879 protein-coding genes, 5 tRNA genes and 9 pseudogenes (1 of these 893 cut by a window edge) are annotated in these 922,746 nt (G+C 66.5%); 509 read left to right on the forward strand and 384 right to left on the reverse strand.

Features of this window, described 5'->3' with window-relative positions; all coding sequences use genetic code 11:
• The first annotated feature begins 146 nt into the window (after positions 1–146).
• The 8 genes from rpsB (at position 147) to AB431_RS10905 (ending at position 9,523) form a co-directional block, all read left to right on the forward strand.
• Positions 147–983, forward strand: a complete 837-nt coding sequence (gene rpsB / locus AB431_RS10870; RefSeq protein WP_047329921.1) for a 30S ribosomal protein S2 — start codon at positions 147–149, stop codon at positions 981–983.
• A gap of 18 nt (positions 984–1,001) precedes the next feature.
• Entirely contained in the window at positions 1,002–1,817 is an 816-nt protein-coding gene (gene tsf, locus AB431_RS10875) for a translation elongation factor Ts (protein ID WP_047329922.1), read from the forward strand.
• A 129-nt stretch (positions 1,818–1,946) separates the two neighbouring features.
• The gene (locus AB431_RS10880) at positions 1,947–3,374 is read left to right on the forward strand and encodes an amidase (protein ID WP_047329923.1); all 1,428 of its coding nucleotides are present in this window, start codon (positions 1,947–1,949) and stop codon (positions 3,372–3,374) included.
• A gap of 82 nt (positions 3,375–3,456) precedes the next feature.
• Positions 3,457–4,626, forward strand: coding sequence for an ABC transporter permease (locus tag AB431_RS10885; RefSeq protein ID WP_047329924.1), 1,170 nt, complete (start codon positions 3,457–3,459; stop codon positions 4,624–4,626).
• Entirely contained in the window at positions 4,626–5,192 is a 567-nt protein-coding gene (locus tag AB431_RS10890; RefSeq protein ID WP_047329925.1) for an ABC transporter permease, read from the forward strand. Before AB431_RS10885 ends, AB431_RS10890 begins: the two co-directional genes overlap by 1 nt.
• A gap of 2 nt (positions 5,193–5,194) precedes the next feature.
• On the forward strand, positions 5,195–5,917 hold the full coding sequence (locus tag AB431_RS10895) for an ABC transporter ATP-binding protein (RefSeq protein WP_047329926.1): 723 nt from the start codon (positions 5,195–5,197) through the stop codon (positions 5,915–5,917).
• Between the two features lie 46 nt (positions 5,918–5,963).
• The gene (locus AB431_RS10900) at positions 5,964–7,484 is read left to right on the forward strand and encodes an APC family permease (RefSeq protein ID WP_047329927.1); all 1,521 of its coding nucleotides are present in this window, start codon (positions 5,964–5,966) and stop codon (positions 7,482–7,484) included.
• 5 nt (positions 7,485–7,489) lie between these two features.
• Positions 7,490–9,523, forward strand: coding sequence for a primary-amine oxidase (locus AB431_RS10905; protein WP_047329928.1), 2,034 nt, complete (start codon positions 7,490–7,492; stop codon positions 9,521–9,523).
• An 18-nt stretch (positions 9,524–9,541) separates the two neighbouring features.
• Here AB431_RS10905 and AB431_RS10910 read toward each other — a convergent pair whose 3' ends face one another.
• Positions 9,542–9,958 carry a MarR family winged helix-turn-helix transcriptional regulator gene (locus tag AB431_RS10910; protein ID WP_047329929.1) on the reverse strand — a complete coding sequence of 139 codons (417 nt, stop codon included), beginning with the start codon at positions 9,956–9,958 and terminating at the stop codon, positions 9,542–9,544.
• A gap of 46 nt (positions 9,959–10,004) precedes the next feature.
• Between AB431_RS10910 and AB431_RS10915 the strand changes: the two genes are divergently transcribed.
• The 6 genes from AB431_RS10915 to rlmN all read left to right on the forward strand — a co-directional run bounded on the left by AB431_RS10915 (position 10,005) and on the right by rlmN (position 14,543).
• Positions 10,005–10,682, forward strand: a complete 678-nt coding sequence (locus AB431_RS10915) for a class I SAM-dependent methyltransferase (RefSeq protein WP_047329930.1) — start codon at positions 10,005–10,007, stop codon at positions 10,680–10,682.
• A 42-nt stretch (positions 10,683–10,724) separates the two neighbouring features.
• The gene (locus AB431_RS10920) at positions 10,725–11,078 is read left to right on the forward strand and encodes a hypothetical protein (protein ID WP_047329931.1); all 354 of its coding nucleotides are present in this window, start codon (positions 10,725–10,727) and stop codon (positions 11,076–11,078) included.
• Between the two features lie 124 nt (positions 11,079–11,202).
• Positions 11,203–11,964: a UMP kinase gene (gene pyrH / locus AB431_RS10925; RefSeq protein ID WP_047329932.1), complete on the forward strand. Its 762-nt coding sequence runs from the start codon at positions 11,203–11,205 to the stop codon at positions 11,962–11,964.
• Between the two features lie 13 nt (positions 11,965–11,977).
• Positions 11,978–12,535, forward strand: coding sequence for a ribosome recycling factor (gene frr / locus AB431_RS10930; RefSeq protein ID WP_047329933.1), 558 nt, complete (start codon positions 11,978–11,980; stop codon positions 12,533–12,535).
• Positions 12,536–12,558: 23 nt separating this feature from the next.
• The gene (locus AB431_RS10935; protein ID WP_082135633.1) at positions 12,559–13,425 is read left to right on the forward strand and encodes a phosphatidate cytidylyltransferase; all 867 of its coding nucleotides are present in this window, start codon (positions 12,559–12,561) and stop codon (positions 13,423–13,425) included.
• 26 nt (positions 13,426–13,451) lie between these two features.
• Positions 13,452–14,543 (forward strand): 23S rRNA (adenine(2503)-C(2))-methyltransferase RlmN, encoded by a 1,092-nt coding sequence (gene rlmN / locus AB431_RS10940; protein WP_047329935.1) that lies wholly within the window; start codon positions 13,452–13,454, stop codon positions 14,541–14,543.
• A gap of 75 nt (positions 14,544–14,618) precedes the next feature.
• Here rlmN and AB431_RS10945 read toward each other — a convergent pair whose 3' ends face one another.
• Positions 14,619–14,873, reverse strand: coding sequence for a DUF2631 domain-containing protein (locus AB431_RS10945; RefSeq protein WP_047329936.1), 255 nt, complete (start codon positions 14,871–14,873; stop codon positions 14,619–14,621).
• 60 nt (positions 14,874–14,933) lie between these two features.
• Positions 14,934–16,277: a deoxyribodipyrimidine photo-lyase gene (locus tag AB431_RS10950; RefSeq protein WP_047329937.1), complete on the reverse strand. Its 1,344-nt coding sequence runs from the start codon at positions 16,275–16,277 to the stop codon at positions 14,934–14,936.
• Positions 16,278–16,312: 35 nt separating this feature from the next.
• Between AB431_RS10950 and AB431_RS10955 the strand changes: the two genes are divergently transcribed.
• Positions 16,313–17,659 carry an APC family permease gene (locus tag AB431_RS10955; RefSeq protein ID WP_235435880.1) on the forward strand — a complete coding sequence of 449 codons (1,347 nt, stop codon included), beginning with the start codon at positions 16,313–16,315 and terminating at the stop codon, positions 17,657–17,659.
• A 20-nt stretch (positions 17,660–17,679) separates the two neighbouring features.
• Here the strand turns inward: AB431_RS10955 and AB431_RS10960 are convergent, their stop codons facing one another.
• Positions 17,680–18,276 carry a fasciclin domain-containing protein gene (locus tag AB431_RS10960; RefSeq protein ID WP_047329938.1) on the reverse strand — a complete coding sequence of 199 codons (597 nt, stop codon included), beginning with the start codon at positions 18,274–18,276 and terminating at the stop codon, positions 17,680–17,682.
• Between the two features lie 93 nt (positions 18,277–18,369).
• A complete protein-coding gene (locus AB431_RS10965; RefSeq protein WP_047329939.1) occupies positions 18,370–19,035 on the reverse strand; it encodes a fasciclin domain-containing protein in 666 nt (221 codons plus the stop codon).
• Positions 19,036–19,251: 216 nt separating this feature from the next.
• Here AB431_RS10965 and dxr point away from each other — a divergent pair, with 216 nt between their 5' ends.
• The 7 genes from dxr (at position 19,252) to AB431_RS11000 (ending at position 28,551) form a co-directional block, all read left to right on the forward strand.
• Positions 19,252–20,418 (forward strand): 1-deoxy-D-xylulose-5-phosphate reductoisomerase, encoded by a 1,167-nt coding sequence (gene dxr, locus AB431_RS10970; protein ID WP_047329940.1) that lies wholly within the window; start codon positions 19,252–19,254, stop codon positions 20,416–20,418.
• A complete protein-coding gene (locus AB431_RS10975) occupies positions 20,415–21,653 on the forward strand; it encodes an RIP metalloprotease (protein WP_047329941.1) in 1,239 nt (412 codons plus the stop codon). Before dxr ends, AB431_RS10975 begins: the two co-directional genes overlap by 4 nt.
• A gap of 47 nt (positions 21,654–21,700) precedes the next feature.
• A complete protein-coding gene (ispG, locus tag AB431_RS10980; protein ID WP_047329942.1) occupies positions 21,701–22,852 on the forward strand; it encodes a flavodoxin-dependent (E)-4-hydroxy-3-methylbut-2-enyl-diphosphate synthase in 1,152 nt (383 codons plus the stop codon).
• Between the two features lie 44 nt (positions 22,853–22,896).
• Positions 22,897–23,751: a GNAT family N-acetyltransferase gene (locus AB431_RS10985; protein WP_047329943.1), complete on the forward strand. Its 855-nt coding sequence runs from the start codon at positions 22,897–22,899 to the stop codon at positions 23,749–23,751.
• A 154-nt stretch (positions 23,752–23,905) separates the two neighbouring features.
• Positions 23,906–25,315 (forward strand): family 16 glycosylhydrolase, encoded by a 1,410-nt coding sequence (locus AB431_RS29520; RefSeq protein WP_082135634.1) that lies wholly within the window; start codon positions 23,906–23,908, stop codon positions 25,313–25,315.
• Between the two features lie 165 nt (positions 25,316–25,480).
• Positions 25,481–26,605, forward strand: a complete 1,125-nt coding sequence (locus AB431_RS29525; RefSeq protein WP_052960259.1) for a family 16 glycosylhydrolase — start codon at positions 25,481–25,483, stop codon at positions 26,603–26,605.
• 122 nt (positions 26,606–26,727) lie between these two features.
• Positions 26,728–28,551 carry a penicillin-binding transpeptidase domain-containing protein gene (locus AB431_RS11000; RefSeq protein ID WP_047329944.1) on the forward strand — a complete coding sequence of 608 codons (1,824 nt, stop codon included), beginning with the start codon at positions 26,728–26,730 and terminating at the stop codon, positions 28,549–28,551.
• Between the two features lie 18 nt (positions 28,552–28,569).
• On the opposite strand, the gene AB431_RS11005 is transcribed toward AB431_RS11000, so the two are convergent.
• Positions 28,570–28,863, reverse strand: coding sequence for a DUF3892 domain-containing protein (locus AB431_RS11005; RefSeq protein ID WP_082135636.1), 294 nt, complete (start codon positions 28,861–28,863; stop codon positions 28,570–28,572).
• A 137-nt stretch (positions 28,864–29,000) separates the two neighbouring features.
• Between AB431_RS11005 and AB431_RS11010 the strand changes: the two genes are divergently transcribed.
• Complete coding sequence (locus AB431_RS11010; RefSeq protein WP_047329946.1) at positions 29,001–29,915, forward strand: nitronate monooxygenase family protein; 915 nt, start codon at positions 29,001–29,003, stop codon at positions 29,913–29,915.
• A 52-nt stretch (positions 29,916–29,967) separates the two neighbouring features.
• Here the strand turns inward: AB431_RS11010 and AB431_RS11015 are convergent, their stop codons facing one another.
• Both AB431_RS11015 and AB431_RS11020 read right to left on the reverse strand, forming a co-directional pair.
• Positions 29,968–30,921: a hypothetical protein gene (locus AB431_RS11015; RefSeq protein ID WP_047329947.1), complete on the reverse strand. Its 954-nt coding sequence runs from the start codon at positions 30,919–30,921 to the stop codon at positions 29,968–29,970.
• Between the two features lie 104 nt (positions 30,922–31,025).
• Entirely contained in the window at positions 31,026–31,415 is a 390-nt protein-coding gene (locus tag AB431_RS11020) for a ubiquinol-cytochrome c reductase iron-sulfur subunit (RefSeq protein WP_047329948.1), read from the reverse strand.
• 43 nt (positions 31,416–31,458) lie between these two features.
• Here AB431_RS11020 and AB431_RS11025 point away from each other — a divergent pair, with 43 nt between their 5' ends.
• The 5 genes from AB431_RS11025 (at position 31,459) to AB431_RS11045 (ending at position 35,786) form a co-directional block, all read left to right on the forward strand.
• A complete protein-coding gene (locus tag AB431_RS11025; protein ID WP_144418236.1) occupies positions 31,459–32,034 on the forward strand; it encodes a DUF1707 domain-containing protein in 576 nt (191 codons plus the stop codon).
• Positions 32,035–32,043: 9 nt separating this feature from the next.
• Positions 32,044–32,904 (forward strand): type I methionyl aminopeptidase, encoded by an 861-nt coding sequence (gene map / locus AB431_RS11030; RefSeq protein ID WP_047329950.1) that lies wholly within the window; start codon positions 32,044–32,046, stop codon positions 32,902–32,904.
• 73 nt (positions 32,905–32,977) lie between these two features.
• The gene (locus tag AB431_RS11035; RefSeq protein ID WP_047333309.1) at positions 32,978–34,483 is read left to right on the forward strand and encodes a cobyric acid synthase; all 1,506 of its coding nucleotides are present in this window, start codon (positions 32,978–32,980) and stop codon (positions 34,481–34,483) included.
• Positions 34,484–34,492: 9 nt separating this feature from the next.
• Positions 34,493–35,161: a hypothetical protein gene (locus AB431_RS11040; protein WP_047329951.1), complete on the forward strand. Its 669-nt coding sequence runs from the start codon at positions 34,493–34,495 to the stop codon at positions 35,159–35,161.
• Positions 35,162–35,222: 61 nt separating this feature from the next.
• Positions 35,223–35,786: an alpha/beta fold hydrolase gene (locus AB431_RS11045; RefSeq protein WP_047329952.1), complete on the forward strand. Its 564-nt coding sequence runs from the start codon at positions 35,223–35,225 to the stop codon at positions 35,784–35,786.
• 2 nt (positions 35,787–35,788) lie between these two features.
• Here AB431_RS11045 and ngg read toward each other — a convergent pair whose 3' ends face one another.
• The 3 genes from ngg to AB431_RS11060 all read right to left on the reverse strand — a co-directional run bounded on the left by ngg (position 35,789) and on the right by AB431_RS11060 (position 41,092).
• Positions 35,789–37,540 (reverse strand): N-acetylglutaminylglutamine synthetase, encoded by a 1,752-nt coding sequence (gene ngg, locus AB431_RS11050; protein ID WP_047329953.1) that lies wholly within the window; start codon positions 37,538–37,540, stop codon positions 35,789–35,791.
• The gene (locus AB431_RS11055; protein ID WP_047329954.1) at positions 37,537–39,345 is read right to left on the reverse strand and encodes an N-acetylglutaminylglutamine amidotransferase; all 1,809 of its coding nucleotides are present in this window, start codon (positions 39,343–39,345) and stop codon (positions 37,537–37,539) included. Before AB431_RS11055 ends, ngg begins: the two co-directional genes overlap by 4 nt.
• Before the next feature lie 175 nt (positions 39,346–39,520).
• Positions 39,521–41,092 (reverse strand): amino acid permease, encoded by a 1,572-nt coding sequence (locus tag AB431_RS11060; RefSeq protein WP_047329955.1) that lies wholly within the window; start codon positions 41,090–41,092, stop codon positions 39,521–39,523.
• Positions 41,093–41,329: 237 nt separating this feature from the next.
• Between AB431_RS11060 and AB431_RS11065 the strand changes: the two genes are divergently transcribed.
• From AB431_RS11065 to AB431_RS11090, 6 genes are all read left to right on the forward strand, one after another.
• The gene (locus AB431_RS11065) at positions 41,330–42,679 is read left to right on the forward strand and encodes a glutamine synthetase family protein (protein WP_235435918.1); all 1,350 of its coding nucleotides are present in this window, start codon (positions 41,330–41,332) and stop codon (positions 42,677–42,679) included.
• Positions 42,666–43,421 carry a gamma-glutamyl-gamma-aminobutyrate hydrolase family protein gene (locus AB431_RS11070; RefSeq protein WP_047329957.1) on the forward strand — a complete coding sequence of 252 codons (756 nt, stop codon included), beginning with the start codon at positions 42,666–42,668 and terminating at the stop codon, positions 43,419–43,421. Before AB431_RS11065 ends, AB431_RS11070 begins: the two co-directional genes overlap by 14 nt.
• Positions 43,418–44,782 (forward strand): aldehyde dehydrogenase, encoded by a 1,365-nt coding sequence (locus AB431_RS11075; protein ID WP_047329958.1) that lies wholly within the window; start codon positions 43,418–43,420, stop codon positions 44,780–44,782. The genes AB431_RS11070 and AB431_RS11075 overlap by 4 nt, the downstream gene beginning before the upstream one ends.
• Positions 44,783–45,556: a 3-oxoacyl-ACP reductase gene (locus AB431_RS11080; protein ID WP_047329959.1), complete on the forward strand. Its 774-nt coding sequence runs from the start codon at positions 44,783–44,785 to the stop codon at positions 45,554–45,556.
• A 5-nt stretch (positions 45,557–45,561) separates the two neighbouring features.
• A complete protein-coding gene (locus AB431_RS11085) occupies positions 45,562–46,284 on the forward strand; it encodes a FadR/GntR family transcriptional regulator (RefSeq protein WP_047329960.1) in 723 nt (240 codons plus the stop codon).
• A gap of 79 nt (positions 46,285–46,363) precedes the next feature.
• Positions 46,364–47,209: a class I SAM-dependent methyltransferase gene (locus AB431_RS11090; RefSeq protein ID WP_047329961.1), complete on the forward strand. Its 846-nt coding sequence runs from the start codon at positions 46,364–46,366 to the stop codon at positions 47,207–47,209.
• Here AB431_RS11090 and AB431_RS11095 read toward each other — a convergent pair.
• The 3 genes from AB431_RS11095 to sigC all read right to left on the reverse strand — a co-directional run bounded on the left by AB431_RS11095 (position 47,206) and on the right by sigC (position 50,073).
• A complete protein-coding gene (locus tag AB431_RS11095; protein ID WP_047329962.1) occupies positions 47,206–48,264 on the reverse strand; it encodes a glucose 1-dehydrogenase in 1,059 nt (352 codons plus the stop codon). The genes AB431_RS11090 and AB431_RS11095 overlap by 4 nt on opposite strands.
• Positions 48,265–48,335: 71 nt before the next feature.
• Entirely contained in the window at positions 48,336–49,400 is a 1,065-nt protein-coding gene (locus AB431_RS11100) for a sodium:calcium antiporter (protein ID WP_047329963.1), read from the reverse strand.
• Positions 49,401–49,521: 121 nt separating this feature from the next.
• Positions 49,522–50,073 carry an RNA polymerase sigma factor SigC gene (sigC, locus tag AB431_RS11105; protein ID WP_047329964.1) on the reverse strand — a complete coding sequence of 184 codons (552 nt, stop codon included), beginning with the start codon at positions 50,071–50,073 and terminating at the stop codon, positions 49,522–49,524.
• Positions 50,074–50,207: 134 nt separating this feature from the next.
• On the opposite strand from sigC, the gene AB431_RS11110 reads away from it, so the two are divergent.
• From AB431_RS11110 to AB431_RS11120, 3 genes are read left to right on the forward strand one after another with little or no spacing between them, the layout of a single operon-like run.
• A complete protein-coding gene (locus AB431_RS11110; protein WP_047329965.1) occupies positions 50,208–52,457 on the forward strand; it encodes a cation-translocating P-type ATPase in 2,250 nt (749 codons plus the stop codon).
• A gap of 20 nt (positions 52,458–52,477) precedes the next feature.
• Positions 52,478–52,684: a heavy-metal-associated domain-containing protein gene (locus AB431_RS11115; protein WP_047329966.1), complete on the forward strand. Its 207-nt coding sequence runs from the start codon at positions 52,478–52,480 to the stop codon at positions 52,682–52,684.
• A 23-nt stretch (positions 52,685–52,707) separates the two neighbouring features.
• Positions 52,708–53,349 carry a trimeric intracellular cation channel family protein gene (locus AB431_RS11120; RefSeq protein ID WP_047329967.1) on the forward strand — a complete coding sequence of 214 codons (642 nt, stop codon included), beginning with the start codon at positions 52,708–52,710 and terminating at the stop codon, positions 53,347–53,349.
• Between the two features lie 3 nt (positions 53,350–53,352).
• On the opposite strand, the gene AB431_RS11125 is transcribed toward AB431_RS11120, so the two are convergent.
• Complete coding sequence (locus tag AB431_RS11125; RefSeq protein ID WP_369803015.1) at positions 53,353–54,633, reverse strand: amidohydrolase; 1,281 nt, start codon at positions 54,631–54,633, stop codon at positions 53,353–53,355.
• A gap of 170 nt (positions 54,634–54,803) precedes the next feature.
• On the opposite strand from AB431_RS11125, the gene AB431_RS11130 reads away from it, so the two are divergent.
• The 10 genes from AB431_RS11130 (at position 54,804) to AB431_RS11175 (ending at position 63,737) form a co-directional block, all read left to right on the forward strand.
• Positions 54,804–55,949: an SGNH/GDSL hydrolase family protein gene (locus AB431_RS11130; protein ID WP_047329969.1), complete on the forward strand. Its 1,146-nt coding sequence runs from the start codon at positions 54,804–54,806 to the stop codon at positions 55,947–55,949.
• Between the two features lie 99 nt (positions 55,950–56,048).
• The gene (locus AB431_RS11135) at positions 56,049–57,314 is read left to right on the forward strand and encodes an aromatic ring-hydroxylating dioxygenase subunit alpha (RefSeq protein WP_047329970.1); all 1,266 of its coding nucleotides are present in this window, start codon (positions 56,049–56,051) and stop codon (positions 57,312–57,314) included.
• 2 nt (positions 57,315–57,316) lie between these two features.
• Positions 57,317–57,643, forward strand: coding sequence for a hypothetical protein (locus AB431_RS11140; protein WP_047329971.1), 327 nt, complete (start codon positions 57,317–57,319; stop codon positions 57,641–57,643).
• A complete protein-coding gene (locus AB431_RS11145; RefSeq protein ID WP_047329972.1) occupies positions 57,640–58,893 on the forward strand; it encodes an amidohydrolase family protein in 1,254 nt (417 codons plus the stop codon). The genes AB431_RS11140 and AB431_RS11145 overlap by 4 nt, the downstream gene beginning before the upstream one ends.
• Positions 58,890–59,348, forward strand: a complete 459-nt coding sequence (locus tag AB431_RS11150; protein WP_047329973.1) for a MarR family winged helix-turn-helix transcriptional regulator — start codon at positions 58,890–58,892, stop codon at positions 59,346–59,348. The genes AB431_RS11145 and AB431_RS11150 overlap by 4 nt, the downstream gene beginning before the upstream one ends.
• Before the next feature lie 54 nt (positions 59,349–59,402).
• Entirely contained in the window at positions 59,403–60,443 is a 1,041-nt protein-coding gene (locus AB431_RS11155) for a ferredoxin--NADP reductase (RefSeq protein WP_047329974.1), read from the forward strand.
• Between the two features lie 34 nt (positions 60,444–60,477).
• Positions 60,478–61,221 (forward strand): SDR family NAD(P)-dependent oxidoreductase, encoded by a 744-nt coding sequence (locus AB431_RS11160; RefSeq protein WP_082135637.1) that lies wholly within the window; start codon positions 60,478–60,480, stop codon positions 61,219–61,221.
• Between the two features lie 54 nt (positions 61,222–61,275).
• Positions 61,276–62,544: an SRPBCC family protein gene (locus AB431_RS11165; protein WP_047329975.1), complete on the forward strand. Its 1,269-nt coding sequence runs from the start codon at positions 61,276–61,278 to the stop codon at positions 62,542–62,544.
• A gap of 2 nt (positions 62,545–62,546) precedes the next feature.
• Positions 62,547–62,882: a hypothetical protein gene (locus AB431_RS11170; protein WP_200902714.1), complete on the forward strand. Its 336-nt coding sequence runs from the start codon at positions 62,547–62,549 to the stop codon at positions 62,880–62,882.
• 9 nt (positions 62,883–62,891) lie between these two features.
• Positions 62,892–63,737 (forward strand): TauD/TfdA family dioxygenase, encoded by an 846-nt coding sequence (locus AB431_RS11175; RefSeq protein WP_047333312.1) that lies wholly within the window; start codon positions 62,892–62,894, stop codon positions 63,735–63,737.
• Position 63,738: 1 nt separating this feature from the next.
• On the opposite strand, the gene AB431_RS11180 is transcribed toward AB431_RS11175, so the two are convergent.
• Positions 63,739–65,643 (reverse strand): cytochrome c oxidase assembly protein, encoded by a 1,905-nt coding sequence (locus AB431_RS11180; protein ID WP_047329976.1) that lies wholly within the window; start codon positions 65,641–65,643, stop codon positions 63,739–63,741.
• Between the two features lie 124 nt (positions 65,644–65,767).
• Between AB431_RS11180 and AB431_RS11185 the strand changes: the two genes are divergently transcribed.
• From AB431_RS11185 to AB431_RS11195, 3 genes are all read left to right on the forward strand, one after another.
• Positions 65,768–68,947: an adenylate/guanylate cyclase domain-containing protein gene (locus tag AB431_RS11185; RefSeq protein WP_047329977.1), complete on the forward strand. Its 3,180-nt coding sequence runs from the start codon at positions 65,768–65,770 to the stop codon at positions 68,945–68,947.
• Between the two features lie 12 nt (positions 68,948–68,959).
• Positions 68,960–70,198 carry a glycosyltransferase gene (locus AB431_RS11190; protein ID WP_047329978.1) on the forward strand — a complete coding sequence of 413 codons (1,239 nt, stop codon included), beginning with the start codon at positions 68,960–68,962 and terminating at the stop codon, positions 70,196–70,198.
• A 110-nt stretch (positions 70,199–70,308) separates the two neighbouring features.
• Positions 70,309–70,980, forward strand: a complete 672-nt coding sequence (locus AB431_RS11195; protein WP_047329979.1) for a DUF5134 domain-containing protein — start codon at positions 70,309–70,311, stop codon at positions 70,978–70,980.
• A gap of 75 nt (positions 70,981–71,055) precedes the next feature.
• On the opposite strand, the gene AB431_RS11200 is transcribed toward AB431_RS11195, so the two are convergent.
• Complete coding sequence (locus AB431_RS11200) at positions 71,056–71,766, reverse strand: zf-HC2 domain-containing protein (protein WP_047329980.1); 711 nt, start codon at positions 71,764–71,766, stop codon at positions 71,056–71,058.
• 78 nt (positions 71,767–71,844) lie between these two features.
• Between AB431_RS11200 and AB431_RS11205 the strand changes: the two genes are divergently transcribed.
• The 5 genes from AB431_RS11205 (at position 71,845) to AB431_RS11225 (ending at position 74,848) form a co-directional block, all read left to right on the forward strand.
• Positions 71,845–72,177 (forward strand): helix-turn-helix transcriptional regulator, encoded by a 333-nt coding sequence (locus tag AB431_RS11205; RefSeq protein WP_047329981.1) that lies wholly within the window; start codon positions 71,845–71,847, stop codon positions 72,175–72,177.
• A 98-nt stretch (positions 72,178–72,275) separates the two neighbouring features.
• Complete coding sequence (locus tag AB431_RS11210; protein ID WP_235435881.1) at positions 72,276–72,980, forward strand: energy-coupling factor ABC transporter permease; 705 nt, start codon at positions 72,276–72,278, stop codon at positions 72,978–72,980.
• Positions 72,977–73,333: a PDGLE domain-containing protein gene (locus AB431_RS11215; RefSeq protein WP_047329982.1), complete on the forward strand. Its 357-nt coding sequence runs from the start codon at positions 72,977–72,979 to the stop codon at positions 73,331–73,333. The genes AB431_RS11210 and AB431_RS11215 overlap by 4 nt, the downstream gene beginning before the upstream one ends.
• Position 73,334: 1 nt before the next feature.
• Entirely contained in the window at positions 73,335–74,111 is a 777-nt protein-coding gene (gene cbiQ / locus AB431_RS11220) for a cobalt ECF transporter T component CbiQ (RefSeq protein ID WP_047329983.1), read from the forward strand.
• A complete protein-coding gene (locus AB431_RS11225; protein ID WP_047329984.1) occupies positions 74,108–74,848 on the forward strand; it encodes an energy-coupling factor ABC transporter ATP-binding protein in 741 nt (246 codons plus the stop codon). The genes cbiQ and AB431_RS11225 overlap by 4 nt, the downstream gene beginning before the upstream one ends.
• Before the next feature lie 81 nt (positions 74,849–74,929).
• On the opposite strand, the gene AB431_RS11230 is transcribed toward AB431_RS11225, so the two are convergent.
• Genes AB431_RS11230 through AB431_RS11250 form a run of 5 tightly spaced genes read right to left on the reverse strand, consistent with a single transcriptional unit; the run spans position 74,930 to position 81,399 of the window.
• Complete coding sequence (locus AB431_RS11230) at positions 74,930–76,180, reverse strand: NAD(P)/FAD-dependent oxidoreductase (protein ID WP_047329985.1); 1,251 nt, start codon at positions 76,178–76,180, stop codon at positions 74,930–74,932.
• Positions 76,177–77,574, reverse strand: a complete 1,398-nt coding sequence (locus AB431_RS11235; RefSeq protein WP_047329986.1) for an NAD(P)/FAD-dependent oxidoreductase — start codon at positions 77,572–77,574, stop codon at positions 76,177–76,179. Before AB431_RS11235 ends, AB431_RS11230 begins: the two co-directional genes overlap by 4 nt.
• The gene (locus tag AB431_RS11240) at positions 77,571–79,001 is read right to left on the reverse strand and encodes an FGGY family carbohydrate kinase (RefSeq protein ID WP_047329987.1); all 1,431 of its coding nucleotides are present in this window, start codon (positions 78,999–79,001) and stop codon (positions 77,571–77,573) included. Before AB431_RS11240 ends, AB431_RS11235 begins: the two co-directional genes overlap by 4 nt.
• A 12-nt stretch (positions 79,002–79,013) precedes the next feature.
• Positions 79,014–80,426: a mycothione reductase gene (mtr, locus tag AB431_RS11245; protein WP_047329988.1), complete on the reverse strand. Its 1,413-nt coding sequence runs from the start codon at positions 80,424–80,426 to the stop codon at positions 79,014–79,016.
• A 10-nt stretch (positions 80,427–80,436) separates the two neighbouring features.
• Positions 80,437–81,399: an alpha/beta hydrolase gene (locus AB431_RS11250; protein ID WP_052960461.1), complete on the reverse strand. Its 963-nt coding sequence runs from the start codon at positions 81,397–81,399 to the stop codon at positions 80,437–80,439.
• Between the two features lie 179 nt (positions 81,400–81,578).
• Between AB431_RS11250 and mqo the strand changes: the two genes are divergently transcribed.
• The 9 genes and pseudogenes from mqo to AB431_RS11295 all read left to right on the forward strand — a co-directional run bounded on the left by mqo (position 81,579) and on the right by AB431_RS11295 (position 92,232).
• Entirely contained in the window at positions 81,579–83,150 is a 1,572-nt protein-coding gene (gene mqo, locus AB431_RS11255) for a malate dehydrogenase (quinone) (RefSeq protein ID WP_047329990.1), read from the forward strand.
• A complete protein-coding gene (locus AB431_RS11260; RefSeq protein ID WP_047329991.1) occupies positions 83,147–83,620 on the forward strand; it encodes a GNAT family N-acetyltransferase in 474 nt (157 codons plus the stop codon). The genes mqo and AB431_RS11260 overlap by 4 nt, the downstream gene beginning before the upstream one ends.
• Positions 83,617–85,454 (forward strand): annotated as a pseudogene (locus AB431_RS11265) (magnesium chelatase subunit D family protein). The gene AB431_RS11260 and the pseudogene AB431_RS11265 overlap by 4 nt, the downstream one beginning before the upstream one ends.
• 21 nt (positions 85,455–85,475) lie before the next feature.
• The gene (cobO, locus tag AB431_RS11270; protein ID WP_047329992.1) at positions 85,476–86,090 is read left to right on the forward strand and encodes a cob(I)yrinic acid a,c-diamide adenosyltransferase; all 615 of its coding nucleotides are present in this window, start codon (positions 85,476–85,478) and stop codon (positions 86,088–86,090) included.
• A 2-nt stretch (positions 86,091–86,092) separates the two neighbouring features.
• Positions 86,093–87,463 (forward strand): cobyrinate a,c-diamide synthase, encoded by a 1,371-nt coding sequence (locus AB431_RS11275; protein WP_047329993.1) that lies wholly within the window; start codon positions 86,093–86,095, stop codon positions 87,461–87,463.
• Positions 87,460–88,683, forward strand: coding sequence for a uroporphyrinogen-III C-methyltransferase (cobA, locus tag AB431_RS11280; protein ID WP_047329994.1), 1,224 nt, complete (start codon positions 87,460–87,462; stop codon positions 88,681–88,683). The genes AB431_RS11275 and cobA overlap by 4 nt, the downstream gene beginning before the upstream one ends.
• A 93-nt stretch (positions 88,684–88,776) precedes the next feature.
• The gene (locus AB431_RS11285) at positions 88,777–90,288 is read left to right on the forward strand and encodes an MFS transporter (RefSeq protein WP_144418458.1); all 1,512 of its coding nucleotides are present in this window, start codon (positions 88,777–88,779) and stop codon (positions 90,286–90,288) included.
• A gap of 82 nt (positions 90,289–90,370) precedes the next feature.
• Positions 90,371–91,864: an MFS transporter gene (locus AB431_RS11290; RefSeq protein WP_047329996.1), complete on the forward strand. Its 1,494-nt coding sequence runs from the start codon at positions 90,371–90,373 to the stop codon at positions 91,862–91,864.
• A gap of 104 nt (positions 91,865–91,968) precedes the next feature.
• Positions 91,969–92,232, forward strand: a complete 264-nt coding sequence (locus AB431_RS11295) for a hypothetical protein (RefSeq protein WP_047329997.1) — start codon at positions 91,969–91,971, stop codon at positions 92,230–92,232.
• Between the two features lie 3 nt (positions 92,233–92,235).
• Here the strand turns inward: AB431_RS11295 and AB431_RS11300 are convergent, their stop codons facing one another.
• A complete protein-coding gene (locus AB431_RS11300) occupies positions 92,236–93,570 on the reverse strand; it encodes a cytosine permease (protein WP_047329998.1) in 1,335 nt (444 codons plus the stop codon).
• Between the two features lie 130 nt (positions 93,571–93,700).
• On the opposite strand from AB431_RS11300, the gene AB431_RS11305 reads away from it, so the two are divergent.
• Together AB431_RS11305 and AB431_RS11310 are read left to right on the forward strand one after the other, a co-directional pair.
• Complete coding sequence (locus AB431_RS11305) at positions 93,701–94,756, forward strand: membrane protein (RefSeq protein ID WP_047333314.1); 1,056 nt, start codon at positions 93,701–93,703, stop codon at positions 94,754–94,756.
• A gap of 11 nt (positions 94,757–94,767) precedes the next feature.
• Positions 94,768–96,513, forward strand: a complete 1,746-nt coding sequence (locus AB431_RS11310; RefSeq protein ID WP_047329999.1) for a proline--tRNA ligase — start codon at positions 94,768–94,770, stop codon at positions 96,511–96,513.
• Positions 96,514–96,517: 4 nt separating this feature from the next.
• Here the strand turns inward: AB431_RS11310 and AB431_RS11315 are convergent, their stop codons facing one another.
• Positions 96,518–97,006, reverse strand: coding sequence for a ferritin-like domain-containing protein (locus AB431_RS11315; RefSeq protein WP_047330000.1), 489 nt, complete (start codon positions 97,004–97,006; stop codon positions 96,518–96,520).
• Positions 97,003–97,533 carry a hypothetical protein gene (locus AB431_RS11320; protein WP_082135639.1) on the reverse strand — a complete coding sequence of 177 codons (531 nt, stop codon included), beginning with the start codon at positions 97,531–97,533 and terminating at the stop codon, positions 97,003–97,005. The genes AB431_RS11315 and AB431_RS11320 overlap by 4 nt, the downstream gene beginning before the upstream one ends.
• 113 nt (positions 97,534–97,646) lie before the next feature.
• Between AB431_RS11320 and rimP the strand changes: the two genes are divergently transcribed.
• The 8 genes from rimP to AB431_RS11360 all read left to right on the forward strand — a co-directional run bounded on the left by rimP (position 97,647) and on the right by AB431_RS11360 (position 106,821).
• Positions 97,647–98,180 (forward strand): ribosome maturation factor RimP, encoded by a 534-nt coding sequence (gene rimP, locus AB431_RS11325; protein WP_082135640.1) that lies wholly within the window; start codon positions 97,647–97,649, stop codon positions 98,178–98,180.
• Complete coding sequence (gene nusA / locus AB431_RS11330) at positions 98,177–99,211, forward strand: transcription termination factor NusA (protein WP_047330001.1); 1,035 nt, start codon at positions 98,177–98,179, stop codon at positions 99,209–99,211. The genes rimP and nusA overlap by 4 nt, the downstream gene beginning before the upstream one ends.
• 82 nt (positions 99,212–99,293) lie before the next feature.
• Positions 99,294–100,700 carry an FAD-dependent oxidoreductase gene (locus tag AB431_RS11335; protein ID WP_047330002.1) on the forward strand — a complete coding sequence of 469 codons (1,407 nt, stop codon included), beginning with the start codon at positions 99,294–99,296 and terminating at the stop codon, positions 100,698–100,700.
• Between the two features lie 37 nt (positions 100,701–100,737).
• The gene (locus AB431_RS29920; protein WP_144418237.1) at positions 100,738–101,079 is read left to right on the forward strand and encodes a YlxR family protein; all 342 of its coding nucleotides are present in this window, start codon (positions 100,738–100,740) and stop codon (positions 101,077–101,079) included.
• A gap of 132 nt (positions 101,080–101,211) precedes the next feature.
• On the forward strand, positions 101,212–103,989 hold the full coding sequence (gene infB, locus AB431_RS11345) for a translation initiation factor IF-2 (RefSeq protein WP_082135642.1): 2,778 nt from the start codon (positions 101,212–101,214) through the stop codon (positions 103,987–103,989).
• A gap of 1 nt (position 103,990) precedes the next feature.
• Complete coding sequence (gene rbfA, locus AB431_RS11350) at positions 103,991–104,521, forward strand: 30S ribosome-binding factor RbfA (RefSeq protein WP_047330005.1); 531 nt, start codon at positions 103,991–103,993, stop codon at positions 104,519–104,521.
• On the forward strand, positions 104,496–105,494 hold the full coding sequence (locus AB431_RS11355; RefSeq protein ID WP_047330006.1) for a bifunctional oligoribonuclease/PAP phosphatase NrnA: 999 nt from the start codon (positions 104,496–104,498) through the stop codon (positions 105,492–105,494). Before rbfA ends, AB431_RS11355 begins: the two co-directional genes overlap by 26 nt.
• Positions 105,487–106,821, forward strand: coding sequence for an MATE family efflux transporter (locus AB431_RS11360; protein ID WP_047330007.1), 1,335 nt, complete (start codon positions 105,487–105,489; stop codon positions 106,819–106,821). The genes AB431_RS11355 and AB431_RS11360 overlap by 8 nt, the downstream gene beginning before the upstream one ends.
• On the opposite strand, the gene AB431_RS29530 is transcribed toward AB431_RS11360, so the two are convergent.
• Complete coding sequence (locus tag AB431_RS29530; protein WP_052960260.1) at positions 106,818–107,486, reverse strand: TetR/AcrR family transcriptional regulator; 669 nt, start codon at positions 107,484–107,486, stop codon at positions 106,818–106,820. The genes AB431_RS11360 and AB431_RS29530 overlap by 4 nt on opposite strands.
• A 43-nt stretch (positions 107,487–107,529) precedes the next feature.
• Here AB431_RS29530 and AB431_RS11370 point away from each other — a divergent pair, with 43 nt between their 5' ends.
• The gene (locus AB431_RS11370; RefSeq protein ID WP_047330008.1) at positions 107,530–108,816 is read left to right on the forward strand and encodes a glycosyltransferase; all 1,287 of its coding nucleotides are present in this window, start codon (positions 107,530–107,532) and stop codon (positions 108,814–108,816) included.
• On the opposite strand, the gene AB431_RS11375 is transcribed toward AB431_RS11370, so the two are convergent.
• On the reverse strand, positions 108,813–109,373 hold the full coding sequence (locus AB431_RS11375; protein WP_047330009.1) for a class I SAM-dependent methyltransferase: 561 nt from the start codon (positions 109,371–109,373) through the stop codon (positions 108,813–108,815). The genes AB431_RS11370 and AB431_RS11375 overlap by 4 nt on opposite strands.
• A 567-nt stretch (positions 109,374–109,940) precedes the next feature.
• Between AB431_RS11375 and AB431_RS11380 the strand changes: the two genes are divergently transcribed.
• On the forward strand, positions 109,941–112,526 hold the full coding sequence (locus tag AB431_RS11380) for a Calx-beta domain-containing protein (protein WP_235435882.1): 2,586 nt from the start codon (positions 109,941–109,943) through the stop codon (positions 112,524–112,526).
• On the opposite strand, the gene AB431_RS11385 is transcribed toward AB431_RS11380, so the two are convergent.
• Positions 112,523–113,287 carry an enoyl-CoA hydratase gene (locus AB431_RS11385; protein ID WP_047330010.1) on the reverse strand — a complete coding sequence of 255 codons (765 nt, stop codon included), beginning with the start codon at positions 113,285–113,287 and terminating at the stop codon, positions 112,523–112,525. The two genes, AB431_RS11380 and AB431_RS11385, sit on opposite strands and share 4 nt — an antisense overlap.
• 43 nt (positions 113,288–113,330) lie before the next feature.
• Between AB431_RS11385 and AB431_RS11390 the strand changes: the two genes are divergently transcribed.
• On the forward strand, positions 113,331–113,627 hold the full coding sequence (locus AB431_RS11390) for a DUF2277 domain-containing protein (protein ID WP_047330011.1): 297 nt from the start codon (positions 113,331–113,333) through the stop codon (positions 113,625–113,627).
• A complete protein-coding gene (locus AB431_RS11395) occupies positions 113,624–114,169 on the forward strand; it encodes a DUF1802 family protein (RefSeq protein WP_047330012.1) in 546 nt (181 codons plus the stop codon). The genes AB431_RS11390 and AB431_RS11395 overlap by 4 nt, the downstream gene beginning before the upstream one ends.
• Here AB431_RS11395 and AB431_RS11400 read toward each other — a convergent pair.
• Positions 114,128–115,807 carry a CocE/NonD family hydrolase gene (locus tag AB431_RS11400; RefSeq protein WP_082135644.1) on the reverse strand — a complete coding sequence of 560 codons (1,680 nt, stop codon included), beginning with the start codon at positions 115,805–115,807 and terminating at the stop codon, positions 114,128–114,130. The genes AB431_RS11395 and AB431_RS11400 overlap by 42 nt on opposite strands.
• A 5-nt stretch (positions 115,808–115,812) precedes the next feature.
• The gene (locus AB431_RS11405; RefSeq protein WP_047330013.1) at positions 115,813–116,373 is read right to left on the reverse strand and encodes a DUF3558 domain-containing protein; all 561 of its coding nucleotides are present in this window, start codon (positions 116,371–116,373) and stop codon (positions 115,813–115,815) included.
• Between the two features lie 71 nt (positions 116,374–116,444).
• Between AB431_RS11405 and AB431_RS11410 the strand changes: the two genes are divergently transcribed.
• Genes AB431_RS11410 through truB form a run of 3 tightly spaced genes read left to right on the forward strand, consistent with a single transcriptional unit; the run spans position 116,445 to position 118,929 of the window.
• On the forward strand, positions 116,445–117,380 hold the full coding sequence (locus tag AB431_RS11410) for a metallophosphoesterase (protein WP_047330014.1): 936 nt from the start codon (positions 116,445–116,447) through the stop codon (positions 117,378–117,380).
• Positions 117,377–118,045: a 4'-phosphopantetheinyl transferase gene (locus AB431_RS11415; RefSeq protein ID WP_047330015.1), complete on the forward strand. Its 669-nt coding sequence runs from the start codon at positions 117,377–117,379 to the stop codon at positions 118,043–118,045. The genes AB431_RS11410 and AB431_RS11415 overlap by 4 nt, the downstream gene beginning before the upstream one ends.
• A complete protein-coding gene (gene truB, locus AB431_RS11420; RefSeq protein WP_082135645.1) occupies positions 118,042–118,929 on the forward strand; it encodes a tRNA pseudouridine(55) synthase TruB in 888 nt (295 codons plus the stop codon). The genes AB431_RS11415 and truB overlap by 4 nt, the downstream gene beginning before the upstream one ends.
• Before the next feature lie 42 nt (positions 118,930–118,971).
• Here the strand turns inward: truB and mntR are convergent, their stop codons facing one another.
• Positions 118,972–119,676: a manganese-binding transcriptional regulator MntR gene (gene mntR, locus AB431_RS11425; protein WP_047330016.1), complete on the reverse strand. Its 705-nt coding sequence runs from the start codon at positions 119,674–119,676 to the stop codon at positions 118,972–118,974.
• An 80-nt stretch (positions 119,677–119,756) separates the two neighbouring features.
• Here mntR and AB431_RS11430 point away from each other — a divergent pair, with 80 nt between their 5' ends.
• Positions 119,757–120,734, forward strand: a complete 978-nt coding sequence (locus AB431_RS11430; protein ID WP_047330017.1) for a bifunctional riboflavin kinase/FAD synthetase — start codon at positions 119,757–119,759, stop codon at positions 120,732–120,734.
• 3 nt (positions 120,735–120,737) lie between these two features.
• Here the strand turns inward: AB431_RS11430 and AB431_RS11435 are convergent, their stop codons facing one another.
• Complete coding sequence (locus AB431_RS11435; RefSeq protein WP_047330018.1) at positions 120,738–121,223, reverse strand: SRPBCC domain-containing protein; 486 nt, start codon at positions 121,221–121,223, stop codon at positions 120,738–120,740.
• On the reverse strand, positions 121,223–121,561 hold the full coding sequence (locus AB431_RS11440) for a helix-turn-helix transcriptional regulator (protein ID WP_047330019.1): 339 nt from the start codon (positions 121,559–121,561) through the stop codon (positions 121,223–121,225). The genes AB431_RS11435 and AB431_RS11440 overlap by 1 nt, the downstream gene beginning before the upstream one ends.
• A gap of 177 nt (positions 121,562–121,738) precedes the next feature.
• Here AB431_RS11440 and rpsO point away from each other — a divergent pair, with 177 nt between their 5' ends.
• The 6 genes from rpsO (at position 121,739) to AB431_RS11470 (ending at position 128,679) form a co-directional block, all read left to right on the forward strand.
• Positions 121,739–122,008, forward strand: coding sequence for a 30S ribosomal protein S15 (rpsO, locus tag AB431_RS11445; RefSeq protein WP_047330020.1), 270 nt, complete (start codon positions 121,739–121,741; stop codon positions 122,006–122,008).
• A gap of 265 nt (positions 122,009–122,273) precedes the next feature.
• A complete protein-coding gene (locus tag AB431_RS11450; RefSeq protein WP_047330021.1) occupies positions 122,274–124,520 on the forward strand; it encodes a polyribonucleotide nucleotidyltransferase in 2,247 nt (748 codons plus the stop codon).
• The gene (locus AB431_RS11455; RefSeq protein WP_200902716.1) at positions 124,498–125,880 is read left to right on the forward strand and encodes a pitrilysin family protein; all 1,383 of its coding nucleotides are present in this window, start codon (positions 124,498–124,500) and stop codon (positions 125,878–125,880) included. The genes AB431_RS11450 and AB431_RS11455 overlap by 23 nt, the downstream gene beginning before the upstream one ends.
• A gap of 2 nt (positions 125,881–125,882) precedes the next feature.
• Positions 125,883–126,908 (forward strand): nitronate monooxygenase, encoded by a 1,026-nt coding sequence (locus AB431_RS11460; RefSeq protein WP_082135647.1) that lies wholly within the window; start codon positions 125,883–125,885, stop codon positions 126,906–126,908.
• The gene (gene bla / locus AB431_RS11465) at positions 126,905–127,819 is read left to right on the forward strand and encodes a class A beta-lactamase (RefSeq protein WP_047330023.1); all 915 of its coding nucleotides are present in this window, start codon (positions 126,905–126,907) and stop codon (positions 127,817–127,819) included. The genes AB431_RS11460 and bla overlap by 4 nt, the downstream gene beginning before the upstream one ends.
• A 56-nt stretch (positions 127,820–127,875) precedes the next feature.
• A complete protein-coding gene (locus AB431_RS11470) occupies positions 127,876–128,679 on the forward strand; it encodes a VOC family protein (protein WP_047330024.1) in 804 nt (267 codons plus the stop codon).
• 75 nt (positions 128,680–128,754) lie between these two features.
• Here AB431_RS11470 and ald read toward each other — a convergent pair whose 3' ends face one another.
• Positions 128,755–129,882 (reverse strand): alanine dehydrogenase, encoded by a 1,128-nt coding sequence (ald, locus tag AB431_RS11475; protein WP_047330025.1) that lies wholly within the window; start codon positions 129,880–129,882, stop codon positions 128,755–128,757.
• Between the two features lie 93 nt (positions 129,883–129,975).
• Here ald and AB431_RS11480 point away from each other — a divergent pair, with 93 nt between their 5' ends.
• Entirely contained in the window at positions 129,976–130,488 is a 513-nt protein-coding gene (locus AB431_RS11480; protein WP_047330026.1) for an Lrp/AsnC family transcriptional regulator, read from the forward strand.
• A gap of 7 nt (positions 130,489–130,495) precedes the next feature.
• Here the strand turns inward: AB431_RS11480 and AB431_RS11485 are convergent, their stop codons facing one another.
• Together AB431_RS11485 and AB431_RS11490 are read right to left on the reverse strand one after the other, a co-directional pair.
• Positions 130,496–131,833: an HNH endonuclease signature motif containing protein gene (locus AB431_RS11485; protein WP_047330027.1), complete on the reverse strand. Its 1,338-nt coding sequence runs from the start codon at positions 131,831–131,833 to the stop codon at positions 130,496–130,498.
• Between the two features lie 45 nt (positions 131,834–131,878).
• The gene (locus AB431_RS11490; protein ID WP_082135648.1) at positions 131,879–132,835 is read right to left on the reverse strand and encodes a PE-PPE domain-containing protein; all 957 of its coding nucleotides are present in this window, start codon (positions 132,833–132,835) and stop codon (positions 131,879–131,881) included.
• Between the two features lie 98 nt (positions 132,836–132,933).
• Between AB431_RS11490 and dapB the strand changes: the two genes are divergently transcribed.
• From dapB to AB431_RS11505, 3 genes are read left to right on the forward strand one after another with little or no spacing between them, the layout of a single operon-like run.
• On the forward strand, positions 132,934–133,668 hold the full coding sequence (gene dapB, locus AB431_RS11495) for a 4-hydroxy-tetrahydrodipicolinate reductase (RefSeq protein WP_047330028.1): 735 nt from the start codon (positions 132,934–132,936) through the stop codon (positions 133,666–133,668).
• A complete protein-coding gene (locus tag AB431_RS11500; RefSeq protein WP_047330029.1) occupies positions 133,665–134,126 on the forward strand; it encodes a hypothetical protein in 462 nt (153 codons plus the stop codon). The genes dapB and AB431_RS11500 overlap by 4 nt, the downstream gene beginning before the upstream one ends.
• On the forward strand, positions 134,123–134,575 hold the full coding sequence (locus AB431_RS11505; protein ID WP_047330030.1) for a flavodoxin family protein: 453 nt from the start codon (positions 134,123–134,125) through the stop codon (positions 134,573–134,575). Before AB431_RS11500 ends, AB431_RS11505 begins: the two co-directional genes overlap by 4 nt.
• 758 nt (positions 134,576–135,333) lie before the next feature.
• On the opposite strand, the gene AB431_RS11510 is transcribed toward AB431_RS11505, so the two are convergent.
• The 7 genes from AB431_RS11510 to AB431_RS11545 form a co-directional block, all read right to left on the reverse strand.
• The gene (locus tag AB431_RS11510) at positions 135,334–137,604 is read right to left on the reverse strand and encodes an FAD-dependent oxidoreductase (protein ID WP_235435883.1); all 2,271 of its coding nucleotides are present in this window, start codon (positions 137,602–137,604) and stop codon (positions 135,334–135,336) included.
• Entirely contained in the window at positions 137,601–138,005 is a 405-nt protein-coding gene (locus AB431_RS11515; RefSeq protein WP_047330031.1) for a hypothetical protein, read from the reverse strand. Before AB431_RS11515 ends, AB431_RS11510 begins: the two co-directional genes overlap by 4 nt.
• Entirely contained in the window at positions 137,998–139,020 is a 1,023-nt protein-coding gene (locus tag AB431_RS11520) for a hypothetical protein (RefSeq protein ID WP_047330032.1), read from the reverse strand. The genes AB431_RS11515 and AB431_RS11520 overlap by 8 nt, the downstream gene beginning before the upstream one ends.
• Positions 139,021–139,282: 262 nt before the next feature.
• Positions 139,283–139,741, reverse strand: a complete 459-nt coding sequence (locus AB431_RS11530) for a hypothetical protein (RefSeq protein ID WP_047330034.1) — start codon at positions 139,739–139,741, stop codon at positions 139,283–139,285.
• Complete coding sequence (locus AB431_RS11535) at positions 139,738–140,886, reverse strand: polyprenyl synthetase family protein (RefSeq protein ID WP_047330035.1); 1,149 nt, start codon at positions 140,884–140,886, stop codon at positions 139,738–139,740. The genes AB431_RS11530 and AB431_RS11535 overlap by 4 nt, the downstream gene beginning before the upstream one ends.
• Positions 140,887–140,911: 25 nt before the next feature.
• A complete protein-coding gene (locus tag AB431_RS11540) occupies positions 140,912–141,679 on the reverse strand; it encodes a hypothetical protein (RefSeq protein ID WP_047330036.1) in 768 nt (255 codons plus the stop codon).
• Positions 141,680–141,783: 104 nt separating this feature from the next.
• A complete protein-coding gene (locus AB431_RS11545) occupies positions 141,784–146,091 on the reverse strand; it encodes an AAA family ATPase (protein ID WP_047330037.1) in 4,308 nt (1,435 codons plus the stop codon).
• Between the two features lie 356 nt (positions 146,092–146,447).
• Here AB431_RS11545 and AB431_RS11550 point away from each other — a divergent pair, with 356 nt between their 5' ends.
• Entirely contained in the window at positions 146,448–147,536 is a 1,089-nt protein-coding gene (locus AB431_RS11550) for a cytochrome P450 (RefSeq protein WP_235435919.1), read from the forward strand.
• Complete coding sequence (locus tag AB431_RS11555; protein ID WP_047330038.1) at positions 147,530–148,150, forward strand: TetR/AcrR family transcriptional regulator; 621 nt, start codon at positions 147,530–147,532, stop codon at positions 148,148–148,150. Before AB431_RS11550 ends, AB431_RS11555 begins: the two co-directional genes overlap by 7 nt.
• A 37-nt stretch (positions 148,151–148,187) precedes the next feature.
• Here the strand turns inward: AB431_RS11555 and AB431_RS11560 are convergent, their stop codons facing one another.
• Positions 148,188–148,829, reverse strand: a complete 642-nt coding sequence (locus AB431_RS11560; RefSeq protein WP_047330039.1) for a carboxymuconolactone decarboxylase family protein — start codon at positions 148,827–148,829, stop codon at positions 148,188–148,190.
• A gap of 63 nt (positions 148,830–148,892) precedes the next feature.
• Positions 148,893–149,438, reverse strand: a complete 546-nt coding sequence (locus AB431_RS11565) for a TetR/AcrR family transcriptional regulator (protein WP_235435884.1) — start codon at positions 149,436–149,438, stop codon at positions 148,893–148,895.
• A gap of 260 nt (positions 149,439–149,698) precedes the next feature.
• Between AB431_RS11565 and AB431_RS11570 the strand changes: the two genes are divergently transcribed.
• Positions 149,699–150,163 carry a hypothetical protein gene (locus AB431_RS11570; protein WP_047330041.1) on the forward strand — a complete coding sequence of 155 codons (465 nt, stop codon included), beginning with the start codon at positions 149,699–149,701 and terminating at the stop codon, positions 150,161–150,163.
• Here the strand turns inward: AB431_RS11570 and AB431_RS11575 are convergent.
• On the reverse strand, positions 150,152–150,892 hold the full coding sequence (locus AB431_RS11575) for a dienelactone hydrolase family protein (protein WP_047333324.1): 741 nt from the start codon (positions 150,890–150,892) through the stop codon (positions 150,152–150,154). The genes AB431_RS11570 and AB431_RS11575 overlap by 12 nt on opposite strands.
• A 43-nt stretch (positions 150,893–150,935) precedes the next feature.
• Between AB431_RS11575 and AB431_RS11580 the strand changes: the two genes are divergently transcribed.
• The 3 genes from AB431_RS11580 to AB431_RS11590 are packed head-to-tail and all read left to right on the forward strand — an operon-like array spanning position 150,936 to position 153,476.
• Complete coding sequence (locus tag AB431_RS11580) at positions 150,936–151,736, forward strand: thymidylate synthase (protein WP_047330042.1); 801 nt, start codon at positions 150,936–150,938, stop codon at positions 151,734–151,736.
• A gap of 55 nt (positions 151,737–151,791) precedes the next feature.
• Positions 151,792–152,271: a dihydrofolate reductase gene (locus AB431_RS11585; protein WP_047330043.1), complete on the forward strand. Its 480-nt coding sequence runs from the start codon at positions 151,792–151,794 to the stop codon at positions 152,269–152,271.
• Positions 152,268–153,476, forward strand: a complete 1,209-nt coding sequence (locus AB431_RS11590) for a winged helix-turn-helix domain-containing protein (protein WP_047330044.1) — start codon at positions 152,268–152,270, stop codon at positions 153,474–153,476. The genes AB431_RS11585 and AB431_RS11590 overlap by 4 nt, the downstream gene beginning before the upstream one ends.
• Here the strand turns inward: AB431_RS11590 and AB431_RS11595 are convergent.
• On the reverse strand, positions 153,473–155,035 hold the full coding sequence (locus AB431_RS11595; RefSeq protein WP_047330045.1) for a class I adenylate-forming enzyme family protein: 1,563 nt from the start codon (positions 155,033–155,035) through the stop codon (positions 153,473–153,475). The two genes, AB431_RS11590 and AB431_RS11595, sit on opposite strands and share 4 nt — an antisense overlap.
• Before the next feature lie 108 nt (positions 155,036–155,143).
• Here AB431_RS11595 and AB431_RS11600 point away from each other — a divergent pair, with 108 nt between their 5' ends.
• The 4 genes from AB431_RS11600 to AB431_RS11615 are packed head-to-tail and all read left to right on the forward strand — an operon-like array spanning position 155,144 to position 159,599.
• Positions 155,144–156,223 carry a GGDEF domain-containing protein gene (locus tag AB431_RS11600; RefSeq protein WP_047330046.1) on the forward strand — a complete coding sequence of 360 codons (1,080 nt, stop codon included), beginning with the start codon at positions 155,144–155,146 and terminating at the stop codon, positions 156,221–156,223.
• Positions 156,224–156,243: 20 nt separating this feature from the next.
• Complete coding sequence (thyX, locus tag AB431_RS11605) at positions 156,244–156,996, forward strand: FAD-dependent thymidylate synthase (protein ID WP_047330047.1); 753 nt, start codon at positions 156,244–156,246, stop codon at positions 156,994–156,996.
• 24 nt (positions 156,997–157,020) lie between these two features.
• Complete coding sequence (gene dapA, locus AB431_RS11610; RefSeq protein ID WP_047330048.1) at positions 157,021–157,923, forward strand: 4-hydroxy-tetrahydrodipicolinate synthase; 903 nt, start codon at positions 157,021–157,023, stop codon at positions 157,921–157,923.
• On the forward strand, positions 157,920–159,599 hold the full coding sequence (locus tag AB431_RS11615; RefSeq protein ID WP_047330049.1) for a ribonuclease J: 1,680 nt from the start codon (positions 157,920–157,922) through the stop codon (positions 159,597–159,599). Before dapA ends, AB431_RS11615 begins: the two co-directional genes overlap by 4 nt.
• Here the strand turns inward: AB431_RS11615 and AB431_RS29535 are convergent.
• The 6 genes from AB431_RS29535 to AB431_RS11645 form a co-directional block, all read right to left on the reverse strand.
• Positions 159,596–160,498, reverse strand: a complete 903-nt coding sequence (locus AB431_RS29535) for a DUF3060 domain-containing protein (RefSeq protein WP_052960263.1) — start codon at positions 160,496–160,498, stop codon at positions 159,596–159,598. The two genes, AB431_RS11615 and AB431_RS29535, sit on opposite strands and share 4 nt — an antisense overlap.
• A 192-nt stretch (positions 160,499–160,690) precedes the next feature.
• Positions 160,691–161,665: a DUF3445 domain-containing protein gene (locus AB431_RS11625; RefSeq protein ID WP_047333326.1), complete on the reverse strand. Its 975-nt coding sequence runs from the start codon at positions 161,663–161,665 to the stop codon at positions 160,691–160,693.
• 5 nt (positions 161,666–161,670) lie between these two features.
• Positions 161,671–162,594 carry a PDR/VanB family oxidoreductase gene (locus AB431_RS11630; protein WP_047330050.1) on the reverse strand — a complete coding sequence of 308 codons (924 nt, stop codon included), beginning with the start codon at positions 162,592–162,594 and terminating at the stop codon, positions 161,671–161,673.
• A complete protein-coding gene (locus tag AB431_RS11635; RefSeq protein WP_047330051.1) occupies positions 162,591–163,115 on the reverse strand; it encodes a dimethylamine monooxygenase subunit DmmA family protein in 525 nt (174 codons plus the stop codon). The genes AB431_RS11630 and AB431_RS11635 overlap by 4 nt, the downstream gene beginning before the upstream one ends.
• 17 nt (positions 163,116–163,132) lie before the next feature.
• Positions 163,133–163,948 carry a mycofactocin-coupled SDR family oxidoreductase gene (locus AB431_RS11640; protein WP_047330052.1) on the reverse strand — a complete coding sequence of 272 codons (816 nt, stop codon included), beginning with the start codon at positions 163,946–163,948 and terminating at the stop codon, positions 163,133–163,135.
• A gap of 3 nt (positions 163,949–163,951) precedes the next feature.
• Positions 163,952–164,266, reverse strand: coding sequence for a putative quinol monooxygenase (locus tag AB431_RS11645; protein ID WP_047330053.1), 315 nt, complete (start codon positions 164,264–164,266; stop codon positions 163,952–163,954).
• Positions 164,267–164,459: 193 nt separating this feature from the next.
• Between AB431_RS11645 and AB431_RS11650 the strand changes: the two genes are divergently transcribed.
• Positions 164,460–166,976, forward strand: coding sequence for a DNA translocase FtsK (locus tag AB431_RS11650; RefSeq protein WP_052960264.1), 2,517 nt, complete (start codon positions 164,460–164,462; stop codon positions 166,974–166,976).
• A 60-nt stretch (positions 166,977–167,036) separates the two neighbouring features.
• On the opposite strand, the gene AB431_RS11655 is transcribed toward AB431_RS11650, so the two are convergent.
• Positions 167,037–168,233: an IS30 family transposase gene (locus tag AB431_RS11655; RefSeq protein ID WP_047328843.1), complete on the reverse strand. Its 1,197-nt coding sequence runs from the start codon at positions 168,231–168,233 to the stop codon at positions 167,037–167,039.
• A gap of 89 nt (positions 168,234–168,322) precedes the next feature.
• A complete protein-coding gene (locus AB431_RS11660) occupies positions 168,323–168,823 on the reverse strand; it encodes an amino-acid N-acetyltransferase (RefSeq protein ID WP_047330054.1) in 501 nt (166 codons plus the stop codon).
• Positions 168,824–168,878: 55 nt separating this feature from the next.
• Between AB431_RS11660 and pgsA (AB431_RS11665) the strand changes: the two genes are divergently transcribed.
• From pgsA (AB431_RS11665) to AB431_RS11685, 5 genes are all read left to right on the forward strand, one after another.
• Positions 168,879–169,484 carry a CDP-diacylglycerol--glycerol-3-phosphate 3-phosphatidyltransferase gene (gene pgsA, locus AB431_RS11665; protein ID WP_047330055.1) on the forward strand — a complete coding sequence of 202 codons (606 nt, stop codon included), beginning with the start codon at positions 168,879–168,881 and terminating at the stop codon, positions 169,482–169,484.
• Complete coding sequence (locus AB431_RS11670; RefSeq protein ID WP_047330056.1) at positions 169,462–169,950, forward strand: CinA family protein; 489 nt, start codon at positions 169,462–169,464, stop codon at positions 169,948–169,950. Before pgsA (AB431_RS11665) ends, AB431_RS11670 begins: the two co-directional genes overlap by 23 nt.
• 71 nt (positions 169,951–170,021) lie before the next feature.
• The gene (gene clgR, locus AB431_RS11675) at positions 170,022–170,357 is read left to right on the forward strand and encodes a transcriptional regulator ClgR (protein ID WP_047330057.1); all 336 of its coding nucleotides are present in this window, start codon (positions 170,022–170,024) and stop codon (positions 170,355–170,357) included.
• Between the two features lie 117 nt (positions 170,358–170,474).
• A complete protein-coding gene (pspA, locus tag AB431_RS11680; RefSeq protein WP_047330058.1) occupies positions 170,475–171,284 on the forward strand; it encodes a phage shock protein PspA in 810 nt (269 codons plus the stop codon).
• A gap of 14 nt (positions 171,285–171,298) precedes the next feature.
• A complete protein-coding gene (locus tag AB431_RS11685) occupies positions 171,299–172,129 on the forward strand; it encodes a membrane protein (RefSeq protein WP_047330059.1) in 831 nt (276 codons plus the stop codon).
• On the opposite strand, the gene AB431_RS11690 is transcribed toward AB431_RS11685, so the two are convergent.
• Positions 172,126–172,569, reverse strand: a complete 444-nt coding sequence (locus tag AB431_RS11690; RefSeq protein WP_047330060.1) for a limonene-1,2-epoxide hydrolase family protein — start codon at positions 172,567–172,569, stop codon at positions 172,126–172,128. The two genes, AB431_RS11685 and AB431_RS11690, sit on opposite strands and share 4 nt — an antisense overlap.
• A 42-nt stretch (positions 172,570–172,611) precedes the next feature.
• Between AB431_RS11690 and AB431_RS11695 the strand changes: the two genes are divergently transcribed.
• The 5 genes from AB431_RS11695 (at position 172,612) to AB431_RS11715 (ending at position 176,513) form a co-directional block, all read left to right on the forward strand.
• Complete coding sequence (locus AB431_RS11695; protein ID WP_047330061.1) at positions 172,612–173,778, forward strand: glycosyltransferase; 1,167 nt, start codon at positions 172,612–172,614, stop codon at positions 173,776–173,778.
• 9 nt (positions 173,779–173,787) lie between these two features.
• Positions 173,788–173,982: a DUF3046 domain-containing protein gene (locus AB431_RS11700; protein ID WP_047330062.1), complete on the forward strand. Its 195-nt coding sequence runs from the start codon at positions 173,788–173,790 to the stop codon at positions 173,980–173,982.
• A 136-nt stretch (positions 173,983–174,118) separates the two neighbouring features.
• Entirely contained in the window at positions 174,119–175,171 is a 1,053-nt protein-coding gene (gene recA, locus AB431_RS11705; RefSeq protein ID WP_047330063.1) for a recombinase RecA, read from the forward strand.
• The gene (gene recX, locus AB431_RS11710) at positions 175,140–175,658 is read left to right on the forward strand and encodes a recombination regulator RecX (protein ID WP_047330064.1); all 519 of its coding nucleotides are present in this window, start codon (positions 175,140–175,142) and stop codon (positions 175,656–175,658) included. Before recA ends, recX begins: the two co-directional genes overlap by 32 nt.
• Before the next feature lie 27 nt (positions 175,659–175,685).
• Positions 175,686–176,513 (forward strand): TIGR03560 family F420-dependent LLM class oxidoreductase, encoded by an 828-nt coding sequence (locus AB431_RS11715; protein WP_047330065.1) that lies wholly within the window; start codon positions 175,686–175,688, stop codon positions 176,511–176,513.
• A gap of 122 nt (positions 176,514–176,635) precedes the next feature.
• Here AB431_RS11715 and AB431_RS11720 read toward each other — a convergent pair whose 3' ends face one another.
• Positions 176,636–177,835, reverse strand: coding sequence for a cytochrome P450 (locus AB431_RS11720; protein WP_047330066.1), 1,200 nt, complete (start codon positions 177,833–177,835; stop codon positions 176,636–176,638).
• 297 nt (positions 177,836–178,132) lie between these two features.
• Between AB431_RS11720 and AB431_RS11725 the strand changes: the two genes are divergently transcribed.
• Positions 178,133–178,816: a TetR/AcrR family transcriptional regulator gene (locus tag AB431_RS11725; RefSeq protein ID WP_047330067.1), complete on the forward strand. Its 684-nt coding sequence runs from the start codon at positions 178,133–178,135 to the stop codon at positions 178,814–178,816.
• Between the two features lie 347 nt (positions 178,817–179,163).
• Here AB431_RS11725 and AB431_RS11730 read toward each other — a convergent pair whose 3' ends face one another.
• From AB431_RS11730 to AB431_RS11750, 5 genes are read right to left on the reverse strand one after another with little or no spacing between them, the layout of a single operon-like run.
• On the reverse strand, positions 179,164–180,465 hold the full coding sequence (locus AB431_RS11730) for a DUF1254 domain-containing protein (RefSeq protein WP_047330068.1): 1,302 nt from the start codon (positions 180,463–180,465) through the stop codon (positions 179,164–179,166).
• Between the two features lie 4 nt (positions 180,466–180,469).
• Positions 180,470–181,333: an amino acid ABC transporter permease gene (locus AB431_RS11735; protein WP_047330069.1), complete on the reverse strand. Its 864-nt coding sequence runs from the start codon at positions 181,331–181,333 to the stop codon at positions 180,470–180,472.
• A gap of 28 nt (positions 181,334–181,361) precedes the next feature.
• A complete protein-coding gene (locus AB431_RS11740) occupies positions 181,362–182,042 on the reverse strand; it encodes an amino acid ABC transporter permease (protein WP_047330070.1) in 681 nt (226 codons plus the stop codon).
• 12 nt (positions 182,043–182,054) lie between these two features.
• A complete protein-coding gene (locus AB431_RS11745; RefSeq protein WP_047330071.1) occupies positions 182,055–182,876 on the reverse strand; it encodes a glutamate ABC transporter substrate-binding protein in 822 nt (273 codons plus the stop codon).
• A 20-nt stretch (positions 182,877–182,896) separates the two neighbouring features.
• A complete protein-coding gene (locus tag AB431_RS11750) occupies positions 182,897–183,625 on the reverse strand; it encodes an amino acid ABC transporter ATP-binding protein (RefSeq protein WP_047333328.1) in 729 nt (242 codons plus the stop codon).
• Positions 183,626–183,743: 118 nt separating this feature from the next.
• Here AB431_RS11750 and miaB point away from each other — a divergent pair, with 118 nt between their 5' ends.
• Positions 183,744–185,270: a tRNA (N6-isopentenyl adenosine(37)-C2)-methylthiotransferase MiaB gene (gene miaB / locus AB431_RS11755; RefSeq protein WP_047330072.1), complete on the forward strand. Its 1,527-nt coding sequence runs from the start codon at positions 183,744–183,746 to the stop codon at positions 185,268–185,270.
• Positions 185,258–185,863, forward strand: coding sequence for a hypothetical protein (locus AB431_RS11760; protein WP_144418238.1), 606 nt, complete (start codon positions 185,258–185,260; stop codon positions 185,861–185,863). The genes miaB and AB431_RS11760 overlap by 13 nt, the downstream gene beginning before the upstream one ends.
• On the opposite strand, the gene AB431_RS11765 is transcribed toward AB431_RS11760, so the two are convergent.
• Positions 185,860–187,185, reverse strand: coding sequence for a DUF349 domain-containing protein (locus AB431_RS11765; protein ID WP_047330073.1), 1,326 nt, complete (start codon positions 187,183–187,185; stop codon positions 185,860–185,862). The genes AB431_RS11760 and AB431_RS11765 overlap by 4 nt on opposite strands.
• A gap of 218 nt (positions 187,186–187,403) precedes the next feature.
• Between AB431_RS11765 and AB431_RS11770 the strand changes: the two genes are divergently transcribed.
• Genes AB431_RS11770 through hflX form a run of 5 tightly spaced genes read left to right on the forward strand, consistent with a single transcriptional unit; the run spans position 187,404 to position 192,268 of the window.
• Complete coding sequence (locus tag AB431_RS11770; protein ID WP_047330074.1) at positions 187,404–188,291, forward strand: DMT family transporter; 888 nt, start codon at positions 187,404–187,406, stop codon at positions 188,289–188,291.
• Between the two features lie 20 nt (positions 188,292–188,311).
• Positions 188,312–189,004: a hypothetical protein gene (locus AB431_RS11775; protein WP_047333330.1), complete on the forward strand. Its 693-nt coding sequence runs from the start codon at positions 188,312–188,314 to the stop codon at positions 189,002–189,004.
• Positions 189,001–189,921, forward strand: coding sequence for a tRNA (adenosine(37)-N6)-dimethylallyltransferase MiaA (gene miaA / locus AB431_RS11780; RefSeq protein WP_047330075.1), 921 nt, complete (start codon positions 189,001–189,003; stop codon positions 189,919–189,921). The genes AB431_RS11775 and miaA overlap by 4 nt, the downstream gene beginning before the upstream one ends.
• Positions 189,922–189,925: 4 nt before the next feature.
• Positions 189,926–190,795: a diaminopimelate epimerase gene (dapF, locus tag AB431_RS11785; protein WP_047330076.1), complete on the forward strand. Its 870-nt coding sequence runs from the start codon at positions 189,926–189,928 to the stop codon at positions 190,793–190,795.
• A 57-nt stretch (positions 190,796–190,852) separates the two neighbouring features.
• On the forward strand, positions 190,853–192,268 hold the full coding sequence (gene hflX / locus AB431_RS11790) for a GTPase HflX (RefSeq protein ID WP_369803016.1): 1,416 nt from the start codon (positions 190,853–190,855) through the stop codon (positions 192,266–192,268).
• Here hflX and AB431_RS11795 read toward each other — a convergent pair.
• Together AB431_RS11795 and AB431_RS11800 are read right to left on the reverse strand one after the other, a co-directional pair.
• Complete coding sequence (locus AB431_RS11795) at positions 192,265–193,686, reverse strand: PE-PPE domain-containing protein (RefSeq protein ID WP_047330078.1); 1,422 nt, start codon at positions 193,684–193,686, stop codon at positions 192,265–192,267. The two genes, hflX and AB431_RS11795, sit on opposite strands and share 4 nt — an antisense overlap.
• Before the next feature lie 96 nt (positions 193,687–193,782).
• The gene (locus AB431_RS11800; RefSeq protein WP_047330079.1) at positions 193,783–196,065 is read right to left on the reverse strand and encodes a molybdopterin-dependent oxidoreductase; all 2,283 of its coding nucleotides are present in this window, start codon (positions 196,063–196,065) and stop codon (positions 193,783–193,785) included.
• Positions 196,066–196,168: 103 nt separating this feature from the next.
• Between AB431_RS11800 and AB431_RS11805 the strand changes: the two genes are divergently transcribed.
• Both AB431_RS11805 and AB431_RS11810 read left to right on the forward strand, forming a co-directional pair.
• Positions 196,169–197,353, forward strand: a complete 1,185-nt coding sequence (locus AB431_RS11805; protein WP_047330080.1) for an acyl-CoA dehydrogenase family protein — start codon at positions 196,169–196,171, stop codon at positions 197,351–197,353.
• Positions 197,354–197,574: 221 nt separating this feature from the next.
• Positions 197,575–199,725, forward strand: a complete 2,151-nt coding sequence (locus AB431_RS11810; protein WP_047330081.1) for an LGFP repeat-containing protein — start codon at positions 197,575–197,577, stop codon at positions 199,723–199,725.
• A gap of 16 nt (positions 199,726–199,741) precedes the next feature.
• Here AB431_RS11810 and lexA read toward each other — a convergent pair whose 3' ends face one another.
• Complete coding sequence (lexA, locus tag AB431_RS11815) at positions 199,742–200,437, reverse strand: transcriptional repressor LexA (protein WP_047330082.1); 696 nt, start codon at positions 200,435–200,437, stop codon at positions 199,742–199,744.
• Between the two features lie 214 nt (positions 200,438–200,651).
• On the opposite strand from lexA, the gene AB431_RS11820 reads away from it, so the two are divergent.
• Both AB431_RS11820 and nrdR read left to right on the forward strand, forming a co-directional pair.
• Positions 200,652–201,134, forward strand: a complete 483-nt coding sequence (locus AB431_RS11820) for a LysM peptidoglycan-binding domain-containing protein (protein ID WP_047330083.1) — start codon at positions 200,652–200,654, stop codon at positions 201,132–201,134.
• Positions 201,135–201,225: 91 nt separating this feature from the next.
• Positions 201,226–201,690, forward strand: coding sequence for a transcriptional regulator NrdR (gene nrdR / locus AB431_RS11825; RefSeq protein WP_047330084.1), 465 nt, complete (start codon positions 201,226–201,228; stop codon positions 201,688–201,690).
• A 6-nt stretch (positions 201,691–201,696) separates the two neighbouring features.
• On the opposite strand, the gene AB431_RS11830 is transcribed toward nrdR, so the two are convergent.
• Genes AB431_RS11830 through AB431_RS11840 form a run of 3 tightly spaced genes read right to left on the reverse strand, consistent with a single transcriptional unit; the run spans position 201,697 to position 204,449 of the window.
• Positions 201,697–202,383 carry a PhzF family phenazine biosynthesis protein gene (locus AB431_RS11830; protein ID WP_047330085.1) on the reverse strand — a complete coding sequence of 229 codons (687 nt, stop codon included), beginning with the start codon at positions 202,381–202,383 and terminating at the stop codon, positions 201,697–201,699.
• A gap of 23 nt (positions 202,384–202,406) precedes the next feature.
• A complete protein-coding gene (locus AB431_RS11835; protein ID WP_047330086.1) occupies positions 202,407–203,441 on the reverse strand; it encodes an alpha/beta fold hydrolase in 1,035 nt (344 codons plus the stop codon).
• A gap of 33 nt (positions 203,442–203,474) precedes the next feature.
• Complete coding sequence (locus tag AB431_RS11840) at positions 203,475–204,449, reverse strand: proteasome assembly chaperone family protein (RefSeq protein ID WP_047333331.1); 975 nt, start codon at positions 204,447–204,449, stop codon at positions 203,475–203,477.
• A 187-nt stretch (positions 204,450–204,636) separates the two neighbouring features.
• Here AB431_RS11840 and AB431_RS11845 point away from each other — a divergent pair, with 187 nt between their 5' ends.
• Complete coding sequence (locus AB431_RS11845; RefSeq protein ID WP_047330087.1) at positions 204,637–205,416, forward strand: serine protease; 780 nt, start codon at positions 204,637–204,639, stop codon at positions 205,414–205,416.
• Positions 205,417–205,420: 4 nt separating this feature from the next.
• Here the strand turns inward: AB431_RS11845 and sthA are convergent, their stop codons facing one another.
• Positions 205,421–206,833, reverse strand: a complete 1,413-nt coding sequence (gene sthA, locus AB431_RS11850) for a Si-specific NAD(P)(+) transhydrogenase (protein ID WP_047330088.1) — start codon at positions 206,831–206,833, stop codon at positions 205,421–205,423.
• Between the two features lie 176 nt (positions 206,834–207,009).
• Between sthA and AB431_RS11855 the strand changes: the two genes are divergently transcribed.
• Entirely contained in the window at positions 207,010–208,068 is a 1,059-nt protein-coding gene (locus AB431_RS11855) for a DUF4192 domain-containing protein (RefSeq protein WP_047333332.1), read from the forward strand.
• 3 nt (positions 208,069–208,071) lie between these two features.
• Here the strand turns inward: AB431_RS11855 and AB431_RS11860 are convergent, their stop codons facing one another.
• From AB431_RS11860 to AB431_RS11870, 3 genes are all read right to left on the reverse strand, one after another.
• On the reverse strand, positions 208,072–208,761 hold the full coding sequence (locus tag AB431_RS11860) for a metal-dependent transcriptional regulator (RefSeq protein ID WP_047330089.1): 690 nt from the start codon (positions 208,759–208,761) through the stop codon (positions 208,072–208,074).
• Positions 208,762–208,882: 121 nt separating this feature from the next.
• Positions 208,883–209,872, reverse strand: coding sequence for a sigma-70 family RNA polymerase sigma factor (locus tag AB431_RS11865; protein ID WP_255353550.1), 990 nt, complete (start codon positions 209,870–209,872; stop codon positions 208,883–208,885).
• A gap of 117 nt (positions 209,873–209,989) precedes the next feature.
• Positions 209,990–210,403 (reverse strand): DUF3099 domain-containing protein, encoded by a 414-nt coding sequence (locus tag AB431_RS11870; RefSeq protein ID WP_082135651.1) that lies wholly within the window; start codon positions 210,401–210,403, stop codon positions 209,990–209,992.
• A 68-nt stretch (positions 210,404–210,471) separates the two neighbouring features.
• Here AB431_RS11870 and AB431_RS11875 point away from each other — a divergent pair, with 68 nt between their 5' ends.
• On the forward strand, positions 210,472–210,711 hold the full coding sequence (locus AB431_RS11875; RefSeq protein WP_047330092.1) for a DUF3039 domain-containing protein: 240 nt from the start codon (positions 210,472–210,474) through the stop codon (positions 210,709–210,711).
• On the opposite strand, the gene AB431_RS11880 is transcribed toward AB431_RS11875, so the two are convergent.
• Positions 210,698–211,705 carry a YihY/virulence factor BrkB family protein gene (locus tag AB431_RS11880; protein ID WP_047330093.1) on the reverse strand — a complete coding sequence of 336 codons (1,008 nt, stop codon included), beginning with the start codon at positions 211,703–211,705 and terminating at the stop codon, positions 210,698–210,700. The two genes, AB431_RS11875 and AB431_RS11880, sit on opposite strands and share 14 nt — an antisense overlap.
• 60 nt (positions 211,706–211,765) lie before the next feature.
• Complete coding sequence (locus AB431_RS11885) at positions 211,766–211,957, reverse strand: hypothetical protein (protein ID WP_047330094.1); 192 nt, start codon at positions 211,955–211,957, stop codon at positions 211,766–211,768.
• 158 nt (positions 211,958–212,115) lie between these two features.
• On the opposite strand from AB431_RS11885, the gene AB431_RS11890 reads away from it, so the two are divergent.
• Positions 212,116–212,481: a DUF952 domain-containing protein gene (locus AB431_RS11890; protein WP_047330095.1), complete on the forward strand. Its 366-nt coding sequence runs from the start codon at positions 212,116–212,118 to the stop codon at positions 212,479–212,481.
• Here the strand turns inward: AB431_RS11890 and AB431_RS11895 are convergent.
• From AB431_RS11895 to ppgK, 4 genes are all read right to left on the reverse strand, one after another.
• Positions 212,457–212,837 (reverse strand): RidA family protein, encoded by a 381-nt coding sequence (locus AB431_RS11895; RefSeq protein ID WP_047330096.1) that lies wholly within the window; start codon positions 212,835–212,837, stop codon positions 212,457–212,459. The two genes, AB431_RS11890 and AB431_RS11895, sit on opposite strands and share 25 nt — an antisense overlap.
• Before the next feature lie 22 nt (positions 212,838–212,859).
• Positions 212,860–214,194, reverse strand: a complete 1,335-nt coding sequence (locus AB431_RS11900) for a serine hydrolase domain-containing protein (RefSeq protein WP_144418460.1) — start codon at positions 214,192–214,194, stop codon at positions 212,860–212,862.
• Between the two features lie 208 nt (positions 214,195–214,402).
• Positions 214,403–215,923 carry an RNA polymerase sigma factor gene (locus AB431_RS11905; protein ID WP_369803017.1) on the reverse strand — a complete coding sequence of 507 codons (1,521 nt, stop codon included), beginning with the start codon at positions 215,921–215,923 and terminating at the stop codon, positions 214,403–214,405.
• A gap of 171 nt (positions 215,924–216,094) precedes the next feature.
• Complete coding sequence (ppgK, locus tag AB431_RS11910; protein ID WP_047333334.1) at positions 216,095–216,877, reverse strand: polyphosphate--glucose phosphotransferase; 783 nt, start codon at positions 216,875–216,877, stop codon at positions 216,095–216,097.
• Positions 216,878–216,978: 101 nt separating this feature from the next.
• On the opposite strand from ppgK, the gene AB431_RS11915 reads away from it, so the two are divergent.
• Positions 216,979–217,836, forward strand: coding sequence for an inositol monophosphatase family protein (locus AB431_RS11915; RefSeq protein WP_047330098.1), 858 nt, complete (start codon positions 216,979–216,981; stop codon positions 217,834–217,836).
• Here AB431_RS11915 and cei read toward each other — a convergent pair whose 3' ends face one another.
• Positions 217,837–218,487, reverse strand: coding sequence for an envelope integrity protein Cei (gene cei, locus AB431_RS11920; RefSeq protein ID WP_047330099.1), 651 nt, complete (start codon positions 218,485–218,487; stop codon positions 217,837–217,839).
• Positions 218,488–218,657: 170 nt separating this feature from the next.
• On the opposite strand from cei, the gene AB431_RS11925 reads away from it, so the two are divergent.
• Entirely contained in the window at positions 218,658–218,960 is a 303-nt protein-coding gene (locus AB431_RS11925) for a DUF4193 domain-containing protein (RefSeq protein ID WP_047330100.1), read from the forward strand.
• Positions 218,961–218,970: 10 nt separating this feature from the next.
• Here the strand turns inward: AB431_RS11925 and AB431_RS11930 are convergent, their stop codons facing one another.
• Positions 218,971–219,447, reverse strand: coding sequence for a DUF3093 domain-containing protein (locus AB431_RS11930; protein WP_047330101.1), 477 nt, complete (start codon positions 219,445–219,447; stop codon positions 218,971–218,973).
• Positions 219,448–219,472: 25 nt separating this feature from the next.
• Here AB431_RS11930 and dut point away from each other — a divergent pair, with 25 nt between their 5' ends.
• Positions 219,473–219,937: a dUTP diphosphatase gene (gene dut, locus AB431_RS11935; protein ID WP_047330102.1), complete on the forward strand. Its 465-nt coding sequence runs from the start codon at positions 219,473–219,475 to the stop codon at positions 219,935–219,937.
• A complete protein-coding gene (locus AB431_RS11940; RefSeq protein WP_047330103.1) occupies positions 219,937–220,722 on the forward strand; it encodes a DUF3710 domain-containing protein in 786 nt (261 codons plus the stop codon). Before dut ends, AB431_RS11940 begins: the two co-directional genes overlap by 1 nt.
• Here AB431_RS11940 and AB431_RS11945 read toward each other — a convergent pair.
• Positions 220,719–221,423 carry an alpha/beta fold hydrolase gene (locus tag AB431_RS11945; protein WP_047330104.1) on the reverse strand — a complete coding sequence of 235 codons (705 nt, stop codon included), beginning with the start codon at positions 221,421–221,423 and terminating at the stop codon, positions 220,719–220,721. The genes AB431_RS11940 and AB431_RS11945 overlap by 4 nt on opposite strands.
• Before the next feature lie 142 nt (positions 221,424–221,565).
• On the opposite strand from AB431_RS11945, the gene AB431_RS11950 reads away from it, so the two are divergent.
• The 3 genes from AB431_RS11950 to AB431_RS11960 all read left to right on the forward strand — a co-directional run bounded on the left by AB431_RS11950 (position 221,566) and on the right by AB431_RS11960 (position 224,077).
• Positions 221,566–221,937 carry an OB-fold nucleic acid binding domain-containing protein gene (locus AB431_RS11950; RefSeq protein WP_047330105.1) on the forward strand — a complete coding sequence of 124 codons (372 nt, stop codon included), beginning with the start codon at positions 221,566–221,568 and terminating at the stop codon, positions 221,935–221,937.
• A gap of 101 nt (positions 221,938–222,038) precedes the next feature.
• Complete coding sequence (locus AB431_RS11955; RefSeq protein ID WP_082135883.1) at positions 222,039–222,653, forward strand: DUF3159 domain-containing protein; 615 nt, start codon at positions 222,039–222,041, stop codon at positions 222,651–222,653.
• A 5-nt stretch (positions 222,654–222,658) separates the two neighbouring features.
• On the forward strand, positions 222,659–224,077 hold the full coding sequence (locus AB431_RS11960) for an MFS transporter (RefSeq protein ID WP_047330107.1): 1,419 nt from the start codon (positions 222,659–222,661) through the stop codon (positions 224,075–224,077).
• On the opposite strand, the gene AB431_RS11965 is transcribed toward AB431_RS11960, so the two are convergent.
• Both AB431_RS11965 and AB431_RS11970 read right to left on the reverse strand, forming a co-directional pair.
• A complete protein-coding gene (locus AB431_RS11965) occupies positions 224,074–224,757 on the reverse strand; it encodes a TrkA family potassium uptake protein (RefSeq protein ID WP_047330108.1) in 684 nt (227 codons plus the stop codon). The two genes, AB431_RS11960 and AB431_RS11965, sit on opposite strands and share 4 nt — an antisense overlap.
• Position 224,758: 1 nt before the next feature.
• Complete coding sequence (locus tag AB431_RS11970) at positions 224,759–225,436, reverse strand: TrkA family potassium uptake protein (RefSeq protein WP_047330109.1); 678 nt, start codon at positions 225,434–225,436, stop codon at positions 224,759–224,761.
• Positions 225,437–225,524: 88 nt separating this feature from the next.
• On the opposite strand from AB431_RS11970, the gene AB431_RS11975 reads away from it, so the two are divergent.
• Both AB431_RS11975 and AB431_RS11980 read left to right on the forward strand, forming a co-directional pair.
• Positions 225,525–227,519, forward strand: a complete 1,995-nt coding sequence (locus AB431_RS11975; protein WP_047330110.1) for an APC family permease — start codon at positions 225,525–225,527, stop codon at positions 227,517–227,519.
• Between the two features lie 7 nt (positions 227,520–227,526).
• A complete protein-coding gene (locus tag AB431_RS11980) occupies positions 227,527–228,723 on the forward strand; it encodes a class I SAM-dependent RNA methyltransferase (RefSeq protein WP_047330111.1) in 1,197 nt (398 codons plus the stop codon).
• 173 nt (positions 228,724–228,896) lie between these two features.
• Here AB431_RS11980 and AB431_RS11985 read toward each other — a convergent pair whose 3' ends face one another.
• Positions 228,897–229,361 (reverse strand): hypothetical protein, encoded by a 465-nt coding sequence (locus AB431_RS11985; RefSeq protein WP_047333335.1) that lies wholly within the window; start codon positions 229,359–229,361, stop codon positions 228,897–228,899.
• Positions 229,362–229,416: 55 nt separating this feature from the next.
• Here AB431_RS11985 and nhaA point away from each other — a divergent pair, with 55 nt between their 5' ends.
• Together nhaA and dxs are read left to right on the forward strand one after the other, a co-directional pair.
• Positions 229,417–230,739, forward strand: a complete 1,323-nt coding sequence (nhaA, locus tag AB431_RS11990; RefSeq protein WP_047330112.1) for a Na+/H+ antiporter NhaA — start codon at positions 229,417–229,419, stop codon at positions 230,737–230,739.
• Between the two features lie 28 nt (positions 230,740–230,767).
• On the forward strand, positions 230,768–232,684 hold the full coding sequence (gene dxs / locus AB431_RS11995; protein ID WP_047330113.1) for a 1-deoxy-D-xylulose-5-phosphate synthase: 1,917 nt from the start codon (positions 230,768–230,770) through the stop codon (positions 232,682–232,684).
• A gap of 1 nt (position 232,685) precedes the next feature.
• On the opposite strand, the gene AB431_RS12000 is transcribed toward dxs, so the two are convergent.
• Positions 232,686–233,969: a ribonuclease D gene (locus tag AB431_RS12000; protein WP_047330114.1), complete on the reverse strand. Its 1,284-nt coding sequence runs from the start codon at positions 233,967–233,969 to the stop codon at positions 232,686–232,688.
• A gap of 1 nt (position 233,970) precedes the next feature.
• Positions 233,971–234,552, reverse strand: coding sequence for a DUF3000 domain-containing protein (locus AB431_RS12005; protein WP_047330115.1), 582 nt, complete (start codon positions 234,550–234,552; stop codon positions 233,971–233,973).
• A 260-nt stretch (positions 234,553–234,812) separates the two neighbouring features.
• Between AB431_RS12005 and hemE the strand changes: the two genes are divergently transcribed.
• The 6 genes from hemE to AB431_RS12035 all read left to right on the forward strand — a co-directional run bounded on the left by hemE (position 234,813) and on the right by AB431_RS12035 (position 245,298).
• Positions 234,813–235,862 (forward strand): uroporphyrinogen decarboxylase, encoded by a 1,050-nt coding sequence (gene hemE, locus AB431_RS12010; protein ID WP_047333336.1) that lies wholly within the window; start codon positions 234,813–234,815, stop codon positions 235,860–235,862.
• Between the two features lie 35 nt (positions 235,863–235,897).
• Positions 235,898–237,253: a protoporphyrinogen oxidase gene (locus tag AB431_RS12015; protein WP_047333337.1), complete on the forward strand. Its 1,356-nt coding sequence runs from the start codon at positions 235,898–235,900 to the stop codon at positions 237,251–237,253.
• Between the two features lie 29 nt (positions 237,254–237,282).
• Entirely contained in the window at positions 237,283–237,987 is a 705-nt protein-coding gene (gene hemQ / locus AB431_RS12020; protein WP_047330116.1) for a hydrogen peroxide-dependent heme synthase, read from the forward strand.
• 57 nt (positions 237,988–238,044) lie between these two features.
• Positions 238,045–240,501: a bifunctional diguanylate cyclase/phosphodiesterase gene (locus AB431_RS12025; RefSeq protein ID WP_144418239.1), complete on the forward strand. Its 2,457-nt coding sequence runs from the start codon at positions 238,045–238,047 to the stop codon at positions 240,499–240,501.
• Between the two features lie 56 nt (positions 240,502–240,557).
• Positions 240,558–242,891, forward strand: coding sequence for a bifunctional diguanylate cyclase/phosphodiesterase (locus AB431_RS12030; protein WP_047330117.1), 2,334 nt, complete (start codon positions 240,558–240,560; stop codon positions 242,889–242,891).
• Between the two features lie 70 nt (positions 242,892–242,961).
• Positions 242,962–245,298 carry a bifunctional diguanylate cyclase/phosphodiesterase gene (locus tag AB431_RS12035; RefSeq protein ID WP_047330118.1) on the forward strand — a complete coding sequence of 779 codons (2,337 nt, stop codon included), beginning with the start codon at positions 242,962–242,964 and terminating at the stop codon, positions 245,296–245,298.
• Here the strand turns inward: AB431_RS12035 and msrB are convergent.
• The 4 genes from msrB to AB431_RS12055 are packed head-to-tail and all read right to left on the reverse strand — an operon-like array spanning position 245,258 to position 249,396.
• Positions 245,258–245,668, reverse strand: coding sequence for a peptide-methionine (R)-S-oxide reductase MsrB (gene msrB / locus AB431_RS12040; RefSeq protein ID WP_047333339.1), 411 nt, complete (start codon positions 245,666–245,668; stop codon positions 245,258–245,260). The two genes, AB431_RS12035 and msrB, sit on opposite strands and share 41 nt — an antisense overlap.
• Before the next feature lie 18 nt (positions 245,669–245,686).
• A complete protein-coding gene (aftC, locus tag AB431_RS12045; protein ID WP_047330119.1) occupies positions 245,687–246,982 on the reverse strand; it encodes an arabinofuranan 3-O-arabinosyltransferase in 1,296 nt (431 codons plus the stop codon).
• 20 nt (positions 246,983–247,002) lie between these two features.
• Positions 247,003–248,568 carry an alpha/beta fold hydrolase gene (locus AB431_RS12050; RefSeq protein WP_047333340.1) on the reverse strand — a complete coding sequence of 522 codons (1,566 nt, stop codon included), beginning with the start codon at positions 248,566–248,568 and terminating at the stop codon, positions 247,003–247,005.
• A 36-nt stretch (positions 248,569–248,604) separates the two neighbouring features.
• Complete coding sequence (locus tag AB431_RS12055) at positions 248,605–249,396, reverse strand: pyrimidine reductase family protein (RefSeq protein ID WP_047330120.1); 792 nt, start codon at positions 249,394–249,396, stop codon at positions 248,605–248,607.
• 141 nt (positions 249,397–249,537) lie between these two features.
• On the opposite strand from AB431_RS12055, the gene zapE reads away from it, so the two are divergent.
• Positions 249,538–250,554 carry a cell division protein ZapE gene (gene zapE / locus AB431_RS12060; protein ID WP_047330121.1) on the forward strand — a complete coding sequence of 339 codons (1,017 nt, stop codon included), beginning with the start codon at positions 249,538–249,540 and terminating at the stop codon, positions 250,552–250,554.
• 1 nt (position 250,555) lies between these two features.
• Here zapE and AB431_RS12065 read toward each other — a convergent pair whose 3' ends face one another.
• From AB431_RS12065 to AB431_RS12085, 5 genes are all read right to left on the reverse strand, one after another.
• On the reverse strand, positions 250,556–250,870 hold the full coding sequence (locus AB431_RS12065; protein ID WP_047330122.1) for an STAS domain-containing protein: 315 nt from the start codon (positions 250,868–250,870) through the stop codon (positions 250,556–250,558).
• Entirely contained in the window at positions 250,867–254,994 is a 4,128-nt protein-coding gene (locus AB431_RS12070) for a SpoIIE family protein phosphatase (protein WP_047330123.1), read from the reverse strand. Before AB431_RS12070 ends, AB431_RS12065 begins: the two co-directional genes overlap by 4 nt.
• A 114-nt stretch (positions 254,995–255,108) precedes the next feature.
• The gene (locus AB431_RS12075; protein WP_369803019.1) at positions 255,109–255,669 is read right to left on the reverse strand and encodes a GNAT family N-acetyltransferase; all 561 of its coding nucleotides are present in this window, start codon (positions 255,667–255,669) and stop codon (positions 255,109–255,111) included.
• Complete coding sequence (locus AB431_RS12080; RefSeq protein WP_047330125.1) at positions 255,657–256,148, reverse strand: hypothetical protein; 492 nt, start codon at positions 256,146–256,148, stop codon at positions 255,657–255,659. The genes AB431_RS12075 and AB431_RS12080 overlap by 13 nt, the downstream gene beginning before the upstream one ends.
• 176 nt (positions 256,149–256,324) lie before the next feature.
• Positions 256,325–257,608, reverse strand: coding sequence for a DUF4010 domain-containing protein (locus AB431_RS12085; RefSeq protein ID WP_047330126.1), 1,284 nt, complete (start codon positions 257,606–257,608; stop codon positions 256,325–256,327).
• Between the two features lie 135 nt (positions 257,609–257,743).
• Here AB431_RS12085 and AB431_RS12090 point away from each other — a divergent pair, with 135 nt between their 5' ends.
• From AB431_RS12090 to AB431_RS12115, 6 genes are all read left to right on the forward strand, one after another.
• Positions 257,744–258,421, forward strand: a complete 678-nt coding sequence (locus AB431_RS12090; protein WP_235435886.1) for a response regulator transcription factor — start codon at positions 257,744–257,746, stop codon at positions 258,419–258,421.
• Positions 258,418–259,626, forward strand: a complete 1,209-nt coding sequence (locus tag AB431_RS12095) for a sensor histidine kinase KdpD (protein WP_047330128.1) — start codon at positions 258,418–258,420, stop codon at positions 259,624–259,626. The genes AB431_RS12090 and AB431_RS12095 overlap by 4 nt, the downstream gene beginning before the upstream one ends.
• 102 nt (positions 259,627–259,728) lie before the next feature.
• On the forward strand, positions 259,729–260,733 hold the full coding sequence (locus AB431_RS12100) for an FAD:protein FMN transferase (RefSeq protein WP_235435887.1): 1,005 nt from the start codon (positions 259,729–259,731) through the stop codon (positions 260,731–260,733).
• A complete protein-coding gene (locus AB431_RS12105) occupies positions 260,700–261,290 on the forward strand; it encodes a ferric reductase-like transmembrane domain-containing protein (protein ID WP_369803021.1) in 591 nt (196 codons plus the stop codon). The genes AB431_RS12100 and AB431_RS12105 overlap by 34 nt, the downstream gene beginning before the upstream one ends.
• Positions 261,287–262,498, forward strand: a complete 1,212-nt coding sequence (locus tag AB431_RS12110; RefSeq protein ID WP_047330129.1) for an NADH-ubiquinone oxidoreductase-F iron-sulfur binding region domain-containing protein — start codon at positions 261,287–261,289, stop codon at positions 262,496–262,498. Before AB431_RS12105 ends, AB431_RS12110 begins: the two co-directional genes overlap by 4 nt.
• Positions 262,495–262,728, forward strand: coding sequence for a ferredoxin (locus tag AB431_RS12115; RefSeq protein ID WP_047330130.1), 234 nt, complete (start codon positions 262,495–262,497; stop codon positions 262,726–262,728). The genes AB431_RS12110 and AB431_RS12115 overlap by 4 nt, the downstream gene beginning before the upstream one ends.
• A gap of 17 nt (positions 262,729–262,745) precedes the next feature.
• Here AB431_RS12115 and AB431_RS12120 read toward each other — a convergent pair whose 3' ends face one another.
• Positions 262,746–263,855 (reverse strand): cell wall metabolism sensor histidine kinase WalK, encoded by a 1,110-nt coding sequence (locus AB431_RS12120; RefSeq protein WP_047333343.1) that lies wholly within the window; start codon positions 263,853–263,855, stop codon positions 262,746–262,748.
• Positions 263,856–263,875: 20 nt separating this feature from the next.
• Positions 263,876–264,631 carry a response regulator transcription factor gene (locus tag AB431_RS12125; RefSeq protein WP_047330131.1) on the reverse strand — a complete coding sequence of 252 codons (756 nt, stop codon included), beginning with the start codon at positions 264,629–264,631 and terminating at the stop codon, positions 263,876–263,878.
• Between the two features lie 476 nt (positions 264,632–265,107).
• Between AB431_RS12125 and AB431_RS12130 the strand changes: the two genes are divergently transcribed.
• Positions 265,108–266,091: a nitroreductase family protein gene (locus AB431_RS12130; protein ID WP_047330132.1), complete on the forward strand. Its 984-nt coding sequence runs from the start codon at positions 265,108–265,110 to the stop codon at positions 266,089–266,091.
• A 37-nt stretch (positions 266,092–266,128) separates the two neighbouring features.
• Positions 266,129–268,171 (forward strand): erythromycin esterase family protein, encoded by a 2,043-nt coding sequence (locus AB431_RS12135; protein ID WP_047330133.1) that lies wholly within the window; start codon positions 266,129–266,131, stop codon positions 268,169–268,171.
• Positions 268,172–268,259: 88 nt separating this feature from the next.
• Here the strand turns inward: AB431_RS12135 and AB431_RS12140 are convergent, their stop codons facing one another.
• Both AB431_RS12140 and AB431_RS12145 read right to left on the reverse strand, forming a co-directional pair.
• Positions 268,260–268,910: a response regulator transcription factor gene (locus AB431_RS12140; RefSeq protein ID WP_047330134.1), complete on the reverse strand. Its 651-nt coding sequence runs from the start codon at positions 268,908–268,910 to the stop codon at positions 268,260–268,262.
• 39 nt (positions 268,911–268,949) lie between these two features.
• Positions 268,950–269,816, reverse strand: coding sequence for a universal stress protein (locus tag AB431_RS12145; protein ID WP_047330135.1), 867 nt, complete (start codon positions 269,814–269,816; stop codon positions 268,950–268,952).
• 290 nt (positions 269,817–270,106) lie between these two features.
• Here AB431_RS12145 and AB431_RS12150 point away from each other — a divergent pair, with 290 nt between their 5' ends.
• From AB431_RS12150 to AB431_RS12160, 3 genes are all read left to right on the forward strand, one after another.
• Positions 270,107–271,099 carry an NAD(P)H nitroreductase gene (locus tag AB431_RS12150; protein WP_047333344.1) on the forward strand — a complete coding sequence of 331 codons (993 nt, stop codon included), beginning with the start codon at positions 270,107–270,109 and terminating at the stop codon, positions 271,097–271,099.
• A 162-nt stretch (positions 271,100–271,261) separates the two neighbouring features.
• Positions 271,262–272,380 (forward strand): hypothetical protein, encoded by a 1,119-nt coding sequence (locus AB431_RS12155; protein WP_082135655.1) that lies wholly within the window; start codon positions 271,262–271,264, stop codon positions 272,378–272,380.
• A gap of 170 nt (positions 272,381–272,550) precedes the next feature.
• Complete coding sequence (locus AB431_RS12160) at positions 272,551–272,838, forward strand: hypothetical protein (RefSeq protein ID WP_047330136.1); 288 nt, start codon at positions 272,551–272,553, stop codon at positions 272,836–272,838.
• Between the two features lie 105 nt (positions 272,839–272,943).
• On the opposite strand, the gene AB431_RS12165 is transcribed toward AB431_RS12160, so the two are convergent.
• The 13 genes from AB431_RS12165 to AB431_RS12225 form a co-directional block, all read right to left on the reverse strand.
• Positions 272,944–273,399: a hydrogenase maturation protease gene (locus AB431_RS12165; protein WP_047330137.1), complete on the reverse strand. Its 456-nt coding sequence runs from the start codon at positions 273,397–273,399 to the stop codon at positions 272,944–272,946.
• Positions 273,396–274,688: a Ni/Fe hydrogenase subunit alpha gene (locus AB431_RS12170; protein ID WP_047330138.1), complete on the reverse strand. Its 1,293-nt coding sequence runs from the start codon at positions 274,686–274,688 to the stop codon at positions 273,396–273,398. Before AB431_RS12170 ends, AB431_RS12165 begins: the two co-directional genes overlap by 4 nt.
• The gene (locus tag AB431_RS12175; protein ID WP_047330139.1) at positions 274,685–275,446 is read right to left on the reverse strand and encodes an oxidoreductase; all 762 of its coding nucleotides are present in this window, start codon (positions 275,444–275,446) and stop codon (positions 274,685–274,687) included. The genes AB431_RS12170 and AB431_RS12175 overlap by 4 nt, the downstream gene beginning before the upstream one ends.
• The gene (locus tag AB431_RS12180) at positions 275,447–276,301 is read right to left on the reverse strand and encodes an FAD/NAD(P)-binding protein (RefSeq protein ID WP_047330140.1); all 855 of its coding nucleotides are present in this window, start codon (positions 276,299–276,301) and stop codon (positions 275,447–275,449) included.
• Positions 276,294–277,385 (reverse strand): 4Fe-4S dicluster domain-containing protein, encoded by a 1,092-nt coding sequence (locus tag AB431_RS12185; RefSeq protein WP_047330141.1) that lies wholly within the window; start codon positions 277,383–277,385, stop codon positions 276,294–276,296. The genes AB431_RS12180 and AB431_RS12185 overlap by 8 nt, the downstream gene beginning before the upstream one ends.
• A gap of 90 nt (positions 277,386–277,475) precedes the next feature.
• Positions 277,476–278,351, reverse strand: a complete 876-nt coding sequence (locus AB431_RS12190; RefSeq protein WP_047330142.1) for a 3-oxoacyl-ACP synthase — start codon at positions 278,349–278,351, stop codon at positions 277,476–277,478.
• Positions 278,339–279,439 (reverse strand): 3-oxoacyl-ACP synthase III family protein, encoded by a 1,101-nt coding sequence (locus tag AB431_RS12195; protein ID WP_047330143.1) that lies wholly within the window; start codon positions 279,437–279,439, stop codon positions 278,339–278,341. The genes AB431_RS12190 and AB431_RS12195 overlap by 13 nt, the downstream gene beginning before the upstream one ends.
• Before the next feature lie 82 nt (positions 279,440–279,521).
• On the reverse strand, positions 279,522–279,776 hold the full coding sequence (locus AB431_RS12200; RefSeq protein ID WP_047330144.1) for an acyl carrier protein: 255 nt from the start codon (positions 279,774–279,776) through the stop codon (positions 279,522–279,524).
• 7 nt (positions 279,777–279,783) lie between these two features.
• Positions 279,784–280,992 carry a dihydrolipoamide acetyltransferase family protein gene (locus AB431_RS12205; RefSeq protein WP_047330145.1) on the reverse strand — a complete coding sequence of 403 codons (1,209 nt, stop codon included), beginning with the start codon at positions 280,990–280,992 and terminating at the stop codon, positions 279,784–279,786.
• Positions 280,989–281,966, reverse strand: coding sequence for an alpha-ketoacid dehydrogenase subunit beta (locus tag AB431_RS12210; RefSeq protein WP_047330146.1), 978 nt, complete (start codon positions 281,964–281,966; stop codon positions 280,989–280,991). The genes AB431_RS12205 and AB431_RS12210 overlap by 4 nt, the downstream gene beginning before the upstream one ends.
• Positions 281,963–282,940 carry a pyruvate dehydrogenase (acetyl-transferring) E1 component subunit alpha gene (gene pdhA, locus AB431_RS12215; protein ID WP_047330147.1) on the reverse strand — a complete coding sequence of 326 codons (978 nt, stop codon included), beginning with the start codon at positions 282,938–282,940 and terminating at the stop codon, positions 281,963–281,965. Before pdhA ends, AB431_RS12210 begins: the two co-directional genes overlap by 4 nt.
• Positions 282,937–284,769, reverse strand: a complete 1,833-nt coding sequence (acsA, locus tag AB431_RS12220; RefSeq protein ID WP_082135656.1) for an acetate--CoA ligase — start codon at positions 284,767–284,769, stop codon at positions 282,937–282,939. The genes pdhA and acsA overlap by 4 nt, the downstream gene beginning before the upstream one ends.
• Positions 284,741–284,995, reverse strand: coding sequence for a hypothetical protein (locus AB431_RS12225; RefSeq protein ID WP_047330149.1), 255 nt, complete (start codon positions 284,993–284,995; stop codon positions 284,741–284,743). The genes acsA and AB431_RS12225 overlap by 29 nt, the downstream gene beginning before the upstream one ends.
• A gap of 315 nt (positions 284,996–285,310) precedes the next feature.
• Here AB431_RS12225 and AB431_RS12230 point away from each other — a divergent pair, with 315 nt between their 5' ends.
• Positions 285,311–285,643, forward strand: coding sequence for a nitroreductase (locus AB431_RS12230; protein ID WP_235435925.1), 333 nt, complete (start codon positions 285,311–285,313; stop codon positions 285,641–285,643).
• On the opposite strand, the gene AB431_RS12235 is transcribed toward AB431_RS12230, so the two are convergent.
• Together AB431_RS12235 and AB431_RS12240 are read right to left on the reverse strand one after the other, a co-directional pair.
• Positions 285,627–286,289 carry an SRPBCC family protein gene (locus AB431_RS12235; protein WP_047330151.1) on the reverse strand — a complete coding sequence of 221 codons (663 nt, stop codon included), beginning with the start codon at positions 286,287–286,289 and terminating at the stop codon, positions 285,627–285,629. The genes AB431_RS12230 and AB431_RS12235 overlap by 17 nt on opposite strands.
• Entirely contained in the window at positions 286,286–287,170 is an 885-nt protein-coding gene (locus AB431_RS12240) for a universal stress protein (protein WP_047330152.1), read from the reverse strand. Before AB431_RS12240 ends, AB431_RS12235 begins: the two co-directional genes overlap by 4 nt.
• A gap of 800 nt (positions 287,171–287,970) precedes the next feature.
• Here AB431_RS12240 and AB431_RS12245 point away from each other — a divergent pair.
• Complete coding sequence (locus AB431_RS12245) at positions 287,971–289,578, forward strand: GAF domain-containing protein (RefSeq protein WP_235435926.1); 1,608 nt, start codon at positions 287,971–287,973, stop codon at positions 289,576–289,578.
• 43 nt (positions 289,579–289,621) lie between these two features.
• On the opposite strand, the gene AB431_RS12250 is transcribed toward AB431_RS12245, so the two are convergent.
• A complete protein-coding gene (locus tag AB431_RS12250; RefSeq protein WP_047330153.1) occupies positions 289,622–290,356 on the reverse strand; it encodes a Clp protease N-terminal domain-containing protein in 735 nt (244 codons plus the stop codon).
• Between the two features lie 81 nt (positions 290,357–290,437).
• On the opposite strand from AB431_RS12250, the gene AB431_RS12255 reads away from it, so the two are divergent.
• The gene (locus AB431_RS12255) at positions 290,438–290,896 is read left to right on the forward strand and encodes an SRPBCC family protein (protein ID WP_047330154.1); all 459 of its coding nucleotides are present in this window, start codon (positions 290,438–290,440) and stop codon (positions 290,894–290,896) included.
• Here AB431_RS12255 and AB431_RS30390 read toward each other — a convergent pair.
• Positions 290,893–291,018: pseudogene (locus AB431_RS30390) on the reverse strand (ornithine decarboxylase); the annotation flags it as partial. The gene AB431_RS12255 and the pseudogene AB431_RS30390 overlap by 4 nt on opposite strands.
• A gap of 149 nt (positions 291,019–291,167) precedes the next feature.
• On the opposite strand from AB431_RS30390, the gene AB431_RS12265 reads away from it, so the two are divergent.
• From AB431_RS12265 to AB431_RS12275, 3 genes are read left to right on the forward strand one after another with little or no spacing between them, the layout of a single operon-like run.
• The gene (locus AB431_RS12265; RefSeq protein ID WP_047330156.1) at positions 291,168–293,006 is read left to right on the forward strand and encodes a long-chain fatty acid--CoA ligase; all 1,839 of its coding nucleotides are present in this window, start codon (positions 291,168–291,170) and stop codon (positions 293,004–293,006) included.
• 2 nt (positions 293,007–293,008) lie between these two features.
• Complete coding sequence (locus AB431_RS12270) at positions 293,009–293,509, forward strand: hypothetical protein (RefSeq protein ID WP_047330157.1); 501 nt, start codon at positions 293,009–293,011, stop codon at positions 293,507–293,509.
• A gap of 4 nt (positions 293,510–293,513) precedes the next feature.
• The gene (locus tag AB431_RS12275; protein WP_047330158.1) at positions 293,514–293,807 is read left to right on the forward strand and encodes an EF-Tu/IF-2/RF-3 family GTPase; all 294 of its coding nucleotides are present in this window, start codon (positions 293,514–293,516) and stop codon (positions 293,805–293,807) included.
• Between the two features lie 233 nt (positions 293,808–294,040).
• Here the strand turns inward: AB431_RS12275 and AB431_RS12280 are convergent, their stop codons facing one another.
• On the reverse strand, positions 294,041–295,219 hold the full coding sequence (locus AB431_RS12280) for a cytochrome P450 (RefSeq protein ID WP_082135658.1): 1,179 nt from the start codon (positions 295,217–295,219) through the stop codon (positions 294,041–294,043).
• Positions 295,220–295,378: 159 nt separating this feature from the next.
• Here AB431_RS12280 and AB431_RS12285 point away from each other — a divergent pair, with 159 nt between their 5' ends.
• On the forward strand, positions 295,379–295,879 hold the full coding sequence (locus tag AB431_RS12285) for a hypothetical protein (protein WP_047330159.1): 501 nt from the start codon (positions 295,379–295,381) through the stop codon (positions 295,877–295,879).
• A 121-nt stretch (positions 295,880–296,000) separates the two neighbouring features.
• On the opposite strand, the gene AB431_RS12290 is transcribed toward AB431_RS12285, so the two are convergent.
• The 3 genes from AB431_RS12290 to AB431_RS12300 form a co-directional block, all read right to left on the reverse strand.
• Positions 296,001–296,075, reverse strand: a tRNA-Val gene (locus AB431_RS12290).
• A gap of 13 nt (positions 296,076–296,088) precedes the next feature.
• Positions 296,089–296,162 (reverse strand) — tRNA-Cys (locus AB431_RS12295).
• Positions 296,163–296,192: 30 nt separating this feature from the next.
• A tRNA-Gly gene (locus AB431_RS12300) sits at positions 296,193–296,265 on the reverse strand.
• Positions 296,266–296,439: 174 nt separating this feature from the next.
• Here AB431_RS12300 and AB431_RS12305 point away from each other — a divergent pair.
• A tRNA-Val gene (locus AB431_RS12305) sits at positions 296,440–296,514 on the forward strand.
• Between the two features lie 95 nt (positions 296,515–296,609).
• Here AB431_RS12305 and AB431_RS12310 read toward each other — a convergent pair.
• Positions 296,610–297,698 (reverse strand): site-specific integrase, encoded by a 1,089-nt coding sequence (locus AB431_RS12310; protein ID WP_047333348.1) that lies wholly within the window; start codon positions 297,696–297,698, stop codon positions 296,610–296,612.
• A gap of 122 nt (positions 297,699–297,820) precedes the next feature.
• Positions 297,821–298,030, reverse strand: coding sequence for an AlpA family transcriptional regulator (locus AB431_RS29930; protein WP_235435888.1), 210 nt, complete (start codon positions 298,028–298,030; stop codon positions 297,821–297,823).
• Between the two features lie 179 nt (positions 298,031–298,209).
• Here AB431_RS29930 and AB431_RS12315 point away from each other — a divergent pair, with 179 nt between their 5' ends.
• Together AB431_RS12315 and AB431_RS12320 are read left to right on the forward strand one after the other, a co-directional pair.
• Positions 298,210–298,542 carry a hypothetical protein gene (locus AB431_RS12315; protein WP_047330160.1) on the forward strand — a complete coding sequence of 111 codons (333 nt, stop codon included), beginning with the start codon at positions 298,210–298,212 and terminating at the stop codon, positions 298,540–298,542.
• Positions 298,539–298,841, forward strand: coding sequence for a ribbon-helix-helix domain-containing protein (locus tag AB431_RS12320; protein ID WP_200902717.1), 303 nt, complete (start codon positions 298,539–298,541; stop codon positions 298,839–298,841). The genes AB431_RS12315 and AB431_RS12320 overlap by 4 nt, the downstream gene beginning before the upstream one ends.
• Before the next feature lie 258 nt (positions 298,842–299,099).
• Here the strand turns inward: AB431_RS12320 and AB431_RS12325 are convergent, their stop codons facing one another.
• Positions 299,100–300,410 carry an NAD(P)/FAD-dependent oxidoreductase gene (locus AB431_RS12325; protein WP_052960268.1) on the reverse strand — a complete coding sequence of 437 codons (1,311 nt, stop codon included), beginning with the start codon at positions 300,408–300,410 and terminating at the stop codon, positions 299,100–299,102.
• Positions 300,411–300,508: 98 nt separating this feature from the next.
• Here AB431_RS12325 and AB431_RS12330 point away from each other — a divergent pair, with 98 nt between their 5' ends.
• Complete coding sequence (locus tag AB431_RS12330; protein ID WP_047330161.1) at positions 300,509–301,117, forward strand: TetR/AcrR family transcriptional regulator; 609 nt, start codon at positions 300,509–300,511, stop codon at positions 301,115–301,117.
• Between the two features lie 119 nt (positions 301,118–301,236).
• Here AB431_RS12330 and AB431_RS12335 read toward each other — a convergent pair whose 3' ends face one another.
• Positions 301,237–301,443, reverse strand: coding sequence for an AlpA family transcriptional regulator (locus tag AB431_RS12335; RefSeq protein WP_047333351.1), 207 nt, complete (start codon positions 301,441–301,443; stop codon positions 301,237–301,239).
• Between the two features lie 368 nt (positions 301,444–301,811).
• Between AB431_RS12335 and mobF the strand changes: the two genes are divergently transcribed.
• Positions 301,812–304,601: a MobF family relaxase gene (gene mobF, locus AB431_RS12340; RefSeq protein WP_047333352.1), complete on the forward strand. Its 2,790-nt coding sequence runs from the start codon at positions 301,812–301,814 to the stop codon at positions 304,599–304,601.
• Between the two features lie 181 nt (positions 304,602–304,782).
• On the opposite strand, the gene AB431_RS12345 is transcribed toward mobF, so the two are convergent.
• The 8 genes from AB431_RS12345 to hxsA2 form a co-directional block, all read right to left on the reverse strand.
• The gene (locus AB431_RS12345; RefSeq protein WP_047330162.1) at positions 304,783–306,309 is read right to left on the reverse strand and encodes a helix-turn-helix domain-containing protein; all 1,527 of its coding nucleotides are present in this window, start codon (positions 306,307–306,309) and stop codon (positions 304,783–304,785) included.
• Positions 306,310–306,756: 447 nt separating this feature from the next.
• Complete coding sequence (locus AB431_RS12350) at positions 306,757–307,926, reverse strand: hypothetical protein (protein ID WP_052960269.1); 1,170 nt, start codon at positions 307,924–307,926, stop codon at positions 306,757–306,759.
• Between the two features lie 274 nt (positions 307,927–308,200).
• Positions 308,201–309,868, reverse strand: a complete 1,668-nt coding sequence (locus AB431_RS12355) for a DUF4209 domain-containing protein (protein WP_047330163.1) — start codon at positions 309,866–309,868, stop codon at positions 308,201–308,203.
• Positions 309,869–310,656: 788 nt separating this feature from the next.
• A complete protein-coding gene (locus AB431_RS12360; protein WP_082135661.1) occupies positions 310,657–312,309 on the reverse strand; it encodes a DUF262 domain-containing protein in 1,653 nt (550 codons plus the stop codon).
• A gap of 976 nt (positions 312,310–313,285) precedes the next feature.
• Complete coding sequence (gene hxsC, locus AB431_RS12365; RefSeq protein ID WP_047330165.1) at positions 313,286–314,455, reverse strand: His-Xaa-Ser system radical SAM maturase HxsC; 1,170 nt, start codon at positions 314,453–314,455, stop codon at positions 313,286–313,288.
• Complete coding sequence (hxsB, locus tag AB431_RS12370) at positions 314,443–315,897, reverse strand: His-Xaa-Ser system radical SAM maturase HxsB (protein WP_047330166.1); 1,455 nt, start codon at positions 315,895–315,897, stop codon at positions 314,443–314,445. The genes hxsC and hxsB overlap by 13 nt, the downstream gene beginning before the upstream one ends.
• A 4-nt stretch (positions 315,898–315,901) precedes the next feature.
• Positions 315,902–316,204 (reverse strand): hypothetical protein, encoded by a 303-nt coding sequence (locus AB431_RS12375; RefSeq protein WP_047330167.1) that lies wholly within the window; start codon positions 316,202–316,204, stop codon positions 315,902–315,904.
• Positions 316,205–316,284: 80 nt separating this feature from the next.
• The gene (gene hxsA2 / locus AB431_RS31555; RefSeq protein ID WP_369803025.1) at positions 316,285–316,911 is read right to left on the reverse strand and encodes a His-Xaa-Ser repeat protein HxsA2; all 627 of its coding nucleotides are present in this window, start codon (positions 316,909–316,911) and stop codon (positions 316,285–316,287) included.
• Positions 316,912–317,461: 550 nt separating this feature from the next.
• Here hxsA2 and AB431_RS30685 point away from each other — a divergent pair.
• Both AB431_RS30685 and AB431_RS31200 read left to right on the forward strand, forming a co-directional pair.
• Positions 317,462–317,523: transfer RNA gene (locus tag AB431_RS30685), tRNA-OTHER, on the forward strand.
• A 104-nt stretch (positions 317,524–317,627) separates the two neighbouring features.
• Positions 317,628–317,932, forward strand: a pseudogene (locus tag AB431_RS31200) (aldo/keto reductase); the annotation flags it as partial.
• A gap of 53 nt (positions 317,933–317,985) precedes the next feature.
• Here the strand turns inward: AB431_RS31200 and AB431_RS30990 are convergent.
• A complete protein-coding gene (locus tag AB431_RS30990; RefSeq protein WP_144418241.1) occupies positions 317,986–318,141 on the reverse strand; it encodes a hypothetical protein in 156 nt (51 codons plus the stop codon).
• A 441-nt stretch (positions 318,142–318,582) separates the two neighbouring features.
• Between AB431_RS30990 and AB431_RS12385 the strand changes: the two genes are divergently transcribed.
• Complete coding sequence (locus AB431_RS12385; RefSeq protein WP_082135663.1) at positions 318,583–319,431, forward strand: SigB/SigF/SigG family RNA polymerase sigma factor; 849 nt, start codon at positions 318,583–318,585, stop codon at positions 319,429–319,431.
• A gap of 242 nt (positions 319,432–319,673) precedes the next feature.
• Positions 319,674–320,117, forward strand: coding sequence for an STAS domain-containing protein (locus AB431_RS12390; RefSeq protein WP_158423536.1), 444 nt, complete (start codon positions 319,674–319,676; stop codon positions 320,115–320,117).
• Between the two features lie 106 nt (positions 320,118–320,223).
• On the opposite strand, the gene AB431_RS12395 is transcribed toward AB431_RS12390, so the two are convergent.
• From AB431_RS12395 to AB431_RS12415, 5 genes and pseudogenes are all read right to left on the reverse strand, one after another.
• Positions 320,224–321,024, reverse strand: coding sequence for an RsiV family protein (locus AB431_RS12395; RefSeq protein WP_047330169.1), 801 nt, complete (start codon positions 321,022–321,024; stop codon positions 320,224–320,226).
• A 250-nt stretch (positions 321,025–321,274) separates the two neighbouring features.
• Positions 321,275–321,763: pseudogene (locus tag AB431_RS12400) on the reverse strand (cytochrome P450); the annotation flags it as partial.
• 52 nt (positions 321,764–321,815) lie between these two features.
• On the reverse strand, positions 321,816–322,241 hold the full coding sequence (locus AB431_RS12405) for a DUF6319 family protein (RefSeq protein ID WP_369803026.1): 426 nt from the start codon (positions 322,239–322,241) through the stop codon (positions 321,816–321,818).
• Between the two features lie 172 nt (positions 322,242–322,413).
• Entirely contained in the window at positions 322,414–322,698 is a 285-nt protein-coding gene (locus AB431_RS12410; RefSeq protein WP_369803027.1) for a hypothetical protein, read from the reverse strand.
• 106 nt (positions 322,699–322,804) lie between these two features.
• Entirely contained in the window at positions 322,805–324,160 is a 1,356-nt protein-coding gene (locus AB431_RS12415; protein ID WP_047330170.1) for a cytochrome P450, read from the reverse strand.
• A 139-nt stretch (positions 324,161–324,299) separates the two neighbouring features.
• Between AB431_RS12415 and AB431_RS12420 the strand changes: the two genes are divergently transcribed.
• From AB431_RS12420 to AB431_RS12430, 3 genes are all read left to right on the forward strand, one after another.
• On the forward strand, positions 324,300–325,592 hold the full coding sequence (locus AB431_RS12420) for a PP2C family protein-serine/threonine phosphatase (protein ID WP_047330171.1): 1,293 nt from the start codon (positions 324,300–324,302) through the stop codon (positions 325,590–325,592).
• 157 nt (positions 325,593–325,749) lie between these two features.
• Entirely contained in the window at positions 325,750–326,139 is a 390-nt protein-coding gene (locus AB431_RS12425) for an STAS domain-containing protein (RefSeq protein ID WP_082135664.1), read from the forward strand.
• Between the two features lie 30 nt (positions 326,140–326,169).
• A complete protein-coding gene (locus tag AB431_RS12430) occupies positions 326,170–326,637 on the forward strand; it encodes an ATP-binding protein (protein WP_047330172.1) in 468 nt (155 codons plus the stop codon).
• Positions 326,638–326,640: 3 nt separating this feature from the next.
• On the opposite strand, the gene AB431_RS12435 is transcribed toward AB431_RS12430, so the two are convergent.
• Positions 326,641–327,051, reverse strand: a complete 411-nt coding sequence (locus tag AB431_RS12435; RefSeq protein WP_144418243.1) for a Zn-ribbon domain-containing OB-fold protein — start codon at positions 327,049–327,051, stop codon at positions 326,641–326,643.
• Between the two features lie 2 nt (positions 327,052–327,053).
• On the reverse strand, positions 327,054–328,259 hold the full coding sequence (locus tag AB431_RS12440; RefSeq protein WP_047333361.1) for a thiolase family protein: 1,206 nt from the start codon (positions 328,257–328,259) through the stop codon (positions 327,054–327,056).
• Between the two features lie 93 nt (positions 328,260–328,352).
• Between AB431_RS12440 and AB431_RS12445 the strand changes: the two genes are divergently transcribed.
• From AB431_RS12445 to AB431_RS12465, 5 genes are all read left to right on the forward strand, one after another.
• Positions 328,353–329,225 (forward strand): SDR family NAD(P)-dependent oxidoreductase, encoded by an 873-nt coding sequence (locus tag AB431_RS12445; protein WP_200902718.1) that lies wholly within the window; start codon positions 328,353–328,355, stop codon positions 329,223–329,225.
• Positions 329,222–330,289: a dihydrodipicolinate reductase gene (locus tag AB431_RS12450; RefSeq protein WP_047330173.1), complete on the forward strand. Its 1,068-nt coding sequence runs from the start codon at positions 329,222–329,224 to the stop codon at positions 330,287–330,289. The genes AB431_RS12445 and AB431_RS12450 overlap by 4 nt, the downstream gene beginning before the upstream one ends.
• On the forward strand, positions 330,286–330,915 hold the full coding sequence (locus AB431_RS12455; RefSeq protein ID WP_047333363.1) for a TetR/AcrR family transcriptional regulator: 630 nt from the start codon (positions 330,286–330,288) through the stop codon (positions 330,913–330,915). The genes AB431_RS12450 and AB431_RS12455 overlap by 4 nt, the downstream gene beginning before the upstream one ends.
• Before the next feature lie 91 nt (positions 330,916–331,006).
• Positions 331,007–332,527 (forward strand): hypothetical protein, encoded by a 1,521-nt coding sequence (locus AB431_RS30995; protein WP_047330174.1) that lies wholly within the window; start codon positions 331,007–331,009, stop codon positions 332,525–332,527.
• Between the two features lie 36 nt (positions 332,528–332,563).
• Positions 332,564–333,187 carry a flavodoxin family protein gene (locus tag AB431_RS12465; protein WP_047330175.1) on the forward strand — a complete coding sequence of 208 codons (624 nt, stop codon included), beginning with the start codon at positions 332,564–332,566 and terminating at the stop codon, positions 333,185–333,187.
• Between the two features lies 1 nt (position 333,188).
• On the opposite strand, the gene AB431_RS12470 is transcribed toward AB431_RS12465, so the two are convergent.
• The 7 genes and pseudogenes from AB431_RS12470 to AB431_RS12495 all read right to left on the reverse strand — a co-directional run bounded on the left by AB431_RS12470 (position 333,189) and on the right by AB431_RS12495 (position 337,744).
• Positions 333,189–333,821: an SAM-dependent methyltransferase gene (locus AB431_RS12470; RefSeq protein WP_047330176.1), complete on the reverse strand. Its 633-nt coding sequence runs from the start codon at positions 333,819–333,821 to the stop codon at positions 333,189–333,191.
• Positions 333,818–334,585 (reverse strand): PIG-L deacetylase family protein, encoded by a 768-nt coding sequence (locus tag AB431_RS12475; RefSeq protein WP_047330177.1) that lies wholly within the window; start codon positions 334,583–334,585, stop codon positions 333,818–333,820. The genes AB431_RS12470 and AB431_RS12475 overlap by 4 nt, the downstream gene beginning before the upstream one ends.
• Positions 334,582–335,511, reverse strand: coding sequence for an acyl-CoA dehydrogenase (locus AB431_RS12480; protein ID WP_047330178.1), 930 nt, complete (start codon positions 335,509–335,511; stop codon positions 334,582–334,584). Before AB431_RS12480 ends, AB431_RS12475 begins: the two co-directional genes overlap by 4 nt.
• Positions 335,508–336,221: a glycosyltransferase family 2 protein gene (locus tag AB431_RS12485; RefSeq protein ID WP_047333364.1), complete on the reverse strand. Its 714-nt coding sequence runs from the start codon at positions 336,219–336,221 to the stop codon at positions 335,508–335,510. Before AB431_RS12485 ends, AB431_RS12480 begins: the two co-directional genes overlap by 4 nt.
• Positions 336,222–336,283: 62 nt before the next feature.
• Positions 336,284–336,472: pseudogene (locus AB431_RS31205) on the reverse strand (NAD(P)-dependent oxidoreductase); the annotation flags it as partial.
• A complete protein-coding gene (locus AB431_RS12490; protein WP_047330179.1) occupies positions 336,445–337,173 on the reverse strand; it encodes a GAF and ANTAR domain-containing protein in 729 nt (242 codons plus the stop codon). The pseudogene AB431_RS31205 and the gene AB431_RS12490, both read right to left, overlap by 28 nt.
• A 73-nt stretch (positions 337,174–337,246) precedes the next feature.
• Entirely contained in the window at positions 337,247–337,744 is a 498-nt protein-coding gene (locus AB431_RS12495) for a DUF1990 domain-containing protein (protein ID WP_047330180.1), read from the reverse strand.
• Between the two features lie 87 nt (positions 337,745–337,831).
• Between AB431_RS12495 and AB431_RS12500 the strand changes: the two genes are divergently transcribed.
• From AB431_RS12500 to AB431_RS30805, 16 genes are all read left to right on the forward strand, one after another.
• Positions 337,832–338,449 carry a PaaI family thioesterase gene (locus tag AB431_RS12500; protein WP_047330181.1) on the forward strand — a complete coding sequence of 206 codons (618 nt, stop codon included), beginning with the start codon at positions 337,832–337,834 and terminating at the stop codon, positions 338,447–338,449.
• Complete coding sequence (locus tag AB431_RS12505) at positions 338,446–338,859, forward strand: TIGR02611 family protein (RefSeq protein ID WP_047330182.1); 414 nt, start codon at positions 338,446–338,448, stop codon at positions 338,857–338,859. Before AB431_RS12500 ends, AB431_RS12505 begins: the two co-directional genes overlap by 4 nt.
• 85 nt (positions 338,860–338,944) lie before the next feature.
• Positions 338,945–340,996 carry a threonine--tRNA ligase gene (gene thrS / locus AB431_RS12510; RefSeq protein ID WP_047330183.1) on the forward strand — a complete coding sequence of 684 codons (2,052 nt, stop codon included), beginning with the start codon at positions 338,945–338,947 and terminating at the stop codon, positions 340,994–340,996.
• Positions 340,989–341,552, forward strand: a complete 564-nt coding sequence (locus AB431_RS12515) for an HIT domain-containing protein (protein WP_047330184.1) — start codon at positions 340,989–340,991, stop codon at positions 341,550–341,552. Before thrS ends, AB431_RS12515 begins: the two co-directional genes overlap by 8 nt.
• A complete protein-coding gene (gene pgsA, locus AB431_RS12520; protein ID WP_047333365.1) occupies positions 341,549–342,229 on the forward strand; it encodes a phosphatidylinositol phosphate synthase in 681 nt (226 codons plus the stop codon). Before AB431_RS12515 ends, pgsA (AB431_RS12520) begins: the two co-directional genes overlap by 4 nt.
• 41 nt (positions 342,230–342,270) lie before the next feature.
• Positions 342,271–343,218: a phosphatidylinositol mannoside acyltransferase gene (locus tag AB431_RS12525; RefSeq protein ID WP_144418465.1), complete on the forward strand. Its 948-nt coding sequence runs from the start codon at positions 342,271–342,273 to the stop codon at positions 343,216–343,218.
• The gene (locus AB431_RS12530) at positions 343,218–344,381 is read left to right on the forward strand and encodes a glycosyltransferase family 4 protein (RefSeq protein ID WP_047330186.1); all 1,164 of its coding nucleotides are present in this window, start codon (positions 343,218–343,220) and stop codon (positions 344,379–344,381) included. The genes AB431_RS12525 and AB431_RS12530 overlap by 1 nt, the downstream gene beginning before the upstream one ends.
• A complete protein-coding gene (locus tag AB431_RS12535) occupies positions 344,381–345,421 on the forward strand; it encodes an NUDIX domain-containing protein (protein WP_047330187.1) in 1,041 nt (346 codons plus the stop codon). The genes AB431_RS12530 and AB431_RS12535 overlap by 1 nt, the downstream gene beginning before the upstream one ends.
• Before the next feature lie 65 nt (positions 345,422–345,486).
• The gene (pdxS, locus tag AB431_RS12540; RefSeq protein ID WP_047330188.1) at positions 345,487–346,413 is read left to right on the forward strand and encodes a pyridoxal 5'-phosphate synthase lyase subunit PdxS; all 927 of its coding nucleotides are present in this window, start codon (positions 345,487–345,489) and stop codon (positions 346,411–346,413) included.
• A 6-nt stretch (positions 346,414–346,419) separates the two neighbouring features.
• Complete coding sequence (gene tesB, locus AB431_RS12545) at positions 346,420–347,262, forward strand: acyl-CoA thioesterase II (protein WP_047330189.1); 843 nt, start codon at positions 346,420–346,422, stop codon at positions 347,260–347,262.
• Positions 347,259–347,852 (forward strand): pyridoxal 5'-phosphate synthase glutaminase subunit PdxT, encoded by a 594-nt coding sequence (pdxT, locus tag AB431_RS12550; protein ID WP_047330190.1) that lies wholly within the window; start codon positions 347,259–347,261, stop codon positions 347,850–347,852. The genes tesB and pdxT overlap by 4 nt, the downstream gene beginning before the upstream one ends.
• 101 nt (positions 347,853–347,953) lie before the next feature.
• Complete coding sequence (locus AB431_RS12555) at positions 347,954–349,798, forward strand: hypothetical protein (RefSeq protein WP_047330191.1); 1,845 nt, start codon at positions 347,954–347,956, stop codon at positions 349,796–349,798.
• Positions 349,795–349,947, forward strand: coding sequence for a hypothetical protein (locus tag AB431_RS31000; protein ID WP_200902720.1), 153 nt, complete (start codon positions 349,795–349,797; stop codon positions 349,945–349,947). The genes AB431_RS12555 and AB431_RS31000 overlap by 4 nt, the downstream gene beginning before the upstream one ends.
• Positions 349,944–350,300, forward strand: coding sequence for a hypothetical protein (locus tag AB431_RS12560; RefSeq protein WP_047330192.1), 357 nt, complete (start codon positions 349,944–349,946; stop codon positions 350,298–350,300). The genes AB431_RS31000 and AB431_RS12560 overlap by 4 nt, the downstream gene beginning before the upstream one ends.
• Complete coding sequence (locus tag AB431_RS12565; RefSeq protein ID WP_047330193.1) at positions 350,297–351,583, forward strand: hypothetical protein; 1,287 nt, start codon at positions 350,297–350,299, stop codon at positions 351,581–351,583. The genes AB431_RS12560 and AB431_RS12565 overlap by 4 nt, the downstream gene beginning before the upstream one ends.
• Before the next feature lie 113 nt (positions 351,584–351,696).
• The gene (locus AB431_RS30805) at positions 351,697–351,840 is read left to right on the forward strand and encodes a hypothetical protein (protein WP_158423537.1); all 144 of its coding nucleotides are present in this window, start codon (positions 351,697–351,699) and stop codon (positions 351,838–351,840) included.
• 60 nt (positions 351,841–351,900) lie between these two features.
• On the opposite strand, the pseudogene AB431_RS12570 reads toward AB431_RS30805, so the two are convergent.
• Both AB431_RS12570 and AB431_RS12575 read right to left on the reverse strand, forming a co-directional pair.
• A pseudogene (locus tag AB431_RS12570) lies at positions 351,901–352,793 on the reverse strand (NAD(P)-dependent oxidoreductase).
• An 8-nt stretch (positions 352,794–352,801) separates the two neighbouring features.
• Entirely contained in the window at positions 352,802–353,182 is a 381-nt protein-coding gene (locus AB431_RS12575) for a carboxymuconolactone decarboxylase family protein (RefSeq protein ID WP_047333366.1), read from the reverse strand.
• 87 nt (positions 353,183–353,269) lie between these two features.
• Here AB431_RS12575 and AB431_RS12580 point away from each other — a divergent pair, with 87 nt between their 5' ends.
• Positions 353,270–354,454, forward strand: coding sequence for a cytochrome P450 (locus AB431_RS12580; RefSeq protein WP_047330194.1), 1,185 nt, complete (start codon positions 353,270–353,272; stop codon positions 354,452–354,454).
• Here AB431_RS12580 and AB431_RS12585 read toward each other — a convergent pair.
• Positions 354,437–356,176, reverse strand: a complete 1,740-nt coding sequence (locus tag AB431_RS12585) for a CocE/NonD family hydrolase (protein ID WP_082135667.1) — start codon at positions 356,174–356,176, stop codon at positions 354,437–354,439. The genes AB431_RS12580 and AB431_RS12585 overlap by 18 nt on opposite strands.
• 110 nt (positions 356,177–356,286) lie before the next feature.
• On the opposite strand from AB431_RS12585, the gene AB431_RS12590 reads away from it, so the two are divergent.
• The gene (locus AB431_RS12590; RefSeq protein WP_047330196.1) at positions 356,287–356,886 is read left to right on the forward strand and encodes a TetR family transcriptional regulator; all 600 of its coding nucleotides are present in this window, start codon (positions 356,287–356,289) and stop codon (positions 356,884–356,886) included.
• Here the strand turns inward: AB431_RS12590 and AB431_RS12595 are convergent.
• A complete protein-coding gene (locus tag AB431_RS12595) occupies positions 356,883–358,232 on the reverse strand; it encodes an MFS transporter (RefSeq protein ID WP_047333367.1) in 1,350 nt (449 codons plus the stop codon). The two genes, AB431_RS12590 and AB431_RS12595, sit on opposite strands and share 4 nt — an antisense overlap.
• A gap of 128 nt (positions 358,233–358,360) precedes the next feature.
• Here AB431_RS12595 and AB431_RS12600 point away from each other — a divergent pair, with 128 nt between their 5' ends.
• Complete coding sequence (locus AB431_RS12600) at positions 358,361–359,116, forward strand: YebC/PmpR family DNA-binding transcriptional regulator (RefSeq protein WP_047330197.1); 756 nt, start codon at positions 358,361–358,363, stop codon at positions 359,114–359,116.
• Between the two features lie 2 nt (positions 359,117–359,118).
• Here the strand turns inward: AB431_RS12600 and AB431_RS12605 are convergent, their stop codons facing one another.
• Positions 359,119–361,107 (reverse strand): molybdopterin-dependent oxidoreductase, encoded by a 1,989-nt coding sequence (locus AB431_RS12605; protein ID WP_047330198.1) that lies wholly within the window; start codon positions 361,105–361,107, stop codon positions 359,119–359,121.
• Positions 361,108–361,148: 41 nt separating this feature from the next.
• Between AB431_RS12605 and AB431_RS12610 the strand changes: the two genes are divergently transcribed.
• The 5 genes from AB431_RS12610 to AB431_RS12630 all read left to right on the forward strand — a co-directional run bounded on the left by AB431_RS12610 (position 361,149) and on the right by AB431_RS12630 (position 364,149).
• Complete coding sequence (locus AB431_RS12610; protein WP_047333368.1) at positions 361,149–361,460, forward strand: hypothetical protein; 312 nt, start codon at positions 361,149–361,151, stop codon at positions 361,458–361,460.
• Between the two features lie 64 nt (positions 361,461–361,524).
• On the forward strand, positions 361,525–362,103 hold the full coding sequence (gene ruvC, locus AB431_RS12615) for a crossover junction endodeoxyribonuclease RuvC (protein WP_047330199.1): 579 nt from the start codon (positions 361,525–361,527) through the stop codon (positions 362,101–362,103).
• Positions 362,100–362,693, forward strand: coding sequence for a Holliday junction branch migration protein RuvA (gene ruvA / locus AB431_RS12620; RefSeq protein ID WP_047330200.1), 594 nt, complete (start codon positions 362,100–362,102; stop codon positions 362,691–362,693). The genes ruvC and ruvA overlap by 4 nt, the downstream gene beginning before the upstream one ends.
• Positions 362,690–363,754, forward strand: coding sequence for a Holliday junction branch migration DNA helicase RuvB (ruvB, locus tag AB431_RS12625; protein WP_047330201.1), 1,065 nt, complete (start codon positions 362,690–362,692; stop codon positions 363,752–363,754). The genes ruvA and ruvB overlap by 4 nt, the downstream gene beginning before the upstream one ends.
• 11 nt (positions 363,755–363,765) lie before the next feature.
• On the forward strand, positions 363,766–364,149 hold the full coding sequence (locus AB431_RS12630; protein WP_047330202.1) for a DUF1304 domain-containing protein: 384 nt from the start codon (positions 363,766–363,768) through the stop codon (positions 364,147–364,149).
• A 27-nt stretch (positions 364,150–364,176) separates the two neighbouring features.
• Here AB431_RS12630 and AB431_RS12635 read toward each other — a convergent pair whose 3' ends face one another.
• Genes AB431_RS12635 through AB431_RS12650 form a run of 4 tightly spaced genes read right to left on the reverse strand, consistent with a single transcriptional unit; the run spans position 364,177 to position 369,231 of the window.
• A complete protein-coding gene (locus tag AB431_RS12635) occupies positions 364,177–364,788 on the reverse strand; it encodes a carbonic anhydrase (protein ID WP_047330203.1) in 612 nt (203 codons plus the stop codon).
• A 32-nt stretch (positions 364,789–364,820) separates the two neighbouring features.
• Positions 364,821–365,144 carry a nitrogen regulatory protein P-II gene (locus AB431_RS12640; protein ID WP_047330204.1) on the reverse strand — a complete coding sequence of 108 codons (324 nt, stop codon included), beginning with the start codon at positions 365,142–365,144 and terminating at the stop codon, positions 364,821–364,823.
• Complete coding sequence (locus AB431_RS12645) at positions 365,141–367,705, reverse strand: DUF2309 domain-containing protein (protein ID WP_047330205.1); 2,565 nt, start codon at positions 367,703–367,705, stop codon at positions 365,141–365,143. Before AB431_RS12645 ends, AB431_RS12640 begins: the two co-directional genes overlap by 4 nt.
• Positions 367,702–369,231 carry a proton-conducting transporter membrane subunit gene (locus AB431_RS12650; RefSeq protein WP_052960271.1) on the reverse strand — a complete coding sequence of 510 codons (1,530 nt, stop codon included), beginning with the start codon at positions 369,229–369,231 and terminating at the stop codon, positions 367,702–367,704. The genes AB431_RS12645 and AB431_RS12650 overlap by 4 nt, the downstream gene beginning before the upstream one ends.
• Before the next feature lie 125 nt (positions 369,232–369,356).
• Between AB431_RS12650 and AB431_RS12655 the strand changes: the two genes are divergently transcribed.
• The gene (locus tag AB431_RS12655) at positions 369,357–369,653 is read left to right on the forward strand and encodes a winged helix-turn-helix domain-containing protein (RefSeq protein WP_047333370.1); all 297 of its coding nucleotides are present in this window, start codon (positions 369,357–369,359) and stop codon (positions 369,651–369,653) included.
• 5 nt (positions 369,654–369,658) lie between these two features.
• Here the strand turns inward: AB431_RS12655 and AB431_RS31475 are convergent, their stop codons facing one another.
• A complete protein-coding gene (locus tag AB431_RS31475) occupies positions 369,659–370,768 on the reverse strand; it encodes a diguanylate cyclase (RefSeq protein WP_047330206.1) in 1,110 nt (369 codons plus the stop codon).
• A gap of 159 nt (positions 370,769–370,927) precedes the next feature.
• A complete protein-coding gene (gene car, locus AB431_RS12665; protein WP_047330207.1) occupies positions 370,928–374,410 on the reverse strand; it encodes a carboxylic acid reductase in 3,483 nt (1,160 codons plus the stop codon).
• Between the two features lie 226 nt (positions 374,411–374,636).
• Between car and AB431_RS12670 the strand changes: the two genes are divergently transcribed.
• Positions 374,637–375,335: a hypothetical protein gene (locus tag AB431_RS12670; protein WP_047330208.1), complete on the forward strand. Its 699-nt coding sequence runs from the start codon at positions 374,637–374,639 to the stop codon at positions 375,333–375,335.
• Positions 375,336–375,461: 126 nt separating this feature from the next.
• The gene (locus tag AB431_RS12675; protein ID WP_047330209.1) at positions 375,462–375,773 is read left to right on the forward strand and encodes a hypothetical protein; all 312 of its coding nucleotides are present in this window, start codon (positions 375,462–375,464) and stop codon (positions 375,771–375,773) included.
• Here the strand turns inward: AB431_RS12675 and AB431_RS12680 are convergent.
• From AB431_RS12680 to AB431_RS12690, 3 genes are all read right to left on the reverse strand, one after another.
• Complete coding sequence (locus AB431_RS12680) at positions 375,745–377,172, reverse strand: gamma-aminobutyraldehyde dehydrogenase (RefSeq protein ID WP_047330210.1); 1,428 nt, start codon at positions 377,170–377,172, stop codon at positions 375,745–375,747. The two genes, AB431_RS12675 and AB431_RS12680, sit on opposite strands and share 29 nt — an antisense overlap.
• Positions 377,172–378,512, reverse strand: coding sequence for a 4-aminobutyrate--2-oxoglutarate transaminase (gene gabT / locus AB431_RS12685; RefSeq protein WP_047330211.1), 1,341 nt, complete (start codon positions 378,510–378,512; stop codon positions 377,172–377,174). Before gabT ends, AB431_RS12680 begins: the two co-directional genes overlap by 1 nt.
• Before the next feature lie 140 nt (positions 378,513–378,652).
• The gene (locus AB431_RS12690; RefSeq protein ID WP_047330212.1) at positions 378,653–379,348 is read right to left on the reverse strand and encodes a nitroreductase family protein; all 696 of its coding nucleotides are present in this window, start codon (positions 379,346–379,348) and stop codon (positions 378,653–378,655) included.
• 132 nt (positions 379,349–379,480) lie between these two features.
• Between AB431_RS12690 and yajC the strand changes: the two genes are divergently transcribed.
• The 7 genes from yajC (at position 379,481) to AB431_RS31560 (ending at position 387,986) form a co-directional block, all read left to right on the forward strand.
• Complete coding sequence (gene yajC / locus AB431_RS12695; protein ID WP_047330213.1) at positions 379,481–379,819, forward strand: preprotein translocase subunit YajC; 339 nt, start codon at positions 379,481–379,483, stop codon at positions 379,817–379,819.
• A 109-nt stretch (positions 379,820–379,928) separates the two neighbouring features.
• Entirely contained in the window at positions 379,929–381,716 is a 1,788-nt protein-coding gene (gene secD, locus AB431_RS12700; RefSeq protein ID WP_047330214.1) for a protein translocase subunit SecD, read from the forward strand.
• Between the two features lie 5 nt (positions 381,717–381,721).
• On the forward strand, positions 381,722–382,993 hold the full coding sequence (gene secF, locus AB431_RS12705) for a protein translocase subunit SecF (protein WP_047330215.1): 1,272 nt from the start codon (positions 381,722–381,724) through the stop codon (positions 382,991–382,993).
• Between the two features lie 6 nt (positions 382,994–382,999).
• A complete protein-coding gene (locus AB431_RS12710; RefSeq protein WP_047330216.1) occupies positions 383,000–384,664 on the forward strand; it encodes an ABC transporter substrate-binding protein in 1,665 nt (554 codons plus the stop codon).
• Entirely contained in the window at positions 384,661–385,224 is a 564-nt protein-coding gene (locus AB431_RS12715; protein WP_047330217.1) for an adenine phosphoribosyltransferase, read from the forward strand. The genes AB431_RS12710 and AB431_RS12715 overlap by 4 nt, the downstream gene beginning before the upstream one ends.
• An 84-nt stretch (positions 385,225–385,308) precedes the next feature.
• Positions 385,309–387,660, forward strand: coding sequence for a bifunctional (p)ppGpp synthetase/guanosine-3',5'-bis(diphosphate) 3'-pyrophosphohydrolase (locus AB431_RS12720; protein ID WP_047330218.1), 2,352 nt, complete (start codon positions 385,309–385,311; stop codon positions 387,658–387,660).
• A gap of 86 nt (positions 387,661–387,746) precedes the next feature.
• On the forward strand, positions 387,747–387,986 hold the full coding sequence (locus AB431_RS31560) for a hypothetical protein (protein WP_200902721.1): 240 nt from the start codon (positions 387,747–387,749) through the stop codon (positions 387,984–387,986).
• On the opposite strand, the gene AB431_RS12730 is transcribed toward AB431_RS31560, so the two are convergent.
• Complete coding sequence (locus AB431_RS12730) at positions 387,970–388,245, reverse strand: hypothetical protein (RefSeq protein WP_047330220.1); 276 nt, start codon at positions 388,243–388,245, stop codon at positions 387,970–387,972. The genes AB431_RS31560 and AB431_RS12730 overlap by 17 nt on opposite strands.
• A 128-nt stretch (positions 388,246–388,373) precedes the next feature.
• Between AB431_RS12730 and AB431_RS12735 the strand changes: the two genes are divergently transcribed.
• Positions 388,374–388,613, forward strand: coding sequence for a hypothetical protein (locus tag AB431_RS12735; protein WP_047330221.1), 240 nt, complete (start codon positions 388,374–388,376; stop codon positions 388,611–388,613).
• 8 nt (positions 388,614–388,621) lie between these two features.
• Here the strand turns inward: AB431_RS12735 and AB431_RS12740 are convergent, their stop codons facing one another.
• Together AB431_RS12740 and AB431_RS12745 are read right to left on the reverse strand one after the other, a co-directional pair.
• Positions 388,622–389,611, reverse strand: coding sequence for a peptidylprolyl isomerase (locus tag AB431_RS12740; RefSeq protein ID WP_047330222.1), 990 nt, complete (start codon positions 389,609–389,611; stop codon positions 388,622–388,624).
• A gap of 6 nt (positions 389,612–389,617) precedes the next feature.
• Entirely contained in the window at positions 389,618–390,508 is an 891-nt protein-coding gene (locus tag AB431_RS12745) for a peptidylprolyl isomerase (protein WP_047330223.1), read from the reverse strand.
• 109 nt (positions 390,509–390,617) lie between these two features.
• On the opposite strand from AB431_RS12745, the gene AB431_RS12750 reads away from it, so the two are divergent.
• Together AB431_RS12750 and hisS are read left to right on the forward strand one after the other, a co-directional pair.
• Positions 390,618–391,286: an MBL fold metallo-hydrolase gene (locus AB431_RS12750; protein WP_047330224.1), complete on the forward strand. Its 669-nt coding sequence runs from the start codon at positions 390,618–390,620 to the stop codon at positions 391,284–391,286.
• The gene (hisS, locus tag AB431_RS12755; RefSeq protein ID WP_047330225.1) at positions 391,283–392,542 is read left to right on the forward strand and encodes a histidine--tRNA ligase; all 1,260 of its coding nucleotides are present in this window, start codon (positions 391,283–391,285) and stop codon (positions 392,540–392,542) included. The genes AB431_RS12750 and hisS overlap by 4 nt, the downstream gene beginning before the upstream one ends.
• Positions 392,543–392,573: 31 nt before the next feature.
• On the opposite strand, the gene AB431_RS12760 is transcribed toward hisS, so the two are convergent.
• Positions 392,574–392,876 carry a DUF732 domain-containing protein gene (locus AB431_RS12760; protein ID WP_052960272.1) on the reverse strand — a complete coding sequence of 101 codons (303 nt, stop codon included), beginning with the start codon at positions 392,874–392,876 and terminating at the stop codon, positions 392,574–392,576.
• 243 nt (positions 392,877–393,119) lie between these two features.
• Between AB431_RS12760 and AB431_RS12765 the strand changes: the two genes are divergently transcribed.
• Positions 393,120–393,569, forward strand: a complete 450-nt coding sequence (locus AB431_RS12765) for a YbjN domain-containing protein (protein WP_047330226.1) — start codon at positions 393,120–393,122, stop codon at positions 393,567–393,569.
• On the opposite strand, the gene AB431_RS12770 is transcribed toward AB431_RS12765, so the two are convergent.
• The 8 genes from AB431_RS12770 to urtA form a co-directional block, all read right to left on the reverse strand.
• Complete coding sequence (locus tag AB431_RS12770) at positions 393,552–394,586, reverse strand: DUF2330 domain-containing protein (RefSeq protein ID WP_235435890.1); 1,035 nt, start codon at positions 394,584–394,586, stop codon at positions 393,552–393,554. The genes AB431_RS12765 and AB431_RS12770 overlap by 18 nt on opposite strands.
• A complete protein-coding gene (locus AB431_RS12775) occupies positions 394,583–395,131 on the reverse strand; it encodes a cytochrome b (protein WP_047330227.1) in 549 nt (182 codons plus the stop codon). The genes AB431_RS12770 and AB431_RS12775 overlap by 4 nt, the downstream gene beginning before the upstream one ends.
• Positions 395,128–396,207, reverse strand: a complete 1,080-nt coding sequence (locus tag AB431_RS12780; RefSeq protein ID WP_047330228.1) for a catalase family peroxidase — start codon at positions 396,205–396,207, stop codon at positions 395,128–395,130. The genes AB431_RS12775 and AB431_RS12780 overlap by 4 nt, the downstream gene beginning before the upstream one ends.
• A 64-nt stretch (positions 396,208–396,271) precedes the next feature.
• The gene (gene urtE, locus AB431_RS12785; RefSeq protein ID WP_047330229.1) at positions 396,272–396,964 is read right to left on the reverse strand and encodes an urea ABC transporter ATP-binding subunit UrtE; all 693 of its coding nucleotides are present in this window, start codon (positions 396,962–396,964) and stop codon (positions 396,272–396,274) included.
• Positions 396,964–397,764: an urea ABC transporter ATP-binding protein UrtD gene (gene urtD, locus AB431_RS12790; protein WP_047330230.1), complete on the reverse strand. Its 801-nt coding sequence runs from the start codon at positions 397,762–397,764 to the stop codon at positions 396,964–396,966. The genes urtE and urtD overlap by 1 nt, the downstream gene beginning before the upstream one ends.
• Positions 397,761–398,867, reverse strand: coding sequence for an urea ABC transporter permease subunit UrtC (urtC, locus tag AB431_RS12795; RefSeq protein WP_047330231.1), 1,107 nt, complete (start codon positions 398,865–398,867; stop codon positions 397,761–397,763). Before urtC ends, urtD begins: the two co-directional genes overlap by 4 nt.
• Entirely contained in the window at positions 398,864–399,748 is an 885-nt protein-coding gene (gene urtB / locus AB431_RS12800) for an urea ABC transporter permease subunit UrtB (RefSeq protein ID WP_047330232.1), read from the reverse strand. The genes urtC and urtB overlap by 4 nt, the downstream gene beginning before the upstream one ends.
• Before the next feature lie 34 nt (positions 399,749–399,782).
• Positions 399,783–401,045 carry an urea ABC transporter substrate-binding protein gene (gene urtA / locus AB431_RS12805; protein WP_047330233.1) on the reverse strand — a complete coding sequence of 421 codons (1,263 nt, stop codon included), beginning with the start codon at positions 401,043–401,045 and terminating at the stop codon, positions 399,783–399,785.
• Between the two features lie 204 nt (positions 401,046–401,249).
• Between urtA and AB431_RS12810 the strand changes: the two genes are divergently transcribed.
• Complete coding sequence (locus AB431_RS12810) at positions 401,250–401,687, forward strand: hypothetical protein (protein WP_047333373.1); 438 nt, start codon at positions 401,250–401,252, stop codon at positions 401,685–401,687.
• Here the strand turns inward: AB431_RS12810 and AB431_RS12815 are convergent.
• Positions 401,682–402,239 (reverse strand): GNAT family N-acetyltransferase, encoded by a 558-nt coding sequence (locus AB431_RS12815; protein ID WP_144418245.1) that lies wholly within the window; start codon positions 402,237–402,239, stop codon positions 401,682–401,684. The two genes, AB431_RS12810 and AB431_RS12815, sit on opposite strands and share 6 nt — an antisense overlap.
• Here AB431_RS12815 and AB431_RS12820 point away from each other — a divergent pair.
• The 4 genes from AB431_RS12820 to AB431_RS12835 are packed head-to-tail and all read left to right on the forward strand — an operon-like array spanning position 402,162 to position 406,087.
• Positions 402,162–403,049 carry an oxidoreductase gene (locus AB431_RS12820; protein ID WP_047330235.1) on the forward strand — a complete coding sequence of 296 codons (888 nt, stop codon included), beginning with the start codon at positions 402,162–402,164 and terminating at the stop codon, positions 403,047–403,049. The two genes, AB431_RS12815 and AB431_RS12820, sit on opposite strands and share 78 nt — an antisense overlap.
• Before the next feature lie 20 nt (positions 403,050–403,069).
• Positions 403,070–403,723 carry a hypothetical protein gene (locus AB431_RS12825; protein WP_047330236.1) on the forward strand — a complete coding sequence of 218 codons (654 nt, stop codon included), beginning with the start codon at positions 403,070–403,072 and terminating at the stop codon, positions 403,721–403,723.
• 42 nt (positions 403,724–403,765) lie between these two features.
• Positions 403,766–404,782, forward strand: a complete 1,017-nt coding sequence (locus AB431_RS12830; protein ID WP_047330237.1) for an Rv2578c family radical SAM protein — start codon at positions 403,766–403,768, stop codon at positions 404,780–404,782.
• A 24-nt stretch (positions 404,783–404,806) separates the two neighbouring features.
• Positions 404,807–406,087, forward strand: a complete 1,281-nt coding sequence (locus AB431_RS12835) for a carboxylesterase family protein (protein ID WP_047333374.1) — start codon at positions 404,807–404,809, stop codon at positions 406,085–406,087.
• A gap of 12 nt (positions 406,088–406,099) precedes the next feature.
• Here the strand turns inward: AB431_RS12835 and AB431_RS12840 are convergent, their stop codons facing one another.
• The 4 genes from AB431_RS12840 to AB431_RS12855 all read right to left on the reverse strand — a co-directional run bounded on the left by AB431_RS12840 (position 406,100) and on the right by AB431_RS12855 (position 410,452).
• Positions 406,100–407,362 carry an acyl-CoA dehydrogenase family protein gene (locus tag AB431_RS12840; RefSeq protein WP_047330238.1) on the reverse strand — a complete coding sequence of 421 codons (1,263 nt, stop codon included), beginning with the start codon at positions 407,360–407,362 and terminating at the stop codon, positions 406,100–406,102.
• On the reverse strand, positions 407,359–408,498 hold the full coding sequence (locus tag AB431_RS12845) for an acyl-CoA dehydrogenase family protein (RefSeq protein WP_047330239.1): 1,140 nt from the start codon (positions 408,496–408,498) through the stop codon (positions 407,359–407,361). Before AB431_RS12845 ends, AB431_RS12840 begins: the two co-directional genes overlap by 4 nt.
• A complete protein-coding gene (locus tag AB431_RS12850; RefSeq protein ID WP_047330240.1) occupies positions 408,495–409,724 on the reverse strand; it encodes an amidohydrolase family protein in 1,230 nt (409 codons plus the stop codon). Before AB431_RS12850 ends, AB431_RS12845 begins: the two co-directional genes overlap by 4 nt.
• Before the next feature lie 107 nt (positions 409,725–409,831).
• Positions 409,832–410,452, reverse strand: coding sequence for a TetR/AcrR family transcriptional regulator (locus tag AB431_RS12855; RefSeq protein WP_047330241.1), 621 nt, complete (start codon positions 410,450–410,452; stop codon positions 409,832–409,834).
• Positions 410,453–410,527: 75 nt separating this feature from the next.
• On the opposite strand from AB431_RS12855, the gene AB431_RS12860 reads away from it, so the two are divergent.
• Complete coding sequence (locus tag AB431_RS12860; RefSeq protein ID WP_047333375.1) at positions 410,528–411,406, forward strand: acyl-CoA thioesterase II; 879 nt, start codon at positions 410,528–410,530, stop codon at positions 411,404–411,406.
• 7 nt (positions 411,407–411,413) lie between these two features.
• Entirely contained in the window at positions 411,414–412,082 is a 669-nt protein-coding gene (locus AB431_RS12865; protein ID WP_047330242.1) for a DUF427 domain-containing protein, read from the forward strand.
• On the opposite strand, the gene AB431_RS12870 is transcribed toward AB431_RS12865, so the two are convergent.
• Positions 412,079–412,753 (reverse strand): MBL fold metallo-hydrolase, encoded by a 675-nt coding sequence (locus AB431_RS12870; protein ID WP_047330243.1) that lies wholly within the window; start codon positions 412,751–412,753, stop codon positions 412,079–412,081. The genes AB431_RS12865 and AB431_RS12870 overlap by 4 nt on opposite strands.
• 63 nt (positions 412,754–412,816) lie before the next feature.
• Positions 412,817–413,692, reverse strand: coding sequence for a neutral zinc metallopeptidase (locus AB431_RS12875; RefSeq protein ID WP_047333376.1), 876 nt, complete (start codon positions 413,690–413,692; stop codon positions 412,817–412,819).
• 72 nt (positions 413,693–413,764) lie between these two features.
• Between AB431_RS12875 and AB431_RS12880 the strand changes: the two genes are divergently transcribed.
• Complete coding sequence (locus AB431_RS12880) at positions 413,765–415,243, forward strand: carboxylesterase/lipase family protein (RefSeq protein WP_047330244.1); 1,479 nt, start codon at positions 413,765–413,767, stop codon at positions 415,241–415,243.
• Here the strand turns inward: AB431_RS12880 and AB431_RS12885 are convergent.
• Positions 415,240–415,728, reverse strand: a complete 489-nt coding sequence (locus tag AB431_RS12885) for an SRPBCC family protein (protein ID WP_047333377.1) — start codon at positions 415,726–415,728, stop codon at positions 415,240–415,242. The genes AB431_RS12880 and AB431_RS12885 overlap by 4 nt on opposite strands.
• 113 nt (positions 415,729–415,841) lie before the next feature.
• On the opposite strand from AB431_RS12885, the gene aspS reads away from it, so the two are divergent.
• The 3 genes from aspS to AB431_RS12900 are packed head-to-tail and all read left to right on the forward strand — an operon-like array spanning position 415,842 to position 418,511.
• Entirely contained in the window at positions 415,842–417,650 is a 1,809-nt protein-coding gene (gene aspS, locus AB431_RS12890; RefSeq protein WP_200902723.1) for an aspartate--tRNA ligase, read from the forward strand.
• Entirely contained in the window at positions 417,647–418,078 is a 432-nt protein-coding gene (locus AB431_RS12895; RefSeq protein ID WP_047330246.1) for a nitroreductase family deazaflavin-dependent oxidoreductase, read from the forward strand. Before aspS ends, AB431_RS12895 begins: the two co-directional genes overlap by 4 nt.
• 10 nt (positions 418,079–418,088) lie before the next feature.
• Complete coding sequence (locus tag AB431_RS12900; RefSeq protein WP_047330247.1) at positions 418,089–418,511, forward strand: pyridoxamine 5'-phosphate oxidase family protein; 423 nt, start codon at positions 418,089–418,091, stop codon at positions 418,509–418,511.
• A 33-nt stretch (positions 418,512–418,544) separates the two neighbouring features.
• On the opposite strand, the gene AB431_RS12905 is transcribed toward AB431_RS12900, so the two are convergent.
• The gene (locus AB431_RS12905; RefSeq protein WP_047330248.1) at positions 418,545–419,033 is read right to left on the reverse strand and encodes a DUF302 domain-containing protein; all 489 of its coding nucleotides are present in this window, start codon (positions 419,031–419,033) and stop codon (positions 418,545–418,547) included.
• A 2-nt stretch (positions 419,034–419,035) separates the two neighbouring features.
• A complete protein-coding gene (locus AB431_RS12910) occupies positions 419,036–420,220 on the reverse strand; it encodes an acetyl-CoA C-acyltransferase (RefSeq protein ID WP_047330249.1) in 1,185 nt (394 codons plus the stop codon).
• 94 nt (positions 420,221–420,314) lie between these two features.
• Here AB431_RS12910 and AB431_RS12915 point away from each other — a divergent pair, with 94 nt between their 5' ends.
• From AB431_RS12915 to AB431_RS12930, 4 genes are all read left to right on the forward strand, one after another.
• The gene (locus AB431_RS12915) at positions 420,315–420,806 is read left to right on the forward strand and encodes a helix-turn-helix domain-containing protein (protein ID WP_047333378.1); all 492 of its coding nucleotides are present in this window, start codon (positions 420,315–420,317) and stop codon (positions 420,804–420,806) included.
• A gap of 25 nt (positions 420,807–420,831) precedes the next feature.
• The gene (locus tag AB431_RS12920) at positions 420,832–422,163 is read left to right on the forward strand and encodes a hypothetical protein (protein WP_047330250.1); all 1,332 of its coding nucleotides are present in this window, start codon (positions 420,832–420,834) and stop codon (positions 422,161–422,163) included.
• 291 nt (positions 422,164–422,454) lie between these two features.
• Positions 422,455–422,883, forward strand: coding sequence for an MmpS family transport accessory protein (locus AB431_RS12925; RefSeq protein WP_047333379.1), 429 nt, complete (start codon positions 422,455–422,457; stop codon positions 422,881–422,883).
• Entirely contained in the window at positions 422,880–425,774 is a 2,895-nt protein-coding gene (locus AB431_RS12930; RefSeq protein ID WP_047330251.1) for an RND family transporter, read from the forward strand. Before AB431_RS12925 ends, AB431_RS12930 begins: the two co-directional genes overlap by 4 nt.
• Here the strand turns inward: AB431_RS12930 and AB431_RS12935 are convergent.
• Complete coding sequence (locus tag AB431_RS12935) at positions 425,771–426,091, reverse strand: hypothetical protein (protein WP_047330252.1); 321 nt, start codon at positions 426,089–426,091, stop codon at positions 425,771–425,773. The genes AB431_RS12930 and AB431_RS12935 overlap by 4 nt on opposite strands.
• Before the next feature lie 41 nt (positions 426,092–426,132).
• Here AB431_RS12935 and AB431_RS12940 point away from each other — a divergent pair, with 41 nt between their 5' ends.
• Positions 426,133–427,053: a DUF389 domain-containing protein gene (locus AB431_RS12940; protein WP_047330253.1), complete on the forward strand. Its 921-nt coding sequence runs from the start codon at positions 426,133–426,135 to the stop codon at positions 427,051–427,053.
• A 153-nt stretch (positions 427,054–427,206) separates the two neighbouring features.
• Here the strand turns inward: AB431_RS12940 and AB431_RS30810 are convergent, their stop codons facing one another.
• Positions 427,207–427,527 carry a hypothetical protein gene (locus tag AB431_RS30810; RefSeq protein ID WP_158423538.1) on the reverse strand — a complete coding sequence of 107 codons (321 nt, stop codon included), beginning with the start codon at positions 427,525–427,527 and terminating at the stop codon, positions 427,207–427,209.
• Between the two features lie 102 nt (positions 427,528–427,629).
• Here AB431_RS30810 and AB431_RS12950 point away from each other — a divergent pair, with 102 nt between their 5' ends.
• From AB431_RS12950 to AB431_RS12965, 4 genes are all read left to right on the forward strand, one after another.
• Entirely contained in the window at positions 427,630–430,968 is a 3,339-nt protein-coding gene (locus tag AB431_RS12950) for a DUF2126 domain-containing protein (RefSeq protein ID WP_047330254.1), read from the forward strand.
• Between the two features lie 76 nt (positions 430,969–431,044).
• Positions 431,045–433,726 (forward strand): circularly permuted type 2 ATP-grasp protein, encoded by a 2,682-nt coding sequence (locus AB431_RS12955; protein WP_047330255.1) that lies wholly within the window; start codon positions 431,045–431,047, stop codon positions 433,724–433,726.
• Positions 433,723–434,655, forward strand: coding sequence for a transglutaminase family protein (locus tag AB431_RS12960; protein WP_047330256.1), 933 nt, complete (start codon positions 433,723–433,725; stop codon positions 434,653–434,655). Before AB431_RS12955 ends, AB431_RS12960 begins: the two co-directional genes overlap by 4 nt.
• Positions 434,648–435,721 carry a putative zinc-binding metallopeptidase gene (locus tag AB431_RS12965; protein ID WP_047330257.1) on the forward strand — a complete coding sequence of 358 codons (1,074 nt, stop codon included), beginning with the start codon at positions 434,648–434,650 and terminating at the stop codon, positions 435,719–435,721. The genes AB431_RS12960 and AB431_RS12965 overlap by 8 nt, the downstream gene beginning before the upstream one ends.
• A 1-nt stretch (position 435,722) precedes the next feature.
• Here the strand turns inward: AB431_RS12965 and AB431_RS12970 are convergent, their stop codons facing one another.
• The gene (locus AB431_RS12970) at positions 435,723–436,955 is read right to left on the reverse strand and encodes a serine hydrolase domain-containing protein (RefSeq protein ID WP_047330258.1); all 1,233 of its coding nucleotides are present in this window, start codon (positions 436,953–436,955) and stop codon (positions 435,723–435,725) included.
• A gap of 90 nt (positions 436,956–437,045) precedes the next feature.
• On the opposite strand from AB431_RS12970, the gene AB431_RS12975 reads away from it, so the two are divergent.
• The gene (locus AB431_RS12975) at positions 437,046–437,882 is read left to right on the forward strand and encodes a DUF3097 domain-containing protein (protein ID WP_047330259.1); all 837 of its coding nucleotides are present in this window, start codon (positions 437,046–437,048) and stop codon (positions 437,880–437,882) included.
• A gap of 144 nt (positions 437,883–438,026) precedes the next feature.
• On the forward strand, positions 438,027–439,238 hold the full coding sequence (locus AB431_RS12980; protein WP_047330260.1) for an acyl-CoA dehydrogenase family protein: 1,212 nt from the start codon (positions 438,027–438,029) through the stop codon (positions 439,236–439,238).
• Here AB431_RS12980 and AB431_RS12985 read toward each other — a convergent pair whose 3' ends face one another.
• Genes AB431_RS12985 through AB431_RS12995 form a run of 3 tightly spaced genes read right to left on the reverse strand, consistent with a single transcriptional unit; the run spans position 439,239 to position 441,353 of the window.
• Entirely contained in the window at positions 439,239–440,015 is a 777-nt protein-coding gene (locus AB431_RS12985; RefSeq protein ID WP_047330261.1) for an SDR family NAD(P)-dependent oxidoreductase, read from the reverse strand. It lies immediately after the preceding gene.
• On the reverse strand, positions 440,012–440,488 hold the full coding sequence (locus AB431_RS12990; protein WP_047330262.1) for a nuclear transport factor 2 family protein: 477 nt from the start codon (positions 440,486–440,488) through the stop codon (positions 440,012–440,014). Before AB431_RS12990 ends, AB431_RS12985 begins: the two co-directional genes overlap by 4 nt.
• Before the next feature lie 10 nt (positions 440,489–440,498).
• Positions 440,499–441,353 carry an LLM class F420-dependent oxidoreductase gene (locus AB431_RS12995; RefSeq protein WP_047330263.1) on the reverse strand — a complete coding sequence of 285 codons (855 nt, stop codon included), beginning with the start codon at positions 441,351–441,353 and terminating at the stop codon, positions 440,499–440,501.
• Between the two features lie 105 nt (positions 441,354–441,458).
• Between AB431_RS12995 and AB431_RS13000 the strand changes: the two genes are divergently transcribed.
• On the forward strand, positions 441,459–442,184 hold the full coding sequence (locus AB431_RS13000) for an IclR family transcriptional regulator (RefSeq protein WP_047333381.1): 726 nt from the start codon (positions 441,459–441,461) through the stop codon (positions 442,182–442,184).
• Between the two features lie 80 nt (positions 442,185–442,264).
• On the forward strand, positions 442,265–443,149 hold the full coding sequence (locus tag AB431_RS13005) for a hypothetical protein (protein ID WP_047330264.1): 885 nt from the start codon (positions 442,265–442,267) through the stop codon (positions 443,147–443,149).
• On the opposite strand, the gene AB431_RS31565 is transcribed toward AB431_RS13005, so the two are convergent.
• The 3 genes from AB431_RS31565 to AB431_RS13015 form a co-directional block, all read right to left on the reverse strand.
• Entirely contained in the window at positions 443,146–443,739 is a 594-nt protein-coding gene (locus AB431_RS31565) for a DUF222 domain-containing protein (protein ID WP_369803066.1), read from the reverse strand. The two genes, AB431_RS13005 and AB431_RS31565, sit on opposite strands and share 4 nt — an antisense overlap.
• Positions 443,675–444,406: a DUF222 domain-containing protein gene (locus tag AB431_RS31570; RefSeq protein ID WP_369803033.1), complete on the reverse strand. Its 732-nt coding sequence runs from the start codon at positions 444,404–444,406 to the stop codon at positions 443,675–443,677. Before AB431_RS31570 ends, AB431_RS31565 begins: the two co-directional genes overlap by 65 nt.
• A gap of 148 nt (positions 444,407–444,554) precedes the next feature.
• Entirely contained in the window at positions 444,555–445,343 is a 789-nt protein-coding gene (locus AB431_RS13015) for an SDR family oxidoreductase (RefSeq protein ID WP_047330265.1), read from the reverse strand.
• A 96-nt stretch (positions 445,344–445,439) separates the two neighbouring features.
• Here AB431_RS13015 and AB431_RS13020 point away from each other — a divergent pair, with 96 nt between their 5' ends.
• Complete coding sequence (locus tag AB431_RS13020) at positions 445,440–446,021, forward strand: TetR family transcriptional regulator (protein ID WP_047333382.1); 582 nt, start codon at positions 445,440–445,442, stop codon at positions 446,019–446,021.
• Here the strand turns inward: AB431_RS13020 and AB431_RS13025 are convergent.
• Complete coding sequence (locus AB431_RS13025) at positions 445,998–446,867, reverse strand: DMT family transporter (protein ID WP_047333383.1); 870 nt, start codon at positions 446,865–446,867, stop codon at positions 445,998–446,000. The two genes, AB431_RS13020 and AB431_RS13025, sit on opposite strands and share 24 nt — an antisense overlap.
• Positions 446,868–446,902: 35 nt before the next feature.
• Between AB431_RS13025 and AB431_RS13030 the strand changes: the two genes are divergently transcribed.
• On the forward strand, positions 446,903–448,240 hold the full coding sequence (locus AB431_RS13030; protein WP_047330266.1) for a replication-associated recombination protein A: 1,338 nt from the start codon (positions 446,903–446,905) through the stop codon (positions 448,238–448,240).
• Positions 448,241–448,261: 21 nt separating this feature from the next.
• Positions 448,262–449,347: a methyltransferase gene (locus tag AB431_RS13035; protein WP_047330267.1), complete on the forward strand. Its 1,086-nt coding sequence runs from the start codon at positions 448,262–448,264 to the stop codon at positions 449,345–449,347.
• Here AB431_RS13035 and AB431_RS13040 read toward each other — a convergent pair.
• Positions 449,319–449,981 (reverse strand): hypothetical protein, encoded by a 663-nt coding sequence (locus tag AB431_RS13040; protein ID WP_047330268.1) that lies wholly within the window; start codon positions 449,979–449,981, stop codon positions 449,319–449,321. The two genes, AB431_RS13035 and AB431_RS13040, sit on opposite strands and share 29 nt — an antisense overlap.
• A 56-nt stretch (positions 449,982–450,037) precedes the next feature.
• Positions 450,038–450,658, reverse strand: coding sequence for an antibiotic biosynthesis monooxygenase (locus AB431_RS13045; protein WP_047330269.1), 621 nt, complete (start codon positions 450,656–450,658; stop codon positions 450,038–450,040).
• Positions 450,659–450,786: 128 nt separating this feature from the next.
• Between AB431_RS13045 and AB431_RS13050 the strand changes: the two genes are divergently transcribed.
• From AB431_RS13050 to AB431_RS13075, 6 genes are all read left to right on the forward strand, one after another.
• On the forward strand, positions 450,787–451,176 hold the full coding sequence (locus AB431_RS13050) for a secondary thiamine-phosphate synthase enzyme YjbQ (protein WP_200902766.1): 390 nt from the start codon (positions 450,787–450,789) through the stop codon (positions 451,174–451,176).
• A gap of 73 nt (positions 451,177–451,249) precedes the next feature.
• A complete protein-coding gene (gene alaS, locus AB431_RS13055; RefSeq protein ID WP_047330271.1) occupies positions 451,250–453,958 on the forward strand; it encodes an alanine--tRNA ligase in 2,709 nt (902 codons plus the stop codon).
• 5 nt (positions 453,959–453,963) lie between these two features.
• Positions 453,964–454,461 (forward strand): Holliday junction resolvase RuvX, encoded by a 498-nt coding sequence (ruvX, locus tag AB431_RS13060; protein WP_047330272.1) that lies wholly within the window; start codon positions 453,964–453,966, stop codon positions 454,459–454,461.
• Positions 454,454–455,683: an endolytic transglycosylase MltG gene (gene mltG, locus AB431_RS13065; protein ID WP_047330273.1), complete on the forward strand. Its 1,230-nt coding sequence runs from the start codon at positions 454,454–454,456 to the stop codon at positions 455,681–455,683. The genes ruvX and mltG overlap by 8 nt, the downstream gene beginning before the upstream one ends.
• Positions 455,683–456,483, forward strand: a complete 801-nt coding sequence (locus tag AB431_RS13070) for a shikimate dehydrogenase (protein ID WP_047330274.1) — start codon at positions 455,683–455,685, stop codon at positions 456,481–456,483. The genes mltG and AB431_RS13070 overlap by 1 nt, the downstream gene beginning before the upstream one ends.
• Before the next feature lie 9 nt (positions 456,484–456,492).
• Entirely contained in the window at positions 456,493–456,921 is a 429-nt protein-coding gene (locus AB431_RS13075) for an A24 family peptidase (protein WP_047330275.1), read from the forward strand.
• Here AB431_RS13075 and AB431_RS13080 read toward each other — a convergent pair whose 3' ends face one another.
• From AB431_RS13080 to AB431_RS29540, 7 genes are read right to left on the reverse strand one after another with little or no spacing between them, the layout of a single operon-like run.
• Complete coding sequence (locus tag AB431_RS13080; RefSeq protein WP_162489411.1) at positions 456,922–457,722, reverse strand: hypothetical protein; 801 nt, start codon at positions 457,720–457,722, stop codon at positions 456,922–456,924. It abuts the gene before it with no gap.
• Entirely contained in the window at positions 457,719–458,768 is a 1,050-nt protein-coding gene (locus AB431_RS13085) for a hypothetical protein (protein ID WP_047330277.1), read from the reverse strand. Before AB431_RS13085 ends, AB431_RS13080 begins: the two co-directional genes overlap by 4 nt.
• On the reverse strand, positions 458,765–459,763 hold the full coding sequence (locus AB431_RS13090; RefSeq protein ID WP_047330278.1) for a hypothetical protein: 999 nt from the start codon (positions 459,761–459,763) through the stop codon (positions 458,765–458,767). The genes AB431_RS13085 and AB431_RS13090 overlap by 4 nt, the downstream gene beginning before the upstream one ends.
• Positions 459,754–460,227, reverse strand: coding sequence for a hypothetical protein (locus tag AB431_RS13095; RefSeq protein WP_047330279.1), 474 nt, complete (start codon positions 460,225–460,227; stop codon positions 459,754–459,756). The genes AB431_RS13090 and AB431_RS13095 overlap by 10 nt, the downstream gene beginning before the upstream one ends.
• Complete coding sequence (locus tag AB431_RS13100) at positions 460,217–461,080, reverse strand: DUF58 domain-containing protein (RefSeq protein ID WP_047330280.1); 864 nt, start codon at positions 461,078–461,080, stop codon at positions 460,217–460,219. The genes AB431_RS13095 and AB431_RS13100 overlap by 11 nt, the downstream gene beginning before the upstream one ends.
• 3 nt (positions 461,081–461,083) lie before the next feature.
• On the reverse strand, positions 461,084–462,085 hold the full coding sequence (locus AB431_RS13105) for a MoxR family ATPase (RefSeq protein ID WP_047330281.1): 1,002 nt from the start codon (positions 462,083–462,085) through the stop codon (positions 461,084–461,086).
• Positions 462,082–462,480, reverse strand: a complete 399-nt coding sequence (locus AB431_RS29540) for a hypothetical protein (protein WP_052960278.1) — start codon at positions 462,478–462,480, stop codon at positions 462,082–462,084. The genes AB431_RS13105 and AB431_RS29540 overlap by 4 nt, the downstream gene beginning before the upstream one ends.
• Positions 462,481–462,583: 103 nt before the next feature.
• On the opposite strand from AB431_RS29540, the gene aroC reads away from it, so the two are divergent.
• The 5 genes from aroC to AB431_RS13130 are packed head-to-tail and all read left to right on the forward strand — an operon-like array spanning position 462,584 to position 466,874.
• Positions 462,584–463,801, forward strand: coding sequence for a chorismate synthase (aroC, locus tag AB431_RS13110; RefSeq protein WP_047330282.1), 1,218 nt, complete (start codon positions 462,584–462,586; stop codon positions 463,799–463,801).
• Between the two features lie 4 nt (positions 463,802–463,805).
• Positions 463,806–464,471, forward strand: a complete 666-nt coding sequence (locus AB431_RS13115; RefSeq protein WP_047330283.1) for a shikimate kinase — start codon at positions 463,806–463,808, stop codon at positions 464,469–464,471.
• Complete coding sequence (gene aroB, locus AB431_RS13120; protein WP_047330284.1) at positions 464,468–465,553, forward strand: 3-dehydroquinate synthase; 1,086 nt, start codon at positions 464,468–464,470, stop codon at positions 465,551–465,553. Before AB431_RS13115 ends, aroB begins: the two co-directional genes overlap by 4 nt.
• Positions 465,550–465,999 (forward strand): type II 3-dehydroquinate dehydratase, encoded by a 450-nt coding sequence (gene aroQ, locus AB431_RS13125; RefSeq protein ID WP_047330285.1) that lies wholly within the window; start codon positions 465,550–465,552, stop codon positions 465,997–465,999. The genes aroB and aroQ overlap by 4 nt, the downstream gene beginning before the upstream one ends.
• Positions 466,000–466,007: 8 nt before the next feature.
• Positions 466,008–466,874, forward strand: a complete 867-nt coding sequence (locus tag AB431_RS13130) for an MBL fold metallo-hydrolase (protein ID WP_082135892.1) — start codon at positions 466,008–466,010, stop codon at positions 466,872–466,874.
• On the opposite strand, the gene AB431_RS13135 is transcribed toward AB431_RS13130, so the two are convergent.
• Both AB431_RS13135 and AB431_RS13140 read right to left on the reverse strand, forming a co-directional pair.
• On the reverse strand, positions 466,871–467,692 hold the full coding sequence (locus tag AB431_RS13135; RefSeq protein WP_235435891.1) for a hypothetical protein: 822 nt from the start codon (positions 467,690–467,692) through the stop codon (positions 466,871–466,873). The genes AB431_RS13130 and AB431_RS13135 overlap by 4 nt on opposite strands.
• A 78-nt stretch (positions 467,693–467,770) precedes the next feature.
• Positions 467,771–468,391: a B-4DMT family transporter gene (locus AB431_RS13140; protein ID WP_047330288.1), complete on the reverse strand. Its 621-nt coding sequence runs from the start codon at positions 468,389–468,391 to the stop codon at positions 467,771–467,773.
• 33 nt (positions 468,392–468,424) lie between these two features.
• Between AB431_RS13140 and AB431_RS13145 the strand changes: the two genes are divergently transcribed.
• From AB431_RS13145 to AB431_RS13170, 6 genes are read left to right on the forward strand one after another with little or no spacing between them, the layout of a single operon-like run.
• The gene (locus tag AB431_RS13145) at positions 468,425–469,516 is read left to right on the forward strand and encodes an aminopeptidase P family protein (RefSeq protein WP_047330289.1); all 1,092 of its coding nucleotides are present in this window, start codon (positions 468,425–468,427) and stop codon (positions 469,514–469,516) included.
• A 29-nt stretch (positions 469,517–469,545) separates the two neighbouring features.
• Positions 469,546–470,109 carry an elongation factor P gene (efp, locus tag AB431_RS13150; protein WP_047330290.1) on the forward strand — a complete coding sequence of 188 codons (564 nt, stop codon included), beginning with the start codon at positions 469,546–469,548 and terminating at the stop codon, positions 470,107–470,109.
• 1 nt (position 470,110) lies between these two features.
• Positions 470,111–470,590 (forward strand): transcription antitermination factor NusB, encoded by a 480-nt coding sequence (nusB, locus tag AB431_RS13155; protein ID WP_047330291.1) that lies wholly within the window; start codon positions 470,111–470,113, stop codon positions 470,588–470,590.
• A 10-nt stretch (positions 470,591–470,600) separates the two neighbouring features.
• Complete coding sequence (locus AB431_RS13160) at positions 470,601–471,446, forward strand: class I SAM-dependent methyltransferase (protein ID WP_052960279.1); 846 nt, start codon at positions 470,601–470,603, stop codon at positions 471,444–471,446.
• Entirely contained in the window at positions 471,446–472,003 is a 558-nt protein-coding gene (locus tag AB431_RS13165; protein WP_047330292.1) for a TetR/AcrR family transcriptional regulator, read from the forward strand. The genes AB431_RS13160 and AB431_RS13165 overlap by 1 nt, the downstream gene beginning before the upstream one ends.
• A 32-nt stretch (positions 472,004–472,035) precedes the next feature.
• On the forward strand, positions 472,036–473,175 hold the full coding sequence (locus AB431_RS13170) for an acyl-CoA dehydrogenase family protein (protein WP_047330293.1): 1,140 nt from the start codon (positions 472,036–472,038) through the stop codon (positions 473,173–473,175).
• Positions 473,176–473,285: 110 nt separating this feature from the next.
• Here the strand turns inward: AB431_RS13170 and AB431_RS13175 are convergent, their stop codons facing one another.
• The gene (locus AB431_RS13175; RefSeq protein WP_047330294.1) at positions 473,286–474,488 is read right to left on the reverse strand and encodes a serine hydrolase; all 1,203 of its coding nucleotides are present in this window, start codon (positions 474,486–474,488) and stop codon (positions 473,286–473,288) included.
• Positions 474,489–474,610: 122 nt separating this feature from the next.
• On the opposite strand from AB431_RS13175, the gene pyrR reads away from it, so the two are divergent.
• From pyrR to pyrF, 7 genes are read left to right on the forward strand one after another with little or no spacing between them, the layout of a single operon-like run.
• Complete coding sequence (pyrR, locus tag AB431_RS13180; RefSeq protein ID WP_047330295.1) at positions 474,611–475,177, forward strand: bifunctional pyr operon transcriptional regulator/uracil phosphoribosyltransferase PyrR; 567 nt, start codon at positions 474,611–474,613, stop codon at positions 475,175–475,177.
• Positions 475,178–475,205: 28 nt separating this feature from the next.
• Positions 475,206–476,159, forward strand: a complete 954-nt coding sequence (locus AB431_RS13185) for an aspartate carbamoyltransferase catalytic subunit (protein WP_144418248.1) — start codon at positions 475,206–475,208, stop codon at positions 476,157–476,159.
• Positions 476,156–477,448, forward strand: coding sequence for a dihydroorotase (locus tag AB431_RS13190; protein ID WP_047330296.1), 1,293 nt, complete (start codon positions 476,156–476,158; stop codon positions 477,446–477,448). Before AB431_RS13185 ends, AB431_RS13190 begins: the two co-directional genes overlap by 4 nt.
• Positions 477,449–477,479: 31 nt before the next feature.
• Complete coding sequence (locus AB431_RS13195; protein ID WP_047330297.1) at positions 477,480–478,010, forward strand: hypothetical protein; 531 nt, start codon at positions 477,480–477,482, stop codon at positions 478,008–478,010.
• Positions 478,007–479,128: a glutamine-hydrolyzing carbamoyl-phosphate synthase small subunit gene (gene carA / locus AB431_RS13200; protein WP_047330298.1), complete on the forward strand. Its 1,122-nt coding sequence runs from the start codon at positions 478,007–478,009 to the stop codon at positions 479,126–479,128. Before AB431_RS13195 ends, carA begins: the two co-directional genes overlap by 4 nt.
• Entirely contained in the window at positions 479,129–482,470 is a 3,342-nt protein-coding gene (gene carB / locus AB431_RS13205; protein WP_047330299.1) for a carbamoyl-phosphate synthase large subunit, read from the forward strand.
• 9 nt (positions 482,471–482,479) lie between these two features.
• The gene (gene pyrF / locus AB431_RS13210; RefSeq protein ID WP_047330300.1) at positions 482,480–483,304 is read left to right on the forward strand and encodes an orotidine-5'-phosphate decarboxylase; all 825 of its coding nucleotides are present in this window, start codon (positions 482,480–482,482) and stop codon (positions 483,302–483,304) included.
• A 16-nt stretch (positions 483,305–483,320) separates the two neighbouring features.
• Here the strand turns inward: pyrF and AB431_RS13215 are convergent, their stop codons facing one another.
• Positions 483,321–483,740 (reverse strand): hypothetical protein, encoded by a 420-nt coding sequence (locus AB431_RS13215; protein WP_047330301.1) that lies wholly within the window; start codon positions 483,738–483,740, stop codon positions 483,321–483,323.
• Between the two features lie 468 nt (positions 483,741–484,208).
• Here AB431_RS13215 and mihF point away from each other — a divergent pair, with 468 nt between their 5' ends.
• The 5 genes from mihF to metK all read left to right on the forward strand — a co-directional run bounded on the left by mihF (position 484,209) and on the right by metK (position 488,130).
• Positions 484,209–484,529 carry an integration host factor, actinobacterial type gene (mihF, locus tag AB431_RS13220; RefSeq protein WP_005146193.1) on the forward strand — a complete coding sequence of 107 codons (321 nt, stop codon included), beginning with the start codon at positions 484,209–484,211 and terminating at the stop codon, positions 484,527–484,529.
• Positions 484,530–485,144, forward strand: coding sequence for a guanylate kinase (gmk, locus tag AB431_RS13225; RefSeq protein WP_047330302.1), 615 nt, complete (start codon positions 484,530–484,532; stop codon positions 485,142–485,144).
• A gap of 92 nt (positions 485,145–485,236) precedes the next feature.
• Positions 485,237–485,539, forward strand: coding sequence for a DNA-directed RNA polymerase subunit omega (rpoZ, locus tag AB431_RS13230; RefSeq protein ID WP_036338010.1), 303 nt, complete (start codon positions 485,237–485,239; stop codon positions 485,537–485,539).
• Between the two features lie 21 nt (positions 485,540–485,560).
• Positions 485,561–486,805 (forward strand): bifunctional phosphopantothenoylcysteine decarboxylase/phosphopantothenate--cysteine ligase CoaBC, encoded by a 1,245-nt coding sequence (gene coaBC / locus AB431_RS13235; RefSeq protein WP_047330303.1) that lies wholly within the window; start codon positions 485,561–485,563, stop codon positions 486,803–486,805.
• 116 nt (positions 486,806–486,921) lie between these two features.
• Positions 486,922–488,130: a methionine adenosyltransferase gene (gene metK, locus AB431_RS13240; RefSeq protein WP_047330304.1), complete on the forward strand. Its 1,209-nt coding sequence runs from the start codon at positions 486,922–486,924 to the stop codon at positions 488,128–488,130.
• A gap of 76 nt (positions 488,131–488,206) precedes the next feature.
• Here metK and AB431_RS13245 read toward each other — a convergent pair whose 3' ends face one another.
• The 4 genes from AB431_RS13245 to AB431_RS13260 all read right to left on the reverse strand — a co-directional run bounded on the left by AB431_RS13245 (position 488,207) and on the right by AB431_RS13260 (position 492,104).
• On the reverse strand, positions 488,207–488,950 hold the full coding sequence (locus AB431_RS13245; RefSeq protein WP_047330305.1) for a 3-oxoacyl-ACP reductase family protein: 744 nt from the start codon (positions 488,948–488,950) through the stop codon (positions 488,207–488,209).
• A gap of 61 nt (positions 488,951–489,011) precedes the next feature.
• Entirely contained in the window at positions 489,012–490,616 is a 1,605-nt protein-coding gene (locus AB431_RS13250) for an adenylate/guanylate cyclase domain-containing protein (RefSeq protein ID WP_047330306.1), read from the reverse strand.
• A gap of 61 nt (positions 490,617–490,677) precedes the next feature.
• Positions 490,678–491,073, reverse strand: a complete 396-nt coding sequence (locus tag AB431_RS13255; protein WP_047330307.1) for a hemophore-related protein — start codon at positions 491,071–491,073, stop codon at positions 490,678–490,680.
• Positions 491,074–491,165: 92 nt separating this feature from the next.
• Positions 491,166–492,104, reverse strand: a complete 939-nt coding sequence (locus tag AB431_RS13260; RefSeq protein ID WP_047330308.1) for an alpha/beta hydrolase — start codon at positions 492,102–492,104, stop codon at positions 491,166–491,168.
• Between AB431_RS13260 and AB431_RS13265 the strand changes: the two genes are divergently transcribed.
• Genes AB431_RS13265 through ribD form a run of 8 tightly spaced genes read left to right on the forward strand, consistent with a single transcriptional unit; the run spans position 492,070 to position 501,306 of the window.
• Positions 492,070–492,804: a lysoplasmalogenase gene (locus AB431_RS13265; RefSeq protein ID WP_047330309.1), complete on the forward strand. Its 735-nt coding sequence runs from the start codon at positions 492,070–492,072 to the stop codon at positions 492,802–492,804. The genes AB431_RS13260 and AB431_RS13265 overlap by 35 nt on opposite strands.
• A gap of 32 nt (positions 492,805–492,836) precedes the next feature.
• Entirely contained in the window at positions 492,837–494,834 is a 1,998-nt protein-coding gene (locus tag AB431_RS13270) for a primosomal protein N' (protein ID WP_144418250.1), read from the forward strand.
• A gap of 25 nt (positions 494,835–494,859) precedes the next feature.
• Positions 494,860–496,665, forward strand: a complete 1,806-nt coding sequence (locus AB431_RS13275; protein ID WP_047330310.1) for a DUF2207 domain-containing protein — start codon at positions 494,860–494,862, stop codon at positions 496,663–496,665.
• Positions 496,659–497,195, forward strand: coding sequence for a LemA family protein (locus AB431_RS13280; RefSeq protein WP_047330311.1), 537 nt, complete (start codon positions 496,659–496,661; stop codon positions 497,193–497,195). The genes AB431_RS13275 and AB431_RS13280 overlap by 7 nt, the downstream gene beginning before the upstream one ends.
• Positions 497,196–497,199: 4 nt before the next feature.
• Positions 497,200–498,129, forward strand: coding sequence for a methionyl-tRNA formyltransferase (gene fmt / locus AB431_RS13285; protein WP_047330312.1), 930 nt, complete (start codon positions 497,200–497,202; stop codon positions 498,127–498,129).
• Positions 498,126–499,607: an RsmB/NOP family class I SAM-dependent RNA methyltransferase gene (locus AB431_RS13290; protein ID WP_082135670.1), complete on the forward strand. Its 1,482-nt coding sequence runs from the start codon at positions 498,126–498,128 to the stop codon at positions 499,605–499,607. Before fmt ends, AB431_RS13290 begins: the two co-directional genes overlap by 4 nt.
• The gene (gene rpe / locus AB431_RS13295; RefSeq protein ID WP_162489412.1) at positions 499,607–500,290 is read left to right on the forward strand and encodes a ribulose-phosphate 3-epimerase; all 684 of its coding nucleotides are present in this window, start codon (positions 499,607–499,609) and stop codon (positions 500,288–500,290) included. The genes AB431_RS13290 and rpe overlap by 1 nt, the downstream gene beginning before the upstream one ends.
• The gene (gene ribD, locus AB431_RS13300) at positions 500,287–501,306 is read left to right on the forward strand and encodes a bifunctional diaminohydroxyphosphoribosylaminopyrimidine deaminase/5-amino-6-(5-phosphoribosylamino)uracil reductase RibD (RefSeq protein ID WP_047330313.1); all 1,020 of its coding nucleotides are present in this window, start codon (positions 500,287–500,289) and stop codon (positions 501,304–501,306) included. The genes rpe and ribD overlap by 4 nt, the downstream gene beginning before the upstream one ends.
• Here the strand turns inward: ribD and AB431_RS13305 are convergent.
• The 5 genes from AB431_RS13305 to AB431_RS13325 form a co-directional block, all read right to left on the reverse strand.
• The gene (locus tag AB431_RS13305; RefSeq protein WP_047330314.1) at positions 501,303–502,292 is read right to left on the reverse strand and encodes an ATP-binding cassette domain-containing protein; all 990 of its coding nucleotides are present in this window, start codon (positions 502,290–502,292) and stop codon (positions 501,303–501,305) included. The two genes, ribD and AB431_RS13305, sit on opposite strands and share 4 nt — an antisense overlap.
• A 1-nt stretch (position 502,293) precedes the next feature.
• Positions 502,294–503,343: an ABC transporter permease gene (locus AB431_RS13310; RefSeq protein WP_047330315.1), complete on the reverse strand. Its 1,050-nt coding sequence runs from the start codon at positions 503,341–503,343 to the stop codon at positions 502,294–502,296.
• Between the two features lie 38 nt (positions 503,344–503,381).
• The gene (locus tag AB431_RS13315; protein ID WP_047330316.1) at positions 503,382–503,936 is read right to left on the reverse strand and encodes a type 1 glutamine amidotransferase domain-containing protein; all 555 of its coding nucleotides are present in this window, start codon (positions 503,934–503,936) and stop codon (positions 503,382–503,384) included.
• 64 nt (positions 503,937–504,000) lie between these two features.
• Positions 504,001–505,566, reverse strand: coding sequence for an MFS transporter (locus AB431_RS13320; protein WP_047330317.1), 1,566 nt, complete (start codon positions 505,564–505,566; stop codon positions 504,001–504,003).
• A gap of 14 nt (positions 505,567–505,580) precedes the next feature.
• Positions 505,581–506,279, reverse strand: a complete 699-nt coding sequence (locus AB431_RS13325) for an LppX_LprAFG lipoprotein (protein ID WP_047330318.1) — start codon at positions 506,277–506,279, stop codon at positions 505,581–505,583.
• Positions 506,280–506,409: 130 nt separating this feature from the next.
• Here AB431_RS13325 and AB431_RS13330 point away from each other — a divergent pair, with 130 nt between their 5' ends.
• A complete protein-coding gene (locus AB431_RS13330; protein ID WP_047330319.1) occupies positions 506,410–507,009 on the forward strand; it encodes a riboflavin synthase in 600 nt (199 codons plus the stop codon).
• Between the two features lie 400 nt (positions 507,010–507,409).
• On the opposite strand, the gene AB431_RS13335 is transcribed toward AB431_RS13330, so the two are convergent.
• On the reverse strand, positions 507,410–507,895 hold the full coding sequence (locus tag AB431_RS13335; protein WP_144418251.1) for a hypothetical protein: 486 nt from the start codon (positions 507,893–507,895) through the stop codon (positions 507,410–507,412).
• On the opposite strand from AB431_RS13335, the gene AB431_RS29545 reads away from it, so the two are divergent.
• Positions 507,870–511,100, forward strand: coding sequence for an Ig-like domain-containing protein (locus AB431_RS29545; RefSeq protein ID WP_052960281.1), 3,231 nt, complete (start codon positions 507,870–507,872; stop codon positions 511,098–511,100). The genes AB431_RS13335 and AB431_RS29545 overlap by 26 nt on opposite strands.
• 338 nt (positions 511,101–511,438) lie before the next feature.
• Here the strand turns inward: AB431_RS29545 and AB431_RS30815 are convergent, their stop codons facing one another.
• The gene (locus AB431_RS30815) at positions 511,439–511,756 is read right to left on the reverse strand and encodes a hypothetical protein (RefSeq protein ID WP_158423539.1); all 318 of its coding nucleotides are present in this window, start codon (positions 511,754–511,756) and stop codon (positions 511,439–511,441) included.
• Positions 511,757–511,811: 55 nt separating this feature from the next.
• Between AB431_RS30815 and AB431_RS13345 the strand changes: the two genes are divergently transcribed.
• The 4 genes from AB431_RS13345 to AB431_RS13360 all read left to right on the forward strand — a co-directional run bounded on the left by AB431_RS13345 (position 511,812) and on the right by AB431_RS13360 (position 518,551).
• Positions 511,812–516,026: an Ig-like domain-containing protein gene (locus AB431_RS13345; RefSeq protein WP_158423540.1), complete on the forward strand. Its 4,215-nt coding sequence runs from the start codon at positions 511,812–511,814 to the stop codon at positions 516,024–516,026.
• Positions 516,027–516,348: 322 nt separating this feature from the next.
• The gene (locus AB431_RS13350; protein WP_047330322.1) at positions 516,349–517,620 is read left to right on the forward strand and encodes a bifunctional 3,4-dihydroxy-2-butanone-4-phosphate synthase/GTP cyclohydrolase II; all 1,272 of its coding nucleotides are present in this window, start codon (positions 516,349–516,351) and stop codon (positions 517,618–517,620) included.
• Positions 517,617–518,096, forward strand: coding sequence for a 6,7-dimethyl-8-ribityllumazine synthase (ribH, locus tag AB431_RS13355; protein ID WP_047330323.1), 480 nt, complete (start codon positions 517,617–517,619; stop codon positions 518,094–518,096). The genes AB431_RS13350 and ribH overlap by 4 nt, the downstream gene beginning before the upstream one ends.
• Positions 518,093–518,551 (forward strand): PH domain-containing protein, encoded by a 459-nt coding sequence (locus AB431_RS13360; RefSeq protein ID WP_047330324.1) that lies wholly within the window; start codon positions 518,093–518,095, stop codon positions 518,549–518,551. The genes ribH and AB431_RS13360 overlap by 4 nt, the downstream gene beginning before the upstream one ends.
• Here the strand turns inward: AB431_RS13360 and AB431_RS13365 are convergent.
• Positions 518,538–518,999, reverse strand: coding sequence for a GNAT family N-acetyltransferase (locus AB431_RS13365; protein ID WP_047330325.1), 462 nt, complete (start codon positions 518,997–518,999; stop codon positions 518,538–518,540). The two genes, AB431_RS13360 and AB431_RS13365, sit on opposite strands and share 14 nt — an antisense overlap.
• A gap of 45 nt (positions 519,000–519,044) precedes the next feature.
• Here AB431_RS13365 and uvrC point away from each other — a divergent pair, with 45 nt between their 5' ends.
• The 4 genes from uvrC to whiA are packed head-to-tail and all read left to right on the forward strand — an operon-like array spanning position 519,045 to position 523,991.
• Positions 519,045–521,045, forward strand: a complete 2,001-nt coding sequence (uvrC, locus tag AB431_RS13370; protein WP_047330326.1) for an excinuclease ABC subunit UvrC — start codon at positions 519,045–519,047, stop codon at positions 521,043–521,045.
• 23 nt (positions 521,046–521,068) lie between these two features.
• Positions 521,069–521,959, forward strand: coding sequence for an RNase adapter RapZ (gene rapZ / locus AB431_RS13375; RefSeq protein WP_369803067.1), 891 nt, complete (start codon positions 521,069–521,071; stop codon positions 521,957–521,959).
• Positions 521,956–523,017 carry a uridine diphosphate-N-acetylglucosamine-binding protein YvcK gene (yvcK, locus tag AB431_RS13380; RefSeq protein ID WP_047330328.1) on the forward strand — a complete coding sequence of 354 codons (1,062 nt, stop codon included), beginning with the start codon at positions 521,956–521,958 and terminating at the stop codon, positions 523,015–523,017. Before rapZ ends, yvcK begins: the two co-directional genes overlap by 4 nt.
• The gene (whiA, locus tag AB431_RS13385; RefSeq protein WP_144418469.1) at positions 523,014–523,991 is read left to right on the forward strand and encodes a DNA-binding protein WhiA; all 978 of its coding nucleotides are present in this window, start codon (positions 523,014–523,016) and stop codon (positions 523,989–523,991) included. The genes yvcK and whiA overlap by 4 nt, the downstream gene beginning before the upstream one ends.
• Here whiA and AB431_RS13390 read toward each other — a convergent pair.
• Positions 523,988–524,653 (reverse strand): MOSC domain-containing protein, encoded by a 666-nt coding sequence (locus tag AB431_RS13390; protein WP_047333390.1) that lies wholly within the window; start codon positions 524,651–524,653, stop codon positions 523,988–523,990. The two genes, whiA and AB431_RS13390, sit on opposite strands and share 4 nt — an antisense overlap.
• A 260-nt stretch (positions 524,654–524,913) precedes the next feature.
• Here AB431_RS13390 and AB431_RS13395 point away from each other — a divergent pair, with 260 nt between their 5' ends.
• From AB431_RS13395 to secG, 5 genes are all read left to right on the forward strand, one after another.
• Positions 524,914–525,630, forward strand: a complete 717-nt coding sequence (locus AB431_RS13395) for an ABC transporter substrate-binding protein (RefSeq protein WP_047330330.1) — start codon at positions 524,914–524,916, stop codon at positions 525,628–525,630.
• A gap of 79 nt (positions 525,631–525,709) precedes the next feature.
• Positions 525,710–526,732, forward strand: a complete 1,023-nt coding sequence (gene gap, locus AB431_RS13400) for a type I glyceraldehyde-3-phosphate dehydrogenase (RefSeq protein ID WP_047330331.1) — start codon at positions 525,710–525,712, stop codon at positions 526,730–526,732.
• A gap of 5 nt (positions 526,733–526,737) precedes the next feature.
• Complete coding sequence (pgk, locus tag AB431_RS13405; protein ID WP_047330332.1) at positions 526,738–527,949, forward strand: phosphoglycerate kinase; 1,212 nt, start codon at positions 526,738–526,740, stop codon at positions 527,947–527,949.
• Between the two features lie 4 nt (positions 527,950–527,953).
• Positions 527,954–528,739: a triose-phosphate isomerase gene (tpiA, locus tag AB431_RS13410; protein WP_047330333.1), complete on the forward strand. Its 786-nt coding sequence runs from the start codon at positions 527,954–527,956 to the stop codon at positions 528,737–528,739.
• Between the two features lie 42 nt (positions 528,740–528,781).
• A complete protein-coding gene (gene secG / locus AB431_RS13415) occupies positions 528,782–529,015 on the forward strand; it encodes a preprotein translocase subunit SecG (RefSeq protein WP_047330334.1) in 234 nt (77 codons plus the stop codon).
• Between the two features lie 5 nt (positions 529,016–529,020).
• Here the strand turns inward: secG and AB431_RS13420 are convergent, their stop codons facing one another.
• Positions 529,021–530,367 (reverse strand): HNH endonuclease signature motif containing protein, encoded by a 1,347-nt coding sequence (locus AB431_RS13420; RefSeq protein ID WP_144418252.1) that lies wholly within the window; start codon positions 530,365–530,367, stop codon positions 529,021–529,023.
• 121 nt (positions 530,368–530,488) lie between these two features.
• Between AB431_RS13420 and ppc the strand changes: the two genes are divergently transcribed.
• Positions 530,489–533,278, forward strand: coding sequence for a phosphoenolpyruvate carboxylase (gene ppc / locus AB431_RS13425; RefSeq protein ID WP_047330336.1), 2,790 nt, complete (start codon positions 530,489–530,491; stop codon positions 533,276–533,278).
• A gap of 12 nt (positions 533,279–533,290) precedes the next feature.
• On the forward strand, positions 533,291–533,758 hold the full coding sequence (locus AB431_RS13430; protein WP_047330337.1) for a DUF309 domain-containing protein: 468 nt from the start codon (positions 533,291–533,293) through the stop codon (positions 533,756–533,758).
• Positions 533,759–533,916: 158 nt separating this feature from the next.
• On the opposite strand, the gene AB431_RS13435 is transcribed toward AB431_RS13430, so the two are convergent.
• From AB431_RS13435 to tkt, 6 genes are read right to left on the reverse strand one after another with little or no spacing between them, the layout of a single operon-like run.
• Positions 533,917–534,303: a hypothetical protein gene (locus AB431_RS13435; protein WP_047330338.1), complete on the reverse strand. Its 387-nt coding sequence runs from the start codon at positions 534,301–534,303 to the stop codon at positions 533,917–533,919.
• Between the two features lie 5 nt (positions 534,304–534,308).
• Positions 534,309–535,052 carry a 6-phosphogluconolactonase gene (pgl, locus tag AB431_RS13440; RefSeq protein ID WP_047330339.1) on the reverse strand — a complete coding sequence of 248 codons (744 nt, stop codon included), beginning with the start codon at positions 535,050–535,052 and terminating at the stop codon, positions 534,309–534,311.
• A 24-nt stretch (positions 535,053–535,076) separates the two neighbouring features.
• Positions 535,077–535,988 (reverse strand): glucose-6-phosphate dehydrogenase assembly protein OpcA, encoded by a 912-nt coding sequence (gene opcA, locus AB431_RS13445; RefSeq protein ID WP_047333391.1) that lies wholly within the window; start codon positions 535,986–535,988, stop codon positions 535,077–535,079.
• Positions 535,988–537,553: a glucose-6-phosphate dehydrogenase gene (zwf, locus tag AB431_RS13450; protein ID WP_047330340.1), complete on the reverse strand. Its 1,566-nt coding sequence runs from the start codon at positions 537,551–537,553 to the stop codon at positions 535,988–535,990. Before zwf ends, opcA begins: the two co-directional genes overlap by 1 nt.
• A complete protein-coding gene (gene tal, locus AB431_RS13455; RefSeq protein WP_047330341.1) occupies positions 537,550–538,668 on the reverse strand; it encodes a transaldolase in 1,119 nt (372 codons plus the stop codon). The genes zwf and tal overlap by 4 nt, the downstream gene beginning before the upstream one ends.
• A 27-nt stretch (positions 538,669–538,695) precedes the next feature.
• Positions 538,696–540,789 carry a transketolase gene (gene tkt, locus AB431_RS13460; protein WP_047330342.1) on the reverse strand — a complete coding sequence of 698 codons (2,094 nt, stop codon included), beginning with the start codon at positions 540,787–540,789 and terminating at the stop codon, positions 538,696–538,698.
• 233 nt (positions 540,790–541,022) lie between these two features.
• On the opposite strand from tkt, the gene AB431_RS13465 reads away from it, so the two are divergent.
• On the forward strand, positions 541,023–541,952 hold the full coding sequence (locus tag AB431_RS13465; RefSeq protein ID WP_047330343.1) for a heme o synthase: 930 nt from the start codon (positions 541,023–541,025) through the stop codon (positions 541,950–541,952).
• On the opposite strand, the gene AB431_RS13470 is transcribed toward AB431_RS13465, so the two are convergent.
• Positions 541,945–542,922: a quinone oxidoreductase gene (locus AB431_RS13470; protein ID WP_047330344.1), complete on the reverse strand. Its 978-nt coding sequence runs from the start codon at positions 542,920–542,922 to the stop codon at positions 541,945–541,947. The genes AB431_RS13465 and AB431_RS13470 overlap by 8 nt on opposite strands.
• 18 nt (positions 542,923–542,940) lie before the next feature.
• Between AB431_RS13470 and AB431_RS13475 the strand changes: the two genes are divergently transcribed.
• A complete protein-coding gene (locus AB431_RS13475) occupies positions 542,941–543,891 on the forward strand; it encodes a RimK family alpha-L-glutamate ligase (RefSeq protein WP_082135893.1) in 951 nt (316 codons plus the stop codon).
• On the opposite strand, the gene AB431_RS13480 is transcribed toward AB431_RS13475, so the two are convergent.
• Positions 543,841–544,728, reverse strand: coding sequence for a heme A synthase (locus tag AB431_RS13480; RefSeq protein ID WP_200902768.1), 888 nt, complete (start codon positions 544,726–544,728; stop codon positions 543,841–543,843). The genes AB431_RS13475 and AB431_RS13480 overlap by 51 nt on opposite strands.
• A 186-nt stretch (positions 544,729–544,914) precedes the next feature.
• Here AB431_RS13480 and AB431_RS13485 point away from each other — a divergent pair, with 186 nt between their 5' ends.
• The gene (locus AB431_RS13485) at positions 544,915–546,513 is read left to right on the forward strand and encodes an FMN-binding glutamate synthase family protein (RefSeq protein ID WP_047330346.1); all 1,599 of its coding nucleotides are present in this window, start codon (positions 544,915–544,917) and stop codon (positions 546,511–546,513) included.
• Between the two features lie 2 nt (positions 546,514–546,515).
• Here the strand turns inward: AB431_RS13485 and AB431_RS13490 are convergent, their stop codons facing one another.
• The 3 genes from AB431_RS13490 to mptB are packed head-to-tail and all read right to left on the reverse strand — an operon-like array spanning position 546,516 to position 549,951.
• The gene (locus AB431_RS13490; protein WP_047330347.1) at positions 546,516–547,292 is read right to left on the reverse strand and encodes an ABC transporter permease; all 777 of its coding nucleotides are present in this window, start codon (positions 547,290–547,292) and stop codon (positions 546,516–546,518) included.
• Entirely contained in the window at positions 547,289–548,221 is a 933-nt protein-coding gene (locus AB431_RS13495; protein WP_369803037.1) for an ABC transporter ATP-binding protein, read from the reverse strand. Before AB431_RS13495 ends, AB431_RS13490 begins: the two co-directional genes overlap by 4 nt.
• Positions 548,218–549,951, reverse strand: a complete 1,734-nt coding sequence (gene mptB, locus AB431_RS13500; RefSeq protein WP_047333394.1) for a polyprenol phosphomannose-dependent alpha 1,6 mannosyltransferase MptB — start codon at positions 549,949–549,951, stop codon at positions 548,218–548,220. The genes AB431_RS13495 and mptB overlap by 4 nt, the downstream gene beginning before the upstream one ends.
• Before the next feature lie 36 nt (positions 549,952–549,987).
• Here mptB and AB431_RS13505 point away from each other — a divergent pair, with 36 nt between their 5' ends.
• The 14 genes from AB431_RS13505 to AB431_RS13570 all read left to right on the forward strand — a co-directional run bounded on the left by AB431_RS13505 (position 549,988) and on the right by AB431_RS13570 (position 561,770).
• Entirely contained in the window at positions 549,988–550,734 is a 747-nt protein-coding gene (locus tag AB431_RS13505; protein WP_369803038.1) for a helix-turn-helix transcriptional regulator, read from the forward strand.
• A 63-nt stretch (positions 550,735–550,797) separates the two neighbouring features.
• Positions 550,798–552,237, forward strand: a complete 1,440-nt coding sequence (sufB, locus tag AB431_RS13510; protein WP_047330349.1) for a Fe-S cluster assembly protein SufB — start codon at positions 550,798–550,800, stop codon at positions 552,235–552,237.
• The gene (gene sufD, locus AB431_RS13515; protein WP_047330350.1) at positions 552,237–553,421 is read left to right on the forward strand and encodes a Fe-S cluster assembly protein SufD; all 1,185 of its coding nucleotides are present in this window, start codon (positions 552,237–552,239) and stop codon (positions 553,419–553,421) included. Before sufB ends, sufD begins: the two co-directional genes overlap by 1 nt.
• Positions 553,418–554,185 carry a Fe-S cluster assembly ATPase SufC gene (gene sufC, locus AB431_RS13520; RefSeq protein WP_047330351.1) on the forward strand — a complete coding sequence of 256 codons (768 nt, stop codon included), beginning with the start codon at positions 553,418–553,420 and terminating at the stop codon, positions 554,183–554,185. Before sufD ends, sufC begins: the two co-directional genes overlap by 4 nt.
• Before the next feature lies 1 nt (position 554,186).
• Complete coding sequence (locus AB431_RS13525) at positions 554,187–555,431, forward strand: cysteine desulfurase (RefSeq protein ID WP_047330352.1); 1,245 nt, start codon at positions 554,187–554,189, stop codon at positions 555,429–555,431.
• 11 nt (positions 555,432–555,442) lie between these two features.
• Positions 555,443–555,892, forward strand: a complete 450-nt coding sequence (gene sufU, locus AB431_RS13530; protein WP_198044375.1) for a Fe-S cluster assembly sulfur transfer protein SufU — start codon at positions 555,443–555,445, stop codon at positions 555,890–555,892.
• A complete protein-coding gene (locus tag AB431_RS13535) occupies positions 555,889–556,224 on the forward strand; it encodes a metal-sulfur cluster assembly factor (protein ID WP_047330354.1) in 336 nt (111 codons plus the stop codon). The genes sufU and AB431_RS13535 overlap by 4 nt, the downstream gene beginning before the upstream one ends.
• A gap of 9 nt (positions 556,225–556,233) precedes the next feature.
• Positions 556,234–556,803: a hypothetical protein gene (locus tag AB431_RS13540; protein WP_047330355.1), complete on the forward strand. Its 570-nt coding sequence runs from the start codon at positions 556,234–556,236 to the stop codon at positions 556,801–556,803.
• Entirely contained in the window at positions 556,800–557,435 is a 636-nt protein-coding gene (locus AB431_RS13545; protein ID WP_052960282.1) for a hypothetical protein, read from the forward strand. The genes AB431_RS13540 and AB431_RS13545 overlap by 4 nt, the downstream gene beginning before the upstream one ends.
• A gap of 44 nt (positions 557,436–557,479) precedes the next feature.
• Positions 557,480–558,595, forward strand: coding sequence for an NADH:flavin oxidoreductase (locus tag AB431_RS13550; protein WP_047330356.1), 1,116 nt, complete (start codon positions 557,480–557,482; stop codon positions 558,593–558,595).
• Between the two features lie 44 nt (positions 558,596–558,639).
• Positions 558,640–558,999, forward strand: a complete 360-nt coding sequence (gene trxA, locus AB431_RS13555; protein ID WP_047330357.1) for a thioredoxin — start codon at positions 558,640–558,642, stop codon at positions 558,997–558,999.
• Between the two features lie 25 nt (positions 559,000–559,024).
• Complete coding sequence (locus tag AB431_RS13560) at positions 559,025–559,846, forward strand: enoyl-CoA hydratase (RefSeq protein WP_047330358.1); 822 nt, start codon at positions 559,025–559,027, stop codon at positions 559,844–559,846.
• A 20-nt stretch (positions 559,847–559,866) separates the two neighbouring features.
• Positions 559,867–561,495, forward strand: a complete 1,629-nt coding sequence (locus AB431_RS13565; RefSeq protein ID WP_047330359.1) for an ABC-F family ATP-binding cassette domain-containing protein — start codon at positions 559,867–559,869, stop codon at positions 561,493–561,495.
• A gap of 86 nt (positions 561,496–561,581) precedes the next feature.
• Entirely contained in the window at positions 561,582–561,770 is a 189-nt protein-coding gene (locus tag AB431_RS13570) for a helix-turn-helix domain-containing protein (RefSeq protein WP_047333396.1), read from the forward strand.
• Here AB431_RS13570 and AB431_RS13575 read toward each other — a convergent pair.
• Positions 561,757–562,326: a TetR/AcrR family transcriptional regulator gene (locus tag AB431_RS13575; protein ID WP_047330360.1), complete on the reverse strand. Its 570-nt coding sequence runs from the start codon at positions 562,324–562,326 to the stop codon at positions 561,757–561,759. The two genes, AB431_RS13570 and AB431_RS13575, sit on opposite strands and share 14 nt — an antisense overlap.
• A gap of 6 nt (positions 562,327–562,332) precedes the next feature.
• Positions 562,333–565,173 carry an aconitate hydratase AcnA gene (acnA, locus tag AB431_RS13580; protein ID WP_047330361.1) on the reverse strand — a complete coding sequence of 947 codons (2,841 nt, stop codon included), beginning with the start codon at positions 565,171–565,173 and terminating at the stop codon, positions 562,333–562,335.
• Between the two features lie 198 nt (positions 565,174–565,371).
• Between acnA and AB431_RS13585 the strand changes: the two genes are divergently transcribed.
• The 9 genes from AB431_RS13585 (at position 565,372) to AB431_RS13625 (ending at position 574,175) form a co-directional block, all read left to right on the forward strand.
• Entirely contained in the window at positions 565,372–565,935 is a 564-nt protein-coding gene (locus AB431_RS13585) for a DUF6676 family protein (RefSeq protein WP_047330362.1), read from the forward strand.
• Positions 565,936–566,127: 192 nt separating this feature from the next.
• Positions 566,128–567,585 (forward strand): NlpC/P60 family peptidoglycan endopeptidase RipA, encoded by a 1,458-nt coding sequence (ripA, locus tag AB431_RS13590; protein WP_047330363.1) that lies wholly within the window; start codon positions 566,128–566,130, stop codon positions 567,583–567,585.
• A gap of 13 nt (positions 567,586–567,598) precedes the next feature.
• Positions 567,599–568,288 (forward strand): NlpC/P60 family peptidoglycan endopeptidase RipB, encoded by a 690-nt coding sequence (gene ripB / locus AB431_RS13595; protein WP_047330364.1) that lies wholly within the window; start codon positions 567,599–567,601, stop codon positions 568,286–568,288.
• Between the two features lie 119 nt (positions 568,289–568,407).
• Positions 568,408–569,526: a MoxR family ATPase gene (locus tag AB431_RS13600; RefSeq protein ID WP_047333397.1), complete on the forward strand. Its 1,119-nt coding sequence runs from the start codon at positions 568,408–568,410 to the stop codon at positions 569,524–569,526.
• Positions 569,523–570,467 carry a DUF58 domain-containing protein gene (locus AB431_RS13605; RefSeq protein ID WP_047330365.1) on the forward strand — a complete coding sequence of 315 codons (945 nt, stop codon included), beginning with the start codon at positions 569,523–569,525 and terminating at the stop codon, positions 570,465–570,467. The genes AB431_RS13600 and AB431_RS13605 overlap by 4 nt, the downstream gene beginning before the upstream one ends.
• Positions 570,464–571,471: a VWA domain-containing protein gene (locus AB431_RS13610; protein ID WP_047330366.1), complete on the forward strand. Its 1,008-nt coding sequence runs from the start codon at positions 570,464–570,466 to the stop codon at positions 571,469–571,471. Before AB431_RS13605 ends, AB431_RS13610 begins: the two co-directional genes overlap by 4 nt.
• Before the next feature lie 52 nt (positions 571,472–571,523).
• The gene (gene fabG1 / locus AB431_RS13615) at positions 571,524–572,288 is read left to right on the forward strand and encodes a 3-oxoacyl-ACP reductase FabG1 (protein ID WP_047330367.1); all 765 of its coding nucleotides are present in this window, start codon (positions 571,524–571,526) and stop codon (positions 572,286–572,288) included.
• Positions 572,289–572,316: 28 nt separating this feature from the next.
• Positions 572,317–573,123 carry an NADH-dependent enoyl-ACP reductase InhA gene (gene inhA, locus AB431_RS13620; protein ID WP_047330368.1) on the forward strand — a complete coding sequence of 269 codons (807 nt, stop codon included), beginning with the start codon at positions 572,317–572,319 and terminating at the stop codon, positions 573,121–573,123.
• Positions 573,123–574,175: a ferrochelatase gene (locus AB431_RS13625; protein ID WP_082135672.1), complete on the forward strand. Its 1,053-nt coding sequence runs from the start codon at positions 573,123–573,125 to the stop codon at positions 574,173–574,175. Before inhA ends, AB431_RS13625 begins: the two co-directional genes overlap by 1 nt.
• Here the strand turns inward: AB431_RS13625 and AB431_RS13630 are convergent.
• Positions 574,144–575,004: a hypothetical protein gene (locus AB431_RS13630; protein WP_047333399.1), complete on the reverse strand. Its 861-nt coding sequence runs from the start codon at positions 575,002–575,004 to the stop codon at positions 574,144–574,146. The two genes, AB431_RS13625 and AB431_RS13630, sit on opposite strands and share 32 nt — an antisense overlap.
• A 78-nt stretch (positions 575,005–575,082) precedes the next feature.
• On the opposite strand from AB431_RS13630, the gene AB431_RS13635 reads away from it, so the two are divergent.
• Together AB431_RS13635 and AB431_RS13640 are read left to right on the forward strand one after the other, a co-directional pair.
• Positions 575,083–575,517 (forward strand): NfeD family protein, encoded by a 435-nt coding sequence (locus AB431_RS13635; RefSeq protein ID WP_047333400.1) that lies wholly within the window; start codon positions 575,083–575,085, stop codon positions 575,515–575,517.
• 12 nt (positions 575,518–575,529) lie between these two features.
• Positions 575,530–576,774 (forward strand): SPFH domain-containing protein, encoded by a 1,245-nt coding sequence (locus AB431_RS13640; RefSeq protein WP_047330369.1) that lies wholly within the window; start codon positions 575,530–575,532, stop codon positions 576,772–576,774.
• Positions 576,775–576,779: 5 nt separating this feature from the next.
• On the opposite strand, the gene AB431_RS13645 is transcribed toward AB431_RS13640, so the two are convergent.
• On the reverse strand, positions 576,780–577,502 hold the full coding sequence (locus AB431_RS13645) for a TVP38/TMEM64 family protein (RefSeq protein ID WP_047333401.1): 723 nt from the start codon (positions 577,500–577,502) through the stop codon (positions 576,780–576,782).
• Between the two features lie 142 nt (positions 577,503–577,644).
• On the opposite strand from AB431_RS13645, the gene mutA reads away from it, so the two are divergent.
• From mutA to AB431_RS13685, 8 genes are all read left to right on the forward strand, one after another.
• Complete coding sequence (gene mutA, locus AB431_RS13650; RefSeq protein WP_082135673.1) at positions 577,645–579,498, forward strand: methylmalonyl-CoA mutase small subunit; 1,854 nt, start codon at positions 577,645–577,647, stop codon at positions 579,496–579,498.
• A gap of 3 nt (positions 579,499–579,501) precedes the next feature.
• Positions 579,502–581,754: a methylmalonyl-CoA mutase gene (gene scpA, locus AB431_RS13655; protein WP_047330370.1), complete on the forward strand. Its 2,253-nt coding sequence runs from the start codon at positions 579,502–579,504 to the stop codon at positions 581,752–581,754.
• On the forward strand, positions 581,754–582,737 hold the full coding sequence (meaB, locus tag AB431_RS13660) for a methylmalonyl Co-A mutase-associated GTPase MeaB (RefSeq protein ID WP_047330371.1): 984 nt from the start codon (positions 581,754–581,756) through the stop codon (positions 582,735–582,737). The genes scpA and meaB overlap by 1 nt, the downstream gene beginning before the upstream one ends.
• Positions 582,738–582,810: 73 nt before the next feature.
• The gene (locus AB431_RS13665; RefSeq protein ID WP_200902724.1) at positions 582,811–584,079 is read left to right on the forward strand and encodes a serine hydrolase domain-containing protein; all 1,269 of its coding nucleotides are present in this window, start codon (positions 582,811–582,813) and stop codon (positions 584,077–584,079) included.
• 1,011 nt (positions 584,080–585,090) lie between these two features.
• Positions 585,091–591,378 (forward strand): type I polyketide synthase, encoded by a 6,288-nt coding sequence (gene pks2 / locus AB431_RS13670; protein ID WP_082135674.1) that lies wholly within the window; start codon positions 585,091–585,093, stop codon positions 591,376–591,378.
• A gap of 22 nt (positions 591,379–591,400) precedes the next feature.
• Positions 591,401–592,858: a condensation domain-containing protein gene (locus AB431_RS13675; protein WP_047330374.1), complete on the forward strand. Its 1,458-nt coding sequence runs from the start codon at positions 591,401–591,403 to the stop codon at positions 592,856–592,858.
• Positions 592,859–592,863: 5 nt separating this feature from the next.
• Positions 592,864–594,294 carry a hypothetical protein gene (locus AB431_RS13680; RefSeq protein WP_235435892.1) on the forward strand — a complete coding sequence of 477 codons (1,431 nt, stop codon included), beginning with the start codon at positions 592,864–592,866 and terminating at the stop codon, positions 594,292–594,294.
• A 10-nt stretch (positions 594,295–594,304) separates the two neighbouring features.
• A complete protein-coding gene (locus AB431_RS13685) occupies positions 594,305–595,657 on the forward strand; it encodes a hypothetical protein (protein ID WP_047330375.1) in 1,353 nt (450 codons plus the stop codon).
• 6 nt (positions 595,658–595,663) lie between these two features.
• Here AB431_RS13685 and AB431_RS13690 read toward each other — a convergent pair whose 3' ends face one another.
• Genes AB431_RS13690 through AB431_RS13705 form a run of 4 tightly spaced genes read right to left on the reverse strand, consistent with a single transcriptional unit; the run spans position 595,664 to position 598,882 of the window.
• On the reverse strand, positions 595,664–596,389 hold the full coding sequence (locus AB431_RS13690) for a GAP family protein (RefSeq protein WP_047330376.1): 726 nt from the start codon (positions 596,387–596,389) through the stop codon (positions 595,664–595,666).
• 45 nt (positions 596,390–596,434) lie between these two features.
• The gene (locus tag AB431_RS13695) at positions 596,435–597,712 is read right to left on the reverse strand and encodes a glycosyltransferase (protein WP_047330377.1); all 1,278 of its coding nucleotides are present in this window, start codon (positions 597,710–597,712) and stop codon (positions 596,435–596,437) included.
• A 38-nt stretch (positions 597,713–597,750) separates the two neighbouring features.
• Complete coding sequence (locus AB431_RS13700) at positions 597,751–598,485, reverse strand: hypothetical protein (RefSeq protein WP_047330378.1); 735 nt, start codon at positions 598,483–598,485, stop codon at positions 597,751–597,753.
• Between the two features lie 40 nt (positions 598,486–598,525).
• Positions 598,526–598,882, reverse strand: coding sequence for a hypothetical protein (locus AB431_RS13705; protein WP_047330379.1), 357 nt, complete (start codon positions 598,880–598,882; stop codon positions 598,526–598,528).
• A 134-nt stretch (positions 598,883–599,016) separates the two neighbouring features.
• Between AB431_RS13705 and AB431_RS13710 the strand changes: the two genes are divergently transcribed.
• From AB431_RS13710 to AB431_RS13720, 3 genes are all read left to right on the forward strand, one after another.
• Entirely contained in the window at positions 599,017–599,592 is a 576-nt protein-coding gene (locus AB431_RS13710; protein WP_144418255.1) for a hypothetical protein, read from the forward strand.
• Positions 599,593–599,842: 250 nt separating this feature from the next.
• Complete coding sequence (ileS, locus tag AB431_RS13715; protein ID WP_047330381.1) at positions 599,843–602,962, forward strand: isoleucine--tRNA ligase; 3,120 nt, start codon at positions 599,843–599,845, stop codon at positions 602,960–602,962.
• Between the two features lie 2 nt (positions 602,963–602,964).
• Positions 602,965–603,684, forward strand: coding sequence for a hypothetical protein (locus AB431_RS13720; RefSeq protein WP_047330382.1), 720 nt, complete (start codon positions 602,965–602,967; stop codon positions 603,682–603,684).
• Here the strand turns inward: AB431_RS13720 and AB431_RS13725 are convergent.
• Positions 603,646–604,938, reverse strand: coding sequence for a YncE family protein (locus AB431_RS13725; RefSeq protein ID WP_144418256.1), 1,293 nt, complete (start codon positions 604,936–604,938; stop codon positions 603,646–603,648). The two genes, AB431_RS13720 and AB431_RS13725, sit on opposite strands and share 39 nt — an antisense overlap.
• 109 nt (positions 604,939–605,047) lie before the next feature.
• On the opposite strand from AB431_RS13725, the gene AB431_RS13730 reads away from it, so the two are divergent.
• Entirely contained in the window at positions 605,048–606,424 is a 1,377-nt protein-coding gene (locus AB431_RS13730) for a DNA polymerase IV (protein ID WP_047333404.1), read from the forward strand.
• Here AB431_RS13730 and AB431_RS13735 read toward each other — a convergent pair.
• Positions 606,377–607,294, reverse strand: a complete 918-nt coding sequence (locus tag AB431_RS13735) for an asparaginase (protein WP_047330384.1) — start codon at positions 607,292–607,294, stop codon at positions 606,377–606,379. The two genes, AB431_RS13730 and AB431_RS13735, sit on opposite strands and share 48 nt — an antisense overlap.
• On the opposite strand from AB431_RS13735, the gene lspA reads away from it, so the two are divergent.
• From lspA to AB431_RS13760, 6 genes are all read left to right on the forward strand, one after another.
• Positions 607,293–607,877, forward strand: coding sequence for a signal peptidase II (gene lspA / locus AB431_RS13740; protein WP_369803041.1), 585 nt, complete (start codon positions 607,293–607,295; stop codon positions 607,875–607,877). The genes AB431_RS13735 and lspA overlap by 2 nt on opposite strands.
• Positions 607,877–608,803 carry an RluA family pseudouridine synthase gene (locus tag AB431_RS13745; protein WP_047330386.1) on the forward strand — a complete coding sequence of 309 codons (927 nt, stop codon included), beginning with the start codon at positions 607,877–607,879 and terminating at the stop codon, positions 608,801–608,803. Before lspA ends, AB431_RS13745 begins: the two co-directional genes overlap by 1 nt.
• Positions 608,800–609,774: an EamA family transporter RarD gene (rarD, locus tag AB431_RS13750; protein ID WP_047330387.1), complete on the forward strand. Its 975-nt coding sequence runs from the start codon at positions 608,800–608,802 to the stop codon at positions 609,772–609,774. Before AB431_RS13745 ends, rarD begins: the two co-directional genes overlap by 4 nt.
• A 14-nt stretch (positions 609,775–609,788) precedes the next feature.
• Positions 609,789–611,024, forward strand: coding sequence for a hypothetical protein (locus tag AB431_RS13755; protein WP_052960284.1), 1,236 nt, complete (start codon positions 609,789–609,791; stop codon positions 611,022–611,024).
• 96 nt (positions 611,025–611,120) lie between these two features.
• Positions 611,121–611,255 carry a hypothetical protein gene (locus AB431_RS31430; protein ID WP_255353543.1) on the forward strand — a complete coding sequence of 45 codons (135 nt, stop codon included), beginning with the start codon at positions 611,121–611,123 and terminating at the stop codon, positions 611,253–611,255.
• A 37-nt stretch (positions 611,256–611,292) separates the two neighbouring features.
• On the forward strand, positions 611,293–611,886 hold the full coding sequence (locus AB431_RS13760; protein ID WP_047330388.1) for a hypothetical protein: 594 nt from the start codon (positions 611,293–611,295) through the stop codon (positions 611,884–611,886).
• Here the strand turns inward: AB431_RS13760 and AB431_RS13765 are convergent.
• The gene (locus AB431_RS13765; protein ID WP_047330389.1) at positions 611,883–612,212 is read right to left on the reverse strand and encodes a DUF202 domain-containing protein; all 330 of its coding nucleotides are present in this window, start codon (positions 612,210–612,212) and stop codon (positions 611,883–611,885) included. The two genes, AB431_RS13760 and AB431_RS13765, sit on opposite strands and share 4 nt — an antisense overlap.
• Complete coding sequence (locus AB431_RS13770; protein WP_047330390.1) at positions 612,209–612,580, reverse strand: YidH family protein; 372 nt, start codon at positions 612,578–612,580, stop codon at positions 612,209–612,211. The genes AB431_RS13765 and AB431_RS13770 overlap by 4 nt, the downstream gene beginning before the upstream one ends.
• A 124-nt stretch (positions 612,581–612,704) precedes the next feature.
• Between AB431_RS13770 and dnaE the strand changes: the two genes are divergently transcribed.
• The gene (dnaE, locus tag AB431_RS13775; RefSeq protein WP_047330391.1) at positions 612,705–616,256 is read left to right on the forward strand and encodes a DNA polymerase III subunit alpha; all 3,552 of its coding nucleotides are present in this window, start codon (positions 612,705–612,707) and stop codon (positions 616,254–616,256) included.
• On the opposite strand, the gene AB431_RS13780 is transcribed toward dnaE, so the two are convergent.
• Positions 616,253–617,173, reverse strand: coding sequence for a PHB depolymerase family esterase (locus tag AB431_RS13780; RefSeq protein WP_047330392.1), 921 nt, complete (start codon positions 617,171–617,173; stop codon positions 616,253–616,255). The two genes, dnaE and AB431_RS13780, sit on opposite strands and share 4 nt — an antisense overlap.
• A gap of 138 nt (positions 617,174–617,311) precedes the next feature.
• Here AB431_RS13780 and AB431_RS13785 point away from each other — a divergent pair, with 138 nt between their 5' ends.
• Complete coding sequence (locus AB431_RS13785; RefSeq protein ID WP_047330393.1) at positions 617,312–617,695, forward strand: MarR family winged helix-turn-helix transcriptional regulator; 384 nt, start codon at positions 617,312–617,314, stop codon at positions 617,693–617,695.
• Here AB431_RS13785 and AB431_RS13790 read toward each other — a convergent pair.
• On the reverse strand, positions 617,692–618,126 hold the full coding sequence (locus tag AB431_RS13790; RefSeq protein ID WP_047330394.1) for a PPOX class F420-dependent oxidoreductase: 435 nt from the start codon (positions 618,124–618,126) through the stop codon (positions 617,692–617,694). The two genes, AB431_RS13785 and AB431_RS13790, sit on opposite strands and share 4 nt — an antisense overlap.
• Before the next feature lie 59 nt (positions 618,127–618,185).
• Here AB431_RS13790 and AB431_RS13795 point away from each other — a divergent pair, with 59 nt between their 5' ends.
• Positions 618,186–618,569, forward strand: coding sequence for a MerR family transcriptional regulator (locus tag AB431_RS13795; protein WP_047330395.1), 384 nt, complete (start codon positions 618,186–618,188; stop codon positions 618,567–618,569).
• Between the two features lie 10 nt (positions 618,570–618,579).
• Positions 618,580–618,975, forward strand: coding sequence for an SRPBCC family protein (locus tag AB431_RS13800; protein ID WP_047333406.1), 396 nt, complete (start codon positions 618,580–618,582; stop codon positions 618,973–618,975).
• Here the strand turns inward: AB431_RS13800 and AB431_RS13805 are convergent.
• The 3 genes from AB431_RS13805 to AB431_RS13815 all read right to left on the reverse strand — a co-directional run bounded on the left by AB431_RS13805 (position 618,972) and on the right by AB431_RS13815 (position 621,442).
• Positions 618,972–619,163 (reverse strand): hypothetical protein, encoded by a 192-nt coding sequence (locus AB431_RS13805; protein ID WP_047330396.1) that lies wholly within the window; start codon positions 619,161–619,163, stop codon positions 618,972–618,974. The two genes, AB431_RS13800 and AB431_RS13805, sit on opposite strands and share 4 nt — an antisense overlap.
• A 35-nt stretch (positions 619,164–619,198) precedes the next feature.
• Positions 619,199–620,755, reverse strand: coding sequence for an MFS transporter (locus tag AB431_RS13810; protein WP_047330397.1), 1,557 nt, complete (start codon positions 620,753–620,755; stop codon positions 619,199–619,201).
• 75 nt (positions 620,756–620,830) lie between these two features.
• Positions 620,831–621,442, reverse strand: a complete 612-nt coding sequence (locus AB431_RS13815; protein WP_047330398.1) for a TetR/AcrR family transcriptional regulator — start codon at positions 621,440–621,442, stop codon at positions 620,831–620,833.
• A 124-nt stretch (positions 621,443–621,566) separates the two neighbouring features.
• Between AB431_RS13815 and AB431_RS13820 the strand changes: the two genes are divergently transcribed.
• The 8 genes from AB431_RS13820 to AB431_RS13855 all read left to right on the forward strand — a co-directional run bounded on the left by AB431_RS13820 (position 621,567) and on the right by AB431_RS13855 (position 633,413).
• The gene (locus AB431_RS13820; protein WP_235435893.1) at positions 621,567–625,520 is read left to right on the forward strand and encodes a bifunctional nitrate reductase/sulfite reductase flavoprotein subunit alpha; all 3,954 of its coding nucleotides are present in this window, start codon (positions 621,567–621,569) and stop codon (positions 625,518–625,520) included.
• A gap of 94 nt (positions 625,521–625,614) precedes the next feature.
• Positions 625,615–627,066, forward strand: a complete 1,452-nt coding sequence (locus AB431_RS13825) for a NarK/NasA family nitrate transporter (protein WP_047330400.1) — start codon at positions 625,615–625,617, stop codon at positions 627,064–627,066.
• Positions 627,063–629,573 (forward strand): nitrite reductase large subunit NirB, encoded by a 2,511-nt coding sequence (gene nirB / locus AB431_RS13830; protein ID WP_047330401.1) that lies wholly within the window; start codon positions 627,063–627,065, stop codon positions 629,571–629,573. Before AB431_RS13825 ends, nirB begins: the two co-directional genes overlap by 4 nt.
• 48 nt (positions 629,574–629,621) lie before the next feature.
• The gene (gene nirD / locus AB431_RS13835; protein WP_047330402.1) at positions 629,622–629,987 is read left to right on the forward strand and encodes a nitrite reductase small subunit NirD; all 366 of its coding nucleotides are present in this window, start codon (positions 629,622–629,624) and stop codon (positions 629,985–629,987) included.
• Positions 629,959–631,104 (forward strand): uroporphyrinogen-III synthase, encoded by a 1,146-nt coding sequence (locus AB431_RS13840; protein ID WP_047330403.1) that lies wholly within the window; start codon positions 629,959–629,961, stop codon positions 631,102–631,104. Before nirD ends, AB431_RS13840 begins: the two co-directional genes overlap by 29 nt.
• Complete coding sequence (locus AB431_RS13845) at positions 631,101–631,778, forward strand: sirohydrochlorin chelatase (protein WP_047330404.1); 678 nt, start codon at positions 631,101–631,103, stop codon at positions 631,776–631,778. Before AB431_RS13840 ends, AB431_RS13845 begins: the two co-directional genes overlap by 4 nt.
• 29 nt (positions 631,779–631,807) lie before the next feature.
• On the forward strand, positions 631,808–633,100 hold the full coding sequence (gene ilvA / locus AB431_RS13850; RefSeq protein ID WP_047330405.1) for a threonine ammonia-lyase IlvA: 1,293 nt from the start codon (positions 631,808–631,810) through the stop codon (positions 633,098–633,100).
• 43 nt (positions 633,101–633,143) lie between these two features.
• The gene (locus tag AB431_RS13855; RefSeq protein WP_047330406.1) at positions 633,144–633,413 is read left to right on the forward strand and encodes a DUF4242 domain-containing protein; all 270 of its coding nucleotides are present in this window, start codon (positions 633,144–633,146) and stop codon (positions 633,411–633,413) included.
• 4 nt (positions 633,414–633,417) lie between these two features.
• On the opposite strand, the gene AB431_RS31480 is transcribed toward AB431_RS13855, so the two are convergent.
• A complete protein-coding gene (locus AB431_RS31480) occupies positions 633,418–636,318 on the reverse strand; it encodes a helix-turn-helix transcriptional regulator (protein ID WP_047330407.1) in 2,901 nt (966 codons plus the stop codon).
• A gap of 151 nt (positions 636,319–636,469) precedes the next feature.
• Between AB431_RS31480 and AB431_RS13865 the strand changes: the two genes are divergently transcribed.
• Entirely contained in the window at positions 636,470–637,852 is a 1,383-nt protein-coding gene (locus tag AB431_RS13865) for an FAD-binding oxidoreductase (protein WP_047330408.1), read from the forward strand.
• On the opposite strand, the gene treZ is transcribed toward AB431_RS13865, so the two are convergent.
• Genes treZ through AB431_RS13885 form a run of 4 tightly spaced genes read right to left on the reverse strand, consistent with a single transcriptional unit; the run spans position 637,845 to position 646,204 of the window.
• Positions 637,845–639,563 (reverse strand): malto-oligosyltrehalose trehalohydrolase, encoded by a 1,719-nt coding sequence (treZ, locus tag AB431_RS13870; protein ID WP_047330409.1) that lies wholly within the window; start codon positions 639,561–639,563, stop codon positions 637,845–637,847. The genes AB431_RS13865 and treZ overlap by 8 nt on opposite strands.
• Complete coding sequence (gene treY, locus AB431_RS13875) at positions 639,556–641,859, reverse strand: malto-oligosyltrehalose synthase (RefSeq protein ID WP_047330410.1); 2,304 nt, start codon at positions 641,857–641,859, stop codon at positions 639,556–639,558. The genes treZ and treY overlap by 8 nt, the downstream gene beginning before the upstream one ends.
• A 17-nt stretch (positions 641,860–641,876) precedes the next feature.
• Entirely contained in the window at positions 641,877–644,021 is a 2,145-nt protein-coding gene (gene glgX, locus AB431_RS13880; RefSeq protein ID WP_047330411.1) for a glycogen debranching protein GlgX, read from the reverse strand.
• Between the two features lie 41 nt (positions 644,022–644,062).
• Entirely contained in the window at positions 644,063–646,204 is a 2,142-nt protein-coding gene (locus tag AB431_RS13885) for an acyltransferase family protein (RefSeq protein ID WP_047330412.1), read from the reverse strand.
• Between the two features lie 127 nt (positions 646,205–646,331).
• Here AB431_RS13885 and AB431_RS13890 point away from each other — a divergent pair, with 127 nt between their 5' ends.
• From AB431_RS13890 to AB431_RS13905, 4 genes are all read left to right on the forward strand, one after another.
• Positions 646,332–647,624 (forward strand): adenosylmethionine--8-amino-7-oxononanoate transaminase, encoded by a 1,293-nt coding sequence (locus AB431_RS13890; RefSeq protein WP_047330413.1) that lies wholly within the window; start codon positions 646,332–646,334, stop codon positions 647,622–647,624.
• Between the two features lie 85 nt (positions 647,625–647,709).
• Positions 647,710–648,858, forward strand: a complete 1,149-nt coding sequence (locus tag AB431_RS13895) for an 8-amino-7-oxononanoate synthase (protein ID WP_047333407.1) — start codon at positions 647,710–647,712, stop codon at positions 648,856–648,858.
• Entirely contained in the window at positions 648,855–649,532 is a 678-nt protein-coding gene (bioD, locus tag AB431_RS13900; RefSeq protein WP_047330414.1) for a dethiobiotin synthase, read from the forward strand. The genes AB431_RS13895 and bioD overlap by 4 nt, the downstream gene beginning before the upstream one ends.
• 1 nt (position 649,533) lies before the next feature.
• Positions 649,534–650,058: a 2'-5' RNA ligase family protein gene (locus AB431_RS13905; RefSeq protein ID WP_047330415.1), complete on the forward strand. Its 525-nt coding sequence runs from the start codon at positions 649,534–649,536 to the stop codon at positions 650,056–650,058.
• Here the strand turns inward: AB431_RS13905 and AB431_RS13910 are convergent.
• Both AB431_RS13910 and AB431_RS13915 read right to left on the reverse strand, forming a co-directional pair.
• The gene (locus AB431_RS13910) at positions 650,051–650,386 is read right to left on the reverse strand and encodes an MmcQ/YjbR family DNA-binding protein (protein ID WP_047330416.1); all 336 of its coding nucleotides are present in this window, start codon (positions 650,384–650,386) and stop codon (positions 650,051–650,053) included. The genes AB431_RS13905 and AB431_RS13910 overlap by 8 nt on opposite strands.
• Positions 650,383–650,961 (reverse strand): TetR family transcriptional regulator, encoded by a 579-nt coding sequence (locus tag AB431_RS13915; protein ID WP_047330417.1) that lies wholly within the window; start codon positions 650,959–650,961, stop codon positions 650,383–650,385. Before AB431_RS13915 ends, AB431_RS13910 begins: the two co-directional genes overlap by 4 nt.
• A 56-nt stretch (positions 650,962–651,017) precedes the next feature.
• Between AB431_RS13915 and bioB the strand changes: the two genes are divergently transcribed.
• Genes bioB through AB431_RS13930 form a run of 3 tightly spaced genes read left to right on the forward strand, consistent with a single transcriptional unit; the run spans position 651,018 to position 652,815 of the window.
• Positions 651,018–652,025 carry a biotin synthase BioB gene (bioB, locus tag AB431_RS13920; protein WP_047330418.1) on the forward strand — a complete coding sequence of 336 codons (1,008 nt, stop codon included), beginning with the start codon at positions 651,018–651,020 and terminating at the stop codon, positions 652,023–652,025.
• A complete protein-coding gene (locus AB431_RS13925) occupies positions 652,025–652,252 on the forward strand; it encodes a hypothetical protein (RefSeq protein ID WP_047330419.1) in 228 nt (75 codons plus the stop codon). Before bioB ends, AB431_RS13925 begins: the two co-directional genes overlap by 1 nt.
• A complete protein-coding gene (locus tag AB431_RS13930) occupies positions 652,249–652,815 on the forward strand; it encodes a DUF2567 domain-containing protein (protein ID WP_052960285.1) in 567 nt (188 codons plus the stop codon). Before AB431_RS13925 ends, AB431_RS13930 begins: the two co-directional genes overlap by 4 nt.
• Here AB431_RS13930 and AB431_RS13935 read toward each other — a convergent pair.
• Both AB431_RS13935 and AB431_RS13940 read right to left on the reverse strand, forming a co-directional pair.
• Positions 652,812–654,146: a lipase family protein gene (locus tag AB431_RS13935; RefSeq protein WP_047330421.1), complete on the reverse strand. Its 1,335-nt coding sequence runs from the start codon at positions 654,144–654,146 to the stop codon at positions 652,812–652,814. The two genes, AB431_RS13930 and AB431_RS13935, sit on opposite strands and share 4 nt — an antisense overlap.
• Before the next feature lie 43 nt (positions 654,147–654,189).
• Positions 654,190–654,882 (reverse strand): NUDIX domain-containing protein, encoded by a 693-nt coding sequence (locus AB431_RS13940; protein ID WP_047330422.1) that lies wholly within the window; start codon positions 654,880–654,882, stop codon positions 654,190–654,192.
• A 49-nt stretch (positions 654,883–654,931) separates the two neighbouring features.
• On the opposite strand from AB431_RS13940, the gene nadA reads away from it, so the two are divergent.
• The 4 genes from nadA to AB431_RS13960 are packed head-to-tail and all read left to right on the forward strand — an operon-like array spanning position 654,932 to position 659,227.
• Positions 654,932–655,981 carry a quinolinate synthase NadA gene (nadA, locus tag AB431_RS13945; RefSeq protein WP_047330423.1) on the forward strand — a complete coding sequence of 350 codons (1,050 nt, stop codon included), beginning with the start codon at positions 654,932–654,934 and terminating at the stop codon, positions 655,979–655,981.
• Positions 655,978–657,540, forward strand: a complete 1,563-nt coding sequence (locus AB431_RS13950) for an L-aspartate oxidase (protein WP_047330424.1) — start codon at positions 655,978–655,980, stop codon at positions 657,538–657,540. Before nadA ends, AB431_RS13950 begins: the two co-directional genes overlap by 4 nt.
• Entirely contained in the window at positions 657,528–658,394 is an 867-nt protein-coding gene (nadC, locus tag AB431_RS13955; RefSeq protein ID WP_144418257.1) for a carboxylating nicotinate-nucleotide diphosphorylase, read from the forward strand. Before AB431_RS13950 ends, nadC begins: the two co-directional genes overlap by 13 nt.
• Positions 658,395–658,414: 20 nt before the next feature.
• Positions 658,415–659,227 (forward strand): hypothetical protein, encoded by an 813-nt coding sequence (locus tag AB431_RS13960; RefSeq protein ID WP_144418258.1) that lies wholly within the window; start codon positions 658,415–658,417, stop codon positions 659,225–659,227.
• Here the strand turns inward: AB431_RS13960 and AB431_RS13965 are convergent.
• Positions 659,224–659,643 carry a nitroreductase family deazaflavin-dependent oxidoreductase gene (locus AB431_RS13965; protein WP_047333408.1) on the reverse strand — a complete coding sequence of 140 codons (420 nt, stop codon included), beginning with the start codon at positions 659,641–659,643 and terminating at the stop codon, positions 659,224–659,226. The two genes, AB431_RS13960 and AB431_RS13965, sit on opposite strands and share 4 nt — an antisense overlap.
• A 10-nt stretch (positions 659,644–659,653) precedes the next feature.
• Entirely contained in the window at positions 659,654–660,289 is a 636-nt protein-coding gene (gene rhtB / locus AB431_RS13970) for a homoserine/homoserine lactone efflux protein (protein WP_047330427.1), read from the reverse strand.
• A 78-nt stretch (positions 660,290–660,367) separates the two neighbouring features.
• Between rhtB and hisD the strand changes: the two genes are divergently transcribed.
• From hisD to hisI, 8 genes are read left to right on the forward strand one after another with little or no spacing between them, the layout of a single operon-like run.
• On the forward strand, positions 660,368–661,696 hold the full coding sequence (gene hisD, locus AB431_RS13975) for a histidinol dehydrogenase (protein ID WP_047333409.1): 1,329 nt from the start codon (positions 660,368–660,370) through the stop codon (positions 661,694–661,696).
• A gap of 5 nt (positions 661,697–661,701) precedes the next feature.
• A complete protein-coding gene (locus AB431_RS13980) occupies positions 661,702–662,829 on the forward strand; it encodes a histidinol-phosphate transaminase (protein WP_047333410.1) in 1,128 nt (375 codons plus the stop codon).
• Positions 662,826–663,434, forward strand: a complete 609-nt coding sequence (gene hisB, locus AB431_RS13985; protein ID WP_047330428.1) for an imidazoleglycerol-phosphate dehydratase HisB — start codon at positions 662,826–662,828, stop codon at positions 663,432–663,434. Before AB431_RS13980 ends, hisB begins: the two co-directional genes overlap by 4 nt.
• The gene (hisH, locus tag AB431_RS13990) at positions 663,431–664,051 is read left to right on the forward strand and encodes an imidazole glycerol phosphate synthase subunit HisH (RefSeq protein ID WP_047330429.1); all 621 of its coding nucleotides are present in this window, start codon (positions 663,431–663,433) and stop codon (positions 664,049–664,051) included. The genes hisB and hisH overlap by 4 nt, the downstream gene beginning before the upstream one ends.
• Before the next feature lie 2 nt (positions 664,052–664,053).
• Positions 664,054–664,788, forward strand: a complete 735-nt coding sequence (priA, locus tag AB431_RS13995; RefSeq protein ID WP_047330430.1) for a bifunctional 1-(5-phosphoribosyl)-5-((5-phosphoribosylamino)methylideneamino)imidazole-4-carboxamide isomerase/phosphoribosylanthranilate isomerase PriA — start codon at positions 664,054–664,056, stop codon at positions 664,786–664,788.
• Positions 664,788–665,591 carry an inositol monophosphatase gene (locus AB431_RS14000; RefSeq protein ID WP_047330431.1) on the forward strand — a complete coding sequence of 268 codons (804 nt, stop codon included), beginning with the start codon at positions 664,788–664,790 and terminating at the stop codon, positions 665,589–665,591. The genes priA and AB431_RS14000 overlap by 1 nt, the downstream gene beginning before the upstream one ends.
• Positions 665,591–666,364: an imidazole glycerol phosphate synthase subunit HisF gene (hisF, locus tag AB431_RS14005; protein ID WP_047330432.1), complete on the forward strand. Its 774-nt coding sequence runs from the start codon at positions 665,591–665,593 to the stop codon at positions 666,362–666,364. The genes AB431_RS14000 and hisF overlap by 1 nt, the downstream gene beginning before the upstream one ends.
• Positions 666,361–666,708 carry a phosphoribosyl-AMP cyclohydrolase gene (gene hisI, locus AB431_RS14010; protein WP_047330433.1) on the forward strand — a complete coding sequence of 116 codons (348 nt, stop codon included), beginning with the start codon at positions 666,361–666,363 and terminating at the stop codon, positions 666,706–666,708. Before hisF ends, hisI begins: the two co-directional genes overlap by 4 nt.
• Here hisI and AB431_RS14015 read toward each other — a convergent pair.
• Positions 666,705–667,502, reverse strand: coding sequence for an ABC transporter ATP-binding protein (locus tag AB431_RS14015; RefSeq protein WP_047330434.1), 798 nt, complete (start codon positions 667,500–667,502; stop codon positions 666,705–666,707). The two genes, hisI and AB431_RS14015, sit on opposite strands and share 4 nt — an antisense overlap.
• An 11-nt stretch (positions 667,503–667,513) precedes the next feature.
• Entirely contained in the window at positions 667,514–667,978 is a 465-nt protein-coding gene (locus AB431_RS14020; protein WP_047330435.1) for a peroxiredoxin, read from the reverse strand.
• Between the two features lie 53 nt (positions 667,979–668,031).
• Between AB431_RS14020 and AB431_RS14025 the strand changes: the two genes are divergently transcribed.
• The 7 genes from AB431_RS14025 to AB431_RS14055 all read left to right on the forward strand — a co-directional run bounded on the left by AB431_RS14025 (position 668,032) and on the right by AB431_RS14055 (position 676,221).
• Positions 668,032–669,552, forward strand: a complete 1,521-nt coding sequence (locus AB431_RS14025) for an anthranilate synthase component I (protein ID WP_047330436.1) — start codon at positions 668,032–668,034, stop codon at positions 669,550–669,552.
• Positions 669,549–670,148 carry a TIGR02234 family membrane protein gene (locus AB431_RS14030; RefSeq protein WP_047330437.1) on the forward strand — a complete coding sequence of 200 codons (600 nt, stop codon included), beginning with the start codon at positions 669,549–669,551 and terminating at the stop codon, positions 670,146–670,148. Before AB431_RS14025 ends, AB431_RS14030 begins: the two co-directional genes overlap by 4 nt.
• Positions 670,149–670,229: 81 nt before the next feature.
• Positions 670,230–671,048, forward strand: coding sequence for an indole-3-glycerol phosphate synthase TrpC (gene trpC, locus AB431_RS14035; protein WP_047330438.1), 819 nt, complete (start codon positions 670,230–670,232; stop codon positions 671,046–671,048).
• A gap of 36 nt (positions 671,049–671,084) precedes the next feature.
• Positions 671,085–672,323, forward strand: a complete 1,239-nt coding sequence (gene trpB / locus AB431_RS14040) for a tryptophan synthase subunit beta (protein ID WP_162489413.1) — start codon at positions 671,085–671,087, stop codon at positions 672,321–672,323.
• A complete protein-coding gene (gene trpA, locus AB431_RS14045; RefSeq protein WP_047330440.1) occupies positions 672,320–673,132 on the forward strand; it encodes a tryptophan synthase subunit alpha in 813 nt (270 codons plus the stop codon). The genes trpB and trpA overlap by 4 nt, the downstream gene beginning before the upstream one ends.
• Positions 673,129–674,703 (forward strand): prolipoprotein diacylglyceryl transferase, encoded by a 1,575-nt coding sequence (gene lgt, locus AB431_RS14050; protein WP_047330441.1) that lies wholly within the window; start codon positions 673,129–673,131, stop codon positions 674,701–674,703. Before trpA ends, lgt begins: the two co-directional genes overlap by 4 nt.
• 72 nt (positions 674,704–674,775) lie before the next feature.
• A complete protein-coding gene (locus tag AB431_RS14055; protein ID WP_047330442.1) occupies positions 674,776–676,221 on the forward strand; it encodes an HNH endonuclease signature motif containing protein in 1,446 nt (481 codons plus the stop codon).
• Here the strand turns inward: AB431_RS14055 and AB431_RS14060 are convergent.
• The 10 genes from AB431_RS14060 to AB431_RS14110 form a co-directional block, all read right to left on the reverse strand.
• A complete protein-coding gene (locus AB431_RS14060; RefSeq protein ID WP_047330443.1) occupies positions 676,218–676,820 on the reverse strand; it encodes a flavodoxin family protein in 603 nt (200 codons plus the stop codon). The two genes, AB431_RS14055 and AB431_RS14060, sit on opposite strands and share 4 nt — an antisense overlap.
• A complete protein-coding gene (locus AB431_RS14065) occupies positions 676,814–677,320 on the reverse strand; it encodes an SRPBCC family protein (RefSeq protein ID WP_047330444.1) in 507 nt (168 codons plus the stop codon). The genes AB431_RS14060 and AB431_RS14065 overlap by 7 nt, the downstream gene beginning before the upstream one ends.
• Positions 677,317–677,631, reverse strand: a complete 315-nt coding sequence (locus AB431_RS29965; RefSeq protein ID WP_082135676.1) for a helix-turn-helix transcriptional regulator — start codon at positions 677,629–677,631, stop codon at positions 677,317–677,319. The genes AB431_RS14065 and AB431_RS29965 overlap by 4 nt, the downstream gene beginning before the upstream one ends.
• A gap of 44 nt (positions 677,632–677,675) precedes the next feature.
• Positions 677,676–678,053: a hypothetical protein gene (locus AB431_RS14075; RefSeq protein ID WP_052960286.1), complete on the reverse strand. Its 378-nt coding sequence runs from the start codon at positions 678,051–678,053 to the stop codon at positions 677,676–677,678.
• Between the two features lie 96 nt (positions 678,054–678,149).
• Positions 678,150–678,839, reverse strand: a complete 690-nt coding sequence (locus AB431_RS14080) for a hypothetical protein (RefSeq protein ID WP_047333411.1) — start codon at positions 678,837–678,839, stop codon at positions 678,150–678,152.
• 493 nt (positions 678,840–679,332) lie between these two features.
• Entirely contained in the window at positions 679,333–680,493 is a 1,161-nt protein-coding gene (locus AB431_RS14090; protein WP_047330448.1) for an NDMA-dependent alcohol dehydrogenase, read from the reverse strand.
• Between the two features lie 9 nt (positions 680,494–680,502).
• Entirely contained in the window at positions 680,503–681,954 is a 1,452-nt protein-coding gene (locus AB431_RS14095) for an aldehyde dehydrogenase family protein (RefSeq protein WP_047330449.1), read from the reverse strand.
• 31 nt (positions 681,955–681,985) lie between these two features.
• Entirely contained in the window at positions 681,986–682,771 is a 786-nt protein-coding gene (locus AB431_RS14100; RefSeq protein WP_047330450.1) for an SDR family oxidoreductase, read from the reverse strand.
• A gap of 119 nt (positions 682,772–682,890) precedes the next feature.
• Positions 682,891–683,523 carry a TetR/AcrR family transcriptional regulator gene (locus AB431_RS14105; protein WP_047330451.1) on the reverse strand — a complete coding sequence of 211 codons (633 nt, stop codon included), beginning with the start codon at positions 683,521–683,523 and terminating at the stop codon, positions 682,891–682,893.
• Between the two features lie 41 nt (positions 683,524–683,564).
• Complete coding sequence (locus AB431_RS14110) at positions 683,565–684,665, reverse strand: dihydrodipicolinate reductase (protein ID WP_047330452.1); 1,101 nt, start codon at positions 684,663–684,665, stop codon at positions 683,565–683,567.
• Between the two features lie 134 nt (positions 684,666–684,799).
• On the opposite strand from AB431_RS14110, the gene AB431_RS14115 reads away from it, so the two are divergent.
• Positions 684,800–685,945, forward strand: a complete 1,146-nt coding sequence (locus AB431_RS14115; RefSeq protein WP_047330453.1) for an ABC transporter substrate-binding protein — start codon at positions 684,800–684,802, stop codon at positions 685,943–685,945.
• Here AB431_RS14115 and AB431_RS14120 read toward each other — a convergent pair.
• Positions 685,937–687,010: a dihydrodipicolinate synthase gene (locus AB431_RS14120; protein WP_047330454.1), complete on the reverse strand. Its 1,074-nt coding sequence runs from the start codon at positions 687,008–687,010 to the stop codon at positions 685,937–685,939. The two genes, AB431_RS14115 and AB431_RS14120, sit on opposite strands and share 9 nt — an antisense overlap.
• Before the next feature lie 122 nt (positions 687,011–687,132).
• Between AB431_RS14120 and AB431_RS14125 the strand changes: the two genes are divergently transcribed.
• The gene (locus AB431_RS14125; RefSeq protein WP_047333412.1) at positions 687,133–688,371 is read left to right on the forward strand and encodes a cytochrome P450; all 1,239 of its coding nucleotides are present in this window, start codon (positions 687,133–687,135) and stop codon (positions 688,369–688,371) included.
• Positions 688,372–688,380: 9 nt separating this feature from the next.
• Positions 688,381–689,430 (forward strand): dihydrodipicolinate reductase, encoded by a 1,050-nt coding sequence (locus AB431_RS14130; RefSeq protein WP_047330455.1) that lies wholly within the window; start codon positions 688,381–688,383, stop codon positions 689,428–689,430.
• On the opposite strand, the gene AB431_RS14135 is transcribed toward AB431_RS14130, so the two are convergent.
• Positions 689,403–690,482: a dihydrodipicolinate reductase gene (locus tag AB431_RS14135; protein ID WP_047330456.1), complete on the reverse strand. Its 1,080-nt coding sequence runs from the start codon at positions 690,480–690,482 to the stop codon at positions 689,403–689,405. The genes AB431_RS14130 and AB431_RS14135 overlap by 28 nt on opposite strands.
• 82 nt (positions 690,483–690,564) lie before the next feature.
• On the opposite strand from AB431_RS14135, the gene AB431_RS14140 reads away from it, so the two are divergent.
• Positions 690,565–691,407: an SDR family oxidoreductase gene (locus AB431_RS14140; protein WP_047330457.1), complete on the forward strand. Its 843-nt coding sequence runs from the start codon at positions 690,565–690,567 to the stop codon at positions 691,405–691,407.
• A gap of 7 nt (positions 691,408–691,414) precedes the next feature.
• On the opposite strand, the gene AB431_RS14145 is transcribed toward AB431_RS14140, so the two are convergent.
• Genes AB431_RS14145 through AB431_RS14160 form a run of 4 tightly spaced genes read right to left on the reverse strand, consistent with a single transcriptional unit; the run spans position 691,415 to position 693,826 of the window.
• Positions 691,415–692,218 carry an SDR family NAD(P)-dependent oxidoreductase gene (locus AB431_RS14145; protein WP_047330458.1) on the reverse strand — a complete coding sequence of 268 codons (804 nt, stop codon included), beginning with the start codon at positions 692,216–692,218 and terminating at the stop codon, positions 691,415–691,417.
• Positions 692,218–693,000: an SDR family oxidoreductase gene (locus AB431_RS14150; RefSeq protein WP_047330459.1), complete on the reverse strand. Its 783-nt coding sequence runs from the start codon at positions 692,998–693,000 to the stop codon at positions 692,218–692,220. Before AB431_RS14150 ends, AB431_RS14145 begins: the two co-directional genes overlap by 1 nt.
• Positions 692,997–693,185 carry a bacterioferritin-associated ferredoxin gene (locus AB431_RS14155; protein ID WP_047333413.1) on the reverse strand — a complete coding sequence of 63 codons (189 nt, stop codon included), beginning with the start codon at positions 693,183–693,185 and terminating at the stop codon, positions 692,997–692,999. The genes AB431_RS14150 and AB431_RS14155 overlap by 4 nt, the downstream gene beginning before the upstream one ends.
• Positions 693,185–693,826: a hypothetical protein gene (locus AB431_RS14160; RefSeq protein WP_047330460.1), complete on the reverse strand. Its 642-nt coding sequence runs from the start codon at positions 693,824–693,826 to the stop codon at positions 693,185–693,187. The genes AB431_RS14155 and AB431_RS14160 overlap by 1 nt, the downstream gene beginning before the upstream one ends.
• Positions 693,827–693,925: 99 nt before the next feature.
• Here AB431_RS14160 and AB431_RS14165 point away from each other — a divergent pair, with 99 nt between their 5' ends.
• The 6 genes from AB431_RS14165 (at position 693,926) to AB431_RS14190 (ending at position 699,725) form a co-directional block, all read left to right on the forward strand.
• Positions 693,926–694,753 carry an SDR family NAD(P)-dependent oxidoreductase gene (locus AB431_RS14165; RefSeq protein ID WP_047330461.1) on the forward strand — a complete coding sequence of 276 codons (828 nt, stop codon included), beginning with the start codon at positions 693,926–693,928 and terminating at the stop codon, positions 694,751–694,753.
• A 62-nt stretch (positions 694,754–694,815) separates the two neighbouring features.
• Complete coding sequence (locus AB431_RS14170) at positions 694,816–696,015, forward strand: cytochrome P450 (RefSeq protein WP_047330462.1); 1,200 nt, start codon at positions 694,816–694,818, stop codon at positions 696,013–696,015.
• The gene (locus tag AB431_RS14175; RefSeq protein WP_047330463.1) at positions 696,012–697,070 is read left to right on the forward strand and encodes a spirocyclase AveC family protein; all 1,059 of its coding nucleotides are present in this window, start codon (positions 696,012–696,014) and stop codon (positions 697,068–697,070) included. Before AB431_RS14170 ends, AB431_RS14175 begins: the two co-directional genes overlap by 4 nt.
• Positions 697,067–698,164, forward strand: coding sequence for a dihydrodipicolinate reductase (locus tag AB431_RS14180; protein WP_200902725.1), 1,098 nt, complete (start codon positions 697,067–697,069; stop codon positions 698,162–698,164). The genes AB431_RS14175 and AB431_RS14180 overlap by 4 nt, the downstream gene beginning before the upstream one ends.
• Positions 698,165–698,271: 107 nt before the next feature.
• On the forward strand, positions 698,272–699,033 hold the full coding sequence (locus tag AB431_RS14185; protein WP_369803044.1) for an SDR family NAD(P)-dependent oxidoreductase: 762 nt from the start codon (positions 698,272–698,274) through the stop codon (positions 699,031–699,033).
• Positions 699,030–699,725, forward strand: coding sequence for an alpha/beta hydrolase (locus tag AB431_RS14190; protein ID WP_047330464.1), 696 nt, complete (start codon positions 699,030–699,032; stop codon positions 699,723–699,725). The genes AB431_RS14185 and AB431_RS14190 overlap by 4 nt, the downstream gene beginning before the upstream one ends.
• Positions 699,726–699,729: 4 nt before the next feature.
• On the opposite strand, the gene AB431_RS14195 is transcribed toward AB431_RS14190, so the two are convergent.
• Positions 699,730–700,551 (reverse strand): mycofactocin-coupled SDR family oxidoreductase, encoded by an 822-nt coding sequence (locus tag AB431_RS14195; protein ID WP_369803046.1) that lies wholly within the window; start codon positions 700,549–700,551, stop codon positions 699,730–699,732.
• An 80-nt stretch (positions 700,552–700,631) separates the two neighbouring features.
• Here AB431_RS14195 and AB431_RS14200 point away from each other — a divergent pair, with 80 nt between their 5' ends.
• Positions 700,632–701,414: an SDR family NAD(P)-dependent oxidoreductase gene (locus AB431_RS14200; RefSeq protein WP_047330465.1), complete on the forward strand. Its 783-nt coding sequence runs from the start codon at positions 700,632–700,634 to the stop codon at positions 701,412–701,414.
• Here AB431_RS14200 and AB431_RS14205 read toward each other — a convergent pair whose 3' ends face one another.
• Together AB431_RS14205 and AB431_RS14210 are read right to left on the reverse strand one after the other, a co-directional pair.
• The gene (locus AB431_RS14205) at positions 701,415–702,449 is read right to left on the reverse strand and encodes a dihydrodipicolinate reductase (protein ID WP_082135896.1); all 1,035 of its coding nucleotides are present in this window, start codon (positions 702,447–702,449) and stop codon (positions 701,415–701,417) included.
• A gap of 65 nt (positions 702,450–702,514) precedes the next feature.
• The gene (locus AB431_RS14210; protein ID WP_047330467.1) at positions 702,515–703,303 is read right to left on the reverse strand and encodes an SDR family NAD(P)-dependent oxidoreductase; all 789 of its coding nucleotides are present in this window, start codon (positions 703,301–703,303) and stop codon (positions 702,515–702,517) included.
• Positions 703,304–703,382: 79 nt separating this feature from the next.
• Here AB431_RS14210 and AB431_RS14215 point away from each other — a divergent pair, with 79 nt between their 5' ends.
• Positions 703,383–703,808 (forward strand): VOC family protein, encoded by a 426-nt coding sequence (locus AB431_RS14215; protein WP_047330468.1) that lies wholly within the window; start codon positions 703,383–703,385, stop codon positions 703,806–703,808.
• Positions 703,809–703,823: 15 nt separating this feature from the next.
• Here the strand turns inward: AB431_RS14215 and AB431_RS14220 are convergent, their stop codons facing one another.
• Positions 703,824–705,434, reverse strand: a complete 1,611-nt coding sequence (locus AB431_RS14220; protein ID WP_047330469.1) for a class I adenylate-forming enzyme family protein — start codon at positions 705,432–705,434, stop codon at positions 703,824–703,826.
• Positions 705,435–705,512: 78 nt separating this feature from the next.
• Here AB431_RS14220 and AB431_RS14225 point away from each other — a divergent pair, with 78 nt between their 5' ends.
• The 5 genes from AB431_RS14225 to AB431_RS14245 are packed head-to-tail and all read left to right on the forward strand — an operon-like array spanning position 705,513 to position 710,365.
• Positions 705,513–706,070, forward strand: a complete 558-nt coding sequence (locus AB431_RS14225; RefSeq protein WP_047333416.1) for a nuclear transport factor 2 family protein — start codon at positions 705,513–705,515, stop codon at positions 706,068–706,070.
• A gap of 25 nt (positions 706,071–706,095) precedes the next feature.
• On the forward strand, positions 706,096–707,328 hold the full coding sequence (locus tag AB431_RS14230; RefSeq protein ID WP_047333417.1) for a CaiB/BaiF CoA-transferase family protein: 1,233 nt from the start codon (positions 706,096–706,098) through the stop codon (positions 707,326–707,328).
• Positions 707,325–708,560, forward strand: a complete 1,236-nt coding sequence (locus AB431_RS14235) for a cytochrome P450 (RefSeq protein WP_144418259.1) — start codon at positions 707,325–707,327, stop codon at positions 708,558–708,560. The genes AB431_RS14230 and AB431_RS14235 overlap by 4 nt, the downstream gene beginning before the upstream one ends.
• Positions 708,557–710,053, forward strand: coding sequence for a class I adenylate-forming enzyme family protein (locus tag AB431_RS14240; protein WP_047330470.1), 1,497 nt, complete (start codon positions 708,557–708,559; stop codon positions 710,051–710,053). The genes AB431_RS14235 and AB431_RS14240 overlap by 4 nt, the downstream gene beginning before the upstream one ends.
• Before the next feature lie 12 nt (positions 710,054–710,065).
• A complete protein-coding gene (locus AB431_RS14245; protein WP_047330471.1) occupies positions 710,066–710,365 on the forward strand; it encodes a hypothetical protein in 300 nt (99 codons plus the stop codon).
• On the opposite strand, the gene AB431_RS14250 is transcribed toward AB431_RS14245, so the two are convergent.
• The 8 genes from AB431_RS14250 to AB431_RS14285 are packed head-to-tail and all read right to left on the reverse strand — an operon-like array spanning position 710,362 to position 717,093.
• On the reverse strand, positions 710,362–710,964 hold the full coding sequence (locus AB431_RS14250; protein WP_082135897.1) for a TetR/AcrR family transcriptional regulator: 603 nt from the start codon (positions 710,962–710,964) through the stop codon (positions 710,362–710,364). The two genes, AB431_RS14245 and AB431_RS14250, sit on opposite strands and share 4 nt — an antisense overlap.
• A 29-nt stretch (positions 710,965–710,993) precedes the next feature.
• Positions 710,994–712,172 carry a lipid-transfer protein gene (locus tag AB431_RS14255; RefSeq protein ID WP_047330473.1) on the reverse strand — a complete coding sequence of 393 codons (1,179 nt, stop codon included), beginning with the start codon at positions 712,170–712,172 and terminating at the stop codon, positions 710,994–710,996.
• Complete coding sequence (locus AB431_RS14260; RefSeq protein ID WP_047330474.1) at positions 712,169–712,621, reverse strand: MaoC family dehydratase; 453 nt, start codon at positions 712,619–712,621, stop codon at positions 712,169–712,171. The genes AB431_RS14255 and AB431_RS14260 overlap by 4 nt, the downstream gene beginning before the upstream one ends.
• Complete coding sequence (locus AB431_RS14265) at positions 712,618–713,730, reverse strand: acyl-CoA dehydrogenase family protein (RefSeq protein WP_047330475.1); 1,113 nt, start codon at positions 713,728–713,730, stop codon at positions 712,618–712,620. Before AB431_RS14265 ends, AB431_RS14260 begins: the two co-directional genes overlap by 4 nt.
• 18 nt (positions 713,731–713,748) lie before the next feature.
• Positions 713,749–714,162: a Zn-ribbon domain-containing OB-fold protein gene (locus AB431_RS14270; protein ID WP_047330476.1), complete on the reverse strand. Its 414-nt coding sequence runs from the start codon at positions 714,160–714,162 to the stop codon at positions 713,749–713,751.
• Between the two features lie 3 nt (positions 714,163–714,165).
• Positions 714,166–714,714: a MaoC family dehydratase N-terminal domain-containing protein gene (locus tag AB431_RS14275; protein ID WP_047330477.1), complete on the reverse strand. Its 549-nt coding sequence runs from the start codon at positions 714,712–714,714 to the stop codon at positions 714,166–714,168.
• A 25-nt stretch (positions 714,715–714,739) separates the two neighbouring features.
• Positions 714,740–715,921, reverse strand: a complete 1,182-nt coding sequence (locus AB431_RS14280) for an acyl-CoA dehydrogenase family protein (RefSeq protein WP_047330478.1) — start codon at positions 715,919–715,921, stop codon at positions 714,740–714,742.
• Positions 715,921–717,093: a cytochrome P450 gene (locus AB431_RS14285; RefSeq protein ID WP_047333419.1), complete on the reverse strand. Its 1,173-nt coding sequence runs from the start codon at positions 717,091–717,093 to the stop codon at positions 715,921–715,923. The genes AB431_RS14280 and AB431_RS14285 overlap by 1 nt, the downstream gene beginning before the upstream one ends.
• A 217-nt stretch (positions 717,094–717,310) precedes the next feature.
• Between AB431_RS14285 and AB431_RS14290 the strand changes: the two genes are divergently transcribed.
• The 9 genes from AB431_RS14290 to AB431_RS14330 all read left to right on the forward strand — a co-directional run bounded on the left by AB431_RS14290 (position 717,311) and on the right by AB431_RS14330 (position 729,249).
• Positions 717,311–718,771, forward strand: coding sequence for an aldehyde dehydrogenase family protein (locus AB431_RS14290; protein ID WP_047330479.1), 1,461 nt, complete (start codon positions 717,311–717,313; stop codon positions 718,769–718,771).
• Positions 718,768–721,128 carry a CaiB/BaiF CoA-transferase family protein gene (locus AB431_RS14295; RefSeq protein ID WP_047330480.1) on the forward strand — a complete coding sequence of 787 codons (2,361 nt, stop codon included), beginning with the start codon at positions 718,768–718,770 and terminating at the stop codon, positions 721,126–721,128. Before AB431_RS14290 ends, AB431_RS14295 begins: the two co-directional genes overlap by 4 nt.
• 213 nt (positions 721,129–721,341) lie before the next feature.
• Positions 721,342–722,568 carry an MCE family protein gene (locus tag AB431_RS14300; RefSeq protein WP_047330481.1) on the forward strand — a complete coding sequence of 409 codons (1,227 nt, stop codon included), beginning with the start codon at positions 721,342–721,344 and terminating at the stop codon, positions 722,566–722,568.
• A complete protein-coding gene (locus tag AB431_RS14305) occupies positions 722,565–723,593 on the forward strand; it encodes an MCE family protein (RefSeq protein WP_047330482.1) in 1,029 nt (342 codons plus the stop codon). Before AB431_RS14300 ends, AB431_RS14305 begins: the two co-directional genes overlap by 4 nt.
• On the forward strand, positions 723,590–724,672 hold the full coding sequence (locus tag AB431_RS14310; RefSeq protein WP_047330483.1) for an MCE family protein: 1,083 nt from the start codon (positions 723,590–723,592) through the stop codon (positions 724,670–724,672). The genes AB431_RS14305 and AB431_RS14310 overlap by 4 nt, the downstream gene beginning before the upstream one ends.
• Complete coding sequence (locus AB431_RS14315; RefSeq protein ID WP_144418260.1) at positions 724,672–726,045, forward strand: MCE family protein; 1,374 nt, start codon at positions 724,672–724,674, stop codon at positions 726,043–726,045. Before AB431_RS14310 ends, AB431_RS14315 begins: the two co-directional genes overlap by 1 nt.
• A complete protein-coding gene (locus AB431_RS14320; protein ID WP_047330485.1) occupies positions 726,042–727,220 on the forward strand; it encodes an MCE family protein in 1,179 nt (392 codons plus the stop codon). Before AB431_RS14315 ends, AB431_RS14320 begins: the two co-directional genes overlap by 4 nt.
• The gene (locus AB431_RS14325; protein WP_047330486.1) at positions 727,220–728,737 is read left to right on the forward strand and encodes an MCE family protein; all 1,518 of its coding nucleotides are present in this window, start codon (positions 727,220–727,222) and stop codon (positions 728,735–728,737) included. Before AB431_RS14320 ends, AB431_RS14325 begins: the two co-directional genes overlap by 1 nt.
• A gap of 17 nt (positions 728,738–728,754) precedes the next feature.
• Positions 728,755–729,249, forward strand: coding sequence for a hypothetical protein (locus tag AB431_RS14330; RefSeq protein WP_235435895.1), 495 nt, complete (start codon positions 728,755–728,757; stop codon positions 729,247–729,249).
• A 20-nt stretch (positions 729,250–729,269) separates the two neighbouring features.
• On the opposite strand, the gene AB431_RS14335 is transcribed toward AB431_RS14330, so the two are convergent.
• The 3 genes from AB431_RS14335 to AB431_RS14345 all read right to left on the reverse strand — a co-directional run bounded on the left by AB431_RS14335 (position 729,270) and on the right by AB431_RS14345 (position 731,663).
• Complete coding sequence (locus AB431_RS14335) at positions 729,270–729,746, reverse strand: MaoC family dehydratase (protein ID WP_047330487.1); 477 nt, start codon at positions 729,744–729,746, stop codon at positions 729,270–729,272.
• The gene (locus AB431_RS14340) at positions 729,743–730,936 is read right to left on the reverse strand and encodes an amidohydrolase family protein (RefSeq protein ID WP_047330488.1); all 1,194 of its coding nucleotides are present in this window, start codon (positions 730,934–730,936) and stop codon (positions 729,743–729,745) included. The genes AB431_RS14335 and AB431_RS14340 overlap by 4 nt, the downstream gene beginning before the upstream one ends.
• A 91-nt stretch (positions 730,937–731,027) precedes the next feature.
• Positions 731,028–731,663, reverse strand: a complete 636-nt coding sequence (locus tag AB431_RS14345; protein ID WP_047330489.1) for a cysteine hydrolase — start codon at positions 731,661–731,663, stop codon at positions 731,028–731,030.
• A 50-nt stretch (positions 731,664–731,713) separates the two neighbouring features.
• Here AB431_RS14345 and AB431_RS14350 point away from each other — a divergent pair, with 50 nt between their 5' ends.
• Positions 731,714–732,154 (forward strand): nuclear transport factor 2 family protein, encoded by a 441-nt coding sequence (locus AB431_RS14350; RefSeq protein WP_047330490.1) that lies wholly within the window; start codon positions 731,714–731,716, stop codon positions 732,152–732,154.
• 19 nt (positions 732,155–732,173) lie between these two features.
• Here the strand turns inward: AB431_RS14350 and AB431_RS14355 are convergent, their stop codons facing one another.
• Together AB431_RS14355 and AB431_RS14360 are read right to left on the reverse strand one after the other, a co-directional pair.
• Positions 732,174–733,082 (reverse strand): TIGR03619 family F420-dependent LLM class oxidoreductase, encoded by a 909-nt coding sequence (locus tag AB431_RS14355; protein WP_047330491.1) that lies wholly within the window; start codon positions 733,080–733,082, stop codon positions 732,174–732,176.
• A gap of 14 nt (positions 733,083–733,096) precedes the next feature.
• Positions 733,097–734,200 (reverse strand): acyl-CoA dehydrogenase family protein, encoded by a 1,104-nt coding sequence (locus tag AB431_RS14360; protein ID WP_047330492.1) that lies wholly within the window; start codon positions 734,198–734,200, stop codon positions 733,097–733,099.
• Between the two features lie 97 nt (positions 734,201–734,297).
• Here AB431_RS14360 and AB431_RS14365 point away from each other — a divergent pair, with 97 nt between their 5' ends.
• From AB431_RS14365 to AB431_RS14390, 6 genes are read left to right on the forward strand one after another with little or no spacing between them, the layout of a single operon-like run.
• Positions 734,298–735,494, forward strand: coding sequence for an amidohydrolase family protein (locus tag AB431_RS14365; protein ID WP_047330493.1), 1,197 nt, complete (start codon positions 734,298–734,300; stop codon positions 735,492–735,494).
• A 5-nt stretch (positions 735,495–735,499) separates the two neighbouring features.
• Complete coding sequence (locus AB431_RS14370) at positions 735,500–736,471, forward strand: acyl-CoA dehydrogenase (protein ID WP_235435896.1); 972 nt, start codon at positions 735,500–735,502, stop codon at positions 736,469–736,471.
• Positions 736,468–737,667, forward strand: a complete 1,200-nt coding sequence (locus AB431_RS14375; RefSeq protein ID WP_047330494.1) for an acyl-CoA dehydrogenase family protein — start codon at positions 736,468–736,470, stop codon at positions 737,665–737,667. The genes AB431_RS14370 and AB431_RS14375 overlap by 4 nt, the downstream gene beginning before the upstream one ends.
• Positions 737,664–739,223: a class I adenylate-forming enzyme family protein gene (locus AB431_RS14380; protein ID WP_047330495.1), complete on the forward strand. Its 1,560-nt coding sequence runs from the start codon at positions 737,664–737,666 to the stop codon at positions 739,221–739,223. The genes AB431_RS14375 and AB431_RS14380 overlap by 4 nt, the downstream gene beginning before the upstream one ends.
• On the forward strand, positions 739,220–740,098 hold the full coding sequence (locus AB431_RS14385) for a mycofactocin-coupled SDR family oxidoreductase (protein WP_047330496.1): 879 nt from the start codon (positions 739,220–739,222) through the stop codon (positions 740,096–740,098). Before AB431_RS14380 ends, AB431_RS14385 begins: the two co-directional genes overlap by 4 nt.
• Before the next feature lie 6 nt (positions 740,099–740,104).
• Positions 740,105–741,061 carry an LLM class flavin-dependent oxidoreductase gene (locus AB431_RS14390; RefSeq protein ID WP_047330497.1) on the forward strand — a complete coding sequence of 319 codons (957 nt, stop codon included), beginning with the start codon at positions 740,105–740,107 and terminating at the stop codon, positions 741,059–741,061.
• Positions 741,062–741,064: 3 nt separating this feature from the next.
• On the opposite strand, the gene AB431_RS14395 is transcribed toward AB431_RS14390, so the two are convergent.
• The 11 genes from AB431_RS14395 to AB431_RS14445 all read right to left on the reverse strand — a co-directional run bounded on the left by AB431_RS14395 (position 741,065) and on the right by AB431_RS14445 (position 751,511).
• Complete coding sequence (locus tag AB431_RS14395) at positions 741,065–742,198, reverse strand: amidohydrolase family protein (protein WP_047333422.1); 1,134 nt, start codon at positions 742,196–742,198, stop codon at positions 741,065–741,067.
• 82 nt (positions 742,199–742,280) lie between these two features.
• On the reverse strand, positions 742,281–743,198 hold the full coding sequence (locus AB431_RS14400; protein ID WP_047330498.1) for an LLM class F420-dependent oxidoreductase: 918 nt from the start codon (positions 743,196–743,198) through the stop codon (positions 742,281–742,283).
• A 7-nt stretch (positions 743,199–743,205) separates the two neighbouring features.
• Entirely contained in the window at positions 743,206–743,961 is a 756-nt protein-coding gene (locus tag AB431_RS14405) for an SDR family NAD(P)-dependent oxidoreductase (RefSeq protein WP_047333423.1), read from the reverse strand.
• A complete protein-coding gene (locus AB431_RS14410) occupies positions 743,961–744,557 on the reverse strand; it encodes an SDR family oxidoreductase (RefSeq protein ID WP_047330499.1) in 597 nt (198 codons plus the stop codon). Before AB431_RS14410 ends, AB431_RS14405 begins: the two co-directional genes overlap by 1 nt.
• Positions 744,554–745,120 carry an isomerase gene (locus AB431_RS14415; protein ID WP_047330500.1) on the reverse strand — a complete coding sequence of 189 codons (567 nt, stop codon included), beginning with the start codon at positions 745,118–745,120 and terminating at the stop codon, positions 744,554–744,556. The genes AB431_RS14410 and AB431_RS14415 overlap by 4 nt, the downstream gene beginning before the upstream one ends.
• Positions 745,117–746,577, reverse strand: a complete 1,461-nt coding sequence (locus AB431_RS14420) for a class I adenylate-forming enzyme family protein (RefSeq protein WP_047330501.1) — start codon at positions 746,575–746,577, stop codon at positions 745,117–745,119. The genes AB431_RS14415 and AB431_RS14420 overlap by 4 nt, the downstream gene beginning before the upstream one ends.
• A complete protein-coding gene (locus AB431_RS14425) occupies positions 746,574–747,374 on the reverse strand; it encodes an enoyl-CoA hydratase/isomerase family protein (RefSeq protein WP_047330502.1) in 801 nt (266 codons plus the stop codon). Before AB431_RS14425 ends, AB431_RS14420 begins: the two co-directional genes overlap by 4 nt.
• Positions 747,371–748,183, reverse strand: coding sequence for an enoyl-CoA hydratase/isomerase family protein (locus tag AB431_RS14430; protein ID WP_047330503.1), 813 nt, complete (start codon positions 748,181–748,183; stop codon positions 747,371–747,373). Before AB431_RS14430 ends, AB431_RS14425 begins: the two co-directional genes overlap by 4 nt.
• Complete coding sequence (locus tag AB431_RS14435) at positions 748,180–749,442, reverse strand: acyl-CoA dehydrogenase family protein (protein WP_047330504.1); 1,263 nt, start codon at positions 749,440–749,442, stop codon at positions 748,180–748,182. The genes AB431_RS14430 and AB431_RS14435 overlap by 4 nt, the downstream gene beginning before the upstream one ends.
• Positions 749,439–750,245, reverse strand: a complete 807-nt coding sequence (locus AB431_RS14440) for an enoyl-CoA hydratase/isomerase family protein (RefSeq protein WP_047330505.1) — start codon at positions 750,243–750,245, stop codon at positions 749,439–749,441. Before AB431_RS14440 ends, AB431_RS14435 begins: the two co-directional genes overlap by 4 nt.
• A 3-nt stretch (positions 750,246–750,248) precedes the next feature.
• Entirely contained in the window at positions 750,249–751,511 is a 1,263-nt protein-coding gene (locus AB431_RS14445) for a hypothetical protein (RefSeq protein ID WP_047330506.1), read from the reverse strand.
• 107 nt (positions 751,512–751,618) lie between these two features.
• Between AB431_RS14445 and AB431_RS14450 the strand changes: the two genes are divergently transcribed.
• The gene (locus AB431_RS14450) at positions 751,619–752,434 is read left to right on the forward strand and encodes an enoyl-CoA hydratase/isomerase family protein (protein ID WP_047330507.1); all 816 of its coding nucleotides are present in this window, start codon (positions 751,619–751,621) and stop codon (positions 752,432–752,434) included.
• 4 nt (positions 752,435–752,438) lie between these two features.
• Here the strand turns inward: AB431_RS14450 and AB431_RS14455 are convergent, their stop codons facing one another.
• Complete coding sequence (locus AB431_RS14455; protein WP_047330508.1) at positions 752,439–753,305, reverse strand: SDR family NAD(P)-dependent oxidoreductase; 867 nt, start codon at positions 753,303–753,305, stop codon at positions 752,439–752,441.
• A 55-nt stretch (positions 753,306–753,360) separates the two neighbouring features.
• Here AB431_RS14455 and AB431_RS14460 point away from each other — a divergent pair, with 55 nt between their 5' ends.
• A complete protein-coding gene (locus AB431_RS14460) occupies positions 753,361–754,914 on the forward strand; it encodes a class I adenylate-forming enzyme family protein (RefSeq protein ID WP_047330509.1) in 1,554 nt (517 codons plus the stop codon).
• Positions 754,915–754,926: 12 nt separating this feature from the next.
• Here the strand turns inward: AB431_RS14460 and AB431_RS14465 are convergent, their stop codons facing one another.
• The 3 genes from AB431_RS14465 to AB431_RS14475 are packed head-to-tail and all read right to left on the reverse strand — an operon-like array spanning position 754,927 to position 757,821.
• Positions 754,927–756,231, reverse strand: coding sequence for an amidohydrolase family protein (locus AB431_RS14465; RefSeq protein ID WP_047333424.1), 1,305 nt, complete (start codon positions 756,229–756,231; stop codon positions 754,927–754,929).
• A gap of 34 nt (positions 756,232–756,265) precedes the next feature.
• The gene (locus tag AB431_RS14470; protein ID WP_047330510.1) at positions 756,266–756,676 is read right to left on the reverse strand and encodes a Zn-ribbon domain-containing OB-fold protein; all 411 of its coding nucleotides are present in this window, start codon (positions 756,674–756,676) and stop codon (positions 756,266–756,268) included.
• Positions 756,676–757,821, reverse strand: a complete 1,146-nt coding sequence (locus AB431_RS14475; protein WP_047330511.1) for an acetyl-CoA acetyltransferase — start codon at positions 757,819–757,821, stop codon at positions 756,676–756,678. Before AB431_RS14475 ends, AB431_RS14470 begins: the two co-directional genes overlap by 1 nt.
• 88 nt (positions 757,822–757,909) lie before the next feature.
• Here AB431_RS14475 and AB431_RS14480 point away from each other — a divergent pair, with 88 nt between their 5' ends.
• The 5 genes from AB431_RS14480 to AB431_RS14500 all read left to right on the forward strand — a co-directional run bounded on the left by AB431_RS14480 (position 757,910) and on the right by AB431_RS14500 (position 762,584).
• Entirely contained in the window at positions 757,910–758,686 is a 777-nt protein-coding gene (locus AB431_RS14480; RefSeq protein ID WP_047333425.1) for an HpcH/HpaI aldolase/citrate lyase family protein, read from the forward strand.
• A 34-nt stretch (positions 758,687–758,720) separates the two neighbouring features.
• Positions 758,721–759,836: a TauD/TfdA family dioxygenase gene (locus AB431_RS14485; protein ID WP_047330512.1), complete on the forward strand. Its 1,116-nt coding sequence runs from the start codon at positions 758,721–758,723 to the stop codon at positions 759,834–759,836.
• Positions 759,833–760,915, forward strand: coding sequence for a hydroxyacid dehydrogenase (locus AB431_RS14490; RefSeq protein WP_047330513.1), 1,083 nt, complete (start codon positions 759,833–759,835; stop codon positions 760,913–760,915). The genes AB431_RS14485 and AB431_RS14490 overlap by 4 nt, the downstream gene beginning before the upstream one ends.
• A gap of 4 nt (positions 760,916–760,919) precedes the next feature.
• Positions 760,920–761,744 carry an enoyl-CoA hydratase/isomerase family protein gene (locus AB431_RS14495; RefSeq protein WP_047330514.1) on the forward strand — a complete coding sequence of 275 codons (825 nt, stop codon included), beginning with the start codon at positions 760,920–760,922 and terminating at the stop codon, positions 761,742–761,744.
• 69 nt (positions 761,745–761,813) lie between these two features.
• The gene (locus AB431_RS14500) at positions 761,814–762,584 is read left to right on the forward strand and encodes a TetR/AcrR family transcriptional regulator (protein WP_047330515.1); all 771 of its coding nucleotides are present in this window, start codon (positions 761,814–761,816) and stop codon (positions 762,582–762,584) included.
• Here the strand turns inward: AB431_RS14500 and AB431_RS14505 are convergent, their stop codons facing one another.
• A complete protein-coding gene (locus AB431_RS14505; RefSeq protein WP_047333426.1) occupies positions 762,585–763,745 on the reverse strand; it encodes an acyl-CoA dehydrogenase family protein in 1,161 nt (386 codons plus the stop codon).
• Between the two features lie 76 nt (positions 763,746–763,821).
• On the opposite strand from AB431_RS14505, the gene AB431_RS14510 reads away from it, so the two are divergent.
• A complete protein-coding gene (locus tag AB431_RS14510; protein ID WP_047330516.1) occupies positions 763,822–764,841 on the forward strand; it encodes an acyl-CoA dehydrogenase family protein in 1,020 nt (339 codons plus the stop codon).
• Here the strand turns inward: AB431_RS14510 and AB431_RS14515 are convergent.
• On the reverse strand, positions 764,820–765,230 hold the full coding sequence (locus AB431_RS14515) for a PaaI family thioesterase (RefSeq protein ID WP_047333427.1): 411 nt from the start codon (positions 765,228–765,230) through the stop codon (positions 764,820–764,822). The two genes, AB431_RS14510 and AB431_RS14515, sit on opposite strands and share 22 nt — an antisense overlap.
• A gap of 38 nt (positions 765,231–765,268) precedes the next feature.
• Positions 765,269–766,177: an enoyl-CoA hydratase gene (locus AB431_RS14520; RefSeq protein ID WP_047330517.1), complete on the reverse strand. Its 909-nt coding sequence runs from the start codon at positions 766,175–766,177 to the stop codon at positions 765,269–765,271.
• 82 nt (positions 766,178–766,259) lie between these two features.
• On the opposite strand from AB431_RS14520, the gene AB431_RS14525 reads away from it, so the two are divergent.
• Positions 766,260–767,375 carry a dihydrodipicolinate reductase gene (locus AB431_RS14525; RefSeq protein ID WP_047330518.1) on the forward strand — a complete coding sequence of 372 codons (1,116 nt, stop codon included), beginning with the start codon at positions 766,260–766,262 and terminating at the stop codon, positions 767,373–767,375.
• A gap of 44 nt (positions 767,376–767,419) precedes the next feature.
• A complete protein-coding gene (locus AB431_RS14530) occupies positions 767,420–768,025 on the forward strand; it encodes a nitroreductase family protein (protein ID WP_047333428.1) in 606 nt (201 codons plus the stop codon).
• 3 nt (positions 768,026–768,028) lie between these two features.
• Here the strand turns inward: AB431_RS14530 and AB431_RS14535 are convergent, their stop codons facing one another.
• Positions 768,029–769,216 (reverse strand): amidohydrolase family protein, encoded by a 1,188-nt coding sequence (locus AB431_RS14535; RefSeq protein ID WP_047333429.1) that lies wholly within the window; start codon positions 769,214–769,216, stop codon positions 768,029–768,031.
• Positions 769,217–769,416: 200 nt separating this feature from the next.
• On the opposite strand from AB431_RS14535, the gene fadD4 reads away from it, so the two are divergent.
• Both fadD4 and AB431_RS14545 read left to right on the forward strand, forming a co-directional pair.
• Positions 769,417–770,931 (forward strand): fatty-acid--CoA ligase FadD4, encoded by a 1,515-nt coding sequence (gene fadD4 / locus AB431_RS14540; protein ID WP_047330519.1) that lies wholly within the window; start codon positions 769,417–769,419, stop codon positions 770,929–770,931.
• A 3-nt stretch (positions 770,932–770,934) separates the two neighbouring features.
• Entirely contained in the window at positions 770,935–771,735 is an 801-nt protein-coding gene (locus AB431_RS14545; RefSeq protein ID WP_047330520.1) for a lysophospholipid acyltransferase family protein, read from the forward strand.
• Between the two features lie 52 nt (positions 771,736–771,787).
• Here AB431_RS14545 and AB431_RS14550 read toward each other — a convergent pair whose 3' ends face one another.
• On the reverse strand, positions 771,788–772,390 hold the full coding sequence (locus AB431_RS14550; RefSeq protein WP_047330521.1) for a TetR/AcrR family transcriptional regulator: 603 nt from the start codon (positions 772,388–772,390) through the stop codon (positions 771,788–771,790).
• 95 nt (positions 772,391–772,485) lie between these two features.
• Here AB431_RS14550 and AB431_RS14555 point away from each other — a divergent pair, with 95 nt between their 5' ends.
• The 3 genes from AB431_RS14555 to AB431_RS14565 are packed head-to-tail and all read left to right on the forward strand — an operon-like array spanning position 772,486 to position 776,103.
• Complete coding sequence (locus AB431_RS14555) at positions 772,486–773,658, forward strand: spirocyclase AveC family protein (protein WP_082135677.1); 1,173 nt, start codon at positions 772,486–772,488, stop codon at positions 773,656–773,658.
• Entirely contained in the window at positions 773,655–774,440 is a 786-nt protein-coding gene (locus AB431_RS14560; protein ID WP_047330523.1) for a CbbQ/NirQ/NorQ/GpvN family protein, read from the forward strand. The genes AB431_RS14555 and AB431_RS14560 overlap by 4 nt, the downstream gene beginning before the upstream one ends.
• The gene (locus AB431_RS14565; RefSeq protein ID WP_082135678.1) at positions 774,376–776,103 is read left to right on the forward strand and encodes a nitric oxide reductase activation protein NorD; all 1,728 of its coding nucleotides are present in this window, start codon (positions 774,376–774,378) and stop codon (positions 776,101–776,103) included. The genes AB431_RS14560 and AB431_RS14565 overlap by 65 nt, the downstream gene beginning before the upstream one ends.
• On the opposite strand, the gene AB431_RS14570 is transcribed toward AB431_RS14565, so the two are convergent.
• Together AB431_RS14570 and AB431_RS14575 are read right to left on the reverse strand one after the other, a co-directional pair.
• On the reverse strand, positions 776,060–776,851 hold the full coding sequence (locus AB431_RS14570; protein ID WP_047330525.1) for a thioesterase family protein: 792 nt from the start codon (positions 776,849–776,851) through the stop codon (positions 776,060–776,062). The two genes, AB431_RS14565 and AB431_RS14570, sit on opposite strands and share 44 nt — an antisense overlap.
• Positions 776,848–777,693: a RecB family exonuclease gene (locus AB431_RS14575; RefSeq protein ID WP_047330526.1), complete on the reverse strand. Its 846-nt coding sequence runs from the start codon at positions 777,691–777,693 to the stop codon at positions 776,848–776,850. The genes AB431_RS14570 and AB431_RS14575 overlap by 4 nt, the downstream gene beginning before the upstream one ends.
• 77 nt (positions 777,694–777,770) lie before the next feature.
• On the opposite strand from AB431_RS14575, the gene AB431_RS14580 reads away from it, so the two are divergent.
• Positions 777,771–778,625, forward strand: coding sequence for a tRNA (adenine-N1)-methyltransferase (locus AB431_RS14580; protein WP_047330527.1), 855 nt, complete (start codon positions 777,771–777,773; stop codon positions 778,623–778,625).
• Here the strand turns inward: AB431_RS14580 and AB431_RS14585 are convergent.
• The 3 genes from AB431_RS14585 to AB431_RS14595 are packed head-to-tail and all read right to left on the reverse strand — an operon-like array spanning position 778,622 to position 779,974.
• A complete protein-coding gene (locus AB431_RS14585) occupies positions 778,622–778,918 on the reverse strand; it encodes a DUF503 domain-containing protein (protein ID WP_047330528.1) in 297 nt (98 codons plus the stop codon). The genes AB431_RS14580 and AB431_RS14585 overlap by 4 nt on opposite strands.
• A 1-nt stretch (position 778,919) precedes the next feature.
• Positions 778,920–779,468, reverse strand: a complete 549-nt coding sequence (locus tag AB431_RS14590) for a hypothetical protein (RefSeq protein WP_047330529.1) — start codon at positions 779,466–779,468, stop codon at positions 778,920–778,922.
• Positions 779,469–779,479: 11 nt separating this feature from the next.
• Complete coding sequence (locus AB431_RS14595) at positions 779,480–779,974, reverse strand: hypothetical protein (RefSeq protein ID WP_047330530.1); 495 nt, start codon at positions 779,972–779,974, stop codon at positions 779,480–779,482.
• A gap of 148 nt (positions 779,975–780,122) precedes the next feature.
• Here AB431_RS14595 and arc point away from each other — a divergent pair, with 148 nt between their 5' ends.
• Positions 780,123–781,928, forward strand: coding sequence for a proteasome ATPase (gene arc / locus AB431_RS14600; RefSeq protein ID WP_047333430.1), 1,806 nt, complete (start codon positions 780,123–780,125; stop codon positions 781,926–781,928).
• A 24-nt stretch (positions 781,929–781,952) separates the two neighbouring features.
• Here the strand turns inward: arc and AB431_RS14605 are convergent, their stop codons facing one another.
• The 4 genes from AB431_RS14605 to AB431_RS14620 all read right to left on the reverse strand — a co-directional run bounded on the left by AB431_RS14605 (position 781,953) and on the right by AB431_RS14620 (position 785,301).
• The gene (locus tag AB431_RS14605; RefSeq protein ID WP_047330531.1) at positions 781,953–782,243 is read right to left on the reverse strand and encodes a DUF732 domain-containing protein; all 291 of its coding nucleotides are present in this window, start codon (positions 782,241–782,243) and stop codon (positions 781,953–781,955) included.
• 155 nt (positions 782,244–782,398) lie between these two features.
• On the reverse strand, positions 782,399–783,010 hold the full coding sequence (locus tag AB431_RS14610) for a hypothetical protein (RefSeq protein WP_047330532.1): 612 nt from the start codon (positions 783,008–783,010) through the stop codon (positions 782,399–782,401).
• Complete coding sequence (locus tag AB431_RS14615; protein ID WP_047330533.1) at positions 782,997–784,157, reverse strand: hypothetical protein; 1,161 nt, start codon at positions 784,155–784,157, stop codon at positions 782,997–782,999. Before AB431_RS14615 ends, AB431_RS14610 begins: the two co-directional genes overlap by 14 nt.
• A 1-nt stretch (position 784,158) precedes the next feature.
• Positions 784,159–785,301: a hypothetical protein gene (locus tag AB431_RS14620; RefSeq protein ID WP_144418261.1), complete on the reverse strand. Its 1,143-nt coding sequence runs from the start codon at positions 785,299–785,301 to the stop codon at positions 784,159–784,161.
• Positions 785,302–785,414: 113 nt separating this feature from the next.
• Between AB431_RS14620 and dop the strand changes: the two genes are divergently transcribed.
• The 5 genes from dop (at position 785,415) to AB431_RS14645 (ending at position 789,840) form a co-directional block, all read left to right on the forward strand.
• Positions 785,415–786,923, forward strand: a complete 1,509-nt coding sequence (gene dop, locus AB431_RS14625) for a depupylase/deamidase Dop (RefSeq protein WP_047330534.1) — start codon at positions 785,415–785,417, stop codon at positions 786,921–786,923.
• 105 nt (positions 786,924–787,028) lie between these two features.
• Positions 787,029–787,223: a ubiquitin-like protein Pup gene (locus AB431_RS14630; RefSeq protein WP_047333431.1), complete on the forward strand. Its 195-nt coding sequence runs from the start codon at positions 787,029–787,031 to the stop codon at positions 787,221–787,223.
• Entirely contained in the window at positions 787,220–788,098 is an 879-nt protein-coding gene (gene prcB / locus AB431_RS14635) for a proteasome subunit beta (protein ID WP_047330535.1), read from the forward strand. Before AB431_RS14630 ends, prcB begins: the two co-directional genes overlap by 4 nt.
• Complete coding sequence (prcA, locus tag AB431_RS14640; protein ID WP_047330536.1) at positions 788,099–788,863, forward strand: proteasome subunit alpha; 765 nt, start codon at positions 788,099–788,101, stop codon at positions 788,861–788,863.
• Entirely contained in the window at positions 788,860–789,840 is a 981-nt protein-coding gene (locus tag AB431_RS14645) for an NAD-dependent epimerase/dehydratase family protein (RefSeq protein WP_047330537.1), read from the forward strand. The genes prcA and AB431_RS14645 overlap by 4 nt, the downstream gene beginning before the upstream one ends.
• On the opposite strand, the gene AB431_RS14650 is transcribed toward AB431_RS14645, so the two are convergent.
• Both AB431_RS14650 and AB431_RS14655 read right to left on the reverse strand, forming a co-directional pair.
• The gene (locus AB431_RS14650; protein ID WP_047330538.1) at positions 789,837–791,549 is read right to left on the reverse strand and encodes an alpha/beta hydrolase; all 1,713 of its coding nucleotides are present in this window, start codon (positions 791,547–791,549) and stop codon (positions 789,837–789,839) included. The genes AB431_RS14645 and AB431_RS14650 overlap by 4 nt on opposite strands.
• Positions 791,546–791,818 carry a hypothetical protein gene (locus tag AB431_RS14655; protein ID WP_047330539.1) on the reverse strand — a complete coding sequence of 91 codons (273 nt, stop codon included), beginning with the start codon at positions 791,816–791,818 and terminating at the stop codon, positions 791,546–791,548. Before AB431_RS14655 ends, AB431_RS14650 begins: the two co-directional genes overlap by 4 nt.
• 116 nt (positions 791,819–791,934) lie before the next feature.
• Between AB431_RS14655 and pafA the strand changes: the two genes are divergently transcribed.
• The 7 genes from pafA (at position 791,935) to AB431_RS14690 (ending at position 800,227) form a co-directional block, all read left to right on the forward strand.
• Positions 791,935–793,293: a Pup--protein ligase gene (pafA, locus tag AB431_RS14660; protein WP_144418262.1), complete on the forward strand. Its 1,359-nt coding sequence runs from the start codon at positions 791,935–791,937 to the stop codon at positions 793,291–793,293.
• A 48-nt stretch (positions 793,294–793,341) separates the two neighbouring features.
• A complete protein-coding gene (locus tag AB431_RS14665; RefSeq protein ID WP_047330541.1) occupies positions 793,342–794,331 on the forward strand; it encodes a YafY family protein in 990 nt (329 codons plus the stop codon).
• Positions 794,328–795,299 carry a YafY family protein gene (locus AB431_RS14670; RefSeq protein WP_047330542.1) on the forward strand — a complete coding sequence of 324 codons (972 nt, stop codon included), beginning with the start codon at positions 794,328–794,330 and terminating at the stop codon, positions 795,297–795,299. Before AB431_RS14665 ends, AB431_RS14670 begins: the two co-directional genes overlap by 4 nt.
• A 65-nt stretch (positions 795,300–795,364) precedes the next feature.
• A complete protein-coding gene (gene tatA / locus AB431_RS14675) occupies positions 795,365–795,628 on the forward strand; it encodes a Sec-independent protein translocase subunit TatA (protein ID WP_047333432.1) in 264 nt (87 codons plus the stop codon).
• 45 nt (positions 795,629–795,673) lie between these two features.
• The gene (gene tatC / locus AB431_RS14680) at positions 795,674–796,609 is read left to right on the forward strand and encodes a twin-arginine translocase subunit TatC (protein ID WP_082135679.1); all 936 of its coding nucleotides are present in this window, start codon (positions 795,674–795,676) and stop codon (positions 796,607–796,609) included.
• The gene (locus AB431_RS14685; RefSeq protein WP_082135680.1) at positions 796,593–799,400 is read left to right on the forward strand and encodes an RNA helicase; all 2,808 of its coding nucleotides are present in this window, start codon (positions 796,593–796,595) and stop codon (positions 799,398–799,400) included. Before tatC ends, AB431_RS14685 begins: the two co-directional genes overlap by 17 nt.
• A gap of 56 nt (positions 799,401–799,456) precedes the next feature.
• On the forward strand, positions 799,457–800,227 hold the full coding sequence (locus AB431_RS14690) for a DUF4333 domain-containing protein (RefSeq protein WP_047330544.1): 771 nt from the start codon (positions 799,457–799,459) through the stop codon (positions 800,225–800,227).
• On the opposite strand, the gene AB431_RS14695 is transcribed toward AB431_RS14690, so the two are convergent.
• Positions 800,228–801,184 (reverse strand): 5'-3' exonuclease, encoded by a 957-nt coding sequence (locus AB431_RS14695; RefSeq protein ID WP_047330545.1) that lies wholly within the window; start codon positions 801,182–801,184, stop codon positions 800,228–800,230.
• Positions 801,185–802,033, reverse strand: a complete 849-nt coding sequence (locus AB431_RS14700) for a hypothetical protein (RefSeq protein ID WP_047330546.1) — start codon at positions 802,031–802,033, stop codon at positions 801,185–801,187. It abuts the gene before it with no gap.
• 35 nt (positions 802,034–802,068) lie between these two features.
• On the opposite strand from AB431_RS14700, the gene AB431_RS14705 reads away from it, so the two are divergent.
• The gene (locus tag AB431_RS14705) at positions 802,069–803,187 is read left to right on the forward strand and encodes a Xaa-Pro peptidase family protein (protein WP_047330547.1); all 1,119 of its coding nucleotides are present in this window, start codon (positions 802,069–802,071) and stop codon (positions 803,185–803,187) included.
• Here AB431_RS14705 and AB431_RS14710 read toward each other — a convergent pair.
• Positions 803,184–803,597, reverse strand: coding sequence for a F420-dependent biliverdin reductase (locus AB431_RS14710; protein WP_047330548.1), 414 nt, complete (start codon positions 803,595–803,597; stop codon positions 803,184–803,186). The genes AB431_RS14705 and AB431_RS14710 overlap by 4 nt on opposite strands.
• A 36-nt stretch (positions 803,598–803,633) precedes the next feature.
• Between AB431_RS14710 and AB431_RS14715 the strand changes: the two genes are divergently transcribed.
• The 4 genes from AB431_RS14715 to AB431_RS14730 are packed head-to-tail and all read left to right on the forward strand — an operon-like array spanning position 803,634 to position 807,059.
• Positions 803,634–804,383 (forward strand): SDR family NAD(P)-dependent oxidoreductase, encoded by a 750-nt coding sequence (locus tag AB431_RS14715; protein ID WP_047330549.1) that lies wholly within the window; start codon positions 803,634–803,636, stop codon positions 804,381–804,383.
• On the forward strand, positions 804,380–805,585 hold the full coding sequence (locus AB431_RS14720; RefSeq protein WP_047333434.1) for a bifunctional cobalt-precorrin-7 (C(5))-methyltransferase/cobalt-precorrin-6B (C(15))-methyltransferase: 1,206 nt from the start codon (positions 804,380–804,382) through the stop codon (positions 805,583–805,585). The genes AB431_RS14715 and AB431_RS14720 overlap by 4 nt, the downstream gene beginning before the upstream one ends.
• Positions 805,582–806,337, forward strand: a complete 756-nt coding sequence (gene cobM, locus AB431_RS14725) for a precorrin-4 C(11)-methyltransferase (RefSeq protein WP_047333435.1) — start codon at positions 805,582–805,584, stop codon at positions 806,335–806,337. Before AB431_RS14720 ends, cobM begins: the two co-directional genes overlap by 4 nt.
• Entirely contained in the window at positions 806,337–807,059 is a 723-nt protein-coding gene (locus tag AB431_RS14730) for a cobalt-precorrin-6A reductase (protein ID WP_047330550.1), read from the forward strand. The genes cobM and AB431_RS14730 overlap by 1 nt, the downstream gene beginning before the upstream one ends.
• Here the strand turns inward: AB431_RS14730 and AB431_RS14735 are convergent.
• The 4 genes from AB431_RS14735 to cobG form a co-directional block, all read right to left on the reverse strand.
• Positions 807,056–808,396: an HNH endonuclease signature motif containing protein gene (locus AB431_RS14735; protein ID WP_047330551.1), complete on the reverse strand. Its 1,341-nt coding sequence runs from the start codon at positions 808,394–808,396 to the stop codon at positions 807,056–807,058. The genes AB431_RS14730 and AB431_RS14735 overlap by 4 nt on opposite strands.
• A gap of 147 nt (positions 808,397–808,543) precedes the next feature.
• Positions 808,544–809,998: a precorrin-2 C(20)-methyltransferase gene (locus AB431_RS14740; RefSeq protein ID WP_047330552.1), complete on the reverse strand. Its 1,455-nt coding sequence runs from the start codon at positions 809,996–809,998 to the stop codon at positions 808,544–808,546.
• Positions 809,995–810,621, reverse strand: a complete 627-nt coding sequence (locus AB431_RS14745) for a precorrin-8X methylmutase (protein WP_047330553.1) — start codon at positions 810,619–810,621, stop codon at positions 809,995–809,997. Before AB431_RS14745 ends, AB431_RS14740 begins: the two co-directional genes overlap by 4 nt.
• Positions 810,622–810,637: 16 nt before the next feature.
• The gene (gene cobG, locus AB431_RS14750) at positions 810,638–811,759 is read right to left on the reverse strand and encodes a precorrin-3B synthase (RefSeq protein WP_047330554.1); all 1,122 of its coding nucleotides are present in this window, start codon (positions 811,757–811,759) and stop codon (positions 810,638–810,640) included.
• Positions 811,760–811,789: 30 nt separating this feature from the next.
• On the opposite strand from cobG, the gene AB431_RS14755 reads away from it, so the two are divergent.
• From AB431_RS14755 to AB431_RS14780, 6 genes are read left to right on the forward strand one after another with little or no spacing between them, the layout of a single operon-like run.
• Positions 811,790–812,332 (forward strand): hypothetical protein, encoded by a 543-nt coding sequence (locus AB431_RS14755; protein WP_047330555.1) that lies wholly within the window; start codon positions 811,790–811,792, stop codon positions 812,330–812,332.
• A gap of 2 nt (positions 812,333–812,334) precedes the next feature.
• The gene (locus tag AB431_RS14760; protein WP_047330556.1) at positions 812,335–813,291 is read left to right on the forward strand and encodes a DUF4129 domain-containing protein; all 957 of its coding nucleotides are present in this window, start codon (positions 812,335–812,337) and stop codon (positions 813,289–813,291) included.
• A complete protein-coding gene (locus tag AB431_RS14765) occupies positions 813,288–813,764 on the forward strand; it encodes a hypothetical protein (protein ID WP_047330557.1) in 477 nt (158 codons plus the stop codon). The genes AB431_RS14760 and AB431_RS14765 overlap by 4 nt, the downstream gene beginning before the upstream one ends.
• The gene (locus AB431_RS14770; RefSeq protein WP_047330558.1) at positions 813,761–814,723 is read left to right on the forward strand and encodes a MoxR family ATPase; all 963 of its coding nucleotides are present in this window, start codon (positions 813,761–813,763) and stop codon (positions 814,721–814,723) included. Before AB431_RS14765 ends, AB431_RS14770 begins: the two co-directional genes overlap by 4 nt.
• Positions 814,723–815,961, forward strand: coding sequence for a DUF58 domain-containing protein (locus tag AB431_RS14775; protein ID WP_047330559.1), 1,239 nt, complete (start codon positions 814,723–814,725; stop codon positions 815,959–815,961). Before AB431_RS14770 ends, AB431_RS14775 begins: the two co-directional genes overlap by 1 nt.
• A gap of 2 nt (positions 815,962–815,963) precedes the next feature.
• A complete protein-coding gene (locus AB431_RS14780; protein ID WP_052960288.1) occupies positions 815,964–816,428 on the forward strand; it encodes a hypothetical protein in 465 nt (154 codons plus the stop codon).
• Here AB431_RS14780 and AB431_RS14785 read toward each other — a convergent pair.
• On the reverse strand, positions 816,371–817,306 hold the full coding sequence (locus AB431_RS14785; RefSeq protein ID WP_047330560.1) for a TauD/TfdA family dioxygenase: 936 nt from the start codon (positions 817,304–817,306) through the stop codon (positions 816,371–816,373). The two genes, AB431_RS14780 and AB431_RS14785, sit on opposite strands and share 58 nt — an antisense overlap.
• 96 nt (positions 817,307–817,402) lie before the next feature.
• Between AB431_RS14785 and cobN the strand changes: the two genes are divergently transcribed.
• The 6 genes and pseudogenes from cobN to AB431_RS14815 all read left to right on the forward strand — a co-directional run.
• Positions 817,403–820,975, forward strand: a complete 3,573-nt coding sequence (cobN, locus tag AB431_RS14790; RefSeq protein ID WP_047330561.1) for a cobaltochelatase subunit CobN — start codon at positions 817,403–817,405, stop codon at positions 820,973–820,975.
• 16 nt (positions 820,976–820,991) lie between these two features.
• Complete coding sequence (locus AB431_RS14795; protein WP_047330562.1) at positions 820,992–821,372, forward strand: PPOX class F420-dependent oxidoreductase; 381 nt, start codon at positions 820,992–820,994, stop codon at positions 821,370–821,372.
• Positions 821,373–821,414: 42 nt separating this feature from the next.
• Positions 821,415–821,813, forward strand: a complete 399-nt coding sequence (locus AB431_RS14800; protein ID WP_047330563.1) for a PPOX class F420-dependent oxidoreductase — start codon at positions 821,415–821,417, stop codon at positions 821,811–821,813.
• Positions 821,814–821,880: 67 nt separating this feature from the next.
• Positions 821,881–822,351 (forward strand): FxsA family protein, encoded by a 471-nt coding sequence (locus tag AB431_RS14805; RefSeq protein WP_144418263.1) that lies wholly within the window; start codon positions 821,881–821,883, stop codon positions 822,349–822,351.
• Positions 822,352–822,394: 43 nt separating this feature from the next.
• The gene (locus AB431_RS14810) at positions 822,395–823,990 is read left to right on the forward strand and encodes an amidohydrolase (protein ID WP_047330565.1); all 1,596 of its coding nucleotides are present in this window, start codon (positions 822,395–822,397) and stop codon (positions 823,988–823,990) included.
• Positions 823,983–826,471, forward strand: a pseudogene (locus AB431_RS14815) (glycosyltransferase); the annotation flags it as partial. The gene AB431_RS14810 and the pseudogene AB431_RS14815, both read left to right, overlap by 8 nt.
• A gap of 26 nt (positions 826,472–826,497) precedes the next feature.
• Here the strand turns inward: AB431_RS14815 and AB431_RS14825 are convergent.
• Positions 826,498–826,836: an RNA polymerase-binding protein RbpA gene (locus AB431_RS14825; protein ID WP_047330568.1), complete on the reverse strand. Its 339-nt coding sequence runs from the start codon at positions 826,834–826,836 to the stop codon at positions 826,498–826,500.
• A 142-nt stretch (positions 826,837–826,978) separates the two neighbouring features.
• On the opposite strand from AB431_RS14825, the gene AB431_RS14830 reads away from it, so the two are divergent.
• The 4 genes from AB431_RS14830 to AB431_RS14845 all read left to right on the forward strand — a co-directional run bounded on the left by AB431_RS14830 (position 826,979) and on the right by AB431_RS14845 (position 830,664).
• Positions 826,979–827,308 (forward strand): hypothetical protein, encoded by a 330-nt coding sequence (locus tag AB431_RS14830; protein WP_047330569.1) that lies wholly within the window; start codon positions 826,979–826,981, stop codon positions 827,306–827,308.
• Positions 827,309–827,315: 7 nt separating this feature from the next.
• Positions 827,316–828,941, forward strand: coding sequence for a RecQ family ATP-dependent DNA helicase (locus AB431_RS14835; protein ID WP_235435674.1), 1,626 nt, complete (start codon positions 827,316–827,318; stop codon positions 828,939–828,941).
• Positions 828,942–829,048: 107 nt separating this feature from the next.
• Positions 829,049–830,146, forward strand: coding sequence for an LLM class flavin-dependent oxidoreductase (locus AB431_RS14840; RefSeq protein WP_047330571.1), 1,098 nt, complete (start codon positions 829,049–829,051; stop codon positions 830,144–830,146).
• A gap of 47 nt (positions 830,147–830,193) precedes the next feature.
• Positions 830,194–830,664, forward strand: coding sequence for a hypothetical protein (locus AB431_RS14845; RefSeq protein ID WP_144418264.1), 471 nt, complete (start codon positions 830,194–830,196; stop codon positions 830,662–830,664).
• On the opposite strand, the gene AB431_RS14850 is transcribed toward AB431_RS14845, so the two are convergent.
• On the reverse strand, positions 830,661–831,356 hold the full coding sequence (locus tag AB431_RS14850) for a hypothetical protein (protein ID WP_047330573.1): 696 nt from the start codon (positions 831,354–831,356) through the stop codon (positions 830,661–830,663). The two genes, AB431_RS14845 and AB431_RS14850, sit on opposite strands and share 4 nt — an antisense overlap.
• Positions 831,357–831,432: 76 nt before the next feature.
• Between AB431_RS14850 and AB431_RS14855 the strand changes: the two genes are divergently transcribed.
• The 4 genes from AB431_RS14855 to AB431_RS14875 all read left to right on the forward strand — a co-directional run bounded on the left by AB431_RS14855 (position 831,433) and on the right by AB431_RS14875 (position 835,911).
• A complete protein-coding gene (locus tag AB431_RS14855; protein ID WP_047330574.1) occupies positions 831,433–832,953 on the forward strand; it encodes a carboxylesterase/lipase family protein in 1,521 nt (506 codons plus the stop codon).
• 83 nt (positions 832,954–833,036) lie between these two features.
• Positions 833,037–835,022 (forward strand): phosphotransferase, encoded by a 1,986-nt coding sequence (locus tag AB431_RS14860; protein WP_047330575.1) that lies wholly within the window; start codon positions 833,037–833,039, stop codon positions 835,020–835,022.
• A 427-nt stretch (positions 835,023–835,449) separates the two neighbouring features.
• Positions 835,450–835,668: a DUF2945 domain-containing protein gene (locus tag AB431_RS14870; protein WP_047330577.1), complete on the forward strand. Its 219-nt coding sequence runs from the start codon at positions 835,450–835,452 to the stop codon at positions 835,666–835,668.
• Positions 835,669–835,671: 3 nt separating this feature from the next.
• Complete coding sequence (locus AB431_RS14875; protein ID WP_047330578.1) at positions 835,672–835,911, forward strand: DUF3140 domain-containing protein; 240 nt, start codon at positions 835,672–835,674, stop codon at positions 835,909–835,911.
• A 1-nt stretch (position 835,912) separates the two neighbouring features.
• On the opposite strand, the gene AB431_RS14880 is transcribed toward AB431_RS14875, so the two are convergent.
• Positions 835,913–836,800, reverse strand: a complete 888-nt coding sequence (locus AB431_RS14880; RefSeq protein WP_047333437.1) for a hypothetical protein — start codon at positions 836,798–836,800, stop codon at positions 835,913–835,915.
• Positions 836,801–836,873: 73 nt separating this feature from the next.
• On the opposite strand from AB431_RS14880, the gene AB431_RS14885 reads away from it, so the two are divergent.
• The gene (locus AB431_RS14885) at positions 836,874–837,410 is read left to right on the forward strand and encodes a DUF4333 domain-containing protein (protein WP_082135682.1); all 537 of its coding nucleotides are present in this window, start codon (positions 836,874–836,876) and stop codon (positions 837,408–837,410) included.
• A 9-nt stretch (positions 837,411–837,419) separates the two neighbouring features.
• Here the strand turns inward: AB431_RS14885 and AB431_RS14890 are convergent, their stop codons facing one another.
• Complete coding sequence (locus AB431_RS14890) at positions 837,420–838,127, reverse strand: FadR/GntR family transcriptional regulator (protein WP_047330579.1); 708 nt, start codon at positions 838,125–838,127, stop codon at positions 837,420–837,422.
• A gap of 139 nt (positions 838,128–838,266) precedes the next feature.
• Here AB431_RS14890 and AB431_RS14895 point away from each other — a divergent pair, with 139 nt between their 5' ends.
• The gene (locus AB431_RS14895; protein WP_047333439.1) at positions 838,267–838,761 is read left to right on the forward strand and encodes a gluconokinase; all 495 of its coding nucleotides are present in this window, start codon (positions 838,267–838,269) and stop codon (positions 838,759–838,761) included.
• A 5-nt stretch (positions 838,762–838,766) separates the two neighbouring features.
• Positions 838,767–840,203, forward strand: coding sequence for a GntP family permease (locus tag AB431_RS14900; RefSeq protein ID WP_047333440.1), 1,437 nt, complete (start codon positions 838,767–838,769; stop codon positions 840,201–840,203).
• Between the two features lie 9 nt (positions 840,204–840,212).
• Here AB431_RS14900 and AB431_RS14905 read toward each other — a convergent pair whose 3' ends face one another.
• The 4 genes from AB431_RS14905 to AB431_RS14920 all read right to left on the reverse strand — a co-directional run bounded on the left by AB431_RS14905 (position 840,213) and on the right by AB431_RS14920 (position 843,010).
• Complete coding sequence (locus tag AB431_RS14905; protein ID WP_082135684.1) at positions 840,213–840,848, reverse strand: RDD family protein; 636 nt, start codon at positions 840,846–840,848, stop codon at positions 840,213–840,215.
• Between the two features lie 90 nt (positions 840,849–840,938).
• On the reverse strand, positions 840,939–841,856 hold the full coding sequence (locus AB431_RS14910) for a DoxX family protein (protein WP_047330580.1): 918 nt from the start codon (positions 841,854–841,856) through the stop codon (positions 840,939–840,941).
• A gap of 44 nt (positions 841,857–841,900) precedes the next feature.
• Complete coding sequence (locus AB431_RS14915; RefSeq protein ID WP_047330581.1) at positions 841,901–842,401, reverse strand: DUF6328 family protein; 501 nt, start codon at positions 842,399–842,401, stop codon at positions 841,901–841,903.
• Positions 842,402–842,437: 36 nt separating this feature from the next.
• Positions 842,438–843,010 carry a TetR family transcriptional regulator gene (locus tag AB431_RS14920; protein ID WP_047330582.1) on the reverse strand — a complete coding sequence of 191 codons (573 nt, stop codon included), beginning with the start codon at positions 843,008–843,010 and terminating at the stop codon, positions 842,438–842,440.
• Positions 843,011–843,092: 82 nt separating this feature from the next.
• On the opposite strand from AB431_RS14920, the gene AB431_RS14925 reads away from it, so the two are divergent.
• Positions 843,093–843,773 (forward strand): class I SAM-dependent methyltransferase, encoded by a 681-nt coding sequence (locus AB431_RS14925; protein WP_047330583.1) that lies wholly within the window; start codon positions 843,093–843,095, stop codon positions 843,771–843,773.
• Here AB431_RS14925 and AB431_RS14930 read toward each other — a convergent pair.
• The 3 genes from AB431_RS14930 to AB431_RS14940 are packed head-to-tail and all read right to left on the reverse strand — an operon-like array spanning position 843,763 to position 846,819.
• A complete protein-coding gene (locus AB431_RS14930; RefSeq protein WP_047330584.1) occupies positions 843,763–844,839 on the reverse strand; it encodes a prenyltransferase in 1,077 nt (358 codons plus the stop codon). The two genes, AB431_RS14925 and AB431_RS14930, sit on opposite strands and share 11 nt — an antisense overlap.
• Positions 844,823–845,554 carry a class I SAM-dependent methyltransferase gene (locus tag AB431_RS14935; protein ID WP_047330585.1) on the reverse strand — a complete coding sequence of 244 codons (732 nt, stop codon included), beginning with the start codon at positions 845,552–845,554 and terminating at the stop codon, positions 844,823–844,825. The genes AB431_RS14930 and AB431_RS14935 overlap by 17 nt, the downstream gene beginning before the upstream one ends.
• Positions 845,548–846,819 carry a glycosyltransferase family 4 protein gene (locus tag AB431_RS14940; protein WP_047330586.1) on the reverse strand — a complete coding sequence of 424 codons (1,272 nt, stop codon included), beginning with the start codon at positions 846,817–846,819 and terminating at the stop codon, positions 845,548–845,550. Before AB431_RS14940 ends, AB431_RS14935 begins: the two co-directional genes overlap by 7 nt.
• Before the next feature lie 189 nt (positions 846,820–847,008).
• Between AB431_RS14940 and AB431_RS14945 the strand changes: the two are divergent.
• Positions 847,009–847,721, forward strand: a pseudogene (locus AB431_RS14945) (MBL fold metallo-hydrolase).
• Between the two features lies 1 nt (position 847,722).
• Here the strand turns inward: AB431_RS14945 and AB431_RS14950 are convergent.
• Positions 847,723–850,653, reverse strand: a complete 2,931-nt coding sequence (locus AB431_RS14950) for an aminotransferase (RefSeq protein ID WP_047330587.1) — start codon at positions 850,651–850,653, stop codon at positions 847,723–847,725.
• Positions 850,654–850,710: 57 nt separating this feature from the next.
• On the opposite strand from AB431_RS14950, the gene AB431_RS14955 reads away from it, so the two are divergent.
• Together AB431_RS14955 and AB431_RS14960 are read left to right on the forward strand one after the other, a co-directional pair.
• On the forward strand, positions 850,711–851,268 hold the full coding sequence (locus AB431_RS14955; RefSeq protein WP_047330588.1) for a nicotinamidase: 558 nt from the start codon (positions 850,711–850,713) through the stop codon (positions 851,266–851,268).
• A complete protein-coding gene (locus tag AB431_RS14960; RefSeq protein WP_047330589.1) occupies positions 851,268–852,059 on the forward strand; it encodes a ketosteroid isomerase family protein in 792 nt (263 codons plus the stop codon). Before AB431_RS14955 ends, AB431_RS14960 begins: the two co-directional genes overlap by 1 nt.
• A gap of 9 nt (positions 852,060–852,068) precedes the next feature.
• Here the strand turns inward: AB431_RS14960 and AB431_RS14965 are convergent, their stop codons facing one another.
• The 10 genes from AB431_RS14965 to AB431_RS15010 all read right to left on the reverse strand — a co-directional run bounded on the left by AB431_RS14965 (position 852,069) and on the right by AB431_RS15010 (position 862,509).
• Positions 852,069–852,890, reverse strand: a complete 822-nt coding sequence (locus AB431_RS14965) for a DUF1206 domain-containing protein (protein WP_144418265.1) — start codon at positions 852,888–852,890, stop codon at positions 852,069–852,071.
• Positions 852,891–852,900: 10 nt separating this feature from the next.
• Positions 852,901–853,725 (reverse strand): methanethiol S-methyltransferase, encoded by an 825-nt coding sequence (gene mddA, locus AB431_RS14970; RefSeq protein WP_047333442.1) that lies wholly within the window; start codon positions 853,723–853,725, stop codon positions 852,901–852,903.
• A gap of 52 nt (positions 853,726–853,777) precedes the next feature.
• Positions 853,778–855,295 (reverse strand): HD domain-containing phosphohydrolase, encoded by a 1,518-nt coding sequence (locus tag AB431_RS14975; protein WP_047330591.1) that lies wholly within the window; start codon positions 855,293–855,295, stop codon positions 853,778–853,780.
• A gap of 74 nt (positions 855,296–855,369) precedes the next feature.
• Positions 855,370–856,122, reverse strand: a complete 753-nt coding sequence (locus tag AB431_RS14980; RefSeq protein ID WP_047330592.1) for a hypothetical protein — start codon at positions 856,120–856,122, stop codon at positions 855,370–855,372.
• 53 nt (positions 856,123–856,175) lie between these two features.
• Positions 856,176–856,832 (reverse strand): DedA family protein, encoded by a 657-nt coding sequence (locus tag AB431_RS14985; RefSeq protein ID WP_047330593.1) that lies wholly within the window; start codon positions 856,830–856,832, stop codon positions 856,176–856,178.
• Positions 856,833–856,894: 62 nt separating this feature from the next.
• Positions 856,895–857,758, reverse strand: a complete 864-nt coding sequence (locus tag AB431_RS14990; protein ID WP_047330594.1) for an ABC transporter permease — start codon at positions 857,756–857,758, stop codon at positions 856,895–856,897.
• Positions 857,759–857,777: 19 nt separating this feature from the next.
• The gene (locus tag AB431_RS14995; protein ID WP_047330595.1) at positions 857,778–858,653 is read right to left on the reverse strand and encodes an ABC transporter permease; all 876 of its coding nucleotides are present in this window, start codon (positions 858,651–858,653) and stop codon (positions 857,778–857,780) included.
• Between the two features lie 4 nt (positions 858,654–858,657).
• Entirely contained in the window at positions 858,658–859,842 is a 1,185-nt protein-coding gene (locus AB431_RS15000; protein WP_047330596.1) for a spermidine/putrescine ABC transporter substrate-binding protein, read from the reverse strand.
• A gap of 65 nt (positions 859,843–859,907) precedes the next feature.
• Positions 859,908–861,026, reverse strand: coding sequence for an ABC transporter ATP-binding protein (locus tag AB431_RS15005; RefSeq protein WP_047330597.1), 1,119 nt, complete (start codon positions 861,024–861,026; stop codon positions 859,908–859,910).
• 301 nt (positions 861,027–861,327) lie between these two features.
• Positions 861,328–862,509: an acyl-CoA dehydrogenase family protein gene (locus tag AB431_RS15010; RefSeq protein ID WP_047330598.1), complete on the reverse strand. Its 1,182-nt coding sequence runs from the start codon at positions 862,507–862,509 to the stop codon at positions 861,328–861,330.
• 63 nt (positions 862,510–862,572) lie between these two features.
• Here AB431_RS15010 and AB431_RS15015 point away from each other — a divergent pair, with 63 nt between their 5' ends.
• The gene (locus AB431_RS15015; RefSeq protein WP_047330599.1) at positions 862,573–863,157 is read left to right on the forward strand and encodes a TetR/AcrR family transcriptional regulator; all 585 of its coding nucleotides are present in this window, start codon (positions 862,573–862,575) and stop codon (positions 863,155–863,157) included.
• 1 nt (position 863,158) lies between these two features.
• On the opposite strand, the gene AB431_RS15020 is transcribed toward AB431_RS15015, so the two are convergent.
• On the reverse strand, positions 863,159–863,965 hold the full coding sequence (locus AB431_RS15020; RefSeq protein ID WP_200902642.1) for an SDR family NAD(P)-dependent oxidoreductase: 807 nt from the start codon (positions 863,963–863,965) through the stop codon (positions 863,159–863,161).
• 373 nt (positions 863,966–864,338) lie between these two features.
• Here AB431_RS15020 and AB431_RS15025 point away from each other — a divergent pair, with 373 nt between their 5' ends.
• From AB431_RS15025 to AB431_RS15065, 9 genes are read left to right on the forward strand one after another with little or no spacing between them, the layout of a single operon-like run.
• Positions 864,339–865,145 carry an ABC transporter permease gene (locus AB431_RS15025; protein WP_047333444.1) on the forward strand — a complete coding sequence of 269 codons (807 nt, stop codon included), beginning with the start codon at positions 864,339–864,341 and terminating at the stop codon, positions 865,143–865,145.
• Complete coding sequence (locus AB431_RS15030; RefSeq protein WP_047330600.1) at positions 865,145–865,993, forward strand: ABC transporter permease; 849 nt, start codon at positions 865,145–865,147, stop codon at positions 865,991–865,993. The genes AB431_RS15025 and AB431_RS15030 overlap by 1 nt, the downstream gene beginning before the upstream one ends.
• Positions 865,994–866,006: 13 nt before the next feature.
• Positions 866,007–867,194, forward strand: coding sequence for an MCE family protein (locus AB431_RS15035; RefSeq protein WP_047330601.1), 1,188 nt, complete (start codon positions 866,007–866,009; stop codon positions 867,192–867,194).
• On the forward strand, positions 867,191–868,216 hold the full coding sequence (locus tag AB431_RS15040) for an MCE family protein (protein ID WP_047330602.1): 1,026 nt from the start codon (positions 867,191–867,193) through the stop codon (positions 868,214–868,216). The genes AB431_RS15035 and AB431_RS15040 overlap by 4 nt, the downstream gene beginning before the upstream one ends.
• Complete coding sequence (locus AB431_RS15045; protein ID WP_047330603.1) at positions 868,216–869,313, forward strand: MCE family protein; 1,098 nt, start codon at positions 868,216–868,218, stop codon at positions 869,311–869,313. Before AB431_RS15040 ends, AB431_RS15045 begins: the two co-directional genes overlap by 1 nt.
• Positions 869,310–870,785, forward strand: a complete 1,476-nt coding sequence (locus AB431_RS15050) for an MCE family protein (protein ID WP_082135685.1) — start codon at positions 869,310–869,312, stop codon at positions 870,783–870,785. Before AB431_RS15045 ends, AB431_RS15050 begins: the two co-directional genes overlap by 4 nt.
• Positions 870,782–872,083, forward strand: a complete 1,302-nt coding sequence (locus AB431_RS15055) for an MCE family protein (protein WP_047330605.1) — start codon at positions 870,782–870,784, stop codon at positions 872,081–872,083. The genes AB431_RS15050 and AB431_RS15055 overlap by 4 nt, the downstream gene beginning before the upstream one ends.
• On the forward strand, positions 872,083–873,678 hold the full coding sequence (locus AB431_RS15060) for an MCE family protein (protein WP_047330606.1): 1,596 nt from the start codon (positions 872,083–872,085) through the stop codon (positions 873,676–873,678). Before AB431_RS15055 ends, AB431_RS15060 begins: the two co-directional genes overlap by 1 nt.
• 23 nt (positions 873,679–873,701) lie before the next feature.
• Positions 873,702–874,217: a hypothetical protein gene (locus tag AB431_RS15065; RefSeq protein ID WP_047330607.1), complete on the forward strand. Its 516-nt coding sequence runs from the start codon at positions 873,702–873,704 to the stop codon at positions 874,215–874,217.
• Here the strand turns inward: AB431_RS15065 and AB431_RS15070 are convergent.
• Positions 874,204–875,769, reverse strand: coding sequence for an FAD-binding protein (locus AB431_RS15070; RefSeq protein WP_047330608.1), 1,566 nt, complete (start codon positions 875,767–875,769; stop codon positions 874,204–874,206). The genes AB431_RS15065 and AB431_RS15070 overlap by 14 nt on opposite strands.
• An 87-nt stretch (positions 875,770–875,856) precedes the next feature.
• Positions 875,857–876,465: a PaaI family thioesterase gene (locus AB431_RS15075; protein WP_047330609.1), complete on the reverse strand. Its 609-nt coding sequence runs from the start codon at positions 876,463–876,465 to the stop codon at positions 875,857–875,859.
• A 94-nt stretch (positions 876,466–876,559) separates the two neighbouring features.
• Here AB431_RS15075 and AB431_RS15080 point away from each other — a divergent pair, with 94 nt between their 5' ends.
• Complete coding sequence (locus AB431_RS15080; protein ID WP_047330610.1) at positions 876,560–877,225, forward strand: helix-turn-helix transcriptional regulator; 666 nt, start codon at positions 876,560–876,562, stop codon at positions 877,223–877,225.
• Between the two features lie 12 nt (positions 877,226–877,237).
• On the opposite strand, the gene AB431_RS15085 is transcribed toward AB431_RS15080, so the two are convergent.
• Complete coding sequence (locus AB431_RS15085; protein WP_047330611.1) at positions 877,238–878,944, reverse strand: 3-ketosteroid-delta-1-dehydrogenase; 1,707 nt, start codon at positions 878,942–878,944, stop codon at positions 877,238–877,240.
• A 136-nt stretch (positions 878,945–879,080) separates the two neighbouring features.
• On the opposite strand from AB431_RS15085, the gene AB431_RS15090 reads away from it, so the two are divergent.
• Both AB431_RS15090 and AB431_RS31230 read left to right on the forward strand, forming a co-directional pair.
• Complete coding sequence (locus AB431_RS15090; protein WP_047330612.1) at positions 879,081–880,214, forward strand: Rieske 2Fe-2S domain-containing protein; 1,134 nt, start codon at positions 879,081–879,083, stop codon at positions 880,212–880,214.
• A gap of 2 nt (positions 880,215–880,216) precedes the next feature.
• A complete protein-coding gene (locus tag AB431_RS31230; protein WP_047330613.1) occupies positions 880,217–880,495 on the forward strand; it encodes a hypothetical protein in 279 nt (92 codons plus the stop codon).
• A 9-nt stretch (positions 880,496–880,504) separates the two neighbouring features.
• On the opposite strand, the gene AB431_RS15100 is transcribed toward AB431_RS31230, so the two are convergent.
• Positions 880,505–881,110 (reverse strand): TetR/AcrR family transcriptional regulator, encoded by a 606-nt coding sequence (locus AB431_RS15100; protein ID WP_047330614.1) that lies wholly within the window; start codon positions 881,108–881,110, stop codon positions 880,505–880,507.
• A 235-nt stretch (positions 881,111–881,345) separates the two neighbouring features.
• Here AB431_RS15100 and AB431_RS15105 point away from each other — a divergent pair, with 235 nt between their 5' ends.
• Positions 881,346–882,305: a hypothetical protein gene (locus AB431_RS15105; protein ID WP_047330615.1), complete on the forward strand. Its 960-nt coding sequence runs from the start codon at positions 881,346–881,348 to the stop codon at positions 882,303–882,305.
• Positions 882,306–882,313: 8 nt separating this feature from the next.
• Here AB431_RS15105 and AB431_RS15110 read toward each other — a convergent pair whose 3' ends face one another.
• The 7 genes from AB431_RS15110 to AB431_RS15140 form a co-directional block, all read right to left on the reverse strand.
• The gene (locus tag AB431_RS15110) at positions 882,314–882,757 is read right to left on the reverse strand and encodes a nuclear transport factor 2 family protein (RefSeq protein WP_255353493.1); all 444 of its coding nucleotides are present in this window, start codon (positions 882,755–882,757) and stop codon (positions 882,314–882,316) included.
• An 8-nt stretch (positions 882,758–882,765) separates the two neighbouring features.
• Entirely contained in the window at positions 882,766–883,842 is a 1,077-nt protein-coding gene (locus AB431_RS30420) for a hypothetical protein (protein ID WP_047330616.1), read from the reverse strand.
• Complete coding sequence (locus tag AB431_RS30425) at positions 883,832–884,863, reverse strand: alpha/beta hydrolase (RefSeq protein WP_047330617.1); 1,032 nt, start codon at positions 884,861–884,863, stop codon at positions 883,832–883,834. The genes AB431_RS30420 and AB431_RS30425 overlap by 11 nt, the downstream gene beginning before the upstream one ends.
• A 2-nt stretch (positions 884,864–884,865) precedes the next feature.
• Positions 884,866–885,729, reverse strand: coding sequence for an SDR family NAD(P)-dependent oxidoreductase (locus tag AB431_RS15125; protein ID WP_047330618.1), 864 nt, complete (start codon positions 885,727–885,729; stop codon positions 884,866–884,868).
• Complete coding sequence (locus AB431_RS15130) at positions 885,726–886,217, reverse strand: hypothetical protein (protein ID WP_047330619.1); 492 nt, start codon at positions 886,215–886,217, stop codon at positions 885,726–885,728. Before AB431_RS15130 ends, AB431_RS15125 begins: the two co-directional genes overlap by 4 nt.
• Positions 886,218–886,291: 74 nt before the next feature.
• Positions 886,292–887,860 carry an acyl-CoA synthetase gene (locus tag AB431_RS15135; protein WP_047330620.1) on the reverse strand — a complete coding sequence of 523 codons (1,569 nt, stop codon included), beginning with the start codon at positions 887,858–887,860 and terminating at the stop codon, positions 886,292–886,294.
• On the reverse strand, positions 887,857–889,029 hold the full coding sequence (locus AB431_RS15140; protein ID WP_047330621.1) for an acyl-CoA dehydrogenase family protein: 1,173 nt from the start codon (positions 889,027–889,029) through the stop codon (positions 887,857–887,859). The genes AB431_RS15135 and AB431_RS15140 overlap by 4 nt, the downstream gene beginning before the upstream one ends.
• A 100-nt stretch (positions 889,030–889,129) precedes the next feature.
• Here AB431_RS15140 and AB431_RS15145 point away from each other — a divergent pair, with 100 nt between their 5' ends.
• Complete coding sequence (locus tag AB431_RS15145) at positions 889,130–891,052, forward strand: NAD(P)/FAD-dependent oxidoreductase (RefSeq protein ID WP_047330622.1); 1,923 nt, start codon at positions 889,130–889,132, stop codon at positions 891,050–891,052.
• Positions 891,049–891,936, forward strand: coding sequence for an SDR family NAD(P)-dependent oxidoreductase (locus AB431_RS15150; RefSeq protein ID WP_047330623.1), 888 nt, complete (start codon positions 891,049–891,051; stop codon positions 891,934–891,936). The genes AB431_RS15145 and AB431_RS15150 overlap by 4 nt, the downstream gene beginning before the upstream one ends.
• Here AB431_RS15150 and AB431_RS31575 read toward each other — a convergent pair.
• The 8 genes and pseudogenes from AB431_RS31575 to AB431_RS15185 all read right to left on the reverse strand — a co-directional run bounded on the left by AB431_RS31575 (position 891,933) and on the right by AB431_RS15185 (position 898,734).
• Entirely contained in the window at positions 891,933–892,535 is a 603-nt protein-coding gene (locus AB431_RS31575) for a Dabb family protein (protein WP_047333446.1), read from the reverse strand. The two genes, AB431_RS15150 and AB431_RS31575, sit on opposite strands and share 4 nt — an antisense overlap.
• A gap of 48 nt (positions 892,536–892,583) precedes the next feature.
• Positions 892,584–892,907: pseudogene (locus tag AB431_RS31580) on the reverse strand (Dabb family protein); the annotation flags it as partial.
• Positions 892,900–893,823, reverse strand: a complete 924-nt coding sequence (locus AB431_RS15160; protein ID WP_047330624.1) for an alpha/beta hydrolase — start codon at positions 893,821–893,823, stop codon at positions 892,900–892,902. The pseudogene AB431_RS31580 and the gene AB431_RS15160, both read right to left, overlap by 8 nt.
• Positions 893,820–894,644 carry an IclR family transcriptional regulator gene (locus AB431_RS15165; protein WP_047330625.1) on the reverse strand — a complete coding sequence of 275 codons (825 nt, stop codon included), beginning with the start codon at positions 894,642–894,644 and terminating at the stop codon, positions 893,820–893,822. Before AB431_RS15165 ends, AB431_RS15160 begins: the two co-directional genes overlap by 4 nt.
• A gap of 105 nt (positions 894,645–894,749) precedes the next feature.
• Positions 894,750–896,222: an FAD-dependent oxidoreductase gene (locus AB431_RS15170; protein ID WP_047333447.1), complete on the reverse strand. Its 1,473-nt coding sequence runs from the start codon at positions 896,220–896,222 to the stop codon at positions 894,750–894,752.
• The gene (gene bphC, locus AB431_RS15175; RefSeq protein WP_047330626.1) at positions 896,219–897,127 is read right to left on the reverse strand and encodes a biphenyl-2,3-diol 1,2-dioxygenase; all 909 of its coding nucleotides are present in this window, start codon (positions 897,125–897,127) and stop codon (positions 896,219–896,221) included. The genes AB431_RS15170 and bphC (AB431_RS15175) overlap by 4 nt, the downstream gene beginning before the upstream one ends.
• Positions 897,128–897,137: 10 nt before the next feature.
• Positions 897,138–898,319, reverse strand: coding sequence for an acyl-CoA dehydrogenase family protein (locus AB431_RS15180; protein ID WP_047330627.1), 1,182 nt, complete (start codon positions 898,317–898,319; stop codon positions 897,138–897,140).
• Positions 898,320–898,419: 100 nt separating this feature from the next.
• Positions 898,420–898,734 (reverse strand): 2Fe-2S iron-sulfur cluster binding domain-containing protein, encoded by a 315-nt coding sequence (locus tag AB431_RS15185; protein WP_047330628.1) that lies wholly within the window; start codon positions 898,732–898,734, stop codon positions 898,420–898,422.
• Positions 898,735–898,874: 140 nt separating this feature from the next.
• On the opposite strand from AB431_RS15185, the gene AB431_RS15190 reads away from it, so the two are divergent.
• From AB431_RS15190 to AB431_RS15225, 8 genes are all read left to right on the forward strand, one after another.
• On the forward strand, positions 898,875–900,449 hold the full coding sequence (locus AB431_RS15190; RefSeq protein ID WP_082135900.1) for an NAD(P)/FAD-dependent oxidoreductase: 1,575 nt from the start codon (positions 898,875–898,877) through the stop codon (positions 900,447–900,449).
• Positions 900,450–901,256 carry a mycofactocin-coupled SDR family oxidoreductase gene (locus AB431_RS15195; RefSeq protein WP_047330630.1) on the forward strand — a complete coding sequence of 269 codons (807 nt, stop codon included), beginning with the start codon at positions 900,450–900,452 and terminating at the stop codon, positions 901,254–901,256. It abuts the gene before it with no gap.
• Positions 901,253–902,086, forward strand: a complete 834-nt coding sequence (locus tag AB431_RS15200) for a mycofactocin-coupled SDR family oxidoreductase (protein WP_047330631.1) — start codon at positions 901,253–901,255, stop codon at positions 902,084–902,086. Before AB431_RS15195 ends, AB431_RS15200 begins: the two co-directional genes overlap by 4 nt.
• Before the next feature lie 17 nt (positions 902,087–902,103).
• The gene (locus tag AB431_RS15205; RefSeq protein WP_047333448.1) at positions 902,104–902,898 is read left to right on the forward strand and encodes an SDR family oxidoreductase; all 795 of its coding nucleotides are present in this window, start codon (positions 902,104–902,106) and stop codon (positions 902,896–902,898) included.
• Between the two features lie 2 nt (positions 902,899–902,900).
• Complete coding sequence (locus AB431_RS15210) at positions 902,901–903,746, forward strand: LLM class F420-dependent oxidoreductase (RefSeq protein ID WP_047330632.1); 846 nt, start codon at positions 902,901–902,903, stop codon at positions 903,744–903,746.
• Complete coding sequence (locus tag AB431_RS15215; RefSeq protein WP_047333449.1) at positions 903,746–904,285, forward strand: nuclear transport factor 2 family protein; 540 nt, start codon at positions 903,746–903,748, stop codon at positions 904,283–904,285. Before AB431_RS15210 ends, AB431_RS15215 begins: the two co-directional genes overlap by 1 nt.
• Positions 904,286–904,339: 54 nt before the next feature.
• The gene (locus AB431_RS15220) at positions 904,340–905,194 is read left to right on the forward strand and encodes an enoyl-CoA hydratase (protein ID WP_047330633.1); all 855 of its coding nucleotides are present in this window, start codon (positions 904,340–904,342) and stop codon (positions 905,192–905,194) included.
• 86 nt (positions 905,195–905,280) lie between these two features.
• On the forward strand, positions 905,281–906,564 hold the full coding sequence (locus AB431_RS15225) for an HNH endonuclease signature motif containing protein (protein WP_047330634.1): 1,284 nt from the start codon (positions 905,281–905,283) through the stop codon (positions 906,562–906,564).
• Here the strand turns inward: AB431_RS15225 and AB431_RS15230 are convergent.
• From AB431_RS15230 to AB431_RS15240, 3 genes are read right to left on the reverse strand one after another with little or no spacing between them, the layout of a single operon-like run.
• On the reverse strand, positions 906,561–908,018 hold the full coding sequence (locus tag AB431_RS15230) for an FAD-dependent oxidoreductase (RefSeq protein ID WP_047330635.1): 1,458 nt from the start codon (positions 908,016–908,018) through the stop codon (positions 906,561–906,563). The genes AB431_RS15225 and AB431_RS15230 overlap by 4 nt on opposite strands.
• 1 nt (position 908,019) lies before the next feature.
• Positions 908,020–908,928 (reverse strand): biphenyl-2,3-diol 1,2-dioxygenase, encoded by a 909-nt coding sequence (bphC, locus tag AB431_RS15235; RefSeq protein WP_047330636.1) that lies wholly within the window; start codon positions 908,926–908,928, stop codon positions 908,020–908,022.
• 13 nt (positions 908,929–908,941) lie between these two features.
• Complete coding sequence (locus tag AB431_RS15240; RefSeq protein WP_047333450.1) at positions 908,942–910,123, reverse strand: acyl-CoA dehydrogenase family protein; 1,182 nt, start codon at positions 910,121–910,123, stop codon at positions 908,942–908,944.
• 118 nt (positions 910,124–910,241) lie between these two features.
• Here AB431_RS15240 and AB431_RS15245 point away from each other — a divergent pair, with 118 nt between their 5' ends.
• On the forward strand, positions 910,242–911,852 hold the full coding sequence (locus tag AB431_RS15245) for an NAD(P)/FAD-dependent oxidoreductase (RefSeq protein WP_047330637.1): 1,611 nt from the start codon (positions 910,242–910,244) through the stop codon (positions 911,850–911,852).
• 5 nt (positions 911,853–911,857) lie between these two features.
• Here the strand turns inward: AB431_RS15245 and AB431_RS15250 are convergent, their stop codons facing one another.
• A complete protein-coding gene (locus AB431_RS15250; protein WP_047330638.1) occupies positions 911,858–912,712 on the reverse strand; it encodes an alpha/beta fold hydrolase in 855 nt (284 codons plus the stop codon).
• Positions 912,713–912,882: 170 nt separating this feature from the next.
• Here AB431_RS15250 and AB431_RS15255 point away from each other — a divergent pair, with 170 nt between their 5' ends.
• Genes AB431_RS15255 through lhgO form a run of 3 tightly spaced genes read left to right on the forward strand, consistent with a single transcriptional unit; the run spans position 912,883 to position 917,713 of the window.
• Positions 912,883–915,090, forward strand: coding sequence for an adenylate/guanylate cyclase domain-containing protein (locus AB431_RS15255; RefSeq protein WP_082135901.1), 2,208 nt, complete (start codon positions 912,883–912,885; stop codon positions 915,088–915,090).
• Positions 915,090–916,505, forward strand: coding sequence for a mechanosensitive ion channel domain-containing protein (locus AB431_RS15260; protein WP_047330639.1), 1,416 nt, complete (start codon positions 915,090–915,092; stop codon positions 916,503–916,505). Before AB431_RS15255 ends, AB431_RS15260 begins: the two co-directional genes overlap by 1 nt.
• A gap of 5 nt (positions 916,506–916,510) precedes the next feature.
• Positions 916,511–917,713, forward strand: coding sequence for an L-2-hydroxyglutarate oxidase (gene lhgO, locus AB431_RS15265; RefSeq protein ID WP_047330640.1), 1,203 nt, complete (start codon positions 916,511–916,513; stop codon positions 917,711–917,713).
• 4 nt (positions 917,714–917,717) lie between these two features.
• Here the strand turns inward: lhgO and AB431_RS15270 are convergent, their stop codons facing one another.
• Genes AB431_RS15270 through AB431_RS15280 form a run of 3 tightly spaced genes read right to left on the reverse strand, consistent with a single transcriptional unit; the run spans position 917,718 to position 920,704 of the window.
• On the reverse strand, positions 917,718–919,028 hold the full coding sequence (locus tag AB431_RS15270; protein ID WP_047330641.1) for a DUF1214 domain-containing protein: 1,311 nt from the start codon (positions 919,026–919,028) through the stop codon (positions 917,718–917,720).
• Positions 919,018–920,181: a sulfotransferase gene (locus tag AB431_RS15275; RefSeq protein ID WP_047330642.1), complete on the reverse strand. Its 1,164-nt coding sequence runs from the start codon at positions 920,179–920,181 to the stop codon at positions 919,018–919,020. The genes AB431_RS15270 and AB431_RS15275 overlap by 11 nt, the downstream gene beginning before the upstream one ends.
• A gap of 55 nt (positions 920,182–920,236) precedes the next feature.
• The gene (locus AB431_RS15280; RefSeq protein WP_235435675.1) at positions 920,237–920,704 is read right to left on the reverse strand and encodes a MarR family winged helix-turn-helix transcriptional regulator; all 468 of its coding nucleotides are present in this window, start codon (positions 920,702–920,704) and stop codon (positions 920,237–920,239) included.
• A gap of 85 nt (positions 920,705–920,789) precedes the next feature.
• Here AB431_RS15280 and AB431_RS15285 point away from each other — a divergent pair, with 85 nt between their 5' ends.
• On the forward strand, positions 920,790–921,653 hold the full coding sequence (locus tag AB431_RS15285; protein WP_047330643.1) for a DMT family transporter: 864 nt from the start codon (positions 920,790–920,792) through the stop codon (positions 921,651–921,653).
• Between the two features lies 1 nt (position 921,654).
• Here the strand turns inward: AB431_RS15285 and AB431_RS15290 are convergent, their stop codons facing one another.
• Positions 921,655–922,746 carry the 3' portion of an MFS transporter gene (locus tag AB431_RS15290; protein ID WP_047330644.1) on the reverse strand. Its footprint extends 345 nt past the window's final position, so the window shows 1,092 of its 1,437 coding nt (coding positions 346–1,437); its start codon lies off the right edge, out of view; it ends in the stop codon at positions 921,655–921,657.

The following is a 922,746-nucleotide window of genomic DNA, read 5'->3' on the forward strand; positions in this document are numbered from 1 at the left end:
TGTTCGCAAGTTCGCCACGTCGACACTTGCACCACGCATGCCGGTTGGTCCCGTCGGAGACGACGGGTCGGCACGCCCCAGGCGCCAGGGCTTGGCTTCACCCCGAAGCCGGGCGGCAACCGACAACCTAAGAGGTATGGCCAAACATGGCTGTTGTAACCATGAAGCAGCTGCTTGACAGCGGCACCCACTTCGGGCATCAGACCCGGCGCTGGAACCCCAAGATGAAGCGGTTCATCTTCACCGACCGCAACGGCATCTACATCATCGATCTGCAGCAGACGCTGACCTACATCGATCAGGCCTACGAGTTCGTCAAGGAGACCGTCGCCCACGGCGGCAGCATCCTGTTCGTCGGCACCAAGAAGCAGGCTCAAGAGTCCATCGCCGACGAGGCCACCCGCGTCGGCATGCCGTATGTCAACCAGCGCTGGCTGGGCGGCATGCTCACCAACTTCTCCACCGTGCACAAGCGTCTGCAGCGCCTCAAGGAGCTCGAGGCCATGGAGCAGACCGGTGGCTTCGAGGGTCGCACCAAGAAGGAAATCCTGATGCTGACCCGCGAGAAGAACAAGCTCGAGCGCAGCCTCGGCGGTATCCGCGACATGCAGAAGGTGCCCTCGGCGATCTGGGTCGTCGATACCAACAAGGAGCACCTGGCGGTCAGCGAGGCCATCAAGCTGGGCATCCCGGTCATCGCGATCCTGGACACGAACTGCGACCCCGATCAGGTCAACTACCCGATCCCGGGCAACGACGATGCGATCCGCTCGGCGGCGCTGCTGACCAAGGTGATCGCTTCCGCGGTGGCCGAGGGCCTGCAGGCTCGCTCCGGGGCTGGAAGCGACAAGGCTGGTTCCGATTCCGGGGCCGCAGCCGAACCGCTGGCCGAGTGGGAGCAAGAGCTGCTCGCCAGCGCAACGGCGTCGGCCCCCAGTGACGCCGGGCCGGTCGCCACCGAAACCACCACTGAAGGTTCTTAGTTCTTAGGGAAGGGCCACATGGCTAACTACACCGCTGCCGACGTCAAGCGGCTTCGGGAGCTCACCGGTGCGGGCATGCTCGACTGCAAGAACGCCCTGGCCGAGAGCGACGGGGACTTCGATAAGGCTGTCGAGGCGCTGCGCATCAAGGGCGCCAAGGACGTCGGCAAGCGCGCCGAGCGTGCCACCGCCGAGGGCCTGGTTGCGGCCAAGGGCGGCGCGCTGATCGAACTCAACTCCGAGACCGACTTCGTCGCCAAGAACGCGGAGTTCCAGAAGTTGGCCGACGACGTCCTCGCCGCCGCACTGGACTCCAAGGCCGCCGACGTGGAGGCCCTCAAGGCCGCCACTATCGGCGACAAGACGGTCGAGCAGGCCGTCGCGGAGCTTTCGGCCAAGATCGGCGAGAAGCTCGAACTGCGCCGTGCCGCCTACTTCGACGGCAACGTCGAGGCATACCTGCACAAGCGGGCCGCTGACCTCCCGCCCGCCGTGGGCGTGCTGGTCGAGTATTCCGGCGACAGCAAGGACGCGGCGCATGCGGTGGCCCTGCAGATCGCCGCGCTGAAGGCCAAGTACCTCACCCGTGAGGACGTGCCGGAGGACATCGTCGCCAACGAGCGTCGGATCGCCGAAGAGACCGCCAAGGCCGAGGGCAAGCCCGAGCAGGCGCTGCCCAAGATCGTGGAAGGGCGCCTCACCGGCTTCTTCAAGGACGTCGTGCTGCTGGACCAGCCGTCGGTGTCCGACAGCAAGAAGACCGTCAAGGCGCTGCTCGACGACGCCGGCGTGACTGTCAGCCGTTTCGTGCGGTTCGAGGTCGGTCAGGCCTGACAAACTTGAGCGGCGCACCAACCGCTCACTGGAAAACCCCGCGTCACATCCGGCGATCCCGGAGACGCGGGGTTTTGCCATCCCGGGGGAACCGCCGTTATTGAACACGTGTCTGCTAGCGTCGGCCAGATGCAGCATGTGAACGCCTATCGCGACGACGCGCTCGGCACCCTGGATGCAGTTGCCCTGGTCGATGCCCTCCGCACCGGCAAGGTGTCCCGCCCCGAACTGGTCGAGGCCGCGATCGCCCGCACCGAGCGGGTCAACCCGATCCTCAACGGACTGGCTCACGAGACCTTTGAACGGGCGCTGGCCCGCGCCTATGCGGGCGGCAGCGGATATTTCGACGGGGTGCCCACCTTCATCAAGGACAACATCGACGTCGAAGGCATGCCGACGATGCAGGGCACTGACGCCTGGCAGCCCCGCCCTCAGCCCGCGCACGGCGAGTTCGCCAGCCTCTATCTGGCGCTCGGCCTGGTGCCGCTCGGCAAGACCCAGCTTTCGGAATTCGGGTTCAGTGCCTCGGCCGAACATCCCCGCATCGGCGCGGTGCGAAATCCGTGGGACACCGACTTCACCGCCGGAGCTTCGTCGTCGGGTTCGGGTGCCTTCGTGGCTGCCGGGGTGGTGCCCATCGCCCACGCCAACGACGGGGGTGGGTCGATCCGAATTCCCGCCGCCTGCAACGGGTTGGTGGGCCTGAAGCCTTCCCGCGGCCGGCTGCCGCTGGACAAGATGACCCGACAGATGCCGGTGCGCATCGTCAACGACGGGGTGCTGACCCGCAGCGTGCGCGACACCGCTGCGTTCTACCGCGAAGCCGAGCGCGTGTGGCGCAACCGCCGGCTGCCGGAGATCGGTGCCGTCACCGGACCCGGTGCCGGCCGGCTGCGCATTGCCGTCGTGACCCAATCGGTCAATCGACAGGCGGCGCCGAGCGTCCGTGACCTGACCCTCAAGACCGCGGAATTGCTTGCGGGCCTTGGCCATAGCGTCGAGTATCTCGACCGGCCCCCGGTGCCGAGCTACTTCCTGGACGACTTCCTCTTGTACTGGGCGCTTTTGGCAATGACGCTGGTTCGCACCGGTCAACGGACGTTCGGCCCGAGTTTCGACAAGACGAAGCTGGACAATCTGACCCTGGGCCTTGATCGCCACGCCAGTCGCAACCTGCACAAGTTGCCGATCGCGATCACGCGGCTGCGCAGGCTGCGGCGAGTCACCGCCCGGCTCTATCAGACCTACGACGCGACATTGATGCCCACACTGGCCGAGGAGACGCCCCGAATCGGTCATCTGGATCCCACCGCCGATTACCGGCAGATCATCGATCGGCTGATCGACTGGGTGGCATTCACCCCGCTGCAGAACGTGACCGGTGAGCCGGCAATCTCGTTGCCGCTGGCCCAATCGGCGTCGGGTATGCCGGTCGGCATGATGCTGTCGGCACCGATCGGCCACGAACGCAGACTCCTGGAGCTGGCCTACGAACTCGAGGCGGCACAGCCTTGGCCGCGCATCGACACCGCGCAGCACCGGTCGCAGACATCTTGATTTAACCGGCTGGCGGTTCACGTAACGCCGGTGACATCAGCGGATTCGGTGGCCGAAACAGTGCGCGCCGAATATTTTCGTTGTGGAAACCTCTTTATCCACAACGATTTCGCGGCCATCGGTGATCGCCTCCACTTCCGGAAACAAGACGTTCGTGCGTCTGCTCCGGTTTGCGTGGGCGAACATTCGTCGACGGCCCGAACGGTTTGTGCTGTCGGTTCTCGGTATCGCGCTGGCGATCACCTGCGTGACGGTGGTGCGCACGATCTCGTCGAGCTTCGCCATCACCGGCGCGGACTCGGTGTCCGAGGTGCTCGGTGGTGCACAGCTGTGGGCGGTGCCCGCCGCCGGCGTCCATTACGACAGCACCGTGCAGGCGCTTGTCGCCGATGGTCCGGCCCCGGTGATCGACGCCCCCGGGGGGTGGCGTGCGATCAAGACCCTCTCGGGAACAACCGACATCAACGGAACGCCGGTATCGCTGCGCGGTGACGACGAAATCCCGGACGGACAAGCACTTTTGGGCTCCGGTGTAGCGCAACGGCTGGGTCTGCACGACGGCGACCGGATCACCGTCGGCACCGAGAGCCTCGCCGTGCTGACGCGCGGCGGGGGGGAATCGGTCACGGTACCGGCCCCGCTGGCGCACACCTTGGTGGGCGACAACGGATGGTGGACCGTCTACGCGCCGACCGGTCAGGAGAAGAGCCGCAGTCTCGGCAGCACCCTCGGTGATCTCGTCGGTCTTCGGTCGACCTCCGATCCGTCCGTGAAACCCGATCCCGGCGGCCCCGGACTGATCTACGACACGGTGGGTGGTACCGGTCCGCTGACGTTCGATCAGAAATTCTCAGCGCTGTTCTCCGGCAAGGTGACCAGTTCGACACTGGGCATCATCTCGATCATCGGGCTGGTGCTCGGCTTCATCATCGCGGTGTCGTCATTCCTGGCGGCCGTGCAGGAACGCCGTCGCGAATTCGGCATCATGTCCAGCATCGGCCTGGCTGACGAGGTGCTCTATTTCTTTCTCGTCGAATCCGCGGTTGTGTTCATGGCGGCCTACCTGGTGGGCGTGCTGACTGCGGGAGTCGCTGTGTGGCTGGTGATTCCGGGCATCGCCACCCCGGTCGCCTGGCTGCAGGCGGCCGGCATGGTGGCAGGCTTCCTGCCCGCGATGGCGATCGTCGGTGCGCTGATACCGGTGCATCGCCTACTGCAGAACCGTCCGGTCGAACTGCTCGGAGCGCGCTGATGATGATCTTCGGACTGTCCTACGGCTGGCTGGCGGCGCGGCGGCGGGTTCGCGAGATGGTGCTGCCGATCGTCACGACCGCCACGGGTGCCTTCCTCGTCGTCATCGTCTTCGGAATGTCCGCCGGCATCCAGGAACAGTCGGCGTCGCTGGGTCATGCAGGAGAAATCGGCCGGGCCGTCATCCTCATCGCGATCACCGTGCTGCTCGTGGGTGTCGTGGAAGTGGCCGTGGCGACCACCCGCACGATCGCGCACCGCACCCGCGAACTCGGGGTACTCGGCGCCACCGGAGTGCCGCGTCGACCCGTCATCGCCGCACTGCTCGTGGAGCCGGCAGTCGCGGCCACGCTCGGAGCGATCTTCGGTGTGGTGCTTGCGATCATCGCCGCCGTCGCACTCGGCATGCTCGGTCTGGTGCCCACCGGGGTGTCAGCGGCCGGTCTTGGATTCGGTGCGGCGATCGCGGTCGCCGTCAGCATTGTCGCCGCCCTGGCGACCAGCGTCATACCCACCTGGAACGCGGCGTCGCGTCCCCCCGTCCACTCCCTGTCGACCGGAGGTTAGACATGACCGCAGTCGAAGACGCCATCCCCGCCGTCACTTCGGTTCCCGAACCGTCGCCGGTCATCGAGATCAGCGACGTATGGAAGTTGCACAAGCTCGGCGACGAAGTCGTCAAAGCCCTGATCGCCGCTGAATTGACAGTCATGCCAGGAGAATTCGTCTGTCTGATGGGACCCAGCGGAAGCGGCAAGTCGACGCTGTTGAACATCATCGGTGGCTTGGACCGGCCCACCAAGGGTGCGGTGCGGATCGCCGGCCGGGACACCGCCAGGCTGACCGAGAGCCAATTCGCGGCGTTACGGCATGACACCATTGGGTTCATCTTCCAGAGCTACAACCTCATACCGTTCCTGTCCGCGGTGGAAAACGTCGAGCTACCGTTGATGTTCGAGCCGTACGACCGCAAGGCGTTGCGCCAGCGGGCACTGGACCTTCTCGACCTGGTGGGGCTGAGCCACCGAGTGCACCACCAGCCGACCAAAATGTCGGGCGGCGAACAGCAGCGCACCGCGATCGCGCGGTCGCTGATCAGCAACCCGACGCTGGTGCTGGCCGACGAACCGACCGCAAATCTGGACCACCGCACGGGGGAGACGGTGGTGCGCATGCTGCGCGACCTGTGCTCGACGTTGGGCGTCACGGTCGTCGCCAGCACCCACGATCCCACGGTGGCCGATGAAGCGAGCCGTGTCGTCCGGATGAGAGACGGACAGATCATCAACTGACCCAAGCGGAATTCAACTGCCCCTACCGGGATTGGGAGTCACACGTATGACGCAACAAATGGACGCGCCGGCGTCGGCCGGGCGTGACAAGCTGCTGACCACAGAGCTGGTCCCCGAGCAGGTGCTGCCGAAGGTGATGACGACCTTCGGTCTCACCGCCACCTACGTCTTCATCATCTGCTGGATCACCGGCTCGTCGATCATGGCCGCCGGGGGCTGGACCGCCATCCCGATGTGGATCCTCGGCATCCTCACCTTTCTGATTCCCGCGGGCATGGCGGTCGCCGAGCTCGGCAACCTGTGGCCGGGTGAAGGTGGGGTGTACATCTGGGCAACCCGAACCATGGGCGAGACATGGGGATTCATCGGCGGTTACCTGTCATGGATCCCGGTGGTGCTCAACTCCGCATCATCGCCGGCGATCATCCTGCAGTTCCTGCTGCTGGCCTTCCACGCCGAACTCGGCCTGACGCTGACGATCATCTTGCAGGTGGCGCTGCTGTGGGCCGTGATCGGTTTGGCGCTGGCCAAACTCGCTGCCAACCAACGCATCATGAACATCGTCTTCGTCGTGTACTGGGCACTGACCGCCGTCATCTTCGTCTCGGGTGTCATCTATGCGTTCCGCAACGGGTCGGCCCAGCCGTTCACCGCGCACGCCGCCCTGGTGCCCGACTTCGCCGGCGCGGGCTTCCTGTACGGCACCGTGCTGCTGTACCTCGTCGGTGTGGAGACGCCGTACAACATGGGTGCGGAGTTCCTGTCCGTGCGCAAGAGCGGCCCGAAGATGGTGGTCTACGGTTCGATCGCGCTGGTCCTGATCTACCTGCTGACCACGCTCGGCACCGTGATGGTGCTCCCGGCCGACCAGGTCGACCCGGTCACCGGCGTGATCGGCATGCTCGGCACGGCCGCGCCCAAGGGCGTGATGGAAGTCGCCGCGGTCGTGTTGGCCTGCATCGTGTTCGTGGCGCTGATGAGCTACCAGGTCACCTATTCGCGACTGATCTTCGTCTCCGGCCTGGAGCGTCATCTGCCGCGAATCTTCACCCACCTCAACCCGCGAACCCGTAACCCGGTCACCGCTGTGCTGATCCAGGGCGTGCTGTCCTCGCTGCTGATCGTCGGGTTGTACTCGCAGAGCAGCATGGCCAACGTCACGGTGTTCCTGCAGGGTGGTCTGTCCATCGCCTGGCTGATCTCCGGGTTCTTCTTCTTGTTCCCGGTCATCATCGCTCGCAAGAAATACGCCGATCGCTATGCCGCCGAGAAGTTCTGGCGTATTCCCGGCGGGATGGTCGGCGTCTGGGTCACCGTGGCCATCGGCACCCTGGGCACCATCGGCGGCGTCTACTACTCGTTCGCCAAGTCGTGGATCAAGGATGTGCCGGACGGCACCTGGATGATGTGGACCGGCAGCATCGCTACCGGAATGTTCCTGCTCGGCGTGGTCGTCTATATCTTCGGCCGGCGCTCGGCGCACAAGATGACCCAGGAAGACGCGTTGGCCCATCTGGCCGTGCTGGATCTCAAGAAGTCCGAAACACCCAGCCCTGAGGCGGTTTAACCCGAATGACGATGGACAGCACCGTGCTGAGCACGGCGACTACCGACGACCGTGCCGGTTACCCTCTCGACCCGCTGTCGGGTGCTGAGATCGAAGCCGCGGCCAACGTCGTCAAAGAATCCGAATATGCCACCCCTACGTTGAAATTCGTCATGATTCAGCTCGCCGAGCCGGACAAGAACGCGCAGTTGACGTTTGAGTCCATGAGCGATGTGCCCCGGCGGGCGTTCATCACGATGTACGACGCGGCCGCCAAGTTGGTCTACGAGTCGGTGGTGGACATCGGCGCCCGAGTGGTGGAGTCGTGGACCGCGATCCCCGGTCGCTTCCCGTCCTATCTGGTCGAACACATGACGGGGGTGGAGGAGGTGGTGCGCGCCGACCCGCGGTGGCAGGAGGCGATGCGCAAGCGCGGCATCACCGATTTCAACCTCGCGATGATCGACCCTTGGCCGGCGGGCTATTACGGCGCAGCGGACCATTACGACAACTCACCGCTGATCTGCCGTCCGCTGACGTTCATGCGGGCCGCGCCATCCGAGCACGGTTACGCGCGCCCGGTCGAAGGCGTGATCGTCACGTTCGATCTCGACGCCATGAAGGTGATCGATGTCGAGGATCACGGCGTGGTGCCGCTGCCACCCAAGGCGGGCAACTACTCGGCGCAGTTCATGTTCGACAAGGACAACCGCCCCGCGTTCACCGCGTTCCGCGACGACGTCAAACCCATTGAGATCACGCAGCCTGACGGCCCGAGCTTCACCGTCGACGGCTGGAAGGTGCAGTGGCAGAAGTGGTCTCTTCGGGTCGGCTTCAACCCGCGCGAGGGGCTGACGCTGCACGAGATCACCTACAACGATCGGGGGACCGTCCGGCCGATCATGTACCGGGCCGCGCTGTCGGAGATGGTGGTGCCCTACGGGGACACCTCGCCGACGCACTGGAACAAGAACGTCTTCGACATGGGCGAGGTCGGCATGGGCTTCTCGGCCAACCCGCTGACGCTGGGGTGTGACTGCCTGGGCGAGATCTTCTACTTCGATGGCACCGTGCACGACTCGGACGGCAACGCGGTCACGATTCCGAATGCGATCTGCATGCACGAGGAGGACTACGGAATCTCCTGGAAGCATACCGATTTCCGCACCGGCGAAGTGGAGGTGCGCCGGTCGCGGCGACTGGTGATCTCGATGATCTGCACGGTGGGCAACTACGAGTACGGGTTCTTCTGGTACCTGTACAACGACGCGTCGATCGAGATGGAGGTCAAGCTCTCCGGAGTGCTCACGACGGGTGCGGTCGAGGACGGCGAATCGCCCCGCTGGGGCAAGCTCGTCGCACCCGGCATCTACGGCCCGAACCACCAGCACTTCTTCAACTTCCGGCTCGACATGAGTGTCGACGGTCCGAAAAACAGCGTGTACGAGGTGGATTCGATTCCGGAGCCCGATCCCGAGCTGAACCCACACAAGAACGCGTGGATCACCAAGGACACGCTGGTGGCATCGGAAGCCGAGGGTGCCAGGGATTGGAACTGGGGCACCGGCCGGTACTGGAAGGTGACCAACCCGTCGAAGAAGAATGAGCTCGGCGACCAGGTCGGCTACAAGCTGGTGCCGCGCGAGATCGTTCCGGTGATGGTGCAGGAGGGTTCCTACATCTACGACCGGGCGAAGTTCGTCCAGCACAACCTGTGGGTGACCAAGTACGACCCGGCGGAGAAGTTCGCCGCCGGGGATTACATGTATCAGTGCGCCGAGGCGCAGGGGCTGCCGCAGTACGTGGCCGACGATGCGCCGCTGCAGGACACCGATGTGGTCCTCTGGTACACCCTGGGCGCCCATCACATCGTGCGGCCGGAGGACTGGCCGGTGATGCCGTGCGCGTATGCGGGATTCCACCTCAAGCCCATCGGGTTCTTCGATGGGAATCCGGCGCTGGACCTGCCGCCGTCACCGCCGAAGGCCTGCCATGCCCATCACGGTGACATCGCCGGTGGCTGGCAGACCACCGAGCATCACGAGATCCGCGCCGACTGACCGACCGCAGCTGGAGAGCTAGCCGAGGGCGGCGAGAATCTTTCGGAATTCTCGCCGCTGCTCGGTGCTGAGCCCCGACATCAGCCGGCCCTCGGCGGCACGGACACCCGCGTCGGTGCGCTCCAGGGTTTCCACACCGGAGCGAGTCAACTTGGCGGGCAACGACCGTCCCGATGCCACGCTGTCCGGACGGACGACCAGCCCGCGGTCTTCGAGGCTGCGCAGCACCATGTTCATCGCCTGCGGCGAGACCCCGGTGTCGCGGGCCAGCTCGGCATTGGAGCGGTCGGGGAAGCGGGACAGGATCCGCATGCAGATGTACTGGGGGAACGACAGGCCCAGCGGTTCGAGTGCGGTGGCGCTCACTTCGGCGCGCAGTGCCGAGGCCACCCGGTGCAGCAGATAACCCAGCGGCTCGTCGTGGCCTCCACCCATGTCAATCATATTGACATATATCAAGCCGGTTGATAATTCTGGAGGTATGAGCACAGAGGATCTCTTTGATTCGGCATACCGTCAGTCGGCTCCGGAATTCGAGGGCTTTCGCCCGCCCTGGAGTATCGACGAGCCGCAACCCGAAATCGCGGCCCTCATCGAGCAGGGCAAGTTCCACGGCGACGTCCTCGACGCCGGGTGCGGGGAGGCCGCGGTCTCGATCTATCTCGCCGAGCGTGGTTTCACCACCGTCGGACTGGACCTCTCGCCGACGGCGATCGACCTCGCCCGGGCCGAGGCGGCCAGGCGTGGGCTGACCAATGCCAGTTTCGAGGTCGCCGATATCAGCGACTTCGGCGGCTACGACGGCAGATTCGGCACCATCGTCGACTCGACGCTGTTCCACTCGATGCCCGTCGAGCTCCGTGATGGCTATCAGCGCTCGATCGTGCGGGCCGCCGCGCCCGGCGCGTCCTACTACGTGCTGGTCTTCAATGCCGACAGCATGCCCGCCAACGGGCCTGCGCATCCGGTGACCGCCGAGGAGCTGCGCGCCGCGGTCGAGCCGTACTGGGTGATCGACGACATCCGCCCTGCGCGCATCCACGCCAACGTGCCCGAAGAGATGGCGCACATGGTTGAGTTCGCCGGCGGCGATCTGCGCGACGAGCCGAAGGGCCGCAAGTCGATGCCGGCGTGGCTGCTCTCGGCTCACCTGGCCTGATATTGCTGCTGACGGTCGAGGCGGTGTCGTAGGCTCACCGCCATGGAGCTACTACGCCACGTAGTTGTACTGGTGCACATCGTCGGGTTCGCGGCCACGTTCGGCGCGTGGGCGGCCGAGGCGGCGGCCCGGCGGTTTCGCACCACCCGGCTGATGGACTACGGGCTGCTGGTGTCGTTGCTCTCCGGGGTGGCGCTGGCCGCGCCGTGGCCCGCCGGAATTGTCTTGAACTATCCCAAAATTGGGGTCAAGCTGGTCATTCTCGTCGTGATCGGCGGCATGCTCGGCATGGGCAACGCCCGGCAGCGGCGCACCGGCGAGCCGGTACCGCGTGCGGTCTTCGTATCGGTGGGTGTCTTATCGCTTGCGGCGGCGGGTATCGCAGTGCTGTGGTGACGTGCGAACCAGGCACAGCCCGGGAAATCGGCACCTTCGGCGATGAGGCAGGATGGAAGTGCCGTCCCGAATGTCGCCGGGATGGCACTCTCATGCCAGGAGCCCGACTAGTCCGAGGAGTCTGATGGGGGAGACGGCCAGCAACAACGGTGGCGAGGCGACGCATTCGCGGGAGATCCGCCCGAATTTCCGGCGGGTGGTGCTCAAACTCGGCGGGGAGATGTTCGGCGGCGGATCGGTCGGGCTGGATCCCGACGTGGTCGCCCAGGTGGCCCGCCAGATCGCCGAGGTGGTGCGCAGCGGCGTGCAGGTCGCCGTCGTGATCGGTGGCGGCAACTTCTTCCGCGGCGCGCAACTGCAGCAGCGCGGGATGGAACGCACCAGGTCGGACTACATGGGCATGCTCGGCACCGTGATGAACAGCCTTGCGCTGCAAGACTTCCTGGAGAAGGAAGGCATCGTGACCCGGGTTCAGACCGCCATCACCATGGGGCAGGTCGCCGAGCCCTACATCCCGCTGCGCGCGGTCCGTCACCTGGAAAAGGGACGGGTGGTGATTTTCGGCGCCGGTATGGGCCTTCCGTACTTCTCCACCGACACCACTGCCGCCCAGCGCGCGCTGGAGATCCGCGCCGACATCGTGCTGATGGCCAAGGCCGTCGACGGTGTCTTCACCGACGACCCGCGGCAGAACCCGAACGCCGAGATGCTCACCGAGATCAGCCACCGTGAGGTAATCGACCGCGGGCTTCAGGTGGCCGATGCCACTGCGTTCAGTTTGTGCATGGACAACGGAATGCCGATCCTGGTCTTCAACCTGCTCACCGACGGGAATATCGCCCGGGCGGTCGCAGGTGAGAAGATCGGAACTCTGGTCAGCGGTTGAGGAGGACCACTAGATGATTGAAGAGGCTCTCTTCGATGCCGAGGAGAAGATGGAAAAGGCCGTCGCGGTTGCCCGCGACGACCTGGCGTCCATCCGAACCGGTCGAGCCAACCCCGGGATGTTCTCGCGCGTCGTCGTCGACTACTACGGGTCGCCGACGCCGATCACGCAGCTGTCGAGCGTCAACGTGCCCGAGGCGCGGATGGTCGTCATCAAGCCCTACGAGGCCACGCAGCTGCGCGCTATCGAGGACGCGATCCGCAACTCGGATCTGGGTGTGAACCCCACCAACGACGGCAACATCATTCGGGTGTCGATCCCTCAGCTGACCGAGGAACGTCGCCGCGATCTGGTCAAGCAGGCCAAGTCCAAGGGTGAGGACGCCAAGGTGTCGGTGCGCAACGTGCGGCGTCGCGCCATGGAGGAACTGCACCGCATCCGCAAGGACGGCGAGGCCGGCGAGGATGAGGTCGGGCGCGCGGAGAAGGATCTGGACAAGGCCACGGCCACCTACGTCGGCCAGATCGACGAGTTGGTCAAGCACAAGGAAGGCGAATTGCTGGAGGTGTAGCCACCTTTCAGCAACGCATCGAAGTGGCGGAGACCGATACCGGCGGCGCGGCCGCGCAGCCAGCGCCCAAGAGCTCGCGCGCCGGGCGTGACCTGCCCGCCGCGATCGCCGTTGGCGTCGTGCTCGGCGCGATGGCGATCGGCAGCCTGCTGTTCGCACCGAAATGGTGGCTGCCCTTGCTGGCCATCGCGATCGCGATCGCCACCCATGAGGTTGTTCGCCGGCTCCGAGAGCACGACTATGCGATGCCGGTCGTGCCGCTGCTGCTCGGTGGTCAGGCAATGATCTGGTTGGCCTGGCCGTGGGGTGTCGCCGGAACCCTGGGCGCCTACGGCGGCACGATCGTGGTCTCGATGGTCTGGCGGCTCGTCGGCCAAGGCTTGCGAGAGCAGCCGGTGAACTATCTGCGGGACATCGCCGCCACGGTCCTGCTGGCCACCTGGGTGCCACTGTTCGCGAGCTTCACCGCGCTGCTGATCTTCCAGGACAACGGCGGCGCCCGGGTCTTCATCGTGATCGCCACCGTCGTCTTCGCCGATATCGGCGGATACATCGCGGGCGTGCTGTTCGGCAAGCATCTGCTGGCCCCGGCCATCAGCCCCAAGAAATCCTGGGAGGGGCTCGGCGGCTCGCTGCTGTTCGGCATCACCGCAGCCGTGCTTTCCGTCACGTTCCTGCTGCACAAGCCCGCCTGGGTCGGCCTGCCGCTCGGACTGATGCTGGTGATCACCGGCGTCCTCGGCGACCTGGTCGAGTCGCAGGTCAAGCGTGACATGGGCATCAAGGACATGGGGACGCTGCTGCCGGGCCATGGCGGGATCATGGACCGCATCGACGCCATGCTGCCGTCGGCGGTCGCCGGCTGGATCGTGCTGACGCTGCTGGCATAGCACCAGCGTCCGCGATACTGGAATCAATGAAGCAAGAGCTGGTCTTCGAGCCACCGCGGCGTGGGTTACCCCCGCGGCACCTCGCCGACCTCGACGCCGGCGGCCGCGCGGCCGCGGTGGCCGACCTCGGCCTGCCGGTATTTCGGGCCAAGCAGCTCGCGCAGCAGTATTACGGTCGCCTCCTCGCCGACCCGCAGCAGATGACGGACCTGCCTGCCGCGGTGCGCGATGCCGTCGCCGATGCCTTGTTCCCGCAGCTGCTCTCGGTGGCCCGCGAGATCGAATGCGACTCGGGGGAGACCCGAAAGACGTTGTGGCGCGCCCACGATGGCACCACCTTCGAGTCGGTGCTGATGCGCTACCCGAATCGCACCACGGTGTGCATCTCGTCGCAGGCCGGCTGCGGCATGGCCTGCCCGTTCTGCGCGACCGGCCAGGGCGGGCTGACCCGCAACCTGAGCACCGCCGAGATCCTCGAGCAGGTGCGGGCGGCGGCGGTGACGTCACGCGACGAGTTCGGTGAGCGCCTCTCGAACGTGGTGTTCATGGGCATGGGCGAGCCGCTGGCCAACTACGCGCGGGTGCTGGCCGCGGTGCAGCGCATCACGGCCGCGGCACCGGAAGGCTTCGGGATCTCGGCCCGGTCGGTGACCGTGTCGACGGTCGGGCTGGCGCCGGCGATCCGCAAGCTCGCTGACGAGCATCTCGGTGTGACGCTGGCGGTGTCGCTGCACACGCCGGACGACGAACTGCGCGACACCCTGGTGCCGGTGAACAACCGCTGGAAGGTCAGCGAAGTGCTCGACGCGGCCCGCTACTACGCCGACGAAACCGGCCGGCGGGTGTCGATCGAGTACGCCCTGATCCGCGACGTCAACGACCAGGGTTGGCGGGCCGACCTGCTGGGCAAGCAGCTGCACCGGGCGCTCGGCCCGCTGGCGCACGTCAATCTGATACCGCTCAACCCGACACCGGGCAGCGAGTGGGATGCCAGCCCCAAGCCGGTGGAACGCGAGTTCGTCCGCCGGGTTCGGGCTCAGGGGGTGTCGTGCACCGTACGTGACACCCGGGGCCGCGAGATCGCCGCGGCTTGCGGTCAGCTCGCCGCCAGCGGGTAACCACCCGCCCAAACCGGCATTTCGCCGGAGAAATACGAGTAGATCGCTACAAATCGTCGATGTCGGCGCGGCAGGCTAGCGGATCCAGCCGCGGCGGCGACCCCACCAGTCGCGCACGGTGGCGCCGAACACCAGGACCGCGAACACGATCAGCACGTAGTCCTCGACGTGGCCGACGTGGTTACCCTTCAGCATCGCCAGCAGGAAGATCGTGACGAAGATGCCGAGAGCGTGCCAGGTGCGCGGGTTGATCTTGCTCCAGCCCCAGGCTGCCGAGGGTACGTCGGCCGGATCGACCTCTGTGTAGCGCTCCACCTCGGTGCTGACCATTGCGGCTCCTGTCTCAGATCGGCAATTGCGGTAATTCTGGCACACCCGGTCAGCGCCGGCTCAGCCGATCTGGCCATAGCGCCGCAAGGCCTCGGCGCGCTCGACGGAGTGGTCGACGATCGGCTCCGGATAACCGGGCGGCGGACCACCCTTGAGCTTGTGGACGTCGCCGACGTCGGCCAGCTCCGGCACCCAGCGCCGCACGTAATCGCCGTTCGGGTCGAACTTCTGACCCTGCGTCGTGGGGTTGAACACTCGGAAGTACGGTGCGGCGTCGGTGCCCGACCCCGCGCACCACTGCCAGCCGTGCTGATTGTTGGCCATGTCGCCGTCGACGAGCTGTTCCAGGAACCACTGCGCGCCCCACTGCCACGGCACGTGCAGGTCCTTCACCAAGAACGACGCCACGATCATTCGCACCCGGTTGTGCACGAACCCCGACTCCCGCAGCTGGCGCATCCCCGCGTCGACGATCGGAAACCCGGTGCGGCCCTCCTTCCAGGCCTCGAATGCCTTCTTGGCCTGCGGGCCGGTGTCCACCTCGATGGCGTCGAAGTTGCGGTTCCAGTTCCACCAGGCGCTGTCCGGCCACTGGCGCAGCACCGCTGCATAGAAGTCGCGGAACGCCAGCTCGCGCAGATACGTGGCCGGACCCTGGGCGCGAAAGCTCAGATCGGCGGCCATCGTCCGGGGATGGATCGTGCCGAACTTCAGGTGCGCTGACATGCGGCTGGTGCCCGGCTTGTCCGGACGGTTGCGGTCCGCGGCGTAGTCGGCCAGACCGGAGTCGACGAAATCGGCCCACCCCGCGAGCGCGGCGGCTTCGCCGGCTTCGAGATCCAGGTCGGCGCCTGGGTTGGGGGCATCGACCCGCAACTTCGACGGCAGCCCCGCCGGGTCGATCCAGTTCACGTTCGCGGTCGCCGACGGCGCGGGTTTCCGCCAGCCGACCTCACGCCACTTGGCGAGGAATGGCGTGAACACCTTGTACGGCGTTCCGTCGTCCTTCGTGACGCGGCCGGGTGCGACCAGATACGGGGAACCGGTGGCCTGCAGCGTGGCACCTGCGCCGGCCAATGCCGCGCTCACCGCCTCGTCGCGCCGCACTCCGAACGGGCTGAAATCGGCCGAGACATGGACCTCGCTGGCATCAATCTGATTGCATAACAACGGGATTCGCTCCTCGGGCCGTCCTCGGGTGATCAGCAGCCGGCCGTCGAGGGCATCGGACAATGCGCGCAACGAATCTCCGAGGAACTGCAACCGCCGGGGACCCGACGATTTCTCCAACCGGGGATCCAGCACGAAGCAGGCCAGAACGTCGGACCCGTCGTTGGCTGCCTCCAGCACGGGGGGCAGGTCGTGCAGGCGGAGATCGCGGCGGAACCACAGCAGGGTCGGCATGTTTCCATGCTGCCCTGTCGGGGCAGAAGCTATGCGTGGCCATCAACAGCGAGGCGCACCCGGCACATCCCCATGGACTGCAGAAGACTCTGAAGCTGCACTCGGTCGTGCTCTTCGGCCTGGCCTACATGGCGCCGATCATCGTTCTGGGCATCTTCGGTGTGATCGCCGAGAAGTCCAATGGCGCGAGCGCCGGCTCCTACCTGCTGGCCACGGTGGCGATGCTGTTCACCGCCCTGAGCTACGGCCTGATGGCCAAGCACTACCCGGTCTCCGGCTCGGCGTACACCTACGTACGCAAGTCCCTCGACGCCCGGCTCGGATTCGTTGTCGGCTGGGCGATCCTGCTGGATTACCTGTTCCTACCGCTGGTCATTTGGCTGATCGGCGGGGCGTATCTGACGGGTCAGTTCCCGGGTGTGCCGTTCTGGGTGTGGATCGTCACGTTCATCATCATCACCTCGGCGCTCAATATCATCGGCCTCAAGGTCGCCGACCGCACCAACTTCGTGCTGATGACCTTCCAGCTGCTCATACTGGTGATATTCGTCGCGCTGTCGATCGCGCACCTGGTTTCGAGCTCTGAAACACTGATCTCCGCAACGCCTTTCACGGGTGCCGGCGGTTTCACGGCGATCGCGGCCGGTGCCGCGGTCTCGGCGTATTCGTTCCTGGGTTTTGATGCCGTGAGCACCCTGACCGAGGAAACCTACGACGCGGAGAAGACCATCCCGCGGGCGATCGTGTTGGTTGCGCTGATCGGCGGTGCGATCTTCGTGGTCGTCTCGTACTTCGTCACGCTGGTGTCGCCGGGGGGCACCTTCGACAACGTCGACTCCCTCGCCGAAGACATCGCCAAGACCATCGGCGGCAGCGTGTTCGGTGCGGTGTTCCTGGCGGCGCTGATCCTCGGCCAGTTCACCTCCGGGTTGGCGGCACAGGCGGCGGTGTCCCGGCTGCTCTACGCGATGGGCCGCGACGGAGTGCTGCCCCGGCGGGTGTTCGCGATGATCCTCGAGCGCTTCCACACGCCGGCGGCCAACATCGTGCTGGTCGGCTTCATCGGCCTGGCGGCGATCTTCCTCGACGTGGCCACCTCGACGTCGTTCATCAACTTCGGTGCATTCACCGCGTTCGCTCTGGTGAACGTGGCGGTCATCGGTTATTTCGCCCGCCACCGCGCCGACCGGCTCAACCCGTGGCGCTACGTGCTGCTGCCGGCGCTCGGCGTCATCATCGACGTCTACCTGCTGACCCAACTCGACGAGAAGGCATTGATACTCGGCCTGAGCTGGTTGGGCATCGGCATCATCTATCTGCTGGTGCTCACCCGGGGGTTGACCCGCACGCCGCCGGAGCTTTCGATCGACGAAGCCGGCTGACGTGCGGGTCCCGCGGGGGCTTATTGCGCCGGCGGCATGAGCACCGTGTCGATCAAGTACACCGTGGCGTTGGCGGTCCGCACGCCACCGCACACCACGTTGGCGCCGTTGACCTGGAGGTGATCGCCCGAACCGGTGACCGTCAGCTCCGCGCCCTGGACCGTCTTGTGGGTGCCGACCACCTGATTCGGTGCCGCCTGGCCGGGCACCACGTGGTAGGTCAGGATCGAGGTCAGCAAGTCCTTGTTGGTCTTGAGCTGATCGATGGTGGCCGGATCGATCTTCGCGAAGGCGGCATCAGTCGGTGCGAAGACGGTGAACTGGCCGCCGTTGAGGGTGTCCACGAGGTTGACCTCGGGATTCAGCTTGCCGGACAGGGCGGCCGTCAAGGTGGTCAGCATCGGATTGTTGGACGCCGCAACGGCTACCGGTGCCATGGACATGCCGCTGACCGAACCGGGGCCGGTCGGCACCTGCTGGGCATACGCTGCACAACCCGGGCCAACCGGACCGGTGTGGTTGTCGGCCGCCGCGCTGGGTGCCAATCCCACCGAGAGGCCCAACACCGCGGCCAGGGAGATGCCGGCCAGGGAGCCCGCCTTCTTGGTTACCTTCATGGACATTCGATCGTTCCTTTCGTAATGCGTTGCGCTGGAAGAGGTTCAGCGCGACGTTGCTGATCTGTGGAGGGTCGTCAACGTGGTGCAGGGTTACTGGGCCGGCGGCATCAGCACCGTGTCGATGAGGTAGACGGTGGCGTTGGCCGTTTGGACACCGCCGCACACCACGTTGGCGTCATTCACCTTCAGGTCGTTGCCCGCTCCGGTCACCGTGACCGTCGCGCCCTGGACGGTCTTGTGCTGCCCGACAACTTGAGCCGGACTGGCCTGCGCCGGAACCACGTGGTACGTCAGGATCGAGGTCAACAGGTTCGAGTCGGTCTTGAGCTTCTCGATGGTGGCGGGATCGATCTTGGCGAACGCGTCGTCGGTCGGAGCGAACACCGTGAACTGCCCGCTGTCGAGCGTCCGCACCAGGTTGACGTTCGGGTTGAGCTTGCCCGAGAGCGCCGATGTCAGCGTCTTCAGCAGCGGATTGTTACTGGCGGCCACCGTCACCGGGTCCTTCGACATGCCGGCCACGGACCCGGGTCCGGTGGGCACCTGCTCGGCGTAGCTCGCGCAGCCGGGGCCGACGAGTGAGCCGGCAGGTGCGGCGGCCGCCGAGGTGGTGGTCGTTGAGGTGGCAGCCGACGAGCTGCTCGACGCCGAGCTGCTCGACGATTGCGCCGTTGTACCGGTCGACGAGCAGCCCGCGAGGACTACGGCGGCCGCCGTCAGGCCGGCGGCGCTCAGAACGGTGCGGTGAAATGCCATAGGTGACTCCCTTGTCGTGTGAATCTGTGCCAGTCGGTCGACCGGTCGTATCGGCAATGCACAGGCAATTCGGCACGCTCCACGGCGCGGACGGGTGTACCCGGGCCGGGGTCACAAACGCGTCATAGTCGGGCGGACGCGCAATCGGGAGCAGATGTGACGCCCCGACTCATCGCCGATGCCGGCATTGCGGACCGCACGCGGCACAATTGAGAGGTGAGCGCCGCCAACCGTCTCCGGGTCCTGATCCTGGGCAGCACCGGTTCCATCGGAACCCAGGCCCTGGAGGTCATCGCCGAGAACCCGGACCGCTTCGAAGTCGTCGGTCTGGCCGCCGGCGGCGGAAATCCGGACCTGCTGGCCCGGCAGCGCGCTGAAACCGGTGTGACCAACATCGCCGTCGCCGATCCCGAAGCGGCCGAGAAGGTCGGCGATGTGACCTACAGCGGGCCCGATGCGGTCACCCGGCTGATCGAGACCACGCAAGCCGACGTCGTGCTCAATGCCCTGGTCGGCGCGCTGGGACTGAAGCCCACCCTGGCAGCGCTGGCCACCGGCGCCCGGTTGGCCCTGGCCAACAAGGAATCGCTGGTCGCCGGCGGACCGCTGGTCGTCAAGGCCGCGCGTCCCGGTCAGATCGTGCCGGTCGACTCCGAGCACTCGGCGCTGGCCCAGTGTCTGCGCTCCGGCACCGCCGGCGAGGTGGCCAAATTGGTGCTCACCGCCTCGGGCGGCCCGTTCCGCGGCTGGTCGGCTGCCCAGCTCGAGCCCGTCACACCCGAGCAGGCCGGCGCCCATCCCACCTGGAACATGGGGCCGATGAACACGCTGAACTCGGCGTCGCTGGTCAACAAGGGCCTGGAGCTGATCGAGACGCACCTACTGTTCGCCGTGCCCTACGAGCGCATCGAAGTCGTGGTGCACCCGCAGTCGATCGTGCACTCCATGGTGACGTTCACCGACGGCTCCACGATCGCGCAGGCCAGCCCACCGGACATGAAGCTGCCGATCTCGCTGGCGCTCGGCTGGCCGGATCGGGTGCCGGCCGCAGCCGCGGCCTGCGACTTCACCAAGGCCTCGACCTGGGAGTTCGAGCCGCTCGACGCGTCGGTGTTCCCCGCCGTCGACCTGGCCCGGCACGCGGGACAGAGCGGCGGCTGCCTGACCGCGGTCTACAACGCCGCCAATGAAGAGGCCGCCGAGGCCTTCCTCGACGGAAAGATCCGGTTCCCGGCCATCGTGCGGACAATCGCTGACGTGCTGCACGCCGCAGACCAGTGGGCCGCCGAACCAGCTACCGTGGAAGAAGTACTTGACGCGCAGCGCTGGGCACGGCAGCGGGCTCGCGAGGCCGTCACACAGGAGGTCGCTTCAATCCGATGATGTTCGTTATCGGCATCGCGCTGTTCGCATTGTGCATCCTCATCTCGGTGGCCCTGCACGAGTGCGGTCACATGTGGGTGGCACGCGCGACCGGAATGAAGGTTCGCCGCTACTTCGTGGGCTTCGGACCGACGCTGTGGTCGACGCACCGGCCCAACAAGCTCGGATCCACCGAGTACGGCGTCAAGGCCGTCCCGCTGGGCGGCTTCTGCGATATCGCCGGCATGACGTCGGTGGAGGAACTCACCCCAGTAGAGCGCCCGTACGCGATGTTCAAGCAGGACACCTGGAAGCGGGTGGCGGTGCTGTTCGCCGGGCCGGCGATGAACTTCATCATCGGACTGGTGCTGATCTATGGGATCGCCGTCGTGTGGGGTCTGCCCAACCTGCACGCGCCGACCACCGCCGTCGTGGGCGAAACATCGTGTGTCGCACCACAAGTCAGCAAGGACAAGCTCGCCGACTGCGCCGGTCCCGGCCCGGCGGCCCTGGCCGGCATCAAGCCCGGCGACGTCGTTCTCAAGGTCGGCGGCACCGAGGTGAAGAACTTCGACGAGATGGTCGCCGCCGTGCGCAAGGCCGCCGGACCGACGCCGTTCGTCGTGCAGCGCACCGAAAACGGTGCCACTCGTGAGTTCACCACCACCGTTGATGTCACCGCCACCCAGCGCCTCGTCGCCAAGGAGAAGGGTGCCGAGCCGGTGCCCACCAACGTCGGCGCCGTCGGTATCGCCGCGGCGACGTTCCCGCCCGCGCAGTACAACGTCTTGACCGCCATCCCGGCGACGTTCACTTTCACCGGTGATCTGACCGTCGAACTGGGCAAGTCGCTGGCGAAGATTCCGACCAAGGTCGGTGCGCTGGTGCACTCCATCGGCGGCGGCGAGCGTGATCCCGAGACCCCCATCAGCGTCGTGGGCGCCAGCATCATCGGCGGCGACACGGTCGATCACGGGCTGTGGGTGGCGTTCTGGTTCTTCCTGGCCCAGCTGAACTTCGTGCTCGGTGCGATCAACCTGGTGCCGTTGCTGCCGTTCGACGGCGGCCACATCGCGATCGCGGTGTTCGAGAAGATCCGCAACCTCGTCCGATCGGCGCGCGGCAAGGTCGCCGCGGCGCCGGTCAATTACCTGAAGCTGATGCCCGCCACCTACGTGATCCTGGTTGTGGTGGTCGGCTACATGCTGTTGACCGTCACCGCCGACCTGGTCAATCCGATCCGGCTGTTCCAGTAGCCGCCCGCAATGTTGGAGATGAAGTAGTGACTTCCATAGGCCTGGGCATGCCCGCCCCGCCGGCGCCCGTGCTGGCGCCGCGTCGAAAGACCCGCCAGCTGATGGTGCGCGATGTCGGCGTCGGCAGCGACTACCCGATCTCGGTGCAATCGATGTGCACCACCAAGACCCACGACGTCAACTCGACGCTGCAGCAGATCGCCGAGTTGACCGCTGCCGGTTGCGACATCGTCCGAGTGGCCTGCCCGCGCCAGGAGGACGCCGACGCGTTGTCCGAGATCGCCAAGCACAGCAACATCCCGGTGATCGCGGACATCCACTTTCAGCCGAAGTACATCTTCGCCGCGATCGACGCGGGCTGCGCGGCCGTGCGCGTGAACCCCGGCAACATCAAGGAGTTCGACGGCCGGGTGGGCGAGGTCGCCAAGGCGGCAGGAGCGGCGGGCATCCCGATCCGCATCGGCGTCAACGCCGGATCGCTGGACAAGCGCTTCATGGATAAGTACGGCAAGGCCACCCCGGAAGCGCTCGTCGAGTCCGCGCTGTGGGAAGCCTCGCTGTTCGAGGAACACGGCTTCGGCAACATCAAGATCAGCGTCAAGCACAACGACCCCGTGGTCATGGTGGCCGCCTACGAGCAGCTCGCCGAAAAGTGCGACTACCCACTGCACCTCGGCGTGACCGAGGCCGGGCCGGCGTTTCAGGGCACCATCAAGTCGGCCGTCGCTTTCGGCTCACTGCTGTCGCGGGGGATCGGTGACACGATCCGCGTCTCGCTGTCGGCCCCGCCGGTCGAAGAGGTCAAGGTCGGCATCCAGATCCTGGAGTCGCTGAACCTGCGACCGCGCGGTCTCGAGATCGTGTCCTGCCCCTCGTGCGGGCGGGCCCAGGTCGACGTCTACACGTTGGCCAACGCCGTGTCGGCCGGTCTGGACGGTCTCGATGTGCCGCTGCGGGTGGCCGTCATGGGCTGCGTCGTCAACGGGCCGGGCGAGGCGCGCGAGGCCGATCTCGGCGTGGCGTCGGGCAACGGCAAGGGACAGATTTTCGTCAAGGGCGAAGTCATCAAGACGGTGCCCGAGGCGCTGATCGTCGAGACGCTGATCGAAGAGGCCATGAGACTGGCCTCCGAGATAGGTGAAGCCCAGCGTGACACCGGCACATCTGCCAGCGGTTCGCCCGTCGTGACCGTAAGCTGATGGCGTAACCCGCTGGGGTTTTCACTCCGCAGAAAGTAACGCCCATGTCGGCTCCGCCACTGTTTCGTCTGGTCGACGAACGACGGGTGTCTCCTGCTCGTGACGCTGCGGCGGTGAGCCGCGTGCTCGCCGACGATCCTGTCGGCTCCTGCATGGTGGCAGCACGGGTCGCCGACCACGGAGTCGAACCCCAGGCGATCGGCGGAGAGCTGTGGACGCGGCGGCGCGCTGAGGAATCGCTGTGTTACGCGGGGGCCAATCTGATCCCGCTGCGCGGCGCGCAACCCGACCTGCATGCGTTCGCCGATAAGGCGATGAGTACCGCGCGGCGCTGCTCGTCTCTGGTCGGCCGGGCCGAATTGGTGTTGCCGATGTGGGACCGCCTGCAACACGCGTGGGGACCGGCCCGCGACGTCCGCGATCGCCAACCACTCATGGCCCTCGGTGTGGCGCCGTCGTCCCGGATCGACCCGGCGGTGCGGCGGGTGCGGGTCGACGAGCTCGACGCCTACCTGGTGGCCGCGATCGACATGTTCATCGGTGAGGTCGGCATTGATCCGCGGATCGGCGACGGCGGTCGGGGGTACCGCCGCCGGGTCGCCAGTCTGATCGCAGCGGGCCGCGCCTATGCCCGCTTCGAGCACGGCCAGGTCGTGTTCAAGGCCGAGGTGGGATCGCAATCTCCGGTGGTCGGTCAGATCCAGGGCGTGTGGGTGCACCCGGAGTGGCGCGGCCGTGGGCTCGGCACCGCAGGCACGGCGGCCGTGGCCGCCGCCGTCGTCAACAGTGGACGGATCGCAAGCTTGTACGTCAACAGCTTCAACGAGGTTGCCCGCGCGGCCTACGCCCGGGTGGGCTTCGCCGAGGTCGGCACGTTCGCGACCGTCCTGCTCGACTGAGCGTGCGCCACGCCGATTTGCTCGATCTGAAACGCGATCGTCCCACTCCCGCTTAACATGGGTGTTACGCGCCGAAAGTCGCGTCTGTGTCGGGGAGTTCGCGGGTGTCCGCGCGGTTTGCGGCCTGCTCGCGTTGTCGAGTCGGGGGGTCGACATGCGGGGTCCTGTTTCCGGTTTGCCATGCTCGGGCTGGGTGGCCGGTGCGCTGATGGCCGTGGGGCTCGGTGCCTCGATCACCGTGGGATGCGGCATCGCGGCCGCCGACGACGGCTCGGCGGCATCGTCGCCGTCGAAATCCGGCTCTGCCCATACCAATCCGGCGTCATCGGGCACCGCCGCGAGCGCGTCCGTGCGCGGGCCGCAGAAGAAAGCGGTGGCAACTAGCCGACGCTCTGCCGCGCCGCCGGCGGCCGTCGGGTCGACAGGACGTCGCCTCAAAGCTCCGACGGTGCCTGAAATCAGCGCTACCGCGACGGCGGCAGCAGCGCAGCCGACGGCGAGGGCGACGTCGACCAACAGCGCTTCGGCGGTTCCGAATCCGCTGGGGTTCCTCGATGCGATCATCCGGCAGATCCAGGTCACATTCTTCAACCGCACACCGACGATCTATTACGACGCGTCTAAGAACGTGATCAATGGCGACGGCACGATCACCGGACAGGTCGTCGGCAGCGACGCCGACGGAGACGCGCTGAAGTACACCGTGAGCACTGCGGCCGACGGGACGGTGGCGATCGACAGCAGCGGCGAGTTCACCTACACACCCGGCGCGGGCTTCGTCCCCTCGAGCGGCGATATCTTCACCGCGTCGGTCAGCGACGCCACGCCCGGGCAGTACCACGGACTGATTGGACTGCTGGTTCCCGGATGGGGGTCGACGGCAAGTCTCACTGCGAAGGTGACCGGTCTCATCACACCCCCCGGTGATCCGGGAGGTGTCGGGACATGGGGCACGCCAACACGATCCGCGTTTTTCACCGACTGGTCGGTGCTGTCGGACTGGTGGGTCTACAACGGCACAACCCAGCACGGCAACCGGACACCCAACCAGATCTCGTTCGCCGACGGCGTCATGACGCTGTCCGGTGACGCGGCAGGCAACGACGCGGGCATCGCGTGGGGACCCGGCCAGCAGTACGGCGGGTGGGAGGTGCGGGTCAAGATTCCTGCGGGTGCGCCCAACTACGACCCCGTGCTGCTGCTCTGGCCGGACGCCGAAAACTGGCCTACCGGAGGCGAAATCGACTTCATGGAGATCTGGGGCGACGGGTCCCGGCAGGCCGTGAACTCGGTTCTGCACTACTCGTCGACCAATCAACAGGCCGGCGCGACCATGACGGTGGACGCCACCCAATGGCACACCTACGCGGTGAAGTGGACGCCCACGGAGATCACCACCTACGTCGACGGCACGCCGATCTTCACCACGAAGGACACCTCGACGTTCCCGCCCGGCCCAATGCATCTGGCCATCCAGCTGGACATGCTTGGTCCCGACATCTCGGCCGGAGCCCAGATGCAGGTGGCCTGGGTCAAGGAGTATTCGTTGGCGTCGGTCCTCTGACCGGCCGCGAACAGTGTCTCCGCTCAAAAGACTTGCGCGAGTTGGCTTTTCTCGGCGTCACTTCACGTTATGTTGTTGGCGCGACGACGTCGTGCCCACAGAGGCCGGTGTCGGGGTGACCGCCGTTGTGGCGCCCCATGCCGCGTTAGTGGGGTAGGGGGAAACATGGGGCGAGACTCTTTCACGCCGGCGATATCTGCGGGATGGACCGGCGGCGCGGTCGCGGCGCTCGGGATCGGTGCGGCAATTCTGTCCGGGGCCGGCGCCGCCGCTGCTGACACCTCATCGGGTTCGGGATCGTCGCCGTCCGCGCATTCGGCTCCGCGGGATTCGGCCGGCCCGGTGAAGGCCCGTTCGGCGCGGCCGGCGAAGGCTGCGGCGCCCGGTAATCCGTCGACGCGATCGGCCGCCACGCCGGCCGGTGCCGCGGCGTCGTCGCCGACCCTTCGCGCCGGGGTTCTGACAACCACGACGCCGGCGACGCCGTCGTCGGCCGGTGCCACCACCGCCAAGCCCGACGTACCGGTGACGTCGCCGCTTCCCAACCCGATGGCCATGGTGAGCGCTGCTGTCAACGCGTTCTTCAAACAGGTCCAAACCTCGTTGTCCGCGGCCGCTACGACCGCGGCCGGGTCGACCGGAACGGCGGCGCCGCGCACGGGTCCCGGCACCTGGGGAGCCCCGACGCGCACCACGTACTTCACCGACGCCTCGGTGCTGTCCGGATGGTCGGTCTATACCGGGACTCATCCGGAAGGCACACGCACGCCGACCGCGTTGTCGTTCGCCAACGGCATCATGACCATCACCGGGGACGCGCAGGGCAATGACGAGGGCATCGCGTGGATGCCGGGCCAGAAGTACGGCGGCTGGGAGGTGCGTCTGCGCGTACCCGCGGGCGCCACCAACTACGATCCCGTACTGCTGCTGTGGCCCGACGCCGAGAACTGGCCCAAGGGCGGCGAGGTCGACTTCATGGAGATGTGGAACGACCCGGCTCGCCAGACGGTCAACTCCGTTCTGCACTACGGCCCCTCCAACAAGCAGGTCGGGACCAGCTTGGCGGTCGACGCGACGCAGTGGCACACCTACGCGGTGAAGTGGACATCGACACAGATCACCACCTATGTCGACGGGGTGCCGCTGTTCACTTCGACCAACAAGTCGCAGTTCCCGCCCGGCGCCATGCACCTGTGCATCCAGTTGGACACGATGGGTCCTGACATCGCTGCCGGTGCAACGATGGAAGTCGCCTGGGCCAAGCAGTACTCGTTGGCCGCGGTCACGTGAGGCGTCGAACGTCGGGTTGATGTCGCTCTTACCGACGTTTGACTGCATCAACTCGACGTTCGCCGTTGAGCCCCGGTGTGTTTGCGGCACTTTCGGGTCACGGGCTCATAACATTTGCCCCAATGGCTACTTGCACCTCATTAGCAACACGAGTCACAGGCGTCATCGCGGTGTTGGCGGTGGTGGCGGCATCGGCGACGTTGTCGGCGTGCACCCCGCGCCCTGACGGGCCGGGGCCGGCTGCGGAGAAGTACTTCGCCGACCTCACCAAGGGGGACACCGCGTCCGCGGCCCAGCTCTCCGACAAACCGGCTGATGCGCAAGCTGCGCTCAACGAAGCGTGGGCTGGGCTGCAGGCGACTCACCTCGACGCCCAGATCCTGGGTTCGCGCTATACCGAGGACACCGGCAGCGTGAACTACCGCTTCACCTGGCAGCTGCCCAAGAAGCGGACCTGGACCTACGACGGCGTGCTGCAGATGATCCGCGACGAGGGCAACTGGCGCGTGCGCTGGACCCCCACCGGACTTCATCCCAAACTCGGTGAGCACCAACACTTCTCGCTGCGCGCCGATGCGCCGCGGCGGGCGTCGGTCAACGAGCTCGGCGGCACGGACGTACTCGCCCCGGCCAACCTCTACCGCTATCAGCTCGACGCCGCCAAGGCCGGAGCCGCGTTGATGTCCACCTCACGGGTGATCGCCGACCAACTGCGACAGTTCGACAACACCCTGGACCCACAGCGCCTCGCCGAGCAGGCCAGCTCGTCGAGCGCCCCGCTCGACCTGGTCACGCTGAAGCCCGTCGACCACGACAAGGTCGCTCAGGCGCTGGACCTGCTTCCGGGCGTCGTCGTGACCCCACAGGCTGACCTGTTGCCCACCGACGAGCACTTCGCCCCGGCCGTCATCGGTCAGGTGAAGAAGGCGGTGATCGACCAGCTCGACGGAGAAGCGGGCTGGCGAGTGGTCAGCGTCAACCAGAACGGCGCCGACATCGATGTGCTGCACGAGGTGGCGCCAACCCCCGCGCCGTCGATCTCGATCACGCTGGACCGTTCGGTGCAGAACGCCGCCCAGCACGCCGTCGACACCCAGGGCCGCAAGGCGATGCTGGTGGTTATCAAGCCCTCGACCGGTGAGATCCTCGGTGTCGCGCAGAACGCGGCGGCCGACGCCGACGGGCCGGCCGCCACGACGGGTCTGTACCCGCCAGGTTCGACCTTCAAGATCGTCACCGCCGGAGCAGCCATCGATCGCAATATGGCCACCCCCAACACCCTGCTGGGCTGCCCGGGTGAGATCGACATCGGCCATCGAACCGTCCCGAACTACAACAAGTTCGACCTCGGCACGGTCCCGATGTCCAAGGCGTTTGCGAACTCGTGCAACACCACATTCGCCGAACTCGCCAGCCGCATGCCCCCGACCGCGCTGACCGTGGCCGCCTCGCAGTACGGCATCGGCCCGGACTACACGATCGACGGGTTGACGACCGTCACCGGAACGGTGCCGCCGACGGTCAACCTCGCCGAACGCACCGAGGACGGCTTCGGCCAGGGCAAGGTCCTGGTCACTCCGTTCGGGATGGCGCTGGTGGCCGCAACCGTGGCCGCGGGCAAGACGCCCAGCCCGCACCTGATCGTCGGGAGCCAGACCGCTGAGAGCGGTGACCATCCGCCGATTTCGCCGGCCATGCTCGACGGCCTGCGCCCCATGATGCGTCTGGTGGTGACCAACGGCACCGCGAAGGACATCAACGATGCCGGCGACGTGCGCGGTAAGACGGGGGAGGCGGAGTTCCAAGGCGGCTCGCACGCGTGGTTCGCCGGCTATCGCGGCGACATGGCGTTTGCGGCGCTGATCGTGGGCGGCGGTAGTTCGGAGTACGCGGTCCGGATGGTGAAGATGATGCTGCAGGAGCTGCCCGCCGACTATCTGGCCTGAGCCCTTTGGGGCAGGGCGTCAGAACGTCGGCAGCTGCAACAGGCTGTCGTTCCAGTGGTCGTCGTGGCCGTAGCTTCGCAAATACTTGGCCCGGCGCAGGGCCTTGGACTGAAACAGGTCGAAGACGCCGACTTCGGAGTGGTGGTTCTCGCCTGCGATATAGGCCGTGTGCCCGCGGCCGAGGCGGTTGACCATCTGCTCGCGCTTGCAGGTCTTGATGTCGCCGTCGACTCGATACTGCACTTCGACGACGTGGCGATAGTCGTCGCTATGCGATGGTGATGTGCGTCGGGCAATTATTTGATAGCGCATCGTGATACCTCGAACTATGCAGCTAGGTGACGTAGACGTCAGTATATAGCAGTTGCCAAGTTTGCATGCCGATGTGCAAAACGTTCGCGAGTCGTCGCCTGATCGTGACCCGTCGAGTCCGGGTGTTTGAATGAGGCGTGACCAACCGGATTCAGAATTTGCTCGGGGTCACCTACCCCGTGGTTCAGGCGCCGATGACCTACATCGCGCGGGCTTCACTCGCCGCCGCGGTGTCCGAGGCCGGGGGACTCGGTGTCATCGAGACCCTCACCCCGCAGGGGCGCGCCGATCTGTTCCGGGTGCGTGATCTCACCGACCGTCCGGTGGGCGCCAACCTGATGATCCAGGGCTGGAAGCGAGACCCGTCGATCGTCGAGGTGTTGGCTGAAGCCGATATCCGGCACGTCTTCACGTCCGCAGGCGACCCAGCCTTGTTCACCGAGCGGCTGCACGACGCGGGGATGACGGTGGTGCACGTGGTGGGTTCGCTGAAGGGGGCCCGCAAAGCCGTCGACGCGGGAGTCGATGCGCTGGTGGTCGAAGGCGTCGAGGGCGGCGGTTTCAAGTCGGCGCTCGGCGCGTCCACCTTGGTACTGCTGCCGCTGATCGCCGAACAAATCGACCTTCCCCTGATCGCTGCCGGTGGAATCTGCGACGCCAGGTCGGCTGCGGCGGCCGTGGTGCTGGGAGCCGAGGGTGTCCAGATGGGCACCCGCATGCTGGCCAGCCGCGAAGCGGCTGTGCACGCCAACTTCAAGGACGCCATCGTCGCCGCCGACGATGCCGGGACGATTCTGCTCGACCTGCCCGGCAATCCCACGATGCGGGTGTTGCATGTCGGCCTGGCCCGCCGGGTGTCGACCGAGGGGGCCACCGCGCCGCTTATCAGCGGCGTCACCGAGCTCTACTTCGAGGGCGACATGGAAGCCAGTGTCGCCAACACCGGCCAGGTCTCGTCACGAATCGGGCAGGTCCTGCCGGTCGCCGACATCGTCCGCGACACCTGGCTGGGTGCACAGGACGTGCTCACCGGCGCCGCGGCCCGGCTCTGAGTCATCCGGCGGAGACGTCGCGCCGGGAGGTGATGGCCGATGGCGACCGTCGTTATCCTCTCTTGCTGCTGCCGGTCTTGCTGCTGCCGGTGCTGCGGGCTGATGCCGGAGTTTTGTTGCCCGTCGCGCTGGCTGGCCGACCCGATCGGGCGGCCGGCTTGGCCGGCCGAGCGGATCCGGCGGCGGCGGTGCTGGTTGGGTCGACCGCGGCGGCCCCGCCGGCCACGACGACGCCGTTGATGTTGAAGCCGGGGCCCTCTTTGATGACGGTCTGCCCGGTCTGACCGATCGAACCGGCGATCGCCAGCGGCCCGGCGCCGGCATGCACGGTGTTGCCGCTGCCGAAGTCGGCGAATGCCAGGCTCAAGGTGCCGCCGCCCGGAAAGCCCGCATAGGTCTTGTTGTCCGTCCCGAAGAGGTTCATGGCGGTCGTGAAGTTACCGACAGCGACGGCGTAGTGGCCCTGGGCCGTGGTCCCGTTGCCGAACAGGTTGACGGCGATGTTGCCCAGACCGTAAGCCTCGACAAAGCTGCCGACAGGGACTGTGGACCCCAGCGAGATGTTCAGGGCGACGTTGAGACCGAGGTTGGACAGGGTCGGTGCCCCGACCGTGACGGCTTCCCCATTCGGACCCAGCTGGGTTGCCATTCCGATGATCCCGAGGGCCTGCGCGATTGAGTTGTCACCAATCGCCGTGGCGAAGGAGAGTGCAGTGGTGGTCCCCGGCTGGCCCGTTATGGCGAACGCGTTGGTACCGAACGAGAGGGCGGTGGACAACCATCCATCAGCGGCGAACGCCGTCGCGCCGTTGCCGATCGCGATGGCAATGCTGGTCGGGCCGCTGGTGCAGTTTGGGGTGTTGCCGAAGCCGAAGAACGAGGCGCAGGTGGCGCCGGCCGGTGGGGCTGAGCCCAGGCCGGTGGTGGCCAATACACCGACGGCCAGCGCGCTGACCGCGGTGGCGGTGGCGAATTTGGTTCTGGTGGTTGAGGCATATCGACCCATGACTACCTCCGAGTGAGTTGTGTGGTCGCTATGGACGAAACGTAGTCCCCGTGGAGGAGCCTGGCGCGGGATTTATCTCTTCCGTCAAAAATGATTCCGCTGACTCAGCTCGCCACGACGTTGCCGCCGTCGACCTTGACCGCCACCGGAGTCAGTGGCGTGACCGCGGGACCGCGCAGGACCGCACCGTCCAGACCGAATCGGCTGCCGTGGCACGGGCAATCGAGTGTGCCGTCTGTCACCGACGACAACGTGCAGCCGGCGTGGGTGCAGCGGGCGACGAACGAATCGAAAACCCCGGCTGTCGGCTGGGTGACGACGGTGTCGCCGACGACCTTGCCCGATCCGACCGGGATGTCCGCGGTTGCGGCCAACACCTGGCCCGGCGCCGCGATCGTCGGCGGCGCGATGAGCTCGCCGGTGTTGAAGTTGCAGGCGGCGATCGGCGCGACGGCGGCCCCGATCAGGATCGTTCGGCGCGGCAGCGCACTCATCGGCCCAGGCTAACCGAGCCAAAACAGGTACCGTGGAATGGCCATGACTGGAATCGAGCACACCCCTGGGCTGCGGGTTTCCGACGCTGACCGCAACGGAACGCTGCGTCGGCTACACAACGCCGTCGCGCTTGGGCTCATCGATATCGGCGAATTCGAGGAGCGCTCGGCGCAGGTGTCGGCGGCGCGGATGCACTCTGATCTGAACGCATTGGTCGACGACCTGCCCGGCCCGGGTGCCATCGTCACCTCGGCCGCCGACCGGGTGGAACTGCGTGGCTGGATGGGCTCACTGAGACGGCACGGGGAGTGGACCGTGCCGACCCGGCTGGCGCTGGTACGCCGGATGGGCTCGGTCGACCTCGACCTGACCAACGCCCGGTTCGCCGGACCCGTCGTCGTGATCGAGCTCGACCTGGTGCGCGGCTCGTTGGATCTGCGGTTGCCGGAAGGCGCCAGCGCATCCATCGACGACATCACGATTTACGCCGGTAGTGCCCGCGACCGCCGTAGGGAACCTCCCGCTGAGGGCACTCCGCACGTGGTGCTCACCGGGCGGGTGGTCATGGGTTCGGTCAACGTCCGCGGTCCCAAGCGGCCGCTGCTGCGTCGCCATTAGGCTGACAACATGCCCGTACGTACTGCACTCCGGCCCGGAGTGGTCTCACCGGAATTGCCGGTCCCCAAGGCGATCGAGCGGCCTGAATACGTCGGCAAGTCGACGGTCGCCGAAGGCAGCGAGCCGTGGGTCCAGACACCCGAGGTCATCGAGAAGATGCGCATCGCCGGGCGGATCGCCGCCGGGGCGCTGGCCGAAGCCGGTAAAGCGGTCGCGCCGGGGGTGACCACCGACGAGCTCGATCGCATCGCCCACGACTACATGATCGATCACGGTGCCTATCCCTCGACGTTGCACTACAAGGGTTTTCCGAAGTCGTGCTGCACATCGCTGAACGAGATCATCTGCCACGGTATCCCGGACTCGACCGTCGTCGAGGATGGCGACATCGTCAACATCGACGTGACCGCCTACATCAACGGCGTGCACGGCGACACCAATGCCACGTTCCTGGCCGGGGATGTCAGCGAGGAGCACCGCCTGCTGGTCGAACGCACCCACGAGGCGACGATGCGCGCCATCAAGGCCGTCAAGCCCGGCCGCGCATTGTCGGTCGTCGGCCGGGTCATCGAGGCGTACGCAAACCGGTTCGGCTACAACGTGGTTCGCGATTTCACCGGTCACGGCATCGGCACCACCTTCCACAACGGTCTGGTGGTGTTGCACTACGACCAGCCCGACGTCGAGACCGTGCTCCAGCCGGGCATGACGTTCACCATCGAGCCGATGATCAACCTCGGTGCCCTGGACTACGAGATCTGGGACGACGGCTGGACGGTGGCCACCAAGGACCGCAAGTGGACCGCACAATTCGAGCACACGCTGGTCGTCACCGAGGATGGCGCGGAAATCCTGACGCTGGCGCCCTAGTCATGGCGAGTGTGCGTTCCGATACGCCATGCGCGGCGTGTCGCGTACGAAACCGCACGCTCGGCGCCCGAACGTGACCGGCGGCGCGCTGCTGATTGCCGGCACCACCTCCGATGCCGGCAAGTCGATGGTCGTCGCCGGTTTGTGCCGGTTGTTGGCGCGCAAGGGAATTCGCGTCGCACCGTTCAAGGCGCAGAACATGAGCAACAACTCGGTGGTCACGGTCGACGGCGGCGAGATCGGCCGGGCCCAAGGCATGCAGGCGCGCGCGGCGGGCCTGGCGCCAAGCACCCGGTTCAACCCGGTGCTGCTCAAACCCGGTAGCGACCGCACGTCGCAGCTGATCGTCAGGGGTCACCCCGTCGGCACGGTCGGGGCGGCCGACTACATCGAGCACCGCGACCGTCTAGCCGGTGTGGTCGCCGACGAATTGGCATCGCTGCGAGCCGAATTCGACGTCGTGCTCTGCGAAGGCGCTGGATCGCCTGCCGAAATCAACCTACGGGCAACCGATCTGGCCAACATGGGCCTGGCGCGTGCGGCCAACCTGCCCGTCGTGGTCGTCGGCGACATCGACCGTGGTGGCCTGCTGGCCCACCTGTTCGGCACTGTCGCCGTGCTGTCACCGCAAGACCAGGCGCTGATCGCGGGCTTCATCGTCAACAAGTTCCGTGGCGACCCCGCGCTGCTGGCGCCGGGGCTCGACCAGCTCGCCGAACTCACCGGCAGACCCACCTACGGCATCGTCCCCTACAGCGACGAACTGTGGCTGGACGCCGAGGACTCGGTGTCGGTGGTGGCCGGCCACGTCGTCGGTGTTCCGGCGCCGCCGCTCGGTGAGCAGTGGCTGCGCGTGGCGGCGATCCGTCTGCCGCGCATCTCGAACTCCACCGATGTCGAGGCGCTGGCCTGCGAACCGGGGGTGCTGGTCCGGTGGGCGAGTGAGGCCGCCGAGCTGGCCGACGCCGACGTCGTCGTGATCCCGGGCAGCAAGGCCACCGTTTCGGACCTGGGCTGGCTACGCGAGCGGGGGCTGGCCGGCGCCATCACTTCGCATGCGCACTCGGGCCGTCCGGTGTTGGGCATCTGCGGCGGTTTCCAGATGCTGGGCCGGCGCATCGGGGACACCGTCGAGACCAGCGCGGGCGATGTCGACGGGCTGGGACTGCTCGACGCCGACATCGACTTCGCGCCGGAGAAGGTGCTGCGGCACTGGCAGAGTCCGTTGAGTGGCTACGAAATCCATCACGGCCGCGTGACGCGGTGCGGCGAGGACGGTTGGTTTTACGCCGACGGCACCGTCGGAGGCTACGTCCGCGGATCGGTGTTCGGCACCCACTGGCACGGCCTACTGGACAACGACGAGTTCCGGCGCGACTGGCTCGCTACCGCTGCCGCTGCCGCCGGCCGGTCCGGCTTCGAGGTTGCGAACGACACCCGTGTGCCCGCCCGCCGGGACGCCCAGCTCGACGTGATGGCCGACCTGCTGGCTGAGCACCTCGATGTCGACGCGCTGTTTTCGCTGATCAACAGCGGAGCTCCGGTGCGGCCCACGGTGAGCACCCGATTGCATCGGTAGCCTTGAACCATGTCGGGTCGGGTACGTGGAGCGGTCGCAGCGGCGGCCGCCGTTTTGCTGGCCGGCTGCGGCTCGACGGTCTCCGGCACCGCGACGTGGCCGGGTGCCACCCTGGAACGGGCCGCGCTGGCGGCGGGTGACTTTCCGCCGGGGGTGCAGTACGACCGCATCGTCGAGCAGCGCGGCCAACCTGACAACTTCGGCAGTCCGCCGTCGATGCGCTCCCGCCCCGAGGGCTGCGCCAACGCGCTGACCAACGTCATCGCCGACTCGGCCGAACGTGGGCCGGGCAGCGCGGCGAAGTACGCGGCGGCATACAACGGTGCACGGATCGTGATGACAGTGCTGTCCTCGCCCCTGGACATGGACAAGCTCGAGGCGGCAGCAACCCGCTGCGCGGAGTTCGAGACCTACTTCGACACCAGGAGCAAGGGCATCGCGATCACCACCACCGAACTTCCCGGCTTGAGTGATGACGCGTTGGCGTATCAGCAAACGATGCAGCTGATGGGTTCGGCCAGTAGTGTTTACATGGCGTTCCAGAATGTGGGCAGATACGGGGTTTTCGGAATCGCTTTTCCCACACCTGATCCCAGGATCGATGCCAAAGCGTCACTGCCGCAGACATTCTTGGATGTGTTTGCCAAACAGTCTGTAAAGATCCGTCGCGCGACCTGAGTAGGAGAGGAACCCTGCGGAAACTGCCTCGGGAACGCCACTTTCGCAGTAACGTGGCGAAATGCCTTCGACAATGGTGACTGTCGATGGGTTCCCCGTTCCGGTCAGTGTGACCGGCCCGGAGAAGGGCCCCTACGTCGTTCTGCTCGGTGCTGCCCAGCATGCACCGGCTGCCTACGACGGCGTCTGTCAGCGTTTGCACACGGCATCGGTCCGCACGGTTGTCATCGGCGCCGACCCTCGGCTACATCCCAAAGCGGTGGTCGGCATCCTCGACGCGCTCGACGTCCGCTGGGGAATCCTGGTGGGAGATCGCGCCGGTGCCGAGCTCGCCTGGGAGCTCGCCGCTACCCGCCTCGACCGGTTCACCGGTCTGGTCGTGATCGACCGCGGGCATCCGCGGGTTCCCGACCAGAACGGCGTCGTCCGCGATGAGGACTGCCCGCCGGTGGAGATCAACACCACCGCGCTGGTCAGCACGCCCGCTGCCCGGGCAATGGCCAGGGCCAGCCAGCGCTACGTCTATAGCGACTATCGCCTGGTGGAATTCACCGGCCGGCGTAATGCCGCGGAATCCACCGCGCAGCTGGCCGCAGAGATCGTGTTGCGCACCAGCACCTGGTGAACTCAGCGCGGCGGCTCCTCCGGGGTCCAGGCCTGCGGTAGGCCTGGCTGTCCGGGGAACAGGAAATCGACGAAAGCCTGTGCGGTCGGCTGCGGCTCGTGATTGGCCAGCCCGGGACGTTCGTTGGCTTCGACGAACACATACTCGGCACGGGTCACGTCGGGCACCAGGAGATCGATACCGGTGACCGGGATACCGATGGCCTCGGCGGCGACCACGGCCACCCGGCACAACTCGGGGTGCACAATCGCCGTCACGTCGTGAATCGTGCCGCCCTGGTGCAGGTTTGCGGTCTTGCGCACGCGCAACCGCTCGCCTTCGGGCAGAACATCGTCGAACGACCAGCCCGCCTCAGCCACCGTCGCCTCGGTGACCTCGTCGAGGGGGATGCGGGACTCGCCACCGGTGGCCGCGGCGCGGCGGCGGCTCTGGGTCTCGATCAGTTCGCGGATGGTGTGCTTGCCGGTGCCGACAATGGCGGCCGGTTTCCGCAGCGCAGCCGCGACGACCTTGCCGTCGATCACCACCAGCCGCAGATCGTCGCCGGGAGCGCGTTGTTCTATCAGTACCTCCGGGTGTTGCACCCGGGCCCGGGTCAATGCGGCGTCCAACTCCTCGGCGCTGTCCACTCCGACGGTGATGCCCTTGCCCTGTTCGCCACGCGTCGGTTTGACGACGACGTCGCCGACCTCCGCCAGGAACGCGTGGTCCTCGGAATCGAAGGTGGCGAGTCTGCCTTTGGGCACGACGATGCCTGCCTCGGAGACGATGCGACGGGTCAGCCGTTTGTCGTCGCAGCGGCTCATCGCCACGGCTGAGGTGTATTCGCTCAGCGACTCCCGTGTCACCACACTGCGCCCGCCGTACGACAACCGCATCTCACCGGTTTCGGCGTCGAGCACCTCGATGTGGATACCGCGCCGCATGGCTTCGTCGGCGATGATGCGGGCGTACGGGTTGAGGTCGTCGACGGTTTCCGAGTGCGGGGTGAACAGCGGCTCGTTGATCGCGTTCTTCCGTTTGACGGCGAGCACCGGGACGCGCTGGAAGCCGAGCTTCTCATACAGCGCGATCGCGGCCTCGTTGTCGTAGGCCACCGACAGGTCCATGTACGCGCGGTCGCGCTCGCGGAAGACGGCCGCCAGCGTGCGGGTGAGCGACGCGCCGATCCCGGGCAGGCTGGCGGTCGGGTCGACGGCCAGCGTCCACAGACTCGAGCCGCCTTCGGGGTCGTTGAACAGCCGTTTGTGGTCCACGCCGGTGACCGTGCCGACCACCGATCCGTCGTCGTCGCGGACCGCGACCAGATACTCGACCGCGTCGCAGTGCAGGTGGTTGTTCCAGATCAGTTCGGTCGGGGCGGGAACCATCCCGCAGCGTACATACACCCGGTTCATCTCGTCGGCTTCGGCCTGATCGCGCAGCGGGCGCACGGTGAACCCGATCGGGTCGGGCCCCTTGGGGTCGTCGGGGTGCAGGCGCCACCGGTAGGTATGGCTGGGGTCGATGAACAGCTCGGCCGGCGACTTGGCCACCAGCACGTGCGATTCTCGGGCATAGATGCAGATGTCGCGGCGGCCCTGCTCCTCCTGCTGCAGCACGGCGGCCAGCTTGTCGGGGTCGGAGAAAGTCTGGCCGAAAATCAGCCTGCCCCAGCCCAGTTCGAGCACCGTGTTGTCCGACATCTCCCGGACCAGCTCCTGCGGGGAGGCGTCGTGCAGCCCCATGGTGATGGCCTCGGTGTGCGCGGTCATGCGGCCGGCCCGGTGATTCCGTGCTGCTGCAGCCACAACTCGAGGAGCCCGATCTGCCACAGTTCGTTGCCGCGCAGCGGGGTCAGCCGTCCATTGGGATCGGCCAGCAGCCGTTCGACTGCCTCCGGCCGGAACAGGCCTCGCTCCTTGGCTTCGGGTGCATACAGTGCGTCGCGGACCATCTCCAGGTATGGCCCTTCCAGGTGGGTCAGCGCAGGCACCGGGAAGTAACCCTTGGGGCGGTCGATTACCTCGGCCGGAATGACTTGGCGGGCAGCCTCTTTCAGGACGCCCTTGCCGCCGTGGGCGGTCTTGAGCTCGGGTGGGCAGGTCGCCGCGAGCTCTACCAGCTCGTGGTCGAGGAACGGTACCCGGCCTTCCAGGCCCCACGCCATCGTCATGTTGTCGACGCGTTTGACCGGATCGTCGACCAGCATCACGGTGGTGTCCAGCCGCAGGGCGCGGTCCACGCCGGTCTGCGCGCCTTCCCTGGCGAAGTGCTCGGCGACAAACGACAGGCTGGGATCTTCGCGGCCGCTGAGCCGGTCATCGGCGAGCAACTCGGCCACACCGTCGTGGTCGCGGTCGAAGAACGCGCCGCGATAGCGCGCCAGCGAGCCGTCGACGCTGGCCGCATCGGCTTCGGCCATCGGGGGATACCAGTGATAGCCGGCGAACACCTCGTCGGCACCCTGACCGGACTGCACCACCTTGACGTGCTTGGCGACTTCCTGGCTCAGCAGGTAGAACGCCACGCAGTCGTGGGAGACCATCGGCTCGCTCATGGCGCCGATCGCCCCTTCGAGGGCGGGCAACATGCGGGCGGTGTCGATGCGGATCTGGTGGTGGTCGGTGTCGAACCGCTTGGCCACGATGTCGGAATAGACGAACTCGTCGCCCTTGACGCCGCCGACCGATTCGAATCCGATCGAGAACGTCGAGAGCCCGTGCTGGCCGGCCTCGGCGAGCAGCCCGACGATCAGGCTCGAGTCCACCCCGCCCGAGAGCAGGCAGCCGACAGGCACATCGGCGACCAGGCGGCGCTTCACGGCAGCACGCAACGAGTCGAGAACCGCGTCCTCCCAGTCGCGTTCGCTCCAGTCGGAGCGGTCTTCTCGGCGGCTGAAATCCGGTGCCCAGTAGGTCGTTTCGCGACGCCTGCCGTCGGGCTCGATGGCGAGCAGCGTGCCGGGCGAGAGCTTGCGGACACCGCACAGGATGGTGCGTGGGGCGGGCACGACCGAATGGAAGGTCAGATAGTGGTGCAGCGCGATCGGGTCGATACGGGTGTCGACGCCACCGCCGGCCAGCAGGGCGGGCAGCGACGATGCGAACCGGATGCGGTGGGAGTCCTCGCTGATGTACAGCGGTTTGATGCCGAGCCGGTCGCGGCCCAGCAGAACGCGCCCGCTGTCCCGCTCGGTGATCGCGAACGCAAACATGCCGTATAGCCGGTCGACGAAGCGGTCACCCCAGTGGTGGTAGGCCTTGAGCAAGACCTCGGTGTCGCTGTGCGAGAAGAAGCGGTAGCCGTGCCCGGCGAGCTCGTCGCGCAGGGCTTCGTAGTTGTAGATGCAGCCGTTCCAGGCGATGGTCAGCCCTAGCTCGGCGTCCACCATCGGCTGAGCGCCGGCCTGAGACAGGTCGATGATCTTGAGCCGGCGATGGCCGAGCGCGACCCGGCCCTGTGACCACACGCCGGCCCCGTCGGGGCCGCGCGATTCCATGGTCTCAGCCATGGCGGCCACCGCGGCCACATCAGGGGCCTGATTGTCGAGGCGGACCTCGCCCGCTGCTCCACACATCGGTTCCGACCCATCCCGTCTGTTTCGCTGAGTAACGGCCCTCCTATTTACCCGCGCGGAACGAGTCCTAATCGGGCCGAGACACCGCTCACATAAACCGCGCCCCTCGGCCTGGGGCACGAGGGGCGCGGGGCCCGCCTCACGGAGGGCCTGGGGTGTGGTCTCCTGCGAACAGTTAGGAAACCCCCTCCAGCTCTTCACCGGTGATGTCGATCTGGCGCACCGGACCGGTGAACCAATTTTTCACCGACGCATGCCAGTAGATGTAGAGCAGGATCAGCACGCCGCCCACCAACAGCGGGGTGTAGTTCACGTACTTCCACTCGAAGCTGTCATCCCACGGTGCGCCGCCGATCGACGTCGGGAACATGGCGATGATGGAGGTGACGACGATTTCAATCAACGCCAACGGCGCCATCCATTTGTGGTGTCCGCGCAGGTTCCATTTGCCCAGCGGGAACGAGTCGCCGGCCCGCCAGCGGTAGTAGATCGGCACCGCAAAGCACAGGTAGAGACCGACCACGCCGATCGACACGACGGCGAAGAACGCGACCGGCACCGGGGCGCCGTTGATATCCACCTTGACCAGTGCGGGCAGGGTGATGATCGCGGCGATGGCCGCCGTGACGATCACCGCGTTCGCCGGCACCCGGCGGGCGCTGAGCTTGGCCCAGAGCTGATGACCGGGCACCGCGCGGTCACGGCTGAACGCGAACAGCATGCGCGACGCGCTGGTCTGGCAGGCCGTGGTGCAGAACAACTGGCCCGCCGTCGAGATCAGCAGGACCAGGGCGACCCACTTCGAGCTCATCGCCTGGGCGAAGATGACCGCGACCGCGCCACCGCCCTTGGTCACGCCGTCGACATCCTGCACGGCGAACAGGAACGACAGCAGCAGGATCCAGCCGCCGATCGCTGAGTAGAAGATCGATCGCCAGATGCCCTTGGCGGCGCCGTCGGCCGCGCTCTTGGTCTCCTCGGATAGGTGGGCCGAGGCGTCGTAGCCGGTGATCGTGTACTGGGTCAGGATTGCCGACATCGGCAGCACGAACAGCAGGAAGCCGAACCCGGAAGTCGAACCGCCGAAGAAGCCGGTGTTGTTGACCGTGGTGGCGAAGACATCGGAGAAGCTGGCGTGTTGGTCGGGTACGAAGAACAGGATGAAGATCACGGCCGCCGCGCCGGCGACGTGCCACCACACCGAGATGTTGTTGATGACGGCCAGCAGGTGACTGGAAAAGATGTTGATCGTCGCGACGACCACCAGGATGACCAAGAACATGATGAAGGTTCTGGTCAGGCTGTAACCGGCCAGCCAGCTCTCGCTGAAGGTGCCCAGCGTCAGGTCCAGGAACGTCGCCGATCCGTAGGCCACCGACGCCAGGATCGCGATCAAGCCGATCAGATTCAGCCACCCGGTGTAGTAGCCGGCCTTCGGGCCGCCGAGTTTGGCTGCCCACCAATAGATTCCGCCCGATGTCGGGAAGGCCGAGACCAGTTCGGACATGCAGAGTCCGATGAGGAGGATGAAGACCGCGATGATCGGCCAGCCCCAGGCGATGGCCGCCGGCCCGCCGTTGTTCCAGCCCAGGCCGAACGAGGTGAAGCAGCCGGCCAGGATCGAGATGATCGAGAAAGAGATGGCGAAATTGCTGAAGCCGGACCAGGACCGGTGCAGCTCCTGGGTGTACCCGAGGCTGGCGAGGTGGCGTTCGTCGTCGTCGAGTAATTCATGACCCTCTGGCACGGTGCCTCCTTCTGGGCGTGATGACGAAGAGGCGCTCCTCGGCGCTCTCCTGAGTAGGGACAATAGAGCGCTATTGGTCTGGTGTCCTACCTTTGGAGTGACAATCGTGTAAATCTGGAGGGCGATGTCGGCGCCGTGGCGACGTCCAATGGTTGACTTTCCGTCTAATCAACCCGAACCGGGCTATCGAGAGGGGCACGTGTGACGCCTGATGGTGCAGGCCGCCGACGGCCAGGTCTGTTGCTGCAGGCCGAACTGGAGAGTCTGGTGGCCGCCGGTGAGATCGACACGGTGATCGTCGCGTTTGCCGATATGCAGGGCCGGCTGACCGGCAAACGGATCTCGGCGGAATTATTCGTCGACGACGTAGCAGCCCATGGCGCCGAATGCTGCAATTATCTGCTGGCGGTGGACGTCGACAACAACACCGTCGACGGCTACGCGATCTCAAGCTGGGAAACGGGCTACGGCGACATGGTGATGACGCCGGATTTCGGCACGCTGCGACGGATTCCATGGCTGCCGGCCACCGCGCTGGTGATGGCCGACCTGTCCTGGACCGATGGCCGACCGGTCAGCCAGGCGCCACGCAGCATCCTGCGCAAGCAGCTCGACCGGCTCGCAGAACGCGACATGACTGCGATCGCCGCGACCGAACTCGAATTCATCGTGTTCGATACGACGTACCGCGACGCGTGGAAGTCCGGCTACCGCAACCTGACTCCGGCGACCGACTACAACATCGACTACGCGATGCTGGCCTCGACCCGGATGGAGCCGCTGCTGCGCGACATCCGACTCGGAATGGCCGGTGCCGGCATGTATTGCGAGGGTGTCAAGGGCGAATGCAACCTCGGCCAGCAGGAGATCGGGTTCCGGTACGCCGACGCGTTGGTCACCTGCGACAACCACACGATCTACAAGAACGGCGCGAAGGAGATCGCCGACCAGCACGGCAAGAGTCTGACATTCATGGCCAAATTCGATGAGCGCGAAGGAAACAGCTGCCACATTCACATCTCTTTCCGCTCGACGGAGGGTTCGGCAGTATTTGCTGATGACTCCGACGAACTCGGGATGTCGCCGATGTTCCGCAGTTTCATCGCCGGTCAGCTCGCCACGCTGCGTGAGCTGACGCTGTTCTATGCGCCGAACATCAACTCGTACAAGCGGTTTGTCGACGGCAGCTTCGCTCCGACCGCGGTCGCGTGGGGCATGGACAACCGCACCTGCGCGTTGCGCGTGGTGGGACACGGGTCTGGGATGCGGATGGAGTGCCGCGCCCCCGGTGGTGATGTCAACCAGTATCTGGCGGTGGCCGCGCTGATCGCGGGCGGCCTGCACGGCATCGAGAACGAACTGGAGCTGCCGGATGCCATGGCGGGCAACGCCTACACCAGCGGCGCCGAGCGGTTGCCGACGACGTTGGCCGAGGCCGCCGCGCTCTTCGAGGGCTCGACGGTGGCCCGCGAGGCCTTTGGCGACGAGGTCGTCGAGCACTATCTGAACAACGCCCGAATCGAGCTCGCCGCCTTCAATTCGGCGGTGACTGACTGGGAAAGGGTGCGCGGCTTTGAGCGGCTTTGACAACGAGGCCCGGCTGCGTCCTGTGATCGGCCTCACCACCTACCTGCAGCAGGCCCAGACCGGCATCTGGGATGTGCACGCCAGCTTCCTGCCGGGCATCTACATCGAAGGTGTCACGCTGGCCGGCGGCATCGCGACGCTGCTGCCGCCGCAACCGGTGGACGCCGGCATCGTCGATCAGATCCTCGCTCGCATCGACGGCCTGATCATCACCGGCGGCAGGGACGTCGACCCGGCCGCCTACGGCCACGACGCGCACCCCGCGACCGATGAGCCGGATAACGTGCGCGACGCCTGGGAGCTCGCGCTGGTGAGCGCCGCGATACGCCGGCGCCTGCCGGTGCTCGGCATCTGCCGCGGCGCACAGGTTCTCAACGTCGCGCTCGGCGGCACGCTGCACCAGCACCTGCCCGATGTCGTCGGGCACACCCGCCATCAGCAGGGCAACGCGGTGTTCACCACCTCCTCGATCCGGACGGTGGCGGGTAGCAGGCTGGCCGGGCTGATCGGGGACAACACGAATGCGCAGTGCTACCACCATCAGGCGATCGACCGGCTCGGTGACGGGCTGATGATCAGCGCCCTCGACGACGAGGGCGTGATCGAGGCCGTCGAGTTGCCGGGCGACGATTTCGTCCTGGCCGTGCAATGGCATCCCGAGGAGACCCTCGACGATTTGCGCGTCTTCGCCGGTCTGGTCGAGGCCGCACGGACCAACACCACAGAGAGAGCGGGGCTTTGAGTACCACCGAACTGGTCAATCCGGCGACCGAGGAGGCGTTGCGCACGGTCGAGCTGACCGATGCCGCCGGGGTCGACGACGCCGTCGCACGCGCCGCGGTGGCGCAGAAGGCCTGGGCCAAGCAGGCACCCGCCGAGCGAGCCGCCGCGTTGCGCGCGTTCGCCGCCGCGGTCGACGCCCACGTCGGGGAATTGGCCGCGCTGGAGGTCGCCAACTCCGGGCATCCGATCGGCGCTGCCGAATGGGAAGCCGGGCATGTGCGCGATGTGCTGCAGTTCTACTCGGCCACCCCGGAACGCTTGTCGGGCAAGCAAATTCCGGTGGCCGGCGGCCTGGATGTGACGTTCAACGAGCCGATGGGTGTGATCGGGGTGATCACGCCGTGGAACTTCCCGATGCCGATCGCGGCGTGGGGCTTCGCGCCCGCGTTGGCCGCGGGTAACGCGGTGGTGCTCAAACCGGCCGAGTGGACGCCACTGACCTCGATGCGTCTCGGCGAGCTCGCACTGGAAGCCGGCCTGCCGCGGGACTTGTTCCAGGTGCTGCCCGGCCGCGGCTCGGTGGTCGGCGAGCGATTCATCAGCCACCCGGGAATACGCAAGATCGTCTTCACGGGCTCGACCGAGGTCGGTACCAGGGTGATGGCCGGGGCGGCCAACCAGGTCAAACGGGTGACCCTGGAACTCGGTGGCAAGAGCGCGAACATCGTCTTCGCCGACTGCGACCTCAAGAGGGCCGCGGCGACCGCGCCCTACGGCGTGTTCGACAACGCCGGGCAGGACTGCTGTGCGCGCAGCCGGATCCTGGTGCAGCGCAGCGTGTTCGACAAGTTCATGGAACTACTCGAGCCGGCCGTCAAGGGTTTGGTCGTCGGTGATCCGGCCGCCCGGGACACCGAGATGGGGCCGCTGGTGTCGCGCAAGCACTTCGAGTCGGTGGCCGCCTATGTTCCCGACGACACGAACGTCGCCTTCCGCGGCTCGGCGCCCAGCGGGCCAGGCTTCTGGTTCCCGCCGACGGTGCTCACCCCGCAGCGCACCGACCGCACCGTCACCGAGGAGATCTTCGGTCCGGTCGTCACAGTGCTGCCCTTCGAGGACGAGGCCGACGCCATCGCGCTGGCCAACGACACCGAATACGGTCTGTCCGGTTCGATCTGGACCGACAATCTGTCACGGGCGGTGCGGGTCTCGCGCGCGGTCGAGGCAGGCAACCTGAGCGTGAATTCGCATTCGTCGGTCCGGTACAACACGCCGTTCGGCGGATTCAAGCAATCCGGGTTGGGTCGCGAACTCGGGCCGGACGCACCGCTGCACTTCACCGAAACCAAGAATGTCTTCTTCGCCGTAGAGGAGAGCTAGATGGATCTGTCCCAGCGACTCAAGGACAAGGTCGCGGTCGTCACCGGCGGTGCCAGCGGTATCGGACTGGCGGCCGTCAAGCGGATGCGGTCCGAGGGCGCGATCGTCGTCATCGGAGATCTCGACGAGTCCACCGGCAAGTCGGTCGCCAACGACCTCAACGTGACTTTCGTCCAGGTCGACGTCGCCGATCAGGTCGCGGTGGACACGTTGTTCGACACCGCTTTCGAGCTGCACGGCGGAGTCGACATCGCGTTCAACAACGCCGGTATCAGCCCGCCCGATGACGACCTCATCGAGAACACCGGCATCGACGCGTGGGACCGGGTGCAGGACGTGAACCTCAAGTCGGTGTTCTTCTGCTGCAAGGCAGCGCTGCGGCACATGGTGCCCGCGCAGCGGGGCTCCATCATCAACACCGCGTCTTTCGTCGCCGTCAACGGCTCGGCGACGTCGCAGATCTCCTACACGGCGTCCAAGGGCGGGGTGCTGGCCATGTCGCGTGAACTCGGAATTCAGTACGCGCGTCAGGGAATTCGGGTCAACGCGCTGTGTCCCGGACCGGTGAACACCCCGCTGCTGCGGGAGCTGTTCGCCAAGGACCCCGAGCGCGCGGCGCGTCGGTTGGTGCACGTGCCGATGGGCCGGTTCGCCGAGCCGGAGGAGCTGGCCGCCGCGGTGGCGTTCCTGGCCAGTGACGATTCGTCGTTCATCACCGGGTCGAGCTTCCTGGTCGACGGCGGCATCACCGGCCACTACGTCACCCCGCTGTAGTCGTCATGGTAGCCGACCCGGAACCGCAGCAGGCCCATGAGGCACTGCTGCGGCCGGTGCGCCTCGGCAACGCGTTCGAGGACACCGTGGGCCGGCTGCTGCAGACCATCAAGCTCGGTGTGCTGACACCGGGTGACTCGCTGCCCCCCGAACGCGAACTCGCGACCCGGCTCGGGGTCAGCCGCGACACCGTTCGGGAGGCGATCAAGTCATTGGCCGATGCGGGCTATCTGGTGTCGCGCCGTGGCCGCTACGGCGGCACGTTCCTGGCCGAGTCGCTGCCCGCCCCGACCGAAGGGGTGGTGCGGTTCCGTCGCGTCGACATCGACGACGCATTGCGGCTGCGCGAGATCCTCGAAGTCGGTGCGGCCCGGATGGCCGCGACCCGAACGTTGACGGCCGCCGAGCGCGAAGGGCTGTGGTCGCGGTTGAGCGACGTGCGGTGTGCCTGTGCCGACGACTATCGGCGGCTGGACTCCCGCCTTCATCTGGCGATAGCGGAGGCGGCCGGATCCGCGTCCCTGGTGCCACTGGTGGCCGAGAATCGGATGCGGCTGAACGCTCTGCTCGACCAGATTCCGTTGCTGCGCCGCAATATTGCGCACTCCGACGAACAACACGAGGCCATCGTGATGGCAATCCTGGCCGGTGATCCCGATGCCGCGGGCGCCGCGATGCAGGCCCACGTCGCCGGCTCAGCGGCCCTGCTTCACGGCTTTCTGGATTAGACCCCACTCATCTTGTCGAAATACCCACACGGGTCGTAGGCGTGTGTCCTAATACGCGTCAAGACCAAGGAGACTCGACATGGATACTGGACCAGAACAGGACCATTCGTCGGATCGCGCGCTCAAGGCCAAGCACCGGGCGCTGTGGGCGTCGGGGGACTATCCGTCGGTGGCCGCGGAGCTGGTCGCCGGACTGGGGCCGGAGCTGGTCAGTGCTGTGGGCGTCCGGCCGGGCCAGCGGGTTCTCGACGTAGCCGCCGGCTCCGGCAATGCGTCGATCCCCGCCGCCGAGGCAGGTGCGAACGTGACGGCCAGTGACCTCACGCCCGAGTTGTTCGACGCCGGGCGCCGGATCGCCGCCGCCCGCGGTGTCGAGCTTGAGTGGGTCGAGGCCGATGCCGAAGCACTTCCGTTCGACGACAACGGCTTCGACGTCGTGCTGTCCTGTCTGGGGGCGATGTTCGCGCCGCACCATCAGGCCGCTGCCGACGAGCTGGTGCGGGTGTGCCGCCCGGGCGGGACGATCGCGATGATCAACTGGACGCCGCAGGGCTTCATCGGCCAGCTGTTCGCGACGATGAAACCGTACGCCGCACCGCCACCTCCCGGCGCGTCTCCGGCGCCCCTGTGGGGCGATGAGGACCATGTGCGAGAGTTGTTCGGCGACAACGTCGCCGACCTCACCCTGCAGCGCCGGACCATCCTGATGGAGCACCGCCCCGGGCCGCTGGAATTCCGCGAGTACTGGAAGCGCAACTACGGCCCGACCATCGCCGTCTACGCATTCAACGAGGACCGGCCCGAGCAGCTGGCCGCGTTGGACCGGGACTTCCTGGCGTTCCTGGAGTCGTGGAACCAATCGACCGAGCCGGGGCGCACGGCGTACACGGCCGAGTATCTGCTGGTGACCGCGGTCAAGCGTTAACGGGAATCGTCGAGTGTGATGACGACCTTCACGTCGTCGTCGGCCTCGGTGAACGCCTGGGTGGCAGCACTGAGCGGTATGCGACGAGTTATCAGGCTGGCCAACCACTTCGGGTCAGCCTTTCCCAGCGCCTCGGCGGCCTGCTGATAGTGGCGCAGGTTGGCGTTGACCGAACCCACCACCGCGTCGTTCTCCAGAACGATATCGCGACTGAGGCCGCCCGGATCCACCGTGAGGGTGCGGCCCTTCGGGGACACCCCGGTCAACGCGACAATGCCGTAGGAGCCGGTGACGGTCATCGCGTCGAATACCAGTGAACCCACCCCGGTCGCTTCGATCACGATGTCCGGGCGAATCTTTCCGATCGCAGCCTGGACACCGTCGTGGTGATAGGTGGCATTCAGGGCATCCACGATGCCGGGTTTGGGCCCGGTGGTGACCCGGTCGAGCACATGCACCTCGAGGCCGTGCTGGACGCCCAGCATTGCGGCCAGCAGCCCGATCGGGCCTGCGCCGGTGACCAGCACGGTGCGCGGCTCGAACCAGGCTCGTTGCCCGATGCGGTACACCTGTTCCCAGGCTTTCGCAACGACGGTGGTCGGCTCCATCAGCATGCCGACATCGGCAAGACCATCTTCGAGCTTGACCGCATAATCGGCTTCCACACACCAGAATTCGCTGCCGTATCCGTCGATCTCCTTGATACCTCGTTCGGTGTACCGACCGTTGCGGCACATGTCGAACTCACCGTGAGCGCACGCGCCGCAGGGCACCGGGTCAGGCCGGCGCACCACCCCGACCACCAGATCGCCTTCGGCGAAGTGACTGCCCTTCGGCGCGCTGAGCACCCGGCCCAGCGACTCGTGCCCCAGCACCAGCCGGTCACGCCCGGACGGTGCCCAGCCATATTCGCCGGCAGCGATCTCCCTATCGGTTCCGCACACCCCGATCGCCAGGCCGGCGACCCGCAACTCGTCAGGACCTGCAGTGGGTTCCTGCATCTCCTCGACGGCAAGCGAATCGGCTTTGCCGGGCTGCACTGTCAAAGCTTGCATGTTCGATGCTTTACCCGCTGGGGCAGCCGGCCATTCCGTGCTGCTGCGTAATTATTGCTGTTAGGCAGATATTACCCGCTGATGAACGCCAACCCGATCACGCCGACGATGTACAGCACGACCACGACGATGGAATCCAGTCCCATCCGCAGCCATTGCCGCTGCGGGCGGAAGATCAGTCCCGCCATGTACACCACGGTGAGCAGGCCGCCCAGAGCGGTCAGGTAGATGTCGGTGTGATGGGCTGCCGGCAGCACCGCTGAACCGGACAGCAGGGTGGCGAGCAGGAAGAGCACGGGCAGAAATGCGTTGCCGCCGAAGATGTCGCTCATCGCCAGCTTGTAGTCGCCCATGCGGGTCGACGCCAAGCCCGTCGACAGCTCGGGCAACGAGGTGGCGGCTGCCAGCACAGTGGCGCCGAACAGTACCCCCGACATTCCCCAGCGGCCGAACACTTCCTCGCCGCTGCGTTCGATGAGAACACCGGCGACCAGCGTGGCACCGGCCGCGGCGGTGAACACCGCGACGGCGCGGCCGGTGCTGACGCCTTTCTGCGTGGCGGTCTTCTCATTGGTGACTGTGGAGTGCCCGGGCGCCTTGTCCTGGCTGTCCGGCGCGTGACCGGCTTCGTGCCATGGAAGTCCATGTCCGGCACGGCGGATCAGGAACAACCCGATGGCCCACACGACGACGATCAGCACCGCGCCGGGAGTCAGCCGCCAGGCGATCAGCGAACCCGGCAGTTGAGTGGACATCACCACGATCACCAGAAGCGCCACCACCAGCCCGGCCTCCAGCACCAGGGTCAGCGATGCCGCCAGGTAGGTCAGTGGTTTACGTGGGCGCGTGCCGGCGCCGTCGAGAGCGGCCAGCACCACGGTCTGGATCGCAATACCGCCGAGGATGTTGCCCACCGCCACATCGACGTGACGAGACAGTGCGGCGCTGGCCGTGATGGCGATCTCCGGCAGGTTGGTCGCGATCGCCAGCAAGATGACCCCGCCGAGTGCCGAACCGAGATGCCAGCGTTGCGACAACACATCGGTCGTCTGGGACAGCTTGACCCCGGCGACCCAAATGACGGCAGCACACGCGATGAAGATCGCGACCAGCGCCAGTGAAGACAGTGACGTCATCGGTGGTGATCTCCTCGGTAGCCGGGCGCGAATGTTGGTTCGCTGCTGGGCTATGTGCCCCGTTGATGGGGGTGCTAACCGAAGAGCAACAATTGTTCAGCGACAACCAAAGCGGAGTGGCTCAGCCGACCTGGTCGTCATGGTGCGTGGCGCTGAGCAGATCCTCGCGAGCCCGGGCCACCCGTGAGCGGATGGTCCCGACCGGGCATCCGCACACCTCGGCCGCCTCGGCGTAGGACAGCCCCAGCACCTGGGTCAGCATGAGCGCGTCGCGCCGGTCGGGGTCCAAGCCGTCGAGCAGCATCCGGATCTCGACGATGTCTTCGAACCGCCCGGCGCTGCGCCGGGCGTCGAGTACCTGCTCGAGGTCGATCGCGGAGGTGGTGCGCGGTCGGGCTTGATTGCGGCGGATCTGGTCGACGACCACGCGGCGGGCGATCGACAGCAGCCAGGTGCGGGCCGAGGACCGCCCGGAGAACCGGGGGATTGCACCGAGCGCGCGAAGGAATGTCTCCTGGGTCAGGTCGTCGGCGTGACCGGGATCACCGAGGAAAGCGACGGCGCGCCACACGTCGCGCTGGGTGGCCTTGATGAATGCCTCGAGCGCGGCCGAATCGCCTCGGCCGGCGGCCAGTGCCAGCACGGTCACCGGGTCGTCGTCGCGTTCGGCCACGGTCAGTGAGAGTAGGGGATCGACGTGACCGGCACGTTCCGGGGCTGTTGCCGGAGCGTACTTTGGGGGGCCGGGAACCTGACGGCGTCGACAGACGACTCTTTCCTCGGGTCCCAACTCGGTCAAGGAGAACGATGACGATGTCGGTCGTGGGCGGCGAAGCCGCCAGCGGCGTGGCTGACGTCGCGCATCGCATCGAACTGGACGTCTCGGGGATGTCGTGCGCGGCGTGCGCCGCCCGGGTCGAGACCAAACTCAACAAGATCGCCGGGGTGCGCGCCTCGGTCAACTTCGCCACCCGGGTGGCCAGCGTCGATGCCCTCGAATCGGTAGCCGCCGACGACCTGTGCGAGGTGATCCGCAAGGTCGGGTACGACGCGGCTCCGCGCTCGGCGTCGACGACCGAACCCGCCGACCCCGACGACAAGCTGGCCCGTAACCTGCTGCGCCGGTTGGCCGTCGCCGCGGTGCTGTTCGTGCCGCTGGCCGACCTGTCGGTGATGTTCGCGGTGGTGCCCAGCACCCGTTTCGCCGGCTGGGGCTGGCTGCTGACCGCGCTGGCGACACCGATCGTCACCTGGGCGGCCTGGCCGTTCCACCGGGTCGCTCTGCGCAACGCCCGCCGCGGCACCGCCTCCATGGAGACGCTGATCTCGGTCGGGGTCACTGCGGCCACGCTGTGGTCGCTGTACACGATCTTCATCCGCCACCACAACGGCCGCAGTGACGGTATCTGGCAGGCGCTGCTGCGCAGCGACGCCATTTATCTGGAGGTGGCCGCCGGCGTCACCGTCTTCATCCTGGCCGGCCGGTACTTCGAGGCGCGGGCCAAGTCGCGCGCCGGTAGTGCGCTGCGTGCGCTGGCGGCGCTGAGCGCCAAAAACGTATCGGTGGTGTTGGCCGATGGCAGTGAAATGGTGCTGCCGGCCGACGAACTCAAAGAACAGCAGAAATTCGTGGTGCGCCCCGGCGAGACCATCGCCGCCGACGGCCTCGTCGTCGACGGGGACGCGGCGATCGACATGAGCGCGATGACCGGCGAGGCCACCCCGTCGCGAGCCCATCCCGGTGGGCAGGTGATCGGCGGGACCGTGGTGCTCGACGGCAGGCTCGTCGTTGAGGCCGCCGCGGTGGGCGCCGACACCCAGTTCGCCGGGATGGTGCGGCTGGTCGAAGAAGCGCAAGCGCAGAAGGCCGACGCCCAACGGCTCGCCGACCGGATCTCCGGTGTGTTCGTGCCGGTGGTGTTCCTGATCGCGGCTCTGACCGCCGCCGGCTGGCTGTTGGCCGGAGCCGACGCCGACCGGGTGTTTTCGGCGGCGCTGGCGGTGTTGGTGATCGCCTGCCCCTGTGCGCTGGGATTGGCGACTCCGACGGCGATGATGGTGGCGTCTGGCCGCGGCGCGCAGCTCGGCATCTTCCTGAAGGGCTACCGGGCACTCGAGGCCATCCGCGCGGTGGACACCGTGGTGTTCGACAAGACCGGCACGCTGACGACGGGGCGGCTGGCGGTCACCGAGGTGACCGTCGCCGACGATGGGCAGCGCGACGAGGTTCTGAGTTTGGCCGCAGCCGTCGAAGTGGCCTCTGAACACGCTGTGGCAGTGGCCATCACGGCCGCCGTGGTCGGGCACCGGCCGGTTGAGGAGTTCCGTGCTCATCCGGGCCGCGGCGTCACCGGAACGGTGTCGGGACACCGGGTGATGGTGGGACGTCCGTCGTGGGTCGCACGGCAGGCCGACGTATGCGATCGGGTGCAGTCGGCCCGGCGAGCGGGTGAAGCACGTGGGGAGACAGTGGTATTCGTCGCGGTGGACGAACGGGTGCTCGGGGCGATCGCGGTCGCCGACACGGTCAAGGAATCCGCCGCCGACGCCGTGATCACCCTGCGCCGCAGGGGGTTACGCACGGTGCTGCTCACCGGCGACAACGCCGCTGCCGCCGGTGCGGTGGCGGCACAGGTCGGCATCGACGAGGTGATCGCCGAGGTACTGCCCGAAGGCAAGGTCGATGTCATCGAACAACTGCGCGAGCAGGGCCGGGTGGTCGCCATGGTCGGTGACGGCATCAACGATGGCCCCGCGCTGGCCTCTGCGGATCTGGGCCTGGCGATCGGGCGCGGCACCGACGTCGCGATCGGTGCCGCCGACATCATTCTGGTGCGCGACGACCTCGACATCGTCCCCCAGGCACTCGACCTGGCCCACGCGACAATGCGCACCATCCGTACCAATCTGTTCTGGGCATTCGGTTACAACGTGGCGGCCATCCCGATCGCCGCGGCTGGATTGCTCAACCCGCTGATCGCCGGTGCGGCGATGGCGTTCTCGTCGTTCTTCGTCGTCTCGAACAGCCTGCGGCTGCGCAACTTCGACGCCCGGTAGTCACCCGAAAGGCAGAATCCGTGTCCCACACTTTCCAGGTCACCGGCCTGCACTGCCAGAGCTGTGTGCGGGTGGTCACCGGTGCGCTCACAGAGCTGCCGTCGGTCAATGCCGTCGAGATCGATTTGGACGCCGACGGCGCGTCCACTGTGCGGGTCGACGGCGACGTCACCGTCGACCAGGTGCGCGAGGCACTCGCCGACGAGGACTACACCGTCGTCGGCTGACGTCGACGTCCGGCGCTGAGTCGATGAACCCCGAACCGATGTTGTGGCTCGCGTTGGATCTGACGGGCACGTTCGTGTTCGCGCTCAACGGCGCGCTGACCGCGGTGCGTGCCGCCCGCCTCGACATCGTCGGTGTCGTCACGCTGGGCATGGTGACCGCACTGGGCGGCGGCGTCATCCGCGACGTCATCATCGGCGATATCCCGCCGGCTACTTTTCGCGACTGGCGGTACTTCGCGCTGGCCATCGCCGGTGGTCTGCTGGCGTTCGCGCTCAGCAAGCTGCTGCACCGACTGGAGGCATCGATCACGGTGTTCGACGCCGTGGGGCTGAGCGTGTTCGCCGTGATCGGCACGAGCAAAGCCGCGGCGTTCGGCTTGGGGATCGGACCTACGCTGCTGCTCGGTGTGGTCACCGCCGTTGGGGGCGGCACGATCCGAGACATTCTGATCGGACAGATTCCCACCGTGCTGCGCAGCGAGCTGTATGCGATCCCCGCTCTGGCGGCCGCCGGGCTCACCGTCGCGGCCATCCAACTTGATGTCTACGGGCTGGCGGCCGCCTTGGGGGCCGCGGCGGTCTGCTTCGTCATCCGGATGCTCGGCGTTCGGTTCGGGCTCAACGCGCCGGGTCCGCTGGGCACGAACCGAGACGACGAACGCTGAGGTTCAGGACAGCCAGGCCAGCGCCGCCACCACGAGGGCTTGGGTGCCGGTGTCCAGGGTCGGCTGGATGACCGGAGCGAAGGCGGGCGAGTGGTTGACGGGGATGTCTTGGCTGACCCGTCCCGCGCCGGCGGCCGTTCGGTACTGCTGCTCGTCGATCCCGCCGATACCCCAGTAGGTGTAGGGGACGCCGAGGGCGTTGGGGATGTCACTGAAATCCTCGCTGGCTGACCCCTGCGGCATGGGTTGAAGGTGTTCGCCGAAATGTCGCGCGAAGGCGTCATTCACACGGTCGGTTACTTCATTGTCGTTGACGGTCAGGGGAAACGAGTCGTAGAGCTCGAACTCCGGCTCTCTGGGCGAATCGGACGCCTGGCACTCGGCCACGACGATGCGGCGTATCGCGTTGAGTACCGCGGCGCGCGTGGATTCGTCATACGTGCGCAGATTGAGTTCGAGGACGGCGTGATCGCCTATCACGTTGCTCTTGGTGCCGGCTCGAATACTGCCGACGGTCAGAACGACGGTGTCGGCCGGAGCAATCTCTCGAGAAACGATCGTTTGCAAGCGGATCACGATCATCGCGGCGAGGACCACCGGGTCCACCGCCGCCTGAGGCATCGAGCCGTGCGCGCCGCGGCCGTAGACCGTGACGCGCATGCTGTCGGCCGCTGACAGGAACGGACCACGGTGCGTTCCGACCATGCCCGCCGGTAGCGGAAGCACATGTTGCGCCAGGGCGACGTCGACGGCCGGAATAGCCTCGCGCAGGCCGTCATCGATCATTCCTCGGGCGCCATCACCGACTTCTTCAGCCGGTTGGAACACGGCGACGACCGTGCCCCGCCAGTGGTGGGTCCCTTGGGCGAGCAATGTGGCGGCGCCGAGCAGGCAGGTGACGTGAATGTCGTGTCCGCAGGCGTGCATCACCGGAACGTCTTTGCCGGAGTCGTCAGTGGCGTGCACTTTACTGGCGTAGGCCAGACCGGTTACCTCCTCGACGGGCAAGGCGTCCATGTCGGCACGCATCAAGACCGTCGGACCGGTGCCGGAGCGGATGATGCCGACCACCCCCGTGCCGCCGATACCCTCGTGCACCTCGTAGCCGCACTCGCGCAGCATGCCCGCCACCAGGCCGGCGGTGCGGTGTTCTTGGTGAGAGAGTTCCGGATGCTCGTGCAGGTCCCGATACAAGTCCTCCTGCCACTGACGGATATCGTCGAGGCCGTCGAGGACGAGGGCCTCGCCGCGAGCCATCGGATCTGCCCCTGAGCTCTGCGCCATTCGAGACTCCTTCCACTGAGCCAAATTGAGGAGTACCCAATGGGGAACGCACCGAACGCGGGTACCCCGAGACGGTGGCTGCTGCCGGACATCCAACCCGCCCTAGGCTGCTCGGGCCTCCGATAACGTTGGGCCTCGCCACCGTCGAGCGGTGAAGGGATACACGACCAATGCCCAACCTGTTGGAGGTCCCGATCTCGGTAGGCCTGCTGCGGGGAGCATGCGAACTCGAGCGTACGGACGTCGGTCTGCTGCCGCACCGACTGCCCGCGTGGGCCCGGGCCCAATGCGACGATCCCCAGTTGGCGATGGCCGAATCCCAAGCCGCCGGTTGCCGATTGGTGTTCGAAACCCGGTCTACCGAGATCGAACTCGAAGCGCTACGCACCCGTCCTGCCTACAAGGGCATGCCGATGCGACCCGACGGAATCTATGACCTGCTGATCGATGGGACGCTGACGGCGCAGGCGAGTCTGAGCGGTGGCAACGTGCTGATGAAGGACGCCGCCGCCGGCACCGAGGAGCTCATTGCGGGTGCGTCCGGCACGATTCGCTTCACGGACCTACCTGATCGGCACAAGTCCGTCGAGATCTGGTTGCCGCACAACGAAATCACCGAACTGATCGCACTTCGCAGCGATCAGCCGGTGGCGCCCAGTTCGATCACGCGGCCGGTCTGGCTGCATCACGGCAGCTCCATCAGTCACGGTTCGAACGCGCTGCATCCGACCGGGACCTGGCCGGCGGTGGCTTCCACCGGCGCCGGTGTCGAACTGATCAACCTCGGGCTGGGCGGAGGCGCCCTGCTCGATCCGTTCATCGCGCGCACGATGCGCGACATTCCCGCCGATCTCATCAGCGTCAAGATCGGTATCAACATCGTCAACGCCGACCTGATGCGCCTGCGTGCCTTCGGCCCTGCCGTGCACGGCTTCCTCGACACCATCCGCGACGGGCACCCCGCCACCCCGATCGTCGTCGTCTCCGCCGTGCACTGTCCCATCCACGAACACACGCCGGGACCGCTGGCACCCGACTTCAGCGGGGGAACGCTGGCGTTCGCCGCGACCGGCGACCCGGCCGACGTCGCCGCAGGCAAGCTCACCCTCAGCGTGATTCGCGACGAGCTCGCCGGCATCGTCAGACGACGCTCCGAGACCGACCCGAACCTGCAGTACGTCGATGGGCTAGACCTGTACGGACCGGCAGACTTCGCCGAATTCCCGCTCGGTGACCGGCTACACCCAGGCCCTGAAGCCCACGAACGCATCGGCCGGCGGTTCGCCGCGATCATCCGGGACGCCGTCGCCGGCTGACGGGCGGGCGGCAATCCCTGTCGATCAATATCAACTACTTGTTATTCTTCCGGGGCAGCAATAACGTCGAACGGTATCCACCCGTCGAAGGAGAAGACGTTGCCTCGCTTCCCCAAGCCTGTTGAAGGCAGCTGGACCGAGCACTACCCCGAGCTGGGGACCGGTCCGGTGTCCTACGAGGATTCCATCAGCCCGGAGTTCTATGAACTGGAACGCGTTGCGGTGTTCAAACGCGCCTGGCTCAATGTCGGCCGGGTGGAACAGATTCCGCGTACCGGGAACTACTTCACCAAGGAACTCAAGGTCGTCAACACCTCGATCATCGTGGTGCGCAACCGCGACGGCAAGGTCAATGCGTTTCACAACATCTGCCGCCACCGGGGCAACAAGCTGGTTTGGGACGACGATCCGCGCGCGGAGAGTTCCGGGACCTGCCGCCAGTTTGTGTGCAAGTACCACGCCTGGCGTTACGACCTGGACGGCAACCTCACCTTTGTGCAGCAAGAGGAGGAGTTCTTCAACCTGGACAAGAACCGGTACGGCCTGGTGTCGGTGCACTGCGACGTCTGGGAAGGGTTCATCTTCGTCAACTTCGCTCCCGTGCCGGAGCAGTCCCTGACGGAGTTCCTCGGGCCGATGGTCACCGGCCTGTCCGGCTATCCCTTCGACAAGATGACCTCGCGCTGGACCTACCGGTCTGAGGTCAAGGCCAACTGGAAGCTGTACCTGGATGCCTTCCAGGAGTTCTATCACGCACCGGTACTGCATGCGAACCAGTCGCCGACCAAGTACTCGCAAGCCGCGGCCGAGGCCGGTTTCGAGGCGCCGCACTACCGCATCGACGGCCCGCACCGTCTGGTGAGCACGTCGGGCGTGCGTATCTGGGAGATGGACGCCGAGATGCGCAAGCCGATCGAAGACATCTGCCGCAGCGGGCTTTTCGGGCCCTGGGACGGACCGGACCTCGGCGAGATGCCGCCGGGTCTCAACCCCGCCAAGTGCAATCCGTGGGGGCTGGACTCATTCCAGCTGTTCCCGAACTTCGTCATCCTGATCTGGGGGCAGGGCTGGTACCTGACGTATCACTACTGGCCGACATCGCATAACACCCACATCTTCGAGGGCTCGGCGTACTTCCCCCAGCCGCGCAGTCCGCGCGAGCGCATCGCGCAGGAACTGGCGGCGGCCTCGTTCAAGGAGTACGGCCTGCAGGACGCGAATACCCTTGAGGCCACCCAGATGATGGTCGAGTCGGGTTACGTCGACAGGTTCCTCCTCAACGACCAGGAGGTGCTCTTGCGACACCTGCACAAGGAGACGGCCGACTGGGTAGACGAGTACCAGCGCAAGAGAGCCGGGGTGTGACGATGCCCAAGTTGCCCGAGGAATTCGCCGATCTCGAGGAATTCGCCGACTGGTGTCTGTCCAGCGAGGCTGAGCGCTACGCCAAACGGCTGGCCAGCACCATGAGCGAGATGCAAGCGTTCTACGACGCGATCACCCCGCGTGCCGAAGAGGCTATCGCCTACTGCGACAAGTTCTCTCTAAACGAACTGCCCGACGACGTGCTGAACCTGATGCACCTGCTGTACTCGATGATCATCGTGTCCTTCCCGGTGGAGTGCTGGAAGCAGCCGAAGGTTCCCGACACCGGCGCTACCGCGCTGGACTGCATCATCGAACCGGTCCCGTGAGCGCTACGGTCCTGAAGGCAGCTCGGTGGGCGGACATCGAGGCCGGTGAGGTACGGTCGCCGGCGGTCATCGTCGTGGACGGTGGCCGCATTTCGGCGGTGAATCCAGCCGAGCCGCTGCCGGATTCGGCCACGGTGATCGACCTCGGCGATGTCACCCTGTTGCCCGGGCTGATGGACATGGAGCTCAACCTGCTCATCGGCGGCCCGGGCGGTCCCGACGGGCTGCCCAGTCCCATGCACGGGGTTCAGGACGACCCGGCCTACCGCACGCTGCGCGGGGCGGTGAACGCGCGCACCACCCTGGAAGCCGGCTTCACCACCGTCCGCAACCTCGGCCTGATGGTCAAGACCGGCGGCTATCTGCTCGACGTCGCGCTGCAGCGGGCGATCGATCAGGGCTGGCACGTCGGGCCGCGGATCTATCCGGCCGGCCACGCGGTGACGCCCTATGGCGGACACCTGGATCCGACGGTGTTCCAGCGCCTGGCCCCGGGCATCATGCCGCTGAGCGTGGCCGAGGGTATCGCCAACGGCGTGCCCGATGTGCAGGCATGCGTGCGGTACCAGATTCGCCACGGCGCCAAGCTGATCAAGGTGTCCGCCTCCGGCGGCGTCATGTCGCACAGCACCTCACCGGGCTCACAACAGTTTTCCGACGCCGAGTTCGCCGCGATCGCCGACGAGGCCCACCGGGCGGGCCTGCGGGTTGCCGCGCACGCGGTGGGCGACAGCGCAATCCAGGCCTGCATCCGGGCGGGCATCGACTGCATCGAACACGGGTTCCTGGCCTCCGACGAGACCATCCAGATGATGGTGGATCACGGCACTTTCCTGGTCTCCACGACGTATCTGACCGAGGCGATGGCGATCGACCGCATCGCACCGGAACTTCGCCGCAAGGCCGAGACCGTGTTCCCGCAAGCCAAGGCCATGCTGCCCAAGGCCATCGCCGCCGGCGTGAAGATCGCATGCGGCAGCGATGCCCCGGCGATCCCGCACGGCCAGCAGGCCAAGGAGATCGTCGCACTGGTGAGACGCGGAATGACGCCGATGCAGGCCCTTCGTGCGGCCACCATCACCAGCGCCGAGCTCATCGACGAGGCGGGCGACCTCGGCCGGCTGGCGCCGGGGTATCTCGCCGACATCATCGCGGTGCCGGGAGACCCGTCGTCTGACATCACCACGACGCTCGACGTACAGTTCGTCATGAAGAACGGCGAGATCTACAAGCAGCCGGCACCGCTATGAAGAACGGCGCCGAAAACCTCCTGTGGCTGCTCAAGCAGGCCTTTCACTACTCCGGGCACACCGTCAACGAGGCGATGAGCAAGCACGGTGTCACCAGTGCACAGACCGGTCTGTTGCGGCAGCTCGCCGACGAACCGGGACTGTCGGGGGCAGAACTCGGCCGCCGGCTGCTGATCAGCCCTCAGGGTGCTCAGCTCGCGCTGGCCACACTCGAGAAGAACGGACTGATCGAACGCAAACCCGATCCCGAGCACGGCCGCATCCAGCGTGCCTACCTCACCGAGAAGGGTCGGCGCACCGTCACCGCTGCCAACGCCGACGCGGTGGCCGCTCACGACGAGCTGTTCTCGGTACTGACGGCTGAAGAGCGAAAGACGTTGGCCGAGTTGTTGATTCGCATTGTCGAAAAGGGCCACGGTGAAGTCTCGATCACACTGCACCCGGACGCCGACTGACAGGCATGGCAAGTGCTTGATACTAATGACAAGTACTTGATATTGTTGTCGACGATGGACACGACCTGCCGACCCGAGGTCAGCGGCGACGACGTCGTGCGGCTGCGGATTTCCGATGTGCAATCTGAGACCGCCGATTGCGTCTCGCTGGTCTTCGACGTGCCCGACGACCTCCGGGACCGCTTCCGCTATAGCGCCGGTCAGTACCTGACGCTACGGGTGACCGTCGCCGGCGTGGAGCATCGGCGGTGCTACTCGATGTCGTCATCGCCCGCACTCGCCGAGCCCCTGCGGATCACCGTCAAGCGCGATCCGGGCGGGGTGGTGTCGAACTGGATCAACGACACCGTGGTTGCCGGTGCCGAAATCCACGCCGAGGCGCCGCAGGGACGCTTCGTCCTGGATTCCTCCGGCCGTGACATCGTCGCCTTCGCGGGCGGAAGTGGCATCACGCCGGTCGTCTCGCTGATCCGCACGGCGCTGGCCACCACGGACCGACGGGTGCGGCTCTTTTACGCCAACCGCAGCGCCGACTCGGTGATCTTCGCCAAGCTGCTGCGCGGGCTCGTCGACGAATACGGCGACCGGATCGCCGTGCACCATCATCTCGACAGTGAAGACGGCGTGGTCACCGCGGCCGTGCTGACGGCTTTCCTGGCCGACGTCGACGATGCCGAGTACTTCGTCTGCGGCCCAACGTTGTTCATGGACGCAGTGGAGGCGACCCTGCGCGATTCCGCGGTGCCCGCCGGCCAGGTGCACCTCGAGCGGTTCGTCGCCGCAACGCCCGCCGCGACTGTGCCCACCCCCGGCGATGAGGTCACCGAACAGGTGACCATCGAACTCGATCGGCGCACCACCACCGCGGACTACCGGTCCGGAAACACGCTGCTGCAGACCGCGCGGATGGCCGGATTGAAGGCGCCGTCGTCATGCGAAACCGGTTCGTGCGGAACGTGTATCGCGCAGGTGACCGAGGGTGGGGCGCGCATGCTCAACAACAATGCGCTCGACGACGACGAAGTCGCCGACGGCTGGGTGTTGACGTGCCAGGCCATGCCCACGACCAGGACCGTACGGGTCGTCTACGAGTAATGGGACAGGGGTCGGCGATGCGAGAGGATGTTCAGTGAGCAGGGTTGCGGTGGTGACCGGCGGCGGGTCGGGCATGGGCGAATCGACGTGCCATGAACTCGGACGCCGCGGTAACAAGGTCGCGGTCCTCGATTTGGACGAGTCTGCGGCCCAACGAGTCGCCGACGACCTGCGCGGCCAGGGTGTGACCGCGATCGGTGTCGGTGCTGACGTCGCGGACCGCCCGGCAATGGAAGACGCCTTCGCCAAGGTGCGTTCCGAGCTCGGGCCGACGACGATCCTGGTCACCAGTGCGGGGCTGTTCGGCTTTTCGCCCTTCGTCGATATGCGCGTCGAGGACTGGGAACGGGTGATCGCGGTCAACCTCACCGGAACCTTCCATGCCTGCCAGCTCGCGGTGCCCGACATGCTCGCCGCCGGCTGGGGACGCATCATCATGATTTCGTCGTCGAGTGCCCAGCGGGGCTCGCCGGAGATGGCGCACTATGCCGCGTCCAAGGGCGGGGTGCTCAGTCTGACTCGGTCCTTGGCCCGCGAGTACGCCGCGCGCGGCATCACGGTGAACAACATCCCCCCGTCGGGGATCGAGACGCCGATGCAGCACCAGCAGCAGGCTGCCGGAATTCTGCCGTCCACCGAGCAGATGGCCGCCAACATCCCGATGGGCCATCTCGGAACCGGCGACGACATCGCCGCGATGGTCGGATTCCTCAGCTCGAACGAAGCCGGTTTCATCACCGGTCAGACCATCGGCGTCAACGGCGGCGCAGTGATGTGAAACCAGCCGTCGCACAGCACTTGTCCCCAACCTAGTCCGACACCAGGAGGTTCCATGGCCGCCGTCACCTGGCCCAAGCCCGCCGAGGGCAGCTGGACCGAGCACTACCCCGATCTGGGCACCGGCCCGATCTCCTTCAAAGACTCCACCTCGCCAGAATTCTACAAGCTCGAAGGCGAGGCGATCTTCAAGCGGGCCTGGCTCAACGTCGGCCGGGTGGAGGAGCTGCCACGCGTCGGTAGCTATTTCACCAAGGAGATCGAGGTCGCCCGGGCGTCGGTGATCGTGGTCAAGGGCAAGGATGACGTCATCCGGGCCTTTCACAATATCTGCCGCCACCGGGGAAACAAGTTGGTGTGGAACGATTTTCCGACCGAAGAGGTCCGCGGCACCTGCCGGCAGTTCACCTGCAAGTACCACGGCTGGCGCTACGGGCTCGATGGTGCGCTGAATTTCGTTCAGCAGAGTGGAGAGTTCTTCGATCTCGACCAGGGTGAGTACGGGCTGAGCCCGGTGCACTGCGATGTGTGGAACGGGTTCATCTTCATCAACCTCGATCGCGAACCCCGCCAGACGTTGCGAGAGTTTCTGGGGCCCATGGTGACTGCGCTCGACGACTACCCGTTCGACAAGCTGACCGAGAGCTACTCGTGGGTGGCCAACAACAACAGCAACTGGAAGATCTTCGCCGACGCGTTCCAGGAGTACTACCACGTGCCATCCCTGCATCCCCAGCAGGTGCCCCCGGAGGTGCGTGTCCCGAACGCCGGTTTCACCTGTGCCCACTTCCAGCTCGACGGGCCACATCGGGTGGTGTCCACCGCGGGTACTCGCCGCTGGCTGCTGCCGGCGGAGTACATGTACCCGATCGAACGCGCCACCCAGAGCGGGCTCGTCGGACCCTGGCGCACACCGGATATCGGCGAACTTCCAGCGGGTTTGAACCCCGGCAACATCGAGCCGTGGGGCATCTCGAACTTCCAGATCTTCCCCAACATCGAAATCCTCATCTACGGCGGCTGGTATCTGCTGTACCGGTACTGGCCGACGTCGCACAACACGCACCGCTTCGAGGCGTTCACCTACTTCAGCCCGGCGCGAAGTGTCCGGGAACGCATCGAGCACGAGGTGGCCTCGGTGGTCCTCAAGGAGTTCGCGTTGCAGGACGCCGGGATGCTGGGGGGAACCCAGGCCGCACTGGAAACCGGTGTCATCGACGAATTCCCACTCAACGATCAGGAGATCCTCGTCCGGCACCTGCACAAGGCCGTCGTCGACTGGGTCGACGACTATCAGCGCGAAGCCACCGGGGCGGGGGTGTAACCATGGCAGACACGATGCTGCCCAGTGCATTTGCCGAGCTCGAGCAGTTTGCGCCGCTATGGTGCCTGCCGACTGAGACCGAGCGGTGGGAGCGGCGGGTCAACAGCAGCATGGCCGACATGGAGCAGTTCTACAACGCGTTCTTCCCCCGGCTGGAAGAGGCGATCGAGTACTGCGACAAGTTCTCGCTCGATGAGCTGCCGCAGGACGCGACGAACCTGCTGCACCTGATCTACTCGCTGATCATGGTGGCGATGTCGGTCGAGATCATGCATCAACCCAGACCAGTCGACGCATGCGATGCCGAGATGGTCCGCGTCAGCGAACCCCGACCCTAGGTGGCCACGATGAGTGTCTTGACGATCAACAAACTGACCGACACCGTCGGTGCCGAGGTGACCGGACTGAGTTCCGAGCAGTTGGGTGCCGATGACACACTGGCTGCCGCGGTCCTGGATGCGTTGGAGGACAACGGGGTTCTGGTGTTCCCGGCCCTGTTCCTCACCCCGGAAGCGCAGGTGGCGTTCTGCTCCCGGCTCGGCGAAGTGGACCGGTCCGCCGATGGGCACCATCCGGTGTCGGGGATCTATCCGATCACCATGGACAAGACCAAGAACGCCAGCGCGAACTATCTGCGCGCCGCGTTCCTGTGGCACATCGACGGCTGCACGCCGATGCATGACGAGTGCCCGCAGATGGCGACCGTGCTCTCGGCGAAGCAGGTGGCCGCCGAGGGGGGCGAGACCGAGTTCGCCAGCGCCTACACCGCCTATGACCGGTTGACCGACGAGCAGAAGCAGCACCTGGCGTCGCTGCGGGTGGTGCACTCACTGGAGGCGTCGCAGCGCAAGACCACCCCGGACCCGTCCCCGGAAGAGCTGGCCCGGTGGCGATCTCGTCCGACGCACGAGAACCCGCTGGTGTGGACGCATCGCAGCGGCCGCAAGTCGCTCGTGCTCGGCGCCTCGGCCGACTACATCGCCGGGATGGACGTCGACGAGGGCCGGGCGATGCTCGCTGATCTGCTGGAGAACGCCACCCGCCCGGACAACGTCTACCGGCATACCTGGTCGGTCGGCGACACCGTCATCTGGGACAACCGTGGCGTTCTTCACCGCGCGGGACCGTACGCCGACGACTCCGGCCGAATGATGTTGCGCACCACCATTTTGGGTGACGAACCGATCGAGTGAGTCAGCGCCGGTTCTTGGCCAGCTCCCGCAGCATTGCGTTGTACGCATCGAGATCGTCGTCGTAGTGGGCGTCGGCGTGCCGGTCGGTGCGGGTGGCGGTCCGCCGGTCCTGGCGCGCCCACTGCACCACCAGTGCGATCACCACAACGATCACCGGAAGCTCGCTGGAGCCCCAGGCGATCGCCCCGCCGAGGTGCTGGTCGTCGCCCAGGCTGGTGAGCCACGGCAGGTGCAGACTGCGATAGAACGTGCCGCCAAGCACCGACGTCATGGTCATCGTTGCGATTCCGAAGAAGGCGTGGAACGGCATCACCGCGAACAGCAGTCCCAGGCGCCCGATGAACGGCAACCGCTTCGGGCCGGGGTCGATGCCGATGATGCCCCAGAAGAACAGGTAGCCGGTGATCAGGAAGTGCACGGTCATGAACTCATGACCCCAGTGGTAGCGCACCAGGGTGTCGAACACCGGCGTGAAGTACACCGCATACAGCGAGCCGACAAACAACACGAAAGCGGTTGCGGGATGGGACAGGAACCGGGACACCGGTGAATGCACCAGCCACAGCAGCCATTCCCGCGGCCCGGGCGGACGGCCGGTACCCGCGACCGGAAGCGCCCGCAGCGCCAACGTGATCGGTGCGCCGAGGACCAGGAACACCGGGATGAACATGTTCAGGGCCATGTGCTCGGCCATGTGCACACTGAACATCGCCGACCCGTACGCCCGCGTCCCCGAACTGGTGGCGAATAGCATTGCGGCACAACCCAGGAGCCATGCCGCCAGGCGACCGGGCGGCCAGGTGTCGCCGCGCCGCCGCAGCCGGATGTATCCGATCACATAGCCGACAGCCAGAATGATGGCGCCGGCTCCGAGCAGAACGTCGAACCGCCAGATGGTCAACAGCCGAAGAACATCCGGTGGGTCGTCGAGTTCGTAGCCGAGGAAGACATCCCATGCGGTGAACTGGTGAGCCAGCAGGCGCGGCGCAGTCTGAACCGCCATCGCCGAGACCGCGGCGACCGCGAGCATGGCAGCCACGGCGCCCACCGTCGCACGCCGGATCAGCACGCTGGTCGACAGCGCCACTGCAACTCCCAGCCCCAACCGTCCGTAGTCCGAACCCAACGCGTCGAACCCGCCCATCAGAAGGAAAAGCAGTGCTCCGTAGGCTGCCGCCACCGCGGCGGCCGTGAGCTCAATGACCCGGACCCGACTGCGCAGTTCGGCTTTCTGCGGTGCGATCGCCGCGCTGATCTTCACACCGGTCAACACAGCCAGCCCAACGGCAAAGACGATGACGGCACTGGTGGCGTAGTCGTGGTCGGGGCCCTGGCCGGCGTTGCCGCTGACTGGTAGGGCGACCACGCCGATGAACGTGGGAATCAGCAGCACGGCATGCCACACCCAGCGCACCGTGGCCCGCAGACTGACGGTCACTGTGGCCGCGACCACCGCGACGACGATCCAGCCGCGCGCCATTTCGGATGCGCCGAGCGCACTTCCGAGACCGCCGCCGATGATCAACCGGGCGACCGGCACCCCGGACGCGTTGGCGGCTTGGACCGGGATCATCGCGAGCGCGGTCACCAGCCAGATCGGCGCCAGTCGTTCGGCCAGCAGGTGCACCCGGAACGACGCGGCGTCGAGCACACCGCGCTCGTCGGGCTCGGCGGTGACGACGACGACCACCAGCGCGCCCAGGCAGACCGCGGCGGCCAAGGTGGCGGTGAAGTAACCGATCAGCTCGGCGACGCTGGTGGCGGTTCCGGGATAGGAATCGCCGGTGGCGGTGAATCGGAGCTCACCCGCGGCGACGGCATAGGTGGCCAGCGCGGCGAGCATGGCGAGGTAGCCGCCGACGATCCACCGACCTGCCGGCCCGCTGTCTGCCCGGAAGACATCCATCGCCGCGATTCTACGACGGCTCGTCGTAGTCAAGATGCCGTGGTTGGCATTCGCAGTTAGTCGCCATGGCGGGACGGGATGCGACAGTATTGACCGGAGGGTTAACGCCGCGAGGGGCCGGGGGATGGTCAGTACCGCCAGGGAGACGACTGACTCGTGCGAGTCATGTGGCATCGACCTGCGCGCCATGGCGCGCTTTTGTGATGTCTGTGGTGCCCCCGTTTCGCCACGATCACTGACCGGCGAACACAAGCAGGTGACGGTGCTATTTATGGACGTCGTCGGTTCGATGAAGCTGGCCGCGGCGTTGGATGCCGAACGGCTCCGCGAAATCATGACTGACCTGTTCAATGGTGCGGCCGCCGTGGTGCAGCGTTACCAGGGCACGGTCGATAAGTTCACCGGCGACGGCCTGATGGCGTTGTTCGGAGCGCCCGTGGCGCTGGAGGATCATCCCCTCCGGGCCTGCATAGCTGCGCTGGAAATTCAGGCCGTCAGCAGGCAACTCGCGGACGAGGTGCAGCGGCGTGACGGGGTCGCATTGCAGCTTCGAGTCGGGCTCAACTCGGGTGACGTGATCGTTGGCGAAATCGGTTCGGGACCAGGGAGATACACCGCAATCGGGCACACCGTCGGGATGGCGCAGCGGATGGAGTCGGTTGCCCCGCCCGGCGGAGTGATGTGCTCTTACTCGACGTCATGTCTGGTCGAGGGCGCCGTCCAGCTGGGGCCTGTTGAAGCTGTTGCCGTCAAAGGCGGCGACGAGAAGGTGCCCGGGCGCCTGCTGCTGGGCGTGGAATCCGACCGGATGGTGGTCGGCCGCAACGAAGGACTGATGCTCGGCCGCGATGTTGAGATGAGCCAGCTCCAAAACATCTTTCGAGCGAACGGGGGCCTCGTCGGCATCGTCGGTGCGCCCGGACTGGGTAAGAGCCGCTTAATGGGCGAGTTCACCGCCCTTGTCGGGCAGGGTGGCGCCGATGTAGTCGTGGCTCGGTGCGACGCGCACACCGCGACGCTTCCGTTTCTCGCTTTGTCGCGCTTGTTGCGTGCCATGTTCAAGACCGTCGGCCTCAGTGACGCCGATGCGCGCGCGCAGACCATGGCACGATGCGGTGCCGCGCTCACTTCTCTTCAGTGCCCTGACGCGCAGATTTTGTTCGACGCCATGGGGATCGCCGACGCCGATGCGGCCCAGCCCGCAGTCAGCTTCGACGGCCGGCGACGGCGACTCGTCGACATCGTCTTGAAATCTGTTCTCGCGCAGGCTGCCCGAACCGTGTTTGTTCTCGAGGACATTCATTGGATCGATGCGCCAAGCGACGAAGTTCTTGCTGATCTGGCGGTTGAACTCGGGGCGACTGCATCGATGTTCGTCGTGACCTATCGCCCGGAGTGTCGGGGTGTGTTGCAACAGCAGTGCAATCGGTCGATCACGCTGGAGCCGCTGCCCGACTCAGTCGCTGCCCAGCAGGTCAGTCACCTCCTCGGAACCAACCCGTCGTTGAATCACTTGGCTGCACGGATTGCAATCGTGGCGGCGGGCAACCCGTTCTTCGCCGAGGAAATCGTTCGCGATCTGGCCGGCCGCGGTGTGTTAACCGGGAGTCGCGGCGGATACCGACTGGCCGACGTCGTTGACGAGATCGCGGTGCCCGCAACAGTTCAGGCCGTGCTGGCCGCACGCATCGACCGCCTTCCAGCTGCAGCGAAGTCGATGCTCAACGCCGCTGCGGTGATCGGCGCGGACTTCGATATGGATATTTTGCTGGCCGTGGTACCCGAAGCCGAGCCGACATCGGTCGCGGATCTGTTGTCCAATGAGTTCATCGACCAGACGCGACTTGTTCCGCGGCAGCGGTATTGCTTCCGTCATCCACTGGTGCGCACCGTGGCGTACGAATCGCAGTTGAGTGCCAATCGCAGGCGGACGCACCACTCGCTGGCTTCCGCCATTGCCGTTCGTGACCCCGCCGACGCGGACGAAAACGCAGCGCTGATCGCCGAACACTACGAGGCCGCAGGTGAACTCATCGAGGCTCATCGGTGGCATATGCGCTCGGCGAATTGGCTCCGGCCCCGCGACCTTCCCGCTGCCCGCGGCCAGTGGGAGAGCGCACGGCGGATTGCGGACGCGTTGCCAGACGACCAGCGCGACGTCGCAGCGTTGCGCATCGCGCCACGCACCATGCTGGTGTCGACGGCCATGTACGTAGGCAATGATTTCGACGCCGAGAAGAACTATCTCGAATTCCGCTCCTTGGCAGTGCGAAACGGTGATCTGACGTCGCTGGCGCTTGGAACTGCCGGACGGGTCATGTCGCTCAGCCTCAACGAGAATAGGGTCCCCGAAGCTGTGAGCCTGGCCGCTGAGTTGGAGTCGCTGGTCGGCGAGATCGAGTGCGACGTCGCGACGAGGAGCATCATCCTCACGGCAGTGGCATTCGCCCGATTCACCAATTGTGAATTCGATGTCGCGTTGCGGGTAATCGATTCGATACTCGACTTACCGCAGGAAGAGTCGACGATGGAGTTGGCGGTCGCGGAGACCGTTCGTGGCTACATCGAAGTCTGCCGCGGCGACTATGTGGTTGGTCGGCAGCACCTTCGAGATGGAACTGTACGGGGGCGCGCACTCGGCCCCCTCAATCACGCTATCCTTCTCATCTATTCCAGCACCTTGGTAGCACTGGGCATCTATGTACCTGACGAGTTCGTCGACGAGGTCCGCGACGCTTTGGAGCGCGCCGAAGCCTTTGGCGATGTCTGTGGCCTCATCACCGCGCAGTGCGCATACGGCACGGTGTTGTTGCGGGCAGATAACGCCTCACGTGCCCAAGCGATCGAGGTACTCAACCGGGCGGACTCAAACATTCAGAAGCACAACGTTTTTACCCTGGCACTGGGGATCATCGGTGCCGATCTGGCTGTCGACGCTGCGCGCGACGGCCGGCTCGACGAAGCAATCGACGCTCTTCGTAACTCGTTTCTTCTGCACTCCGGTGGAGGGTTTCGCGTATTCGCCGGCTGCGTTGGTGAGGCCCTGGTCGGGCTCCTCATCGAGCGAGGACGTCAGGACGATCTCATCGAGGTGCGCCAGATCGTGGCCCGCTGGCAAGACCATCGGCATGACATACCAGCAATGGACTTGGTGCTCCTGAAAGCACAGGTGCTGTTGGCCACGGCGGAGAAAGACTGGGCTGCGTACGCCGAATTCGCCCACAGCTATCTCAAGCTGTGCCAGGAGCTAGATGCGCGCGGGCGGCTCGACGAGGCTCGCCGTTTGGTCGGTCGGATCGCCTGAAGGGGAAGAACAATCGCGACGATATTGGCCTACACCTCGCCCGCGCTCGGTCATTTTCTACCGATCAGTGCGCTGCTTTCGGAGCTGGCTTGCCGCGGCCATACGATCCATCTGCGCACTCTCTCCAGTGCTGTCGAGACCGGGCGCCAACTGGGATTCGTCGCCGATCCGATCGACTCACGTATCGAGCAGATCGAACTCGATGACTGGACAGCGCCGAATCCCATCGCCGCGCTGAAGAAGACAGCGGCTGTCTTCAGCCGGCGCGCGGTGATCGAGGCCTCCGATCTAGCCGAGGCGATGGCGCGCACCCGACCTGACGCATTGCTTGTCGACGTGAATTGCTGGGGTGCGCAATCGGTGGCGGACGCCGGTTCTGTTCCGTGGGCCTGTTTTTCGCCGTACACGCCGTTGTTGCGATCCCCCGGGGTGCCGCCGTTTGGGCTGGGACTGAGGCCGATGCCGGGAGCGGTGGGTCGGCTCCGCGACGCAGCCGTGCGCTCGGCTGTGGTCGGTCGGCTGGAGAGCATTTCGTTGTCGCCGATCAATGCCATTCGGGCAGATGTCGGTGCGATGCCGGTGACTTCGTTGGATCAGTTTCTGCGCCGCTCGCCGTTGATGCTGGTCGCCAGCGGCAAACCGTTCCAGTATCGGCAGACTGAGTGGGGAGCAACGGTGGAGATGATCGGGCCCTGCGCGCTCGACCCCGCACCCGCAGCACCCCCCGATTGGCTCGCTTCGATTGATCGCCCGATCATTCTCGTCACGACGTCGTCGGAGAAGCAGGCGGATGCCAATCTGGTCCAGGTCGCGATGACAGCATTGGCCGACGAACCGGTCCATGTGGTCGCGACCATGCCTGCCGAAGCAACCGACGCTATAGCGCCGACGCCCAACGCGACGGTGCGCCGGTTCGTTCCGCACGCTGCATTGCTTGACCACGCCGTGTGCGCGATCACGCACGGGGGGATGGGTGCGACGCAGAAGGCGCTCGCCCGCGGTGTGCCCGTGTGCGTCGTGCCTTACGGGCGTGACCAACTCGAAGTCGCCCGACGCGTGGAGGTAGCTGGATGCGGCACCCGCCTGCCCGCATCGAAGCTATCGCCGGCGCGGTTGCGCTCAAAGGTGCGCGAAGCGATGGCATTGGATGCGGGTGCGAAAAGGGTGGCAGCCGGTTTCGAGTCGACCGGCGGGACGTCGCGCGGTGCTGACCTCTTCGAGCAGCGGGTGCTTGGCCTCATTAAAGACTGAGCCGGCGGCGAGTCTACGACTGGCCGTCGTAGTCGAGTCGCCGTGGTGGGAACTTTCTGGTGCGATGGTTCGACCATTGCTGACGTGCGGAGTGCAGAAGGAACGGGCCGGTGATCGCTGATCTCACGCTGCGCTGGGTCGTCACGATCCTGTTCGTCATCGCTGCTGCCGAATGCCTGTCGACGCTCGCTGTCGGCAGCCGACGGCCGGCGAACGTGGTCAGTCAACTGCTGCACGTCGTGATGGCGGTGGCGATGGCGGTGATGGCCTGGCCGTGGGGCGCTGCGTTGCCGACCATCGCGCCGATGGTGTTCTTCCTGCTCGCGACCGTCTGGTTCGTCGCTGTCACGCTGAGCCCGATCTGTGCCGGCCACCGCGTAGCGGGTGTCTACCACGCCCTGATGATGCTGGCGATGGCCTGGATGTATGCGGTGATGAACGGTCGACTGCTGCCCGGGCAGGAGTCGGATGCCGCCGACGCCGCGCCCGCGGCCTCCTCGGCAGGGGCGGCCGGTCATGCCGGGCACGCGAGCATGCCGGGGATGGACATGGGCGGGACGGAGATGGCGCCGACCGACTACAGCGTCGCGTATCCGCCGTACATCGCGACGCTGAACTGGGTGTGCACCGTCGGATTCGCGCTGGCGGCCGTCTTCTGGCTCTATCGCTACCTGGCCGCGCGGATGGATCGTGCGCCGGTCGAGGCCGCGCGTCCGCTCGGAATTCTGTGTCAGTCGATGATGGCTGCGGGTATGGCGATCATGTTCGGCGTCATGCTCTGATCCGTGGCGCCCAGCTCGACGTTCTGCAGGCGTCGTCTCGAACTTCTTCTGCGAATCGTCGGTTTGGGCGCAAGATCAAGCAGCGCCGTCGGTGGGGTAGAGATGCCCGCGCCGTCGTCCGCGAGAGGCGTTGTCGGGCAACACCACATCGGTGGCGACGCCCACGGCGTCGGACCGGGGCTCGGGACTCGACGTCCGGGACCGCCGCCAGAGAAGCAGCGCCAAGACGGTCCCGGCCAGCACCGGCAGATGCGAGAGGATCCGGTCGAGGCTCACCGCACCCGACACCGCGTCGCTGACCACATAGCCGGTGAGGATCGCGGTGAACACCGACAGCACGCCGGCCAGGCCAGCGGCCGCGGTCGGGCGCGCCGCGGCGACGATCATCACCACCCCCAACGCCGCCGACCACGCCGTCGACTCGTTCAGCAGATGGCCGCCCATCATCGCGTGATGGGCCGCGCCGGACGTACCGACGTTAACGCCCAAGGCTTGAGCCACTGCCAGCATCACCTGCACCAGCCCGACGACCGCCAGCGTCCACCGCAGCCAGGCGCCGGCTGCCGGCCTGGATACCCGCACCGACGGACTCGGTGCGGCGACGGCCGCCACCTGCGACCGGCCGGCCAGCCGCCGCAGCTGCTGGGTCTGCTCGACGGCCCGCGCGTACCACGCGCTGCACTGGTCACAGGTGCGCAGATGCTCGTCAACCCGGGCCGCGGGAACGGGTTCGCGTTCGCCGTCGATCCGGGCTGACAACGCCTCCCGGGCGACATCGCAGTCCACGCCTCAATAGTCGCGTAGGTGGGCCGGATTGTTCCAGCGTCCCGAGTTCGGCCCGCCCGCTGGGCTAGATTTCTAGGCATGGATGCCCCCGGCGACACGGCAAAGGTCGAGCGTGCCTCGTCCGCGCTGGCCGACGTCGACATCCACAGCTGGACTCAGCGCTTCGATTTGTTGTCCGACCCGCACCGACTGGAGATCCTTCTCGGTCTTCACCGGGCACCCGGCATCTGCGTGGGTGATCTCGCCGCCGCCGTCGGTCGATCGGAAAACGCTGTCTCGCAAGCACTTCGGGTGCTGCGCCAGCAAGGCTGGGTGACCTCGACGCGCGTGGGTCGGCAAGTCAGCTATCGCCTGGAGGATCACACCGTGCACGACCTCTTGCACTGGATCGGTGCCGCCCACACCGAGTGAGCTGGTCGGTTCACTCGAATATCTGTACAGGTAGACAGATATCCGGCTTGCGGATTAGGGTTGACCGTCGGGGACCGACCCGATCGCGAGGAGGCACGTTGAGCGTCCAGATCACGGCCATGCACATGAGCGACGGCCTGGTCAACGCGCCCACCTCCGTGGTCTTCGGGGTCGTTGCGATCGCCGTGGTGACGTTGTGTGGCTGGCGCGCGCGCACCGAGCTCGACGAGCGCACGGTCCCGCTGGCGGGGCTGGTCGCGGCATTCATCTTCGCGGTTCAGATGATCAACTTCCCGATTCTGCCCGGCGTCAGCGGGCATCTGCTCGGCGGCGCGCTCGCCGCGATCCTCGTCGGCCCGTACACCGGCATCCTGTGCATCACGATCGTGCTGGTGGTGCAGTCCCTGTTGTTCGCCGACGGCGGAGTGACCGCCCTCGGGATGAACATCACCAACATGGCGCTGATCGGCGTGGCCGCGGGATACTCCGCCGCCCGCCTCCTCTTCGCGGTGGTGCGACGGCAACGCCCAGGCTCGGTGCCGGCGCTCGGCGTCATCGGATTCCTCGCGGCACTGTTCGGAACCGTCTGTGCAGCAATGGGATTCGTGGTGGAGTACGCGCTCGGCGGGGCCGCGCCGACGTCCTTGAGCACGGTGGGGGCCTACCTGCTGGGCACCCACGTCCTCATCGGCATCGGCGAGGGACTGATCACCGCGGTGACCGTGATGGCGGTCGCCCGGTCCCGTCCGGATCTGGTTTACCTGCTGCGCCGTGACCGCGAGCGGGTGGTGGTGCCCACGTGAGCGCGCAGACTCCTGCCAGGCGCTGGCAGTTCTGGGCCGGTTTCGGGGTCGCGATCCTGCTGATCGCCGGGGTGGTGTCCTACTTCGCCAGCTCCAGCCCGGACGGACTGGACTCGGCCACCCGGCAGGGCTGCCAGGTCGTCGAAACCGGTCACGGTCAACAGCTGACCGGCAATTGCATCGCCCAGCATGCGACCGAACACGCCGTGTCGACCTCGCCGCTGGCCGACTACACGATCTTCGGACATCCCGCGACGAGCGGACTCGCCGGCATCATCGGCGCCGTCATCGTGCTGGGCATCGCGTTCGGTGGATTCTGGCTGATCGCGCGCAGTCGCCGCGCGAAGGACTGAGATGGGGGCCGGGCACTCCCACCCGCTCTACCGGGACGGCGAATCCGTCGTGCACCGGGCACCCGCCGAGGTCAAGATCGCCGGGCTGGTGCTGTTCGTTCTCGCGGTCGTGGCCACCCCGCGGGAGATGATCTGGCCGTTCGCCCTCTATGCCGCGATCGTGCTGGTGGTCTGGCGGGTGGCCGCCATCCCGCTGCGCTGGATGCTGCCGCGGATGCTCATCGAAGCGCCGTTCATCGTGCTTGCTGTGCTGCTGCCGTTCGCCGAAGGCGGGGAACGCATAACGGTGGCAGGCCTGCACCTGTCGGTGGTCGGGCTGTGGGCAGCCTGGGGCATCGTCGTCAAGGGCACGCTCGGTGTGGCGGCCTCGCTCACCGTCGCGGCCACCACCTCGGCGCGCGAGCTGCCGCTGGCGCTGAGCCGGCTCGGTGTGCCCGGCTTGGTGACCTCGATGCTTGTGCTGATGATCCGCTACATCGACCTACTGTCAGCCGAAGTCGGCCGGATGCGAATGGCGCGGATCTCCCGCGGCGATTCTCCGCGTGCCGTCCACCAGATCGGTGCGATAGCGAAAGGTGTTGGCGCGCTGTTTCTCCGGTCCTATGAGCGCGGTGAGCGGGTGTACCTGGCGATGGTTTCGCGTGGCTTCGACGGCAAGGTTCCCGAGCTGGCGGTCGTCGGTGCCGGGCCCCGGGCGTCGCGGGTGCAGTGGGTCGGTGCACTGACTCCAGCGGTGGCCGCGGCCGCAGTGGCCGCCTCGGCGTGGGTGCTGCGATGAGCGCGCCGGCGATCCGCGTCGAAGCTCTGCACTACCGCTATCCCGACGGCCGCGTCGCGCTCGACGGCGTCGACCTGACCATCGCGGCGGGGGAGCGGGTCGCCATCCTCGGCCCCAACGGTGCCGGCAAGACGACGCTCATGCTGCATCTCAACGGGGTGCTGACCGCCGCGTCGGGAAGCGTCGAGATCAGCGGAATTGCCTTGAATCGAAAGACCCTTCGCGACATTCGCCGCCGGGTCGGCCTGGTGTTTCAGGATCCCGACGACCAGCTGTTCATGCCGACGGTCGCCCAGGACGTCGCGTTCGGCCCGGCCAACTTCGGGGTCACCGGCGACGCGCTCGCCGCCCGGGTGGCCGCCGCGCTGGGCGTGGTGTCGATGACCGAGCACGCCGACCGCAGTCCCGCGCACCTGTCCGGCGGGCAGCGCCGCCGCGCCGCACTGGCCACCGTGCTGGCGTGTGAGCCGGAAATACTCGTGCTCGACGAGCCGTCGGCCAACCTCGATCCAGTGGCGCGCCGCGAATTGGCCGAGACACTGGCGACCTTGCCGGCCACCATGGTGATCGTCACCCACGACCTGCCATACGCCGCGCAGCTGTGCGACCGGGCCATCGTGCTCGACGGCGGCGTGGTGGTCGCCGATGACACCGTCGCCGCCGTGCTGTCCAACGCCGCCCTGCTCGCCGCGCACCGGCTTGAACTGCCTTGGGGCTTCGTCGTTCCCGCCCCCTGAGTTCTCCCGCGAGCAGTCGCAAACTCGCACAAATCAGGCCAGTTCTCTATAAGTTTGCGTCTGCTCGCGGGAAGTGCCGACTCAGTCGCCGAGGGACAGGGTGACCGGCCCGCCGTGTTGGTCGACGGCGTCGAGGATGCCCGAGGGGACTCGGAACACCCGTCCCGGCGATGCGGGCCACGGGAGCGTCCTGCGGCCGATGACGGTGCGGTCCTGGCGGGCGACGACGGTGGGAATGCGCACAAGCCGGTCTGTCCACAGCAGGAGTCGGCGGCGGGCGGGTGCCGGGTCGCCGGGGCGCAGCAGGTTGGGCGCCACCCAGCGCAGTGGTGCTGCCACCTGGACACGGACTGCATTGTCGGCGAACGGAATTCCGCGCAGATACGCGCGCACCTGGTCGGCGACGTGGCGGCCGTCGAGGGCGGCGATGTCCGCGGTGTCGACGGGGTGCAGCAGGTTGCCGATGGCGAATACACCCGGTCGGCTGGTGCGCAGGGCGGTGTCGACGACCGGCCCCAGGGTTCCCGGATCGATGTCGAGACCGGTACTGCGGGCCAATTCGTGGTCCGGAATCCAGTCGCCGGTCAACACGACGGTGTCGCACTCGACGGTTCGGCGTTCACCGGTGTCGAGATTTTCGATTTCGACCCCGGTGGCCGCCGGCTTGCCGACGATCCGCACGACTCGGGTGCGGGTTGCGACGTGCAGGCCCAGCACCGGTGTCCGACCGGCCAGATTGAACAGCCCGTAGGACTCCGGTGAAGGGTATTCGGTTGTCATCAGGACGGTTTGGCAGCCGGCGTGTTTGAGAGTGAGCACCGCCGAGTAGCTGACCAGCTCGGCGCCGACGACGACGGCGCGACGCCCGACGGTGCGACGTTTGAGGTGTACCGCGTTCTGCAGCAGACCGGTGGTGTAGATGCCGGCGCCGCGATCACCGGGAATCATCCGCGCCGGGCGCGGGCGTTCGCGGGCACCGGTGGCCAGGATGATGGCCCGGGCGGTGAGGTTCCGGCGTCCGTCCGGTGAGGTGATTTCGAGCGTGTGGTCGCCGGCCCAGCCGGTGACCATCGTGCTGGTCCAAATCGTGGCTCCGGCGCCCCGGGCGTCGGTGATGAGTCGGTTGGCGTAGGCGGGTCCACTGATGAAGGCCTTCCGGTCGCGCAGGCCGTAGCCGAGGTGGTCGCTGTGGCGCGGGATGCCGCCGGCTTCGGATTCGCGTTCCAGGACAACAACATCGAGTGCGCTGTGGCGGGCGAGGTGCGCGGCGGCGGTCAGTCCGGCCGGCCCCGCACCGACGACCGCGACGTCGATCGTGTCGGTGGTGTTCATCGGTGGGGTTCCCGGTCCGTCTCCCGGTCGAAAAGCGACTGCACGTCCGCGCCGCAGAAGAACGCTTGACAGCGGCCGTTCATCACCCGGGTGCGCCGGCGGAGTCCGTCCAGATCCGTGGGTGGGATCACCGAACGACAGGCATCGCGAATCTCGCCTTCGGTGACGCGCTCACAAAAACACACGATGCGCCCGTAGGCCGGATCGGCGTCGATGGCCTCCGTCTGCTGATACGGCCGCGGGAATGCCTCACCCAGGTTCGGCATTCGCGGCGGCTCGGGCAGCGTCGCCTTCGGTGTCAAGGTCAGCCCGGCCTCGGTCAGTTGATCGCGGACGTATTCGGCCACCGCCATCCCGGAGGTCAGACCCGTCGACCGGATTCCGCCGACCAGCAGGTAGCGCTGGTCGGCGTCGGCCTCGATGAGGTAGTCGCCGTGATCGATGGCCGCGCGCAGACCGGAGTACGTGGCGGTGACTTCCTCATCCAGAAGCCGTGGCATCAGTGCCCGGCCCTTGCCGAGTAGGAAATCGAAGCCGGTCTGCGTGGTGCCGGTGGCGGTACGGTCCTGCAGATCCTCGGACGTCGGGCCGAGCATCACGTTGCCGTAGATGGTCGGGCTGATCAGCACGCCCTTGCCGCGGGCGGTCGGCACGGGCAGCACGATCTTGTCGACGAGGACGCGGGCGAGCTTGTCGTACACGATGAGTTCGCCCCGGCGCGGTGTCACGGTGAAGCGCCGGTAGCCGAAGAGGGCGTCGATGTGGTCGGCACCGAGTCCCGCGGCGTTGACGACCCAGCGCGCGGTGACCTCACCGCCGCCGGTGTGCACAGTGGTGGCGTCGGGCCCGACGTCGGCGCCGTCGACCCGGTGGCCGGTCAGCAGCACGGTGCCGCGATTGACCGCATCGGTGGCGAGCGCGAGGTTGACCGTCCACGTACAGATGATGGATTCGTCGGGGACGGTCAACCCGCCGAGTGCGCCCGGCCCGAGGTTGGGAATCTGTGCGTAAACGGCTGCAGCATCGATGATTTCGCAGTCGTGGTAGCCGTTGTCCTCGGCCTTCGTCTGCAGGCCGGGCAGGGCGTCGAGCTGCTCCTGGTCCCAGGCGACCAGGATGGCGCCGGTGTGTTCGACCGGGATGCCGGTGCGCGCGGCGTAGTCGGAGAGCAGGTGATAGCCGCGGTGCACCATCACCGATTCCACCGTGCCGGGCTTGGCGTCGAAACCGGTGTGCAGGATCGCGGTGTTGGCCTTGCTGGTGCCGTCGCCGACGTCGTCGCGGCCCTCCACCAGTGCGACCGATACCTGGTGGCCGGACAGTTCACGCGCGATCGCCGACCCCACGATGCCTGCGCCGATGACCACCACGTCGTAGGCGGTGGGGACCGTCATGACGTCTCCTGATCGCGATAGGTGGTGGCGGCCAGTGCACGCCACTGCTCACGAAAGTCGGCGGCCCGAGCGGGCGTCCAGCCTGGGCGGTAGGTCGCCGCGGGTGTCCAGTCCGCAATGACCTCGGGCAGCGCCTGATTCGGGTGCTGACTCAGGCGCGCCAGGGCCGCCGCGCCGAGGGCGGTGGCGTGGGCGGACGGATACACCTCGACGGGCACCTGCAGGATATCGGCGCACGCCTGCATGAGAACGGTGGACTGGGTCAGTCCGCCGTCGGCGCGCAGCGTGGTCAACGGCGTGGTGGTGTCGGCGTTTATGGCGGTCACCAATTCGGCTATCTGTGCGGCGATTCCCTGCAGCACAGCGAGCACCAGATGTCCGCGACCGGTCGACAGTGTCATCCCCGAGATCGAGGCAGCCGCTTGGGATTTCCACCATGGCGCGGCCAGTCCGGCCAACGCCGGCACGCACAGCACGCCGCCGCTGTCCGGGGCGGCGACTGCGTCCATCTCCTCGGCGCCGCTGATGATGCCGAGTGAGCACAGCCAGCGCACCGCCGAAGCTGCGGTGTACACCTGACCGTCGACGCAGAACGTGTCACGGCCGCCGAGTCGCCAGGCCACCGACGACGTCAACCCGGTCGTCGAGCGCACGCCGGTGCTGCCGGTGTTCGCCAACAGGAAGGCGCCGGTACCGAAGGTGCATTTGGCCATGCCCTGCTCGAAGCAGGCCTCAGCCAACAGCGCCGCCTGTTGATCGACCACAATCCCGCCCACCGGGATCTCGCCGCCGAATGCCGCTGTAGTGCCTATTGTTTCGTCGTTCCCGACGATATCTGGTAAGCGTTCACCGTCGAGTTCGAACAGCGCCAGCAGTTCTCGGCTCCATTGCGTGGCGCCGAGATCGACGGCCAGGGAGCGACTGGCGGTGGTGGCGTCGGTGACGAACGCCCCGGTGAGCCGATGCAGCAGCCAGGTGTCCGAGGTCGTGACCACTCCGGCGGTCTCGACGTTGCGACGCAACCAGGCCATCTTCGGTGCCGAGAAGTACGGGTCGAGTACCAGACCCGTGCGGGCGGCCAGCATCTCGCTGTGCTCACTCAACTCGGCGCACAGTGATTCGGCTCGGCGGTCCTGCCACACAATCGCCGGAGTCAGAGCACGCCCGGTGTCGGGATCCCACGCGAGCACCGTCTCACCCTGGTTGGCCAGCGACACCGCCTCGATCGGCCGGTCCGCCCTGGCCACCGCCTCCCGCCCGGCGGTCAATACCGAATCGAGCAGTTCGTCGGGACTCTGTTCCACGCCGCCGCCGTCGAAATACCGCGGGTGGACCGGCACCTCGGCCAGTCCGACCACGCCCTCATGCGGGTCGACGACGATCGCCTTGGTACCCGAGGTGCCCTGGTCGATAGCCAGGACGGTCATCGGGCCGGCTCCTCAGTGCCGGCGCGACGGCGGCCAGGGTGGCTCGCCGCACAACGCCAGCAGCGCGTTCTCGATCACCTCGGGCAGCGCAGGGTGGATCCAATACTGCCCGCGGGCCATCTCCTGGCCGGGCAGGCCGAAACTCATCGCCTGGATCAACGGCTGAATCAACGACGATGCCTGGTGGCCCATGATGTGTGCGCCCAGGATCTTGCCGCTGTCCTGCTCGACGATGATCTTGGCGAATCCGGTCGTATCCTCCATAGCCCAGCCGTAGGCCACGTCGGAGTAGTCCTGCACCTTGACGTTGATCTTGTAACCGGCGGCGCGGGCTTCGTTTTCGGTCAACCCGACCGAGGCGATCTGCGGATCGGTGAACACCGCTGACGGCACGAACCGGTGATCGGAATACATCAGCGCGTCGGTGTCGTCCCAGTCCTGCAGCAGGTTGTGCCGCACCACCCGGGCTTCATGGTTGGCCACATGTTTGAGCTGATAGTCCGAGGACACGTCGCCCAGCGCGAAAATGCCTCGCGCCGTGGTGCGTTGGTACTCGTCGACGACGACCAGGCCGTTCTCGTCGAGTTTCACCCCGGCATTGTGGACGTCCAACAAGTCGCCATTGGGTTTGCGGCCGGTGGCTACCAGCACGACGTCGGCGGGTAATTCCGATCCGTCGTCGAGCTCGACCACCGTCTGTGAGCCGTCGAGATGCGCCCCCACCATGTTGCGGTGGCTGCGCAGCTCCCATTTCTTGCCGGCGATGTCGGTGTACCGCTCACACAGCGTGTCGTCGCAGTGCGACAGCATCCCGGCTCCACGGATGACGATTGTCACGCGGCTACCCAAAGACGAGAACACATGCGCGAATTCGGCGGCCACGAATCCGCCGCCGATGATCACCAGATGCTCCGGAAGCTCGGGGATGCGCATGATCGTGTCGCTGGTGTGGACATCGACACCGCAGCCGGCGATCGCGTCGGGCACCATCGCCCGCGCGCCTGCGGCGATCACGACCTGATCGGCGGTGAACTCATCGCCGGCGTCGGTGCGCAACCGGTAGCCTTCCCCGTTGCGGCCGGTGAAGCGGGTATGGCTGTCGTAGACAGTGACATTCGGCGAGGATCGCCGGTAGTTCTCGCCGCCGATCGCCAGCGGGTCGATCCGGCCGAACACCCGGGAGACGATGTCGGTCCACCGCACACCGTCGATGTGGGCGTCGACGCCGAACCGCGCGGCGTCACGCACTGTCTGGGCCACCTCGGCGGCATAGACGAACATCTTGGTGGGGATGCACCCCACGTTCAGGCAGGTGCCGCCGAACACGCCCTGCTCGCAGATCGCGACCTTCTTGTCGGCGTAGCGTTCGTCCAGAATCGAGTTGCCCGAACCGGTCCCGATGATCGCAATGTCGAAGTGTTCCAACGAGATCCCCTTAACTCCGACCGGCGGCCGATGCGGCCGACGCCAGGTGCGTACGATAGAAACTCAGCCAGCCGGACAGTTCGCGGTAGGACTCTGCGCGCGGCTCGGCCAGCGACAGGAACACATCGTGTTTGGCGTCGCGGATCGGAACCACCGTCGTGCGGTTGCCGATACATCCTGCCCAGCGGGCGATCTGAGTGACGTCGAGCACCGCGTCACCGCGCTGCATGCTCGCCGCGTCGGCGCTCTCGGTGACGCTGTGGTCCGAGCGCAGGACCAGGTTCGGCACACCGACATCCAGGCCGCGGTGCAACGTGGCGTGGCCGCGGCGGATCGCATGAATCCAGCCGAACGTCACCGGGAAGCCGCCCAGGGGCTTCCATTGGAGGTTGTAGTCGAACTCGCCGTCGTAGTCGCGGTGCAGCGTCAACCCGTAGCCACCCTTCGTCGTGCGGCGCACCACCCGGGTCTTACGGACCCGCGACATCGCGCCGATCGCCGTCGAGGTCAGCCCCGTGCGCAGAATCGCCGGACCGTGCAAGTCCAGCCACGGACTGTTCAACACCAGGCCGCCGAGCGACAGCGCTGCCGTCGCGTTGCGGCGTCGTACCCGGTTGAGCCACAGCGACACGATCAACCCGCCGGCGGAGTGCCCGTAGACCAGCATCGTCGTGCCGGGATTCTCGGTCGCGATCACCGCCACTGCCCGTTCCAACTCGCGGTCGTAGCGGGCCAGGTCGGTGGTGAAGTGCGGGGTCTGCCCGTCCCGCCAGGACCGGCCGCACTTGTGTTGATCCAGCGCATAGAACCGGAACCCGGCGCCGGCGAAGTGGTCGGCCAGGTCGGTGTTGAAGAAGTAATCGGTGAATCCGTGCACCGCCAGCACGGTGTGCTGGGCCGGCTCACCGTCGGCGCGCCGCACCAGAGTGGCGAACAGATCGCCCTCACCGTCGGGGTCCGGCCCCAAGGCCATCGTGGTCTGTTGGTAGCCGGTAAGGACATCGTCGGCCCATTCGGCCTGCGCTGCCGTCACAGCACCTACCCTAACTGTGAGCAGCGCGGGGGTGTGGTGCTGGCGACTCTCGCGAATAAGTGAGTGTCGGGCGGGATAACCTGACTGTCTATACCGCTAGAGCAAAGGACGACGATCCGGTGTCAGATACCACCAAGACCGATGTCGTATTGGTTGGCGCGGGAATCATGAGCGCCACGCTGGGTGCCCTGCTTCGGCTGGTCCAGCCGGACTGGTCGATCACCCTGGTCGAACGCCTGGATGCGGCCGCCGCCGAGAGCTCTGATCCGTGGAACAACGCCGGCACCGGCCACTCCGCGCTGTGCGAACTCAACTACACGCCGGAGAAGGCCGACGGCAGCATCGACATCGCCAAGGCCATCAACGTCAACGAGCAGTTCCAGGTCACCCGTCAATTCTGGAGCTACGCCCACGAGCACGGCATCCTGCCGGACGTCCGCAGCTTCTTGAACCCGATCCCGCACGTCAGCTTCGTGCAGGGTGCCGAGCACGTCGACTACCTTCGCCGGCGTCGCGAGACCCTGGTGCGCAACCCGCTGTTCGCCACGATGGAGTTCATCGACGACCCCGACGAGTTCACCCGCCGCCTGCCGCTGATGGCCAAGGGCCGCGACTTCTCCGAACCGGTCGGGTTGAACTGGACCCAGGACGGCACCGACGTCGACTTCGGATCCCTGACCCGCCAACTGCTCGCATTCGGCACCGAGCGAGGCATGTCGACGTTGTTCGGCCACGACGTGGTCGATCTGCACAAGGAGTCCGGCGGCGGCTGGACGGTCAAGGTCCACAATCGGCGCACCGGCCAGAAGCGCAAGTTGTCGGCGAAGTTCGTATTCGTCGGCGCCGGCGGCGGTGCTCTTCCGCTGTTGCAGAAGGCCGGCATCTCCGAAGCCAAGGGTTTCGGCGGCTTCCCGGTCAGCGGTCAGTGGCTACGCACCGGCAACGCCGAACTGGCCGCGGCGCACCAGGCCAAGGTTTACGGCCTGCCGCCGCTCGGTGCCCCGCCGATGTCGGTGCCACACCTGGACACCCGCGTCATCAACGGCCGCTCCTGGCTGCTGTTCGGCCCGTTCGCCGGTTGGTCGCCGAAGTTCCTCAAGGAGGGCAAAATCACCGACCTGCCGTTGTCGGTCAAGCCCAACAACCTCGCCTCGATGATCGGCGTCGGGCTCACCGAGATGGGTCTGCTGAAGTACCTGATCGGCCAGCTGGCGCTCAGCGAAGCCGACCGTGTCGACAACCTCCGCGAATTCGCGCCCACTGCAAGGGATTCCGACTGGGAGCTGGATATCGCCGGTCAGCGAGTGCAGGTTATCCGCCGCGACTCCAAGAAGCTCGGCGTGCTCGAATTCGGCACCACCGTACTGGCGGCCGCCGACGGTTCGATCGCCGGCCTGCTCGGCGCGTCCCCGGGCGCCTCCACCGCGGTCCCCGCGATGATCGAGGTTCTGGAGCGCTGCTTCGCCGACCGCTACCAGAGCTGGCTGCCCAAGCTCAAAGAGATGGTGCCCTCGCTGGGCGTCAAACTGTCGGAGAACCCGGACCTGTTCGGTGAAGTGTGGGCGCACGGCACCAAAGTGCTCGGACTGGAGAGCGCAACCCACGCCGGCCGGGCCGCGCAGGTTGCCGGCCCCGACCGCACACCCGTCGCTTCGGATTCCGGTGACCCGGAACCCGCGGGAGTGGTGTGACGGTCGCCGTACGCCGCTCCTGGGCCAAGGACCTCGACGCGGCCACCCTCTACGAGCTGCTGAAGCTTCGGGTCGAGGTGTTCGTCGTCGAACAGGCCTGCCCCTACCCGGAACTCGACGGCCGCGACCTGCTGGCCGAAACCCGGCACTTCTGGCTGGAGCAACCCGACGGCACGGTGATCGCCACGCTGCGGCTGATGGAGGAGCACGCCGGCGGGGAAAAGGCGTTCCGCATCGGGCGGGTGTGCACTCAGCGGGCCGCCCGCGGTCAGGGGCACACCACCCGGCTGATGCAGGCCGCGCTGGCCGACGTCGGTGATCACGCGTGCCGGATCAACGCCCAGACCTACCTCGTCGACATGTATGCCAACCACGGCTTCGTCGTCGATGGCGCCGAATTCCTCGAGGACGGGATTCCGCACGTGCCGATGATGCGGCCGGCCGCGCCCATTCTGGCCGAGAAGCCGTGAGCGCACCGGGTTTTCCGTTCAGTGCGATCGTCGGGCACGACCAGCTGCGGCTGGCTCTGATCCTGTGTGCGGTGCGCCCGGAAATCGGCGGTGTGCTGATCCGCGGCGAGAAGGGCACTGCGAAGTCGACGGCGGTGCGGGCCCTGGCCGGGATTTTGGCCGAGGTCGATTCGGGCTCGAAGCTCGTCGAGTTGCCGATCGGGGCGACCGAGGATCGGGTGGTGGGTTCGCTGGACCTGCAGAAGGTCCTGCGCGACGGCGAGCACGCCTTCTCGCCGGGCCTGCTGGCCCGGGCCCACGGCGGCGTGCTCTACGTCGACGAGGTCAACCTGCTGCATGACCATCTCGTCGACATCATGCTCGACGCCGCAGCGATGGGCCGGGTGCACATCGAGCGCGACGGAATCTCGCACTCACACGAGTCGCGGTTCGTGCTGATCGGAACCATGAATCCCGAAGAGGGCGAATTGCGTCCGCAGCTGCTGGACCGATTCGGGCTGACCGTCGATGTGCACGCCTCGCGGGATGTGGCGGTGCGCAGCGAGGTGATTCGGCAACGGTTGGCCTACGAGGCCGACCCAGGCGGCTTCGCCGCACTGCACGCCGGGCAGGACAGTGAGCTGGCCGCCCGGATCGCCGCTGCCCGAAACCGGGTGGCCGCGGTGGTGTTGCCGGACGCCGAGCTGAACCGGATCGCCGCGCTGTGCGCGGCCTTCGACGTCGACGGTATGCGCGCAGATCTGGTGGTGGCCCGCACCGCGGTGGCCCACGCGGCCTGGCGAGGTGCGGCCGCTGGGGCGACGGGAAATATCACGGTGACGAGCGAGGACATCAGGGTGGCTGCCGAGCTGGCGTTGCCGCACCGGCGCCGTCGCGATCCGTTCGACGACCCCGGCCTGGACCCCGCGCAGCTCGACGAGGCACTGGCCGCCACCGACGGCAGCCCGGAAACCGACCCCGACCCGGACCCGCCCGGCGGGGGGCAGGCTAGCGACGGAACTTCGCAACCTACTATGCCACAAGGTAATTCGTCGTCTGCGCCCAAGCCGGCCGCGCCGCCCGCGGCAACGTTCCGGACCCGGTCGCTGACGGTGCCGGGGGTGGGGACGGCAACCCGGGCCGGCGCTCGCGGGCCCGCAACCGCGCCGGCGCGGTCATCAAGGCCACCGACGTCCCCGAGCAGGGCCACGGCCTGCATCTGTTCGCGACCGTGCTGAACGCGGCGGGCAATGGCCGGCTGCGGCCACAACCCGAGGACGTCCGGCGTGCCATCCGGGTCGGCCGGGAGGGAAACCTGGTGATCTTCGTCGTCGATGCCTCCGGGTCGATGGCGGCGCGCGATCGGATGTCGGCGGTCTCCGGTGCGGCGCTGTCGCTGCTGCGTGACGCCTATCAGCGCCGCGACAAGATTGCGGTGATCACCTTCCGCCAGGACGGTGCGAAAGTGCTGCTGCCTCCGACGACCTCGGCGCACATCGCGTCGCGGCGGTTGACCCGGTTCGACACCGGCGGCACCACCCCGCTGGCGCAGGGATTGCTGGCGGCCCGCGACATCGTGGTCCGTGAACGGGTGCGCGACCGCACCCGGCGCCCGCTGGTGGTGGTGCTCACCGACGGCCGGGCCACTGGTGGCCCGGATCCATTGGGGCGCAGCCGTTCTGCGGCTCGGCGACTGGTCGCCGAGGGCGCCGCGTCGGTGGTGGTGGACTGTGAGACGTCGTACGTGCGGTTGGGCCTGGCCGGCGATCTCGCCGAGCACCTGGAAGCCCCCGTGCTGCAACTGGAGCAGTTGCGCGCAGACTATCTGGCACAGGCCGTGCGCCGCGCGGCCTGAGCGTCGGAAAGGGAACCGTCCATGCCGCAGGGTCAGCCGCTCGCCGTGCCCGATGACGGGCTGACCACCCGGGCCCGCCGCAACACTCCGGTGCTGGCGGTGCACACCGGCCCGGGTAAGGGAAAATCCACCGCCGCCTTCGGGATGGCGTTGCGGGCATGGAACGCCGGGATGAGTGTGGCGGTGTTCCAGTTCGTCAAGAGCGCCAAGTGGAAAGTCGGGGAGGAGTCGGCGTTCGCCGCGCTTGGCCGGCTGCACGACGAGCAGGGGCTCGGCGGCGCAGTGGAATGGCACAAGATGGGCTCGGGCTGGTCCTGGACTCGCAAGACCGGGTCAGACGATGACCATGCGGCGGCCGCGGCCGAAGGGTGGACCGAAATCGCCGGCCGGTTGGCCGACCAACGCCACGACTTCTATGTGCTGGACGAGTTCACCTATCCGCTCAAATGGGGCTGGGTTGCCGTAGACGAAGTAGTCGACGTCCTGCTGAATCGGCCCGGTGGCCAGCACGTGGTGATCACCGGACGAGACGCCCCGCAACGCCTGATCGATGCGGCCGATCTGGTGACCGAGATGACCAAGATCAAACACCCGATGGACGCCGGCCGCAAAGGCCAGCGCGGTATTGAGTGGTAAGCATGCGCAGCGTTCCTTCGATTGTCATCGGCGCGCCCGCCTCGGGTAGCGGAAAGACCACCGTCGCAACGGGTTTGGTCGGCGCCCTACGGGCGGCCGGCCATCGGGTGGCCCCGTTCAAAGTCGGTCCGGACTTCATCGACCCTGGCTACCACGCGCTGGCCGCCGGCCGGCCGGGCCGCAACCTGGACCCGGTACTGGTGCCCGAGGACCTGATCGGCCCGCTGTACCGGCACGGCAGCCGCGACGCCGACATCGCCGTGATCGAAGGCGTGATGGGCCTTTTCGACGGTCGCATCGACGAACAACTGGTCACCCCCGCGCGCGGGTCCACCGCCCACGTCGCCGGGCTTCTCGGCGCCCCCGTGTTGCTGGTCGTCGATGCGCGCGGCCAGGCGCACAGCATCGCCGCTGTGCTGCAAGGGTTCTCGTCGTTCCACCCCGGCGTGCACATCGGGGGAGTGATCCTGAATCGGGTCGGCACCAACCGTCACGAGCAAGTGTTGCGCCAGGCGTGCGAAGCGGCCGGGGTGCCGGTCCTGGGCGTGATCCCGCGTCACGACGAGCTGGCGGTGCCGTCTCGGCACCTCGGGCTGGTCACCGCCGTCGAGCACGGCGAGCAGGCCCGGGCGGCGGTCGCCGCGATGACCGAACTCATCGGTCGCCACGTCGATCTGCCCGCCGTCGTCGCTCTCGCCAGCTCGCGGGTGTCGGTGCCGGCGTGGGCGCCCGACGGTGTCGTCGGGGAGCCGACAACGGGAAGCCCCGTGGTGGCGATGGCCGCGGGCAAGGCCTTCAGCTTCGGCTATGCCGAACATCGCGAGCTGCTGCGGGCCGCCGGCGCCGAGGTCGTCGAGTTCGATCCGCTCACCGACGGCCTTCCCGCGCAGACCGCGGCGCTGGTGCTGCCGGGCGGTTTTCCCGAGCAATACCTGGCCGACCTGTCGGCCAACGCCGAGCTGCGCGCCCAGATCCGCGAACTCGCCTGCCACGCGCCCGTGCAGGCCGAATGCGGCGGACTGGCATATCTGATGGACGACCTGGACGGCCACCCGATGTGCGGCGTGCTGGCCGGCTCGGCCCGGTTCACCCTGAGGCTGACGCTCGGCTACCGGGAGGCCGTCGCGGTAGCCGACTCGTCGCTGCACACCGCGGGTCAGCGGATCGTCGGTCACGAATTTCACCGCACGACAGCGGAATTCACCCAAAATCCCGAATCGGCCTGGGCTTTCCGGCGCGACGGCCGGCCGGTGCGGGAGGGGGCGGTCCGCGCCGGCGTGCATGCGTCGTACCTACACACCCATCCCGCGGGCCAGCCGCACTCGGTCACTCGATTTGTGGCACACGCTGGCTTGATTAAGCTGCCCCGGTGACCGAGAACGCCTACCTCGTCGGCTTACGCCTGGCCGGCAAGAAGGTCGTCGTGATCGGCGGCGGCACGGTGGCTCAGCGCCGGATCCCGCTCTTGATGGCCGATGACGCCGACGTGCACGTGATCGCGCGGGCCGCGACGCCTGCCGTCGAGGTCCTGACGACAACGAATCCCGGCATCACTCTGCAGTTGCGCGATTATCGCGACGGCGACCTCGAGGGCGCCTGGTATGCCATCGCCGCCACCGACGACGCGCAAGTCAACGCGGCCGTCGTCGCCGAGGCGGAGCGCAGGCAGATCTTCTGCGTACGCGCCGACAACGCCAGGGAGGGCAGCGCCGTCACCCCGGCTTCGTTCGCCTACGACGGACTGCTGGTCGGTGTGCTCGCCGGTGGGGAACACCGCCGCTCGGCCGCCATCCGCTCCGCGATCCACGAAGCCTTCCAGCAGGGGCTGATCGCCGCCGAGCACCCCGACGACGTCACGCCCGGGAGCGTCGCGCTGGTCGGCGGTGGTCCCGGCGACCCCGAGCTGATCACCGTGCGCGGCCGACGGCTGCTGGCACGCGCCGACGTCGTCGTCGCCGACCGGCTGGCGCCGCCGGAACTGCTCGCCGAACTCGGGCCGCATGTGGAGGTGATCGACGCCGCGAAGATCCCGTACGGACGCGCGATGGCCCAGGAAGCCATAAACAAAGTTCTTATAGAACGCGCTCGGGAGGGGCGCTTCGTGGTCCGCCTCAAGGGCGGCGACCCGTTCGTGTTCGCGCGCGGATACGAAGAAGTTCTCGCCTGTGCGGAGGCCGGGATACCGGTCACGGTCGTACCCGGTGTGACCAGTGCCATATCGGTTCCGGCGATGGCCGGGGTGCCGGTCACGCATCGTGCCGTCAACCACGAATTCGTCGTGGTCAGCGGCCATTTGGCACCCGATCATCCGGAATCGTTAGTGAATTGGAATGCGCTGGCGCAATTGTCGGGAACGCTGGTTTTGTTGATGGCGGTCGAACGCATCGAGTTGTTTGCCGAAGCACTGATCTCGGGCGGCCGACCTGCGGAAACACCGGTGCTTGTCGTGCAACACGGCACCACGGCCGCCGAACGGGTTGTCCGGACCACGCTGCGTGATGCGCCGGATCGGATTCGCGCCGACGGTATTAGGCCCCCGGCGATTGTTGTGATCGGCCCCGTTGTAGGCCTTCCCGGGGCTTTCGGCCTTTAAAGATTCCTTAAGATTACTGTAGGGTAGGTCGGTATGACGGCCCTCAACGACGCTGCGCGGACGACCGCCAACAGTTCTGAGCGCGCGGTCCCGATGCGCCTCGAGCCGGCAGCTTTGGCTAAGACCACCAACAAGTACATCCCGAGCTGGCTGCCCTCGCCCCGTTTCTTCGCCGCGGTGACCGCGATCGGCGGCATGCAGTTGCTGGCCACGATGGACAGCACCGTGGCGATCGTGGCTCTGCCCAAGATCCAGGACGAGCTGGCCCTGTCCGACGCGGGCCGCAGCTGGGTCATCACCGCCTACGTACTGACGTTCGGCGGCTTGATGCTCCTCGGCGGCCGCCTCGGCGACACGATCGGCCGCAAGCGCACCTTCATCGTCGGCGTCGCGTTGTTCACCATCGCGTCCATCCTGTGCGGCGTCGCGTGGGACGAGGCGACGCTGGTGATCGCCCGGCTGCTGCAAGGTGTCGGCGCGGCGATCGCGTCGCCGACCGGACTTGCCTTGGTGGCCACCACATTTCCGAAGGGGCCGGCACGCAATGCCGCGACCGCGGTGTTCGCGGCGATGACCGGTATCGGCTCGGTGATGGGCCTGGTCGTCGGCGGTGCGCTGGTGGAAGTGTCCTGGCGGCTGGCGTTCCTGGTGAACGTGCCGATCGGCCTGCTGATGATCTACCTGGCTCGCAACACCCTGCGCGAAACCCACCGTGAGCGGATGAAGATGGATGCTGCCGGCGCGCTGCTGGCCACCGTCGGCTGCACCGCGGCGGTCTTCGGCTTCGCCCAGGCCCCCGAGAACGGCTGGCTTTCGCCCATCACCTTGGCCGCAGGCGCGGCGGCCGCAGTGGCGTTCGTCGCGTTCGTGTTCGTCGAGCGCCGCGCCGTCAATCCCGTGGTGCCGTTCACCCTGTTCCGCGACCGCAACCGGCTCGCCACCTTTGCAGCGATCTTCCTCGCCGGCGGCGTGATGTTCACGCTGACGGTGCTGATCGGGCTGTACGTGCAGGACATCATGGGCTACAGCGCGCTGCATGCGGGCATCGGGTTCATCCCGTTCGTGATCGCGCTCGGCATCGGTCTGGGCGCGTCCTCGCAGCTGGTGTCGTACTTCCCGCCGCGAATCCTGGTGATCGCCGGTGGCGTGCTGGTGCTCGGCGCGATGATCTACGGCTCCACGCTCAACGGCGGCATCCCGTACTTCCCGAACCTCGTCCTGCCGATCACCGTTGGTGGCTTCGGCATCGGCATGATCGTCGTACCGCTGACCGTGTCGGCCATCGCCGGTGTGGGCTTCGACCAGATCGGCCCGGTGTCGGCGATCGCGCTGATGCTGCAGAACCTCGGCGGTCCCGTCGTGCTGGCGATCATCCAGGCCGTCATCACCTCGCGCACCCTGTATCTGGGCGGCACCACCGGACCGGTGAAGAAGATGGACTCCGCGCAATTGCACGCCCTTGACCAGGGCTACACGTACGGGCTGCTGTGGGTCGCCGCGGTCGCGGTGATCGTCGGCGCCGTCGCGCTGTTCATCGGCTATACCGCCCAGCAGGTCGCGCACGCCCAGGAAGTCAAAGAAGCGATCGACGCCGGCGAGCTGTAACTCCGCCACGCTGCACCAACCGCTCCCGCGGCGGCCTTCTCCGGCGCGGAGCGTCGGAGCCAGGACGGTAGGGTAGTCACCCATGTCTGGTGCGAGCGGTCCGCAGCCGACCGCCAGACCACTCTCCTCCCACGTGCTCGGCCTCGCGATTGTCGCGATCACCGGTATGCAGCTGATGGCCACGCTGGACGGCACGATCGTGATTGTCGCGCTGCCGCGCATGCAGGCCGAGCTCGGCCTGTCCGATGCCGCCAAGAGCTGGGTGATCACCGCCTACGTTCTGGCGTTCGGTGGGCTGCTGCTGCTCGGCGGCCGCGTGGGCGACGCCGTCGGCCACAAACGGGCGTTCATGTCTGGTGTCGGCGTGTTCACCATCGCCTCCCTGGCCTGCGGGCTGGCCAACGACCAGTGGACGCTGATCGTCGCCCGCGCCGTGCAGGGCATGGGCGCTGCGGTAGCCGCGCCGACCGGTCTGGCGCTGATCGCCACGACGTACGCCGTCGGACATCCCCGCAATCAGGCGTTGGCGGTATCGGCGGCCATGCAGGGTCTCGGGTCCGTGCTGGGCCTTGTCGCGGGCGGTGCGGTGACGGGCCTGTCCTGGCGGCTGGCGTTCCTGGTCAACGTGCCGATCGGAATCTTCATCATCGTCGTCGGGCTCACCAAGCTCGAGGAAACCCGGCACGAACGACTCAAGCTCGACGCAACCGGGGCGCTGCTGGCCACCCTGGCGTGCACCTCGGCCGTCCTGGTTTTCACCCAGGGGCCGCCGCGCGGCTGGATCGATCCGTGGGTGATCGGTGCGGGCGTGGGGGCGGTGGTGTTCTTCGTTTCGTTCCTGATCGTCGAGCGCGGCGCCGACAACCCGCTGGTGCCGTTCTCGATCTTCGACAACCGCAGTCGCGTCGCGTCGTTCGCGGCGTACTTCATGGCCGGTGGCGTGATGCTGACGTTGAGCGTGATGATCGGTCTGCTGGTTCAGGACGTGCTGGGGTACTCGCCGTTGCGCGCCGGGATCTGCTTCATGCCGTTCGCCGCGGCGTTCGTGGTCGGCAACGTCGCGGCCACCAAACTCGCACTGCGGATCCCGCCGCGATGGGTGATCCTCGGCGGCGGGCTGCTGGTGCTGGCGGCGATGCTCTACGGGTCGACGCTGAACAGATCGATCCCGTATTTTCCCGACTTGTTCGTCCCGATCGTCGTCGGCGGGCTGGGCATCGGGATCATCTCGGTGATCCTGCCGCTGTGCACGCTGGCCAATGTCGGGCCGCGCGAGATCGGTCCGGTCTCGTCGGTCACCCTGATGGTGTTCAACCTCGGCGGTCCGCTGGTGCTGGTGATCGTCCAGGCGGTGCAGACCTCGCGCACGCTCTACCTGGGTGGCACGACGGGCCCGGTGAAGTACATGACGCCCGCCCAGCTCGACGCGCTCGGGCAGGGCTACACCTATTCGCTGTTGTGGGTGGCAGGCATCGCCGTTCTCGTCGGGGTGGCCGCGCTGGGCATCGGGTTCTCCACCCGCGATATCGCCGTCGCCCAGCACACCCGCGAAGCCGTCGAGGCCGGCGAGCTCTGAGACCCGGTCCTCACACGCGGACCTTCGCGCGAGTGAACGAATGCTTACGGGCCCGGTACCGAGAGGTAATTGAGCGGGGCCCGAACCGGTCCAGGCTATGGGCGATGAGCGTCGTGGCGGTTTCGCATGAGGAATTCCGGGCCGGGCCCCTTGGGTCCGCGCATCCCGGTGACCAGGCCCAGGCCCGGGTGTTCGAAGAGGTACTGCTTCGAGAGCTGGATGAACTCGAATCCCACGCCGCGCGACTGCGGACCGCGCGCAGCGACCACAGCGAGATCCGGCTGCGCCATGACCTGCAACGCTTCAATGTCCGCATCAACGAGGTTCGTCGGCTCCTGGATGCCCTGCAGCGTCGCTTCCAGCTCTGACCCTCAGCCGCGGCGCGCCCGGATCAACCGGTATCCGCCGTAAACCGCCCCTGCCACAAGGAAATTCACGAAGTACGCGAGATCGGCGCCGTGCAGCGCGGTGGCCACCGGACCGACGATCAGGTTGGTGTGCATGAACGGGACCGCTGCGGCGAACGCCACGAAGAACGCCGCGAGTGCGACGACGGCGTCGGTGCGGGGAGTGACCTCGGTGGCCGGATTGACGGTGTCGCGTCCGGCACTGCGATAGCGCCAGTCGATCGCCACGATCGCCACAAATGCCGGGATCCAGTAGCTGACGAACAGCAGCACACCCTGGAAGCGAGTGGCCAAGTCACCAGAGTGCAGCCACATGATGAGCGCAAATGCGATCACCACCACCACGATGGCCGACACGGGCCGTCGTACCCGAACGCCGACGGTCTGCAGCGCCAGCGACCCGCTGTAGTCGTTCATCGCGTTCGAGGCCACCGACCCCAGGGCGATCACCAGCAGCGCGACCGCGCCCAGCACACCGCCGCCCATGATCTCACGCACTCCCTGGGCGGTCTGATCGGTAAGGGTGCCTGCGGCGGCCACCCCGATGGCCTGTACCGCGATGTAGGCCACCGCCAGGCCGCCGAAGGTATAGCCGAACACCGCTGTGCGAGACGTGGACACCGGCAGATACCGGCTGTAGTCGGAGGCGTAGCTGGCCCACGAAATCGCCAGGCTCAGCGCGATGGTGACCTCGAGCACGAACGCCCCGGCGAGGTCCGCACCGCCCAGCGTGGGCAGCGAGATCACCTGATGGCCGCTGATCAGTTTCCACGCCAGCACCGCGAACGTGGCGATCAGTACGACCGTCATCACCGCCTGCACGCGGTGGATGACCTCGTAACCGAAGACCCCGACGGCACCTTGCGCCGCGAGCACGATCACCACCGCCAGCCAGAACGGTATGCCCAGCAGTTCGGCCAACGCCTCGCCGCCGAACAGCCCGACCAAGCCGTCCCAGGCGATCGACGACAACCACTGGATCACCGCGACCACACTGACGGTGCCGCCAAATGCCATGCGCGCGTTGGGAAGTTGGGCGGTGCCGGTGCGCGGACCCCAGGTGGACAGGTAGCCGACCACCAGCGAACCGATGACCGTGCCGATCACCATCGCCAGCAGGCCCAGCCAGAAACCCAGCCCGAGCACGACGGCCAGCGTCCCGGTGAACACCACCGTCATGTTGACCTGCGGGGCGAACCACACCGTGAACAGCCGGCGCGCGGTTCCGTACCGGTTGTCGGGCGGGACGGGAGCGATCCCATGCGTCTCGACCGCCATGTCGCCGACATGCGACGGCATTCGACCGGCGTAGGTTTGGGCCGCCAGAGAAGACCCAGCAGATCCTGTGGGCGACGATTCAGGTGTCACCTACCCACCCTAGATCGTCGGCGCAGCGCCGCCGGAGGAGGACGAGTCGAGAATGGTCGACATGCACCCGAACAAACATGTCGCCGCCGAGCCGCCGGAAACCTGGCAGGACCGCTTCCGCGATGCGGTCGCACCGCGAACGCTGGCGCTCGGGGTCGGTGTGCTGTTGCTGCAGTTCGCGTTCATCCTGTCCTACCTCGGTGCGTTCCACTCGCCCTCACCCCACCGCATCCCCGTCGCGGTCGTCGCCCCGGCACAGGTCGCCGGTCAGGTCGTCGACCAGCTCAACGGCCTGGCCGGTGAGCCGGTCAGCGCTTCGGCCGCGACCGACGAGAACGCCGCCCGCGCAGGGTTGCGCACCGGGGACGTGTCCGGCGTCTACATCCTCGACCCGGCCGGCACTGACGACCGGCTGCTGGTGGCATCCGGCGGCGGCACCGCGGTCTCCTCGGCACTCGAGCAGATCTTCACCAAGGTGACCGCCGCCAAGCAGCGCACCGTCGCCGTCGATGACGTCATCCCGCTGTTCTCCGGGGACGGCCGGGGGTTGTCCGGGTTCTACCTCGTCGTGGGCTGGGTGGTCGGCGGTTATCTGTTCGCGTCGATGCTCGGCATCGCGAAAGGCTCACGGCCGGCGACCTTTCGGCGCTCGGTGTGGCGGCTGGGTGCGACGGTGCCCTACGCGCTGGCGTCCGGCTTCGGCGGAGCGGTGGTGGCTGAGCCGGTACTGCACGCCATGAACGGACACTTCTGGTCGATCGCCGGGATCGGCACGCTGGTGACGCTGACGGCGGCGACCGTGACCATTGCCCTGCAGATCCTGTTCGGCGTCATCGGGATCGGGCTGACGGTGGTGATTTTCGTGATCCTCGGCAACCCGTCGGCCGGCGGCGCCTACCAGCCGTCGGTGCTACCGCCCTTCTGGCGTGCCATCAGCCCCTGGCTGCCCAACGGTGCGGGCACTGATGCGATCCGGCGGATCGTGTACTTCGACGGCCATGGCATCACGCAATCGATCGTCGTGCTGGTCTGCTGGATTGTCGGTGGCGTGGTGGTCAGTCTGATCGGAGCGGCGGTCGTACACCGCGGCAGCCGCGACGCTGTCGCGTCTGGTTAGGCTTGCCCACTGTGATCACCCGCATGTCCGAGCTGTTCTTGCGCACGCTGCGCGACGACCCGGCCGACGCCGAAGTGCCCAGCCACAAACTGTTGATCCGGGCCGGCTACGTCCGGCCGGTGGCGCCGGGGCTGTACACGTGGCTGCCGCTGGGCCTTCGGGTGCTGCGCAAGATCGAGAAGATCGTGCGCGAGGAGATGGTCGCGATCGGCGGCCAGGAGATCCTGTTTCCGGCGTTGCTGCCGAAAGCGCCGTATGAGACCACCAACCGCTGGACGGAATACGGCGACGGGGTGTTCCGGCTCAAGGACCGCCGGATGAACGACTACATGCTCGGCCCCACCCACGAGGAGTTCTTCACCCTGACGGTGAAAGGGGAGTACAGCTCCTACAAGGACTTCCCGCTGACGCTGTTCCAAATCCAGACCAAGTACCGCGACGAGGCCCGCCCCCGGGCCGGCATCCTGCGCGGGCGCGAGTTCATCATGAAGGACTCGTACTCGTTCGACGTCGACGAGGACGGCCTCAAGACCGCTTACCACGCGCACCGCGACGCCTACCAGAACATGTTCAAGCGCATGGCAATTCGCTATGTGATCGTGTCGGCGGTCTCCGGCGCGATGGGCGGTTCGGCGTCTGAGGAATTCCTCGCCGAAAGCGAGGTCGGCGAGGACACGTTCGTGCGCTGCCTGGAGTCCGGGTATGCGGCCAACGTCGAGGCGGTGGTGACCGCAGTCCCGGAGTCGCTGCCGTTCGACGGCCTGCCCGAGCCGACAGTGCACGACACCGGCGACACCCCGACCATCGCCACCCTGGTGGAGTGGGCCAACTCTGCGGACCTGGGCCGGGAGATCACCGCGGCCGACACGCTCAAGAACGTGTTACTCAAAGTGCGGGCGCCCGGCGGCGAGTGGGAGCTGCTTGCCATCGGTGTGCCGGGGGACCGTGAGGTCGACGACAAGCGCCTTGGCGCCGCCCTCGAGCCGGCCGAGTACGCGATGCTCGACGACGCCGACTTTGCCAGGTACCCCTTCCTGAAAAAGGGGTACATCGGTCCGAAAGCCTTGCTGGCCAACGGAGTCCGCTACCTCCTGGATCCCCGGGTGGTGGACGGAACGGCGTGGATCACCGGCGCGGACGAAACCGGCAAGCACGTCGTCGACCTGGTGGCCGGCCGGGATTTCGTCGCCGACGGCACCATCGAGGCCGCCGAGGTGCGCGACGGCGACCTGTCGCCTGACGGCGCAGGGCCGCTGGTGTCGGCCCGCGGCATCGAGATCGGCCACATCTTCCAACTCGGCCGCAAGTACACCGACGCGTTCTCCGCTGACGTCCTCGGCGAGGACGGCAAGCCGGTGCGGCTGACCATGGGCTCCTACGGCGTGGGGGTGTCCCGGCTGGTGGCGGTGATCGCCGAGCAGCAACACGACGAGCTGGGTCTGCGCTGGCCGGCGTCGGTGTCGCCGTTCGACGTGCATGTGGTGATCGCCAACAAGGATGCCCAGGCCCGCGCCGGAGCTGAGGAGCTGGCTCGTGACCTGGACCGGCTCGGCTTGGAGGTATTGCTCGACGATCGCACCGCGTCGCCGGGGGTGAAGTTCAAGGATGCCGAACTGCTCGGTGTGCCCTGGATTGTCGTGGTCGGCCGCGGCTGGGCCGACGCTGTCGTCGAACTGCGCAACCGGTTGACCGGTGAGAAGCGCGAGGTCGGCGTGGACGGCGCGGTCACCGAGATCGTGGCTGCCCTGCAGGCCTGAGGCGTTACTCGGTACCGCCGGGGAACGCCTCGGTCACCGGCTTGGTGCCCAGCACCTGCTTCCAGCGCGCGCTCAGGACCGCCGATTCGGTCAGCGCGCCGACCCCGAACGTGCGGTCCTGATCGGTCGTCGCCTGCTCGATCACCGCACGCCAGGCCATAGCGCAGTCGTCCTCCATGCGGATCGCGAGATTGCCGGCCTCGGTGGGCGTATTGACCGCCATCGGCAGCTGATATCCGGCGGCCGGCACCGGGGCCTTGGCCGAGCGGCCGGTCAGCATCGCAATGGCGGCCTCCCGACGCTCACGGTGCTGGGCCATCGCCTCGGAGACCAGCTCATTCTCGTCTGGGGAGCTGTGCGCCGACACGATGCCGTACCCGTAGATCGCCGCGTGCTCGACGGCCACCGCGTCGAACAGCGCAGCCGCGGAGGCATCGGACGGCCGGTCAGGGTTTCGCGTGGTCGTCGGTGTCGGTGACGTCGGTGAGGTCACTGCCCGGCCTTCCCCGGCGGCAGCGCCACCGTGTAAGCGGTGACGCAGGACGCCGCGATCGATCCGAGCAGGCCTGCCCGGTACCCGGCCAGCGTGGGCGCCAGCTTGGTGGCGCTGTCCGCCGAGCTGCGGAGCGCGGCGACGACGTCGGCCACCGTCGGAGGCGGTGTTGCGGCCGCCGACGTGGTGGTCGGCGCGGTGGAGCTTGTTGCCGACGCCGGTTTGCCGGATACCCGGGCGACCTCGGCGGACAGCACGGTGAAGTGCCGCCCACGTTCGGCCGCCACCTCGGTCAACGCCGGCGCCAGCGATGGGGGAACGGCCTTGGCCGCGGCGGTCGCCAGTTCGCTGTCGTGGCGGGCCAGTTCGGCCTGCTGCTCCAGCGGGTCGGGCTCGGGTGGCGGTGGGGTTTCACAGGCGGTCCCCGCCGGGCCCAACACCGCGAGCAGCGCCAGCCCGCGGCCACCGCCGACCAGAACTCGTCGTCGGGAGATGCCTGGGAAAGGGCTGGGATCTCGGCTCAGCACGCCAACATCCTGCCATTGCGGTGGCCTGTGCTGGCGTATCCTTGGTGGTTGGCTCTCGCAGAGCCCTGCATCCGACGCAGCTGATCAGCACAACTCAAGATGAGGAGCTCGCCGTGGCTGGCCGTTCTACGGGGCTACCAACCCAGAAGCAGGTGATCGAGCTACTCGAGGGTGAGTTCATGCGTGCCGGATATGAAATCGAAGACGTCGTCATCGACACCCGCCCGCGACCGCCGCACATCACTGTGATCGCCGCCGGCGACAACCCACTCGACTTGGCTACCGTCGCCGAGCTCTCCCGCTCGGCCTCGGCCCTGCTGGACGGCCTCGACGGCGGCGAGGATTCCTACGTTCTCGAAGTCACCTCACCAGGGGTGGACCGGCCGCTGACCGCCGAGAAGCACTTCCGCCGTGCGCATGGCCGCAAAGTCGAGGCCGAACTCGCAGACGGAACCACTGTCACCGGCCGGCTGGGCATCGTGTCCGACGGCGCCGTCGACTTGGTGGTACGCGACCGCAAAGACTGGACGGTGCGCCGGGTTCCGCTTGCTGACATCGTCAAAGCTGTTGTCCAGGTTGAATTTTCAACGCCCAAGCCGCGCGAACTGGAACTTGCCGGAGCAGCTGGAACGGAGGCCGAAGCATGAACATCGACATGACCGCCCTACATGCGATCGAGATCGATCGCGGCATCTCGGTCGACGAGTTGCTCGACACCATCAAGTCGGCGCTGCTGACCGCCTACCGGCACACCGAGGGCCACCAGCCCGACGCGCGCATCGAGATCGACCGCAAAAGCGGTGTGGTGCAAGTGCTTGCGCGCGAGACCGACGCCGACGGCAACCTGATCAGCGAATGGGACGACACTCCGGAGGGATTCGGCCGTGTGGCGGCGACGACCGCTCGGCAGGTCATGTTGCAGCGGTTCCGAGACGCCGAGAACGAGCGCAGCTATGGTGAGTTCTCCGCCAGGGAGGGTGACATCGTCGCCGGTGTCATCCAGCGCGACGCCCGCGCCAACGCGCGCGGCCTCGTCGTCGTGCGCCTGGGCAGCGAGACCAAAGGCGCCGAAGGTGTCATCCCCTCGGCCGAGCAGGTGCCGGGCGAAGCCTACGAGCACGGCGACCGGCTGCGCTGCTATGTGGTCGGGGTCAGTCGCGGTGCCCGCGAACCGCTGATCACGTTGTCGCGCACGCACCCCAATCTGGTCCGCAAGCTCTTCTCGCTGGAGGTGCCCGAGATTGCCGACGGGTCGGTGGAGATCGTCGCGGTGGCCCGGGAGGCCGGGCACCGATCCAAAATCGCGGTCAACTCAAAGGTTCCCGGCCTCAACGCCAAGGGTGCCTGCATCGGCCCGATGGGTCAGCGGGTGCGCAACGTGATGAGCGAACTGTCCGGCGAGAAGATCGACATCATCGACTTCGATGACGACCCAGCGCGATTCGTCGCCAACGCACTATCGCCGGCCAAAGTCGTCTCGGTGTCCGTCATCGATCCCAACACGCGCGCGGCGCGGGTGGTGGTGCCCGACTTCCAGCTATCGTTGGCGATTGGCAAGGAGGGGCAGAACGCCCGACTGGCGGCGCGTTTGACCGGATGGCGCATCGACATTCGCAGCGACGCGGCGGCACCCGAAGGCGACGCACAGCCCGCCGCGTCTCACGACGTGGAGCACTGACGCGAGCCGAGCGGTCAGCAAGCTCGTAGTACAGCGTCAATGATCGGTGGGGTGCACCGTCGGTCAAAGGGGGGAAATTTCGTTGTCAGATCACGCCGCTCCGCTGTCGGTCGACGTGCTCGTCGTCGGGGCCGGGCCGACCGGTCTGAGCGCCGCCGACGCGTGCGTCGCGGCAGGGGCGTCGGTCGCCGTCGTCGAACACACCGGCCAGGTGGGTGGGTTGGCGCGCGCGGCAACCGTGGCCGGCCATGAGGTGGACATCGGCGGTCATCGACTGCTGTCGTCGACAGCCGAGCAGCGGCGGGTGTGGCTCGATCTCGCCGCCCGGCTCGGTGGCATTGCGATGTCCGACATCGACCGCCGCAGCGGAATTCTGCGCGACGGTTACGTGGTCAGCTATCCCTTCGACTGGCGGCAGTTCCGCGATTGCGCGCCGCTGTGGGTCCGCGCGCGTGGGGCCGCCTCGCTCATCACCTGGAAGCTGACCGCACCCACCGGCCGCAGTGACGACACGCTCGATGACTGGGTGAAGAACCGGTACGGGCCATACCTGTCGGAAACGTTCATGGCGCCGCACGCCCGCAAGGTGTTCGGCATCGACCCGCGGAACATTCCGGCGGCGTGGGCGTCGCAGCGCATCCTCTCACCGCGATTCGCCTCGGTGCTGGCCACCGCACTGCCGCGGCTGCGTAACTCGACGCGAGCAGATGAGCCGACGGACAGGTTCCTCTACCCGCACGGTGGAGCCGGAGTTCTGTGGACCCGATTGGCCGAATCGCTTGAGCATCAGGTGAATTGGCTGTTCAACTCGAAGGTGTCGGCGATCACCGGCTCGGGCGGCGGTCCGTACGCGGTCACAGTGACGGGGCCGGGCGGGGATCAGGTGGTGTCCTGCCGGCGGATCATCTGGACCGGCCGGCCCGACGACCTGGCCGCCAGTCTCGGTCTCACCGAGCTGTCCACCGCGCTCGCCCAGGCATCGGGGCGGCGTGACCTGGTCGTCGGCGTGGTGCGCATTCTCGACTATCCGACGAGTTGGCATGGCTACCAGTGGCTGTACACCCACGACACCGGCGTGCGTGCGCACCGGTTCAACAACTATGGGGAGTGGAAGACACTGAACTGCCCGGCCGGCGTCGTCGGACTGGAGTACTCCGTACCCCCGGGCGAGACGTTCGACGTCCGCGCCACGGCGTCCAGGGACATGTCGATCCTGCTGGGTGGGGCTGCCTTCGAGTTTCTCGGTGCCGAGAAGACGTCCGACGCCTACTCGAACTTCGACGCCGCCGCCGGTCTGTTCGATCGGCTCGACGAGGCGCTGCGCCGCTTCGGCGGGGGGATTGTCGCCACCGGTCGTCAGGGAGCGGGGATCTACATCAATCTCGACCAGGCGTTGGAGCTAGGCGCCCGGGCCGCCACGCTGCCCGCCGACCAGGCGGGCGTTGTCGGACGCGGCGGATACTCCAAATATCAGGACAAATCGAGCTGACGCCGCCCGGCGAAGGGTGGTTCTGAGCAATGCCGCGATGACGGTAGACTATGCCGTGATCCAGCGCGAGACTCCGGCCCCCGAGAGACCGCATCGACGTACCGAAGGACCGGTGCGGACATGTGTCGGGTGCCGGAAGCGAGAGTTGGCCGTCGATCTCCTCCGAGTGGTGGCTGTGTCGAACGGGAACGGGCTTTGCGCCCTAACCGTTGACCAGGCAGGTAACCTCCCGGGGCGGGGTGCGTGGCTGCACCCCGATGACCGGTGCCTTCAGGCAGCGTTTCGACGGCGAGCTTTCGGGCGAGCGTTGCGCATCACCGGTTCACCGGATACATCCGCGGTGGTCGAGCACGTCAGAGCCCATACGGGCGCTGAATGACTCAGCCAGCCCGGCAAGAGAACAGGCAGCGAAGAACATGAGCACACCGTGAAGTCCCGACGATGACCATGCGTCGTAGCTAAACCCGAGGCGCGGCCTACCACCGCTGTCGCCTCTTGAGTAGGAGATGTAGTGGCAGGTAAGGCCCGCGTACACGAGTTGGCCAAGGAACTCGGTGTCACCAGCAAGGAAGTTCTCGCCCGGCTGAGCGATCAGGGCGAATTCGTCAAGTCCGCGTCATCGACGGTGGAAGCCCCCGTCGCCCGCCGTCTGCGGGAGTCGTTCGGCGGCGGCAAACCCGACAAGGCTCCGGCCAAGGCCGCTCCGGCGAAGGCCGCCGGAAACGGAGCCCCGGCACCCAAGCCCGCGCCGGTGTCCGACGCCGTCGCAACCGCGCCGCCTGCGGCGCCCGCACCCAAGCCGGCGGCCCCGGCGCCGGCTGCGCCGCCTCCCGTGGCGCCACCCGCACCCGCACCTGCGGCTCCGGCCGCGCCTGCGGCATCCGCAGCACCCGCGCCGGCCCGTCCCGCGGCGCCGACGCCCGGTCCGCGTCCGGGACCGGCCGCGCCGAAGCCGGGCATGCCCCGGCCGCCGCGCGTCGGCAACAACCCCTTCTCCTCGGCCCAGCCGGTCGAGCGTCCTGCACCGCGCCCGCAGGGCCCCGGCGCCCCACGGCCAGGCCCCGGCGGCCCACGCCCCGGACCGGGCGGCCCGCGTCCCGGCGGTGCCACACCCGGCAACATGCCGCCTCGCCCGCCCGGCGCCCGACCCGGTGCGCCTGGTCGTCCCGGTGCCCCGCGTCCCGGCGGCGGTCCCCGCCCCGGTGGTGGCGCGGGTGGCGGTCGTCCCGGTGGTGGCGGTGGCGGTAATTACCGCACCGGCGGTCCCGGTGGCGGCGGCGGCGCCGGCGGCGGAGCTGCTGCCGGTGGCTTCCGCGGCCGTCCCGGTGGCGGTCCCGGTGGTGGCGGCGGTCGTCCCGGCCAGCGCGGTGGCGCGGCCGGTGCGTTCGGTCGTCCCGGCGGAGCCCCGCGTCGTGGCCGTAAGTCGAAGCGCGCAAAACGCGCCGAGTACGAGAGCATGCAGGCGCCGGTCGTCGGCGGTGTGCGGTTGCCGCACGGCAACGGCGAGACCATCCGGCTGGCCCGCGGCGCATCGCTGTCCGACTTCGCCGAGAAGATCGATGCCAACCCGGCCGCGTTGGTCCAGGCGCTGTTCAACCTCGGCGAGATGGTGACCGCGACCCAGTCGGTCGGCGACGAGACGCTCGAGCTGCTCGGCGGCGAGATGAACTACGTCGTGCAGGTCGTGTCGCCGGAAGACGAGGACCGCGAGCTGCTGGAGTCCTTCGACCTCACCTACGGCGAGGACGAGGGCGACGAGGGCGACCTCGAGGTCCGCCCGCCGGTGGTCACCGTCATGGGTCACGTCGACCACGGCAAGACCCGGCTCCTGGACACCATCCGTCAGGCCAGCGTCCGCGAGGGCGAGGCCGGCGGGATCACCCAGCACATCGGCGCCTACCAGGTGACCGTCGAGCACGACGGTGTCGAGCGCCCGATCACCTTCATCGACACCCCGGGCCACGAGGCGTTCACCGCCATGCGTGCCCGTGGTGCGAAGGCCACCGACATCGCGATCCTGGTGGTCGCCGCCGACGACGGCGTCATGCCCCAGACGGTGGAGGCGATCAACCACGCGCAGGCCGCTGATGTTCCGATCGTGGTCGCGGTCAACAAGATCGACAAGGAAGGCGCCGACCCGGCCAAGATCCGGGCGCAGCTCACCGAGTACAACCTGGTTGCCGAGGACTTCGGTGGCGACACCATGTTCGTCGACATCTCGGCCAAGAACGGCACCAACATCGAGGCGCTGGAAGAAGCGGTGCTGTTGACCGCCGATGCGGCACTGGACCTGCGGGCCAACCCCGATATGGAAGCCCAGGGTGTGGCCATCGAGGCGCACCTGGACCGCGGCCGCGGCCCGGTGGCGACCGTGCTGATCCAGCGCGGCACGCTGCGGGTCGGCGACTCCGTGGTTGCCGGCGACGCCTATGGCCGCGTGCGCCGCATGGTCGACGAACACGGCGAGGATGTCACCGAGGCGTTGCCGTCTCGACCCGTTCAGGTCATCGGCTTCACGTCGGTGCCGGGTGCCGGTGACAACTTCCTGGTTGTCGACGAGGACCGCATCGCCCGCCAGATCGCCGACCGGCGCAGCGCGCGCAAGCGCAACGCGCTGGCCGCCCGCACCCGCAAGCGGATCAGCCTGGAAGACCTGGATTCGGCGCTGAAGGAAACCAGCCAGCTGAACCTGATCCTCAAGGGTGACAACTCCGGCACGGTCGAGGCGCTCGAGGAGGCTCTGCTGGGCATCCAGATGGACGACGAAGTGGAGCTGCGCGTCATCGACCGCGGCGTCGGTGGCGTCACCGAAACCAACGTCAACCTGGCGTCGGCGTCGGATGCGATCATCATCGGCTTCAACGTCCGCGCCGAAGGCAAGGCCACCGAGCTGGCCAACCGCGAAGGTGTCGAGATCCGGTACTACTCGGTGATCTACCAGGCGATCGACGAGATCGAGAGCGCGCTCAAGGGCATGCTCAAGCCGATCTACGAGGAGAAGGAGCTCGGCCGCGCCGAGATCCGCGCGATCTTCCGGTCGTCGAAGGTCGGCAACATCGCCGGCTGCCTCGTGCAGTCCGGGATCATGCGGCGCAACGCCAAGGCGCGGTTGCTGCGTGACAACGTCGTCATCGCCGAGAACCTCACGGTCTCTTCGCTCAAGCGGGAGAAGGACGACGTCACCGAGGTGCGCGAGGGTTACGAATGCGGTCTGACGCTGACGTACTCCGACATCAAGGAAGGCGACGTCATCGAGACGTACGAGCTCGTCGAGAAGGAGCGCACCTAAGGTGGCTGACCCCGCACGGGCGAAGCGACTCTCCAAGCGGATCGCCACCATCGTCGCCTCGGCGATCGAGTTCGAGATCAAGGATCCGCCGCTGGCGTTCGTGACGGTCACCGACACCAAGGTGACGGGCGACCTTCACGACGCCACCGTGTATTACACGGTGCGCGGCAACACCCTCGATGACGAGCCGGACTATGCGGGTGCGGCCGCGGCTCTCGAACGGGCCAAAGGCACGTTGCGGACAAGGGTCGGTGCCGGCACCGGCGTGCGGTTCACCCCGACCCTCTCCTTCGTGCTGGACAAGGTGCCCGACACCGCGCAGAAGATGGAGGAGCTGTTGGCCAAGGCCCGCGCGGCCGACGCCGACGTGGCCCGGATTCGGGCCGGGGCCACTCCTGCGGGAGACGCGCAGCCGTACCGTGTGGTAGGAGAAGAGGGGGCCGTTGCGCAGGAGCGCAGCGACCCGGGAAATGTCAGAGCCTCGGATCAGGACAACCAGGACGCCGGTGACCGCGATCGACTCGACGACTGAGATCACCCGCCTCGGCAGGCGGGTGGATGCGCACGGCGCCGTCGAGGTCCTGCGCGACGCGAGCGCGGTCAGCGTCATCTGCCACGTGCACCCCGACGCCGACAGCGTGGGTGCCGGTCTGGCGCTGGCGCTGATCCTCGAGCGCGACGGTGTCGACGTCGAAGTGAGCTTCGCGACGCCAGCGACGCTGCCGGAGTCGTTGCGCATGCTGCCCGGTGGCCACCTGCTGGTGGCGCCCGGCGATATGCGCCGCGACGTCGATCTGGTGGTGACGGTCGACGCCCCCAGCGTGAACCGGCTCGGCGCGTTGTCGGAGTTCACCCAGCTGGGCTGTCCGGTTCTGGTCATCGACCACCACAAATCGAACACCTTGTTCGGCAGCGTGAATCTTGTTGACGCCGGAGCGGATTCGACCACCATGGTGGTCTCCGAGCTGCTCGACGCGTGGGGCAAGACCATCGACTGCGATGTCGCATCGTGTCTGTACGCCGGGTTGACCACCGACACCGGTTCGTTCCGGTGGGCATCGCCGGGCGCACTGCGGCTCGCCGCGCGTCTGGTGGAGCTCGGCGTGGACAACGCCGCGATCAGCCGGGAGTTGTTCGACACTCATCCGTTCGTGTGGTTGCCGCTGCTGTCCCGAGTGCTGTCGAGTGCCCAGCTGTTGCCTGAGGCGACGGGTGGCCGAGGGCTGGTGTATGCGGTGGTCGCTCACGAGGACTGGATGGCGAGCCGGTCCGAAGAGGTCGAGAGCATCGTCGACATCGTGCGTACCACTCACGAGGCCGAGGTCGCTGCGGTCTTCAAGGAGATCGAGCCCGGACACTGGTCGGTGTCGATGCGGGCCAAGAGTTATGACCTGGCCAAGGTCGCCAGCGGGTTCGGCGGCGGCGGCCACACGTTGGCGGCCGGGTACTCCGCGGCCGGACCGATCGACGACGTGGTGGCGCAGCTGACCGCCGCTCTTGGCTGAGTCCGACGGAGAATCCTTAACCAGCCTGCGGATCGCGGCGCTGGCGCTGCCCGCTCTGGGGGTACTGGCCGCCGAGCCGATCTACCTGTTATTCGACATCGCGATCGTCGGCAGGCTGGGCGCGTTGAGCCTGGCGGGCCTGGCGATCGGCGGTCTGATCCTGTCCGTCGTCAGCGCCCAGCTCACCTTTCTGTCCTACGGCACGACGGCCCGCTCGGCCCGCTTCTTCGGCGCGGGCAATCGGGCCGCAGCGGTCGGCGAAGGCGTGCAGGCCACCTGGCTCGCGCTGGCAATGGGCGTGACGATCGTGGCCGCGGTGCAACTGGCCGCGGTTCCGCTGGTGTCGGCGATCGCGGGCTCGAAGTCCAGCGGCGGCGACATCGCCGCCGCCGCGATGCCATGGGTGCGCATCGCGATCTTCGGCGTGCCGGCCATCCTGATCTCCGCGGCCGGCAACGGGTGGATGCGAGGTGTGCAGGACACCATGCGCCCGCTGCGTTACGTCCTGATCGGCTTCGGCGTCTCGGCCGTGCTGTGCCCGCTGCTCGTCTACGGCTGGTTGGACCTGCCGCGCCTGGAGCTGGCCGGCTCGGCGATCGCCAACCTGGTGGGGCAGTGGTTGGCCGCCATCCTGTTCTGCCGCGCGCTGCTGACCGAGAAGGTGCCGCTGCGACTGGACACCGCGGTGCTGCGGGCCCAGGTGGTGATGGGCCGCGACCTGGTGGTGCGAACCATGGCATTCCAGGCCTGCTTCGTCTCGGCCGCTGCGGTGGCCGCCCGGTTCGGTGCTGCGGCCGTTGCCGCGCACCAGGTGGTGCTGCAACTCTGGAATTTCCTTGCACTGGTGCTGGATTCGCTGGCGATCGCCGCACAGTCGCTGGTCGGTGCCGCACTCGGCGCGGGCCGGCCCCGGCATGCGAAGTCGGTGGCATGGCGAGTGACGATCTTTTCAACGGTCGCCGCCGCGGTGCTGGCATTGGTGTTCGCGGCGGGCGCCTCGGTACTGCCGTCGTTGTTCACCGACGACCGGTCGGTGCTCGCCGCGATCAGGGTGCCGTGGTGGTTCATGGTGGCGCAATTGCCGGTCGCCGGAGTCGTTTTCGCGCTCGACGGGGTGCTGCTCGGCGCCGGCGATGCTGCCTTCATGCGCACCGCGACGTTGGCCAGCGCGCTGATCGGATTCCTGCCGCTGATCTGGTTGTCACTGGTGTTCGGCTGGGGCCTGCTCGGCATCTGGTCGGGCCTGAGCACCTTCATGGTCCTGAGGCTGGTCTTCGTCGGCTGGCGCGCCTCGTCCGGGCGCTGGCTGGTGTCCGGCACCGGTTAGCCGGGCGACAGCACGGTCTCGGCGATCATGCGGCGAAGCCACTTCCGGTAGCGGGCCACGCTCCAGCCGTCGCGACGCGTCACGCGCAAGAAAGTTTCGACCCCCGACAGTATCGCGACAGTGCCGACCAGCTCATCGAAGGAGAGGTCGTCGCGGAGCCATCCGCGATCGCGGACAATGGTCAGGATTCGCCGGTTCTGCAGTGTGACGCCGGCGAAGAGCTCGCCGAGATACCGATCCAACTCGGGGTCGGACGCCGCCGCTCCGATGAGCGCCTGTGCCATATCGGCGCCACGGTCGTGCAACTCCGTCTGGTTGGACACCAGGTAGTCCAGCGCCTCATCGCGGTCTGCGATGTCGAGGAACCGGCGTCCCATCTCGAGGTTGAGAAAGTTCTCCTCCCCGGAGACGCCGAACGTCGCGTACTCCATGGCCGCCACCATCAGCGCAGCCTTGGGGCCGTGGGCCTGCACCGTTTCAGCCGACACTCCGGCCGCTGCGGCGATCTTCGCCAGCGTGGTGCGGGCATAGCCGTCGGCCGCGAACAGGTCGGTTGCGGCGGCGACGATGCGCTGCCGCGTTTGTTCGGCCTGCAGTTTGCGCAGATCGGACCGATAGCGGCGAGGTTGGTGCGGGGGCTTGCCTACATTTGGCTTGGGTGCCATAGTAACGAATACTAGACCACTGGAGTCAAACGCCGGGGGCGGCATGTCATCGATCATCATCGCCAGCGTGCCGGTGCATGGACACGTCACACCATTACTGGCCGTCGCCCGGAACTTCGTCGACCGCGGTGACGATGTGCGGTTCCTGACCGGCGCCCGATTCGCTGAGCAGGTGACGGCGACCGGCGCCACCCACATCCCGTTGCCCGCGGACGCCGATTACGACGAGACGGTGCTCTCCACGTTTCCCCAACGCGTGAAACTGAAGGGCGCCAAAGCTATTGCGTTCGACGTCGAGCACATCTTCGCCACGCCCGCCAAGTCTCAATACCACGCGGTGCTGGAGGCTCATCGGCAACGCCCGGCCGATGCCGTGCTCACCGACCCGGCGTTCTACGGCGCCGCGCTCCTGACGTCGCATCCGCGCTGCGACCGTCCGGCGTTCGTCCTGTGCGGCGTTCTACCGTTGGGCTTCCAAAGCCGTGACACCGCGCCATTCGGGATGGGCCTGTCCCCGGCTCGCCGGCTCAACCGGCAGCGCAACGCGGCGCTGACAGTGCTCGCCCGGCGTGTGGTGGACGGAGCCAATCGGAAGCTGGATGGCTTCCACCGTGAGATGCATGGCACGGGATTGCCATCGCACCTGCTGAATTGGGGCAGGCACTTCGATGCGATCGTCCAGTTCACCGTGGAGGCGTTCGAGTATCCACGGTCCGACGCACCCGCGCAGCTGCACTTCGCCGGTCCGCTGTCGGCCAGCGGCTCGGCGGCGCCGTTACCAGCCTGGTGGGACGAGCTGGATGGGACGCGTCCCGTCGTGCACGTCACGCAGGGCACCGTCGCCAACATCGATTACAGGCAGCTCATCGGCCCCACCGTGCGCGCACTCGCCGACGAAGACGTGTCGGTGGTGGTGTCCACGGGCGGCCGCCCGGTGGACAGCCTCCCACCGCTGCCGGCCAACGCTCGCGCTGCCGCTTTTCTGCCTTACGACGAATTGTTGCCGCGGACAGACGTTTACGTCACCAACGGCGGTTACGGCGGAGTGCAATATGCGCTGCGGTACGGGGTGCCCATCGTGGCGACCGGCGGCAAGGAGGACAAGCCCGAGGTCGGCGCGCGGGTCGCCTGGTCGGGTGTCGGGCGCCGGATCAGGTCTGAGTACCCGCAACCCGCTGCGCTGCGAGGGGCCATCCTCGACGTGTTGAACTCGCCGCGGTACCGGCAGGCAAGCCAACGTATCGCCGCCGATATGGCTGTCGCGCCCGGTTTTTCGAAGCTCGCGGAAGTCGTCGACGGACTGGTCGGTGCTGGAGCCCGCGAGTCTTAGCGGTAGGCGATTGCCGCCCAGCCGAAGTCATTGGTGCGCAAGTCGATTCGCTCGAAGCCTGCCGTGGCCAGCCGGTCTGCCAGCCCCGCCGGGTCAATCGGGTTGTAGGTATCACCGTCGTGTGCGGCTTGCATGTCATCGTCACCGATGCCGTCGCTGGCCACCAGCGCCGCACCCGGCCGTAACACCCGGGCCACCTCGGCGAACAACCGATCCTGCAGCTCGGCGGTCGGGACGTGGTGCAGCATCGTGAAGCACGCCGCACCCGAGAACCGGCCATCGGGAAACTCCAGTGCGGTGGCGTCGCCGCGGACGATCCGCACGGATGACACCTCAGTGAACCGGTCGGTGAGCATGGCTGCCAGCCGCTCGTCGATCTCGACGCACGTCACGCGGGCCATCGACTTGCTCAGCACGTCAGTGGCGGCACCGAAACCCGGTCCCACCTCCAGCACGTCGTCCCCGAGGTCGGCGTCGCCGAGCACCCACGGCAGAATCTGTTCGCGCATGATCCGCCGCCATTCGTCGCTGCCACAGACCTCGTGTGCCTCGTTCATGCGGGCAAGCGTAAATGAGTAGCCCGTCAAATAGGTTGTGCGCCTATGTATCGATTTTTGCTGAGTTACTTCCGCTGACGTCATTGGTGGGCTATTAATGACGTGGTCGACACATCAAGTCGTTACGGGGGTCTCATGGGTTCGGCTCATCTTGGAATTCGCATCGGTTCCGCCGCGTTCGCCATGGGCCTGGGTGTGGCGGTCGCCAGCAACCCTGCGGCAGCGACAGCCGAAGGCCCGGACTCCGGGTCGACCGCGCATTCCGCGACATCGTCGAATGCAACCGATGCGGCGGATTCGCCCGATTCGCCCCGATCCGGGCCGCGTACCACCGCTTCATCCCGGCGTGCGGCACAGCAGCGACACGCTGCAGACGATCCCGAGAAGAAGTCCAACCACCAGACCTCGGCAACGCGGCCTGGCGCCGCGAGCCGGGCGGACTCACGAGTGACGACGTCAGAGGAACCTGCGCGCAACGCGGGGGTCGACGTCGGTGGCCAGGTGAGCCCCGGCGCACAAGGCACTGGAACGGCCGGGTCTTCTGCAACCGATCAGGATTTGCCAGCGGTGGCCGCAGCTCCAACCGCTGCATCCGCGCCCGTCGCCCTCCTGACACCGGCCCGGCACGCCGCAGCCGCCGCGATCCGCCCATCGAACATCGTGTCGGGATTCCTGTCCCTGCTGGGGCTGACACCCGGCACTGGCCTACCGTCCTCCCCGGCGCAATTGCTCACCGGCGCACTGGCGCTGGTCAGGCGGGAGATCGAGGCCTTCGTCAACCAGGTGTCGGCGATGTTGCCCGTCGGGGTGACCCACAGCCTGTCGGCGGGCACCAACGCGACTGCCGCCACCGGCACGACGACCACGATCACCTGGGCGTGGGGTGCGAACCCGGTAGTGCCATTCAATCCGGCCACCGACAAACTCGACTTCGGATGGATGCAGGCCAACCAGTTCACCGTCGTCGAGCGGTCGGGGTCCGTGGTGATCGGCGTCGTCGACAACAACCACTCCTACACGCTGCAGGGCGTCAGCCTGGGCCAGCTGTCGATGAGCAATATCGTCGCCAAAGACGCGGGCACGGTAGCCAAGTGGCAGTCGCTGATCAGCGGCGCGCAAACGGCGCTGCCCAGCGTGTCGGTTGCGGATACCACCGTGACCGAAGGCAACAGCGGCTCGACCAATGCCGCATTCACGATCACGCTGTCCAAGGCCAGCACCAAACCGGTGACGGTGAGTTACACGACGGCCAACGGTTCGGCGACCGCCGGGCAGGACTTCACGGCCAGCTCGGGCACCGTGACGTTCGCCGCCGGGCAGGTGTCGCAGGTGGTCAACGTCGGTGTCCTCGGCGACACGACCGTCGAGCCGGCCGAGACGTTCAGCGTGACACTGTCGAATCCATCCGGCGCCACGATCGCGAGAGCCACCGCGACGGGCACCATCACCAACGACGACGCCGCACCGGTGCTGCCGAGCATCGCGATCGCCGACGCCACCGCGGCGGAGGGCAACAGCGGAAGCGGCTCGATGGCGTTCACGGTGACGCTGTCCAAAGCGTCGACCACCACGGTCACCCTGAACTACACGACGGCCAACGGCACCGCCACTGCGGGCCAGGACTACACGGCCGGTTCGGGCACGGTCACATTCACGCCCGGCGTGGTGTCGCAGGTGATCAACGTCGGCGTGCTGGGTGATACGACGGTCGAGCCGACCGAAACATTCACTGTCACACTGTCGAACGCGTCCGGCGCCACCATCTCCGACGGGTCGGCGGTCGGCACGATCACCAACGACGACACCGCGACGACGCCAGGAACGGGCACGGGAACGGCACAGTGGGGTAGGAGTTTCTTCGCGCCGTACGTCGATATGGGCGCGTGGCCGGTCCCGAATCTGCTGGCGCTGTCGAAGACTTACGGCAACTCGCTGGTGACGCTCGGCTTCATGCAGGCCGACCAGAACGGCAACCTCGCATGGGCGGGATTGGCTGCGCTGGAACCAGGTTCGACCACTGAACAGGCGGTCGCCATCAACACCTCGATCGCCACGTTCAAAGCGGCCGGCGGCGACGTGATGATCTCGTTCGGTGGCGCGTCGGGCACGAGCATCGCCCAGGCGTACGCAGCCAAGGGTAAGAGCGCGCAGGAACTCGCCAACGCCTACGCCGCGGTCATCGACACCTACGGGGTCACCCACATTGATTTCGACATCGAAGGTGCCGCCGTTGCGGATCCGGCGTCGATCGCGCTGAACAGCCAAGCTCTTGCGCTGCTTCAAAAGCAAAAGCCCGAAGTACATATCTGGTACACGCTGCCGGTCCTGCCGACCGGGCTGACTGCCGACGGCCTCAACGTTGTCGACTCGGCGGTCAAGGCGGGCGTCAAGCTTGACGGCGTCAACGTGATGGCGATGGACTACGGCGAGTCTGCCGCGCCGACCAGCGGGTCGGGGGCAAAAACCATGGGCGCGTATGCAATTCAATCCGCTCAGTCAACCTATACCCAGCTGAAATCACTGTATGGCAAGTATGGGCAGAGCTTCGGCTACAGCCAGATCGGCGTCACCCCGATGCTCGGCGTCAACGACGTCCTGAGCGAGGTGTTCACTGTGGCCGACGCGCAGGCCCTCGAGGACTTCGCCCGCGCCAACGGCATTGGAATGCTGTCGATGTGGCAGATGCTGCGCGACACCCCGGGAACGTTGGGGCAGGCCAGCACCGGGGCGTCCGGCTTGAGTGATCCGCAGGGTGCATTCAGCAAGGTGTTCAACGACTACGGCACGATCAACGTCGTCAACTACGGCAGTACCGGTGGAACCGGAGGCACGGGCGGTACCGGGGGCACCGGGGGCACCGGCACCCCGGTGACGGGGGGCACCACGACGACAATCACCTGGGGCTGGGGCAGCAATCCGGTAGTGAGTTTCAATCCGGCGAAGGACACTCTGGACTTCGTGTGGATGCAGCCCACCGAGTTCGACGTCACCGAGAAGTCAGGTTCGGTCGTGATCTCCGTCGTCGGCAACAATCACACCTACACGCTGCAGGGCGTGACACTGAGTCAGCTGCAGATCGGCAACATCATCGCGAAAGATGCCAGCACCCTGGCGAAGTGGCAGAACCTCATCAACAGCGCGAAAGCCACTTAGCCAGAAGTAACTTGGCTGCGGCCGCGCTCGATCACCGAGGCCCGGCTGGCGGCGATGTCGTCACCGGATGTCGCCGCCATCCACTTCTTGGCGGACATCGCCTCGATCCAGAGCCCGGAGGCGGTCTGGTCCTCGTCGATGCGGTGATACGACGCCAGCAGCGCGCGGACGGCCTTCTGATTGTTGCCGACGATCGAGGTGGCCACCGCTCGAGCGGTCGACAGCAGCTCGTCGTGCGCGACGACCTGGGTCACCAGCCCCGCCCGCAGCGCATCGTCGGCGGACAGGTAGTCGCCGGTCAGGCTCATCCGTCGGGCCAGCCCGACGCCGACCTTCTGTGGCAGCCGCACGCTCAGGCCCCAGGTCGGCAGTAGACCCACCCGGGCGTGGGTGTCGGCGAAACGAGCGCGCTCGGAGGCGATCAGGATGTCGCAGTAGAGCGCGAGTTCCAGGCCGCCGGTCACGGCGGCGCCGTTGATCGCGCCTATGACGGGCTTGGTCATCGGCGGCCATTTGGGGGAGATGTCGGGAAGTTCGGTGGTGTCACCGAGCTCCTTGAGATCCAACCCCGCGCAGAACACCGGATCGGCGCCGGTGACGATGATGACGTCGACGTTTTCATCGGCGTCCGCTTCGCGCAGGGCGCCGAAGAAACGGCTGCGCAGCGCCGACGAGAGCGCATTGCGCGAATTGGGGCGATTCAGCGTGACCGTGCGGATGCGGTCGGTGGTCTCAATGAGCAGGATGTCGTCGCCGGTCATAGGCACACCGTATCGGCCCGCAGATCCGCCTATCGTGGGGGTCATGTGCCGAAACATCACCGAGTTGCGCGGCCTGGAGCCGGCGGCCACCGACGAAGAGATCACCGCGGCCGCTCGACAGTACGTACGAAAAGTCAGTGGGATCACCCGGCCGTCCGAGGCGAACGCCGAGGCCTTCGAGATCGCGGTCGCGGAAGTCGCCGCGACCACGTCCCGGCTGCTGGCTGAACTGCCCGCCCGGCGCCAGCCACCGAAAACCATTCCGCCGCTGCGCCGTCCCGAGGTACGGGCGCGGCTTTCCGCAGCGGCTGGGCAGGCGATATCAGACAGAGCGAAATGACCACGGCCCTCAAGGAGTGGAGCGCGGCGGTGCACGCCCTGCTCGACGGCCGGCAGACCGTGCTCCTTCGCAAGGGCGGCATCCACGAGAAGCGGTTCGCGGTGGCGGCCGACGACTTCCTGTTGTTCCCGACCGTCGCGCACAGCCATGCCGAACGGCTCCGTCCAGAGCATCGTGACCTGCTCGACGAAGCGGCGCCGGACAGCACCGAAGACCACATCGTCATCAGGGCTGCCGCCAAAGTTGTTGCCGCCATAGCTGTTTCTGATGCCGAAGGCCTGGCCGACATTGAGGATCTGCACATCTGGACTGCCGAATCGGTGCAGGCCGACCGGGTGGATTTCCGGCCCCGCCACCAGCTGACCGTCCTGGTGGTGCAAGCCTTCCCGCTCACCGAGCCGATCCAGCTGGCGCGGGAGCCGCACTACCGCGGCTGCACCAGCTGGGTGCAGCTTCCCGCGACCGCCGACCTGGCTGGGCCGGTACACGACTCCGCGGCGCTAGCGGCGATCGCCGCCCGCGTTCGCGCCGCCGTCGCCTGACGGCAGCTGCGCCGTGGCCGGCAAGATCAGCTTCGACATCCCGCCGGACCCGTGGTGCACGGTGTGCAGTGACGGGATCATTCGCCGGCCGGTCAGGACCGGTTCACCGGTCCCGAGGTTGCGGGCGTAGCGGGGGTGGGAGCCGCCGGCGATGAGGACCCGGATCTGGGTCCCGACGGCGAAGCGGTGCGCGATGGCGTCGAGTTCGATGCGGATCGGGCCCTGTGCCGGCGCACTCAGCCGCCGGTAGCCGTCGCTGACGTTGCGCGACCGGCCGCGGTCATCGACCTCGCTGATGCGCACGAACACGTCGACGTGGTCGATGTCAGCGTGGTGGGCGAGTTCTATCACCGGCTCGCCGAGCACGTACAGGTCGGCGTCGAGCGGTCCGCTGGTGAAACTCAGTACGTCGGCGCGTTCGGCCAGCGGTGCGTCGTTGCGGTACCCGCTCCTGCGCGACAGCAGGCGGCCGCCGACGGTGGGCGTCGGATCGGCGGGGTCGTAGCGGAACGTCGACGGTGCCGCATCGGCCGGCGGCGGGGCGGCAGCCAGCCGACCGCCCGGCTGGAGGTACAGCAGACCCTTGCCCGTGGCCGGCGGCCAGTCCGGCAGATCGAGCCAGCCGTGATGGCCGACGTATACCCGTACCGGACTACGTCGGGTCTGGGTGGAAATTCCGGCGAGATGCGCACCGAGCCAGTGCAGCGTCTCGGCCGCGGTGGCGCCGGCCGCTTTCAGAGTCATGTCCGCGTGCGTCCACGGTCCGACCGTCATCGCGACGTCTATCCCGCGATCGCGCAGCTGCCGGTACTGCTCGAGGGTCTGTTCCAGGAACAGGTCCTGCCACCCACCGATCAGCAGAACTGGTATCTCGCAGCGCTCCAGAGCTGTCGTCATCCGCAAGCTGTCCCAGAAGGAGTCGTCGCCATCGGGGTGGTCGAGCCACGATTCGTACCACGGTGACGAGGTGCCGAGCAGTTCGCGGCCCGCGGTGCCGAGCGGAAGGCCGAGGGTCGCTTGATCGAGCTTCCGTTGGGCACGAGGTTGGAGCACCACCTGCCGGACCAGCGCCTCCTCCTGGTGGGCAATTGAATCCGCCCAGCCCAGAAAGTCCTTCAGTGAGAACGAGCCGGTGCCCCACGAGGACGCGTGGAAGTCGTGTGGACCAACGGTGATCACCGCGGCGACCAGTTCCGGCGGCGGGTCCGACAGCAGCGCCCACTGGGTGAACCCCAGGTAGGACGGTCCGATGGTGGCGAAGGTGCCGGTGAACCACGATTGACGCCGAAGCCACACCACAGTGTCGGCGGCGTCGTCGGCCTCGTGGATCATCGGCACGAAGACGCCACCGGAACCGAACGTGCCGCGCACGCTCTGGAAGAGCACGTGATAGCCCCGGGCGGCGTACAGCCGCGCATGAATCAGCGAGAAGGGCAGGCCGCGACCGTACGGGCAGCGGACCACGATGGTGCCCAGCGGCGTGCCCTCGGGCGCATAGTGCGTGGCGCGCAGCACCGCACCGTCGCGCATCGGGATCTCGACGTCGAGATGTACGGCGTAGTCCCTGGTGGGCGGCGTTATTCGGAGGGCGCGGGAGACGTTTCGGTCGACGAACTTTCGAAGCCGACTGTTGCGCACACCTCTCAGAATATGTAGTGCGGCGAAAGCTGCTGGGCACGCATCAGGTTCTCCTGCATGCAGTCGACATCGGGGTTCGAGTACACGGGGGAGTAGAACAGCGACTGCTGGATGACGCCGTAGCTGGTCTTGAACACCACCATGCAGGAGAACCACCACCGGTTGTTCCAGTCGGTCGGCTTCATCACCCAGAACTGGGCGGCGCGGTGGCCGTTGATGTCGGTCTCCACCGCGTCGGGCGGCAGCGACTGCGCATAGGTCCGCCAGATGATCGGCTCGACGGCCATCTGGTAGTTGCCCGCGTCGTACTGGCAGCGCCAGCCCTCCATGGGCGTCGGCGGGCTGGCCTCGAGGCCGAGACCTGCGATGACGTCCAGCGGGATGTCGTTGCACGGGTCGAACGGCTTGGGGTTGGTGGTGGTGATCACGTTGCTGATCGGTGCATCGGTGGACCGCAACTCCACTCCCGCGTGCCCGGAATCGGTCGGCGGAGGAGTCTGGATGGTGATCAGCGCTGCGGCGACGACGGCCAGTACGCCGGCGGAGAGGCGCACTGCGGCGGCCATGTCTCCCCCTCTGCGGTCAGCCCCGACCGCTGGTGAGTCTAACCGGACGTGCGCAAGTAGGCTGGCATGTTGTGGCACCCACGCTCTGGGCGATCAGTGACCTGCACACGGGTCACACCGGCAATAAGCCGGTCACCGAATCGCTGTACCCCTCGACGCCGGACGACTGGCTGATCGTCGCCGGTGACGTCGCGGAGCGCACCGACGACATCCGGTGGTCGCTGGATCTGCTACGCCGGCGCTTCGCCAAGGTGATCTGGGTCCCGGGCAACCACGAGCTGTGGACCACCGGCAAAGACCCGGTCCAGGTGTTCGGCCGCGCCCGCTACGACTATCTGGTCAACATGTGTGACGAGATGGGCATCGTCACACCGGAGCATCCCTTCCCGGTGTGGACCGAGCAGGGTGGTCCGGCGACGATCGTGCCGATGTTCCTGCTCTACGACTACACGTTCCTGCCCGCGGGGGCGACGACCAAGGCCGAGGGCCTCGCGATCGCCCGGGAGCGCAACGTCGTCGCGACCGACGAGTTCCTGTTGTCCAGTGAGCCGTACGCCACTCGTGATGCGTGGTGCCGGGATCGGTTGCGCTACACCAGGAGCCGGCTCGAAGATCTCGACTGGATGAATCCGACCGTGCTGGTCAACCACTTCCCGTTGCGCCGCGAGCCCTGCGATGTGCTGTTCTTTCCCGAATTCTCCCTGTGGTGCGGAACCACTGAGACCGCGGACTGGCACACCCGTTACAACGCGGCCTGCTCGGTCTACGGGCACCTGCACATTCCGCGGACCACCTGGTACGACGGGGTGCGCTTCGAGGAGGTGTCGGTCGGTTATCCCCGAGAGTGGCGGCGCCGCAAGCCCTATCGATGGCTGCGCCAGATTTTGCCTGACCCCCAGTACGCCCCTGGTTATCTGAACGATTTCGGCGGCCACTTCGTGATCACCCAGGAGATGGCGGAGCAGTCGGCGAAGTTGCGCGAGCGTCTGCGTAGTCGGCGCGAATGAGCGAGCTCATGCGGGCGGTGCTGCCCGATCTCGCTGAGCTGGTGTACGCCGAAGCCTACGATGACCCGCCGGATCTGGCGCCGCTGCCCGAGGAAGAGCCGCTGATCGCCAAATCAGTGGCCAAGCGGCGCAACGAATTCGTCACTGTGCGTCATTGCGCGCGCGTCGCGCTGGGACAGCTTGGCTTTCCGCCGGCGCCAATCCTCAAGGGCGACAAGGGTCAACCGTGCTGGCCCGACGGCGTCGTGGGCAGTTTGACCCACACCCAGGGATACCGCGGTGCGGTGGTCGGGCGGACGTCTGCGGTGCGCTCGGTCGGGATCGATGCCGAGCCGCATGGCGTACTGCCGGACGGGGTGCTCAATGCGATCAGCCTGCCTGCCGAGCGCTATGAGATCAGTGCGCTGCCGGGCGGCCTCAACTGGGACCGAATCCTGTTCTGCGCCAAGGAGGCAACATACAAGGTGTGGTTTCCGCTGACCGAGCGCTGGTTGGGGTTCGAGGACGCCCACATCACATTCGATGTCGACCCCACCGGTGTCAGCGGAACGTTCGTGTCCCGGATTCTGATCGACCCGGCCGCACGCTCCGGTCCGCCGCTGAAGGAGCTGGCCGGCCGCTGGTCGGTGGGTGGCGGACTCGTGTTGACGGCCATCGTGCTGTGAGTCTCCCGCAGCCTGGCATCGTGGTCGTCGACAAGCCCGGCGGTATGACGAGCCACGACGTAGTGGGACGCTGCCGCCGGATATTCGGCACCCGCAGAGTCGGCCACGCCGGCACCCTGGACCCGATGGCCACTGGAGTTTTGGTCATCGGAATCGAACGGGCCACCAAGATCCTGGGCCTGCTGACCGCAACCTCGAAGTCGTACGCCGCCACTATCCGGCTGGGTCAATCCACTACCACCGATGACGCTGAAGGTGAAGTCCTGCAAGAGATATCGGCGGCCGAGGTTACTGACGATCAGATCCAGGCCGGCATCGCGAAGTTGCGCGGCAAGATCTCGCAGCGGCCATCAGCGGTCAGCGCGGTCAAGATCGGCGGCAAGCGGGCCTACCAGCTGGTGCGCGAAGGCCAGGAGGTTGAGCTCGCTGAGCGTCAGGTCCGCATCGACCGTTTCGACGTGCTGGACACTCGGCGCGACGGGGAGTTCGTCGACCTCGATGTGGAGGTGGACTGTTCTTCGGGCACCTACATCCGGGCGCTGGCCCGCGATCTCGGCGACAGTCTGGGCGGCGGGGGACACCTGACGGCGTTGCGCCGCACCCGCGTCGGCGGGTACGGGCTCGATCACTCCCGCTCGCTGGACGAGTTAGCCGAACAACCAGCCCTCAGCTACTCGTTGGACGAGGCTTGCCTGCTCGCGTTCCCGCGCCGCGACATCACCGACGCCGAAGCCGACGACGCCGGCCATGGCCGTCCGCTGACTCCCGCGGGGATCGACGGGGTCTATGCCGCAACCGATTCCGAGGGCCGAGTGATCGCGCTGCTGGAGGATCGCGGTCCACGCACCAAATCGGTGGTGGTGATCAGGCCCGCGACGCTGTAGGTCACTTTAGTCAGTAGCTCGTGGGCGTAGGCGAACGCAGCGTTAGCCGACGACCCAAATGGCTTGGGCGGCAGGACTTCCCAAGTCGACGGTGTTCGCTGCACCGTCGGATGATTCGACCGAAACCGAAATCATGCCGGCAAAGTCGCGCCGGGCCAGCACGCGCAGGCGCGAGTCCAGGCTGATGCCGACGGTGTCGAAATAACGCAGCATCTCCGGATCGGCATCGGAGATGCGGGCCACCGTGGCCAGTTCACCGTCGACGCACGCCGAGAGCTGGCGGGCCGGCGGGGTGGGGACTCGCCCGTCGGCGGCGGGGATCGGGTCGCCGTGCGGGTCGCGGGTCGGGTGGCCGAGCTTGGCGTCGATCCGGTCGAGCATCATGTCGCTGATCGCGTGTTCGAGGATCTCGGCCTCGTCGTGCACCTCGTCCCAGCTGTAGCCGAGCTCCTGCATGAGGAACGTCTCCAGCAGCCGGTGCCGTCGGACCACCGCCAACGCCGCGAGCCGCCCGCGCTCGGTCAGTGTCACCGCGCCGTACTTCTCGTGATCTACCAGGCCCTGGTCGGCCAGCCGGCGGATCGACTCCGAGGCGGTGCTGGCTGACACTCCGATGCGCTCGGCCAGCAACTTGGTACTGACCTTTTCCAGCGACCACTCCTGGGCCGACCAGATGGTCTTGAGGTAGTCCTGGGCGACCGTCGTCAGGTCTTCTACTCCCGGGTTGGGGCTACCGTCAGGACTCACATCCGAAAGTTTAGGCAATCATCACCTGATCTGGGGATCTAGCGTGTCCCACCGGGGCGGCGCGCCGTAGGCTTGCCGTCGTGGAACGTTGGCGCGGACAGGACGAGATCCCCTCGGACTGGGGCCGATGTGTGGTGACCATCGGCGTCTTCGACGGTGTCCACCGCGGGCACGCCGAACTGATCGCGCGAGCGGTCAAGGCCGGCCGCTCGCGGGGAGTGCCTGCGGTGCTGATGACCTTCGATCCGCACCCGATGGAAGTGGTGTTCCCGGGCAGTCACCCAGCCCAGCTGACCACGTTGACCCGGCGCGCTGAACTGGCCGAGGAGCTGGGGATCGACGTCTTTCTCGTCGTGCCGTTCACCACCGATTTCATGAAGCTCACCCCGGATCGCTACATCCACGAACTGCTGGTGGAGCGGCTGCACGTCGTCGAGGTGATCGTCGGGGAGAACTTCACCTTCGGCAAGAAGGCGGCCGGCAACGTCGGCACCCTGCGCAAGGCCGGGGAACGATTCGGCTTCGCCGTCGAGGGTATGTCGCTGGTCGCCGAACATCACCAGAGCGAAACGGTCACCTTCTCCTCGACATACATCCGCTCGTGCGTCGACGCCGGCGACGTGGTCGCAGCCGCCGAGGCGCTGGGCCGTCCGCACCGCGTCGAAGGCGTGGTGGTGCGCGGCGACGGGCGTGGCCGGGTGCTGGGTTTCCCGACCGCGAACGTCGCGCCGCCGATGTACTCCGCCATCCCGGCCGACGGCGTCTACGCGGCGTGGTTCACCGTGCTGGGGCACGGCCCCGTCACCGGTTCGGTGACCCCGGGGGAGCGGTATCAGGCCGCGGTCTCAGTCGGAACCAACCCGACGTTCTCCGGACGCACCCGCACCGTCGAGGCGTTCGTCCTGGACACCGCCGCCGATCTCTATGGCCAGCACGTCGCAGTCGACTTCGTCGCGCGGCTTCGCGGCCAGCTCAAGTTCGATTCGGTGAGCGACCTCGTCGAGGCGATGGGCAAAGACACCGAGAAGGCGCGCGCGATTCTGTCGGCGCAGGACTGACGCTTACGACGCGAGCAGCTCGTCGATCTGGTTGATCGCCGACGTCGAGCCCTCGACCACGCCCATCTCCAGCACCTGCTGAAGGCCTTCGGCGGACGCGAATTTGGCGACGTAGACAGCACGCGTGCCGCCCTCGTGCTCGGAAAAGGTGTAGGTGTTCTCCGAAACCGGCATGTCGGGATTCGGGTTCAAATCGGCGTCGGCAAAGCCGTCGAGGAAGGCGAAGCTCGTCGGTTCGTCGACGCTGGTGATGTCCCAATACCCGGCGTACTTCTCGCCGTCCGGGCCGGTCATGAAGTAGGTGACCCGGCTGCCGGGGGTCAGGCTGTGGTCGACGAACGTCGCCGGGTGCGACGGCGGTCCCCATACCTTCTCCAGCTGACGCGGGTCGGCGTAGATCTGCCACACCCGCTGTACCGGCGCCGCGAAGTCGGCGGTGATGGTCAGCGTCAGGTTCTCCAGATCGTGCTGGACGTCGGTGACGGGCATTAGTCGTTCTCCTTCTCGGATGCGATGAGTTCGTCGATGCGTGCGATCCGGCCGCGCCAGACCTCTTCGAGTTCGGTGAGCATGGCCGCCACCGATTGCACGGCCGTCACGTCGCCGCTGGCCAATTGCTCACGGCCATGGCGCCGCTTGACGAGCAGTCCGGCCTTCTCCAGCACGGCGACGTGCTTCTGCACCGCGGCAAAGCTCATGTCGTACTTCAGCGCGAGTGCAGAGACCGAGTGCTCGCCGGCCAGCGCCCGCCGCATGATGTCGCGGCGGGTCCGGTCGGCGAGCGCATGGAAGAGGGCGTCCGCCCGGTCCTCCAGATCCACGGTCACACCGACAACATACAACCAATTGGTTGTATGTTGTCAAGGGGTTGACCAGTCGCGATTTCGGTTCGCGGTGCTCACGCTGCTAGAGTCGGTCATCGATACGGCGGTGCTGCGGTCCGCGGCGGCCCACGTATTTCCCCACTTGATTCCCACGCGGCACCGATTGATGGAGATGTATTCGTGGCGCTTACCGCCGAGCAGAAAAAAGAAATCCTGGGCCAGTACGGTCTGCACGGGACCGACACCGGTTCGCCGGAAGCCCAGGTGGCGCTGCTGACCAAGCGCATCGCCGACCTCACCGAGCACCTCAAGCAGCACAAGCACGACCACCACTCGCGACGTGGGCTGCTGTTGCTGGTCGGCCGCCGTCGCCGACTGCTCAAGTACGTTGCCGACCTCGACGTCGCGCGGTACCGCTCGCTGATCGAGCGCCTCGGTCTTCGCCGCTGAGGCCAAGACCCGCCGTGTAACATAGGGGCGTTGCGAGCCGGATTCCGGCTCGAACAACGGGTGCGGTGCATGCATATCCGCGTGTCCCGTTCCTGCGTGTCACACGCGAAGCTTCCCTGATCGGGCGGTCTTCGGTAGTGGCTGCCGGGCCCCAAACGATTGGGGAGCGCCCGGCCGCTTCGATCGACGGCCGTAGCCGACTGGATTCACCTGTGATGACGCGAAACAGCTGAACAGTGAAATCAGAAAGGCTGAACGGACTTCTATGTCTGTAGCTGAAATCGACGAAGGCGTATTCGAATCGACCGCCGTCATTGACAACGGGAGCTTCGGCACCCGCACCGTACGTTTCGAGACCGGCCGGCTTGCGCAGCAGGCCGCCGGCTCCGTTGTCGCCTACCTCGACGACGAGACCATGCTGCTGAGTGCGACCACCGCCAGCAAGACCCCCAAAGATCACTTCGACTTCTTCCCGCTCACGATCGACGTCGAGGAGCGGATGTACGCCGCCGGGCGTATCCCCGGGTCGTTCTTCCGCCGCGAAGGCCGTCCCTCCACCGACGCGATCCTGACCTGCCGGCTCATCGACCGTCCGCTGCGTCCGACCTTCGTCTCGGGCCTGCGCAACGAGATCCAGGTCGTGGTCACCATCCTGAGCCTGGACCCCAAAGATCTGTACGACGTGCTGGCGATCAACGCCGCGTCGGCGTCCACCCAGATTTCCGGTCTGCCGTTCTCCGGCCCGGTCGGCGGCGTGCGCGTCGCCCTGATCGACGGCCAGTGGGTTGCGTTCCCCACCGTCGAGCAGCTCGAATCCGCCGTGTTCGACATGGTCGTGGCGGGCCGCAAGGCCGGTGACGACGTCGCGATCATGATGGTCGAGGCCGAGGCCACCGAGAATGTGATCGAGCTGGTTGCCGGTGGCGCCGGCGCGCCCACCGAAGCCGTCGTGGCCGAGGGCCTCGAAGCCGCCAAGCCGTTCATCGCCGCACTGTGCGATGCACAGAAGGCGTTGGCGGACAAGGCTGCCAAGCCGGTCGCCGACTACCCGCTGTTCCCTGATTACCAGGACGACGTGTACGCGGCCGTTGCGCACGTGGCAGGCGACTCGCTTGCGCAGGCGCTCACCATCGCCGGCAAGCACGAGCGCGACGAGCGCACCGACGAGATCAAGAACGAGGTCCTCGGCGAGCTCAGCGAGACATTCGCCGGGCGCGAGAAGGAGATCGGCGCGGCCTACCGCTCGCTGACCAAGAAGCTTGTGCGCCAACGGATCCTGACCGACCACTTCCGCATCGACGGTCGCGGTGTCACCGACATCCGCGCCCTGTCGGCGGAGGTCGCCATCATCCCGCGGGCGCACGGCAGCGCGCTGTTCGAGCGTGGCGAGACCCAGATCATGGGTGTCACGACTCTCGACATGGTCAAGATGGCCCAGCAGATCGACTCACTGGGGCCGGAGACGTCAAAGCGCTACATGCATCACTACAACTTCCCGCCGTACTCGACCGGTGAGACCGGCCGGGTCGGCTCCCCGAAGCGCCGCGAGATCGGTCACGGGGCGCTTGCCGAGCGTGCGCTGGTTCCGGTGCTGCCGAGCGTCGAGGAGTTCCCGTACGCGATCCGCCAGGTGTCGGAAGCGTTGGGCTCCAACGGTTCCACCTCGATGGGCTCGGTGTGCGCCTCGACGCTGTCGCTGCTGAACGCCGGTGTGCCGCTGAAGGCGCCGGTGGCCGGTATCGCCATGGGTCTGGTCTCCGATGACGTCGACGGCGAGCGTCGCTTCGTCACCCTGACCGACATCCTCGGCGCCGAGGATGCCTTCGGCGACATGGACTTCAAGTGCGCGGGCACCAAGGACTTCGTCACCGCACTGCAGTTGGACACCAAGCTGGACGGCATCCCGTCGCAGGTGCTGGCCGGTGCGCTGTCGCAGGCCAAGGATGCGCGCCTGACGATCCTCGAGGTCATGGCCGAGGCCATCGACGCCCCGGACGAGATGAGCCCGTACGCACCGCGCGTCACGGCCATCAAGGTCCCGATCGACAAGATCGGCGAGATCATCGGCCCCAAGGGCAAGATGATCAACTCGATCACCGAGGAGACCGGCGCCTCGATCTCGATCGAGGACGACGGCACGGTGTTCGTCGGTGCGACCGACGGTCCGTCGGCGCAGGCGGCCATCGACCGCATCAACGCGATCGCCAACCCGCAGCTGCCCAAGGTCGGGGAGCGGTTCCTCGGAACCGTGGTCAAGACCACCGATTTCGGTGCTTTCGTATCGCTGCTGCCCGGCCGTGACGGCCTGGTCCACATCTCGAAGCTGGGTAGGGGCAAGCGGATCGCCAAGGTCGAGGATGTCGTCAAGCTCGGCGACAAGCTCCGTGTGGAGATCGCTGACATCGACAACCGCGGCAAGATCTCGCTGATCCTGGTGGACGAAGAGGGGGCAGCGGCTCCCGACGATGCACCGGCGCCCGTGGATGCCGATGCCGCGACTGCCAGCAGCTAGTTCCGGCGGGCAGGAGCGAAGCGACACGGGGATCAACACAGCTGCACTTCGCCGCGGCCGGCGGCTCAATGAGGCGCCGGTTGCGGTGCGGCGCACGGTCCTTTCCGGCGGGCTGCGGGTCGTCACCGAATTCGTGCCGTCGGTGCGGTCGGCCTCGGTAGGTGTCTGGGTCAACGTGGGTTCGCGCGATGAAGGCCCGACTGTTGCCGGTGCCGCGCACTTCCTCGAGCACCTGTTGTTCAAGGCGACCCCCACGCGCACGGCCGTCGAGATCGCTCAATCGGTCGACGCCGTCGGCGGTGAACTCAACGCGTTCACCGCCAAAGAACACACCTGTTACTACGCTCACGTTCTGGACGATGATCTCGAGCTGGCCGTCGATCTGGTGGCCGACGTAGTGCTCAACGGCGTGTGCGCATCCCAGGACGTCGAACTGGAACGCGATGTCGTCCTCGAAGAGATCGCGATGCGCGACGACGACCCCGAAGACGCACTCGGCGACGTGTTCCTGACCGCCATGTTCGGCGACCATCCTGTCGGGCGGCCCGTGATCGGCAGCGTCGACTCGGTCTCCGGGATGACCAGGTCGCAGCTGCACTCCTTCCACGTGCGCCGGTACACCCCGGAGCGGATGGTCGTGGCGGTAGCGGGCAATGTCGACCATGACGAGGTCGTTCGGTTGGTGCGCAAGCATTTCGGACCGCACTTGGTGAAAGGACGCCGACCGCTGCCGCCGCGCAAGGGCACCGGCCGGCTGACCGGCGCTCCCAGCCTGGAGTTGATCAACCGTGACGCCGAGCAGACCCATTTGGCGCTCGGGGTACGGGTGCCCGGTCGCAACTGGCCGCAGCGATGGGCCTTGTCGGTGCTCAACACCGCCCTGGGCGGCGGCCTGAGTTCCCGGCTGTTTCAGCAGATTCGGGAGAACCGCGGATTGGCCTATTCGGTGTACTCGTCTGTTGACAGTTTCTCGGACGCGGGAGCATTGTCGGTGTATGCGGCGTGTCTTCCCGAGCGGTTCGACGAGGTGGTGCGGTTGACCACCGAAGTCCTCGAGGGCGTGGCGCGCGACGGCATCACCGAAGCGGAGTGCCGGATCGCCAAGGGGTCTATCCGTGGCGGGCTGGTGCTGGGTCTGGAAGACTCCGCGTCGCGCATGCACCGTTTGGGCCGCAGCGAGCTGAACTACGGCGAGTACCGCAGCGTGGCCAGCACGTTGGAGCACATCGACGCGGTCACTCTCGACCAGGTCAACGCAGTGGCCCGCCAGGTGCTGACCAAGCCCTTCGGAGCCGCCGTCCTGGGCCCGCACAGATCCAAACGTTCTCTGCCACAGCCACTTCGGACGATCAGGAGTTAGCCGTGTCGTTTCGCCTGCAGGACTTGGCGGTACCCATTCTCGGTGCACCAATGGCAGGCGGTCCGAGCACGCCCGCCCTGGCGGCAGCGGTGTCCAACGCCGGCGGCCTGGGATTCGTGGCGGCCGGCTATCTGACTGCGGATAAATTCGCCGAGATCATCGGCGGAGCTCGGGCCCTGACCTCGGCGCCGATCGGCGTGAATCTCTTTGTGCCAGGCCCTTCGGCGGCGACTCCCGACGCGCTCGAGCGCTACCGCGAACAGCTGGCGCCGCTGGCCGAACACTACGGCGCTGAGATTCCGCAGCCGCACGCCGACGACGACGCCTGGCAGGCCAAACTCGACGTGGTCGCCGACGCCGCCCCGGAAGTCGCCTCGTTCACCTTCGGCTGCCCATCGCCCGAAGTCATTGCCCGGCTGCGTGATCGGGGCGTCCTGGTCGCAGTCACCGTTACCAGCCTGGACGAGGCGGGCGTGGCGGTAGCTGCCGGTGCCGACGCTCTGGTGGTGCAAGGCCCAGAGGCAGGCGGGCATCGGGGAACGTTCGATCCCGTCGCCCGGCCCGGCGAAGACCCGCTCGATTCACTGCTGGCCGCGATCGTCGCGGCGCACGACCTGCCGGTGATCGCCGCGGGCGGTCTTTCCAGCGCGGCGGATGTCCGTCGCGTGCTCGATGGCGGAGCCGCCGCGGCGCAGGCCGGCACCGCGTTCCTGCTGGCCGACGAGGCCGGCACCAACGCCGCCCATCGCGGCGCGCTGACCGATGCGAACTTCACCGAAACCGTGGTGACGCGGGCATTTTCGGGACGGTATGCGCGCGGGCTGGCCAACAACTTCACCGACCGCTATGACGATGTGGCGCCGCTGGGATATCCGGAGGTCAACCAGATGACCGGTCCTTTGCGTCGCGCCGCGGTCGCCGCCGGTGACCCGCACGGCACGAATCTGTGGGCGGGAACGTCGTGGCGGCAGATCAGCGCGGGCAGCGCCGCCGATATCGTCGCGGCATTGGCCGGTGACGCTGGATGAGTCTGCCGCGCCGACGATTTCTGGTAGCCGGTGCGGCGCTGACTTTCGTCGCGGCATGCGGTAGCAGGACGGTGCCCACGCATCCGACCCTCAGCGACCCGGCCGAGCCGCTGCCACCGGTCGGGCAGCGGATCGCCGCTCTGGAAAAGCGACACAACGCCGTCGTCGGCCTGTATGCGCAGAACCTCGATTCGAAAACCGAGGTGGCGTATCGCGACGGCGACCTGTTCGCGATGTGTTCGACGTTCAAGGCCTATCTCTCGGCCCGGGTGCTGCAGAAGGCTCAGGCGGGGGAGTTGCTGTTGACCGACAGCGTGCTGGTCGAGCCGGCGGATCTGAAGCCGAATTCCCCCCGCACCGAGCCGAATGTCGGTCAGCGGATGGCGCTTTCGGATCTGTGCGCGGCCGCTCTGCAGGTCAGCGACAACACCGCGGCGAACCTGTTGTTGCGCACCATCGGCGGGCCGCCGGCGATCACCGCGTTCGCCCGATCGATCGGTGATGATCGCAGCCGGCTGGACCGCTGGGAGGCCGAGCTGAACTCGGCCCTTCCGGACGATCCTCGCGACACCAGCACGCCCCGCGCACTTGGCGGCGGTATCGCGAGGGTGCTCACCGGTGATGTCCTCGACGAGCCGCACCGCAAACAGCTCGAAGACTGGATGCGGGCCAACACGACCTCGAGCATGCGAGGCGGTCTACCGCCGCGCTGGACGACGGCCGACAAGACCGGGTCCGGTGACTACGCCAGCACCAACGACGTCGGGATCGCATTCGGACCCAACGGCGAACACGTCCTGCTGGCGATCATGACCCGTACCAAGTCCGACGACGCGCGTGCCGAGCCGCTGCGCCCGCTCATCGCCGAGGTGGCGACTCTGGTGTTGCCGGAGGTCACACAGCCGCGATGAGTTTCGCTCGCAGAGGGTGTCAGTCCTAGGGAAGAAACCAGCCGAAAGGATTCATCGTGAGTGACTACGCCGCCCCCGTCGGGGCGCCTATCTGGTTCGACCTGATGAGCAGCGATCCCGTGCGCGCTGCGGATTTCTACCAGCAGATCTTCGGCTGGCACCTCGAGGGGCCGGCCAATCCGGAGTTCGGCGGCTATCAGAACTTCACCCGCAACGGTAAGCGGGTCGCGGGGCTGATCCCGCCGATGGGCGATGGCCCGGCCAACATCTGGTCGGTGTACTTGCACACCTCCGACGGCACTGCCACCGTCGCGGCCGCGGAGGCGGCAGGGGCGACGGTGATGGTGCCCCCGATGGCGGTCGGCGACCTGGGTTCGATGATGGTTGTCGCCGACCCGGCCGGCGCCGTCATCGGATTCTGGCAACCCGGCACACACCCGGGGTTCACGGAATGGGGTGAGCACGGCACGCCGTACTGGTTCGAATGCCAGAGCAAGGACTTCGAGACGTCAGTGGCGTTCTATCAAGCGGTTCTCGGCGCTCGGATTGAAGAGATCGGAACCGGTGGAGACCCGGAGGCCGTCGGGCCAGACCGTTATGGGCAGGTCTTCGTCGGGGAGAGTGCGTATTCGGGAATCATGGACGCGGCCAAGCTTTTTCCGGCCGAGGTGCCGTCGTTCTGGCAGGTATACATCACCGTCGACGATGTGGCCGCGACAGTCAAGCAGGCCGAGGCGCTGGGCGCGGAGATCTTGATGCCCGGGGAGGACACCCCCTACGGCACCCTCGCCGTGATCAGAGATCCGCTGGGCGCGCTGATCTGCCTAGGGCATCCGCCGGAGGGTATGTCCCGGCCCTGAACGTCAACGAACCGGGACGCTAAGAAGCTGTCCCGGTCCGCTGTGTGGCGGTGAGCTATTGACTCACAAGAATTTTCAGGCCAGCAGGCCGGCCGGATCGGTGTAGGCCAGATCCAGGTCGTGGGCGACCTCGTGGTTGAGCAGTTGTCCGTGGTGGGTCGACAAGCCCTTGGCCAAAGCCGGGTCGGACACGCACGCGTCCCGCCAACCCTTGTCGGCCAGCTTGATCACGTAGGGCATGGTGGCGTTGGTCAGTGCGTAGGTCGACGTGCGCGGGACTGCGCCGGGCATGTTGGCCACGCAGTAGAACACCGCGTCGTGCACCATGAAGGTCGGGTTGTCGTGCGTGGTGGGCTTGGAGTCCTCGAAGCAGCCGCCCTGGTCGATGGCGATGTCGACCAGAACCGCGCCCGGCTTCATCTGTGCCACAGTCGCATTGGTGACCAGTTTGGGTGCCTTGGCGCCCGGTACCAGCACGGCACCGATGACGAGGTCGGCCTGCTTGACGGCGTCCTCGAGGTCGAGTCGCGAGGAGTACCGGGTCTCGATGGCGCCACCGTATTCGGCGTCGATCTTTCGCAGGATGTTGATGTTGAGGTCGAACACGGTGACGTGTGCGCCCATACCCCAGGCGACGGCAGCGGCGTTGTCGCCGGCCATTCCGCCGCCGATCACGACGACCTTCGCCGGGGCGACGCCGGGAACGCCGCCCATCAGTACACCGCGACCGCCCTGGGTACGCATCAAGTGGTAGGCGCCGACCTGTGCGGAAAGCCGGCCGGCCACCTCGCTCATGGGAGCCAGGAGGGGAAGCGCCACCGACCCGTCTGATCCGGTGGTCTGCACCGTCTCGTAGGCGATCGACGTGGTGCCCGACGCGAGCAGGGCGTCGGTGCACGGCCGCGACGCCGCCAGGTGCAGGTAGGTGAAGAGGGTCTGGTCCTTGCGCATGCGCGAGTACTCGGCCTCGATGGGTTCCTTGACCTTCAGCAGCAGGTCGGCCTCGGCCCACACCTGTTCGGCACCGTTGATGATCTGCGCACCGGCTGCCTTGAAGTCGGCGTCGTGGATGGCCGATCCTTCGCCGGCGCCGGCCTGGACGATGACGTCGTGGCCACGGCGGACCAGCTCGGAAACGCCGGCCGGGGTGATCGCGACGCGGTATTCGTTGTTCTTGATCTCCGTCGGGATGCCGACGCGCATGATCGCTCCTTGACTTGGATTTGCCCCCACCAATTGTGAAGAACATTCGATGTGATCGCAATCATGATGACGAAGATTCGATAGAATGCCGCCATGACCGAAGGATCGACGACATCCGCTGTCCGCGCGACGCCTGTTCCGAAGGATGTTCGGGCCGACCTCGACGATGTCGATCGGCGGATCCTCGCGGCGCTGCATGCCGACGCGCGAATCTCCAACAGTGCGCTGGCCGACGCGGTCGGAATCGCGCCGTCGACCTGTCACGGCCGGGTACGTCGGCTGCAGGACATCGGGGTGATCCGCGGCTTCTACACCGATATCGATCCAGCCGCGATCGGGTTGTCGCTGCAAGCCATGATCTCGGTGACCCTGCAAGCCAACGCCCGCGGCAAGATTCTCAGCTTCATCCAGCAGATTCGGCGCAAGCCGCAGGTGATGGATGTCTACTTCCTGGCCGGCGCCGACGATTTCATCATTCACGTGGCCGCCCGTGACACCGATGACTTGCGGTCGTTCGTCGTCGAAAACCTCAACGCCGACGCCGATGTATCCGGCACGCAGACGTCGTTGATCTTCGAGCACCTGCGCGGCGCCGCACCGCTGTAGGTCGGCGTCAGGCCGCGTCGTCATCCCCGGCCAGCCGTTCGGGGTGGTGGTAATCGTTGGTGCCGCCATGCAGCATCGGCAGCCCCGGTGGCGGGATCCATTCGGTGGTGCCGTCGGGGCGTTTTCGGGTGGTCCAGCCGCCGGTTTCGACGAGTTGGTTGTCGGGTGGGCAGGCCAGCGTGAGGTCGTCGACGTCGGTTGCGCCACCGCTTTTCCAGTCCTTGGTGGCGTGGTGCACCGCGCTGTGGTACCCGGGTGCGTCACACCCGGGTCTGGTGCAGCCGCGGTCTTTGGCGTGCAACATGATTCGTTGGTCGGCGGACGCGATGCGTTTGGTGCGGCCCAACCACAGTGCGCGCCCATCCTGCCCGTCGAACAGCGCGAGGTAATGGTAGGCATGTGCGCTCATGCGGATCAGGTCCCGCATCGGCAGCAGTGTGCCCCCGGCGGTCACCGCCTGGCCGGTCTTGGCTTGAATGTCCTGCAGAGTTGCCGAGACGATGACTGTCACGGGTAACCCGTTGTGCTGACCGAACTTCGGATTCCCGAGCTGTCCGCGCACCAGGGCTTTGAGAGCGTCATGCCGGCGTTGGCCATGGCTGCGTAGATCCCGTTGGACCAGCTCCTCGGACGGGTCTACCGTCGGGTTGTCGTCGGCGGGGTTGCATACACCGGGGGCAGCGAACTTCGAGAACCAAGCGTCGAGTTCCGAGCGCAACTCCGGGTCGGCGACCAGGCGGCCAACGCTCATGCCATCAACGCCTTGGCCGCCACACCACACGAATCCGCGTCTGCGGGCCCGGTCTTCATCCGAGAACGTGCCATCAGGGTTCAGGTGCAGGGCCAGTCGGTGGGCGACTTTCTCCAGCTGGTCCGGGCGCAGAACCGCCGCCTTGTGCGCCAATGAACGTTCGGCCTTCTCCACCTCGGCGGGCGGCACGTGATCGGGCAGGTCGCGGAAGAACTTCTGGATGACCCGCAGGTGCTCGTTGTCGAGCTGCCCTGCTGCCCACGCCGTCGAGGTCGCGGGCAACTGCGGTGCCAACGGTTCCCCGGTCAACGCCCGCCGCGGAGCCAGCTGCTCACTATCGCGGATGCGCCGCTTGGCCTCCCGGGGACTGATCCGCAGTACATCGGCCAGCGTGATGCCCACCGGGGGGCAGCCCTCGAATCGCTCCAGTCGGCCCACCCAGGCCAGGGACACCGCCGTCAGCACGCGCCGCAGCGTCTCCAACTGCTCCACAACCGCGAACCGCTCGGGCGGAGACAACGCCTCGATATCAAGCGTGGCCAGGGCCTCGACGTCACCGCCGAGCGTCGCCAGCACCCCATCTATCGAACGCATGTTCGAAAGACTACGCCGGGCCACCGACAAGGACGGCCGGGCTGGTCAGTGGCGACGAGCGGACGACGCGGTGGAGGATTTCGCCTTGGTCCGGCTCGTTGGTGCGGTGGTGGCAGCCTTGGCGGCGGAGCGCTTGCTCGACGCCGCCGACCTCGTCGGTGCCGCGGCGGACCGAGCCGGTTGAATCGCGGCTGACGACGGAGCATTCGGATCGACAATGTCAACCGGCCGGTGATAGGCCTTCTCGATGATCGGCCGAAGTTGTTTGTCCAACGCTGGGGCGAACGGGCCCGCCCACGCGATCAAGGGCAGCGTTTTGGTCGGCACCCAGACATACGTGACGTTGCCGGGCTGCCCCGCCACATCAGGTGTGAAACGCGAGTAACTGGGGTCGTCGAGATTGACGTTGCGATAGTCGGTGTGGATGGAGAACATCCCGGCGAACGCATTGGCCACCGCAAGCAGATTGGACGTGTCGTCCGGCCAGTCGGCCCAGCCGTCGTATTGCCGGATGACCTCGGTGCCCGTGTAGGCGGTGTCCGGTGGCAGCCACGGTTGCGTCGAGCTCTCGGTCTTGGGTCGCCGGCCGCCGTACGGATTCTCCGGGTTGCCGATGGACACCCAGGTCAGGCGGCTCGGGTCCGGCGCGTTGGCCGGGTCGGCGGCAAACCGTCGTAGATCGGAGTAGACAACCTGTCCACCCTGGCTGTGGCCGAACAGCACGATTTGCTCGTCGGCGGGCAGCGCCGCGATGGCCTGCTGGACGTTTGTTGCTCCCTGATCGGTGAACGTGCCGACAGGAAACGCGAAATAGTCGACCGGCTGGCAGTGATTGGGCGACTTACACAGGTCACCCTGCAGCTGTGTCGGCACAAAATGCCAAATATGCTGCATGCCGACGAAGCCGCCCTCGAGGGTGAGAACTGTTGCCGCGTTGCTCACCGGAGCTGCCGCGATCAACGCGGCACTCATTGCTGCGGCCAATCCAACGTGTTTGAACATCCCGACCTCCCCAAGGGGAATGGTAGGACCTGGCAACCCCCGGTGGGTGATGAATGGCGCATTGAGCCGGCGTAAAGGCGCCTCGATAAGCTGCTGGTATGCGAGTTGCGGTCCTGGGAGCCAGAGGCAAAGTCGGAACCACCATGTGCGAGGCCGTGCGGGACGCCGACGACCTGACGCTGAGCGCTGAAGTCGACGCCGGTGATGCGCTGTCGCTGTTGACCGACAGCGACACCGAGGTGGTCATCGACTTCACCCATCCCGATGTGGTGATGGACAACCTGAAGTTCCTCATCGACAACGGAATCCACGCCGTCGTCGGCACCACCGGCTTCACCGATGAGCGGATCGACACCGTTCGCACTTGGCTGGCAGACAAGCCCGAATCCGCAGTGCTGATCGCCCCGAACTTCGCCATCGGCGCCGTGCTGTCGATGCACTTCGCGCAGAAAGCCGCGCCCTACTTCGAGTCCGTAGAAGTGATCGAATTGCACCATCCGCACAAGGCTGACGCCCCGTCGGGGACCGCTACCCGAACCGCGCGCTTGATCGCCGAAGCGCGAAAAGATCTGCCGCCCAACCCCGATGCCACCAGCACCGGCCTGGAAGGTGCCCGCGGCGCCGACGTGGACGGCGTGCCGGTGCACTCCATTCGGTTGACCGGACTCGTCGCGCACCAGGAGGTGTTGTTCGGCACCCTGGGGGAGACGCTGACCATCCGGCACGACAGCCTCGACCGCACATCATTCGTGCCGGGCGTGCTGCTTGCCGTCCGCCAGATCGCTGCCCGGCCCGGCCTCACCATCGGAATCGAACCGCTGCTCGACCTGTGAATGCAGCCCTGCGCATCCAACTGCTGATCGGCCTCCTGTGTGTGGCCCTGGTGGTCTACTTCCTGCTATTGGGCCGGACGGGGATCACGCTGATCGCCACCGGCACGCCGGTTGCGGTCGCACTCGGCATCGGCGTGCTGATCCTTCCGGTCATCGGGGCGTGGGCAATGGTCGCGACGTTGCGGGCCGGGTTCGCCCATCAGCGGTTGGCCCGGCTGGCCGTCGAGGCCGGGATGGAACTCGACGTGAGCCAGTTGCCGCGCACGCCGTCGGGCCGCATTGAGCGCAATGCCGCCGACGCGCTGTTCGACACCGTGCGAGCCGAAGTGGAAGCCGACCCGGACAACTGGCAGCGGTGGTACCGGCTCGCACGAGCCTACGACTATGCCGGCGACCGCGGTCGGGCTCGTGAGACCATGCGCAAAGCTGTTGCCCTGCAAGCGGAGTCGCCAATATGAAGCGTCTACTGATGGTGCACCACACGCCGTCGCCGCACTGCCAGGAAATGTTCGAGGCGGTGTTATCCGGTGCGACCGATCCCGACATCGAGGGTGTCGAGGTGGTGCGTCGGGCGGCACTGACGTGCTCGGCCACCGACATGCTCGAAGCCGACGGCTATCTGTTGGGTACGCCGGCCAACCTCGGCTACATCAGCGGTGCGCTGAAGCATGCGTTCGACCAGTCGTACTACCAGATTCTGGACTCCACCCGCGGGCGCCCGTTCGGGGTCTACCTGCACGGCAACGAGGGCACCGAGGGAGCCGAACGGGCCATCGACGGCATCACCGCGGGACTGGGCTGGGTGCGGGCCGCGGAGACGGTCATCGTGTCGGGCAAGCCGACCAAGGGTGACGTCGAGGCGTGCTGGAATCTCGGCGCGACGGTTGCTGCTGAACTGATGGAGTGAATTGGGCTTAGCCCGAGGGTCTGTCAAACCCCTGCGAAAAGAGTGTTTGCGCCCTGATCGGTTGCACAGAGGCGGGTCCAAGGCGATTTATCGCACTTTGGAAAGCCGTACCTCGTTGCGGGATAGCTGTGTCTGATCGCTGTCGCGCGGCCGCTGCCCGTACCGGCGATGCGACCGAGTCCACGCCGGGGATCTCCTGGCCGAGGCGGTCGACCTGGTTTCCGATATCCATGAAGGGCGGAATTAGTATCTGCGGCTGTTCCGAACCAGGTGCTTGCGATGAATTTCGCAAGGCGGGTCCGACCGCCACGACCTCCGGCGGCGGCGTCGGACCCGAACTCTGGTCTTTCAACATGTTGCTCTTGCTACCGGCGTTGTCGTCGGGCTTCGTTGGGATGTCTGATCCGCCACCGTGATGAGGCAAGTGAGCCGTCTGCCCTCCGCCGCCGAAAAACGGTGCCGCGGCGGACGTCTGGGCAGACCCCGGTGAGGTGCCCGCTAGCTGCTCGAGATGCTGCCGCCACGCCTGAAGGTAGCTGAACAGCTGTTGTGCATAGTCCGGAGCGGACGGCGCGGGCTGTGCTGGGAAGGGCGTGGTTGACACGGGCTGTCCAACCGCCGACGCGGCTGGCGGCATGAACGAGTTGGCGGCAGGCGGAGAGCCACCCGCCAAACTCGCCCATTGCTGCAGAAGCTGTTGCCCTGCTTGAAGATAGGCGAGCAGTTGCTGCAGGTAATCCGGTGAAGGTGTGAACATTTTAACCTCCTGCTGGTGCGGTCGGGAAAGGTGTGGAGATACCGAGCGGGTAGGGAGCCACCATGTCCAGTGGATGCGGCAGTGACCGCTGGCAAAATTCTGAATCGAGGTTGCGGAGAGGGCGTGTGTCGGCCGGCTCACGGTTCTCGATGTCGAACACATAGCAGTAATCACCGGCCGGTGTCGGCATCCGGATTGGACTCGACAGGCTCTGATCGAGGAAACCGTACGGGAATACCCACTCCAGCGGCGGGCTCTTCTCCCGGCGGTCGATGCCACCTGATTCGACCCAGATGTAGTGGTCGAGAATGGCATTGACCGCATGGCGGCCCGACTCGCACGCGGCCTCCATCGACGTCAATCGAGTAAACGTCTTGTTCCACGTGCCGGCGAAGACCACCGAATTGTTGTGCACTTGATAGCCGCCATGGCGCGCTTGCCAGACGTTGGCGTGCTGAAGGTTATTGAGCCACACCTCCTCAGGAGGTATGAAACTCCATGACGTTCCGTGCGGATTCCACGGCTCAGCGCTGGGTCGGTTGCCCCAATCTCCCACGATAGGGACCAGGTACGGAGTTTTGTTGCGGACCACCCGGCCTTGGCCCTGACCCGGTCCGCCCGCCATGACGAGACCGCGATCGAGCGCGTACCACATCGGGCTCGGCACGACCCCTTGTCCACCCGATCCCGAATCGCCGGCCAGCGCGGTGGTGATCTGACGCCACACCTCCGAGGCAATCTCGTCGGGCGTGCAGTCGCGTGCCGCCTTTGCTTGACCGGACTCGTCGACCACGTACGGAGACGGGGTATTGAAATCCCCGATGTCGACCGACAGCACCGAGACATGGCCGTCGCGGTCCAGAATTGGTCGCTTCTCCCACAATCCAGTCTGATTGACCGACGACAGTCCCCACGGGCTACCTACGTACAGCATGTGCCCTCGGACCAGTTGAAACTCCGTATCGAAGTAATACTGGATCCCACACAGTGTTTGGAACCGATCCCATGGCACTCGCCCCAGCTCGTCCATCGAGTAGGGATCCCGCCATTGTTGTGGTCGGGTGGCGCGCGGCTGCAACGGGCCATCAGGTGGCGGAGCTGTGGTGGTGAAACCCTCCAGCTTGGCCGCGGTACCGCCCGTGCCTCCGGCGTGCAATGCGGCTGCGAGGTATTCGGCCGCGGGTGCATCGACGGCGACGACCGTGTAATCCGCAGTCACCCGGGTGCCGTTGGCGAACGTGATCTGCGCACGTGGCCGCAGATGGGGTGGGTACTTCGGGTCGAGCGCCGGTGGGTCAAGTCGGATCGCCGCCGTATGGACGAAGCGGACGCCGAGTGCGAGGAGATGGTGGTACCAATGGTCGAACCACGACTCGGTGGTGGGACCATTGAGCACGCCGTCGGCTTTATTGTCGCGGCGGTCCATGCTCAGGTACAGCTGCAGGTTAGTGCTGAGATTTGTACGCGCGTCACCCCAGCGTGAGTCGAGGGCGACCAAAACCCTTGGCATCTGCCGCAATAGCTTGTCGCATCGCGGTGTGTAGGAGTATCTGTCCGTCCCGGTTTGGGGGTCGTGTCCGACGAAGAAGTCGTAAGCCGAGACGTTCTGCAATTCAAACGCGCGCCGTATCGGGCTCGTAACTAGGTAGCGAAGCAGCCTGCTCTCGTAGGTTGCGACGTCTGTCGGGGCGAACCCGAACGTTGTGAGTTGCGTTAGAATACTGAGGAATTCGGCGGGGCTGCGCGGAAGTTCGCGGGGAAAGATGAGTGAGGGCTCGCCGTCGGCAGTGGCGCCCTGGGTGACAACCCGCCGCACGTTGTCATAGACGGTCCGTGAGGTCGGTGTCCAATGGGACGTGCCGTCGGCCCGATGTGTGTTCTGGTACACCGGGATGCGCTGGAACATGTCCCAGATGTGTAGGTAATACGCGGGGAAGAAGCGGAAGCCGTGCTCGCCCGCCACCGCACGCCCGGGCGCAGGTGGGTGGCCCAGCCGCCCAGGAAAGGGCCGCAACTCAGCTTGGCTTCCGTCTCGTGTACCGACGGTCGAATATTGAGACGCGGCAAGGCCGCCGAGCTTGACGGGCGGGTATGCGCCGTCAGACTTGGGGCCCAACCCGTTACGTTCGTCGCGTTCCGCCTCGTACACCGTGACGATGAAGCCCCGCTCGGCAAGTTCCTGAGCGGCGGTCAACCCCGCGATGCCGGCGCCGATCACCGCTACGGTCGGACGTCGTTTGCAGGACGCCGGTGTCGTGATGCCGTCGGTCATGGCGTCCCTGCCCTCAGGTCCGACAGCAGCGCGGGCACGCTTGCCGCTCTGACCGCGGCATGTACGTACGCCTGCAACGAGGCATGAGCGCGTTGGACGTCATCGAGCGAGCCGTGAACCGCAACCGTGCCTGCCTCCACGGCCTCGTGGAGCTCGGTCCTGGCGTCGATCAGATCGAGGATGGCGGCTCGGGAGGTGGCAATTCGGACGTTGACCGCCTGCATCGAACCGTCCGACACCTCAATATGTTCACCACCGCGGATCGAGAACACCTCATCACCGATGACGAGTTCGACGACGAGTGGACCGAGGTTGGCCACCAGCAGTCGGTAGCTGCCGGGGACATCTTCCTTGAGATGCTCGACTGAGCGGCGAAGAATCGACGAAACCGGTTCAGCCATAGAGGAACTCGAATACACCGGTGCCGACAAAATCGAAGGCCTCGCCCCTGATCGTGCCGCTCGCCCGGACGGTGCCGTCGGTTTCACAGAGTACGATCGACCGGTCAAGACGCACTTCGCTTGGTTGCGCCAGTCGGGCGTAGGAACGTGAGTGGAACTCAGCGCGCACCGTATCGCCCGCGCGGTTCGCCGTGATGTCGATTCGCTCGGGGACACCGGGTACCTCGCCGTCGAGCAGTAGCCGCATCGGTGGCGGTAGAGTGCAATCGGCCGGGCGGCTGAATCTGCCGCACGAAAGTGTCTGTACCGCCGCGTGCCGGAATATCGCGGCCGGCTCGTCATGATGCCACACATAGAGTGAGCGAGAAATAGACCGCAGCCAGTTCCGGTCCGTGATCTCCACGAACACCATCGACCACGGGTCCGTGGAGCCGGTGGGCAAGATCGTTCCCCAGGTCCAACCGAAATCATCGCCCCACCGGAATCGACCCCAGTTGTGGTCGTGGTAGGCGAGGTCGTCCTCGAAGCGGTGCTGTCGGCCGCCGATTTGGAGCCAGCCCTGCGCGCGCAATCTTGGTACGAACAGCCAGCTGATTCGGCCATCACCCGCCGGCTCGTTGCGGACGACGAACGGCTGGCTTGTCGGGGTGAAGTGCACTTCGCCCCGGATCTGCTTGTCCGGCAAACTGATTGACACACGGTAGCCGTCCGATTGCACGGCCATCCGGTTGCCGCCGATCGTCAGCTCGCCCAGATCGGCCGAGAGGTCGACTGCGTGCGCATCGAATCGCTCGATGGCGCCGGTCCAGTTCTGGTCGTACGCGATCACGATGACGCGTGGCGCGAGCCGGACTTCGTCGGCGTCGAACACCTCGTTATTGAGGCTGAAGTTGATGAGCACCCGGACGCCGTGCCCGTGGATCACGAAGTGGTGCCATTCCTTGAACCAGGCGGGCCGGGCGGTTGCCAGTACCGGCGTCCGTAAAAAATCGCTGCGGGCGAGCATCAAGGTCATCGCAGAAACCTCGCTGTCGCGGCGACCTCGAGGGTCGGTTTATGCGATGTGCTCGGGGAGTTGGCCATTCGCTGGATCGCTGCCCCCGTGCTCGCGAGCCCGAGTAATGCGTACACGAAGTCGTCGCAGTCGCGGGCGGGGCGAGCGTGACGGTCGCCTTCAGCGGCGAGCGAGCGGACCATGTCGGCCAAACCTGCGAGACCGACTAGGTACCCGATGAAATCGCTCCTGTCTGCGAGTGCTTCGTGAGGATCGTTGAGCGTCATGCGAACCCCTCGGGCCGCAACCGGGCCAGGATCGAATCGTCGAGGCCTTGGCCTACGACGACATCGACCAGCAGATCGGCCCAGGCGTCCGGGGTTCCGCTCGGTGCTGCGGGACCGCCGAGAACGTTGAGACTTACCATCTCCCAGACGCGGCGCAAGTTCTCCACCGACTCAGAAGCAACCAGCCCGTCGCGCAACCGAGCCCCGCGGGGGGTTTGCGCGTAGCGATGCCCCTCGGCGACAAGGACGTCATGCAGCCGCCGCGCCGCCGCGGGGTTGCCGAGCACCGCGCGTCGTGCGCCCAGTAACAGGTCGAACACCGCCCGCTGCGGCCCATCGGCATCCTCAGGTCGCGGCGGATGCAACTGCGGTGTCGCGTGTTCGATGAGATCGAGGGTGAGTTCGCGGACCCTCTCGAGCTCGGCGAGCATGCCGGCCATCTCTTCGGGGCTCATCGCGTCCGCCCATGTACGTAATCCACGAGATCGGCCAGCACGTCCCGGTGGCGGCTGTGGGGAAACCAGTCCAGACTCGCCAGCACGGCGGCCGCCTTCTCGGCATGGTCGGCGGCGACGTCCCGGGCGTGCCGCAGCGAGCCGACGTCGTGCATCAGTTCGTAGAGCCAGCGAATCTCGTCTATGCCTTTGCACTCCGTCGGCTGGTGCCCCTGCAGTCGCGCTTCCAGTTCGGCCCGCCCCGACTCCGACAAGTGCCCTCGCGTCGTCAGTGCGTCGAGGAGTTCGGTCAACCCGAGTTCACCGTCCGCGCTGGGGCGTCGCTTGGCCAGGATCGCGACGACCTGAGCCTGGTCTTGCGGTTCGGCATGCCGCAATGCGTGCAAGAGCATCAGGGTTCGCTTGCCCTCCCAAAGATCTCCGCCGATCTCCTTGCCGTACTCCTGCGGGTCGCCACGCAGGTTGAGCAAGTCATCCGTTATCTGGAAGGCCGCGCCGAGATACCGGCCGAAAGACTCCAACGGCTCCATGCGCTCCGGCCCCGCCCCGGCGGCGATCGCGCCGGCTTGCAGGGGAGTGATGAACGTGTACCAACTGGTTTTCAGTTCCACCATCTTCAAGTAGTCGGCGTCGTTGAGCCGCCAACTGTTGGACCGCACCCACTCGAGCTCCAATGCCTGTCCGTCGACGGTCAGCCGAGTCATCTTGGCGACCGCCCGCAGAATGCGCAGCGCAGGTCCGAGTCCCACTCGTTCAACATTGTCGAGCAGCGGTTGCAGTGACAGCGAAAGCATGGCGTCGCCGACGTTGATGGCGATCGGGACGCCGTGGTCGATGTGAAGCGTGGGTTTCCCACGCCGCCACCACGATTCGTCCTCGATGTCATCGTGGATCAGAAACGCGTTGTGGTAGAGCTCCAATGTGGCCGCCGTCGGCAGCACTGCTTCGAGGTGGCCACCAAGTCCGAGACATGCCGCGATGCTCAGCGCCGGCCGCAGCGCCTTCCCACCCCGTAACGGGTAATCGAGGATCAGGTCGTAGAGGCCGCCTTTTTCGCGCTCGCCCGGACCGTAGAGCCGCGCGATTTCACCGTCGCACGCGTCCTTGCACAACGCCAGATAGTCGTCGAGGGGGCGGGCCGCCATCGGATTCGGTCCGCCGGCGAATGGCTTAGGGCTCGCGAATTCTGACGAGACCGCGGTCATCCGTGATCCTCAGCGCGTACCGGATCCGCGCAGTGAGCTGTATCTTGCCCAAGTAGGTTTCGCCGTCGATTTCAAGACTCGGTGCAACGCTGATTGCGACATCGACCGGCTCTTCACCGGGCGATGCCTCCGGTGCTGCGCCCTGCGGGATCCGTCGCCGACGGCCCAGCACGACGATTCGCGTGTGCTTGCCATTTCCGGCGAGCTTGGAGGTTCGGTGCAGTGCGTTGATATGCCCCGCAGTGAGCAGCGAATCCAGTATTGAGTCGCCGCCGTAAAACTGGCTGAGGTGTGTGAGCCCTTCGGTATTGGTGATCAGGCAGGACGGCGCTCGATACCCGCCATTCTCGACATGCGCACGGGCCTTGATGAGCTGGTTCAGCAGATTGGGTGCGGTGTCGTCAGTCTTCAAGAGCCAGTGAGCGTTGTAGTAGAGCTGGGGCAAGATGGCGTTGTCGAATTTCCTTGCGAGCACCTTGGCCACAGCCATTACTTCGGTGAGCAACGCGTCAGGAGTAGGCCCATTCGCCTGGGCAAGACTTACGAGGAACTTCTTTTGCTTCATAGTCAGGGCTATGAACCCTGGGAAGTTGTATTTTCCGTCTGGCACCCTGATCTGACCGGGGTCACCGGTATCCCAGTGCGGGATGGATTGCCAGACAATGCTGCACTGCGCGAATGTCTCACTGACGGCCTGGTTGGCTAGGGCGAACCGCTCAGGACTGAGATACATGGCTACGAACCCCCGACAAGTCGTAGTTATTTCGCTTCGATCATGGCAGAGGAAATCGGCGCGCGCGCAATTAATTCGTCGAATTTTCAAAATGGAGTAGTGAACTACTTGCTGAGCAGAACGATCTCTTGGCCGGGGTCCAATTCGCCACGCGCCATCGCGTCGCAGTGCGCTAAATGCAATGGAGCAACGGGATCGTCGGGCAGCAACTTCTGGCACCGCTCGAAGGCGGCCCGCGCCCCGTCGACATCGCCCGCGTCGAACAATGCGAACGCCTCGTCGAAAGCGGGCTGCGCGGCATGCTTCGCGGCACGGAGTTCAGCCGAATCCGCGTCATAGACTTCATAAATCGTCACAGGTCGGCGTCGATTGACTACAGAGACACGCTCCATGCGCCGAGTGTCGAACTCCGCAAGACGCGCAATGCGCTCATGTGTGCGGTCGGAGAGTAGCAACGCGGAGCCATATCGCTTGTTGGTGCTCTCGATGCGCGCGGCGAGGTTAACTGCGTCGCCGATGATGGTGAGGACCATGCGGTTGACTCCGCCGACCAGACCGACCCCGACCGTGCCGGTATTGATCCCGATGCCGGCCCGCAGCTCTTCGGAACCGAGCGCCTGGCGTTCCTGGTTGTGCTCGTGCAGGGAGCGGAGCATCGCCAATCCCGCTCGGACGGCGTCGGCCTCGGACTCGAAGACGGCGACGATCTCGTCACCCCGTACGTCTTGGATCATGCCGTTATAGCTGATGATCGGTAGTTCGACCGCCCGCAGAAAGCCCATCGCCAAGTTACCCGCCTCGGCAACGTTCATGTCCTCGATCATGGTTGTGTAACCACGGATGTCGCTGATCAGCACCGTCATCTCGCGTTCGACGCGGTAACCGCTGCGGACGCGGCGAAGGTCGTCGATATCGAGGATTCGCAGCAATTCATTGGGCACGAATCTGGACTGCACATCAATGAGCGATTGCCGGTACTCGTCGGCTGCTCGAAGCCGCGCCTCGAGTTGGAAGTTCCACAGGGGAGCGGCGGCCTGGGCGCAGAGGAAGACGACCGCCTGCTCGTGTTCGGCGCTGAAAACTCCTGCGGATTCGCCCTTCTCGGCGTATAGGACACCGATTATATTGTCGTGCAGCCGAATTGGAACGGCCAGGATCGAAAGTGTGGTTGCTACGCGATCGGGGGCAACGAGGACCGGAGAGCCATCGTCGATCACTCGGCGCACTACATCCGGGTCGTACGACACCTCGTTCCATGGTCCGTCGATGATCGAGATCGTGCCGCGGTCATTGATGGCCCGAACCGTCAGGTGCTCTGCGTCACCGGTGAGGAACAGGACGCGATCAGCACCAGTCGTGTCTGCCACCGACCCCAGAATGACGTTGGCCAAGGTGTCCGCGGTCCGAGCAGCGGACATCGAGTGAAGCAGCTGATGTGCCCCGACGGGATCGATCCCGGCCGAACCCGTCAGGTCACGACGAAGTAGCCACGGGTGCTCCTGCGCGAGCTTGTCGGTGCGCACCACGAAGCCCAGGTTCAGCCATCGCTGGTAGGCAGAACGCAGCATGTGTTCGCCGAGCGTCGCCCGCCGGGTGTCTGTGTAGAGGGCGGCGACCTCCTCGTGGCTATACGCACCGACTATCGGAAGCTGATTCTCCTCGGCGAGGGCGATGGCCTGGTGGAGGTAGCGATCGGCCTTGCCGCTCTGTCCGCGCGCTCTGGCCCAGGCTCCCTGAATCAGGGCGTAGGCCGCCCCGTAGTTCTCCGGTGCACCTTCCGCCCACTTACGGTGCAACGCCAGAGCCTGGCGCACGAATCGGACGGTCCCGGAATCCTTTGGTGCGCAGTGGATCATGCTCAGAGCGCCCAGCATGTAGATGAACTGTGAGGCAGGGACCCCGGCCAGGCCGTCGATGTGCTCGATTGCCTCATGGGTGGCGGCGACCGCACCTGCGTAGTCGCCGTTCCAGAAGTGCAGCCCCTGTCGCATGGCCGCCGCCGCGGCGAGCGCCACTGCGTCACCCTCGCGTCGCGCCGCAGGCAGCACTTCCCGCTCGTCGTAACCGCTTTCACCGGCGAGCAGGAGCGGATCGTCGCTGCGTCCCATCAAATTCAGGCAGAGTTGCTGCACGCTTTGGCACAGCGCGCTGGGTACTGGTTGGGAACGGATGTGCGGGATCAGGGATCTGGCAAGGGCGTCGATCTCAGCGAGTGGACGGCCGAGCCAGAACGATTGGGAGAGCAGAACCGCGACCAGAAATCCGGCGTTCTCCTGGTCACCCTGGTCGAGTGCCTCATCGACGGCCTCTCGAAGTTCGCCCAATCCGTCGCGGATCGGGTGACGCCAGTGGTTGATGTAGTCCAAGTGCATGAACACCGTCTGCGGGCGGGCCTCGCGGAATTCCGGCCGCGATGCCAGTGACCTGCCGACCTCGCCGAAGCGCTGGGCGCCCGCGTGGTCACCGAGCAACACGAGGACGATGCCGTACCCGGCGATGACCACCGGTGACGACGGCGTGTGGCCATGAGCCAATGTGAGGTCGAGTTGCTTTCGCACGAGCAGCGGCAAGATGTTCGGGCGGATGAGGACCGCCATGTTGCACAGCTCGGCGAGAATCGGATGCAGTGCAATGACTCGCTCGTCGTCGCAGTGCGGCAGCTCCAGCAGCCGTTCGTTGCTCCACCGCCGCATCGTCATCCTCATCCGGACGACCGCGTTCCCCATACGTGGTTTGCCGGCTTCGGTTGCAACCCGCTCACCGAGTTCATCGAGCGCGCGAAGGCCGATCTCCAGCGCATCCTGGAGACGGTTCTGCACGACACACCCTTTGAGCCGCAGATAGGCGATTCGCGCCCGGTCCGGTGGCTGCGGCAGAAACTCCGCGGCCTCGTCGAGCAACGTATTGAGTGTCGCCACGTCGCCGACGAGCAGCGCGGCGTCCGCGGCATCGAGTTGCAGCTCTCGTGTGAGCGCGAAGTGGGTAGCCCAGCGTTGTTCGCCGAGCAAGTCCAGCGCACTGCGACAGTAGTCCAGGGCCAACGGAAATGAAGCCTGCGCCCGAGCCTTTCGCGCAGCCCGCCGTGCCACCTCGACGAAGCTGGTGCGTTCGATGTCGTCGACGAGCTCGACGCCGGCGATACCCACATGGCGTGCGGCTTCGAAGACACGATCGTCCCCGAGGGTGATCAGCCGCCGACCGACGCGCAGGTGGATGGCCCGCGCGTCGGAGGCAGACAGCCCCGCCCGGGCCGCCTCGGCGATCCGGTCATGGCTGAACCGGTAGCGGGCGTCACGACTTATCGCGTTGGTGATCCGCTGCCCACCGGCGTCGAGGGCCTCGATCAGCCGGAGCTCCAGGCATGCCCACAGCGCCCGAGCCACGATGTCGGGCGACTCGGCTGCGGCTGCGGTGGCGTCGTCGAGGTCGAACTCGCCACCGATGCACGCCAGCGAACTCAACACCGCCCGGTCCGCGGGGCGGAGCTGATCGAGATACCGGCCCAGGAACTCGGCGGTGGTGGCAGAGACCTCGATCGAGGTGAGCACGCGCAAGTCCCAGCTCGGGTGGCCGGCCGGGCCCGCCGTGATGAGCGCGCCTTCGCGTTGGGCGCGGTAGAACAACTGCCGGACCGCCAACGGGTTGCCCCCCGTCCGATGGTGGAACTCGGCGGCCACATCGCCCATCTCAACGCTGCTACCGCATACGTCGGCCAGCAACTCCTCGACGTCTTCGAGTGCCAGTGGTTCGAGCTGAATGGCTTGCAGGCCTTCCGATTTGAGGGCCGCTGCGGCGGGATCGAACTCACCCGCCCGGTGCGCACCAAGGACAAGTACGTTGCGAAGCGACACTGTCAACAGTTCAGCGAGAAGCAGTAGCGTATCTCGGTCGGCCCACTGAAGATCATCGACCGCGAGGACGACCGGCCGGTAGGACGCGGTGGCAGAGAGCAAACGAATGATGGCCCGGTGAAGCTGGCGACGTGAGTCCGCCGCATCTGGCTCGATGGCGCTTTCGAATTCGCCAAGTACTGGTCCCAACTCGGGCACCAGTTGGGTGAGAATGCCTGCCAAACCCGACATCTCGCTGACCAACTCGGCCTGCCACCGCGCGTGTTCGGCAGGTCCGGTCGCCAGCATGGTGCGCACGATCGAGCCGAGAGCGATGGACAGCGCCGAGTATGGAGCCGGTGCATCGGCTCGGCATCGTCCGTACGCGAAGACGCAACCGCTCTTGGACACCTCGACGCCGAAGGCCTGGATCAACGTCGACTTTCCCACGCCCGCAGCCCCGCTGAGCAATAAGCAGCCGCCGCCGGCGCGTCCCGCCGCGTCTACCGCGGCTCGCAGTTCGGTGAACTCGTGTCGGCGGTCGACGACACGGCCGCCCAGGTCCAGAACCGGCGTCGTCACGTCGGCGGACGCACTTTGACCAGCGCCGTCGCTCGAATGGCGCCGTGAGAAAGTCGCAGGTTGACGCAGTTGTGCATTCGCAAACCCCCCGAGGGCAATGTGCATACATCTTAATGACGATCGTCCGATACACGCAGTATCTGTGACCTGTTGACTGCCGAGTTCGGCTTCCCTACGCTCGGCTAAGCGACAGTCAACTGTCAGATATCAACTCTGCCGGAAGAGGGACTGTGACCGATCACGTCGATGTCGATTTGCCCACCATGCCGGCCCCGCGAGCACCCCGTTGCCCGCTCGATCCGCCCGCGGAGTTTGCTGCGTGGCGCGACAACCCAGGACTGCGACAGGCGATCAATCTGTTCACCGGGCAGCCGGCCTGGGTGGCCAGCCGGTACGAGGACATCCGGGCCGCCGTCACCGATCCGCGGATGAGCGCCAACACCCTTCCCGAGTCGGTCAAACCACCCGGTGAAGAAGACGACATGCCGGTGTTCTTCGCGCGCACCGACGATCCTGAACACAATCGGCTGCGGCGGATGCTTACGATGGACTTCACCGTCCGGCGCGCGAAGGAAATGGCGCCCGATATCCAACAACTCGTCGACGGCTTCCTGGACAAGATGATTGCCGCCGGGCCACCCCGCGACCTGGTCCGCGATTTCGCACTGCCTGTGCCGTCGTTGGTGATCTGCCTGCTGCTTGGTGTGCCCTACGAGGACCATGAGTACTTCGAGGAGCACAGTGTCGCTGGTCTCGACGTCAAGACCAGCGATGAGCAACGGACCGCGTCGATCATGACGATGATCGGTTACATCACCGAGTTGCTGCAGCGCAAGAAGGATGAGCCTGGTGATGATCTGTTGTCGCGCTTGATGACTCACAACGTCGCAGACGGTGAGATCAGCGTGATGACGGCCGCGATGACCGGATGGGTGATGCTGCAGGCCGGTCACGAGACCACGGCGAGCATGATCGCGCTCGGCACGCTGGTCCTGCTGAAGAACCCGGATGCCTTCGCCCGACTGCGGGACAGCGACGACCCGACTGTGCGACTCCAGATCATTGATGAGCTGTTGCGGTACCTGACGATCGTGCACAGCGGGCTGGTCGACCGGATCGCGACCGAGGACTTCGAGCTGGGTGGACAACTGGTTCGCAAGGGCGAACACGTGATGATGAACCTGACCGCAGGCAACTACGATCCGGCGTTCGTCGAGAACCCCGAACGATTTGACATCGACCGAAATCCGCGCGGTCACTTAGCCTTCGGCTACGGTGTCCACCAATGCGTCGGCCAGAACCTGGCGCGAACGGAATTGGACATCGCACTGACCACGCTGGCTCGCCGGCTCCCGACGTTGCGGTTGGCTGTGCCGGAGGACGAGCTGGATTTCATGAACGACCAAGCCATCTGGCGCCTCAAGGAACTCCCGGTCACGTGGTGACGACAACGCGAGTTCGCGCTGACGCCGCGCGCAACGCCGACCGGATACTGCGGGCGGCCCGCGAGGTCTACGCCGAAGTGGGACCCGACGCACACATGGAACTGGTCGCCCGCCGCGCAGGGGTGGGGGAGCGAACGCTTTACCGTAGATTTCCCACCAAGGGTGATCTGGTCCGAGCCGCACTCGACCAGAGCATCGCCGAAAACCTCATGCCCGCAATCGAAAAAGCGCGACGGAATAGCGACCCGCTCCTCGGTCTCACCGACCTCATCGAGGCCGCGATCTCATTGGGCGCCCGCGATCACGCCATCCTGGCCGCAGCGCGAAAAGCCGACGCACTCGATAACGTGTCGGCACGACTGGATGAGGCGCTCTATGAGTTGATGTGCCGCGCCCAGACGGCCGGGACCGTCCGGGCCGACCTGGTCGCCGATGACCTTCCGCGCGTGATCGCGATGCTCAACAGCGTGTTGTGGACCATGGATCCCGCCGGCGATGGCTGGCGGCGTTACGTAGGGCTGATGCTCGATGCCATCACGACAACGACACCGCGCCGGCTGTTACCGGCTGTCCCGCTTCGCCTTCCATCGCACACCGGGAGTTGGCCGCTGTGAGCGTATTGCTGCATTCGGCGCGCCTGCGCCGTTCGTCTCAGTTCCCACCGGAGGTCGCCGCGCCGATATCCAGGACGCCGCCGCACTCGGTGTCTTCCACCTCGACCACCGGGTCGTCACGATCATCGAACTCCAGCCGCAGTGCCCGCGACATGATCGCATGCATGACGTACATGGTGGTGGTGTAGGTGAACTCGAGAATATCCTTGTCGCTGAACACTTCCCGCAGCTGGGCCATCAACTGTTCAGGGACCCGTCCCTGCTGGCCCGCCAGACAGTCGGCGTAGGCCAACAGCAGTCGCTCGGATTGGTCGAAACAGTCAGCGGTCTGCCACGATGGGATCGCCGCGATCTTCTCCTCCGACAGACCCGCCGAGCGGCATGCTTTGCAGTGCTGGGAGAACACGAACTGGCTGCCCACCACCCAGCCTGCGCGGATCTGGCCGAGCTCGCGGTGATCGGCCCGGATGCCGACTTCCTCGCGATACAACCGGAATCCGCGAACGGCATGCCGAAGTGCGGCCGGAGACTGCGCCATCACCGTCCACCAGTCACCGGTTGTGCCGCCGACCGCGCCGGGCTCGGCGACAGGGTCGCGATCGCCGAACATGAAGTCGTACATCCCGCGGGTGAAGTCGTCGGTGACCTCTGCGCGGGAAACCTGATCGAGTGATGGCATGTCAGTTCCTCTCTGCGGTGTAGGAAACGCGGACACCGACGCGATTTCGAACAGGCGGTGAACTCAGGGGGCCAGCCCGGAAAAGATCATCTCTGCGAACACCTCACCGATCTCGTTCAGCGACCGGCGTCCGCCCGGCACGTACCACTTGTGGATCCAGTTGAACATGCCAAGTATCCCGTGCAGCACGAGCCGCGGATCCAGGTCGGAGCGGAAGATCTCCTCGCGGATACCTTCCTCGATGATCATGAGCAGCGTGTCTGCGTAGTCCTCGGCGTTGCTGGTGATGCCAGCGGCGTCGGGGATCCCGGCGATGTGTTGGCTCTCGCTGAACAGCAAGAACATCTCCGGGTACTTTTCCAGGTCTTCGACGTAACAGCGCAATGCGGCGCGCAACTTGGCGTCAGCCGGTTGTGCGGATTGCAACGCCTCACGGCAGTGACGGGTCATTTCGCGCGCCGGCTCCTCGATGAGCGCGATCAGCAACTCTTCCTTGGTTCCGACGTAGTAATAGAGCGAGGCACGGTTGATGCCGACTTCGGCGGCCACGTCTTCGAGCCGGGCCCGGGCAAATCCCTCGCGTCGGAAGACGTCGGTGGCGCCGGCCAAGATGCTGCGCCAGCGTTCGTTGGACGCCCGGCGATCTGCTGCGCGACGTTCGGCGCGGCGCCTGGCGTTGTCACTCTGACGTGTAGCGGGGATCGGTCTCGCCCTTCTTGTCGTGCACTGCTCGCCGTATCAAAATACGTCATCAGACCTGCGACCTCGCTTATCGGAATTTATCCTGACCCCCTTTCTTGCCTAAGCCCAGCGACACGATCTGACGTCTTTTCTGGACCGGCGGCCCGGTCGGCCCTACCGTCTTTCCCATGCCGGGAATAGCCGAGATCGCACTGGGAGCCGCACCGATCGCCGGCGGGGCGCTGTTGGGTGTCGCCGCGGGCAACCTCCGAGGGCCGGATGTCCGCGGCGCGATCAAGGCCGACCTCGAGCTGCTCGAAAAGCTGCCCGAGGAAAACGTCGAACTGCGTGCCCGGCTGCGTCAAAGCATCAACGAGCGCATCGTCGACCTCATCGATGCCACCGAGAAGAGCCGCGAACTGCGCGAGATCGCCGCGTCCTACAAGGGAAACTGGCGCGACATCGTGGTATTCGTCTGCGCCGTGCTGTTCACCATCGTGTGGTGGAACGTCCCGCACAGCCGGACCAACTGGCTGGTGACGTTCGTCTTCCTGATCGTGTTGTCAGGGCTCGTCGCGGTCTACGCGTCGCGCGGCGTCATCCGTGCGCTGGCCAGCCTGCGCCGCGCTCGGGACAAGCACTCATCTGGGTAAGTGAGTGGCGAAGAAGTCCTTCATCGCGTCCCAATGGCGTTTCGCGGCGGCCTCGTCGTAGGGAGCGTTGTCGGGGACGGCGAAGCCGTGGGCGGCTGAGTACCACTCGATGGTGTGCTCGACGCCGGCCGCCGTCAACGCGTCGTCGAGGGTCTTGGCCTGGGCGTTGGTGAACGAGGCGTCGTCCTGCGCCCCGCCGACGTAGACCGCGGCCTCGATCTGATCGGCGAGCAGATGCGGGCTCCCCGGATCGTCGGAAGCCAACCCGCCGCCATGAAAGGACATTGCCGCCGCCACTCGTTCGGGCACCCGCCCCGCGACCGTCAGCGAGGTGCGGCCGCCCATGCAGTAGCCGGTGGTGCCGAACGTGTCGCCGGTGACCTCTGGCCGGCCGGCCAGGTAGTCGAAAAGCGCTCGTGCGTCCGACGCCATCGCGTCGGGGGTGACACTGCCGATCATCGAGAACAGCCGCTGGCGCTCGGCCTTGTCGCTGAACACGGTCTCCATGTCGAACGGCGCCCAATCGCCGCTGCGGTAGTACACGTCGGGGACCAGCACCGCGTACCCCAGGTCGGCCAGCTGGGCGGCCATGTCGACGAACGTCGGGCGGGTACCGCCGGCATCGGGATACATGATCACCCCCGGCCACGGTCCTCGTCCGGCGGGAATGGCGAGGGTGACCGGACAGGTCCCATCGGCGGTGGTGACGGTGTCAGAGATGGTCGGCATGGCTTCGTTTGTACTCTCTGCCCGCAGACGTAAGCTGAGCGGCGTGCCGATCGCCACGCCGTACGAGGATCTGCTGCGACATGTGCTCGCCCACGGCACGCCGAAATCCGACCGAACCGGCACCGGCACCCGCAGTGTGTTCGGCCACCAGCTGCGCTACGACCTGTCGGCGGGCTTCCCGTTGATCACCACCAAGAAGGTGCATCTGAAGTCGATCGTCTACGAGCTGCTGTGGTTCCTGCGCGGCGACTCCAACGTTGCCTGGCTGCAGGAGCACGGTGTCAGTATCTGGGATGAATGGGCCTCTCCCACAGGTGATCTCGGTCCGGTGTACGGCGTCCAGTGGCGGTCCTGGCCAACCCCGTCGGGTGACCACGTCGACCAGATCAGCGCCGCGCTGAACCTGTTGCGCACCGACCCCGATAGCCGCCGCATCATCGTCTCGGCGTGGAACGTCGGCGAGATCCCGCAGATGGCGCTGGCGCCGTGCCACGCGCTGTTCCAGTTCTACGTCGCCGACGGGCGGCTGAGCTGCCAGCTCTACCAGCGCAGTGCCGACCTGTTCCTCGGGGTGCCGTTCAACATCGCCAGCTACGCGCTGCTGACCCACATGATGGCCGATCAGGCCGGGCTGGACGTGGGGGAGTTCGTCTGGACCGGCGGGGACTGTCACATCTACGACAACCACGTCGAGCAGGTCACCGAGCAGCTGAGCCGTGATCCGCGTCCGTATCCGGAACTCGTTCTGGCACAGCGCGATTCGATCTTTGACTACACCTTCGAAGATGTCGAGATCCGCAACTACGACCCGCACCCGGCGATCAAAGCGCCGGTCGCCGTATGACGGCCGCGAGTCGAGGCTGCGCTGCGAGGGACGAGCAGGGCGGAGGAGCGAGCGCATGGGCTGGGGCCTGATCTGGGCGCAGTCGACCTCGGGTGTCATCGGCCGTGACGGCCGCATTCCGTGGCGCCTTCCCGAGGACTTGGCCCGATTCAAGGACTTGACGATGGGACACACCGTCGTGATGGGCCGGCGTACGTGGGAGTCGCTGCCGGGCTCGGTGCGGCCGCTGCCGGGCCGCAAAAATGTCGTACTCACCCGGCAAGCTGATTACATGGCTGACGGAGCGACGGTGGTGCGCGGGCTGGACGAGGTGCTCGATCCCGATTTGTGGGTGATCGGCGGGTCGGAGGTGTATCACCTGGCCCTGCCTGCGGCGTCGCACTGCGAGGTAACCGAGGTCGAGATCGACCTGCGCCTCGAGGACGACGACGCGCTGGCCCCGGTACTCGACGAATCGTGGGTGGGCACGTCGGGGGAGTGGCAGACCAGCAGCTCGGGACTGCGCTACCGGTTCCACCGCTACCTGCGGGCATGACGCGGCTGTCGGCCGATCAGGCCCGCCGAGTAGCCATCTCGGCTCAGGGCCTCGCCGAGCCCAAACCCCGCGGTGCCGTCACCCGCGCGCATCTGCGCCGCCTGATCAATCGAATCCAGGTGCTGCAGCTCGACTCGGTGTCGGTAGCGGTGCGGGCGCACTACGCGCCGGTGTTCAGCAGGCTCGGTCCGTATGACCGCGATGTGCTCGACACCGCGGCCTGGAGTCACAGCGCACGGGCGCCGCGGCTGCTCGTCGAGTACTGGGCGCACGAGGCCGCGCTCATGGCGGTCGAGGACTGGCCGTTGATGCGGTGGCGGATGCGCGAGTACAGCCAGGGCCGCTGGCGCACGGAGGTCGTCAAGAAGAACCCACGGCTTGCCGAGAAGATCCTCGCCGCCGTCGACGAACTCGGGCCCAGCACCGCGGGCCAGATCGAGGCGCACCTGGAGGGTGAACGTGCCCGGCGCAAGGGGCCGTGGTGGGATCGCAGCGAGACGAAGTGGGTGGCCGAGGCGCTCTGGTCGTCGGGAGCGCTCACCACGGCCACCCGGGTCGGGTTCGCCCGGCACTACGACCTCACCGAGAGGGTGCTGCCGCCCGAGGTGTTCGAGCGTCAGGTCGACGATGCAGAGGCGGTGCGGGAGCTGGTGCTGCGGGCCGCCGGTGCTCTCGGAGTGGCCACCGAACCCGATCTGCGCGATTACTTCCGGCTGAGTCCCAAGCAGAGCAAGCCCGCGGTCGCTGCGTTGGTGACCTCCGGTGAGCTCGAGGAGGTCGAGGTCGACGGCTGGTCGGCGCCGGCGTATCTCGCGTCGGGCTTGACGGTCCCCCGGGTAGATCGCGGCACTGCGCTGCTCTGCCCGTTCGACCCGCTGATCTTCTTTCGCCCGCGGGTCGAGCGGCTGTTCGAATTCCATTACCGCATAGAGATTTACGTCCCTGAGCCCAAGCGCCAGTTCGGATACTACGTGTGGCCGTTCCTGCTCGACGGGCGGCTCGTCGGCCGCGTCGACCTCAAGGCTGAACGTGCCAATGACGCGCTGAATGTCGTCGGCGCGTTCACCGAGCCGGGGCAGGACCCGACCGTGGTCGCATCGCGGCTGGCCACCGAACTGCAGGTGATGGCTAAGTGGCTCGGCCTGGGCGCGGTCACCGTGGGTGACCGCGGTGACCTCGTCGGCGCGTTGCGCAAGGCACTCTAAGCGTCGTCAAAGCGTTCGGCCAGGCTCTTCTTGTCGACCTTCTCGCCGGGCAGTGTCGGGAGGGCGGTGGTGCTGATGTGCCATCGGGTCGGAATTGCGAAGTGCGCCAGCGTATCCGACACATGTGAGCGAAGTTCGTCCACGGTCGGTGCAGGGTCACCCTGCCGATGGACGATCACCGCCGCGAGTTCCTCGCCGAGGTCGGGGTGCGGCAGCCCGACGGCGGCCACCTCGACCACCGCCGGATGGCTCGACAACGCCGCTTCCACCTGGCCACAGCCGATGTTCTCGCCGCCCCGAATGACGATGTCCTTCGCCCGACCGTCGATGAACAGATAGCCGTCCACCAGATGGCCCAGATCCCCGGTGTGCAGCCATCCCTCGTCGTCGACGGTTCCGTCGTCGATGCCCACGTAACCGTTCATCACTGATGGTGCGCGCGCGAGGATTTCACCGACACCGTCGGCGTCGGGGCGGTCGATCGACAGCTCGACGACCGGGTAGGGCCGTCCCACGGTGCCCGGATACTTTTCCAGGTCGCGGCCCGTCGCGGCGGTCAGGAATCCGCCGGCTTCCGTCATGCCCCAGGTGTTTGCGAGTCCGCGACTGGCGAGATGAGGCAGCCGGACACGCAGCCGGTCCAGCAGTGCGGTCGGCACGGCCGCCCCGCCGAGCGGAAATGATCGCAGGCTCGACAGGTCGAACGAGTCGAAATCCGGGTGCTCGAGTACCCGGATCGCCATGGTCGGCACGCCGCCCCAGTTGTGCACGCCTTCGCGTTCGATCAACCCGAGGATCTGGCCGGCGTCGAACCGGCCTTCCGGGATTACCACCCGGCCACCGGTGAGGTAGTTGGTCAACAGATTCGATAGCCCGCCGACGTGGAACATCGGTGTGCTTGCCAGCGAAACTGTCTGCGGCGCTGCGAGATCGAGTTGATGCGGCAGGCGTCTGGTCACCGCCAGAATGTTGTGCTGGTTGGCGATGACGGCACGCCGGGACAGCTCGACCGCCTTCGGCAGACCGGAGCTACCCGAGGTGAAGAGGATCGCCGACGTCGCATCCGGATCGTCGCTTTCGTAAAAACCGGCGGGAGACACCGGGCCATCGGCAGCGAGTGAGCCGATATCCCTTGCCTTCCTGGGATCAACGCCGTCGAGCGCGGTGTCGGTCAGGATGAGGCGCGGCTCGAGCAGAGTGATGGCGTGGTCGACTTCGGTGTGCTTCCACCAGCGATTGGCGAGCACCGGCACAGCGCCGCTGCGCCACGCCGACCAGAGGGCAATCACCCACTGCGGGCTGTTGTACGTGTACAGCATGACCCGGTCGCCGGGCTGAACACCCGCATCTCGCAATGCGGCGACTCCAGTGTTCACCGCGGTACTGAAGGCGGCGAACGTCATGCGTCGTTCGCCGTGCACCAAAAAAGTGCGGTCGGCCCAGCGTTTGGATTCGGCGAACAGGTCCGCGAATGTGCTTGGGCGAGGGGAGTACTGCAAACCCCGGTGACCGGCGTACCCCGAGGCGTCGATATCGCTTCCCCAGCGCACGTCTGCCATGTGACTCCTTCTCGGGTTCGACCGGACTGTGTGAAGTTGCCATGACAGCCTGCTGACATCACTACCATCGGTGGCAACCACGATCACAGCACGGGGGCCCGGGGACAAGTGCACAGCATTGGCCTGTGGTGGCGACAGCCCGACCATTACGACTGGCTGACGTCCTATCTGAGGGGCCGCGGTCTCCTGCGGTTCATGCGCTGGCTGATGTTCCTGGTCTTGCTGACGATCGCCGCCGCGATCGCGCTGGCACTGGCCAGCCCGGCGGGGCCGCAGACTCCTGCGCAGCGCATCGTCACCTATGTGGCCAGCGCAGCGCTGGCCGCAATAGCCGTGTCGTACCTGTACCGCTGGCCGACTCGCGTTCGGTCACAGGTGTTTTCGATTGCCGGCAACGCCTGCATCGCGGCCGGCGTCCTGGCTGAAACCGACCCGCGCACCGCGATGATCGGCGCGGTGGCGTTTGTGGGTCTGGCCGGTTACGTCGCCTTCTTCCACACCGCCCCGTTCCTGGTTCTGACGCTCGGGACGGGCGTGGCAGTGGCGGCTGTGAGCGCCGCACGGATTGCGATTGCGGGCGATACGGCGATGGCGGTGGCCAAGCTGCTCATCCTGTGCGGCGGGATCTTGGCCGTCCCGTTCTGCGGACAGGTCATCGTCCACTGGTTGTCGGTCGATTCGCTCAAATCGTCGACCGATACGCTCACCGGCTTGCCGAACCGCCGTGGTTTCTTCCGCTCGGCGCAGGCCCTGTTACGGCATGCCGACTACCGATCTCGGCCGTACTTCACCATCGCGATGATCGATCTCGACGGCTTCAAGAGGCTCAACGACACCCTGGGTCACCCGACCGGCGACAGAGTTCTCGTCGCCGTCGCCGACAGCATTCGGCTCGTCAGTGCGGGCAATACCGCGATCGCCCGGGTGGGCGGCGAGGAGTTCCTCTTCGCGCAGCTGTCCACGCTGGACGAAGCCCGGGCGAGCATTGAAGAGTTGCGCAAGGCCATCGCCGCTGTCCCGTGGGACGTGACGGCCAGCTTGGGCATGGCGTCGACAGTGGTCCGTGCACCCGCGCTGAAATCACTCGAGCTCATCGAATGGCTGATAGCGCGAGCCGATACCGCCATGTATGCGGCCAAACGCAGCGGCGGAAATCAGATTCGCTACGCCGAAGACGTGCCGCAGTGACCTCAGATTAAGGTGAGCCGGTGGCCGAGACCGCGCCGCTGCGTGTGCAGCTGATCGCCAAGACCGAGTTCCTGGCGCCCGCCGACGTGCCGTGGAGCACCGACGCCGACGGCGGCCAGGCGCTGGTCGAATTCGCCGGCCGCGCCTGCTACCAGAGCTGGTCCAAGCCGAACCCCCGGACCGCCACCAACACGTCGTACCTCAAGCACATCATCGACGTCGGCCACTTCTCGGTGCTCGAGCACGCCTCGGTGTCGTTCTACATCACGGGCATCTCGCGATCCTGCACCCACGAGCTGATTCGGCACCGGCATTTCTCCTACTCGCAGCTCTCGCAGCGGTACGTGCCCGAGAATGACGCCCAGGTCGTCGTGCCGCCCGGGCTGGACGACGATCCGGAGCTGCAGCAGATCCTGCTCGAGGCCGCCGACGCCAGTCGAGTTGCCTACCTCGAGCTGCTGAACCGGCTCGAAGCCAAGTTCGCCGACCAACCAAACGCCGTCCTGCGCCGCAAGCAGGCCAGGCAGGCGGCCCGCGCCGTGCTGCCGAACGACACCGAGACCCGCATCGTGGTCAGCGGCAACTATCGCGCCTGGCGGCATTTCATCGCGATGCGGGCCAGTGAACACGCGGACGTCGAGATTCGCCGCCTGGCTATTGCCTGCCTGCGGCAGCTGGCCGACACCGCGCCCGCCGTCTTCGCCGATTTCGAGATCACCGAACTGGCCGACGGTACGGAGGTCGCGACGTCCCCGCTCGCGACAGAGGCCTGAGCGGAGCGGGTAATCTAGGTGTCCGTGAGCACCAGCGGATTCGACGTCAGCGCCCGATTGGGCACCGTACTGACCGCTATGGTGACGCCGTTCAAGCCCGACGGCACGCTGGACACGGCGGCCGCCGCGCGGGTGGCGACCCACCTCGTCGACTCCGGATGCGACGGGCTGGTGCTGTCCGGCACCACCGGCGAATCGCCGACCACCACCGACGACGAGAAGCGAGCGCTGCTGGGCGCGGTGCTCGAAGCCGTCGGTGACCGCGCCCGCATCGTCGCCGGCGCCGGTACCTACGACACCGCGCACAGCGTGCATCTGGCCAAGGCCGCGGCCGCCGAGGGCGCCCACGGTCTGCTGGTCGTCACGCCGTACTACTCGCGTCCGCCACAGGCCGGCCTGGTCGCGCACTTCACGACGGTCGCGGACGCCACCGACCTGCCGGTGATCCTCTACGACATCCCGCCGCGTTCGGTGATCCCCATCGAGTGGGACACCATGCGCACGCTGTCGGCGCATCCGAACATCGTCGCGGTCAAGGACGCCAAGGCCGATCTGCACGGCGGTGTGCAGATCATGGCCGAGACCGGGCTGGCCTATTACTCCGGCGATGACGCCCTGAACCTGCCGTGGCTGGCGATGGGCGCGGTCGGCTTTGTCAGCGTGTGGGGTCATGTGGCCGCGAGCCAGCTGCGAGACATGTTGAGCGCCTTCAATTCCGGTGACGTGGCGACCGCGCGCAAGATCGCGGTGACATTGGCGCCGCTGAATGCGGCGCAGACGCGCCTGGGTGGGGTGACCTTCGCCAAGGAAGGACTGCGCCTGCAGGGCCTCGAGGTGGGCGATCCGCGGCTGCCTCAGGTACCGGCCACCCCCGAACAGCTCGACGAACTCGCCGCCGACCTCCGCGCTGCGGCCGTCTTGCGATGAACGAGGAGCTGTCGCCTCCCGGGCCGCTGGCCCCGGGAGGTCTGCGCGTGACCGCGCTGGGTGGCATCAACGAAATCGGCCGCAACATGACCGTTTTCGAACATCTCGGCCGGCTGCTGATCATCGACTGCGGCGTTCTGTTCCCGAATCACGACGAGCCCGGCGTCGACCTGATCCTGCCCGACCTGCGGCTCATCGAGGACCGGCTCGACGACATCGAAGCCCTGGTACTCACCCACGCGCACGAGGACCACATCGGGGCGATCCCGTATCTGCTCAAGCTCCGTGGTGACATCCCGGTCGTGGGCTCCAAGTTCACTCTCGCGCTGGTGGCCGCCAAGTGCCGTGAGCACCGGATCAAACCGGTGTTCGTGGAGGTCGCCGAGGGGCAGCGCAGCACGCACGGGGTGTTCGAATGCCAGTACTTCGCGGTCAACCACTCGATTCCCGACGCACTGGCGATCGCCATCCACACCGGCGCCGGCACCGTCCTGCACACCGGCGACATCAAGCTCGACCAGTTGCCGCTCGACGGCCGCCCCACCGACCTGCCGGGCATGTCCCGACTGGGCGACGCCGGGGTCGACCTGTTCCTGTGCGACTCCACCAACTCCGAAATCCCCGGCGTCGGTCCGTCGGAAAGCGAAGTCGGACCCAACCTGCACCGGCTGATGCGCGGCGCCGAAGGGCAGCGGGTCATCGTGGCGTGCTTCGCCTCCAACGTCGACCGGGTGCAGCAGATCGTCGACGCCGCAATCGCATTGGGGCGCCGGGTGTCCTTCGTCGGCCGGTCGATGCTGCGCAACATGGCCATCGCCCGCGAGCTTGGTTTCCTTCATGTCGAGGACCGCGATGTCGTCGATATCGCGATGGCCGAGGAGATGGCCCCCGGGCAGGTCGTGCTGATCACCACCGGCACGCAGGGCGAGCCGATGGCGGCGTTGTCGCGGATGTCGCGCGGGGAGCACCGCAGCATCACAATCACCTCCGATGACCTGATCATCCTGTCCTCGTCGCTGATCCCCGGCAATGAGGAGGCGGTGTACGGGGTGATCGACGACCTGGCGAAGATCGGCGCCAGGGTGGTCACCAATCAGCAAGTGCGGGTGCATGTTTCGGGCCATGCCTACTCCGGTGAGCTGCTGTTCCTCTACAACGGGGTGCGGCCGCGCAACGTGATGCCGGTGCACGGGACGTGGCGGATGCTGCGAGCCAACGCCAAGCTGGCCGCCCGCAGCGGGGTGCCCGAAGAGAACATCGTGGTGGCCGAGAGCGGCGTCAGCGTCGACCTCGTCGGTGGACGGGTTTCCATCGCGGGCGCGGTGCCGGTCGGCAAGATGTTCGTCGACGGGCTGATCTCCGGCGACGTGGGCGAGGCCACGCTGGGTGAGCGGCTCATCCTGAGTTCGGGATTCGTCGCGGTGGTTATCGTTGTGAATCGGGAAACGGGGCGGCCGGCGAGTCCGCCGCACCTGTACTCGCGCGGCTTCTCCGAGGATCCCAAGGCCCTGGAGCCGGTGGCGCGCAAGGTCGAAGCGGAGCTGGAATCGCTTGCGTCCGGCAACGTCACCGACCCGGTGCGCATCGCGCAGGTGGTGCGCCGCACAGTCGGCAAATGGGTGGGGGAGACCTATCGCCGTCAGCCGATGATCGTGCCGACGGTCATCGAGATCTAGTTCTGGCGGATGGTGTTCTGATTGTTGGCCTGCGTGATGACCGGGGATCCGGAGTGATAGGTCACCACATTCTGCAGTCCGTCGACATCGATCGCGTCGGCAGAGTCAACATCGATGTGGTTGATCACGCCGTCGATCGATAGGCGCGCACAGTGGCCGGTGACCGTGACGGTCATCTCGCGGCCGGTGACAGTCAATTGTCCATCATTGCAGGCGATTGCCTTCGTCTGGCCATTGCCGTCAACCGTGAGCGTGCCTCCCGGAGGCAGTTGCGTGGGCGTTGAGTCGCCGTTGAGTCCCATCCACAGGACGAACGTCAATGTGGCGACGGCCAGGACGCCGAGAACGCCGACGGCGATTCGGTGGCGGCCGGACAGATATTGGCCTCGACGCCACCGGCGCGCAGCCAGCACGAAGGCGACGGCACCCGCGAAGACCAGCGCCACCAATACCGATTGCAGGGCGGTGATGGTCAACCAACTCGCGTCGTGCGCTCCGTCGGCACGAAGGCACTGGAAATCGACTGTGGTCCCGGATTGCGTCGGGCTGTAGCTGTAATTCGCGGTGTTCACCATCAGCTGATTCGGCGCACCACACACGACGGCGCTCGTCCACAAGGCGCTCGACGGCAGCGCCGCAGTCAACGCGGACGCGCCGCCGCCGCACAGCCCGATGAATCCGGCCACCGCCCCGATCAGGTTGGCGCCGCCCCAAGTGTCCGTAGGCCGCCTGGTAGCCGCGCCGGAATATGACATGCGCGAAATCCATTGAGCAGGCGTGGGATCGGTGGAGTCATACCGGTGCTGCTGTGATCGCTGGGCAGCCTTGGCATCGGCAAGTTGACGTTCCAGATCGGCGATTCGGGCCTGCGGGTCCTGGCCGGATCCCATGTCAGTCATGTGTCAACTCCTCCCAATTCCTCGGGATTGAACCACGTGTCCGCAGAACTGGTGTGCAGTTTCGTCGCCGTACGTTCGGAGGCTCGGCCGGGTTTGCCGTAGGTACCCGCGTCGGTGTCATGTCGATGAGTACAGAGCCGTTATCCGGCTACCGATCCCAACACGTCGGCCCCGGCGCAGTGAGCCGTGAAGTCAATGCGAGCTCAGCCAGGAGACCGCGCGGTCGCGGTAACCAGCCAGCCCCTTGTATTCGACCATGTCGTCGGGCAATTCGGCCAGTACCGCCGCGGTACGGGTGCGCCACTCCTCGACGGTGGCGATGTCGGCCAGCGGCAGCATGTAGCTGCGGATCAGAAAGCAGATCGCACCGGATTCGGGCAGCCGGATCACGTGCTGAACTTCGACCCGAAGGTGGATGAGCCGGCCGAACGCGTCGTCGTCGACAGCATCGAGCTCGCGGGGGTCGGGCAGCCACTCGGGCAAGCTCTCGGTGGAGACATCAAGGCGGCGCCCCACCGTCATCGACCAGTTGGTGCGCCGGTAGATGTCGCCTGCCTGCAGACGCATCAGGAATTCTCGCGCCCTGGTGATCACCCCGGTCTCGCGCAGCCGGGGCACGGGGCCATGGATCTCCAGGAACGTCATCCCGACGTCGAACCCGAACGACCAGCCCGCGGCGAAAGTGACCACACCCGCGTCGGCGAACAGATCGCCGTCGCGCTGGTTGAGCAGGACGATGTCTTCTTGTACCTGGCTCGAGATGTAGGCAAGCGGGTCGCACGGCAGGCTGGATTCCTCACCGATGACGAAATCCTGTGAGATATCGAGCAATTGGTTCCGCCAGTGCCAGGTGTCGCCGTCGCGGGTCAGTGACATGGTCTCGGGATACGAGGCGGCAAGCTCGGTCATCAACAGCAACAAGGTGTCCCAGCAGGCGACGCGCATATGTGGCAGCACCGCATGGCGGGAGGGATCTGCTTCCAGGATGCGGCGACGCTCGGCGAGCTCACGGCCGTACTCGCTGTCGATGTCCACCACCCGCTGACCCCACTGCCCGGTGGCGGTGGTCACGATACCTCGCGCGGGAGCGATGTTGGTGCTGTAGCGGTAGGAGTCCGCCGTATACGGATAGGGGAACGACGCCAACAGATCCGGTGCCGACACCAGCCGGCTCACAGTTCCAGCTCCACCCGGCCGGACGCGCGCGAGACGCAGGCCATCATCGAGTCCCGGCGCTCGGCGTCGCTCAGATAGAGGTCGCGGTGCAGCACCGCACCGGAGCGCACCGGTACCCGGCATTCGCCGCATACGCCCTGGTGGCAGAGGTTGGGGATGGCATGCCCGTGTGCGGTCAACGACTCCAGCAGTGATACGCCCGACTCGACGGTGAAAATTTCACCACTGCAAGCCAATTCGACTTCGAAGGGGTCACCGGGGGCCAGGTCGCCGCCGAAGTGTTCGACGTGGGTGCGGCTGGACGGCCAGCCCAATCCGCTGGCGGTGGCGACAACGTCGTCGATGAATTGGCTAGGGCCGCAGATGTAGACGTGGGTGCCGAACGGTTGACTTGCCAGCGTCGATGCCAGCTCGGCGAGGAAGGCCGCGCGGTCGGTGAAGAACGAGGCGTGCTCGGTGAGCGCATCGATCTCGTCGAGGTAAACGCCGCGGCCTTCACGAAAGACGTAGAGCAACCGCACGTCTCGGTCCCACTGCCGGGCGCTGCGCAGATGCGAGATGATCGGGGTGATCCCGATGCCCGCAGCGATCAACAGGTGCCGCCGGGCGCGCAGTACCGGAGCGAAGGCGCTGCGCGGCGGATGCGCCACCACGGTGTCGCCGACAGCCAGTTCCCGGTGGATCCAGCGTGATCCACCGCGACCCTGCGGGCATTCCAGCACCGACACCACATATTCGCGGGGAGCGTTGCTCGGCCCGGTCAGCGAGTACGCGTTGGCCCGCTCGGCGCATTCGATCACCAGGTGGCTGCCGGGCGTGAACGACGGCAACACCGCACCATCGCGATCGGCCAGGGTCAGCGTCCTGATCCCGGGCACGGTGTCGTCAAGCCCGACGACCGTCAATGTCAGCGTGGTCATGTGTCGGCGGTGGTCGTGAATCCGAGGTGGGCGCCGATCCGCCGGGAGACGTGGTAGTAGACGAACAACCGGCGCCGGCAGCCGCAACAGACGATTTCGTCGGTCAACTGCGCCGATGCGGTGGTGGTGCGGCGGCAGTGCGCGCAATAGACCTCGCGGGTGGCCACTTCGGTGCTGGCGATGGTGATTTCGTCGTCGGCGGCGCCGAGTTCGAGGGCGCGGGCGCGGACCCGGAGGCAGGCGTGTGCGGGACCGGCGAGCAGCAGCCGCCACCCGACTTTCGCATCGGCGAGGTCGGTGTCCAAAGCGGTGCAGGCCGAGGTCGCGTCGGCGACGTGGTGTACCCGCGGCTCGGTAGCGGGACAGGAATCACCGATCTCGGCGACCCATCGTTCGGCGATGCCTGCGGCGTCGGCGCCGATGGCGAGCACCGTCCACTGGCGGCCGGTGAGATCGGCCGTCGGACAAGTCGGTTCGACGGCCCAGGGCGGGACGCTGGTGAGGTCCAGATCGGGTGTCATCGTCACCCGAGCTTAAGTCAGCGCTTGTTGGTGTACCCGGCGTCGACGGGCAACGCGACGCCGGTGACGTAGCGGCCCGCGTCGGACACCAGGTAGTACACCGCGTTGGCGATGTCCTCGGGCTCCAGGGTCTCCACCGGCAGCGCGTTTCTCATGTCGGGGCCACCGAGCGACTGCTGGGCGAATCCCTCGAGCCAGGAGCGGGTGAATTCGTTGTCGATCATCGGGGTGTTCACCCCGGCCGGATGCACCGAATTGACCCGAATATTGAATGTGGCAAGGAAATTGGCGTACGCCCGCATCAGGCCCACCACGCCGTGCTTGGCGACCGTGTAACCCAGTGACCCCGCGACCGGTGCGCCGATGCCGACCAGGCCCGCCACCGAACTGGTCAGGACGATCGCCCCGCCGTCACCCTGCTTGATCAACGGCTTCATCGCGATGTCCACGGTGTGATACACGCCGGTGAGGTTGACGTCGATGACGTCCTGCCAGGCGCCCTCGTCGGCCATCGGGGCGATCCCGGCGTTGGCGATCACGATGTCGAGCCGTCCCAGTTCCTCGATGCCCTGGTAGATGGCGGACTTCAGCGCCGATCGGTCGCGAACGTCGGCCTCACGGGCGACGATGCGCACGCCGGTGTCCTCGACGAGCTTGACCGTGGCGGCCAGGTCTTCCGGCGTGGCCAGGGGATAGGGGACGCTGGCGATCTGGCGGCAGAAGTCGACCGCGATGATGCCGGCGCCCTCCGATGCCAGCTTGAGCGCGTGCGCCCGGCCCTGGCCGCGGGCCGCGCCGGTGATCAGCGCGACCTTGCCGTCGAGTTCACCCATGGATTACGGCCGGACCTGGCCCTTGGCCGGGTCGCCGGCCGGGATGGGCTGCAGCATCTTGATGTCCGGGGCGCCGTCGAGGTGCTCGCCGATCTCGCCGAAGAGTGCGGTCACGCCCGGTGCGGTGCTGTGGGTCTTGAGCGCGTCCTCGTCGGCCCACTGCTCGACGAACACGAACGTCTTGTCGCCCTCGTGCACGGCATAGAGGTCACAACCGGGCTCTTCGTGGACCGCGGCAACGGCCTTCTTGCAGGCCTCGCGCACGGCGTCGACGGACTCGGGCTTGACGGTGAAGCTGGCAACGACGACGACGGGCATGAGCGAGCTCCTCAGCGCTTCGGGTTGGGTGTGACGGCGCTTACGTTAGACCTGCTTCGTATTGCTGCGAGAAGGGGTCCCGGTCACCGGCGCAGCGACAATTTTCGGGGTTGGTCGCAGGTTGGCAACGACGCGCCGTGGAACGGGTGTTGCGGATGGTGCAGATGGGGCACATGCGACTAGGCTTGCCCGCATGGCGAACAAGACGGCCGCTCGCTCAAGCGCGCGAACGACCAGGTCAAAGGGTGCGTCACGGCCGGCTAAGCCGGCGCCGCGACGCAAGCCCGCCAAGAAGCGCACCTCCTCACCCGTCGCCACCGCGGCGGCGGCGAGCGGACGGGCTGCGCGGGTGACCTGGCTGATGTTGGCCAAGGGGGCGGGCTCGACCGCCCGATCGGTCGGTCGAGCCCGCGACATCGAGCCGGGTCACCGCCGCGACGGCATCGCCCTGGGGCTGCTGGCCGTCGCGGTCGTGATCGCCGCCAGCTCCTGGTTCGACGCCGCCCGCCCGGTCGGCGCGTGGATCGATTCGGTGCTGCGGACACTGGTCGGTGGCGCGGTCGTACTGCTGCCCGTCATCATCGGCGCCATCGCCGTCCTTCTCATGCGCACCGAACCCAACCCGGAAGCCCGGCCCCGCCTGATCCTGGGCTGCGCGATGATCGCGCTGCCGGTGCTGGGCCTGTGGCATCTCTGGTCGGGCGCGCCGCTGGATCCCGCCGCCCGGCAACGTGCCGCCGGCTTCGTCGGCTTCGCCATCGGCGGTCCGCTGTCCGACGGGCTGACCCCGTGGATCGCGACCCCGCTACTCATTCTCGCCGCGCTGTTCGGGGTGCTGCTGCTGACCGGCACCACGATTCGCGAGGTGCCCGACACGCTCTACTCGATGTTCAGCACCCGCGGTCACTACGACGAGGACGACGAGTACTACGACGACGAGCCCGAGGATGCCGCCCCGGCCGAGCCGGAGGACTTCTCGGACGGCTACTACGACGACCCGCGGTCCTACACCGACGAGGCGCCGGCGTGGCCGGGGGCCCAGGGCCCGGTCGGCACACCGCTGGACAACTACCCGCTCGACGAGGACACACCCACGGTGCCCGAGCCGGTGAAGACGCGGCGCAAGAAGACAGCGCCGAGGCCGGAGACCACTGAGGACGTCGCCAAACAGGACACCAAGGTTCTGGATCGCGTCGTCGAGGGCCCGTACACGCTGCCGTCGTTGGACCTGTTGGTCGCCGGCGATCCGCCGAAACGGCGCAGTGCAGCCAATGAGCAGATGGTGGAGCAGATTTCGTCCGTCCTGCAGCAGTTCAAGGTCAACGCGTCGGTGACCGGCTGCACCAGAGGTCCGACCGTCACCCGCTACGAGGTCGAACTCGGTCCGGGCGTCAAGGTCGAGAAGATCACTGCGCTGCAACGCAATATCGCCTACGCGGTGGCCACCGAGAGCGTCCGGATCCTCGCGCCGATCCCCGGCAAGTCCGCCGTCGGAATCGAGGTGCCCAACACCGACCGCGAAATGGTCCGTCTCGCAGACGTTCTCACCGCGCCGTCCACCCGCGGTGACCATCGCCCGCTGGTGATCGGGCTCGGCAAGGACATCGAAGGTCACTTCGTGTCCGCGAACCTGGCCGATATGCCGCACCTGTTGGTGGCCGGCTCCACCGGCTCGGGCAAGTCCAGCTTCGTCAACTCGATGCTGGTCTCGCTGCTGGCCCGGGCCACCCCGGAAGAGGTGCGGATGATCCTCATCGATCCGAAGATGGTGGAACTCACGCCCTACGAAGGCATTCCGCATCTGATCACGCCGATCATCACCCAGCCCAAGAAGGCGGCCGCGGCGCTGGCCTGGCTGGTCGAGGAGATGGAGCAGCGCTACCAGGACATGCAGGCCTCCCGCGTGCGTCACATCAAGGACTTCAACGCCAAGGTGCGCTCCGGGGAGATCACCGCACCGCTGGGCAGCCAACGGGTGTACAAGCCGTACCCGCTGATTCTGGCGGTCGTCGACGAGCTCGCCGACCTGATGATGACCGCGCCGCGGGACGTCGAAGAGGCCATCGTGCGGATCACCCAGAAGGCCCGCGCGGCCGGCATCCACCTGGTGCTGGCCACCCAGCGGCCGTCGGTCGACGTCGTCACCGGCCTGATCAAGACCAACGTGCCCTCGCGCCTGTCGTTCGCGACGTCATCATTGACCGACAGCCGGGTCATCCTCGACCAGCCCGGCGCCGAGAAGCTGATCGGCATGGGCGACGGCTTGTTCCTGCCGATGGGCGCCAGCAAGCCGGAGCGGTTGCAGGGCGCCTACGTCAGCGACGAGGAGATCCACGCCGTCGTGCAGGCCTGCAAGGACCAGGCCGAGCCGGAGTACACCGAAGGCGTAACCACCGCGAAGCCAACCGGCGAGCGCACCGACGTCGACCCCGACATCGGCGACGACATGGACGTCTTCCTGCAGGCCGTCGAACTCGTGGTGTCGTCGCAATTCGGCTCGACGTCGATGCTGCAGCGCAAGCTGCGGGTGGGCTTCGCCAAGGCGGGCCGGCTGATGGACCTGATGGAAACGCGCAGCATCGTCGGGCCGTCGGAGGGATCCAAGGCGCGCGAGGTCTTGGTCAAGCCCGACGAACTCGCCGCGACGCTGATGGCGATCCGCGGCGGTGGCGCCGAGGACGACGACGACTACGAGGACGAGGACTTCTAGCGCCGAGATCGACGTTGTGCTGCGATCAACTCGGGCGATGTCAAGCGGTGATGGAAACATTTAGGCGGCTTGGCTAATGAGGGCGGCGAGTCGTTGGGCTGGAGTCTGTAGCCCTAGGGTGGGCCGTGGTCGGGTGTTGAGTTTGTCCTGGATGCGTTTGAGATCGGCTTTGGTATAGCCGGCCAGGTCGGTGCCTTTTTCGAACCAGAACCGCAGCAGCCGGTTGGTGTTCTCGTTGGTGCCGCGTTGCCAGGGCGAATGTGGGTTACAGAAAAACACCGGCGCTGTGAGCTGTAGCTGGATCCTCTTCCAGTCGGCCATCTCGCTGCCCCGGTCCCAGGTGATCGACCGACGCAGATGCGCGGGCAGCTCGCCCATGGCCTCGATCATCGCTGCGGCCACCGACTCCGCGGTGTGGTCGATAGGGAGATGCAACAAGATGGTGAACCGGGTGCTGCGTTCGACCAGAGTGCCGATCGCGCTGGTATTTCCGGCCCCCATGATCAAATCGCCCTCCCAATGACCTGGCACGGCCCGATCAGCGGCTTCGGCTGGGCGGTCACTGATGGTGAATATTTCGGCGCCATACACCCCGGTGCGGCCGGGGTGACCATGAGGTTTGCGGGCCGACCGCTTCGTGGACAGACACTGGTGCAAATCGGCGCGCAGACTGCCACGAGTCTGCACATACAGCGCCTTGTAGACGGTTTCGTGGCTCACCTGCATCAGCTTGTCATCGGGGTGATCGTGAGCCAACATCTGTGCAATCAGCCGCGGACTCCACCCCTCATCCATCCACGTTTCGATCGCCGCGCACAACCGGGGATCTTTAAGCTTGAAATCCTTGGGACGCTTGGCTTTATCGCCGGCACGGGCATGAGCCATTAACGCGTGATAGTCCCCGTCATCACCGCGATTACGGGCGACCTCCTTGAACACCACCGACCGGTGGCGACCGATCCGACGCCCGATCTCGGCGTAGCCCAGCCCGTCATCCATGCCTCGCATGATTTCGACCCGCTCGGCCAAGTTGACCCGATGCCCCCGACCTCCCGGCCCGTCACGATCCATCGCATCGGCCACGCCCCCGCGCTGCCCTGTCGCCAGTTTCATCCCGCCAGCCTTATGCCACCACTGATGACCCAGCCCGTGCGCCACGCCTAACGCCGCCCCAGCCGCCGTCACCGACTGCCCTAAGCAGACCCGGTCGAACAACTCCCGTTTCACCGACCGCGCAGCTGGAACTCCTCTGGGCACAGCAAACCTCCACGATCAGACACGTTTCCCTGACCGTACGAATCCGCCTCGCACTTTCGCTGCGAAACGTAGATTTGGGCGCTGAAGGGTCAGAGCTTCAGCAGCATGCGGGTGTTGCCCAGGATGTTCGGCTTGACGTACGACAGGTCCAGGAATTCGGCGACACCGATGTCATAGGACCGGCACATCTCGTCGTACACCTCGGAGGTCACCGGGGTGCCCTCGATCTCGGTGAAACCGTGCCGGCCGAAGAACTCGGTTTCGAACGTGAGCACGAACAGCCGCTGTAATTGGAGTTCACGGGCGACCCTGAGCAGCTGGTCGACGATCGCGTGGCCGATACCGCGACCTTTGACCTTCGGGTCGACGGCGACGGTGCGAACCTCGCCGAGGTCCGCCCACAGCACGTGCAGCGCCCCGCAGCCCACGACCTCGCCCTCGTACTCCGCGACCCAGAATTCTTGGACCGCTTCGTACAGCGTGACCAGGTTCTTCTCCAGCAGGATGCGACCCGAGTAGATGTCGACCAGACGCTTGATGTCGGCGACATCCGACGTGCGGGCGCGGCGGACGACGACCTCAGGGCTCACGGGTGCAGAGTATCGGGCGTGAGGGGTGCGACTGCCAACCGATATTCTGTTTGCCGTGTCGGGACAACCCCAAACCGGTCCGGCGGTCCCGCGCGTGCGGGTGGCCAACGTCGCCAATTTGCTGACCGGAATTCGTCTGGTTCTGGTCCCAATCTTCCTACTGTTCCTCTTCGCCGGCGACGGGCATGAAACAGCCAGTCGGATAACGGCTTTCATCATTTTCGCGGTCGCGGTGATCACCGACCATTTCGACGGTTCGCTGGCGCGCAGCTACGGGATGGTCACCGAATTCGGCAAGCTCGCCGACCCGATTGCCGACAAGATGCTGATCGGCGCGGCGCTGATCGGACTGTCGATGCTCGGCGACCTGCCGTGGTGGGTGACGGTCGTGATCCTCATTCGCGAGCTGGGCATCACCGTGCTGCGGTTCGCGGTGCTGCGGCGCGGGGTGATCCCCGCCAGCCGCGGGGGCAAGCTCAAGACCCTGGTGCAGTCCGTCGCGATCGGACTGTTCGTGTTGCCGCTGCACAACTGGCCCCCCGCCTGGCACATCGTGGCCTGGGTCATCATGTGGGTCGCGGTCATCCTGACGGTGATCACCGGCCTCGACTACGTGGTGTCGGCGATCAAGGACTCCCGTGAGCGATCCGCTGGTCGATGACGGCGCCCGCGCGCTGGTCGCCCTGCTGACCGCCCGTGATGAGACCGTGGCGACCGCGGAGTCCCTGACCGCAGGTCTGCTGGCGGCGACGCTGGCGGGGGTCCCCGGCGCCAGTGCCGTGCTGAGCGGCGGGCTGGTCACTTACACCGTAGACACCAAGATTGCGCTGGCAGGCGTGCCGCGCGAGCTGCTCGACGACGTTGGACCGGTCGCGGCGCCGACCGCGGCCGCGCTGGCCCAAGGGGCACGGGATCGCTGCGCGGCAACCTGGGGTGCGGGGCTGACCGGGGTGGCCGGTCCGGAGCCGCACGGCGGGCATCCGGTCGGCACGGTCTTTCTGGGACTAGCAGGTCCGGGCCCGACCGAGGTCGTCGAACTGCGGCTTGGCGGCTCACGCTGGGACATCCGGCTGGCGGCCGTCCATCAGGCGATCGGGCGCCTGCACGACCTGGTCCAGCGATCCTGAGTTGCTGGGAACCAATCGGGCGGCTCGGAGCGTTGCACAGTTTGTTGCAACTTTTCGAGGAGGACACTTCCATGGCGGTACTGCTGCGTGAGGTGATCGGCGACGTGCTGCGTGACGCCCGCACATCGCAGGGGCGCACCCTTCGCGAGGTGTCCGATTCGGCCCGGGTGAGCCTGGGATACCTGTCCGAGGTGGAGCGCGGCCGCAAGGAAGCCTCCAGTGAATTGCTCAGCGCGATCTGCACGGCTCTGGACGTTCCGCTGTCGCGGGTGCTCACCGATGCCGGCGAGAAGATGGCCGACCGCGAGCGAATCGCCCGGTTGACCGCGGTGCCGGCGCAGGACAGCTCGATCGACGTCGCCACCAAGGTCGTCATCCCGCATCCTGTTGCGATGGCGGTGGCCTGAGGTTTCGACCAGTCAGACCAGGGTCACATGCCTACAAGGGTGTGGCCGGGCATGGTTAACCGATAAATTGGGCACGACCACCGAACTGCGGCACTCGATACATAGACGGAGCAACTGATGGCCAATCCGTTCGTCAAGGCGTGGAAGTACTTCACAGCTCTCTTCAACTCGAAGATCGACGAATATGCCGACCCGAAGGTGCAGATCCAGCAGGCGATCGAGGACGCCCAGCGTCAGCACCAGGCGCTGACCCAGCAGGCGGCCCAGGTCATCGGCAACCAGCGCCAGCTCGAGATGCGGCTGAACCGTCAGCTCGCCGATATCGAGAAGCTGCAAGTCAACGTCCGTCAGGCGCTGACCCTGGCCGATCAGGCGGTTGCCTCCGGGGATGCCGCCAAGGCCACCGAATACAACAACGCCGCCGAGGCGTTCGCGGCGCAGCTGGTCACCGCCGAGCAGAGCGTGGAAGACCTCAAGGGTCTGCACGACCAGGCACTGCAGGCCGCCGGGCAGGCCAAGAAGGCTGTCGAGCAGAACGCCATGATGCTGCAGCAGAAGATCGCCGAGCGCACCAAGCTGCTGTCGCAGCTCGAGCAGGCCAAGATGCAGGAGCAGGTCAGCGCGTCGCTGCGGTCGATGAGCGAGCTCGCCGCGCCCGGCAACACCCCAAGCCTCGACGAGGTCCGCGACAAGATCGAGCGACGCTACGCCAACGCGCTCGGTTCGGCCGAGCTGGCGCAGAACTCGGTGCAGGGTCGCATGATGGAGGTCCAGCAGGCCAGCGTTCAGATGGCCGGTCATTCCCGGCTCGAGCAGATCCGCGCCTCGATGCGCGGGGATGCGCTGCCGGCCGGTGGCGCCACCGCGCCCGCGGCCCCGGCCACGCCGGCCAGCACACCCGAGCCCGAGAAACCTCTGGGCCAGTAGGAGGTGAACACTCGATGGCGGTGACACCGGACAAGCCGGGTTTCGTATCGCGCCAATGGCGTTCGGCCATGCAACGCGGTATCGACACCGTCAGCGAGTACGCCGACGTGGCGGCCCAGAAGCTCAGCGCTGTCTCCGATCCCCGGGCCCGGCTGCTGCGTAAGCGGCGGTGGGCGTTGCGCTTGGGCGCGTTCTTCTCATTTGCGACGGTGTTCTGGGTAGCGGTCACCGGGCTGCTCGCCACGTGGAGTGTTCCGGTGTGGGGACTGATCATCACCGGCGTGATCGCCGCCGGTGCGGCGGTGCCCGCGACCCTGTTCCTGTTGCGCTACCGCTGGCTGCGGGGTGAGCCGTTGCCGCCGCAGCGTCAAGTCAGCGGCCGGCGCCTGCCGCCGCACGGATCGGTGGCCCGGCCGGCGATGTCGGCACTCGGTGCCTCCGAGCGGGGTTTCCACTCCCTGCTGGGCGTGATGCAGCGCGGAAACATGTTGCCGCCGGAGGAGATTCGCGAGCTCGTCGCTGCGGCGGACCGGACCGCGGCGACCATGGCGGCCACCGCCGACGAGGTGGTCTCGATGGAGCGTGCCGCGATCGAGACGCCGCATTCGCAGTCGTATCTGGCGCCGACGATCAACGCGTTCACCGCGCAGCTGAACACCGGGGTGCGGCAGTACAACGAGATGGTCACCGCCGCAGCGCAACTGGTGTCGGCGGCCAACGCCGGCTCGATGTCCAGCTCGCCGATGTCCCAACAGCGCTACCGCAACGAGTTGTCGAGCGCGACAGATCGGCTGATGGGCTGGGCGCAGGCCTTCGACGAGCTGGGCCAGCTCCGCCGGGCCTAAAGCGTCGGACGCAGACCCGGGACCACGGCACCGATGAGGCCGCGGACGGTGGCCTTCGTCATGTCGAACATGTCGAAATAGTCCCGCCACAAGGTGATTCGGCCGTCCTTCACCTCGAAGACGCCGCATACCCAGAACTGCAGCCGCACCGTGCCCACCCGCAGCACGTCGGTGCGTTCGGTCAGCACCACCGGGCCGTTGACCGCGATGCGGTGGATCTTCACCTCGAAGCCGAAGCTAGGCCGCTGCAGTCCTTTGAACAGCTTCATGGTCCGCTTGCGCCCGCGGACGGTGGGGAAGCCGACGTTCTGGTAGACGAGATTGTCGTCCAGCCGGGCGTCCGCGGTGGCCAAGTCCTGATCCTGCAGCGCGTTCAGGAAGACCTCGACCGTATGGGCGTTGTCGATATCGGAGCTCACGTTGGTGATCTGCTCGGTCATGCTCGCCAGCCTAGGCTTCATCCGCTATGGCAGGGTAGGCCCGTGCGCGTCGCGGTGGTGGCAGGTCCGGATCCCGGTCACGCATTTCCCGCGATCGCCCTCTGCCTGCGCCTGGCCGCGGCGGGGGATGACCCAGTCCTGCTGACCGGCGCCGAGTGGCTCGAGACGGCGCGCGCCGCCGGAATCGAGGCCGTCGAACTCGCCGGTCTGGACCCGGTCGACGAGGACGATGACACCGATGCCGGCGCCAAGATCCACCAGCGGGCAGCCCGGATGGCCGTGCTCAACGTCGCGATACTGCGGGACCTGAGGCCCGATCTGGTCATCTCCGATGTCATCACCGCCTGCGGGGGGATGGCCGCCGAACTGCTGAACATCCCGTGGGTCGAGCTGTGCCCGCACCCGCTGTACCTGCCGTCACGCGGGCTGCCTCCGCTGGGGAGTGGGCTGGCACCCGGCACCGGGATCCGCGGTCGGCTGCGGGATTCGATCATGCGCGCGCTGACTGCGCGATCGGTGAAGGAAGGGGAGCGCCAGCGCTCGGCGGCCCGCACGGGGATCGGGCTGTCGGCCCGCGACCCGGGACCGGTCCGCAGGCTGATCGCCACCCTGCCCGCACTCGAGGTACCGCGACCGGACTGGCCGGCCGAGGCCGTCGTCGTCGGTCCGTTGCACTTCGAGCCCACCGACGCCGTCCTGCCGGTGCCGCCGGGGGAGGGCCCGCTGATCGTGGTGGCGCCGTCGACCGCCACCACCGGCGCCGGAGGGGTAGCCGAGCTGGTGCTGGAGCATCTGGTGCCCGGCCGCACCCTGCCGGCCGGTTCACGGGTGGTGATCTCCCGGCTTGGCGGCCGGGAGTTGGAGCTGCCGCCGTGGGCCGGTGTGGGGCTGGGCCGCCAGGACGAGCTGCTGACCCGAGCCGACCTGGTGATCTGCGGCGGCGGGCACGGGATGCTGTCCAAGACACTGCTCGCCGGCGTGCCGATGGTGGTGCTCCCTGGCGGGGGTGACCAGTGGGAACTGGCCAATCGTGTTGTGCGACAAGGTAGTGCGCGCCTGATCCGGCCATTGGGCGCCGAGGCTTTGGTGGCCGAGGTGGGTCAGGTGCTGTCCTCGCCGAGGTACCGGGAGGCGGCCCGGCGCGCCGGGGAGAGCATCGCGCACGTCACCGATCCGGTACGGGTGTGCCATGAATCGGTGGCTGGGTAAATTGGTGCCGTGCGGCTGACGGAATTCCACGAACTGGTCGACGGGCAATTCGGCCGGGTTCGTGGCGGCTCGCTGCTGGTGGATCATGTGCTCACCCAGCTGGGCGGACGCACCGCCGCGCAGGCCATCGAGGACGGTGTGGAGCCCCGCGACGTGTGGCGGGCGCTGTGCGCGGACTTCGACGTGCCGCGCGATCGGTGGTAGCCGACACGCGACGGCGCGCCTCCTTGCTTTCGAACACCTGTTCGCTAATCTGGTGAAGCTTGTCGGTGGCGTGATCTAGCGTCACGACCAACCGACCGAGAACCGGTCACCAACGACTACCGGAAGAGGTATCACCATGGCACCCCAGGCACCTGATCGCGAGAAAGCCCTCGAACTCGCGCTCGCGCAAATCGACAAGAACTTCGGCAAGGGCTCGGTGATGCGCCTCGGCGATGAGGTGCGCCAGCCGATCTCGGTCATCCCGACCGGATCGATCGCCCTCGACGTCGCCCTCGGCATCGGCGGCCTGCCGCGCGGCCGCGTCGTCGAGATCTACGGCCCGGAATCGTCGGGTAAGACCACCGTCGCACTGCACGCGGTGGCCAACGCCCAGGCTGCCGGCGGCATCGCGGCCTTCATCGACGCCGAGCATGCGCTGGACCCGGAGTACGCCAAGAAGCTCGGTGTCGACACCGATGCACTGCTGGTCAGCCAGCCCGACACCGGTGAGCAGGCGCTCGAGATCGCCGACATGCTGGTGCGCTCGGGAGCCCTCGACATCCTGGTCATCGACTCGGTGGCCGCCCTGGTGCCACGCGCCGAGATCGAGGGCGAGATGGGCGACAGTCACGTCGGCCTGCAGGCCCGGCTGATGAGCCAGGCGCTGCGCAAGATGACCGGTGCGCTGAACAACTCGGGCACCACCGCGATCTTCATCAACCAGCTGCGCGAGAAGATCGGCGTGATGTTCGGCTCGCCCGAGACAACCACGGGCGGTAAGGCTTTGAAGTTCTACTCCTCGGTGCGCCTGGATGTGCGGCGAATCGAGACGCTCAAGGACGGTACCGATGCGGTGGGTAACCGCACCCGCGTCAAGGTTGTCAAGAACAAGGTGTCGCCGCCGTTCAAGCAGGCCGAGTTCGACATCCTCTACGGCAAGGGCATCAGCCGTGAGGGCTCGCTCATCGACATGGGTGTCGAACAGGGCTTCATCCGCAAGTCCGGATCGTGGTTCACCTACGAGGGCGAGCAGCTCGGGCAGGGCAAAGAGAACGCCCGCAACTTCATGATGGAGAACCCCGACGTGGCCAACGAGATCGAGAAGAAGATCAAAGAGAAGCTCGGTATCGGTGCGGTGATAACCGATGAACTCCCCGATGACGTCCTCCCCGCCCCAGTCGACTTCTGAGACCCGCGAAGAGCAGGCGCACGCGTTGTGCCTGCGCCTGCTTACCGCGCGACCGCGGACTCGATCTGAGCTCGCCGCCCAGATGGCCAAGCGGGGATATCCCGACGATGTCACCGCGAACGAACTCAATCGGCTGGCCGCCGTCGGCCTGATCGACGACGCGGACTTCGCCGAACAGTGGGTTCGGTCGCGACGTGCGCGAGCCGGAAAAGGCAAGCGCGCCTTGGCTGCTGAGCTGCGGACCAAAGGTGTTGATGACGACGTGATCGCCGTGGCGCTCGACGGCATCGACGCCGGCGCCGAGCGGCAACGCGCCGAGGAGCTGGTGGAGCAGAAGCTGCGCCGGGAGAAGCTCGACGGCGACGACGATGCCAAGGTGATGCGCAGACTGGTCGGCATGCTGGCCCGCCGCGGCTACAACCAAAGCATGGCCGTGGCCGTGGTCAGTGAAGGGTTGGCGGCAGAACGGGAACGCCGAAAGGTCTAGTTCGCTGGGGCCGCTAGGCTTCACCGCATGCGGATTTCGGCCAAGCTCGCGCCCACGTTCGACTATCCGGAGCTTGAGCAGTTCTGGCGGGCAGCCGATGAGCTGGGCTTCGAAGCGATCTGGAATTACGACCATTTCTACGGGTTGGTCGAGAACACGATGCCGACGCACGAGGGGTGGACGAGTCTGGCCGCGATGGCCGTGGTGATCCGCCAGGCCCGGGTCGGCTGCATGGTAACCGGGGTGACGTACCGCAATCCGGCCATCCTGGCCAAGATGGCGGTCACCGTCGACCACATCAGCGGTGGCCGCCTGGACTTCGGCATCGGGGCCGGCTGGCACAAGGCCGAGCATCGTGGCTATGGGATCGAGTTCCCCAGCCCGGGAACGCGAGTGGCGATGCTGGACGAGGCCCTGACCGTCATCCGGCGGCTGTGGACCGAGGAGACGGTCACGTTTGAGGGCCGGTTCTACACGCTGCGCGACGCCATCTGCGAGCCCAAGCCGGTACAACGGCCACATCCGCCGATCGTCGTGGGCGGATCACAGCCCAAGATGCTGCGGGTCATCGCCCGGCACGCCGACGAGTGGAACATGCCTAGCCACGACGATGCGCAGAAGTGGGGTGAGGTCAACGCGCGGCTGAACGAGGCCTGTGCCGAGGTCGGCCGCAACCCCGCCGAGATCCGTCGCTCAGTGCAGATCTTTCTGTACCCCACAGACCCCGAACAGGTTGCCGCACAACTGGAACAGCTGCCGCAGTTCGGCGAGTTGGGCTGCGAGCATGCGGTGCTGTCGTTCTACCAGCCGCCGTCGACCGAGCTGCTGCAGCGCTGCGCGGGGCTGGGGGATTAGTTGTCGGCGGTTTGAAAATTGGTCGAGACGCGTGAAGCACGCGCATCGCGATGACTCAAATTGCCGCAGCGGTCCGGCAAGTGGGAGACGAGTCTCCTGGAATCCGCAACGAAGCGTCTGAGCTAGATGAACGTGGGCATCGATTCCCAGCCTCGGACGGCCGACGCTGACGACAAGTGCGCGTTGTTGTTGTCGATGTTCCATTCGGGGAAGCGCTTGAAGATTTCCTCCAGGGCGATTCGTGCCTCCAGCCTGGCGAGTGCCGCTCCGAGGCAGAAGTGGGCGCCCACGCTGAATGCCAGGTGTTGACGCGGCTGCCGATGGATGTTGAATTGGTCTCCGTCGGGCGGGAATTGGCGATGATCGCGGCAAGCTGAGGCGATCAGCGGCATCATGACACTGCCTTCGGGCACCGTGCGGCCATACCACTCGGTATCACGGGTGACGTAGCGAGCGAGGTGCGGCACAGGGGGTTCGTAGCGCAGTAGTTCCTCGATCGTCTGCGGAATCAAGCCATGATTGGCTGCGATGTCGCGCCTCTGGTCGGGGTGCTCGGCAAGAACTTTTCCGGCCCAGCCGAGAAGTCGGGTGGTGGTCTCATTACCTGCGGAGGCGACGAGGCTGATGTACAGCAGGATTTCGTCGCGGGTCAGTCTTCGGCGGACTCCTGTCTCGTCGTCGAATTCGACGTTGAGGAGTTCAGTCGTAATGTCGTCGGACGGGTGTTCGGCGCGCCAGTCGAGATAAGCGGCGAACACCTCGTCGTGATGGACACCCTCCGAGGCCAGGGTCATGGGCTGGCCGGCCTCGGTCAGCAACACGGCATTGGAGCGCTCCCGGACCTGTTCTTGGTCTTCCTCCGGGATACCAACCAGCATTCCGATAACTCTCATCGGCATCTGAGCGCCGAGATCGGCGATGAAATCGAAGCGTCCAGTGCCGACCAGAGGGTCGAGACACTGTGCGCAGAACGCGCGGATCTTGTCTTCGAGTTCGGCGATCTTGCGGGGGGTGAACATCCGCGCAAGCAATTTGCGATGGATGTCATGAACCGGTGGATCTTCGAAAACGATGATGCCGGGCGGTATCTCGATATTGGCCTTGATCACCTCGAGGATCATCCCGCGAGCTGAACTGAACGTGGTGGTGTCGACAAGCGCACGACTCACATCCTGAAAACGACTGACCGCATAGAAGTCGTATTGCTCGTTGAAGTAGAGCGGCGACTCCTCGCGGAGTCGCCGGAACACCGGGTAGGGGTCGGCCAGCAGTTCCACATCGTAGGGGTCGTACCGAATGTCGTTGACCTCACTTACGGTCATAGGCCGTCCTCCCGGTGCAGGGAACCTACCGCGATTCCTTGAGGTATCACAGCAGATCTAGCGACGGCTGACAAGACAAATTCAAGCAGGATGTTGCGCCACTGGCGACTATTGCGGATTCGTGAGGTGCGGTGAAGAGCCAGCGCTGCTCGGTAGTGGCAGGTACTTCCTTCGTAATTCGCCCATATGCGCAGGCGCGAAGCGTAAAGATACCGATTGACCTCAGCCGCGCCTGGCAATACTTTTAGCCTAAGATTGTCACGTCATAGAACTGGAGCGAGATGATGGGCCTCACCCGTGCGTAGCCATGGCTGGTCGGGGCATACGCCGGCCTCCGACGAGGAAGCCGTCAACAGGATTCTGGACGCGGTTGACTCCTTGATCGCCGAAGGCGGGTCCGCCATCCGCGTCAGCGATTTGGCGCGCGTTCTGGGAGTGAGCCGCCAGACCATCTACCGATATTTCCCTGGCGCTGAAGCGTTAGTAGTCGGCAGTCAGATGCGGGCGGCCAACGGCTTCCTCGATCGTTTAGCCGATCACCTGCATGGGTGGACGAATCCGGCCGCTGCCGTCGTCGAGGCCGTGGCCTTCGCCGCCGAGGAGTTCACCGATGACCCGCTGATGGCGCGCGTCCTGGAGGCACGGCTACCGGGTGGCACGTCGGCCCCGTTCACCGCAGGCGCGGCATTTGGCCTCGGGCGGGAAATGTTCCGACGATATGACGTCGACTGGGCCGCCCATGGTTTCGACCAGACAGCGATCGACGATCTGATCGAACTCGCGGTGCGCACACTCCAGTCGATCCTGCTCGACCCTCCCGAGCGGCCACTCAACCCAATGGCGCTCCGGAGGCTCTTGAGCAGATGGCTAGGACCGGCCGTGCTCTACCACCAGCTGACCCGAGACATCGATGCACTCACCGCTCTCGCGCAGCCCAACCAACCGGCCGCCAGCGCTCACGGATTATTCCAAATGGCGTGACCAGAGCTCGTGTGCCGCGGACCAGTACAAGGGGCGTCGTGAGGAAGGTGGACTTTTGAATCTTCCCCGACGGAGTTAGATGTGCTGGGAACCGATTCCACGCCGGAACCGCGGAGAGGGCTGATCTGGCCGGCTGCCGTTGCCGTCCGCGACGGCCTCCATCGTCTGGAGGAGGACTTCATTGAGTTCGGCGGCCGATCAGAGGCGAAATACCCTGTAAAGCAGACGATTTCGCACGTACGTGACAGACAATATATTTCCAGTGCTTATGGTCGTGGTGACGAGACCAACCGCCATCGAGATGGCTGATAATGAACGTGAAGTCGCGGCAAAACCGCGGCTCGACGTCACACCTTGCGGACTGCGGGCGGACGCCACCTTCCGGCGATGGCCTCGCGGCGTGGGGCATAGAGCCGCATCGTGATACCCAACGTTTCGAGCGGCGCGGGCAGCCAGTTGGTTTCCTTGTCGGCGCCGGGATTGGCATGTTGTAGATAAAGGTCCAGTGAGCCGTCGGCGTTGTACTGCAACGCATCGCGATCCCCAATCGCGAAGCGATCGATCTCGTTGGCGACCTGGTAGCCCTCGCCGTCATACATCGTCACCGACCAGAACCCATCCACCGGGGGCAACGCACCGGCATCGAAATGGATCACGTAGTCGTTCTCCCCGGACAGCGGGTTACCGTCGGCGTCAGTCACCAGCATGGGATACACCGCATCCTCGGGAGGATTGGCGCCCAACCCTACTAGAGTGACGACGGCGCGTCGTAGATACGAGTTGCCGTAGACGCCCATGCCCTCGCTCAGGGTCATCCACCCGTCAACGATATTGCCCAATGTCGGTGCGGCCGACGTGATGGCTGCCAGCGCGTCTTGCGCGCCCGCCTCGATCTCGGCCCGCTGCTCGGCGGAGAACCGCTGGGCATCAAACGGCTTTCCGACCTCGATGCCGAGCCCCGACAGCCTGGCCAGAATCGAAAAATCAGTTGTATGAGGCGGATTCACGCTCAGCAGGTCCGCGGCATAGGTCAGATAATCCAGCGCCGTCATACCGTTGACTTTGCGCAGCGGCTCGGTGCTGACGTCGTACGTCTCGTCTCGGACGAACGGTGTCGAAGGCGGCGCCAGTGACGTCAGGGTGTAGCCGTCCTGGACAGCATGCACCGCGGAGTAGTCGGCAGGCCCATTGGTCTGGGTGCGGCCGATGATCCACACATGCGGTGTGGGCGCGTGGATGACCGGGATGTCTTGCGGCAGTTGACCGGTATGTCCTGGTCCGACAATCACGTAACGCTGCGCACCGGTGCCGGACGTTCGCTTGCCTGGATTGGCGAAGACATCGGTCCACATATCAAGCAGTGGGAGCATGAAGTACCGGTCGTCGGTGTCGGAAACGTTGAGGATCACCGGCCCGTGGGTGAGGTCCAACCAGGCCGACGAGTACAGGGTGTCGAAGTTGGGCCGCACCACCGCGCGGAAGTCGGCATCCGGGTATTCACGGATGTGGTGAAACTCGTTGGGCGGGCCGGCGCCGATCCCCGAACGGTTCAACGTCTGCAGCCGCGAGATATCCATCGTCACCAACGGATAGAAGTAGAGATAAGCCTCATAGCTGAGGGTTCGCAAATCAGATGACAACGTGCTCATCTGTCTAGTCGCCCGGCTCCAGTGCCGCCTGCGCCTGCAGGGGGACGCTCGCACGCTTGGAGCGCCGCAGCCGCCGTTCGAGTCGCGTGGCCGCCACGGACAACGCGAAGTTCGCACTGATCATCAACACCGCGATCACGATCAACGCCGGAATGTAATTGCCATAACTCGACCCCACGACCGTGCCCTGACGAACCATCTCCACGAACGTGATCTGGTAACCGATCGCGGTGTCCTTCAGCACGACCACCAACTGCGACACCAGCACCGGCAGCATCGACGTGACGGCCTGCGGCAACAGGATCGACCGCATCGTCTGGCCCCACCGCAGGCCGAGCGCGGCCGCGGCCTCGCCCTGTCCGCGGGGCAGCGATTTGACCCCGGCGCGGACGATCTCGGCGATCACCGCACCGTTGTAGAGCGTCAGGCCCGTCACGACGCCGGCCAGCGCCAGATGCGTGGACATAAAGACGTCGTAGAGCGCAAAGAGGAAGTACGCGAAGATCATCATGATCAGCACCGGCACCGCGCGGAAGAACTCCACGATCACCGCCGAGGGCCAGCGGATGATGCCGACATGCGACAGCCGGCCCATGCCCAGCAGAAAACCGAGGACCAACGCCAGTACGATCGACAGCCCCGCGGCCGTCAGTGTGCCTTCGATACCCGGCAGCACATAGGTCTTCCACAGATTGCCGGTCAAGAACGGCTGCCACTTGGCCGCGGTCAGCTGGCCCCGGCTGGCGAGCTTGGCGACCACCGCCCAGATCACCAGTGCGGCAACGGCAATCGTCACCACCGTGACGATCCTGTTGCGGACCCGCGCCCGCGGGCCGGGCGCATCGAAGAGAACCGAAGCCGTACTCATGATCGACCGTTCTTCGCGCGAGCGCTCATCACCGGGCCACCGCCATTCGCTTACCCAGCCACCCGAACAGCAGACCCAGTGGCAGCGTCAGAATCACGAATCCCAGCGCGAAGATCGTGCCCACCGTCACCAACGCCGCAGTGTTCTCGATCATCCCCTTCATCAGCAACGCCGCTTCGGCCACCCCGATGGCCGAGGCGATCGTCGTGTTCTTGGTCAACGCGATCAGCACCGAGCCGAGCGGAATGAGCACCGAACGAAAAGCCTGCGGCAGCAGAATCAGTCGCAGGTTCTGGCCGAACGTGAACCCCAGCGATCGGGCCGCTTCGGCCTGACCCAGCGGCACGGTGTTCACCCCGGAGCGCACGGTCTCGCACACGAACGACGCGGTGTAGACCGTCAACCCCAGCACCGCGAGTCGAAAGTTACTGTCCTCGATCGACGTCGCGGACGTCGAATCGACCAGCGTGATGCCCAGCGTCTGGGCCAACCCGAACGAACAGAACAAAATGATCAGCGTCAGCGGCGTATTGCGCACCACGTTGACGTACGTGGTGCCAAGCCAATTGAGCATCGGCACCGGCGCCAGCCGCATCGCGGCCAGCGCCGTACCGAGGATCAGCGCCCCGATCGCGGAGAACACTGTGAGCTGAATCGTGGTCCAGAACGCCTCGAAGATCTGGCCGCGATATTCGCTGAAGACCTCCACGCCTACGCGACCTCAGCAGCCGTCGAGCGCGGGTGGCGCGGGGGCAGCGATGCCGGCCTTACCGAGGTTCTTGTCGAATGCGGCCTTCCAGGAGCCGTCGGCCTCCATCTTCTTCACCGCGTCGGTGATCTTGGTGCACAACTCCTTGTCACCCTTCTTCAGCCCGATGCCGTAGCGCTCCTCGGAGAAGGGCTGGCCGACGATCTTGAACGCCCCCGGAGTCTGCGCGGCATAACCGGCCAGGATCACCTCGTCGGTGGTCACTGCATCGATCGCGCCGTTCTTGAGCGCCTCGACGCACGCCGAATAGGTGTCGTACTGCTGCAGCTGCACGCCGGGGTACTTGTCCTTGATCCGCTGCGCCGGAGTGGACCCGCTGACCGAGCACAGCTTCTTGTTGTTCTGCAGCGACTCCGCGCCGGTGATGTCGGAGTTGTCGGCACGCACCAGGAGCGATTGCCCGGTCACCAGATACGGCCCGGCGAAGTCGACCTTCTGCTTGCGCGAATCGGTGATCGAGTAGGTCGCGACGATGTATTTAACCTGACCGTTCTGGATCAGATTCTCGCGCTGACCGGAGGGCGACTCCTTCCACTCGATCTTGTCCTCGGGATAACCGAGCTCCTTGGCGACGTACTTGGCGACGTCAACGTCGAAGCCGCTCATCGTTCCGTCCGGGTTCTTCAACCCCAGACCCGGCTGGTCGAACTTCGTGCCGATCACCAGCTTGTCGCCGCTGCCGCCACCGCCGCATGCGGTCGCGGTGAACGGCACTGCAAGTGCGAGTACGGCAGCGCCGACGAGGCGCCAGGAAAGACGGGGAAGTGTTGGCATAGCAGGTGTTCCTTTCGCCCTTAGTGGTTGAGGATCTTGCCGAGGAAGTCTTTGGCGCGCTCCGAGCGCGGGTTGTCGAAGAATTCAGCGGGCGGGGCGTCCTCGACGATCGCTCCGTCGGCCATGAACACCACCCGGTTGGCGGCGCGGCGGGCGAAGCCCATCTCATGGGTGACCACCACCATCGTCATGCCCTCGGAGGCCAGCGACGTCATGACCTCCAGCACCTCGTTGATCATCTCGGGGTCCAGGGCACTGGTCGGCTCGTCGAACAACATCACCTTCGGCTTCATCGCCAGCGAACGCGCGATGGCAACCCGCTGCTGCTGACCGCCCGACAGCTGGGCCGGGTATTTGTCGGCCTGGTTGGCCACCCCCACCCGCTCCAGCAACGTCATCGCGTTTTCGCGGGCCTTGTCCTTGGCGACCTTGCGCACCTTCACCGGCGCCAGCGCGACGTTGTCCAGGATGGTCTTGTGTGCGAACAGGTTGAACGACTGGAAGACCATGCCCACATCGGCGCGCAACTGCGCCAGTTTGCGTCCCTCCGAAGGCAATTGCTCACCGTCGATGGCGATCGTGCCGGAGTCGACGGTCTCCAGGCGATTGATCGTGCGGCACAGCGTCGACTTGCCTGAACCCGACGGACCGAGCACCACGACCACCTGGCCGCGGTCGACCTCGAGATCGATGTCTTTCAAAACGTGCAGGTCGCCGAAATGCTTGTTGACTCCCTGGATCGAGATCATCGGCTGTTCGCCGTCGCGCCCCATGCAATCAGACCCTACCCAGGTAATACTCAGTTTGCGACAGCGTTGACCAATCCGCGATTTCTCCCCGCATCCAGGTGCTCCGTACGATGAGCATGTGACATCGGTGCTGACCAACAACAATCCGACGGGGGAACTGCCCGGTTCGGGTGAGGGTCGCACCTACCAGGTCCGTACCTACGGCTGTCAGATGAACGTCCACGATTCCGAGCGGCTCGCCGGGCTGCTCGAGGCCGCCGGATACCACCGCGCGCCCGAGGGCACCGACGCCGACGTGGTGGTGTTCAACACCTGCGCGGTACGGGAAAACGCTGACAACAAGCTGTACGGCAACATCAGCCACCTGGCGCCGCGTAAGCAAGCCGACCCGGACATGCAGATCGCGGTGGGCGGGTGCCTGGCCCAAAAAGATCGAGAGGGCCTGCTGCAGAAAGCGCCCTGGGTCGACGTCGTCTTCGGCACCCACAACATCGGATCGCTGCCCGCGTTGCTCGAGCGGGCCCGGCACAACCGGCAGGCTCAGGTCGAGATTGCCGAGTCGCTGCGCGAGTTCCCCTCAACATTGCCCGCCTCGCGCGAATCAGCTTATGCGGCATGGGTTTCCATCTCAGTGGGCTGCAACAACACCTGCACGTTCTGCATCGTGCCGTCCCTGCGCGGCAAGGAAGTGGACCGCAGGCCCGACGAGATCCTCGCCGAGGTGCAATCGCTGGTGGATCAGGGCGTGCTGGAGATAACGCTGCTGGGGCAGAACGTCAACGCCTACGGTGTCTCGTTCGCCGACCGTGGCACCCCGCGCGATCGCGGAGCATTCGCCGCGTTGCTGCGCGACTGCGGCCGCATCGACGGACTGGAGCGGATCCGGTTCACCTCGCCGCACCCGGCCGAATTCACCGACGACGTCATCGAAGCGATGGCCCAGACCCCGAATGTCTGCCCGGCCCTTCACATGCCGCTGCAATCCGGGTCCGATCGCATGCTGAAGGCGATGCGCCGGTCCTACCGCGCCGACAAGTACCTCGGCATCATCGACCGAGTGCGCGCGGTGATGCCGCATGCGGCGATCACCACCGACATCATCGTCGGTTTCCCCGGCGAGACCGAAGACGACTTCGCCGCCACCCTCGACGTGGTACGCCAAGCCCGGTTCAGCGCCGCGTTCACCTTCCAGTACTCCAAGCGGCCCGGCACCCCGGCCGCCGAGCTCGACGGCCAGTTGCCCAAAGCCGTTGTCCAAGAACGCTATGAGCGGCTCATCGAACTTCAGGAGCGGATCTCCTTCGAGGAGAACACCGCCCAGATCGGCACCCAGGTCGAGCTGTTGGTGGCCACCGGCGAGGGTCGCAAGGACGCCAGCACCGCGCGGATGAGCGGACGTGCCCGCGACGGCCGGCTGGTGCACTTCACGCCCGGCGATGCCGCGCCGCGCCCCGGCGACATCGTGACCACCACCGTCACCGGCGCCGCCCCGCATCACCTGATCGCCGATGCGCCGCTGCTCAGTCACCGCCGCACGCGGGCAGGCGACGCCCACGCCGCCGGCCAGCGGCCCCGGACGGTCGGGCTCGGTTTGCCGCCGGTCGGCAGACCGCAGATCGAGGAGACGACGGGATGCCCGCGATGAGTCGCCAAGAAAAAGACCCGAGTGAGGCCTATCGCGCTGATATGGAAAAGGCTGAGCGCAAAGTGGCCGGCGAAATCCAGCCCGGTGCACGCGCGATGGTGGTGGCGATCCTCGTGTTCGTCCTGCTGGTGTCGTTGATCCTGCCGCACACCGGCGGCGCCCGCGGTGTGGACGTGTTGATGGGTGACAACAAGGCGCTCAGCGTGGGTATCGCACTGCCGTCGCGGCTGTTCACCTGGTTCGCGTTGGTGTTCGGTGTCGGCTTCTCGATGCTCGCGCTGACCACCCGGCGCTGGTTCCTGGCCTGGATCGCCCTGGCGGGCTCGGCACTGTCCAGCGCGCTCGGACTCCTGGCCGTCTGGTCGCGTCAAACCGCCGTGCACGGACATCCCGGCCCGGGCATCGGCCTGCTGGTGGGCTGGCTGGCGGTGATCCTGCTGACATTCCATTGGGCGCGGGTGGTCTGGACGCGCACCGCGGTGCAAGTGGCGGCCGAAGAGCAGCGGCGTGCTGCCGCGACCGAACGTCAGTCACGGACCCTGCTGGACGACGTCGACGACCGCGAGGGCAAGCAGCCGCCGGCTGCGAGCTAGCGCTTCTTACCCAGCGATTCGACCGCCGCGTCGGCCCACTGCCGCCACTGCTCGGCATTGGCCCTGGCCTCGGCGGCATCCTTGGTGCGGCCCGCGGCTTCGGCCTTCTCCGCCTGCCGCTCGTACTGCTCGACTCGGGCCTGGAACTGTTCGGCGCGAGCCTGGGCCTGCGGGTCGGTCCGCCCGGAGTCGGCGGCGTCACGCACCTTCTTCTCCACCGCGCGCAGCCTGCGTTCCAGGTCTGCCGACCGCTCCCGCGGCACCTTGCCGATCGCATCCCACTTGTCGGTGATGGTCCGCAACGCCGAGCGTGCCGCGTCCGGGTTCGACGTATCGAGCTTCTCCGCCTCGGCCAGTAATGCCTCCTTGGCGGCGGCGTTGGCCTGGAATTCGGTGTCGCGTTCGGCGTTGACCGCATTGCGTGCGGCGAAGAAGGTGTCCTGAGCGGCCTTGAACCGGTGCCACAGGGCGTCGTCGACGTCCTTGGCCGCCCGGCCTGCGGCCTTCCACTGAGCGAGCAGATCGCGGAACGCCGAGGCCGTCGCTGACCAGTCGGTGGATCCGGACAGCTCCTCGGCGCGCACGCACAGCTGTTCCTTGGTCTGCTTGGCGCCGGCACGTTCGCGGTCCAGATCGGCGAAATGCGAGCCCCGGCGTCGGTTGAAGGTTTCGCGGGCGGCGGAGTACCGCTTCCACAACGCGTCGTCGGTCTTGCGGTCCAGGCCGGTGATGGTCCGCCACTCGTCGAGGATCGCGCGCAACCGGTCTCCGGCAACTTTCCACTGCGTCGAGTTAGCCGCCAGTTCCTCAGCTTCGACGGCCAGCGCCTCCTTGCGCGCGGTCTGCGCGGCCCGGTGTTCGTCGCGACGGGCACGATCGGCCGCCGCGGTCTCCTCGGCATGGTCGCGAATCGCGCCCAGTCGCGCGGCCAGGGCGTCGATATCACCGAGAACGCTTGCGGTGGGCAGGGTTTCGGCCAACGAGGCGGCGGCAGCCTTGATCTTTCGGGCGTCACCGGTGCCGGAGGCCAGGCGGGTCTCCATGAGCGTGACTTCGGTGGCGAGGTCTTCGAAGCGCCGGCCGAAGTGGGCGTAGGCGGCTTCGGTGTCGCCGGCCTGCCACGAGCCGATAGTGCGTTCACCGGCCGACGTGATCAGCCACACGGTGCCGTCGTCGTCGACGCGGCCGAATCGGTGCGGGTCGCTGGACGGCGGCGCCGCCAGTGCGGAAGTGGGCGCGTGCGGCTTGGGGACGGGTCGCGGCGGGCCCGGTCGGGGAGCCGGTTTCGGGGGTCCGCCAGTGCTGGGTTCGTCGATGGTCATGGACTCGCCTCACCTACCCTCCGCGCGGTGTTCCCGCGCATCTGCCGCGCGACGCGGCGCCACTACCTCTGAGGTCGGCGACCGTGGTCTCGGCTGCCGTCCTCGTTGGTATTGAACCAGGTCGATGCCACCTGTGCGCCCGGGTTCGCCGGTCTGAGGTTGCGGACTCTCGTGATCGGCGGGCACGCTGGCGGCTTCGAGAGCGGAGGAGATCAGACATGGCAAAGACGGATATCGCTGTCCTCCTTGCGCTGTGTGCCGCGTTCTTCATCGCGATCGGTGACGTGATCCAGCAGCGGTCCGCGCACGAGGTCACCGACGAGCAGGTGAGCCCGATCGAATTGTTCAAGCGGCTACTCCGCGACAAGACGTGGTGGCTGGGCAGCGTGTCCGGCGGCGCGGGCTTCGGATTCCAGGCCGCGGCCCTCGGATTCGGGTCGGTGCTGCTGGTGCAGGCGCTGCTGGTCACCTCGTTGTTGTTCGCCTTGCCGATGAGCGCCTACTTCGCGCACCGACGTGTCACTCGCACGCAGTGGCTGTGGGCGGTCCTGCTCGCTGCGTCGGTGGCGGTGATCGTCACCGTCGGCAACCCGACCGAAGGGCATTCCCGCGCCGGTCTCGGGCTGTGGATATGGGTGGCCGCGATCATGGGGCCTGCGCTGGTCGCGTGCGTCGTCGGGGCCAAGATCTTGACGGGACGGCCCGCTGCCGCCGTGCTACTGGCGCTGGTGTCCGGTTCACTGTGGGGTTTGTTCGCGGTGCTGACCAAGGGCGTCGTCGGTCGCATCGACCACGGGATCGTGGCGGTGCTGATGAGCCCGGAGCTCTACGCGTGGGCACTGGTCGCTGTCTCTGCGACCGCCTGGCAGCAATCGTCGTTCCGGGCCGGGTCGATGGCGGCGTCGTTGCCGACGATGACAGTCGCCGAACCGATCGTCGGCTCGGTCCTGGGCATCTTCGTCCTCGGCGAGACGCTGCGGCCGGGTGAAACGGGCTGGTTCATGCTGATCCTGGCCGTCGCGGTGATGGTGTGTGCCACCGCGGCGCTGGCGCACGGCGAGGCCACCTCGCAGGCCGAGCCTGCCGCCGAACCGGTGGCGGGCTGACGGCCACTACCGTGTTGGGCGTGCTGTCCGCCGTTGTCCTGACACCGTCGGCTCCCGTCCTGGTACCCGAGCTGGCCGGCGCGGCCGCGGCCGAGGTCGCCGACATCCGCGCCGCGGCGGTGGCTGCCGCTGCCGAGCTGCCCGATCGCTGGATTGCCATCGGCGTCGGTCCGGGCGATCAGCTGATCGAGCCGGACGCCCGCGGGACGTTCGCCGGCTACGGCGTGGACGTGCCCGTCGCGCTGTCCCCGGATCCGGGTGGGCAGGCCAGCGCGCTGCCGCTGTGCGCGCTGTACACCGGCTGGCTGCGCGGGCGGGCCAATCCTTGCGCTCGGGCGCAGGTCCGGGTGTACGACGCCGAGCACGACGCCGCCACCGCCATCGGCTACGGCCGGGCGCTGCGCGCCGAAATCGACGCCACCGACGCTCCGGTCGGCGTGCTGGTGGTCGCCGACGGCGCCAACACGCTGACCCCGCCTGCCCCCGGCGGGTACGACCCCGACTCGGTGTCGGTCCAGGCCGCCTTGGACGAGGCGCTGGCCGTCGGCGACGTCGATGCGTTGACTCGGCTGCCCGGCGGCATCGTGGGCCGGGTCGCCTATCAGGTGCTGGCCGGGCTGGCTGAACCCGGCCCGGCTGCGGCCAAGGAGCTGGTGCGAGGCGCACCCTACGGCGTGGGGTACTTCGTCGGTGTCTGGACCATGACCGAGTGAGCACCCGACCGATCGCGGTCATCGGGCCGACCGGCACCGGCAAATCGGCGCTGGCCCTCGACATCGCCGAACGTCTCGGCGGTGAGGTGGTCAACGCCGACGCCATGCAGCAGTACCGCGGAATGGACATCGGCACTGCCAAGCTCACCGTCGACGAACGGCGCGGCATTCAGCACCACCAGCTCGACGTGCTCGACGTGACGCAAACCGCGACGGTCGCGCGCTATCAGGAGGCCGCCACCGCCGATGTCGAGGCCGTCGCGACCCGCGGAAGGCCGGCGGTGATCGTCGGCGGTTCGATGCTCTACATCCAGTCGCTGCTCGACGAATGGGCGTTTCCGGCCACCGATCCCGTGGTCCGGGCCCGGTGGGAACAGCGGCTCGCCGAGGTCGGGGTGGCCGCACTGCATGTGGAGCTGGGCCGCCGCGACCCGGCCGCCGCGGCTTCGATCCTGGCCAGCGACGGTCGCCGGATCGTTCGTGCGCTGGAGGTGGTCGAGCTGACCGGCCAGCCGTTCGCGGCGTCGGCACCCCGGATCGGGGCGCCCCGATGGGACACGGTGATAATCGGATTGGACTGGGAGACAGGCGTTCTCGATGACCGACTGGCGCGGCGCACCGACCTCATGTTCGAGGCCGGCCTGGTCGACGAGGTGCGTATGCTGCTCGACGGCGGGCTCCGTCAGGGCGTGACCGCCGCGCGCGCCCTCGGCTACGCCCAAGTGCTCCAAGCCCTGGACGCCGGGGGAGGCGACGAGGAGATGGCGCACGCTCGCGAGCTCACCTTCATCGGCACCCGGCGCTACGTGCGCAGGCAACGGTCGTGGTTCCGTCGCGACCATCGCATCCACTGGCTCGATGGCGCGGGCGCCGACCTCGCCGATCAGGTGATCGCCCGATGGCGGGACGTATCCTGAACTCGTGATTTTCGCCAAGGGGCACGGCACCGAGAACGACTTCGTGCTGCTGCCCGACCTGCCCGCGCAGCTGGACCTGGCGCCTGCCGCCGTGGCCGCGCTGTGCGACCGCCGCCGGGGACTGGGTGCCGACGGCGTGCTGCGGGTCACCACCGCCGGAGCGGTAGTCGACGCCGGCGTCCTGGACCGACTTCCCGAAGGTGTCGCTGCCGCCGATTGGTACATGGACTACCGCAACGCGGACGGCTCGATCGCGCAGATGTGCGGCAACGGGGTGCGGGTGTTCGCGCACTACCTGAGGGCCAGCGGCCTGGAGAAGCGCGACGAGTTCGTCGTCGGCACGCTGGCCGGGCCGCGGCCGGTTGTCGTGCACCACGCCGACGGCGTGGCGGCCGAGGTCACCGTCGACATGGGCAAGGTGAACCTGCTCGGGAGCGGCGCCGCCACCGTCGGCGGCCGGCACTTCACCGGTATCGGCGTCGACGTGGGCAACCCGCACCTGGCCTGCCTGGATCCCGGACTCACCGAGCAGGCGCTGGCCGCGCTCGACGTCGCCGCGCCGGTCTTGTTCGACCGTGGCCAGTTCCCGGACGGCGTCAACGTCGAGGTGCTGACAATCGCTGGCGATGGGGCGGTCAGCATGCGGGTACACGAACGGGGTGTCGGCGAAACGCGCTCCTGCGGTACCGGGACGGTGGCCGCCGCGGTCGCCGCGCTCAACCACCTCAACCTCTCGACCGGAACGCTGCGGGTCCGCATCCCCGGCGGCGAGGTCACCGTCGAGGTCAGCCACACCTCCAGCTCGCTTCGCGGGCCGTCGGTGCTCGTTGCGCACGGCGAACTCGCCGACACTTGGTGGGCGGCCCAACACTGACGGCACGTTATTCGGATGCACGACGTTGGACAGGCGTGACACCATCGATTACCGCTTATGACACAGACGCCTATGACCAAAGCTAATTCTCCCGACCCCAGTGTCGGCGAACTCGCGCTCGAGGACCGCGCCGCCCTGCGGCGCGTCGCCGGGCTGTCCACCGAACTCACCGACGTCTCCGAGGTCGAATACCGTCAGCTGCGGCTGGAACGGGTGGTCCTGGTGGGGGTGTGGACCGAAGGCAGCGCCGCCGACTCCGAGGCGAGCCTGGCCGAGCTGGCCGCACTGGCCGAAACCGCGGGCTCCGAGGTGCTGGAAGGTCTGATCCAGCGCCGGGACAAGCCCGACCCGTCCACCTACATCGGCTCCGGCAAAGCCCAGGAGCTGCGCCAGATCGTGATCGCGACCGGTGCGGACACCGTGATCTGCGACGGCGAGCTCAGCCCTGCCCAGCTCAACGCGCTGGAAAAGGTGGTCAAGGTCAAGGTGATCGACCGGACTGCCCTGATCCTCGACATCTTCGCCCAGCACGCCACCAGCCGGGAAGGCAAGGCGCAGGTGGCGTACGCGCAGATGGAGTACATGCTGCCGCGGCTGCGCGGCTGGGGTGAGTCGATGTCCCGGCAGGGCGGTGGCGCCGGCGGCAGCGGTGGCGGCGTGGGCACGCGCGGTCCGGGTGAGACGAAGATCGAGACCGATCGTCGCCGCATTCGCGAGCGAATGTCCAAGCTGCGCCGCGAGATCAAGGACATGAAGCAGATCCGCGACACGCAACGCAGCCGCCGGCTGCACAGCGACACCGCGTCGATCGCGATCGTCGGCTACACCAATGCCGGCAAGTCCAGCCTTCTCAACGCGCTGACGGGCGCCGGTGTGCTGGTGCAGAACGCGTTGTTCGCCACCCTCGAACCGACCACTCGCCGAGGCGAATTGGACGACGGACGGCCGTTCGTGCTGACCGACACCGTCGGGTTCGTCCGGCACCTGCCCACCCAGCTGGTCGAGGCGTTCCGCTCCACCCTCGAAGAGGTGGTGGACGCCGACCTGCTGGTGCACGTGGTGGACGGCTCCGACAGCAACCCGCTGGCCCAGATCGAGGCGGTGCGTCAGGTCATCCGCGAGGTGCAGAACGACCACCACGCGCCGCCCGCGCCGGAGCTGTTGGTGGTCAACAAGATCGATGCCGCCGACGACCTGACGCTGGCTCAGTTACGCCGCGCGCTGCCCGGTGCGGTCTTCGTCTCGGCGCACACGGGGGAGGGACTGCCGCGGCTGCGCAGCCGGCTGGGCGAGCTCATCGAGCCGCGTGAGGTCACCGTCGACGTGACGATCCCGTACGACCGGGGTGATCTGGTCGCGCGGTTGCACAGCGACGGACATGTCGATGCCGTCGAGCACACCGACGCGGGCACCCGCCTGAAAGCTCGGGTGCCCGCTGCGCTGGCCGCCGGCCTGCGCGACTTCAGCAGCTAGGCAGCGTCTTTCGCCGACGCGCCCTGTCCGGAAGCGCTCGGCTTGCCGCTCCTGCCCGTACCCGACTTGGCTGGCTTGTCGGCACTCTTCGCATCGCCACCGGTCTTGGGATTCTCGGATTTGGCCACCAGGCTGGGCTTCGGAGAGGCCTTGCGCTGCACCGGCTTCGATGCAGTCTCGGTGACCGTCTTCTTCTCGACGGCCGGCGCGCCGGTGGTCGCCGCGGCCAGCGTGCTCGCCGGGGCCGGCGCGGACGGCGCTGCAGGAACCGCCACGCCGAGGTCACCCAGTGCGTCGTGGATACCCTGGACGGCCGCCGTGGCGAGGTCGACGGTCAGCTTCACGGGGTTGATCGGGGTGAAGATGTTGAACGGCATCGGCTGGCCGTAATTGCTTCGGTCGTAACCGGTTTCGATGAGTACCCGGGTGACCGGCGAGATCAGGTCGACGAACGGCTTGATGATCGCGGTGGTGCCTGTCGCGGCGCCGATGTCCAGCAGCGGCTGCATGATCGGCAGCGTCTTGGCCGGGATGGTGATGTACAGCGTGTCGTTGTAGGTCTGGCAGTTCTTCGGGCTCTGCGAGCAGTCGATGGCCTGCTCGAGCTCGGGAATCGTGTAGCCGTAGGGGAGCTCGGTCGGCGGCTGGGTCCCGCGCGGCGAGAGGTAATTGCCGTGGATGTACCAGAACCCGGCCAGCGCGTTCAGGTCAGCCAGCAGGTTGAGCGGGTTGGCCGGGAAGTCGGCCACGCCGTCGTACTGGAACGCGATGTCGGTGGTGTTCACCGCAGGCAGGACTGTGGTGTCGGTGGGGGCCGGCTGGCCGAAGGTGGCATCCAGGATCGGGACCGTGCCGAGCATGGCCAGCCGCTCGAACAGGCCGCCGTTCGGACGTTGGGGGTCGCCGATCAGGACGAAGGAGTACCGGTCGGGGATGACTCCGCCGTTGGCATCGGCGAGCTGGCGCTTGACGATGTTCGAGACCGTCGCGCCCTGCGAGTACCCGAAGATCACGACGTCTTCATTCGGGTCCGCTGCGTTCACCGCATCGATCTTCTGGTTGAGGCTCAGCACACCGCTGGCCACCGACACGTTCCACTTCGCACCGCTCAGACCGCCCCAGCCCGCGAACGGGAACGGCCAGAACTGCGCCGTATAGGGCACCGGCTGGGGTGTGCAGACCGTTGCGCAGGCCGGATCGAGCGGCTGGATGTAGTAGTTCACTGCGTTCGGCATGTAGTTAGTGCCCAGCGGTGGCACCGACGGGTCAGGAGTCCCGGTGCCCGGGACGATCAGGGCTACCGCCGCCAAGCTGACGGCAGCGGTGATGGTGCTGGTGATCGCGAGGACGGTGGCGGCGATCATCGCCAGGGCGGCCACCATCGCCGCGCGTGCGGCGGTGCGAATATTTTGGCGCATCAGCTAACTTTCTTCATCGAAATCAAGATTGCTGCGATCATGGCATGAGCAGACTTATGCGCGCAGTTGAACGTGAGAAAAACCTGAGAAACGTCGCTACCGAATCACCGGGGGCTGGTGCGCGCGCACCGGCGGCAGCGGATCGGTGAATTTCTCCACCTGAACCAGGACGGCCGCGCCCGTGCAACCGCGGGCCAGTGACGAGGTTCCGATGTCGTCGGTCAGCACATTGGGATTGCCGTGCACGCACATCGAATCCGGGTCCGAGGGATCCAGCGGGTCGTACCAGGCCCCGGTCGACAGCTGCACCACCCGCGGCCGCAGCGCGTCGTCGATGACGACCCCGGCCAGGCAGGATCCGCGGTCGTTGAACACACGCACCACGTCACCGCCGGCCAGCCCGCGCTGTGCGGCATCGGTGGAATGCATCCGAAGGGGCTCGCGCCCTTGGATTTTCGCGTTCTGGCTGACCGCTCCGCCGTCGAGCTGGCCATGCAGCCGGGTGGCCGGCTGGTTCGCGATCAGGTGAAGGGGGAAACGCTGAGCGCGTTCGCCGCCCAGCCACTCCGCGGGCTCGTACCAGCGGGGGTGGCCGGCGCAATCGGGGTAAGCGAACCCGGCGATGTCGTCGGAGAAGATTTCGATCCTGCCGCTCGGTGTGGCCAGCGCGTGCGACAGCGGGTCGGCGCGGAAGTCGGCCAGAAGGGTAAGTCCGGTCTCGACCGGAAGTCGCAGGACGCCGTCGGCCCAGAACTGGTCGAAGTCGGGGACTGCGAATTCGATTTCGGCCGACCATTTTTCGTACATGTGCTCCAGCCACTGGCGGGCGGTACGACCTGAAGTGAACTGCTCGCCGAAGCCAAGTCGCTGCGCAAGCCCGGCGAAGGTGGTGTAGTCGTCGCGGGAATCCTCGTACGGCGGTGCCAGCGCGGGCATCGCGACCAGCAGCGGGTCGTTACGGGATCCGGAGAAGTCGTCGCGTTCGAAGGCGGTGGTGGAGGGCACGACGACATCGGCGTGCCGAGCCATCGGCGTCCAATACGGATCGTGCACCACGACCGTGTCGACCCGGCCGAGCGCGCGACGCAGCCGCGGCAGGTTCTGGTGGTGGTGAAAGGGATTGCCGCCGGCCCAGTACACGCACTTGATTTCGGGGTAGGTCAGGGTGCGCCCGTTGTAGGTGAAGCTCTCACCCGGATGCAGCAGCATGTCGCTGACCGCCGCGACGGGGATGAACGTCTGAACCGGGTTGTAGCCCTGGGGGAGCGACGGCAGGCGGTACCGCAGCGGCGGCAGCCCTGGTTCGTTCATTGAGCCGTACCCGTGGCCGAATCCGCCTCCGGGAAGCCCGATTTGGCCTAGCATAGCCGCCAGGGTCAACCCCATCCAGGGTGCTTGCTCGCCGTGGCGGAGCCGCTGCAGTGACCAGCTGACAGTCACGATCGTGCGTTGCGCGGCCATCGTCGTGGCCAGTTCGGCGAGCACCGCGGCGTCGATGCCGCAGATGCCCGCAGCCCACTGCGGCGACTTCGGCTCGCCGTCGTCGGCGCCGAGCAGATAACGCTCGAACCGCTCGTATCCGGTGCAGTAGGTGTCGAGGAACTCCCGATCGGCAAGATTCTCCACGGCCAGCACGTATCCGAGTGCGAGCATGATCGCCACGTCGGTGCCGGGAACGGCAGGCAACCAGCGGCAGTCGCCGTCGACGTCGCTGCGCAGCGGGCTGATCGAAACGATGCGTCCACCCTTGGCGCGGAACCGCTGCAGCGCCTCGCGCGCCGGGTGGCCGGTGGTGCCGCCGTGGTTGATCCCGGTGTTCTTCAGGTTCACGCCCCCGAAGCACACCAGCAGATCGGTGTGCTCGACGATGACGTTCCATTCCGTCGACCGCTTGAACAGGTCGTCATGGGTTCCGACCACCCGCGGCATGATCACCCCGGTGGCGCCCAGGCTGTACGAGTGCCGCGAAAACGTATATCCACCAAGCAGTTTCAGGAACCGGTGCACCTGACTCTGTGCGTGGTGAAACCGGCCTGCGCTGGCCCAGCCGTAGGACCCGCCGTAGATGGCCTCGTTGCCGTAGGTGTCGACCACCCGGCGAAGCTCGCCGGCAAGCAGCTCGGTGAGCTCATCCCAGTCCACCGCGACGAACTCGTCGGCGCCCCGTGCGGTGCTCGGTCCGGGGCCGTCGCGCAGCCATCCGCGACGAACGGCCGGTGTGGCGATGCGCGACGAATGCCTCAGCGAACCGGGGATGTTGCCGAGCAGGGGAGAGGGGTCGGCATCACCGGGGAACGGGGTGACCGCAGTGATCTCGCCGTCGGCGACCTCGGCGTTGAACGCACCCCAGTGGGTGAGGCTGCTGCGAGCGTCGCGCACCCCGTGATTCTATGCGGCGGAGCCACGACCTGTGACTTTGGCGACCAACCATCCGGTTGGTTATCCTCATTCGCAAACCCACAGTGCAGTCCGGAGGGAAGTCATGGCCGTGCAGAAGACCCCCGAGAAGAACGCAACCGTGAAGTATGTGCGGACGCTGTTCGAGCCCGAGCACGAACTGTTCCGTGAGGCTTACCGGTCGTTCCTCGAACGGCACGTCGCCCCGTTCCACGAGCAGTGGGAAAAGGACAAGATCGTCGACCGCGGGGTCTGGCTCGAGGCCGGCAAGCAGGGCTTCCTCGGGATGGCGGTGCCGGAGGAATTCGGCGGCGGCGGCAACGCCGACTTCCGCTACAACGTGATCCTCACCGAGGAAACCGCGGCGGGACGCTATAGCGGCCTCGGATTCGGCCTGCACAACGACGTCGTCGCCCCCTATCTGCTGGAGCTGACCACCGAGGAGCAGAAGCAGCGCTGGCTGCCCAAGTTCTGCAGCGGCGAGTACATCACCGCGATCGCGATGACCGAGCCGGGCACCGGCAGCGACCTGCAGGGGATCAAGACACGGGCGGTCAAACAGGGCGACCACTACGTGCTCAACGGCTCGAAGACGTTCATCACCAACGGCGTCAACGCCGACCTGGTGATCGTGGTGGCCCAGACCGACCCCGAGAAGGGCGCGCTGGGCTTCTCGCTGCTGGTCGTGGAGCGCGGCATGGAGGGCTTCGAGCGCGGACGCCACCTCGACAAGATCGGCCTGGACGCCCAGGACACTGCCGAACTGTCCTTCACCGACGTCAAGGTCCCTGCCGAGAACCTGCTCGGCGAGGAGGGACAGGGCTTCATCTACCTGATGCAGAACCTGCCGCAGGAGCGCCTCAACATCGCGGTGATGGCGGCTGCCGCCATGGAAAGCGTCCTTGAGCAGACCCTGCAGTACACCAAGGAGCGCAAGGCGTTCGGCAAGCCGATCGGCAGCCAGCAGAACAGCCGTTTCCTGTTGGCCGAGTTGGCCACCGAAACGACTGCGGTCCGCATCATGGTCGACGAGTTCATCCGGCTGCACCTCGACCGCAACCTGACCGCCGAGCAGGCCTCGATGGCCAAGTGGTATTCGACCGAGAAGCAGGTTCATCTCGTCGACCGCTGCCTGCAGCTGCATGGCGGATACGGCTACATGCGTGAATATCCCGTGGCGAAGGCCTACCTCGACGCCCGCGTTCAGACGATTTACGGCGGCACGACCGAGATCATGAAGGAGATCATCGGCCGCAGCCTGGGCGTCTAGCTCAGGCTAAGGCCGCTGAACTGCGCTTTTCGTTCCGCGCGACCGATCATCGGAACGCCCGGAACCAGCGATGAGCCCGGGCTTGTCCTGGGCTTTTCGCGTATTTCCGCCCGTCAGCGCATCGGTTATCTGACAGAAACGCCGCGTGTCGTGAGGTGCTGAAGCAGAGTTGGCGCGGAGGATGAGGGGAAGCATCTTGACCGAAACTGCGGGGAGAGTGCATGACCAGGCTTGGAAGTCGTCTCGGTAGAGGCGTCGGGCGGATGGCGCTCGGCGTCCTGGCGACGGCTGCGGCCGCGCTGCTGTGGGCGCCCGGGGCGATCGCGGACCCTCAAAGTGACGCCGGCGATGCCATCAACCAGGCATGGCAGGCGGCGGGTGGTGACACCTCTGCGGTAGGCACCAAGGACGGCGACGTCTACGCCGTCGGCGACGGCTTCGCCCAGAACTTCAGCGGCGGCAAGATCTTCTTCAGCCCGGGCACCGGCGCTCACCTGCTCTTCGGCGCGGTCCTGGACAAGTACCAGGCACTGGGCGGGCCGGCCGACAGCGACCTCGGATTCCCCACCATCGATGCGGTCGCGGGCCTGGTGGGCCCGGACAGCCAGGTCAGTACGTTCAGCGCAAGCGACAAGCCGGCCATCTTCTGGACGCCCGACACCGGCGCGTGGGTGGTGCGTGGCGCGATCAACGCGGCGTGGGACAAGCTCGGCGGGTCTGCCGGCACGGTAGGTGTTCCCACCGGGGATGAGACCTACAACGGCAATGTGGTCAGCCAGAAGTTCACCGGCGGGGAGATCGCCTACGACAGCGGCACCAAGACCTTCACCACCGTGCCGCCCGAACTGGCCAACAACCTGGCCGGTCTCGAGGTTCCGACCGACGCGACGACGGCGATCAACCAGGCATGGCGCGCCGCGGGCGGCATTTCCGGACCGCTCGGCGCCCGCCAGGGCGCCCAGCAGAAGATCGGTGACGACGGCGCCGCGCAGGATTACGCCGGCGGCAAGATCTTCTACACCCCGGCGACCGGTGCGCACGCGGTGACCGGTGCGATCCTGGCCAAGTACGAAGCGGCCGGCGGACCGACCGGCGATCTCGGGTTGCCGACCGGCACCGAGGCCGACGGGGGCGCGCCCAACAGCCGGGTCAGTGCGTTCAGCGCTCAGGACAAGCCGGTGATCTTCTGGACACCGGACAACGGCGCCATCGTGGTGCGCGGCGCCATCAACGCGGCCTGGGCCAAGCTGGGCGGGGCGACCGGCAAGCTGGGTGTGCCGACCGGTGAGCAGAGTGTGAACGGCGACACCGTGAGTCAGAAGTTCAGCGGCGGTGAGATCACCTGGAACAAGGCAACCAACCAGTTCACCACCAAACCACCGGAGCTGGCCGGTTCGCTGGCCGGTGTGCAGGTGCCGGCCGCAGCCGGCTCCCAGGCCGGCCCGTCGGGATCCACGTCCGGCAAGAGCGTCGGCTTCCACTGGTGGTGGCTGCTGATCATCATCCCGGTGTTGTTGCTGCTGGCCGTGATCGGCTTGGGCCTGCTGTGGCTGCAGCGCCGCCGGCGCGCCGGTGACGAGATCGAGGACGACTTCCACGACTCGGATTACGACGACGACGATCACTGGCCGAGTGAGGCCGCCCGCGGGGCGGACGCCTCACCAGGCTCGCGCTTCTCGACCCTTCCCGACGGCGGCCCGGCGCAGGTCGCCGTGGCGCCGGGCTTCGGCTGGGCACCCGAGGGAGACGAGAAGTCGCAGCCCGGACCCGAGGATGTGTTCGACGGCGATCAAGACTCCATCGACACCACGCCGACCCGCATTCCCGACGAGGCCGAGCAGACCGGGCAGACCGGTGAGTACGACGCCGACGACGTCGACGAGGCTCCTGCCGAGTTCGAGTACGCCGAGGTCGAGGATCTCGAGGACGAGGAATCGAGCGATTCGGGCCGCCATGCGGCAGTGAATCTCGAGGATTCGCAGGCGATGTGGCGACTCAACTTGGGTGAGCTCGGCACGCCGCGGCGTCGTCGCGCCGCCGAGCCCGAACCGGAACCGGAACCGGAACCGGTCGAGCCCGAGCCCGAGCAAATCGTCGAGTCCGACGTGGTCGATGTCGAGGAGGATGCTTCGACGGCGCCCGCCGAGGTACTGCAGTCCGATGTCCACGCCGAAAACGCGTCGAACCGCCCCGCGATTCACCTTCCCCTGTCAGATCCCTATCAGGCGCCGGACGGTTACGTGGTCAAAGCCAATACGCATTCGGGTCTGTACTACACACCGGACTCGGCGCTCTACAACGACACCGTGCCCGAAGTGTGGTTCGCCAGTGAGGAACTCGCGCAGGCGAACGGATTCCACAAGGCGGAGTGAGGCTCTCGCCTCCCTGTCAGACCTTGCGGAGGACGGTGACGACCTTGCCGAGGATGGCAGCGTCGTTACCGGGAATCGGGTCGAATGCCGGGTTATGCGGCATCAGCCAGACCTGGCCACCGGTGCGCTTGAACGTCTTGACGGTTGCTTCACCGTCGATCATCGCGGCGACGATGTCGCCGTTGTCGGCCACATTCTGCTGACGTACCACGACCCAGTCACCGTCGCAGATCGCGGCGTCGACCATGGACTCGCCGACGACCTTCAGCAGGAACAGTGAGCCCTCACCGACCAGCTCGCGCGGGAGCGGGAAGACATCTTCGACGGCTTGCTCGGCCAGGATCGGGCCGCCGGCCGCGATGCGCCCGAGCACGGGCACGAACGTCGGCTCGGGCAGCGCGTCCGAACCGGCGACCTCGGTGCGCACCGCGGTGACGGCATCATCGGCGCCGCGCACGTCGACGGCACGGGGCCGGTTGGCGTCACGACGCAGATAGCCCTTGCGCTCCAGGGTGCGCAACTGGTGTGCCACCGATGACGTGGACGTGAGGCCGACGGCATCGCCGATCTCACGAATGCTCGGGGGATAGCCGCGGCTGGTGACCGAGGCCCGGATCACGTCGAGGATGGTTCGCTGCCGCTCCGTCAACCCGGATTCGGCGTTGTCGCGGCGGCTGGTGTCGGTACCCGATGTCTCACTGCGGTCGCTCATGAGGCCGAATGTAGTCGCGTGTGCGTCGAAATTCAAACATTTGTTCGACCGTGTCGCGATCCGGTGCCGGCCGACGGTCGGCGGAACAAAACTTGTCGGTGGCCGGATTTATTCTTCGAACACGCTCGCTCACATGTTCGGTTTTCGAACGCATGATCGAGTATATTTCGAACACAAGAGCGAACACGGGCGGCCTCGAAGGAAGGACACAGACGTGACAGTCATCGATGATCGACAGGTTTTCATCTCGGCACCGGTGTACCGGCGGACGTCCGGCGCACCTGTCGCCCCAGCTCGGCACCGTCCGGCCGGGCCACGGGCCTACCGGCCGCACCCGGCCCGGCCGGCCATCGCGCCGATCCAGTACCGCGGCACCGGTGTCGCCTTCTCGCGGGCACCGCATACGCGCCGGCCGGTCAGCACGGCCGTCACGATCGCACTGGCCGGGGTGGCCGCGCTGATCACGCTGTGGCTCGGGCTGGTCGGCCACTTCAGCGGTTCGCCCGCAGCCACCGAGCAGATGCCCGACCAGCTCGCCGTGGTTCAGGTGCAGACAGGAGAGACGCTGCAGCAGCTGGCCGGCCGCGTCGCCCCCGATGCACCCGCCGGACAGGTCATGCAACGCATCCGTGATCTGAACAAGCTGGATTCGGCGTCCCTGGACGCCGGGCAGACGCTCATCGCGCCGATCGGCTGACCACCGTGCTGGCCGTGGCCGCTCGACAGACGGCGCAGGTACGCTTTCAGTGGTTCGAATCATCGGGCCACGGCGGAGCAAAGGAGCGGTCATGCATTGTCCGTTCTGCCGCAACCCGGACTCCCGCGTCGTCGACTCCCGAGAGACCGACGAGGGTCAGGCCATCCGGCGGCGCCGGTCCTGCCCCGAATGCGGCCGGCGGTTCACCACTGTGGAGACCGCAGTGCTCGCGGTCGTGAAGCGCAGTGGGGTCACCGAACCCTTCAGCCGAGAGAAAGTCATCAGCGGTGTCCGCCGCGCCTGCCAGGGCCGCGACGTCGACGACGACGCCCTCAATCTGCTGGCCCAGCAGGTCGAGGACACCGTGCGCGCGGCCGGTTCTCCGGAAATCCCCAGCCACGAGGTCGGACTGGCGATCCTCGGCCCGCTTCGTGAACTCGACGAGGTCGCCTACCTGCGATTCGCCTCGGTGTACCGCTCATTCAGCTCGGCTGAGGATTTCGAACGCGAGATCGAGGCGCTGCGCGCTCATCGCGCCGTCGGCACCTCCGGCTGAGCCACTTCAATCCAGCTGTCGCACACCGTCACTGACCACCCGGCCCGCGATCAGCACCCATCCTTGCGCGTCCCATGTCGTATAGATCTGGGATCCTTTGCCCTGTGTGATGGTCAGATCGCGGCTGAGGTAATCGGTGATCCGCGCCGCCGCCGATCCCGTTGCCTCATCTTCCGGAACGCCGAGGTCGGACGCGAACATTCGCGACCGGATATGTCCGCCGTCGCGGTCCACCCACGCCCACAGGTAATGCTCGGCGTCATCGGAATAGTCGTCCGGATCGGCGTCCAGGAGCTCATCCACCGACAGCAGGTCGTGAATGGCGAACTCCGGTGACCACTCCGCCCGGGTGCGGATCACCGTGCGGTCGTCGTCGTAGCTGACGCCGACGATGCCGGCCGGAACCTGGAGGGTGCGAATCGGCGTGCCGCGCTCGCGCAGCCACCAGGCCGCGCCCACCGTGGGGTGCCCGGCAAACGGCAGTTCAGTGACGGGGGTGAAGATGCGCGCGTGCGCGGTGGTCGATCCGTCGGCCGGTAGGTCGATGAATATCGTTTCGCTGTAACCTAATTCGTTGGCGACCCGCTGGCGCTCAGGGGCGGGCACGGTTGCCGCGTCCGCGACGCCGAGCGGATTGCCGAAGTTGCCGCCCGCGTCGGTGAACACCCGCAACACGGTCACGTCGACGGTCATATTTCGACTTTACGACGACCGAGTCAGGTGGCGCTGCGCTCGTCGGCTCCCAAAGCGTCGAGCACGGCAACCCGGGTGTCCAGCGAGCCGGTGACCGCGCGCTCGGACAGTCCGTTGCGCAGAAGTTCACGCAGGGCGTCCTGGTCGTATTCGGCGGGTGCGGTGGAGTCGATGAATTTCTCGACAACCTCCACGAAGCGGTCGGGGTCGTCGTGGAACGGGAAGTGCCCGGAGCGGGCGAAGATCTCGAGTCGGGAGCCAGGCATGGCGGAGTGCGCCATGCGGGCGTGGGTGACCGGGATAACCGAGTCCTGGTCTCCCCAAATGAGTTGCACGGGAACGGATTCGGTCAAATAACATCGGTCGAGCATGGTGACCACCTGGCCACGCCAGTCCACCACCGAACGCAGCGTGCGGGTGAACGCCGACGACGCGGTCGGTTCGGGCAGATCGGCCAGGATGCGCAGCGCGTCGGGCAGGTCACGGCCCAAGCCCGTCGAGCCGAAGACGCTGCCCAGCACCCGCCCGGCAACCTGCAGCGCAGGCAGTACCATGGGCAGCCGCAACAGCGCCAGCGCCTCTCCGCCCATCGGCAGGGAGGCCGCACGCAGCGCGACATTGACCTCCTTGGTGACGCCGCCCGCGCTGACCAGGATCAGCCGCTGCACCAATTGCGGGAACTGATAGGCAAATTGCATCGCCACGCCGCCGCCGAGGGAATGCCCGACCACGGTGACGTTGTCGAGGTCGAGGACACTGAGCAGATCGCGCATACCGTTGGCGTAGGCCGCCACCGAGTAGTCGGCCCGCGGCTTGTCGGACTGCCCGTGCCCCAGCAGGTCGGGGGCGATCACGGTGAACCGCTGGGCGAGCTTGCTGTGTACCGAATGCCAGGTCGTGGAGTTGTCACCGATCCCGTGGATCAACAGCAGCGCCGGACCCGACCCGGCCACTCGAAACGCCCGCCGGTATCCGTGAATTGTCCGGAAATGCAGCGTGGGTGTCACATCCCGCACCGGCTGCAGATTGGGCTTTCGCTGAGTCTTCTGCTGCGTCACTGGCCAACCCCGTCATCGGTGCGGTGGGCTTCGTCAGGTTTCGGGGGTGTCGTTGAAACCGTCTTTGAAGTCCTCGGCGTGCTGGGCGAGGAATTTCTCGAATTCCGCGCCCAATTCCTCGCCGCTGGGGAGTTCCTCGTCGTGCGCCAGCAGCGACCGGTTCTCTTGAGCGGCAACGAAAGCATCGTACTGTCGCTCCAGTGCGGTCACCACTTGAGCGACCTCCGGCGAAGCCTCGACCTGCTCGTCGATCTTGGTGCGGATGCCCTCACCGGCATCGGTGAGGGCGCGTAGCGGCACTTGCAGCGCGGTCAGCTTCGCGACCTGCTCCAGCAGCGCCTCGGCGGCCGGCGGGAAGTCGGTCTGGGCCAGATAGTGCGGCACGTGGACGGTGAAGCCGATGACTTCGTGGCCGTGCTGGGCCATCCGGTACTCCAGCAGGTTGGACACGCTGCCAGGGACCTGTACCTCGCCGACCCACGGGGTGAACTCGGTGATCAGCTCGCGGTTGTTGGAGTGCGCGGTCATCGTCACCGGACGGGTGTGCGGCACCGCCATCGGGATGGTGCCGAGTCCGATGGTCTGACGCACCCCGAGCCGCTCGGCCAGCAGCCGGACGGCGGTGACGAACCGCTCCCACTTGAGGTCCGGTTCCAGCCCGGCGAGCAGCAGGAACGGGGTGCCGAGGCTGTCGCGCAGCGCGTACAGGTTCAGCTGCGGATCGTCGTAGTCGGTGAAGTGGTCGGTTTTGAACGTCATCAGCGGCCGCCGCGACCGGTAGTCCAGCAGTTCGTCGATGGCGAACGAGGCCACCAGTTCGGTGTCGAGCTTGGCTTTGAGGTGGTCTGCGGCCAGGCGAATGGCGTGGCCGGCGTCCGAGAAGCCTTCGAGAGCGTGAATCATCACCGGTCCGCGCCCGTCGGGCGCGGACAGCTGCGGCGCCGGAAACTCCAGTTCGTACATTCCGGTCTGCTCAGGTTGGTACTGCTGTCCCTGCTCGTCAGTCATCGTCTCCGCCTCCTCGCGGTGCCGGGGCGCGTCCTCGTCCCCTTCTACCGTGACACCAGTGTCTCGCAGATTCGGGTGAGCGCTGGCCATAGCGTCCGTGTTGCACAACGCAGGTGGCGTGCCCGCCGTTCCCCGGGGCCAATCATCTACCCGGGCCCGAACCACGCAGATCGGGCATGATCGAGCGATGCGAACGTTGGCGGCGGCACTGAACCTGGCGATGGCCACGGTTCTGATGGCCGGCTGCCACTCGGCCACCGAACCCCGGGCCAAAGCCGCCGAGGAGCCCGGTGCGCAACCCGCGGCGGCCACCGATGCCCGGCCGGTTGCGGCCCGGCCCGCGGTAGGAGCGCTCTTCCTCGGCGGCACCGACACCCATACCTGCACCGCCTCGGTGGTCCACTCCAGCGGCGGTGACCTGATCGTGACGGCCGCGCACTGCCTGGCCGCGGGCCTGCCCGCCACGTTCGTGCCGGGATTCGACGAGAGCGCCGCTTCCGGCGACGTCTGGACCGTCGACGCCGTCTACCTCGATCCGCGGTGGGTCACCACCCAAGACCCCAAGGCCGATTACGCGTTCGTTCGGGTCAGCAGGCCCGCCGGCGGAACCGTCGAAGCCGTCGCCGGGCAGGCGTTGACGCTCGGGACGGCCCGGTCGGGTCCGGTCACGGTGATCGGCTATCCGATGGGCGACGGCGGCCCAGCGCTAGGCTGCGATACGACCGCCGGAAGCGACCACGGTTACCCCTCGCTGCGCTGCAACGGCCTCGGTGACGGCACCAGCGGTGGTCCCTGGATCAGCGGCGCGACGGTGATCGGCGTGATCGGCGGGCTCGATGGTGGCGGCTGCGGCGACAGCATCTCGTATTCGTCGCCGTTCGACGGGGCAACCGCGGCGCTGCTGGCCCGCGCCGAGGCAGGCGGTCCGGGCGACGACGCACCGCAGTCGTTCGACAGCGAGTGTTGAGCGCCTAGCGGCGGAACTGGCTCAAGGCGCGCAGCTTGTTCATCACGTCCAGAGCCGCGACCTTATAGGCCTCCGAGAACGTCGGGTAGTTGAAGACCGCGTCGACCAGGTACTCGATGGTTCCGCCGCAGCCCATCACGGCCTGGCCGATGTGCACCAGCTCGGTGGCCGCGGTCCCGAAGATGTGCACACCCAGAACCTTGAGATCCTCGGTGGACACCAGCAGCTTGAGCATGCCGTAGGAATCGCCGGCGATCTGGCCGCGGGCGAGCTCGCGGTAGCGGGACACCCCGACCTCGTAGGGGACGGCGGCCTTGGTCAGTTCGACCTCGGTGGCCCCGACGTAGGACACCTCGGGGATCGAGTAGATGCCGATCGGCTGCAGCACGGTCATGCCGGCCGTCGGCTCACCGAACGCGTGGTAGGCGGCCAGGCGGCCCTGTTCCATCGATGTGGCCGCCAGGGCGGGGAAGCCGATGACGTCGCCGACGGCGTAGATGTGGTCGACCTTGGACTGGAAAGTCTTCTCGTCGACGAAGATCCGGCCTCGATTGTCGGCCTCCAGCCCGGCGTTGGCCAGATCCAGATGGTCGGTCTGGCCTTGCCGGCCGGCCGAGTACATGACGGTCTCGGCCGGAATCTGCTTACCACTGGCCAAGGTGGTGACGGTGCCCGCCGAGCCGACGTCGACGGCGGTGACCTCCTCGCCGAACCGGAACGTGACCGCCAGGTCGCGCAGGTGGAAGCGCAGGGCCTCGACGATCTCGGGGTCGCAGAAGTCGAGCATCGTGTCGCGTTTCTCGACGACGGTGACCTTGGTGCCCAGGGCGGCGAACATCGAGGCGTACTCGATGCCGATCACCCCGGCGCCGACGACCACCATCGAGCCCGGGATCGTCTTGAGGTCGAGGATGCCGTCGGAGTCGAGCACCCGGTTCTCGTCGAACTCGACGCCTGCAGGCCGCGCAGGTTTGGTGCCGGTGGCGATGATGATGTAGCGGCCGCTGACGATGACGTGCTCGGCGCGGGTGGGATCCTCGACCTCGATGGTGTGCTCGTCGATGAACCGGCCGTGCCCGACGTAGAGCTCAATACCGTTGCGCATCAGCTGGTTTCGCACCACGTCGACCTCTTTACGGATCACGTGTTCGGTGCGGGCCAGCAGGTCGGCGGGAGTGATCTTGTCCTTGACCCGGTAGCTGGCGCCATAGAGTTCGCGCTGGCTCATACCGGTCAGGTAGAGGACGGCCTCGCGCAGCGTCTTGGACGGGATCGTGCCGGTCTGGACGCAGACACCGCCGAGCATTTGCCCGCGTTCGATGACGGCCACCGTCTTGCCCAGCTTGGCTGCGGCAATGGCGGCCTTCTGACCGCCGGGACCCGAGCCGATGACGACGAGGTCGTATTCCACACTCATGAGGACAAGATGTACGCCGCTTTGCCGAATCTCGCATGCCGACCGTGTCAATACGACATGAACAATGTGTCCCGGAGGTCTCGGCCGTTATCCACAGTTCCGAGTTCATCCCCAACCCCGGGCTCGGCGGCGCTCAGCAGGCCGGTTTGGTCGGCGCGGGTTGCGACCGTCAGGCCATGACGACACACGAACCCGACTATCGCTTCACCAGTCCCGGCGCGCTGATCGCCGGCCTGCCCGCCGTTCTCGGCTTCGTGCCGGAGAAGTCACTGGTGCTGGTGTCCCTGGAGGCCGGCGAGATGGGCGCCGTGATGCGCCTGGACTTGGCCAAGGCGATCGGTGGCGACCTCACTCACCTGGCCGAAGTAGCCGCAGCGTCAGGCGCGGAGACGGTGGTGGCGGTGATTGTGGATGCCGAGGGCGCCCCGTGTCCGATGTGCAACCAGGACTATCGCGACATGTGCGAGGAGTTGGCGAAGGCCCTGTCCACCTACGACATGGACATCTACGCCACCCACGTCGTCGACCGGATCGAGGTGGGCGGCCGCTGGCACTGCGTCGACGGCTGCGGGGCGTTCGGGGCGGTGGAGGATCCGCTGGCCTCCCCGCTGGCCGCGGCCGCCGTTCTCGAGGGGCGGCGACTGTACCCCCGCCGGTCCGATCTGCAGGCGGTGGTCGCCGTTGCTGACGCCGGCCGCACGGCTGCACTGGTGCCGGCCATCGCCGCGCATGCCGAGGCGCGCGAGATCGACTGGCGCGCCGATCCCGACGGTTGCGGCCGCCGCGACGTCGAAGCGGCCATGGCGATCAGCGCCCGCGTGAGTGACGGCGCGGAACTTGACGATGCCGAGCTCGCGATGCTGGCGTGCGCGCTGACCGATGTCGACGTGCGTGACACGCTCTACGCGCTGGCCGTCGGGGCCGCGGCCGGAAACGCCGAGGCGCTGTGGGCGGCGCTGGCGCGCACACTTCCCGATCCATGGCGAGCGGAAGCCCTTGTGCTGCTGGCCTTTTCGGCGTACGCCCGCGGCGACGGCCCGTTGGCGGGACTGTCGCTGGAGGCGGCGCTGCGCACCGACCCGGAGCACCAGATGGCGACCATGCTCGACACCGCGCTGCAGTCCGGCATGCGGCCCGAGCAGATTCGCGAGTTGGCGGGCACCGGATACCGGCTCGCCAAGCGGTTGGGGGTGCGGCTTCCGCCGCGGCGCACGTTTGGCCGCCGCGCGGTGTGAAGGCTAGACCTTCTCGACCTTGACTGCGTGGGCCATCTCGTGGGGGAGGTGGACGTTTTCGTGGCCACCGATCAGTATCGTGACACCGCCGTGCGGGCTGTTCTCCACCTGCACACGGGCATTGGGCACCACGCCGGCTTCCTTCAGCTGGCCGATCAGTTCGACGTCACCCTGAACGTGCTCGCTGAGTTGGCGTACCACCACGGCGACGGGGGAGCCGGCGGGCAGCTCGGTCAGACGCACCAGGTTGGCGTCTTCGAACTGGCTCATGTCCAGCCCGAGGAGCGACAGGCCGGGGATCGGGTTGCCGAACGGAGACACCGTCGGGTCGTCGAGGACCTGCACCAAGCGGCGCTCGACGTCCTCGCTCATCACGTGCTCCCAGCGGCAGGCCTCGGCGTGCACCTCTTCCCACGGCAGGCCGATCACGTCCACCAGGAGCCGCTCGGCGAGCCGATGCTTGCGCATCACCGAGACCGCAAGTTCACGGCCCTTCTCGGTCAATTCCAGATGCCGGTCGCCGGCCACCTGCAGCAGACCGTCGCGCTCCATACGAGCCACGGTCTGGCTGACTGTCGGACCACTTTGCTCCAACCGCTCGGCGATGCGTGCGCGCAGCGGGATTACGCCCTCTTCCTCGAGGTCGTAGATCGTTCGGAGATACATCTCGGTGGTATCGACCAGATCGTTCATAAGGACACCCTTCGTCTGGCCCGAGTCTACTTGGCTAGCTGGGAAAACGGACATGCAACACTGCCCCGACGGCAGCGTGCCCGCCGGCATCGCCGACGGGCACGCTAGGGGAATTGCTTGGTCAGCTGGCGTAGGAGCGCAGCCGATCTGCCCTGTCGCCGTTGCGGAGCTTGGCCATGACCTCGCGCTCGATCTGGCGGACTCGTTCGCGGGACAGCCCGAACAGCTTGCCGATCTGGTCGAGGGTGCGGGGCTGGCCGTCGTCGAGGCCGAACCGCAGCCGGATCACCTGCTGCTCCCGCTCGTCGAGCGTGGCAAGCACGTGGCGGATGTCGGTATGCAGCAGCTCGGCGATCACCGCGTTCTCCGCCGACATTGCTTCGGCGTCCTCGATGAAGTCGCCCAGCGGGGCCTCTTCATCGCTGCCGACCGGCATGTCCAGGCTCACCGGGTCGCGGCTGTGCTCGAGCAGATCGTTGATCTTCTCGACCGGGATGCCCGACTCTTCAGCCAGTTCCTCATCGCTGGCCTCGCGGCCCAGGCTCTGGTGCATCTCACGCTTGATCCGGGCCAGCTTGTTCACCTGCTCGACGAGGTGGACAGGCAGCCGGATGGTGCGGCTCTGGTCGGCCATACCGCGGGTGATGGCCTGCCGGATCCACCACGTGGCATAGGTCGAGAACTTGAATCCCTTGGTGTAGTCGAACTTCTCCATCGCGCGGATCAGACCCAGGTTGCCCTCCTGGATGAGATCCAGCAGCGGCATACCGCGACCGGTGTAGCGCTTGGCCAGCGACACCACCAGGCGCAGGTTGGCCTCGAGGAGGTGGCTGCGGGCCGCCTGACCGTCACGCACGATGCTGGCGAGGTCGCGCTTGCGGTTCTCGCTGAGCCGCTTCTTGGTCTCCAGCAGGTGCTGGGCGAACAGGCCCGCCTCGATGCGCTTGGCCAGGTCGACCTCATCCTCGGCGGTGAGCAGCGCGGTCTTGCCGATGCCGTTCAGATACACGCGCACCAGGTCGGCGGCTGGACTTTGGGCGTCCAGATCGCTGTCAAATCGGCTGGTGGTGGCATTTGCCATGGTGGCCTCCTGATCGGCTGCGACTGTCAATGCGTTCAACGTGCCATCGGAGCAAAGAGTTCCCGCATGGCTGTCGGTTCACACCGTCTGAAGTGCGCGAATACCGGGGAGCCCTGAGAATGTCCTGAGAAACGACCGCGTCGGCGGTCAGTGGGAACCGGGGTCGGAGCCACCGGCCGAATGCGGTTGCGCCGCCGATATCCCGGTCTCGAGCGCGCGGCGCTCGGCACGCGGGAACAGCTGGGTCCGCCGCGGGTTGTCGTTGAAACGCCTCGGCTCCTCGGCGCGCCGGGGCGGGCGGTCATTGGCGATCAGCACCGCGATCCACGGCAGCGGCAGGGACACCGCGATGATCGCCAGCGAGATGAGCCCGTTGTGCCATAGTCCGTAGGCCGCGGCCGCCAGGATCAACGCCGGAATCCGAAAAGACATGATGGTCAAGTACTTCCGCACGCGCTGGCGATGCTGCTCTTCGTAGGGCGTCGCGGCGGCGGTGATGAGCACGGGCCGACCTTCGTCGTCGAATCCCAGCTCACGCTTCATACCTCCACTGTTCCACATTCCTCGATCGATATGCGTCCCGGTTTCTTACGGTTTCTTACGGCTGTCCGACCGGGCACAATGTCTACATGCAGACCCAGACGATCGAACGCACCGACACCGACGAACGCGTCGACGACGGGACCGACGACGACGCGCCGAAGGTCTTCCACTACGTCAAGAAGGACAAGATCGCCGAGAGCGCCGTGATGGGCACCCACGTCGTCGCCCTGTGCGGCGAAGTGTTCCCGGTGACCCGCGCGGCCAAGCCCGGTTCGCCGGTCTGCCCGGACTGCAAGCGGGTCTACGAGAACCTCAAGAAGGGCTGACCGGAGCCGACTCGGTCGTCGCGGCGGGTGCCGGCTGCGGCTCGTCGTCCTCGGGGTCCTTGTCTCCCTTGGGCTCTCCCTTGGACTTCGCCTTGCTTCGCAACCACGTCCACACCTGATCGGCATGCGGGGTCGGCGCGGGGAACTCCTCTTCGATCGCGGCGTTGAGTTCGGCCCCGATCATGATCGCGAAGCCGAGGAAGAACGCGAACAGCAGGAACGCGATCGGGGTTGCCAGCGCCCCGTAGGTGTAGCCCGTGCTGGTGATCCAGGTCAGATAGAACCGCAGACCCATCGTCGCGACCACGAACACCCCCGTCGCCAGGAGCGCCCCCCACACCAGGCGATGTGTCGGCAACGGCTTGGGCAGCGACACCCGGTACAGGATCGTCACCGCCAAGATCAGCGCCAAGGCCAGCGCGGGGTAGTAGCCGTAGTGCAGGAAGTTGTCCCAGCTGTCGGGGAGATACGACGAGATCTTGCGCGGGCCGAGCGCCACGAGCGGCGCGCTCGCGATCACGAAGACGAGCATCACCACGTAGAGCCCGAGCGCGAAGAATCGTTGCCGCACCGGATGGCGCAACGGCGTCTGGTCGTGGGCTTCCACCACCGAGTCGACGAATGCCGAGATGGCTGATGAGCCGGCCCACAGGCTGATCACGAAGCCGAACGACACCACCTCACCGCGGGCGCCCGCCACGATGTCGCGGACCGTCGGCTCGATGATCTCGGTGACCACGTTCTTCGAGAAGAAGCTGTTTGCGAAGCTGATCAGCTGGTTCTCGATGGTCGCCAGGGTGTCGGGCCCGAACAGCGGCGCGATGTAGGCCAGGCTGCCGAGCACTCCGAGCAGCAGCGGCGGCAACGACAACACCGACCAGAAACCGGCTTGGGCCGACTCGGAGAAGATGGAGTCGTCCCAACTCTTGGACAATGTCCGTTTCGAGATCCGCCATAGGTGATGGCGAGACGGCTTGGCGGATTGGTCAGTCATGACCAGCCCAGCATTCCTGACGAGGGCGGTCCTGCCCAGCGACGCGGCCGAGAGTAGCTACTACGCCTCCGACGGGCTGACTTCGATCACCGCGGCCAGCTCGAGCAGCTTGGCCTGGTGTTCGTTGGCGTGATGCTGGCAGAACAGGAGTTCGGCGCCCGAAGGAAGCTTGGCGCGCACGCGAGCCGCTGCTCCACAGCGGTCGCAGCGATCAGCCCTGGTCAATTCGGGACTGGTCAACGTTGCGTTCATAGCTCCTCCGTAAGGTGCTCATCGCGTCGGTGACTGGGCGCCACCGTCACGTATCTCTACTGTCTCAGACGTTCTTCGTTTGGGCCTTGTTCCCTAGGGGTTTAACGCTGTGTCGTGTCTCACGCCTCGTCGTGTTGCGGGTACTGCAGTGTGGTCGTATGTACCCGAATCCGGAATTCTTACTCCACCTGTGCGGACAGCGAGACTGGGAAGCCGCTCAAATCGTTGGCGAACTTTGCCCCGCATCCCTGACCGAAGTCGGATTCATTCACCTCTCGACGAGTGAGCAGGTGCACCTGCCGGCCAATCGGCTCTACGCCGATCGCACCGATTTGGTGCTGTTACACATCGACCCGCAGGTGCTGGACTCGCCGCTGCGTTGGGAACCTGGTGTTCCAACGGATCCGGAGTCGATGAGGTTCCCGCACCTGTACGGCCGGCTGCCTGTCAGCGCCGTGATCAATGTCACCCCATACCGGCCGGGGCCGGACGGCCGGTTTCAACCGTTCGAGCCGTCGACGTAAGCGTCGGCTTCGATCTCGACGAATAGCCCCGGTTCGATGAGGGCGGCAACCTCGACCATGGTGGCGGCAGGCCGAATGGCGCCGAAGAACTCCGCGTGTACGGCGCCGATCGCGCGCCACCGCGAGATGTCGGTGACATAGATCCGGGTCCGGATCACATCGGACAGGTCGGCGCCCGCGTCGGTCAGGGCTTGCTGGATGCGCTGCAAGGCGTTTCGGGTCTGTACGACAACGTCTTCGCCGGCGCCGGTGGTGCCCGAGACCGCTACGTGCGGCCCCGTGCGAACCGCGCGCGAGTATCCGACCAGGTCTTCGAATTCGGTTCCCGACGAGATCGTCCTGCGCTGTGCTGCCATGGCGCTCACGATAGGAGTTCAGTCATCGCCCCGGGGGAGTTGACGGTGTGCTGCCGTAGAGGCCCAGGGATTGCGCGACGGCGGTGGCCACGTCGCCACGCAACGCTGAGATCGGTGCGCTGCCGCGGGTGTGGACGGCGTTCGACAGCACGACGACGTAGGTGTCCGAACCCGGGTCCAGCCACAGCGAGGTCCCCGTGAAGCCCGTGTGGCCGAAGCTGCCGATCGGGAACACTGCGCCGCGCGTGGTGGATTGGCCGGTGTCGATGTCCCAGCCGAACCCGCGAAGGTTCTGCCCGCGGATCGCCGGATACCGCGCGGCGAGCAGGGGGTCTGCGGGGTTCCGCCCTGAAGTGGCGGCCGCTGCGTTGGCCGCGTCGAGTTGACCCGCGCTGTGCCCGGGCTGCTGTGGCGACGTCATCAACTCGAGACTGGACTGCGCAAGCGGAAAGCTGCTCGGTCGGCCCCCAAGCCGGTCGAGCAGGGCCTGGGCGTAGGCGCTGACATCCGAGGCGGTGGAGAACACACCGGCGTGCCCTGCCACGCCACCCATCCGCCGTGCCGTCGTGTCGTGAACCGTGCCGCGTAGCAGGTGGCCGAAATCGGGGTTGCGGCTCGGCTCGCCGGGGTTCTCCTCATCCCACGCAGTCGGTGCGATGAGCGGCAGCATATTCGTATCCCATTGTCCCGGAGCACATTCAGTGACGCCGGTGGGTGCCCAGTAAGCCGCGGCGCCACGGGTCGTGTGCGGACCGCAAACCTTCGCCAGCGGGAGATAGCGGGTTTCGGTCATGCCCAGCGGGGCGAACACGGCTCGCTGAACGTAGTCGTCCTGGGGCTCGCCGGTGAGTTGCTCGACGAGTGCGCCGAGCAGGATGAAGTTGATGTCGGAGTAGCGGAACAGCTCGCCGGGAGCGGATTCCAGCGGCGTGGTGAGCGCACGACGAAAGCCCTCGGTCCGGTCTGGAGTGTCCAATCCCCACGGATCCTTGAGCTCGACGTCGCCGGTCTCACCGGAGGTGTGGGTGAGCAGCATGCGCACGGTCACCTCGGCGCGCGCGGGGTCGTTACCGAGGTTGAAGCCGGGCAGGTATCTCTGTACGGGATCGTCGAAGTGCAGCCGGCCCTGTTCGTAGAGCTGCATCACAGCTGTCGCCGTAGCGAGCGGCTTCGTCAGCGACGCGAGGTCGAAGATGGTGTCTTCGGTCATCGGCTCGGCGGGGGCCGGCGAGCCGTCGAGGCCTCGTTCACCGGCGAGCTTGCGAACCCCATAGGCCCTGCGGAAGACGACCTTGCCGCCGTGGCCGACCACGACGACCGCGCCGGGCAGCCGGTTGGCCGCGATCGCGTCGGTCATGATGTCCGACACCGCCGCGATGTCGGGGGTGGGCGGACTCGGGGGCCTGACCGGCGCCACCGGGATCTGAGCGGGACGGGCTGTTTCGGTCACTGAGGCGTGCGGCGCGGCGCCGTGCGAACACGCGGTAGCCAGGGTCAGCAGTATGCACCCGGCAGCTCGCGCTGCCGACTGAAAACGGCTGTGGCACAGCTGAATCGGCGTGCCCTCAGTCGAGGTAGTCGCGCAGCACCTGCGAGCGGCTGGGGTGGCGCAGCTTGCTCATGGTCTTGGACTCGATCTGCCGGATCCGCTCACGGGTGACCCCGTAGACCTGGCCGATCTCGTCGAGGGTGCGCGGCTGACCGTCGGTCAGGCCGAACCGCAGCCGCACCACGCCGGCTTCGCGCTCGGAGAGCGTCTCGAGCACCGACTGCAGCTGATCCTGCAGCAGGGTGAAGCTCACCGCGTCGACGGCCACGACGGCCTCGGAATCCTCGATGAAGTCGCCGAGCTGGCTGTCGCCCTCGTCGCCGATGGTCTGGTCCAGCGAGATCGGCTCACGCGCGTACTGCTGGATCTCCAGCACCTTCTCCGGCGTGATGTCCATCTCCTTGGCCAGCTCTTCGGGAGTGGGCTCGCGGCCCAGGTCCTGAAGCAGCTCACGCTGAATGCGGCCGAGCTTGTTGATGACCTCGACCATGTGCACGGGGATACGGATGGTGCGGGCCTGGTCGGCCATCGCGCGGGTGATCGCCTGGCGGATCCACCACGTGGCGTAGGTCGAGAACTTGTAGCCCTTGGTGTAGTCGAACTTCTCGACCGCGCGGATCAGACCCAGGTTGCCTTCCTGGATGAGGTCCAGAAACGCCATTCCACGGCCGGTGTAGCGCTTGGCCAGCGACACCACCAGACGCAGGTTGGCTTCCAGCAGATGGTTTTTCGCGCGGTCGCCGTCGCGGCAGATCCACTGCATGTCGCGGCGCTGCTGCACCGGAAGCTTCTCGCCCTTGTCGGTCTTCTCCAGCATCAGCTGCGTGGCGTAGAGACCGGCCTCGATCCGCTTGGCGAGTTCGACCTCCTCCTCGGCGTTCAGCAGCGCGACCTTGCCGATCTGCTTGAGGTACGCACGGACCGAGTCGGCCGATGCCGTCAGCTCGGCGTCCTTGCGGGCCTGCCGCAGCGCCTCGGACTCCTCCTCGTCCCAGACGAAGTCGCCGGAGGCCTTGTCCTTCTCGGACGGTTCGGCAATGTCCTCGTCGTCGGCGGCCTCGCCCTCGGCGACGGGGGCTTCCTTGGCTGCGGCGCCTTCCTCGGTCTCCTCGTCGCTGCTGTCGGACGCCTCGTCGGTGTCGTCGGCAACATCTTCGAGGTCGTCGAGCACCAGATCGTCGTCGGCTACGTCGAGTTCAGGATCGACGTCGAGCTCGCCGTCGAGCTCCTCCTCGGTGCCGGCCTCGGCGTCGGTGCCGGCGGGGGCGGCGTCCTTCTTGGCCCGGCCGCGGGTGCCGGGCGCCTTCTTCGCCGCTGCCTTGGTGGCGCGCGCCTTGGTCGGGGTGGCCGCGGAGCCGGGGGTGTCGGTGACGTCCGGGTCCCCGGCTTCGGCTCCGGCGGCGCGGGGAGCGGCCTTGGTGGCACGCTTGGCCGGCGCGGAACCATTGGCTGCCGGCTTCTTCGCGGGAGTCTTGGTGGCGGTGCGCTTCACCGGCTCATCGGTTGCCGGGCTTGCCTTGGTCGCTGCCACGTACACCCTTTCGGTCGTGCTTGCTCTCGGCGGGCGTGGGCACGCCACCGAGAGCGTCGGCTATGAGGACTATTGGCGTGGATCGCGTGGTGGATTCTCGCCGCTATATCCGGTAGGCGGCCGCCGTTGACCATTGTAACGACAGTGTGGGCCGCAACCGCGCCGAGCGAGGAAAAATCAGCGTGTGACGTCGGTTTGAGCCGACATCGCGGCCCCCACGATGCCCGCCTCGTTCAACAGTTCCGCGGCGACGACCGGGGTCCGGTTCTTCAGCAGCGGGATCCATTTGTCGGCTTTGCGGCTGATGCCGCCGCCGGCGATGAACAGGTCGGGCCAGATCGCGTTCTCGATGCTGACCAGCACTTTCGTGACTTCCTGGCTCCACCGCTCGTAGCTCCAGTCCTTGCGTTCCTTGACCGAGGAGGCCGCCCGATGCTCGGCCTCCTTGCCGTCGACCTCCAGGTGGCCGAACTCGGTGTTCGGCAACAGCTGGCCGCCGTGGATCACCGCGGATCCGATTCCCGTGCCGAACGTCAGCAACACGATCACGCCGTCCCGGTTGCGTCCGGCGCCGTGGCGCTGTTCGGCGACGCCGGCGGCGTCGGCGTCGTTGAGCACAGTCACCGGCTGGCCGCCGAGAGCATCGCTGATGATCTGCGAGGCATTGGTGCCGATCCAGCCCTTGTCGACGTTGGCCGCGGTCTGCACGACACCGTTGACGACGACGCCGGGGTAGGTGACACCGAGCGGACCGGTCCACTCGAAGTGCCGGACCACCTCGGCGACGGTCGCGGCGATCGCCTCGGGCGTGGCCGGTTGCGGGGTGAGCAGCTTGAAGCGCTCGCCGATCAGTTTCCCGGTGTCCAGATCGACGATCCCGCCCTTGACCCCGCTGCCGCCGACGTCGACGCCGAACCCGCGGTTCGGTCCGGGGGTGGTGGCGGATTCGGTGTCGGGCATGGGCTGCTCCTCGGCGAGGCGGGCGGTCTGCGCGATGCACACACTAGTGCGCTGCGTGGCCCTTTGTACCGGTGTCGGGATCTCTGTGCTGCGATGGTCAGGTGAGCGACGACCGGGGAGAAGAACTGCGCGTGCTGGCCGAGCAGCTGGCCGTCGAAGCCGCCGCATTCGTCCGTCGCCGGCGCGCCGAGGTCTTCGACGACGAGGAGGGCGCGGCCTCGGGTGCGGTCCACACCGGACTGGTCGGGACGAAGAGCACGCCGACCGATCCGGTGACCGTGGTCGACACCGAAACTGAACTGCTGCTGCGTGATCGGCTCGGCGCGCTGCGACCGGACGACGTGATCCTCGGCGAGGAGGGCGGGGGACCGGCCGCCGGTGCGGACGGCGCCGTCTGCTGGGTGATCGATCCGATCGACGGGACCGTCAACTTCATGTACGGCATTCCGGCGTACGGGATTTCGATTGCGGCACAGATCGACGGACGGTCGGTCGCGGGCGCGGTGGCCGACGTGGTCGGCGGCGAGGTCTACTCCGCGGCGGCCGGCCGCGGAGCTCACGTGTACAGCGGTGGGCGGCGCCGGGTATTGCGCGCCAGCACGGTGACCGAGCTCTCGATGGCGTTGGTGGGCACCGGTTTCGGCTACGCCGCGCGGCGGCGCGCCGAGCAGTCGGCGCTGCTGGCCGAGCTGCTGCCGCTGGTGCGCGACGTTCGCCGGATCGGTTCGGCCTCGCTCGATCTGTGCCTGGTCGCGGCGGGCCGCCTCGACGCCCATTACGAGCACGGCTTGCATGTTTGGGACTGGGCGGCCGGGGCGCTGATCGCCCGCGAGGCGGGCGCGGTGGTGGCGTTGCCCGCGCCCGACGAAGACGGCGGGCTGCTGGTGGCGGCGGCGCCGGGGATCGCCGCGGAGCTCACCGGCGCGCTGGAGCGACTCGGGGGACTGCGACCGCTGTAGTCAGCAGGTGCCGTTGTGGATCTTGGTCAGCAGCGTCGAATCGGCCGGCTCGGTCGCGTCGGGGCGCAGGCCGGCCAGAACGGCGTCGATGTCGTCGCTGTGTGCCAGCCCGGTGAAGTCGGTGCCGATCGACAGGTCCACCGAGTCGTCTTTGCGGTCGTCCTGGAACAACTCGACGCAGGGCGCCACCAGCCAGACCGCCGCCGCGCCGGCACGGCCGCTGGAGCCGAAGCGGATCTGCCCCTGGCAGGTGAGCCGGGTGCTGGTGTAGATCGGGTCGTTGGCCGCGGTGGGCTGCGCGAAGCCGAGGTCGCGCAGCGCGCCGGCGACCTCGCCGGCCTGCCCGCCCTGGCCGCTGGCGTTGAGCACCCGGATCTTGGTGTCGACCAGCTTGGCGGGCGCGACGTCGATCATCGAGGAGTGTGACACCTGCTCGCCGAGCTTGGGCGCTGCCGGATCGGTGGCCGGCGGCGGCGGGTTGCAGGTGGCGGCCTCCCGCACGTCCACGGGGCGGGTGAGCACAAACCCCCACACGATGGCGGTGATTACGAACATGACGCCCAGCGCGATCAGGCCGGGCAGGTAGTTGCGTCGACGGAACGGGCGACCGTGCTTGTCGAAGGCCGTACCCTCCGTGATTTGAGCGACCACGGATGCACTCTAGAGGCAGCCGGCCGATCCCGGCCCAACACGCCCGTCCAACCAAATGAATACATGTGACGTAAATCACACATGACGTAAGGGTGATCTGGGCACGAATCGTTTGGCGGATCCGTTCCACGCTGATACAAAGCCATGCTGAGGTTACGAGGGGACAGAAGATGGCTACCGACTACGACGCCCCGCGGCGCACCGAGACCGACGAGGTGTCCGAGGACTCGCTCGAGGAATTGAAGGCGCGCCGCAATGAGGCGCAGTCAGCCGTGGTCGATGTCGACGAAACGGATTCCGCGGAGAATTTCGAGCTCCCCGGCGCAGATCTGTCGGGCGAGGAACTGTCGGTGCGCGTTGTTCCGAAGCAGGCTGACGAGTTCACCTGCTCGAGCTGCTTTCTGGTGCACCACCGCAGCCGGCTGGCCAGCGACAAGAACGGCGTGATGCTCTGCACGGACTGCGCGGCTTAGCCGATCGAGGCTAGCTGCGTAACGCCGACAGCACCCGGTCCGGATGGCGGGCGCTGACCAGCCAGTACGGCGTCGGATCATCCGGGTCGTCGAGCACGACCAGGACCAGCGGGCCCACCCAGCCGCGGTGCAGCACGAACGCAGCCGGGTCGAGCTGGCGGCCCAGCGCCGCCGACTTCGCCGTCCGCGGGATCTCGGCGGACCGGGAGACCACCGACATCGGCAGATGCGCCTGACCGGCCCACAGTTCGACCTCGTCGCCGCCGGTCACCACCCGAACCTCGGTGCGGCTCAGCCACAACAGCACGCCGACCGCGACCGCGCCGAGCACGGCGTAAGGCAGCCAGACCGGCAGGGTGCGCACACCCATCGTGACTTCCTTGGCGATCAGAGCCGCCAGCGCCAGGCCGAGCGGCCACCACCACCACGGCACCCACAGCCGCTCGCGGTACCGCACGGTTTGCGAGGTCACACGCGAACCAGACACGCGGCCAAGGGTAGTCTTTCCCACCGTGCCGACTCGTCTCGCGGTGGTTCGCCTCGACCGCGATCTCCCAATGCCCAGCCGCGCCCATGACGGTGATGCGGGCGTGGATTTGTTCAGCGCGCAGGACGTCGACCTGGCGCCCGGTCAGCGCGCACTGGTAGGCACCGGGATCGCCGTGGCGATTCCGCACGGCATGGTCGGACTGGTCCACCCGCGCTCCGGTTTGGCTGCGCGCGTAGGACTTTCGATCGTCAACAGCCCCGGCACGATCGACGCCGGTTACCGCGGCGAAGTCAAAGTGTCGTTGATCAACCTCGACCCCGCGACGCCGATCACGATCCGGCGTGGCGACCGCATCGCCCAGTTGCTGGTCCAGCGGGTCGAACTTCCAGAGCTGGTCGAGGTGGCCTCGTTCGACGAGGCCGGACTGGCTGACACCACCCGTGGCGAGGGCGGCTACGGATCCTCCGGCGGACATGCGAGTTTGTGATGGCATTCGGCAGACGTAAGAACGAGCCCGGCACGGACGCGGCCCCGGAAACCCCGGTGGCCGACGAGGCCGCCGTCGATGACGTCGATGACGTCGACGGCGGTGAGAACGACTATGAGGGCGGCCCGTTCGACATCGAGGATTTCGACAACCCGGCCGACGCCGCGGAAGCCCGGCTGGATCTCGGCTCGGTGCTGGTGCCGATGCCGGCGGCCGGCCAGGTCCAGGTCGAGCTGAACGAGGTGGGAGTGCCCAGCGCGGTGTGGGTGGTCACGCCGCACGGCCGGTTCACGATCGCCGCTTATGCGGCGCCCAAGTCGCCGGGGCTGTGGCGCGAGGTGGCCAGTGAGCTGGCCGACTCGTTGCGCAAGGACAACGCGCGGGTCTCCATCGAGGACGGCCCGTGGGGTCGCGAGGTGGTCGGCATCGGAGCCGGCGTCGTGCGTTTCATCGGTGTCGACGGATACCGCTGGATGATCCGCTGCGTGGTCAACGGGGCGCCGGAGGCCATGGAAAACCTGGTTGCTGAAGCACGAGAAGCCCTGGGCGACACCGTCGTTCGTCGTGGTGATACCCCGCTGCCGGTGCGCACACCGCTGCAGGTGCAGCTGCCCGAGCCGATGCTCGAGCAGCTGCGGCAGGCTGCAGCTCAGCAAGCCCAGATGGTCGCCGCTCAGCAGGCGCTGGTGCAGGAGCAGCAGGGCCAGGCTCAGCCGCCGACCGAGCGGCGCAGCGCGTCCGGCTCGGCCATGCAGCAGCTGCGCAGCTCCAGCACCGGCGGTTAGCTCCCGGCGTCGGTCAGCGCCGCCAGGCAAGCAGAGCCCAGAACCTCCGGGTTCGGGCCGAAGTCGTCGAGGCTGACCGTCCGCAGTGCGGCGTGCGGTGCCGCCGCCACCCATTCCAGCGCCACCTCCAGCGGATGGATCGGGTCGTCGGTCGCTCCCACCACGCCCATCGGCACCGTCAGTTGTCGTATGTCCGCAACGCTCGGAGCGACATACCGGGCGGCTTCCTCCATCGCATCGGGCAACTCCGGCCACTGACCGAGCCAGCTGCGCGCCAACTCGTCGGCGAGCCACGCCGGACTGGAGGCCCGCATCTGCGCGGTGGTGGCAACCAGGCCCTCGGTGCGCAGCTGGTCAGCGGTGTGCCGGGCCGACAGCGCGGCCGGAGCCGACTGGGCCGAGCCGCTCCACGCGGGCAGTGCGGCCAGCACCGCGACCGCGCGCCCCGGGTGGGCCAGTGCCCAGGACAGCGTCACCGCCGCGCCGATCGACACCCCACCGACGATGATCGGGCCTTGCCGGGCGGCGTCGTCGAGCGCTTCGAGGTAGCTGGCAACCAACCGGGCGGGTTGGGGCGCAGGCGTCGTGAGCACGGCGCCGACCCCGTGCAGGGGCCCGGCGAAGGCGCGGTACACGTAGTCGTCATCGGAGCCCGTACCGGGCAGCAGGACCGCTGTGACGCCACGAAAGGTGATGCTCATCTCATGATGGTGCCCTGTGACGTATTAGCAATGGCTAACGCGGGTATGCCACGTAGTACGCGGGCGCGCGACATGGCGTCGTGGCAGCAAGAGGTCTACCGTTGCGTTGGCATTGTGATCCGCTGGAGTATCAGGAGAGGCCATGGCTACGGCCGAAAGTTTCGTCCGACGTCTCACCCGTCGGTTGACGGAGGACCCTGAGCAGCGCGACGTCGAAGAGCTCACCGATGAAGCCGCCAGCATCGGCGCCCAGCGAGCGATTGATTGCCAGCGAGGCCAGGAGGTCACCATGGTGGGGACCCTGCGCAGCGTCGAGACCAATGCCAAGGGCTGTGCCGGCGGCGTGCGCGCCGAGTTCTTCGACGGCACCGACACCGTCACGCTGGTGTGGTTGGGACAGCGCCGCATCGCCGGTATCGAATCGGGCCGGGCGCTACGGGTGCGGGGCCGCCTCGGCACCTTGGAGAACGGCACCAAGGCCATCTACAACCCGCACTACGAGATCCAGACTTGAGCCGTCCCGTCGAAGACAGCGATCGCACCGACGGCCCGAGCACCGACGACGTTGCGGCGCCTCCCGAGGAGAAGACGGCTGCCCAGGCGCTCCTGGCTCAAATGGGCGGCGTCAGCGGGCTGATCTACTCCGCCGTACCGGTCGCCGTGTTCGTCCCGGTGTCGACGGCGTTCGGGTTGACGGCCGCGATCTTCGCGGCGCTCGGTCTTGCAGCCCTGATCCTGGTGTGGCGGCTGATCCGCCGCGAATCCGTGCAGCCCGCCGTCTCGGGTTTCCTGGGTGTCGGCGTCAGCGCGCTGATCGCCTGGATCGTCGGCGCCTCGAAAGGCTATTTCCTGCTGGGCATCTGGACGTCGCTGATCTGGGCAGCGGTGTTCGCGATCTCGGTGGTCATCCGCCGGCCCATCGTCGGCTACGCCTGGAGTTGGGTCAACACCAAGGACCGTGGCTGGCGCCGCAGCCGTCGCGCTGTGCTCGCGTTCGACCTCGCGACGTTGACCTGGGTGCTGGTGTTCGCGTCGCGCTTCGCCGTGCAGCACCACCTCTATGACGCCGACCAAACCGGGTGGCTGGGCGTGGCCCGCATCGCGATGGGCTGGCCGCTCACCGCGCTCGCGGCCCTGGTGACCTACGTGGCGATCCGCGCCGCTCAGCGCGCGATCCACGCCGCCCACGCGCACGGTCATGAGACTGATTCCGCACCCGCAGGCGATTAATTCTGGTGTCTACGCGTGACGACCGCCTGCTGGTCGCCGTCGCGGTGCTCGCCTCCTTCGTCGCCTTCCTCGACGGCTCGGTGGTCAACCTCGCCCTACCCGCCATCAGCGCCGAACTCGGTGGCGGCCTGGTCATTCAGCAGTGGGTGGTCGACGGCTATCTGGTGACGCTGGGCGCCCTGATCCTGGTCGCCGGCGCGATCTCCGACACTTTTGGACGCCTGACGGTGCTGCGGGCCGGGCTGGTCGTGTTCGGCGTTGCCTCCCTGCTGTGCGCGGTGGCGCCCAGCGGCGCGGTCCTGATCGCGGGCCGGTGCGTGCAAGGTCTCGGCGCCGCCTTCCTGGTGCCCAGCTCGCTGGCGATGATCAACGCCAGGTTCACCGGGGCAGAACAATCCCGCGCGATCGGGATCTGGACGGCGTGGACGGGCACCGCATTCGTCATCGGTCCGCTGCTGGGCGGTGTGCTGGTCGAAGCCTTCGGCTGGCGCTGGGTGTTCGCCGTCAACGTGGTGCCGCTGGCTGTGACGGTGGTGCTCGCCGGGAAGCTGACCGACCTGGCGCCGCGGCGCAACGCCCGCATCGACGTCGTCGGCGCGGTGCTCACGACGGTGGGCCTGAGCGCGGCGGTATTCGCGATGATCGAACAGCAGCGGCTGGGCTGGCAGCACCCGCTCATCGTCGCCGGGCTGGTCGCCGGGCCCGCCTGTTTGATCGTGTTCGGTTGGTGGGAGCGCCATACCGCCCACCCCATGGTGCCGCCCGCCGTGTTCGCCGAGCGCAACTTCACCGTCGGCAACCTCGCCACCGTCTTCCTGTACGCGGGCATATCTCTGGGTCTGCTGCTGGTCGCGTTGTTCGTGCAGGAGGTCGGCCGGCTGTCGCCCGCGCAGGCCGGCCTCGCGACCCTGCCGGTGCCTGTGCTGTCGTTCCTGCTGGCCGCCCGCTTCGGTGAGCTGGCCGGCCGGCACGGACCGCGTTGGTACATGGCGACCGGTCCGATGATCGCGGCGGCGGGCTTCGTGTGGATGGCGGTGTCGCACGGCAATGTCTGGGTGCAGACGGTGCCGGGGCTTGTGCTGTTTGGGGTGGGCCTGTCGGTTACGGTGTCACCGCTGACGGCGGCGATCCTGGCGGCGGTGGAACCGGCGCAAAGCGGCATCGGATCGGCGATCAACAATGCGGTGGCACGCGTGTCGGGGTTGATCGCCATCGCGTTCGCCGCTGTGATTGTCGGTGGCGCAATGAGTTTCGACGGTTTCCGGCGGGGCGCGCTGACGTCGGCGGTATTGCTGCTGATCGCCGGAATCGTGTCAGCGGTAGGTATCCGCAACGATCAGCGTCAGCAGTCCCCGGAGTCGGTCGCGACCGCGGCCTGTCGCGACCGTGATGGACCGCCGCCGGCGCCGCTGCGCCGAACCTAGCCGGTCGAGGCCGACAGCACCGTCTTGCGCAATTCCTCTTCGACCTCGGGTGCCGCCACGAACAGCAGCTCGTCGCCGCCTTCGAGGGGTTCGTCGGCCTCCGGCACGATCACCCGCTGACCGCGCAGGATCGTCACGAGCGTGGCGTCGCGCGGCAGGATCAGCTTGCGCACCGGCCGCCCGCCCCACGGGGTGTCGTCGGGCAGCGTGATCTCGACGAGGTTGGCGTGGCCGTGGCGAAACTGCATGAGCCGGACCAGGTCACCCACGGCGACGGCCTCCTCGACCAGCGAGGCCAGCATCCGCGGCGTGGACACCGCGACGTCGACGCCCCACGAATCGTCGAAGAGCCACTCGTTACGGGGATCGTTGACCCGCGCCACTACGCGGGAGACCGCGAACTCGGTCTTGGCCAGTAGCGACAGCACCACGTTGGCCTTGTCGTCACCGGTGGCGGCGACGACGACGTCGAACTCCTGCAGATGGACCGACTCCAGCAGGCTGATCTCGCAGGCGTCACCGAGTCGCCAGTGTGCGGCCGGGATTGCGTCGACGTCGAGGTGCTCGGCGTTGCGCTCGATCAGCGTTACCTCGTGCTCGCTCTCCAACAGCTCGCGGGCAATGGACCGGCCGACCGCACCCGCCCCGGCGATCGCCACCTTGAGTCGTTTGTCAACCATGTCAGTGCCCCTCTTCGACGTCAGGGCCGGGCGGTAGTGCCGCGATCGCCAGCGCCTCGGCGGCGCGCCCGGATACCGCTGCGACGTAGACCTGATCACCGGCCTGCAGGACGGTCTTGGGCTCGGGCAGGATGCCGGTGCCGAACCGGATCACGAAGGCAACGCGCGAACCGGTCGCCTCTTCCAGGGACGTCAGCCGGTGGCCCACCCAGCCCTCGTGCAGTGCCACCTCGGCGACGGCCATCGTGCCGGTCGGGTCGCGCCACTTGGTCGTCTCGGTGTCCCGGACCAGCGCGCCCAACAGCCGGTCGGTGGTCCATGGCACGGTGGCCACCGTCGGGATGCCGAGCCGCTCGTAGACCGCGGCGCGCTTGGCGTCATAGATGCGCGCGACGACGCGATTGACCCCGAACGTCTCGCGGGCCACCCGCGCGGAGATGATGTTCGAGTTGTCGCCCGAGGACACGGCGGCGAACGCATCGGCTTCTTGAATTCCCGAGCGCAGCAATACTTCTCGATCGAATCCCATGCCCAGCACCCGCTCGCCGGAGAAGTCCGGCGACAGCCGGTGGAACGCCGTGGGATCCCGGTCGATGATCGCCACCTCGTGGCCGATCCGGGACAGTGCGTCGGCCAACGCCGCGCCGACGCGGCCGCACCCCATCACCACTACCCGCAACCTGCTGTCCTCTCGACTTCGTCACCCGCCGACCCGACCGTATGGGGAACGCTACAGCCAATCCGGCGAAGGCCTACTCTTGGCACTCGTGTCTAAGCTTTCGACCGCCACACGTCGGCTGGTCCTGGGGCAGCCGTTCCGCAGCGACAAGCTGAGCCACACGTTGCTGCCCAAGCGCATCGCCTTGCCGGTCTTCGCCTCCGACGCCATGTCCTCGGTGGCGTACGCGCCGGAGGAAATCTTTCTCGTGCTGTCGGTCGCGGGCTTGTCCGCGTACGCGATGGCGCCGTGGATCGGGGTGGCGGTCGCGCTGGTCATGCTTGTGGTGGTGGCCTCCTACCGACAGAACGTGCACGCCTATCCGTCCGGCGGCGGCGACTACGAGGTGGTCACCACGAACCTGGGGCCGACGGCCGGCCTGACGGTCGCCAGCGCCCTGCTGGTCGATTACGTGCTCACCGTCGCGGTGTCGATGGCCTCGGCGATGTCGAACATCGGGTCGGCGTTCCCGTTCATCGCGCAGCACAAGGTGGCTTTCGCCGTCGCCGCGATCGTGCTCCTCACCGCGGCGAACCTGCGTGGCATCCGGGAGTCGGGCACCGCGTTCGCCATTCCGACCTACGCCTTCATCATCGGCATGTTCATCATGCTCATCTGGGGGTTCTTTCAGATCTACGTGCTCGGCGACCATCTGCAGGCCGAGTCCGCGCACTTCGAGCTGCATTCCGAGCACGGCGACGTGATGGGATTCGCGCTGGTGTTCCTTGTGGCGCGGGCATTCTCGTCCGGTTGTGCGGCACTGACGGGTGTGGAGGCGATCAGCAACGGCGTGCCCGCATTCCGTAAGCCCAAGTCGAAGAACGCCGCGACCACGCTGCTGCTGCTCGGCGGCATCGCGATCGCGTTGTTCATCGGAATGATCGTGCTGGCCATCGAGACCGGCGCCAAGGTTGCCGAGCGACCCGAGGAGCAGCTCATCGGGGCGCCCGCGAACTATCACCAGAAGACGCTGGTGGCACAGCTGGCCGATACCGTGTTCGCCGGTTTCCCGCTGGGCCTGTGGCTGATCACCGGGGTCACCGCGCTGATCCTGGTCCTGGCCGCCAACACCGCGTTCAACGGCTTCCCGGTGCTGGGCTCGATCCTGGCCCAGGACAGGTTCCTGCCGCGCCAGCTCCACACCCGCGGTGACCGGCTGGCCTTCTCCAACGGCATCCTGTTCCTCGCGGCGGCCGCCATCGCGTTCGTCGTCGCGTTCAACGCCGAAGTCACCGCGCTGATCCAGCTCTACATCGTGGGTGTGTTCGTGTCGTTCACGCTCAGCCAGATCGGGATGGTCCGGCACTGGACGCGGCATCTGCGCACCGAGACCGATCCGCGCGCCCGCCGACACATGATGCGTTCCCGGGTGATCAACACGATCGGCTTCATCGCCACTGGCGCCGTGCTGATCGTCGTTCTGATCACCAAGTTCGTCGCCGGCGCCTGGATCGCGATACTGGCCATGTCAAGCCTTTTCATTCTGATGAAGGCGATCCACAAGCACTACGACACCGTGGCACGAGAGCTCGCCGAGCAGGAGGCCGAGCAGGGCGATGTGGTGCTGCCCAGCCGCAACCATGCCGTCGTGCTGGTTTCCAAACTGCACATGCCGACGTTGCGCGCATTGTCCTACGCCAGAGCCACCCGGCCCGACGTGCTGGAGGCCATCACCGTCAACGTCGACGACTCAGAGACCCGCCAGCTCGTCCACAAGTGGGAGGCCAGCGACATCACCGTCCCGCTGAAAGTGGTTGCCTCCCCGTACCGAGAGGTCACCCGCCCGGTGCTGGACTACGTCAAGCGGATCAGCAAGGAAGCGCCGCGCACGGTGGTGACGGTGTTCATCCCCGAATACGTGGTCGGGCACTGGTGGGAGCAGGTGCTGCACAACCAGAGCGCGCTGCGGCTCAAGGGCCGGCTGCTGTTCATGCCCAACGTGATGGTGACTTCGGTTCCGTGGCAACTCAATTCGTCGGAACGGGTGCACGATTTGCAGGCGCAGAACGCCCCGGGTGACGTGCGCCGGGGTTTCTTGGAGTGACTCGATAGTGGACCAGGGGGACACGGTCGAGCTGGAACTCAGCACCGGCGCGGCCGCCAACGGGGGTAGCTGCGTGGCACGCCACGACGGCCGGGTGGTGTTCGTGCGGTACGCACTGCCGGGTGAAGTGGTGCGCGCCAGGGTGACCGGCGACCGCGGATCCTATTGGCACGCAGAGGCAATCGACATCCTCGAGCCGTCGCCGGATCGGGTGGAGTCGCACTGCCCGATCGCCGGTGTCGGCATGGCCGGTTGCTGTGATCTGGCATTCGCCACTCCGGAGGCCGCGCGGGTGCTCAAGGGTCAGGTGGTGGCCAATCAGTTGGCCCGCCTTGGGGATTTCCACTGGGACGGCGTGGCCGAACCGCTCGGCGACGGCGCCGCGCGTGGCTGGCGCACCCGGGTGCGGCTGGACACCACCGCGCAGGGGCGCGCGGGGTTCCACCGATATCACAGTTCGGAACTCGTCACCGATCTGGACTGTGCCCAATTGCCGGCCGGGATGCTCGCCGGCCTCGCGGACGCGACGTGGTCAGGGGGCGCGCACATCCACGTGGCCGTCGACGACGACGGTCAGCGCCACGTCGTGCAGTCCGGGCCGCGGTCGGGGCGCAAGGCGTCGACCCGGGTCGTGGAGGGCAATTACGAAGCGGTGCAACGTGTTGGTGACCGCGTCTGGCGGATACCGGTCACCGCGTTCTGGCAGGCCCACCGAGACGCGGCGCGCATCTACAGCGGCCTGATCGGGGAGTGGGCGAGCCTGGAGCCCGGGATGACGGCATGGGACCTTTATGGCGGTGCGGGCGTCTTCGCCGCGGTACTCGCCGAAGGCGTCGGCGACACCGGTGAGGTGATCACCGTCGACACCTCACGAGGTTCGTCGCGGTCGGCGGATGCGGCGCTGGCCGACCTCACCTGCGTGTCAGTGGTCACTGACTCGGTCCGCCGGGTGCTGGGTGCGCAGCGCCGCCGCGCCGACGTTGCGGTGCTGGACCCGCCGAGATCCGGTGCCGGCCGCGAGATCATCGACCAGCTGGCGGCGGCCGAGGTACCCCGGGTCATCCACATCGGTTGTGAGGCAGCAGCATTCGCACGCGATGTCGGCCTCTACCGCAAGCAGGGCTACGCCGTGGAGGAGCTGCGGGTGTTCGACTCGTTCCCGCTCACCCATCACGTCGAGTGCGTGGCGGTACTCACGCGCTAGCGCGGCATACGAACGGGCACTGGCGAGCTGCGGTCTCCACATCTGGGCGGCGTGGTGCCACGGGGCGGGGCGACACCTGCGCTGCGACGCACGGCACTCGGGCCCGCACTTTTCCGGCGTACCCGACGACCTGCCGTACGTGTGGCCGGTATCCGATCGGCAGCGCCGGGTGCCTACGTAGCGAAGTGTCGCCGCAACCGGCGCTGGCGGTGGCCGAACAGCGCCCGGATGCCGATCGCGACGATCGGCGTGAGCGGCCGCAGCGGTGCGCGTAGTTCGAACGTGAGGCGGTCGTGTACCACGGTGGTGGTGCCCGCAGGCCCGCGTTCGAGGGTGCGTTGATGGCGCCACTTGCGCATCGACATCATCGTGGACTGCTCGTCGAACCCGTAACCCGGGCGCAGGTCGGCGATCATCAGGTCGTCGTAGTCGAACGGCACCACGCCGAACAGCCGCAGCCAGCAGCGGCCGACGGGCGCGCCGACCGGCACGGTGTCCACCGTCAGGTCCTCGGCGCCGCGCGGCATCGACATCGTCATCCACGGCCGCATTTCGTCGTTGATGCCGTCCGGCGTCACGATGCGCGCCCACACCCGCTCGGCGGGTGCGTCGATCGTGTTCTGCCGCTCGATGATCATGACTTTTCCGACGGTATCGGAGTCGATTCCGCGTTTGGCGTCCACGTCGGCAACGATGGAGCCCGTGACCGATCGCCCCAGCCGTCACCTGCTGGCCCGAGGTTCGTGGTCGGAGACCTCCCGCGTCAGCGCGATCCTCCGCAAGGAAACCGTCGGCGGGGGGCTGCTGCTGGCGGCCGCTGCAATTGCCCTGATCTGGGCCAACTCGCCATGGTCGGCGGCCTATCACCGGCTCGGTGGGTTCCACGTCGGCAGCGATCGGCTGGGCCTGCATCTCGATCTGACTCTGGGCGGCTGGGCGGCCGACGGGCTGCTGGCGATCTTCTTCTTTGTGGTCGGCCTCGAACTCAAGCGCGAGTTCGTCGCCGGTGACCTCCGCGATCCCGCCCGTGCTGCACTGCCGATCGCCGCGGCGGTGGGCGGCATGGTGATGCCCGCGGTGATCTTCGTCGCTTTCACGCTGCACGCCGGCGACGGCGCAACCCGCGGCTGGGCCATCCCGACGGCCACCGACATCGCGTTCGCGGTGGCCGTGCTCGCGGTGCTGTCCACGCATCTACCGGGCGCGCTGCGAACCTTCCTGCTCACTCTGGCGGTCGTCGACGATCTCCTGGCGATCACGGTGATCGCCGTGTTCTACACCGAGAAGATCAACCTTGCCGCGCTGCTGATCGCGCTGATCCCGCTGGCGCTGTTCGCGGTCCTGGTGCAACGGCGGGTCCGGTCGTGGTGGCTGCTCATTCCGCTGGCCGCACTCACCTGGGCCTTCGTGCATGAATCCGGTGTGCACGCGACGGTCGCGGGGGTGCTGCTGGGCTTCACGGTGCCCGTGCTGCGCAGCGCGGCGGCCGGTGGCCCGGACGCCGGTCCCGGGCTGGCCGAGCACTTCGAGCACCGAATGCGCCCGGTGTCGGCGGGGTTCGCGGTACCGGTGTTCGCGTTCTTCGCCGCCGGTGTGACGTTCGGCGGCTATGACGGTTTGATAACAGCTCTGTCCGATCCGATCGCGATGGGCATCGTCGCGGGGCTGGTTCTCGGCAAGACCGTCGGGGTCTTCGGCACCACCTGGCTGCTGTCCGCGGTGACCCGCGCAAGTCTCGATTCGGCTTTGCGCTGGGTCGACGTGCTCGGCATCTCGATGCTGGCCGGGATCGGCTTCACGGTATCCCTGCTGATCGGCGAATTGGCCTACGATCCGGGCTCCGAACGACACGACGTCGTCAAGGTCGCGGTGCTCGCAGGAAGTTTGCTGGCCGCGGCGCTCGCGGCGGTCGTGCTGCGCCTGCGCAACCGGCATTACCGGCTGGTGTGGGAGCTGGAGAAGCGCGACGACAACCACGACGGTGTGCCGGATGTCTACGAGTCTGGACAGGACTGATCACTACTACGGTGCGTAGACTGGCCGAATGCTTGAACAGGTTCGCGGCCCTGCCGATCTGCAACACCTGTCCCAGGCGCAGCTGACCGAACTGGCCGCCGAGATTCGCCAGTTCCTGATCCACAAGGTCGCTGCCACGGGCGGCCACCTCGGGCCCAATCTCGGTGTGGTGGAGCTGACGCTCGCCCTGCACCGGGTCTTCGACTCGCCGCATGACCCTATCCTTTTCGACACCGGCCACCAGGCCTACGTCCACAAGATGCTCACCGGGCGCACCGCCGAATTCGACACGCTGCGCAAGAAAGACGGTCTGTCGGGTTATCCGTCGCGAACCGAGAGTGAGCACGACTGGGTCGAATCCAGCCACGCCTCCGCCGCGCTGTCGTACGCCGACGGCCTGGCCAAGGCCTTCGAGTTGACGGGACATCGCAACCGGCACGTCGTCGCCGTCGTCGGCGACGGTGCGCTGACCGGCGGCATGTGCTGGGAAGCGCTGAACAACATCGCCGCCGCCAAACGGCCGGTGATCATCGTCGTCAACGACAACGGCCGATCCTATGCACCGACCATCGGCGGACTGGCCGACCACCTCGCCGGGCTGCGGCTGCAGCCGGCCTATGAGCGGGTGCTGGAGCGCGGGCGGGTCGCTGTGCGGGGTATGCCGGTGATCGGCGAAGCCTGCTACCAGGCCATGCACAGTGTGAAGGCCGGGATCAAGGACGCGTTGTCCCCACAGGTGCTGTTCACCGACCTCGGCCTGAAGTATGTCGGCCCGATCGACGGCCACGACGAACACGCCGTCGAAACCGCGCTGCGGTACGCCCGGGGCTTCAAGGCGCCGGTGATCGTGCACGTGGTGACCCGCAAGGGCATGGGCTACGCGCCTGCCGAGAACGACGAAGCCGAGCAGATGCACTCCTGCGGTGTGATCGACCCCGACACCGGGCTGGCCACCAAGTCGGCGGCGCCCGGCTGGACGTCGGTGTTCTCCGACGCGCTGATCTCCTATGCGACCAAGCGGCGCGACGTCGTCGCGATCACCGCGGCAATGCCGGGCCCCACCGGGTTGTCGGCCTTCGGGGAACGCTTCCCGGACCGGCTCTTCGACGTGGGCATCGCCGAGCAGCACGCGATGACGTCGGCGGCCGGCCTGGCGATGGGCGGCCTGCATCCGGTGGTGGCGATCTACTCCACGTTCCTCAATCGCGCGTTCGACCAGATGATGATGGACGTCGCGCTGCACAAGCTCCCGGTCACCATTGTCCTGGACCGGGCGGGAGTCACCGGCAACGACGGCGCCAGCCACAACGGCATGTGGGACCTGTCGATTCTCGGCATTGTTCCAGGGATGCGGGTGGCCGCGCCGCGTGACGGCGCCCGGTTGCGCGAGGAGCTCGGCGAGGCACTCGAGGTCAACGACGGTCCGACCGCCATCCGGTTCCCCAAAGGTGAAGTGGGCGAAGATATTCCGGCGCTCGAGCGGGTGTCGGGCCTGGACATCCTGGCGCGCCCGGCCGACGGTCTGGGCAACGACGTCCTGCTCGTCGCGGTGGGCTCGTTCGCGCCGATGGCACTGAAAGTCGCACAGCGACTGCGTAATCAGGGCATCGGAGTGACGGTTGTCGATCCGCGGTGGGTGCTTCCGGTGCCCGATGGGATTGCACCGCTTGCCGCGTCCCACAACCTGGTGGTGACGATGGAGGACAGCGGTGTGCACGGTGGTGTCGGATCCGCGGTGTCGGCCGCCTTGCGCGCCGCGGACATCGACGTGCCGTGCCGCGATATCGGTGTGCCGCAACAGTTCCTGGATCATGCCGGGCGCGGCGAGGTGCTCGAGGGCATCGGCCTGACCGAGCAGAACATCGCCCGTCAGGTCACCGGCTGGGTGGCCGCACTGGGCACGATCGACGATACGGTCAGCGACTCCGCCGAGAAGACGAACTGACTCAATCCGCCTCGGCGGCAGGAGCGCTCAGCGCCTCGGCCAGCACCGGGACGACCAGTGTGCGCTGCCATGTCCTGGCCCCGCCCTCGCGCAGCGCGGCCTCGACAGCCCCGCGGACATCGTCGGTCTCCTTCCAGTCCCAGCACAGCCTGCGGACGAGTTCGGGGGAGACGAGGTTCTCGGTCGGGACGCGGACCCGCTCGGACAGCTCGGACAGGCGCGCGCGGGCGGCGTCCAGCCGTGCGGCCGCCTCGGGTTTGCGTTTGGCCCAGCGCACCGCGGGCGGCGGCCCGTTCTGCGGCTCGGCGCTGTCCGGCGGGTCGGAATTGGTGCGGGCCGACTCCAGTGCCGCCAACCAGACGTGGGCGCTACGGCGTTGTTTGTGGCCGCCGAAGATCGGCAGCTTGGTCAGCTCCTCGACGGTCTTCGGGTCGGCGACGGCCGCGGCAATGATCGCGGCATCCGGCAGGATCCGTCCGGGGGCGATGTCGCGGCGGCGCGCGATCTGATCGCGCACAGTCCACAGTTCGCGCACCGCGGCCAGCGCCTGGCGGTCGCGCACCTTGTGGATGCCTGACGTTCGCCGCCACCGGTCGCGGCGGGTCGGCGCGGCTTCGGAGCGCCGTAGGTGCTCGAATTCCTCTGCAGCCCAATCAGATTTGCGTTGTTCATCGAGCTCTTCGGCGATCGCCTCGCGCAGTGCGATCAGTACCTCCACGTCCAGCGCGGCGTAGTTCAGCCAGGCTTCGGGCAGGGGGCGTTTGGACCAGTCCGCCGCGCCGTGGCCCTTGGCCAGGCCCAGCCCGAGCAGTCGCTGCACCATCGCGGCCAGATTCACCCGTTCGAAACCGGCCAGGCGACCGGCTAATTCGGTGTCGTAGAGCGCGGGCGGACGCATCCCCACCTCAGCCAGGCAGGGCAGGTCCTGATCGGCGGCATGCAGGATCCACTCGTCTTCGCCCAGCACCTCGGCAACCGGCCGCAGCACGTCGATCGGACTGCTGCCGTGGTTGACCGGGTCGATCAGCACGGTGCCGGCCCCGGCGCGACGAATCTGGATCAGGTAGGCGCGGTTGGAGTAGCGGAATCCCGACGCGCGCTCGGCATCGACGGCGAACGGACCGGAGCCCTTCGCCAGCTGGTCTGCCGCCCGGGCGATCTCGTCGACGCTGACCGACACCGGCGGCACACCGTCGGCCGGGCGCAGCAGCGGAGTCGCTTCGGGAGCCTCCTCGGCTGCGGCATCGGGCGCCGCGCCGGCGGCGTCATCGTCGTGGTCTGGCATATCAGGCGCGTGAGCGGGAACCGAGGTCTGTCACTCCCACCGGTGGCAGGCCCGCGGCGTGTTCGAGGACTTCACAGAACGCCTGGACGTGAGTGTCGAGCGCCATGGTGGTGGCCGTCCACGATGCGCGCATTTCGAGCTGATGTGCGCGTGGAGGGCCGGAGATGTCGCCGTAGCGCACCGAGGTGGTCGCGGTGACGGTGCCGCCCAGGGCGGTGACGTGCTCGGACCTGCTGTCCAGGGCGTCGACCAGCCAGCTCCAGGCGACCTCGGGGAGCAGTGGGTCGACGGCCTCGCTGGAGTCGAGGTCGGCCTGGATGTAGGCGACCAGGCGCATGGTGCCGTCCCAGGCTTCTGACCCGTCGGGATCGTGCAGCAGGATCAGCCGGCCGAACGCGTCGCCGTCGGAGGTCTCCGGGACGATGTCGGCCTCGGGGTGCTTGACCTCGGCGCCCAGCGCATAGCTGTACGGCGCGAGACGTTGAGGTGGACGGATGGGACCGAGTTCGATCTCCGCCCGCACCTGGGCGGTGTTCATCGCCGCCACCGCCTCGCGGAAAAGCGCGGGTTCCGCAGTGGTCACGCCAAAAGACGCTAGCCCTATCGCCGAGGTCCAGCGGGCAGGCGCGCCGATTTGGTGCCATCCGGCGGGCAGGAGCGGAGCGACCCGGGGATAGGCTTCGGCGGGCAGTAGCGGAGCGACCCGGGATAGGGCTCCGGCGGGCGGGAGCGGAGCGACCCGGGGATAGGCTCCGGCGGGCAGGAGCGGAGCGACCCGGGTAGGGCTCAGGGCGGCTTAGGGCTCGTGGGCCGGCCCCGCGGGCTCGTGGGAACATGGACGCGATGAGTACCCGTCGCCAGCTGCCCGAGGCGCCCTATCTGGCTGCCGCCACTGGCCGCAAACCCAGCCGCGTCCCGGTGTGGTTCATGCGCCAGGCCGGCCGATCGTTGCCCGAGTACCGCGAACTGCGGGCCAAGAACACGATGATGCAGGCCTGCTTCGACCCCGCCTTGATCAGTGAGATCACGTTGCAGCCGGTGCGTAGGCACGGCGTGGACGCGGCGATCCTGTTCTCCGACATCGTGGTCCCGATGCGGGCCGCGGGCATCGAACTCGACATCGTCCCCGACGTCGGCCCGGTCATCGACAATCCGGTTCGCACAGCGGCGGACGTCAAGGCCCTGAAAGGGCTTGAGCTGCAGCGGGTCAGCGCGGTCTCGGACGCGGTGGGCATGCTGGTGGGCGAGCTCGGCGAAGTGCCGCTGATCGGCTTCGCCGGTGCCCCGTTCACGCTGGCGTCCTATCTGGTCGAAGGCGGCCCCAGCAAACTGCACGAGCGGACCAAGGCGATGATGTTCGCCGACCCGTCGACCTGGCACGCGCTGATGGGGCTGCTGACCGACCTGACGATCGCCTTCCTGAAGGTGCAGCTCGACGCCGGGGTGGACGCCATCCAGGTGTTCGACTCGTGGGCGGGCACGCTGTCGCTGGCCGACTACCGCACCCACGTGCTGCCGCACAGCTCGCGGGTGTTCGCCGCGCTGGCCGACTACCGGGTGCCGATGACACATTTCGGGGTCGGCACCGCCGAACTCCTGGGCGCCATGGGGGAGGCCGGCGCGACCGTCGTCGGCGTCGACTGGCGGACCTCGCTGGCCGACGCCGCTCTGCGGGTCGGTCCCAAGGTGGCGTTGCAGGGCAACCTCGACCCGGTCGTGCTGCTCGCCGGCTGGCCGGTGGTCGAGCGGGCCGCGCGTTCGGTGATCGACGACGGGCGTCTGGCGGTCGACGCCGGGGCTGCCGGGCACATCTTCAACCTGGGGCACGGCGTCCTTCCGGCCACCGACCCGGGCGTGCTGACCGATTTGGTGGGACTGGTGCACTCGTTGTGACCGGCTCCGGAGGGCAGGAGCCTAGCGAACCGGGGATAGGACGGCGTTATTGCGTTGTCGGGGGCGGCATTTCGGGCTTGGTCGCAGCCTACCGACTGCGCACACTGGCCGGCCCGGACGCCGACATCACCGTGTTCGATCCGGCCGACCGGCTCGGCGGCATCCTGCGCACCGAACGGATCGCGGGCCAGTCGATGGACATCGGGGCCGAGGCATTCGTCGTGCGTCGCCCGGAAGTGCCTGCGCTGTTGGCCGAACTGGGATTGGCCGGCCGCCAGATCAGCACTACCGGAGTCCGCCCGACGATCTACAGCCAGGGTCGCCTGCATCCGCTGCCGCCCGACACCGTCAACGGCATCCCGACGTCCGCGGCGTCGGTGGCCGGACTGGTCGACGACGCCACGATCGCGCAGATAGCCGCCGAACCCAGCCGCCCGATGCACTGGCGGGTCGGCGCCGACCCTGCCGTCGGCGCCGTGGTCGCCGACCGGTTCGGCGAACAGGTCGTCGCCCGCTCGGTGGACCCGATGCTGTCCGGTGTCTATGCCGGTTCGGCGGCCACCATCGGCATCCGCTCTGCGGTGCCGACGCTGGCCGCCGCACTCGATGCGGGGGCCGGCAGCCTGACCGAGGCCGGCCGGCGCGCGCTGCCGGGCAGCACGCGTGGCCCGGTGTTCGGCGCGATCGACGGTGGCTACCAGGTGCTGCTGGACGTGCTGGTGACACGCAGCCGGCTGCACTGGGTGCAGGCGTCGATACAGCACATCGCGCCCGACGGGACGGGCTGGAACCTGTGCGATGACGAGGGCAAGTACTGGCGTGCCGACGGCGTGATCGTGGCCGTGCCGGCCCCGCGGCTGGCGCCGCTGGTGGCCGAGGTCGCGCCCGACGCGGCCGCGGCGGCCGAGCGGATTCCGGTCGCCTCCGCGGCGGTGCTCGCACTGGCGGTCCCCGGCGGTACGCCACTGCCCGCGCAGTCCGGCGTGCTGGTCGCCAGCGGAGAACCCTTGCACGCCAAAGCGATAACGCTGTCCACCCGCAAGTGGGGGACGCGCGGCAACGCCGAATTGCTGCGGTTGTCGTTCGGGCGGTTCGGTGATGACATCGCGCGAAAGACCTCCGACACCGACCTACAGTCCTGGGCACTGGCCGATGTGTCGACGGTGTTCGGCATCGCGGTGGATCCGGTGGATGTCCGGGTGCACCGCTGGTTGGACGCGATGCCGCAGTATGCGCCCGGCCACCGCGAGCTGGCCGCCGCACTGCGGGCCGGGCTGCCACCCACCCTGGCGATCGCGGGCAACTACCTGGACGGCATCGGGGTGCCCGCATGTGTAGGGGTGGCCGGGCGGGCAGCCGAGGGTGTGGTGGCGGCCACCAGCCGCCGATAGCCGGACCCGTGCGTGGCACGATGGTGGCTATGGCCAAACTGGACTTCGACGAGCTCAACGCCACGATCCGCTACGTGATGTTCTCGACCTTTGCGGCGGAACCGGGCGAGTTGGGCTTCGACGAAGAGACCCGCGCCGCCGTCGTCGACGAGACCGCGACCTTCCTCAAACAACAGGAGGACAACGGCGTCGTGGTGCGCGGCATCTACGACGTCGCCGGCCTGCGCGCCGACGCAGACTTCATGTTCTGGACGCACGCTGAGCGGATCGAGTCCCTGCAGGCGACCTACAACGACTTCCGCCGGACCACCACGCTGGGCCGGGCCGTGACCCCGGTGTGGAGCGCGGTCGCGCTGCACCGGCCTGCGGAATTCAACAAGAGCCACATCCCGGCCTTCCTGGCGGGCGAGGAGCCGGGCAATTACGTCTGCGTCTATCCGTTCGTCCGGTCGTTGGACTGGTATCTGCTGCCCGACGAGGATCGCCGCAAGATGCTGGCCGACCACGGTATGGCCGCCCGCAGCTACAAGGACGTGCGCGCCAACACCGTACCTGCCTTCGCGCTCGGCGATTACGAATGGATTCTGGCGTTCGAAGCCCCGGAGCTGTACCGCATTGTCGACCTGATGCGTGACCTGCGGGCCACCGAAGCCCGTCGGCATGTGCGCGAGGAGACTCCGTTCTTCACCGGTCCGCGAATCGGCGTCGAAGAACTGGTCGCCAAGCTCCCGTAGCAAACGGGCCTGTGAAGCCCCTTGTGGGCGCCCCTCGTTCGCTACGATTGCGGCACCGTGAGTTCTCGCACGGCCGACACGATGGGGGCCCGCGTGACAGGGCTGAGAGCGAAGCAGGCCATAGCGTTGGTCGTCGCCCTTGTCGCGGGCGTCGTGATCATCGGGACCGTGCTGGTTCTCGGCGGCTGGTCTGACACGTCCGCACTGTCGCAGTTCACGAACACCGACAACCTCATGATGGCGCTGGCGGCACTGGCCACCGGTGCCGCAGCCAGTACGGCGCGAACGGGCCGTGGCCGGGTGCGGGGCGCCTGGATCGCCGTCGCGATCGGGCTCGGTTGCTTCACGTTCGGCGCCGCTCTCTGGCGCTACTACCAGGTCGCCGGCTATGAGCACCCGTACCCGTCGGCGGCCGATGCGGCGTATCTGGTCTTGCCGATTGCCACCGCCGTCGCCCTGCTGTTGCTGTCGTCCGGGCTCACTCGCACGTCTCGGACGCGGCTGATCCTCGACGGGCTGATCGTGGCCGGGTCGTTCACCATCGTCGGCTGGGCCGCAGTGCTCGACGAGCTGTGGAGCTCGGCGCCGGTGAACCGGCTGCAGGTGGCGGTTTCGATCAGCTACCCGGTGTTGGATGCCGCCGTCCTGACCATCGGCGTCCTCGTGGTGGCCCGTGCCCAACGGGGTCAGCGCCGAACGCCGGTGCTGCTGACGCTTGCCATGTTGGGTATCGCGATAGCCGACGGTGTGTTCGTCTATCTGACCGCGACGCACCGCCAAACGGGCACGCAGGTGCTGGATGTCGGATGGCTGGTGGGGCTGTCGCTGTTCATCGCCGCGGCCATCACCGGACGCGGCTTCGCGCACCGGGGAGCCGTTGCAGCGCAGACTGTTTCGTGGACATCGGTGTGGTTGCCGTTCGTCCCCGTGCTGCTGGCCAGCGCGGCGATATTCACCGAGACGCCGGAACAGATCAAGGACGGGCCCATCCCGGTGATCGGGATCGTGCTGCTGCTGGCGTTCAGTGGCCGCCAGTTGCTGGTGATGAGCGAGAACCGCAGTCTGCTCGCCACAGTCGCCGAGCAGGCCCTGCGCGATCCGCTGACCGGGGTCGGCAACCGCATCGTGTTCCGCGATCGACTGAACCACGCCATGCAGATGCGTCAGCGCGATGGTTTGTCGGTCGGAGTCCTGGTCATGGACCTCGACGACTTCAAGGTGGTCAACGACACCCTCGGTCACCCGGTCGGTGATGAACTGCTCAGCCTGGTCGCCGAGCGAATCGTCGGAAGCGTTCGGGCCGGCGACACCGTGGCGCGCCTGGGTGGTGACGAGTTCGCGGTCCTGATCGAGGGCCGGGTGGACAATTCGCAGCTGGTCGCCCACCGGGTGGTCGAGGCCTTCGATGAGCCGTTCATCGTTGACGGTCAGGATCTGCTGATCCGGCCCAGCGCCGGTCTGGCGGTCGCCGAGCGGGACGAGCCCGATCTGCTCGCCGAGGATCTGCTCAAACGTGCCGATATCGCCATGTATTCGGCGAAGCGGTCGCGTACCGGCGGCGTGCACTTGTTCAACGCGGAGATGCTGCTGGCCGAATCGCCCGACGGGGATCTTTTCACCAGCCGACCGATGCCGACGATCAGCAGTGGGGCCGGCACCATCCGGCTGTTGGGCGAGCTGCGCCAGGCCATCGATCAGTTCGAACTGACGCTGGTGTACCAGCCGAAGTTCGACCTGAACACCGCGGTGATCGTAGGGGTGGAGGCGCTGGTGCGCTGGCCCCATCCGAAGCGAGGGCTGCTGGGACCCGACGAGTTCCTTCCGCTCGTCCGCCGGTACGGGCTGATGGGGTCGATCACCGACCTGGTGGTCAATCAGGCTCTCGACGCCGTCGTGCGCTGGCGCGCAGAGTCTCTCGAAGTTCCCATCGCGGTGAACATGTTCGCGCCGTCCATGGCCGACCTGCGGCTGCCCGGCAAGATGGCCAAGGCGCTGGCCGACCGCCAGCTGAGCCCCGCCCAGCTGACGGTCGAGATCACCGAGGACCTCTTCCTGGACAACATGGAGCGCACCAAGACGGTGCTGGATCAGTTGCAGGAGCATGGAATCCGGATCGCCATCGACGATTTCGGCAGCGGTTACTCCGCGCTGTCCTACATGCGCGACCTGACCGTCGACGAGGTCAAACTGGACAAGAACTTCATCGCCCCGATTCCCGCCGACCAGCGGGCGTCCGCCGTGGTGCGAGCTGTGCTCAACCTGGCCAATGAACTGGGCCTGACAACGGTCGCCGAGGGGATCGAATCTGCCACCACCGCCGACTGGCTCCGTGAGCACGGCTGTCACGTCGGGCAGGGTTTCTACTTCAGCACGCCCTTGACGGCCGACGAACTGCGCGACGTGTTGACGAAGTGCCGGCGCGACCGATCCCGCAGGCCGCTGGGCTGCTCGCCTCGGGACGGTGCGCGCCGTTGGACGGAATCCGATGTTCCACAAATCGACCTGATCCGCTAGTTATACTTTCGCGGCCGTCGATCACCACGTGGCGGCTTCCGGGAAGGGGGCTCGAAATGCCCAGAACTTCTCATGCCGCCATTGGTGCGACCGCCATCTTCGTTGCGTTTCTGCTTCTGATCCTGGGTGATTGGTCGATCGGTCCGTCGCTGTCGCTGATCGATGATCTGATCTTCGTCGCGCTGACGATTCCTGCGGTCGTCTTCTCCGTTGTGACAGCACGCGCGGCCCACGGGCGTTTGCGGCTGGCGTGGCTGTCGATGGCTGTCGGGTTACTGGGCTGGGGGATCGGGGAAGCGCTCTGGGCGTACTACGAAGTTCATCTGAACGAGGTGCCGTTCCCCTCCATCGCCGATGCCGCATACCTGGTCTTCCCGGTCGGCGCCTGCGCGGCGCTGCTGCTGTTCCCGCTCGGCCACACCATCCAGTCACGGTGGCGGTTGTTTCTGGACGGGGTCATCGTCGCGATATCGCTGTTCTTGGTGAGTTGGGTGACCATTTTGGCACCGCTCTACCACTCCGGCGACTCGGATCGACTGGGATTCATTGTCTCCCTGGCGTATCCGATCTCCGATCTGGTGATCTTCACAGTTGCCGGGGTGGTGCTGGTGCGGGTGAGCGGTGAGTATCGATTGTCGTTGACTCTGTTGACCTTGGGATTGGCTTGTTTTGCGTTGTCCGACAGTGCTTTTGTGTATCTGACGGCCAAAGGCGAATATGTGTCCGGGAATGTCATCGACATCGGTTGGGCGGCTGGTCTTCTCCTGATCGGTGTGGCCGCGGTCGCAGGCCGCCAGGGCGCGCCCGAGGAGGGTACTGCGTTGGCCCTGCCGGGCTGGGCATCGGTGTGGCTGCCCTTCGCCCCACTGCTGTTGGCGGGACTGGTCCTGGCCGCCAAACCCGCACCGCTGCTGGAGTCCCGGGTGGTGCTTGTGGTCACGGGTCTTCTGGTGGTGACCGTTATCGCGCGCCAGTACCTGGCGGTCGGCGAGAACCGACGACTGGTGGCCACGGTTGTCGACCAGGCGCTGCACGACGCGCTGACCGGGCTGGCCAATCGCGCTCTGTTCAACGAACGGCTGGCGCACGCGATGAGAATGTTCGAGCACAACGGGATTCCGCTTGCCGTCGTGGCCGTGGACCTCAACGACTTCAAACTCGTCAACGACAACCTTGGTCATCTGGTTGGCGACGATCTGCTGGTCGGGGTCGCGCATCGGCTGCTCAACTGTGTCCGCGCCGGCGACACGGTCGCCCGCCTCGGCGGGGACGAGTTCGCGGTGCTGGTCGAAGGCGGTGCCGAGGCGGCAGAAGGCGTCGGTCTGCGCATCGTCGAAGCGTTCGAGGAACCGTTCCTGCTCAGCGGGCACGAGTTACTGATCCGCCCGAGTGTCGGGCTCGCCGTCGCGGAGACCGACGAGCCGCACCTGTCCGCCGAGCAATTGCTCAAGCGCGCTGACGCCGCGATGTACTCGGCCAAGCGGTTGCGGGCGCGCGGTGTGCAGACGTATTCCCCGGAGATGCAAGTGCTCTCCGACACCGAGGACAAGAGATTGTTCGGCGCGCCCGCGCCACAGCCCGGTTTGGGGCCGGCCGAGGCGATCCAGCTTCTCGGCAAGCTGCGGGTTGCCATCGACAATGCCGAACTCACCCTTGTCTATCAGCCGAAGTTCGACCTGCGAACCGGCGAGATGGTCGGTGCCGAGGCGCTGTTGCGGTGGCCGCAGGCTGACGGCAGTGTGCTGGCGCCGGAGCAGTTCCTGCCGCTGGTCCGCCGGCACGGCCTGATGGGTTCGGTCACCCAATTGGTGATCGGCAGAGCGCTCGACGACGCGCTGGCCTGGCACCGCGCCGGGGCCGAGGTACCGGTGGCCGTCAACCTGTTCGCTCCATCGGTGGCCAACATCGGTCTGCCCGCTACGATCGCGCAGGCGCTGGCCGACCACGGTCTGCGCCCGTCCGCATTGACGGTGGAGATCACCGAGGAGTTGTTCCTCGACAGCACGGAGCGCACGCGTGCTGTGCTGGAGCAGTTGCGGCACAACGGGATTCGTATCGCGATCGATGACTTCGGCAGCGGCTATTCCGCGCTGTCCTATCTGCGCGACCTGCCGATCGACGAGGTGAAGCTGGACCGCACCTTCATCGCCTCGATCGTGACCGACCAGCGGGCGGCGGCGGTCGTGCGGGCGGTGGTCGACCTCGCGCACGTGCTGGGTCTGACGGTCGTGGTGGAGGGTGTCGAGGACGAGCCGACGGCAGCGCTGGTGAGTCAACTCGGGTGCGACATCGGCCAGGGCTTCTATTACGGCATGCCTCTTCCGCCGGACGAGTTGCTGAGGTCATTCAAGACTGCCGTTTCCGGTTCTCAGCTCGGGCCAGGTTGCTAACCTAACGCTGCTGTAAAAGGCACTGGGCTCTGTGCATTCATGGCTGCCAGGGTCGCAGTGAGGGGGTGGTATGCGAAACGGGCGCGCTGCCGTCTTCATTGCTGCTGCGGGTGCTGCGATTGCCATGTGGCTCATCGGCGACTGGGTGCCGTCCGCAGCGCTCAACCGGATCAACAACGCACTTTTCCTCACCGCGCCGTGGCTGGCCGCAGGCAGCGTCGCGTGGGCCGCCCGAAAATCATCGGGACGGCAACGGGCCGCGTGGCTGTGCTTGTTGGTCGGCGTCGTCGGGTGGGCTGTCGGTGCCGCCTCGGTCATCTATTTCGAAGCGCTTCTCACCGGCCGTGTGCTGTCGAGCAGCCAAACCTGGCCATTCGTCCTGTTTCCGCTCGGGTGCGGTGCCGCGCTGCTGCTGTTTCCCACCGGTCTGACGAAGCGATACCTGGGCCGGTTCATCCTCGACGGCGTGATCGTGGCGGGGTCGTTCTTCCTGATGTTCTGGCTCCTGGTGATGGACCAGGCCTACAAGGTCAGCGGAGGTGAGCAGCTCGTCCAATTCCTGCCCGCCATCTTCGCCGCCCTGGAGATCGCGGTGCTCACCCTGGCATTGCTGCTGATGTTCCGGGGCCCGCCCGAGCTCCGTGGCACGTTGGCGCTGCTGACCGCCGGACTGCTGTGCGTGATCTTGTCCGACAGCGTGTACACCTATATTTCGATCAAGCACGCGTATGAGCACGGAACCCTCGTGGATACCGGTTGGATCGCCGGGATGCTGCTCATCACCGTCGCCGCGCTCACTGCACGCCAGCCCACGACACCGGTCCCCAAGGCGCGAACGGAATCGGCGTGGGCCTCGGTGTGGTTGCCCGGGATCACCACGATCATGGTGATCGTGGCGGCGACGACCGAACCCATGGAGGACCTGACCGCCCGGCCGGTGATGGTGCTCGGCGCGTGTCTGGCCCTGGCGATCTTCACCCGTCAGTTCCTGGCGATCAGCGACAATCAGCGGCTGCTCGCCCAGATGGCCGATCAGGCGTTGCGAGATCCACTCACCGGGGTGGCCAATTACACCGCGTTCAACGACCGGCTGGGCGAGGTGATGGAACGCCGGGAGCGCGACCGGGCACCGGTAGCGCTGATGGTGTTGGACCTCAACGATTTCAAGCTCGTCAACGACAGCTACGGTCACCCCGCTGGCGACCGGTTGCTGATGTTGGTGGCGGACCGGATCACCCGCGCCGTGCGCCCGGGTGACGCGGTGGCGCGCCTCGGTGGCGATGAGTTCGCCGTCGTCATGACCGGACCGGTCGAGGAGTCCGAGCGAGCGGGTGGGCGGGTCGTGGACGCCTTCGCCGCGCCGTTCGTGGTCGACGGGCATGAACTGGCGATCAGGCCGAGCGCCGGGCTGGCGCTGGCCAAGTCCGACGATCCGGGGCTGAACGCCGAAACACTGCTGAAACAGGCTGACACCGCAATGTATTCGGCGAAGTGGGCGGGTTCGGGCGGGGTGCACGTCTTCACCCGCGAGATGGCCTCGACGCGCGTGGATCGGGAGTTGTTCCGCACCACCGACGTACCCGAACGCAGCGGATCAGCGGTGCTGGCGCTGCTGAGCGAACTCCGGCACGCGGTCAACCGCGGCGAGCTGACGCTGGTGTATCAACCGCAATTCCGGTTGCAGACGGGGGATTTGGTCGGGTTCGAGGCACTGGTGCGTTGGCCCCAGCCGGACGGCAGCGTGCTCATGCCGATGGACTTCCTGCCGATGGTTCGGCGCAACGGGATGATGGACGAGGTGACCGACCTCGTGCTCGCGAAGGCCTGCGCGGACTGCGCTCAGTGGCGGGCGGGCGGGATCGACGCCTCGGTCGCGGTCAACCTGTTCGCCCCGTTGCTGGCCGACGCGACGGTGCCGGGCCGTGCCGCCGCCGCGCTGTCGGCAAGCGGCCTGGCGCCGGCCAGCCTCACGGTCGAGATCACCGAGCACCTGGTTCTGGGCGATCTCGAACAGACCCGGAAAGTGCTGCATCAGTTGCGGGATCAGCAGATTCGGGTGGCCATCGACGACTTCGGCACCGGGTATTCGACTCTGTCGTATCTACGTGATCTGCCGAACGACGAGGTGAAGCTGGACCGCTACTTCGTCGCGCCGGTGCTGACCGATCCCACCGCGGCGGCCGTCGTGGTGGCCGTGGTCAACCTCGCGCACACCCTCGGGATGACCACGGTCGCCGAAGGCGTCGAGAACGCGCAGACCGCGGCGTGGCTGCAGCAGCACGGATGCGATATCGGGCAGGGCTACTTCTACGGCGCGCCCATCGGATTCGACACCGTGCTGGACCGCTTCGCGCCGCGGCCGCCGGTTACTCCTCGGACGGCACCAGCTTCAGCGAAATTGAATTGATGCAGTAGCGCTGATCGGTCGGCGTCGGATAGCCCTCGCCGCTGAAGACGTGACCTAGGTGGCTGTGGCAGTTCGCGCACAGCACCTCCACCCGGTGCATGCCCAGGGTGTCGTCGGGACGCAGGATGACGGCGTCGGAGTGTGACGGGTCGAAAAACGACGGCCAGCCACAATGAGACTCGAATTTTTCAGTGCTGCGGAACAATTCGGTGCCGCACGCCCGGCAGACGTAGACGCCTTCGGTCTTGGTGTCGGTGTACTCGCCGGTGAAGGGACGCTCGGTGCCGGCCTCGCGGAGAACGGCGTACTCGGCCGGGTTCAGCCGCTTGCGCCACTCGTCGTCGGTCAGTTCGAGCTTGGGGGCTGGAATCGAACTCATGGCTTCACGTTACCGTGGCGCCAGCCGGTCGGCGGGTTCGCGCATCCACGGCGGATCGATGCCGTCGGCCAGCCGGTTGTCGGCCTTGGCGTCGGCGTAGCGGTAATAGAGCACACAGAAGATCACCACCAGCATCAGCGACCAGCCGTAGGTGATCTTCATGTACTCCAGGAAGCGCCCCGTCGTCGGCCAGCGCCACATCAGCCAGCGATCCATGGTCAAGAACCCGTAGGTGGCCAGCCACGCCGGCCAGTTGCGCACCACCGAGTTCGGCAGCACGACGGTCATCAGGAACGGGAACAGCATCATCGAGTAGTAGCCCTGGGCCAACGACAGCACCAGCCATGACGCGATCAACAGCACACCCGAGGACGTCAGCATCCAGAACAGCGGGTCGCGGTGCTTGTAGTAGCGGTGCAACAGCCACAGGCTGGCCACGGCCAGAGCCAGGAATATCACCCGCAGCGCCAGGATCAGCCACGTCGGCAGGCCGTAGTACACGCCGTTGCCCAGCACCGAGCTGTTGAAGTAGTCACGGGTGGAGAAGATGTACGGCAGGGTGCGCTGCACGAAGTTCATCGGGTCGGCAACCAGGGGCCAGGCCGCCAGGTTGAACACCACCGGCACGATGATCGCGGCGATCACCGCGCGCCACTGCCGGTTGAGCAGCGGCAGCAGCAGCAGCACCCCGAGCACCGGTTTGACCACCAGGGACAGCCCGATCACCACGCCTGCCCACCACTGGTGGCTGACCTTGCCGTCGAGCAGCCAGCGGAAGAACAGCACCTCGCACAGCAGGATGCAGCCGTTGATGTTGGTGAACACCAGGGTGTTGGTCACCGACTCGGTGCAGAACATGGCCAGCAGCAGCGCGGGCAGCGCCACCGACGAGAGCGGGAACTTGAACAGCCGGACCAACAGGCACGCGGCGATGATCATGGCCACGGTGTTGAAGAACACGAACCAGTTGTGCGAGGCGAAGACCGGCATATAGCCGAACGGGGCCATCAGCAGTGTGCCGCCGGGCGGATAGAGGTAGTGCGGGTCGACGTGGTCGAAGTGCTCGTTGTAGATGTCCAAGCCGCGACGGAAGTTGGAGACCGCCCGGTAGACCGGGCCGAAGTCATCGGTGATGTAGCCGTTGGACGACAGCACATAGCTGCGGTGAATGATCGACATGATCGCGATGGGCCACAGCACCGAACGCAGGATCGTCGCCGCGTCGGGCGGGCTCGTCCGAGGGCGAAACGCGGCCAGCAGGCCGGATCGCGATGAGTCAGCTAGCGCCACGGACGCACCGTACACCGGCCGGATGCGTCAGATGCTCAGGCGGGGCAGTAGGTGTCGGTCGGAGGCATGTTGCCGCTGTCCAGATAGCTCATCATGGGCGGCAGCGCGCAGGCCGTGTAGATGCTGGCGCCGTGCCCGATCCCCTGCCACATCACCCGCTTGCTGGCCGCGCCGGCGTTGATGATGGTGGCCGCGGACGCGGGCACACCCTGGTTGCCGGCGATCGGATCGCTCTGCACCCCCAGCAGCAGCGCGTTGACCTTCAAGTCCTTGGGCTCCTTGGGCGCCGCGCCGCTGGGCCAATTAAGGCACTTCACCAGGCCCAGCGCACCGACCGCTCCGAACTGTGGATACAGCTTGCCCCACTGCACGACCAGTTCACGCACCCGGTCCGGTGTCGGGCGGTTCAGCGCGTCGCTGCACGAGTTGATGAATTGGCCGTCGCTGTCACGCATCGCCTCGGCCCGATTGATCAGGCTGTTCAACTGGTTGGCGTCACCGCCGCGGGCCGCGGCGAGGACGTTGGCCAGGCTGACGGTGCTGCCGACCCGGTCACCGCTGGGAAAGCCCAGCCCGGTGACGATCGCGTTGGCCAGCACCGCCACCGACACCCCGCCCGGTCCGCGGCCGGCGCGGGCGGCGGCGAGCATCGAGTCGACGGCGCCCTTCGGATCGGGTCCGAGCGCGCAGCTGACGGCCACGCACTGCTGGGCGAATGCATCGAGGGCGGCCTGCTGTCCCTTGACCTGTTCTTCGGCTGCGGCTTCGGCATTGACGCCGGGCGGCACGGGGGAGTCGAGCACCAGCCGGGCCACCTTGTCGGGGTGGGAGCCTGCGTAGGCCAGGGCGATCTGCGCCCCGTTGCCGACACCGATCAGCGCCAGGGCCGGCACATCCCAGGTGCTGCGCAGTCGCTCGAGATCCTCGGCGGCGCGGGCGTTGTCGTAGGCCGAGTCGCCCGGGGCGATGGTGTCGGTGCAGCTCGTCGTCGCGGTCATGGTGATCGCGCCGAGGTTGGCCACGGGGTCGTCACCGGACTCGAACTGGGCCTGGTCGCGCATCTCCTGGCGGTCGAACGAATCGCGGCAATCCACCGGGCTGGACATGCCGATGCCGCGGCGGTCCACCGACACGACGGGATGGCTCTTGAGGACGTCGGCGCCCGATCGCGACAGCCACACCGGCAGCTGCATCGATGACGGGATGTCGGTACCGGTGGTGAACACCAGCGGGCCCGCGTCGGGCGGGGTCTGCACCGAGCGCGCGCGCACCACCCCGATGCTCACGGTGCCGGTGGCTCCGGCGATCGGGTCGAGGTCGGCGTCGTAATTGGCGCACTCCAGGACCACACCGGGCGCGGGCGGGGCCCCGGCGTCTCCGAAGACCTTCGAGGTGCAGTCCTTCCAGCTCAGGTCGTTCTTGGGTACCGCGATGGCCGGTGGTCCGCCGGCTGGTTTGGTGGTCGCCGGGCCTGACGGATTGTGCGCATGGTCGCTGGCGAACTGGGGGTTTGCGGCCAGCCACGGGGCACATCCGGTCAGCAGAGCCGTCAACGCCGCGGTGCCGAGGCTGACCGCGGCGCAGACCCGACGATCGCGCATGCCCACCACCCTAGCGACACCACCGGCCGGGATAGCTCAGCCGACGCGCGTATACCGCCCGTACAGATAGCCGTCGGCATCGGACACCAGGTGCGCGCGGCGCATCGCGGTCAGCACGTGGCCGGAGCCCGCCGCGATCCTCGGTGCGTCGCCGCCGACCAGCACGGGCGCGGTGGTCAGACACAGCTCGTCGAGCAGGCCGTGGTCGACGAAGGTGCCCATGAGGGTGGGTCCGCCTTCGCACAGCACCCGACGCAGCCCGCGCTCGGCCAGCGCGACCAGCGCGACAGCCGGGTCCACCTCGGCCGGTTCGTCGCCCGAGCAGGCGATCACCTCGGCCGCGCCGCCCAGCCGGGAGCTGGTGTCCGCTGCGACGTCGGCGGAGGTGAGTATCAGCGGTGTCACCTCGGTTCGGGTGAGAACGGGCCAGTCGTTGTCGACTCGTCCGGAGCGGGTCACCAACGCGATCGGGGGGACCTCGCTCTGGCCGCGCCGCTGCCGGTTGCCGCGCTGCGCGACCGTCATCTGTGCGCCGGAGTAGTTCTCGGCGTGCGCGGTGCCGGCGCCGACGACGATGACGTCGGCCAGCTCGCGCAATACCCGAAACAACCGCCGGTCACCCCGGCCACCCAGTCCGCCGGACGTGCCGTCGGTCGCGGCGCCGCCGTCGAGGCTGGTGATCATGTTGCCGCGAACCACGCAGCGGGCAAGGTCCGCGGGGTGGGCATAGAGGTCGTAGAGCCGGTCGTCATCAACGACGCCCACGGGGGCCCCATCAATCAGTGTGAAGTACGTCCCATCCGGGTCGTCGCGGCTCGGGTCGGCCATACAGGAGATTGCAGCACGGCGGGCAGGAGCGAAGCGACCCGGGGAGTGGCACGGCGGGCAGGAGCGAAGCGACCCGGGGAGTGGCACGGCGGGCAGGAGCGAAGCGACCCGGGGACCGACCCGGCCGATAGGGTTCGTGTCATGGACCGCCTCGTCGACCGGCACCCGACCGTGTCCCCGGAGCGGCTCGTCGCCCAACTCGTGCCGCCACCAACCTTCGCCGGCGTCAGCTTCGCGACCTACCGGCCCGACCCGGCCGAGCCAACCCAGGCCGCCGCGGTCGATGCCTGCCGGGCGTTCTGCGAGGAGGCCGAGCGAAGGCGCGCGGGGAAGAAGAAACTGTTCGGCAGGCGGGAGACCTTGCCTGGCACCGGTATTTATCTCGACGGGGGGTTCGGCGTCGGCAAGACCCATCTGCTGGCGTCGTCGTATCGGCAACTGCCCGACCGGGTCGAGCACCCCAAGGCGTTCGCCACCTTCGGTGAGCTGACCCAGCTCGCCGGGGTCTTCGGGTTCGTCGAGTGCATCGACCTGCTGTCCGAGAACATGGTGGTCTGCATCGACGAGTTCGAACTCGACGACCCGGGCAACACCACCTTGATCTCGCGCCTGCTGTCCCAGCTCGTCGAACGCGGGGTCTCGATCGCGGCGACATCCAACACGCTGCCCGAGCAACTGGGCGAGGGGCGCTTCGCCGCCCAGGACTTCCTGCGTGAAATAAACACGCTGGCAAGCATTTTCACTACCGTTCGGATCGAGGGCCCGGATTACCGGCACCGCAGCCTACCGCCGGCGCCGCAGCCGCTGTCCGATGGGGCGGTGTCCGCCAAGGCGGCCGAGATGCCCGGCGCGACCCTGGACGACTTCGACGCGCTGTGCGCGCACCTGGCGACCATGCACCCGTCGCGCTATCTCACGCTGGTCGAAGGGGTGTCGTCGGTGTACATCACCGGTGTACACCCGATCGACGACCAGAATGTGGCGCTGCGGCTGGTGGCGCTGACCGACCGCCTCTATGACGCCGGCATCCCGGTGGTGGCCTCCGGCGCGAAACTCGACACCATCTTCTCCGAGGAGATGCTCGCCGGCGGCTACCGCAAGAAGTACCTGCGGGCGACGTCGCGGCTGCTCGCGCTGACCAGCCCCGGTGGTCTGTAGCTCAGACGTCTCGATCGGATGCCGACCGGATGTCGGCGAGCTCGCCGAGACCACTGACCATCAGGACCCGCATCAGTATCGGGTTGGCGATGATCTGCAGGGACTCCGCGTGGGGGACAAGGACATTGATCGCCGCGCTGTCCAGATACTCCACGGCGCTGAGGTCGACCGTGATGCCGTCGCTGCCATTGCCCGCTCCGGCGTTGAGTGCTTCTGCGAAGTCGGCGACGTTACTGGCGTCGATCTCACCTGCGGCGAGCACGACGGGCTGCCCGTCGGCTGCTCGCTCGATGCGAATGGTCAGCGGTGTACTCATCGGCGGATCCGCGTGGACAGGCGGACGACGGTGCCGGTGGCGTCGGGGAGGATCGCGACATCCTCCATCAAAGCCTCCATGATCTGGATGCCCCGGCCCCGGTGGGTGTAGCCGGTCTGCTTGGGTTTCCAGGAGCCGGCGTCGGTGATCGTCAGGCGCAGCAGGTCGACCTCGGACGTGGCCTTCAAAGTGATTGTGCCGCCGTCGGTGTGGCGGTAGCCGTGCTCAATGGCATTGGTGACTGCCTCGCCGGCGGCGACAAGCACGTCCTGGGCTTGGTCGTGATCGATCCCGGCTGCGGTCAGCCAGTCGCGCAGGGCGGCGCGGGCTGGGGCCAGATGCATGGCATCGGCCGGGATGGTCACTTCCAGTGGCTTGGGATGTCGGTAGATCAACAAGGCGACGTCATCCTGGTATCCGCCTGGTGGTGCCAGGCTCGTCATTATCTGGTCGGCCAACGGATCGAGGTCCAAGGCACTGTCATCGCGAACGACGTTGGTAGCCTCCTCGATTCCGTCATCGAGCGAGCGGCGCCTGCGCTCGATGAGGCCGTCGGTGTACAGCAAAAGGGTGCCTTGTGCGGGTATCGTCACCACTTCCTGAGGGCGTTCTCGATCCGGTCGGATACCCAGCGCGAGGGAGTGTCCACCCTCGAGCAAGGTGGTGCTGCCGTCTGCGCACACCAGGATCGGCGGCGGATGTCCGGCGCTGGAATACACGAGCTCCCCGGTCTCCGGATCCAGGACCGCGCAGAATGCGGTGGTGGACTGTGCGCCGGGCAGCCGGGCGGCAAATCGGTCCAGTCCTGCCAATGCTGCTGCAGGACTGGATCTTTCGAGCAACAGTGCGCGGCAGGCGCTGCGCAATTGTCCCATCACCGTTGCCGCGGTCAGGTCGTGACCCACGCAGTCGCCGACAACCAGTGCGATCCGGCCGTCGTCGAGTGCGATCACGTCATACCAGTCGCCGCCCACCTGCAGCGGGTGCGACGCGGGCTGGTACCGCACCGCGAATCCGGCAGGCAGGTTTGCCGGCCCCAAGATCGAATGCTGCAGTGCCAGAGCGGTTTCACGCTGTTGGTCCACCTGGTGGACCCGCTGCAGGCCCTGCCCGAGGCGGCCGGCAAGCACCGTCAGCAACGTCATGTCCTCGGGTGTGAACGGTCGTTCTGCGGGAAGTTCGATCCAGACCACCAGAACGCCGCGCGGGTGTTGCAGCGCGATGCCGGCGCTCCCGGCAATGCTGACGTCGGGGGTGAGCAGATCGCCACTACTGCCAAGGGCGGTGATTCGCTCCCGCACGGGTGCCGGGAGGGCATCCCACTGTGCATCGTCCGCGTCACCCGCGAATTCCGGACGGACAGCGTCAGCTGCGCTGTCTCGCACGGGGAAGATCGCGGCCAGCACGCGCTGTGCCGACCACTGCCCACGTATCTGCTCCAGTGCCCCGTGCAGCGCATCGTCTACGGCATCAGCTTGTGCCAGTTGCTGATTCAGTGTGGCCAGCGCGGTCTGGCGTTGCACTGTGTAGTGCTCGGCCGTGACGTCGCGGAACGTGCCGACCATGACGCCGCGGCCGGTCTCGGGGTCTTGGGCGTGGGCGATGTTCGCGGTGATCCACACCCGGTGCCCGTCGCGGTGGTTCACCGGAACGGTGTAACTGCCGTGCGGGCGCTCCGGGATGCTCGAAAACGCGTCGACGATCTGCCGGTGCGCTTCGGGCTGGGTGTCGGCGTTCGGCCACCACGGATGCTCCGGCGCGTACGGCAGATCCTCGGGACCGAAGCCGAGGATGTCGGTGAAGGCCTTGTTGATCTCGATGACGGCGCCGACCTCATCGCAGACGAAGAACGCTTCCTGCAGTGACTCCACCAACGCGGTGCGCCAACGGGTGTGGTGATTGCGCAACCGGGACAGCTCGATGTTGGCCCGAACGCGCGCCAGCAGTTCGGCGGCGACGAACGGCTTCACCAGGTAGTCGTCGGCTCCGGCCTGCAGACCTTCGATGGACGCCTCCTGGCCGGCTCGGGCCGACAACAACAGCACCGGTACACCGACGGTGTGCGGATCAGTCCGCAGCGCGGCCACCAGTGCCAGCCCGTCGAGGCGGGGCATCATCACGTCGCTGACAACCAGGTCGGGCCGTTCAGCGCGGATTCGGCTCAGAGCTTGTTGGCCGTCGGACACCGCGTCGACGCGATACCCGGCGCCGCGCAGCAGTCGGACGAGGTATTCGCGCATGTCGGCGTTGTCGTCGGCGACCAGCACGCGGCGCGGCGCAATGGCGGCGGGCGGCGTGTCCGGCACGGCGGACAGGTCACCGTCCTCGCTATCAGGCAGCCAGCGCAGCGCCTCCTGCACGTAGGGTTCGGCGATGCCGGAGGTCGTTCGGCCCGTCGTGGCCGGGCTGAGCGCCTCGGCGGGCAGATGGCCGGCTCCTATCGGCAACCGAATGGTGAACGTGGTGCCGACATCCTCGATGCTGTCGGCGGTGATGCTGCCGCCATGCAGGCCCACAAGCTCCTTCACCAGAGCCAGTCCGATGCCGCTGCCCTCCGTGGACCGCGCGCGAGCACTTTCGATCCGGTGAAACCGTTCGAACAGCCGGGGCATTTCGTCGGCCGGCACTCCGATACCGGTGTCGGCGACGGTCACCAGAGCTTCGTCGCCCTGGCGGGTGACCCGTACCGTGATCGACCCGGCGAAGGTGTATTTCAACGCGTTGGACAGCAGGTTGAGAACGACCTTTTCCCACATGTCGCGGTCCAGGTACACCGGATCGTCCAGGGGCTGACAATCCACGATCAATTCCAGGTCGGCACGGTCGATGGCCGAGCGGAACACGCTGGCCAGTTCGGCGGTCACCTGGGCCAGATCGGCCGGCTCGTAGTGCGCCTGCACCCGGTTGGCCTCGATCCGGGAGAAGTCCAGCAGGGTGTTGACAAGTTTGGCCAGCCGCAGGCCATTGCGGTGGATGGCATCAAGCTCTCGCTGTGCGCGCTCGTCGAGAGTCGGCGCATGCGCGCGCAACTCCGCCACGGGACCGAGGATGAGGGTGATCGGGGTGCGGAACTCGTGGCTGATGTTGGAGAAGAACGTGGTCTTGGCGCGGTCCAGCTCGGCGAGTTCGTCAGCCCGCCGCTGCTGCTCGCTGTAGCTGCGGGCGCTGGACACCCCGGTGGCGATGTGGCCGGCGACCAGGTTGATGAAGCCGCGGTACTCCTCGTCGAGGGGCCGATATCGGTTCAGTGCTGCGACCAGGAGCCCCGACGGCGTACCACCCTGAGCCAGCAGCGGCGTGACCAGAGCTTGCTTCGGCGGCTCCTGCCATGCCCCGGTCGGCAGATCGGTGAACGGTTCTCCGGAAAGGTCGATCACTACCGATCTTCCGTTGGCGGGTTCGTCGACGGGCCAGAGCGACGAACCGTCGGCAGAGAGCACCGCCGGCGCGGCGGGATGATCGGGTGCGATGCCGCTGACTCCGGCCAGCCGCGCGTCGCCCTCCTCGTCGAACAGGTAGGTGAGGCTGAAAGGCAGGTCGCGCGGGTTGTCGGCGAGCTGGCGGGCCGCGAACGCCAGCATCTCGTGCTCGGTGCGCACCACCGACGGATCCGAACCGAGATGACGCAATGTGGCCATCCGGCGTTCGCCGATCACCCGGTCGGTTTCCTCGGTGACCACGCAGAGCATGCCGATGACGTGCCCGGAGTCGTCGCGCAGCGCACTGTAGGAGAACGTGTGATACGTCTCCTCGGGATAGCCCGACCGCTCCAGGAACAACAGAAGGCCCTGGTCCCACGTCGCCTCGCCGGTGGTCAGTACCCGCTCGATGCGCGGGCCGATGTCTCCCCAGATCTCGGCCCACACCTCGCGGGCGGGCCGGCCGAGTGCCCACGGGTATTTCCGGCCCAGGGTGTCGCGCCGGTAGGCGTCGTTGCAGAAGAATGTCAGGTCGGAGCCCCACGCCATCCACATGGGGAAACGGGACGACAGCAGGATGCTGACGGCGGTCCGAAGGCTCTGCGGCCAGTCCTCGCCGGGGCCAAGCGGCGTCGACGCCCAGTCAACAAGGGCCAGATCGTCACCGACGTGATCGTCGGGGCCGGAGGCTGATCCAACGTCCACCAAACGTCCTTTCGGCTAGATCCGGCCTGGTGTGATCAGCCAACGGGGTTCACCTTACGGCCCCGTTGCTAAACCAGCGGCTCACTCGGTGAAGTGCGAGCCCGTGGCGCGACATTACAACGGGCGCACCATGACATAGTCGTGTTCGGTGTGTGTTCCCATGGTGAAGGTCTTGGTGCCGGCGACGGCGAACCCGTGTTTGCCGTAGAACCGTTGCGCCCGACGGTTTTTCTGGTTCACACCTAACCAGACGCAGCGAGCCCCGGCGCGGACCGCGCGCTCCACCGCCGCATCCATCAGCGCCGCAGCCACTCCCGAGCCATGGCCCTCGGCCAGCACGTACAGCTTGGAGAGTTCGACCGCGGGCCGCAGTGTCACCGCCAGCGCGACGTCGGCGTCAGTGCCGACACCGTCGATCAGCATCGCGTAGCCGACCATTCGGCCGTCGGCCCGGGCGGCGAGCACGGTGCGTGACGGATCGGTCAGGTAGTCGGCGAAGCGCTCCCGTGACAGATTGGCGGCGACGAAGGCCGCGATCTCACCGGGCGGGGAGGTGGGCGGACACGCGAGGGGGAAGGTGGCGGCGGCGAGTTCGGCGAGCTCGGCGACGTCGACGGTCTCGGCGAGCTCGGCGACGTCAAAGCTGTTGGTGGCGGCCGGGTTCACACGTTCCACTGGGCGAGGTGCTCACCGGTGTGCGGATTGATCAGGACCACGGTCGACACCAGATCGCGGTAACAGTCCCAGAACACCCGGCCGCCGACCGTGGAGCCTTGCGGTGCATTCTGCAACGCGTATTGCAGCGCGTCAGACGCGTCGGAATTCCGGGGTAGGTAGGCGTCGCCGGTCTGGGTGATGCCACGGAAGGCGAACGTCGTCGCGAGCACGGACGGGCTGGGCACCGTGACCGGTCGCACCACCACGGTGCCGGCGTAGATCTGGAAGCGTGGCGAGTGCGGCGGGTAGCCGAATCCCGGCGGAACGTCGGAGGGCTGGATATCGGTGACGGTGACGTCGGCGACGATCCCGTTGGTCTGCACCCGCAGGGTGTCGCCGAGACGCCCGATCGGGGCGTCGACCGCCAGAGCCGGGGCGGGGGCCCCCACCGCCAGGAGGGCCAATACGACCAGCCCCACGGACAACAGAGAACGCACGAGTTCCTCCTCACCCCCACAGAAATGATGGCACACACATTCCGGAGTCGGCGGTGTGCTGTGCGTTTGGCCGCCTTTGCAACGGGTGCGTCCCGGCAGCGCGAACGCCTCGATCAGAAGGGCTCAGAACCACCTGGTCACCGTCGACGGGGGATCGCCCGGCTGACCTCGCCGAGTCAGCCGAGCATGACGGCCGCGGTCACCGAGGCACCGAACACCACGGCGGGGCCCGCCATCCCGGCCAGAAACCCGAGGCCGAAACGTCGGCCGCCCGCGGTGAAGGCCAGCGCGATCTTGACGAGCAGATTGGACCCGAGTGCGGCGGTGACCGCGATCAACGCGGTGTCGACGGTGATATCGCCTTTGGCGGCAAGACTTGCCGCCGCGACCGAGCCGGCGTGTGCGTCGGCAAGGCCCGCCGCGAACGCGGCCAGCACGGCGCCCTGAGGCCCCAATACGTCAGCGCCCCAGCGTCCAACCAGCAGGGCGACGGTCAAGACTGCGGTCAGTATGAGGGCGGGTCGCAGTGCGAACGGCCTTGGGGGCGGCTTGGATTCGGCGTCGGCGGTGTCGGCGTCGTCGGCGGTGTCGCCGGCGGGCGCGGGGTCACGCCGCTGACTCTTGCTTGCACTCCGGTAGACCGCGAGTGCGACGCCGAAAAGGACGACAGCTGCCGCGGTCACCGGCAACCACAGCCTGCGTAACACGTCGACGTCCACCACAGCGATCACCAGAAGGAGCTGTACGAAGGTGGCGCCGCTGGCCAACAGCGCGCCCGCCAGCGGCGCGCGCAAGCCGGCCGAGGTGCGGGCGGCGCGACCCATCGACGCCGTCGTCGCGCTGGCCGAGACGAAACCACCGGCCAAGCCGGTGATGAGCAGGCCACGCCGGGGGCCCAGTGCCCGCACACCGATATAGCCCACCCAGCCGATGCCCGTGAGCAACACGACCAACAGCCAGACCTTCGCCGGGTTGAGGACGCCGTAGGGACCGATCTGCCGATCGGGCAACATCGGCAGGATCACGAAAGCCACCACGAAGAACTTGATCGCGTCCTCGACCTCGATTTCGCTGACGATTTCGCGGGCGAAGCGGTGAATGCGCGACTTCGACACCAACAGCACCGTCACGATCACGGCGAGGGCAACGGCCAGTGCGGGCCGGGTGTAGGCGAGCGCACCGAGCAGATAGGCCACCATGGCCGCGATCTCGGTGGTGGTGCCCGGGTCGTCCCGGCTCGAGCGGAGGTAGGCCAGCGCCAAAAGCGCACCGACGGCCAGCATTCCCGCCACCAGCGTCCACGCGTTGAAGCTGGCCGCCACGGCGCCGACGAGCGACAGCAGCGCGAACGACCGCGAACCGGCCGGCAATCGGCGGATGTGACTACGCTCCCGTTCGAAGCCGAGCAACAGGCCGATGGCCAACGCCACCAGGAATGGCTCGATCTGCTGTAGGTCCACCGCTCTCCTCGACCGTCGTCCCGCCATCGTGACGACGTGAGCATCGCGCGGTAAGAGGCCAAAGTCATTTTCATTGAGCGCTGAAAGAAGCCGTGTTCGGCGGCGATGTGCCTCTCCGCGTGGCACTCTCGGCTAGTGCCTACGCCGAACACCCCTGCGCTTCTGGTCGTCGAGGATGACCGCGCCTTGAGTGCGATGCTGGCGACGCTGTTCACCGACGAGGGGTATCGCGTGGACACCGCATTCGACGGACAACAGGGCCTGCATCGTGGCCTGACCGGTGGCTATGACGCGCTCATCGTGGATCGGGGGCTCCCCGTGATGGACGGTTCGGATCTGATCGCGCTGCTGAGGTCGAAGGGGGTCTCGACGCCCGCCCTCATCTTGACGGCACGCGGAGCGGTGGACGACCGCGTCGAGGGCCTGGATGCGGGCGCGCAGGATTACCTGGTCAAACCGTTCGAAATCCCCGAGTTGCTGGCGCGGGTGCGCGCACTGCTGCGGCGTATCGACACTTCGGCCACCGTCATCTCGGCCGGCGGCTTGCGGCTGGACCGCGTGACCCGCCGGGTGTCAGGAGCGACGGCCGACGACGTCGAGGTCGAGTTATCCGAGCGGGAGGCCTCGCTACTGGCAACCCTGATGGCCGCGCCCAAGCGGGTGTTCAGCCGCGCGTACCTGCTCGATGCGGTGTTCGACGGCGTCGAATCGGGCGGAGCTGTGGATCTTTATGTCCACTATCTGCGGCGCAAACTCGGCAAACAGGTGGTCCGCACCGTGCACGGCGCCGGTTATCGATTCGGGCTCGAATGAGCTCCGCGAACGACCTCGCGGTGGTGCGGCGGGCGGGCCGCGTCGCTGCCATCCAGGCGTCCGTCGCTCTGGCGGCGGTGCTGCTGGTCGTGGGCGGGGTGGTCTTCACGGTGTACGTGCGCGCGCAGAACCGTCAGATCGACACCGAGTTGCAGACGTTGGCGATGTCGGCCGACGACGCGAACGACCCGCCCCCGGACATGGAACTGGCGTTGCGGGAGAACAACGGTGAGGTGTCGACCAGTGACGGCGGCCAGCCCGGCGTGCCGCTGTTGTCGGGCCAGCCCGGATTCGGCGACCTTCGAACCGGGGGGCGGCATTACCGGACGCTGGTAGTGGACCGGCCGGAGGGCCGAGTGGTGGCGATGATGGATCTTGCGCCCTACCGCGCCGGCCGTAACCGTCTGCTGATGTCGGTGGCCTTTGCCGAGTTGGCGGGCATTCTGGCGTCGATCGCGGTTGTGGCGCTCCTCACCCGCCGGTCGGTACGTCCGCTGACCCAGGCGCTGGCATTGCAGCGCCGGTTCGTCGCGGACGCATCGCACGAACTGAGAGCCCCATTGACGGTGCTGCACACCCGGGCCCAGATGCTGGCGCAGCGGGCCGGCACCGCAACCCCCGACGCGCTTCGCGCGGACGCCGAGGCGCTGGTCTCTGATACCAGGGTGCTCAGCGATATCGTCGACGACCTTCTGGCTTCGGCGACCATGGCGGCGGGGCACTCGCCGCGTGATCGGGTCGATCTGGCCTCGGTCGCAGCCGACGTGCAGCACAGCCTGGCGCCGTATGCCGACGGGCTCGGGGTGAGTCTGCGGTTCGAACAGCCAAGCAGCACCGACTCTTTCGAGGTCATCGGATCCGGCGCCGCGCTTCGCCGGGCGCTGACCGCTCTGGTGGATAACGCCCTGGGCCACGAACACTCCGGCGGCGTGGTCGATATGCGACTGCGGCGGCAGGCCGCGATGATCACAGCCGAGGTCGCCGACGACGGCGTCGGCATCGACGCCGACGCGATGGCGACGCTGTTCACCCGCTTCGCGCACGGCACTGAGCACACCACCCGGACGGGTCGACAGTCGTACGGGATCGGTTTGGCGCTGGTGCGCGAGATTGCCCACGCCCATGGCGGCGACGTCACCGTCGAGTCCGCTGTCGGTCACGGAGCCACGTTCAGACTGACTCTTCCCGCCGCTCCGGTCGGCTAGCGGCGGCCGCCCGCGGAATTCTTGGAAAACTCAAAAATTCGGGTGTGAACATCGACCCATGAACTCACCTGGTTCTGGGCTACCCCGCGCCGCGGTGACGTCGTGGCCGTTGACGCCGAACACCGTGCAGTCGCCGATGTTCTCACCGCCGAGCATCACGGGTCCCCGCGGATCATGATCGTCGCCGAGCGTGAGCATTCGACCGCGGAAACCCATTGGCAGCGTTGGACGATGGACATGCAGATCATCGTCACGGACACCGACGCGCTTGGTCCTGCACGGCGAGCCGTCGACACGGAGCTCGATGCCATCGATGCCGCAGCCTCGCGGTTCAATCCTGATTCGGAGATCAACACCCTGGCACGGACCGGCGAGCCCACGCAGATCAGCGAGTTACTCGCCGAACTGCTCGGCGCGGCACTGCGGGCAGCGCAGCAGACCGACGGGGACATCGACCCGACGATCGGCGCCCGGCTCATCGAGCTTGGCTACGACCGCGACCTCAACGTCACGAATTCACCGCTGCCGCTTGCCGTGTCCGGAATCCAGTCGGCGCACTGGTCGATGATCAGCCTCGCCGGGCGGGTGGCCGCCGTGCCCCGCGGCGTGGTACTCGACCTCGGCGCAACCGCCAAGGCCGTCGCGGCCGATCGCTGCGCCGCCCGTGCCCACCGAGCCACCGGGGCGGGTGTGTTGGTGAACCTCGGGGGTGACATCGCCACGGCGGGGGAGGCGCCGAGCGGGGGATGGCAAGTACTGGTCTGCGACGGTGACGACGAGCCGACGTCGTTGGTCGCGCTGCCGGCCGGGGCGGCGATGGCCACGTCGAGCACCCTGCGCCGCCGCTGGCGATCTGGGGGCCAGATGCTGCACCACATCGTCGATCCTCGGTCCAACTGGTCGGCGGACCCGGTGTGGCGCACGGTCAGCGTGGCGGCCGAGAGCTGCCTGGCCGCCAACACGGTCAGCACCGCCGCGGTGATCCGGGGCTGGCGGGCCGTCGAATGGATTCGCGGACAGGCGGTTTCCGCGCGTCTGGTGGACAGTGACCGGATCGTGCACACCGTCGGCGGGTGGCCGCCGGACGAAGCTTGCGGGTGGCGATGACAAGCGAGGCACTGTGGGCCCTGGGCCGCGGCTGCGGCATCACCGCGCTGGGATTCCTCACTCTTTCCCTGACTCTCGGCATCGTCACCCGATCGGGCCGTCCGCTGCCGGCACTGCCGAGATTCGCCGTCGCCGAGGTGCATCGATTCGCGGCGCTGGCCGGGACATTGCTGGTAGCACTGCACGTGGGCCTGTTGTTCGCTGACCCCTACGCGCAGCTGAAGGTGATCGACTTCGTGTTGCCCTTCCTCGGGGCCTACCGGCCGCTGTGGCAGGGCCTGGGCACCCTGGCCCTGGACCTCCTGATCGTCGTCATCGCCAGCAGCCTGCTTCGACAGCGACTCGGACTGCGCGCTTTTCGCGTCGTCCATTGGACCTCCTACGCGCTGTGGCCCATCGCACTGGCGCACGCTTTGGGCAACGGAACCGATACCGACCAATTGTGGTTTCGCGTATTCGCCGGCTGCTGCGCGGTGGCCGTAGCCGGCACCTTGGCCTGGCGTCTGTACGCCGGATTCGCCGAGTATGCGCGCGCACGAAACTCGGTCGACGCATGACGGCACAGCGACTGTTCGCCGCCGCGGGAGCCAGCGTCGCCGAGCATCGAGCAGAATTCGGTGAACTTCCGGCGGTGACTCGCGACAGCCTCGTCCGGCGCCTGAACGCGGCCGGGCTCACCGGCCGGGGTGGCGCCGGCTTCGCGACAGGTCGCAAGGTCGATTCCGTGAGTGGGCGCCAACCGGTGGTGATCGGTAATGGCGCCGAAGGTGAGCCGCTCAGCGCGAAAGACGTGACGCTGCTGGCTCGGGCTCCGCATCTCGTTCTCGACGGCCTGACTCTCACCGCCAATGCGCTTGCCGCCCAATCGGTGTCACTCTATGTTCCCCCGCAGGTGTTGGCCGCCGTGCAGATCGCCGTGGACGAGCGTCAGGAGACGGCGGGGAACCAATGCCGAATCGCTGTCGTCGAGGCACCTGACGATTTTCTCGCCGGCGAGGAATCGGCCGTCGTCAGTCGCATCGAGGGTGGGCCCGCGCTGCCGCGCGACCGAACGGTGCTGCCCACCAAATCCGGCGTCCGTGGCCGGCCAACACTGGTCAGCAATGTGGAAACTTTTGCCCATGTTGCGTTGATCGCCCGGTATGGCCCGAACTGGTTTCGTTCCGTCGGCGACCCGGCACAGCCGGGAACGATGCTTGCCACCGTATCGGGCACGTTCATGCCGACCACGGTGGTCGAAGTTCCTACCGGAATTGCGTTGGGCGACCTCGTCGCCCGGACTGAATCCACCAGCCCAGGTCGTCTTCAGGCACTCCTTGTGGGCGGGTACCACGGCAGCTGGGTTCCGGCGGACGTCGTGGGACGGGCGCGACTATCCAAGAACGGTCTTGCGCCGTTCGGGGCGGCCCCGGGTGCGGGTGTCATCCACCTGCTTGGTAGCGATGAATGCGGCTTGGCGCGGACTGCTGAGGTCGCCGCCTATCTGGCGGACCAGAGCGCCCGGCAGTGCGGGCCGTGTCGTTATGGCCTGCCCAAGCTGTCGACGCTGCTCGATGAACTCGCCTTCGGCGACGTCGACGACGATCTCGTTGGCGAGATCCACCGGATGGTCGGCTTGGTCGATGGTCGCGGATCCTGCCGCCATCCGGACGGCACCGCACGATTCGTTCGCTCCGCGCTCGCCGTGTTCGCAAGCGACATCGACCATCATCGGCGCGGAAGCTGTCAGGCCGCGCGCGATGTTGCGGTTGGAGAAGCGCGATGAAGGATGAGCCGGCAACAGCGCTGCGACTGCACATCGATTGGACACGGTGCGACGGGCGCGGCCTCTGCAGCGAACTCCTACCGCAGCTGTTGAGCCGTGACGAATGGGGATATCCGCTGGTCCGTGACCGTTCGCGGGAACCGTCGGTGCCTACCCGGATGGTCAAACACGCCCGCCGTGCAGTCGCCCGATGCCCACGGTTGGCGCTGACTCTCGTCGACGACGATTGAGCAACGGCGACCTGAGCTCAGCCTGAGGACTGGTCGCGCGCGGCGGCCGGCGGCCGGATCGGCACCGCCACAGTGAAGGTGGTGCCCTGCCCGAGTCCGCGGCTGGCCACGGTGATGTGGCCGCCGTGGGCCTCGGTAAGCGCCTTGACGATCGCCAATCCGATACCCGAGCCTCCTCGGTGGCGATCGCGCGCGAAATCGGCGCGGTAGAAGCGATCGAAGACGTGCGGCAGATGCTCGGCCGCGATGCCGTCGCCGTCGTCGGCGACGCTGAAGGCCACCTTGTCACCGGCTCTGGTGACGGTGACAGTGACGTGGCCACCGGAAGGCGTGTGGCGCAACGCGTTGTCGAGCAGGTTTCCCAACACCTGTGCCAACCGTTGCCGATCCGCGCAGACACGGGTTCCGTCGTCGACGCGGATGTCCAATGCCACGTTCTTCGCGGCGTAGCCGTCGGCCATTGCCGCGCCGACTGATCGGGCGATCTCGCCGGCCTCGACCCATGCCGACGAGATCGTGGCGTGCGCTTCCTCGGCTTGGGCCAGGGCCGCGGCATCGGCAGCGAATCGCACCAGCCGACCGGTCTGGTCCCGCAACATCGCGATCGTCGGTTGGTCGAGGGTACGCACACCGTCCTCGACGGCTTCGAGGTATGCCTCCAATACCGCCACCGGTGTGCGGATCTCGTGAGCCAGATCGCCGAACAACTGGCGCCGGGACGACTCCACCGCTTGGAGCCGTTCTGCCATCTTGTTGAAAGCAGTTGTCAGGTCATCGAACTCGCGGCCAAGTCGAGGAGGGGTGACGCGGATGTCGTAGCATCCCTCGGCTACCGCGGACGCGGCGGCGGAGACCTCGGCGATCGAATGCTGCACGCGCCGGCTCAGGTAGATGGTGACGATCAGCGCGGTGAGCGCAGCCACCGTGATCGCGACCGCGATCGACAGCGCGGTCGCGTATTGGTACGCCTGCTCGGCGTGATACTGCTCGTTGGACCCGTGGGCGACACCGGCCATCGTGAGATGCTTTCGGAACAGCGGTGGTCCGACCACAGACGCAACGACCCACGTGGTCACACCGCCGGCGATGAGGACGACGCTCTGGGCGAGCAGTAGCCGCCGGCGCATGCTGAATCCGGTGGATTCCCTCACCGTCCGGCGCCCATCCGGTAGCCCACGCCTCGTACGGTCAACACGAACTTCGGTTCGGCGGGGTTGTCACCGAGTTTGCGTCGCACATGTCCGACGTGGACGTCGACGAGGTGGTCATTGCCCACCCACGGTTCACCCCACACCGCGTCGATCAATTGGCGGCGGCTCCACACCACGCCCGGCCGCGAGGACAGTGCGGCGAGAATGTCGAACTCGGTGCGGGTCAACGAAATCGGTTCCGCGTCGAGAAATACCTGGCGAGTGCCCACATCGATGGACAGTGGGCCGAACACGCGAGGCGGCAATTCAGCGTGCGGTTCGGCTGCCTGTGCCGCAGGTGCGCTCACCAGGCGCGGCCGGCGCAGCATCGCCCGGATTCGGGCGACCAGTTCCCGCGGGCTGAACGGTTTGGTCACATAGTCGTCGGCGCCGACCGACAGTCCGACGATGGTATCGACTTCGGTGTCGCGGGCGGTCAGCATCACCACGTACGCGTCGGAGAAGGTCCGCAGCTGTCGGCATACTTCCAGACCGTCGATACCGGGCAGGCCGAGATCCAGCACCACCACGTCCGGGTCGACCTCCCGCGCGACCTCCAACGCGTCGGCCCCGGAGAGGCACACCGTCACCTCGAACTGCTCGCGTTCCAGGTAGCTGGCGACCACATCGGCCAACGGCTTCTCGTCGTCGACCACCAACGCGCGATAACCCAGGTCAGCGCCCTGTGCCGCCGCCTGCGCTCTGAAATCCATCCCTCCATCGTGCCGTGCCGCCGACCCGCGCTGGAGAGTTGAGTCAATCTTTACCGAACCAACATCAATACCGCACCGACGCGGGGTGGTGGGCCGGTTGGGCGCACCGGCACGACGTGTCAGCACAGCCAGCGCGCCGTGTCACGGAAACGGTGTGAAACCACGCGGGGCCACTCGGAGATGTGCAGAACTCGTCAGGCGCTGAGTCGTTGGGACCGAGGTGAATTCGGCCCACGCGCGACAGCTCGGGAGGCCGCCTCGGACCTGGACCCTCCGCGGGCGCCATCCCGCGCCGTCGATCGTCACCTCGCGCCCGACACGATCACCCGCGGTCCCGCAGCCCTTCCATCTGGGTGCAAGGTCCCCGCGTTGAGAGCACAAAGACCTTGCAGGCCGGTCCCAGCGAGGTGACTTCTGACTCCTGGAATGTCGGCCGGCGCGGCATAGGGTTATCGCAGACGAAGGCGGTGATTGCCATGGCCATGTCGGCGCTCGATCCCCAGGTGATCGCGAATGCGGTGGAGTTGGCGTGCCGGGCACCCTCGGTGCACAACAGTCAGCCGTGGCAATGGGTCGCGGAGGGGCCTTCGCTGAAGCTCTTTCTCGATGCCAGCCGGGTGCCGCACGCCACCGACAGGTCCGGCCGGGAGGCCGTCATCAGTTGCGGCGCCGTCCTCGACCATCTCCGAGTGGCTGTTGCTGCCGCAGGTTGGCAGACGATCATCTCGCGCTTTCCCAATCCGAACGAACCCGATCACCTGGCAACGATCGACTTCTCGGCGTTGGAGTTCGTCACTGATGCGGTCCGCAGGCGCGCGGATGCGATCCTGGCCCGGCGCACCGACCGGTTACCGTTGGCTCCGCCGCCGGACTGGACGTCGTTCGAGTCGGTGCTGCGCAGCACGATCGACGCCGAGCGGGTGACGTTGCGGGTGCTGCCCGACTCGGTGCGCCCCCAGCTGGCTGAGGCTTCGCGGCTCACCGAGTCGCTGCGTCGCTACGACGCCTCGTATCATGCCGAATTGTCCTGGTGGACAGCGCCATATGAGGTGTCCGACGGCGTTCCCTACAGCAGTCTGGTTTCGGTCGCCGAGCGGGACCGGGTCGACGTCGCCCGGGTGTTCCCGGCCAATGAGCACCCCGGCCGGCGTCCGGAGGTCGAGTACGACCGTTCCACGATCGTGGTGTTGTCGACCAGTGGCGACTCCCGTCGTGACGCCCTCGACTGCGGCGAGGTGCTCTCCGATGTGTTGCTGGAGGCCACTATGGCCGGGTTGGCCACCTGCACGCTGACCCACATCACCGAGCTGGAGGCCAGCCGCGACGTGGTCCGTGCCCTCACCGGTGCCGACGACGATCCGCAACTGCTGATCCGTATCGGCTTGGCGCCGGTGATAACCCAATTGCCCCCGCTCACCCCGCGCCGGCCGCTGCAGGACGTGCTCGTGTACCGCGGTTGAACGTTCGGTAGGACACCGGAATGAATCGGAGTAACTCATGACCACTGTGGCAACGGCGGCACAGCAGCATCCACGACGAGTCTTCCGTGACCGCCGGGAAGCCGGCCGCGTTCTGGCTCACCTGTTGGACGGCTATCGCGGTCGCGACGGTCTCGTGGTGCTGGGGCTGGCCCGCGGCGGCGTGCCGGTGGCCTGGGAAGTCGCCGCGGCACTGGGGGCCCCGCTGGACGCCTTCATTGTGCGAAAGCTGGGCGCGCCCGGGCACAACGAGTTCGCGATGGGTGCGCTTGCTTCCGGCGGCCGGGTGGTGGTCAACGATGATGTGATTCGCGCGCTGCGGGTGACACCGCAGGAGTTGCGGGATGTCACCGAGCGGGAAGCCCGTGAACTGGTCCGGCGCGAAGGCGCCTATCGCGGCGGACGCCCACCTCTGGATTTGGCGGGCAAGACGGTCATCCTCGTCGACGACGGTCTGGCCACCGGAGCGAGTATGCTCGCCGCCGTTCAGGCATTGCGCGAGATGGACCCGGCGGAGATCGTCGTCGCGGTTCCCGCCGCTCCGCAATCGACCTGCCGCGAATTCGCCGGTCTCGTCGACGATCTCGTGTGCGCGTCGATGCCGACCCCGTTCTTGGCGGTGGGCGAGTCGTTTTGGAACTTCGAGCAGGTCAGCGACACCGAGGTGCGGGACCTGCTTGCCACTCCGACGACCGGCATCGGCACCGCACGGCAGCGCATCGCCGAAACACCCGCGGAGGTGATCGCCCGCTGTGCGGTCGATGCTCCCGCCGGCGTACCCCCGCGGGAGGCGCTCGAGGAGATAGTTGGTGATGCGCGGGTCGTGTTGATAGGTGAGAGCTCGCACGGCACACGGGAGTTCTATGAGGCGCGAGCTGAAATCACCAAATGGTTGATTCAGGAGAAGGGCTTCTGTGCGGTGGCCGCCGAAGCCGACTGGCCGGACGCGTACCGCGTGAACCGGTATGTCCGTGGCTGCGGCGACGATCGCTCGGCCGACGACGCGTTGAAAGGATTCGAGCGTTTCCCCGCTTGGATGTGGCGCAACACGGCTGTCCGAGACTTCACGGGCTGGCTGCGCACGCACAACGCACAGTGTCGCGCCGATGGTCAGCGCGAGGCCGGGTTCTACGGCTTGGATCTCTACAGCCTGCATCGGTCGATGCAGGAAGTTGTCGACTACCTGGAAAACGTAGACCCCGCCGCAGCGCAACGCGCCCGAGAACGCTACGCCTGTTTCGATCACACCGGCGCTGACGACGGTCAGGCGTACGGCTTCGCCGCTGCCTTCGGCGCTGGAATGTCCTGCGAGCGCGAGGTGGTCGAGCAGCTGGTCGAACTACAGCGCAGTGGTTTGCAGTACGCACGCCGCGACGGACTTCTCGCCGAAGACGAACTGTTCTACGCACAACAGAATGCGCAGACCGTCCGCAACGCCGAGGTCTATTACCGCTCGATGTTCGGGAGCCGGGTTTCCTCATGGAATCTGCGGGACCAGCACATGTTCCAAACGCTCAAGGCGTTGCGCGCACACCTACATCAGCGCGACGGCGAGCCTGCTCGAATCGTGGTGTGGGCGCACAATTCCCATGTCGGTGACGCCCGGGCAACGGAAGTGGGTGCCGACGGGCAGCTTACCCTGGGGCAGCTTGTTCGAGAGGGGTACGGCGAACAGTCGGTGCTGATCGGATTCACCACCTACTCGGGCACGGTGACCGCCGCGAGTGAATGGGGTGCCGTCGCCGAGCGGAAGGTGGTTCGGCCTGCCCTCAACGGCAGCGTCGAAGAACTCCTGCACGAGGTGGATCGACCAGAGTTCCTGGTGTCTGCGCTCGTCAGTCGTGAAGCGGCCGAACCACTTGACACCGTTCGCCTCGGCCGGGCTATCGGGGTCATCTATCAACCCGCGACAGAACGGCAGAGTCATTACTACCACGTGCGGCCCGGTGATCAGTTCGACGCCATCATTCATATAGATCGCACGACCGCGCTGGAACCGTTGGAGCGCAACAGCGTCTGGGTCGAGGGTGAGACGCCGGAGACCTACCCGACCGGCCTATGAGCGGGCAGCGCCTACCGACAAACCTGTTGCCACGCAGCGCCATAGATGCTGGAGGTGAGGCGCATCCGGCCACGCAGACGGCGTCCGACTAGTACGCGGCGTGTTGGGCCGGTTCCTCCAGTTTTGCGACGAAGACTGCGGCCTGGGTGCGCCGCTCCATACCGAGTTTCGCGAGCAGGCGCGAAACATAATTCTTGACGGTCTTTTCGGTGAGGAACATCCGGTCGGCGATCTGCTTGTTTGTCAGACCCTCACCGAGCAGTGTCAGCAGTGTCCGTTCCTGGTCGGTCAATCCGGACAGTGGGTCCGACCGCTTCGTCGTCCCGCGCAACTTGGCCATCAACGCCGCGGCGGCGCGGTTGTCCAGCAGCGACCGGCCGGCGCCGACGTCCTTGATGGCTTGCGCCAGCTCCATACCTTTGATGTCTTTGACCACGTATCCGCTGGCGCCCGCCAGAATCGCGTCCAGCATGGCCTCGTCGCACGTGTACGAGGTCAGCATCAAACAGCGCAGGTCGGGGAGTTCAGAGAGCAAACCTCGGCACAACTCCACACCGTTGCCGTCGGGCAGCTGCACATCGAGCACTGCCACGTCGGGTCTTGCTGCAGGGATTCGTGCCATGGCCTGGGCGACGGAGCCGGCCTCTCCGACGATCTCCAGATTTGGATCTGCGCTCAACAGGTCGATGAGCCCGCGGCGGACTAACTCATGATCATCTACGAGAAAGACTTTCACCATGCTGAACCTCCTATGGGTCGGTGATCGGCGCTTTCGCTCTCATAGCGGGTTCTCTGGCTCGCAAATCAATACGGAGCAATCGGCGTGCTGAAGCACTGCATTGCCTGCTGCACCGAGTAGTTCTTGGATGCCGTGGCCTCGTTCGTGGGCAACTACCAGCAACTGGATCGAATTCCCCTGATCCATTAGGTAACTCAGTGAGTTGCCGTGCACAGCAGTCGTTGTGACGTTCACGTCCGGGTAGCTTTTGCGCCAGCACTTCAGGCGGCGTTCCAGTGCGGCTTTGGCATCTCGATTCCCGTGGGCGACGGCGTGCTCGTCGTGAATATCGGTATAGCGTGAGTGCCAGATAGTCAGCACCCGCAGTGGCACCCCACGGGAGCTCGCCTCGTCGAATCCGTGCCTTAAGGCGAGATCGCCTGTTGGACCGTCCAACTCAACGGCAACCCGTCGCTGTGCCGACGGCACCGGGTTGTGTCCCCTTACGACGGTCACTGGACACTTGGCTGCGGTCGCCAAGGCCATGGCGGTCGAGCCGACGTGGCTGCCGCGAAAATGATTCCGTCCAATCGCGCCGACGCACAACATCGCGGCACCTCGCGCGGCGTCAAGCAGTGCCGGCACGGGTTGCTGCGCAACGACCTCCCACTCGATCTTGACCGGCTTGTTGGTCGCCTCGACTGCGGAGGCCGCGCAACGCACGGCCGTCTGGGCCACAGCGAACTGGCGGGCGATGTGTTGCGCCCCCTCGTGCCCGCCATCAGTTGGGTCGAGGGCATAAACCAACCGCAGTGGAATGTCGCGGCGAACCGCCTCGTCGACAGCCCAACAGGCGGCCTCGATCGCCCACCGCGATCCATCCACACCCACGACCACGGCGGGCGCGACATGTTCTCGTTCGGGCATTGACCGTTCCTGTCAGCTTGCCGGTTCTATTCGACGCTATCGTCAAATAAAGCCGGCACGCAGGGGCGAAAGGCCTTCGTCCCGGGCCACTGGTCCTCAGCGGTCAGCCGTCGACCCCCGGCCGGGGGACGTCGTCACGGGCAAGCCGGTAGCTCAGGGGCGTCGTGACCTTGACGAGTGCAGGTAGACCTGCGGTCATCAACTTTGATGACTTGGGGCTCTGGCCGACCGCGCCGGCGACCGGCATCGTCGGACTCGGCCAGCATCATCCACGGAAGGCCTTGGCCCCGATGACGACGAATTTTCCTGACGACGCAACCTTGCGTGCCGGGCTGGAGCTGGCCGGCCGCGCCCCGTCCATCCACAACACCCAGCCGTGGCAGTGGCGGGTCGGCCCGCACAGCCTCAATCTCTATTCGCGTCTCGAGTTGCGGCTACCGCATACCGACCCCGATGGTCGTGACCTGATCGTCAGTTGCGGGGCTGCCCTGCATCACGCAACTGTCGCGTTGGCCGCATTAGGCTGGCGCACCACCGTCCACCGGACTCCGAACCCTGATGATCCCGAACACCTGGCGTCACTGCAGGTGCACCGCGGACCGCCGGCAGATACCGATATCGCCATGGCCGCAGCCATACCCCGGCGGAGGACTGATCGGCGCATGTACAGCTCGTGGCCGGTAGCGATGGGGGACATTGCCCTGATGGGCGGTCGCGTGGCGCGCCTCGGCGTCACGATGCGGCGGGTTGAACTGACCGATGATTTCGTCGAGCTGTTGCGACAGGCAATGCGCAAACATGGCGATGACACTGGCTATCTTGACGAGCTGATGGTGTGGAGTGGTCGTTACGCTGCGGCCGAAGGCGTACCCGCGCACAGTGTTCCACGACAAGACGGCGCCGTTGTACCGGGGCGGGTCTTTTTTGGTTCCGCGCTCGACCAACCCCACGGCGTGTCCGCGGCCGAAGACAACGGTGTCCTGCTCGCCCTCGGGACGGCGGCCGACGACATCGGCTGTCAACTGCGTGCCGGTGAGGCCGCCAGCGTCATCACGCTCACCGCCACCGTTCAGGGATTGGCCTCGTGCGCAGTCTCGGAGGTGCTCGAGATCGCAGACACCCGAGAAGCGGTGCGCGCGGAAGTGTTCGGCGGTGAACGGTTCCCGCAGATGTTGCTGCGGGTGGGGTGGGCACCGGTGAACGCCGACCCACTGCCGGCCACACCACGACGCCCGCTGTCCGATGTCCTGTGTCGTTTGGACGGCTCGGCTTTCCTGGGTTAGGGCCAACGCCTCGTGACACTCGCCGCCGGCGGCGTGAATGCCCAGGACCTCGCCTGCGGGGACCTTAGGCACTTGTCTTGGCCGGCCGCCCGCGCGCATCGTGAGTCGAATCGGCCGAAATGTTCTCGGCGAATCGTCGAGCCGATCGGAAGGAGATCGCCGATGACCAGCGCGACCATGTATTCACCATTGGCGCATAGGCTTCTTGCCGCGCGCAGCCCACTGGCATCGGTCTACTACGACGATTCCCATGACACCCAGGACGCGGCCGAGCGACTCCACGTGATCGAACGTGACGTCGCGCGAGAGCTTGAGCAGCGGGGTGCGCCGCTCACGCTCATCTCCTCGGTCACGCGAGCGATGAACGAGCAGCCGGCAGGTGAGCAGAGGAGTGGACGCGCTTTGGTCGTCGGCTTGCAGGGTACGGTGATAGACGAGCACCTCGTGGTTGCGCCCGTCACTCCGCTGGTCCGCTTTTCCCAGCTTCCGTACATCGTTCCGCTGGTCGAATACGGAGCGGTCTGGGGCCCGTACATGGTGGTGGCCGTCGACCAGGTCGGCGCCGATCTCACCCGCTACCACGGCAAGTCCACCACCTCGGAAACCATAGTGGGTGAGGGATTTCCGGTCCACAAGGCTGCCGCGGCGGGGTTGAACGCGTGGGGCGATTCCCAACATCGGGTCGAAGAGGCGGTGCGAAAGAACGTCCGCGCGGTCGGCGATCGCCTTACCCGCGAGATGGACCGCGATCCTGTGGATTTCATCGTTCTCATCGGTCAGGACCGCGTGCGGGCCGAGCTGGTTTCGGTGCTGCCCCATCGGGTCGCTGAACGAACTGTTCAACCTGGTGTCGGGTCCCGCCAGAATGGTGTGGATCGCGCTGTGCGTGCGGCTATCGCGCAGGAGTTGAACAAAAGACGCAGCATCAAGACCGGTCGGGCGGTGGACCAGTACCAGGCCGAGACGGGCCGTGGGTCCGGCCTTGCGGTAGCCGGGCTCGCGGCGGTGACGGCGGCGCTGCGTGATCGTGCCGTCACAACTCTGCTCATCGGACGGATGCATGACGAAACTGTGCTTGCCGGAGACGATCTGACACTGCCCGGACCCGATCCCGAGACCCTGTCAGACTTCGCCATCGCGCCCACCCGGACCCTGCGCGCCGACGAGGCGCTCCCATTCTCGGCAATGGCAATCGGCGCCGACTTGGTCTGCGCTCCAGATGATCTGCGATTGGCCGATGGAGTGGGGGCACTGGTGCGCTACGCGTCAGCCCAGCGATGAGCCGTAGCTTGTCCGTTCCGGCGGGGGCGATCCCGCCTGCGGTGCTTGTTGCCCAGGGCACGATGATTGCGGACTATCGCACGCTGATCCGGGGACCTTCGCCGGTGTGCAGCCCAGGCTGTGGCCAATAGTGTTGTCTCACAGTCCCTATTACACGAGGAGTTCGTGACATGACCGAGACCGTGCACCAGACGACCCCCGATTCGCCGACGGCTGATCTGGCCGACGAGCTGCGTGAGTCGGCCAAAGCGGGCCAGCATGCAACCGGACAGGCGTTGCGGAAGTTCCGTGACGCTATCGATGAAGCGATCCCGGGATCCGTTCAGCCGCTGCGTAACAAGATCGTCGAGGCCGCCCTGGAATTGGCCGATGATCTGATCTCGGCGCAGTACAAATTCAATCGCAGTCTGCTCAAGACCGCAGACCGGGCCCTGAGCAAGGGCGACACCGACCACTAGGCGGTGGTGCCCCGGCCGAGGTTCGGCCGGGGCACCGAGCACTTCGCTGGCGGGCGCGGGCGCGGGAGATCGTGACCCGGATCGACTCCGCTAAAGCCCACGCGGCTAAACCACTGTTTGAAGCTCGGCGAGAACGGATTCGACAGCCGGGGGCACAGCGGCCGCCACGGCCGTCGAGAGCCCGACACCGTGGCTGACGTCCTCGATCTCGACCAAGATGACCGTCAATCTTTCAGGTATTCGGCCAAGGGCTTGGCCCAGCGCGTAGATCTCCGGCAGCCCGAGCGAATGCGAGCTCACGCCCGTGGGTTGCTGTATTTCGCCCGGATTCCATCGTCGAATCCTGCCGGCCACCGCACCGGGTCCGCTGGCCGCATCCACGACAATGACGAGTGGTGATCCGGTCCAGGCGTCGAGAATCGGGCCGGGGTCGGATGACGACGAGAGCACCTCGACACCGGGGAGTTGGCGTTTGGCGACTTCGGCGGCGATCACGAGGCCGACCCCATCGTCGGACCGGTATTCGTTGCCGATACCGATGACGAGCGCATCGCCGGTCATATGCGGTCGATGGTCAGCGTCAGGAAGTGCGCCGAGCACGAGATGCACGGATCATGGTTGCGGATCGATCTCTCGCACAACGCTGTCAGTGATGCGTCATCGAGTGACAGATTCGCCGCGACCAGCTTGGCCATTTCGTACTCGATGGCGCCCTGGTTCTGCGAGGTCGGCGGCACCAGGGTCGCCTCGCGTATCAGTCCGTCGTCGCCGATCTCGTAGCGGTGGTACAGCAACCCTCGCGGGGCTTCGCTGACCCCGTGCCCGATGCCGCTGCGCACCGGAACATCGACATACGGTCTCGACGGCCGCTCGTATTCGGCGATGATGCGCAGTGACTCCTCGATGGCGTAGATCACCTCGACGGTACGAACCACGATGCTGCGAAACGGGTTTCGGCACACCGGGCCAAGCCCTGCGCTGGCGGCAGCCTCAGCGGCGATGGGGGACAGTTTCGAGGAGTTGAGTGAATAGCGCGCCAGTGGGCCGGTCAGGTAACGCTTGCCGTCCAACGTGGCGTGCAGGGCGGTGGAGTGTTTGACCTGCGCTTCGACGATGTGGTCGCTGAATTCGGTGACGTCGAATGCCGGTCCGTCGCTGCGCTTGAGGCCACCGTTCTCGATGGGATACCGGTCTGCGTCGGACAACGAAAGATATTCATGGTCGAATTCGATGTCGGGGAAATCGAAATCGGCGATCACCCGCAGCGTCTCCAGCGTGTCGTCGAGCGCGCGGTGCAGCATCTCGGTCAGCGGTTCGAGGTCGCGTGCGTGTGGTACCGAATAGAAGCCGCCCAGCCGCACGTTGATGGGGTGGATGGCCCGGCCGCCGACCGTCTCCATCAGCCGATTGCCGGTCTTCTTGATCGCCAGACCGCGGTTGATCAGTTCTGGATGGTCTTTGGCCATGCTGATGGCGTCCGGATAACCCAGGAAATCCGGTGCGTGCAGCAGAAAGATGTGCAAGGCGTGGCTGTGTATCCACTCGCCGCAGTACAGCAGTCGGCGCAGGGCAGCCAATTCGGAGTCGATCGTTATCCCGCAAGCATTTTCGATTGCGTTGCACGCACTGACTTGATACGCGACCGGGCAGATACCGCATACCCGCGCGGTCAGGTCCGGTGGTTCGGTATATGCGCGCCCTCGCAGGAAGGCTTCAAAGAACCGCGGCGCCTCATAGATGTTGAGCTCGACGCTGTCCACAGCGCCGTCGGCCAGCGTGACGTGCAAGGCGCCTTCACCTTCAACGCGCGTCAACGCCCCCACCGACAGGGTGCGGATCTCAGGGGTCATCGGTCGTTCCGTTCGGCGGCGAACCGGGTGACGTTGAATGTCGAGAAGACGCGATCAACGGCCGCCTCCGACATGCCGTCGCGATGCAACACCGGGATCAAGGCTGCGGTGTTGGGTGTGGCGGCAGGCCCGAAGCAGCCGTAACAACCGCGGTGATACGACGGGCACAACGCTCCGCAACCGGCATGGGTCACCGGGCCCAGGCACGGAATGCCCTCAGCCACCACGACGCATGTGACGCCGCGCAGTTTGCACTCGGTGCACACCGTCTTGGCCGGCAACTGCGGTTTGCGCCCCACCAACAGCGCGGCAAGCGTATCGAGGAGCTGGCCGCGGTCGATCGGGCAGCCCTGGAGTTGATAGTCGACCGTCACGTGCGCAGACGCCGGTGTCGACGTCGCGAGCGCATCGATGTACTCGGGCTTTGCATAGACGATGGAAGCGAATTCATCGATATCGGCGAAATTGCGCAGGGCCTGGATGCCGCCCGCGGTTGCGCACGCTCCGATCGTGACGAGGATCTTGGACTGATCACGAATCTCTTGGATGCGCCGCTGGTCGGCCGCGGTGGTGATCGATCCTTCCACCAGCGATACGTCGTAGGGGCCCGCAACCACATCGCTGGAGGCCTCCAGGAAGGTCGCGATACGCACTTGTCCGGCGATGGTCAGCAGTTCGTCCTCACAGTCCAGCAGCGTCAGCTGGCAACCGTCGCAGGACGCGAACTTCCACACCGCCAAGGTGGGCGTGTCGCTCATCTACAACTCCTTGACTGCGAGTAGGGGTTCTGCGACGTCATAGCCGACGACCGGTCCGTCTCGGCACAACAGCAGCGGACCCAGCTGGCAATGTCCGCACCAGCCGATCCCGCATTGCATGTTGCGCTCGAGGGAGACCCGGATGGAGTTGGCGGCCAATCCCTTTCGCATGAGCTCGACAGCGCCGTTTCGCATCATCGATTCTGGGCCGCAGAGGAACGCGGTGGTGTTGGCTGCCCGCAGAGGCAGTCTGCGCAGCGGTTCGGTGACGAATCCGATTTCGCCGGACCACCCCTGCACGGGCACGTCGACAGTCAGGTGCACATCGATGGCGCCGTCATCGGCCCAGCGCTGCAGTTCATCGCCGTACAGGAAGTCGCCGCGGGAGCGGGCACCGGCGATCAGGGTGACCGTGCCGTAGGCGTCGCGGTCGGCGAGCACGCCGAGGATGACGGGCCGAAGCGGAGCGAGGCCGACCCCTCCGGCCACGATGACGAGGTCGCGCGTTGCAGCGGCCCGCAGGCCCCAGTCGGTGCCGAATGGGCCGCGCATCCCGATCACCGTGCCCGGTTGCGCGTCGTGCAGCGCGCGGCTCACCGCACCCACCGAGCGGATGGTGTGGGTGATGGTGGCATCGGTGCCGTCGGTCAGACCGCTGACCGAGATGGCGACTTCGCCGATCCCGAAGGCGTACATCATCATGAATTGCCCCGGCAGCGGCGCGGTCAGCGGTTCGTCCACCGGTTCCAGCTCCACCGTGGCTGAATCATGGTTCTCGGCCACCCGGGCGCGCACGCGATACGGGACCGGGGTCATTGCGGCCGGCGTGGCCGGACAGGTGATGCTGTCAGTCATCGTCGTGTTCCTGAGCCAGGACGTGCATTTCCTCGGTGATGTCGATTCCCGTCGGACACCATGCGATGCAGCGCCCACAGCCCACACATCCACTGCTGCCGAACTGGTCGTGCCACGTGCCGAGCTTGTGTGTGATCCAGTGCCGATACCGCGACGGTCCGGATTGCCGCACACTGCCCTCGTGCACGAATGTGAAGTCGAATTCGAAGCACGAGGCCCAGCTCATCCACCGTTCGGCATGCTGGCCGGTGAGGTCGTTGACGTCCTCGACGCTGGTGCAGAAGCAGGTGGGACACGCCATCGTGCAGTTGCCACACGTGAGACATCGACTGGCCACCTCATCCCAGTGCGGTGACTCGCGGGATTCGATCAAGAGTTCACGCAGATCGCCGGTGGGCATCTGCCGGCCCATATGATGAGCAGCCTCGGCCACTTCGTCTCGTGCCGAGGCGATTTCATCTGTGCTGGCGTCCCGATGGGGGAGTGCGGCCAGTACCTCGGCTCCGTCGTCGCTGCCCACGTCCACCAGATACCGGCGGCCGCGGTCGTCGACGCGTTCGGTCAGCGCGAGGTCGTAGCCCGGACCGACCTCGGGCCCGGTTCCCATGGATGCGCAAAAGCACAGACTGCCCGGCTCAGTGCAGTTGACCGCTACCACGAAGGCCCGTCGCAGCCGTCCCGTGAATCCCCGATCCGGGTGGCTTGCCTTGCCCAAGACGGTGTTCAGCACCGCGATCGCGGCAAGATCGCAGCCTCTCACCCCGAGAAAGGCATAGGTCGGCGGATCTTCTGGTTCGGTGCCGTCGGATGACCACAGTTGTTGCCGCGGCGGATGCAGGAACTGCTTCCACGACTGGGGGCCCGCCGAGTGGCCGAACGCGGCCTCGTCGTCCCGTCGGCGCAATCGGTAGTGTCCCGGACCCACATCGACGCCCCAACCCACGGGGAGTTCAGCAGCGGAGGTGATCTCGGCCAGCACGATTGCGTTCCCCGACACGGTGGGACCCACCACCCGGTATCCGCGGTCGATCAGCGCTGATACCAGCTGCGCCAACCCTGCAGCGTCGATCACCGCGTTTGTCATGGGGTAATGGTGCGCCCCCCGCAGCAGCCGGAGGGATGGTCTTGGGTCCCCAGCTGAGCGTCAAAGGTCCTCGCCGGGGACCGGCCCCAGTTACCCCCGGATGCAGTAAAGGGCTGCCCCGGCCGTGATTCCGGAGCCTGCCGCAATCAGGAGGGCAAGACCACCGCCGTCGAACTCGCCGATTGCGCGACCGAAGGCCGCCGCGAGCGAAGCGGTGTGCATCGATTCGTCGTCGGCAGCGCGGATCCGATCGGGTGCCACCCCCAACTTGTTCGCCAGCGACACACGGTATCCCCGCCACGCCGGCGCAACGACGATTGCGTCGACCTCTGCGACCGTGCGCGAGGACGCGCTCAGGCAGCGCTGCGCAGCCAGGGCTGCGGCGGCGGCGAAATGTTCATCACAGGCAGGGGAGCGCTCGACGCGCAGAACGTTCTTGTGGTCTATCAGACCGACTGTGGCACTGAATGTCTCGCCCTGATCGGGAATGCTTGCCCAGTGCACTCGTCCGAGCCCGGCATCGCCGTCGGCCCGGCTGCACAAGAGGGCCGCCCCCGCCGGCGAGAACGGAAAGTGTTCGCTCATCCCGTGGCCCGGATCGGCGTCGCTTGCGACGACCATTGCACAGTCGATGGTTTTCGACGTGAGAAAACCGTCGGCGATCTGCAAGGCGGTGAGGACTCCGCAGGCGCCGTTGGCGACGTCGAAGGAGAATGTTCCATGTGTGCCCGAATGCGGATCTTCGGGATTGGCGCCGACGTCTTCTTGGATCAACGCGGCGAGGGCCGGCTCGCCGAGGTTGCGGTCGCGATAGATTCCCGCGTTGATCAGAAGGTCGACGTCGTGCGGCCGTCGTCCCGCCATCCGGAGGCAGTCCTGTGCGGTGCTCACTGCGAGGTGCAGGGCGCTGTGCCGGTGACGCCACCGGCTCCTGCCGACGGCGACCTGTTCGATCACGGTACCCATTGACCCACCAGCTCTTCGTCCAGCGTCAGTAAAACAACACCGATTTCCAGCCCGGATGCCAGCGCGATCAGCGCGACGGTTTCGCCGGGACGGATGCGATGTGCCTGGAGTTCCTCGATGAGTGCGACGGTGTGGGTGGTCGACGCCGTGTTGCCGTATCGGTCGACGGTGATCACGGCATCGTGTCGCGGGTTGTCGCCGAATTCGTCGGTGAGCTTGGCCATGCCCTTGCGGATCGCGCGGGCCGAAGTCTGGTGGGTTATCACCTGGTCGATATCGTGTATCGAGATGCCAACCGTATCAAGCACTTCGTGCAACAACAGTGGAGTGTCGGACATCGCAGCCCGATGGATTCCGCGCGCATCGGTAAACATCCGGCCGCCGGGATCGTCTCCTTTCGGATAAGCCAAACAAAGCCGGCTGTAGTCCGCCACAGTGGTGAAGCCGGCCAGACTTATCCCGGCCGAGCCGACCGGTGCACGCTCCAGCAGAAGTGCCGCGCCGGCGTCGCCAAGTGTCAGGCACGCCAGCTCCTTGCTCATGATGGAGCGGATATGGCGAGCCGCGTTCTGGCCGAGCTGCGAGATGTACTCACCGCTGACCACCAATGCCCGCTCGATGATGCCCTGTCTGATCCAATTGTTCGCAATGGTCACGCCGGTGAGCATGCCCGCACAGGCATTGGAGACGTCGAACGTCAACGCCGTCTCGGCGCCGATCCCGATCGCCACCGCGCTGCTCATCGTCGGTTCCAGCCACTGGGTGAGACCGTCGCGGAATTTGGTGATGCTGCAGCTGATTACGGCATCGATCGAATCGGCCGCTCGCTGGGACCTGGTCAGACAATCCAGTGCCGCCGTGGTGGCCAGGGTGTAGGAATCCTCGTCGCCCACCGACACCCGGCGCTCCCGGATCCCCGTCAGCCGTTGAAGATCGATGTGAGTCCGATGACGCGTGGTCGACATCAACTCGTCGGTCGTGAGGTGGGTGGACGGCAGGTGCCGGCCCGCGCCGGCCAGGCGCGTGTGAAACAGCGCTTCCTCGCCGCCCTCGGACGGTTCCATCATCAACCAACGCTTGCGCGTCATTGATCCATCGTGGGTTGAGCCGCCGTCAACTGATAGGGAGCATTGGACACCGGCCACCGGGACCTTGGGCCCTTGATAGCGATCAAAGACGCTGCGCCTGGGAATGAGTGACGTAATCGACCAAATCGGACAACGTCCGCAACGACTGGTAGTCAGCCTCAGGGATCTCGACCTGCAATCGCTTGTGAATCCCGATCAGGAAGTTCAGCCAGTCCATCGAGTCGAGATCGACTTGGTCACGCAACAGCATGTCGTCGCTGATGTCGTCGGCGTCGACCTCCGGTGCGATGGTGGTGAGTACGGCCAGGATCTCGGCGCGAATATCGTTGTCTGCCATCGTCAGTTCACTTCTCTAGGAGGTCGGGCTGCTGCAATAGCTCGTTGATCGCGGCGAGGAATAGTGCGCCGCGGTGGCCGTCGCTGGCCCGATGGTCGGCCGCCAGCGTGGCTTGAACTGTGGTACCGATGCGGATTCCGCCGTCGACCGCGCACACTCGCTGCGCCGGCTTTCCGAATCCGACGAGAGCCACCTGCGGTGGGTAGATGACGCCAAAGACGGTATCGACGCCCTGATCGCCGAGGTTGGTGACCGTGATGGAGGGATCCGACATCTCCGAGCTGCGTAGCGAACCGGCCCGTGCACGGGCGACCAGGTCGGTGAGTTCAGCCATCAGATCGTCGAGATTCTTGTCGGCCACGTCGTGGATGGCGGGCGCGACGAGCCCGCCGCCGCGCAGCGAGATCGCCACCCCGACGTGGACCGCCGACGCGCCGTCGAATTTGTCGTCGCGCCAGAACCCGTTGAACTCTTTGAAGCGTTGCGCGGCCACAGCAACAGCTTTCAGTTGGAGTACCGCCGGCAGGATTCGCTCGGTGATGGGTCGCTCGGCGTTGCGATCGGCCAACCAGGTGAGCGTCTTGTCCAGCAGGATCTCGTCGGCGAGATAGTAGTGCGGGATCTCCCGCTTCGACCGACTCATCGCCGCTGCGATGGACCTGCGCATCTCGGCGCCGCGATCCTTGACGCTACGCTTGGCTTCCGGTGGCTTCGCTGCCGCGGCGGCGTGTTCGACGTCGCTGAGCGTGACAGCTCCCTGCGGGCCCGTCCCGGCGACGGCCTCGACGTCGACGCCCAGGGACAGCGCCAAGCGGCGCGCGGCGGGCGAGACCCACCGGCGATGCGCAGGCCGTGTCTCTGAGGGTGCGGCCGGCGCCATGACAGTGCGGACCGGCTCGCGTGGCTGCTCGGGGGCCCCGATTACTTCTGCTGGCGCAACGTGCTTTTCAGGGGCGGCCGCGGCGGATTCCGCGGTCTCACCGGGTTCGAGCAGGGTTGCCAGAGCTGTTCCGACTTGGACGGTTTCACCGACCGGTACCAGCAGCTCGTGCACGGTGCCTTCGTGCCAGCATTCGACTTCCACCGCGGCCTTGGTGGTCTCCACCACCGCGACCACCTGTCCGCGGGTGACGGTGTCACCCGGCTTGACGAGCCACTCGTTCAGCGTGCCCTCGTCCATGTCGGACCCGAGCGCGGGCATCTGGAACTGGATCATGATGCATCACCCAAGAGGCCCTTGACGGCCGCCACGATCTTGTCCGGCTGTGGCAAGGCGGCTTGTTCGAGGTGTTTGGCGTACGGCATCGGGACTTCGGCACTGCACACCCGTGCCACCGGTGCGTCGAGGTCGAAGAATGCGTTCTCGACGATGCGTGCGACGATCTCTGCCGCCAGACTGCCCGATTGCCAGGCTTCGTCGACCACGACCGCCCGATGCGTCTTGCGGACAGATTCGATGATCGTGTCGGTATCCAGGGGGCGCAATACGCGCAGATCGATGACCTCACAGTCGATGCCGGCCAAGGACAGCTCGTTGGCCGCGTCCAAGGCTTTGGGCAGGCAACCGCCGTAGGTGATCAACGTGACGTCAGATCCGGACCGACGGATCGCCGCGCGGGAAATGTCGGTCGCAGTCAGGTTCTCGGTGTCCGTTGCGGTGTTGTAGAGCTGGACATGCTCGAAGATGATCACCGGATCGGGGTCGGCGAGCGCGGTGCCGAGCATGCCGTACGCATCCTGGACCGTCGCCGGCGCAACCACTTTGATGCCGGGGATGTGGGCGTACCAGCATTCCAGGCTGTGTGAATGCTGGGCGGCCAGCTGCCGGCCGGCACCTGTGGCCATCCGCACGACCAACGGGACCGAGAACTGCCCGCCGGACATATGTCGCAGCGCGGCAGCGGTGTTGACGATCTGGTCGAGGGCCAGCAGGCTGAAGTTCACGGTCATGATTTCGACGACGGGCCGCAGGCCGCCGAGCGCCGCGCCGATTCCGACACCGACGAATCCCAACTCCGACAGTGGGGTGTCTCGGACCCGTTCGGGACCGAACTCGTCGAGCAGCCCCTTGGAGACCGCATAGGTGCCGCCGTAACGTCCCACGTCCTCGCCCATCAATATCACGCGCGGATCGTCCTGCAGTGCGTCCCGGAGCGCGTCATGCATGGCGGCGCGGTATGTGGTCTTCATCGGACACTCTCCTGTGCGGGGGTCAGCACGTCGCGTTCGAGATCCTCAACGCTTTCCCAGGTCCCGGCATCGGCGAAGGCGGCCGCCTCGGCGACTTCGCGGTCCGCGGCGGCTTCGATCGCTGCGATGTCCTCCGCCGTGATGTGGCCTTCCTGGAGGTGTTTGTCGCTGAACATCCGGATCGGGTCGCGCTTGCGCCACTCCTCGACTTCGTCCTTGGCGCGGTACAGCTCGGGATCGAACATCGAATGCGCGCGGAATCTATAGGTGCGGAACTCGATGAAGAACGGTCCGCCGGCGCTCTGAATGTATTCCGCGCCGTACTGCGCGGCATTGAGGCAGGCCGTCACGTCCATTCCGTCCACCGCCAACGTGGGCACCTTGTAGGCCGCTGCCTTTGCGGTCAGGTCGGTCTGCGACTGGGCACGGTCCAGTGCCGTACCCATCGCGTACAGGTTGTTCTCACAACAGAACAGCACCGGTAGCTGCCACAGCGCGGCGATGTTCAGCGACTCGTGGAACGCGCCCTCTGCGACCGCTCCGTCACCGAAGTAGCAGGCGGTCAGACTGTTTCGATGTTCGACGGCGTCGGACAATCCGAGGCCGACGGCTATCGGCAGTCCGCCTGCGACGATCGCGTTGCCGCCGTAGAAGCGGGTGGCGGCGTCGAAGAGGTGCATGGAGCCGCCCCTGCCGCGCGAGCAGCCCTCCTGCTTACCGAACATCTCCGCCATGATCGAGGTCATCGGGATGCCGCGCAGCAGCGCGTGTGCGTGTTCGCGATAGGTTGCCACCACCGCATCGTCGGGGCCCAACGCGCGCAACGTGCCTGCGGCCACCGCCTCCTCACCGACGTACAGGTGGAGGAACCCCCGAATCTTGCTCGCGCTGTACAGTTCTGCGCACTTTTCTTCCATGCGGCGCACCCGAATCATGTCGGAGAGCAAGCCCAGCACAAGGTCGCGGTCGGTCATGATCGGACCCCCGCTGCGTGGGGTTCGGCCGTCGATTCCACAGTGGAGGTGTCGCCCTCGGGCAAACCCAGCTCACGCGCTTTCAGCAGCCGCCGCATGATCTTGCCACTGCGGGTGTGCGGTAGCGAGTCGACGAACTCGATCTCCTTGGGCGCCACCGCGGCGCCGAGGCGTTTGCGGGCGTGTCCGAGCAGATCCAGTCGCAGTTCGTCGCCGGCGGAGAACCCGTCTTTGAGCGCGACAAATGCTTTCACCACTTCACCGACGGTCGGATCCGGCTTCCCGATCACCGCCGCTTCGGCCACTGCGGGATGGTCGGTCAACGCGTTTTCCACCTCGAACGGCCCGATCAAATGGCCCGCCGACTTGATGACGTCATCGGCGCGTCCGACAAACCAGAAGTACCCATCCGAGTCGCGCTTGACCAGATCACCGGTCAGGTAAAGGCCGTCGGCGAAGCACTTGCGATAGCGGTCGTCTTGATGCAGATACTCGCGGAACATCGAAGGCCACCCGGGCTTGAGTGCCAGTTCACCTTCGACGTCCGGCTCCGCGATCACCGAGACCGATCCGTCGTCTCGACGGTGAACGACGCACGCCTCAACGCCGGGAAGGGGCCGGCCCATCGAGCCCGGCTTGATGTCGAATGCGGGGGTGTTGGCGATCATGATTCCGCCGGTCTCGGTTTGCCACCAGTTGTCGTGAATCGGCAATCCCAGCACTCGTTGTCCCCACCACACCGCCTCGGCATTGAGGGGTTCGCCGACGCTGGCGATGAAGCGCAGATGCGGGAACTCGAACTGAGCCGCGAGCTCCGTGCCGGCCTTGATCAGCATCCGGATTGCGGTCGGGGCGGTGTACCACACAGACACCTTTTGCGACTGCAGGATGGTGTACCACCGTGTGGCATCGAACTCGGCCTCGTCGACGATCGACGTGACACCGTGCAGCAGCGGCGAGATCACTCCGTACGACATTCCGGTGACCCAGCCGGGATCGGCGGTGCACCAATAGATGTCGTCGGGATGCAGATCGAGGGCGTAGAGGCCGGTGAGGTAGTGCATCTGGACCGCGCCGTGTACGTGCAACGCGCCCTTCGGGGTGCCGGTGGTGCCGCTGGTGAAATGCAGCAGTGCTGGATCGTCGGGTGTGGTGCGTTCGATGGGGGCGTTGTCGTCGGCGCCATCCATCAGATGCCAGAAGTTCAGCGTCCCGCGCGCATCGTCGTTGTCCGTGGTGTCGTCCACGATGACGATGTGGCGCACCGACGGCAGCTGGTCCCGGATCTTGGCCAATTTCTTGTGATAGATCGCTTTGGTTGTGATCAGCACGTCGCACTCGCCGATGCCCAGCCGGGTAGCGATCGGCTCGGGCCCGAACGCCGAGAACAACGGTGACACGACGCTGCCGTTGCGCAGCGCGCCCATGATGCTGACGTAGAGCTCCGGTGAGCGGCTCATGAGCGTGAATACCCGGTCGCCCCGGCCGATTCCGAGCGACCGCAACACACTGGTGAACTGTCGCGTCAACCGGCCGAGGTCGGCGTAGGTCAGTTCCCTCGCGGTCACCATGCCGCCCGCGTCGGGCATCGACACGAATCGCAAAGCTGTGCGTGACGCCGCGGGCCCATCCTGATGACGGTCGACGGCCGCATACGCGATGTTGCAGGCTCCGGATCCCATGCCGACGCACGGCTCGGGCGCCGTCGACCAGCTGAACTCTCGGCGTGTTCGTTCGTAGTCGACGAAATTCGGGGCGACTTGCCAATCGCCGGCAACCTTGTGGATGACGGTCACTGTTCTAGCCCTCCGGTGCCGAGCCCGGCTCATTGCGCAGCGCGGGACCGATGTTCGCCATGATGCAGTCGATAAGTGCGTTGTAGGCCGACCCGTCATTCAGTAACCGGGTCGGCCCGTAGTGGAGGAGATAGGCGTCGACGCGACGATCGATCGGCCAATCGGAATAGATCTGTGAAGTGAACTCACTGCGGAGAAATCCCCATGCAACAATCTCGAGTTCCTCGTGATTGATGGTTTCGCGGTAAGTCGACGCCATTGTCGGCCCTCTCGATCGTGTGGGACGACACCATCGTCTCCAGCCGGTCGCCGCGACAATAGAGACGAAAGTCAATCGATGCACCGCTCGTAGTCCCAACAAGGAAGGACGCCCAGTTGGATGAATCTCCCTCCGCGCTGCCGGTTCTTCGTCGACGCAGCGCGGCCGGGACGTGTCATTGGTCCTCTGCCGAGGTTGCGCACGACTCTGGGCGCGTGAGCATCCGGGTGCCAGCATCGAAGAGTGCCTGATCACGCCATCGACTCGGTCCTCGACGTCGTGCGCCAGTTCAACAAGTACGTGTTGAATCCGGCGATGCTGCATCTGGCGGGTCGTAAACATTGGTATGCCAGTACCATTCGCCACGTTGGCCGGCATTCGGGCAAGAGCTACGTCACACCGGTTTTGGCGGATCCGACGGCGGCCGGATTCATTCTTCCGTTGCCTTACGGCACCGGCGTCGACTGGCTTCGCAACGTGCTCGCGGCCGGCCAGGCAACGATCACATCCGCCGGCCGAACCTACGACGTCGTCGCGCCGGAGATCATCGACGCCGCCTCGGCCGCACCGAAGCTCTCACCGCGACGGCGCCGGGGCTTCCGGCGGTTGGGCATCGACAAATTCCTTGAAGTCACGACGGTGAAATAGTCGGGGCCATGCTCTCTGCGCGCTCCTTAAGCCCTCGGAGCATGGCACGCGTCATGAAAGCCCTTGCCGGGCTGGTTAGTTCGGCGCCCAACACCGCCCCGGGCTGGCGCAGCGGTACCCGGGTCCGAATGAGAAGCCGGGTACGGTCGTCACCCCACGGGATCACGTTCAGCGACCACACTGCGTCCCAGAAATTGTCGCTGCCCGCCGTTCTCAACACGATCGACCTCTCCGCATCGACATCGACGACTGTCACGACGATCCCGTCCTTCAATCCGCACCAACCTCTCGGCGCCAGGCGAACGGTTTCGCCCTCGGAAAGGTGTTGCCACTCGGGGTGAATCCGATCGGCGACGTGGTGGGTCAGCCCGGTCAAGGCCTGCAACTTCTCGTAGCCATAGAGTCCGGCACGGTCCTGACCGATCTGGATCAGCCATGGCCACACCGCCTCCGGCGGCCTGTTGATCGTCACGCCTTCAGTCGTCACTACCGCGGGTTGTCCTACCAGGTCATCGCCAGGCAGCGGCATCGAGCACTCGTCCTTGGTGGTGCCCCAGTTACGGAAGAACTGTCTGGCCGCGATCAGCGTCGCGGCGGTGACACCCAGGCGAATCATCGCTGTCTTCCCGGCCCGACGGTTACTCATCGGCGCGCCACGATCACCGGTACCTCGGCGGCGTGGACGACCGCTGTGCTGACCGATCCCAGCAGCCTCGTCATGACTCCGCCACGGCCGTGGCTGCCAACGACCACCAGTTGGGCCGACCGGGACTGTTCGACCAATTGCCGCGCCGGTTCGTCACATGCGACGACACGGCACACGGTGACGTCGGGATAACGCTCCCGCCATCCTGCGAGTCGCTCCGCCAAGAGTTCGACAGCCTCTGACTGGACTATCGACCAGTCGGGGACGCGGAAGCCCAACATCTTGGTGTCACTCCAGACATGCAGAGCAACGAGCTCGACTCCACGCCGCGACGCTTCGTCGAATGCGATCGCCGTTGCGGCCTCTGAAGCCGGCGAGCCGTCGATACCAACGACCACCGGCGCCAGTGCAGGGACCTTGAGCGGGTCGTGGGGGATGACGGCAACCGGGCAGTGCGCGTGATGGATCAGCGTGGTACTGACCGAGCCGAGCAGGACTCGGGTGATCGTGCCGTGGCCGCGGCTTCCGACCACGACCATGTCGGCGTTCTCAGACATTGCGACCAACGTCGGCGCTGCTGGTCCGGTCAGCATCTCGGTGGTCACTTCGACCGACTCCGCATGCTGTGTGCTTTCTTCGACGGTCTTGAGAGCCTCGATGAGCGCCTTGCGGGCCTCTTCTTCCTGCCACTGCAGATAGCTGTCCGACATGACCGGTATGCCACGGATCGTGGTCCCCATCGTCGGGTTCACCACAGTGACTACCGTCAGGGTTTCGTTGCGTGTGGCCGCTTCGCGCGCCGCCCATCTGACGGCGGTCCTTGCGGCCGTGGAGCCGTCGACGCCCACCACGATTCCACGATGCGCCGCACGTGCGGTCATTTCTGCTCCGAACCCCGTTCGCGGGACACCCGAATCCCCTTGTGCGAGCTACGGTTAGCTGTGATATTCGGGATCAGAGCGCTGTCGTGACCGGTCGTGGTCACCGTTGCGTGAGGCGCGACGGCGACGGCGTCATCTGACGCGACTGACGGCAACTCGATCACCTGCCCTCCTCGATCTTTCGTCTCACATCCTTTCTCGGCAGGGTTGCATCGGTTAGGGGACAAAGTCACCTCGGGCAGTGCCCGGCGCCATCACCCCTTGGAACCGTGACAGCACGACCCGGGGAGTGTCGAAAGATGTTCTGTGGGCTGGAGTCGGCCGAGCGGGACACACGACGAATTTCGCTGTGGGATAAGCGAACTTATCCTCAGTCCCGGTCATTCGGCTTGCTGTGACGCATCGCGCCGCCGCGCCGGATGGGTCTCGAGGCAGGGCAACAGCCCGTCGCCGCTCGTGGGCGTGTTTTGCTGCGTTACGCGATTGGCGGGCCGCCTCACCGCACCGGGCAGCGACGCGGCCGGACAGCCAATACCCGCCAGGCCGTCACGCAGCCGTTGGTGCCGGCTATCTGCACCGGCCCGAGGCCTGCGGCGACATTTCGCCGAAACTCACGGCTGGTCACCCTGTTGGGGGCAAGATCACAGTGTCACAATCCGGTAAGCAGAACCGGACAGGGTACGGGACGGGGTCGACCGATCAGCGAGAATAAACCCGGGTCGCAATTCGGTCGAGAGCGTTCGGGGGATGTGCGCCGGATTCATGATCAGCTCGATGAGCTGGCGGCCGACCGCGACCAAATGGGCCTGCTACTGCAACTGGCGATCGAGATCAGCTCCGATCTCGAGCTGGATCCGACGTTGCACCGCATCATCAGTGCAGCGTTGACCTTGACCGCAGCGCGTTACGGCGCAATCGGAGTATGGGGTCCCGACGGGACCCTGACCTCGTTCGTCCACGACGGGATGGACGACCCCACGGTTGATCGAATTGGTCACCTCCCGGTCGGCAAAGGAATCCTGGGTGCGCTGCGGGAACGAAGTGAGCTGTTACGCCTCGACGATCTGACGCAGCACCCGGCGTCCGCCGGCTTTCCCGACGGGCACCCGCCGATGCGCGCGTTCCTGGGAATACCGATCCGAGTTCGCGACCAGGCCTTCGGCAGCCTCTACGTGGCCGACGACCGCCCAGGGCGTGCCTTTACCGAGTCCGACGAGGTGACCGCGCGTGCACTGGCGTCGGTTGCCGCGGTCGCCATCGACAATGCCCAGCTCTTCGACGCCACCCGATTGGCAGCGTCATGGACGAGTGCAAGTCGCGAAATCACCGCCACCGTCCTGGCCGACGGGCAGCCCATCCTCAGGCCGTTGCAGCTGATCGCCGAGCGTGCGCGCGAACTCACCGGTGCAGAGCAGGCCATTGTGCTCGTCCCCGAGGATGCCGACCAGCCTGACGACGAGGTGGACATGCTTGTGGTGTCTGCCGCAGTGGGCCGATATGCCGACGACGTACTCGGCCAGCGCATACCGGTCGACGGCTCGACCACCGGCTCGGTGTTTCGCTCAGGTGAGCCGTTGATCACCGAGACCTTCCGCAAGCCGATCCAGGCTTTCACCGACGTTGGCGAACGTCCGGCGATCGTCGCGCCGTTGTCCGCGGACGGGCACAGCCTCGGGGTGCTTGTCGTGGCACGCAACGTCAATGCTTCGCATTTCACCGACGAATACCTCGACCTCGTGCGGGACTTCGCGGGCCATGCCGCAATCGCCCTGACGATCGCCCGGGCACGCCAGTACACCGCTGAGCTCGCCCTGCTCAGCGATCGGGAGCGCATCGCGCACGACCTGCACGACCAGGTGATTCAGCGGGTGTTTGCCGTCGGATTGGACTTGCAGGGCGCGATCGCCCGGGTCAAAGACCCGGAGTTGGCGCAGCGGCTATCGCGGTCGGTCGATGCGCTGCAGGCTGTCATCACCGAGATCCGCTCGACCATCTTCAATCTCAAGCATCCTGCGGACTCGGCAGGGGGGCTGGCGGCGCGCATTCACACCGTCTTCGAGCAGCTGACAAACAACCGGGACGTTGCGGCAACGCTGAACCTCAGCGGCCCGTTGAGCGTTGTCGCCGCTGAACTCGCCGCCCACGCCGAAGCGGTGGTCACCGAAGCCGTGAGCAACGCCGTGCGCCACTCCGGCGCCGGTCGGATCACGGTGAGCGTGGCCGTCGGTGACGACCTGAGCATCGTGGTGACCGATGACGGCAGTGGGATACCGCCCGACAACACGCGCAGCAGCGGCTTGCGCAATCTCGCCCGGCGCGCGGAATCCGCGGGGGGTATTTTTCGAATCGTTCAGCCCGAATCCGGTGGCACGCAATTGGTATGGCGGGCTCCGCTAGCAGCGGAATGACTCGAACGCTTGACCAGTCACCCCGTGGCGCAGAACGTCCCACCTAGGGCGACTTGGCCGCGGTGATCGCGGCGAGTGTGTCGGCGACGTCGGCCTCGGCGTGGGCCTTGTCGAAGCCGAGCCGGTGCAGCGTGCCGTCGTCGGTCTCGGCCTCCATCAGAGCCAACAACATGTGCTCGGTTCCGATGTAGTTGTGGTTCAGGCGAAGTGCTTCACGGAAGGTGAGCTCAAGCGCCTTGCGAGCGCCCGCGTCGAACGGGATCAGAGCCGGCAGATCGGCGACTGGCGGCGGCAACGTGACGGCAGCGCGCACGGCGTCCGCGGTGATCTGCTGGGCGCGGAGCAGGGGAGTGGCCAGCGCGGCCGGATCGGTGAGCAGGCCGAGCAGCAGGTGGTCGGACGTGATCTCGGCGTTGGCCGCCTTGTGTGCGACGTTCTGGGCGGCGACGACGGCCGCGCGCGCCCGCGGGGTGAACCGGCTGAACCCTTGTTCCGGGTCGAGATCGTTGGCATCGAGATTCGTCATCTTCGGTACGAAGCGCTTCTGTGCCGCCTGTTTGGTGACGCCCATGCTCTTGCCGATGTCGGTCCAAGAGGCGCCGGACCGGCGGGCCTGGTCGACGAAATGCCCGATCAGATGATCGGCGATGTCACCGAGCGCCTCGGCGGCCAGTACGGCGTCGGCGAGTTGGTCCAGGGCATCGGTGTGGACTCGTTTGATGGCCTCGATCAGGTCGTCGAGCCGGACGGGATAGGCGATGCGGGCGCTGTCTTCCATGCGTCAACCGTAAGTTGACGGCGGCCATTCGTCAACTGGTGGTTGACGGTTTACTTCCCGTCCAGCGGGTACCCGCGCTGTATGCCAACGAGCGTTACGCGTGACATCGACGCGCCACGGGAACGAGTCTGGGAAGTGCTGGCCGACGGGTGGACCTACTCGCAATGGGTGGTCGGCAACAGCCGCATGCGCGCGGTCGACGCCGACTGGCCGGCGCCGGGCACCCGCATCCTGCACTCGATCGGCGTGTGGCCGGCGGTCATCAACGATGAGACCGTCGTGCTCAGCTGCACTCCGCAAGAGGAACTGGTGCTGTTGGCGAAGCTCGGTCCCGCAGGGGCCGCCCGGATCACCCTGCGGCTCAGCGACATCGACGGGGGCTGCCGCCTGGAGATGGCCGAGGTGGCGGTCGAGGGCCCGATGAAGTTCGTGCCCAACCGGATCCAGCTCGCCGGATTCTGGCCCCGCAATCGCGAATCCACCTGGCGGCTGGCAAACCTCGCCGCGGATCGCGAACCGGCTGAATTCGAACAGTCCTAGCTGGCGTCGCTGACCCGGAAGCAGTCCAGCGACGGATCAGTGGCGTCGGGAATCGCCACGCTCGCGGCCTTGCCGCGGCACAGGTAGTCGATCACGGCCTCGTTCAGACGCTCGCCGGGCACTGAGCTTTTGCGGTGGTCCTGAATCGCCTCCAACGACGGCGCTCGCGCTTGGTCGTAGAGGGCGCGTCCCCACGGCGCCGACGACGAATCGCTTTGCCCGCGCTTCCCGATTCCCCCACGGGCGGCGCACCGCGACATAAACTCGCGCCATGGCAGGCCCGCGCAAATCCGAAGAGCGGCCCGACGTGAGCAGGATCGACAACCGCGCGCCGTCGGTGCCGCGGATGTTCCTGGATCGTGTCGCGGCCACCCCGAACGCCGAAGCGTTCCGTTACCCCGAGAACGACGGGTGGACCAGTGTCACCTGGGCGCAGGTGGGTGAACGGGTCGAACTGATCGCTGCGGGACTGATCGCCCTGGGGATCAACCCCGAGGATCGGGTCGCTCTGGCGTCGGGGACTCGCTACGAGTGGGTCGTCGTCGACTTCGGCATCTTGGCTGCGGGGGCGGCCACGACGACGGTCTACCCGAGCACGAACGCCGAGGACACCGCGTTCATCGTGGCGAACTCGGGCAGCCGCGTTGTGGTGGCAGAGAACCAGTCTCAGGTCGACAAGCTGACCGCGAACCGTGCGGACCTGCCGGCCGTCGAGAAGGTGGTGATCATCGACGGCACGAGCGACGACGACTGGGTGATCACGCTCGACGATCTCGAGCAGCTGGGCAAGCAGCTTCTGGCCGACAATCCCACCGCCGTGACCGAGCGGATCGACGCGATCCCGCCCGAGCAGCTGGCCACCCTGATCTACACCTCCGGTACCACCGGCAAGCCGAAGGGCGTGCGGCTGCACCACGAGGCGTGGACCTATACCGCGGCGGCGCTGGATTCGCTGCAGGTCTTGTCTGACAAGGACCTCAACTATCTTTGGCTGCCGCTGGCACACTCGTTCGGCAAGGTGATGCTGGCCATGCCCCTGGTGATGGGGTTCCCAACCGTCATCGACGGTCGGGTGGACAAGATCGTCGAGAACCTGGCAATCATCAGGCCGACGTTCATGGGTGCGGTGCCGCGCATCTTCGAGAAGGTGCACGGCCGCATCACCGAGACGATGGCCGAAGAGGGCGGCGTAAAGAAGCGGCTCTTCGACTGGGCCAGTGACGTGGGGCTGGAAGTCTCTCGCGCCCGGCAGGCCGGCCACCGGGTCGGACCCCTGCTGGCGTTGCAACACAAACTTGCCGACCGATTGGTGTTCAACACGATCCGGCAGCGATTCGGTGGGAGACTGCGGTTCTTCATCTCCGGGTCGGCGGCACTGGACCGCGACATCGCACAGTGGTTCGACGCGGTCGGCACGATCGTCCTGGAAGGGTACGGGCTGACCGAGACCTCGGCGGCGTCCTCGCTGAATCGCTTGCACGCCTACCGGTTTGGCACGGTCGGTTGGACGTTGCCGTACACCGACGTCAAGATCGCCGCCGACGGTGAGGTGCTGCTCAAGGGACCGGGCGTCATGAGCGGATACCACGACCTGCCCGAGGCGACGGCCGAGGCCATCGATTCCGACGGCTGGTTCCATACGGGTGATATCGGGGAACTCGACGCCGAGGGCTTCTTGCGGATCACCGATCGCAAGAAGGACATGTTCAAGACCTCGCAGGGCAAATACGTGGCGCCCTCAGCGATCTCGGCCGCCTTCAAGGGTATCTGCCCGTTCGCCAGTGAAATCATCATCTACGGCGAGGGCAAGCCCTACTGCGTCGCGCTGGTGAGCTTGGATGCGGAGTCCATCAAGGAGTGGGCCGACCGAAATGGCTTGGAGGGTAAATCCTTTGAAGAGGTCGCCCGCGACGAGAAGACCAGGAAAATGGTCGAAGGGTACGTGGAAACTCTCAACAAGCATCTCAATCGCTGGGAGCAGGTCAAGCGGTTCGCGATCATCGATCGCGAGTTGACCGTCGAGGCAGGCGATCTGACACCGAGCCTGAAACTCAAGCGCAAGTCGGTCGTGGAGAACTTCCACGACAACATCGACGAGCTGTACGGCTGACCGTGAGGCGTTGCGGTGCGTTGCTGGCCGCGACGTGGGTGACCGCCGCCCTGCCGTTCGCGTTGGCGCCCGCGCGCGCCGACGTCCCGGTGCCGCAGGCCGGGGCGCCGTGCCCGGCGGATCTCGCGGACGCGATGACCCGACTGCCCAATGTCGGTGAATTCCTGGTGTGCCAGGAGTCCGGCAGTTGGGCGCCGGTTCTCGATCCGTTCGATCCGGTCAGTCGCTGGCTGAGCTATGGCTCCGGAATCACGTTGCACGGCCAGGGGTTTCGTAACCCGAACCTGCGCTCGGGGCGCTGGACCGCTACGCCGCTCAACCCGGGCGCGGTGTGCGGTGCCGATCAGGTCACCGTGATCGGCCCGGGAGAGCTTGCGCCTGTTGTGTCTTCGCGCGGTGATGCGGGCCGGCCTCTGCAGTTCGCTGTGCTGCCCAAGCTGTTCACCATCACCTTGAACGGCGACTGTCTGTGGTCCGAGGATCAGCCCCCGTGGACGGGATAGGCACGTGTTTCGACTGACGGTTCAGGACGTCTTCGTCATCAAAAATCGCGGTCTTGTCGCAACGGGTCGCGTCGAGCAGGGTCAGATCGCGGTCGGCGACGAGGTGCGGATCAACGGCACCCGTGCGGTCGCCATCGACGCGATCGAAAGCTTCCGCAAGAAGGTGGACGAGGCGGTCGAAGGCGACAACGTCGGGCTGCTGTTCTCGCGTTTCGGCCGTGGCGACCTTTCGCCGGGTGACGTGCTCACCACGGGCGCGGTAGAGCCGGCTTCGGGTGGCGTCGAGATGAGGTTGTAGACCAAGTGGTCCCCAGGGGCGGGGGGCCGGTGGCCCAAGGGGGTGGCCACTTCGCGTAGCCCGCCCCTGGAGACCCGCTTGTGACGGTCGAACTCCGGTGTGATCGAACCGGGCCCCGACCGGTCGGCTGTGGTTTCAGCGTAATCAGAACCGTACGACAAACGCGGCGGTCAGCGTCCACTTTCGCCTAAAAATTGACGATTAGGTAAGGGTGTGCTGTGGGCTGGAGATAGTCACTGCCAGCTCACCGGCAATTCGGGGAGCCCGTGCGACAAGGAATGGAACCCGGTCGTCATGGTCGCTGGATCGGCACACAGCCGCAGCGTCGGGAAGCGGGGGATGAGCTGCGAGTAGACGGTCTTGAGTTCCAGTCGTGCAAGCGCCGCGCCAACGCAGTAATGCAGGCCGTATCCGAAGCCGACGTGGGCCGCGCCGGTGCGGGACAGGTCTACCCGGTCGGGGTCGGCGAAGAACGCGGGGTCGTGGTTGGCCGCACCCGGGTCGAGTAGGACCAGATCACCCTGGCGGATCATCACGCCGTCGGCGTCGATGTCCGCGCGGGCATAGCGCGGCACTCCGACACCGCCGGTCATGCCCGCGCGCAGGATCTCTTCGACCGCCTTGGGGATGAGATCTGGATGGTGCAGCAGGTCGCGCCATTGATCGGGATTGCTCAGTAGCACCAACGAACCAACCCAGATCTGCGTCACCGTGGTTTCGTGCCCGGCGAAGAGCAGCTGCATTGCCAGGGTGGCGATCTCGAAGTCCGTGAGGTCGGGCTCGTCGCACAGCCGGGAGATGACGTCGTCGGCGGGGTGGGCGCGCTTGGCGTTCACCAGTTCCATGCCGTAGCCGAGGAGGGATTCGAGTCCCTTGAGCGAGACGGCGTCGTCGGGTGAGAAGGCGGCGTCGTCGACCCAGAGCCGAAAGCGGTCCCGGTCGGCATACGGAACGCCGAGCAGATCGCAGATCACCAGGATCGGCAGCGGCTGAGCCAGGGCGGTCAGCAGGTCGGCCGGTGATCCCTGGCGTTCCATGTCGTCGAGCAGGTCGGCGCACAGGCCCTCGACCTTCGGCTGTAGCGTGCGCATGTGGCGCGGGCCGAAGTGCGGCTGCAGTAGTTGGCGCATGCGGGCGTGGTCGGTCGGCTCGGATTCGAAATCGCCTATGGGGCCGCCGAACAATGCCGAGGTTCGGCTGCGCGGTGCATTGGCCGGATCGCGGTGGGTGCGGCCAAGGCGTTCGTCATCCATCAGCCGGCGCACCAGCGAGTAGCCCGTCACCAACCACGCCTCGTCGCCGACCGCGGTGAGGACTTTGTGTATTGCTCCGGTGTCCTGTAACGCGAGCAGGTCGCCGGGGGAGCGCAGTGGATGACTCTGACGGAACGGCAGCTGCGCGGGAGCGGTCATGGTTGGAGCGTACGACCGTCGGCGATGCGGCGGAATCATTTTTGAGACCATTGGTCTTGTGCTCGATATGGCGTCGACGGAGTCGCATGAATCGCGCTCGCCGCAGGCGAAAGGCGGCCGGTCGGCCGCTACCGGCTCTACGATTGAGCCGTGGCTCACATGGATCGGCGCGGCCTGAGCACACTCCTCGGTTTGTGCGGAGCGTCGGCTGCGACCGCCCTGTGTCTTCCCGTCGCTGCGGCCGCCGACCCCGCGTCCTGGAACGGCGAGTACGCGATCACGTTCATCGTTGGTCCGAAAGCCGGCACGAGTATGGCGGCCGGTCAGCCCGAGCAGCAGCACACCGAAACCTATGGACTTCAATCGAGCTGTACGAGTGGAAAGTGCACTGCCACCATCACAAGCGGTCCTGCGCCGAGCAACCCGACAGTTCCGCAGCCTGTTCGGTTCACCTGGGATGGTTCGTCGTGGACGCAAGCCAGCGACTTCCAGTGGGAGTGCATGATGCCCGACGGGACGAGCCAGTGGAATCCAGCCCACGCCGAGGTGCGATACACGCCTCAAGCTGACGGGTCCCTCGCCGGCACGATGCACACCGAAATCCTCACTGGCGCGTGCCAGGGCACGGTCGACATGAACATGACCGCTGAGCGCACCTAGATTCCCGTTGTCTCGAGTAGGTGAGAAGAAGGATCGACCTGGGCGCTCAAAGATCTCAATGGCGTTCGCACCGGGGCCACGCGGGCGGAGCCCGAATTCTGCTACTGAGCTGCACAAACTCTGGTGCGCGATACTGGGATTGAACCAGTGACCTCTTCCGTGTCAGGGAAGCGCTCTCCCGCTGAGCTAATCGCGCGGGGTAGATCTCTTGGAGGTGGAGACGGGAATCGAACCCGTGTGCACGGCTTTGCAGGCCGTTGCCTCACCACTCGGCCACTCCACCGTTGGGTCTGATGCCGCACTTGCACCTTCGAGCGGATGACGGGATTCGAACCCGCGACCCTCACCTTGGCAAGGTGATGCGCTACCAACTGCGCTACATCCGCGCGCTTCGGACGAGATCGTCGCCCGCTGCGAAGCACGACAATAGTCGACGCAAGCGAAGCCACACAAATCCCCACTGTTCACGTGTGTTGGCGCTGGCGCATTCCGGGCCGATGGCTTCGCCGTGCTAGTGTTCCTGGTCGGCGAATCGCCACCGTCACGGTGCGCGCGCACGGGGTCTCGTAGCTCAGTGGGAGAGCGTCCGCCTCACACGCGGAAGGTCGCTGGTTCGATACCAGCCGGGACCACCACTTAAAAGCCCAGATCAGAGGGCATATTTTCGGCCAGTCGGCACCTCAAGAAACCGCGATCGCGAGATCGATAGGGCCAAAATAGGGCCAACCCGTCAGGGGTGATCGACCTGCCGGTCGTCGAGCGCATCGAGAGCCGACGCCACGTCGTCGAGTTCGTCGTCGTAGAGATCGGCATACGTATGGGCGGTCACGGTGATCGATGCGTGGCCCATCGTCTTCTGCAGCAGGCGCAGATCCGCTCCGGCTCTTCGTGCCAATGACGCGTAGGTGTGCCGCAGATCGTGCACGCGCAGCGTGGGCCGGCCGAGCTCGACGATCGACTCCCGCCAGCGCACGGAGCGCTTCCAGTTCTCCAGGCCGAGCCGTGAGCCCTGGGGCGAGGTGATCGCCGGTTCGCCCGGGCGTCGTCCCGCCAGACGCTGCTCCAGGATCGGCACGACGCGTTGGGGGATCGGGATAGAGCGGCGGCCGGCGGCTGACTTCGGATTGCCCTCGACAAGCTTGCCGCCGACCTGGGTGATCGAACGCCGGACGCGAATCCGGCGCGCCGTGAGGTCGACGTCCTCGACGTTGAGACCGGTCAGTTCGCCGAACCGCAGCCCTGTGTAGGCCAGCAGCGCCACGATGTCACCGTTGTCGCCACAGATCAGTGTGAGTGCTGCGACCTCGGGGGCGGTGAGATACGTGTGCGTGGTTTGGCGCATAGGTGGAAACTTGGTGCGCGCGGCGGGATTTCGGCCGAGAAGCTGCCCGTCGTCGGCGGCATGGTCCAGGCACATCTTGAGCACCGAGTGATACCAGCGCAGCGTGCGGGGGCTCAGGCCGTCGGCGGCCATCTCGTTGACCCACTTCTGAATCGACTGGTGGTCGATCTTGTTGACCTGCCATCCGCCGAACCGTGGTTGCAGCCGCAGCCGCCAGATATCTTCATATCCCCGCCGCACCTTGGGGCTCAGGTCGAGCCGGGACGGAAGCCACGCTGCATAGACCTCTGCCAAGGTGATTCGCCCGGCCCGGGGGTCGACGACGTCACCGGACGCGGTCTTGGTGACGATCGCCGCTTCGAAGATGCGCGCCTCGCGTTCGGTCTTGAAGGTTTTGCGGCGTTTTGACCGGTCAGGCAGTCGCCATTCGACGTCGAATCGGGGGCCGAGGCGGGTTTCACGGCGAATGATAGCCATGGTGAACTCCATCAACAGGGTTGTGCTGCACAGTGTTCCATCCACCACCGACAGAAATCGGTGTGACGTAGCCCGTTGTGGATGATTGGGCTCCTGTGCATGCGCGATGCGTGGCGCGAGGCCTACACGCGCGTGGAATCCAGCCAGTCCTGCACGTCTTTCAGCGCCCAGCGCCGATGCCGGTCACTGAGCCGCAAGTGATGTGGGCCGGGGGCGTTGATGCCGCGTTCCCGCTTGGCCGCCCAATCGTGAAGGGTTGATACCGGCACGCCAGTAATCTCTCGAACCTGTTGTGCTGTAAGCATTTCCCTTCCGTCATCGATAACGCTCACGATGCTCTCCTCATCCAGGCTCCCCGCAGTGGGCGGCCCCTACCGTCATCATGTGGCCGGTTTGGGGCTTATGCAGCATCGGTCCGGGAGAAGTTTTGGCGCGCGACACCACCCGCCGGGTGTCGATGTCTCCTCAATAGGGTGGGCCAAACCCCGTAAAGTGTATTACACTTTACGGGGTGCGGATCGACATCGAACCCAGCGCCAGGGATCACCTGATCACCGACGCCGAGATCCGCGCTGTCATCACCTACCCCGAACTACGACTGGGCCTGGTCGCTCGCCGGCCCAATGCCGATCTCACCCTCTATGTCGGCCGCGCCGACGACAACCAACCGCACATCGAAGTCATCGCCGACCGGATCGCACCTGAACACCTCGTCGCCTTCCACGCCATGATGCTGCGACGCAAGCTCGTCGCGCAGCTCCGGCTCGATGCCTACCTCACACCTGATTTCGCTCCGCAACGTCGCAAACCCCGGTCAACCAAGCCGAAGGAGGCCACACCATGACCGCTCGCCGCCGCACAAGTGCCGATTACGCGGACATGGCCGACGACTACGCGGCCCACCCACCGACCATCGACGAAGTCACGTCGGTCGAAGTCAGTCCCGCAGTTCTCCGGAAAGGTCGCCCCGCCAAAGGGACGCCGGCGGCTGGCAAGACTCCGGCGCTGCCGATTCGACTCCCCGAGAGCATTCGAACCGAGATCGAGCACCGGGTCCAGGCGGGTGAGTCGGACTCGGCATCCGAACTCATTCGACAGGCCATCGTCGAGTACTTCGACAACCATCCCGTCGGATCGCATTAGCTTTCGGGCGCTGGGGTCCGTGGCGCCGATCCGACGGCCACCATTGTGCTCAACGGTGCGGCACCGTCCGTCAAGGCCGGCGCCGCTACGCGGTCGGCCGCGGGCCGAGCCGTGACCGACGGCGCCGTACCGCGCAGACCGGCTGGTGTCGGGAACGGCGGGTACTTGGACCATTCCACTAGAGCCCTTTAAGGGGGGACGTAGCCGACACAGGTTGATAGCGGACGTGATCACACGTTCTCTTGACTTCCGGTGTTTCTAAAAGTCAAGACTGGCGCGGGTGTGTGGGAATCGAAGGCGCGTACGGAACTTGTCGATTTCTGTTGTGAGTTGGCTGCCGATTTCTTGGAGCGTGGATCGTCGCTGCCCTGGGTAGTTGCGAAGCGCGATGTAGGCCGCGGCGAGGAGCCGCGATGTGGTGAGAAGTTTGGTTGATGGGACGTCGCGGTTGATCACTTGCAGCAGGGTGGCGGCCCCGTCCGGGGCGCGGCTTACCCGGCGGAGGAGTTCGACGACCAGCGGTGAGGGCGGTCCCGGTGGGGCCATTTGCAGGGCGAACCAGTACATGTCGTACGAGGTGTGGTCGCGGTGGCGCCACCAGCGTTGTATCGCCTCGTCGCGAGCGGCTGCAGAGGATGTTGATTCACAGATCGCCGACGACAGCGACTTGGCTTGACACAGCGCGTCGGAGATACCCTGACCCGGCGTGAAGTCCTTGAAATGGCCAGCGTCTCCGGCCAGCGCCCAACCTGGGCCGGCCGACTCCCGAAAGTAGCTGTGCCAGTTCGCCATTACTCGCAGCGGTCCGTGACGCTCAGCGTTTCCCACGATGTCGTCGAGTTCGGGCCAACCTCGAACGGCATTACGGAAGTTAACTTCTCGGTTTCGAAGGAATTCTGTCGCTTCGCGATGGTCGACGGCGACGGCCGCCATGTACAGGCCAGAATCTGTGGGGCTGGCCAGATAAGCCAGATTGCCTCGACGCCCGATCCGCAGTCGGGGCTCCTGCGGCCCTGTGGCGAAATACCCCCACACCGGTATCCGGCCCGCCGGTTTCACCAAGTACTTGATGGCCGCAACCGACTTGGCCACAATCGACCCCCGGCCGTCGGCCCCGATCACCAACTGGGCATTCACGGATCCATCAGCAGTGTCGACGCCGATGACCCTGTCGTTGTGCGTGCGGACCCCCGTAACGCGGCAGCCTGTCCGAACGTCTACGCCGGCCTTCACCGCCACCTGCTGCAGCGTCTGATCGAGGATTGCTCGGCGTACGTTCAGTCCCGGAAACGCGTAGGCACCGTCGAGAGTGCCATCGATGCGGATGTCGTCAACGACAAGGCTGAACCGCTCCAACGGCGCCGCATCCCGTGCCAGTAGCGACTCGAACGCATTGAGTTCTGCGAGCACTCCCACGCCGCGGGGCTGAATCACGTGCGTGGACGGCGTCTCGCTGGGAAAGGCGGCTTTGTCCATCAGGCAGACCCGTAGGCCAGCGCGGGCCAAATACGTGGCGAGGGACGCACCAGCACAGCGGGCGCCGACGATGACGACGTCGAATGATTCCATCTGCGGTCCTCATGACAGCATCAACTTACCAACGGTAAGACTATCCATGAGCTGGAAACTTATCAATGGTCAAATCGAGTACGCGATATCATCCACGCATGTCTCCACAGGACGCTCAGCGGCACTACCACCACGGTGACCTGCGTGCGACCGCCGTTGCCGCGGCAGTCATCGAAGTGCAAGAGGTGGGCATCTCTGCTGCTTCGATGCGCCGAATTGCCAGACGGGCCGGCGTCACGCATGCAGCGCTTGCTCACCACTTCGTTGACAAAACTGGTCTATTCACCGCCGTCGCCACGGAAGGGTTTCGGCGAATGGCAGCGGCAATCAGCCCTGCCGCCGCTAGCGATCGGGGGTTTCTGTTCGGAGGGGCCGAGTACGTGAGGTTCGCGCTTGAGAACCCCGGCTTCTATGAAGTGTTGTTCCGGCCATCCCTGTGCAATCAGGATGACCCCGAGTTGAAGCAGGCCCGCACTGAGGCGTTCGACACCCTGTACGGAAGTGCCCGCCGAAGCTTGAAGAGCGTTGGCGACTCCGAGGTGGTCACCGAGGTCGACGTTGCCAGCCTCGCCATCGCCGGCTGGTCAATGTCCCACGGCTACGCGACGCTGTTCGCGACCGGAAACTTCGCCGATCGCCCAGCCGGCGATATTTTCCGCGGAGTCGAGCTCCTCGCCTCTCTGCTCGCCAGCGCGTCGCCCGGCTGATAACGACAGGTGCCAGCTCGAGATCCTCAGTCCACTGCGCCAACCGGCTCTGGCCGCAGTGGAGAGAGTTTGATGGCGCACGTCCGACTTGAGACGATTCGCAGGATTCGGAGGGGGCGCTACGACGTCTCGTGATGGCGAGCCTTGGAAAGCTGCTCGATTTCCCAGGCGATCACGTCGCTGAGTCGATACCGGACGTGGCGCCCGAACCGTGCGAACGGCGGACCGGCGCCTTTCGACGCCCACACGGCCGGGGTCTTCACCGGTACGCCGTAGCGGTCGGCAAGCTCCTGGCGAGAAATCCACCTCTCGACCGGCTCCTCCATAGCGACCTCTTTCTGCCTCACAGGAGTGATCCCTGATTCATCGTCGCTCGCGCCCCGGTCTTGAGCGACGTCGAACGCAATCGACATCGGGTGGACGCGAACCCCAAGTCCTGCGCTTGCTGGCACCCAGGCTTCCCCTTAAGCACTCCCGCACCTTCGATCGCCTACACTTGACCACTTCCCACCCGTTCCCATCGCTTCCCGTTGATCTTCAAAGCCATTGAGCGGCACAGCAATTCATCCGAAATCACCTCTAATAACTATGGCACATTTGCACAAGGGTGTGCGAGATTGGCGGTAGCGAACGTTTCGTTCGCCGCCCAGCGGTATTGAGCCCCGGGCGATCTCGGGTTCGAGAGGTGATCGACATGCTGACGATTGCCAAGCTGTCGGCCTGGTCGATCAACTACTACAACGACACCGCCCGAGCCGCTCTTGATGCTCAGACGGCTGGCGGCGGGCTGGGGGAGTACTACTCCGAACACGACACCCGCACACCCGTTTGGCTGTGCGCCGGGGACGCCCGCCGCGCAGCCGAACTCGTCGGATTGTCGGACCTCGATCGAGCGGGGGGAGAGGCAAAAACCGATGTCGTCGAGAGGTGGTTGGTCGGCGGAGAATCGCCCAACGGTGCGGCGGGCCGCGGGTTCCGAAGCGGCAGTGTGCATGGCTTCGATCTGACGTTCTGCGCGCCGAAGTCGGTATCGCTGATCCGCGCAATCCGCGCCGACGATGTGGCGGATAAAGCAATCGCTGACGCCCACGCGGCCGCCCTTTCTGAGGCGATGGAATACCTTGCGACCCATGCCGGATACACCCGCGTGCACAACCCGATCACGGGGGAGAAGGACCTCGTTCGGCTCCCCGGTTTGGTGGCGGTTGCCTACCAGCACGAGACCTCCCGAGCCGGTGATCCACACCTGCACACCCACGTCATCGTCCCCAACCGGCAAGCCCGTGCCGATGGTGCGATGGTGTCGATCGACGGCACCTCGCTGTACCACGAAGCCAAGGCCGCTGGAGTCATCTATCAGGCCACGCTGCGCCGCGAACTGCACCAATCTTTGGGCTACGAATGGCTGCCCGTCGACCCCGCAACGGGCATGGCCGAAGTCGCTGGCATCGACCCGAGCAGCATCGCCGCGTGGTCGCAACGCTCCACCCAACTGCGCGAGTGGGCCGCCGGGAATCTCGTCGTAAACGACGGGGGTGAACTGACAGGAGCGCAGCTCAGTGCGGCTCAAAAGGCCACCCGCCCAAGCAAAGCTGAACAAGTCGCGTGGGCTGAACTACGGGCCGGATGGCGCACCGACGAGCGCGGTCTTGGCATTGATTCGGCGGCGCATCGCCGGGCCCGGCGTGATCGCGTTGCAGCAAGCGGACCGAGGTTCGACCGCCAACGGATTGCCGACGCCGCCGCCACGATCGAGAAGGCCGCATTCACCCGCGCCGACCTCGTCGAAGTCATTGGCGCCCAACTTCCGGTGGACACCGCGCGCTCGCCCCGCCAGCTGGTCGAGGAAGCTGTAGACGAGATCGCGGTGCGACTGACCGCACCACGCGACGCGCATCAGCGGGAGGGCCACGAGCGGTTCACCCTCGATCTGATCCTGGCCGAAGAAGCCGCCGTGCTCGATCTCGTCGACGCCCAAGATTCCCGGTCAATCCTGTGGGGCTTGCGTGACGACGTCGACGGCTTGTCGCCGGATCAACAACGCGCAGTGGTAAATATCGCCATATCACCCTGGTTGGTGCAGCCACTCAGCGCGCCTGCTGGGGCCGGCAAGACGACGTCAATGCGGGCTCTGGTAGCGATGGCTCATCGCCGCCGAAGCGGGCGAGTGATCGTGTTGGCGCCGACCGGCAATGCCGTCGATGTCGCGGTGCGTGAAGGCGCCGGAGACACCGGCTACACCATCGCGAAAGCACTCCACGATATAGACAGTCACACTCTGAGCCTGAAGTATACCGATCTGGTCATCGTCGACGAGGCAGGCATGGTCGGCACCGACGACCTACGACGGCTCCTTACCGCGACCACGCTCGGGGGCGTAAAAGTAGTCCTGGTTGGCGATCAACACCAGCTCGCCCCAGTGAAAGCCCGTGGCGGCATGTTCGCGCAGTTGTGCGCCGACTTGCCGTGGGCCCAGAGGCTATCCGAGGTGTGGCGAATGCACGACCCCGAGGAACGCAACGCATCGCTCGCGTTGCGTGACGGAGGACCGGCCCCGGTGCGCCGAGCGATCGAGTGGTATTGCAAGAACGATCGCCTGCATGCCGGAGATGAGATCGACATGGCCAGTGCTGCTTTGGCAGGCTACCGACGTGACATCGCAGCGGGCAAGGATAGCCTGCTGGTTTGCGACACGACAGAGATGGCCGACGCGCTGAACCACCGCATCCACACCGAGACCATCGACCCGGACGCGCTAGCCGTGACCGCTGCACGCGAACATCAGATCGCTGTCGGTGACCTGATCATCAGCCGCTGCAACGACCCCACGATCAGTGTCTTGCACGCCACCGAAAGGACCCAACACGCGGACCCGGTGCGCAATGGAAACCGTTGGCGCGTCTACGCCATCGACCCCGACAATCAGCGCATCGCCGCCCGGCGCGTCAGCGACGGTGCTCGCACCGTCTTCACCGGCGACTACCTACGCGAACATGTCACCCACGGCTACGCCATCACCGTGCACTCCGCACAGGGCGCCACCACTGACACCACCTACGCTGTGCTGAGCGAAAACACCACTCGCGCATTGCTCTACGTCGCCATGAGTCGAGGACGCCAAACCAATACCGTCTATCTGACTGAACAGCTCGGCGGTGACAAGCAGCTAGACCACCATTCGCAACCCCAGCTGCACGGCGCCGTTCGTGGCGCGAGTCGACATGCTGCCCAGCTCGTTCGCAGAATCGTTGCCAACGTGGGCGATCAAGCCCGCACTGCCCATGACATCGCAGCCAAGGCGCCGGGTGACTCGCGGGATCTCGGCCACGTTTCTGCACTACAGTCTCGACGGCTTCGGCAGGTCACTGACCGCAAGACCGCACTACAAGAATGGCAACGTAGCCGCTCGGGCGACACAAGCGAGGTCCATCGCGAAAAGAGCCAGAGCCGGCAATCGGAACTCAACGACGGAGTCGAACTCTAGACACGGGATCCGAGCAGCGACTGAGTAGTACCGGCTCCTCAACCGATTAACTCGTCCGTCCGCTGTTGCTCCTCGCTGCCTCTGCGACGTCGGTCATCTTGTCTCGGACCAACTCAACGACGGGCACAGTTTCTTCTTGACGGTTTGACCGTCCGTAGCGACCGCGCCGGCGGACGGTTGTCTAGCCCTGTGCGGCCGGCCCCGGATCGTTCTTGCCGATAAACTCATCCACTGTCGGTGGTGGCCCCCACCAGCGGCCACCCTCGCTGAGTGATTGAGTCATCGCGACACGATAGACCTCACGCATGGCGTGTGCGATCTCAGCGTCAGTGGCCCCGGGAATCAGCCGGTGCCGGATGTCGGCGTCAGACACGATGCGCTGGGCCACAGGCGTTGCGCGGTCTTCGTTGAACGCGGCAGAGGATGGATAGGCTTTACCGTGGCCTGTTCCCCTCGTGTAGACGATGAAGCAGTAGGCGAGGTCAAACTGGCACAGGGAATTGAGAAGAACGTCATGAGCCGTGATTTCGGTATCGGATGGAAACTCAATGTTATCGAGGTCAGGTCGCATAGCCGAATGATCGACGATGAGCTCGCGTGCAGCCGAGATGATGAATCCGTTCCGGCCACTGGTGAGATCTGCGCGTGAAGCGTCGACTTGTGCGTGTCGAATCCAGGAGGAGTACGTGTAGTCGGCGCCGTAACTCTCCGAGGGCACGGGCCTCAGTGCCAGGCTGGAGACCGTTTCCCACGCTTCCAGCCTGACGGCGAGACTGCCGATGACGTAGAGCCTGATCACCGTGGACAGGCGCTTCCTGGTGGCATCGGAGCCCACGCCGAGCTTGACGTATTGATCACCAAGCCTCTCGATCGCTTCGGTGACCAGGTCGCCGCGCTCAAAGTACAGCGCTTGGGCACAGAAGATGACCCATAAGTTCAGCGCCTTTTCGAAATCCTCCACACTCATGCCAGCCGCCATGGACTGAGTCAGTGACCGGAGGAACTGGCGGAGCCTCACATCGTTGTCGACTTCGAGGAGAGTGGCCGCGGCCTCCGCGAATGTCGGGTAGTCCATATTTGTCGAAAGGGGGATATCTCTGCGGGTGCCGGCCGAATTAGCCTGCGAGGCAATAAACTCGCGAATGACTTGCTGGGCGAGGTCGCCCGCCTCTTTGCGGATCCTGGCGGTGTACTCGGACAATACATCCGGCCAGTGAGCATGACGGAGACGGACGTTCTGGGCCCCTTCTCTCACCCAGATCTCTCCGGGACGAAACACCGTCACCACCTTGCCGTCGGGATCCATAAACTCGCCGTCTTTGCTGAACGGCACCGGAAGTCCGTCACGGTGGTGCGGTACGAACACCATCACGATCTCATCGCTGCCATGATCATGAATCTGCACCCTGAGGTGGATCTCGCCCTCGATGTACTTTCGGACGAGGTCACCGAGTTTGGCGCCGTCGAACGCTCTTCGGTCCTTGATGGTTCCGATCGGCGTACACGGAACTCCAGCGTCGTCAACACCTATGAGGATGTATCCACCCGGGGGCCGATTCGACATTGTCACAATGTCTTTTACGATTTTCAAACGATCCTCTAACACACCCAGGTCGACGGAAGCCTTCAGGTCGAGGTGGGTTTCTTCGGGGTTGCCGAGCAGCTCCCGGAGCTTCTCGTAATCGGTGCGCCCGTCAGGAACTATCATGCTTGTTGACCCCTTCCGTGCTGCCTCGAGCGAATCTCCCATGACACTGTCAGCTCCCCGACCGTCGGCGACAGTACTCCAGCTCGCCGCTGCGGACCTAACAACCTCTGTGCCCGGCCGCAGGATGCAATCACGGAGGGCATTGGTAACCTGCCGCCGGCCAATGCCTTCGACCCGGAGTCTCACGGATAACCAGCTCACGCTTCCGCCCACCGTCGACCAATCCCGCTGCAGCGGTGGGCATCTGATCAAGCGCCTCCATTCCGGGGTGTCACACTTCCTGATCAGCTGAGTCAAGGGCGTCTTCGACGTCACAGGGCGATGGCTTCCCCCATCACGAAGGCGTCCGCCCAAATCTGGCGCTCTACGGAAGCTGAGCGGCTCGCATCCGTCGACACAGCGCGACACAGCAACGGATTGCATGGAGTTGTTCGGGGGCGGCGGCAGCTAATGTTCGCCAAAGGCCGCGGGGTCAGAGCGTGCCAGCCAGGGCCAGTCCGGTGGAGAGCCAAAGATGGCCTCTGTATCGGCCGATGCCTCAACCGGCTTGAACACCAGCCCGCTGTCGTCACATGTATGTGCTTCTAACGGAAGTTGCACCGTGAGAGTTTGGTGTGCCCAGGGATTCAGCCACATCGTCGGAAGCTCTGTGAACGGCCGCGACATTGAGATGCGTTGGGCAAAGAGCACTGCGGACACTCCCGCTCCGCGTGGCGGGGGCCCGGGGTTCCAGAAACCGTCAGCTGCCCTCACTATCGATGCCGACTCGCCATTTGAACTAACAGCGTGGGAGCCGAACAGTGCATCTTCGACTTCACTCGGCCTAGCGAAGATAGTCCAGTTCAAGATGGCCACCGCGAGGGACCCGCTGTGGGCACGGCCCTGTTCGCGCTTGTCCTTAAGAATTTTTCGGATCTCAATAGCACTCTCGACGGGGAATGCGCCACTGCCCGGGCCGACTCCTATTCGGCCGCAATCTTCGCCCCGATTGTCGGGGCTAAATGGAATGGCCGACAACGTAACCCGCCAATTGTCATCGCCGAAATCGAACATCTGCGATGGCCGCTCGCCGCGTTGCGTCAAGGTGTTGCGGACTAATTCGTAGTCCAAGGTATTGAGCCAAGATTCCACGTCTGCGATGACTCGGCTTCGCTTGAGTCTCAACCCGGACGAAGCGATTCGGACACCCACAAGGAAATCCGGATTACGGGCCGCGTCTATACAATCGAGTGCCCATCTCTCGCTATCGGAGTTCCACCGGCTTCCATCTTTAAAGAGAACGGCGCACTCGATGTGAGTTGATGAGGCGCCTTTCGAGACAAAGAAGTCCGGCCCCTGTCCGGGGTTCACTGTTACCGAGTATCCGAGTCGGCGGAAGAGGATGAATACGTAGAGTTCCCACCAGGCTGCGGCATGCTGGTGGACATCGTGTTTTCGGAATCGAGCCCGTAGGTCGCCCGTGGCGTCTGGATACTCCGCGTACCAATCCTCGATCAAGTCTCGTACTGCCTCGTACTCCGTGCCGCCGGCGCGATTAAGGAACTCGAAATGGGCTTCGCTGTATTTGGCGGGGTCATCATCTCGGGGTACCTGGTCGAAAAGGCCGGTTCCCGTCACTTCCCGTCAACGCCCGGCAGCCATCCTGATTGCACACCGCAGTTGTCGCAGTCGACGTCAACGATCCACTTCGACCGCTCGTCTAGGCCATGCGACCAGACCGGTTTGGCTACCGTCACACGGGCCGGCCGATTACATTCAGTGCACATCGCTTCCGCGGGGTAAGTTGCCATACAAAGGAGGCTAATCCCGCGGACCGACAGCTCCGGCTCGATCGTCGACTTTGCAAAGGTCTGTCCAGTCGGGCTCAGGGGTTTGCGATACGGGCTCTTCATCATTCTCCTTCGCCCGATGGCTTTTCATTGTCGCCTTTGGTAGGTGGTTTCTGAGTTATGAGGCTGACGGTCAGCAGCGTGTGCAGGACGAGCGCGGCCGCTTGCGAAGAGTTGTAGAGACCAATGCCGTGTGAGAGTTGATTCCGCAGGTTGAATCCGAGCGGGTGGGTCAGGGTGGCCTTAAGGAATCGATATCGACTGTCGCTCAGCGTGAATACGCCTGGGAGGAGATCGATCATTGCTCCGAGTCCCGGGTACTGGCCGGGTTTACGGATGTTCTGCAGCATGTATATGCCTCGGTTTGCGTTCAGGATCACTTGGCGTATCGCGTTTTCGATCCACGGCGTAGCGGTGTATACGGCTCCTTCGTAGTCTCCGCACCAATAACGTTGGAGGGCAAGGGTAGCGGCCTGTATGACGTATGGGTTTGTCGATGGCCACTGGCTGAGAAACACCACCAACGCTTCCTGCTCGGGCATTCCAAAACGTTCGGGTATCGAGTGAAGCGCTGCGGCCATTGGCCGCAGATTCCCGCTGATGAGCTGCGCTTCCCATTTTGTGAGGTCACCGTCGAAGCGGTCCTCGGGGCTGGTGGCTTGATAAATCGGCAGCCCATCGGGTCCCAGGATCATGTCGGGGAATAGCGCCGTGAGTGGGGCTGCGTTACGGTTGGCCTCAACGGTTGCGCAGTTCTGCTCGTAATTGCCGCTCAGTGGACCATACTTGGCGAACGACAGGAGTGCTTCCTGCCATGTTGCGCCAGAGGACATTTGGTCGCGGGTCTGGTCGAACAGCTCCAGGTACATTGCCGCACTGGTTTCAATGCGGATCAATTCAAGGTCCTCGTAGCGAGTGGTTTGCAGCTCCGCTGCCGCGCGTTCCTTCAGCTCAGGTATCCGCGATGCCTCGGCGACCTTCAACGCATCTTGCCGGTGCACAAGTTGGATGATCCCCGACGCGGCTTCAGCAGCGTTGAGATAGTTGAGAACGCGCCTCTCCCAGACCTTATTTCGGCATTCATCGTTAGCACAGCGACCGAAGACCATCTGCAGCGCGCGATCGCGGTCGCGCGCGTCGGCCAATTTCTCCGAGGCTTGGTCCAAGAGGCTATCGACCCGGGCGGGGCAGTCCGGGTCGCTAACGGCGTAGTCGAGCGGCCTAAGAACGTAGCCGGGGCCCTCGCTTGGCTCCGCTTGAAGAGCAGCTTCTGCCCCATCGAGCAACTGACCGAGGGCTCGCTGGATGGCGCTGTTATCACCGATGATTCGTGCAAGTCGGGCAGCGATACGCAGGTATTCGTCGGAGTCAGCGGCGCGGTTCCACTGGGCTGCGGCGTCGATGTAGTTATCGACCGCGATCCTCGCATTTACGAGGGCCGCCGCCCCACCGCATTGAAACAAGGCATGCGCCAACCGGGCCCGCCCTGACGCCGCCTCAACACGGTCGAGAAGATCGCGCCAAACCTGACGCACGTCCTCGCCGACAGACTTGATCGGCGGCGGATCGGGATCGTCGCTTTCCACTCGCGGCATGAGACGGGCCCCTTTGCCGGCGCAGTCGACCATGTAGTCAAAGGCCCAACAGGTAGCTTTCAGTTCGAGAGTGGCGTCGTCCGGCAGGTCGCCGAATAGCATCACTCCGACTTCCTCGCGGATCGCGTAGGCCATGGAAAAGACGCTCTCCGCGGAGGCGGCTCGGTCAATCGCGGCTGCGTACCAGGCTACGTTTCGCGGTTGGTCTGTCGTATCGCTCATAGCTGGAGATCGTAGAACCGCGGTCCGACACCTCTATTCGGAGGAATTTCGATGCCCAGCGCTCGGCCCGCGCCCATTCGATGTACGGAGACATCACCCTACTAGGTGGAACACTTTTGGGAACAGGCGCGAAGCGCTAATGAATCTTGGGAACGAGTCTGGCGTCATCCTCGTGCGATATCCGCTTTCTAGCTGCGACGAAATCACTCGCCCTGTGTCATCCAGGCGGGAAGCGCGGTACGTCCGTTTTAAACCCGCAGCGCCTTCGGAACTCGGGGCCTGCATAGTCAACCGTCATGCGAACGATTCCTGCGTCGACATAGCGAATTTTCTGCCCACTATCGTTCCTCGGCGGGTGCGCGGCCTCTTGCCTCAACCGCCTCGTCGAGGTTTTGCGACAGGACGTCGCGCAACTGGGCGATGGTCGTGATGTCGATGAGAGCAAGTTGTGTGACTAGCTCGGAACAGACCGCGTCTTCACTGGCCGTGCGGTCTGGGAATTCCCGCCGGAGGTATGCCTTTAGGCTGCTTCTGTCGAGTGGGATGTCGAAGGCCGTAGCGTCGTCAGCACGGCGCGCTTCGTCGATTTTGCCAGTGCCACCCCACTCTGCCGGCCGCTATCAGCTAAATAGGTAAACGCAAGACTTCGGAGTTGGGACGGCTTCTCTACATGATTGACACTCTGTGTGGTCGCGCGTCAATCATGGGTTATTCAAGATGGACTCAGCGAATTTCTTTGTGCGCTCTTCTATAACGGTTCTCGTCCAAGCCGGTTCAGAAAGTACTTGCATACTGCGAGGGAAATCAGAGACACGCGGTTGAAGGTAGGAGGTCTTCTTGTCCTTGAATTCTCTATTGCTAGCAGACGAATTCTTGCTTTTACTCAGGAGCACTAAATTTCCGGCAGTGTTCACAACTGCGTCGATATCCTGCGGGCTGAAATTTTTGCACCACTCGCTGTTCGTGTTTGGGTTCTGTGGAAGCACATGTTCGACCGACCGTACATTGAACTCGCGGGCGTGATCCAATTCGGAGGCGAGTATTTCTGCCCGCAACAGCAAATACTTGCTGTAACCTGAAGTATAGAAATTCCCAACGAGGCAAGCTTCTTGTATCGCCTTCGGGTCACTTTTCTCCGTTGTAGCCTTAATTGCTTCACGGTATCGCCCAGTGTCCATACTCTTTAGTAAGTCGGTATAGACGGAGTAACGTTCGTCTTTTCGCATCCCGCTTACCCAGTGCGTCAAGTACACTTTCTCGATGCCAAGAATGTATTCGTACAGCCCGGTGGTGCCAAACTTTCTTGCATATGCCAAGACGCAGGCCCGCCATTCAGACGCGCTGAACTGCCATACCATTGCGGAGATCAGCGTCCTGAACTTTATACCATCGCTAGTCGCGTCGAGATAGTCAAAATCTACAAAAAGCTCTTCGTAAAGCTTGACGTATATCTCGAGCTCATCGATGAACGACTTACCAGGGGTGGGCTTCCCAGGCTGATTGAAGATGCGCGTTTCGAACTCTCGCAGAAGGTCAGCCTGCGGTTTGTCTCGAATATATATAAGGCGCAGAAGGTAGAATAGATCTTCAAAATTCGTTTCACCGAGCGACTCTTCCATCGTCTCCCAACGATTCGCGTACCGTCTACGCGCGTCATCGTCGATTATTACATTCGGGGCGATATTCCGCGCCTTGATTATATCAATACGTCGGAGCTGCTTACCTCGGTCGTTGACGATGGTGAACAATCGGAAAGCTTCTTCAAAGTCAGTCGCAGTGAGAAAGATGATGACACAGTGCTGAAATATGTACTTTGCTAAACCCTCAGCTTCCTCGGCCGAGAATGACTTAAGTCGTTCATGGAAGATGTCTCGAGCAAGAATATAACGTGACTCGGCTGGAGTGACGGCTCCTGAGGGTTGGTAGGTAGTTGTCCCGCCTTGCATCCCGACCATCTGATTAAATACGTTCGAGTCCCTGACTTCAATCCGGTTGCGTGACGGAATATTGTCTAACGACTTCGCCGGCTGAATGATTTTATCCTGCAGCTGACTACGGATATCGGTGGCGTCTGCCAACGCGGCAAGATCGCGTATGCAAGCGAGTAGTATGCACAACGCCGTTAAGCGCTGCTGGCCGTCCACGATGTCAAATGTTCGTTCTGCGGTTTTGTGCAGTACCAACGTCCCAAGAAAATAGTCTGTGGTCTGCCTCGCCGTTGTAAGATCATCGACTAGGTCTGTCAAATTATCCTGATCCCAGGAAAATGGTCGCTGATATTCCGGCACCCTGAAGAAGTAATCTTCGGAGAAGAGTTTTCCGATAGTCAGCGACGCGCTATCTAAGCTTGGCAACTGGGATCCTTCCGAGACTGCACACTGGCGCCCATCTTATTCGCAGTGCCGCGGCTATGTAACTCACCTGTCCGCGATCGCGGACGAACCTCGTCGCCGCGGGTCTGGCTACACCTCATCAACGACCCGTTCGTCGAGCTCGCCACGGTGTGAATTTTTCCATGACCGCCGTTCTGCGAACCCGTAGCAGGCTTCTCGACCTGCGAGAAAGCGCTGGTCGAGAGCCCGAGGGTGCTGTGGACCTCTACTTGGTGTTACATCCTTGCTGCATCAACGGGCGCTGGCGCCACTACGCAGATTGCGGGCCGCAGCGCTTTATCGCTTCTATGGGCGCAAGCCTCCTCGAGTGTGAAGCTCCACTCTTTCACTGCCCCGTGTAGTTCGCGAGGCCTGCCGCTGACGGGGCTGCGAGTCCACCTCGGCGTCTCGTCGCAGTGTTGCGAGCAGAGGCGATTACGAGGTGCACAACACCAACGAAAGGGGAGCGCTCAAGTCGGACGGAGCCCAATCTCGCAGCGAAGATCGGCCAGTGTTTGCCGGCGCCCAGAGCACCTCGCCGCCGGCCGCCAGCTAACACGCAAACGCAAAGACTTCTGATTTGGGAACAAATTTGGGAACAAAACCCTCCGAAACGGGTCGATATGGCTGAGCCGCCCTGAAATGGTGTGAAATGTCAATAGCCATTTACCTGCATAAATGAGACTTAACGGACCTAGCAAACTATTGAGACGACAGCTCATAACCCAGTAGTCACTGGCGCGAATCCAGTCCCGGCGCTCGGCTACCGCGAAACGCTTAGAGCAGACTTTTCTGGCGACGTCCGCGTGCGGGTGGCAGCGGAGTCGGGAATCTCTGCAAGTGATCTCGATCGTGGCATCTGGCTGTGGCAACGTAGCCGTTAGGTCCGCTAGCCCCAAACTAAATCAGTCGCAGGATTGTGTCCCGGCGCGCCCGACGACTGTCGCGACCTGTGGAACTAGATCGCAGCTATCCCGCGGCTGAATTGTGTTCGGCCGGTTGAGAAGAAGCCTGCACAGTCGCGGCGGACCGAGCAGCCTTCGCACTCCTCCACGTAGGCGTTTTTCCAGTCCGAGATCGATTGCAGCGCGAAGGGCCGGAGGCTGGGGTCGAGCACGCACAGCGGCAGGTTATAGATGGAAACGTTGACCCCGGTCGTTGCGAGCACGTCGACGCCGGCCTTCAATTGTTCTTGATAGTCAACGGGATCGATCCACAGCATGTCGTTGTTGGCGATCGCAAAGCCGGTGTTTTCCATGCCCATGAGAGCCACGTGGTCCACGAAGGGCAGGTTGCGAGCGATCCACGAGCACGTCTCACGCAGGCGGGGAGCGGTGATGGCGTGAAGCACGACCCGTACTTCAACTCGCTGGCCCCGATCCTTGAGATGAAGAATGCCTAGGACCGTTTGGTCGAAGGCTCCCTTCGCCTGGACGACGTAGTCATGGATCTGGTCGACGGCCGCGTAGATCGGTATTCCTGCCGAAAGTCTGGGGTGGCGAACGTCCGCCCAGGTGGTCGCGACCTCGGGCGAGGCGAAGGCACGCCCATTGGTCAGCACGTGAATCGCAGTGTTGGGGAGCAGATCCCGCGTCAGCTCGACTAGGCCGATGAATTGCCGCCAGTCGGTGAGAGGCTCACCGCCGGTGAATGTCAGAGCGGGTGTCGCCGGATCGACCAGCGGAATAGTCTGCGCGATCTCGTCAATCAGCCAGCCGTCATCAACTTTCTTGGGCGGTTGCGAGCACATCAGGCAGTAGTTGTTGCAACGTTCGGTAACGAGAAAAAAGTTGTGTCGCGATGCTCGGCGGTAGAGCACTCGCACCCGACGAGATTGTGGAGCGATGCCCAGCACGTCACCCTCGCCAAGCTCGGCGAATCCGGCCGGCAACCGCACGTAGTTCAATACAGCCCCAGCCGGGCGTGCATCGCGGGCAATACCAAGTCGGTAACCGTGGGCGTGCGCCAGCTCCCAGTCGTTGTCGTCGGCGACCAATGCGGCGTCGCGATCGTGGGCTGGGGGACTGTGGGGCGAGCGGAGGCGCACGTATCGTCGTTCTGGTCCGAGTCCGATGATGTCGGCCTCGGGTGAACGTCCGGAAAGGACAAGGGGTTTCATGACGCCCATCGCCGGAGGATGGCGGCGTCCTCGGGCGAGTGTTCGAGCAGCTCGAAAAGATGGGTGATGACACCTTTTTGCCGTTGGCAGAACTCCGATAGTGGCTTGATTCCTAGCAGATCTTGTTGGGTTGCATGATGATAGACAGGGTCTGCGCCGCAGTTGGGTTCGAAGACGCAGGTGGAGCATTGTGGCGCGGTTTGGGTGAGCGAGTTAGCGACCGCCGACACTAGGGTGTCTGATAACACCAGCTCTCGATAACTGTGCTCGTGCACGGTGCCCAGTTCGAAACTGCGGTCTCCCATTTCGGCCAGCATTCGGGCCTCGTCAGAGGCGAAGACGGTTCCGTCGTAGTTGTAGACCAGAGCTCCCAGACCAATGCCGGCCGGGCTTCTGAGGTCGACATAGCCGATGGGTTCATCGCTGAGTATCCGGCGAACAATGAGCGACGAGTAGAACTCAGGAAAGCGATCGCCGGACTTGTTGACATCGAGGATGTAGCGCAGACCACGTTTCCAAAATTGGAGCCAGTCAGTCCCGCGGTATTTCTGGAACTGCTTGGTCTTGATCGCAAAGCCGTAGGGAGACAGTGGCCTAAGGAAGATGCCGTCGAGACCCTGCTCGAGATACTCATCGACGATCTCCTCGACGCGATCCAGACTGGCTTCGGTGGTGGTCATCAACGCACCGACCTTGTCCTGACCAAGGCGATCCTTAATGCGCGCGATACCCGCGACCGCGAGTTCATAGCTGTTATCGCCACGGCGCGGCCGGTTCTTGTTGTGAAGGTCGCGCGGGCCGTCTAACGACGTGCTGAAAAGAATGTCGTGCTCAGCGCTGAAGTCGAGCACTTCGTCGCTGAGCAGGGCCAGGTTCGTGGCGATCACAAATTGCAGCCGCTTGCTCAGGGGAGCGGCCCGCTGTTTCGCCGTTACGACGATCCATCGGATGAGTTCGAAGTTCAGCAGCGGCTCGCCGCCTTGAAACTCGATCTTGATCAGCGGGGCGGGCGCGGAAAGGGCGATATCAATCGCCTTTGACGCGGTCGCCTGGTCCATGTCGTAGCGGACCCGGTCCTTGCTTTGGCGGGAGACCTGGCAGTAGGGGCAGGAATGCTCGCAGCGCAGCGTGACGACAAACAGGTGAAGGGGCGTGGCTGCTCGCAGAAAACTCAGGCGGCTTCGTAGGCGAAGCGCCAGGAGCTGCTGCTGCGCGCGTTGCCCGGTCGACCCGACGAAGAGTCTTTCGAACGCCCGCTCGTAAAGTCCGTCGCCGGGCGCGAGGTCGAGCGCGCAGAGACGGTCCAGTTCCGCTGCGGTCATTTCGGCCATGTCGCCAACCATGTTGCCGACAAGAAAACGGTCGGCGCCCAGCCGCTCAAAGCGGATAGGCAGAAGGTGCAGATCGGATTTTTCAGGGCTGAACGAATCCGCTGCGGCGAAGCCGGCCATGGAGTTATTCCCTCTCGGCCAGCGACCCGAACGCCAACGCCACGATGACATCCCGTAGCCGGCCAGTCTCCCTGCCGACCTTCTCGCGGAGGTTTTCATCGGTCACAAGATTCAGAAAATGGGTCCGCAGCTCGTCGCCGTCAATCTGCAGATGCGACGGCGAAAGTCGGCACACATATCGCCCATCTGATTCGTCGATGTGACAAGAAGCCTGCCCGATCAAGCGGTACGCCGCCTCCTGCAACGCGCCCAACGACTGGACCGACGCGCTGAAGACAACAACAACATCCGACATAGAGGTCGTCATCGTCGGCCGATCGCTACGGTCGAGCAACCGATCGTTTCAACCAGCGTTCTTGTCATCAATGAACGCAACGTCATAGGTGGTCATTCACCGTGGGAGCCGTCGCAGTAATGCCCACCCGCAAGTACGGCAGCCAATGCTTGTCTCGCGATATTCGCAGCATCGCCGGCCCCTAAGCCAAAGGTCTGTTGCAGCTCATTCGCGATGTCATTCACGCCAAGGCCATAGCTCGCCCGTGCGCACGCAACGGCGGCGACATCAGCGGTGTTCGCGGGCGCCGGTCCGGTTGTCGCTGCGGGAGGAGCTACGACGGGAGGAGCTACGACGGGAGGGGCTACGACCGGCGGCGCGTAAATCGGGTTCGGTACGTAGGGCACATCGGGCACATACGGCACGTAGGGCGTATCGGGGACGCCATATCCCGGGCTGGACGATGCATGCGACGCGTGCGAGGCATGCGATGCGTGCGACGAGTGAGAACTGTGCTGCGGGAACAACATGCCGTCCCTGGTCTGCTGCACTGTGAAGCTCATGAGTTCCGCGTCGACCGGACGCGCGGTTTCTGCCTCCGTCGGAATCCGTTCCTGCGCGTCAATGCCGACCTGAACTCCATTTGAGTCCGCCGCATGGGCGATCGGCGGGACGACCGCTGGCGTCGCGAGGGCAGCAAGTGCCGTCGCGAGACTTACAACCTTTGGAGTCTCACGCATGCCCACTCCACGAACCCGACCCCGCGTCGACCGCGGTGAAGAAAACCGCCATGTTTCCGTCCCCCTCTAGCAGCAGATCAAAAGGCTCAACGTCGCATCAGCTTGCCGACTCGAGGCGTGCTGATCGTCGAGTCTGAACCCCGTGCCCCGGGGAATTTTAGGCGCTTCACTGTGCTGGGATGAACCGTTTGCGTCTGATACTTGAGTTCCCTATTGCAGGTAGCAGATCTTTGGACATTGCTGGGTGTGGGCCGGTGGCCCATACTCACGCCGTGCGCAGAGTCCTCTGCAAGGACGTCGAGGGGAAGCGATACGCAGTTCGTAACGGTTGGGGCATCGAGTTGGAGCCAGTGCATGCTGGCGTGGAACGCCGATCCGACGAGTCATTCTTGAGTCGTAAGCCCGACCGCCCGCTATGCGTGCGGACACTCAGGGGGCGTTTGAGCCCAATTTTCATAGGGCCAAAATAGGGCCAAACTTTCAGACCAGGTGCTCCAGAGGGTCCAATTCAAACTATCCGCAAGCCCCTGACCAGCGCAAACAGAAAGTTAGTGCAGCTAAATCAGCCTCACACGCGGAAGGTCGCTGGTTCGATACCAGCCGGGACCACCACATAAATGCCCCGCTCACAGGGCGGCCCACGCCAGTCGAGCAGCCGGTCACAAGCCAGGTGGACATCCGTCCAGCCGCGTCAGCTGTGCGTCGGTGAGCACGACGGCATCACGTTCTACCGCGAGGGGCCGCACGCGTCGACACTCGAGAACCCGGTCATCGGGGAGATCGCCGCTGCGCACAACGCGCCCGCGCATGTGATGCTGCGCTGGCACATCCAGCAGGGGCGCCAGGTCATCACGAAGTCGGTGATGCTGTCGCGGATCGCGGAAACATCGACATATTCGACTTCGCCCTCACCGCAGCACAACTCGCGGCGATCGATGGACTGGACACCGGAATTCGCTGTGGTCCGAAGCCCGAGGACGTCGCGCTCACGAAGTTCGGCCGCGATATCCCCGCAGCCTGAACCACCGCGTGCTTATGACGGGCCTGCTCACGCTGGGGCGAACAGCAGCCTCGCTAGAACCACACCTTACGGCCGCCGACCGGACGCCCGACCGCTCCCAGAATCCACAGCACGATGCCGACCACGACGAGAATGCCACCGATGGTGTAGAGGATGGACAGGCTGGTGAAGTAGCCGATCAAAAGCAGGATGATGCCGAGCACGATCATGATTGGTCCGATCCGTAGGCCGTATGCACTGAAGTGGTGCTTGATCCGGGAATTACCGGATCGGTCATTTTTCAAACAGGCAGCGAGACCGGCGGCTTTGCCCGACCTGAGGGTCGTGTCCTTCTCGCCGGTGGCAGGCCGCCATCAAAGCCCGGCACATACGTTTCGTCGAGAGTCGCATCGAATCCGGGACCGGACTGGGCTGGGCGGAACGGCGTGAGTCAAATCGGCTGTCCTGCAGGAGTACTGGTTGAGGGTACGCACCTCGGAGAACGGTGATGTTGGCGCGGCTGGGTTCGACATGTTTGCGTTGTGCATGGTCGGGGGTACACCCCGCACGGGTTCAGACGCGAGCCGCGGCGAGATCAGTAAGCGGAAGCGGATAGAGGTCACCCAGTGAGTACGGCCGATTCTGTCAATGAATATGCCGACGTAGGCGACATGTTTAGGCGGCTCAAAGACCTTGCTGACGACGGCCCGGGATTCGCGCGCCAGCGTGAAGCGATCATCGAACGCACCCTGCCTCTGGCCCAGCACGTGGCCCGACGTTTTCGCGGTCGCGGCGAAGACTACGACGACCTTTTCCAGGCCGCTTCCGTCGGTTTGATCAATGCAGTCAACCGTTTCGACCCCGACAAGGGCACCGAGTTCTTGCCATTTGCAGTCCCCACGATCATGGGTGAGGTCCGCAGGCACTTTCGTGATCGCGGCTGGGCCTTGAAAGTCCCACGCCGGCTGAAAGAATTGCAAGGGCAACTGGCGCAAGCCCGTTCCGAACTAACGCAGCGCACCGGCCGCGCACCGACAGCGTCCGAACTTGCCGAACATATGGACGTCGATCGTGAGACCGTGGTTGACGCCCTCATCGCGGGCAGCAATTACTCAACACTGTCGACGGATGCGCCAATGGGTGCGCAGGATGACGGCGGGACGCTGTTGAGTTCGTTGGGTGGTCTTGACGCCGGACTGGCCAAGGTCGTCGACGTGGAAACGGTGCGCCCGCTCATCGCCGCACTGCCCGAGCGTGAACGCACCGTGCTGATGATGAGATTCTTTGGCGACAAGACTCAAACTCAGATCGCCGAGCAACTCGGCATTTCGCAAATGCACGTCTCTCGTCTGCTCAACCGAACCCTCGAGACGCTGCGCAGCCAGGCAGTTCCAGCGGAGGCTGAGTCTGCGCAATCCACACGTGGGTTGGAGGCGCAACAATCCCGCAAGCGCGCGCCGCGCAGCCTGGCTTGCCCGAAGGCTGTCACGACGCCCCCGACCACCCCACTCGCATCCTGACGCCTCGACAAGCCACCGCTTCCCACTTCGCCGCGCGCCGAAAGCGATTGGCCGCTCTTGTCACCGTCAGGCTCACTGCGGCCCGCAATGAAATCGTGCGGGCGGGGGTTGTTTCGGCAACGATGCCCGCTATGGTCGGGTAAGCGTTTTGGCGAGGTCGGTGCCAACTCATCGCACACCCACCTGGTGTGCGGCCGGTGCGTCCCCGCGCCGTCGCGTTGTGGCCTGACAGGAGTGTGACCGTGGTCGAAGGATCCAGCGGATCAGATCGGTACCAACCTGAGCCGGTCGAGGTCGCCACGTCCTGGGTTGGCAAGGTGGCCGTCGTCAGTTTCACCGGAACGCTGGACATGCGCACCACACCGCAGCTGATGCACGCCCTTGATGCCGTCATTGCGCAACAACCGTCGGCTGTCATCGCAGATCTGTCATCGGTGGACTTCATGGCCTCGGCAGGAATGACCGTGTTGATCACCGCAGATGAAAAGTGTTCAGCACAAACCCGTTTCGGTGTCGTCACGCCCGATCCCATCACCAGCAGACCGATGAGGCTCATCGGTCTTCACGATTTCGTGTCGATGTTCGAGACTTTGGACGAGGCGGTCACTGCGCTTGGCGGCGATGACCAGCCGGAGCCAGACCAACCCAGCAGTGCCGCGCCGCCACCGGAACCAGCACCGAGCTGACGATCGTCGATGTGCACGACAAGGCAACATGTTTCGTTCGGCAGGGGAGGACCGTCGCAGATGCGATGCCGACTGCGGAACGGTTCGTGAGTCGACCGGATCAGTGTCAGGCGATCATCGGGTCGATCGCAGAACGAGGTACCAGCACGTGCAACGCCCCGGCCGAAGCAGGCAACAGCGTTCCCTGGTCGAAGAAGAACATCACCCCGTCGTTGACAACCGCGAAATTCTGATAGTTGGCAGGGTTGTACAGCGCGGCTGAAGCGAACGGCAGCGGCGCCGCGGGCGGCGCAGTGGTCGTCGGCGTGGTCGTCACCGGTTGTCCGGGTTGCGCGGGCGGCGTCGGCGGCGCAACCGGGGGCGGCGGTGCTAATTGTTGCTGCAGCTCGGACTGCACGATCGGCGCGACGGTCTTCAGCGGATCGTCCACCCGCCACAGCGGCGTGTGTTCTTTATCGTCCGGCGCGGCCGTGTAGGTGATCGCCTTGCGATAGCTCTGGTCCCAGTTGAAGGCCTTGTACGTCGTCTGCGGCTGGCCGCCGCCGACGTCCTGGTTCACCGTGAATACCACGGCCTGCGTGCCGCGCGGGGGGACCGCTGAACTGTATTCCGTGGGCCTGATGCTCAACACGTACGGCGTGCTGCGGGGCGCGCCAGATTTCGCCGTGTTGAGGAACGCGTCACGCGTCTGAGAAACGTAGTCGGCGACCGATTTCTGGTCGGGATAGTCCAGCGGGATGCTGATGTCAACGCGGTATCCAGGATCCGAAAGCTGGATCTCGCACGTCTTGCCGGTGTTGCCGCCCTTGAGGTCGGCGCAGTAGTCCTTCGGGGCCGCTGCCGCCAGCCCAGGAGAAACGCAAACGGCGGCAAACGCGACGACCGCTGCCACGCTGACAGAACGCATGGGTAAAACCTCCAAGCAAACGCGGCGGTCGCCGCGACCAACATCAAGGTGCACCACGCCAGCAAAGCGCCCCCGACGGCATTGGCGCTACACAGCGTAGTCGAGGTGGGGATGCGGGTGACGCGGCGCCCCGACCTCGGCCTCGACGGCTGTACGCGGTGACCAGCCGGACCGCTCAACGATCGTCAGTCGGCGAACCAGAGCCGTAGACAGACAGACAGGGACGTCATCCTCGGATACATGAGTCGGCATCCGGCTGAAAGTTCAGCGCCCGGAAGATCTCCTCCGTCCAATCCGCGAAGAGCTGCCAGTCCTCGCTGGGTGCGCCGAGCAGCGCGCACATGATCGGGGTGGGGTAGGGGCGCGCGATATCGGTCACGACGTCGCAGCGTCCGACCTCGACTACGCGATCTATCAATCCGTTCACGACCCCATGGATCGTGTCGGTAAGACGAGATGTGCCCCTGGGAGTGAATGCTTTGGACACCAGTTTGCGTAGCCGAACGTATGGTGCGCCCTCCAAGCCCAGCAGGCTGGTCGCGAGCTTGTCGAACAACGGACCTGAAGTAGTGCCTTGCGCCGCGAGCGTGATGCCAGGCGGGAGTCGAAAGCTGCTGTGGCGCAGTAACTCCCGAGCCAAGTCATAGGACAGGATCTCCGGGCCGAGGGGTCCGATGGCGATGGGTGCGCGTGATTGCGCAGCTCGATGATCGTCGAGAATGTAGGCCGTCATGGTCATACGGTTTTTCCACGGGTGTCCGTCTCGATGGGTCGACCGTGCTCTCGCCTGCTCAGTCGAGATCGGCCAGGGCCTTTCGGGCAGCTTCGAGTTCAGCTTCGAGTGCGGCGACCTTCGCGGCATGCTCGGCACGTGCTGCTTCGATGACCTCGTCGATCGGGGCGACGAGATCCTCGTGCAATTCGTTGGCGGCCCGGGATACGGCGGCCGCGGCGATCGTGAGGTCGCGGGTCAGGTAGGTCGTGCCGCGCTTGAGGTCTGCCCGCCACTCGCCGTCGGCGGAACCGGTGACCGTGAGAGTGAGCTCGAGCGTCTTGGTCTTCTTGCCGGCCTTTTTGGCCGGGGCCTTTGTTGGCTCGGACGATTCCGACGGGGACGCCGCCGAGGATTCGGGCACCGCCGCTCCGATCGGGCGAAGCAACATGTCCTGCGTCTCGGCCTCGGCTGAGGGTGTTTGGGTGTCTGCAGTCATGGTCACGTCGATCTCCTCTTGGGCGACAACTGGCAATGCGTCCAGTAGAACATACGTTCGACGTCCAGCCAAGCGTAGCGCCGCGTGTGTCGTGACCGGCGTGCCCATGACCCGCAGGCGAAATGCCCTTTCTGCGAGGACATTTCGCTAGCGTCGGCACCGTGTCGAAGAGGGCCGATCAGCCGTGCGGCGCCTCTGAGATCTTGGTGTCTTCCTTGCCGAGTGTCTGGCAATAGAGGGTGACCGAGGTCTTGGTGGCAGTGATTTCCAGATTCGCCGGATCCTGCCCGCTCTTGTCCTTGAGCATTTTGCTGACTTCGTCGTTCTGCTTCTTCTCGTCTTGAGTGAGGAAGTCCTTGCACTTGGTGTCGCCACCGGTGTTGACGATCTCGGAGGCCGAGCAGCCACTCAGGGCCACCGCCGCGGCTGATGCTGCAAGGACGAACTGCACGATTCGCTTCACTGGGAACCTCTCTCGATGAGAAAACGACGCCAAGGTGATTCACAGAATCGGGCAAATCGAAACCGGCATTGCCGTATGGCCGAAAACCGACGTGCAGTTCCGCCTGTTACTCAATGCGCTGCGTCATGGCCGCATCCGCTGTCGGTTGCGGTGTCTTGATCCGCGATACGGTGATTCGGGCGCCGTGCCCGGGCTCCAGGATCACGTGCTTGACCCGCTGGCTTTCGCCGCGTGCCGTCGTCGTCTCGAGCTCAACCCGGCGTAGCACCTCGCGCAGCACCACCCGCATCTCGGCCATCGCGAACGTTGCGCCCAGGCAGCGGCGCGCTCCGCCGCCGAACGGCAGCCACGTCGTCGGACTCAGGGTGGCTCCGATCATCCGGTCCGGGTCGAAGAGATCCGCGCCGGGATAGATCCGGTCATCGGAATGCACCAACCCGACCCCGGGAGCCACCATGACCCCGGCGGGCAGGTGATACCCGGCGATCTCCACCGGCTGCTTCAGGATCCGGCCGACGTCGAACACCACCGGCCGGTTGCGCAGTGTCTCTTTGGCTACCGCGTCGAGGTACTCGTCGTCGCCGGCTTCGGCGGCGCGCACCGCCTTGGCCAGCGTCGACGGATGCCGGATCAGCCGCTCCAGAGCCCACGACAAGCCGGTGGCCGTGGTGTCGTGGCCCGCGACGAGCAGCGTCATCAACTGGTCGCGCAACTCGGCGTCGGTCATCGTGCGGCCGTCCTGGTCGGCCGCACGCACCAGCATGGCCAGTGCGTCGGTGCGCGACGCCAGGTCCGGATCCGCGCGACGCTCGGCGATCTCGGCATACAGCAGGCGGTCGGCTTCATCGATGCGCCGGCGCACCCCGCGCCACGGCAGCTTCTTCTGCAGGGTGGGCGCGCTGATGGCCAGTAGTTCGAACGCCGACAGGTTCAACAGCCTCGGCAGCACCTCGCGCAACGCGGCCAGGCGCGCCGGATCGCTCGCACCGATGACCAGCCGCATGATGACCTCCAGGGTGATCTGCGACATCTTCGGTGCGACGGCAAACGCCTTGCCGACCGGCCAGCCCGCAATGTTGTCCGCCGCGATCTCGGCCATCACCGTGGTCTGCCGCGCGACCGCGTCACGGTGGAAGGGTTCGAGCATCAACCGCCGTCGGTCGCGGTGGACCTCGTCATCGACAACCAGGACCGACGCCGGGCCCAGCAGGCCGGACAGCATCGAATTCGCTTCGCCCGCATGGTAAATCGCGGGATCGCCGGCGAAGACCTGTTTGATGTCGGCGGGGTCGTCGAGATACACCAGCGTGCCCATCTGGGCGATCCGCAACGTGAACGTCTTTCCGTAGCGGCGGCGGCAGGCCGACACGAAGCGCGGCCAGTAACGCAGCATCAGTACGGCCTGGATGGCGGGTGGAAGTGGCGGACCCGGCGGCAGCGTCGACGTCGGCTTATTAGACATGAGTCCAGTATAGGAACACGCGGCCTGTGTAAGCGCCGAGATCGGCGAAAGCGTGCGTCCCCTCGAGGTTCTCCGGTGGTTTCTCGGGGGGCGCGAAGGGTAAGTTTGAGAGGTCAACCAGCCGGACGGCGGAAAGCCCATGGTGACCACTGATTTCTCGATTCGCAGCCCCGAGGCCGTCGAGGCCGAACGACTGCGAGCCCTGTACCGCTACGAGATCCTCGACACCGATCCGGACGAAGCGTTCGACCGCATCGCGCGGGTCGCCGCTCGCTCCCTGGACAAGCCCGTCGCTTCGATCACATTCGTCGACGAGGACCGCATCTGGTTCAAGGCGATGTACGGCGTCGACGGCGTCTCCGAGATCCCGCGCGATGCCGGACTGTGCAGCCTGGCTATTCGCGACAATCGGACCTACGCGGTGCGCGACGCCGCTGCCGACCCGTATGCCGCTCAAATCCCCAGCGTGACCGGCAAATTCGGAATTCGGTTCTATGCCGCGGCGCCTATCACGACGGCCGACGGTTATCAATTGGGAACCGTCAGCGTCCTCGATACCGAACCCGGCGACGTGACGGACGACCAGCTGGCCACGTTGGAGGACCTCGCCGCGATCGTCATGAATGCACTCGAACTGCGACTGTCGGCGCTGACCACCGTGCGCACCGAGCGCGAGCTGCGCGACACCGCCCAGGAGTACGCCTCGGTGCTGCAACGCGCCCTGCTGCCCGCGGCTCTGCCGGCGATACCCGGCCTGTCGATGGCCGCGCACTACCACCCGGCCGCCTCCGGTCAGGTGGGTGGCGACTTCTATGACGTCTTCGGTGTTGCTCGCGACGAGTGGGCCTTTTTCCTCGGCGACGTCGAGGGCCACGGGGCCGCCGCAGCGGCCGTCACCGCGCTCGTCCGGCACACCCTGCGCGCAGCGGCACTGCATTACGACGACCCCACCGACGGCCTGGCCGAACTGAACGCGGCGCTGATCGCCGACCCGAACGAGCGGCGCTTCTGCACGGTCTTGTCGGGCAAGTTGCGACCCGAAGCCGACGGATTCCGAATCACCCTGGCAACCGGCGGGCACCTACCGGCGCTGCTGCTGGATCGCGAGAGCGGATCCATTCGACCGATTCGCTCGTCGGGCGGCATGTTGATCGGTGCCGTCGCAGACGCCACGTTCGAGGCGTGCGAGACGTTGCTGACCGCCGGTCAGACGCTGCTGCTCTACACCGACGGCATTGTCGAGGCCAGGCCCGACGGCCACACCACTTTCGGGGAGCCGGCGCTGCGACTCTTCCTGGCTGAGCGGGCCGGAATGCCAGCCACCCAGCTGGTGGCTGAACTGGCCGAACTGGGCGCTGCTCTGCGCCCCGACGATGATGTGGCGTTCCTGGCGCTGACTGTCGTTGGGGCATCTGAGGGCGCGGTGCGTTAGCCTTGAGCGGTCGGCCCGGTAGAATTCGGGCGTAGACAACGCGCCGTAAGCAGATCGGCGCCAAAGAGCTAGTAAGTTCTTGCCAGGTTCAGACGGCAGCCTCGCAGGCATGACGTAATTGCGAGCGCGCCGTCCGGCGCGCGTAATGAGGTGAATCTTGGACGAACAAGCCACTACCACCACCGGGACGACGACCGCGGCCAATACTGGCTGCGTGATCAACGAGGAGTGGTTCGGGCGAACGGTCGTCATTTCTGCATCCGGTGTGGTCGATATGCTCACGTCGCCGCAGCTGGAGGCCAGCATCACCACCTCGCTGACCAAAAACCCGGCCGCCATCATCGTTGACCTGTCTGAGGTCGACTTCCTGGCCTCGGCCGGAATGGGTGTTCTGGTCGCCGCCCGTGACAAGGCGTCGGCGGAGATCGGCTTCGGTGTCGTGGCCAGCGGGCCTGCGACAAGCCGGCCGCTCAAACTCGTCGGTTTGGCCGATATCATCGGCCTCTACGCGACACTTGATGAGGCGCGCGTCGCACTTGGTGAGTAATTCTCGCAAGTTGGGTATAAGAGATTTGCCATGACGACACCGAGTTACGCCAGTCCCGCAGCCGACGGTGACCGCTTCATACGCAACGATGTCGTCGCTGACGCGCACAACGCAGCCAGGGTCCGCGATGAGTTCGCAACCTGGTTGCGGGCGTGCGGAGACATCGACCGAGTTCGTTTCAGCGACGTCGTGCTGGCGGTCAACGAGGCCCTGGCCAATACGGCCGAATTTGCCTACCTGCTGAAAGGCGGGGTCGGCACCATCGACGTGGAAGCCGTTCGCGACAGTGACAACCTGACCGTGACGATCGCGGATCAAGGTCACTGGCGCGAGTCGACGCCGGCCACACAGAGCCGGGCGCGCGGCCGGGGCATCCCGCTGATGCGGGCCCTCGCCGACCACGTCACGATCGATTCCTCAGCGTTGGGCACCACCGTGTGCCTGCGCTTCGAGCAGTTTCACGCCGTGCAGAAGTCCGACGACGCCAGGGTCGGATAGCTCTCAGGCCGGCTCGTACCGCAACATCGTGATGCCCGCGTCGGGATAGTCGCAGAACACCGGCGCCAAGCACATGCCGACTCTCAGGTCCGCCGGTTCGGCGTTGACGATCTCGGTCGAGAACCGCGGCCCCTCGTCCCATTGAACGACCGCCAGGAGCTGCGGCGCATCGGCCGCGAAGTGTGGTGCCACCGGCCGATAGGCGACCGTATAGGTGTAGAGCGAGGCGGCCCCGGAGATCTCCCGCCACTCCAGATCGTCGGCCAGCGTTCCCGGCGCCAGTACCCGCGGATAGAACACGTACCGTTGCGCGGACGGCGAGTACTGGATGCGGACCTTGTGTTCGGCCAGGGCATCCCAGAACGGCTGCGTGGTCGGCGTCGGGATGGGCATCGGCCTGTCGAAGTCGCCCACGGTTAGTCGCCTTCCAATACGAGGGTGGTCTGTTCGCTCAAGATGCCGCCATTGCCCGAGACGAACGCGCGGTTGCAGTCCTTGACCTGGGTGGCGCCCGAGCGGCCCATGATCTGACGGGCGGCATCGCAGATGTGATGCATGCCGCCTGCTGTGCCGGCCTGCCCGTAACCCAGCTGGCCACCCGCGGTGTTCATCGGAAAGTCGCCGCGGAACGTCAGGTCGTGCTCGGCCACGAACTGCAGGCCCTTGCCCTTCTCGCAGAACCCGGCGTCTTCGAGGCTGAGCAGCACCGTGATCGTGTAGCAGTCGTAGATCGACACCATGTCCATGTCGGCCGGGGCCAGCCCGGCCATCGAGAACGCGGACGCGGCGGCCTTGATCATCGGCGTCTGTAGCAGCTCGTGGGCGTAGGTGGGCGTCTTGTAGGGCACCCGCTCGCCGAATCCCTTGATCCACACCGGGCGGTTGGCGCTGCGGCGGGCCAAATCGGCCCCTGTGACCAGTACTGCCGCTCCGCCCATCACCGGCATCACGATCTCCAGCATGTGCAGCGGTGCGGCGATGATCGGGCTGTTGACCACGTCGTCGACGGTGATCGGTGCATCCAGGAAGATCGCCCCCGGCGTGTGATTGGCGTTGACCCGCTGGTCGACGCTGATCTTGGCCATCGTCCGCTCGTCGTAGCCGTAGGTGGCGCCGTACAGCGTCGCGACCTGGCCATAGGGCCCGTTCTGCCCGAGATTGCCGTAGGGAATCTCGAATTCGGCCTGCGGCGAGCCGTACCGGTTGCTCGATGCCCCGAAGTACATCAGCTCGCTGACGTCCAGCGGCTTCTGTGCACTCACCGGGGTCAGCGGCGTCGCCGGGATCACGCACAGCACCGCGTTGCACAGGCCCAGCTCGATGGCGGCTGCGGCGCGCCACACCATCGCCACCGCGCTCGCCCCACCGAGGTCGACCATCTCGGCGAAATTGGCTTTGATGCCGAGGTACTCGATGACCGTCGACGGTACGAAGATCTGCGATTCCTGCAGGTGCGTGGTGCAGATGCCGTCCACGTCCGATGCCGACAATCCCGCGTCGTCCAGTGCTGCCGCCGCCAGTCGCGCCCACTGCTCGAGGGTGAACTCCAGCGGCCCGGTCGGTCGCTTGGTGGAGGGGAGTTCGGTGTAGCCGACGATCGCGGCCTCTCCGCGCAGACCCATACCGCTTTCCTCCAAGTCATTGCCCAATAACATTGAGGATGTAATCATATTGAGCGCTCAATGAAAATTTGTTGCGGCGAGAGGTAGCTCACAGTGGACGGTGCACCATCGTTGGACGGCAAGGTCGCCGTCGTCACCGGCACCAGTCGCGGGGTAGGACTCGGTATCGCACACGAATTGCTGCGCGCCGGAGCCACTGTCGTGGGCTGCTCACGCGGACCCTTGGACGCGATGCCCGGGGTGGCCGAGCAGCCCGAGTGGCTGGCGCGTTCCTCGCAGCGGGTGTGCGATCAGGGCGACTACCGAGCCATTGACGCGTTCGTGGACGGGGTGGTGGCCGATTATGGCCGCATCGACATCCTGGTCAACAACGCCGGCGGCACCGTGCCCGCCCCCCATGTCGAGAGCATCCCGAGCCTCGTCTCCCACATCCAGGGCGCCCCTACCGCGGACGACGAGTACGAGCGCACAGTGTTGTTCCACGCCTTCGCCATCCAGATGAATCTGATCAGCCCGATGTGGTTCGCCATCCGGGTGTTCAGGCAGATGCGTCATCAGGACGGCATCGGTTCGATCGTCAACATCTCCAGCGGTGCAGGGCATCCCGCCGGATCGCCGACACTGGTGTCCTACGGTGCGGCCAAATCCGGCCTCAATCATCTGACCCGGTCGCTGGCCGAAGAATGGGGACCGAAGGTGCGGGTGAATTGCCTGGCGCTGGGGCCGACGATGACCGACAACTTCAAGTCGTTCGTGCTGCCGAAAGATGACCCGACGGGGGAGAGGTACTTTCACGCCGTACCCATGCACCGGGCCGGCGAGCCGGCGGAGGTCGGTCGCGCGGTGGTGTTCTTATGCAGTGGCACAGCTGATTTCATCAATGGCACGACTATCGAGATCGACGGCGGCATGATGCCGGGCGTGCTGTACGAGGCGGGCTTGAAGACGATCACGGATCTGCTGTGAAGCGCGTCATCCAGTTCTCCACCGGCAACGTCGGCAAGCACGCCTTGCCGATGATCATCGACCGGCCCGGCCTGCAGCTGGTCGGCCTGCACGCGCACGGCGCAGACAAGGTGGGCCGCGACGCCGCGCAGATCTGCGGGCGGCCCGACCCGACGGGAGTCATCGCCACTGACGACATCGAGGCCCTGGTGGCACTGGGCGCCGACTGCGTGGTGTACACCTCCCAAGCCGAGATGCGCCCGCAGCAGGCGATCGAGGAGATCTGTCGCTTCCTGCGGGCCGGCACCAATGTCGTCGGCACCTCGATGGTGTGGCTGGTCGCGCCGCACCACGCGGACGCGTGGATCCGCGAACCGTTGGCGCAGGCCTGCGCCGACGGTGGCACCTCGCTCTACATCAACGGCGTCGACCCCGGCTACTCCGGGGACAGCCTGGTCTACACGGCATTGACGCTGGCCGGACGCGCCACCTCGATCACGGTGTCGGAGATCTGCGACTACGGCAGTTACGACGACGCCGAATTCACCGGTGTCAGCTTCGGTTTCGGCACCACACCGGACCACACCCCGATCATGTTCGCGCCCGGCGTGCTGTCCTCGTTGTGGGGCGGACAGGTCCGTTCGCTGGCCGAGGTGCTCGGTCTCAGCCTCGACGAGGTGCGCGAGCGGCACGAAAACTGGGTGACGCCCGAGCCGATCGAGTGCACGATGATGAATGTGCAACCCGGCCATGTGGCCGCCGTACGGTTCGCGGTCGAGGGAATCCGCGACGGGGAGCCGGTCATCACGATGGAGCATGTCAACCGGCTCACCCCGGCCACCGCGCCCGACTGGCCCTATCCGCCCGACGGCCGCCTCGGCGTGCACCGGGTGGTGGTCCACGGCAGCCCCGGGGTCGAGCTCAACACCCATCTGGGGCTGGACGGCGTCGACCACAATGACGGCGGTGTGATCTCGACGGCCGCGCGCGCCGTCAATGCCATTGACGCGGTCTGCGCCGCACCGCCAGGTGTGTTGTCGGTCAAGGATCTACCGGTCACGCATGCCGACTCGGTGATGTGGTGACTCCAAAGATCGCGCCGCGTCGGCCGCCGGGCGGTAGTCAAGTGCGCGCGGACCGCACCCGCGAGGCGGTGCTGGACGAGACCGTGCGCTGCGTGGTCGAGGAGGGGTTTGCTGCCGCAAGCGCCAAGCACATCGCCGAACGGGCCGGCGTGACCTGGGGTGTCGTGCAATATCACTTCGGCGACCGCGACGGGCTGCTGATGGCCGTCGTCGACCGGGGGTTCACCGAACTGCTGGAGTTGCTGCGCAACCTGCCACCCCCGTCGGCCGCGCAAACCCGGCGCAAGCGGGTGGAATTGGTGGTCCACGCCGCGTGGGAAGCCTTCTCCAGCCCGACCTCGCGCGCCTCGCTGGAGATTCTCATCGGCACCCGGGCCATGCGCGACGAACGAGGCACCCGACGCCTGGTCGAATTGCAAAGGGCCATATCGGATTTGAGCCGCGATATCGCCGAGGGGCTGGACAACCCGCACGCCGTGGCGATCGGTGACCTCATCTGGGCGACCATGCGGGGGTTGGTGATCACCCAGCTCGTCATGGCCGTACCACAGCACAGCAATCGTGAGCTGACCGCACTGGTCGACGTGATCTGCTCATACCTCGATCGACATGCGCAAACACAATGAGCACCAAGCAAAGTCACAGTTAGGTCATAGGAGCGCGCCGACTCGGCGCGCCTGAGTGACTTTGGCGGCGAGCCGTGGTGATCATGGCCGAATGACCGAACCGCTGGGTATCTCCGTGGGCACGACCAGCCTTGTCGCCGTACGCGCCGGCGCGGCACCGGTCATCTGTCCCGCCGAGGTCACGATCGGCGATCAGCTGTGGACCGGATTCGTCGACCGCGTCGGCGATCCGACACCGTTGACACACGACGGGTTCGCTTACCGTGCCGAGCAGTTGCTCGCCGCGGCGCTTTCCGGGCTGGCCGACACCGAAGGCTCCGGCCTGGCAGCGGTATCGGCGGTAGCGGTTCCCGCGCACTGGGGTCCGGGTCGCCGCGACGCGCTGCGCGATGCGCTGTGGGATCTGCCGGCACTGGCCACGGCCCCCGCCCCGCCGGTGCTGGTCTCCGATGCGACTGCCGCGCTGCGGTCCCTGCAGACCGACCCCGGGCTCCCGCGCCACGGCGTGATCGTGGTGTGCCACTTGGACACCGGGGGCACATCCGTGACGCTAGCCGACGGCGCTGCAGACTTCCGCCAGATCGGCGAGACGGTGCGCTTCGCCGAGCCATCCGGTGAGGACGCCGGTGTGCTGGGGGCCCTCGATGGCGCACTGCAACATGCCCGGATCGCGCGCACCGATATCAGCGCCGTTGCCGCCATTGGCGAACACGCGACACCGGTTGTCGTGCAACAGCTTTCCACCCGTCTGCAGATTCCGGTCAGTGTCTCGGCGCACCCGCAGCTGGATGCCGCGCTGGGCGCCGGTCTGGCCGCGGCCCGCCAGCTGGCGGCCGACGCGCCGACCGGCATGGCTCCGGCACCGCTGATCGCCGACGTCGGCCCGCAGTCGGCGACGATGGCCGCGGCGCTGGCCTGGTCCAACGACGAGGCGTCCGACGTGGCCGCCGGTAGCGAACAGTCCTACGGTTACTCCGATTACGACTATCGCGGGTATGGCGACGACGAGGACGATGACCTGTCGATCCTCGGCGGCCAACCACTCGAGAAACGCGGGTCGGGGCTGACTCGCAGCGTGCCGCTGCTGCTCGGCGGGGCGGCTGCCGTCGCCGCCGTGGCTGTCGGAGGCTTCGCCTACACCCTCACCGGAATCAGCACGCCCGATAGGCCATCGGTCAAGCCTCTTCCGGCCACCGCGGTCACCTCGGTCGTGAGCAGCCCGCCGCCGGCGGTCGAACCCGCGACGGTGACCAATCCGCCGGTACAGACCGTCACCGAGCAGGCTCCGGCCCCGCAGACCCCGACGACCGTCATCACCGTGGCGCCCACGACCACGACGACGCCGCCCACCACCACGACGCCCACCAGCACGACGACCACCACCCCGACGACCACCACCACGACAACAACGACGACAACGACGACAACGACCACGCCCACCACCACGACGACGACATCGACGACCACGCCGACGACGACCACCACGGCCGCGACGACCACGACCGACTGGGACACCACGACGACCACACGGCGGCCGCTGATCCCTGGCCTGCCACCCCCGCCGCAGATCCCCGGATTGCCCCCGATGCCGAATCTCAACGTCGTCGGCTGAGGTTTGCCCGGCCGCGTTTCGGGCATCCCCGCGCAGGTGACCACCACCGTAGGAACCCTCAAAGCGCTCGCGCTGGTGTGCAGCCTCAAGCCCAGCCCGGCATCGTCCAGCAGCGAACTGATCGCCCAGCACGTCTTCGAGACACTGCGTGGTCTGGGTGTGGACTGTGAATCGCTTCGCGCGGTCGACTTCGCGATCGCCCCCGGTGTCGAGGCCGATATGGGCGACGGCGACCAATGGCCGAGCATCAGAACCAAGGTGCTCGACGCCGACATCCTGCTGATCAGCACACCGATATGGCTCGGTCACCCCTCGAGCGTCACCCAGCGTGTCCTGGAGCGCCTTGACGCGGAACTGTCGAACAAGGACGACGACGGTCGTCCGGTCATGGTCGGCAAGGTGGCAATCGTCAGCGTGGTCGGCAACGAGGACGGCGCGCACAAGGTCATCGCCGACCTGTTCCAGTCGCTCAACGATGTCGGCTACAGCATTCCCGCGCAGGGCTCCACCTACTGGAACGGCGAGGCGATGCAGTCCACGGACTACAACGATCTCGACGAGGTGCCCGAGGCGGTGGCGTCGGCGACCGCGGCGGCCGCACGCAATGCGGTGCACCTCGTCCGCCTGTTGCGCGCTGCGAAATACCCGGCTTACGAGTGAGTTACCGGGGCTCGGCTCCCGGCACGCCGGTGCGGACCGCCACCGATTGCGCTGAGCCGGTCTCGAACACCTCGATGATCACGTCGTCGTCGGCGTATCCGCCGATCCGGTTCAATCCCGGCGTCGCGGCGACGACGGCAGTGACGGCGTCACCGGACAGCGGATAGTCGGCCACCGGGTGGCGCCAGTGCGCGGTGACGATGGTGGCATCCGACTGCAGCCGGGGTAGTTCCCGGTGCAGTGTTGTGCGCAGCGTGTCAGCGTCGAAGTAGTAGCCCATTTCTGAGATCAGCACCAGATCGAAATCTGTTGCCGGCCAACTCGTATCGAATGATTGATTGAGCAGGGTCACCGAGTCGCGGCACCCGCCGGCGCGCAGGCGGGCATCCGCTTGTGCCAGCGCCGTGTCGGCCACATCGGTGGCCGTCACGTGGTCACATCGGGCACTGAGGTGTTCGGTGAGCACCCCGATCGAACATCCCGGCTCGAACGCGTGGCGGTAACGTTCGCGGGGCAGCACGGCGAGGGTGATCGCATACTTGCGGCGTTCGTACCATCGCGAGGAGAGCTGCCAAGGGTCACTCGACTCCGCGTAGAGGGCGTCGAAGTAGTCCGGGGGCAGCCTGCCCGTCATCGGAACACCACCTCGCCAACGCGCTCCAACCGTGCCAGCACATGCGGCGCCAGGATCGGTTCCCGGTTCGCGCCATCGGATCCGACCTGGCTCCTGAAGGCTGCGATAGCAGCGCTCTTTCGTTGCTTCGCAACAGCATTCATGGCTACCCGGGTCGCTCGATGCCACGGTACGACGTCGTCGCCGGGTCTGGCCCAGTGCCACATCCACACCGGGTACTCCAGGAGCACGGCTGCGGTGCGGGACGCCGCGACGGCAGCCGCCCGCCCGACCGCCTCGTGATCGGGATGCCCGTCACCACGCCACGTCGCCGCACACCACGTGCCCGGGCCGCGGTTGGACAGCACGTCGGTGAGCAGGTCGGTCAGCTCGGATTCCTGTTCAGCGAGCCGTCCGTCGGCGAGCCCGAGGAAAGTGGGGATATCAAGACCCAACAGTGTTGCTGCCGAACGTGACTCACTGCGCCGGGTTTCCTCGAGCTGCGATCGTTCGGACGCCGACAGACCTGCCCAGGCCCCGCCCCCGTCGCTGGCGATGACCGTGTGCACGTCGATGCCGCGAGCCGCGATCGAGAACGCCGCCGCGCCGAAACCAAGCACCTCGTCGTCGGGATGGGGTGCCACCACGACAAGCCCCGGGCACTGATCCAGCGGCAGCACCGGATACGGGCTCTGGCGCTGAACCCATTCTTCGGCGGGTGTTCCGCCTCCGGCGATAGGTCTGGCGGCGAACCGTGCCGCATTGCTCGCCGCGACGGCACTCACCGGGCCACCAGGGCACCCAGTGCCGCGAGGTCCTTCTCGGCGTGGCTCTGCCGGACGTACATGCTCAGATCGGCGACACGGCGGGCGTGCGCTTCGTCCAGGGCCAGCGGGGCAGGGCCCAATGCCCGGGCGGTGCGGCCGATGACCGCATCGACCGCGGTCTCGACGGCCGCGCGCAACCGCCTGGCCGCCACCTCGGCGTCGCTGTCCGGAGCGGTATCGACCTCCGCGGCGGTGCTCGCCATCAGGGCGGCCGCGGCGGCCAGTGCCGAGTCCACGGCGCCGAGATGGGCTGCGGCATGCGGGTTGTCGCGCTGTTTCTCGGCCACCGCCCGATACAGGGGTGCGGCGACAGCGCGGGCGGCACCCAGCCAGCAGGCGGCGACGCCCGCCGCGCCATGCCAAAAGCCCGGCCGCGTCAGATACTCGTCTACGCCGCCGACCGGGATGGCAGGCGCGGCGTCGAACCGCACCGACCGGGTGTCGGAGTCGGCCATGCCGGAGTTTCGCCACTCGCTCGGCAACAACTGAACGCCGCGGCCGTGCAGGTCTACCGCGTATAGGCCGCGGGCACCGGTCTCGGTGTGGGCCGTCACCAGAGCGTCGGCGCAGAGCCCGGCACCGGAGCACCACGCCTTCGTTCCGCTCAGCGTCACGACGTCGCCGTCGCGCAGAGCGGTCACCACCGCCCCGGGGGCTTCGGCCGCCCACACGCCCCACAACCGGCCCGGCCGCACCGGCGGTCCGCGGAGTTCGGCCAGGATCGCCACGGCGTCGGTGTGTGCCTCCGCGAGTCGGCCGGCGACCACGTCCCGTTCGCACAGGTCGGCCAAGGACTGCCAACGCGTCAGGGTGCCACCCGAGCCGGGTAACGGGAGATTCAGCTCACCGGCGTCAAGCCACCGCTGCACGGTCGCGGTGCTCATGCCGAGTCGCGTTCCGGAACCAGCATGCCTCGCAGATGGGCTGCGAATCCGGCTGGGGCACGGCCGATCTGGCGTGCGGAGGTGGCCACCGACAGGCGGGTATCGCGGCGGATGCGGTAACCGGTCACTTCGAAACGATGGACCAGGTCGACGTCCTCGCCACTGGACAGCGCATCGAATCCGCCGACATGCCAGTAGGCGTCGGCCGCGAAACCCATGTTCGCGCCGTGGACGTGATCATGGGCGACGCGGCCGGGCTGGATCTTGGCGTGATAGGCCCGTAGGTAGCGACCGACCGCCTTCATCGGGATCTGGCGCCAGTTCGTGATCCGCACGACGCCGAGGACCATATCGGCTCTGGCGGAGAGCTGGCGCACCAGCCAATTGGCGTCCACCCGGCTGTCCGCGTCGGTGGTTGCGTACCAGGTGGTCGGTCCGGTCACACCCTCGTTGCGGGCGTAAGAGAAGCCGGCGGCACGGGCCGCTCCGACGCTGCGGGCGTCGATCTCCAGGAAGTGCACGTCGGGACCGAAGCGGTCCGACAGTGCGTTGCTTCCGTCATTGCAGCTGTCCAGCACGACCACCACCGTCACCGGAATACCGGCTCTCGCGGCCGCGGCCAACACAGCCAGCAGGCATTCCGGTAGGGCCGACGACTCGTTGTGGGCGGGCACGACGATCGCCGCCCTGTCGAAACCAGTAGCAGCCACGGCAGTGAAATAGCCGGTGGCCGCGATTTTCACACCCCGTCGCAGACGCAGGGGTTCGCAGCCCCCGTCGATTCGACGGTCACCGGCGGGAGCGTCGCCGGTATCAGCGGCGTCCAGATCGGACCCGGCGCCACACTGTTGCACCGAATATCCTTGCCGCCCAACAACTTCGAGAGAGTAGCCGAGAGGTTCACGATCGCACCCGTGGTCGCGGCGAACCGCGTCAGCCCGGATTCAACTGTGCTTGCGCCGCATCAACGATCTTGGCCGCCACCTCGGCCAGCGGAACGTTGGTGTCGTGCGACAGCTGCCGCAGCATTTCGAACGCCTGGTTGGCGTCTTTGCTGTAGCGCTCCATGATCATGCCCTTGGCCTGGCCGATGATGTCGCGACTGGCCAAGGCCTCGCGGAATTGCGATTCGCGCCGTGCCGCGTCCCACACCAGGGCCGAGTGCGCGGCGAACAGCGAGCCCAGCTGTTTGGTTCGTTCGTCGAATGCGTTGGGACGTTCGGCGAAGACATTCAGCGCCCCCATCACCTTTCCGGTCAGGAACAGTTGATAGCCCATGATGCTGCGCACCGGTGTGGTCTTCAGAGCCTCGGCGCAGAATGCCGGCCAGCGGGTCTCGCCGGACAGATCCGCGACGTGCACCACGCGGTGGTCCCAGGCCGACGACAGGCATGGGCCTTCCCCGGTGTGCCGTTGAATGTCGTCGATCCGAACCGCCCACGAATGCGTCGCCGCGGGGGTGTCGATTTCGGACTGGCTTGCCGTCACAGTGATGTTGGCGTACTCCGCACCGGGCAGTTCCGCCGCGGCGTGCTCCACGAGTTCGGCGACCACACCGCCGCCAAGGGTCCGCCGTTCGTAGAGGCTGCGGGCGATTTCCGCGATGCGGGCAGCCGCATCCGCGAGTTCCTCTTGATCATCGACCGGCATGACTGCTCGCATACCCGCCACGATGGACGGCGCAACCTCGATGCGCCGACGGGTTGACCGGAGGTTGCTGAGGGAACGGCCGGCTCTACACCACCGACAGGTAGCGCCGGGTGATGACCCGCTGAACCAGCGAGGCCACCGGCGACCCGACCTGGCTCCACCACGTCGCCGGTCTGGAGAACGCCACCACCTCGGCGTGCACGGACTCGTCCCCGGGCTCGAAGCGCACCCCGAACATTTCCTCGCCGGACACCGCATGGCCGGGCAGACTTCCGTAGGCGAAGCCGCGCCGGTTGGGCTCGTCGACCACGTAAACCACCCGGCAGGGCGCGGCGAACGGACCCAGCCGACCGAGAACATCCGTGCCCACCTCTGCCACTTCCGTCGTGGCGGCGACCCGCAGGCCCGCACCGCGCAGCATTCCGTAGCGCATCACTGCGTGGGCCGCTCGCTCGAACCGGTCTCGGCCGCTACCGATCCGGGACGACAGCCGCACGTGGTGATAGCCCGCAGGCAATTCCGCCGCCGTAGCGCCGACCTCGGCATAGGTCAGCGGGCGGTCGGCCAGGTCGCTGAGCTTCACAGCTACACCTTCGCACTACGCCTCTTACGTACGCTCGACGTAAGTAGCCCGCATCCGGCGGCATACGGTAACCAGGTGGTAGAGGACATGACGGCGGCGGTCCATCCCGGTGGCGGATTCAACCCGCCGGTGCCGACGAGCAAGGGCGGGCCGGATTACGGCCGGTTCCTCGACGCGGTGCGCGACCTGCAGGACCACGCTCGCGCCGTGGACGCGCCCGATGAGGTGATCACCCGGGCCGCTGACCTTCTCGAGCAAGCGTCGGCGCTGCTGACGCCCTACGACGCCGACGAATGGACCGCGCCTTCGGGGCGGCGAATGGACCTGCCGATGCGCGGCAGCATCCTGGCCGTCCCCAACGAGACGGAGGTCGGCGAGGACGGCCGGCTGCGGGGCTGGGTCCGGTTCCGGCGCTACCACCTTGGTCGCAACGGCGCGGTCCACGGCGGTTTCATCGCCCATCTCTTCGATTCGGTCCTGGGCAAGACGTCGATCATGCTGACCGGCGGGACCGTCCGGCGGACCGCATACCTGCATGTCAACTACCGCAAGATCGTGCCTATCGAGAAGGAACTCCAGGTCGAGGCCGGGGTTGTGCGGACCGAGGGCCGCAAAGTCTTCGTCGATGTCCGGCTCTGCGACGGCGACGACCTGCTGGCCGATGGTGAAGGACTGTTCGTGGCGCTGAAACCGGGGCAGCCGTGACGCAGCTACTGCATCGATGGAAGCACCGGCGGGAGCGGCTGCGGACGCGGCCGGTCGCCGATTTCGCGTACCGAGCCGTGGTCGGCGTCGTCGGACTCGCCGTGCTTACCGTCGGCATCGTCGCCATTCCGTACCCGGGCCCCGGCTGGGCGATCGTGTTCGTCGGCCTGGCGATTCTGGCCAGCGAGTTCTATTGGGCGCACCGCACCCTGTCGTTCACCAAAGACCGCTATGACAGTGCGATGGGATGGTTCCGCGGGCAGGGTAGGTGGGTCCAGGCCTTGGGCGCGGTGCTCACCGCCGCGGTGGTGGTCGCCACGCTGTGGCTGTTCGGCGCGGTGGGCTGGTCGGCGGGACTGCTCGGCTTCGACCATCCCGCGTTGGACAGCCCCATCGGCCTCGGCGCCTGACCAGCACCCCGATAGCATGGTCGGCGATTCCCGCCGCCCCTGGCGAGAATCGGATTGAGCCCCACTACGCCGAAAGAGGCCCGCGATGAGCGCCCCCGCACACCCCGCCCCAGCTGCCCCGATCCGGGTGCCTGCCGGGACTACCGCGGGCACGGCGGTGCGCGATGCGGGTCTGCCGGGCCGCGGTGAACCCGGTGCGATCGTCGTCGTACGCGACGCCGAGGACAAACTGCGCGACCTGAGCTGGACGCCGGACACCGACGTCGAGGTCATCCCGGTCGCCGCCGACACCGAGGACGGCCGTAGCGTGATCCGGCACTCGGCCGCCCATGTGCTCGCCCAGGCGGTGCAGGAGCTGTTCCCGCAAGCCAAGCTCGGCATCGGCCCGCCGATCACCGACGGCTTCTATTACGACTTCGACGTGCCCGAGGCGTTCACGCCCGAAGATCTGGAGAAGCTCGAGAAGCGGATGCAGAAGATCGTCAAGGACGGTCAGCTGTTCGCGCGACGGGTATACGAGTCCAAGGACCAGGCCCGCGCCGAGCTCGCGAACGAGCCGTACAAGCTGGAACTGGTAGACGACAAGTCCGGCGACGCGGACATCATGGAAGTCGGCGGTGACGAGCTCACCGCCTACGACAACCTCAATCCCCGCACCCGCGAACGGGTTTGGGGTGATTTGTGCCGCGGGCCGCACATCCCCACGACCCGCTACATCCCGGCGTTCAAGCTGACCCGCAGCTCGGCGGCGTACTGGCGCGGCGACCAGAACAATGCCAGCCTGCAACGCATCTACGGGACGGCCTGGGAATCGCAGGAGGCGCTGGACCGCCACCTCGAACTGATCGAGGAGGCGCAGCGCCGCGACCACCGCAAGCTCGGGGTGGAGCTGGACCTGTTCAGCTTCCCCGACGAATTGGGTTCGGGCCTACCGGTTTTCCATCCGAAGGGCGGCATCATCCGGCGTGAGCTGGAGGACTACTCGCGGCGCAAGCATGAGCAGGCCGGCTACGAATTCGTCAACACCCCGCACATCACCAAGGAACAGCTCTACATCACCTCAGGTCACCTGGAGTGGTACGCCGACGGCATGTTCCCGCCGATGCACATCGACGCCGAGTTCGACGAGGACGGCAAGCTGCGCAAACCGGGGCAGGACTACTACCTCAAGCCCATGAACTGCCCGATGCACCACCTGATCTACCGGGCCCGGGGCCGGTCCTACCGCGAACTTCCGTTGCGGCTCTTCGAGTTCGGCTCGGTGTACCGCTATGAGAAATCCGGTGTGGTGCACGGGCTGACCCGGGTGCGCGGCATGACGCAGGACGATGCGCACATCTACACCACCCGCGAGCAGATGCGCGACGAGCTCGCCTCGCTGCTGCAGTTCGTGCTCGACCTGCTCGCCGATTACGGCCTGAACGACTTCTACCTGGAGCTGTCGACCAAGAACCCGGAGAAGGCCGTCGGCTCCGACGAGATGTGGGACGAGGCCACCGAAACACTGCGTGAGGTAGCCGAGGCCTCCGGTCTGCATCTGGTGCCCGATCCCGGGGGAGCGGCGTTCTACGGGCCCAAGATCTCCGTCCAGGTCAACGACGCACTGGGCCGCAGCTGGCAGATGTCGACCATCCAGCTCGACTTCAACATGCCCGACCGTTTCGAGCTGGAATACACCGCGGCCGACGGCACCCGCCAGCGACCGGTGCTGATCCACCGCGCGCTGTTCGGCTCGATCGAGCGGTTCTTCGGAGTGCTCACCGAGCACTACGCCGGCGCTTTCCCGGCCTGGCTGGCGCCCGTGCAGGCGGTCGGCGTCCCGGTCGCGGAAGCCCACGTGCCGTACCTGGAAGACGTTGCCGCGGAGCTGAGGTCACGCCGCGTGCGGGTCGAGGTCGACACCAGCGACGACCGGATGGCCAAGAAGCTTGTGAATCACACCAACCAGAAGGTGCCGTTCATGTTGCTGGCCGGTGACCGCGACGTGGAGGCCGGCGCCGTGAGCTTCCGGTTCGGAGACCGCACCCAGATCAACGGAGTACCCCGGGGTCAGGCGATCGACACGATCGTGAAATGGATCGCCGATCGTGAGAATGCCACGCCCACAGCCGAACTGGTGAAGGTCGACGGTGGCTGACGACGCGAAGGCGTACACCGATCGGGGCGCGGGGGAGCCCGACCGCCTCCAGCGGCTGTGGACACCGCACCGGATGAGCTACATCCTCGATGTGCCCGCACAGAAGTCGGCCGGCGGGTCGGCGGGATCGTCGCAGCCGTTCACCGACATCCCCACCCTGCCCGACGAGGACGGTTTGGTGGTGGCCCGCGGTGAGCAGGTCTACGTCGTGCTGAATCTTTATCCGTACAACCCCGGTCACCTGATGGTGGTGCCCTACCGGCGGGTGTCGGAACTGGAGGATCTGTCCACCGACGAGAGCGCGGAGCTGATGGCCTTCACGCAGAAGGCGATTCGCGTCATCAAGGCGGTGTCGAGCCCGGACGGCTTCAACGTCGGGCTCAACCTCGGCAGGTCGGCAGGCGGATCGTTGGCCGAGCACCTGCACATGCATGTGGTGCCCCGCTGGGCCGGCGACGCCAACTTCATCACGATCGTCGGTGAAACCAAGGTCATCCCGCAGCTGCTGCGTGACACTCGCAAGCTGCTGGCCGACGGGTGGGCTGCGCAGCCGTGAGCGACTTCTACCTGATGACCCGCGCGGCGTACGCCAAGCTGAGCACGCCGGTGGCCAAGGCCGCGCTGAAGGTCGGGTTGACCCCGGACATGGTGACGATCATCGGCACCGCGGGTTCGGTGCTCGCCGCACTGATCATGTTTCCGATCGGTCAGCTGTGGTGGGGTTCGGTGGCTGTGTTCGTCTTCGTGCTCGCCGACATGCTCGACGGTGCCATGGCGCGGCAACGGGGCGGCGGCACCCGGTTCGGGGCGGTTCTCGATGCCACGTGCGACCGCATCAGCGACGGCGCGATCTTCTGTGGGTTGCTCTGGTGGGTGGTCTTCAGCATGCACAGCTCGTCGTTGGCTGTTGCCACGATGATCTGCCTGGTGACCTCGCAGGTGATCTCCTACGTCAAGGCCCGCGCCGAGGCCAGCGGGCTCGAGGGCGGCGGTGGACTGATCGAGCGTCCCGAGCGGCTGATCATCGTGCTGGTCGGCGCCGGATTCTCCGACCTGCCGTTCTTCCCGATTCCGATGGTGTTGCCCATCGCGATGTGGCTGCTGGCGGTGACCAGTCTGGTGACGGTGGGCCAGCGGGTGCACTCGGTGCGCTCGAGCCCCGGTGCCATGGACAAGATTCCGCCCACCACCGCCCAGCCGGTCGGCGACGAACCCGAGAGCGGCGAGTCGTGATCAGCACGCCGGGACAGCTCTGGACAGCCGGCCGTAACCGGCTGCCGCGACCCGAATACCTCAGCGACCTCGGGTATGCGGCGGGCTGGCGGCTGGTTCGCGCCATGCCGGAGCTGTTCGCGCGCAATGCTTTCGACGCCGGTGCCTGGTATGCGGCGCAGGGCGGTGGTCCCGAGCAACTGCGCAAGAACCTGGCCCGGGTCATCGGCACCACTCCCGCTGAGGTGCCGAATGCCCTGATTCGTGCTTCGCTGGCCTCCTACGCCCGATACTGGCGGGAGGCATTCCGGTTGCCGACGATGGATCACAAGAAGCTGGGCGCCCAGATCGACGAGGCGGTCACCGGCAAGGAACACCTGGAGGCTGCGTTGGCCGCCGGGCGCGGGGCGATTCTCGCGCTGCCCCACAGTGGCAACTGGGACATGGCCGGAGTCTGGTTGGTTCAGGCAAACGGCACCTTCACCACCGTCGCCGAGCGGCTCAAGCCCGAGTCGCTATACAAGCGGTTCCTCGACTACCGCGAAAGCCTCGGCTTCGAGGTGCTGCCCCTGACCAGCGGAGCCGCGGAGCCGGCGACATCTGACAAGCGTGAGCGGTCTCCTTATCCGGTGCTCGTCGAAAGATTGCGGGCCAACCGTGTGGTCTGTCTGATGGCCGAACGCGACCTGAGCCGCTCCGGCGTGCCGGTCGACCTGTTCGGGGAAGCCACCCGGATGCCGGCCGGTCCGGCCAAGCTGGCCCTGGAGACCGGCGCGGCGCTGCTGCCCGTGCATTCCTGGTTCACCGACGACGGTTGGGTCGTCGATTTCTACCCCGAGCTGGACTGCTCCAGCGGTGACGTCGGCGTCATCACCCAGGCGCTGGCCGACCGCTTCGGCGCGAACATCGCCGAACACCCCGAGGATTGGCACATGTTGCAGCCGCAGTGGCTGGCCGACCTGTCCGACGAAAAGCGTGCCCGCCTCGGGGCTGGAGGCGGGCCGGGCTGATGCGGATCGGGATGGTCTGCCCGTACTCGTTCGACGTTCCCGGCGGGGTGCAGTCGCACATCCTGCAGCTGGCCGAGGTGATGCGCGAGCGTGGCCATGACGTCAGTGTGCTGGCACCGTCATCGCCGCACGTGAAGCTTCCCGACTACGTCGTCTCCGGTGGCAAGGCGGTGCCGATTCCGTACAACGGGTCGGTGGCGCGGCTACGGTTCGGCCCGGCCACCCACCGCCGGGTCAAGAAGTGGCTCATCGGCGGCGAATTCGATGTGCTGCACCTGCACGAGCCGAATGCGCCCAGCCTGTCGATGCTTGCCCTACAGGCGGCCGAGGGGCCGATCGTCGCGACGTTTCACACGTCGACCACAAAGTCGTTGACGCTCAGCGTGTTTCAGGGAATCCTGCGGCCGTACCACGAGAAGATCGTCGGCCGGATCGCGGTGTCCGACCTGGCTCGCCGCTGGCAGATGGAGGCGCTGGGTTCCGACGCGGTCGAGATCCCCAACGGCGTCGACGTGACAGCACTCGCGTCGGCGCCACGACTCGAGGGCTATCCGCGCCCCGGCAAGACGGTGTTGTTCCTCGGCCGGTTCGACGAGCCCCGCAAGGGAATGGCGGTACTGGTCGGCGCGCTGCCCCGGCTGGTCGAGCAATTCGACGACATCGAGATTCTGATCGTCGGCCGCGGCGATGAGGACAAGCTGCGGGAGGAGTGCGGCGAGCTCGCCCGCCACCTGAAGTTCCTCGGTCAGGTCGACGACGCCGAGAAAGCGGCCGCGTTGCGCAGCGCCGACGTCTACTGTGCCCCGCACACCGGGGGCGAGAGCTTCGGCATCGTGCTCGTCGAGGCGATGGCCGCGGGGACCCCGGTGGTGGCCAGCGATCTCGACGCGTTCCGGCGGGTCCTGCTCGACGGCAAGGCCGGCCGGCTGGTTCCGGTCGACGACTCCGATGCGATGGCCGAGGCGCTGATCGAGGTGCTCGGCGATGACGCCTTGCGCAAACGCTACGTGGCGGCCGCCGACGTCGCGGTTCGCCGTTACGACTGGCCGGTGGTGGCCGACCAGATCATGCGGGTGTACGAGACCGTTGCGGGCGCCGGCATCAAAGTGCAGGCGGCCGGTAGTTCGGCGGGCCGTAGCGAAGCGACCCGGGGAAGTAGTTGATGCAGCCCCTGCTGTATTGGTCATTGACCGCGCTCCTGATCATCTTTCTGATGGTCAGCGCGCTGTTGGCCCTCCAAACCGCCAGCCGGCTGGATCGCCTGCACATCCGCTACGACCTGTCCTGGCAAGCGCTCGACGGGGCGCTGGCCCGGCGGGCGGTGGTGGCTCGCGCGGTCGCCGCCGACACCTACCGCGGGCGCCCCGAAGGCAAGCGGCTCGCGGCGCTGGCCGACGCCGCCGAGCGGGCCCCCCGCGCCGGCCGCGAAGCCGCGGAGAACGAGCTGTCCGCGGCGCTCGCCATGGTGGATCCGACGTCGATGCCGGTGTCGTTGGTCGCCGAGCTTGCCGACGCCGAAGCCCGGGTGCTGCTGGCCCGTCGATTTCACAATGACGCGGTGCGAGACACCCTTGCGCTGCGGGAACGCCGTCCGGTTCGGTGGCTGCGGCTGGCCGGTACCGCGCCGCTGCCCACCTACTTCGAGATCGCCGAGCGGGCGTCGAACGCTGCCCCGGCAGACTCCGACCGGGTGGACCGGCGGACGTCGGCCCGGGTGGTCCTGCTCGATGAGCAGGGTCTGGTGCTGCTGTTCTGCGGGTCGGACCCCGCGTTCACAGGCGAGGGTGAGGCGCCGCGCTGGTGGTTCACCGTCGGCGGTGCGGTGTGGCCGGGGGAGCGATTGGTGGACGCCGCTGTGCGAGAGATCGCCGAGGAAACCGGGCTGCGGGTGGACCCGGCCGCGATGGTGGGGCCGGTCTGGCACCGCGACAAGCTGATCGACTTCAACGGCACCGTCGTGGCCAGCCAGGAGTTCTACTTCGTGCACCGCACGTCCCGGTTTGAACCGAGCACGGCTGGGCGCACCCCCTTGGAACTGCGGTACATTCACGGCCACCGATGGTGCGATTCCGCCACGATCGATCAGCTGGCCGAGAACGGGCAGACGGTGTACCCGCTGCAGCTCGGGGAACTGCTCGAGGAGGCAAACCTGCTGGCCGACGGCCGGGGTGGGGCCGACAAGGAGTTGCACCCGATCCACTAAGTGGCGAAATATTCAGTTTGGATTCGCCCTTTAGACTGGATCCGTATCAAACGAAGGGACTGACAGTGGAAACCGGAGCTACCGCGGCTGGATCCAACGGCTCGGCCAGCGCGCAGACGGGTACCGCTCGGGTCAAGCGCGGCATGGCGGAGATGCTCAAGGGCGGCGTCATCATGGACGTCGTCACCCCCGAACAGGCACGTATCGCCGAGGGTGCCGGGGCGGTCGCCGTCATGGCGCTGGAGCGCGTGCCGGCGGACATTCGCGCCCAGGGCGGCGTGGCCCGCATGAGCGACCCAGACCTGATCGAAGGCATCATCTCCGCGGTCACCATCCCGGTGATGGCCAAGGCGCGGATCGGGCATTTCGTCGAGGCGCAGATCCTGCAGAGCCTCGGAGTGGACTACGTCGACGAGTCCGAGGTGCTGACCCCGGCCGACTACACCCACCACATCGACAAGTGGAAATTCACCGTGCCGTTCGTCTGCGGTGCGACCAATCTGGGCGAGGCGCTGCGGCGCATCACCGAGGGCGCGGCGATGATCCGCTCCAAGGGCGAGGCCGGCACCGGCGACGTCTCCAACGCGACCACGCACATGCGGTCGATCGGCGCGGAGATCCGCCGGCTGACGTCGCTGTCGGAGGACGAACTCTATGTCGCCGCCAAGGACATGCAGGCGCCCTATGACCTCGTTGTCGAGGTGGCCCGGGCGGGCAAGCTGCCGGTCACGTTGTTCACCGCGGGCGGCATCGCCACGCCCGCGGATGCCGCGATGATGATGCAACTCGGGGCCGAGGGCGTGTTTGTCGGCTCGGGCATCTTCAAGTCCGGTGACCCCGCGGTACGGGCCGCGGCCATCGTCAAGGCCACCACCTTCTACGACGACCCCGATGTGCTGGCACGGGTGTCGCGGGGGTTGGGTGAGCCCATGGTCGGAATCAACGTGGAGGAGATCGCGGAGCCGCACCGACTCGCTCAGCGCGGCTGGTAATCCACGGTGGCAATCGAAGAGATCCTCGATCTGGAACAGCTCGAGGTCAACATTTACCGCGGCCGGGTTTTCAGCCCCGACTCCGGCTTCCTGCAGCGCACGTTCGGCGGCCACGTCGCCGGGCAGTCACTGGTCTCTGCGGTGCGCACGGTCGACCCCAAGTTTCAGGTGCACTCGCTGCACGGTTACTTCCTTCGCCCCGGCGACGCCACCGCACCGGCGGTGTACCTCGTCGAGGCGCTGCGCGACGGCGGCTCCTTCGTCACCCGGCGGGTCAACGCCGTCCAGCACGGCGAGACCATCTTCTCGATGTCGGCGTCATTCCAGACCGACCAGAGCGGCATCGAGCACCAGGACGAGATGCCCGCTGCGCCCCCGCCGGACGACCTGCCCGGGTTCATCTCCAAGGGCGGGGTGTTCGACGACGCGGGTTTCGCCCAGTTCGAGGAATGGGACGTTCGCATCGTGCCGCGCGATCAGGTGGCTCGCCTGCCCGGCAAAGCCTCTCAGCAGCAGGTGTGGTTCAAACACAAGGACCCGCTGCCCGACGATCCGGTGCTGCACATCTGCGCGCTGGCGTACATGAGCGACCTCACGCTGCTCGGCTCGGCGCAGGTCAACCATGTCGAGGAACGTAAACACCTGATGGTCGCCTCACTGGATCACGCGATGTGGTTCATGCGACCGTTCCGCGCCGACGAGTGGCTGCTCTACGACCAGTCCTCGCCGTCGTCGTGCGGCGGCCGGTCGCTGACTCAGGGCAAGATCTTCAACCAGTACGGCGAGATGGTCGCTGCGGTCATGCAGGAGGGACTGACCCGCTACAAGCGCGGATACGCCGGGCCGTGAGCGTGCATGTGGGCGTGCTGGCCCTGCAGGGCGACACCCGTGAACACCTGGCAGCCCTGCGCGAGGCCGGCGCCGAAGCGTCCACCGTGCGTCGCCCGTCCGAACTCGACGCCGTCGACGCCCTGGTCATCCCGGGTGGTGAGTCGACGACGATGAGTCATCTGCTGCGCGAATTCGACCTGCTGGACCCGCTGCGCAAGCGCCTGGCCGACGGCATGCCCGCCTACGGCTCGTGCGCGGGCATGATCCTGCTGGCCACCGAGATCCTCGACGCCGGCGCCGAGGGCCGCGAAGCGGTGCCCCTGGGCGGCATCGATATGACCGTGCGGCGCAACGCTTTCGGCCGGCAGGTGGATAGCTTCGAAGGTGACATCGCTTTCGAAGGGCTAGACGGTCCAGCACACGCGGTGTTCATCCGGGCGCCGTGGGTGGAGCGGGTAGGGCCCGACGTTCAGGTGTTGGCGCGCGCCGACGACCACATCGTGGCGGTGCGGCAGGGCCGCGTCCTGGCGACCGCGTTTCACCCGGAAATGACTGGTGACAGGCGGGTCCACAAGCTGTTCGTGGACGTGGTGGCCCACCGCGCCTAGCGGCGTGAAAAACTCTGTATTAGAAACCGCCGGTACTGGGTATTACGGCGGACAGTTTCAGGCCGTAATCGGCATGGCTTCGACCGCGGAGTGGATCAACGATGATCGGTGGGGAACGTACGACGGTTCTGGCTGCGACCGCCGAGGGTGGTGGCGCGGCGTTGGATCAGGTGATCGGCTTGTCAGTGGTGGCGGCCGTCGTCACCGCTGTGCTGCTGTGGATCGGCTATCAGCACCGGACCAAACGCATCACCTGGCTGAACAGTGTGGCCGAGCGCGCCGGCAACAAATTCAAGCGGCCGCCCTGGGTTGCGGTCAGCATCATGCTGTTCTCCGCGACGCTGATCTGCGCATTGTTCGGCTTCATCTGGGACGTCAGCCTGCACATCGGTAAGGGCCGCGACCCCGGACCGCTGGCCAACCCGGCGCACTACTTCATCCTCTTCGGGCTGTTCCTGCTGTTCATCGCGGGCGTACTGGCCGTGGTGGTGCCCTACGACAAACCGGGGTCGGCCGCTGTGCGGATCACCCGGCACTGGTACGCGCCGGTCGGCGGTCTGCTGATGGCCGGTTGCGGGCTCTACGCGCTGATCGGCTTCCCGCTCGACGACGTCTGGCACCGGATCTTCGGCCAGGACGTCACCCTGTGGGGTCCCACGCACCTGATGCTGATCGGCGGCGCGGGGCTGTCCCTGGTCGCCGTGCTGTATCTCGAATACGAGGGGCGCCGGGCGATGGGCGCCGACGCACCGCCGGACAGCCGATTCGTGAAGTTCCTCCAGTACCTGTCGTTCGGCGGCCTCGTCGTCGGTCTGTCGGTATTCCAGATCGAATACGACTTCGGTGTCGAACAGTTCCGGCTCGTGCTGCAGCCGATGATGATCGGCGCCGCGGCCGCGATGGCCCTGGTGGCCGCGCGGCTCACACTCGGTCGCGGGGCGGCGCTCATCGCCGCGATCCTGGCGATTGCGCTGCGCGGGGGCGTCGCTTTAGTCGTCGGCCCGATCCTGGGGGCACCCAACAGCTGGTTCCCGCTCTATCTCGGATCCGCGGTCGTCGTCGAGATCCTCGCGCTGACGTCACTGGCCAAACGGCCCCTCGTCTTCGGTGCAGTCGCCGGCCTGGGTGTCGGTACCGTCGGCCTGTGGCTGGAGTCGCTGTGGGTCGGGGCGGTCTACCACTATCCGTGGCCCACGAGCATGTGGCCCGAAGCGCTGGCGATGGCGATTCCCGTCGCGGTCATGATGGGTCTGTGCGGGGCGCTGCTGGCGATGGTCCTCACCGGCCAGCGACTGCCCCGGCCCGCGATCGGCATCACCGTCGTGGTCGTGACTGTCCTGGCCATCGGCGGCGCCGTGGCCGATGGTCTGCGCATCGATGTGCCCCAAAACGACACGGCCACAATCACTCTGACCGACCTGCCCAGCCAGCCGGGGCAGCGGATGGCCAACGCCGATGTGCGGATCAACCCGCCCGACCTGGTAAGCGACAACCCGGAGTGGGTCACGATCCTGTCCTGGCAGGGCGGACTGAACAACGAGCGCGGCCTCGTCGTCGACCGGCTCGAGCGCGTCGGCCCCGGCCACTACCGCTCGACACGTCCGGTCCCGATCTGGGGTCAGTGGAAGACCCTGCTGCGCGTTCAGGACGGCACCCTGATGGCAGGTGTTCCGATCTACCTGCCGGAAGACCCGGGCATCAACGCGCCCGGGGTGCCGGCTGAACAGAACAGCACCCGCCCGTTCGTGCCGGAGATCACGATCCTGCAGCGCGAACGCAACCTCAACCACCCGACGTGGCTATTCGCCGCCGGTGGTGTGGTGGTGCTGATCTGCACGCTGATCCTGATCGCCGCGCTGACGTGGGGCGGCGGCCGGATCAACCGGACCGAAGAGGAGCCCGCACGCCTCGAGGAGCCGCGGCCGAAGGTGGGGCCCCAGGTGTGATCGAGACCTACAGCGCTCACCACGCACTGGTACTCGCACTGCCCGCGCTGACTCCTGCGGTCGTGGTGGTGGGCGTCGTGTTGTTCATCGCCATCCGTGACCGCCGTCGCGGCGAGGTGAGCTCCGACTCCGAAGGGGACGAAAAGTGAAGGTGGCCAAGCTGATCGCGGTCAGCGTCGCGCTACCGGCGGCGGTGGCGTGCGGCTCGGCGAAACCGCCCGTGCCGCAGGCCGCCGGCCCGGTCGTGGAGATCACCATCGCGCATGGCACGGTCACTCCCACCAACGCGACGCTGACCGCCAAGGTGGGCCAGCCGATCACGTTGCGGGTCAACAGCGACGCCGCCGACGAACTGCATGTGCACTCCACCCCTGACCACGAGTTCGAGATCGCGGCCAAGCCCGAACAGGAGTTCTCCTTCACCGTCGACGTTCCGGGCAGCGTCGCGGTCGAATTGCATCACCTCGACCGGACGGTGGCCACGATCCAAGTCCAGCCGTGACGCAGGCCGCAGTCACCGTCCTGGCACACGGCCTCGGCGGCTCGACCGATCTCCCGATCCCGTACGCGTACGCGCTCATCGGCGCCGCCTGGGCGCTGACGTTGACCTTCGCCGTCGTAGCCTTCGCCTGGCGCACACCGCGTTTCGACCCGGATCGGCCGGGCCGTCCGCTGCCGTCCTGGGTGACGGCGGCGGTCGATTCGCCGATCACCCGATCGGTGGCGGCGGGCCTGGCGCTGGCGCTGGCGGTGTGGGTCGTCGTCGTCGGTGTCGTAGGGCCGCAGGACGCCGGAAATGCGCTGCCCGGCGCGTTCTACGTGCTGCTGTGGGTGGGTGTCCCGGCGTCGTCGGTGCTCATCGGTCCGGTGTGGCGGGTGATCTCGCCACTGCGCACGATTCGCCGGATGCTGCCGGAGCGCGCGTTGCACAGTTACCCGGAGTTCCTCGGCTACTGGCCGGCCGCGGTGGGTCTGTTCGCGTTCGTCTGGCTGGAACTGGCCAGCCCGGACCCGGGATCGCTGACCGCCATCAAGATCTGGCTGGCCTGCTACGTCGTCATCACCCTCGGCGGCGCACTGCTGTGCGGCCCGCGCTGGCTGTCGCGCGCCGACCCCTTCGACGTCTACAGCGTAGTGGCATCGCGGCTTTCGGTGTTCGGCCGCAACCGCGACACCGGAGAGCTCGCGCTGGTCAGCCCGTTCAACCATCTGCGGACCCTGCCGGTGCGGCCGGGAACCCTTGCGGTGCTGGCGGTTCTGCTCGGCTCGACCGCGTTCGACAGCTTCTCGGCGAGCCCGGATTGGCGAAACTTCGCCGACGGTCTCGCGGTCAATCCGGCCCTGACACGCAGCATCGGGTTGCTGGTGTTCGTGGTCGTGGTCGCGGCGACATTCTGGGGGGCGGCGCAGGCCACCGGCGGGATCGATAGGACCCGCCGCCGGGAGCTGCCCGGGCTGATGGCGCACTCGCTGATCCCGATCGTCATCGGATACGTGTTCGCGCACTACCTTTCGTACCTGGTGGAGAAGGGTCAGCAGACGGTGATCGCGCTGTTCGACCTGCACGGCGCCGAGGTGAGCTATGTGCTGTCCGCTCATCCATCCGTGCTGGCGACCCTCAAGGTATGTTTCGTGGTCGCCGGTCACATCGCCGGGGTGATCGCCGCGCACGATGCCGCCGTCCGGCTGCTGCCGAAAGGTCATCAGATCACCGGGCAGCTGACGATGATGCTGACGATGGTGGCTTACACCTTCACCGGCCTATACCTGCTTTTCGGCGGCTAGCGCCGCCAATTCGTCGCACGACGTTTAGACAACGTCAATCTGGGCAGTCCCGCTGTGCCGGGCGAGTTACGGATACTCGAAGTCTCGGCGCGCGGCGGCGGTAGGAGGACGTGATGATGTCACGGAACTGGTTGAGTCGGCGGATTCATCAGGTGCTCGAGCATCAGGGCGCGAAATCCTCGGCCGGTCTGTGGCGGCCGGCCTGGCAGAGCAATCCGGCTGCGGAGCGGCCGATCAGTTGGTGGCGCGCGCTGTAGTCATCACCGGCGTCGCAGAACCAACCGGTTCTCGACGACGTGAGCAGCGTAGATTTGCCGCTACTTCCGCCGCCCGTCCACGATCACGCCTGCGGCCGCCTCGATGGGTTTGATCGCCGAGGTGAAATCGGACTCCGGTCCTTCCTCGCGCATGACCAGCTCCCACAGTCGTCCGACGGCCGCGGCGACTTCGGTGGGCAGGCCGAGCGATTCGGCCTCCTCGAGATAGAGTCGCACGTCCTTCACCATCAGCCCGGTGGCGAATCCGTAGTCGAAGCTGCGCGGCAGGATCGAATTCGGGAACTTGTCCCGGCTGGCGTGGTGGCGCCCGAGCCGGCGTTGATCACGTCGATCATCACCGACGGATCCAGGCCGGCTTTCACACCCATCACGACGACCTCGCAGGTGGTGGCCAGCGCCGTGGCGGCCAGCAGGTTGTTCACCAGTTTCATCGTCTGACCCGCGCCGGGTTTGGTGTCGACGAAGAACGGGGTGCCCAGTGTGGTCAATATCGGCTCGACGATCTCGAACTCATCGCGCGGGCCCGAAACCATCAGCGCCAGTGTGCCTTTGGTGGCACCGCCGACTCCACCGCTGACCGGACTGTCGAGCATGGCGATGCCTCGCGCGGACAGCTGAGCCTGAATGTCCTGGGCGGCTGTGCTGCCGATCGTGGACAGGTCGACGAACCGGTTGATCCGCTGCCCCTCGATCACCCCGTCCGGCCCGGTCGCGACGTCGCGGGAGGCGTGTACCGACGGCAGGCTGGCCAGCACGGTTTCGGCGTGGTCGGCGACGTCGCGCGGTGAGGCTGCGGCCTGCGCACCGAGTTCGACAGCCCTGACGACCCTTTCCGGTCGGGTGTCGAAGACCACCGCGGGGTAGCCGGCCTCGATCAGGCGGGCGGCCATCGGGAAACCCATATTGCCCAATCCGATGAAGCCGAGGGCGATGGCGTCGCTCATGGGGCGTCGAGTTCGGCGAAGGCCTCCCGCGCGACTCGGAAGGCGTCGACCGCGGCGGGCGCACCGGCGTAGATCGCCACCTGTAGCAGGATCTCGCGGATCTCCTCGCGGGTGACACCGTTGGTCAAGGCGCCGCGCACATGGGTCTTCAATTCGTGCGGACGGTTGAGCACTGAGATCATCGCCAGATTGAGCATGCTGCGGGTTTTGAGCGGCAGTTCCTCGCGCCCCCACACCGCGCCCCAGCAGTACTCGGTGAGCAGATCCTGAAGCGGCTTGCTGAAGTCGTCGGCCTGCCGCTCGGCGTTGGCGACGTACTCCTCGCCGAGCACCGCGGCGCGGATCTGTCGTCCTTTGTCGTACGTCGCCTGGTCCATGCCGTTCATGATCGCATTGCCCCGCATCACGGCCTTCACTGACTTGAGTCATTGACTTTCCTGCTGTTCGCGTACTAGAAACGGGCGATGGCCACCGAGCAGGGTTTGGATGGGGTTCCCCGGCTGGCGTTCGCCGACCTGCCGATGGCCGCCGACCGAAGTGTCGGCTGGGCCGCGCTGCGCGACGCCGGTCCGCTGATCGTCGGTGACGGCTTCTATACGCTCACGCGCCGGGACGACGTCCTCGAGGCGTTGCGCAACACCGAGGTGTACTCCTCGCAGAAGGCCTTCGACGGGTTGGGCAGTCCGCTGCCGATGGTCCCGATCGCCTTCGACCCGCCCGAGCACACCCGGTACCGCCGCATCCTGCATCCGTTCTTCAGCACGCAGACCCTCGCGGGCATGCTGCCCTCCCTGCAACAGCAGGCCGTCGACGTCATCACCGACATCGCCGCCAAAGACGGCTGTGAAGTCGTGGGGGAGCTCGCGATTCCGTATCCCTCCCAGGTCTTCCTGACGTTGTTCGGCTTACCCCTCGAGGACCGCGACCGGCTGGTGGACTGGAAGGACGCGATCATCGACATCGGCCTGTTGGAGTCGGTTCAGGACGCGGACCTGACACCGGCCATCGAGCTCGCCACGTACCTGAGCGAGGCGATCACCGAACATCGCCGCAATCCCGGCAACGACATCCTGTCGCAGGTTCTGACCGGACCCGATCCGCTCGACGACGGCGAGGCCCTCGGGCTGGGTTACGTGTTCATCCTGGCGGGGCTGGACACCGTCACGTCGGCGATCGGTTCGGCGCTGCTGATGCTCGCCCGCCGACCCGACGCGCGCCGTCAGTTATGCGCCGATCCCGGCCAGATCCCGGTGTTCGTCGAGGAGCTGCTGCGGCTCGAGTCGCCGGCGCCGATGATCCCGCGGGTGACGACGCGGCCGGTGACGGTGGGCGGGGTGACGCTGCCCACCGGTGCCAAAGTCCGCTTGCCGCTTGGGGCGATCAACCGGGACGGCAGCGACGCGATCTCCGGTGACGATCTCGTGATGGACGGCAAGCTGCACCGGCACTGGGGATTCGGCGGTGGCCCGCACCGGTGCCTCGGCTCGAACCTGGCGCGCCTGGAGCTGCGACTGGTGATCTCCGAGTGGCTGCTCCGCATCCCCGAATTCGACGTGGCCCCCGGCTTCGACCCACACGTCGAGTGGCCGGCCGCCTCGCTCGGGCTGGCCAAACTGCCGCTGGTCATCGGGTCAGGCAACGACGGGTAACAGCAACCGCGACGACGAACGCACGGTGTTGATGCTGCTGGTGCCCACGCTCGCATGCCGAAAGTTCATGATGGCGGGGGTGTCGGGATCCTGGTCGTCGCTGGTGATCGTGATCTGGATGCGGTGGCCGGCACCGAACCGACGGGCGTTGGGCACCAATGAAATTCGGTACTCGACATCGGCGCCGACGGGCACCGCCTCCGCGTGACGGCACGGCAGTACCGGGGCGCCGGGGCGGCTGGTGGCCTCGTCGACCGCGCGCAGGCTGGCCCGCAGCCACCCAGCGGTCACCGGCTGCGCCGTGCCGTCTGGACCGACGTCGGACAGCGTGACGATCCAGGCGGTGTCGGCGGCGGTGGCGCTGGCGACCAACCGCAGTTCGATGTCGCCGACGACATCGAGTGCCTCGTCAAGCGGACTGCTGGTCCAGGTCAGTGCGGGCGGGGGATCGATCGCGCTCGGCTTGACCCGGCCCAGCCCGGCGCCGAGCGTCATGAGCTCGCGTCCACCCGGGTCGCCTTCGTCACCGTCGAGCATGCCGTCGGTGCGCAGTGCGAGATCGCGGTATGTGCCTGGTGGAGGCCAGGATTCGCACGCGTGCCACTCGTCGGTGCCGGGCAGGATGTAGCGGACGGCGGGGCCGTCGAGGATGCCGGTGTCGTGGCCCTTGAGCCAATGGTCGTACCAGGCGAGGGCTTCGACGTGCAGGCTCTCCCACGGCCAGGTCAGGCCGTACTCGCCGAGCATCCCGATCCGCACGCACCTGCTGTTGCTCAATGCGGCGTAGCTGGTGAACGTCGATGGCAGGTGCAGCGGCGCATTTTCCCAATCGCATCCCAAATAGACTGGAATGTCGATGTTTTCGAGTAGCGGCAGCAGGTTGCGTTCGTCCCACCAGGCGTCGCGAGTGGGGTGTTTCACCGCCGCGTTGAGCCACAGCTCATCCCACGGATCCGGATCGTGCGGCAGTCTGAGAAGTCCGCGCATCATCGTCACGGCGGCTTCGCCGTTCATCGTCGCGAACTTGTGATGCAGCGGCGGGGTGTTCAATGCCCACCGAGCCACGCCGAGTGGGCGGCTGCGCCAGAACCCGTCACTGCGGGCTGCGGTGAGTCCGAGCATCGACAAGAACGGTGTGATGAACGATGAGCTGAACAGGCCATGATGGACCGCGCCTTCGTAGAGGTCGGCGGTGACGGCCACCGGGAAGATCGCTTTGAGGTGCGGCGGGCGTTCGACGGCGGCCTCCAGCTGGGTCATCGCGAAGTAGCTGATGCCGATCATCCCGACGTTGCCGTCGCACCAGGGTTGGGCCGCCACCCACTCCACCAGGTCGTACATGTCCCGACGCTCGTGAGCGTCGAAGAATCCGAAGGTGCCGCCCGAGCCGCTGGTGCCGCGCAGGTTGGCGATCACGTGGGTGTAGCCGCGCGGCACCCAGAAATCGGTGGCACCGGCCTCGATGAACCCGGCCGGGGCCCCGAGGTCCTGGATCTGTCGTGGGTAGGGCGACGCGGCGATCAGCGCGGGGAAGCGGGCCCCTTTTGCCGCTGGGCCGTCGGGCCGGTGCACGTCGGCCAGCAGAGTGACACCGTCACGCATCGGGACGGCGACGTTGTTGTCGCTGGTGATGTGATGCTGTGGTGTGCTGAGGTTGCGGTAGTCCCGGCCGGTCGTCTGCGGGCCGTTGAGTCGCCGCTGACCTGCGTCGATACCCGACACGCTGGTAGATGTAATCCCCGACTCCTATTTTCACGTCCTGTTGAGACTAGTTTCACGCTACGATGAAACTAGTCTCAACGCAAGATGAAATTGGCGGTTAGGCGGCACGCATGGCAAAGAAGGTGACGGCACCGGGACCCCGCGACGAAAAGGGGGTGCTGGCGGCGCGGATTCTCGACGCGGCCCGCGGCGAGTTCGCCCATAACGGGTCGGCCGGCACCACGATCCGGGCGGTGGCCCGGGCCGCCGACGTCGACCCGGCGCTGGTGTATCACTACTTCGGCTCCAAGGAGGGTCTGCTGGATGCGGCGACGAATCCGCCGCAGCGTTGGCTGGAGGACGTCGCGAAAACCTGGACCACTCCCGTGCCCGAACTCGGTGCCGCGCTGATTCGGCTGATGCTCAGCGCCTGGGCCGACGGCGAGATCGGCCCGGTCCTGCGGGCGGTGTTGCAGACCGCGGCCCACGAGCCGAGCACGCGGGAGAAGCTTCGCCGGGTGGTCGAGGGCCAGCTGATGGGTGTGTCGGGTCTCGGCGTCGACGACCGCGACCGTCAGGTTCGCAGCGGTCTGGTGTCCTCGCAGATCATGGGGTTGGCGATGATGCGGTACATCTGGAACATCGAACCCCTGGCCTCGATGCGCGAAGAGGAGATCGTCGTTGCCGTCGGGCCGAACCTGCAGCGCTACATCGACGGCGACCTGAGTTAAGCGGTGGCGACGGCGACGGGTTTGGCGGCCGGCTCGTCATCGAAGTCGCCCGGCTTGAGCAGCCGGGTCGCGATGACACTGACGACCGCGGTGAAGACCAGGTAACCGCAAGCGAGCCAAGGCTTTCCGTGCGAAGCCGCAATCAGGGCCGTCAGGATGAGCGGCGTGAGGCCCGAGGCGTAGACGCCGGAGAGCTGATACACCGTGGACAGGCCGGTGTAGCGGATCCGGGTGGGGAACAGAGATGCGTACAGCGTGCCCTGGGCTCCGTAGAACCAGGCGTGGATCACGCCGAACACCACGATCAGCGCAATCGCGTAGGCGGCGATGCTGTGGGTGTTGAACAACGCGAACGCCGGGAAGACGGCCAGCCCGTAGGCCGCGATGCCACTGCCGTAGACCACTTTCGCGCCGAAGCGGTCCACCAGCAGACCCGACACCGGCAGCAGCGCGGCCATCACCAGAGCCGCCGCTGTCACGGCGATCAACACCGGCACCTTGCCCAGATGCAGTGTCGCGGTGGCATAGGAGATCGCGAAGACGCCCCAGGTGTTGAAGGCCGCGCCCTCACCCCACCGGGAGAGCATGCCCAGCACGGTGGACCGCACGGTCGGGCGGCGGAAGATCTCTCGCAGCGGCACCGCCGAACGCTGATCCTGCTCCTTGAGCTTCTCGAAGGCCGGCGTCTCAGCGGCCTTGAGGCGCACCACGACGCCGAACACCACCAGCACGAGGCTGAACAGGAACGCGATTCGCCAGCCGTAGCTCAGGAACGCCCCGGCCGGCAGCACGATCTGCAGCAGGGCGAACACCCCGGTGCCCAGCGCCAGGCCCAGTGCCAGCCCGACCTGCGGGACACTGCCGAACAGCCCGCGGCGTTTGGCGGGACTGTGCTCGACCGCGAGCAGAACCGCGCCCGCCCATTCGCCGCCCAACGCGAAACCCTGGCCGATGCGCAGGATCAGCAACAGGATCGGAGCCAACAGGCCGATCTGCTCGGCGGTCGGCAACAGACCCATCAGTGCGGTGGCCCCGCCCATCAGGAACATGGTCAGCGCAAGGGTCTTCTTGCGCCCGATGCGATCGCCCACGTGGCCGAACACGAAACCGCCGATGGGCCGCACCACGAAGCCGACGGCGAAGGTGGCGAACGACAACATCGTTCCCACCACCGAACTCTGGTGGGGGAAAAACGCCTGATTGAACACCAGGCTCGCCGCCGTCGCGTACAGGAAGAAGTCGTACCACTCGATCGTCGTCCCGATCAGGCTGGAGAGCAGCGCGGTGCGAATGGTGCTCGAGGAGGCCTCGCCGGAGTCGGCGCGTGGTTCAGCGATGGTGGACACGCGTTCCACATCTATCCGGTGGCCTGGCCGGCCAACAGTCTTCGACGCACGACGATTGCAATGACGTCTGAGTCGGCCCAGTAGACTCGTCGGGTTACGGCAGAACGGACAGTACGGAGAAGAACCCGATGAGCGGCCATTCCAAGTGGGCTACCACCAAGCACAAGAAGGCCGTCGTCGACGCCAAGCGCGGCAAGATGTTCGCCAAGCTCATCAAGAACATCGAGGTCGCGGCGCGCGTCGGCGGCGGCGACCCGGCCGGTAACCCCACCCTGTACGACGCCATCCAGAAGGCCAAGAAGTCGTCGGTCCCCAACGACAACATCGAGCGCGCCCGCAAGCGCGGCGGTGGCGAAGAGGCCGGCGGAGCGGACTGGCAGAACATCACCTACGAGGGCTACGGCCCCAATGGCGTCGCCGTGCTCGTCGAGTGCTTGACCGACAACCGCAACCGCGCCGCCGGCGAGGTCCGGGTCGCGATGACCCGCAACGGTGGCAACATGGCCGACCCGGGTTCGGTGTCCTATCTGTTCTCCCGCAAGGGCGTGGTGACACTGGAGAAGAACGGACTGTCCGAGGACGACGTGCTACTCGCGGTCCTGGACGCCGGCGCCGAGGAGGTCAACGACCTCGGCGACAGCTTCGAGGTGATCTCCGAGCCGACCGACTTGGTCGCGGTGCGCACTGCGCTGGTGGACGCCGGCATCGACTACGACTCCGCGGACGCCGGTTTTCAAGCGTCGGTGACGGTCCCGCTGGACGTCGACGGCGCGCGCAAGATCATGAAGCTGGTCGACGCACTCGAGGACAGCGACGACGTGCAGGACGTGTACACCAACGCCGACATCCCCGACGAAGTCCTCGCGCAGCTCGACGAGGAGTGAGCTCAGGCGGTATGCAGGCTGACGGGCACGCCTGAGTAGCGCGTCATCCCGGTCGCCGGGTCCAGGTCGTCCTTACTGGTCAACAGGTTGACGTTGGCGCCGACATGCGCGTGGGGCACCGAGACGACGCCGGTGCGCAGCGACGGGTCCAGCTTCGCGATCCCGGTGACTTCACCGTATTCGGTACGCACCACCAGCTTCTGGTTGTCGACGATACCGGCGGCCGCGGCGTCGTCCGGATTCAGCAGGATCTCGGGCTGCTCGCCGAGATACTCCAATTGTGCGTTGACCCTTCGCAATTGGCGGCGCGGCACCAGCACCGGGCCCGTCGTGTGGCGTAAGCCGTGCAGCTGGTCGACCAGGAGTTGCGGCGCCATCCGCCAACCACCGAGCCGCTCGAGGTGGCGTTGCATCCACGCCGCGGGCAGCTCCCGTTCGGCCTCCGTCCAGCCGGTGGCGACCAGGTCGTCGTAACTCGTGCGACCGCCGGCGTTGAGCTTGGCCAGCATCTGCTCGTCGGTCATCGCGGTGTCGGCGATGTCGTGGCCCAGCCGCGTGCCGATCTCGGCGAGGACCCACCACATCGAGCGGCGCTGGCCGACTGGGGCGACCATTGCCGGGGTGTGCTGCGCCGAGATCCGCGTGCTCATGAAATCCCAGAGCGTGACGTCGGGCCGCTCGAGCTGACCCTTGGTCGGCAGCACATGGGTGGACAGCGCCGTCGTTTCGGTGGGCAAGATCTCTGTGGTGGCCAACACCTCGAGCTTCGGTAACGCCGCGCGCACCGTGTCGGTGGCCGGGAAACCGGTGAGCAGGCTGCCGCCGAGGTTCAGCAACGCGCGGATATTACCTGCCTCGATCTCGTCGGGCAGTGTGGCGCAGGGCCATTCGCGCATGAAGGCCTTCGTGTCGGGGCGGCTGCGCGGCCCCGGCCGTGACTTGCCCTCCGGCGGCGCGATCGGCAGCTCGAACATCTCCAGCTGATAGCCGAAGCCTGGGTGGAACCATTCCCCGCCAGGAGTGTTCATCGACCCGGTCAGGATCAGCAGCGCCCACGAAAGCCATTGCGTCACATTGGCACTCGCCGACATAGTGACACCGGTACCGGTGTCGATGGCGATGTGTCCGGCGCGGCGGACGGCGGCAAGCAGGTCGTCGAGGTCAACCGGGTCGACTTCGGCGAGGGCGGCGGCGTGTTCCCGGGTGAACGGCTCGACCGCGGCCGCCAGGACGTCGAGGTCTTGCACCGCGACCTCCGGATCGGCGCCGTCGCGCAGAATCTCGCGCACCAGGTAGGCCAGCACCGCGTAATCGGTCCCCGGCCGCGGTGCGAGATGTCGGGTCGCCAGCCGAGCGGTCTCGGTGCGACGCGGGTCCATCACCCAGAGTTGCGCCCGCGCGGCGAGGTCGCGGAACAACCCGCGGGGGTTGGGCATCCCTACCGTATGGCCGTGCGAGACAACGGGATTGCTGCCGATCAGTATGACCAGTTCGGCGTTCTCGTAGTCGGGCCGTCCGGTCAGCCCGGCGGAGCCGCCCATCAATTCGGCGACCAGAACTTTCGCGGTGCCGTCGATGGTCAGCGGACTGAACTTCGCCGGCGTGCCGATCGCGCGGTGCAGCGCCTCGGCGATGCGGTAACCGGCGGCGTCCATCCCGATGCCGGTGCCGAAGTTGACGGCGACCGCGGCGGGCCCGTGCTCGGCGATGATGGCCTGCAGCTTGGTGCCGAGGTCGTCGAGGCAAGCCTCCCAGCTGGTTTCGGTCAGCTGACCGCCGGTGCGGATCATCGGCCGCTCGAGCCGATCCGGGTGGTGGTGGATCAGCGGCAGCGCGCGGCCCTTGGGGCAGGTGTATCCCCGGGAGAAGGGGTTGTCCCGGTCACCGTGGACGGCGACTACCCGGTCATCCTCGACGTCGACGAGGATGCCGCACACCGATGGGCACACCCGGCAAAAGCTTCGTTCTGTGCGGGTTCCGCCCGTGGCCATGGAAGAAAACCGTACGCTGCGGGCAACAATTGGAGGTGACGATGTCTCAGGTGACGGTGACCGACCCCGACGGGGTCAAGTGGACAGTGCGTCGCTGGTGGTGGAAGACGATCCCGTGGGAAACCGGTTTCGCCACCCTCGACTTTCTGATCTTTCTGGTCGTCCTGCCGTTCATGCTCGCGTGGCCGTTCTGGCTGCTGGTCAAGTGGTGCGGCGTGCCGTGGACGATCATCACCACGCGCGACGGCGAAGAGGTCAGCCGTGAGCAGGTCACCGGCTGGAAGCGCTCTGGCGCGCGGATCGAGGAGATCGCCCAGTCGATGCGTGACGGCATGCCCTACAGCGTGTCCTGACCGGTCCTGTCGGCTCGGGCCGCTACTGTGATCGAACAGCTGTTCGTTTCTCGGAAGGCGATCCGTGCGGGTGATGGGAGTCGACCCTGGGTTGACGCGCTGCGGCCTCTCGGTGATCGAGAGTCGGGGCGGCCGCCAGGTGATCGCGCTGGACGTCGATGTGGTGCGCACCCCGTCCGACGAGCCGTTGCAGCGCCGACTGCTGACCATCAGCGACACCGTCGACCACTGGATGGACACGCACCTGCCCGACGTCGTCGCGATCGAGCGGGTGTTCGCCAACCAGAACGCCAACACCGCGATGGGCACCGCGCAGGCCGGCGGGGTGATCGCCCTGGCCGCTGCCCGCCGGGGGATCGACGTGCATTTCCACACGCCCAGTGAGGTGAAGGCCGCCGTCACCGGTAATGGCCGCGCCGACAAGGCTCAGGTCACCGCGATGGTCACCCGGATCCTGCAGTTGCAGCAGAAACCGACTCCGGCCGACGCCGCCGACGCGCTGGCCCTGGCCATCTGCCACTGCTGGCGCGCGCCGATGATCGCCAGGATGGCCCAAGCCGAGGCCATGGCAGCCGAGCAGAAGCGCGCATACCAGGCTCGGCTGAAGGCGGCCCGCACGCCGGCGTCACGGAGCGCGACATGATCGCCTCGGTGCGCGGCGAGGTCATCGACATCGCCCTCGACCATGCCGTCATCGAGGCCGCCGGCGTCGGTTACAAGGTGATGGCCGCCCCGTCGACGCTGGCGACACTGCGCCGCGGCACCGAGGCGCGGCTGATCACCGCGATGATCGTCCGTGAGGACTCCCAGACGCTCTACGGCTTCGCCGACTCCGACGCCCGCGACCTGTTCCTGACCCTGCTCGGAGTGTCCGGGGTCGGCCCCAAGATCGCGCTGGCGACACTGGCCGTCTACGACGCGACCGCGCTACGCCAGGCGCTTGCCGATGGTGACGTGACGGCCTTGACGCGGGTGCCGGGCATCGGTAAGCGTGGTGCCGAACGCATGGTGCTCGAATTGCGGGACAAGATCGGCCCCGTCGCCGCCGGTCCCGGTGTCACCGCGGCCACCGGTCACGCGGTGCGCGGCCCGGTGGTGGAAGCCCTTGTCGGACTTGGCTTTGCAGTCAAGCAGGCCGAAGAGGCCACCGATAGGGTGTTGGCGGCCGACAGCGAGGCCAACACCTCCACAGCGCTGCGCGCGGCGCTGTCGCTACTGGGGAAGACCAAGTGAGCAGGTTCGACGAAGAGGACGACGAGGCGGCCGACCGCGATGTGTCGCCGGCACTGACCGTCGGCGAAGGGGATATCGACGCCAGCCTGCGGCCCCGTTCGCTTGGCGAGTTCATCGGTCAGCCACGGGTTCGCGAGCAGCTGCAGCTGGTCCTCGAGGGCGCCAAGAACCGTGGCGGCACGCCGGATCACATTCTGTTGTCCGGGCCGCCGGGGCTGGGCAAAACGTCGCTGGCGATGATCATCGCCGCCGAACTGGGCTCAGCGTTGCGGGTGACGTCCGGGCCGGCCCTGGAACGCGCGGGTGACCTCGCAGCGATGCTGTCCAACCTCGTCGAGGGCGATGTGCTGTTCATCGACGAGATTCATCGCATCGCCCGGCCCGCCGAAGAGATGCTGTACCTGGCGATGGAGGACTTCCGCGTCGACGTGATCGTGGGCAAAGGTCCTGGGGCGACGTCGATTCCGTTGGAGGTTGCGCCGTTCACATTGGTCGGTGCCACCACCCGTTCCGGAGCGCTGACCGGACCGCTGCGGGATCGGTTCGGTTTCACCGCGCACATGGACTTCTACGAACCGCACGAGCTGGAGCGGGTACTGGCCCGCTCGGCCGGGATCCTGGGCATCGAACTGGGATCCGAGGCCGGCGGCGAGATCGCCCGCCGGTCGCGCGGCACGCCACGCATCGCCAACCGGCTGTTGCGGCGCGTGCGTGACTACGCCGAAGTGCGCGCCGACGGTGTGATCACCCGCGATATCGCCAAGGCCGCGCTGGCGGTCTACGACGTCGACGAACTCGGACTGGACCGGCTCGACCGTGCGGTGCTCACCGCGCTGACCAAGAGCTTCGGCGGCGGTCCGGTCGGGGTGTCGACGATGGCTGTCGCGGTGGGGGAGGAAGCCACCACGGTCGAGGAGGTGTGCGAGCCGTTCCTGGTCCGCGCCGGGATGATTGCACGGACTCCCCGCGGCCGGGTGGCGACGCCGCTAGCCTGGACCCACCTCGGCATGGTTCCTCCGCCGCGGGCCAGCGGGTTCGGCCAAACCGGCCTGTTCGAGTGATAGGAGCGCCGATGGTCACCGCCGCACTGATCTTCGCCGGCCTCGCCGCGCTGCTGCACGTCTACATCTTCACGATGGAGTCGCTGACCTGGACGACGCCGCGCACCCGCAAAGTCTTCGGCACCACAGCTGAGGAAGCCGAGACCACCAAACTGCTCGCTCTCAATCAGGGTTTCTACAACCTGTTTCTGGCGATTGTCACAGTCGTTGGGATCGTCGCAATGGCCTTGGGGCACACTGGGATCGGTGCCGCGCTGGTCTTCGCCGGTGTCGGGTCCATGCTCGCCGCGGCCGCCGTGCTGTTGGCATCCTCACCGGACAAGGCCCGCGCCGCGGTCACTCAGGGGGCGTTCCCGTTGGTGGCCGTCGTGCTGCTGGTGATCGCGCTCATCTGACGTTCGCACTGGCCCCTCAGCTGAAGCTCACACGCATTCCAGCAACGTGTCCGACACGTCACCGACCGGCCCGATTGTGGCGTAGGTGCGCAGGTAGCCGCTGTCGGAATCGATTCCGGCGCACACGATTGCACACCGCCCGGTGTCGATGCTGCTGGCGATGCTCGGTGATCGTTGGGTCAGCGCGACGCCGGTCTCGACGATGTGCGCGGCAGTGACGGCTTTGACCGACTCGGTACCGACACCCCGTCGCACGATTGACGCGATCCCTTGCTGCACAGGTACTCTGGCGACCCCGTCTGGTATCACCGCCTCGTCCCAGGCTCGCATGGCCGCATGCATCGCGGGGCATTCGTCGTGGCCGAGGATGACGATGAGCGGCACCTCCAGGGTGTCGACCGCGTATTCGATGGTGGCCAGGACCCCGGAGTCGATGACGTGTCCCCAGGTGCTGACCTCGAACAGCGAGCCCCAGCTTTGGCCGAAGACCATCGCGCTGCCGACCGGTGAGTCCGCGCAACGGAACACCGCGGCTGTCGGGGTTTGGTTCATCGGCTTGGGGCGGCGCCCCGCGGCTGGGACGTAGAAGAGCTCGTTTCCTGCGCGCAGCTGGTGCCAGGCGCTTTTCGGGTCGGACATGATGTGATCCTTTCTGCGATGGGAGTGGGAGTTCAGCTGAAGTACTCGGGCCGGCTGACGTAGGTTTCGGTCACGAACATCACCCCGGATGACGCGTCGAGTAGCGGGCGCAGTCCGGCCAAGAGGGCGCCTGCTTTCGATTCCGGGACGACTGTGATGAGCAGTTCTAGTGCCGCTTGCTGATTGAAGAGCAGTCGACCCTGGCGGTAGCCGTGGTGCCCCAGGCCCGAAACGCCTGACACACTGGTGTATCCGGTGGCGCCGACGCTCTGGATGAGGTCGCGCACCGCGGGGGCGTCGCCACCTGGGACCACCACCTCGATCTTGGTCATCTTGGTCAGAGTGGGTGCGGTCATGGGATCATCTCCTCATCGAGGGTTATTGGGGTGGAAGGGGATTCGAACCAGGGTTGCCAGCCGTTGCGGGTCCAGCGTTGCCACGGCGCTCCGTATGTCTCGCGCGCCGCCAGCGATATCCAGTCGTTGCCGAACAGGTGCTGCAGGATGGGGTTCCGTTCGACGATGGTGTCGATGCGACTCAGAGGGGCTTGAACCACCGCCTGAAGCCGGAGCGGTTCGTGCCGCAACCGGTCGCCGTCGGCCAGAGATTGCCACGGCAGCCCCAGTTGCAGGTCACCACTGTGCCCGGCCAGCACGCCGGCGGTGCCGACGACGTTGTGGATGGTTTTGGTTCCGGCGCCGAAGACTGCCGGTGCGACGGTGGAGAAGTAGTACTGGCAGTTGATCCATTGAGCGACCACCAGCGGTGCCGTGAGGATCGTCTCCAACGCGGCGCCGTGAGGGTCGACATCGGGATCGTAGGAGTGCAGGAAAGTGCGTCGCTGAAGATCCAACCCGGCTGAGACGTCACGCGGCGCGACGATGAAGGCCGCGTTGCCGGCCAGACCCCATTCGGGATATACCTGTGCCCAGTCGGTTGACCGAGCAGCGACGTGCCGTGCGGCCCGCTGTGGTGTGAGGGCCGGCCGAGCCCCGGGTAGCGTCGCGCACCGTTCGGCGGCCAGGTCGGCACCGGCGCGACTCAGGTCGGCAACTAAGCGGTCGACGTCGTCGTGATGATCCGCCGGAATCAGATGCCGATCGAGGATCGATACCCGGTCGGTGGCGGTGTCATGCTGGGCGGCAACGAAAACCGTGGAGTCGGGGATGTCGATACCCGCGCTGCGTAGTTCCTCGCGCACCTGGGTTTGGTTCAGGATCGCGACGGCGGTGCGGGCGTTGGGGCCGCCCGCTTGTCCGCCGCAGGCCCCGCAGTCCAGCGCGGCCTGGTACGGGTTGTTTTCCGTCGAACTGCCGTGCCCGCACAGCACCACGAGCCGGCCGAATCCTTTGACCAATCCCATTGTGGTCAAGGCCACTTGGGCATAGAGGGCTCGCTCACCCAGAGGTATGGCATCGACGTTCAGGTTGGTCGGCGCGTCAGGCACCGCGATACGGTGCAACCGCTGACGGAGCGCGCCCGTGAAGCCGGGGGTGAACGTTTTCATTGCCGACAGGGGCGCGGCCGCCCACCCGGCGACTTCGGCGAGCGTGAACGGTGCTGCCAGGGCCTCTTTGGCGCTGTGGAACGCCGACTCGGCACCTGCCAGGTCGAGTTCACCGGAAATCCGACGCGCCGCATGTTCAACTCCGTCGCGGGACGGCGCTTCGGAGATGTCGTAGTTCGGCGCGATGAGAACCGGGCACAGATCACTGGGTGCCCCGCCGAGCAAGTCAGTGAATCTGATTGCTACAGCGAAGAATCCCGCGAATCCGAGGGTTTGGTAGCCGCCGAGTGGCTCGAGGTGCCGGCGCAATCCCTCCGAGCGGGTGTCGATGCACGTCACCAGCTGTGTATGCGCCGGCGTGCTGGTTTCGTTCTGCTCGGTGCGCAGTTCGCTGAGCAGTCGGTCGCGATAGTGATCTTCGAACGCATTCTGCCACAGCAGGTCTCGCGCGGTGACCGGTAGAGCTGCCAGCACTCGAGCGGCGGCGGCGAGCTCGGCCTCGGTGACGCCGGCGAGCCCCCAGAACCGCACCAGATGTGAAGCACGGTCGCGGGCGGACGGCGCTGCGGGCTCTGGGGCGGGGCGCAGGCTCCGGTCCTGATGGTTGCCGCCGAGCAGTGCGCTCTCGTAGGCCAGCCGAACGGCGAGGTACGCCAGGAGATCGATCCCGGTGTCTTCGCCGCTGCACCACTGGATGTGCGCGGCCCAGCCGGGCAGGCAGGTCAGATGGGCCTGCAGGTAGGCGATCCGCGCTTCCTCGGCTACGCCCAACGTCTCCAACGCTTCCAGCAGGGCATCGTCCGGGCGAGACGCGACCCGGCGAAGCCGTTGGCGGACAGAGCGTTTCAATGTGTGGTCGCTGGCTGCCAGCGCCCGCCAGGCCGGATAGAACCCGTCGTCGCGACCGGGCATCGGCCAGGCGCCGTGACCGAAGTATGCCGCGCACCATTTTCCGACTTGGGCATCGACGATTCGGGCGACCTGCGGATCGAGTTGTTCGGAGAAAGTCCGATAGCGGCGTACCTGTTCTGTGTGCCCGGGCCCGTGCAGAAGATCCGCCCTCAGTAACTCCACCGGTCTGACCTCGTACGCGCCGAGCTGCAGCGCTGGCATGTCGGGGAGGTTCGGGTAGCGGCGAGAGATCGCCGCATCGAGGTCGTCGTCGGTGATGCGCCCCGCTCGGTGCAGTTCGCGAAACTCCTGCAGCGCCAGCGTTCCGGGCATGCCGTAAAGGTCACCGGCTCGCCGAATCGCTTGTTCGAACGGCATGGTCTCCAGTCCGGCCAGCGGGTTGACCGCGATGAAGGTCGACAGCGGGTAGTGGGTGGGCAACACCCGGGCGGCGAGTGCCACGTCGCTGCGCAGATGAGCCCGCCGGGTGTCGACGGTGGCGGTGTCGGTGACGGTCATGATCGTGCTCCTGTCAGGGGGGTGGGCAGGGAGGGTGCGATGTATCCGGTGCTGACGGCTCGTGCATAGATCGCCCGGTGGATCGCCGTGTCGGGCATCGATCGCACTACCGCCAACCCGGCCAGCACTGCGCTCACAGCCGCCGCGACGATCCAGGCGACTGCGGCGGGCGGTGTGGCCGTGGACAGGGCCGGAGCGAGGAAGTGGCTTGTCATGGTGATCAGGCCGAGATAGGCGGTCGCTACCGCGAATAGCACTGACGCGGCGGTGACGGCTGCGGCGGCGCTGCGGCGCCGCGTCAGCCAGCCCCAGGTGACGGCCGCGCCGGTAGCCAAGGCGAAGATCAGCAAGGCCTGTTCGGCGGCGTGCTGCCCCGGCGGCCAGGAAACGATCTGCACTGCTGTGTACAGCGCCAGGGCCGGCAAGACCGAGGCGCCGACTGCGGTGAGCGTGCGCCGACGCCGGCTCATCGCACGTGCCGGCGGCCGTGCGGACGCACGTCGCCGCGCAGCGATCGCTGATCCTGACGACAGGAACAGCGTCGCCTTGTAGAACCCGTGGGCGACGAGGTGGAAGATCGTCGCGGCCCAGAGGCCCAGGCCGCAGGTGAGGATCATGAAACCCATCTGTGCCATCGTCGAATTGGCAAGCGCGCCTTTGACGTCCGCCCTAACCAGCATGACCACCGCGCCATAGGTCAGGGTCGCGGCACCGGCCGCGATCGTGATAGCGCGGGCCAGGTCACCGGAGACCACGGGCGCCAGACGTACGAGCAGGATGCCGCCGGCGTTGACCACCCCCGCGTGCAGCAGCGCAGACACCGGTGTGGGTGCAGCGAGCGTGGCCGGCAACCATCGGTGGAAAGGCCACTGTGCGGATCGGGAGAGGGCGGCGATCACCACCAGACATGCGATCGTCGGCACGAGCGGTCCGTCGCGTTCTGCGACGTTCAGCGCGCGCAGGTCGATCGAACCCCAGTGGGCCGTCGCCAAGGCCACAGCTGTCCACAGCGCCAAGTCGCCGATCACGAAGGCCGTGGCGGTGCGACGCACGCCGTCGCGCGCGGCGGGTAGATGCCAGTACATGCCCAGCAACAAGCAGAGCGCGACGCCTGCGATCGTCCAGCTGAGCGCGAGCCCGAACAGAGTCGTCGCGGTGACCAGCCCGGCTGATGCCGACGTCAGCAGTGAGGCGCCGGCGGTGAACCACGCGGCTCGCCGGTCCCCGGCCAGATACCGGATGGCAAAGACCTGCACCACGGTGCTGACGCCGAATATCAGCAGCAGCAGCACCGCGGCCAGTCGATCGACCGCCACAACCAGCCCGCCGACGGCGGTGGTCACGGGCGGCTCACGCCCCGCCTCGACGGCTAGCGCGGCCGCCGCGAGGAAGCCGAAGGCGGCGACCACTGCGCCGCCACGGCCCAACACGCGACCGCCGCGGGGGCTCCAAACAGCCGCTACCAGTGCGAACGCCGCCGGAGCGGTCAACATCATCAGGAGAAGTTCGTTCGAGTCGGTCAACATGCGACACAAATTACGTGTATTAAAATACGTATGTCAAGCTTCGGGAATTATGTGTCGTATATGAGCGTGTCGTCGACTGGCGCGTGTTGTTTCAGGTATTGCTAGTGACGAACTACGATTCCGGTATGGCGGAGTGGACGTTTCTGACGAACCACGCTCACACCCTGTTGTGCATCGCGCGTGATCCGGGAATCCGCTTGCGCGACGTCGCCGAGCGCGTGGGGGTGACCGAACGTGCGGCCCAACGCATCGTCGCCGACCTGGTCGAAGCCGGTTATCTCGACCGGCTGCGCGAAGGGCGGCGCAACTACTACCGGATCCGGGCCGATCGACCATTGCGACATCCGGTCGAACACGGTCATCGCATCGGCGAGATCCTGGCGGTGTTGCATGAGTCGAAGGATTCCGGCGAGGGCTCCTGAGCAGCTCACAGACTCCTACTGATGCCTGCCCTGCTGCGAATCTGGTTTCCCCCCAACCGTTTTGCCTCATACATCGCCGTATCGGCCGCGTCCACGAGGTGCGTGAGCGTCGCAGCGATGCTGTCCCCGCCGATCTCGGCCAGGGCGATGGCCGCCACGCCGACACTCGCCGTCACTCCGCCCGGCGTGGCGGCGACGGCGGCGCGACACCGTTCGGCACACGCCGAGGGATCGTCCGTCGCGGTCAGTTCGGCGATCAGGAATTCCTCACCGCCCGGCCGGGCCACCACCGCGTTCATGGCGCTGGCGCGTCGCAGGTTGTCGGCGACCGCTACCAGCACCGTGTCCCCGTACCCGTGACCGTACGTGTCGTTGATCTGTTTGAACCCGTCCAGGTCGACCATGACCACGGCCAACCACCGCGCCGAGAGCGTGTCTCCTGCTGCGACCAGCCGTAGCGCGGATTGATAGAAGCCCCGACGGTTTCGCAGACCGGTCAGCGGGTCGGTGTGCGACATCATCGCGTCCAGCGTCAGGAAGTGCAGCAACACCTGGCCCGAGAACGGGACCGCGAGCACCGCGATCGCCACGCCGACCACATGGCCCACTGCCAGCGCGGCGTCGCCTTCGCCGGCCACCCGCACCGCGGCGACACCCGTGGCCACCGCCGCGTTGGCCAGCGTGGCCGCCAGGATCCGACTGGAATGGAACAGGGCGACGTAGCCGGCCAGGGGAGCGAAAGTGGTGCAGGCCAACAAACCGGTCAACGGGCTACCGGCGATCAAGCAGGCGATGGTCACGCACACGTTGCCGCCGAGGGCGAACAGGGTGGACTGCCGGTGACTCGGCCAACCCGCCAACCAGATGCCGGCGCCGCCTGCGCACAGCAGCGAGATCACCATTGCCGCCGCCCGGTGCACTTCACCCTGGGGTCCGGACGGGCTGAACAGCATCACGATCGGCACCGCAGCAAGGACCACGACGATGGACGCGATCATGAAACGGGCGAAGCGCTGCAATTGGCGGGATGCCAGGTATTCGGACAGCCAGCCGTACTGATCTGGCTGGCGCCACCACTGCCGGATCGACGCCGCGAGGCCTACGTCGTTGTGCATGTGCTCCCGAACCGGCCGCAGCCTGCCCCCCGGAGGGCTGGAAGCCTGGACGAATAGTACTCGTCGCATCTGCGCTGCGCCGGACGAGGTGCGCCCACCGAAAGCGACACCAGGGTCGTCGATCCTGATTGATCGCGACCCTGGTGTCGATTTCGTGAGTTACAGCAGGCCCAGCAGCTGCAAGTCGGTGATGTACTTGACGATGATCTCCGACGACACATGCGGAATGTCTTTGTCCGGACCGATTTTCGCGTCTTGAACCGCGGCGCGGAACCGCTCGGTCGGGGCGATCGATCCGCGGACCGGCCGCTCCGGGTGCTGATAGTTGTGCAGCAGCGGCAGCAGCGAGCCCTGGCGCTGGCGGTCGGGCAGAGCGCGCATCGCCGTCTCGAACCGCTGCAGCCATGCGCCGTAGTCGGCGATCCGCTGGATCGGGTAGCCGGCCTCGATCAGCCAGTCGACGAACTCGTCGAGTCCGATGCCGTCGTCGTAGGGGTTCATGACGTGGTAGGTCTCGAACCCTTCGGTCACCGACGAACCCAGCGTGGAGATCGCCTCGGCAATGAATTCAACTGGGAGACCGTCGTAGTGGGCGCGCTGGCGGTTGCCGTCGGCGGCGAGCTCGTAGAACGACGCCGGGGCGATTCCAGTGGCCACCAGGCTCAGCATCATGCGGGTGAACATGTCGGGCAGGTTGAGCTGTCCGCCGTAAGTGGTGTCGGCCAGAATCATGTCGCAGCGGAACACCGAGACCGGCAGACCGCACAGGTCGTTGGCCTCACGGAGCAGCACCTCGCCGGCCCATTTGCTGTTGCCGTAACCATTGGCGTACGAGTCGTCGACCGCCCGGGTCGCGCTGATCTCGCGGATGTCACCGTCCTCGGTGAATCGCCCCGGCGCGATGCCGGCGCCCACGCCGATCGTCGACACGTAGATGAACGGCTTCTGCTTGGTGGTCAAAGCGATCCGGATGAGTTCAGCGGTACCAACAGCGTTGGGCCCGAACAGCTCCCGATAGGGCAGCACGTGGTTGACCAGTGCGGCCGGATCGACGATCAGGTCGACGGTGTCGGCCAGTCGCTGCCAGGTCTGCGGGTCCAGACCGAGGTTCTCCTCGCCCTTGTCGCCGGCGATCACCTCGAGATGCTCGGCGGCCAACTGCCGGTAGTGCGCCAGCAGCTTGGGGTCACCACTGTCGAACGTGGCGTCCAGGCGGGCGCGCGCGGCCTGGTCGTCCTTCGCGCGTACCAGGCAGATAACCTTGCCGTCGACCAGGTTCATCCGCTCCAGCCAGTCCAGCGCCAGGTAGCGTCCGAGGAATCCGGTTGCGCCGGTGAGTAATACAGTTCGGATCTCGCTGGCCGGTCCGGGCAGCTGCGGCGCGGCGGCCAGGGTGGCGCCGTCGACGAAGCGATCCAGCGTGAGATCAAGGGCGTGCGCTTCGGTGGCCCCGGCGCCGTGTACGGAGGCGAACGTCGGGCGCTTGCTTCCCGAGCCGCGCTGCGCCTCGATGTAGCCGGCGATGGCCTGCAGGTCGTTGGCCGGGCTGACGATCACGCTCACCGGGACCTCGACGCCGAAGATCTCGTCGAGCAGATTGGCGAATGTCAACGCCGACAGCGAGTCTCCGCCGAGATCGGTGAAGTGGGCATCGGATTGCAGGTCTGCTGTCGCCGCCCCCAGCAGCGCGCCGGCGGCGCGGGTGACGGTCTCCAGCGCTGGTGCATCGGCGCCGCTCTGCCGCAGCGCCCGCAGTTCATCGGCCTGCCCGTCGGCCAGATCGACATACAACTGCTCGAGTGCCGACCCGTAGCGTTCCTTCAGCCGGGGCCATGCGAGCTTGCGGATACCGGTCAGAAGTCCGTTTTCTATCGTGAAAGGCGTTGTCTCGATGAGGAAGTCCCGTGGAATCTCATAGGACTGCAATCCGGCGCCGCGGGCCACCTCCTGCAGCGACTCGGCGATCAGCGCCTTGAGTTCCGTCGCATCGTGGGCGGCGGCGGCCTCAGCGGTCGGTACGACGACGGCCAGCAGGTAGGGCCGAGCGCTGTTGCCGTACAGGTAAATCTGGTGCACGACGGGGCTGCGTCCGAAGGCGGCCTCGAGCTTGGAGACCGTGACGAATTCACCCTGCGACAGCTTGAGAACGTTGTTGCGCCGGTCGACGTACTGCAAATGGTCGGCAGCGGTCTCGGCGACGATGTCACCGGTGCGGTAGTAGCCGTCCTCGTCGAACATCGCTGCGGTGATCTCTGGCCGCTTGTAGTAGCCGGGGAACAGCTGCGTCGACTTCACCAGCAGCTCGCCCCGGGGGTGCGGCAGGTCGGTGCCGAAGTAGCCCAACTCGGGAACATCGACCAGCTTGTAGTCGGTGACGGGTGGGCGGCGCACCACGCCGTCGACGAACACCGCGCCAGCCTCGGTGGATCCATAACCCTCGACCAGGTGCATGTCCAGGAAGTCCTCGACCCACGATTTGAGTTCGGGCGCGATCGGCGCCGAACCGGTCATCACGGAGACGAATCGGCCGCCCAACAGGCTGACCCGCTTCTCGGCGAACACCTGTGCTTTCTCGGCGCCGCTGCGGTCGATCTCGCTCTGGACTTCTTGGTGGATCATGTCCCATACCCGCGGCACCAGGTTCAGCTGGGTCGGGCGGGTCAGTGCCAGATCTTCCAGGAATGTCGACAAATCGGGGCGGGCGGCGAAATACACTGTGCCACCGGAACTGAGCGACCCGTACAGAGCGCCGCGCCCCATCACGTGACTCATCGGCATGAAGCTCAACACGATCGACGGGAATGCGCCGTGGCTGTCGTCCCAGTGTCCCGCGGCCGCGCGCCACATGTCGGCCACCTTGTGGGCCGGGTACATCGCGCCCTTCGGGGCGCCGGTACTGCCGGAGGTGTAGATCAACAGGGCCAACGGGTCGTCCTCGCCGGCGTCGGCGATCGCGACGGATGCGCCGGCGCCTCGGCCGATTTCGTCGGCGAGTGTGACCACCTCGACGCCGTCTAGCCGCTCCCTGGCGGCGGTCAGCGCGTCACGCTGGTCGTCGATCTCGGGTCGGAAATCGAAGACCACCAACCGTTTCGGGGCCGGCCCGGCCGACACGAGCTCGACCGCGTCATCGAGGTAGTCGATGCTCGACGCGACGACGACCGGCTCGGTCTCGGCGATGATCGGCTGCAGTTGCGCGACGACAGCACTGGTCTGCAGCGGCACGGACACCGCGCCCAGTTGCGTCAGGGCGATGTCGATGACGGTGTAGTCGACACTGGTGAACCCGAGGATGGCGACGCGGTCGCCCGCGGTGACCGGACCGGCGGACCAGGCGCCGGCGACCGCCTGGACGCGATCCCACACTTGGCGGTAGGTGATCGTGTCGAACTGCGGCAGCAGTTCGGGGGTGGTGCGCTGCGTCTGGGCGTCCCGGACGAATCGCACGGCGCGCTGGCCGAGCGCGGGGCGGTCGGCGTAGCCCTCGAAGATGGTCTTGATGAGGTCGGGGAGGCGCAGGCCGGGTTGATCGGCGGCCGCGGTCACCTCGGGGTCGGGCGCGGCGGCGGCGAACTGAGGGTCGGTCGCGTAGAGATCGGCAACGCGCTGCTCGAAACGGGCTTCGCGAGTATCAGTCGGCATGACGAGACTCCATTGACAAGCTAGGGAAGAGGAAAGTGGCGGGCGCTTCGTTGCGCTCAAATAAAACTACGTTAGCAAAACTAACGTTATTCCTCGGTCGACCCCGAGGCTAGGAACCGGGGCTGTGAACTTGCTCTCTGTCCGCTGCTCCGACTTCGTTAGAGGCCCGTGGCGCAGGGGTACCCGAGGTTCATCACGGGATGCACCCTTGAGCCAAGGAGTTGTCATGAGAGACGTAGACACCCGCCTCGACCCGCGCGCGGGCCGGATGGAAATCGCGCGTAGCAGAGGCGCGGCCAGTGGTTTTCTGCTTGTCCTGCTCGGACTGTGGGGAGCGCTGATTCCCTTCGTCGGGCCGTATTTCAACTTCGCCTACGACCCGGATACGCCATGGACGTGGACCACGGCCCGTGGCTGGCTCGAGGTTTTGCCCGGCGCGGTGGCGGTATTGGGTGGCTTGCTGCTGTTGATGTCGCGAAACCGGGCCACCGCGGTGCTCGGTGGCTGGCTCGCGGTAATCGCCGGCGCGTGGTTCGTGGTCGGCCGACTGTTCGCGAGCCCCTGGGGCCTCGGTGACTTCGGGGGGCCGGTAGCAAGCAGCACCGCCGGCCAGGTCGCGCTGGAGCTGATGTTCTGGAGCGGGCTCGGCTCGCTGATCATCTTCTTCGGCGCCATGGCGTTGGGTCGAGTGTCGGTGCGCAGCTTGCGCGACGTCCGCTACGCGACTCGTCCCGCGGGCGCCGACACCTATGCCGCTGAGCCGGTAGGCGCGGCGCCGGTCGCCGCTGCGCCTACGGAGCCGGTGGTCGAAGGGCATCGCCATCACGGACGTCAGGTCGCTGACGACGTCGAAGGCGAGCCCCGCCGGCGTCGCAGCTGGCGCGACATGTTCGGCGGCTCGCGCCGGACGCCCGTCGCGCACTAGGAAGTTCGACCAGGAGCCACCTGCCGCCACTGAGCGGTAGGTGGCTTCTGGCGTAATCGAGGTCACTGTGCGATATCCGCCACAAGGCGGATGGTATGACGCGGTTTCCGGGCCACTGTGGAAGGCATGACCGCAACGTTCGTTCCCGACGACGACTTCATCCGCATCGGCGAGTTGTGCACCCGGCTGGGTGTGCCGGACGACGATCGGGTGCTGTTCTGGCGGTGGGCCGACGAACTGCCGAGCCGGGCGGCCGTCGACGAATTGAACTCCTACGTCGACATTCTCATTGCCGAGCAGTGTCGCCGCCCCGCCGACGACGCGCTGGGCCGGCTCATCGAGCTGGGCTTGACCGACGACGAGATCCGCCGGTCGGTCGCCGCCCTGGTGCGAAAGCCCGGGGCGAAACTCAGCCCGTGTAAGCCATCACGTGCTTGATGCGGGTGTAGTCCTCGAACCCGTACATTGACAGATCTTTTCCGTGTCCCGAGGCCTTGAAGCCGCCGTGCGGCATCTCGGCGACAAGTGGAATGTGAGTGTTGATCCACACGCAGCCGAAGTCCAGCGCGTTGGACACGCGGATCGCCCGCGACACGTCGCGGGTCCACACCGAGGAGGCCAGACCGTACTCGGTGCCGTTGGCCAAGCGGATGGCCTCGTCCTCGTCGGCGAACGACTGCACGGTGATCACCGGGCCGAAGATCTCCTCCCGGACATGCCGGTCATCCTGGCGCAGGCCACCGATCACGGTCGGCTCTACGTAGAAACCTCTGTCGCCCTGGCGATTTCCGCCAGCCGCCACTGTCGCGTGCGCCGGCACGTCGGACAAGAAGCCCAGCACCCGATCGAGTTGATTGGTGTTGTTCACCGGCGGCACCCAGGCATCCTCGTCGTCGGCGGCCCGGCCGAAGGTGGTGGCCGCGCCCCTGGCCTGCTCGGCCAATGCGGCGGTGAGGTCCTCGGCGACGGCGGCACTGGCCAGTACCCGGGTCGCCGCGGTGCAGTCCTGACCGGCGTTGAAGTAACCGGCCGTCGCGATTCCGGCTGCGGCGATGGCGATATCGGCGTCGTCGAACACGATCACCGGTGCCTTACCGCCGAGTTCGAGGTGAGTGCGTTTGAGATGCCCGCCGGCGCTGACCGCGACCGCACGGCCCGCGGCGACCGATCCGGTGATCGACACCATCTGCGGAGTCGGATGCGCCACGACGCCCGCGCCGGTCACCCGATCCCCGCAGACGACATTGAGCACACCGGGCCCGAAGTGCTGTGCGGCGATCTCGGCCAGCATCACGGTGGTGACCGGGGTGGTGTCACTCGGCTTGAGGACGACGGTGTTGCCCGCGGCGATGGCCGGGCAGAACTTCCAGATCGCCATCATCATCGGGTAGTTCCAGGGCGCGACCTGACCGATCACCCCGACCGGCTCACGGCGGATCCACGACGTGTGGTCGGCCATGTACTCACCGGCCGACTTTCCTTCCAAAATCCTTGCCGCACCGGCAAAGAACCTGATCTGGTCGACCATCGGAGGGATTTCCTCGGCCAGCGTGACGTGATTGGGCTTACCGGTGTTGCGGCCCTCGGCGGCCACCAGGTCAGCGGCCGCTCTCTCCACGTCGTCGGCGAACCCCAGTAGCGCCTTCTGCCGCTGTGACGGTGTGGTGAGCTTCCAGTCGGTGAACGCCCGGCTCGCCGCGGCGTACGCGTTGTCGATGTCCTGTTCGTTGGAAACGGGTGCGGTGCCGTATTTTTCGCCAGTAGACGGGTCGACGATCGGCATCGTCGCCCCGCTCACTGAGTCGACGAGCTCGCCGTCAATGAAATTGCGGACCATCAGAGTGCGGCGAGAATCTCGGCCAGCACGTCGAGGCCCTCGACCAAGAGCTCGTCGCTGATGGCCAGCGGCGGCAGGAACCGCAGCACGTTTCCGTAGGTGCCACACGTCAACACCACCACACCCTGGGCGTGCGCCCTGGCCGCCAGTGTCTTGGCCAGCTCCGGATCCGGTTCTGCGGTACCCGATTTCACCAACTCGACGGCGATCATCGCACCGCGGCCGCGCACATCACCGATGCGGTCGTCGTCGGCCTGCATCCGACCGAGCTTGTCTTTCATCAGCGCTTCGATCTGCTTGGCCCGATCCACCAGCCCGTCGAGCTCGATGGTCTCGATGGTCGCCAGCGCGGCCGCACACGCCAACGGATTGCCGCCATAGGTGCCGCCGAGACCGCTGACATGCGGAGCGTCCATGATCTCGGCGCGCCCGGTCACCGCCGACAGCGGCAGACCGTCGGCGATGCCCTTGGCCGTCACGATCAGGTCCGGCTCGATGCCCTCGTCCTCGCACGCGAACATCGTTCCGGTGCGGGCGAATCCGGTCTGCACCTCGTCGGCGATGAACACCACGTTGTTGTCCGAACACCAGGCCCGCAGCGCAGGCAGGAAGCCCGGCGCGGGAACGATGAACCCACCCTCGCCCTGGATCGGCTCGATGATCACCGCGGCGAGGTTGGCCGCGCCGATCTGCTTGTCGATGATGTTCAGCGCCCGCTCGGCGGCCAGCTCGCCGTCGGTGGCCCACTCCTTGTCGATCAGGCCGTCGCGGAAGGGATAGGAGAGGGGGGCGCGGTAGATCTCCGGGGCGAACGGTCCGAACCCGCTCTTGTAGGGCATCGACTTGGCGGTCAGCGCCATCGTCAGGTTGGTGCGCCCATGGTAGGCGTGGTCGAAGGCCACCACCGCGGTCTTGCGGGTATACGAGCGGGCGATCTTGATCGCGTTCTCCACCGCTTCGGACCCGGAATTGAACAGTGCCGAGCGCTTCTCGTAGGACCCCGGGGTGAGCCGGTTGAGGTGCTCCGCGACGGCGATGTACTCCTCGTAGGGCGTCACCATGAAGCACGTGTGGGTGAAGTCGGCGACTTGGGCCTGCACCGCCTCGACCACGCGTGGTGAGGCGTTACCGATCGTCGTCACCGCGATGCCCGAGCCCAGGTCGATCAGCCGGTTACCGTCGACGTCCTCAATGATCCCGCCGCCTGCCCGCGCCGTGTAGACGGGCATCGTGACACCGACGCCGTGCGACACCGCCGCGACCCTGCGCTTGCTCAGTTCGACGGACCCGGGGCCCGGGATCTCGGTGACGAGTTTGCGGCTCTGCTCGAGAGTGGTCACTGCTGGTCTCCTAGGCGAGTGGCATGGCGCGAAGCGGGTCCTTCGAGCCTAGTCGCGTAAGACCGGGATGCAACTGAAAACTCGGTCAAAGCGCGATTCAGCAATGGATTGCGTTGCTGTACGCGACTAAATCAACGCAATCAGTCGGCGCTGATCGCTGGGAATGGCGCGCCGTCGAGCCGGTCGACGGTGGCGAATGCCGCCACCGGCTGGCGGGTGAGTCGACGAACCTGGCGCACGGGGTGCCCCAGCGCGATCACCGCCGCCAGCACCAGCGGACCTTCGGCGCCCAGCAGCCGTTTGACCTCGTCTTCTTCTCTGATCAGCATCGTCGTCAGCACGCCGCCAAGTCCTTCGGCACGGGCCGCCAGCAGGATGCTCCACGCGAACGGGTAGACCGACGCGCCACCGGCCAGCGAGTACCGGTCGAGATCGCGGTCCACGGCCGCAAGCTGCGACAGGTCGGCGAACAGCGCCAGTAGAACCGGAACCTCGTCGAGGTGGGCGGCGAATCCGCCAACCGCCGCCTCCTCGGTCTGTCCGGTTCCGGCAGCCAGGGCGGCCGCCTCCGCCGCGGCGTCGTTGACCGGCGACCACGGCCGCAGCCCGGCCGCGGTCAGCGTCAGGTAATCGACCCAGGGCTGGCGATACAGATCGCGCAGACCGCCCCGAATCACCGGATCCTTGACCACGACCAGGCGCCAGGCCTGGGCATTGGCCCCGCTGGGGGCGAACCGTGCGGTGTCCAGAATCCGCGCGAGTACCGCGTCCTCGACCGGCTCGTCGGTGAATTCGCGCACCGACCCGGTGCTGCGCAGGGCGTCGATCAGGTCCATCCGACCATCTTCCACCGGCGGTGCCGGTCGGAGCCGGACCGGCGCAATGGCAGACTGGACAGCTATGAACCCCGTGACCTGACGGTCGCGGCGCGCTGAACCCAGCACCCGATACGAAAGAATCGTTCCGCCATGGACCTGCTCGTCTTCCTGCCCCTGATCATCATCATGGGCGCATTCATGTATTTCGCCTCCCGGCGCCAGCGCAAGGCCATGCAGGCCACCATCGACCTGCACGAGTCCTTGACCATCGGAGACCGGGTGCACACCACCTCCGGCCTGCAGGCCACGATCACCGGGATCACCGACGACACCGTCGACCTGGAGATCGCCCCCGGCGTCGTGACCACCTGGATGAAGCTGGCCATCCGCGACCGCATCGAGGACGAGGTCGACGACACCGACGCCGATGAGGTCGGTGGAGCCACCGAGCTCACCGAGTCCGACGCGGACCGCCTCACCAAAGACTGATGGCCAGGCCCGCCACGTACCCTCTAGCGGGAGTTGATTGAGGACCGCATCCGCGGGACGCGGCACAACGACCTAGCGGGACGCGGCACAACCTAGGAGAAACAACAACGTGGCATCGTCTTCGGCGCCGGTGCATCCCTACCGCTGGCTGGCGCTGTTCCTGGTCCTGCTCATCGGGGTGTATCTGCTGGTCTTCCTCACCGGGGACAAGCGCACCACGCCCAAGCTGGGCATCGACCTGCAGGGCGGAACCCGCGTCACTCTGACGGCGCGCACCCCGGACGGATCCCGTCCCACCCGCGACGCGCTAAACCAGGCGCAGCAGATCATCGGCGCCCGCGTCAATGGCCTGGGGGTGTCGGGCTCCGAAGTCGTGATCGACGGGGACAACCTCGTCATCACCGTTCCCGGCAATGACGGCAACGAGGCCCGCAACCTGGGCCAGACCGCGCGGCTGTTCATCCGCCCGGTGATCGGCCAGCCGATCCCGGTCGAAGCCATCAAGCAGCAGATGCAGGCCGCCGCGCCCGGCGGCGCGGGGCCGGGAGGGCCGGTGCCCGCGCCGGCGCCCGGCGCGCCTGCACCGGCACCCGCGGCCGGTGAGCCGGTCGCCCCGCCACCCGCCGCACCCGCGCCGCAGCCGCGTCCGTACCCGGAAGAGCCGGCTCCCTCGCCGACCCCGGCTCCGCCCGCACCAGCCCCAGGCCCGGGCCAGCCGCCGACGGCGGCCCCGGCGCCACCCGCGCCCGGCCAGCCAGCCCCGCCGGACCCGCGCAAGGACCTGGCGGCGCGCATCAGTTTCGAGAAGCAGCTGCGGCAGAGCACCAACCAGAACCTGCTCCTGATCGCGGTGCAGTACATGGCGGGCAAGTGCGATCAGCCCGACATCCTGGCCGGTAACGACGACCCGAACCTTCCGCTGGTCGCGTGCTCGCAGGATCGCAAGTACATCTACGTCCTCGACAAGTCGATCATCAGTGGCGACCAGATCAAGGACGCGACGTCGGGCCTCGACCAGCAGAGCGGCGCCTACGTCGTCAACGTGGAGTTCAAGGACCAGGCCGCCACCACCTGGGCCGACTTCACCGCGGCCAACATCGGTACTCAGACGGCGTTCACGCTCGACTCCCAGGTGGTCAGCGCCCCACAGATCCGCGAAGCCATCCCCGGCGGGCGCACCCAGATCAGCGGCGGCAACCCGCCGTTCACCGCCGACACCGCGAAACAACTGGCCAACGTCCTCAAGTATGGATCGCTGCCGCTGTCATTCGAGTCCTCCGAGGCCGAAACAGTCTCGGCCACACTGGGATTGGCGTCGCTTCGCGCGGGCCTGATCGCGGGCGCCATCGGCTTGGCGCTGGTGCTGCTGTACTCGCTGCTCTACTACCGGGTGCTGGGACTGCTGACTGCGCTGTCGCTGATCGCCTCCGGCGCCATGGTGTTCGGCATCCTGGTGCTGCTCGGCAGATACATCAACTACACCCTCGACCTCGCCGGTATCGCGGGTCTGATCATCGGTATCGGCACGACCGCCGACTCGTTCGTGGTGTTCTTCGAACGCATCAAGGACGAGATCCGAGAGGGGCGTTCGTTCCGCTCGGCGGTGCCGCGCGGTTGGGCTCGCGCCCGTAAGACGATCCTGTCCGGCAACGCGGTCACCTTCCTGGCCGCCGCGGTGCTGTACTTCCTGGCCGTCGGGCAGGTGAAGGGCTTCGCGTTCACCCTGGGCCTGACGACGATCCTCGACGTCGTCGTGGTGTTCCTGGTGACCTGGCCGATGGTGTACCTGGCGTCGAAGTCGCCGACGATGGCCAAACCGGCATTCAACGGTCTCGGCGCGGTGCAGCAGATCGCCCGGGAACGTCGAGCCGCCGCCACCGCGACGGGACGGAGGTAACTTCCATGGCCGAGAAAACCACTGACGACACTGCAGACGCCCCGGCGTCCACCGCCATCGAGGCACCCGATCTGGAAGCCGCCGACAGCGGCGCGCCCAGGCACGGCTTCTTCGTCCGCCTCTACACCGGCACCGGCGCCTTCGAAGTCATCGGCAAGCGCAAGCTCTGGTACGCGATCAGCGGCCTGATCGTCCTGGCCTGCATCCTGTCCATCGCGCTGAAGGGCTTCACCTTCGGTATCGATTTCCAGGGTGGCACCAAGGTCTCGATGCCCACCGCCGGCCAGAACGGCACCGCCACCACCCAGCAGGTCGAAGACGTCTTCAGCAAGACGCTGGGCCGGGCACCGGAGTCCGTCGTGCTCGTCGGCAACGGTGGCTCGGCCACCGTGCAGATCCGCTCCGAGGCGCTGACCAATCAGCAGACCGAGCAGCTGCGGAACGCGCTGTTCGACGCCTTCAAGCCCAAGGCAGGCAACGGGGAGCCCGACAAGGCGACGATCAGCGACTCGGCGGTTTCGGAGACCTGGGGTGACCAGATCACCAAGAAGGCGCTGATCGCGCTCGCGGTGTTCCTCGTGCTCGCCGCCATCTACATCACCCTTCGCTACGAGCGGTACATGGCGATCTCGGCACTCGCGACGCTGGTGTTCGACCTCGTCGTCACGGCCGGGGTGTATTCGATCGTCGGATTCGAGGTCACACCGGCGACAGTGATCGGCCTGCTCACGATTCTGGGCTTCTCGCTCTATGACACGGTCATCGTGTTCGACAAGGTGGAAGAGAACACCCACGGCTTCGAGCACACGACCCGCCGAACGTTCGCCGAACAGGCCAACCTCGCGGTCAACCAGACGTTCATGCGATCGATCAACACCAGCCTCATCTCGGTGTTGCCGATCGTGGCGCTGATCGTGGTCGCGGTGTGGCTGCTCGGCGTCGGCACGCTGATGGACCTGGCGCTGGTGCAGCTGGTCGGTGTCATCGTCGGTACCTACTCGTCGATCTTCTTCGCGACCCCGCTGCTGGTGACGCTGCGTGAGCGCACGGATCTGGTGCGCACCCACACCCGCCGGGTGCTCAACCGCCGCAAGCCGTCCGGGACGGCCAGCGACGTGGTCACCGGCGGTGCCGCCGATTTGGCGGAGGCTGCCGGCGCGGTCCCGGCCGAAGCTGCCATAGGGGGCACGCCGAGCGTGGGCAACAAGCCCTCGCCGGGTGCCCGTCCGGCTCGTCCAGGCCGGCCGACGGGCAAACGCAGCCCCCGCGGGCGATAACGCGCCATGGCAGTCGGGCGCCGGCGCGCCGCCGCTGTCGCAGTGGCGGCTGTTCTGGGGTTGGTCGCGCCAACCGTCCTGACGTCGTGCTCGGGCAGCCCGGCTGACCAGATCAACTATGCCGTCGACGGCATGCTGGTCACCTACAACACCAACACGGTGCGCGGGGCGGCTTCGGCGGGGCCGCAGGCGTTCGCCCGCGTGCTCACCGGGTTCAACTTCCACGGACCGGACGGGCAGGTGCTGGCCGATCACGACTTCGGGTCGGTGTCGGTGGTCGGTCGCGACCCGCTGGTTCTCGACTACCAGATCGCGGACAACGCCGTGTACTCCGACGGCAAGCCGGTGACGTGTGACGATATGGTGCTGGCGTGGGCCGCGCAGTCCGGGCGGTTCCCGGCCTTCGACGCCGCCAGCCGCGCCGGCTACCTCGACATCGACACCGTCGACTGCCAGCCAGGCCAGAAGAAGGCCCGGGTGACGTACTTACCCGGCCGGGCCGTCACCGATTACCTGCAGCTGTTCACCGCCACGTCGATGATGCCGTCGCACGTGCTGGGTGACGCGCTCGGCGTCGACGTCACCCGCACCATCCAGGGTGGCGACCCGGCCGCCGTCGACCGCATCGCCCAGGCGTGGAATACGTTGTGGGACCTCAAGCCCGGCCTGAGTGCTGAAGATCTCAAGCGGTTCCCCTCATCGGGGCCCTACAAGATCGACTCGGTGCTGCCCGAGGGGGCGGTGGTGCTGACCGCCAACGATCGCTGGTGGGGCGCCAAGCCGATCACCAAGCGCATCACGGTGTGGCCACGCGGCGTCGATGTGCAGGACCGCATCAACAACAGCACGTTCCAGGTGGTCGACGTCGCCACCGGATCTTCGGGCACGCTGACCACCCCCGACGGGTACGACCGCCACGAATTGCCGTCCGGCGGGATCGAGCAGCTGATCTTCGCGCCGGACGGGCCGCTGGCGGCGACGCCGGCCCGGCGCGCGGTGGCGCTGTGCACCCCGCGCGACCTGATCGCGCTGAACGCCGAATCGCCGATCTCCAACGTGCGGCTCAACCCGGCCACCGATGACGCGCTCAGCGCCATCGAAGGAGTGGCGATCGTCCCGCCTCAGTTCGGGCCGGCCAACGCCGACGCCGCCCGAGACGCACTGGGCGGCCAGCCGCTGACCGTGCGGATCGGCTACCAGTCGCCGAACCCGCGGTTGGCGGCGACCGTCGGCGCCATCACCAAATCGTGTGCCGCCGCCGGCATCACCGTCGTCGATGCCACCTCGGACTCGGCGGGCCCGCAGGCGCTGCGCGACGGCAAGCTCGACGTCCTGCTGGCCAGCACCGGCGGCGCCACCGGCAGCGGGTCGACCGGATCGTCGGCGCTGGATGCCTACACCCTGTTCGCCGGCAACGGAGACAACCTGCCGCGCTACGCCAACCCGCAGATCGACGGCATCATCTCGGCGCTGGCGATCACCGCCGACTCGAAGGAACAGGCCCGCCTGCTGGCCGACAGCTCGCCCATCCTGTGGGGCGACATGCCGACCCTGCCGCTGTACCGTCAGCAGCGCACGGTGCTGGCATCCAAGAAGATGTATGCGGTCGAAGGCAATCCGACCAAGTGGGGCGCGGGCTGGAACATGGACAGGTGGGTGTTCGAGAAGTGACGTCTTCTCCGGAGCCGGAAGGCCGGCGACAGAGCGCCTCGGCCGTAGTCGACGTTCTCAGGGCGCTGACCCGGCAGGTGCCCGATTTTCCGGAACCGGGCATCCAATTCAAGGACCTCACCCCGGTACTGGCCGACCCACACGGGCTGGCCGTCGTCACCGCCGCGATGGCCGAGATCGCCGAGGGTGCCGATCTGATCGCCGGTATCGACGCCCGCGGGTTCCTGCTCGGTGGCGCGGTCGCCCACCGTCTCGGCATCGGTGTGCTGGCCGTCCGCAAGGGCGGCAAGCTGCCCCCGCCGGTGCACAGCGAGACCTACATCCTCGAGTACGGCACGGCCACGTTGGAGATCCCTGCGGAGGGTATCGAATTGGCCGGGCGCCGCGTGGTGATCGTCGACGACGTCCTCGCGACGGGCGGGACCCTCGCGGCGGCGCGTTCGCTGCTGGTGGCCGGCGGGGCAGAGGTGGCCGCCGCCGCTGTGGTGCTGGAACTGCCCGGTCTCGGCGGTCGCGAGAAGGTCGCACCGCTGCAGGTGACCAGCTTGCAAATCATCTGAGCGCGGCCCACCCCCAGGCGCGCCACCCGGCCGCGTGAGGCGAGATATCCTCGAAGTCGGTCCAGATCGCGAGGAGGTGACGGCGTGGCAGACGACAACGGTGCGCTGACCGCCTCGCCGCCCCCGATCTCCGACGTCCCACCGGCCGAGCCGCGGGCCGAGACCCCAAAGACCACCAGCAGCGCATCGCGGCGGGTGCGGGCTCGGCTGGCGCGCCGGATGACGTCCCAGCGCAGCACCGTCAACCCGGTCCTCGAGCCGCTCATCGCGGTGCATCGTGAGTTCTACCCGAAGGCCGACCTGGCGATCCTGCAGCGTGCCTACGAGGTGGCCGAGGTCAAGCACGCCGATCAGCTGCGCCGCTCCGGCGACCCGTACATCACTCACCCGTTGGCCGTCGCGAACATCCTGGCCGAGCTCGGCATGGACACCATCACGCTGGTGGCCGCGCTGCTGCACGACACCGTCGAAGACACCGGCTACGCCATGGAGGCGCTGACCGCCGACTTCGGTGAAGAGGTCGCCCACCTGGTCGACGGAGTGACCAAGCTGGACAAGGTCGCACTGGGTAACGCGGCCGAGGGCGAGACCATCCGCAAGATGATCATCGCGATGGCGCGGGATCCGCGGGTGCTGGTCATCAAGGTGGCCGACCGCCTGCACAACATGCGCACGATGCGGTTCCTGCCGCCGGAGAAGCAGGCCCGCAAGGCCCGCGAAACGCTCGAAGTCATTGCGCCCCTTGCGCATCGGCTGGGAATGGCGACCGTCAAGTGGGAGCTGGAGGATCTGTCCTTCGCGATCCTGCATCCCAAGCGCTACGAGGAAATCGTCCGGCTGGTGGCCGATCGGGCGCCGTCGCGTGACACGTACCTGGCGAAGGTCCGGGTCGAGATCAACGCCGCACTGAGCGGGATGAAGATCAACGCCACGGTCGAAGGCCGGCCCAAGCACTACTGGTCGATCTATCAGAAGATGATCGTCAAGGGCCGCGACTTCGACGACATCCACGACCTGGTCGGTGTCCGGATCCTGTGCGAAGAGATCCGCGACTGCTATGCCGCTGTCGGCGTTGTGCATTCGCTGTGGCAGCCGATGCCCGGCCGGTTCAAGGACTACATCGCCCAGCCTCGGTTCGGGGTGTACCAGTCGCTGCACACCACGGTCGTCGGGCCGGAAGGCAAGCCGCTGGAGGTGCAGATCCGCACCCGTGACATGCACGACACCGCGGAATTCGGTATCGCGGCGCACTGGCGATACAAGGAGTCCAAGGGCCGCAACGGCGTTCCGCACCCGCACGCCGCCTCCGAGATCGACGAGACCGCGTGGATGCGCCAGCTGCTGGACTGGCAGCGGGAAGCCGCGGACCCCGGCGAGTTCCTGGAATCGCTGCGTTACGACCTTGCGGTGCAGGAGATTTTCGTGTTCACCCCGAAGGGCGACGTCGTCACCCTGCCGGCCGGCTCGACGCCGGTCGACTTCGCCTACGCCGTGCACACCGAGGTCGGCCACCGCTGCATCGGTGCGCGGGTCGACGGTCGTCTGGTGGCACTGGAACGCAAGCTCGAAAACGGTGAGCGGGTAGAGGTTTTCACGTCGAAGGCGCCCAACGCCGGCCCGTCGCGCGATTGGCAGGGTTTCGTGGTGTCCCCGCGGGCCAAGGCCAAGATCCGGCAGTGGTTCGCCAAAGAGCGCCGCGACGAAGCGCTCGAGGCCGGCAAGGACTCGATCGCCCGCGAGGTGCGTCGGGGTGGGCTTCCGTTGCAGAAGCTGGTCAACGCCGAGGCGATGGGCGCACTGGCCCAGGAGTTGCGGTATGCCGACGTCTCCGCTCTGTACACGGCGGTCGGGGAGGGGCACGTCTCGCCGCGGCACGTCGTGCAACGGCTGGTGGCGCAGCTCGGTGGGGCCGAGGGCGCCGAAGACGAACTGGCCGAACGCTCCACACCGGCGACCATGCCGGTGCGTCAGCGCAGCACGGATGACACCGGGGTCGCCGTGCCCGGCGCTCCCGGGGTGCTGACCAAGCTGGCCAAGTGCTGCACACCGGTACCCGGTGACAACATCATGGGCTTCGTCACCCGCGGTGGCGGGGTCAGTGTGCACCGCACCGACTGCACCAATGCCGCGTCGCTGCAACAACAGTCGGAACGCATCATCGAGGTGAACTGGGCGCCGTCGCCGACGTCGGTCTTCCTGGTGGCGATCCAGGTCGAGGCTCTCGACCGGCACCGGTTGCTCTCCGATGTCACGCGGGTGCTGGCCGACGAGCGAGTCAACATTCTGTCGGCCTCGGTGACCACCTCCAACGATCGAGTGGCGGTGAGCCGCTTCACCTTTGAGATGGGCGATCCGAAGCACCTGGGCCATGTGCTCAACGCGGTCCGCAACGTCGAAGGCGTCTATGACGTCTACCGCGTGACGAGCGCCGCCTGACGTGGCGACTTGATCACCGGCGCGTCAGCGGGGTCGGTGTCGAATACGCGCGCCAGTTCGCCGCTCGCGGTCACGATCTGGTGCTGGTGGCCCGTCGCGAGGAAGCTCTGGAGCGCCTGGCCGCCGAGCTGAGGTCGGAGCACAAGGTAGCGGTCACGTCATCGCACTCGCGCAAGCGCACGGCCAAGCAGGTGATCGACGCGAGGATGCGCGAATTGGCAGGCTCCAAGCCAAGTTTCGTCGGCGGCCTGAGCAATGCCGTCGCCGCGCACGCGACCGGATTCACGCCGCGCCTGCTGAGCAGCGCCGTTACGGTCCGCCGTTGACATACCAGGACAGGCAGCCGGGATGGTCGTGGCAGGCGATGATCGCGGTTGCGTCCGGCGCCGCACCGCGCACGTGCGGCTGGGCGGACGGCAGACTGCAGCTCTTTAGGTAGGGATTCCACGGGATCACGCCGTCGTAGCAGCCCTGCGCGACGGGCTTGGCCGGGCTGCTGAGCAACGCGGTCGGAGCAAGTAGGAAGGCGGCCGCGGCCAGCGCGCCCAGGACGATACGAGCGATCCTTTGCAAACTGGTGGTCATAACACGTCGTCCAACGTGTCTGCGCCGCAGATTATTTCATCGCGGGTGTCGGAATAATCCGCTGACGCAACGCCCTTGTACCCAACTGTGTTGTCAGGTGCCAAGACCTACTTGGAAAGAGATTGACCATGAAGCGTTTTCACGTGCTGTCCGCCACTGTCGGGGCAGGCGCCCTGATCTTGCTGGGCGGCTTTGCCGCAGTAGCGGCGAATCCACAGACACCCGATTCGTTCATCAGCTCCGAGATGTCGACCGGGGTCACCGTCACGCAGTCGCCGGATCGGGCCGCCGGCCAGCTCCCGGTCGCGACGCCCGCCATCAAAGGTCCCGCGCCGCTGCCGACCGAAGAGCAGGGTCTGCCTGGCTGAGAGCCAGCTCAGTTCAGCCGGATCGACTTGATCGTGACCGGCTTGGCCGGCTTACCGTCGTCGGAACCGCCGGCGATTCCCATCGCTGCGATGTCGTCGATGATCCCGAACGCGGTCTTGTCGACCTGGCCGAAGGCCGTGTACGTCGGCGGCAGCATCGAATCGCGGTACACGATGAAGAACTGGCTGCCGTTGGTGTCGGGGCCGGCGTTGGCCATGGCCAGCGTCCCGCGCGGATATTTGACGGCCTGTCGCAGTTGCGGGTCGAACGGCCGGAACTGGTTCGTCGGGTACTCATTGGCGAACCGGTACCCCGGCCCGCCCGTGCCCTGACCGGTCGGATCGCCGCACTGCAGCACCGACAATGACGGCATGTCGGTCAGCCGGTGGCATGGCGTGTTGTCGAAGTAGTTCTGCCGCACCAGGCTCTCGAAGCTGTTCACCGTGCACGGCGCCTTCGCGTTGTCGAGGTGCACGACGATCGGCCCGGCGTTGGTGACGACCGTCGCGTCCACCGACACTGGCGTGGTCGGCCGCTTACCGGCCACCGGCGGCCTGACCGGCTTGTCGGCCGGGGTGGCCGTCGCCGGGTACTGGCAGTTCGCGCCGAGGGTGGCCGGCGGATTGAACGGCGGCAGTTGGCCGCTGCCGCCCGGCATGGTCCGCGGGATACCCGCCCCGCCGGTCTTCTCCAGCTCTCGTCCCACCCAGGAGAAGAACGCCACCCCGACGACGATCACCACGATGCTCAGGACCGTCACCAGATAGCTGATCACCAGCCCGGCGATCGCCAGCCCGCGGCCTTCCTCGCCGGATTTCTTGATCTGCGACAGCGAGATGTGGCCGAACACGATGCCCAGCGGGGCGAACACGAACGCACAGATCAAGGACGCGATCGCCATCCCGTTGGTCGGCGGCGGCGCCGGATAGCGGTATGGGCCGGGCCCGTAGGGCGAGCCGTAGTGCGGCGGCGGGTAGTACGGCGGAGGCTGGCTCATCGCCGGCTAGTCCAGCAGGATCGACTTGATCCGCACATCGCTGGCCGGCTTGCCGTCCTGAGCGCCGCCGGCCACCCCGGCCCCGGCGATCTTGTCCAGCGTCGCCAACCCCGTCTGGTCGATGGTGCCGAACGCGGTGTAGTTGGGCGGCAACTGGGAATCCTTGTAGACCAGGAAGAACTGGCTGCCGTTCGTGCCCGGGCCGGCGTTGGCCATGGCCAACGTGCCGCGCGGGTAGACCACCGGCTGCTGCAGAGCGGGGTCATTCGGCGGGTACTGATCGGTGGGGTATTCGTTGGCGAACTCATAGCCCGGGCCACCGGTGCCACTGCCGGTCGGGTCGCCGCACTGCAGCACCGACAGCGACGGCGACGTGGTCAGCCGGTGGCAGGGGGTGTCGTTGAAGTAGCCCTTCTGGGCCAGGCTGGCGAAGCTGTTGACCGTGCACGGGGCCTTCGCGTTGTCCAGCACCAGACCGAGGTTGCCCTGATTGGTGCTCATGCTGGCACTGACGGTTGCGGGATCGGTCGGCACCTTACCGCTGTGGGGTGCGTCGACCTTCTTGGCAGCCGGTTCGGGTGAGGCCGGGTATTGGCAGTTGGCGCCCAGGTTAGCGCTCGCCTTGAACGGCGGCAGCCCGCCGGTGGCGGGGGGAGCGGTGGTCGGCCCACCGGACTCGACCGGGGCGGTACTGGTGGCGCCGGAGGCGGTCTTGTTGTCCTTGCTGTCCTTATTGGTCAGCACGAACGTGACAACCAGGGCCGCGGCCACCGCGATCGCGACGATACCGCCGATCACGACGAACAACTGGCGACGCTTCTCCTGTTGAGCGCGACGCTCCAGCTGTCGCTCGAGCTTGCGCTTGGCTGTCGCACGTCGCTGTTCGTTGGTGGGCACCGTGGTGGTCCTCCGATGAGTTGGGCGTTGAGTCGGCACCGAGTGTGCCAGTTCACGCTGAAGCCAGGGGGCACGACCCTCGCCAACAGGGGATGGGAAACTGGACGACGTGTTGCTCACCGGGTTTCCGGCCGGCATGTTGGCATGCAATTGCTACGTGCTGGCCCCACGGGCCGGAGCCGACGCCATCGTCGTCGACCCTGGCCAGCGTGCTTTTGCCACGCTGCGCCGCATCCTCGACGAGAATCGGCTGACCCCGGCCGCCGTCCTGCTCACTCACGGCCACATCGACCACATCTGGTCGGCGCAGAAGGTGGGCGACACCTTCGGCTGCCCGGTGTTCATCCACCCCGAGGACCGCTTCATGCTCTCCGACCCGATCCGCGGGTTCGGCCCCCGGCTCGGGCAGATCGCGCTGGGCGCGCTTTTCCGGGAGCCGAAACAAGTGGTGGAACTCGATCGCGACGGGGACAAGATCGAGCTCGGAGGCATCACCGTGACCGTCGACCACACGCCCGGTCACACGAAGGGATCGGTGGTGTTCCGGGTGGATCGGGCGGGGTCGCAAGACCCGATGGCGTTCACCGGTGACACGTTGTTCAAGCAGACGGTCGGCCGCACCGACCTTGCGGGCGGCAGCGGCCGGGACCTCCTCAGTTCAATCGTCGAAAAATTGCTGGTGCTCGACGACGACACCCTGGTATTACCGGGGCACGGTGAATCCACCACCATCGGTCTCGAACGCCGTACCAATCCATTCCTCGAAGGTCTGACGTGAGCGAATTCCAGGCACCCAAGGGTGTCCCCGACTACCTGCCGCCCGAGTCGGCCGAGTTCGTCGCGGTCCGCGACGGACTGCTGCGGACGGCCCGGCTGGCCGGCTACGGCGACGTCGAGCTGCCGATCTTCGAGGACACTGCGCTGTTCGCGCGCGGGGTCGGCGAGTCCACCGACGTGGTGTCCAAGGAGATGTACACATTCGCCGACCGCGGTGAGCGGTCGGTGACGCTGCGCCCCGAGGGCACCGCGGGAGTGATGCGCGCAGTCATCGAACACGGTCTGGACCGCGGCGCCCTTCCGGTCAAGCTCTGCTATGCGGGCCCGTTCTTCCGCTACGAGCGCCCGCAGGCCGGCCGCTACCGGCAGCTGCAGCAGGTCGGGGTCGAGGCCATCGGCGTCGACGACCCGGCGCTGGATGCCGAGGTGATCGCCGTCGCCGACGCCGGCTTCCGCTCACTCGGGCTCAACGGCTTCCGCCTCGAGATCACCTCACTGGGTGACGACACCTGCCGGCCGCAGTACCGGGAGCTGTTGCAGGAGTTCCTGTTCAAGCTTGACCTGGATGAGGACACTCGGCGGCGGGCCGAGATCAACCCACTGCGCGTGCTCGACGACAAGCGCCCGGCGATGCGCGAGGCGACCGCCGATGCGCCGGTGATGCTCGACCATTTGTCCGATGCGGCCAAGCAGCACTTCGACACCGTTCTGGCGCACCTCGATGCGCTCGCGGTTCCGTACGTGATCAACCCGCGGATGGTGCGGGGCCTCGATTACTACACCAAGACCACGTTCGAATTCGTGCACGACGGACTCGGCGCGCAGTCCGGGATCGGTGGCGGCGGCCGCTATGACGGGTTGATGCGGCAGCTCGGCGGCCAGGACCTGTCCGGTATCGGCTTCGGGCTCGGAGTCGACCGCACCGTGTTGGCTCTGCGCGCCGAAGGCAAGACTGTCGGAAACCCAAGCCGCTGCGATGTTTTCGGCGTACCGCTGGGTGAACAGGGCAAGCTGGTGGTGGCGACGCTGGCGGCGCGCCTGCGTGCCGAGGGGGTGCGAGTGGATCTGGCTTACGGCGACCGCGGACTCAAAGGGGCGATGCGCGCGGCCGATCGCTCGGGCGCACGCATCGCTCTGGTAGCAGGCGACCGGGATATCGAGGCCGGCACCGTGGGCGTCAAAGATCTCGCCGACGGCACGCAGGTCGATATCCCGGTCGACTCGGTTGTCGCCGAAGTGATTACGCGGCTGGCGTAGACCCGCCGCTCTCGTCGTAGCGCGGCGGTTGTCAGCCCGCGGGGCACAGATCGGTCTTGGCGAAGTTGATCGCAGCATCCGCCTGAGCGTGGCTGATCGAACCGGAGTTCTTGAAGTAGGTCTGCGACAGCTCATTCGGATCTGCGCCGCCGGCCAGTGCCTTGCAGATCGTGTGGCCGTCGGCGATCAGCGCCGCCTGGTCGCCTGCGATGCCTGCGCTGGTGAGGTCCTTGATGTAGTCGGCTTCGGCGTTCGTGATCGCCCCCGCGGCGGGCGCGGCGATGAGCGCGACGGCCCCGGCGGCAGCAGCCGCCGTCAACAAACCTTTGATCATTGTCATGTCCCTTGTGTTCATTGGAGTTACTGCTGCGGCAGAAGTTACTACCTTGTGACCTGACGCGCACGAAAAAACCGAAAGATTTCCGACGCTGCGATTCGAGCGCCATCCATCGGCTTTTCGGGACATGAATATGAAGTTTCTATACGGCTGCGGTCATTTAACCAATTCTCACGAGATTCTTGGCGCAACCTTGGCCGTTTCGGGAACCGTGTCGTTCGCGTGGCTCGTTGGACAGGTATGAACACCGCAAACGGTGCAGTCGGCGCCGACCTCATCGAGGGCTACCTGAAAAGCCGGCAAATGCGGTATTTCTGCGGTCACCACGACAACGAGTTCTTTTTCCTCGTCAACGCGTACCACGGTCGCTTGCATGTGCACTTGCAGCCGTGCGGTTCGGCTGTTCAGATCACGATCACCGCCGAGTGTTATTACCCGGCCGATCACCGGTCGGGGGTCGCAGCGCTCGTGCAGCAGTGGAACGACGCCGATTCCCATGCCGCCGCGACGGTGTTCTCATCGTCTGATCCGCGGTTGGTCGGGGTGGTCGCCGAGCGACGCTATCGCGCCGGGGACGGCGAGTTCGGCCCCTTCGTCGATCAAACGGTTCAGTCCGCGATCGACCTGTTCGGCCGGCTGCGCGCCACGGTGGCGTCGTCCGACGGCACCCACCTACTCGACGCGGGTTGAGCGCCGGTACCGGACGAACCAGATCAACCCCACCGCCGTCGCCAGCACCACCACGATCACGGATGCGCTCGACGCCACCAGGAATGCGCCGACCTCGGCCCCGCCGTCGTCGTGGCCGATGACCCGCTGATACGGATCGTCGCTGGGCGCCGGAGCGAAGATGAAATCGGTTGTGATCGAGGATGGTTCGGCGTTCGTCGTGATCTTGGTGAGGTAGGGGTTGTTGACGCTGAGCTCGGTCAGTGCCCGATCAGTGGTGCGGCCCTGGATCGACCCGGCGTAGTCGACGGTGACGTCCTGCCGGGAAGCGTCGGCGTCGGCGCGTTGCATCCTGTGCTGCGCCAGCGTGTAGATCGTCACTTTCTGAGTGTCTTTGGCGGCGGCCGACATTCGCATCGGATACACCAGCCGGTCGGACGTGAAGTCCAGGCGAACCGGGTCGAGCTGACCGCGCAGCGGTGTGTCACCGCTGAGGCGCATCGCCACGAACGACCAGCCCTGCTTGAGGTACGGGTCGAGCGCCGCGGTGACCTCCTGGCGCATCACATACCCATTCGCGTCCAGCCACCGTCGCACGCCGGTGAGGTCACCGCCGGTCAGCGTGGTCGCCTCCAGCGGTCCGAGTTGCACCTGCGCGAGGACGGTCGGACCACCGCCGGGCGCTGCGCCGGTCTCGTCGAGACCACTTCGCGCGGTGCCGCCGCGCTCGATCCGGGGTGCGGTGAGCCGCTCGAGTTCTCGGAACAATCCGGGTTCGGCCTGGCTGGCTCTGGCGGGGGTGGGAGTCGGCACGATCAGCGCAGCGTTGTCGGCCACAGAATGCAGATCCAGGCGCATGACGATGGTTTCGGCGTTGCCGTCGATGGCGACCAGGCTCTGTTCACCGGTTACCCGCGCCTCGAGGTCGGGGCTGACGATCCCGCCGCAGGCGCAGGCACCCGCGGTCGTGCCGGGGCCGACGAGCAGTACCCCGGCGGCCAGGACGGCCGCACCGATGATCCGTACCGGGCGCATCATGGTTCCCCCTTGTCACCCCACCCGAAGGTCATCCTGCTCAGCATCCGGTCGCGCAGCGTCACGGTGTGCAGCAACACTGCCGAGACGTGCGCGGCGATCGCCGCCACCAGCAGGTAGGCGAGCACCGAATGCGTCTGCCGCAGCACAAAGAACAGGTCGGCGTCGAACGGCGCGATCCGAGGCAGTGGCACCGAACCGAACAGCACGACGGGTCGGCCGCCGGCGGACACCATGGCCCACCCGACCAGTGGCTGGGCCACCAGCAGCGCGTACAGCCCGATCTCGGAGCCGACCACCAGCAGGTGCTCGACGGATCCCACCGTGGCGGGCAGCCGCGGTGCGCGGTGGGTGAAACGGTTGGCCGCACGGATGACCACGATGACCAGGATCGCCACTCCGAGCGTCATGTGCACGCCGACCAGTGCGCCGTAACTGCCCAGCGAGTTGACCATCACGAACCCGATGAACAGCGCGCCGAACACTGCGAGGGCGGTCAGCCAGTGCAGGATTCGGCTGCGGGCGGGGTAGCGCTCGACCGGTGTCATGCGCTGACCTCGTCCACCTGAACGGCCGGCGGCGATGTCGGCTCGCCGGTGCGCTGGCGGTAGGAGGCCGCGTAGACGTCGGAGCGGGCGGACAGAAGCGGGTCGTCTGAGGGTTCGATGCCGTCGGGCAGGACCAGCGGATCGAAGTTGATATCGCGGGCATTGCCGAGCGCTTCGGTCGCGGCGGAGGTGAGGGTGAGCGTGCCGACCTCGATGCCCCGGCGGTCCGCGGGCCAGGCCAGTGTGGCGTCGGTCAGCTGATCATCGGGGTTGGCGACGGTGACGAGCAGGCGCCATCGGAGTGGGCCTGCGCGCAGCTGGCGGATCACGGCGTCGAACAGTCCGTTGGCATCCCCGGATCGGGGCGCCGGGGCGGCCTGCTGCGGCACCAGCGACCACCGGACCGGCGAACGTGTGCCGCCGTCGTCGACGAAGAAGAAGGTGTTCAGACTGCGAAAGGTGCTGTCGCCGAAGCCCGCTGACGGGGGATGCTGCTTGATGACGGCCATGGCGGCGGCGGTCTCCGGGTGGGCGGCCAGGAACGCCTTCATCGCCGCGGGGTCGGGCTGCCCGGTGCCGGCGACCGTCTTGGATGCCAGTAGCCGGTCGTAGAACCCGCGCGCCGAATTGTCGGGAAACACCGGCAGGTTCAGCATCGCGGTGCGCCACTGCCGGCTGTCGGGAAATCCGAATGCGAGCCCGAGCCCTCGTGCGGCGCCGGGGGTGTCGGCAACGGTGGGGTTACCGCCTGCCAAGGAGAATCGGCCGACGACGGGGTACTGCCCGGGGCGGAAGACCGCGGCCCGGCTGAGTTCCTGTCCCTTGCCGTTACTGTCGAAGTAGCCGGTGACGACGACCCCTTTGGCGTGGTTCTTGCGGAATCCGAGGTGGCGTCCGTAGACGCTGAGGAATCCGTCCAGGAACGTCTTTCGGGTCATGCCGGATCCGACCCATTTGTTCGCGTAGGCGACGGCGCCGAGGTCGACGGCCAGGAACGCGCCGACCGCCCCGAGCCCGACCAGAACCGACCGGCGGTTGACGGCGGTGTTCACTCCCCAGCGTGGACGATTGGTCACTTAACCGAGGACGCTTCCCCGGCGGGATCGGTTCACCGTCGTGACACAGCTCACGACCGGCAGTCTAGATCGCCATCGCCGCGCGGACATCAGACTCGGAGGCCGAGCCGCCGGTGCCACTGGACGTCACCCGCCCAGCTTCCAGGATGTAGTAGCGCTGAGCCGATTCCAGCGCGAAACCGATGTGCTGTTCGACCAGGAGCACGCCCAGATCACCGCGACGGGTGAGCGCGGTGATCGCCGCCTCGATCTCGGCGACCACCGAGGGCTGGATGCCTTCGGTCGGTTCGTCGAGAATCAGGATCTTGGGGCTCGTGATCAGCGCCCGCGCGATCGCAAGTTGCTGCCGCTGGCCGCCGGACAGCAGACCGGCCCGGCGGGTCAGCAGCTCCTTGAGTGCGGGGAACAGGTCGAGCTGTTCGTCGATCAGCTGCTTGCCGTTCCTTCGGCCATCGGCGACCACCTGAAGGTTCTCGGCGGTCGTCAGCTGCCCGAAGGACTGCTGTCCCTGCGGCACATAAGCCAGCCCGCGGGCCACCCGGGCATTGGGCCGCGCACGGGTGACGTCGTCGCCGTGCAGCAGGACCTGACCCGAGCTGCATTTCAACAGCCCGACCGCCGCCCGCAGCAAGGTGGTCTTGCCCGCGCCGTTGTGGCCCATGACTGCGGCCACCCCGTCGGAAGGCACCTCAATGCTGACCGAGTGGATGACCTGCGAACGCCCGTATCCAGTGCGGACATCGATGAGCTGCAACACTATTCGACCGCCTCCAAGTCTCCCGCCGCAGCGGTGCCGAGATAGACCTCCTGCACCTTCGGGTTGGCCTGCACCTCGGCGACCGACCCCTCGGCGATGACCTGACCGCGAGCCAGCACCGTCACCGACGTTGCGAACGCCCGCATGAAATCCATATCGTGCTCGACGACGACTACGGTGCGTGAGGAACCGATGCGGCGCAACAGGTTTCCGGTCTCCTCGCGCTCCTCACCGCTCATTCCGGCGACGGGCTCGTCGAGCAGCAGCACGTCGGCGTTCTGCACCAGCAGCATGCCGATTTCCAGCCACTGCTTCTGACCGTGGGCCAGCACCCCGGCCGGGCGGTCGGCCAGCTCGGTGAGCCCGATCGTGTCCAGCGCTTCCTCGATCGCGGGCAGCACCCCGTGCCGGCGGCGCAGCAGCGTCCACCACGATCTGCCCGCTCCGGCGGCGATGTCCAGATTCTGCAGGACGGTCAGCTGCTCGAACACGCTGGCGGTCTGGAAGGTTCGGCCGACGCCACTGCGGGCGATCTGATGGACCTTCTTACCCAGCAGGTCCACGCCCGACTTGTTGACCGAGCCTCCGGCCGGCACCAGACCGGTGATCGCGTCGATGACGGTGGTCTTGCCTGCGCCGTTCGGACCGATCAGGAACCGCAGGTCGCCCTGGAACAGGGTGAGGTCGACATTGTTGACGGCTTTGAACCCGTCGAAGTCGACGGTCAGACCGCGGACTTCGAGGTATTCGGTGCCCATGCCGACATTGCCGCCGGCAACCGGTTCGGCGAGCTCGGTCATGATGCGGCTCCGACGGTTTCGGCTTCCGGCTGGGTGACTTCCCCGGTGGGCGCGACGTCCTTTGCGCGGCGACGCCTGCGCAGCAGCGCTCCGATCCCGGCCAGCCCGGCGGGGAAGAAGCCGACGACGACGATGAACAGGATTCCCTGGGCGTACGTCCAGCCGGACGGAAACCGTTCGGAGAACGCGGTTTGTGCCCACGCCACGCCCACGGCGCCCAGGATCGGCCCCAGCAGAGTGGTGCGGCCGCCGATCGCGACACCGATCAAGAAGGCGATGGATGGCACCACGCCGACCTGAGCCGGGGTGATGAACCCGATGATCGGGGCGAACAGGGCACCGGCGATGCTGGCGAACAGCGCGGCTGCGGTGTAGGCGACGACCTTGATGGTGGCCGGGTCGTAGCCGAGGAAGCGCACCCGTTCCTCACCATCGCGCACCGCGACCAGAAGCTCGCCGTAGCGGCTCTGCATCAGCTGGCGCACCACCGCGACGACCACCAACAGGGTGCCCGCGGCGATGAAGTACAGCATCTGCCGGTTCACCGGATCGGAGAGCCGGAACCCGAAGAAGGTGCGAAAACCGTTGAGGCCGTTACTGCCACCCACCGTTGCCTGTCCGACGAGCAGAATGGCCAGCGCCGCAGCAAGTGCCTGGGACAGGATTGCGAAGTAGGCGCCCTTGACGCGGCGCTTGAACACGCCGAGCCCCAGCAGTGCCGCGATTGCCGTCGGGATGACCACGATCGCCGCGATAGTGAACGCCGCGGAGGAGAACGGCTCCCAATACGACGGCAGTGCAGGGATTCCCGCGATCTGCATGAAGTCCGGGACGGGCTGTTTACGAATCTCGGCGTCGGCGATCTTGAGATGCATGCCCATCATGTAGGCACCCAGCCCGAAGAACACGCCCTGGCCCAGGGTGAGCATGCCGCCTCGGCCCCAGGCCAATCCGATGCCGGCGGCCACGATCGCGTAGCACAGATACTGCCCGAGCAGGCCAAGCCGGAAGCTGGACAGTAGTGCCGGCGCCACGCCGAACAGGACGACGACGGCGAGTACGAAGCCCGCCCAGGTCTGCCACCGGCCGACCAGTGTTCTCATACGAGACTCCTTGTCCGCACCGTGAACAAGCCCTGCGGGCGGGCTTGCAGGAAGATCACGATGATCACGAACACGATCACCTTGGCCAGCGACGCGGTGGTGCTGTACTCGATGAAGGAGTTCATCAACCCGAGTGCGAATGCTGCGATCACCGTGCCTTTGATCTGACCGAGCCCGCCGACGACGACCACCAGGAAAGCGTCGATCAGATAGCTCTGCCCGATCGTCGAACTGGTCGATCCGATCAAGGTGAGCGCGACACCGGCGACGCTGGCCAACCCGGAACCGATGAAGAACGTGGTGATGTCGGTTCGGCGGCTGGAAATGCCGCTGGTCTCGGCCAGATCCCGATTCTGTACGACGGCCCGGATGCGCCGCCCCATCGGGCTCATCTTGAGCACCGCAGCCAGCACTGCCACGCAGACCACCGCCAGCACCAGGATGAAAAGGCGGGTCTTGGGCACCACCGCGCCGAGGATCTCCACCCCGCCGGACAGCCACGCCGGAGCGGTGACGTTGACGGCGGGAGCGCCGAAGATGCTACGGGCGGCCTGCTGCAGGATCAGCCCGACGCCGAACGTGACCAAAAGCGTGTCCAGCGGCCGGTCGTACATCCGCTGAATCAACGTGACTTCCAGCAGAACTCCGAGCAGACCGCCGACCAGGAATCCCACTACCAGCGAAACCAGCAGTGACGCACCGGCATTCGAGATCAACTTCTGCACCACGAAGGCGGTGTAACACCCGACCATGATGAACTCGCCATGCGCCATGTTGATGACGCCCATCTGACCGAACGTCAGCGCCAACCCCAGTGCGGCGAGCAACAGGATCGAGCCGAGGCTCAATCCCGTTGCCAGCTGTCCGACAAGGACTTCCATCCTGTGTTATTTCCCGGTCGCTTCGCTCACCCCGTCACGCCGACAGGCCCTTGGCCCACGGGTAGGACTTCAGGTACGGGTCCGGCGTGATCGGGCCGGGGGACTCCCAGATCGTGTAGATCAGTCCGTCGGGATGGATCTCACCGATCCGGGCCGTCTTGGTGATGTGGTGGTTCTCGCCGTCAATGGTGACCAAGCCCTCCGGGGCGTCGAAGGTCACGCCGGCGCAGTTGTCCTGAATCGCCTTGACGTCGAACGACTTGCCCTTCTCGACCGTGTTCTTCCACAGGTACACCGAGACATAGGCGGCTTCCATCGGATCCGAGGTCACCCGGTTCTGTCCGTACTTGTCCTTGAATGCCTTGACGAACGCCTTGTTCACCGGATTGTCCAGTGTCTGGTAGTAATTCCATGCGGTCAGCTGGCCGGCGATGTTCTGCGCGCCGATGCCCTGAACCTCTTCCTCGGCGATCGACACCGAAACCACCGGCATCTTCTGCGGGTTGAGCCCGGCGTTGGTGTACTCCTTGAAGAACGCGACATTCGAGTCACCGTTGAGGGTGTTGAACACCGCGCCGGCATTCGACGAGCGGACCTTGTTGACGATCGTGGAGAAGTCTGTCGAGCCGAGCGGGGTGTAGTCCTCGCCCTTGATCTCGATGCCGTTGGCGGCGGCGTAGGCCTTGATGATGCGGTTCGCGGTCTGCGGGAACACGTAGTCGCTGCCCACCAGGTACAGCGACGTGATGCCCTTCTCCTTGAGGAAGTCCAGGGCCGGGACGATCTGCTGGTTGGTGGTCGCGCCGGTGTAGAAGATGTTCTTCGACGATTCCAGACCCTCGTATTGCACGGGGTAGTACAGCAGCGCGTTGTTGCTCTCGAAGACCGGCAGCATGGCTTTACGGCTCGACGAGGTCCAGCCGCCGAACACCGCGGCTACACAGTCGTTCTTGATCAGCTTCTCGGCCTTCTGCGCGAAGACCGCGGGGTCCGACGCCCCGTCCTCGCCGACGATCTGGACTTGCTTGCCCTGCACACCGCCCTTGGCGTTGATCTCGTCGACCGCCAGCTTGATGGAGTCCCGCACGGTGACCTCGGAGATCGCCATGGTGCCCGACAACGAGTTCAACGACCCCACCTTGATATTGGGTCCCGACGTGTCGACGCATGAATCCGACTTTGCCGTGTCGTTCTCGCTGGCCTTACTGCCGCAGCCGGACAGCACGAGGCCTGCCGTCACCGCCACGCTCGTCGCCGCCAGGAACGATCGATTCAGTGCTGAACGCCGGAGTTGCATAGAGGCCCTTTCGTGTTGGGAAGGACGAGCATTGGGCCTCGACAGACCTATTCGCCCCCGAACCCACGGTTGGTGTCGACCCGGACGTTAGGACGCATAAGTTTCTGTGACATATCTGTGCATGACGAACTCGTTAACCTGCTAGTCATTCGCCCAGGGCCCGGGGCGGCCGACATGGGTAACGATCTCGGTAGCGTGGTCGATATGGCCGATATGCGAAAAGTGACAGCAAGGGTCGGGGCGGCGCTCGTGTTGGCGGCTGCCGGTGTTGCGGGCACTAGCGCGGTGGCGAACGCCGATCCGGCACCCGGACATCAGGTGACCTACACGCTCGCCACAGGCGGCACCTACGACTTCACGATCACGTACCTGACGGCGCAGCCGCCGAGCAAAGACGCCTTCAACGCCGACTCCAACCCGTTCATGAAGCGCGAGACCATCACCGTCTCACCGGATGCGCCGTGGGTCTTCCAGACCACCCTCGCCGACCCGCAGTGGGCATTCCTGCAGGTCGCGAGCACCACGCATGGCGGACAGGGTGCGCCGAACGCGCACTGCGAGGTGTCGATCGACGGCCAGGTCGCGGTCGCCCAGGACGCGCCGTACAGCCCGCAGTGCTACCTCTCCAAGTGGACGTCATAACCGCTTACTGAAGAACACCCGGCGGAACCCGTCCTGACCCCCGCGGTGCGTTTCGACATAGCCGAAACGCGGGTACAGCGCGACGTTCTCGGTCATTGCCGCGTTCGTGAAGAGCCGGACCTCCGTCAGGCCGGCCTCGCGGGCGTCGTCCTCGGCGCGGCGCAGCAGTAATGCCCCGTATCCACGGCCCTGTGCCGCGGGGTCGACGGCGATGGTGTCGAGCAGCAGATGATCGTCCCGTAGGCAGGTGACCAGGCTGCCGACCAGTTGCCCGCCGCGCGTCAGCACCCACACATTGGCCTCGCCGATCAGCGCGACGTAGTCGGCGTCCATGGGCGCCGGCCTGCGGCCGATGCGGGCAACGTACTTTTTGTACGCCCGCTCGGCGAGGTCGGCGATGGACTCGGCATCGGACGGGTTCGCCCGGCGCAACGAAGGTTCGGCCACCCATCCACCGTATGTACGTTGGGAGCGGTGGGCAGTTCGATAGCACTCATCGGTCCCGGCGCGATCGGTTCTACCGTCGCGGCGCTGCTGCACGCGGCCGGTCATGCCGTGACCGTGTGCGGGCACACGCCGCGCGATCAGATCGAGGTGCGGCCAGATGACAGCAATGCGATGGTCGTGCCCGGCCCGGTGCTGACCGACCCGGCCGACGTTGCAGGCTCCGTCGACCTGGTTTTCCTGGCGGTCAAGGACACTCAGAACGAGCACGCGGCCGGCTGGCTGCAGCGGCTGTGTTCCGACGACACGATCGTGTGTGCCCTGCAGAACGGTGTCGAGCAGATCGAGCGGGTCGGCCGGTTCAGTCCGACCGCGCACATCGTGCCCGCAGTCGTGTGGTTTTCGGCCGAGACGCAGCCGGCGGGCTGGGTGCGGCTGCGCACGGAGGCGCGCGTGGTGCTGCCCGAGGGCGAGGATGCGCAGACCCTGGCGGCGGTGCTGCGCCCAGCCGGGATGACCGTCGACGTAAGCCCCGACTTCACCACCGAGGCGTGGCGCAAGCTGCTGTTCAACGCGCTGGCCGGGTTGATGGTGTTGGCCCGGCGGCGATCCGGCATGTTCCGCCGCGACGATGTCGCCGCCCTGGCGCGCCGGTACGTCGCCGAATGCCTGGCCGTGGCCCGCGCGGAAGGGGCGCAGCTGCCCAATGCCGTCATCGACGAGATCACCGGGATGTTCGCCGGGTTTCCCGCTGACCTGACCACGTCGATGCTCACCGACGCCGAGGCGCACCGGCGGCTGGAGTGGGACATCCGCAACGGTGTGATCGTCCGCAAGGCCGCCGAGCACGGCCTGGCCACTCCGGTCGGTGACGTGCTGATCCCACTGCTCGCCGCCGCCAGCGACGGACCCGGCTGAGCAGGTGGCATCCTGGCCAGGTGGGGCTGATATTCCGGTTGGTCGAGCTGCTGCTCGTGATCGTGCCGCTGGCCGGCGCGATCTATGCCGCCGTGCGGGGCATCTCCGCGGTCAGACGGCAGAACGAATCGGGTGAGCACCCGCCGGCCCCACAGGTGGAAAGCCCGAAAAGCCAAGCGGCACAATGGCGCACCGTCACCCGGGTGATCGACGAGCACAGTCGCACCGACGCCCGCTGGCTGGAGTACGAGCTCGACGCCGCCAAACTGCTCGACTTCCCGGCGATGACCGACATGCGGGATCCACTGACGGTGGCCTTTCACCGAGCCAAGCTGCGCGCGGAACTGTTGCGTCCGGGCAAGGCCGAGGACCTGCTCGACGACCCGGAGGCCGCGCGACAGTACCTCGACGCCGTCGAGGCGTACGTCACGGCATTCGAGGCCGCCGAGAACGAGGCGCGGCGTCGCCGGCGTGGTGACTTCTCCCGGGAAGACCAGCAGCGGATGAGCCGCGCACAGAGCCTGCTTCGCGTCGCCGCCGACCGCGGTGCCACCCCGCAGGAGCGCGAACGGGCCTACGACCTGGCTCGCGGCGAGCTCGACGGGCTGCTCGTCCTGCCGGACCGGACCACGGCAGCACTCGAACGCGGCATCGCCGGGGAGCTCGACGACTGACGCGCTCTTGACAGGTCGTCGAACATGCGTTCGAATAGAGCGGTGCGATGGAGCGGCCAGGGGATAGCGGTCGACGACGGAGCTTTGCCCGGCCTGCAGCGCATCGGCTTCGTGCGCAGTGTCCGCACTCCGCAATTCGAAGGCATCACGTTCCATGAGGTGCTGTGCAAGTCGGCGCTGAACAAGATCCCGGCCGCCTCGATGCTGCCGTTCACCTATACCGTCAACGGTTATCGCGGGTGCGCGCATGCTTGCCGGTACTGCTTCGCCCGGCCCACCCACGAGTACCTCGAACTCGATCCGGGCGCCGACTTCGACAGCCAGATCGTGGTCAAGACCAACATCGTCGACGTGCTTCGCCGGGAACTGGGCCGCCCGTCATGGCGCAGGGGCACCGTCGCCCTCGGCACCAACACCGACCCGTACCAGCGGGCTGAGGGTCGCTATGCGCTGATGCCGGGCATCATCGCAGCGCTGGCCGATGCGGGCACCCCGATGTCGATCCTCACCAAGGGCACGTTGTTGCGTCGAGATCTGGACCTGATCGCCGTTGCCGCACAACAGGTTTCGGTGTCGGTGGCGATCTCGCTGGCCGTCGGCGACCCCGATCTGCACCGTGATGTCGAACCGGGCACCCCGTCCCCGCAGGCGCGGCTCGGGTTGATCGCCGCCGTGCGTGACGCTGGGCTGGACTGCCATGTGATGGTCGCGCCGGTGCTGCCGTATCTGACGGACTCCGTCGAGCACCTCGACACCCTGCTCGGCCAGATCGCCGCGGCCGGCGCGACCGGTGTCACGGTGTTCGGTCTGCACTTGCGCAGCTCGACGCGTGGTGTGTTCATGAGCTGGCTGGCCCGCTCCCATCCCGAACTCGTTGCCCCCTACCGGCAGTTGTACCGGCGCGGGGCCTACCTGCCCGCCGACTATCGAGACATGTTGCGGCAGCGGGCCGCACCGCTGGTGGCCAAGCACAAGCTAGGCGGCGATCGCCGCTTCTTTACCCCACCTGCGCCACCGAACCCCGTCGTGCAGCCGGAGCCGCAGCCGACATTGTTCTAAGTGCCTCGGATGTACGGTGATTCAGTGACACACCGGGTCCTGGAAGCCAGTTGCGGACCATTACTGGTCGACGACGACGGCCTCCTGCTCCATGCGCGCGGGATCGTCTATGCCACCGCTGAGCGATTCACCGCGCCCATCCTTGCGCCGCCGCACACCCACGTACACGACGCCACGCAGCGAGGCGCGGCATGTCCGCAGCTGCCGTCCCGCTTGAATTTCGTCACCGGGCCCGTCATCGACCAACTTCGGCGTAGCGAGGCGTGTCAGGTACTCAGCATCACGGCGCCGAGCGACGCCGACAACCTTCCGGTGATGGTGTGGTTCCACGGCGGGGCCTACATGTCGGGAAGCGGTGAGGCGCCCAAGTATGACCCCAACCTCCTGGTCGCAGAGGGCCGCGTCGTGGTCGTGCGGGTCACCTACCGGCTCGGCATCTTCGGTTACCTCAACCCGTGCGCAGACGGAGACGAAAACCTGGGATTGCGCGACCAAATCGCTGCGCTCCGTTGGGTTCACCAGCACATCGCGGCCTTCGGGGGCGACCCGTCGCAGGTCACGATTTTCGGTCAGTCGGCGGGCGGCGACTCGGTGTACTCGCTGATTCTCAGCGCGGACACGACCGGCCTGTTCCACCGGGCCATCATCCAAAGCGCTCCACTCGGCCTGCTGTCGGGCCGAGAGCCGATGACGGCGGCGATGCGGCAGGCGGTCGCCGATGCGCTCGGTGACGTCGCGCCGGCAGACGCCAGCGTGGAGACGCTGCTCGACGCGCAAACCGCCGCTGCGACAGCCGCACAGGGCTTCGGCCTGAGCGGCGGACTGCCGTACGCACCCATCGCCGGTCTGGATCCACTGCCCGATACACACCGTCGCCTCGGTGACACGGCGCCACACGTCGAGATCCTCGTCGGGTACACCCGCAACGATGCCGGTCCGTTTCTCGCGATGAACCCGCACACCCGCAGACTTCAGCGGGCCGGCTTGGCCCGCGCCGCCGGTGCCGTCATGACGCGGCGCATCTTCGGCCAACCGGCGCGCGAACTGGCCACGACCTGGACGGCACACGGCGGCAACGCCGGGACCTATCGGGTCGACTGGTCACCGCCCGGTGCGCCACTGAGCGCCTGCCACTGCATCGAACTGCCGCTGTTGTTCGAGTCCGAATGCTGGGCTGACGCGCCGATGCTCGGCCCGGCAACCAACGCGATCGACAGGGCACTGGCGCGTCGCGTGCGCGGCTACTGGTCGGCATTCGCCCACGACGGCATCGCGGGACTCGGCACGTCGCACCTGCGAGTGTGAAGTCGTTTACGTCTAGGTGCGGCCGCGCTTGACCTGATTGAACGGCACACCTTTGTCGGCGGCGAATTCGCGCGGGCACTCGAGAATGCGTTCGCTGATCACGTTGCGAGCCATCTCGCTGCTGCCGCCGCCCAGCGAGCCGGTCTGCCGCGACAGATACCGCACGCCGATGAGGTCCAGCAGGCCGGACAACTCCTCGCCTTCGTCGACCACCCCTGCGGTCCCGGCGATCGCCAGGGCGGTGTCGACCTCTAATTCGGTTGTCTCAGCGTGGAACAGCCGGATCAACGTGCCGGCGTTGGGTGGCAGCGAACCGTTGCCGATCGCGTTGCCCACATGGTCGATCAGCTGGTTCTTGACGATCCGGCGGGCCAACGCCCGACCGACGAGTTCTTGTACCGCCGGGTCGTCTCCGTGCCCGGTGAGTTCGGCGTACGCGACGTGGTCCGGCGGCATCTCCTCGGCGTTGTCGGAGTCGGTGCCGCTGGCGAACTCCGAGCCGCCGCCGACCGCGCGACGCTCGTGGTGCAGCTGCCGGGACGCCACTTCCCAACCGTTGTTGACTTCGCCGACGACAGCGTCGTCACCCAGTTCGAGGCCGTCGAAGAACTCTTCACAGAATTCTTCGTTGCCGTTGACCTCTTTGATCCGGCGCATCGTGATGCCGGGTGAGTTCAAGGGCACCAGGAACATGGTCAGGCCCTGATGTTTGGGTACGGTCCAGTCCGTGCGGGCCAGCATCAGGCCGTAGTCGGCGGCGAATGCGCTGGTGCTCCAGGTCTTGGCGCCGTTGATGATCCACTTGTCGCCGACGCGGTCGGCCCTGGTGATGACGCCGGCGAGGTCGGAGCCACCGCTGGGTTCACTCAGGAGCTGGCACAGGATCTCGTCGCCACGGATCGCGGCCGAAATGCGCTCGCGTTTCTGGCTTTCAGTGCCCATGTCAAGAATGGTCGCCGCGCAGATGGTCAACGATGGCACGTTGAGGATCAGCGGCATCTCATAGCCGCGGCACTCGGCGGTGAACGCCTTCTGATAGGCCAGCGGCAGTCCTTGACCCCCGTACTCGCGAGGGAAGCAGATGCCGGCGAAACCACCCTCGTACACGCGCTTCTGCAATTCCTTGGCACGGTCCCACGAGGACTGGACGGCGCGCAGGGCGACCGGCAGGTTGTCGGGATCGACCCGCGGCATATTGTCCGCCAGCCACGCGCGGGCGCGGGCGGCGAAATCTTCGACCGATTCGGTGGCGGTGGGAACCGCGGTTTCGGTCATGCCGAAGCCTCCTGTCGAAAGGTCTTGGCACTCAACGCGTATATTGCACGGTGGTGCTCCTCGGGAGAGCCATACAGCGCGCGGTACAGCGTGGCGCGGCGCAGGAACAAGTGCAGATCGTGCTCCCAGGTGACACCGATTCCGCCGTGCAACTGCACGCAATCCTGCAGCATCACCGGAGCGCGTTCGGCCACATAGGCTTTGGCGACGCTGACCAGCATGGGGGCGTCAGCAGAGCGGGCCGACACGGCGGCCACCGCACCGGAGGTGGTCCCTCGGCACGCCTCGAACCACATCTTCATATCGGCGAGCCGATGCTTGAGTGCCTGGTAGGACGCCAGCGGCCTGCCGAAACTGTGGCGATCGAACATCCACTGGGTGGTCATCGACAGCACGGTGTCCAGGATCCCGACGATCTCCGCGCATTGCAGCACCAGGGCGACCTGCCGTTGCCGCTCGATGATCGCCGGAGTTTGCGCGGCATCGCCGAGCGCGGCGGACTCGTCGACTTCGGCGCCGTCGAATTCGACTCGGGCATAACGCTTCACCATGTCGACGGAGCGCTGCTCGGTGACCGTGGCGCGATCGGCGGGCACCAGAAACTGCCGGGGTGCACCGTCACAGTCGGCCACCACCAGGAAGATTCCGGCTTCGGTGCCCGCTTCGACTCGGTCCTTGACCCCATCGATGCGGTAGCCGGATTCGGTGCGCGTCGCGGTCACGCCCGGGTGCAGAGGGGACAGCGGCCGGCGCGGCTCATACACTGCCCAGGACGCCACCAGTTCACCCGAGACCAGCGCTTCGATGGTGTCTTCGTGTCCGTCCGGCGCCTCGACCAGACCTGCCAGCACGATGCTGACCGGATGCAGCGGACCCGGTGCCACGCTGTGTCCGATCTGTTCGGCGACCAAGGCCAGGTCGGCCAGGCCGTCACCCGAAACACTGCCGCCGCCAAGCTCTTCGGGAACCAGCAGGCTGGCCCAGCCGAGCTCGGCAGCCCGCTGCCACCATGCGCTGTCGAACGACGTGTCCGCGGCGTGCAACTCGCGGACCCGGCTCAGCGACGCTTCCTTTTCCAGGAAGGCCTGCGTGGTCGAGGCGAACAGCAGTTGTTCGGGGGAGGAGACGTCCGTCATGCGATGACGAGCGCGGGAACGTCGGGCTTGTGGACTGACTCGTTGGGCACCTTGAACAGGTCGACCAGGTTGCCGCCCATGACCTTTCGCTGCTCCTCCTCGGTCAACCCCTGGGCCGCCAGGTCGTCGACGAGGTTGATCGGATCGGCCAGGCCTTCGGGATGCGGCCAGTCCGAGCCGAAGATGATGCGGTCGACACCGCACAGCTCCGACATCTTCTTGAAGTCGTCCTCCCAGAACGGCGCCACGTAGACGGCCCGCTTGAACGCCTCGATCGGGTCCTCGGGGAATTCCTGCGGCATCTTCGAGTAGACGTCCTTGAACTGGTAGAACAGGTACGGCACCCAGGATGCGCCGTTTTCGATCGACAGGATGCGCAGATCCGGGTTGCGGGTCAGCGCTCCGTGGCACACCAGTGCCGCCATGGTGTCCTCGATCGGCCGCTTGCCCATCGATACCATCCGGAACGCCGTCGGCTTGAACGGCAGGAACTCGTCGGCGGGCTCCCAGTCGTTGAGGTAGGCGGCGTAGCCGCTGTCGGAGGCGTGCATGCACACCGGGATGCCGGCCTTGACGCACGCGTCCCAGAACGGATCGAACTCGGGCAGGCCGAGCGAGCGGGTGCCGCGGTAGCCCGGCACCGGAGCCGGCCGGACGAGCACCGTCTTGGCGCCGCGTTCCAGGCACCATTCGAGTTCTTCCAGAGCCCGATCGACGACGGCCAGGTCGATGACCGGGGTCGAGAAGATCCGGCCTTCGTAGTTGAACTGCCACGTCTCGTACATCCACTGGTTCAGCGCGTGGATGATGTCCAGGATCAGGTCGGGATCGTCCTTGAGCCGCTCCTCGACCAGGCTGGCCAGCGTCGGGAACATGATCGTGTAGTCCAGGCCCAGCCCGTCGAGCACCTCGAGACGAGCCTCGGGGTTTCGGAAGGCGGGGATGGCCTTCATCGGCTTGCCCATGATCTCGCGGAAGCTCTTGCCGCCGCTGCCGTGTTTGAAGTATTCCTCCTGCGCCCCGGGGCGGGCGACGACCTCGAAGGTCGGGTTGGGGATGTAGTCGCTGATCGTGTTGCGCACGACGATCTTGGTACGGCCGTGGACGTCGATGTAGTCGATGACGCCCTTGCGGTTGTCCGGCAGGAATTGCGTCAGCGCTTCCTTCGGCTCGTAGAAGTGATTGTCGGCGTCGAATACCGGATAGGGAAGCTCGCGCGAGGGCATGTCCGCCTCCAGAGAGTCTGATTGGTTGATAACGGTAATGACGTTACCACGATGGTAGCTGGGTAAACAGCTCGGGCCGAAAAGGTCTATCTACCAGGTGAAAAGAGTCAGGGCAGCAGGCCGCGCACGCAGAAGTCGTAAATGTGCGCCCCGTCGATGGGCACGCCGTTGAGTTCGGCGCCGAGGCTGCGCAACCGCATCGCGCCGAGCACCGCCTGCATGATGAGCGCGGCTGTGGTCTCTGCCTGAAGGTCGGGTCGGAACGTCCCTTCGGAGATTCCGCGGTTCAGGATGTCGCCGATCAGCTGGTGCAGCGGCGAGAGCACCCGGGAGTACTCCGTGGGCAGCGACTCGGCGAGGTGATCGTTGTAGTAGGTCAGGCCGCGGTTGATGCTGTCCTGCTTGGTGGATTCGGCCGGCGTGCAGATCCGATCGATCAGCACCCGCATCGCCTCGGCGGCAGGCAGGTCGTCGGTCTCTTTGCGCCAGTGCTTGGTCGACTCCGCCATGATCGTGTCGATCAACGCCAGCAGCAGCTCATCCTTGGTGGAAAAGTGCTGGTAGAACGAGCGTAGCGATGTCTTCGAGCGCTCGACGACCTCGAGGACGGTGAAGTCCGTACGGCCCGTCTCGGCCAGGATCGACAGCGCCGAGCGCATGAAGCGGCTCTCCCTGGAGTCGGGATCGGCGCGCACCGCCTCGGGTGATCGTTCGTTGGCCTTGGCCATCGGGTCAGCTTATCGGTCGGGTTACAGTGACGAGAATGACGTTACCGTCTTGGAATGCGACAAGGTGAGGAACAGATGACGGACACCGTTGGAAACCACTGGACAGTGGCGCGCCTGCTTGAACTCTTCGACGTCGAAGCCGAGAGCCAGGACCGCTACATCGCTCCGACCGGTATTGCCGACGCCGACGAGCGGCAGGTCGTCGAGGGCACCCAGGTGCTCGCGCAGGTGATCGTCGCGGCAGCAAAGCGCTTCGGCGGCAAGTCGATTCGCTCGGTGCACAGTGTGTTCGCCCGCGCGGTCCTGGTGGGTCCGCCGGTCATCCTGGACATCGACGTCGTCTCCGAGGGGCGCTCCACGGCGTCGGCGATCATCACCGCGTCGCAGAACGACAAGCGCTGCATGACGTTCACGGTGCTGGCCGACGTGCCTACCCCCGACGTGATCCGCCACCACCTGCCGCGCCCCGAGGTGGCCGGCCCGGCCGATGCCAACGTCTGCGAAATGCCCATGGGCGGACGGCAGGTCAAGCTCGTCGACGTCATCGACATCAACAGCCCCGACGAGGTCGGGCCGCCGGAGGTCTACGCCTGGCTGCACTACGATCCGATCCCGTCGCGCGACGAGCTGGCCAAGGCTCTGGTCGCCTACTTCACCGGCCATCTCGGCATCTCGACGACGATGCGTGCGCACGAAGGCATCGGCACGGCCCAGTCGCACTTCACCGTGTCGACCGCGCCGATGACCGTCACGGTGAGCTTCCACGAACCGGTCAGCTGGAGCGGCTGGCTGCTCTACACCCACGAGAGCACGCAGGTCGGCGCCGGCATGTCGTACATCCGCGGCGCGGTGCACACCGAGGAGGGCGAGCTGATCGCGTCGTTCACTCAGGATGCGTTGATCCGGCCGCTGCGGACGACCGACAACGCCATCGCCGCGGAAGCACGGATCTAGTCCGCCGATGAGTCTGGTCGCCGGCCGCGGCCCGCTCGGCCCGAACCGGGCCGGCTGGTTCTCCACGCCGGTGGCCGACCCGATCGTCTACGTCGAACCGCATCCGCGTCGGGTGCAGGCGGTGCGCGGCGGCCAGACCGTCATCGACACCGAGAACGCGCTGCTAGTGCACCGGGCCGGCGCAGCGCTGAGCTACGCCTTCCCGGTTGGCGAAACAGCCGATCTGCCAACCGAGTCCGAGCCGGAGGCGCCCGGCTATGTGCGGGTGCCCTGGGATGCCGTCGACACCTGGTTGGAGGAGGGGCGCACCCTGGTGCATTATCCGCCCAACCCGTACCACCGGGTGGACTGCCGCCCCACTCGGCGGCGTCTTCGGGTCACGGTTGCCGGTGAGGTGCTGGTCGACACCGAAGACACCGTGATCGTGTTCGAAACCGCTCTGGCGCCAAGGCTTTATGTCGAGGCGGCGCATGTACGCACCGACCTGTTGCGGCGAACGGACACCTCGAGCTACTGCAATTACAAAGGGTATGCGACATACTGGGCCGCCGGTGATGTCGACGACATCGCCTGGAGTTATGACGATCCACTACCCGAAACCCAGCCCATCAGAGGCTATTTCAGCTTCGACCCGGACCGCTGCGATGTGAGCGCCGAGCTGCCCCGAGTCGGTTAGCCGACCCGCGCGGCCGCGTCACGCAGGAGCTGTGCCGCGCCGTCGGCGATCGGGTCTCCGTGCCCGAAACAGGCTGTATCGAAATCGATTTCGGCGAGCATACGGAACGACTCGGCGGTGCGCTTTCGGTCCCGGTTGAACACCCCGAGTGTCACTTCACCCACGTTGGCCACGGTGTCGCCGGTGAACAGGATGCCGTGTGAGACGAGGTGGACGGCAATGCTGCCGTCGGTGTGGCCGGGCGCCGCGATGATATGGGCACCGCCGACGACGTCGAGGACCTGCGATCCGCGCAGTTCGATCGCAACCGGTGCGGCCGGCGCTGCCGGCGGCAGACCGGCCGCCACACGCTGGTGGATCGGTAGTTCCCAGTCCTCGAAGTTCGGTGCAGGCGCGACCAGTCCGCCGCGGATGACCTCGGCATCGCCGGCTCCGGCGGCGATCGGCGCACCGGTGTGTTCGTGCACCGCGGCGGCCGCCCCGCAGTGGTCGACGTGGTGGTGGGTGAGGATCACCAAATCCGGTGTCCCGCACGCCGAAAGTAGGTCAGCACTGCCCTCGGGCGCGCCGGTGTCGATCAGCAGCCGTCCGGTCCCGTCGTCAACGAGGTACGACTGCCAGCCGCCGATGCGCAACATCGTCAACACCGGTGTCACCTGGATGCGGTCCATCTGTCGAACCGTAGGCGGTCGTCCGGCTCGTCCGGAAGTGGATCAGCTGCCGGCGAACATCGGCTAGCCCAGATCGCGAGCCTTGAACGTGTCGCACTGCTTGGGGTCACCGGTCTGGTAGCCGGTGGTGAACCATTTCTGCCGCTCGGCCGACGAACCATGGGTCCACGCCTCGGGATTCACCCGCCCGGTGGCCTGCTTCTGGATCCGATCGTCACCCACTGATGCCGCCGCCGACAGTGCGTCGGCAATGTCCTTATCGGTCAACGGTTGTAGATAGGTGACGTCGGTGCCGGGCTGTTTGGTGATCGCGGCGTAATGCGCCCACACCCCGGCGTAGCAGTCGGCCTGCAGTTCGGTGCGCACACTGCCGCCGGTGGCGCCCTGGGCGCCCTGCTGGGCGCGGCCCAACACGCCGAGCAGGTCCTGCACATGGTGCCCGTACTCGTGGGCCACAACGTATTCCTGTGCCAATGGTCCACCGCTGGAACCGAATTGATCGGTGAGGACCTGGAAGAAGTCAGTGTCGAAGTACGCGGTCTTGTCGACCGGGCAGTAGAACGGGCCGACATCACTGGTCGCCGGACCGCACCCGGTCTGCACCTGATTCTTGAACAGCATCATCTTGGGCCGGGTGTAACCCTTGAGCAGGTCGGTCCACACTCCGTCGACGGAGTTGCCGGTCGCCACCACGCGGCATTCGACGTATTGGTTGGCGTCGGCCCCGGTTTTGCACTTGCTCAGGTCGTACCCCGATTGCTCGGCGCCCGGCGGCAGGCCCTGCTGCGCAGTGGTCACCTTGCCCGGGTCGATGCCGAGGAACACCGCCAGCAACACCACCACGAGGCCGCCGAGACCGCCGCCGATCGCGATGCCACGGCCGCCGCCACCGGTCGAGGTGGTGCTGGTGTCGATCTGCATTCCTTCGTTGAAGGTCATCAGCACTCCTCGAGATCGGGACTCACACCGCGGTTACCCAACTCGTTCACCTTGCCACACTACGATTCACCTGTGACCGTCGTCGCGGATCCGTCGACCGTGGTTTACACCTCCCTGGGTGCGCTGCGGGGCACCACCGAAAGCGGAGTTCGGGTTTGGCGCGGCATTCCCTACGCCGAACAACCCATTGGGGAGCGCCGGTTTCGGGCGCCCGTGCCGGTGCAGCCGTGGGCCGGGGTGCGCGATGCCGTTGAACACGGACCCGTGCCGCCGCAGGGCCGCTCATTCGTCGGCGGCGGCCGCGATGATCCGAAGATCCGGGACGAAGCTTGCCTGACGCTGACCGTGTGGGCACCCGAGACCACGACCGCGTTGCCCGTGATGGTCTGGATTCCGGGCGGTGCCTTCGTCTACGGCGCGGGACAGCTGCAGCTCTACAACGGTTCTCGGCTGGCGGCCAACGGCGACGTCGTGGTGGTCAACGTGACCTACCGGCTCGGGGTGTTCGGTGGTTTCGAACTGGGCGATCTCGGCGCCGGTTTCGCCGACAACCTGTGCCTGCGCGACCAGATCGCGGCGCTGCGCTGGGTGCAGGACAACATCGCCGCCTTCGGCGGTGACCCGCAGCGCGTCACGATCTTCGGCGAGTCCGCCGGAGCCACGTCGGTGCTGGCGCTGCTGGCGAGCCCGGCCGGCAAGGGGTTGTTCGCCCGCGCGATCGCCCAGAGCCCTGCCCTGCCGCTGATCGCCGACCGTGCCACCCGGGCCAGGCGCGCTCACGAGTTCGTCGACCTCGTCGGCGCCGACCCTGCCGCGTTCCCGGTGTTGCCGCAGCGGGTGCTGCGACGCGCCGCGGGGGAGATGCAGCGCCGCAGCGCCGAGACCACCCCGACGCTGGCCTACGGCCTGACCTACGGCGTGGACCTGTTACCGAAGCACCCGATCGAGGCGGCCCGCGTCGGCGAGGTCAACCCCGTCCCGCTGATCATCGGTACCAACAGCCATGAGGCGTCGATGTTCGCGTGGTCCAAGCCGCCGATGCTGCCGACCACCGCCGAGGGGATCGACGCCTACTTCGACCGGGTCGCGCCGGAGGCACGGGACCGGGTGCTGGCCGGCTATCCCGACTATCCCCGTCGGCGGGCGCAGGTGGCGGTGGGCTCCGATGTGATGTTCGGGGCGCCGACGTGGGCTTTCGCCGACGCTTACAGCCCACACGCCACCACGCACGTCTACCGCTTCGACCACACCACCTGGACGCTGCGGATGCTCGGGCTCGGCGCCACCCACGGCAGCGAGATCGTGCACATCCAGCACAGCTACGGCTCGTATCTGGGCCGCAAGATCCATCCGCTGGGCCGGCGGGTGCAGCCGGCTGTGGGCCGCCGGATGCAGCGCACCTGGCTGAACTTCGCCACCCGCGGCGTGCTGGAGGATTGGCCGCGCTACGACACCGAGGTGCGCGCCACCCGCGTCATCCGCTCGAGCCGCGACGTCTCCGTCGACGATCCCGATGCGCTGCGCCGGGCGGCCTGGGACGGGCTCTACTAGGTGTAGCGCTTGTCGGTGTAGCGACGCAGGTTGGCCAGAAACCACTTGAACGACAGGTTCATCAGCGGCCCGCCCAGGATCAGTCCGAACCGGGCGGGCCCGTTGGCCTTCTGCGCCAGTGTCCACGTCAACCGGCAGCCGCCCGGTGTTTCCACCGCGGTGTACTCCTCGGCGAACGCGGCCACCACCTTGTTCGAACAGGCGTTGAACCGAAAAGCCATGTAGCGCAACGGCTCCCATGCCAAGAACTCTTCGTCACCCACCAGGCCGCCGAGCATGTTGACAGTGCGGGTGGTGCCGACGCCGTACGGCTGGGGGCTGGTCCAGGTCACTTTGGTGATGACCTTCGCCCACTGCGGCCAGGAGTCGGCGTCGGCGAGGACGTCGAACAGTTGCTCGGGTGTGATCGCAAGGTCCACGCTGTTGGAGAAGCGGAACGGCGCATCCTTGATCCAGGCCAGATCGACGCGTTCGCAGGGATACATCGTGGTCATCGGGGCTACCTCCGCGAGAGACCATACACCGAGGTGACGAATGTCCGGTCGGGTCCACCTCATAGACTGATTCCTCGTTTTCCGATTCTCTCTAATAACAGGAGTTGTCAGTGCTGCGCACTCACGCCGCCGGTTCGTTGCGGGCCTCCGACGCCGGACAGACGGTCACACTGGCCGGCTGGGTGTCCACCAGGCGCGACCACGGCGGCGTCATCTTCATTGATCTGCGCGACGGGGCTGGTGGTGGGCAAGGGAATGGACAGAGCGTCGTGCAGGTGGTGTTCCACGACGCCGACGTGCTGGCGCAGGCCCACCGGCTGCGCGCCGAGTTCTGTGTCGCCGTCGAAGGCGTGGTTGGTATCCGCCCCGAGGGCAACGCCAACGCCGAGATCCCCACCGGTGAGATCGAAGTCAACGCGACATCGTTGACGGTGCTGGGGGAGAGCGCCCCGCTGCCCTTCCAGCTCGACGACCAGGCTGGCGAAGAAGCCCGGCTGAAGTACCGCTATCTGGACATGCGCCGCGAGGGCGGCCCGGGCGACGCAATCCGCTTGCGGTCGGCGGCGAACGCGGCGGCACGCTCGGTGCTGGCGTCGCATGATTTCATCGAGATCGAGACCCCCACGCTGACCCGTTCGACCCCCGAGGGTGCCCGCGACTTTCTGGTGCCCGCGAGGCTGCAGCCCGGCTCGTTCTATGCGCTGCCGCAGAGCCCGCAGCTGTTCAAGCAGTTGCTGATGGTCGCTGGCATGGAGCGCTACTACCAGATCGCGCGCTGCTACCGCGACGAAGATTTCCGCGCCGACCGCCAGCCGGAGTTCACTCAGCTCGACATGGAGATGAGCTTCGTGGACTCCGACGACGTGATCGCGGTGGCCGAGGAGATCCTCGCGGCGCTCTGGGCGCTGATCGGATACGAAGTGCCGCGGCCCATTCCGCGCATGACCTACGCCGACGCGATGCGGCTCTACGGCTCGGACAAGCCGGACCTGCGGTTCGGGCTCGAACTCGTCGAGTGCACGGACTATTTCGCCGACACCCCGTTCCGGGTGTTCCAGGCCGATTACGTCGGTGCGGTGGTGATGCCCGGTGGTGCCTCGCAACCTCGACGCACCCTCGACGGCTGGCAGGAATGGGCCAAGCAGCGCGGCGCCAAGGGTCTGGCCTACGTACTGGTCGGTGAGGACGGCGAATTGTCCGGCCCGGTGGCCAAGAACCTCTCCGACACCGAGCGCGAGGGGCTGGCCGCCCATGTCGCGGCGAAGCCAGGAGACTGTGTGTTCTTCGCGGCGGGCCCGGTCAAGGCCTCTCGGGCGTTGCTCGGCGCCGCCCGGGCCGAGATCGCCCGCCGCCTGAACATGATCGACCCGGACGCCTGGGCGTTCACCTGGATCGTCGATCCGCCGTTGTTCGAGCCGGCCGGCGATGCCACCGCCGCCGGTGATGTCGCGGTGGGGTCCGGAGCCTGGACCGCCGTGCACCACGCGTTCACCGCACCCAAGCCGCAATACCTGGATTCGGTGGACACCCAACCCGGCGCGGTGCTGGCCGACGCTTACGACATCGTGTGTAACGGCCACGAGATCGGCGGCGGCTCGATTCGTATCCACCGCCGCGACGTCCAGGAGAAGGTGTTCGCGGTGATGGGTATCGACCACGCCGAGGCGACCGAGAAGTTCGGATTCTTGTTGGACGCGTTCACTTTTGGTGCGCCACCACACGGCGGTATCGCGTTCGGCTGGGACCGCATCACAGCGCTGCTGTTCGGCGCTGACTCGATCCGCGAGGTGATCGCGTTCCCGAAGTCCGGCGGCGGTGTCGACCCGCTGACCGATGCGCCTGCCCCGATCACGCCGCAACAACGCAAAGAATCCGGAATAGATTTCAAGCCGGAGAAGCTGGACAAGCCATGACCGAAACCCCTGACTTTGCGTCGCTGAACGAGTTCAACAAGAACATCGTCGAGGAATTCCGGGCCAACGCCGGAGTCGTCGGCGGACCGTTCGAAGGGCGCCCGCTGCTGCTGCTGCACACCACCGGTGCGAAATCCGGCCAGCCGCGGCTGGCGCCGCTGGCGTACTTCCACGTCGACGGCAAGCTGATCATCATCGGCTCCAAGGCCGGCGCCGACACCAATCCGGACTGGGTGCACAATCTGCGGGCCAACCCGCGGGCGCACATCGAGATCGGCACCGATGCCTACGACGTGGTCGCTCGTGAATTCTCGCGCGAGGAACGCGACGAGGCCTACCCGAAGGTCGTGGCCGAGGCTCCCGGGTTCGGGGAATACCAGTCCAAGACCAGCCGGGTCATCCCACTGTTCGAACTCGCCCGGGCGTAGCCGCGCAGGGATGACCATCGAAACGCTGACAAGGGAAGACCTGTCGTTTCTCGCGTGTCCGCTCTACGGATTCTTCTCGACCGCCGCCGGGGCGGTACCGCCGCAGCCCCGGCCGGTGTGGTTCGAGGCGACCACAAGCGGTCACGTCGAACTCTTCACCGGGGCTGACACCCCGAAAGTGCGTCAGCTGCGCTGGGATTCGCGCGCATCCCTGGTGGTGGCCGCGCCGGTTGGCGAGCGAGAACGCTGGCTGTCGGTGGCCGGTCCGACAACTCTGGTCTCCGACGGTGCCTGGGAACTCGTTGAGCGTTTGGCTGCCCGATACTGGGATCTCGACGATCCCATCCGGGCTCAGGATCTGGCGCAGATGCGCGACGAGGAATGGCTGCGAGTCATCATCGAACCGGAAACCGTGCGCCGCTACGCGATGTGACGCCGCGCCGCGATGTGACGCCGCGCCGCGACCTCACCCGGTGACCTTGGCGGCCAGGGCCGCCAGTTTCTCGTCGAGCGCCTCGGCGGCGCTGCGCAGCTCGGGATTCGGCTCGACGACCATCAACGACGACGGCTTGACGTAGGTCAGACTGCTGCCGTCGCCGTCGTCGAGAATGAGCACCTCGACCGGGGCGAACAGAGCTGCGGTCACGTCATGGCGAATCATCGTGATCGCGATCAGCGGGTTACCGAGGATGACCCGCACGGCCCTGCGCTCGATGCCGGCCTTGGTGATCCACGCACCGTGATCGAGCAATGCGAACAACATGAATCCGCTTGGTCCGACGTACTTTTCGACCCGCTCCTGATACGACTGCCAATCGCCCTCGGCAGCCCCGATGTCGCTGATCGGCACCGGCTGCTCGCCGATATCGGCGAGCAGCGCGGCGACCAGTTCGTCGTAACTCTTGGCGCTGTCGTAGCGCAGCCGGGCCCCGTCGAACCGGGTCTCGGTCGCCATGTCTACAGCCGCTCGATGATCGTGGCGTTGGCCATGCCGCCGCCTTCACACATCGTCTGCAGACCGTACCGCCCGCCCCGCTGCTCCAGTGCGTTCACCAGCGTTGTCATGATCCGCGCACCGCTGGCGCCCAGGGGGTGACCGATCGCGATGGCGCCGCCGTTGACATTGGTCTTGCCCAGATCGGCCCCGGTATCGCGGGCCCAGCTCAACACCACCGGCGCGAAGGCCTCGTTGACCTCGAACAGATCGATGTCAGCCAGCGTCAGTCCGGCCTTCGCCAGGACCTTCTCCGTCGCGGGGATGACACCGGTCAGCATGTACAGCGGATCAGACCCCACCACGGTCGTGGTGTGGATGCGGGCCAACGGTTTCCAGCCGTGCTTGCGCGCAACCTCCGACGTGGTGATCAGCACCGCGGCGCTGCCGTCGGACAGTGGCGAGGAGTTACCCGGGGTGATCTCCCAGTTGATCTGCGGGAAGCGCGCCGCGTAAGCCTCGTTGTAGAACGCCGGCTTGAGCCCGGCCAGCGTGTCGACCGTCGTGCCGGGACGGATGATCTCGTCGTACTGCAGGCCCGCGATCGGCGTCAGTTCGTTGTCGAACAGACCGTCCTTGGTGGCCTGCGCCGCCTTCTCGTGGCTGGCGGCGGAGAACTCGTCGAGCTCGGTGCGCGACAGCCCCCACCGCGCGGCGATCAGTTCCGCGCTGATGCCCTGCGGTACCAGGCCCTCGGAGTAGCGCTCGGCGAACCGGATTCCGAAGGGATCGCTGCCCGGAATCACCGACGAGCCCATCGGTACCCGGCTCATCGACTCCACGCCGCCGGCGATCACCACGTCATAGGCCCCCGCGATCACGCCCTGTGCGGCGAACGAGATCGCCTGCTGACTCGAACCGCACTGGCGGTCGACGGTCGTGCCGGGCACGGACTCCGGGAACCCCGCTCCCAACAGTGCGTTGCGGGCGATGTTGACCGCCTGATCGCCGATTTGCGACACCGCACCTGCGATGACGTCGTCGACCTCGGCCGGGTCGACGCCGGTGCGAACGACCAGCTCCGAGAGGCTGTGCGCCAGCAGATCTGCGGGCAGCACCCCGTGCAGAGCGCCGCCGGGCTTGCCTTTGCCGACCGGGGTGCGGACCGCCCCCACGATCACGGCGTCCCGACCTGAGTAACCGGCCATGTTGTCCTCCTGAACTCGTCGCTGAGTACTGCTCTCTATACCCAGCTATAACACCTAGGTATAGTGAAAACAACTCAGAAATGGAGTGACTTACGTGACAGTGCTGCAGGGCCCCCTGGTCGATCGCGACGCCTGGTCGGCGGTCGGCAAATGCCCGATCGAGAAGACCATGGCCGTCATCGGGACCAAGTCGGCGATGCTGATCCTGCGGGAGGCCTACTACGGCACCACCCGGTTCGACGACTTCGCTCGGCGGGTGGGCATCACCAAGGCCGCCACCTCGGCGCGGCTCACCGAACTGGTCGACGCCGGCCTGCTGACCAGGCGCCCCTATCGCGAGCCAGGGCAGCGGGTGCGCGACGAATACGTGCTCACCGACGCCGGCACCGAGCTCATGCCCGTGGTCTGGGCGATGTTCGAGTGGGGTCGGCGTCACCTGACCGACGACAGCCGGCTGCGGTTGACCCACCTGGACTGTGGCGCTGACGCGACCGTCGAAATCCGCTGTGCGCAAGGGCATCTCGTTGCTCCGGATGCGCTCGGTGTCGAGCTCAAGAGAAAAGCTGCCGCGCCTACTTCGAAGTAGCACCGCCCCCGCCTAACATGGCGATGTGGACTCCACGCTGGCCTACATCGATCAGGGATCCTTCCTCGGACTGCGGGCGCTCGGTCGTGGACCGCTGGCTCAATACTCCTGGGTCTACGAGCATCCGGTGGACCTCGAGGCGCTGCGGCGTTTCCACCGGAATCTCGGTCACGGCCTGCTCGGGCGTCGGATCGAGAGGTCGCCCCTGCCGTTCGGGCGTGACCACTGGGTGACGTGGCGGGGTCCCGCCGACCTGGACGTCGCTGCCACACCCCGCCCGCGTGCCGACGTGATCGATTGGCTCGACGAGCAGATTCGCGTGCCGATCGACCCGGAATCCGGTCCGCCGTGGCGACTTGCGATGCAGCCGCTGATCGAGGGCGGTGCGGCGATCACCCTGATCGGTTCCCATTCGGTCTGCGACGGTCTGGGGCTGACACTGGCGGTCCAGCAGGCCGCCAGCGGCGAGACGTGGGAGCTGGGGTACCCCGAGCCGAACGCGCGCACCCGCGGTCAGGCGCTCCGCGAAGACACCGTCGAGATCCTGCGTGCCGTTCCCGATTTCGCCAAGGCGGTCGTCGCCGCGGTGCGGCTGGCCAAGAACAACAGCGCCGAGATGACCTCCTCGGCCGGGCGGTCGGCGCCACGGGTGGCCAAGCCCGACTCGGCTGAGCTGGTCAGCGTGCCGTCGACAGCCGTTTCCATCGACGAGGAATGCTGGCAGAGCCGCATGGAGAGTCTTGGTGGAACGAGTAATTCGTTGTTCGCGGCGATCGCCGCCAAGATCGGGAAGACCTTCGGCCGGGTAGACGAGAACGGCATGGTCCGACTGCAGTTCCCGGTCAGTGAACGCACTCCAGGGGATACCCGGGCCAACGCGCTGAGTGGGATGACGGTGATAGTCGACCCCACCGATGTCACGACCAGCGTTCGCGGTGTGCGCGCCGAATTGAAGAAAACCCTGTCTGCGTTGTCCGAGACGAGCTTCGAACTGCTCGGCCCGGTGGCACTCGCGCCGCTGATCCCGCTGGGTCTGGCCCGCCGGCTCGAGGGGATGGCGTTGGGTGCGGGCGCCCCGGTCGGCTGCTCCAACCTCGGCAAGCTCGATGCGATGGTGAATCGGCCCGACGGCACCGACGCCGAATTCATCATCCTGCGTCAGGTCGAATCCAGGATCACCGCCGACATCCTCGACCGGCTCGGCGGCACGTTGTTTCTGGCGTCCGGCCAGGTAAACGGAAAGGTCTCGATCACCGTATCGGCGTGGCGGCCCGGCGGGCCGAACACCAGAGAACAGCTGAGGGCCTCGGTCCGGCAGGTGCTCGACGAATTCGGCCTCACCGCGACCATCGAGTGAAACCGGCGGTGTGACGCCTGCGGAAAGTTTCGTGACCCATGAGGATGATCACACGGGTTATGCTGACCAGATCCGTTAGTCCTACTATGTAGCGGTGCTAAATGCAGCCGCGGTGAATCGACAGGCTGAACCGCAAGGCCAGAAGGGGGTCCGGTCGTGACGCTGGAAAGCCAGACCTACACCTCCGCGGGCGCGTCAGCAGGCGACGACGCCCAGGCCGGCCCCGAGCAGCAGGAGAACCAGCCAGGCGGCCGGCGCGCCAAGCGCGGCACGACCCGGCGTGGCGGCCCGATGAAGTTGCTGCGGAAGGTGTGGCTGCCGATCGTGATCATCCTGGTGGTCCTGATCGCGGCGTTCGGCGTCTATCGCCTGCACGGTGTGTTCGGCAAGACCGAGACCACTCGGCCCGGCAGCGGCCTGGCCAACGACACCAAGCCGTTCAACCCCAAGACCGTCGTCTACGAGATCTACGGCCCGCCGGGAACCGTTGCGACCATCAACTACCTCGATTTGGACGCCCAGCCGCAGATAGCTCGGGACGTCACCCTTCCGTGGTCTCTGACCTTGACGACCACCGCGCCGGCAGCCTCGGCCAACATCGTCGCCCAGGGCGACAGCGACACCATCGGCTGCCGGATCACGGTCAACGGTGAACTCAAGGACGAGAAGACCAACACCGGGGTGAACGCCCAGACCTTCTGCCTGGTCAAGTCCGCATGATTCTCCTCAACAAGGACGAGAAGCCGCAGGCCGAACCGGGGAAGCGGCCGCACATCGCGCAGTGGGTCCGCTGGCTGTCGGTCCCGATCATCCTGGGCTGGCTGGCGCTCACCGTCATCACCAACATCGTGGTGCCGCAGGTCGAGGTGGTCGGCCAAGAGCAGTCGGTGCCGATGTCGGCGATGGATGCGCCGTCGTCGGTCGCAATGAGCACGATCGGTTCGACGTTCCAGGAGTTCAAGTCGAACACCTCGGTGATGATCGTGCTGGAAAGCGATCAGCCGCTGGGTGATTCGGCACACCAGTACTACAACGAGATCGTCAAGAAGCTCGAGGCCGACAAGAAGCACGTCGAGCACATCCAGGACTTCTGGAGCGACCCGCTGACCGCGGCAGGCTCGCAGAGCGCCGACGGCAAGTCCGCCTACGTGCAGGCCTATCTGGCCGGCAACATGGGTGAGGGCCTGGCCAACGAGTCGGTCGAGACCGTCAAGAAGATCGTCGAGAGCGTCCCCGCGCCAGCCGGTATCAAGGCCTACGTCACCGGTTCGGCAGCCCTGATCAACGACACCCACATCGCCGGTGACCGAAGCCTGAAGATCATCACCGGCCTGACGTTCGGCGTCATCACCGTGATGCTGTTGTTCGTCTACCGCTCGCTGGTCACCGTGCTGCTGGCGCTGTTCATGGTGTTCCTCGAACTGGCGGCGGCCCGTGGTGTGGTGGCCTTCCTCGGCTATCACCACCTGATCGGGCTGTCGACGTTCGCGGTCAACCTGCTCGTCATGGTCGCGATCGCGGCCGGCACCGACTATGTGATCTTCCTGTTCGGCCGTTATCAGGAAGCCCGGAGCAAGGGCGCCGACAAAGAGTCGGCCTATTACGAGATGTATCACGGCACCGGGCACGTCATCGTCGGGTCCGGTCTGACCATCGCGGGTGCGCTGTTCTGCCTGCACTTCACCCGCAGCCCGATGTTCAGTTCGATGGGCATCCCGCTGTTCGTCGGCATGCTGGTGGTCGTCGCCGCCGCGATGACGCTGGGGCCCGCTGTGGTCACCGCCGCCAGCCGCTTCACGCTGCTGGAGCCCAAACGGGCATCCCGCGAACGTTTTTGGCGCCGTATCGGCACCGCGGTGGTGCGCTGGCCGGGACCGATCCTGGTCGCGACGACGTTCGTCTGCCTGATCGGCCTACTGGCGCTGCCGGGCTACCACACCGACTACAACGACCGGCATTACCTGCCGCCGGACATCCCCGCCAGCGAAGGGTTCGCCGCCGCCGAGCGGCACTTCCCGGAGGCTCGGTTGAGCCCCGAGCTGCTGATGCTCCAGAGCGACCACGACCTGCGCAACTCCGCGGACTTCCTGGTCATCGATCGGGTGGCCAAGGCAATCTTCCACACCCCGGGGATCGGCCGCGTGCAGACCATCACCCGGCCGCTGGGCACCCCGATCGAGCACAGCTCGATCCCGTTCCTGCTCGGTATGCAGGGCACCACGCAGACCCTGAACCAGTCCTACATGCAGGACCGGATGAAGGACATGCTGAAGATGGGCGACGACATGAACGTCTCCATCGCCACGATGACGCAGATGTACGACCTGCTCGGGCAACTCAACGCCGTCACGCACAGCATGGTCGGCAAGATGGACCTGACGCTGGCCGACATCCAGACTCTGCGTAACCACATCGCCGACTTCGACGACTTCTTCCGGCCGATCCGCAACTACTTCTACTGGGAGCCGCACTGCTACGACATCCCTTTGTGCTGGTCGATCCGCTCGGTGTTCGACACGCTCGACGGCATCGACACGATGACCGACGACTTCCAGAACCTGGTGCCTGATCTGCACAAGCTGGACCTGTTGACGGCCCAGATGCGCACGCTGATGCCGCCGATGATCGACACCATGCGCTCGATGCGGACCATGCAGTTGACCATGCAGAGCACGCAGTCCGGTCAGCAGGACCAGATCGCGGCCATGCAGGAAAACCAGAGCGCCATGGGCAAGGCCTTCGACGAGGCCAAGAACGACGACTCGTTCTACCTGCCGCCAGAGGCGTTCGACAATCCGGACTTCAAGCGCGGCATGAAGATGTTCTTGTCGCCGGACGGAAAAGCGGTGCGGTTCATCATCTCTCACGAGGGTGATCCGATGTCGCCGGAAGGCCTCACCCACGTCGACCCGATCAAGAACGCGGCGTTCGAGGCCATCAAGGGCACCCCGCTGGAGGGCTCGAAGATCTTCCTCGCCGGCACCGCGGCCAGCTATAAGGACATGCAGGACAGCGCCGACTACGACATCCTGATCGCCGGTGTCGCCGCCCTGTGCCTGATCTTCATCATCATGCTGATCATCACGCGGGCCGTGGTGGCCTCGGCGGTGATCGTCGGCACCGTTGTGCTGTCACTGGGCACGTCGTTCGGGCTGTCGGTGCTGATCTGGCAGGACCTGATCGGCCGTCCATTGCACTGGATGGTGCTGATCATGGCGGTGATCATCCTGCTGGCGGTCGGTTCGGACTACAACCTGCTGCTGGTGGCCCGCCTCAAGGAAGAGATCCCGGCCGGACTCAAGACCGGCATCATCCGGGCCATGGGTGGCAGCGGTTCGGTGGTCACCTCGGCCGGGCTGGTGTTCGCGGTGACGATGGCGGCGATGGCGTTCAGTGAGCTGACGATCCTGGCTCAGGTCGGCACCACCATCGGTATGGGTCTGCTGGTCGACACGCTGGTGATCCGCTCGTTCATGACACCGTCGATCGCCGCGCTGATGGGCCGGTGGTTCTGGTGGCCGCAGCGGGTGCGTCCGCGTCCGGTGCCGAGCCCGTGGCCGTCGCCCAGGACCGAGAACACCGAGCCGATCCGGGTCGAATCCCAGTCCTAGCGAAGCGTTTTCATGTCGTCCATGGCATTTCGCGCGCCGTCGATGCAGCCGCGTTTGTAGCTGGGGCTCTTGTTCGCGGCCTGGCCGGCGCAGTAGGTGGCGATCGACTCTTCATGAGCTTTGTAGCCGCCCGCATCGACCCAGCGCTGACCATCGGTGTAGCCGTTCCAGAATCCGGCGTCCTTGCGGTCCGTGGTCAGCATGAAGATCCCGCCGATGAGCACGAACACCGCGACCACCAGGAGGCCCTTGACCCAGCGCTTGCGGAGCCAGGGCTGCAACGGGGCGGGTATCCAGCGCGGTTTCGGCCGATCCACAACGACGATTCTCGCACCCCTGGCGAAGTAGTCTCGCGGTTGTGCTGCATCTGCGAGTGATCGCGCCGGACGACCTCCGGGACAAGGTGGTCGGGGTTCTCCGGCGGCAGGTGGGCGTGACACACCTCGTGGTGCACGAGGGCGCCGCGCTGGATCCGCCCGGCGACGAGATTTCCGCCGACATCGCGCGGGAGAGCGCCAACGACGTCATCGACGGACTGAAGGCGCTGGACTTGCACCGCCGCGGAGCGATCACCCTCGACCTGGTCGACACCGTGGTGTCCAACGCGGCCTACCGGGCGGAGAAACAGGCCGACGGTGACCCCGGTGACGCGATCGTGTGGGAGGAGCTGTCCGCCCGCACCCGTGAGGAGTCGACGCTCAACATCACCTTCTTGATGTTCCTCTGCCTGGCATGCATGATCGCCGCGGTCGGCGTGGTGACAGATTCCCCCGTGACGGTGGTCGGCGCCATGGTCGTCGGCCCGGAGTTCGGTCCGCTGGCGGCGTTGGCGGTGGCGCTGGTCAGGCGCCGGCTCGACCTGGCCCGGCGTGCGTCGATCGCGTTGCTGGTGGGGTTTCCGGTCGCGATGGCCGCCACCGCCGCGTTCGTACTCGGTGGCGAGGCGCTGGGCTGGATCAAGCTGGGCAGCACCCGTCAGCTCACCGACGTCGACTTCATCTTCCAGGTCGGCCCGCTGTCGTTCGTCGTCGCGCTGCTGGCCGGTGCGGCGGGCATGCTGTCGCTGGTGTCGGCCAAGTCCGCGGCTCTGGTCGGGGTGTTCATCTCGGTGACCACCGTGCCCGCCGCGGGCTTCGCCGTCGTTGCCGCATCGGTCGGGGAGTGGGACGTCGCGATCGAGTCCGCAGCGCAGCTCGTGGTCAACCTCCTGGGCATCACCGTGGCCGGGGTAGTGGTGCTGGCGGTGCGGCGCCGACACGGGTCCCGAGCTCCCGGCTGATGCCGGAGATCCAGTGACGACCGACTAGTGTCTAGGCCCTGTGGAGGGGGTGACCAATATCGAGAAGTTGAAGGCCCGCATATCACTTCGCGGGATCGTGATGACGCTGATGACCATCGTGGTCGCCGGTCTGGCGATCGCGACGCTGAAGTATCAGCCAAGCCCTCCCGACGTCGGGGCCCCCTCGCCAGCCCCACCGAGAACGACGGCTCCGGTGATCATTCCCTTGCCTCCTCCTTTGCCGAGTCCCACTCCGACGGTTCCCACTCCGACGGTTCCCACCACCACATCGACGCCGACGGTGGAACCCACGACGACCACGCAGCCGCCGGTGACGCGGCAGACATTCATCCCCACGCAGGAACCCGTCGTCACCGACCAGCCCACCGCGGTGGACACACCGACCTCCAGCGCTCCTCCGACAACGTCCAGCGCACCGCCCACATCCACCGTGCCGCCGGTCCCGCGCACCACGAATCCCACCCTCCTTCCCAACGGCGGACGGCGGTTCGGAACGGTGCAGTAGTCACCGGGTGCACTGCGCTCCGGTATGTCTTGTGGTGGGATTAGCGGCCTATGGGCATCAAAGTGGCGCTGGAGCATCGAACCAGCTACACCTTCGACCGGTTGGTGGAGGTGCACCCGCATATCGTCCGGCTGCGCCCGGCGCCACACTCGCGCACGCCCATCGAGGCTTACTCGCTGGAGGTCGAGCCGGCCGACCACTTCGTCAACTGGCAGCAGGACGCGTTCGGCAACTTTCTGGCCCGGCTCGTGTTTCCCACCAGGACACGGCAACTCACGATCAAGGTCGGATTGATCGCCGATCTCAAAGTGATCAACCCGTTCGACTTCTTCATCGAGGACTACGCCGAGACCTTCCCGTTCACCTATCCCAAGGCGCTCAGAGACGACCTCGAGCCGTACCTGCGGCCGGTCGACGAAGGTGATGAGGGGTCGGGGCCGGGGGAGTTGGTGGGTTCCTGGGTGCGGGATTTTGTCGTCAGTCCCGGCACCCGGACCATCGATTTCCTGGTGGCGCTCAACCGGGCGGTCAACGGCGACGTCGGGTACAGCGTGCGGATGGAGGCCGGGGTGCAGACCCCGGACGTCACCTTGCAGAGCGGGATCGGCTCCTGTCGCGACTCCGCGTGGCTGCTGGTGTCGATACTGCGTGAACTGGGATTGGCGGCCCGGTTCGTCTCGGGCTACCTGGTCCAGCTGTCGTCCGATGTCGAGGCGCTCGACGGTCCGTCCGGCCCGGCCGCCGATTTCACCGACCTGCACGCCTGGACCGAGGTGTACGTGCCCGGCGCCGGATGGATCGGGCTGGATCCCACCTCGGGTCTGTTCGCCGGAGAAGGCCACATTCCGCTGGCCGCCACTCCCCACCCCGCCTCGGCCGCGGCGATCACCGGTACCACCGGGATCGCCGAAACCACTCTGGATTTCGCGAACATCGTCACCCGCGTCCATGAGGATCCGCGCGTCACTCTGCCGTACACCGACGCCGCCTGGGCTGCGGTCAACGAGCTCGGCGCCCGTATCGATCAGCGGCTGGCCGATGCCGATGTGCGGCTGACCGTCGGTGGTGAGCCGACGTTCGTCTCCATCGACAACCAGGTCGACGAGGAGTGGATCACCGCCGCCGACGGCCCACACAAACGCCAATGCGCCTCGGTGTTGGCCGCACGACTCAAGGCGGTGTGGGCCCCGGGCGGTCTGGTGCAGCGCAGCCAGGGCAAGTGGTATCCCGGAGAACCGTTGCCGCGCTGGCAGATCGGCATTCACTGGCGCCGCGACGGCCAGCCGTTGTGGAGTGACGCCGGACTGTTGGCCGACCCGTGGGGCGCCGAGTCTACCGACGCGAATATCGATGTCGCGCAACATATCCTGCTGGAAGTAGCCGACGGTCTCGGATTGCCGGCCACCCAGGTGCGGCCGCTGTTCGAAGACCCGTTGAGCCGGCTGTCCCGCGCGGTGCGCCTGCCCGCCGGCCACCCGGTAGAGCCCGACGACGATTTGGCGGCCGACACCGCTGCCGCGCGGGCGGCGCTGCTGGCCCGCCTGGAGGAACCGGTGACCGAACCGGCCGCCTACCTTCTGCCGTTGCACCGCCGCGAGGACGACGGCGGCTGGGCGAGTGCGGATTGGCGGTTGCGCCGCGGCCGCGTGGTGCTGCTGGAGGGTGACTCGCCGGCCGGCCTGCGGCTGCCGCTGGACTCGATCAGCTGGCGGCCGCCGCGCCCGTCGGCCCCCGCCGATCCGACGGCAGGTGGCCGCGCGTTGCCCCTCGATCCGGAAACCGGCGACGCTGCCGTGGAGGAGTCGGACACCGCGCCCACCACCGCGATGGTCGCCGAGGTTCGGGACGGCTTCCTGTACATCTTCATCCCGCCCACTGAGGAGCTGGAACACTTCGTCGACCTGATCACGCGGGTGGAGGCGGCCGCTGCCAAGGCCGGCTGCGCGGTGGTGATCGAGGGCTACGGGCCGCCGCCCGACGCGCGGCTGCAATCCATGTCGATCACGCCGGACCCCGGGGTCATCGAGGTGAACGTCGCCCCTGCCGCCAGTTTCGCCGAGCAACGGGATCAGCTGAAGACCCTCTACGACGAGGCGCGGCAGGCCCGGTTGTCGACCGAGTCGTTCGACGTCGACGGAACGCACGGCGGCACCGGCGGTGGCAACCACATCACCCTGGGCGGGATCACCCCCGCCGATTCGCCGCTGCTTCGCAGGCCCGATCTGCTGGTATCGCTGCTGACGTACTGGCAGCGTCACCCGGCGCTGTCATATCTGTTCGCCGGCCGTTTCATCGGCACCACCTCGCAGGCTCCGCGGGTCGACGAGGGTCGCTCCGAAGCGCTCTACGAACTGGAGATCGCCTTCGCCGAAATCGCTCGTCTCACGTCGGAGGAGACCACGGCCGAACCTGATCGCTCAACGAGCGTCGCTCCGTGGATTGCCGACCGTGCGCTGCGCCACCTGCTCACCGACATCACCGGCAATACCCACCGCGCCGAGTTCTGCATCGACAAGCTCTACAGTCCCGACAGCGCCCGCGGTCGCCTCGGTCTGCTCGAGTTGCGTGGTTTCGAGATGCCCCCGCACTTCCAGATGGCGATGGTCCAGTCGCTGCTGGTGCGCGCGCTGGTGGCCTGGTTCTGGGACGAGCCCCTTCGGGCACCGCTGATCCGGCACGGGCTCAACCTACATGGCCGATACTTGTTGCCGCACTTCATCATTCACGACATTGCCGACGTGTGCGCCGATCTGCGCGCGCACCACGTCAACTTCGACACCAGCTGGCTGGACCCGTTCACCGAGTTCCGGTTCCCACGAGTGGGTACGGCGGTGTTCGACCAGGTGGAGATCGAGTTGCGAAGTGCCATCGAACCGTGGAACACCCTGGGTGAGGAATCCACCGGCACCGGCACCGCGCGCTACGTCGACTCCTCGGTGGAGCGCATTCAGGTCCGCACCATCGGTGCGGACCGGCAGCGCCACGTCCTGACCTGCAATGGCTACCCGATCCCGATGCTGGCGACCGAGAACCCCGACGTCCTGGTCGGCGGTGTGCGTTACCGGGCGTGGCAGCCACCGAGCGCGATGCACCCCACGATCACCGTCGATGGCCCGCTGCGCTTCGAGCTGGTCGACTTGGCTACCGGGACCTCCCGTGGGGGGTGCACCTACCACGTCTCCCATCCCGGCGGCCGGGCCTATGACACCCCGCCGGTCAACGCGGTCGAGGCCGAATCGCGGCGCAGCAGACGGTTCGAGGCCACCGGCTTCACCCCGGGCAAGGTCGACGTCGCCGATATCCGGGAGAAGGTGGCCCGGCAAGCCACGGACGTCGGTGCGCCCGGAATTCTTGACCTGCGACGGGCCCGTACGGTGCTGCAGAACTGATCGCCACCGCCGACCCGAATATGCTCGGGGCGGCTCCGGTGTTTTGCCGAAGCTCTTCAGAATCAGGAGGTGGGCCTTGTCGCTGTCCGCCGCCGGTTCTGGACTGAGCCGGCCCAGCCCCGACCCGGACCGTCTGCTCGCCGGGTATCGCGCCGCCCGAGCCCAGGACGCCCTGTTCGACCTCCAGGGCGGCGGGGCAGGAGCGTTCGGGGGCACCGGATACGACGAGTTCGTCGATGCCACCGGCACCATCCGTCCGTCGTGGCAGGAACTTGCCGATCTCATCGGGGAGCGTGGCCGCGCGGGATTGGAGCGGTTGCGCGGCGTGGTGCGCGGGCTGGTCGACAACGACGGCATCACCTACATCGAGATCGACGAAGACCGGATCGAAGGGCAGGAGCGCGGCGGCGCGGGAAAGATCCCGGACGAGGACATCGCGACACCGGGCACCTGGCATCTCGACGGGATACCGCTGGTGGTTTCCGCGGCCGACTGGGAGACGCTGGAAGCCGGTGTGCTGCAACGCTCCCGGCTCCTCGATGCCGTCCTGACCGACCTGTATGGCGAGCGGCGCGCGATCACCACCGGGATCCTGCCGCCACAGCTCCTGTTCGGGCATCCCGGCTACATCCGGGCCGCCCGCGGCATCGAGAACCCCGGCCGGCACCAGCTGTTCATGCTCGGCTGCGATGTGAGCCGGGCCGCCGACGGCCGATTCGTGGTCAACGCCGACTGGGCGCAGGCGCCGTCGGGGGCCGGGTACGCGCTGGCGGACCGTCGGGTGGTCGCCCACGCCGTGCCCGACGTCTACGAGCGCATCGGTCCACGCCCGGCCTCGCCGTTCGCCCAGGCGCTGCGCCTGGCGCTCATCGAGGCCGCGCCCGAGGCCGCCGAAGATCCGGTGGTAGTGGTCCTCAGTCCCGGCATTCACTCCGAGACCGCTTTCGACCAGGCCTATCTGGCGTCGGTGCTCGGCTTTCCGTTGGTGGAGAGCGCTGACCTGGTGGTGCGGGACGGCAAGCTGTTGATGCGGTCGCTGGGCACGCTGAAGCGGGTCGACGTGGTGCTGCGCCGGGTCGACGCCGACTACGCCGACCCACTGGATCTGCGCCCCGACTCCCGGCTCGGTGTGGTCGGCCTGGTCGAGGTGCAGCGACGCGGCGCGGTGACTGTGGTCAACACGCTCGGTGCCGGGATCTTGGAAAGCCCCGGGCTGCAACGTTTTTTGCCTCAGCTTGCGGATCGGCTGCTGGGGGAGAAGCCGTTGCTGGACACCCCGCAGCTGTACTGGGGCGGTTTCGAACGGGAGCGATCGCACCTGTTGGCGCGACTGAACAACCTCTTGATCAAGTCGACGGTCGGCGGCGACGCGATTGTGGGTCCGGCCCTGTCTGCGGCGCAGCGCGAGGAGCTGGCCGCGCGCATTCAGGATCAGCCCTGGCAATGGGTGGGACAGGAATTGCCGCAGTTCTCCTCTGCACCGACCGATCACTATCCCGGCGGATTGTCCGCGGCCAGTGTCGGTATGCGGTTGTTCACGGTGTCGCAGCGCGGCGGGTATACCCCGATGATCGGCGGCCTTGGTTATGTCCTGGCGCCGGGCAACTCCGCCTATGCCCTGAAAACGATTGCGGCCAAGGATGTCTGGATTCGCCCGCCGACGCGTGCCACCGCCGATACCTTGACCGTGCCCTCGGTGGAGTTGCCGAGCGGCACCCGGTCGATCAGCTCGCCGCGCGTGCTGTCCGACCTGTTCTGGATGGGCCGCTACGGCGAACGGGCCGAAAACCTGGCCCGGCTGCTGATCGTCACGCGGGAGCGCTACCACGAATATCGCTACCGACAGGACATGGAGGGCAGCGAATGCGTGCCCGTCCTGCTGCGGGCGCTCGGTTCGGTGACCGGGATCGAGACCGAGGCCGCCGGAACCTACGCCGAGGCGGTGTCCGCCGCTCAGCGCACACTGTGGTCGTTGACCGTCGATCGGCAGCGCCCCGGTTCACTGGCCCATTCCGTGGAACGGCTCGGACTGGCCGCGCGCTCGGTGCGCGACCAGATGTCCAACGACACGTGGATGGTGCTCGGCGGTGTGGAGCGGGCACTGGCCGAGATGGCCGGCTCGGCACGCGGGGCACGGATAGACGACACCCAGCTGGCCGCCGCCCAGCAGCAGACTCTGGCCGGGATGCTGGCGCTGTCCGGCGTGGCCGCTGAGTCGATGGTGCGTGACGCCGGATGGACGATGATGGACATCGGCAAGCGCATCGAGCGTGGGCTGGGACTGTCGGCGTTGCTGCGTGCCACGCTGACCAGCGTGCGCAGCCCGGCCGCTGAGCAGACCATCACCGAATCCGCTCTGGTGGTGTGTGAGTCGTCGGTGATCTACCGCAGACGCAACCTGGGCAAGGTCAGTGTCGCTGCGGTGGCCGACCTGGTGCTGTTCGACGGTGAGAATCCCAGATCGCTGGCGTACCAACTGGAACGGCTGCGGTCGAATCTGCGCGTACTGCCCGGGGCCTCGGGCTCGTCGCGTCCGGAGCGGCTGGTAGACGAGATCAGCACCCGGCTACGCCGGCTGGATCCCGCCGAGCTCGAGCATATCGACGACAAGGGCCGCCGAAACGAGCTCGACGGGCTGCTCAGTGGAATGCACAGCGCGCTGCGGGACCTCTCCGACGTGATCAGCCAGACCCAGCTCTCGCTGCCCGGTGGGATGCAGCCGCTGTGGGGGCCCGATCAGCTGCGGGTGATGCCATGACCACGCCGGTGGGCAGGAGCGAAGCGACCCGGGAATCGAGGACGTACAAGATCACGCATCGCACCGAGTACGGCTACTCCGATGTGGTCACCAGTTCCTACGGCCGCGGGCACCTGACCCCCCGCGATACCGTCGGACAACGATGCCTCGCATACGAACTCGAGATCGACCCGATCCCGGCTGACCGGTCCACCAGCCTGGATGTCTACGGCAACATCAGCTCGTACTTCCACGTCACCGAACACCACCAGGCGCTGACCGTGACCAGTCGCTCGGTCGTCGAGGTCGATCCGCCGCCGGCCGAGCGTTACGAGGCGGCCTGGGCATTGTCACCCTGGGAAGCCGTCCGACCGGTCGGCCACAACGGAGCACTGGCCTCCGAATTCAGCCTCGACCTGCGCCCGCCCGAGATCACCGAGGCGGTACGCGCCTACGCCGCACCAAGTTTCGAGCCGGGTCGCCCACTGGTCGAGGTCCTTCGCGACCTCAACTCCCGGATCTTCTCCGACTTCACCTACAAGTCGGGTTCCACAACGGTGTCCACTCAGGTGAGCCAGGTTTTGCTGGCGCGAGAAGGGGTATGTCAGGACTTCGCCCGGCTGGCGATCGCCTGCCTGCGTGCCAACGGTCTGGCGGCGAGTTACGTGTCGGGATACCTTGCCACCGACCCGCCACCGGGAAAGGAACGGATGCATGGCGCGGACGCCACTCACGCCTGGGCTGCGGTGTGGACCCCGCAAAACGATTGGCTCGGCCTTGATCCCACCAATGACCAACTGGTCGACGAACGCTATATCACCGTCGGCTGGGGTCGGGACTATGCCGACATTCCACCCTTGCGCGGGATCATCTACACCGATTCCGACCACAGCGTGATCGACGTCTCAGTGGACGTCGCACCGTACGACGGAGGTTTGTTGCGTGCGTGATTTCATCTGTCCGAACTGCGGGCAGCACCTGGCATTCGAGAATTCGGTGTGCCTCTCGTGCGGAAGCTCGGTCGGATTCTCGTTGAACGACATGGCGTTTCTGGTGATCGCCTCCGGCGAGGAGAGCGAGCACGGTGGGGCGGTCGACGCCGCCGAGTTTCAGCTGTGCGCCAATCTCCATCTGGCCGAATGCAACTGGATCGTCCACGTGGAGCCGATCCGCCAGCTGTGCGCGTCGTGCAGGCTGACCCGGACGCGGCCCAACGACGCCGACACCCCGGCACTGGCCGCCTTCGCTCTGGCTGAGCGCGCGAAACGGCGGCTCATCGCCGAACTGTACGAACTCAAGCTGCCGATCGTCGGCCGCGACGAAGACCCCGAGTACGGTCTGGCCTTCGACCTGTTGTCCAGTGCCAACGAGAAGGTGTTCACCGGGCACGACAATGGGTTGATCACACTGGATCTCGCGGAGGGCGATGACGTCCATCGCGAGCAGTTGCGGACCTCGATGGACGAGCCGTACCGCACCCTGCTGGGTCACTTCCGCCATGAGGTCGGTCACTACTACTTCTATCGACTGGTCGGAACCTCACCGGAGTACCTCGAACGATTCAACGAGCTGTTCGGCGATCCGGACGCCGACTACCAGGCCGCACTGGACCGGCATTACAGCCAGGGCGCGCCACCCGGGTGGGAGGAAACCTATGTGTCCTCCTACGCCACCATGCATCCGGCCGAGGACTGGGCCGAGACATTCGCGCACTACCTGCACATCCGCGACACGCTGGACACCGCCGCGGCGTTCGGCATTGCCCCCGCCAATGCGACCTATGAACGAAGAGTGTTGGGGCCCAGTGGTTTCGACAACATCCTCGAGATGTGGTTGCCGCTGGCCTGGTCGCTGAACATGGTCAACCGGTCGATGGGCAAAGACGATCTCTACCCGTTCGTGCTACCGGTGCCGGTCCTGGAGAAGATGCGTTTCATCCATACCGTGATCGACGACGTGACATCCTCGCCGACCAAGTTGGACGCGGCTGTCAGCGGTCAGCAGCAGCAGAGCTGACCTAAGTCTGCGGCCGTGCGCCGAGTACGTCACGGAACACCGCCTGGCGCAGCGCGAGCTCGCGCGGGTCGCTGTAGAGGTGAAAGCCCAGCCTATTCATCACGTAGGCAAAGCCGACTCCGGTGTCGGGGTCGGCGAAACCGAACGAGCCACCGAAACCCGGTGTGCCGAAAGCCTTGTCGGATGATCCGAACACGACGAAGGGCATCGGCTTCGCGAAGCCCAGCGAAAAGGCGGTGTCGACGTTGAGCACCCTGTCCCGAATACCCCTGCTGGGCAGGATCGGCGGCGCAGCCAGTGCGGACACGGTGTCGGCGTTCAGGCCTATCTGGCTACCTCCGGCCGCGGCGAGCCCATAGAGCTTCGCAACCGATCGGGCGGTGCCGATCCCGTTGCTCGAGGGCATCTCGACCGAACGGACATCGTCACGGTTGTATGCGCCATCCCACGGGCTGACATCGACCGGAATTCCGGTGCTTCGTGCGGCCAGGCCGACCGGGTTGAGGGCGGCCCTGGCGAAGCCGGCAGGCATATCGCGAAGGTGAAGCAGTGGCTCAGCCCGCTTCCACTGGTGGAGCGTGGCGACGCGGTCCCGGCTGATGTGACCGGGCAATCCGATATGCAGATCCAACTCCAGGGGCGCTGCGATCTCCTCGGCCAGGAACCGGCCCACCGTCCGGCCTTTCGGGTCGGTGCGCCGGATCAGCTCCGACTGGTACCAGCCCAGCGTGATCGCGTGATATCCGTGCCGAGTGCCCGGCGGCCACGCCGGTGCCTGGCGGGCCAGCATCGGTGCCAGCCGGTCCGGGTCGGCGATGTCGGCGAGCGTCGGCCCCGGAGTCAGCGCACACACCCCGGCCTGGTGGGCCAACAGCTGGCGCACGGTCACCTCACCCTTGCCGGCCTGAGCGAATTCCGGCCAGTAGTCGGCGACTCTGGCGTCGTAGGACAGCAGACCCTTCGATACCGCCACCGCGAAGGCCAGCGCGGTGACGCCCTTCGTCGTGGAGAACATGTTGACCATCGTGTCGGCCTGCCACGGCGCCTTGGTGAGCCCGTTTCGGTATCCGCCCCACAGGTCGACAACCTTGACGCCGTCGCGATACACCGCCACCGCGGCACCGATTTCCTTGCCGGACGCCAGGTTCGCGCGGAACGCGTCGGCCACCTTGCCATAGCCCTCGTCGACGTCGCCGCCCATCATGTCCGGCGGCACCGCAACCTTCAGCACCATCGAAATCCCCGTCCTCGATTGTCGGAGAGGATAAGCCGACGCACCGCGCGGCACGGCCGGATTGGCGGCGATGGCCCCTACGATCGCCGGGTGGCTGATCGCTATGGTGCCGACGTACTGGCCAACAATCCGCACAACGCGAACCGAATCCGCTCCACCGAGCAGGCCGTCGAATTGGGGATGGTGGTGGAGGACCCGCAGTCCGGATTCGTCGGCGCGGTCGTGGGTGTCGAGGGGTCTCGGGTGGAGTTGGAGGACCGCAAGGGCCGGCGACGGGTGTTCCCGCTCGGGCCAGGCTTTCTCTTCGAGGGCAAGCCGGTGATCCTGATGGGGATTCGGTCAGCGCCGGCGGCGACGCAACGCACTAAATCCGGCTCGGTGAAGGTCGCCGATGCACGAGCCAAGGTCGCGCTGGCCAGCCGGATCTACGTCGAGGGTCGCCACGACGCCGAGCTTGTCGAGCAGGTGTGGGGCGACGACCTCCGGGTCGAGGGCGTCGTCGTCGAGTATCTCGGCGGCGTCGACGACCTTGCCGGGATCGTGGCGGAGTTTCGGCCGGGGCCGGGCCGGCGGTTGGGCGTTCTGGTCGACCACCTGGTGGCCGGCTCGAAGGAAGCCCGCATCGCCGAGGACGTCCGGCGCGGGCCGGGTGGCGAGCACACCCTGGTCGTGGGCCATCCGTATGTCGACATCTGGCAGGCCGTCAAGCCCGGACGGGTGGGGCTGACGGCGTGGCCGTCGATCCCGCGCGACGTCGAATGGAAGCACGGGATTTGTGCGGCACTGAAGTGGCCGCACCGGGATCAGGCCGATATCGCCCGCGCGTGGCAGCGGATCCGCTCATCGGTGCGGGATTGGACCGACCTGGAGCCGGCGCTGATCGGCCGCGTCGAGGAACTCATCGATTTCGTCACGCAACCCGCCTGAGTTGACATGTGACGAATGTCGCAGGACTGATCCCGCCGCATTCGGTGTACAGTCGTTCACTGTACGAGATTTACCGCCGACTGCAGTCTGGCCGTCAAGTGGTGCGGCCGACGCGGTACGACTTGATCCGGAGCCTGCACAGCCATGACTTTCTCCCTTGAACTGCCAGAAGAAGTCGTCCATGTCCGCGACTGGGTACACCAGTTCGCCGCCGACGTGGTGCGACCCGCGGCCGCCGAGTGGGACGAGCGCGAAGAAACCCCCTGGCCGCTGATCCAGGAGGCCGCCAAAGTCGGCCTGTACACCCCCGAACTGTTCGCCGAGATGTCCGCCGAACCCTCCGGCCTCGGGATGATCACGGTGTTCGAGGAGCTGTTCTGGGGTGACGCCGGTATCGCCCTGTCCATCCTGGGCACCGGGCTGGCCGCCGCGGCGCTGGCCGCCAACGGCACCCCCGAGCAGCTCGGCCACTGGCTGCCCGAGATGTTCGGCACGCCTGGCGATCCGCATCTCGCCGCGTTCTGCTCCTCGGAACCCGGCGCGGGCTCCGACGTCGGTGCGGTCCGCACCCGCGCCCGCTACGAGGAAGCCACCGACGAATGGGTGCTTGACGGCACCAAGACCTGGGCCACCAACGGCGGGATCGCCAACGTCCACATCGTGGTCGCCTCCGTGCACCCCGAGCTGGGGACCCGGGGTCAGGCCACGTTCATCATCCCGCCGAACACGCCCGGCTTCTCGCAGGGACAGAAGTTCAAGAAGCACGGCATCCGCGCCTCGCACACTGCCGAGGTGGTGCTCGACAACGTGCGCCTGCCCGGCAATCTGATCCTGGGCGGAATGGAGAAATTCGAGCAGCGAGTCGCCCGCGCCCGGGAGGGCAAGCGCACCTCCGGGCAGGCCGCGATGGCGACCTTTGAGCGCACCCGTCCTGCCGTGGGTGCGATGGCGCTGGGTGTGGCCCGGGCCGCCTACGAGTACGCCCTCGAATATGCCTGCCAGCGTGAGCAATTCGGTCGTCCGATCGGTGACTTCCAGGGCACGGGTTTCAAGCTGGCGGACATGAAGAGCCGTATCGACGCCTCCCGGCTGCTGATCTGGCGTGCCGGCTGGATGATGCGCAACAACAAGCCGTTTGCCTCGGCGGAGGGCTCGATGGCCAAGCTGTTCGCCAGCGAAACCGCGGTGTACGTCACCGACGAGGCGATCCAGATCCTCGGCGGCAACGGCTACACCCGCGACTACCCGGTCGAGCGGATGCACCGCGATGCGAAGATCTTCACGATTTTCGAAGGCACCAGCGAGATTCAGCGACTGGTGATCGCGCGGGCGTTGACGGGTCTGCCGCTGCGTTGACTAGTCGCCGAGGTCGGGCGCCCAGGCCACGCCGTTGATGTGGCCGCCACCGTCGGCGAACAGCGTATTGCCGGTGAGATAGCGCGACCCCTCGCTGGCCAAGAACACTGCGACCGGGGCGATGTCGTCATACGGGTCGCCCATCCTGCCCATCGGGTTCGCGGCATCGGCGATAGCCTCGATCTCGGGGTGCTGCGCAGCCACGGCCAGGAAGGCCTGGCTCTTGGCGGCTGGGCAGATCGCGTTGACGGTCACCCCGGTCGGCGCCCATTCCCGCGCGGCGGTGCGAGTGAGTGTGCGCAGCGCCTCCTTGGCGGCGTTGTACTCCAGCGAGCCGACGTGGGCATTGACGCCGTTGAGGCTGCACATGTTGATCACCCGGCCCCAGCCGCGTCCCTTCATGTGGCCGAAGGCCGCCCGCATCGCCCAGAACGGGCCGTAATAGCCGACGGCGAGGCCGTGCGCGAGTTCCTCGTCGGTCTTGCTCTCCACCCGTCCGATGCCGCCGCCACCCCAGGCGTTGTTCACCAGGACGTCGATGGAGCCGTATTTGGAAATCGCTGCGGTGACGGCGTTCTCCACCTGGTCCCGCTTCGAGACGTCGGTGGCGACGAACAGTCCGCCGATCTCGTCTGCCACTGAAGTTCCCGTCGCGGAATCGAATTCGGCCACCACGACGCGGGCGCCTTCGTCGGCGAATTTCCGGGCGATACCCGCACCGATTCCGGCGCCGGCACCGGTGACCAGCGCGACCTTGCCCTCCAGTGCACCGCTCACCGGGCGAATCCTGCCGCAATCAGCGCAAAAGCCTGACCGCTGCCGTCGAGCTGGCGGGCGGTGCGGCTGACGATCTCCCAGCCGCTTCCGGTCCGCCGGAGCCGGATCAGGTGCACGCCCGCGCGGGCGACGGCGAAGCCACGGGACTCGCGGCGCACCAGCAGCATGGACTGGCAGATCGCGACAGCCGTATCGCCGTCGATGGTCACCGCGGGCGGCCCGAAGAAATGACAGCAGCCGCGGGCGATCAAGCCCTGGTGCTCCTCGGAACGCACCATGGCGGCGACATCGTCGCGGCTGGACATCTGCCAGTCGCCGGTGTCGTAGCCGCCGTCGACGGCCCAGAGCGCGGCAACGGCGTCGGGGTCACCGGAGTCGACGAGTGGGCCGTAGGAGGCGATGAGCCGGGCGACATCACGTTCATCCTCAAGGGCTTTGAGGCGTCGCTCGAGGTCCTGCAGGGTGTCGCTCACGGTTTCCTCTCTACAGTTCGCCGGACAGGTCCTTCAATGCGGCGAGCTGGTCGCAATAGTGGTCGGGTGAGCCGGCGCTCACCGAGCAGGTGACAGCGGTGGCTCCGATGTCACGTAAAGCGTTGAGACGCTTGGCGGTTCGATCGTGGTCGGCGATCGGGTCGACGGCGCGGCCGGTCGACAGCACGACCTCGAAGTCGGGCGGGAGGTCTTCTTTGGCGAGCATCGCCTCGATCTCGGCGGCGGTCAGGCCGAACGGTATCCAACCGTCGGCCAGGCGCACCGCCCGGCGCAGCGACCGCAGCGTGCGTCCGCCGACCCAGATCGGCACCCGCTCCTGTACGGCGCAGGGCTCGACGGCGAAACCGTCGAACTCGTAGTGGCTGCCCCGGTAGGACGGCCTGGTGGTGGACAGCGACGCGCGCAGCGCGCGGATGGCGTCCTCGGCGCGCTCGCCGCGGCCGTCGAATTCCGCACCGAGGAGTTCGAATTCCTCTTCCAACGATCCGACGCCGACGCCGAGCACCAAACGCCCTTCACTGAGGCGGTCCAGCGTGCCGAACCGCTTGGCGATGTCCAGCGGGTGGTGATAGCCGAGCACCACCACCGACGTCGTCAGCGAGATGCAGGTGGTGTGGGCGGCCAGAAAGCCGAATGTCGAGAGCGGATCCCAATACGTCAGCCCGCGCTGGCCGCCTTCGCCGACGGGGACGGCGATGTGTTCGGCACAGGTGAGGTGATCGAAGCCCAGCTCGTCGGCGGTGCGGGCGATCCGCGCGAGGTCGGCGACTCCGGCGTTGATCTCCCACTCGGAGGACACGCCGGGCAGTTGCATCACCATCGGCGTCGACAGTCCGATCCGCACAGTGCTGTTCTAACCGGCGCCACACCGCCCGAATGCTTGCGTCCCGGTCATCGAGACCGCTACGGTGCGGTAGAACGAATTCTCCCCAAGCGGACAGGAGTGCTGATGACCGCGGCTCTGACCGACACTGCGCCGGCCTCGATGCTCGACCGGTTCACGGCCATCATCGACGCTTTTGAAGACACGTCCGCAGGTCTCACCCTCGACCAGATCGCGGCGCGGGCGCATCTGCCGCGCTCGACCACGCACCGCATTCTCGATCAGCTGGTGCGGCTGCAGTGGCTGACCCATTCGGGCCGCGGTTACCGGCTCGGGGCGCGCACCTCGGCCTGGGGCGCCGGCGACAGTGCCGATGCCCGGCTGCGTTCGGTCGCGGCACCGGTGCTGCACGAGATTCAGGTGCGAACCGGTGCCGTGGTGCACCTCGGCCTGCTGGACCGGGGCGAGGTCATTCACCTGGACAAGCTGGGCGGGCCGTCGGCGCGGCAGGTCCCGACGTCGGTCGGACTGCGGATTCCGGCGCATCGGGTGTCATTGGGTGTCGCCGCGCTGGCCGGGCTGTCGCCCGAGGACGTGGTCGCCGAATTGAGCTACGTCCAGGACTGGGAGCCCGACGCGGCGTGGTGGGGCGAGCTGCACAAGGTCCGCCGTCGGGTCGTCGTGCGCCACGGCGACTATGCCGGCCCGATGGTGTCGCTGGCGGCGACGGTCGGCTCCCGCGCGGCGATCGGACTCGTCACCTCCGACCGGGTGCTCGCGCAGCGATGTCAGCCACTGCTTGCGGCGTCCGCGGCACGGATCGCCCGTGCGCTGGCGGGCACGAACAACTGACTCGCGTCGTACTTCCCGCTTTCGATAAACCGGTGTAATTTACGTACACGTCTATTGGTGGCGCTTCGGGGGAGGCAGTCATGGGGGTTGGAATCCGTCGGTTGGGCAGCGCCGGCGTGGCGTTGACGGCAGCATGCGCGATCGTTGTATCGCCGGTGGTTCCGGCTGACGAGGCTTTGGCGGTCTCGCCGCCCATTGTCTCGGCCGTGAATTTGGCCGCAGCGCAGAGCCCCATCGCGGTATACGGCGATCTGCTCGATCAGACTGTCATGAACGCGACGGCCGTGCTCACGCGACTGGTGAAAGACCCCACGCCGATTCTGACGAACATCGCGACCAATCAGATCGAGCATGTGAAATGGCTCGGCGAGTCGGCTTTCATGGGATTTTGGATCGGTGCCTATGGTGGCGCTCTGGGTCTGATCAGCGGGAGGCCTGACGTCTTCCCGGTCGCAATTGCCTACTTCGTCGGCTCAGAGATGACGCGTGCGTCGCAACGAATCGGCACGGCGGTCAATGACAATCTCGCGGCGGTTGCAGCGCAGTTGCCTGCGGCGGGTTCGGTCATCGACGGCGCGCTCACCACTCCGTTGCTGGCCGCCGGCGACGGTGCCCACGCGATCGCTGATGACATCGCCGAGGCGGTGAAGTCCCACGATCTGGTCTCTCTAACCCACGCGATCGTCGATGCCCCGGCTGTCATGGTGAATGCGATCGTGAACGGTCGGTGCGGCGTGACAAGCTGCGCGCATCCGGGTCTGCTCACTCCGGAAACCGGAAGCATTGCTTCGGTATTGGCATTCCGGGATTCGATCGCAGGCGCCATCAAACCGTTCACCGGTGTCACGCCTGGCTCGCCAGGGGCTGTCGACAGCGCGAGGAAGGCCGCCACCACTTCCCCGGCGGGTGGCCACAGCGCTCGAAAAGCCAGTGCCTCAGCGCATTCCAAGCGTGCTGCGCATTAGCCGCCCTCGACGCTCTTCGGGAGGAAACGTTCTGGATGGTGGTAGGTGTTGGTGCCTGCTGCTAGTGGGAGTTGTGGTGGTGGGATCCATTCGGTGTCGCCGTTGGCGAGTTTGCGGGTTTTCCAGCCTTGGTCGAGGAGTCGGTGATCGGCGGGGCAGGCCAGGGTGAGCTTGTCGATGTTGGTCAGCCCGCCGTTGGCCCATTCGTCGACGTGGTGGACTTCGGTCAGGTAGCCGGGTGCGTCGCAGCCGGGGCGGGTGCAGCCGCGTTCCTTGTTGTGCAGCATGATTCGTTGGTCTGGTGAGGCCACGCGTTTGGTGCGGCCCAGCCACAGTGCCCGCCCGTCCACGCCGTCGTACAGGGCCAGGTAGTGGTAGGAGTGGCTGGCCATCTGGATCAGGTCGGGGATCGGCAGCAGCGTTCCGGTGGCCGTGACGGCGTGCCCGGTCTTGGACTGCAGGTCCTGCAGGGTGGCCGAGGCGATCACGGTCACCGGTAACCCGTTGTGCTGTCCCAACGCCGGGTCACCGAGCTGGCCGCGCACCAATGCCGTCAGCGCATCGTGTTGACGTTGGGCGTGGCTGCGCACGTCGTGCTCGGTGACCTCCTCGGACGGGGTGAGGGTGGGCGTTTGGTCGGCCGGGTTGCACACCCCGGGTGCGGCGAATTTCGTGAACCAGGCATCGAGCATGGACCGCAGCTGCGGGTCGGCGATCAGCCTGCCCACGCTCATGCCGTCGACCTGTTGGCCGCCGCACCAGACGAACCCACGCTTGCGGGCGCGGTCGTCCTAGGAAGAACGTGCCGTCGGGATTGAGGTGCAACGCCAACCGTTGGGCGATCTTTTCCACTTGATCGGGCCGCAGATTCACCGCGTGCTCGGCGAGTGTGCGTTCCGCCTTCTCCATCTCCACCGCTGGGACGTGGTCGGGTAGGTCGCGGAAGAACTTCTGAATCACCCGCAGATGCTCGCCATCCAGTTTCCCGGCATGCCAGGCCTTCGAGGTGTCCGGCAGCAGCGGCGGCAGCGGCTCACCGGTCAACGCCCGCCGCGGCGCCACCTGCTCGGCATCCCGGATCCGCCGTTTGGCCTCCCGCGGACTGATCCGCAACACATCGGCCAGCGTGATCGGAACCGGCGGACAACCCTCGACCTGCTCCAAACGAGAGATCAATGCGTGAGAGACCGCGACCTGCTGGCGCCGTAACGTCTCCCACTCCTCGAGCCGCAAAACGATCAGCAGGGGAAAGTTCATCGAAATCGACTGCAGCCAAGGACTCGAGGTACCGACCCCGCGCCTCCCTCATGACATCGACCGCACTCACACTTCGAACACTAGTGCGAACCACCGACAAAACGGGGCTTCGAACCCGATCTGTGGACGAACCCGAGAGTGGGGATAACTACGTCAAGCCCATCAGCTTCTGCATCATCCGGTGCGCGCCGGCGACCACCTTCGTGCGGTCCGGATCATTGCGCCGCGCAACATCTTCGGCGTTTCCGCCCGCGACGAAGACCGGGCCGTTGGGCAGCTGTTCGAGGCCCTCACGCGCGACGTCGGCCGGGTCGGCCACCCGCATGCCGGGCACGTCGAAGTTCAAGCCCACCCGCTCCATCGCGGGCGTTCGCGTCACGCCGAGCACCAGCTCCAGCACGTCGACGCCGTAGTCGCGCAACTCGAGCCATAGTCCCTCGGCGAAGATTCGGCCGTAAGCCTTAACCCCGCCGTATACCGTGTGGCGCACCGAGCCGAGATAACCCGACATCGAGCCGACCAGCAGGATGCCGCCGCGGCGCCGGTCGCGCATCAGCCGGCCGTAATGCTGGGTCAGCGCCATCATCGTGGTGATGTTGAGGTCGATCACCCGCTGAAAATCCGCGAGCTCGGCGTCCAGGAACTCCGCGCTGCAGGTGTTCGCGCCCGCGTTGTAGATGAACAGTCCGACCTCGAGTCCGTCGGTCAGCGAGGTCAACTCGGCCACCGCGTCACCGGCGACGAGATCCGTTGCCACGGTGCGTACTTCGACGCCCAGCGCGCGGCACGCAGCGGCGGTAGCGGTCAGTGGCTCCGGTTTTCGGGCCACCAGAACGAGATTGACGCCCGCGCCGGCGAGCAGGCGGGCGAATTCAGCACCCACGCCCTCAGAACCGCCGGCGATCACCGCCCAGGGGCCGTACTTCTGGTAGGACACCCACCGATCCTCACGCCTGCCGCCCCCGGCGGTGACGTGCGTCCCGCTGATCGGTACCGCTGCGCGGTCGCACAGCTGATACCCGATACTGAGGACGTGCCGCGGATCGGAGAGCCCCGGGCGCCGGCCCGCCCGGCGACCGATGACCAGGAGAATCGCCGCGGCGCCATCCTGTCTGCGGCCGCGCGGCTCGGATCCGCGAAGGAGATCGACCGAATCCAAGCCCAGGAGATCGCCGCCGACGCCGGCGTCGCCCTGCGCACCCTCTACCGCTACTACCCGTCCAAGCATCATGTGTTCGCCGCGGTCCTCGACGACCAGGTGTCGCGGTTCCGCCCGCCGCCGCCCAGCGGCAACGCCGCCGACGACATCGCCGGCCTGATGGTCGCCGCTTGTCGAAACCTGTTGCGCCACAGGCATCTAGCACACGCGATGATCACCTCAACCCAGATCGTCCGCGCTCAGGCCGACGCGCCCGACGACCCCACCCTGCGCGATCTCATCCTCAAGATCGCCGGCGTCGACAACCCGACCGACGAACAGCTGCGCCGGTCGCGGCTGGTGCAGCAGGCCGCCTTCGGCATTCTCACCTGGACCGTCGGCGGGGCGCTGCGCCCCGAGGACGCGCTGGCCGACGTCGACGTGGCCTGCCGGCTACTCGTTGGCGACGTCTTCTGACGTCACCCGGCTCGCGAGCACCGAGCCGGTCAGGATCAGCACCAGCCCGGCGATGTGGAACCAGGTCAGCGGTTCGCGCAGTAGCACCACACCGGCGACCAGCGCGACCGCCGGGTTGACGTAGGTGAACAGCAGCGCCCGGGTGGCACCCACCTCCCGGATCAGCGCGAAGAACACCACGAACGCCAGCGCTGTGCAGATGCCCGCCAATGCCGCGATCGCCGCGTACGCGTGACCCGTGAGCCCGTGCGATGGCCACGTGAATGCGGCCGGGGTCAGATACACCAGTGCCGCCAGGCCCAGGCACGCCGACGTCAACGCGGGGCCGGGCACGTCGGCCAGATAGCGTGCGGCGATCAACGGCGCGATCGCGTAACACGTCGCGGTCAGCAGCACCTCGATCACCGGCCACGCACCGCCCGCCGACAGCCCCGGCCCGGCCAGCACCGCGACACCGGCCAATCCGATGCCGAGACCGGCTACGCGCAACGGCCCCAGCCGCTCACCGCCGGTCAGCCGATCCAGCACCGCCGCGATGATCGGCGCGGCGGCGATCAGCAGCCCGGTCAGCGAGCTCGTGAGGTGGCGCTCGGCGTCCGACAACAGCAGCCAGGCCGCGATCATCTCGAAGAACGCGAACGCCGCCGCCGCCTTCCAGTGGCGGCGCAGCAGCCGGCGGTTCTCCCGCGACACCGCCAGCGGCAACAGCAGCACCGCACCGACCGCCGAGCGGGTGAACACCAACACCGGCACCGAGACTTCGTCGACGGCCACCTTGATCAACAGATACGGGATGCCCCAGATGATGCTCATCGCGGCGAACAGGGCCCAGCCGCGCGCAGTCACGACGACCACATTACGAACGTGGTAAGTCTGGGGGCGTGTCCGACAGCCTGTTCGATGTGCCCGGCGACGCCGATGGTGCAGTTCCGGGGGCGCCGGCGTCGGCTCCACTTGCGGTGCGGATGCGTCCGGCGAGCCTGGATGAGGTCGTCGGACAGGAGAACCTGCTGCGGCAAGGCTCGCCGCTGAGGAGGCTCGTCGAAGGCTCGGGCGCGGCGTCGGTGATTCTCTACGGCCCACCCGGCACCGGCAAGACCACGCTGGCATCGCTGGTGTCCCAGGCCACCGGGCGGCGCTTCGAGGCGCTTTCGGCGCTGAGCGCGGGCGTCAAGGAAGTGCGCGCCGTCATCGACAACGCCCGTCGCGCCGCGGCCTACGGCGAGCAGACCGTGCTCTTCATCGACGAGGTGCACCGCTTCTCCAAAACTCAGCAGGACGCCCTGCTCGCGGCGGTGGAAAACCGGGTTGTGCTGCTGGTGGCCGCCACCACCGAGAACCCGTCGTTCTCGGTCGTCGCGCCGCTGCTGTCCCGCTCGCTCATCCTGCAGCTGCAGCCGTTGACCGCCGACAACATTCGCACCGTGGTGCTGCGCGCCATCGAAGACCCCCGTGGGCTGAACGGGGCCGTCATTGTCGACGACGACGCCGTGGATCTGGTGGTGCAACTGTCCGCAGGCGACGCCCGCAGGGCATTGACCGCGCTGGAGGTGGCCTCCGAAACAGTGGTGGCAAGCGGCGGCCGTATCACCGTCGAGACCATTGAGCAGTCGCTGGACAAAGCCGCCGTCCGCTATGACCGTGACGGCGACCAGCACTACGACGTGATCAGTGCGTTCATCAAGTCCATCCGCGGCTCCGACGTCGACGCCGCGTTGCACTATCTGGCGCGGATGCTGGTCGCGGGGGAGGACCCCCGATTCGTGGCGCGCCGGCTGATGATCCTCGCCAGTGAGGACATCGGGATGGCCGACCCGTCGGCATTGCAGACCGCGGTCGCGGCAGCGCAGACGGTCCAGCTGATCGGCATGCCGGAGGCGCAGCTGACGCTCGCGCACGCGACCGTGCATCTGGCCACGGCGCCGAAATCCAATGCGGTCACCACCGCGCTCGGCGCCGCGATGAGCGACATTCGCAGCGGTAAGGCGGGTTTGGTGCCGGCCCATCTGCGCGACGGGCACTACGCGGGGGCGGCCAAGCTCGGCAACGCCGTCGGCTACCGATACCCACATGACGATCCTGACGGCGTTGTGCCGCAACAGTATCCGCCTGACGAGGTGGTGGGCGTCGACTACTATAAGCCGACCAACCACGGCGCCGAGCGCGAGATCGCCAGCCGCCTTGATAAGTTGCGGGCCATCATCCGCCGCAAGCGCTGATTCCCGAGAGGACGAAAACCCATGTCGGACAAGGTCCCGCCCGCCCGCGTGGTGCGGCTCGTCGAAAACGTGCGAAGCGGGCTGTCACGATTGAGCCGGCGCCTGGTGCCGCCCCCGATCGAGATGCTCGAGTTGATGTTGGGAACCTGGGTATCCCAGGCCATCCAGGTGGCGTGCGCACTCGGTGTCGCCGACGCACTGGCCGACGGTCCGCTACCGGCAGCCACCCTCGCGCAGCGAGTCGGCGCCGACCCCGACGGCGTGGACCGGTTGATGCGGGCACTGGTCAGCCGCGGCGTGTTCCGCAGGCATCGCGACGGCCGCTACGGGCTCAACGCGCTCGCCGAGACGTTGCAGACCGACGCGGCCGGCTCGTTGCGCGCCGCCGCATTGTTCTACGGATCCCGGCAGCAGCGCGAGCACTGGACCCACCTGCTCGACGCGGTCACCACCGGTAAGCCCGTCGTCGAGTCCCTGCGCGGCAAGGAATTCTTCGAATATCTCGGCGATGACCACGAATTCGCCGAGTTGTTCAACAACGCGATGACCGGCATCTCGCAAATGACGGTGCAGCCGGTGGTCGCCGGCTACGACTTCAGCCGGTACCGGACGATCGTGGACGTTGGCGGCGGCCACGGTCGGCTGCTCGCGGCGATCCTGGCCGCCACCCCGACGGCGCGCGGCGTGCTCTACGACATGCCCGACGTCGTCGCCGAAGCTCCGAAGCTGCTCGCCGAGTTCGGGCTCACCGAGCGGGTGGACGTTGAGGGCGGCTCGTTCTTCGAGTCGGTGCCCGGCGGCGGCGATGCCTACGTGCTGAAGCACATCATTCACGATTGGGCCGACGAGCAGGCGCTGGCGATCCTGCGCAATGTCCGGGCCGCGATCAAGCCGGGGGCGACCCTGCTGCTTCTCGAGTTCGTCATTCCCGATCACGACGGCGACTTCATCGGCAAGTGGGTCGATCTCGAGATGCTGCTGGTCGCCGGCGGCCGGGAACGCACTGCCGAGCAGTACCGTGCGTTGCTCGCCGAGGCCGGCTTCTCCATGACCGCTGTGGTGGAGACCGCAGCCCCGATCAGCGTCGTGGAGGCGAGACCGGTCTGACGTCGCCACGGGCGGATTGTGCGCGCCGGCGGATGCCACGCAGCATTCCGCGCTCCATCACGAAATGCACAATGTCGAAAGCGCTCTGTCCCACCGAACCGCCACTGCCGCGCGCCAGCAGCCGGGTCTGTCGTCCCTGCGGGATCAGGTAGAAAGCCCACGAGCCGGATGCCTTCTCACCGCGGAGCACCCGCTGGTAGTCCGGCGGCGACATCAGCACCAGATGCGACATCGGTTCGACTTCCGCGACGACCTGTCGGCCGGCATGGCCATAGCGCTGCGCCAGCCACACGGTGTCGCCGGCCTGCAACTTTTGCCATTGCGGGTGAATGACGTCGGCATTCCTTATTCGCGCACCGACCAGCCGTTCGAGGACGTCGTAACTGTAGAAACCGCCGCGATCCTCGCCGATCTGGACCAGCCAGGGCCAGACCTCCTCGACGGGGGCATCGATGGTGATGGCGCGAGTCGTGCGGCGTCCCGGTGACACCAGACTGTCTCCCGGAAGCTCCGCGGCGACCTCCTGGGCCGTGGCTCCCCAGGTGTAAATCTTCGGCCGCATCACCCAGCGGTACACCCCGGCGATGCCGGCCAGCGCCATTCCCGCCGCCAAGGCCGGTCTCTGCTTGCCCATGATCCGAGAAGCTAGCGCCGGCCCGGGCCCATGGGGCAGAGCCTTAAGTCACCCCTCTAGGCCATTTCCGGCACTCGCAGCCGCGCGATCGCCAGGTCGAATTCGCCCACATCAAGCTGATCGGCACCCAGATCCCGCAGTAAAGCGGTCCGCAATGACCTGGCCGCGTCGCGGCTGCGCTCCATCGCGTCCCTGCTGTCGTAGGTCGTCGACACCACCGCCCGACCCGAGTCCCTGTCACACATCATGCTGGTGCTGCAGAACCCGTCGAGCTGCTCGATCTCCGGTAGCACGGTCGTCTTGTAGAACTCGACGGCCTGGTCGAACTGGTCGGGCCTCATCTGAAGCCACGTGGCGCGGACGCAGGCGCCCTCACCAGAGCGGTGATCGCGGTGCAGCGCCGCGATCTGCCATTCGTCCACCGTTGCGGTGGCTCCGAGGACCTGGGCGGCCCGGTCGCGAAACAGCCGGACCTCCGAGGAGCTGGCCTGCATTGCGGTGCTGTCCTCCCAGGCGGTGGTGACGATGCACCGGCCCGATTCACGGTCGGTCAGAAGTGACATGCCCACACATCCGGTCATGCCCTGCAACGCCGGCATCACCTCGTCGCGGAACACCGCGATTCCGGCCTCAACGGATTCCGGGCGCGCGGCAAACGTAGTAGAGCGTGCGTGCACTCCTCCACCCCCTTCGACTCGGGGCAGCGCCCCGGTGGCGCCACCGGCACTGTTCACCTTCCTCCACCCGATATGAGCTCGCACCGGTTTCGCCGAGGTCCGTAGGCTTGGGATTTGTGGATACCGACGTGCTCGACATCGACAGCTCGCGGCGGCGGATCGTCGACCTCACCGACGAGGCGCGGTCGTTCTGCCGTGGCCGCGGTGACGGACTTCTCAACGTGTTCGTTCCGCACGCCACCGCCGGCGTGGCGGTCATCGAGACCGGAGCCGGCTCCGACGACGACCTGCTCGACACCCTCGAACGCCTGCTGCCGCGCGACGAGCGCTACCGGCACTCGCACGGTTCGCCGGGGCACGGGGCCGATCACGTCATGCCGGCGATCGTCGCGCCGTCGGTGACGGTCCCGGTGGCCGACGGCAAGCCGTTGCTGGGCACCTGGCAGAGCATCGTGCTGGTCGACCTGAACCGGGACAATCCGCGCAGATCGGTTCGGCTGAGCTTCGTCGGCGGCTGACGCCAAACGCGCCCGGTAATGTGGTGCGGTCGAAGCGTCCGTCGAGCCGCACCTAAGAACGCAAGGAAACCCAGTGCAGACACACGAGATCAGGAAGCGATTCCTGGATCACTTCGTGCAAGCAGGCCACACCGAGGTGCCGAGTGCCTCGGTGATCCTCGATGACCCGAACCTGCTGTTCGTCAACGCGGGCATGGTGCAGTTCGTGCCGTTCTTCCTCGGGCAGCGCACCCCGCCGTACGCGACGGCCACCAGCATCCAGAAGTGCATCCGCACGCCCGACATCGACGAGGTCGGGATCACCACCCGTCACAACACCTTCTTTCAGATGGCGGGCAACTTCTCGTTCGGCGACTATTTCAAGCGCGGGGCGATCGAGCTGGCGTGGACGCTGCTGACCAAGCCGGTCGAGCAGGGTGGCTACGGGTTCGATCCGGAACGGTTGTGGGCGACGGTCTTCTACGACGACGACGAGGCCGTGCAGCTGTGGCAGGAGGTCGCCGGCCTGCCGATCGAGCGGATCCAGCGTCGCGGCATGGCCGACAACTACTGGTCGATGGGCATCCCCGGCCCCTGCGGGCCGTGCTCGGAGATCTACTACGACCGCGGACCCGAGTACGGCGTCGAGGGCGGCCCGGAAGCCGACGAGAACCGCTTCATCGAGATCTGGAATCTCGTGTTCATGCAGAACGAGCGCGGCGAGGGCACCAGCAAGGACGACTTCGAGATTCTGGGGCCGTTGCCGCGCAAGAACATCGACACCGGCATGGGTGTGGAGCGCATCGCCTGTCTGCTCCAGAACGTGGACAACGTCTACGAGACCGACCTGCTGCGCCCCGTCATCGACAAGGTGGCGCAATACGCGCCCCGCGGGTACGGCCAGGGTTCACACGACGACGATGTCCGCTACCGGGTGATCGCCGACCACAGCCGCACCGCGGCGATCATCATCGGCGACGGCGTCACCCCCGGCAACGAGGGGCGCGGCTACGTGCTGCGCCGGCTGCTGCGGCGCATCATTCGCGCCGCCAAGCTGCTCGGTGTCGAACAGCCGATCATGGCGGAGTTGATGGTCACCGTGCGCGACGCGATGGGTCCGTCGTATCCGGAACTGGCGAGCGATTTCGACCGGATCCAGCGCATCGCGGTGGCCGAGGAGACCGCGTTCAACCGGACGCTGGCGTCGGGCTCGAAATTGTTCGAAGAGGCCGCTGCCGCAACAAAATCCGCAGGCAAGAGCGTGCTGGGCGGCTCGGAAGCGTTCACCCTGCACGACACCTACGGGTTCCCGATCGAGCTGACGCTGGAGATGGCGGCCGAGGCCGGACTGAGTGTCGACGAGCTCGGTTTCCGTGAGCTGATGGCCGAGCAGCGCCGCCGCGCCAAGGCGGATGCCGCGGCCCGCAAGCACGCCCACGCCGACCTGTCGGCATTCCGCGAGCTGGTCGACGCCGGGCCGACGGAGTTCACTGGCTTCGACGAATTGACCTCTGAGGCAAAGGTTCTCGGTATCTTCGTCGACGGCAAGCGGGTGCCGGTGGTTGCACATCATCCGCGCGTGCATTCCGAAACGCCGCCCCCGGAGCGCGTCGAGATCGTGCTGGACCGTACCCCGCTCTACGCCGAGTCCGGCGGACAGATCGCCGATGCCGGCTGGATCAGCGGCACGGGCGGCAGCGGTGCGGCCAAGGCAGCCGTCACCGATGTGCAGAAGATCGCCAAGACGCTGTGGGTGCACCGGGTCAACGTCGAGTCCGGCGAGTTCGTCGAGGGCGACACCGTCACCGCCGCTGTTGACCCGCAGTGGCGCCACGGCGCCACCCAGGGCCACTCCGGCACTCACATGGTGCACGCCGCACTGCGACAGGTGTTGGGGCCCAACGCCGTCCAGGCGGGTTCGCTGAATCGTCCGGGTTATCTGCGGTTCGACTTCAACTACCAGGGTTCGTTGAGCGACGAGCAGCGGGCTCAGGTCGAGGAAGTCACCAACGAGGCTGTACAGGCGGACTTCGAGGTGCACACCTTCAACGAGAAGCTGGAGAAAGCCAAGGCGATGGGCGCCATGGCGATGTTCGGCGAGTCGTACCCCGACGAGGTCCGGGTGGTCGAGATCGGCGGGCCGTTCTCGCTGGAACTCTGCGGCGGCACCCACGTGCACAACTCGGCGCAGATCGGTCCGGTCACGATCCTCGGTGAGTCGTCGGTCGGCTCCGGGGTGCGCCGCGTCGAGGCCTACGTCGGACTGGACTCGTTCCGCCACCTCGCCAAGGAACGCGCGCTGATGGCCGGTCTGGCCTCGTCGCTGAAGGTGCCCTCCGACGAGGTGCCGGCCCGGGTGGCCACCCTCGTCGAGAAGCTCAAGGCCGCCGAGAAGGAACTCGACCGGGTCCGGCTGGCCACCGCACGCGCTGCCGCGGCGAACGCCGCCGCGGGAGCAGAGCAGGTGGGTAAGGTCCGTCTCGTGGCGCAGCGGATGTCGGCCGGGATGAACGCCGGTGATCTGCGCTCCCTGGTCGGCGACATCCGCGGCAAGATGGGCTCTGAGCCCGCGGTGGTGGTGCTCATCAGCGAAGGTGACGAAGGAACGGTTCCGTTCGTGGTCGCCACCAACCCGGCTGCGCAGGACGCGGGGCTCCGCGCCAACGACCTGATCAAGCAGATTGCGTCGGCGGTCGACGGGCGAGGCGGCGGCAAGGCTGATCTGGCGCAGGGATCCGGGAAGAACCCGGCTGGAATCGATGCGGCACTGGGGGCGGTTCGCGCAGAGATCGCGCGGAGCTAGCGTCCGTGCTCTCCGCACAGAACCGTGTGCCCGACCGGCCCGGCGCAGACGATCCCGGGCGCGGGCGTCGGCTCGGTGTCGACGTGGGCACGGTGCGGATCGGCGTGGCCCTCAGCGACCCGGACGGCATCCTGGCCACCCCGGTGGAGACGGTGCGGCGGGAACGGACCGGCAAGCATCTGCGGCGGCTCGCCGCCCTGGTCGCTGAACATGACATCGTCGAGGTGGTGGTCGGACTGCCCCGCACGCTCGCCGACCGGGCCGGAACATCGGCTCAGGACGCGGTCGAGGTGGCCGATGCGCTGGCCGAGCGGATCGCGCCGGTGCCGGTGCGGCTGGCCGACGAACGATTGACGACGGTGGTCGCCCAGCGGTCGTTGCGGGAGGCCGGCGTGCGGGCCAAGTCCCAGCGCGGGGTGATCGACCAGGCCGCCGCGGTGGGCATCCTCCAGGGCTGGCTTGACCAGCGCCGCGCCATAGCTGCAGGGAGCGACGATGTCTGACGACTACGACGATCGCTCGGGACCGGTGGCGGTCGGTCCGCCGCGGGGCAAGATGAGCCGCCTGGAACGGGTCCGCGCCAAGCGAAACCGCAACCGGCGCAGGATGATCGGGGCCGCGGCAGCGGCCCTGCTGGTTGTGATCGTGGTGGCCGCGGTGTACCTGGGCGCCAAGCTGTTCAGCGGCGACAGCGGGTATGCGGGCGAGGGTAAGGACGACGTCGTCATCCAGGTCCACGATGGCGATTCCACCACCCAGATCGGCCAGACGCTGCGCGACAAGAACGTCATCTCCAACATCAAGGGATTCGTCGACGCGGCCAAGAACAATGACGCGATCGCCGCGATCCAGCCCGGCTATTACACGGTGCGCACCGAGATGTCGGCGTCGGCTGCGGTGGACCGGCTGGCTGACCCACACAACCGGGTGGGCAAGCTGGTGATTCCGGAGGGCCGGCAGCTCGACGACATCACCGAGGTCGGTTCGGGCAAGGTCACCGACGGGATCTTCACCCTGATCTCCAAGTCCACCTGCGTCCCGGCCAACGGTCAGCAGAAGTGCGTCTCGGCCGAGGATCTGCGCCGCGTGGCCGAGCAGGCGCCGCCCGCGTCGTTGAACGTGCCGGAGTGGGCGACCCAACCGGTGACCTCGCTCGGCAAGAACCATCGCCGGCTCGAGGGGCTCATCGCGCCGGGCACCTGGAACGTCGACCCGGCGGCGTCGCCGCAGGAGATTGTCGCCAAGCTGGTCGGCCAGAGTGCCGATCACTACGTCGGCGTGGGGCTGCTGGACACCGCCGCGGCGATGCGGATGTCGCCCTACCAGATCCTGATCGTCGGCTCGCTGGTGCAGCGCGAGGCCAAGCCTCATGACTTCGCGAAGGTCGCTCGGGTGATCTACAACCGGCTGGCCGTGCCGCAGAAGCTGGAATTCGATTCGACGGTGAACTATCCGCTGGACCGCCAGGAAGTGGCCACCACCGACGCCGACCGCGCGCAGGTCACACCGTGGAACACCTATGCGATGGAGGGCCTGCCGGCCACGCCGATCTGCTCACCCGGCCAGGACTCGTTGGCAGCGGCCGAGCGGCCCGAGCCCGGTGACTGGCTGTACTTCGTCACGGTGGACACCGAGGGGACCACCTTGTTCACCCGCGATTATCAGCAGCATCTGGCGAATATCGAGCTGGCCAAGCGCAACGGCGTGCTCGATTCCGCACGCTGATGACTGCGCGTCGGGCGGCGGTGCTCGGGTCGCCCGTTGCGCATTCCAAGTCGCCGCAGCTGCATCTGACGGCCTATCGCGCGCTCGGGCTGACGGACTGGACCTATGAGCGCATCGAGTGCACTGCTGACGAGTTGCCCCCTCTGGTAAAGGGTTTCGGCCCGGAATGGGTCGGGGTGTCGGTGACCATGCCAGGGAAGTTCGCCGCCCTGCAGGTCGCCGACGAGCACACCGAACGCGCTGAGCTGGTCGGCTCGGCCAACACTCTGGTGCGGACCGGCCGCGGCTGGCGCGCCGACAACACCGACATCGACGGGGTCGCCGGCGCGCTGGACCACGTCCGCCATCTGCGGCGCGCGATCGTGCTGGGCTCGGGCGGAACCGCGCCCGCTGCGGTGGTGGCACTGGCCGACCTCGGCGTAACCGAAGTCACGATCGTCGCCCGCAACCGGGACAAAGCCGCGCGGCTGCTGGAGCTGGGTCGCGCGGTCGACATCACTGCTGAGTACTGCGACCTCACCGACGCCGGGCTGCCCGAGGTGGTGGCCACCGCCGACGTCCTGGTGAGCACCATTCCCGCCGACGCCGCGTCCGCCTACGCCGGCGTTTTCGCGGGTGTGCCGGTGTTGCTGGACGCGATCTACGATCCGTGGCCCACTGCGCTGGCCGCGGCTGTGCAGGACGCCGGCGGTGAGGTGATCAGTGGTGTGCAGATGCTGCTGAACCAGGCGTTCAGTCAGGTCGAACAATTCACAGGGCGACCGGCGCCGCGAGAGCAGATGGCGGCCGCGCTGGGTTAACGTCCGCGCATGCGGGTTGCTGTGGTGGGGATCGTGCTGGCGTGGGCGATGGCCTTAACGGTGTTCGACGTCCGCCAGCGGCGGCTGCCCAACTCCTTGACGCTGCCTGGCGCCGTCGCGGTGTTGGGTGTGGCGACCGTATGCGGCCGCGGCCTGCCGGCGCTGGCGGGTGCGCTGGGCCTGGCGGCGCTGTATTTGGTTGTCCACCTTGTCGTTCCGGGTGGAATGGGGGCCGGTGATGTGAAGCTGGCACTTGCTGTCGGCGGGCTGACGGGCGTGTTCGGGCCGGACGTGTGGCTGCTGGCCGCGCTGGGCGCGCCGGTACTCACCGCGATGATGGCCACCGTCATCGCCGTTCGGCATCGGACGGCGACGGTGCCGCACGGACCGTCGATGTGTCTGGCGAGTCTGGCCGCGGCGGCGCTGGTGCTGTTCTGATCAGCCTGCGTCGCTGCCCGACGAAGCAGCATCGGTGAGTAATTGGCGCAATCGGTCCAGCGGGTCGCCGCCACCCAACTGGTGAGGCGGCGACGACTGCGCACCCGGGCTGGGCAGCCGGTCGGGGGAGATGTCCGACAGTCCCTGACCTGACGGACCCAATGCCGGTGGCGGCGTGCTGGATTCGGCGGGCGCGGCACCGACCGGAGGCGGTGGCGGCGGTGGCGGCGGTGGCGGCGGTGGCGCAGCGTTCAGCTCCGGTGGCGGCGGAACCGCATGCAGCCAAGCGATCTTCGCGTTGAGTCGGGCCTCGGCCTCCGCGCGGACCGCCCGCCGGTCGGGCTGGGGATCATCATTGCCGGCGAAGCAGCCCGCGGGTGCCTCGGTGACGACGGCCAGCGCACTGCGGTAGCGCTCCTCGGCCGCGGCGGTTCGGAAGGCGGCTGCCGCCACGTCGCCCTGCGTCTCGCGGACCAGTTCCACATTGATCCGGACTGGACAGGACGGGTCGCGGGCCATCGCACCGGAGAAGTCGGCGTCGGCATCAGCAAGGCGGCCCTCCAGAACGGCAGCGGATCCCCGGGCGAACGGTGCCTTCGCCGGTTCGATCACGTTCAGCACGCCCAGCCTGGACGCGTCGGCGTGCAGCGCCTTGCCATCGCCCCGGTTGAACTGCGATACCGCCGAATCGCCAACCAGCACAACGGATATCATCTTGATTGCAGCAGCCACCGCCAGCAGAACCACTGGCGCCGACCACAGCAGCAGCCGCCGGCGCAAGCGCAACCTTCCCGTGGTCAACGCGCCTCCCGTCGCGATGTGCGGTTGCGCCAGAACTCCCGCACCGTCAGATAGATCTCGGGCAGGAATGCAACGGCGGCCAGCAGCGCGAACAACCAGTACAGTTCGACGCGTTGGGGGACCGGGGTCGACGAGAGCGAAGCGCTCTCCGCACCGTTGCCGGGTTTCAGCTGGGGCAGGGCCTGCGCCACCGGCTGTGCGGGGTCATGATGCGCGTACGGCACTCCGAGTTCGTCTGCGATACCGCGCAATCGACTCTCGTCGAGCGCGGAGATCGCCGCCCCGCCGGAGCGGGCATCGGACAGATACGTCACCGCGCCGTCGACGTAGGCACCCGGAATCGGACCGCCGGCGGCGGTGCCGTAGCCGAATACCGCCCCGCCGGACACCCGATCGCCTACCTCGAAGCTGCCCTGCGGCACCGTCGACCCGCCGGCACCCTCACCGAGGTAGAACACCACGTTGCGCGCTCCCGGGTACTGCTGGGCGGCCTGAATGAGTTGATAGCGCAGCAGATTGGCTGCCGCCCCGGCGTCGACCCGCGACGCGGCGTCAGGTGCCACGCTGACGTACGGCGAGAAACCCGCGATGACCGCCTTGAGGCTCCAGGTGTCCTCGGACAGCGGCCAGTCGATCGCGGGCGCCGACGCGAACCCGATGACCGCGAAGCGCGCCTTCGGATACGTGTCGACGATCGCCGCCATGTCAGTGCGGATGCCGGACATCCGCGTCGCCCCGCCATAGTCGGACACTCTGGAGTCCACCGAGCGATCGACAACGAAGAACACGTTGGTGTTCGCGCCCTGGCTCACGGCCGCCGCATCGCGATCGGGCTGCGCCTGGTCAGGCGATTCGATGCCCGGTCGGGCGGCGGCGGCGACGAGCAGCAGCATCGCCAGTGTGGTTGCTCCCCAGCGCAACAGTGCTACCCGGCGAGTGTCGCCGGTGCGCGCCAGGACCGCCGACAATGTTACGGCTCGGGCGCCGACGATCACCGCGGCCAGCACCAGCAGCAGCGCCATCGGCAACACCGGATGCACACTCATCGACGCACCACCACCAGGGCGACGCCCAACAGGGCGGCGACCGTCAGCCCGGTGACGAGAAGCGGGCCGGGTTCGTCGGGAAGTTGCGCGGTGATCCGCGCGCCGCCGGGCAGCACAACCGGTGCCGGGTTGGCGCGGATCGCGTCGAGGTCGTCGGTCAGCGTGGGGTCTGATCCGCCCGGGCCGGCCGCGTGGTAACGGAAGAACTGCCCACCCGACCGCTGCGCGAGCGCGTTGAGCTCGTCGTCACCACGCCGCGCGGCATCGCTGACGTCCACCCGCGTGATCGCGTTCACCTGGATGCCCGCCTTGTCGGCCATGTCGGCGAGCTGCTGCCCGCTGAACAACGAGCGCTCATCACCGGGACCGAATGTGCTGGGCCCCAGATAGATCAGCGATCGGCGGTGGCTGGTCGGTTCGGTGCCGAATCCCGTCATGCACAGCGCGAGGGTGTCCCGCAGGCTGGGCGCGTAGTCGGTGTAGCTGACCGTCTTGGCGAACTCGGCGGCCTGGGCAGCGTCCGGCTCACCGTATTCACCGAGCCGCTGTGCGGCGTACTGGTAGTCGCGGGTCAGCGGCAGCACCCGCACGGTCGGGGAGGTCAGCCCGATCCGCTGGGCATCGTATGTCGTTGCCTGCCGGGCGAAGTGGTTGAGGAATTGCGCGGTGGTGCCGTCGGCGACCGGCGCGCCGACGCAGAGCATCACGTCCTCGGGATGCAGCGCGTCGAACTCGCGCCCCGAGCCCGACGGTCGTGCGGCGGACAGGGCGGCGGTTAGGAACAGCACGACCAGCAGCGCGATCGTCGTCACCGCCAGTACGGCCTCGCGCCGCCGGATCCGCGCGTACTCGGGCAGTGCGGTCAGCCGGTCGACGTGGGCCAGCGGCCGCAGCGTCCGGTCGGCGCGTGCGCTCGGAAGCACCATTGCCAACACGACGCAGACGGCCAGGGCCAGCACCCCGGCCAGGGCGATCGGCCACCACCTCAGGTCCACGAGCGGATCAACTCCTCGGCCCGTGTGCCCAGCCGATCGGGGTCGGCGTCGGTGCCGGCGCCGAACCGGGCGTCGCGCAGCGCGGCGATCAGCGGTGCGGCCGGCGCGAGCGTCCCCGCGGCGATTTCGTCGACGTGCAGATACTGCGCCCGGACTCCGGTGGTCTGATGCAGGAAGCTGCGGACGGTGTGACTCATCTGGTCATAGGCCTGTGCGTCGGACAGCTCGCCGCGCCGCCGGCGGTCGGTGATGTGCCGGATGCCGCCTGCGAACCGCCGCCGCGTCAGCCGGGCGTGCAGATCGCCGAGCGCCGGAAGCTCCCGAAGTCGGGCGTTCGGCAGAGTCGCGACGAAAACCGCTGTGTACCAGATGATCACAGCCAACAGCAACACAATGGCAAGCCAGAGCCACCATGACGAGTAGGGTGTCGGTCCGCCGACGAAGCGCAGCAGGTCACCCGGCACGGGCGAACACCTCCGCCATCGCGGTGAGCCGGGGCCGGATCTCGTCGCTGCGCCCGATCGTGGTGAAGGGGATCGCGTGGGAGGTGAGAAATGCCTCGAGCCGCGCCCGCCGATGGTGTTCGGCGCGGCGGTATGCGACTTCGACCCGCCGCCCCAGCCGGGTGCGGCTGGCCACCACCGCTCCGGTCGCGACATCGTAGCCGTCGCTGTCGCCACTGACCGCCGGCATGTCGGAGACAAATGTCCAGAGCACGTCATGGCGGGCGGCCAGCCGGCCGGTGACCTCGTCGAGTCCGGCGGTCACGTCCGGTTCGTCCGACACCACGACCAGCAACATGCGTCGTCGGTAATGCGTTGCAACATATTGCAATTGAGACTCGATATTGCTGGGACCGGGATTGGTCATGGTGTGCCGATAGAAATGAGCGAGCATGCCTTCGATGTGCGTCTCACCGCGGCCGGCCCGGATGCCGGCACACCCCCTGGCGTCGCCGTAGACCATCCCGATCTCGTCGGAGCGGCCCAACGTGATCAACCCGAAGGCGCCCAGGATCGCCTCGGCCACATCGCGTTTGGTCTCCCCGCCCGCCGCCAGTGCGGTCATGTTCCGGCCGGCGTCGGCAACCAGAAGGATCTTGTGATGTTTCTCGGACACGAAGCGCTTGATCAGAACCGTGCCCGATCGCGCGGTGGCCTTCCAGTCGATATCGCGGACGTCGTCGCCCGGTACGTACGGCCGCAGGTCATCGAACTCCATGCTGCGGGTGTGCAGTAGCGCGTAGCGGCCACCTTCGAGGAGTCCGCGGGTGTCATTGCCGAAGAACCGTTTGGCCCGGTTGAGGTGCTGGCTCATGCCTCAGGGCACTCGGACCGCGCGCAGAATGGCGTCGATCACCGTTTCGGAGGTGATGCCCGACGCCGCCGCTTCGAAGCCAAGGATCAGCCGGTGCCGCAGGATGCGGTGCGCGAGTTTGGCGATGTCGTCGGGAAGGACGTGGGCGCGTCCGGACAGCACGGCCAGCGCGCGGGCGGCCCGGCAGAACGCGATCGTGGCGCGTGGGCTGGCGCCGTACTCGACGAGCCGGGCCAGCTTGGGTTCCAGGTACACCTGCGGGTTGCGGCTGACAGCGACCAGCTCACTGGCGTAGCGCATCAGCGCCGGATCCATCTGCACGCCGCGCACCACCTGCTGCAGGGTGCGAATGTCGTCGAGACCGACGACCGCGCCGCGGCGGCGATCCTTGTCGAACAGGCCGGCGTCCATCCGGTGGATCATCTCGACCTCTTCGGTCACCGACGGGTAAGCCACGACGTCCTTGAGCATGAATCGGTCGGTCTGGGCCTCCGACAGTGGATACGTGCCCTCCTGGTCGACGGGATTCTGGGTGGCGACCACCAGGAACGGTTCCGGGATGGGGTGGACGGTGCCGGCGATCGTGGTCTGGCGTTCCTCCATCGCCTCGAGCATCGCGCTCTGCGTCTTGGCGCTGGACCGGTTGATCTCGTCGAGCAGCACGATGTTGGTGTGCACCGGGCCGAGCTGGGTGACGAACCTGTTGGTCGCGGCCTCGTACACCTGGGTGCCGATGATGTCGCTGGGCAGCAGGTCTGGGGTGCACTGGATGCGCTGGAAGCCGCCGTGGATGGATTCGGCGATCACCCGCGCGGCGGTGGTCTTGGCCAGCCCGGGCACGCTCTCGATCAGCACGTGGCCGCCGGCGGCCAGCCCGATCAACAGAGATTCCCGCAGGTTGTCCTGGCCGACAACGGTCGCGGAGAATGCGGCCGACACCGCCTCCACGGTGCGTCGGGCCTGGTCGAGCTCGGTTCGGTCGGTCTGCAATCGTGCCGTGGTCATCGAGTCCTTTCGGGACTTACGCGCATCTGTATGTCGTCATCCGCCGGATCCGGACGGTGACCGGGGCCTGCCTCCGCGGGGTCTTCCATGGGGAGGGGCTCACCGAAGGGAAAGTCGTCTTCACCGTATTCATCCGCTGCGACCGCCGACCCCGTTACGTTGCCCTCGTCACTGTCGGCGATGTCGGGCACGAAGTTCTCCGGCGGCAGCGGCGCAAGGCCGGCACCCTGGTCGGTGTTCTCCTCCCGGCGTTGGGCGCGCAGGTCCGCAGCGAGCAGCAGCAATCCCGCAAGTGCCAACACGATCACCCCGATGGCCGCCCAGACGCTGCCGGTGACGAGAGCCACCAGGAACATCACGCAGCCAGCTGCGGCGACGATGACCGCGTTGCGCATGATGTCCTCCTGAGAGCGGGTTACCCGCTGCTTGCGCGGCGAACACCCAGGCGGCGGGAAAGCAGATTGGGTCTGCCGTAGCCGACGTGGGAAGATGGGACGCGTGTTGCGATGGACGACTGCCGGTGAATCTCACGGCCGCGCGCTGGTAGCCGTGGTCGAAGGCATGGTCGCCGGTGTGCGCGTGACTTCTGCCGACATCGCCGAGCAGCTGGCCCGCCGTCGGCTGGGCTATGGCCGCGGCGCGCGGATGAAGTTCGAGCAGGACCAGGTCACCGTGCTGGCCGGGGTCCGCCACGGCGAGACGCTGGGCGGTCCCATCGCGATCGAGATCGGTAACACCGAGTGGCCCAAGTGGGAAACCGTCATGGCCTCCGACCCGGTGGCCGCTGACGATCTGGACGTGGCCCGCAACGCGCCGCTGACCCGGCCGCGCCCAGGACATGCCGACTTCGCGGGCATGCTCAAGTACGGCTTCGACGACGCCCGCCCCGTTTTGGAGCGGGCCAGCGCCCGCGAGACCGCGGCCCGGGTCGCGGCAGGCACCGTCGCTCGCTCCTTCCTGCGTCAGGCGCTCGGGGTCGAGGTGCTCTCGCACGTCATCTCGATCGGCGGCTCCAAGCCCTACGACGGGCCCCCACCGGCCGCGGGCGACCTGGCCGGCATCGACGAGAGCCCCGTGCGGGCGTCCGATAAAGACGCCGAGGCCGACATGATCGCCGAGATCGAGGCGGCCAAACGCGACGGCGACACCCTCGGCGGCATCGTCGAGGTCGTCGTCCACGGCCTGCCGATCGGCCTGGGCTCCTTCACCAGCGGTGAGAACCGGCTCGACAGCCAGCTCGCCGGCGCGGTGATGGGCATCCAGGCCATCAAAGGCGTCGAGATCGGCGACGGCTTCGAGACCGCGCGTCGCCGCGGCAGCCAGGCGCACGACGAGATGTACCCCGGCCCCGACGGTGTGGTGCGTTCGACGAACCGGGCCGGCGGGCTCGAAGGCGGCATGACCAACGGGCAGCCGCTGCGGGTGCGCGCGGCGATGAAGCCGATCTCCACGGTGCCGCGGGCACTGGCAACCGTCGACATGGCAACCGGCGACGAGGCGGTCGCCATCCACCAACGTTCCGATGTGTGCGCGGTGCCCGCCGCGGGCGTCGTGGTCGAGACCATGGTCGCGCTGGTGCTGGCGCGGGCGGTGCTGCAGAAGTTCGGCGGTGACTCGTTGGAGGAGACCCGCCGCAATGTCGAGAGCTACCTGCAGGCGGTCGCTGAGCGCATGCCCGGGGAAACTCGAGAAGCTCCAGTGCGGGTGTCGGGGTAGCGCGATGGCGCCGAAGGCCGTGCTGATCGGGTTGCCCGGCTCCGGGAAGTCGACCATCGGGCGGCGGCTGGCCAAGGCGATGGGCGTGGCGATGCTCGACACCGACGCCGCTATCGAGGAGAAGACCGGCCGCACCGTCGCCGACATCTTCGCCAATGACGGCGAGAAGGAGTTCCGCCGCATCGAGGAAGAGGTGATCCGCGATGCGCTGGCCACCCATGACGGCGTCCTGTCCTTGGGTGGCGGCGCGGTCACCACACCCGGCGTGCGCGACGCGCTGGCCGGGCACACGGTGATTTTCCTGGAGATCAGCGCGGCCGAAGGGGTGCGGCGGACCAGCGGCAGCACTGTGCGACCGCTACTGGCCGGCCCCGACCACGCCGAGAAATACCGCTCGCTGATGAACGAGCGGGTGCCGCTCTACCGGCGGGTCGCGACGATCCGGATCAACACCAACCGGCGCAACCCCGGTGCCGTTGTGCGCCATATCGTTTCGCGGCTGGAGAATCCACAGCCGCCGCGCCGGCGCAGGCCACCGTGGCGGCGATCGTCGTCGACGTCCGAGAAGAGTTCCGCCCCAACACAGGCGGATGAACCGTCCGAGTCCACCCCGGTCACTCCCGCCACCCCGGCGGCGATGGCCGCCCGCCGCGCCGGAGTTCGCAAATGACAGAGTCCTCGTCGCCGGTGACCATCGAGGTCGCCGTCGATCCGCCCTACCCGGTGATCGTCGGCACGGGTCTGCTCGGTGAGCTCGGTGAGTTGCTCGGTGGTCGGCACAAGGTGGCCATCCTGCACCAGCCGGTGCTGACGCAGACCGCTGAGGTCATCCGCGCGCATCTGGCGGACTCCGGTGTCGACGCCCACCGCATCGAGATTCCCGACGCCGAGGCCGGTAAGGACCTGCCGGTGGTCGGGTTCATCTGGGAAGTGCTGGGCCGCATCGGAATCGGCCGCAGGGACGCATTGGTCAGCCTCGGTGGCGGTGCGGCGACGGATGTGGCCGGCTTCGCCGCGGCGACCTGGCTGCGCGGAGTCGACATCGTGCACGTGCCGACCACGCTGCTGGCGATGGTCGACGCCGCGGTCGGCGGGAAGACCGGGATCAACACCGAGGCCGGCAAGAATCTGGTCGGTGCCTTCCATCAGCCGGCAGGTGTGCTGGTAGACCTCGCGATGCTGGAGACGTTGCCGCACAACGAACTCGTCGCCGGGATGGCCGAGATCGTCAAGGCCGGCTTCATCGCCGACCCGAAGATCCTGGACCTCATCGAGGCGGACCCGCAGGCCGCCGTCGACCCGGCCGGTTCGGTGCTGCCCGAGCTGATTCGCCGGGCGATCGCCGTCAAGGCCGAGGTGGTGGCAGCCGACGAGAAAGAGTCGGCGCTGCGCGAAATCCTCAACTACGGGCACACTTTGGGCCACGCCATCGAACGCCGCGAGCGGTACCGGTGGCGTCACGGTGCGGCGGTCTCGGTGGGCCTGGTGTTCGCCGCGGAGCTGGGCCGGCTGGCCGGACGGCTCGATGACGAGACCGCGGCCCGCCACCGTGCGGTGCTGACGTCGCTGGGTCTGCCGGTGAGTTACGACGCCGACGCGCTGCCCGAACTAGTCGAAAGCATGGCCGGCGACAAGAAGACCCGCTCGGGGGTGCTGCGGTTCGTGGTGCTCGACGGGCTGGCCAAGCCGGGCCGGCTGGAAGGTCCCGATCCGGCGCTGCTGGCGGCGGCCTATGCGGAGGTGGCCAAATGACCACGGTTCTGGTGCTCAACGGCCCCAATCTCGACCGGCTCGGCCGCCGCGAACCCGAGATCTACGGCAGCACAACCTATGACGACCTCGTCACCCTCGTCGAGACGCAGGCGACCGAACTGGGAATGACCGCGGTGGTGCGCCAGTCCAACAGCGAAGGCCAGCTGCTGGAGTGGTTGCACCACGCCGCCGACGCCGGCGACCCGGTGATCCTGAACGCCGGTGCGCTCACCCACACCTCGATCGCGTTGCGTGACGCGTGCGCCGAGCTGAAGGCACCGCTGATCGAGGTACACATCTCCAATGTGCATGCGCGAGAAGAGTTTCGGCATCACTCGTACCTCAGCGGGGTGGCGACCGGGGTGATCGTCGGGCTGGGGATTCAGGGCTACCTACTGGCGCTGCGCTACCTGGCCACCCTGGAAACGACACTCGATCAGCCGTGAACAACCGAATGACGCTGGGCGCGGCCAACGTCACGCGGGTCGTCGAAACCCGGATCCAGATGCGTACATCGCTGTTCGCGGACACCCCGGCGCAGGCATGGGCTGACAACGCCGATCTGCTTGAGCCGAGCTTCTGGGATCGGCCCGCCGAGCAGTGGCGAATTGCGATGCAGTCCTGGGTGATCGAGGTCGATGGTCTGCTTGTTGTCGTCGACACCGGGGTGGGCAACGACCGCGATCGCCCGCACATGCCGCCGCTGGATCACCTGTGCACCGACTTCCTGGCACAGTTTCGCGCGGCCGGCTTCGACCCGGCCGACATCGACGTCGTGGTCAACACCCACCTGCACACCGACCATGTCGGCTGGAACACCCACCTCGTCGAGGGGCGGTGGGTGCCGACGTTCCCCAATGCGCGCTACGTGATGCCCGAAGCCGACTACCGCTTCTTCGGCCCCGGCGGCGACGGCGAGAACGACGGAATGCGAACAGTGTTGGCTGACAGCGTGATTCCGGTAACCGATCAGATTCAGCTGTGGTCCGAGGACCTTCAGCTCAGCCCATCCCTGCGGTTGCGTCCAGCGGCGGGACATACGCCCGGATCGTCGGTGTTGTGGCTCGACGCGCCCAGCCCCGCCGTGTTCGTCGGCGATCTGACGCACTGTCCGATCCAGATCCGGCGGCCCGACGACGCCTGCGCCTTCGACGTCGATGCGGCCGCCGCCCGCGTCACCCGCCGGCGGGTGCTCACCGAGGCGGCGCAAGCCCGAGCCACAGTCTTTCCCGCGCATTACCCCGGGCACGGGGGACCGGTGATCGTCGCGAGTGGCGACGGCTTCGACGTCAGCGACTGGGCGCCGCTGGCGGCGATCTAGCCGGTGCTGGGCACCGAATAGCAGATCGCCGTCGAGACCATCGCCGGGAGCCCGAAGCCGGCGATGATGCCGGCGATCACCACCCCGACGTGCGGAGCGGTCAGCCATTCCTCGGGGATCCGGGATGCGCTGCCCGCCAACGCCGATGCCAGAATCGCGAGCGCCAGCATGCTCACGGTGGCGAACCGGATCGAGCGCATCGCCAACAACGTCGACTCGGCGGGGTTGACCAGCGAGCGCCGCAATCGCCAGCTCCGCACGGCCACCAACCTGACGTCGATCAACACCACCACGGCGGTTGCGCCGATCACCAGGATCGTGACCCAGTGCGCCGGCTTGCCGCGGAACATGAAGCTCAGATAGTCGATCGTGGTTTCGCTCATGATCAGCGTCGTGGACATCGCGGCGGCGAACGTGAGCCAGCTGCCCAGTACCGCCAGGAAGCAGTACGCCCGGGCGTCCTGGTTGTCGTCGTCGACTTCTTCGGGGAACTTGTTGACCACATGGCTGGCCAGCATCCACGCCAAGCCGCCGAACAGCGCCGTCGTCCCCGCCGCGAGCATCCCGGTGGCGGCGACGCCCTGCGTCCACGCCACCGCGCAGACGCCGACCCGGTCGCCGTCCTCGGGAACGGTCGTGCCGGAGATCAGGCTGAACACGAAGCTGTCCAGCATCAAAACCAGCACCGCGCAGGAGAACAGCGCCAGGGTGTGCACACCCTCGCGACTGTTGCGGTCGAAGAGCAGTGCGATCGCGGTGATCAGGAACCCGCCGAGCACGCCGGCCAGCTGCGACGTCGACGGCGCCGACGTGAGCATGCTCCACTGGTCAGTGCTGCACGCCGTGTCCGGATTCATCGACCGCGCGGAGAGCGGGGGCTAGGTGGGCAAGGCCTGCTACGCCTTGTCGGACTTGCCCCGCATGTCGATCTGCTCGGTCGGCTCGTCGCGCTCGGCGGTGGCCACCTGGGAGGTGTGGGCCTCGGTCGCCGCGGACTCGTGATGTCCGAGCCCGGCGATCGGCCCGGTCCGGTCGTCGTTGTCGACCGCGTCGAACACGTCGTGCGCCTCGCCGTAACGGCGGCGTGGTTCGTCGGGCCGCTTCCGGTCGACCAGGAAGCGGCCGAGTGCGGCGGCGGCGATGGCCGGCACGAAGACCATCAGCGCGGTGAACGCGGCGAAGGTGGTGACCTCACTGATCAGACCCTCGGCGTAGACGTTCTTGTAGAACAGCGAGATGATCCAGGTGATCAGGCCGCTGACGATGCCGGCGACCAGTCCGGCCAGCAGCCAGGTCATCGCCAGGTCGCGGCGGCGGTCCGGATCGGGGTTGGCGTTGGCGTCGGCGCGTCCGTCGAACAGGCCCCACACGAACGACGCAATACCGAACAGCACGACCAGCGAGATGCTGATCAGTCCCGCCTTGGTCTCGTAGATGTTGATCAGCGTGCCTTGCACGAGACGGACGATCACCATGCCGGCAGCGAACGCCAGGCCGCGCAACAACCACGTAGTCATGAATGAGCAGCGTAGCGAGTACCGTCAGCGAACGTGACACATTCCCAACGTCGGGACCGGCTGGCCGCCGCACTGGCCGCCGACGGACTGGACGCGATCCTGGTCAGTGACCTGGTCAACGTGCGTTATCTCTCCGGTTTCAGCGGGTCGAACGCGGCGTTATTGGTGTTCGCCGGCGACACGCCCGCCGTGTTGGCCACCGATTCTCGCTACCGGACGCAGGCGGCGCAGCAGGCGCCGGACCTGGAAACGGTCATCGAACGGGCCTGCGGGCGCCATCTGATCGGGCGCGCGGTGGCCGACGGTGCCCGCCGGATCGGGTTCGAGAGCCACGTCGTGACCGTCGACGGCTTCGACGTCCTGGCCCGCGAGATCGACCAGCAGCCGGCCGCTGAGCTGGTCCGGGCGTCGGGCCGGGTCGAAGCACTGCGCGAGGTCAAGGACGCCGGCGAGCTGGCGCTCCTGCGGCTGGCATGTGAGGCCGCTGACGCCGCGCTGGCGGTGCTGGTGAGCAGCGACGGCCTGCGGCCGGGGCGCACCGAGCGGGAGGTCGGCCGCCAGCTCGAGGCGCTGATGCTCGAACATGGCGGGGACGGGCCGTCGTTCGAGACGATCGTGGCGGCCGGGGCCAATTCGGCGATCCCGCATCACCGGCCCACCGACGCGGTGTTGGCGGCCGGTGACTTCGTCAAGATCGACTTCGGCGCACTGGTCGGCGGCTATCACTCCGACATGACTCGCACGTTCGTGCTGGGGGCGGCGCAGGACTGGCAGCAGGAGATCTACCAGCTGGTGGCCGCAGCGCAGCGGGCCGGCCGGAACGCCCTCGATGTCGGGGCCGAACTGCGCGACGTGGACAACGCGGCCCGGCAGGTGATCGTCGAGGCCGGGTACGGTGAATTCTTCGGCCACGGCCTGGGGCACGGCGTCGGACTGCAGATCCACGAAGCGCCGGGAATCAACTCCGCTGCCGCCGGTACACTGCTTGCTGGCTCCGTGGTGACCGTGGAACCCGGTGTCTACCTGCCCGACCGTGGCGGTGTCCGCATCGAGGACACCCTGGTCGTCGGCGAACGGAGTCCCGAACTGCTCACCCGGTTCCCCAAGGAACTACAGGTCATCTAGGACCAGATAAACGAGGAGAACGACCAACCGTGGCATCCACCGCCGATTTCAAGAACGGTCTTGTGCTGAACATCGACGGCCAGCTCTGGCAGATCACCGAGTTCCAGCACGTCAAGCCGGGCAAGGGTCCGGCCTTCGTCCGCACCAAGCTCAAGAACGTGCTCTCCGGCAAGGTCGTCGACAAGACATACAACGCCGGAGTGAAGGTGGAGACCGCGACCGTCGACCGGCGCGACGCCACCTACCTATACCGAGACGGCTCGGACTTCGTGTTCATGGACTCCGAGGACTTCGAGCAGCACCCGCTGTCCGAGGCGCTGGTCGGCCGGCTGGCCGACTTCCTGCTCGAGGGCATGCCCGTGCAGATCGCGTTCAACGAGGGTGCCCCGCTGTATCTGGAGCTCCCGGTGACCGTCGAGCTCGAGGTCGCCAGCACCGAGCCCGGCCTGCAAGGCGACCGCTCCAGCGCCGGCACCAAGCCCGCGACACTGGAGACCGGGGCCGAGATCCAGGTGCCGTTGTTCATCAACACCGGGGACAAGCTCAAGGTCGACTCTCGCGACGGCAGCTACCTGGGGCGTGTGAACGCCTGATATGGCCGACCGCAAGGCCGACAAGGGTCGGCACCAGGCGCGCAAGCGCGCCGTCGACCTGCTGTTCGAGGCCGAAGCCCGCGGTCTGACGCCGGCCGAGGTGGCCGACTCGCGAATTGGGTTGGCCGAGGCCAACCCGGACGTGTCGGCGCTCAATCCCTACACGGTGACCGTCGCCCGGGGCGTCGCCGTGAATTCGGCGCACATCGACGAGTTGATCACCTCGCACCTGCAGGGCTGGACGTTGGAGCGGCTGCCTGCCGTGGACCGCGCGATCCTGCGGGTGGCGGTGTGGGAGTTGCTCCACGCCGAGGACGTTCCGGAGCCGGTGGCCGTCGACGAGGCGGTCGAGCTGGCCAAGGAGCTGTCCACCGACGAGTCGCCGGGCTTCGTCAACGGGGTACTGGGCCAGGTCATGCTGGTGACTCCGCAGATCCGTGCGGCCGCCGCCGCGGTCCGGGGTACCGACCCGGAGGCGTAATCTCCCCGGAATGGACGCCCAGGAGCACTTCGCAACTCTGGCCGCGGTCTGGGACGCGCACGCCGAAGCCATGGACGCCGCGATGGGCGAGCACGCCTGGGCGGCACGCGCGGCGCTGGCCGTCGCACCCGGGGAACGAGTCCTCGACGTGGGCTGCGGGGCCGGGCTCTCGGCGGTGGCGCTGGGCGCCGAGGTGGGTGCCGACGGCTGGGTGGCCGCGGTCGACGTAGCCGCCGAGATGGTGGCCGCCGCCGCCCGGCGACTGTCGGCGGCCGGTGTTTCCGGTGTGGCGGTGACCGCCGACGCCGGCACTGCCGATCTGGTCGCGGTGGCCGGTTCCGGTATGCCGTTCGACGCCGTGCACGCCCGGTTCGGGTTGATGTTCTTCGACGACCCGGAAGAGGCTTTTCGCAACATCTTTCGGGCGCTGCGTCCGGGTGGCCGACTGGCCGCATCGGTGTGGCAGCAGCTGATCGGCAATCTCTGGATGGTGCTCACCACTGCGACCGCGATGCCGATACTCGGCGGGGATCGGCCGCCGCTGCCCGAACCCGGGCAACCCGGACCGTTCTCGATGGCCGATCCTGACGCCACCGCCGCGCTGCTGACCGGCGCGGGTTTCGTCGACGTCGAGATCCGCCCGGTCGAAGCGCCGTTCCTGTTCGAGGGCGATGGCCTCGCGGCGGCGGAGCGGGTGCTCAGCGCCGGGCCGCTCGGGCCGGCGTTCCTGTCCGCCGATGCGGCCACGCGACGTGCGGCAGTCGAGGGCGTCGTCGCCGCACTGGATCAATACCGCGGCCCGAGCGGTTACCTGGTCCCGGCCGCGTCGTGGTGCGTGACGGCGCGGCGACCCTGATGCCCACCGGCACGGCGGGTCGGTTGAGTGCTGCCGACTGGGTGGCGGCCGGGTTCTCGTTGCTCGCCACCGACGGCGTGAAAGCGCTGACCGTCGGACGGCTCTGCGAGCGGGTGGGCGCCACCAAGGGCAGCTTCTACTGGCACTTCGCCGACATCGGCGCCTACCGGCGGGCAATGGCCGACACCTGGGCCGAGGTGAACGACACCGACCGTGCCGAGTTCACCGGGCTGGCCGGGCTGCCGCCGCGGGAGCGGCTCGCCCGGATGATGGGAGCCCTTCTCAGCCAACGGCATTGGATGCTGGAGCGGGCGATGCGGGAGTGGGCGCGCACCGATGCCGATGTCGCAGCCGCCGTGGCGGCCTCCGACCGGCGGGTGCGCCGTGCGGTGCGGCAGGCCTACCTCGACGACGGGTTCAGCACCGAGGAGGCCGGCGTCCGGGCCGATGCGACATTCGCCGCGGGCGTCGGATTCCTGCACCTGTCGGCTACGGCTCCGGGCCCGAGAGCCGTGGCGCAACAACAGCTTTTCCTGGAGATCATGCTGCGGCACTAAGACCATACTAAAAGGTATGGTAGCGTTGGTCGATGATCAGCGACGACTTCGTGGCCTGCCTGGCCGAGCGGGCGGCCGAGGCCGAAGAGCTGCGCCGGCTTCCCGACGCCACCATCGCCGACTTCCGGGCCAGCGGACTGGCTCGCCTGCTGCTGCCGGCCCGCTATGGCGGTGAGCAGGCGCCGTTCTCTGCGATCCTGGAACCGGTGCGCCGGATGGCGCACGGCTGCGCATCCAGCGCCTGGACGCTCGGGTTCTACACGCTGCACAACTGGATGCTGGCGCTGTTCGGCGAGCAGGCTCAGGACGAGGTGTTCGCCGACGGCCCGGTGCTGTGCCCGGCGCCGCTGGCGCCGACAGGCCGCGGTGTGCCGGTGGACGGCGGCGTGCGGTTATCCGGACGATGGTCGTGGGCCACCGGGATCATGGCCGCCGACTGGGTGATGGTCGGTGCGCTGTGTGGACCCGATGACGGGGTGTATCCGGCCCTGGCGTTGCTGCCCGCCGAAGATATTGCGGTCGAGGATGTTTGGCACACGGACGGGATGCGCGGGACCGGATCGCACGACGTTCTGGTGACAGACGTCTTCGTCCCCGAGCACCGACTGGTCGGCGTCATCGATGTCTACGGCGGCACCGCGCCGGGCGCGGCGCTGCACGACGCGACGGCGTATCGGTGGCCGATGGTGCCCGCGCTGTCGCTGCTCGCGGCGATGCCGGCGCTGGGTGCCGCCGAGGCGGTCGCCGACGGGTTCGCCACCCGGCTGGGCGAACGGGTGCTGGCCTACTCCGGCGTCGCGCAGAAGCAACAGCCGGCCGCGCAGATCCGCCTCGGCGACGCCCGGGTGCGGCTACGTGCACTGCACGGGTTGCTGGGCGACACGGTCGAGACGATCGAAGGCATGGTCACCGACGGCACCCGCATTCCGCGGGCGGTTCGCGCTGCGGCCCGCGTCGCGGCCGCGCACATCGTGCACGAATCCCGGGCCGTCATCGCCGACCTCCTTGAATCCTCGGGTGCCAGTGCGCACTTCCTGCACAACCCGTTGCAGCGTGCCAAGCGCGACGTCGACGTGATCTCCGGCCATGTCGTGTTCGACTACGACGTCAGCCGCGAACTGGCCGGCGCGCTGGAGATCGGTGCGCCGGTCTCGCCGATCGCGATGGTCTAGAGGCCGACCCGGCCCTTGCTGCCGCGAGGCTGTGGTTACCGTGCGGGTTACTCGGACTTTCTGTCGACAACTACAGCTTCGGCGGTGAAGAAGGAAGTCGGGCCGATGGTCTAGAGACCCAGTGCCCCGTACGTGCGGCGGACGAACTTCGGCTGCACCGACTGCAGCTTGGCCAGCGAGGTATTGCCCGCCACCGCGGCGGCAGGTGAGCTCAGGTTCGGGTAGTTCTGGATCAGGTAGATCAGGATCAGCTCGTTGGCCGGGTCGGCCTGCCACCAGGTGCCGTACGCGCCGGGCCAGCTGAACGTGCCCAGCCCGCCGGGGCCGTACAACTGCGCGGATTTCGCCGGATCGGTCACCACCGAGAGGTTCAGGCCGAAACCGCGTCCCGTCCAGAACGGCAGCCCCAGGAACGGGAATTGCTTCTGCTCGTCGGTCAGCCGGTCGGTGCGCATCAGCCCCACCGACTCCTGGGAAAGCACCCGCGTACCGTCGACTTCGCCGCCGCCCAACAGCATTCGGGCGAACCGTAGGTAATCGTCGACGGTCGTCACCAGGCTCGCACCGCCCTGGCAGAAGCGGGGCTCGGTCACCGGAATCGGGCCCATTGCGTCATGCTGCAGACCGGATTCCTCGTCGAGGCGATACATCGTGGCCGCCCGGGCCCGTTTGTCGGGGGAGATGAAGAATCCGGTGTCCACCATGCCAAGGGGCTCGAAGATCCGCTCCGTGAGCACCGCGTGCAGAGACTTCCCCTCGATCCGGGACAAGACGATGCCCAGCACATCGGTCGCGTGGCTGTAGGTAAGCCGCTCGCCGGGCTGGTGGACCAGCGGCAGCTGGGCGACCTCGGCCAGCCAGTGGTCCTGATCCTGGCGAAAGGACACCCGGCCATAGGCCCGGCTGATCGGACCGACCACCGAGAACACGTATGCCAGCCCGCTGCGGTGGGTCATCAGGTCGTCGATCGTGATCGGCCGGCGCGCGGGCACCGTGCGATCCAACGGGCCGGTCGCATCGACCAGCACCTGCATGTCGGCCAGCTCCGGCAGCCAGCGGGTGACCGGATCGGACAGTGTGAGCTTGCCCTCCTCGATCAGCGTCATCGCGGCCGCCACCGTCACCGGCTTGGTCATCGAGGCGACCCGGAAGATCGTGTCCCGCTGCATCGGCAGCCCGGCTTCCACGTCGCGGCAACCGATCTCGTTGACCTGCAACACATTTCCACGTTGCCATGCCAGAGTGACGGCTCCGGCCAGCACGCCGGAATCGACTGCCTGCACGACCGAGGTGCGGTTGTCTGCGAGATTCACCGTCAGGATTCTACTGACCGGCGTGTTTCGGGATCCGCGCGCGAGGGGTGTTAAGCTGCCCGGCAGTTCGACATCCTTTAACGATCCGTCCAGAGAGGCGGAGAAGGAGGTCCGGAAAGCTCGTGGGCTCAACCGACCGCGAATTGATGTCCGATGCGGACGTCGGTAGAACCGTTTCCCGCATCGCGCATCAGATCATCGAGAAGACCGCTCTCGACGGTCCCGATGCACCCCACGTCGTCCTCCTCGGCATCCCGACGCGCGGCGTCACCCTTGCCGGCCGGCTGGCCGCCAAGATCCATGAGTTCGCCGGCGTCACCGTCGAGCGCGGGGGTCTTGACATCACGCTCTACCGCGACGACCTGGACTTCAAGCCGCCGCGTGCGCTTGAGGACACCTCGATCCCGGCGGGCGGAATCGACGGCGCACTGGTGATCCTCGTCGACGATGTGCTCTACACCGGGCGGTCGGTTCGCTCGGCCCTGGACGCCTTGCGCGACATCGGCAGGCCCAAGGTGGTGCAGCTGGCGGTTCTCGTCGACCGCGGCCACCGCGAGCTGCCGCTGCGGGCGGACTACGTCGGCAAGAACGTCCCCACGTCGCGCAGCGAGAACGTCAAGGTGCGGCTCATGGAGGACGACGGCGTGGAAGGTATCTGGATCGCACCGCAGGGAGGGCCGGCCCGCTGATGAGCGCTTGCGCGAAGAACAGACAATCGTGACGATCAGGCATCTGCTGTCGGCGGCCGATCTGACCAGCGACGAGGCCACCGCGATTCTGGACGACGCCGACCGGTTCCGGCAGGCGCTGCTGGGTCGCGAGGTCAAGAAGCTGCCGACGCTGCGCGGACGCACGATCATCACGATGTTCTACGAGAACTCCACCCGCACCCGGGTGTCGTTCGAGGTGGCCGGCAAGTGGATGAGCGCCGACGTGATCAACGTCAGCGCCTCGGGATCGTCGGTGGCCAAGGGCGAATCGCTGCGCGACACCGCGCTGACCCTGCGTGCCGCAGGCGCCGACGCCCTGATCATCCGCCACCCCGCCTCCGGGGCGGCCCAGCAGCTGGCCGAGTGGACGCTGGAGGACGACGGCACGGGCCCGTCGGTGATCAACGCCGGCGACGGCACGCATGAGCACCCCACGCAGGCACTGCTGGACGCGCTGACGCTGCGTCAGCGGCTCGGCGATATCGAGGGCCGCCGCGTGGTGATCGTCGGCGACATCCTGCACAGCCGGGTGGCGCGCTCCAATGTCAACTTGCTGGCGACTCTGGGCGCCGAAGTGGTGCTGGTCTCGCCGCCCACTCTGCTGCCGGTGGGGGTCTCGGACTGGCCGGTGACGGTGTCGCACGATCTGGACGCCGAGCTGCCCGCCGCCGACGCGGTGATGATGCTGCGGGTGCAGGCCGAGCGGATGAACGGCGGATTCTTCCCCTCCGAGCGGGAGTACTCCATCCGCTACGGGCTGTCCGATCGCAGGCAGTCCGTACTGCCCGGGCACGCGGTGGTGCTGCACCCCGGTCCGATGCTGCGCGGCATGGAGATCTCATACGCGGTGGCGGACTCATCACAATCGGCTGTGCTGCAACAGGTTTCCAACGGTGTGCATGTCCGGATGGCGGTGCTGTTCCATCTGCTGGTCGGAACGGATGAGGCGGTGAGCGTGTGAGCGTGTTCCTCAAAGGTGTGCGGCTCTACGGCGAGGGTGATCCGGTCGACGTCCTGGTTGCCGACGGGCAGATCGCCGAGATCGGCCCGAAGCTCACCGTTCCCGACGATGCCGATGTGATCGACGCGACGGGGCAGGTGCTGCTGCCGGGCTTCGTCGACCTGCACACGCATCTGCGCGAACCCGGCCGCGAATACGCCGAGGACATCGAAACCGGTTCGGCCGCAGCGGCATTGGGCGGTTATACCGCGGTGTTCGCGATGGCCAACACCGACCCGGTGGCCGACAGCCCGGTGGTGACCGACCACGTCTGGCGGCGCGGTCAGCAGGTCGGCCTGGTCGACGTGCACCCGGTGGGCGCGGTCACGGTGGGCCTGGGTGGCAAGCAGCTCACCGAGATGGGCTTGATGGCCGCGGGTGTGGCACAGGTGAAGATGTTCTCCGACGACGGCATCTGCGTGCACGATCCGCTGGTGATGCGCCGCGCGCTGGAGTACGCCACCGGTCTGGGCGTGCTGATCGCCCAGCACGCAGAGGAGCCTCGGCTTACAGTCGGCGCCGTCGCGCACGAGGGGCCCAATGCCGCGCGGCTGGGCCTGGCCGGCTGGCCGCGGGCGGCTGAAGAGTCGATCGTGGCTCGCGATGCGCTGCTGGCCCGCGACGCCGGTGCGCGGGTGCACATCTGCCACGCCTCCACCGCCGGAACTGTCGAGCTCATCAAATGGGCCAAGGGGCAGGGTATTTCGATCACCGCCGAGGTCACCCCGCACCACCTGTTGCTCGACGACGGCAGGCTGACCAGCTACGACGGGGTGAACCGGGTGAACCCGCCACTGCGCGAGGCCAGCGACGCGCAGGCGCTGCGCCAGGCGCTGGCCGACGGGGTGCTGGACTGTGTGGCCACCGACCACGCGCCGCACGCCGAACACGAGAAGTGCTGTGAATTCTCCCGGGCCCGGCCCGGCATGCTCGGCCTGCAGACCGCGCTGTCGGTGGTTGTCGAGACGATGGTGCAGACCGGGCTGCTGGACTGGCGCGGGGTCGCGCGGGTGATGAGCGAGAACCCGGCCCGCATCGTCGGGTTGGACGACCAGGGCCGCCCGCTGGAAGTCGGGGAGCCGGCCAACCTCGTCGTCGTCGACCCCGATGGGACCTGGGTGGTCGACGGCACCCAGCTCGCCAGCCGATCGGCCAACACCCCGTTCGCAGCGATGACGCTGCCGGCGACCGTCACGGCCACCTTGCTGCGCGGTGTCGTCACAGCGCGAGACGGGAAGAGCCCGGCATGAAGGCACAGCGAGAAGCGCAGGCGGATCGCGCATGAACGCAGCCACGGCGATCGGCTCGTTCGTCTTCGCGTTCGTGATCGTCGTCATCATCGGCCTGCTGATCGGCCGGATGCTGCGCGGCTGGAAGCAGCGGGCCCGGCGGCAGATGGACCTGCTCGGTGAACTGCCGTCGCTACCGGACATGCTGGGCTCGGCCACCGTCGCGCCGACCCGCGGCCTCTACATCGGCAGTACGCTTGCACCCAATTGGCTGGAACGGATCGCCGCCGGTGACCTCGGCTTCCGGTCCAAGGCGGTGCTGACCCGCTATCCCGAGGGCATCCTGCTCGAGCGCTCCGGCGCGACGCCGATCTGGATCCCGCAGGATGCGATCACCGCCATCCGCACCGAACGCGGGCTGGCCGGAAAAGTGATCCCAGGGGGCCGGAAGAAGTCCGAAACGCCTGCGGGCATATTGGCGATCCGGTGGCGGTTGCCGTCGGGCACCGAGATCGATACGGGCTTTCGCGGTGACGACCGCCGCGACTATGCCCGCTGGACGACAACAGGAGAAGCAGCGTGACGGGTAAAGCCCATCTGATACTGGAAGACGGGCGGGTCTACACCGGTACCGAATTCGGTTCTGTCGGAGAGACTCTCGGCGAGGCGGTGTTCTCCACCGGCATGTCCGGCTACCAGGAGACCCTGACCGACCCGAGCTATCACCGCCAGATCGTGGTGGCCACCGCCCCGCAGATCGGCAACACCGGCTGGAACCACGAGGACGCCGAGAGCCGCGGCGACAAGATCTGGGTGGCCGGTTACGTCGTGCGCGACCCGTCGCCGCGGGCGTCGAACTGGCGGGCCACCGGGACGCTGGACGACGAACTGAAACGGCAGGGCGTCGTCGGAATCGCCGGTATCGATACCCGCGCGGTGGTACGCCACCTGCGTAGCCGCGGCTCGATGAAGGCCGGGGTGTTCTCCGGCTCGGCGCTGGCGGACACCGAGGAGTTGCTCAGCCGCGTGCGCAACCAGCCCTCGATGCTGGGCGCCGACCTGGCCGGTCAGGTGTCCACCGACGCGGTCTACACCGTGTCTCCCGTTGGGGCGCAACGGTTCACTGTGGCGGCCATCGACCTCGGCATCAAAACCAACACTCCGCGCAACTTCGCCCAGCGCGGCATCGCGACCCACGTGCTGCCCGCCGACGCGACGTTCGAGCAGATCGCCGACCTGCACCCGGACGGAGTGTTCCTGTCCAACGGGCCCGGTGACCCGGCGACCGCCGACCACATCGTCGGGGTCACCCGCGAGGTGCTCGGCGCCGGAATCCCGCTGTTCGGCATCTGCTTCGGTAACCAGATCCTGGGCCGGGCGCTGGGACGGTCCACCTACAAGATGGTGTTCGGGCATCGCGGCATCAACGTGCCGGTGATCGACCACCAGACCGGCACCGTCGCGATCACCGCGCAGAACCACGGCTTCGCTTTGGAAGGCGAAGCGGGCGAGCGGTTTGACACCGACTTCGGGCCCGCTGTCGTCAGCCACACCTGTGCCAACGACGGCGTCGTCGAGGGAATCAAACTCGTTGACGGACGCGCCTTCTCGGTGCAGTACCACCCGGAGGCCGCGGCCGGCCCGCATGACGCGAATTACCTGTTCGACCAATTCATCGACCTGATGGCGGGGGAGAAGTAGATGCCACGTCGCGACGACCTCAAGCATGTCCTGGTCATCGGTTCCGGCCCGATCCTGATCGGGCAGGCCGCCGAATTCGACTACTCCGGCACCCAGGCCTGCCGCGTGCTGCGCGCCGAGGGCCTCGAGGTCACCCTGATCAACTCGAACCCGGCGACGATCATGACCGACCCGGAGTACGCCGACCACACCTACGTCGAACCGATCACCCCGGCGTTCGTCGAGAAGGTGATCGCCCAGCAGGCGGCGCGCGGCAACAAGATCGACGCGGTGCTGGCCACTCTGGGCGGTCAGACCGCGCTGAACACCGCGGTCGCGCTGTACGAGAACGGCGCGCTGGAGCGCTACGACGTCGAGATGATCGGCGCTGACTTCGACGCGATCCAGCGCGGTGAGGACCGGCAGCGGTTCAAGGACATCGTCGCCAAAGTCGGTGGGGAGAGCGCGAAGTCGCGGGTCTGCTACACCATGGACGAGGTCCGCGAGACCGTCGCCGAACTCGGCCTCCCGGTCGTCGTGCGGCCCTCGTTCACGATGGGCGGGCTGGGTTCGGGCATGGCGTACTCGGTCGAGGACGTCGAGCGGATGGCCGGCGACGGGCTCGCCGCGTCGCCCACCGCCAACGTGCTGATCGAAGAATCGATCTACGGCTGGAAGGAATTCGAGCTCGAATTGATGCGCGACAACCACGACAACGTGGTGGTGGTGTGCTCGATCGAGAATTTCGACCCGATGGGCGTGCACACCGGGGACTCGGTGACCGTCGCGCCGGCGATGACACTGACCGACCGCGAGTACCAGACCATGCGGGATCTGGGCATCGCGATCCTGCGCGAGGTCGGTGTCGACACCGGCGGCTGCAACATCCAGTTCGCGGTAGACCCCAAAGACGGCCGCCTCATCGTGATCGAGATGAACCCGCGGGTGTCCCGGTCCAGCGCGTTGGCCTCCAAGGCCACCGGCTTCCCGATCGCCAAGATCGCCGCCAAGCTCGCGATCGGCTACACGCTCGACGAGATCGTCAACGACATCACCAAGGAGACCCCGGCCTGCTTCGAGCCGACGCTGGACTACGTGGTCGTCAAGGCGCCACGGTTCGCGTTCGAGAAATTCCCCGGTGCCGACCCCACGCTGACGACGACGATGAAGTCGGTCGGCGAGGCGATGTCGCTGGGCCGCAACTTCATCGAGGCGCTCGGCAAGGTGATGCGCTCGCTGGAGACCACCCGCGCGGGGTTCTGGACCGGTCGCGACGACGACGGCTCGGTGACTGACGTGCTGGACCGGTTGCGCACCCCGACCGAGGGCCGCCTCTACGACATCGAACTGGCGCTGCGGCTGGGCGCCGACGTGGACGAGGTCGCGGCGGCCTCCGGTGTCGACCCGTGGTTCGTCGAACAGATCTTCGGCCTGGTGGCCCTGCGCCGGGAACTGCTGGACGCCCCGGTGCTCGACGAGCAGCTGCTGCGCCGGGCCAAACACAGCGGGCTATCGGATCGCCAGATCTCTTCGCTGCGTACCGAATTGGCAGGCGAAGCCGGAGTGAGGGCGCTGCGTCAGCGGCTGGGCATCCACCCGGTCTTCAAGACGGTCGACACCTGCGCGGCCGAGTTCGAGGCCAAGACGCCCTACCACTACTCCAGTTACGAGCTGGACCCGGCCGCCGAGACCGAGGTGGCCCCGCAGACCGACCGACCCAAGGTGTTGATCCTCGGGTCCGGCCCGAACCGGATCGGCCAGGGCATCGAGTTCGATTACAGCTGCGTGCACGCCGCGACCACGCTGAGCGAGTCCGGCTTCGAGACCGTGATGGTCAACTGCAACCCCGAGACGGTGTCCACCGACTACGACACCGCCGACCGGCTGTACTTCGAGCCGCTCACCTTCGAGGACGTTCTCGAGGTGTACCACGCCGAATCGCAGTCCGGGCAGGGCGGCCCGGGCGTGGTCGGGGTGATCGTGCAGCTGGGCGGGCAGACGCCGCTGGGGCTGGCCCAGCGGCTGGCCGACGCCGGCGTGCCGATCGTCGGTACCCGGCCGGAGGCCATCGACCTGGCTGAAGACCGCGGCCGCTTCGGGCAGGTGCTGCACAACGCGGGCCTGCCTGCGCCGAAGTTCGGCATGGCCACCAGCTTCGAGCAGGCCCGCGAGATCGCGGCCCGGATCGGTTATCCGGTTCTGGTGCGACCCTCGTACGTGCTCGGCGGGCGCGGCATGGAGATCGTGTACGACGAGAAGACGTTGCACGGCTACATCACCCGCGCCACTCAGCTTTCGCCCGAACATCCCGTCCTGGTCGACCGATTCCTCGAGGACGCTATCGAGATCGACGTTGACGCGCTCTGCGACGGCACCGAGGTCTACATCGGCGGCGTGATGGAGCACATCGAGGAGGCCGGTATCCACTCCGGTGACTCGGCGTGCGCGCTGCCGCCGGTGACGCTGGGCCGCAGCGATATCGAGGCGGTGCGGCGGGCCACCGAGGCCATCGCGCACGGCGTCGGAGTGGTCGGCTTGCTGAACGTGCAATACGCGCTCAAGGACGACATCCTCTACGTGTTGGAGGCCAACCCGCGGGCCAGCCGCACGGTGCCGTTCGTCTCGAAGGCCACCGCGGTGCCGCTGGCCAAGGCGTGTGCGCGAGTCATGCTGGGCACCAGCATTTCTCAGCTGCGCATAGAGGGTGTGCTGGCCGCCACCGGGGACGGCGCGACGCCCTCGCCGAATGCGCCGATCGCGGTGAAGGAAGCGGTGCTGCCATTCCACCGCTTCCGTAAGTCCGACGGCTCGGGCATCGATTCGCTGCTCGGACCGGAGATGAAGTCCACCGGCGAGGTGATGGGCATCGACCGCGACTTCGGCAGCGCATTCGCCAAGAGCCAGACCGCGGCCTACGGTTCGCTGCCGAGCACCGGCACGATCTTCGTCTCGGTGGCCAACCGGGACAAGCGCTCACTGGTGTTCCCGGTCAAGCGGCTGGCCGATCTCGGCTTCCGGGTGCTGGCCACCGAAGGCACCGCGGAGATGCTGCGGCGCAACGGAATTCCCTGCGACGTGGTGCGCAAGCACTTCGAGGAACCGGGCGACGGAAGGCCCGCGATGTCCGCGGTGGACGCCATCCTCGCCGGTGACATCGACATGGTGATCAACACCCCGTACGGCAACTCGGGGCCGCGCATCGACGGCTACGAGATCCGTTCGGCCGCGGTGTCGATGAATGTCCCGTGCATCACCACCGTGCAGGGCGCCTCGGCGGCCGTGCAGGGGATCGAGGCAGGCATCCGCGGCGATATCGACGTGCGCTCGCTACAGGAGTTGCACGCCACGCTGGGCCTTGACTGAGATGAGCCGATGACTACGCCCGGGTTCGGCGCCAGGCTGGCCGCCGCGATCGCCGAGCGCGGTCCGCTGTGCCTGGGCATCGATCCGCACCCGGAGCTGTTGCGCGCCTGGAGTCTGCCGGTGAGCGCGGACGGCCTGGCCCGGTTCAGCGAGATCTGCGTGCGGGCCTACGCCGGTTTCGCCATCGTCAAGCCGCAGGTGGCGTTCTTCGAGGCCTACGGCTCAAGGGGTTTCGCAGTGCTCGAGACCACGATCGCCGCCCTGCGAGAGTCCGGTGTGCTGGTGCTCGCCGACGCCAAGCGCGGCGACATCGGGTCGACGATGGCGGCCTACGCCCAGGCGTGGGCCGGTGACGGACCCTTGGCCGCCGACGCGGTCACCGCCTCGCCATATCTCGGATTCGGTTCACTGAGGCCACTTTTGGAGCTGGCTGAGGCCAACCGACGTGGCGTGTTCGTGCTCGCCGCGACGTCGAACCCGGAGGGTGCCTCGGTGCAGCGGGCGATCGCCGGCGAGCGCACCGTGGCGCAGACGATCGTCGATGATGCCGCCGCGCTCAACCGGGCCGGCCAACCGCGGCTCGGCTCGGTCGGCGTCGTCGTCGGCGCCACGCTGGACGAGGTGCCCGATCTCAGCGACCTGGGCGGGCCGGTCCTGGTACCCGGCGTCGGCGCCCAGGGTGGACGCCCCGAGGCGCTCGGCGGTCTCGGGGGCGCCCGGCCCGGCCAGTTGTTGCCCGCGGTGTCCCGCGAGGTCCTGCGTGCCGGACCGGACGTCGCCGCGATCCGGGCAGCATCCGAGCAGCTGCGCGACGCCGTCGCCTACCTGGCGTGACTGGCGCCGCCTCGCCTCAGAGCGGGATCCAGATCCCGAACAGCCAGAAGCCCCACGCGTTGTAGCCCTGGTCGAATACCGGGTCGACCCAGTTGCCGTTGTAGTTGAACGGCTGGTGGTCCCATCGGCCCTGGTCGATGTTGCGCCAGCCGAGGTCGGGCGGCGGTGGGCCGGGTCGCCAGCCGCGGTCGTCGCCGCCGCGCCATTGCGGCCCGCCAGGCCCGCCGCCAGGGGCGCCGCGCCCGTCGTCCGGGCCAGGTCCGCGGCGGTCGGCCCCTGGTCCTTCCGGGCCGCGCTGGCCCGGTCCCTGGCAGCCCTGGAAGCCGCACTGGCCGGGGCCGGGGTCGGCCACGGCTGGCGCTGCACCCGCCGTCAGCCCCGCGATGGTGATCCCGACCGCCAGTGCGGCAATCCGGGTCGAATGAGTGATGGACATGGCATCCCTTCGAGACGAGAACTTCTCGCTGAACACCCCGACATCCGCCCAGGTTAGGTAGTGCGGCTATGCAAAATCTTTCGCTGAGCTGTGCGCGCGCTAAGTGGTCGCTCAGCGTCGCTTCGACACGCCCGACACGCCGCGACCTGCCTATGAGGTGAAAATCGGCTCCGACGGGCCTCGGGTACCCGGCACCAGGCTCTGGGTGCACCGCGCACTCCCGAAGAACCTGCAGGTAGAGCGGCATTTTCCGGTCTGATTGCGAGGACCGAGACATCACTGGCGACGCCGCGGACGGCTGTCTCGACAGGTGTCCGGACAATGTGATCTTGTGCCATATCCTGCGGCTTTGCACCGGTAAGCAGGGGGTGGGGTTAGATTTCGTCAGAGAGCGTGGGTACGGTCGGCGTCGCTGGCTGAAGTACCCGGCCCAGGCAAAACAATGATGGTGATGAGACGGAGGAACCCGTGGCCCTTCCCCAGTTGACCGACGAGCAGCGCGCAGCCGCGTTGGAGAAGGCTGCCGCCGCGCGTCGCGCACGAGCTGAGCTCAAGGATCGGCTCAAGCGTGGTGGCACCAACCTCAAGCAGGTGCTCAAGGACGCTGAGACCGACGAGGTCCTCGGCAAGATGAAGGTTTCCGCGCTGCTGGAGGCCCTGCCCAAGGTTGGCAAGGTCAAGGCGCAGGAGATCATGACGGAGCTGGAGATCGCCCCGACGCGCCGCCTGCGTGGCCTCGGCGATCGGCAGCGCAAGGCACTGCTGGAAAAGTTCGACTTCACCGCCTAGGTGAATGCCGGCGAAGGGCCGGACAGCGCGGGCGCCGAGCCCGACCACCGCGGCCGCGGCCGAGTGGTGGTGCTGTCCGGGCCATCGGCGGTAGGAAAGTCGACGGTCGTCCGCCGCTTGCGCGAGCAGCTGCCCGACCTGCACTTCAGTGTGTCGGCCACCACCCGGGCCCCGCGCCCGGGTGAGGTGGACGGCGTCGACTACCACTTCGTCACGGCCGAGCAGTTCCAGGACTTGATCAACCGCGGTGACCTGCTCGAATGGGCAGAGATCCACGGCGGCCTACACCGCTCCGGCACGCTGGCCGCGCCGGTGGCCGAGGCCGCGGCGGCGGGTCATCCAGTGCTGATCGAGGTCGACCTGGCCGGCGCCGAGGCCGTCAAACGGGCGATGCCCGAGGCCTTGTCGGTGTTTCTCGCGCCGCCCAGCTGGGAGGCGCTCGAGCAGCGGCTGGCCGGGCGCGGCACCGAAACTCACGAGCAGGTGGAGCGTCGCCTGGCCACCGCCCGTGCCGAGCTCGCAGCTCAGGACAGGTTCGACGTCGTCGTCGTGAACAGTCAATTGGAGTCGGCCTGCGCCGAATTGGTATCCTTGCTGGTGGGCTTGAAGAATTAAGAGAGATTGACGCCCCGAAGCCGGCGCGAGACGTCGACAACCCGCCTCGCACGCCGAATCAGACACACACATCCGCCAGGAAGAAGTTCTACGTGACGCAAGCCAGCACGGATCACTACGATCCGGCCCCGGGTGCCGCAACCGCCTATGACACGCCTTTGGGCATCACCAACCCGCCCATCGACGAGTTGCTGGACCGGGTGTCGAGCAAGTACGCGCTGGTGATCTACGCGGCCAAGCGCGCCCGCCAGATCAACGACTACTACAACCAGCTCGGCGACGGCATCCTCGAATACGTCGGCCCGCTCGTCGAGCCTGGCCTGCAGGAGAAGCCGCTGTCGATCTCGATGCGCGAGATCCACGGTGACCTGCTCGAGCACACCGAAGGCGAGTAGCCCACCAGTCGGGCGTAGTTGATGAACCGCAAGCGGATCATCGTCGGCGTCGCCGGGGGCATCGCCGCGTACAAGGCGTGCTCGGTGATCCGCCAACTCAGCGAGGCCGGGCACGACGTCCGCGTCATCCCCACCGAATCGGCATTGCGGTTCGTCGGTGCCGCGACCTTTGAGGCGCTGTCCGGCCATCCCGTCCGCACCGGTGTCTTCGAAGACGTCGACGAAGTCCCGCACGTCCGGCTCGGCCAGGAAGCCGACCTTGTCGTCGTCGCGCCGGCCACTGCCGACCTGCTGGCCCGCGCCGTCGCGGGCCGCGCCGACGATCTGCTCACCGCAACCCTGCTGACGGCCCGGTGCCCGGTGCTGTTCGCGCCGGCCATGCACACCGAGATGTGGTTGCACCCGGCCACCGTCGGCAATGTGGAGACGCTCCGCAGCCGCGGGGCGGTCGTGCTGGAACCGGCATCCGGGCGGCTCACCGGTGCCGACACCGGCCCCGGCCGCCTGCCCGAGCCGGAAGAGATCACCACCTTCGCCGAATTGCTGCTGGCTCGTTCCGACGCGATGCCCTTCGACCTGAGCGGCATCAAGGTGCTGGTGAGCGCGGGCGGCACCCGTGAGGCGATCGACCCGGTGCGCTTCATCGGCAACCGCAGCTCCGGCAAGCAGGGTTACGCGGTGGCCAGGGTCGCCGCTCAGCGCGGCGCCGATGTCACTCTGATCGCCGGCAACACCGCCGGGCTCGCGGATCCGGCCGGCGTGCACGTCCTGCACATCACGTCCGCAGAGCAGCTGCACGAGGCCGTCACCAAGCACGCGCCGGACGCGCACGTGCTCGTGATGGCTGCTGCCGTCGCGGATTTCCGGCCTGCCCACGTGGCGACCAGCAAGATCAAGAAGAAGGCCGATGTGACCGACGGGCCGACGATCGAGCTGGTGCGCACCGACGATGTGCTGGCCGGAGCGGTGCGCCAACGCACCGACGGGCAGCTGCCCAATATGCGTGCGATCGTCGGCTTCGCCGCCGAAACCGGTGACGCGAACGGGGATGTGCTGTTCCACGCCCGGGCCAAACTCGCCCGCAAGGGCTGTGACCTCCTGGTCGTCAACGCGGTCGGTGAGGGTCGGGCGTTCGAGGTCGACAACAACGACGGGTGGTTGCTGAGCGCCGACGGCGCCGAGGCCGCGCTGGAACACGGCTCGAAGACGCTGATGGCAAGTCGTATCGTGGACGCGATCGCGATGCTTCTACGGCGCGAGGCCTAGCTTCGCAATACGAAGAAACGTGCGCATAAGCCTTGCGCGGGACGTACCGTGCCGGTTTGGTCTGTCAGGGGCGAAGATATGATTCGCCGAACTAAGTTTTCGAAAGGAATGACACTGTGAGCGCAGGTCGGCTGTTTACCAGCGAGTCGGTCACCGAGGGACACCCCGACAAGATCTGTGACGCCATCAGCGATTCCATCCTCGACTCGCTGCTCGCTGCGGACCCGAAGTCGCGCGTCGCGGTGGAAACCGCCGTCACCACCGGCCAGGTGCACGTCATCGGCGAGGTGACGACCTTGGCCAAGGAAGCGTTCGCCGACATCAACGACACTGTCCGCAAGCGCATCCTGGAGATCGGCTATGACTCCTCGGAGAAGGGCTTCGACGGCGAGACCGCGGGCGTCAACATCGGTATCGGCCGCCAGTCGCCCGACATCGCCCAGGGCGTGGACACTGCCCACGAGACCCGCGTCGAGGGTGCCGGCGACCCGCTGGACCTGCAGGGCGCCGGCGATCAGGGGCTGATGTTCGGGTACGCCATCACCGACACCCCGGAGCTGATGCCGCTGCCGATCGCGCTGGCGCACCGGCTCGCCCGCCGCCTGACCGAGGTGCGCAAGAGCGGCGTGCTGGATTACCTGCGGCCCGATGGCAAGACGCAGGTCACTGTGCAGTACGACGGCACCACCCCGGTGCGGCTGGACACCGTTGTGCTCTCCACGCAGCACGCCGCGGGTATCGACCTCGAAGGCACCCTCGCGCCGGACATCCGGGAGAAGGTCGTCAACACCGTGCTGGCCGAGCTGGGCCACGACTCGATGGACACCTCGGACTTCCGCCTGCTGGTGAACCCGACGGGCACGTTCGTCGTCGGCGGCCCGATGGGCGACGCCGGCCTGACCGGCCGCAAGATCATCGTCGACACCTACGGTGGCTGGGCTCGCCACGGCGGCGGTGCGTTCTCCGGCAAGGACCCGTCAAAGGTGGACCGCTCGGCCGCGTACGCGATGCGCTGGGTGGCCAAGAACGTGGTGGCCGCCGGCCTGGCCGAGCGAGTCGAGGTGCAGGTCGCATACGCCATCGGCAAGGCCGCCCCGGTGGGTCTGTTCGTCGAGACCTTCGGATCCGAGACCGTCGACCCGGCCCGGATCGAGAAGGCCATCACCGCGGTGTTCGACCTGCGCCCGGGCGCGATCGTGCGCGACCTGGACCTGCTGCGCCCGATCTACGCGCCCACGGCCGCTTACGGCCACTTCGGCCGCACCGACGTCGACCTCCCCTGGGAGCGGCTGGACAAGGTCGACGACCTGAAGAACTCGGTGTAGTTCGCGCCGAGATCGACGTTTGGCCGGGGTGCACTCGCACTTTCCCGGCCATTCGTCGGTTTGGGCGAGAAGAGATCTAGATGACGAAACCGCCGTCGACGTTCCAGGTGACGCCGGTGACGTAGCTGGCCTCCGGTGACGCCAGATAGGCCACCGCACTGGCGATGTCGCGGGGCTGGCCGTAGCGCCCGACGGCGATGAAGGGTCGCACCTCATCGGAGAACCCGCCCACTTCGGGGTTCATGTCGGTGGCCACCGGCCCCGGCTGGATGGTGTTGATCGTGATACCGCGCGGCCCGAGCTCCCGCACCAGACCGCGGGTGAGGCCGGCGACCGCCGCTTTCGTCAGCGCGTAGACCGCCAGCCCGTTCATCGGAACCCGGTCGGCGTTGACGCTGCCGATGGTGATGATCCGCCCGCCCTCGCCCAGATGCGGGACGGCGCGCTGGATAGCCGCGAACACCCCGCGCACGTTGACCGCGAGCAGGCGGTCGAACTCCTCGAGCGGGAAGTCCTCGATGGGTGCGGCGGCCGCGACCCCGGCGTTGTTCACCAGGATGTCCAGACCGCCCAGCGCGGCGACCGTTTCGTCGACCGCGGCGGTGACGGCGGCCGGGTCAGCGCTGTCGGCCTGGATGGCGACCACCTTGCCTCCCGCGGCGACCAGCTCGTCGGCCAGTGCCTGAGCGGTCTGCGCGGAGGACTGATACGTGAACGCCACCGCGGCGCCGTCGGCGACCAGCCGTCGCACGATCTCGGCGCCGATCCCGCGCGAGCCACCGGTGACCAGGGCGTGCCGTCCGGCGAGGGGAGTGGTCATGGGGTTCCTCCGTTGCGTCAGTTTTGGATTGCCAACTGTGACAAGCAAAGGAGGACCGAAATCATTCCTCGACAGGCGTGGTGGGAACGGCGAGCCGGGTGGGCTTCGAACGACCGCGCAGGACAACCTCGTCGTCGAGCTTCCAGAGGCGTTGTTCGGCGGGGTCGGCGGCCTCCAACGCGGTAGCCGAGGCGAGCAGTCCGGCACCGGACTTCTTGGCCATCTCGCACAGCCGGGATGCTTCATGCACGGGGTCGCCGATGACGGTGTATTCGAAACGATGATGCGACCCGATGTTGCCGGCCACCACGGTGCCGGCGGCAACTCCGATGCCCACGGAGATTTCGGGGACCTCACGGCGCAGGCGACCGGCGATCGCCCGGGCGGCGGCGAGGGCGTTGGTCTCGGGTTGTTCCTGTGCCACCGGCGCACCGAACACGGCCAGCGCGCCGTCGCCTTCGAACTTGTTGATCAGACCGCCGCAGCGTTCGACTTCGTCGACCACCACACCGAAGAATTCGTTGAGCAGTTCGACAACCTGAACCGGTGGCCGGCTGCCCACCACCTGCGTGGACCCGACAATGTCGACGAAAAGGACTGCGGCTGAACACTCTTCGCCGCCGAGGTTGATCTTGCGTTGTTCCGCCGCCAGGGCGACGTCGCGTCCGACATGGCGTCCGAACAGGTCGCGGACGCGGTCGCGCTCTCGCAGGCCCTCGACCATCGTGTTGAAACCACGTTGCAATTCGCCGAGTTCGGTGCCGTCGAAGACCACCACGTGGGCGTCGAGGTCGCCGTCTTCGACGCGCTGCATCGCAGCGCGCACGACTTGCACCGGCGTGGCGATCAGCCACGAGGCGATCAGGATCAGGATGAAGCCGAAAATCGCTGCGGCGCCGGCCAATAGCAGTACGGCGAAAGCGAGCTGGGTGACGGTCATGTTGCGCAGGGTCAGGGTGAACCCGGCCGCCAAAGCGATTCCCGCGACCGGCACGCAGGAGCCCAGCACCCACGCCATGATCGTGCGACCCAGCACGCCCGGACCGCCGCGGTGCTCGGGCTTACCGGTCTCGAGTGCCTGTGCTGCCACCGGTCGCAGCGCGAACTCGGTGAAGAAATAACAGCTCGCCGACACCACGATCCCGCTGAACGTGATGCCGAACAACATCTTGGGGATGTATCCGGTGTCGACCAGGCCGAACAGGGTTGTCAGCAGCGCTGCTCCGACGCCCCACAGCACCAGCGGGATGACGGTCAGCCGCCACGGGGCGCTGAAGGTGTTGCGTTGGTCGCGCGGGGTCGGAACGCGGTCCTCGATGGCCCACCGCAGCGCGTCGAGGACACGACGGGTGGCCCAGATCCAACCGATGATCACCGCGACGACGACGTAGACCGGAGCCACGATCGTGATGATCGGGTGGGCACGGCCTTCGAAGATGTTCGGCACCGGGATGGCGAACGTGATCACCGACATCGCGACCGCGACGCCGATCAGGTTGGCCACCACCACGAACACCGTGAGGATGATCTGGATGCGAACGCGCCGGCGGCGCTGGCTCTCCGATACTCGCCCCAGCAGCCAGGAGCCATACTCCGGGGTGACCGGTGCCTGGGCGCTCTGCTGGGTGAGCCACTCCAGGACTCGGTGTGTCCGTCGTATCGGCATCAAACAGTCAGCCCGGCCGTCGAGTCATAACGGCCGGGCTGTACTGGTGAGTCGGAGCTGATCAGCCGACGAACTGGTCGAACGCCCACTGATACTGCGGCGGGATGACCTGGACGCCGCACTGCTTCTGCAGCGTGCCCAGCGGAGCCAGAAGCGCGGTGAACTCCTGGTACTCCTGCGGGTTGGACTGCGCGTAGGCCTGCAGGGTGGCGGAGGCCTGGGCGCGCGGCTGCAGCGCCGCGGTCATCAGCATCCGCTGCCCGTCCGGGTGCGAGTTGAGGTAGCCCTGGATCGCGCCCTGAGACTGCGCAACCTGGGCATCGACGGCAGGCTTGCTGCAGTCGGGTGCGGCGACGGCGGCCGGTGCGGCGATGACGGCCGACGCCAGGCCGGCCGCGACGACGCCGAGACAGATGCCGAGCGTGCGCCGGGCTCCGGCGGCTTCAGCAATGTTCATGGGTTGATCCTCCCGATTGTGGCGATTGGTGCCATTCTGGCCTGTCCGGACGGTCCCGACAAGGTTCGCTGCTAGCCGTGCTGTTCGTCCGCTCACGCGTGCAACGCTGCGCGCAGAGCAGATAATCCACGTCCGGTCGCCTCGGTGGCGGCCGGCACCACCCCGGCGTAACCGAGGTAGCCATGCACCAGTGTGTCGGCCGAATGCAGCTCGACTGTTACACCTGAGGCGGCCAGCAATTCGGCATAGCGGGCGCCGTCGTCGCGCAGCGGGTCGTGACCGGCGACGGCGACGTAGGCCGGGGGCAGCCCGGAGAGGTCGGCCGCTCGTCCCGGCGCGAGGCCCGCGGGCGGATTACGCAGGTCGACATCGCCGGCATACCACCTGGTGAAGGCCTCGATGGCGGCCATGTCGAGCACCGGCGCGTCGGCGTTCTCGGCGAACGACGGCAGCGAGTTGTCCCACATCGTCGACGGGTACCACAGCAGTTGAAACGCGATCGGCGGCCCGTCGTGGTCGCGGGCCAGCTGAGCCACCACCGCGGAGAGCGTGCCGCCCGCCGAGTCGCCGGCGACCGCCAGCCGCGAGGCATCCGCGCCGAATCGGTCGGCGTTCTCGGCCACCCACCTCGTGGCAGCCCACACGTCGTCGACGGCGGCCGGGTACGGATGTTCCGGGGCCAGCCGGTAATCGACCGACACCACCAACGTGCGTGCGGCGACGGCATGCTCACGCGCCGTGCCGTCGTGGGTGTCGAGATCACCGACGGCGAAACCGCCGCCGTGGAAGTACATGGTGACCGGGGGACGCTCCGTGTCGGACGGCCAGTACACCCGCAGCGGAATCGGGCCGGCGGGTCCGTCGATCTGGTGGTTCTCGACGCGCAGGTCGGGATGCGCCGGGCGGCGCGGCAGGTCCCGCAGGCGGCGGCGCGCCTCGTCGATTCCGCCGTCGACGGTCAACTGAAAGGGCACCGCTTCCAGTACCTTCTGCAGGATGGCATCCACCGGCGGTCTCTCCAAGCTGGGCATGAAATCACCGTACTTACGGACGCTGACATCGTGGTGGGCGGCCGGTGCCGCGGTCGCGATCGGCTACGGCATCTTCCTGGCCGTCGCGGCGCTGCAACTACCCGACAACGCGGTTCTCACCGGTCGGTTCCCCGGCCAGCCGGCCGTCAAGGCCCTGATGGCCGTGCTGCTCGCGGTGGCCGCGCTGTGGCACCCCATCGTGCGGGAGAAACGCTGGCTGGTCGCGGCGCTGCTGTTCTCGGCCGGCGGGGACTTCTTCCTGGCGATGCCGTGGTGGCAGCCGTCGTTCGTGCTCGGGCTGGGCTCGTTCCTGGTGGCGCATCTGTGCTACCTGGGCGCGCTGCTGCCGCTGCGGGGGCCGACCGCGCCTCGTCTCGTCGCCTCTGCCGTCGTCGTCGTCGCCTGCATCGGTTTGCTGATCTGGTTCTGGCCCAGGCTGGTGTCCGACGGGCTGACCATCCCGGTCATGGTCTACATGGCGGTGTTGGCCGCGATGGTGTGTGCGGCGCTGGTGGCCCGACTGCCCACCCCGTGGACGGCCCTGGGCGCGGTGTGTTTCGCGGTGTCCGACGGAATGATCGGTATCGGCCGGTTCGTGCTGGATTCGCAGGCACTCGAGGTGCCCATCTGGTGGGTGTATGCCACCTCGCAGGTGCTGATCACCGCGGGCTTCTTCTTCGGGCGGGCGGCGGCTGACTAAACGATTGTCGGCCTCGTCGTTAGTCTTCGACGATGCCGATCCGGCGCGCCGCCGAGCACGAACCCATCGCCCGGGTGCTGCCGATGCTGTCGGTGCCGCACCTGGACCGCGAGTTCGATTACCTGGTGTCGGCCGAACAGTCCGATGACGCCCAGCCGGGCGTGCGGGTGCGAGTGCGTTTCCACGGCCGCTTGGTCGACGCCTTCGTACTCGAACGACGTTCCGACACCGACCATGTCGGTCAGCTTGGTTGGCTGGACCGAGTGATCTCGGCTGAGCCGGTGCTCACCCCGGAGGTTCGCAGGCTCGTCGACGCGGTCGCCGCCCGCTACGCCGGAACCCGGCCCGATGTGCTGCGGCTGGCCATCCCGCCGCGCCACGCCCGGGCCGAGAAGACCCAGGCCGACGCGCCACTGCTGCCGGTCGTCGAGCCGGTCGACCCCGCCGGCTGGGCCCGGTACGCCCGCGGTGATCAGTTCCTCACGGCGCTCAGCGAGGGCCGGGCCGCGCGCGCGGTGTGGCAGGCGCTGCCCGGTGAGCAATGGTGTGACCGGATCGCTGAAGCCGCCGCGGCCGCGGTCGGCGGCGGCTACGGCGTGCTGGCCGTGGTTCCCGACCAGCGCGACATCGACGCGCTGTGGCAGGCCGCCACAACCCGGATCGACCCGGCCGCCGTCGTCGCGCTGTCGGCCGGGCTCGGCCCGTCGGCACGCTATCGGCGCTGGCTGGCGGCGCTGCGCGGGCACGCCCGGCTGGTCATCGGCACCCGCAGTGCGGTGTTCGCCCCCGTCGAGCGGCTCGGTCTGGTGATCGTCTGGGACGACGGCGACGACACTCTCGCCGAACCACGCGCGCCGTACCCGCACGCCCGCGAGGTGGCGATGCTGCGCGCCCATCAGCTGCGCTGCGCGGCGGTCATCGGCGGCTACGCCCGCACCGCCGAGGCGCACGCACTGGTGCGCAGCGGCTGGGCCCACGACCTGGTGGCGGCGCGGCCGCTGGTCCGCGCCGCCGCGCCTCGGGTGGTCGCACTCGACGACGAGGGTTACGCCGAGGAACGTGACCCCGCGGCCCGCTCGGCGCGGCTGCCGTCGCTGGCTCTGCGCGCCGCGCGGAGCGCACTCGATCGCGAGGCGCCGGTGCTGATCCAGGTGCCGCGGCGGGGCTATGTGCCGTCGGTGGCGTGCGCGCGCTGCCGCACGATCGCCCGCTGCAGGCACTGCATGGGGCCGCTGTCGCTGTCCGAGCGGGACGCCGCCGGGGCGGTGTGCCGCTGGTGCGGGCGCATGGACACCGCGCTGCGCTGCCGGCGGTGCGGCTCCGACGCCATCCGCGCGGTGGTGGTCGGGGCACGGCGCACCGCCGAGGAGATGGGCCGGGCCTTCCCGGGCACGACGGTCATCACCTCGGCCGGGGACGCCGTGCACACCGAGATCGAGCCGGGGCCGGCCCTGGTCGTCGCAACTCCCGGCGCCGAGCCGCGCGTGCCGGGTGGCTACGGCGCCGCGCTGCTGCTGGACAGCTGGGCGCTGCTGGGCCGTCAGGACCTGCGGGCGTCCGAGGACACGTTGCGACGCTGGATGGCGGCCGCCGCGCAGGTGCGCCCCCGCGGTGACGGCGGTGTGGTGGCGGTGGTCGCAGAATCGGCCATCCCGACCGTGCAGGCGCTGATCAAGTGGGATCCGGTCGGCCACGCCGACGCCGAGCTCGAGACCCGCGCCGAGGTCGGGCTGCCACCGAGCGTGCACATGGCCGCCGTCGACGGCGGCGCCGCCGCGGTCGGCGCGCTGCTCGGCCACGCCGAGCTGCCCGAGGACGCCGACCAGCTCGGGCCCGTCGACCTGCCACCGGGGGTCCGCCGCCCGCCCGCCACCGACCCCGGCGAACCCGTCATCCGGATGCTGGTGCGCGTCGGCCGGGACGAGGGCCTGGCGCTGGCCGCGTCGCTGCGTAGCGCGATCGCCATCGCCAGCGCCCGCCACGACCACGAGGCAGTTCGGGTACAGATCGATCCTTTGCACATAGGGTGAACCCCGACGAAACGGGGGAGGCGGAATGAAGTGGACCGGCCGGATCATCCGGCTCTCGATCGTTTTGCTGCTCATCGTCATTGGGTTGCTGTGGCCACTGGTGTTCACTGGCAGCTCGCAGGGTGGTCCGACATCGGACCCGGTGGTCATCACCGACTACCACGCCGAATTCGTCGTGGACCGCGACGGGCGGCTGGACGCCACCGAGATCATCACCGGCGAGTTCCCCAGCGGCCGGCACGGCATCTTCCGGTACTGGGACGTCGCCAACGTCAACAGCACGCATGTCCGCCAGCCACCCCGGATCACCGAGATCCTTCTCGATGACCGCCCGGTGCCCTACAAGTTGTCGTGGGAGAACGGAAAACGCTTCCGGGTGGCCAAGATCGGCGATCCGAACCAGTACCTCGACTACGGCACCCACGTCTTCCGGATCCGCTACACCATCGATGGCGTTCTCGACCCGGGCAGCACCGGCGCAGGTAAGACGTTCGCCTCGTCGACCGGTGAGGTGTCGGCGCGCTCGGCGTTCTTCTGGAACGTCGTGGCACCGGCCTGGAACAACAGCATCGAGCGGGCAGACATCTCGATCTCGCTGCCCGGCGGCGTCACCGGTGCCCAATGCTCGGTGGGCTACGGCGTCGGCCGCACCTGCGACGACCTGACCGTCAACGGTGACCGGGTCCACCTGTCGGCCACCAACCTCGACCCGCGCACCCCGGTGACCGTGCGTGCCGGCGTCGACGTGCCCACCCCGCCGCGCGCCGAACTGCCCTGGAGCTACAAATGGGATCCCATTCTCGGCGAATCCCTGCCGACCGCGCTGTGGCTGGTGGGCGTATCGCTGGCCGCCGGCCTCGGCGCCTTCCTGTGGTGGCGGACGACAGTCGAGCCCGCACCCGGGTTCCCGCTGCAGTACGCGCCGCCGCCCGGCCTCGGGCCGGTGCAGTGCGAATACATCCGCACCGAGAAGGTGCCGGCCAACGGGCTGACCGCGACCCTGTTCTACCTGGCCGAGCGCAAGCTGATCAGCCTGCACCAGGTCAGCGACAAGAAGTGGACCATCACCGGCAGTGCGCCGGCCGCGGCGTGGGCTGATGTCGACCCGGTCAGCGTGGATGTCGGTGCGGCACTCAAGATCATCGGGCCCGAGGCCCGCTTCGATGCAAACGGCACCGTGACCGCGGGCAAGAAACTGTCCAGTGCCAAGGAGGACATGGCCGCGGCGGTCAAGAAATGGGCGTTCGACGGGCTGATGGTCAAACGTTCCAAGGAGCTGTGGCTGCGGTTCTTCAACTTCCTCGCCCTCGTGCTGGCCGTCTGCGCCTTCATCTGGTCGCCGATCACACTGTGGGGTCTGCCGTTCGCTCTGTTCTTCGTGTTTTCGACCAGATCCTGGACCGACGGCGTCGGTAGCCGGCGCACCGCTGCCGGTCGCGAGCTGTGGTCGCAGGCCGGCGGCTTTCACCGGATGCTGTCCACCGACTCGGCCGAATCGCGTTTCGACTTCGCCGCCCGCAAGGATCTCTACACCGCCTACATCCCGTTCGCCGTCGCCGGCGGGGTGGCCGCGTTGTGGGCCCGCAAGTACCAGACCGCGACCGGCGAGGTCGATCCGCAGCCCGACTGGTATCACTCGTCGTCGGGCACCGGTTGGCATGCCGCGAGCAGCGGGGGTGCTAGTTTCGACAGCTTCGAGTCGGCGTTGTCGTCGTCGATCGGCGCCTACACCGCCTCGCAGTCCTCGTCGTCGTCCAGCAGTGGCGGCGGCGGGTTCAGCGGTGGCGGCGGAGGCGGCGGCGGTGGCGGAGGAGGAGGCGGATCATGGTGAGCTTCGTGCTGATCGTGGTGCTGGTGCTCGCGATCCTGGTGCTGATCGGATTTGTGGTGGGCTACAACAAAGTTCGCGCGGCCGACGTCCGGGTCGACGAAGCCCTCGGCGGCATCGATGTGCAGCTCACCCGGCGGGCATCGCTGATCCCCGGCCTGGTGCAGACCGTGCAGTCCTTTGCCGCCCACGAGAAGGCGATCCTCGACCACGTCGCCGACGCGCAAACCGCGCTGGCCGCTGCGACCACGGGAAAGTCTGTGGCACAACGCAGCTCGGCAGAGAAAGAGTTCGACAACGCGGTCGGCCAGGTGCTGGCACTGGGCCAGACCTACCCGCAGCTGAACTCGTCGAACAACTTTCTCAACCTGCAGCAGAACCTGGCCGACACCGAAGACAAGCTCGCGTTCGCCCGGCAGTACTACAACGATGCCGTGGCGACCGTCAACCGGTTGATCACCACGATTCCGACGATGTTCGTCGCGCCGATGGCCGGGGTGTCGCAGCGCGAGTTCTACCAGGTGCCAAAGTAACGGTATGCGAATCGTTTTCGCCGGCACACCCGAACCGGCACTGCCGTCGCTGCAGCGGCTGATCGACTCACCGCGCCACGACGTCATCGCGGTGCTCACACGGCCGGATGCCGCCGCCGGCCGCCGCGGCAAACCGGCGCCGTCACCGGTAGCGCGCCTCGCCGACGAGGCGGGCATCCCGGTGCTGCGCCCGGCGCGGCCGAACTCTCCGGAGTTCATCGCCGAGTTGACCGAACTCGCGCCGGAATGCTGCGCGGTGGTGGCCTACGGCGCGCTGCTGTCCGAGGCGCTGCTGGTCGTGCCGGAGCACGGTTGGATCAATCTGCACTTCTCGCTGTTGCCGGCCTGGCGGGGCGCCGCGCCGGTGCAGGCTGCCATTGCTGCTGGCGACTCAGTCACGGGAGCAACAACTTTCCTGATCGAACCCAGCCTGGATTCCGGACCGGTCTACGGCGTGGTGACCGAGTCGGTACGGTCCACCGACACCTCAGGTGATCTGCTCGACCGGCTGGCGGTGTCGGGTGCCGGTCTGCTCGAGGCAACGCTGGACGGTATCGGCGACGGCACGCTGACCCCGGTGCCGCAGCCCGCCGACGGGGTCAGCGTGGCGCCGAAGATCACCGTCGAGCAGGCGCGGATCTCCTGGGACCTGCCCGCCCATGTCGTCGACCGCCGGATCCGCGCGGTCACCCCCAATCCCGGCGCCTGGACGATGATCGGCGACCTGCGGGTCAAAGTCGGCCCGGTGACGGTCGACGAATCAGCTCCGGCGCTGGCACCGGGGGAGATCACTGTGGACCGGTCCGGCGTCCGGGTCGGGACCGCGTCACACCCTGTGCTGCTCGGTCAGGTGCAGCCGCCCGGCAAGAAGCTGATGAACGCCGCCGACTGGGCGCGTGGCGCCCGGCTCGACGAGGCGGTGCGGGCATCATGAGCGATCGTCCTCAGCGCGGCGGTGACAGGCGGAAGCCGCAGGGCGGCAAGGGATTTCAGAAGCGTGACAACACCGGTGGGCCGCCCGGGCGGGACCGCGCCCAACAGCGCCCGCCGCGCCGCCCCCGGCGTACGCCGCTGGATCCGGCCCGTCAGGCCGCCTTCGACGTCTTGCGTGCGGTGTCCGAACGAGACGCCTACGCCAATCTGGTACTGCCGTCGATGCTGGCCGAGCGCGGTATCCACGGCCGCGACGCGGCCTTCGCCACCGAACTCGCCTACGGTACCTGCCGCACCCGGGGCCTGCTCGACGCCGTGATCGCCGCCGCGGCCGGACGCCCGATCGACCAGATCGATCCGGTGCTGCTGGACCTGCTGCGCCTCGGCAGCTACCAGCTACTGCGCACCAACGTCGCCGGCCATGCTGCGGTGTCCACCACCGTCGAGCAGGCAGGCATCGAATTCGACAGTGTGCGAGCGGGTTTCGTCAACGGAGTGTTGCGTACCATCGCCGGTCGCGACGAGGCTTCCTGGGTGGCCGAGCTGGCGCCGTCGAAGGAAACCGACCCGGTCGGCCACCTGGCGTTCCTGCACGCCCACCCGCGCTGGATCGCCCAGGCGTTCGCCGACGCACTCGGCGCCGCCGCCGGTGAACTCGACGCCGCCCTGGCGGCCGACGACGCTCGCCCCGGTGTGCACCTCGCGGCGCGCCCGGGTGTGCTGACCGCCGAGGAGCTGGCCGCCGACGTCGGCGGAACGGTCGGCCGGTACTCGCCCTACGCGGTCTACCTCGGCGGCGGCGACCCGGGCCGGCTGGCGGCGGTGCGTGACGGCAAGGCGCTGGTGCAGGACGAGGGCAGCCAGCTGGTCGCCCGCGCGCTCACGCTGGCCCCGGTGGTCGGTGAGGACGGCGGACGCTGGCTGGACCTGTGCTCGGGGCCGGGCGGCAAGACCGCGCTGATCGCCGCGATCGCCGCGCGGCAGGAGGCGCGCGTCACCGCGATCGAGCCCGCGCCGCGGCGCGCCGACCTGGTCGAGCAGAACACCCGTGGCCTGCCGGTCGAGGTGCTGCGGATCGACGGGCGCGAATCCGGTCTGGAGGCCGGCAGCTTCGACCGGGTGCTGCTCGACGCTCCGTGCACCGGGCTGGGCGCGCTGCGACGCCGTCCGGAGGCCCGCTGGCGACGTACCCCGGCCGACGTCCCGCTGCTGGCCAAGCTGCAGCGCGAGCTGCTGACCGCCGCGATCGCCCTGGTCCGCCCCGGCGGCGTTGTGCTTTACGCCACCTGTTCCCCGCATCTGGCCGAGACGGTCGGGGTGGTGTCGGATGCGCTGCGCCGCCATCCGGTCACCGCGCTGGACACCCGGCCGCTGTTCGACCCGGCCGAGCGGCTCGGCGAGGCGTCGCATGTGCAGCTGTGGCCGCACCGGCACGGCACCGACGCCATGTTCGCGGCCGCTTTGCAGAAGACTGTTTAATGGCTGCCATGAAACCGCTGATCGCCCCGTCGATCCTGTCCGCCGACTTCGCCCGCCTGGCCGACGAGGCCGCTGCGGTGGAGGGCGCGGACTGGCTGCACGTCGACGTGATGGACGGCCACTTCGTGCCCAACCTGACTCTGGGCCTGCCGGTGGTGGAGAGTCTGCTCAAGGCAACCGATATTCCGATGGACTGCCATCTGATGATCGACGACCCGGACCGCTGGGCGCCCGGATACGCCGAGGCAGGCGCGTACAACGTGACGTTCCACGCCGAGGCGACCGACAACCCGGTCGCGGTGGCCCGCGACATCCGCGCCGCCGGCGCCAAGGCGGGCCTGTCGGTCAAGCCGGGCACCCCGCTGGAGCCCTACCTCGACATCCTGCGTGACTTCGACACGCTGCTGGTGATGTCGGTCGAGCCGGGCTTCGGTGGGCAGAGCTTCATCGCCGAAGTGCTGTCCAAGGTCGCGACAGCACGGCGGCTGGTCGACTCGGGTGAACTGACGATCCTGGTGGAGATCGACGGTGGCATCAACGCCGACACGATCGAGCAGGCCGCCGAGGCCGGCGTCGACTGCTTCGTCGCCGGCTCGGCGGTCTACGGCGCCGGTGACCCGGCCGCCGCGGTCGAGGCGCTGCGCCGGCAGGCCGCCATCGCCTCGCAGCATCTACGGATATGACGGCACCCACGCCGGCGGAGGTCGACGCCGCGATGCGGCTGGCCATCGAGGAGGCGCAGCGTGTCAAAGGGGCGACGTACCCAAATCCGCCTGTGGGAGCGGTTGTTCTGAGTTCCGAGGGTGAGGTTGTCGGTGTCGGCGGCACCCAACCGACCGGCGGCCCGCACGCCGAGGTGGTCGCGCTTCGTGAGGCAGGGGAGCGCGCCGCCGGCGGCACCGCAGTCGTCACCCTCGAGCCGTGCAACCACCACGGGCGCACGCCGCCGTGCGTCGACGCCCTGATCCAGGCCCGGGTTGCGGCCGTCGTGTACGCCGTCGCCGATCCCAATCCGGTGGCCTCAGGCGGCGCAGATCGATTGCGCCAGGCGGGGATTGCCGTGACCGAAGGAGTAGGCGCGGAGGCGGTGCAGGGTGGACCGCTGCGCGAGTGGCTGCACAAGCAGCAGACCGGACGTCCGCACGTCACCTGGAAATTCGCCACCAGTGTGGACGGCCGCAGCGCCGCCGCCGACGGGTCGTCGCAATGGATCACCAGCGACGCGGCCCGCGCCGATCTGCATGTACGCCGCGCGGCGTGCGATGCGATCGTCGTCGGCACCGGCACGGTGGACATCGATGACCCGACGCTGACCGCCCGGCTGCCCGGCGGTGGACTGGCCGACCGCCAGCCGCTGCGGGTGGTGGTCGGTAAGCGCGAGATCTCGCCGGAAGCCAATGTGCTCAACGCTGATTCGCGCACGATGGTGATCCGCACCCACGATCCGCACGAAGTCATCCGGGCCCTGTCCGACCGCACCGATGTGCTGCTCGAAGGTGGCCCGACACTGGCCGGTGCGTTCCTGCGGGCCGGCGTGATCGACCGGATCCTGGCATACGTCGGGCCGATTCTGCTCGGCGGTCCGATCACCGCCGTCGACGACGTCGGTGTGCCCAGCATGGCGCGGGCGCTGCGGTGGCGTTACGACGGAGTCGACCGCATCGGGCCCGATCTGCTGCTGAGTCTGGTGCCGGGCTAGTCCGTCAGCTCCTTGTGTTCGACGATCTCCCGAGATCCGGTGGCGCCCAGCTTCTCCCGGAACGCCTGCACCGTGTATCCGACCACCGACGCGTCGGACCTTGCTCGCGCCGTCGCCGAGCGAGGTAGCCCGAATACCGGTCCCATTTCGCCGAAATAGTCGCCCGGTCCGGCGACCTTCAGTAATTCTTCACCGCCGCTTGACAATTCGCGGACGATCTCGACCTCACCGGTGGACACCACGTAGATGCAGTCACCCAGGGTGCCCTGCTCGAAGAGCACCTGGCCGGCTTTGAGGTCGACGTTCTCCGGCTCGTGCTCGGTGTGGGTGAGGTGCGGCATCAGCTCCACCACCCGGTCGGCCATCGGCAGCATCCGGGTGTCGTGCGTGGCGACGACCACCACCCGGTCGCCGGCGGCCAGCTCGCGGATCAGCGCCAGCACCTCCTCGACCTGGATGTAGTCCAGATGGGCGGTGGGCTCGTCGGCCAGGACCAGCGGCGGGTCCAGTGCGATCGCCCGTGCGACGGCCACCCGTTGCTGCTGGCCGCCGCTGAGGTCGCCGGGCCGGTGCCGCATCCGGTCGGCCAGCCCGACCCGCGCCAGCAGTTCCTCGGCCCGTTGCCGGGCCTCGGTGCGCGGCACCTTGGCCGCACGCAGCGGCACCATCACGTTCTCCAGCGCGGTCAGGCTGGCCACCAGGTTGAACGCCTGGAACACGATGCCGACGGTGCTGCGGCGGTAGTGCGACAGCGCGCGCTCGTCGAGCTTGGTCAGGTCCACGTCGCCGAACTCGATGCGACCTGCCGAGGGGCTGAGGATCCCGCCGAGGCACGACAGCAGAGTGGTTTTCCCGCATCCGCTGGGCCCGAGCAGGATCGCCAGCGAACCGGCGCTCACGTCGAGGCTCAGGCCGTCGATCGGGCGCACGGCGTACTCGCCGCGGGAGTACTCCACGACGAGGTCTTTGATCCGCAGGTCGGCCATGTCAGGGCCCTCCGAACGCGAGCGCCGGGTCGACGGACACCGCGCGGCGCAGGCCCGCAACACTGGCCAGCAGACCTATTGCCACCGCCAGGACCGGCAGCGCCACGAACGCCACCGTCGGAATGTCGACGCGCATCGGGAACAGCGGACCCAGAACCACCGACAGCACACCACCGAGCAGCGCGGCCAGGACGGCCACGATCACCGCCTGCACGGCGAGACCGCCGAGAATCGAGCGGGACGGCACGCCGACGGCCTTGAAAACAGCGAAGTCCCTTGTCCGTTCGATGGCCGAGACGTAGATCATCGAACCGACGATCATCGCTGCGACCACCCACAGCAGCCCGGCCATCAGCGTCATCGCCTGACGTGCACCCTTGAGCGCGCGGGACAGGTCCTCGACGGCGCCGTCACGATCGACCGTGCGGAAACCGTTGGGAATCGACGCGGGTGTTCCGTTCAATCCGATCGAGGACAGCAACTGCTGGCCGGAGAACAACAGCTGCTGTGCGCCTTCCACGGTCAGGAAGATGTTCGGCTGGCCGGCCAGTGCCGTCGAATCATCCACGATGCCAACAACTTCCATTGTCCGCGAGCCGATTTCTACCCGAGCCCCAACCGGACGGTCCATCGTGCTGGACACCGCCATCTCATACGGCAGGGTCGGCACCCGGCCGACGGACATCGCGGGCATGCCCGGTCCGCGCGGCAGCACGCCGAACACGTTGACATTGCGCGCCGAGCCACCGTCCGGTGTGGTGGCGCTGCCGTACACCATCGGCACGGCGGCGGTGAGGCCCGGGATCTTCACCACCTGCTGCAGCTGGGCTGCCGGGAACGGCGACGAGCCCAGGAACGGGCCTGGCGCACCGGTTTTCACCAGATACCGCTGGAAGCCGAGAGCGTCGACCGTGCGGGTGGCCTCGACCCGAAATCCGTTGGCCAGTCCGGTGAGAACCAGCGTCATCGCGAACACCAGGCCGGTGCCGACGATGGCAATCACGAAACGTCGCTTGCGCCACTGTAAATCTCGCAGGGCGGCGATCAGCATGTCGAACCGCGCATAGGTGCGACGTTACCGACGCCGGGCTAGCCGGCGAACGCTTCCACCAATTTTCCGCAGAAAGCCGGCAGATCGTCGGGCTTGCGGCTGGAGATCAGGGTGTTCGGGCCACCGGTGCACACCACGACCTCCTCGTCGACCCAGTCCGCGCCGGCATTGCGCAGGTCCGTCTGCACGCTGGGCCACGATGTGATCCGGCGTCCTTCAACGACGTCGGCCTCGACGAGCGTCCACGGTCCGTGACAGATGACGGCCACCGGCTTGCCCGCCTCGAAGAAGCCTTTGACGAGGTTGACCGCGGCCGGTTTGGTGCGCAGCAGGTCGGGGTTCGCAACCCCTCCCGGCAGCACGAGTCCGTCGTAATCGGAGGCCGAGACCGCGTCGGCGGCCTTGTCGGCCTCGAACGTGTCAGCGGGAGTGAGGTGGTTGAACGCCTGGATCTTGCCGACCTCGGTGGACACCAGTTCCGGGGTGCCGCCGGCCTGCTCTACGGCCTCCCACGGCTTGGTCAGCTCGACCTGCTCGGTGCCCTCGGGGGCAACCAGGAATGCGATCTTCTTGCCGGAAAGTTCGTTGCTCATGGTCGGTCGGGTACCCGCCGACCCGCGGGTCGATACCCGCGCATCGAAGTTGGCCGAAAAGGCGCTAGTGCGAAGCGGTTAGCGACGACTCGGCCGGCGCCTCATCGGTGTGTGCCTGCTTGCCACCGATGAACAGGGCCAGTGCGGCGCCGACCAGACACACGATCACGGTGACGAAGAAGATCGAGCCGTATTGCATGGCGAACGCGGTGCGGTAGCGCTCCGCCTCGCCCGCGATCTTGGCGGCCAGGCTGTTGCCACCTGGGCTGGGCAGTGTGGCCAGGATCTGGTTGAAGCGGTACAGGCCCCACGCACTGAGCGCCGCGACGCCGATCAGCATGCCGGTCATGCGTGCGACCACCACCAGCGAGGACGCGATGCCGTGCTGGGCGGCCGGGACCACCCGAAGCGCAGCCGAGGTGAGGGGCCCGATGACCAGACCCAGCCCGAAGCCGGCCAGCGCCAGGTCGGTGTCGATCACTGGCAATGACACGAAGCCGAGATCGTGATGGGTGGTTGCCACGTTGGTGCCCCAGTGCGACACCAGCAGGTACGCGCCAGCGGAGATCAGCATGCCGACCACGGCGACGATCCGGTCGCCGATCCTGGTCGCGATCCAGCCGCCGATGAGCGCACCGATCGGCAGCGCAATCAGGAAGTGCAGCAGCAGGAACGCGGCCTGGGTCTGGTCCTTGCCGAGAACGCCCTGGCCGAACAGCTCGACATTGACCAGCGTGACCATCAACGCCGCGCCCGCGCACAGCGAGGTGCCCAACGAAGCCAGGAACGGCACGAACCGGACACCGGCCGGTTCGATCAACCGGGTGCGGGCGAAGCGCTCCCATACGAAGAAGGCGATCGCCGCAACGACGGCGCCGACGACCAGGATCAGGCCGTGTGGCGGCAGCAGCGTCTTGCCGTCGGGCGACGGGTTGTACAAGCCGACGACGGCCAGGCCCAACGCGATCGCGAGCAGGATGCCACCGACCAGGTCGACTCTCTCGGGGTCCGCGCTTCGGTCGTGGGAGGGCAGGCTGAAATGGATCAGCACCATCGCGACCACGGTGAGCGGCACGTTGATCCAGAACACGTCCTGCCACTTGCCCAGCAGCAGCACCACTCCGATGCCGTACAGCGGGCCGAGCACGCTGCCCAGCTCCTGGGCGGCGCCGATGCCGCCGAGCACCGCGGCACGGCTGCGCGCGGCCCAGAGGTCGGCTGCGAGTGCGAGCGTGACCGGCAGCAGGGCGCCGCTGGCGATGCCCTGGATGAGTCGGCCGATGACCAGCATGGTCAGGTCCGTGGACATGGCCGTCACCACCGAACCGACCGCGAAGGTGACCAGGGACAGTTGCAGCACGAGCTTGCGGCCGAACCGGTCGGAGAGCCGGCCCAGCAGCGGCATGGCGGCGATGTAGCCCAGCAGGTACCAGGTGATGATCGGGGTGACCTGCTGGATCTTGTTCACCGGGATGCCGACGGTCGACATGATGTCGACCATGATCGTGACGACGACATAGGTGTCGAGCGCCCCGAGCAGAACCGCCAGGCTGCCGGCGCCGATCGCGATCCGGCGGCTGCGGCCAGATGTTCCCGCCCGGTGGGCGGCGGTGTCCGGAGACTCAGCCATCACCAAGCCCCCCGTCAGACGGCGGGCTTGCTGACGGTGACCGGCTTGTCCCACTCCGACAGCGTGATCTGGATGCTGCTGCCATTTCCGGTGTCGGCCTTGGCCTGAACCAGCTGATGCGGGTCGGCCTTCTGGATCCACACGGTGGCGGGCAGCGGGCTGGTCGCCTTGAGCGGGATCAGCTTGTTCATCGCGTCGGCGCTGACCTTGCCGGTGATACGGACGGTATCCACGCCGTTGATGGTCTCGCTGGCCTCCGACTTGGGATCGCTGATGCTGGCGAGCCAGTTGGCCAGCCCGTTGTCCGGGTTGAGGACCACCGAGGGATCGTAGATGTCCTTGGCCGGGCCCATGTCGAGCCAGTTGTTAGGGGTCAGCGCTGCGTAGAGGGTGCCGTCGAGAACGACGAGCTGGATGTCGACGTCCGAGCCGCCCATCGAAATCGTCGAGTTCCCGGACACCGCGGTCGCGGGCACGTTGGTCAGGTCGCCGGTCAACTTCTTGACGGGCAGACCCTCGATCTTGCCGCCGACAGTGATGTCGAGGTGGGCGCTCTTGAGGCCCTTGGTGACTCCGATGGACTGCTGCAGCAGTCCGGCGGCGTCGGGTAGCGGTTCGGCTGGCTTCGACGAGGACGAGCAGCCCGCGACGAGCAGCGCTGCTATTGCGAAGAGGGCGGCAAGGACGGCGAACATTCGGCGGCACGTCGGCATAGGTGCATCGTAGAGGGTCGGGATGACCAGACCCGCGCCAGCGGCTCGCGCAGACCTGATCGCGCACTATCTGAGCTGGGGTTTTGCCGGGGGAGGGCGAGTGTCGTCACGCCACGGCTAGATTGGGCGCGTGTTCACCGGAATCGTCGAGGAACTGGGTGAGATCGTCGGTAAGGATGACCTGGCCGACTCCGCCAGGTTCGTCATCCGCGGGCCCGTCGTCACTGCCGATGCCCGCCACGGCGACTCGATCGCCGTCAACGGTGTCTGCCTGACCGTTGTCGAGGTGCTGCCCGGGGGGCAATTCAGCGCCGACGTGATGGCTGAGACGCTCAACAGGTCCAGCCTGGCCGCTGTCGACATCGGCAGCGCGGTGAACCTGGAGCGCGCCGCCGCGGTCAACAGCCGGCTCGGCGGGCACATCGTCCAGGGCCACGTCGATGGCACCGGACACGTGGTGTCCCGCTCGCCGTCCGAACACTGGGAGATCGTGCGGATAGCCCTGCCGCCGGAGTTGTCTCGCTACGTGGTGGAAAAGGGTTCGATCACGGTCGACGGCATCTCGCTGACGGTATCCGGGCTTGGCGACGACTGGTTCGAGGTGTCGCTGATCCCGACGACGCTGGCGCTGACCACGCTGGGCCGTGCGCCGGTCGGCACGCCGGTGAACCTCGAGGTCGACGTCATCGCCAAATACGTGGAACGTTTGCTCGCCGACCGCGAACGGTGACGACAGCCGCACACTAATCAATTGATCAGTACGGACGTTTGCTGCTGACTTACCCGTAAGTGAGTTCAAAGGAACGGCCGCCTATCGAATTCGCTGCTCAGCGACCCGCGCGATCTCACGCTCAAATTATCCTTGGCGAAAATGCCCGGCAGTGTTAGGTTGCGGGCAGAAGTTTCCGCTGCGTCTCCCCCAAGCAAAGTGTGTGAGCCGCGTCACTGCGTCACGTGAGTGTCGGCACGCCTCGATGATTCGGAGGGTCGGTGAGTTCCAAGAAGCGCGTCGGTCGTCACCGGAAGCAGGCGGCCCGCCATCGCAAACAGATGGCTCGCGACCGGCAGCGCGCGGCTCGCAACGGCATCCTCGCAGCGGCGGTGGGGGTCGGTCTGGCGGTCGCGGCGGGTCAAGGAGTGGCGTCGGCTGCCACCGATGGTGCTTCGCCGGATTCCCCGGCCAAGGCCAGTCCCGCGGCTGATGCCGGAACTCCAACGAAATCGACGCGGACGACCGCAACGGCAGGACCCGCGCGCAAGCGCCCCGCTGCCAGGCAACCGTCAGCAGCTCCCCGTCCTTCCTCCACCGCAACCGCCGCGAGTTCGAGCACCACCACGGCCACCACCACGGCCAGCCCCTTGACCGGCAATGCGAGCCCCACCGATGCCGCGGCGCCCCCGCCCGGCTCGGCAGTCCAGTCGAGCCCCGCAGCCTCCACCGTGGCGGAAACTCCAGAGACCGTCGCGGCACCTGCCGCCCCGCTGCAGTCGGAGAAGTCCACGACGGCCGCGGCGAAACCGGTCGCCGCCGCGTCGGCGACCCCGACCGCCGCGGCGACCCCGGCAGCGGGATCGGCGCCCTGGTACTTCATGGGCGTGCTGACCAGGGCGGTCAACCGTCTCGCCGGCTGGCCCGGCTTGCCGCACGACTTCGTCACGGTGACCAATCACTTGACCGACCAGAGCCTCGACGCCCTCGACAATCAGCTCGACGCCCTGATCGCCGGCGCGGTCGCGGGCAGCCCGGCACGATGGATTCCCGACCTCGGCAGCATCCTGGGCCTTTTCATCAAGCCCGCGATCCCCAGCTACACGTTCACCGACACCCTGAACGCGATGGGTGACTTCCTCAACCGGATCGTGCCGCCGTTCAACATCTCCCCGGGGGCGGGCACCTTCGGCGTCATCACGCAGTACAAGATCATGGGCGCCGCCGTGGTCGGAACCGCAACTGTCTTGTCCGACATGCTGAATGGCGTCTACGACCCCGCCCAGTGGGAGATCGACGTCATCAAGACGACCACCGGCGCCACGGTCACCAGGGCTGACCTCAGCGACTCAACCTCACTCGAAGCGAAGATCGCCGCCGCGCAGGCTGCGGCCATTCTGACGCTCGGGCTCAGCGACGGCGGCGCCTACTACGACCCGACGCGGGCCTGGAATATCACACTGCCGACCTGGACTGCCGCGCAGACCAATCCGTTCACGGTCGTGGCCTACGTCGCGCTGGTAGCGATGTACAAGCGCTTCCAGGAAGTCGCCGCCCTCACGACGTTCACGACGAGCACGACTTACGACAGTTGGCTCTACACATTGAGTTTGGGCGGTGACAGCACCCGCTCCGAGTACGCGGCAGGCACGTTCCACGCCGTGGACCCGGATGGCAGATCGGTGGACTTCGGGACGTCGCTTCTCGGCACCTTCACTTCGGCAGGTGGCGGACTGGTCACCATCAACTCCAGCAACGGCGGATTCACCTACACGAACACGCTTCCCGGCGCGGCCTTCTTCCACCGGGCGACGTCTGAAAATGAAGCCGACAGATACGACACCGTGAACATCCCGGTGACGTCCGCGGACGGCGTCAAATACACCGTCACCTTCAGCATCAAGATCATCGACGGGTCGAACAGCGCGCCCACATCGTCTCCGACCACGGGCGCCGCAGACGGCCTCGGCGTCGTGCGGGGCAGCGTCGGAGGCAGTGACTCCGACGGCGACACCTTGAGGTACTCGCTGGTCGGCTCGTCGGTCAACGGCCTGAACAACAACTCTGCCTACACCAAGAACGGCGCCGGTAACGGCGGCATCGTCACGCTGGACCCGACCACTGGTGCTATTACCTATGTTTCGTCCGCGACCGCAGGCGCCACGCAGAGCTTCCAGGTGCAGATGACCGATGGTCACGGGGGCACCACCATCGCCACGGTCACGGTGGCCAACACCACATCGATCACCCCGGGCAACCTCAATACCTCGACCCCGTACGTCGTGACCGGTTCGGTGCCGGTCCCGAGTGGTGATGCCGGCATCTTCACCAGTTATGCACTGGGCACCAGCCCGACGAATGGCACGGTGACGTCATTCAATCCGATTACAGGCGCATTCACCTATGTCTCCAGCGCGGGCCGTACGACGGCCAACAGTGATGTCGTCACAGTGATTGCCACCGACGCCAGCGGCCGTACCGTCACCCTGAAACTGGCCGTCAAGCCGTCGGTCGTCAACACCGCGCCGGTGGGTACCGGTGTGACAGTGGGCAGTTCGTCGCTGACCCGCATATTCGGTCCCTACGATCGGCAGGATACGACCGGCACGCTGAAAGCCACTGACGCAGAAGGCGATACGCTCACCTGGTCTGCCGGGACCTACACCACGGCCAACGGCGGTACGATCACCGTCGCCGCCAACGGCGCGTTCACCTACTCGTTGCAGAAGTACGCGTGGTTCGGGATTTCGGACAGCTATTGGCACGACCACGCTGTCGCCGGCGACCCCGGTGACACGATCACAATTGCGGTCAGTGACGCGTACGGCGGTACCACCAACGTGACGTACTCGATCCCGATCGAAAAGCAAAACGCAGCACCGACTTTGAGCGGATCGGTAAGCAGCTCGAGCACCAGCGGTCTCGGTGTGGTGCGCGGCACCATCGCGAATGGCTCTGACGGTGACGGCGACACCCTGACCTATAGCTTGGTCAATGCCTCCGGGGGATCGGCGTACGCCACAGGCGGCGGCATCGTCACGATGAGCGGCACGTCATTCACCTACATCCCCAAAGTCGGGGTCGCGTCGGACACGTTCCAGGTACGGGTCGACGACGGGCATGGCGGGGTCACGACAGCGACGGTCAGCCTGAGCGGCCTGACGACGCCGTCGCCGCAGATCAACACCAACACCTCGGTTGGTGTGGTGAATGGCCAGCTGAATGTCCCGGCCGGCGACACGGGTCTGGGGTTGACCTACAGCCTCGGCACCGGTCCGTCGAAGGGATCCGTCACCGTCAACCCCAATGGTTCCTACACCTACACCCGGACCGCCGGCCTGGGTCACACGACGACCCCGAACGATTCGTTCACGATCAGAGCCACTGATGCCAGCGGTAAGTCGGTGATCATCGCCACGATCAACGTCGCCCCGACGGTGACCAACGCGGCCCCGACGGCCGGCACGACGACGATCGCCACCTCCAATCTGCAAGACAACCGGGTCCTGGGTATCGGCAACCTCAAGCAGACGACCACCGGCACGCTGCACGCGAGCGACGCCGACGGCGACACTCTCACCTACACGGCGGGGACGTTCACCACGGCGAACGGTGGATCGGTGACGCTCAACGCCGACGGGACCTTCACCTACACCGTCGACAAGGGGTACTCGTACTATCACGCCGCGGCGAAGATCGGGGCCAGCGGCAACGCCGTCAGTGACACCTTCAGTGCGACGGTCAGTGACGCCTTCGGCGGCTCGACGACATATACGGCGGTCGTCCCCATCTACGCCGCCAACACCGCTCCGACACTGTCCAGCGGGATCCGTTGGGCTGGAAGCAACTTCCTCGGTACCTACACCTACTGGACGTCGGTCTCCGGCAGCGATAGCGACAGCGACTCGATGAGCTACGCCATCACCGCCCAGCCTGCGCACGGCAGCGCGAGTTATGACTCGTTCCTCGACGTCCTCAACACCAGCGGCACCCGGACCGGCGACACGATCGTGCTGACCGTGTACGACGGCTACTACGTGGTCAGTAACGGGGTGGTGACCGGCACCCCGGCGAGCTACTCGGTCACCTTCACCGCGCAGCAAAACGCCTGACCCTATATCGCATCTGCGTTTACTTGTATGCATATTTGCTATATCTGTTCTGCTGTGCAGATGCTCAGCGCCGATTGCCGACACGCCGACGGCAATTCGGGGCTAAAACCCCAGGTGGACGGACCGCGCCTAAATTTGACTGAGACAACCTTTGGAAAAATCTTGTAAGCAATGTTACGTTGCGGGACGGTCAAGAAAGTGGCGCGTGTCTCCCATGCTGGATTGCGTGAGTCCCGTCACACCGGACACGCGTCGGGAGATTGGTTGAGTTCCAAAAAGCACGCGGCCCGCCACAGAAAACAGGCGGGGCGCCATCGGAAGCGCGCTGCCGGAAACCGTCAGCACGCCGCCCGCAATGGAATTCTGGCCGCTGCGGTAGGTATCGGTCTGGCAGTGGGCGTCGGAAACGGCGTTGCTGCGGCCTCAACCGGCGACGGCTCGTCGTCGTCGGATTCGGGCTCGGCGCCGCACTCGACGAGCAATGCCGGTAGCAATTCCGGCCATTCCGCGAATCCCAATCGTCCGACCGGGACCGCCGGACCCGCCCGCACCCGCGTTGCGGGTAAGCAACCGGCGGCGGACTCCAACAGCGGGTCCTCGGTGGCCGTCCGGTCGACGACGGGCCGCGCACTGCCAGCCAGCGTGGCGCTCGACACGACGACGCCGGTCGCCCCAACGCCGAACGCTCAACCCGAATCTGAAACCCCCACAATGCCTTCGGCGGACAGCACCACCGCGGCACCCGTCCAGGAACCGACGGTCAAGACGACGGTGACCGCTCGGAAGTCCACCACCGCCCGGGCCGCATACTCGATGAACGGCGACCTCTCGGCCGTACAGGACGGTGCTGGGCCGATCACCACGCCGGCGCAGTACGACATCCAGACGACCCTCGACGCCTGGGCCGCGCAGCTGGACGCCCTCATGACGGCCCCGCTCACCCCGGCAAACGGCTGGTTGAAGTTTCCGCTCACGTTCATGAACGCGTTCTTCAAGCCCTCGATCGTTGTCGACAGGCTTTCGTACGGGCTCAACGGGCTCGCCACCCTGATGGACGAGTTCGTGCCACCGTTCAAAATGGTGGACGGCGCACCGTCGACCATCACGCCTGCATCGGTGACCGCTGCAGTCCTCGCCGGTGCGATCGTGCTGTTGAACACCTCGCAGACCGTCGACATCAAGCACTGGATCGACGAGGCCGTGAGCATCGGCCAAGCGATGTACGAGATCGCGCAGAATCCGGTGATCAACGGGCTCACCGCGAACGATCTCGACGGTGTCATCGGGGCGGCGCGGTCGGCCTTCCTGTCGCCGAAGACCGTCTTGGACATGACGGTTGATCTCGGACCCGCACCGAATCCGGTGTCGCTCGCCATGTATGTCGTTGTGGTCGCGATCTTTCGGCGGTTTGCGGACGTGGCAACCGATCACCAGCCGGTGGTGACGGACATGCAACAGACCAGTCAGCACTTGCCGAACGGCAGCGGGACGACGGTCTCCGGCTATGTGCAGTTCTACGACGCCGACGGCGACCCGATCACGTCCTTCGGCTTCACCGAACCCAACGACAGCCGCTTCACTGTCACCGTCGTCGACGGCACGAACGGGCGGATGAACTGGACGGTGTGGGACTGGAATCCGTTGTCCAGCGACAAGTCCCCCAAGACCTTGACGTTCACCATGACGGTCCTCGCGCAGGGCGACGGGCAGATCAGCGTGTCAAAGCCGTACATGCCGAACGGAAACGAAACGCAGAAGACGGTGACGGTGACCGTCTACTACAACCAGGCGATCGGGTCGCTCACCAATACCGTTGGCAGCACTTCGCCGATGGGAGTGGTTCGCGGCACCGTCTCGGCACCGGCGAACCCCGACAACCCGATGACCTATTCACTCAGCGGCGCCAGTGGGGGATCGGCCTATACGGCCAACGGCGGCATCGTCAAGCTCAACCCGACCACCGGGGCGTACACCTACGTCCCGAACCGGGCGTCGAGTGCAACGACGGATTCGTTCCAGTTGACGAGCACCGACAGTTTCGGCCACACCTATACGACGACGGTGTCGGTGCCCGTCAGCAGTTCGTCGCCGGTGACGACCACCAACACGACGCCCGGCACGGTGACCGGCAGCCTGAACAACGCCGGTGACGCCGGACTGCTGACATATAGCATTGGCGCACAACCGAATCCGCTGCGGGGGACCGTCACCTTGAACCCCGACGGCACATTCACCTACACCCGTTCAGCGGCGGCCCACACGCAGCCCACGACCGACTCGTTCACGATTCTCGGTACCGACAGCTCCGGCAAGACCGTGACGATCGCGGTGGTGAACGTCAATCCAACGGTGTCCAACAGCGCGCCGGTGGGTAACGGTGTGCTCACTGACAGTCCCGTCGGAGCGCCGACCTATAACGCGTTGGGTGGTCCGCGCGACGAGCAGCACACGACGGGTCAGCTCAGAGCGACGGACGCCGACGGCGACGCGGTGACGTTCGCCGCAGGCACCTATACGACCGCCCAGGGCGGTTCGATCACGGTCGACGCGAACGGCAGGTTCACCTACGACAAGAACGTGTTCGCCCCCTTCGGAATCCACAACAGCTACTGGCATGACCATGCCGTCGATGGGGACCCCGGCGACCTCTTCACCATCAACGTCAGCGACGGCTTCGGCGGCACCACTGCGGTGACGTATTCGGTCCCGATCGCAAAGCTCAACGCGGCGCCCACGGTGAACAGCGGAACGGTGAACAACAGGACCACCTCGGCCATGGGTGTGGTGCGTGGCAGCATCGCGGGTTCCGACGGGGATGGCGACAGCTTGACCTACAGCATGGTGGGCGCGACGGGAGGCTCGGTTTACGGCTCGGGCGGCGGAATCCTCAAGATCGCCTCCGACGGCACGTTCACCTACATCCCGAAGGTGGGCGTCACGTCGGATTCGTTCCAGGTCCAGGTGAACGACGGCCACGGTGGAATCACCACCGCGACGGTGACCCTGAGCGGGCTCACGACTCCGTCGCCGCAGACCAACACCAATACGACAGCCGGTGTCACAACCGGTTCGCTGAACGTTCCGGCCGGCGACAGCGGCCTGGGGCTGACCTACAGCCTGGGCAGCGGGCCGTCGAAGGGCACCGTGACGGTGAACCCCAACGGCACCTACACCTACACCCGGACAGCGGGACTGGGCCACACCACCACCCCGACCGATTCGTTCACCATCACGGCTACCGACGCCACCGGCAAGACGGTCACGATCGCGACGATCACCGTCTCTCCGACCGTCGCCAACACCGCACCGGCGGGTAATGGTGTGACAGTGGGCAGTTCGTCGCTGACCCGCGTGGTCGGCCCGAACGATCAGCAGGATACGACGGGCACACTCAAGGCGACGGACGCCGAGGGGGATGCGCTCACCTGGGCGGCCGGCACGTACAGCACCGCCCAGGGTGGTTCGGTGACCGTCAACGCCAACGGTACGTTCAGCTACACGATTCAGAAGTACGCCTGGTTCGGCGTCTCGGACAGCTACTGGCACGACCATGCCGTCCCCGGCGACCCCGGCGACACGTTCACCATCAACGTCAGCGACGCCTTCGGTGGCACGACCGCGGTGACCTACGGCATACCGATCGAAAAGCAGAACGCCGCACCGACTTTGAGCGGATCGGTGAGCAGTTCGAGCACTAGCGGCCTTGGCGTTGTGCGCGGCTCGATCGCGGGCGGCTCTGATGGTGACGGCGACACCTTGAGCTACACCTTGGTCGGCACGACGGGTGGATCGGTCTACGGATCGAACGGCGGCATCATCACGATGAGCGGCACCTCGTTCACGTATATCCCGAAAGTGGGTGTGACGAGCGATTCGTTCCAGGTCCAGGTGAACGACGGGCACGGTGGCAGCACCACTGCGACGGTCAACCTGAGCGGGCTCACGACGCCGTCGCCGCAGACCAACACCAACGGGGTGGCCGGTGTCACGACCGGTTCGCTGAACGTCCCGGCGGGCGATACCGGGCTGGGGCTGACCTACAGCCTGGGCGGCGCGCCATCGAAGGGCAGCGTGACCGTGAACGCCAACGGCACGTACACCTACACCCGGACCGCGGGCCTGGGTCACACTGTGACCCCGAACGACTTCTTCACCATCAAGGCCACCGATGCCACCGGAAAATCGGTGATCATCGCGACGATCAACGTCGCCCCGTCGGTGAGCAACAACGCACCCACGGCGACGGTCAACGGCAGCTCCGGGACGGTCACGCTGTCCGGTCCGGGATCCAAGACCAACCCCAACGCGGCCGGGGTCCAGACGGTCACCGGCATGACATTCGTCGCCAGCGACGCCGACTCCGACGCACTGCTGATCAACAACAAGTTCGATGGCACCGGCACGACCTTCGCCCTGGCCAGCGGCGGCACCATCGCCACCGCCAACGGCGGCACTGTGACCGTCAACTCCAACGGCACCATGTCGTACTCGATCAGCCAGAGCGCGGCCTACTTCCACGCCGCGGCCAAGATGGGGGCCAGCACGGCGCAAAAGACGGACTGGTTCAACTTCACCGTCACCGACGGCTACGGCGGCACCAGCACCGTCACGGTGGTCATCCCGATCTACGCCGAAAACAGGGACCCGGTTACGAGTGCCGTCAAGGTCGGCAATAGCTGGACGTCCATAAAAGCAACCGATCCCGATGGCGAGACGATCTCGACCACGAAACTCAGCTCCCCGCCCAGTGACGCCAACCCCGGCTCGGGGTACATCGTCTCCACCGGGGACTCCCTGGCCGGCAGTCTCAACCTCGGCACCGCCTCCCTCACCAAGTTGTCCTCCTTTACCATCACCGTCTACGACGGGTACTGGAGGACCTCCAACGGCGTGGTGACCAGCACGCCGGGCCAGAAGCAGGTCTGATCCGCCCCGACACCGTCTCGAGTGTCGGTGACGACTGGCTCGAGGCTCCGGTGAACCTCGTAAGGCCACGTGCCCGCACAGTGTGACGAGCGGAGACTAGGCGATCGGCTGCGGTGAGGGTAGCTTTTGCTGGCTTCCTACTTCCGCCTGATCACCCCGTTGGTCAGTCCTGTCACGTACGTCACACCACAGCGCTGGCCTGCACGTATCGGCGTCCGGGCCGAGTGAGCGGGCCGCTCAACAGGACGGGCAATAATCACGCGACGCAGGTGGTTCATACTGTCTGGTAGCAGCAACATTGGACAGGGGTAGGCGGCAAGGGATGACGAGGCTGGACACCGTCGAACGGGCGGTTGCCGATATCGCGGCAGGCAAGGCCGTCGTCGTCATCGATGACGAAGACCGGGAGAACGAAGGCGACCTGATCTTCGCCGCCGAGAAGGCGACGCCGGAGTTGGTCGCCTTCATGGTCCGCTACACCTCGGGCTACCTGTGTGTGCCGCTGTCCGGCGAGATCTGCGACAAGTTGGGTCTGCTACCCATGTACGCGGTCAACCAGGACAAGCACGGCACCGCGTACACCGTCACTGTCGACGCCAAAATTGGTGTGGGAACCGGTATTTCGGCTGCCGACCGGGCGACGACGATGCGGCTGCTGTCCGACCCGACCAGTGTGTCGGAGGATTTCACCAAGCCCGGGCACGTCGTTCCGTTGCGCGCCAAGGACGGCGGCGTGCTGCGCCGTCCCGGCCACACCGAGGCCGCCGTCGACCTCGCCCGGCTGGCCGGCCTGCACCCGGCGGGTGCGATCTGCGAGATCGTCAGCCAGAAGGACGACGGCTCGATGGCCCAGACCGACGAGCTGCGGGTTTTCGCCGACGAGCATGACCTGGCCCTGATCTCCATCGCCGATCTCATCGAGTGGCGGCGCAAGCACGAAAAGCACATCGAGCGCATCGCCGAGGCGCGGATCCCCACCCGGCACGGCGAGTTCCGCGCGGTCGGCTACTCCAGCATCTACGAAGAGGTGGAACACGTCGCCCTCGTGAGGGGCGATATCGCCGGACCGGAGAACGACGGCCACGACGTCCTGGTGCGCGTGCACTCCGAATGTCTGACCGGCGACGTCTTCGGGTCTCGGCGCTGTGATTGCGGCCCGCAGCTCGACGCCGCGTTGGCGATGGTGGCCCGTGAAGGTCGCGGCATCGTGCTCTACATGCGCGGTCACGAAGGCCGCGGCATCGGCCTGATGCACAAACTGCAGGCCTACCAGCTGCAGGATGCCGGCGCCGACACCGTCGACGCGAACCTCGAGCTCGGCCTGCCCGCCGATGCGCGCGACTACGGCATCGGCGCCCAGATCCTCGTCGACCTCGGGGTGCGCTCGATGCGGCTGCTCACCAACAACCCGGCCAAGCGGGTCGGCTTGGACGGCTACGGGCTGCACATCATCGAGCGTGTGCCGCTGCCGGTGCGTGCCAACGCCGAGAACATCCGCTACCTGATGACCAAGCGGGATCGGATGGGCCACGACTTGACCGGGCTCGACGAGTACGACGAGGTCGTACCCGGCGATCTCGGCGGCGCCCTGTGAGCGGAGGGGCAGGCGTCCCGGAGCTTCCGGAGATGGACGCCTCGCAGTTGTCGCTGGGCATCGTTGCCAGCACGTGGCATTCGAAGATCTGTAACGCCCTGCTCGACGGTGCCGTCCGAGTCGCCGACGACTCCGGCGTGCCCAGCCCGACGGTCGTCCGCGTCCTGGGGGCCATCGAAATCCCGGTCGTCGCACAGGAACTCGCGCGCACCCATGACGCCGTGGTTGCCCTCGGTGTCGTCATCCGCGGTCAGACACCACATTTCGACTACGTGTGCGACGCCGTCACGCAGGGCCTGACGCGCGTCTCGCTGGACGCGTCGACCCCGGTGGCCAACGGGGTGCTGACCACCAACACCGAGGAACAGGCGCTCGACCGCGCCGGCCTGCCGGGCTCCGCCGAGGACAAGGGCGCCCAAGCCGCCGCTGCCGCGCTGTCGACCGCGCTGACGCTGCGCCACCTGCGCGGGGCATGAGCGACAACGACTGGGAAGTCGTGGTGCGGCCCCGACTGACGCCGCTGGTTGCCTACGTGGCCGCGTTCGTGGTGGCGGTCTCCGGGATCGTGGTCGGTTTCCTGCTGAAGATCCGCTACACCGGGGCCATCATGCAGACGGCCGATCAGGTGGCGATGGGTGGGCTCGGAGTGATCCTGGCCGCCGCGATCCTCCTGCTGGCCACCCCGCGGCTGCGCATCGGGCCGGCCGGGCTCGGGGTTCGCAACATCGTTATCGAGCGGGTGATTCCCTGGACGGACGTGGTCGGGGTGTCGTTTCCGCAGGGCTCCCGGTGGGCCAGGGTGGACCTGGCCGACTACGAGTACACCGCGGTGTTGGCGATCCAGGCGATAGACGGCGAGCGCGCAGTGGAATCGATGGACACCCTGCGCGCCCAGCTCGCCAGGTACCGGCCCGACCTCACGGGATCGTGAGTCGCATCACCACTTCGGATTTGGCGCCGGTGGGCACCTCGGTGAATCCCAGGCTCGTGTAGACCGTTCGCGCCGCCGCGTTGTCGGGAGCCATCCGCAGCGTCGCGGTGCGCGCCCCGCGCCGGCGCGCCCAGTCCACCGCGGCGGACACCAGCCCGCGGGCCAGCCCGCGCCCACGCGCCTCCGGCTCGAGCCACAGCGAGTAGACGTAAACCCGCTCCGCAGTCTCCTGATATGCGGCGACCATGCCGACGGGCCGCCCGCCCAGCATTGCGACGAACTGCGCGTGGTCGCGCAGCCGGCGGCGCCAGTCGGTCGGTGTGAACAGGGCCTCGGCGACGTACTGCTTATCGGCTGTGCCGAAGGTGTCGGAGAGTGCGCGCAGCCGAAGCTCGGCGAACTGTTCCCAGTCCGACTCGGTGAGACGGGTGACGCGCGCGGCCGGCACGCTGTCGACGGTAGTGCCTGTCGGAGCCCCGACTAATCTGGAAGCGTGCCCGATCCGTCGACGTACCGCCCGGCGCCCGGGTCCATTCCGGTGGAACCGGGGGTTTACCGATTCCGGGACCCGCACGGCCGGGTGATCTACGTGGGCAAGGCCAAAAGCCTGCGCCCCCGGCTGACGTCGTACTTCCAGGACATCTCCGCCCTGCACCCGCGCACCCGTCAGATGGTGACCACGGCCGCCAAGGTCGAGTGGACGGTGGTCAATACCGAGGTCGAAGCGCTGCAGCTGGAATACAACTGGATCAAGGAGTTCGACCCGCGGTTCAACGTCCGCTACCGCGACGACAAGTCCTACCCGGTGCTGGCGGTCACCCTCAACGAGGAGTATCCGCGGCTGTCGGTCTACCGCGGGCCGCGCCGCAAGGGGGTCCGCTACTTCGGCCCGTACTCGCACGCCTGGGCCATCCGCGAGACACTGGATCTGTTGACCCGGGTGTTCCCGGCCCGCACCTGCTCGGCCGGAGTGTTCAAGCGGCACAGTCAAATCGAGCGTCCGTGCCTGCTGGGCTACATCGACAAGTGTTCGGCGCCGTGCGTCGGAAGGGTCAGTGCCGAGGAACATCGCAAGATCGTCGATGATTTCTGCGACTTTCTGTCCGGCAAGACCGACCGCTTCGCCCGAGAGCTCGAGCTCGAGATGAACGCGGCATCCAACGAGTTGAACTTCGAGCGGGCCGCCCGGCTGCGCGACGACATCGCCGCGCTCAAACGGGCTCTGGAGAAACAGGCTGTGGTGCTCGGTGACGGCACCGACGCCGACGTCGTCGCGTTCGCCGACGACGACCTGGAGGCGGCCGTTCAAGTCTTCCACGTCCGTGGCGGGAGGGTGCGCGGACAGCGCGGCTGGGTCGTCGAAAAGCCCAGCGGCCCAGGCGAATCCGCCGAGGCGCAGTTGGTCGAGCAATTCCTCACCCAGTTCTACGGCGATCAGGCCGAATTGGGCGGGGCCGCAGACGAAGCCACCAATCCGGTGCCGCGCGAGGTGCTGGTGCCCTGCCTGCCGCCCAACGCCGACGAACTGGCCGACTGGCTGTCCGGGTTGCGCGGCTCGCGGGTGGCACTGCGCGTGCCGCGACGCGGCGACAAGAAGGCCCTGGCCGAGACGGTGCACCGCAACGCCAAGGAGGCGCTGCAGCAACACAAGCTCAAGCGCGCCGGCGACTTCACCGCCAGATCGGCTGCGCTGCAGAATATTCAAGAATCGTTGGGCCTGGCCGACGCACCGCTGCGCATCGAGTGTGTCGACATCAGTCATGTGCAGGGCACCGATGTGGTGGCCTCGCTGGTGGTGTTCGAGGACGGCCTGCCGCGCAAGTCCGACTACCGCCACTTCGCGATCCGTGAAGCCGCCGGCCAGGGCCGCTCCGATGACGTCGCATCGATCGCCGAGGTGACCCGCAGGCGCTTCGCCCGCCACGTGCACGAGCAGCAACAGGCGGTCGAGGAATTCTCCGCGGAAGGCAAGTCGCGCAAGTTCGCCTACCCGCCGAACCTCTACGTCGTCGACGGCGGCGCCCCTCAGGTCAACGCCGCGCAGGCGGTGCTCGACGACCTCGGCATTGCCGACGTCGCCGTCATAGGTCTGGCCAAGCGGCTCGAGGAGGTGTGGGTGCCTGCCGAGGCGGACCCGCTGATCTTCCCCAGGAACAGTGAGGGCCTCTACCTGTTGCAGCGGGTCCGCGACGAAGCCCACCGTTTCGCCATCACCTACCACCGGAGCAAGCGTTCCAAGCGGATGACGGCCTCGGCGCTGGACTCCGTGCCCGGGCTCGGCGACATCCGGCGCAAGGCGCTGGTGACGCACTTCGGATCGCTGGCGCGGCTGCGGCAGGCCAGCGTCGACGAGATCACCGCGGTGCCCGGTATTGGCACCGCGACCGCTGCCGCGGTTCTGGAAGCGCTAGGGGTGGCTGTGGATTCGCCGGTATCGCCTGCGCAGGACGAGCCCGTCGGCAAAGATCAGTCTGCCGAACAGGCAACGCGATGACAGATCACAACACAGGCGAGGACATGCGCACCGGCCAGACCGGCGAGGAATCGGGTATCGACGTGGTGCTGGTGACGGGTCTGTCCGGCGCCGGCCGGGGCACCGCGGCGAAGGTGCTCGAAGACCTGGGCTGGTATGTGGCCGACAATCTGCCGCCCGAGCTCATCGCAAGGATGGTGGACTTCGGCCTGACCGCCGGTTCGCGGATCACCCAGCTGGCGGTCGTCATGGATGTCCGGTCTCGAGGATTCACCGGGGACCTGGACTGGGTACGCAACGAGCTGGCCACCCGCGGCATCCATTCGCGGGTGCTGTTCATGGAGGCCTCCGACGACATCCTGGTTCGCCGCTACGAGAACAACCGGCGCAGTCATCCGCTGCAGGGCAACCAGACTCTGGCCGAAGGCATCGCCGCCGAGCGGGCGATGCTGGCCCCGGTGCGGGCGTCCGCGGATCTGGTCATCGACACCTCGACCCTGTCGGTGCACGGCCTGCGCGAGAGCATCGAGCGGGCCTTCGCCGGCCGGACCGTTGCGCAGACGTCCGTGACGGTCGAGTCGTTCGGGTTCAAGTACGGCCTGCCGATGGATTCCGACATGGTGATGGACGTCCGTTTCCTGCCCAACCCGCACTGGGTAGACGAGTTGCGGCCGCACACCGGCCAGCATGCGGCGGTCCGTGATTACGTCCTTGCCCAACCGGGTGCCGCGGAGTTCCTGCAGACCTACCATCAGCTGCTGAGGCTCGTCGTCGACGGCTACAGCCGGGAGGGGAAGCGCTATATGACCGTGGCCATCGGCTGCACCGGCGGCAAGCACCGCAGTGTCGCCATGGCCGAGGCGCTCGCCGGCCTGCTGGAGAACCACGAGCACCTGACTGTCCGCGTCCTGCACCGCGATCTGGGTCGCGAATGACCCGTATCGTCGCCCTCGGGGGTGGCCATGGTCTGTACGCGACGCTGTCTGCGGCCCGCCGGCTCACCCACGATGTCATTGCGGTGGTCACCGTCGCCGACGACGGGGGGTCCTCGGGTCGGCTGCGCAGCGAACTCGACGTCATTCCGCCCGGGGATCTGCGAATGGCATTGGCGGCCTTGGCTTCCGACAGCCCGCACGGTCGGCTGTGGGCGACCATCATCCAGCACCGGTTCGGCGGCAGCGGCGCGCTGGCCGGGCATCCGATCGGCAACCTGATGCTGGCCGGCCTCAACGAGCTGCTGGCCGATCCGGTAGCCGCGCTCGACGAGCTGGGCCGCGTGTTGGGCGTCAAGGGCAGGGTGCTGCCGATGTGCCCGATCGCGCTGCAGATCGAGGCGGATGTGGCCGGACTGGAAGGCGATCCGCGGATGAGCCGGGTGATCCGCGGTCAGGTGGCGGTCGCGACGACGCCGGGCAAGGTCCGCCGGGTGCGTCTGCTGCCGGGTGATCCGCCGGCCACCCGCCAGGCGGTCGACGCGATCATGACCGCCGATCTCGTAGTGCTCGGGCCCGGCTCGTGGTTCACCAGCGTGATCCCGCACGTGTTGGTGCCGGAATTGGCCGCCGCGCTGAAAGCCACCGCCGCTCGCCGGGCCCTGGTGCTCAACCTGGCCGCCGAGCCGGGGGAGACCGCCGGCTTCTCCGCCGAGCGGCATTTGCACGTTCTCGCTCAGCACGCGCCGGGCTTCTCGGTCCACGAGATCGTCGTCGACGCCACCCGAGTCCCGTCTGACCGGGAACGTGACCAACTGCGGCGTACCGCAAGCCTGCTGGAAGCTTCGGTTCAGTTTGCCGACGTGTCGAGACCTGGTACACCTTTACATGACCCGGCGAAGCTGGCTGCAGCGCTTGACGGTGTGCGCACCCGGACAACGGTTACCGCGCCGCCTTCCCCTCCATCTGCTGCGTCCGCGCAGGCCGGAGGAAGGCGACAGGGGGACGGGGTGCAGGGACCGACAGCCAATGGACCGAGAGGTGACGACCCGTGGCGATGACTGCCGAGGTGAAGGACGAACTCAGCCGGCTGGCCGTCAACTCCGTCAGTGCCCGCCGGGCCGAGGTGGCCTCGCTGTTGCGCTTCGCCGGCGGCCTGCACATCGTGTCGGGCCGGGTCGTCGTCGAGGCCGAAGTTGACCTGGGCATCATCGCCCGGCGGCTGCGCAAGGACATCTACGACCTCTACGGCTACAACGCCGTCGTGCATGTGCTGTCGGCCAGTGGCATCCGCAAGAGCACCCGTTACCTGGTGCGGGTCGCCAAGGACGGTGAGGCGCTCGCGCGTCAGACGGGGCTGCTGGACATGCGCGGCCGGCCCGTACGCGGGCTGCCCGCCCAGGTGGTGGGCGGAAGCGTCGGCGATGCGGAGGCCGCGTGGCGCGGCGCGTTCCTGGCGCACGGTTCGCTGACCGAGCCCGGACGGTCGTCGGCACTCGAAGTCAGTTGTCCCGGACCGGAAGCCGCGCTGGCGCTGGTCGGTGCCGCGCGGCGGCTCGGCGTGAGCGCGAAGGCGCGCGAGGTGCGGGGCACCGACCGGGTGGTGGTGCGCGATGGCGAAGCCATCGGTGCGCTGCTGACCCGGATGGGCGCCCAGGACACCCGGCTCACCTGGGAGGAACGGCGGATGCGCCGCGAGGTGCGCGCCACCGCCAACCGGCTGGCCAACTTCGACGACGCGAACCTGCGCCGCTCGGCTCGCGCCGCGGTCGCCGCCGCTGCCCGTGTCGAGCGCGCGCTGGAGATCCTGGCCGGCACGGTACCCGACCACCTGGCCGCCGCCGGCCGGCTCCGCGTCGAGCACCGTCAGGCGTCGCTGGAGGAACTGGGCCGGCTGGCCGACCCGCCGATGACGAAAGATGCTGTGGCCGGCCGTATTCGGCGTCTGCTGTCAATGGCGGATCGCAAGGCCAAGCAGGACGGCATCCCGGACACCGAGTCCGCCGTCACGCCCGATCTGCTGGAAGACGCCTAAATCGACTTGGCCGCTTTCTTGGCCACATAGGCCTTGAGTTCGGCCGACAGCGCGTCGGCGGTTAGCAGCCGGGGGAGCAGGCTGGGATCCGACATCCGGGCGCGATAGACCAACGCGATCGTGACATCGTGATCGGGCTTGTCCTCCACGACGATGCTGTCGCCGGCGCGCACGGTGCCCGGCGAGATCACCCGCAGATACGCGCCGGGCTTGCCGGCGTCGGTGAAGGTCTTGATCCAGCCGTCGATGTCGAGAAATGCCGCGAAGGTGCGGCACGGCGTGCGGGGCGCGGACACTTCGAGCAGCAACCCGTCGGTGCCCACCCGCCAGCGTTCGCCGACGAGGGCTCCGGTTACATCGACGCCGGAGGTGGTGAGGTTCTCGCCGAACATCCCGTCGGCCAGTGGGCGCGCGAGCCGTCCCGCCCACTCGTCGAGGTCTTCGCGGGCGTAGGCGTAGACGGCTTGGTCGTCGCCACCGTGCAGCTTCCGGTTGCCGATCGTGTCACCGACCAGACCGCTGCCGAGACCTGCGCGCATCGGGCCCGGTGCACGCACCATCACCGCTTCGGCGGTGGCTTGTTTGTCGATGCCGGTACGCCTCGACGGTTTGTCCGGGTTGGCGCGGACGCGGGCCAGATTGACCGACAAGACAGTTGGCACCACAACAGCGTAATGGCGGCGCGGCTTTCGGACCGAGTTGGACGTGAAGGTCCCGATCGCCGACTGACGCGGCCGCCGAAAACCTTTGTGCCGATTACGGGTTCGTGGCTGCGGTCGCCGTGCGGCGGCCGGTTCGCGCGATCGAGGCAGCGCGTTAGGCAGTTTCGCGAGCCGGCGTCTGCAGACCCACCGGCGGCGCAACACGGTGTTCTGCGGTGTGCAGCGATACGGCCCGCAGAGCAGGGGCTAGCGTTTATGCCATGCCTGAGGTGTTGCGGGTCGGGGCGGCTTTTCCGGACCCACCGTTCAACGATGTGAACAGCTCGGGCCTGGACATCGAACTCATGCAGGCCATCGGCGAGCAGCTCGGTGCTTCGGTCGAGTTCGTCCGCTATGAAGGCCGCGATTTCAATGGCATCTTCGACGCATTGGACTCCGGCGACTTCGACTGCGTCGCCTCCGGCACCACCGTCACCGGGTCTCGGGCCATGAAGGCGGCGTTCTGTGATCCGTACCTGATCTCTGGTCAGGCGCTGGCCGTCGATGCCACTCGGATGCCTGACGTCACGTCGATCGATGACCTCGAAGGGCTGACGATCGGCGTGCAGCAGGGCAACACCAGTCAGCCGATCGCCAACCGGCTCTTGGCCGACGGCAAGGTTGCCCGGGTCCGCGTCTATGACTACGGCAGCATCCGCAGCGCGCTGCGGGACCTGTCCAGCGGCCGGTGCGACGCGCTCATGAAACTCGACCCGGTGCTGACCCGGCTGGCCGAGGGAACACCCGGCGTGGCGGTGGTGCAGCGGGGCATCACCACCGAGAAGATCGCGATCGCGGTGCCCACGAGCGACACGGCGCTGCTGGGCCGGATCAACGTCGCGCAGGCCACCCTCGAGCACGACGGCACGTTGCCGGCGATCCGGGAACGGTGGACCGGCTCGCCCCGTGCCGACCAGAGCGGGCCGCAGATCTCGTGAGGTTCCAGCCGGTCGCGCACGCGACTTAGCACGCCATTAGGCTGGGCGGCGAGTACTGGAAGAAACTAGAGGAGACAACGTGACCATCCGGGTTGGCGTTAACGGCTTCGGCCGCATCGGACGCAACTTCTACCGGGCTCTGGCGACTCAGCAGGCGGAGGGCAAGGCCAAGGACATCGAGATCGTGGCCGTCAACGACCTCACCGACAACGCCACCCTCGCGCACCTGCTGAAGTTCGACTCGATCCTGGGCCGGCTGCCGCAGGACGTCAGCCTCGAGGGCGAGGACACCATCGTCATCGGCAGCACCAAGATCAAGGCCCTCGAGGTCAAAGAAGGACCGGCGGCGCTGCCGTGGGGTGACCTGGGTGTCGACGTCGTCGTGGAGTCGACGGGCATTTTCACCAACGCCGCCAAGGCCAAGGGCCACCTGGACGCGGGCGCCAAGAAGGTCATCATCTCCGCGCCGGCCACCGATGAGGACATCACCATCGTGCTGGGCGTGAACGACGATAAGTACGACGGTAGCCAGAACATCATCTCCAACGCGTCCTGCACCACGAACTGCCTCGGCCCGCTGGCCAAGGTTTTGCACGACGAATTCGGCATCGTGCGGGGCCTGATGACCACGATCCACGCCTACACCCAGGACCAGAACCTGCAGGACGGCCCGCACAAAGACCTGCGCCGCGCCCGCGCCGCCGCGCTGAACATCGTGCCGACCTCGACCGGCGCCGCAAAGGCCATCGGCCTGGTGCTGCCCGAGTTGAAGGGCAAGCTGGACGGTTACGCGCTGCGGGTGCCGATCCCCACCGGCTCGGCGACCGACCTCACCGTGGAACTGAGCAAGGCACCGGGTGCGGCCGAGATCAACGCCGCGATGAAGGCTGCCGCCGAGGGTCCGCTCAAGGGCATCCTCAAGTACTACGACGCACCGATCGTCTCCAGTGACATCGTGACCGACCCGCACAGCTCGATCTTCGACTCGGGTCTGACCAAGGTCATCGACAACCAGGCCAAGGTCGTCTCCTGGTACGACAACGAGTGGGGCTACTCCAACCGCCTGGTGGACCTGGTCGCACTGGTCGGCAAGTCGCTGTAACAGCGATGGCCGTCAAGACGCTCGACGACCTGCTGGCCGAGGGTGTTTCGGGCCGGGGCGTACTGGTGCGCTCCGACCTGAACGTCCCGCTCGACGACGGGCGCATCACCGACCCGGGTCGCATCATCGCGTCGGTCCCGACACTGAAGGCGCTGTCCGACGCCGGGGCGAAGGTCGTGGTGACGGCGCACCTGGGCCGGCCCAAGGGCGGAGCCGACCCGGCGCTCTCGCTGGCGCCGGTCGCCGCCGCGCTGTCCGAGCAGCTGGGCCGGCATGTCCAGCTGGCCGGTGACGTGGTCGGCACCGACGCGCTCGCACGCGCCGAGGGCCTGACCGAAGGCGACATACTGCTGCTGGAGAACATCCGATTCGACGACCGTGAGACCAGCAAGGACGACGCCGAGCGCCTGAAGCTGGCCAAGGCGCTGGTCGAATTGGTCGGCGAGGACGGGGCTTTCGTCTCCGACGGGTTCGGTGTGGTGCATCGCAAGCAGGCGTCGGTGTACGACGTGGCCACGCTGTTGCCGCACTACGCGGGCACGCTGGTGGCCGCCGAGGTCAAGGTGCTCGAGCAGCTGACCAGTTCGACCGACCGGCCGTATGCCGTGGTGCTGGGCGGGTCGAAGGTCTCGGACAAGCTGGCCGTGATCGAGAACCTGGCCACCAAGGCCGACAGTATCGTGATCGGCGGCGGTATGTGCTTCACATTCCTTGCTGCGCAAGGGGTTTCGGTGGGCACATCGCTGCTGCAGGAGGAGATGATCGACACCTGCCGCCAACTGCTGGAGACCTACGGCGACGTGATCCACCTGCCGGTGGACATCGTGGTGACTGAGAAGTTCGCCGCCGATTCCCCGCCCGAAACCGTTTGGGCGGACAGTATCCCGGCTGACAAGATGGGTCTGGACATCGGACCGGAGTCGGTGAAGCGGTTCACCAAACTGCTGTCGAACGCCCGCACCATCTTCTGGAACGGCCCGATGGGCGTGTTCGAGTTCCCAGCGTTCTCGGCGGGCACGAAGGGCGTGGCCGAAGCGATCGTCGGCGCAACCGCCAAGGGCGCGTTCAGCGTCGTCGGCGGCGGAGACTCGGCGGCCGCGGTGCGGCAGTTGGGTCTGCCGGAGGACGGTTTCTCGCACATTTCGACCGGCGGCGGTGCATCGCTGGAATACCTTGAGGGCAAAACACTGCCCGGTATCGAGATCCTGGAGTCCTGACCACATGGCACGTAAACCGCTGATCGCGGGCAACTGGAAGATGAACCTCAACCATTTCGAGGCCATCGCGCTCGTCCAGAAGATCGCGTTCTCGTTGCCCGACAAGTACTTTGACAAGGTCGACGTGACGGTGATCCCGCCGTTCACCGATCTGCGCAGTGTGCAGACTCTGGTCGACGGTGACAAGCTGCGGCTGACGTACGGCGCACAGGATCTGTCGCAGCACGATGCGGGCGCCTACACCGGCGACATCAGCGGCGCGTTCCTGGCCAAGCTCGGGTGCACGTTCGTGGTGGTCGGACACTCGGAGCGGCGCACGTATCACCACGAGGACGACGCGCTGGTCGCCGAGAAGGCGGCTGCGGCGTTCCGGCACGGGCTGACGCCGATCGTGTGCATCGGCGAACAGCTCGAGGTCCGTGAGGCCGGCAACCACGTCGAGTTCAACGTGAACTCCCTGCGCGGCTCGCTGGCCGGACTGACGAAGGAACAGCTGACCGACATCGTCATCGCATACGAGCCGGTGTGGGCGATCGGCACCGGACGGGTGGCCAGCGCGGCTGATGCGCAGGAGGTGTGCGCCGCGATTCGCGCCGAGCTGGGCAACCTCGCTTCGCCGCAGATCGCCGCCGGCATTCGGGTGCTCTACGGCGGCTCGGTGAACGCCAAGAACGTCGGCGAGATCGTCGCCCAGCCGGATGTCGACGGCGCGCTTGTCGGCGGAGCGTCGCTCGATGGTGAGCAGTTCGCCACCCTGTCGGCCATCGCCGCCGGTGGGCCCCTGCCGTGACCGATGCCGTGACCACGGCTCCGACCAGGTAGTCTGGTCGCCATGGTTTTGACTCTGCAGATCATCCTGGTGGTCACCAGCGTGCTGGTGGTGCTGCTGGTGCTGCTGCACCGCGCCAAGGGTGGCGGCCTGTCGACGCTGTTCGGCGGCGGTGTGCAGTCCAGCCTGTCCGGGTCGACCGTGGTCGAGAAGAACCTCGACCGCCTCACGCTGTTCGTCACCGGCATCTGGGTGGTGTCCATCATCGGCATGGCCCTCCAGATCAAGTACAGCTAGTCGCCTCATTCCGGCTCCTCATCCTCGCTGAGCAGCCGTTCCGGGTGATGAGCGTCATTGACTCGCGGGGGACCGGTGCCGTCGCTCCAAGCGATCCGGCCGTCCTCGGTGACGGTCGTCGTGTACTTCCCCTCGGTCGCCATCATGTGGTCACACGCGCAGCCGAAGTACAGATTGTCCGCGTCGGTCGGGCCACCGGCGCTCCACTCCAGTGCGTGATGCACCTCTGAGTGGTAGCCGGGCTCGAAGCAGTTCGGTTTCGTGCACCCCCGATCGCGGGCGTAGCAGATGATCCGATGGTCCGCAGTGGCAAGGCGTTTGGCGCGTCCCAGGTACAGCGGCCGCTCCGAGTGGTCCTCGAACACCGCAAGGTAGTGCATCGCCTCGCTGGCCATCCGGATGACGTCGCGCATCGGCAGCCGCCCGGTGCCGCCGGTACGCGCCCAGCCGGCCGCCTGTTCCAGTTCGCTCAGCGTCGTCGTCACGATCACGGTCACCGGCAGCCCGCGGTGCTGTCCGAGCGCGCCGGATTCCACGGCCGCCTTCAGACCGAGCTTCACCCCGTCGTGGCAGCGCTGCTCGGGGCTGCGGGTATCGCGGTCCTCAGTGCCGTCGGGCAGATGCCGGCCGGGCCGAACCGCGGCCGTGACCGCTTCGATATAGGCGCGGCTCTCCGGATCCACCCAGCCGGAGATTCGGCTCATCCCGTCGGGACCCTGTCGGCCCATCCGCAGCCCGCGGCGGCGGGCGCGATCCTCGTCGGTGAATGTGCCGTCCGGATTCAGGCAGTCGGCGATTTCGACCCCGATCGCGGCCACGAACTTCGAATCCTGTTCTCGTGCACGCCGAACCAGTGCCCGTTCGGCGGCCTCCCGGTCGGCCGCCGCGACCGAGACGGGCAGCCGGTCGAGTGCATGGCACACCGCCGCGACATGGTCGTCGCCGACCTCACCGGCCTCGACAGCGGCAGCAAGCGACGGCAGCTCCGGTGGCAGCGTCGGCCCGGTCGGCGATCGGCGGTGCCGCAGGCGCGCCGCCACCGCGAACCGGCGTTTGACCTCCCCGGCGGTCAGGCGCAGCCGGGTGGCCAGGACGTCGCGTACCTTGACCCCGGCGGGCATACCCCCACCGTCGACCGGTTCGGCGATCTCTCCGAACATGCGGTAGGACAGCCCGCGGTTAGTCCGCTGCTGGTGCTCCAGCCGTTCGGCCACCTCGATACGAAAAGCGTTGCCCGCCAGATCTGTACACATCGACCGCAGCCGGGTGTGAGCGGCGTCGACGGCATCGAGCTCCGCTCGCACCCGGTCATGCACCGCCTGGGCGGTGAGGGGTTCGCACACGGAAGACATGACTGCACGCTATCGAACAAATGTGCGACCCCAACAGAAAAAGCGGCCGCCTGTGGACGAATCCGGATCTGGGGATAACCCTCGGTCTGCGACCTGTCCCGTGCACCGAGATACTGGAGTCATGGCTGACGACGCGTCCCTGGAACCGATCGGCGCGGTACAGCGCACCCAGGTCGGACGTGAGGCCACCGAGCCCATGCGCGAGGACATCCGCCTGCTCGGCGCGATCCTCGGCGACACCGTGCGCGAACAGAACGGCGACGAGGTGTTCGACCTCGTCGAGAAGGCCCGTGTCGAGTCCTTCCGGGTGCGGCGATCCGAGATCGATCGGTCCGAGCTGGCCCGGCTGTTCGACGGCATCGACGTCCACCGGGCCATCCCGGTCATCCGCGCATTCACGCACTTCGCCTTGCTGGCCAACGTCGCCGAGGACATCCACCGCGAGCGGCGTCGGGCCATCCACGTCGCGGCCGGTGAGCCGCCGCAGGACAGCACCCTGGCCGCCACTTACGAGAAGCTCGACGCCGCCGACCTCGACGCGGCCACCGTCGCCGACGCCTTGAAGGGTGCGCTCGTCGCGCCGGTGATCACCGCCCACCCGACTGAGACCCGCAGGCGCACCGTGTTCGACACCCAGCACCGGATCACGCAGCTGATGCGGCTGCGAATGCACGGTCAGGACGAGACCGAGGACGGCCGGCCGGTCGAGACCGAGCTGCGCCGTCAGATCCTGACGCTCTGGCAGACCGCACTGATCCGGTTGTCGCGGTTGAAGATTCAGGACGAGATCGAAGTAGGCCTGCGGTACTACCCGGCGGCCTTCTTCGAGGTGATCCCGAAGGTGAACGCCGAAGTGCGCGACGCGCTGCGGGCCCGCTGGCCCGGCGCCGACCTGCTGCCCGAGCCGATCCTGCGGCCCGGTTCGTGGATCGGTGGCGACCGCGACGGCAACCCGAACGTCACCGCCGACGTGGTGCGGCTGGCCACCGGCAGCGCCGCCTACACCGCGCTGGGCCACTACTTCGCCGAGCTCAACAAGCTCGAGCAGGAATTGTCGATGTCGGCGCGGCTGGTGAAGACCACCGACGCTCTCGTCACGCTGGCCGACGCCTGCCATGAGCCGGCCCGGATGGACGAGCCCTACCGGCGGGCACTGCGGGTGGTGCACGCCCGGCTCACCGCGACCGGTCAGGCTATCCTCGACCGAGAGCCGGCGCACACCCTCGACCTCGGTCTGCCCCCGTACGAGACACCCGACGAGTTGCTCGCCGACCTGAACACCATCGACGCGTCACTGCGCGCCAACGGCAGCGCCCTGCTGGCCGACGACCGGCTGGCCCGGTTGCGGGAAGCCGTGGACGTCTTCGGGTTTCATCTGAGCAGCCTGGACATGCGGCAGAACTCCGACGTGCACGAGGAGGTCATCGCCGAGCTGCTGTCCTGGGCCGGGGTGCATCCGGACTACGCGTCGCTGTCCGAGCCGCAGCGGGTCGAGGTTCTCACCGCCGAGTTGAGCACGCGCCGCCCGCTGGTTCGCGACGATTCCGAGCTGTCAGAGCTGGCCCGCAAGGAACTCGACATCGTCTTCGCCGCGGCACGCGCCGTGAAGGTGTTCGGCCCCGAGGCGGTGCCCAACTACATCATCTCGATGTGCCAGTCGGTCTCGGACATGCTGGAGGCGGCGATCCTGCTGAAAGAGGCGGGGCTACTCGATGTTTCGGGCGAGGACGGGTACGCCCCCGTGGGCATCGTTCCGTTGTTCGAGACCATCGACGATCTGCAGCGCGGCTCGTCGATTCTCGAGTCGGTGCTGGAACTGCCGCTCTACCGCGCGATGGTGCACGCCCGCGAGGAGAGTCAGGAGGTCATGCTGGGCTACTCCGACTCCAACAAGGACGGTGGCTACCTGGCAGCGAACTGGGCGCTCTACCGGGCCGAGCTGGATCTCGTGGAATCGGCCCGGAAGACCGGTATTCGGTTGCGGCTGTTCCATGGTCGCGGCGGCACCGTCGGCCGCGGCGGGGGCCCCAGCTATGACGCGATCCTGGCCCAGCCGCCCGGTGCGGTCAACGGCTCGCTGCGACTGACCGAACAGGGTGAGGTGATCGCCGCCAAGTACGCCGAGCCGCGCATTGCGCACCGCAACCTCGAGACACTGCTGGCGGCCACGCTGGAGTCGACGTTGCTCGACACCGAAGGTCTCGGTGAACTCGCCGAGCAGGCCTACCAGGTCCTCGACGACCTCGCCGCCCGTGCCCAGCGGGCTTACGCCGAATTGGTCCATGAGACACCGGGTTTCGTCGAGTACTTCAAGGCGTCCACGCCGGTCAGCGAGATCGGCTCACTCAACATCGGCAGCAGGCCGACGTCACGCAAACCGACCACGTCGATCTCCGACCTGCGGGCCATCCCGTGGGTGCTGGCCTGGAGCCAGTCGCGCGTCATGTTGCCCGGCTGGTACGGCACCGGAACCGCGGTCGAGGAGTGGATCGCCGAGAACGACGGCGGACTCGAGGTACTACAAGAGCTCTACAAGAAGTGGCCGTTCTTCGCGACCGTGCTCTCGAACATGGCGCAGGTGCTGGCCAAGGCGGACATGGGCCTGGCCGCACGGTATTCCGAGCTGGTCGACGACGAGGAGTTGCGCGCCCGGGTGTTCGACAAGATCGTCGCCGAGCACGGCCGCACACTGCGGATCCATCAGCTGATCACCGGCCAGGACGATCTGCTCGCCGACAACCCGGCGCTGGCCCGCTCGGTGTTCAACCGGTTCCCCTACCTGGAGCCGCTCAACCATTTGCAGGTCGAGCTGCTGCGCCGTTACCGGTCCGGCGACGACGACGAACTGGTGCAGCGCGGCATCCTGCTCACGATGAGTGGGCTGGCGTCGGCACTGCGCAACAGCGGCTAGTCAAGGTGCGACATGGCGCGTGACCGTGACGAGGCCGGCCGTCCCCGCAACGCGAGGGCGCGTGACGAACTCGGGCGACCGCTACCGGAGGGCGCGCAGGGGGTGCCCCGCATCCCCGACGACCTGAGTCTCCCGCCCGCCGAAACACTCGCGTACGCGCAGGATCTGCTGAATCATGGCCGGGCGTTCCACGCCCACGAGGTGTTCGAGGCGGCGTGGAAGAACGGCCCCGACGACGAACGCACGCTGTGGCAGGGACTGGCCCAGCTCGCGGTCGGCCTCACGCACGTGCAACGCGGCAACCTCAAGGGCGCCGCCACCCTGCTGCGGCGTGCATCGGCGCTTCTGGCCCACGTCACCGACGCGCCCTACGGCATCGACATCGCGGGCCTGGTCGGCACCGGAACAGCACTGGCGGACGATCTCACTGCGGGCGCGGCGATCGACCCGCAGCGATTACGGCCGCACCTGACGCAGTAGGGAACCAACGGCGAATCAACACCGTCAAAACCGGTATGACGCAACCTGACTGCTCACTGGAGAACACCGCCGAACTGATTGGACCGCTGCCGCCGGTCGCGCCGCCCGTGCTGGCCGACTGGACGGTCACCGACCCCGCCGACGGCTGGTGGTGAGCGCTACCGGCCCTGGCGGCGCATGGCGTTGACGACTCCGCGAACCGCCGACTCGGTGGCGGCCAGCGGTGACATCACCGCCTCACCGATACCCACGATGCGCTCGATGCGGTCGACGATCCCTTCCATCCGCTCGACCACCGCATTGAGCCGTGGCGCCAGCTCATCGATGCGGGTCAGCGTGGAGTTGAACACGCCCAGCGTTTCCTCGAAGTACTCGAGGGTGCCGTTCATCCCACTCATCGTGGTGTTGAGGTCGGTGAGGGCCTCACTCATCCCGGTCAGGATGGTGTCGAGCTGGTCGACGGTGACGTCGGCGTTGAGCGCAGCCTGAGCCAGGGTCTTGATCCGGTCGCGGCCAGTGCGCGGCGTGGGCGGCTTGTCAACCATGGGCTTCAGTCTTGCAGCTTGCCGGCCGCCTCGGTGTCGAGAAGCCAAACCGTGGCCTCGCGGCCTTTTGCGCCCGCGGCCGGCCAGTCGGCCGGTTTGGCGCCGCCGACGGCTTCGGCGACGGCCTCGGCCTTGCCCTCGCCCGACACGACGAGCCACACCTCGCGCGAGCGGGTGACGGCAGGCAGGGTCAGCGTGATCCGCCGGGGCGGAGGTTTGGGGGAGTCCTCGACGCCGACGACCAGACGCTTGGTCTCGGCGACGGCGGGGGTGTGCGGGAACAGCGAGTTGATGTGGCCCTCCGGCCCCATCCCCAGCAGGTGGACGTCGAAAGCCGGTGTGGGCTCGCCGGATTCGGCGTTGGCGGCGAGCACGCTCTCGTACGCAAGGGCGGCCGCGTCCAGGTCGTCACCGAACTCGCCGTCGCTGGCCGCCATCGGATGCACATTGCTGTCCGGGATGGCGACGTGGTCGAGCAGCGCCTCGCGGGCCTGCTTTTCGTTGCGCTCGTCGTCGTCGGCAGGCACGTAGCGTTCGTCACCCCAGAAGACGTGCACCTTCGACCAGTCGATCGCCTCGTCGTGCGCGCCGACATGCTTGAGCAGGTTGATTCCTGTTCCGCCACCTGTCAATACGATGAACGCCTGCCCGCGCGCGGCAATCGCCGTGGTGATCGCCTCGACCAGCCGGTCGCCGACGGCGGCCACCAGTGCTGAGGCATCGGGGTAGGTCTCGACTATCTGGTTCACATCGCGACCTTTCGACTCGGTTCGCTAGACGTAGTGCACCTTTTCAATACCCGCCAAGGCCTCGTGGTAAATCTCGTCGGCGTCGAGCCGGCGAAGATCCTCGGCAAGGCACTCCCGGGTCTCCCGGCGCGGCAACGGTAGCAGCGCCTCCGGGCGTGCGGTGCGGGTCAGGGTGGCGGTGATGCCCTCCTGCGGGCGGGCGAGCGTCACCGTCTCGGAGTCGCGCACCAGCTCGACCTTCAGCTCGCCCACCGCGCGCGTCACCGTGCCATCGATCCGGCTGGCCAGCCAGCCAGCCAGGATGTCGAGAGCCGGCTCGTCCTTCAGCCCGGACACCAGGGCCGACGTCAGCGGCTCGTACGGGGCCTGATCCACCGCCGACGCCAGCAACGCGCGCCAGTAGGTGATCCGGCTCCACGCCAGGTCGGTGTCACCGTCGGTGTAGCCCTGCAGCCGGCTCTTGATCGCCGCCAGTGGGTCTTCCGTTCCGGTGGCATCGGTGATCCGGCGAATAGCCAAGCGGCCCAACGGGTCCTCGGCGGGGGTTGCCGGGGCGGCACCAGGCCACCAGGCGACCACCGGGGTGTCGGGCAACAGGAACGGCAGCACCACGCTGCTGGCGTGATGGGACAGCGGCCCGGAGATCCGCAGCACGACGACCTCACCGGCGCCGGCGTCGGCGCCCACCCGCAGTTGGCCGTCCAGTCGCGCCTCGCCGGCCAGCCGGTCGGCCGGGACGACGACGATGATGCGGCAGGGATGCTCCCGGCTCGCCGACACCGCGGCCTCGATGGAGTCTTCCACCCTGGCTTCGATGTCCGGTGCCACCACCAGCGTGAGCACCCGCCCCAGCGTGATCGCCCCGCCCTCTTCGCGCAGCGCGGTGATCTTCTTGTTGAGTTCGTTCGTCGTGGTGTCAGGCAGGTCGACAATCACTAGGGACGCCTCCATTCACGACCGGACCGCTGCAGAATTTCGAACGCCGAATCGGGACCCCAGGTGCCCGCCTCGTAGGGGTCGGGCTTCCCGTGCGACGCCCAGTAGTCCAGCACCGGATCGAGTATCTCCCAGGACAATTCGACCTCGGCATTGCCGGGGAACAGCGATGGCTCGCCGAGCAGCACGTCGAGGATCAGCCGCTCGTAGGCTTCCGGTGAATCCTCGGCGAAGGCCGAGCCGTACGAGAAGTCCATGTTGACGTCGCGGACCTCCATCGCGCTGCCGGGGACCTTGGACCCGAATCGCAGCGTGATCCCCTCGTCCGGCTGAACGCGAATCACCAGCGCGTTCTTGCCGAGTTCCTCGGTCATCGTCGCGTCGAACGGCAAGTGGGGAGCACGGCGGAACACCAACGCCACTTCAGTGACCCTGCGGCCCAAGCGTTTTCCGGTCCGCAGATAAAACGGCACACCGGCCCAGCGCCGGGTGTCGACGTCGAGGGTGATCGCGGCGAACGTCTCGGTGGTGGAAGTCTTCGAAAATCCCTCTTCGTCGAGCAGCCCGACGACCTTCTCGCCACCCTGCCATCCCGCGGTGTATTGCCCACGCGAGGTGGTCAGGTCCAGCGGCTGCACGGGCGAGGTCGCCGAGAGCACCTTGATCTTCTCGGCCCTGACCTCGCTCGGGTGGAAGCTCACCGGCTCCTCCATCGCGGTCAGCGCCAGCAGCTGCAGCAAGTGGTTCTGGATGACGTCGCGCGCCGCCCCGATCCCGTCGTAGTAGCCGCCGCGCCCACCCAGCCCGATGTCCTCGGCCATGGTGATCTGCACGCTGTCGACGTAATGGTTGTTCCAGATCGGCTCGAACAGCTCGTTGGCGAACCGCAGCGCCAGGATGTTCTGCACCGTCTCCTTGCCGAGGTAGTGGTCGATGCGGAACACCGACTCCTCGGGGAAGACGCTGTTGACCACCTTGTTGAGCTCGATGGCGCTCTGCAGGTCGTGGCCGAACGGCTTCTCGATGACGACCCGGCTCCAGCGGCCCTCCTGCTGGCGGGCCAGCCCGGACTTCTTCAGCTGCTGGCACACCACCGGGAACGACTTGGGCGGAATCGACAGGTAGAAGGCGTGATTGCCACCCGTCCCGCGTTCGACATCGAGCTTCTCCAGGGTTTCGGCCAGCCGGGCGAACGCCGCCTCGTCGTCGAAGGCGCCCTGGACGAAGCGGAATCCCTCGGCCAGCCGGTCCCACACCTCCTGACGGAACGGAGTGCGGGCGTGCTGGCAGACGGCGTCGTGCACGACGGCCCCGAAATCCTGGTCGGCCCAATCGCGCCGGGCGAAACCGACGAGCGAGAACGACGGTGGCAGCAGGCCGCGGTTGGCCAGGTCGTAGATGGCCGGCATGAGTTTTTTGCGGGCCAGATCGCCGGTGACGCCGAAGATCACCACGCCGCACGGACCGGCGATCAACGGCATCCGCTTGTCCCGCTTGTCGCGCAGCGGGTTACGCCAGGTGTCCGGGGCGGGCGCCGCCACTCCGGGTACGGGCCGGTCCGTCATTTGGCCGCGGCGTCGAGCTGATCCTGGGTTGCGTCGAGTAGTTCCTGCCACGCCTTCTCGAACTTGTCCACGCCCTCGTTCTCCAGGACCAGGAACACGTCGCGCAGGTCGATGCCGATGGCGTCGAGCTTGTCGAACACCTCCTGGGAGGCCGCCGCGGTGCCGGTGATCGTGTCGCCGGTGACGACGCCGTGGTCGGCCACCGCGTCAATCGTCTTCTCCGGCATGGTGTTCACCGTGTTGGGGGCGACCAGTTCGGTGACGTACAGGGTGTCGGAGTAGTCGGGATTCTTGACACCGGTGGACGCCCACAGCGGGCGCTGCACGCGGGCACCCGCGTCGGCCAGCGCGCGGAAGCGGTCACCGCCACCGAACACCTCTTCGTAGGCGGCGTAGGCCAGTCGCGCGTTGGCGACGCCGGCCTGACCGCGCAGGGCCAGTGCCTCCTCGGAGCCGATCTTCTCCAGCCGCTTGTCGATCTCGGTGTCCACCCGGGACACGAAGAATGACGCGACGGAATGAATCTTGGCGATGTCGTGACCGGCTTCCTTGGCCTTCTCCAGACCCTGGAGGTAGGCGTCCATCACCAGCTTGTGGCGCTCGACGGAGAAGATCAGCGTCACGTTCACCGAAATACCTTCGGCCAGAACCGATGCGATCGCCGGCACGCCCGCCTCGGTGGCGGGGATCTTGATCAAGAGGTTGGGCCGGTCGACGATCTTCCACAGCTCGATCGCCTGCAGGATCGTCTTGTCGGTGTCGTGGGCCAGGCGCGGGTCGACCTCGATCGAGACTCGGCCGTCGACGCCGTCGGAGGCCTCCCACTGCGGCCGCAGCACGTCGCAGGCCTCCCGGACATCGTCGGTGGTGACGGTGCGGATGGTCGCGTCGACGTCGGCGCCACGCTCGGCGAGCTCGGAAACCTGTGCGTCGTAGGCGTTTCCGTGCGACAGGGCGGCCTGGAAGATCGACGGGTTGGTGGTGACACCGACCACGCTGCGGGTGTCGATCAGTTCCTGCAGGTTGCCCGATCGCAGCCGCTCCCGGGACAGGTCGTCGAGCCAGACGGACACACCCGCCGCGGATAGTGCGGCAAGGTTGGGATTCTGTGCCATGACGTTCCCTTCAATTGGTCGTGTGGGTTAGTTGTCGATCACGCGTTCCGCGGCGTCGGCGACGGCTTCGGCGGTGAACCCGAACTCGCGGAACAGGGTCTTGTCGTCGGCCGACTCGCCGTAGTGCTCGATGGAGATGATTTCCCCGGTGTCGCCGACGAACTGATACCAACTCTGGGCCACTCCGGCTTCCACCGCGACCCGTGCCGACACGTCGGGCGGCAGCACGCTGTCGCGGTACTCCTGCGGCTGCGAGTTGAACCACTCGACACACGGCATCGACACCACGTAGGCGTTGATGTCCTTGGCCGCCAACAGCTTCTGGGCTTCGACAGCCAGCTGCAGCTCGGATCCGGTGGCGATGATGATCACATCGGCGTCGTCGGCCGGGTTGCCCCCGCCAAGGACATAACCGCCCTTCTGGACCCCCTCGGCGTCGGTGCCCTCGAGCACCGGGATGCCCTGGCGGGTCAGGATGAAACCGACCGGGCCCGCGCCGTTGCCGCGGGCGATGATGCTGCGCCAGGCGTACGCGGTCTCGTTGGGATCGCCGGGACGCACCACCGAGAGCTTCGGAATGGCCCGCAGCGCGGCCAGGTGCTCGATGGGCTGATGAGTGGGGCCGTCCTCGCCCAGACCGATCGAGTCGTGCGTCCAGATGTAGATGGTGTCGATATCCATCAGGGAAGCCAGTCGCACCGACGCGCGCATGTAGTCGGAGAACTGCAGGAACGTGCCGCCGAACGCGCGCGTCGGGCCGTGTAGCACGATGCCGGACAGGATCGCGCCCATCGCATGCTCACGGATACCGAAGTGCAGCACCCGGCCGTACCAGTCGGCGGTGAAGTCGTCGGTGGAGATCGATGGCGGCCCGAACGAGTTGACGCCCTTGATGGTGGTGTTGTTGCTGCCGGCGAGATCTGCCGAGCCACCCCATAATTCGGGAAGCTTGGGCGCGACGTCGTTGAGCACCTGGCCGAACGCCGCGCGGGTGGCGACCGCCTTGGAGCCGGGCTCCCAGTGGGTGATGTCGGAATCCCAGCCGTCGGGCAGTTCCTGGGCCAGCAACCGGTCGAGCAGCGCCTTGCGTTCCGGCTCGCGCTGGGCCCAGGCGTCGAATTCGCCCTGCCATTTCTCGTGGGCCTCGCGGCCGCGGTCGACGAGCTTGCGGGTGTGCGCGATGACCTCGTCGTGCACCTCGAACTTCTTGTCCGGGTCGAAGCCGAGGACCTTCTTGGTGGCGGCCACCTCGTCGTCACCGAGCGCGGCGCCATGCACGCCACCGGTGTTCATCTTGGTGGGAGCCGGATAGCCGATGATGGTGCGCACCGCGATGAACGACGGCTTGTCGGTCACCTTCTTGGCCTCGGCGATCGCCTGCTCGATGCCGACGACGTTCTCGCCGCCCTCGACCTCCTGCACATGCCAGCCGTAGGCGCGGTAGCGGGCCGGGACATCTTCGGACAGCGCGATGTCGGTGTTGTGCTCGATGGAGATCTTGTTGTGGTCGTAGAACACGATGAGGTTGCCCAGCTGCTGGGTGCCGGCCAGGGACGACGCCTCGCTGGTGATGCCCTCTTCGATGTCACCGTCCGAGCAGATGACGTAGATGTAGTGGTCGAACGGGCTGGTGCCGGCCGGGGCGTCGGGATCGAACAGCCCGCGCTCGTAGCGAGAGGCCATCGCCATGCCGACCGCGGAGGCCAGCCCCTGGCCCAGCGGGCCGGTGGTGATCTCCACCCCGTCGGTGTGGCGGAACTCCGGGTGACCGGGGGTCTTCGAGCCCCAGGTGCGCAGCGACTCGATGTCGGAGAGCTCCAGGCCGAACCCGCCCAGATACAGCTGCAGGTACAGCGTCAGGCTGCTGTGCCCGCAGGACAGAATGAACCGGTCGCGGCCCAGCCAGTGAACGTCGCTCGGATCGTGCCGCATCACCCGCTGGAACAGCGTGTAGGCCAGCGGCGCCAGGCTCATCGCCGTGCCCGGGTGCCCGTTGCCGACCTTCTGCACCGCATCGGCGGCCAGTACCCGCACCGTGTCGACGGCCTTGGAATCGACTGGCATCCAGTCGTCGGGGTGGTGCGGCTGGGTCAGCGTGGCGATCTCTTCGACAGTGGTCACAAACTCGCTCCTGGCGTGATCAAAGGGCGGCATGCTGGGTGGTCCTCTTCACCCTAATGCTGCTTGGTACTTGGCTGCATAGTGCTGCTACCAGCGTTACCCGCAGGTGTTGCTCTACACCTGGAACTGTGTCATCACCATGGAATCGCCGTGAATCGACCCGTCGGTGCCGAAGCCCTCGCCCGGCCGACTACCATCGGTTGTAGTAGATCGTCAGGTCAGGAGTCAGTTGCGTGAGAGTTCGCGAAGTGCACCTCGTTGACGGGGCGCCCATTCGGTTCCGCGACCGGCTCCTCGGGTACCTCGCGCTGACCAAGCCACGCGTCATCGAGCTCCTGCTCGTCACCACGATTCCGGCCATGCTGCTGGCCGGCCGCGGCACCGTCGACCTGCCGCTGATTTTCAACACACTGTTCGGCGGTTTGCTGGCCGCTGCGGGCGCCAACACGCTGAACTGCGTGGCCGACGCCGATATCGACAAGGTGATGAAGCGCACGGAACGGCGACCACTGGCGCGGGCCACCGTGCCGCGCAGCCACGCGCTGGTGTTCGGGCTGACGCTGTCGGTCGGGTCGTTCTTCTGGCTGTGGTGGACGACCAACCTGCTCTCGGCGCATCTGGCCGCGGCCACGATCGCGTTCTACGTCCTGGTCTACACCCTGCTGCTCAAGCGCCGGACCTCCCAGAACGTGGTGTGGGGCGGCGCGGCCGGCTGTATGCCGGTGATGATCGGCTGGTCGGCCGTCACCGACACGATCGGCTGGCAGGCCCTGGTGATGTTCGCGATCATCTTCTTCTGGACCCCGCCGCACACCTGGGCGCTGGCGATGAAGTACAAGGACGACTACGCCGCTGCCGGGGTGCCGATGCTGCCGGTGGTGGCCACCGAGCTCCAGGTCACCAAGCAGATCCTGATCTACACCTGGCTGACCGTGGTCGCCACGCTGGCGCTCGCGCCGGCCGCCGGCTGGTTGTACGGCTCGGTGGCGGCGCTGGCCGGTGGGTGGTTCCTGATCATGGCCCACCGGCTGCATGCCGGCGTTCGGCGCGGGAACCCGGTCAAGCCGCTGCGGTTGTTCCTGCATTCGAACAACTACCTGGCGCTGGTGTTCGTCGCGCTGGCCGTCGATTCCGCGCTGGCGCTGCCGACGCTGTTCAGCTAGGCAGCAGCACGATCGAGCCAGTCGTCTTGCGGCCCTGAAGGTCGCGGTGCGCTTGGGCCGCCTCGGCCAGCGGATAGTGCCCGCCGACGGTGATCGTGATCGAACCGCCGGCGATCGCGTCCAGCAATTCGCCTGCTCGCCAAGCGAATTCGTCGGGCGTACGGGTGAAGTGGGCGAGGTTGGGCCGGGTCAGGAACACCGAGCCGGCGGCGTTGAGGCGTTGCGGGTCGACCGGTGGGACCGGTCCGCTGGCGGCGCCGAACAGTGCCAGCGTGCCCCGGATCGCGAGGCTGGCCAGGCTGGCGTCGAAGGTGGTCTTGCCGACACCGTCGTAGACCGCGGCGACACCGTGACCGTTGGTGAGGTCGCGGATCTGGGCGGCGAACTCGCCGGGCTCATCGGGGTAGTCGAGCACCTCCACCGCGCCGGCCTGTCGTGACAGTTCCGCCTTCTCACGACTGGAGGCGGTGGTGATCACCCGCGCACCCAGGCTCGTGGCCCACTGCGTCAGGATCAGGCCGACCCCGCCGGCCCCGGCGTGCACGAGCACGAAGTCGCGCGCCTGCACCTCATACACCGACTTGATCAGGTAGTGCGCCGTCATGCCCTTCAGCAGCGCTGAGGCGATCGCGTCCGACGGCACCGAGTCCGGCACGTACGCCACGAAATCGGCCGGTGCCGTGCAGAATTCGGCATAGGCGCCGGATGCCGCCGCGGTCACCACCCGGTCGCCGGGTTTGATGGCGGCGACGTCGTCGCCGACCGCGGCGATCGTGCCGCACACCTCGGTGCCCAGCACGAAGGGCAGCTCGCGCGGATAGAGGCCCGAGCGGAAGTAGGTGTCGATGTAGTTGACGCCGATCGCGTCCGCGGCGATGAGCACCTCGGCGGGCCCCGGCGTGGGTTTCGGCATCTCGACGTAGTTCAGGACCTCGGGGCCGCCCGTCTCGGCGACTTCGATTGCGTGCATGTCACTATCATCCCCGCTGTGACCGTCCGCCCGAATCTGGCACGTCCCGACGTCTTCCACCCCAGCATCGTGCTGGCCGGATGCCCGCAGCTGGTGGAAGGTGACGGTGACGACGACGGGCTGATCGGCGCGCTGCGCACCCGCGGGCTGCATGCGCGCTGGCTGTCCTGGGACGACCCACGGACCGAGACCGCCGACGTGGTGATCCTGCGCGCCGCATGGGACTACGCCGAACGCCGCGAGGAGTTCCTGGCCTGGACCCGGCGAGTGCGCCACCTGCTGAACTCCCCGGAGGTGGTGGCCTGGAACAGCGACAAGCACTACCTGCAGGACCTTGCCGAGGCGGGTGTGCCCACAATCACGTCGTTCTTCGTCGAACCGGGGGACACGCCGCGGCTGCCCAAGGGCGAGATCGTGGTCAAGCCCGCGATCGGGGCCGGCTCGATCGACACCGCGCGGTTCGTCGACCCGGCCGCGGCGCGCGCGCACGTCACCGCCCTGCAGGACAGCGGCCGCAGCGCGCTGGTGCAGCCCTACGACGCCCGCGTCGAGCAGGGGGAGACCGCGCTGGTGTTCCTCGGCGGCCGGCAGTCGCATGCCTTCACCAAGGGGCCGATGCTGCCGCCGGAAGGCGAACTACCCACCCTCGACGAGTCCGGCACCTATGCGGAGGAGTCCCTGACCCCGGCCGAACCGGACTTCGAGATGTGGGACGTCGGCGCCGCCGCGCTAGCCGCCGCGGCCGCCCATCTCGGCATCGACACCACTGAATTGCTCTATGCCCGAGTCGATCTCATCGGTGACGCCGAGGACCCGCTGCTGCTGGAGCTGGAAGTGATCGAGCCCGGGCTGGGCTGGCGCCAACTGAAGGCGCGGACCCGCGAGCAGCAGCAGCGCGCGTTCGCGCTCGCGGTCGAGTCAGCCCTCGAACGTCTTGGGCTCGGTCCGCTGTCGCATCGACGCCCATAGCGCTGCGGTTGCCGCGGTGCATGCCGCCGCTCCCGCGACGTGCACGGCCACCAGCGCGGCCGGCACACCGGTGAAGAACTGCACCGCGCCGACCAGTCCCTGGGCCAGGACCAAACCGACGAGCACCGCCAGCCGCTTCATGATCGCGCGCGGTGCGAACACCGCCTGCAGGCCCGCGGCCAACCCGACCAGCAGCGCCAGGTAGGCGATCAGCAGCGTCGAGTGCATGTGGACGAGCGTGAGGATCTCGACCTCGAGGCGCGGCACCGCCCGCTGTGGGCTCTTGTCACCGGCGTGCGGGCCTGCACCGGTCACCAGTGTCCCGGTGGTCAGGGTGGCCGCCAGCGTGAGCGCACCGAGCACGGTCAGGTGCCGCAGCGGTTTGGGCACCAGCGCCGTCGAGATGCCGTCGTCGGGCTCGCCGATCTTGACGTAGAGCAGGGTGGCCAGCCACACCATCGCCATCGACGCAAGCAGATGGATCGCCACCGTCCACCAGGCCAGCCCGGCCAGCACGGTGATACCGCCGAGAACCGCCTGCACGACCGTCGATGCCGGCATCAGCCAGGCGTAGACCAGGACCTCGCGCCGGCGCCGGGCGCGGGTGACGGCCAGCACCGCCAGGATCGCGGTGATCACGACGAGGAAGGTGATCATCCGGTTGCCGAACTCGACGGCCTGGTGAATGCCGGGCACTTCGGCGTGGGGAACCGGCACGAAGCTGCCGGGGAAGCACTGCGGCCAGGTCGGGCAGCCCAGCCCCGACGCGGTGACCCGGACGATCGCGCCGGTGACGGCGATACCGCCCTGGGTCAGGATGACGGCGGCGGCGATCATGCGCTGGACGCGCAGGCTCGGCAGTGGCAGCAGGTCCACCAGCCGCAGGTAAAACCGTCCGACGGGCACGGCCCGATCGTAGAGGACGACTAACTACGCCCCGTAGTAGGGCCGATCCGAACGACTCCCGGCCTGGTGACCCCGGTCCCTACCCGGCGGGTCCGGACCGATGGCAGGGTGGGCCGCATGAAGAAGCGGACGCTCGCCGCACTGGTTCCCGCCGCCCTCGCCGGCATCGCCGTGCAGGACCTCGCCCAGAAGGAACATGCCCTTCGCCGAAATTTCCCGGTCATCGCGCGGGCCAGATATCTCCTGGAATCGGTCGGCCCGGAATTGCGCCAGTACATCATCACCAGCAACGACGACGAGCGGCCGTTCAGTCGCGATCAACGGCGCTGGGTGTACACCTCGGCGAAGAAGAACAACAACTACTTCGCGTTCGGTACGGACAACGACACCGAGAACGCCTGCTATCCGATCATCAAGCAGGCCACCTTCTCCGACGTCGTCCCCGCCTCTCCGATCCACGGTCGCGACATCGAGCTGCCGGGCGCGAAGATACTCGGCGGTCCCCGTGGGCGGCGGCACGCTTTTCGGCCGTCGTCGGTGGTCAATGTGTCGGCGATGTCGTTCGGTTCGCTCAGTCCCCAGGCGATCCAGGCGATCAACAAGGGCGCCAAGATCGCCGGCTCATGGCACAACACGGGCGAGGGGGGCTTGTCGGACCATCACCGCCAGGGTGGTGACCTGGTGTTCCAGATCGGAACCGGCTACTTCGGTTGCCGCAACGAGCGCGGCGAGTTCGATCTCGACCGGCTGATCGACGTCGTGGGGTCCGGCCCGGTCCGCGCCATCGAGTTCAAGTTGAGCCAGGGCGCGAAACCCGGTCTGGGCGGCCACCTTCCGGGCGCCAAGGTCAACGCGGAAATCGCCCGGATCCGGGGCGTCGAGGAGGGCAAGGACGTCGTCAGCCCGTCTCGGCACACCGTGTTTCGCAACGTCGACGAGATGCTCGACGTCGTCGAGCGGATCGCCGACGCCACGGGGCTGCCGGTCGGTATCAAGTCTGCGGTCGGTGAGATCGTCTTCTGGCAGCAGCTGGCCGACCGGATGGCCGACGGGCAGCGCGGGGTCGACTTCATCACGATCGACGGGGGCGAGGGCGGTACCGGCGCCGCCCCGCTGGTCTTCGCCGACCACGTGTCGTTCCCGTTCCGGGTTGGCTTCGCCCAGGTCTACCGATTGTTCGCCGGTGCCGGTCTGACGGATCGGGTCACCTGGATCGGGTCAGGCAAACTGGGGCTGCCCGCCAACGCGATCGTGGCGTTCGCTCTGGGCGTCGACCTCGTCAACGTCGCGCGCGAGGCGATGTTGGCGATCGGCTGCATCCAGGCCCAGAAATGCCACACCGATCGCTGTCCGACCGGCGTCGCGACGCAGAACCCATGGCTGGCTCGGGGGCTGGATCCCGAGCAGAAGTCACACCGGCTGGCGAACTACGTCATGACGTTGCGCCGCGACCTGCTGAAGGTTTCGGAGGCGGCCGGCGTACGTCACCCCACCTTGCTCAGCCCGAACGCCGTCGAGATCCTCGACGGCGACCGCGAGAGCCGACCGCTCGCCGACGTGTACGGCTACCAGCCCGGGTGGGGGATCCCCGGACCTGAGATCGCCCGCGACATCGACGCGTACATGTCGCGCTATGCGGACCTGCCGGGAACCGATCGCGTCGTCCAGCACGAGCCGCTGAAGGTGGCGAAGGAGCCCAACCAGGCGACGGAATAGCCTCAGGTGAACCGGAACCAGCGCAGTGCGGCCAGTGCCGACACCGCGCCCCACACCGCCAGCACCGCGATGCCGAACCAGTCGACGGACAGCGACATCGCGCGGGTCAGTGCTTCGGTGAGCGCACCGGACGGGGTGAGTCGTGCCACCCAGGCGAGCGGGTGCGGTATCGCGCTGGTTTCCAGGGTCAGCGCGCCCAGTCCGGCGAAGACGAACCACAGCAGGTTGGCCACGGCCAGCACGATCTCGGCGCGCAGCGTGCCGCCCAGAAGCAGGCCCATCGCGGCGAAACCCGCGGTGCCCAAAGCGATCACGACCGCACCCAGTAGCAGACCCAGCGGGTGCGGACGCCAGCCCAGTGCCAAGCCGATGCCGCCGAGCAGCAACGCCTGCAGGAATACCACGGTCACCACGGCCAGCGATTTGCCCGCGATGATGCCCCACACCGGAAGTGCGGTGGCGCCCAACCGTTTCAGCGCCCCGTAGCGGCGGTCGAATGCCACGGCGATGGCCTGGCCGGTGAACGCGGTCGAGATCACCGCCAGGGCCATGATCGCCGGGACGAACACGGCGACGCGGTGGGCACCGAACGAGCCGAGCGGCAGCAGGGTGAGCCCGATCAGCAACGTGATCGGGATGAACATCGTCAGCAGCAGCTGTTCGCCGTTGCGCAGCAACAGTTTCAGCTCCAGGCCGTACTGCGCGGCCAACATCCGCGCCACGGTGCTTGGTCGCGGGTCGGGGCTGAAGGTGCCCGGCGGGAAGAGCTCGCTCGTCATGACCGCAACTCCCTACCCGTCAGCTCGAGGAAAACGTCTTCAAGGCTGCGCTGCTCCACCCGCACATCGGTGGCCAGCACGTCCAGCCGCGCGCACCACGCCGTGACCGTGGCCAGCACCTGCGGATCGATCTTGCCTTCCACCAGGTACTCGCCGGGCGAAACCTCTTTGGCCGCATAGCCTTCCGGCAACGCCGCTACCAACAGGGACAGGTCGAGCTGGCGGGGCGCGGAGAACCTCAGCTGGCCCTCGGCGCCGTCGCGCATCAGCTCCGCCGGCGTCCCGGACGCGACGGCCGAGCCGTGGTCGATGATCACGATCCGATCGGCGAGCTCTTCGGCCTCCTTGAGCTGGTGGGTGGTCAGCACCACCGTCACACCGTCACGGCGAAGCGCATCGATGAGCTCCCAGACCACCAGCCGCGCGTGGGCGTCCATGCCCGCGGTCGGCTCGTCGAGGAAGACCAGTTCGGGCCGTCCGACGAGAGCGCAGGCCAGCGCCAGCCGCTGCTGCTGGCCACCGGAGAGCCGGCGATAGGTGGTGCGTGCGGCATCGGTCAACCCCAAAGTGTCGAGCAGCCAAGCCGGATCGAGCGGATTCGCGGCGTAGGAGGCCACCAGATCGAGCATCTCGCCGGCCCGCGCGGCCGGGTAACCGCCACCGCCCTGCAGCATGACGCCGATCCGCTCCCGCACTCGCGCGTTGTCGGCCACCGGGTCCAGGCCGAGCACTTCGATGGTGCCGCCGTCGGGCCGCGTGAAGCCCTCGCACATCTCGACCGTCGTCGTCTTGCCTGCTCCGTTGGGGCCCAGCAGCGCCAGCACCTCGGCGGCGTGCACTTCGAGATCGAGATTCGACACGGCCGTCGTCGACCCGTAGTGCTTGGACACCCCGCACAGTCGCACGGGGATTTCGTGGCCGGAACTCACGGTGACTCAGCGTATGCGCCGGGCGCGGGGCGCGGCGCCGGTGGTTCGGTGGGCGGCTCCGACGGCTCCGGCGCCGGCGCAGCGTCGGGCTCCTGACCACTGAATGTCTCGTTGGTCCCGGGTACCTTGCGCCACGGCAGCCGGTGGAACGTCAGCGCGATCAGCATCAGCACGATCACCGTGCTGGCCAGGGTGGCGTCGACGATCTGGAAGAGGGCAAAACGGTCGCCGTTGGCGGTGGGCCCGAAGATCCCGACGACGAGGGACACCGCGATGGTGGCGATGCGGAAACCCGGCCGGGTGGCCCAGGCGGCCAGCGGAATGATCGCCCACAGCAGGTACCAGGGCTGCACGACGGGGAACAGCAGCACGGTCGCGCCCAGCGCGACGCCGAGCCCGCCGACCGGATGTAGGCGGCCGCGCAGCACGGCCAGCAGCAGCCAGGTGACCGTGATCATGATGATCAGCACGCCCATCGCGCGGGTGAGCGACAGCACGGCGGTGGTGTGGTCACCCAGCCCGAGCAGAATCCCCACCTGGCCGGTGCCCAGCGCCAGCAGCGTCGGCGGTGACATCCAGCTGCGCACCACGTTGGCGGTGCCGAGGGTGAAGATCCAGCCGAAGCCCAGGCCGCTGGCCCAGCCGATGATCGCCATCACCACCAGCGACAGCGACCCCATGAACGCGCTGGCCAGAAGGAACGCCCGGATGGTGGACCCCCAGCGGTATGCCAGGGCCATCCCCACAAAGCCCAGGGCCAACAGGCCCGGCAACTTCACCTGCGACGACATCGTGATCAGCACAGAGCCCAACACAAGCATCGCCGGCGGCATCCACTGCGCCCACTGGTCCCGGCCGTGCGGCCAGTGCATTGGCCGTGGCCACAGTGGCTTGGCGGAGTCGATGCCGCGCAGCGCGAATTCGGTCCCGGTGAGCATCAGGCCCAGCATCAGCGCCTCGTTGTGGATGCCGGCGACCAGATGCATCAGCAGCAGCGGGTTGGCCGCACCGAGCCACAGCGCGCTGACCTCGGCGACGCCGCAGCGGCGAGCGAGCCGCGGCACCGCCCATACGATCATCCCGACGCCGAGAAGCACCACCACGCGATGGCTGAGGACGGCGGCGACGATGTTCTCACCGGTCAGTGCCGAGATACCGCGACCGACCCAGAGGAACAGTGGCCCGTACGGCGCCGGCGTCTCGCGCCACAGGCTGGGAACCGACAGGGTGAAGACGTGATCGAGGCCGAGTCCGGGTGCCGGACCCACCTTGTACGGGTTGAGCCCGTTGGCCGAGATCTGACTCTGCGCCAGGTAGGAGTAGACGTCCTTGCTGTACATCGGGGGAGCGATGAGCAGTGGCACCACCCACAGCAGCAGGGTGTGATCGAGCTGACTACGCGTCATCCGGCGGCTGCCGAGCGCGAATCGGCCCAGCATGAGCCAGGCCAGCGCCATCATCACGGCGCCAGTGGTGGTCATCGTCAGCGAAACGGTCTGGATGCGCGACGGCAGGTTCAGCAGCCGCACCCCGAAGGTGGGGTCCTGCACGACCGGGCGCGCCCCGGCCCCGAGCGCACCTATCGCCATCAGCACCGTGCCGGTGGCGCCGAACAGCCGCGTCCGGCGCATGGCGCGGAATTCGGCGTCGTTCAGAGGCGCGCCAACGGTGCGTTCATCGCCGTGCAGACGGGCGATCGATGAACTCAGCGAGAGCTGGCGGGCTGCCACCACAGCACTCTATCCGGCGGCTTTTTCGCCCTCGGCTTGCTAAGGGTGCCCTTGCTAGACCTGGTTGGGGAATTGCGTAACACTGGTGTTGTGAAATTCCCGCCCGATGCTGACGCCGTGCCCGTGGTGGGCACCGTCGTGCATGACGGCCAGACCCGGCGAGCCATTGTGCAGCTTCTGGTCGAGTCGGGATCGATCACCGCAGCCGAGATCGGCCAGCGGCTGGGCATCTCCGCAGCCGGTGTCCGCCGGCACCTCGACGCGCTGATCGAGGCGGGCGACGCTCAGGCCAACGCCGCGGCGGCATGGCAGCAGGCGGGCCGCGGCCGACCAGCCAAGCGTTATCGGCTCACCGCGGCCGGGCGCGCCAAGCTCGAGCACACCTACGACGACCTCGCGTCCGCCGCGATGCGCCAACTGCGCGAAATCGGCGGGGAAGAGGCAGTCCAGACCTTCGCCCGGCGCCGGATCGACGCGATCCTGGCGGGAGTAAAGCAGGGTCCGGACGACGTTGAATCCACCGCGGAGCGGGTAGCCGACGCAATGACGAAGGCCGGCTACGCGGCGACCACGACGCGGGTGGGCGGACCCATGCAGGGCATTCAGATCTGCCAGCACCACTGCCCGGTATCGCACGTCGCCGAAGAGTTCCCGGAACTGTGCCAGGCCGAGAAGGAGGCCATGTCCGAGGTCCTCGGCACCCACGTGCAGCGGTTGGCGACGATCGCCAACGGCGACTGCGCCTGCACCACCCACGTACCGCTCACGCCGGTACCCCACTAGACCAGAACAACTTCGGTGCGCTGCCCGCGCCGAAGCCACCACGATCGTTGAAGGAGCGTCGCCATGACACTCACCCCGGACGTCAAGCCCGAGGCGTTGACCCAGGAGCAGACCATCGCCTCCCTGGGCAAGTACGGCTACGGCTGGGCCGACTCCGACGTCGCCGGCGCCAGCGCGCAGCGCGGACTCTCCGAAGCGGTGGTGCGCGACATCTCGGCCAAGAAGAGCGAACCCGAGTGGATGCTCGACATCCGACTCAAGGCGTTGCGCACCTTCGACAAGAAGCCGATGCCGAACTGGGGCTCCAACCTCGAGGGCATCCACTTCGACAACATCAAGTACTTCGTGCGGTCCAGCGAGAAGCAGGCCGCCACGTGGGATGACCTGCCCGCGGACATCAAGAACACCTACGACAAGCTCGGCATCCCCGAGGCCGAGAAGCAGCGCCTGGTTTCCGGCGTCGCCGCGCAATACGAGTCCGAGGTCGTCTACCACTCGATCCGCGAGGACCTCGAGGCCCAGGGGGTCATCTTCCTGGACACCGACTCGGGTCTGCGGGAGCACCCGGAGCTTTTCCGGCAGTACTTCGGCACGGTGATCCCGGCCGGGGACAACAAGTTCTCCGCGCTCAACACCGCGGTGTGGTCGGGTGGTTCGTTCATCTACGTCCCGAAGGGCGTGCACGTGGACATCCCGCTGCAGGCGTACTTCCGGATCAACACCGAGAACATGGGCCAGTTCGAGCGGACGCTGATCATCGTCGACGAGGACGCCTACGTCCACTACGTCGAGGGTTGTACCGCGCCGATCTACAAGAGCGACTCGCTGCACTCCGCGGTCGTCGAGATCATCGTGAAGCCCGGTGGCCGGTGCCGCTACACGACCATCCAGAACTGGTCGAACAATGTCTACAACCTGGTGACCAAGCGCGCCCGTGCCGAGGCCGGCGCCACCATGGAGTGGGTCGACGGCAACATCGGCTCGAAGGTGACCATGAAGTACCCGGCCGTGTGGATGACCGGCGAGCACGCCAAGGGCGAGGTGCTCTCGGTGGCGTTCGCCGGCGAGGGCCAGCACCAGGACACCGGCGCCAAGATGCTGCACCTGGCGCCGAACACGTCGAGCAACATCGTGTCGAAGTCGGTGGCGCGCGGCGGCGGGCGGGCGTCCTACCGCGGCCTGGTTCAGATCAACAAGGGCGCGCACGGGTCGCGTTCCTCGGTGAAATGCGATGCGCTGCTTGTCGATACGATCAGCCGCAGCGACACCTACCCCTACGTCGACATCCGCGAGGACGACGTCACGATGGGGCATGAGGCCACGGTGTCCAAGGTCAGCGCCGACCAGCTCTTCTACCTGATGAGCCGCGGCATGACCGAGGACGAGGCGATGGCGATGGTCGTGCGCGGCTTCGTCGAGCCGATCGCCAAGGAGCTGCCGATGGAGTACGCCCTGGAGCTGAACCGGCTGATCGAGCTGCAGATGGAAGGTGCTGTCGGATAGTGGTTCAGAATCTCACTGAAGCTGCCGAAGGGATCGTCAAGAACAAGGGCGAGCAGTTCAGCTCGTTCGATGTTGATGCCTTCGAGGTGCCCGGTGGCCGCGACGAGCTGTGGCGGTTCACCCCGCTGAAGCGGTTGCGCGGCCTGCACGACGGCTCGGCTGTCGCCAACGGCACCGCGCCGATCACGGTGACCGAGCGTCCCGGCGTCACGGTCGAGACCGTCCGTCGCGGTGACGAGCGACTCGGCCAGGGCGGCGTACCCAGTGATCGCGTTGCGGCACAGGCGTTCTCGTCGTTCAACTCCGCCACGGTCGTCACTGTCGCGCGCGACACCGAAGTCACCGAGCCGATCGAGATCACCATCGACGGCCCGGGCGAGGGCGGCGTTGCCTACGGCCACCTGCAGATCCGGGTCGAGGAGTTGTCGCGTGCGATCGTGGTCGTCGACCTGCGCGGCAGCGGCACTTACGCCGACAACGTCGAGATCATCGTCGGCGACTCGGCCGGCCTGGGCGTCATCTGGATCGCCGACTTCGCCGACGACATGGTGAATGTCAGCGCACATCACGCCAAGCTCGGTAAGGACTCGGTGCTCGGCCACGTCAACGTCACGCTCGGCGGTGAGGTTGTTCGGACCTCCACCACGGTGCGGTTCACCGGTCCAGGTGGGGACGCCAAGTTGCTCGGTACCTACTTCGCCGACGACGGGCAGTTCTTCGAGTCGCGGCTCCTGGTCGACCACGCGCAGCCGAACTGCAAGTCCGACGTGTTGTACAAGGGTGCGCTGCAAGGGGACCCGGATTCCAAGAAGCCGGATGCGCACACCGTCTGGGTGGGCGATGTGCTGATCCGCGCCGAGGCCACCGGCACCGACACCTTCGAGGTCAACCGCAACCTGGTGCTCACTGACGGTGCGCGCGCCGATTCGGTGCCGAACCTGGAAATCGAGACCGGCGAGATCGTCGGCGCCGGGCACGCAAGCGCCACCGGCCGATTCGATGACGAGCAGCTGTTCTACCTCCGCGCCCGGGGCATCCCCGAGCATCAGGCCCGTCGCCTGGTGGTGCGCGGCTTCTTCAACGAAATCATCGCCAAGATCGCGGTTCCCGAGGTGCGTGAGCGCCTGACCGATGCCATCGAACGGGAACTCGCCATCACTGAGTCGAAAGCAACCCAGCCATGAGCACTTTGGAAATCAAGGACCTTCACGTCAGCGTCGCCAACGAGGACGGTACCGAGAAGGAGATCCTCAAGGGCGTCAACCTGACCGTGAAGTCGGGGGAAACCCACGCGGTCATGGGACCCAACGGATCCGGCAAGTCCACGCTGTCGTACTCGATCGCCGGTCATCCCAAGTACCACGTCACCTCGGGGTCGATCACCCTCGACGGTGAGGATGTGCTCGCGATGAGCGTCGACGAGCGCGCCCGCGCCGGCCTGTTCCTGGCCATGCAATACCCGGTCGAGGTGCCCGGTGTGTCGATGTCGAACTTCCTGCGCACCGCGGCCACCGCGGTTCGCGGCGAGGCGCCCAAGCTGCGGCACTGGGTCAAGGAAGTCAAGGCGGCGATGACCGATCTGGAGATCGACCCGCAGTTCGCCGAACGCAGTGTGAACGAAGGCTTTTCCGGTGGCGAGAAGAAGCGCCACGAGATCCTGCAGCTGGGCTTGCTGAAGCCGAAGATCGCGATCCTCGACGAGACCGACTCCGGCCTCGACGTCGACGCCCTGCGCGTGGTCTCCGAAGGCGTCAACCGCTATGCCGAGGCCGAGCACGCCGGTGTCCTGCTGATCACGCACTACACCCGGATCCTGCGCTACATCCGCCCCGCATTCGTCCACGTCTTCGTCGACGGCCGGATCGTCGAATCCGGCGGCCCCGAGCTGGCCGACGAACTCGAGGAGAAGGGCTACGTACGCTTCACCCAGGCGGCGGCGGGAGCCTGACATGACCGCCTCGGTGGACCTGGATGTCACCGGCATCCGCGCCGATTTCCCAATCCTCAATCGGGTGATGCGGGGCGGACATCAGCTGGCGTACCTGGACTCCGGGGCGACGTCGCAGAAACCGCTGCAGGTTCTCGATGCCGAACGTGAGTTCCTGACCACCTCCAACGGTGCGGTGCATCGAGGTGCGCACCAGCTGATGGAGGAGTCGACCGACGCCTACGAGCAGGGCCGCGCCGATATCGCCGCGTTCGTCGGCGCCGCCGCCGACGAGCTGGTGTTCACCAAGAACGCCACCGAATCGATCAACCTGGTCTCGTATGTGTTGGGGGACAAGCGCTTCGAGCGTGCGGTGGGCCCCGGCGACGTCATCGTCACCACCGAACTCGAACACCACGCCAACCTGATCCCGTGGCAGGAACTGGCCCGGCGCACCGGGGCCACCCTGCGCTGGTACGGCGTCACCGAGGACGGACGCATCGATCTCGATTCGCTTCAGCTCGACGAGCGAGTGAAAGTCGTTGCCTTCAGTCATCATTCGAATGTCACCGGCGCGATCGCACCTGTCGGCGAAGTAGTGTCGCGAGCCAAAGCGGTCGGCGCCCTGACGGTACTCGATGCCTGCCAGTCGGTGCCGCATCAGCCGGTGGACTTCCACGCGCTCGACGTCGACTACGCCGCGTTCTCCGGTCACAAGATGCTCGGTCCCACCGGGATCGGTGTGCTCTTCGGTCGCCGGGAACTGCTGAACGCGATGCCACCCTTCCTGACCGGCGGGTCGATGATCGAGACCGTCACGATGGAGGCCACCACCTACGCGCCCGCACCGCAGCGATTCGAGGCGGGCACGCCGATGACCTCGCAGGTCGTCGGATTGGGTGCTGCCGCACGCTATCTCGACAAGCTGGGAATGTCCGCGGTCGAGGCGCACGAGAACGAACTGGTGGCCGCCACGTTGGAAGGCCTGGCCGGTATCCCGCAGGTGCGCATCATCGGCCCGGCCACGCTCGAGAACCGGGGCTCGCCGGTGAGCTTCGTCGTGGACGGGGTACATGCCCACGATGTCGGCCAGGTGCTCGACGACGACGGCGTGGCCGTGCGGGTCGGGCATCACTGCGCGTGGCCGCTGCACCGCCGGTTCGGTATCGCCGCCACCGCACGGGCATCGTTCGCCGTGTACAACACCGTCGGCGAGGTGGATCGGCTGGTGGCCGGAGTGAAGCGAGCGGTGGAGTTCTTCTCGTGAAGCTCGAGCAGATGTACCAGGAAGTGATCCTGGACCACTACAAACACCCGCACCACCGCGGGTTGCGGGAGCCGTTCGGCGCCGAAGTGCACCACGTCAACCCGACCTGCGGCGACGAGGTGACCCTGCGAGTGGCGCTGTCCGAGGACGGCGAACAGGTCACCGACATCTCCTACGACGGCCAGGGGTGCTCGATCAGCCAGGCCGCCACCTCGGTGCTCACCGACCAGGTGATCGGGTTGACCGTCGGGGACGCGCTGAAGACGGTGGCGGCATTCACCGAGATGGTGTCCTCGCGGGGAACCGTCGAAGGTGACGAAGACGTCCTGGGCGACGGAGTGGCCTTTGCCGGTGTGGCGAAGTATCCGGCCCGGGTGAAGTGTGCACTGCTGGGGTGGTTGGCGTTCAAGGACGCGGTGGCCCAGGCATCGCATCGAAAAGACTTGGAGGACAAACGATGACCGAGCCAAACCCCTTGATTGACGACATCGAGGAGGCCATGCGTGACGTGGTCGACCCCGAACTCGGCATCAACGTCGTCGACCTCGGTCTGGTCTACGACCTCAATGTCGAGAAGGGCGACACCGGAACGGTGGCGCTGATCGACATGACGCTGACCTCGGCGGCCTGTCCGCTGACCGACGTCATCGAGGACCAGACGCTGACCGCACTTGTCGGCGCCGGGCTGGTCAGCGAGGCCAAGATCAACTGGGTGTGGAACCCGCCGTGGGGGCCGGACAAGATCACCGAGGACGGTCGCGAACAGCTCCGCGCCCTGGGGTTCACTGTCTAATCTGAGCTGATGCTCACCGTTCCAGCCTTCGTGTGGCGCGGCGGGACGGTGGGCCGGGCCGTCGTCGTCGGTCTGGCCACCGGTCTCTTCCTCGGCCTGCTGGCCTGGCTGGACTCCGGACTGTGGTACGCCGGGCTCCTGGCCGCGGGCATCATCGCGGTGATCTACGGCATCTGGCTGGGCCGGCGAATGGTCAAGTACTGGCCCGGCGCCAAGGCATTGACCGGTGAACAGCGTGTGCGAGTAGCCGGAGTCGGCCGCTGGGGCGGCCGGATCGGCGACCCGGCGCTGGCGCAGCCGGTCGTCGACTACGCCGACGGGATGCGCAGGTCCGCCGAGACCGGGCGGCCATTTCGGTGGGTGGTTCCGCTGATCCTCGTCGTCGCGATCGGGACCGCGGTATGGGATGCGATATTCGGCTCCACCCGCGACATCGTCGCCTCCTGCATATATCTGGTGTTGCTGGGTTTCGAGCTGTTCTGGTGGCCCGGCCGCCGAGATCAATTGCTGGCCAACGCCGATCGCGCCCGGGAGCGGGCGGTGGCGCTCATCGAAAGCACTCGGGGAGCGGCCGGGTGAACGCACCCGTGGTCGCCGCCCGTCGCCAATTGCACGCCGTGGCGGAAAACTTTCTCGCGGGACCGCAGTACCGCGCGACGGGAACGATCCGGCTGGCCGTCCGGCCGGACGGCTTCAGCGCCACCACGCTGGCGATCGCAGTGCACGGGACCACGCTGGTGTGGGCCGACGGCAGCATCGAGCTGGCCGGTCCGGTGCGCGACATCGCCGCGGCCACCGGACTCGACGTGGGTCCGCCAGCGGAAACGGTGTACCGATCGGTGGCCGGGCTTGACCCCGACGCCGTGTTGGACATCGAAGCCGGCGCCGCCGACGCCATTTACCGCAGCCTCTATGCCGGCGGATTCGCTATCAAAACTGTTCTCCCACAAGCACACCCGGTGCTCTGGCCGGAGCACTTCGACGTGGCCGCCGCCGTCGACGAGGTCAACTACGGGGTCTCCGCGGGTGACGACTTCCACGAACTGCCCTACGCCTACGTCGGGCCGTGGAACTTCGCCACGGCGCCGCGGACCGGGTCGTTGTGGAACGCACCCTTCGGCGCCGTGCACGACCTCGACCTCACGGCCGACGTCGACGCGCTGGCCGCCGATATCGCCGAGTTCGTCAGGCGGGTTGAAGCAACGCTGTAAGCCGCGCGGAATCAACACGCCCCGCGGCGGTGTTGTGCACGGTCATGGATGATGCACGCGTGCACGATCTGTTCACCCCTCTGACGGTCGGATCGCTGACCGTGCCGAACCGGTTCGCGATGGCCCCGATGACCCGGACCGCCTCGCCGGACGGCGTTCCCGGACCCGACGTCGCCGCCTACTACGGTCGTCGCGCCGCCGGCGGCACCGGGCTGATCATCACCGAGGGTGTACGCATCCCGCACCCCGCCGCCGGCTGGCCGGACCGTATCCCGAACCTCGACGGCGACGACGTGCTGGCGGGCTGGCGCGCGGTCACCGACGCCGTCCATGCCGGCGGCGCCACCATCGCCGCACAGCTCTGGCACCAGGGCGTCGCACGTGGCGTGCACGACGGCGACCGTCCCGATCAGACACCGGTCAGCCCGTCGGGCATCGACATCGCGGGCGGCACCACCGGGCGGGCGCTGAGCACCGAGGAACTGCCCGAGCTCGCACAGGCGTACGCACTGGCCGCCACCAACGCCAAGGCCGCGGGCTTCGACGCCGTCGAGATCCACGGTGCCCACGGCTATCTGCTGGACCAATTCCTCTGGGAGCACACCAATCACCGCATCGATGAGTACGGCGGCTCGTTGGCGGCGCGCACCCGGTTCCCGGCCGAAGTCGTCGCCGCGGTGCGCGCGGCGGTTGGCCCCGGGTTCCCGATCATCTACCGGTTCTCGCAATGGAAGATGAACCGCTACGACGCGCAGGTGGCCGGCAGCGCGACCGAACTGGAACAACTGCTGGCTCCGTTGGTGGCGGCCGGGGTGGACGTGTTGCACCCGTCGACGCGGCGGCACTATCTGCCCGGCTTCGGTGACGAGCATCCGGAATTGAGCCTGGCCGGCTGGACCAAGAAGGTGACCGGCCTGCCCGTGATCGCCGTCGGATCCGTTGGCCTGGAAACCGAATTCCGGCCTGGGCAGGGCAGCGGGCCCATCCCGCCGTCGTCGATCGACCGCCTCCTCGACCAGTTCGAGGCCGGTGAGTTCGACATCGTGGCGATCGGCCGCGCCCTGCTCGCCGACCCCGCCTGGGTGAACCGGGTGCGCGACGGCAAGCTCGACGAGTTCGCCGGTTTCGATGCGGCCAGCGCGCTGGCCCGTTTGTATTGACAGCTGCAGGGAACACACAGCGACAAACAGACGTTAGGACTGACGTGGCTACCCAAGACCTGACCGCACAGAACTTCAACGACACCATCACCGGCAACGACATCGTGCTGGTGGACTTCTGGGCGTCGTGGTGCGGACCGTGTCGTGCCTTCGCGCCGACGTTCACCAAGTCGTCGGAGCAGCACCCGGATGTGGTGTACGGCAAGGTCGACACCGAGGCCGAGCAGGAGCTGGCGGCTGCCGCCGAAATCCGCTCCATCCCGACGCTGATGGCGTTCAAGAAGGGCAAGCTGATCTTCAACCAGGCCGGCGCCCTGCCGCCCGCCGCGCTCGAGGATCTCATCCGCCAGGTCAAGGAGTTCGACGTCGACGCGGCGATCGCGTCTCAGTCGCAATCCGAGTGATCCCGGTAGGCGCTACCGTGCAACGGTGATTCGTGACACTGGTTTCGTCCTCGTCGAAAAGCCGCAGCCCAACGTAGCTCTGGTCACCCTGAACCGGCCCGAGCGGATGAACTCGATGGCGTTCGACGTCATGCTGCCGCTGCGGGAAGTCCTCACCGAACTCCGGTATGACAACGACGTGCGAGCCGTCGTACTGACCGGCGCGGGTCGCGGATTCTCCTCGGGTGCCGACCACAAGTCCGCCGGCTCGATACCGCACGTTGCCGGATTGACCCGGCCATCGTTCGGGCTGCGCTCGATGGCGGTGCTCGACGATGTGATTCTCGCCATGCGCAAGCTGCACCAGCCGATCATCGCCGCGGTCAACGGCGCGGCCATCGGCGGCGGGCTGTGCCTGGCGCTGGCGGCCGATATCCGGGTCGCCGCCAGCGGCGCCTATTTCCGAGCCGCCGGCATCAACAACGGCCTGACCGCCAGTGAGCTGGGGCTGAGCTACCTGCTACCCCGCGCGATCGGCTCGTCGCGGGCGTTCGAGATCATGCTCACCGGCCGCGACGTCGACGCGCAGGAGGCCGAACGGATCGGTCTGGTGTCCCGGCAGGTCCCCGACGACGAGTTGTTGCCTGCCTGCTTCGAGATCGCCGGCCGTATCGCCGCGTTCTCCCGCCCGGGCACGGAATTGACCAAGCGGACGCTATGGAGTGGACTGGACGCCGGTAGCCTGGAAGCGCATATGCAGGCCGAGGGCCTCGGGCAGCTCTATGTGCGCCTGCTCACCGCCAACTTCGAGGAGGCGGTCGCTGCGCGCGCCGAGAACCGCGCCCCGGTCTTCACCGACGACAAGTAAGCCACCAAGGAGTAGCGCGCGTGATTACCGCAACGGACCTCGAGGTCCGCGCCGGCGCGCGCACGCTGCTCCTCGCCGAGGGCCCGGCACTGCGGATCCAACCCGGCGATCGCATCGGTCTGGTCGGCCGCAACGGCGCAGGCAAGACGACGACGATGCGGATCCTGGCGGGGGAGGGCGAACCCTACGCGGGCACCGTCGTGCGGACCGGCGACATCGGCTACCTGCCGCAGGATCCGCGTGAAGGCGACCTCGACGTGCTGGCCCGTGACCGGGTGCTGTCCGCCCGCGGTCTGGACACCTTGCTGTCCGATCTGGAAAAGCAGCAGGCGCTGATGGCCGAGGTCGTCGACGAGGCCGCACGTGACAAGGCGGTGCGCCGCTACGGCCAACTCGAGGAACGCTTCGCCGCCCTCGGCGGGTATGCGGCCGAGAGCGAAGCGGGCCGCATCTGCGCGAGCCTCGGTCTGCCGGACCGGGTGCTGACCCAGCCGCTGCGCACCCTCTCCGGCGGTCAGCGCAGGCGCGTCGAGCTGTCCCGGATTCTGTTCGCGGCCAGTGACACCGGTAGCGGATCGGCGACGACGCTGCTGCTCGACGAACCCACCAACCACCTCGACGCCGACTCGATCGGCTGGCTGCGGGGCTTCCTGCAGAACCACAGCGGTGGGCTCGTGGTGATCAGCCACGACGTCGACCTGCTTGCCGACGTGGTCAACCGGGTGTGGTTCCTCGACGCCGTCCGCGGCGAGGCCGACGTCTACAACATGGGCTGGCAGAAGTACCTCGACGCCCGCGCCACCGACGAGCAGCGCCGCCGCCGGGAGCGGGCCAACGCCGAGAAGAAGGCGAGTGCGTTGCGCGCCCAGGCCGCCAAGATGGGCGCCAAGGCCACCAAAGCCGTTGCCGCACAGAATATGTTGCGCCGCGCCGAGCGGATGATCGCCGAGCTGGATGCCGAACGCGTCGCCGACAAGGTCGCCAGGATCAAGTTCCCGACGCCGGCGCCGTGCGGTAAGACCCCGCTGGTGGTCAAGGGACTGACCAAGAACTACGGCTCACTCGAGGTGTTCACCGGGGTCGACCTGGCGATCGACCGCGGCTCACGCGTGGTGGTGCTGGGCCTCAACGGTGCCGGTAAGACCACGCTGCTTCGGCTCATCGCGGGCACCGAGACTCCTGACGCCGGCGGACTGGAACCCGGGCACGGACTCAAGATCGGTTATTTCGCACAGGAACACGACACGCTCGACAACAACGCGACGGTCTGGGAGAACATTCGGCACGCCGCCCCGGACACCGGCGAGCAGGACCTGCGCGGCCTGCTCGGCGCGTTCATGTTCACCGGTCCGCAGCTCGACCAGCCGGCCGGAACCCTGTCCGGTGGCGAGAAGACCCGTCTCGCCCTCGCCGGTCTGGTTGCGTCGACGGCCAATGTGCTGTTGCTCGATGAGCCGACCAACAACCTCGATCCTGCTTCGCGCGAACAGGTTCTGGACGCGCTGCGGAGCTACCAGGGTGCAGTGGTGCTGGTTACCCACGATCCGGGCGCCGCGGAAGCACTCGACCCGCAAAGGGTGGTGCTGCTTCCCGACGGCACCGAGGACTTCTGGTCTGAGGAGTATCGGGATCTCATCGAGCTTGCCTGACAGGCATTTCGGTCATTTCTCCCACGCCGGCGACCCACGCTCCTACTCTGTGGGCTATCGGCGCCGATCCACCGGGGAGGGTGATCATGAGGAAGCCCAACGAAGCTCGAGACCAGCTGTTGAACAACCTGCGAAACGCCTACGAGGGCGGCGCGAGCATTCGCACCCTGGTGGCTTCGACCGGCCGTTCCTACGGCTCGATCCACGCGTTGTTGCGCGAGTCCGGGACCACCATGCGCAGCCGCGGTGGACCCAACCATGTCACGCGTCGGTAGCCCGCACCGAATCCTCCACCAGATCCAGCACTGCCGAGAGTCGCTGGAGATCTTCACCGGCCGCAAGCCGCGCGACAAGGCCGTCGAGCACCAGGTCCAGATAGCACTGCAGCACATCGGGTGCCACGTCGTCGCGCAGCCGGCCCGCCTGCTTCTGCCTGCGCAGCCGCTCGGAGGTCGCCGACGCCAGCTCCGCTGAGCGCTCCATCCAGCCCTGATGAAACACCGGGTCATTGCGCAGCTTGCGGGCGATCTCCAATCGTGTGGCCAGCCAATCGAATTGGTCCGGTGCGGCCAGCATGTCGCGCATCACCTGGATGAGGCCCTCCCGCGAGGCGACCTCGGCCATCCGTGCGGCATCCTCGCGCGCAAGTGCAAAGAACAAGGTGTCCTTGTCGCGGTAGTGATGAAAGATCGCACCGCGCGACAGACCGATGGTCTGCTCCAGCCGGCGCACGGTCGCCTGCTCGTAGCCGTACTCGGCAAAGCAGCGCCGTGCGCCGTCGAGGATCTGGCGACGGCGGGCCGCCAGATGGTCCTCGCTGACCCTGGGCACGTCCGGCTAGCCGGCCCGCAACATATTGCGCAGCACGTACTGCAGGATGCCGCCGTTGCGGTAGTAGTCGGCCTCACCGGGTGTGTCAATGCGCACCACGGCGTCGAACTCGACAACCCGGTCAGTGCCATCGGCTTCATTTTTGCCGGTGGCCTTGACGTGAACGGTCTTCGGCGTCTTGCCGTTGTTGAGCTCTTCGATGCCGGTGATGTCGAAGACCTCGGTGCCGTCCAGTTTCAGCGACGCCGCGGACTCGCCGGCGGGGAACTGCAGCGGGATCACGCCCATGCCGATCAGGTTCGACCGGTGGATGCGCTCGAAGGACTCGGTGATCACCGCACGCACGCCCAGCAGGCTGGTGCCCTTGGCCGCCCAGTCGCGCGACGAGCCGGAACCGTACTCCTTGCCGCCGAGCACGACCAGCGGAATGTTCTGCGCCGCATAGTTTTGCGCAGCGTCGTAGATGAACGCCTGCGGCCCGTCCGGCTGGGTGAAGTCGCGGGTGTAGCCGCCGGAGACATCGTCGAGGAGCTGATTGCGCAGCCGGATGTTGGCGAACGTTCCGCGGATCATCACCTCGTGGTTACCGCGGCGGGAGCCGTAGGAGTTGTAGTCCTTCTTGTCCACGCCGTTGCTGTCGAGGTACTGCGCCGCCGGGGTGCCCGCCTTGATGTTGCCGGCCGGGCTGATGTGGTCGGTGGTAACCGAATCGCCCAGCAGGGCAAGCACTCTGGCTCCGGTGATGTCGCTGACCGGCTGCGGGTCGGCGGGCATGCCGTCGAAGTACGGTGGTTTGCGCACGTAGGTCGAGTTGGCGTCCCAGTCGAAGGTCTTGCCTGACGGCGTCGGCAGGTTCTGCCAGCGCTCGTCGCCCTTGAATACGTCGGCGTAGTTCTTCGTGAACATCTCTTTGTTGATCGCCGAGGCGATGGTGTCGGAGATGTCCTTCGACGACGGCCAGATGTCCTTGAGGAACACGTCGTTGCCGTCGCCGTCCGTGCCGAGCGGGTCATTCTCGAAGTCGAAGTCCATCGTGCCGGCCAGCGCGTAGGCGATCACCAGCGGCGGTGACGCCAGGTAGTTCATCTTCACGTCGGGGGAGATGCGGCCCTCGAAGTTCCGGTTACCGGACAGCACCGCGGTGACCGTCAGGTCGTTGTCGTTGATGGCCTTCGAGATCTCCTCGAGCAGCGGGCCGCTGTTGCCGATGCAGGTGGTGCAGCCGTAGCCGACGAGATAGAAGCCCAGCTTCTCCAGGTACGGCCACAGGCCGGCCTTCTCGTAGTAGTCACTGACCACCTGGGAGCCGGGGGCCATCGACGTCTTGACCCACGGCTTGGCGGTCAGGCCCTTCTCGACGGCATTCTTGGCCAGCAGCGCCGCACCGAGCATCACCGACGGGTTGGACGTATTGGTGCACGACGTGATCGACGCGATCGCGACCGCGCCGTGGTCGAGCACGAACTCGCCGCGTTCCGCGGCGCTCACCTTGACCGGCTTCGTGGGCCGGCCCTCGGCCCCGACGGCCGCGGAGTGCAGTGGTTCGGAACCGTTGTCGGCGAACGACAGCACCGCCGGGTCGCTGGCCGGGAACGACTCCTCGACGGCCTCGTCCAGCTTGGTCTGCGGGGCGGGGTTGCCGTTCTCGACGTAGTTGTGAATGTCCTTGCGGAACGCCGACTTCGCGTCGGAGAGCTCGATGCGGTCCTGCGGGCGCTTGGGTCCGGCGATCGACGGGACGACGGTGGACAGGTCGAGCTCGAGGTACTCGGAGTACTCGGCCTCGTGCTCGGGGTTGTGCCACATGCCCTGGGCCTTGGCGTAGGCCTCGACCAGCGCCAGCTCTTCGTCGCTGCGCCCGGTCAGCCGCAGGTAGTCGACGGTGACGTCGTCGATCGGGAAAATCGCTGCGGTCGAGCCGAATTCGGGGCTCATGTTGCCCAGGGTGGCGCGGTTGGCCAGCGGCACCTCGGCGACGCCCTCGCCGTAGAACTCGACGAACTTGCCCACCACGCCGTGCTTGCGCAGCATCTCGGTCACGGTGAGGACGACGTCGGTCGCGGTCACGCCGGGCTGGATCTCGCCGGACAACTTGAAGCCCACGACCCGGGGGATGAGCATCGAGACGGGCTGGCCCAGCATCGCGGCTTCGGCCTCGATACCGCCGACGCCCCAGCCCAGGACGCCCAGGCCGTTGACCATCGTGGTGTGGCTGTCGGTGCCGACGCAGGTGTCCGGATAGGCAACCCCGTCACGAACCATGGTGACGCGCGCCAGGTATTCGATGTTGACCTGGTGCACGATGCCGGTGCCCGGCGGCACGACCTTGAAGTCGTCGAAGGCGCCCTGGCCCCAGCGCAGGAACTGATAGCGCTCGCCGTTGCGGGAGTACTCGATCTCGACGTTGCGCTCGAAGGCGTCCGCGCTGCCGAACACGTCGATGATCACCGAGTGGTCGATGACCAGCTCGGCGGGGGCCAGTGGGTTCACCTGATCGGGGTTGCCGCCGAGGTCGCCGACGGCCTCACGCATGGTGGCCAGGTCGACGATGCAGGGGACCCCGGTGAAGTCCTGCATGATCACCCGCGCTGGGGTGAACTGGATCTCGATGCTCGGGTCGGCCGACGGATCCCAGTTGGCGATGGCATCGATGTGGTCTTTGGTGATGTTGGCGCCGTCCTCGGTGCGCAACAGGTTTTCGGCCAGCACCTTGAGGCTGTAGGGAAGTTTCTCGGTGCCGGGGACCGCGTCGAGGCGGTAGATCTCGTAGCTGTTGTCGCCCACCTTCAAGGTGTCGCGCGCTTCGAACGTGTTCAGGGACGAATTCGACGAATTTTCGCTGCTCACATCAACTCCCGGCGTTGTCCTCGATGCCGACGGGCTATGTCGACATCGGTCTCCATACTAACAGTACGGTTGTCCTGCTAAGCGGGCGGATGGGTATCCGCCGGTGTCGGCGGGCGGCCATCGGTCCGCCCTTCAGTCTTGTCTTCTCCGGCGCGTGGTGCCACCCCGTGTCGGGGCATCGAGGTACGGTTTCCGATCGTGACGATTCCGCACGCGCCGACCTTCATCCCCGTGGAGGTGTGCAGTAGTGCCGGGCTTGCCCCGTCGACTCCGGTCGACCAGTGTCTGGCCGCGGTCAAGGCTGATGTCGCCGCTGACGGCGTCGCCGCGCCGGCGGCCGATGTCGCGGGCCTGCAGAAGATAGTGGCCTCGGCCAAAGAACACGGCATCGATCTCAAGGTCGTCGTGATGGACAAAAGTCCGGCGATCGACACCCCGCTTCGCGATATCGCCACCGAGATCGGCAGCGCCAGCCCCGGCTCGACGGTGCTCGTGCTCAGCCCCGGCTGGGCGGGCACGTACAGCGGCACCTACGACCGGGTGATCCTCGAGGCGGGCCAGGATGTCGCAAAGACCGCCCCCAATCCGGTGGTCGGCACGCAGGCATTTGTCGACCAGTTGCAAACCCCCGACTTTCCCTGGACGGGATTAACGATCACGCTTGTGATCGGGGTGGCCGTAGCGGCTGTTTTGACCCGAGTTCTGCAGCTTCGGGCACGTCGCTCGCAAAATACCGTTACCCCGGCTGAACAGGGAAAATAGCCCTCTCTGGCAAATCAATAAGATTACTTTTCGGCAACATCCCGTAAATGACAAACATGTAATTCTTGCCGGAAGTTTCCTCTGCGACAAATGTGACGTACGGTGCAACTGTCGCCATTGTTATTGATGTGACTGATGTGACATCTGTTGCTGGCGTGACTGCACGTGTGGAGCAGAGGAGACCAGGGTCGAATGAGACGTTCCCAACGCGGCTCTCTTTTCCGGCCGGCCATTCGCATTGCCAAGCCGGTGTGTCCGTTGGCGCTCAGTGTCGCCATGACGTTCACGATGCCCGGACTGGCCCAGGCCGAGCCCGGGGCCGCCCCGAACATCATCGCAGGGCTCATCGCCGACGTCGCCGACGCGAACCAGCGGCTCCAGGACATCGGCGCCAAGGTGCAGGCCGAGCAGGAGAGCGTCAACAAGGCGCTGGTCGACGTCCAGGCCGCGCGGGATGCGGCGGCCGCGGCGAGTGCGAAGGTCGACGCCAGCGCGCAGGCCGTCAAGGACGCCAACGCCGCAATTGCCGACGCACAGAAGCGATTCGACGTCTTCGCGGCCGCAACCTATGTCAACGGGCCGTCGGCATCGCTGGTGATGGCGACCAACCCCGAGGACATCCTGTCCACCGCGGCGGCCGGGCAGACTCTGGCCGTCAGCTCGCAGCAGGTGATGACCGATCTGCAGCGGGCCCGCACCGAGCAGATCAACCAGGCGTCCGCCGCCCGGCTGGCCAAGGAGAACGCCGACAAGGCCGTCGCCGACGCCGAAGCCAGTCAGCAATCCGCGGTCAGCGCGCTGACCGCGGCCAAGCAGACGTTCACCGACCAGCAGGCCGAGATCAACCGGCTGGCCGCGGAACGCAAGACGGCCCAGGACAAACTCGACGCCGCCCGGCAGTGGTCCGCGCCGGCGAATTCGCCTGCGGCAGTACCGCAGTCGGCGGCTACCGGCCCGGCGACCCCGGGAGATCGCTGGGATCCCGCCGCCCCCGGTTCGCCCAAGGCGCCCGGCGCGGGCACGGCGCCGCCCTACGGCAGTGCGTCGGAATGGGACATGACGCTGCCGATGGTGCCCAGCGCCTTCGTCTCCGGGGACCCGATCCAGATCGTCAACGCGGTGCTGCAGATCGCGTCGTCCTCGGCGCAGGCCACCGCCCAGATGGGCAAGAGCTTCCTGCAGAAACTGGGCATCCTCAAGCCCGACTCGACCGGGATCACCAACGGCGCCATTCCCTACGCGAATGGCGCCCAGGCCTCCGAGTACGTGATCAAACGCGCCATGTCGCAGATGGGCGTGCCGTACTCGTGGGGTGGCGGCACCGCCACCGGCCCCAGCAACGGCATCGACAGCGGCGCAGGGACGGTCGGATTCGACTGCTCCGGCCTGATCCTCTACGCGTTCGCCGGTGTCGGCATCAAGCTTCCGCACTACTCCGGCTCGCAATACAACATGGGCCGCAAGATCCCGTCGTCCCAGATGCGTCGCGGTGACGTGATCTTCTACGGGCCCGGCGGCAGCCAGCACGTGACTCTCTACCTGGGCCAGGGCCAGATGCTCGAGGCTCCCTACACCGGATCGAGCGTCAAGATCTCACCGGTGCGCACCAGCGGCATGACGCCGTTCGTCGTCCGCTACATCGAATACTGACGGAGTTGTACCCATGTCTCGCAACACTTCTCGGCGGCTCTTCGTCGGGACGGTCCTGACGGCACTAGCGCTCGGGCTTGGGATCGCCGGCCCGGCCAATGCCGATCCGGGCGAGTGGGATCCGACGCTGCCCAAAATCCTGAGTGCGGGCGCCCCCGGTGACCCGGTCGCCGTGGCCAACGCCTCGCTGCAGGTCACTCAACAGGCCGCACAGGCGACCATGGACCTGGGCCGCAAGTTCCTGTCCGGTCTGGGCTTCGGCGGCTCACCGTCGGCACTGCCGGGCGGCCGGGTCCGCGGCCCGCAGGCCATCGAGTACGTGATCGCCCGCGGCGCCTCGCAGCGCGGCGTGCCGTATTCCTGGGGTGGCGGCGCGATCAACGGGCCCAGTGCCGGCGTGGAGGAAGACGCCGGCAAGGTCGGGTACGACTGTTCGGGCTTCACCCGCTACGCCTTCGCCGGCGTCGGGGTGCAGATTCCCAAGTACTCCGGCGACCAGTACAACGCCGGCAGGCACATCCCGCCGTCGCAGGCCAAGCGCGGCGATCTGATCTTCTACGGCCCCGCCGGGACCCAGCATGTCGCCCTGTATCTCGGCAACGGGCAGATGCTCGAGGCCTCCTCGGCGGCCGGGCAGGTCACCGTGAGTCCGGTGCGCACCGCCGGCATGACCCCGTATCTGACGCGCATCATCGAGACCTAGGCCGGCTCCGCTCTCGACGCGCCAGCGAACGGGGCACGTCGACGGATCTCAGAACGCCTGGAATAGTTGTGGCAGGGCACGGCGTGCCCGCCAAACCCAACAGCTCGTGGAGGAAGTCGATGACGTCACCAGGTGGGTCGCCCGCAGGCCCCGGATCGTTTGCCGGGCCGAGCGGAGCCCCGGCCGCCCCGCCGTCGGGCGGCAACGGTCTGGCCGGCGAGGTACACACCCTGGAACGGGCGATCTTCGAGGTCAAGCGCATCATCGTCGGCCAGGACCAGCTCGTGGAGCGCATCCTGGTCGGGCTGCTGGCCAAGGGTCACGTGCTGCTCGAAGGTGTGCCGGGCGTCGCCAAGACGCTGGCGGTCGAGACCTTCGCCAAGGTCGTCGGCGGCACCTTCGCCCGCATCCAGTTCACCCCGGACCTGGTGCCCACCGACATCATCGGTACCCGCATCTACCGGCAGGGCCGCGAAGAGTTCGACATCGAACTCGGCCCCGTGGTGGTGAATTTCCTGCTGGCCGACGAGATCAACCGCGCCCCGGCAAAGGTGCAGTCGGCACTGCTGGAAGTCATGGCCGAGCGCAAGATCTCCATCGGCGGCAAGACCTACGAGCTGCCCAAGCCGTTCCTGGTGATGGCCACCCAGAACCCGATCGAGAACGAGGGCGTCTACCCGCTGCCCGAAGCGCAGCGCGACCGGTTCCTGTTCAAGATCAACGTCGATTACCCGTCGCCGGAGGAAGAGCGCGAGATCATCTACCGGATGGGTGTCACCCCGCCGGAGCCCAAGCAGATCCTGGAGACCGGTGACCTGCTGCGGCTGCAGAACGTCGCCGCCAACAACTTCGTGCACCACGCGCTGGTCGATTACGTGGTTCGCGTCGTCACCGCGACCCGCCGGCCCGAGCAGTTCGGCCTGAGCGACGTCAAGGCCTGGGTGGCGTTCGGCGCCTCGCCGCGTGCCTCGCTGGGCATCATCGCCGCCGCCCGGGCCCTCGCGCTGGTGCGTGGCCGTGACTACGTCATCCCGCAGGACGTCATCGACGTCATCCCCGACGTGCTGCGCCACCGGTTGGTCTTGACCTACGACGCACTGGCCGACGACATCAAGGCCGAGACGGTGATCAACCGCATCCTGCAGACCGTCGCGCTGCCTCAGGTCAATGCTGTTTCGCAGCAAGGGCATTCGGCACCGCCGGTGGTTCCCGCCGGGGCGGGTGCCAACGGTCGGTGAGCGATTCGGAAACCGTCCACCCGCCTTCGTTTCAGCGCGGTGAGATCGGTGACGCCAAGCTTTCGGCGGCGCTGCGGACCCTCGAGCTCACCGTCAAGCGCAAGCTCGACGGGGTGCTGCACGGTGACCACCTCGGTCTGATCCCCGGCCCTGGCTCCGAGCCCGGTGAGTCGCGGATGTACCAGCCCGGCGACGATGTGCGCCGGATGGACTGGTCGGTAACCGCCCGCACCACCCACCCGCACGTTCGGCAGATGATCGCCGACCGCGAGCTGGAGACCTGGCTGGTGGTCGACATGTCGGCAAGCCTGGACTTCGGCACCACCGGCTGCGAGAAGCGTGACCTGGCAGTGGCCGCCGCGGCCGCGATCACCTACCTCAACAGCGGCGGCGGCAACCGGATCGGCGCGATCATCGCCAACGGCGACAAGATCACCCGCGTTCCGGCTCTGTCCGGCCGGATGCACGAGCAGACCCTGCTGCGGACGATTGCCACGATGCCCAAGGCACCGGCCGGGGTGCGCGGTGATCTGTCCGCCGCCATTGACGCCCTGCGCCGCCCCGAGCGTCGTCGTGGCATGGCGGTAGTGATCAGCGATTTCCTCGGTCCGATCAATTGGATGCGTCCACTGCGCGCGATCGCCGCGCGCCACGAGGTGCTGGGCATCGAGGTGCTCGACCCGCGTGACGTCGAACTGCCGCCGGTCGGCGATGTGATCCTGCAGGACACCGAGTCCGGGGTCACCCGGGAATTCACCATCGACGAGCAGCTGCGCGACGACTTCGCCCGCGCCGCCGCGGTGCACCATGACGAGGTGGCGCGCACGTTGCGCCGCTGCGGTGCGCCGCTGATGACGCTGCGCACCGACCGCGACTGGATCGCCGACATCGTGCGGTTCGTCGCGTCCCGTCGTCGTGGCGCCCTGGCGGGCAGCCAATGACACTGCCGTTGCTCGGGCCGATGACGCTGGGCGGCTTCGAACACCCATGGTTCTTTGTGTTCCTGCTCGTCATTGCCGGGCTGGTCGGGCTCTACGTCGTCGTGCAGTTCGCCAGGCAGAAGCGGATTCTGCGCTTCGCCAACATGGAACTGCTGGAAAGCGTTGCGCCCAAACGACCTAACAAATGGCGCCACCTGCCGGCCATCCTGCTGATCGCCTCGCTGGTGCTGTTGACGATCGCGATGGCGGGGCCGACGCATGATGTGCGCATCCCGCGCAACCGCGCCGTGGTGATGCTGACCATCGACGTCTCGCAGTCGATGCGCGCCACCGACGTCGAGCCCAGCCGGTTGGCCGCCGCGCAGGAGGCCGCCAAGCAGTTTGCCGACCAGCTGACCCCCGGCATCAATCTCGGGCTGATCGCCTATGCCGGCACCGCGACCGTGCTGGTGTCGCCGACCACCAACCGCGAAGCCACCAAGAACGCGATCGACAAGCTGCAGCTGGCGGACCGCACCGCCACCGGCGAGGCGATCTTCACCTCGTTGCAGGCGATCGCGACCGTTGGCGCCGTGATCGGTGGCGGTGACACCCCGCCGCCCGCCCGCATCGTGCTGATGTCCGACGGTAAGGAAACCGTGCCGTCCAACCCGGACAACCCGAAGGGCGCATTCACCGCCGCCCGCACGGCCAAGGATCAGGGCGTGCCGATCTCCACGGTGTCGTTCGGCACCCCGTACGGCTACGTCGAAATCAACGATCAGCGCCAGCCGGTCCCGGTCGACGACGAGATGCTGAAGAAGATCGCGGAGCTCTCCAGCGGCAATGCCTACACCGCCTCGAGCCTGCAGCAGCTCAAGGAGGTCTTCACCTCGCTGCAGGACCAGATCGGGTACGAAACGATCAAGGGTGATGCCAGCACCGGATGGCTCCGGCTGGGCGCGTTGGTCCTGGCTCTGGCCGCACTCGCCGCGCTGCTGATCAACCGCCGCCTGCCGGGCTGATCGCCGGTGGTCGATTTCGGTGCGGCCGACGGCAGGCACTAAGTTGACTCCCATGTCCGAAACCGCATCCGCAGAATCGGCCGACGCCAAACCGGCCGGCAGACCACCGTTTGTCTCCCGTTCCGTGCTCGTCACCGGTGGAAACCGGGGTATCGGTCTGGCGATCGCACAGCGGCTTGCCGCCGACGGCCACAAGGTGGCCGTCACCCACCGCGGCTCCGGGGCGCCCGAGGGACTGTTCGGCGTCGAGTGCGACGTCACCGACACCGCGGCCATCGACCGGGCGTTCAGCGAGGTCGAAGAACATCAGGGACCGGTCGAGGTGCTGGTGTCCAACGCCGGCATCTCCAAAGACGCCTTCCTCATGCGGATGACCGAAGAGCGGTTCACCGAGGTCATCAACGCCAACCTCACCGGAGCGTTCCGGGTGACACAGCGGGCGTCGCGCAGCATGCAGCGCAACCGGTTCGGCCGGATCATCTACATCGGCTCGGTATCCGGCATGTGGGGGATCGGCAACCAGGCCAACTACGCGGCCGCCAAGGCGGGCCTGATCGGTATGGCCCGTTCGATCTCGCGCGAGCTGTCCAAGGCCGGCGTGACCGCGAACGTGGTTGCTCCGGGCTATATCGACACCGAGATGACCCGCGCGCTAGACGAGCGGATCCAGGCCGGCGCGCTGGACTTCATTCCCGCCAAGCGGGTGGGCACCGCCGAGGAGGTGGCCGGTGCGGTCAGCTTCCTGGCATCGGAGGACGCGAGCTACATCGCCGGCGCGGTGATCCCCGTCGACGGCGGCATGGGCATGGGACATTAGAAGAGAAAAGGACTTTCAGGGACTTCACATGACTCTTTTGCAAGGCAAGCGGATCCTCGTCACGGGGATCATCACGGACTCGTCCATCGCATTCCACATCGCCAAGGTGGCGCAGGAAGCAGGCGCCGAACTGGTGCTCACCGGCTTCGACCGGATGAAGCTGATCCAGCGGATCGCCGACCGGTTGCCGAACCCGGCGCCGCTCCTCGAACTCGACGTGCAGAACTCCGAGCACCTGGACACCCTCGCCGATCGGATCTCCGAGACGATCGGCGAGGGCAACAAGATCGACGGTGTGGTGCACTCGATCGGGTTCATGCCGCAGACCGGCATGGGCATCAACCCGTTCTTCGACGCCCCGTACGAGGATGTCGCCAAGGGCATTCACATTTCGGCGTACTCCTATGCCTCGCTGGCCAAGGCCGTGCTGCCGATCATGAACCCGGGCGGCGGCATCGTCGGCATGGACTTCGACCCCACCCGTGCGATGCCGGCCTACAACTGGATGACGGTCGCCAAGAGCGCCTTGGAGTCGGTGAATCGATTCGTCGCCCGCGAGGCCGGAAAGGTCGGCGTGCGCTCCAATCTCGTTGCGGCAGGACCGATCCGCACGCTGGCGATGAGTGCGATCGTCGGTGGCGCGCTCGGCGAGGAGGCCGGTGCGCAGATGCAGCTGCTCGAAGAGGGCTGGGACCAGCGCGCCCCGCTCGGCTGGAACATGAAGGATCCGACGCCGGTCGCCAAGACCGTGTGCGCTTTGCTGTCCGACTGGCTGCCCGCCACCACGGGAACCATCATCTTCGCCGACGGTGGCGCCAGCACACAGCTGCTCTAGTGACAGCGTTTGATGCGCTTCTGGTGCTGTCCTTCGGCGGGCCCGAGGGGCCGGACCAGGTGATGCCGTTCCTGGAGAACGTCACTCGTGGCCGCGGGATACCGCCGGAGCGGCTGGCCGCCGTGGCCGAGCACTACCTGCATTTCGGCGGTGTCTCACCGATCAACGGCATCAACCGTGCCCTGATCGACGAGATCCGCGCCGAGCTCGCCGATCGCGGCGAGCAGCTGCCGGTGTACTTCGGCAACCGCAACTGGCATCCGTTGGTCGAAGACACCGTTGCGGCAATGGCTTCCGATGGAGTGCGGCGGGCCGCGGTGTTCGCCACCTCGGCGTGGGGCGGGTATTCCGGCTGCACGCAATACCAGGAGGACATCGCACGGGCGCGTGCCGCTGTTGGCGACGCAGCCCCCGAATTGGTGAAACTAAGGCAGTTCTTCGACCACCCGCTGCTGGTGGCGATGTTCGCCGACGCCATCGCGACGGCGGCTGCGACGCTGCCCGAACCGCTGCGGGCCCAGGCCCGGCTGGTGTTCACCGCGCATTCGATACCGCTGCGCGCCGCCGACCGATGCGGCCCGAATCTGTATGCCCGCCAAGTTCGTTACGCCGCCGCGCTGGTGGCCGCCGCGGCCGGCCACGGCGACTTCGACGTGGTGTGGCAGTCGCGGTCCGGGCCGCCGCAGGTGCCGTGGCTGGAACCCGATGTGGGCGATCATCTTTCACAGCTTGCGCAGGCAGGTACCAAGGCGGTGGTGGTCTGTCCGGTCGGTTTCGTGTCCGACCACATCGAGGTGGTCTGGGACCTCGACAACGAGCTGCGTGAGCAGGCCGACAATCTCGGTATCGCACTCGCGCGGGCCTCGACACCCAACGCGCAGCGCCGGTTCGCAAGGCTCGTACTCGACCTTGTCGACGAAGCGCGCGACGGACGCGAACCTGCGAGAGTCGTTGGCCCCGAGCCGGTTCCGGGCTACGGCTCCAGCGTCGACGGCGCGTTGTGCACGGACACGTGCGTGGCTAGTGCCAGGCCGAGTGCAGGATCGCGGTGACGGCGGCGATTCGGGCCGACCGGACCACGGTTGCCAGCGGACGCAGCGCGTCGCTGGCGATCTGAGCCTCTGATGCGCTCTGCGTGCCGATCGGCATCAGTCCCGAGCTGACCGTGATGATCGCGTCGACGTGTGCGGCGTTCTCCAGCACCCGAAGTGCCCGCGTCGGAGCGTGATCGGGGGCACGGTGGTGCCGTCCGGTCTCCAGCACCTGCTCGACGAGGCCACGCGGATCATCGATTCCGCCCGCGGCACCGAGCTGCAGCGCGCCCAGCGCCTCGGCGGCCGACCGTACCGCCGACCGCAGGCTGTACTCCGCCTCCCCGAGGTCGAGGTGATCGGTGATGGGGCGGTCCGGCAGCGAGTACACCGTCCACGAGAGCGCGCACAGCTCGGGCACCCGATCACCGTCGGGCAACTCGTCGTCGGCGTCGTCGTACTCGAAATCCGGGACCAGGCCGATGGTGTCGCCGCGAGGGCTCGTCACGATGATCGCCTCGCCGACTGCCAGGGCGTCACGCTGGAACTGAGTGCCCGCCGCCAGACCGCGGACATCGCCGGGCACCGGCAGCGCCAGGCTGATCGCGGGCGGCCCGGCATCTATCGCGCGGCCGGCGACGGTCCGCAGCGTCTGCAGCAGCGAGACGGCACCGGCGTCGTCGACGTCGGGCCAGGGCAGGCCGGTATGGCCGGCCGCAACCGAATCGTAGGCGGTCACCGAATGCGTTGGCGCCCATGCCGATAGCGCGTCAAGGACGTCGTCGGGCGCGGCCTTGCCCGCGAGCCAGGCATTGGCCCAGACGGAGAGCGAAACACTTGGGCACCACATGATGCTCGCAGTGTAGTGGTTCGACACCGAACCGGCTTTCTGCAACCGCTCAGCCATGTGCCGAGATATCCTGGCGCCATGCCCGCGGCGCTGATCTGGTTAGTGTTCGCCCTGGGTCTTGCCGGCGCCGAAGCACTGACCGGAGACATGTTCCTGTTGATGCTGTCCGGCGGTGCGCTGGCTGCCGCCGGATCGAGCTGGCTGCTGGACTGGCCGGTGTGGGCCGACGGCGCGGTGTTCCTGGTGGTCTCGGTGCTGCTTCTGGCCCTGGTGCGCCCGGCGCTGCGCCGCAAGCTCACCGCAGGCAAGGGCCTGCCCGAACCGGTGAAAGCCCTGGAGGGCAAGACGGCGCTGGTCCTGGACCGGATATCGCGCCATGAAGGCCAGGTGAAACTCGAGGGCGAAATCTGGACGGCGCGGCCCTACAACGACAACGATGTCTACGAACCGGGCGACCACGTCACCGTCATGCACATCGACGGTGCCACCGCAGTCGTCTGGAAGAACGACTAAGGAGAACTCGTCATGGACGGTGCCGTAGCCGGTTTGGTTCTGCTGGCGGTGCTGGTGGTCTTCGCCATCATCGTCGTCGCCAAGTCTGTCGCACTGATACCGCAGGCCGAAGCGGCCGTCATCGAACGGCTCGGGCGGTACAGCAAGACGGTTTCCGGGCAGCTCACGCTGCTGATCCCGTTCATCGACAAGGTCCGCGCTCGCGTCGACCTGCGCGAGCGGGTGGTGTCCTTCCCGCCGCAGCCGGTGATCACCGAGGACAACCTGACGGTCAACATCGACACCGTCGTCTACTTTCAGGTCACCAATCCGCAGGCAGCGGTCTACCAGATCAGCAACTACATCGTCGGTGTCGAGCAGCTGACCACCACCACGCTGCGCAACGTGGTCGGCGGCATGACCCTCGAGCAGACGCTGACCAGCCGTGACCAGATCAACGGTCAGCTGCGCGGCGTGCTCGACGAAGCCACCGGCCGCTGGGGCCTGCGGGTCGCGCGCGTCGAGCTGCGCAGCATCGACCCGCCGCCGTCCATTCAGGACTCGATGGAAAAGCAGATGCGCGCCGACCGTGAGAAGCGCGCGATGATCCTCACCGCCGAGGGCAGCCGGGAGGCGTCGATCAAGCAGGCCGAAGGGCAGAAGCAGGCCCAGATCCTGGCCGCCGAGGGCGCCAAGCAGGCCGCGATCCTGGCCGCCGAGGCCGAGCGGCAATCCCGGATCCTGCGGGCGCAAGGTGAGCGCGCCGCCTCCTACCTGCAGGCCCAGGGCCAGGCCAAGGCGATCGAGAAGACGTTCGCCGCGATCAAGGCCGGCCGGCCCACCCCGGAGATGCTGGCGTATCAGTACCTGCAGACCCTGCCGCAGATGGCCAAGGGTGAGGCCAACAAGGTGTGGCTGGTGCCCAGCGACTTCGGCTCGGCGCTGCAGGGCTTCACGAAAATGCTCGGCGCGCCTGGCGAGGACGGGGTGTTCCGCTACACGCCGTCGCCGGTCGACGACCATCCGGCCAAGTCCGACGAGGAAGACGCTGCAGAGGTCGCCGACTGGTTCGACACCCAGACCGACCCGGCGATCGCTCAGGCGGTGGCAAAGGCCGAGGCCGAGGCCCGCGCAACGGTGCCATCGGTCGGCGTCGCCGCGGTCCCACCGCCGCAGCAGATCGCCCCGCCGCCGGTTTCGTACCCTCCGCTCTCCGAGCAGCAGGCCCCGCCGGCTGACCCGCAGTACGCGCCGCGGCACGGCTCCGAGCAGCCGTAGCCGACCTACGGGGTGTTGGCGGCGACGTCGCCGCCGGCGCGGCGGTGACTGCGGATCTCGTAGACCAGGCCGGCGACGCCAACGGCCGCGGTGCAGACCGACACCAGAATCAGCAGCGGGCTGACGTTGCCGGTCAGGGCGTCGCCGAGGAAGACCACGGCGGCGGTGCCCGGGATCAATCCCGCCAGCGTGGCCCACAGATACGGCATCACCCGAACGGCTGAGGCGCCCGCGGCGTAGTTGAGCACCGAGAACGGCACGGCGGGAATCATCCGCAGCGAGAAGATCGCCTGCCAGCCGCGCTCCCGCAGCCGAGCGTCCACCGACACGAGAGCCGGATGGCTGACGAGCTTGCTGAACTGCCAGCCCACCGCGCGCACCAGCAGCAGCGCGATCAGCGCACTCAGCGCACTGGCCACCACGGCGATCGCCACGCCCAACCCCGGGCCGAACAGCAGGCCGGCGGCCAATGTGAACGCAGTGCGGGGGAAGGGGAACACGGTGACGACGACGTGCGCGGCCAGGAAGGCCAGCGGGAACCAGGCGCCGAGCGAGGTTGCCCAGTCCCGCAGCTGCACGGCGGTGGGCAGCGGCACCAACAGCACGATTGCGACGAGAATCACAGTGACGATCGCGGTGACGACGAGGCGCGTCCGGGATACCTGGCGCGCGGTGGAGATCACCGCTGAGCGCACACTGCGCCACGTGCTGCGAGCCTTCGATGTCACGTTCACCAAGGTTACGGCCCATCTGGGACGGCGCGCCGAGTGCGACGCGGGTTACCGGCGGGTAGGCGTAGTCGGCCACGTCACGGCCGAAGTGATCATTTAGCCTGATGGTCTGATGGCTGGTCCCGGTACGGGCTGCCCCATGCTGCGACAACAGGAGTTGCCGGTGTCAGTAGAGGTTGAGGAAGGCCGCGCCCGCTGGCGCAGCGCGGTGGCCGGCGTGCTGGCCAAGAGCAGCCGGAAAGACCCGGCGGATCTACCCGCCGAGCCCGAGACACTGCTGGATTCGCCCACCTACGAGGGCTTTGCGATCCGGCCCCTGTACACCGCACTCGACGAACTGCCCGAATCGCCGCTGCCGGGACAGTGGCCGTTCGTCCGCGGCGGCGACGCTCACCGCGATGTCGTCGCCGGCTGGAAGGTCGCCGAGGTCTTCCCGGGTCCGGGCTTCTCCGGCGCGGTCGCCGACGGCAACGCCGCGGTGTTGGGCGCCCTGAGTGACGGCGTCAGCGCACTGGTGCTCAGTGTCGGCGACACCGGTGTCGCCCCAGCGGATCTGGACCGGCTGCTGGAGGGGGTCTTCATCGAGCTCGCGCCGGTGATCCTGGAATCCGGTGCACAGTTCAGCGCCGCCGCCGAGGCCGTGCTGGCACTGGTGGCCGGTGCCGACGAGGCCCAGCGGGCTGGACTGTCGATCGACCTCGGCGCCGATCCGCTCACCGCGCCGCTCAGCGGCTTCGATGCACCCGGCATCGAGGAGGTGACCCGGGTCGCCGCGAATCTGATCGGCAGCACGGGGGTTCGCGCGATCACCATCGACGGACCGGCGTTCCACAACCGCGGTGCGAACGCGGCCTGGGAACTCGCCGGAGCGCTCGGGGCTGCCGTCGAGTACGTGCGTGCGCTGGTCGACGCAGGCATCCCGGTCGCCGATGCGCTGCGACAGATCAGCTTCCGGCTCGTCGCCGACGACGACCAGTTCCTGACGATCGCGAAATTCCGTGCGGCCCGCCAACTCTGGGCCCGGGTTGCCGACGTGGTCGGTCAACCCGACAACGGAGCGGCGACCGTGCACGCGGTCACCTCGTTGCCGATGATGACCCAGCGTGACCCCTGGGTGAACATGCTTCGCACCACGCTGGCCGCGTTCGGCGCCGGAGTCGGGGGAGCGGACACCGTGGCGGTGCTGCCGTTCGACATCGCGATCCCCAGCGGTTTCCCCGGCATCAGCGCCGGCTTCGCCCGCCGGATCGCGCGCAACACCCAGCTGTTGTTGCTGGAGGAGTCGCATGTCGGGCGGGTGCTCGACCCAGCGGGCGGTTCCTGGTACGTCGAGGACCTCACCGAAAGCCTTGCGGCCCAAGCCTGGTCGCACTTCCAGGACATCGAGTCGCGGGGCGGATTCGTGGCGGCCGTCGATCATGTCGCCGAGCAGATCGAACAGGTGCGCGTGCGCCGGGCCGACGACATCGCCCACCGTCGCACCGCGGTCACCGGGGTGAACGAGTTCCCCAACCTCTCCGAACCGCCGCTGCCGCACTTCGACTCCTCGGAAACCGTGCGGCGCTATGCGGCCGGATTCGAGGGGCTGCGGGACCGCTCCGACGCCTTCCTCGACCGCACCGGCGCCCGGCCCAGGGCGCTGCTGCTGCCGCTCGGCCCGCTGGCCGAGAACAACATTCGCGCGACATTTGCCGCCAATCTGTTGGCCTCCGGCGGGATCGAGGCAGTCAACCCGGGTACCGTCGACGCCGCCGGTGTCGCCGCCGCAGCGAACGGCCTCACGGTCGCGGTGATCTGCGGCACCGACGCGCGCTATGCCACCGATGCCTCCGATGTGGTGACGGCCGCGCGAGCCGCGGGCGTGACCCAGGTCTACCTGGCCGGCCCGGAAAAGGCGGTGGCCGACGCCGCGGCCAAACCCGACGGCTATCTGACCGCCAAAATTGATGCGGTCGAAGCACTTTCGTCCCTGCTCACCCAATTGGGGGCTTAGTTCATGACTGCCAGCACGAGCACCGTACCGAGCTTCGCCGACGTTCCCCTGCACGGCGATCAGCCCACACCGGCGCCGACTGAGGCCGCGGTCGCCGAGCATGTCGCCGCCGCCGCATCGACGCACGGTTACACCGCCGAGCAATTGGAATGGCAGACCCCGGAAGGTATCACCGTCAAACCGGTATACGTCGGCGCCGATCGGGACGCCGTCGTCGCCGCCGGATATCCGCTGGACAGCTTTCCCGGCGAACCGCCATTCATCCGCGGGCCCTATCCGACGATGTACGTCAATCAGCCGTGGACCATCCGCCAGTACGCCGGCTTCTCCACTGCAGCGGAATCGAACGCGTTCTACCGCCGCAACCTGGCGGCCGGCCAGAAGGGCCTGTCGGTGGCCTTCGACCTGGCCACCCACCGCGGCTACGACTCGGACCATCCCCGGGTGGCCGGTGACGTCGGCATGGCGGGGGTGGCCATCGACTCCATCCTGGACATGCGCCAGCTCTTCGACGGTATCGACCTTTCCACGGTCAGCGTGTCGATGACGATGAACGGTGCGGTGCTGCCGATCCTCGCGCTCTACGTGGTCGCTGCCGAGGAACAGGGTGTGCCGCCGGAGAAGCTGGCCGGGACCATCCAGAACGACATCCTCAAAGAGTTCATGGTCCGCAATACCTACATTTATCCGCCGAAGCCCTCGATGCGGATCATCTCCGACATCTTCGCCTACACCAGCGCCAAGATGCCCAAGTTCAACTCGATCTCGATCTCCGGCTACCACATCCAAGAAGCCGGTGCGACAGCCGATCTCGAGCTCGCATACACGCTGGCCGACGGTGTCGAGTACCTGAAGGCCGGCCGGGACGCCGGGCTGGACGTCGACAAGTTCGCTCCGCGGCTGTCGTTCTTCTGGGGCATCGGGATGAACTTCTTCATGGAGGTCGCCAAGCTGCGTGCGGGAAGGCTGCTGTGGAGCGAGCTGGTCGCCGAGTTCGGCGCCAAGAATCCCAAATCGCTTTCGCTGCGGACCCATTCGCAAACCTCGGGCTGGTCGCTGACCGCCCAGGACGCGTTCAACAACGTCGCTCGCACCTGCATCGAGGCGATGGCTGCAACTCAGGGCCACACCCAGTCGCTGCACACCAATGCCCTCGACGAGGCGCTGGCGTTGCCCACCGACTTCTCGGCACGCATCGCCCGCAACACCCAGCTGCTGCTGCAGCAGGAGTCGGGCACCACCCGGCCGATCGACCCATGGGCCGGGTCGTACTACGTGGAATGGCTGACCTATCAGCTGGCCGAGAAGGCCCGGGCACATATCGCCGAGGTTCGCGAGCACGGCGGCATGGCGCAGGCCATCAACGACGGCATCCCGAAGCTGCGCATCGAGGAGGCCGCCGCGCGCACCCAGGCACGGATCGACTCCGGCGCGCAGCCACTGATCGGCGTCAACAAGTACCAGGTGGACGAGGACCAGGACATCGAGGTCCTCAAGGTCGAGAACAGCCGGGTGCGCGCCGAGCAGATCGCCAAGCTGGCGCAGCTGCGCGCCGAACGTGACGAGGCGGCCACCCAGGCGGCGCTGGGCGAATTGTCTCGTGCCGCAGCCGCTTCCGGGCCGGTAGGCGAGGACGGTCTGGGTAACAACCTGCTGGCGCTGGCGGTCAACGCCGCGCGGGCCAAGGCCACTCTCGGTGAGATCTCCGACGCTCTGGAGAAGGTGTACGGCCGGCATCAGGCCGAGATCCGCACCATCGCCGGGGTGTACCGCGACGAGGTCGGGAAGGCCCACAACGTGAGTACCGCAACGGAATTGGTGGAGAAGTTCGCCGAGGCCGATGGTCGCCGGCCGCGCATTCTGGTCGCCAAGATGGGCCAGGACGGCCACGACCGCGGGCAGAAGGTCATCGCCACCGCTTTCGCCGACATCGGTTTCGACGTGGATGTCGGTTCGCTGTTCTCCACCCCCGAAGAGGTTGCGCGCCAAGCCGCCGACAATGACGTGCACGTCGTCGGCGTCTCCTCGCTTGCCGCCGGGCACTTGACCTTGGTGCCGGCATTGCGAGATGCGCTCGCCGAGGTCGGGCGCCCCGACATCATGGTCGTCGTCGGCGGTGTCATCCCGCCCGGAGACTTCGACGAGCTCTACGCGGCCGGTGCCACCGCGATCTTCCCGCCGGGGACGGTGATCGCCGACGCCGCGGTCGACTTGCTGCACAAGCTCGCCGAGCGGCTCGGCTACACGCTCACCTGATGCCCTCCGACGTCGCAGGGCTGGCCGAGGCGATTCGCGGCGGCGATCGTGCGGCGCTGTCGCGGGCCATCACGCTGGTCGAGTCGACCCGTGCCGATCATCGCGACCAGGCTCAGCAGCTGCTGCTGGAGTTGATGCCGAATGCGGGCGCGGCGCTTCATGTCGGCATCACCGGCGTTCCCGGGGTGGGGAAGTCGACCACCATCGAGGCGCTGGGCATGTACCTCATCGAGCGGGGCCACCGAGTCGCGGTGCTGGCCGTCGACCCATCGTCGACCCGCACCGGCGGGTCGATCCTGGGTGACAAGACCCGGATGGCCAAGCTCGCCGTCCACCCAGACGCATACATCAGGCCGTCGCCTACGTCGGGGACTCTGGGCGGCGTAGCGAAGGCGACCCGGGAGACCGTGGTGCTGGTCGAGGCCGCCGGATTCGACGTGATCCTGGTTGAAACCGTCGGCGTCGGGCAGTCCGAGGTGGCGGTCGCCAACATGGTGGACACCTTCGTGTTCCTCACCCTGGCCCGCACCGGCGACCAACTGCAGGGCATCAAGAAGGGTGTGCTGGAGCTGGCCGACATCGTGGTGGTCAATAAGGCCGACGGCAAGCATGCCACCGAGGCCAAGGCCGCCGCGCGCGAACTCACAGCCGCGATTCGCTTGATCTATCCACGCGAAACACTTTGGCGTCCGCCAGTTTTGACGATGAGCGCGATCGAGGGGACCGGCTTGTCCGAGCTGTGGGAGACCGTGCTCAAGCACCGTGACGTGCTGAGCAAGGCCGGCGAGTTCGACGCCCGACGGCGCGAGCAGCAGGTGGACTGGACGTGGTCGATGGTGCGCGACGCCGTCCTCGACCGGGTGCTGAACCATCCGGCCGTCCGCAGTCAACGGTCCGAGATCGAGCGTCAGGTGCGTGAGGGCGAACTCACCCCGGCGCTGGCGGCCCAGCGGCTCCTCGCGGCCGCTGGACAGTCAACCTGACGGGCCGCGGGCCAAGCTAACAAAATGGCAACAATTTGTTACAGATGTGCTTAGACCGATTAAATTCTCAGCTGTGACTCAGGTGACTCCGGGACGCGACACCCTGCCCCACGGGCTGCAGGGTGCTGCTGATCCGCACTTCGCCTGCGCGCTGCGCAACTTCTCGGCGATGTTCCCGCATCCCCGGTTCGGTGGCGGTGCGCTGGCGGTCTACCTCGACGGCCAGCCGGTGGTCGACGTGTGGACCGGGTGGTCGGATCGGCGGGGGCGGCAACGCTGGTCGGCGGACACCGGCGCGATGGTGTTCTCCGCAACCAAGGGTGTGGCCTCGACCGTCATCCACCGGCTCGTCGACCGCGGCCTGATCGACTACGACGCACCGGTGGCCGAGTACTGGCCCGAGTTCGGCGCCAACGGCAAGGCTGCGATCACCGTCCGCGACATGATGCAGCACCGCGCCGGTCTGGCACACCTACGCGGGGTGCGCCGACGCGACCTGCTCAACCACGTCGTGATGGAGGAGCGCATTGCAGCGGCACCGGTCGGCCGAAATTTCGGCAAGCCGGCCTATCACGCGCTCACCTATGGCTGGCTGCTGTCCGGCTTGGCCCGCGCGGTCACCGGCATCGGGATGCGGGAGCTGATCCGCACCGAGGTGGCCGCGCCGCTCGATACCGATGGGATTCACCTGGGTCGGCCGCCGGCCGGCGCGCCCACCAGGGCCGCCTCGATCATCGGCCCCCAGATGAACATCCCCAACCCCTTCTTCAACACCATCGCCCCCCGCATCGCGGCCTTCGAGTTGTCGGCCATTTTCGGCTCCATGTACTTCCCCGGCATGAGGTCGACGGTGCAGGGTGCCATGCCGTTGCTCGACAGCGAGCTGCCCGCGGCCAACGGTGTCGCGACGGCACGCAGTCTGGCCCGCATGTACGGCGCCATCGCCAATGGCGGCGAGATCGATGGCAAGCGCTATCTGTCCGCCGAATTGGTGGCGGGCCTCACCGGCCGTCGCAATCTCACCCCGGACCGCAATTTGATTCTGCCGCTGGCTTTCCACCTCGGTTATCACGGGCTGCCGATTCCTGGGCTACTGCCCGGCTTCGGTCACGTCGGCCTCGGCGGCTCACTCGGCTGGGCGATCCCGGAGGCGGGACTGTCGTTCAGTTTCGTGCACAACCGGCTGCTCACCCCGTTCGTGCTGGCTGACCAGGCCGGCTTCGTCACCACCGCCGCCCTGATCCGGCGGGGTGCGGCGGCCGCGCGTAAGCATGGGTTCACGCCCGTCACCGAGTTCGGCGCACGGTTCCCGGCCGCCTCGGCGGGGGTCGTCGCGGGTTAGCTCCGCACCCAGATTCTCGGTCTGAAGCCTTGCTGTGGCATCCCGGTGCTCGGGAACTTGCCTGATCGCAGGGTTGCGGGCCGACCCCGCCGGCCTCGCCACAGGTCCTCGTTCGGGGCTCCAGCTAACTTTCACAGGGAGTTCACAAGACCCCCTTATGCCGGTGACAAATGTCACGGAGTGCCCGATGAACCACCTATTCGGCCCTTTTTCTGGAAAAGTTCGCCAATTATCTGCGAATAGCCGGTCATTTCTCTAGAGCCATTTGCTGACTCCGTCCGCGAAATATCAGCGCGCTGGTAATCGAAGTTTCGGTGGGAGTGGAAATGTGGTCTTAATCACGTTTCCGTGCTTTCTGCTATTGAAATCTCAGCCTACTCTCAGGTTAGTAGCCATCTCCTGTGTAACAGAACGGTAGCTGCAGGCTAGAGGGTTTTCTGATGCTGAGGCAGGATAGCGGAAACTCTCAGGGTCGCCACGCTATCACGGTGGCCAAGGGTGCCCTTGGGCTCGATGTCCGGCCTTATCGAGTGGTGGCTGGCAAGCAATTCGGGTGAGCCCTTCGCCCAATCTGGAAACCGGCATATTTTGAATTTGCTATAACGCCGTTGATGCCAAATTGTGTCCGAATTGCGATAGTAAACACTCTGCAACTTCCAACTTGCCCCGGAAAACAGGGGCGGTGGAGGCATCCCGATGGTTGCTCAGTTGCAGACTCATCATCAAACATGCTGGTCAAAGGCTTGGATAGCGCAGTCAATGGAAGCGCTGAGAATATCTCGCCGGGAAGCGTTGTCTCCAGATCAGCTATCGGTTATCCGCCAGTCGGAGGACACCCTTAGGGTCAAAGGTCACTTTGTCCAAACCCCAATCAAAAAGTCGAAACATTTGTCGCGCACTTAACGAAAAACAGCTAGGCTACCGAGGACATTGGCAACTTTGACTCGGTGCTTTGAGCTAGATGGTCGTGTTTCGTTGCCTTGGCCAGTGCCAAGAGAGGTGTGAGCGGACGTGCGTCAGACATCTGTCACCCCCATCGCCGTAGTCGGCATGGCGTGCCGGTTGCCCGGTGGTATCGACTCGCCTCACAAGCTGTGGGAAGCGTTGCTCGAGGGTGCCGATCTGGTCACTGAAGTTCCCGCTGATCGATGGGATGCCGAGGATCTCTACGACCCGGAGCCCGGTGTGCCGGGTCGCTCGGTGTCGAAGTGGGGTGCGTTCATCGATGACGTCACCGGTTTCGATCCCGATTTCTTCGGCATCAACGAGCGCGAGGCCACGGCGATGGACCCGCAGCACAGGGTGCTGCTGGAGACCAGCTGGGAAGCCATCGAGCAGGCGGGCTTCACGCCGTCGTCGCTGTCCGGAACGTCGACCGGCGTCTTCATCGGCATGTCCCACGACGACTACGCGATGGTCACCAGCGACGCCGGCGCCTTCGACCAGGCCTACGCCTTCACCGGCAATCCGTTCAGCATGGCCTCGGGCCGTATCTCGCACGCGCTCGGTTTGCACGGCCCCGCGCTGACCACCGACACCGCCTGCTCCTCGAGTCTCGTCGCGGTGCACCAGGCGTGCCGCAGCCTGCATGAGGGTGAGAGTGACATGGCCCTGGCCGGCGGCGTGATGCTGATGCTGGACCAGCGTCTCTACGCCTCGTCGTCGGGGCAGGGCATGCTGTCGCCGACCGGACGCTGCCACTCCTTCGACGTCGCCGCCGACGGCTTCGTGCGCGCCGAGGGCTGCGGGATCGTCGTGCTCAAGCGCCTCGACGACGCTCAGCGCGACGGCGACCGCGTCCTCGCCGTCATCAAGAGCACCGCCTCCAACCAGGACGGCCGCACCGAGAACATCCTGACGCCGTCGCGCGACGCCCAGGTGTCGGTGTTCGAGGCCGCGCTGTCCGCCGCCGGCGTCGACCCCGCCACGGTCGGCATGGTGGAGGCGCACGGCACCGGAACGCCGGTGGGCGACACCATCGAATTCAACAGTGTCTCCAGCGTCTACGGCACCGACGGACCCTGCGCCCTGACGTCGGTCAAGAGCAATTTCGGCCACGCCGAGTCCGCGGCCGGCGTCCTGGGCCTGATGAAAGCCGTTCTCGCCGTGCACCACGGCGTCGTGCCGCAGAACGTGCACTTCAACCAGCTGCCCGAGCAGCTCACCAGGATCCAGACGGGCATGTTCGTCCCGTCCGAGAACATCCCGTGGCCCAAGAACGGGGGACCCCGCCGCGCGGGCGTGTCGTCTTACGGCATGTCCGGCACCAATGTGCACGCGATTCTCGAGCAGGCGCCCGATGCTCCCGTGGTCGTCGACGCCGCCAAGACCGACGCCGCCAAGGATCTCCTGGTCTTCCCGGTGTGCTCCAGCTCGGTCGACGAGCTCCGCAACACCGCTGGGCGCCTGGCTGATTGGGTCGAGGCCGCCGGCGACGATCTGTCGCTGCCGGACCTGGGCTACACGCTCGCCCGCCGGCGCGGACACCGCCCGATGCGCACGTCCGTCATCGCCGACGACCGCGCCGAGCTGATCGCCGGCCTGCGCCACGTCGCCGAGGGCGACGACCCGTTCCAGCCCGCCGTCGGTCACGACGACCGTGGCCCGGTGTGGATCTTCTCCGGCCAGGGCTCGCAGTGGGCGTCGATGGGCACCGGTCTGTTGGCCACCGAGCCGGTCTTCGCCGCGAAGGTCGCCGAGATCGAGCCACTGATCGCCGCCGAGTCCGACTTCTCGGTCACCGAGGCGATGACCGCCCCGGAGACCGTCGAGGGTATCCACCGGGTGCAGCCGACCATCTTCGCCGTTCAGGTCGCGATGGCCGCCACGATGCGGTCCTACGGAGTTGCGCCCGGCGCGGTGATCGGCCACTCGCTGGGCGAGGTCGCAGCGGCCGTCGTCTCCGGCGCACTGTCCCTGGAGGACGGCGTCAAGGTCATCTGCCGCCGCTCGCTGCTGTGCCTGCGGTTGGCCGGCGGGGGCGCGATGGCGTCGGTCGAGATGCCCGCCCAGCAGGTCCGCGAGGAGCTCGAGCAGCAGGGCATCGAAGACGTCGTCGTCGCCGTCGTGGCATCGCCCAAGTCCACCGTGATCGGCGGCGACACCGAGACCGTCCGCCGGATCGTCGCAGGCTGGGAGGCCCGCGAGATCATGGCCCGCGAGGTCAACGTCGACGTGGCGTCGCACTCGCCGCAGGTCGACCCGATTCTCGACGAGCTCGCCGAGATGCTCGACGACATCACTCCGATGGCTCCCGAGGTGCCGTACTACTCGGCGACCTCCTTCGACCCGCGCGAGCAGCCGTACTGTGACGCCGACTACTGGGTCGACAACCTGCGCCACACGGTCCGGTTCTCGGCTGCCGTCCAGACTGCGCTGGAAGACGGTTTCCGGGTGTTCGGCGAACTGGCGCCGCACCCACTGCTGATCCGCGCCATCGACCAGACCGCGGCCACGCTGGACATCTCCGTGGCCGCGCTGGCCGGGATGCGACGCGGTCAGGAAGTGCCGCACGGCATGGGCGAGTTCCTCGGCGACCTCTACTCCGCCGGAGCGCAGGTCGACTTCTCCGTGCTGTACCCGGTCGGCCGGCTGGTCGACGCACCGCTTCCGACCTGGGCGCACCGCAACCTGGTCCTGATGCCGGACGGCACCGAGAACCAGACCCGCGGCACGCACCTGGTGGCGGCCCACCCGCTGCTGGGTGCGCACGTCCGCCTGCTGGAGGAGCCCGAGCGCCACGCCTGGGCGGCCGAGGTCGGAACGTCCGCCCACCCGTGGTTGGTGGACCACCAGATCAACAACGTCGCTGCGCTGCCAGGTGCGGCCTACTGCGAGATGGCGCTGGCCGCCGCGCGCACCGTGTTCGGTGACGACGCGGAGGTCCGTGACGTCACGTTCGACGCGATGCTGCTCCTCAAGGATCTGACCCCGGTCAGCGCCACGGCCGAGGCGGACACCACTGGTGTCCTGCACTTCGTGGTCGAGACCGACGCCGAGGGCGAGCGTGAGCAGCGGGCCAGCGCCGTGCTGACCGCGGGCGAGGCCGGCGAGCAGCCGCGGACGTACGACATGGACGCGCTTCGTGACGCCCATCCCAACCATGCCGCCGGTGACGGCGTGCGGCAGTGGTTCGACGGCCGCGGCGTGCAGTTCGGTCCGGCGTTCACCGCGCTGCAGGCCGTCAACGCGGCCGACGAGAACGCCGACACCGTGCTGGCCGAGATCGGGTTGCCGACCTCGATCCGCAATCAGCAGACGTCCTACGGAGTCCACCCGGCACTGCTCGACGCCTGCTTCCAGTCGGTCGCGGCCCATCCGGGCGTGCAGTCGTCCGGCACCGGCGGTCTGCTGCTCCCGCTCGGCGTGGACCGTCTGCGCGTGCACGGCCCGGTCCGCAACGCCCGGTACTGCCTGACCCGCATCACCTCGCTCGACGGGTCCACCGTCCAGTCCGACATCGACCTGCTCGACGACTACGGCACGGTGCTGTTCACCGTCCAGGGTCTGCGGATGGGCAGCGGCATGTCGGAGAGCAATGAAGGCGACCGGGTGCTCAACGAGCGGTTGCTCGGCATCGAGTGGCGCCAGCAGCAGCTCGCCGAGGTCACCCAGACCACGTCTGCGACGTGGTTGCTGGTCAGTACCTCCGACACCGTCGACCTGCTGGCCTCGGCGCTGACCGACGCGCTCAAGCTCGCCGACGCCGACGTCACGACGATGTCCTGGCCGCAGCAGGCCGACCATGCCGCCAATGCCGAGCTGCTCGCGTCCTACTTCTCCGGCGGCAGCTTCGACAACGTCGTCGTGGTCTCCCCGGCCCGCGTCGCCGGCTGCCCCGAAGAGCAGCTGCCGCATCGCGGGGGAGAGCAGGTCCGCCACCTCGTGCGCGTCGCCCGCGAGCTGGCCGACACCGCCGGCGACGCGCCCCGGCTCCACGTGATCACCCGCAACGCTCAGACCGTGCTTTCCGATGACCGGCCCAATCTGGAGCAGGCGGGCCTTCGCGGCCTGCTGCGGGTGATCGGCGCCGAGTACCCGGAACTGCGCCCAAGCCAGATCGACGTCGACGACGATGTCGACGCCAAGCTGGTGGCCCGCGTGTTGCTGTCCGGTTCGGAGGAGGACGAGACCGCCTTCCGCGCCGGCACGTGGTACACCGCGCACCTGTTCCCGAACCCGCTGCGGCCCGACGAGCGCTACACCACCGTCGTCGATCACTCCCGCGACGGCATGCGGCTGGAAATCCGTACGCCCGGTGACATGCAGACCCTGGAGCTGGCGGCGTTCGACCGCATCCCGCCCGGGCCCGGGCAGATCGAGGTGGCGGTCACCGCGTCCAGCCTGAACTTCGCCGACGTCCTGCTGGCCTTCGGCCGCTACCCGAGCTTCGAGGGTCTGCACCCGCAGCTGGGCATCGACTTCGCCGGTGTGGTCACCGCGATCGGCCCGGACGTCACCTCGCACCGGGTCGGAGACCACGTGGGCGGCATGTCGCCCAACGGCTGCTGGGGCACGTTCGTGACCTGCGATGCCGATGTTGCCGTGACCCTGCCGCCGGGCCTGCGTGACGATCAGGCCGCCGCCGTGTCCACCGCGTCGGCGACCGCCTGGCACAGCCTGGTCGACCTGGCCAAGATCAAGGCCGGCGACAAGGTGCTGATCCACTCCGCCACCGGCGGTGTCGGTCAGGCGGCCATCGCGATCGCCCGGCACGCCGGGGCGGAGATCTTCGCCACCGCCGGTACCGAAGAGCGCCGGGACATCGTGCGCGCGATGGGCATCGAGCACGTCTACGACTCGCGAAGCGCAGCCTTCGCCGAGGAGATCCGCCGCGACACCGACGGCTACGGCGTGGACATCGTGTTGAACTCGCTGACCGGTGCTGCTCAGCGGGCCGGCGTCGACCTGCTGGCCTTCGGTGGCCGGTTCGTCGAGATCGGCAAGAAGGACATCTACGGCGACACCCGCCTCGGGTTGTTCCCGTTCCGGAAGAACCTGTCCTTCTACGGAGTCGACCTGGCGCTGATGGCGACCACGCACCCCGAGCAGATCCGCGAGCTGCTGGACACCGTGTACCGGCTGACGGCCGAGGGCGTTCTGCCCCAGCCGGAGACCACGCATTACCCGCTGGCCGATGCGGCCACCGCGATCCGCGTGATGGGTGCCGCCGAGCACACCGGCAAGCTGCTGTTGTCGGTGCCAAAGGTGGGTCACAGCAGCGTCGTCGTGCCGCCGGAGCAGGCCAAGGTGTTCCGCGGGGACGGGTCCTACATCATCACCGGTGGCCTCGGCGGCCTGGGCTTGTTCCTCGCCTCGAAGATGGCCGCGGCGGGCTGCGGCCGGATCGTGCTCAACTCGCGCTCGGAGCCGAAGCCCGACGCACTGGCCGAAATCGAGCGCATGCGGGCCGCCGGAACCGAGGTCGAGGTCGTCAGCGGCGACATCGCGCTGTCGGAGACGGTCGACCGCCTGGTGACCGTGGCCACCGCGACCGGCATGGCCGTGCGCGGCGTGCTGCACGCGGCCGCGGTCGTCGAGGATGCCATCCTGCCCAACATCAGCGACGACCTGATCGACCGGGACTGGGCCCCCAAGGTCTACGGAGCCTGGCATCTGCACCGGGCCACCACCGCGCAGCCGCTGGACTGGTTCTGCTCGTTCTCCTCGGCGGCGGCCCTGCTGGGCTCACCCGGTCAGGGCGCCTACGCCGCGGCCAACAGCTGGCTCGACGGGTTCACCCACTGGCGTCGTGCGCAGGGCCTGCCTGCCACGGCGGTTGCCTGGGGCGCCTGGGATCAGATCGGTGCGGGCAAGCACCTGGCCGCCTCGGGCGACACCACGATGATCAGCCCGGAGGAAGGCGCGCGGGCGTTCGAGGCGCTGCTGCGCCACGACCGTGCCTACAGCGGTTACGCACCGATGATAGGGACGCCGTGGCTGACCGAGCTTGCCGGGCGCAGCCCGTTCGCGGAGGCCTTCAAATCCAGTGGCGATCGTCCCGCAGACACCAGCACCTTCCGGGCCGAGCTGCACGAGCTACCGCGCGAGGACTGGCCGATGCGAGTTCGTCGATTGGTATCGGAGCAGCTCAGCCTGATTTTGCGGCGCTCGATTGATCCGGATCGGCCGATTTCCGAATACGGTCTGGACTCGTTGGGCAACCTGGAACTGAGGACGCGCATTGAAACTGAAACGGGGATACGCGTCCGATCGATGGATATAACGACTGTCCGGTCGTTGGCCGAGAGCCTGTGCGAAACACTGGCCGGCGTCATAACGTCAGCTGCATCCCGCTAATAGGGTCGAAGGGGTAATTAGGGTGGTTGCACTAACAGCAATCCATGACTGGGTAGACGCGCCAGGCAAGGTCGTGTCGTGGAGCCCGTCACCGGCCTGCCTGAAGAAAGTTCAGGACGCGCCGATCAGCGATGCTCCGGCCAGCTATCAGCAGGCCCAGCACATCCGCAGCTATCGCAATCACACGGCCAATGGCCTGGAGATGGCGCGGCTGCTGATCCCGGCGTGGAACATGCCGGGCAAGTGTGACGTCCGGGCGATGACCTTCGTCATCAACGCCTACCTGCGGCGGCACGACACGTTCCACAGCTGGTTCGAGTTCTCCGCCGACGAGAACGGTGCGGAGCAGATCGTCCGCCACACGGTGCAGAACCCGAACGACATCCAGTTCGTGGCCACCAAGCACGGTGAGATGAACTCCGCCCAGTGGAAGAAGCATGTGCTCGACACCCCGAGCCCGTTGGAATGGGATTGCTTCCGCTTCGGTGTCATCCAGCGCGAGGACCACTTCACGTTCTACGTCAGCGTGGACCACCTGCATGCCGACGCGATGCTGATGATGGCGCTGTTCGTCGAAATGCACATGAACTACGAGGCGCTGGCCGGGGGTGGCGCACCGCTGCGGCTGCCCGAGGCCGGCAGCTACCAGGATTACTGCACCCGTCAGCACGAGTACACCAAGCAGCTGACCATGGATTCGCCCGATGTCCGGGGCTGGCTGAACTTCCTGGAGAGCAACGGCGGCACCATGCCGACGTTCCCGCTGCCGCTCGGCGATCCGTCGGTGCACTGCAGCGGTGACCTGCTCACCGTCCAGCTGATGGACGAGCACGAGTCGGACCGCTTCGAGTCGGCCTGCACCGCGGCCGGTGTGCGCTTCATCGGTGGCGTGTTCGCCGCGGCAGCGCTCGCTCACCGGCAGTTGACCGGCGACGACGACTACCACGTCATCACCCCGACCACGACGCGCAGCACTCCCGCGGAGTTCATGACCACGGGCTGGTTCACCGGTGTGGTCCCGCTGTCGGTGCCCGTTGCCGCCCGCAACTTCGCCGAGGTCGCCCGGGCAGCCCAGGAGTCCTTCGACTCCGGGATGCCGCTGGCCAACGTGCCGATCGAGCGGGTCTACGAGCTGGCGGAGTCCGAAGAGACGCCGCGCATCCGGCCGGCCGGTCCCGGCGTCCCGATGCTGTCCTACCTCGACGTGGGCCTGCCGCCACTGAACCCGGTGATCATGTCCCAGTGGTATGCGCTCAACGGGCACATCTACACGGACCTGGGTGCGGCCAATCAGGTCGGCATGTGGGTGAACCGCCGTGCCACCGGCACGATCATCACGGTCGCGTACCCGGACAACCCGATCGCCCGCGAGTCGGTCGCCGAGTTCGTCGAGCTGATGAAGTGCATTTATCTTCGGGTGGCCGACGGCCGTTCCGAGCTGGTTTCGTCGTCGTCTCGCGTGCCCGCCGCGACGGTCTGATCTCCGTGGGCGACGATCGCCGCCGAGGCTCACGCCTCCGGCGCCGGGCCGTTCGGCCTGCACCCGACAATCCTGCACCCGACAATCCTGCACCCGACAATGTGGTGCCGTATGCGGATCAGGCGCTGCTGTTGGCACTGCGTGGCGCGGGCCAAGAGGCCGTCATGCAGCTCATCTGGATCTACGAGCACGAGCTCGACCTTGACGGGGTGCGGCGCTTCCACCAGAACTTCGGGCACGGGTTGGTCGGCCGCCTGATCGAGCGTTCAGCGCTGCCGTTCGGTCGGCACCGCTGGGTCTCGGTAGCCGGCCCGCAAACCCCACTGGAGATCGCCGACCACCCGCGGCCCCGCGAAGAGTTGTGGGACTGGGCCCACGAGCAGGTCGAATTGCCGCTCGATCCCGAGATGTCGCCGGCCTGGCGGGTGGGCGTCCAGTCATTCACCGACGGCACCAGCGCGGTGAGCCTGGTCGTGTCCCACACGATCGTCGACGGCGCCGGCATCGTCGCGTCCGTCATCGCCGCGATCCACGGCAGCGGTAAAGACCTCGGTTATCCGCCTCGGCACTCGCGTACCCGCACCCGCGCGGTGATCGAGGATCTGCGCCAGTTGGGTGCCGATCTGCCGGAGATCGGGCGAACACTGGTCAAGGCGGCGAAGGTCGCGACACGGCGCAGGGACGAGCTGGTGCGCCCGAGCGAACCGGTGTCCGCGCCCGCTCGCGGTCGCGGTCAGCCGGTCATGACGGCGTTCACGACTGCCGTCATCGACATCGAGCAATGGGACGCACGCGCGAAAGCGCTTGGTGGGAACTATTTTTCGCTGGTGGCCGGATTCGCCGGCAAGCTGGCTCAGCACATCGGACGCATCCGTCCCGGTGATGGCGCGGCAACGCTGATGATCCCGGTCAGCGAGCGCGACAACCCCGGCGGCGAGACCGGTGGCAACGTGGTGACGATCGCCAACGTGACGTTCGACCCGGAGCCGGTCGCGAACGATCTCACCGGTGCTCGTGCGGCGATCAAGAAGGGGCTGGTGACCGCGCGGGCGACGCCCGACGAGATGGTCGAGTTGCTGCCGCTGATCCCTTTCGTGCCGAAGCGGGCGATGGGCCGGATGGCCGACATGGCGTTCAACTTCGCCGCCGACGTCCCGGTTTCCTGTTCGAACATGGGCGATGTTCCCGACGACCTGCTCAAGATCGACGGCACACAGGCTGAACGCCTCTACTTCGGCGGTGTCGACCGTAATCTCACTCTCGACGTCCTCGAACGGCGGCGCGGCCTTATGACGGTGGCATCGGCGCGCCTCGGGGGCAAGGTCATCCTCCCGGTGATGAGTTATCAGCCCGGCGCGGATAATTCGCGCACCCGATTGCGCGAGGTGATCGCCCAAACTCTGGCAGAGTTCGAATTGTCGGGCACCATCGAGTGAGGTTTGTGCAGTGAGCACGCAATCTGAGGAGCATCGGCTCGAGTTCTTCGACCAGACGGCATTCGAGCTGATGCGCGCCACCGGGCGCGGCCAGCTCATGCAGTGCGTCTGGGTCTACGAGCACCCCGTCGACTTCGAGGGGCTTCGGCGCTTCCACCGCAACATCGCGGACTCGCTCGGCGGCCGGCGCATCGAGCGCTCACCGCTGCCGTTCGGCCGACCGCGGTGGGTCCAACCGCGCCAGGCGCCGTCGGAGATCCAGATCAACGAAACGCCCCGCCCGCGTGACGAACTCATGGCGTGGGCCGACGAGCTCGCTACCTTGCCGATCGACCCCGAATATGGCCCCACCTGGTACCTGGTGGTCCAGCCGCTGACCGACGGTGCGACCGCGATCAGCATGGTGGCTTCGCATGTCATCGGCGACGGCACCGCCGCCGGACTCGCCATCTTCGAGGCGGTCACCGGCAACGTCCGGGACGGGGGATATGACCGGCCGGGCTCGCGGACCCGTCGCCAGGCGCTGGCCGCCGATGCGCGCCAGGCCCTGCGGGACTTGCCGCAGACGCGCAAGGCGCTTGCGACGGGGGCGAAGTTGGTGTGGAGCAAGCGCCGCGACATCGCCCAGTCCAGGAAGCGGCGCGCCCGCGAGGCGTCGCTGGAGGAGATCGTCCACGTGCCATCGGTGGCGGCGTTCGTCGACATCTCCGAGTGGGATGAGCGGGCGGAAAGCCTTGGCGGAAACGGCTATTCGCTCCTCGTGGGTGTCACGGCGAAGCTGGCCGAGCGATTGGGCCGACGTCGCAAGTCCGACGGTGCCGTGACGCTGGTGATCGCGATCAACCTGCGCGAGAGCCTCGACGACGATCGGGCCCTGGCGATGGCCTTCGCGAATGCCACCGTCGACCCGGAGAAGGTGACCGTCGACCTGACCGAGGCGCGCACCGTCGTGCGCGAGTCGCGCCAGATGGCCAAGGACCAGACCGACCCGGCGATGGAACTGTTCCCGCTCATGCCGTGGCTGCCCAAGCCCGCGGTCAAGGGCGTGGCCGAGTTGCTGTTCTCGTATTCCGAAGACCTTCCGGTGTCCTGTTCCAACCTCGGCGACCTGCCGCCGCAGATCGCTCAGGTGGACGGCACGACCGCGGAGAAGGTCGTGCTGCGGGCCCTCGATCAGAACGTCACCCGCCGCGAGATCGAGCGTTCGCACGGCCAGCTGGTCGTGGTGTCCGCGCGACTCAACGGCAAGGTCGTGATCTCGATCGAGGCCTACGAGATCGGTGCGGACAACACCAAGCAGCGACTGCGGGACCTGGCCGCTCAGACGTTGACGGAGTTCGGGCTCAACGCGGTCATCGAATAGCCCGGCTCACAGGCCGTGCAGCCCGATCCCGATCAGGACGAGGCCGAGCACCGCGAGGAAGGCTCCGACGTGTTTGCGGGTACGGGTGCGGATCCAGTTATTGAAGTGCTGCACCCAGATTCGGGTTCTCGCAGGTGCGACGAGGAAGCTCAGCAGCGGCAACCACGCGACCAAGCCACCCAGTAGAAGAAACGTCAGCACCGCGGCTGCCTGCTCGAGCGGCGGGGCTTGCGAGGCGATGATGAGCGCGAGCAGTGCAAAATAATCGACGCTCGGCATCGCGAGCGTCGCGCCGAGCGATCCGGACAACAGTGACGATTCGCCCTTCAGGAACTGGCCGAAGCGGTGGACGAGTTTCTTCAGCCCGGTGGGCGGTGGGTCCTCTGTCTCGGCGACACCGTCGGTCGCGGCCCGGTTGGGCACCTCCGCCATCGACGGGTGAGAAGCCTTGCGCAACTTGATGTTTGAGGCCAGCACCGCTCCCAACAGCATGGCGACGATTCCGATGCCGATCTGAATGTAGGCCGGGTTGACGCTGCCGCTGCTCAGAAAACTGTGATGGAAGACGAACAGGACGACGAATCCCACGGTGAGGCTGACCGTCAGGCCGGTGCAGAGGAACCCGAGCAATTGGCGAACGGGCCGTTGCTTGGTCAGCAAAAAGGCGATCGCGCCGACCCGCGCCGGTTCGATGCTTATCGCAAAACCGAGCAGAACGACGGTTGTCCACACGAAGGCGAATCCTACCTTGCCAGCCGATTTGCCCGCGTGGCTCGCTTACCTGGTGACGGAGTTGCCGGCGGTCGCTTCGAGGAGGTCGGCGGCCTTCGCGACGCTGTCCGACGGGGCGGTCATCTGGGTAGCGAGCAAACGAGCCCGTTCGGCTGTTCCGGGCGTGAGCACTGCCCGGAGATCGCTCAGCAGCGAATCGCGCGTGGTGGCGGTGAACCGCCTGGACCTGCCGACGCCCAGCCGAGTGACCTGTTTGCCCCATAGCGGTTGTTCGGCCGCCACCCACAGCACCAGGGTGGGGACACCGGCGCGGACGCCGGCCGCAGTGGTGCCCGCGCCGCCGTGGTGCACCACGGCCCGGCACGACGGGAAGACGGTGGCGTGGTTGACAGCGGGAACGACCTTGACGTGTGGGGCTGTCATGGCGTCGACGTCCGAGAATCCCGCGCAGAACAGGGCCCGCTCGCCGAGCAGGTCGCACACGTCGGTGATCATGCGAACCGCGGCGGTGGGGGAGTCGAGTGGCATGCTGCCGAAACCGAAGTAAATGGGCGGGGTGCCCGCGGCGATCCACGACGCCAATTCCTCGTCGGTGTCGGTGGGCATCTGCAATGTCAGTGACCCGACGAGGGGGCGCCGATCGTCCCATTCGCCCACCAGTCCCGGGAAGAAGACCGGGTCGTAGGCCTGGATCTCCAGGGTTTTCGCGGCGACGATGCGGGCCACCGGCCGGGTCGATGCCGCAGGCAGGCCCAAGGCGACCCGCTGTTGGCTCTCGGCCGGTTTCAAGATCCGCCAATGCATCCATTCGCCGGCCGCATAGCCGGCGCTGACCACGGACAACGGCACGTGCACGGGCAGGAGTTGAGTATTGGCGCGGACGGGGAAGTAGTGCACCTCGGCCAGCGGCAGCCCGCGGTACTCGGCGATGTTGGCGGCGATTTCCTGATACGCCGTACCGCTCACGACCAGGTCGGCGCCGTCGGTCATGGCCAGCAGTGTGTCACTCATGTCGGCCCAGCCGCGGGTGGCGGCTGCCCGGGCTTTCCGCAGTGCGTTCAGCGGGTTGCCGAGCCGGAGCCAGTCCGCCGGGGCCGCCGCGGTGAGTGCATCCGGGCGTTCGAACACATCACCTTGCAGCTGTTGTTGTGAGTCGGGTCCGTACGCGACGGTCGTCGGCAACCCCGCGGATCGGACAAACGCGACGAGGTTGGGTGGGACGGCCATGTGCACGTCATGCCCGCGGCGCTGCAATTCGAGGCCTACCGCCGCACAAGGCTCGACGTCACCACGGGTGCCGTGAATGCTGACCGCGATCTTCATCGATCACCATTATCGGGTGCGCCGCCGCGGGGCACGCGTCAGCCAGGGGTTCGGGTGAACCACCGGGTCTTGATGCGCCACGAATGTGCCGAAGTCACCGCGAAGCCGGCGCCGCAGAAGCAGGCGAAGAACCAGACCAGGGTGCCGCCCTCGAGATCCTGAAGAGGGGGGACGTAGGCGGTGATGATGCGAATCGTGCAGGCGAGGATGCCGCTCGCCGACGACACCAGGTAGATGTTGGCAATGCGTCGTGACCGCGGGTCCTGGCGCAGGACGAACAGCGCCCGCGACCCGTAGCCGAGCAGATAGATCAGCGTCCCGCACAGCAGGAGCCAGTAGGCCGACAGCCAGAAGTCGGTCGGCACGGTGAAGAAGTCCGAACGATAGATTTTCGCGCCGTTGCCGATTGAAAAGGTTGCCAATAGCAAGGGAATGCAGAGCGTCGCCGGGCGCTCGACATATTGCTTGAATGCGGCCTGCGTCGCGTTGTCGTCCTGCAGCCGGCCGAGTGCGTTGTAGACGATTGCCGAAGCTGCCACGACATAGCAGTCATGGCCGATGTAGTCCTCGAGGTTCCATACTCCGGTCAGCGAGTGCAGCAGCTGACCGATGGTTTCGGACGCGAGCGGGGACATCAGGAACACCGCCGCACCCTGCAGTGCGATGTTCAAAGTGGCGGCTACTTCCCACCGGCATGACCAGGTAAGCCGCCTGATCCACAAGCTCCACGACACGAACCCAAGCGTGATCGTGATCAGTGCCCCAAGACCCATGCTTTCGTCGCCTTACGCCCCCGAATAACTTCAGCAAATACTACAGCGGAGGAGCGTCGAGTCGAGGCTTCAATTCTGAGAGTTTCGGCGGATTACGCGTCGCAGTTATATTATTAATTGTCGCCACCGTAAATGGCGAGGAGTCAATGTAATGCTGGAGTTCTTCGCGACTCATGAGTCCGAATCGGACTTGTAAGTCGGGATAACTCAGCCCGAATCGGGAAGCCACCAGACGCAACTCTTCGGCGTTCGGATAGTCGTGCTCCTTCACCCGCCGGTAATAAGTGCTGCTGGAGGTGCCTAGCGCGTCGTAGATGTCCCTGGCCTCGATGTCCCCGTCGAGGAGGTAGTCAAGCAAGGTTTTGAGCTGGCGTCCGTTCTCATCGGTCCTGGGCACGACTCACAATAACCCGAACTCCCGGTATTGGGTACCGGCGACTGGATACGACAAATTGATATGTTTATTGACACCACCGTCACACTTATGGGATTGGTCTCCCATATATGGGACACGACCGCTACGGTGGGGGCATGGTTGCACCTGTGACCTACCCGTCTAGCAATGTGCGGGTAGTCGACGATGAGATTCCCGGCCGGCCTCGACCAGAAGATTTGGTTCGATTGCCGGCGCCCCTGTCCCACGAACTGACCGCCGAACTGGACGGAGCCGTCGAGGCTGCGCGGGTCGGCGTGGAGGAAATCCTCTTGGCCGCTCTGGGCCGGGCGATCGCCCGCACCATCGGCGTCGGTTACGTGACGGTCAGCGGCTTGACCACAGTTCAGCCCCTTCGGCTGTGCTGTGCCGACTCTCGAGGCATGGATGCCAACGCGTTGTTGGCCGACGTCCGCGAAGCGCTGATGCCAGCCCGGCTCAGTACGTCGCCGGCCGACGTCGCGTTCTCGTTCCTCGGGTTGCCGCCGGAGCCGTCCCTCGGGCCGCTGCAACTGGCTGACGGTCCCGCGCTGGGCATTCTCGCCTACCGCGCCGACGGCGAGCTGCAGATGGACTGGTGGTACGACTCGCGCAGGCTGGATCACTGCACGGTCGAAGAATTGACCAACCAGTTCCGACTCGGCCTGATCAGCGTGACCTCCGAGGCCACCTGAGGTCTACGACACCGGCCACGGGCTAGAATTCTGCCAACGGCACCGATCCGGCCATCACCGGGGAGCCTTCGGAAGAAAGGCCCGCGCCGCGGCGCGGAAACGACCGAGTAGAACCGAACGGGTGGGCCCGTCACAGCCTGTGAAGAGCGACGCACAGCGACGTGCGTAAGCGGGGTGGTACCGCGGCGCTCGCGCACCGGCGCGTCGTCGTCCCCGTGTCCAGACAGCTGGCACAGGAGACAACGTACCCGTGACCGATAATGGCTACCCGAAGCCGGCCGGTGGCTCACCCAACTTCCCGGCCCTCGAACTCGAGGTGCTCGACTACTGGGCGGCCGATGACACGTTCCGGGCCAGCATCGCCCAACGTGATGGCGCCGAAGAGTATGTCTTCTATGACGGTCCGCCGTTCGCCAACGGTCTGCCGCACTATGGGCACCTGCTGACCGGGTACGTCAAGGACATCGTGCCGCGCTACCGCACCATGCGCGGCTACAAGGTGGAGCGGCGATTCGGCTGGGACACCCACGGTCTGCCCGCCGAACTCGAGGTGCAGCGGCAGCTCGGCATCACCGACAAGGCCCAGATCGAAGAGATGGGCATCGAGAAATTCAACGACGCCTGCCGGGCCTCGGTGCTCAAGTACACCAGCGAATGGCGCGAGTACGTGACCCGTCAGGCCCGCTGGGTCGACTTCGACAACGACTACAAAACCCTGGACCTGTCGTTCATGGAGTCGGTGATCTGGGCGTTCAAACAGTTGTGGGACAAGGGTTTGGCATACCAAGGCGTGCGGGTGTTGCCGTACTGCTGGAACGACGAAACCCCGCTGTCGTCGCATGAACTACGCATGGACGACGACGTCTACCAGAGCCGGCAGGACCCGGCGATCACCGTCGGCTTCCGGATCAACGAGGCCGGATCCGATCTCAACGATGCCTACTTGCTGGTGTGGACCACCACGCCGTGGACGCTGCCGTCGAATCAGGCTGTCGCGGTCAATCCCGAGGTCAGTTACGTGGTGGTGCAGGTGGATGGCCGGCGCCTGGTGCTGGCGCAGGCCCGATTGGCCGCCTACGCCCGCGAACTGGGGGAGGAGCCGGAAGTGCTGACCACCGTCACCGGTGAGCAGCTACTCGGGCTGCACTACCTGCCGCCGTTTCCGTACTTCATGGAGTCCGCCAACGCTTTTCAGGTGTTGCGCGGCGACTTCGTCACCACCGAGGACGGCACCGGAGTGGTGCACATGGCGCCCGCCTACGGCGAGGACGACAAAGCCACCACCGACACCGTCGGCATCGTGCCGGTCACACCGGTGGACTCCAAGGGCCGGTTCGATGCGACCGTGCCCGACTATCAGGGCCAGCACGTGTTCGACGCCAACCCGCAGATCATCCGGGACCTGAAAAACGGAACCGGGTCGGCCGCAGTCAACGCCCCCGTGCTGATCCGCCACGAAACCTACGAACACTCGTACCCGCACTGCTGGCGCTGCCGCAATCCACTGATCTATCGCGCGGTGTCGTCGTGGTTTGTGAAGGTCACCGAGTTTCGGGACCGGATGGTCGAGCTCAACCAGCAGATCACCTGGTACCCCGAGCACGTCAAGGACGGGCAGTTCGGCAAGTGGCTGGCCGGGGCCAGGGACTGGTCGATCTCGCGAAACCGGTACTGGGGCACACCCATTCCGGTGTGGGTCTCTGATGACCCCGCCTATCCGCGGATTGATGTCTACGGCAGTCTCGACGAGCTCGAACAAGATTTCGGGGTTCGCCCGGACAACCTGCACCGGCCCTACATCGACGAGCTGACCCGGCCGAATCCCGATGATCCGTCCGGCAATTCGACGATGCGCCGGATCGAAGACGTCTTCGACGTGTGGTTCGACTCCGGGTCGATGCCCTACGCGCAGGTGCACTACCCGTTCGAGAACGAGGACTGGTTCGCGAGCCATTTCCCTGGCGACTTCATCGTCGAGTACATCGGCCAGACCCGCGGGTGGTTCTATACCTTGCACGTGCTGGCCAGTGCGCTCTTCGACAAGCCCGCGTTCAAGACGTGTGTGTCACACGGGATCGTGCTCGGCAATGACGGCGCCAAGATGAGCAAGTCGCTGCGCAACTATCCCGACGTCAACGAGGTGTTCGACCGCGACGGTTCGGATGCCATGCGGTGGTTCCTGATGGCGTCGCCGATCCTGCGTGGCGGCAACCTGGTGGTCACCGAGCAGGGCATTCGCGAAGGCGTTCGCCAGGTCTTGCTGCCGCTGTGGAACGCCTACAGCTTCCTGACGCTCTACGCGCCGAAAGTCGGCACGTGGCGTACGAATTCGAGCCACGTGCTGGATCGCTACATCCTGGCCAAGCTGGCCGAATTGCGTGACCAGCTCACCGATTCGATGGATGTCTGTGACATCTCCGGCGCCTGTGAGCAGCTGCGCCAGTTCACCGAGGCGTTGACGAACTGGTATGTGCGCCGGTCACGTTCGCGGTTCTGGGAAGAGGATCCCGACGCGATCGACACCCTGCACACCGTGCTCGAGGTGACCACCCGGCTGGCGGCTCCGCTGCTGCCGATGGCCACCGAGGTGATCTGGCGCGGCCTGACCGGCGAGCGGTCGGTGCACCTGACCGACTGGCCGCAGCCCGGTGTGGTGCCGGCCGACCCCGCGCTGGTTGCCGCCATGGACCAGGTGCGCGACGTGTGTTCGACGGCGTCGTCGCTGCGCAAGGCCAAGAAGCTGCGGGTGCGCTTGCCGCTGCCGAAACTTACTGTGGCGGTGGATAATCCGCAGAGCCTCGAGCCGTTCACCGATCTCGTTGCGGACGAGCTGAACGTCAAGTCCGTCGAGCTCACCGACGACGTGCCCGCGTACGGCCGATTCGAGCTGACCGTCAACGCGCGCGCCGCCGGGCCGCGGCTGGGCAAGGCCGTGCAGGAGGCGATCAAGGTCGTCAAGGCCGGCCAGGGTGTGCTCAATCCGGACGGGACGCTTACCGCGGGCGATGTGGTGCTCAACCCGGACGAGTACAGCTCGCGTCTGGTGGCCGCCGATCCGGAGTGGACGGCCGCTCTGCCGGACGGTGCGGGGTTGGTGGTGCTGGATGGCACCGTCACCCCGGAGCTGGAAGCCGAGGGCTGGGCCAAGGACCGCATCCGCGAGCTGCAGGACCTGCGGAAGTCGAGCGGTCTGGACGTCAGCGATCGGATCCGGGTCGTCATGTCGGTACCCGCCGAACGGGCGGATTGGGCTGCGGCGCACACCGATCTGATCGCGGGCGAGATATTGGCAACGAGCTTCGACTTCGGCGAGCCCGACGCCGGCGTCGAGATCGGCGACGGCGTGCGGGTCGCGATCGCCAAGGCCTGAGCATGGCCGACGACGCACTCGACGAGCTGTACGCGCAATCACCCGACGGCTTCACCGTGACGCGAACGGAACTGGCCAAGCAGGCCAAGCAGCGCGGTGACACTCAGGCCGCCAAGGAGATCGCCGCCGCGCGACGGCCCACCAAAGCGGCGTGGGTGGTCAACCTGCTCGCAATCCGGGACCCATCGGTGCGAAAGCAGCTCGGCACGCTCGGTGAGCGGCTGCGTGCCGCGCATCAGACGATGGACGGCAAGCGTATCCGTGAACTGTCGGCCGAGCAGCGCCACCTCATCGATGCGTTGGCAGACAAGGCGTTTCGGTTGGCGCAGATGGCACAGCCGGTCGCGGCCGTGCGCGAGGACGTGGTTGGCACGTTGCAGGCGGCGGTAGCCGGTCCGGAGGTGGCGGACGCACTGGGGCGGCTCGCCAAGCCCGAGAGCTGGTCCGGTTTCGCCGAGGGCGTCGAACGAGCGGACGAGCAGGAAGACCCGGAGCCGGCCAAGCCGACGGCGCGTGAGAAGCGCGAGCAGCAGGAGCGACAACGTGAGCGCGCCAAGGCGCAATCACTGGTGCATGCCGCCGAGCGGGAGCGAGACGCCGCACAGAAACGACTCGACGACGCGCAGCGAAAACTCGACGACGCCGAACAGGTGCTGGCCGAGGCCAAGCGCCGGCTCGAGCGGTCAGACGACGGTCGCAGCGACCGCCGGCAGCAGTCCTGACCCCCGCAACGCGTCCGTGATCAGCGCCGGCACCCAGAGAATCGCCGGCAGCACGTAGAACGCCAGGATCGCCGAACCGAGGAATCCGACGACGAACAGACCAGGGGCAAGCGCACTGCCCAATGGCGTGGCGAAGAATGCGGCCAGATCGAACCCGAACGGCGGGAGCAGTGGCAGGAGCGGTGTGGCGTTGGCGCCGCGGGTGTCGACAAACGACACCAGACCCGAATTGGTCGTCACGAGTGCCACTCGGCCGTCGCCCAGCAGCGAGACTCTCGCCGTGCCGGGGAATGTCAGCGGGTTTCCGGCCAACCAGCCGGCCGCTGTGTCGATCACGGTCACCCGGGTCGAGGGCCCGCTGTTCGAGTTGTCGATGGTGGTGGTGACAAGGGCGCGGGTGCCGTCGGCGGTCATGATCGGCGCGGTCTTCGCATAACCCTTGACGGGAATCGTCCCGGCCACGTCGCCGGTCGTCGCGTCGATCACCGCCACAGCGGTCGTCTCCCCACCCAACTGCGACAGGGTGATCACCACGCGGGTGCCATCGGTATTCCACACCGGTGCGACGAACGGGTAGCCGTCGAGGGTCGCGGTTCCGGTCTGGGTGCCCGTCTTCGTATCCAGCGTGGCGACCCAGATCTGGGAGGTGGACTCCAGGAAGAGGGTGACCACCGCGCGGGTCCCGTCGGGGGCGAACGACGCGGACATCGGCGAGGCGTCGACGTAGCCGAGCGTGTTGCCGATCTGCCCCCCGGCGGTCATGTCCATCACCACGGCCACGGCCTCGACCTTGTCGGTGGCCGGGTTGTGGAAGGTCGTGGTGATCAGGGCTCGTTTGCCGTCGGCGCTGCGGACCGGCGCGCCCGCCGAACCGTCAACGGTGACAGTCGATCCGATCGGGCTGCTGGTGGTGGCATCGACGACCGTCACCGATGTCTTGTCCCCGACCGGGTCGTAGGCGATGCTCAGGTCGCGGCGCGCGTTGGTCGCTGACCCGGCCGCGGTCATCAACAGCGTCACCGAAGCCGTTGGCGCACCGGGCTTTCGCGTGGGTGCCGGTTTCATCGCCGCCAGGGTGTTCGTGCGTTGGTGCACTCTTGCCGACTTCGCAGTGCCCGCGTGACCCGACGACGGCGACGGGGCTGCAGCCGAGGCATCCGCCGACGCCGCCGGCGCGTTGAGCAATACCGCGGTGCCGATTCCCAGCGCCACCGCCAATCCGCCGACATAGCCGACGAGATGTCCCGTACTCACACCAGTCATCGTGCACCCCGGCGCGCCGACGACGCTCAGTATTCGGCTACTGCATCCGGGGCAGCCAATAGCATCGGGAGTCGTGGAGCGCTGGGTCCTGCATTTCGACATGGATGCGTTCTTCGCGTCCGTCGAGCAGCTGACCCGCCCGACGCTGCGCGGGCGTCCGGTACTGGTCGGCGGGCTCGGCGGCCGCGGCGTGGTGGCCGGCGCCAGCTATGAATCCCGGGTCTTCGGCGCGCGCTCGGCGATGCCGATGCATCAGGCCCGCCGCTTGGTAGGTGCCGCTGCGGTGGTGCTCCCGCCGCGCGGCGTGGTCTACGGCGTGGCCAGCCGCCGTGTACTGGACACGGTGCGGGCGCTGGTGCCCGTGCTCGAGCAGCTCTCCTTCGACGAGGCATTCGGCGAGCCCGCCGAACTCGCCGGTGCCAGCGCCGAGGACGTCGAGGAGTTCGCCGTGATGCTGCGGCGGCGGGTGCGGGAAGAAACCGGCCTGGTGGCGTCCGTCGGGGCTGGATCGGGTAAGCAGATCGCCAAGATCGCCTCGGATCTGGCCAAGCCCGACGGGTTCCGGGTGGTCCGCCGAGACGAGGAACGCACGCTGCTCGACGGCCTGCCGGTACGCCGGCTGTGGGGGATCGGCCCAGTCGCCGAGGACAAGCTGCACCGCCTCGGCATCGACACCATCGGCCAGCTCGCCGCCCTGACCGACGCGGAGGCGGCCAGCGTTCTGGGCGCCACCGGCGGGCCCGCGCTGCACCGACTGGCTCGCGGCATCGACGACCGCCCGGTCGCCGAGCGCGCGGAGGCCAAGCAGATCAGTGCCGAGTCGACGTTCCCCGCCGACCTCACCACCGTCGAGCAGCTGCGCGAGGCCATGGGCCCGATCGCCGAGCACGCCCACCGGCGCCTGGAGCGCGACGGTCGCGGCGCCCGCACGGTCACCGTCAAGCTGAAGCGGTCGGATATGAGCACCCTGACCCGGTCGGCGACGCTGCCGTACGCGACCGGCAACGTCGGCGCCCTGACCGCCACCGCATTACGTCTGCTGCTCGACCCGCGCGAGATTGGCCCCATTCGCCTTCTCGGCGTTGGATTTTCGGGGCTATCCGACGTTCGTCAGGAATCGTTGTTCCCCGATCTCGAACAGCAGGAGACCGAGGTCGTCGATACGCCGGACACTCACGCGCCGGCGCCGGAGCGGACTGCCGATGTGGGCGGCTGGCGTATCGGCGACGATGTCCGCCATCCCGAGTTCGGCCACGGCTGGGTGCAGGGTGCGGGTCACGGTGTGGTCAGCGTGCGGTTCGAAACCCGCGGCAGCGGACCCGGAGTGATGCGGACGTTCCCCATCGATGACCCTGAGTTACTCAAGGCCAACCCGGTCGACAGCCTGGATTGGGCCGACTATCTGGCGGAACTCCAGGACCGGTCCGGCTCAGCGCAGGCGGGCAATGACGTCGGCCACGGGCAACCCCAGGCTTAACGCCGCCATCACCAACACCCGGGCCTGGCTGCTGCGCAACCGCGGCACGAGGACGGCGCCTGCGGCCACCAGATCGTGGCCCGGTCCGTACGCCGCGGCGGTGCGTCCGCCGGGCACCCGGGTGGTCACCACCACGCTCACGCCGCGGGCACACGCGCCCCGCACCGCCGCCACCACGGGCGGTCCCGCGTTGCCTGCGCCCATCGCCTCGATCACCAGGCCGGCCGCCCCCGCGTCGACGAACGCGTCGATCGCCGTCTCGTCGGCACCTGGATAGACCGCCACGATGTCGACGCGCACCGCCTCGGCGACCGCCCCCAGATAAGCCCGCGGCGTACCGCCCGTCACGCTGAACATTCCGTCGCTGACCCGGCCCACGGGTGTGCGCCCGCCGAACAGGTCGGGACCACCCACCTTGGTGGTGCCCAGCGCGGGCAAGACCCGTCCGGCGAAACAGATCAGCACCCCGAGGCCGCGGGCGAGCGGGCTGTCCGCCACGGCAAGGGCGTCGCGCAGGTTGCCCGGCCCGTCGGCGTCGGGGTCGTCGGCCGAGCGGGCCGCACCGGTGACCACCACCGGTACGTCCCCGCCGTAGGTGAGCTCCAGCCACAGCGCGGTCTCTTCCATCGAATCGGTGCCGTGCGTGACGACCACACCGTCGGCGTCCCGGGCGGCGTCGGTGACCGCATTTCCGATGCGCAGCCAATCGGCCGGGGTCAGCTGCGAGCTGTCGACGGTGAACAGGTCGATCACCCGGGCATCGAGCCCGCCGACCAGTTCGGCGCCGCCATGCACCGGCCGCAGCACGCCCTGCCCGTCGGCGCTGGTGGCGATCGTCCCGCCGGTGGTAACGACGACGAGTCGGGGCATGCCCAACAGACTAGGGAATGATGGGGGTGTGACCGACGAATCCAGGCCCCGAACCGAGTCGCCACGGCGGCTGCGGTTGCTCTTGTCGGTGGCGGGCGTGGTGCTGGCGCTCGATGTGATCACCAAGGTGCTGGCGGTGCGGTGGTTGACCCCCGGCCAGCCGGTCTCGATCATCGGCGACACCGTCACCTGGACGCTCGTGCGCAACTCGGGTGCGGCGTTCTCCATGGCCACCGGTTACACCTGGGTGCTGACGCTGGTCGCGACCGGGGTCGTCGTCGGGATCTTCTGGATGGGCCGACGGCTGGTGTCGCCGTGGTGGGCCGTCGGGCTCGGGATGATCTTGGGCGGCGCGCTGGGCAACCTGGTCGACCGATTCTTCCGCTCACCGGGCCCGCTGCGCGGGCACGTCGTCGACTTCCTGTCGATCGGCTGGTGGCCGGTGTTCAACGTGGCCGATCCGGCGGTCGTCGGCGGGGCCATCCTGCTGGTCGCGCTGTCGCTGTTCGGCTACGACTTCGACACCGCCGGGCGCCGCAAGACCGAGCCGGCCACCACCGACGACAAGGCCGAGACGGCCTGATGGCCGAGCGGTCCATGCCGGTCCCCGAGGGTCTGGCCGGCATGCGCGTCGACGCGGGACTGGCCCGGCTGCTGGGGCTTTCGCGTACGGCCGCGGCCGCGATCGCCGAGGATGGTGGTGTCGAGCTCGACGGCGCGCGGGCAGGTAAGTCGGACCGCCTCGAGGCCGGCGCATGGCTGCATGTGCAGATCCCCGAGGAAGCGCCCCCGCCGGAGAACACGCCCGAAGAGATCGAGGGCATGACGATCCTGTACTCCGACGCCGACATTGTCGCCGTCGACAAGCCGCCGGGTGTGGCAGCCCACGCCACGGTTGGCTGGCACGGTCCCACCGTGCTCGGCGGGCTGGCCGCCGCCGGATTCCGGATCAGCACGTCCGGGATCCACGAGCGGCAGGGCATCGTGCACCGGCTCGACGTCGGCACCTCCGGGGTGATGGTGGTAGCGCTGTCCGAGCGGGCCTATACCCTGCTCAAGCGGGCGTTCAAGCAGCGCACCGTCGACAAGCGTTATCACGCTGTGGTGCAAGGACATCCGGATCCATCCAGCGGCACCATCGACGCGCCGATCGGGCGGCACCGGGGCCACGACTGGAAGTTCGCCGTCACCGAAACCGGGCGGCACAGCATCACTCACTACGACACCGTCGAAATGTTCCGTGCCGCAAGTCTTCTCGACATCCACCTGGAAACCGGTCGCACCCACCAGATCCGCGTGCACTTCGCCGCACTGCATCACCCGTGCGCCGGGGATCTGACCTACGGCGCCGACCCGGTGCTGGCCAAGCGGCTCGGCCTGGAGCGGCAGTGGTTGCATGCGCGGTCGCTGGCGTTCGCGCATCCCGCCGACGGCAGGCACTTCGAGGTCACCGCTCCCTATCCGGCCGATCTGCAGCATGCCCTGGACGTGCTGCGCGGCGAATCGTGACGGCCGCCGAACAGGAGACCAAGACCAGCGGTCTGTTGTACGGAATCGGCGCCTATGGCTCGTGGGGCCTTTTCCCGGCGTTTTTCCCGTTGCTGAAACCAGCTGGGGCACTTGAGGTTCTGGCCCACCGCATTGTCTGGACGCTGGTGCTGATGGCCGGCGTCCTGGTGGCGATGCGCAAGCTGTCCGACCTGCGGTCGATCACCGGACGCACCTGGCTGCTCCTGGTCTGCGCCTCGGCCCTGGTCTCGGCGAACTGGGTCATCTTCATCTTCGCGGTCAACAACGGCCATGTCGTCGACGGTGCCCTCGGCTACTTCATCAATCCACTGGTCAGCGTGTTGCTCGGGGTATTGATCTTCCGGGAGCGGCTCAACCGGGCCCAGCTGGTGGCCGTGCTGATCGCGCTCGCGGCGGTGGTGCTGCTGGGCATCGAGGTCGGCGGCCCGCCGTTCATCGCGCTGGGCCTGGCACTGACGTTCGGCCTCTACGGCGTGGTCAAGAAAGTCGTGCCCACCGACCCTCGGGTGAGCGTCGGCGTGGAGGCCGCGGTCGCCGCTCCCTTTGCCGTCGCCTACATCGCCGTGTTGCAGCTGAGCGGGCACGGACAGTTCACCGGCAACGGGCCGGGCCACGTCGCTTTGATGCTGCTGTCCGGGCCGATCACCGCGATCCCGCTGCTGTTCTTCGCCGCCGCCGCCCAGCGGCTGCCGCTGGTGACTCTCGGGTTGCTGATGTACCTCAATCCGGCCATGCAGATGACCTGGGGTGTTGTGGTGGCGCACGAACCGATGCCGCCGGCCCGCTGGGTGGGGTTCGCGCTGATCTGGCTGGCGCTGCTGGTATTCAGCGGTGACGCGCTGCGGCGGGCCCGCACCCGGTCGTCGACGGCGGCGCCGGGGTCTAGGGCACGGAACCTATACTCGTCGTCGCGGCCAGGCCGCGACGATGGCGGCACGCGCCGCCACTAGTCACTGGGGGTGAAATGCCGAGCACCACGGTCGACACCGGCAGCAGACGCGGCTTCTTCATCACGGTCACGGCGCTGCTGGTGCTGTGGGCCGCGGTACTCATGACGCTTGCGATCACGGTCGTGCCCGACGGCTATTGGTATTCCTACTTCGCGATCGACTACTCGGTGGGGTTCATCCGGCGCGGACTGGCCGGTGAGCTCCTCGGCCTGTTCGGTGCGGCGCACTACTTCGGCGGTCTGGCTGTGCTGCGCTGGATCCCGACGGTGGCCTTCGTTCTCGCGCTTGCAGCCGTTGCCTGGTCGATTGCGGTCAAATCCGGCCGTTCGCAGCGACGACGACTGCTGGCCTTGCTGATTCCCGTCCTGCCGTTCGGGTTTGCGTTCGGCTTGTTCTCCGCGCGCACGGATCTGTTGGGTGGCGCCGCGCTCGCCGCCTTCGCGGTCGTACTGACCCGGGTGGCCACCACCCGCGCCACCGTAATCGCCAGTGCCGTCTACGGTCTGGCGCTGGCAGTCCTCACGCTGATCCACGAGGCAACTCCGTTCCTGTTCGGACTCGGTGTGCTGGTGGCGCTGACGGTGTTGGCGCGCGGGCTGGATGCCAAGGCGTTCTGGGCCAGCGTCGTGCTGGCGCTCGGGCCGTCGGTGTCGATCGCGCTGGCCCTGGCCGCATTCGGTCGCCACGGCGTTTCCCCGCAGCTGTGTCAACTGGTGCAGCACGGGCCGATGAATCATCCGTTGGCAGGCAAACCCACGATCGGCCAGTTGCTGAGCGGCTTCCACTACTACGTCGACTACCACGACTGGTTCTGCCGGGCCTTTCTGCCGATGTTCGACATGACGTTCACCGACGGCCTGCGCTTCGTCGGCAGCATCGGCGTCGTCGCTCTGGCCGGTTCGACCGTCTACGGATTGGTCGTGCTGGCGGTGTCGGTGTTGGCCATCGCGCACGTCTCGGGCGTCCCGGTGCGGCGGTACACCGCGCTGTTGCGGGGCCGGCCGCTGGCCGTGCTGGTCGGATTCGTGATGATCCTTCCGGTGTTCTTGACCGGGGTGGACTGGATCCGGTGGTGGGTCATCATCGCGTTCGATCTCGGCATCGCATTTTTGCTGTATACCCGCGACCAACCCGAAGTCGATGAGCCGCCGACTCGGCGCACGCTGATCGTGTTCGCTGTCGGCGTCATCCTGCTGGCGGTTATCCCGATCGGGATCATCCCCGGCTTCGGTGCGCCGGTTCCGATGTAAACACTCCGAAATTCTTTGTCCCGCACCTATTTTCCGTAAGTTGCGGTAGGCGGCGAACCGGCGTCTGAGGCATTGTTGAAGATCGGCCGCTGCATCATGGGTGCGACCTACGAGTTGCTGCTGCCCGGTTACGGGATCGGGTTGGCGCTGCTGACCCTGGTCGCCCTGGGCGCAATGGTGTTCGCGCGGTTCGGGGTCAAGGACGCGCCGCGCGACACCGGAGTGGGGTAGCTTCTCCTCGGCACGTTCGCTGCAGATCGAGGAGCGCATGACCGACAACTCCCGCCGTAACCGGCGGATCATGATCGCGGTCGTCGCCGCGGTGGCAGCGATCGCCATCGTGGTGCCGGTTGCCGGGGTGTTGCTGGCGCCGTTGATGAACAAGCATCAGCAATCGGACAGTGCCATGGTCACGACCACCACCACGCCGCCCCCGCTGACCATCAAGCCACTGTCGCTTCGGCCGGTGAACGGCGCCTACGTGGTCCGGCCCGGAGACTGCGACCCACCACCACCGACTCCGCCCGAGGCGCCGCTGCGCATCTGCGACATCCTCAAGTCCGCCGTGTACGAACTGGGTCCCCAAGCGCTGACGGTTCAGCTCACCGATGTCGACTCGTTCCTGAACCCGCTGACGGCCAAGCAGATGGTGCAGGTCACCATGACGTCGGAGTCGGCCCGGGCGTTCGCCGATTTCACCGCATCCCACATCGACCAGCAGGTCGCGTTCGTCCGGGCCAACGTCGTCGTGTGGGCGCCGAAGATCACCGAGCGGATCGACGGCGAGGTGCTGCAGCTCTCCGGTGACGTGACCGAGGAGCAGGCCCGCGAAATCGCTCGCATGCTCAAAGACGAGGCCTAGCGGTTGGCGTATTCCGACACGATTCCGGCACCGACACCCGCGATGAGCACCACGATGAACGCGGCGGCCCCGGGGACGAAGTACCGCGACAGCGGCGTCTGGCCGGCCAGCACGGTGTCGCGGACCCGTCGGTAGCGCCGCCGGACCACAACGAGGCTGGCGAGTGCGGCGGCCGTGGTGAGCACGACGCCCGGCCACAGCGGGAACCGTTCGACCACACTCCACCGCACCACCAGAGCTCCGACGGCGATCACCCCGATCATCGAGCGCTGCCAGGCCAACGCGGTGCGTTCGGCCACCGCTGTGGCGTCGGTGACCTCGGTCACCGGGTGAACTCGGCGAGGTAGACCAGCACGCCCGCGGCCACGATGATGATCGCCAGACCGGACACCACGATCCGGGGCAGGGGATCGTCGGGCAGCGGCCGTTTCTCCCGCAGCGCCCGCTCGGTGCGGTCCCAGCGGACGTAGGCGCCGAAGGTGACGACCAACGACAGCGCCAGCAGCAGCACTGTGAGCACGATCCGGAACGGCCGCGGCCCGAAGTCGTGGACCAGGCTGGCCAGCGCCACCGCCCCGGCCAGCAGCGCCAAACCCGTCCGCAGCCAGGCCAGGAACGTCCGCTCGTTGGCCAGGGTGAAGCGATAGTCGGGGTCGGTGCCCACACTGCGCAGCGGAGGCTTGGGGGCGAACATAGCTTCTGCCTATCAGGGTGGGCCTCGCCCGCGAAAGCGTTCGGGAGATAAATCGAACCCGCCGCCAGACACGTACTGCGACACGCCGAAGCCTGTCGGTCAGCGGCCCTAGACTGACGGGCCTATGGGTACTGGAACTTCTGCCGGATCTTTTGTGCACCTGCACAACCACACCGAGTACTCGATGCTCGACGGTGCCGCGAAGATCACGCCCATGCTCGCCGAGGCGCAGCGCCTCGAGATGCCCGCCATCGGCATGACCGACCACGGAAACATGTTCGGGGCCAGCGAGTTCTACAACGCGGCCACCAAGGTCGGCATCAAGCCGATCATCGGCGTCGAGGCCTACATCGCGCCCGGGTCCCGTTTTGACACCCGCCGCATCCTGTGGGGCGATCCGGGCCAGAAGAGCGACGACGTGTCGGGCAGCGGCTCGTACACCCACATGACGATGGTGGCCGAGAACGCGACCGGCCTGCGCAACCTGTTCAAGCTGTCGACGCTGGCCTCGTTCGAGGGTCAGCTCGGCAAGTGGTCGCGGATGGACGCCGAGATCATCGCCGAGCATGCCGAAGGCATCATCGCCACCACGGGGTGCCCGTCGGGTGAGGTCCAGACCCGGTTGCGGCTGGGCCACGAGCGGGAGGCGCTGGAGTCGGCCGCCAAGTGGCGGGAGATCTTCGGGCCGGACAACTACTTCCTGGAGCTCATGGACCACGGCCTGTCGATCGAGCGCCGGGTCCGCGAGGGCCTGCTCGAGGTCGGCCGCAAGCTCGGCATTCCCGCGCTGGCCACCAATGACTGCCACTACGTGACCCGCGACGCGTCGCACAACCACGAAGCGCTGCTGTGCATCCAGACCGGCAAGACGCTGTCGGACCCCAACCGGTTCAAGTTCGACGGTGACGGCTACTTCCTGAAGTCGGCTGCCGAGATGCGCGCCCTGTGGGACGCCGAAGTTCCGGAGGCCTGTGATTCCACGCTGCTGATCGGCGAGCGGGTGCAGTCCTACGCCGATGTGTGGACCCCCACCGACCGGATGCCGATCTTCCCGGTCCCGGACGGGCACGACCAGGGCAGCTGGCTGCGGCACGAGGTCGAAGCCGGCCTGCGGCGGCGCTTCCCGGACGGGGTGCCGCCGGAGTACACCGAGCGCGCCGGCTTCGAGATCGACGTCATCTGCGGCAAGGGTTTCCCGTCGTACTTCCTGATCGTCGCCGACCTGATCAACTACGCCCGCTCGATCGACATCCGGGTGGGCCCCGGCCGCGGATCGGCCGCCGGTTCGCTGGTGGCCTACGCACTCGGCATCACCAACATCGACCCGATCCCACACGGCCTGCTGTTCGAGCGCTTCCTCAACCCGGAACGCCCGTCGGCCCCCGATATCGATATCGACTTCGACGACCGTCGCCGCGGCGAGATGGTGCGCTACGCCGCCGAGAAGTGGGGCAGTGACCGGGTCGCCCAGGTCATCACGTTCGGTACCATCAAAACCAAAGCAGCGCTGAAGGATTCGGCCCGCGTCCACTACGGCCAGCCCGGCTTCGCGATCGCCGACCGAATCACCAAAGCGCTGCCGCCGCCGATCATGGCCAAAGACATCCCGTTGTCGGGCATCACCGACCCCAACCACGAGCGGTACAAGGAGGCTGCCGAGGTTCGCGGCCTGATCGACACCGACCCCGACGTGCGCACCATCTACGAGACCGCGCGCGGCCTCGAGGGCCTGGTCCGCAACGCCGGCGTGCACGCGTGCGCGGTGATCATGAGCTCGCAGCCGCTGATCGACGCGATTCCGCTGTGGAAGCGGCCGCAGGACGGCGCGATCATCACCGGGTGGGACTACCCGTCGTGCGAGGCCATCGGCCTGCTGAAGATGGACTTCCTCGGCCTGCGGAACCTGACGATCATCGGCGACTGCATCGAGAACATCAAAGCCAACCGGGGCATCGACCTGGATCTCGACACCCTGCCGCTCGACGACCCCAAGGCCTACGAACTGTTGAGCCGCGGCGACACCCTGGGTGTGTTTCAGCTCGACGGCGGCCCGATGCGCGATCTGCTGCGGCGCATGCAGCCCACGGAGTTCAACGACATCGTCGCCGTGCTGGCCCTCTACCGGCCCGGCCCGATGGGCATGAACGCCCACAACGACTACGCCGACCGCAAGAACAACCGGCAGGCCATCAAGCCGATCCACCCCGAGCTCGAGGAACCGCTCAAGGAGATCCTCGCCGAGACCTACGGTCTGATCGTCTACCAAGAGCAGATCATGTTCATCGCCCAGAAGGTCGCCTCGTACTCGATGGGCAAGGCCGACGCACTGCGAAAAGCCATGGGCAAGAAGAAGCTCGAGGTGCTCGAGGCCGAGTATCAGGGCTTCAAGGAGGGGATGACCGCCAACGGTTTCTCCGAAAAAGCGGTGAAAGCGCTGTGGGACACCATCCTTCCGTTCGCCGGCTATGCCTTCAACAAATCGCACGCCGCCGGTTACGGGCTGGTCTCCTACTGGACGGCCTACCTCAAGGCCAACTATCCGGCCGAGTACATGGCCGGGCTGCTCACCTCCGTCGGTGACGATAAGGACAAGGCCGCGGTCTATCTCGCCGACTGCCGCCGGCTGGGCATCACCGTGCTGCCGCCCGACGTCAACGAGTCGGTGCAGAACTTCGCCTCGGTGGACGACGACATCCGGTTCGGGCTCGGCGCCATCCGCAACGTCGGCGCCAACGTGGTCAGCTCGCTGATCGCCACCCGCACCGAGAAGGGGAAGTTCACCGACTTCTCCGATTACCTGAACAAGATCGACATCGCGGCCTGCAACAAGAAGGTCACCGAATCCTTGATCAAGGCAGGCGCTTTCGACTCGTTGAAGCACCCTCGCAAGGGCCTGTTCCTGATCCACACGGACGCCGTCGACTCGGTGCTGGGCACCAAGAAGGCCGAGGCGATCGGCCAGTTCGATCTGTTCGGCGGCTCCGACGACGCCGATGCCGGTGACTCGGCGTTCACCATCCGCGTGCCCGATGAGGAATGGGACGACAAGCACAAACTCGCACTCGAGCGGGAGATGCTGGGGCTGTATGTGTCCGGGCATCCGCTCAACGGGGTGGCGCACCTGCTGAACGCTCAGGTCGACACCCAGATCCCGGCGATCCTCGCCGGTGACGTCGCCAACGACACCCAGGTGCGGGTCGGCGGCATCCTCGCCGGTGTCAACCGGCGGGTCAACAAGAACGGAATGCCCTGGGCCTCAGCCCAGTTGGAGGACCTCACCGGTGGCATCGAGGTGATGTTCTTCCCGCAGACCTACTCGCTGTTCGGCGCCGAGATCGCCGACGACGCGGTGGTGCTCGTCGGCGGCAAGGTCCGCATGCAGGACGACCGCATCTCGCTGATCGCCAACGAGCTTGTGGTGCCCGACTTTTCGAACGCGCAGGCGAACCGGCCGCTGGCGGTCAGCCTGCCCACCCGGCAGTGCACCATCGACAAGGTCACCGCACTCAAGCAGGTGCTGGCCCGCCATCCGGGTACCGCGCAGGTGCATCTGCGGCTGATCAGTGGCGAGCGGATCACCACGCTGGAGCTCGACCAGGCGCTGAGAGTGACGCCGTCCTCGGCGCTGATGGGGGATTTGAAGGCGCTGCTGGGGCCGGGCTGCCTAGGCGGCTAGCTCGACCGGGCGTGCGCGGCGAAAAACTGCCAGATCGTGGCGGTCGCGTCCAACGCCGTCGACGGCGGCGGCAGGCCGGCGATCTTCTCCACCACGGGATTTGGCACGCCGCCGGGCCATTGATGACCGGCGCCGGCGACGGCGATCAACTCCACGGACCGGCCATCGGGACAATCGGCTCGCGTAGTCCTGACATCACCACTGCTCGATGACACCGGTGGCGCACAGCCGTTGATCGTGCGCCACTGCGCATTGACCGACTCGACGGAGGGTCCGTCGACCCGCGGTGAGCCCGCCGCGGTGAGCGCCTTGCCCGGGCCGCCGTCATAGGGCACGCGGTCGTCGGCAGTGCCGTGAATCTGCATTAACGAGGTTGGTGAAGGGTTGGAGCACCCGGCCAGCAGGGTGCCCGCGACCGATGCGACCGCGGCGAAAAGTGTGCTCTGGCAGGCCAACCGGAGTGCCATCATGGCGCCGTTCGACATACCGGTGACAAAGACTCGGGTGGTGTCGATGGGAATCTGCTGTTCGATCGCGCCGACCATGGCGGTGAGGAAGGCGACATCGTCGACCCCGGATCGGGCGGGTCGGCCGCAGCACGATCCCGCGTTCCACGCCCGGTCCAGCCCGTCGGGATAGGCGACGACGAAGTGGCCGGAGTCGGCTTGGGCATCCCAGTGATAGGCGCGTTCGGCCTGTGCCCCATCGCCGTATCCGCCGTGCAGCATCACCACCAGTGGCGCGGCTCCGGACAGACCGTCGGGCCGATAGATGTGGAACGACCGGGTCGCCCCGCCGACGGATAACGATTGAGTGGACTGCCCCGGCGTGCCCGTCGCCTGAGCGCCGCCCAGGCACCCGCCTGCAACCAGGACTACGGCACCGATCGCCAGCATCTGGACGACTCGAGTCGGCATGTGACCATTCTCGCCCGCATGAATGACAATTGACAAGATGCTTGTCAAAATGGCCGGCGGTAGGCACACTCGTGCCTCGTGGCGAAGCGATCCCTTACTGGGCCGAACTGGCGGCCGACGGTGCCCGCCTTGGTGCACATGCTGGCCGCCAGCGGCGGTCCGGGCCTGCGTGCGGCGTTCGCGGCGGCCGGCCTCGACGGCCTGCGGCCCGCACAGGCGATGGCCCTCGTGCCGCTGGCTGGTGGCGCGCTGCACGCCTCCGATCTGGCCGATCGGCTGCGGGTCAGCAGGCAGGCGGTGGCGCAGGCGATCCGCGCCCTGGAAGCCCACGGCTACGTCGTGCGATCTCCCGACGACGCCGACGCCCGCGCCTTGCTGATCGCATTGACACCGCGCGGGCGTGCGGCTCTCCGCGTGATGCGTTCCAATGCCCTTGCTGTCGAACGGCATTGGGAGCGGGTGTTGGGCCGGCAGCGCCTCGCAGAGCTACGCGCGACCGTGCAATTGCTGTTGGAGGCCTAGGCGGCCAGCTCGACCCGCACGATTGCGCTGCCCGGCCAGAGGTTCGCAGTGCGCAGGCGTTCCCACTTCTCCCGCCAGGGCAGGCTGGCGTCGACGTTCTTGACGCCGGGCAGTGGCAACAGGGGGATTAGGTTGTACTGCCAGCCGTACCGCGTTCGCAGTTGCTGGTTGGCGCGTTCCGCCGCCGCGCCCGACAGCAGAGTGGCCTGCCCGGCGAGCGTGGGCGCGGAATCGGCAACGCGACCCTTGTAGTCGCACACCCGCAGCTCCACCCGCGGGTCGTTGACGATCCGCGTGGTCTTGGGTCCGACCTTGGTGCGGAACACCAGGGTGGCGCCGTCGAGGTGGAACCAGATCGGGGTATCGATGCCGCGGCCGTCGCGGCGATAGGTCCGCAGCAGGGCGTAGCGGCTGGCGTGCAAAGAATCCATACCGCACAGTGAAAGACTTAGAGTTGGCTCCAAGTCAAGCCCGGTTGCGAAAGGCGGCCATGACCTCTGCACTAACCATCGGCGATGTCGCCCGACGGGCGAACGTTGCGCCTACCACGCTGCGCTACTACGAGAAGATCGGGTTGTTGTCCGCGCCGTCGCGGGCTGGCGGTCAACGCCGCTACGACGACGCCGTACTGATCAGACTCGAGGTGATCGGTTTGTGCAAGGCGGCGGGGTTCGCGCTCGACGAGATCGCCGTGCTGCTGCACGACGACGCCCCAGGGCGGCCGGCCAGCCGGGCGCTGGCCGAGGCCAAGCTCGCCGATATCGATGCGCAGATGGCGACGCTGGCGCGCGCCCGCGGAATCATCGAATGGGCGATGGCCTGCACCTGTCCGTCGATCGACGCGTGCACCTGCGGGATCCACGGCCCTCAGTAACGTGGACGCCATGGAGTCCCGGCACATCAGCGTGTGGATCAACCGTTCGGCAGTCGAGGTGTATCGCTACGCATCCGATCCGGCCCACCTGCCGGAATGGGCGGCCGGCCTGGCCCGGAGCGAGCTGACCCGCGTCGGCGATACGTGGGTCGCTCAGTCGCCGATGGGGCAGATCACCATCGAGTTCACCCCCGCCAACGACCTCGGAGTGCTCGACCATGTCGTGAATCTGCCCTCCGGCGAGCCGGTGTTCAATCCGCTGCGAGTGGTCCCGGCGGGCGATGAGTGGTGCGAGGTGGTGTTCACCCTGCGGCGCAGGCCGGAGATGTCGGACGACGACTACGCCGCCGACGCGGCGGCAGTGGCGGCCGACCTGGCGGCCCTGAAACGAGTCCTGGAGCGTTAGTGCTTGCGGCGCAGGCCGAACACCAGCCACACCACGGTCGAGGTGGCGGCGCCCAGCAGCACGGCGGGCGCGGCGCTCATCGTGACGACGCCGACCACGGCGAAGACGATCAGACCGAGCAGCAGCGCGACCAGCTTGTACCGCGGCCACGGAATGCCCGCGATCTGCACCTGGTCCATGCTCGTCATGGCTCGACTATACCTCGTTTTCGGGTGCCCGAAAACTATGATTCGGGTAATGCTGTTCTCGGGTGCGCAGGCAGCACTGCCAGCACGAATACCGCACCGGCCAGGCAGACCGCGGCGGCCGTCAGGCACCCGGCCTGCAACCCGGCGAGGAACGCGTCGTCGACGGCACCGCGCACTGCGGCGGCCAACGGCGGCGGCGCCTGGCCGGCCACCGCCAGTCCCTGCGCCAGGCCTTCACGGGCGGTGGACTGCGCCTCCGTCGGCATCGCGCCCAGCGCCTGACTGTCGGCCAGATGCCGGATGTAGAGCGTGGAGAAGATGCTGCCGATGACCGCGACGCCGAGGGTCCCGCCGACCTGTCGGGTGGCGTCGTTGACCGCGGACCCCGCGCCGGCCTGTTCGGGACGCACCACGCCCATGATCGAGTCGGTGGCCGGAGCCGTGGTCAACCCCAGCCCGCCACCCAGAAGCACCATCTGCATCGCCATCGTCGGGTAGGTGACTGCGAGGTCGCTGGCCGCGATCCAGCCGAACGACGCCGCCAGCAGCAGAAGGCCAACGAAGACAACGACTTTGGTGCCGACGCGGGTCACCGCCAGCCGGGTTCCGACGATCGAGCCGACCGCGATGGACAGCGCGACGGGCAGGATCCGCACCCCGGTCTCCAAGGGGCTGTTGCCCTGCAGCAGTTGCATGAACTGGGTGATCAGGAAGATGAACCCGAACAGCGCGAAGAACGCGACGGTCACCGCGCCGCTGGCGGCACTGAACCGCAGGTTCGTGAACAGGCTCACGTCGATCAGCGGCTCGTGTTGCCGGCGTTCCCACCAGGCGAAGCCCACCGCGGCGATCAGTGCGACCGCGAATCCCGCGAGCGTCGGGGCGCTGGCCCAGCCGCGGTCGGGCGCTTCGATGATCGTGTAGACCAGCGCCCCCAGCATCACGACCGACAGGGCGAGGCCGCCGCTGTCCAGTCGGTGCTGCCTGCCGGGGTTCGATGCCGGGATGACGATGGGAGCGGCCAGGGCGGCGGCCAGTGCGATGGGCGCCAGCGCGAGAAACAAGCTGCCCCACCAGAACACCTCCAGCAGGGCGCCGCCGAGGATGGGCCCGATCGCGACGCCGAGGCCGGTGACCGCACCCCAGACGCCGATGGCGGCTGCGCGCCGGCGGGGCTCCCGGAAGGTGTCGGTGATGATGGCCAGGGTGGTGGGGAAGATCAGCGCCGAGGCGACCCCCATGGCCAGTCGCATCGCGATCAGCGGGCCGGTCGAGGTGCACAAGGCGGCGCCAATGCTGCTGAGCGCGAACAGGATCAGGCCGCCGATCAGGGTGCCGCGCCTGCCGAAGCGGTCGCCGATCGTGCCGCCGGCCAGCACCAGCGCGGCGAAGGCCAGGTTGTAGGCGTCGACGATCCACTGCAGCGCCCTGGTGGAGGCGCCGAGCGCCGAATTCAGGGTCGGCAGCGCGACATTGACGATCGTCGTCTCGACGTTGATGGCCAGGGCGGCGACCAGCACGACCGCGAGGATCGCGACGGGGCGACCCCTGCCGGAGAGGTGGGCCGGGGCCGGCTCGATGTCGACAGTCATACGCCTGACCCTTCATGTTGACGGCGATAACATCCCCGAGCATGCCAGCCTGAAGTTAACGCTGTCAACATCTGGCTAGCGCAGGCCCTCGCCGATCGTGTCGAGCAGGCGAGTGGTGATCAGTCGTTGCCGATCGGTGCCCGCCATCCCGAGCGGGCCGTCCAAGAAGAGGGTCGCGGCGCCGTGGACGGCAGCCCAGGCCGCCTCGTCGAATCCGTCCCGCCGGTCGGGGGCGAGCATCCCCGCCGCCACCAGGTCATCGATGCAGCCGCGCAGGATCTGGAACGGATGCCGATCGGCGGGCACCGTTTCCTCGTTGGGCTCCGTGCCGTCCGGCGCGAACGCGGTACGAAACAGCCCCGGCTCGGCCACCGCGAAGTCGACGTAGGCCTGGCCGGTGGCGCGGAACCGGGCCAGTGCCCGGTCGGTCGACGGACCGTCGTCCGGCACCCGATCGAGCGCCTCGACCATCGCCCCACCGAGCTGGGCCATGACGTTGGCTTTCACCGCGGCCAGCAGCGCCCGCCGGTCGGCGTAGTGCCGATAGGCGGCCGAATTACTCACCCCGGCCAGGCGCTGGACGTCGCGCAGCACGACGGCGTCCGGGCCACCCGCACGGGCCAGCGCGACCCCGTGTTCGAGGAGGGCCTGCCGCAGATTGCCGTGGTGGTAGGAGGCGGTGGCCATGTTGACAAGTGTTACATCGCCACCCGAGTTCTCACACGAGCGCCGCCGACGAAGTGAGCGCGGTTTATCGTCGTGATAACGCGCTACGGCACCTTCCGTAATGTGCCGTAGGCACTGTTGGGTCGTGGCTGCCCGGATTGACTGCGCCGACCACATCCGTACCGCGTGCTCGTACTGCGGTGTCGGATGTGGCATCGACGTGCGCACGAAGCCCGGCCCCGGAGGTCCGGTCATCGCCAGTGTCGTCGGTGACCGGCTTCATCCCACCAACCTCGGCCGGTTGTGCACGAAGGGCGCCACGCACGCCGAATTGATGGCCAACACCGACGGCCGCGCGGTCGATGCGCTGATCCGGCCGGCGCGCGGCGAGCAATTCGAGGCGGCCTCCGTCGAGGACGCTGCCGCCATGGTGGGCAGCCGGCTCGCCGACATTCGTGACCGGTACGGGCCGGACTCGATTGCCCTGTACGTCTCCGGCCAGATGTCGCTGGAGGCCCAGTATCTCGCCACCAAATTGGCCAAGGGCTTCATCGGCACCGTCAACATCGAATCGAACTCGCGGCTGTGTATGGCCAGTGCCGCGACCGGCTACAAGCAATCCCTCGGCGCGGACGGTCCACCCGGCTCCTACGACGATTTCGATTGTGCCGATCTGTTTTTCGTCATCGGCGCCAACATGGCCGACTGTCATCCCATCCTCTTTCTGCGAATGGCCGACCGGCTGCGGGCCGGCGCCAAGCTGATAGTCGTCGACCCGCGGCGCACCGCCACCGCGGACAAGGCCGACCTCTTCCTGCAGATCCGGCCCGGTACCGATCTGGCGCTGCTCAACGGGCTACTGCATCTGTTGGTGGAATCCGGCGACATCGACACCGATTTCATCGCCGCGCACACCGAGGGCTGGGCGGCGATGCCGGAGTTCCTCGCCGACTATCCGCCGGCCCGCGTCGCCGAGATCACCGGCCTGTCCGAAGCCGATATTCGCACCGCGGCAACGATGATCGCCGAGGCGGGCGAATGGATGTCGCTGTGGACGATGGGTCTCAACCAGAGCACTCACGGCACGTGGAACACCAACGCCATCTGCAATCTGCACCTGGCCACGGGTGCGATCTGCCGGCCCGGTAGCGGCCCGCTGTCTCTCACCGGCCAGCCCAACGCCATGGGCGGCCGTGAAATGGGTTACATGGGACCGGGATTGCCCGGTCAGCGCTCGGTGGCCTCCGCCGAGGACCGGTCGTTCGTCGAGGCGGTGTGGGGTCTGGAGCCGGGAACGATCCGCGCCGATGTGAACCGCGGAACCGTCGACATGTTCTCTCAGATGGCCACCGGTGACATCAAGGCCTGCTGGATCATCTGCACCAATCCGGTGGCCAGTGTGCCCAACCGCGCCGGCGTGATCGCCGGGCTGGAGGCCGCCGAACTCGTGGTCACGCAGGACGCCTACGCCGACACCGCCACCAACCGCTATGCCGATGTGGTGCTGCCCGCGGCGCTGTGGGCGGAGTCCGATGGCGTGATGGTCAACTCCGAGCGCAATCTGACCCTCGTCCGGCAATGTGTTTCACCGGCCGGACAGGCCAGGCCCGACTGGCAGCTGATCTGCCAGGTGGCCGCCGCCATGGGGTTCGGCGCGCACTTCGACTACCGGTCCAGCGAAGAGATCTTCGACGAGATCCGTCACTTCGCCAATCCCAAGACCGGGTACGACATTCGGGGTGTCAGCTACGAGCGGCTGCGCGAATCACCGGTGCAGTGGCCGTGCCCACCCGGCGACACCGAGGATCGCCATCCGGTTCGCTATCTCAACGACGGAACGGTGGCCTTCGCCACGCCGTCGGGCCGTGCGGTGTTTCACCCCCGGCCGCACATGGAACCGCACGAATGTCCTGACGATGAATTTCCGTTGGTGCTCAACACCGGTCGGCTGCCGCACCAGTGGCACACCATGACCAAGACCGGCCGGGTCGCCAAGCTCAACAAGCTCAACGGCGGCCCGTTCGTGGAGATCAACCCGACCGACGCCCAGGTGCTCGACATCGTCGACGGCCAGTCCGTGGAACTGCAGTCCCGGCGGGGCCGCGCGGTGCTGCCCGCCGTCGTCACCGACCGGGTGCGGCCCGGCAGCTGTTTTGCGCCGTTCCACTGGAACGACGAGCATGGCGAATATCTGGCTATCAATGCGTTGACCAGTGATGCGGTGGACAAGGATTCGCTACAACCGGAACTCAAAGTGTGCGCGGTGAGCGTGCGTCCGACCAAGACGGTGAGCAGACCGCTTCCGCCATCGGTCACCGACGACGAACAAGTCTATTTGGCAGGGTTTTTCGCGGCGCTCAAGGGAGACGTTGCAGGCGTTCCGGTGCTCCCCGCAACCGCGCCGGTCAGCCGAACGGTCCGACTGTGGGTGGACGGACTGCTGGCCGGAACGTACTCGCGTGTCACCGACGGATCACATGTTCCCGAGCGCGACGCCGTGTCAGGTCCGTTGGTGCTGTGGGCCTCGCAGACCGGAAACGCAGAGGACCTGGCCACCAGGCTGGTCGATCAACTGGCGGCGGCCGGGCTCGCGGCAACACTCGTCAGCATGGACGACTGTGCACTGGATGATCTCGCAGCGCGCGACGTGTTGGTGGTGACCAGTACGTTCGGCGATGGCGAGCCTCCCGACAATGGTGCCGCCTTCTGGGATCGGCTCCGGGCGCCGGACGCCCCGGACCTGCACGGGCTTCGGTTCGCGGTGCTGGGAATCGGCGACCGGTCCTACGGCCAATTCTGCGGCCACGCGCGATCTCTCGACACCAGGTTGGCCGAACTGGGGGCCACCCGCCTGCTCGACCGCAGCGACTGCGAAGCGCACGACGAGAATTCGTTGATGTCGTGGACGAAGCAGGTGGTCGAGCTCGTCAATGCCACCGGGGCGAAACCGGCAGTCGCCGACCTGTCCGCCACAACGCAACCGGCCGAACCGTTCACCCGCGCCCGACCCATCCCCGCCCGGCTGACTCGCAACATCAGGCTGACCCCGCCCTCGGCGGCCAAGGAGGTGCGCCAGCTCGGCTTCGACATCTCCGAGCATGACGTCACCTACGCCATCGGCGACTCGCTGGGTGTGCTGCCACACAACAGCGATGCCGATGTCGCCGCGTGGCTGGCGGCGACCGGCCTCAGCGGCGACGAGGTGGTGGAGGTCGACGGGGCGGAATGCACACTGCGCCAGGCACTCACCGAGAGTTACGACATCTGTCGCGTGACCCCGAACCTGTTGGCCTTCCTCGCCGAGACGACGGCGGACAAGTCTGCCGCCAGGCAACTGCGGGCCGCTCGCGCGCAGCTGGACACCTGGCGGCTGGGACGCAACGGGATCGACGTCGTACGTGCCTTCGGTGTCCGGGCCGGCGCCGAGCAGTGGCAGGAGGTACTCGTTCGGCTGACCCCTCGACTGTATTCGATTTCGTCGAGCCCGCTGGTCAGCCCACATGAAGTGCAGCTGACGGTGTCGATCGTCCGCTACCAGGCGCCGGACGGCGGAGAGCGCGGGGGAGTGTGCTCGACGTTCCTGGCCGACCGTGCCCGTGATGTTCCGGTGTTCTTGCAGCGATCACCGCACTTTCGCCCCCCGGAAGACGCCACCGCGCCGATCGTGATGATCGGTGCGGGCACCGGGATCGCGCCGTTCCGCGGATTTCTTCAGGAGCGCCGTGCCCTGGGCCACACCGGCCGCAACTGGTTGTTCTTCGGCGACCGGCACCGCGCCGAAAACTTCTACTACGAAGACGATCTGACCGATATGGTCACCGACGGCTTTCTGAACCGGCTCGACCTCGCGTTCTCCCGGGATCAGCGCCGGCGAATCTATGTGCAGGACACCATGATCGACAACGGGGCGCAACTGTGGGCCTGGTTGCAGGACGGCGCCCACCTCTACGTCTGCGGTGACGCCACGGCGATGGCCAGAGACGTCGACATCGCCCTGGACACGATCATTCAGACCCACGGCCATCTCGGTGCCGATGCCGCACGCGACTACAAGCGAGAACTGATCGCCGCGAAACGGTATCTGCGCGACGTGTACTGACCTCACGACGGCGCTCCCACCAAAGTGAGCAGGTTGTGACATCAGGATCACGGCGTGCAGCGAAGGCGCAACAAAGAATTCCTACCGTGATCCCATGCAGACTTCCATTACCCACAGGGGCTACGACATCGACGACTGGAATGCCGAAGACGTCGAGGCCTGGAACAACGGCGGCGCGAAAATCGCACGCCGCAACCTGATCTGGTCGATCTTCGCCGAGCACGTCGGTTTCTCGGTGTGGTCGATCTGGTCGGTCATGGTGCTGTTCATGCCGCAGAATGTCTACCACATCGACGCCGCAGGGAAGTTCTTCCTGGTGGCGGTCCCGACATTGGTGGGCGCCATCCTGCGCATCCCGTACACGTTCGCCGTTGCCCGCTTCGGGGGCCGCAACTGGACCATCTTCTCGGCCCTGGCGCTCTTGGTGCCGACCGTGCTGACGCTGTATTTCATGGCACACCCGGGCACTTCGTACACCACGTTCCTGATCGTGGCCGCCTTCGCCGGGGTGGGCGGCGGGAACTTCGCTTCCTCGATGACCAACATCAACGCCTTCTATCCCCAGCGGCACAAGGGTTGGGCGCTCGGCCTGAATGCCGGCGGCGGCAACATCGGTGTCGCCGTCGTCCAGATCATCGGTCTACTGGTCATCGCGGGAGTAGGCAACCGCTCACCGCACCTGGTCTGTGCCGCCTATCTGGTGCTGATCGCGCTGGCCGCGGTCGGGGCGGCGCTGTACATGAACAACCTCACCAATCAGCGAAGCGATGCGCGTTCGATGATCGATGTTCTGGCCCATCGTGATTCGTGGCTGATCTCCCTGCTCTACATCGGTACGTTCGGGTCGTTCATCGGCTTCGGCTTCGCGTTCGGTCAAGTCCTGCAGATCAACTTCCTGGCCGGGCTGTCGCATGGGGGGCCCGTCACCCCGGCGATGACCGCGCAGGCCTCGCTGCATGCTGCTCAGATCGCGTTCATCGGCCCGGTGCTCGGCTCGCTGTCGCGCCCCTTCGGCGGTTGGCTGTCGGACCGCTTCGGTGGCGGAAAGGTCACCCTCTACACGTTCTTCGCGATGATCCTCGCCGCCATCGTGCTGGTGCTGATCGGCGAAATCGACGATGCCACCCCCGGCCCGGCGTCGGGCGGCGTGATGGCCGCCATCGTGGCCGGCTTCATCGCGCTGTTCATCTTGTCCGGTATGGGCAACGGCTCCGTCTACAAGATGATCCCGTCGATCTTCGAGGCCAAGTCGAAGAGCATCGACCTCAGCATGGCGGAGCGCAGCGCATGGTCACTGCGGATGTCGGGTGCCCTGATCGGGATCGCCGGTGCGGTCGGAGGACTCGGCGGGGTCGGTGTCAACATCGCCCTGCGGGCGTCCTACCTGTCGCCGGCCAAGTCCGCGACCATGGCGTTCTGGGTGTTCCTCGGGTTCTACGTCCTGTGCGCGGTGATCACCTGGTTCGCCTACGTGCGGACTCCCAAGCGCGCCAATGCCATCGGTACCGACAACTCGGCGGTCGGCAGCGCGGCGGCCGCCGCATGAGCGCCGCACGCCGTACCGTCGTGGTCGTCGGCCACGGCATGGTCGGCCACCGGTTCGTCGAGGCCCTGCGCGATCGCGACCGTGGCGGAAACTGGCGGGTGATCGTGCTGTGCGAGGAACCCACGGCGGCCTACGACCGGGTCGGCCTGTCGTCCTACATCGACGGCTGGGACCGGACGACGCTGGCCCTGGCCGGAAACGACTATGCCGGAGACGAACTGGTCGACCTGCGGATCGGTGAGCCGGCCACCGCCATCGACCGGGAGCGCTGTCATGTCATCACATCAGCGGGGGAGCGCATCGGCTATGACGCGGTTGTGCTGGCAACCGGCTCGTACCCGTTCGTTCCGCCGATCCCCGGCAGCGATCTGGACCGCTGCTTCGTCTACCGAACGCTGGAAGACCTCGACGCGATCCGCGCGGCCGCCGCGGCGGCCCGCCCCGGGGCCACCGGCATCGTCGTCGGCGGTGGCCTACTGGGTCTGGAAGCAGCCAACGCACTCAAACTGCTCGGATTGACTCCGCATGTGCTGGAACGGTCGCCGCGACTGATGCCGATCCAGGTCGACGACGGCGGCGGTGCGCTGCTGAACAGGTTGATCACCGATCTCGGCATCGTCGTACACACCGACGTCGCGTCCACCGAGATCGTCGAGAGCGGTGACGGGATCACGGTGTCACTGTCCAACGGCGAGCAGCTCGACGCCGCGGTGCTGGTGTTCTCCGCCGGGGTGCGCCCGCGTGACGAGCTGGCCCGGGTGAGCGGACTTCCGCTCGCCGAACGTGGCGGGGTGCTGACCGATCTCAGCTGCGCGACCTCCGATCCGCGGGTGTACGCCATCGGTGAGGTCGCGGCCGTCGAGGGCCGCTGCTACGGCCTGGTTGCACCGGGCTACACGATGGCCGAGGTGGTGGCCGATCGGCTGGTCGGCGGCGCGGCCGAGTTCCCGGGCGCGGACCTGTCCACCAAACTCAAACTCCTCGGTGTCGACGTCGCCAGCTTCGGCGACGCGCACGCCACCACACCCGGTGCGCTGGAAGTCGTCCTCAATGACGCCGTCAACCAGACCTACGCCAAACTGGTTGTGTCTGACGATGTTTCGACGTTGCTGGGCGGTATTCTGGTCGGCGACGCAGGAGCGTACTCCACGCTGCGCCCGCTGGTCGGCCGCCCGCTGCCCGCCGACCCGGCGACACTGATCTCGCCGGCCGGGGCCGAGGTCGGGGTCGGCGCACTGCCCGACGACGCGCAGATCTGCTCGTGCAACGCGGTGTCCAAACACAGCATCTGTGGCGCGATTGCGGACGGCGCCCATGACGTACCGGCGATCAAGTGCGCGACGGCCGCCGGAACATCCTGCGGCAGTTGCATTCCCATGCTCAAGCGGCTGCTCGAGTCGCAGGGCGTGGCGATGTCCAAGGCGCTGTGCGAACACTTCCCGCAGTCCCGTGCCGAGCTGTTCCAGATCATCGCAACGACCGGTATCCGCACGTTCTCGAGACTGATCGCCGAACACGGCACCGGCACCGGCTGCGACATCTGCAAACCGGTCGTGGCTTCGATACTGGCATCCACCTCCTCGGACCACATTCTCGACGACGAGACGGCCGCACTGCAGGACACCAACGACCACTTCCTGGCCAACATTCAGCGCAACGGCACGTATTCGGTGGTGCCGCGGCTGCCCGGTGGTGAGGTCACCCCCGAACAGCTGATCGTGATCGCCGAGGTGGCCCGCGATTTCGGCCTCTACACCAAGATCACCGGCGGCCAGCGCATCGATCTGTTCGGCGCCCGCGTCGAGCAGCTGCCGCAGATCTGGAAGCGGTTGGTCGACGCCGGCATGGAATCCGGCCACGCCTACGGCAAGTCGCTGCGCACGGTGAAGAGTTGTGTCGGCTCATCCTGGTGCCGTTACGGCGTGCAGGACTCGGTGGCGATGGCCGTCGAACTCGAACTGCGCTATCGCGGGCTGCGTTCCCCCCACAAGATCAAGATGGGCGTCTCGGGTTGCCAGCGCGAATGCGCCGAGGCGCGCGGCAAGGACGTCGGGGTGATCGCCACCGAGAAGGGCTGGAACCTCTATGTCGGCGGCAACGGCGGCGCCAATCCCAAGCATGCGCAGCTGCTGGCCGGCGATCTCGATTCCGAAACCCTGGTCCGCTACATCGACCGCTACCTCATGTTCTACGTCCGCACCGCAGACCGCCTGCAGCGCACCGCCGTCTGGCAGGAGACCATCGAAGGTGGGCTTGATCACATCCGCGACGTCGTGTGCGAGGACTCGTTGGGCATCGCGGCCGACCTCGACGACGCGATGGCCCGACATATCGATGGCTACTCCGACGAATGGGCCGGCGTGCTGAACGACCAGGAAAAACTGGCTCGGTTCGTGTCGTTCGTCAATGCGCCCGACGAGTCGGACCCGACCGTCGCGTTCGACGAGACCGGTCCCCGCAAGGTGCCGCTTCTGCTGGGCATGCCCCGGCAGCGTCAACGCGGCTGAAAGCCACGCGTAACAGCCGCGAAACACAACCCCTGGAGGCTTGAAACCATGACAGTTCTTGCAGACACCCGGCTGGGGCTGGATGTCGATGTCTGGACGACCGCATGCCCCCGGAGCGCACTGCTCACCGGGCGCGGCGTCGCGGTGCTGCTGCCCGACGGCCAGCAGGCGGCATTGTTCTTGTTGGCCGACGGCACGCTGGCCGCAGTCGGCAACATCGACCCGTTCGGACGCGCGGCGGTGATGTCGCGCGGTCTGGTCGGGGATCGGCGCGGCGAGCCCACCGTGGCTTCGCCGTTGCTCAAGCAGGTGTTCTCCCTGGTCGACGGTCGGTGCCTCGACGACGAGTCACACGCACTGCCGGTCTACGACGTCAGGGTGGTCGATGGATTCGTCGAGATCAGAAGTCGCTGACCCGCTGGCCGGCTTCACCGTCGGGGTAACCGCCGCGCGCCGGGCCGAAGAACTCATCACGCTCCTCGAGCGACGCGGTGCCGCCGTTGTCCACGCGCCGACGATCCGGATCGTTCCCCTGGTCGACGACGTCGAGCTGCACCGGGTGACCGAGCAGCTCATCGCCGAACCGCCCGACCTGGTGGTGGTGACAACCGGGATCGGGTTTCGGGGCTGGGTGGAAGCCGCCCACGGTTGGGATGTACACGACGGCCTGCTCGCCGCCCTGGGCTCGACACGCATCCTGGCGCGCGGCCCGAAGGCGCGCGGCGCGGTCCGCCAGGCCGGATTGTGCGAGGAGTGGAGCCCGGAGTCGGAATCGTCGGTGGAAGTGCTGGAGCGACTGCTCTCCGAGGGCGTGGACCAACTGCGCGTTGCGGTCCAGTTGCATGGTGCGGCCAGCGAATGGGAGCCCGACACCGACATCTGTGACGCCCTGGCCCGGGCCGGAGCCCAGGTGGTGCGGGTGCCGGTCTACCGCTGGGAGCAGCCCGATGACACCCGGCGCATCGACCACCTGATTTCGATGATCGTCAACTCCGACGTCGACGCGGTGAGCTTCACCAGCGCGCCAGCCGTCGCCTCGCTGCTCGAACGTGCGAAAGCCGTTGGTGCGCTTGATTGTTTGATTCACGCGCTGCGCCACAACGTGGCGGTGTTCTGCGTCGGCCCGGTCACGGCCAGCCCGCTGGCCCGACTCGGCATCGAGCCGCGCTCGCCGCAGCGATACCGGCTTGGTGCGCTGGCCCGGCTGATCACCGACGAACTGCCGGTCCTGGCAAAGCAATTCAGCGCAGGCGGCCATCACATCAGCGTCCGTAGCGCCAGCGTCGAGGTCGACGGTGAGCTCAAGGTGCTGCCGCCGGCGGCCATGGCCCTGCTGCGGCGACTGCTGGTTGCGCCCGGCCTGGTGGTGTCGCGCGAAGAGCTGCTCGCCGAACTTCCCGGTGGTGGTGACGACACCCACGCCGTCGAGACCGCGATGGCGCGGCTGCGCTCGGCGCTGGCCGCCCCGCGGGTGGTCCAGACCGTGGTCAAACGCGGCTACCGACTCGCGGTGGATGTGGAGGCGACATGACACCCGACCTGGTCCTGGTCGCCCACGGCACCCGGAATCCGCTGGGGCTGGCCACTATCACCGAGATCGCATCAGCCGTCGCCGAACACGTCGGTCCGGTGCGGACCGCTTTCGTCGACGTCCTCGGGCCCAATCCTCGCGAGGTGCTGGCAGATTCGGCGGTGCCGGCGGTCGTCGTGCCGGCCTTCCTGGCGTCGGGCTACCACGTCAACACCGATCTGCCGGCCCGGGTGACCGAAAGCGGCCACGCGTGCGTGACGATCACGCCGGCGCTGGGACCGGACCCGGTGCTGGCCGAGCTCATGCGCACCCGACTGCTCGAGGTGGGCTGGTCACCCGGTGACGCGGTGGTGATGGCGGCGGCCGGGTCGTCGGATCCGGCCGCTCGACGCGAGTTGGTCCGGGCCGCGAGTCTGCTCGCCGATCTGGTGGGCGAGGTGCACCTCGGCTTCGTCGCGACGGGTGCGCCGACGGTCGCCGACCTGGTCGGCCGGATCCGTCGTTCCGGACGGCGGGTCTTCATCGCCTCCTACCTGCTGGCGCCCGGGGTCTTCCACACCAGGCTCGCCGCCTGCGGGGCGCAGGCGGTGACCGAGCCGCTGGGTTCCCACCCCGACCTCGTGAGGCTGCTGGCGCATCGCTTCACCACCCATATCTCCAGCACGATTCACTGATTTGGCGCGGCCGGTGGCACCATTGATCGGTGTCCGCTGAACTGAGCCAGGATTCTCGAAGGACGCCGCTGAGCCCACCTATCTCAGCGGCCGACATCGATGAGGCCGATCAGCGAATTTCCGACGTGGTCAGTCAAACCCCGCTGCAGTACAGCGACCGGTTGTCGCAGGCCACCGGCGCCGACGTCTACCTCAAGCGCGAGGATCTGCAAAGAGTGCGGTCCTACAAACTGCGCGGCGCCTACAACCTGCTCAAACAGCTCACCGACGCCGAGATCGCCGCCGGGGTGGTGTGCTCGTCGGCCGGCAATCACGCGCAGGGCTTCGCACTGGCATGCCGGCTGATGGGCGTGCACGGCCGGGTCTACGTGCCGGCCAAGACCCCGAAGCAGAAGCGCGACCGCATCCGCTACCACGGTGGCGAGTTCATCGACCTGATCGTCGGCGGCGCGACGTACGACCTGGCCGCCGAGGCGGCCCTCGACGACGTCGCCCGCACCGGGGCCACGCTGGTCCCGCCGTTCGACGATGTGCGCACGATGGCCGGGCAGGGCACCATCGCCGTCGAGATCCTCGCCCAACTCGACGCCGAACCGGACCTGGTGGTCGTCCCGGTCGGCGGCGGCGGCTGCATCGCCGGCATCACCACCTACCTGGCCGAGCGGACTTCCAACACCGCCGTGCTCGGTGTCGAGCCGGCCGGCGCGGCATCGATGATCGCGGCGCTGGCCGCCGGTGGCCCGGTCGACCTCGAGCACGTCGACCAGTTCGTCGACGGGGCCGCGGTCAAGCAGATCGGCGCGCTGCCGTATCAGGCGCTGGCCGCGGCCGGTGACATGGTCTCGGTGACGACGGTCGACGAGGGTGCGGTCTGCACAGCAATGCTCGACCTGTACCAGAACGAGGGCATCATCGCCGAGCCTGCCGGTGCGCTGTCGGTGGCCGGGCTGTTGGAGGCCGACGTGGAACCGGGGTCGACGGTGGTGTGCCTGATCTCCGGCGGCAACAACGACGTGTCGCGCTACGGCGAGGTGCTCGAGCGGTCGTTGGTCCACCTGGGCCTCAAGCACTACTTTCTCGTCGACTTCCCCCAGGAGCCGGGTGCGCTGCGCCGGTTCCTGGACGAAATCCTCGGCCCCGGCGACGACATCACGCTGTTCGAGTACGTCAAGCGCAACAACCGCGAAACCGGCGAGGCGCTGGTCGGTATCGAGCTCGGCTCCGCCGCCGGGCTCGACGGGTTGCGGGCCCGCATGGATGCCTCCGGCCTCCACGTCGAACCGCTGGAGCCCGGTTCGCCGGCCTACCGATACCTGACCTGACGCGCGCGTCAGCGTATGCTGGGCCGAACCTCAGGAGGCCGCCGTGCCGTTATTCATGGTCGAACGGAATTACGCCGAGCAACTTGAACCCAGCTTCGACGTCGCCGACGGGATCAACCGGCTCAATGCCGAGGAGGGCGTCCGCTGGCTGTATTCGTTCCTGTCTGCGGACCGGCGGAAGACCTATTGCCTCTATGAAGCCCCGAGCCCCGAGGCCATCCGAACGGCCGCCGTCCGGGCCGGGCTTCCCGCCGACGTCATCGTCGAGGTGACGAACAAGGTGCTGCCGGACGGCTCGTCGGCCGCCATCTGATGTCCTAGTCGAGCAGTTCGCGGTCGGCGGCATACATCGCTGCCTGGGTGCGGTTGGTAGCACCGGTTTTCAGCAGGATGCTGCGGACGTGGTTTGCCGCGGTGTTGGTGCTGATGTAGAGCCGTTCTCCGATGGCCCGGTTACTCAGACCTGCCGCCAGTAGCCGTAGCACCTCGACCTCGCGCTCGGTAAGCCCGTCCGGACCGTTGGTGAGCAGCGCGCTCAGCAGGCCGAGAACCCGCGACTGCCCGATAGGCGCAGCGATCGAACGCGCCTCGTCGGCCAGTCTGCGTGCCTCCCTGGGCTGACCACAGGTTGCCGCGAAGGCCGCCTGCCGCGCGAGCGTCTCGGCAACGTGCACCGCCGAACCCATGCGCCGGTCCATCTCCAGCGCGACGGCGAAATGTCGCTCCGCCGAAGCGTTGTCACCGGTGAGGGCGGCTATTCTCGCGAGATATCGGTCGGCACTGCCGAAGATCGCGACGAACTGACCCGACATGATGTTCTTGTTCTCGTAGCGGGCCAGCAGGGGGCGCAGCGCGTGAAGTGCTTCGACATCGCAGAGCTCCAATGCTGCTTCGACCATGAAGACCAATTCCATCGGCCACTGCGCGTATCCGGCTCGTTCCTCGAGATTGCGACTCATCAGCTGGGTGAGCGCCCGGTTCATCCCCGCCTCACAGCCGAGTTCGGTGTACAGGGCCAGCATTCCCGGGATCCAGCGGCCCGTGAACGCCTCGCTGCCGTCCAGGAATCCGCTGTAGCGCTTGAGGTCACCGGACTCCCGTCGGAGCATGAACATCTGAACCCCGTAGGAACCCTCGGTGGTGTCGGCGCCGAGCAGGCCGCCGGTACGCAGCGCCACCTCGGCCCATTGCTCGGCATGCTGGAAGTCGCCACGCAGAAAGGCCAGGCCGCCCTGCGCACATGCGCCGACGAAGCTGAAGAAGGGCTGCCCGGATGCTTGTGCAGCACGTTGCATGTCGGCTGCGGACGCCGCCAGCTCGTGGGGCTGACCGGCCTGATAACTGGCCAGTGCACGGAAATGTGACGCCGAGCCCAACGCCTCGTAGTCCCGGCGCGACAGCGCCATCCGCGACAGCTCGCTGGAACGCTCCAACTGACTTTCGCACATGTCGGGGGTGAGGCCGTGCCACAGGCTGGTCTCCAGGGCATGCGAGATCACGTCTGGATCGCCGATCTCCCGGGCGTGCTCGATCGCCAGATTGCTGATGTCGCGTGCCCGCACCGTCTCCCCGGCGAACGCAAGCGCGCGTCCGAAGCTTCCCAGAGCTTGCACGTACCGGGGGTCGTCGGCGGTCAGGCCGCACGACTCCAAAGCCGCTGCCAACAGGTCGGCCGCCTTCGAATCGGCCAGTCCCGGACGCCAATTCGCGTCCTCATAGCCGACCGCCGCCGCCAGCCGGATGAGTGGATCGGCGATCGCACTGATGTTTTCGTACATGCCGCGCGCCCGGGCGAAATCCCCGGCGCGAACGTGATTGGCGGCGGCACTCAGGGTGCATCCGGCTCGCTCCGCCAGGTCCAGTTCCGGAAGCGAGCCGGCCCGCTCGTACCATCTCGCCGCGTCCTCGTACGCCAGGCTGTGCTCGGCCATCCGGGCCGCTTCCCGCGCGTACCGCAACGCCTTCTCGTGATAGCCGAGCACATTCGCCAGCAGGTAGTGGTTGGCCAACCGTGGCACCACCGCTGGATCGGCCCGCCCCTCGAGCGCAATGGCGGCGCGTGCGTGCATGATCCGTAGACGCGAGGCGGGCATCTTGCTGATCACCGCTTCGCGAGTCAGCGCGTGCACGAACGCGAAGTCGTCATCGGAGTCCGGCACCGCCCGGATCAAACCCAGCGCTTCCGCTGAATCAACCGCTGCCAGTGTGACGGTGACATCCGTTTCGCTACCGGCGATCAGAGCCGGCAGGTCGAAAGTCTCACCGAGGACCGCAGCCTGTTCGATGATCTCCTGCACTGCGGCACCCAGTCCGGCCAACCGGCTGGCGATGGCATCGCCAATCGATGCCGGGACGGTGTGGTGTGAACTCAACGAGACGAGCCCGCCGTGCGTGTGTAGGTCATTGCACAGTTCGGTGAGGAAGAACGGATTGCCGCCGGTCCTGTCGCGCAGCAGCACCGCGGCTGTGCGCGCCGTCGGCGTCGGCAGTTCCTGTGTCCGGGTGACGAATTCGACGATCGCGTCGGTGTCCAGGCCGGCCAGATCAAGGCGCCGCACACCGTCGAACCGATGCATCTCGGCCAGTCGGCCGATGAGTTCGTCGGATCGGTCGGGCGGTGTCGTGCGGAAGGTCGCCACAATCAGCAGGGGCACGTCGGCGCAACCGGCGACCAGGTGCTCGAGCATCGCCAGCGTCGGCGGAGCCGCCCAGTGCAGGTCTTCGAGGATCAATGCCACCGGACGGTCGACGGTCAAGCGGCGCAGGAACGTCGTCAACGCATCGAAGAGGCGCCGGCGTCCGGCCCCGGACTCGTCAGGCGCGAAATCGTCGGTCACATGTCGATCCACCCGGCGGGACAGCAGCCGCAGCTGCGGCCCACAGTCCTCGAGCGGCTCAAGGAGGCAACCGGGCGGGCCGGTGTCCAGGAAGCGGTCGAGTGCTTCGGCGAACGGTTCGTAGGGGACACCGCCATCGGCGGCCGAGCTGCCGACCAGCACCGCGACGCCGTGATCGGAGAGTGTGCCGGCGATTTCAGCGGCCAGTCGTGACTTGCCCGCGCCGGGTTCCCCGCCGATGAACACCACTTGACGTACACCGCTGGAGACCCGTTGCCAGGCCTGCTCGAACGCGGCCAGCTCCACCGCACGACCCACGAACGGGCCGCGGCGGCGGACCAGCAGTTCTGCCGGGAGCGGCGGTGGCGTCCACTGCGCCATGTGCACAACGTAATAGCGCTGCAGCCACCCGGTCGATAGTCAGATCTGACCATTGTGGCCGCGACCCGGAAATGCTTGGTTGTGGTCATGACGCGTGACCTGAGCGCGCTTAGCGTCGGTGCATCGGTGTCACAAGCAAGGAGATGACGGGATGAGCATTATCGATGCGAGCAGCGGTACTGCAAGCCGGCTCGGTGGCGAGGTTATCGTGCCCGGCGACGCGAAATACGACGACGCCCGGGCCGTGCACAACGCCATGATCGACAAGAGGCCCGCGGTGATCGTTCGGTGCGGGTCGATCGAGGACATCGTGGGAGCGCTCGATCACGCGAGACGGTCCGATCTCACGATCGCGATCCGCGGCGGGGGCCACAACGGTCCCGGCTTCGGCACGGTCGAGGGCGGCATCGTCATCGATCTGTCCCGGTTCAACCGCGTCGATGTCGATCCCGACGCGCGCATCGTGCGGGTCCAGGGCGGTGCGACGTGGGGTCAGGTGGACGCCGCAACGCACGCCTTCGGGTTGGCGACGCCGTCCGGGATCATCGCTTCAACGGGTGTGGGTGGCCTCACGCTCGGTGGCGGCCACGGCTACCTGTCCCGCAAGTACGGCCTGACGATCGACAACCTGCTCGAAGCCGAGGTCGTCCTCGCCGACGGCCGAATCGTCACCGCGTCGGAGTCCCAGCACCCCGATCTGTTCTGGGCCTTGCGGGGCGGCGGCGGAAACTTCGGAATCGTCACCTCGTTCACGTTCCGCCTGCATCCGGTGCACACCGTGATCTGTGGACCGACCGCATGGCCGGGTGCTGCCACCGCGGACATCCTCAGCTGGTACCGCGACTTCCTGCCGGCCCAGGACGACGATCTCTACGGGTTCTTCGCGTCGATGACCGTTCCGCCGGCCGAACCGTTCCCCGCCGACTTCCACATGCAGAAGGCGTGTGCGGTGGTGTGGTGCTACTCCGGTGACCCCGGGCGGGCCGAGGAGGTGTTCGCCCCGGTGCGCAAGATGGCGCCGGCGTTCGACGGTATCGGGCAGGCGCCGTATCCGGCCCTGCAATCCACCTTCGATGCGTTGTATCCCAAAGGGCTGCAGTGGTATTGGCGGGGTGACTTCTTCCGGACGATTTCCGACGAGGCGGTGGCCGCCCATGCTGCGTTCGGCGAGCAGCTGCCGACGATGCATTCGACGATGCATCTGTACCCGATCGACGGCGCTGTCCATCGGGTGGGGCCGACCGACACCGCGTTCGCGTATCGGGACGTCAACTTCTCCCAGGTGATCGCCGGTGTGGACCCCGACCCGGCGAACGCCGAGACGCTGAAGCGCTGGACGGTGGACTACTGGGACGCCACCCATCCGCATTCGGCGGGTGGGGCCTACGTGAACTTCATGATGGACGAAGGCCAGGATCGGGTGCGTGCCACATACGGGCCCAACTATCAGCGGCTCACCGAAGTCAAGGCGCAGTACGACCCCGACAATGTGTTCCACGTGAACCAGAACATCGCGCCGGCGAACGCTATTTAGTCACCACCACGGAGTGGCCCGGCAGTTGGGTGCCATGCGCGCCCACACCGGGATCACCCCAGGCCAGCACGACCGCGCCGGTGACCGGCACACTGACCGGCTCCTCGCCGAGGTTGCAGGCGATCGCAACGCGGCCGCGCCGCAGCACGATCCAGCGTTCGTCCTCGTCGTAGTCGATCACCAGGTGCGCCAGCCACGCATCGGCCATGTCGGGCTCCTCGCGCCGCAACGCGATCAGCCCCCGATAGAACGCCAGGAGTTCCGCATGCCGGCCTTCATGAACCTCGTCCCACTTCAGCTTCGAGCGAAGGAACGTCTGCGGGTCCTGCGGATCGGGGATGTCGTCGGCATCCCAGCCGTGGTCGGCGAATTCGGCCTTCCGCCCCTCGGCGGTCGCCTTGGCCAGCTCGGGCTCGGTGTGCGAGCTGAAGAACTGGAACGGGCTGGACGCCGCCCACTCTTCACCCATGAAAAGCATTGCGGTATAGGGTGATCCGAGTGCGAGTGCGGCCTTGATGGCGAGCTGGCCGTAGTCGAGGTTCTGCGACGGCCGGTCGCCGGTTGCGCGATTGCCGACCTGGTCGTGCGTACACGTGTAGGCGGTCAGCCGGGTCGCCGGGATCAGCGTCTTGTCCAGCGGCCTGCCGTGCCTGCGGTGTCGGAACGACGAGTAGGTGCCGGCATGGAAGTAGCCGTTCTGCAGGGTCGAGGCCAACGCCGACATCGAGCCGAAATCGGCGTAGTAGCCCTGTCGTTCGCCGGAGACCGCGGTGTGGATGGCGTGGTGGATGTCGTCGTCCCACTGCGCCGTCAGGCCGTACCCGCCGCGATCGCGCGGGGTGATCAGCCGCGGGTCGTTCAGGTCGCTCTCGGCGATCAGCGACAGCGGTCGGCCCACAACCGCTGACAGCGAATCGGTTTCGGCGGTCATCTCCTCGAGGATGTGAATTGCGGTGTTGTCGACCAGGGCGTGCACCGCATCCAGCCGCAGGCCGTCGGCGTGAAAGTCACGCATCCAGCGCAGCGCGCAATCGAGGATGTAACGGCGCACCTCATCGGCATCGGGGCCGGCCAGATTGATGCCCTCACCCCAGGGATTGCTCACCGACGACAGGTAGGGTCCGAACTTCGGTAGATAGTTGCCCGACGGGCCCAGATGGTTGAACACCGCGTCGATCAACACTCCGAGCCCGCGGTTATGTGCGGCGTCGATCAGGCGCACCAAACCGTCCGGGCCGCCGTACGGTTCGTGCACCGCGTACCACAGCACCCCGTCGTATCCCCAGCCGTGGTCGCCGTTGAAGGCGTTGACGGGCATCAGCTGGACGAAGTCGACTCCGAGATCCACCAGGTGGTCCAGTTTGTCGATCGCGGCGTCGAAGGTGCCCTGCGGCGTGAACGTGCCGGTGTGCAGCTCGTAGATCACCGCACCCTCGATCGAGCGGCCCGCCCACAACTCATCCGACCATTGCGCCGCCGAGGCGTCCCAGAGCTGCGACCGCTCGTGCACCCCGTCCGGCTGGCGCGCCGACCGCGGATCGGGCAACACCGCCGGGTCGTCGTCCAGAACGAACCCGTACCGGGCGTCCGGTGCGGCGTCGACTTCGGCGCGCCACCAACCGTCGTCGTCGGCGGTCATGTCATGGAGCTGTCCGTCGACGTCGACGCGCACACGCTTGGGCAGCGGTGCCCACACCGCGAATTCAGGCATCTGATCTCTCCAGCAGGATGACGGGCAGCTCGGCGAACAGGTCACCGGCCGGTGTCGGACCCGTCCAGCTTGCGCCCGTCAGCCGGTCGGTCCACACCCCCTCCGGAAGCGGCAGAGCCGTGTCGCCCCAGCCGTCGTGGTGCAGGCGGACGGTCCAGCGGGTCACCGCGACCAGAACGTCCACACCTCGTTGGAACGCCACGATGTGCGGCGCGGCGACGCCGGTGGCGAGCAGCGGGCGGTAGTCGCCGGACAGGAACGCCTCCGGGTGATCCCGGCGGGCGTGCAGCGCCGCTCGGACCACGCGAATCTTGCTGTGCGACAGGCGTTCCAGCTCGGCGCCACGCACCGAGTAGTCGACCGGCCTGCGGTTGTCGGGGTCGACGAGGCTGTCTTCCCACAGCTCGGTGCCCTGATAGACGTCGGGGATGCCGGGGACGGTCAGCGCCAGCAACTTCTGCCCGAGCGCGTCGCCGTGTGCGTGCGGCTCGAGCTGAACCACGACGCCGGTCATCTCGGTGGCCACCGGACCGTCCAGGATGGCGTCGAGCCAGGCGTGCACTCCGTCCTCGAAAGTGGTGTCGGGGTCGTTCCACGAGGTATGCCAACCGGCTTCCCGGATCGCCTTCTCGGTGTAGGCGTGCAGGCGCGTCCGCAGTTCGTCGGTGATCTGCCCGTCGGCCGGCCACACCCCGAAGATGTTCTGCAGCAGGAACAACGCCGTCGCTGCGTCCGGGGCCGGCGTGCTGGTCTGCCAGCTGCTCACGAACTCCGCCCACAGTGACGGCACCTGCGACAGCACGCCGATGCGGGCCCTCACATCCTCGCCACGCTTGGTGTCGTGGGTGGACAGCGTGGTCATCGACTTCGGCCACAGCCGCCCGCGGACCGCGGCGCTGCGATGGAACTCGGCGGCGCTGACGCCGAACCGCTCCGGCTCGCCACCGACTTCGTTGAGCGAGACCAGCCGCGCATCGCGATAGAAATAGCAGTCCTCCACCGACTTTGCCGTCATCGCCCCGCACAGCTGCTGTAGCCGCGCGCCCGGCTCGCTGGAGTCGCCGGCCAGCGCGGCCGACACCAGTTCCAGCGGAACAGCAAGCTCCGGCTGGGCGGTAACGGTGTGTGCGATGGCGGTGGACATCACCGTCGCCAGGTTCAGGTAATCCGACCGATACACACCGACATTGGTCAGCAGTGCCGCCACCGCTTGCGGCAACTGCGGGTGATCGGCACCCGCCGTCGCCACGATCGACCGGCAGAGCCGGGCCAGCTCACTGGACAGGGTGTGGGTGGCAGTGTCGATCTTCAACTGCCGCAACAGTTCCGGCGCACCTGCGTAGTCGAAGCCATTGGCATTGACGAGTTCGGTCAGCGCCTCGGCACCGCTTGGGTCGACAAAGACCCCACCGACCTCGCGCAGTACGTCATAGCCGGTGGTGCCGTCGATGGGCAGCGACGGGTCCAGCGGTTCGTCGACGCCGAGGATCTTCTCGATCACGATCCAGGCCTGCGGACCGGTCAACTCACGCAGCCACCGCAGGTACCCGGTCGGATCGGTCAGGCCGTCGGGGTGATCGATGCGCACGCCGTCGACCAGACCGTCGGTGAACCACCGGGCCACTTCGGCGTGCGACTTCTCGAACACCACCCGGTCCTCCTGGCGCAGGCCCGCCAGCGAGGTGATCGAGAAGAATCGGCGGTAGCCGCAGACTCCGTTGCGCCAGCCGATCAGCTTGTAAGCCTGGCGGTCGTGCACCTCGGCCCCGGAGCCTTCGCCCGTGCCGGGGGCGATCGGGAACGCCAAGTCGCCGAGCCGCAGCACGTCACCGTCGACCTTCAGGTCCGCGACATCACCATCGGAGCCCAAGACGGGCAACAGAATTCGGCCTTCGGGGTCGGCCGACCAGTCGATGTCGAAGTACGTCGCGTACGGGGACTGCCTGCCGTGCTGCAGCACATCCCACCACCACGGGTTGCGCTGCGGCTGGTCCACCCCGACGTGGTTGGGGACGATGTCGACGACGAGTCCCAGCCCACGGGCCTTGGCGGCCTCGGCGAGCCGGGCCAGGCCGTCGGCGCCGCCCAGTTCCTCGGACACCGTCGTCGGATCGGTGACGTCGTAGCCGTGGGTGGAGCCCGGGGCCGCAGTCAGGATGGGGGACAGGTAGAGGTGGGAGACGCCGAGGCCGTCGAGGTACTCGAGGAGTTTCTCGGCGTCGGCGAAAGTGAACGCGTCGCCCGCCGAAGCGCCCCGCAGTTGCAGGCGATAGGTGGACAGCACCGGGTAAGCCATAGCTGAGCCTGTTCCCGCTAAGAAGCCTTTTGAAGCACCAAAACCGAGCGAGATGGGACACTGATCGTCTCGCCCGCTTTCACCGTGACATCGGTGCTACCGGTGGCGTCCCAGGTGTCCAGAACGGCCGTCCACGCTTGGGCGTATTCGCTGTCGGGAACGGTGAACTCGATCGCTTTCTTATGGGCGTTGAAGCACAGCAGGAAGGAATCGTCGACGACGCGCTCGCCGCGCAGATTCGGCTCGGGGATGGCGTCGCCGTTGAGGAACACGCCCACGAACTTGAAACCGGAGCCCCAATCCTGATGGGTCATCTCCGTGCCGGCCGTGGTGAGCCAGGCGATGTCGCGTACCTGATCACCGGTGCGGATCGGCTCACCGTCGAAGAAGCGGCGTCGCCGGAACACCGGGTGCGCCTTCCGCAGTGCCGTCACTTTCTTGGTGAACTCGAGCAGCTCGGCGTTGGTCTCCGTGAGGGTCCAATCCATCCAGGACAGCGCCGAATCCTGGCAGTACACATTGTTGTTGCCCTGCTGCGTGCGGCCGATCTCGTCGCCGTGCGCGATCATCGGGGTGCCCTGTGACAGCATCAGCGTGACCAGGATGTTGCGCATCTGCTGATGGCGCAGTGCGACGATGTCCGGATCGTCGGTCGGGCCCTCCACACCGCAGTTCCACGACCGGTTGTGGCTCTCGCCGTCGCGGTTGTCCTCGCCGTTGGCCTCGTTGTGCTTCTCGTTGTAGGACACCAGGTCGGCGAGTGTGAAGCCGTCGTGACAGGTCACAAAGTTGATGCTCGCACTGGGTCGCCGACCGGTCGCCTCATAGAGGTCCGACGACCCGGTGAGCCGGGAGGCGAACTCGCCCAGGGTGGCGGGCTCGCCGCGCCAGTAGTCGCGGACGGTGTCGCGGTACTTACCGTTCCACTCGGTCCACAGCCCCGGAAAGTTGCCGACCTGGTAGCCGCCCTCGCCGACATCCCACGGCTCGGCGATGAGCTTCACCTGGCTGATCACCGGGTCCTGCTGCACGAGGTCGAAGAACGCCGACAACCGGTCGACGTCGTAGAACTCGCGGGCCAGTGTCGAGGCCAGGTCGAAGCGGAAGCCGTCGACGTGCATCTCGATCACCCAGTACCGCAGCGAGTCCATGATCAGCTGAAGCGTGTGGGGATGCCGGGCGTTGAGGCTGTTTCCGGTGCCGGTGAAGTCCTTGTAGAAGCGTTTGTCGTCGTCGAGGAGCCGGTAGTAGGCGGCGTTGTCGATACCGCGGAAGTTGACCGTGGGACCCAGGTGATTGCCTTCGGCGGTGTGGTTGTAGACCACGTCGAGGATCACCTCGATGCCCGCGTCGTGGAACGAGCGCACCATCGTCTTGAACTCGGCCACCGCCCCGCCGGCGTGCTGGTTGGCCGCGTACTGGTAGTGCGGAGCGAAGAAGCCGAAAGTGTTGTAACCCCAGTAGTTTCGCAGTCCCAGATCCAGCAGCCGGTGGTCGTGCATGAACTGGTGTACCGGCATCAGCTCGATGGCCGTCACATTCAGGTTCTTGAGGTGCTCGATGATCACCGGGTGGCCGAGTCCGGCATAGGTGCCGCGCAGCTCCTCGGGGATGCCGGGATGGGTCTGGGTCATGCCCTTGACGTGCGCCTCGTAGATGATCGTCTCGTGGTACGGCGTCCGCGGTGGATGGTCGGAACCCCACTGGAAGAACGGGTTGATCACCACGCTGGTCATGGTGTGGCCCAGCGAGTCGATCATCGGCGGGGTTCCGCCGGAGGCCAGATCGTCGGCTTTGAGGTCATAGGAATACAGCGCCTGTCCGAAGTCGAAGTCGCCGTGGAACGACTTGCCGTACGGATCGAGCAGTAGCTTGCTGGGATCGCACCGGTGCCCGGCCGCCGGATCCCACGGGCCGTGCACACGGAAGCCGTAGCGCTGGCCGGGGGTGACGGTCGGCAGATAGGCGTGCCAGACGAAGCCGTCGACCTCGTCGAGGTTGATGCGGGTTTCGGTGCCGTCTTTGGCGATCAGGCAGAGCTCGACGGAGTCGGCGACCTCGGAGAACACCGAAAAATTGGTGCCCGCGCCGTCATACGTGGCCCCGAGCGGGTACGGGGCGCCCGGCCACATCGTGACCAGCGCGGGTTCGCTCGACGCCATTGTTAGACCTTATCGACGTGGCGCGCATGATGCGCAAGTTGTCACCACCAACCGGTGGCCGACCCCAGCTGCCGGCCCAGTTCGGGGATCAGCGTGCGCATGTACGTCGCGGAGATGTGGTGAGAATCGTGGTAGACCAGGACATTTCCTTCCACCGCGCGGCACACGTCGGAACGGCACACCGCATCACTGAGGTCCAGGACGCGCATCTGCGGGAACTGTGCCAGGAAATCCAGGGTCTGGTTGCGGTCCGAGAGCACGTCGGATCGCTTGATCCCGCACGATGTGGCGTCGCCGCCCTTGGCCAGGCAGTCGGTCGGGAAGAACGGTTCGCCGTTGCGCACCAACCACGGGGTGTCACGCATCGCGAGGATCGGAATGTTGTTGTCCGACAACGTTTGCCAGATCCCGATATACGTGGCGGGCATGACGTCGCCGGGCTTGATGTTCCACGGCCGGGTCGAGGTGGTGAACACAAAGCTGGGGTGGTCGCTGATGAGCTTGGCCATCACCCGGTCATTCCACTCGTGACAATTCGGGTACGGCCGGTTGTCGCCCATTACCAGGGGTTCCTGCTCGGTGGTCAGCGGACAACCCATCTTCAGGTAGGTGACCACCTTGAAGTGGTGCAGCTTCGCCAGCGCGTCCAGGGCGGTGATCCAGTGCTCGGCGTGCGACCCGCCGGCCAGCGCGATGGTTCTGGTCGCGGACAGATCGCCGTAGGTGCAGTTGATGACCCCGACGTTGTCGAAATCACTGATGCAGCCGTCGTTGGTGGACTCGGGCAGGTCGTTCTTGGCCTCGAGCACGGTGGGCCGCATCGGCAGCTTCGGGACCCGGGCACGTTCGGTCAGTGCCCGTGCACCCGGGTAGCCCACCGTAGAGAGCGTCACCAGCTCCTTGCCGTGCGAGCGCTGCACGGTGACGTGCTCTCGCCAGGTGAACGACGTTGCCGTCAGCGCCACCCCGAGCATCGCGACGGTGGTGCCCAGCGCGATCGTCGGCCGGCGGAGGCGGGCGCGCCACGGAATGCTGGGCCGCGGCGTCACCCGTACCGCCGCATCGCGCCGGAAACGCAGGGGCTCTTCGACATACCGCATCGTCAGCCAAGCCAGCAACCCGGAGATGGCGAGGATGACGGCGCCGTCCACGAAACCGGCCCGGCTGCCGTCGGTGTAGGCAAGCCAGAAGATCAGCAGCGGCCAGTGCCACAGATACAGCGAGTAAGCCATCGCGCCGAGCGTCACCAGCGGGGCGGACGACAACAGCCGATTGGGCAGCGGCAGCCGGTCACTGGTCGACGGTCGCGCTTGGCGGTTCGCCGCGGCCAGGATCATCAGCACGGTGGCGCCGACCGGCACCAGCGCCCACGGCCCGGGGAACTCCCGGACCCCGTCGATCAACGCGCCGCAGGAGACGATCGCGGCCAGGCCGACGGTGGCCGCCATCGTGCGCAGCCACATCGGCCACCGGATGTAGGGGACCGCCGCGCCGACGAGGACACCGAGCAGCAGCTCCCACGCGCGGGCGAAGCTGTTGTAGTAATTGGCCATCTGATCGGTGACGTGAAGGATGGCGGCAAAGGTGAATGACGCAACGGTGAGGACAGCCAGCAAAGACACGAATGTTGCACGCAGGCGCCTGGCCAAGCGGCGCCGCAGCAAATATGCGAACGCGAAAATAAGAATGAGGAACGAAATGTAGAACTGACCCTGAACGGACATCGACCAGATGTGCTGCAGCGGGCTGACGGCCTCGCCGGCCCGAAGGTAGTTCGACTCCGTCGCCGACAGCTCCCAGTTCTGGTAGTACGCCAGGCTCGCCAGACTCTGATCAGCAAAGGTTTCCCAGCGCGTCTGGGGCTGTATGAGGATCGTCAAAACGGCTCCGGCGGCAAGCACCACGACGAGCGCGGGCAGCAGTCTGCGGACAAGCCTGCGGATCTCTGGCCAGGGTGACAGCGAAGAGTCGGGATTCAGCGCGGCGCGCAACAAGGAACCGCCGAAGAAGAATCCGGACAGCACCAGGAAGACGTCCACCCCGCCCGAGACGCGCCCGAACCACACGTGGAACATCGCGACCAGGGCGATCGCCAGCCCGCGAAGGCCGTCGAGATCGTGGCGGTAGAACCCCGATTTTCGCGACCCCATCGGTGACGGGCGGGTCGGGCTTAGGGTCAACATGATCGGAACTCAATCTACCCAACCCGGGTATTTCTCTCATCCGCAGCGAACCGCGCGTCGAAGCTACGGATTCCGTTGAGCAAACGCCGACCGGGACCGCCGCCGAGCTCGGCTAGGCTCACACAGCGTGTCGGCGTTGACTCCCAACCAGATCAGCGCGATCGACGCCGCCCACATCTGGCACCCATACAGCACGATCGGTGCGGAAGCCATGGCCCCGGTGGTTGCGGTGGGAGCCGATGGTGCGTGGCTGACGCTGGTTCGCGACGGCGCCGAGGTCCGGGTGCTCGACGCGATGGCGTCCTGGTGGACGGCGGTGCACGGGCACGGCCACCCGGTGCTCGACGCCGCGCTGACCCGCCAGTTGTCGGTGATGAATCACGTCATGTTCGGCGGCCTGACCCACGAGCCCGCGGCGCGCCTGGCGCAGCTGCTGGTCGACATCACTCCGCTCGGTCTGGACACGGTGTTCTTCTCCGATTCCGGGTCGGTGGCTGTCGAGGTCGCGGTGAAGATGGCGCTGCAGTACTGGCGCAGCACGGGCCGCTTCGGCAAGCGCAGCCTGATGACCTGGCGTGGCGGATATCACGGCGACACGTTCACCCCGATGAGTGTCTGCGACCCCGACGGTGGCATGCATTCGCTGTGGACCGACGTGTTGTCCCCGCAGGTGTTCGCCCCGCCGGTGCCGGCCGAGTTCGACCCGGCCTACGTGGCGGCGTTCGAGGCACAGCTGCGCGGGCACGCCGACTCACTCGCCGCCGTGATCGTCGAACCGGTCGTGCAGGGCGCCGGCGGCATGCGGTTTCACGACCCGCGCTACCTGAGTGAGCTGCGCGCGATGTGTGACCGCGCCGACGTGCTGTTGATCTTCGACGAGATCGCCACCGGCTTCGGCCGGACCGGGGAGCTGTTCGCGGCCGACCACGCCGGCGTCAGCCCCGACATCATGTGCGTCGGCAAGGCATTGACCGGGGGATATGTCACCCTCGCGGCGACCCTGTGCACGCTGGACATCGCGCGCACGATCAGCGGCAGCGAGGCCGGCGCGCTCATGCACGGCCCGACTTTCATGGCCAATGCGCTGGCGTGCGCGGTCTCGGTGGCTTCGGTGGAATTACTGCTCGCCCAGGATTGGCGTGGCCGGGTCGTCGAGATCGGCGCCGGGCTTGCCGACGGGCTCGAGGCGGCGCGGGCGCTGCCGTCGGTCGCCGACGTCCGGGTGCGCGGCGCGATCGGGGTGATCGAGACGCATCGGCCCGTCGACCTGGCCGTGGCGACTCCGGTCGCCCTGGACAACGGCGTCTGGTTGCGGCCCTTCCGCAACCTGATCTACGCGATGCCGCCGTTTATCTGCACCCCCGACGAGGTAGAACAGATCACCTCGGCGATGGTCGCCGTGGCCCGTGCACTGGGATAAATGGCGTGACTCCTCACCCCTCGTGCCTCGGTGCTCGTCGTCACGCTAACCTGAACGGTGTTCAAGTAGCGTCGGAGGAGTGCCCGTGACCCGCGTCGGTCTTTCCCCACTGGCCTGGCTCGACACCGTCGAGCAGCAGCGCCGGGAAGCCGGTCTGCGCCGATCGCTGCGAACCCGGCCCGCGGTGGCCACCGAATTGGACCTGGCATCGAACGACTACCTGGGCCTCTCGCAACACCCCGCGGTCATCGACGGCGGGATAACTGCGCTGCGCACCTGGGGTGCGGGATCCACCGGGTCGCGGCTGGTCACCGGAAATACCGAACTGCACGAGGAATTCGAAACGGCGCTCGCTGATTTCGTCGGCGCCGAGGCTGCGCTGGTGTTCTCCTCGGGCTACACGGCCAACATCGGCGCCGCCGTGGCGCTGTCCGGTCCCGGCTCGCTGATCGTGTCCGACGCCTTGTCCCACGCGTCGCTGGTCGACGCCTGCCGGCTGTCCCGGGCTCGCGTCGTGGTCGCCCCGCACCTCGATGTCGACGCGGTCGAGGCCGCGCTGGCCGGCCGGGACGAAGACCGCGCACTGGTCATCACCGAGTCGGTGTTCAGCACCGACGGCGCGCTGGCACCGCTGCGCAGGTTGCATGAGGTCTGCCGTAAGCACGGTGCGCTGTTGCTGGTCGACGAGGCGCACGGCCTCGGCGTGCGCGGCACCGGCGGGCGCGGCCTGATTCACGAGGCCGGTCTGGCCGGGTCGCCCGACCTGATCATGACCACGACCATGTCGAAGTCGTTGGGCAGTCAGGGCGGCGCGGTGCTCGGCCCCGCGACGGTGCGCGACCATCTGATCGACGCCGCACGCACCATGATCTTCGACACCGGCCTGGCGCCCGCGCCCGTCGGCGCCGCGCTGGCCGCGCTCGCCGTGCTGGCCGCCGAACCACAGCGGGCCAGTACCGTGATCGACCGGGCCCGGGAGCTGGCCGAAATGTGTGAGGTCCCCGAAATGCCCGAATCCGCTGTCGTGTCAGTCATTCTCGGCGACCCGGAGATCGCGGTGGCGGCGGCGACCGCATGCCTGGATGCCGGTGTTCGGGTTGGGTGCTTCCGGCCGCCGACCGTGCCCGCCGGCACCTCTCGGCTGCGCCTGACGGCCCGGGCGTCGTTGACCGACGACGAGATGGACACCGCGCGGGACGTTTTGACTTCGGTATTGGCGGCGCGCCGGCCGTGAGCGTGCTCGTCATCACCGGCACCGGGACCGGAGTGGGAAAGACCGTCGCGACGGCGGCGCTGGCGTGCCACGCCCGAGTCGCCGAGCGTGATGTCGCGGTGTGCAAGCCGGTGCAGACCGGCACGGCCGACGGTGACGACGACTTGGCCGAGGTCGGCCGGCTCTCCGGCGTCGGCGAATTGGTCGGTGTCGCCCGCTATCCGGAGCCGCTGGCGCCGGTGGCCGCCGCCGAACGCGCCGGCATGCCGCTGCCGAGTGCCGACGAGCTGTTGAACGCTGTCCGCGGGGTGGATCGTCCGGGCCGACTCACCCTGGTCGAAGGAGCGGGCGGCTTACTGGTGGAACTGACCGCCGACGGGGCGACGCTCCGCGACCTCGCTTCTGCGCTGTCCGCGCCCGTGCTCGTCGTTGTCGAACCCGGTCTCGGTACGCTGAACCACACGGCGTTGACGTTGGAAGGGCTTGCCGCCAAAGGACTTTCGTGCGCCGGTATCGTGATCGGCGCATGGCCTGCGCAACCCGGCCCGGCGGAGAAGTCCAACCGCGAGGCGCTGGCCCAGCTGGCCCCGGTCCGGGCCGCATTGCCGGCCGGGGTGGCCGCGGTGTCGCCGAAGGACTTTGAATTGTTCAGCGCCCGTGCGTTCGACCCGGACTGGGTCAGCGGCCTGATCTGAGATGGCGCACTCGATCGAGCTGCTCCTCGACGATCGCGCCGACACTGCCGTGCGCCGGCTGTGGCACGCGCTGGCCGATGCCGGGTTGCCCAGCCAGCTGCGGGTCAGCTCCGACACCAACCGTCCGCACATCACGGTGATCGCCGCCGAGCAGATCGTGGCGGCCGTCGACGAGTCGCTCGGGGAGCTGGCCGGCCTGTTCCCACTGGACGTGGCGCTGGGCGCGCCCGTGATCTTCGGCGGCGGACGGCTGACGCTGGCCAGACTGGTGGTCGCATCGGACAAACTACTGGCCGTGCACGAGAAGATCTACGACCTCTGCCTGCCGTTCGTGTCAAACCTGTTCGCGCACACGATGCCGGGGCAGTGGACACCGCACGTCACGCTGGGGCGCCGATACACGCCGGCTCAGATAGCGGAGGCGCTCGCGGCCGTCGAGGGTATCGCGACTGATATTCCGGCACGCATCGTCGGACTGCGCCGCTGGGACGGCGAGGCCAAGGTCGACCGGATTCTCATCAGTTGATCTGCGCGGCAACGCTTTTCGGAACGCACATCTTCCAGCCGTCGATGACCAGCTCGCGCACCTCGTCGAGGTCGACTGCATCCAGGCGGACGTGAATCCAGTTGTAGCGCATGTCCGATTTGCGGGGCAATGCGAACTTCTCCGGCTCGGCGGCCACCATCGCCTCGCGCTCCTCCTTCGGGAATCCGACCCCCATCACGGTCTCGTCGCGGGAGAACGCGAGGAAGACGAGCCGGCCGGCCCGGAACGTGATCCGGTCCCTGACCACGGTTTCGTAGGCTCTCGGCAGGGCAAGCGCGATCGGGCGCACCTGGTCGACGGTGATCACACCGGCAGGCTGCGTCGCGCCGCTATTCCATCGACCAGCAGCTGTACGCCGAAATCGAACCGGCGGCCGGGGTCGGCGCCCAGCACCGATTGCTCGTCGGGAAGCTCGGCACCTGCGGCGTCCCACTGCAGTCGCGATTGCTCATCGGCGGTGAAGCCGAGCACGTAATAGAGGACGGTGCGGGCAGCCGTCACGGCGTGCCCGGAGTCGACGCCCGCAATGGCGGCCGCGTCGGCCAGCCAACCCAAGATCTGCGTCATCGCCTCGGACTGGCCGGCGGCGAAGCTGGCGGACACCAGCTCGGCACCGTCGGTGTGCGACAAAAGAGCATCGCGCAGCTGGCCGCAGATGTCCGCGACACGGATCCGCCAGTCGCCGGTGACGTCGTCCACCCCGCCGAGGATCCGGTCGGCCACGGCGCCGAGCAGCTGCTGCTTGTTGGCGAAATGCCAGTACAGCGCGCCAGGGGAGACCGCGAGCTCGCGGGCCAGCCGGCGCATGGACAGGTCCGCGATGCCGTAGTTGTCCAGCAATGTCGCCGCTGCGTCGACCACGTCGCGTTTGTGGAGCTGCACACGCGTAGCCTAGCCTGAACACTGTTCAAGTTGGCGAACGCAGGAGGACAAAGCCGGTGACCCAGACAGCCGTGGACGTATTGGCACTGGCGCGCGAGCAGGTGCTCGAGCGCGGCGAGGGCCTGACCCGCGATCAGGTGCTCGAGGTCTTGCAGCTGCCCGACGACCGGCTCGAAGAACTGCTCGCCCTGGCCCACGACGTCCGGATGAAGTGGTGTGGCCCCGAGGTCGAGGTCGAGGGCATCATCAGCCTGAAAACCGGTGGCTGCCCGGAGGATTGCCACTTCTGTTCGCAGTCCGGTCTGTTCGCCTCGCCGGTGCGCAGCGCCTGGCTGGACATCCCGAGCCTGGTTGAGGCGGCCAAGCAGACCGCCAAGTCCGGGGCCACGGAGTTCTGCATCGTCGCCGCCGTCCGCGGTCCCGACGAGCGGCTGCTGGCCCAGGTGGCCGCGGGCATCGAAGCCATCCGCAACGAGGTCGACATCCAGATCGCCTGCTCGCTGGGGATGCTCACGCAGGAGCAGGTGGATCGCCTCAAGGAGATGGGCGTCCACCGCTACAACCACAACCTGGAGACCGCGCAGTCCTACTTCCCCAACGTCGTCACCACCCATTCATGGGAGGAGCGGTGGGGAACGCTGGAGATGGTGCGCGAGGCCGGCATGGAGGTGTGCTGCGGCGGCATCCTCGGCATGGGCGAGACGCTCGAGCAGCGCGCCGAGTTCGCCGCGAACCTGGCCGAACTCGATCCGCATGAGGTGCCGCTGAACTTCCTCAATCCGCGACCGGGCACGCCGTTCGGTGACCTGGACGTGCTGCCCGCCTCCGAGGCGCTCAAGGCCGTGGCCGCGTTCCGCCTGGCACTGCCGCGCACGATGCTGCGGTTCGCCGGCGGCCGCGAGATCACCCTGGGCGACCTGGGTGCCAAGCAGGGCATCCTGGGCGGCATCAACGCCGTGATCGTCGGAAACTACCTGACCACGCTGGGCCGTCCGGCCGAGGCCGATCTCGAGCTTCTCGAAGATCTGCAGATGCCGATCAAGGCTCTCAACGCCAGCCTGTGATGGTCGAACAGCTGCCCGCGCTGGTGAGTGCCGGGATCTACAACGTCTACACCGGCGAGCCCGCCGGCAGCGATGTGCCCACCGCGGCACAGCTGGGGCTCGAGCCGCCGCGCTTCTGCGCGGAATGCGGGCGTCGGATGGTGGTCCAGGTGCGTCCCGACGGCTGGTGGGCCAAGTGCTCGCGGCACGGCCGCGTCGACTCCCACGACCTGGAGGCGCAGCGATGACCCGACAACGCGCGGCCATCACCGTCTTCGTCGGGCTGACGCTGGCCGGCGCAGTGGTCGGTGTGGTGTGGTCGCTGCTGGCGCCGTCGGCGCACGGGGTGATCGCGCTGACCCGCTCGGGTCAGCGGGTGCAGACCTACCTCGGCAGCGAATCCGATCACCTGTTCGTGGCCCCGGCATTGCTCATCGGATTGCTGACGTCGATGGCGATCGTGGCCGCGGTCCTGGTGTGGCAGTGGCGGATTCATCGCGGGCCGTTGCTGGCGACGGCGCTGTGGGTGGGTTCGTCGGCTGGCGCCGGTGCGGCCGCGGGTGTCGGTGCTGTGCTGGTCCGCTGGCACTACGGGCCCGTGCCGTTCGACACCGCGCCGGTGAGCCCGGAGCACCGAATCTTCTACTACTCCGAGGCGCCGCCGGTGTTCTTCGCCCACGGCCCACTGCAGATCGCGACGACGCTGTTGTTCCCGGCCGCGATCGCTGCGCTGACGTACGCCTTGATGGCAGTCGCGATTCCGCGTGACGATCTCGGTGCCTTGCCGCCCCTGGAACGCGCCGCTGTTTAGAGCGGGCGGAACGGAACCCGGCCGCCGGTGACCACTCGGGCGACGATGCCGCCCAGGCGCACCATGCCGGCGTAGGTCATGGGATTGAGCAGCGTCGGCCACTTCGTCCGCACGATGTGCTCGTCGATCGGACGCTGGGCGAACCGGTCGTTGAGCCAGCGCAGGGTCATCGGTGCCGACATCGGGTGCAGCAGCATGTGCTCGCTGAACATGTCGCGGTGGTAGGTCACCTGCGCGCCGCCGGCGGAGTAGGTGTGCACCAGATCGTCGATGTCGTCGACGTCGATCACCGAGTCGTGCACCGCCTGAACGATCAGCACCGGAAGATCGGGGACGGCCTTGCCCAGCTTGATGTTGTCGAAGACGTACTGGACTTCCGGTGTCGCCAGGATCTCCTCGAGCGGCGGGTGCACCAGGTCGTCGAAGTCGGTGCGGAACAGCCGGATGACGGCCTCCGCGGTCGTCATCTTCTCGAGCCGCCGCAGTAGTGCGAGACCTTCTTCGGTGGCGTTCTGCTCGATGACGCGGTTCAGATCGGGGTAGGTCTTGGCCAGCGCGGACACCACCAGCGCGGGCAGGGCGGCCAGGTAGGAGCCATTGAGCTTGCGGAACGTGTGGCCGAGGTCGCCGACCGGCGAACCAAGGACGGCGCCGACGAGGTTGAGCTCGGGGGCATAGTCCTCGTGCACCTCGGCCGCCCACGCGCTGGCCAGCCCGCCACCGGAATAGCCCCACAACCCGATCTGGCTGTCCGAGGCGAGGCCGAACCGGTCGAAGCCGAGTGCGGCCCGCAGACCGTCCAGGACGGCATAACCGGGCTCGTAGGGGGCGCCCCAGATGCCCTCCGGTCCCTCGTGGTCGGGGACGGACACCACCCATCCCTCGGCCAGCGCGGCCGCGATCAGCAGGTATTCCAGCTGGGGGAGAGACCCGACGGCCTTGGCGTGCCGTCGCAGGGCGTAGGACGGGAAGCAGCGTGAGGACACCGCGTCGATCGCGCACTGATACGAAACGACGTTGCGGACCTGATTCGGGGTGTGGCCGGTCGGGATGAGCACCGTGGTGACGGTGGCCTGGGGCAACCCGTTGTGGTCGGTGGTGCGGTACAGCAGCTGGGTGGCCCGCACGCGCTGCGGGATCAGCCCGAGAAAGCCCAGCTGAACGTCGCGGGAACGCAGCACGGTGCCGGGATCGGCGTGCTCGAATCCGGCTGGCGGTTCATAGAACGGGTCCTCGGTCGGCAGCACGGGATGCCCACCACGCTCGAGCTCCTCGTGCGGGGCGCGGCCGATCCATTCGGGGCTCGGCGCCCCTGCGCTAACCGGATACATCCCACCCTTTCTACCTTAAGAAGGGTCTAAGAAGCCAGCCGACTCACCCGGGCGGCCGCAATGCGGCAAACTCGTCGGTCACCCTCAACTGCGAGTCGGTGAAGCGATACAGCGCCGCCGGACGCCCGCCGCTTCGGCCCGGGTGGGCCGTCGTTCCGGTTGGCGTGATGACGCCGCGACGGGCCAGCACGCGCTGCAGATTGGTGGCGTCGACCTGGTAGCCCAGCGCGGCCCCGTAGATGTCACGCAGCGTTGAGAGCGCGAATTCCGTTGGCGTCAGCGCGAATCCGATATTCGTGTAGGAAAGCTTGGCGACCAGCCGGGTGCGCGCGTACTCGACCATGGGCGCGTGGTCGAAGGCCATCTCGGGCAGGTCGCTGACCGGGTGCCAGCGGGTGTCCGGGGGGAGTTCGGGGGAGGCGACCGACGGCACCAGCCCGAGGAATGTCGAGGCGATCGTGCGAACACCAGGCACCCGGCCCGGGTCGGAGAAGACCGCGAGCTGTTCGAGGTGGGCGATGTCCCGCACGTCGACCTTCTCGGCGAGCTGGCGCCGCACCGAACTGGTCAGGTCCTCGTCGGCGCGAAGCCGGCCACCGGGCAGTGACCACTTGCCGCGTTCGGGCTCCAGCCCGCGCTGCCATAACAGCACGTTAAGGGCGGGTTTACGGGAGTGCGCGTCGCCCACCTGGAATACGACGGCGAGCACTTCGTGTTCGGTGCTAGTATGAGGCACGTTTTCGATTGTAAGTCGAAAACCTCGGAAAGCGAGACAGGAGGCGGAAATGACCGTCTTGGATCGTGCAGACGCCGTCGGTAATGGGCTTGTCGACCGCATCACCGACGGACCGGGTGGTTACACCGGCGTGAACGGTGACGAGGAATGGGCCGCCGAGATTCGCCGGCTGGCCACCTTGCGCAACGCGACCATCCTGGCGCACAACTATCAGCTGCCGGCCATACAGGACGTTGCCGACCATGTCGGTGACTCGCTGGCGTTGTCCCGGATCGCCGCCGAGGCCGCCGAAGAGACCATCGTGTTCTGCGGCGTGCATTTCATGGCCGAGACCGCCAAGATCCTGAGCCCCGAGAAAACGGTGTTGATCCCCGATCAGCGGGCCGGCTGCTCGCTGGCCGACTCCATCACCGCCGATGAGCTCCAGGCGTGGAAAGACGAGCACCCCGGCGCCGTCGTGGTGTCCTACGTCAACACCACTGCCGCGGTGAAGGCGCTCACCGACATCTGCTGCACCTCGTCCAACGCCGTCGAGGTGGTGGCCTCCATCCCCGCGGATCGCGAGGTGTTGTTCTGCCCCGACCAGTTCCTCGGCGCCCACGTCCGCCGGATGACCGGCCGGACCAATCTGCACGTCTGGGCCGGCGAATGCCACGTGCATGCGGGCATCAACGGCGACGAACTGGCCGAGCAGGCCCGCAGCCATCCCGACGCCGAGCTGTTTGTACACCCCGAATGCGGTTGCGCCACTTCAGCGTTGTACCTCGCCGGTGAGGGTGCCTTCCCGTCGGACCGGGTCAAGATCCTGTCCACCGGCGGCATGCTCGATGCCGCAAAGGCATCGCACGCCAAGCAGGTGCTGGTCGCCACCGAGGTCGGCATGCTGCACCAGTTGCGCCGTGCCGCACCGGGTATCGACTTCCAGGCCGTCAACGACCGGGCATCGTGCAAGTACATGAAGATGATCACCCCGGCCGCGCTGCTGCGTTGCCTGGTCGACGGTGCCGACGAGGTGGACGTCGATCCCGAGACCGCTCGGCTGGCCCGTGCCAGCGTGCAGCGGATGATCGAGATCGGTCAGCCCGGCGGCGGCGAATGACCCGCTCGTTCGCCTGCGGTGCTGGTTCCGACGGGGTGGACTGGCAGCAGCGGGCCGACGTCGTGGTTATCGGTACCGGGGTGGCAGGTCTGGCCGCCGCGCTGGCTGCACACCGAAAGGGCGGGCGCACAGTCGTTCTGAGCAAGGCTCCGGACACGGCGACGTTCTACGCCCAGGGTGGTATCGCGGTCGTGCTGCCGCACACCGACGACTCCGTCGAGGCGCATGTCCGTGACACCCTGGCCGCCGGTGCCGGGTTGTGTGACCCCGACGCGGTTCGCTCCATCGTCGCCGACGGCTACCGCGCGGTGGCCGACCTGGTCGACGACGGTGCCCGGTTCGACGAGAGTGCTCCAGGGCAATGGGCGCTCACTCGCGAAGGCGGCCACTCCCGCCGGCGCATCATCCACGCCGGGGGCGACGCCACCGGCGCCGAGGTGCAGCGTGCGCTCGACCATGCGGCCGCCACCCTGGACATCCGGCGCAATCATGTTGCGCTGCAGGTCCTTCACGATGGCTCGGCGGTCACCGGTGTGCTGGTCCGCAACGCCGACGGGCTCGGCATCGTGCACGCGCCGTCGGTCATCCTGGCGACCGGCGGCCTGGGTCACCTCTACCGGGCGACCACCAACCCGGAAGGTTCCACCGGCGACGGCATCGCACTGGCGCTGTGGGCCGGTGTGGGCGTCACCGACCTCGAATTCGTCCAGTTCCATCCGACGATGCTGTTCGACCGCAACGGCGCCGGGCGGCGGCCGCTGATCACCGAGGCGCTGCGCGGCGAGGGCGCGGTGCTGCGTGACGCCCGCGGCGAGTCGGTCACCGACCTTCACCCGATGGGCGACCTCGCCCCGCGCGACGTCGTTGCCGCGGCGATCGAGGCCCGCCTGCGGGAATCCGGCGATCAGTGCGTGTATTTGGATGCGCGGGGCATCAAGAACCTGGCGCACCGCTTTCCGACGGTGACGGCGGCCTGCAATGCCGCTGGCATCGACCCCACCCGGCAACAGATTCCCGTCGTCCCCGGAGCGCACTACAGCTGCGGCGGCGTTACCACCGACGTGTCCGGCCGTACTGATCTGCCGGGCCTGTTCGCCGCCGGTGAGGTCGCCCGAACCGGCATGCACGGTGCCAACCGACTGGCCTCCAACAGCCTGCTCGAAGGCTTGGTGGTGGGCGGTCGCGCTGGCCGGGAGGCCGTCGACCACGCCCACAGGGCAGGAACGCCGATGGCGAAAGCCGATGAGCGTGAACACAACGCACTCGATCGGCCGGCAATGCAGACGGCGATGACGGAGTACGCCTCGGTGGTCCGCGACGCGACCGGATTGCGGCGGCTGGCCGACTCGCTGGCCGCGGCCACGCCCACGCGGATGACTACCCGTCGCGCGGCCGAGGACGTAGCGCTCACCACCACCGCCCGCGCGGTGGCTGCGGCGGCGTTGGCGCGCACCGAATCTCGCGGTTGCCACCACCGCGGCGATCATCCCGACACCGATCCGGCCCAAGCCTTCAGCCGCACCCTGCACGGGGACCACACGGTGGCATGCCTGCAGTGAAACTCACCGCCGACGAGCTGGCGGAAGCTCGCGTCACGATCCTGCGCGGCCTCGACGAGGACCTGCGCTATGGTCCCGACGTCACCACCTTGGCCACTGTGCCCGAGGACGCCAGCACGGTTGCGTCGCTGGTGGCTCGGGAGCCCGGCGTCGCCGCCGGCATCGACGTGGCGCTGCTGGTTCTCGACGAGGTGCTCGGCCAGGACGGCTACCAGGTCGTTGACCGCGTCGACGACGGCACGAGGCTGGACGCCGGTGCGGCCCTGCTGAAAGTGCAGGCACCGACGCGCGGCCTGCTGACCGCTGAGCGCACGCTGCTCAACCTGGTGTGTCACCTGTCGGGGATCGCGACTGCCACCGCGGCGTGGGTCGACGCCGTCGACGGCACCAAGGCGAAGATCCGCGACACCCGCAAGACTCTGCCGGGGCTACGCGCACTGCAGAAGTACGCGGTGCGGGTGGGCGGCGGCGTCAACCACCGGATGGGCCTGGGCGACGCCGCGCTGATCAAGGACAACCACGTCGCGGCCGCCGGCTCGGTGGTCGCAGCGCTGAGGGCCGTGCGTGCCGCCGCGCCGGACCTGCCGTGCGAGGTCGAGGTCGACACCCTCGAGCAACTCGACGAAGTACTCGCCGAGGATGTGCAGCTGATCCTGCTGGACAACTTCCCGGTGTGGCAGACCCAGATCGCGGTACAGCGTCGCAACGCCAACGCCCCCGGCGTGCTGTTGGAATCCTCGGGCGGCCTGAGCCTGGACAGCGCCGCCGAGTATGCCGGGACAGGGGTGGACTTCCTGGCCGTCGGTGCGTTGACTCACTCGGTACGGGTCCTCGACGTCGGTCTGGACCTCTAGCAAGGAAGTCGGGGGACACCATGGCTCGTAGTCACAGAGCTCACGTTGCCGTCGCCGTGGCCGGGATCGTGTTCGCTCCCGCATTCGCCCATGCCGAGCCGGATTCGGGGACGGGCTCATCGGGATCTGCCGGCTCAGCGCGTAGCGGGACGAACAACCGGTCCACCGACTCGAAATCCGCCTCGGAAGCCAAGGCCTGGCAGGACCTCGAAGACAAGACCGCAAAAGCGGCCGACGCACTGACCAAGGCGGAGCAGCAGGCCCTCGCCACCCGAATCGCGCAGGCGAGGCGCCAGCTCGACCAGGATCAGCAGGCCCAGGACGACGCGATCACGCAGCAGAAGAGCGACGTTGTCACCGGCATCCAAGACCGCTTCGGGACGCTCCAGCAACTCAGCTCGGCCCAGAGCTCGTTGGCGCTCGAGATGTCGGACGCCGCCGACGAGGCCGCGGTGCTCAGTGCGCTGCAGACCGGGGACACCGCGGCCGCGCGTGCCCAGGTCGAACAAGCCGCCAAGGATAGGCAAGCGCTGCTCGATGAGAAAAGAGCGCTCACGAGCACCCTGGCCGACCAAACCCAAGGCATTTCCGCGGTTGCCGGGGCGATGGGTCAAATCATCAGCTCGCTCGGCGCGATGGAGTCGCTGCAGAAGTACGACGCTGACCAGACAGAGGCCATCCTGGACGCGAAGGCACAGGCGCAAGCCGACCCTGAGGCTCAAGCCCAGCTGACGCAGCAGCTGATGGACGTCCAGAAAGAGGTCCGCGACAAGCTGATGGCGATTCAGGCCGACCAGTCGGACGCCATGCGGGCAATCGCGCGGAACATCTAGGTCTTCGCGATATCGGCGACGAACGCGCCGATCCCGCGCTTCACGCCATTGCGGGCGATGCCCGGCAGCGACGGGTCGTCGGTGCCCGCCGGCACCACCCGCGGGTTGATCAGATGCAGGTTCTCGCGCTTGTGTTCGATGTGGGCCTCGCCGGCGGCCAGGATGTTCTTCACCCAGTTCGTCTTGCCGTGAGCCAGCAGAATGGCGAGGGTGTCACCCTTGCGGTAGGCCGAGACGACCGTCTCGTACTCCTTGCCCGACGTGCGTCCCCGGTGGGAGATGACCGACATTCCGGGCATGTATTTGGCCAGCGGCTTCACGGCCGGGTTGAAGTATTTGATCTGGAATTTCTCGAACCAGACCGGGAACCGCATCGGCACGCCGGGGGCGTTGTTGGGGTGAGCGTTGGTCGCCATGGCGCCCACGTTAGGCGGCCGCGCCCCGGCGCACCAGCGACAGCACCACCGCCGCGGCTGCGAAAAGGCCGGAGAACGTCCGGTTCATCGCTCGCTGCTGCCGCGGTGTGCGCAGCCAGCCCAGCAGCCGAGCGGCCAGCCCGGTGTACGCGCCCATCACGACCAGGTCGACGACCACCATCGTCGCCCCGATGGCCAAATATTGCGGCAGCAGCGGGGCCGTCGGCACCACGAACTGGGGGAGCACCGCCAGCAGGAACACCAAGCCCTTGGGGTTCGTGACGTTGACCAGGCAGCCGCGCACCAGCAGGTGCAGCCGGCCTGCTCCGGTGTCGACGGTGACCTGCTCGCCCAGGTCGAGGGGCTTGCTGCGCCATTGGCGAACAGCCAGATAGACCAGGTAGACCACGCCGATCCACTTGATCACGGTGAACGCCACCATCGACTGCGCCACCGCCGCGCCGAGCCCGACCGCGACGGCCGCCAGTTGCAGCATGAGGCCGATCTGCAGCCCGGTGATGCTCCAGTAGCCGCGGCGCAGACCGTGCGCCAGGCCGGTCGCCATGGACTGGATCGCACCGGCGCCGGGCGACACACTGATGGCGATCGCGGCGCCGACGAACGCCAGCCACAGCTGGAATTGCATAACCGCAGTATCCGGGCCGCTGCGGCGCGCGTTCAATCGATTTTTATTCGGGTGCACCGATCGGGGACAATCGAACTGATGACCAGCTTCGCGATGAACCGGATCGACCTGCGCGGCCGCGCGCTGACCGCCGCCTCGCTGCGTGCGGCGCTGCCGCGCGGCGGCGTAGACGTCGACGCCGTGGTCCCCAAGGTCCGGCCGATCGTCGATGACATCGCGCAACGCGGCGCCGTCGCGGCGCTGGAGTATGGCTCAAAATTCGACGGGGTGCGCCCCGATACCGTGCGCGTGCCGACCGCCGCCCTGGCCGACGCGCTGGCCGCGCTGCCCGCCGATGTGCGCGCCGCACTGGAAGTGGCAATCGATCGCACCCGCGCTGTGCACGCCGATCAGCGCCGTACCGACACCACCACCCTGTTCGATTCGGGCGCTGCGGTCACCGAGCGCTGGGTGCCGGTGGAGCGGGTCGGCCTGTATGTGCCGGGTGGCAACGCCGTCTACCCGTCGAGCGTCGTGATGAACGTGGTGCCCGCACAGACTGCCGGGGTCGACTCCCTGGTGATCGCCAGCCCGCCGCAGGCCGACCACGGGGGTCTGCCGCATCCGACGATTCTGGCGGCGGCCGCGCTGCTCGGCGTCGACGAGGTGTGGGCGGTCGGCGGTGCGCAGGCCGTGGCGCTCCTGGCCTATGGCGGCACCGACACCGACGGAACCGAGTTGGCGCCGGTCGACATGGTCACGGGCCCGGGCAACATCTATGTCACCGCCGCCAAGCGGATCTGCCGTTCGCAGATCGGTATCGACGCCGAAGCCGGACCCACCGAGATCGCGATCCTGGCCGACCACACCGCCGACCCGGTGCACGTCGCGGCCGACCTGATCAGCCAGGCCGAACACGACGTGATGGCCGCCAGCGTGCTGGTGACCGACAGCACGGCGCTGGCCGAGGCCACCGAAGCCCAGCTGGCCGTGCAACTGGAGACCACCAAACATCGGGAGCGGGTGATCGAGGCGTTGCGCGGCCGCCAGTCGGGCATCGTGCTGGTCGACGACGTCGATACCGGCGTGCGGGTCGTGAACGCCTACGCCGCAGAGCATTTGGAGATCCAGACCGTAGGGGCCAACGAGGTGGCCAGCCGTATCCGCGCGGCCGGCGCGATCTTCGTCGGACCGTGGTCGCCGGTCAGCCTCGGCGACTACTGCGCCGGGTCGAACCACGTGCTGCCCACCGCGGGCTGCGCACGGCACTCCAGCGGCCTGTCGGTACAGACCTTCCTGCGCGGCATCCACGTCGTCGACTACACCGAGGCGGCGCTGAAAGACGTGGCCGGACACGTGATCACCCTCGCCAAGGCGGAGGATCTGCCTGCCCATGGCGAAGCGGTCCGCCGGAGGTTCGAACGGTGACGCACATCCCCGGAGCCGGCGTGACGCTGGCGGATCTGCCGCTGCGCGATGACCTGCGCGGCAAATCGCCTTATGGCGCGCCGCAACTCGACGTGCCGGTGCGGCTCAATACCAATGAGAACCCGCACCCGCCGAGTAAGGCGCTTGTCGACGACGTCACTCGCTCGGTGGCGGCGGCCGCCGCCGACCTGCACCGCTATCCCGATCGCGACGCCGTCGCCCTGCGCACTGATCTGGCCGCCTACCTGCGCGCCCAGACCGGAGTGGATGTCGGTACCGAAAACATCTGGGCGGCAAACGGATCCAACGAGATCCTGCAGCAGCTGCTGCAGGCGTTCGGCGGCCCGGGCCGCACAGCGATCGGTTTCGTGCCGTCGTACTCGATGCACCCGATCATCTCGAACGGGACGCAGACCGCGTGGATCGAGTCGGTGCGCGCGGCTGACTTCAGCCTCGACGTCGACACCGCCGCGACCGTCATCGCCGCCCGCGACCCCGATGTGGTGTTCGTCGCGAGCCCGAACAACCCTTCAGGACAGAGTGTTCCACTGGACGACCTGCGGCGGTTGCTCGACACCATGCGCCACGGCATCCTGATCGTGGACGAGGCCTACGGTGAGTTCTCCAGCCAGCCCAGCGCCATCGCGCTGATCGAGGAGTACCCCACCCGGCTGATCGTCAGCCGCACCATGAGCAAGGCGTTCGCGTTCGCCGGCGGAAGGCTGGGCTACCTGATCGCCGCCCCGGCCATCATCGACGCCGTGCTACTTGTCCGCCTCCCGTATCACCTCTCGGTCGTCACCCAGGCGGCCGCACGCGCCGCCCTGCGCCACGCCGACGACACCCTGGGCAGCGTCGCCACCCTGATCGCCGAGCGGGAACGGGTCAGCGCCGCGCTGAGCGATTACGGGTTCCGCGTGGTCCCCAGCGACGCCAACTTCGTGTTGTTCGGCGAATTCGTCGACGCCGCGAAAGCATGGCAGCACTATCTGGATGACGGCGTTCTCATCCGTGACGTCGGAATCCCCGGATTTCTGCGCACCACAATCGGATTGGCCGAGGAGAACGACGCCTTCCTGGCCGCCAGTGCACGGCTGGCCGCCTCCGAACTGGCCCACTTAGGAGCACCATGAGCCGCACCGCAAGGGTCGAGCGCAAGACCCGCGAGTCCGACATCGTCGTCGAGCTCGATCTCGACGGCACCGGCGACGTCAGCGTGCACACCGGTGTGCCGTTCTTCGACCACATGCTGACCGCGCTGGGCACTCACGCGAGTTTCGATCTGGCGATCTCCGCCCAAGGTGATGTCGACATCGAGGGCCACCACACCATCGAGGACACCGCGATCGTGCTCGGCACCGCGCTGGGTCAGGCCCTCGGCGACAAGAAGGGCATCCGCCGCTTCGGCGACGCCTTCATCCCGATGGACGAGACGCTGGCCCACGCCGCGGTCGACGTCTCCGGCCGCCCGTACTTCGTGCACACCGGCGAACCCGACTACATGGTCGACTTCACGATCGCCGGCTCCAGCGTGCCGTACCACACGGTGGTGAACCGGCACGTGTTCGAGTCGCTGGCGTTCAACGCCCGCATCTCGCTGCACGTCCGCACTATCTATGGCCGCGACCCGCACCACATCACCGAGGCGGAATACAAGGCGGTCGCCCGCGCGTTGCGCCAAGCGGTCGAACTCGATCCGCGGGTCTCCGGCGTGCCATCCACCAAAGGGTCACTGTGACAACTAAATCCGTGGTCGTTCTGGACTACGGTTCAGGCAACCTGCGTTCTGCGCAGCGTGCGCTGGAACGCACCGGGGCCGACGTCGAGGTGACCGCCGACGAGCAACGCGCGCTGAACGCCGACGGCCTGGTGGTTCCCGGGGTCGGTGCGTTCGAGGCGTGCATGACTGGGCTGCGCGGGATCGGTGGCGACCACATCATCGCCGAGCGGGTGGCCGCGGGCCGTCCCGTGCTCGGTGTGTGCGTGGGCATGCAGATCCTGTTCGCCCACGGCGTGGAATTCGGGGTCGAGTCGCAGGGCTGCGGGCAGTGGCCGGGTTCGGTGACCCGACTCGAGGCGCCGGTGATCCCACACATGGGCTGGAACGTCGTCGAAGCCGCACCGGGCAGTGTGCTGTTCAAGGGATTCGATCCCGACACCCGGTTCTACTTCGTGCACTCCTACGCTGCACAGAAGTGGGAGGGCGCACCCGATGCGAAGCTGACCTGGGCCAGCCACCACGTGCGGTTCCTGGCCGCCGTCGAGGACGGCCCGTTGTCGGCGACACAATTTCATCCGGAGAAGAGTGGCGACGCCGGTGCGGCGCTGCTCACCAATTGGGTTGAGGGGCTGTAAGAGTGCCACTGATTTTGTTGCCTGCTGTCGACGTGGTCGACGGCAAGGCGGTGCGCCTGGTGCAGGGCAAGGCCGGCAGCGAGACCGAGTACGGCTCGGCGCTGGACGCCGCGCTGACCTGGCAGCGCGACGGTGCCGAATGGATCCACCTGGTGGACCTGGACGCCGCGTTCGGCCGCGGATCCAACCGCGAGCTGCTGGCCGAGGTGGTCGGCGCGCTCGACGTGAAGGTCGAACTGTCCGGCGGTATCCGCGACGACGAGTCGCTCAAGGCGGCGCTGGCCACCGGGTGCACCCGGGTCAACATCGGCACTGCGGCGCTGGAGAACCCGCTGTGGTGCGCCGCCGCGATTGCCGAGTTCGGCGACAAGGTGGCGGTCGGCCTGGACGTCCAGATCGTCGACGGGGAGCACCGGCTGCGCGGCCGCGGCTGGGAGACCGACGGCGGCGATCTGTGGCATGTGCTGGAACGCCTTGACAGCGAGGGCTGCTCGCGGTTCGTGGTCACCGACGTGACGAAGGACGGCACACTCACGGGGCCCAATCTCGACCTGCTCGAAGGCGTCGCCGAGTGCACCGACGCGCCGGTGATCGCTTCCGGCGGGGTTTCGAGCCTGGACGACCTGCGCGCAATCGCGACCTTGACCGGCAGCGGTGTGGAAGGTGCAATCGTCGGAAAGGCGCTTTACGCGGGCCGATTCACGCTGCCGGAGGCGCTGGCCGCGGTGAGTCAGTAGTGGACCTCGACACCCTGGTGGCCCAGGCGGCCGCGATCCTCGATGACGCGTCCAAACCGTTCATCGCCGGACACCGAGCGGATTCGGCCGTGCAGAAGAAGGGCAACGACTTCGCCACCGAGGTGGACCTGGCCATCGAACGCCAGGTGGTCCAGGCCCTGGAGGCCACCACCGGCATCGGCGTGCACGGCGAGGAGTTCGGCGGCGCCCCCATCGATTCACCGCTCGTCTGGGTTCTCGACCCGATCGACGGCACGTTCAATTACGCCGCAGGCTCGCCGATGGCCGCGATCCTGCTGGGTCTGCTGCGCGATGGTGAACCCGTCGCCGGGCTCACCTGGCTGCCGTTCACCGATCAGCGGTATACCGCGGTGGCAGGCGGACCGGTCTACTACAACGGCGAAGCGCAGCCACCGATCGGACACGGCGAGATCGGCCAGTGCGTCATCGGCATCGGCACGTTCAACGTCGACTGGCGCGGACGTTTCCCCGGCCGCTATCGGCTGGCCGTGCTGGAGAACCTGAGCCGAGTCTGCTCGAAGCTGCGCATGCACGGCGCCACCGGTGTCGACATCGCCTATGTGTCCTCCGGAATCATGGGTGCGGCAATCAGTTTCGGTGACCACATCTGGGACCACGCCGCCGGGGTGGCGCTGGTTCGGGCAGCGGGCGGGATCGTCACCGACCTGACCGGCGAGAATTGGACGCCGTCGTCGCGCGCAGCGCTGGCCGCCGCACCCGGCGTGCACGGGCATGTGATGGAGATCCTCGACCGGGTCGGTCCGCCGGAGAATTACCTCTGATGGACGTCGCGGTACGTGTGATTCCCTGCCTGGACGTCGACGCCGGGCGGGTGGTGAAGGGCGTCAACTTCGAAAACCTTCGTGATGCAGGCGATCCCGTCGAGTTGGCGGCCGTCTACGACGCCGAGGGCGCCGACGAGCTGACCTTCCTGGATGTTACGGCGTCCTCGTCGGGCCGCGCGACGATGCTCGACGTGGTGCGCCGCACCGCCGAACAGGTCTTCATCCCGCTCACCGTCGGCGGCGGCGTGCGCTCGGTCGAGGATGTCGACGTGCTGCTGCGGGCCGGGGCCGACAAGGTTTCGGTGAACACCGCGGCGATCGCACGCCCGGAGCTGCTGGCCGAGTTGTCCCGGCAGTTCGGCTCGCAGTGCATCGTCTTGTCGGTGGATGCCCGCACTGTTCCAGCCGGTTCCGCGACGACCCCGTCGGGCTGGGAGGTCACCACTCACGGCGGTCGGCAGGGGACCGGCATCGACGCGGTCGAATGGGCAATGCGCGGAGCCGAATTGGGTGTCGGCGAGATCCTGCTGAACTCGATGGATGCCGACGGCACCAAGGCTGGTTTCGACCTGGCGATGCTGCGCGCCGTACGCAAGGCTGTCACGGTCCCGGTGATCGCCAGCGGCGGCGCCGGCGCCGTGGACGACTTCGCGCCGGCCGTGGAGGCGGGGGCCGATGCGGTGTTGGCGGCCAGCGTCTTCCACTTCCGCGAGCTGACCATCGGTGAGGTGAAGGCCGCGATGGCTGCCGAAGGGATAACGGTGCGATGAGCCTGGACCCCGATATCGCCAAGCGGCTCAAGCGCGATGCCAACGGCCTGTTCGCGGCGATCGCGCAGGAGCACGGCACCGGCGATGTGCTGATGGTGGCCTGGATGGATGACGAGGCGCTGGCGCGCACGCTCGAAACCCGGGAAGCCACCTACTACTCGCGATCCCGCGGCGAGTACTGGGTCAAGGGCGCGACGTCCGGGCACACTCAGCACGTGCACTCGGTGCGCCTGGACTGCGACGGCGATGCGGTGCTGCTGGAGGTCGACCAGGTCGGCGGGGCATGCCACACCGGCGATCACAGCTGCTTCGACGCCGACCAGCTGCTGGCGCCCGAAGACTAGACGTCGATCGCGGTCGCCTTTGCGCGTGCACTCCAGCGGCCCTCGTCGTATCCGACCGCGATCGGATGCGAGAACGCCGAGGTGACGTTCTCGGTCGAAATGGTATGTCGTGCAGCCCCACTGGCGACGGCGCGACCGTCGGCGATCAGCAGCGCATGCGAGGTCGTGGTCGGCAGTTCCTCGAGATGATGGGTCACCAGGATCGACGCCACCTCCGGGTGGCTTTTGTCGAGGCCATCGATGGTCTCCAGCAGCTGCTCGCGGGCGGCGACATCGAGCCCGGTCGTGGGCTCGTCGAGCAGCAGCAGTTCGGGTTCCGAGACCAGCGCTCGCGCAATGAGAGCACGCCCCCGCTCACCCTGCGACAGCGTCGGCCAGACGCTGTCGGCCTTGCGGGTCATGCCCACCGCCGCGATCATCGCGTCGGCGTGTGCGGACTCCTCCTCGCTCGGCGTCCACCGCATCGGAATGTCGATGGTCGCGGTGATGCCGGTCAGCACCACGTCGCGCACGGTCAGCGAATATTGCAGCCGGTGACGCGGATTCACGTGCCCGATCGACCGCCGCAGCACTGCCAGGTCGGTGTGTCCCATTTGTCTGCCCAGGATTTCCACGGTTCCCGACGTCGGGAACGTGACTGCCGCGCAGAACCCGAGCAGAGTGCTCTTGCCGGCACCGTTGGGCCCCAACAAGGCCCAATGCTCGCCGGCATTCACCGTCAGCGAAATACCGTCGATGATCTGTTTGCCTTCTCGGCGAAACGTCACATCCGACAGTCGCAGAACAGGTTTCACGATGTGCGCCGTCAAGCCTTCTGCCGCTGGCGCAGCACCTCCAGCGCCTTGTCGGCATGGGTATCCATGTTGAGCTCGCTGGCGATGACCTCGAGAACCGTGCGATCGGTGTCGATGACGAAGGTCGTGCGCTTGACCGGCATCAGCTTGCCCAGCAGGCCGCGCTTGACCCCGAACGCGGTGGCCACGGCGCCGTCGGCATCGGACAGCAGCGGATAGTCGAAGCTCTGCGAATCGGCGAACCGGGCCTGCTTCTCGACTGCGTCGGTGCTGATCCCCACTCGGCTGGCGCCCAGCGCCGCGAACTCGGAGCCGAGGTCGCGGAAATGACACGCCTCCTTGGTGCACCCGGGCGTCATCGCGGCGGGGTAGAAGAACAGCACGATCGGCCCATCGGCAAGCAGGCTCGTCAGCGAACGCACGGTGCCGGTCTGATCCGGCAGTTCGAAGTCCGCAACCCGGTCTCCACGTTTCATGGCTGCAGGCTACGCCGGTCAATCGGGCCAGGCGGGTCTGGGAGGATGTACCCGTGCAATCCAACCTCGCCGCCACCACCACGCGCGAGGAGTTTCGGGCGCTGGCCGCCGAACATCGCGTGGTGCCGGTGATCCGCAAGGTGCTCGCCGACAGCGAGACACCCCTGTCGGCGTACCGGAAATTGGCGGCCAACCGCCCCGGAACCTTCCTGCTCGAGTCCGCCGAGAACGGCCGGTCCTGGTCGCGATGGTCGTTCATCGGGGCGGGGGCACCCTCGGCGTTGACCGTGCGCGACGGCGAGGCGGTTTGGCTTGGTGCCACCCCGCAGGACGCACCGACCGGCGGCGATCCGCTGCAGGCGCTGCACCAGACGATGGCGCTGCTGTCCACCGAGTCGCTGGCCGGGGTGCCGCCCCTGTCGAGCGGCATGGTCGGGTTCTTCGCCTACGACTTCGTCCGGCGTCTCGAGCGGCTGCCCGAGTTGGTGGTCGACGACCTCGGCCTGCCCGACATGCTGCTGCTGCTGGCCACCGATCTGGCCGCCGTCGACCATCACGAGGGCACCATCACACTGATCGCCAATGCGGTGAACTGGAACGGCACCGACGAGCGTGTCGACGAGGCCTACGACGACGCCGTCGCGCGCCTGGACGTGATGACCAAGGCGCTGAGCCAGCCGCTGTCGTCGACCGTGGCGACGTTCTCGCGTCCGCAGCCCCGGCACCGCTCGCAGCGCACGCTGGAGGAGTACAGCGCGATCGTCGAGCGGCTGGTCAAGGAGATCGAGGCCGGCGAGGCGTTCCAGGTGGTGCCCTCGCAGCGCTTCGAGATCGATACCGCCGTCGACCCGATCGACGTCTACCGGATGCTGCGGGTCACCAACCCCAGCCCGTACATGTACCTGATGCACGTCCCGGATGAGACTGGGGGAACGGCGTTTTCGATCGTCGGTTCCAGCCCGGAGTCGTTGGTGACGGTCAAGGACGGCTGGGCGACAACTCACCCGATCGCCGGAACTCGGTGGCGTGGTCAGACCGAGGAGGAAGACCAGCTACTGGAGAAGGAGCTGCTGGCTGACGAGAAGGAACGCTCCGAGCACCTGATGCTGGTCGACCTCGGCCGCAACGACCTGGGCCGGGTCTGCGTTCCGGGCACGGTGCGCGTCGAGGACTACAGCCACATCGAGCGCTACAGCCACGTCATGCACATCGTCTCGACGGTCACCGGGCTGCTCGCCGACGGCCGCACCGCCCTGGATGCGGTGACGGCCTGCTTCCCGGCCGGCACCTTGACCGGTGCGCCGAAGGTGCGGGCGATGGAGCTCATCGAAGGGGTCGAGAAGACCCGCCGCGGCCTCTACGGAGGCGTCGTCGGCTACCTGGACTTCGCCGGCAACGCCGACTTCGCGATCGCGATTCGCACCGCCCTGATGAGCAAGGGCACCGCATATGTCCAGGCCGGTGGCGGCGTGGTGGCGGACTCCAACGGCCCCTACGAGTACAACGAGTCCGCCAACAAGGCCAAGGCGGTGCTGAGCGCGATCGCCGCCGCCGAGACGCTGAGTGCGCCGTGATCCGCATCGGGCAGCTGCTGCTGGCCGTCTCGGCGGTCTTGCTGTGGGTGGCATCGCGGCTGGTGTGGGTGTCGGTGACGTCGTTCGACGGCCTGGGCCAGCCCAAGACCGTGACGCTGACCGGGGCCACCTGGTCCAATGCGCTGCTGCCGTTGGCCGTTCTGCTGCTGGCCGCGGCGGTGGCCGGGTTGGCGGTGCGGGGATGGGGTCTTCGTGCGGTCGCAATCCTGGTCGCGGTGGTGACCCTGCTGCTCGGCTATCTCGGTGTCAGCCTGATCGTCACCCCTGACGTCGGCCCGCGAGCCGCCGAGCTGGCCGAGTTCCCGGTGATGACGCTGGTTGCCAGCGATCGGCACTATGTCGGAGCCGGACTGACGATCGGCGCCGCGGCGTGTGCGCTGGTCGCGGCCGTGTTGTTGATGCGCTCGGCGCGCGCAGGGCGGCAGGCCACGGCCAAATATGCCGCGCCCGCCGTCCGCCGCAGCGCCGTGCGCAGCGAGGACGCCAACCCGGGGGTATCGGAGCGGGGCATGTGGGATGCGCTCGACGAAGGTGTCGATCCCACAGATCGGCGCACCGACACCGAGGGTCGGTGACGGATGCGCGGCCCGATACGACTACCCTTCACAAGACGACTTAAGCGACATCGCCAAGGCGTGGGAAGGGATCCGGCAACCATGAGTTCGGCAAGTGTGCTCGACTCGATCATCGAGGGAGTGCGCGCCGACGTTGCCGCCCGTGAGGCGATCGTGAGCCTCGACGAGGTCAAGGCTGCCGCCGAGGCCGCACCGGCTCCCCTGAACGTTCTGGCCGCACTGCAGGCGCCAGGCATCGCCGTCATCGCCGAAGTGAAGCGGGCCAGCCCGTCCCGGGGGGAGCTCGCCAACATCGCCGACCCCGCCGAGTTGGCTCGCGCATATGAAAGCGGTGGCGCCCGGGTGATCAGCGTGCTGACCGAGGAACGCCGTTTCCACGGGTCGCTGGCCGACCTCGACGCAGTGCGCGCCGCCGTGCGAATTCCGGTGCTACGCAAGGATTTCATTGTCCGGCCGTACCAGATCCACGAGGCCAGGGCGCACGGCGCCGACATGCTGCTGCTGATCGTGGCCGCGCTCGAGCAGCCGGCCTTGGAGTCGCTCCTGGAGCGCACCGAATCGCTGGGCATGACCGCATTGGTCGAGGTGCACACAGAAGAAGAGGCCAGCCGGGCGCTGCAGGCCGGGGCCAAGGTGATCGGCGTGAATGCCCGTGACCTCAAGACTTTGCAGGTAGACCGGGACTGCTTCGCGCGGATCGCGCCCGGGTTGCCGTCGAACATCATCCGGGTTGCCGAGTCCGGCGTGCGGGGCACCGGTGACCTGCTCGCCTACGCCGGTGCCGGGGCGGACGCGGTACTCGTCGGCGAGGGTCTGGTGACCAGCGGGGATCCGCGCAGCGCCGTCGCCGACCTGGTGACCGCGGGAGCCCATCCCTCCTGCCCGAAACCAGCCCGCTGAGTCGTGGCTGATCTCTCCACTCCGAACGTGCCGCGCATGAGTGCGGCCGTCGCAGAGCCGACCTCGCACGAACCCGACGCCCGTGGCCACTTCGGAGTCTTCGGCGGTCGGTACGTAGCCGAAGCGCTGATGGCCGTGATCGAGGAAGTGACGGCCGCCTACGAAAAGGCCCGCACCGACTCCGAATTCCTGGATCGACTCGACAACCTGCAGACCCATTACGCCGGACGTCCGTCGCCGCTCTATGAAGCGGTCCGGTTGAGCGAGTATGTGGGCGGAGCGCGGATCTTCCTCAAGCGTGAAGACCTCAACCACACCGGTTCGCACAAGATCAACAACGTGCTCGGTCAGGCGCTGCTGGCCAAGCAGATGGGCAAGACCAGGGTCATCGCCGAGACCGGCGCCGGCCAGCATGGTGTGGCGACCGCTACGGCGTGCGCGCTGCTCGGCCTGGAATGCGTGATCTACATGGGTGCGGTCGACACCGCGCGCCAGGCGCTCAACGTGGCGCGGATGCGGCTGCTCGGCGCCGAGGTGGTGTCGGTCGAATCGGGCTCGAAGACGTTGAAGGACGCCATCAACGACGCTTTCCGCGATTGGGTCACCAACGCCGACAGCACCTACTACTGCTTCGGGACCGCGGCCGGGCCGCACCCGTTCCCGATGATGGTGCGCGACTTCCAGCGCATCATCGGCCTGGAGGCTCGCGCGCAGATGCTGGCGCAGGCGGGCCGGTTACCCGACGCGGTGGCAGCGTGCGTGGGCGGCGGGTCGAACGCCATCGGCATCTTCCACCCGTTCATCGATGACACGTCTGTGCGGTTGGTCGGTTTCGAGGCGGCCGGTGATGGGGTCGAAACCGGTAGGCATGCAGCAACTTTCGCTGGCGGAACCCCCGGCGCGTTCCAAGGCTCGTACTCGTATCTGCTGCAGGACGAGGATGGTCAGACCATCGAGTCGCATTCCATCTCAGCAGGTTTGGACTATCCGGGCGTGGGCCCCGAGCATGCGTTCCTCAAGGACATCGGTCGTACCGAGTACCAGCCGATCACCGACACCGAGGCCATGGACGCGTTCCGGCTGCTGTGCCGGTTGGAGGGCATCATCCCGGCCATCGAGTCCGCGCACGCCGTGGCGGGCGCGGTGAAGCTGGCGGCCGAACTGGGGCGCGGTTCGATCATCCTGATCAACCTGTCCGGCCGCGGTGACAAGGACGTGGAGACGGCGGCGAAATGGTTCGGGCTGTTCGACAAGTCCGGTCCGGGAGCCTCATGACCGTTCAGCACAGCCAGTCGGGCAGGCTGGGTTCGGTATTCGCGGCGTGCCACGACGAGGGTCGTGCCGCGTTGATCGGCTATCTGCCGACGGGTTATCCGTCCGTTGACATCTCCATCGACGCATTGGTCGCATTGGTCGAATCCGGTTGCGACATCGTCGAAGTCGGGGTTCCGTACTCCGACCCGGGTATGGACGGTCCGGTGATCGCGACCGCGACCGAGGCCGCGTTGCAGGGCGGGGTCCGGGTTCGGGACACGCTGCGCGCGGTCGAGGCGATCAGTGCCGCCGGCGGTCATGCGGTGGTCATGACGTATTGGAATCTCATGCTGCACTACGGGATCGACGCGTGGTCGCGTGACCTCGCCGCCGCCGGGGGACTGGGCATGATCACCCCGGACCTCATTCCCGATGAGGCCGACGAGTGGCTGGCCGCCGCGGAGACGCATGATTTGGATCGGATCTTTCTGGTGGCGCCGTCGTCGACCCCCGAGCGGCTGACGAAAACCGTGCAGGCCTCGCGAGGATTCGTCTACGCGGCATCGACCATGGGCGTCACCGGTGCCCGCGACGCGGTGTCCAGTGCCGCGCCGGAACTCGTCGCCCGAGTCAAGGAAGTCTCGGATATCCCGGTCGGGGTCGGTCTCGGTGTGCGCTCGCGTGAGCAGGCCGCCGAGATCGCGGCGTTCGCCGACGGCGTGATTGTCGGTTCCGCTCTGGTGTCGGCGTTGACCGACGGGTTGGCGGCAGTGCGGACGCTGACCGAAGAGTTGGCCATGGGTGTGCGACAGAAGGTGTCTGCTTCGTGACGACAACCGTCTTGGCTTATTTCCCGAGCCCGCCTCAGGGCGTTTGGCATCTGGGCCCGGTCCCGATCCGGGCGTATGCCCTGTGCATCATCGCCGGCATCATCGCCGCACTGGTGATCGGTGACCGTCGCTGGGCGGCGCGTGGTGGCGAGCGCGGCGTCATCTACGACATCGCGCTGTGGGCGGTGCCGTTCGGTCTGATCGGTGGCCGGCTCTACCATCTGCTGACGGACTGGCGAACGTATTTCGCCGAGGGCGGCGCGGGTATTGGTGCAGCGCTGCGGATCTGGGATGGCGGCCTCGGCATCTGGGGTGCGGTTGCCCTCGGTGGCGTCGGTGCGTGGATCGCCTGCCGGCGCCGGGGAATTCCGCTGCCGGCCTTCGGGGATGCCATCGCGCCGGGCATCATCCTGGCGCAGGCGATCGGCCGCCTCGGAAACTATTTCAACCAGGAGTTGTACGGCCGCGAGACCACCGTGCCGTGGGGGATGGAGATCTTCTACCGGCGGGATTCGTCGGGGATGGTCGACGTGCACTCCCTCGACGGGGTGTCCACCGGGCAGGTCGCGGCGGTGGTGCAGCCGACGTTCCTCTACGAGCTGCTGTGGAACGTGCTCGTGTTCTTCTTCCTGATCTGGATCGACCGGCGGTTCAAGATCGGTCACGGTCGGTTGTTTGCGGCGTACGTGGCGGCGTACTGCATCGGCCGTTTCTGGGTCGAACTGCTGCGCGACGACACCGCCACTCATATCGCCGGCATCCGGGTGAACTCGTTCACCTCGGTGTTCGTGTTCATCGGCGCGGTCGTGTACATCCTGTTGGCGCCCAAGGGCCGAGAAGATCCGGCAACGCTGGGCGGTAAGCAGGCGGTCGATGCTCCTGAGGAGGAGTCGCCGGCTGAGAAAATGGCCGAGGATCTGGTGGCCGTCGTCACCGGCGGCGGCATCGCCGCCGCGGCCGCGGTGGCGGCTGAACACGACTCCGAAGATGCCGCCGCTGTTGGCGATACCGAGGAGGCCGAGCCGGAAGCGGAGCCGGTGGCCGACGCTGAGCCGGAGGCTGAGGCCGAAGGCGAGCCGGAACCAGAAGCTGTTGCTGAGCCTGAGCCGGAGCCCGAGCCTGAGCCCGAGCCCGAGCCCGAGCCTGAGCCTGAGGCGGACGCTGCGCCCGAGGCAGAGCCGGAGCCGGAGCCAGAAGCCGAGGCTGAGCCTGAGCCTGAGGCGGACGCTGCGCCCGAGGCAGAGCCGGAGCCGGAGCCGGAGCCCGAGCCGGAGCCAGAAGCCGAGGCTGAGCCTGAGGCTGCGCCCGAAGCCGAAGCCGAAGCCGAAGCCGAAGCCGAAGCCGAGGCCGAGCCCGAAGCTGAGGCCGAGCCCGAAGCTGAGGCAGAGCCCGAAGCCGAGGCCGAGCCCGAAGCCGAGGCCGAGGCGGACGCTGCGCCCGAGCCCGAGGCCGAGGCTGAGCCCGAGGCAGAACCCGAACCCGAACCCGAGCCAGCGCCTAAGCCACAGCGCCGCGGGTTCGGCACAGTCGTTCGTCGCGTCCTGTGGGGCGTCGACACCAACCGCGACTGAGCCGCTTCGCCCCTTGCTGACGCGACGCCCAGGCAGAGACGATTGTCGTAGGCCCGTGGCATACTCGAACGTATGTTCGACCATTGGCCAGGTGAACCCTTCAAGCCGTCCGACACAGATGCGTCTCGCGGCTTGGTCTACCGGTTGACCAATGCGTCGCGGTTGGAGAACCGAGCGGCCGCACTGCGGCTGCGGGCAATCGTTGACCTCTTCGAACTGCGCCGGCTGGAGCATGGTGAGCGTGAAGATTGGGCGGTAGACACGTGGGCGAGTGTCGGCGCCGAAGTTGCCGCCGCACTCCGGCTCAGCCTCGCTAAAGCCAAGAGCTACATGAACTACGCATTGGCGATGCTGCGGTTGCCTGCAGTCGCTGCTGTCTTCGAATCCGGGGATATCGACTACCGGTTGTTTCAGACGATCGTCTTCCGTACCCACCTCGTCACTGATGCAGACACCGTGGCTGAACTCGACGCGGAGTTGGCCGCCCAAATTGCCCGCTGGCCGTCGATGACTCGGGGCAAGCTCGCTACCAAAATCGACGACCTCGTGCTGCAACGCGACCCAGACGCTGTTCGGCGGATAAAAGATCGCGGCAGCGACCGCGACGTCACCTTCTGGGAGTCGAGTGACGGTTACATCGAGCTGACGGCGCGGCTGTCTGTGGTCCACGGCGCGGCTCTGGAAACACGGCTCAACGCATTCGCGAAGTCCGCCTGTGAAAACGATCCGCGAACGGTCGGTCAACGTCGTTCCGACGCGCTCGGAGCTCTCGGCGCCGGCCTGGACCGCCTTCCCTGCGACTGTGGTGAACCTGATTGCGCTGCAACGGAGAAGCCCACAGGGTCAGTCGTCATTCACGTTGTCGCCGAGCAGTCCACACTCGATGGCACATCCAACAAGCCGGCGTACCTGCTCGACAGCGGTGAGGTTCTCGCGCCGGCGCAGCTGGCCGAGTTGAAAGCCATGGCGCGTCAACGTCCGGTGACCATTCCTGTCGACACGCCGGCGGAGCCCGGCTATCACCCCTCCCGGGCGCTTTCCGACTTCGTGCGAGCCCGCGACCTGACCTGCCGCGCGCCAGGCTGCGACCGACCCGCCACTCGTTGCGACATCGACCACACCGTTCCGTGGCCGTATGGGGCGACGGAGGCCTCCAATCTCAAGAGCCTCTGCCGTGAGCACCACATCTTAAAAACCTTCTGGGGCTGGAGGGATCAGCAGCTGCCAGACGGGACGCTGATCTGGACACTGCCCGACGGCGAGACCTACGTGACGACGCCCGGAAGCGTCTTGTTGTTTCCCAGCCTGATGACGCCTACCGGTCCGCCGGCGAGCCTGCCGCCCGCGGTTCATCGCTGCGGTGACCGCTCGGTGATGATGCCGAAGCGGCGGACAACCCGACGGCAGAACCGCGCCCACCAGATTGCAACCGAGCGCGCCCGTAATCGGGCTGAACGCACGCCCTCAGCGGCTGGGCCGGCGCCACCCGGTTCGGATGACGGAGCACCACCCTTCTAGGTTGCGCCGCAAAGCTTCTCGGCGGCGCGCCCAGCCAGCAGCTGCCGCGTGACGGTGGCGACCCGATGCCCGAGGTGCTCGCAGGTGCGCACGTCGGCCTCGTGCACTGCTGCCGGGCCTGCGTCAACGTCGGTCGAGGCACCGGCTCCTAGCCAGAAGCCGAGCCGATTGAGCTCGAATTCGCTTGCGGTGCTGGAATTCCAGCCTGCCGTCAGGCCGAGGTTGACCCAGTGCATGTGGTGTTGGGCGGCGAACACCGAAAGGGCACTGAGTGTTTGCAACTTGTCGCCGGCCTTCGACCCAGAGTTGGTGAAGCCTGCCCCCACCTTGTCGCGCCACGTGCCTTCCATGCAACGCCGGCCAGTGCGCTCGGCGAATGACTGGAAGCCTGCCGATACGTTGCCCATATATGTAGGGCAACCGAAGATGATGGCGTCGGCGGCGTCGAGCAACGGCCAGTCGTCATCACCGACGAGGTCGACCGCGATCAACCGAACCTCGGCCCCGGCGGTCTGTGCGCCCCGAGCGACAGCCTGCGCCAGCGTCGCGGTGTGGCCGAAACCCGAGTGGAAGGCCACCACGACGTGAGGCGTCACCATGCTTGTCCTCCGTACGCGTCCTCGGCCACCTCGCGGTAACGCTGCTGCCAGTCGGGTATGTCCGCCCCGCAGAGGTAAGCCTCGAGGCGATCCAGGTACGCGTGAGTCCCGGGCCGAAAACCGTTGGCGTTCCGCACGCCGAGCCCCCGATGGCTGAATCGCAGCAGGGTTCCGTCGCCGTCGGGCTCGAGTTCGTACCGCACGACGCCGGGCTCGACTATCCGCTGGTTCCATTCGTGCTCGAAGACATGCGGTGGGTCCCACACCAGAATTCGACCTGTCATCCGCTTTTGGTCGGCCGGAATCGGCGGCGCAGCCGGGATCATTTCGATCGTCCCGCCCTCGCGGGCGTCAATGCTGGTGTCACCCATCCACTGGCTGCGTTCGTCCGCATCGGTGATCGCGGCCCACACCCGCTCGATGGGGTGGGGGAGCCGTCGCTCGAAAGACAGTATTGCCCGGTCGTTTTCGACACTGAGCCGGCCCGATCCGGTGGTCATGAATCCTCCTGTGTCCTGTTGAGGTGCCGTTCGAGAGCATCGAGATGACCGGCCCAAAACTGTCGGTATTGCTCGATCCAGCTGTCTATGGCGATAAGGCCGTCGGCCCGGAGGGCATAGATGCGCCGCTGAGCGTCTGGGCGGACCTCGACGAGCCCGACTTCGCGCAAGATGCGCAGGTGTCGCGACACCGACGGCTGGGTGAGATCCGGCAGTGCCGCTACGAGTTCACCGGCGGTGCAATCGCCGGCGGCCAACGTGTCCAAGAGAACCCGGCGATTTGGTTCGGCGATTGCCTCAAAGACATCCACTGGCCAAGTATTGCACTAGGTCTATATAGACACAAGTTAATATACTAACGCTCGGCGTCTGTGGTGCTCAGCCCATGGGTTGCGGCGTTCTGCCGAGCGAGTCGCTCCTCATGGATCCTGACCAACTCTCGGAACCCGATGCGTGGGTACTCCGGCACTGGTTGTACGCCCCACTTGTCGCGTGCGGTCTGCTGTCCGGCCGCCTCGGGAGCTCCGCCGAATGGCGGTCCGCTGAGGGGATACGGCTGCTTGCATTCCAGTGTGTCGTCGGAGAAGCGGACTTTCATCAATTCACTGCAGATCTCGGTGAGGGAGAGAGTCGGCCACCCGTACCAGACAGCGATGACAGGTACGGTCAGCGAACCTTCGATCACGAGGCCGATAAGGCAGACGAACAAGCCGTACCGAAGCCACTTATGCATTCGCGCCCACGAACTGGTGGTGCCTGGAGGGAGATCGCTGGGCGCCTCAGGCGGGCTGGTTGTGGAACCAGACACGGTCGATCCCTTCTTGAGCTGCTAGTCCGTGAAGATTTCGCGGTTGACGGTATGTAGGTACGGAATGGCGAGGAACGGAGTGATGTAGAAAATGTTGAATGCCCACCAGCCGAAGACGGGAAGTCCCACGGCGGTATACCGGACGTCGGCGTACAGGGTCATGTTGAAGATGTAGCCCAGCCAGACAACGACTCCGAACCAGCAGGTCACGATCAGCCATTGATGGCCCCAACGCTTCATCTGTAAGAAGCCGATCGCAGCTGCGATGCGCATCGGGAAGACGATGAGAACGCACACCAGCACCCAGGCCTTCTCGCCTGGCGCGCCGGCACCGCCGATCCACAATTCGTTGTAATGCCAGAAATATCCGGCGTCCATCAGGCTTCCCCACGCCGTGAAGACCGTCCGAGTGATCAGTGCATGGTTCGCAAATAGGTCCAGTGCCCAGCCAATGCTGTTGAGTGCTGCGTCGAGAATGATGACGTAGCCGATCAACGTGACCATCAACGGCCGCACTGACAAACCGTCTCGCTGGGCTTTGCGCAATAGATAAAGGCCCCGCAGGAAAAGCGGAAGGCCTACGATGCCGAGGACCAGAGTGCCCATCACTACGGTGCCGGCTATCAACCAGCGATCGGCGCGGCGTTGGATGTCGCTAGATGCGGCCTCGTGCTCGTCGAGTGTCAGTGAAGTGCGCTTCGCAGAGGACATCGGTCGCACCCTCACCAATCCTTCACCATGTACATGCGGACTTGGATTAGGAACATTGCGAGCATCACGCCATAGATGAAGAGCTGGAATGCGATGAGGGCTCGTCTGCGTCGACGATCCTGTTCGTCCATGGGTTGTGTGACCTTCCTTGGGGCCGAAACAGTTCTGGCGGTTACCGATTCGCGACGTAACATGCTGAGACGTCTGCGGCCGCGTGTATCAGAACGTGCCGATGTTGGACAGCATCCAATAAAAGAATGCAACCAAACCGCACATTGCTCCCCAAGTGACGGCCATCCGCACCAATTCTTCGAACAAGCGCTGCGCTCCTAACCTGACGCCGGCCGACGAACGCCCTCAGCATTGTCACCGACTTGTACACGCATCAAACAGCCGGTCGCTCCTGACGGTAGCATCCAATCTCGATAATGAGAATACCTATTTCCGAGACCGCACGAGGTGCCAGTTGTGGTCGATGGTGACCTGCGCGTGGCTAAAACTCGATGACTCCGCGAATGTTGTTGCCAGCCCGTAGATCTCGCATCGCGACGTTGATGTCGTCGAGCTTGTACTTCTGGGTAACGAGTTCGTCGAGCTTTAAGGTGCCGGCCTCGTACATCGACAGGAGCCGGGGCATGGCCTCGCGCGGATTCATCTCGCCGTAGAGGACGCCTTTGAGCGTCTTACACGAGCTGACCATGTCCCCGAGGACCAGAGGCACCATCATGTCGGTGATCTTGGCCATGCCGGTCAGCACACAGGTGCCGCCCTTGCGCAGCAACATCATCGCGATCATGATCAGGTCCGGTGGTACCACGCCGGGCGTCAAGATAACTCGATCGGCCATTACACCCCAGGTGATCTCTTTGACCAGTTCGAGCGCCGCGCCCGCATCGATCGCGGTGTGTGTGGCCCCGAAACTGGGTGCGATCTCCCGCTTGAATTCGTTCGGGTCGATGGCGACGATGTATTTGGCCCCGGCCGCCTTCGCGCCCTGAACCGCGTTCATACCTATACCACCCACCCCGATCACGACGACGGTGTCGCCGACCTCGGTTCCCGCCGCAACCGAACCGGAGCCGAATCCCGTTGTGACACCGCAGGACACCAGTGAAGCCGCCTCGAGTGGGATCCAGTCGTGAATCTTGACCAGCGATCGTTCCGAGGCGACGACATATTCGGAGAATGTGCCGACCTGCATCATCGCCATGAGGTCTTCGTCGCCGAGATGACGCCGCCTGGTGTGGTCGGTGGTCATCTCCTTGCTGTAAATGTCCGCGCCCACATCGCACAGATAGGTATGGCCGGTCACGCAGAACCGACAACTGCCGCACGCTGGAAAGAACGAGACGGCCACATGATCACCTGGCTTGAGGGCAGTCACCCCGGGGCCGACCTCTTCAACGATTCCCGACCCCTCGTGACCCCCGAGCATCGGAAACCATTCGGGCACCGGCACGCCCGCCGCCCGCATCATCTCTTCCATGTCGGGGCTGGGGACGCTGTCGCCGGTGTAGAAATGCTCGTCGGAGTGGCACACACCCGCGTAAGCCATCTTGACCAGCACCTCGCCCGCCTTGGGCGGGTCGAGATCGATTTCGGTTACCTCCCAATCGATCCCGACCCCGCGAAGAACTGCTGCATTCGATTTCATCGGTTCTCCCTACTGAGCCGGCCAGCCGACCGTCTTGGTTTCGGTGAAAATTTCCAACCCCTCGATCCCGCATTGGCGACCGATACCGGATTGTTTGTAGCCGCCAAATGGAGCGTCGGCGCCGTACCAGAGGCCGCCGTTGATTCCGAGCGTGCCAGTACGGATCCGTGACGCGACATTCTTCGCGCGCTCGAGATCGTTGGCGAACACCACGCCCGACAGGCCATAGATGGAGTCGTTGGCGATGCGGACTGCGTCGTCGTCGGAGTCGAAGCCGATGACCGACAGCACCGGACCGAAGATCTCTTCCTGCGCGATCGTCATCTTGTTGTCGACCCCGGCGAAAACCGTTGGCTCGACGAAGAAACCCTTGGGAGTGTCCTTCGGTACACCGCCGCCGGTCACCAGCTGAGCGCCTTCCCGCTTGCCCGTCTCGATGTAGCCGAGTACGCGCTCCTGCTGGCGCTTGGAGACCTGCGGACCCTGCAGCACCGAGGCGTCGGTCGGGTCACCGTACTTGTTCTTCTCCATCGCGACCTTGACGATCTCGACGGCTTCGTCGTAACGAGAATTCGGTACCAGTAGTCGGGTGGGCATGGCGCAGCCCTGCCCGGCGTGCATCGAGATGAACGCGCTGCCGGCCACGGTCGCCTTCATGTCGCCGTCGTCCTCGAGTACGAGGTACACCGACTTGCCACCGAGTTCCAGAAACGTCGGCTTCACGGTGTCGGCGGCGGCTTTCATGATGCGGCGTCCGGTTGCCGTCGAGCCGGTGAAGGCCACCATGTCGACCAGGGGGGAGGTGGACAGCACCTCGCCCACCAGGTGATCGGAGGACGTGACGATATTGATCACGCCCGGCGGGATGTCGGTCTGCTCGGCGATGATCCTGCCGATACGCGTCGCGTTCCACGGGGTGTCCGGCGCGGGCTTGAGCACCATCGTGTTACCCATCGCCAGGATGGGGCCGATCTTGTTCAGGATGATCTCGAAGGGGAAGTTCCACGGGGTCACCACACCGACGACGCCGACCGGTTCCTTCCAGACCTCGCGTGCCGCGGGGGTGCCCATGCCGAAGGCGTCCTTATCGGGAAGCGAACGCTTCCAGGCGAACTCGCTGATCATGTCGGCGGGCCAGGAGAGTGCCTCCTTCAACGGCACGTCGAGCTGCGGCCCGAAGGTGCTCAGTAGAGGGCAGCCGACCTCGGCGATCAGCTCGCTGCGCAACTCCTCGCGTTCTGCCTCGAGCGCAGCCTGCAGCTGGCGCAAGCCGTGGGCGCGCAGTTCGCCATTGCGTGACCAGTCGGTGTTGTCGAAGGTGTGCCTGGCGGCAGCGACGGCACGCTCCATGTCGGCGCGGGTGCCGTCCGCGGTGCTTCCGAGCACTTCTTCGGTGGCCGGATTGATGTTGTCGAAACGCGCACCGGTCTCCGAGTCGACGAGTTTACCGTCGATCAGCATGCGGGATTCATGAGTCACGTCAAGGTGTCCTTCACCACTGTCGGAGTTCGGCCACCGCGCCAGATGGCCGCGGCGCAAGGGTCAGGTAGGGAATGAAACTGCTTTTGCCACAGACGAGTACGGAATGTACGACCTCGGCGAGGTGGCTGGCGTCGACGAGCCCGCCCAGCATCTCGCCGCGATCCATCCAGAGCCGGATGGCCTTCTCCATCGCCTCGGGATCCCAGGTCTTGTTGAACTCGGTTTGCGAGTCGCCCTCGCCGCCGAAGCTGTCACCGACGGCGAAGCGCGTGAATCCGATGTTGGGATGCTCGACACGCCAGGCCTCGACGAGTTTGTCGAGAGCCGCTTTGCTCACCGCATAGGCTCCCAGCAGCGGCCACGGGGTGGTGTACGAGGCGCTCAACGACGACAGGTAGAGAGCCGACCCGGCTGTTGCAGCCAGATGCGGCGCAGCGGCGGCCGTCACGAGCGATGCGCCAGTGACATTGGTGGCGAACAACTGCGCCCACTGCTCCCCGGTGACCTCGGTGAGAGGTGACAGCACGCCCACACCCGTGGTGTAGACAAGGCCGTCGAGTCCCCCAAACTCGTCGACGACTTCGGCCACCGCCTGTTGGCACGACCCCGAATCCGTGACGTCGCACACGACCGCCGCGGCGCCGTTGCCTGCCTCTTTGGCTGCTCTCTCCAGGCGGTCGCGGCGCCGCGCGAGAAAGGCCACTCGAGCGCCCTTCTCGGCGAGCCCCATAGCGATGCATCGGCCGAGGCCTGCCGACGCGCCGACCACGGCTACGCGCAACGGGGTGTCCGTCATGTCTCTCCTTGCGCTGGTTCGTAAACGAAGCTAACACCAAAGCGGAAATACAGTATGCGTTAGACGGAAATGCGGATTTCCGTAGGGTTGGCGAGAAGCCGTCGAACGATGTCGGTATGTCACCGCCGCAGTGCTTTTCGACGTTGACGTGTGAAGCTGAACAGGAGTCGATCGAGAATGCCGGCTGCTCGTTCGCGCGCCGGAGCCGGTTCGTCGGCATGTGCCACCAGTAGCGCGGCCTCTTCGAGGGCCGCGACGAGCATGTGGGTCAGTTCTGCGACGGGTTGGTCGTCGATGATGCCCTGGGCGATGGCCTCGTGAACCTTCTGGTGGATGAGGGCGATGCTGTTGCCCTCCTGGATTCCGCGTAGGGTCTGCCACCCGAGCACGACCGGTCCATCGATGAGCATCACACGCTGCACCTCGGGTTCGAGGGCTGCCTCGAGGAAGCCGTGCAGGCCGCAGCCGAGTTGCTCCCAGGCGTCGGCGCCGGCCGGCGGCGACGCCAGCGAACGCAGTGTGAGATCACGCTCGACGTCCTCGAACACGGCCCGAAACAATTCCGCTTTGTCCTTGAAGTGGTGATAGAACGCGCCTCGCGTACCCACGCCGGACGCGGCGACCAGATCGCCGATGCTGGTGTCGAAGTATCCCTTCGCGACGAACAGCGTGCGGCCCGCGTCGACGAGGTCGCGGCGGGTCTGTTCACCGCGTGCCCGGCGTTCATCATCTGTGCCGCCGCGCTTCGCCATGAGAGCATCGTAGCGACATTCAGCTTGTATGTTGAGGAAATCTACTGCCGGATCACACCGCGAAGCGGCATCAGCCCCAAGTCGCTGTGCGACTTGAAACCAGGCTTTGCATCGCACACGGCGGGTATCGAGTTCACGGGCTCCATCGCCGTCCAGACGTACCCGACGTGGCCTGGCTTGGCATTCTCCCTGGCGTGTTGATTCCCGCGCAGGATCAGTTCGGTACCGGGCTCCCCGTCGATCACGATGCGGTAGTGGTAGTACGGCTCCCAGTCGGGTCGCGGTTCGATCGCGTCGTGCTCGGTGAACGCATAGAGCTCGTGGAGCGTGATGAACGGTTTGCCGTTCACCCAGGCCGTCCATGCGTGATGTTGTGATGCGACGGTGCCCGTCGCGATGACGCCTTTGAGGCCGGGCATATCCATGTCCGCGGTCCCCTCATAGGGGATATCCCGCGTCGCCAATCCGATTTCGACGTCGGTCGTGAACCGCTCGACGGTCTCGCCCAGTCCCTCGACGACCATCGTGAGCGATTGCGCGAAGAGCGACCACGCGTCTTTGAACAGGTTTCCCTCGGCAAAGGCCTCGGGAGTCTTCCCGAAGCCCATCTCGTCCAGGTACTTCAGCGTGTCCCTGTTGAAGTTGACTGATTCGTAGATGTGGATGTGGTCGGTCTTGCCGGCGATCCGTGCCAACGTCAGGACCAAGAGATCCGCCGCGTAGCCGGGATGTATACCGCCGCCGTGAAACGACGTGCCACCCTCCTGGCAGGCGGCGTCGATCTTGTCGATGTCGGCACTGTTGGTGTCGGTGCGATGCCACCATGCGCCGCCCGAGGCGACCACGCTCTTACCCCCTCGGAGGAGCTCGCATATCTCGTCGACATCAGACCACAGCGGTGCGTAGAACACACAGTCGGCCTCGAGTGCCCGCAGGGCAGCTTTGTCCGTTGTCGCAACCACACCGATCGGTCCCATTCCGACGAGTTCGCCCGCATCCCTGCCGACCTTCTCGGGGCGGTTGCACAACACGCCGACCACCTCGAAGACCGGATTGTCGATGAAGTGCCGAAGGGCCAGGGTGCCGACGTTGCCCATGCCCCATTGGATGACGCGATATCGCCTATCGGTTGACGCTCTCATCGTTGACTCCTCAGCGCACTCGAACCGAGGCGATCCTATGTCGTGCGAGAATATTGGTTGCCGATTTTCGGAAATCATCATTTGCTCTCGAGTGATCGGGTCGACCGGCAACATTCGTGCTGTATGTTGCGCGTATGGCAGACGATGACGTTCGCGCATACGGGTCGGTGGCTCCGCTGAAAGTCGGTTTGCTCAATGACTATCCGACCAAAGGGGACACCGACAACGACACGGTCGCGGCATTGCAGCTCGTGTTCGACGAGGCGCTGGCTGCGGGTGTCCTGGACCGGCCGGTGCAACTCGTGCAGCGCAACGTGGTCGGCCTGCCCAACGGAACGTACAAAGCCGTGGAGCGCGCGTTCGATGAATTGGTTGCGGACGATTGCCTGGCCATCTTCGGGCCCTGGATATCCGATAACGTCGTGCCCCTGCGCGCTCACGTCGACCGAACGGCGCAAACACCGATCCTCACGCTGTCCGGTTCGGAGGAAGCGCTCGGCGAGTGGTGCTTCGCACTCAACAACGGCTCGATGGCCGAGGAGCCGGTGATGCTCGCGGCGGTGATGCTCGGTGACGGCAGGTCACGTATCGCCATCGCCTACGAAAACTCCTTGATTGGCAAGGAGTATCTCGCGTCTGCCGAGAAGGCCTACACAGCTGCGGGATTGAAGGTGGTTTCGACCATCGCGATACCACAGGTGGAAGCCGACAAGGTGGAGACGGTGGCGGCTCTGCGTGCGACCGAACCCGACGCCCTGGTGCACGTCGGCTTCGGCCACGGCCTGTGGGGCTTCTCCGATGCGCTGGAGGCCGCTTACTGGGATCCGCCGCGCTACACCACCACCGCGTTCGAAATGGCGCACATCAACGCGGAGTGGATGCGCCATGTGCGCGGATGGATCGGACTCGACAGCTACGACGAACGCAACGCCACGGGTCAGGACTTCCTGGATCGCTTCGCCGCCAAGTATGGACGGCGGCCTGGCCATTCGATGCCGGGGTTGGCGCGGGACGCGGCGACGGTGATCGTGCGCGGCATCGCTGCCGCGCGCCCGCTGACGGGAGAGGGAGTTCGTGACGGCATCGAAACGGTCAAACTGATCCCGGCGGCGAGCGGCGCGCCCGGCACGTTCCTGCGGTTCGGCCGCTACAACCGGCAGGGCTGGCTCGGCAGCGACTACCTGGTGGCCCGGCGTGTGCTCCCCGACGGCACCGGGCACGTCTTCCACGCCGCACCCAGCAACAACATCCACCGTGCGGTCGGCATCGCGTCACGCTAGCTGGATGGCACCGAACACCGGGGCGGTGACTATCCCGGGTGGCTGAGCCAACACGTACGGTATGGCACGCACCGCGCTCATCGCGATCATGAGGTGACCGGGCATCGTCGGAATGCCGCCGGGTGTCGCATCCTCGCCGCCGACGTCCAGCTGTAGCTCGAAGCTGGGGTTACCGCTGATGACCGCGCGGATCAACGGTGCCTTCTGGCCAGGTTCCAGCGGGCTCAGCCCCCACTGCGGCAGATCGCGGGTCAGTATCCACTCCTCGTGGATCGCGAGGAGCTCGCGTCCGGACCAGTGTCCCATCCACGAGAAGCGCTGTCCTACAACAGTTCCTGCCTCAATTTTACCGGCCCGGACTTCGATGTCGTGATCAAGGGTCGTCGCATCCACGGCGACGTCGATTCGATCAAGTGCTATGCCGAGAACGTCCGCAGTGGCGTTGAGGGCCTGCCGGTAGGCCATATCGAGCTTCTTGATGATGGGGGAGTCGACGGTGACGTCCTCGGGCGGCCGGCCCATGCCCATCAGATCGACCAGCATGGGCCGACTGTCGACCCCGGACACGTCGGTGGCCTCGTACAGGTCGATGCGATCGATGGTCTTGCTCAGTCCGGTCAGGGTGGCGACGAGGCGCTCGAACATAAAACCGGGATTCTCGCCGGCCGCGTGGAAGCGGGATCCGCCGGCGCGGCATGCGTCGGCGAAAGCTTTTTCGGTGGCCGCACCGTAGGTGGGTAGGTGGTTGTAGGACGTCGTGCTGATCACGTTGGTGCCGGCGGCCAGCAGGCGACAGATGTCCTCGGCGTTGGTCTCCACCGCGTGCGCCTTGCTCGCCGCATGTACGACGACGTCCGCGTTCGAGGCGAGGATGTCGTCCTTGCTGTTCGTCGCCAGCACCCCGGTGGTCGGTTCCAAGCCGCAGAGGGCACCGGCGTCCAGGCCGGCTTTCGCCGGGTCGTAGACGAGCACGCCAGCCAATTGGAAATGCGGATTCTCGATCAGTTCGCGAAGAGCCGCCCGTCCGACGGCTCCTGTCGCCCACTGCGCTACGCGAATAGTCAATCGAGCACTCCCGGTTGTGCTTTCAGTCTTCAGATCGTTGCCAATTGCTCAACCTACATCAGGTATGGTCCCAACCACCAGGGTGTATGTTGGATCCGGCGACGACAGTGGAGGAGCCGTTCATGGCGAAGCCCGCGACGGTGGAAGAACTCGAAGAGAGCATTCGCGACGCCCAGCACCGATTCAACATCGGCATGGGCGCGGACGGTGACGCCACGCCCTACCCCTTGCTCAAAGAGCTACGCGCGGCGGCGGCCGTCCACCCCGGCTGGCCGGAGTTGGGCATGACGGACAACTCGGGCGAGGGCCCGCCGACGTTCACGGCCTACTCGTTCGACGCGGTCAAGGCGGTGTTCACCGACAACATCACGTTCAGCACGCGCTGCTATGAGGACATCGTCCGGCCATTGCAGGGGCCGACGATCCTGGAAATGCAGGAGCCCGAACATGCGGTGTACCGCAAACTGCATGAGTTCGCCTTCGCCCGCTCGTCGATGAAGCGATGGGACGACGAACTCGTCGGCCCATTGGTCGAGAGCACCATCGCGAAGTTCAAAGACACCAAGCGCGCCGACCTCGTCGACGCGGTGTTCATGCCGATTCCAGTCCGCGTCATCGCGGCACTGTTGGGACTACCCGACTCCGACGTGCTCTGGTTCCACCGGCTGGCCATCGACATTCTCGGCTTCCGAGGCGACATGGAGACGGCCATGACTGCATCCGCGGAAATGAAGGAGTACTTCACCGGAATACTCGCCGAACGGCGCAGAACTCCGCAGGACGACATGGTGTCCATCCTCGCGTCAGCAGAGGTCAACGGAACGAAGATGTCCGACGAGCAGATCTATGGTTTCATGCGGAATCTGTTGCCGGCCGGGGCCGAGACCACCTCGCGCTCGACGGCTTCGCTGGCGATGGCCTTGCTGACCCATCCCGATCAGCTCGATGCGGTCCGCCACGACCGCAGCCTGCTCCCTCAGGCCATCGAGGAGGGTATCCGCTGGGAGACCCCGTTGCTGAATTTCATGCGGGAGGTCACGTGCGACACCGAACTCGCCGGCGTCCGGATTCCCAAGGGGGCGACGATGATGCTCAGCCTGGGCAGTGCCAACCACGACGAGACGCGCTGGGAGAATCCGGAGTCGTTCGACATATTCCGAGACCGAAAGCCGCACATCGGATTTGCGCATGGAGCTCATGTCTGTCTGGGCATGCACCTCGCACGGCTGGAGAGCATGAAGATCTTCAACGCGTTGTTCGATGAGCTTCCCAATCTGCGGCTCGATCCCGCTGCGCCACCGCCGTATATCACCGGCACGATGTTTCGGTCACCGCCCCGCCTCGATGTCATCTGGGATTGAATCAGACTGATGACACGCGTAATACAATGGGCCACCGGCGTTACCGGAACAATCGCGCTTCGCCACGTGATCGGGCGACCAGACCTGGAGCTCGTCGGCGTGCGCGTCTACGACCCGGCCAAATCAGGTGTCGACGCCGGAACGTTATGCGGTGCGGCAGGGACAGGCGTCGTTGCGACCGACGATCGCGAAGCGGTGATCAACACTGACGCCGACGTGGTGCTTTATATGGGCAAGGTCGAAACCGATACTCCCGGCTGTTATGCCGATGTCTGTGACCTGTTGGCTTCCGGGAAGAACGTCGTGGCGACGGGTAGCAGGTTCATCCACCCGCGGTCCTTGCACGAGTCTTTCGCGGACGCTATCGAAGGGGCCTGTCGCACAGGTGGTTCGACGTTTCTGGGGCTCGGGCTGTATCCAGGATTCATCGGTGAGTCGCTCGGGCCGGTGCTCGCCCGCCTCACCCAGAGCGCCGAGCGCATCAACGTCCGCGAGGTGCTCAACTACTCGACGTATGCCAGCAATGATCTGATCTTCAATGCGATGGGCTTCGGCTTTCCTCCCGAGGACACGACACCGTTGCTGTCCAATCCCGAGTACGCTGCCAGCGCGTGGGTCGGCAGCGCGACGGTCCTGGCTCAGGCGCTCGGTCTCGAGGTTCGTGATATCCAGGGATACCGCGAGGTCGCGACGACACCGCGTGCGTTGAGCGTTGCGGCAGGCGAGATCCCCGCCGGCACCGTCGGTGCCATGCGCTTCGGCGTCGTCGTCGACTGCGGAGCGACGACAATTTCGGTGGAGCATCTGACCCGGATGGCCGATGACCTCGCTCCCGATTGGCCGACCGAGATCGGTTACGAGGTGGTCTTCGAGGGCGAACCGAACATGCGTCTCCACCTCGTCATCGGTACGCACGACGAGGACCACGCCAAGCAGGGATGTCTGGCCACGGCGATGCATGCGATCAACGCGATACCCGCCGTCATCGCAGCCGAACCGGGATTGTTCGACCTGTCGACCATCGGGCCCTTTCAGAGCCGATCGCCGAATCCGGTGTAGCTGCGGATCAGCGGCAGGTCTGCCATCGTGGCGAAGCCGGGGGGCGCCGCGCACACCGCGGGCACCGCGTTCAGCACCTGCATCGCGACGGCGATCAATCCCGCGCGCACGTGCTCTTCGACCGACGCAGGCCGGGTGAAACTGGCCAGACAGAAGAAGTGCGTTCGCATCGAGGGATCGCCTTCGAGCGTCAGTGTCCAACCGTCGTCAGGCTTGGGCCAGTGCTCGGGGTACTCACCGCCGACGGTCCACAGGGTCTCGAACTCGATGAGATCGTCACCACGGCGGCTGCCGACGAACCGCCAGCGCTGGCCTGCGGTGGTGCCCTTGACGACGGTGTGCTCGAAGATCTGGAAATCCTTTGTCGCGGGGACGGCTTCGACGGACACGCGGACATCGTCGATCGCCGCGTTGAGGGTGTCAGCGATGAACCAGGTCTGCTCGGTGAACAGCCGGGTGTTGAACGACAGGAAGTCGTTGGCGGTCGGCGTGACGTCCTCGGGAGGCCGCCCGAACCACATGCCGTCGAAAGTGATGTCGGTGGATTCCCACAGCGACCAGTCGGCCCGTTCCTGAAGGGTGAATTTGTCGATGGTTCGGCTCATCCCCGACAGCGCCAGCGGCAAGACGCCAGAGAGATTGCCGGGGTTCAGGCCGCTGCCGTGAATCGTGCTGTTGCCCGAGCGGCAAGCTTCAACCAGGCGGGCACGGTCCGCCTCGGGAATGCGCCGGGGGTGGAACAGGAACGAGACGGTGGCAACGTTTTTTCCGCCCGCCAGCAGTGCGCAGACGTCGTCGAGATTGGTGAACGACGGCGCGTACAGCACGCAATCCGCATCTAAAGCCAGAATCTTGTCAACGTCGGCGGTGGCGGCGACCCCGATCGGATCGCGCCCGACCAGAATCCCGACGTCGACGCCGTCCTTCTTGTCCGAGTAGACACGAGCGCCGACGATCTCGAGATCGGGCCGATGGTCGAGGATGGTGGTGACCAACTCGGTGCCCACCGCGCCGGTGGCCCACTGGATCACGCGCAATCGCCGCTTCTCCACGACCTCACTCTAACCGGGTGATAACGTCTGTTCTCAATAAAGGCGATATCGAATTCTCGATGACCGTGAAGGGTTGGCCGTCATGAAGGACGTATTGGGCTATGAGGGCAAATCGGTAATCGTGACCGGCGCCGCATCCGGGATGGGGCAGGCAACCGCGCAGATCCTCGTCGACCTCGGCGCTAACGTCACCGCGCTGGACATCAGGCCCGCCAGCGTGTCGGGCGCGCGTTCGTTGCAGATCGACCTACGGGACCGCGCGGATATCGAGAAGGTGGCCGCTTCCATCGACGGGCCCATCGACGGACTGTTCAGCTGTGCAGGCCTGCCCGGTCCGCCGTTCAGCGAATGGGACACCATCCTGGTCAACTTCGTCGGAGCTCGTCATCTCGCGGAGCAGCTGGTACCCAAGATGTCGCAGGGCTCGGCGATCAGCGTGATCTCGTCATCGGCGGCGATCGGTTGGCAGGACCACATCAAGGTCATCACAACACTGCTGGAGACCGACGGTTTCGATGCCGCCGTCGACTGGTTGCGGGAGAACGAGAAGAAGTGGTCGTGGAGCGGTTACGCCTACTCCAAGTACGTCATCGACGCCTGGGTCGGCTGGTGGTATCCCGAACTGGGCCGCAGGGGAATTCGCATCAACGCCATCAATCCTGGACCTACCGAGACCGCGATGATGCCGGCGTTTCAGGACCTGATGGGCAAGGAGACGGTCGACGACGCCATCGGCCCGGTTGGCCGGTACGCGACGGCTGAGGAGCAGGCGTGGCCGTTGGTGTGCCTGGGTAGTCCACGGCTGAGCTACGTCGGTGGGACGGTGTTGTGGACCGACGGCGGCTGGAGCGGAGCGATGGCGATGGGGCGTCACAACGCGCAGTGGGCCGACACCGCAGCCGATCAGATGGCCAAGAAGGGCTGAAGCGAGGTCAGATGAAATCCGAACCGCCGTCGACGTTTATGGTCGCACCCGTCACATAACCGTTGCGCCGGGACGCCAGATAGACGGTGGCCGAAGCGATCTCCTCAGGCACGCCTGCTCGGCCCAGATCGCACGGGTGTCCGTAGGTCTTCTCTACCCATCGCATCACGTCGTGTTCGTCAGCCGAATCGAACCCCTCCGCGGCCAAAGTGTCACGCAAGATCTCGGTGAAGCTCGCGGTCACGATGGTGCCGGGGCAGACGCAGTTGACCAGGATGCCTTCGGGGCCCAGGCTCTTCGACAAATTCTTCGTGAGGCTCGACAGCGCCGCCTTGCTAGCCGTGTACGCGACGAGCCGCGGACTCTGCCGTTGAATGGAGTGGGCCGACAACGTCACGATCCTAGCCCACTCGGCGGCCCGCAGCATGGGCAGCGCGGAGCGAACCGATCGGACCGCCGACATGGTTCCCATGTCGAAGGCAGCATGCCAGGCGTCGTCGTCGAGGTCCTCGAACGTCCCCGCATCGGGTCCGACGGTGTGGATCAGGATGTTCAGCTGTTCCCAGGCCGCATGCACAGACGCGAAACCGTTTGCAATCGAAGCGGCGTCGGCCATGTCGACGCTGACGGCCAGCACGTCGGGTGCGCCGGCGGTGCGCACGCGGTTCGCTGCGCTGTCGAGCGCTTCGCGGCCGCGTGCCATGATCGCGACCGATGCGCCCTCCGAACCGAGACACTCGGCGATCGCGAGACCCATACCCTTACTACCACCGGTCACGACCGCAGTCGCTCCGCTCAGTCCGAGATCCATTACTGCACAGCTCCATTCGATATGGTGCGACGCCGGGGTACTCGTGGCGTCAGGTGTACGACGTCACTGACCACCGACGGGTTCGCGCGCGCCACCGCGATAAAGGACAACATGGCGTTCGCCACATCGTCCACCGCCGACATCGTGACCGGGATCTGGGCCTCTCGCGCCCACGCCCGGTAGAGATCGGCAAGGAGGTCTCGATCGGCTCCGCGCAGGATCTCGGTATCGTCAGTCGGCCCCACGCTCACTCGGATCACGGGAAGCTCAGGGTGCTCGGCGCGCCAGGAATGCAGGATCTCGTCGAGCGCCGCCTTGCTGGCGTGATAGGCCGCGACTCCCGCGCGGGGTCTGCCCACATCGTGACTGGAGGCGACAAGGATCACCGCGTCGTCGGCGAGGTGAGGCAGCGCCGAGCGCAAAACGTGCGAGGCGCCAACAGCATTGACGGCGTAGGTGTGCAGCCACGTGCTGACGTCAGTGTCCTCGATGAGTGCGAACGGTACGGCGGCACTGGTGAAGACAACCGCGTCGATCTCACCGAACGACTCCGCAACCTCGGCGAGCACGGATTCGATTGCGCGCGGATCGGATACGTCGAGTTTGTAGGCTGTACCGTCGATTTCGGCAGCGATCTTCTCGAGCACATCTACTCGCCGCGCGGCCACGGCCACTTTCGCTCCCCGCGCACTGGCCGCGCGTGCCAACGCGCGCCCAATCCCCGAGGAGGAGCCGATGACCAGCATCCGCATTCCGGAGATGTTCGAATGTCGATCGGTCATTGCTTTCTCCTCTTGCCCGCCGTTATGCTCGACGACTCGATGATGGATCGGATGGTGCGCCGGCACCGCCCACACTCGGAGCCCGCGCCGCAGGCATCGGCCACTTCGTTGCATGTCCTGGCACCCGTCGTCACGACCCGCGAAACCACATCGCTGGTGATCCCGACGCAGAGGCACACATACATCAGCGTCGGCCCCATCCGTGGGGTTCGGTCATCCGCAGCGAGTTGACAATACGGCCGACGAAGACCGGTGGATAGACGCCCACGCCCGCCGCCGCCAACCACGTGGACGCGACGTCGGATCGCTCTGCCCACTTGACTGCCAGGTCTGCGTCGGCGAGTTGCTGGAGGAACATCAGTTCGTTCGGGCTGTCGAAGGCTCGGTAGACGACCGTCCGCCGGATTCCCGCGGCCGCGAATTCGTCCACGGACGCGCGGATGCGACTCATGAAGGCGTCGACGGCGGGGACCGGCGTGACGGCGGCGACGACGAGTTCGCTGCCCTGAGGGGGAGGTGGACCGATGTCGAACCGTTCAACAGTCTCGCCGGCGAACACACCGGGAATGTCGGAAACGCCGACAGCATCGAACCATTCGAAGATGTAGCGCGAGCGCAGAAGATTCAGCAGCGGTTGCTCGGTCCGGACGCCGATGATGACGAAGACGTGCCCCGGCTTCACGACCGATTCGTAGACGAACGCGTACCGCGCCCCTAAGTCGACCAGGCTCTCGTGGTGGCGCTGCAGCACCGGCCACACATTGCCCGGTTGCGGAGTGCAGAACTCAACGGCGAAGACGTACGTGCGGAGGGTGGCGCGAGCCATCGTGCACTTCCTCCGTTTTCGCACTCGAAAGTAGGGTCTGCATTAACGTGCAAGCCATTCTCGCATGTGAGAATAAGTGTTCTCAACGGGGAGGCCAACGTGCTCGACTTCAGCGGCAAAGTCGTTCTGGTGACGGGCGGGGGCGCAGGGATCGGACGGGCGACTGCATCGGCATTCGCGGCATCCGGGGCTTCGGTGGTCGTCCTGGAAGTCGACTCCGACAGGGCCGCTGGCCTGGCTTTGGAGCGTGAAATCGAGGTGGTGCGAGGCGATGCGGCATCGGCGGCCGATGTTGGGGCGCTCGCCGCGATGATCGGTGGCCGCTACGGCCGACTTGATGTGCTGGTCAACAACGTCGGCCACTTCGTGACGAGGCCGATGAGATTCGAAAACGTCACCGACGAGCAGATCGATGAGATCTACCGGATCAACCTCGGGCACGTCTTCACGGTCACCCGTGCGATGCTGCCATTGCTGCGCGCCGCGGGTGAGGGGGCCAGCATCGTCAACGTGACCTCGATCGAGGCGCACCGCGGCATTCCCGGCTTTACCGTGTACGGAGCGTTCAAAGCCGCGCTGACCGGCTTCACCATGAGTTTGGCCCTCGAGCTCGGGCCGGAGGGAATCCGCGTGAACGCGGTCGCACCCGAGACCACCGATAGCGCGCAGGTGCCCCTCGACACAATGATCCACCCGACTCAACGGCACAACATTCCACGTTGGATTCCGTTGGGGCGGTTCGGTAAGCCGGAAGACATCGCGGGATGTGTGCTGTTCCTTGCGAGCCCGCTGGCGGCATGGGTGTCAGGCACGGTCGTGCACGCCGACGGTGGCGCGCTGGCGGCTGCCGGCTGGTACCGAGACGACCGGGGAGCCTGGACGAACATGCCCGTGATACGGGGTAGTAGCGGCATGCCCGCGGGCTGATTGTCAGCCGCCGATTGCGAGAAATTGTTCTCTCGAGAGTGGAAAACGCCTATTCTCGTTGGGTGACCTACACGGTGAATGTTGAACCGTACTACGACCCATTCGACTTCGAGATCGACGACAACCCCTATCCCGTCTGGAAGCAGCTGCGCGACTCCGCACCGCTCTACCACAACGAAAAATACGGCTTCTACGCGCTGAGCAGGCACACCGACGTCGCTCGCGAGCTGGTGAACTGGCAGGACTACCGGTCGGGCCAGGGCACCATCATCGAGGTCCTCCTCAACGGCGTCGAGGTTCCGCCCGGCATCATCCTGTTCGAGGACCCGCCGATTCACGACCTCCACCGCAGGCTGCTGTCCGGGGTGTTCACCCCGCGCCGGATGGCGGCCATAGAGCCTCTGGCGCGGGAGTTCTGCCGCCGGGCGCTGGAGCCGTTGGCCGATGCCGACACCTTCGACTTCATCGCCGATCTTGGTGCGTGGATGCCGATGCGCACCATCGGGTACCTGCTCGGCATTCCCGAGGACCGGCAGGTGGCCATTCGCAGGAACACCGACAAGATGTTGAACCTCGACGCCGGGGCACCCACCGACGTCGCAGCGGACATGTTGTCGCAGGCCACTTCGGTGCTCCAGGAGTTCATCGACTGGCGCTACGACCATCCATCCGACGACCTCATGACCGAGCTCGTCAACGCTGAGGTGGACGAGCCCGACGGTACTCGTCGCCGGCTGACGCGGGGCGAGGCGCTGACCTACGCGGGGACCATCGTCGGCGCTGGTAACGAGACCACCACACGTCTCCTTGGATTCGCGGGACAGCTGCTCTCCGACCATCCGAACCAGCGCCGCGAGCTCGCGGCGGACTTCAGTTTGATCCCGAACGCCGTCGAGGAGGTGCTGCGCTACGAGGCGCCGTCGCCGGTGCAGGCCCGGTACGTGGCACGCGACGTCGAACTGTACGGCCGCACGGTCCCCGAAAAATCGGTGATGCTGCTGATCAACGGCTCGGCGAATCGTGACGAACGCCAGTTTCCGGATGCCGACCGCTTCGACATCCGGCGCCGCGCCGCACATCTGAGCTTCGGCCACGGTATCCACTTCTGCCTCGGGGCCGCGTTGGCGCGGGTGCAAGCCCGGGTTGCGCTCGAGGAAGTCCTCTCGCGTTGGCCGGACTGGGAGGTCGACTACACCAGGGCCACACGCGCCCACACGACAAGCGTCCGGGGTTGGGCGAGCCTCCCGGTGAGTGTGCAGTGACCGATATCGCTGAATCACCGGCGGATTCGCAATCCGGCGATGAGGCAGCGCAGTCGCCCTGGCCGGCGCGTATCGGGTGGGGCCTGTTCACCGCCGCCTATCTGATCTTCGCGGTGGTGACGATCGCGACCCTGCAGACCGGACTGCACGGCGACCCGCTGCGGACCAATCCCCACCCGGGCCCGAAGCCCTATCCGCCGTTCCTCGGGTTCGACAACTGGCCGCTGGCCGTCGGGCTCAGCTCGATTCCGATGGCGATCGGCCTGATCGGCGTTCTGGTGTGGCTGTCCGTGCGTCGACGCAGAGTGCACTGGGCGGTGGTCATCGCCTTCGCGGGTCTGATTACCGGAGTGCTTGACCCACTTGCGAACTGGGCCACGTTCGCGATCTTCGACCCGCGGATGTTGCACTTTCCGTTGACGTGGCCGTACGTCAACATCTCGCCGAACCTGGAACCGGCCCTGTCGTTCCTCGGCGGGTATGCCGCGTACTACCTCCTCAACGGACTCGGCTTCCTGCAACTGCATGATCGCCTGCTGGATCCGGTCCTGCGGCGCGTCGGCTGGCTGGCCCGGCATCGTCTGATGAGGGTGTTCACCGGCGCTTTCCTGATCGCCATCCCGATAAACTTCCTCATCCAGACCACCTGGATGAGGGCCGGCATTTTCTTCTATACCGAGGCCGTTGGGCCGGTCGTGCAGCTCGGCCATGTGTACTTCCCGCTGATCATGGCGGTCTACGACTCCTTCATTTTCGCCATGGTCGCCGTCATGTGCGTTCGCTACGACAACGATGAGCTGATCCTCATCACGCGCATCGCGCGGTGGCTGCCGGCGCGGGCCGGACGATCGACGGTGACCCTGACGCGGCAGCTGCTGGTGTCGGTCGCCGTGGGTCTGCTGTCCTTCGGGATTCCGCTCGCGGTTCTGGCGGGGTTGCGGACAGCCGGTCTGTCCAGGCCCGCCTACGACCAGAACCCGTACCCAAATGTGAAGGTGTACGACCCCTACGGCCATCTCGAAGAGGCCGGCAAGCCAGGGCCGTTCTTCCGATGAGCCCCGATGATCGTAAATACCGGGTTGTCCATGTGGGAACCGGGTTGACCGGTCGGGAAGCGCTTCGTGCGATCATCAACGACCCCGCTCTCAGACTCGTCGCAGTGTTGGTGTCGTCGCAAGACAAGGTCGGCGTGGACGCCGGCCGGCTGTGTGGTGTGCCGGATGTCGGCGTTCTCGCCACCGACGACTCGGCAGCGGTCATCGCGCTCGCCCCTGACTGTGTCTGCTACTGCGCCACCGCTGTTCGTCGTGAGACCGAGGCCGTCGCCGATATGGCGAGGTATCTTGACGCCGGGATCAACGTCGTCACTATCTCGACGATACCGCTGGTGTATCCGCCTGCAGCGCCGGAGAATTGGCGTCAGACCCTGGAAAGCGCGGCCACGGCCGGCGGCTCGACCTTCTACGCGACGGGCAGCGAACCGGGGTTCATCAGCCTCAACATCCCGACCGCGCTCTTGACCGGGGCAGGCAGCGTCGAGTCGTACCGCATGGATGAGTATGCGGTGGACCTCGACGTGTCCTACCCGATCTGGGACGTGTTGCACGAGTCGATGGGTTTCGGCAAGCCCGACGGTCACGTACCTGCGCGTATCGCGTCCGGCAAAGTCAACGCCGACTGGGAGACGGTCGTGCGGTACATCGCGGATATTCTCGGGTTCACCCTCGACGCCGTCGAGCTGGATTGGGAGACGTTGCTCGCGCCGACGGATTTGACGACGGCGGTCGGTGTCATCCGCGAGGGCACGGTGTGTGCACACCGCTGGCAACTGGCGGGTGTCGTCGCGGGCCGTCCGGTGGTGTCGGTGCAATACTTCGCGACTGTCTCGTCCACGCCGTGGCCGGATCGCTGGCCGCGGCCGGTCGGGGACGGCGATGGAGGAATGATCTTCCGCGTCAAGGGATCACCCAGCATGAACCTGGCGTTGAACTTCGAACCGGCCCCCGGCGCGGTCAATCCGGGCATCACGGCCACCGCGATGGCCGCGGTGAACGCGATACCGGAAGTCGTTGCCGCCCAACCAGGGTTGATCTCGGCGCCGTTGGCAGGCCCGTTGCTCGTCACCCGGCAGTCTGCGGGCAACCGATGACCGGACGCCGCGTGGTTGTGATCACCGGAGCCGGTCGCGGACTGGGCCTGGCCTCCGCCGTCGAAATGTATCGTCGCGGTTGACAAGTGGTCGCCGAGATACGTTCGGTGGGAGTCGGCCTGAAGACCCTCAGGCAGGCGACGGGCGCCGATGAAGACGACGACCGCCTCATCGGGTTGGACCTCGACCTCCTCGACGCGGACTCGGTCTCTTCAGCGGCGGCGATCCTAGGCCGCGTGGGTGTGCCGGATGCATTGGTGCACAACGCCGGAGTCGCGGTCGCCGGATTTGTCGAGGAGACTCCCGCCGGGGAGTGGAACAGGGTGTTCACCACCAACGTCTTCGCTCCTGCCGCGTTGACCAACGCGCTGTTGCCTGCGATGCGCGAGGCTGGGCGCGGACGGATCGTCGTGGTGTCGAGCACCGGTGCTGTTCGCGGTATGCCGCTGGCGTCGGTCTACTCGGCGAGCAAGGCAGCTGTCGAACGCTGGGCCGAGTCGTTGGCATCTGAAATCGCGCCGTACGGCCTTGGCGTGACGATTCTGCTTGCCGGTACGTATCGCACCGACATCACGGCCGACGGCTCGCCGGTGTACCGGAACGACTCCGGGCCCTACGGCCCGCAACATCCCAGGATGGAGCGGCGTGGACGTGCCGCGGTGAGTATTGCCAACTCTCCTGAACAGTTCGCACGGACGCTGGCGCGCGCCCTGGAGCGGGATAAACAACCGATTTCGCACCGCGGCTCCGCACTCGATGCGAAGGTGTTCAGAGTCATGGGCCGAGTAACCCCATCGATCGTCATGCACCACCTGGTCCGGATCGGGTTGGGCCAGCCACGATTCGGTGCGCTGCGGCCGAAGCCATGACACTGTTCGCACTCCTGCACGGCGGGATGCACCGTGGCTCTTCTTGGGACGCGGTTCGCGAGGAGCTTCATCGCCTCGGGCACGCCACGGTGGCGCCGGACCTGCCGGTGGACGACGACGCCGCCGGCGCGCGTGAGTGGGCAGAGTTGGCCGTGAGCGCGGTCGATGCCGCGGCAGGCGCGTCGAGTGACATCATCGTGGTGGGCCATTCGATCAGCGGCTTGATCCTGCCTGTCATCGCCAGCATGCGGTCCGTGCGGAGAATGGTGTTCGTCGGGGGCCTGTTGCCGGTTCCCGCGACACCTTTCGCTGATCACCTGTCCGGCAATCCGGACGCCATCACGTTTCCCGACCCACAGCCGGGAGGAACCGGCCCCTTCGGTCTGAGCTGGGAGACCGTGCACGCCGGGTTCTATCACGACTGTCCGATCGACCTCGCGCAGCCTGCGTTTCAGGACATGCGACACCAGTCGTTCACGGTGTTTGTCGAGCCGTGCCCCGTCGAAGTCTGGCCGGACACGCCGTCGACCTACATGCTCCTGTCCGACGACCGGGCGGTCGGGGCTTGCTGGGCGAGGCGCAACGCGGATCGAATCGGCGCGGAGTTGATCGAGTTCGACAGCGGGCATTCACCGTTCTTCGCTCGGCCGGTCGAGTTAGCCCGGATGCTGGCGTCGCTGGCCGGAGACTGATGGCTCAGCCTTGAGTGGCTCCCACGTCGATGCACATGGCGGATGCGGTGACGTAGCGCGATTCATCCGAGGCCAACCAGGCCACGGCATTCGCCACGTCTTCGGGCATCGTGACGGCGTTGGGAATCAGTTGCTTTCCGAATCCGTTGTGCAGGGCCGGATTCGAACTGGCAGCCTCAGCCATGGCGTCCAGCATCCGGCCGGTACCCATCGGCGTCGCGACTGAACCCGGATTGAGGCTGTTCACTCGGATGTCGTACTTGCCGAGCTCGGCGGCGAATGCACGTGCCAGGCCGACAACGGCGTGCTTGCTTGCGGTATAGGCGATCATGAATGGCTCGTAGGTGATGCCGGCCGCCGACCCGACGAGGATGATAGAACCGCCGCGGCCACCCGCGATCACGTGCTTGGCGCCGGCCATCACCGTGTTCCACGTCCCGACCAGGTTGACGTCGATAACGTCTCGGAAGTCACTCGGGGACACTTGATCCCACGGAGCAGGCACGCAGATACCTGCGTTGGCGACGATCACGTCGAGGCGACCGAGCTCGGCCACGGCATCGTCGACAGCGGCGCACAGGGCGTCGTGGTCGCGCGTGTCGACCGCCGCGGTGACGGCTTGCCGACCATTGGCGGTGACCAGCCTCGCGGTCTCCGCCAGATCGGCGGGGGTCGCCGAGTCGTAGGGCACAGACGGCGGGAGCGGGCCTGCGACGTCGATCAGGATGACGTCGGCACCGTCGGCGCTGAGCCGCATCGCGTGCGCACGACCCTGTCCGCGAGCGGCTCCCGTGATCAAGGCAACTCGGCCCGTCATGTCCGGCATGGCGCTAACCTACCCCAGCCCGATAACGAATCTTCTCGAAATTGGAGAGCTATCACTCTCGGCATCGGTAACCTCCCCCCATGGGAACTCTCGACCGTCGTACTGCTTTCATCCTCGGGGCTTCGGCGGGCATCGCGAAGGCGAGCGCGAAGCTGCTTGCCGCTGATGGCGCCACACTCTTTTTGTTGGGCCGCTCCTCTACGCGGTTGGAGGCTACTCGCGCAGAGATCATCGAGGGGGCGCCGGATGCGCACGTTGTGATCCAGAAGGGCGACCCGGAGGACGAGGAGACGGTCAAGGCCGCGGCGGAGGCCGCGCATGCGGTTGCGGGACGTCTCGACATCGTCGTCGGCACAGTCGCATCCGGTGGTACCGGGCCGCTGGTGGAGCAAGACCTGGACACCTTCACCAACTTCGTCATGGGCAACCTGCGGTCGAACTTTCTGGCGCTGCGTTACTCGGCGCCGCTGATGACCGACGGCGGGTCGATCGTGTTCGTGTCGTCCACGTCGTCGCACATTCCGATGGACGGGCTCGGCCATTATTCGGCTGGCAAGGCAGCGTTGGAGATGCTCATCCGCGTGGCAGCATCAGAACTCGGCCCGAAGCGAATTCGCGTCAATGCGGTGCGCCCGGGGCTCACCGAGGCCGCGACCACTCAGGGCTACATCCACCTGCCGGAGCTGACGACCAGCTTCTTGGAGCGGGTTCCGTTGGGGCGGCTCGGCGTTTCCGACGACATCGCCCCGGCGATCCGCTATCTCGCCGGCCCCGAGTCGAGCTGGGTGACTGGGCAGAGCTTCGCAATCGATGGCGGCAATGAAGTCAGGGGTGCGCCCCGCGGCCCGATGTTCACCGTGTGACTAGCCGAGGTCGAGTGCACCCTGCGGTGCCGTGATGGGCAGATCCAGCGAGGTCGCGATGCCGGGGGCGGCGTCGACGACGTAGGGGATCGCGTTGACGACCCGCATTGCCGTCGCCTCCATCGCGTTGTCGTTGGCCGACTCTGCGGTGTCCTCTGTGCCCAGTCGCAAGTCGCACTGCATGTGCGGACTGCCCTCGATGATCAAGCGATAGGTGCCGTTGGGTGCCGTCGCCCATTCCGGTGCCAAGTCGGGGGCCATCCGATTGATGTGCTCAATCGTGATCACGGGATGGCCATTGATGATGGCGCTGGTCTCGGCGCGCACGGCGCCTACGGTCCCGGCGGGAATGGTGCCGCACGCGACATGCAGATCCCGTGGCGTCAGCACGCGTTCGTACTTCTCTTCGACCCGTTCGATCTCGACGCCGAGTGCCTTGGCGACATAACCGATCGGCGGGCCCCAGGCGAACTGCTGCGCGCCCTCGAGTTCGAGCAACGGGGTGAAGTCGAGAGGCTCACCGAATCCCATGGCGGTGACCATCAGGTCCCGGTTCGGGTAAGCCGAGTAGTCGAAGATCTCTTGCGCGCGAATGGACCGGATGGTGTTCGACAGCGTCGTCAACAGCACGGCGAACTGATCACCCGCAAAGCCCGGCTCGATACCGGAGGTGTAGATGGTGACACCATTCGCCAGTGCCGCGGCGCGGACTTGATCGGCGAGCTCGGGAATCCACCTGTCGGGGAACATCATTCCGGGAGTGTTGGTGGTGACGACGTTGAGGCCTTCGTTCAACAGTCGCACATAATCCCGCACCGCCGCGGCATCCATTTCCGCGCTGGCAGCGCCGTAAATGACGCAGTCGGGCTTGAGCGCGATAATGTCATCGAGGTCGTTGGTGGTCGTCACCCCGATCGGTCCGAGCCCAACGATCTCCCCGGCGTCGCGCCCCGTTTTGTCCGGGCTGTGCACCCACACCCCGACCAGTTCGAGGTGCGGCCGGCGGACGATCGAGCGTATCGCCACACTGCTGATCCAGCCGGTGGAGATCACGGCAACCCTCAAGGGCCTGTCATTCACGGTGTTCTGCTCCTCGGGTGTCATAGATCGGGGATGGGAAGCGACGAATTAGGTCCTTGCAGGCCGCCGTCGACGACGAAAACGGAACTCGTCGCGTAACAGTCGCGGGTCGACAGGTATAGGGCGAGACGTCCGAGATCTGCCACATCGCCGACGCGGTGCAACGGGGTCAGTTCCTTGAGCTTCTCCTCGGATCCGGGCATGAGGTCGAAGCTGGACTGCAGACCAGTCGTCATAAACGCGCCGAGCGCGATGGCGTTCACCCGGATCTTCGGCGCCAGTTCCTGCGCCATTGCGCGGGTGAGTGCCTCCAGACCGCCCTTGGCGACGGAATAGGGCAGCAGTCCACGGATGCCGAATCGGCCTGCACCCGAGGAGATGTTGACGATCGAACCGCGACCAACCGTCAGCATATGGGGCACCACGAGTTGACTCATGATGAACGCGGAGGTGACGCAGTAGTCGAAGGTGTTGCGCAGGTTCTCGTCGGTGAGGCGCAGGAACGGACCGTACGTCGCGAAGCCCACGTTGTTGATCAGGATGTCGATGCGGCCGAATTCGTCGACGGCGGTCTGAACCACGCGTTCGCTGTCCTCGCGCTGGAGGGCGTCGGCGGTGATGGCAACACCGGTGCCGCCCGCGGCCCGGATCGCCTCGATGGTCTCTTCGACCTCCGATGAGGTGCGGGCGGTGCCGACGACTGTGGCGCCGGCCTCGGCGAGCACCTTGGCTATTCCTTCTCCGACGCCGCGCCCGGCGCCCGTCACGATCGCCACTTGTCCGTCGAGTTGAAACTGTTCGAGTGCCACGCGTGGAATCTACCGGAGTGAGAATAATCATTGACGTCAAACGAGAACATTGATTTCACATCGGAAATAGAGTTGCCCTATGACACCGTCGCCTCCACTGCCCCTGTTGCATCATGTTGTGTTCGCGCTGGCGCCAGAGCGTCTTGACGATGCGGCGAACTACCTCACCGACCTGGGTTTCCAGTTTCAGGCGTTCGAGCACGCTGAATTGGGCTTGCAGGTTCGGCTCGACTGGGACCGCGGTTTTGAGCTCATCTCACCGACGGCGGCAGCACCGACCGGACCTGGGACTGCCGCTGATTTCCTGGCGCGCCACGGCGACGGGTTGTTCTCCGCTGTCGTGCGGGTAGCGGATTGTGATGCCGCTGAGCACATCGCGGCGCGGCACGGCGTGAAGTCGGATTTTCGTCAGCACGTCGAGGGCGATGGCTTTGAGGTGACCGAAGTGAAAGCGGTTCCTTTCCTTGGGATCCCGCTGACATTTCTCGAAACGAACTTGCCGTGAGCGAGCGAAGTTCACTCAGCGGGCGGTGAGTAGCCGGCTCAACTGACCGGCGAGATCGGCCTTCTTGACCTTCCCGGTCGCCGTGAAGGGCAGTTCCGCCTTCGTCGTGATCCAGATGAACTTGGGGACCTTGTAGGCCGACAGCATGGACCGAACCTGGGTACGTAACTCGTCGCCGTCCAGGACCGTGGATCCGCGGGGCACGACCGCGGCGGCGACGACGGTCCCATGCTGGCCATCCTCCGCGCCCACGACGTACGCCTCGAGAACTCCGTCGCACGCCGACAATGCCTGTTCGACCTCACTCGGCGTGACGTTGGTACCGCCTCCCGTCTTGATGAGATCGCCGAGACGGCCGGTGTACTTGATCCACCCGTCGTCGTATTGCACTCCGCAATCGCCGGTGCGGTAGTAGCCGTCGGGTGTGAAGACGTCCTCGCGCTCACGCTTGTACAAGCGCTGCATCATCGAATACCCGCGCACCCAGATTTCGCCGGCGGTGCCGACGGGAACAGGTTCGAGGGTCTGGGGGTCCACCAGCAGGTGGGTCAGTCCGTCGATGGAGTAGCCGCCTGTCTCGGCTCGATCGTGCGGTTGCGCTGGATACGGGTCCACCCCGATGTGGTTTCCGCACAGTTCTGTCATTCCAAGAGCATTCGGGCCTTTCGGCCGCCGCTCTGGCGCGACCATGGCGGGCATGCTGGTTCGTTGCACCGAACTCATATCTCGCTTCGGGAAGTCCGGATGCTCGGCGAGTGTCTTGCCCTGCTGCGGCCAACCCAGTGTGATCGTGGCGCGGTGCTTTTCGATGAGCTCGAGAGCCTCGGCCGCATCGAACGCGGGCTGCGTGACCAGGGTCGCGCCATGGTGGATCACCGCGTGCACTCCGGTGATCAGCCCCCCGACCCAAAAGAACGGCATGGCGGTGAACATCACCGTGTCGGGCGCGACGCCGTAATGGAACGTGAGGTTGTACGTGTGCCGAACCAGCGCGCCGTGGCTGTGCACGGGCGCCTTGGGGTCGCCGGTGCTGCCCGACGTGTAGATGATCATCGCGTCGTCGGCTGGCGTGACGCAGGCTTCCGCGTCCAGCAGAAAGTTCGCGTCGATGCCGTCGGGCAGCGCGTTGGGCAATGGAGTGATCCACGGCCGGTCGCTGTTGCCCCAGACCGCGATAGTGCGCAAATACGGTGCCCCCGGCACGGTGATGCGTCCTGGTGTCGCCAGTTCAGCGAGTCCGGGCAGCGCCTCTTCGAGAAGCTTCACGAAGTCCTGATTGCGGAACGAACTCCACGCGAGGATCGCCTGCAGATCGGCATGCTGCGTGGTCCAAGCCAATTCGGAAGCCTTGTAGAAGGTGTTGAGTGGAACCGCGACCGCACCGATGCGGGTGGCGGCGAACCACGCGAGGACCCACTCCACGCTATTGGGCATCAGGATGCCGACATGGTCACGTTTTCCGATGCCGAGGGCCAGCAGCTGCGCAGCCAACTGGGCCGACCGCAGGTCCAGCTCGGCGTAGCTGAGCTGCTCTTCCCCGGCGATGAGGAAGGTTTTGGCGCCGAAGCGTGCCGCGCTCGATCGCACCAACGCCGGAACGGTTGGGGTGATGGCAGGAAAGGGCATGACTGGAAACTCTACCGAACACGAGAATACTTGTTCTCGTATGCTGCCAATGGCCCTTACACTGGGCCGGTGGACGGTATGGAAGACGACGCTCTGGCGGCGCGTCTCGATCGGATCGAATCGAGTCTCGCCCTGGCCCAGTTGCCCAGCCGGTACGCGATCGCGCTCGATTCCCGTGACGTCGATGCGCTGGTGGAGCTGTTCGTCGACGATGTCGAAGCCGGGACCGAAGGCCGCGGCAGAGACGCGTTGGAGCGCTGGTACGACCGCGTGCTCCGGCGGTTCTACCGAAGCATCCATCTGATCTGCGGTCACCAGTTCGATTTCCTCGACAGCGATCATGCCACCGGCTCGGTGTACTGCAGAGCCGAGCACGAAGACGGCGACGGCTGGTATGTCATCACCATGCGGTACGACGACGTTTACGAACGCAGGGACGGCCGGTGGTTTTTCGTCAAGCGACGCGAACATCCCTGGTACTCGGTCGACGTCACCGAACGCCCCGGCCCGGAATTCATCCGGTGGCCCGCCGATTTCCCGCTTCGTGCCGCCATGCCCCAGCGAATGGAATCGTGGCAACGGTTCTGGAGTGCCGGAGACCCGGCCCTGCCCGCACGATTGTCCGCTCGACCCTGAGTTGCCGCGGCTACTCACCAAACAACTGGAGGACGTCATTTCCACCGACAAAGTGCTCAACGGTGTGCGTGTGCTCGAAGTCGCCGCGTGGACATTCGTGCCATCGGCGGGCGCGGTGCTCGCGGAATGGGGGGCCGAGGTCATCAAGATCGAGCCTCGAAACGGCGGGGACCCGCAACGTGGCCTCGTCACGATGGGCATCGTCGACGCGGGCAGCAATGCGGTCAACTACATGATCGAGATCCCCAACCGTGGCAAGAAATCGGTCGGCGTCGACCTGAGCACGCCAGGCGGCCAGGAGGTGGTACGGGAACTCGCCAAGACATGCGACGTATTCCTGACGAGCTACCTGCCCCATCGCCGGAAGAAGATGGGTATCGACGTCGAGGACATCCGGGCGGTCAATCCGAGCATCGTCTACGTTCGGGGATCGGGGCACGGCCCCAAGGGGCCCGACGCCGATAAGGCCGGCTATGACGGGGTGTCCTATTGGGCGCGGGGCGGTATCGCCACGGTACTGACCGAGGAGCATGACGAATTGGTGAGGTCCCGGCCTGCGTTCGGAGATCTCCTGGGCGGCATGACGATCGCGGGCGGCATTGCGGCGGCGTTGTACAAGAAGGCCACCACAGGTGAGGGCTCGGTGGTAGATGTCTCGCTACTCGGCTTGGCGGCATGGAATCTCAGCCCTGATGTCGCGGTCAGCCAGATACACGGCGGCAGTGCGATTCCCAAGTACGGTCACGCGGACGCGCCCAATCCGCTGGTGGGAACGTACCTCACCAAGGACGGGCGGTACGTGCAACTGATGATGCTGCAGCTCGACCGGTTTTACCCGGAGGCCATGCAGGCGTTCGGATTGCCAGAGCTGATCGACGATCCACGCTTCGCCGACGCAGCGTCGCGGTACGAGAACCGGGTCGAATTGATCGAAATTTTGGATGGGGTGTTCGCCCAGCGGACGTTGGCGCAATGGCGCGACGCGCTGGCTGGATTGTCCGGGGCGTGGTCTGTGGTTCAAACTCCGGGGGAGCTGTGTGAGGACCTTGCCGTGACCGCCAACGGCTATATCGCGCACACGACGACGATGAGCGGCACCCCATACGCGCTGCCCACCAATCCCGTTCAGTTCGACGAGGAGCCAGTGGTACCACCGGGAGCGCCCGAACACGGTCAGCACACCGAGGAGGTCCTGATGGATGCGGGCCTCAGTTGGGAAGCGATCGAAAAGTACAAGGAATCCGGGGCAATTCTGTGACCATTGACGAGCCCGCGGTTACCGATGCTTCGCTGGAGTTCGATCCCTTCTCCGAAGAGTTCTTCAACGGCGCCTATGACACTTACCGGCGGCTGCGGGACGAGCGACCGGTCTACTACAACGCTAAATGGGACTTCTGGGCGCTGTCCCGCTACGCGGATGTCGCACCTGCCACCAAGGATCACGAGACATATTCCTCGGCCAAGGGTGCCACGCTGGATGCGGTCAAGGGACATGACGACGCGATTCCGCCGCCCAAGGTGATCATCTCGATGGATCCGCCCGAGCATCAGAAGATGCGCAAGCTGGTGAGCAACGTCTTCACTCCACGCGCCATCGCGTCGCTCGAGGACATGGTGCACGAGAAGATCCATGAGCGCCTGAATGCCTTGGATCCGTCGTCATTCGACGTGGTGGCGGAGTTCTCGGCGCTCTTCCCCAATGACGTGATCACCACGATGCTCGGTGTTCCCGAAGAGGACCGCAACCAGATCCGACTATGGCTGGACCTCCTTCTGAAGCGCCGCCCCGGTGAGATCGCTGTTCCGCCTGAGGGTTTCGAGGCTTCGATGAACACAGGCATCTATTACTACAACTTGATCCAGCAGCGACGTGCGCAACCGCAGGACGACATGATCAGCCGGCTCATCGAAACCGAGATCGAGCGCGACGGAGTCGTCGAGAAGCTGACCGATGTCGACATCGCGGGCTTTGCCACGTTGCTCGGTGGAGCGGGTGCGGAAACGGTGACCAAACTCGTCGGCAATGCAATCGTGGCCTTCGCCGAATTCCCGGACCAGTGGCGCAAATTGCGCGAGGACAGGAGCAAGATCCCGGCCGCGGTCGAGGAGCTGCTGCGGTTCGAAGCACCGTCCCAGTACCAGGTGCGCACGGCGACTCGTGACGTCACCCTCCATGGCACGACGATCCCCGCCGGAAGCGCAGTCCTGCTGTTGACTGCCGCGGCGACGCGAGACGAGCGGATGTTCCCGGATCCCGACCGAGTCGATATCGACCGGGAACGCAAGATGGGTTTCAACCTCGCGTTCGGGTACGGCATACACAGCTGTCTCGGTGCGGCCTTGGCGCGAATGGAGAGTCGCATCGCATTGGACGCGCTGCTGGACGTGATCCCGGAGTACGACGTCGACCGGGCCGGGTTGAAACGCGTAGCCATGTCGAATGTGGCCGGGTGGTCGAATGTGCCGGTGCGACGGGTCCAGGTGCGATGAGCATCTCGCTGTTGCTGGAGATGGCAGTATCCGCGAATCCGGACCGCATTGCAGTGGTGTCGGATGGGATGCGGCTGACGACGAAGGATCTCAGCGCGCTCGCCGACGGCGGTGCGGGCGTCGTGTCGTTGCAGGGTGGCGCAACGGTGGTTTACGTCGGCACAGGCGGCGCCGCGCTGCCCATCGTGATGTTCAGCGCGGCGCGTGCCGCGCGTACCTTCTGCCCCTTGAACTACCGGCTGAGTCGGACGGGTCTGCATGAACTGATCGAGCGGTTACCCAACCCCCTTGTCGTGGCAGATGCCGAGTACGTCGACATCGTCGCGTCTGAAGGCAGAAAAATCGTCGAAACCGGTGAGTTCATCGCCGCTGCGCGGGATGCGATGCCCGCAGTTGAGGTTGGCGACCCCGACGATGTCGGCGTCGTTCTCTTCACATCGGGTACGAGCGCGCAGCCGAAGGCGGTCGAGCTCACCCACAACAACTTGACCAGTTACGTGATGGGCACAGTCGAATTCGCCTCTGCCGACGACTGCGACGCAGCGCTGGTGTGCGTTCCGCCGTACCACGTCGCGGGTGTCGGGGCTGTGCTTTCCAATCTCTACGCGGGGCGTAAGGCGGTTTACCTGCGGAACTTCGACCCACATGCGTGGTTAGATCTGGTCGTCGGCGAAGGGGTCACCACCGCCACTGTCGTTCCGACGATGCTCGATCGCATCGTTGGCACCCTCGAAATGCGGCCGACAGAACTCCCAACCCTGCGCAATCTTGCCTACGGAGGCTCGAAAGTTCCGCTGCCGCTTGTTCGTAAAGCCCTCACGCTACTGCCGGGCGTTGGCTTTGTGAACGCGTACGGTCTCACCGAAACCAGTTCGACGATCGCCGTCCTGACTCCCGAAGACCACATGGCGGCGATCGAGACGACGGATCTGCGCGTCGCCCGCAGGTTGGGCTCGGTCGGGCGCCCCGTGCCGGGCGTCGAGGTGCAGATACGGGGCGAAGACGGCACCGTGCTAGGGGTCGATGAGGTGGGCGAGCTGTTCGTGCGCGGCGAACAGGTCTCCGGCCGGTATACCGGAATCGGCTCCGTCCTCGATGCGGACGGCTGGTTCGCTACGCGCGACACTGCCTGCATCGACGGCGAAGGGTATCTGTTCATCGGCGGGCGCAGCGACGACACCATCATCCGGGGCGGGGAGAACATCGCGCCTGCGGAAATCGAGGACGTGCTGGTTGAGCATCCCTACGTTCACCAGGTGGCGGTCGTCGGCGTCGAGGATCCGCACTGGGGTCAACTCATCGTCGCGGCGGTGGTGCCGGCCGCGGGAGCCGCACCCGACGCCGAAGAGCTGCGCCAATTCGCCCGGGCTAGGCTTCGTGGTTCTCGCACTCCCGACCGCGTGGTGTTCCTCGGTAGTCTGCCCACGACGGCAACCGGAAAGGTGGTGCGGCGCACACTGATCGAACAGCTATCCCTTGAGCCGGCAGAGTAGGAGAAGGTACATATGAAATCGGGCTCACGGCTGCAGAGCCAGGTGTGTGACACGCAGGTCATCGTGGTGCGAGCGTCGGATGGTCTCCTGGATCTCCGATGCGGCGGCGCACCTATGGTCGCGCTGGACGCGGAGAAGGACGCATCACTGATCCTCGATCCGCGACTCAGTGACGGCGCGGTGATGGGCAAACGCTATATCGACGAAGACGGTGCCGAACTCCTCGTGACCAAAGCTGGGGCAGGAACGCTGGCCGTCGGCGACACGCCGATGAGCTTGAAGGAGGCGAAGCCGCTACCCGCCAGTGACTAACGTCGCCGCGTGCGGTCGTCGACAAAGCCGCGCACGACGTGATCACGAACGAAATCGGCGACGGCGTCGTCGTCCTGGAGATCGAAATATGGGGACGGTGTCGTGAAGAGCGAGAAGAGCATTCGCGCGAACCACTCTGATGCCGACCGCACGTCAAGGTCGCCACGGACTTCGCCGGTGACCCGGGCTGCGGCGACGTACGGCGCGAGAAACTCCGCACACTCCTGTAGCAGCGTCGCGGCGTTCTTGGTCAACATGAGGTTGACTTCCTCGGAGTCGAAATACACCTCGGGTTCCACCGTCCGGCGTGCTTGCGCGACGAACACCGCCGCGCGCACCAACCTGCCCTCCAGCGTGCTGCCGCCGTGCCGATCGATTGCGGTAGCCATGTTGCGGTAGAAGCGGTGCGAGGCCGCTTCCGCGCACGCCTCGACTATCGTCTCCTTGTCGCGGAAGTACTCGTAGATGGTGCTGCGCGAGACGTCTGCGGCGCGGGCGATGTCGACGATCGTGGTCTTACGCAGACCCGTCGTACGGAAGCACGCGAACGCGGCCGAAATGATCACCTGCCTGGTGTCGGCCGCTGTCGCCTGAGTCACGTCGGAGTCCACCGCACGACATTAGCCGGTCAGCCGGCGGGAGCCAGGATGAGACCGCTGGTCGGCACCCCGGTACCCGAGGTGACCAGTACATGCTCGACGTTGTCCACCTGGTTGTAGGACGTGCCGCGGACCTGACGGACGCCTTCGGTGATGCCGTTCATCCCGTGGATGTACGCCTCGCCGAGCAGGCCGCCGTTGGTGTTGATCGGCATACGGCCGCCCAACGACAGCTCCTCGACCGAAACGTAATCCTTGGCTTCACCGCGGCCGCAGAACCCGAGTTCCTCCAGCTGTGTGAACACGAACGGGGTGAAGTGGTCGTAGAGGAACGCCGTCGAGATGTCCTCCGGCTTCAGTCCGGAGTCGCGCCAGAGTTTGTTGCCGACCACGCCCATCTCGGGCAGCCCGGTGATGTCCTCGCGGTAGTAGCTCGTCATCACTTCGCCGTCGAAGGCCGCACCCTGAGCGGCGGCGGTGATCACCGCGGCGGGATTGGGCAGATCACGCGCGCGCTCGACGCTGGTGACCACCATGGCGACACCGCCATCGCTCTCCTGGCAGCAATCCAGCAGGCGCACAACGGGTTCGATGATCCAGCGCGACGCCTGGTGGTCTTCGATGGTGATCGGTTTACCGTAGAACCACGCGTCGGGATTCGTTGCTGCGTGCTTGCGGTCGATCACCGAGATCTTGCCGTAGTCGGCGTTGGTCACCCCATAGGTCGACATGTAGCGCTGGGCATGTAGGGAGACCCACGCGGCCGGCGTCATGAAGCCGAACGGTGCGTACGGCGCCATCCACAGTGGAGTGACGCCGGGTTGGCGACCGGCGCCGCCGAATCGAAATCCCGAGCGCTCGTTGAAGGCTCGGTAGCAGACGACGGCCTCCGCCGCTCCGGTCGCGACCGCCATCGCGGCTTGCATGACGGTGCCTGCCGCGGCGCCGCCGCCATGGGGCACGCGGGTGAAGAACGACAGGTTCCCGATGCCGACGTTTCGTGCGACCTCGATCTCTTCGTTCTCATCGACGGTGAAGGTCACCATGCCGTCGATGTCGGACGGGCGCAGGCCCGCGTCGTCGATGGCGGCTTTCACCGCCTCGCAGGCGAGCTGCATTTCAGTGCGTCCGGATTCCTTGGAGAACTCGGTCTGTCCTATGCCGGCGATCGCGGCCTTGCCGCCGATGCCGTCCGCCGGCCTGCTCATGCGGTGACACCGTCGAGCAAGCTGAGCACGGCGGTGCCACTGACGTGGTCACCGAGCCTGTTGGTGCCCTTCAGCTCGACCTCGATCAGCCCCTCGTCTCCGGACGCCGACTTCCCGGTCACGCTTCCGGTGAAGTGCAGCGGATCATTCGGAAACGCGGGCACGCCCAAACGGATCGACAGCTTCTTGACCAATGCTTCGGGACCGGCCCAGTCGTGCAGGAACTTCACGCACAGCCCGTTGGTGGTCAGGATGTTGAGGAAGATGTCGGGGGAACCCTGCCCGGTGGCGAAGTCCCGATCGTGGTGAACGGGCATGTAATCACGCGATGCAATCGCGCCCGCGACGACCAGGGTCGTCGTGACCGGAACGTCCATCGGGGTGATCTCGTCACCGACGTTGATCTCGTTCCAGGCCAAGGTCGTTCGTCGAGTTGCGGTGGAGGTCATCGGGTTCCTTCCGAATATGTGTTGCCGAGGCGGGCCAGCTGCTGGGACGCGGAACCGAGTGCGAGCTCGATCTGCTTGCCCCACAGGAAGTAACGAGATAGCGGATAGGTGATGTCGATACCCATGCCACCGTGAACCTGCTGGGCGGTGGCGACGACGCGCGCGCCGGCCTCGGCCGCCCAGAACTTGGCGATCGCGGCCTCACGTTCGGCCGGCCGCTCCTCGTCGATCAACCAGGCCGCGTGCCAGGTGGTCCAGCGGATCGCCTCGGTGTCGATGAAGGCATCGGCCATCCGCTGTTGTACCGCCTGGAAAGAGCCGATCGGACGGCCGAACTGCTCGCGCTCGGTGGTGTACGACGCCGCGAGTCGTAGTGCGCGCTCGGTGACACCTACCTGCATGGCGCATAGACCGACAAGCGCGCGGGTGTGCAGCGCACGCACGGCGTCGGGACTCCGGTCGCCGTCGAGACGACGACCGGTCACGCCGGTGAGCGTGACGTCCGCGTACGGTTCACCGTTGGTGGTGTTGACCGGGGAGACCTCGAGGCCGGTGGCATCGGAGTCGACGGCGAACAGGGCCGGTCCGTCGTCGGCGAGCGCAGACACCAGGATGGCGTCGGCCAACTGGGCGGAGGGCACCAGCTCTTTCACGCCGTCGATCCGCCATCCGTCGCCGTCACGCTGTGCGGTGGTGACGCGCGGTGCCGCCGGGTCCGAATTGCCCGGCTCAGCGAGCGCGGCGGTGAGGATCGTACTGCCGTCGACCACACCTGGCAGGTATTTGTCCTTAAGCGCCGAATCCCCCTGGCGCGCAATGGTGTCGGCGCCGAGTACGAGCGTGGAGTACACCGGTACCGGTGCGACGCTCCAGCCCACCTCGGCAAGCAGTACACCGAGTTCGAGGAAACCGCCGCCACTGCCGCCTACTGATTCGGGCAGTGAGATACCGAGGAGGTCGGCCGAGGCGAGTTCGCTCCACAACGCGGCGTCGTAGCGCACCTCACCCGACTCCAGTTCGGTGAGGTGCTCAGGTGTCGCGCGATGCTCGAAGAGCTGGCGCGCGACCTTGCCGACGGTCTCCTGGTCCTCGGTAAAAGAGAAATCCATGGTGTGTTCAGCTTCCGGTCAGGATGCGGGCCGGAATTGGTGTAGAACCAATTCCTCTCCGCTGGGCAGGGCTTCGAAGGTGTCGTAGAAGACTTCGACCGACATATCCGTTTTGATATCGGCCGGGTCGATCTCGCACAGGTTCGAGACGATACGAACCCCCTCGTCGAGTTCGATGAGTGCGACAACGTAGGGGTACTGAAGAAACGGCAGTGGCGGATACTGTGGCATCACGAAGCTGTAAACCGTTCCGCGGCCGGTGGATACCACGTAATCCCAATTCAGCGACTGGCAGTTGCCGCACATCGGGCGCGGCGGCACTCGCAACGTCTGACAGTCGGTGCACCGCTGGATTCTGAGCTCGTGTTCCTTGAGGCCCGACCAGAAGAACTCGGTGTCGGGGCTGATCGAGGGAGCGAGTCGATTGGCCACGCGTCATTCGCCCTTCTTGAACCGCAGCGTCCGGAAGCGCTGGCGTCCGATGACTTCGCCGTCCTGATTGCGGTATGTCGTGATCCAGGTGACGAAGAACCCGGTACCCATCGCGGTCTTCTTCTCGTCGGAGATGGTTTCGAAAACGGTTTCGGCAGTCAGGTCGTCACCGACCCGCGGGTAGCGCTCGATCTCGAACTCCGAGTTCGTTGCGACGATGCCGGTGTATCCGGCGTCGCTGAGGAACTGCAGTGGATTCTCACCGAGCTCGATAGGCACGCCGTCGCGTTCCAGGATGCCCTCGATTTTGGGCGGCGCCATGGTCCACGTCTGCAGCATGACCGGCGGGGACACCAGCCCACCGTGGCGCGAATTCTTCGCGAAATCCTCGTCCAGGTATGCAGGGTTGAAGTCACTGAGCGCGTACGCCCAGTGGCGGATCATGGGCGCGTTCACCGGATCTGGCGAACGTACAGGCTGGCCCGAGCTGATCGGTTGACCGATGAGCGCATCGAGTTTGGCGCGCAGACCCTCGTCGGTGGTGTTTGTCACGTGGTGATCCCTTTCCTGTGAGTCCCTAGGAGGCGCGCATGTCACGAGGTGCCCGCGGCATCCCGAGACCTGCCATGGCGATGATGTCGCGTTGGAGCTCGTTGGCGCCCCCGCCGAAGGTGTTGATGACGGCCAGACGGTAGGCGCTTTCCAATTCGCCTTTCAAAGGAGCCGCGGCGCCCTTTCGCACCCCCGCCTGGCCCACGATGTCGAGTAGTTCGCGGGCCACCTGCTGGGTGAGCTCCGTGCCGAAAACCTTGGCCGCCGAGGCCTCGCCCATTCCTAGGCCACCGGCGCTCATCGTGGAATTCACTCGTAGGTTCAGCAGCCGGTAGGCCGCGACCTGCGCCTCAACGCGGGCGAGTGCCTGCTGTACCCACGGTTGGTCGATGACCAGGCCGTCGTCCAGCGGCGTGCTTCTCGCCCACTCGAGCGTCTTGGCGAACAGCGGTTCGAGGGCGCCGAGGTTTCCGAGCGCTGCCCGTTCGAGGTTGAGCTGGTTGGTGACCAGTTTCCAGCCTTCATTCTCGCCGAGCACGATCGAGCTGACGGGCACGCGTACGTCGTCGTAGAAGGTGTAGTAGGTGGACACCCCAGGCATGGTGTGCAGTGGCTTCCAGGAAAATCCCGGTGCGGTTGTCGGCACCATGAAGACCGTGATGCCCTTGTGCTTCTTGACATTCGGGTCGGTGCGGGCGGCCAGCCAGATGTAATCCGCGAATTCAGCGCCACTGGTGAACATCTTGGAACCGTTGATCACGAACTCGTCGCCGTCCCGGACGGCGGTGGTGCGCAGCGATGCGAGGTCGCTGCCTGCACCAGGTTCGGAGTAGCCGATGGCGAAGTCGACTTCACCTTTGAGGATCGCCGGCAGGAATTCGTTTTTCTGGGCGTCGGTCCCATACTGGATCAGTGTGGGGCCCACCGTATTCAACGTGATCATCGGCAACGGGGCATTCACCCGACGGGCTTCTTCGCCGAAGATGTATTGCTCGAGTGCCGTGAGACCGTGTCCGCCGTACTCGACGGGCCATGCGACACCGAGCAGGCCGGCCGCGCCCAGCGCGCGGCGGCACTCTGTCATGGCCGCGCCACCCTCCATCAACCCCGCGACGGCGGCGCGCCGCTCCGGCGTCATGACGGCTTCGAGCCGTTCGCGGTAGTCCTTGCGCAGCTGTTCCTGCTCCGGGGTGAAGTCGAAGTCCATCAGACACTCGCTCCCAGTCGCACCGGCATGCGTTTGACGCCCGGCACCATCGTGGCGCGTAACCGGGTGACATCGCCGGTCAGTTCGATCGTCGGGTAGGTGCCCAGCAGTACCTCGAACATGATTCTGGCCTCCAATCGTGCGAGCTGAGCACCCAGGCAGGCGTGCTCACCGGCACCGAACGCTATGTGCGGGTTTGGATTTCGGGTGATGTCGAAGCTCTCGCTGGTCGGCCCGAAGATGTCCTCGTCGCGATTGGCCGAGCCGTACAACATAACGACGGTATCCCCGGCCTTGATCTGCTGGCCGCGGATCTCGATGTCTTGGGTGGCCTGGCGAGCCATGTGCGTCACCGGGCTGGTGAAGCGCAGCATTTCCTCGACCGCGGTAGGCAGGAGTTCGGGATTGGCCCGCAGGAGGGCGAACTGATCGGGGTGCTCGATGAGCGCCAATGTGCCCAGCGCTATGAGGTTGCGCGTGGTCTCGTTTCCCGCGACCAACAGCAGGAACGAAAAATTGAGCAAGTCTTCGTCGGTGAGCCGCTCGCCGTCGACCTCGGCCGCGGCGAGGATGCTCAGCAGGTCGTCCTGTCCGGTCAACTCCCCGGAGCGCCGAACTGAGATGAGTTTCAAGAAGTACTCATAGAGCTCTCCGAGCGCAACCAGGTGATCCATCTCGATATCGGGATCGGCCGCACCGACCGCCGCATCGGACCAAGTTCGGAAGCGTTCCCAATCTTCCGGCGGCGCGCCCAACATCTCGGCGATCAGCCGAGTCGGCAGGGGCGCGGCGATCTCCTCGGCGAACTCGTAGTCGCGCGAGGTATCGACATCGTCGACGATGCTTTTGACGATCTCGCGCACCTTGGGTTCGAGCAGCGCCACCTGCCGGCGAGTGAAGCCGCTGTTGATCAGCTTGCGCAGCTGCCGATGCCGGGGTGGATCGGTGAATATGAGGTTGCCCTCCTGCACCGGTTCCGGTTGGGAGGGATCGGGGATCGTGATGCCGCCGGTCGACGAGAACAGATGCGGGTGGCCTGATACGAAGCGCACATCCTCGTACTTGGTCAATGCCCAGAAGTTCGTGACGTCGTTCCACACCACCGGGCTGGTCTGGCGGAGCTCGCGATAGGCGGGATAGGGGTCACCGGCGTAGAAGTCCGGCGAGTGCAGAGGAAACGCTGTGGTGGGCACTGAAAGGCCTTCCTCGATGAGAAGCTGATCGTACACTCAGCGCGCAAATGTCTGTTGCAGGATGTGTCTACCGTAATGACATCAAGCGTGTCAATGTCGAGAATACGCTGCTAATCGGCCATTTCGTTGACGTGGCCGACGCACGCGGTGTACACAAAGGGACAAAGTGTAGGACTCGCGAGAAGAGGATGGGTTGATGGCAGTTCCGCGTCCGCTGATCGACACGTACGGGCTTTACATCGGTGGGCATTGGGTGGAGCCGGATGCTGGGCGCTATGCCGTCGTGAACCCGGCCACCGAAGCGACGCTTGGCACTGCCCCCGATGCGAGCGTGGCACAGGTCGAGCAGGCCATCGCAGCGGCGCGCTCGGCGTTCGATTCCGGGGTGTGGTCGAAAGCCGGCCCTGCTCAGCGAGCTCGGTGTCTACAGCAGCTGAGCGACGCGCTCCTGGCCCACAGCGATGAGATCTACTCGCTCGCACAGGCGGAATGGGGCTGCACGGAGAACGAACGACTGATCCATGTCGAAGGCCCCGCATTCATGATGGGTCATGCGGCCGAACTGGCGGTGGAGCCGGCCGAGGCACCGATGGATGCATGGGGAGCCGCGGGTACCACGCTGCTGCGCTACGAGCCGCTCGGCGTGGTAGCCGCGATGACGCCGTGGAACTTCCCGCACACGCTCAATGTCATGAAGATGGGCGCCTGCCTTGCGGCAGGAAACACCATGGTGCTCAAGCCGTCACCGCTGACTCCGCTTGCGGGTCTCGCGCTCGCCAGGATCATCGATGAGGAGACGGACATCCCAGCGGGTGTGGTCAATATCGTGACGCCGACCAGTGTCGAAGCCAGCCGCGTTCTGACGCTTGATCCACGCGTGAACATGGTGAGCTTCACCGGCAGCTCCGCTGTCGGCCGGGATGTCATGGCGGGTGCGGCGACGACCATGAAGCGCATCCTGCTGGAGTGCGGTGGTAAGTCGGCGAGCGTATTCCTCGACGATCTCGACGTGACCGACGAGCTTCTCGACCGAGTGCTCTTCGAGGGGTGCACGTTGCACGCGGGTCAGGCCTGCATCCTGAACAGCCGCCTGGTGGTGCCGGACGCGTTGCACGACGACGTCGTCGAGCGGCTGGCCGAGCTGGCAGGCAAGGTGGTGGTGGGCGATCCCCGCGACGCGGGCGTGACGATGGGTCCACTCATCAGCTCTGCGCACCTCGACCGCGTCGAGGGCTTCGTCGACCGTGCGGTAGCCGACGGAGCGCGGGTCGTCGCAGGCGGTGCGCGACTGAAGGACCGGGAATCCGGCTACTTCTTCGAACCAACGATCCTGACCGACGTGTCAGCCGATGCGTTCATCGCTCAGGAGGAGGTCTTCGGTCCGGTGCTCACCGTCCTTCGCTATCGCGGGGACGACGAAGCGATTGCGGTAGCGAACAACTCGCCTTATGGACTTGGCGGAGCGGTCTGGGGCACCGATGTCGACCGCGCGGTAGCGATCGCACGCGGGATGCGCACCGGGCAGGTGTCGATCAACGGCACCATCCCGGGGGACGCGCCGTTCGGCGGTTTCGGACAGAGCGGTATCGGCCGGGAGGGCGGTGTGATGGGACTACGTGAGTACATGGAGCCGAAGGCGATCGGCGTGCCGGCGTGACCGCACCGCTTGCGGGACTGCGCGTCGTCGAACTCGGTAGCGAGATCGCCGCTCCGTACTGTACGAAGCTGCTCGTGGACCTCGGAGCAGACGTCGTCAAGATCGAACCGCCAGCTGGGGATCCGGTGCGGCAGTGGGGGCCGCACGAAGGACTGTACGAGTACTTGAACGCCGGCAAGCGAGGGCTCACTGTTGATCTCGCCACCGACGACGAACTTCTGCGTCAGCTGCTCGCCGAAGCCGACGTGGTGGTCGAGGATTTCGCGCCTGGCTGTGCCGAGCGCTGGGAGTGGGGGCTCGATCGGTCCAGCCTGAAGGAGCTCAACCCCAATCTGGTCGTCGTTCGGATTTCCGACTATGGACAGGATGGGCCGCGATGCACGCGACCGTCGACGCCCCTGACCTTGCAGGCAGCCTCCGGCTGGGTCAATTCCCGTGAACCAGACCGCCCGCCGGTGCAGGCGGGCGGCCGAATCCCGGAATATATCGCTGGCGGGTACGCCGCGCTCGGCGCGCTCACCGCGCTGAGGGTCGCCACGGCATCCGATGGACCGGTGGAAGTCGACGTCTCCGCTTTTGAGTCGCTGCTGGCGACGTTGCCCTATCCGATGCTGATGGCCGAACGACTCAAAAGTCTTGGGCTACCGACGAACTCGCGGGCCGCACCCATGCTGGGTATCGTCCGTGCCCGCGATGGCTGGATCGGAATCAACTGCCTGACGGGTCAGCACTGGCTGGATGTCTGTGCGATGGTGGGCCTGCCCGAATTCGGCGAACATCAGCTCGCCATCATGCTCGGTGGACCCGAGCGCGACGAATTCTTCGCCAAGGCGCAGCCGTGGTTGGACTCGATGAATGTCGCCGACCTCGTCGAGCTCAGCCAGGCGATGCGCATTCCCGCGGCACCGATAAACGACGGGGTTTCGATCCTGGAATCGCCGCAGTACCGCGAGCGTGGCTTCTTTCTCGAAGCGGTCTCCGGGGGCAAATCGTTTCGGCGCCCAGGTGCGCCGTTTCGGCTCTCGAAGACACCGGTGGTCCCGCCGCGTGCTGCGCCGCAGTTGGGTGCCGCGACTGGCGCCCGTTGGAGCCAGCGCACCACCGGATCCGAGCAATCCCGGGCCGAAGACGCCGACAGCCCGTTTGCGGGCTTGAAGGTGTTCGACCTCAGCACTTTCTGGGCAGGTGCCTACCTCACCTGCTACCTGGGGGCTTTCGGGGCCGACGTGATCAAGGTCGAGTCGATTCAACGTCCCGATGGACATCGCTACTCCGGTTCACTGCTACGCAACAGCGACGACTGGTATGAACGCGGACCCCTGTGGCAGGGGACCAATCTCAACAAGCGCGACATCACCCTCGACCTGACTTCTGAAGTCGGTCGGGAACTGGCACTGCGGCTGGCCGCGGAAGCCGACGTCGTCGTCGAGAACTTCTCGCCGCGCGTTGTCGAGCAGTTTGGTCTGGACTACGACTCGCTCGTCAAGATCAATCCTGATGTGGTCATGGTCCGGATGCCGGGATTCGGGTTGCATGGACCCTGGCGGGACTACGTTGGCTGGGCACTGAACTTCGAGCAGATGGCCGGCATGTCCGCGGTCACCGGATATCCGGATGGTCCGCCGTGCAACTTGCAGGGCCCGGCCGACCCGATCGCCGGTGTGCATGCCACCGCAGCACTGCTCGCCGCACTGGAGCACAAGCGGCGGACGGGGGAGGGGCAGCTCATCGAAGTTGCGCAGATCGAGGTGGGCGCCGCCGTAACCGCCGAACCTGTCATCGACTACAGCCTGTCCGGGCATGTGCGCGAGCGTGAGGGCAATCGTCACCGCATTTACGCCCAAGGTGTTTATCGCGCACGCGACGAGGACGAATGGGTGGCCATTACGGTCCGCGACGACGCCGACTGGGCCGCCACCGTCGACGTTATCGGGCGGCCGGAGCTGTCCGAGGACGTAAGGTTCGCATCACCGGAAGCCCGGCAAAGCAATCACGATGCTCTTGATGACGCGCTGTCTGCCTGGACGGCGACACTGCCTGCCGATGATGTCGCGGACATGCTTCTGCACCGCGGCGTCGCCGCGGAACGTCTGATGACTGCCGACCGGATGTACGACGTCGACCAGCTCGCTGCGCGGGGGTTCTACACCGATCTCGAGCACCGGCTGACGGGTCGAATGCGCTTCCCCGGCTGGCCTTTTCGGATCACTCCCGGCCCGACACGACATCACCGATCGCCATCGCCGACACTCGGACAGCACAACGATGAGGTGCTCGGGGCTCTCGGCATCTCTGACAGCCGCCTGTCCGAGCTCCGCGCGGAGCGGGTCATCGGCGACCGGCTCATCGAAGGTTAACAACCAGGCCGGGCAAACTGGTGACCAATCGGCCAATCCGCTTACAGTTTTGGAAATGACCGTTTACGCTAGGGGAGAGCAACAACTCTCGACTGCGAAAGCATCCGATTCGCGAAGTGAAGGATTTCCAGCTATGCGAACTGAACGATCGCGGCGGGGATAGTGGCTCGGAAGCCAGTTCGTCGGGATTTGCACCAGTGGGAGACCTCAGGTGTGCCAGGCCCATTACCGCCGAAGGTCAAACACCCCTCGATTCTGGCCCGGTACCTCAGGCCGCTGGTTGGGCTTTTGACCGTAGTGGTTCTCGTGCTGATAGCTGGATTCGCGATCCTGGCTTTCCGCGGAGAGGTTTTCACCGACACCGTGCCGATCACCGTGGTGGCCGAGCGTGCCGGGCTGGTGATGAATCCAGACGCGAAAGTCAAGATGCGCGACGTCGAAGTCGGCCGTGTCGCATCAATAGAAGAGCGCCCGGACGGGACCGCGGCGATCCATCTCGCGCTCGATAGGAAGCAGGCCAGCGCGATTCCGGCGAATGTAGGTATCGACATCGCCGCGTCGACGGTGTTCGGAGCAAAATTCGTCGACCTCATCCCGCCTGACGTCTCCTCCCCGAAGCCAGTTCAGGCTGGCCAGGTCGTCACTGCCGAACACGTCACGGTCGAGGTGAACACCCTGTTTCAGCAGTTGACCGACGTCATCTCCAGCATCGACCCGGCCAAGCTCAACACCACACTCGGAGCTCTGTCCTCTGGGTTAAATGGCCGGGGCGAAAAGCTTGGTCGCACCATCAGCGACTTCGATTCGGTACTCGGTGACATCGATCCATCGCTGCCCGCGCTGAGCCAGGACATCTCGAATTCGTCAGTTGTCCTGCGCACCTTCGGAGACTCAGCGCCCGATGTGATGAGAATTCTCGCCAACTCCAGCCGGCTCAGCAATACCGTTGTGGATCAGCAGGCGAATCTCGACCGGTTCCTGCTGAGCGCGATCGGAATCGCGGATGCCGGAAACGATGTGGTCGGCGGGAATCGCCAGGCGCTGACCGACACCCTTCACCTATTGGTTCCGACCACCGGCCTGCTGGACCGATATGCCCCGGCGTTGTACTGCCTGTTGTCAGGTCTGGTGCCACTGGTCGACGCCCCTCCGCTTCGGTTACCCGGTGCGGAGGTCAGCACAGGGTTCACCTGGGGCGTCGAGCGCTACCGCTACCCTCAGGACCTGCCGAAGGTGGCGGCCAAGGGCGGCCCTCAATGTACCGGTTTTCCAGTGCAATTCGAAGGTCGCGTGCCGTATGTCGTGGCCGATACCGGAACCAACCCCTACCGGTATGACAACCCCGGCATCATCCTCAACGCAGACGGGATCAAGCGGCTACTCTTCGGCGACTTCGACGGCCCCCCGCGTAACTCCATGCAGATCGGGCAGCCGGGATGAGATCGACCAGGTCCGTGTTCGTCAAGTTCGCCACGTTCGTGGTCGTCATGTCCGTTCTGACCGGGCTGCTGTTCATGGTGTTCGGTGGCTATCGCGGCGGCTCGGCCAACTCCTACTCGGCCGTCTTCGGCGATGCGTCGGGCCTGAAAGCCGGCGACTCAGTCCGAGCCTCGGGTCTGCGGGTCGGTACTGTGAATAGCGTTGCCTTACAGCCTAATAAGAGCGTGATCGTCGAATTCGACGCCGATCGCTCGGTCGTCCTCACCGGGGGTAGCCGGGCGGCTGTTCGCTACCTGAACCTCGTCGGCGACCGCTATCTCGAATTGGCCGACCAGCCCGGGTCTGCCCGAATCCTTCCTCCCGGCAGCCGAATTCCGCTCGATCGCACCGCACCGGCGCTGGATCTGGACGTTTTGGTCAGCGGGCTCAAGCCGGTGATTCAGGGTCTGAATCCTCAGGACGTGAATGCGTTGACCGGTTCACTGATCAGGATCATGCAGGGCCAAGGAGATAACCTCGAGTCGCTTTTCTCCAAGACATCGTCGTTCACCAATGCGTTGGCCGACAACCAAGACCTCATACAGCACCTGATCGAGAATCTGAACCAGGCGATGGCGACGGTCGCCGACGACGGCGACAAGTTCACCAAAGCGATCGATCGTCTCCACCAACTCGTCGGTGAGTTGTCACGGGAGCGAGAGCCGATCGGTACCGCGATTGACGGGCTGAGCAACGGCACCGCCTCGCTTGCCGACCTGTTGAAGCAGGCACGGTCCCCATTGGCGGGCACAATCGATCAGCTGAGTCGACTTGCGCCCAACCTGCAAGCAGGCAACGACAAGCTCGATGCGGCGCTCGCCAAGGCGCCGGAAAACTATCGCAAGCTCGCCCGGATCGGGGCCTATGGCAGCTTCCTCAACTATTACCTGTGCGGCATCCAGGTTCGCGTCAGTGACCTGCAAGGGCGCACTGCCGTCTTTCCGTGGGTCAAACAAGAAACGGGAAGGTGTGCCGAGAAGCCATGATCAAGTATCGGCAGTCTCGCCTGGTCAGAGTCGGCTTCTTCGGGGCGGTATTGATCATCCTGGTCATCGCCGTGGGACTGCAGCCGGAGCGGATCGTCAGCTGGGCCAACACGATTCGGTATCAAGCTGAATTCGTCGAGGCCGGCGGCCTGAGGGCCGGCGACGCAGTGCGGGTTTCGGGGGTGAAAGTCGGTTCGGTGAGCGCAATCTCACTGCGTGGCGGGAGGGCCCTGGTCGACTTCACGGTCAGCAGCGGTGTGCAACTCGGATCGGAGACCACGGCTCACATTCGGACCGGCACTCTGCTGGGTGAGCGGATCATGACGCTGGATTCGGCGGGGGACTCGATCATGAAGCCCTTGTCGGTCATCCCGACCACCAGGACCGCATCGCCGTACTCACTGACCGAAGCTGTCGGCGATCTGACGACCAATACCGCAGGCACCGATCTCGGTGCTCTCAACCAGTCCCTGGACACGCTCACGGCCACCATCAACCAGATCGCCCCGCAGCTGGGCCCCACGTTCGACGGGCTCAGTCGGCTGTCGCAATCCATCAACAGCCGAAACGATTCGGTCGCGCAGCTTCTGCACAACACCGCGTCGGTGACGGGTCTTCTCTCCGAACGCAGCCAGCAGGTCAATGAGATGATTCTGAACTCCAACGACCTGTTGTCGGTGTTGGTCGAACGCCGCCAAGCCATCGTCGCACTGTTGCAGTCGACTTCAGCACTGGCGCAACAGCTCTCAGGGGTCATCCAGGACAACGAGAAGGAGCTTGCGCCGATGCTGGAAAAGCTCAATTCGGTGACCGCGGTCTTGGAGAAGAATCGGGACAATCTCGCCACGGGGCTGCCCGGGCTGACCAAGTATTTGACGACACTGAGTGAGATCGTCGCCAACGGGCCCTTCTACACCGCGTTCGTGCCCAACTTGATCCCGGGGCAGTTCACGCAGCCGTTCCTCGATTACGCATTCGGCTTCCGCCGCGGGACCGATGCCGGGCAACCAGCGGACAATGCCGGGCCACGCGCCGAGCTTCCGTTCCCCTACAACGGGATCCCCCAGGGGCCGCACTGATGACGCGATCGAAACTCTTCTACCCGCTGGTGGCTGTATTGAGCGTGTTGTTGGTCGCCGGCATAGTCGTCATCGTCCACCATGCGTATTACGCGCCCAAGACGATCACGGCGTACTTCACCAAGGCGACCGCCATCTATCCGGGCGACGAGGTCCGGGTCGCGGGAGTTCAGATTGGCTCCATCAAAGCCATCGAGCCGGTGGGCACCCAAGCCAAGATGACCTTGTCGGTGAGCCGGGAGGTCCCCATTCCGGCGAACGCCACCGCGGTCGTCGTAGCCCAGAATCTGATTTCCGCGCGGTACGTCCAACTCGCGCCGGCCTATCTGTCGGCGGGCCCAATAATGGGCAATGGTGCGGTGATTCCGGTCGACCGGACTGCAATCCCTGTCGAATGGGATGAACTCAAAGACCAATTGAATCGACTGACGACCGCTCTCGGACCCGGCACGGACCCGTCGGGAACATCACTCTCGCGGTTCGTCGACAGCGCCGCGAACGCGATGGGAGGAAACGGAGACAGGCTGAGGCAGGCGTTGGCCCAGTTGTCCGGTGTCGGGCGGATCCTCGCCGATGGCAGCGGAAACATCGTCGACATCATCAAAAATCTGTCGACGTTCATCAGCACGCTCCGCGACAGCAACACTCAGATAGTCCAATTTCAAGACCGACTCGCCACCCTCACCAGCGTGCTCGACGGAAGCAAGGCCGACCTCGATGCCGCACTGACCAACGTCTCGGAGGTCGTCGGCGGCGTCCAGCGTTTCATCGCGAACAGCCGCAACCAAACCTCAGAGCAGGTGCAGAGACTGGCGAACGTCACTCAAGTACTCGTCGACCATCAGCGCGACCTCGAGCAGTTGCTGCACGTGGCACCGACAGCTATTGCGAACACGCTCAACTTCTTCGATCCGCGCGACCGGGCGATCGTCGGCACGTTCGCCTTCGCGAACATGGCCAATCCCGTGCAGCTCATCTGTAGCTCGATCGGTGCCGTCGAAAACGCCACCGCCGCGGAGTCGAGCAAGTTGTGCGCCGACTACCTCGGCCCCGCACTGCGATTGCTCAACCTCAACTATCTCCCGTTCCCCATCAACCCTTTCCTCGGTGCGAAACCGCCACCTCAAGACTTCGTCTATTCCGAGCCACGGTTGGCCCCCGGCGGGGCCGGGCCGGCACCCGGGCCGCCGGAGACACCTCCAGCGGTGTCGGCGTACACCGGTCTGCACAACGATCAACCACCGCCACCGGGTTACGGCCCACCGCCGGAGGCGGCTCATCCCAGGGACCTGCCTGGGCTGATGCTGCCCGCGCCCGACTCTGCGCCGTTGCCCGCGGAAGCCCCGCAACCGGGAGGGCCACCACAGCCATGACGATCACCTCGAAACTGAAGCGGTCGGTAGCGGCTAGTTGCTGTGTCCTGCTCAGTGTGGGATGCGGCTTCGACGGGCTGAACTCCGTCGCGCTCCCCGGTGCCGTCGGCCGTGGACCAGACGCAGCCGTCTACCATGTTGAACTAGCCAATATCGGTACATTGGAATCGAATTCGCCAGTCATGGTCGACAACGTGATCGTCGGCAGCGTGGGCCAGATGCTGTTCGACAACTGGCACATCGACGTCGCGGTATCGGTTCGACCGGACGTCGCCATACCCGGGAACGCCGTGGCAACGGTTGGGCAAACGAGCCTGTTGGGCTCGATGCACGTCGCGCTCGATCCACCGCTGGGCCAGGAACCTCAGGGGCGGCTGCAGTCGGGTGCCACGATCCCGTTGTCGCGCACAGCTTCCTACCCGTCGACCGAGCAGACATTGGCCTCGCTGTCCGCACTGGTCAACGGTGGTGGACTCGGCCAGATCGGCGACATCATCCGCAGCATGAACACCGCGCTATCCGGCCGAGAACCCCAGGTGAGAGAACTCATTGAGCGTTTGGGACGGTTCATCGGCGTGTTCGACACCCAGCGCGACGAGATCATCGACTCGCTGAAGTCGCTCAACAAGCTGGCCGAAACGCTTGCCAGCCAACGTGACACGGTGACGGCGGCATTGCGCGACATTCCCCCGGCGTTGGAGGTGCTGGTACAGGAGCGCCCGCACTTGACCGATGCCTTGGAAAAACTCGGCGCGTTCGGTGATCTGGCCACCCGCCTTGTCAACGATGCGGGGACCGATCTGACAACCAATCTCACGAACCTCGAACCGACGATCAAAGCCTTGGCCGACGTCGGGCCGGACCTCGCGCGTGTCGTTGCCTATCTGCCTACTGCTCCGTTCAATCAGAGCATCATCGACCGCGGCATCCGCGGCGACTACATGAATCTGTTCATCATCATTGACTTGACCACCGCACGCCTGAAACGAACATTGTTGGCCGGCACCCATTGGGAGGACCAGGACGCCCAACTCGTTCCGGCCCCCGGCGACCTCGGATACGAGTCGTATTACACCAGAAACCCACTCGGCGCTCCGATCTCGCCACCGCCCCCGACGTACCAGGACTCGCTGAAGCTCGCGCCGCCCCCGCCACCGACCCAGGGTGGCGGCTGATGTTCAGCCGGCTCATTCGAATTCAGCTGGTGATATTCACCATCGCGTCGGTCGTCGGTGCCGCGGTGATGGCGTTCAACTATCTGCAAGTGCCTCTGCTCCTCGGCATCGGCCGGATCAACGTCACGCTGGAGTTGCCGGCCGGCGGTGGGCTCTATCGATTCGCGAATGTCACCTACCGGGGCGTTCAGATCGGCAGGGTGACCGAGGTGCTGGTGACCCCGGTAGGGGCGAAAGCGGAACTGTCGCTGGACAGTTCACCGCAAATACCTGCCGACTTGGTGGCCGAGGTGCACAGCGTGTCGGCCGTTGGTGAGCAGTACGTCGACCTGCTGCCGCGAACCGACTCGGCACCATACCTGCGAGACGGCTCGGTGATCGGCCTTCGTGACAGTAGGATTCCCGCGCCGGTCGGGCCAATACTGGACAAGACGAGCGCGTTACTCGGCAGCATCCCGAAGGACAAACTGAGCGCGCTGCTCGACGAGACATCCAAAGGTTTCGATGACGCCGGTTACGACATCGGCTCGCTGCTCGACTCGGGCTCGACGGTCACCAGCAGCACCCGAGACGTATCAGGCCAACTGAAGGCGCTGATCGACGACAGCGCACCGCTGTTGGACGGTGCGGCGCACTCACGCGACGCGACCCGGGTATGGATACATAGTCTGGCGGGCGTGACAGACCAACTGGTCACCAACGATCCCCAGATCCGAACGCTCCTGCAGAACGGGCCGGGCGCACTTGACGAGGCGACCGCATTGCTCGAGCAACTGAAGCCGACCTTGCCCGTGTTGCTGGCGAACTTGACCAGTCTGGGCAAAGTCGCCGTCACGTACAACGCGTCGTTGGAACAGCTTCTGGTGCTGGTGCCGCCATTCTTCGCGGGGCTGGGGGCCTTGTCACACGTCGCCAACGCGACGGGTTTGCCGCTGGGGGACTTCAGGGTCGGACTGGGTGACCCACCGGCCTGCACGGTCGGATTCCTGCCCCCGTCGCAGTGGCGTTCGCCGGCTGACACAACCACCATCGACACCCCGGATGGGTTGTACTGCAAGCTCCCTCAAGACTCCCCGATCATGGTGCGGGGACTGCGAAACCTGCCGTGCATGGCCCATCCGGGTAAGCGCGCCCCCACCGTTCAGCTGTGCGATAGTGACCAGTCCTTCGAGCCGCTCGCCCTTCGCCAGCATGCCCTGGGTCCGTCTCCGCTGGACCCCAATCTGGTCGCGCAGGGTATTCCTCCGGACACCCGGGTCGATCCCAGCGCTGGGCTCTATGGCCCGCTGGACGGCACTCCGCTGCCGGAGGGACCGCCACCGCCGCCAGGGCCCGTGGTGGCGCCGAGTTCGTACAACGGAAACACAGCGCCGGGGCCGTCGGTGGCGGTAACGGGATACGACCCACGAACGGGACGTTATCTGGGCACGGACGGACTGACGCGCGTTCAGAGTGACCTTCTGCCCGCAACGGCACCGGCCGATTGGCAACATCTCGTTCTGCCTGCCGGGCATTGACATCGAAGGAGTCGGCCGTGTCCATTCGCACTCGCCTAGGTACCGCGATACTGCTGTCGTCCGTCGTGGCGGGGTCGACTGCTGCCCCGCGGGCAGCGGCCGACCCCAATGACTATGCACTCAATGGAAAATTCACCGCGATATCCGACGGCCAATGGGCGAAGACCAACGAACGCTTCCACGACGAGGCGACCGTCACCAGCACCTGGACCATCCGCACATCGTGCAGGACGGCGATCGACTGCTCGGGTCAGGTGTCCAGCGACCAGGGCTGGACCGCCGACGTCACCTACGACGAACCGCTGTGGTACGTCACCCGGAATCTGGCTGATTGGATGACGTGTCCGGACGGGACCAGCGTGGCGGGTCAGCAGATCATCAAGTTTTTCGTCGATCACTACGACAAGCCGAATTTGCGGGGTTGGGACAACACGCTCGGGCCGAGCGGGGCCTGTGGGATCAACAAGGTGCTCAATATCGAGCTGCCGTTCAAGCTGATACCGATTACCTGAGGGCAGTGGCTATTCGATGCTCAGGCATCAACCATCGCGGCAATGGTGTCGACGACACACGCGGGACGGTCGGACCCCTCGACCTCGACCGTGACGCGCACGGTCGCTCGACCGCCCCGATCATTGCGCTCCACCCGGATCAGCTCGGCACCGGCACGGATGCGGGAGTCGACCGGCACCGGAGCCGGGAACCGGAGCTTGTCTGAGCCGTAGTTCACCTGCATCGACAACCCGGTCACCTGGTAGATCTGCTTGACCAGGATCGGCACCAGCGACAGCGTGAGATAACCGTGGGCGATGGTCTTGCCATACGGACCTTTGGCGGCCCTCTCCGGGTCGACGTGGATCCACTGGTGGTCGCCCGTCGCCTCGGCGAACAGATCGATCTCTTTCTGAGTGACTGTGCGCCAGTCGCTGTAGCCGAGATGCTCACCCACGTGCGCCTCGAAGGCGGCGATGCCCTCGTACACCGTCGGGGAGGGGGGCGCCTGTGTCATGCGGAGACCTTGGCGAGCCCCAACTGCTTGATTGCGTTGCCGCCCATGATCTTTGCCTTCGCCGTCTCCGACAGTCCGTCGAGTCGGTCGATGAAGCTCAACGGCTCGCCGATGCCCTCGGGATGTGGGAAGTCCGACCCGAACATCACGTGATCCTCACCCATGATGTCGACGATCTTCTTCACGTCGTCCTCGAGGAACGGGTGGATGTACACGTTGCGCTTGAAGACCTCGACTGGGTGCTCGGGGAACTCGTTCGGCATGGTCTTGTACGCCTTCTCGAGGAGCCGCAGGAGGTTCGGCACCCAGCCGCTGCCGTTCTCGACGACAAGGACCTTGAGATCGGGGAACCGTGACAGGGCGCCGTGGCAGATCAATGCCGCCAGGGTGTCCTCCATTGCGCGGAAGCCCATGACAACTTCACGCAACGTGCTGGTCTTGAAGGACAGGTACTCGCCGCCGCCCTCCCACTCCATGAGGTGCTTCTGATACCCACTGTCGGAGGCGTGGAAGGTGACCGGGATGCCCGCCTTGACCACTTCGGCCCAGAAAGGATCGTATTCGGGAAGTCCCATCGAGCGTGAACCGCCGTACTGACTCGGTACCGGGGCCGGGCGGACCAGGAACGTCTTCATGCCGCGTTCGAGTGCCCAGTGGAACTCCTTGATGGCCTCGTCGACCAACGGCAGGCAGATCACCGGCGTGGCGAAGATGCGATTCTCATAGTTGAACGTCCAGTGCTCGTGCATCCACTCGTTGAGCGCGTGGATGATCGCGTGGGTGAGTACCACGTCGTCGGTCGTGCGCTCCTCGATCAGGCTCGCCAGAGTCGGATACATCACGCACTGGTCGATACCGAGTTCGTCCATCAGCTCCAGACGCGGTGCCGGCGCCTGATACGCCGGGATGACGTCCATCGCTTCGCCGATGAACTCCCGGAAGTTCAAGCCGTTGGGGTTGTTGCCGAGGAAGTAGTCCTCAGCACTCCCCGGGCGAGCGACTCGCTCGAACGTCGGATTCGGGATCATGTGGCTGATGCGGTCCTTGACGACGAGCTTCGGGCGACCGTTGACGTCGACATAACCCACCTTGCCTTGGTGTTCCTTCGGCAGGTACTTGAGAAGTGCTTCCTTCGTCTCGTACATATGATTGTCGATGTCGAAGATCGGGTACGGCAGGCGGCGGGTCATGAGCCGAATTCCTCCTCAGAACAGCGAATATAGGCATTTACGCCTAGTGAAAATGACGTTATCACTAACGCGATCCAACATCCATATGGGGCTAGGATCGCGCGGCGTCCGACCACGCCCCGAGGACCGAGTCAGTCGTCGTGACGGTGGCGAGCAGTGCCAACGTGTTGTCGATGATCGCGTTCGCATACTCGCGCGGGTATCCGCTCACAGCATCCCGCGGTAGTACGAACTGGTAGCCGCGATTGACCGCGTCCATGACGAAGTTGGTGATCGCAATATTCACTGAAACACCGACTCCTACAATGGTTGTCACACCAAGATTGCGCAAAACCGAATCGAGATCAGTGCCCGTCATCGGGCCGACGCCGTGGGTTCGGGTCAGCACGAGATCGCGACTGTCCACCCCGAGTTCGGGGAGCGGTGATCCGCCGGGACTGCCGGGCGAGAGATCTGCGGTGAACGACGAACCCGCCGCGAACAATCGTGCGTTGGTGTTGGAGCCGCGGCCATCCGGACGGCGCTGGATCAGGCAGTGCACGACGTTCACACCTGCTTCGCGCGCGGCCCGCACGAGTTTGGCGATGTTGGGGATCGCCTCCCGCTGGGCTTCTTCGGCCAGCATCGGCAGGCCCGCCTGGGCGCCGATGACTCCGCCCTGGCACTCCTGAGTGACCAAGGCGGTGGTTTCGGGCACGACAAGATCCCCGAGCTTCGGTGCTGGCATGAGAATACACGTTATCGTATGTGCCACCGCGATTTCCAGAGGAGCAGCAAATGCAGCATTCCGAGCTGTTGATCCGCGAGTCAGTGCGGCAGACACTCGCTGATTACACGGCGGCGACCGACGGATTCGACCTTCGCGCCCTGGCTGACTGCTTTGCGCCAGACGGTGTTCTGGAATTCACCGGGGCCGAGCAGCCACTGGTGGGGCCGGCGGAGATCGAGAGCGGGTTGAAGGCAGCGATGAGCGGCCCGCGCGACCCCGGGCGACGGATGGCTACCCATGTGCGCCATCACGTTTCCAGCGTGCGATTCATGGCGATCGGCGGCGGGCGGGTGGAGGTGAGTAGCTACTTCGCCGTGCACACCGATATCGGCCTCGACCACTGGGGACGCTATCGCGATGTGATGGTTGCGCAGGGGGAGCGATGGCTGTTCGCGCATCGGAAAATCACAGTCGACGGCTTCTCGCCCGGCAGTCTGATGGCGGATTGAGCGAGTTCTTGCGACGCGGTCAGGCGTTCGACGGCTGGATGAACTCCTTGGCGAAGTCCTGCGCCCGTTGGATGTACTCGCTCCGGTCCGCGCCGGCTGGGGCGATCGGCAACCACGTCACGCCCATGGCCGCCAGCCGCTCGATCGTTGCCTGGCGTTCGTCGACCGATGTGCGTTCATCCAAGACATTGCCCGCGGAGAAGCAGATATCGAGTGGCGCCGTCCGCCCGATCTCATCGGCGTACCCCTTTGCCCAGCCGATGGCGGCTTCGAGTTCGTCCAGCGTCGAGATCTCGGCGGTTCGCGACGCGGTGGCGTAACCGAATGTATTGAACGGCGCCCACCCCTGCCCGCGGGAAACCGCGCGCCGGACTGCGGGTTTGCTATTGCCGCCGACCCACACCGGTGGCGGGGCAATGACGGGGCGCAGTCGTACACCGCGAGACGCGAACGAGGAACCCTCGTAGGCGACGTCGTCTCCGCTGAAAACTTTCGCCAGTACGTCCAGGGCCTCATCGAGAAGGGCTCCGCGGTTGTCGAAGCCCACTCCGAGAGCCCGGAATTCCGGCTTGAGGTACCCGGCGGCCGTGCCGATGATCACTCGACCGCCCGACAGGAGCTGGAGGCTGTGGATGGATTTCGCGCCGAGGAAGGGGTTGCGGTACGCGGCGATGTAGACGTTGGTGAGCAACTTTATCTCGCGGGTGGCCCCCGCCGCGAAGGACAGCGCGACGAACGGATCCAGGGCGTGGTGGCCGCCGTGGTCGAGCCACTTCGCGTCCGGCGCCGGGTGGTCGGTGACGTGCACCGCACCGAAGCCGTTGGATTCGGCTGCCGCGGAGATATCCGCAATGGCCTGCGCATTGACGAATTCGGCCTGACGATCCACGTGCTGGGTGGGTAATTCGAGCGAGAAAGAGATGGGCACAGCGGTCCTTTCGGCTAGCGAGATGAAGCGACGAGTCTGGCGAGACGCTCGGCGTGGTAGTCGGGTCCGCCGAAGGTGAGTTCGCTGGACTTGGCACGTCGGACGTAGAGGTGAGCGTCGTGCTCCCAGGTGAATCCGGTTCCCCCGTGAATCCGCATGTTGTCCAGTGCGACGTTCAGGAACGTTTCCGAGGCGGCCAGCTTGGCGACCGAAGCGGCGATTGCCAGTTCGTCGGCGTCGGTCGCTCCGGCGGCGTGGACCACTGCCGAGCGGGCTCCTTCCACCATCACCAGCATGTCTGCGCAGCGGTGCTTGATGGCTTGGAAGCTGCCGATCGGTCGTCCGAATTGGATGCGGCCCTTCGCATAGTCGACCGCCATGTCCAGGCAGCGCGCAGCCGCGCCGACCTGCTCGGCAGCAAGCAACACCGTGGCGATGTCCGACGTGCGGGCCAAGCCCCTCTCGGCGCCGCCGTCTTCCCCGATGAGCCGGGCTTCGACGGCATTGAAGGTCAGCCGCGCAGTCTTGCGCGTCTGGTCCAGGGTCTTCAGCGGCTCAGCCGTCAGACCGGCAGCCTCCCGCGCCACTGTGAACAGGGAAACCCCCGCCTCGGTTTGCGCGGCGACCAGAACCAAATCCGCCGTATGGCCATCGAGCACGAGCGGCGCCTCGCCGCAAATCCGGTACGTACCGTCACGTGCACCCTCTGCCCTCAACTGCAGATCGGTCGCGTCCCAGGGGCCGAGCCGTCCATTCAGGATCAGCGTCGCGCGTGTGGTGCCATCGGCGAGTCCCGGCAGGAATTCGGCCGATGCCGCACAGTCACCGCTGTTGACGATAGCGGTCGCTGCCAATGCGACGGTTGAATAGAACGGCGCGCACAGCAACGCGCGACCCATCTCCTCGAACACCACCGCCAACTCGACGGTGCTGGCCCCTGCGCCGCCCCACGCGTCAGGGATCGCGATTCCGTGCAAGCCGAGCTGTTCGGCCATCTGCGTCCACACCGCGCTGTCGAATCCAGCTTCGGTGGCCATGAGGCGGCGGACGGCATCGCTCGGCGACTTGGCGTCCAAGAAGTCTCGGCCGGCTTCGCGGAGCTCTTCCAACTCGCTCATGTGCTCCTAGCGTCGACCCGGGATAGGCATTGCCGATTCAGGATAGTATCTTTTCTGGAAACAGAGAATATTCATTCTCGCCGGAAGGAGCTACGCGGTGACGGCGAAACTCGACTACGGAATTTTCGACTGCGATACCCACTGCTACGAGACGCGAGATGCGTTCACCCGCTATCTCCCACAAGAATTTCACGACCGAGCCATCACGCCCGTCCGTTCGGCGGACGGGAAGGAGGTGATCCTCGCCGGGCACCGCATCGCTACGTTCAACAGCGAAGCGGGTCTCGGGTTCGACTTGGCGTACCGGCCGGGTTCACTCAAAGAGATGCTCAAGCAGATGGGTTCGGGCAACCCTGACGAGACCTACGAGCCTCAGCCGATGCAGCCGGAGTGGCTCGAGCGGGACGCTCGTCTGGCGGTGATGGCCGAGCAGAACGTCGAGCGTGCGGTCATCTTCCCCGCGGGGATGGCGCTGGCCGCCGAGCACTACGTCGACGACACCGAGGCTCTTTATGCGAATCTGCGGTCGTTCAACCGGTGGTTCGACGAGACGTGGGGTTTCAACTACCGAGACACGATCTACGCAACGGCGCTGCTTTCCTTGCGCGATCTGGAGTCGTCCATTGCCGAAACCGAAGCCATCATCGCCCAGGGGGCGAAGCTGGTCCTGCTGCCCACCGGCCCGGCTCATGGGCGCTCACCCGGCGACCCCTACTTCGACCCGATCTACGCCCGACTGCAGGAGGCGGGCTGCACCCTGGTCTTCCACATCCAGCCGTTCTGGTACTTCGACGCGATCTCGCCGGCATGGGGTCACAATCCCGACCCCGCGGCGTGGCACATGTCGGCGTGGCAGTGGATGAACATCTACGGTCAGCGCCCTATCGAAGACACCCTGTCGGCGCTGGTCTTCGACAACCTGTTCGGCAGGTTCCCCGGTCTCAATGTTCTGGTCGCCGAGCATGGCGCCGAATGGGTTCCGCAGTTCGTCATCCATATGGACAAGAGCCGGGGCATGGGCCGTAACGGTCCGTGGATAGGCGGCAAGCTGACTGAGCGGCCGTCGGAGATCTTCCGGCAACACGTCGGCGTCGTCCCCTACCCGGAGGATGACATCCCGACCATCGTCGATCGGCTCGGCTACGACGAGTGCCTGCTGATGGGTTCGGATTACCCGCACGCGGAGGGACTCGCCGAGCCTGCCGATTTCGTCAAACTCCTGGACCCACTGGACGACGCCGCCAAGAAGCGCATCATGCGCGACAATGCCGACGCGCTGCTCGCCAGGGGTTAGTCGGCGTGGTGGCGAGCGACGCGCACGTTGATCTGGGGTTCCTGCGCGAGTCCGCGCGCCAGTTCCTCGCCGGCCGGGGAGAAAAGGACTCCCTTGACGACCTGGCGGCGATGGACTGGACAGGTCTGCTCGTCGCCGAGGCGGAAGGCGGTGCGGGGTGGCTGCCGGTCGAGGCGGCCGTGGTCGCAGAGGAACTCGGACGGGCGGGAGATCGGTCGGCATGGTTGGGTACCACGATCGCCGCCGCCGCGCTGTCCTCTGCGCCGCCGGAGATCCGCGCCCGATGGCTGGCACCGTTGATCGACGGAGCCAACACTGCCGGAGTGGCGATCGCCGGCGACGCGGTTCGCGTTGCCGGCGGTGATGCGCTTGACATCATCGTCACATTGGGAGAAAACGGGATTCACCTGTTCCAGCTGGGCGAAGCCACCCCGCGGATTCGTGACGACGAGCTGTTGGACATCAGCCGTGTTGGCTGGCGCGTCGAGCTCGGCGGATCTGACGGGATCCACATCGGCGACGCCGAACAGTCGGACAAGCTGCTGGCGACGGCCAAGGTGCTGCTGAGTGCGGATTCGGTAGGCGCCCTGTCGGCCACTTTCGAGCGGTTGGTCACCTACCTGAAGGATCGCATCGCCTTCGGGGCGCCCATCGCCAGTTTCCAGGCGGTGCAGCATCGCCTCGTGGATCTGCTTGTCCTCGAGGCGAAGTCGCGCGCAATCATCCTGAAGGCAGCCCGCGCCTTGGCATCGGGCGAGGCCAGCGAGAATTCGATCGTGTTGTCCACGGTCGCGCATGCCTTCGTGGCCTCAAAGGCTACGGCTGCCGTCGACGAGTGTATGCAGCTCTCCGGTGGCATCGGCTTCACGTGGGAATACCCCTTGCACCACGAGCTGCGGCGAGTCTTCACCAACGGCTATCTGCTCGGCACAGCCCGATCGAGTCGCACCGCTCTCGCCGCGAGGACAGGCCGGTGAGCACAGGAGCGAACCGGCCCGACGACGCCGCGCTTGCCGACTTCAGGGAACGCGTGCGAGCGCACATCCTGTCCTGCGCACCACCTTTCGCGGCCCGAGAGGGGCGTCGGGCACCCGAGAATGCCGAGCAGGAAGCAGAGTTGCGCCGGTGGTTCGCGACCTTGTTCGAGGCGGGATTCGTCGGTGGAGACTGGCCCGTCGAATATGGCGGCAGGGCTGACCATCATCCGCTCCACGACCGCATCGTCAGTGAGGAACTTCTGCGCGCCCGTGCGCCGCGTCCGGTAGACCAAGTCAACTTGGCGGCCCACGTGCTGCTTCACTTCGGTTCGGACGAGCAGAAAGCCGCGCTGCTGCCGCCGATCAGGCGGAGCGAGCATGTGTGGTGTCAGTTGCTCAGCGAGCCCAATGCCGGCAGTGACATCGCCGCAGTGCGCTGTCGCGGCACCCGCAACGACGACGGCAGTTGGGTACTTGCGGGCCAGAAGACATGGATCACCGACGGGCACTGGGCCGACATGGGTCTTGCACTCATCCGCACCGATCCCTCGTCCACCCGGCACCACGGTTTGTCGGCGTTCGTCGTGCCGCTGTCTGCGCCCGGGGTCGAGGTGCGCCCGATTCGCACAATCAACGAGGCGATCGAGGTCAACGAGGTCTTCCTCGACGACGTGACCATTCCGGCAGACGGTCTTATCGGCGAGCCCGGCCAAGGATGGGCGATCATCATGGCGGGCCTGGACTTCGAACGATTCGGCATCGGCGGCAACGTCATCCTGCTCGAGCTGCTGATCGACGATCTCGTCACGGTCTCCCGCCATGCCACCCTTGGAGGCAAGCCGGTGTCCGAGCATGAGGATATCCAGCAAACGATCGCGGAGCTGGCCGTCGAGGTCGAGGTGGCGAAAGCGTTCATCGATGACCACGTTGAGCGCATGATTGCCGGTGCCGACGACGTTGGTGACGGCTCGATCGCGAAGCTCAGTTTCGCTGAGACCTATCACCGGGTTTCGGCATATGGCACTGAGCTGGCTGCGATGGTATGTACCGTGGACGCGGATGACATTGTGACACAGGCGAAACAACGACTTAGGGAGTGCTGGCTCTGGTCGCGCGCCTACACGGTGTCGGGGGGCAGTTCGGAGATGATGCGCAACATCCTCGCCAAGCGCCGGTTGTTGCTACCGAGCCGATGAACAGCACGTACTGGAATCTCGTCGACAGCGCCGCGGGCGAACATCCCGACCGGGTCGTCCTTGCCGATGATTACGGTCGGTCTCTGACGTCAGCCCAGTTGCGCGAGGCTGCGCTGACGGCCGCCGCCGGTTTCGCCGAGCGGGGCATCGCCGAAGGAACGGTTGTATCGTGGCAGCTTCCCACGACCCTCGAGACGATGGTCGTCATGGTGGCACTTTCCCGGCTGGGAGCGGTGCAAAATCCGCTGCTGCCGATCTGGCGGGAGAGTGAAGTCCGGTTTGTCACAGCACAACTCGGAACAGAGTTCTTCGTGGTGCCGGGTGTTTGGCGCGGATTCGATCACACGCACCTGGCGCGAACTCTTGCCGATGAGCGGCCGATGGAGGTCGTCGTCGTCGATCACGACACGCCGGTCCTCCACGGCTTACGACTTCCCGCCGGTGATGCGTCCGCACTGACCGATCCTCCGCAGTCCGGTGAGCTGGCTCGGTGGATTTACTATTCATCCGGAACGACCGCGGCGCCGAAGGGGGTCATCCACTGCGACCGGTCGGTGATCGCCGGCTGCACCGGCGTGATCGAGATGGTCGGTGCCTCCAACGAGGACGTCAACCCCATCCCATTCCCGGTATCGCACGTCGGTGGCGCGGCCATGCTCGCAGCCGCCCTGATCACCGGTATGCGGTTGGTGCTGTTCGACTCCTTCGATCCGACGACGACACCCAAAGCGATTGCCGCACATCGCCCAACTCTCCTCGGCAGTGCGACGCCGTTCTTCGTCGCGTTCATGGCCGCACAACGGGAGCACGGCGAGCAACCCCTCTTCCCGGCTCTTCGGGGGTGCGTCGGCGGTGGGGCGCCGATCACCAAGGAACTGGGCCGCCAAGTGCGGCAGACTCTCGGGGTACCGGGCATCGCCAATGCGTGGGGACTCACGGAGTTTCCGGTCGCGGCATCACAGAAGCCCGATGCCGCACCCGAACTTCTCGATCGGACTGTGGGACGCGTTGTGTCGGGAGTTTCGGTGCGGGTGGTCGACGACATGGAGCACGAGGCCGCGGTCGGCGAGCAGGGGGAGCTGCGGCTCAAGGGGCCGCAGTGTTTCCTGGGTTACGTCGACCAGTCTTTGAATGCCGATGCGTTCGATTCAGATGGCTGGTTCCGCACCGGTGATCTGGGTTGTATAGACGCCGACGGGCATATCACCGTGACCGGTCGCATCAAGGATGCGATCATCCGCAACGCGGAGAATATTTCGGCACTGGAAGTCGAACAGGTGCTGGCGTGCCATCCGTGCGTGGCCGACGTGGCGGTGATCGGAGTGCCCGACGAGCGCACCGGAGAACGGGTCTGTGCGGTGGTGGTTCCCACCGGTGACGCAGACCTGAGTTTGGCTGCGCTTTTCGAGCACTGCCGGCGCAGTGGGCTGAGCAACCACAAGGCGCCAGAACGGCTCGAACTCGTCGAAGCGTTGCCGCGCAATCTGACCGGCAAGGTGCTCAAGGCCGAGCTTCGACACACATTCGGAAGTCGGAACAGCGGAGGAGGATCATGACCGGACGCCTCGAGGGCAAGATTGCATTCGTCACCGGTGCGGGACGCGGTCAGGGCCGTGCCCACGCGCTGGCGATGGCACGAGAGGGCGCGGACATCATCGCGGTGGACATCTGTGCTGACATTGCCTCGAACCCATATCCGCTGTCGACGCCGGACGACCTCAGCGAAACCGAGCGCTCCATCAAGGAACTCGGTCGCCGCGTCGTCGCGCGCATTGCCGATGTCCGTGAGCGGGCCGCTCTCCGTGAGGTTTTGGAGTCCGCGCTCGTCGATTTCGGCCATCTGGATATCGTTGTCGCGAATGCCGGCATCTTGCCGATGGCCATGGGCTCACCAGATCCCATGCACTTCGTCGACGCCACCGACGTCGACTTGGTGGGTGTGATGAACACGGTCGCGGTCTCGGTGCCACGGCTATCCGACGGTGCTTCGGTCATCATCACGGGGTCGACCGCCGGCATGATGCCGGGCAACGCCGACAGTCCGGAGATGGGGCCGGGTGGTGCCGGATATGCTTGGAGTAAGCGAACTTTGATGGAGTACGGCGAGCAGATGGCGATACACCTCGCGCCGCGGCTCATCCGAGTCAACGTCATGCACCCGACGAACTGCAACACGCACCTGATTCACAACGACGGGATCTACAGCGTGTTTCGTCCGGACATGGTTGCCGAAGGAAAGAAGCCGACGCGCGACGACGTCGAACCGGCGTTCACCTACTTTCAGGCCATGCCGATCCCGTACATCGAACCGGAGGATATGGCGAATCTCGCGGTGTTCCTTGCCAGTGACGAGAGTCGTTACATCACCGGTCAGCAGATTCGGGTCGATGCCGGCTCGTTCCTCAAGTTCCCGAACGGGCCGGGCAGCTAACCGGCAATGTTCACCGTTCGCTTCGACATGCGCTCACAGTCGGAGGGCGTCGGCACCTCGGAGCTGTACGCCGCCGCGTGCGAGATGTCAGCGTGGGCCGAGACCCGCGGTTGCGTGGCTGCGGTGCTGTGTGAACATCATTGTGCCGACGATGGTTATCTGCCCTCGCCGCTGCTGCTTGCGTCGGCGATCGCGGCCTGCACGAATACTCTGCTGTTGAACCTGACCATCATCCTGCCGTTCTACGATCCGGCGCGGCTGGCCGAGGACATCGCCGTGCTCGACCACATCAGCGCCGGGCGAGCGACCTATATCTTCGGAATCGGTTACCGCCAGGAGGAATACGATCACTTCGGGCTGTCGCTGACCGAGCGCGGCCGGCTCGCTGACAAGAAGCTCGGCGTGCTGCGCCGTCTGCTGAACGGTGAGGTCGTAGAACACGACGGCCGACGAATGATCACCACACCGCAACCTCGCACACCGGGCGGGCCGATGCTGATGTGGGGCGGCGCCAGCCTGGCCGCCGCCCGGCGGGCCGGGCGAAACGGACTCGGGCTGCTCGCGAATGGTGTCGTACCTGGCATGCTCGATGCGTACGAGAAGGCCAGCCGTGACAACGGATTCGAACCAGGCTTTGTCATGCTTCCCGAACGCGACACGATCACGAACTGCTTCGTCGCCGACGACGTCGACCAGGCGTGGGACGAGATCGGACTTTACCTGCTCCACGACGCACTGTCCTATTCGGAGTGGAACCCCGACAATAAGGTGTCGGCGAACATCACGACCGCCAAGACCGTCGACGAGCTGCGGGCGACGTCACGCACCCATGTCATCCTGTCGACCGACGAGGCGAAGCGCAGAGTGGCCGACGGCGAGGTCTTCAATGTGTCCCCGCTGTGCGGCGGAATCCCGCCCGACATCGCCTGGCCCTACTTGGAGCGCCTCGCCGCACTCGGATAGTGGTCAGACTCCCAGCAGATCCTTGAGATTGCGACCCATGACCCGGGCCGCGGTGTCCTGCGGCAGGTTCGCCAACTCGGAGATGAAGTCCTTGGGCTCGGCGAGACCCTCTGGGTGCGGGAAATCCGATCCGAACATCACGCGATCCGCGCCGAGGAGCTCCACGAGCTGGGACATGTCCTCTTCATGGAACGGGTTGATCCAGACGTGCCTGCGGAAGACGTCGGCCGGATGCTCGCTGAAGTCGTACGGCCGCTTGCGGTACACGCGGTCGAAGACGTCGATCAGGCGATGCGCCCAGGAACCACCGTTCTCAACCACGCCGATGCGCACACCGGGGAACCGTTCGAAGACGCCGTGCGCAATGAACGCGGCGAGGGTGTCGAAGATGTTGCGGCTCTCCTCGTAAATGAATCCGCGCAACTTGCTCAGCGCGAACCCATTGAACTCGGCGGCGTCTTCCCAGTCGTCGATGTAGCGCTCGTAGCCGGAGTCCGAATTGTGCATCTGGACGGATATGCCGGCGGATTCGACAAGCCGCCAGAAGTCGTCGAACTCGGGCAGCGCCGCGGACCGGGATGTGCCGTCTTCCCGTGGCACCGGTGCGGGCCGGATCAGAACCGTTTTGGCACCGTTCTCCAGGCACCACTCCAATTCCTGGACGCCGAGTGCGGGATCGTTCAGAGATATGGCCGGAACGGCGAAGATCCGGTCCTGGTAGTTGAACGTCCAGTCTTCGAGCAGCCATCGGTTGAACGCATGGGTGACGGCATGGGTGAGTTCGGTATCGGACTTCGTCCGCTCCTCGAGCATGCCGGCCGTGGTTGGGAACATGACGGTGCCGTCCACCCCTTGGCGATCCATCAGCGCCAGGCGCAGGTCGGGACGCCGGAACTCGTCGGGGCAACGGATAGGCTGGGCGAGCTCGCGCAGCGTCTTGCCCTCGGGGTTGATCCCCCGGAAGTAGTCGGCCCACGCGCCCGGTGTCGGAATGACCTCGTAGGTTGGATTCGGGATGGTCTCGGTGATCGTCCCGAGAATCTGTAACTTCTTGCGACCCTTCACATCGACGAACTTCAACGCCTCGGAGTATTTCTCCGGCAGGTACCGCGTGTATGAGTCAATGGTCTCGTACATGTGGTTGTCTGCGTCCCACACCTCGAACTGTCCGTTGTCCACGGTCGACTCCTCACCTGTCCGTACACGCCCAGTGCGGTAACTACATTATCGTATTACGAGAAGTTGTATTCTCACCCCGGACAGTCGAAGCGATAGCGGCGATGAGGTCGATGGTTTCCGACGGGTCGGCGTCGGGCAGAACGAGTTGCAGGTGATCGACCCCGGCCTCACGGTACGGCTGCACGAAACTGGTGACCGTAGCCACGTCACCGACGGCGGCGCCCGCGACAATGCGGAATTCTTCCAGTGACCGGCCCTCTTCCGAGGCGATCCGCCGAAGCCGAGCTATCAGCTCGACGAGGCGCTGCGGAGGCATCGGTGCGGCGATCCAGCCGTCTCCAATCCGCACGGCGCGGCGCTGAGCCGCCGGCGAGTGACCGCCCACCAGGATCGGAATGGTCCGGCGGACCGGTTGGGGGCGGCGGTCCATCTCGTCGAAGTCGACGAACTCGCCGTGAAACTCGACAAAAGGCTCGTCGCCCTCCCAGAAAGCACGCAGAACAGCGACGTGTTCCTCGCTGCGGGCCGCGCGCCGGTGCCACGGCAGCCCCATGGCGTCGGCCTCCTCGCGCATCCAGCCGATACCGACGCCGTACGTCAGGCGTCCGCCCGACAGCACGTCCAGGCTGGCGAGTTGGCGGGCATTGGCGATCGGGTTGCGGATGGGTAGCACGGCCACGGACGTACCCAGACGGATCGTGCTGGTCTGGGCTGCCACCCACGCTAGCGTGGTCATCATCTCGAAGTTCGGTGCGAGGTGATCGGCCAGCCAGCCATCGGCCACCGTCACCGGTGCGCGGCCCAGGACGTAGGGGGAATCGACCCGCCGCGGCAGCACCAGATGGTCGACTGCCCAGAGGCCGTCGAACCGGTGCTCCTCAGCCACTGTCGCGAAGTCGCGAATGAATGTCGGTGACGCCATCGGTCCGGAGTGCGGTAGGACAAGCCCGAGTTCCATGCGACTCCTAGAGGCTGGTGAAGTGCCCGCCGTCGACGCCCAGCGTCTGCCCGGTGATGAAACGCGCCCTCGGCCCGACGAGAAAGCCAACGGCAGAACCGATATCGCCCTCCGGGTCACCGATGCGGCCGAGCGGGATGCGGCGTGCCAGGCGCGCTTCCATGGCGGGTTCGGCCTCGATCGCGGCTGTCATGGCGGGGGAGTAGGCCAGCGGCGAGATGACGTTGACGGTGATGCGATGCGGCGCCCATTCGCGAGCCAGGCTCTTCGCGAAACCACGCAGCGCGCCTTTCATCGTCGCGTACATGGGTAGCGTCGCGCTGCCCTCGATGCCCGCGGGAGAGGTCATTACGAGGATTGTCCCGCCGCGCACCCGCAATGCATCGAAAGCTGTTTTGGCACAGTTGAAGGCGCCGATCAGAGACACCGAAGAGTGTTCCTCGAAGAGCTCTTGGTCAACCTCGGCGAGCTGATGAGGTTGGCTAGACGCATTGCTGGTGGCGTTGTGGACAACGGCATCGAGGCCGCCAGTTGCCGCAACCGCCTCGGCGACCGCGGTGCGCACCGACTCCTCGTCGGTGACATCGCACCGCACCCAGGTTGCCAAGTGGCCGCGTGCGCGGATCTCCTCCGCTGCCGCGGCACCGTTCTCATTCCTGGTCGCGACGATCACATGCGCGCCGTCGGCTGCCAGTGCGCGGGCGATGCCGAGGCCGACGCCTGCTCCCGATCCGGTCACCAACACTGTGTGGTCATCGAGCATCACGGAAGCATCACCGACCCGCCATCCACCGAAATCGTCTGGCCGACCAGGTGGCCGACGTCGCGCCGCAGCAAGAATCTCGTCGTTTCGGCGATACTCTCGATGAGGGCGTCGCCGTCGCCACTGTCGACAGCGGGCGCAGTCAGATGGGTGTCCAGGTCGGCCAGCCGGGGCGCCAGCAGCCCGAGCGGCACGGCCACCGTGTTCACCAGCACGCCTTGACTTGACCACTGCCGAGCCGCAGACTTCGCCATCGCCCGGATCCCCTCGAGTGCCGTGAGGTAGGGCACCAGACGCGCTGCGCCCGCCACACCGACAGTCGGCACGATGAGCACGATGCGGCCACCTCGATCCCGCATCGCGGCGTATGCGCGCTGAAACGTCGAGATGGTGCGCCACAACGGATCCTGGACCAGTCGTCGCCACGTCGCGCTGTCGACGTCGCCTAGCAAGGTCGGGTCGGCTACGTCGGCGACGACCACGACGCCGTCTGTGCCTGAGGAAATCGGGCTGTCAGGTGGCACGACCTGAGCGTCGAGGTGACGGGCGAGCCGGACCGAGATCCCGTTGTAGGCACCGATGACTTCGGTGGTCATGCCCGGCGGCGCTTGCGGAACAGCGCGGCGAATTCGACCGCAGATCGGCGAACCGAGGCGAATTCGAGCGACACTAGCAGGGTGTCCACCATGGCGAAGGGGAGGGTCTGCGCGACGAATCCGCGGCCGTACTCGACGTGGTACGAGCCAGGGTGGATCGTCAGGCCCCGCGCATGTCCCCGCTCCATCCGGCCGCGGTCGCCGGGATGTAGCGTCAGGTGGCCGGTATCGTCGGATTCGACGTCGTAGGAGTCGATCTGGCCGGCAAGCAGGAACTTGTCGATGTCGACGCGCCGATAGCGGCCCGAAAATCCTTGCGTTCCCGTCGGGGTGCCGAAGATGACCACGTACTCGCGCGGACTGAAGTACAGAAATCGGACCTTACCGAGGATGCCGCCCGCGGTGCTGGCCACCCAGCGTCCCGGAGTCGAGTCGATGAGGTTGGGGTAGGCCGCGGCCAGCAGCTCGATGGTGCGGCTGATGAGTTCGTCCGCGGCGAGCCCAGAACCGACGGCCTCGTTGACGACCCGCTGCAGCACCTCGGGGTCGATCTTGTACGTCACGACACTCCTCCCGCGGCTGCCATGGTCAGCAGCTCGCGCTTGACCACTTTGCCGACATCGTTGCGCGGCAGGGCGTCCACGAAAAGGATCCGGGACGGGATTCGATAGGGAGTCAAACGTTCCCGGCACCATGCGATGAGATCACCTTCTGTGACCGCGTCGTCGGTACGGGAGACGAACGCCCACGGGACTTCACCGAGACGCTCGTCGGGGATGCCGACGACCGCGGCTTCGCGAACTCCCTCTGCGGCCAACAGGACGTCCTCGACCGTGCCCGGGAAGACCTTGAGGCCACCGCGGTTGATCATGTCGGACACTCTGCCGTCCAGCCACAGGAAGCCATCATCGTCGAACCAGCCCAGGTCGCCCGTGTGGAACCAGCCGTCATCGGTCAACCGGTCCAGGAACGCGGGATCGATCTTGCGTGCCGCCGTGGTCGGTGTTCGCACCATCACTTCGTCCTCGGCGATCGACACGTCGATGCCCGGCAGCGGCCGGCCGACCGAACCGAGCTTGGTCCCACCCCACTCGCGTGCGTCCGCCGCAGACCAGCCCACCACTTCGCCACCGAGTTCAGTCTGTCCGTAGGAATTGAGCACCAGGACCCCGAACTTGTCGCGAAAGCGACCGGCCTGCACCGGGGAGAGCGGTGCAGTGATCGATCGGACGATCTTCAGCGGCGTCAGGTCGGTGACCGTCTCGTCGTGCAACACCATCGTGAGGGCCGCCGGCGGCAGCACAGTTGAACGCAACTGATGTTTGGCGACCAGTGCGGCGAAGTCGGGTGCGCAGAAGCGATCCATGAGTACCACCCCGGAACCGGCGCGGAAAGCGAACAGCACCTGATAGATGCCTGCCCACAGTGAAAGCGACAGCGGCACCAGGTTGGGCATCGGCGCCCGGTCGGTCCGCTTTCCCGCCGCTCTATTGCCGCGAAGTTTGTCCAGAAGCCGATCGATCAGGTCGAGCACCGTGGCGTGGCGCAGAGGAACCGGCTTCGGGGCACCGGTGGTCCCCGAGGTGAATTGCAGCAGAGCAACGTCGGCGTCGTAGTGCCGCGGATCCTTGGGCGGACGCCCGGGCGTGGCGCTCCAGGACAGGTCCGCACCCTGGATCACCGGCAGGCCCGACGTGGTGAAGCGATGTGCCAGTTCTGGTGTGGTGATGACCGCAACCGGGCGCAGGGTGTCGAGCTGGGCGACAAGCTCGGCGTCCGCTGCCCGCGGATTGAGCGGGGTATAGACGCCTCCAGCCCGCCAGGTACCGAACAGCGCGGCGACGGTGGTGGCGTCGTTCGGGAGCATTGCGGCGACGACCTGGCCGGTCTGCACGTTCGCCTCAGTCAGCATCTCGGCGAGATGCGCCGCGCTGGAACGCAAGTCGCTACTGGACACATCGGCGTCCACGGTGTGCACCGCAATCCGCGGCAGACTGTCGAGAAGTTGGGCGAGGCTCACGAGTCGGTCTCCATAGGAGCCCACTGCGGAGTTCGCTTGTCGGCGAAGGCCCGGGGACCCTCGTCCTGATCGGGGTGGCCCCAAACCGAGGTCAGATGCTTCGCTCCCTCCCTGCACGCGTCGGTCAGCCCGTATTCGAGGGCGCCCCAGAGCGCGCGTTTGGTTGCCCGCATGGCGACAGGGGAATTACGGGCGATCTTCTCGGCGAGCTCCTGGGCAGCGTCACGGAGTTGTTCAGGCGGGTCGACCACTTGGCTGATCATGCCCAGTTGGTAGGCCCGCTGGGCCGTGAGCCGCTCATAGCTACCCACCAGTGCCATGCGCAGAACCGCTTCAGCGGGCATCTTGCGCATCAGCGCGATCGTCTCCAGCGCGCTCACCTGCCCGATCGAGACGTGGGGATCCACGAAGGTTGCGTCCGATGAGGCGATGACCACGTCGGCGTCGGCCACCCAGTGCAGGCCACCTCCGGCGCATACTCCGTTCACCGCGGTGATGATCGGCTTGCCGACCTTGCAGTGCCAGCCCGTGAGCTTGAGGTCCAGGGTGCGCATCGTCTCCTGAAACTGTTGCACCGCTTCACCATCGAGATCTTCGACGTCGGCACCCACCTGGAAGGCGCGACCGTTTCCGGTGTGCACGATGACGCGCACCTGCGGGTCTGCGTCGAGTTCCGCCCAGGCCCTGGCGAACTCCTCACGCATGACCGCGTCATAGGCATTGAGTCGGTCGGGGCGGTTGTTGATGAGCCACCCCACCGGCCCTCGCCGTTCAACGATGAGCCGTCGATACGTCATTGCACCTCCGCAGTCGAGGTCGATTGCCAATTCGGGCTGCGCTTTTCTTTCCAGGCGCGAACACCCTCGGCGTGGTCGGGGTGGTTGCGAAGGCGCCAGATCTCCTGAGCAGCTTCGCGTTTCGCCTCGGACAAGCCGACTTCCAGTGACCGCCAGAGCGCCTTTTTGGTGGCTCGCAAGGCGGTCGGTGAGTTTGCCGCGACCGCGGCAGCGAGCACCGCCGCCGCCGATTTGAGCGCATCGCCGGAAACGACTTCGGAAACGATCCCGAGCTCGTAGGCGCGTTGCGCCGAGATCCGCTCGCCCCTGCCGCTCAGGGTCATTCGGAGGATTTGTTCCATCGGAGATTTGCGGAGCAGGGTGATCGCCTCATAGGCGACGGCCTGGCCCACCGATACGTGCGGATCCACGAAGGACGCGCTCTGCGCTGCGATGACGATGTCGGCATCGGCGACGAGATGCAAACCTCCGCCGGCGCACACGCCGTTGACCGCGGCGATAACGGGCTTGGCGACCGCGCAGTGCCACGAGGAGATCTTGAGCTCGGCGTCGCGGGTACGGCGCGAGTGCTTGCGCATCGCGCTCTTGTCGCGGGCGACCTGGACGACGTCCATTCCCGTGCAAAACGATCGCCCGTTGGCGGTGTTCACGATCACGCGGACCGCCGGGTCGGCGTCGAGATCGGCCCAGGCGTGTTCGAGCTCGTCGAGCATGAGCGCGTCGAACGCGTTACCGGCTTCCGGCCGGTTCAGGATCAACCAGCCGATGCCGTCGGACTTCTCGACAATCAGTCGTTCATACTCGCTCACGACCGCGGAATGTCCTTCCAGGGCTTGCCTTTCCACGGGTCCGGCTCCTTGGGCAGACCGAGAACACGCTCACCGAGGATGTTCTTGTTGATGTCTGTGGTGCCACCCTCGGTGCTGTTGGCAAGACTGCGCATCCATCCCTGCACCTCCGGTGGCAACAGGTCGTCGCCCGCCGGGGGTGGTGTCCAGGCGACGGCATCGGTGCCCAAGAGGTCGACCATGAGGTCCTGAATCTGCTGGTTGAGGGTCGCTTGGTGCACCTTCCCGATGGACGAGGCCGCGCCGGGAGACTGCCCCGCCGACAGCGCCGCCCGCACGCGGGCGTTGGTCCAACCGCGGATCTGCTCCTGCGCCCACAGCCGCATGACCTTATTGCGGATGACCGGGTCGCCCCACCGGCCGCGCTCCTGCGCCAGCGTGATCAACCGCTCGGCGCTGAACCCCCCGAGCCGGCCCATGCCGCCGGAGCCGGAACCGGAAACCATCTGGCGCTCGCTGGACAGCGTCGAGGCACTGACGCGCCAGCCGTCGCCACGTTCGCCGACACGGTGGGCGTCGGGGACCCGCGCGCCGTCGAGGAACACCTCGTTGAACTCGGCCTCGCCGGTGATCTGTCTCAAGGGGCGCACCTCGACACCGGGCTGGTGCATATCGAGCAAGAAGTAGGTGATGCCCTTGTGCTTGGGCTGTTCCGGGTCGGTGCGGGCCAACAGGATCGCGAAGTCGGCCTCGTCGGCCCACGTTGTCCACACCTTCTGGCCGGTGATCACCCAATCCGCGTCGCTGTCCGAACCGTCACGCACCGCCTTGGTGGCCAGTGAGGCGAGGTCAGACCCGGCGCCGGGCTCGCTGAACAGCTGGCACCATTTCTCCTCGTTGCGCACGATCGGCGGCAGGAACCGCAGCCGCTGCTCGTCGGTGCCGTGGCTGAACAGTGCCGCCGCGGCGTTGTTGAGACCCAACGGATTCAACCGGCGCAACCGAAGCGGTGCGAGTACGGTTTCGACGGCGCGCGCGACGTCGTTGCCGATGCCGAGACCGCCGTGTTCGGGCAGCCAGGTGGGGACGACGAGCCCGGAGTTGGCGAACGTCGGATACCACTGCTCGTAATCGACGGCGGTGCGTGCGGCGCGCAGTGCCCTCGGTCCGTCTTCGGCAGCGACTCGCCAGGTTTCAGGCACTTCGGCGACCACCCATTGCTGCACCGCTGAGACGGCGTCGGCGGCGCTGGTGGACGCATCGATCGGTAAGCGTGTCATCGGCCGGTGAACTCCGCGTCCCGCTTGTCCCGGAACGCCGCCAGGCCCTCTTTGAAATCCTCGCTGCGACTGGATAGTTCGAGGGCCATGGCCTCGTTTTGTAGATGTCGGTCGAGGTCGAGGCCGTTACCGCTGTGCAGCAACCATTTGGTGAGGCCGAGAGCAACGGTTGGGGCCGCGGCAAGCTTGTCGATGAGGGCGTCAGCCGCCGCGTCGAGTTCACCGTCTGGATGAGCGGAATGCACAATGCCCCACTCCGCCGCGGTCAGGCCCGGGATCTCGTCGCCGAGCATCAACAGCTGTCGGGTGCGCACCATGCCGATCAGACGGGGGAGCAGCCAGGACGCCCCGCTGTCCGGAGTGAATCCCCGCGCCATGAACGGTTCCCAAAATCGAGCGTCCTCGGCGACGACGCAGAAGTCGGCAGCCATGGCGAGGTGAAATCCGAGTCCGGCTGCCCAGCCACGCACCACGGCGACGATGGGTACCTGTGTTTCGAGCATCAGCGGGATCAGGCGGTTGGCTTTGTTGGGCAGCCGGCGTTGCGTACTGCCAACGCGCGGTTTGCGTTCCGATTTCGCGTTGTTGGCGATCAGATCGGAACCCGCACAAAAGTCCGGGCCTGCGGCGTCGATGCGGACCACGCGTACCGACTCGTCGGTGCCGGCTGCCGCGAGATGACCGATCATCGCGTCGAGCATGGTGTCGTTCACCGCGTTGCGGCGGTCGGCCCGGTCGAAGGTCAGGGCCAGCGTTGCACGCCGCTGCTCGGCTCGCAGCCCTGGCACACTCGCGTAATCCATGCTTCAGCGGTCACCGAATCGGGCCGACACCGCTGTCAGCAATTCAGTGAGGTTGCTAGCGTTGCCGGGCGGGTCTGGCAGGCGTACCGGGCCACGCTCCCTGCTGGGCAACAGGATGGTCGCCCGGCCGGGGGCGGTGATCTCGCCCCGCTGGTTGATGGCAGCCAGTTCGAGGTCGACGGCAGGGCGGTCGCCTTCGGCCAGGTATTTGCGCGTCACCGTGCCGGTGATCGTGTGCAGATCACCGACGTAGTTGAACAGCCGGAACTCACAGTCCAGGGTCCACAGCCACGCGTCGTCGCCCATCCAGTCGGTGCACAGATGGATGAGCCAGGTCTCCCGCATCCGGCCGTAGTCGAAGGTCGTCGGGTTGCCCGCGTTACGCGCCGCCCCGGGTTCCCAGTGCACACGCTGTTGCACATCGGGCACGCCGTGCTCGTTCGGCGTATAGAAACGAGGAATGCGCTGTCGGTTACTCCAGGCCAGTCGCAGTGGCCGTACGCCGTACATGCCGGTGCCCATGCCGACGTGCCAGCACACCATGTCAGTGACCGTCAGCGGCCCCTTGGTCAGCGGGCCGACGGAGTCTCCTTCGCAGACGTCGTCCCACCACCGGGGTTCGGCGCCACGCGGGCGCTCCCGGGCGTACCTCTCGTCGATGTCGGCGATCTCCTCGGGTGTCCAGGTTTTGAGTTCGACGGCCTCGTACTTCTTCTTGCCGCGTGCCTTGCTGCGCTCGGTGCGGATCATGTTGCGGTACTGCCCGCCCAGCAGGGAGCCGTCCTCGTCCCGGAAAACCTGGGCGGACCACTCGTGGACGGCACGCTCAGCGAACTCGCTGCTTTTGTCGAGAGCGGCCACCAGTGCATTGCGGCGGAACACACGGCGATTGGCGCGCAGTGGGGTCCACCATTCCCGAGACGACGAGGCGTAGAACGCGTGTACACCACGCAACGGGTCGCCCTTCGTCAGGGCCCGGTCCGCATCCGAGAGTTCGGTGACTTCGTCCTCGCCGATCAGAGTGTCCCCGCCGACGAGCGCGGGTGGGGCAATGGGTTCGCCCCACACCGATTTCGCCGCGTACTCCGGATCGCACCAGAGCGGGTTGGCGTCGCCGTAGCTTTCCGCCACATGTCGGAACGCGTCTTCGTTGGGCCGGTAATAATGCGGCGGCTGGGTGTGCGGGACGGCGATTCCGATGGTGGCGCGCAGCCGGGCCAGTCCCTCGTCGGTGATCTGGCCAGCCGGACTTGCTGCATCGGCCATCCGCTACCTCCTCGGGGCGGCCCGCTACGTCGCCGGGCCAAGGTGGAAATTAAGATACCCGAAAAGCGGAAACGACGTTAACGCGGCACGATCGAAGGGCGCTGGAAATGACCGAAGAGGTATCTGGTATCGCCGTCGCAGTCGATGGCGACGGAGTTCAGCGAATCCGGATCGATCGATCCGATGTCGGAAATTCATTGTCGCCCTTGGCCCGTGATGCACTGACCGACGCTTTTCGGTGCGCGCACAACGACCCGGCCGTCCGCGCGGTGTTGTTGACGGCGGCGGGGGATCGGCACTTCTGCTCCGGGGCAGGGTTGCCACAGAACTCGGCCGCCTCGACGCCGCCGCAACAGAAGCGTCCGGGCGATATCGCACGGATGCTGCAGGAGGGTTGGCAGCGTCTCGTGAGTTCCGTGCTGGACTGTGACAAGCCGGTAGTGGCCGCCGTGAAAGGCACCGCGGTCGGAGCCGGCTCCAGCCTGGTGCTCGCATGCGATCTGGTCGTGATGTCGACCGAAGCCCGCCTAGTGCAGGCGTTCGTCAACCGCGGCATCCTGCCGGATTCGGGCGCGATCCACCTTCTCACCCGAATCGTCGGGCTGCGCAAGGCTACTGAACTGTTGATGCTCGGCGAACCTGTCGGTGCCGCAGAATGCGAGCGCCTCGGACTGGTCAATCGTGTGGTGCCGCCGGCAGACACCGAGGCAACTGCCGACGAACTCGCGACCCGGCTGGCGTCGGGACCGACGGTGATGCTCTCGCTCACCAAACGGCTGCTGTCGGTGTCGTCGGAGTCCGGTCGCGATCGAGCCTTCGAGCAGGAGGCCTGGGCTCAGGAGGTGGTGTCGACGACCGCAGACCTGCAAGAAGGGCTGCGGTCCTTCGCCGAGCGACGCCCGGCCAGATTCCAGGGTTGCTGAGGCCCTACCCGGTTTCGGGCCCGCCGCGGATCCTGAAGGTCGCGGTGTCGTCGATCTTGTCGATGTTCTCTGCGACGACTTCTGCGGTCAGCCCGGTGTCCTCGATGCCCGTGGTCTGCCCGATGAACACCCGTGACACCTTGCCCGCCCCCACCGAGTAGATGTGTGCGGTGCGGCCACAGCTCCGGTGCGCGAGGTAGACCACCACCGGAGTGACGAGTTCGGGATCCATGGCCTTTGCGGCGTCGCCCATGATCTCCTCGGTCATCCGGGTCCGGGCGATCGGGGCGATCGCGTTGATGGCAATGTTGTTCCGGGCACCCTCGATCGCCAGAACATGCATCATGCCGACCAGACCCATCTTGGCGGCGCCGTAGTTGGCCTGCCCAAAGTTGCCGAAAAGCCCTGTGCCCGAGGTAGTCTGAACAATTCGGCCGTAATTCTGCTCCCGCATCACCGGCCACACCGCCCTGGTGACGTTGAAGGCGCCGGTGAGGTGCACGGCGATCACGGCGTCGACCTGATCGGCGGTCATGTTCTTGAACGCGGCGTCGCGGAGGATGCCCGCGTTGTTCACGAGCACGTCGACTCGACCGTAGGCATCCAACGCCGCTCCCACGATGGCTGCGCCGCCTTCATCGGTGGCGACGGAGTCACCGTTGGCGATCGCGATGCCGCCGGCGGCGGTGATCTCGTCCACCACGGCTTGCGCGGCGGAGGCTGATGCACCAGTGCCGTCGACAGCGCTGCCCAGGTCGTTCACCACGACGCGCGCACCACGACGGGCCAGTTCGAGTGCGTGACAGCGGCCCAGGCCGCCTCCGGCGCCGGTAACTATGGCCACCTGATCGTCGAAAGTTATTGAAGGCATGGGTGAGAGGTTACATTTGCGCTGAGGAGAATCATCATTTGCATGGGAGGATGCCATGGGCGGCACGGGTGACCTGCTACTTCACGCACGACATCGTGCGGATGCGCTGCGCGCCCGGTACCGGGCCGACAGGGTCTGGTCCGGGCTCCCGTTAGACGTCGTCCGCTCTGCGGCGGCCGATCATCCGACGCGCACCGCGCTGATCGCACGGGACGCCGAGGTCAGCTATGCCGACCTCGACACACGGGTCGACGCAGCAGCCCAAGCGCTCCGCGCCGCCGGGGTGAGTGCGGATTCGCCCCTGGTCATCGTGGTCGGCAACGACATCGAGTCCGTGGTGATCGTGCACGCCGCCATTCGAATCGACGCAGTGGTGCTCCTGGTGCCGCGAAGCGCCGGCGCGGCTCAGATCATCGACATCGTCGGTCGCACCGGGGCAGTGTTCGGGGTGGCACCCGGATATGGGCAGGAGCTACCGGAGGGCAGCTGCACCTGGGTGAACGTGGACTACACGGCAGAACCAGCTGTGCGCGCGTCAACGGTCCGAGCGGCCGACGAGCCAAGCTTCGTGCTGTACACGTCGGGTACGACGTCGCGGCCGAAAGGCGTGATCCATTCACTCAGCACGTTATTGAAGGCGTCCACGAACTACATCGCGGCGGCAGGGCTCGCCGCGGAGGACCGCATTTTCCTTATCAGCCCGCTGGCATCCGTGACCGGTGTCGTCCAAGCGTTGTTCATCGCCCCGCTGCTGGGCGCCCCAATCGTGCTCGAAGATCGCTGGAACCCCCCGGCGACGTGCGACTTGCTGCTGTCCTCGAAGGCGACCTGGTACGGCGGTCCGGACCGGTTACTCGACCGGCTACTCGACGAGGCCGGCGGCCGTCCGGTGCCGCTGCGCGCGGTCTACCTGGGCGGGACGGCGCTCGACCGGCGCATAGTCGAGCGTGTCGAGGACGACTTCGGCATCGTCGTCATGCGTGCATACGGGTCCTCGGAGGTGCCGGTTAGCACATCGGGCTTGCGCACGGAGTCGCGGTCGACCCGGCACGCCGACGACGGCGTGCCACTGCAGGACGTCGAGGTGCGCGAGGGTTCTTCCGGTGACCCGGGTGAGTGTTGCATCAAGGGCCCGCACACATTCCTCGGATACGCCGACGCCGACGACGACGGTGCTGCCTTCGACGGCGACTGGTTCCGTACCGGCGATGTTGCTGACCTCTCCGGTGGCCGGGTCCGAATCGTCGGGCGGATCAAGGACATTGTCATTCGCAACGGACTCAAAATACCGTCGGCCGAAGTGGAAGAGGCGGTCTCGCGCATAGCGGGGGTGCGCGAATGCGCCGCGTATTCGGTGCCCGATTCCAGGACCGGTGAGCGGTTGGCAGTCGCTCTCGTGCTCGAGGCCGGTGCCGACGTGTCGTTGTCGGATGTTGCCGGTGCGTTGATCGCCGACGGACTGCCCAAGTACAAGCTCCCGGAGGAGTTGGTGTTCTGGAACCAGCCGCTGCCGATCAACGCCAACGGCAAGATCGAGCGAAATACGTTGCACGCCAGATCCAATGGACGGCCGCGCATGCTGGCGGACCGATTGAGCGTCGCGCCGTAGTCAGGGCGCGCGCTATTGCGACCCGCCACTGACGTTGACGGTGGCCTTGCTCATCCGGTCCTGCCAATCCGACGCGCTTCCGCCGTGCTGGTTCTTGGAGAGCGCCTTAATGGACACATCGTGTCCTTCGGCCGCTTTGCGTAGCGCGCCAACGGTGGCTTGTTCTTTGGCGATGTGGGTGAACGGGTCCCAGTGGTACCAGCGGATGGCGTTCTCGTAGGTCATCTTGTTGATCTCGTCGTCGGGCACATTGTGTTCGCGCAGAACTTGGTCGAGCTGCTCCGGGGCGCCCGGCCACATCGAGTCGCTGTGCGGGTAGTCGGCTTCCCAGCAGATATTGTCCACGCCGATCTGACCACGCAATTGCACGCCGACGGGGTCGGAGATGAAGCAGGTCAGGAAGTGGTCGCGGAACACCTCGCTGGGCAGCTTGCCCTTGAAGTCCTGACCCGTCCAGGTGGAGTGCATCTCGTAGGTGCGGTCCGCGCGTTCCAGGAAATAGGGGATCCAGCCGGTGCCGCCCTCGCTCAGGGCGATCTTGAGGTCGGGGTATTCCTTGATCGGTCGTGACCACAACAGGTCGGCGGCGGCCTGCACGATGTTCATCGGCTGCAGCGTGATCATCACGTCCATCGGTGCGTCGGGTGCGGTGATGGCGAGGCGGCCCGAGGAGCCGATGTGCACGTTGAGCACAGTGTCGGTGTCGACCAGGGCGTCCCACATCGGCTTCCAGTGCTCGAAGTCGTGGAAGCTGGGATAGCCCATGGCCGCGGGGTTTTCGGTGAAGGTGAGCGAGTGCACCCCGCGGGCGGCGTTGCGCCGGATCTCGGCGGCACAGGCCACCGGGTCCCAGATCACCGGCAAGGTCATTGGGATGAAGCGGGCCGGATACGCGCCACACCATTCTTCAACGTGCCAGTCGTTGTAGGCCTGCACCAGCGCCAGGGAGAACGCCGCATCGTCGGTGGCGAAAAGCCGGCCGGCGAAACCCGGGAAGGACGGGAAGCACATCGAGCCGAGGATGCCGCCGGCGTTCATGTCCTTGACCCGCTCGTCGACCTGGTAGCAACCCGGCCGGATCTCATCGAGCCCCTGCGGCTCCAGCCCGTACTCCTCTTTCGGGCGGCCGGCGACCGCGTTGAGCGCAACGTTGGGGATGACAATGTCGCGGAATTGCCAGGAATCCGAGCCGTCCGGGTTGTGCACCAAACGAGGAGCCTCGTCGATGTACTTCTTCGGCAGGTGGTTGGCGAACATGTCGGGCGGCTCGACGATGTGATCGTCGACGCTGACCAGGATCATGTCATCCTTGTTCATCTGAATTCCCTTCACTTATTGAGGTATGGGAGCGTTAACCGTTGGCATCGGCAGGTGTGAACACCGGTACGACGAAACCGTCGTCGTCGTGCCGGAAGTCGACCATCAGGTCTAGGCCGGCCCGCAATGCGTCCGGGGGGCAGTTGTCGATCGCCGTCATCAGGCGTGGGCCTTCGGCGAGATCGACCATGGCGACGACGTAGGGCAGCCGTGCGTCGAACGGAGCGGCATTCTGGTGCACCACCGTCCACGTATAGAGCGTCGCGCGGCCGCTGGCAGGTACCGCGGTTACGTCCTCACTCCAGCAGTGCGGACAGAATGGCCTGATGTACAGCGACTTTCGCTGGCAGGCACTACAGGCGTTGACGCTTAGGCTGTGGTCCTGAACTGCTGCCCACCACGCCTCGCTGTCAGCGTCTACCGTTGGCCGATCGGGAGCGCTCATCAGTTCCTTCCGAGGATCATCGTCGCGCTGTGGGTGAAGAACCCGCCCATCGCGTGCACGCAGGCAAGGCGGGCGTTGGGGACCTGACGTTCGCCACATTCGCCGCGCAGCTGCCTGACTGCCTCCACCATCAGGAACATGCCTCGCATGCCGGGATGGCACGAGGCCAGGCCACCGCCGTCGGTGTTGGTGGGCAGCGATCCGCCGGGGCGAAGTGCGCCGGATTCGATGAACTTGCCACCGTCGCCCTTGGGACAGAATCCCAGATCCTCCACCGTGAGGAGCACCGTGGAGGTGAACGAGTCGTACAGCTGACAGACGTCGATGTCCGCGGGCGTAAGACCGGCCTGAGCGAAGGCGCGCGGACCCGAAATCGCCGCCGCCGACGTGGTGAAGTCACCCCACTCACTCATGCTGACATGGGACGCGGCGTCTGCGGCACCGAGAATCCAGATCGGCTCGTTCGCACAGTCCTGCGCCACCCGTTCACTCGCGAGCACCACCGCGCCGCCGCCATCCGTTCGAAGGCAAACGTGCTTTGCGGTGAACGGGTCCGCGAGCATCGGTGCGGCCGCGACATCGGCCGCGGTGATGTGCTCTTGCTCGAAAGCGTTGTCGTTCATTGCCGCCCACTCGTGGGCTGCGACCGCGACCTCGGCAAGCTGATCGGCGGTGGTGCCGTACTCGATCATGTGGCGTCGGGCCGCCATCGCGTATTTCGCGATCAGCGTGGGCCCGTACGGGGCTTCGTACTGCATGGCGCCGGCGGTGCTCATCGCGGCCGCCGACCCGCGGATGCGGCGTTTGACGTCCGAGCGGGCGGTCGAGCCGTAGGTCAGCAGCGCCACGTCGATCTCACCACTGGCGATCGCCGCGGCCGCGTGCCGAGCCATTACTTCCCAGGAAGATCCGCCGGTGTTCGTCGCCTCGACCCACGTCGGTCGGAGCCCCAGGTACTCGCTGACCTCGACCGGAGGCAGGAGCGTGCCGTGGCCGCCGAATCCGTCGATATCGTCCTTCGTCAGGCCCGCGTCGGCGATGGCGCGGCGCGAGGACTGCGCCATCAGGGCCATCGCGGTCTTGTCCGGCACTCTGCCGCAATCCGACAGAGCGGCCCCGACGATCGCTACCCGGTTCGAAGGCATAGCCCATGTTAAACACATCGATAACGACGTTTACGAATAGCCGGAATATGGGTTCTCGTCGAGCTAACGTGTGATCGTGCAGGGCTCGATGAGACAGACGTTGCGCGGTGAGGGTTTGGTCTTGTGTCTGGCCTTGATGCACTCCCGAACTCCGGACGTTCCCGCCATCGCCGCCGCTGCGGGTTACGACGCCATCTACGTCGACCTCGAACACACCTCGACGTCACTGGAGACGGCGGGCATGCTGTGTGCCAGTGCGCTCGGCGCCGGCATCGCCGGGTTGGTACGAGTGCCGTCGCAGGAACCCAGTCTCATCGCGCGTGTTCTGGACAATGGTGCGACTGGAATCATTGTGCCGCATGTCAATTCGGCTGAAGAGGCGCAGACGATCGTCGACGCTTCGCGGTTTCCACAGGTGGGCCATCGATCGATCTCGGGGCCCAACGCGCTCAGCGGATATGGACCATTGTCGCCGACCGAGCTGACGGCGGAGCTCGAGAGCCGCACGGTGGTCGCGGTGATGATCGAGACGCCGGAAGCCGTCGACAATGTCGATTCGATCGCGGCCGTGGCGGGCATCGATATGCTCCTGATCGGGCCGAGTGATCTCACCGCCGAGATGGGGATTCACGGCGACTATGAGAATGAGCATTTCCATAATGCGGTACAGTCTGTTTCAGCGGCCTGTCGTACCCACGGCGTGGCGCTCGGAGTGGCCGGCATCAAGTCGCTCGACCTGCTGGAGCGTTTCGTAGACCTTGGTCTGCGCTTCATCTCCGCTGGTACGGACGTCGGGATGATGACCGAAGCGGCCACGGCGCGCGCCCGAGATCTCCGTTGGTTGCAGGGTCGCACGAACCGTTAGCGCCGAACACGTCGTGCCACCTACAGGAGGACGAATGCCCACTGCGATCTACAAAGACCGAGTCACAGATCCGATGGCGTGGACCGGCGCCGACTTCACCAGCAAGGAGGACTTCTGCTTCGACCTGTCCTCACGCAATGTGGCGGCGTTGGAGTCGATCCTGGCCAGGACCGCGAACAAGGACCGAGACGACATCACCGGAGACGAGGTGCGGCACCCCGACCTGGATGACGACCTGGCGCGGCTTTATCAGGATTTGATGTTCGGCAAGGGATTGGCGTGTGTCCGCGGTTTCCCGGTCGAGCAGCATTCGATCGAGGACCTGGAACGCATCTACTGGGCGTTCTGTTGGCATCTCGGATATCCGGTGTCCAACAATTCATTCGGCCATCGACTGGTCCGCGTGCAGGAGGAAATTCTGCCGGGCGGGGTGCAGCCGGCCCGAGGAACCAAGTCGAGTGCCGAGCTGGCGATGCACAACGACGCCGCCGACATCTTGTCGTTGCTGTGCGTCTACCCGGCGCTGTCGGGCGGCGAGAGCCAGTTCGCCAGTGGGCCCGCTGCGCACAACCGGATCCTTGCTGAGCGGCCCGATTTGCTGGATGTGCTCTACCGCGGATTCCCGCACCATCGTCGCAGTGAGCAACCCGACGATCAACCGGACGTGACACCGTACGACGTTCCGATCTTCTCCCAGATCGACGGGCGGATCTGCATCAACTTCACCTACAGCAGCATCCTGCCTGCGATGAAGACCCTCGGTCGAGAGTTCACACCCATCGAGGAAGAAGCGATCGAGTTACTGCGCAGCGTGTTGGTCGAGCAACAGGTCGAGTTCCGGCTGGAGTCGGGCGAAGCGGCCGTTGCCAACAACTTCGCAATGTGCCACTCACGGTCGAACTTCGTCAGTGCCAACGACCCGAAGCGGGCGCGGTGTTTTCTGCGTGCCTGGATGGAGGTCCCTCGCAAGGATCGCCGATTGCCCCTCGGTCGCGAGTACTTCCACATGGAGAACAAGGACCTGCGGCTCGGCTACGACGTCGTCGAGGGCCGTGACGGCACGATAGCCCGTAACGATTACAAGAACGTCGACCCCGCGCTGGCCGAAATGTTCAAGGCGGCCCAGGCGAAGCCCAAGCTGAAGTCGTGACCGGGGTACCGCGTCCGAATTTGGTCTTCGAGCGGTGGACGGACCCGGTAGCGGGGGAGGCCCTGGAGCACACCGACATCGACCTCTTTCGCCTCGACTTGGCGGCGCCTGCTGAACAGGGTTGGGCCATGTTGGAATCCGCCAACGGATATCAGGTCGCCACACGGACCGACGTTGCCGGGCACACCGACGGCGCACAGTGGCTCGCCGGACCGGACTTGGTGCGGCGATGCGAGAATCTGCTCGCCGTCTGTTCTGCTGGAGCGGGTTACGACGTGATCGACGTCGACGCATGCACGGAGGCGGGAATCGCGGTGTGCAACAACTCGGGTCCCGGCGCCGAGGCTGTCGCCGAGCACGCACTCGGATTCATGCTCGACCTCGCGAAGAAAATCACCGCTGCCGATCGAGCGCTACGCGGCGGCCTACTGGGTGATCGTCTGACGCTGAGGGGAAGTCAGTTGTTCGGGAAGACCCTCGGTGTGATCGGTCTCGGTGCGATCGGTGGCCGCCTGGTCGAGTTGTGCGGACCGTTCGGTATGGAGGTGCTGGTCTTCGATCCGTACCTCGACGAGGCCACCGCGCAGGCGCGCGGGGTCCACCGGGTCGCGTTGAGCGAGTTGGTCGAGCGCTCAGACTTTGTGCAGGTGACGTGTCCGCTGACCAAGGAGACCGAGGGACTGATCGGCGCCGCGGAGTTCGCGGCGATGAAGCCGACGGCTTACTTCATCACAACGGCGCGCGGTCCGGTGCACGACGAGCAGGCGCTGTACGACGCCCTCGTCCAGGGCGGGATTGCCGGTGCCGGGCTGGACGTGTTCCATCAGGAGCCGCCCCGGGAGGACAACCCGCTGCTTGGGCTGGCCAACGTCGTCGCCACTCCACACACTGCGGGTATCACCGTGGAGGCAGCCCGGGATATCGCACTCGCGACTGCCGCGCAGTGGCAAGTGATCTTCGAAGGTGGTGTGCCACCGAGGTTGTTGAACCCCGAGGTCTGGCCGCGGTATTGCGACCGCTTCGAAGCGATCCTGGGCATCCGGCCCAAGGCGGCGGCCATGGCCGAGGGAGGGGTCTAACCACGTGGGCAAGTACCAGACCATCGAGCTCGAGGTGCGAGGTCATACCGCGTGCGTGACGCTCAACCGACCCGAGGTGCTCAATGCGATCGACGACGAGATGATCGCCGAACTTGCCGAGGTCTACACCGACATCGAACGGTCCCAGGACATCTGGACCGTCATCATCACCGGTGCCGGCCGAGCGCTGTGTGTCGGTGCCGATGTGAACAAGGCTGCCGACCATGACATGGAGAACGCGGCAGGCATCGACAATCAGGGTGAACCGATCCTGAGTTCGATGCGGCAGTGGGACGCACCGCAGGAAGCCACCCCGCCGTGGCTGCAGATGACCAAGCCGATCATCTGTGCGGTCAACGGAATAGCGTGCGGTGCCGGCATGGATTTGGTGACCACGGCCGACATCACGATCGCCTCGGAGCGTGCGTCGCTGATGGATCCGCATGTCAGCATCGGGGTGACATCGGGGCGCGAGGCGGTACGGCTGGCCCGCATACTGCCGCTGCCAGTGGCAATGCGTCTGGTACTCATGGGTAAGCACGAGCGACTCGACGCCCAGCGCGCCTACGACCTGGGAGTGTTCACTGAACTAGTCGCGCACGACGACCTGATGAAGCGTGCCTGGCAGATCGCTGAGGTCATCAATTCGAATGCGCCCCTCGCAGTGCGCGGTTCGCGGATGGCGGTGCGAAAGGGCCTGACGCTGCCGATCTATGAAGCCGAACTCCTCGCCGAGAATTACCGCATGAAGGTAGCGCTGACCAAGGACGCGGTCGAAGGGCCGCGGGCGTTCCTCGAGAAGCGCACGCCGGAATGGAAAGCGCGGTAGAGGCGGAAATCCGGCTAACCGGCAACGTAGATCGCGCATTCTCGACGTGTGCGAGTATCCTTTTCCGTCATGGTTGCAAAGAAGCAAGTGGACGTCGAAGACGGACGTGAAGTGCTTGACGCGGAAGTCGAGATGCCGGCCTCGTGGCAGCAGCGCACGATCGAGCGCCGATTGAGCACTGCGAGGGCACGTGCCCTGGCGCGGAGTTCACGATTCCTGGCCACTGCTCTTGAGCTTGTCGAGGAATCGGGACGTGCTGATTTCACGATCCAGACCCTTATCGACCGGTCGAACCTGAGCCTGCGCGCCTTTTATCAGCACTTTGCCGGCAAGGAAGAATTGCTGCTCGCGCTTTATGAGAACGTCACCAGTCAGTTCACCGAGGGTATCCGGCACGAGGTTGCCGCAGCCGACGGCCCGATGGAACAGCTGGAGGCGTTCTGCCGGGGGTTCCTGTCCCGCGCCGAGTCGTCTGAGAAGCTCGGCGGCCGCGTGATGACGATTTACAACCTCAGCTTGGAGATCGAGCGTCCCGCGGATTTCGCGAAGATCTGGGAGCCGCATCAGAAGCTGCTCACGAAGACCATCACGTCCTGCTCGCGGGCCGGCCTGATCCGCAATGATCTGACCCCCGCACAGCTCACGACGCTGCTGAACTCGACACTCACCGCACTCGCCCAGATCGGCGTCTTCCACCTCGGCGTCAAGGGCGCCGAACTGTCCGAGGATCAGCTGTGGGCGTGGTGCCGCCAAGCGCTGATGCCGCCGCAAGAGCCGAAACCCAGAGCGACGCGGACGAAGTCGCCGAGCCGCACGACTGTGGTACGGCGCGCGAAATAGTCAACGGGGTAGGCCGAGTCCACGCTGGGCGATGATCGTGCGCTGCACCTCGCTGGTGCCCGCGTAGATCGTCGTCCCGAGCGCGAACCGCATCGTGTGGTCGAAGCGGCCGTCCTCCGGTGCGGTCGGCTCGAAATAGCTTCGCAGAGCGTCAGGCCCGACCAGCTCGACGATGTCCTGGCTTGCACGCTCCAACGCCTCGGTACTGAACACCTTGGACATCGGTCCTTCGGCCACCGGGACGAGACCTTGTTCGGCCATCCACACGCAGCGGCGTTGTAGCAGTGTTGACACCTCGAGCTCCATTGCGACACGGGCGATGCGACGGCGTACGTCGGCGTCGTGGATGCGAGACCTGCCATTCGGCGCCACGGTGACCTGTGCCCACCGCTCTGCGTGGTGCAGGAGGCGCTCCAGGTGGGGACCCCAGCCTGAGGCGTGCTCGTCCTGCAGGGACAGGCCCAGAACCTGCCAGCCGCCGTCGACCTCGCCGATACGCCATTCGTCACCGATAGTCACATCGCTGTAGAACGTGATGTTGGTGCGCTCGCCGGATAGCGTCCACACCGCCTGCGCTTCGAAGCCGGCCGTGGCGGTGGGCACCAAAAACATGGTGAGGCCCTTGTGTTTCGGCTTCTCCTGGTCGGTTCGGGCCAACAGGAAGATGTAGTCGGCGATATGTCCATTCGTGGTGAACATCTTGGATCCGTTGATCACCCACTCGTCGCCTTCACGGACCGCCTTCGTGGCCGCTGCGGCGACGTCCGAGCCACACTCGGGCTCGGTGAAGCCCAGAGCGATCGTGATGTCACCGCGCATGGCTCCCGCAAGGATCCGGTCCTGCAGCGCGGGCGTGCCGATCTGGCGGACGATCGAGGCCACCATCCGCGTGGTCTCCGAAAGATAGACCGGTGCGTCGTAGCGCATCATCAGCTCATTGACGACCTGTTCGTCCCAGGCGTCCCGGTCCTGACCGCCGAACTCCTCCGGCCAACTCGGGGCGAACAGGCGCTTGTCGACCAGTCCTCGCGCAAAGTCGTCGTCATGTGCGACGCCGCTGCGATACACCTTCTCCTCGAACTCCGGCGTGAGCACCCCCTCCAGGTGGGTACGGACCTCGTCGCGGAAGGCCTCGGTCTTCGGGTCGAGCTGAAAGTGCATAAACCGTCCGATCTGGTCGAAACTGATACTCTCCGAAATGAGAACAATCATATTCGCATGTGACGGGACCGATCTCGTGGACTTAGCTCTTTCTCCCGAACAAACCCAGCTCGTGGCATCTTTCGCTTCGCTCTACGCGCGAGAGTCGTCGTCGGAACGTGTACGGGCCGCCGAACCGCTCGGCTTCGACCCGGCCCTGTGGCGCGCGCTACAGGAAACCGGCGCGATCGAAATGGCGGTCGACGAGCAGGCCGGCGGATGGGGCGCGTCGATTGCCGAACTCGCTCTCACCGCTGAGCAGTTCGGCAGGGCAGTGGCGTCGGCGCCGGTGATCGAGGCACAAGTTGCGGCCCGGCTCCTGGCCATGTGCGGCGATCCGGGCGCGGAGTTGCTGGCCGATGCGTTGGGCCGCGACCGGCTCATCACTTTCGTTCCGCGGTCGCACGCCGGAACCACTCTCGAGATGGTGCCCGGCGGCATGGTCGCCGACGTGGTGATCGCTCTCGTCGACGGACGCCTGCTGGCGGTTCCGGTCACCGGTCAGCGGGTCGGGATCGAAAATCTTGGCTCGATGCCAGTTGCGGATATCGGCGTCGGTGACGACGCCCGGGTGCTTGCCGACGGGGTTCGCGCCGTCGCATTACATTCGGCTGCCCTTGACCTCTGGCTCACGCTGATCGCCGCGGCACTGTCCGGAGCCGCGGCCAGGGCCGTCGAGATGGGCGTGGAATACGCCAAGCAGCGGCACGCATTCGGCGTCGCGATAGGAACGTTTCAAGCCGTCTCGCATCCCTTGGCTGACAGTGCCACCGCGGCTGACGGAGCCCGGCTGCTCGCGCTGGAGGCAGCATGCGCCTTCGACGACGAGCCCCAGCGCGTCACCGAATTGGCGGCGATGGCGTTCGCATTCGCCTACGAATCGGCACGAGACGCCACCCGGCGGAGTCTGCACATTCACGGCGGATACGGCTTCGGGATGGAAGGCGACATTCAGCTCTACTACCGCCGGGTTCGCGCCTGGGCGCTCGTATACGGCGAGCCGAATGTCGCGCTGGACCGAGTTGCGGACGCACGCTACGGGGTTGTTGCCGGCTGATCCGTGCGCGGGGTGAGAATCGCGAAACTCAGGGTGGCGCGGGCGGCCAACCGGTCCCCGCCGACATCGAACACGTCGACGCCGACAACCACTGTGCGGCTTCCCTTCCGAACGAGCGTGGCCACCGCGCGCGCCGGCCCCGCCACAATCGGTGCCAGGAAGTGGACCGTCATGTCGGCGGTGCCAACACCGTCGCCAAGATCGGCCACTTTGAATGCCAGTTGTCCCGCCGCGATGTCGATGAGCGTTGTCACCAGGCCGCCCTGGAGTGCCCCGCGCATGTTCGCCAGATCGGTCCGGTTGTGCAGGTCGACGATCAAGGTGTCGTCGGTCTCTAGCACGGTGTAGAACGGCATCTGGGCGAACAGATGACCGGGTGTCACCGGCATCGGTTGCGGCTCAGGAAGTGTCAGGCCGTCGAGGTGGTTCACCCTTGTGCTCGGACCTGGTCCTTGACCGCCAGGACCACCGGCGGAGCATCCCGCCAGTCGGGTACGCCGTTCTCTGGGCCCGCAGTCATACGGCCGTCCTCTCGAACCTGGGCCCAATGCGAGTGGTTGAGCTGATGCAGCGTGAAACACGCCTGCAGGGAGTTGTAGAACCCCATGTTGTCGACCGTCTGGTTGACCGACTCCTTGATCAGCAGCGCCGCCATGGTGGGCACGGTGGCAATACGCCGTGCCATCTCGAGAGTTCGGTCCGCCAGCTCTTCCCGAGTGAACACCTTGCTGACCATTCCGAGCCGATGAGCCTCGTGGATGTCGATGGCGTCGCCGGTCAACATGAGCTCCTTGGCCTTGCGCGGCCCGAATTCCCACGGGTGGCCGAAATACTCCATGCCGCACATACCGAGGCGGGTTCCGACCACATCCGCGAACCGGACATCGTCGCTACCGACGATCAGGTCGCACGCCCACATCAACATGAGGCCCGCCGAGAACACGTCACCGTGTACCTGAGCAATGGTGATCTTGCGCAGATTTCGCCACCGTAAGGTGTTCTGGAAGAAGTAGTGCCATTCCTGCAACATGCACATCTCCGCACCCTCCCGGGTGCCACCGTTGATCCGCACCGTCGGATGCTGGTCGGGTCCGGGCCGAAACTCCGCGCTGGCCTGCTTGGACCCGATGTCGTGACCGGAGGAGAACATCTTTCCCTCGCCGGCGAGGATCACCACGCGGACGTTGTCGTCGGCCTCGGCGGCGCCGAAGGCCTCGTCGAGTTCGACCAACATGCCGCGGTTCTGCGCATTGCGTTGTTCGGGACGGTTCAGCGAGATACGTACGATGGCGCCGTCGTCATAGGTTTGCCATTTGAGGAACCGATAGTCGCTCACTGTTCTCCCCTTACCTCGTGTGGTAATCATGTTATCGGCATACGAGAAGCAATATTCTCACAACGCCTCAGGAGGTACTGCCATGACCCAGCTGGGCCGCGGGAATCCGCGCGTAATCCTCTGGGGACCGGGCCAAGTCGGCGTCGGCGCGCTACGAGCGACCATTGCTCATCCTGGATTGGATCTCGTCGGGTTGATCGTGCACTCCGAGGCAAAGGACGGTCTAGACGCGGGTGACATCTGTGGTATGCCGCCCACCGGAGTGATAGCCACGCGGGATAGCGACGCTGCCCTGGCTGTAGACGCCGACGTTGTCGCTTTCTTCGCCTCCGGCGACTATCGGTATCGGGAGGCGGCCGAGGACGTCGCACGCTGCCTGCGCGCGGGGAAGAACGTCGTCTGCACGTCCCTCGTGCCGCTGTGTTATCCGCCGGCCGCCGACCGGGAGACTGTCGAATTGCTCGAACAGGCCTGCCGCGAAGGCGGTACCAGCATGTTCAACAGCGGCGTCGACCCCGGCTGGGCGAACGACGTGATCGCCTTGACGATGACGGGCTTCAGCAGTCGTGTGGACACCATCACGATGCTGGAGATCCTGGACTACGGCCCGATCAACCAACCGGAGATCATGTTCGACTTCATGGGATTCGGTCACCCGCCCGATCATCCGGCACCGCTGTTCGACACGACCCGCCTGGCCGCGCTCTGGGCGCCCATTGTGCACCTGGTCGCCGACGGTGTCGGACTGGCGTTGGACGACGTCGTGACGACCATCGACAAGTGGCTCGCGACGCAGCGCTACGAGGTGGCATCGGGTTGGGTTGAACCCGGCACGATGGGTGGCATGCGGTTCAAGCTCGCCGGGATCGTCGATGGCGAGGAACGCGTGGTGCTCGAACACATCACCCGAATGGGCGAGCAGTCCGCACCCGACTGGCCGCGGCATCCGTCACCGCACGGCGGCTACCGGGTGATCGTCGACGGTCTGCCCACTTACACCGTCGACATCGAGATGCATGGCCGTGGCAACAACATGCGCGGCCTCACCTACGCCACCGTGATGCGCGAACTCAACGCGATCCCGGCGGTCATCGCAGCGCCGCCAGGGTTGTTGTCGACACTCGACCTGCCGATGGTCACCGGACCGATGCGGGGCGGGACCTGGCAGGGTGTATTGCCGCGGAGGGATCACGCGTGACGACGAACGCGGTACCCACGACCTCGGATGATCTGTGGACCGTGATGAGTACGGCGACAGCGGTGCGGCGATACCGCCCCGAACCGGTCGGTGACGACGTCTTGGACAGGTGCCTGCAGGCCGCGTCGTGGGCGCCGTCGGGCGGGAACGGTCAGCCCTGGAAGTTCGTGGTGATCCGCTCGCAGGACATGCGCGACGTCATCACCGCCGCGGCCCACTCGACGTGGGAAGTGATGAAGGACTTCTACCAGATCCCCGACGACCACGGCGCCGACGACCCGAAGACACGCGTGCTGAGGACGATGGCTGAGCATATGCAGATCGGCGGCGCCGCACCCGAGCTGGTGCTCTTTTGCGTTCAGCCGCAACGCGGTACCACTGAGCTGCAACAGGCCGGTTCGATTTTTCCTGCTGTGCAGAACTTCCTGCTCGCGGCCCGCGCACAGGGCCTCGGTGCTGCAATCACGCTCTGGCACGGTCAGTGTGACGCCGAGTTGCGCACGGCGATCGGCATCCCCGCCGACTGGAAGATCGCGACGCTGCTGACGGTGGGATGGCCCCGGGGGGGACACCACCCCGTGCGCCGCAAACCGCTGTCCAAGGCGGCCGTGCTGGATCGGTGGGATCAGCCGTGGAGCAACGGCAGCTGACTGCTAGGCCAAGCCGAAGAAGTTCTTCGCGTTGGTGGACAGCACCTTTCGCTTCGTGGCCTCATCCAGACCCTCGGTCGCCTTGTTGGCGACGGCGGTGCTGTGTGGCCAGTTGGTGTCGTTGTGTGGGTAGTCGGTCTCGAACATGAGCTGATCCTCACCGACGAGGTCGAGGATGCGGAACGCGACAGGGTCGCCGAATGTGGAGAACCAGATGCGGCCTGGTACCTGAGTGCTCGGGGGCTCGGTCAGCAACGGATGAATGTCGCCCCAGGCCCTTCGGTCTTCCCAAACCTCGTCGACGCGCTGCAGATAGTAGGGAATCCAGCCGGCCTGTGCTTCTGCGAAAGCGATCTTCAGCATCGGAAACTGCCTGAGTTTGGCGGAGAACAGCCAATCGACCAGCGCGATGGTGCAGTTGACTGCCATCAACGCACTGGTGACCACGTGCGGCGAATCAGGGGAGGACCTGGTCAGCGACGAACTGGACCCGATGTGAAGCATGATGCCCACATTGTTGCGCTCGCAGGCGGCGAAGAACGGATCCCAGTAGCCGCTGTGGATGGACGGCAGGTCCAGGCGCGCCGGAAGTTCCGAGAAACACACGGCGGGCATGCCCTTGGCCGCAACCCGCTCGACTTCCCGCACGGCAAGCTGGACGTCCCAAAGAGGGATGATGCCAAGCGGGATCAGTCGGCCGTTCGATCCGCCGCCCCATTCGTCGATCTGAAAGTCGTTGTACGCCTGGACACACAGGAGGGCGAGATCCTTGTCCTTGCCATGCAGGAATCGCTGCCCGCAGAAGCGGACGAGCGTGTTCGGAAAACAGGCCGACGCCTCGATACCCGCGATATCCATGTCGGCGAGTCGATCCGCCGGACGGTAGCAACCGGGACGCATCTCGTCGTACGTAATCGGGTCGGTGGTGAGTTCGTCGATCTCGTAGCCGGCCGCTGCGCTGATGAGCGGTATCGGGATGAGGGAGTCCTCGTAGTGCCAGATGTCGGCGTCGCGGCCCTCCTCATCTTCGATGAAGACGACGTCCGACGTGACCGTCGGATCCATGCGTCCCCGGTGGCGAACGATCCGCGGACCGGTGTCGCGGTAGCGTTCGGGCAGTCGGCTGGTCCACAGATCAGCCGGCTCCACCAGATGGTCGTCCGGCGAGACGATCAGAATGTCTGCACTCAACACTGTCTCCTTCGATGACGGCCGTTCGCCCCCGGTTGCGACAACATAATTCCACAAATGAGAATGATCGTTTCCACCGTACCCCATCACCTTGCCGGTTCACACTCGGACGCGACCACGGTCCCGCCGTCATGGCAGTGCTCATTGAGAAGCTATCTTCTCGTTGGGCGGCGGGCACGATTCTCGATGGAGGGACAGGGATGCAGATCCGCGATCACATCGACGGCGAACAAACCGCCATAGTGCTGGTCCCGTCGGGGATAACTGTCAGCTACGCCGAGCTGGACGCACGGGCCAACCAATTGGCGCACTTTCTCCGTCAATCAGGGGTATCTGCCGGAGACACCGTGGCGATTCTGATGGAGAATAATGCGCATGTCCACGCCGCGATGTGGGCGGCGCGGCGCAGTGGGCTTTACTTCACGATCATCAACACACACCTGACCACCCCCGAAATCGGCTACATCATCGCCGATTGTCAGGCCAAGGCGCTGCTGTCTTCACACGCCATGATGACGACCTGTCGTCAACTCATGAGCGAGGTCGAACAGGGCCTGCCCCGCGTGAAGTTGATGGCCGACGATGATCTCGATGACTGGGAGCGCTATCCCGAATGCGTTGCTTCCCAGCCGACAACGCCCATCGAGGACGAAAGCGACGGGCAGCTGCTCCAATACTCGGCGGGGAGCACGGGTCGCCCTAAAGGCATCCGTAGGCCGTTGCGGTCCGCGGGGAGCGGGTTGTCGAGTCTGTCCACGCCTGTATTCGAAGCGTTGGGCATCGGCGCTGGTTCGGTATATCTGAGCCCAGCGCCGACATATCACACTGCCCCTGCGATGTGGACGATGGCGGCACAGGCAGCGGGTGCCACCACGATCGTGATGGAGCGCTTCGATCCGGTCCTGACCCTCAATGTCATTGAGCATCATGGCGTTACGCACGCCCAGTTCGTACCTACGATGTTCGTCCGCATGCTTCGCCTTCCCGAAGACGTGCGTCGGCGGTATGACGTGTCAACTCTGCGTCGGGTAGTGCACGCGGCCGCGCCGTGTCCGCCCGATATCAAGGCGCAAATGATCGACTGGTGGGGCCCGATCGTCGACGAGTACTACGGATCCTCCGAAGGGGCCGGTATCTGCTACATCCGGGCCGAGGAATGGCTCGAGCATCCCGGGTCGGTGGGCAAGCCGCTGCTCGGCACACCGCATGTTCTCGGCCCGGACGGTGCGGAACTTCCCGCCGGAGAGGTGGGCGACCTGTACTTCGAAGGGGGATATCCGTTCGAGTACCTCAACGACGCCACCAAGACAGCGGCGTCGCGCAACACAGAAGGCTGGGTGACGGTCGGAGACGTCGGCTATCTCGACGGGGACGGATATGTGTACCTGACCGATCGCCGGCACCACATGATCATCACCGGTGGCGTGAACGTCTACCCGCAGGAGGCGGAGAATGCTCTCCTGAGTCACCCGCTCGTCGTCGACGCCGCGGTCTTCGGCATCCCCGACGCCGACCTGGGCCAGACGGCGAAAGCGGTCGTTGAACTGGTGGATCCGATCTACATCAGCGATGAGACCGCCGAGCGGTTGGTGAGGTGGCTTCACGAGCGACTCGCCGCCTACAAATGCCCGCGGTCGATTTCGTTTACCCCACGATTGCCGCGCACAGATGCGGGAAAGCTGAACAAACACCCGCTGATCGAGATGTATCGGTAGGCAATGATGGCCAGTAGTGCACGCCGTGAAGTGGCGCTGTGGGATCCGACGTTCACCGAACGAGTCAAGAATGTCGTGGGCCCACTGGTGCGGCGGTACTTCCGGGCCGAGGTGCGCGGTGTCGATCAGATTCCTCCGAGTGGCGGGGTGCTCTTCGTGAGCAACCACTCAGGCGGAATGCTGACGCCCGACGTGTTCGTCCTCGCGACGGCCTACTACGAGCGGTTTGGTTACGGCAGACCTCTCTATACACTTGCCCACTCGATGATCTTGGTGGGCTCGCTCGGCGCTACGCTGCGCCGGGTGGGCGCGATTGAGGCGAGCAGAGGCAACGCCGCTCAGGCGCTCCGGAACGGGGCGGCGGTCTTGGTCTTCCCTGGTGGCGACTACGACGCGTACCGGCCGACGTCAAAGGCCAACGTCATCGACTTCAATGGGCGTACCGGTTATGTGCGCACCGCCCTGGAGGCCGGTGTGCCCATCGTGCCGATCGTGTCGATCGGGGGCCAGGAGAGTCAGTGGTTCCTGTCAAGGGGATCGTGGCTGGCCAAGCGCCTCGGCCTGAGCCGGTTCAGGGCTGAAATCATGCCGCTGACCGTCGGAATCCCCTTCGGTCTAGGCATCTTTGTCCCGAATCTTCCCCTTCCCGCCAAGATAGTGACCGAAGTGCTGGCCCCCATTGACGTCCGCGATCGCTGGGGCGCAGATGCCGATGTGGACGAAGTGGATCGGCACGTCCGTCGACTCATGCAGGACGCCCTTGACGCCCTGGCCGATGGACGCCGGTTTCCCATCATCGGTTGACCCATCGACAGTAGGCAGGTGCCGTCGTGCATCGAGAAGGGCTCCGAGAGGGCTACGGCAGCTTGATCGCCGATGTGTACATCTCGACGATGGGCCGGTAGAGATCGACGTCGTCGAGCTCACTGCCGAGAATCACGGAGTCGCTGGTGGCGATCAGCACCTGGGCGAAGGTCAGCGGCGGGATCAGCAACGTCCCGCCGAGGCGATCGATGCCCTTGACGATGAACTCGCTGAGCTTCTCGACGACCTCGGATCGCTTGGCGGCCACCCGCTCCCGCGCCTCGGGGTTGCGCAACAGGTAGAGCGTGAACTCGTGCCCTAACGCGGCGTGCTCGGTGCCACGGTCTCGACTCAGCTGGCGCCACCGCGCTGCGATCTCATCGAACTCTCGGGCCGTGACCGACTTCGCCGACGCCATCACCTCGGCGAAGTTGTCGAAGTAGCGCCGCCAGTATCGGTCGCTGACCGCCAGGAAAAGCTCCTCTTTGGTGGCGAAGTGCTTGTAGATGGCGCCCTTCGTGTAGCCGGCGGCATGGGCGATGTCGTCGAGTTTGGCTGCCAAGAAACCCTTTTCCGCGAACACGTCCTCGGCGGCGTCGAGCAGCAGCGAGCGGGTGTGCTCCAGTCGCCGCTCCCGCGTCCACCGCTCCGCCATGACGGAATTCTGCCACAGAATCTGAGAAACCCATTGGATACTCAGATTCTCATGAGTATATTTTGACCGAACGCTGTCAGCCCAGAGGAGTTGTCGTGAGCGATGTGTCCCGCGCCAAGAGGTCCACCACCGTCGTCGAGCCGGCGAGGCCCGCCGTCGGCGCCTTGGGCGACGCGCAACGACCGTCCAGCGCGGCGGTCAAGGTGTGGGCGACCGTCGGCGGCGTGCTTCTGGTCCTGCAGCTCTACGTCTGGATCCGGTGGGTCACCGGCCCGTACTTCGTGCGGGTACCCGCCGGCCCCAGCGATCCGCCGGCGTACATGAAGATCTTCCTGACCGCCAACGGGGCCCTGATGTGCGTGGCTCTTCCGGCCGCCATCTGGTGGTTCCTGATCCGGCCCTGGGTGCGTGAGCGTCGTATCACCCTCGACGGCTTGCTGCTGGTGTCTTGCGCCCTCTTCTTCTTCCAGGACCCGCTGCTGAACTATCTGAACACGTGGTGCACCTACAACACCTGGTTGTGGAACCGCGGTTCCTGGTCGTCACACATTCCTGGTTGGGTATCGCCCGAGTCTCCGGGGCGCCAGGTCGCAGAACCGTTGCTGATCAACGCAACCGGGTACGGAATGGTGATGCTGTTGGCGATCGCCGGCTGCTGGTTCATGCGACGGGTGAAGTCCCGCTGGCCGCAGATGAGCAACCCGCGACTCATCCTGATCACCTACGCGGGCGCGATCGTTCTCGATTTCGTGATGGAAGCCGGCTTCATGCTGCCGTTCGGGCTCTACACGTATCCCGGTGCCATCCAATCGGTTTCGGTCTTCGCCGGGACTTACCACCAATGGCCGATCTACGAAGGGCTCATGTGGGGTGGCGTGATGACCGCGCTGAGCTGTCTGCGCTTCTTCACCGACGACCGCGGCAGGACCGTCGTCGAGCGCGGACTCGACAACGTGCGTGGCGGCTTCGCGCGGCAGCAGTTCGTCCGTTTCCTCGCCATCTTCGCCGCCGTGAGCGCGTGTTTCTTCGTGTTCTACAACCTGCCTGCGCAATGGTTCGGCATGCACTCAGACCCGTGGCCCGCCGACCACCAGAAGCGTTCGTACTTCAACGGCGGCATCTGCGGCGACGGCACCGACACTCCGTGCCCGGATCCGGTCATCCCGCTACCGACGAAGCGTTCCGGATTCATCGACGTCAACGGCAAACTGGTGTTGCCGGAGGGAGCCACGATGCCGCCCGTCGTTCCGTTCGAGCGCGCTAGGTGAGCGCTCCGTTCTACCGGCCGGTCGGCGATGAAGTCGACGTCTTTCACGCGGCGGCCCGGCGTGGTTTGCCCGTTCTCCTCAAAGGTCCCACAGGCTGCGGGAAGACCCGCTTCGTCGAAGCGATGGCGCATGAACTCGGCCGCGAATTGATCACCGTCGCAGGCCATGAGGACATGACCTCCGCCGACCTGGTCGGCCGGTTCTTGCTCAAGGGCGGCGAGACGGTATGGGTTGACGGCCCCTTGACACGTGCGGTCCGGCAGGGTGAGATCTGCTATCTCGACGAGATCGTCGAGGCGCGCCAAGACACCACCGTCGTCATCCATCCACTCGCCGATCACCGTCGGGAACTCCCGGTCGACCGGCTCGGCACCACAATCCCCGCAGCCCCAGGGTTTCAACTCGTGATCTCCTACAACCCCGGCTACCAGAGCGTGCTGAAGAACATCAAGGAGTCGACCCGACAGCGTTTCGTCGCAATAGAACTCGACTTCCCGCCCGCCGACGTCGAAATCGACGTCGTTGTTCGCGAGGCCGGCATTGACGATGACACCGCGCGAGCGTTGGTCACCGTCGGTCGAGCGATCCGCAACCTTGAGGGCTCGCCCCTTCGGGAGGTGGCCTCGACCCGGATGCTCATTCTCGCCGGCAGTCTGGTCGCCGAGGGCCTCAGTTTGCACAGCGCCGTTCGCGCGGCCGTCGTCCGAGTTCTCTCCGATGACCCCGACGTGGTCCGTGCGCTCGGCGAGCTGGTCGACGCCGTGCTGCCGTCTGTTGGGTGAATCGGCTGTGCCGCAGCGGTTTCGGCTGCTTGCCACGCATCTCGCGCGGCGGTCGCTCGAAATCGCCGAGGCCGCGCCCGGTGAGGCCGCACACACAGACGGGCGTGTCATCTTCGTGACTGCCGGCGGCTCCGTCGACGATCAGCGACGTGAGGTCCGGCTGCAGGCCGCGCTGCTCGGCGCGGGCAGCCTGGACCCGCAGTTGGTCAAGGCGCTCCGCGGACGGCGAGCGCTGGCGCGACGCTACCTGGCGCTCGAGGGACGCCGGGTGCTCGGTCACGGCGACGCGCTCACCGGTAGTGCCGAGGACTCGCTCGCTGTGGCGTCGGGTCGAACCACCGTCGCCGCCCCACCGCCGTGGTTCGGCATCATCAGGCCCTCGCGGCTGCTGCGAACCCCCGAAGGTCCCGGAGCAGCAGTGACCGACGAGGAGATGCGGCTCGAATTCAACCTCGTCGACCTTCCTGACGAGGACAACGATGAGAACGACGAGACTTTCGAAGAGAGCCGGATACTCAAGCTTTTTCACAACCCCGTGCTCAATGCGACGATGCTGTCGGACTTCCTGCGCAAGGTCTTCGGCGGATCCCGAACCGAGAGTGAGGACGAAGCCGGGGCCGAGATACCCGTACGCGCCATGCGCCGTGTCCAGAGCGCGGGACCGCAAGCCCGACCGCTGCCCACCCGGATCGCGTTCACCGACGCCGGGCGGCCCGGCGCAGCCGTCGGCATGCATGGCGCCCTGCACCCCGAGTGGGATGTCTTCGGCGACCGATACCGCGTCGACTGGTGCCGCGTGATCGACTATCCGATGACGACGTCGGTGAACCCGTCTGCCGGTGCAGTGCCCGACGACCCGGTACTCCGACAACGGCTGGCCCGGGTAGGTCTGGCCCATCGGGCACTACGCCGCCGCGCCGACGGTGACGACCTCGACACCGATGCTCTCATCGACTTCATCGTCGAAATGCGGTCGGGCAACTCACCTCCGGAGAACGTGTACACCGAACGCCGAAAGGCCGCGCGCGAACTTGGCGTCCTCATCCTGGTGGACGCGTCGGGATCGGCCAATGACGCCGATGCCGACGGCCGCGCGGTGCACGAACACCAGCGACGCGCGGCCGGCACGCTCGCCGCCACCCTCGAGGAACTCGGCGATCGGGTGGCGGTCTATGCATTCCGTTCCCAGGGCCGCGACGCCGTCCATCTGCCCGCAATCAAGACCTTCGACCAACGCTTCGGCGGCACCAGCCGTGGCAGGCTGAACCAGATGCAGCCCTCCGGGTATACCCGATTGGGCGCCGCAATCCGGGGTGCGGCGGACATCCTGAAGCGGGACGCGGGTACGCCGAGTCGGCTGCTGGTGGTGCTGTCGGACGGATATCCGTACGACCACGGGTACGAGGGTCGCTATGCCGAGGCCGATGCACACCGCGCACTGTCAGAGTTGCGCGCCGACGGCATTGCGTGTCTGTGTCTTTCGATCGGGACCGCAACGGAGGCAGGCAATCTCGAGCGTGTTTTCGGTGCCGCCTGCCACGCGAGCGCGCCCCGGTTGAGCGATCTCAGCCCCCGCATGGACGAGTTGTTCCTGACGTCGTTGCGGGAACTGTCCGTGCCTACCGGCGCTGCACCAACAGGGTCTGGGCCGAGGTCCCGATGAACCCGTGGCGGTCGAACAACTCCGCGGTGGTCACGCCGACGCCGTCCGGTCCGATGGACCCACGGGCCCGCACGCCGAAATCCTGGCCCGACGGCGAGCGGTGCAAATGCACGCCGGTGTCGGTGTTCATGTAGATGAATCGCTGCGGATCAATCGCTGCGCCAATGCCATTCGCGGAATCGACAACCATCGCCAACCGCTCGAGGTCGGTCGTCGGCTCGTCTTCGACCAGGTTCGAGATGGGGGACATCCAGTAGACCTTCGCCCCGGCGGATTGTTCGTATTGCGGGCGCCATTCCACCGACTCGACGTAGCCGGTGGCGTCCTTCCAGTGCAACTCCAACGGCGCGGTGGGTCCCTCGATCAACGGCGGATAGCGATCGGTGGCGGCATCGGCAGTGTCGGAGGTGGCCAACGCCCACGCGGTCACCCGGGCCACCGCCCGCGGCGGCCCGTCCGGTCGTTCCGCCGACATCTCCGCCGACAGCATCGCGATACGGCTGCCCGGTCTGTCGACCCGAGCGTGCACCCGCATCTCGGAGATCGGAATGGCGCCCAGAATGTCGAGTGTCAGCCGCCCGATCCGCATTCCGCTGGACAACTTCGCTTCGATGGCCTTGGTCAACAGGGCCAACGGCGGTGAGCCATGCTGGATTTCGGGATTCCAGTTGCTGCGGGTGTCGTCGGTGGATGCAAAAACGTCAGCCTCGCCGTCGGTGCCGAGCCGCCGGTAGTAGCAACCGATCATGCGGCCGGTTCGTTGCCGAGATCCTCCGGCCAGCCCGGGTAGGGCGGTGGTGTGCCGCCGTATGCCGGACACAGCGGACGATGACTGCACCAGTCGCACAGTCGCGACGGATTGGGCCGGAAATCGCCTGTGGCACCGGCGGATTGGATTGCCCGCCAGATCGCCATCAGGGTTTTTTCGAAGCGCAGCAGCTCGTCGAGCGCAGGGGTGTAGTCCAGTAGTTGGCCGTCGGCCAGGTAGATCAGTCGCAACCGAGTGGCCAGCACGTCACGGGAACGCAGCAGTGCAACGGCGTAGAACTTCATCTGGAACAGGGCCTTGAACTCCGCCAGCGCCCGGGCCGCCGGCGGTGCCTTGCCGGTCTTGTAGTCGACAACTCGAAGCTCACCGGTGCCGGCCACGTCGATCCGGTCGACGAAACCGCGCAGCAGTGTGCCGTCGGCGAGCTCGACCTCGATGCGCTGCTCACAACTCTGCGGGTCGAACCGGGTCGGGTCCTCGAGCCGGTAGTAGCCGGTCAGCAGGTCTCGCGCCTCGGCCAGCAGCTGGACCCGCTGCTCGTCGGTGAAGTCGGCGGCGAAGTCCGGATGCTCGGCGAGCACCCGGTCCCACGCCGGGGCGACCAGAGACAGCGCAGTGTCCGGCACACGCTCGGCGGCCGGCATTCCGTAGAGCTGCTCGAGGGCCGCGTGCACCACCGAACCGCGCAGCTGGGCGGTCGACGGCGGCTCGGGCAGTCGGTCCACGGCGCGGAACCGGTAGAGCAGTGGGCACTGCTTGAAGTCGGCGGCCCGCGACGGCGACAACGCGGGACGCCGCACCTGCAGCACCTGATCAGACATAACAGCAGCCTAGGACGGTGTGCCGACAAGGTGACGGCACGTGGCACGGCGAGTCCGCTATGGCAGGCTGAACCGCTGTGACCGCCGATCCCGCCCCGCGCCGGACCGGTCCCTTCGTCATCGGGGACCGTGTCCAACTCACCGACGCCAAGGGTCGGCACTACACGATGATCCTGAACCCGGGCAGCGAGTTCCACACGCACCGCGGGGCGATCGAGCACGACGCGGTGGTCGGCCTGCCGGAAGGCAGCGTGGTGAAGTCCACCAGCGGCGACGCGTTCCTGGTGCTGCGCCCGCTGCTCATCGACTACGTGCTCTCGATGCCGCGCGGAGCGCAGGTCATCTATCCCAAGGACGCCGCCCAGATCGTCCATGAGGGCGACATCTTCCCGGGCGCGCGGGTTCTGGAGGCCGGAGCAGGTTCCGGGGCGCTGACGTGCTCGCTGTTGCGCGCCGTCGGCCCCGGCGGGGAGGTGATCTCCTACGAGGTCCGCGACGACCACGCCGTGCACGCGCAGCGCAATGTGGCGACGTTCTTCGGGGAGGACCCGGACAACTGGCGGCTGATCATCGGCGACCTGATCGACTCCGACCTCGACGAGGCCTCCGTCGACCGCGTCGTCCTGGACATGCTGTCGCCTTGGGATGTCTTGGACACCGTCGCCCGGCTGCTGATCCCCGGCGGCGTGTTGATGGTGTACGTCGCGACCGTGACTCAGCTGTCGAAGACTGTGGAGGCACTGCGCGAACAGCAGTGCTGGACCGAGCCGCGGACGTGGGAGACGCTGCAGCGCGGCTGGAATGTCGTCGGCCTGGCGGTGCGCCCGCAGCACAACATGCGCGGCCACACCGCGTTCCTGATCTCGGCGCGCCGGCTGGCTCCGGGCACCGTCACCCCGACCCCGCTGCGCCGCAAGCGCCAGCAGGTCTAGTCGTCGTCGCTGCGGCGGAGCCCGCGCCGCACCGAGAGCAGCTCGATCTCGGGCCGCGCCGCCACCAATCGTTCGGCGGCATCGAGCACGTCGACGACGTGGGACCGCTCGCCGGCGACGATGGACACACCGATACCCGCGCGCCGGTGCAGGTCAGCTGAACCGATTTCGGCCGCCGAGATCGAGAAGCGCCGCCGCAATTCGGCGACGATCGGGCGTACCGCCGCCCGTTTCTCCTTCAGGGAGTGGACGTCACCGAGCAGGACGTCGAATTCCAGCCAGCCGATCCACATTCTAGGGCGTAGGTGTCGGGCTGGCCGGGCCTGCGCCGCCGCGGGCATTGCCGAACGCCAGCAGCATGTCGGCCGTCTCGCGGGACAGCTGCCAATTGCCCCTGTCCTGCCGGAATTCCATCGGGAAGGTGAAATTGCCTGGATTGGCCGGGTTGGAGGTGGTGACATTGATCGATGCCAGCGCATCCTCGGGCCGGCGATCCGACCAACGAACCTCACTGGCCGTGAACGTCAGCGGAGTAAAGCCGCCGTCGCGCAGCGCCGCCGCGAATTTGTCGATGGTCGCGGCGTCACCGGCCGTGGTGTTCTCGACGAGCTGAAGCTTGTCAGCGCCTTTGACTGCCGGATCGGCCAACCGGTAGAGCACATCGGTCAACGCCTCGGGCGCCGGCAGGGGAGCGGCGTTGGCCTCGGGTGGTGCCAGCGGCGTCGACGACTGCTCGAACGGACTTTGCGTCGACTTCGGCTCGGCGTGGTCAGAACACCCCGAGAGGCTGAGCGCCGCCACGATTGTGGCGGCGCTCAGACCTACGAAGAACGGGTGTCGCATCCCGCGGTGGCTCAGCTGGCTCCTGACATCAGCGACAGCGCCGACTGCTTGGTCAACTGCCAGCCCGTCGGGCTGGGGCCCTCGATGAACTGAATGCTCTGGCTCGCGGTCTGACCGTTGGGTGCCGTCGCGGTGACATTGGCCGTCGCGGACGGGCCTTCCTGGTCGATGTCGGCGATGTTGAAGCTCAGCGGGAGCAGGCCCTTGGCCGAGGCGTTGTTGAACGCCCGGTCGGCGGCAATGCCCTCGAACCGGCCCAGGCCGAACTGAATGTAGGAGCCTTTGGAGCCAGAGAACGACCCGCCGCCCTGCAGACCATTGAGTGTGGCAACGAGCTGGCTCTGGAGCTCTGGCGCCGGCGCCTGCGGCATCGGTGCGCCGAAGACGACGGGCTGCACGGCCGGTGCAGGCACCGGCGAGCTGAATGCAACCGACGTCACACCGGCGGCGACGCCGCCGACGATCGCGGCGGCGGCAACGCCCGTGGCTAGGAGTTTCAGGGTCACGGATGTCCTCTCGATCGGCCCGACTCATTAGAAACATTAACAGTGTTGCCAGTGTGTCGAAATTCCCCGCACGCACATGATCGAGGTTGGGCCGGTAGCGTTGAGGTATCCACCGCACCAACTTCCGGGTGTGGGAGAGGAGCGCAACATGAGTGAGGCACAAGAACCCCAGCTGTCCGGCGAAGACGCCGCCGAACTGGAAGAGCTGCGCCGTGAGGCCGCGGCACTGCGCGATCAGCTGGAGAACGCGTTGGGACAGGGCAGCGCCCGCAGTGCGCGTGATGTGCATCAGCTCGAGGCGCGAATCGACTCTCTGGCGTCGCGCAACGCCAAGCTGATGGACACCCTCAAGGAGGCCCGTCAGCAACTGCTGGCTCTGCGCGAGGAGGTCGACCGCCTCGGTCAGCCGCCGAGCGGATACGGGGTGTTGCTGGGTTCCCACGAGGACGACACCGTCGACGTGTTCACCTCCGGTCGCAAGATGCGGCTGACGTGCTCGCCCAACATCGACGTCAAGTCGCTCAAGAAGGGGCAGACGCTTCGTCTCAACGAGGCACTCACCGTCGTGGAGGCAGGCAACTACGAGTCGGTCGGTGAGATCAGCACGCTGCGCGAGATCCTCGCCGACGGCCACCGGGCGCTCGTGGTCGGACATGCCGACGAGGAGCGCATCGTCTGGTTGGCCGAACCCTTGGTGGCCATCGAGGACCTGCCCGCCGACGTGGCGGAGGAACTCGACGATGACGATCTGCGGCCGCGCAAGCTGCGTCCGGGAGACTCGCTGCTGGTCGACACCAAGGCCGGCTACGCGTTCGAGCGCATTCCCAAGGCCGAGGTCGAAGACCTGGTGCTCGAAGAGGTGCCCGACGTCGCCTACAGCGACATCGGCGGCCTGACCCGCCAGATCGAGCAGATCCGCGACGCCGTCGAGCTGCCATTCCTGCACAAGGAGCTGTACCGGGAGTACGCGCTGCGCCCGCCGAAAGGTGTGCTGCTCTACGGTCCGCCCGGTTGCGGTAAGACGCTGATCGCCAAGGCCGTGGCCAATTCGTTGGCCAAGAAGATGGCCGAGGTGCGCGGCGACGACGCCCGCGAGGCGAAGTCGTACTTCCTCAACATCAAGGGCCCGGAGCTGCTGAACAAGTTCGTCGGCGAGACCGAACGACACATCCGGCTGATCTTCCAGCGGGCCCGCGAAAAGGCTTCCGAGGGAACGCCGGTGATCGTGTTCTTCGATGAGATGGACTCGATTTTCCGCACCCGCGGCACCGGTGTGAGCTCCGATGTCGAGACGACGGTCGTGCCCCAGTTGCTGTCAGAGATCGACGGTGTGGAGGGGCTCGAGAACGTCATCGTGATCGGTGCCTCCAACCGCGAGGACATGATCGACCCGGCGATCCTGCGGCCCGGCCGCCTGGACGTCAAGATCAAGATCGAACGGCCGGATGCCGAAGCCGCCCTTGACATCTTCAGCAAGTACCTCACCGAGGAGTTGCCGGTCAACGCAGATGATCTCGCCGAGTTCGGCGGCGATCGGGGGCAGTGCATCAGAGCGATGATCGAGAAGGTCGTCGACCGGATGTACGCCGAGATCGACGACAACCGGTTCCTGGAAGTCACCTATGCCAACGGCGACAAAGAGGTCATGTACTTCAAGGACTTCAACTCGGGCGCGATGATCCAGAACGTGGTCGACAGGGCCAAGAAGTACGCGATCAAGTCGGTCCTGGAAACCGGGCAGAGGGGTCTGCGGATCCAGCATCTGCTCGACTCGATCGTCGACGAGTTCGCCGAGAACGAGGACCTGCCCAACACCACGAATCCGGATGACTGGGCACGAATCTCGGGCAAGAAGGGCGAGCGGATCGTCTACATCCGCACGCTGGTCACCGGCAAGAGCAGCAGCGCCAGCCGGGCCATCGACACCGAGTCGAACCTGGGCCAGTACCTGTAGCGGTACCGACCCAGGCTCGAGTCGTCAGTGCCCGCAGAGCTGCGAGGCGGCGGCGCTGTAGAAGAACGCCGCGTCCTTGGGCTCCACGCCGTCGGTGGTGTTGTCCGAGATGGTCTGCAGCGTGGTGGCCTGCGGCACGCCGGCAGCGATGTCGCTGCAGATGTGCTGGCCCAGCGCCACCGCGGAGGTGACGGGTCCATGCCAGCCGTCATTGGCCAGCGTTGTGATGAACGAGTCCTGATCGGCGAACGCCGGCGACGCCAGCGCCAATCCGAGTCCTGCCGCCGCGATACCGGTGATCACGAGTTTCTTCATGGGTGTTCCCTTCCCAGATGTTGCGCACCTCGCCGATACCGGCGGCGCGCTATGGCCGGAGTGTATGGCGAAGGTGAGCCTTACCGCAGCGTTATCGTCGTCGGCGTCAGTTTGTTACCGGCGCAACTACCGGGGCGAACGTCAGGCTCAGCGCCTCAGAACTCCAACGAGTAGCTGTTGCTGAGGTTGTCCTGGGTGACGTGGGCGTCCCGAGTCGTGGTGTCCACGGTCAGCCGTTCGGTGAGTGTGCGCGTCTCGTAGCTCCACCCCTCGGGCAGATCGAGCCGTCCGGCCAAGTCCGCGAGGGCGGCGAGGGTGAGCCCGCGGTCCACCATCTGGCTGTACGTCTGCATGACCCACCGCTGCCGCTGCGGGTCGACGAGTTCGAAGACCGGCCGGCCGGCATCGAAGGTGAACACCGCCCTGCGGTCGACCCGGTTGACGGTGTACGGCGCGGGGCTCATCGAAGACAGCTTGACCGTGGCCTGCCGGATCATCGCGATACCGCCGAAGGTCTTGATCTCCTGGTTGTCTTGCGCGGCTTTCGCGATGCTGCTCATCAGCCAGTAACGGGGACCGTTGAGAAGTGCCGCGACGGCGCCGTTCTCCTTGGCGATCGCCTCGGCGTCGAGCTTGCTCCACAACTCGGCGGGGCAGTCGTTGAGCGGAAAGCTGTTGTAGACGGTCGCTTCCGGCCCGTCTGCGCCGGCCGTGACGAGCAGCACCTCGCCGTAGCGCTTGTCGAACACGTCATCACGCTCGGTCATCGCCGGCCTCCATCTCCAGATACGCGTCGCGGCCGGCCAGGCTCACGGCGACGTCGGCTATCAGTGGATCGAAGAACCGCTGCCGGTACAGCGGGTCGACGCTCGTGCTGACGGTGAAGTACAGCCCGGACAGCACCGCCACGAACAATGAAGTGTGCACCACGGTCTGGGGGATCGGAACATGGATGCCGAACCACGTTCCAGCACAAGGCGGTTGGCCGACCGGGCAGGACTGCTCGGCCGACCACAGCACCGTGACGTCGTCCGGTATCGCGATGGTGCCCAGCGCCAGGAAGAACACGAACAGCCCGGTGGTGAAGAACACCACTTGGATCGCCTGCGCGACCACCATCACCGCGACGACGTTGCCCTGTTCGGCCAGCGACAAGGGCGTGCGGTCCGGCTCGGTCTCGGTGGCCAGCGGAGTTCCGGCCAGCAGGACGACGCTGTCATGCCGTCCCGAGCGGTCGTCGCGCAGCGCCTGCACCTCGTCGCGAATGGTCACGACCATGAACACCAGTGCCACCAGGGCCAGGAAACCGATTGTCTGCCATAGCCTTTCACGTGTCATTCGAGCCGAGAGCTGCCACAGCTCACCGGTGAAGTACACCACCACCGTCAGCATCAGCAGCGGCAGGGCGCGGCTCATCAGTGTTCCGAGCGCGCCGAATTGCACCCAGGCAAACCGGAAGGCCCACAGGACAATTGACCCGATACCCAGGTACGTCAGCCACACCGCGAGCAGTGCGACGATCCCGAAGCCGGCCACCTCGGCCGCAGTGAGCCCCGTCCAGCCGCGGTCGACGAGCGGTAAACCGATCACGAACAACGCCATCACGAACAGCGCCGCACTGCGCCGCCCGGCTTCGCTGCGCGTCGTGCCTGCGCGGTGGAGCAGGTAGAGCACGAACGGGGCGGCGGTCAGCACGGCGGCCATGGCGCCCAGCCGCAGCACGGTGCCGATTGCGACCTGACCGTCGCTGAAATCGGCGACCAGCGCCGTCACGGCGATCAGCGCACCGATGCCGCTGACCACCGGTGCCGACCGCGCGATCAACCGTCGCGAACGCACCCGTCGGGTGAGCACCAGCGGCAGACCGCGGGCCAGAAACCACTCCTGCACATCACGCCTGGTGGCGGCCGGCATGTCAGCGACCTCGCCGCGACGAGCGGTAGCGATCCCGCGCCACGAGAGTGAGCCGCAGGTCGGCCAGCAGCGGGTCGAGGAATTGTGCGCGGTATTCCTTATCGGTGACCGCCTTGGCCGCCAGATACATGAACGTGATGGCCGTCAGCATCATGGTCGTCTGGATCAGCGGGTCGGGGACCGGCAGCGTCATGCCGAGAAAATGACCGTCGTTGCGGCCGCTGTCGCGGGTCCATGAGGCCAGCAGGGGCGGACTCAGCACGATCAACCCGAGCACGAAGAAGATGGCCCCGGTGGCCAGCGCGACCGTCAGCACCTGACCCACCTGGGAAGCCGCGACGACGAACACCACGTTCGCCCGTTCGGTGCGGGACAGTGGGTCGACGCCGGGTTCGTCGGCGATGCCCTCGAACGGCGTGCCGGCCAGGCGGTCCACGTCCTCGGGGGCGGCTTCGGGCTCATCGACGATCGGGCGGACCCGTTCCAAAGTGCTCGAGACGAGGAACGCCGCGGCGATCGCGAACAGGAACCCGATGGCCAGCCACAGCCGTTGGCGGCTGACGATCGCGGCCATCAACCAGACGTAGGTGTTGAAGAACACCAGGAAAGTCAGCAGCACGACCGGCAGGGCACGGACGAACATGCCGGTGGCAAGGGCGAGGTTCGACATGGTGTCGCGGGCGGCCCAGCCCGCAATCGAGCCGACGCCCGACGCCGTGGCCACCACAATCACCGCGACGGTGATCGCCGTAAGGGTCAGGTTCACCGTGACCCGCGGGCTCGGACCGCCGAACACGCAGCCGAGGATGATCACCGCCAGCGCGAGGTTGGCGGCCACTACTCGCCGCAGCGGGCTGTCGATCCGCGACACCAGCCAGCCCACCAGGGCCGCCACCGGCAACACCAGCACGACGAGCGCCAGGAGGAATCCCTCGGCGACCGTCGGTCTGCCATCGATGTCGATGGTGTGTTTGCCCGACAGCTTGACCACCAGGATCGAGTTCACCGCGAAGACCGCCACGCCGGCCAGTGCCGGCGCCGACCGGCCCCACACCCGCCGCAGCAGGGTGCCGCGTCGCACCACCGCCGGGAGACCTCGAACCAGAAACCAGCGCTCTTCGGCGTAGCGGTCCGGTGATGTCATCGTTGCGCGGCTCCGATGTGGGCTTTCGGGTCAGGTCACCCTAGCCGGAAGAGGCACCGTCCACGCGCCAGGCGCGCGACACCGTCCCCCGTGTGCCCCGTAGGCTGGCGCCCATGCAACGGATCATCGGGACCGAGGTCGAATACGGCATTTCTTCGCCGTCCGATCCGACCGCCAATCCGATCCTGACCTCCACGCAGGCGGTGCTGGCCTATGCCGCGGCCGCCGGGATCCAGCGGGCCAAGCGCACCCGCTGGGATTACGAGGTGGAGTCGCCGCTGCGGGACGCCCGCGGATTCGACCTCAGCCGCTCGTCAGGACCGCCGCCGATCGTCGACGCCGACGAGGTCGGCGCGGCGAACATGATCCTCACCAACGGTGCCCGGCTCTACGTCGACCACGCGCACCCGGAGTACTCGGCGCCCGAGGTCACGGACCCGATGGACGCTGTGATCTGGGACAAGGCCGGCGAACGCGTCATGGAGGCGGCGGCGCGGCATGTGGCCAGCGTGCCCGGTGCGGCCAAGCTGCAGCTGTACAAGAACAACGTCGACGGCAAGGGTGCGTCCTACGGGTCGCACGAGAACTACCTGATGAGCCGTCAGACGCCGTTCTCGGCGGTCATCTCGGGCCTGACGCCGTTCATGGTGTCGCGCCAGGTCGTGACGGGTTCCGGCCGTGTCGGCATCGGCCCGTCCGGCGACGACCCGGGCTTTCAGCTCTCTCAGCGCGCCGACTACATCGAGGTCGAGGTCGGCCTCGAAACCACCCTCAAACGCGGCATCATCAACACCCGCGACGAGCCGCACGCCGACGCCGACAAGTACCGCCGCCTGCACGTGATCATCGGCGATGCGAATCTCGCCGAGACGTCGACCTATCTCAAGGTGGGCACGACGTCACTGGTCCTGGACTTGATCGAGGAAGGCCCCAAATTCGGCCTCGACCTGTCGGATCTGGCCCTGGCGCGCCCGGTGCACGCCGTCCACGTGATCAGCCGGGACCCATCGCTGCGGGCCACGGTGGCACTCGCCGACGGCCGGGAACTGACTGCACTGGCCATCCAGCGCATCTACCTGGACCGGGTGGCCAAGCTGGTGGACGCCCGCGACCCCGACCCCAGTGCCTCGAAGGTCGTCGAAACCTGGGCGCACATCCTTGACCTGCTCGAACGCGACCCGATGGAATGCGCCGAGCTGCTGGACTGGCCGGCCAAGCTGCGCCTCCTGGAAGGCTTCCGGCAGCGGGAGAACCTCGGCTGGTCGGCGCCGCGACTGCATCTGGTCGACTTGCAGTACTCCGACGTCCGGCTCGACAAGGGTCTGTACAACCGGTTGGTGGCTCGCGGATCGATGAAACGTCTGGTCACCGAGCAACAGGTGATCGACGCCGTCGACAACCCGCCGACCGACACCCGGGCGTACTTCCGCGGCGAGTGCCTGCGCCGCTTCGGTGCCGACATCGCCGCGGCCAGTTGGGACTCGGTGATCTTCGATCTGGGCGGTGATTCGCTGGTGCGGATTCCGACGCTGGAACCGCTGCGCGGCAGCAAGGCTCATGTGGGCGCGCTGCTCGATTCGGTCGACAGCGCAGTGCAACTCGTGGAACAACTGACGACCTGACGTTCGTTAGAGGGAGCAATACCGGTCTCGACCGGTAGTGTGGAAGAACCGGCGGCCCGTGCCGAATGGCACGACACAGTCGCCGATCACGAGCAGGAGGCAGCGATGGCTCAAGAGCAGACCAAGCGTGGCGGCGGTGGCGGCGAGGATGACGACCTCGGCGGCGCCGGAGCCGGCGGGCAAGAGCGTCGCGACAAGCTCGCTGAGGAGACCGACGATCTGCTGGACGAGATCGATGACGTCCTGGAAGAGAATGCTGAGGACTTCGTGCGCGCATACGTCCAAAAGGGCGGACAGTGACCTGGCCGTTCACTGATCGCCTGGCCACCAGTTCACCCCTGACCGATCTGTCTTCGTTCTCTGATCACCTGCGGCGCGAAGCTCCGCACCTGTTGCCCACCAGCACCGGTGCAAGCGCTGCGCTGCCCGGTGACGCACTGCCGCACGGCACCACGATCGTCGCCCTGAAATACCCCGGTGGCGTCCTGATCGCCGGCGATCGCCGTGCCACGCAGGGCAATATGATCGCCAGCCGCGACGTGCAGAAGGTGTACATCACCGACGACTACACCGCGACCGGCATCGCGGGTACCGCGGCCATCGCCGTCGAATTCGCCCGCCTCTACGCAGTCGAGTTGGAGCACTACGAAAAGGTCGAGGGCGTCCCGCTGACCTTTCCCGGCAAGGTGAACCGGCTCTCGACCATGGTGCGCGGCAATCTCGGTGCGGCACTGCAGGGATTCGTCGCGCTGCCGCTGCTGGTGGGGTACGACCTCGACGCCGCGGACCCCGAAGCGGCCGGACGAATCGTGTCGTTCGATGCCGCCGGCGGCTGGAACATCGAAGACGAGGGCTACCACTCGGTCGGTTCTGGTTCACTGTTCGCCAAGTCATCGATCAAGAAGCTCTATCCCGCTGTCACCGACGCGGATTCGGCGTTGCGGGCGGCCGTCGAGGCGCTCTACGACGCCGCTGATGACGACTCGGCGACCGGCGGTCCGGACCTCGTGCGCGGCATCTTCCCGACCGCCGTCACCATCGGGGCTGAGGGCGCCGCCGAGGTGACCGAGCAGCGCATCTCGGCGCTCGCTCGTGAAGTCATCGAAAACCGTTCCAGAACAAATACATTCGGACCCGGCAAGGGGCCCAGCAACGAAGCACCACGGGTGGACTAAGTGAGCTTCCCATATTTCATTTCGCCTGAGCAGGCGATGCGTGAGCGTTCCGAGCTCGCGCGCAAGGGTATTGCCCGCGGGCGCAGCGTGGTCGTACTCGCCTATGACTCCGGTGTGCTGTTCGTCGCGGAGAACCCGTCGCGCTCACTGCAGAAGATCAGCGAGCTCTACGACCGGGTCGGCTTTGCGGCTGTCGGCCGGTTCAACGAGTTCGACAATCTGCGCCGCGGTGGCATCCAGTTTGCCGACACGCGCGGGTATGCCTACGACCGTCGCGACGTGACCGGGCGCCAGCTCGCCAATGTCTACGCGCAGACTCTCGGGACCATCTTCACCGAACAGGCCAAGCCCTATGAGGTGGAGCTGTGTGTAGCCGAGGTAGCCCACTACGGCGAGACGAAAGCCCCTGAGCTGTATCGGATCACCTACGACGGCTCGATCGCCGACGAACCGCATTTCGTCGTCATGGGCGGCACCACCGATCCGATCATCACCGCGCTCAAGGAGTCCTACTCCGAGAACGCCGCGCTCGGTGACGCGGTCGGTATCGCCGTCGCGGCGTTGCGGGCCGGTATCAACGGCGCGAGTGGAAGCGGAAGCGGCACCGCGTCGGCCGAGCCGCGGGTACTCGGGCCCGCCACGCTCGAGGTGGCCATCCTGGACGCCAAGCGACCACGACGAGCGTTCCGGCGGATCACCGGCTCGGCGCTGGAAGCCTTGCTGCCCAAGACCGAGGACGCGCCCGCCGCGGAGGAAAACTCCTGACGCAGCTCGTCATCGGCGCCAGCGGGTTCCTCGGCTCCCATGTGACGCGCCAGCTGGTGGCCAGTGGTGCAAACGTGCGGGTGATGCTGCGCAAGACCAGCTCGACGAAGGCGATCGACGATCTCGAGGTCGAACGGCACTACGGCGACGTCTTCGACGACGACGCCCTGCGCGCGGCGATGAGCGGTTGCGACGTCGTGTACTACTGCGTGGTCGATGCACGGATGTGGCTGCGTGATCCGGCGCCGTTGTTCCGGACGAATGTCGAGGGATTACAACACGTGCTGGACGCCGCGGTCGAGGCTGGCCTCGAGAAGTTCGTGTTCACCAGTACCACCGGCACTTTGGCCGTCAGCGACAGCGGGCCGGTCACCGAGGACGATCCGCAGAACTGGACCGGTGGCGGTCCCTACATCGAAACGCGGATTCAGGCCGAGGATCTGGTGCTGCGCTATGCCCGTGACAAAGGGCTGGCCGCAGTTGCGATGTGCATCTCCACCACCTACGGCCCCGGCGACTGGCAGCCCACGCCGCACGGGTCGCTCATCGCTCAGGTCGCTGCGGGTCGTTTCCCGTTCTACCTCGACTTCTCCTCGGAGGTCGTCGGGATCGAAGATGCCGCGCGCGCAATGCTTCTCGCGGCCGAGCGCGGCCGACCGGGGGAGCGTTACATCGTCTCAGACCGGTACCTCAGCTCCCGCGAGGTGCACGAGATCGCCGCCAGCGCTGTCGGAGCGCCGCGTCCTCGCATCAAGATTACGATGCCCGTGCTGTACGCCGCCGCCCACGCCAACGACTTCGCATCGAAGCTGTTGCGCCGCGACCTGCCGTTCGCTGTGGTGGGATTGCGGATGGCGCAACTGATGTCACCGCTGGACCACGGTAAGGCCGAACGTGAATTGGGCTGGCGGCCCGAGCCGGTCGAGGAGTCGATCCGCAAGGCCGCCCGGTTCTTCGTCGGGCAGGCACGCGGCTAGCCCGCGACCCGAATGTGCTCGCGATCGCCGGTGATGACCGCGAGAATATTGCGCCAGGCGTCGGACGGCTCGTTCAGCACGTCACTGTGCGACGACAGGCCGCCCATCGGACCGCCGGTGAGGCGGCGACCGGCGGCCAGCGGAATGACCCCCGGTAGCCGGTCGGGGTCCGCGCCGTGCGGACCGAGCGGGATGCCCTGCACCAGACCGATCGGGTCGGCGGGTGCGGTGATGGAGAACCGTAGGACGTCGCGATTCCGGTTGTGCCAGTCCGACGGATCGCGAACGCCCACACCGGCGCCCGCGGCCTCGACATAGATGACCCGGTCGGCCGTCAGGCCGAAAGTTTCTGCTGTACCCAGGATCGACCCGCCGTAGGAGTGGCCGATGTAGGTCACCGGCATCGAGCCGGCCCGCCGTTCGACGTCTTCGCTGAACGCCACCAGGCGCGGCGCCATTCGCAGGGCGTAACGGGGATCGGCGGCGTCGGCCACCCCTGCGGCCAGTTGACCGGTCGGGAAAGGCCCCCCGAGGTAGGTGATCATCGCGACGTCCCCGTTGGCTCCGGCGACGAAGCGACGGGCGGTCGCCACGTCGTCGGCCGCTCGGTCGAAGGTGGTGTTGAGCCCGGGCACCAGCACCCCAAGGGCGCGCGCGTGGCTCAGGTCGCCCGACAACTCGATGAACGACTGCCGCTGCGGGTCGAACCCGAGGATCTGGCGCGACACCCGGCGCTCGCGGTTCAGGGGATCGGGAACGTCGCCGAGCAGGCTTTCGTAGTAGCTGATGCGAGCCCGCGCATCGTGGTCGTACGCGGCGACGGCCGCGGCCCGCAGCGCCGAATCGGCGTGCAATGTCGCCCAAAGGCGTTCGGCGTCAGCCGCTTCCAAAGTTGGCGCGACCGCGGCGCGCAACTTGACGTCGTCGGGCACTTCGATGCCGCGGAGCTCGTCGAGGATCGCGTTGGCGATGTTGATGCGATTGGCTGCAACGCGCATCTCCCACGGGACACCATCGGTGTTGCCCACCTCGAGGGGCTTGCCTTCGACCAGCCGACGGCGCTCGGAGTCGGACATCGCCGCGACCGAGGCGGCGATGCTGTCCTGACTCATGTGCGGCCAGTCGCCGACCGGACTGCCGGTGACTCCGGCGGGACGAACCGGTGCCGGACCCGCGGTCGCGGTCTCGAAGGCGGCGCCGATCGCCCTGGCCGCTTCGGCATCGGCCGCGCCGAGCGCCGACAACGCGCCCTGCAGGAGGCGGGTCAGCTCGGCTGCCCGCACGTCGAGCATCTCCCGGGCGGCCGAAACGGCGCCACCGCTGCAGGCCACCAGCAGGGCCGACGGTGTCGACGGCGGACCCACCGTGCCGTCGTCGCTGACCTGACACCCTTCGTCGCGGGCGTCGGCTACCACCGCCAGGACTCGATCGCGTCCGCGGGTGAGGACGTCCGCGGCGTCCCGAGCCTCGGCCGCGGCCAGAATCAGGGCGCGACACACCCCGCGCAGTTCCGTGACTGTCGGGCCGAGCGCCGCACGGGCCGTGCCGGCGGCCGTACCGGTGAACACGCCGACGCTGCCCGCCACCGCGTCGTCAATCGCGTCTGCCCGCGCCTGCAGCCGGCCTGCGGCGTCGTCCCAGTCACCGGCCAATTCGAGCAATGCGTGCGGTCGCCAGGTGAGCACCTGCGAAACGCCCGGACCGCTCACGGCTGTTGCAGCTGCTCGGCGGTGACGTCGTCGGCGGCACCGAGTTCTGACACCGACCGGCGCACCGAGCAAACCCAATCCCGCAACGTCGTCTCGAGTCGGTGCACGTCAGCAGTGACGCGTGCCGGTTCACCCGAATTGCCCAGCGCAGAACCGGGCAACCCGTCGATGTCGCGAATCGCAACCGCCGCGAGCTCGCCCGCGGCGTGCGTCAGCCGGTCCAGCAGCACCCCCAGGGCTGCGGGATCGACGACGATGCGCTCAGGCACGGCTCATGCTGACATGTCCCGCGCCAGCGGTTTTTCCGCCATCCACAGGGATTTCGAACGTGTTTCGCCCCCTGCTTGCCCACCACTGGTGCAACGCAACCAGTAGGCTCGGTGTCGTGCAGCGGAGAATCATGGGCATCGAAACCGAATTCGGTGTCACCTGCACGTTCCACGGCCATCGTCGGCTCAGTCCCGACGAGGTCGCCCGGTACCTGTTCCGCCGGGTGGTGTCGTGGGGCCGCAGCTCGAACGTGTTCCTGCGCAACGGCGCGCGCCTGTACCTCGATGTGGGAAGCCACCCGGAGTACGCGACCGCCGAGTGCGACAACCTGACGCAGCTCGTCACTCACGACCGCGCCGGTGAACGGGTGCTGGAGGACCTGCTCATCGACGCCGAACAGCGGCTGGCCGACGAAGGCATCGGCGGGGACATCTACCTGTTCAAGAACAACACCGATTCGGCCGGAAACTCCTACGGCTGCCACGAGAACTACCTGATCGTGCGCGCCGGCGAGTTCTCCCGGATCTCCGACGTGCTGCTGCCGTTCCTGGTCACCCGCCAGCTGATCTGCGGTGCGGGCAAGGTGTTGCAGACGCCCAAGGCCGCGACGTTCTGCCTGTCCCAGCGCGCCGAGCACATCTGGGAAGGGGTGTCCAGCGCGACCACCCGTTCCCGCCCGATCATCAACACCCGCGACGAGCCGCATGCCGACGCCGAGAAGTACCGCAGGCTGCACGTGATCGTCGGCGACTCCAACATGTGCGAGGCAACGACCATGCTCAAGGTCGGCACCGCCTCGCTGGTGCTGGAGATGATCGAAGCCGGTGTGGCGTTCCGCGACTTCTCGCTGGACAACCCCATCCGCGCCATCCGCGAGGTCAGCCACGACCTCACCGGCCGCCGACCCGTTCGGTTGGCCGGCGGTCGCCAGGCCAGCGCGCTGGATATCCAGCGCGAGTACTTCGCCCGCGCGGTGGAGTACCTGCAGACCCGCGAACCCAACACCCAGATCGACCAGGTTGTCGACCTGTGGGGCCGCCAGCTCGACGCCGTCGAGAGCCAGGACTTCGCCAAGGTGGACACCGAGATCGACTGGGTGATCAAGCGCAAGCTGTTCCAGCGCTACCAGGACCGTTACAGCATGGAACTGTCCGACCCGAAGATCAGCCAGCTCGACCTCGCCTACCACGACATCAAGCGCGGCCGCGGGGTGTTCGACCTGCTGCAGCGCAAGGGTTTGGCGACCCGGATCACCACCGACGAAGAGATCGAGGCCGCCGTCGACACGCCCCCGCAGACGACGCGGGCCAAGCTGCGCGGCGAGTTCATCAGCGCCGCCCAGGAGGCCGGCCGCGATTTCACCGTCGACTGGGTGCATCTGAAGCTCAACGACCAAGCGCAGCGCACGGTGCTGTGCAAGGACCCGTTCCGCTCGGTCGACGAGCGGGTGAAGCGGCTCATCGCGAGCATGTGACGAGCGCGCCGCGCGAGCGGCGCGCGCATCCCGGCTAAGGTTTTCCGAGTGGCGACATCCAAAGTCGAGCGGTTGATGAACCTCGTCATCGCGCTGCTGTCCACGCACGGCTACATCACCGCGGATCGCATCCGGGCCAGCGTCGCCGGCTACGCCGACAGCCCCAGCGATGAGGCGTTTTCTCGGATGTTCGAGCGCGACAAGAACGAGCTGCGCGATCTGGGCATCCCGCTGGAGACCGGACGGGTGTCGTCGTTCGACCCCACCGAGGGTTACCGGATCAACCGAGACGCGTACGCATTGCCCGACATCGAACTCACCGACGAGGAGGCGGGCGCGGTCGCGATCGCCACCCAGTTGTGGGAATCGCCGGAGCTGATCACCGCGACCCAGGGCGCGCTGCTGAAGTTACGGGCCGCAGGCGTCGACGTCGATCCCGATGCCGCCGTCGCGATCACCACCGCGTCGGGTCCGCCCGGTCTGCGTGGATCGGAGGATGTGCTGGGAAACCTGTTGTCGGCCATCGATTCCGGTCAGCCGGTGCAATTCCGGCACCGGTCGCTGCCCACCGATCCCTACACCGTGCGCACGGTGGAACCGTGGGGGGTCATCACCGACCGGGGTCGCTGGTATCTGGTTGGGCACGATCGGGATCGCAACGCCACCAGAACATTTCGGCTTTCGCGTATCGGCGCCGACATCAAAACCGTCGGCGCGCCGGGATCGGTCACCCGGCCGGACGGCGTCGACCTGAGAGCGATCGTCGACCGGGCGATCGGGGAGGCGCCCAGTGGGGTGCAGGCATCGGTGTGGGTGGCCGACGGGAAAGCAATGTCGTTACGCCGCAACGGTAAATCGACGGGTACCCGCATCATCGGTGGGCGCCCCGGTGAGGTGATCGAGCTCGACATCGGCACCCGCGACCGGCTCGCCCGCGAGGTCGCCGGATACGGGGCCGACGCGCTGGTCCTGGAACCGGCCGCGTTGCGCGACGACGTGATGCAGCGGTTGCAGGCCCAAGCGAGGGTGCAAGCATGACTCCCGTTTCGACGCGCCTGGTGCGGCTGCTGAACATGGTGCCGTACCTCAAGGCCAACCCGAGCATCACCTACGACGAAGCCGCCGCCGACCTCGGCGTGACCCGCAAGCAGCTTCAGCAGGACCTCGATCAGCTCTGGATGTGTGGCTTGCCGGGTTATGGGCCCGGCGACCTGATCGACTTCGAGTTCTCCGGGGACTCGATCAAAGTGACGTTCTCCGCCGGGATGGACGAGCCGCTGCGGTTGACCTCGCCGGAGGCAACCGGGCTCCTGGTCGCCCTGCGGGCGCTGATCGACATTCCCGGCGTCGTCGATCCACAGGCCGCGCTGTCCGCGATCGCCAAGATCGAGTCGGCGGCGGGCACCGTCGGCCACGACCACACCCATGCCGTTACCGCGGTGGAGGAACGAGCGCCCATCGAGAGCGACACCGCCGCCGCGGTGCGCGCGGCGGTGCGCGACGGACGCGCGCTGAACATCGAGTACTACTCGGCCTCCCGGGACACCCTGACCAGCCGCGTCGTGGACCCGATCCGGGTGGTTCTGGTCGGCGATCACAGCTATCTGCACGCCTGGGCGCGCGACGCCGACGGCGTCCGGTTGTTCCGGTTGGACCGGATCGTGGAGGCGACGGTTCTCGACCAGGCCGCGATCCCACCCGAGCCGGCCGTGCAGGCACCGCCGGATACCTCGTTGTTCGACGCCGACCCGGCGCTGCCCGCCGCGACATTGCTGCTGGCCCCGACCGCCTCGTGGATGCTGGAGTACTACCCGATGCGCATCCTCGAGGAGCTGCCCGACGGGTATCGCAAGGCCACGATGACCTATGCCTCCGAGGAGTGGATGTGCCGGGTGCTGCTCGGATTCGGCGCCGAGGTCCGGGTATTGGGGCCTGACTCGCTGCTGACCCGGGTGCGCGATAGCGCGGCCGCAGCGTTGGCCGCGTATGCCGACCTCGACGGCTGACCTGCATAGCGGCTTGTCATGGGGCCGGTGCGGTAGCATCGAGACAACTCCTGGAGGTGACCAAATTGGGTGCTCTACAACCGTGGCACTGGCTGATTCTCATCGCGGTGGTCGTGCTGCTCTTCGGTTCGAAGAGGTTGCCTGATGCCGCCCGCTCGCTGGGCAAGTCGATGCGCATCTTCAAATCAGAGGTCAAAGAGCTGCAGAACGAGCACAAGACGGACACTCCCGTCACGCCCGCCCAGCCGCCCACCCAGGTGCAGTCCGAGCGCGTCGAGGCTCCGGTGACCCCACCGGTGCAGGGCCACACCGACGCGAAACCGGCCTGAACCGACGACGCAGGGGCGTCCACACGCCCGTAGTCAGCCGCTGCCGTGCGCACTCCTAAATTCCTGACGCGGCTGGACCCTCGACAACGCCGCAGCCGGGTCAACCCGGACGGGACGATGTCCCTCGTCGACCACATCCGGGAACTGCGGACCCGTTTGTTGATCGCGATGGGCGCTGTCGCGTTGACCACCATCGTCGGTTTCCTCTGGTACAGCCATGGGCTTTTCGGCCTGGAGAGCCTCGGCGAATGGCTGCGGGAGCCGTACTGCTCGCTACCGCAGTCGGCGCGCGCCGATATCAGCGCCGACGGCGGTTGCCGTCTGCTGGCGACCGCGCCGTTCGACCAGTTCATGCTGCGGCTCAAGGTGGGGCTGACCGCCGGAATCGTGCTGGCCTGCCCGGTGTGGCTCTACCAGCTGTGGGCGTTCATCACCCCGGGCCTGTACCGCAACGAGCGCCGCTTCGCATCGGTGTTCGTCTTCTTCGCGGCGCTGCTGTTCGTCGCCGGCACGGTGCTGGCGTACTTCGTCCTGTCGAAGGCGCTGCACTTTCTGCTCACCGTCGGCAGCGATGTCCAGGTGACCGCGCTCTCCGGCGACCAGTACTTCGGGTTCCTGATCAACCTGCTGCTGATCTTCGGCGTCAGCTTCGAGTTCCCGCTGCTGATCATGATGCTGAATCTGATCGGGGTGCTCCCGTACGCGAAGCTCAAATCGTGGCGGCGCGGATTGATCTTCGGCGTGTTCGTGTTTGCCGCCTTCGCCACACCCGGCTCGGATCCGTTCTCCATGCTGGCGCTGGGCCTGGCGCTCACGCTGCTGCTGGAGTTCGCCATCCAGGCCGCCCGGCTGCACGACCGGCGCAAGGCCAAGCGCGAGGCACTGGCCGAGATTCCCGACGAGCAGGCCGCACCCATCGAGGCGCCGGAGCCGGTGACTGCACCGGCGACGTATGCGGCACAGCATGACGACATCACCTGAGGCCGGCGGGCAGGAGCGCAGCGACCCGGGGAATGAGGCCGGCGGGCTGGAGCAGTTCACCGAGCTGCTGACGTTCCGGCTTGATCCGTTCCAGGTCCAGGCGTGTGAGGCGCTGGAGCGCGGCCACGGTGTTCTGGTGTGCGCCCCGACCGGCGCGGGCAAGACGGTGGTCGGTGAGTTCGCAGTGCACCTGGCGTTGAAGGCCGGCCGAAAGTGCTTCTACACCACACCGATCAAGGCGTTGAGCAACCAGAAGCACAACGACTTGGTGCGCCGTTACGGCGCGGAGAACATCGGTCTGCTCACCGGCGACCAGTCGGTCAACGGCGACGCCCCGGTGGTGGTGATGACCACCGAAGTGCTGCGCAACATGCTGTACGCCGGATCTGATGCGCTGCAAGGGCTTTCGCATGTCGTGATGGACGAGGTGCACTTCTTGGCCGACCGGATGCGGGGCGCGGTGTGGGAGGAGGTGATCCTGCATCTGCCCGACGACGTACGTCTGGTCAGCCTGTCGGCCACAGTCAGCAACGCCGAGGAATTCGGCGGCTGGATCCAGACCGTACGTGGCGACACCACCGTCGTCGTCGACGAGCACCGGCCGGTTCCGTTGTGGCAGCACGTGTTGGTGGGCAAGCGGCTCTTCGACCTATTCGATTACGACCGGGAAGGCAAGCAGCACCTCGTCGATCCGGAGCTGATGCGCCACATCGCGCACCGACGTGAGGCCGAACGTCTTTCCGACTGGGAGCCGCGCCGGCGCGGACCCGGGCGTCAGGGCGGCCGGTCGAGCCTGTACCGCCCGCCGTCGCGCCCCGACGTGATCGGCTCGCTCGACCGCGAAGGCCTGCTGCCGGCGATCACGTTCATCTTCTCCCGCGCCGGCTGCGACGCCGCGGTCAAGCAGTGCCTGCGCAGCTCGCTGCGGTTGACCAACGACGAGGACCGGGTGCGGATCGCGGAGGTGATCGACCGGCGCTGCGGCGATCTGGCCGACGCCGACCTGGCGGTGCTGGAGTACTACGAGTGGCGCGAGGGCCTGCTGCGCGGGCTGGCCGCCCACCATGCCGGCATGTTGCCGGTCTTCCGGCACACCGTCGAGGAGCTGTTCACCGCCGGGCTGGTCAAGGCGGTGTTCGCCACCGAGACACTGGCGCTGGGCATCAACATGCCGGCCCGCACCGTCGTGCTGGAGAAGTTGGTGAAGTTCAACGGCGAACAGCACATGCCGCTGACGCCGGGGGAGTACACCCAGCTGACCGGCCGCGCGGGGCGGCGCGGCATCGACATCGAGGGCCACGCCGTCGTGCTGTGGCACCCGGATGTTGAACCCGCCGAGGTCGCCGGGCTGGCGTCGACCCGAACCTTTCCGCTGCGCAGCTCGTTCGCGCCGTCGTACAACATGACGATCAACCTGGTGAACCAGATGGGGCCGGAGCAGGCTCACCAACTGCTGGAGCGGTCGTTCGCGCAATTCCAGGCCGACCGATCCGTCGTGGGTCTGGTCCGTGGTGTCGAACGCGGCGAGAAGATGCTCGACGACATCGCCGATGAGCTGGGCTGGGACCGCCGCAAGCAGCCGGAAACCGAGCCGGCGATTCTGGACTACGTGCGCCTGCGCGCCAAGATCAGCGAGCGGGAGCGGGCGCAGTCGCGGGCCTCGCGATTGCAGCGCAGGCAAGCGACCACCGATGCGCTGGCGGCACTGCGGCGCGGCGACATCATCAACATCACCCAGGGGCGTCGCGGTGGGCTGGCCGTCGTACTGGAGGCGGCAAACGAATCGTCCGATCCGCGCCCCCTGGTGTTGACCGAAAACCGTTGGGCGGGAAGGGTGTCCTCTGCCGACTTCGCCGGGGTCGCGGCAGCGCTCGGGTCGATGACACTGCCCAAGCGGGTCGAGCACCGGCAACCGCGGGTCCGTCGCGACCTCGCGTCGGCGCTGCTGTCGGCGGCGTCCGGGTTGCACGTGCCGTCGGCCCGGAAACGCCGGGGCGACGCCGAGGAGTCATCCGACATCGACCCGGAGTTGCTGGCGTTGCGTGAGTCGATGCGCAGGCATTCCGCGCACGGAATGGCCGACCGGGAAGCGAAAGTCCGTGTCGGCGAGCGCTTCCTACGGGTCGAACGCGACAACGATCAGATTCGCAAGAAGGTCAGCGCGGCAACCAATTCGCTGGCCCGTACCTTCGACCGGATCGTCGGTCTGCTGACCGAGCGCGGGTTCATCGCCGTGGGCGAGGACGGCCAGCCGGGCGTGACGGCCGACGGCCGGCTGCTGGCGCGCATCTACAACGAAAGTGATCTGCTGGTCGCCGAATGTCTGCGCAAGGGTGTCTGGAAAGGACTCGCGCCGGCCGAGCTGGCCGCTGCGCTGTCGGCGGTGGTGTTCGAAGCCCGCGGCAGCGACGGCCCCACGCCGTCTCATGCGGTCGAAATGCCGACCGCGAACGTCCGGCGCGCACTGGTCGAGATGCGCCGGATGTCGGGACAGTTGCGAGCCGACGAGAATCGCCACCGGATCAGCCCGACGCGCGAGCCGGACGAGGGGTTCGTCGCCGCCATGTACCGCTGGGCCACCACCGGTGACCTGACGGCCGCGCTGGACGCCTCCGATGTCGCCGGCGCCGGCACCCCGCTGCCGGCGGGAGACTTCGTCCGGTGGTGCCGCCAAGTGCTCGACCTGCTCGACCAAGTCCGAAACGCGGGGCCGGAAGCGGGGCTGCGGAAGACCGCGAAACGCGCCATCGACGACATTCGGCGCGGCGTCGTCGCTGTTGATGGCGGGTAGGGTGATGCAAACGCTACGGTGGGGACGGCGAATCGCTACCAGATCAAGGAGAGACGATGAGCGGACCGCAGGGATCAGAACCTAATCCCTGGCAGGCTCAGCCCGCGCAGGGTCAGGATCAGCCTGCCCCCGGCTCCGAGCAGCAGCCCGGCGGCGGCGAGACCCCGGCCTGGCAGCAGCCGTCCGGCGAGCCGCCGGCTTGGCAACCGCCCGCCTACACCCCGCAGCAGTACCCGCAGTACGGCCAGCAGCCGGGACAGCAATATCCCCAGCAGCCGTACCAGCCCCCGACCGAATACAACCCGGGCGCCTACGGGCAGCCGGGTCAGCCGCAGCAGTACCCGCAGTACGGCCAGCCGCAGTACGGCCAATACCCGCAGACCGGTCAGTACCCCCAGCAGCCGGGCCAGTATCCGCAGCAGCCGGGTGACCCCAACCAGCCCGGGCAGTACGCGCCCTACCCGCAGCTCGGCGGGGAAGATGCCGCCAAGAAGTCATCGGCCGTGCTGTTCACCGTCATCGGAGTGCTGGCCGCGCTCGTCGTTGCCGTCGTCCTGGTACTGGGCTTCTGGAAGCCCGGCTTCTTCGTGACCACCAAGCTCGACATCGGTAAGGCTCAGCAGGGCGTGCAGAACATCCTGACCGACGAGACCAACGGCTACGGCGCCAAGAACGTCAAGGACGTCAAGTGCAACAACGGTCAGAACCCCACGGTCAAGAAGGGTGACACGTTCACCTGCGAGGTGAGCATCGACGGCACCAAGCGCCAGGTGACGGTGACGTTCCAGGACGACAAGGGCACCTACGAGGTCGGCCGGCCGAAATAATCAGTCGGGCAGGGCGTCGAGCGCTTTCTGCAGACGGCCGATCGACGAGCCGACGCCGTATGCCTGCGCCAGCTTGGCGACGCGCGTCGGGTCGGCGGCGGCCAGCGGTAGCCGGTCGTCGTCGGTAGAGAATTCCACCGGGGCGTCGCGGGCCACCAAGACCACCGGTCCGGCGGCCTCGATGTAATCGGTCGCCGCCAGCAACTTGCTGCGAAAAGCCTTGGACAGCTTCGATTTCGGATCGTGCGCGGCCGCGAGGATGCTTTCGAGCGAACCGTACTGCGACAACAGCGTGGCCGCCGTCTTCTCCCCGACACCCGGCACGCCGGGTAGGCCGTCGGATGGATCACCGCGCAGTAGAGCCAGTTCCGCGTAGGCGGTGCCCGCGCGATGCACGGGCACGCCGTACTTGTCGGCCACCTCGGCCGGCCCGAACGTCGTCGCGTTGGACAGTCCCCGGCCCAGATAGAGCACCCGCACGGCGACCGGCTCGTCGCCCACCAACTGCAGCAGGTCGCGATCACCGCTGACAACCACCACGGGATCACGCTCTTCGGCGGTGGCCAGGGTTCCCAGCACGTCGTCGGCCTCGTAGCCCACGGCCCCCGCGGTGGCGATCCCGAATGCGTCGAGCAGCTCCATGATCATGTCGACCTGGTGGCTCAGCTCGTCGGGTACCTCTTCGGAATCTGTTTCGCCGCTTGGCTTTTCTTCGGCAACCCGGTGCGCCTTGTACGACGGGATCGCATCGACCCGGAACTGCGGGCGCCAGTCCAGATCCAGGCAGACCACCAGGCGGGACGGGCGTTCCCGGGTGATCAGCGTCGCGACACTGTCCAGGAAGCCTCGCACGGCATTGACCTGCCTGCCGTCGGGCGCCGTGATCGAGGAGGGGACGCCGAAGAACGACCGAAACCACATGCTGGCGCCGTCGAGCAGCAACACCGGTGCAGACATCTACCGCCCCGCCGTGAACAGGTACGAACCGGTTGTGATCGCCTTGTCGCCGGCGCCCTCGTCATGCAGCGTGACCCGTACCGCGATCGTGGCGTTCGGTCCGCGGAATGACTCGGTGTCGGCCCGGAACGGCCCGGCCTTGCCGCGCGCCAGAAACATCACGTGTGAACTCATTCCCTGCAGGTGGTCGGTTCCAACCACGGCAGCCGCAGCGTCCAGCGCTGCCGTCTCCAACAGCACGAACTGCGGCCCGACATGCAGTGCGGCGTCCGGGGACGCCACCTCAACCGAGAGCTCCGGCATGGCCCACGCGCCGTCGGGCCGTCGGGTGGCGCCGAACACCTGCCACAGCGGCGGCAGGTCGGGGGAGTCGACCACCTCGATCGGGTTGAGCTCCATCTTTCCCAGGCCCTCGGGCGGGACGCCGATGCTCACACCCTGACCCTCGTTGAGCGCGAGTACGCGAGAGGGGTTGTCGGCGTCGACGATTCGCGATCGGCTGTACGCCATCTGCCTGCCGCGCTTGAGGTCCTCGGACTGGATCTCGATGCGCCGCACATCATGGCCGGGGTCGACCACCTGGATGGAGTGGATCACCGGGTTGGGCACCGCTTCGAGGTCGGAGACCAGCCCGCTGTCGGGGGAGACGATGCCCAGCACCGCCAGGAACAGTCCGCCGGAGGGGTTGCGCATGTCGTGGCGGATCGTCACGGTGTCCTGCGCGCCGACGTCCATCGACGAATGACTGCGGCCGAGGTAGCGGTAGCTGAGCAGCCCACCCCAGCGTCGGTTGAGCTCGGCGGCATAGGCCGCGGGATCGTCGGCGAGCTCACGGATGTCGCGCAGCATCGCGTCATCGTATGCCTCCGGCTAGCCTGGCTGGCATGGCTAGCCGATTCAGCAGCGATGTCTATTCCCGCCGGCTCTCCGCTGCCGCAGCCGCAGCATCCGACGCCGGGGTGAGCGGGCTGGTGATCACTCCCGGATACGACCTGCGCTACCTCGTCGGCTCCGCCGCCCAGACCTTTGAGCGGCTGACGGCATTGGTGGTGCCTGCGACCGGCGCGCCGACTGTGGTGGTGCCGCGCCTGGAGCTGGCCTCGCTCAAGGAATCCGCGATCCTCGAACTCGGTTTGAACGTCCAGGATTGGGTGGACGGCGACGATCCGTACGCGTTGGTGGCCGCCGCCCTCGGCGGGCACGCCCGGATCGCGGTGACCGACTCGATGCCCGCCCTGCACCTGCTGCCGTTGGCCGAACGGCTCGGCGCGGTGCCGGTGCTCGCCACCGACGTGTTGCGATCGCTGCGGATGATCAAGGACCCGGCCGAGATCGACGCACTGCGCAAGGCCGGCGCCGCGATCGACCGCGTGCACGCGCGGGTGCCCGATTTCCTGGTGCCCGGCCGCACCGAAGCCGACGTCGCCGGTGATATCGCCGAAGCCATTGTGGCCGAAGGTCATTCAGAGGTGGCGTTCATCATCGTCGGGTCCGGACCACACGGCGCCGACCCGCACCACGAACACTCCGATCGGGTTCTGCAGGCCGGGGACATCGTCGTCGTCGACATCGGTGGTCCGTACGCGCCGGGCTACAACTCCGACTGCACCCGCACCTACAGCCTCGGTGAACCGAGCGCCGAGATCGCCGAACAATACGCGGTGCTGCAGCGCGCGCAGGCCGCCGCCGTCGAGTTCGTGCGCCCCGGTGTGACGGCCGAGCAGGTGGACGCCGCCGCCCGCGACGTCCTCGCCGAAGCCGGGCTGGCCGAGTACTTCGTCCACCGCACCGGGCACGGCATCGGGCTGTCGGTGCACGAGGAGCCCTACATCGTGGCAGGCAACGACCTGCCGCTGACCGAAGGCATGGCGTTCTCGGTGGAGCCGGGCATCTACTTCCCGGGCCGCTGGGGCGCGCGCATCGAGGACATCGTGATCGTCACGGCCGACGGCGCGGAGGCGGTCAACACCGGCCCGCACGAACTGACCGTGGTGCCGGTCTAGGTCTTGGTGTGGTCCAGAAGACTCGAGGAGCCGAGCACCCGCGTGATGTGCACTTCGATGACGACGCGTTTGGGATTGGCGCGCGGCGTGCGGTAGCGCTGGGCGTAGCGAAGCTCGGCGTCGCGGACCGCGGCCGGGTCCCGGTTGACGCTGGCCTGGCCCTCCAGCGACAGCCACCGGGCGCCGTCGACCTGGGACAGTACGCCGACGCCGGAACGCTCGGCGTTGATCGCCTTCTGTGAGCCGTCGCTGGTGATGACCCGGGCGATGTGGGTCTTCGGATCGAATGTGAAGCCGACGGCCACCACGTGCGGTGAATTATCGGCGCGCAGGGTGGTCAGCATCGCAAGGTGGCGTTCGGTGAGGAATGCCAGCGCATCGCTGGTCAGCCGGGTCGTTGAGTTCGCCATCAGGGTCCACGCTAGCGCAGTGAATAATCTCGAGGTGTGAGTGACACGGGGGCCGGTCCGGTCGTGATTTTCGGGGGCCGCAGCGAGATCGGCGTCGAGCTCGCCAAGCGGTTGGCGGCGGGGGCCACCGTGATACTGGCCGCACGACGTGCCGATGAGCTGGACGAGCAGGTCAGCGCGCTGCAGACCGCGGGTGCGGCGGCCGTGCACACCGTCGAATTCGACGCTGACGACGTGTCGGCGCATGGCCCGCTGGTGGAAAAGCTGGTGGTTGAGCACGGCCCGATCGGCACGGCGGTACTGGCGTTCGGGATTCTGGGCGATCAGGCGCGCGCCGAAGCGGATCCGGTTCACGCCGTCGCGGTCGTGCAGACCGACTACGTGGCGCAGGTCAGCCTGCTGACTCACCTGTGTGCCGCGATGCGTGCGGCGGACCGGGGCGCGCTGGTCGTGTTCTCCTCGATTGCCGGCGTGCGCGGGCGCCGGGCGAACTACGTCTACGGTTCGGCCAAGGCCGGGCTGGACGCCTTCGCATCCGGCCTGGCCGATGCGCTGCACGGCACCGGGGTGCGACTGCTACTCGTGCGGCCCGGGTTCGTCATCGGCCGGATGACGGAGGGGATGGATCCTGCACCGATGTCCAGCACGCCGGTGAAGGTGGCCGACGCGACGGCTCGTGCACTGCGCAAGGGGCGCAGCGAAGTGTGGGTGCCGGGGCCACTTCGCCTGCTGGCGTTCGCCTTTCGGATGGCGCCTAGGTTCGTGTGGCGGAGGATGCCCCGATGATCACTGTGGTCGGGATCGGCGCCGACGGCATGGCCGGACTGGCGCCGGCGTCCAGTGCCGAATTGCGCAGGGCCCCCGTGATTTACGGGGCGAAGCGTCAGCTCGATCTGCTCGACGAGTCGGTCACCGCGGAGCGCCGGGAGTGGGGTAAGCCATTTCTGCAGGCGTTGTGTGCGATCCGCGACTTCGACGGTGACGTACACGTGGTGGCCAGTGGAGACCCGATGCTGCACGGTGTCGGCGCCTCGCTGATCCGGGTCTGCGGCGCCGACCGCGTGCGGGTGTTGCCGCACGTGTCGAGCGTCGCCCTGGCCTGTGCGCGGCTCGGCTGGTCAGTGCAGGACACCGAGGTGATCAGCCTGATGACCGCGGGAGTCCACAGCGCTGTCCGTCGCGGTGGTCAGGCGATCGTCCTGTGCCGAGACGGTTTTGAGCCGGGCGTACTTGCGACCGTGCTCGCCGATGCGGGGCTGGGCGACTCGCAGATGACAGTGCTGGAACAGCTCGGCGGCCCCGCCGAACGTCGGCGCGTCGGCGTCGCGCAGGACTGGGCCGCCACACCGCCCGACGGTGTCGACGACTTGAACGTGGTCGCCATCCGCTATCTGCCCGACGAGCGGCTGCTGTCGGTGCTGCCCGACGATGCGTTGGCCCACGACGGGCAGCTCACCAAACAGTCGATGCGCGCGGTGACATTGGCGGCGTTGGCGCCGCGCCCCGGTGAGCTGCTGTGGGATGTCGGCGCGGGCTCGGGAAGTATAGCGGTCGAATGGTGTCGCGCCGGATCGGATTGCACCGCAGTAGCATTCGAACGTGACGAGCAGCGACGTAGCCGGATAGCGATGAACGCCCTGAGGTTCGGGGCGAACATCGAAGTGCGCGGCGCGGCGCCCGAGGCGTTCGCCGACGCCGAACTGACCGACGGCGGCGTCACCGGCGTCCAGACGCCGGCCGCGATCTTCATCGGTGGCGGCCTGACCGCACCCGGCCTGCTGGATGCGTGCCTGCAGCGACTGCCCAGCGGTGGCCGGCTGGTTGCAAACACGGTGACGGTCGAGTCTGAAGCTGTTCTCCTGCAATACTATTCGAAGCTCGGTGGTCGGTTGCGACGCTTCCAGCACTATCGTGGCGAGGCGGTCGGCGGCTTTACCGGCTGGCGGCCCGCTATGCCGGTCACACAATGGGCGGTGCGCAAGCCGTGACCGTTTACTTCATCGGCGCCGGGCCTGGTGCCGCCGACCTGATCACCGTGCGTGGGCAGCGACTGCTGCAACAGTGCCCGGTGTGCCTCTATGCCGGGTCGATCATGCCCGAGGATCTGTTGGCATGGTGCCCCGTGAACGCGAAGGTCGTCGACACCGGTCCGCTGACCCTCGAACAGATCATCGCCGAGCTGACCGACGCCGATGCCGCCGGACTCGATGTGGCGCGGCTGCACTCCGGTGACCCCGCGATCTATAGCGCGCTCGCCGAGCAGTGCCGCCGACTCGACGCCCTCGGCATCGCCTACGAGATCGTGCCTGGCGTGCCGGCATTCGCGGCCGCCGCGGCGGCGCTCGGCCGGGAGCTCACCGTGCCCGGGGTGGCGCAGACCGTGACGCTGAGCCGGGTGTCCACTCTGTCTACCGCGATGCCGGACGGCGAAGATCTGATCACTCTGAGCAAGCCCGGCGCGACGCTGGTGTTGCACCTGGCCGCACACCGGATCGACGTGATCGTGCCGCAACTGCTCGACGGTGGCTACCGCAACGACACCCCGGTTGCTGTCGTCGCCTTCGCCAGCTGGCCGAAGGAGACCGTACTGCGCGGCACGCTGGCCGACATCGCCGAGAAGATGCACGACGCGCAGATCACCAAGACCGCGGTGATCATCGTCGGCGATGTCCTTGCCGCCGAAGGGTTCACCGACAGCTACCTGTATTCCTCGGGCCGCAGTCGCGGCAGCAGACACTGATGCGCATCCTGCTGCTCGGGGGCACAGGGGAGGCGAGGGCGCTCGCCGCGCGGCTACACCCGGAATACGACATCGTCAGCTCGCTGGCCGGCCGGGTGCCGGATCCGGCGCTGCCGGTCGGGCCGGTCCGCATTGGTGGATTCGGCGGGATCGACGGTCTGCGCCGATGGCTGCGCGACGATGACATCGATGCTGTCGTCGACGCCACGCACCCGTTCGCGTCCACCATGACCGCACACGCCGCGCAGGTGTGCACCGAATTGGGGATGCCGTATCTGGTGCTGTCCCGTCCGGCCTGGGATCCGGCCGGTGCGATCCGGGTCAGCTCCGATGTCGACGCCGCGCAAGTCATTGCCGACCAGCACTATTCGCGGGTGTTCCTGACCACCGGCCGCTCCGGAGTGAGACCGTTCACCGACAGCAATGCCTGGTTCTTGATCCGGGTGGTGACCCCGCCCGCCGCCGACGTGCTGCCCCGCAATCACGAGGTGCTGCTGTCCCGCGGGCCCTACGGTTACGACGACGAGTTCGCGCTGTTGCGGGACAACAAGATTGACGTGCTGGTGACCAAGAACAGCGGGGGAGCGCTCACCGAGGCCAAACTTCACGCCGCGAAGGACCTCGGCGTCGCGATCGTGATGATCGACCGGCCACCACTGCCGGCTGGGGTGACCGCGGTGGGCACGGTAGAGGAAGCAGCGACCTGGGTTGCTGGCCTCTAGCAGAGGAGTTCTTCGGGGTGATGGTAGTAGTTCACCCGAGATTGCCCCCGGTCGAGGTGCGGTGGCGGAATCCATGCGGTCTTGTTGTCTTGCCTGCGCTTTCGGGTGGTCCACCCGGCTGGGCCGTCGTTGACCATACGGTTGTCGCATCCGCAGGCCAGAGTGAGCTCGTTGATGTCGGTTCGGCCGCCATGGGCGAAGTCGCGAGCCGCATGGTGGACTTGGGTGTGGTAGGCCGACGCCGTGCAATCGGGCTTGGTGCAGCCTTTGTCGATCGCATAGAGCGCGAGGCGCTGACCTGGGCTTGCGGTGCGGCGCGCGCGCCCGTAGTAAAGCTTGATCTCTCTTGGTGATTCGAACACGGTCAGGTAGGGGTGGGCGCGGGCGGCCATCCGGATCACCGTCGGCATGGGCAGGTAGGTGCCGCCGCCGGTGTGGGCCAGCCCGGCGGCGGACGTCAGCTGCTCGAGGGTGGTGGTGACGACGATGGTGACGGGCAGCCCGTTGTGCTGACCGAGCTGTCCGGAGGAGAGCATGGCCATGCACACCGTCTTGAGTGCATCGTGAGCGCGCTGTCCGGACGAGCGCGAATCGTTCTGGATCTGATCACGACTGGGAGTGCCATCCACGCAGGGTGATTCGTCGTCTGCGTTGCAGTAGCCGGGGGCGGCGAGTTTCGCGAGGATGGCGTCCCATGCCGCCCGCAGTTCGGGATCTATCCACCCTGACACCTTGCTCATACCGTCGACCTGTTGTGCCCCAACCTTTAGGCCGCGCTTGCGGGCCTGGTCGCGTTCGTCGTCGAGATCGCCGTCCTGGTTGATCATGGCCATCAGCTGATTGGCTAGTTTTCGCAGACCTTCTGGGCTGAGCCCGCCGGCCAGTCCGGCCAGTTGAGCTTCTGCGTGCTCGCGGGTTCCGATATCGACGGACGCGGGCAAGTGGTCCATAAATGACCGGATCACTGCCACATGGTCGGTGCCGATCTCGCCGCGCGCTTGGGCGGACGCTGTCGCGGGCAGTGCCGGTGGAAGAGCTTCTCCGGTCAGCGATTGCCGCGGTCCCAGCTCGGCGGCGTCACTCAGTCGTCGGGCGGCGTCGGCCCCGGTGATGGCGAGTCGGTTCGTGAGTACGGCTCGCCAGGACTTGGCGCCCAGATCGACAGGCGTGGTCTGCGATTGCAGCTGTGTCAGGACGCTGTGCTCGACCGCGGGCAGTAACCGGCGCAGCCGCTCTATACGTTCGAGCACGGACAGCAGTTCGGGAGCAGTCATGGCGTCCGCAGGAAGTGCCGCAATCTTGTCCCAGGCGGTCAGTACATCGTCCAGCACTTCCATCACAATTCGAACAGTAGTTCGATGTCCCGACAGATTCGGCCCGATTGTGACGCGTGTGGTCGATGAGGCCAAAGAAATTCTTGAGGATAGGGTCAGAGATGGGGGACCTACCAAAAAGCTTGCCGCAAAGGCGGATTCGTCCAGAGGTCAGCTGGGGTAACGCCGCGGCGTGAACACGGTGTCGCCGTACCACTGCGTCTGCGACGAGCCCACGATCAGCAGGCACCGCATGTCGACATCGGCCGGATCCAGTTCACCCAGCCGCACCACCTTCACCGATTCGCGCGGTCCCGACACATCACGGCCGATCACCACCGGCGTGCCTGGTTCGCGGTGCTCCAACAGCAGATCGCGCATCGCGGCGACCTGCCAGGTGCGGCTCTTGGACGCCGGGTTATAGATCGCCAGCACCAGGTCGGCCTTCGCCGCGGCGGACAGCCTGGTGGCGATGATGTCCCACGGCTTGAGCCGGTCGGACAACGAGATCACCGCGTAGTCATGGCCCAACGGTGCGCCGACCCGGCTGGCGACGGCCTGTGCTGCCGTCATCGCCGGGATCACCCGCACCGCGACGTTCGGCCACTGCTTGGCTTCCTCGAGCACCGCGGTGGCCATCGCGAACACGCCGGGGTCGCCAGATGAGACCACCGCGACCGCATGTCCCTGCTCGGCCAGCTCACACGCCAGCCGCGCCCGCGCCGGCTCGTCGGTGTTGTCGCTGGGGTGACGACGCTGCCCCGCCCGCGCGGGCACCCGGTCCAGGTACGGTCCATAACCGATCAGATCGGTGGCCGTCGCGAGCTCCTGACGGCTCTGCGGCGTCATCCACTCCACGTCACCGGGTCCGAGGCCCACCACCGTGACCCCGCCGGTCACCGGCTTGGACCGTTCGCCGCCGGGCAGGATCACCAGCGAGAAGTACGGCACCGAGTCGGTGTCGACGTCACCGGCCGCCAGCACGCGTTGCGCGTCGGTGCTGGCTCGCTCGACGTAAAACGCCTCGTCGAGGCGGCCCGCTATCGAAAGCGCCTCGCGCACTTGAGGATACGTGCGACCCAGCTTCATCACCACTGCGGCGTCGGCATCCGCCAGCCGGCGGGCCAGCTCGCGCACCGGCATGGTGCCCGGCAGCACCGAAAGCACCTCGTCACCGGTCACCAGGGGAGTGGAGATGGCCGCTGAAGCAGCGCTCACCGACGTGACGCCGGGAATGATCACCGCGCTGAACCGCTCGGTGAGGCGGGTGTGCATGTGCATATAGGAGCTGTAGAACAGCGGATCGCCCTCGGCCAGCAGTGCGACGTCGCGGCCCGCGTCCAGATGGGCGGCGATCCGCTGGGCCGACTCGCGATAGAAGTCCTCCATCGCGCCGGTGTAACCGCCGGGATGCTCGGTGCTTTCGGTGGTCACCGGGTAGACCAGGTGCTCCTCGATCTGGCCGGGGCGCAGGTACGGCTCGGCGATGCCCCGCGCGATGCTGCGACCGTGCCGGGCGCTGTGATACGCCACCACGTCCGCCGCACCGATGATGCGGGCGGCCTTGACCGTCACCAGCTCGGGATCGCCCGGGCCGAGCCCGACGCCATAGAGAGTTCCGGTCATTCCCGCTCACTCGCGATCGCATTCACCGCGGCGGCGGCCATCGCACTACCACCACGACGACCGGTCACCATCAGGTACTCCATGCCGCGCGGCCGGTTGATCAGCTCCTGCTTGGACTGCGCCGAGCCGACGAAGCCCACCGGTCCGCCGAGCACCGACACCGGGCCGGGCACGCCGTCGTCGATGAGCTCCAGCAGCCGGAACAGGGCAGTGGGTGCGTTGCCGATGGCCACGACGGCACCCGCCAGCCGGTCGGCCCACAGCTCCACCCCGGCCGCCGAGCGGGTGTTCCCGCTGCGTTGAGCAAGCTCGGGCGCCCGCGGATCGGCCACCAGCGACACCACGTCGTTGCCGGCGGGCAGCCGCGCGGCCGTGATTCCCGCCGCGACCATCGACGAGTCGCACAGGATCGGTGCCCCCGCCAGCAGCGCGGCATGCGTCGCGGCGACCACACCGGGCGTGAACGCGACGTGTTCGGCGACGTCGACCTGGCCGCAGGTGTGGATCAGCCGGACGACCACGCGCGCGACGTCCTCGGGAAACGGCGTCAGATCGGCTTCGGCGCGAATCGTCGCGAACGACTGCCGATAGATCTCGGCGGCGTCGCGAATGTAGTCGAGCACTGCAACACCCTACGACTTAGCGTGATGCGGGACCGAACCCATCGGTCGTCGCTACGAACACCTGCCCCGCCGGGGGGCTGCCGCATGCCCGCTCGCACCCGACGTAGTGGACATGGGAGCCCGCCAAGTCGCCGACGCCTTCACGTGCCACCCGGGTGGCCTCGGCGCGGACGTCGGCCAGCGACTTCTCACATCCGGGGCTGCCCACGCAAGCGCTGATGTCCAGCCAGGGTGAGTTCTCGTCGAACACCAACCCCATCGGCGCCAGCACCCGCAACGCCGTGTCGGCAATCCCCTCGTCGAGGTCACACACCAGCAGTGAGCGCCACGGGGTGATCACCACCGGCGCGTCGATGGCGGCGACGAATTCAGCCTGTCGGGCTTGCAGCACGCCCAGCGGAATCGCCGCGCCGAGCGCCACCCGGCCGTCGTCCTGCGTGATCCAGCCAACCGGCGGGCGCACTACAGGCGGATACTCTCCGCCAGGCACCGCAGTCGCCGAGAAATCCGCCAGCAATGGCGACGAATCATCCAATTCAGCTATCCGCCATGCATTTCCGCGAATCTCGACGAATCGGCGCGCCACTGCGATCAACGCGGTCACGACGTCGTCCGGGCCCACGCGGATCCCGGTGTCGCGGCCCGCCAGCAGCAGCGCCGCCCCGTCGGCGTGCATGTGAACCCCGGCGTCGGCGCCCAGTCCGGAAATGTCGCCGCGGCCGTCGTCGAGCCCGAACAGGAATCTGCCGGGCAGCCGTGCCAACTCCGAGTCGGCCCGAATGGCGAGATCCAGTTCGGCCACCCAGGGCCGCACGTCGGCCAGCCCGCCGAGCCGGCCCGACAGCGGTGACGCGACGATGTTGCGCACCCGCTCGTGAGTGGGTGAGGGCAGCAGCCCCGCGGCAGCCGCGGCATCGGCGACAGCTGCCGCATCCCGCACCCCGCGCAGCTGCAGATTGCCCCGCACAGTGAGTTCGAGGGTGCCGTTGCCAAACCCGGTGGCCGTGTGCGCCAGCGCTTCCAGCTGCCTGGGAGCGATCATCCCCCCGGGCAACCGCAGCCGGGCGAGCGCGCCGTCGGCCGCCTGGTGCACCTGGAGGGCACCGGGGCAGGCGTCGTCGTCGCGCAAACGCTTCACCCGTCCACCGTACGGGCGTATGTTCGGGCCATGGCGACGGCTGCCGCTCCGCGGGTGGGAATCATCGGCGCCCGAATGTCCGGCCTGTGTATGGCCAGGAAGCTGCAGGAGGCCGGCATCGATTCCGTCGTCATCCACGAACAGGCCCACTGCGACATCCGCAGATACATCCGGTTCGGCACCGAGGTCATCGCCGCCCGATACGAGAATGGCCGCTTGCGGGTGAGCACCGACTCCGGCGGCTTCCTGCGGGTGCCGCGTGTCGCGGACATCCCGGGCCGGGACAACTTCGCGGGACGCGCTTTTCACTCCGCCCGCTGGGATCATTCGGTTCATCTGCCGGACAAGAGGATCGATCAGATCCGGACCGGCCGAGTGGCCAGCGCCGCGCCCACCAAGACCTACAACGAGGACATCAAAGCTGCTCTGCCCCGGACGATCTGGGCCAGTGGATGCAACAGCTGGTATATCGGCAAGGACGGTCTGTCCGAGGTTTTTCCGTGGCACCGGGGCCGGCACCGGGAACTGCTGCGCGCTCCAGTGGTCGCCGACTTCGAGGTCCGAACGCACTGACGATGACCGGGACCAAACACGCGAAAATGCGGGCCGCCGCATTGATAGCGCTGGTCCTGCTCCTCGGGATCGCACTGCGCGGCAGGGTGCCCGGTGCGCAGCCCGCCGCGCGGGCGCAACCGGGCGACAGCACCGGCAGCCTGCTCGGGCTGCTGACACTCGTGCTGGCCTGCCTGCTGGTGATCATCGTGTCGATCGTGGCGAAGCTGCGTGACCCGCAGCGCGCCAAGCAGGCCACGCGGTCCCAGGTTCCCGGCGGTGGCGGCGGCGCCGGGGTGCGACAGAGCTGGCGCTTCGTGTCGGTGATCGCCGCCGCCATCCTGGCGTGGCTGTTGCTGGCCGCGCTGTTCGCGCAGCTGAGCCCCCCGCAGTTCCAAGGCGGCCCGCCACCGACTCAGCCGGGCCCCGCCCCGACCGGCACCGGGCCACCCGGCCAAGCCGACGCGCCGCCCCCGCCGGCACCCGGGCCCGGCGCCTACGACCCCGTCTTCTGGTACCTCGTCGCCAGTTTCGCGGCTTTACTGGTCGTGATGCTGATCGGGGCGCTCCTGCTGCGGGCGCGCGAACGCCGGAACGCGCCCGGCTCGCCGTCAGATGACCTCACGTCAGAGGAGCCGACCTCGCAGGGACCCGGTTCGCTCGCCCTTGCGGCCGCGCGTGGCCTGGCCGAGGTCGGCGACCTCAGCCGTGAACCGCGGGAGGCCATCATCGCGTGTTACGCGGCGATGGAACACGCACTCGCCGACGCCCCCGGCGCCGCACCGCAGGAATCCGACACCCCGTCCGAGGTACTCGCGCGTGCCGTCGAACACGAGGCGATCCACGCCGGGAGTGCAACCGAACTCGTGACGCTGTTCGCCGAAGCCCGATTCTCCACTCACGTCATGAACGAGGGACACCGCGAAGTCGCCGAACGCGCCCTTCGGCTGGTCCTCGACGAGCTGCGGAGTCCAGTGTGATCCGGCTGGTGGCCGGCGGCCTGGTCCTGGTCGCGGGGGCCGAGGTACTGGCACTGGTTCTGGGCGCACGGCAATGGGTGCTGCCGGCCGCCGGGCTTGCGCTCGTGGTGTTCCTCCTCGCTGCACGCCTGACTATCGCTGCGGCACAACGCTATCCGGCAACAGATGGAATCAACGACGATCCCGCGGAGGCGTTGCGGCGCTGGCGGTCCCGCACCGAGTCGACGATTCGGTGGGCGGATTCCACCCGCGAAGACTGGGACCGGCATCTGCGGCCGCGGCTGGCGCGCGAGTTCGTGCTCGCGACCCGCCAGCGGGATCCGGCGGCAATGCGTGCGACCGGACGCATCGTGTTCGGCGATGACCTGTGGGGCTGGGTGGACCCCAACAACATCGTGCGCGCGCGGAGTCGCGAGCCCGGACCCGGGTACGCGACGCTCGAGGAAATCCTGCGAAGGATGGAAAACCTATGACGATGCCGGCCCCGGCGATGACGGCTCAGTGCGAAGCGGTGCTCGACGAGATCGAACAGGCAGTGGTCGGAAAACGCGCCGCGCTGACCCTGATTCTGACCACTGTGCTGGCAGGTGGGCACGTGCTGATCGAAGACCTGCCCGGTATGGGTAAGACATTGATCGCACGGTCGTTCGCGGCCGCCCTCGGGCTGCGTTTCACCCGCGTGCAGTTCACCCCGGACCTGCTGCCCGCCGACCTGCTCGGGTCGACGATCTACGACATGCAGTCGGGCCGCTTCGAATTCCGGCCCGGCCCGATCTTCACGAACCTCCTCATGGCTGACGAGATCAACCGCACGCCACCCAAGACTCAGGCCGCCTTGCTCGAGGCGATGGCCGAACGCCAGGTCAGCATCGACGGCGAGACCCACCGGCTGCCTGCGCCCTTTATCGTGCTGGCCACCGACAACCCGATCGAATACGAGGGCACCTACCCGCTGCCGGAAGCTCAGCTCGATCGGTTCGCCGTCAAGGTGGCCTTGAAGTACCTCTCCGAGGCCGAGGAGGCCTCGATGCTGCGCCGCCGCCTGGAGCGGGGCTCGGCCGAGGCGACCATCAAGCAGGTCGTGGACGCCGAAAGCCTGTTGGCCATGCGGGAATCCGTGGAACAGGTCTCGGTGCACGACGACGTCCTGCACTACGTGGTCTCGCTGGCGACCGCTACTCGCAGTCACCCGCAGGTCGCGGTCGGCGCCAGCCCGCGCGCGGAACTCGACCTGGTCCAGCTGGCCCGTGCCAGTGCGCTGGTGTCCGGTCGTGACTACGTGATTCCTGAGGACGTCAAGGCGCTGGCGGTGCCCGCGATCGCCCATCGGATCAGCCTGCGACCCGAGATGTGGGTACGCAGCGTCCACGGATCCGATGTCGTCGAGCAACTGTTGCGGCGGCTGCCGGTGCCACGGGCCCGCGGGCAGTGATGGACGACAGCCGTTCCCTTGACGCCGTATTGACTTGGCGAGCATCGGCACTGACACGGGCGATCGCGACCTGCGCTGGTGTCGCGCTGGCGTTGGCGGTGATCGCCTCGCGCTGGCAGCTGATCGCCTTCGTGGCACCGATGCTGGGCGTGCTGGCCTCGATCGGTTGGCAGCGTAGACCGGCGGCGGTGTCGGTGATCGGTCACCCGGCCATGACTCGCTGCTTCGAGAACGAACCGATGGAGCTGAGTGCGGAGCTGGCCGAAAGTGCCAGGGGCGCAACACTGGAACTCGAGATGGTGCCCGGTCTGCAGACCGAGATAATCGAAGCCGACCGACGGCGCATCACGGTGTCCGCCCAGGCGCAGCGGTGGGGTCGGTATCCGCTGCGCACCCTGGCGCGGCTCGACGCGGCCGGTGGCCTGCTCACCGGCACCGCCACGGTCGACGTCGCGGACCTCTTCGTCTTCCCGGTGGCACCCCCACAACCCACCGGCATTCCACGCACGGAACTGCCCGACCGGCTCGGCACTCACCTGACCCGACACATCGGTCCGGGGGTCGAGTTCGCCGACATCCGCCCCTACCTGCCCGGCGACCAGCTCCGTGCCGTGAACTGGTCGGTCAGCGCCCGCCGCGGTAGCTTGCACGTCACCGAACGGCTGACCGACCGGGCTGCCGACGTGGTGGTGCTTGTCGACATGAGCGCTCAACCCGCGGGCCCCGCCACCGCGGTCACCGAGCGGGCACTGCGCGGCGCGACGCAGGTGGTGCAGACCGCACTGCGCAACGGGGACCGGGCCGGCATCGTCGGGCTGGGCGGCCGCCGGCCCCGCTGGCTCGGCGCCGATATCGGCCGGCGCCAGTTCTACCGGGTGCTCGACGCGGCGCTCGGGGTCGGGCGCGAATACCAGGACACCGCAGGCACATTGGCGCCCCGGGCGGCGGTTCCGCCGGGCGCGGTCGTCGTCGCATTCTCGACGCTCCTCGACACCGAGTTCGCGCTCGCACTGATCGACCTGTCCAAACGGGGGCACACCGTGGTGGCGGTCGACGTGCTGGAAGGCTGGCCGTTCACCGACAACGAGCCGATCCTGCAACGGATGTGGGCGCTGCAGCGCTCGTCGATGTACCGCGACATGATGGTCATCGGCGTCGACGTGGTGTCCTGGCCGGCGGGCATCACCCTCGATCAGGCGATGAGCCTCGTACCCGACCGGGCCCGGCGGTCGTCATGACAATGAGGAGGCTCGTCGCGGCCCCCTTCGGGGTGGCGATGACCGCGGCAGCGGCAGTCGGTGCCGACAGCCGCGGGCTGGCCGCGGCTGGAGTCGCCTTGATCGCCATCCTCGTCGGGTTGTATGTGCGGGCCGCGGCGACCGCGGCCGTCCTGTCGGTCGTGTGCGCTGTCGCGTTGACCGCGCCGCACCCGATGCTCGCCGCAGCATCGGGAGTGTGCGCGACGGCGTACCTGGTGCTGATGTACGCGCCACTCAACCGCGCGACAGCGATCGCGATCGCCGGCTTTGCGGTGGCTGGGGCGCTGGCCACCACCGTCGGTGTCGGAGTGCCGTGGCTGCCGCTACTGGCGCCGGTGGCGGTCGTCGCCGCCGTCGGCGTGGCGCTGAGCCCGTTCGTCGATATCCCTCAGGCGGCCCGAACCGGCACTGTTGCAACGACATCGGGGGACACCACGCCGGAGTAGTGCGACGCGTCGCCGGCCACCACCCGGCTGGGCTGCCCGTGCACATCGACCGGAACGTCACCGGCCAGTGTCACCCTGCTCAGGAAGCGGAACTGGTCGTCGTAATCGGCGACCCCGTAGTGCTGGGTGGCGCGGTTGTCCCACACGGCGATGTCGCCGAGCTGCCAATTCCACCGGACGGTGTTCTCCAGCCGGGTGATCCGGTTCTGCAGCACGGTGAACAAGCTGGCCGACTCGCTGCTGCCCAACCCGACGAACCGCTTGACGAAGTGGCCGAGCAACAGAACTCGTCGGCCCGATTCAGGATGCACCCGCACCACCGGATGCTCGGTCTCGTAGTAGGACGACTCGAATTCGGCCCGGTACTCCCGGGTTTGGTCGCTGACCACCTTCTCGGCCTGCCCGCCGGCGTAATCGTAGAGGTTGGTGTGGGTCGCCCATGGATTCTCGGCGAGTGCTTTCAACGCCGGGGGCAGCTGGTCGTAGGCCGCTTCGGTGTTGGCGAAGACCGTGCTGCCGCCGTAGGCCGGCAGGGTCACCGCACGCAGCAGCGACGCCTTGGGCACCCGGTCGACGAACGTCACGTCGGAGTGCCAGGAATTGGCTTTGTCGAAGCGCGAGTCGATGGGCAGCACCGTCTCGCCGCGGGAGGTGACGGTCGGGTGAGCAACGGTCGGCACGCCGAACAGGCGGGCCACCGCGATCTGGTCGTCGTCATCGAGATGATGCTGCTCGCGAAAGAAGATGACCTTGTGTTCGAGCAGTGCCGCGCGGATGGCGTCGACTGTGTCGGGGTGCAGGTCGCCACCGAGCCGCACACCGTGGACCACGGCGCCGATGTGGGCTCCGAGCTTGGAAACGTCGAGGGGGAAGGACATGGATCCGATGATCTGGCCGCGCGGGGGCTCCGTACACCCTTGCGCTAGCCACGATCCGAATAGGGCGCGACAGCCCCCGTACGGTACGAATGGTGGGTGTCTACCACCGTGTTGCTGCTGTCCACGTCGGACACCGACCTGATCACCGCCCGTGCCAGCGGCGCGGATTTTCGGTGGGCCAACCCGGCCCGGCTGATCGACGGTGAGCTGGCCGAGCTGGTCGAGGGCGCCGACGTGGTGGTGGTGCGGATTCTCGGCGGCTACCGGGCGTGGCAGGACGGAATCGACGCGGTGGTGGCCAGCGGCCGCCCGACCATCGTCGTGAGCGGCGAGCAGGCTCCCGACGCGGACCTGATGGAGCGTTCTACGGTGCCCGCCGGCATCGCCGTGCAGACCCACATCTACCTCGCCCAGGGCGGAGTGGAAAACCTGCGACAGCTGCACGCGTTCCTGTCCGACACGCTGCTGATGACCGGCTTCGGCTTTAACCCGCCGTCGGCCACCCCGACCTGGGGCGTGCTGGACCGGGCGGGCGCGGCCACCGACGGGCCGACCATCGCCGTGCTGTTCTACCGGGCTCAGCAGCTGGCCGGCAACACCGCCTACATCGAGGCGCTGTCCACCGCGATCGAAGCGGCCGGCGGGCGGGCGCTGCCGGTGTATTGCACCTCGCTGCGCACGCCCGAACCCGAACTGCTGGCGCTGCTCGGTACCGCCGATGCCATGGTCGTCACCGTGCTGGCCGCCGGCGGAGCCCGTCCCGCCACCGCGGGCGCCGGCCACGACGACGACAATTGGAACGTCAAACACCTTGCTGCCCTCGATGTTCCGATCCTGCAGGGACTGTGCTTGACGAGTTCGCGGGCAACCTGGTCCGGCAACGACGACGGCCTGAGCCCGCTGGATGTCGCCACGCAGGTGGCGGTGCCCGAATTCGACGGCCGCATCATCACGGTCCCGTTCTCGTTCAAGGAGATCGACTCCGACGGTCTCATCTCCTACCTGCCCGACCCGGAGCGGTGCGCACGGGTCGCCGGCCTGGCCGTCAAGCACGCCAACCTGCGCCGAGTCGGCGCGGAAGACAAGCGGCTGGCCCTGGTGTTCTCGGCCTACCCCACGAAGCACTCCCGGATCGGCAATGCCGTCGGGCTCGACACCCCGGCCAGTGCCGTGGCACTGCTGCATGCGTTGCGTGACGCCGGCTACCGGATCGGTGAGATCCCCGGCGTCGACGCGTCCGACGGCGACGCCCTGATGCATGCGCTCATCGAGCGCGGCGGCCAGGACCCGGACTGGGTTACCGACGGCCAGCTGGCGGGCAACCCCATTCGCATCCCGGCCGCGCAATACCGCGAGTGGTTCGCGGCGTTGCCCGACGAGCTGACCGAGGCGATGGTCACCCACTGGGGCCCGCCGCCTGGTGAACTGTTCGTCGACCGCAGCCGGAACCCGGACGGCGAAATCGTTGTCGCCGCAATCCAATCCGACAACATCGTGATCCTGGTGCAACCGCCGCGCGGATTCGGCGAGAACCCCGTCGCGATCTACCACGATCCCGATCTGCCGCCCAGCCACCATTACCTGGCCACCTACCTGTGGCTGCGGCACTCCTTCGGCGCGCACGCCGCCGTGCACCTCGGTAAACACGGCAACCTGGAATGGCTGCCCGGCAAGACCGTTGGTATGTCGGCGTCCTGCGGAACCGACGCCGCGCTCGGCGACCTGCCGCTGATCTACCCGTTCCTGGTCAACGACCCGGGGGAGGGCACCCAGGCCAAGCGCCGCGCGCACGCCACCCTGGTGGACCATCTCATTCCGCCGATGGCGCGGGCCGAAAGCTACGGCGACATCGCCCGACTGGAACAGCTGCTCGACGAGCACGCCAACATCGCCGCGCTCGATCCGGGCAAGCTGCCGGCCATCCGTCAGCAGATCTGGACCCTGATGCGCGCGGCCAAGATGGACCACGATCTGGGCCTGGCCGAGCGACCCGAGGACGACTCGTTCGACGACATGCTGTTGCACGTGGACGGTTGGCTCTGCGAGATCAAGGACGTTCAGATCCGCGACGGGTTGCACATCCTCGGCGCCGCGCCGGCCGGTGAGGCCGAACTCGACCTCGTGCTGGCGATCCTGCGGGCCCGCCAGCTGTTCGGCGGCGAGCAGCATCTGCCCGGCCTGCGTGAGGCGCTCGGGCTGGCCGAGGACGGCAGCGCCAACCGGGGGGAAGTCGACGAAGCCGAACAGCAGGCCCGCGTGCTGTTGGCCGGCCTGCAGGCCACCGGCTGGGACGCCGCCCGGGTCGGGGAACTCACCGACGACGACGGTGTCGCGGCGATCCTGCGGTTCGCGGCCACCGAGGTGGTGCCGCGGTTGGCCGGCACGGCCGCCGAGATCGAGCAGGTGTTGCGCGCATTGGACGGCCGCTTCATCGCGGCCGGGCCGTCCGGCTCACCGCTGCGCGGTCTGGTCAACGTGTTGCCGACTGGCCGTAACTTCTATTCCGTCGACCCCAAGGCCGTCCCGTCCCGGCTGGCCTGGGAAACCGGCGTGGCCATGGCCGATTCGCTTCTTCAGCGCTACCGCGCCGACCACGGCGACTGGCCGCGATCGGTCGGGCTGTCGGTGTGGGGTACCTCGGCGATGCGCACCTCGGGCGACGATATCGCCGAAGTCCTTGCGCTGCTGGGCGTCCGGCCGGTCTGGGATGACGCGTCTCGGCGCGTCGTCGACCTCGAGGCCATCACGCTGGCCGAGTTGGGGCGGCCCCGGATCGACGTCACGGTGCGCATCTCCGGCTTCTTCCGCGACGCCTTCCCACACGTCGTCACGATGCTCGATGACGCGGTGCGCCTGGTCGCCGGCCTCGACGAACCGGCCGAGCAGAATTTCGTCCGCGCGCATGCCCAGGTTGACCTTGCCGAGCACGGTGATGAAAGACGAGCAACCACAAGGATTTTCGGCTCCAAACCGGGAACCTATGGTGCCGGTCTGCTGCAGCTGATCGACAGCCGCAACTGGCGCGACGACGCCGATCTGGCGGAGGTGTACACCGCATGGGGCGGTTTCGCCTATGGACGCGAGCTCGACGGCAGGCCGGCCGCCGACGACATGTCCACCCAGTATCGCCGAATCGTGGTCGCCGCCAAGAACACCGACTCCCGCGAGCACGACATCGCGGACTCCGACGACTACTTCCAGTACCACGGCGGCATGGTGGCGACCGTGCGGGCGCTGACCGGTAAGGCGCCGGCGGCCTACATCGGCGACAACACCCGCCCGGATGCCGTGCGCACCCGCACCCTGTCCGAGGAGACCACCCGGGTGTTCCGCGCGCGGGTGGTCAACCCGCGCTGGATGGCGGCGATGCGCAAGCACGGCTACAAGGGCGCCTTCGAGATGGCCGCGACCGTGGACTATCTGTTCGGCTACGACGCGACCGCGGGCGTGATGGCCGACTGGATGTACGAGCAGCTCACCGAGTCCTACGTGCTGGACCCGGAGAACCGTAAGTTCATGAACGAGTCCAATCCCTGGGCGCTGCACGGGATGTCGGAGCGGCTGCTCGAGGCGGTCGGTCGCGGGATGTGGGAGAGCCCGGATCCGGCCACGCTGAACGGTTTGCGGCAGGTGTTGCTGGAAACCGAAGGCGACCTCGAAGCGCGTTAGAGGCTAAGTTGAGTGCATGGCACTTACGTTCGCTGAGGTCGTCAACGCCAAATACATCTCGCTGACCACGTTCACCAAGGACGGCAGGCCCAAGCCGACCGCGGTCTGGGTCGTACCCGACGGCGACGCCGCGCTGGTGATCAGTGAGAAAAACGCGTGGAAGGTCAAGCGCATCCGCAACACCCCGCGAGTGACGGTGGCGATCTGCGATGTGCGCGGCAACGTCAAGAGTGAAGCCGTGGAAGCGGTAGCGGCCGTCCTTCCCGAATCTCAGACCGAGCGGGTGTATCAGGCGATCGGCAAGCGCTACGGGATCGTCGGGCACGTCTTCAATTTCTTCAGCAAGCTGCGTGGTGGCGTCAAGCGCACCATCGGCCTGGAATTGCGCGCCGCCTGATCCCGACGCTTTAAAACGCCCGCGGAGGGGAACAGTCACGGCATGGCTAACTCGGTCGCCAATCCCACCTTCCCCGACGTCGCACAGGCGAAATACCTGTTGCTCACCACGTTCACCAAGGACGGCACACCCAAGCCGACGGCCATCTGGGGTGTGCCCGACGGCGACCGGTTGCTGGTCATCACCGACCGGGTGTCATGGAAGGTCAAGCGCATCCGCAACACCCCGCGGGTCACCATCGCCGAGAGCCATGCGCTCGGAAAGCCGAAAGGCCCGGCGGTCGAGGCGACGGCCCGCGTGTTGCCGGACTCGGAGACCCGCGGCGTCTACAACAAGGTGCTGCGCCGCTACTGGCAACACTCGTGGTGGTTCTACCTGCACAGCCTGGTCCGCGGCGGCATCGACAAAGTGCACGTCGCTCTCGAGATCACGCCGCAATAGAACTCACAGGGTCTTATCAGGCCGGCCGGAACCAGGCCGGTTCGCTGCTCGTTGGCACTACATGGTGATGCGGACGCTCTTGCTCTACGCCGTGGTCGAGCTGGCGGTGTTGGCCGCCCTGACCTGGTCGGTCGGCATCGGCTGGACGCTGCTGATCCTGCTCGCTACCTCGGTGATCGGGGTCGCCTTGGCCGGTTCGCAGGTCAAGCGCCAGATCCTCAAGCTGCAGCGCACCCGAACCAACCCACAGGGTGCGGTCGCCGACAGCATGCTCGTCGCCCTCGGCACCGTCCTGATGTTCATTCCCGGCATCGTCAGCACCGCGATCGGTGCGCTGATGCTACTGCCGCTGACTCGCAGCGTGGTGCGGCCGCTGGCCGGAATGCTGCTCACCCGCGGCATCGCCCGCCGGGTCAGCGTCATCAATCTGACCGCGCCCAGCGGTCATCCCGGCCGCGGCGACTACATCGACGGCGAGGTCGTCGAGGAGCAGGTCTACGGTCCGGTCCACGACGCCAACATCGTCCGCCGGTACTGACCCTCTGCGTCTGCCCCGCACGCGCGAGGGAGACTGACTGACCGTGACCACACTGCTGCTGGGCGGGCGCATCCACAGCCCGTCGCACCCGGATGCGACCGCGATGGCGGTTCGCGACGGCGTCGTCGCCTGGTTGGGCAGCGACGACGTCGGCCGGTCTCAGTTCGGCGACGCCATCACCGTCGACCTCGACGGCGCGTTCGTGGCACCCGCCTTCGTCGACAGTCACATTCATCTGACCTCGACCGGCCTGCTGATGACCGGGCTCGACCTGACCGGCGCGACTTCCAAACGGCACTGCCTGACCCTGGTCGCCCAGCACGCGGCGGCGCATCCCGGCCGGCCCATCTGGGCGCACGGCTGGGATGACGCGGGCTGGGCTCGCGACGAGGCACCCAGCACCGATGAAGTCGACGCCGTCGTCGGTGCGGTCCCCGCCTACCTGGCCCGCGTCGACGTCCACTCAGCCGTCGCATCAACCGGCCTGCGGGAGCTGGTGCCCGGGCTTCCTGCCGTCGCGGGTCACCACCCGCAGCGGCCCCTGTCGGCCGACGCCCATCACCTCGTCCGCAGCGAGGCGCGCCGCCTGCTGACCGCGCGCCAGCGCGCCGACGCCCGGCTCGCGGCCCTGGATGCGGTCGCCGGCGCCGGCATCGTCGCGGTCCACGAGTGCGCAGGACCCGAGATCGGCGGGGCCGACGACTGGCAGGAGTTGCGTGCCACCTCCCACGGCGTCGAGGTTGTCGGCTACTGGGGTGAAGCGGTCTCCAGCGCCGCGCAGGCCAGAGCGCTCATCGAGGCGACGGGCGCCAACGGTCTGGCCGGCGACCTGTTCGTCGACGGCGCGCTGGGCTCGCGCACCGCGTGGCTGTGCCAGCCGTATGCCGACGCGCCCGACCGCGTCGGCAACTGCTACCTGGACGCCGACGGCATCGCCGATCACCTGTTCGCCTGTACCGAGGCCGGCGTGACGGCGGGATTCCACGTCATCGGTGACGCGGCGGTGACCGCCGCGGTCGACGCCGTGACCCGGCTCGTCGAGCAATTCGGGGCGCCGGCGGTCGCCCGCTGCGGGCACCGGCTGGAGCATTTGGAGATGGTGAGCGCCGAGCAGGCCGCCACGCTGGGCCAGGCTGGAGTGACGGCCAGCATGCAACCCAATTTCGACGCGCTCTGGGGCGGCGACAGTGGCATGTACGCCCGCCGTCTGGGTGTTGATCGAGCCGGCCCGCTCAACCCCTTCTCACAACTAGCATCGGCAGGCGTGCCCTTGGCGTTCGGCTCAGATGCCCCGGTGACCAGCATCGATCCCTGGGCGACGGTGCGCGCGGCCAGCCATCACCAGACCGAAGGAAGCTCGATTTCCGTGCGGGCGGCGTTCGCGGCGGCGACCCGCGGCGGGTGGCGCGCCGGCGGGGTGCGCGACGGGATCAGCGGGACCTTGGTGCCGGGCGCGCCGGCGTCGTATGCGGTGTGGGAGGCGGCCGGCGACCTCGATGTCGCCGCCCCGGCCGACAGCGTCCAGCGCTGGTCCACCGACCCGCGCTCGCGGGTGCCCGCGCTGCCCCGCCTGGCGCCTGGCGACCCGCTGCCACGCTGCCGTCAGACCGTGCACCGGGGGTTTGTGCTCCATGGCTAGCTGGCTGCTGAAGTGGTTGCGCACCGCCCTGCCGCCGCGGCTGGTCCGGCTGCTGGTCGCGGTGACCGCGGGGCTGCTGTTGTGCGTCAGCTTCCCGCCAATCGGCTGGTGGTGGTCGGCGGTCGTGAGCTTCGCGCTGCTGAGCTGGGTGCTGGTGCATCCGAAGACGACGCCGGCCGGCGGGCTGGGATACGGGTTCCTGTTCGGATTGGCGTTCTACATCCCGCTGATTCCCTGGATCAGTGGTCTGGTCGGCCCGGTGCCGTGGCTGGCGCTGTCCGCGATGGAGGCACTGTTTCCGGCGCTGTTCGGCTGGCTGGCGGTCGTGGTGCGCCGCGTCCCCGGCTGGTCATTGTGGTTCGCGTTGCTGTGGTCGGCCCAGGAGTGGCTGAAGTCGGCCGTGCCGTTCGGTGGATTCCCTTGGGGCCTAGTCGGTTTCGGTCAGACAGGTGGACCTTTCCTGTCGCTGGTCCAGCTCGGCGGCGTGCCGCTGCTGTCGTTCGCGATCGCGTTGCTGGGCATCTCGCTGGCCGCGCTGGCCTTCGAGATCGCGCGCTGGTGGCAGCACAGCGCCCCGGCCCGATCGGGCGGGCACATGTCACTGTCCGGCCTGCTGCTGCCCGGGCTGTGCATCACCGCGGTGCTGCTCACCACCGCGGTGGCCGCACCGCAGGTGCGCCGCGCTGCCGGCGGCGCGGGCAATGAGCCGACGGTGACGGTGGCCGCGATTCAGGGCAATGTGCCGCGGCTTGGGCTGGACTTCAACAGTCAGCGTCGCGCCGTAATGGACAACCACGTACGTCAAACCCTGCAGCTGGCCGACGATGTGCACGCCGGCAGGGCGCCGCAGCCGCAGTTCGTGATCTGGCCCGAGAATTCGTCGGACATCGACCCGATGACCAATCCCGACGCCGCCCAGCAGATCAGCGCGGCCGCGCAGGCGATCGGCGCCCCGATTTTGGTCGGCGCCGTCATTGCCCGCCCGGACTGGACGCCGGAAAACCCGACCGCGTCGAACACCGTCGTTGTCTGGGATCCGGTCAACGGGCCAGGGGAGCGCCACGACAAGCAGATCATCCAGCCGTTCGGCGAATACATGCCGTGGCGGGGCTTCTTCCGGCACCTCTCGTCCTTCGCCGACCGCGCCGGCTACTTCGTGCCGGGTAGCGGGTCGGGCGTCGTGCACGCCGCCGGGGTGCCGGTCGGGGTGGCCACCTGCTGGGAGGTCATCTTCGACCGCGCGCTGCGCGAGTCGGTCCGCAACGGGGCCCAACTGCTGGCGGTCCCGACCAACAATGCGACCTTCGACCAGAACATGAGCGAACAGCTGCTGGCGTTCGCCCGCGCCCGCGCCGTCGAGCACGACCGGTATGTGGTGGTGGCCGGCACCACCGGGATCAGCGCGGTGATCGCCCCCGACGGCGCCGAGATCGCCCGCACCCAGTTCTTCACACCGGCCTATCTCGACATGACCGTACGGCTCAAGACCAGTGAGACGCCGGCCACGCGGTGGGGAGCGCTGATCCAGTGGGCGCTGGTCGGAGCTGCCATTTCGGTCGTGATCGGGGCCATACTGCACAATGGTTGGTTCATGCGCCCGTTGCGCCGCAGGCGGCGAGAGCGGGAAGCACGCAGCATGTCCGGGGGCGACGACGACGGCGACACCACGCCGGAGCAGGGCGATCCATCCTCAGCCCTGGCCGGGCAGCACGACAAAGGAGAGTCATGACCGACCGGGGCAACACGGGCGTCGAGCGCCCCAGCCAGCGCACCCTGGTGATCATTCCGACGTTCAACGAGTTGGAGAACCTGCCCCTGATCGTGGGCCGAGTGCACAAGGCCTGCCCCGAGGTACATGTGCTGATCGTCGACGACGGGAGCCCCGACGGGACCGGCGAGCTCGCCGACGAACTGTCCCTGGCCGACACCGACCGGGTTCACGTGATGCACCGCAACGCCAAGGACGGGCTCGGCGCGGCCTATCTCGCGGGGTTCGCCTGGGGCCTGAGCCGCCAATACAACGTGCTCGTGGAGATGGATGCCGACGGCAGCCACGCACCCGAGCAGCTCTACCGGCTGCTGGACGCCATCGACAGCGGCGCCGATCTGGCGATCGGTTCCCGCTATGTGCAGGGCGGCACCGTCCGCAACTGGCCCTACCGGCGGCTCGTGCTGTCCAAGACCGCCAACACCTACTCGCGCGTGCTGCTCGGGGTCGGAATCCACGACATCACCGCCGGTTACCGCGCCTACCGGCGCGAGGTGCTGGAGAAGATCGACCTGTCGGCGGTGGATTCCAAGGGCTACTGCTTCCAGATCGACCTGACCTGGCGCACGATCAACAGCGGTTTCAGGGTCACCGAGGTGCCCATCACGTTCCGCGAGCGTGAACTCGGGGTCTCGAAGATGAGCGGCTCGAACATCCGCGAAGCGATGGTCAAGGTCGCCCAGTGGGGCATCGGCGGGCGCATTGACCGCGCCCGCGGTGTGGTCCGCTAGAAGCTAGATCAGCTGCCGCGGCGCTTGGACTTGATGAGGTCCATGCGCTCCTTGAGCAGCTCCTCGAGCTCCTCGATCGAGCGGCGCTCCAGCAGCATGTCCCAGTGGGTGCGCGGGGGCTTGACCTTCTTGGGCTCGGGCAGGTCACCGTCGATCAGGGTGCCTTCGAGGCCGTTCTTGCAGGGCCAGGTGCCGGGGATCTCGGCGTCGTCGGCGAACGGAACCTCGAATTCCTCGCCGTTCTCGGTGCGGTACCGCGCAATCTGACGCGGCGCCAGGTCGTGGTTGCGGTCCGTCTCGTAGCTCACGGCTCCGAGGCGGCTGCCTCTCAGGACACGATCAGCCATCGTCAACTCTCCTCACAGTGCCAATTAAGGACCGGGGCCCTTAGAAGTCCGGGTAGTCAACGCAAGACAACTCTCTGCGGTTCCCGACTCGACCCCCCATGATACCGGGATCACTCGCACAGGCCGTCTACAGTCACATGACGTGACGCGTCGTTCCCGCTCCCAGCCGTGCCGGTGGTGCGGACGCGAGGTGGCCGACGCCGGCATGGGCCGGCGCAGGCAGTACTGCCGCCAGTCCTGCCGGCAGCGCGCCTACGAGCAGCGCGCGTTGGTCAAGGGCAGCGCGATCCCCGAGGACGCGGTGGTGCTGTCGGCCGAGGAGGCCGCCGAACTGTCCGACCGGGTTTACCAGGTGAGGTGCGCCGCCGAGGACGTCGCCACCGCGGTCGACGAGGGAGCGGCGACCGCGGAGTTGCGGCAACTGTGCGACGCGCTGGTCCGGGCTGCCAAGGCCGCGGACGGCTGGCGCTGAGAGGTCGGTGACCGGGCCGGTGGGTCGACGGACCGATCTGCAGCGGGTTGCCGCCGAGGTATTCGGCTGGCCTCAGTTGCGGCCGGCTCAGCTCGAGGCGATGGAGGCGGTGCTCGCCGGGCGTGACGTGCTGGCCGTGATGGCGACCGGCTCCGGCAAGTCGGCGATCTACCAGGTACCCGCAGTGTTGATCGACGGCGCGACGCTGGTCGTCTCGCCGCTGATCGCGCTGCAGCGCGACCAGATCAGCGGCCTGGCGGCCACCGACGCCCCTGACGCGGTCGCCATCAACTCGCAACTGGGCCGCGATGACATCGCCCGGAACTGGCAGGCGTTGCGGCACAAGGAGGTCGAGTACATCTTCTTGGCGCCCGAGCAGCTCACCAACGATGCCGTGGTCGCCGACCTGGCCGCGATGGACGTCTCACTGGTGGTGGTCGACGAGGCCCACTGTGTGTCCGCGTGGGGCCACGACTTCCGACCGAGCTATCTACGGATCGCCGACAGCATCGAACGTTTCGGTCACCCGCCCGTCATCGCGTTGACGGCGACCGCGTCGCCGGTGGTGCGCCGCGAAATCGTCGAGCATCTGCGGCTGCGCGATCCGCTGGTCATCGCCAGCGGCTTCGACCGCCCCAACATCGGACTCCAGGTGTCACACCACGTCACCGACCACGACAAGCGGGAGGCGGTGCTGGCCAGGATGCATCACGTCGAGCGTCCGGCACTGCTCTATTCGGCGACGCGTAGGGACTCTGAAAGCTATGCCGCGCAACTGAATTCATCCGGCATCAGCGCCGAGGCCTATCATGCGGGTCTGTCGCGAGAGCAGCGCGACGAGGTCCATCGGCTGTTCCGGGCCGAGGATGGGGTCGACGTGGTGGTGGCGACGTCGGCGTTCGGGATGGGCATCGACAAGGCCGATGTCCGCACCGTGGTCCACGCGTCGGTTCCCGACTCGATGGACAGCTACTACCAGCAAATCGGGCGGGCCGGTCGTGACGGCGAACCGGCGGTGGCGGTGCTGTTCTACCGTCCGGAGGATCTCGGCCTGGCCCGGTTCTTCACCTCCAACCGGCCCGACGAGGACCTGCTGGCGCGGGTGTATGCGGCCCTGGACCGCACGACCCCCAAGCGATTGGGTGAGCTGCGCACCGAACTCGGGGTGTCCGGTGCTCGGGTGACGAACGCGCTGAACCTGCTCGAGGAGGCGGAGCTGGCCGGCTCGGCGCGGGAAGGCTTCATCCGCAGCAGCGATACTGGCGTCGAGGAGGCGGTGCGCCGCGCCGTCGAGATCGTCGAACGCAACGAACGAGTCGACCGCACCCGGGTCGAGATGATGCGCGGCTACGCCGAGACACGGGATTGCCGGCGCCAGTTCCTGCTGAGCTATTTCGGAGAGGCGCTGCCGCAGCCGTGCCGCAATTGCGACAACTGTGCGACCGGTTTGCTCGACGACCCGCCGGCCACCGACCGCTGGGCGGTGCAGACGCCGGTCGTGCACCGGGAGTGGGGACCCGGAACGGTGATGGGCGCCGAGGATGACCGGATCACCGTGCTGTTCGACGAATTCGGCTATCGCACCCTGCTCTTGGAGTCCATCGAGGAGTCCGGTGTCCTGACTCGCCGCTGACGTCCTTTCGGTCACCGCGAATCAAACCCTTAACGGGAAGGGTCGGTCGTTCCTAGGGTCGATGGGCGCCAACCGGATAGTGAGATTGTTCCCAAGGGAGTGCGTCGTTGCCTGCGAAGTTTTTCTGGTTCCTGCCCACCAACGGCGACAGCCGCTCGATCGTGGGGGCATCGCACGCGTCGTCGCACCACATCGTTCCCGACGGATACCGTCCACCGAGCCGGCGGTACCTGGCCGAAGTGGCCAGGGCCGCGGACCGACTGGGCTTCGAGGGGGTGCTGACGCCAACCGGAACATGGTGTGAGGACGCATGGTTGACGGCATCGGCGCTGCTGGCCGAAACCGAGCGGCTGAAGTTCCTGGTGGCCTTCCGGCCCGGATTGGTGCCCCCGACGCTGGCCGCCCAACAGGCCGCGACGCTGCAACGGTTCTCCGACGGACGCCTGTTGCTCAACGTGGTCAGCGGCGGAGACGACAGCGAGCAGCAGCGCTTCGGTGACTGGCTCGATCACGACGAGCGTTACGCACGGACGGGCGAATTCCTGAAGGTCGTGAAGTCGGTGTGGGGCCAGGACTCGTTCGACTTCGACGGCGCGTACTACAAGATCCGCGACGGGCGCGTGTCGGAGCCGCCGAACCCGTTGCCGGAGTTCTACTTTGGCGGTTCTTCACCCGCAGCATTGCCGATCGCCGCCGAACACGTCGACGTCTACCTCACGTGGGGCGAGCCACCCGAGGCGGCGAAGGCCAAGATCGACATTGTGCGGGAGCTGGCGGAGGCTCGCGGTCGACGCCTGCGGTTCGGCATCCGTTTACACACCATCACCCGCGACACCGCGGCCGCGGCCTGGGCGGTCGCCGAGGAACTGGTCACCGAACTGACGCCGGCCCAGATCGACGAGGCGACAAGGCTGCATGCGAAGTCGGAGTCCGAGGGGCAGCGGCGGATGACCGCCCTGCACGGCGGGCGCACCGACAAGCTGGAGATCTACCCGAATCTGTGGGCCGGCGTCGGCCTGGTCCGCGGCGGTGCCGGCACCGCCCTGGTCGGCAGCCACGAAGAGGTGGCCAACCTTATCTGGGAGTACCACACGGTCGGGTTCGACGAGTTCATCCTGTCGGGCTACCCGCACCTGGAAGAGGCGTACTGGTTCGCCGAGGGCGTACTGCCGATCCTGCGCGCGAAAGGCGTTCTGGCCACCTGATTGCGGTGTTGAGGATTCATTGAGGTGTGCCCCTGATCCTCGACGGCATGAACACACGACACGCAGTTTGGCTGGGCGCGCTCACCGCGGGTTTCGGGATGGCGCTCGCGTTCGGCGCGGGCACCGCCTCCGCCGATGACGGCACCGGTTCGCCCGCGCGGGGCACCGCGGCGTCCGATACGACGGTTGCCTCCGAGGGTGCACCGCGCATTGATACGACGAAGGCGGTCGATCCGGCTTCGGTGAAGCTGGGCAGTGCACCGACGGCGGGCCTGGGTAATGGCCGCATGACATCGAGCTTCGGCTCCTCGGTCGGTGTCTACTCGTCGTTCGGGCCGTCGGCGGCCGGCTTCCAGACAGAGGCCGAGGAAATCGAGCAGTCGACGAAGTACTTGGAGGCCGACCAGAACAGGGACGAGGCGATCGTCGACGCCATGGGTGACGACCTGGACGAAATACGATCGGCGATGGCGGCCATGCCCGCGGCGGAGCAACTCTCGCCGAGGTCGGAGTCCTAACAGACGTATTGCACACCGATTCCCGCCGGCGGCGTGACCTGCCGGGCACACGCGAACGCGTCAACGCCGTCGGCGGCAAGGCGCACCGCCGATTGGCGGGCATAGTTCACGCACAGCAGGGCGCTGGCATCCGTGCGGCAGCGGTAGTTCCCGAATGACAGTGAAGCGTCATAAGGCAATTCGCGTCCCTGCCCGTAGGCGAAGCGCCCCGGGTCGCCATGCGCCGACCCGACCTGGACGCTGGAACCGTCGAAGTCGACCCAGCCGCCCTTCCACTGGCCGTAGGTGTCTGCCGGCCGCGGCGGCGGGTTCGTGAGCTCCACCAGACACGCCAGCGCCGGGGAACCGTGCTTGGCGTCGGTCATGCAATTCGTACCGCTCGGCGTTGTGAAGGCGATGTCGTCGCCGAGCTCGGTGGTGACACTTCCGCGCAACGCGATGTGGTACTGGGCCGCGTCGATCGGCGGGGCCGCCTCGATCCACTTGATCGCCTCGGCGATCGGGACACCGGCCGCCGGCGCCGGCACCGACGAGGTCGAAGTCGCCGATGAGGTGGCCGACGTCGGACCGGACGACGACGTGGGGGAGCGCGGGGTGATCGGTGTGAGCTGGGTCTGGCGCGCCTGACCGCCCGTCGCACCCGAACATCCCGCGACCAGCAGCGACGCGGTGAGCAACACGGCGATCCGCATCCGGACAGGCTAGCGGGCGGCGGCGGTTCGGGTCGCCAGGCGCGTCGAGAGGCGAAATGTTCGCTACCGTCGAGTGATGCACGAACACACCGTCCGCGCCACCACGCGCAGCGGCATCGTCGAGGGGTTCGTCCGAGGCGGGGTCAACAGGTGGCGTTCCATCCCGTACGCCCGCCCGCCGGTAGGTGCGCTGCGCTTCCGCGCGCCACAGCCACCACAGCCGTGGCGGGGTGTGCGGTATTGCCACGGCTTTGCCAACTGTGCACCTCAGCAGCGCCGCTACACGATGTTGGGCGTGGGCAAGTACCAGCCGATGGGCGAGGACTGCCTGACCCTCAACGTCGTCACGCCCCAGTGGTCGGGATCCGAGCCGGACCGCGGGCCCCTTCCGGTGATGTTCTTCATCCACGGCGGTGGCTACTTGATGGGCAGCTCGGCCACCCCGCTCTATGACGGCGCCGCACTGGCCCGTCGCGGTTGCGTCTATGTGTCGGTGAACTACCGCTTGGGCGCGCTCGGCTGCGTGGACCTTTCGGCACTGTCCACGCCGGACACCCCGATCGACAGCAATCTGTTCCTGCGCGACCTCGTCATGGCGTTGCGCTGGGTGCGCGACAACATCGGTGCGTTCGGCGGCGACCCCGGCAACGTGACGATCTTCGGCGAGAGCGCCGGCGCCCATGCCGTCGCCACACTGCTGGCTGTTCCCGAGGCCGAAGGCCTTTTCGCACAAGCTATTTCCGAAAGTCCGGCGTCCGGATTGGTGAGTGGACCGGAGACCGCGGCCAAGATCGCCGGCAAGTTCGCCAAGTCGCTCGGGTCCTCCGGAGATGACGCCGCCGAAACCTTGATGCGGGCCCGGCCAAGGGATCTGGTGGTCGCGCTGGACGCGCTGCTCACCGAGAGCCTGACCGACATGGATGGTGCGTTTTCGCTCGGGCCGACCTACGGTGACGACGTTCTGCCCGACGACCCGGTCGCCGCCATGCGGCGGGGCGCGGCCCACAAGGTTCCGCTGATCGTCGGCACAAATGCCGACGAGGGCAAGCTGTTCACCCGGTTCATGAAGCTGCTGCCGACCACCGAGGCGGCAATCGAGCGGCTGCTGGCGAGCGCGGAACCTGAAGCGCGCGAACGTATCACCGCCGCCTATCCCGGCTATCCGCGTCCCGAGGCGTGCGTCCAGCTCGGTGGTGACTTCGCTTTCGGTACGGCAGCCTGGCAGATCGCCGAGGCGCACAGCCCGCACGCACCCACGTACGTCTACCGCTACGACTATGCGCCGCGCACCTTGCACTGGTCGGGTCTCGGGGCCACCCATGCCACCGAACTGCTGGCCGTCTTCGACATCTACCGCACGCGATTCGGATCGGCGCTGACCGCGGCGATGGACCGCCGCTCGGCACTGAGGGTGAGCCGCGACGTGCAGAACCGCTGGCGCCACTTCAGCCGCGCCGGCGTGCCGGGCGAGGACTGGCCACGCTACGCCGAGGCGGAACGTCCGGTGTTGGTGTTCGACCGCCACACCCGCGTCGAATACGACCCTCATCCGCATCGGCGCAAGGCCTGGGCGGGCTTCTCGCTGATCGGACGCTAGCCTGACCAGGCCGTAATTGACACCCGTCAAGAGATGGCCGTAAAACCCTCCGGGGTGCCGGGAACTTGTCCTAGGTTGGTCGCGTGCAGACCAACGAGATCGTCATCGAGCGCCCGAGTGACCTGACCGCCGAATGGCTGGCTGCGGCGATCAGCGCCCCGGTCGCCGGATTCACCGTCGACCGCATCGGCACCGGGCAGATGAGCGAGTGCTATCGAATCGGACTGACCTACGACGACGGCGCCACCGGTCCGGAATCGGTGGTTCTCAAGGTCGCCGCTACCGACCCGACGAGCAGGCAGACCGGACTCGCGCTGGGGCTCTACGAGCGCGAGGTGAAGTTCTACTCCGACGTCGCCCCGCGCCTGGGCGGTCCGATCGCCGAGTGCTACCACACCTCGTATGACCCGCAGACGGGAATTTTCGCGCTCCTGCTCGACGATGCCGCCCCGGCCGAGGTCGGCAACGAAATCCGCGGTGCCACAATCGCGGAAGCAACCCTGGCCTTGACCGAACTCGGTCGTTTGCACGCCCCGGTGATCGGCAACGAGAGCCTGGCCGAAGCCGACTGGCTCACCCGAGCGGCCCCGCTGAACCAGGCGCTGGTCGCCCAGCTGTGGGCCGGATTCGCCGATCGGTACGGCGATGCGATCACCCCCGACCAGAGGCTGGTGTGCGAACGACTGGTCGCGAGCTTCGATGCGTACCTGGCCGACGAATCGGTGCCCGAGCGGATCAAGGGCCTGGTCCACGGCGACTACCGACTGGACAACATGCTGTTCGGCCGCCCGGGATCAAAGCGTGACCTCACCGTCGTCGACTGGCAGACCGTCACCTGGGGCCCGGCCATGACCGATGTCTCGTACTTCATCGGATGCGCGGTCGCCATCGAGGATCGCCGCGCTCACTACGACGAGCTGCTGAGCGCGTATCACCAAGGGCTCGGCCCTGATTCGGCCATCACCCTCGACGAGGTGCGCGAGGGCGTCCGGCGTCAGAGCTTCGCGGGCGTCATGATGGCGGTCGTCTCGTCGATGCTCGTGGAGCGGACCGAGCGCGGCGACGAGATGTTCCTGACCATGCTGGACCGGCACACCAGCCACGTCCTGGACACCGGCGCACTCGACATCCTGCCGCCGCCTGCCGCCGCGCCGGCCTTGACACCCGACCCCGCTGACGAGGGCGCACACCAACCCGGGGATGAGCCGCTCTGGAACGAAAGCTGGTACTGGGACTTCGCCGATCCGGCACAGGGTGTGGGCGGGTGGCTCCGGCTCGGGCTGGTGCCGAATCAAAACGTCGCGTGGATCAACGCGCTGGTGTGCGGTCCCGATATGCCGACGGTCGCGCTGGTCGACTTCCAGGCGCCGCTGCCCGCCGACCCCGGGGTGGCGCAGGCCGACGGCGCCGAATTGCGCCACGGCGCCATCACGCCGCTGCAGACCTACCGGGTCGAGGCGCGCGGTAGCGCACAGGAGTACGACGATCCGTCGGCGCTGCTGCGCGGTGAGCCGGGCCGGCCCGTCGAGTTGGCGATCGACCTCACCTGGACCACGGCGGGCACTCCGTATGCGTACCGCATCACCACGCGTTACGAGATACCGTGCACCGTCACCGGAACCGTCACCATCGACGGACGGGTTCATCAGTTCGAGGCGGTCCCCGGGCAGCGCGACCACTCCCACGGTGTGCGCGACTGGTGGAGCATGGACTGGGTCTGGAGCGCACTGCACCTCGACGACGGCACCCATCTCCACGGAGTCGACCTTCGCATCCCCGGCATGGACCCGATGAGTGTCGGTTACCTCCAACGCGCCGGCGAACCGGTCACCGAGACGACGACGGTCAGCGCCGAAGCGACGTTCTCCGACAACGGGTTACCGCTGACCACCAGCATCGACTACCTACCCGGCCCGGTGCACACGACCGTCGGCGTACGCGGTCATGCACCTGTCCGATTGCTGGGCCCGGAGGGTCAGGTGAGCTTCTTCCCAAGGGCCTGGGTCACCGTCGAGACGGCGGACGGCAGGACCGGTTCGGGTTGGGTGGAGTGGAACCGCAACCTGTGACGGGCTAAGCAGCCGACCGGAACGTATCGTGCGATGCGTCAGTCGATGCCACGTCAGCATTCTCGTTGCCGACCGGCAACTCCGCCCGGAGTCGCCGCCGCGCTGATCGAGGTCGCCGGGGCGCACGCGCTGTCAGCCACGTCCACACGCCGATCGCCCCGCTGACCACAGCCGCAGCGACGAGGAAGAGCCACAGCCAGTCGAGGGCGGCAATCGTCTTACCGATGACGGTCCAATCGCTCCAGACGTCCACTGTCCCATGCCTCCTCTTGGCTCACCCGGTCACTCTCAACCGTAGATCGGTCGACCGGTGACCGAGCGCCGTGGAGGTCGTCGAAATGATGACCAAAGTCCCTTTCTTGCAGGCCAAGTTCTTACGGCTACGCCGTCGCCGATTAGGCCCGGCACCACGCGGGTACGCGCCGGCATGGGCAAAGACGATTTCCACAAGGGCGACAAGGTCACCTGGCAGAGCCACGGCAGTACTGCGGAGGGCACCGTCGAGGAGAAGATCACCTCCGATACCACGGCGGCCAAACGCACGGTGCGCGCCTCGCCCGACGAGCCGCAGTACCGGGTCCGCAGCGACCAGAGCGGCAACGACGCTGTGCACAAACCCGAAGCGCTGCAGCGTAAGTCGAGCTAGGCAATGGCGGAGAACGACGCCGCCCCCGAGTTCGACGCAGTCGTCAACATGACGGCCACCGAACTCGAGAAATGGCTCGACACCGACGAATCGAAGGACGTCGGCCAGAAATCCGACTACGCCCACATGCGCAAGGTCGTCGGTTACGCCAAGCGGCACCTCGCGCAGCGGCCGAGCGGCGACGTCAGTGATTCGAACTGGCGCTATTCACTGATGAATTGGGGTCACGACCCGACGAAGTGATTCACAGCCCCGCAGAGTCGTCGTCGAGTTCGTCGCGGCGCAGCGCCATCGGCGTGGCGGCGGGCAAATCGCCTCCCGCGATGACCTGACGGGTGATCGGCGTGATCGCCTGGAAGAGCCGCTCGACTGCTGCGTCGTCGAGGGCTGCCAACGCCGACAGCGCCAGGGTATCGGTGCGCAATTCTATGTGCTGCTTCAGCGCCCGGCCGGCCTCGGTGAGAGTTCCCGTGGGCGTGAGCAATCCGCGCTCGCCGAGCGACCGCACGCACGAGTCCCACTCGTCGTCGGAGTAGTCGCGGCTGCGCTTGATGAAATCGGCAGGCACCGCGCCGGCACCGACGTGGAACACGTTGGATTCGCGACCGCTGATGCCTTCGCTCACCAGAACCGCCACATGGGCGTCGCCCCGGTGTTCGCGTAACAGCGTCGCGGCGTGCCACAGGGCCGCCAGCGGACTGTCGGGCCAGGGCAGCGCCAGATTCGCCGCGAACAGCGGCCGGCCGTCCAGCGGTGCACCCCGTGCCGCCGAGCCGGCCAGCTCAGCGGCCTCCACGACTCCGGGGGTGTCGTCGCTCAGCCCGTAGCCCCGCAGCGCAGTGACCGCGGTGTCCTGACGCGCCCGCACCATCTCGGCGGGTGTGGCGATGTCCCAGATGGCCGGTATCGCCTTGCCCACGCGCTCGGCGGCAAAGTTGTAGAAGATCGCGGTCACGATCTCCACTGGCACCTGACCCAGCGGTGCAGCGCGGCCGGCGAAGTAACCTCGCCAGAACCCGAGGAATCCCATGGCGTCGAAGGCACTTCGGACCACCGGTGCGAAGTATGTGATGCCGTGAATGGGTTCATAGCGGTCGAAGAAACGCCGCGCCAGTGCGGGAGTTCTGCTCACTCCGGTAGTCAACCACTTGGTATCTTGCTCGCACCGTGCGGATACCCGAGCCGTCGGCACGTCCCGGGAGGTCATGATGCTTTCGACACGGCTCGCCGCGGCGGTGGCGACCGTCGGGGTTACGGCGGTTGCGTTGAGCGGGTGTTCGTTCAGCGCCAGCACCGGCGGTCTCGCGGTGTCGAAGACCGACCTGGAGAAGGACATCACCCAGCGTCTGCAGAAGGCCGGCGAGAAGCCACAAACCGTGACCTGCAAGGAGAATCTACCGGGCCAGGTCGGGAAGACGACCCGCTGCGAGCTGTTGTTGAGCGGTGCCGACGGCTTTGACGTCGTTGTCACCGCGACGAAGATCGACGGCGAAAACATCAGCTACAGCATGATCCCGGCCGCCTCAAAGGAGCAGCTCGACAAGCTCGTGACGAAGACGGTGTCGGAGTCCGCAAAGGTCACCGTCGACTCGGCTGACTGCGACGGTGGGCTGGAGGGCAGGCAAGGCGCAGAGGCGCACTGCGACGTCACAGCCGACGGTGAGACGACGCGGCAGCTCGTGACCGTGACCAAGGTGGAGGGTTTGATGATGTACTTCCACGTTCAGCCGGCGCCGTCCTAGGCCCGCAACCTAATTGCCCGGCTGGGCCGACAGGTCAGCCATCAGCGCGGCAGCAGATTCGTCGATGATCGCCCGCATGGCGCGCTCGGCGGTGGCCTCGTCGCGCATCCGTATCGCGCGCGCGACCTCATCGTGCAGTTCGATCGCGGCGGGGTTTGGCCGGTCGGGCATCATTCCGTGGTGGGTACGTCCTCCGAGGACCTCGGCGACCACATCGTTGAGCGCGCGGAACATCTCGTTACCGCTGGCTTCCAGCAGAGTCTTGTGAAAGATCTTGTCCGCTAACAGGTACGAGTCCAAGTCACCTGAGCGGCCATGCACCACCATGTCCGACACGGCGGCCGCCATGATCCGGCACTGATGCGGATCGGCCCGCCGGGCAGCCAAGGCGGCCGCCGCCGGCTCGAATCCGCGACGCAACTCCGACAGCGACATCAGCTGTGCGGCCCGGTCGCCCACGTCCAGCCGCCAGCGAATCACTCTGGGATCGAACACGTTCCACTTGCCGGATGGCTGAATGGTGATGCCCACGCGGCGGCGGGGCGCAACCATTCGCATGGACTCCAGCACCCGGATGGCTTCCCGGGCGACCGAGCGGGAGACGCCGTGCTCGGCGCTGACGCCGTCGAGGGTCAGCACATGCCCCGTTGGGTAACGCCCAGAGACGATGGCTTGGCCGAGCGCGGCCAACACGCTGCTGTGCAGCACGCTGACCATTGGCTCGGATGTCACACATACATGTTGTCATACGCTGTCCCTGATGCGATAAAACATATTCATCACAATTAGGTCTTGAAAAGATCTGACTATTGATGGGATGCTGTGTGACATGCCAGACAGCAGGGTAGACGCGGGCATGGCCTCACCGATCGTCGTCATGGGGGTGTCCGGTTCCGGAAAATCAACCGTTGGCGCAGCGTTGGCTCAACGGTTGCGCGTGCCCTTCGCTGACGCCGACGACTTCCACCCGCCGGCCAACATCGCCAAGATGACCGCAGGCCACCCACTCGACGACGACGATCGCTACCCATGGTTGGAGGCCATCGGGGAGTGGCTGGCCGAACATTCCGGGGGCGGTGTGATGAGCTGTTCGGCGCTCAAGCGCAAGTACCGCGATCAGCTCCGGCGGCACTGCGCCGATGTCAGGTTCCTTCATCTGCGAGGAACCACCGAAGTCATCGCTCGTCGACAGGCAAGCAGGCCAGGCCATTTCATGCCCGCGACCCTGCTGGCCTCACAATTCGACACCCTCGAACCCCTCGATGCCGACGAACACGGCATCAGCATCGACGTCGATCAGAGCATCGATTCGATCGTCGACAGCTACGTATCCCGCACATCAGGAAAGTGACGCCGATGAACCTGAATGCCACCATCCTGGCCGAAGCGCCCAAATTGGCGACACCGGTAGCGCCCGGCTGGCAGCTCATCCTGGCCTTCCTCGCCGGGATCGCGGTGATCGTTGTCCTGATCACCGTGCTGCATCTGCATCCCTTCCTGTCCTTGATCTTTGGCGCCTTGACCGTCGGTATCGTCGCCGGCGAGAACCTGGAGAAGGTGCTCAAATCGTTCTCCGACGGCTTCGGCTCCACCGCGGCCGGGGTGGGCATCCTGATCGCCCTGGGTGCGATGTTCGCCAAACTGCTGGCCGATTCCGGCGGCGCCGACGAGATCGTGGACACCATCGTCGGACATGCCTCACCGCGGGCGCTGCCGTGGGCAATGGCGTTGGTCGGCGCGATCATCGGCCTGCCGATGTTCTTCGAGATCGGACTCGTCCTGCTGATGCCGGTCATCTACCTGGTGTCCCGCCGCTCCCAACTTTCACTGGTGACAGTCGGAATTCCGGCGCTGGCCGGGCTTTCGGCAATGCACGGCTTCGTGCCACCGCACCCCGGACCGCTGACGGCGATCTCCCTACTCCATGCCGACCTGGGCTTGACACTGGCTCTCGGTGTGGCCGTTGCGATTCCGACGATCATCGTCGCCGGTCCGCTGTTCGGCAAACTCGCCGGGCGCTGGGTGGTCGTCGAAGCACCAGATACGTTCGGCTCCGGCGCCGCCGCGTTGCGCGAGGCCGGCCCGGAGGGCGAGGTCATTCCCGACGAGAACCGCGGGCCTCGCCGGCCGTCGTTCGGGGTGACGCTGTTCAGCGTGCTGCTGCCGGTCGTGCTGATGCTCGGCAAAGCGCTCGTCGACATCTTCATCGACGACGAGAACCAGTGGTTCCGAGTCACGTTCGACGTGCTGGGCACCCCACTGGTAGCGCTGCTGATCGCGGTGATCGTCGGCATCTTCACCCTCGGCAGGGGTGCGGGCATGTCGCGCGGCGCCGTGATGAAGTGCGTCGAATCGGGCCTGCCCCCGGTTGCCGGCATCATCCTGATCGTCGCCGCGGGCGGCGGCTTCAAACAGGTTCTGGTCGACAGCGGAATCGGCACCCTGTTGGCTGACTGGGCCAAGGGCGCTCACATCTCGGTCATCGTGCTGGCCTGGGTGCTGGCCGTGCTGATCCGCCTTGCGACCGGCTCGGCGACGGTGGCCACCATCACCGCGTCCGCGTTGGTGCTGGGCTTGGTCGAAGGCCTCAGCAGCGGTCAGGTGTCGCTGGTCGTGCTGGCTGTCGGCGCCGGCTCGCTGTTCTTCTCCCACGTCAACGACGCCGGATTCTGGTTGGTCAACCAGTACTTCCGCATCAGCGTCGGCCAGACGATCAAGACCTGGTCACTGATGGAGACGGTGCTGTCAGTGACCGGTCTGATCGTCGTATTGCTGCTCGGCCTGGTGATCTGAGCGCGGCGCTCAGCCCTTGACGACCTGCGTTCCGCCGGCGAGTTCGTCGTGCTTGCCCTGCTTGGTCGGACTGCCGTTGATCGTCACCGCGATCACGATGTAGGCGATCACAGCCAGCAGACCGCCGATGTAGGGGATCACCGACAGCAGCGTGAACGAGTTGCGGATCGCCGACTGCTGAAGGTTCGGTTTCGGCGCACCGCCGGGGCCGTGCACGCTCAAGCCCAGAATCTTCTTCGCCGGAGTCCAGCCCTGCGTCACCTCGAACGCCACGAAGTAGACGAAGGTCAAAACCCCCGAAAACAGGCCTGTCACAAGGATATTGCTCGTCGCATCGAGAAGCAGCGCGAGGACAAAGGACACGATGGCGACGATGATCCCGTCGATGAAGCGCGCGGCGAACCGCAGCCCAAGCCCGCCGGGCTGGCCACCGGTGGGCACCGGTGGCGGGTAGCCGCCACCGTAACCCTGCTGGCCGTAGGGATCCTGGGCCGGCGGCGGGACGTACCCACCGGGTTGACCGGGCGGCGGCGGGGGATAGCCGGACGGCGGCGGGGGATAGCTACCCGGTTGACCCGTCGGGGGCGGCGGCGGATAGCCGCCAGGCGGGCCGTACGCGTTCGGGTCGTTGTCACCGGTGGTCATTGCTTGCTCCTCCCGCTGAAATCAGTCCGGCTTAATCTACCCTCCGGTCTGCCTACAGCAGGGGCAACGCCCGCGGCGCGATCGCGATTCTCAGCGCCTGGCCCGCTTCTTGGCTTCCTTCTTGGCCTTCTTGTTGGCCTTCTTGGCCCGGGCGCGCGTGGTCTCGACCAGATCGCCACCCTGGTCCCTGGCGACGTCGACGAATTCGGCACTTCGCTTCCGCGCGACATCAGCCAGTTCAGCGCTGCGCTCACTGGCCACATCGGCGAACTCGGCGCCGCGCTTGCGGGCGATTTCGGCGAACTCCGCACCACGCTCGCTGGCGACGTCGGCCAGCTCGGCGCCACGCTCGCGGGCGATCTCGGCGAACTCCGCACCACGCTTGCGGGCCGTCTCCAGCAGCGGCGCGGCGCGCTCACCGGCGGTCAGGGCCAGTTCGCGGCCGCGTTCGGCACCGATCTGCAATCCGTGGCCCACCTTGGGACCGACCCGGTCCAGAAGGTCGCTGTCAAGGAGGCTGTGGCTCGATCCGGGCAGGCTACCCGACACCGCATCGCTGACCTTGCGGGCGGCGCGGCGCCCGCGCCAGCCCAGGGACGGTTTCCCGGCGGTGTCGGCCGAGGCGATGATCAGACCGCCGAGCAGGCTGAGGTCGGTCAGGAACGCGCGTCGCTTCTCGGCCTTGAGCTGTTGGTCGGACTCGTCCCAGAACATGTGGGCGCCGAGATTGGCAGGAACCACGGTGGCCGCCAATGCGGCCGAGGCCACCCGGGGCAGCTTGCCCGATGCCAGCAGCACCCCGCCACCGATCTGGACAGCCGCGGTGATCTTCGCCAGTGTCTCCGGATCGCTGGGAACGTTTGCGCTGACGGGCTCGGGCAGCTTCTGCAGACCCTCGAGAGTCGGGCGGGCGGCTTCGGCCGCCGGTTTCGGGCTCTTCAGGGCTTCGAATCCCTGGCCGATGAACACCGCTGCCAACATGGGCCGAGCAACTCTGCGAATCAACATGGCGCGGGTGTTCCCTACCGGCTAGGCCGTCAAACCCGGGGGCGTCAGCTGTCGAGGCGGCGCATCCACAAGGGGAACGCCACCCAGGCGGCCGACATCACGACCGCGGTCACGACGCCGGCGAGCACGCCGGCGCCTTCGCCCATCACGGTGCCGAAGACGACGACCGCAACACCGGTCAGCGCGGCGCCGAGTAGCAGGAGACCAGAGAACGCGAATCGATGGGCTATCGCGACCAGGGGCCGCAACTTGTGCCTGCGGAACAACATCCGGTGCATCCCAACCGGCGCGACCAGGAGAACTGTCGCCGCCAGCGAGCAGATCACGGTGGCCAGGTAGACCGCGCGCAGTTCGGAGCTCAACGTGGTGAACCGGTTCTGGAATGGCAGGGTCAGCAGAAACCCGGTGAGCAATTGAACGCCGGTTTGCGCGACGCGAAGCTCCTGGAGCAGGTTGGACCAGTTACGGTCCAAGCGCTCCGCCTCCGTCTCGGAGCGAACCGAAGCGTTCCACCGCTGGTCCATTTCAGGGTGGTCGACGTCCACCTGGTGGTCATGCCCGAGTGAATACCGCTTGAAACCTCAGGTCAGCAGCAGGCGGGCGGACGCCTCGAGACGGCTGGCGATCTCGGTGTACGAGGCATATCCCATACCGGCCCGCACGAGGGCCCCGGCGTAGAGCTGCTCGAGCGACTCGATGACATTCGAATCACACTGTGTCCCAAGCGCGGTGCTCAACCGCTGATGAATCTCGCGACCGATCCGAAAGCGGAGATGCTCGACGTCGGGATCCTTGCCGAGCAGCGCGGTGGTGACCGCGCCTGCCAATTCGGGCTCATCGGCCACCAGCAGCGCGATGTGGCGGAGTACGCCCACCACGCGATCGACGGGGTCCGGGGAGTCGTCCGGCGGTGCCGGCGTCGAGGCCAGCCGCCGCCAGAACACCTCGGCGACCAGATGCTCCTTGGACGAAAAGTACGTGTAGGCGGTGGCCGCGCCGACGCCTGCCTCGGCGGCCACCATCCGGATCGTCAGGCCGGAGAATCCTTCACGGCTCAACACCTCGACCGCGGCGCGGCCCAGGCGGTCGACCGTTGCGGCCTGCTTTGCTGTCAACCGGCGCCGCGTCGATTCCCGAGCTACCGGATCAGACACATGTCCGGACGCTACTACAACCGACCTGCACCGACAAGGTGCGCGCTGGCCATCGACCATGCGTAAGGGTTAGGTTCGGAACATGAGCCGTACCGACACCCCCTCTGCCGCGCAAACTTCCCGCCTGTTCGAATTGGCGGAGCAGATCGTGGGATTCATGCCCGCCGACGAAGGACGCGCGCTGTACGACGCGGCCGTGCGCTACCTGCATGGCGGCGTGTCGGTGGAGATCGGGACCTACTGCGGCAAGTCCACGGTGATGCTGGGCGCCGCGGCCGCCGCGACCGGCAGCGTGCTGTTCACCGTCGACCATCATCACGGCTCCGAAGAGCACCAGGCCGGCTGGGAGTTCCACGACACGACGATGGTCGATCCGGTCAGCGGCCGGTTCGACACGCTGCCCACCTTTCGGCGCACATTGGACGCCGCCGACCTCGACGACACGATCGTCGCGATCGTGGGCAAGTCGCCGGTTGTGGCCCGCGGCTGGCGCACGCCGCTGGATCTGTTGTTCATCGACGGTGGCCACAGCGAGACGGCCGCGCAGCAGGACCTCGAGGGGTGGGCCAAATGGGTCGCGGCCGGCAGCGCCCTGGTCATCCACGACGTGTTCCCCGACCCCGCCGATGGTGGCCGCCCGCCGTACAACATCTATTGCCGCGCAATCGAATCCGGCCAGTTCACCGAGGTCGGCTGCACCGGTTCGCTGCGGGTGCTGGAGCGCACCGCCGGCGCGGCGGGCGAGGATCCGCTCAGCGCCTGACGCATTCACAGTCGTAGTCGCCCTCGAGCCCGCGGGGTAGCTCAGCAGCCCGGAAGATGTCGCTGCCCCCGGTGGTCGACGACAGCGCGTCGGCGGCCAGGATGACGGCCGCGGCGGTCCAGGTGGTGCGTTCGACCGGCCAGCGCTTGCCGTCGGCGAAAACCAGTCCGGTCCAGTAGGAGCCGTCCTTTTCACGCAGGTGCTGCATGGCGGCGAACTGGGTCAGTGCCCGCTGCCGATCGCCCATGACATCCAACGCCATGACCAACTCACACGTCTCGGCGCCGGTGACCCACGGGCGATCGTCGACGCAGCGAATGCCCAGCCCGTCGACCACGAAATCGTCCCAGCGCTGGGTGATTCGGGCGCTGGCCTGCTCGCCGCGCAGCGCGCCACCGAGAATCGGGTAGTACCAGTCCATCGAGTGATGCGGCTTTTCGGTGAACGCTTCGGGGTGTTCGGCGATGGCGTGGCCGAGCCGTCCCAGCGCCACCTCCCACTCGGGCTGCGGATCGTCGAGACGATCGGCCAGTGCCACCGCGCAGCGGATGCTGTGGTACACGCTGGCACAACCAGTCAGCAGGGCTTCCTCGAGCGAACCGGAAGGTCCTTGCGCCCAATAGATTTCACCAGTGCTGGCTTGCAGGCCGAGCACGAACTCGATACCCGCGCGTACCGTCGGCCACATGTGCTCGGCGAACCGCCGATCGCCGGTCACCAGGTAGTGGTGCCAGACGCCCGCCGCGATGTAAGCGCAGAAGTTGCTGTCGCTGTTGGCGTCCTCGATCACGCCGCGGCGGTACTGGATGGGCCACGAGCCGTCGGTGCGCTGCTCGCGGCGGCACCATTCGTAGGCAGCGCGGGCAGGTTCGAGCAGCCCGGCGGTGGTCAGGGCCATCGCGCATTCGATGTGATCCCACACATCGGTGTGGCCGATCTCCGACCACGGGATCTCACCAGAGGATTCCTGCACGGCGACAATCGATTCCGCCGTCTGGCGGCATTGCTGCGGTGTGAGTACGCCGGCTACGCCCGGCACACCCTCGAGATCACTGGGGCGCGGCATTCGTGATCGGTTTCTCGAAGTAGAGGGCGACACTCTTGCCGACCAGAGGGTTGAGCGCGGCTTCGGCATAGCGGGTCAGTGCCGGGCGCGACATCATGTCCCACACCAGCAGCTGGTGATAGGCCTTTACCGCCGGGTGATTCGGCTTCTCCACGCCGACAGCGCATTTGAGCCACCAGAACGGGGAGTGCAGGGCGTGCGCGTGATGGGAGTGCTTGAACACCAGGCCGCCGCGAACCAGCTTGCCGCGCAGTTCGTCGGCCTTGTAGATCCGGATGTGGCCGCCCTCGTTGGCGTGGTACTCGTCGGACAACAGCCAGCAGATCTGCTCGGGCAGCCAACGCGGCACCGTCACGGCGAGCTGGCCGCCGGGCCGCAGTACCCGGGTCAACTCGGCGATCGCGCCGTCGTCGTCGGGGATGTGCTCGAGGATCTCCGAGGCGATCACGACGTCGAAGGACGCATCGGGATACGGCAGGGCCAGCGCGTCACCGACCACGACCTGAGCCTTCGCCGATGCCGGAGCCTCACCGGCTTCGCCCATCGCCTGTAGCAGGGTGTCGACATTGGCCAGTTCCTCGGCGTCCTGATCGAAGGCGATCACGTTGGCGCCCCGCCGATAGGCCTCGAAACTGTGTCGCCCGGCACCGCAGCCGACGTCGATGACATCGATTCCCGGTCCGACGTCGAGCCGGTCGTAGTCGACGGTCAGCATGGTTCGTCCACCGCCTCGGCAGCGTTGGTGATGCGCCCGGTCCGGGCGATGGCCTGCTCGTAGACCCGCACGGTCTGGGCTGCGACCGATTCCCAGCTGAAGACGTCCAGCGCGCGGCGCCGGCCGGCGGTGCCGAGCCACTGCCGGCGAGCGGGAGACTCCAGCAGTCGGCCGAGCGCGGCGGTCAGTTCCTTGACGTCGCCCGGTGTCACCAGGTCGGCGCATTCACCGTCAGGTCCCAACACCTCGGGCAGGGCGCCGGCCCGGCTGGCCACGATCGGTGTGCCGCTGGCCATGGCCTCGACCGCCGGTAGCGAGAAGCCCTCGTAAAGCGATGGAATGCAAGCGATTTCGGCGGAGGCAAACAGCCCGGCGAGGTCTTCGTCGGACAGGCCGCTGGAGGTATGCACGATATCGCTGATACCCAGTTCGGCGATCAGCTTCTCGGTCGGCCCGTTCGGCTCCAGCTTCGCCACCAGCTGCAACTCGAGGTCGTGCTCGGTGCGCAGAACGGCCACGGCGTGCAGCAGGTGTCCGATGCCCTTCAATGGCCGGTCCGCGCTGGAGATCGCGATGATGCGGCCCGGCACCCGTGGCAGGTCCGACGGCTTGAACAGGTCGGTGTCCACGCCGAGCGGCACAACGCGCAGCTGCTTCGGGCTGACACCGAAATCGTCGGCGATGTCGGTGGCCGACGACGACGAGACAGTCAGCAGGTCTGGGATGCTCCTGGCGACCTTCTTCTGCATCTCCGCGAAGCCATACCACCTGTGCACCAACGGCTTTCGCCACCACTTGGCGGCGGCCAGATCGAGCACACGGTCTTTGGTGATCGGATGGTGCACGGTCGCCACGACGGGAAGGCCCATATCGGCGATGCGCAGCAGACCGGTGCCCAGGCACTGGTTGTCGTGCACCACGTCGAACTCGTCGAGGCGTGCGGCCAGCAGCCGAGCGGCGCGCAGGCTGAAGGTGCGCGGTTCGGGGAAGCCGGACGTCCACATGGTGGCCAGCTCGAGCACGTCGTAGCGGTCGCGAATCTCGCGCGGATGCGGGACCCGGAACGGGTCGGGTTCCCGGTAGAGGTCCAGGCTGGGGACCTTGGTCAGGCGAACCCGGGGATCGAGGATCTCGGGGTAGGGCTGCCCGGAGAACACCTCGACGTCATGGCCCAGTTCGACCAGCCCGCGGCTGAGGTGCCGAACGTAGACGCCCTGCCCGCCACAGTGGGTCTTGCTGCGGTAGGACAGCAACGCAATCCGCATTTTCACGCTCCTGCAACGTCCATGACCGATACGGCTGAGTTACCCGCCGAGCTCGCATATGTCATCGTGTATGTAACCGGACACGGTCAGCGAACTGTCTGGACATGTGTCTGGACTATAATTCGCCTAGCTACACAGTGCAACGTAAGTGCCCACCACCACCGTAGGCCAGCGGCTATCTTTACTGTGATGCACCTCCTGTGGGAAACGTTGTCCGAGGGCGTACACCGCTGTCGGCTGCGGTTTCTCGACGTTACGGTCGGGCTGGTCCACGGTGACTACCGGAATTTGCTGATCGACTGCGGCACAACCCTTTCCGAGGCCGCTCGCATCGCCGACGATGTGGCCGAACTCACCGGTGCGCAGTCACCGACCTGGTGATGACGCACCATCATTTCGACCATATTCTCGGCTCGGCCGGTTTCGGTACGGCCGTCCTGTATTCACCGGCGGCCGTGGCCGAGGCGCTGACCACCCGAATCGGGGAGGTTCGCGCCCACGCCCTGCAATACGGGGCCGACCCGGTCCGGTTGGACCGGGCGATCGCGGGCGTCCGCGCGCCCGACCACGTCGTGACCGACCTCGACCTCGACCTCGGTGGCCGCAGCGTCCACCTGGAACTGCCCGGACCAGGGCATACCGACCACGACCTGGTCGTTGTCGTTCCGCCCGTCGGGACCGATGAGCGCACGGTCATCTTCTGCGGCGACCTGGTCGAAGAGTCTGCGGATCCGGCGATCGACGACGGCTCCGACGTGGCCGGCTGGCCGCTCGCGCTGGACCGGCTGCTCGAGTTGGGCGGCGACGACGCCCGCTACGTGCCCGGCCACGGCGCGGTGGTCGATGCGCGGTTCGTGCGGGCTCAGCGGGACTGGCTGGCGGCTCGAACCTCGTCGGGCTGATTCACCAGCCGGTGGACAGCACCCGGTCGAGCATGTCGACGAAGAAGTCGGCCGACTCCCTGGTGATGCACATCGGCGGCTTGACCTTCAGCACGTTCTGCCGGTCGCCGGTCGGCTGCACGATGACGCCGAGCCCGAGCAGTCGCTCGCAGATCGCCGCGGTCTCGGAGACGGCGGGCTCCAGCGTCGTGCGGTCGCGGACCAGCTCGACGCCCATGTACAGCCCGCTGCCGTGCACCGTGCCGATCAACTCGTGGTGGGTCGCCAGGTCCTCGATGCGGGCCCGCAGGTGGTCACCAACGGTCAGGGCGTTGCGCTGCAGACCTTCCTTTTCCAGGAGATCGAGCACCGTGAGGCCGACCACGCTGGAGACCGGGCTGCCGCCGGCCGAGGAGAAGAAATAGCCCTGAGTGCGATACCGCTCGGCGATCTCGCGGGTCGTGATCACGGCACCGAGCGGCTGACCGTTGCCCATCGCCTTGGCAACGGTGACGATGTCGGGAACCACGTCCTGCTGCTGAAAGCTCCAGAACCAGCGGCCGGTGCGGCCATAACCGACCTGTACTTCGTCGGCGATGGCCAGCCCGCCGGCACCGCGCACCGCCGCGTAGACGGTCTTGAGGTAGTCATCGGGCAGCGCCATCCCGCCGGCGTTGCCGTAGAACGGCTCGCAAATGAATGCCGCTGGCGGATTGCCTTGAGCGACAAGGCCTTCAATGATATCGACGGCCTCGGGCGCATAGCGGGCAGCGTCCGGTCCGCGATGCTCGCCGCGGTAGGAGTTGGGGGATGGCACGGTGTGCACCCAGTCGGGTCGGGTAGCCAGTGCGTTGGGGTTGTCGGCCACCGAGGTTGATATGGCATCGGTGGCGTACGTCCAGCCGTGATAGGCCTCGGCCAACGCGACCACGTCGTGGCGGCCGGTCGTGGCCAGCGCCAGTCGTAGCGCGAGATCAACGGCCTCCGAGCCGGAGTTCACCAGGAACACCGTGTCGAGCGGGTCGGGCAACGTGGCGGCCAGCCGTTCCGAGAGCGCCACCACAGCGGCGTAGTTGAACCGCGAGTTGGTGTTGAGCCGCCGCCATTGGCGGGCGACCGCGTCGGCGAGCACCGGATGGCCGTGGCCGAGGATCGCGACGTTGTTGACCATGTCGAGATAGCTGCGGGCATCGGTGGACACCATGTGCTCGCGCCAGCCGCGCTCGATGCGGGGTGGATTCAGGTAGTAGTGCTCCTGCACCGTGGCGAAGGATTCGGCGCGACGGCGCCACAACGCCTCGCTGTCGTCGGATGCCGGGGCCGTTGAGGGCAGGCCCAGCAGCGGGCTCGGGTCCACGACCAGGTGCAGCCAGCCCGCTGCGTATTCGGCACGGACGAAGTCGGGGACCACGACGTCGGGCCGGGTGCGCCATTGGATCCAGACATGGCCCTCGACGCTGCCCAGCGCCGTGCCCGCGACCACGCTCTGGCCCGGATGCACCTGGTCACCGACTCGCAGCGCGCCGCGGATGTGGACCGTCCCCGGGGCGCCGGTCACCGTGAGGGCGTCGTCGCTGACGGCATCGATCGATCCCGCCCACGGCGCGGCGACCGGCGTCGGCGCGCTCACCCACAGGTCCACGCCGGTACCGATGGTGGCACCGGATTGCGGGGTCAACGGCACGGTCCGGGTCAAGCGGGGCTGGCCGAAGATGGTCACGACCGCCCCGGCGCCGCCGACGAGTGCCTTGACCGCCAGGTCGTCCTCGTAGTCGGCGGTCAGCCACCGGCCGGCGTCCATCGAGTCAGACTCCGAGGACAGGTCCAGCCGCACCACGGCAGCCGGTGCCAGTCCGTCGATGAGCACGGATTCCGCCGGCAGCGCCTCGGCGCCGCAGGGTACGCCGAGTGCTGCGCGGATCATCGCGGTCATGACCTCGCCGGGCACGTCGATCGCGCGTTCGAAGATCCGCCATTCGGAATCCAGGGCTTCGGCGACGTAGGTGTTGTCGGCATCGAGCACGGCCTGGTGGATGCCGCTGACCACCAGTACCGCCGCCCGCAGCACCACCAACGGCCACAACGCCTCGATCTCGGCCGGCCCGAGCGGGCGCAGCGCGTGGAAGGCCGCGATGGCGGGCAAGGTCGCGACGGGCTCCCCGCCGTCGTGCCGTAGCAGCGATGACACCGCGATCGCCAGTTCGCCCACGGCCCAGGACCGGGTCAGGTCACCGAGATCGATGACGCCATCGGGAAGCTGACCGGTCTCCGCTGGACCGCACACCACGTTGTCGTCGGTGATATCGCCGTGGATCACCTGGATTGGCAGGTCGTCGGCCAGGTCGGCGACCACCTGCCAGGCAGTGGCAGCGGCAACTTCGACTGCCTCCCGGCGTGCGGGTTCGGTGATGTGCCCGGCAAGTACCTCGACGGTGCGTTGGGCATGGCGCAGATCCCACTGCAGCACCCGGTCGACGCCGGCATGGTCGAAGTCGGCCAACGCCTGGACGGTTCGCGCGGCCATGGCACCGAGTGCCGCCGCCCGCGCTGGGGGGATGTACTGCTCGCCGCTCAATGTGCCGCCGGCCAGGTGCCTGATGATCCGCGCGTACAGGACCGCGTCGTCCTCGCCGCGCACCTCGGCGATCGGGGCGAAACCGGCGCGCGCGATGTTCGTCGCCGCGCGCACGTCGTTCCCGGCCCGGCTCAGATGCGCCGCGGCGGCGTCCTGCGCCTCGATCTCGAGGCGGGAGAACGCCGGATTCGCAACCTTGAGCACCCCGATCGGATCGCCGTCGGTATCGCTCAGCAGGAAATTGGCATCCTGCTGGCTACCGAGCGCGGCGACCTCGGCGTCGATCCCGAAGTGCGTCTCGGCGATGTCATGAGCCTGTACCGGGGTGATCGCCGGCGCCGGCAGCTCCTCGGCCCGGAAGAAGTCGAACAGTGTCATATCGCTACGAACTGTACTGCGGGTGACCACCCCCGGATCTGCCGATACGGTGGGCAGATGCGGGCGTTGATCATCGTCGACGTGCAGAACGATTTCTGCAAGGGGGGGTCGCTGGCAGTGGCCGGAGCCGGCGCGGTGGTACGGGGCATCAACGCGTTGCTGGCCGGCGACCACGGTTATGACCATGTGGTGGCGACCAAGGACTATCACCTGGACCCCGGTGCCCACTTCGCCGATCAGCCCGATTACGTCGATTCGTGGCCGAAGCACTGTGTGGCGGGGACATCCGGCGCCGACTTCCCCCCGGAACTGGCGACCTCGCCGATCGAGGCGGTGTTCCTCAAGGGTGCCTACACCGCTGCCTACAGCGGCTTTGAAGGGGCGGTCGACCACACGTCGCTGGCCGACTGGTTGCGCGCTCGCGGCGTCGACGAAGTCGACATCGTCGGGATCGCCACCGATTACTGCGTGCGCCAAAGCGCGGCGGACGCCACCCGCAACGGCTTCAAAACCCGTGTGCTGGTGGATCTCACGGCCGGGGTGGCGCCTGGGTCGACCGCCGAGGCGCTCGACGAGATGCGCGGTCGCGGGATCCAACTGGTGCACACCGTCTGATGACCGCACCGCGCTCGATACTCATCGATGTGGTCGATCGTTCCCCACAGATGGCGGCCGACCACGACCGCGCCGGCTGGGTTGGATTGTTCACCGACGACGGCCGGGTCGAGGATCCGGTCGGATCGCGACCGCACGTCGGGCCGCAACAGATCGGGCGGTTCTACGACACTTTCATCGCTCCGCGCCACATCGTCTTCCATCACCGAGCCGACATCGTCTCGGACACAACGGTCATTCGTGATGTCGTGTTGGAGGTCGGGATGGGTCCGGTGGTGACGATGCAGATTCCGGCCGTACTTCGCTACGACTTGCGCGATGTCGGCCACCAGTGGCGCATCGAACGCCTGCGCGCCTATTGGGAGCTGCCCACGATGGTGGTGCAGTTCGCGCGCAACGGCGCCGCCGCAGGCCCGCAGGCGGTGGAGTTGAGTCGCGCGCTCATCCGCAACCAAGGGTGGCGCGGATCCTTGGGCTTCGCCTCGGGATTCCGCGGTCCCCGGTTCCGCGGTAAGCGGACTGTCCGCGGCTTCCTCGATGCGGTTACCACCGCCGATCAATTGCGAGCCTGGCGAGCGCTCGCGCCCGGGGCACTGATCACTCGCGGGGAACGGAACCCCCTGAAGTTCGGCGCTTTCAGTGACGAGCTGGCGGGAGCGTCATGGACCAAGGTGATCGCCGCCGGCTCGTCGGTCACCGCGTCGTTGAGCGGGACACAAACCGGTGTACTGATCGCGGAGGTCGGCGCGGCCGGTGGTGCGATCACCCGGGTTCGCTATTACGCCGAATGAGTTGCGCCATCACATTCGCGAGAAGCGGGCGAGGACAAAGCAATACGCGCCGTAGGCGGCGAAGCCGACAGACGCCGCGATCAGCAGTGCCTTGCCGAACGGCGGCTGCCCCAGACTCTTGACGGCAGCGTCCAGCCCGGCACCCTTGGCGGGGTCGGCGGTCAGCGTCGCGATGACCAACAGCACTCCGGCACCACCCAACACCACTCCCTTCGCGGTGTACCCGGCAATGCCCAGCGGGGTGATCAGCGGTCCACCACCGGAGACGGTGAGGTCCTCCTCGAACTTGGTCGACAGCCCCTTGTAGACGTGGTAGCCGCCGATACCGATGATCACGGCAGCAGCGATCAACAGAATTGCTTTGCCCCAACCGGTTTGGAGCAACCGGGCGGTGAGCCCGGCGTTCCGCTCGCTGCTGGACTCGCCACCACCGTCGGCGAACTTCACCGCGGCCAGCGCGATGCCGGCGTAGATGAGGGCGAGGCCGCCGGACTTGATCCGCTCGAACACATCGTAGGCACCGTCATGCTCGCGCCCCGGCTCGCTCGGGTGTGAACCGAGGATGGCCTCGGCGACGCGCCACAGGGCCATGGCGACCAGGCCACCGGCGACGAGCCACAGCGCCACCGCACCGCCGGGCTGGGCCGCCAGCGTCGCCAACGCGCCGGACTGATCGGCGTTTCCGGCCGAGCCGAACGGGAGCCGCACAATGATGTACGCGATCAGGAGGTGAAGAACGCCGCTGATGCTGTATCCGGCCCTGGCGGCGAGCTCGAAGGCCCTGCTGTCGGTGGCTGCTCGCACAGCACCGTTCATTGAATTGTCGGCCACGTAGGTCGAGTTACCCGTGTGAAGCGGCGGAAAACCCCTCCGACGCCGCACCGGTCACGGGGCATGACCGCCGCGGACGCACGCCGGGAACCAGCATCGGCACGCTGTTCCGGTAAACCCGGTAGCTGTCGCCCAACTCCGCGAGCAGGTCTCGCTCCTCGAGCTGCAGAGCGATCAAGATGTAGCCCGTCGTACCGATCGCGAAGAGCAGATGACCCGCGGTCATCACGGGGGTGGCCCAGAAGGCGACCAGGAAGCCCAGCATCAGCGGGTGCCGCACCAGCCGGTACAGCAGCGTGGCCCGAAAGCCGTTCTCTCGGCGCGGCGAGCCCCGCCAGACCGTGAAGACTTGGCGCAGACCGAACAGCTCGAAATGGTCGATCATGAACGTGGCTGCCAGGACGGTGGCCCAGCCCGCCGCGAACAGCGTCCACAGCAGCACCCGCACCGCGGTCTGATCGACGTGCCAGATCACGTCCGGCATCGTCCGCCACTGCCAATACAGCAGCAGGAGAACAAGACTGGCCAACAACACGTACGTACTGCGTTCGACGGCCGGCGGCACGAAGCGTGTCCACCACCGTTTGAAGGCGGGCCGGGCCATCACGCTGTGCTGGACAGCGAACAGCCCGAGCAGCAGTGTGTTGATGGTCAGCCCCACGCCGAGCGAGGCGCCGTCGATACCGTGGTCGACCGTGCGCGGTACGACGATGCCGCCGACGAAGACGACGGCGTAGCAGAAGGCGACCAGGAAGACGAGGTAACTCGCCACCCCGTAGGTGACGACCAGTATGCGGCGAGTCCGCGATTGCGGAGACGATGGGATGTTTGTCATACCCACGATGCTCGTCGGGAAGGCCGCCGCAATCATGGGGCATCCGCCTCAACTACACCGATTCGGTGAGCCCGTGGCGCAGCGCGTACATGCTCGCACCGATGCGATTGGACACCCCGATCTTGGCGTAGGTCCGTTCGACGTGGTTGCGGGCGGTTTTCTCGCTGATCACCAGCGCGGCAGCGATCTCTTTGTTCGAGGCACCCCGCGCCACCAGGCACAGCACCTCGATCTCGCGCGGCGTCAGGCCATCGGGCCGGGTCGCGGACCGCCGGCTCCGGTGCCCGCCCGCCTGCAGGACGGCCTCGCCGGCCACCTCGTCGAGTTCACCGTCGCGAATGCGGTCCCGGACCCGCCGCGCGGCCGCATCCGGATCGAGCGCGGCGCGGTACGGTCTTGGCTCCAAGGCCGATTGGTAGGCGACGGCAGCGGCCAGTACCCGGTCCGGCAGGCCGAGTGCTGCACCGGGCAGGCTGCGCGGATATCCGGTTCCGTTGATGTACTCGTGGTGATTTCCGGCGATCTGGGCAACCGGTTCGAGGCCGTTGATCCGGCTGAGGATGCGGGTGGTGAGGTACGGGTGCAGGCGCATGCGTTCGAACTCCGCCGCCGACAGGGTGGCGGGTTTGGACCACACCTGGTTGGAGACGCCGATGCGGCCGAGATCGTGGACATGACCGGCGCGGCGGACGAGGGTCACCGTGTCCGCGCCGAGACCGACCGCCTCCGCGGCATCACCGGCCAGCTGCGCCACCGCACGTGAATGTCCCAGTGTAAACGGACATTTCAGATCCACGAAGTCGCCGAGGGCGATCAAGAGTTCATCGAGAGAATGCTGCTGCAGCGGCTCGTGGCGATCGGGTGCGCACGCCAGCGCGGCATCCCAGACCTCACCCGCGGGCGGTCCGGCCAGGATTGCGTCGGCGTCGGCGGCGAAGGCGTCCACCACATCCGGGTCGAACTGGCGGCCGCTGCGCTCCCTGGCCATGTCGACTGCGGCGCCCACCCCGCCGGTGCGGTGGTGCACCTCGGCCATGTCGGCGAGCTGAGCGACCCTCATCTCGACCGGGATGTCCGCACCTGCGACGCCGCCCGGCAGCCCGCTTCCGTCGTAGCGTTCGAAGCTGAACCCGAGCGCATTCTGCACGCCGACGCCCAGACCCATGCGGTCGGCGAGCAGCGCCGCCGACGTGCAATGCGAGTGGATGAGCGCAGACATGTTGCCGCGGGCATTGATGAACAGCGTCGCGATCGACGTCAGCCGCTGGGTGATGGGTTCACCGCGCCCGACATTCGCCGCCAGGAAGCGGTAGTAGGGCAACCCCGCCCAGTCGACGTGATACGCGTCGCGGCGCACCGAGATGTCGTCGCCGAACCAGTTCGCGAACTCGTGTGAGTCGGCGTGACAACCGATCCACATCACCAGGGTGGCGTAGTACACGCAATCGCGTTGCTCACGGTCGAGGCCCAGCCGGTCGGCGATCCGAGTCCCGATCAGCGCGGCCCGCAGCATGTGCTCGGCCGGCTGGCCGAGGCCGAGATCGATCGCGACTGACAGCGCGGCCAGCATCTCGGCTCGGCTCGGTGCCCGGGACGGGGGACCGGTCGGGATTCTCGGCGCTGCCACGCGCTCGATTGTGCTCTTCAACACGCGCCGACGGGTTCTCTTGACGCGGTCTGCCCGGCCCAGACGTGGCGCCGCGGGTCGAAGCTGTCGAAGCGAGCGCTGCCGACCACGCATAGGCCCCGCTGTGGCAGGCGGAAATCGGCCAGCCGACTCTGGGTGGCCAGCCGCGCGATCGTTCCGCAGCTCACCCCGTCGAGGACCGCTCGCGAGCGGCGGACCGCCCAGATCTGACGTGGGGCGACGCGGAAATTCTGGCCGTTCGGCGCGGTGCCGGCCAGCCGCATGCCGCCGGTCCGCAACAGCGGGCCGGCCACCCTGCCCATGCCCGCGAGTACCGGCTCACTGGCCCAAGCCCATTCGGGCATGGTTCGGCCGAGCCGGCTGACTGCGCGAGTGATCGGCGTGCTGCTCATACCGACGGTCCACCGCAGCAGCCCCGGGATGGTGATGACCAACGACCAGGGATCGGTCCAGGTCATCGTGATATCGCATTCCACCGCCGGAACCGTTGTCGCCGAACTGAAATAGCGTGAACAGCTCTGCTCGGCGGGCGTGGTGGCGTAGAAGGTCCAGCGGCCACCCGGGTCGCGGTGCCACACCGAGCGGTAGGCGGGCGAGAAGGAGGAGGCTCCGAAATCCCGGTAGGCCAGATAATGCCCGGTGTCGAACGGCAGGCCCATGATGCCGAAGCCGCTCACCCGGTCATCGTCGCCCACAGGTAGTTTCGGATGGTTTTCGCTTGCGCTGACTGCGTCTTGAGGTGTGATCATGGATCAATGCTGGCGTCCCACACCTGTTCTGGGCATGGGGCAGCTGCCCCATTTCAGTCGTGCCGGCGCAAAGTTTCCCAATCGTGCTCGTGCTCGAGCTGGGCGATCAGATTTCTCGTGCGTTCCCGCAGCAGCAGCGTCATGCCGATGCCGACGACGATCGCGACGACAAGTGCCACCCAGGAGAAGCGCGACAACCACTTCTCGGCCGCCAAGCCGAGGTAGTAGACCACCGCGGTCGTGCCGCCGGCCCAGCAGACCGCACCGGATGCGTTGGCGGCCAGGAAGTGGCCGTAACGCATACGCAGCGCACCCGCCAAGGGGCCGGCGAGAATCCGCAGCAGCGCGATGAAGCGCCCGAAGAACACCGCCCACACACCCCAGCGGGCGAACAGTTTCTTGGCCAGGGCCACATGGCCGGGACCGAAGTGTTTCGGAAAGCGCTTACCGAGCCGTTCGAACAGTCCCATGCCGTATCGGCGGCCGATCGAGTATCCGATCGAGTCGCCGATGATGGCGCCGATGGTGGCGGCCGCGCCCACCCACAGTGGACTGATGTCCAGACTGTGCCGGGAGGCAAGCAGCGCCGCGCTCACCAACGCGATCTCGCCCGGCAGCGGAATGCCGAGGCTTTCCAGCCCGATGATCAGCCCGACGATCAGGTACACCGCCAGCGGTGGGATGGATTCCAGTATCGCGTCGACCGTCACCCGCCAAGGATGCCGCATCGAGCCCGGTTACCGGAGCGAACCCGCTGGTTCGCGTGTCGAACTCAGGTGTCGCGCTTGCGGCGATAGAGCGTCCCGACACCCAGCAGGATCAGACTGATCACCAGGATCGCAGTGGCCAGCACATTGATCTGCGGCGGCACAGCGGCTTTCACCGCCGCGTTCACGTACAGCGGGTAAGTCACCGTCGAGCCGCTGACGAAGTAGGTGATGATGAAGTCGTCCAGCGACAGGGCGAACGACAACATCGCGGCCGCGACGATGCCCGGCACGATCAACGGCAGCGTCACCTTGAAGAACGTTCGGGTCGGGCCGGCGCCCAAATCCAGCGAGGCGTCCTCCAGTGTCCAGTCGAAGCCGCGGATCCGGGCCCGCACCGTCATCGCGATGAAACTGATCTCGAAGGCGACGTGTGCGATCACGATCGTGGTGTATCCGGTGGCCCAGCCCAGGTCGAGGAACAGGGTGAGCAGCGAGGCGCCCATGACGACCTCGGGCGAGGTCAGCGGCAGCACCAGGAAGGTGTCCACCGCCTTGCTGCCGCGGAACCGTTGGCGCACAAGGGCGACCGCCACCAACGTGCCGAGGACTCCGGCGATGACTGTGGACACCGCGGCGACGTTGAGGCTCAGTTTCAGTGCTTCGGTCAGAGCCGGGTACTTGAACGGGTCCGCCCAGTTGTCCAGCGTGAAACCCTGCCAGGTGTAGTTGAACTTGCCGGCCGGCTTGTTGAACGAGAACACGATGATCACGAGGATCGGCAGGAACAGATAGCAGAGCACCAGGCCGGCGATGATGCGCAGGGCCACATCGCCGAGCTTGAAGTGCCCTCGAATGTTGCGGCCCGGCTTGGCCAATCCACCGTGGTCGATGGTCTGGGCGAGTGCCGCCCCGGCCTCGGTAGTCATGCGCGATCCCGCTTCGCTGTCATACCAGGTCCTCCGTGCCGAGGGCCCGCGTGTAGATCAGCACACCGACGAGGATCAGTGCCATCAACACAAAGCTCAGTGCGGCGGCGGCGGGGTAGTCCTTGACCACCAGGAACTGCTTCTGGATGACGTTGCCGATCATCCTGGTCTGAGTGCTGCCGAGATAGTCGGCGTTGATGAAGTCACCGACCGACGGGATGAACACCAGCATGCTGCCGGCCAGCACACCGGGCATCGCCAGCGGCATGATCACCTTGCCGAACATCCTGCGGTTGCTGCCGTACAGGTCGCGGGAGGCCTCCAGCAGTCGGGCGTCGATCTTCTCCAGGCTGACGTACAGCGGCAGGATCATGAAAATGATCCAGTTGTAGGTCAGGCCGCCGACGACCGCCCAGCCGGTCGACAACAGCCGGCCCTCCGACGGGAGCAGCCCGACGGTGCCCAACGCGTGGACCACCCAGCCGTCGTCGGCCAGAATCGTCTTCCACGCCAGCGTGCGGATCAGGAACGTCACGAAGAACGGCAGGATCACCAAGCCCAGCAACATGTTCTTGTAGCGCCCCGCCTTGAAGGCGATCACATACGCCAGCGGGAAGGCCAACAGCAGGCAGAGCACCGTCGCGGCCAGCGCGTAGCCGAACGACCGCAGGATCTGCTCGCGGTACTGGCTCAGCGCGTCGCCGTAATTGCTGAAATCCCAGGCGAAGGTGAGCTCGGGCAGATAGATCGAGCCGCCCATGGTCGACAGGGACGTCCGGAACAGCGAGACGAACGGAATGACGTAGAAGACCCCGAGATACGCGAGCGCGGGAAGGATCATCAGGTAGGGAGCGAGCTTGCTCCGCTGCCGATTGCTACTGGCTACTCCTGCCATCGCGTTACCCGCCGGTGACTGAGGAGTAGGCCTTGTTGAACTCGTCGGTCTGTTGGTCGGTGAGCGCAGCCCACGTCTTCAGCTTGTCGAGGGTGGCCTTCGGCGGGTTGATCAACGGGTTCGCGGCCAGGGCCGGGTCGATCTTGTTGAGCTCATCGGTCATGTCGGACAACACCGGCACGTACTGGGTGTGCGCGATCAGTTTCGCGTAGTTGGCCCGGTCGTAGACATAGTTGATCCAGGCCTCGGCGGCCTTCTGGTTCTGCGTGGTGTAGGGGATCACCATGGTGTCGACGAACGTGGTGCCACCGGTCTCGGGTACCACGAACTTCAGGTCCGGATTGTCCTTCTGCAGCTGGACCACATCGCCCGAATATGCCTGGGCGATAACGACATTGCCGGATGCCAGGTCGTCCGCGTAGTCGTTGCCGGTGAATCGGCGGATCTGGCCGGCGTCCTTCTGCTGCTTGATCAGGGCGACTGCCTTGTTCACGCCGTCGCTGGTCGGGTTCTCCACCGAGCTGCCCTGCGACAGCATGATCATGCCGAGCCCGTCCTGGGTGTCGGCGAGCAGGCTGATCTTGCCCTTGAAGGCGGGATCCCACAGGTCGTCGATCTTGGTGATGTCGCGACCGGTCGCCGCCCGGTTGTAGGCCAGCGCCGTCATGCCGGACATGTAGGGCGCGCTGAACTTTCGGCCCGGGTCGGCCTTGGCGTTGAGCAGGTCTTCGCGCAGGTTTTTCTTGTTGGTCCAGCGGCTTTCGCTGATCCCGTTGAGCCAGCCAAGGCCGTTGAGCCGGGCCGCCATGAACTGGGTGGGCACCACCAGGTCGGCCCCGATGTCCTGCTTGCGCGACAGCGGCTCCTTGTTCTTGGCGAACCACTCTTCGTTGTCGTTGTAGTCCTCTTTGTAATCCACCGTCAGGCCGGTCGCGGTCTGGAAAGCCGCGACGAAACCGTCGGCCATGTACAGCGGCCAGTTCGAGATCCGCAACTTCCCGGTGGCCGGGGAGCCGTCGTCGGACGGGGTGGCAGGTCCGCTCGAGCTGCTCTTGTTGTCGGACTTGCTACACGCGGCGAGGAAGGACGGTCCGAGGACCAGCGCGGCTGCGGCGGCGGCACCGCCACCGATGAACCGGCGCCGGGACGCGCTCGAGGCAAGGATCCGGGGGTCGAATTCTGTGGCCATGTGCCGTAAAGCCTTTCGTGAAGGGGAAGGTAGGAGGATGAGCGGCGGTAGCGCGTCGATGCGTTTTAGGAGTCGTCGAGCATCTCTTCGAGGTCTTCGGTGGTGGGGATGTCGGCGGCGGGTAGCACCAGAGACGCCTCGGGGGCCCAGGCGACGAACACGTCGTCGCCGGGACGCAGCATCGGCAAATCCTGGTCGGTCCCGACGTGAGCCAGAATCGGGGCGCCGTCCGCGGCGGCCAGCGAGAGCCGCAGCACAGGTCCCTGGAAGGTCAAGTCGACGACCTTGGCACCGACGGAGGCGACATCTCCGGTGGGCTGGTCCATCGACACCCGAACTCGTTCGGGCCGGACCATCAGGGTGGCCTGACCGCCGGATTCGATGGTGGTGTCGCCGGGTCGCGCTTTGAGTTTGGTGCCCAGCACCTCGACTTCGACGAAGTCGCGGTTGACACGGCCGGTCTGTCGGCCGTGCCAGAGGTTGGCCTGGCCGATGAAGCCGGCCACGAAAACGGTGGCGGGGCGGTCGTAGATGTCGTTCGGGGTGCCGATCTGCTCGACGTTGCCCTGGTTCATGACCGCGATCCGGTCGCTCATCGTGAGCGCTTCCTCTTGGTCGTGCGTCACGTAGACGAACGTGATTCCGACCTCTCGTTGGATGCGTTTGAGTTCGAACTGCATGACGTGCCGCAGTTTGAGGTCCAGGGCGCCGAGCGGCTCGTCGAGCAGCAATGCGCTGGGGTAGTTGACCAGCGCTCTGGCCAGCGCGACGCGCTGCTGCTGGCCGCCGGAGAGCTGTGCGGGCTTGCGCTGGGCGAAGTCGGTGAGTCTGACGACCTCGAGCATCTCGTCGACGCTCTTCTTCACCGTGGCCTTGTCTTTCTTCTGACTGCGGGGCCCGTACGCGACGTTGTCCCACACCGTCATGTGCGGGAACAGCGCGTAATGCTGGAAGACGGTGTTGACGTTGCGCTTGTGCGGAGGCACTCGGGAGACGTCTACGCCTTCGAGCCGGATCGCGCCCTCGGTAGGTTGTTCAAAGCCCGCGATCATCCGCAGGGTGGTGGTCTTTCCGCAGCCGGATGGTCCGAGCATGGAGAAGAATTCGCCCGAGCCGATCGAGAAGTCAGCGTCGGCGACGGCGACGTAGTCCTCGAAGCGTTTGACGACGTGGTCGATCTCGATGACCGGCGCGCTGCTGCTGCGCCGGGGTCCGGTGTGTCCGGGGGTCTGCTGGGTGGCGGTGGCGCCGGTGTCGGTCAGGGCCCGTCCTCCTTTGTCCGCGGGCCGACGAGTTGCGACCTGTCGACTCCGCCCCTAAACGATTGCGGATTTGCGTGCTCTTCGCAACCGATTCCGCAACAAAATAGGAATTCTTCGATGGAATCGCTCGTGGCGACCCCGTTTGGGGCACGGCTTTCGATTGAACGGCACTGCGGACCCGGGGGGAATCAGGGCCGTCACTGCGACGGATCGTAACCGGAGTTCAGGCGGTCGTGAGCCCGCGTGCGATAACCAGTCGCTGTATTTGGTTGGTTCCTTCAAAGATCTGGGTGATCTTGGCTTCACGCATATAGCGCTCCGCGCGGTAGTCGCGCGTGTAGCCGACACCGCCGAGAACCTGGACGGCGTCGGTGGTCACCTTCATCGCGGCATCGGTGGCCACCAACTTGGCGACGCTGGCCTGCTGCGAGTAGGGGCGGCCGGCGTCGCGACGACGGGCGGCATCCAGGTAGGTGGCCCGCGCGCTGGCCACCGCGGCGGCCATGTCGGCGAGCAGGAAACCCAGCCCCTGATGGTCGATGATCTTGCGGCCGAACGTGGTTCGCTCGTTGGCGTAGGCGCAGGCTTCATCGAGGGCAGCCTGCGCGATACCGACGGCGACGGCGGCGATGCCGAGTCGACCGGAGTCCAGTGCGCTGAACGCGATCTGCAGCCCTTGGCCTTCGGCGCCGATACGTCGTTCGGCATCGACGACGGCGTTGTCGTAGAACGCCGATGTGGTGGGAACTGCGGCCAGCCCCATCTTCTCCTCTGGCTTGCCGAAGCTCAGGCCCGGCTGGTCGGCCGGTATCAAAAAGCAGGAAATGCCCTTGCCTTTCCCCGTGTCGCTGCGCTCCTGCCCGCCGGATGAGACCCCCTCGCCCGTCCGGGCGAACAGGTTGTAGAAGTCGGCCCGGCCGCCGTGGGTGATCCATGCCTTGGAGCCGTTGATCACGTATCCGGCGTCGGTCGGCACGGCTTTGCACTGCAACGCGGCGGCATCCGAACCGGCCTGCGGCTCCGAGAGACTGTAGGCGCCGATCTGGTCGCCCGACAGCATTCCCGGCAGCCACCGGGCGCGCTGCTCGTCGGTGCCGAACGCCAGCAGCGGGTGGCACGACAGGCTGTGCACGCTGACCGCCACCGCCACGGCGGCCCAGTGTGCGGCGATTTCCTCGAGGACCTGCAGATACACCTCGAACGGCTGCCCGCCACCACCCCATTCCTCCGGCTGCGGCAAGCTCAGCAACCCGGCCGCGCCGAGCTGGGCGAAGACGCCTTCCGGATAGGTCTCGGTCCGCTCGTGCTGATCGACGATCGGGCTGAGCACACGAGTGCAGATATCGCGGGTCAACGCGATGAGATCCGCGGCGTCCTGGTCGGGAAGCAGTCGGTCGACGGGCATGAGCGGCCTCTCGGTGGATACTCAAGACAGTACGGAATTACGTCTATCAGTACTATCCGTGGGATGGCCAACCGTACCGCCCCGGCGTTCGGGACGCGACGCCGCGGCGAGTTGTTCGACGCCCTGCTGACGCTCTTCCTCGCCGAGGGTTTCGCGCGCCTGACCCTCGACGACATCGCCGGGCGGCTGCGTTGTTCGAAGGGCACGCTGTACACCCTGGCCGGCAGCAAGGAGCAGTTGGTCCACGCCGTCACCGTCCACTTCTTCCGGCGGGCTGCCGACGATGTCGAGCAGCAGGTCGCCGAGGCCGAGGGGGCGCGAGCGCGGATCACCGCCTACCTCACCGCTGTCGGCGCCGCTCTCGAGGTGGCGTCGGATCGCTTCATGACCGACCTGGATGCCTTCGCGCCGGCTCGGGCCGTCTACGAGCAGAACACCGCGATCGCCGCGCGCCGGGTCAGCGAGTTGATCGCCGAAGGCGTTGCCGCCGAAGAATTCCGGGACGTGCACGCGGCGTTCGCCGCGGACCTGGCGGCCGCGATGATGGTCCGCATCCAGCAGGGGACGGTTCGATCCACCACCGGACTCGACGACGCGGCGGCCTACCGAGAACTGGCCGCCATCCTCACCGCAGGCATCAACGCCTGACCTACATGTGGGCGCCGCCGTCGATGCGGACCTCGGTGCCCGAGACGAAGTAGGCGTCCGGGCTGCCCAGCATCGCGACGACATTGGCGACGGCATCCGGTTTGGCGAAGATCTCGCCCTTGGGCAAGGGGAGCAGGGGCGCGACCCGGCCGAACAAGCTGTAGTCGACATCCTCGGGCAGGCCGGGGCCGACACTCTGCTTGGACTCGCCGGTGCCGTCGGTCATGCCCGACGAAATCGAACCGGGCTGCACCGAGTTGAACCGGATGCCGTCTTTCGCGAATTCGGCGGCCAGGGCGTGTGTCATCGCCTGGACTCCACCCTTGGACGCGGCGTATGCCGACATGTAGGGATGGGCGAAGGCCGCCGAGGTCGAGCTGAAGTTCACCACAGCCGGTGCGTTGCCATTCTTCAGCGCGGGAATCGCTTCGCGGGTCACCAGGAACGTGCCGACCAGGTTCACCCGCAGAACTTGTTCGAAGGCGGCCAGCGTGGTGTCCAGGAAGTGATCTGAGCGCAGGATGCCGGCCACGTTCACCACCGTGTCGAGGCCACCGAGCGTAGAGATCGCTTCCCCGACACCGGCTTTCACCGAGTCCTCGGAGCTCACATCGAGCACGACGGTGCTGAGCCTGCTGCCGGCGTCGGCCGCCTTGGCGACCGTGTCCTTGAGCCCCGACTCGCTGATGTCTGCGGCCACCACGCGGCCGCCCTCGTCGAGGATGCGCAACACGCAGGCCTGGCCGATACCGGAGCCGCCGCCGGTGATCAACACGCGACGATCGGAGTAGCGCTGCAAGGTCGCCATGGCGGTCAGCTCCTGTTCGAAGGATCGGGCTAGCGGCACCGATCATTGTGGGCAGCGATCGACAGCATGCCGGGGCGATCCCGCTGACCGGGAACCGGGCGTCTTCTGAGCCGTTGTGCGGTTCACTCTTTCACCGTGACGAACGGCGTGCGGGACTCTGAACGAGACACATCGACCCGAGTCGTCTCGAATCACCGTCGAGAAACACCTACACCACCAGTCACACATCTCGATTGCCGAGATTCGCTACCGCGCGGGCGCTAAGTGCACTAATCTGCGTTGGCGTCGTTGAAACACGTTCCAGTTTTGGACCGGTTAGTGCCATGACGCTGGGGCGATGAACACGATGACGTTGGAGGTTCTGAAGACACCCATGGCAAATCGCACAGCAGATCGTTGGTCGCCGGGCATTGCGTTGAGTAGTGCGGCTGGTCCGATGCAGGCTATCGGTGGGTTGTTTGCGATGTCGGCGGATGCGGTGCGGTTTGTGTTTCGCAAGCCGTTTCAGTGGCGGGAGTTTTTGGAGCAGTCGTGGTTTGTGGCGCGGGTGTCGTTGGCGCCGACGTTGTTGGTGGCGATTCCGTTCACGGTGTTGGTGTCGTTCACCCTCAATATTTTGTTGCGGGAGTTGGGTGCTGCTGATCTCTCGGGGGCGGGTGCGGCGTTTGGTGCGGTGACCCAGGTGGGTCCGTTGGTGACGGTGTTGATCGTGGCCGGTGCCGGGGCGACGGCGATGTGTGCGGATTTGGGGTCGCGCACGATCCGTGAAGAGATCGATGCGATGGAAGTGTTGGGGATCAATCCGGTGCAACGGTTGGTGACCCCGCGGATGCTGGCCTCAGGACTTGTTGCGCTGTTGTTGAACTCGTTGGTGGTGATCATCGGGATTTTGGGTGGGTATGTGTTCTCGGTGTTCGTCCAGGATGTCAATCCTGGTGCGTTCGCCGCGGGCATCACGCTGTTGACCGGGGTGCCCGAGGTGATCATCTCGTGTGTCAAAGCGTTGATGTTCGGTCTTATTGCCGGTCTGGTGGCGTGTTATCGGGGGTTGACGATCACCGGGGGTGGCGCCAAGGCGGTGGGCAATGCGGTCAATGAGACGGTGGTGTACGCGTTTATGGCGTTGTTCGTGGTGAACGTCGTGGTGACGGCGATCGGTATCCGGATGAGCGCACGCTGATGGCATCACTGCAGGCGTTGTATCCGCGGATCGCCCGTCAGGTGCGCCGCCCGTTGGGCACCTTCGGGCGGATCGGGGACCACACCATCTTTTACGGCCGCGCGATCGCCGGTACCCCGCACGCGGCGATCCACTTCCGTAAAGAGATCATCCGGTTGATCGCCGAGATCTCGATGGGTGCGGGCACCCTGGCGATGATCGGCGGCACCGTGGTCATCGTCGGGTTCCTCACCCTGGCCGCTGGTGGGACGTTGGCGGTGCAGGGCTACAGCTCGCTGGGCAATATCGGTATCGAAGCGCTCACCGGGTTTTTGGCCGCCTTCATCAACGTCAGGATCTCGGCGCCGGTGGTGGCCGGGATCGGCCTGGCGGCGACGTTCGGGGCCGGGGTGACTGCCCAGTTGGGGGCGATGCGGATCAATGAGGAGATCGACGCCCTGGAATCGATGGGCATCCCGCCGGTGGAATATTTGGTCTCCACCCGGATCGTGGCCGGCATGGTGGCCATCACCCCGCTGTACTCCATTGCCGTCATTTTGAGTTTCGTGGCGTCGCAGTTCACCACCGTGGTGCTCTTCGGGCAATCCGGCGGTTTGTATGACCACTACTTCAACACGTTTTTGAACCCGATCGACCTGTTGTGGTCGTTCCTGCAGGCGGTGTTGATGGCGATCACGATCCTGTTGATCCACACCTACTTCGGCTACTTCGCCACCGGCGGCCCCTCCGGAGTCGGTGTCGCCGTCGGCAACGCCGTCCGCACCTCCCTGATCGTCGTCGTCTCGGTCACCCTGCTCATATCCCTGGCCATCTACGGCTCCAACGGCAACTTCAACCTGTCCGGATAGTCGAGGTGCGGAGATGAAATCAGGTATCGCGCGCCCGATCGCCGGTTTGGCGACCGTGGTGATCATTGCCGCGATCATCGCGCTGGCGGTGGGGTTGTTCCAGGACAGCTTCACGAAAACCGTTCCGGTGACCGTGATCTCGCAGCGTGCCGGTCTGGTGATGTATCCGGATGCCAAGGTCAAGCTCAACGGTGCCCCGGTCGGCAAGGTTTCGTCCATCGATTTGCTGCCCGACGGCACAGCGGCGCTGCATCTGGCGATCAATCCCGCGCGGGTCAACGACATTCCGGCTAACGTCAGCGCCGACATCACCTCCTCGACGGTGTTCGGCTCGAAGTACGTCGAGCTGAACCCGCCGCAGGATCCGTCGGCGAAGTCGATCCAGGCCGGGCAGGTGATCAGCGGTAAGCACGTCACCGTCGAGATCAACACCGTGTTCCAGCAGTTGGTTTCAGTGCTCTCGCAGATCGAGCCCGCCAAGCTCAACCAGACGTTGGGCGCAATCTCAAAGTCGGTGAACGGCCGCGGCAACCAGTTCGGTCAGACCCTCGTCGATCTCGACAGCGCGCTGGCCAAGATCAATCCCAGCCTGGACACGCTGAACCATGAATTGGCGGTTGCGCCCAAGGTGTTCGACGCCTACGGTGACGCGTCCGGCGATCTGCTGGACACGGTCAAGAACTCGGCGAAGATCAGCGACACGATCGTCGACCAGGAGCAGAATCTGGACACCCTGCTGGTGAGCGCCATCGGTCTGGCGGACATCGGAACCGAGGTGCTCGGCGAGAACCGCGAGCCGCTGGCCAATGTGGTGCACCTGCTCGTTCCCACCACCGACCTGCTCAACAAGTACAACCAGGCGCTGACGTGCGGTATCGGCGGCCTGGTTCCGCTGGCCACCGGTCCGGGCCTGCCGTTGCCCGGTGCCGTTCTGCTGCAGTCGTTCTTCCTCGGTCGTGAGCGGTACCGCTACCCGGCCAACCTGCCGAAGGTCGCGGCAACCGGTGGTCCGCAGTGCACCGACATGCCCAAGGTGCCGTTCGAGACCAGTCCGCCGTTTGTCGTCACCGATATCGGTGCGAACCCGGCGCAGTACGGCAATCAGGGCATCCTGCTGAACTCCGATGCACTCAAGCAGGCGCTGTTCGGCCCGCTGGACGGCCCGCCGCGCAACTCCGCACAGATCGGACAACCGGGATGACGGCGTTGTGGAAGACGCTTCTCAAGGTCGGCATCTTCGGCGTCGTGATGATCCTGCTGACCGCGTCGCTGTTCGCGATCTTCGGCCGGTACCGGTCCGGTTCGGACAACAGCTACTCGGCGCTGTTCGCCGACGCCTCGAGCCTGAAGTCCGGAGATTCGGTGCGGGTGGCCGGTGTTCGCGTCGGCACCGTCACTGACGTCGCGCTGCAACCCGACAACAAGGTGGTCGTCGACTTTGATGCCGACCGCAAGATCGTGCTGACGTCCGGCACCAAAGCGACGGTGCGCTACCTCAACCTGGTCGGGGACCGCTACCTCGAGCTTGTCGACAGTCCCGGATCGGCGAAGATCCAGCCGCCGGGCAGCCGGATCCCGCTCGACCGCACCGAGCCGGCTCTTGACCTCGACTTGCTCTTGGGTGGGCTCAAACCTGTTGTTCAGGGCCTGAATCCGCAGGACGTCAACGCGCTCACCAACTCACTGATCCAGATCCTCCAGGGTCAGGACGGCAACATCGATTCGCTGTTCTCCAAGACGCAGTCGTTTACCAGCTCGCTGGCCGACAACGGCCAGACCGTGCAGCAGCTGATCGACAACCTCAACACGGTGATCACCACCATCAGCAAGGACGGCGACAAGTTCTCCGGCGCCGTCGACAAGCTGCAGAAGCTGGTCACCGAACTGGCCGGGGACAAGGACCCGATCGGTGATTCGATCACCGCACTGGACAACGGCACCGCGTCGCTGACCGACCTGCTCAACCAGTCGCGTGCACCCCTGAACGGCACCATCGACCAGCTCGGCCGGCTGGCGCCGCTGCTCGATCAGGACAAGGAGCTGCTCGACATCTCGATCCAGAAGGCGCCGGCGAATTACCGCAAGGTGGTGCGACTCGGGTCCTACGGCAGCTGGATCAACCAGTACCTGTGTGGCTTGTCGCTGCGTGTCAGCGACCTGCAGGGCCGCACCGCCTACTTCCCCTGGATCATCCAACACACTGGAAGGTGCGCGGAGCCCTAATGCTCAAATATCGTGGGTCCTCGCTGATCAAGGCGGGCTTTATCGGCCTCGTCCTGATCGTGCTCGTCATCACCATCGGGCTGCAGCCCGATCGGCTGGCGTCGCTTGCCACCTCGATCCGGCATCAGGCGTTGTTCACCGAAGCCGGTGGCCTGCAGCCCGGCAATGACGTCAAGGTGTCCGGGGTCAAGGTCGGCTCGGTCTCGGACGTGTCTCTGCAGCACGGCAAGGCGCTGGTGACGTTCATGGTCAAGGGCTCGGTTCGGCTCGGCTCCGACACCGAAGCGCACATCCGCACCGGAACGCTTCTGGGACAACGGATTTTGACATTGGAGTCCAACGGCAAGGGATCGCTTCATTCGGACGACGTGATTCCCGTGTCCCGCACCGGGTCGCCCTACTCGCTGACCCAGTCGCTGTCCGATTTTGCAGCCAATACCGCGGACACCGATACCGCGGCGATCAACCACTCGCTGGACACGCTGTCTGACACCCTGGATCGGATCAGCCCGCAGTTGGGCCCGACGTTCGACGGGATCAGCAAGCTGTCGCGGATGATCAACGAGCGCAACGAATCCCTGGGCAACCTGCTCAAGAGTGCGGCGAACGTCACCGGGATCCTCTCGCAGCGCAGCGCGCAGGTGAACACCCTGCTGCTCAACGCCAACGATCTGATCGGTGTTCTGTCGCAGCGCCGCTACGCGATCGCCAACCTGCTCGCTAGCACCTCTGCGCTGTCGAAGCAGCTCAGCGGGATCGTGGCGGACAACGAGAAAGAACTGGCACCGGCCCTGGAGAAGCTCAATTCGGTGACCGCGATGCTGGAGAAGAACAACGCCAACATCACCGCGGCCATGAAGGGTCTGGCCAAGTTCCAGCTGACCCAGGCCGAAGCGGTCAACGGGGGCTTCTACTACAACGCCTTCGTCGCCAACCTGAACCCGGCGCAGACACTGCAGCCCTTCTTCGACTACGCGCTGGGCTTCCGGCGCGGCACCGATGCGGGGCAGCCGTCCGACAACGCCGGACCGCGTGCGGAGATCCCGTTCCCGTACAACGGAATACCGCAGCCTTATGAGCGATGGGGGCAGCCATGAAGTCTCGCAGGCGGCTGACAGTCGTCGTGTCCGCGGTACTGGCGGTGTTGATCGTCGGCGGGATCGCGCTGCTGATCCGCCAGGCGTTCTTCAAGCCCAACACGATCACCGCATATTTCACCAGCGCCACCGCGATCTACGCCGGTGACGAGGTGCGGGTCGCCGGGGTGAAGGTCGGCACCATCGACTCGATCGAAGCCCAGGGGACCAAGGCCAAGATCGTAATGGCGGTAGACCGCGACGTTCCGATCCCGGCGAACGCCGAGGCGGTGATCGTCGCGCAGAACCTGGTGGGTGCCCGCTACGTTCAGCTGACCCCGCCCTATGAGGACAAGGGCCCGAAGATGGCCGACGGCGCGGTGATCGGATTGGACCGCACCGCGATCCCGGTCGAGTGGGACCAGATCAAGACCGAGCTCATGCGTCTGGCCACCGATCTCGGCCCGGCCAGTGAAGGGCAGAGCACCTCGGTCGGTCGCTTCATCGACAGCGCGGCCAATGCGCTCGACGGCAACGGTGAGAAGCTGCGGGACACCATCAAGCAGTTGTCGGGGGTCAGCAAGGTGCTGGCCGACGGCAGCGGCAACATCGTCGACACCATCAAGAACCTGCAGATCTTCGTCACGGCGTTGCGCGACAGCAACACTCAGATCGTCCAGTTCCAGGATCGGTTGGCCTCACTGTCGAGTGTGGTCGACGGCAGCCGGTCCGACCTCGACGGAGCGCTGACCAACCTGTCCAGCGCCGTCGTCGACGTCCAGCGGTTCATCGCAGGCACGCGCAACCAAACCGCCGAACAGATCCAGCGGCTGAGCAGCGTCACGAAGAACCTGGCCGACAACAAGCTGGTCGTCGAGAACCTGATTCACGTGGCGCCCAATGCGCTCGGTAACGCCTACAACATCTACAACCCCGATTCCCAAAGCGCGATGGGCGGATTCGCGCTGGCCAACTTCTCCAACCCGCTGCAGGTCATCTGCTCGGCGATCGGCGCTGTGCAGAACGCCACCGCGCCGGAGACCGGGAAGTTGTGCGCGCAATACCTCGGGCCGGCCCTGCGATTGCTCAACTTCAACTATCTGCCGTTCCCGTTCAACGCCTACCTGGGCAAGTCCACCAGCCCGGACAAGCTGATCTACAGCGAGCCCGGGCTGGCCCCGGGCGGCTCCGGCGGGACCCCGCCGGGCTATGAGATTCCGCCTGCCGTATCGGCGTACACCGGATACAACGGCGACGTGCCGGGACCGGCAGGCTGGGGCGGACCGCCGAATACGTATCACGGGGCGTACGCACCCAACGGGTTGCCCGCCGATCCGTCGCCCGCCCTGTTCCCCGGTGCACCGGTCCCGCCGGGCGTTCCCGTCGGACCCGCCGCGCAGCCGCCGTCGAACCTGCAGGGCATGCTGCTGCCGGCCGAGGCAGCGCCACCACCTCCGGCTCCGGCTGCCGCCGAAGGGAATCCGCCATCATGACCAGAGGTTCGGTGCGGCGCTTGGTGATCACCGCGTCATGTGTCGCGGTCACGGCGACCGGCTGCAGTTTCGGTGGTCTGAACTCCCTGCCGCTGCCGGGAACGGTCGGCCATGGCAAGGGGTCGACCACCTACCACGTCGAGATCGCCAATGTCGGCCAGCTGGAATCGAATTCACCGGTGATGGTCGGTGACGTCGTGGTCGGCAGTGTGGGCGACATGACCGTCAGCGACTGGCACGCCGACGTCGAGGTATCGGTCCGGCCCGGCACAGTGATCCCCGCGAACGCGGTCGCGTCGGTGGGCCAGACCAGCCTGTTGGGATCGATGCACCTGGCGCTCAACCCGCCGCTGGGCCAGGCACCGAGTGGCGCCCTGCAACCCGGTGCCACCCTCGGCCTCAACCGCTCGTCGACCTATCCGTCGACCGAGCAGACGCTCTCGGCGCTCTCGGTGGTCGTGAACGGCGGCGGACTGGGCCAGATCGGCGACATCATCCACGAGTTCAGTGCCGCACTGAACGGCAGGACCGACCAGATTCGTGACTTGCTCACGCGGCTCAACGATTTCGTCGGCCTGCTGGCCACCCAGCGCGACAGCATCAACGAGGCGGTGAATTCGCTGAACCGGCTGGCCGGTACGTTCGCCGGTCAGCAGCAAGTTCTCACCGACGCGCTGAACCGGATTCCGCCTGCCCTCGACGTTCTGGTCAAGGAGCGTCCCCGCATCGTGACGGCCCTGGAGAAGTTCCGGGATTTCTCCAACCTGGCCACCGGTCTGGTCAACGACACCAAGGCCGACCTGGTGCGCAACCTGCAGAACCTGGAGCCGACGCTGAAGTCTCTGGCCGACGTAGGCCCGAAACTGGACACCGCGCTGGCGTACTTCCCGACGTTCCCGTACACCCAGCAGGTCATCGACCGGGCGATCCGCGGTGACTATCTGAACCAGTTCATCATCTTCGACCTGACCGTGCCGCGCTTGAAGAAGACCCTGATGCTCGGCACCCGCTGGGGCGATGAGAACGCCAAACTCGTTCCCGCACCCGGTGATCCGTGGTATGCAACCTATACCTACGATCCGCTGAACGCTCCGTTCAGCCCCGCACCGCCACCCGCCCAGGTGGCCGACGTGTCGCAGGAGTTCGGTCCCGGTCCCGCGCCTGTGCCCGGGCAGGCGTCGTTGACGAACGCGACGCAGTCGGCCCCGGGAGTGGGTACCGGTCCGTTGCCAGGTCCGGCCACCGGTCCGTTGCCCGGACCGGCACCGGGGGCAGCGCCAGAGGACGGGGGTAACTGATGCTGACGCGTTTTGTCCGGAATCAGCTCATCATCTTCACCATTGCGTCGATCGTCGGTATCGGCGTCATGGTGGTGGTGTACATGCAGGCCCCCACTCTGCTGGGCATCGGCCGCATCACGGTCAAGCTCGAACTGCCGAGAACCGGTGGTCTCTACCAATTTTCGAACGTGACCTACCGTGGCGTGCAGCTGGGCAAGGTCACCGAGGTGGTGCCGACGCGAACCGGGGCCGTGGCCACGCTGTCGCTGGCCAGCGATCCGAAGGTGCCTGCCGACCTGCAGGCTCGGGTGCTCAGCGTGTCGGCCGTGGGTGAGCAGTACGTGGATCTGGTGCCGCACACCGATTCCGGGCCGTACCTCCAGGACGGCTCGGTGATCCCGGTCAAAGACACCACCGTCCCGCAGGCGGTCGGCCCGGTGCTGGACCAGACGAACGCGCTGCTGAAGAGCATTCCCACCCAACGGATCCCGGATCTGCTGAACAGCACCTACCAGGCCCTCAACGGAGCGGGTGACGACCTCACCACGTTGAACGACTCCGCATCACGGCTCGCCGCCGATTTCAACGCCACCGCCGATCAGACCCGCACCCTGGTCGAGGACAGCCGCCCGCTGTTGGACGGCCAGCTGGCGTCGGCCGACTCGATCCGCACGTGGGCGCACAGCCTGGCCGGGATCACCGAGCAGCTGAACACCAACGACCCGCAGTGGCGCGGCATCCTGGCCAACGGTCCGGGCGCCGCCGATGAAGCCTCCGCGCTCTTCACCCAGGTGAAGCCGACGCTGCCGATCCTGTTGGCCAGCCTCCAGACGGTAGGGCAGATCGGCGTGACCTACAACAAGGGTCTCGAACAGCTGCTGGTGCTGCTCCCGCCGTACGTCGGCTCGATCCAGGCAGTCGGCTCACCGTTGAACAACCCGACCGGTATGACGCTGGGCGACTTCACGCTGACGATCAGCGACCCGCCGGCGTGCACCGTGGGCTTCCTGCCGCCGTCCCAGTGGCGCTCGCCGGAGGACACCTCGGTCATCGACACACCGGACGGTCTCTACTGCAAGCTGCCACAGGATTCGCCGATCGCCGTCCGCGGCGCCCGCAACTATCCGTGCCAGGATGTTCCCGGCAAGCGCGCACCCACCGTCGAGATCTGCGACAGCGACAAGCCGTTCGAGCCGCTGGCCATGCGGCAGCATGCCACCGGGCCTTCCCCGATTGACCCGAACCTGATTGCCCAGGGCATTCCGCCCGACGACCGGACCACGTTCCAGGACCACATTTACGGACCGCTGCAGGGCACGCCGTTGCCGCCGGGGCCGATCCCGGCGCCCGCCGGAACACCGATACCGCCCGAACCGGCCACCCTCAAGCCATATGGTGTTCCCGATATCGCGCCCACCGACCAGGGGGGCGGGCCCGCGGTCGCGCCGAGCGCTTTCACGCCGGGTTCGGCCGCTGGCCCGTCGGTGGCGATCGCCACCTACGATCCCGCGACAGGGCATTACGCGACGCCGGACGGCCATGTGGGTCAACAGACCAGCCTGGCGAACGCGAACGGGAACATGTCGTGGAAGGATCTGCTGCCGACGACATGAGCACAGGTGAGGGGAGTGGCCATATGCGTACGTCACGAACGTTGATCAGCGTCGGGGCGCTGACCGCAGCGGTGTTCGCCGGTGTGCTGAATCCGGCCACCGCGTCCGCCAACGAGAAGTGGGCGCTCAACGGCACATACCAGGCGACGTCCAACGGTGAGTGGGCCACCAGCAACGACGTCTTCCACGACGAACGCAGCGTACGCAGCATCTGGACGATCTCGTCGACGTGCAGCTATCCCACCGAGTGCACCGGCACCGTCAGCAGCGACGCGGGTTGGACGGCACCGATCTATCAGACCGGCGGGGACTGGCGCGTCAAACGCGTCATCGAGGACTGGATGCCGTGCCAGGACGGCACCACGGTCCCTGGGCTACAGGTGATCCGGTTTCACGGGTCCTCGCCCGGCGGTGACCAGACCGACCCGACCTCCAACACATTGGTCGGCCAGGACTCGACCACCGGCCAGCCGGGGGCCTGCGGGCGCAGTCTTGCGCTGTTCATCAACATGCCGTTCAAGTTGGTCAAGCTGACCTGACGTCGCCTGCCATGTCGAGCGCGGCCAGATAGCTGAACAACATCGACGCACCGATCGGATTCCCGCCGCCGGGGTAGGTTGTCCCGCTGACCGCGGCCATCGTGTTGCCCGCCGCGTACAGGCCGGGGATCGGCCGGCCGGATTCGTCGAGCACCCGAGCCCGGGGGTCGGTGCGCAGGCCGCCCTTGGTGCCGAGATCGGACAGACCGAACGCCGCCGCGTGGAACGGGGGCGTGTCGATCGGCACCAGCGGAGACTCACCGCCGGAGAACGCGCGGTCGTATGCCTCGTCGCCGCGACCGAAATCGGTGTCCGAACCGGCGGCGACCATCTCGTTGTAGCGGGCAACTGTCTTTTCCAACGCCGTTGCCGGCATCCCGAGCAACTCGGCCAGTTCGGCCAGAGTGCTTGCGCTGCGCCATAATCCGGCAGCCCGATAGCTTTCGGTGTCCACCATCGAGACGTTGGTCGCCTTGACCGGTGGTACCTCCCCTTCGCGGTTGTCGTAGACCATCCAGAACGGGACCTCGAGGCGGCCGGCCTGCATCTCGTCGATGATCTCCCGGCCGATCCGGTCGTACGCCGAGGATTCATTGACGAACCGCTGTCCGGCCTGATTGACGAAGATGCCGCCGGTGAACCACAGCGCGAACGCCGAACGGCCGTCCGGATGGGTCAGGCCCGGTGACCACCACGCTTGGTCCATCAGGTCGGTGGCTGCGCCGATCCGGATCGCGGCCTGCAGCGCCGCGCCGGTGCTGCCGGGCCCACCCATGGTGTCACGGGATTGACCGGGCACGCCGTACGACTGTCGTAGCTCCGGGTTGTGCTCGAATCCGCCTGCGGCCAGCAGCACTCCGCGCCGGGCGCCGATCCGCACCGCCTCGCCGTCGCGCTGTACGACGGCACCGACCACCCGGCCGCGCTCATCGGTGATCAGGTCGGTCAGCTGCGCGTTGCGATACAGCGTCGCGTCGGGGTAGCCCGCCAATGCTCCGAGGAACCGGCCGATCAGCGCGCGACCGCCGAAGAGCTTGTCGGGAGCGGGTGCGCCGAGGCGGTCGTGGTCGAGGGGCCCACGCACGAAACCGGCGTAGGGGCCGAGCTTCTCCCCTCGAATCGGGGCCGCCACGATGTGGCGTAACCCGTCACCGCGGGAGTCCGGCGCCTTACCGAAGTAGTCCGGCCACGGCAGCACGCTGAAAGTGAAGTGCTCGGGGTCAGCCTCGAGGTATTCGATGAGACCGGGTCCGCGCCGGATGTAAGTCTCCTGCAGATCGCGCGGGGTGCGGTCGCCGATGACAGCGTGAAAGTAGTTCAGCGCCTTGTCGATCGTGTCGTCGCTGCCCGCACGTCGCAGCACCGGGTTGCACGGAAACCACATGCCTCCGCCACCCGAATACGCGGTGGTGCCGCCGAACTTGTCGGTCGACTCCACCAGGACCACCGACAAGCCCTCGCGGGCAGCCGTGTACGCGCCGGTGATGCCGCCGCCGGAGCCGGCGACAATGACGTCGACGGTCTCGTCGAACGAGGTGTCCTGCGCAGTCATCGGCCTCCTTTGTCGCTGGGACCCACTGTGATCGGTGACGCTCAAGGAAGCAACATCGACTCCCGGTCAACGGAGCCTGCGCCAGCCTCAGGGTCTTGCGGTGCGCGGGTGGATGAAGACGCCGTCGGCACGGACCGTGATGCCGTCCGCGGTCGACAGGTGGCCCACGGCGTAGATCTTCGATCCCTCCACCCGGTCGACGTGAGCCTGCGCCCGCAGCGGTCCCAGCCGGGTTCCCAACTCATAACGCAGGGTGAGCGTTCCGGTCACTGCCGGCTGGCCGGGCTTATGCGCGGTTGCGCCGAGTACGTGATCGAGAAGCAGGGCGCAGATCCCGCCGTGCACGTGACCCGGCGGTCCTTCGTACGCCGCGCCCAGCGTCACGTCCGCCCACACACTGCCGTCGGATTCATGGTGCACGACGAGTGGCGGAGCCAGCGCGTTGCGGAGTCCGATGACCGCATTACCCCACGCGAGCGGACGTCCGTCGGGACCTTGTTGGACACCGAACGATCCCGGCGTCACGGTTTCGCTGAGTTCGTCGGCCGCCGCATCGACGAAGGCCTTCGCCGAGGCGAGGCGATGCGAGTCGACCTCACTGCGGATGGTCATATCGACCAGCCTGCGAACCGAGTCGGTCAGAGACGTGTAAAGCGCCTCGGGTACATCGTCGTCGTGCTGGGTGGACACCCCCATACCTTTCGCCCCGGGGGATGGTGGTGCAACACGTTCTCCCGGCCAGTGGTTGATGAGCTCACAACCGTGTGACCTGGGTTGATACCCTTATGCCGTGTCCGAACCCGAGTCTGCAGCGCAGCCGTCGCTGTCCGCGACCGCGTGGGCGCTGCTCGGGATGCTCTCGTACGAGACGGAATTGTCCGGTTACGACATCCGCAAGTGGATCGACTGGAGCATGCGGTATTACTACGGCAGCCCGGCGTTCAGCCAGATCTACTCCGAGCTGAAGAAGCTCGAGAAGTTGGGTCTGCTCACCTCACGCGTGGACGGAGACGGCCCGCGCAATCGGCGCCTGTACAAGATCACCGAGTCCGGTATGGAAGCGGTGACCCGGTGGGCGCGCGAAGCTCCGGTGGAACCGCCGTCGCTCAAACATCCAGCGATCTTGAGGGTGACCTTGGGCCACCTGAGTGATCCAGCCTCACTCAAACAGATGCTCCAAGAACACATCGCCTACATCGACGAGATGCAACGCGACGCCGCCAAGGAAGCACGGTGGGCCGCCGCGGATCCGTCGTGGGCGTACGCCAAGATCGCACTGGACTGGGCGGACCGTTACTACTCGTCCGAGCGCGAATTGACCCTCAAACTGATCAAAGATCTCGACGAGGCAGAGGCCAACTTCCCGAAAGTCGGTGAGGGCGGGAAGATTCCGTGGCCGGATCCGGCTTATTGGTATGAGATCGAGCGGAAAGCCGACGCCGAGGACGGCGAGTGACACCGCAGCCGGTCACGCCCTGCCGGCAGCGTGATGGGCGGCAATGTAGCCGAACACCAATCCCTGAGCGATGGTGGCTCCCGCGCCGGGATACGTGTCTCCGAACGCGTTGGCGGCGGTGTTGCCGATCGCGTACAGCCCATTGATGACGGTTCCGTCCTCGCGGAGTACCCGGGCTTGGTCATCGGCGCGTAGACCCCCGCACGTTCCGAGATCACTCAGCACCATCTTCACCGCGTAGAACGGCCCCTTGGTCAGCGGCCGCAAGTTCGGGTTGGGCGTGACGGTGGGATCGCCGTAGTAGCGGTCGTATGCGCTTCGACCCCGCTCGAAATCCGGATCCTCACCGGCGAACGCATGTTCGTTGAAGCGAGACACCGTCGCATGGAAGTTGTCGGCGGGAACTCCCATTTGGGCGGCCAGCGCCGTGAAATCGTTCGCCCTAACCGCTATTCCGGCCTCGTACCAGCGCTGGGGGATAGGCATCCGCGGAAAGAGTTCGGCCGCAAAGACATAGCTGTTGCGGTAACGCTGGTCGAAGACGATCCACATGTCCTCCACCGGGGTCCCGGCTGCTTGGAGCGCCAGAATGCGCTGCCCGAAGCTCATGTAGTCGGACGATTCGTTGGCGAACCGGTGGCCGTTCTGGTCGACGATGAACGACCCGGGCAGTGACCGCTCGGCGAGCATCACCGCGGGGGCTCCCCCGGGCAGGGGCGCGACGGCGGGGAACCACCACGATTGGTCCATGAGCGCGGTGTCAGCTCCGATGTCTGCAGCGATTCGGATCGCGTCGCCGGTATTCGACTCGGCGCCCAGACTGAGATTGCGGCCGAGGCTTTCGGATTGGAACTTCCAGCGCATCTCCATGTTGTGGTCGAAGCCGCCGGCGGCGAGCACGACGCCACGCCGCGCCGTGATGGTGACAGTCTTACCGCCGTGTTCCACGATCGCGCCGGTGATGTCGGCGCCGTCGGTCACCAGTTCGGTGAGCGACGTGTCGAGCCAGATCGGGATCCCCGCGCGGATGGCGCCGGCGAACAGGCCGGCGGCCAGGGCCTGTCCGCCGGCCGCGTAGCGCCTCCCGAGCGCAAGGCCACCGACGCCCTGTGCGAGACGCTTGGCGATGGTGGGAAGTCCTTTGCGGGGCACCCGGCTCATGAGGTTCATCCAGCGGTAATCCGCACCGGTGGTCGGCATCGGGATCGTCGCCTCCATCACCCCGGGGCGCAGATCGGGCAAGTGCTCGCCCAGCTTGGCGGTGTCGAGTGGGCGGCATTCACAGGTGCGCCCGGCGGCCGAGCCACCCGGTGCTTCGGGGTGGTAGTCGGAGTACTCCTTGGCCCAGAACAACTTCATCGGCGTGGTGCGGCGCAGCATGTCGATGGTCGCGGGTAGCCGCTTCAGAAACGCTGCCGACCGCTCCCGCGGCGCCGAGCCGGCGACGACAGCGTCGAGGTAGGTCTGTGCCCGAGGCGCGGAGTCGACACCGCCGCATTCCTCGATCACCCGGCTGGACGGTAGCCACAGGGCACCGCCGGACCGGGCCGTTGAACCGCCCACGTGTGACGACTTCTCGACGACCAGGACCGACAACCCCTGCTCGTGGCCGGCCAGTGCGGCGGCCAGGCCCGTCCCGGACCCGACGACGAGCAGATCCACCTCGATGTCGGCGATGGCCAGGCCGGCCGGGACGGTGTTATGGCTGGTAGCGGTCACAATTACTGACGATAGAGCCGGACGGTGAAATTTCGGATCCCGCCTCCCTATGAGCGGAACGCAGACCTCTGCGCAGCACCTCCGCGACGTTCAATGGTGGCATCAGCCGCGAATCAGGAACGAAGGACGGAGCACGATGACGACGCACGCCGAGGCCGACGAGATTCGGTTGATCGAGACCGGCTCGGTGCCCACCCGGTTCGCCCGCGGATGGCACTGCCTGGGGTTGATTCGCGATTTCGACGACGGCAAGCCTCGTCAGGTCAACGCCTTCGGTCAGAAGCTCGTGGTGTTCCGTGGTCAGGACGGCGCCGTCAACGTACTCGACGGGTACTGCCGTCATATGGGTGGTGACCTGTCTCAGGGGACGGTGAAGGGCAACGAGATCGCGTGCCCGTTCCACGACTGGCGGTGGGGCGGGGACGGCAGGTGCAAGCTGGTGCCCTACAGCAAGCGCACCCCGCGGTTGGCGCGCACCGCATCGTGGCCGACCCTGCAGCAGGACGGCATGCTGTTCGTCTGGAATGACCCTGAACGCAAGGCGCCGCCGGCGGACGTGACCATCCCCCGCATCGAGGGCGCCGACAGCGACGACTGGACCGATTGGCATTGGTACACCACTGTGGTGCACACGAACTGCCGGGAGATCATCGACAACGTCGTCGACATGGCGCACTTCTTCTACATCCACGGATCGCTGCCCACGCATTTCAAGAACATCTTCGAGGGCCACGTCGCGACGCAGTACATGAACAGCGCGGGCCGTCCCGATATCGGGGAGCCTGGCGAGACTCAGATGCTGGGGACGACGTCGGTGGCGTCGTATCACGGCCCGTCGTTCATGATCGACGATTTGACGTATCACTACACAGATGTCGACCACCACACCGTCCTGATCAACTGCCACTATCCCATCGACGCCAATTCCTTTGTCCTGCAATACGGAATCATCGTGAAGAAGTCGGCGCAGCTGCCCGACGACCTCGCCATGCAAACGGCGATAGGACTGGGGGACTTCGTCAAGATGGGCTTCGAACAAGATGTCGAGATCTGGCGCAACAAGACTCGGATCGACAACCCGCTGCTGGTCGAAGAGGACGGGCCGGTGTACCAACTACGGCGTTGGTACGAGCAGTTCTATGTCGACGTCGCCGATGTCACGCCGGACATGGTGGACCGCTTCGAATTCGAGCTCGACACCACTCGGCCGACTGAGGCCTGGATGAAGGAAGTGGAGGCCAATATCGCCGCACGCGGAGCTGCGGGTTGACGATGGGTGTCCGTCCGGACAATCGTCTCGACGACGCCCCGATGGTCCCCATCGACTGTCGGCGCTGTGGGGCCGGCGTGCAGGTGCGTAAGAGCAGCTGGAATCAGACCAGCGTGCAATGGACCGGCCCCGCTTTGGATCGATGCGAAGAGCGTTGCACTGCGATCCAATTAGCCGGTGAGAGCGGGCGTGGCCTGTTTCTGGCGTGTTCTGCGCTCAGCGGATCGATTGTCGATGCTGTGCGCGCCGGCACGCTGAGAGTTGTCGACGACGCGGTATGAGCCCGCGCTTTACGGCAGCGGCGAGAGCGCTCCGACGATCATTTGCATCGCGGTGCGCAGGGCAGCGCGCAGATCATTGAAGTCGCCGTGTTCGACCCAATAGACGTAGGCGTGTCGGCAGGCTTGGATCACCAACTGCGCCGGTAACTCTCGGGTAAAAGGATCGTGCCCGAGGTTGAACCGGGCGTCGAGGAAGTCGGTGACGGGTCCGGCGAAGTCGTGACCCCAATCCAGCCAGCGCAGACGGTATCCCGGGGTGGCCAGTACCAGTGCCATGAAGGACCTGTCGACATCGACCTGCCCGCGTCGGGGCACCTCGGTACTGAATGCCTCGACGAGGACGTCGACCGCGTCACCGTCAGTGTCGGCATCGGCGAGCACGTCCAGGCTGAGCGCACCGAACTGGCGGAACAGCGGCAGGATGACGTCTTCCTTGACCGGAAAGTGTCGGTGAAACGTGCGCGGCGCGATCCCGACGGCGTCGCAAATGCGTTCCACCGTGGCTGATGTCGAACCGTCAGCCAGGAAGATGTCGCGGGCCGCCAAGGCGATGTCCAAGCGCAGTGCCTCTGCTCGTCGCTCGGTGAGCGTCGCTGGCCTGCGTTCTCCGCTCACGGTCGCCTCTCCTTGCGCGTATCGATCGTAGCTACCGCGAGCATCGCCGGTCCTCACTGCGCCGCCGCGATCTCCCGGTCATCGGGAACTGAGGCTGACTCAGGTCCCCGCGTGGCTAGCATTTAAGTCAGATTCTGCCACAGAGGCGGAATCTGACACAGCCAAGTGGCCAGCGACGCGACACGCGTTCGTCAGGCTCACCGCCGCCTATGCGACAGCCCCCGAAGGAGAAGCGATGTCGACCGCTACCGAACGAGCCGATGCGAATACAGCACCACCCGAGTCCGGGGTCGACGCCGAGGAACTGAACTACGACGACTACACCCATGATTTCATGGGGAAAGTCGGCAACATCCAGGACTTCTCGCGTGACTTCCTCCTCGGCCTCGCCCGCGTCTTCGAGGACGTCCTGAACTTCATGCCATATGCCCACGTCAGGATTTACTCCGAGAAGGTGGGCATCAACGCCGCCATGGATGTGGCTGCCGAGGTCTCGCGGGCGGGTATGCGACAGGTCATGCCGATGGGGCGGTTCATCGCACCGCCCGGCTGGGACTGGAAAGACGCACAGTATCAGGCCATCCCGTTCGATGTGCAGACTGAGGACTTGACCAAGCCGGCATTGATACGGCTCATCAAGACCTACTGGGACCAATACCTCAAGGGGCACAACTACTTCATCGATCAGTGGACGAAGATCATCCCCGAGGAGGAGGTCTGGCTCGGCCTGCCGGACATGTACCAGCTGATCATCGACTACCAGTACCCGAAGCTTGCGGAAGTTTTCAAGATCGACCCGGTCCACGTCGTGGATTTCCTCAAGCTGGCGGTACTGAGCATCGATGGCACGCTGGGTTACGGCGGCGAGTACATCGTCTACAACCCTGACCACGTGGTACTGAACATGCGCAGATGTGAAGTGCTGCAGAAGTACACCGACGAGGGGCTTTACCCGCCAGCTCGGGCGTGGATGAATTGCACGTTCGAGCAGCGCATCTCGGCTCCGTTCTTTCCCGGCTGCAACCTCGCAATCAATCTGCCACCCAAGGACTTCAAGTTCGCGCAGGGGGAGCCGTTCTGTGTGTGGACCTACACCCGTGGCGAAGAGAACCACGCGGCCGCCGAGGCTGCACCGGACCCGCGCGCAACGGCTATGACGCGAATCCCACTGATGGATGTGACGGTCAAGGAATAGGCCTGGGCTCAGTTGTCGAACACGTCGAGTGTTCCGACGTATCCACGGTTGGTTTTGACTCGCTCGGCCAGGCACCAGGATCCATCCGGGCGGCGGCGCCAAGTGTCCCGGTAATCGCCGATCGTATAGAAGCGCGTGGTCGGCGTGTTGGCCGAGTCGAGGTGCACATCACGGATGTACGCGCGACTGACGGCGCTATCTCCTTGGACGTCGACGAGGACGTTGCCGAGCAGGTGCTGGGTCGCGCCACAGTTGTCGAGGTACCCACGTATCAACCCGATGATGGCTGGAGCACCCACCAACCGTCCGGTGCCGAAATCGCCTTGCGCGTCGTCGGCGAGAATCTCCGCCATCGTCGTCCAATCGCGGTCGTCCATAGCGCGTGCGAACAGTATCAGCGCCCGCTCGATGGCACGTTCATCACGCAACTGCGTCAGGAAATCTGAATCCACGCGTTCGATTATGCGAACTCAAAGGCGCTCACCGGCGCGTCATCCGGGTAACTCGTCGGTCCGCCGAGGTCGTAGGCGGCGTTGAGGGCCCCGATGAACTGCGCATCGTGCAACGGCTCGCCCGGCACGTCGAGCGTGATGCCTTTGCCCTTCAGATCGTCGACCATCATGCCGATCGCACGCTCGATCGTGATGTCGTCGGTGCCGTCCATGTTCTTGCGTAGTTCGTCGAGGTCGCTGAAGACTTCCGCCGACCAGTGCACGAGGAAGCGCAACTCGCCGGTGTGGTGACGGGCGATGACATCCTCGCCGTTCTTCAGCAGCCACTGATCGCGATCGGCGGGATCACCGCTGAAGACGGTGTCGAACGCCAGACCGGGCGGAATCTGTTGATCCAGTGGGCCGTTGGCCTCACCGCGATGCACCATCATCTCGTTCTGCACGACGACGCCACGGTTGTTGATGGGTGGTAGGACCCGCGCGGGTGGTTTGAGGGGACCGTCGGGCCAGTAGGTGAAGCCCGAGCTCTCATCGAGGGAAAACCAGGTGATGACCTGCGCCATCTTGATCAGATAGTCGGTGAACAGACCTGACTTGCCCATCACGCTGCACAACCAGGTCGGGGCGTTCTCATGGCGCACGCCGCGGAAGCTGGGTGAGTCCAGATGCCCGGGGTCGCGGTTGGCGCACGGCCCGTTGATGTTGAACAGCATCATCTCTGGCTTGGCGTACTGGGCATTCCAGTATTTCTTTGCGTGCTCGATGAAGTCGGCGTTGTAGAAGCAGTCGTGCAGCTCGGGGTACAGGACGGTGCCGTAGTTGGCCAGATAGCCGCGGAATGTCGGAGTGAGGAACAGGTCCAGCGACGGGGTGAACCCCTCGGGAAACGCACCGCTCATCGTGGCCATCAATTCGTCGGCTGAGGCGAAGTGCTGAGCGATGATGAGTTTCCACGGACCCTCACGGTGGACGACGTCGAGCAGGCGCTGCCGCTGATCCGCGGTGTAGACGTCGCTGATCTCGCGTGGCGGGGCCACCGGGCGCAGAATGTCCGATAGTTCCAGACGCTGCTCATCAGTCAGCATGGTGCTCTCCTTCGGTGGTGAGGTATTCGATTGTGGGCAAGGCCCGCTCGGATGGCGTGATCGGCGTCCGTTGATCGGGAGATTCGCTGACGAGGTGGGTGAATTTGGTGCGCAGCAATGCGCCGATTTCCGCAACGGCCAACCGCCCGCGCGCCGTGGTGTCGGACCGCATCATAAATCCGTGATACATGCCGGGATAGCGAGTAATCGTCGTCTGCACACCGGCCTCGCGCAGCCGGCCCGCGTAGCGTTCCCCCCAGTCCCGAATCGGGTCGCACTCTGCGGTGACCACGACGGCCGGCGGCAGACCGGCCAGATCGGCTGCATAGGCCGGGATTTGGTAGGGATCATGAGGTGACCCGGCTCCGCGATCGGCCAATTCGTGCATGTACAGGATGTCGTCGTGGCGCAGCATGGGCGCATCCGGCATCGAGGTGATCGAGGCTGCGCCCATGTCTCTGTCCAGGCCCGGGTAGAGCAACACCTGCGCGCAGATTCTGGGCCCGCGGTGGTCGCGAGCCGCCAGCGCGACGGCGGCGGCCAGCGAACCGCCGGCGCTGTCGCCCACGACCGCGACGCGGCCGCCATCGAGACCGAGGGTGTCAGCCTGGGCGGCAACCCATTCGGTGGCGGCGTAGGCATCGTCGAACTGAGCCGGCGGTGGCGACTCTGGTGCCAGCCGGTACTCGACGGCGACCACCACCGCACCGGAGGCCTGGGCGAGCTCGCGCGCGAGGGGTTCGAACGAGTGATTGCTTCCCATCACCAGGCCGCCGCCGTGGAAGTACACCACCACCGGCGGGTGCGGCTCGGTGGTGGGCCGGTAGAGGCGCAGCGGAACCGGTCCTGCCGGGCCGGGTGCCGTCAAGTCCTCGATGCCGGCCATCGACGGCATGTCAGGGTGTGGTGCTGCCTCGAGCCCCGCGCGCACCGCGGCCAAGCCCCGGGTACGCATCGGGGCTATGTCACCGAAGGATGCGATGCGCTCGGCGGCATCCGAATCGAGTTGTGGCAGGCGCATGTTCAGTCCCAGCCTGGATCGAAACGCCGTTCGGTACGCAACCGCGGCGCCTCTTGGGTGGTCAACACGCGGGCCCGCTCCGCCATTGCCGAGCCGACGTAGTCAGGTTGAGTCAGTAGGTAGAACCGGCCCTGGGCGGCCTGTTCGAAGACGGCTTCCGCGGCGGCCAGTGGGTCCATCGCCTCCGCCTTGATGTCCAGCATGGCGCTCCGCTGTGCCTCGGCGGCGCTGGTGTCACCGGATTGCACACTGCCCGCGGACTCGAAGATGTTGGACACCACCGCGCCGGGCAGCACCGCCTGTACGTGCAGATGGTGGTCGTGGCCGGCGGACTGGACCTCCAGATGCAGGCACTCGGTCAGCGCCAGCACCGCATGCTTGCTCATGATGTAGGGCGCCTGCAACGGCACCACCGCAACCCCACCGATCGAGGAGAGGTTCCATACCCATGCCGGCTCGTCGGTCGCCATCATCTTCGGCAGGAACGCCCGGATGCCGTGAAAAACGCCGCTGACATTGATGTCCACCACCCGCTTCCAGTTGGTGAGCGGGGTGTCCCAGAGATAGCCGAACTGTTCGACACCGGCGTTGTTGACCAACAATCGGACGCTGCCCAGATCGCGGTAGACGTCATCGGCCAGCGCTTGGACAGCGTCGGCGTCACGCACGTCGCAGACCGCGTCGATCGCCGATCCGCCTGTCGCGGTGAGCTCGTCGCGGAGTGCCGCCACAGCCGCCGCGTCGATGTCGGCCAACACCACGGTCATGCCCAGGCGGCTGGCGTGGCGGGCCAGGCCGGCACCGATTCCGGCGCCCGCGCCGGTGATGACGGCGACGCCGCCGCCGAAGACCTCCGATGCGCTCACGCCGGCTGTGAGCTTGCGGCCGCTGCCTTTGCGGTGTGTTCTGCGAAGGGAACCGAGTCCTCGGCGTCGAGCACGACCGTCAGCGAGGTGAACACCAACCTGCCGGCCTCGCGACGGATGCCTGCGTCAACGACACCGCTGGAGACCGCGAACGGGATGTTGTTCGTGATCTGGTTGACGAACAGATAGAACCGCACAGTGGTGACCTCGCCGTTGCTACCCGTACGGAAGAGGTTGGTGGCGTGATGACGGCACGGATAGGGATTCTCGTTGCGGTGCTGAATCAACCAGGCGAGAGTTTCGGCCTTGCCGTGCAATTCGGCGGCCAGCAGATGCTCGAACGGGCAGTTACCCGAGTCGGACCGGCTCAGGTAGTCCACTTCGTCGCCGAGGCGGACATCCACCTCGTTGAAGTGGCCCTGGTCGTAGTGATACCAGAATCCCGCGATGAACTCCTGAACCTCGGGCAAGGCGATCTCGTTGCTCATACCTGAAAGTCAACGCCGGTCCGGGCCGGGAAAGAACGGTCCCGCCCGTTGAGTGGAACACCGGCCAGCCGCCGTCACACCGGTAGGCTGAACCGCTGCCGGAGGTCGCGTTTGAGGAGCTTGCCGCTCGGGTTCTTCGGCAGCTCGTCGACGAAGAAGATGTGCTTGGGAGTCTTGAACCCGGCGAGGTGGCGCCGGCAGTGGGCGAGGACCTCGTCCTCGGTCAGGTACGTGCCGGTGCGGGGAACCACGGCGGCCACCACGGCTTCAACCCATACCGGATGTGCCAGCCCGAAAACGGCGACCTCCTCGATGCCGTTGTGCAAATACAGGATGTCCTCGACCTCGCGGCTGGCGACGTTCTCCCCACCCGTCTTGATCATGTCCTTCTTCCGGTCCACGACGTGGAGGAATCCACTGTCGTCATAGAAACCCAGATCGCCGGAGTGGAACCAGCCGCCACGGAATGCTTCGGCGGTCTTGAGCGGGTCATCGAGGTATCCGAGCATGAGATGCGGACTGCGATGGGCGATCTCGCCGACGGTTCCGGCGGCAACGGGCGTATCGGCGTCGTCGAGGATGGCGGTTTCGACATTGAGCACCGGACGCCCCGCGGCACCTGCATGGGCTTCTTGGTCTTGCGGGCCCAGCGCCGAAGCAAGCGGCGCGATTTCGGTCTGCCCGTAGAAGTTCCAGAGCTGGAGGTTGGGCAGACGATGCCTGATCTCGTGCAGAATCTCCGTCGGCATCGCCGATGCGCCGTAATAGCCTTTACGCAAGCTCGACAGGTCCACTCGATCGAACACCGGGCTGCGCAGCAGGCTGATCCAGACTGTCGGAGGGGCGAAATAGTTGGTCACCGAGTAGCGCTCGATGGTGCGCAACACCAGCTCTGGCTCCGGGCGCGGCAGGATGATGCTCGTCGCGCCCAGGTACAGATCAGTCGCCAGGAAGTTGTCCAGCTGCGCACAGTGATAGAGCGGCAGGGAATGAATCTCGATGTCCTCGGCGCTCATGGAGCCCGCCGTGATGGAACTGACGTACTGCCACACCAGACTGCGGCTGGTGTGCATGACCCCCTTGGGTCTGGACTCGGTGCCGCTGGTGTACATGACGCGCAGCAGTTGGTCATCGTCGACCTGCGGCCTCGGCGGGGATGACGTCGTGGTCAGGCTCTGCGCGAAATCGAGCCATCCCGGTGGCGCCGGCGATCCCGGCGCGGTGATCGCGATCCGCGTCGAGACCCTCCCACCGCGGTGCATCGCGTCCTGCGCCACGCCGGCGAGATCTGCGTCGACGATGAAACCTGTTGCGCCACAGTGGTCCAGGATGTAGGCGATTTCCTCGGCGGTGAGCATGAAATTCAGCGGCACGAGAACAACTGCAGCGCGGGCGGTGGCGAACGCGAGCACCGCGTACTGCCAGCAGTTGCGCGCCAGCAACGCCACCCGATCAGCGGGGCCGAACCCGTTGTCACTCAATGCTGCCGCGGCCCGGTCGACGAGATCGTCGAACTCGGCGAAGGTCAAGGTCACCTCACCGTCGACGATTGCGACTTTGTCCGGGTAACGGCGGGCCGAGCGCCGCGGAATGTCTCCCAATCCATGACCGCGTGCGACGCGGACGAGATCGTCCGGGCTCACGCCGAGGCCTTCTCTCGTGTCGGATCCAGGGCAAGGTCGCGCCCGATGATCTCCCGCATGATTTCCGACGTGCCGCCGTACACCCTGGTGACGCGGGCGTCGACAGCGGCGCGGGCGATGGGATATTCGCGCATATAGCCGTAGCCTCCGAACAGCTGCTGACAGCTGTCGAGCACCCGGAATTCCATCTCAGTCGCCCACAGCTTGGCCTTCGCGGCATCGGCAGGAGTGAGCCGACCCGCGTTGAGTTCGACGACGCAGCGGTCGACGAACGACTCCGCAACGTCGACCTCGGTCGCGGCGTCCGCCAGCGCGAAGCGCGTGTTCTGCAATGCCCCGATGGGTTTTCCGAACGCGACACGCTCGCGAACGTGCTCGATCGTCCACTGCAGCGCCGCCCGGGCGCGCCCGAGACTGCCCACCGCGATCTGCATGCGTTCCTGGGGCAGGTTCCGCATCAGGTACTCGAACCCGCGGCCCACCTCACCGAGCACGTTAGCTTTGGGTACCGCGACGTCGGTGAAGGACAGCTCCGAGGTGTCCTGGCAATGGAGTCCGAGCTTGTCCAGGTTTCGCCCGCGTTCGAATCCGGGCATGCCGCGCTCGATGACCATCAACGTCAGGCCGCTGTGGCGATCCGGCGACGTGCGCACAGCAGTGATCACCAGGTCCGCGTTCTGTCCGTTCGTGATGAACGTCTTGGCGCCGTTGACGACGAAGTGATCGCCGGCATCGACACCACTGGTGCGAATCGCGGCGACATCGGAACCCGCGCCAGGTTCGGTCATCGCTATCGCGGCGATCAGGTCTCCTCGGACGAAACCGGGTAACCACCGGTGTCGCTGGGCTTCGTCGGAGATTTCGGCGAGGTAGGGCAGGCAGATGTCATTGTGCACCGCGAAGCTCAAACCGACGTTGCCTGCGTGGGCTGCCATGCACCGCTCGATGAGGATCTGGTTGTAGCGGAAGTCGTTGACCCCCAGGCCACCGTACTGTTCGGGCGCGGCGAACCCGAGGAGACCGATCGTCCCTGCGGCGGCGAAGACGTCGCGAGGGGCGATACCGGCATCCTCCCAGGATTCGATATGGGGAGCGATCGCCTTCGCGGCGAAGTCGCCCGCCAGATCGCCGAAGGCCAGGTGATCGTCGTCGTAGTGCATGCGATGCATGACCGGACTCTAGGTCGGGGACCGGGCGGCGCGGCCCGGCCTCCCGCTGAGTAGACAACAGGGCCGCCGGCGGTGTCCGACTCTCCGATACTCGGATGCCATGAGCATTGGACGATCTGCCGTTGCGCTGAGCGCAGAAGTCGATACGCAGACGCTGCGCGAACACTTGCAGCAGGCCGACCCCGGCGTTCTGGTCGCCGTCTTGACGCAGATGACGGGTGACCCATCGGTGATCGACCGGTATGCCGCAAAGATCGACCACGTTCCCGACCCGCCGGAACGTCGAGGGACGACCGATCCGGACACGATTTACGCACTGGCTGACGACATCATCGCCGCACTCGGCAGATCCCAGCCCGCCGGGTTGGCCGACGCCGCCGATCGTGAACTGTTCATCAAGCTCCTGCCCATCGCATTGGGCGCCGACGTCGACGACGAACACGTCGACCTGCTTCTCGAGCAGGGTGGCTTTCGGCCCTCACAGCCGACACTGCCACGCACCGCCCCGATCCCGTCGACCACCTCGATGGCGATCATCGGCGCGGGCCTTGCCGGCATCGCAGTCGCTCTGGCCGCGGCGGAGGAAGGCGTGCACTTCCAAATCTATGACCGCAATGACGAAGTCGGTGGAACCTGGCTTACGACGACCTATCCGGGAATCGGCGTGGATACGCCCTCGGCCTACTACTCGCTGTCCCGGGAGGTGAACCCCAACTGGTCGAACTACTATCCGCAAGGCGCGGAGTACCAGGCGTACCTGGTGGCGTTGGCTGACAAACACGATCTTCGCCGTCACATCCGATTCGGCACCGAAGTGGAAGCGCTGTGGTGGGACGAGCAGCGCCAGCAGTGGCAGATCCATTCTTGCGCCGCCGACGGCACCCGGAGCGTCGACTATGCCAGCGTCGTCGTCACCGCGGCCGGCTACCTCAACCGGCCGCGCTTCCCGGATGTGAAGGGACGAGACACGTTCGGCGGCATCAGTATCCACTCGGCGCAGTGGGACCCGGCCGTGGATCTTGCCGGCAAGAAGGTGGCCGTGATCGGTGCGGGCTGCACTGCCGTGCAGATCGTGGACGCCTGTGTCGACGACGTCGAACATCTCACCGTCTTCCAACGCCAACCACACTGGGTGGCCCCGCGTAAGCGGCTCTCCGACGAGGTGCCCGAGCATCGTCGCTATCTGGGACGGGTGCTGCCCTTCTATGCGATGTGGCACCGGCTCAAGTCCTACTGGGGCACGGCCGACAACAACTATCCGGTCATTCTGCAAGACCCCGAGTGGGCGCGGGATCATCTGTCGATCTCACCGGCCAACGACGTGTTGCTGCAGATGTGTCTGGACTACATCGACCGCACTTTCGGTGCCGGAACGGAATTGGCGCGAAAGGTCACCCCGGATTTCGCGCCGTATGGCAAGCGCATCATCCGCGACCCGGGCGGCTATTACGCCGCGCTGACGCGCGACCATGTCGACGTCGAGGCCAGTGAACCCGCCGAGGTGAACGCCGACGGCATTCTCACCGCCGACGGCCGCCAGATCGACCTCGACGTCATCGTCTACGCCACCGGATATCACTTGGACTTCCTGTCGACTGTCGATATCCGCGGCCGCGATGGCAAGACCCTCGCGGGGGAGTGGGGGATGAGCCCGCGTGCGTACCGCGGTGGCACCGTACCGGGATTCCCCAACCTGTTCATCACCTCGGCGCCGAACTACAGCCCAGGCCATGGTGCTGGCGCCAATTTCTCGATGGAAGTGCTGGCGCACTACATCGTGGAATGCCTGCAACTCATGGCGTTGCGCGATGCGCGCACCATCGAGGTGACCCAGCGGGCGTTCGATGACTACGTCGCCGAGATCGAAGCGGCGATGCAGCGCACCGTATGGTGTCACACCCCGAACGCTCACACGTACTACCGATCAGGGTCCGGCAGGGTCGTCGTGGCCACCCCGTACCGGCTGGTCGACCTGTGGCACCAGCACCGGGCTCCCATCGAAGACGATTTCATCCTGCAATGACTCAACTCCTGGCCGGGAGAACGGCATTGGTGACGGGAAGCAGTCGCGGGATCGGCCGGGCGATCGCGCAGCGGTTGGCCGCGGAAGGCGCAACTGTCGCCGTCACCGCCCGCGCTTTCGAGCCTTCGCCGTCGGTGCGCGCGGGGGTCAGCGCGGCGTTGCCCGGCACCATCGAGGAAACGATCGCGCTCATTCAACAATCGGGCGGCGAGGCTTTCGGACTCGCAGCTGACCTCGACGATCCGGCTGCGCGAGACGGCCTGGTGGACGCCGTGGTGCAACGCACCGGTCGGATCGACGTCGTGGTCAACAATGCCGGCTACGCGGACTATTCGGTTGTCGAGAAGATGTCCATCGAGACATTCGATCGAACCGTCGAGCACTATTTGAGAACCCCCTTCGTGTTGACGAAAGCTGCAGTGCCGCATATGCGGCGGCAGGGTGCCGGCTGGATCGTGAACGTCGGCTCAGTCACCGGTGTTGCACCGGTTCGTCCCTATCGCGACTACAACATGACCGCGGGCGACGTGATCTATGCGTCATGTAAGGCTGCGCTGCACCGCTTCACTCAAGGTGTCGCCGCCGAACTGCTCGACGCCAACATCGCGGTCAATTGTGTCGGACCGTCGTCGGCGGTGCGCACTCCCGGCGCTGCGTCACTCATACCGGACGATTTCCCAACCGAGCCAGTGGAATACCTGGCCGAGACGGTCTTGGCCATGTGTCATCTGCCGGCCGAACAACGAACGGGTCTGGTGGCGTTCAGCTTGCACTACCCGTGGTCACAGAATCTGCCGGTGCATTCGCTGGACGGGATCACCGTGTTGCCGGCCCTCGAGCCGCCGGCGATGGCGAACCCGAATATCCGCCCTGCGGGACTCTAGAGGACCGGTGTCCTCGTGTCGCAAAAGCTGTGACACACCCGATCTCGGACGATCATGTCGGTCGTCTCCGGATCGAACCAGCGGTCGACCACAGCCCAGTGGACGGGGTGCATCAGGTACGGGCCGATCAAACCGTCGACATCGGTGAATTCCTGCTCGAACACATGGGTCCACTGGGTCGTACCGACTGCTTGCACGACTCGGCTCAGCTGCCAGGCCTGGATCGTCGGTACATAGCGCGGCATCATCGCCAGTTCCTGCTCGAATGACAAGACGTCGTCAGCGGGTACGTCCGGCGGCACGCGCAACAGCAGCGTCCGGTACACCGTGCCGTTGCCGCGACGCCGCGATGTTCCGCGGTAGGTGGCACCATTGACGCGCGTGATCGCGGGGTGATCCAGTGTTATGTCGAATTCGGTTTCGGCTCCGGTCTTCTCGTCTGAGAACCGCATGTGCACCAGGATGTCACCGCCGTTGCGGGACCCTGGCAACGTCGGTTGAACCAACCACCGCAATGGTTGCGCGGCGTCGGCCGCCTTCCGCAGCCCGTCCAGAACCCGCTCCCGTTCGGACTCCACGACGTCGAGCAATCTGGTCACACCGACGGTGGTGACATCGGGCGGCAAGTCAGCCTGAAAATTGGTGCTTTCCACGTCATCGGCGCGACTCGCGACGCTGCGGTTGCGTTCGAGTACAAGGTCTGAGATGTCGGTCCACCAGTGGGCAATCGTCGGGTCTGGCCGTCCCTGCCAGGTCATCTGCCACCATGCCTGGGGGCTCGGCAGCGACCAGGTGATCGTCACGACGTTGGGACGGTCGTCGAACCAGATCGGCGGGCTCACCAGCACATCGCGTAGTTCCATTCCACGCTCGCGGGCCCCGGGAGCGTAGCCGGACAGATAGGCGTCGATGAAGGCCTGCGCGCAGCCCGGCGCGGTCACCACCCGGTCGACGACGAACACCTCAGCCATGAAGCAACTCAGCGAGCGAGCGGCTGGCGTCGCGGCGCGCGGTGCGGGCGAGGTCGAGCATGGGCATCGTCATGAAACCGTGGATTCCCCCGTCGAAAGTGCAGCGGGTGGTGGATACCCCGGCCGCGGTCAGGGCGTCGGCATAGGCGATGCCCTCGTCGCGCAGCGGATCATGACCGGCGATGACGACGACCGCGGGCGGCAGCCCACTTAGATCTGCGTGCAGAGGTGCGGCGTACGGATGCCGTCGATCGCCAAAGTCCGGAACGTACTGATCCCAATACCATTGCAGCGCAGGGCGGGGATTGTAGTAGCCGCGGCCGAACCGCTGGTACGACTCGGTGTCGAAGTCGGCGTCGATCACCGGGTACACCAACAGCTGCGCGGCGATGGCGGGACCGCCGCGGTCGCGCGCCATCAATGCGGTGACCGCCGCGAGATTCCCGCCCGCGCTGTCGCCTCCGACGGCAATCCTGGTGGCATCGCCACCCAACTCGGAAGCATGCGCGGCTGCCCACTCGGTGACAGCAAGGACATCTTCGGCCGCGGTCGGCCAGCGATGCTCGGGTGCGAGCCGATAGTCGACCGAAACCATCACGGCGGGAATGAGATTGGCGAAATTGCGGCACAGGCCGTCATGGCTGTCGAGGTCACAGAACACGAACCCGCCGCCGTGTGCGTACACCAGTACCGGCAGGGGCTCGTCGGCGCTGGGCCGATACACCCGGACCCCGACCGTGCCACCACTGACAGCGACCTGATGGTCGGCTACGCGGGCAACCGGTTCGGGGTTCGGGTTCGCGACGAAGCGGGAGCGGATCGTGGCACGGGCCTGCGCTCCGGTCATCGTGTGCACCGGCGGGAAGCCGGAATCGAGAGTCTCGATCAGATCGGCGATCTGGGGGTCGAGCGTCACGCCGGCTGAAGGGTGCGTGGAACAGGACCACCGCGCAGCGGGCGAAGCGGTTGCAGGGTGGGCGCGACTCGCTCGGGACCGTCTTCGGCACTGCGCCAGATAGCCATGGCTGTCATTCTCACCGGTGCCACCAGACGATTGTCGAACGCCATCCGATTCATCGGCCCGCACACCGAGACCGCTGCGACGGCTCGTCCGGCGGGGCCGATGGGGGCGGCCACGCAACCGAAGCCCGGCAGTGATTCTTCACGTTCGAAGGCAACGCCGTGCGCGCGGACCCTGGCCAGCTCGGCAGCCAGTTGGGGGGCCGACGCGATCGAGAATCGTGTCTTGCGGCCGGACAGGTCGACGTCGGTGATGCCGTTCTCCGCCAGGATCGCTTTGCCGACGGCCGTGCAGTGCGCCGGCTGACGCCCACCGACGCGCGTGGGGACCGCGGCGCCCAGCTGGTCACCGATCTTCTCCAGGTACACCACGTCGGAGCCGTCGAGGACGGCCAGGTGCACCACCAGCCCGGTCGCCCGGTGCAGGTCGCGCAGCACGGGGATGGCGGCCCGATGGATCCGGTCCTGATGCAGCGCGAGTGATCCCAGTTCGACCAGGCGCATGCCCAGTTCGTAGTCGCGGCCCTCCCGCCTCAGCCACCGCAGTGCGACGAGGCGCTCGAGCATCCGGTGTGCCGACGACCGCGGAAGTCCCGTGCGTCGCACGATCTGGGCCAGAGTCAGCCGCCCCGGCCCGTCGAATGCATCCAGGACCAGCGAAATCCGGTCGATGACGGCACTCGGCGTCTCGCCCGCCTTCTCGACAGCCATTGTCATGAGGGCCTCCTAGCTACAGCATGCCAACCAGGCATATGACTATTAGTCATATAGTTGTAGCACGGCGGTGTGGGCGCTGTCACACGAAACATGCGGAGGCGGTCGTCAGGCCTTTGCGGCAGCGCGACCGGCTCGGCGGCCGTAGAAGCTGCCGTCGCCGAGCGAGACGCCGCTGGCGTACCCCCAGGCCGCCAGTCCTGCTGTGCAGCGGCCCGCCGCGAAGAGCCCCGGGATCGGGTTGCCGCTGACGTGGAGCACTTCGCCGTCCAATGAGGTCATCAAGCCGCCGAGGGTGAACCCGCCGCAGCTGGCCCGCAGGTCGATCGCACCGACCGGGGTGCCGACGGGTTTGATCCACTCCGGCTTCTTGTGCAGCAACGGATCCTCGCCGCGGGCGGCCGCGTCGTTGTAGGTGCTGATCGTGGTCTGCAGCGAGCCGACGGGCAGTCCGATCTCTGCCTCCAGCTCGGCGATTGTTTCGCATACCCATGTCGCGGGTCTTTTGAGAAAGGGGGTGGCTGAGGTCGCCGCCATCGCGTCATCCTGAGCGTCGCTGTCGATGATCAGGTAGGCGGTGTCCTCCTGCCGGTACAGCGTCAGCTGACCGATCCGGCCGGAGTACATGTCCTCGGGGACATATCGCTGGCCGAGGCCGTTGACGAGAACACCGCGCACGGTCTGTTGCGGATCGATCAGGAACGCCACCTCGGTGGCGTCCATGTGTGCGAGGTCTGCGCCGAGGGCCTGTGCCATGCGGATGGCACGACCGTCGTGTTGTTCAATCGACGCCGCGGGGCGCCCCGCGATTGCCGGGGCGAATTGCTTGACCATCGACTCGCTGTAGGCGAAGCTGCCCGCGGCCAGCATGACCCCGCGCCGGGCGCGCACCCGCACCGTCTCGCCGTACTGTCGCGCCAGCACGCCCGCCACCCGGCCGTCGGACTCGACGATGAGCGCCCGCGCTCGGACGTCATAAACGGCTCTCACACCGAGCGACGTCGCGGTCTCGACCAGCGGCTTCATCAACATGAAACCACCGCTCTTCTCACCGGCGACTTTCCCGGCCATCTGCGGGATGTGCCCGCGCGGAGCGGGTTCGGCGATCGTGTTGAACGGGTAGGCGTTCTCCCCGCCGGTGAACATCAGGCCCTGGTCGCCGGGTGGCTCCCAGCCCGGCTCGCCCCAGAATTCCGGTTTGAACGGCACGCCGCAATCGGTGAGCCAGTCGAAGTGGTCAAGACTGCCCTCGCAGTAATCCGCGATACGGGCCTCATCGGCGCCCGGCCCCATCGCCACATTGAGGAACGCCGCCATGTTTTGCGGCGAATCGTCGAAGCCGCAGGCTTTCTGGATCGGTGTGCCGCCCCCGAGGTAGATGAAACCGCCTGCCATCGCCGCGGCACCACCCCACGACCCGGTGCGTTCGAGCACCAGGACATCGGCACCCCCGCGCGCCGCTTCGACCGCAGCCGCGGCACCCGCGATGCCGTAGCCGACGATGACCACGTCGGCCTCGTGGTCCCAACTCTCGATCGACGACGCCGGGACTCCGGTGACGTCATCCTCGGTCGGTGTCATGGCCGCATCGCCGCCGGAAGATCCGATACCCACTGGTGCCCCCAATAACTGTCGGCGGTTATCTCTTCTGCGGTGTAGTCGCTTTCGTCGACCAGCATGCCCGCAGTTCCGAATTCAATATCCCAATCACCCGGCGCGCGTACATAAAACGACACCATTTTGTCGTTCGTGTGCCGGCCCAGTGTCGACGACAGCGGATACCCGTGCGCGTTGACGCGATCAAGTGCCTGCCCGACGGCGTCGAGGGAATCGACCTCGACCATGAGGTGGATGAGACCCGGATCGCGCAGTGTCTGCGCCGGGCAGATCGCGAGACTGTGATGACGCTGATTGACGCCCATGAACCGCACACGCAGCGGACCGAATTCGGGCGGTACCGGCACCCGGAACGCACCGCGCGACACGAAACCGAGTACCTCGGTGTAGAAGTCGAAGAGCCCGTTCACGTCCAGCGCGGGCAGGACGACGTGTCCGAGTCCCTGGGCGCCGGTGACGAACCGAGCACCGAACGGTGTGACGACGGGGGAATGGTCGAGTACCGCCCCGTGGAACACCTCCAATGACGTGCCCGCCGGATCGTCGAATGCGATGACCTCCTCCACCCGTCTGGCGTCTGCCTCATCGAGGGACAGCTGCTTGAACGGGATACCGGCAGTGTCGAGTGCGGCCTTCACCCGCTCGAGGTCGGCGTGGTCGCGTACCTCCCATCCGACCGTGCGGATTTTGTCCACGTCGCCCGGGACGACGACGATCCGGGCGGCGCGTTCGTCCATGCGAAGGTACAGAGCGGTGTCGTCGGGACCCTTCCCCTCGGCGAAACCAAGTACGTCGAAGGCGAAGTGGCGCCAGCGACCGATATCGGCGGCCGCGACGGTGACATAGCCCAGACCTTTGATCAGACTCATGCGCTCCTCCTCAGATCATCGCTCGCAGCGGGCCCTGCGGATCGACGCCCAGCGAACTGAGCGCCGCCGCGTGGTAGATGGTTCCCGGCACATGGATGGCGTGGGCCTGGCCGACATGTACGTCGCGCCAATAACGTTGCAGCGGTTTGTCCATCCGGGCCGCATTGCCGCCACAGCGCGCGAAGATCTCGTCGACCGCGGAGACCGCGCGCCATACCGCGCGCACCTGGGTGCGCCGTCCGGCGGCCCGGTCCTCGAAGGACACCTCGTGTCCGGAGTCGACGATGTCGTAGATGCGGTCGGCATTGGCGAGCAGTTCCTGCCGGGCGGCATTGATGTCGGCGGCGGCCTCACCAATGGCGTACATGACGTACGGGTCGTCCTTCACCGCCACCCCGCTGGCATTGACCCGCTCTCGCTGATAATCCAGCGCGGCGGCAAGGGCGCCTTCGGCGATGCCGATGGTCGCCGCACTGATGCCGAGGGGGAACATCGTCGACCATGGCATGAGGTAGAGAGTGTCGGTCATGCCCGCCTCGCGCTGAGCCGTGCCGTCCATCACCTTCGTCGCATCCATGGTGCGGTAGGCCGGCACGAATGCGTCCTTGACGATGACGTCTTTGGAGCCGGTACCGCGCAGCCCCACGACATTCCATGAGTCGTCGACGATCTCGTAGTCTTTGCGCGGCAGGATCATGTGGAGCATCTGCGGCGGCATGATCGGCTTGCCGTCGGCGTCGCCGAGCATCGCGCCGAGGAAGATCCAGTCACAGTGGTCGGTGCCGGAGCTGAACTGCCACCGGCCGTTGAAGAGGTAACCGCCGTCCACCGGCGTGGCCACGCCCTGCGGTGCGTAAGGCGAGGCGACCCAGGTATCGACGTCGTCAGCCCAGATCTCAACGGCAACCCTCGGATCGGCGTACGCCAGCTGATAGGGGTGCACACCCACCACACCGTTGATCCAACCGGCGGACGGATCGAGCGCAGCGGTGGCCATGACGGTCTCGGCGAACTCACGTGGATGAACTTCCAAGCCGCCGTGCGACTTCGGCTGCAGCAGCCGGATATTGCCCGCCGATTTCATCAGCTTGACGGTCTCGTCGGTGAGCTTGCCGATTCTCTCGGCCTCGACGCCCTGATCGCGGAGCTGCTCGGCGTTTCGCCGCACCCGGTCGATTACCCGCTCGGTCATGATCTGTTCCTATCTCGCTCGGCTGAGGCTGATCGTGTACCGCTGCTGCGACGGTGGCGGTGAGGATTCCCGGTCAGCGGAAAGCCGGCGCGGGCCACAGTCAGAATTCGATGTGGACGTCGTCGGTGAGTGGTCTGGCCTGACAGCTGAGGATCACGCCCTCGGCAAGGTCCTCAGCCTGCAGGATGTCGCAAACGGCCATGTCGACCTGTCCGTTCACCACGGTCGCCGCACACGACCCGCAGTGACCCTCTTTACAGGAGTACGGCACGTCGAGGCCGGCGGCGATCAGGGTGTCGACCAGGGTGGCGTCTCGCGGCCAGCGCACCCGGTGCTTTATCCCGTAGAGGTCGACATGAGCGGTCGCGGTATCAGGGTCGTCGAAATCGCCCGCGCCGCTTGCGAGGTCGGTCATGGGCGCCCATTGTGTCCGGTTGGTCGGGACGTGGTATTCGGGCGTCCGTTCACCGGGAAGCGTGTCTGTGGGCTGCGCGACAGGCGCCTACCGTTCGGAGCGTGAGCAGTGAGTCGAAGACCGACGTCGATGTCGTCGTGGTGGGAGCCGGATTCGCCGGCCTGTATGCCCTGCACAAGTTTCGCTCGCAGGGGCTGTCGGTGCGCGTGTTCGAGGGGGCACCCGAGGTCGGCGGCACCTGGTATTTCAACCGCTATCCGGGCGCACGGTGCGACGTCGAAAGCGTCGACTACTGCTACTCGTTCTCCGACGAGCTACAACAGGAGTGGACGTGGACCGAGAAGTACGCCACTCAGACCGAGATTCTGGCCTACATCAATTGGGTCGCCGACAAGTTGGATCTGCGCCGGGACATCACCTTCAACACCAGGGTGACGAATGCGGTTCTCGACGAGGAGCCGTTGCACTGGACGGTCACCACTGACGCTGACGAGAGCGTGCGGGCCCGCTTCGTCGTCATGGCCACGGGTCCACTCTCGGCGGCACTGACTCCGAACTTCACGGGCCTGGAGAGCTTCCGCGGGGAGGTCTACCACACGGCGCACTGGCCGCATGAGCCCGTGGATTTCACCGGCAAGCGCGTGGCCGTCATCGGCACCGGGTCCTCGGGCGTCCAATCCATACCGATCATCGCCGAGCAGGCCGACCAGCTTTACGTGTTCCAACGCACCCCGAATTACAGTGTGCCTGCGGGCAATCGGCCACTGACCGCCGACGAGGTCGCCGATATCAAAGCCAATTACACTGAACGCCGACGGATGTCGTGGCGTAGTGGCGGCGGTTCACCGCACGTTGCGCATCCGAAGCTGACGATGGAGGCCACGCCCGAGGAGCGCAGGACGGCGTTCGAGAAACGCTGGGAACTCGGCGGTGTGCTGTTCTCGAAGACGTTCGCCGATCAGATGATCTCGTTGGAGGCCAACGAGGAAGCCCGGAAGTTCTACGAAGAAAAGGTCCGCGCCGTCATCGATGATCCTGGCGTCGCGGATCTGCTCATCCCGACCGACCATCCGATCGGCACCAAGCGAATCTGCACAGATTCCAACTACTTCCAGACGTTCAATCGGCCCAACGTCACGCTGATCAGTGTGCGAGACACCCCCATCGAGTCGATCGACGAGACGGGTATCGCTACTGCGGAGACACATTTCGATATCGACGCGCTGGTGCTGGCCACCGGGTTCGACGCGATGACCGGCGCGCTGGCCAAGATCGACATCGTGGGCCGTTCGGGTCAGCGGTTGACCGACGACTGGGCCGACGGGCCTCGGACCTATCTGGGATTGGGGACCGACGGTTTTCCCAATCTGCTCCTGGTGTCGGGCCCGGGTGCGCCCGCGGTTCTGGCCAACATGGTGTTGCATGCCGAGGCACACATCAATTGGATCGCCGACGCCATCGAGTACCTCGACGACTGTGGCTATGACGCCATCGAACCGACTGCCGAGGCCGTCGAGAGTTGGATCGCAGAGTGTGCGCAACGCGCCGAGGCGACGCTGTTCACCAAAGCCAACTCCTGGTACATGGGTGCCAACGTCCCCGGTAAGCCCCGCGGCTTCATGCTCTTCATCGGTGGATTCGGGACGTATCTCGACATATGCAACGAGGTAGCCGACGCAGGCTACAAGGGATTCGACCTGCTCAAGGCACCGTAGATGTCATCGGGCTTGAAGGACAAGGTCGTTCTGGTGACCGGCGCGGCCCGGGGCACGGGCCGGGTGCACTGTGAACAGTTCGCCGACGCCGGTGCCGACGTCATCATGCTCGATCACAGCGAGGCGGCCGAGGACCTGCGTGAGACCGCGCAGCGCGTGATGCAGCGGGGTCGGCGGGCGGTCGCCAGGACGGCCGACGTCACCGATCTCGCCGAGGTCACCACGGCGGTCGATGCCGGTGTCGGACAGCTGGGGCGCCTCGACGTTGTCGTGGCCAACGCCGGCATCCACACCCCGGGTGCGCCCGCCTGGCAGATCAGCCCGCAGCAATGGCAGCGCACGATCGACGTCAACCTCACCGGTGTGTGGCACACGGTTCGGGCGGGCGTACCGCACATCGGTCCCGATGGCGGCTCGGTGATTATCATCAGTTCCACCAACGGATTACGCGGTACCGCAGGCACTGCTCACTACACGGCCAGTAAACACGCGGTGGTCGGATTGGCGCGGACACTCGCCAATGAGCTGGGGCCCAGGCGTATTCGGGTCAACACCGTGCACCCGGGGGCGGTGGCGACACCCATGGTGCGAAACCCGGCGACATACAAACGGCTGCGGCCGGACCTGGAGGAACCAACCGAGGCCGACGCCGCTGAAGTGCTGACAGCACGTAACCTCCTTCCCGTGCCGTGGGTCGAACCCGTCGACGTCGCGAACGCCGTCGTCTTCCTGGCATCCGATCAGGCCCGGTACATCACCGGAACCCAGCTGGTCGTCGATGCCGGCCTGACCCAGAAGACGACATGACCGGCCGGCTCGCAGGAAAGACCGCGTTCATCACCGGCGCCGCACGGGGTATCGGTCGCGCCCAGGCGGTGCGCTTCACACAGGAGGGCGCAGCGATCATCGCGGTCGACAATTGCGGCCCGGTCGAGTCAGTACGGGTGCCCGCCAGCACACCGGGTGACCTCGACGAGACCGCACGCCTGGTCGAGCAGGACGGTGGTCGTATCGCCACCGACATCGTCGATGTGCGCGATCTCGACGCGCTACGGGCGAGTGTCGACCGCGGTGTCGCCCACTTCGGTGGCCTCGACATCGTCTGCGCAACCGCGGGCATCACCTCCCGCGATCTTGCGATCGACATGGCCGAAACCACCTGGCGGACAATGCTCGACGTCAACCTCACCGGGGTGTGGCACACCTGCTCTGTCGCGATTCCGCACCTGATCGACCGCGGGGGAGGGTCGCTGGTGCTCGTGAGCTCGATCGCCGGTCTGCGTGGCCTGGTCGGCGTCGCTCATTACACCGCGGCCAAGCACGGTGTGGTCGGTCTGATGCGCAGCCTCGCACACGACCTGGCGCCGCATGGGATTCGGGTCAACACGGTGCACCCGACGAACGTCGATACCCCGATGATCCAGAACGACGTGGTGAGCAGTGCGTTCCGACCCGATCTGAATCGGCCCCCGACCAGGGACGAGTTCGCCGACTCCGCGACGACGATGAACCTGCTTGCGGTGCCGTGGGTGGATCCGCTGGATGTCGCGAATGCCAGCCTGTTCCTGGCCTCCGACGAGGCGCGCTACATCACCTCGGTCAGCTTGCCGGTGGATGCCGGAGCTACACAACGATGAACACCGAGAGGAACACCATGCTCGATGTGACCAAGTATGGCCCATGGGCCGTCATTGCCGGGGGGTCAGAAGGCGTGGGTGCCGAATTCGCGCGCTTGCTGGCCGAGGCCGGCGTCAACCTCGTGCTGATCGCGCGTAAGCCCGGACCGCTCGAGGAAACGGCGCAGCGCTGTCGCGAAGGCGGTGTCGAAGTCCGAACGATCGCCGCCGATCTGCTTGACCCTGAGTCTGTTTCGCGCATTGCGGACCAGACCGCCGACATCGACGTGGGGTTGTTGATCTACAACGCGGGTGCCAGCACCTGCAACGAGCTGTTTGTGGAGACAAAGCTCAGCGAATTCCAGAAGGTCATCGACCTCAATGTGACCCGGATGCTGGAGATGGTCCAGCATTTCGGGCGGCACATGGTCGGCCGGAGCCGCGGCGGCATCATGATCGTCGGGTCGTTATCCGGTTACATGGGAGCGTGGCGACACACCGTTTACTCCGGCGCCAAGGCCTTCTCTCGAATCTTCGCCGAGAGCCTCTGGCTGGAACTCCGGGAATGCAACGTGGACGTCCTGGAACTGGTGCTGGGAGTTACCCGAACCCCGGCGATGGAACGCGTGGGACTGAACTTCGACGCTCCGGGAATCCTCGTCAACGAGCCCGCCGAGGTCGCGGCGGAAGGTCTTGCGCATCTGGCGGACGGGCCAGTCTGGGTGGCCGGCGGCAACGCGGAACGCGCTCAGGCCAACAGCACTCCCGACCGGGCCAGAGTCGTGCTGGAGTCCCACGAGGCAATCAAGGCGTTGATCGCGGGAGCGCACTGACCGTGCGACTGGGTTTGTCGAGTCCGATTGTTGTGCAGGTTCCTGGGCTGGCAGGCGCTTGGGAGGCTGATGCCGGAATCGTCGAATTGGCGAACATTGCCCGCGCCGCCGACGAATTGGGCTTCGATTACCTCACGTGTTCCGAACACGTCGCGATTCCCAGCGCCGACGCCGCGACGCGGGGAGCGGTGTACTGGGACCCGCTGGCGACTCTGGGTTACCTCGCCGCGCTCACCCGTCGCATCCGGCTGGCGACCTCGGTGCTGGTGCTCGGTTATCACCATCCGCTGGCCATCGCCAAACGTTACGGCACACTCGACCAAGTCAGTGGGGGCCGACTCATTCTCGGCGTCGGGATCGGTTCTCTGGTAGACGAATTCGCTCTGCTTGGTGCGGCATGGGAGCGTCGAGCCGATCGTGCCGATGACGCGATCTGCGCTTTGCGCGCGTCGCTGTGCACCCCGACGCCGCATCATCATGGGCTGTATTACGACTATCACGACGTCACGCTGCTGCCGCATGCCCAGCAGGATCGAGTGCCGATCTGGGTCGGGGGACGTAGCCGCGCCTCACTGCATCGGGCGGTGAAACTGGCTGACGGCTGGATGCCGTTCGGTTTGAGGGCAGACGAGGTTCGCGACCTGATCGGCGAGGTTGAACTGCCAGCCGACTTCGAGCTGGTGCTCTCGGCGCGGGTGGATCCGGAGGGCAACCCGGCGGGAGCCCGTAGACAACTGGAGATTCTGCGAGAGCTCGGCGCCACGGCCGTCACCTGCGCCGTCCGGGCCGAGAGCCCGCAACACTACTGCGACCAGCTTGCTTTGTTGCACGAGATGAAGGAGCGGTGATGATCGACGCAGACATTCTGGACAGGCTTCAGCGCCTGGAGGACCAGCAGGCCATCGCCACACTCATTGCCTCCTATGGGCCGGCGGTCGACGCGGGCGACGCGGATGCTGCCGCACGTCTGTGGGCGGCAGACGGCGGCTACGACGTCGAGGGGTGGGCGATGTCAGGCCGTCAAGCTGTCCACGACATGGTTGCGTCGAATTCGCATCAGGAGTTGGTGGCCAGGGGGTGCTGCCACTTCCTGGGGCCGGCGGTGGTGAAGGTCGATGGGGACCGTGCTGTGGCTGTGTGCGAGTCACTGGTGCTCCTGCGTCGCCAAGGTCGAGAAGACACGAACCAAACGGACTCGTACGGCATATGGCGGGCGACGGCCAATCATTTCGTCCTTGAGCGACTGGAAGGCCGGTGGCAGATCACCACCCGCACGAGCCGTCTCCTCGATGGGGGTCGTTACGCACGTGCGCTGCTCGGCGCCGGTCTGGCCGGGGCAGCTGTGATCGAGCCGACTCCCAGTGAATGGCACATCTCGAATGACTGAGTCCCGGCGCTGTTGCACATTGGAGGCTGACACGGATTGAGGCGGAGGCCTGGAATGACAGCAGTCGACAGTGACGTGGTGACCTACGAAGTCGTCGGCGGAACCGCAGTGGTGACCATGAACCGGCCGCGGTATCGCAACGCCCAGAATTCGGTCATGACCTATGCCCTCGACGCTGCGTTCCAGCGCGCCGTCGAGGACGACGACGTCCATGTCATCGTGCTGGCCGGCAATGGCGACCACTTCAGCGCCGGCCACGACATCGGGACACCGGACCGCGATCACCATGTGTCGTACGACAACAAGGCCGCGCTGTGGTGGGACCACGTCGACAAGGAGGGCGGCGATATGCGCTATGCCCGTGAGGTCGAGGTCTATCTGGGGATGTGCCGGCGCTGGCGGGAGATCCCCAAGCCGACCATCGCGATGGTGCACGGTGCGTGCATCGCCGGCGGGCTCATGCTTGCCTGGGTCTGCGACATGATCATCGCATCCGAGGATACGTATTTCTCTGATCCTGTTGTGCGGATGGGCATTCCGGGCGTCGAATACTTCGCCCACCCATGGATCGTGGGGTCACGGTTCGCCAAGGAGATGTTGTTCACCGGTGATAAGTTCGGTGCACAGCGCGCGTACGAGATCGGGATGGTCAACCGGGTGGTGCCGCGCGAAGAGCTTCGCGCCACGACTTTGGAGCTTGCCGAGCGGATCGGGGCCATGCCGAGATTCGGTCTCGCACTGGCCAAGCGAGCGGTGAACCAATGCGAGGACCAGATGGGCTTGCGCAACGGCATGGACGCGGTGTTCGGTCTGCATCACTTCGCGCATTCGCACAACGTCGAAGTCGGTCAAGACTCGCTTGGCGGACTGGACGCGAAGACGATGGCTGCACTTCGTAAAGCGCCGTAGCGCAGAGCTTTCCACAGTCCCGCGTTCATCCACAGGCCCGGCCGCGCAGCCATTTTCTGTCGGCGCCGTGAAGTAATGTTTCGAACATGGGTTCGATCAATGCGGCGCTGGATGCGCTGGACGCTGCGGTCGAATTGTTGGGTGCCGCTGACATCGAGGAGCTGCCTGCTCCTGAACGCTTCTCGGCTCTGGAGCGGCTGGAGAACGCGGTGCGCCGTCAAGTCGCGGTCTCCCATGAGCAACTCGTCCATCTCGAGCGCTACGAGGGCTGCCCGCCGATCCCGATCGTGTTGGCCGATGTGCTGCGCATCAGCCGCGCGGCGGCCAACCGCCGGGTTCGTGATGCCGAGCAATTGGCACCCCGAACCACGCTGACCGGCGATCGGTTGGCAGCGTTGCTGCCGGAGACGGGCAAAGCCTGGCAGGCTGGCCATCTCGACGGCGAGCACGTGCGAGTCATCCAGAAATTCTTTCGGGACCTGCCCGACCACGTCGGTCCCGTGGAGGTCCAAAAGGCCGAGCAGTCCTTGGCTCAACATGCGCAGAGCATGCGGCCCGATGAATTGGAGACGGTCGCCGGGCGGCTGGCCGCTCACCTCCATCCCGACGGGAAGTTCTCCGACGAGGACCGGGCACGCAAACGCGGTTTCCAATGGTGCGGCGCTCAGCGTCCCGACGGGATGAGCGTGGGAAAGCTGACTGCCGACCCGCAGCTGCGGGCCGAGCTCGACGCGGTGTTCGCCAAGCTCGCCGCACCGGAGCCGGACGACCTACGCGGTTTAGCGCAACGCCAGCATGACGCGCTGAAAACGTTGGTGCACGACCGGCTCGGTGATCCGAAGCTCGGTCAGCACAACGGGTTACCGGTCACCATGATCGTCACGACCACCCTGCAAGACCTGCAGAAGGGTGCCGGCCAGGCCGTCACCGCAGGCGGCACGTTGATCCCGATCACCGATCTCATCAAGTTCGCCACGCCCTCCTACAACTATCTGGCGGTGTTCGACGGCGTCACGGGTAGATCGCTGTGGTTGGGTCGCAGTAAGCGGTTGGCTTCAGCAGATCAACGAATCATGTTGTTGGCCAAGTACCGTGGCTGTACTGCACCGGGCTGCACCGTTAACGGCTACAACAGCCAAGTCCATCACGCCACCAAAGACTGGAAATACGGTGGCACCACGGACATCGACGACCTCACCCTGGCCTGCAAATGCAACAACCTCATGGTCGAAAATGACGGTTGGGCCACCCGCCAACTCCCCAACGGGCAAACCCACTGGACACCACCACCCGGCGTACCGCTGCGAAGCGGCGTCAACGACTATCACCATCCCGAGCGATTGCTTCCGAAAGACGGCGAAAAGGACTAGCCCCGGGCAGCCGCCCGTCCGGCTCGCCGGCCGTAGAAACTGCCGTCGCCCAACGAGATACCGCTGGCATAGCCCCATGCCGCCAGTCCCGCAGTGCAGCGCCCGGCCGCGTACAGGCCCGGGATCGGCTCGCCACTGACATGCAGCACCTCGGCATCGAGGCTGGTGCGCAAACCGCCGAGCGGAAACCCGCCGGTGGCGTGTCGCAGGTCGATGGCGCCCACCGGACTGCCGATCGGCCGCAACCACCGAGCCTTCTTGTGCAGCAACGGATCTTCGCCTCGCGCTGCGCCTTCGTTGTAGCGCCTCACCGTGTCCTGCAGACTTCCGTCTGGAAGACCCATCTCAGTCTCGAGTTCGGCGACTGTCTCGCACACCCACTTCGGCTTACGCAGAATCAGCTTCGGTGTTTGCGACGCCAGCGCTTGCTCCTGCGCCTCGTCGTCGAGGATCAGGTACGCCTCGTCATCCTGGTGGTAGAGCGTGAGCTGACCGGCCCGGCCCGGATAGGTGTCTTCGGCGACGTAGCGCTGCCCGCGCGCATTGACGAGGATGCCCCGCACGAGCTGTTGCGGATCGACCACGAACGCAACCTCGGTGGCATCCACATGTGCCAGGTCGGCGCCGAGCGCCTGCGCCATCCGAATGCCTTGCCCGTCATGCTGTTCCACCGCGGAGATGGGCCGCCCGGCGATCCGGGGCGTGAAGCGGGCCATCATCGACTCGTTGTAGGCGAAGCTTCCCGTCCCCAGCACTACGCCACGGCGGGCTCGGACCGTGATGTCGCTGCCGTACTGGCGGGCGGTGATCCCGACGACCCGGCCGTCGGACTCGACGACGAGGGACTGCACGCGGACGTCGTAGAGCGCCCGTACGCCGAGATCGGTGGCCGCTTGCACCAACGGTTTCATCAGCATGAAACCGGCGCTGGCCTGGCCCTGCTTCTTGTGCTGCATCTGCGGCACATGCCCGCGCGGCGCGGGGTCGGCAACGATGTTGAACGGGTACGCATCCTCGCCACCGCTGTACATCAATCCCTGATCGCCCAGTGGCTCCCAGCCCGGCTCGCCGAAGAACTCCGCTTTGAACGGAACCCCGCAGCCAACCAGCCACTCGAAATGGGCGACACTGCCCTCGGAATAGTCGGCGATGCGCTCGCGGTCCGCACCGGGGCCCATCGCGGCGTTGAGGAAGGCCGCCATGTTCGCCGCGGAATCCTCGAAGCCACAGGCTTTTTGCAGCGCGGTGCCGCCGCCCAGGTAGATGAATCCACCCGCCAGAGCCGCCGCACCGCCCCAGGCGCCGGCCCGTTCGAGCACCAGCACATTGGCGCCGGCACTTGCGGCCTCGACCGCAGCGGCCGCGCCCGCCACTCCGAAACCGGCGATCACGACGTCGGCCTGGTGGTCCCAGTTCGCCACTGAAGCGGCCTGGACCGGGCGGACGTCGGTCATGTCAGGGACGCATGGCAGCGGGCAGGTCGCCGACCCACTTGTGACCCCAGTAGCTGTCGGCGGTGATTTCCTCTGCGGTGTAATGATTTTCATCGACGCGCACACCGCCGGTGCCGAACTCGATATCCCAGTCACCGGGTGCGCGGACGTAGAACGACACCATCTTGTCGTTGGTGTGGCGACCAAGGGTGGACGACAGCTGGAATTCCTGGGCGGCGATGCGGTCCAGCGCTTCGCCGACGGTGTCGAGGCTGTCGACCTCCACCATCATGTGGATCAGGCCGGGATCGCGCTGATGCATGGCCGGGGCGATCGCCAGGCTGTGATGACGTTCGTTGATCCCGAGGAAGCGGATGCGGATCGGGCCGAATTCTTTTGGCAGCGGCACCCGGAACGCACCGCGGGACACGAAACCCAATACGTCGGTATAGAAGTTGACCAGGCCTGGGGCATCCATTGCCGGCAGCACGACGTGGCCCAATCCCTGGTCGCCGGTGACGAACCGCGCGCCGAACGGGGTCACCACCGGGCTGTGGTCGAGGACCGCGCCGTGAAACACCTCGAGATGGGTACCGGCCGGGTCGTCGAACGCCACAACCTCCTCGACCCGCCGATCATCAGCCTCCGACTGTGACAGCTGTTTGTACGCGACCCCGGCGCCCTCGAGCAGCGCTTTCACCTGCTCCAGTGCGGTATGGTCACGTACCTCCCAGCCGACGGTGGCGATCCGGTCGCCATCGCCGGGCACCACGATGATCCGGGCCGCCCGCTCGTCCATCCGCAGGTACAGCGCCGACGGGTCAGGACCCTTACCCTCGGCGAATCCCAGTACCCCGAAGGCGAATTGGCGCCAGCGATCGATCTTGGCGGTGTGGATGGTGACGTAGCCGAGGCTCTTCAGAAGGCTCACCGGTGCGTACCCGTCAGATCATCGCCCGCAGCGGGCCCTGCGGGTCGACGCCGAAGGAGCTCAGCGCCGACGCGTGATACACAGTGCCCGGCACGTGAATAGCGTGCGCCATCCCGGTGTGCGCGTCCCGCCAGTAGCGCTGCAGCGGTTTGTCCATCCGCATCGCATTGCCGCCGGAGCGAGCGAAGATTTCGTCCACCGCGCTGACCGCACGCCACACTGCGCGCACCTGGGTGCGCCGCCCGGCGGCGCGGTCCTCGAACGAGACCTCCTTGCCGGAATCCACCATGTCGTAGATCCGGTCGACGTTGGCAAGGATCTCCTGGCGGGCGGCGTTGATGTCGGCCGCAGCCTCGCCGATCGCGTACATCACGTAGGGGTCGTCCTTGATCGCGGTCCCCGCCGCGCTGACCCGCTCGCGCTGGTAGTCCAGGTGCGCGGCCAGCGCGCCCTCACAGATCCCGATGGTGGCCGAGGAGATGCCCAGCGGGAACATCGTCGACCACGGCATCAGGTACAACGTGTCGGTCATGCCGGCTTCCCGCTGCGCGGTGCCGTCCATCACTTTGAACGCGTCCATGACGCGGTAGTCGGGCACGAAGGCGTCCTTGACGATGACGTCCTTGGAACCGGTGCCGCGCAACCCGACCACGTCCCAGGAATCCTCGACGATGGTGTAGTCCTTGCGCGGCAGGATCATGTGCAACATCTGGGGCGGCATCTGCACTTTGCCGTCGGCGTCGCTCTTGATGGCGCCCAGGAAGATCCACTCGCAGTGATCGGTCCCGGAGCTGAACTGCCAGCGACCGTTGAAGATGTAGCCGCCGTCGACAGGCCTGGCGATGCCCTGCGGGGCGTAGGGCGAGGCCACCCAGGTGTCCACGTCGTCGGCCCAGATCTCCTCCGCCACCCGCGGGTCGGCGTAGGCCAGCTGATAGGGATGCACTCCGACGACACCGTTGATCCACCCGGCGGCCGGGTCGAGTGCGGCAATCGCCATCACGGTCTCGGCGAATTCCCGGGGATGGACCTCCAGGCCGCCGTGCTTGGCAGGCTGGAGCAGTCGGATGTGGCCGGCTTCTTTCATCGCCTTGACGGTCTGGTCGGTGAGCTTGCCGATCTTCTCGGCTTCTACGGCCTGCTCGCGCAGCTGGTCAGCCATCTGCATCGTCTTGTCGAGCACCGAAGCGGTCATCATTCGTCCTTGTCCAAATCTGGGCTGTTGGTTTCATCCTGACCCCGGGCGCCCGTCAGTAGCGTGCAATGTCTCGATGAGCGGGGCAATGTCAGAATTTGGACCTACTCTGCTGGACATGAGCGCAGCAGACGAGGCACTCGACGTGGTCGTTGTCGGTGCCGGATTCGCCGGGCTGTACGCGCTGCACAGGTTCCGCCGACAGGGCTTGTCGGTCCGCGTGTTCGAGGCGGCGCCCGAGGTGGGCGGCACCTGGTATTTCAACCGATACCCCGGGGCCCGCTGCGACGTCGAGAGCGTCGACTACAGCTACTCGTTCTCCGACGAGCTGCAGCAGGAGTGGACCTGGACCGAGAAGTACGCCACCCAGACCGAGATCCTGGCCTATCTGAACTGGGTCGCCGACAAGCTCGACCTGCGGCGGGACATCACGTTCAACACCCGCGTGGCCTCGGCGGTGCTAGACGAAGCCACCCTGCGCTGGACCGTGACGACCGAGGGCGGCCACGCGATCACCGCGCGGTTCGTGGTCATGGCGACCGGAGCGTTGTCGGCGGCCATCACGCCGGCGTTCGACGGACTGGACCGCTTCGGCGGCGCGATCTACCACACCGCGCACTGGCCGCACGACGGCGTGGATTTCACCGGCAAGCGGGTCGCGGTGATCGGCACAGGATCCTCAGGTATTCAATCGATTCCGATCTTCGCCGAACAAGCCGAGCACCTGTATGTCTTTCAGCGCACCCCGAACTACAGCATCCCGGCCGGGAACGCGCCTCTGACCGCCGAGCAAGTGGCTGAGGTCAAGGCGACATACGCCGAGCGTCGCCGGGTGTCGATGCGCAGTGGTGGTGGCTCGCCGTATGTCGGCACGACGAAGCGGACTTTTGAGGTCTCGCCGGAAGAACGGCGGGACGCCTTCGAGAAGCGTTGGCGCCTCGGCGGTGTGCTGTTCTCCAAGACATTTCCCGATCAGCTCACCGATCAGGCCGCCAACGACGAGGCGCGCCGATTCTGGGTGCAGAAGGTCCGCGCCGTCATCGATGACCCCGACGACGCCGAACTGTTGATCCCCGACGATCACCCGATCGGGGCGAAGCGAATTTGCACCGACTCCAACTACTTTCAGACGTTCAATCGGCCCAACGTGACATTGATCAGCGTCCGCCGTACTCCGATCGTGTCGATCGACGAGACCGGCATCAACACCTCCGAAGCGCACATGGACCTCGACGCGATCGTGTTCGCTACCGGATTCGACGCTCTCACCGGCTCATTGGGCAAGATCGATATCGTCGGGCGCGGGGGAGAGCTGCTACGCGACGACTGGGCCGACGGCCCACGCAGCTACCTCGGACTTGGCGACGACGGCTTCCCCAACCTGTTTGTCGTCACCGGCCCCGGAGCGCCGGCTGTGCTGGCCAACATGGTCCTGCACGCCGAGGCGCACGTGGACTGGATCGCCGAGGCCATCGCCTATCTCGATGCCCACGGATTCGTCGGCATCGAGGCGACACCGGAGGCGGTGGAAAATTGGCTCGCCGAGCTCAATCAGCGCGCCGCAACCACTCTCTTCCCGAAGGCCAATTCCTGGTACCTGGGCGCCAATGTGCCAGGCAAGCCAAGAGTTTTCATGCTGTTCATCGGTGGCTTCGGCCCCTACAACGAGATCTGCGCGGAGGTCGCGGCCGCCGGATACAAGGGCTTCGACCTGATCAAGAATCCCTGAGCGGTCTAGACCCGCTGCAGGAAGCTCATCACGACGGTTTCGAACGCCTGCTTGGCCTCGATCATCACCCAGTGCCCGCAGTTGGGGAACACGTGCAGCTCGGCATTGGGGATGGTGCGCATCGGGATCAGCGCCATGTCCAGCGGACTGACCCGATCGTCACGTCCCCACGTAAGCAGTGTGGGGGCCTTGACCTTGTGCATGATCGCCCAGGGCAGGGGGAAGTCGGCGTTGCGCATCATCTTCGTCATCGCCGCGAACGCGGCCTTGCCGTACATCCGCCGCGCACTGTCCAGTGTCTCGGGATCGGTGGCGAGCGCGAAACGCTCCTCGATGAGCTGCTCGGTCACCAGGGCCGGGTCGTAGACCATCGAGTTGAGCCAGTCGACGAGGCGCTGGCGGGTCGGGTCCTCGGTGAACTCCTGTAGCAGCCGGATGCCCTCGCTGGGGCCGGTGCTGAAGATGTTGGTGCCGATGCCACCAATGGTGACCAGCTTGCCGACCCGGTCGCGGTGGTTGATCGCAAAGTTGATGCCGACGCCGCCGCCCATCGAGTTGCCGATCACGTCGACCTTCTCCAGGCCCAGAGCGTCGACGAAGGCCGGCACCGCCGCCTGGGCATCCAGCATGGGGTGCCCGCCGAAGTCGTCGCTCACCCCGAACCCGGGGAATTCCAGCACCAGGCACCGGTAGCGCTCGGCGAAGAAGGCCAGGTTGCCCCGAAAGTTGCGCCAGCCGGTCACGCCGGGCCCGGAACCGTGCAACAGCAACAGCGTGGGGCCCTCGCCGGCCTCGTGGTAGCGCAGAACGCCCTTCTCGGTGGCGATCTCGCGCCTGGTGCCTTCGTAAGTCGTGTCCACGGGTGCTATCCGACCATCGGGGCTGCCGGTGTGGCAACCAGCTGTACCGCTGGCCGGGCGGTGGCCGCGATGGATTCATCATCGGCCACATCAGCCTCATTGGTCACATCGTGCGGTACTCTGCACTCCTGACACGTGTCTTTCGGGCCACGGCGGGCGAAGGGATGCCTATGACCCAAGTGTCTGAGCAAGACGCTGCCCAGACGGTCACTGAGCAGACCGCGGTGAGCGACGTTTCGCCAACCCGCTTGGAGCGTCTCCGTCGTCGGCGGCTCCTGTCCCACGTCAGCATTCTCTCCAAGCTGATTCTGATGATGGTGCTCTGCACTGTCCTGGCGTCGGTGGTCATCGGTGGCATCGCGTTCCAGGCCGGACGCAATTCGATCCGCGAAGCGGTGTTCAACCGCTTGACCGAGGTACGGCAGTCGCAGACCCGGGCCCTGACAAACCAGATCTCCGATCTGCGAAATTCGCTGATCACCTACACCCACGGTGCCAACACCCAGAACGCCCTCGAGGCGTTCACCACCGGCTTCGATCAGCTCGCCGATGCACGGATCAGCCCGGAACAGTGGAACAACGTCACCAGTTATTACTCGAACACCTTCGTCAAGGAGGTCGAGCAGGACAGCGGCACCAAGCTCGATGCGGCCGCTCTGTTACCGACGACGCCCGCCGAGCGGTATCTGCAGGCGAACTACACCGCGCTGCGGCAAAACGACGACAATGCAATCGCGATCAACGACGCGCGCGACGGCAGCCAATGGTCGGCGGCCAATGCGCGCTACCAGAACTTCTTCCGGCAGATCGTGACTCGGTTCGAGTTTCAGGACGCGTTACTCATAGACGGCCGCGGCAACGTGGTCTACAGCGCCTACAAAGATGTCGACCTGGGAACCAACATCGTCAACGGCCCGTATGCCGGATCCAAATTGCATCAGGCGTATTTGAAGGCGATGTCCGCCAACTCGGTCGACTACGTCGGCTTCACCGACTTCGAGCTCTACCAGCCGGCCGAGATGCAGCCGACCGCGTGGATGGTGGCGCCGGTGATCCAGGACGGTCGCGCCGAAGGCGTTCTGGCGCTGCAATTCCCGATCACCAAGATCAACCGCTTGATGACCTTCGACAAGCAGTGGCAGCAATCGGGTATGGGCAGCACCGGTGAGACGTTCCTGGCCGGCCCCGACGAATTGATGCGGTCGGATTCGCGGTTGTTTCTGGAAAACCCCCAGCAGTTCAAAGCCGATGTCGTGCAAGCGGGCACGCCGCCGGACGTCGCGGATATGTCGATTCGTCAGGGTGGTACCACCCTGGTGCAGCCGGTCACCTCGGAGGCGACCCGCAATGCACAGAAGGGCGAGACCGGAACGCTCATCACAAGTGACTACCTGGGCCAGGACACGCTGCAGGCCTACGCGCCACTGGTGATCAAAGATTCGGAGCTGCACTGGTCGATCGTCGCGAAAGTGAACACCGACGAAGCGTTCGCCCGCGAGTCGGAGTTCACCAAGACCGTCGTGCTGGTGACCACCGGGATCATCTTCGTGGTCTGTCTGCTGGCCATTTCCCTGGCTCAGATCTTCGTCCGCCCGATCAGACGGCTCGAAGCCGGCGCCCAGCGGATCAGCGCCGGTGACTACGACGTCGCGATCCCGGTCGACAGTCGTGACGAAATCGGTGATTTGACAGTGGCCTTCAACGAGATGGGCCGCAGTCTGACGGTCAAGGAAGACCTGATCAACCAACAGCGCAAAGAGAACGACGAACTCTTGCGTTCGCTGATGCCCGACCCGCTCGCCGAGCGGTTCAAACAGGGCGAGGAGATCATCGCCGTCGAGCATCAGAACGTCAGCGTCATCTTCGCCGACATCATCGGGCTGGCCCGCCTGCAGGCCGAGCTCGCCACCGACGAATCATTGGCGTTGGTCAACGAGCTCATTCGGCAGATCGATGCCGCCGCCGACAATTTCGGCATGGAGACCGTTCACACCGTGCGTAACGGCTACCTGGCAAGCTGCGGGCTGATCATCCCGAGGCTCGACAATGTCCGCCGGACAGTGGATTTCGCGATGGAATGCCAGCGGATCGTCGAGCGATTCAACAGCGAAACGGGGTACGATCTGCGTCTGCGCGCCGGCATCGACACCGGCACCGTCAGCAGCGGGTTGCTGGGCCGGCCGTCCGTCGTCTACGACATGTGGGGTGCCGTGGTCAATCTTGCGCACCAGATCAAGGATGGCTCTCCGCAACCCGGAATCTATGTCACCTCCAACGTCTACGAGGTGCTGCAGGAGACGGTGCAATTCGAGTCGGCCGGCACTGTCTCGGTCGATGATGAGGCGCAACCGATCTGGCGACTGTCGGAACGCCACTGATGGGCAACGTATTCGCGTCGGCGTGGTTTTACTGGGCGGTCGGCATCGCGATCGGCCTGCCGCTGGGGCTGGTGGCCCTCACCGAATGGCAACACGCGTTGCAGCGCAGGCAGAGTGCGCTGCTTCGGCCCGTGACGATCCTGCGCAACTATCTCCTTCCGCTCGCCGCGCTGTTGCTGCTGATGCTCGAGGCAAATCAGGTACCGCCCGGCGCCACGTCGGTACGGGTGGTCGCTACGCTCGCCGCGTTCGTCGTACTGGTGCTGCTGCTCTCGGGCATCAATGCGGCGCTGTTCCAGAGCGCGCCCGACGGGTCGTGGCGCAAGCGTATGCCGTCGATCTTCCTCGATGTGCTGCGCTTCGTGCTGATCGCCGTCGGGCTGGCCATGATCTTCGCCTACATCTGGGGCGCGAACGTCAAGGGCTTGTTCACCGCCCTGGGGATCACCTCGATAGTCGTCGGCCTGACACTGCAGAACTCGGTCGGTCAGATCATCTCCGGGTTGCTGATGCTCTTCGAGCAGCCTTTCAAGCTCGGCGATTGGATCCAGACACCCCAGGCCAAGGGCCGTGTCGTCGAGGTGAACTGGCGTGCAACCCATCTCGAGACGGGCACCGGGCTGCAGATCACCCCGAACTCGGTGCTGGCAAGTGCGTCCTTCACCAATCTCAGCCGCCCCGAAGGTCAGCACACCTGCGAGGTGGAGGTCACTTTCGCCCACGAGGACCCGCCCGAACGGGTCTGCCAGATGCTCACGCGCGCAGCATCCGACCTGCCCCAGCGCGACCCCGACCGCGCTCCCAAGACTGTCCCGATCGGCGGCATGGAATACCGGACGAAGATTCCGCTGAGCTCGCCCGCCGAGGACGGCAAGGCCAAAGCGACGTTCCGTCGTTGGATCTGGTATGCCGCCCGCCGGGAAGGTCTGCACCTCGACGAGGCCGACGATGATTTCTCGTCCCCCGAACGGGTCGCCGAGGGCATCAGCACGGTCGTCGGCCCGATCCTGAAACTGAGCCGCGACGAACGCGAGGACCTCATCGAGCACGCGAGGATCGAGCGTTTCGGCGACGGCGAGCGGATGCAGACTCCTGGTCAGGTCCCGAGCGGGATGATGTTCGTCCTGTCCGGGGCAGTGCAGACGACGGCGAATCTGGACGACGGTTCGGAGGTAATCGTCTGGACACAGGACGAGGGATCGTTTCTCGGCCAGTCGACGCTCACCCGGCAGCCTGTTCTCGGGGGCGCCTATGCCGTCGGTGAAGTCGCGGTGCTGTACATCGCTCGCGACAAGATCGCCGACCTGGTGCAGCGAAATCCGCTGCTGCTGCAAGAGCTCGGCCAAACGATCGAGGAGCGCCGCGCACATGTGCTCCGGGCGATCGACCAAGCAGCCGACGCCGATATCGACTGAGCGACATGACGCCTTATGGTCGGTACGACCTCGTGGTGGTCGGCGCGGGCATCGTCGGCTTGGCGGTGGCCCGGGAGTGGATGGCGCGCCGCCCACATGATTCAGTGACCGTCCTCGAGCGCGAGGCCGCGCCGGCCCGCCATCAGACCGGCCACAACTCCGGGGTGATTCATGGCGGCATCTACTACCAGCCGGGATCACTGAAGGCCCGGCTGTGTGTCGAAGGCGCCCGCCTGATGTACGAGTACTGCGAGCACAACGGCATCCGCCACGAACGCTGCGGCAAGCTGATCGTCGCGGTGTCACCCGAGGAGTTGGGCCGTCTCGGTGACCTACAGGAACGCGGTATCGCCAACGCCGTGCCGGGCCTGCGCCGGGTCGGCGCCGGGGAGATCGCTGAGATCGAGCCCAATGCTGTTGGCCTGCAAGCACTTCACGCACCCAACACCGGCATCGTCGACTATCCCGGCGTGGCGGGTGCCCTGGTCGGGGAACTGAGGGCCGCCGGTGTCGCCGTCCGGTTCGGCACCGCGGTCACCGCGATCGACGGTGCGGAGAACCCGGTGGTCCACATCGCCGACGGGCCCCTGCGGGCCGGTACCGTCATCGCCTGCGCCGGCCTGTGGGCCGACCGGCTCGCCCGTCGCGCCGGTGCACCGCGCGACCCGCAGATCGTGCCGTTCCGCGGCGCCTACCTCGGACTCAAACCCACCGAGACGCCGCGCCTGAACGGGATGATCTACCCGGTGCCCAACCCCGAATTGCCGTTTCTGGGGGTGCACATCACCAAACACATCACCGGCGATGTGACGCTCGGGCCCACCGCGATGATGGTAGGCGCCCGCGACGCGTATTCGTTGCGCCGGTTGAGTATTCGGGACTCCTGGGAGACGGTGACCTGGCCCGGCACCTGGCGCGTGGCGCGCCGATATTGGCGGGTGGGGCTCGACGAGATCCGGATGGCGGCAAGCCGCCGGGCGTTCGTGACCGCCGCCGCGCGCTACATGCCCGGTTTGACGCAGGACGATCTCGACGGCAGTTCGCATGCCGGTGTCCGGGCGCAGGCCGTCGGCCGGGACGGCTCGCTGGTCGACGATTTCGTGATTTCCCGCGATGGCCGTGTGTCCCATGTGCGCAACGCGCCGTCGCCGGCCGCCACGTCGGCGTTCGCGCTGGCCCGTGAACTCGTCGACCGCGTGACCGGCTGACGGCTCAGTACTGGCGATACCGGCGCTGGACGTGCGCCTGCCGGATCGCGATCTGCGCGGCACGGTCCTCCGGCGAAACCTCACGCGTGGTGTCCGGGACGAGAGCGCGCACATCGGTCAATGGCACTGTGCTGACCGAGATGGCGGGGAGCTTCTCAGGATCTTGCGCGTAGGTCCACCGGAAACTGAGGAAGCCCTTCTGCAGGCCGGTGGTGTCCAGCCAGTTCGGCACACCGGGATCGGTGGCGGCGATGACATAGCGGACGATGCCGTCTTCGTCCGGTTCGGCCTGAAACCCGTTGAGGCTGGATTGGTGATTGGCGTAGTCCAGCGACTCACCCCACAGGTTGCTGAGATGGAATCCGCTGTAGGCGGGTTCGATGGGGACGCTGGTCTCGATCAACAGCGCCTCGTCCGGCTCCAAGTCGAACACGCCGCCGGAGTAGACGTTGGTGTTCTGGCCACCGCCGGTGGCCAGGTTGGCGCGGGCCGGCGCATTCAATCCGTTGCGCGGCATGAACGTCGCCCCGTCACCGTTGCGGTCGCCGTGCGCCTCCAGAATGACGTCATAGAACTCGTTCCAGAACTTCATCTGGTTCTCGACGATCGCACCGGCTCGTCGCATTCGTCCCGCGGCACCTGAGGCGTCGATCGGCGCGGGATGTCGTCCCTGTTGGCCGATCTGCTCAATGTGGAGATCCGGGCAGACCTCGTTGGCCCAGTCGTGGAAAAGCATCCGGACGATGAGGTATTGCGCTGTCCCGGAGCCGTTGTCGGTGTCGCGGTGGCTGGGCAGGAAGTTGCCGGCGAACCCGGTGGGGAGTTCGGGGCCGACGAGGATCTCGAAGTGGCCGTCGTCGTCGATCCTCAACTCGCTGCTGTCCAACGACCCGGTGATCATGCGATGCGCGGGGCTGAGCTCGATCAGGCTGCCCGAGTCGCCGGCGTAGGCGGTGTGGGTCTCGAAGATCATGTATTGCGGCGCTTTTGCGAGCACCCGTCCGCTGACGCGATAGGTCTGCTCGCCGTCGACGGCCGCGGAGAGGTACAGCGCGTCGGCGTTGTCGATGGTGGCCTTGTCGACGGGCTGGATAGCGCGCCGGAAGTAGGGGAAGTTCGGGTCTTCGAAGAACGCGCGCTCGATGGCCGCGAACGTGAACCCAAGCAGATAGCGATACCCCTCGGCCAGCCCGCGATCGCTCGGCGGGGGAGCGTGCAGATTCTCGGAGTCGACGGCGTCGCGGGCCCGCCCCAGGGCGGCGGTCAGGTCGTCCCAGGCGGCACGCAACTCGGCTGCGCCGTGGTCAGTTGACACCTGCGTGCTCTCCTACTTCTCCTTCGTCGGACCAGCCGAACTGGTCGAAAAGGGTTGCGAGGCGGACGTGGATCGCCTCTGGGTCGAGGCCGAACTCTTCAAGACTGTAGCGGTGGGTGGTTTCGTGGCCTTGGCCGCGGGAGGCGCTGACGGCGGCTGCCACGTCGGGTAGCAGATCGAGGTCGAGCTCGTTGTAGACGCGGTGCATGGTGGTTGCCGGGTCACCGACGAGACTGCGGTAATCGATGACGCAGGAGCGGATCTCGGGGTGGCGGCCCAGGACGTCGAGCGGGTGACAGTAGGAATCAAAGGACTGGTCGGCCAGAATTCGCAGCGATTCCAGGATCAGCCGTTCGTCGCGGCCCTGCAGCTCCCAGGTCGTTTGCAGCATTTTGAGCAGGCTCGGGATGGTTTCATACGGATTGCGCATCAGCACAATGAACTTCGCGTCGGGAAAGGTCTCGATGAGCGCCTCGACCCGCCCGCAGAATGTCGGGTTCTTACTCAGATGGGTCCGGCCGCCGTTGAGGGCGACTTGGCGTCGTACGCATTCGGAGTAGAACGACATCAGGCGGTGGCGCTTTCGTTCGCTCCACCGGTCGACGTGGTAGAAGTCCAGTTCGCCCAGATAGGGGAACAGCACGATCCAGAAGCCGGACGCCAAGGACCAGGTCAGTAGGAAGTCGTCTTCCTCCGCGGCGAAGAAACCGGTGCGATGCATGTCATTGGTCTCGGCGAAGGCGCGTTCTTCGATCGCATCGATCCTGTGCCGCAGGCGCTTTCCGAACAGCACCTCGTCGGCGCGGAACAGCAACCGCAACAGTCGCTTCTCGAGCAGCGACGGGAAGAACATCTCATACATCAGCACCACGCTGAACTGCTCGTCGCGGGCCAGCAGGCGATGCAGATAGGTGGTCCCGCTGCGGGCATGCCCAACGCAGAAGACCGGTTCGCGAACCTCCGTGCGCCGCAACGAGGGGAACAGCAGCGGATCCAGCGCGAAGCAGACGGCGTGGAGCGCGGACATCAGGGGAACGCCGATCAGGAACGCGGCAAGCAGCTTTCGGCGGCGGTCTTTGTCCGGCTCGGCGCGCACCAGTCGCAGCATCGTGAGGTAATTGCCCACGTCGAAATAGAACCGCGCCCCGGCCATGATCGAAGGCTAGAAGCGAAAGATTGACAAAGTCAAGTAATTCTTTCCGCGCAATTCAGTCGTCGATCGGAGTGGCGAGAGAGTCGGCGACGAACCGGGTCAAGAACCGATCGAACTGATCGAGGTCGTCTTCCGTCCAGTCCACGAGTGCGCGCTGGAGGTGCCCGATTCGGACACCGAGCAGCTTGCCGGCAACGCGCCGCCCCTGCGGGGTGACCGCAACGAGCGCGACCCGCAGGTCCGCCGGATCCGGTTTGCGGGTCACCAGTCCCGCGTCGACCAGCGAGGTGACCTGCCGCGTCGCCATCCCCATGTCCATGTGGGCACTGCGCGCCAGGGCTCCCATCGCGAGCGGGCCGTTGTCGATCAGGGCGCGTAGCAGCGCATACGACGGTTGGGTCAGGCCGACGCCGGCTGCGCTGGCCTGCCGGGCGAACAGGGACCGGCTGCTGGTCAGGCGCACGACCTGAGCCAGCGTTCGGCTGATCGAGTCGAGCGACTCGTCCTTCGGCGAAGAAGTCACAGCGCGTCCGTTCCTCATCAGGGTCAGCAACGTTGATACCAGCCCGGTGCCGGATTGGCGCGACGGGTGTCGTTGAATGCGAACCATGACCGCACATCCGGCCCGCGTGGGTGCTGCCCTGGCGGTGGGCGCGATGGTGTGCGTCCAGCTCGGGCTTGCGGTGGCGATCGGACTGATCGGCCGGATCGGGGCCGAGGGCGCCGCGTGGCTGCGGGTGGCCTGGGCCGGGGTGCTGCTGCTGGTGGTGCGCCCGCGGCCCTCTGCATTCACCCGCGCCACATTCGGGATCTGCGTGCTGCTCGGTGTCGTGACTGCGCTGACCACCATGTTGTTCATGGCCGCGCTGGCGCGCATTCCGATGGGGACGGCCAGCGCCCTGGAGTTTCTCGGACCACTGGCCGTCGCGGTCATCAGCGGCCGCGGGCGAGGCCGCTGGGTGTGGCCGGCGCTGGCCGCAGTCGGCGTCGCGGCGCTGACGCAGCCGGTGCAGGGTGCAATCGACGTGGTGGGGGTGGGGTTCGCGCTGGGTGCTGCCGTCTGCTGGGCGGCGTACATCCTGCTGACTCAGCGTGTCGGCGATCGAGTAAGCGGGCTGCAGGGTCTCGGGGTGTCCATGCCGGTGGCCGCCGTCACCATCACCGCGGCAGTCGGCTGGGCGGTGCTGCCCCGGATGACGCCGGACCTGATTCTCATTGGCCTCGGCCTGGCCGTATTGCTGCCGATCGCGCCATTCGTCCTCGAGTTGCTGGCATTGCGCCGCCTGAACACCGCGGCGTTCGGGACGCTGATGAGCCTGGAGCCCGCGCTGGCGCTGTTGATCGGGTTCGTCGTCGTGCACCAGGTTCCCACGTCGTGGGCGATCCTCGGTGTCGGCTTCGTCGTGGCCGCCGGGATCGGGGCGGCCCGCTCCGGCAGCCGCGACGGCCCGGCCCCCATTCAGCTCGGGTAGCTCAGCCCCACTCGTGGTTCATCGCGCGCGACTCGGTGACGTCGTCGATCGAGACAAGAGGCCGCAGCCGCGAGCGAGTGATCGCGATCAGCAGCATCGCTGCCGCCGCGGTGATCGCACCGAGGGCGAAGATGACGGTGAAGCTGCTCTCCGGGATGTGGCCATGTTGCGACCGGCCCAGCAGCACCGCGACGATCGCGGCGGCGATGGAGCTGCCGACCGTTCGTGCGATCGCGTTCATGCTTGTGGCGACGCCGGTTTCGTCGGCGTCGACCTCGCGCACGACCAGGGCGGGCAGCGCGCCGTAGGCCAGACTGATGTAGGCGTTGGCCAGCACCCCGGCCATGATCACCTGCCATGGCTCGTCGTGCAGCACTGCCAGCAGAACGAAACCGAGGACACCGGCGCCGGCGCCGATCATCAGGACCACGCGAGCGCCGAAGCGGTCGATGTAGCGTCCGCTGGCCACGGCGGTCACGAAACCGGCGAGCGCACCGGGCAACAGGAACACGACGCTGGCGCCCAGCACCGTCGCACCGAAGCCGTAGCCGCTGTCCATCGGTGCCTCGACGAAGTCGGTGAGACCCAGGAACGCGAAATACAAACCCATCCCGACCAGGATCGTCGCGAGATTGGTCAACAGGATCGGCCGTCTCGACAGCATCACCGTCGACACCAGCGGGCGGGCGCTGCGGCGTTCCCACCACCACCAGGCGGTCAGCACCGCCAGCCCGGCGGCCAGACATCCGATCGTGGCCGGCGAAGCCCAGCCCCAGCCATGCCCCTGGGTGATCGCCAGGAGCACCGCCGACAGACCCAGGGCAAGCCCGGCCGCCCCGGCCCAGTCGACCGTCCCCTCCGAGGTGCGGGAGCGGGTCGGCAGTACCGCGAGCACCGCGACGATCACCAGCACGGTGAACACCGTTGTCAGCCAGAACACCCGGTGATACCCGGCGTCGCCGCGCATCAGCAGACCGGTGACCACCAGGCCCATGCCGCCGCCGAACCCCAGGGACCCGGACAGCACGGCCATGGCACGCATGAGCCGGTCGGCGGGCAACTCCTCACGCAGGATCGACACCCCGATCGGGTA

Origin of the sequence: Mycobacterium sp. EPa45, from assembly GCF_001021385.1 — a bacterium.
Taxonomy (GTDB): domain Bacteria; phylum Actinomycetota; class Actinomycetes; order Mycobacteriales; family Mycobacteriaceae; genus Mycobacterium.

Excerpts from the sequence above, each read along its gene's own strand:
- AB431_RS12850 (WP_047330240.1), bottom strand. The coding sequence starts at position 409,724 with ATGCCCTCGCGCGAGCTTCCCTATCCGGTATTCGACGCCGACAATCAC.
- AB431_RS13965 (WP_047333408.1), bottom strand. The coding sequence starts at position 659,643 with ATGGCGACCAACGCTCACCCCAACAACGCCCCCGGCGTGCCGATGCGG.
- AB431_RS11650 (WP_052960264.1), top strand. The coding sequence starts at position 164,460 with ATGGCGAACAAGACGGCCGCTCGCTCAAGCGCGCGAACGACCAGGTCA.
- AB431_RS13845 (WP_047330404.1), top strand. The coding sequence starts at position 631,101 with ATGACACCCGACCTGGTCCTGGTCGCCCACGGCACCCGGAATCCGCTG.
- AB431_RS10890 (WP_047329925.1), top strand. The coding sequence starts at position 4,626 with ATGATGATCTTCGGACTGTCCTACGGCTGGCTGGCGGCGCGGCGGCGG.
- AB431_RS14950 (WP_047330587.1), bottom strand. The coding sequence starts at position 850,653 with ATGACACTGTTCGACTTCTTCCGGGCCGAGGAGCTGCCGGCGCCGGCG.
- AB431_RS11590 (WP_047330044.1), top strand. The coding sequence starts at position 152,268 with ATGACGCGGCTGTCGGCCGATCAGGCCCGCCGAGTAGCCATCTCGGCT.
- AB431_RS12905 (WP_047330248.1), bottom strand. The coding sequence starts at position 419,033 with ATGGCGACCGAGACCCGGTTCGACGGGGCCCGGCTGCGCTACGACAGC.
- AB431_RS14470 (WP_047330510.1), bottom strand. The coding sequence starts at position 756,676 with ATGAGCGCTCCCGATCGGCCAACGGTAGACGCTGACAGCGAGGCGTGG.
- trpB (WP_162489413.1), top strand. The coding sequence starts at position 671,085 with ATGAGTGCGGCCGTCGCAGAGCCGACCTCGCACGAACCCGACGCCCGT.
- AB431_RS14380 (WP_047330495.1), top strand. The coding sequence starts at position 737,664 with ATGAACAGCACGTACTGGAATCTCGTCGACAGCGCCGCGGGCGAACAT.
- AB431_RS14670 (WP_047330542.1), top strand. The coding sequence starts at position 794,328 with ATGACTCCCGTTTCGACGCGCCTGGTGCGGCTGCTGAACATGGTGCCG.
- AB431_RS12330 (WP_047330161.1), top strand. The coding sequence starts at position 300,509 with ATGTCTCCACAGGACGCTCAGCGGCACTACCACCACGGTGACCTGCGT.
- AB431_RS14060 (WP_047330443.1), bottom strand. The coding sequence starts at position 676,820 with ATGGTGACGCCTCACGTCGTGGTGGCCTTCCACTCGGGTTTCGGCCAC.
- AB431_RS12050 (WP_047333340.1), bottom strand. The coding sequence starts at position 248,568 with ATGCGCGATCGTCGGGTCTGCGCCGCGGTCAGCCTCGGCACCGCGGCG.
- AB431_RS11965 (WP_047330108.1), bottom strand. The coding sequence starts at position 224,757 with ATGGTTGACAAACGACTCAAGGTGGCGATCGCCGGGGCGGGTGCGGTC.
- AB431_RS14345 (WP_047330489.1), bottom strand. The coding sequence starts at position 731,663 with ATGCCAGCACCGAAGCTCGGGGATCTTGTCGTGCCCGAAACCACCGCC.
- AB431_RS13815 (WP_047330398.1), bottom strand. The coding sequence starts at position 621,442 with ATGGCCACCGCCTCCTACCACCACGGCAATCTGCGGCAGGCCCTCCTC.
- AB431_RS29525 (WP_052960259.1), top strand. The coding sequence starts at position 25,481 with ATGGGGCGAGACTCTTTCACGCCGGCGATATCTGCGGGATGGACCGGC.
- AB431_RS12395 (WP_047330169.1), bottom strand. The coding sequence starts at position 321,024 with ATGCGTTCTGTCAGCGTGGCAGCGGTCGTCGCGTTTGCCGCCGTTTGC.
- AB431_RS14755 (WP_047330555.1), top strand. The coding sequence starts at position 811,790 with ATGGCGACGGCTGCCGCTCCGCGGGTGGGAATCATCGGCGCCCGAATG.
- AB431_RS11285 (WP_144418458.1), top strand. The coding sequence starts at position 88,777 with ATGCGCCTCGAGCCGGCAGCTTTGGCTAAGACCACCAACAAGTACATC.
- AB431_RS12125 (WP_047330131.1), bottom strand. The coding sequence starts at position 264,631 with ATGGATTTCAGAGCGCAGGCGGCGGCACAGGGCGCTGACCTGGGTTAT.
- mltG (WP_047330273.1), top strand. The coding sequence starts at position 454,454 with ATGTCTGACGACTACGACGATCGCTCGGGACCGGTGGCGGTCGGTCCG.
- AB431_RS14855 (WP_047330574.1), top strand. The coding sequence starts at position 831,433 with ATGCACGAACACACCGTCCGCGCCACCACGCGCAGCGGCATCGTCGAG.
- AB431_RS13480 (WP_200902768.1), bottom strand. The coding sequence starts at position 544,728 with ATGATCGCCGCCGCCGTCATCCTGACCCAGGGCGGTATCGCCGTCACC.
- AB431_RS14780 (WP_052960288.1), top strand. The coding sequence starts at position 815,964 with ATGAGGAGGCTCGTCGCGGCCCCCTTCGGGGTGGCGATGACCGCGGCA.
- AB431_RS29545 (WP_052960281.1), top strand. The coding sequence starts at position 507,870 with ATGGGCGTGCTGACCAGGGCGGTCAACCGTCTCGCCGGCTGGCCCGGC.
- AB431_RS30425 (WP_047330617.1), bottom strand. The coding sequence starts at position 884,863 with ATGCGCCTGCCACAACTCGATTCGGATGCCGCCGAGCGCATCGCATCC.
- AB431_RS31480 (WP_047330407.1), bottom strand. The coding sequence starts at position 636,318 with ATGGCGCAGTGGACGCCACCGCCGCTCCCGGCAGAACTGCTGGTCCGC.
- bphC (WP_047330626.1), bottom strand. The coding sequence starts at position 897,127 with ATGAGTCTGATCAAAGGTCTGGGCTATGTCACCGTCGCGGCCGCCGAT.
- AB431_RS14110 (WP_047330452.1), bottom strand. The coding sequence starts at position 684,665 with ATGAGAGCGTCAACCGATAGGCGATATCGCGTCATCCAATGGGGCATG.
- AB431_RS12605 (WP_047330198.1), bottom strand. The coding sequence starts at position 361,107 with ATGGCCACGGGCGGAACCCGCACAGAACGAAGCTTTTGCCGGGTGTGC.
- AB431_RS15180 (WP_047330627.1), bottom strand. The coding sequence starts at position 898,319 with ATGACCGAGCGGGTAATCGACCGGGTGCGGCGAAACGCCGAGCAGCTC.
- AB431_RS14515 (WP_047333427.1), bottom strand. The coding sequence starts at position 765,230 with ATGCCGGTGACACCCGGTCATCTGTTCGCCCAGATGCCGTTCTACACC.
- AB431_RS13825 (WP_047330400.1), top strand. The coding sequence starts at position 625,615 with ATGCAGACTTCCATTACCCACAGGGGCTACGACATCGACGACTGGAAT.
- AB431_RS11830 (WP_047330085.1), bottom strand. The coding sequence starts at position 202,383 with ATGACCGTCGACGTGACCGTGTTGCGGGTGTTCACCGACGCGGGCGGC.
- AB431_RS14630 (WP_047333431.1), top strand. The coding sequence starts at position 787,029 with ATGGCTCAAGAGCAGACCAAGCGTGGCGGCGGTGGCGGCGAGGATGAC.
- AB431_RS14570 (WP_047330525.1), bottom strand. The coding sequence starts at position 776,851 with ATGATCGGTTGCTACTACCGGCGGCTCGGCACCGACGGCGAGGCTGAC.
- AB431_RS11015 (WP_047329947.1), bottom strand. The coding sequence starts at position 30,921 with ATGGGTCGATATGCCTCAACCACCAGAACCAAATTCGCCACCGCCACC.
- AB431_RS11715 (WP_047330065.1), top strand. The coding sequence starts at position 175,686 with ATGCGGATTTCGGCCAAGCTCGCGCCCACGTTCGACTATCCGGAGCTT.
- nhaA (WP_047330112.1), top strand. The coding sequence starts at position 229,417 with ATGGAGCCCGTGACCGATCGCCCCAGCCGTCACCTGCTGGCCCGAGGT.
- AB431_RS15070 (WP_047330608.1), bottom strand. The coding sequence starts at position 875,769 with ATGACTGCGCAGGACACCTCGTTCGACGAGACCGTCGACGTCATTGTC.
- AB431_RS14150 (WP_047330459.1), bottom strand. The coding sequence starts at position 693,000 with ATGACCGATCGACATTCGAACATCTCCGGAATGCGGATGCTGGTCATC.
- AB431_RS14395 (WP_047333422.1), bottom strand. The coding sequence starts at position 742,198 with ATGTACGAGACCATTGACTCATACACGCGGTACCTGCCGGAGAAATAC.
- sufC (WP_047330351.1), top strand. The coding sequence starts at position 553,418 with ATGAGCACTTTGGAAATCAAGGACCTTCACGTCAGCGTCGCCAACGAG.
- AB431_RS14140 (WP_047330457.1), top strand. The coding sequence starts at position 690,565 with ATGAAGGACGTATTGGGCTATGAGGGCAAATCGGTAATCGTGACCGGC.
- AB431_RS13250 (WP_047330306.1), bottom strand. The coding sequence starts at position 490,616 with ATGCCGATACGACGGACACACCGAGTCCTGGAGTGGCTCACCCAGCAG.
- AB431_RS13540 (WP_047330355.1), top strand. The coding sequence starts at position 556,234 with ATGCTCACCGTTCCAGCCTTCGTGTGGCGCGGCGGGACGGTGGGCCGG.
- hisD (WP_047333409.1), top strand. The coding sequence starts at position 660,368 with ATGACCAGCTTCGCGATGAACCGGATCGACCTGCGCGGCCGCGCGCTG.
- AB431_RS12690 (WP_047330212.1), bottom strand. The coding sequence starts at position 379,348 with ATGGACCTGATCGACGCCCTGCGCAGCACCGGGTCGGTGCGCGAATTC.
- AB431_RS13930 (WP_052960285.1), top strand. The coding sequence starts at position 652,249 with ATGACCCGACAACGCGCGGCCATCACCGTCTTCGTCGGGCTGACGCTG.
- ngg (WP_047329953.1), bottom strand. The coding sequence starts at position 37,540 with ATGACCGCGCACACCGAGGCCATCACCATGGGGCTGCACGACGCCTCC.
- AB431_RS11250 (WP_052960461.1), bottom strand. The coding sequence starts at position 81,399 with ATGGCCTTGGGGCCGGACCCCGACGGTGAGGGCGATCTGTTCGCCACT.
- AB431_RS12160 (WP_047330136.1), top strand. The coding sequence starts at position 272,551 with ATGACCGAGACCGTGCACCAGACGACCCCCGATTCGCCGACGGCTGAT.
- car (WP_047330207.1), bottom strand. The coding sequence starts at position 374,410 with ATGCCGACTGATACTCGCGAAGCCCGTTTCGAGCAGCGCGTTGCCGAT.
- AB431_RS11435 (WP_047330018.1), bottom strand. The coding sequence starts at position 121,223 with ATGCCCGTCACCGACGTCCAGCACGATCTGGAGAACCTGACGCTGACC.
- AB431_RS11805 (WP_047330080.1), top strand. The coding sequence starts at position 196,169 with ATGGCCGTGCAGAAGACCCCCGAGAAGAACGCAACCGTGAAGTATGTG.
- AB431_RS13810 (WP_047330397.1), bottom strand. The coding sequence starts at position 620,755 with ATGACTGTCGACATCGAGCCGGCCCCGGCCCACCTCTCCGGCAGGGGT.
- AB431_RS11535 (WP_047330035.1), bottom strand. The coding sequence starts at position 140,886 with ATGGCGGCCCGCCCCCTCGACGACTATCTGGCGTTGTGCAAGGACGCG.
- AB431_RS29540 (WP_052960278.1), bottom strand. The coding sequence starts at position 462,480 with ATGCGCAACGCGGTCATCGTCGCCGCAGCTGGCTGCGTGATGTTCCTG.
- lexA (WP_047330082.1), bottom strand. The coding sequence starts at position 200,437 with ATGAGCGACCGCAGTGAGACATCGGGTACCGACACCAGCCGCCGCGAC.
- AB431_RS14315 (WP_144418260.1), top strand. The coding sequence starts at position 724,672 with ATGACGCGATCGAAACTCTTCTACCCGCTGGTGGCTGTATTGAGCGTG.
- AB431_RS13795 (WP_047330395.1), top strand. The coding sequence starts at position 618,186 with ATGACCTCTGCACTAACCATCGGCGATGTCGCCCGACGGGCGAACGTT.
- fadD4 (WP_047330519.1), top strand. The coding sequence starts at position 769,417 with ATGCAGATCCGCGATCACATCGACGGCGAACAAACCGCCATAGTGCTG.
- AB431_RS12895 (WP_047330246.1), top strand. The coding sequence starts at position 417,647 with ATGACCGAAACCCCTGACTTTGCGTCGCTGAACGAGTTCAACAAGAAC.
- AB431_RS11760 (WP_144418238.1), top strand. The coding sequence starts at position 185,258 with ATGCCCGCGATGAGTCGCCAAGAAAAAGACCCGAGTGAGGCCTATCGC.
- AB431_RS12225 (WP_047330149.1), bottom strand. The coding sequence starts at position 284,995 with ATGGCGTCGACTTACCGCGAAACCATCAATCACGAGGAACTCGAGATT.
- AB431_RS11530 (WP_047330034.1), bottom strand. The coding sequence starts at position 139,741 with ATGAGCCCCGAAGAGATGGCCGGCATGCTCGCCGAGCTCGAGAGGGTC.
- AB431_RS14930 (WP_047330584.1), bottom strand. The coding sequence starts at position 844,839 with ATGCCGCGCCCCAGTGATCTCGAGGGTGTGCCGGGCGTAGCCGGCGTA.
- AB431_RS13770 (WP_047330390.1), bottom strand. The coding sequence starts at position 612,580 with ATGTTCGCCCCCAAGCCTCCGCTGCGCAGTGTGGGCACCGACCCCGAC.
- AB431_RS14195 (WP_369803046.1), bottom strand. The coding sequence starts at position 700,551 with ATGCCGGACATGACGGGCCGAGTTGCCTTGATCACGGGAGCCGCTCGC.
- AB431_RS14890 (WP_047330579.1), bottom strand. The coding sequence starts at position 838,127 with ATGGTCAGCGTGCTGCACAGCAGCGTGTTGGCCGCGCTCGGCCAAGCC.
- AB431_RS12655 (WP_047333370.1), top strand. The coding sequence starts at position 369,357 with ATGGCGGAGTGGACGTTTCTGACGAACCACGCTCACACCCTGTTGTGC.
- AB431_RS12590 (WP_047330196.1), top strand. The coding sequence starts at position 356,287 with ATGGCAAAGAAGGTGACGGCACCGGGACCCCGCGACGAAAAGGGGGTG.
- AB431_RS13320 (WP_047330317.1), bottom strand. The coding sequence starts at position 505,566 with ATGGCTGAGTCTCCGGACACCGCCGCCCACCGGGCGGGAACATCTGGC.
- ppc (WP_047330336.1), top strand. The coding sequence starts at position 530,489 with ATGGCTGACGACGCGTCCCTGGAACCGATCGGCGCGGTACAGCGCACC.
- aroQ (WP_047330285.1), top strand. The coding sequence starts at position 465,550 with ATGACCACGGTTCTGGTGCTCAACGGCCCCAATCTCGACCGGCTCGGC.
- AB431_RS11415 (WP_047330015.1), top strand. The coding sequence starts at position 117,377 with ATGAGCGAGCTCATGCGGGCGGTGCTGCCCGATCTCGCTGAGCTGGTG.
- AB431_RS11100 (WP_047329963.1), bottom strand. The coding sequence starts at position 49,400 with ATGACGTCACTGTCTTCACTGGCGCTGGTCGCGATCTTCATCGCGTGT.
- AB431_RS14545 (WP_047330520.1), top strand. The coding sequence starts at position 770,935 with ATGATGGCCAGTAGTGCACGCCGTGAAGTGGCGCTGTGGGATCCGACG.
- AB431_RS11375 (WP_047330009.1), bottom strand. The coding sequence starts at position 109,373 with ATGAACGAGGCACACGAGGTCTGTGGCAGCGACGAATGGCGGCGGATC.
- AB431_RS11235 (WP_047329986.1), bottom strand. The coding sequence starts at position 77,574 with ATGACGGTCCCCACCGCCTACGACGTGGTGGTCATCGGCGCAGGCATC.
- AB431_RS11840 (WP_047333331.1), bottom strand. The coding sequence starts at position 204,449 with ATGACTGACGAGCAGGGACAGCAGTACCAACCTGAGCAGACCGGAATG.
- AB431_RS11175 (WP_047333312.1), top strand. The coding sequence starts at position 62,892 with ATGAGTGTCTTGACGATCAACAAACTGACCGACACCGTCGGTGCCGAG.
- AB431_RS13800 (WP_047333406.1), top strand. The coding sequence starts at position 618,580 with ATGGAGTCCCGGCACATCAGCGTGTGGATCAACCGTTCGGCAGTCGAG.
- AB431_RS15165 (WP_047330625.1), bottom strand. The coding sequence starts at position 894,644 with ATGACAATGGCTGTCGAGAAGGCGGGCGAGACGCCGAGTGCCGTCATC.
- AB431_RS11575 (WP_047333324.1), bottom strand. The coding sequence starts at position 150,892 with ATGCCGACCATCTCTGACACCGTCACCACCGCCGATGGGACCTGTCCG.
- AB431_RS13325 (WP_047330318.1), bottom strand. The coding sequence starts at position 506,279 with ATGCCGACGTGCCGCCGAATGTTCGCCGTCCTTGCCGCCCTCTTCGCA.
- AB431_RS13790 (WP_047330394.1), bottom strand. The coding sequence starts at position 618,126 with ATGGATTCTTTGCACGCCAGCCGCTACGCCCTGCTGCGGACCTATCGC.
- AB431_RS12375 (WP_047330167.1), bottom strand. The coding sequence starts at position 316,204 with ATGACGACCTCTATGTCGGATGTTGTTGTTGTCTTCAGCGCGTCGGTC.
- acsA (WP_082135656.1), bottom strand. The coding sequence starts at position 284,769 with ATGAGCCGGGCTCGGCACCGGAGGGCTAGAACAGTGACCGTCATCCAC.
- AB431_RS13255 (WP_047330307.1), bottom strand. The coding sequence starts at position 491,073 with ATGAACATTGCTGAAGCCGCCGGAGCCCGGCGCACGCTCGGCATCTGT.
- AB431_RS14770 (WP_047330558.1), top strand. The coding sequence starts at position 813,761 with ATGACGATGCCGGCCCCGGCGATGACGGCTCAGTGCGAAGCGGTGCTC.
- AB431_RS12535 (WP_047330187.1), top strand. The coding sequence starts at position 344,381 with ATGCAGCCCCTGCTGTATTGGTCATTGACCGCGCTCCTGATCATCTTT.
- treZ (WP_047330409.1), bottom strand. The coding sequence starts at position 639,563 with ATGCCTGAATTCGCGGTGTGGGCACCGCTGCCCAAGCGTGTGCGCGTC.
- rhtB (WP_047330427.1), bottom strand. The coding sequence starts at position 660,289 with ATGCAATTCCAGCTGTGGCTGGCGTTCGTCGGCGCCGCGATCGCCATC.
- AB431_RS11765 (WP_047330073.1), bottom strand. The coding sequence starts at position 187,185 with ATGACCATCGACGAACCCAGCACTGGCGGACCCCCGAAACCGGCTCCC.
- AB431_RS15020 (WP_200902642.1), bottom strand. The coding sequence starts at position 863,965 with ATGGCGACCTTGCAGCGCTACTCCGATCGTCGCGTGTTGATCACCGGC.
- AB431_RS29535 (WP_052960263.1), bottom strand. The coding sequence starts at position 160,498 with ATGACTGACATGGGATCCGGCCAGGACCCGCAGGCCCGAATCGCCGAT.
- AB431_RS13735 (WP_047330384.1), bottom strand. The coding sequence starts at position 607,294 with ATGCCCCGACTCGTCGTCGTTACCACCGGCGGGACGATCGCCACCAGC.
- AB431_RS13130 (WP_082135892.1), top strand. The coding sequence starts at position 466,008 with ATGACGCTGGGCGCGGCCAACGTCACGCGGGTCGTCGAAACCCGGATC.
- AB431_RS12580 (WP_047330194.1), top strand. The coding sequence starts at position 353,270 with ATGGCCACCGAGCAGGGTTTGGATGGGGTTCCCCGGCTGGCGTTCGCC.
- trpC (WP_047330438.1), top strand. The coding sequence starts at position 670,230 with ATGAGTTCGGCAAGTGTGCTCGACTCGATCATCGAGGGAGTGCGCGCC.
- AB431_RS14870 (WP_047330577.1), top strand. The coding sequence starts at position 835,450 with ATGGGCAAAGACGATTTCCACAAGGGCGACAAGGTCACCTGGCAGAGC.
- AB431_RS10950 (WP_047329937.1), bottom strand. The coding sequence starts at position 16,277 with ATGCCGACCCTGCTGTGGTTCCGCCGCGATCTCCGCCTGCACGACCTG.
- yajC (WP_047330213.1), top strand. The coding sequence starts at position 379,481 with ATGGACCTGCTCGTCTTCCTGCCCCTGATCATCATCATGGGCGCATTC.
- hisB (WP_047330428.1), top strand. The coding sequence starts at position 662,826 with ATGAGCCGCACCGCAAGGGTCGAGCGCAAGACCCGCGAGTCCGACATC.
- AB431_RS14800 (WP_047330563.1), top strand. The coding sequence starts at position 821,415 with ATGGCTAACTCGGTCGCCAATCCCACCTTCCCCGACGTCGCACAGGCG.
- AB431_RS14020 (WP_047330435.1), bottom strand. The coding sequence starts at position 667,978 with ATGAAACGTGGAGACCGGGTTGCGGACTTCGAACTGCCGGATCAGACC.
- AB431_RS14350 (WP_047330490.1), top strand. The coding sequence starts at position 731,714 with ATGCAGCATTCCGAGCTGTTGATCCGCGAGTCAGTGCGGCAGACACTC.
- AB431_RS14690 (WP_047330544.1), top strand. The coding sequence starts at position 799,457 with ATGAGCGGACCGCAGGGATCAGAACCTAATCCCTGGCAGGCTCAGCCC.
- AB431_RS11640 (WP_047330052.1), bottom strand. The coding sequence starts at position 163,948 with ATGGGTGAACTCGACGGCAAGGTCGCGCTGATCACCGGCGCGGCCCGC.
- AB431_RS13115 (WP_047330283.1), top strand. The coding sequence starts at position 463,806 with ATGGCGCCGAAGGCCGTGCTGATCGGGTTGCCCGGCTCCGGGAAGTCG.
- AB431_RS14335 (WP_047330487.1), bottom strand. The coding sequence starts at position 729,746 with ATGACACAGGCGCCCCCCTCCCCGACGGTGTACGAGGGCATCGCCGCC.
- zwf (WP_047330340.1), bottom strand. The coding sequence starts at position 537,553 with ATGACGGACCGGCCCGTACCCGGAGTGGCGGCGCCCGCCCCGGACACC.
- AB431_RS12320 (WP_200902717.1), top strand. The coding sequence starts at position 298,539 with ATGACCGCTCGCCGCCGCACAAGTGCCGATTACGCGGACATGGCCGAC.
- AB431_RS14280 (WP_047330478.1), bottom strand. The coding sequence starts at position 715,921 with ATGGACTTCGACTTCACCCCGGAGCAGGAACAGCTGCGCAAGGACTAC.
- hflX (WP_369803016.1), top strand. The coding sequence starts at position 190,853 with ATGACACAGACGCCTATGACCAAAGCTAATTCTCCCGACCCCAGTGTC.
- AB431_RS15275 (WP_047330642.1), bottom strand. The coding sequence starts at position 920,181 with ATGGCCGGGGCGCGGTTCTATTTCGACGTGGGCAATTACCTCACGATG.
- AB431_RS14485 (WP_047330512.1), top strand. The coding sequence starts at position 758,721 with ATGCCCACTGCGATCTACAAAGACCGAGTCACAGATCCGATGGCGTGG.
- AB431_RS14155 (WP_047333413.1), bottom strand. The coding sequence starts at position 693,185 with ATGTATGTGTGCCTCTGCGTCGGGATCACCAGCGATGTGGTTTCGCGG.
- AB431_RS13265 (WP_047330309.1), top strand. The coding sequence starts at position 492,070 with ATGGCATCCACCGGCGGTCTCTCCAAGCTGGGCATGAAATCACCGTAC.
- AB431_RS31230 (WP_047330613.1), top strand. The coding sequence starts at position 880,217 with ATGGGTGTCCGTCCGGACAATCGTCTCGACGACGCCCCGATGGTCCCC.
- AB431_RS10920 (WP_047329931.1), top strand. The coding sequence starts at position 10,725 with ATGGAGCTACTACGCCACGTAGTTGTACTGGTGCACATCGTCGGGTTC.
- AB431_RS14975 (WP_047330591.1), bottom strand. The coding sequence starts at position 855,295 with ATGCTGGCCGCGCTGTCAGTCGCGATCGATCTCGGCCTCGGCCAGCCG.
- AB431_RS12810 (WP_047333373.1), top strand. The coding sequence starts at position 401,250 with ATGGCCGATATGCGAAAAGTGACAGCAAGGGTCGGGGCGGCGCTCGTG.
- AB431_RS12950 (WP_047330254.1), top strand. The coding sequence starts at position 427,630 with ATGGGCATCAAAGTGGCGCTGGAGCATCGAACCAGCTACACCTTCGAC.
- AB431_RS12165 (WP_047330137.1), bottom strand. The coding sequence starts at position 273,399 with ATGACCGGCGATGCGCTCGTCATCGGTATCGGCAACGAATACCGGTCC.
- ppgK (WP_047333334.1), bottom strand. The coding sequence starts at position 216,877 with ATGCCCGACACCGAATCCGCCACCACCCCCGGACCGAACCGCGGGTTC.
- AB431_RS12250 (WP_047330153.1), bottom strand. The coding sequence starts at position 290,356 with ATGGAAGACAGCGCCCGCATCGCCTATCCCGTCCGGCTCGACGACCTG.
- AB431_RS15285 (WP_047330643.1), top strand. The coding sequence starts at position 920,790 with ATGACCGCACATCCGGCCCGCGTGGGTGCTGCCCTGGCGGTGGGCGCG.
- AB431_RS12055 (WP_047330120.1), bottom strand. The coding sequence starts at position 249,396 with ATGGCCGACCCGAGCCGCGACGACCCGGATGGGACGTACTTCACACTG.
- AB431_RS11795 (WP_047330078.1), bottom strand. The coding sequence starts at position 193,686 with ATGCGCCAAAATATTCGCACCGCCGCACGCGCGGCGATGGTGGCCGCC.
- AB431_RS12740 (WP_047330222.1), bottom strand. The coding sequence starts at position 389,611 with ATGAGCCAGCCTCCGCCGTACTACCCGCCGCCGCACTACGGCTCGCCC.
- AB431_RS15050 (WP_082135685.1), top strand. The coding sequence starts at position 869,310 with ATGAAGTCTCGCAGGCGGCTGACAGTCGTCGTGTCCGCGGTACTGGCG.
- ispG (WP_047329942.1), top strand. The coding sequence starts at position 21,701 with ATGCCCGCCCCGCCGGCGCCCGTGCTGGCGCCGCGTCGAAAGACCCGC.
- map (WP_047329950.1), top strand. The coding sequence starts at position 32,044 with ATGCCCGTACGTACTGCACTCCGGCCCGGAGTGGTCTCACCGGAATTG.
- AB431_RS30805 (WP_158423537.1), top strand. The coding sequence starts at position 351,697 with ATGATGTCACGGAACTGGTTGAGTCGGCGGATTCATCAGGTGCTCGAG.
- AB431_RS14310 (WP_047330483.1), top strand. The coding sequence starts at position 723,590 with ATGATCAAGTATCGGCAGTCTCGCCTGGTCAGAGTCGGCTTCTTCGGG.
- AB431_RS12155 (WP_082135655.1), top strand. The coding sequence starts at position 271,262 with ATGACCAGCGCGACCATGTATTCACCATTGGCGCATAGGCTTCTTGCC.
- AB431_RS13865 (WP_047330408.1), top strand. The coding sequence starts at position 636,470 with ATGAGCATTATCGATGCGAGCAGCGGTACTGCAAGCCGGCTCGGTGGC.
- AB431_RS11080 (WP_047329959.1), top strand. The coding sequence starts at position 44,783 with ATGGATCTGTCCCAGCGACTCAAGGACAAGGTCGCGGTCGTCACCGGC.
- AB431_RS14615 (WP_047330533.1), bottom strand. The coding sequence starts at position 784,157 with ATGCCGGCCGCCACCAGGCGTGATGTGCAGGAGTGGTTTCTGGCCCGC.
- pgk (WP_047330332.1), top strand. The coding sequence starts at position 526,738 with ATGGCCGTCAAGACGCTCGACGACCTGCTGGCCGAGGGTGTTTCGGGC.
- AB431_RS12180 (WP_047330140.1), bottom strand. The coding sequence starts at position 276,301 with ATGACTGACAGCATCACCTGTCCGGCCACGCCGGCCGCAATGACCCCG.
- AB431_RS14730 (WP_047330550.1), top strand. The coding sequence starts at position 806,337 with ATGCGCATCCTGCTGCTCGGGGGCACAGGGGAGGCGAGGGCGCTCGCC.
- AB431_RS11225 (WP_047329984.1), top strand. The coding sequence starts at position 74,108 with ATGAGCGCGCCGGCGATCCGCGTCGAAGCTCTGCACTACCGCTATCCC.
- AB431_RS15240 (WP_047333450.1), bottom strand. The coding sequence starts at position 910,123 with ATGACCGCTTCGGTGCTCGACAAGACGATGCAGATGGCTGACCAGCTG.
- AB431_RS14960 (WP_047330589.1), top strand. The coding sequence starts at position 851,268 with ATGACCGCACCGCGCTCGATACTCATCGATGTGGTCGATCGTTCCCCA.
- AB431_RS13925 (WP_047330419.1), top strand. The coding sequence starts at position 652,025 with ATGGTCGAACAGCTGCCCGCGCTGGTGAGTGCCGGGATCTACAACGTC.
- AB431_RS13635 (WP_047333400.1), top strand. The coding sequence starts at position 575,083 with ATGCCCGCGGCGCTGATCTGGTTAGTGTTCGCCCTGGGTCTTGCCGGC.
- AB431_RS13935 (WP_047330421.1), bottom strand. The coding sequence starts at position 654,146 with ATGTATCCGGTTAGCGCAGGGGCGCCGAGCCCCGAATGGATCGGCCGC.
- frr (WP_047329933.1), top strand. The coding sequence starts at position 11,978 with ATGATTGAAGAGGCTCTCTTCGATGCCGAGGAGAAGATGGAAAAGGCC.
- AB431_RS14735 (WP_047330551.1), bottom strand. The coding sequence starts at position 808,396 with ATGGAAGTGCTGGACGATGTACTGACCGCCTGGGACAAGATTGCGGCA.
- AB431_RS14410 (WP_047330499.1), bottom strand. The coding sequence starts at position 744,557 with ATGACCACCGAAGTCATCGGTGCCTACAACGGGATCTCGGTCCGGCTC.
- AB431_RS12900 (WP_047330247.1), top strand. The coding sequence starts at position 418,089 with ATGACCATCGAAACGCTGACAAGGGAAGACCTGTCGTTTCTCGCGTGT.
- AB431_RS13035 (WP_047330267.1), top strand. The coding sequence starts at position 448,262 with ATGTCGGACAAGGTCCCGCCCGCCCGCGTGGTGCGGCTCGTCGAAAAC.
- AB431_RS14180 (WP_200902725.1), top strand. The coding sequence starts at position 697,067 with ATGAGCCCCGATGATCGTAAATACCGGGTTGTCCATGTGGGAACCGGG.
- AB431_RS11120 (WP_047329967.1), top strand. The coding sequence starts at position 52,708 with ATGAACCCCGAACCGATGTTGTGGCTCGCGTTGGATCTGACGGGCACG.
- AB431_RS12925 (WP_047333379.1), top strand. The coding sequence starts at position 422,455 with ATGAAGTTGCTGCGGAAGGTGTGGCTGCCGATCGTGATCATCCTGGTG.
- AB431_RS11885 (WP_047330094.1), bottom strand. The coding sequence starts at position 211,957 with ATGAACGCAACGTTGACCAGTCCCGAATTGACCAGGGCTGATCGCTGC.
- AB431_RS14305 (WP_047330482.1), top strand. The coding sequence starts at position 722,565 with ATGAGATCGACCAGGTCCGTGTTCGTCAAGTTCGCCACGTTCGTGGTC.
- AB431_RS14565 (WP_082135678.1), top strand. The coding sequence starts at position 774,376 with ATGACCCCGACGTGGTCCGTGCGCTCGGCGAGCTGGTCGACGCCGTGC.
- AB431_RS12325 (WP_052960268.1), bottom strand. The coding sequence starts at position 300,410 with ATGGAATCATTCGACGTCGTCATCGTCGGCGCCCGCTGTGCTGGTGCG.
- AB431_RS11395 (WP_047330012.1), top strand. The coding sequence starts at position 113,624 with ATGACCACGGCCCTCAAGGAGTGGAGCGCGGCGGTGCACGCCCTGCTC.
- secG (WP_047330334.1), top strand. The coding sequence starts at position 528,782 with ATGGTTTTGACTCTGCAGATCATCCTGGTGGTCACCAGCGTGCTGGTG.
- AB431_RS15170 (WP_047333447.1), bottom strand. The coding sequence starts at position 896,222 with ATGACACCGACCGAGGATGACGTCACCGGAGTCCCGGCGTCGTCGATC.
- cbiQ (WP_047329983.1), top strand. The coding sequence starts at position 73,335 with ATGGGGGCCGGGCACTCCCACCCGCTCTACCGGGACGGCGAATCCGTC.
- AB431_RS13350 (WP_047330322.1), top strand. The coding sequence starts at position 516,349 with ATGACGAGGCTGGACACCGTCGAACGGGCGGTTGCCGATATCGCGGCA.
- AB431_RS13760 (WP_047330388.1), top strand. The coding sequence starts at position 611,293 with ATGACCGACAACTCCCGCCGTAACCGGCGGATCATGATCGCGGTCGTC.
- nadC (WP_144418257.1), top strand. The coding sequence starts at position 657,528 with ATGCCTGCAGTGAAACTCACCGCCGACGAGCTGGCGGAAGCTCGCGTC.
- AB431_RS14475 (WP_047330511.1), bottom strand. The coding sequence starts at position 757,821 with ATGCCTTCGAACCGGGTAGCGATCGTCGGGGCCGCTCTGTCGGATTGC.
- AB431_RS14340 (WP_047330488.1), bottom strand. The coding sequence starts at position 730,936 with ATGACCCGCCGCCTGCCGTACCCGATCTTCGACATCGACAATCATATG.
- mutA (WP_082135673.1), top strand. The coding sequence starts at position 577,645 with ATGCTGCGACAACAGGAGTTGCCGGTGTCAGTAGAGGTTGAGGAAGGC.
- rapZ (WP_369803067.1), top strand. The coding sequence starts at position 521,069 with ATGCGCACCGGCCAGACCGGCGAGGAATCGGGTATCGACGTGGTGCTG.
- AB431_RS13395 (WP_047330330.1), top strand. The coding sequence starts at position 524,914 with ATGCCTGAGGTGTTGCGGGTCGGGGCGGCTTTTCCGGACCCACCGTTC.
- AB431_RS11485 (WP_047330027.1), bottom strand. The coding sequence starts at position 131,833 with ATGCGTTCGATAGATGGGGTGCTGGCGACGCTCGGCGGTGACGTCGAG.
- AB431_RS13840 (WP_047330403.1), top strand. The coding sequence starts at position 629,959 with ATGGATTCGTCGAGATCAGAAGTCGCTGACCCGCTGGCCGGCTTCACC.
- AB431_RS13805 (WP_047330396.1), bottom strand. The coding sequence starts at position 619,163 with ATGACGAGCATGGACCAGGTGCAGATCGCGGGCATTCCGTGGCCGCGG.
- AB431_RS12760 (WP_052960272.1), bottom strand. The coding sequence starts at position 392,876 with ATGATCAAAGGTTTGTTGACGGCGGCTGCTGCCGCCGGGGCCGTCGCG.
- AB431_RS11450 (WP_047330021.1), top strand. The coding sequence starts at position 122,274 with ATGTCTGTAGCTGAAATCGACGAAGGCGTATTCGAATCGACCGCCGTC.
- AB431_RS15145 (WP_047330622.1), top strand. The coding sequence starts at position 889,130 with ATGAGCATTGGACGATCTGCCGTTGCGCTGAGCGCAGAAGTCGATACG.
- AB431_RS14700 (WP_047330546.1), bottom strand. The coding sequence starts at position 802,033 with ATGCTGCGCGACATCCGTGAGCTCGCCGACGATCCCGCGGCCTATGCC.
- AB431_RS11595 (WP_047330045.1), bottom strand. The coding sequence starts at position 155,035 with ATGGCAGACGTGCGCTGGGGAAGCGATATCGACGCCTCGGGGTACGCC.
- urtC (WP_047330231.1), bottom strand. The coding sequence starts at position 398,867 with ATGAGAACACTGGTCGGCCGGTGGCAGACCTGGGCGGGCTTCGTACTC.
- AB431_RS12710 (WP_047330216.1), top strand. The coding sequence starts at position 383,000 with ATGGCAGTCGGGCGCCGGCGCGCCGCCGCTGTCGCAGTGGCGGCTGTT.
- AB431_RS11515 (WP_047330031.1), bottom strand. The coding sequence starts at position 138,005 with ATGGCTGAACCGGTTTCGTCGATTCTTCGCCGCTCAGTCGAGCATCTC.
- AB431_RS31570 (WP_369803033.1), bottom strand. The coding sequence starts at position 444,406 with ATGAACTTTCCCCTGCTGATCGTTTTGCGGCTCGAGGAGTGGGAGACG.
- AB431_RS14710 (WP_047330548.1), bottom strand. The coding sequence starts at position 803,597 with ATGGCGAACTCAACGACCCGGCTGACCAGCGATGCGCTGGCATTCCTC.
- AB431_RS12555 (WP_047330191.1), top strand. The coding sequence starts at position 347,954 with ATGATCGGTGGGGAACGTACGACGGTTCTGGCTGCGACCGCCGAGGGT.
- AB431_RS12730 (WP_047330220.1), bottom strand. The coding sequence starts at position 388,245 with ATGACCACCAGTTTGCAAAGGATCGCTCGTATCGTCCTGGGCGCGCTG.
- AB431_RS11025 (WP_144418236.1), top strand. The coding sequence starts at position 31,459 with ATGACTGGAATCGAGCACACCCCTGGGCTGCGGGTTTCCGACGCTGAC.
- AB431_RS13525 (WP_047330352.1), top strand. The coding sequence starts at position 554,187 with ATGACCGCCTCGGTGGACCTGGATGTCACCGGCATCCGCGCCGATTTC.
- AB431_RS13135 (WP_235435891.1), bottom strand. The coding sequence starts at position 467,692 with ATGCTCACGTCGGCGCCGTCGACGTCGCAGCTGGCCGGCGTGCTCGGC.
- hxsA2 (WP_369803025.1), bottom strand. The coding sequence starts at position 316,911 with ATGCGTGAGACTCCAAAGGTTGTAAGTCTCGCGACGGCACTTGCTGCC.
- clgR (WP_047330057.1), top strand. The coding sequence starts at position 170,022 with ATGGCGGTACTGCTGCGTGAGGTGATCGGCGACGTGCTGCGTGACGCC.
- AB431_RS14610 (WP_047330532.1), bottom strand. The coding sequence starts at position 783,010 with ATGACCGAGCGTGATGACGTGTTCGACAAGCGCTACGGCGAGGTGCTG.
- AB431_RS12775 (WP_047330227.1), bottom strand. The coding sequence starts at position 395,131 with ATGACACCGGTCGAGCGCTACCCCGCCCGCAGCCGAATCCTGCACTGG.
- AB431_RS11940 (WP_047330103.1), top strand. The coding sequence starts at position 219,937 with ATGGCATTCGGCAGACGTAAGAACGAGCCCGGCACGGACGCGGCCCCG.
- AB431_RS12530 (WP_047330186.1), top strand. The coding sequence starts at position 343,218 with ATGCGGATCGGGATGGTCTGCCCGTACTCGTTCGACGTTCCCGGCGGG.
- AB431_RS12210 (WP_047330146.1), bottom strand. The coding sequence starts at position 281,966 with ATGAAGACCACATACCGCGCCGCCATGCATGACGCGCTCCGGGACGCA.
- AB431_RS12870 (WP_047330243.1), bottom strand. The coding sequence starts at position 412,753 with ATGGACCGCATCCAGGTGACACCGGTGTTGACGATGTTGCGCATCGGC.
- AB431_RS13610 (WP_047330366.1), top strand. The coding sequence starts at position 570,464 with ATGACACTGCCGTTGCTCGGGCCGATGACGCTGGGCGGCTTCGAACAC.
- AB431_RS12415 (WP_047330170.1), bottom strand. The coding sequence starts at position 324,160 with ATGTCTAATAAGCCGACGTCGACGCTGCCGCCGGGTCCGCCACTTCCA.
- AB431_RS12640 (WP_047330204.1), bottom strand. The coding sequence starts at position 365,144 with ATGACCGCACCCACTCTGACCAAGATGACCAAGATCGAGGTGGTGGTC.
- AB431_RS15090 (WP_047330612.1), top strand. The coding sequence starts at position 879,081 with ATGACGACGCACGCCGAGGCCGACGAGATTCGGTTGATCGAGACCGGC.
- ribD (WP_047330313.1), top strand. The coding sequence starts at position 500,287 with ATGACGGCACCCACGCCGGCGGAGGTCGACGCCGCGATGCGGCTGGCC.
- AB431_RS10900 (WP_047329927.1), top strand. The coding sequence starts at position 5,964 with ATGACGCAACAAATGGACGCGCCGGCGTCGGCCGGGCGTGACAAGCTG.
- AB431_RS11770 (WP_047330074.1), top strand. The coding sequence starts at position 187,404 with ATGGCAAAGACGGATATCGCTGTCCTCCTTGCGCTGTGTGCCGCGTTC.
- AB431_RS14885 (WP_082135682.1), top strand. The coding sequence starts at position 836,874 with ATGATGCTTTCGACACGGCTCGCCGCGGCGGTGGCGACCGTCGGGGTT.
- AB431_RS12675 (WP_047330209.1), top strand. The coding sequence starts at position 375,462 with ATGACCGCAACGTTCGTTCCCGACGACGACTTCATCCGCATCGGCGAG.
- AB431_RS15000 (WP_047330596.1), bottom strand. The coding sequence starts at position 859,842 with ATGGCCACAGAATTCGACCCCCGGATCCTTGCCTCGAGCGCGTCCCGG.
- AB431_RS12355 (WP_047330163.1), bottom strand. The coding sequence starts at position 309,868 with ATGGCCTACGCGATCCGCGAGGAAGTCGGAGTGATGCTATTCGGCGAC.
- AB431_RS14620 (WP_144418261.1), bottom strand. The coding sequence starts at position 785,301 with ATGACATCACCGGACCGCTACGCCGAAGAGCGCTGGTTTCTGGTTCGA.
- AB431_RS11630 (WP_047330050.1), bottom strand. The coding sequence starts at position 162,594 with ATGACCACGCTGACATTGACGGTCGTCGGGCTTGACGACACCGTGCCC.
- AB431_RS13430 (WP_047330337.1), top strand. The coding sequence starts at position 533,291 with ATGGCGCGTGACCGTGACGAGGCCGGCCGTCCCCGCAACGCGAGGGCG.
- AB431_RS14200 (WP_047330465.1), top strand. The coding sequence starts at position 700,632 with ATGGGAACTCTCGACCGTCGTACTGCTTTCATCCTCGGGGCTTCGGCG.
- AB431_RS14775 (WP_047330559.1), top strand. The coding sequence starts at position 814,723 with ATGGACGACAGCCGTTCCCTTGACGCCGTATTGACTTGGCGAGCATCG.
- AB431_RS14505 (WP_047333426.1), bottom strand. The coding sequence starts at position 763,745 with ATGCACTTTCAGCTCGACCCGAAGACCGAGGCCTTCCGCGACGAGGTC.
- AB431_RS13075 (WP_047330275.1), top strand. The coding sequence starts at position 456,493 with ATGCGGGTTGCTGTGGTGGGGATCGTGCTGGCGTGGGCGATGGCCTTA.
- AB431_RS13170 (WP_047330293.1), top strand. The coding sequence starts at position 472,036 with ATGATCAGCGACGACTTCGTGGCCTGCCTGGCCGAGCGGGCGGCCGAG.
- AB431_RS14435 (WP_047330504.1), bottom strand. The coding sequence starts at position 749,442 with ATGACACGCTTACCGATCGATGCGTCCACCAGCGCCGCCGACGCCGTC.
- AB431_RS13550 (WP_047330356.1), top strand. The coding sequence starts at position 557,480 with ATGGATGATGCACGCGTGCACGATCTGTTCACCCCTCTGACGGTCGGA.
- AB431_RS11055 (WP_047329954.1), bottom strand. The coding sequence starts at position 39,345 with ATGTGTGGAGCAGCGGGCGAGGTCCGCCTCGACAATCAGGCCCCTGAT.
- AB431_RS11290 (WP_047329996.1), top strand. The coding sequence starts at position 90,371 with ATGTCTGGTGCGAGCGGTCCGCAGCCGACCGCCAGACCACTCTCCTCC.
- AB431_RS11005 (WP_082135636.1), bottom strand. The coding sequence starts at position 28,863 with ATGCGCTATCAAATAATTGCCCGACGCACATCACCATCGCATAGCGAC.
- AB431_RS13270 (WP_144418250.1), top strand. The coding sequence starts at position 492,837 with ATGCCGATCCGGCGCGCCGCCGAGCACGAACCCATCGCCCGGGTGCTG.
- AB431_RS13535 (WP_047330354.1), top strand. The coding sequence starts at position 555,889 with ATGACCGAGCCAAACCCCTTGATTGACGACATCGAGGAGGCCATGCGT.
- AB431_RS11370 (WP_047330008.1), top strand. The coding sequence starts at position 107,530 with ATGTCATCGATCATCATCGCCAGCGTGCCGGTGCATGGACACGTCACA.
- sufB (WP_047330349.1), top strand. The coding sequence starts at position 550,798 with ATGACACTCACCCCGGACGTCAAGCCCGAGGCGTTGACCCAGGAGCAG.
- AB431_RS13485 (WP_047330346.1), top strand. The coding sequence starts at position 544,915 with ATGAAGAAGCGGACGCTCGCCGCACTGGTTCCCGCCGCCCTCGCCGGC.
- AB431_RS12185 (WP_047330141.1), bottom strand. The coding sequence starts at position 277,385 with ATGACAAACGCGGTGATCGACGCTGCAGGGTTGGCGCAGCTGGTATCA.
- AB431_RS12480 (WP_047330178.1), bottom strand. The coding sequence starts at position 335,511 with ATGAGCACCGCGACCGTGCAGCGGTGGCTTGACGCCGGTGAGCTGAAT.
- AB431_RS12840 (WP_047330238.1), bottom strand. The coding sequence starts at position 407,362 with ATGACCGAAACCGCGGTTCCCACCGCCACCGAATCGGTCGAAGATTTC.
- tal (WP_047330341.1), bottom strand. The coding sequence starts at position 538,668 with ATGGCACAGAATCCCAACCTTGCCGCACTATCCGCGGCGGGTGTGTCC.
- AB431_RS14760 (WP_047330556.1), top strand. The coding sequence starts at position 812,335 with ATGACCGGGACCAAACACGCGAAAATGCGGGCCGCCGCATTGATAGCG.
- AB431_RS12865 (WP_047330242.1), top strand. The coding sequence starts at position 411,414 with ATGAGTCTGGTCGCCGGCCGCGGCCCGCTCGGCCCGAACCGGGCCGGC.
- AB431_RS11490 (WP_082135648.1), bottom strand. The coding sequence starts at position 132,835 with ATGTTCAAACACGTTGGATTGGCCGCAGCAATGAGTGCCGCGTTGATC.
- AB431_RS14265 (WP_047330475.1), bottom strand. The coding sequence starts at position 713,730 with ATGGATTTCTCTTTTACCGAGGACCAGGAGACCGTCGGCAAGGTCGCG.
- meaB (WP_047330371.1), top strand. The coding sequence starts at position 581,754 with ATGCCCTCCGACGTCGCAGGGCTGGCCGAGGCGATTCGCGGCGGCGAT.
- AB431_RS10915 (WP_047329930.1), top strand. The coding sequence starts at position 10,005 with ATGAGCACAGAGGATCTCTTTGATTCGGCATACCGTCAGTCGGCTCCG.
- AB431_RS12335 (WP_047333351.1), bottom strand. The coding sequence starts at position 301,443 with ATGGAGGAGCCGGTCGAGAGGTGGATTTCTCGCCAGGAGCTTGCCGAC.
- AB431_RS12440 (WP_047333361.1), bottom strand. The coding sequence starts at position 328,259 with ATGGGTCTGCGCGGAGAGGCCGCGATCGTCGGCTACACCGAACTCCCC.
- AB431_RS11950 (WP_047330105.1), top strand. The coding sequence starts at position 221,566 with ATGGCTACGGCCGAAAGTTTCGTCCGACGTCTCACCCGTCGGTTGACG.
- AB431_RS10880 (WP_047329923.1), top strand. The coding sequence starts at position 1,947 with ATGCAGCATGTGAACGCCTATCGCGACGACGCGCTCGGCACCCTGGAT.
- AB431_RS14480 (WP_047333425.1), top strand. The coding sequence starts at position 757,910 with ATGAGACAGACGTTGCGCGGTGAGGGTTTGGTCTTGTGTCTGGCCTTG.
- urtA (WP_047330233.1), bottom strand. The coding sequence starts at position 401,045 with ATGCAACTCCGGCGTTCAGCACTGAATCGATCGTTCCTGGCGGCGACG.
- treY (WP_047330410.1), bottom strand. The coding sequence starts at position 641,859 with ATGGCTTACCCGGTGCTGTCCACCTATCGCCTGCAACTGCGGGGCGCT.
- AB431_RS14390 (WP_047330497.1), top strand. The coding sequence starts at position 740,105 with ATGTTCACCGTTCGCTTCGACATGCGCTCACAGTCGGAGGGCGTCGGC.
- AB431_RS11890 (WP_047330095.1), top strand. The coding sequence starts at position 212,116 with ATGTACCCGAATCCGGAATTCTTACTCCACCTGTGCGGACAGCGAGAC.
- AB431_RS14090 (WP_047330448.1), bottom strand. The coding sequence starts at position 680,493 with ATGAAATCGAATGCAGCAGTTCTTCGCGGGGTCGGGATCGATTGGGAG.
- AB431_RS12255 (WP_047330154.1), top strand. The coding sequence starts at position 290,438 with ATGCCAACGAGCGTTACGCGTGACATCGACGCGCCACGGGAACGAGTC.
- AB431_RS13105 (WP_047330281.1), bottom strand. The coding sequence starts at position 462,085 with ATGACCACGGCACGATTGCAGACCGACCGAACCGAGCTCGACCAGGCC.
- AB431_RS15260 (WP_047330639.1), top strand. The coding sequence starts at position 915,090 with ATGGGCAACGTATTCGCGTCGGCGTGGTTTTACTGGGCGGTCGGCATC.
- AB431_RS13570 (WP_047333396.1), top strand. The coding sequence starts at position 561,582 with ATGAGGAAGCCCAACGAAGCTCGAGACCAGCTGTTGAACAACCTGCGA.
- AB431_RS12855 (WP_047330241.1), bottom strand. The coding sequence starts at position 410,452 with ATGGCCAAGGCCAACGAACGATCACCCGAGGCGGTGCGCGCCGATCCC.
- AB431_RS14825 (WP_047330568.1), bottom strand. The coding sequence starts at position 826,836 with ATGGCTGATCGTGTCCTGAGAGGCAGCCGCCTCGGAGCCGTGAGCTAC.
- AB431_RS13275 (WP_047330310.1), top strand. The coding sequence starts at position 494,860 with ATGAAGTGGACCGGCCGGATCATCCGGCTCTCGATCGTTTTGCTGCTC.
- urtB (WP_047330232.1), bottom strand. The coding sequence starts at position 399,748 with ATGGAAGTCCTTGTCGGACAGCTGGCAACGGGATTGAGCCTCGGCTCG.
- AB431_RS12245 (WP_235435926.1), top strand. The coding sequence starts at position 287,971 with ATGGGCCTGCTACTGCAACTGGCGATCGAGATCAGCTCCGATCTCGAG.
- AB431_RS15215 (WP_047333449.1), top strand. The coding sequence starts at position 903,746 with ATGATCGACGCAGACATTCTGGACAGGCTTCAGCGCCTGGAGGACCAG.
- AB431_RS12470 (WP_047330176.1), bottom strand. The coding sequence starts at position 333,821 with ATGACGGGCAGGCTGCCCCCGGACTACTTCGACGCCCTCTACGCGGAG.
- AB431_RS12385 (WP_082135663.1), top strand. The coding sequence starts at position 318,583 with ATGTTTAGGCGGCTCAAAGACCTTGCTGACGACGGCCCGGGATTCGCG.
- nadA (WP_047330423.1), top strand. The coding sequence starts at position 654,932 with ATGACCGTCTTGGATCGTGCAGACGCCGTCGGTAATGGGCTTGTCGAC.
- AB431_RS12205 (WP_047330145.1), bottom strand. The coding sequence starts at position 280,992 with ATGATCCAGTTCCAGATGCCCGCGCTCGGGTCCGACATGGACGAGGGC.
- AB431_RS11165 (WP_047329975.1), top strand. The coding sequence starts at position 61,276 with ATGGCCGCCGTCACCTGGCCCAAGCCCGCCGAGGGCAGCTGGACCGAG.
- fmt (WP_047330312.1), top strand. The coding sequence starts at position 497,200 with ATGCGAATCGTTTTCGCCGGCACACCCGAACCGGCACTGCCGTCGCTG.
- AB431_RS13000 (WP_047333381.1), top strand. The coding sequence starts at position 441,459 with ATGACCGCGGCTCTGACCGACACTGCGCCGGCCTCGATGCTCGACCGG.
- AB431_RS11140 (WP_047329971.1), top strand. The coding sequence starts at position 57,317 with ATGCCCAAGTTGCCCGAGGAATTCGCCGATCTCGAGGAATTCGCCGAC.
- mddA (WP_047333442.1), bottom strand. The coding sequence starts at position 853,725 with ATGACAAACATCCCATCGTCTCCGCAATCGCGGACTCGCCGCATACTG.
- AB431_RS11985 (WP_047333335.1), bottom strand. The coding sequence starts at position 229,361 with ATGATCATCGAGCGGCAGAACACGATCGACGCACCCGCCGAGCGGGTG.
- AB431_RS14990 (WP_047330594.1), bottom strand. The coding sequence starts at position 857,758 with ATGACTACCGAGGCCGGGGCGGCACTCGCCCAGACCATCGACCACGGT.
- coaBC (WP_047330303.1), top strand. The coding sequence starts at position 485,561 with ATGAACCGCAAGCGGATCATCGTCGGCGTCGCCGGGGGCATCGCCGCG.
- AB431_RS13345 (WP_158423540.1), top strand. The coding sequence starts at position 511,812 with ATGCCTTCGGCGGACAGCACCACCGCGGCACCCGTCCAGGAACCGACG.
- nirB (WP_047330401.1), top strand. The coding sequence starts at position 627,063 with ATGAGCGCCGCACGCCGTACCGTCGTGGTCGTCGGCCACGGCATGGTC.
- AB431_RS11155 (WP_047329974.1), top strand. The coding sequence starts at position 59,403 with ATGGACACGACCTGCCGACCCGAGGTCAGCGGCGACGACGTCGTGCGG.
- hemE (WP_047333336.1), top strand. The coding sequence starts at position 234,813 with ATGAGTACCCGTCGCCAGCTGCCCGAGGCGCCCTATCTGGCTGCCGCC.
- AB431_RS12735 (WP_047330221.1), top strand. The coding sequence starts at position 388,374 with ATGAAGCGTTTTCACGTGCTGTCCGCCACTGTCGGGGCAGGCGCCCTG.
- AB431_RS11455 (WP_200902716.1), top strand. The coding sequence starts at position 124,498 with ATGCCGCGACTGCCAGCAGCTAGTTCCGGCGGGCAGGAGCGAAGCGAC.
- AB431_RS13905 (WP_047330415.1), top strand. The coding sequence starts at position 649,534 with ATGGCGCACTCGATCGAGCTGCTCCTCGACGATCGCGCCGACACTGCC.
- AB431_RS15150 (WP_047330623.1), top strand. The coding sequence starts at position 891,049 with ATGACTCAACTCCTGGCCGGGAGAACGGCATTGGTGACGGGAAGCAGT.
- AB431_RS15075 (WP_047330609.1), bottom strand. The coding sequence starts at position 876,465 with ATGGGGGTGTCCACCCAGCACGACGACGATGTACCCGAGGCGCTTTAC.
- mobF (WP_047333352.1), top strand. The coding sequence starts at position 301,812 with ATGCTGACGATTGCCAAGCTGTCGGCCTGGTCGATCAACTACTACAAC.
- AB431_RS29920 (WP_144418237.1), top strand. The coding sequence starts at position 100,738 with ATGACGGTAGACTATGCCGTGATCCAGCGCGAGACTCCGGCCCCCGAG.
- AB431_RS12610 (WP_047333368.1), top strand. The coding sequence starts at position 361,149 with ATGTCTCAGGTGACGGTGACCGACCCCGACGGGGTCAAGTGGACAGTG.
- AB431_RS11385 (WP_047330010.1), bottom strand. The coding sequence starts at position 113,287 with ATGACCGGCGACGACATCCTGCTCATTGAGACCACCGACCGCATCCGC.
- AB431_RS11855 (WP_047333332.1), top strand. The coding sequence starts at position 207,010 with ATGACGACACACGAACCCGACTATCGCTTCACCAGTCCCGGCGCGCTG.
- AB431_RS11240 (WP_047329987.1), bottom strand. The coding sequence starts at position 79,001 with ATGACCGTCCTGGCTATCGACCAGGGCACCTCGGGTACCAAGGCGATC.
- AB431_RS11300 (WP_047329998.1), bottom strand. The coding sequence starts at position 93,570 with ATGCCGTCGCATGTCGGCGACATGGCGGTCGAGACGCATGGGATCGCT.
- AB431_RS29530 (WP_052960260.1), bottom strand. The coding sequence starts at position 107,486 with ATGGCACCCAAGCCAAATGTAGGCAAGCCCCCGCACCAACCTCGCCGC.
- AB431_RS14720 (WP_047333434.1), top strand. The coding sequence starts at position 804,380 with ATGATCACTGTGGTCGGGATCGGCGCCGACGGCATGGCCGGACTGGCG.
- AB431_RS11150 (WP_047329973.1), top strand. The coding sequence starts at position 58,890 with ATGAAGAACGGCGCCGAAAACCTCCTGTGGCTGCTCAAGCAGGCCTTT.
- zapE (WP_047330121.1), top strand. The coding sequence starts at position 249,538 with ATGGACCGCCTCGTCGACCGGCACCCGACCGTGTCCCCGGAGCGGCTC.
- AB431_RS15055 (WP_047330605.1), top strand. The coding sequence starts at position 870,782 with ATGACCAGAGGTTCGGTGCGGCGCTTGGTGATCACCGCGTCATGTGTC.
- recA (WP_047330063.1), top strand. The coding sequence starts at position 174,119 with ATGGCACCCCAGGCACCTGATCGCGAGAAAGCCCTCGAACTCGCGCTC.
- nrdR (WP_047330084.1), top strand. The coding sequence starts at position 201,226 with ATGCATTGTCCGTTCTGCCGCAACCCGGACTCCCGCGTCGTCGACTCC.
- AB431_RS14875 (WP_047330578.1), top strand. The coding sequence starts at position 835,672 with ATGGCGGAGAACGACGCCGCCCCCGAGTTCGACGCAGTCGTCAACATG.
- AB431_RS14900 (WP_047333440.1), top strand. The coding sequence starts at position 838,767 with ATGAACCTGAATGCCACCATCCTGGCCGAAGCGCCCAAATTGGCGACA.
- secF (WP_047330215.1), top strand. The coding sequence starts at position 381,722 with ATGGCCGAGAAAACCACTGACGACACTGCAGACGCCCCGGCGTCCACC.
- dapB (WP_047330028.1), top strand. The coding sequence starts at position 132,934 with ATGCGAGTTGCGGTCCTGGGAGCCAGAGGCAAAGTCGGAACCACCATG.
- AB431_RS12650 (WP_052960271.1), bottom strand. The coding sequence starts at position 369,231 with ATGTTGACCGACTCGAACGAACTTCTCCTGATGATGTTGACCGCTCCG.
- AB431_RS15255 (WP_082135901.1), top strand. The coding sequence starts at position 912,883 with ATGACCCAAGTGTCTGAGCAAGACGCTGCCCAGACGGTCACTGAGCAG.
- AB431_RS15205 (WP_047333448.1), top strand. The coding sequence starts at position 902,104 with ATGCTCGATGTGACCAAGTATGGCCCATGGGCCGTCATTGCCGGGGGG.
- AB431_RS13140 (WP_047330288.1), bottom strand. The coding sequence starts at position 468,391 with ATGACTACGTGGTTGTTGCGCGGCCTGGCGTTCGCTGCCGGCATGGTG.
- AB431_RS11510 (WP_235435883.1), bottom strand. The coding sequence starts at position 137,604 with ATGACCGACGGCATCACGACACCGGCGTCCTGCAAACGACGTCCGACC.
- AB431_RS14795 (WP_047330562.1), top strand. The coding sequence starts at position 820,992 with ATGGCACTTACGTTCGCTGAGGTCGTCAACGCCAAATACATCTCGCTG.
- AB431_RS14530 (WP_047333428.1), top strand. The coding sequence starts at position 767,420 with ATGAGTACGGCGACAGCGGTGCGGCGATACCGCCCCGAACCGGTCGGT.
- AB431_RS13005 (WP_047330264.1), top strand. The coding sequence starts at position 442,265 with ATGGGGGTTGGAATCCGTCGGTTGGGCAGCGCCGGCGTGGCGTTGACG.
- AB431_RS15010 (WP_047330598.1), bottom strand. The coding sequence starts at position 862,509 with ATGCCCGTCGACCGACTGCTTCCCGACCAGGACGCCGCGGATCTCATC.
- AB431_RS12960 (WP_047330256.1), top strand. The coding sequence starts at position 433,723 with ATGACCACGCCGGTGGGCAGGAGCGAAGCGACCCGGGAATCGAGGACG.
- fabG1 (WP_047330367.1), top strand. The coding sequence starts at position 571,524 with ATGTCCGAAACCGCATCCGCAGAATCGGCCGACGCCAAACCGGCCGGC.
- AB431_RS12110 (WP_047330129.1), top strand. The coding sequence starts at position 261,287 with ATGACGGCACAGCGACTGTTCGCCGCCGCGGGAGCCAGCGTCGCCGAG.
- AB431_RS11585 (WP_047330043.1), top strand. The coding sequence starts at position 151,792 with ATGGGCTGGGGCCTGATCTGGGCGCAGTCGACCTCGGGTGTCATCGGC.
- AB431_RS11645 (WP_047330053.1), bottom strand. The coding sequence starts at position 164,266 with ATGCCCGTCGTCGTCGTTGCCAGCTTCACCGTCAAGCCCGAGTCCGTC.
- arc (WP_047333430.1), top strand. The coding sequence starts at position 780,123 with ATGAGTGAGGCACAAGAACCCCAGCTGTCCGGCGAAGACGCCGCCGAA.
- carB (WP_047330299.1), top strand. The coding sequence starts at position 479,129 with ATGCCACGTCGCGACGACCTCAAGCATGTCCTGGTCATCGGTTCCGGC.
- AB431_RS11925 (WP_047330100.1), top strand. The coding sequence starts at position 218,658 with ATGGCTACCGACTACGACGCCCCGCGGCGCACCGAGACCGACGAGGTG.
- AB431_RS14065 (WP_047330444.1), bottom strand. The coding sequence starts at position 677,320 with ATGACCACCGGATCGGGCCGGCTCAGTGTCGAAAACGACCGGGCAATA.
- ald (WP_047330025.1), bottom strand. The coding sequence starts at position 129,882 with ATGCGCGTCGGCATCCCGACGGAGATCAAGAACAACGAATACCGCGTC.
- scpA (WP_047330370.1), top strand. The coding sequence starts at position 579,502 with ATGACTGCCAGCACGAGCACCGTACCGAGCTTCGCCGACGTTCCCCTG.
- AB431_RS11295 (WP_047329997.1), top strand. The coding sequence starts at position 91,969 with ATGAGCGTCGTGGCGGTTTCGCATGAGGAATTCCGGGCCGGGCCCCTT.
- AB431_RS13245 (WP_047330305.1), bottom strand. The coding sequence starts at position 488,950 with ATGACCACTCCCCTCGCCGGACGGCACGCCCTGGTCACCGGTGGCTCG.
- AB431_RS15045 (WP_047330603.1), top strand. The coding sequence starts at position 868,216 with ATGCTCAAATATCGTGGGTCCTCGCTGATCAAGGCGGGCTTTATCGGC.
- AB431_RS12120 (WP_047333343.1), bottom strand. The coding sequence starts at position 263,855 with ATGCGCCGGCGGCTACTGCTCGCCCAGAGCGTCGTCCTCATCGCCGGC.
- AB431_RS14095 (WP_047330449.1), bottom strand. The coding sequence starts at position 681,954 with ATGCTGATCGACGGTAAACTCGTCGACTCGGAGACCGGTGCGCGTTTC.
- AB431_RS11720 (WP_047330066.1), bottom strand. The coding sequence starts at position 177,835 with ATGACCGTAAGTGAGGTCAACGACATTCGGTACGACCCCTACGATGTG.
- AB431_RS15185 (WP_047330628.1), bottom strand. The coding sequence starts at position 898,734 with ATGACCGACCTCGCAAGCGGCGCGGGCGATTTCGACGACCCTGATACC.
- AB431_RS11125 (WP_369803015.1), bottom strand. The coding sequence starts at position 54,633 with ATGGCGCAGAGCTCAGGGGCAGATCCGATGGCTCGCGGCGAGGCCCTC.
- AB431_RS11690 (WP_047330060.1), bottom strand. The coding sequence starts at position 172,569 with ATGACCGAGCAGATCACCAACGTGAGCTCCGATATCGACAACGCCCAT.
- AB431_RS14895 (WP_047333439.1), top strand. The coding sequence starts at position 838,267 with ATGGCCTCACCGATCGTCGTCATGGGGGTGTCCGGTTCCGGAAAATCA.
- hxsC (WP_047330165.1), bottom strand. The coding sequence starts at position 314,455 with ATGGGCGTCATGAAACCCCTTGTCCTTTCCGGACGTTCACCCGAGGCC.
- AB431_RS11560 (WP_047330039.1), bottom strand. The coding sequence starts at position 148,829 with ATGCCATCACTCGATCAGGTTTCCCGCGCAGAGGTCACCGACGACTTC.
- AB431_RS14255 (WP_047330473.1), bottom strand. The coding sequence starts at position 712,172 with ATGAGCAGGCCGGCGGACGGCATCGGCGGCAAGGCCGCGATCGCCGGC.
- pspA (WP_047330058.1), top strand. The coding sequence starts at position 170,475 with ATGGCCAATCCGTTCGTCAAGGCGTGGAAGTACTTCACAGCTCTCTTC.
- AB431_RS15230 (WP_047330635.1), bottom strand. The coding sequence starts at position 908,018 with ATGACCGACGTCCGCCCGGTCCAGGCCGCTTCAGTGGCGAACTGGGAC.
- AB431_RS14525 (WP_047330518.1), top strand. The coding sequence starts at position 766,260 with ATGACCCAGCTGGGCCGCGGGAATCCGCGCGTAATCCTCTGGGGACCG.
- AB431_RS11305 (WP_047333314.1), top strand. The coding sequence starts at position 93,701 with ATGCACCCGAACAAACATGTCGCCGCCGAGCCGCCGGAAACCTGGCAG.
- AB431_RS14325 (WP_047330486.1), top strand. The coding sequence starts at position 727,220 with ATGTTCAGCCGGCTCATTCGAATTCAGCTGGTGATATTCACCATCGCG.
- AB431_RS12845 (WP_047330239.1), bottom strand. The coding sequence starts at position 408,498 with ATGACGGACGTCTCCTCCCCCGAACAACTGCTGTTCGCCTCGACCACG.
- AB431_RS15130 (WP_047330619.1), bottom strand. The coding sequence starts at position 886,217 with ATGAGCAACGAGATCGCCTTGCCCGAGGTTCAGGAGTTCATCGCGGGA.
- AB431_RS13435 (WP_047330338.1), bottom strand. The coding sequence starts at position 534,303 with ATGGTTGACAAGCCGCCCACGCCGCGCACTGGCCGCGACCGGATCAAG.
- AB431_RS15040 (WP_047330602.1), top strand. The coding sequence starts at position 867,191 with ATGACGGCGTTGTGGAAGACGCTTCTCAAGGTCGGCATCTTCGGCGTC.
- AB431_RS11635 (WP_047330051.1), bottom strand. The coding sequence starts at position 163,115 with ATGACACCCGATCTGGACCTCACCAGCGTCCCGCCCTGGGCCGTCGAA.
- AB431_RS12680 (WP_047330210.1), bottom strand. The coding sequence starts at position 377,172 with ATGGTCCGCAATTTCATTGACGGCGAGCTCGTCGACTCAGTGAGCGGG.
- AB431_RS15030 (WP_047330600.1), top strand. The coding sequence starts at position 865,145 with ATGGCATCACTGCAGGCGTTGTATCCGCGGATCGCCCGTCAGGTGCGC.
- AB431_RS14705 (WP_047330547.1), top strand. The coding sequence starts at position 802,069 with ATGGCTAGCCGATTCAGCAGCGATGTCTATTCCCGCCGGCTCTCCGCT.
- AB431_RS12970 (WP_047330258.1), bottom strand. The coding sequence starts at position 436,955 with ATGGTGCTGAAGGTTGCGGTGCCGCCGGACATGATGGGCGGCGACGTC.
- AB431_RS10895 (WP_047329926.1), top strand. The coding sequence starts at position 5,195 with ATGACCGCAGTCGAAGACGCCATCCCCGCCGTCACTTCGGTTCCCGAA.
- AB431_RS13780 (WP_047330392.1), bottom strand. The coding sequence starts at position 617,173 with ATGCCGACTCGAGTCGTCCAGATGCTGGCGATCGGTGCCGTAGTCCTG.
- AB431_RS11205 (WP_047329981.1), top strand. The coding sequence starts at position 71,845 with ATGGATGCCCCCGGCGACACGGCAAAGGTCGAGCGTGCCTCGTCCGCG.
- AB431_RS13160 (WP_052960279.1), top strand. The coding sequence starts at position 470,601 with ATGGACGCCCAGGAGCACTTCGCAACTCTGGCCGCGGTCTGGGACGCG.
- lspA (WP_369803041.1), top strand. The coding sequence starts at position 607,293 with ATGCCCAACAGACTAGGGAATGATGGGGGTGTGACCGACGAATCCAGG.
- AB431_RS14910 (WP_047330580.1), bottom strand. The coding sequence starts at position 841,856 with ATGTTGATTCGCAGAGTTGCTCGGCCCATGTTGGCAGCGGTGTTCATC.
- AB431_RS12885 (WP_047333377.1), bottom strand. The coding sequence starts at position 415,728 with ATGTATCCCTGCGAACGCGTCGATCTGGCCTGGATCAAGGATGCGCCG.
- AB431_RS11110 (WP_047329965.1), top strand. The coding sequence starts at position 50,208 with ATGACGATGTCGGTCGTGGGCGGCGAAGCCGCCAGCGGCGTGGCTGAC.
- AB431_RS13040 (WP_047330268.1), bottom strand. The coding sequence starts at position 449,981 with ATGGGCAAGCAGAGACCGGCCTTGGCGGCGGGAATGGCGCTGGCCGGC.
- rpe (WP_162489412.1), top strand. The coding sequence starts at position 499,607 with ATGGCTGCCATGAAACCGCTGATCGCCCCGTCGATCCTGTCCGCCGAC.
- AB431_RS12430 (WP_047330172.1), top strand. The coding sequence starts at position 326,170 with ATGACGACACCGAGTTACGCCAGTCCCGCAGCCGACGGTGACCGCTTC.
- AB431_RS14740 (WP_047330552.1), bottom strand. The coding sequence starts at position 809,998 with ATGACCGGAACTCTCTATGGCGTCGGGCTCGGCCCGGGCGATCCCGAG.
- glgX (WP_047330411.1), bottom strand. The coding sequence starts at position 644,021 with ATGGCGTCGAGCGAACCCGCGCTGGTCACGATGTGGCCGGGCGCCCCG.
- AB431_RS12145 (WP_047330135.1), bottom strand. The coding sequence starts at position 269,816 with ATGCCCGAACGAGAACATGTCGCGCCCGCCGTGGTCGTGGGTGTGGAT.
- AB431_RS14845 (WP_144418264.1), top strand. The coding sequence starts at position 830,194 with ATGAACACACGACACGCAGTTTGGCTGGGCGCGCTCACCGCGGGTTTC.
- hemQ (WP_047330116.1), top strand. The coding sequence starts at position 237,283 with ATGGCCAAACTGGACTTCGACGAGCTCAACGCCACGATCCGCTACGTG.
- AB431_RS12815 (WP_144418245.1), bottom strand. The coding sequence starts at position 402,239 with ATGACCGGCCGCGTGCAGCAGCGCCGCGACGGTAGAACCGATCGCGCC.
- AB431_RS14055 (WP_047330442.1), top strand. The coding sequence starts at position 674,776 with ATGTTCGACCATTGGCCAGGTGAACCCTTCAAGCCGTCCGACACAGAT.
- AB431_RS12670 (WP_047330208.1), top strand. The coding sequence starts at position 374,637 with ATGAGAGACGTAGACACCCGCCTCGACCCGCGCGCGGGCCGGATGGAA.
- AB431_RS12490 (WP_047330179.1), bottom strand. The coding sequence starts at position 337,173 with ATGCGAGCAGTCATGCCGGTCGATGATCAAGAGGAACTCGCGGATGCG.
- AB431_RS14455 (WP_047330508.1), bottom strand. The coding sequence starts at position 753,305 with ATGCCTTCAATAACTTTCGACGATCAGGTGGCCATAGTTACCGGCGCC.
- AB431_RS12875 (WP_047333376.1), bottom strand. The coding sequence starts at position 413,692 with ATGACCTTCAACGAAGGAATGCAGATCGACACCAGCACCACCTCGACC.
- AB431_RS13165 (WP_047330292.1), top strand. The coding sequence starts at position 471,446 with ATGCCCACCGGCACGGCGGGTCGGTTGAGTGCTGCCGACTGGGTGGCG.
- AB431_RS14685 (WP_082135680.1), top strand. The coding sequence starts at position 796,593 with ATGACGACATCACCTGAGGCCGGCGGGCAGGAGCGCAGCGACCCGGGG.
- AB431_RS14215 (WP_047330468.1), top strand. The coding sequence starts at position 703,383 with ATGACACCGTCGCCTCCACTGCCCCTGTTGCATCATGTTGTGTTCGCG.
- AB431_RS11745 (WP_047330071.1), bottom strand. The coding sequence starts at position 182,876 with ATGCCAACACTTCCCCGTCTTTCCTGGCGCCTCGTCGGCGCTGCCGTA.
- AB431_RS14585 (WP_047330528.1), bottom strand. The coding sequence starts at position 778,918 with ATGTGGATCGGCTGGCTGGAATTCGACGTCCTGCTCGGTGACGTCCAC.
- AB431_RS15035 (WP_047330601.1), top strand. The coding sequence starts at position 866,007 with ATGAAATCAGGTATCGCGCGCCCGATCGCCGGTTTGGCGACCGTGGTG.
- AB431_RS11810 (WP_047330081.1), top strand. The coding sequence starts at position 197,575 with ATGACCAGGCTTGGAAGTCGTCTCGGTAGAGGCGTCGGGCGGATGGCG.
- AB431_RS12575 (WP_047333366.1), bottom strand. The coding sequence starts at position 353,182 with ATGGACCAGGCGACGTACGACAAAGGACGACAGATCCGCGCCGCGGTG.
- pyrF (WP_047330300.1), top strand. The coding sequence starts at position 482,480 with ATGACTACGCCCGGGTTCGGCGCCAGGCTGGCCGCCGCGATCGCCGAG.
- AB431_RS12420 (WP_047330171.1), top strand. The coding sequence starts at position 324,300 with ATGGTGACCACTGATTTCTCGATTCGCAGCCCCGAGGCCGTCGAGGCC.
- AB431_RS11405 (WP_047330013.1), bottom strand. The coding sequence starts at position 116,373 with ATGGCCGCCGCAGTGCGCCTCTCCGCCGGCGTACTGGCCGTCGTCGCC.
- ripB (WP_047330364.1), top strand. The coding sequence starts at position 567,599 with ATGTCTCGCAACACTTCTCGGCGGCTCTTCGTCGGGACGGTCCTGACG.
- AB431_RS14445 (WP_047330506.1), bottom strand. The coding sequence starts at position 751,511 with ATGGCCGATGCAGCAAGTCCGGCTGGCCAGATCACCGACGAGGGACTG.
- AB431_RS14220 (WP_047330469.1), bottom strand. The coding sequence starts at position 705,434 with ATGCCCTTTCCTGCCATCACCCCAACCGTTCCGGCGTTGGTGCGATCG.
- AB431_RS13710 (WP_144418255.1), top strand. The coding sequence starts at position 599,017 with ATGGTTGCACCTGTGACCTACCCGTCTAGCAATGTGCGGGTAGTCGAC.
- AB431_RS11895 (WP_047330096.1), bottom strand. The coding sequence starts at position 212,837 with ATGGCAGCACAGCGCAGGACGATCTCGTCGGGAACCGAATTCGAAGAC.
- AB431_RS15245 (WP_047330637.1), top strand. The coding sequence starts at position 910,242 with ATGAGCGCAGCAGACGAGGCACTCGACGTGGTCGTTGTCGGTGCCGGA.
- urtD (WP_047330230.1), bottom strand. The coding sequence starts at position 397,764 with ATGACCGAGCTCGCCGAACCGGTTGCCGGCGGCAATGTCGGCATGGGC.
- dop (WP_047330534.1), top strand. The coding sequence starts at position 785,415 with ATGCAACGGATCATCGGGACCGAGGTCGAATACGGCATTTCTTCGCCG.
- AB431_RS11945 (WP_047330104.1), bottom strand. The coding sequence starts at position 221,423 with ATGAGCATCACCTTTCGTGGCGTCACAGCGGTCCTGCTGCCCGGTACG.
- AB431_RS13950 (WP_047330424.1), top strand. The coding sequence starts at position 655,978 with ATGACCCGCTCGTTCGCCTGCGGTGCTGGTTCCGACGGGGTGGACTGG.
- AB431_RS13755 (WP_052960284.1), top strand. The coding sequence starts at position 609,789 with ATGCCGAGCACCACGGTCGACACCGGCAGCAGACGCGGCTTCTTCATC.
- AB431_RS12770 (WP_235435890.1), bottom strand. The coding sequence starts at position 394,586 with ATGATGCGCCCGGTACGGATCATCGGTGCGGCCGTCCTGGCCGCCGGG.
- AB431_RS31475 (WP_047330206.1), bottom strand. The coding sequence starts at position 370,768 with ATGCACAACGACGTAGGCCTCGCGGCGTCGATCCGGCAGTGGTGGCGC.
- AB431_RS13470 (WP_047330344.1), bottom strand. The coding sequence starts at position 542,922 with ATGCACGCAATCGAAGTCGCCGAGACGGGCGGCCCCGAGGTCCTGAAC.
- AB431_RS15140 (WP_047330621.1), bottom strand. The coding sequence starts at position 889,029 with ATGCATCGCATGCACTACGACGACGATCACCTGGCCTTCGGCGATCTG.
- AB431_RS14225 (WP_047333416.1), top strand. The coding sequence starts at position 705,513 with ATGGAAGACGACGCTCTGGCGGCGCGTCTCGATCGGATCGAATCGAGT.
- AB431_RS13085 (WP_047330277.1), bottom strand. The coding sequence starts at position 458,768 with ATGAGTGTGCATCCGGTGTTGCCGATGGCGCTGCTGCTGGTGCTGGCC.
- AB431_RS12930 (WP_047330251.1), top strand. The coding sequence starts at position 422,880 with ATGATTCTCCTCAACAAGGACGAGAAGCCGCAGGCCGAACCGGGGAAG.
- AB431_RS14695 (WP_047330545.1), bottom strand. The coding sequence starts at position 801,184 with ATGTCTGCACCGGTGTTGCTGCTCGACGGCGCCAGCATGTGGTTTCGG.
- AB431_RS14145 (WP_047330458.1), bottom strand. The coding sequence starts at position 692,218 with ATGGATCTCGGACTGAGCGGAGCGACTGCGGTCGTGACCGGTGGTAGT.
- AB431_RS11000 (WP_047329944.1), top strand. The coding sequence starts at position 26,728 with ATGGCTACTTGCACCTCATTAGCAACACGAGTCACAGGCGTCATCGCG.
- AB431_RS13305 (WP_047330314.1), bottom strand. The coding sequence starts at position 502,292 with ATGGCCGACCTGCGGATCAAAGACCTCGTCGTGGAGTACTCCCGCGGC.
- AB431_RS13280 (WP_047330311.1), top strand. The coding sequence starts at position 496,659 with ATGGTGAGCTTCGTGCTGATCGTGGTGCTGGTGCTCGCGATCCTGGTG.
- AB431_RS10965 (WP_047329939.1), bottom strand. The coding sequence starts at position 19,035 with ATGGCATTTCACCGCACCGTTCTGAGCGCCGCCGGCCTGACGGCGGCC.
- thrS (WP_047330183.1), top strand. The coding sequence starts at position 338,945 with ATGAGCGCCCCCGCACACCCCGCCCCAGCTGCCCCGATCCGGGTGCCT.
- AB431_RS11880 (WP_047330093.1), bottom strand. The coding sequence starts at position 211,705 with ATGACTGACCAATCCGCCAAGCCGTCTCGCCATCACCTATGGCGGATC.
- AB431_RS14785 (WP_047330560.1), bottom strand. The coding sequence starts at position 817,306 with ATGTCCTTCCCCCTCGACGTTTCCAAGCTCGGAGCCCACATCGGCGCC.
- AB431_RS13195 (WP_047330297.1), top strand. The coding sequence starts at position 477,480 with ATGAACGCAGCCACGGCGATCGGCTCGTTCGTCTTCGCGTTCGTGATC.
- AB431_RS13600 (WP_047333397.1), top strand. The coding sequence starts at position 568,408 with ATGACGTCACCAGGTGGGTCGCCCGCAGGCCCCGGATCGTTTGCCGGG.
- aroB (WP_047330284.1), top strand. The coding sequence starts at position 464,468 with ATGACAGAGTCCTCGTCGCCGGTGACCATCGAGGTCGCCGTCGATCCG.
- AB431_RS14995 (WP_047330595.1), bottom strand. The coding sequence starts at position 858,653 with ATGGCAGGAGTAGCCAGTAGCAATCGGCAGCGGAGCAAGCTCGCTCCC.
- AB431_RS13070 (WP_047330274.1), top strand. The coding sequence starts at position 455,683 with ATGACTGCGCGTCGGGCGGCGGTGCTCGGGTCGCCCGTTGCGCATTCC.
- AB431_RS12285 (WP_047330159.1), top strand. The coding sequence starts at position 295,379 with ATGGATCGGCGCGGCCTGAGCACACTCCTCGGTTTGTGCGGAGCGTCG.
- AB431_RS14400 (WP_047330498.1), bottom strand. The coding sequence starts at position 743,198 with ATGGAACTCGGGCTTGTCCTACCGCACTCCGGACCGATGGCGTCACCG.
- AB431_RS10905 (WP_047329928.1), top strand. The coding sequence starts at position 7,490 with ATGACGATGGACAGCACCGTGCTGAGCACGGCGACTACCGACGACCGT.
- AB431_RS14805 (WP_144418263.1), top strand. The coding sequence starts at position 821,881 with ATGCGGACGCTCTTGCTCTACGCCGTGGTCGAGCTGGCGGTGTTGGCC.
- AB431_RS14460 (WP_047330509.1), top strand. The coding sequence starts at position 753,361 with ATGGGCGGCACGGGTGACCTGCTACTTCACGCACGACATCGTGCGGAT.
- AB431_RS12600 (WP_047330197.1), top strand. The coding sequence starts at position 358,361 with ATGAGCGGCCATTCCAAGTGGGCTACCACCAAGCACAAGAAGGCCGTC.
- AB431_RS14905 (WP_082135684.1), bottom strand. The coding sequence starts at position 840,848 with ATGACCACCGGTGACAACGACCCGAACGCGTACGGCCCGCCTGGCGGC.
- AB431_RS12860 (WP_047333375.1), top strand. The coding sequence starts at position 410,528 with ATGACGGACACCGTTGGAAACCACTGGACAGTGGCGCGCCTGCTTGAA.
- AB431_RS12240 (WP_047330152.1), bottom strand. The coding sequence starts at position 287,170 with ATGACCGCACGTGCGGCGCATCGTGGAATCGTGGTGGGCGTCGACGGC.
- AB431_RS13720 (WP_047330382.1), top strand. The coding sequence starts at position 602,965 with ATGGCCGACGACGCACTCGACGAGCTGTACGCGCAATCACCCGACGGC.
- AB431_RS14955 (WP_047330588.1), top strand. The coding sequence starts at position 850,711 with ATGCGGGCGTTGATCATCGTCGACGTGCAGAACGATTTCTGCAAGGGG.
- AB431_RS13420 (WP_144418252.1), bottom strand. The coding sequence starts at position 530,367 with ATGTCTTCCGTGTGCGAACCCCTCACCGCCCAGGCGGTGCATGACCGG.
- AB431_RS14550 (WP_047330521.1), bottom strand. The coding sequence starts at position 772,390 with ATGGCGGAGCGGTGGACGCGGGAGCGGCGACTGGAGCACACCCGCTCG.
- AB431_RS12065 (WP_047330122.1), bottom strand. The coding sequence starts at position 250,870 with ATGAGTACACCGCTGACCATTCGCATCGAGCGAGCAGCCGACGGGCAG.
- AB431_RS11275 (WP_047329993.1), top strand. The coding sequence starts at position 86,093 with ATGCGCAGCGTTCCTTCGATTGTCATCGGCGCGCCCGCCTCGGGTAGC.
- AB431_RS14105 (WP_047330451.1), bottom strand. The coding sequence starts at position 683,523 with ATGGCGAAGCGCGGCGGCACAGATGATGAACGCCGGGCACGCGGTGAA.
- AB431_RS14130 (WP_047330455.1), top strand. The coding sequence starts at position 688,381 with ATGACACGCGTAATACAATGGGCCACCGGCGTTACCGGAACAATCGCG.
- AB431_RS14075 (WP_052960286.1), bottom strand. The coding sequence starts at position 678,053 with ATGCATAAGTGGCTTCGGTACGGCTTGTTCGTCTGCCTTATCGGCCTC.
- AB431_RS11750 (WP_047333328.1), bottom strand. The coding sequence starts at position 183,625 with ATGATCTCGATCCAGGGAGTCAACAAGCATTTCGGCGACCTGCACGTT.
- cobO (WP_047329992.1), top strand. The coding sequence starts at position 85,476 with ATGCCGCAGGGTCAGCCGCTCGCCGTGCCCGATGACGGGCTGACCACC.
- AB431_RS12135 (WP_047330133.1), top strand. The coding sequence starts at position 266,129 with ATGACCACTGTGGCAACGGCGGCACAGCAGCATCCACGACGAGTCTTC.
- AB431_RS12195 (WP_047330143.1), bottom strand. The coding sequence starts at position 279,439 with ATGACGCGCAAGCGTTGGTTGATGATGGAACCGTCCGAGGGCGGCGAG.
- AB431_RS15195 (WP_047330630.1), top strand. The coding sequence starts at position 900,450 with ATGTCATCGGGCTTGAAGGACAAGGTCGTTCTGGTGACCGGCGCGGCC.
- AB431_RS12140 (WP_047330134.1), bottom strand. The coding sequence starts at position 268,910 with ATGGTGAAAGTCTTTCTCGTAGATGATCATGAGTTAGTCCGCCGCGGG.
- AB431_RS11130 (WP_047329969.1), top strand. The coding sequence starts at position 54,804 with ATGCCCAACCTGTTGGAGGTCCCGATCTCGGTAGGCCTGCTGCGGGGA.
- pdhA (WP_047330147.1), bottom strand. The coding sequence starts at position 282,940 with ATGACCGACCGCGACCTTGTGCTGGGCTTGCTCTCCGACATGATTCGG.
- AB431_RS12265 (WP_047330156.1), top strand. The coding sequence starts at position 291,168 with ATGGCAGGCCCGCGCAAATCCGAAGAGCGGCCCGACGTGAGCAGGATC.
- AB431_RS12130 (WP_047330132.1), top strand. The coding sequence starts at position 265,108 with ATGGCCATGTCGGCGCTCGATCCCCAGGTGATCGCGAATGCGGTGGAG.
- AB431_RS11860 (WP_047330089.1), bottom strand. The coding sequence starts at position 208,761 with ATGAACGATCTGGTCGATACCACCGAGATGTATCTCCGAACGATCTAC.
- AB431_RS30995 (WP_047330174.1), top strand. The coding sequence starts at position 331,007 with ATGACCGAACCGCTGGGTATCTCCGTGGGCACGACCAGCCTTGTCGCC.
- AB431_RS13215 (WP_047330301.1), bottom strand. The coding sequence starts at position 483,740 with ATGTCCATCACTCATTCGACCCGGATTGCCGCACTGGCGGTCGGGATC.
- AB431_RS14080 (WP_047333411.1), bottom strand. The coding sequence starts at position 678,839 with ATGTCCTCTGCGAAGCGCACTTCACTGACACTCGACGAGCACGAGGCC.
- AB431_RS12345 (WP_047330162.1), bottom strand. The coding sequence starts at position 306,309 with ATGATAGTTCCTGACGGGCGCACCGATTACGAGAAGCTCCGGGAGCTG.
- AB431_RS14465 (WP_047333424.1), bottom strand. The coding sequence starts at position 756,231 with ATGAACAAGGATGACATGATCCTGGTCAGCGTCGACGATCACATCGTC.
- AB431_RS11020 (WP_047329948.1), bottom strand. The coding sequence starts at position 31,415 with ATGAGTGCGCTGCCGCGCCGAACGATCCTGATCGGGGCCGCCGTCGCG.
- AB431_RS11870 (WP_082135651.1), bottom strand. The coding sequence starts at position 210,403 with ATGTGGAACAGTGGAGGTATGAAGCGTGAGCTGGGATTCGACGACGAA.
- AB431_RS14290 (WP_047330479.1), top strand. The coding sequence starts at position 717,311 with ATGGCAGTTCCGCGTCCGCTGATCGACACGTACGGGCTTTACATCGGT.
- AB431_RS14385 (WP_047330496.1), top strand. The coding sequence starts at position 739,220 with ATGACCGGACGCCTCGAGGGCAAGATTGCATTCGTCACCGGTGCGGGA.
- AB431_RS11230 (WP_047329985.1), bottom strand. The coding sequence starts at position 76,180 with ATGAACACCACCGACACGATCGACGTCGCGGTCGTCGGTGCGGGGCCG.
- AB431_RS13700 (WP_047330378.1), bottom strand. The coding sequence starts at position 598,485 with ATGGGTCTTGGGGCACTGATCACGATCACGCTTGGGTTCGTGTCGTGG.
- ruvA (WP_047330200.1), top strand. The coding sequence starts at position 362,100 with ATGATCGCCTCGGTGCGCGGCGAGGTCATCGACATCGCCCTCGACCAT.
- dxs (WP_047330113.1), top strand. The coding sequence starts at position 230,768 with ATGCTTGAACAGGTTCGCGGCCCTGCCGATCTGCAACACCTGTCCCAG.
- AB431_RS14125 (WP_047333412.1), top strand. The coding sequence starts at position 687,133 with ATGGCGAAGCCCGCGACGGTGGAAGAACTCGAAGAGAGCATTCGCGAC.
- AB431_RS13695 (WP_047330377.1), bottom strand. The coding sequence starts at position 597,712 with ATGAAGATCGCGGTCAGCATTCACGGCACCCGTGGTGACGTCGAGCCT.
- AB431_RS13360 (WP_047330324.1), top strand. The coding sequence starts at position 518,093 with ATGAGCGACAACGACTGGGAAGTCGTGGTGCGGCCCCGACTGACGCCG.
- AB431_RS13730 (WP_047333404.1), top strand. The coding sequence starts at position 605,048 with ATGGATGCGTTCTTCGCGTCCGTCGAGCAGCTGACCCGCCCGACGCTG.
- AB431_RS13260 (WP_047330308.1), bottom strand. The coding sequence starts at position 492,104 with ATGCCCAGCTTGGAGAGACCGCCGGTGGATGCCATCCTGCAGAAGGTA.
- AB431_RS11390 (WP_047330011.1), top strand. The coding sequence starts at position 113,331 with ATGTGCCGAAACATCACCGAGTTGCGCGGCCTGGAGCCGGCGGCCACC.
- AB431_RS11900 (WP_144418460.1), bottom strand. The coding sequence starts at position 214,194 with ATGACCGACGCGATCGCGGCCAACCGGCTGCCCGGCGCGGTCGTCGTG.
- AB431_RS14320 (WP_047330485.1), top strand. The coding sequence starts at position 726,042 with ATGACGATCACCTCGAAACTGAAGCGGTCGGTAGCGGCTAGTTGCTGT.
- AB431_RS14605 (WP_047330531.1), bottom strand. The coding sequence starts at position 782,243 with ATGAAGAAACTCGTGATCACCGGTATCGCGGCGGCAGGACTCGGATTG.
- AB431_RS13100 (WP_047330280.1), bottom strand. The coding sequence starts at position 461,080 with ATGAGCCAGCACCTCAACCGGGCCAAACGGTTCTTCGGCAATGACACC.
- AB431_RS13290 (WP_082135670.1), top strand. The coding sequence starts at position 498,126 with ATGAGCGATCGTCCTCAGCGCGGCGGTGACAGGCGGAAGCCGCAGGGC.
- AB431_RS11045 (WP_047329952.1), top strand. The coding sequence starts at position 35,223 with ATGCCTTCGACAATGGTGACTGTCGATGGGTTCCCCGTTCCGGTCAGT.
- recX (WP_047330064.1), top strand. The coding sequence starts at position 175,140 with ATGACGTCCTCCCCGCCCCAGTCGACTTCTGAGACCCGCGAAGAGCAG.
- AB431_RS15220 (WP_047330633.1), top strand. The coding sequence starts at position 904,340 with ATGACAGCAGTCGACAGTGACGTGGTGACCTACGAAGTCGTCGGCGGA.
- AB431_RS13785 (WP_047330393.1), top strand. The coding sequence starts at position 617,312 with ATGCTGGCCGCCAGCGGCGGTCCGGGCCTGCGTGCGGCGTTCGCGGCG.
- AB431_RS11505 (WP_047330030.1), top strand. The coding sequence starts at position 134,123 with ATGAAGCGTCTACTGATGGTGCACCACACGCCGTCGCCGCACTGCCAG.
- AB431_RS14260 (WP_047330474.1), bottom strand. The coding sequence starts at position 712,621 with ATGACCTCCACCGCAACTCGACGAACGACCTTGGCCTGGAACGAGATC.
- AB431_RS15225 (WP_047330634.1), top strand. The coding sequence starts at position 905,281 with ATGGGTTCGATCAATGCGGCGCTGGATGCGCTGGACGCTGCGGTCGAA.
- AB431_RS31430 (WP_255353543.1), top strand. The coding sequence starts at position 611,121 with ATGGGTGCGACCTACGAGTTGCTGCTGCCCGGTTACGGGATCGGGTTG.
- AB431_RS12200 (WP_047330144.1), bottom strand. The coding sequence starts at position 279,776 with ATGGCAGACAACGATATTCGCGCCGAGATCCTGGCCGTACTCACCACC.
- AB431_RS12095 (WP_047330128.1), top strand. The coding sequence starts at position 258,418 with ATGAGCTCCGCGAACGACCTCGCGGTGGTGCGGCGGGCGGGCCGCGTC.
- AB431_RS11520 (WP_047330032.1), bottom strand. The coding sequence starts at position 139,020 with ATGACCTTGATGCTCGCCCGCAGCGATTTTTTACGGACGCCGGTACTG.
- AB431_RS14240 (WP_047330470.1), top strand. The coding sequence starts at position 708,557 with ATGAGCATCTCGCTGTTGCTGGAGATGGCAGTATCCGCGAATCCGGAC.
- AB431_RS14245 (WP_047330471.1), top strand. The coding sequence starts at position 710,066 with ATGAAATCGGGCTCACGGCTGCAGAGCCAGGTGTGTGACACGCAGGTC.
- AB431_RS13960 (WP_144418258.1), top strand. The coding sequence starts at position 658,415 with ATGGCTCGTAGTCACAGAGCTCACGTTGCCGTCGCCGTGGCCGGGATC.
- AB431_RS12000 (WP_047330114.1), bottom strand. The coding sequence starts at position 233,969 with ATGCCAGACCACGACGATGACGCCGCCGGCGCGGCGCCCGATGCCGCA.
- AB431_RS14425 (WP_047330502.1), bottom strand. The coding sequence starts at position 747,374 with ATGACGTATCGACGGCTCATCGTTGAACGGCGAGGGCCGGTGGGGTGG.
- hisI (WP_047330433.1), top strand. The coding sequence starts at position 666,361 with ATGAGCCTGGACCCCGATATCGCCAAGCGGCTCAAGCGCGATGCCAAC.
- hisF (WP_047330432.1), top strand. The coding sequence starts at position 665,591 with ATGGACGTCGCGGTACGTGTGATTCCCTGCCTGGACGTCGACGCCGGG.
- AB431_RS11185 (WP_047329977.1), top strand. The coding sequence starts at position 65,768 with ATGGTCAGTACCGCCAGGGAGACGACTGACTCGTGCGAGTCATGTGGC.
- AB431_RS13745 (WP_047330386.1), top strand. The coding sequence starts at position 607,877 with ATGGCCGAGCGGTCCATGCCGGTCCCCGAGGGTCTGGCCGGCATGCGC.
- pyrH (WP_047329932.1), top strand. The coding sequence starts at position 11,203 with ATGGGGGAGACGGCCAGCAACAACGGTGGCGAGGCGACGCATTCGCGG.
- bla (WP_047330023.1), top strand. The coding sequence starts at position 126,905 with ATGAGTCTGCCGCGCCGACGATTTCTGGTAGCCGGTGCGGCGCTGACT.
- AB431_RS11095 (WP_047329962.1), bottom strand. The coding sequence starts at position 48,264 with ATGCAAGCTTTGACAGTGCAGCCCGGCAAAGCCGATTCGCTTGCCGTC.
- AB431_RS11170 (WP_200902714.1), top strand. The coding sequence starts at position 62,547 with ATGGCAGACACGATGCTGCCCAGTGCATTTGCCGAGCTCGAGCAGTTT.
- AB431_RS14575 (WP_047330526.1), bottom strand. The coding sequence starts at position 777,693 with ATGTCTGATCAGGTGCTGCAGGTGCGGCGTCCCGCGTTGTCGCCGTCG.
- rpsB (WP_047329921.1), top strand. The coding sequence starts at position 147 with ATGGCTGTTGTAACCATGAAGCAGCTGCTTGACAGCGGCACCCACTTC.
- AB431_RS12645 (WP_047330205.1), bottom strand. The coding sequence starts at position 367,705 with ATGACCGTCACCGACACCGCCACCGTCGACACCCGGCGGGCTCATCTG.
- AB431_RS12280 (WP_082135658.1), bottom strand. The coding sequence starts at position 295,219 with ATGACCGCTCCCGCGCAGCTGCCGTTCCGTCAGAGTCATCCACTGCGC.
- AB431_RS11955 (WP_082135883.1), top strand. The coding sequence starts at position 222,039 with ATGGGCGGCGTCAGCGGGCTGATCTACTCCGCCGTACCGGTCGCCGTG.
- AB431_RS14935 (WP_047330585.1), bottom strand. The coding sequence starts at position 845,554 with ATGCTGACCGTCGACTACGACCGGCTCGACGTCGGACCGGGAATCGAT.
- AB431_RS14850 (WP_047330573.1), bottom strand. The coding sequence starts at position 831,356 with ATGCGGATCGCCGTGTTGCTCACCGCGTCGCTGCTGGTCGCGGGATGT.
- AB431_RS15200 (WP_047330631.1), top strand. The coding sequence starts at position 901,253 with ATGACCGGCCGGCTCGCAGGAAAGACCGCGTTCATCACCGGCGCCGCA.
- dnaE (WP_047330391.1), top strand. The coding sequence starts at position 612,705 with ATGGGTACTGGAACTTCTGCCGGATCTTTTGTGCACCTGCACAACCAC.
- trpA (WP_047330440.1), top strand. The coding sequence starts at position 672,320 with ATGACCGTTCAGCACAGCCAGTCGGGCAGGCTGGGTTCGGTATTCGCG.
- AB431_RS12310 (WP_047333348.1), bottom strand. The coding sequence starts at position 297,698 with ATGGCTATCATTCGCCGTGAAACCCGCCTCGGCCCCCGATTCGACGTC.
- AB431_RS11540 (WP_047330036.1), bottom strand. The coding sequence starts at position 141,679 with ATGTATCTCAGTCCTGAGCGGTTCGCCCTAGCCAACCAGGCCGTCAGT.
- AB431_RS12150 (WP_047333344.1), top strand. The coding sequence starts at position 270,107 with ATGACGACGAATTTTCCTGACGACGCAACCTTGCGTGCCGGGCTGGAG.
- AB431_RS11090 (WP_047329961.1), top strand. The coding sequence starts at position 46,364 with ATGGATACTGGACCAGAACAGGACCATTCGTCGGATCGCGCGCTCAAG.
- AB431_RS10945 (WP_047329936.1), bottom strand. The coding sequence starts at position 14,873 with ATGGTCAGCACCGAGGTGGAGCGCTACACAGAGGTCGATCCGGCCGAC.
- AB431_RS29520 (WP_082135634.1), top strand. The coding sequence starts at position 23,906 with ATGCGGGGTCCTGTTTCCGGTTTGCCATGCTCGGGCTGGGTGGCCGGT.
- AB431_RS11040 (WP_047329951.1), top strand. The coding sequence starts at position 34,493 with ATGTCGGGTCGGGTACGTGGAGCGGTCGCAGCGGCGGCCGCCGTTTTG.
- nusA (WP_047330001.1), top strand. The coding sequence starts at position 98,177 with ATGAACATCGACATGACCGCCCTACATGCGATCGAGATCGATCGCGGC.
- AB431_RS12230 (WP_235435925.1), top strand. The coding sequence starts at position 285,311 with ATGCTGCATCTGGCGGGTCGTAAACATTGGTATGCCAGTACCATTCGC.
- AB431_RS11685 (WP_047330059.1), top strand. The coding sequence starts at position 171,299 with ATGGCGGTGACACCGGACAAGCCGGGTTTCGTATCGCGCCAATGGCGT.
- AB431_RS13310 (WP_047330315.1), bottom strand. The coding sequence starts at position 503,343 with ATGCTGATCGCCGCCCTGCGAGATTTACAGTGGCGCAAGCGACGTTTC.
- tsf (WP_047329922.1), top strand. The coding sequence starts at position 1,002 with ATGGCTAACTACACCGCTGCCGACGTCAAGCGGCTTCGGGAGCTCACC.
- AB431_RS12175 (WP_047330139.1), bottom strand. The coding sequence starts at position 275,446 with ATGAGCGACACGCCCACCTTGGCGGTGTGGAAGTTCGCGTCCTGCGAC.
- AB431_RS15015 (WP_047330599.1), top strand. The coding sequence starts at position 862,573 with ATGGCCAACCGTACCGCCCCGGCGTTCGGGACGCGACGCCGCGGCGAG.
- AB431_RS11845 (WP_047330087.1), top strand. The coding sequence starts at position 204,637 with ATGCGAACGTTGGCGGCGGCACTGAACCTGGCGATGGCCACGGTTCTG.
- AB431_RS13885 (WP_047330412.1), bottom strand. The coding sequence starts at position 646,204 with ATGTTGACCCTAAGCCCGACCCGCCCGTCACCGATGGGGTCGCGAAAA.
- AB431_RS10910 (WP_047329929.1), bottom strand. The coding sequence starts at position 9,958 with ATGGGTGGAGGCCACGACGAGCCGCTGGGTTATCTGCTGCACCGGGTG.
- AB431_RS12980 (WP_047330260.1), top strand. The coding sequence starts at position 438,027 with ATGACTTTCTCCCTTGAACTGCCAGAAGAAGTCGTCCATGTCCGCGAC.
- AB431_RS11480 (WP_047330026.1), top strand. The coding sequence starts at position 129,976 with ATGACCGAAGGATCGACGACATCCGCTGTCCGCGCGACGCCTGTTCCG.
- AB431_RS10960 (WP_047329938.1), bottom strand. The coding sequence starts at position 18,276 with ATGAAGGTAACCAAGAAGGCGGGCTCCCTGGCCGGCATCTCCCTGGCC.
- AB431_RS14160 (WP_047330460.1), bottom strand. The coding sequence starts at position 693,826 with ATGGCTCGCGCCACCCTCCGCACGTACGTCTTCGCCGTTGAGTTCTGC.
- AB431_RS11180 (WP_047329976.1), bottom strand. The coding sequence starts at position 65,643 with ATGGATGTCTTCCGGGCAGACAGCGGGCCGGCAGGTCGGTGGATCGTC.
- AB431_RS11730 (WP_047330068.1), bottom strand. The coding sequence starts at position 180,465 with ATGAGCACGTTGTCATCTGATTTGCGAACCCTCAGCTATGAGGCTTAT.
- AB431_RS15025 (WP_047333444.1), top strand. The coding sequence starts at position 864,339 with ATGGCAAATCGCACAGCAGATCGTTGGTCGCCGGGCATTGCGTTGAGT.
- AB431_RS30420 (WP_047330616.1), bottom strand. The coding sequence starts at position 883,842 with ATGCTGACTGATGAGCAGCGTCTGGAACTATCGGACATTCTGCGCCCG.
- AB431_RS11085 (WP_047329960.1), top strand. The coding sequence starts at position 45,562 with ATGGTAGCCGACCCGGAACCGCAGCAGGCCCATGAGGCACTGCTGCGG.
- AB431_RS12170 (WP_047330138.1), bottom strand. The coding sequence starts at position 274,688 with ATGACCCCTGAGATCCGCACCCTGTCGGTGGGGGCGTTGACGCGCGTT.
- AB431_RS14190 (WP_047330464.1), top strand. The coding sequence starts at position 699,030 with ATGACACTGTTCGCACTCCTGCACGGCGGGATGCACCGTGGCTCTTCT.
- AB431_RS12910 (WP_047330249.1), bottom strand. The coding sequence starts at position 420,220 with ATGGCCGGTTACTCAGGTCGGGACGCCGTGATCGTGGGGGCGGTCCGC.
- AB431_RS11615 (WP_047330049.1), top strand. The coding sequence starts at position 157,920 with ATGAACGAGGAGCTGTCGCCTCCCGGGCCGCTGGCCCCGGGAGGTCTG.
- AB431_RS14925 (WP_047330583.1), top strand. The coding sequence starts at position 843,093 with ATGAGCCGTACCGACACCCCCTCTGCCGCGCAAACTTCCCGCCTGTTC.
- AB431_RS14940 (WP_047330586.1), bottom strand. The coding sequence starts at position 846,819 with ATGCGGATTGCGTTGCTGTCCTACCGCAGCAAGACCCACTGTGGCGGG.
- hxsB (WP_047330166.1), bottom strand. The coding sequence starts at position 315,897 with ATGGCCGGCTTCGCCGCAGCGGATTCGTTCAGCCCTGAAAAATCCGAT.
- AB431_RS13315 (WP_047330316.1), bottom strand. The coding sequence starts at position 503,936 with ATGAGCAACGAACTTTCCGGCAAGAAGATCGCATTCCTGGTTGCCCCC.
- AB431_RS14500 (WP_047330515.1), top strand. The coding sequence starts at position 761,814 with ATGGTTGCAAAGAAGCAAGTGGACGTCGAAGACGGACGTGAAGTGCTT.
- AB431_RS14360 (WP_047330492.1), bottom strand. The coding sequence starts at position 734,200 with ATGAGCGAGTTGGAAGAGCTCCGCGAAGCCGGCCGAGACTTCTTGGAC.
- sufU (WP_198044375.1), top strand. The coding sequence starts at position 555,443 with ATGTACCAGGAAGTGATCCTGGACCACTACAAACACCCGCACCACCGC.
- AB431_RS14115 (WP_047330453.1), top strand. The coding sequence starts at position 684,800 with ATGGCAGACGATGACGTTCGCGCATACGGGTCGGTGGCTCCGCTGAAA.
- AB431_RS12190 (WP_047330142.1), bottom strand. The coding sequence starts at position 278,351 with ATGGGTACCGTGATCGAACAGGTCGCCGTCGGCAGGAGCCGGTGGCGT.
- nirD (WP_047330402.1), top strand. The coding sequence starts at position 629,622 with ATGACAGTTCTTGCAGACACCCGGCTGGGGCTGGATGTCGATGTCTGG.
- AB431_RS30990 (WP_144418241.1), bottom strand. The coding sequence starts at position 318,141 with ATGATCGTGCTCGGCATCATCCTGCTTTTGATCGGCTACTTCACCAGC.
- AB431_RS14450 (WP_047330507.1), top strand. The coding sequence starts at position 751,619 with ATGACCGAAGAGGTATCTGGTATCGCCGTCGCAGTCGATGGCGACGGA.
- AB431_RS15105 (WP_047330615.1), top strand. The coding sequence starts at position 881,346 with ATGTCGACCGCTACCGAACGAGCCGATGCGAATACAGCACCACCCGAG.
- AB431_RS14405 (WP_047333423.1), bottom strand. The coding sequence starts at position 743,961 with ATGCTCGATGACCACACAGTGTTGGTGACCGGATCGGGAGCAGGCGTC.
- lhgO (WP_047330640.1), top strand. The coding sequence starts at position 916,511 with ATGACGCCTTATGGTCGGTACGACCTCGTGGTGGTCGGCGCGGGCATC.
- AB431_RS14100 (WP_047330450.1), bottom strand. The coding sequence starts at position 682,771 with ATGACGGACACCCCGTTGCGCGTAGCCGTGGTCGGCGCGTCGGCAGGC.
- inhA (WP_047330368.1), top strand. The coding sequence starts at position 572,317 with ATGACTCTTTTGCAAGGCAAGCGGATCCTCGTCACGGGGATCATCACG.
- AB431_RS11735 (WP_047330069.1), bottom strand. The coding sequence starts at position 181,333 with ATGAGTACGGCTTCGGTTCTCTTCGATGCGCCCGGCCCGCGGGCGCGG.
- nusB (WP_047330291.1), top strand. The coding sequence starts at position 470,111 with ATGGCCGACCGCAAGGCCGACAAGGGTCGGCACCAGGCGCGCAAGCGC.
- AB431_RS10985 (WP_047329943.1), top strand. The coding sequence starts at position 22,897 with ATGTCGGCTCCGCCACTGTTTCGTCTGGTCGACGAACGACGGGTGTCT.
- AB431_RS12030 (WP_047330117.1), top strand. The coding sequence starts at position 240,558 with ATGCCCAGAACTTCTCATGCCGCCATTGGTGCGACCGCCATCTTCGTT.
- yvcK (WP_047330328.1), top strand. The coding sequence starts at position 521,956 with ATGACCCGTATCGTCGCCCTCGGGGGTGGCCATGGTCTGTACGCGACG.
- AB431_RS10975 (WP_047329941.1), top strand. The coding sequence starts at position 20,415 with ATGATGTTCGTTATCGGCATCGCGCTGTTCGCATTGTGCATCCTCATC.
- AB431_RS15060 (WP_047330606.1), top strand. The coding sequence starts at position 872,083 with ATGCTGACGCGTTTTGTCCGGAATCAGCTCATCATCTTCACCATTGCG.
- AB431_RS13630 (WP_047333399.1), bottom strand. The coding sequence starts at position 575,004 with ATGTGGTGCCCAAGTGTTTCGCTCTCCGTCTGGGCCAATGCCTGGCTC.
- AB431_RS12035 (WP_047330118.1), top strand. The coding sequence starts at position 242,962 with ATGCGAAACGGGCGCGCTGCCGTCTTCATTGCTGCTGCGGGTGCTGCG.
- AB431_RS14440 (WP_047330505.1), bottom strand. The coding sequence starts at position 750,245 with ATGGATTACGCGAGTGTGCCAGGGCTGCGAGCCGAGCAGCGGCGTGCA.
- AB431_RS12115 (WP_047330130.1), top strand. The coding sequence starts at position 262,495 with ATGAAGGATGAGCCGGCAACAGCGCTGCGACTGCACATCGATTGGACA.
- rlmN (WP_047329935.1), top strand. The coding sequence starts at position 13,452 with ATGAAGCAAGAGCTGGTCTTCGAGCCACCGCGGCGTGGGTTACCCCCG.
- AB431_RS14980 (WP_047330592.1), bottom strand. The coding sequence starts at position 856,122 with ATGATCACACCTCAAGACGCAGTCAGCGCAAGCGAAAACCATCCGAAA.
- AB431_RS15065 (WP_047330607.1), top strand. The coding sequence starts at position 873,702 with ATGCGTACGTCACGAACGTTGATCAGCGTCGGGGCGCTGACCGCAGCG.
- AB431_RS12235 (WP_047330151.1), bottom strand. The coding sequence starts at position 286,289 with ATGAGTAACCGTCGGGCCGGGAAGACAGCGATGATTCGCCTGGGTGTC.
- AB431_RS11875 (WP_047330092.1), top strand. The coding sequence starts at position 210,472 with ATGCAGACCCAGACGATCGAACGCACCGACACCGACGAACGCGTCGAC.
- AB431_RS12765 (WP_047330226.1), top strand. The coding sequence starts at position 393,120 with ATGAACACCGCAAACGGTGCAGTCGGCGCCGACCTCATCGAGGGCTAC.
- whiA (WP_144418469.1), top strand. The coding sequence starts at position 523,014 with ATGACTGCCGAGGTGAAGGACGAACTCAGCCGGCTGGCCGTCAACTCC.
- sthA (WP_047330088.1), bottom strand. The coding sequence starts at position 206,833 with ATGAGTGTGGAATACGACCTCGTCGTCATCGGCTCGGGTCCCGGCGGT.
- AB431_RS12635 (WP_047330203.1), bottom strand. The coding sequence starts at position 364,788 with ATGTCCGACCCGAAAAGCGCCTGGCACCAGCTGCGCGCAGGAAACGAG.
- ripA (WP_047330363.1), top strand. The coding sequence starts at position 566,128 with ATGAGACGTTCCCAACGCGGCTCTCTTTTCCGGCCGGCCATTCGCATT.
- AB431_RS12500 (WP_047330181.1), top strand. The coding sequence starts at position 337,832 with ATGACGGCGGCGGTCCATCCCGGTGGCGGATTCAACCCGCCGGTGCCG.
- AB431_RS13640 (WP_047330369.1), top strand. The coding sequence starts at position 575,530 with ATGGACGGTGCCGTAGCCGGTTTGGTTCTGCTGGCGGTGCTGGTGGTC.
- AB431_RS14590 (WP_047330529.1), bottom strand. The coding sequence starts at position 779,468 with ATGCGACACCCGTTCTTCGTAGGTCTGAGCGCCGCCACAATCGTGGCG.
- tpiA (WP_047330333.1), top strand. The coding sequence starts at position 527,954 with ATGGCACGTAAACCGCTGATCGCGGGCAACTGGAAGATGAACCTCAAC.
- AB431_RS11570 (WP_047330041.1), top strand. The coding sequence starts at position 149,699 with ATGCCGGGAATAGCCGAGATCGCACTGGGAGCCGCACCGATCGCCGGC.
- AB431_RS13490 (WP_047330347.1), bottom strand. The coding sequence starts at position 547,292 with ATGACGAGCGAGCTCTTCCCGCCGGGCACCTTCAGCCCCGACCCGCGA.
- AB431_RS12630 (WP_047330202.1), top strand. The coding sequence starts at position 363,766 with ATGGTCACCGCCGCACTGATCTTCGCCGGCCTCGCCGCGCTGCTGCAC.